At 72.6% G+C, this 922746-nt stretch carries 828 protein-coding genes, 2 tRNA genes, 4 pseudogenes, 3 CRISPR repeat arrays and 2 riboswitches (2 of these 839 only partly in view); of the genes and pseudogenes, 370 read left to right on the top strand and 464 right to left on the bottom strand.

What is annotated here, in order from left to right; genetic code table 11:
• From EDD29_RS13755 to EDD29_RS13720, 8 genes are all read left to right on the top strand, one after another.
• Positions 1-157: the end of an ABC transporter permease gene (locus EDD29_RS13755; RefSeq protein WP_123664780.1), read on the top strand. It extends 893 nt beyond the left edge of the window; only the last 157 of its 1050 coding nucleotides appear in the window; its start codon lies off the left edge, out of view; it ends in the stop codon at positions 155-157.
• Entirely contained in the window at positions 154-1020 is an 867-nt protein-coding gene (locus tag EDD29_RS13750; protein WP_123664779.1) for an ABC transporter permease, read from the top strand. Before EDD29_RS13755 ends, EDD29_RS13750 begins: the two co-directional genes overlap by 4 nt.
• The gene (locus EDD29_RS13745; RefSeq protein ID WP_123664778.1) at positions 1017-2066 is read left to right on the top strand and encodes an ABC transporter ATP-binding protein; all 1050 of its coding nucleotides are present in this window, start codon (positions 1017-1019) and stop codon (positions 2064-2066) included. The genes EDD29_RS13750 and EDD29_RS13745 overlap by 4 nt, the downstream gene beginning before the upstream one ends.
• The gene (locus EDD29_RS13740; protein WP_123664777.1) at positions 2063-2884 is read left to right on the top strand and encodes an ATP-binding cassette domain-containing protein; all 822 of its coding nucleotides are present in this window, start codon (positions 2063-2065) and stop codon (positions 2882-2884) included. Before EDD29_RS13745 ends, EDD29_RS13740 begins: the two co-directional genes overlap by 4 nt.
• On the top strand, positions 2881-3984 hold the full coding sequence (locus EDD29_RS13735) for a sugar phosphate isomerase/epimerase family protein (protein ID WP_123664776.1): 1104 nt from the start codon (positions 2881-2883) through the stop codon (positions 3982-3984). Before EDD29_RS13740 ends, EDD29_RS13735 begins: the two co-directional genes overlap by 4 nt.
• An 11-nt stretch (positions 3985-3995) precedes the next feature.
• The gene (locus EDD29_RS13730; RefSeq protein WP_123664775.1) at positions 3996-5429 is read left to right on the top strand and encodes an FAD-binding oxidoreductase; all 1434 of its coding nucleotides are present in this window, start codon (positions 3996-3998) and stop codon (positions 5427-5429) included.
• A complete protein-coding gene (locus tag EDD29_RS13725) occupies positions 5422-6477 on the top strand; it encodes a sugar phosphate isomerase/epimerase family protein (RefSeq protein WP_123664774.1) in 1056 nt (351 codons plus the stop codon). Before EDD29_RS13730 ends, EDD29_RS13725 begins: the two co-directional genes overlap by 8 nt.
• A 167-nt stretch (positions 6478-6644) precedes the next feature.
• On the top strand, positions 6645-7136 hold the full coding sequence (locus EDD29_RS13720; RefSeq protein WP_123664773.1) for a hypothetical protein: 492 nt from the start codon (positions 6645-6647) through the stop codon (positions 7134-7136).
• Between the two features lie 135 nt (positions 7137-7271).
• Here EDD29_RS13720 and EDD29_RS13715 read toward each other — a convergent pair whose 3' ends face one another.
• Positions 7272-9086, bottom strand: a complete 1815-nt coding sequence (locus tag EDD29_RS13715) for a hydroxysqualene dehydroxylase (RefSeq protein ID WP_123664772.1) — start codon at positions 9084-9086, stop codon at positions 7272-7274.
• A gap of 126 nt (positions 9087-9212) precedes the next feature.
• On the bottom strand, positions 9213-9824 hold the full coding sequence (locus tag EDD29_RS13710) for a TetR/AcrR family transcriptional regulator (protein WP_123664771.1): 612 nt from the start codon (positions 9822-9824) through the stop codon (positions 9213-9215).
• A gap of 76 nt (positions 9825-9900) precedes the next feature.
• Between EDD29_RS13710 and EDD29_RS13705 the strand changes: the two genes are divergently transcribed.
• The 6 genes from EDD29_RS13705 (at position 9901) to EDD29_RS13680 (ending at position 17574) form a co-directional block, all read left to right on the top strand.
• The gene (locus EDD29_RS13705; RefSeq protein ID WP_123664770.1) at positions 9901-11370 is read left to right on the top strand and encodes a flavin-containing monooxygenase; all 1470 of its coding nucleotides are present in this window, start codon (positions 9901-9903) and stop codon (positions 11368-11370) included.
• Between the two features lie 47 nt (positions 11371-11417).
• On the top strand, positions 11418-12773 hold the full coding sequence (locus EDD29_RS13700) for an oxygenase MpaB family protein (RefSeq protein WP_123664769.1): 1356 nt from the start codon (positions 11418-11420) through the stop codon (positions 12771-12773).
• Between the two features lie 150 nt (positions 12774-12923).
• A complete protein-coding gene (locus EDD29_RS13695) occupies positions 12924-14120 on the top strand; it encodes an ABC transporter substrate-binding protein (RefSeq protein ID WP_123664768.1) in 1197 nt (398 codons plus the stop codon).
• Between the two features lie 54 nt (positions 14121-14174).
• Complete coding sequence (locus tag EDD29_RS13690) at positions 14175-15044, top strand: branched-chain amino acid ABC transporter permease (RefSeq protein ID WP_123664767.1); 870 nt, start codon at positions 14175-14177, stop codon at positions 15042-15044.
• Positions 15044-16843, top strand: a complete 1800-nt coding sequence (locus EDD29_RS47670; RefSeq protein WP_123664766.1) for a branched-chain amino acid ABC transporter ATP-binding protein/permease — start codon at positions 15044-15046, stop codon at positions 16841-16843. The genes EDD29_RS13690 and EDD29_RS47670 overlap by 1 nt, the downstream gene beginning before the upstream one ends.
• Positions 16843-17574 (top strand): ABC transporter ATP-binding protein, encoded by a 732-nt coding sequence (locus tag EDD29_RS13680; RefSeq protein WP_123664765.1) that lies wholly within the window; start codon positions 16843-16845, stop codon positions 17572-17574. Before EDD29_RS47670 ends, EDD29_RS13680 begins: the two co-directional genes overlap by 1 nt.
• A gap of 38 nt (positions 17575-17612) precedes the next feature.
• Here the strand turns inward: EDD29_RS13680 and EDD29_RS13675 are convergent, their stop codons facing one another.
• Complete coding sequence (locus EDD29_RS13675) at positions 17613-18245, bottom strand: nucleoside/nucleotide kinase family protein (RefSeq protein WP_123670464.1); 633 nt, start codon at positions 18243-18245, stop codon at positions 17613-17615.
• Between the two features lie 138 nt (positions 18246-18383).
• Here EDD29_RS13675 and EDD29_RS13670 point away from each other — a divergent pair, with 138 nt between their 5' ends.
• The gene (locus EDD29_RS13670; protein WP_123664764.1) at positions 18384-18803 is read left to right on the top strand and encodes a YciI family protein; all 420 of its coding nucleotides are present in this window, start codon (positions 18384-18386) and stop codon (positions 18801-18803) included.
• Positions 18804-18816: 13 nt separating this feature from the next.
• Positions 18817-20097, top strand: coding sequence for an RNA polymerase sigma factor (locus EDD29_RS13665; protein ID WP_123664763.1), 1281 nt, complete (start codon positions 18817-18819; stop codon positions 20095-20097).
• Between the two features lie 4 nt (positions 20098-20101).
• Here EDD29_RS13665 and EDD29_RS13660 read toward each other — a convergent pair whose 3' ends face one another.
• The 6 genes from EDD29_RS13660 to acuI form a co-directional block, all read right to left on the bottom strand.
• Entirely contained in the window at positions 20102-20641 is a 540-nt protein-coding gene (locus EDD29_RS13660) for a cysteine hydrolase family protein (RefSeq protein WP_123664762.1), read from the bottom strand.
• 247 nt (positions 20642-20888) lie between these two features.
• Positions 20889-21560 (bottom strand): TetR/AcrR family transcriptional regulator, encoded by a 672-nt coding sequence (locus EDD29_RS13655; protein ID WP_123664761.1) that lies wholly within the window; start codon positions 21558-21560, stop codon positions 20889-20891.
• Complete coding sequence (locus EDD29_RS13650; RefSeq protein WP_123664760.1) at positions 21557-22375, bottom strand: oxidoreductase; 819 nt, start codon at positions 22373-22375, stop codon at positions 21557-21559. Before EDD29_RS13650 ends, EDD29_RS13655 begins: the two co-directional genes overlap by 4 nt.
• Positions 22376-22519: 144 nt before the next feature.
• Complete coding sequence (locus tag EDD29_RS13645; protein WP_123664759.1) at positions 22520-24202, bottom strand: class I adenylate-forming enzyme family protein; 1683 nt, start codon at positions 24200-24202, stop codon at positions 22520-22522.
• 30 nt (positions 24203-24232) lie between these two features.
• Positions 24233-25411, bottom strand: coding sequence for a MaoC family dehydratase (locus tag EDD29_RS13640; protein ID WP_123664758.1), 1179 nt, complete (start codon positions 25409-25411; stop codon positions 24233-24235).
• Between the two features lie 12 nt (positions 25412-25423).
• On the bottom strand, positions 25424-26407 hold the full coding sequence (gene acuI, locus EDD29_RS13635; RefSeq protein ID WP_123664757.1) for an acrylyl-CoA reductase (NADPH): 984 nt from the start codon (positions 26405-26407) through the stop codon (positions 25424-25426).
• Positions 26408-27178: 771 nt separating this feature from the next.
• Here acuI and EDD29_RS13630 point away from each other — a divergent pair.
• The 11 genes from EDD29_RS13630 (at position 27179) to EDD29_RS13580 (ending at position 39943) form a co-directional block, all read left to right on the top strand.
• Positions 27179-28786 carry an SMP-30/gluconolactonase/LRE family protein gene (locus tag EDD29_RS13630; protein WP_123664756.1) on the top strand — a complete coding sequence of 536 codons (1608 nt, stop codon included), beginning with the start codon at positions 27179-27181 and terminating at the stop codon, positions 28784-28786.
• A 5-nt stretch (positions 28787-28791) separates the two neighbouring features.
• On the top strand, positions 28792-29640 hold the full coding sequence (locus tag EDD29_RS13625; RefSeq protein WP_123664755.1) for an SDR family NAD(P)-dependent oxidoreductase: 849 nt from the start codon (positions 28792-28794) through the stop codon (positions 29638-29640).
• 65 nt (positions 29641-29705) lie between these two features.
• Positions 29706-31076 (top strand): aromatic ring-hydroxylating oxygenase subunit alpha, encoded by a 1371-nt coding sequence (locus EDD29_RS13620; protein ID WP_123664754.1) that lies wholly within the window; start codon positions 29706-29708, stop codon positions 31074-31076.
• 28 nt (positions 31077-31104) lie between these two features.
• Positions 31105-32958, top strand: coding sequence for a flavin-containing monooxygenase (locus EDD29_RS13615; protein WP_123664753.1), 1854 nt, complete (start codon positions 31105-31107; stop codon positions 32956-32958).
• Positions 32951-33886, top strand: a complete 936-nt coding sequence (locus EDD29_RS13610) for an SDR family NAD(P)-dependent oxidoreductase (protein ID WP_123664752.1) — start codon at positions 32951-32953, stop codon at positions 33884-33886. The genes EDD29_RS13615 and EDD29_RS13610 overlap by 8 nt, the downstream gene beginning before the upstream one ends.
• On the top strand, positions 33883-35589 hold the full coding sequence (locus EDD29_RS13605) for a thiamine pyrophosphate-binding protein (RefSeq protein WP_123664751.1): 1707 nt from the start codon (positions 33883-33885) through the stop codon (positions 35587-35589). Before EDD29_RS13610 ends, EDD29_RS13605 begins: the two co-directional genes overlap by 4 nt.
• Positions 35590-35619: 30 nt before the next feature.
• The gene (locus EDD29_RS13600) at positions 35620-37056 is read left to right on the top strand and encodes an aldehyde dehydrogenase family protein (protein ID WP_123664750.1); all 1437 of its coding nucleotides are present in this window, start codon (positions 35620-35622) and stop codon (positions 37054-37056) included.
• Between the two features lie 26 nt (positions 37057-37082).
• Positions 37083-37910: a TauD/TfdA dioxygenase family protein gene (locus tag EDD29_RS13595; RefSeq protein WP_123664749.1), complete on the top strand. Its 828-nt coding sequence runs from the start codon at positions 37083-37085 to the stop codon at positions 37908-37910.
• Positions 37907-38650 carry an SDR family NAD(P)-dependent oxidoreductase gene (locus EDD29_RS13590; RefSeq protein WP_123664748.1) on the top strand — a complete coding sequence of 248 codons (744 nt, stop codon included), beginning with the start codon at positions 37907-37909 and terminating at the stop codon, positions 38648-38650. Before EDD29_RS13595 ends, EDD29_RS13590 begins: the two co-directional genes overlap by 4 nt.
• Complete coding sequence (locus EDD29_RS13585) at positions 38647-39264, top strand: carboxymuconolactone decarboxylase family protein (RefSeq protein ID WP_123664747.1); 618 nt, start codon at positions 38647-38649, stop codon at positions 39262-39264. The genes EDD29_RS13590 and EDD29_RS13585 overlap by 4 nt, the downstream gene beginning before the upstream one ends.
• 76 nt (positions 39265-39340) lie before the next feature.
• Positions 39341-39943: a TetR/AcrR family transcriptional regulator gene (locus tag EDD29_RS13580; protein ID WP_123664746.1), complete on the top strand. Its 603-nt coding sequence runs from the start codon at positions 39341-39343 to the stop codon at positions 39941-39943.
• Here EDD29_RS13580 and EDD29_RS13575 read toward each other — a convergent pair.
• On the bottom strand, positions 39940-40203 hold the full coding sequence (locus EDD29_RS13575) for a hypothetical protein (protein ID WP_123664745.1): 264 nt from the start codon (positions 40201-40203) through the stop codon (positions 39940-39942). The two genes, EDD29_RS13580 and EDD29_RS13575, sit on opposite strands and share 4 nt — an antisense overlap.
• The gene (locus tag EDD29_RS13570; RefSeq protein ID WP_123664744.1) at positions 40184-41608 is read right to left on the bottom strand and encodes an MFS transporter; all 1425 of its coding nucleotides are present in this window, start codon (positions 41606-41608) and stop codon (positions 40184-40186) included. The genes EDD29_RS13575 and EDD29_RS13570 overlap by 20 nt, the downstream gene beginning before the upstream one ends.
• A gap of 239 nt (positions 41609-41847) precedes the next feature.
• On the opposite strand from EDD29_RS13570, the gene EDD29_RS13565 reads away from it, so the two are divergent.
• Both EDD29_RS13565 and EDD29_RS13560 read left to right on the top strand, forming a co-directional pair.
• A complete protein-coding gene (locus EDD29_RS13565) occupies positions 41848-42555 on the top strand; it encodes a hypothetical protein (RefSeq protein WP_123664743.1) in 708 nt (235 codons plus the stop codon).
• Complete coding sequence (locus tag EDD29_RS13560; RefSeq protein WP_123664742.1) at positions 42555-44699, top strand: Rv1355c family protein; 2145 nt, start codon at positions 42555-42557, stop codon at positions 44697-44699. The genes EDD29_RS13565 and EDD29_RS13560 overlap by 1 nt, the downstream gene beginning before the upstream one ends.
• A gap of 48 nt (positions 44700-44747) precedes the next feature.
• Here the strand turns inward: EDD29_RS13560 and EDD29_RS13555 are convergent, their stop codons facing one another.
• The 11 genes from EDD29_RS13555 to EDD29_RS13505 form a co-directional block, all read right to left on the bottom strand.
• Positions 44748-45554 (bottom strand): ABC transporter ATP-binding protein, encoded by an 807-nt coding sequence (locus tag EDD29_RS13555; protein WP_123664741.1) that lies wholly within the window; start codon positions 45552-45554, stop codon positions 44748-44750.
• Between the two features lie 2 nt (positions 45555-45556).
• Positions 45557-46339 (bottom strand): ABC transporter permease, encoded by a 783-nt coding sequence (locus EDD29_RS13550; protein ID WP_123664740.1) that lies wholly within the window; start codon positions 46337-46339, stop codon positions 45557-45559.
• The gene (locus EDD29_RS13545; RefSeq protein WP_211359705.1) at positions 46336-47148 is read right to left on the bottom strand and encodes an ABC transporter permease; all 813 of its coding nucleotides are present in this window, start codon (positions 47146-47148) and stop codon (positions 46336-46338) included. The genes EDD29_RS13550 and EDD29_RS13545 overlap by 4 nt, the downstream gene beginning before the upstream one ends.
• An 8-nt stretch (positions 47149-47156) precedes the next feature.
• Entirely contained in the window at positions 47157-48107 is a 951-nt protein-coding gene (locus EDD29_RS13540) for an ABC transporter substrate-binding protein (protein WP_123664739.1), read from the bottom strand.
• A gap of 242 nt (positions 48108-48349) precedes the next feature.
• Entirely contained in the window at positions 48350-49018 is a 669-nt protein-coding gene (locus EDD29_RS13535; protein ID WP_123664738.1) for a GntR family transcriptional regulator, read from the bottom strand.
• Between the two features lie 118 nt (positions 49019-49136).
• Positions 49137-50090, bottom strand: a complete 954-nt coding sequence (locus EDD29_RS13530; RefSeq protein WP_246052749.1) for a VOC family protein — start codon at positions 50088-50090, stop codon at positions 49137-49139.
• Between the two features lie 18 nt (positions 50091-50108).
• Positions 50109-51185, bottom strand: coding sequence for a 4-oxalomesaconate tautomerase (locus tag EDD29_RS13525; RefSeq protein WP_123664737.1), 1077 nt, complete (start codon positions 51183-51185; stop codon positions 50109-50111).
• Positions 51182-51964, bottom strand: coding sequence for a DUF1932 domain-containing protein (locus tag EDD29_RS13520; protein ID WP_123664736.1), 783 nt, complete (start codon positions 51962-51964; stop codon positions 51182-51184). The genes EDD29_RS13525 and EDD29_RS13520 overlap by 4 nt, the downstream gene beginning before the upstream one ends.
• Complete coding sequence (locus tag EDD29_RS13515; protein WP_123664735.1) at positions 51961-52662, bottom strand: 4-carboxy-4-hydroxy-2-oxoadipate aldolase/oxaloacetate decarboxylase; 702 nt, start codon at positions 52660-52662, stop codon at positions 51961-51963. Before EDD29_RS13515 ends, EDD29_RS13520 begins: the two co-directional genes overlap by 4 nt.
• Positions 52663-52673: 11 nt before the next feature.
• Complete coding sequence (locus tag EDD29_RS13510) at positions 52674-53399, bottom strand: PIG-L deacetylase family protein (protein ID WP_123664734.1); 726 nt, start codon at positions 53397-53399, stop codon at positions 52674-52676.
• 250 nt (positions 53400-53649) lie between these two features.
• On the bottom strand, positions 53650-54450 hold the full coding sequence (locus EDD29_RS13505; protein WP_211359704.1) for an alpha/beta hydrolase: 801 nt from the start codon (positions 54448-54450) through the stop codon (positions 53650-53652).
• Positions 54451-54797: 347 nt separating this feature from the next.
• Here EDD29_RS13505 and EDD29_RS13500 point away from each other — a divergent pair, with 347 nt between their 5' ends.
• Together EDD29_RS13500 and EDD29_RS13495 are read left to right on the top strand one after the other, a co-directional pair.
• Positions 54798-55232: a universal stress protein gene (locus EDD29_RS13500; RefSeq protein WP_123664733.1), complete on the top strand. Its 435-nt coding sequence runs from the start codon at positions 54798-54800 to the stop codon at positions 55230-55232.
• Positions 55233-55239: 7 nt separating this feature from the next.
• Positions 55240-57906 carry a helix-turn-helix transcriptional regulator gene (locus tag EDD29_RS13495; RefSeq protein ID WP_148085949.1) on the top strand — a complete coding sequence of 889 codons (2667 nt, stop codon included), beginning with the start codon at positions 55240-55242 and terminating at the stop codon, positions 57904-57906.
• A gap of 75 nt (positions 57907-57981) precedes the next feature.
• Here EDD29_RS13495 and EDD29_RS13490 read toward each other — a convergent pair whose 3' ends face one another.
• The 4 genes from EDD29_RS13490 to EDD29_RS13475 are packed head-to-tail and all read right to left on the bottom strand — an operon-like array spanning position 57982 to position 62498.
• Positions 57982-59253 (bottom strand): acetyl-CoA hydrolase/transferase family protein, encoded by a 1272-nt coding sequence (locus EDD29_RS13490; RefSeq protein ID WP_123664731.1) that lies wholly within the window; start codon positions 59251-59253, stop codon positions 57982-57984.
• Positions 59250-60131 (bottom strand): HpcH/HpaI aldolase/citrate lyase family protein, encoded by an 882-nt coding sequence (locus EDD29_RS13485; protein WP_123664730.1) that lies wholly within the window; start codon positions 60129-60131, stop codon positions 59250-59252. The genes EDD29_RS13490 and EDD29_RS13485 overlap by 4 nt, the downstream gene beginning before the upstream one ends.
• A 32-nt stretch (positions 60132-60163) precedes the next feature.
• Positions 60164-61333 carry an acyl-CoA dehydrogenase family protein gene (locus EDD29_RS13480; RefSeq protein ID WP_123664729.1) on the bottom strand — a complete coding sequence of 390 codons (1170 nt, stop codon included), beginning with the start codon at positions 61331-61333 and terminating at the stop codon, positions 60164-60166.
• Positions 61334-61355: 22 nt separating this feature from the next.
• The gene (locus tag EDD29_RS13475) at positions 61356-62498 is read right to left on the bottom strand and encodes a CaiB/BaiF CoA transferase family protein (RefSeq protein ID WP_123664728.1); all 1143 of its coding nucleotides are present in this window, start codon (positions 62496-62498) and stop codon (positions 61356-61358) included.
• Between the two features lie 187 nt (positions 62499-62685).
• Between EDD29_RS13475 and EDD29_RS13470 the strand changes: the two genes are divergently transcribed.
• Positions 62686-64242: a class I adenylate-forming enzyme family protein gene (locus EDD29_RS13470; RefSeq protein ID WP_123664727.1), complete on the top strand. Its 1557-nt coding sequence runs from the start codon at positions 62686-62688 to the stop codon at positions 64240-64242.
• Between the two features lie 33 nt (positions 64243-64275).
• Positions 64276-65094 (top strand): FadR/GntR family transcriptional regulator, encoded by an 819-nt coding sequence (locus EDD29_RS13465; RefSeq protein WP_123664726.1) that lies wholly within the window; start codon positions 64276-64278, stop codon positions 65092-65094.
• 208 nt (positions 65095-65302) lie between these two features.
• Here EDD29_RS13465 and EDD29_RS13460 read toward each other — a convergent pair whose 3' ends face one another.
• Positions 65303-66904 carry a GMC oxidoreductase gene (locus EDD29_RS13460; protein WP_211359703.1) on the bottom strand — a complete coding sequence of 534 codons (1602 nt, stop codon included), beginning with the start codon at positions 66902-66904 and terminating at the stop codon, positions 65303-65305.
• A 484-nt stretch (positions 66905-67388) separates the two neighbouring features.
• Between EDD29_RS13460 and EDD29_RS13455 the strand changes: the two genes are divergently transcribed.
• Entirely contained in the window at positions 67389-68240 is an 852-nt protein-coding gene (locus EDD29_RS13455) for a formate/nitrite transporter family protein (protein ID WP_123664724.1), read from the top strand.
• Positions 68241-68285: 45 nt separating this feature from the next.
• Here EDD29_RS13455 and EDD29_RS13450 read toward each other — a convergent pair whose 3' ends face one another.
• The 12 genes and pseudogenes from EDD29_RS13450 to EDD29_RS13395 form a co-directional block, all read right to left on the bottom strand.
• Positions 68286-69734, bottom strand: coding sequence for a class I adenylate-forming enzyme family protein (locus tag EDD29_RS13450; RefSeq protein WP_123664723.1), 1449 nt, complete (start codon positions 69732-69734; stop codon positions 68286-68288).
• A gap of 17 nt (positions 69735-69751) precedes the next feature.
• Positions 69752-70327 (bottom strand): hypothetical protein, encoded by a 576-nt coding sequence (locus tag EDD29_RS13445; RefSeq protein ID WP_211359702.1) that lies wholly within the window; start codon positions 70325-70327, stop codon positions 69752-69754.
• A 15-nt stretch (positions 70328-70342) separates the two neighbouring features.
• Positions 70343-71719, bottom strand: coding sequence for a cytochrome P450 (locus tag EDD29_RS13440; protein ID WP_123664722.1), 1377 nt, complete (start codon positions 71717-71719; stop codon positions 70343-70345).
• On the bottom strand, positions 71716-73197 hold the full coding sequence (locus EDD29_RS13435) for an aldehyde dehydrogenase family protein (protein ID WP_246052748.1): 1482 nt from the start codon (positions 73195-73197) through the stop codon (positions 71716-71718). The genes EDD29_RS13440 and EDD29_RS13435 overlap by 4 nt, the downstream gene beginning before the upstream one ends.
• A pseudogene (locus EDD29_RS13430) lies at positions 73194-74024 on the bottom strand (NAD(P)-dependent oxidoreductase); the annotation flags it as partial. The pseudogene EDD29_RS13430 and the gene EDD29_RS13435, both read right to left, overlap by 4 nt.
• Positions 74025-74040: 16 nt before the next feature.
• Positions 74041-74847, bottom strand: coding sequence for an enoyl-CoA hydratase (locus EDD29_RS13425; protein WP_123664720.1), 807 nt, complete (start codon positions 74845-74847; stop codon positions 74041-74043).
• A 47-nt stretch (positions 74848-74894) separates the two neighbouring features.
• Positions 74895-76064 (bottom strand): acyl-CoA dehydrogenase family protein, encoded by a 1170-nt coding sequence (locus EDD29_RS13420; protein ID WP_123664719.1) that lies wholly within the window; start codon positions 76062-76064, stop codon positions 74895-74897.
• Positions 76064-77101 carry an acyl-CoA dehydrogenase family protein gene (locus EDD29_RS13415; protein ID WP_123664718.1) on the bottom strand — a complete coding sequence of 346 codons (1038 nt, stop codon included), beginning with the start codon at positions 77099-77101 and terminating at the stop codon, positions 76064-76066. The genes EDD29_RS13420 and EDD29_RS13415 overlap by 1 nt, the downstream gene beginning before the upstream one ends.
• Before the next feature lie 30 nt (positions 77102-77131).
• Positions 77132-78313, bottom strand: coding sequence for an amidohydrolase family protein (locus EDD29_RS13410; protein ID WP_123664717.1), 1182 nt, complete (start codon positions 78311-78313; stop codon positions 77132-77134).
• A 283-nt stretch (positions 78314-78596) separates the two neighbouring features.
• Positions 78597-79289 carry a TetR/AcrR family transcriptional regulator gene (locus EDD29_RS13405; RefSeq protein WP_123664716.1) on the bottom strand — a complete coding sequence of 231 codons (693 nt, stop codon included), beginning with the start codon at positions 79287-79289 and terminating at the stop codon, positions 78597-78599.
• 197 nt (positions 79290-79486) lie between these two features.
• Complete coding sequence (locus tag EDD29_RS13400) at positions 79487-80287, bottom strand: thioesterase family protein (protein WP_170201391.1); 801 nt, start codon at positions 80285-80287, stop codon at positions 79487-79489.
• Complete coding sequence (locus tag EDD29_RS13395; protein ID WP_123664714.1) at positions 80284-80937, bottom strand: TetR/AcrR family transcriptional regulator; 654 nt, start codon at positions 80935-80937, stop codon at positions 80284-80286. Before EDD29_RS13395 ends, EDD29_RS13400 begins: the two co-directional genes overlap by 4 nt.
• Before the next feature lie 246 nt (positions 80938-81183).
• Between EDD29_RS13395 and EDD29_RS13390 the strand changes: the two genes are divergently transcribed.
• Together EDD29_RS13390 and EDD29_RS13385 are read left to right on the top strand one after the other, a co-directional pair.
• On the top strand, positions 81184-82476 hold the full coding sequence (locus EDD29_RS13390; protein WP_123664713.1) for a cytochrome P450: 1293 nt from the start codon (positions 81184-81186) through the stop codon (positions 82474-82476).
• Positions 82473-84029 (top strand): AMP-binding protein, encoded by a 1557-nt coding sequence (locus EDD29_RS13385; protein ID WP_246052747.1) that lies wholly within the window; start codon positions 82473-82475, stop codon positions 84027-84029. Before EDD29_RS13390 ends, EDD29_RS13385 begins: the two co-directional genes overlap by 4 nt.
• Before the next feature lie 12 nt (positions 84030-84041).
• On the opposite strand, the gene EDD29_RS13380 is transcribed toward EDD29_RS13385, so the two are convergent.
• A complete protein-coding gene (locus EDD29_RS13380) occupies positions 84042-84533 on the bottom strand; it encodes a PaaI family thioesterase (protein WP_211359701.1) in 492 nt (163 codons plus the stop codon).
• Positions 84534-84821: 288 nt separating this feature from the next.
• Here EDD29_RS13380 and EDD29_RS13375 point away from each other — a divergent pair, with 288 nt between their 5' ends.
• The 9 genes from EDD29_RS13375 to EDD29_RS13335 all read left to right on the top strand — a co-directional run bounded on the left by EDD29_RS13375 (position 84822) and on the right by EDD29_RS13335 (position 94490).
• Complete coding sequence (locus tag EDD29_RS13375; protein ID WP_123664712.1) at positions 84822-85847, top strand: acyl-CoA dehydrogenase family protein; 1026 nt, start codon at positions 84822-84824, stop codon at positions 85845-85847.
• Positions 85844-87001 carry an acyl-CoA dehydrogenase family protein gene (locus EDD29_RS13370; protein WP_170201390.1) on the top strand — a complete coding sequence of 386 codons (1158 nt, stop codon included), beginning with the start codon at positions 85844-85846 and terminating at the stop codon, positions 86999-87001. Before EDD29_RS13375 ends, EDD29_RS13370 begins: the two co-directional genes overlap by 4 nt.
• 19 nt (positions 87002-87020) lie before the next feature.
• A complete protein-coding gene (locus EDD29_RS13365) occupies positions 87021-87881 on the top strand; it encodes an enoyl-CoA hydratase/isomerase family protein (protein ID WP_123664710.1) in 861 nt (286 codons plus the stop codon).
• A gap of 36 nt (positions 87882-87917) precedes the next feature.
• Positions 87918-89123 (top strand): amidohydrolase family protein, encoded by a 1206-nt coding sequence (locus tag EDD29_RS13360; protein WP_211359700.1) that lies wholly within the window; start codon positions 87918-87920, stop codon positions 89121-89123.
• The gene (locus EDD29_RS13355; RefSeq protein ID WP_170201389.1) at positions 89120-89869 is read left to right on the top strand and encodes an enoyl-CoA hydratase/isomerase family protein; all 750 of its coding nucleotides are present in this window, start codon (positions 89120-89122) and stop codon (positions 89867-89869) included. Before EDD29_RS13360 ends, EDD29_RS13355 begins: the two co-directional genes overlap by 4 nt.
• 89 nt (positions 89870-89958) lie before the next feature.
• The gene (locus tag EDD29_RS13350) at positions 89959-91593 is read left to right on the top strand and encodes a class I adenylate-forming enzyme family protein (protein ID WP_170201388.1); all 1635 of its coding nucleotides are present in this window, start codon (positions 89959-89961) and stop codon (positions 91591-91593) included.
• Positions 91590-92411: an amidohydrolase family protein gene (locus EDD29_RS13345; protein WP_211359699.1), complete on the top strand. Its 822-nt coding sequence runs from the start codon at positions 91590-91592 to the stop codon at positions 92409-92411. Before EDD29_RS13350 ends, EDD29_RS13345 begins: the two co-directional genes overlap by 4 nt.
• 110 nt (positions 92412-92521) lie before the next feature.
• The gene (locus EDD29_RS13340) at positions 92522-93310 is read left to right on the top strand and encodes a FadR/GntR family transcriptional regulator (protein ID WP_211359698.1); all 789 of its coding nucleotides are present in this window, start codon (positions 92522-92524) and stop codon (positions 93308-93310) included.
• Positions 93311-93599: 289 nt separating this feature from the next.
• Positions 93600-94490, top strand: a complete 891-nt coding sequence (locus EDD29_RS13335) for a hypothetical protein (RefSeq protein ID WP_123664707.1) — start codon at positions 93600-93602, stop codon at positions 94488-94490.
• A 136-nt stretch (positions 94491-94626) separates the two neighbouring features.
• Here the strand turns inward: EDD29_RS13335 and EDD29_RS13330 are convergent, their stop codons facing one another.
• The 9 genes from EDD29_RS13330 to EDD29_RS13290 all read right to left on the bottom strand — a co-directional run bounded on the left by EDD29_RS13330 (position 94627) and on the right by EDD29_RS13290 (position 105214).
• Positions 94627-96168 carry a class I adenylate-forming enzyme family protein gene (locus EDD29_RS13330; protein ID WP_123664706.1) on the bottom strand — a complete coding sequence of 514 codons (1542 nt, stop codon included), beginning with the start codon at positions 96166-96168 and terminating at the stop codon, positions 94627-94629.
• The gene (locus EDD29_RS13325) at positions 96158-97750 is read right to left on the bottom strand and encodes a class I adenylate-forming enzyme family protein (protein WP_123664705.1); all 1593 of its coding nucleotides are present in this window, start codon (positions 97748-97750) and stop codon (positions 96158-96160) included. Before EDD29_RS13325 ends, EDD29_RS13330 begins: the two co-directional genes overlap by 11 nt.
• A gap of 4 nt (positions 97751-97754) precedes the next feature.
• On the bottom strand, positions 97755-98393 hold the full coding sequence (locus tag EDD29_RS13320) for a PaaI family thioesterase (protein ID WP_123664704.1): 639 nt from the start codon (positions 98391-98393) through the stop codon (positions 97755-97757).
• Positions 98394-98479: 86 nt separating this feature from the next.
• A complete protein-coding gene (locus EDD29_RS13315) occupies positions 98480-99667 on the bottom strand; it encodes an acyl-CoA dehydrogenase family protein (protein WP_123664703.1) in 1188 nt (395 codons plus the stop codon).
• A gap of 145 nt (positions 99668-99812) precedes the next feature.
• Positions 99813-101429 carry a class I adenylate-forming enzyme family protein gene (locus EDD29_RS13310; RefSeq protein WP_123664702.1) on the bottom strand — a complete coding sequence of 539 codons (1617 nt, stop codon included), beginning with the start codon at positions 101427-101429 and terminating at the stop codon, positions 99813-99815.
• Between the two features lie 172 nt (positions 101430-101601).
• Positions 101602-102408 carry an enoyl-CoA hydratase/isomerase family protein gene (locus EDD29_RS13305; protein WP_211359697.1) on the bottom strand — a complete coding sequence of 269 codons (807 nt, stop codon included), beginning with the start codon at positions 102406-102408 and terminating at the stop codon, positions 101602-101604.
• Positions 102393-103199 (bottom strand): enoyl-CoA hydratase/isomerase family protein, encoded by an 807-nt coding sequence (locus tag EDD29_RS13300; protein WP_123664701.1) that lies wholly within the window; start codon positions 103197-103199, stop codon positions 102393-102395. Before EDD29_RS13300 ends, EDD29_RS13305 begins: the two co-directional genes overlap by 16 nt.
• A gap of 31 nt (positions 103200-103230) precedes the next feature.
• On the bottom strand, positions 103231-104022 hold the full coding sequence (locus EDD29_RS13295; protein ID WP_123664700.1) for an enoyl-CoA hydratase/isomerase family protein: 792 nt from the start codon (positions 104020-104022) through the stop codon (positions 103231-103233).
• Between the two features lie 154 nt (positions 104023-104176).
• Positions 104177-105214 carry an acyl-CoA dehydrogenase family protein gene (locus EDD29_RS13290; protein ID WP_123664699.1) on the bottom strand — a complete coding sequence of 346 codons (1038 nt, stop codon included), beginning with the start codon at positions 105212-105214 and terminating at the stop codon, positions 104177-104179.
• Positions 105215-105277: 63 nt separating this feature from the next.
• Between EDD29_RS13290 and EDD29_RS13285 the strand changes: the two genes are divergently transcribed.
• From EDD29_RS13285 to EDD29_RS13275, 3 genes are all read left to right on the top strand, one after another.
• Positions 105278-106078 (top strand): SDR family NAD(P)-dependent oxidoreductase, encoded by an 801-nt coding sequence (locus EDD29_RS13285; protein ID WP_123664698.1) that lies wholly within the window; start codon positions 105278-105280, stop codon positions 106076-106078.
• A 113-nt stretch (positions 106079-106191) separates the two neighbouring features.
• Positions 106192-107085 carry an LLM class flavin-dependent oxidoreductase gene (locus EDD29_RS13280; protein WP_123664697.1) on the top strand — a complete coding sequence of 298 codons (894 nt, stop codon included), beginning with the start codon at positions 106192-106194 and terminating at the stop codon, positions 107083-107085.
• A 133-nt stretch (positions 107086-107218) separates the two neighbouring features.
• Complete coding sequence (locus tag EDD29_RS13275) at positions 107219-108187, top strand: patatin-like phospholipase family protein (RefSeq protein WP_123670452.1); 969 nt, start codon at positions 107219-107221, stop codon at positions 108185-108187.
• An 84-nt stretch (positions 108188-108271) separates the two neighbouring features.
• Here the strand turns inward: EDD29_RS13275 and EDD29_RS13270 are convergent, their stop codons facing one another.
• The 3 genes from EDD29_RS13270 to EDD29_RS13260 form a co-directional block, all read right to left on the bottom strand.
• Positions 108272-110035 (bottom strand): serine/threonine-protein kinase, encoded by a 1764-nt coding sequence (locus EDD29_RS13270; protein WP_211359696.1) that lies wholly within the window; start codon positions 110033-110035, stop codon positions 108272-108274.
• Between the two features lie 68 nt (positions 110036-110103).
• A complete protein-coding gene (locus tag EDD29_RS13265) occupies positions 110104-111609 on the bottom strand; it encodes an MFS transporter (protein WP_123664695.1) in 1506 nt (501 codons plus the stop codon).
• The gene (locus EDD29_RS13260) at positions 111606-112172 is read right to left on the bottom strand and encodes a TetR/AcrR family transcriptional regulator (RefSeq protein ID WP_123664694.1); all 567 of its coding nucleotides are present in this window, start codon (positions 112170-112172) and stop codon (positions 111606-111608) included. Before EDD29_RS13260 ends, EDD29_RS13265 begins: the two co-directional genes overlap by 4 nt.
• A gap of 248 nt (positions 112173-112420) precedes the next feature.
• Between EDD29_RS13260 and EDD29_RS13255 the strand changes: the two genes are divergently transcribed.
• The 5 genes from EDD29_RS13255 (at position 112421) to EDD29_RS45420 (ending at position 115612) form a co-directional block, all read left to right on the top strand.
• Entirely contained in the window at positions 112421-112798 is a 378-nt protein-coding gene (locus EDD29_RS13255) for a ribosomal maturation YjgA family protein (protein WP_211359695.1), read from the top strand.
• 52 nt (positions 112799-112850) lie between these two features.
• Complete coding sequence (locus EDD29_RS13250) at positions 112851-113423, top strand: biotin transporter BioY (protein ID WP_211359694.1); 573 nt, start codon at positions 112851-112853, stop codon at positions 113421-113423.
• Positions 113424-113433: 10 nt separating this feature from the next.
• Positions 113434-114108, top strand: coding sequence for an energy-coupling factor ABC transporter ATP-binding protein (locus tag EDD29_RS13245; RefSeq protein WP_123664692.1), 675 nt, complete (start codon positions 113434-113436; stop codon positions 114106-114108).
• Positions 114105-114704 carry a CbiQ family ECF transporter T component gene (locus EDD29_RS13240; RefSeq protein ID WP_123664691.1) on the top strand — a complete coding sequence of 200 codons (600 nt, stop codon included), beginning with the start codon at positions 114105-114107 and terminating at the stop codon, positions 114702-114704. The genes EDD29_RS13245 and EDD29_RS13240 overlap by 4 nt, the downstream gene beginning before the upstream one ends.
• 155 nt (positions 114705-114859) lie before the next feature.
• Entirely contained in the window at positions 114860-115612 is a 753-nt protein-coding gene (locus EDD29_RS45420; RefSeq protein ID WP_170201387.1) for a sporulation protein, read from the top strand.
• Positions 115613-115753: 141 nt separating this feature from the next.
• Here the strand turns inward: EDD29_RS45420 and EDD29_RS13230 are convergent, their stop codons facing one another.
• Both EDD29_RS13230 and EDD29_RS13225 read right to left on the bottom strand, forming a co-directional pair.
• The gene (locus tag EDD29_RS13230) at positions 115754-116701 is read right to left on the bottom strand and encodes a nitrilase-related carbon-nitrogen hydrolase (RefSeq protein WP_123664689.1); all 948 of its coding nucleotides are present in this window, start codon (positions 116699-116701) and stop codon (positions 115754-115756) included.
• A complete protein-coding gene (locus EDD29_RS13225) occupies positions 116692-117756 on the bottom strand; it encodes an agmatine deiminase family protein (protein ID WP_123664688.1) in 1065 nt (354 codons plus the stop codon). The genes EDD29_RS13230 and EDD29_RS13225 overlap by 10 nt, the downstream gene beginning before the upstream one ends.
• A gap of 442 nt (positions 117757-118198) precedes the next feature.
• On the opposite strand from EDD29_RS13225, the gene EDD29_RS13220 reads away from it, so the two are divergent.
• Positions 118199-119182, top strand: coding sequence for an alpha/beta hydrolase (locus EDD29_RS13220; protein WP_123664687.1), 984 nt, complete (start codon positions 118199-118201; stop codon positions 119180-119182).
• A 134-nt stretch (positions 119183-119316) separates the two neighbouring features.
• On the top strand, positions 119317-120306 hold the full coding sequence (locus tag EDD29_RS13215) for an NAD-dependent epimerase/dehydratase family protein (protein ID WP_123664686.1): 990 nt from the start codon (positions 119317-119319) through the stop codon (positions 120304-120306).
• Positions 120307-120322: 16 nt separating this feature from the next.
• Here EDD29_RS13215 and EDD29_RS13210 read toward each other — a convergent pair whose 3' ends face one another.
• Positions 120323-122167 carry a peptidoglycan D,D-transpeptidase FtsI family protein gene (locus EDD29_RS13210; RefSeq protein WP_123664685.1) on the bottom strand — a complete coding sequence of 615 codons (1845 nt, stop codon included), beginning with the start codon at positions 122165-122167 and terminating at the stop codon, positions 120323-120325.
• A gap of 221 nt (positions 122168-122388) precedes the next feature.
• Here EDD29_RS13210 and EDD29_RS13205 point away from each other — a divergent pair, with 221 nt between their 5' ends.
• Positions 122389-123249 carry an LLM class F420-dependent oxidoreductase gene (locus EDD29_RS13205; protein ID WP_123664684.1) on the top strand — a complete coding sequence of 287 codons (861 nt, stop codon included), beginning with the start codon at positions 122389-122391 and terminating at the stop codon, positions 123247-123249.
• Positions 123250-123345: 96 nt separating this feature from the next.
• Here the strand turns inward: EDD29_RS13205 and EDD29_RS13200 are convergent, their stop codons facing one another.
• Together EDD29_RS13200 and EDD29_RS13195 are read right to left on the bottom strand one after the other, a co-directional pair.
• Entirely contained in the window at positions 123346-125604 is a 2259-nt protein-coding gene (locus EDD29_RS13200) for an ABC transporter permease (RefSeq protein ID WP_148085947.1), read from the bottom strand.
• Positions 125601-126275 carry an ABC transporter ATP-binding protein gene (locus EDD29_RS13195; RefSeq protein ID WP_123664682.1) on the bottom strand — a complete coding sequence of 225 codons (675 nt, stop codon included), beginning with the start codon at positions 126273-126275 and terminating at the stop codon, positions 125601-125603. Before EDD29_RS13195 ends, EDD29_RS13200 begins: the two co-directional genes overlap by 4 nt.
• 139 nt (positions 126276-126414) lie before the next feature.
• Between EDD29_RS13195 and EDD29_RS13190 the strand changes: the two genes are divergently transcribed.
• The 6 genes from EDD29_RS13190 to EDD29_RS13155 all read left to right on the top strand — a co-directional run bounded on the left by EDD29_RS13190 (position 126415) and on the right by EDD29_RS13155 (position 131730).
• Positions 126415-127188, top strand: a complete 774-nt coding sequence (locus EDD29_RS13190; protein WP_123664681.1) for a sensor histidine kinase — start codon at positions 126415-126417, stop codon at positions 127186-127188.
• The gene (locus EDD29_RS13185; protein WP_170201386.1) at positions 127185-127847 is read left to right on the top strand and encodes a response regulator; all 663 of its coding nucleotides are present in this window, start codon (positions 127185-127187) and stop codon (positions 127845-127847) included. Before EDD29_RS13190 ends, EDD29_RS13185 begins: the two co-directional genes overlap by 4 nt.
• A 356-nt stretch (positions 127848-128203) precedes the next feature.
• On the top strand, positions 128204-128698 hold the full coding sequence (locus EDD29_RS13175) for an SRPBCC family protein (RefSeq protein WP_123664679.1): 495 nt from the start codon (positions 128204-128206) through the stop codon (positions 128696-128698).
• Between the two features lie 418 nt (positions 128699-129116).
• The gene (locus EDD29_RS13165; RefSeq protein WP_123664678.1) at positions 129117-130313 is read left to right on the top strand and encodes a sensor histidine kinase; all 1197 of its coding nucleotides are present in this window, start codon (positions 129117-129119) and stop codon (positions 130311-130313) included.
• Entirely contained in the window at positions 130310-130969 is a 660-nt protein-coding gene (locus EDD29_RS13160) for a response regulator transcription factor (protein WP_123664677.1), read from the top strand. The genes EDD29_RS13165 and EDD29_RS13160 overlap by 4 nt, the downstream gene beginning before the upstream one ends.
• Before the next feature lie 71 nt (positions 130970-131040).
• Positions 131041-131730, top strand: a complete 690-nt coding sequence (locus tag EDD29_RS13155; RefSeq protein ID WP_123664676.1) for an RNA polymerase sigma factor — start codon at positions 131041-131043, stop codon at positions 131728-131730.
• A 17-nt stretch (positions 131731-131747) separates the two neighbouring features.
• Here the strand turns inward: EDD29_RS13155 and EDD29_RS13150 are convergent, their stop codons facing one another.
• On the bottom strand, positions 131748-132374 hold the full coding sequence (locus tag EDD29_RS13150; RefSeq protein WP_123664675.1) for a TetR/AcrR family transcriptional regulator: 627 nt from the start codon (positions 132372-132374) through the stop codon (positions 131748-131750).
• 139 nt (positions 132375-132513) lie between these two features.
• Here EDD29_RS13150 and EDD29_RS13145 point away from each other — a divergent pair, with 139 nt between their 5' ends.
• From EDD29_RS13145 to EDD29_RS13130, 5 genes are all read left to right on the top strand, one after another.
• Positions 132514-133761 carry a cytochrome P450 gene (locus EDD29_RS13145; protein ID WP_123664674.1) on the top strand — a complete coding sequence of 416 codons (1248 nt, stop codon included), beginning with the start codon at positions 132514-132516 and terminating at the stop codon, positions 133759-133761.
• Between the two features lie 100 nt (positions 133762-133861).
• A complete protein-coding gene (locus EDD29_RS13140; RefSeq protein WP_123664673.1) occupies positions 133862-134974 on the top strand; it encodes an FAD-dependent monooxygenase in 1113 nt (370 codons plus the stop codon).
• An 86-nt stretch (positions 134975-135060) separates the two neighbouring features.
• Positions 135061-135348 carry a UbiD family decarboxylase domain-containing protein gene (locus EDD29_RS46295; protein ID WP_211359693.1) on the top strand — a complete coding sequence of 96 codons (288 nt, stop codon included), beginning with the start codon at positions 135061-135063 and terminating at the stop codon, positions 135346-135348.
• An 8-nt stretch (positions 135349-135356) separates the two neighbouring features.
• A complete protein-coding gene (locus EDD29_RS46290; RefSeq protein ID WP_211359692.1) occupies positions 135357-135512 on the top strand; it encodes a hypothetical protein in 156 nt (51 codons plus the stop codon).
• Positions 135513-135543: 31 nt separating this feature from the next.
• Positions 135544-135738: a hypothetical protein gene (locus EDD29_RS13130; protein WP_211359691.1), complete on the top strand. Its 195-nt coding sequence runs from the start codon at positions 135544-135546 to the stop codon at positions 135736-135738.
• A 105-nt stretch (positions 135739-135843) separates the two neighbouring features.
• On the opposite strand, the gene EDD29_RS13125 is transcribed toward EDD29_RS13130, so the two are convergent.
• From EDD29_RS13125 to EDD29_RS13080, 10 genes are all read right to left on the bottom strand, one after another.
• On the bottom strand, positions 135844-138426 hold the full coding sequence (locus tag EDD29_RS13125) for a family 20 glycosylhydrolase (protein WP_123664672.1): 2583 nt from the start codon (positions 138424-138426) through the stop codon (positions 135844-135846).
• A gap of 92 nt (positions 138427-138518) precedes the next feature.
• Positions 138519-139502 carry a BadF/BadG/BcrA/BcrD ATPase family protein gene (locus tag EDD29_RS13120; protein ID WP_123664671.1) on the bottom strand — a complete coding sequence of 328 codons (984 nt, stop codon included), beginning with the start codon at positions 139500-139502 and terminating at the stop codon, positions 138519-138521.
• Complete coding sequence (locus tag EDD29_RS13115; protein ID WP_123664670.1) at positions 139499-140404, bottom strand: N-acetylmuramic acid 6-phosphate etherase; 906 nt, start codon at positions 140402-140404, stop codon at positions 139499-139501. Before EDD29_RS13115 ends, EDD29_RS13120 begins: the two co-directional genes overlap by 4 nt.
• Positions 140405-141283 carry a MurR/RpiR family transcriptional regulator gene (locus EDD29_RS13110; RefSeq protein WP_123664669.1) on the bottom strand — a complete coding sequence of 293 codons (879 nt, stop codon included), beginning with the start codon at positions 141281-141283 and terminating at the stop codon, positions 140405-140407. It abuts the gene before it with no gap.
• Positions 141280-142281: a hypothetical protein gene (locus EDD29_RS13105; RefSeq protein ID WP_123664668.1), complete on the bottom strand. Its 1002-nt coding sequence runs from the start codon at positions 142279-142281 to the stop codon at positions 141280-141282. Before EDD29_RS13105 ends, EDD29_RS13110 begins: the two co-directional genes overlap by 4 nt.
• Positions 142278-144272 carry a dipeptide ABC transporter ATP-binding protein gene (locus EDD29_RS13100; protein ID WP_123664667.1) on the bottom strand — a complete coding sequence of 665 codons (1995 nt, stop codon included), beginning with the start codon at positions 144270-144272 and terminating at the stop codon, positions 142278-142280. The genes EDD29_RS13105 and EDD29_RS13100 overlap by 4 nt, the downstream gene beginning before the upstream one ends.
• Positions 144269-145084 carry an ABC transporter permease gene (locus EDD29_RS13095; RefSeq protein WP_211359690.1) on the bottom strand — a complete coding sequence of 272 codons (816 nt, stop codon included), beginning with the start codon at positions 145082-145084 and terminating at the stop codon, positions 144269-144271. The genes EDD29_RS13100 and EDD29_RS13095 overlap by 4 nt, the downstream gene beginning before the upstream one ends.
• A gap of 383 nt (positions 145085-145467) precedes the next feature.
• A complete protein-coding gene (locus EDD29_RS13090) occupies positions 145468-146418 on the bottom strand; it encodes an ABC transporter permease (RefSeq protein WP_123664665.1) in 951 nt (316 codons plus the stop codon).
• Between the two features lie 2 nt (positions 146419-146420).
• Positions 146421-147980 (bottom strand): ABC transporter substrate-binding protein, encoded by a 1560-nt coding sequence (locus EDD29_RS13085; RefSeq protein WP_170201385.1) that lies wholly within the window; start codon positions 147978-147980, stop codon positions 146421-146423.
• Positions 147981-148212: 232 nt separating this feature from the next.
• Positions 148213-148770: an NAD(P)H-dependent oxidoreductase gene (locus EDD29_RS13080; RefSeq protein ID WP_123664663.1), complete on the bottom strand. Its 558-nt coding sequence runs from the start codon at positions 148768-148770 to the stop codon at positions 148213-148215.
• Between the two features lie 204 nt (positions 148771-148974).
• On the opposite strand from EDD29_RS13080, the gene EDD29_RS13075 reads away from it, so the two are divergent.
• Positions 148975-149523: a TetR/AcrR family transcriptional regulator gene (locus EDD29_RS13075; RefSeq protein ID WP_211359689.1), complete on the top strand. Its 549-nt coding sequence runs from the start codon at positions 148975-148977 to the stop codon at positions 149521-149523.
• On the opposite strand, the gene EDD29_RS13070 is transcribed toward EDD29_RS13075, so the two are convergent.
• Positions 149470-150171, bottom strand: coding sequence for a GNAT family N-acetyltransferase (locus tag EDD29_RS13070; protein WP_246052746.1), 702 nt, complete (start codon positions 150169-150171; stop codon positions 149470-149472). The genes EDD29_RS13075 and EDD29_RS13070 overlap by 54 nt on opposite strands.
• Before the next feature lie 260 nt (positions 150172-150431).
• Here EDD29_RS13070 and EDD29_RS13065 point away from each other — a divergent pair, with 260 nt between their 5' ends.
• The 3 genes from EDD29_RS13065 to EDD29_RS13055 all read left to right on the top strand — a co-directional run bounded on the left by EDD29_RS13065 (position 150432) and on the right by EDD29_RS13055 (position 153828).
• Positions 150432-151058, top strand: coding sequence for a TetR family transcriptional regulator (locus tag EDD29_RS13065; RefSeq protein WP_123664661.1), 627 nt, complete (start codon positions 150432-150434; stop codon positions 151056-151058).
• A gap of 74 nt (positions 151059-151132) precedes the next feature.
• Positions 151133-152677: a penicillin-binding transpeptidase domain-containing protein gene (locus EDD29_RS13060; protein ID WP_123664660.1), complete on the top strand. Its 1545-nt coding sequence runs from the start codon at positions 151133-151135 to the stop codon at positions 152675-152677.
• A 152-nt stretch (positions 152678-152829) separates the two neighbouring features.
• Positions 152830-153828, top strand: coding sequence for a TerD family protein (locus EDD29_RS13055; RefSeq protein ID WP_211359688.1), 999 nt, complete (start codon positions 152830-152832; stop codon positions 153826-153828).
• Positions 153829-153905: 77 nt separating this feature from the next.
• On the opposite strand, the gene EDD29_RS46285 is transcribed toward EDD29_RS13055, so the two are convergent.
• Together EDD29_RS46285 and EDD29_RS46280 are read right to left on the bottom strand one after the other, a co-directional pair.
• A complete protein-coding gene (locus EDD29_RS46285) occupies positions 153906-154886 on the bottom strand; it encodes a hypothetical protein (RefSeq protein WP_211359687.1) in 981 nt (326 codons plus the stop codon).
• Positions 154887-155024: 138 nt separating this feature from the next.
• Positions 155025-155447, bottom strand: a complete 423-nt coding sequence (locus EDD29_RS46280) for a hypothetical protein (RefSeq protein ID WP_211359686.1) — start codon at positions 155445-155447, stop codon at positions 155025-155027.
• Positions 155448-155714: 267 nt separating this feature from the next.
• On the opposite strand from EDD29_RS46280, the gene EDD29_RS13045 reads away from it, so the two are divergent.
• Entirely contained in the window at positions 155715-156563 is an 849-nt protein-coding gene (locus EDD29_RS13045) for a hypothetical protein (protein ID WP_211359685.1), read from the top strand.
• Between the two features lie 224 nt (positions 156564-156787).
• Here the strand turns inward: EDD29_RS13045 and EDD29_RS13040 are convergent, their stop codons facing one another.
• The 4 genes from EDD29_RS13040 to EDD29_RS13025 form a co-directional block, all read right to left on the bottom strand.
• The gene (locus EDD29_RS13040; protein ID WP_123664659.1) at positions 156788-157984 is read right to left on the bottom strand and encodes a cytochrome P450; all 1197 of its coding nucleotides are present in this window, start codon (positions 157982-157984) and stop codon (positions 156788-156790) included.
• Positions 157985-157988: 4 nt separating this feature from the next.
• A complete protein-coding gene (locus EDD29_RS13035) occupies positions 157989-159188 on the bottom strand; it encodes a cytochrome P450 (protein WP_123664658.1) in 1200 nt (399 codons plus the stop codon).
• Between the two features lie 375 nt (positions 159189-159563).
• Positions 159564-159917: a DUF6204 family protein gene (locus EDD29_RS13030; RefSeq protein WP_123664657.1), complete on the bottom strand. Its 354-nt coding sequence runs from the start codon at positions 159915-159917 to the stop codon at positions 159564-159566.
• Positions 159918-160011: 94 nt separating this feature from the next.
• Positions 160012-160647 (bottom strand): TetR/AcrR family transcriptional regulator, encoded by a 636-nt coding sequence (locus EDD29_RS13025; protein ID WP_170201384.1) that lies wholly within the window; start codon positions 160645-160647, stop codon positions 160012-160014.
• Positions 160648-160705: 58 nt separating this feature from the next.
• Here EDD29_RS13025 and EDD29_RS13020 point away from each other — a divergent pair, with 58 nt between their 5' ends.
• From EDD29_RS13020 to EDD29_RS13010, 3 genes are read left to right on the top strand one after another with little or no spacing between them, the layout of a single operon-like run.
• Positions 160706-161371: a class II aldolase/adducin family protein gene (locus EDD29_RS13020; protein WP_123664655.1), complete on the top strand. Its 666-nt coding sequence runs from the start codon at positions 160706-160708 to the stop codon at positions 161369-161371.
• Positions 161368-162195, top strand: a complete 828-nt coding sequence (locus tag EDD29_RS13015; protein WP_123664654.1) for an aminoglycoside phosphotransferase family protein — start codon at positions 161368-161370, stop codon at positions 162193-162195. The genes EDD29_RS13020 and EDD29_RS13015 overlap by 4 nt, the downstream gene beginning before the upstream one ends.
• Complete coding sequence (locus tag EDD29_RS13010) at positions 162192-163787, top strand: glycerol-3-phosphate dehydrogenase/oxidase (protein WP_123664653.1); 1596 nt, start codon at positions 162192-162194, stop codon at positions 163785-163787. Before EDD29_RS13015 ends, EDD29_RS13010 begins: the two co-directional genes overlap by 4 nt.
• 431 nt (positions 163788-164218) lie before the next feature.
• Here EDD29_RS13010 and EDD29_RS13005 read toward each other — a convergent pair whose 3' ends face one another.
• Positions 164219-165754, bottom strand: coding sequence for a DHA2 family efflux MFS transporter permease subunit (locus EDD29_RS13005; RefSeq protein ID WP_246052745.1), 1536 nt, complete (start codon positions 165752-165754; stop codon positions 164219-164221).
• Between the two features lie 411 nt (positions 165755-166165).
• Entirely contained in the window at positions 166166-166597 is a 432-nt protein-coding gene (locus EDD29_RS13000; RefSeq protein WP_123664651.1) for a PPOX class F420-dependent oxidoreductase, read from the bottom strand.
• Positions 166598-166718: 121 nt separating this feature from the next.
• Between EDD29_RS13000 and EDD29_RS12995 the strand changes: the two genes are divergently transcribed.
• Complete coding sequence (locus tag EDD29_RS12995) at positions 166719-168635, top strand: gamma-glutamyltransferase family protein (protein WP_211359684.1); 1917 nt, start codon at positions 166719-166721, stop codon at positions 168633-168635.
• Positions 168636-168832: 197 nt separating this feature from the next.
• On the top strand, positions 168833-170287 hold the full coding sequence (locus EDD29_RS12990) for an arylsulfatase (protein WP_123664650.1): 1455 nt from the start codon (positions 168833-168835) through the stop codon (positions 170285-170287).
• 86 nt (positions 170288-170373) lie between these two features.
• Here the strand turns inward: EDD29_RS12990 and EDD29_RS12985 are convergent, their stop codons facing one another.
• The 3 genes from EDD29_RS12985 to EDD29_RS12975 all read right to left on the bottom strand — a co-directional run bounded on the left by EDD29_RS12985 (position 170374) and on the right by EDD29_RS12975 (position 171961).
• Positions 170374-170928, bottom strand: coding sequence for a hypothetical protein (locus tag EDD29_RS12985; RefSeq protein WP_148085945.1), 555 nt, complete (start codon positions 170926-170928; stop codon positions 170374-170376).
• Positions 170929-171233: 305 nt separating this feature from the next.
• On the bottom strand, positions 171234-171551 hold the full coding sequence (locus EDD29_RS12980) for a hypothetical protein (protein ID WP_123664648.1): 318 nt from the start codon (positions 171549-171551) through the stop codon (positions 171234-171236).
• Complete coding sequence (locus EDD29_RS12975; protein WP_211359683.1) at positions 171548-171961, bottom strand: DUF1622 domain-containing protein; 414 nt, start codon at positions 171959-171961, stop codon at positions 171548-171550. The genes EDD29_RS12980 and EDD29_RS12975 overlap by 4 nt, the downstream gene beginning before the upstream one ends.
• Before the next feature lie 114 nt (positions 171962-172075).
• On the opposite strand from EDD29_RS12975, the gene EDD29_RS12970 reads away from it, so the two are divergent.
• From EDD29_RS12970 to EDD29_RS12960, 3 genes are all read left to right on the top strand, one after another.
• On the top strand, positions 172076-172897 hold the full coding sequence (locus EDD29_RS12970; RefSeq protein ID WP_123664646.1) for an enoyl-CoA hydratase/isomerase family protein: 822 nt from the start codon (positions 172076-172078) through the stop codon (positions 172895-172897).
• A 77-nt stretch (positions 172898-172974) separates the two neighbouring features.
• Complete coding sequence (locus EDD29_RS12965; protein WP_211359682.1) at positions 172975-173979, top strand: DUF2889 domain-containing protein; 1005 nt, start codon at positions 172975-172977, stop codon at positions 173977-173979.
• A gap of 130 nt (positions 173980-174109) precedes the next feature.
• A complete protein-coding gene (locus EDD29_RS12960) occupies positions 174110-175774 on the top strand; it encodes a protein kinase domain-containing protein (protein ID WP_123664645.1) in 1665 nt (554 codons plus the stop codon).
• Positions 175775-175929: 155 nt separating this feature from the next.
• On the opposite strand, the gene EDD29_RS12955 is transcribed toward EDD29_RS12960, so the two are convergent.
• Entirely contained in the window at positions 175930-176388 is a 459-nt protein-coding gene (locus EDD29_RS12955; protein ID WP_123664644.1) for a nitroreductase family deazaflavin-dependent oxidoreductase, read from the bottom strand.
• A 115-nt stretch (positions 176389-176503) separates the two neighbouring features.
• Here EDD29_RS12955 and EDD29_RS12950 point away from each other — a divergent pair, with 115 nt between their 5' ends.
• Positions 176504-177184: a TetR/AcrR family transcriptional regulator gene (locus EDD29_RS12950; protein WP_123664643.1), complete on the top strand. Its 681-nt coding sequence runs from the start codon at positions 176504-176506 to the stop codon at positions 177182-177184.
• A gap of 957 nt (positions 177185-178141) precedes the next feature.
• Entirely contained in the window at positions 178142-179095 is a 954-nt protein-coding gene (locus EDD29_RS12945) for a DUF2330 domain-containing protein (protein ID WP_170201383.1), read from the top strand.
• 17 nt (positions 179096-179112) lie between these two features.
• On the opposite strand, the gene EDD29_RS12940 is transcribed toward EDD29_RS12945, so the two are convergent.
• From EDD29_RS12940 to EDD29_RS12880, 13 genes are all read right to left on the bottom strand, one after another.
• Positions 179113-180327 (bottom strand): glycerate kinase, encoded by a 1215-nt coding sequence (locus EDD29_RS12940; protein WP_123664641.1) that lies wholly within the window; start codon positions 180325-180327, stop codon positions 179113-179115.
• A gap of 12 nt (positions 180328-180339) precedes the next feature.
• On the bottom strand, positions 180340-181248 hold the full coding sequence (locus EDD29_RS12935) for a sugar phosphate isomerase/epimerase family protein (RefSeq protein ID WP_123664640.1): 909 nt from the start codon (positions 181246-181248) through the stop codon (positions 180340-180342).
• Positions 181245-182402 (bottom strand): dihydrodipicolinate synthase family protein, encoded by a 1158-nt coding sequence (locus EDD29_RS12930; RefSeq protein WP_123664639.1) that lies wholly within the window; start codon positions 182400-182402, stop codon positions 181245-181247. Before EDD29_RS12930 ends, EDD29_RS12935 begins: the two co-directional genes overlap by 4 nt.
• Positions 182399-183541, bottom strand: a complete 1143-nt coding sequence (locus tag EDD29_RS12925; RefSeq protein WP_123664638.1) for a Gfo/Idh/MocA family protein — start codon at positions 183539-183541, stop codon at positions 182399-182401. Before EDD29_RS12925 ends, EDD29_RS12930 begins: the two co-directional genes overlap by 4 nt.
• A 103-nt stretch (positions 183542-183644) precedes the next feature.
• Positions 183645-184655, bottom strand: a complete 1011-nt coding sequence (locus tag EDD29_RS12920) for a LacI family DNA-binding transcriptional regulator (protein ID WP_123670444.1) — start codon at positions 184653-184655, stop codon at positions 183645-183647.
• Positions 184656-185001: 346 nt separating this feature from the next.
• On the bottom strand, positions 185002-185625 hold the full coding sequence (locus EDD29_RS12915; protein ID WP_148085944.1) for a DUF6461 domain-containing protein: 624 nt from the start codon (positions 185623-185625) through the stop codon (positions 185002-185004).
• 196 nt (positions 185626-185821) lie between these two features.
• Positions 185822-188629, bottom strand: coding sequence for a heparinase II/III family protein (locus tag EDD29_RS12910; protein ID WP_123664636.1), 2808 nt, complete (start codon positions 188627-188629; stop codon positions 185822-185824).
• Between the two features lie 161 nt (positions 188630-188790).
• Positions 188791-189576 carry a sugar phosphate isomerase/epimerase family protein gene (locus EDD29_RS12905; protein ID WP_123664635.1) on the bottom strand — a complete coding sequence of 262 codons (786 nt, stop codon included), beginning with the start codon at positions 189574-189576 and terminating at the stop codon, positions 188791-188793.
• A 26-nt stretch (positions 189577-189602) separates the two neighbouring features.
• The gene (locus EDD29_RS12900) at positions 189603-190496 is read right to left on the bottom strand and encodes a polysaccharide lyase family 20 protein (protein ID WP_123664634.1); all 894 of its coding nucleotides are present in this window, start codon (positions 190494-190496) and stop codon (positions 189603-189605) included.
• Positions 190497-190521: 25 nt separating this feature from the next.
• Positions 190522-191535 carry a hydroxyacid dehydrogenase gene (locus tag EDD29_RS12895; RefSeq protein WP_123664633.1) on the bottom strand — a complete coding sequence of 338 codons (1014 nt, stop codon included), beginning with the start codon at positions 191533-191535 and terminating at the stop codon, positions 190522-190524.
• A gap of 23 nt (positions 191536-191558) precedes the next feature.
• A complete protein-coding gene (locus EDD29_RS12890; protein WP_123664632.1) occupies positions 191559-192542 on the bottom strand; it encodes a carbohydrate ABC transporter permease in 984 nt (327 codons plus the stop codon).
• Positions 192539-193432, bottom strand: coding sequence for a carbohydrate ABC transporter permease (locus tag EDD29_RS12885; RefSeq protein WP_123664631.1), 894 nt, complete (start codon positions 193430-193432; stop codon positions 192539-192541). Before EDD29_RS12885 ends, EDD29_RS12890 begins: the two co-directional genes overlap by 4 nt.
• A gap of 85 nt (positions 193433-193517) precedes the next feature.
• The gene (locus EDD29_RS12880; RefSeq protein WP_123664630.1) at positions 193518-194819 is read right to left on the bottom strand and encodes an ABC transporter substrate-binding protein; all 1302 of its coding nucleotides are present in this window, start codon (positions 194817-194819) and stop codon (positions 193518-193520) included.
• 144 nt (positions 194820-194963) lie between these two features.
• Between EDD29_RS12880 and EDD29_RS12875 the strand changes: the two genes are divergently transcribed.
• From EDD29_RS12875 to EDD29_RS12865, 3 genes are all read left to right on the top strand, one after another.
• Entirely contained in the window at positions 194964-196067 is a 1104-nt protein-coding gene (locus EDD29_RS12875; RefSeq protein WP_123664629.1) for a LacI family DNA-binding transcriptional regulator, read from the top strand.
• 80 nt (positions 196068-196147) lie between these two features.
• Positions 196148-196771 (top strand): PaaI family thioesterase, encoded by a 624-nt coding sequence (locus EDD29_RS12870; protein ID WP_211359679.1) that lies wholly within the window; start codon positions 196148-196150, stop codon positions 196769-196771.
• Positions 196772-196851: 80 nt separating this feature from the next.
• Complete coding sequence (locus EDD29_RS12865; protein WP_123664628.1) at positions 196852-197463, top strand: TetR/AcrR family transcriptional regulator; 612 nt, start codon at positions 196852-196854, stop codon at positions 197461-197463.
• Positions 197464-197476: 13 nt separating this feature from the next.
• On the opposite strand, the gene EDD29_RS12860 is transcribed toward EDD29_RS12865, so the two are convergent.
• On the bottom strand, positions 197477-198241 hold the full coding sequence (locus tag EDD29_RS12860; RefSeq protein WP_123664627.1) for an SDR family NAD(P)-dependent oxidoreductase: 765 nt from the start codon (positions 198239-198241) through the stop codon (positions 197477-197479).
• A gap of 424 nt (positions 198242-198665) precedes the next feature.
• On the opposite strand from EDD29_RS12860, the gene EDD29_RS12855 reads away from it, so the two are divergent.
• Positions 198666-199664 carry a hypothetical protein gene (locus EDD29_RS12855; RefSeq protein WP_123664626.1) on the top strand — a complete coding sequence of 333 codons (999 nt, stop codon included), beginning with the start codon at positions 198666-198668 and terminating at the stop codon, positions 199662-199664.
• A 6-nt stretch (positions 199665-199670) separates the two neighbouring features.
• On the opposite strand, the gene EDD29_RS12850 is transcribed toward EDD29_RS12855, so the two are convergent.
• Positions 199671-202010: a transketolase-like TK C-terminal-containing protein gene (locus tag EDD29_RS12850; RefSeq protein WP_123664625.1), complete on the bottom strand. Its 2340-nt coding sequence runs from the start codon at positions 202008-202010 to the stop codon at positions 199671-199673.
• 130 nt (positions 202011-202140) lie between these two features.
• Between EDD29_RS12850 and EDD29_RS12845 the strand changes: the two genes are divergently transcribed.
• From EDD29_RS12845 to EDD29_RS12835, 3 genes are all read left to right on the top strand, one after another.
• On the top strand, positions 202141-202623 hold the full coding sequence (locus tag EDD29_RS12845) for an Lrp/AsnC family transcriptional regulator (protein WP_123664624.1): 483 nt from the start codon (positions 202141-202143) through the stop codon (positions 202621-202623).
• A gap of 125 nt (positions 202624-202748) precedes the next feature.
• Positions 202749-203804 carry a 5'/3'-nucleotidase SurE gene (gene surE, locus EDD29_RS12840; RefSeq protein WP_123664623.1) on the top strand — a complete coding sequence of 352 codons (1056 nt, stop codon included), beginning with the start codon at positions 202749-202751 and terminating at the stop codon, positions 203802-203804.
• A 223-nt stretch (positions 203805-204027) separates the two neighbouring features.
• On the top strand, positions 204028-204474 hold the full coding sequence (locus EDD29_RS12835; RefSeq protein WP_123664622.1) for a CBS domain-containing protein: 447 nt from the start codon (positions 204028-204030) through the stop codon (positions 204472-204474).
• A 12-nt stretch (positions 204475-204486) separates the two neighbouring features.
• Here EDD29_RS12835 and EDD29_RS12830 read toward each other — a convergent pair whose 3' ends face one another.
• Positions 204487-205083 (bottom strand): TetR family transcriptional regulator, encoded by a 597-nt coding sequence (locus EDD29_RS12830; RefSeq protein ID WP_123664621.1) that lies wholly within the window; start codon positions 205081-205083, stop codon positions 204487-204489.
• A gap of 74 nt (positions 205084-205157) precedes the next feature.
• On the opposite strand from EDD29_RS12830, the gene EDD29_RS12825 reads away from it, so the two are divergent.
• The 6 genes from EDD29_RS12825 to EDD29_RS12800 all read left to right on the top strand — a co-directional run bounded on the left by EDD29_RS12825 (position 205158) and on the right by EDD29_RS12800 (position 216258).
• Positions 205158-205655 (top strand): pyridoxamine 5'-phosphate oxidase family protein, encoded by a 498-nt coding sequence (locus tag EDD29_RS12825; RefSeq protein ID WP_123664620.1) that lies wholly within the window; start codon positions 205158-205160, stop codon positions 205653-205655.
• A gap of 112 nt (positions 205656-205767) precedes the next feature.
• Positions 205768-207006 (top strand): hypothetical protein, encoded by a 1239-nt coding sequence (locus tag EDD29_RS12820; protein ID WP_123664619.1) that lies wholly within the window; start codon positions 205768-205770, stop codon positions 207004-207006.
• Entirely contained in the window at positions 207003-208574 is a 1572-nt protein-coding gene (locus EDD29_RS12815) for a VWA domain-containing protein (RefSeq protein ID WP_123670442.1), read from the top strand. The genes EDD29_RS12820 and EDD29_RS12815 overlap by 4 nt, the downstream gene beginning before the upstream one ends.
• Positions 208575-208589: 15 nt before the next feature.
• Positions 208590-209342, top strand: a complete 753-nt coding sequence (locus EDD29_RS12810) for a hypothetical protein (protein ID WP_123664618.1) — start codon at positions 208590-208592, stop codon at positions 209340-209342.
• 52 nt (positions 209343-209394) lie between these two features.
• Positions 209395-210480: an NADH:flavin oxidoreductase gene (locus EDD29_RS12805; protein WP_123664617.1), complete on the top strand. Its 1086-nt coding sequence runs from the start codon at positions 209395-209397 to the stop codon at positions 210478-210480.
• Between the two features lie 321 nt (positions 210481-210801).
• On the top strand, positions 210802-216258 hold the full coding sequence (locus EDD29_RS12800) for an ATP-binding protein (protein ID WP_123664616.1): 5457 nt from the start codon (positions 210802-210804) through the stop codon (positions 216256-216258).
• A 1139-nt stretch (positions 216259-217397) separates the two neighbouring features.
• On the opposite strand, the gene EDD29_RS12795 is transcribed toward EDD29_RS12800, so the two are convergent.
• The 5 genes from EDD29_RS12795 to EDD29_RS12775 form a co-directional block, all read right to left on the bottom strand.
• Complete coding sequence (locus EDD29_RS12795) at positions 217398-219962, bottom strand: DUF6493 family protein (RefSeq protein WP_123664615.1); 2565 nt, start codon at positions 219960-219962, stop codon at positions 217398-217400.
• Between the two features lie 670 nt (positions 219963-220632).
• Positions 220633-221976, bottom strand: coding sequence for an SWIM zinc finger family protein (locus EDD29_RS12790; RefSeq protein ID WP_123664614.1), 1344 nt, complete (start codon positions 221974-221976; stop codon positions 220633-220635).
• A 38-nt stretch (positions 221977-222014) separates the two neighbouring features.
• Complete coding sequence (locus EDD29_RS12785; protein WP_123664613.1) at positions 222015-223544, bottom strand: MFS transporter; 1530 nt, start codon at positions 223542-223544, stop codon at positions 222015-222017.
• Between the two features lie 9 nt (positions 223545-223553).
• Complete coding sequence (gene blaOXA / locus EDD29_RS12780; RefSeq protein WP_123664612.1) at positions 223554-224429, bottom strand: class D beta-lactamase; 876 nt, start codon at positions 224427-224429, stop codon at positions 223554-223556.
• 162 nt (positions 224430-224591) lie between these two features.
• Complete coding sequence (locus EDD29_RS12775; protein ID WP_123664611.1) at positions 224592-225626, bottom strand: Acg family FMN-binding oxidoreductase; 1035 nt, start codon at positions 225624-225626, stop codon at positions 224592-224594.
• A 190-nt stretch (positions 225627-225816) separates the two neighbouring features.
• Between EDD29_RS12775 and EDD29_RS12770 the strand changes: the two genes are divergently transcribed.
• Entirely contained in the window at positions 225817-227214 is a 1398-nt protein-coding gene (locus EDD29_RS12770; protein WP_246052744.1) for a GH1 family beta-glucosidase, read from the top strand.
• Here the strand turns inward: EDD29_RS12770 and EDD29_RS12765 are convergent.
• Positions 227211-228692 carry an amidase gene (locus tag EDD29_RS12765; RefSeq protein ID WP_123670441.1) on the bottom strand — a complete coding sequence of 494 codons (1482 nt, stop codon included), beginning with the start codon at positions 228690-228692 and terminating at the stop codon, positions 227211-227213. The two genes, EDD29_RS12770 and EDD29_RS12765, sit on opposite strands and share 4 nt — an antisense overlap.
• A gap of 249 nt (positions 228693-228941) precedes the next feature.
• Between EDD29_RS12765 and EDD29_RS12760 the strand changes: the two genes are divergently transcribed.
• The 4 genes from EDD29_RS12760 (at position 228942) to EDD29_RS12745 (ending at position 232563) form a co-directional block, all read left to right on the top strand.
• Positions 228942-229130, top strand: coding sequence for a DUF1918 domain-containing protein (locus EDD29_RS12760; RefSeq protein WP_123664609.1), 189 nt, complete (start codon positions 228942-228944; stop codon positions 229128-229130).
• A 111-nt stretch (positions 229131-229241) separates the two neighbouring features.
• On the top strand, positions 229242-229697 hold the full coding sequence (locus EDD29_RS12755) for an HtaA domain-containing protein (RefSeq protein ID WP_123664608.1): 456 nt from the start codon (positions 229242-229244) through the stop codon (positions 229695-229697).
• A 233-nt stretch (positions 229698-229930) separates the two neighbouring features.
• Positions 229931-232180 (top strand): sensor histidine kinase, encoded by a 2250-nt coding sequence (locus EDD29_RS12750; RefSeq protein ID WP_170201382.1) that lies wholly within the window; start codon positions 229931-229933, stop codon positions 232178-232180.
• Positions 232177-232563 (top strand): roadblock/LC7 domain-containing protein, encoded by a 387-nt coding sequence (locus EDD29_RS12745; protein ID WP_123664606.1) that lies wholly within the window; start codon positions 232177-232179, stop codon positions 232561-232563. The genes EDD29_RS12750 and EDD29_RS12745 overlap by 4 nt, the downstream gene beginning before the upstream one ends.
• Before the next feature lie 7 nt (positions 232564-232570).
• On the opposite strand, the gene EDD29_RS12740 is transcribed toward EDD29_RS12745, so the two are convergent.
• The 4 genes from EDD29_RS12740 to EDD29_RS12725 all read right to left on the bottom strand — a co-directional run bounded on the left by EDD29_RS12740 (position 232571) and on the right by EDD29_RS12725 (position 237609).
• Positions 232571-234313, bottom strand: a complete 1743-nt coding sequence (locus EDD29_RS12740; RefSeq protein WP_123664605.1) for an N-acyl-D-amino-acid deacylase family protein — start codon at positions 234311-234313, stop codon at positions 232571-232573.
• Between the two features lie 102 nt (positions 234314-234415).
• Positions 234416-235189: an SDR family NAD(P)-dependent oxidoreductase gene (locus tag EDD29_RS12735; RefSeq protein ID WP_123664604.1), complete on the bottom strand. Its 774-nt coding sequence runs from the start codon at positions 235187-235189 to the stop codon at positions 234416-234418.
• Positions 235186-236517, bottom strand: coding sequence for a histidinol dehydrogenase (gene hisD, locus EDD29_RS12730; RefSeq protein ID WP_123664603.1), 1332 nt, complete (start codon positions 236515-236517; stop codon positions 235186-235188). The genes EDD29_RS12735 and hisD overlap by 4 nt, the downstream gene beginning before the upstream one ends.
• 93 nt (positions 236518-236610) lie before the next feature.
• Entirely contained in the window at positions 236611-237609 is a 999-nt protein-coding gene (locus EDD29_RS12725; RefSeq protein ID WP_123664602.1) for a helix-turn-helix transcriptional regulator, read from the bottom strand.
• A gap of 63 nt (positions 237610-237672) precedes the next feature.
• Between EDD29_RS12725 and EDD29_RS12720 the strand changes: the two genes are divergently transcribed.
• A complete protein-coding gene (locus EDD29_RS12720; protein ID WP_123664601.1) occupies positions 237673-238833 on the top strand; it encodes an epoxide hydrolase family protein in 1161 nt (386 codons plus the stop codon).
• Positions 238834-238881: 48 nt separating this feature from the next.
• Here the strand turns inward: EDD29_RS12720 and EDD29_RS12715 are convergent, their stop codons facing one another.
• Positions 238882-239979 (bottom strand): winged helix DNA-binding domain-containing protein, encoded by a 1098-nt coding sequence (locus EDD29_RS12715; RefSeq protein ID WP_123664600.1) that lies wholly within the window; start codon positions 239977-239979, stop codon positions 238882-238884.
• A 126-nt stretch (positions 239980-240105) separates the two neighbouring features.
• Between EDD29_RS12715 and EDD29_RS12710 the strand changes: the two genes are divergently transcribed.
• The 4 genes from EDD29_RS12710 (at position 240106) to EDD29_RS12695 (ending at position 244931) form a co-directional block, all read left to right on the top strand.
• Positions 240106-241119, top strand: a complete 1014-nt coding sequence (locus EDD29_RS12710) for an OB-fold domain-containing protein (RefSeq protein ID WP_148085943.1) — start codon at positions 240106-240108, stop codon at positions 241117-241119.
• Entirely contained in the window at positions 241116-242141 is a 1026-nt protein-coding gene (locus EDD29_RS12705) for a lipid-transfer protein (RefSeq protein WP_123664598.1), read from the top strand. Before EDD29_RS12710 ends, EDD29_RS12705 begins: the two co-directional genes overlap by 4 nt.
• Complete coding sequence (locus EDD29_RS12700; protein WP_123664597.1) at positions 242141-243295, top strand: thiolase domain-containing protein; 1155 nt, start codon at positions 242141-242143, stop codon at positions 243293-243295. Before EDD29_RS12705 ends, EDD29_RS12700 begins: the two co-directional genes overlap by 1 nt.
• A 115-nt stretch (positions 243296-243410) precedes the next feature.
• Complete coding sequence (locus EDD29_RS12695) at positions 243411-244931, top strand: class I adenylate-forming enzyme family protein (RefSeq protein ID WP_170201381.1); 1521 nt, start codon at positions 243411-243413, stop codon at positions 244929-244931.
• On the opposite strand, the gene EDD29_RS12690 is transcribed toward EDD29_RS12695, so the two are convergent.
• Genes EDD29_RS12690 through EDD29_RS12675 form a run of 4 tightly spaced genes read right to left on the bottom strand, consistent with a single transcriptional unit; the run spans position 244894 to position 249124 of the window.
• Positions 244894-246087 (bottom strand): acyl-CoA dehydrogenase family protein, encoded by a 1194-nt coding sequence (locus EDD29_RS12690; RefSeq protein ID WP_123664595.1) that lies wholly within the window; start codon positions 246085-246087, stop codon positions 244894-244896. The genes EDD29_RS12695 and EDD29_RS12690 overlap by 38 nt on opposite strands.
• Before the next feature lie 8 nt (positions 246088-246095).
• Complete coding sequence (locus EDD29_RS12685; protein WP_123664594.1) at positions 246096-247070, bottom strand: acyl-CoA dehydrogenase family protein; 975 nt, start codon at positions 247068-247070, stop codon at positions 246096-246098.
• Positions 247061-248248, bottom strand: a complete 1188-nt coding sequence (locus EDD29_RS12680) for an acyl-CoA dehydrogenase family protein (RefSeq protein WP_123664593.1) — start codon at positions 248246-248248, stop codon at positions 247061-247063. The genes EDD29_RS12685 and EDD29_RS12680 overlap by 10 nt, the downstream gene beginning before the upstream one ends.
• 42 nt (positions 248249-248290) lie before the next feature.
• Entirely contained in the window at positions 248291-249124 is an 834-nt protein-coding gene (locus tag EDD29_RS12675; protein ID WP_211359677.1) for an enoyl-CoA hydratase/isomerase family protein, read from the bottom strand.
• A gap of 110 nt (positions 249125-249234) precedes the next feature.
• On the opposite strand from EDD29_RS12675, the gene EDD29_RS12670 reads away from it, so the two are divergent.
• Positions 249235-249963, top strand: a complete 729-nt coding sequence (locus EDD29_RS12670; protein WP_211359676.1) for an NIPSNAP family protein — start codon at positions 249235-249237, stop codon at positions 249961-249963.
• A 97-nt stretch (positions 249964-250060) separates the two neighbouring features.
• Here EDD29_RS12670 and EDD29_RS12665 read toward each other — a convergent pair whose 3' ends face one another.
• Together EDD29_RS12665 and EDD29_RS12660 are read right to left on the bottom strand one after the other, a co-directional pair.
• On the bottom strand, positions 250061-251251 hold the full coding sequence (locus EDD29_RS12665) for an acetyl-CoA acetyltransferase (protein WP_123664591.1): 1191 nt from the start codon (positions 251249-251251) through the stop codon (positions 250061-250063).
• 2 nt (positions 251252-251253) lie between these two features.
• Complete coding sequence (locus EDD29_RS12660; RefSeq protein ID WP_123664590.1) at positions 251254-252648, bottom strand: OB-fold domain-containing protein; 1395 nt, start codon at positions 252646-252648, stop codon at positions 251254-251256.
• A 63-nt stretch (positions 252649-252711) separates the two neighbouring features.
• Here EDD29_RS12660 and EDD29_RS12655 point away from each other — a divergent pair, with 63 nt between their 5' ends.
• Entirely contained in the window at positions 252712-253938 is a 1227-nt protein-coding gene (locus tag EDD29_RS12655) for a CaiB/BaiF CoA transferase family protein (protein WP_123664589.1), read from the top strand.
• 9 nt (positions 253939-253947) lie between these two features.
• Here the strand turns inward: EDD29_RS12655 and EDD29_RS12650 are convergent, their stop codons facing one another.
• From EDD29_RS12650 to EDD29_RS12640, 3 genes are all read right to left on the bottom strand, one after another.
• Positions 253948-255027: a DUF4190 domain-containing protein gene (locus tag EDD29_RS12650; protein WP_170201380.1), complete on the bottom strand. Its 1080-nt coding sequence runs from the start codon at positions 255025-255027 to the stop codon at positions 253948-253950.
• A 111-nt stretch (positions 255028-255138) separates the two neighbouring features.
• Complete coding sequence (locus tag EDD29_RS12645; protein ID WP_123664587.1) at positions 255139-255321, bottom strand: DUF397 domain-containing protein; 183 nt, start codon at positions 255319-255321, stop codon at positions 255139-255141.
• Entirely contained in the window at positions 255318-256139 is an 822-nt protein-coding gene (locus tag EDD29_RS12640) for a helix-turn-helix domain-containing protein (protein WP_170201379.1), read from the bottom strand. Before EDD29_RS12640 ends, EDD29_RS12645 begins: the two co-directional genes overlap by 4 nt.
• Before the next feature lie 104 nt (positions 256140-256243).
• Between EDD29_RS12640 and EDD29_RS12635 the strand changes: the two genes are divergently transcribed.
• Complete coding sequence (locus tag EDD29_RS12635; protein ID WP_123664585.1) at positions 256244-256681, top strand: ATP-binding protein; 438 nt, start codon at positions 256244-256246, stop codon at positions 256679-256681.
• Between the two features lie 45 nt (positions 256682-256726).
• On the opposite strand, the gene EDD29_RS12630 is transcribed toward EDD29_RS12635, so the two are convergent.
• On the bottom strand, positions 256727-257398 hold the full coding sequence (locus EDD29_RS12630; protein WP_246052743.1) for a hypothetical protein: 672 nt from the start codon (positions 257396-257398) through the stop codon (positions 256727-256729).
• A gap of 17 nt (positions 257399-257415) precedes the next feature.
• Between EDD29_RS12630 and EDD29_RS12625 the strand changes: the two genes are divergently transcribed.
• Positions 257416-257634, top strand: coding sequence for a hypothetical protein (locus EDD29_RS12625; protein ID WP_123664583.1), 219 nt, complete (start codon positions 257416-257418; stop codon positions 257632-257634).
• Positions 257635-257680: 46 nt separating this feature from the next.
• Here EDD29_RS12625 and EDD29_RS12620 read toward each other — a convergent pair whose 3' ends face one another.
• Both EDD29_RS12620 and EDD29_RS12615 read right to left on the bottom strand, forming a co-directional pair.
• Positions 257681-258196, bottom strand: a complete 516-nt coding sequence (locus tag EDD29_RS12620; protein WP_148085941.1) for a hypothetical protein — start codon at positions 258194-258196, stop codon at positions 257681-257683.
• A gap of 99 nt (positions 258197-258295) precedes the next feature.
• Positions 258296-258958, bottom strand: coding sequence for a PaaI family thioesterase (locus EDD29_RS12615; protein WP_148085940.1), 663 nt, complete (start codon positions 258956-258958; stop codon positions 258296-258298).
• A gap of 91 nt (positions 258959-259049) precedes the next feature.
• Between EDD29_RS12615 and EDD29_RS12610 the strand changes: the two genes are divergently transcribed.
• Positions 259050-259661 (top strand): TetR/AcrR family transcriptional regulator, encoded by a 612-nt coding sequence (locus EDD29_RS12610; RefSeq protein WP_170201378.1) that lies wholly within the window; start codon positions 259050-259052, stop codon positions 259659-259661.
• 17 nt (positions 259662-259678) lie between these two features.
• On the opposite strand, the gene EDD29_RS12605 is transcribed toward EDD29_RS12610, so the two are convergent.
• Positions 259679-260509, bottom strand: coding sequence for an enoyl-CoA hydratase/isomerase family protein (locus EDD29_RS12605; RefSeq protein ID WP_123664579.1), 831 nt, complete (start codon positions 260507-260509; stop codon positions 259679-259681).
• Positions 260509-262143 (bottom strand): AMP-binding protein, encoded by a 1635-nt coding sequence (locus tag EDD29_RS12600; protein ID WP_123664578.1) that lies wholly within the window; start codon positions 262141-262143, stop codon positions 260509-260511. Before EDD29_RS12600 ends, EDD29_RS12605 begins: the two co-directional genes overlap by 1 nt.
• Before the next feature lie 167 nt (positions 262144-262310).
• On the opposite strand from EDD29_RS12600, the gene EDD29_RS12595 reads away from it, so the two are divergent.
• Positions 262311-263594 (top strand): amidohydrolase family protein, encoded by a 1284-nt coding sequence (locus tag EDD29_RS12595; protein WP_123664577.1) that lies wholly within the window; start codon positions 262311-262313, stop codon positions 263592-263594.
• A gap of 58 nt (positions 263595-263652) precedes the next feature.
• Here the strand turns inward: EDD29_RS12595 and EDD29_RS12590 are convergent, their stop codons facing one another.
• The 3 genes from EDD29_RS12590 to EDD29_RS12580 form a co-directional block, all read right to left on the bottom strand.
• Positions 263653-264375 (bottom strand): GntR family transcriptional regulator, encoded by a 723-nt coding sequence (locus tag EDD29_RS12590; RefSeq protein WP_246052742.1) that lies wholly within the window; start codon positions 264373-264375, stop codon positions 263653-263655.
• A gap of 395 nt (positions 264376-264770) precedes the next feature.
• Entirely contained in the window at positions 264771-265337 is a 567-nt protein-coding gene (locus tag EDD29_RS12585) for a TetR/AcrR family transcriptional regulator (RefSeq protein WP_123664575.1), read from the bottom strand.
• Between the two features lie 100 nt (positions 265338-265437).
• A complete protein-coding gene (locus tag EDD29_RS12580) occupies positions 265438-266439 on the bottom strand; it encodes a PDR/VanB family oxidoreductase (protein WP_211359675.1) in 1002 nt (333 codons plus the stop codon).
• Positions 266440-266520: 81 nt separating this feature from the next.
• Here EDD29_RS12580 and EDD29_RS12575 point away from each other — a divergent pair, with 81 nt between their 5' ends.
• On the top strand, positions 266521-267582 hold the full coding sequence (locus EDD29_RS12575) for an aromatic ring-hydroxylating oxygenase subunit alpha (RefSeq protein WP_123664573.1): 1062 nt from the start codon (positions 266521-266523) through the stop codon (positions 267580-267582).
• 28 nt (positions 267583-267610) lie between these two features.
• Here the strand turns inward: EDD29_RS12575 and EDD29_RS12570 are convergent, their stop codons facing one another.
• On the bottom strand, positions 267611-268228 hold the full coding sequence (locus tag EDD29_RS12570; protein WP_211359674.1) for a TetR/AcrR family transcriptional regulator: 618 nt from the start codon (positions 268226-268228) through the stop codon (positions 267611-267613).
• A gap of 55 nt (positions 268229-268283) precedes the next feature.
• On the opposite strand from EDD29_RS12570, the gene EDD29_RS12565 reads away from it, so the two are divergent.
• Positions 268284-268823 (top strand): DinB family protein, encoded by a 540-nt coding sequence (locus EDD29_RS12565; protein ID WP_123664571.1) that lies wholly within the window; start codon positions 268284-268286, stop codon positions 268821-268823.
• Between the two features lie 43 nt (positions 268824-268866).
• On the opposite strand, the gene EDD29_RS47665 is transcribed toward EDD29_RS12565, so the two are convergent.
• Entirely contained in the window at positions 268867-271635 is a 2769-nt protein-coding gene (locus EDD29_RS47665; RefSeq protein ID WP_123664570.1) for an ATP-binding protein, read from the bottom strand.
• A 40-nt stretch (positions 271636-271675) separates the two neighbouring features.
• Positions 271676-272689: a DUF418 domain-containing protein gene (locus EDD29_RS12555; RefSeq protein ID WP_246052741.1), complete on the bottom strand. Its 1014-nt coding sequence runs from the start codon at positions 272687-272689 to the stop codon at positions 271676-271678.
• Positions 272690-272816: 127 nt separating this feature from the next.
• Here EDD29_RS12555 and EDD29_RS12550 point away from each other — a divergent pair, with 127 nt between their 5' ends.
• Entirely contained in the window at positions 272817-273842 is a 1026-nt protein-coding gene (locus tag EDD29_RS12550; protein WP_123664568.1) for an aldo/keto reductase, read from the top strand.
• Between the two features lie 15 nt (positions 273843-273857).
• Here the strand turns inward: EDD29_RS12550 and EDD29_RS12545 are convergent, their stop codons facing one another.
• On the bottom strand, positions 273858-274451 hold the full coding sequence (locus EDD29_RS12545) for a TetR/AcrR family transcriptional regulator (protein WP_246052740.1): 594 nt from the start codon (positions 274449-274451) through the stop codon (positions 273858-273860).
• A gap of 104 nt (positions 274452-274555) precedes the next feature.
• Here EDD29_RS12545 and EDD29_RS12540 point away from each other — a divergent pair, with 104 nt between their 5' ends.
• On the top strand, positions 274556-275452 hold the full coding sequence (locus tag EDD29_RS12540) for an LLM class flavin-dependent oxidoreductase (RefSeq protein WP_123664567.1): 897 nt from the start codon (positions 274556-274558) through the stop codon (positions 275450-275452).
• A gap of 47 nt (positions 275453-275499) precedes the next feature.
• Here the strand turns inward: EDD29_RS12540 and EDD29_RS12535 are convergent, their stop codons facing one another.
• Entirely contained in the window at positions 275500-277047 is a 1548-nt protein-coding gene (locus EDD29_RS12535) for an AMP-binding protein (protein ID WP_246052739.1), read from the bottom strand.
• Positions 277048-277331: 284 nt separating this feature from the next.
• On the opposite strand from EDD29_RS12535, the gene EDD29_RS12530 reads away from it, so the two are divergent.
• The 5 genes from EDD29_RS12530 to EDD29_RS12510 all read left to right on the top strand — a co-directional run bounded on the left by EDD29_RS12530 (position 277332) and on the right by EDD29_RS12510 (position 280273).
• Complete coding sequence (locus EDD29_RS12530) at positions 277332-277961, top strand: class I SAM-dependent methyltransferase (RefSeq protein WP_123664565.1); 630 nt, start codon at positions 277332-277334, stop codon at positions 277959-277961.
• 76 nt (positions 277962-278037) lie between these two features.
• Positions 278038-278820, top strand: coding sequence for a patatin-like phospholipase family protein (locus EDD29_RS12525; RefSeq protein WP_170201377.1), 783 nt, complete (start codon positions 278038-278040; stop codon positions 278818-278820).
• An 82-nt stretch (positions 278821-278902) separates the two neighbouring features.
• Positions 278903-279223: a DUF4286 family protein gene (locus EDD29_RS12520; protein WP_123664563.1), complete on the top strand. Its 321-nt coding sequence runs from the start codon at positions 278903-278905 to the stop codon at positions 279221-279223.
• A gap of 183 nt (positions 279224-279406) precedes the next feature.
• Positions 279407-279793 carry a hypothetical protein gene (locus tag EDD29_RS12515; RefSeq protein ID WP_170201221.1) on the top strand — a complete coding sequence of 129 codons (387 nt, stop codon included), beginning with the start codon at positions 279407-279409 and terminating at the stop codon, positions 279791-279793.
• A gap of 6 nt (positions 279794-279799) precedes the next feature.
• Positions 279800-280273 carry a hypothetical protein gene (locus tag EDD29_RS12510; RefSeq protein WP_123664561.1) on the top strand — a complete coding sequence of 158 codons (474 nt, stop codon included), beginning with the start codon at positions 279800-279802 and terminating at the stop codon, positions 280271-280273.
• 236 nt (positions 280274-280509) lie between these two features.
• Here EDD29_RS12510 and EDD29_RS12505 read toward each other — a convergent pair whose 3' ends face one another.
• The 4 genes from EDD29_RS12505 to EDD29_RS12490 form a co-directional block, all read right to left on the bottom strand.
• Positions 280510-281304, bottom strand: coding sequence for a hypothetical protein (locus EDD29_RS12505; protein WP_148085938.1), 795 nt, complete (start codon positions 281302-281304; stop codon positions 280510-280512).
• Positions 281305-281314: 10 nt separating this feature from the next.
• Positions 281315-281821: a hypothetical protein gene (locus EDD29_RS12500; protein ID WP_170201376.1), complete on the bottom strand. Its 507-nt coding sequence runs from the start codon at positions 281819-281821 to the stop codon at positions 281315-281317.
• Between the two features lie 82 nt (positions 281822-281903).
• Positions 281904-282242 carry an aldehyde dehydrogenase family protein gene (locus tag EDD29_RS12495; protein WP_425454973.1) on the bottom strand — a complete coding sequence of 113 codons (339 nt, stop codon included), beginning with the start codon at positions 282240-282242 and terminating at the stop codon, positions 281904-281906.
• Positions 282243-282294: 52 nt separating this feature from the next.
• Positions 282295-283092, bottom strand: coding sequence for an SAM-dependent methyltransferase (locus tag EDD29_RS12490; protein WP_246052738.1), 798 nt, complete (start codon positions 283090-283092; stop codon positions 282295-282297).
• 233 nt (positions 283093-283325) lie between these two features.
• Here EDD29_RS12490 and EDD29_RS44900 point away from each other — a divergent pair, with 233 nt between their 5' ends.
• The 13 genes from EDD29_RS44900 to EDD29_RS12425 all read left to right on the top strand — a co-directional run bounded on the left by EDD29_RS44900 (position 283326) and on the right by EDD29_RS12425 (position 297562).
• On the top strand, positions 283326-284081 hold the full coding sequence (locus EDD29_RS44900; RefSeq protein ID WP_148085937.1) for a hypothetical protein: 756 nt from the start codon (positions 283326-283328) through the stop codon (positions 284079-284081).
• 584 nt (positions 284082-284665) lie between these two features.
• Positions 284666-286747 carry a hydantoinase/oxoprolinase family protein gene (locus EDD29_RS12480; protein WP_170201375.1) on the top strand — a complete coding sequence of 694 codons (2082 nt, stop codon included), beginning with the start codon at positions 284666-284668 and terminating at the stop codon, positions 286745-286747.
• On the top strand, positions 286744-288966 hold the full coding sequence (locus EDD29_RS12475; RefSeq protein WP_170201374.1) for a hydantoinase B/oxoprolinase family protein: 2223 nt from the start codon (positions 286744-286746) through the stop codon (positions 288964-288966). The genes EDD29_RS12480 and EDD29_RS12475 overlap by 4 nt, the downstream gene beginning before the upstream one ends.
• Complete coding sequence (locus EDD29_RS12470) at positions 288966-289784, top strand: DODA-type extradiol aromatic ring-opening family dioxygenase (protein ID WP_123664553.1); 819 nt, start codon at positions 288966-288968, stop codon at positions 289782-289784. Before EDD29_RS12475 ends, EDD29_RS12470 begins: the two co-directional genes overlap by 1 nt.
• Positions 289781-290035 (top strand): hypothetical protein, encoded by a 255-nt coding sequence (locus EDD29_RS12465; protein ID WP_170201373.1) that lies wholly within the window; start codon positions 289781-289783, stop codon positions 290033-290035. The genes EDD29_RS12470 and EDD29_RS12465 overlap by 4 nt, the downstream gene beginning before the upstream one ends.
• A gap of 1 nt (position 290036) precedes the next feature.
• Positions 290037-291548 (top strand): sugar ABC transporter ATP-binding protein, encoded by a 1512-nt coding sequence (locus tag EDD29_RS12460; RefSeq protein ID WP_123664552.1) that lies wholly within the window; start codon positions 290037-290039, stop codon positions 291546-291548.
• Positions 291545-292519: an ABC transporter permease gene (locus tag EDD29_RS12455; RefSeq protein ID WP_123664551.1), complete on the top strand. Its 975-nt coding sequence runs from the start codon at positions 291545-291547 to the stop codon at positions 292517-292519. Before EDD29_RS12460 ends, EDD29_RS12455 begins: the two co-directional genes overlap by 4 nt.
• A 50-nt stretch (positions 292520-292569) precedes the next feature.
• Positions 292570-293550, top strand: a complete 981-nt coding sequence (locus EDD29_RS12450) for a sugar ABC transporter substrate-binding protein (RefSeq protein WP_123664550.1) — start codon at positions 292570-292572, stop codon at positions 293548-293550.
• A 7-nt stretch (positions 293551-293557) separates the two neighbouring features.
• Complete coding sequence (locus EDD29_RS12445; protein ID WP_211359673.1) at positions 293558-294373, top strand: IclR family transcriptional regulator; 816 nt, start codon at positions 293558-293560, stop codon at positions 294371-294373.
• A 15-nt stretch (positions 294374-294388) separates the two neighbouring features.
• A complete protein-coding gene (locus tag EDD29_RS12440; RefSeq protein WP_123664548.1) occupies positions 294389-295144 on the top strand; it encodes a dienelactone hydrolase family protein in 756 nt (251 codons plus the stop codon).
• Positions 295141-296010: an alpha/beta fold hydrolase gene (locus tag EDD29_RS12435; protein ID WP_170201372.1), complete on the top strand. Its 870-nt coding sequence runs from the start codon at positions 295141-295143 to the stop codon at positions 296008-296010. Before EDD29_RS12440 ends, EDD29_RS12435 begins: the two co-directional genes overlap by 4 nt.
• Positions 296007-296882, top strand: a complete 876-nt coding sequence (locus EDD29_RS12430) for an alpha/beta fold hydrolase (protein ID WP_123664546.1) — start codon at positions 296007-296009, stop codon at positions 296880-296882. Before EDD29_RS12435 ends, EDD29_RS12430 begins: the two co-directional genes overlap by 4 nt.
• Positions 296879-297562, top strand: a complete 684-nt coding sequence (locus tag EDD29_RS12425; RefSeq protein ID WP_123664545.1) for a class II aldolase/adducin family protein — start codon at positions 296879-296881, stop codon at positions 297560-297562. The genes EDD29_RS12430 and EDD29_RS12425 overlap by 4 nt, the downstream gene beginning before the upstream one ends.
• A 74-nt stretch (positions 297563-297636) precedes the next feature.
• Here EDD29_RS12425 and EDD29_RS45415 read toward each other — a convergent pair whose 3' ends face one another.
• Positions 297637-297804, bottom strand: a complete 168-nt coding sequence (locus EDD29_RS45415; RefSeq protein WP_170201371.1) for a hypothetical protein — start codon at positions 297802-297804, stop codon at positions 297637-297639.
• 530 nt (positions 297805-298334) lie between these two features.
• On the opposite strand from EDD29_RS45415, the gene EDD29_RS12415 reads away from it, so the two are divergent.
• Positions 298335-299696: a sensor histidine kinase gene (locus EDD29_RS12415; protein ID WP_148085936.1), complete on the top strand. Its 1362-nt coding sequence runs from the start codon at positions 298335-298337 to the stop codon at positions 299694-299696.
• A gap of 50 nt (positions 299697-299746) precedes the next feature.
• Here EDD29_RS12415 and EDD29_RS12410 read toward each other — a convergent pair whose 3' ends face one another.
• Both EDD29_RS12410 and EDD29_RS12405 read right to left on the bottom strand, forming a co-directional pair.
• Positions 299747-300430, bottom strand: coding sequence for an ABC transporter ATP-binding protein (locus EDD29_RS12410; RefSeq protein ID WP_123664542.1), 684 nt, complete (start codon positions 300428-300430; stop codon positions 299747-299749).
• Positions 300427-301455, bottom strand: a complete 1029-nt coding sequence (locus EDD29_RS12405) for an ABC transporter permease (RefSeq protein ID WP_342774427.1) — start codon at positions 301453-301455, stop codon at positions 300427-300429. The genes EDD29_RS12410 and EDD29_RS12405 overlap by 4 nt, the downstream gene beginning before the upstream one ends.
• A gap of 218 nt (positions 301456-301673) precedes the next feature.
• On the opposite strand from EDD29_RS12405, the gene EDD29_RS12400 reads away from it, so the two are divergent.
• From EDD29_RS12400 to EDD29_RS12385, 4 genes are all read left to right on the top strand, one after another.
• Positions 301674-302879 carry a sensor histidine kinase gene (locus EDD29_RS12400; protein ID WP_123664540.1) on the top strand — a complete coding sequence of 402 codons (1206 nt, stop codon included), beginning with the start codon at positions 301674-301676 and terminating at the stop codon, positions 302877-302879.
• Complete coding sequence (locus EDD29_RS12395; protein ID WP_123664539.1) at positions 302876-303511, top strand: response regulator; 636 nt, start codon at positions 302876-302878, stop codon at positions 303509-303511. Before EDD29_RS12400 ends, EDD29_RS12395 begins: the two co-directional genes overlap by 4 nt.
• A gap of 261 nt (positions 303512-303772) precedes the next feature.
• Complete coding sequence (locus EDD29_RS12390) at positions 303773-305953, top strand: MMPL family transporter (RefSeq protein ID WP_123664538.1); 2181 nt, start codon at positions 303773-303775, stop codon at positions 305951-305953.
• Positions 305954-306039: 86 nt separating this feature from the next.
• The gene (locus EDD29_RS12385) at positions 306040-306597 is read left to right on the top strand and encodes a TetR/AcrR family transcriptional regulator (RefSeq protein ID WP_123664537.1); all 558 of its coding nucleotides are present in this window, start codon (positions 306040-306042) and stop codon (positions 306595-306597) included.
• A 33-nt stretch (positions 306598-306630) separates the two neighbouring features.
• Here the strand turns inward: EDD29_RS12385 and EDD29_RS12380 are convergent, their stop codons facing one another.
• Entirely contained in the window at positions 306631-307377 is a 747-nt protein-coding gene (locus EDD29_RS12380; RefSeq protein ID WP_170201370.1) for a class I SAM-dependent methyltransferase, read from the bottom strand.
• A gap of 422 nt (positions 307378-307799) precedes the next feature.
• Here EDD29_RS12380 and rox point away from each other — a divergent pair, with 422 nt between their 5' ends.
• Positions 307800-309224 carry a rifampin monooxygenase gene (gene rox / locus EDD29_RS12375; RefSeq protein WP_123664535.1) on the top strand — a complete coding sequence of 475 codons (1425 nt, stop codon included), beginning with the start codon at positions 307800-307802 and terminating at the stop codon, positions 309222-309224.
• A gap of 82 nt (positions 309225-309306) precedes the next feature.
• Here the strand turns inward: rox and EDD29_RS12370 are convergent, their stop codons facing one another.
• From EDD29_RS12370 to EDD29_RS12355, 4 genes are all read right to left on the bottom strand, one after another.
• Complete coding sequence (locus EDD29_RS12370) at positions 309307-310545, bottom strand: amidohydrolase family protein (RefSeq protein ID WP_211359672.1); 1239 nt, start codon at positions 310543-310545, stop codon at positions 309307-309309.
• Between the two features lie 87 nt (positions 310546-310632).
• The gene (locus tag EDD29_RS12365) at positions 310633-311325 is read right to left on the bottom strand and encodes a TetR/AcrR family transcriptional regulator (RefSeq protein WP_123664533.1); all 693 of its coding nucleotides are present in this window, start codon (positions 311323-311325) and stop codon (positions 310633-310635) included.
• Positions 311318-312298 (bottom strand): Rieske 2Fe-2S domain-containing protein, encoded by a 981-nt coding sequence (locus tag EDD29_RS12360; protein ID WP_123664532.1) that lies wholly within the window; start codon positions 312296-312298, stop codon positions 311318-311320. Before EDD29_RS12360 ends, EDD29_RS12365 begins: the two co-directional genes overlap by 8 nt.
• A 162-nt stretch (positions 312299-312460) precedes the next feature.
• The gene (locus EDD29_RS12355; protein WP_211360251.1) at positions 312461-312799 is read right to left on the bottom strand and encodes a hypothetical protein; all 339 of its coding nucleotides are present in this window, start codon (positions 312797-312799) and stop codon (positions 312461-312463) included.
• A 456-nt stretch (positions 312800-313255) separates the two neighbouring features.
• Between EDD29_RS12355 and EDD29_RS12350 the strand changes: the two genes are divergently transcribed.
• Positions 313256-314122, top strand: a complete 867-nt coding sequence (locus EDD29_RS12350; protein ID WP_123664530.1) for a hypothetical protein — start codon at positions 313256-313258, stop codon at positions 314120-314122.
• Between the two features lie 28 nt (positions 314123-314150).
• Here the strand turns inward: EDD29_RS12350 and EDD29_RS12345 are convergent, their stop codons facing one another.
• Positions 314151-315341, bottom strand: a complete 1191-nt coding sequence (locus tag EDD29_RS12345; protein ID WP_123664529.1) for a CaiB/BaiF CoA transferase family protein — start codon at positions 315339-315341, stop codon at positions 314151-314153.
• Between the two features lie 96 nt (positions 315342-315437).
• On the opposite strand from EDD29_RS12345, the gene EDD29_RS12340 reads away from it, so the two are divergent.
• Both EDD29_RS12340 and EDD29_RS12335 read left to right on the top strand, forming a co-directional pair.
• Positions 315438-316229, top strand: coding sequence for an enoyl-CoA hydratase-related protein (locus EDD29_RS12340; RefSeq protein ID WP_123664528.1), 792 nt, complete (start codon positions 315438-315440; stop codon positions 316227-316229).
• Positions 316226-316909: a GntR family transcriptional regulator gene (locus EDD29_RS12335; protein WP_123664527.1), complete on the top strand. Its 684-nt coding sequence runs from the start codon at positions 316226-316228 to the stop codon at positions 316907-316909. Before EDD29_RS12340 ends, EDD29_RS12335 begins: the two co-directional genes overlap by 4 nt.
• A gap of 270 nt (positions 316910-317179) precedes the next feature.
• Here EDD29_RS12335 and EDD29_RS12330 read toward each other — a convergent pair whose 3' ends face one another.
• The 4 genes from EDD29_RS12330 to EDD29_RS12315 all read right to left on the bottom strand — a co-directional run bounded on the left by EDD29_RS12330 (position 317180) and on the right by EDD29_RS12315 (position 321161).
• Positions 317180-317650 carry a nuclear transport factor 2 family protein gene (locus tag EDD29_RS12330; protein ID WP_123664526.1) on the bottom strand — a complete coding sequence of 157 codons (471 nt, stop codon included), beginning with the start codon at positions 317648-317650 and terminating at the stop codon, positions 317180-317182.
• 4 nt (positions 317651-317654) lie between these two features.
• A complete protein-coding gene (locus tag EDD29_RS12325) occupies positions 317655-318827 on the bottom strand; it encodes a thiolase family protein (RefSeq protein WP_123664525.1) in 1173 nt (390 codons plus the stop codon).
• Positions 318828-318839: 12 nt separating this feature from the next.
• Positions 318840-319601: an SDR family NAD(P)-dependent oxidoreductase gene (locus tag EDD29_RS12320; protein WP_123664524.1), complete on the bottom strand. Its 762-nt coding sequence runs from the start codon at positions 319599-319601 to the stop codon at positions 318840-318842.
• A 63-nt stretch (positions 319602-319664) separates the two neighbouring features.
• Positions 319665-321161 (bottom strand): AMP-binding protein, encoded by a 1497-nt coding sequence (locus tag EDD29_RS12315; RefSeq protein ID WP_123664523.1) that lies wholly within the window; start codon positions 321159-321161, stop codon positions 319665-319667.
• 76 nt (positions 321162-321237) lie between these two features.
• On the opposite strand from EDD29_RS12315, the gene EDD29_RS12310 reads away from it, so the two are divergent.
• Genes EDD29_RS12310 through fabG form a run of 3 tightly spaced genes read left to right on the top strand, consistent with a single transcriptional unit; the run spans position 321238 to position 323717 of the window.
• Positions 321238-321690 (top strand): MaoC family dehydratase, encoded by a 453-nt coding sequence (locus EDD29_RS12310; protein WP_123664522.1) that lies wholly within the window; start codon positions 321238-321240, stop codon positions 321688-321690.
• Between the two features lie 40 nt (positions 321691-321730).
• Positions 321731-322945: an acetyl-CoA C-acetyltransferase gene (locus EDD29_RS12305; protein WP_123664521.1), complete on the top strand. Its 1215-nt coding sequence runs from the start codon at positions 321731-321733 to the stop codon at positions 322943-322945.
• A gap of 28 nt (positions 322946-322973) precedes the next feature.
• The gene (fabG, locus tag EDD29_RS12300) at positions 322974-323717 is read left to right on the top strand and encodes a 3-oxoacyl-ACP reductase FabG (RefSeq protein WP_123664520.1); all 744 of its coding nucleotides are present in this window, start codon (positions 322974-322976) and stop codon (positions 323715-323717) included.
• Between the two features lie 4 nt (positions 323718-323721).
• Here the strand turns inward: fabG and EDD29_RS12295 are convergent, their stop codons facing one another.
• Complete coding sequence (locus EDD29_RS12295) at positions 323722-324138, bottom strand: nuclear transport factor 2 family protein (protein WP_123664519.1); 417 nt, start codon at positions 324136-324138, stop codon at positions 323722-323724.
• Between the two features lie 89 nt (positions 324139-324227).
• Here EDD29_RS12295 and EDD29_RS12290 point away from each other — a divergent pair, with 89 nt between their 5' ends.
• The 3 genes from EDD29_RS12290 to EDD29_RS12280 are packed head-to-tail and all read left to right on the top strand — an operon-like array spanning position 324228 to position 327387.
• On the top strand, positions 324228-325574 hold the full coding sequence (locus EDD29_RS12290; protein ID WP_123664518.1) for an ABC transporter substrate-binding protein: 1347 nt from the start codon (positions 324228-324230) through the stop codon (positions 325572-325574).
• Complete coding sequence (locus EDD29_RS12285; RefSeq protein ID WP_123664517.1) at positions 325574-326662, top strand: acyl-CoA dehydrogenase family protein; 1089 nt, start codon at positions 325574-325576, stop codon at positions 326660-326662. Before EDD29_RS12290 ends, EDD29_RS12285 begins: the two co-directional genes overlap by 1 nt.
• Entirely contained in the window at positions 326659-327387 is a 729-nt protein-coding gene (locus tag EDD29_RS12280) for an enoyl-CoA hydratase/isomerase family protein (protein ID WP_123664516.1), read from the top strand. Before EDD29_RS12285 ends, EDD29_RS12280 begins: the two co-directional genes overlap by 4 nt.
• A gap of 56 nt (positions 327388-327443) precedes the next feature.
• On the opposite strand, the gene EDD29_RS45410 is transcribed toward EDD29_RS12280, so the two are convergent.
• Positions 327444-327517, bottom strand: a tRNA-Trp gene (locus EDD29_RS45410).
• Positions 327518-327683: 166 nt separating this feature from the next.
• Between EDD29_RS45410 and EDD29_RS12275 the strand changes: the two genes are divergently transcribed.
• The gene (locus EDD29_RS12275; RefSeq protein ID WP_123664515.1) at positions 327684-328247 is read left to right on the top strand and encodes a GNAT family N-acetyltransferase; all 564 of its coding nucleotides are present in this window, start codon (positions 327684-327686) and stop codon (positions 328245-328247) included.
• Positions 328248-328251: 4 nt separating this feature from the next.
• Here EDD29_RS12275 and EDD29_RS12270 read toward each other — a convergent pair whose 3' ends face one another.
• Complete coding sequence (locus EDD29_RS12270; RefSeq protein WP_123664514.1) at positions 328252-328620, bottom strand: winged helix-turn-helix transcriptional regulator; 369 nt, start codon at positions 328618-328620, stop codon at positions 328252-328254.
• Between the two features lie 131 nt (positions 328621-328751).
• Here EDD29_RS12270 and EDD29_RS12265 point away from each other — a divergent pair, with 131 nt between their 5' ends.
• Entirely contained in the window at positions 328752-329117 is a 366-nt protein-coding gene (locus EDD29_RS12265; RefSeq protein WP_123664513.1) for a DoxX family protein, read from the top strand.
• Between the two features lie 56 nt (positions 329118-329173).
• On the opposite strand, the gene EDD29_RS12260 is transcribed toward EDD29_RS12265, so the two are convergent.
• From EDD29_RS12260 to EDD29_RS12240, 4 genes are all read right to left on the bottom strand, one after another.
• On the bottom strand, positions 329174-329536 hold the full coding sequence (locus tag EDD29_RS12260) for a nuclear transport factor 2 family protein (RefSeq protein ID WP_123664512.1): 363 nt from the start codon (positions 329534-329536) through the stop codon (positions 329174-329176).
• A 366-nt stretch (positions 329537-329902) separates the two neighbouring features.
• Complete coding sequence (locus EDD29_RS12250) at positions 329903-331450, bottom strand: transposase (RefSeq protein WP_211359671.1); 1548 nt, start codon at positions 331448-331450, stop codon at positions 329903-329905.
• Positions 331451-331841: 391 nt separating this feature from the next.
• Positions 331842-333395, bottom strand: a complete 1554-nt coding sequence (locus tag EDD29_RS12245) for an MDR family MFS transporter (protein WP_123664511.1) — start codon at positions 333393-333395, stop codon at positions 331842-331844.
• A gap of 1 nt (position 333396) precedes the next feature.
• Positions 333397-333984, bottom strand: a complete 588-nt coding sequence (locus EDD29_RS12240; protein WP_123664510.1) for an NADPH-dependent FMN reductase — start codon at positions 333982-333984, stop codon at positions 333397-333399.
• A gap of 88 nt (positions 333985-334072) precedes the next feature.
• Between EDD29_RS12240 and EDD29_RS12235 the strand changes: the two genes are divergently transcribed.
• Complete coding sequence (locus EDD29_RS12235) at positions 334073-334789, top strand: TetR/AcrR family transcriptional regulator C-terminal domain-containing protein (RefSeq protein ID WP_123664509.1); 717 nt, start codon at positions 334073-334075, stop codon at positions 334787-334789.
• A 120-nt stretch (positions 334790-334909) separates the two neighbouring features.
• Here EDD29_RS12235 and EDD29_RS12230 read toward each other — a convergent pair whose 3' ends face one another.
• The 4 genes from EDD29_RS12230 to EDD29_RS12215 form a co-directional block, all read right to left on the bottom strand.
• On the bottom strand, positions 334910-336634 hold the full coding sequence (locus EDD29_RS12230; RefSeq protein ID WP_123664508.1) for a class I adenylate-forming enzyme family protein: 1725 nt from the start codon (positions 336632-336634) through the stop codon (positions 334910-334912).
• Between the two features lie 86 nt (positions 336635-336720).
• Positions 336721-337593 carry an amidohydrolase family protein gene (locus tag EDD29_RS12225; protein ID WP_123664507.1) on the bottom strand — a complete coding sequence of 291 codons (873 nt, stop codon included), beginning with the start codon at positions 337591-337593 and terminating at the stop codon, positions 336721-336723.
• Positions 337590-338855 (bottom strand): acyl-CoA dehydrogenase family protein, encoded by a 1266-nt coding sequence (locus EDD29_RS12220; protein ID WP_123664506.1) that lies wholly within the window; start codon positions 338853-338855, stop codon positions 337590-337592. Before EDD29_RS12220 ends, EDD29_RS12225 begins: the two co-directional genes overlap by 4 nt.
• Positions 338855-339766 carry an SDR family NAD(P)-dependent oxidoreductase gene (locus EDD29_RS12215; RefSeq protein ID WP_123664505.1) on the bottom strand — a complete coding sequence of 304 codons (912 nt, stop codon included), beginning with the start codon at positions 339764-339766 and terminating at the stop codon, positions 338855-338857. The genes EDD29_RS12220 and EDD29_RS12215 overlap by 1 nt, the downstream gene beginning before the upstream one ends.
• 122 nt (positions 339767-339888) lie before the next feature.
• On the opposite strand from EDD29_RS12215, the gene EDD29_RS12210 reads away from it, so the two are divergent.
• Together EDD29_RS12210 and EDD29_RS12205 are read left to right on the top strand one after the other, a co-directional pair.
• A complete protein-coding gene (locus EDD29_RS12210; protein ID WP_123664504.1) occupies positions 339889-341541 on the top strand; it encodes a FadD3 family acyl-CoA ligase in 1653 nt (550 codons plus the stop codon).
• Positions 341542-341603: 62 nt separating this feature from the next.
• Positions 341604-342419: an SAM-dependent methyltransferase gene (locus EDD29_RS12205; protein WP_211359670.1), complete on the top strand. Its 816-nt coding sequence runs from the start codon at positions 341604-341606 to the stop codon at positions 342417-342419.
• A 114-nt stretch (positions 342420-342533) separates the two neighbouring features.
• On the opposite strand, the gene EDD29_RS12200 is transcribed toward EDD29_RS12205, so the two are convergent.
• Positions 342534-343781 (bottom strand): CaiB/BaiF CoA transferase family protein, encoded by a 1248-nt coding sequence (locus EDD29_RS12200; protein ID WP_211359669.1) that lies wholly within the window; start codon positions 343779-343781, stop codon positions 342534-342536.
• Positions 343782-343854: 73 nt separating this feature from the next.
• Here EDD29_RS12200 and EDD29_RS12195 point away from each other — a divergent pair, with 73 nt between their 5' ends.
• Positions 343855-344673, top strand: coding sequence for an enoyl-CoA hydratase-related protein (locus EDD29_RS12195; protein ID WP_123664501.1), 819 nt, complete (start codon positions 343855-343857; stop codon positions 344671-344673).
• Positions 344674-344710: 37 nt separating this feature from the next.
• On the opposite strand, the gene EDD29_RS12190 is transcribed toward EDD29_RS12195, so the two are convergent.
• The 6 genes from EDD29_RS12190 to EDD29_RS12165 form a co-directional block, all read right to left on the bottom strand.
• Positions 344711-345277, bottom strand: a complete 567-nt coding sequence (locus tag EDD29_RS12190) for a dihydrofolate reductase family protein (protein ID WP_123664500.1) — start codon at positions 345275-345277, stop codon at positions 344711-344713.
• 111 nt (positions 345278-345388) lie between these two features.
• The gene (locus EDD29_RS12185) at positions 345389-345973 is read right to left on the bottom strand and encodes a TetR/AcrR family transcriptional regulator (protein WP_211359668.1); all 585 of its coding nucleotides are present in this window, start codon (positions 345971-345973) and stop codon (positions 345389-345391) included.
• Positions 345974-346150: 177 nt separating this feature from the next.
• A complete protein-coding gene (locus EDD29_RS12180) occupies positions 346151-346945 on the bottom strand; it encodes an enoyl-CoA hydratase/isomerase family protein (RefSeq protein ID WP_123664499.1) in 795 nt (264 codons plus the stop codon).
• Positions 346946-346971: 26 nt separating this feature from the next.
• Positions 346972-348468, bottom strand: coding sequence for a class I adenylate-forming enzyme family protein (locus EDD29_RS12175; protein ID WP_123670436.1), 1497 nt, complete (start codon positions 348466-348468; stop codon positions 346972-346974).
• A gap of 46 nt (positions 348469-348514) precedes the next feature.
• Positions 348515-349654 (bottom strand): acyl-CoA dehydrogenase family protein, encoded by a 1140-nt coding sequence (locus tag EDD29_RS12170; RefSeq protein WP_123664498.1) that lies wholly within the window; start codon positions 349652-349654, stop codon positions 348515-348517.
• A 2-nt stretch (positions 349655-349656) separates the two neighbouring features.
• Complete coding sequence (locus EDD29_RS12165) at positions 349657-350919, bottom strand: FAS1-like dehydratase domain-containing protein (RefSeq protein WP_211359666.1); 1263 nt, start codon at positions 350917-350919, stop codon at positions 349657-349659.
• 85 nt (positions 350920-351004) lie between these two features.
• Here EDD29_RS12165 and EDD29_RS12160 point away from each other — a divergent pair, with 85 nt between their 5' ends.
• The 4 genes from EDD29_RS12160 (at position 351005) to EDD29_RS12145 (ending at position 355017) form a co-directional block, all read left to right on the top strand.
• The gene (locus tag EDD29_RS12160; protein WP_123664497.1) at positions 351005-351751 is read left to right on the top strand and encodes an enoyl-CoA hydratase/isomerase family protein; all 747 of its coding nucleotides are present in this window, start codon (positions 351005-351007) and stop codon (positions 351749-351751) included.
• Complete coding sequence (locus tag EDD29_RS12155; RefSeq protein ID WP_123664496.1) at positions 351748-353016, top strand: acyl-CoA dehydrogenase family protein; 1269 nt, start codon at positions 351748-351750, stop codon at positions 353014-353016. Before EDD29_RS12160 ends, EDD29_RS12155 begins: the two co-directional genes overlap by 4 nt.
• Before the next feature lie 35 nt (positions 353017-353051).
• Positions 353052-354206: an acyl-CoA dehydrogenase family protein gene (locus EDD29_RS12150; RefSeq protein ID WP_123664495.1), complete on the top strand. Its 1155-nt coding sequence runs from the start codon at positions 353052-353054 to the stop codon at positions 354204-354206.
• Positions 354207-354378: 172 nt separating this feature from the next.
• Positions 354379-355017, top strand: a complete 639-nt coding sequence (locus EDD29_RS12145; protein WP_123664494.1) for a LysE family translocator — start codon at positions 354379-354381, stop codon at positions 355015-355017.
• Positions 355018-355029: 12 nt separating this feature from the next.
• Here the strand turns inward: EDD29_RS12145 and EDD29_RS12140 are convergent, their stop codons facing one another.
• On the bottom strand, positions 355030-355845 hold the full coding sequence (locus tag EDD29_RS12140) for a class I SAM-dependent methyltransferase (RefSeq protein ID WP_123664493.1): 816 nt from the start codon (positions 355843-355845) through the stop codon (positions 355030-355032).
• A 75-nt stretch (positions 355846-355920) separates the two neighbouring features.
• On the opposite strand from EDD29_RS12140, the gene EDD29_RS12135 reads away from it, so the two are divergent.
• Together EDD29_RS12135 and EDD29_RS12130 are read left to right on the top strand one after the other, a co-directional pair.
• Positions 355921-356523: a TetR/AcrR family transcriptional regulator gene (locus tag EDD29_RS12135; RefSeq protein ID WP_123664492.1), complete on the top strand. Its 603-nt coding sequence runs from the start codon at positions 355921-355923 to the stop codon at positions 356521-356523.
• Between the two features lie 114 nt (positions 356524-356637).
• Positions 356638-357417 (top strand): VOC family protein, encoded by a 780-nt coding sequence (locus tag EDD29_RS12130; protein WP_123664491.1) that lies wholly within the window; start codon positions 356638-356640, stop codon positions 357415-357417.
• Here the strand turns inward: EDD29_RS12130 and EDD29_RS12125 are convergent.
• Positions 357398-358603, bottom strand: a complete 1206-nt coding sequence (locus tag EDD29_RS12125; protein WP_123664490.1) for an aromatic ring-hydroxylating oxygenase subunit alpha — start codon at positions 358601-358603, stop codon at positions 357398-357400. The genes EDD29_RS12130 and EDD29_RS12125 overlap by 20 nt on opposite strands.
• Positions 358604-358726: 123 nt before the next feature.
• Between EDD29_RS12125 and EDD29_RS12120 the strand changes: the two genes are divergently transcribed.
• A complete protein-coding gene (locus tag EDD29_RS12120) occupies positions 358727-359359 on the top strand; it encodes a TetR/AcrR family transcriptional regulator (RefSeq protein ID WP_211359665.1) in 633 nt (210 codons plus the stop codon).
• Positions 359360-359422: 63 nt separating this feature from the next.
• Here EDD29_RS12120 and EDD29_RS12115 read toward each other — a convergent pair whose 3' ends face one another.
• Positions 359423-360172, bottom strand: a complete 750-nt coding sequence (locus EDD29_RS12115) for an SDR family oxidoreductase (protein WP_123664489.1) — start codon at positions 360170-360172, stop codon at positions 359423-359425.
• A gap of 194 nt (positions 360173-360366) precedes the next feature.
• Between EDD29_RS12115 and EDD29_RS12110 the strand changes: the two genes are divergently transcribed.
• The 7 genes from EDD29_RS12110 (at position 360367) to EDD29_RS12080 (ending at position 368188) form a co-directional block, all read left to right on the top strand.
• Positions 360367-361836 carry an aldehyde dehydrogenase gene (locus tag EDD29_RS12110; protein ID WP_123664488.1) on the top strand — a complete coding sequence of 490 codons (1470 nt, stop codon included), beginning with the start codon at positions 360367-360369 and terminating at the stop codon, positions 361834-361836.
• Positions 361826-362647, top strand: coding sequence for an SDR family oxidoreductase (locus EDD29_RS12105; RefSeq protein WP_211359664.1), 822 nt, complete (start codon positions 361826-361828; stop codon positions 362645-362647). The genes EDD29_RS12110 and EDD29_RS12105 overlap by 11 nt, the downstream gene beginning before the upstream one ends.
• Positions 362644-363819: a cytochrome P450 gene (locus EDD29_RS12100; protein WP_211359663.1), complete on the top strand. Its 1176-nt coding sequence runs from the start codon at positions 362644-362646 to the stop codon at positions 363817-363819. Before EDD29_RS12105 ends, EDD29_RS12100 begins: the two co-directional genes overlap by 4 nt.
• A 33-nt stretch (positions 363820-363852) precedes the next feature.
• Entirely contained in the window at positions 363853-365067 is a 1215-nt protein-coding gene (locus EDD29_RS12095) for a cytochrome P450 (protein ID WP_123664487.1), read from the top strand.
• A gap of 15 nt (positions 365068-365082) precedes the next feature.
• The gene (locus EDD29_RS12090; protein ID WP_123664486.1) at positions 365083-366168 is read left to right on the top strand and encodes a TIGR03857 family LLM class F420-dependent oxidoreductase; all 1086 of its coding nucleotides are present in this window, start codon (positions 365083-365085) and stop codon (positions 366166-366168) included.
• 125 nt (positions 366169-366293) lie between these two features.
• A complete protein-coding gene (locus EDD29_RS12085; RefSeq protein ID WP_246052736.1) occupies positions 366294-367358 on the top strand; it encodes a phosphotransferase family protein in 1065 nt (354 codons plus the stop codon).
• A 20-nt stretch (positions 367359-367378) separates the two neighbouring features.
• The gene (locus EDD29_RS12080) at positions 367379-368188 is read left to right on the top strand and encodes an enoyl-CoA hydratase/isomerase family protein (RefSeq protein ID WP_123664485.1); all 810 of its coding nucleotides are present in this window, start codon (positions 367379-367381) and stop codon (positions 368186-368188) included.
• Between the two features lie 184 nt (positions 368189-368372).
• Here EDD29_RS12080 and EDD29_RS12075 read toward each other — a convergent pair whose 3' ends face one another.
• Complete coding sequence (locus EDD29_RS12075) at positions 368373-369767, bottom strand: sensor histidine kinase (RefSeq protein ID WP_123664484.1); 1395 nt, start codon at positions 369765-369767, stop codon at positions 368373-368375.
• A 424-nt stretch (positions 369768-370191) separates the two neighbouring features.
• Here EDD29_RS12075 and EDD29_RS12070 point away from each other — a divergent pair, with 424 nt between their 5' ends.
• Positions 370192-371046 (top strand): cation efflux transmembrane domain-containing protein, encoded by an 855-nt coding sequence (locus tag EDD29_RS12070; RefSeq protein WP_170201369.1) that lies wholly within the window; start codon positions 370192-370194, stop codon positions 371044-371046.
• A 109-nt stretch (positions 371047-371155) separates the two neighbouring features.
• The gene (locus EDD29_RS12065; RefSeq protein WP_123664482.1) at positions 371156-371950 is read left to right on the top strand and encodes a class I SAM-dependent methyltransferase; all 795 of its coding nucleotides are present in this window, start codon (positions 371156-371158) and stop codon (positions 371948-371950) included.
• Positions 371951-372145: 195 nt separating this feature from the next.
• Here the strand turns inward: EDD29_RS12065 and EDD29_RS12060 are convergent, their stop codons facing one another.
• On the bottom strand, positions 372146-374008 hold the full coding sequence (locus tag EDD29_RS12060) for a cellulase family glycosylhydrolase (protein WP_123664481.1): 1863 nt from the start codon (positions 374006-374008) through the stop codon (positions 372146-372148).
• 87 nt (positions 374009-374095) lie between these two features.
• On the opposite strand from EDD29_RS12060, the gene EDD29_RS12055 reads away from it, so the two are divergent.
• Positions 374096-374680: a TetR/AcrR family transcriptional regulator gene (locus tag EDD29_RS12055; RefSeq protein ID WP_170201368.1), complete on the top strand. Its 585-nt coding sequence runs from the start codon at positions 374096-374098 to the stop codon at positions 374678-374680.
• A gap of 76 nt (positions 374681-374756) precedes the next feature.
• Here the strand turns inward: EDD29_RS12055 and EDD29_RS12050 are convergent, their stop codons facing one another.
• Positions 374757-375941, bottom strand: coding sequence for a phytoene desaturase family protein (locus EDD29_RS12050; RefSeq protein WP_123664479.1), 1185 nt, complete (start codon positions 375939-375941; stop codon positions 374757-374759).
• A gap of 3 nt (positions 375942-375944) precedes the next feature.
• On the bottom strand, positions 375945-376856 hold the full coding sequence (sigJ, locus tag EDD29_RS12045) for an RNA polymerase sigma factor SigJ (protein WP_246052735.1): 912 nt from the start codon (positions 376854-376856) through the stop codon (positions 375945-375947).
• A gap of 166 nt (positions 376857-377022) precedes the next feature.
• On the opposite strand from sigJ (EDD29_RS12045), the gene EDD29_RS12040 reads away from it, so the two are divergent.
• A complete protein-coding gene (locus tag EDD29_RS12040; RefSeq protein WP_123664477.1) occupies positions 377023-377529 on the top strand; it encodes a PH domain-containing protein in 507 nt (168 codons plus the stop codon).
• Positions 377530-377589: 60 nt separating this feature from the next.
• Here EDD29_RS12040 and EDD29_RS12035 read toward each other — a convergent pair whose 3' ends face one another.
• Complete coding sequence (locus EDD29_RS12035) at positions 377590-378345, bottom strand: DeoR/GlpR family DNA-binding transcription regulator (RefSeq protein WP_123664476.1); 756 nt, start codon at positions 378343-378345, stop codon at positions 377590-377592.
• Between the two features lie 49 nt (positions 378346-378394).
• On the opposite strand from EDD29_RS12035, the gene EDD29_RS12030 reads away from it, so the two are divergent.
• Positions 378395-379087, top strand: coding sequence for an NUDIX domain-containing protein (locus EDD29_RS12030; protein WP_123664475.1), 693 nt, complete (start codon positions 378395-378397; stop codon positions 379085-379087).
• A 27-nt stretch (positions 379088-379114) separates the two neighbouring features.
• On the opposite strand, the gene EDD29_RS12025 is transcribed toward EDD29_RS12030, so the two are convergent.
• Together EDD29_RS12025 and EDD29_RS12020 are read right to left on the bottom strand one after the other, a co-directional pair.
• Positions 379115-379576 carry a VOC family protein gene (locus EDD29_RS12025; protein ID WP_123664474.1) on the bottom strand — a complete coding sequence of 154 codons (462 nt, stop codon included), beginning with the start codon at positions 379574-379576 and terminating at the stop codon, positions 379115-379117.
• Positions 379573-380160 carry a DinB family protein gene (locus EDD29_RS12020; RefSeq protein ID WP_123664473.1) on the bottom strand — a complete coding sequence of 196 codons (588 nt, stop codon included), beginning with the start codon at positions 380158-380160 and terminating at the stop codon, positions 379573-379575. The genes EDD29_RS12025 and EDD29_RS12020 overlap by 4 nt, the downstream gene beginning before the upstream one ends.
• 60 nt (positions 380161-380220) lie before the next feature.
• Here EDD29_RS12020 and EDD29_RS12015 point away from each other — a divergent pair, with 60 nt between their 5' ends.
• Positions 380221-381246 carry a helix-turn-helix transcriptional regulator gene (locus tag EDD29_RS12015; protein ID WP_123664472.1) on the top strand — a complete coding sequence of 342 codons (1026 nt, stop codon included), beginning with the start codon at positions 380221-380223 and terminating at the stop codon, positions 381244-381246.
• A 548-nt stretch (positions 381247-381794) separates the two neighbouring features.
• Here the strand turns inward: EDD29_RS12015 and EDD29_RS12010 are convergent.
• Both EDD29_RS12010 and EDD29_RS48085 read right to left on the bottom strand, forming a co-directional pair.
• A complete protein-coding gene (locus EDD29_RS12010) occupies positions 381795-382214 on the bottom strand; it encodes a nitroreductase family deazaflavin-dependent oxidoreductase (protein WP_246053403.1) in 420 nt (139 codons plus the stop codon).
• Entirely contained in the window at positions 382103-382687 is a 585-nt protein-coding gene (locus tag EDD29_RS48085; RefSeq protein WP_425455011.1) for an SDR family NAD(P)-dependent oxidoreductase, read from the bottom strand. Before EDD29_RS48085 ends, EDD29_RS12010 begins: the two co-directional genes overlap by 112 nt.
• A 120-nt stretch (positions 382688-382807) precedes the next feature.
• Here EDD29_RS48085 and EDD29_RS12000 point away from each other — a divergent pair, with 120 nt between their 5' ends.
• The 4 genes from EDD29_RS12000 to EDD29_RS47660 all read left to right on the top strand — a co-directional run bounded on the left by EDD29_RS12000 (position 382808) and on the right by EDD29_RS47660 (position 386531).
• The gene (locus EDD29_RS12000) at positions 382808-383566 is read left to right on the top strand and encodes an SDR family NAD(P)-dependent oxidoreductase (protein WP_123664469.1); all 759 of its coding nucleotides are present in this window, start codon (positions 382808-382810) and stop codon (positions 383564-383566) included.
• 98 nt (positions 383567-383664) lie between these two features.
• Positions 383665-384489, top strand: a complete 825-nt coding sequence (locus EDD29_RS11995; RefSeq protein ID WP_123664468.1) for an SDR family oxidoreductase — start codon at positions 383665-383667, stop codon at positions 384487-384489.
• A gap of 213 nt (positions 384490-384702) precedes the next feature.
• Positions 384703-385965: a CE1 family esterase gene (locus EDD29_RS11990; protein WP_148085935.1), complete on the top strand. Its 1263-nt coding sequence runs from the start codon at positions 384703-384705 to the stop codon at positions 385963-385965.
• Positions 385966-385979: 14 nt separating this feature from the next.
• The gene (locus tag EDD29_RS47660; protein WP_123664466.1) at positions 385980-386531 is read left to right on the top strand and encodes a YciI family protein; all 552 of its coding nucleotides are present in this window, start codon (positions 385980-385982) and stop codon (positions 386529-386531) included.
• Positions 386532-387119: 588 nt separating this feature from the next.
• Here EDD29_RS47660 and EDD29_RS11980 read toward each other — a convergent pair.
• A complete protein-coding gene (locus tag EDD29_RS11980) occupies positions 387120-387773 on the bottom strand; it encodes a helix-turn-helix domain-containing protein (protein WP_170201367.1) in 654 nt (217 codons plus the stop codon).
• Positions 387774-387855: 82 nt separating this feature from the next.
• On the opposite strand from EDD29_RS11980, the gene EDD29_RS11975 reads away from it, so the two are divergent.
• Together EDD29_RS11975 and EDD29_RS11970 are read left to right on the top strand one after the other, a co-directional pair.
• Positions 387856-389238 carry an MFS transporter gene (locus EDD29_RS11975; protein WP_123664464.1) on the top strand — a complete coding sequence of 461 codons (1383 nt, stop codon included), beginning with the start codon at positions 387856-387858 and terminating at the stop codon, positions 389236-389238.
• A 135-nt stretch (positions 389239-389373) separates the two neighbouring features.
• Positions 389374-389949: a lamin tail domain-containing protein gene (locus EDD29_RS11970; RefSeq protein WP_148085933.1), complete on the top strand. Its 576-nt coding sequence runs from the start codon at positions 389374-389376 to the stop codon at positions 389947-389949.
• A 49-nt stretch (positions 389950-389998) separates the two neighbouring features.
• Here the strand turns inward: EDD29_RS11970 and EDD29_RS11965 are convergent, their stop codons facing one another.
• The 9 genes from EDD29_RS11965 to EDD29_RS11925 all read right to left on the bottom strand — a co-directional run bounded on the left by EDD29_RS11965 (position 389999) and on the right by EDD29_RS11925 (position 398013).
• Positions 389999-390403, bottom strand: a complete 405-nt coding sequence (locus EDD29_RS11965; protein ID WP_123664463.1) for a hypothetical protein — start codon at positions 390401-390403, stop codon at positions 389999-390001.
• Positions 390404-390480: 77 nt separating this feature from the next.
• Positions 390481-391113, bottom strand: coding sequence for a TetR/AcrR family transcriptional regulator (locus tag EDD29_RS11960; RefSeq protein WP_211359662.1), 633 nt, complete (start codon positions 391111-391113; stop codon positions 390481-390483).
• A 133-nt stretch (positions 391114-391246) separates the two neighbouring features.
• On the bottom strand, positions 391247-392413 hold the full coding sequence (locus EDD29_RS11955; RefSeq protein ID WP_123664462.1) for an acyl-CoA dehydrogenase family protein: 1167 nt from the start codon (positions 392411-392413) through the stop codon (positions 391247-391249).
• Between the two features lie 82 nt (positions 392414-392495).
• Entirely contained in the window at positions 392496-393794 is a 1299-nt protein-coding gene (locus tag EDD29_RS11950) for an amidohydrolase family protein (protein ID WP_123670428.1), read from the bottom strand.
• A gap of 14 nt (positions 393795-393808) precedes the next feature.
• Positions 393809-394120 (bottom strand): hypothetical protein, encoded by a 312-nt coding sequence (locus EDD29_RS11945; RefSeq protein WP_123664461.1) that lies wholly within the window; start codon positions 394118-394120, stop codon positions 393809-393811.
• Between the two features lie 12 nt (positions 394121-394132).
• The gene (locus EDD29_RS11940) at positions 394133-394495 is read right to left on the bottom strand and encodes a hypothetical protein (RefSeq protein ID WP_211359661.1); all 363 of its coding nucleotides are present in this window, start codon (positions 394493-394495) and stop codon (positions 394133-394135) included.
• On the bottom strand, positions 394492-395199 hold the full coding sequence (locus EDD29_RS11935; protein ID WP_123664460.1) for an ABC transporter ATP-binding protein: 708 nt from the start codon (positions 395197-395199) through the stop codon (positions 394492-394494). The genes EDD29_RS11940 and EDD29_RS11935 overlap by 4 nt, the downstream gene beginning before the upstream one ends.
• Positions 395196-395882 carry an ABC transporter ATP-binding protein gene (locus EDD29_RS11930; RefSeq protein WP_246052733.1) on the bottom strand — a complete coding sequence of 229 codons (687 nt, stop codon included), beginning with the start codon at positions 395880-395882 and terminating at the stop codon, positions 395196-395198. The genes EDD29_RS11935 and EDD29_RS11930 overlap by 4 nt, the downstream gene beginning before the upstream one ends.
• 4 nt (positions 395883-395886) lie before the next feature.
• Entirely contained in the window at positions 395887-398013 is a 2127-nt protein-coding gene (locus EDD29_RS11925) for an ABC transporter permease subunit (RefSeq protein ID WP_211359660.1), read from the bottom strand.
• 331 nt (positions 398014-398344) lie between these two features.
• On the opposite strand from EDD29_RS11925, the gene EDD29_RS11920 reads away from it, so the two are divergent.
• The 9 genes and pseudogenes from EDD29_RS11920 to EDD29_RS45400 all read left to right on the top strand — a co-directional run bounded on the left by EDD29_RS11920 (position 398345) and on the right by EDD29_RS45400 (position 404588).
• On the top strand, positions 398345-398878 hold the full coding sequence (locus EDD29_RS11920; RefSeq protein WP_123664458.1) for a carboxymuconolactone decarboxylase family protein: 534 nt from the start codon (positions 398345-398347) through the stop codon (positions 398876-398878).
• Positions 398879-398889: 11 nt separating this feature from the next.
• Positions 398890-400161 (top strand): aromatic ring-hydroxylating oxygenase subunit alpha, encoded by a 1272-nt coding sequence (locus tag EDD29_RS11915; RefSeq protein WP_123664457.1) that lies wholly within the window; start codon positions 398890-398892, stop codon positions 400159-400161.
• Positions 400145-400468, top strand: coding sequence for a hypothetical protein (locus EDD29_RS11910; protein WP_123664456.1), 324 nt, complete (start codon positions 400145-400147; stop codon positions 400466-400468). The genes EDD29_RS11915 and EDD29_RS11910 overlap by 17 nt, the downstream gene beginning before the upstream one ends.
• Complete coding sequence (locus EDD29_RS11905) at positions 400468-401676, top strand: metal-dependent hydrolase family protein (protein ID WP_123664455.1); 1209 nt, start codon at positions 400468-400470, stop codon at positions 401674-401676. The genes EDD29_RS11910 and EDD29_RS11905 overlap by 1 nt, the downstream gene beginning before the upstream one ends.
• Entirely contained in the window at positions 401666-402109 is a 444-nt protein-coding gene (locus EDD29_RS11900; RefSeq protein ID WP_123664454.1) for a nuclear transport factor 2 family protein, read from the top strand. Before EDD29_RS11905 ends, EDD29_RS11900 begins: the two co-directional genes overlap by 11 nt.
• The gene (locus EDD29_RS11895; protein ID WP_123664453.1) at positions 402106-403200 is read left to right on the top strand and encodes an acyl-CoA dehydrogenase family protein; all 1095 of its coding nucleotides are present in this window, start codon (positions 402106-402108) and stop codon (positions 403198-403200) included. The genes EDD29_RS11900 and EDD29_RS11895 overlap by 4 nt, the downstream gene beginning before the upstream one ends.
• Positions 403201-403208: 8 nt before the next feature.
• Positions 403209-404000 (top strand): acyl-CoA dehydrogenase family protein, encoded by a 792-nt coding sequence (locus EDD29_RS11890; protein WP_123664452.1) that lies wholly within the window; start codon positions 403209-403211, stop codon positions 403998-404000.
• A 206-nt stretch (positions 404001-404206) separates the two neighbouring features.
• A pseudogene (locus EDD29_RS48080) lies at positions 404207-404377 on the top strand (protein kinase domain-containing protein); the annotation flags it as partial.
• A gap of 58 nt (positions 404378-404435) precedes the next feature.
• Positions 404436-404588, top strand: coding sequence for a hypothetical protein (locus EDD29_RS45400; protein WP_170201366.1), 153 nt, complete (start codon positions 404436-404438; stop codon positions 404586-404588).
• A 23-nt stretch (positions 404589-404611) separates the two neighbouring features.
• Here EDD29_RS45400 and EDD29_RS11880 read toward each other — a convergent pair whose 3' ends face one another.
• Complete coding sequence (locus EDD29_RS11880; RefSeq protein WP_123664451.1) at positions 404612-405235, bottom strand: NAD(P)-dependent oxidoreductase; 624 nt, start codon at positions 405233-405235, stop codon at positions 404612-404614.
• Between the two features lie 71 nt (positions 405236-405306).
• Here EDD29_RS11880 and EDD29_RS11875 point away from each other — a divergent pair, with 71 nt between their 5' ends.
• The 3 genes from EDD29_RS11875 (at position 405307) to EDD29_RS11865 (ending at position 410002) form a co-directional block, all read left to right on the top strand.
• Complete coding sequence (locus EDD29_RS11875) at positions 405307-405651, top strand: winged helix-turn-helix transcriptional regulator (protein WP_123664450.1); 345 nt, start codon at positions 405307-405309, stop codon at positions 405649-405651.
• Positions 405652-405865: 214 nt separating this feature from the next.
• The gene (locus tag EDD29_RS11870) at positions 405866-409246 is read left to right on the top strand and encodes an NACHT domain-containing protein (RefSeq protein WP_170201365.1); all 3381 of its coding nucleotides are present in this window, start codon (positions 405866-405868) and stop codon (positions 409244-409246) included.
• Positions 409247-409345: 99 nt separating this feature from the next.
• Entirely contained in the window at positions 409346-410002 is a 657-nt protein-coding gene (locus EDD29_RS11865; RefSeq protein ID WP_246052729.1) for a C39 family peptidase, read from the top strand.
• On the opposite strand, the gene EDD29_RS11860 is transcribed toward EDD29_RS11865, so the two are convergent.
• Entirely contained in the window at positions 409999-410883 is an 885-nt protein-coding gene (locus EDD29_RS11860) for a TIGR03620 family F420-dependent LLM class oxidoreductase (RefSeq protein ID WP_123664448.1), read from the bottom strand. The two genes, EDD29_RS11865 and EDD29_RS11860, sit on opposite strands and share 4 nt — an antisense overlap.
• Positions 410880-411806, bottom strand: coding sequence for an NmrA/HSCARG family protein (locus tag EDD29_RS11855; RefSeq protein ID WP_123664447.1), 927 nt, complete (start codon positions 411804-411806; stop codon positions 410880-410882). Before EDD29_RS11855 ends, EDD29_RS11860 begins: the two co-directional genes overlap by 4 nt.
• 119 nt (positions 411807-411925) lie before the next feature.
• Here EDD29_RS11855 and EDD29_RS11850 point away from each other — a divergent pair, with 119 nt between their 5' ends.
• The gene (locus EDD29_RS11850) at positions 411926-412504 is read left to right on the top strand and encodes a TetR/AcrR family transcriptional regulator (RefSeq protein ID WP_246052727.1); all 579 of its coding nucleotides are present in this window, start codon (positions 411926-411928) and stop codon (positions 412502-412504) included.
• A 13-nt stretch (positions 412505-412517) separates the two neighbouring features.
• Here the strand turns inward: EDD29_RS11850 and EDD29_RS11845 are convergent, their stop codons facing one another.
• The gene (locus EDD29_RS11845; protein ID WP_123664446.1) at positions 412518-412838 is read right to left on the bottom strand and encodes a putative quinol monooxygenase; all 321 of its coding nucleotides are present in this window, start codon (positions 412836-412838) and stop codon (positions 412518-412520) included.
• Positions 412839-412901: 63 nt separating this feature from the next.
• Here EDD29_RS11845 and EDD29_RS11840 point away from each other — a divergent pair, with 63 nt between their 5' ends.
• Positions 412902-413276: a MerR family transcriptional regulator gene (locus EDD29_RS11840; protein ID WP_123664445.1), complete on the top strand. Its 375-nt coding sequence runs from the start codon at positions 412902-412904 to the stop codon at positions 413274-413276.
• A 155-nt stretch (positions 413277-413431) separates the two neighbouring features.
• Here EDD29_RS11840 and EDD29_RS11835 read toward each other — a convergent pair whose 3' ends face one another.
• A complete protein-coding gene (locus EDD29_RS11835) occupies positions 413432-414136 on the bottom strand; it encodes an aspartate/glutamate racemase family protein (RefSeq protein ID WP_123664444.1) in 705 nt (234 codons plus the stop codon).
• A 25-nt stretch (positions 414137-414161) separates the two neighbouring features.
• Positions 414162-415100 (bottom strand): RNA polymerase sigma factor SigJ, encoded by a 939-nt coding sequence (gene sigJ, locus EDD29_RS11830; RefSeq protein ID WP_123664443.1) that lies wholly within the window; start codon positions 415098-415100, stop codon positions 414162-414164.
• Between the two features lie 91 nt (positions 415101-415191).
• Here sigJ (EDD29_RS11830) and EDD29_RS11825 point away from each other — a divergent pair, with 91 nt between their 5' ends.
• Positions 415192-415554: a hypothetical protein gene (locus EDD29_RS11825; RefSeq protein ID WP_123664442.1), complete on the top strand. Its 363-nt coding sequence runs from the start codon at positions 415192-415194 to the stop codon at positions 415552-415554.
• A gap of 67 nt (positions 415555-415621) precedes the next feature.
• Here the strand turns inward: EDD29_RS11825 and EDD29_RS11820 are convergent, their stop codons facing one another.
• On the bottom strand, positions 415622-415813 hold the full coding sequence (locus EDD29_RS11820; RefSeq protein ID WP_123664441.1) for a DUF397 domain-containing protein: 192 nt from the start codon (positions 415811-415813) through the stop codon (positions 415622-415624).
• On the bottom strand, positions 415810-416682 hold the full coding sequence (locus EDD29_RS11815) for a Scr1 family TA system antitoxin-like transcriptional regulator (protein WP_123664440.1): 873 nt from the start codon (positions 416680-416682) through the stop codon (positions 415810-415812). The genes EDD29_RS11820 and EDD29_RS11815 overlap by 4 nt, the downstream gene beginning before the upstream one ends.
• Positions 416683-416878: 196 nt before the next feature.
• Here EDD29_RS11815 and EDD29_RS11810 point away from each other — a divergent pair, with 196 nt between their 5' ends.
• Positions 416879-417358, top strand: coding sequence for an ATP-binding protein (locus EDD29_RS11810; RefSeq protein ID WP_123664439.1), 480 nt, complete (start codon positions 416879-416881; stop codon positions 417356-417358).
• A 95-nt stretch (positions 417359-417453) separates the two neighbouring features.
• Here EDD29_RS11810 and EDD29_RS11805 read toward each other — a convergent pair whose 3' ends face one another.
• A complete protein-coding gene (locus tag EDD29_RS11805) occupies positions 417454-417732 on the bottom strand; it encodes a DUF427 domain-containing protein (protein WP_123664438.1) in 279 nt (92 codons plus the stop codon).
• A gap of 410 nt (positions 417733-418142) precedes the next feature.
• Between EDD29_RS11805 and EDD29_RS11800 the strand changes: the two genes are divergently transcribed.
• Positions 418143-418994 (top strand): NBR1-Ig-like domain-containing protein, encoded by an 852-nt coding sequence (locus EDD29_RS11800; RefSeq protein WP_123664437.1) that lies wholly within the window; start codon positions 418143-418145, stop codon positions 418992-418994.
• On the opposite strand, the gene EDD29_RS11795 is transcribed toward EDD29_RS11800, so the two are convergent.
• The 3 genes from EDD29_RS11795 to EDD29_RS11785 all read right to left on the bottom strand — a co-directional run bounded on the left by EDD29_RS11795 (position 418957) and on the right by EDD29_RS11785 (position 421082).
• On the bottom strand, positions 418957-419193 hold the full coding sequence (locus EDD29_RS11795; RefSeq protein WP_148085931.1) for a hypothetical protein: 237 nt from the start codon (positions 419191-419193) through the stop codon (positions 418957-418959). The two genes, EDD29_RS11800 and EDD29_RS11795, sit on opposite strands and share 38 nt — an antisense overlap.
• Before the next feature lie 148 nt (positions 419194-419341).
• The gene (locus tag EDD29_RS11790; protein WP_211359659.1) at positions 419342-420217 is read right to left on the bottom strand and encodes a peptidase inhibitor family I36 protein; all 876 of its coding nucleotides are present in this window, start codon (positions 420215-420217) and stop codon (positions 419342-419344) included.
• Positions 420218-420260: 43 nt separating this feature from the next.
• Positions 420261-421082 (bottom strand): peptidoglycan-binding domain-containing protein, encoded by an 822-nt coding sequence (locus EDD29_RS11785; RefSeq protein WP_123664435.1) that lies wholly within the window; start codon positions 421080-421082, stop codon positions 420261-420263.
• Positions 421083-421334: 252 nt separating this feature from the next.
• On the opposite strand from EDD29_RS11785, the gene EDD29_RS11780 reads away from it, so the two are divergent.
• Entirely contained in the window at positions 421335-422600 is a 1266-nt protein-coding gene (locus EDD29_RS11780) for a BTAD domain-containing putative transcriptional regulator (protein WP_170201364.1), read from the top strand.
• Between the two features lie 23 nt (positions 422601-422623).
• Positions 422624-422929, top strand: coding sequence for a hypothetical protein (locus EDD29_RS11775; RefSeq protein ID WP_123664433.1), 306 nt, complete (start codon positions 422624-422626; stop codon positions 422927-422929).
• A gap of 106 nt (positions 422930-423035) precedes the next feature.
• Here EDD29_RS11775 and EDD29_RS11770 read toward each other — a convergent pair whose 3' ends face one another.
• The 4 genes from EDD29_RS11770 to EDD29_RS46270 all read right to left on the bottom strand — a co-directional run bounded on the left by EDD29_RS11770 (position 423036) and on the right by EDD29_RS46270 (position 429077).
• A complete protein-coding gene (locus tag EDD29_RS11770; protein ID WP_246052724.1) occupies positions 423036-425000 on the bottom strand; it encodes a primary-amine oxidase in 1965 nt (654 codons plus the stop codon).
• Between the two features lie 87 nt (positions 425001-425087).
• Complete coding sequence (locus tag EDD29_RS11765) at positions 425088-425882, bottom strand: MBL fold metallo-hydrolase (RefSeq protein WP_211359658.1); 795 nt, start codon at positions 425880-425882, stop codon at positions 425088-425090.
• A 185-nt stretch (positions 425883-426067) separates the two neighbouring features.
• Positions 426068-426853 carry an enoyl-CoA hydratase gene (locus EDD29_RS11760; protein WP_123664431.1) on the bottom strand — a complete coding sequence of 262 codons (786 nt, stop codon included), beginning with the start codon at positions 426851-426853 and terminating at the stop codon, positions 426068-426070.
• Positions 426854-426863: 10 nt separating this feature from the next.
• Positions 426864-429077 carry an acyl-CoA dehydrogenase family protein gene (locus tag EDD29_RS46270; RefSeq protein WP_211359657.1) on the bottom strand — a complete coding sequence of 738 codons (2214 nt, stop codon included), beginning with the start codon at positions 429075-429077 and terminating at the stop codon, positions 426864-426866.
• A 138-nt stretch (positions 429078-429215) separates the two neighbouring features.
• On the opposite strand from EDD29_RS46270, the gene EDD29_RS11745 reads away from it, so the two are divergent.
• The 3 genes from EDD29_RS11745 to EDD29_RS11735 all read left to right on the top strand — a co-directional run bounded on the left by EDD29_RS11745 (position 429216) and on the right by EDD29_RS11735 (position 431593).
• Complete coding sequence (locus tag EDD29_RS11745) at positions 429216-429893, top strand: TetR/AcrR family transcriptional regulator (RefSeq protein ID WP_123664430.1); 678 nt, start codon at positions 429216-429218, stop codon at positions 429891-429893.
• 79 nt (positions 429894-429972) lie between these two features.
• Complete coding sequence (locus tag EDD29_RS11740; protein ID WP_123664429.1) at positions 429973-430785, top strand: acyl-CoA thioesterase; 813 nt, start codon at positions 429973-429975, stop codon at positions 430783-430785.
• A gap of 223 nt (positions 430786-431008) precedes the next feature.
• The gene (locus EDD29_RS11735) at positions 431009-431593 is read left to right on the top strand and encodes a 3'-5' exonuclease (protein WP_170201363.1); all 585 of its coding nucleotides are present in this window, start codon (positions 431009-431011) and stop codon (positions 431591-431593) included.
• Between the two features lie 43 nt (positions 431594-431636).
• Here the strand turns inward: EDD29_RS11735 and EDD29_RS11730 are convergent, their stop codons facing one another.
• Positions 431637-432518, bottom strand: coding sequence for a helix-turn-helix domain-containing protein (locus EDD29_RS11730; protein ID WP_123664427.1), 882 nt, complete (start codon positions 432516-432518; stop codon positions 431637-431639).
• A gap of 181 nt (positions 432519-432699) precedes the next feature.
• Here EDD29_RS11730 and EDD29_RS11725 point away from each other — a divergent pair, with 181 nt between their 5' ends.
• A complete protein-coding gene (locus EDD29_RS11725) occupies positions 432700-432999 on the top strand; it encodes a putative quinol monooxygenase (RefSeq protein ID WP_123664426.1) in 300 nt (99 codons plus the stop codon).
• 92 nt (positions 433000-433091) lie between these two features.
• On the opposite strand, the gene meaB is transcribed toward EDD29_RS11725, so the two are convergent.
• From meaB to EDD29_RS11705, 4 genes are all read right to left on the bottom strand, one after another.
• The gene (gene meaB, locus EDD29_RS11720) at positions 433092-434123 is read right to left on the bottom strand and encodes a methylmalonyl Co-A mutase-associated GTPase MeaB (RefSeq protein WP_342774426.1); all 1032 of its coding nucleotides are present in this window, start codon (positions 434121-434123) and stop codon (positions 433092-433094) included.
• Positions 434120-435259 (bottom strand): thiolase family protein, encoded by a 1140-nt coding sequence (locus tag EDD29_RS11715; protein ID WP_123664425.1) that lies wholly within the window; start codon positions 435257-435259, stop codon positions 434120-434122. The genes meaB and EDD29_RS11715 overlap by 4 nt, the downstream gene beginning before the upstream one ends.
• Positions 435252-436679 (bottom strand): class I adenylate-forming enzyme family protein, encoded by a 1428-nt coding sequence (locus tag EDD29_RS11710; RefSeq protein ID WP_211359656.1) that lies wholly within the window; start codon positions 436677-436679, stop codon positions 435252-435254. Before EDD29_RS11710 ends, EDD29_RS11715 begins: the two co-directional genes overlap by 8 nt.
• 110 nt (positions 436680-436789) lie before the next feature.
• Positions 436790-437536, bottom strand: coding sequence for an SAM-dependent methyltransferase (locus tag EDD29_RS11705; RefSeq protein ID WP_123664423.1), 747 nt, complete (start codon positions 437534-437536; stop codon positions 436790-436792).
• 493 nt (positions 437537-438029) lie between these two features.
• Between EDD29_RS11705 and EDD29_RS11700 the strand changes: the two genes are divergently transcribed.
• Positions 438030-438353 carry a hypothetical protein gene (locus EDD29_RS11700; protein ID WP_123664422.1) on the top strand — a complete coding sequence of 108 codons (324 nt, stop codon included), beginning with the start codon at positions 438030-438032 and terminating at the stop codon, positions 438351-438353.
• A gap of 42 nt (positions 438354-438395) precedes the next feature.
• Here the strand turns inward: EDD29_RS11700 and EDD29_RS11695 are convergent, their stop codons facing one another.
• On the bottom strand, positions 438396-438893 hold the full coding sequence (locus EDD29_RS11695) for an FBP domain-containing protein (RefSeq protein ID WP_123664421.1): 498 nt from the start codon (positions 438891-438893) through the stop codon (positions 438396-438398).
• Positions 438894-438960: 67 nt separating this feature from the next.
• On the opposite strand from EDD29_RS11695, the gene EDD29_RS11690 reads away from it, so the two are divergent.
• Entirely contained in the window at positions 438961-439530 is a 570-nt protein-coding gene (locus EDD29_RS11690; RefSeq protein WP_123664420.1) for a TetR/AcrR family transcriptional regulator, read from the top strand.
• Positions 439531-439548: 18 nt separating this feature from the next.
• On the opposite strand, the gene EDD29_RS11685 is transcribed toward EDD29_RS11690, so the two are convergent.
• Positions 439549-440040, bottom strand: a complete 492-nt coding sequence (locus EDD29_RS11685; RefSeq protein ID WP_123664419.1) for a hypothetical protein — start codon at positions 440038-440040, stop codon at positions 439549-439551.
• 260 nt (positions 440041-440300) lie between these two features.
• On the opposite strand from EDD29_RS11685, the gene EDD29_RS11680 reads away from it, so the two are divergent.
• The gene (locus EDD29_RS11680; protein WP_123664418.1) at positions 440301-441062 is read left to right on the top strand and encodes an SDR family NAD(P)-dependent oxidoreductase; all 762 of its coding nucleotides are present in this window, start codon (positions 440301-440303) and stop codon (positions 441060-441062) included.
• A gap of 178 nt (positions 441063-441240) precedes the next feature.
• Here EDD29_RS11680 and EDD29_RS11675 read toward each other — a convergent pair whose 3' ends face one another.
• Genes EDD29_RS11675 through EDD29_RS11660 form a run of 4 tightly spaced genes read right to left on the bottom strand, consistent with a single transcriptional unit; the run spans position 441241 to position 445365 of the window.
• The gene (locus tag EDD29_RS11675; protein WP_123664417.1) at positions 441241-442008 is read right to left on the bottom strand and encodes an enoyl-CoA hydratase/isomerase family protein; all 768 of its coding nucleotides are present in this window, start codon (positions 442006-442008) and stop codon (positions 441241-441243) included.
• A gap of 1 nt (position 442009) precedes the next feature.
• Positions 442010-443098, bottom strand: a complete 1089-nt coding sequence (locus EDD29_RS11670; RefSeq protein WP_123664416.1) for an acyl-CoA dehydrogenase family protein — start codon at positions 443096-443098, stop codon at positions 442010-442012.
• A complete protein-coding gene (locus EDD29_RS11665; RefSeq protein WP_123664415.1) occupies positions 443085-443987 on the bottom strand; it encodes an acyl-CoA dehydrogenase family protein in 903 nt (300 codons plus the stop codon). Before EDD29_RS11665 ends, EDD29_RS11670 begins: the two co-directional genes overlap by 14 nt.
• Entirely contained in the window at positions 443971-445365 is a 1395-nt protein-coding gene (locus EDD29_RS11660; RefSeq protein ID WP_123664414.1) for a class I adenylate-forming enzyme family protein, read from the bottom strand. The genes EDD29_RS11665 and EDD29_RS11660 overlap by 17 nt, the downstream gene beginning before the upstream one ends.
• 130 nt (positions 445366-445495) lie before the next feature.
• On the opposite strand from EDD29_RS11660, the gene EDD29_RS11655 reads away from it, so the two are divergent.
• Entirely contained in the window at positions 445496-446485 is a 990-nt protein-coding gene (locus EDD29_RS11655; protein WP_123664413.1) for a ferredoxin--NADP reductase, read from the top strand.
• Positions 446486-446492: 7 nt separating this feature from the next.
• Here EDD29_RS11655 and EDD29_RS11650 read toward each other — a convergent pair whose 3' ends face one another.
• On the bottom strand, positions 446493-447641 hold the full coding sequence (locus EDD29_RS11650) for a hypothetical protein (RefSeq protein WP_148085930.1): 1149 nt from the start codon (positions 447639-447641) through the stop codon (positions 446493-446495).
• Between the two features lie 187 nt (positions 447642-447828).
• Positions 447829-448773 (bottom strand): LysR family transcriptional regulator, encoded by a 945-nt coding sequence (locus tag EDD29_RS11645; protein WP_123664411.1) that lies wholly within the window; start codon positions 448771-448773, stop codon positions 447829-447831.
• A gap of 71 nt (positions 448774-448844) precedes the next feature.
• Here EDD29_RS11645 and EDD29_RS11640 point away from each other — a divergent pair, with 71 nt between their 5' ends.
• From EDD29_RS11640 to EDD29_RS11590, 11 genes are all read left to right on the top strand, one after another.
• Positions 448845-449714 (top strand): dihydrodipicolinate synthase family protein, encoded by an 870-nt coding sequence (locus EDD29_RS11640; protein ID WP_123664410.1) that lies wholly within the window; start codon positions 448845-448847, stop codon positions 449712-449714.
• Between the two features lie 124 nt (positions 449715-449838).
• Positions 449839-450324 (top strand): NUDIX domain-containing protein, encoded by a 486-nt coding sequence (locus EDD29_RS11635; RefSeq protein WP_211360249.1) that lies wholly within the window; start codon positions 449839-449841, stop codon positions 450322-450324.
• A 57-nt stretch (positions 450325-450381) separates the two neighbouring features.
• Entirely contained in the window at positions 450382-451179 is a 798-nt protein-coding gene (locus tag EDD29_RS11630) for an endonuclease/exonuclease/phosphatase family protein (RefSeq protein ID WP_123664408.1), read from the top strand.
• Positions 451180-451662: 483 nt separating this feature from the next.
• Complete coding sequence (locus EDD29_RS11625) at positions 451663-452820, top strand: aminotransferase (RefSeq protein ID WP_123670419.1); 1158 nt, start codon at positions 451663-451665, stop codon at positions 452818-452820.
• A 450-nt stretch (positions 452821-453270) separates the two neighbouring features.
• Complete coding sequence (locus EDD29_RS11620) at positions 453271-455370, top strand: fibronectin type III domain-containing protein (RefSeq protein ID WP_123664407.1); 2100 nt, start codon at positions 453271-453273, stop codon at positions 455368-455370.
• A 2-nt stretch (positions 455371-455372) separates the two neighbouring features.
• Entirely contained in the window at positions 455373-456554 is a 1182-nt protein-coding gene (locus EDD29_RS11615; RefSeq protein ID WP_123664406.1) for a TRAFAC clade GTPase domain-containing protein, read from the top strand.
• Positions 456554-458890: a GTPase-associated protein 1-related protein gene (locus tag EDD29_RS11610; RefSeq protein ID WP_123664405.1), complete on the top strand. Its 2337-nt coding sequence runs from the start codon at positions 456554-456556 to the stop codon at positions 458888-458890. Before EDD29_RS11615 ends, EDD29_RS11610 begins: the two co-directional genes overlap by 1 nt.
• Positions 458890-460518 carry a TRAFAC clade GTPase domain-containing protein gene (locus EDD29_RS11605; protein WP_123664404.1) on the top strand — a complete coding sequence of 543 codons (1629 nt, stop codon included), beginning with the start codon at positions 458890-458892 and terminating at the stop codon, positions 460516-460518. The genes EDD29_RS11610 and EDD29_RS11605 overlap by 1 nt, the downstream gene beginning before the upstream one ends.
• Before the next feature lie 155 nt (positions 460519-460673).
• Positions 460674-461354 carry a vWA domain-containing protein gene (locus EDD29_RS11600; protein ID WP_123664403.1) on the top strand — a complete coding sequence of 227 codons (681 nt, stop codon included), beginning with the start codon at positions 460674-460676 and terminating at the stop codon, positions 461352-461354.
• The gene (locus EDD29_RS11595) at positions 461240-462142 is read left to right on the top strand and encodes a PP2C family serine/threonine-protein phosphatase (protein ID WP_342774425.1); all 903 of its coding nucleotides are present in this window, start codon (positions 461240-461242) and stop codon (positions 462140-462142) included. Before EDD29_RS11600 ends, EDD29_RS11595 begins: the two co-directional genes overlap by 115 nt.
• Positions 462139-463458 carry a protein kinase domain-containing protein gene (locus tag EDD29_RS11590; protein WP_211359655.1) on the top strand — a complete coding sequence of 440 codons (1320 nt, stop codon included), beginning with the start codon at positions 462139-462141 and terminating at the stop codon, positions 463456-463458. Before EDD29_RS11595 ends, EDD29_RS11590 begins: the two co-directional genes overlap by 4 nt.
• Here the strand turns inward: EDD29_RS11590 and EDD29_RS11585 are convergent.
• From EDD29_RS11585 to EDD29_RS11545, 9 genes are all read right to left on the bottom strand, one after another.
• Positions 463455-463793 carry a hypothetical protein gene (locus EDD29_RS11585; protein ID WP_123664401.1) on the bottom strand — a complete coding sequence of 113 codons (339 nt, stop codon included), beginning with the start codon at positions 463791-463793 and terminating at the stop codon, positions 463455-463457. The genes EDD29_RS11590 and EDD29_RS11585 overlap by 4 nt on opposite strands.
• A gap of 11 nt (positions 463794-463804) precedes the next feature.
• The gene (locus EDD29_RS11580) at positions 463805-465253 is read right to left on the bottom strand and encodes a hypothetical protein (protein ID WP_148085929.1); all 1449 of its coding nucleotides are present in this window, start codon (positions 465251-465253) and stop codon (positions 463805-463807) included.
• A 120-nt stretch (positions 465254-465373) separates the two neighbouring features.
• The gene (locus EDD29_RS11575; protein WP_123664399.1) at positions 465374-466414 is read right to left on the bottom strand and encodes a CaiB/BaiF CoA transferase family protein; all 1041 of its coding nucleotides are present in this window, start codon (positions 466412-466414) and stop codon (positions 465374-465376) included.
• Entirely contained in the window at positions 466411-467352 is a 942-nt protein-coding gene (locus EDD29_RS11570) for an LLM class F420-dependent oxidoreductase (RefSeq protein ID WP_211359654.1), read from the bottom strand. Before EDD29_RS11570 ends, EDD29_RS11575 begins: the two co-directional genes overlap by 4 nt.
• A 79-nt stretch (positions 467353-467431) precedes the next feature.
• On the bottom strand, positions 467432-467827 hold the full coding sequence (locus tag EDD29_RS11565) for a cobalamin B12-binding domain-containing protein (protein WP_123664397.1): 396 nt from the start codon (positions 467825-467827) through the stop codon (positions 467432-467434).
• A 23-nt stretch (positions 467828-467850) separates the two neighbouring features.
• Positions 467851-469431 (bottom strand): methylmalonyl-CoA mutase family protein, encoded by a 1581-nt coding sequence (locus EDD29_RS11560; protein WP_123664396.1) that lies wholly within the window; start codon positions 469429-469431, stop codon positions 467851-467853.
• A gap of 67 nt (positions 469432-469498) precedes the next feature.
• Positions 469499-470902, bottom strand: coding sequence for a FadD3 family acyl-CoA ligase (locus tag EDD29_RS11555; protein WP_246052719.1), 1404 nt, complete (start codon positions 470900-470902; stop codon positions 469499-469501).
• Positions 470903-470931: 29 nt separating this feature from the next.
• Complete coding sequence (locus EDD29_RS11550; RefSeq protein ID WP_123664394.1) at positions 470932-472110, bottom strand: amidohydrolase family protein; 1179 nt, start codon at positions 472108-472110, stop codon at positions 470932-470934.
• Between the two features lie 31 nt (positions 472111-472141).
• The gene (locus EDD29_RS11545; protein ID WP_123664393.1) at positions 472142-473686 is read right to left on the bottom strand and encodes an AMP-binding protein; all 1545 of its coding nucleotides are present in this window, start codon (positions 473684-473686) and stop codon (positions 472142-472144) included.
• Positions 473687-473817: 131 nt separating this feature from the next.
• On the opposite strand from EDD29_RS11545, the gene EDD29_RS11540 reads away from it, so the two are divergent.
• Positions 473818-474570: an enoyl-CoA hydratase/isomerase family protein gene (locus EDD29_RS11540; protein ID WP_211359652.1), complete on the top strand. Its 753-nt coding sequence runs from the start codon at positions 473818-473820 to the stop codon at positions 474568-474570.
• Positions 474571-474585: 15 nt separating this feature from the next.
• On the opposite strand, the gene EDD29_RS11535 is transcribed toward EDD29_RS11540, so the two are convergent.
• From EDD29_RS11535 to EDD29_RS11515, 5 genes are all read right to left on the bottom strand, one after another.
• Entirely contained in the window at positions 474586-474996 is a 411-nt protein-coding gene (locus EDD29_RS11535) for an SRPBCC family protein (protein WP_123664391.1), read from the bottom strand.
• Positions 474997-475080: 84 nt separating this feature from the next.
• Complete coding sequence (locus EDD29_RS11530) at positions 475081-475902, bottom strand: NAD(P)-dependent oxidoreductase (protein ID WP_123664390.1); 822 nt, start codon at positions 475900-475902, stop codon at positions 475081-475083.
• 53 nt (positions 475903-475955) lie between these two features.
• Complete coding sequence (locus EDD29_RS11525) at positions 475956-476861, bottom strand: alpha/beta fold hydrolase (protein ID WP_123664389.1); 906 nt, start codon at positions 476859-476861, stop codon at positions 475956-475958.
• A complete protein-coding gene (locus EDD29_RS11520) occupies positions 476858-478516 on the bottom strand; it encodes a thiolase C-terminal domain-containing protein (protein WP_123664388.1) in 1659 nt (552 codons plus the stop codon). Before EDD29_RS11520 ends, EDD29_RS11525 begins: the two co-directional genes overlap by 4 nt.
• Before the next feature lie 197 nt (positions 478517-478713).
• Entirely contained in the window at positions 478714-479418 is a 705-nt protein-coding gene (locus EDD29_RS11515) for an SDR family NAD(P)-dependent oxidoreductase (protein ID WP_123664387.1), read from the bottom strand.
• A gap of 182 nt (positions 479419-479600) precedes the next feature.
• On the opposite strand from EDD29_RS11515, the gene EDD29_RS11510 reads away from it, so the two are divergent.
• The 3 genes from EDD29_RS11510 to EDD29_RS11500 all read left to right on the top strand — a co-directional run bounded on the left by EDD29_RS11510 (position 479601) and on the right by EDD29_RS11500 (position 483143).
• Positions 479601-481061: an aldehyde dehydrogenase family protein gene (locus tag EDD29_RS11510; protein ID WP_123664386.1), complete on the top strand. Its 1461-nt coding sequence runs from the start codon at positions 479601-479603 to the stop codon at positions 481059-481061.
• Complete coding sequence (locus tag EDD29_RS11505) at positions 481058-482260, top strand: CaiB/BaiF CoA transferase family protein (RefSeq protein WP_123664385.1); 1203 nt, start codon at positions 481058-481060, stop codon at positions 482258-482260. The genes EDD29_RS11510 and EDD29_RS11505 overlap by 4 nt, the downstream gene beginning before the upstream one ends.
• A gap of 76 nt (positions 482261-482336) precedes the next feature.
• Complete coding sequence (locus EDD29_RS11500; RefSeq protein ID WP_123664384.1) at positions 482337-483143, top strand: NAD(P)-dependent oxidoreductase; 807 nt, start codon at positions 482337-482339, stop codon at positions 483141-483143.
• Between the two features lie 48 nt (positions 483144-483191).
• Here the strand turns inward: EDD29_RS11500 and EDD29_RS11495 are convergent, their stop codons facing one another.
• The 7 genes from EDD29_RS11495 to EDD29_RS11465 form a co-directional block, all read right to left on the bottom strand.
• Positions 483192-484094, bottom strand: coding sequence for a TIGR03564 family F420-dependent LLM class oxidoreductase (locus tag EDD29_RS11495; RefSeq protein ID WP_246052718.1), 903 nt, complete (start codon positions 484092-484094; stop codon positions 483192-483194).
• 114 nt (positions 484095-484208) lie between these two features.
• On the bottom strand, positions 484209-484787 hold the full coding sequence (locus tag EDD29_RS11490) for a hypothetical protein (RefSeq protein ID WP_123664382.1): 579 nt from the start codon (positions 484785-484787) through the stop codon (positions 484209-484211).
• A 94-nt stretch (positions 484788-484881) separates the two neighbouring features.
• Positions 484882-486006 carry an FAD-dependent oxidoreductase gene (locus EDD29_RS11485; protein ID WP_123664381.1) on the bottom strand — a complete coding sequence of 375 codons (1125 nt, stop codon included), beginning with the start codon at positions 486004-486006 and terminating at the stop codon, positions 484882-484884.
• Between the two features lie 305 nt (positions 486007-486311).
• The gene (locus EDD29_RS11480) at positions 486312-487184 is read right to left on the bottom strand and encodes a dioxygenase family protein (protein WP_123664380.1); all 873 of its coding nucleotides are present in this window, start codon (positions 487182-487184) and stop codon (positions 486312-486314) included.
• A 77-nt stretch (positions 487185-487261) separates the two neighbouring features.
• Positions 487262-487636 carry a DoxX family protein gene (locus EDD29_RS11475; protein WP_123664379.1) on the bottom strand — a complete coding sequence of 125 codons (375 nt, stop codon included), beginning with the start codon at positions 487634-487636 and terminating at the stop codon, positions 487262-487264.
• Between the two features lie 141 nt (positions 487637-487777).
• Positions 487778-488584 (bottom strand): mycofactocin-coupled SDR family oxidoreductase, encoded by an 807-nt coding sequence (locus EDD29_RS11470; protein ID WP_246052716.1) that lies wholly within the window; start codon positions 488582-488584, stop codon positions 487778-487780.
• 237 nt (positions 488585-488821) lie between these two features.
• The gene (locus EDD29_RS11465) at positions 488822-489301 is read right to left on the bottom strand and encodes a helix-turn-helix transcriptional regulator (RefSeq protein ID WP_123664377.1); all 480 of its coding nucleotides are present in this window, start codon (positions 489299-489301) and stop codon (positions 488822-488824) included.
• 90 nt (positions 489302-489391) lie between these two features.
• On the opposite strand from EDD29_RS11465, the gene EDD29_RS11460 reads away from it, so the two are divergent.
• Positions 489392-490327, top strand: a complete 936-nt coding sequence (locus EDD29_RS11460; protein ID WP_148085928.1) for a beta-ketoacyl-[acyl-carrier-protein] synthase family protein — start codon at positions 489392-489394, stop codon at positions 490325-490327.
• Positions 490328-490501: 174 nt separating this feature from the next.
• On the opposite strand, the gene EDD29_RS11455 is transcribed toward EDD29_RS11460, so the two are convergent.
• On the bottom strand, positions 490502-491083 hold the full coding sequence (locus EDD29_RS11455; protein ID WP_123664375.1) for a TetR/AcrR family transcriptional regulator: 582 nt from the start codon (positions 491081-491083) through the stop codon (positions 490502-490504).
• A 79-nt stretch (positions 491084-491162) separates the two neighbouring features.
• On the opposite strand from EDD29_RS11455, the gene EDD29_RS11450 reads away from it, so the two are divergent.
• A complete protein-coding gene (locus EDD29_RS11450) occupies positions 491163-491915 on the top strand; it encodes an SDR family NAD(P)-dependent oxidoreductase (protein ID WP_170201362.1) in 753 nt (250 codons plus the stop codon).
• Between the two features lie 18 nt (positions 491916-491933).
• Here the strand turns inward: EDD29_RS11450 and EDD29_RS11445 are convergent, their stop codons facing one another.
• Both EDD29_RS11445 and EDD29_RS11440 read right to left on the bottom strand, forming a co-directional pair.
• Positions 491934-492854, bottom strand: a complete 921-nt coding sequence (locus EDD29_RS11445; RefSeq protein WP_123664373.1) for a DMT family transporter — start codon at positions 492852-492854, stop codon at positions 491934-491936.
• 33 nt (positions 492855-492887) lie between these two features.
• Positions 492888-493595, bottom strand: a complete 708-nt coding sequence (locus EDD29_RS11440; RefSeq protein WP_123664372.1) for an ArsR/SmtB family transcription factor — start codon at positions 493593-493595, stop codon at positions 492888-492890.
• Positions 493596-493714: 119 nt separating this feature from the next.
• On the opposite strand from EDD29_RS11440, the gene EDD29_RS11435 reads away from it, so the two are divergent.
• Positions 493715-494440, top strand: coding sequence for an IclR family transcriptional regulator (locus EDD29_RS11435; RefSeq protein ID WP_123664371.1), 726 nt, complete (start codon positions 493715-493717; stop codon positions 494438-494440).
• Between the two features lie 19 nt (positions 494441-494459).
• On the opposite strand, the gene EDD29_RS11430 is transcribed toward EDD29_RS11435, so the two are convergent.
• Positions 494460-494741: a hypothetical protein gene (locus EDD29_RS11430; protein WP_148085927.1), complete on the bottom strand. Its 282-nt coding sequence runs from the start codon at positions 494739-494741 to the stop codon at positions 494460-494462.
• 9 nt (positions 494742-494750) lie between these two features.
• Entirely contained in the window at positions 494751-495683 is a 933-nt protein-coding gene (gene bla / locus EDD29_RS11425) for a class A beta-lactamase (protein ID WP_211359651.1), read from the bottom strand.
• Positions 495684-495801: 118 nt separating this feature from the next.
• On the opposite strand from bla, the gene EDD29_RS11420 reads away from it, so the two are divergent.
• Positions 495802-496356 (top strand): GNAT family N-acetyltransferase, encoded by a 555-nt coding sequence (locus EDD29_RS11420; RefSeq protein ID WP_211359650.1) that lies wholly within the window; start codon positions 495802-495804, stop codon positions 496354-496356.
• 56 nt (positions 496357-496412) lie between these two features.
• On the opposite strand, the gene EDD29_RS11415 is transcribed toward EDD29_RS11420, so the two are convergent.
• From EDD29_RS11415 to EDD29_RS11315, 18 genes are all read right to left on the bottom strand, one after another.
• Positions 496413-498428, bottom strand: a complete 2016-nt coding sequence (locus EDD29_RS11415; protein ID WP_148085926.1) for a hypothetical protein — start codon at positions 498426-498428, stop codon at positions 496413-496415.
• A gap of 125 nt (positions 498429-498553) precedes the next feature.
• Entirely contained in the window at positions 498554-500296 is a 1743-nt protein-coding gene (locus EDD29_RS46825) for a dipeptide ABC transporter ATP-binding protein (RefSeq protein WP_342774424.1), read from the bottom strand.
• A gap of 8 nt (positions 500297-500304) precedes the next feature.
• Positions 500305-501165: an ABC transporter permease gene (locus EDD29_RS11405; protein WP_123664366.1), complete on the bottom strand. Its 861-nt coding sequence runs from the start codon at positions 501163-501165 to the stop codon at positions 500305-500307.
• Positions 501162-502115 (bottom strand): ABC transporter permease, encoded by a 954-nt coding sequence (locus EDD29_RS11400; protein ID WP_123664365.1) that lies wholly within the window; start codon positions 502113-502115, stop codon positions 501162-501164. The genes EDD29_RS11405 and EDD29_RS11400 overlap by 4 nt, the downstream gene beginning before the upstream one ends.
• Before the next feature lie 13 nt (positions 502116-502128).
• Complete coding sequence (locus EDD29_RS11395) at positions 502129-503775, bottom strand: ABC transporter substrate-binding protein (RefSeq protein WP_123664364.1); 1647 nt, start codon at positions 503773-503775, stop codon at positions 502129-502131.
• Between the two features lie 137 nt (positions 503776-503912).
• Positions 503913-504371, bottom strand: coding sequence for a nuclear transport factor 2 family protein (locus tag EDD29_RS11390; protein ID WP_123664363.1), 459 nt, complete (start codon positions 504369-504371; stop codon positions 503913-503915).
• Positions 504368-504793 carry an ester cyclase gene (locus EDD29_RS11385; RefSeq protein ID WP_123664362.1) on the bottom strand — a complete coding sequence of 142 codons (426 nt, stop codon included), beginning with the start codon at positions 504791-504793 and terminating at the stop codon, positions 504368-504370. The genes EDD29_RS11390 and EDD29_RS11385 overlap by 4 nt, the downstream gene beginning before the upstream one ends.
• A 69-nt stretch (positions 504794-504862) precedes the next feature.
• A complete protein-coding gene (locus tag EDD29_RS11380; protein ID WP_123664361.1) occupies positions 504863-505636 on the bottom strand; it encodes an SDR family NAD(P)-dependent oxidoreductase in 774 nt (257 codons plus the stop codon).
• Positions 505633-511983 carry a type I polyketide synthase gene (locus EDD29_RS46260; RefSeq protein ID WP_211359649.1) on the bottom strand — a complete coding sequence of 2117 codons (6351 nt, stop codon included), beginning with the start codon at positions 511981-511983 and terminating at the stop codon, positions 505633-505635. The genes EDD29_RS11380 and EDD29_RS46260 overlap by 4 nt, the downstream gene beginning before the upstream one ends.
• Positions 511984-511991: 8 nt before the next feature.
• Positions 511992-520547 carry a type I polyketide synthase gene (locus tag EDD29_RS46820; protein ID WP_123664360.1) on the bottom strand — a complete coding sequence of 2852 codons (8556 nt, stop codon included), beginning with the start codon at positions 520545-520547 and terminating at the stop codon, positions 511992-511994.
• A gap of 1 nt (position 520548) precedes the next feature.
• A complete protein-coding gene (locus tag EDD29_RS11350) occupies positions 520549-525285 on the bottom strand; it encodes a type I polyketide synthase (RefSeq protein ID WP_123664359.1) in 4737 nt (1578 codons plus the stop codon).
• A 23-nt stretch (positions 525286-525308) separates the two neighbouring features.
• Positions 525309-534329, bottom strand: a complete 9021-nt coding sequence (locus EDD29_RS11345) for a type I polyketide synthase (RefSeq protein WP_123664358.1) — start codon at positions 534327-534329, stop codon at positions 525309-525311.
• A gap of 104 nt (positions 534330-534433) precedes the next feature.
• Positions 534434-535678 (bottom strand): helix-turn-helix domain-containing protein, encoded by a 1245-nt coding sequence (locus EDD29_RS11340; protein ID WP_148085925.1) that lies wholly within the window; start codon positions 535676-535678, stop codon positions 534434-534436.
• Between the two features lie 10 nt (positions 535679-535688).
• Positions 535689-535794: riboswitch (SAM riboswitch) on the bottom strand.
• Positions 535795-536105: 311 nt separating this feature from the next.
• Positions 536106-536453, bottom strand: a complete 348-nt coding sequence (locus tag EDD29_RS11335) for a hypothetical protein (protein WP_123664356.1) — start codon at positions 536451-536453, stop codon at positions 536106-536108.
• An 89-nt stretch (positions 536454-536542) separates the two neighbouring features.
• Positions 536543-537403 (bottom strand): glutathione S-transferase C-terminal domain-containing protein, encoded by an 861-nt coding sequence (locus EDD29_RS11330; protein ID WP_123664355.1) that lies wholly within the window; start codon positions 537401-537403, stop codon positions 536543-536545.
• Positions 537400-538530 carry an MsnO8 family LLM class oxidoreductase gene (locus tag EDD29_RS11325; protein ID WP_123664354.1) on the bottom strand — a complete coding sequence of 377 codons (1131 nt, stop codon included), beginning with the start codon at positions 538528-538530 and terminating at the stop codon, positions 537400-537402. Before EDD29_RS11325 ends, EDD29_RS11330 begins: the two co-directional genes overlap by 4 nt.
• Positions 538531-538579: 49 nt before the next feature.
• Positions 538580-539767 carry an LLM class flavin-dependent oxidoreductase gene (locus tag EDD29_RS11320; protein ID WP_123664353.1) on the bottom strand — a complete coding sequence of 396 codons (1188 nt, stop codon included), beginning with the start codon at positions 539765-539767 and terminating at the stop codon, positions 538580-538582.
• Positions 539764-541119 carry an NtaA/DmoA family FMN-dependent monooxygenase gene (locus tag EDD29_RS11315; protein WP_123664352.1) on the bottom strand — a complete coding sequence of 452 codons (1356 nt, stop codon included), beginning with the start codon at positions 541117-541119 and terminating at the stop codon, positions 539764-539766. The genes EDD29_RS11320 and EDD29_RS11315 overlap by 4 nt, the downstream gene beginning before the upstream one ends.
• Before the next feature lie 130 nt (positions 541120-541249).
• Here EDD29_RS11315 and EDD29_RS11310 point away from each other — a divergent pair, with 130 nt between their 5' ends.
• From EDD29_RS11310 to sigJ (EDD29_RS11300), 3 genes are all read left to right on the top strand, one after another.
• Positions 541250-542284 (top strand): NAD(P)H-dependent amine dehydrogenase family protein, encoded by a 1035-nt coding sequence (locus EDD29_RS11310; protein ID WP_123664351.1) that lies wholly within the window; start codon positions 541250-541252, stop codon positions 542282-542284.
• 94 nt (positions 542285-542378) lie between these two features.
• A complete protein-coding gene (locus EDD29_RS11305; protein WP_123664350.1) occupies positions 542379-543125 on the top strand; it encodes an SDR family oxidoreductase in 747 nt (248 codons plus the stop codon).
• Positions 543122-544057 (top strand): RNA polymerase sigma factor SigJ, encoded by a 936-nt coding sequence (sigJ, locus tag EDD29_RS11300; protein ID WP_123664349.1) that lies wholly within the window; start codon positions 543122-543124, stop codon positions 544055-544057. Before EDD29_RS11305 ends, sigJ (EDD29_RS11300) begins: the two co-directional genes overlap by 4 nt.
• Before the next feature lie 292 nt (positions 544058-544349).
• Here sigJ (EDD29_RS11300) and EDD29_RS11295 read toward each other — a convergent pair whose 3' ends face one another.
• The 8 genes from EDD29_RS11295 to EDD29_RS11265 all read right to left on the bottom strand — a co-directional run bounded on the left by EDD29_RS11295 (position 544350) and on the right by EDD29_RS11265 (position 555689).
• Positions 544350-544748: a PPOX class F420-dependent oxidoreductase gene (locus tag EDD29_RS11295; RefSeq protein WP_123664348.1), complete on the bottom strand. Its 399-nt coding sequence runs from the start codon at positions 544746-544748 to the stop codon at positions 544350-544352.
• Positions 544745-545623: a hypothetical protein gene (locus tag EDD29_RS46235; RefSeq protein WP_211359648.1), complete on the bottom strand. Its 879-nt coding sequence runs from the start codon at positions 545621-545623 to the stop codon at positions 544745-544747. The genes EDD29_RS11295 and EDD29_RS46235 overlap by 4 nt, the downstream gene beginning before the upstream one ends.
• A gap of 16 nt (positions 545624-545639) precedes the next feature.
• The gene (locus EDD29_RS46230; RefSeq protein ID WP_211359647.1) at positions 545640-546416 is read right to left on the bottom strand and encodes a hypothetical protein; all 777 of its coding nucleotides are present in this window, start codon (positions 546414-546416) and stop codon (positions 545640-545642) included.
• 329 nt (positions 546417-546745) lie between these two features.
• Positions 546746-548956 carry a catalase/peroxidase HPI gene (gene katG / locus EDD29_RS11285; RefSeq protein ID WP_123664347.1) on the bottom strand — a complete coding sequence of 737 codons (2211 nt, stop codon included), beginning with the start codon at positions 548954-548956 and terminating at the stop codon, positions 546746-546748.
• Between the two features lie 29 nt (positions 548957-548985).
• Positions 548986-549423, bottom strand: a complete 438-nt coding sequence (locus tag EDD29_RS11280; RefSeq protein ID WP_123664346.1) for a Fur family transcriptional regulator — start codon at positions 549421-549423, stop codon at positions 548986-548988.
• Between the two features lie 130 nt (positions 549424-549553).
• Positions 549554-552796 carry an acetyl-CoA carboxylase family protein gene (locus EDD29_RS11275; protein WP_123664345.1) on the bottom strand — a complete coding sequence of 1081 codons (3243 nt, stop codon included), beginning with the start codon at positions 552794-552796 and terminating at the stop codon, positions 549554-549556.
• Positions 552797-552929: 133 nt separating this feature from the next.
• On the bottom strand, positions 552930-553277 hold the full coding sequence (locus EDD29_RS11270; RefSeq protein ID WP_148085924.1) for a hypothetical protein: 348 nt from the start codon (positions 553275-553277) through the stop codon (positions 552930-552932).
• A gap of 1005 nt (positions 553278-554282) precedes the next feature.
• Positions 554283-555689: an alpha/beta hydrolase domain-containing protein gene (locus EDD29_RS11265; protein ID WP_123664343.1), complete on the bottom strand. Its 1407-nt coding sequence runs from the start codon at positions 555687-555689 to the stop codon at positions 554283-554285.
• Positions 555690-555871: 182 nt separating this feature from the next.
• Between EDD29_RS11265 and EDD29_RS11260 the strand changes: the two genes are divergently transcribed.
• A complete protein-coding gene (locus tag EDD29_RS11260) occupies positions 555872-556630 on the top strand; it encodes an SDR family NAD(P)-dependent oxidoreductase (protein WP_123664342.1) in 759 nt (252 codons plus the stop codon).
• An 814-nt stretch (positions 556631-557444) separates the two neighbouring features.
• Here EDD29_RS11260 and EDD29_RS11255 read toward each other — a convergent pair.
• The gene (locus EDD29_RS11255; RefSeq protein ID WP_123664341.1) at positions 557445-558374 is read right to left on the bottom strand and encodes a helix-turn-helix transcriptional regulator; all 930 of its coding nucleotides are present in this window, start codon (positions 558372-558374) and stop codon (positions 557445-557447) included.
• A gap of 176 nt (positions 558375-558550) precedes the next feature.
• On the opposite strand from EDD29_RS11255, the gene EDD29_RS11250 reads away from it, so the two are divergent.
• On the top strand, positions 558551-559243 hold the full coding sequence (locus tag EDD29_RS11250; RefSeq protein ID WP_123664340.1) for an SDR family oxidoreductase: 693 nt from the start codon (positions 558551-558553) through the stop codon (positions 559241-559243).
• 289 nt (positions 559244-559532) lie between these two features.
• Here the strand turns inward: EDD29_RS11250 and EDD29_RS11245 are convergent, their stop codons facing one another.
• The 4 genes from EDD29_RS11245 to EDD29_RS47650 all read right to left on the bottom strand — a co-directional run bounded on the left by EDD29_RS11245 (position 559533) and on the right by EDD29_RS47650 (position 563986).
• Positions 559533-560573: a phosphotransferase family protein gene (locus EDD29_RS11245; protein WP_123664339.1), complete on the bottom strand. Its 1041-nt coding sequence runs from the start codon at positions 560571-560573 to the stop codon at positions 559533-559535.
• Positions 560573-561898: an acyl-CoA dehydrogenase family protein gene (locus tag EDD29_RS11240; protein ID WP_123664338.1), complete on the bottom strand. Its 1326-nt coding sequence runs from the start codon at positions 561896-561898 to the stop codon at positions 560573-560575. Before EDD29_RS11240 ends, EDD29_RS11245 begins: the two co-directional genes overlap by 1 nt.
• Before the next feature lie 222 nt (positions 561899-562120).
• Positions 562121-562870, bottom strand: a complete 750-nt coding sequence (locus EDD29_RS11235; RefSeq protein ID WP_123664337.1) for an SDR family NAD(P)-dependent oxidoreductase — start codon at positions 562868-562870, stop codon at positions 562121-562123.
• A gap of 471 nt (positions 562871-563341) precedes the next feature.
• Complete coding sequence (locus EDD29_RS47650; RefSeq protein ID WP_123664336.1) at positions 563342-563986, bottom strand: TetR/AcrR family transcriptional regulator; 645 nt, start codon at positions 563984-563986, stop codon at positions 563342-563344.
• 174 nt (positions 563987-564160) lie between these two features.
• Between EDD29_RS47650 and EDD29_RS11225 the strand changes: the two genes are divergently transcribed.
• The 3 genes from EDD29_RS11225 to EDD29_RS45395 all read left to right on the top strand — a co-directional run bounded on the left by EDD29_RS11225 (position 564161) and on the right by EDD29_RS45395 (position 565736).
• Entirely contained in the window at positions 564161-564859 is a 699-nt protein-coding gene (locus EDD29_RS11225) for a TetR/AcrR family transcriptional regulator (RefSeq protein WP_123664335.1), read from the top strand.
• A gap of 262 nt (positions 564860-565121) precedes the next feature.
• On the top strand, positions 565122-565418 hold the full coding sequence (locus EDD29_RS11220) for a hypothetical protein (protein WP_123664334.1): 297 nt from the start codon (positions 565122-565124) through the stop codon (positions 565416-565418).
• A gap of 162 nt (positions 565419-565580) precedes the next feature.
• Positions 565581-565736, top strand: a complete 156-nt coding sequence (locus EDD29_RS45395; protein ID WP_170201361.1) for a hypothetical protein — start codon at positions 565581-565583, stop codon at positions 565734-565736.
• Here EDD29_RS45395 and EDD29_RS11215 read toward each other — a convergent pair.
• Positions 565681-567468, bottom strand: a complete 1788-nt coding sequence (locus EDD29_RS11215; protein ID WP_123664333.1) for a hypothetical protein — start codon at positions 567466-567468, stop codon at positions 565681-565683. The two genes, EDD29_RS45395 and EDD29_RS11215, sit on opposite strands and share 56 nt — an antisense overlap.
• Positions 567453-568217: an ABC transporter ATP-binding protein gene (locus tag EDD29_RS11210; RefSeq protein WP_246052713.1), complete on the bottom strand. Its 765-nt coding sequence runs from the start codon at positions 568215-568217 to the stop codon at positions 567453-567455. Before EDD29_RS11210 ends, EDD29_RS11215 begins: the two co-directional genes overlap by 16 nt.
• A gap of 97 nt (positions 568218-568314) precedes the next feature.
• On the opposite strand from EDD29_RS11210, the gene EDD29_RS11205 reads away from it, so the two are divergent.
• On the top strand, positions 568315-569232 hold the full coding sequence (locus tag EDD29_RS11205) for a LysR family transcriptional regulator (RefSeq protein WP_211359645.1): 918 nt from the start codon (positions 568315-568317) through the stop codon (positions 569230-569232).
• 135 nt (positions 569233-569367) lie between these two features.
• On the opposite strand, the gene EDD29_RS11200 is transcribed toward EDD29_RS11205, so the two are convergent.
• On the bottom strand, positions 569368-571647 hold the full coding sequence (locus EDD29_RS11200) for an FdhF/YdeP family oxidoreductase (protein ID WP_123664331.1): 2280 nt from the start codon (positions 571645-571647) through the stop codon (positions 569368-569370).
• Between the two features lie 154 nt (positions 571648-571801).
• Between EDD29_RS11200 and EDD29_RS11195 the strand changes: the two genes are divergently transcribed.
• On the top strand, positions 571802-572704 hold the full coding sequence (locus tag EDD29_RS11195) for a LysR family transcriptional regulator (RefSeq protein WP_123664330.1): 903 nt from the start codon (positions 571802-571804) through the stop codon (positions 572702-572704).
• A gap of 426 nt (positions 572705-573130) precedes the next feature.
• Here the strand turns inward: EDD29_RS11195 and EDD29_RS11190 are convergent, their stop codons facing one another.
• The 6 genes from EDD29_RS11190 to EDD29_RS11165 form a co-directional block, all read right to left on the bottom strand.
• Positions 573131-573949, bottom strand: coding sequence for a siderophore-interacting protein (locus EDD29_RS11190; protein WP_123664329.1), 819 nt, complete (start codon positions 573947-573949; stop codon positions 573131-573133).
• 59 nt (positions 573950-574008) lie between these two features.
• Positions 574009-575058 carry an Ldh family oxidoreductase gene (locus tag EDD29_RS11185; RefSeq protein ID WP_123664328.1) on the bottom strand — a complete coding sequence of 350 codons (1050 nt, stop codon included), beginning with the start codon at positions 575056-575058 and terminating at the stop codon, positions 574009-574011.
• A 17-nt stretch (positions 575059-575075) separates the two neighbouring features.
• Positions 575076-576815: a thiamine pyrophosphate-dependent enzyme gene (locus tag EDD29_RS11180; protein ID WP_123664327.1), complete on the bottom strand. Its 1740-nt coding sequence runs from the start codon at positions 576813-576815 to the stop codon at positions 575076-575078.
• Between the two features lie 7 nt (positions 576816-576822).
• Positions 576823-577683, bottom strand: coding sequence for an amidohydrolase family protein (locus tag EDD29_RS11175; protein WP_123664326.1), 861 nt, complete (start codon positions 577681-577683; stop codon positions 576823-576825).
• Positions 577684-577816: 133 nt separating this feature from the next.
• Positions 577817-579019 (bottom strand): L-2-hydroxyglutarate oxidase, encoded by a 1203-nt coding sequence (gene lhgO, locus EDD29_RS11170; protein WP_123670414.1) that lies wholly within the window; start codon positions 579017-579019, stop codon positions 577817-577819.
• Positions 579020-579061: 42 nt separating this feature from the next.
• Positions 579062-580516 (bottom strand): aldehyde dehydrogenase family protein, encoded by a 1455-nt coding sequence (locus EDD29_RS11165; protein ID WP_211359644.1) that lies wholly within the window; start codon positions 580514-580516, stop codon positions 579062-579064.
• A gap of 199 nt (positions 580517-580715) precedes the next feature.
• Here EDD29_RS11165 and EDD29_RS11160 point away from each other — a divergent pair, with 199 nt between their 5' ends.
• A complete protein-coding gene (locus EDD29_RS11160; protein ID WP_123664324.1) occupies positions 580716-581012 on the top strand; it encodes a putative quinol monooxygenase in 297 nt (98 codons plus the stop codon).
• Between the two features lie 82 nt (positions 581013-581094).
• Here the strand turns inward: EDD29_RS11160 and EDD29_RS11155 are convergent, their stop codons facing one another.
• On the bottom strand, positions 581095-582087 hold the full coding sequence (locus tag EDD29_RS11155) for an NAD(P)H-dependent flavin oxidoreductase (protein WP_123664323.1): 993 nt from the start codon (positions 582085-582087) through the stop codon (positions 581095-581097).
• A gap of 27 nt (positions 582088-582114) precedes the next feature.
• The gene (locus EDD29_RS11150) at positions 582115-582627 is read right to left on the bottom strand and encodes a CGNR zinc finger domain-containing protein (RefSeq protein WP_123664322.1); all 513 of its coding nucleotides are present in this window, start codon (positions 582625-582627) and stop codon (positions 582115-582117) included.
• Positions 582628-582702: 75 nt separating this feature from the next.
• Here EDD29_RS11150 and EDD29_RS11145 point away from each other — a divergent pair, with 75 nt between their 5' ends.
• From EDD29_RS11145 to EDD29_RS11135, 3 genes are read left to right on the top strand one after another with little or no spacing between them, the layout of a single operon-like run.
• Positions 582703-583458 (top strand): iron-containing redox enzyme family protein, encoded by a 756-nt coding sequence (locus EDD29_RS11145; RefSeq protein ID WP_246052711.1) that lies wholly within the window; start codon positions 582703-582705, stop codon positions 583456-583458.
• Positions 583459-583475: 17 nt separating this feature from the next.
• Positions 583476-584414, top strand: coding sequence for an EamA family transporter (locus EDD29_RS11140; protein ID WP_123670413.1), 939 nt, complete (start codon positions 583476-583478; stop codon positions 584412-584414).
• Positions 584350-585093, top strand: coding sequence for a nitroreductase family protein (locus tag EDD29_RS11135; RefSeq protein ID WP_123664320.1), 744 nt, complete (start codon positions 584350-584352; stop codon positions 585091-585093). Before EDD29_RS11140 ends, EDD29_RS11135 begins: the two co-directional genes overlap by 65 nt.
• A 35-nt stretch (positions 585094-585128) precedes the next feature.
• Here EDD29_RS11135 and EDD29_RS11130 read toward each other — a convergent pair whose 3' ends face one another.
• From EDD29_RS11130 to EDD29_RS11075, 12 genes are all read right to left on the bottom strand, one after another.
• Positions 585129-586166, bottom strand: a complete 1038-nt coding sequence (locus tag EDD29_RS11130) for a uroporphyrinogen decarboxylase/cobalamine-independent methonine synthase family protein (RefSeq protein WP_123664319.1) — start codon at positions 586164-586166, stop codon at positions 585129-585131.
• A 2-nt stretch (positions 586167-586168) separates the two neighbouring features.
• On the bottom strand, positions 586169-586636 hold the full coding sequence (locus tag EDD29_RS11125; RefSeq protein ID WP_123664318.1) for a GlcG/HbpS family heme-binding protein: 468 nt from the start codon (positions 586634-586636) through the stop codon (positions 586169-586171).
• Positions 586637-586642: 6 nt separating this feature from the next.
• Positions 586643-587425: an alpha/beta fold hydrolase gene (locus EDD29_RS11120; RefSeq protein ID WP_123664317.1), complete on the bottom strand. Its 783-nt coding sequence runs from the start codon at positions 587423-587425 to the stop codon at positions 586643-586645.
• A gap of 42 nt (positions 587426-587467) precedes the next feature.
• Positions 587468-587839, bottom strand: coding sequence for a VOC family protein (locus tag EDD29_RS11115; RefSeq protein WP_123664316.1), 372 nt, complete (start codon positions 587837-587839; stop codon positions 587468-587470).
• Positions 587836-588642, bottom strand: a complete 807-nt coding sequence (locus EDD29_RS11110; protein WP_123664315.1) for a fumarylacetoacetate hydrolase family protein — start codon at positions 588640-588642, stop codon at positions 587836-587838. Before EDD29_RS11110 ends, EDD29_RS11115 begins: the two co-directional genes overlap by 4 nt.
• Before the next feature lies 1 nt (position 588643).
• Positions 588644-590089, bottom strand: coding sequence for an NAD-dependent succinate-semialdehyde dehydrogenase (locus tag EDD29_RS11105; protein WP_123664314.1), 1446 nt, complete (start codon positions 590087-590089; stop codon positions 588644-588646).
• 23 nt (positions 590090-590112) lie between these two features.
• Complete coding sequence (locus tag EDD29_RS11100; RefSeq protein WP_123664313.1) at positions 590113-591027, bottom strand: VOC family protein; 915 nt, start codon at positions 591025-591027, stop codon at positions 590113-590115.
• Between the two features lie 134 nt (positions 591028-591161).
• On the bottom strand, positions 591162-592073 hold the full coding sequence (locus EDD29_RS11095) for a LysR family transcriptional regulator (RefSeq protein WP_123664312.1): 912 nt from the start codon (positions 592071-592073) through the stop codon (positions 591162-591164).
• A 104-nt stretch (positions 592074-592177) separates the two neighbouring features.
• Entirely contained in the window at positions 592178-593137 is a 960-nt protein-coding gene (locus tag EDD29_RS11090; RefSeq protein WP_123664311.1) for a sugar ABC transporter substrate-binding protein, read from the bottom strand.
• 81 nt (positions 593138-593218) lie between these two features.
• A complete protein-coding gene (locus EDD29_RS11085) occupies positions 593219-594223 on the bottom strand; it encodes an ABC transporter permease (protein ID WP_211359642.1) in 1005 nt (334 codons plus the stop codon).
• 2 nt (positions 594224-594225) lie between these two features.
• Complete coding sequence (locus EDD29_RS11080; RefSeq protein ID WP_123664309.1) at positions 594226-595737, bottom strand: sugar ABC transporter ATP-binding protein; 1512 nt, start codon at positions 595735-595737, stop codon at positions 594226-594228.
• Between the two features lie 8 nt (positions 595738-595745).
• Positions 595746-596318, bottom strand: a complete 573-nt coding sequence (locus tag EDD29_RS11075; RefSeq protein WP_123664308.1) for a carboxymuconolactone decarboxylase family protein — start codon at positions 596316-596318, stop codon at positions 595746-595748.
• Positions 596319-596507: 189 nt separating this feature from the next.
• Between EDD29_RS11075 and EDD29_RS11070 the strand changes: the two genes are divergently transcribed.
• Positions 596508-596918: a cupin domain-containing protein gene (locus EDD29_RS11070; RefSeq protein ID WP_123664307.1), complete on the top strand. Its 411-nt coding sequence runs from the start codon at positions 596508-596510 to the stop codon at positions 596916-596918.
• Positions 596919-596980: 62 nt separating this feature from the next.
• On the opposite strand, the gene efeU is transcribed toward EDD29_RS11070, so the two are convergent.
• From efeU to EDD29_RS11050, 4 genes are all read right to left on the bottom strand, one after another.
• Positions 596981-597823, bottom strand: coding sequence for an iron uptake transporter permease EfeU (efeU, locus tag EDD29_RS11065; RefSeq protein ID WP_123664306.1), 843 nt, complete (start codon positions 597821-597823; stop codon positions 596981-596983).
• 19 nt (positions 597824-597842) lie between these two features.
• The gene (gene efeB / locus EDD29_RS11060) at positions 597843-599060 is read right to left on the bottom strand and encodes an iron uptake transporter deferrochelatase/peroxidase subunit (protein WP_123664305.1); all 1218 of its coding nucleotides are present in this window, start codon (positions 599058-599060) and stop codon (positions 597843-597845) included.
• A gap of 2 nt (positions 599061-599062) precedes the next feature.
• On the bottom strand, positions 599063-600178 hold the full coding sequence (gene efeO / locus EDD29_RS11055) for an iron uptake system protein EfeO (RefSeq protein ID WP_123664304.1): 1116 nt from the start codon (positions 600176-600178) through the stop codon (positions 599063-599065).
• A 164-nt stretch (positions 600179-600342) separates the two neighbouring features.
• Entirely contained in the window at positions 600343-600732 is a 390-nt protein-coding gene (locus tag EDD29_RS11050; RefSeq protein ID WP_123664303.1) for a BlaI/MecI/CopY family transcriptional regulator, read from the bottom strand.
• 48 nt (positions 600733-600780) lie between these two features.
• Between EDD29_RS11050 and EDD29_RS11045 the strand changes: the two genes are divergently transcribed.
• Positions 600781-601698, top strand: coding sequence for a M56 family metallopeptidase (locus EDD29_RS11045; protein WP_123664302.1), 918 nt, complete (start codon positions 600781-600783; stop codon positions 601696-601698).
• A gap of 70 nt (positions 601699-601768) precedes the next feature.
• On the opposite strand, the gene EDD29_RS47990 is transcribed toward EDD29_RS11045, so the two are convergent.
• On the bottom strand, positions 601769-604237 hold the full coding sequence (locus EDD29_RS47990; RefSeq protein ID WP_123664301.1) for an MFS transporter: 2469 nt from the start codon (positions 604235-604237) through the stop codon (positions 601769-601771).
• 144 nt (positions 604238-604381) lie between these two features.
• Between EDD29_RS47990 and EDD29_RS11035 the strand changes: the two genes are divergently transcribed.
• Positions 604382-604966 (top strand): TetR/AcrR family transcriptional regulator, encoded by a 585-nt coding sequence (locus EDD29_RS11035; protein WP_170201360.1) that lies wholly within the window; start codon positions 604382-604384, stop codon positions 604964-604966.
• Between the two features lie 68 nt (positions 604967-605034).
• On the opposite strand, the gene EDD29_RS11030 is transcribed toward EDD29_RS11035, so the two are convergent.
• The 5 genes from EDD29_RS11030 to EDD29_RS11010 all read right to left on the bottom strand — a co-directional run bounded on the left by EDD29_RS11030 (position 605035) and on the right by EDD29_RS11010 (position 610984).
• On the bottom strand, positions 605035-606330 hold the full coding sequence (locus EDD29_RS11030) for an aspartate aminotransferase family protein (RefSeq protein WP_123664299.1): 1296 nt from the start codon (positions 606328-606330) through the stop codon (positions 605035-605037).
• 171 nt (positions 606331-606501) lie between these two features.
• Positions 606502-607989, bottom strand: a complete 1488-nt coding sequence (locus EDD29_RS11025) for an aromatic amino acid ammonia-lyase (RefSeq protein WP_123664298.1) — start codon at positions 607987-607989, stop codon at positions 606502-606504.
• Between the two features lie 30 nt (positions 607990-608019).
• Positions 608020-608607 carry a beta-ketoacyl synthase N-terminal-like domain-containing protein gene (locus EDD29_RS11020; RefSeq protein WP_123664297.1) on the bottom strand — a complete coding sequence of 196 codons (588 nt, stop codon included), beginning with the start codon at positions 608605-608607 and terminating at the stop codon, positions 608020-608022.
• Positions 608604-609692, bottom strand: coding sequence for a beta-ketoacyl synthase N-terminal-like domain-containing protein (locus tag EDD29_RS11015; RefSeq protein ID WP_123664296.1), 1089 nt, complete (start codon positions 609690-609692; stop codon positions 608604-608606). The genes EDD29_RS11020 and EDD29_RS11015 overlap by 4 nt, the downstream gene beginning before the upstream one ends.
• Positions 609692-610984 carry a cytochrome P450 gene (locus EDD29_RS11010; RefSeq protein ID WP_123664295.1) on the bottom strand — a complete coding sequence of 431 codons (1293 nt, stop codon included), beginning with the start codon at positions 610982-610984 and terminating at the stop codon, positions 609692-609694. Before EDD29_RS11010 ends, EDD29_RS11015 begins: the two co-directional genes overlap by 1 nt.
• A gap of 115 nt (positions 610985-611099) precedes the next feature.
• Here EDD29_RS11010 and EDD29_RS11005 point away from each other — a divergent pair, with 115 nt between their 5' ends.
• Positions 611100-612665, top strand: a complete 1566-nt coding sequence (locus tag EDD29_RS11005) for an AMP-binding protein (RefSeq protein ID WP_123664294.1) — start codon at positions 611100-611102, stop codon at positions 612663-612665.
• 139 nt (positions 612666-612804) lie between these two features.
• On the opposite strand, the gene EDD29_RS11000 is transcribed toward EDD29_RS11005, so the two are convergent.
• The 9 genes from EDD29_RS11000 to EDD29_RS10960 all read right to left on the bottom strand — a co-directional run bounded on the left by EDD29_RS11000 (position 612805) and on the right by EDD29_RS10960 (position 620779).
• Positions 612805-613410: a helix-turn-helix domain-containing protein gene (locus EDD29_RS11000; RefSeq protein ID WP_123664293.1), complete on the bottom strand. Its 606-nt coding sequence runs from the start codon at positions 613408-613410 to the stop codon at positions 612805-612807.
• Between the two features lie 44 nt (positions 613411-613454).
• Positions 613455-613907 (bottom strand): hypothetical protein, encoded by a 453-nt coding sequence (locus EDD29_RS10995; protein ID WP_123664292.1) that lies wholly within the window; start codon positions 613905-613907, stop codon positions 613455-613457.
• Position 613908: 1 nt separating this feature from the next.
• Entirely contained in the window at positions 613909-615474 is a 1566-nt protein-coding gene (locus EDD29_RS10990; RefSeq protein ID WP_123664291.1) for an acyl-CoA synthetase, read from the bottom strand.
• Between the two features lie 16 nt (positions 615475-615490).
• Positions 615491-616321 (bottom strand): 3-(cis-5,6-dihydroxycyclohexa-1,3-dien-1-yl)propanoate dehydrogenase, encoded by an 831-nt coding sequence (gene hcaB, locus EDD29_RS10985; protein ID WP_123664290.1) that lies wholly within the window; start codon positions 616319-616321, stop codon positions 615491-615493.
• Entirely contained in the window at positions 616318-617187 is an 870-nt protein-coding gene (locus EDD29_RS10980) for an alpha/beta fold hydrolase (RefSeq protein ID WP_170201359.1), read from the bottom strand. The genes hcaB and EDD29_RS10980 overlap by 4 nt, the downstream gene beginning before the upstream one ends.
• 76 nt (positions 617188-617263) lie before the next feature.
• Complete coding sequence (locus EDD29_RS10975; protein WP_170201358.1) at positions 617264-617839, bottom strand: aromatic-ring-hydroxylating dioxygenase subunit beta; 576 nt, start codon at positions 617837-617839, stop codon at positions 617264-617266.
• Between the two features lie 42 nt (positions 617840-617881).
• Positions 617882-619099, bottom strand: a complete 1218-nt coding sequence (locus EDD29_RS10970; protein ID WP_123664289.1) for an NAD(P)/FAD-dependent oxidoreductase — start codon at positions 619097-619099, stop codon at positions 617882-617884.
• 1 nt (position 619100) lies between these two features.
• Positions 619101-619436, bottom strand: a complete 336-nt coding sequence (locus EDD29_RS10965; RefSeq protein ID WP_123664288.1) for a Rieske 2Fe-2S domain-containing protein — start codon at positions 619434-619436, stop codon at positions 619101-619103.
• Entirely contained in the window at positions 619433-620779 is a 1347-nt protein-coding gene (locus EDD29_RS10960) for an aromatic ring-hydroxylating dioxygenase subunit alpha (RefSeq protein WP_123664287.1), read from the bottom strand. Before EDD29_RS10960 ends, EDD29_RS10965 begins: the two co-directional genes overlap by 4 nt.
• A 101-nt stretch (positions 620780-620880) precedes the next feature.
• Between EDD29_RS10960 and EDD29_RS10955 the strand changes: the two genes are divergently transcribed.
• The 3 genes from EDD29_RS10955 to EDD29_RS10945 all read left to right on the top strand — a co-directional run bounded on the left by EDD29_RS10955 (position 620881) and on the right by EDD29_RS10945 (position 623587).
• The gene (locus EDD29_RS10955; RefSeq protein ID WP_123664286.1) at positions 620881-621855 is read left to right on the top strand and encodes a zinc-binding dehydrogenase; all 975 of its coding nucleotides are present in this window, start codon (positions 620881-620883) and stop codon (positions 621853-621855) included.
• A 12-nt stretch (positions 621856-621867) separates the two neighbouring features.
• The gene (locus EDD29_RS10950) at positions 621868-622806 is read left to right on the top strand and encodes a 3-carboxyethylcatechol 2,3-dioxygenase (protein ID WP_123664285.1); all 939 of its coding nucleotides are present in this window, start codon (positions 621868-621870) and stop codon (positions 622804-622806) included.
• 319 nt (positions 622807-623125) lie between these two features.
• On the top strand, positions 623126-623587 hold the full coding sequence (locus tag EDD29_RS10945) for a hypothetical protein (RefSeq protein ID WP_123664284.1): 462 nt from the start codon (positions 623126-623128) through the stop codon (positions 623585-623587).
• Between the two features lie 28 nt (positions 623588-623615).
• Here EDD29_RS10945 and EDD29_RS10940 read toward each other — a convergent pair whose 3' ends face one another.
• From EDD29_RS10940 to EDD29_RS10930, 4 genes are all read right to left on the bottom strand, one after another.
• Complete coding sequence (locus EDD29_RS10940; protein WP_123664283.1) at positions 623616-624077, bottom strand: protein kinase family protein; 462 nt, start codon at positions 624075-624077, stop codon at positions 623616-623618.
• 16 nt (positions 624078-624093) lie between these two features.
• A complete protein-coding gene (locus tag EDD29_RS45390; RefSeq protein ID WP_170201357.1) occupies positions 624094-624315 on the bottom strand; it encodes a hypothetical protein in 222 nt (73 codons plus the stop codon).
• A gap of 907 nt (positions 624316-625222) precedes the next feature.
• A complete protein-coding gene (locus EDD29_RS47645) occupies positions 625223-628081 on the bottom strand; it encodes a helix-turn-helix transcriptional regulator (RefSeq protein WP_123664282.1) in 2859 nt (952 codons plus the stop codon).
• 66 nt (positions 628082-628147) lie between these two features.
• Entirely contained in the window at positions 628148-628621 is a 474-nt protein-coding gene (locus tag EDD29_RS10930; protein ID WP_123670410.1) for a rhodanese-like domain-containing protein, read from the bottom strand.
• A 93-nt stretch (positions 628622-628714) separates the two neighbouring features.
• On the opposite strand from EDD29_RS10930, the gene EDD29_RS10925 reads away from it, so the two are divergent.
• A complete protein-coding gene (locus tag EDD29_RS10925) occupies positions 628715-629188 on the top strand; it encodes an Lrp/AsnC family transcriptional regulator (RefSeq protein WP_123664281.1) in 474 nt (157 codons plus the stop codon).
• A gap of 121 nt (positions 629189-629309) precedes the next feature.
• On the top strand, positions 629310-629657 hold the full coding sequence (locus tag EDD29_RS45385) for a hypothetical protein (protein ID WP_170201220.1): 348 nt from the start codon (positions 629310-629312) through the stop codon (positions 629655-629657).
• Positions 629658-629857: 200 nt separating this feature from the next.
• Here the strand turns inward: EDD29_RS45385 and EDD29_RS10915 are convergent, their stop codons facing one another.
• Positions 629858-630607, bottom strand: a complete 750-nt coding sequence (locus EDD29_RS10915) for a phosphatase PAP2 family protein (protein ID WP_123664279.1) — start codon at positions 630605-630607, stop codon at positions 629858-629860.
• 136 nt (positions 630608-630743) lie between these two features.
• Entirely contained in the window at positions 630744-631310 is a 567-nt protein-coding gene (locus EDD29_RS10910; protein ID WP_170201356.1) for a TetR/AcrR family transcriptional regulator, read from the bottom strand.
• Between the two features lie 234 nt (positions 631311-631544).
• Here EDD29_RS10910 and EDD29_RS10905 point away from each other — a divergent pair, with 234 nt between their 5' ends.
• From EDD29_RS10905 to EDD29_RS45380, 3 genes are all read left to right on the top strand, one after another.
• Complete coding sequence (locus EDD29_RS10905) at positions 631545-632036, top strand: MarR family winged helix-turn-helix transcriptional regulator (RefSeq protein WP_123664277.1); 492 nt, start codon at positions 631545-631547, stop codon at positions 632034-632036.
• Positions 632037-632200: 164 nt separating this feature from the next.
• The gene (locus EDD29_RS10900) at positions 632201-633577 is read left to right on the top strand and encodes a ferredoxin reductase family protein (protein WP_123664276.1); all 1377 of its coding nucleotides are present in this window, start codon (positions 632201-632203) and stop codon (positions 633575-633577) included.
• Positions 633578-633602: 25 nt separating this feature from the next.
• A complete protein-coding gene (locus EDD29_RS45380) occupies positions 633603-633752 on the top strand; it encodes a hypothetical protein (RefSeq protein ID WP_170201355.1) in 150 nt (49 codons plus the stop codon).
• A gap of 10 nt (positions 633753-633762) precedes the next feature.
• On the opposite strand, the gene EDD29_RS10895 is transcribed toward EDD29_RS45380, so the two are convergent.
• Positions 633763-634854 carry a TetR/AcrR family transcriptional regulator gene (locus tag EDD29_RS10895; RefSeq protein WP_123664275.1) on the bottom strand — a complete coding sequence of 364 codons (1092 nt, stop codon included), beginning with the start codon at positions 634852-634854 and terminating at the stop codon, positions 633763-633765.
• 300 nt (positions 634855-635154) lie between these two features.
• A complete protein-coding gene (locus tag EDD29_RS10885) occupies positions 635155-636915 on the bottom strand; it encodes an FAD-binding dehydrogenase (RefSeq protein ID WP_123664273.1) in 1761 nt (586 codons plus the stop codon).
• Positions 636916-637207: 292 nt separating this feature from the next.
• Between EDD29_RS10885 and EDD29_RS10880 the strand changes: the two genes are divergently transcribed.
• Positions 637208-637963 carry a DNA-formamidopyrimidine glycosylase family protein gene (locus tag EDD29_RS10880; protein WP_123664272.1) on the top strand — a complete coding sequence of 252 codons (756 nt, stop codon included), beginning with the start codon at positions 637208-637210 and terminating at the stop codon, positions 637961-637963.
• On the opposite strand, the gene EDD29_RS10875 is transcribed toward EDD29_RS10880, so the two are convergent.
• Together EDD29_RS10875 and EDD29_RS10870 are read right to left on the bottom strand one after the other, a co-directional pair.
• The gene (locus EDD29_RS10875) at positions 637926-638735 is read right to left on the bottom strand and encodes a TIGR02452 family protein (RefSeq protein ID WP_123664271.1); all 810 of its coding nucleotides are present in this window, start codon (positions 638733-638735) and stop codon (positions 637926-637928) included. The two genes, EDD29_RS10880 and EDD29_RS10875, sit on opposite strands and share 38 nt — an antisense overlap.
• 166 nt (positions 638736-638901) lie before the next feature.
• Positions 638902-639183, bottom strand: a complete 282-nt coding sequence (locus tag EDD29_RS10870; protein WP_123664270.1) for a GlsB/YeaQ/YmgE family stress response membrane protein — start codon at positions 639181-639183, stop codon at positions 638902-638904.
• Between the two features lie 416 nt (positions 639184-639599).
• Here EDD29_RS10870 and EDD29_RS10865 point away from each other — a divergent pair, with 416 nt between their 5' ends.
• Positions 639600-640112: a hypothetical protein gene (locus tag EDD29_RS10865; RefSeq protein ID WP_123664269.1), complete on the top strand. Its 513-nt coding sequence runs from the start codon at positions 639600-639602 to the stop codon at positions 640110-640112.
• Between the two features lie 60 nt (positions 640113-640172).
• On the opposite strand, the gene EDD29_RS10860 is transcribed toward EDD29_RS10865, so the two are convergent.
• Both EDD29_RS10860 and EDD29_RS10855 read right to left on the bottom strand, forming a co-directional pair.
• Positions 640173-641000, bottom strand: a complete 828-nt coding sequence (locus EDD29_RS10860) for a hypothetical protein (RefSeq protein ID WP_123664268.1) — start codon at positions 640998-641000, stop codon at positions 640173-640175.
• Positions 641001-641324: 324 nt separating this feature from the next.
• Positions 641325-642374 carry an alcohol dehydrogenase catalytic domain-containing protein gene (locus EDD29_RS10855; protein ID WP_246052706.1) on the bottom strand — a complete coding sequence of 350 codons (1050 nt, stop codon included), beginning with the start codon at positions 642372-642374 and terminating at the stop codon, positions 641325-641327.
• A 180-nt stretch (positions 642375-642554) separates the two neighbouring features.
• On the opposite strand from EDD29_RS10855, the gene EDD29_RS10850 reads away from it, so the two are divergent.
• Positions 642555-643361 (top strand): DUF72 domain-containing protein, encoded by an 807-nt coding sequence (locus EDD29_RS10850; protein WP_246052705.1) that lies wholly within the window; start codon positions 642555-642557, stop codon positions 643359-643361.
• On the opposite strand, the gene EDD29_RS10845 is transcribed toward EDD29_RS10850, so the two are convergent.
• Positions 643285-643806 (bottom strand): DinB family protein, encoded by a 522-nt coding sequence (locus tag EDD29_RS10845; protein ID WP_123664267.1) that lies wholly within the window; start codon positions 643804-643806, stop codon positions 643285-643287. The two genes, EDD29_RS10850 and EDD29_RS10845, sit on opposite strands and share 77 nt — an antisense overlap.
• Before the next feature lie 51 nt (positions 643807-643857).
• Positions 643858-644739: a nucleoside hydrolase gene (locus EDD29_RS10840; RefSeq protein WP_246052703.1), complete on the bottom strand. Its 882-nt coding sequence runs from the start codon at positions 644737-644739 to the stop codon at positions 643858-643860.
• A 300-nt stretch (positions 644740-645039) separates the two neighbouring features.
• Here EDD29_RS10840 and EDD29_RS10835 point away from each other — a divergent pair, with 300 nt between their 5' ends.
• Positions 645040-645996, top strand: a complete 957-nt coding sequence (locus EDD29_RS10835) for a VOC family protein (RefSeq protein ID WP_170201354.1) — start codon at positions 645040-645042, stop codon at positions 645994-645996.
• Positions 645997-646070: 74 nt separating this feature from the next.
• On the opposite strand, the gene EDD29_RS10830 is transcribed toward EDD29_RS10835, so the two are convergent.
• Positions 646071-647255: a cytochrome P450 gene (locus EDD29_RS10830; RefSeq protein ID WP_123664265.1), complete on the bottom strand. Its 1185-nt coding sequence runs from the start codon at positions 647253-647255 to the stop codon at positions 646071-646073.
• 80 nt (positions 647256-647335) lie between these two features.
• On the opposite strand from EDD29_RS10830, the gene EDD29_RS10825 reads away from it, so the two are divergent.
• Positions 647336-648157, top strand: coding sequence for an SAM-dependent methyltransferase (locus tag EDD29_RS10825; RefSeq protein ID WP_123664264.1), 822 nt, complete (start codon positions 647336-647338; stop codon positions 648155-648157).
• Between the two features lie 4 nt (positions 648158-648161).
• Here EDD29_RS10825 and EDD29_RS10820 read toward each other — a convergent pair whose 3' ends face one another.
• Both EDD29_RS10820 and EDD29_RS10815 read right to left on the bottom strand, forming a co-directional pair.
• Entirely contained in the window at positions 648162-648350 is a 189-nt protein-coding gene (locus tag EDD29_RS10820) for a ferredoxin (RefSeq protein ID WP_170201353.1), read from the bottom strand.
• Positions 648344-649525 (bottom strand): cytochrome P450, encoded by a 1182-nt coding sequence (locus EDD29_RS10815; RefSeq protein WP_148085922.1) that lies wholly within the window; start codon positions 649523-649525, stop codon positions 648344-648346. Before EDD29_RS10815 ends, EDD29_RS10820 begins: the two co-directional genes overlap by 7 nt.
• 160 nt (positions 649526-649685) lie before the next feature.
• Here EDD29_RS10815 and EDD29_RS10810 point away from each other — a divergent pair, with 160 nt between their 5' ends.
• Complete coding sequence (locus tag EDD29_RS10810) at positions 649686-650561, top strand: isocitrate lyase/PEP mutase family protein (RefSeq protein WP_123664262.1); 876 nt, start codon at positions 649686-649688, stop codon at positions 650559-650561.
• Between the two features lie 97 nt (positions 650562-650658).
• On the opposite strand, the gene EDD29_RS10805 is transcribed toward EDD29_RS10810, so the two are convergent.
• Entirely contained in the window at positions 650659-651720 is a 1062-nt protein-coding gene (locus EDD29_RS10805) for an Lrp/AsnC family transcriptional regulator (RefSeq protein WP_123664261.1), read from the bottom strand.
• Positions 651721-651779: 59 nt separating this feature from the next.
• Between EDD29_RS10805 and EDD29_RS10800 the strand changes: the two genes are divergently transcribed.
• From EDD29_RS10800 to EDD29_RS10790, 3 genes are read left to right on the top strand one after another with little or no spacing between them, the layout of a single operon-like run.
• Positions 651780-652982, top strand: coding sequence for a M20 metallopeptidase family protein (locus tag EDD29_RS10800; protein ID WP_123664260.1), 1203 nt, complete (start codon positions 651780-651782; stop codon positions 652980-652982).
• Positions 652979-654412: an MFS transporter gene (locus tag EDD29_RS10795; protein WP_123664259.1), complete on the top strand. Its 1434-nt coding sequence runs from the start codon at positions 652979-652981 to the stop codon at positions 654410-654412. The genes EDD29_RS10800 and EDD29_RS10795 overlap by 4 nt, the downstream gene beginning before the upstream one ends.
• Positions 654413-654450: 38 nt before the next feature.
• On the top strand, positions 654451-655236 hold the full coding sequence (locus EDD29_RS10790; RefSeq protein ID WP_123664258.1) for a sulfite exporter TauE/SafE family protein: 786 nt from the start codon (positions 654451-654453) through the stop codon (positions 655234-655236).
• A gap of 101 nt (positions 655237-655337) precedes the next feature.
• Here the strand turns inward: EDD29_RS10790 and EDD29_RS10785 are convergent, their stop codons facing one another.
• From EDD29_RS10785 to EDD29_RS10750, 7 genes are all read right to left on the bottom strand, one after another.
• Positions 655338-655709: a hypothetical protein gene (locus tag EDD29_RS10785; RefSeq protein ID WP_123664257.1), complete on the bottom strand. Its 372-nt coding sequence runs from the start codon at positions 655707-655709 to the stop codon at positions 655338-655340.
• On the bottom strand, positions 655603-656097 hold the full coding sequence (locus EDD29_RS10780) for a roadblock/LC7 domain-containing protein (RefSeq protein ID WP_123664256.1): 495 nt from the start codon (positions 656095-656097) through the stop codon (positions 655603-655605). Before EDD29_RS10780 ends, EDD29_RS10785 begins: the two co-directional genes overlap by 107 nt.
• Positions 656094-656888: a transcriptional regulator gene (locus EDD29_RS10775; RefSeq protein ID WP_123664255.1), complete on the bottom strand. Its 795-nt coding sequence runs from the start codon at positions 656886-656888 to the stop codon at positions 656094-656096. Before EDD29_RS10775 ends, EDD29_RS10780 begins: the two co-directional genes overlap by 4 nt.
• Positions 656885-657226, bottom strand: a complete 342-nt coding sequence (locus tag EDD29_RS10770; protein ID WP_246052697.1) for a hypothetical protein — start codon at positions 657224-657226, stop codon at positions 656885-656887. Before EDD29_RS10770 ends, EDD29_RS10775 begins: the two co-directional genes overlap by 4 nt.
• A 194-nt stretch (positions 657227-657420) precedes the next feature.
• The gene (locus tag EDD29_RS10765; RefSeq protein ID WP_123664253.1) at positions 657421-658203 is read right to left on the bottom strand and encodes an HAD-IIA family hydrolase; all 783 of its coding nucleotides are present in this window, start codon (positions 658201-658203) and stop codon (positions 657421-657423) included.
• A 449-nt stretch (positions 658204-658652) separates the two neighbouring features.
• Positions 658653-658958 (bottom strand): AzlD domain-containing protein, encoded by a 306-nt coding sequence (locus EDD29_RS10755; RefSeq protein ID WP_123664251.1) that lies wholly within the window; start codon positions 658956-658958, stop codon positions 658653-658655.
• Positions 658959-658969: 11 nt separating this feature from the next.
• Positions 658970-659635 carry an AzlC family ABC transporter permease gene (locus EDD29_RS10750; RefSeq protein WP_211359641.1) on the bottom strand — a complete coding sequence of 222 codons (666 nt, stop codon included), beginning with the start codon at positions 659633-659635 and terminating at the stop codon, positions 658970-658972.
• 66 nt (positions 659636-659701) lie between these two features.
• Here EDD29_RS10750 and EDD29_RS10745 point away from each other — a divergent pair, with 66 nt between their 5' ends.
• From EDD29_RS10745 to hypF, 5 genes are all read left to right on the top strand, one after another.
• Positions 659702-660319 (top strand): helix-turn-helix domain-containing protein, encoded by a 618-nt coding sequence (locus EDD29_RS10745; protein ID WP_123664250.1) that lies wholly within the window; start codon positions 659702-659704, stop codon positions 660317-660319.
• Between the two features lie 494 nt (positions 660320-660813).
• Complete coding sequence (locus EDD29_RS10740; protein ID WP_123664249.1) at positions 660814-661434, top strand: SIS domain-containing protein; 621 nt, start codon at positions 660814-660816, stop codon at positions 661432-661434.
• Complete coding sequence (locus EDD29_RS10735) at positions 661424-661651, top strand: HypC/HybG/HupF family hydrogenase formation chaperone (protein ID WP_123664248.1); 228 nt, start codon at positions 661424-661426, stop codon at positions 661649-661651. The genes EDD29_RS10740 and EDD29_RS10735 overlap by 11 nt, the downstream gene beginning before the upstream one ends.
• Positions 661648-662310 (top strand): D-sedoheptulose-7-phosphate isomerase, encoded by a 663-nt coding sequence (locus tag EDD29_RS10730; RefSeq protein WP_123664247.1) that lies wholly within the window; start codon positions 661648-661650, stop codon positions 662308-662310. Before EDD29_RS10735 ends, EDD29_RS10730 begins: the two co-directional genes overlap by 4 nt.
• Positions 662311-662531: 221 nt before the next feature.
• Positions 662532-664796, top strand: a complete 2265-nt coding sequence (gene hypF, locus EDD29_RS10725; protein WP_123670404.1) for a carbamoyltransferase HypF — start codon at positions 662532-662534, stop codon at positions 664794-664796.
• A 35-nt stretch (positions 664797-664831) separates the two neighbouring features.
• Here the strand turns inward: hypF and EDD29_RS10720 are convergent, their stop codons facing one another.
• The 12 genes from EDD29_RS10720 to EDD29_RS10670 all read right to left on the bottom strand — a co-directional run bounded on the left by EDD29_RS10720 (position 664832) and on the right by EDD29_RS10670 (position 675584).
• The gene (locus EDD29_RS10720; protein ID WP_170201352.1) at positions 664832-666475 is read right to left on the bottom strand and encodes an ABC transporter substrate-binding protein; all 1644 of its coding nucleotides are present in this window, start codon (positions 666473-666475) and stop codon (positions 664832-664834) included.
• An 80-nt stretch (positions 666476-666555) separates the two neighbouring features.
• Positions 666556-667641: a hydrogenase expression/formation protein HypE gene (gene hypE / locus EDD29_RS10715; RefSeq protein ID WP_123664245.1), complete on the bottom strand. Its 1086-nt coding sequence runs from the start codon at positions 667639-667641 to the stop codon at positions 666556-666558.
• Positions 667638-668780 (bottom strand): hydrogenase formation protein HypD, encoded by a 1143-nt coding sequence (hypD, locus tag EDD29_RS10710; RefSeq protein ID WP_123664244.1) that lies wholly within the window; start codon positions 668778-668780, stop codon positions 667638-667640. Before hypD ends, hypE begins: the two co-directional genes overlap by 4 nt.
• Before the next feature lie 16 nt (positions 668781-668796).
• Complete coding sequence (locus EDD29_RS10705; protein ID WP_123664243.1) at positions 668797-669069, bottom strand: HypC/HybG/HupF family hydrogenase formation chaperone; 273 nt, start codon at positions 669067-669069, stop codon at positions 668797-668799.
• A 55-nt stretch (positions 669070-669124) separates the two neighbouring features.
• The gene (locus tag EDD29_RS48075; RefSeq protein WP_425454970.1) at positions 669125-669235 is read right to left on the bottom strand and encodes a DUF6893 family small protein; all 111 of its coding nucleotides are present in this window, start codon (positions 669233-669235) and stop codon (positions 669125-669127) included.
• Positions 669232-669810: a DUF5947 family protein gene (locus EDD29_RS10700; protein ID WP_123664242.1), complete on the bottom strand. Its 579-nt coding sequence runs from the start codon at positions 669808-669810 to the stop codon at positions 669232-669234. The genes EDD29_RS48075 and EDD29_RS10700 overlap by 4 nt, the downstream gene beginning before the upstream one ends.
• Positions 669807-670442 (bottom strand): NifU family protein, encoded by a 636-nt coding sequence (locus tag EDD29_RS10695; RefSeq protein ID WP_211359639.1) that lies wholly within the window; start codon positions 670440-670442, stop codon positions 669807-669809. Before EDD29_RS10695 ends, EDD29_RS10700 begins: the two co-directional genes overlap by 4 nt.
• Positions 670435-672231 (bottom strand): nickel-dependent hydrogenase large subunit, encoded by a 1797-nt coding sequence (locus EDD29_RS10690; RefSeq protein WP_123664241.1) that lies wholly within the window; start codon positions 672229-672231, stop codon positions 670435-670437. Before EDD29_RS10690 ends, EDD29_RS10695 begins: the two co-directional genes overlap by 8 nt.
• Before the next feature lie 37 nt (positions 672232-672268).
• Positions 672269-673318, bottom strand: coding sequence for an NADH-quinone oxidoreductase subunit B family protein (locus EDD29_RS10685; RefSeq protein ID WP_123664240.1), 1050 nt, complete (start codon positions 673316-673318; stop codon positions 672269-672271).
• Positions 673319-673331: 13 nt separating this feature from the next.
• Entirely contained in the window at positions 673332-673706 is a 375-nt protein-coding gene (locus tag EDD29_RS10680) for a hydrogenase maturation nickel metallochaperone HypA (protein ID WP_123664239.1), read from the bottom strand.
• On the bottom strand, positions 673699-674223 hold the full coding sequence (locus tag EDD29_RS10675) for a hydrogenase maturation protease (protein ID WP_123664238.1): 525 nt from the start codon (positions 674221-674223) through the stop codon (positions 673699-673701). The genes EDD29_RS10680 and EDD29_RS10675 overlap by 8 nt, the downstream gene beginning before the upstream one ends.
• Positions 674220-675584, bottom strand: a complete 1365-nt coding sequence (locus EDD29_RS10670) for a hypothetical protein (protein WP_123664237.1) — start codon at positions 675582-675584, stop codon at positions 674220-674222. Before EDD29_RS10670 ends, EDD29_RS10675 begins: the two co-directional genes overlap by 4 nt.
• A gap of 205 nt (positions 675585-675789) precedes the next feature.
• Here EDD29_RS10670 and EDD29_RS10665 point away from each other — a divergent pair, with 205 nt between their 5' ends.
• On the top strand, positions 675790-676350 hold the full coding sequence (locus EDD29_RS10665) for a PASTA domain-containing protein (RefSeq protein ID WP_123664236.1): 561 nt from the start codon (positions 675790-675792) through the stop codon (positions 676348-676350).
• A gap of 109 nt (positions 676351-676459) precedes the next feature.
• Here the strand turns inward: EDD29_RS10665 and menD are convergent, their stop codons facing one another.
• The 3 genes from menD to EDD29_RS10650 are packed head-to-tail and all read right to left on the bottom strand — an operon-like array spanning position 676460 to position 679937.
• Positions 676460-678124: a 2-succinyl-5-enolpyruvyl-6-hydroxy-3-cyclohexene-1-carboxylic-acid synthase gene (menD, locus tag EDD29_RS10660; protein ID WP_123664235.1), complete on the bottom strand. Its 1665-nt coding sequence runs from the start codon at positions 678122-678124 to the stop codon at positions 676460-676462.
• Entirely contained in the window at positions 678121-679038 is a 918-nt protein-coding gene (locus EDD29_RS10655) for an o-succinylbenzoate synthase (protein WP_123664234.1), read from the bottom strand. Before EDD29_RS10655 ends, menD begins: the two co-directional genes overlap by 4 nt.
• The gene (locus tag EDD29_RS10650; RefSeq protein WP_123664233.1) at positions 679038-679937 is read right to left on the bottom strand and encodes a 1,4-dihydroxy-2-naphthoyl-CoA synthase; all 900 of its coding nucleotides are present in this window, start codon (positions 679935-679937) and stop codon (positions 679038-679040) included. The genes EDD29_RS10655 and EDD29_RS10650 overlap by 1 nt, the downstream gene beginning before the upstream one ends.
• 58 nt (positions 679938-679995) lie before the next feature.
• Here EDD29_RS10650 and EDD29_RS10645 point away from each other — a divergent pair, with 58 nt between their 5' ends.
• Both EDD29_RS10645 and EDD29_RS10640 read left to right on the top strand, forming a co-directional pair.
• A complete protein-coding gene (locus EDD29_RS10645; protein ID WP_123664232.1) occupies positions 679996-681156 on the top strand; it encodes an AMP-binding protein in 1161 nt (386 codons plus the stop codon).
• 236 nt (positions 681157-681392) lie between these two features.
• Entirely contained in the window at positions 681393-682784 is a 1392-nt protein-coding gene (locus EDD29_RS10640) for an RNA polymerase sigma factor (protein ID WP_123664231.1), read from the top strand.
• A gap of 179 nt (positions 682785-682963) precedes the next feature.
• On the opposite strand, the gene EDD29_RS10635 is transcribed toward EDD29_RS10640, so the two are convergent.
• The 5 genes from EDD29_RS10635 to EDD29_RS10615 all read right to left on the bottom strand — a co-directional run bounded on the left by EDD29_RS10635 (position 682964) and on the right by EDD29_RS10615 (position 689795).
• Entirely contained in the window at positions 682964-683671 is a 708-nt protein-coding gene (locus tag EDD29_RS10635; protein WP_123664230.1) for a sirohydrochlorin chelatase, read from the bottom strand.
• Positions 683671-684846, bottom strand: a complete 1176-nt coding sequence (locus EDD29_RS10630; protein ID WP_123664229.1) for a uroporphyrinogen-III synthase — start codon at positions 684844-684846, stop codon at positions 683671-683673. The genes EDD29_RS10635 and EDD29_RS10630 overlap by 1 nt, the downstream gene beginning before the upstream one ends.
• Before the next feature lie 14 nt (positions 684847-684860).
• Positions 684861-685202, bottom strand: a complete 342-nt coding sequence (nirD, locus tag EDD29_RS10625) for a nitrite reductase small subunit NirD (RefSeq protein WP_246052695.1) — start codon at positions 685200-685202, stop codon at positions 684861-684863.
• Positions 685199-687730, bottom strand: coding sequence for a nitrite reductase large subunit NirB (nirB, locus tag EDD29_RS10620; RefSeq protein ID WP_123664228.1), 2532 nt, complete (start codon positions 687728-687730; stop codon positions 685199-685201). The genes nirD and nirB overlap by 4 nt, the downstream gene beginning before the upstream one ends.
• 190 nt (positions 687731-687920) lie before the next feature.
• On the bottom strand, positions 687921-689795 hold the full coding sequence (locus tag EDD29_RS10615; RefSeq protein ID WP_246052693.1) for a molybdopterin oxidoreductase family protein: 1875 nt from the start codon (positions 689793-689795) through the stop codon (positions 687921-687923).
• Positions 689796-690121: 326 nt separating this feature from the next.
• On the opposite strand from EDD29_RS10615, the gene EDD29_RS10610 reads away from it, so the two are divergent.
• Positions 690122-690616, top strand: coding sequence for an NUDIX domain-containing protein (locus tag EDD29_RS10610; protein ID WP_123664226.1), 495 nt, complete (start codon positions 690122-690124; stop codon positions 690614-690616).
• A gap of 28 nt (positions 690617-690644) precedes the next feature.
• Here EDD29_RS10610 and EDD29_RS10605 read toward each other — a convergent pair whose 3' ends face one another.
• From EDD29_RS10605 to EDD29_RS10595, 3 genes are all read right to left on the bottom strand, one after another.
• Positions 690645-690893 carry a hypothetical protein gene (locus EDD29_RS10605; protein ID WP_123664225.1) on the bottom strand — a complete coding sequence of 83 codons (249 nt, stop codon included), beginning with the start codon at positions 690891-690893 and terminating at the stop codon, positions 690645-690647.
• Positions 690894-691012: 119 nt separating this feature from the next.
• A complete protein-coding gene (locus EDD29_RS10600; protein WP_246052691.1) occupies positions 691013-691636 on the bottom strand; it encodes a maleylpyruvate isomerase N-terminal domain-containing protein in 624 nt (207 codons plus the stop codon).
• Positions 691637-691825: 189 nt separating this feature from the next.
• Positions 691826-692206: a plectin gene (locus EDD29_RS10595; RefSeq protein WP_123664223.1), complete on the bottom strand. Its 381-nt coding sequence runs from the start codon at positions 692204-692206 to the stop codon at positions 691826-691828.
• A gap of 162 nt (positions 692207-692368) precedes the next feature.
• Here EDD29_RS10595 and EDD29_RS10590 point away from each other — a divergent pair, with 162 nt between their 5' ends.
• Positions 692369-692926: a TetR/AcrR family transcriptional regulator gene (locus tag EDD29_RS10590; RefSeq protein WP_246052689.1), complete on the top strand. Its 558-nt coding sequence runs from the start codon at positions 692369-692371 to the stop codon at positions 692924-692926.
• Between the two features lie 272 nt (positions 692927-693198).
• Positions 693199-693402: a DUF5999 family protein gene (locus EDD29_RS10585; RefSeq protein WP_123664222.1), complete on the top strand. Its 204-nt coding sequence runs from the start codon at positions 693199-693201 to the stop codon at positions 693400-693402.
• A 90-nt stretch (positions 693403-693492) separates the two neighbouring features.
• Here EDD29_RS10585 and EDD29_RS10580 read toward each other — a convergent pair whose 3' ends face one another.
• The 3 genes from EDD29_RS10580 to gcvP all read right to left on the bottom strand — a co-directional run bounded on the left by EDD29_RS10580 (position 693493) and on the right by gcvP (position 698269).
• On the bottom strand, positions 693493-694086 hold the full coding sequence (locus tag EDD29_RS10580) for an alpha/beta hydrolase family protein (protein WP_123664221.1): 594 nt from the start codon (positions 694084-694086) through the stop codon (positions 693493-693495).
• 228 nt (positions 694087-694314) lie between these two features.
• Positions 694315-695091, bottom strand: a complete 777-nt coding sequence (locus EDD29_RS10575; protein WP_246052687.1) for a tetratricopeptide repeat protein — start codon at positions 695089-695091, stop codon at positions 694315-694317.
• 313 nt (positions 695092-695404) lie between these two features.
• Positions 695405-698269: an aminomethyl-transferring glycine dehydrogenase gene (gene gcvP, locus EDD29_RS10570; RefSeq protein ID WP_123664219.1), complete on the bottom strand. Its 2865-nt coding sequence runs from the start codon at positions 698267-698269 to the stop codon at positions 695405-695407.
• 147 nt (positions 698270-698416) lie between these two features.
• Positions 698417-698512: riboswitch (glycine riboswitch) on the bottom strand.
• Positions 698513-698710: 198 nt separating this feature from the next.
• Between gcvP and EDD29_RS10565 the strand changes: the two genes are divergently transcribed.
• Positions 698711-701119: a lysylphosphatidylglycerol synthase transmembrane domain-containing protein gene (locus EDD29_RS10565; RefSeq protein ID WP_246052685.1), complete on the top strand. Its 2409-nt coding sequence runs from the start codon at positions 698711-698713 to the stop codon at positions 701117-701119.
• Between the two features lie 16 nt (positions 701120-701135).
• On the opposite strand, the gene EDD29_RS10560 is transcribed toward EDD29_RS10565, so the two are convergent.
• The 7 genes from EDD29_RS10560 to EDD29_RS10530 form a co-directional block, all read right to left on the bottom strand.
• Positions 701136-701729 carry a MerR family transcriptional regulator gene (locus EDD29_RS10560; protein WP_211359638.1) on the bottom strand — a complete coding sequence of 198 codons (594 nt, stop codon included), beginning with the start codon at positions 701727-701729 and terminating at the stop codon, positions 701136-701138.
• 267 nt (positions 701730-701996) lie between these two features.
• Positions 701997-702473, bottom strand: coding sequence for a bifunctional nuclease family protein (locus EDD29_RS10555; RefSeq protein ID WP_123664218.1), 477 nt, complete (start codon positions 702471-702473; stop codon positions 701997-701999).
• A 146-nt stretch (positions 702474-702619) separates the two neighbouring features.
• A complete protein-coding gene (gene ftsR / locus EDD29_RS10550) occupies positions 702620-703282 on the bottom strand; it encodes a transcriptional regulator FtsR (protein ID WP_211359637.1) in 663 nt (220 codons plus the stop codon).
• Positions 703279-703812, bottom strand: a complete 534-nt coding sequence (locus tag EDD29_RS10545) for an FHA domain-containing protein (protein ID WP_123664216.1) — start codon at positions 703810-703812, stop codon at positions 703279-703281. Before EDD29_RS10545 ends, ftsR begins: the two co-directional genes overlap by 4 nt.
• 210 nt (positions 703813-704022) lie before the next feature.
• Positions 704023-706521, bottom strand: a complete 2499-nt coding sequence (locus tag EDD29_RS10540; RefSeq protein WP_123664215.1) for a mannose-1-phosphate guanyltransferase — start codon at positions 706519-706521, stop codon at positions 704023-704025.
• Positions 706518-707123, bottom strand: coding sequence for a cardiolipin synthase ClsA (gene clsA / locus EDD29_RS10535; protein WP_123670399.1), 606 nt, complete (start codon positions 707121-707123; stop codon positions 706518-706520). The genes EDD29_RS10540 and clsA overlap by 4 nt, the downstream gene beginning before the upstream one ends.
• 150 nt (positions 707124-707273) lie before the next feature.
• On the bottom strand, positions 707274-707771 hold the full coding sequence (locus EDD29_RS10530; protein WP_148085921.1) for a hypothetical protein: 498 nt from the start codon (positions 707769-707771) through the stop codon (positions 707274-707276).
• 149 nt (positions 707772-707920) lie between these two features.
• Between EDD29_RS10530 and ppk2 the strand changes: the two genes are divergently transcribed.
• A complete protein-coding gene (gene ppk2, locus EDD29_RS10525) occupies positions 707921-708712 on the top strand; it encodes a polyphosphate kinase 2 (RefSeq protein ID WP_246052683.1) in 792 nt (263 codons plus the stop codon).
• Here the strand turns inward: ppk2 and EDD29_RS10520 are convergent.
• The gene (locus EDD29_RS10520) at positions 708709-710367 is read right to left on the bottom strand and encodes a SulP family inorganic anion transporter (protein WP_123664213.1); all 1659 of its coding nucleotides are present in this window, start codon (positions 710365-710367) and stop codon (positions 708709-708711) included. The two genes, ppk2 and EDD29_RS10520, sit on opposite strands and share 4 nt — an antisense overlap.
• A gap of 131 nt (positions 710368-710498) precedes the next feature.
• Here EDD29_RS10520 and EDD29_RS10515 point away from each other — a divergent pair, with 131 nt between their 5' ends.
• The 3 genes from EDD29_RS10515 (at position 710499) to EDD29_RS10505 (ending at position 713391) form a co-directional block, all read left to right on the top strand.
• Positions 710499-711344: a polysaccharide deacetylase family protein gene (locus EDD29_RS10515; RefSeq protein ID WP_246052681.1), complete on the top strand. Its 846-nt coding sequence runs from the start codon at positions 710499-710501 to the stop codon at positions 711342-711344.
• A 107-nt stretch (positions 711345-711451) separates the two neighbouring features.
• Positions 711452-712858, top strand: coding sequence for an MFS transporter (locus EDD29_RS10510; protein WP_211359634.1), 1407 nt, complete (start codon positions 711452-711454; stop codon positions 712856-712858).
• Positions 712855-713391, top strand: a complete 537-nt coding sequence (locus tag EDD29_RS10505; protein WP_246052679.1) for a TetR/AcrR family transcriptional regulator — start codon at positions 712855-712857, stop codon at positions 713389-713391. The genes EDD29_RS10510 and EDD29_RS10505 overlap by 4 nt, the downstream gene beginning before the upstream one ends.
• Before the next feature lie 39 nt (positions 713392-713430).
• Here EDD29_RS10505 and EDD29_RS10500 read toward each other — a convergent pair whose 3' ends face one another.
• Both EDD29_RS10500 and EDD29_RS10495 read right to left on the bottom strand, forming a co-directional pair.
• Positions 713431-714705, bottom strand: coding sequence for a lysine N(6)-hydroxylase/L-ornithine N(5)-oxygenase family protein (locus tag EDD29_RS10500; RefSeq protein WP_123664212.1), 1275 nt, complete (start codon positions 714703-714705; stop codon positions 713431-713433).
• A 140-nt stretch (positions 714706-714845) separates the two neighbouring features.
• Positions 714846-715706: an SDR family oxidoreductase gene (locus EDD29_RS10495; RefSeq protein WP_123664211.1), complete on the bottom strand. Its 861-nt coding sequence runs from the start codon at positions 715704-715706 to the stop codon at positions 714846-714848.
• Between the two features lie 110 nt (positions 715707-715816).
• Between EDD29_RS10495 and EDD29_RS10490 the strand changes: the two genes are divergently transcribed.
• Complete coding sequence (locus tag EDD29_RS10490) at positions 715817-717106, top strand: TIGR04013 family B12-binding domain/radical SAM domain-containing protein (RefSeq protein WP_246052677.1); 1290 nt, start codon at positions 715817-715819, stop codon at positions 717104-717106.
• A 22-nt stretch (positions 717107-717128) separates the two neighbouring features.
• Here EDD29_RS10490 and EDD29_RS10485 read toward each other — a convergent pair whose 3' ends face one another.
• The 4 genes from EDD29_RS10485 to EDD29_RS10470 all read right to left on the bottom strand — a co-directional run bounded on the left by EDD29_RS10485 (position 717129) and on the right by EDD29_RS10470 (position 720862).
• Positions 717129-717584, bottom strand: coding sequence for a nuclear transport factor 2 family protein (locus tag EDD29_RS10485; RefSeq protein WP_123664209.1), 456 nt, complete (start codon positions 717582-717584; stop codon positions 717129-717131).
• 138 nt (positions 717585-717722) lie between these two features.
• Positions 717723-718760 (bottom strand): acyl-CoA dehydrogenase family protein, encoded by a 1038-nt coding sequence (locus EDD29_RS10480; protein WP_123664208.1) that lies wholly within the window; start codon positions 718758-718760, stop codon positions 717723-717725.
• Positions 718757-719926, bottom strand: coding sequence for an acyl-CoA dehydrogenase family protein (locus tag EDD29_RS10475; protein ID WP_123664207.1), 1170 nt, complete (start codon positions 719924-719926; stop codon positions 718757-718759). Before EDD29_RS10475 ends, EDD29_RS10480 begins: the two co-directional genes overlap by 4 nt.
• A 57-nt stretch (positions 719927-719983) precedes the next feature.
• On the bottom strand, positions 719984-720862 hold the full coding sequence (locus EDD29_RS10470) for an alpha/beta hydrolase (RefSeq protein WP_123664206.1): 879 nt from the start codon (positions 720860-720862) through the stop codon (positions 719984-719986).
• 99 nt (positions 720863-720961) lie between these two features.
• Between EDD29_RS10470 and EDD29_RS10465 the strand changes: the two genes are divergently transcribed.
• The 3 genes from EDD29_RS10465 to EDD29_RS10455 all read left to right on the top strand — a co-directional run bounded on the left by EDD29_RS10465 (position 720962) and on the right by EDD29_RS10455 (position 726577).
• Complete coding sequence (locus EDD29_RS10465) at positions 720962-722038, top strand: calcium:cation antiporter (RefSeq protein WP_123664205.1); 1077 nt, start codon at positions 720962-720964, stop codon at positions 722036-722038.
• A gap of 115 nt (positions 722039-722153) precedes the next feature.
• Positions 722154-722999 (top strand): hypothetical protein, encoded by an 846-nt coding sequence (locus tag EDD29_RS45375; RefSeq protein WP_170201350.1) that lies wholly within the window; start codon positions 722154-722156, stop codon positions 722997-722999.
• Positions 723000-723649: 650 nt separating this feature from the next.
• The gene (locus EDD29_RS10455; protein ID WP_170201349.1) at positions 723650-726577 is read left to right on the top strand and encodes an AfsR/SARP family transcriptional regulator; all 2928 of its coding nucleotides are present in this window, start codon (positions 723650-723652) and stop codon (positions 726575-726577) included.
• Between the two features lie 68 nt (positions 726578-726645).
• Here EDD29_RS10455 and EDD29_RS10450 read toward each other — a convergent pair whose 3' ends face one another.
• From EDD29_RS10450 to EDD29_RS45370, 5 genes are all read right to left on the bottom strand, one after another.
• Positions 726646-727101: a P-loop NTPase family protein gene (locus tag EDD29_RS10450; RefSeq protein WP_211359633.1), complete on the bottom strand. Its 456-nt coding sequence runs from the start codon at positions 727099-727101 to the stop codon at positions 726646-726648.
• A 464-nt stretch (positions 727102-727565) separates the two neighbouring features.
• Positions 727566-728513, bottom strand: coding sequence for an aldo/keto reductase (locus tag EDD29_RS10445; protein ID WP_211359632.1), 948 nt, complete (start codon positions 728511-728513; stop codon positions 727566-727568).
• A 46-nt stretch (positions 728514-728559) separates the two neighbouring features.
• Entirely contained in the window at positions 728560-728949 is a 390-nt protein-coding gene (locus tag EDD29_RS10440) for a PPOX class F420-dependent oxidoreductase (protein ID WP_123670394.1), read from the bottom strand.
• A gap of 104 nt (positions 728950-729053) precedes the next feature.
• Positions 729054-730532 carry a transposase gene (locus EDD29_RS10435; protein WP_211359631.1) on the bottom strand — a complete coding sequence of 493 codons (1479 nt, stop codon included), beginning with the start codon at positions 730530-730532 and terminating at the stop codon, positions 729054-729056.
• A gap of 388 nt (positions 730533-730920) precedes the next feature.
• On the bottom strand, positions 730921-731409 hold the full coding sequence (locus tag EDD29_RS45370) for a GNAT family N-acetyltransferase (RefSeq protein ID WP_170201348.1): 489 nt from the start codon (positions 731407-731409) through the stop codon (positions 730921-730923).
• 171 nt (positions 731410-731580) lie between these two features.
• Between EDD29_RS45370 and EDD29_RS47640 the strand changes: the two genes are divergently transcribed.
• The gene (locus EDD29_RS47640; protein WP_170201347.1) at positions 731581-732723 is read left to right on the top strand and encodes a protein kinase domain-containing protein; all 1143 of its coding nucleotides are present in this window, start codon (positions 731581-731583) and stop codon (positions 732721-732723) included.
• An 83-nt stretch (positions 732724-732806) separates the two neighbouring features.
• Here EDD29_RS47640 and EDD29_RS10420 read toward each other — a convergent pair whose 3' ends face one another.
• Entirely contained in the window at positions 732807-733871 is a 1065-nt protein-coding gene (locus EDD29_RS10420; RefSeq protein WP_123664198.1) for a WD40/YVTN/BNR-like repeat-containing protein, read from the bottom strand.
• Positions 733872-734022: 151 nt separating this feature from the next.
• On the opposite strand from EDD29_RS10420, the gene EDD29_RS10415 reads away from it, so the two are divergent.
• Positions 734023-734574, top strand: coding sequence for a TetR/AcrR family transcriptional regulator (locus EDD29_RS10415; RefSeq protein ID WP_123664197.1), 552 nt, complete (start codon positions 734023-734025; stop codon positions 734572-734574).
• Positions 734575-734629: 55 nt separating this feature from the next.
• A complete protein-coding gene (locus EDD29_RS10410) occupies positions 734630-736177 on the top strand; it encodes an MFS transporter (protein WP_123664196.1) in 1548 nt (515 codons plus the stop codon).
• Between the two features lie 27 nt (positions 736178-736204).
• Here EDD29_RS10410 and icmF read toward each other — a convergent pair whose 3' ends face one another.
• Positions 736205-739396 carry a fused isobutyryl-CoA mutase/GTPase IcmF gene (icmF, locus tag EDD29_RS10405; RefSeq protein ID WP_123664195.1) on the bottom strand — a complete coding sequence of 1064 codons (3192 nt, stop codon included), beginning with the start codon at positions 739394-739396 and terminating at the stop codon, positions 736205-736207.
• Between the two features lie 104 nt (positions 739397-739500).
• Between icmF and EDD29_RS10400 the strand changes: the two genes are divergently transcribed.
• Entirely contained in the window at positions 739501-739989 is a 489-nt protein-coding gene (locus EDD29_RS10400; RefSeq protein ID WP_246052675.1) for a MarR family winged helix-turn-helix transcriptional regulator, read from the top strand.
• Positions 739990-740230: 241 nt separating this feature from the next.
• Positions 740231-740587, top strand: coding sequence for a YkvA family protein (locus EDD29_RS10395; protein ID WP_123664194.1), 357 nt, complete (start codon positions 740231-740233; stop codon positions 740585-740587).
• Here the strand turns inward: EDD29_RS10395 and EDD29_RS10390 are convergent.
• Complete coding sequence (locus EDD29_RS10390; RefSeq protein WP_123664193.1) at positions 740517-741650, bottom strand: fumarylacetoacetate hydrolase family protein; 1134 nt, start codon at positions 741648-741650, stop codon at positions 740517-740519. The two genes, EDD29_RS10395 and EDD29_RS10390, sit on opposite strands and share 71 nt — an antisense overlap.
• Positions 741651-741926: 276 nt before the next feature.
• On the opposite strand from EDD29_RS10390, the gene ssuE reads away from it, so the two are divergent.
• Positions 741927-742475 (top strand): NADPH-dependent FMN reductase, encoded by a 549-nt coding sequence (ssuE, locus tag EDD29_RS10385; RefSeq protein ID WP_123664192.1) that lies wholly within the window; start codon positions 741927-741929, stop codon positions 742473-742475.
• Positions 742472-743626: an LLM class flavin-dependent oxidoreductase gene (locus EDD29_RS10380; protein ID WP_123664191.1), complete on the top strand. Its 1155-nt coding sequence runs from the start codon at positions 742472-742474 to the stop codon at positions 743624-743626. Before ssuE ends, EDD29_RS10380 begins: the two co-directional genes overlap by 4 nt.
• Before the next feature lie 57 nt (positions 743627-743683).
• Here the strand turns inward: EDD29_RS10380 and EDD29_RS10375 are convergent, their stop codons facing one another.
• Positions 743684-746593, bottom strand: coding sequence for a DUF7927 domain-containing protein (locus tag EDD29_RS10375; protein WP_148085919.1), 2910 nt, complete (start codon positions 746591-746593; stop codon positions 743684-743686).
• A gap of 77 nt (positions 746594-746670) precedes the next feature.
• Complete coding sequence (gene hppD, locus EDD29_RS10370) at positions 746671-747840, bottom strand: 4-hydroxyphenylpyruvate dioxygenase (protein ID WP_123664189.1); 1170 nt, start codon at positions 747838-747840, stop codon at positions 746671-746673.
• Positions 747841-747955: 115 nt separating this feature from the next.
• Here hppD and EDD29_RS10365 point away from each other — a divergent pair, with 115 nt between their 5' ends.
• Entirely contained in the window at positions 747956-748492 is a 537-nt protein-coding gene (locus EDD29_RS10365) for an Lrp/AsnC family transcriptional regulator (protein ID WP_246052673.1), read from the top strand.
• A gap of 27 nt (positions 748493-748519) precedes the next feature.
• On the opposite strand, the gene EDD29_RS10360 is transcribed toward EDD29_RS10365, so the two are convergent.
• Positions 748520-749212: an IclR family transcriptional regulator gene (locus EDD29_RS10360; RefSeq protein WP_123664188.1), complete on the bottom strand. Its 693-nt coding sequence runs from the start codon at positions 749210-749212 to the stop codon at positions 748520-748522.
• A 301-nt stretch (positions 749213-749513) separates the two neighbouring features.
• On the opposite strand from EDD29_RS10360, the gene EDD29_RS10355 reads away from it, so the two are divergent.
• Positions 749514-750341, top strand: coding sequence for a helix-turn-helix domain-containing protein (locus EDD29_RS10355; protein ID WP_246052671.1), 828 nt, complete (start codon positions 749514-749516; stop codon positions 750339-750341).
• Positions 750342-750397: 56 nt separating this feature from the next.
• Here EDD29_RS10355 and EDD29_RS10350 read toward each other — a convergent pair whose 3' ends face one another.
• Both EDD29_RS10350 and EDD29_RS10345 read right to left on the bottom strand, forming a co-directional pair.
• Positions 750398-751207, bottom strand: a complete 810-nt coding sequence (locus EDD29_RS10350) for a universal stress protein (RefSeq protein ID WP_123664186.1) — start codon at positions 751205-751207, stop codon at positions 750398-750400.
• Positions 751208-751293: 86 nt separating this feature from the next.
• Positions 751294-752397: a ferritin-like domain-containing protein gene (locus EDD29_RS10345; RefSeq protein ID WP_123664185.1), complete on the bottom strand. Its 1104-nt coding sequence runs from the start codon at positions 752395-752397 to the stop codon at positions 751294-751296.
• An 85-nt stretch (positions 752398-752482) separates the two neighbouring features.
• On the opposite strand from EDD29_RS10345, the gene EDD29_RS10340 reads away from it, so the two are divergent.
• On the top strand, positions 752483-753103 hold the full coding sequence (locus EDD29_RS10340) for a TetR/AcrR family transcriptional regulator (RefSeq protein WP_246052669.1): 621 nt from the start codon (positions 752483-752485) through the stop codon (positions 753101-753103).
• A 97-nt stretch (positions 753104-753200) separates the two neighbouring features.
• Positions 753201-753590: a hypothetical protein gene (locus EDD29_RS10335; protein ID WP_123664184.1), complete on the top strand. Its 390-nt coding sequence runs from the start codon at positions 753201-753203 to the stop codon at positions 753588-753590.
• Here EDD29_RS10335 and EDD29_RS10330 read toward each other — a convergent pair.
• The 4 genes from EDD29_RS10330 to EDD29_RS10315 are packed head-to-tail and all read right to left on the bottom strand — an operon-like array spanning position 753572 to position 756796.
• Positions 753572-753994: a YchJ family protein gene (locus EDD29_RS10330; protein ID WP_123664183.1), complete on the bottom strand. Its 423-nt coding sequence runs from the start codon at positions 753992-753994 to the stop codon at positions 753572-753574. The two genes, EDD29_RS10335 and EDD29_RS10330, sit on opposite strands and share 19 nt — an antisense overlap.
• Positions 753937-754323, bottom strand: coding sequence for a cupin domain-containing protein (locus tag EDD29_RS10325; RefSeq protein WP_123664182.1), 387 nt, complete (start codon positions 754321-754323; stop codon positions 753937-753939). The genes EDD29_RS10330 and EDD29_RS10325 overlap by 58 nt, the downstream gene beginning before the upstream one ends.
• A gap of 36 nt (positions 754324-754359) precedes the next feature.
• Positions 754360-756144 carry a glutaminase A gene (gene glsA, locus EDD29_RS10320; protein ID WP_211359630.1) on the bottom strand — a complete coding sequence of 595 codons (1785 nt, stop codon included), beginning with the start codon at positions 756142-756144 and terminating at the stop codon, positions 754360-754362.
• A gap of 31 nt (positions 756145-756175) precedes the next feature.
• Positions 756176-756796: a TetR/AcrR family transcriptional regulator gene (locus tag EDD29_RS10315; RefSeq protein WP_123664181.1), complete on the bottom strand. Its 621-nt coding sequence runs from the start codon at positions 756794-756796 to the stop codon at positions 756176-756178.
• A gap of 111 nt (positions 756797-756907) precedes the next feature.
• Between EDD29_RS10315 and EDD29_RS10310 the strand changes: the two genes are divergently transcribed.
• The 16 genes from EDD29_RS10310 to EDD29_RS10235 all read left to right on the top strand — a co-directional run bounded on the left by EDD29_RS10310 (position 756908) and on the right by EDD29_RS10235 (position 777032).
• Complete coding sequence (locus EDD29_RS10310; protein WP_123664180.1) at positions 756908-758461, top strand: carboxyl transferase domain-containing protein; 1554 nt, start codon at positions 756908-756910, stop codon at positions 758459-758461.
• 5 nt (positions 758462-758466) lie between these two features.
• Positions 758467-760434, top strand: a complete 1968-nt coding sequence (locus EDD29_RS10305) for an acetyl/propionyl/methylcrotonyl-CoA carboxylase subunit alpha (protein ID WP_123664179.1) — start codon at positions 758467-758469, stop codon at positions 760432-760434.
• Positions 760431-761321: a hydroxymethylglutaryl-CoA lyase gene (locus EDD29_RS10300; protein ID WP_123664178.1), complete on the top strand. Its 891-nt coding sequence runs from the start codon at positions 760431-760433 to the stop codon at positions 761319-761321. Before EDD29_RS10305 ends, EDD29_RS10300 begins: the two co-directional genes overlap by 4 nt.
• Entirely contained in the window at positions 761318-762463 is a 1146-nt protein-coding gene (locus tag EDD29_RS10295; protein ID WP_123664177.1) for an acyl-CoA dehydrogenase family protein, read from the top strand. Before EDD29_RS10300 ends, EDD29_RS10295 begins: the two co-directional genes overlap by 4 nt.
• Positions 762460-763230 (top strand): enoyl-CoA hydratase/isomerase family protein, encoded by a 771-nt coding sequence (locus EDD29_RS10290; RefSeq protein ID WP_123664176.1) that lies wholly within the window; start codon positions 762460-762462, stop codon positions 763228-763230. Before EDD29_RS10295 ends, EDD29_RS10290 begins: the two co-directional genes overlap by 4 nt.
• Before the next feature lie 26 nt (positions 763231-763256).
• Positions 763257-765200 carry an acetoacetate--CoA ligase gene (locus EDD29_RS10285; protein ID WP_123664175.1) on the top strand — a complete coding sequence of 648 codons (1944 nt, stop codon included), beginning with the start codon at positions 763257-763259 and terminating at the stop codon, positions 765198-765200.
• Complete coding sequence (locus EDD29_RS10280) at positions 765197-767257, top strand: acyl-CoA dehydrogenase family protein (protein ID WP_123664174.1); 2061 nt, start codon at positions 765197-765199, stop codon at positions 767255-767257. The genes EDD29_RS10285 and EDD29_RS10280 overlap by 4 nt, the downstream gene beginning before the upstream one ends.
• Positions 767258-767280: 23 nt before the next feature.
• On the top strand, positions 767281-768039 hold the full coding sequence (locus EDD29_RS10275) for an enoyl-CoA hydratase (RefSeq protein WP_211359629.1): 759 nt from the start codon (positions 767281-767283) through the stop codon (positions 768037-768039).
• Between the two features lie 403 nt (positions 768040-768442).
• Positions 768443-769753, top strand: a complete 1311-nt coding sequence (locus EDD29_RS10270; RefSeq protein ID WP_123664173.1) for an ammonium transporter — start codon at positions 768443-768445, stop codon at positions 769751-769753.
• A 190-nt stretch (positions 769754-769943) separates the two neighbouring features.
• Positions 769944-771284, top strand: a complete 1341-nt coding sequence (gene glnT / locus EDD29_RS10265) for a type III glutamate--ammonia ligase (RefSeq protein WP_123664172.1) — start codon at positions 769944-769946, stop codon at positions 771282-771284.
• Between the two features lie 27 nt (positions 771285-771311).
• A complete protein-coding gene (locus EDD29_RS10260; RefSeq protein WP_123664171.1) occupies positions 771312-771992 on the top strand; it encodes a class II glutamine amidotransferase domain-containing protein in 681 nt (226 codons plus the stop codon).
• Positions 771980-772648 carry a GltB/FmdC/FwdC-like GXGXG domain-containing protein gene (locus EDD29_RS10255; RefSeq protein ID WP_123664170.1) on the top strand — a complete coding sequence of 223 codons (669 nt, stop codon included), beginning with the start codon at positions 771980-771982 and terminating at the stop codon, positions 772646-772648. Before EDD29_RS10260 ends, EDD29_RS10255 begins: the two co-directional genes overlap by 13 nt.
• A 31-nt stretch (positions 772649-772679) precedes the next feature.
• Entirely contained in the window at positions 772680-773996 is a 1317-nt protein-coding gene (locus tag EDD29_RS10250) for an FMN-binding glutamate synthase family protein (RefSeq protein WP_123664169.1), read from the top strand.
• Entirely contained in the window at positions 773993-775180 is a 1188-nt protein-coding gene (locus tag EDD29_RS10245; RefSeq protein WP_123664168.1) for an NAD(P)/FAD-dependent oxidoreductase, read from the top strand. The genes EDD29_RS10250 and EDD29_RS10245 overlap by 4 nt, the downstream gene beginning before the upstream one ends.
• Before the next feature lie 140 nt (positions 775181-775320).
• Entirely contained in the window at positions 775321-776406 is a 1086-nt protein-coding gene (locus EDD29_RS10240) for an S-(hydroxymethyl)mycothiol dehydrogenase (protein WP_123664167.1), read from the top strand.
• A complete protein-coding gene (locus tag EDD29_RS10235; protein WP_123664166.1) occupies positions 776403-777032 on the top strand; it encodes an MBL fold metallo-hydrolase in 630 nt (209 codons plus the stop codon). Before EDD29_RS10240 ends, EDD29_RS10235 begins: the two co-directional genes overlap by 4 nt.
• Positions 777033-777133: 101 nt before the next feature.
• Here the strand turns inward: EDD29_RS10235 and EDD29_RS10230 are convergent, their stop codons facing one another.
• Positions 777134-778345: an oxygenase MpaB family protein gene (locus EDD29_RS10230; RefSeq protein ID WP_123664165.1), complete on the bottom strand. Its 1212-nt coding sequence runs from the start codon at positions 778343-778345 to the stop codon at positions 777134-777136.
• Between the two features lie 346 nt (positions 778346-778691).
• Here EDD29_RS10230 and EDD29_RS10225 point away from each other — a divergent pair, with 346 nt between their 5' ends.
• Complete coding sequence (locus EDD29_RS10225; RefSeq protein ID WP_123664164.1) at positions 778692-779849, top strand: TetR/AcrR family transcriptional regulator; 1158 nt, start codon at positions 778692-778694, stop codon at positions 779847-779849.
• Positions 779850-779863: 14 nt separating this feature from the next.
• On the opposite strand, the gene EDD29_RS10220 is transcribed toward EDD29_RS10225, so the two are convergent.
• From EDD29_RS10220 to EDD29_RS45365, 3 genes are all read right to left on the bottom strand, one after another.
• Positions 779864-781105 carry a GNAT family N-acetyltransferase gene (locus EDD29_RS10220; RefSeq protein WP_123664163.1) on the bottom strand — a complete coding sequence of 414 codons (1242 nt, stop codon included), beginning with the start codon at positions 781103-781105 and terminating at the stop codon, positions 779864-779866.
• A gap of 127 nt (positions 781106-781232) precedes the next feature.
• Positions 781233-782378, bottom strand: a complete 1146-nt coding sequence (locus EDD29_RS10215) for an MFS transporter (protein ID WP_211359628.1) — start codon at positions 782376-782378, stop codon at positions 781233-781235.
• Between the two features lie 492 nt (positions 782379-782870).
• Positions 782871-783344, bottom strand: a complete 474-nt coding sequence (locus EDD29_RS45365; RefSeq protein WP_170201346.1) for a hypothetical protein — start codon at positions 783342-783344, stop codon at positions 782871-782873.
• Positions 783345-783381: 37 nt separating this feature from the next.
• On the opposite strand from EDD29_RS45365, the gene EDD29_RS10210 reads away from it, so the two are divergent.
• The 3 genes from EDD29_RS10210 (at position 783382) to EDD29_RS10200 (ending at position 785188) form a co-directional block, all read left to right on the top strand.
• Positions 783382-784071: a nitroreductase family protein gene (locus tag EDD29_RS10210; RefSeq protein ID WP_123664161.1), complete on the top strand. Its 690-nt coding sequence runs from the start codon at positions 783382-783384 to the stop codon at positions 784069-784071.
• A gap of 9 nt (positions 784072-784080) precedes the next feature.
• A complete protein-coding gene (locus tag EDD29_RS10205; RefSeq protein WP_123664160.1) occupies positions 784081-784491 on the top strand; it encodes an acyl-CoA thioesterase in 411 nt (136 codons plus the stop codon).
• 94 nt (positions 784492-784585) lie between these two features.
• The gene (locus EDD29_RS10200; protein WP_170201345.1) at positions 784586-785188 is read left to right on the top strand and encodes an NUDIX domain-containing protein; all 603 of its coding nucleotides are present in this window, start codon (positions 784586-784588) and stop codon (positions 785186-785188) included.
• A gap of 20 nt (positions 785189-785208) precedes the next feature.
• Here the strand turns inward: EDD29_RS10200 and EDD29_RS10195 are convergent, their stop codons facing one another.
• The 13 genes from EDD29_RS10195 to EDD29_RS10135 all read right to left on the bottom strand — a co-directional run bounded on the left by EDD29_RS10195 (position 785209) and on the right by EDD29_RS10135 (position 797824).
• Positions 785209-785859 (bottom strand): DUF1275 family protein, encoded by a 651-nt coding sequence (locus tag EDD29_RS10195; RefSeq protein WP_170201344.1) that lies wholly within the window; start codon positions 785857-785859, stop codon positions 785209-785211.
• A gap of 229 nt (positions 785860-786088) precedes the next feature.
• Entirely contained in the window at positions 786089-786373 is a 285-nt protein-coding gene (locus tag EDD29_RS10190) for a hypothetical protein (RefSeq protein ID WP_123664157.1), read from the bottom strand.
• Positions 786374-786376: 3 nt separating this feature from the next.
• Positions 786377-786634, bottom strand: a complete 258-nt coding sequence (locus tag EDD29_RS10185) for a hypothetical protein (protein WP_123664156.1) — start codon at positions 786632-786634, stop codon at positions 786377-786379.
• Between the two features lie 267 nt (positions 786635-786901).
• A complete protein-coding gene (locus EDD29_RS10180; protein ID WP_123664155.1) occupies positions 786902-787510 on the bottom strand; it encodes a TetR/AcrR family transcriptional regulator in 609 nt (202 codons plus the stop codon).
• A 19-nt stretch (positions 787511-787529) separates the two neighbouring features.
• Positions 787530-788285 (bottom strand): SDR family oxidoreductase, encoded by a 756-nt coding sequence (locus tag EDD29_RS10175; protein ID WP_123664154.1) that lies wholly within the window; start codon positions 788283-788285, stop codon positions 787530-787532.
• A 46-nt stretch (positions 788286-788331) separates the two neighbouring features.
• Entirely contained in the window at positions 788332-789471 is a 1140-nt protein-coding gene (locus EDD29_RS10170) for an ARPP-2 domain-containing protein (protein WP_123664153.1), read from the bottom strand.
• Positions 789468-790859, bottom strand: coding sequence for a hypothetical protein (locus tag EDD29_RS10165; protein ID WP_123664152.1), 1392 nt, complete (start codon positions 790857-790859; stop codon positions 789468-789470). Before EDD29_RS10165 ends, EDD29_RS10170 begins: the two co-directional genes overlap by 4 nt.
• Positions 790860-791100: 241 nt before the next feature.
• Positions 791101-792090, bottom strand: a complete 990-nt coding sequence (locus tag EDD29_RS10160) for a BMP family ABC transporter substrate-binding protein (RefSeq protein WP_123664151.1) — start codon at positions 792088-792090, stop codon at positions 791101-791103.
• Between the two features lie 83 nt (positions 792091-792173).
• Positions 792174-793346 (bottom strand): amidohydrolase, encoded by a 1173-nt coding sequence (locus EDD29_RS10155; RefSeq protein ID WP_170201343.1) that lies wholly within the window; start codon positions 793344-793346, stop codon positions 792174-792176.
• Between the two features lie 2 nt (positions 793347-793348).
• A complete protein-coding gene (locus tag EDD29_RS10150) occupies positions 793349-794320 on the bottom strand; it encodes an ornithine cyclodeaminase family protein (protein ID WP_123664149.1) in 972 nt (323 codons plus the stop codon).
• Entirely contained in the window at positions 794320-795240 is a 921-nt protein-coding gene (locus EDD29_RS10145; protein WP_123664148.1) for an ABC transporter permease, read from the bottom strand. The genes EDD29_RS10150 and EDD29_RS10145 overlap by 1 nt, the downstream gene beginning before the upstream one ends.
• Positions 795237-796268, bottom strand: coding sequence for an ABC transporter permease (locus EDD29_RS10140; RefSeq protein WP_123664147.1), 1032 nt, complete (start codon positions 796266-796268; stop codon positions 795237-795239). The genes EDD29_RS10145 and EDD29_RS10140 overlap by 4 nt, the downstream gene beginning before the upstream one ends.
• Positions 796265-797824 (bottom strand): ABC transporter ATP-binding protein, encoded by a 1560-nt coding sequence (locus tag EDD29_RS10135; RefSeq protein ID WP_211359627.1) that lies wholly within the window; start codon positions 797822-797824, stop codon positions 796265-796267. Before EDD29_RS10135 ends, EDD29_RS10140 begins: the two co-directional genes overlap by 4 nt.
• Before the next feature lie 132 nt (positions 797825-797956).
• Here EDD29_RS10135 and EDD29_RS10130 point away from each other — a divergent pair, with 132 nt between their 5' ends.
• Positions 797957-798652 (top strand): GntR family transcriptional regulator, encoded by a 696-nt coding sequence (locus EDD29_RS10130; RefSeq protein ID WP_246052668.1) that lies wholly within the window; start codon positions 797957-797959, stop codon positions 798650-798652.
• 195 nt (positions 798653-798847) lie between these two features.
• Here EDD29_RS10130 and EDD29_RS10125 read toward each other — a convergent pair whose 3' ends face one another.
• The 3 genes from EDD29_RS10125 to EDD29_RS10115 form a co-directional block, all read right to left on the bottom strand.
• Positions 798848-799660 (bottom strand): hypothetical protein, encoded by an 813-nt coding sequence (locus EDD29_RS10125; RefSeq protein WP_123664145.1) that lies wholly within the window; start codon positions 799658-799660, stop codon positions 798848-798850.
• A 102-nt stretch (positions 799661-799762) separates the two neighbouring features.
• Positions 799763-800866, bottom strand: a complete 1104-nt coding sequence (locus tag EDD29_RS10120; RefSeq protein WP_123664144.1) for an ABC-2 transporter permease — start codon at positions 800864-800866, stop codon at positions 799763-799765.
• Between the two features lie 48 nt (positions 800867-800914).
• Positions 800915-802027 (bottom strand): ABC transporter permease, encoded by a 1113-nt coding sequence (locus EDD29_RS10115; RefSeq protein WP_123664143.1) that lies wholly within the window; start codon positions 802025-802027, stop codon positions 800915-800917.
• Positions 802028-802185: 158 nt separating this feature from the next.
• Here EDD29_RS10115 and EDD29_RS10110 point away from each other — a divergent pair, with 158 nt between their 5' ends.
• Genes EDD29_RS10110 through EDD29_RS10100 form a run of 3 tightly spaced genes read left to right on the top strand, consistent with a single transcriptional unit; the run spans position 802186 to position 803937 of the window.
• Positions 802186-802854, top strand: coding sequence for a TetR/AcrR family transcriptional regulator (locus tag EDD29_RS10110; RefSeq protein ID WP_170201342.1), 669 nt, complete (start codon positions 802186-802188; stop codon positions 802852-802854).
• A gap of 47 nt (positions 802855-802901) precedes the next feature.
• Positions 802902-803219 (top strand): DUF6191 domain-containing protein, encoded by a 318-nt coding sequence (locus EDD29_RS10105; RefSeq protein WP_211359626.1) that lies wholly within the window; start codon positions 802902-802904, stop codon positions 803217-803219.
• 52 nt (positions 803220-803271) lie between these two features.
• Positions 803272-803937 (top strand): DUF4232 domain-containing protein, encoded by a 666-nt coding sequence (locus EDD29_RS10100; protein ID WP_123664141.1) that lies wholly within the window; start codon positions 803272-803274, stop codon positions 803935-803937.
• A 104-nt stretch (positions 803938-804041) separates the two neighbouring features.
• Here EDD29_RS10100 and EDD29_RS10095 read toward each other — a convergent pair whose 3' ends face one another.
• A complete protein-coding gene (locus EDD29_RS10095) occupies positions 804042-804788 on the bottom strand; it encodes a maleylpyruvate isomerase family mycothiol-dependent enzyme (protein WP_123664140.1) in 747 nt (248 codons plus the stop codon).
• A gap of 154 nt (positions 804789-804942) precedes the next feature.
• On the opposite strand from EDD29_RS10095, the gene EDD29_RS10090 reads away from it, so the two are divergent.
• Positions 804943-805386 carry an excalibur calcium-binding domain-containing protein gene (locus tag EDD29_RS10090; protein WP_123664139.1) on the top strand — a complete coding sequence of 148 codons (444 nt, stop codon included), beginning with the start codon at positions 804943-804945 and terminating at the stop codon, positions 805384-805386.
• 106 nt (positions 805387-805492) lie between these two features.
• Positions 805493-805687 (top strand): hypothetical protein, encoded by a 195-nt coding sequence (locus tag EDD29_RS10085; RefSeq protein ID WP_123664138.1) that lies wholly within the window; start codon positions 805493-805495, stop codon positions 805685-805687.
• A gap of 37 nt (positions 805688-805724) precedes the next feature.
• On the opposite strand, the gene EDD29_RS10080 is transcribed toward EDD29_RS10085, so the two are convergent.
• Positions 805725-806186 (bottom strand): hypothetical protein, encoded by a 462-nt coding sequence (locus EDD29_RS10080; protein ID WP_148085918.1) that lies wholly within the window; start codon positions 806184-806186, stop codon positions 805725-805727.
• 229 nt (positions 806187-806415) lie between these two features.
• Between EDD29_RS10080 and EDD29_RS10075 the strand changes: the two genes are divergently transcribed.
• From EDD29_RS10075 to EDD29_RS10060, 4 genes are all read left to right on the top strand, one after another.
• Entirely contained in the window at positions 806416-807228 is an 813-nt protein-coding gene (locus EDD29_RS10075) for a helix-turn-helix domain-containing protein (protein ID WP_148085917.1), read from the top strand.
• Entirely contained in the window at positions 807225-807395 is a 171-nt protein-coding gene (locus tag EDD29_RS10070; RefSeq protein ID WP_123664135.1) for a DUF397 domain-containing protein, read from the top strand. Before EDD29_RS10075 ends, EDD29_RS10070 begins: the two co-directional genes overlap by 4 nt.
• 111 nt (positions 807396-807506) lie before the next feature.
• Complete coding sequence (locus EDD29_RS10065; RefSeq protein ID WP_123664134.1) at positions 807507-807716, top strand: hypothetical protein; 210 nt, start codon at positions 807507-807509, stop codon at positions 807714-807716.
• A 61-nt stretch (positions 807717-807777) separates the two neighbouring features.
• Positions 807778-808227: a hypothetical protein gene (locus EDD29_RS10060; protein WP_123664133.1), complete on the top strand. Its 450-nt coding sequence runs from the start codon at positions 807778-807780 to the stop codon at positions 808225-808227.
• A 115-nt stretch (positions 808228-808342) separates the two neighbouring features.
• On the opposite strand, the gene EDD29_RS10055 is transcribed toward EDD29_RS10060, so the two are convergent.
• Positions 808343-809431 (bottom strand): FAD-dependent monooxygenase, encoded by a 1089-nt coding sequence (locus tag EDD29_RS10055; protein ID WP_123664132.1) that lies wholly within the window; start codon positions 809429-809431, stop codon positions 808343-808345.
• 103 nt (positions 809432-809534) lie between these two features.
• Here EDD29_RS10055 and EDD29_RS10050 point away from each other — a divergent pair, with 103 nt between their 5' ends.
• Positions 809535-810431 carry a GntR family transcriptional regulator gene (locus EDD29_RS10050; protein ID WP_123664131.1) on the top strand — a complete coding sequence of 299 codons (897 nt, stop codon included), beginning with the start codon at positions 809535-809537 and terminating at the stop codon, positions 810429-810431.
• A gap of 63 nt (positions 810432-810494) precedes the next feature.
• Here the strand turns inward: EDD29_RS10050 and EDD29_RS10045 are convergent, their stop codons facing one another.
• From EDD29_RS10045 to gltX, 3 genes are all read right to left on the bottom strand, one after another.
• On the bottom strand, positions 810495-811232 hold the full coding sequence (locus EDD29_RS10045; protein WP_170201341.1) for a metallophosphoesterase: 738 nt from the start codon (positions 811230-811232) through the stop codon (positions 810495-810497).
• Positions 811233-811376: 144 nt separating this feature from the next.
• Positions 811377-812477 (bottom strand): galactose-1-phosphate uridylyltransferase, encoded by a 1101-nt coding sequence (gene galT, locus EDD29_RS10040; protein WP_123664129.1) that lies wholly within the window; start codon positions 812475-812477, stop codon positions 811377-811379.
• 50 nt (positions 812478-812527) lie between these two features.
• Positions 812528-813916, bottom strand: coding sequence for a glutamate--tRNA ligase (gene gltX / locus EDD29_RS10035; protein WP_123670387.1), 1389 nt, complete (start codon positions 813914-813916; stop codon positions 812528-812530).
• 105 nt (positions 813917-814021) lie between these two features.
• On the opposite strand from gltX, the gene EDD29_RS10030 reads away from it, so the two are divergent.
• From EDD29_RS10030 to EDD29_RS10020, 3 genes are read left to right on the top strand one after another with little or no spacing between them, the layout of a single operon-like run.
• Positions 814022-816097 (top strand): DUF6421 family protein, encoded by a 2076-nt coding sequence (locus EDD29_RS10030; protein ID WP_123664128.1) that lies wholly within the window; start codon positions 814022-814024, stop codon positions 816095-816097.
• Positions 816094-817143, top strand: coding sequence for a threonine aldolase family protein (locus tag EDD29_RS10025; RefSeq protein ID WP_123664127.1), 1050 nt, complete (start codon positions 816094-816096; stop codon positions 817141-817143). Before EDD29_RS10030 ends, EDD29_RS10025 begins: the two co-directional genes overlap by 4 nt.
• 5 nt (positions 817144-817148) lie before the next feature.
• On the top strand, positions 817149-818000 hold the full coding sequence (locus tag EDD29_RS10020) for a 1-aminocyclopropane-1-carboxylate deaminase/D-cysteine desulfhydrase (RefSeq protein ID WP_246052664.1): 852 nt from the start codon (positions 817149-817151) through the stop codon (positions 817998-818000).
• A 21-nt stretch (positions 818001-818021) separates the two neighbouring features.
• Here EDD29_RS10020 and EDD29_RS10015 read toward each other — a convergent pair whose 3' ends face one another.
• The 3 genes from EDD29_RS10015 to EDD29_RS10005 all read right to left on the bottom strand — a co-directional run bounded on the left by EDD29_RS10015 (position 818022) and on the right by EDD29_RS10005 (position 820525).
• Positions 818022-818414, bottom strand: coding sequence for a hypothetical protein (locus tag EDD29_RS10015; RefSeq protein ID WP_123664126.1), 393 nt, complete (start codon positions 818412-818414; stop codon positions 818022-818024).
• Between the two features lie 185 nt (positions 818415-818599).
• Positions 818600-819361, bottom strand: a complete 762-nt coding sequence (locus EDD29_RS10010; protein WP_123664125.1) for an SDR family NAD(P)-dependent oxidoreductase — start codon at positions 819359-819361, stop codon at positions 818600-818602.
• A 348-nt stretch (positions 819362-819709) separates the two neighbouring features.
• Positions 819710-820525 carry an ABC transporter ATP-binding protein gene (locus EDD29_RS10005; RefSeq protein WP_123664124.1) on the bottom strand — a complete coding sequence of 272 codons (816 nt, stop codon included), beginning with the start codon at positions 820523-820525 and terminating at the stop codon, positions 819710-819712.
• A gap of 246 nt (positions 820526-820771) precedes the next feature.
• On the opposite strand from EDD29_RS10005, the gene EDD29_RS10000 reads away from it, so the two are divergent.
• Both EDD29_RS10000 and EDD29_RS09995 read left to right on the top strand, forming a co-directional pair.
• Positions 820772-821476, top strand: coding sequence for a (2Fe-2S)-binding protein (locus EDD29_RS10000; RefSeq protein WP_123664123.1), 705 nt, complete (start codon positions 820772-820774; stop codon positions 821474-821476).
• Between the two features lie 86 nt (positions 821477-821562).
• Complete coding sequence (locus tag EDD29_RS09995; RefSeq protein ID WP_123664122.1) at positions 821563-823119, top strand: coiled-coil domain-containing protein; 1557 nt, start codon at positions 821563-821565, stop codon at positions 823117-823119.
• Here the strand turns inward: EDD29_RS09995 and EDD29_RS09990 are convergent.
• From EDD29_RS09990 to EDD29_RS09975, 4 genes are all read right to left on the bottom strand, one after another.
• Positions 823107-823565, bottom strand: coding sequence for a peroxiredoxin (locus tag EDD29_RS09990; protein WP_123664121.1), 459 nt, complete (start codon positions 823563-823565; stop codon positions 823107-823109). The two genes, EDD29_RS09995 and EDD29_RS09990, sit on opposite strands and share 13 nt — an antisense overlap.
• A gap of 111 nt (positions 823566-823676) precedes the next feature.
• Positions 823677-825152 (bottom strand): MutS-related protein, encoded by a 1476-nt coding sequence (locus EDD29_RS09985; protein ID WP_123664120.1) that lies wholly within the window; start codon positions 825150-825152, stop codon positions 823677-823679.
• Positions 825149-826672, bottom strand: a complete 1524-nt coding sequence (locus tag EDD29_RS09980) for a MutS-related protein (protein WP_123664119.1) — start codon at positions 826670-826672, stop codon at positions 825149-825151. Before EDD29_RS09980 ends, EDD29_RS09985 begins: the two co-directional genes overlap by 4 nt.
• A 70-nt stretch (positions 826673-826742) precedes the next feature.
• Entirely contained in the window at positions 826743-827597 is an 855-nt protein-coding gene (locus tag EDD29_RS09975; RefSeq protein ID WP_123670385.1) for an aldo/keto reductase, read from the bottom strand.
• A gap of 147 nt (positions 827598-827744) precedes the next feature.
• Between EDD29_RS09975 and EDD29_RS09970 the strand changes: the two genes are divergently transcribed.
• The gene (locus tag EDD29_RS09970) at positions 827745-828116 is read left to right on the top strand and encodes a TraR/DksA family transcriptional regulator (protein ID WP_123664118.1); all 372 of its coding nucleotides are present in this window, start codon (positions 827745-827747) and stop codon (positions 828114-828116) included.
• A 181-nt stretch (positions 828117-828297) separates the two neighbouring features.
• Here EDD29_RS09970 and EDD29_RS09965 read toward each other — a convergent pair whose 3' ends face one another.
• From EDD29_RS09965 to EDD29_RS09950, 4 genes are all read right to left on the bottom strand, one after another.
• A complete protein-coding gene (locus EDD29_RS09965) occupies positions 828298-828954 on the bottom strand; it encodes a TetR/AcrR family transcriptional regulator (RefSeq protein WP_211359625.1) in 657 nt (218 codons plus the stop codon).
• An 87-nt stretch (positions 828955-829041) separates the two neighbouring features.
• The gene (locus EDD29_RS09960) at positions 829042-830205 is read right to left on the bottom strand and encodes a hypothetical protein (protein ID WP_211359624.1); all 1164 of its coding nucleotides are present in this window, start codon (positions 830203-830205) and stop codon (positions 829042-829044) included.
• A 176-nt stretch (positions 830206-830381) separates the two neighbouring features.
• Positions 830382-831308, bottom strand: a complete 927-nt coding sequence (locus EDD29_RS09955) for an alpha/beta fold hydrolase (protein ID WP_123664116.1) — start codon at positions 831306-831308, stop codon at positions 830382-830384.
• 305 nt (positions 831309-831613) lie between these two features.
• Positions 831614-832957, bottom strand: a complete 1344-nt coding sequence (locus EDD29_RS09950; protein WP_123664115.1) for a lipase family protein — start codon at positions 832955-832957, stop codon at positions 831614-831616.
• A gap of 257 nt (positions 832958-833214) precedes the next feature.
• Here EDD29_RS09950 and EDD29_RS09945 point away from each other — a divergent pair, with 257 nt between their 5' ends.
• The 6 genes and pseudogenes from EDD29_RS09945 to EDD29_RS09920 all read left to right on the top strand — a co-directional run.
• Entirely contained in the window at positions 833215-834294 is a 1080-nt protein-coding gene (locus EDD29_RS09945; RefSeq protein WP_123664114.1) for a homogentisate 1,2-dioxygenase, read from the top strand.
• Complete coding sequence (locus tag EDD29_RS09940) at positions 834291-835454, top strand: alpha/beta hydrolase (protein ID WP_123664113.1); 1164 nt, start codon at positions 834291-834293, stop codon at positions 835452-835454. Before EDD29_RS09945 ends, EDD29_RS09940 begins: the two co-directional genes overlap by 4 nt.
• A 19-nt stretch (positions 835455-835473) precedes the next feature.
• Entirely contained in the window at positions 835474-836625 is a 1152-nt protein-coding gene (locus EDD29_RS09935; protein ID WP_123664112.1) for an acyl-CoA dehydrogenase family protein, read from the top strand.
• A gap of 287 nt (positions 836626-836912) precedes the next feature.
• Entirely contained in the window at positions 836913-839240 is a 2328-nt protein-coding gene (locus EDD29_RS47635; protein ID WP_123664111.1) for an AAA family ATPase, read from the top strand.
• A complete protein-coding gene (locus tag EDD29_RS45360) occupies positions 839230-839574 on the top strand; it encodes a hypothetical protein (RefSeq protein ID WP_170201340.1) in 345 nt (114 codons plus the stop codon). Before EDD29_RS47635 ends, EDD29_RS45360 begins: the two co-directional genes overlap by 11 nt.
• A gap of 48 nt (positions 839575-839622) precedes the next feature.
• Positions 839623-839958: pseudogene (locus EDD29_RS09920) on the top strand (transposase); the annotation flags it as partial.
• A gap of 529 nt (positions 839959-840487) precedes the next feature.
• Here EDD29_RS09920 and EDD29_RS48070 read toward each other — a convergent pair.
• From EDD29_RS48070 to EDD29_RS09890, 5 genes are all read right to left on the bottom strand, one after another.
• Positions 840488-841060, bottom strand: coding sequence for an SMI1/KNR4 family protein (locus tag EDD29_RS48070; RefSeq protein ID WP_425455010.1), 573 nt, complete (start codon positions 841058-841060; stop codon positions 840488-840490).
• Positions 841061-841116: 56 nt separating this feature from the next.
• A complete protein-coding gene (locus EDD29_RS09910; RefSeq protein ID WP_211359623.1) occupies positions 841117-842187 on the bottom strand; it encodes a polymorphic toxin-type HINT domain-containing protein in 1071 nt (356 codons plus the stop codon).
• Between the two features lie 372 nt (positions 842188-842559).
• On the bottom strand, positions 842560-844089 hold the full coding sequence (locus EDD29_RS09900) for an acyl-CoA synthetase (RefSeq protein ID WP_123664106.1): 1530 nt from the start codon (positions 844087-844089) through the stop codon (positions 842560-842562).
• A gap of 46 nt (positions 844090-844135) precedes the next feature.
• On the bottom strand, positions 844136-844900 hold the full coding sequence (locus EDD29_RS09895; RefSeq protein ID WP_123664105.1) for a 3-hydroxyacyl-CoA dehydrogenase: 765 nt from the start codon (positions 844898-844900) through the stop codon (positions 844136-844138).
• A 51-nt stretch (positions 844901-844951) separates the two neighbouring features.
• Positions 844952-845980, bottom strand: a complete 1029-nt coding sequence (locus EDD29_RS09890) for a phosphotransferase family protein (RefSeq protein ID WP_123664104.1) — start codon at positions 845978-845980, stop codon at positions 844952-844954.
• Between the two features lie 147 nt (positions 845981-846127).
• Here EDD29_RS09890 and EDD29_RS09885 point away from each other — a divergent pair, with 147 nt between their 5' ends.
• On the top strand, positions 846128-846997 hold the full coding sequence (locus EDD29_RS09885; RefSeq protein WP_246052662.1) for a TetR-type transcription factor C-terminal domain-containing protein: 870 nt from the start codon (positions 846128-846130) through the stop codon (positions 846995-846997).
• Positions 846998-847095: 98 nt separating this feature from the next.
• Positions 847096-848268 carry an acyl-CoA dehydrogenase family protein gene (locus tag EDD29_RS09880; RefSeq protein ID WP_123670382.1) on the top strand — a complete coding sequence of 391 codons (1173 nt, stop codon included), beginning with the start codon at positions 847096-847098 and terminating at the stop codon, positions 848266-848268.
• A gap of 218 nt (positions 848269-848486) precedes the next feature.
• On the opposite strand, the gene EDD29_RS09875 is transcribed toward EDD29_RS09880, so the two are convergent.
• From EDD29_RS09875 to EDD29_RS09860, 4 genes are all read right to left on the bottom strand, one after another.
• Entirely contained in the window at positions 848487-849815 is a 1329-nt protein-coding gene (locus EDD29_RS09875; RefSeq protein ID WP_211359622.1) for an MFS transporter, read from the bottom strand.
• A 336-nt stretch (positions 849816-850151) separates the two neighbouring features.
• Positions 850152-850862, bottom strand: coding sequence for a QsdR family transcriptional regulator (locus tag EDD29_RS09870; RefSeq protein ID WP_170201339.1), 711 nt, complete (start codon positions 850860-850862; stop codon positions 850152-850154).
• A gap of 64 nt (positions 850863-850926) precedes the next feature.
• On the bottom strand, positions 850927-852021 hold the full coding sequence (locus EDD29_RS09865) for a CaiB/BaiF CoA transferase family protein (RefSeq protein ID WP_123664102.1): 1095 nt from the start codon (positions 852019-852021) through the stop codon (positions 850927-850929).
• Between the two features lie 11 nt (positions 852022-852032).
• Positions 852033-852608, bottom strand: coding sequence for a TetR/AcrR family transcriptional regulator (locus EDD29_RS09860; protein WP_123664101.1), 576 nt, complete (start codon positions 852606-852608; stop codon positions 852033-852035).
• A 94-nt stretch (positions 852609-852702) separates the two neighbouring features.
• Here EDD29_RS09860 and EDD29_RS09855 point away from each other — a divergent pair, with 94 nt between their 5' ends.
• Positions 852703-853845: an acyl-CoA dehydrogenase family protein gene (locus EDD29_RS09855; protein ID WP_123664100.1), complete on the top strand. Its 1143-nt coding sequence runs from the start codon at positions 852703-852705 to the stop codon at positions 853843-853845.
• A 6-nt stretch (positions 853846-853851) separates the two neighbouring features.
• Here the strand turns inward: EDD29_RS09855 and EDD29_RS09850 are convergent, their stop codons facing one another.
• Complete coding sequence (locus EDD29_RS09850; protein WP_148085915.1) at positions 853852-854436, bottom strand: TetR/AcrR family transcriptional regulator; 585 nt, start codon at positions 854434-854436, stop codon at positions 853852-853854.
• 108 nt (positions 854437-854544) lie between these two features.
• Between EDD29_RS09850 and EDD29_RS09845 the strand changes: the two genes are divergently transcribed.
• The 6 genes from EDD29_RS09845 (at position 854545) to EDD29_RS09820 (ending at position 862440) form a co-directional block, all read left to right on the top strand.
• Positions 854545-855759: a cytochrome P450 gene (locus EDD29_RS09845; protein WP_123664098.1), complete on the top strand. Its 1215-nt coding sequence runs from the start codon at positions 854545-854547 to the stop codon at positions 855757-855759.
• Positions 855760-855911: 152 nt separating this feature from the next.
• A complete protein-coding gene (locus EDD29_RS09840) occupies positions 855912-858815 on the top strand; it encodes an aminotransferase (protein ID WP_123664097.1) in 2904 nt (967 codons plus the stop codon).
• Positions 858816-859042: 227 nt separating this feature from the next.
• On the top strand, positions 859043-859825 hold the full coding sequence (locus tag EDD29_RS09835; protein ID WP_246052660.1) for an ABC transporter ATP-binding protein: 783 nt from the start codon (positions 859043-859045) through the stop codon (positions 859823-859825).
• A 5-nt stretch (positions 859826-859830) separates the two neighbouring features.
• Positions 859831-860700, top strand: coding sequence for an ABC transporter permease (locus EDD29_RS09830; RefSeq protein ID WP_211359621.1), 870 nt, complete (start codon positions 859831-859833; stop codon positions 860698-860700).
• 44 nt (positions 860701-860744) lie between these two features.
• Positions 860745-861740, top strand: a complete 996-nt coding sequence (locus tag EDD29_RS09825; protein ID WP_246052658.1) for an isopenicillin N synthase family dioxygenase — start codon at positions 860745-860747, stop codon at positions 861738-861740.
• A 34-nt stretch (positions 861741-861774) separates the two neighbouring features.
• A complete protein-coding gene (locus EDD29_RS09820) occupies positions 861775-862440 on the top strand; it encodes a GntR family transcriptional regulator (RefSeq protein ID WP_246052656.1) in 666 nt (221 codons plus the stop codon).
• Positions 862441-862706: 266 nt separating this feature from the next.
• On the opposite strand, the gene EDD29_RS09815 is transcribed toward EDD29_RS09820, so the two are convergent.
• Genes EDD29_RS09815 through EDD29_RS09805 form a run of 3 tightly spaced genes read right to left on the bottom strand, consistent with a single transcriptional unit; the run spans position 862707 to position 866268 of the window.
• Positions 862707-863549, bottom strand: a complete 843-nt coding sequence (locus EDD29_RS09815) for an SAM-dependent methyltransferase (protein WP_246052654.1) — start codon at positions 863547-863549, stop codon at positions 862707-862709.
• Entirely contained in the window at positions 863534-865225 is a 1692-nt protein-coding gene (locus tag EDD29_RS09810; RefSeq protein ID WP_123664094.1) for an FAD-binding oxidoreductase, read from the bottom strand. Before EDD29_RS09810 ends, EDD29_RS09815 begins: the two co-directional genes overlap by 16 nt.
• Positions 865226-865239: 14 nt before the next feature.
• A complete protein-coding gene (locus EDD29_RS09805) occupies positions 865240-866268 on the bottom strand; it encodes an isopenicillin N synthase family dioxygenase (protein WP_123664093.1) in 1029 nt (342 codons plus the stop codon).
• 270 nt (positions 866269-866538) lie between these two features.
• Between EDD29_RS09805 and EDD29_RS46770 the strand changes: the two genes are divergently transcribed.
• Together EDD29_RS46770 and EDD29_RS46765 are read left to right on the top strand one after the other, a co-directional pair.
• Positions 866539-867702, top strand: coding sequence for a nitrate ABC transporter substrate-binding protein (locus EDD29_RS46770; protein ID WP_246052652.1), 1164 nt, complete (start codon positions 866539-866541; stop codon positions 867700-867702).
• Positions 867699-869018, top strand: coding sequence for an amidohydrolase family protein (locus EDD29_RS46765; RefSeq protein WP_246052650.1), 1320 nt, complete (start codon positions 867699-867701; stop codon positions 869016-869018). Before EDD29_RS46770 ends, EDD29_RS46765 begins: the two co-directional genes overlap by 4 nt.
• A 1554-nt stretch (positions 869019-870572) precedes the next feature.
• On the opposite strand, the gene EDD29_RS09795 is transcribed toward EDD29_RS46765, so the two are convergent.
• A complete protein-coding gene (locus EDD29_RS09795) occupies positions 870573-871373 on the bottom strand; it encodes an acyl-CoA thioesterase (RefSeq protein WP_123664092.1) in 801 nt (266 codons plus the stop codon).
• A gap of 228 nt (positions 871374-871601) precedes the next feature.
• Between EDD29_RS09795 and kynU the strand changes: the two genes are divergently transcribed.
• From kynU to EDD29_RS09765, 6 genes are all read left to right on the top strand, one after another.
• Positions 871602-872852, top strand: coding sequence for a kynureninase (gene kynU / locus EDD29_RS09790; RefSeq protein ID WP_123670376.1), 1251 nt, complete (start codon positions 871602-871604; stop codon positions 872850-872852).
• A gap of 138 nt (positions 872853-872990) precedes the next feature.
• Positions 872991-874085, top strand: coding sequence for a mechanosensitive ion channel family protein (locus tag EDD29_RS09785; protein WP_123664091.1), 1095 nt, complete (start codon positions 872991-872993; stop codon positions 874083-874085).
• Between the two features lie 78 nt (positions 874086-874163).
• Positions 874164-874370 carry a DUF4287 domain-containing protein gene (locus EDD29_RS09780; RefSeq protein ID WP_123664090.1) on the top strand — a complete coding sequence of 69 codons (207 nt, stop codon included), beginning with the start codon at positions 874164-874166 and terminating at the stop codon, positions 874368-874370.
• 327 nt (positions 874371-874697) lie between these two features.
• Positions 874698-875069, top strand: coding sequence for an ArsR/SmtB family transcription factor (locus EDD29_RS09775; RefSeq protein ID WP_123670375.1), 372 nt, complete (start codon positions 874698-874700; stop codon positions 875067-875069).
• Positions 875070-875211: 142 nt separating this feature from the next.
• Positions 875212-875547 carry an ArsR/SmtB family transcription factor gene (locus EDD29_RS09770; protein ID WP_123664089.1) on the top strand — a complete coding sequence of 112 codons (336 nt, stop codon included), beginning with the start codon at positions 875212-875214 and terminating at the stop codon, positions 875545-875547.
• Between the two features lie 28 nt (positions 875548-875575).
• The gene (locus EDD29_RS09765) at positions 875576-876061 is read left to right on the top strand and encodes a hypothetical protein (protein WP_123664088.1); all 486 of its coding nucleotides are present in this window, start codon (positions 875576-875578) and stop codon (positions 876059-876061) included.
• Here EDD29_RS09765 and EDD29_RS09760 read toward each other — a convergent pair.
• Complete coding sequence (locus EDD29_RS09760) at positions 876025-876558, bottom strand: NUDIX hydrolase (protein ID WP_123664087.1); 534 nt, start codon at positions 876556-876558, stop codon at positions 876025-876027. The two genes, EDD29_RS09765 and EDD29_RS09760, sit on opposite strands and share 37 nt — an antisense overlap.
• Positions 876559-876923: 365 nt before the next feature.
• Here EDD29_RS09760 and EDD29_RS09755 point away from each other — a divergent pair, with 365 nt between their 5' ends.
• Entirely contained in the window at positions 876924-878504 is a 1581-nt protein-coding gene (locus EDD29_RS09755; protein ID WP_123664086.1) for a GMC oxidoreductase, read from the top strand.
• 76 nt (positions 878505-878580) lie between these two features.
• Here EDD29_RS09755 and EDD29_RS09750 read toward each other — a convergent pair whose 3' ends face one another.
• Both EDD29_RS09750 and EDD29_RS09745 read right to left on the bottom strand, forming a co-directional pair.
• Positions 878581-879951 carry an MFS transporter gene (locus EDD29_RS09750; RefSeq protein WP_211359619.1) on the bottom strand — a complete coding sequence of 457 codons (1371 nt, stop codon included), beginning with the start codon at positions 879949-879951 and terminating at the stop codon, positions 878581-878583.
• A 494-nt stretch (positions 879952-880445) separates the two neighbouring features.
• Positions 880446-880793: a nuclear transport factor 2 family protein gene (locus EDD29_RS09745; protein WP_123664085.1), complete on the bottom strand. Its 348-nt coding sequence runs from the start codon at positions 880791-880793 to the stop codon at positions 880446-880448.
• Between the two features lie 158 nt (positions 880794-880951).
• On the opposite strand from EDD29_RS09745, the gene EDD29_RS09740 reads away from it, so the two are divergent.
• Positions 880952-883570 carry an AAA family ATPase gene (locus tag EDD29_RS09740; protein ID WP_123664084.1) on the top strand — a complete coding sequence of 873 codons (2619 nt, stop codon included), beginning with the start codon at positions 880952-880954 and terminating at the stop codon, positions 883568-883570.
• 9 nt (positions 883571-883579) lie between these two features.
• On the opposite strand, the gene EDD29_RS09735 is transcribed toward EDD29_RS09740, so the two are convergent.
• Complete coding sequence (locus EDD29_RS09735) at positions 883580-883807, bottom strand: hypothetical protein (protein WP_123664083.1); 228 nt, start codon at positions 883805-883807, stop codon at positions 883580-883582.
• Between the two features lie 189 nt (positions 883808-883996).
• On the opposite strand from EDD29_RS09735, the gene EDD29_RS09730 reads away from it, so the two are divergent.
• The 4 genes from EDD29_RS09730 to EDD29_RS09715 all read left to right on the top strand — a co-directional run bounded on the left by EDD29_RS09730 (position 883997) and on the right by EDD29_RS09715 (position 888081).
• A complete protein-coding gene (locus EDD29_RS09730; RefSeq protein WP_123664082.1) occupies positions 883997-885400 on the top strand; it encodes a M1 family metallopeptidase in 1404 nt (467 codons plus the stop codon).
• A gap of 49 nt (positions 885401-885449) precedes the next feature.
• Positions 885450-886283 (top strand): hypothetical protein, encoded by an 834-nt coding sequence (locus tag EDD29_RS09725; protein ID WP_123664081.1) that lies wholly within the window; start codon positions 885450-885452, stop codon positions 886281-886283.
• A gap of 133 nt (positions 886284-886416) precedes the next feature.
• Positions 886417-887271 (top strand): SAM-dependent methyltransferase, encoded by an 855-nt coding sequence (locus tag EDD29_RS09720; RefSeq protein WP_123664080.1) that lies wholly within the window; start codon positions 886417-886419, stop codon positions 887269-887271.
• A gap of 207 nt (positions 887272-887478) precedes the next feature.
• Positions 887479-888081 (top strand): hypothetical protein, encoded by a 603-nt coding sequence (locus tag EDD29_RS09715; RefSeq protein WP_123664079.1) that lies wholly within the window; start codon positions 887479-887481, stop codon positions 888079-888081.
• Between the two features lie 201 nt (positions 888082-888282).
• Here EDD29_RS09715 and EDD29_RS09710 read toward each other — a convergent pair whose 3' ends face one another.
• The gene (locus tag EDD29_RS09710; RefSeq protein WP_123664078.1) at positions 888283-889680 is read right to left on the bottom strand and encodes an alpha,alpha-trehalose-phosphate synthase (UDP-forming); all 1398 of its coding nucleotides are present in this window, start codon (positions 889678-889680) and stop codon (positions 888283-888285) included.
• A gap of 92 nt (positions 889681-889772) precedes the next feature.
• On the opposite strand from EDD29_RS09710, the gene EDD29_RS09705 reads away from it, so the two are divergent.
• From EDD29_RS09705 to EDD29_RS46760, 3 genes and pseudogenes are all read left to right on the top strand, one after another.
• On the top strand, positions 889773-890705 hold the full coding sequence (locus EDD29_RS09705) for a Ppx/GppA phosphatase family protein (protein WP_123664077.1): 933 nt from the start codon (positions 889773-889775) through the stop codon (positions 890703-890705).
• A gap of 103 nt (positions 890706-890808) precedes the next feature.
• Positions 890809-890882: transfer RNA gene (locus EDD29_RS09700), tRNA-Pro, on the top strand.
• Positions 890883-891406: 524 nt separating this feature from the next.
• Positions 891407-892766: a CRISPR direct-repeat array (repeat unit 29 nt; unit sequence GTTCGCTCCGCGCAGGCGGAGGTGGTCCG).
• 372 nt (positions 892767-893138) lie between these two features.
• A pseudogene (locus EDD29_RS46760) lies at positions 893139-893609 on the top strand (CRISPR-associated endonuclease Cas3''); the annotation flags it as partial.
• A gap of 696 nt (positions 893610-894305) precedes the next feature.
• Here EDD29_RS46760 and EDD29_RS09690 read toward each other — a convergent pair.
• From EDD29_RS09690 to EDD29_RS45355, 6 genes are all read right to left on the bottom strand, one after another.
• Positions 894306-894920 (bottom strand): type I-E CRISPR-associated protein Cas6/Cse3/CasE, encoded by a 615-nt coding sequence (locus EDD29_RS09690; RefSeq protein ID WP_246053397.1) that lies wholly within the window; start codon positions 894918-894920, stop codon positions 894306-894308.
• Between the two features lie 131 nt (positions 894921-895051).
• On the bottom strand, positions 895052-895921 hold the full coding sequence (gene cas5e / locus EDD29_RS09685) for a type I-E CRISPR-associated protein Cas5/CasD (protein WP_123664074.1): 870 nt from the start codon (positions 895919-895921) through the stop codon (positions 895052-895054).
• On the bottom strand, positions 895918-897258 hold the full coding sequence (locus tag EDD29_RS09680) for a type I-E CRISPR-associated protein Cas7/Cse4/CasC (RefSeq protein ID WP_123664073.1): 1341 nt from the start codon (positions 897256-897258) through the stop codon (positions 895918-895920). Before EDD29_RS09680 ends, cas5e begins: the two co-directional genes overlap by 4 nt.
• Complete coding sequence (casB, locus tag EDD29_RS09675) at positions 897255-897836, bottom strand: type I-E CRISPR-associated protein Cse2/CasB (RefSeq protein WP_246052648.1); 582 nt, start codon at positions 897834-897836, stop codon at positions 897255-897257. The genes EDD29_RS09680 and casB overlap by 4 nt, the downstream gene beginning before the upstream one ends.
• A complete protein-coding gene (gene casA / locus EDD29_RS09670) occupies positions 897833-899419 on the bottom strand; it encodes a type I-E CRISPR-associated protein Cse1/CasA (protein WP_211359617.1) in 1587 nt (528 codons plus the stop codon). Before casA ends, casB begins: the two co-directional genes overlap by 4 nt.
• Before the next feature lie 245 nt (positions 899420-899664).
• Entirely contained in the window at positions 899665-899841 is a 177-nt protein-coding gene (locus EDD29_RS45355; protein ID WP_170201338.1) for a hypothetical protein, read from the bottom strand.
• 129 nt (positions 899842-899970) lie between these two features.
• Between EDD29_RS45355 and EDD29_RS09665 the strand changes: the two genes are divergently transcribed.
• Positions 899971-903951 (top strand): hypothetical protein, encoded by a 3981-nt coding sequence (locus tag EDD29_RS09665; RefSeq protein ID WP_123664072.1) that lies wholly within the window; start codon positions 899971-899973, stop codon positions 903949-903951.
• A gap of 646 nt (positions 903952-904597) precedes the next feature.
• Positions 904598-905968: direct repeats of the CRISPR family, unit length 29 nt; unit sequence GTTCGCTCCGCGCAGGCGGAGGTGGTCCG.
• Positions 905969-907134: 1166 nt separating this feature from the next.
• Here EDD29_RS09665 and EDD29_RS09660 read toward each other — a convergent pair.
• Both EDD29_RS09660 and EDD29_RS44890 read right to left on the bottom strand, forming a co-directional pair.
• Complete coding sequence (locus EDD29_RS09660) at positions 907135-907695, bottom strand: GNAT family N-acetyltransferase (RefSeq protein WP_123664071.1); 561 nt, start codon at positions 907693-907695, stop codon at positions 907135-907137.
• Positions 907692-909119: a helix-turn-helix domain-containing protein gene (locus tag EDD29_RS44890; protein ID WP_483902881.1), complete on the bottom strand. Its 1428-nt coding sequence runs from the start codon at positions 909117-909119 to the stop codon at positions 907692-907694. Before EDD29_RS44890 ends, EDD29_RS09660 begins: the two co-directional genes overlap by 4 nt.
• 241 nt (positions 909120-909360) lie before the next feature.
• On the opposite strand from EDD29_RS44890, the gene EDD29_RS09650 reads away from it, so the two are divergent.
• The 7 genes from EDD29_RS09650 to EDD29_RS09620 are packed head-to-tail and all read left to right on the top strand — an operon-like array spanning position 909361 to position 916229.
• Complete coding sequence (locus EDD29_RS09650) at positions 909361-910314, top strand: glycosyltransferase family 2 protein (protein ID WP_170201336.1); 954 nt, start codon at positions 909361-909363, stop codon at positions 910312-910314.
• A complete protein-coding gene (locus EDD29_RS09645; protein WP_123664069.1) occupies positions 910311-911534 on the top strand; it encodes a methionine adenosyltransferase in 1224 nt (407 codons plus the stop codon). Before EDD29_RS09650 ends, EDD29_RS09645 begins: the two co-directional genes overlap by 4 nt.
• Positions 911531-912376 carry a sugar phosphate isomerase/epimerase family protein gene (locus tag EDD29_RS09640; RefSeq protein WP_123664068.1) on the top strand — a complete coding sequence of 282 codons (846 nt, stop codon included), beginning with the start codon at positions 911531-911533 and terminating at the stop codon, positions 912374-912376. The genes EDD29_RS09645 and EDD29_RS09640 overlap by 4 nt, the downstream gene beginning before the upstream one ends.
• Positions 912373-913335: a Gfo/Idh/MocA family protein gene (locus tag EDD29_RS09635; RefSeq protein WP_170201335.1), complete on the top strand. Its 963-nt coding sequence runs from the start codon at positions 912373-912375 to the stop codon at positions 913333-913335. Before EDD29_RS09640 ends, EDD29_RS09635 begins: the two co-directional genes overlap by 4 nt.
• A complete protein-coding gene (locus EDD29_RS09630; protein ID WP_123664066.1) occupies positions 913328-914161 on the top strand; it encodes an AAA family ATPase in 834 nt (277 codons plus the stop codon). The genes EDD29_RS09635 and EDD29_RS09630 overlap by 8 nt, the downstream gene beginning before the upstream one ends.
• Positions 914158-915762 (top strand): carbamoyltransferase C-terminal domain-containing protein, encoded by a 1605-nt coding sequence (locus EDD29_RS09625; protein WP_123664065.1) that lies wholly within the window; start codon positions 914158-914160, stop codon positions 915760-915762. Before EDD29_RS09630 ends, EDD29_RS09625 begins: the two co-directional genes overlap by 4 nt.
• A 5-nt stretch (positions 915763-915767) precedes the next feature.
• Entirely contained in the window at positions 915768-916229 is a 462-nt protein-coding gene (locus EDD29_RS09620; RefSeq protein ID WP_170201334.1) for an NUDIX hydrolase, read from the top strand.
• 285 nt (positions 916230-916514) lie between these two features.
• Positions 916515-918533: a CRISPR direct-repeat array (repeat unit 29 nt; unit sequence GTTCGCTCCGCGCAGGCGGAGGTGGTCCG).
• Positions 918534-918810: 277 nt separating this feature from the next.
• On the opposite strand, the gene EDD29_RS09615 is transcribed toward EDD29_RS09620, so the two are convergent.
• Together EDD29_RS09615 and EDD29_RS09610 are read right to left on the bottom strand one after the other, a co-directional pair.
• Entirely contained in the window at positions 918811-920142 is a 1332-nt protein-coding gene (locus EDD29_RS09615) for a tyrosine-type recombinase/integrase (protein ID WP_123664063.1), read from the bottom strand.
• A 647-nt stretch (positions 920143-920789) separates the two neighbouring features.
• Entirely contained in the window at positions 920790-921710 is a 921-nt protein-coding gene (locus EDD29_RS09610) for an antibiotic biosynthesis monooxygenase (RefSeq protein ID WP_123664062.1), read from the bottom strand.
• Positions 921711-921840: 130 nt separating this feature from the next.
• Here EDD29_RS09610 and EDD29_RS09605 point away from each other — a divergent pair, with 130 nt between their 5' ends.
• Positions 921841-922407 carry a nucleoside deaminase gene (locus EDD29_RS09605; protein WP_123664061.1) on the top strand — a complete coding sequence of 189 codons (567 nt, stop codon included), beginning with the start codon at positions 921841-921843 and terminating at the stop codon, positions 922405-922407.
• 301 nt (positions 922408-922708) lie between these two features.
• Here the strand turns inward: EDD29_RS09605 and EDD29_RS09600 are convergent, their stop codons facing one another.
• On the bottom strand, positions 922709-922746 hold the end of the coding sequence (locus EDD29_RS09600) for a carboxymuconolactone decarboxylase family protein (protein WP_211359616.1). The gene runs 415 nt beyond the window's last position; 38 of the gene's 453 nt are visible here — the last part of the coding sequence; its start codon lies beyond the right edge, outside the window; its stop codon occupies positions 922709-922711.

The raw sequence follows: 922746 nt of genomic DNA, 5'->3' as shown, positions 1-922746 counted from the left end.
GCAGCAGAAGGACACGTTCGCGGTCCTCGGCGTGGTGCTCTTCACCGGCGTCACGATCACCCTGGTCAACCTGCTGGTCGACCTCCTCCACCTCGTCAGCGACCCCCGGGTCCGCGCCGACCGGTTCGGCGCCTCCCCGCTCGGAGCGAAGGCATGACCGCCCCCGCCCTCCCGCACCGCCCCGTGCTGCGGCTGCCGTCCTTCCTGCGGCTGCGCCGCTTCGCGCCGCTCGACCGGGCCGCGTTCCTCACCGTCGGGCTGCTGCTGTTCGTGGTGGCGTTCGGCCCGTTGCTCGCCCCGCACGACCCCTACCAGGTCGAGCTCGGCAAGGCGCTGCTGCCGCCGTCGGGCGAGCACTGGTTCGGCACCGACGCCTCGGGCCGGGACGTGCTCAGCCGCGTCCTGGTCGGGGCCAGGCCGACGATCCTCGGCTCGCTCACCGCCGTCGTGCTGTCCGCGCTGGTCGGCGTGACCGTGGCCGCGGTCGCGGCGCTCGCCCCGCGCTGGCTGGACGAGGCGCTGATGCGGCTCTGCGACATCGCCCTGTCCCTGCCGATCATGGTGATGGCGCTCGGCATCTCCGTCGCGCTCGGCCCGAGCCTGCGCTCGGCGATCATCGCGATGCTGCTGTCGTGGTGGCCGAGCTTCGCCCGGCTCGCCCGCGCCGAGATGCGCACCGCCATGGCCTCCACGTACGTCGAGGCGGCCCGGATCACCGGGGTCTCGAAGTGGCGGCTGATGACCCGGCACGTCCTGCCCAACTCGCTCGACAGCGTGTACGTCCAGGTCACGCTGGAGATCGGCGGCGCGACGCTCATCATGGCCGGCCTGTCGTTCATCGGCGCCGGCGCCCAGCCGCCGAGCGCCGAGTGGGGCGCGATGGTCGAGACCGGGTCCCGCTTCCTCACCAACGCCTGGTGGACCGCCCTGGTCCCCGGCACCGTCATCGCGCTCACCGCCCTCGCGTTCGCCCTCGCCGGCGACGCCCTGCGCGCCCGCACCGGCCAGGAGGTTCGATGAAGATCAATCCTGTGAAGGCCGTCCTCGATGCCGAGGCGGCCCTCGAAACCACGGGCACCGGGCCCCTGCTCGACGTCAGAGGACTGACGGTCGACTTCCCCGTCGCCGATTCCTCCTCCAGAGGGAGGTCCGTACGTATCGTCCGCGATCTCGACCTCGCCGTCGGACGGGGCGAGCGGGTCGCGCTCGTCGGCGAGTCCGGCTCGGGCAAGTCGGTGACGGCCCGCGCTCTCCTGCGGCTCGACCGGCACGCCGCGCTCGGCGGGGAGGTCCGCTTCGGCGGGCGCGACCTGCTGGCGCTGCGCGAACGCGAACTGCGCGCGGTGCGCGGCGCGGGCATCGCGATGGTCATGCAGGACCCGCAGACCACGCTCAATCCCGTCCTCACCATCGGCGACCAGCTCACCGAGGCGCTCACCCTGCGCGGGGTGCCGCGCGCGACGGCCCGGGCGAAGGCGTGCGAGACCCTCGACCGGCTCGGCGTGGCCCGCGCCTCCGACCGGCTCAAGGCCTACCCGCACGAGTTCTCCGGCGGGATGCGGCAGCGCGTCTGCCTGGCGATGGCGATCATCGGCGACCCGCAGGTGCTCATCGCCGACGAGCCGACGACCGCGCTCGACGTCCGCGTCCAGCAGGCCGTCCTCGACCTCATCGACGAGCTCGCCGCCGAGCGCGGCATGGCCGTCCTGCTCATCACGCACGACCTCGGCGTCGTCGCCGGGTACACCGACCGCGTCGCGGTGATGTACGCCGGGCGCAAGGTCGAGGACTGCGCCGTGGACGCCTTCTTCGCCGGACCGCGCCACCCCTACGCGCAGGGGCTGCTGCGCTCGGTGCCGCGGGTGGACCGGGACGTCGCCGCCGACCTCGATCTCATCCCGGGTGTCCCGCCGAACCCGTCGGATCCGCCCGGCGGCTGCGCGTTCCACCCCCGCTGCGACCGGTGGGACGAGCGCTGCCTCGCCGACCGCCCCCTGCTGACGCTGCTGCCCGGCGACCGCTCCGTGGCCTGCCACGTGACGGGCCAGGAAGGGGCCGTCGCGTGAGCGCCCTCCTGGACATCGCCGGACTCACCAAGACCTTCGGGGCGCACAAGGCGGTCGACGACGTGTCGCTGACGCTGGCGAAGGGCGAGTCCCTCGGGCTCGTCGGGGAGTCGGGGTCGGGCAAGTCGACCATCCTGCGCTGCCTCGTCGGCCTGGAGCGGCCCGACGCCGGAACCGTCACCTATGCCGGGTTCGACGCGCTGCGCGCCGACCGGTCGGAGCTGCGCAGGTTCCGGCGTGAGGTGCAGATGGTCTTCCAGAACCCCTACGCCAGCCTCAACCCCCGGATGACGGTCGAGGAACTCGTCGCCGAGCCCCTGCGCGTCCACGAGCCGAAGGCCTCCCGCGCCGAGCGGCGGGACCGGGTCGTGGAGGTGCTGGAGCGGGTCGGGCTGACCGGCTCGGCCCTGCCGCGCCGTCCCGCGCAGTTCTCCGGCGGGCAGCGCCAGCGCATCGCGATCGCCCGCGCGCTGGTGTCCGGGCCGGAGGTGCTCGTGTGCGACGAGCCGGTCTCCGCCCTCGACGTCTCGGTGCAGGCCCAGGTCGTCAACCTGCTGCGCGGCATGCGGCGCGAGCTCGGGCTGACGATCCTGTTCGTCGCGCACGACCTCGCCGTGGTCCGCCAGCTCTGCGACCGGATCGCGGTGCTCAAGGACGGCCGGGTCGTCGAGGAGGGCGACCGGGACGCCGTCTACGGCTCTCCCCGGCACCCCTACACGCGCGAGCTCCTCGCCGCCGTGCCCATCCCCGACCCGGCCGCCGACCGGGAACGCCGCCGCAAGAACGCGCTCAGGAACAACGAGGAGTACGCCCGATGACCCGGATCGGTCTCGACGTCAAGCTGCCGTCGGCGCTACGGCCCGTGAAGGGCGCCGTCGCCACTCCCCCGCTGGAGATCCTGGACGAGGTCCGCGCGGCGGGCCTGGACGGCGTCCTGTTCCGCACCCTCGCCGAGCTGGCCCCGTCCCTGGACCCAGGCTTCCTGCGGGAGCTGCGGGCGCACGCCGACGCGCTCGGGCTCTACCTGGACCTCGGCGTCGGCAAGGTCAACCCGTACATGATCGCCGAGCTGCCCGAGGTGCGGGACCTGGGCGGCGGCAGCTACCTCGCGGGCATGGAGGCGATGATCGAGGCGGCCGCGGCGATCGGCTGCACCGACCTGTGGACCGCGACCGGCAACTACAAGGCCCATCTGCCCGGCGTGCACGCCACCGACCGGTACCGCGGCGAGGCGCCCTGGGCCGACCAGCTCGCCGCCACCGAGCGGTTCCTGCGCAGGCTCGCACCGTGCCTGCGCGCGAACGGGGCGCGGCTCGTCCTGGAGACGCACGAGGAGATCACCTCGTGGGAGATCGTGCGGCTCGTGGAGAGCGTCGGGCCCGACGTCCTCGGCGTCACCTTCGACTCCGCCAACGTCTACGTGCACGGCGAGGACCCCTTGGCGGCCGCCCGGCGGGTCGCGCCCTACACACGGGCCACGCACCTGCGGGACGTCGCGCTGTTCCCCTGCCCGGACGGGCTCAGCCGCTACCTCGTGCCCTGCGGCCTAGGCGTCATCGACTGGCCGGCCCTGCTCGGGGCGCTGTCCGGCGTCGAGCGGCTGACGATCGAGCCGGCGGGCAGCGGCCAGCGGGACATGACCGTGCACAGCGCCCTGCCCGTCTGGCGGGAGTCGCACCCCGACCTCGCCGAGGCGGAACTCGCCGAGATCGACCGCCAGGTCGCCGCCTACGCAGCGCTCGTCGAGGCCGGCGCCGCACCCGGCCGGGACGCGTGGCGCGACGGCTCCCCCTACACCCGCGACGACTTCACCGCGCTGAGCGCCCGCCACCTGCGCGACGTGCTCGGCCTTCCCCAGCCGGACGGCGCCTCCCGCCTCGGCGGTTTCGCCCCCGGCCAGTACTCCTCCCGATCCTGAAAGGACCCCCCTTGAGCACTCTGACCGCATCCGCCGCGGCCCGCCTCCGCGACGTCATGGACTGCCCCGTCATCCTCCCCGGCGACCACGGCTACGACCAGGCCAAGCACGTGTGGAACGCCGACATCGAGCGCGAACCCGCGGCGATCGTCTCCTGCCGGGACGCCGCCGACGTCGCGCGGGCCCTCACCTGGTGCCTCGACAAGGGCGTCGACGTCACCGTGCGGGGCGGCGGGCACAACCTCGCGGGCAGCGCGGTCTCCGACGGCGCCGTCATGCTCGACACCGGCGGCATGCGCGAGGTCGTCTTCGACCGGGCCGCCGGGACCGTCAAGGTCGGCGCGGGCTGCCGGCTGGGCAACCTCGACCGGGCCTGCGCCGACGAGGACGTCGTCGTCCCGGCCGGCACGGTCTCGCACACCGGCGTCGCGGGCCTCACTCTCGGCGGCGGCAACGGCTACCTGTCACGCATGTACGGGCTGACCGTGGACCACCTGCTGTCGATCGAACTCGTCCTCGCCGACGGGCGGATCATCACCGCGTCCGACGAGGAACACCCCGAGCTGTTCTGGGCGCTGCGCGGCGCCGGGCACAACTTCGGCGTCGCGGTGTCGTTCACCTACAGGTACGTGCCCTTCAAGAAGCTCGCGAACGTTCGGCAGGCGTTCTTCGCGACCGACGACCGGCACGCCGTCCTGCGGTTCTTCCGGGACTGGTCGTACGACGCGCCCGACAACGTCGTCACCTACGCCCGGACGGTCGAGGTGCCCGAGTACTGGACGGTCGTGCCGACCGAGCACCGCGGCACCCAGATCGTCAGCGTGGCGACGGTCCAGTGGGGCGAAGACGACCCGTCGGTGACCGACCCGATGTTCGCCCAGGCCAAGGCCGTGTGGGACACCTCCTACAGCGTCCCGCACGTCGAGCTCCAGCGCGCCTGCGACGACGACTTCCGGTACGGGATCCGGCGCTACTGGCGCAACGGCAACCTCCGCGAGTTCCCGGACGAGGCCATCGACACCGTGCTGCACTGGTCGGACAGGTACCCGGGGCGTCCGCTCCAGGCCGGGTCGACCATCGCGCCGCACTTCGCGTGCCCGTTCCAGATGTTCCCGCGCGGCGGCCAGGCGGCCCGCGTCGACCCGTGGACGACCGCGGTCGGCGACCGGGTCGAGGCCAAGTTCATGTCCAGCGCGGGCGCGGAGTGGGTGTTCCCGTCCGAGGGGCCCGAGCTGATCGAGTGGACGCGGCAGTTCGACGCGGCGATGGACGAGTACAAGGCCGGGTCGTACGTGAACTTCACCAGCGAGATCGTCAGCGCGATGGAGGCCCGCGACATCTACGGCGAGAAGTACGAGCGGCTGGTCAAGATCAAGCGGGAGTACGACCCGGGCAACGTGTTCCGGCGCGGCCTCGTGGACCTCTCGGGCGGCACCGATGCGTGACGTCCGGGCCGTCCCCGTCGGGACGGACAGCAGCAAGTTCCCCGGGGCGCCGGAGAACGGCGCGGAGTGGACGCTCCGCGAGGTGCACAAGGCGGGGCTGGAAGGGGTGTTCTTCCGGTCGGCGCTGGAGCTGAGCCCGACCCTCGACCCAGGCGAACTGCGCGCCATCGTGCAGCTCGCCGACGAGCTCGGCCTGTACGTCGAGGTCGGAACGGCGAAGGTGAACCCGTTCGCGGCGCCGGAAGCCCCCGAGGTGAGGGAACTCGGCGAAGGCGACTACCTGCGGGGACTGGAAAGGCTCATCGTCGCCTGCGCGGAGGCCGGGGTGCGGGAGCTGTGGTCGGCCACCGCGAACTACAAGTTCGCGCTGCCCGGCCGCCTCGGCTGCGACAGGTTCCGCACCGACGTCACCTGGAGCGAGCAGCTCGAGGCGACCGCGAAGGTGATGGCCCGCCTCGGCCCGCTCCTGCGCGACCTCGGCGTGCACCTCAACCTGGAGACGCACGAGGAGATCACCACCTTCGAGCTGGTCCGCCTGGTCGAGGAGGCCGGGCCGGACGCCTTCGGGATCACCTTCGACACCGCCAACGTGCTGCTCCGGTGCGAGGACCCCGTCGCCGCCGCGCACCGCGTCGCCCCGTACGTCCGCCAGACGCACGTCCGCGACGCCGCGCTGCTGCTCACCCCCGACGGGATCCGGCGCTTCCTGATGCCCTGCGGGCAGGGCGTCATCGACTGGCCCGCGCTGCTGCGCCCGCTGGTGGAGCACGCGCCGCGCCTGACGCTCTCCATCGAGGGCGTCATGGGCAAGCGCTTCCCTCTGCCCCTGTCCATCTACGACCCCCTGTGGCACGACGGCCACCCGGACCTGACGACGCGGGACCTCGCCGAACTCGTCCGCCTGTCGGACTCCTACGGCCGCGCGGTCGCCGAGGGCACCCGTCCGGGATACGAGGAGTTGTCCCGGCCCGTCCCGGTGGCCGAGCGCTTCGCGTTCATCACCGAGAGCACGGCCCACCTCCGCACCGTGCTCGCCTCCCTCGCATGACGCCGGGGCGGGCTCGCGTCCGGCGATCCACGCCGGGTGCGAGCCCGCCCCGAGTGGGAAACCGTCAGGAACGGCGATCCGGGCGGGTGCGGCACCGTGATGATCTAGAATTCTGGGGCCGCCGGGGGTCGGCGGCACCTACTCGGATTCAGGGGTTCGATGTAATCGTGGCGTTCTCGGCTCTCCTCACGCGGTCCCGCATCGGTGTCGTCGCTGTGCTGCTCCCGGCCCTCGTGGCCGCGGGCTGTTCCAGCGGGGACGGAGATGAGGCGGCCGCGCCCAAGAAGTCGAAGCCCGAGGCGACCGGGGCGCCCGCGAACACGCTCGACCGCACGAGGGCGCTTCCCACCGTGAAGGCCGCCGCCAAGATGCAGAAGATCCCCGCGGAGGTCCTGGACTACGAGGTCCAGCCGGACGGCAGGACGGTCCGGATGTGGGTCGCGCTGCCGACCGAGGACACCGGCTCCTGCAAGGTCAAGGCGGCCGAGAAGGGCGACGAGGTCAAGGTGACCGTCACCCTGTGCTTCCCCAAGGCCGCCGCGCCGCCCGCCGAGGGCACGTCCCCCACCGCTTACGTCGACGTTCCGCTGACGGAGCCCCTCGGTACCCGCGCGCTCTTGGATTCCACGGGCCTCCTCATTCCTCATCTGTCCTCCTGACCTGGCCGTCGAAGAGCGCGTCGTCCGGTCGGCTGCGAAGGAGCCGGCCCCGCCGCCCGGCTGTGGGCCGGGAGTGGGCGGCGGGGCCGGTGGAGGGCGGGGCGCACGGTGCGGCGCGTACTCCCCACCCCGGTCTCAGGGGCGGTAGGGGTCGAGGACGTCGAAGGCGTTGGGCTTGCCGGCGGCGAAGCGGGCGTCGTCCTGGTTGAAGAAGGCGTTGAAGGCCGGGGGCTGCCAGAGGTCCTGGAGGGTGGCCTTGGCGCCGCCCGAGCCCGCGGCGTCGATGATGGCGTTGGCGGCCTTGCGGCCCGCCTCGTTGGCGCCCTCCATCGTCGCGAGGTTGATGCCCGCGCGGACGTAGTCGGCGGCCAGGAAGAGGTTCGGGAGCTTCGTCGTCGACTCGGGCCGGTAGTTCCAGGAACTGGGGCTGTTGATGAGCAGGGGCTCGTCGTTGGCGACCTGGGAGGTGGCGAGACCGGTGATGGCCGGGTCGATGAAGTACGAGTGCACATTGGAGTCCGTCAGGCGCAGCGCGCCCCACGGGATCGCCTTGCGGAGCTGGGCGAGGATCTCCTCGATGATCTGGTCGGGGGTGCACTCCTTGGCGGTCTTGTTGTAGAGGATGCCGGGGCGGTCCCACGCGGACAGGTCGAGGGACAGGCACTCCTTGGCGGTGCCGTCGCCGTAGGTCTTGGCGAAGTCCTTCTTCCAGAACTGGGCCTGGCTGATCGAGGTGAGCGCCCACGGCTGCCCGGCGTAGGCGACGTGGCCCTCGCTGAGGTCGATGGGCTTCTTCAGGTAGAGCATGATGCCGTTCATCCAGTCGGTCGTGAGGCTGCTCAGCGACCGGAGGCCCGGGTCGAGGGTGAGGATGTCGTTGTTCAGCAGCGGGACGGCCCGCTCCAGCGGCACCGCGAGGACGTAGTGGTCGGCGTCGACGGGCTCGGTGCCGTTGATGACCGCGCCGGAGATCTTCCCGTTCGCGACCTTCAGCTCGGTCAGCGTCTTGCCGATCTTGAAGTCGACCCCGAGGCCGCTCAGGTACGCCGTCCACGGGTCGATGAGCGCCTCGTTGGTGGGCGCGTTGAGCAGCCGGTCGGGGGCGCCGTAGCCGCCCAGGCCGAGGGTGCTGTACACCCAGGCCTCGGCCATCAGGCCCATCGTGTGCGCGTTGGCCTTGTCGGGCTTGGCCGCGACGAGGGTGCTGGTGAACATCTCCACCAGGAGTTCCCGGTAGCGCTCGGACTTGCCCTGGACCTTCACGTAGTCGGCGAAGCTCATGTTCTCCCACTGCTTGAGCCGCCGCTGCGGCCCGCTGGTGACGAACACGATCATCTTCTCGAGGAAGAAGGCGACCTCCCCGGCGGGCACGTTGCCGAACACCTTCACCGCGGTGTTCAGGAACGTCAGCAGGGAGTCCGGGCTGAGGGTGCCGAGGATGCTGCCGCGCGCGGGCAGCACGAGCTTCGTCCCGTTGTAGAAGGCCGAGACCTCCTTGCCGTCGACGAAGTTGTCCTTGAGGGTGCCGCCGCCGGGCCGCGGGACGCGCGACATCGTGTCGGGCAGGTTCTGGTAGAAGCCGGGGAAGAACCGGAACCCGTGCTCGGCCGGGAGGTCCTGGCGGCCCCCGGTGGCGGTGCCGGCGAACGGCATGCTGCGGCACTTGCCGCCCCACGCCTTGCGCTCGTAGACGGTCACCTGGAATCCGCGCTCGGCGAGCTCGTGCGCGACGGTCAGGCCGCCCATGCCGCCGCCGAACACCGCGACCCGCTTGCCGGGGGCCGCGGCGCGGCCGCTGCGGGACGAGGAGGCGGCGGCCGGGGACCCGCCGCCGAAGGTCAGGCCCGCCGCGCCGGCCGCGGCCAGCGTGCCCGCGACGAACCCGCGCCGTCCGATCGGATTCGCCGTGCCGCCGTTGTCGTTCGCGCCGGAGGTGGTGCTGTCCTCCATGGTCGCTCCTCTGCGTTGGGGGGTGAGCTAACCGACACTCATGTCGGTTACCGAGCCCCACTATGAGAAGCCGATGGCGCGACGGTCAAGGGCCCCGCGCGGACGAGGACGCGTCCGCATCCGGCCTCAGGACCGCGGCTCCAGACCCGTCCACAGCAGCCACATGACGCCCTCCACCAACGACTGCCTGGGCGTCTGCGGCTTGCGCTCCCACCACCGGGACACCCCGTCGAGCCCGCTGATGATGAACTCCACCATCGCCTCGACGGCCGGCTCCGCCGGGTCGACGCCGATCTCGCGCATGTCCGAGGCGAGCATCGCCGCCACCGCCCGCAGCCGCGCGTCGCGGATGCCCTGACGGACCGTCGAGATCTCCGGATCATCCTCGATGACCAGGTCGAACAGCACTCTTCGGGACTTGGGCCGGGACTCCGCGAAGCTGAAATAGGCGTCGACGGTGCCGCGCATCCGCTCCCTGGCCGAGCCCGACGCGGTGATCCGCGACGCCACGAATTCGACGAGCTTGGCGTTCTCCTCGTGCAGGACGGCCAGGAGCAGCACCCGCTTGGACGGGAAGTGGTCGTACATGACCGTGCGAGAGACCCCCGCCGCCTTGGCGATGTCGCCGAGCGAGGTCCCCTCGTAGCCCTTGACCGCGAAACTCTCCAGCGCGGCCGCGGTGATGAGCGCCCGGCGTTCCGGCGCGCGCATCCGGGCCCGGGGTGAGGACTCTGTCACTGCTCTCCTTCGTGTGTTAGCGTCACGCCAACCGACACAAGTGTCGGTAAATCTAACCCAATCTTTGGGGGCACTCATGGGACGTCATGATCTGTCCGTCGGGATAGTCGGCAGCGGCTTCAGCGGCATCGGCCTGGCCATCGCGCTGAAACGCGCCGGATTCACCGACCTCACCATCTTGGAGCGCGCCGCGGGACCCGGCGGCGTCTGGCGGGACAACACCTATCCCGGCGCCGCGTGCGACGCCCCGTCGCACCTCTACTCGTACTCGTTCGCGCCGAACCCCGACTGGAGCCGGCGCTTCGCCGAGCAGCCGGAGATCCTCGCCTACCTGGAGGGCTGCGCCGACACGTTCGGACTGCGCCGGCACTTCAGGTTCGGCGCCGAGGTGACCGACGCGGTCTTCGACCCCGACACCGCGCGCTGGACCGTGCACACGGCGGACGGCGGTCTCCTGCGGTTCGACCTCCTGGTCAGCGCCTGCGGACAGCTCTCCAACCCCGCTTACCCGCCCATCCCCGGCATGGCGGACTTCGGCGGCGACCTCTTCCACTCCGCCCGCTGGAATCATGACGCGGACCTCGACGGAAAGCGGATCGCCGTCATCGGCAACGGCGCGAGCGCGATCCAGTTCGTCCCCCTCCTCACCACGAGCGCCGCGAAGATCACGATCTTCCAGCAGGAGAACCACTGGATCAGCCGCAAGCCCGACCGCGTCTACCCCCGGATGCGCAAGGCGGTCAACCGCAGGCTGCCGTTCGTCCAGCGGCTTTCCCGACTCGGGATCTTCCTCTGGTTCGAGCTGCTGCTCAACCCCGCGCTCATCGCGCCCGCGCACCGGTTCCTGCTCTCCCTGCACATCCGCGCGCTCTGCCTGTTCGCGCTGCGCACCGTCGCCGATCCCGAGCTGCGGCGCCGCCTCACCCCCCGCTACGAGCCGGGATGCAAGCGCATCCTCACCTCCAGCGACTACTACGCGGCGCTCAACCGGCCGCACGTCCGCGTCGTGGACTCGGCCATCACCGGGATCGAGCGGGACGGCCTGCGCACCGCCGACGGGCGCGGGCACTCCGCCGACGTGGTCGTCCTCGCGACGGGATTCCGCGCCCAGGACTTCGTCGCGCCGATGCGCGTCACCGGGCTGTACGGGCGGGAGCTGAACACGGTGTGGAAGTCCGGGGCACGGGCCCATCTCGGCCTCGCCGTCCCGGGGTTCCCCAACTTCTTCCTGATGTACGGCCCGAACACCAACGTGGGATCCGGCTCGATCGTGCACATGCTGGAGAGCCAGATCGCCTACATCGTCCAGGCGGCCCGGCTCCTGCGGGACGGGATCACCACGATGGAGGTGCGCGAAGACGTCCTCGATTCCTTCGACGCGTCGGTCCAGGACAGGTTGGCGACCACCGTGTGGAACCAGGGCGGCTGCGACAGCTGGTACCTCGACCCCGCCCGGCGCAACACCAACAACTGGCCCGGCTCGATGACCTCCTACCGCCGCAGGACCCGCTTCCTCGACCCCGCCGACTACCGGCTCACCCGCTGACCGCCCGTCCGCCCCCGTCACGTCACGTCACGTCCTCGGAGCGCCGCATGTCGACGAACCCGACGCCCGCCGACCCGCATCCCTTCGACCATCACCACCGTCCGGGAAGGCCGCTCCGTCCCGGCCCCGAAGCCGCCGCCCCCTCCGCCCTGTGGCTGACCGAACCGCACCACCGGCTCTTCTCCCCCTGGATCACCGTGCGCGCCTCCCCCGAGCGGACCCCGCTCACCGCGCTCTTCGACGACCACCGCTGGGAGGGCGACGAACTCATGGACGCCGTCGTCCTGGCGTTCTCCGCAACCGGCATGGCCCGTGGGCGCCGCATGCTGGAGCAGGCCCTCGACCAGGGCATCGACGCGGTCCCCGATCCGCCCGCCGCACTCGTCGCCCTGTTCCGCGACCTGGACGCCCCGCCCGGCTGGTTCGACGCCGACCGGTGGGAACGAGGCCGCCGCCTGTGGATCAACGCGTCCCTGTCCGGCAAACTCGCCATGCTGTTCAGCGACGCCATGGGCACGTTCGTCGGCGCCGAGGTCTCCTCCGCCACCGGCCAGACCCGCCGGTTCCTCGCCGACTTCCGCCGCCGCGAACTCGAGACCGTCACCTGGTTCCACCAGGTCACCCGCCCCGGCGGTGTCGACCGCGGCTCGCCCGTCTTCAAGGACATCATCCGCGTCCGCCTCATGCACGCCCAGGCCCGGCTGTCCCTCCGCCGCGCCTGGGGCGACGCCCACTTCGCCCACCACGGCAACCCCATCTCCAACGCCATGACCATGGGCGCCGCCATCACCTTCGGCCTCTACCCCGTCCTCTTCGACCACGCCCACGGCAGGCGCATCACCCCCGCCGCCCTCGACGACGTCCTCCACTACTGGTCCTGCATAGCCCACCTCATGGGCGTCACCCCCGCCCTCATCCCCCGCACCGCACCCGACGCCCTCCACCTCGCCCACCACATGATCCTCACCGCGGGCGGCCCCACCCCCTGGACCTCCCTCACCGTCAACGCGGCCCTGGCGCAGATCCTCAGCGGCGGCCCCCTGCGCAGACGCCTCCGGGCGAAAGCCCTCCAACCCCTCTTCGGCCTGCTCTCCGCCCTGGTGGGCGAACCCCTGGTCCGTGCCCTGCTCCAGGACTCCCCTCTGGCCGGGACACGGCTCCGGCCCTGGCAACGCCTGGCCGAAGCGACCACCCACCTCAACGTCCTCCTCCGAAGGATCGGCGACCGTCTCCCCAGCGCCGCGACCCGCGCGACGATCCGAGCCTCGAACGGCGACCCCTGGCAGCGCCTCGCCATGCGGTCCGCGGTGGCGTCGGCGCGCCGGTCCGGCGTCACCGGCACCCCCTACGACCACGACGACGGCAGCGTCCCGCGTCCCGCCGCGCCTTCTCCCGAGGGGTGATCCGCGCGATTCGTCACCCCCGGGCGGCTTGGACCGTAACAACAGGAAACGTTCCGACCTATTGACAGTCATATGATCATGTTCTTAACGTCTCCCAGTACGAAACAGCGTTCCTGTGGACGGAATGCTTGAGTACTTGGGAGTCAGTTCGTGCGCTCTTCCCTCAAGATCATCGCTTCGGTCGCCGTGCTCGCCGTCACGGCGGCCGGGTGCTCCGGCAAGTCCGCCGCGGACAAGCCGGCCATCAAGATCGGCCTCGCCGGGCCGATGAGCGGCGCCTTCGCGGTCCTGGGCATCTCCCAGCAGAACTCGCTCCAGGTCGAGATCGACCGGATCAACGAGGCGGGCGGCATCGACGGCTCGCAGGTCGAGCTGGTCGTCCGCGACACCGTGCTGGACCCCGCCAAGGCGGTCTCCGCGGCCAACGAGTTCGCGGGCGACGAGCAGGTGAAGCTCGTCGTCGGACCCAGCCTGACCAGCTTCTACGAGGCCACCAAGGGCGTCTACGAGCAGGCGCGGAAGGTCAACTGCCAGCCCGGCGTCTCCACCGGCGACTTCTCGGGGCTCGGTTACGGCTTCCGCTCCCAGGACCCCACCGGGCTCGACCTCCAGAAGCTCATGCAGCACTACAAGGACGCGGGCGTGAGGTCGTTCGGCCTCATCTACGAGAACGACGACTCCGGCAAGAACCTCGACGCCATGCTCAAAGAGGCCGCCGGTCAGTACGGCATCGAGTACCTCGGCTTCCAGCAGACCCGCGCCGACGACCAGAGCCACAAGGTGTACGTCGAGAAGCTCAAGGACGCCGACCTCATCTTCCTGTCGTCCAACGTCGGCGGCGCCAAGACGATGGCAGCGGCCGCCGAGGTCGGATACGACGGGGAACTCGCGGGCGCGGGCTCCGGCATGCAGAACATCACCTTCATCGAGGCCGCCGGGGACTACGCGCAGGGCGCCATCTTCCCCGCGCCCAACTACCAGTACCCGATGCGCGACAGGGCGGCGTGGCGGCCCGGGTACCGGAAGCACATCGAGGCCGTCGAGGCCGCCTACGGCAAGAACGTCGGCCCCGAGAGCGGCGCGACCTCCCCCAAGGGGACGGCCATGGCCGCCGACTGCGTCTACGCATGGTCCCAGGCCGTGAAGGCCGCCGGAGGCGCCGACGACACCGCGAAGGTCGCCGCCGCGATCGAGTCCCTCGACCTGTCCGCCGACGAGACGCCGTCCGGCAACTCCATCGCCCCCGGTTCCTCCCACGAGTTCTACTCCCTGGAGGACATCCACCTCTATGAGTGGCAGAAGGACGCCCAGGGCTGGTTCGTCAAGGACGTCGAAGCCGGCTCCTGACCCGATCCCCCACCACCGCGAAAAAGGAGGCGCCAAAGTGCCCGAGGTGTCCGCATGAGCGCCGGGGTCTGGATCGACGGCCTGTTCTCCGGTGCGCTCTACGCCCTGGTCGCGCTGGCCCTGGCGATCGTCTTCCAGCCGACCCGCGTCATGAACTTCGCCCAGGGCGAGACGCTCGTCCTGGGCGCGGCGGTCGGCTACCAGGTCGTCACGCTGACCGGCTGGGGCTGGCCCGCCGCGTTCGCGATCACCGTGCTGGTCGGGATCGCGGCCGGCCTCGCCCAGGAGCGCATGATCATGCTCCCGGTGAAGCTCTCCGGCTCCCGCTACGCCTGGATCGTCGCCACACTCGCCACCGCGATGATCTTCCAGTCGCTGTTCACCCTGCGCTACTGGGACGTCGACGCGCTGCGGCCCGCGCCGGTCGTCGAGGGCGGCTTCACCGTGCTCGGCGCGATGGTCGGCTGGCAGCAGCTCGGCGCGATCGTCATCGCGGTCGCGGTCATGGCCGGGTACGACGCGTTCCTGCACCGGACCGCCTACGGCCGTGCCGTTCGCGCCGTCTCGCACAGCCGCGACACCGCGGTCATCATGGGGATCCCGGTGCAGCGGATCGTCGTGCTGAGCTTCGCCATGGCCGCGGTGATCTGCGCGGTCGCGGGGCTGCTCGCGGCGCCCGTGCTGTTCATCGGCCCGGCGGGCGGCCTGGTCTTCACCATCAAGGGCTTCACCGCCGCCGTCATCGGCGGGGTCGGCTCGCCGCGCGGCGCGCTCGCGGGCGGCCTCGTCGTCGGCCTGCTCGACGCGGTCGTCCGCAACCTCGTCAGCCCGACCGCGGGCAACTTCGTGGGATTCGTCCTGCTCGGACTGATCCTCGTACTGTTCCCCGCGGGCCTGTTCGGCAAGCGAAGGGAGGCGCACTGATGCCGCGCCCCGTACGGCTCGGCCTCGCCGCGCTCAGCGCCGTCCTCGGCGCGGTGCTGCTGGCCTGGCCATTCATCACCGACTTCTACAGCTACAACGCCTCCTACTACAACGGGGTCGTCGCGGCCGCGGCGATCAGCGGCATCCTCACCATCTCGCTCAACCTCGCCATGGGGTACGGCGGGATGATGTCGATGCTGCACACCGGGCTCCAGCTCGTCGGCGGGTACGCCGCGGCGTCCCTCACCGTGAAGGCCGGGCTGCCCTGGCCCGTCGGGATCGCCTTGGCGGTGCCGGTGGGCGCGGGGCTGGCGGCGGCCGTCCTGCTCGTCAGCCTTCGAGCCACTTCGCTGTACTTCGGCATGATCACCCTGGCGGCGAACCTCATCGTCATCGAGGCGGGACGGGCCTGGGAGGACGTGACGGGCGGCGTCAACGGCGTCGTCGGGGTCGCCCCGGGGTCTCTGTCGAAGGTCGCCTTCTATTACGTGGTGCTCGTGTTCCTGGGTCTCGCCTATCTCGTCCAGCGCAACCTCATGCGCAGCGGCGTCGGACGGGCTTCGCTCGCCGTCATGGAGAGCCCGGACACCGCGTCGGCGATGGGGGTCAGGCCCGCGACCACCCGGCTGCTGGTCTTCACCGTCGCGGGCGGCATCGCGGGCGTGTCGGGCGCGCTCTACGCGCTCCAGCTCGGCTTCATCAACCCGGACGTCGGGCTGCTGGACAACGGGCTCACCTTCTTCGTCGGACTGTTCGTCGGCGGCATCGGCACGCTCGTCGGACCCGTCCTCGGGGTCGGGGTCGTCGCGCTGCTCGTCGAACTCATCAAGGACTACGGGCGCTACACGACGCTGATCCTGGGCGTCGCGCTGCTGATGACGATGATCGTGCTGCCACGCGGGATCGTCGGGACGTTTCGGGCGAGCCGCTTCGGCAGGGTCGACGACGGCGAGGTGTCCGGCGAGGCCGAGCCGGAGGCCAGCCTACCGGACGGGATCCTGCCAGAGCCACCGGAGACCGACCACCCGGCGCTGGAAGGACGCGGCCTGGTCAAGCACTTCGGCGGTGTCAAGGCGGTCGACGGGGTCGACGTCGCGGTCCGCGCGGGGACCGTGCACGGGATCATCGGGCCGAACGGATCCGGCAAATCCACCACCGTGTCCTGCCTCACCCGGTTCCACGCCCTGGACGCGGGCGAGGTCCTCGTCTTCGGGGAACCCTCCCCGGCCAAGGCGTGGCAGGTGCCCGCGCTCGGCGTCACCCGGGTCTTCCAGGTCCCGCACCTGTTCGAGCAGCAGACCGTCCTTGACAACGTGCTCACCGGCATGCGGCGGCGTGAAGGCTACGGGTGGCTCGCGGCGGTGCTGCGCCTGCCGTCCTACCGGCGTCGGGAGAGGGCCGGGCGGGAGGCCGCCGCGCGGCTACTGGCCTTCGCCGGGCTCTCCGGCCGCGCGCACCGCCTGGCCGGCTCGCTCTCCCACGGGCAGAAGCGGCTGCTCGAAGTGGTGCGGGCCGTCGCGTCCGGACCGCGCGTCCTCATCCTCGACGAGCCCGCGACCGGCCTGACGCCCGCCGAGATCGACGCGCTCGGCAGGCTCTGCCGGACGTTCCGGGACCGCGGCCTGGCCGTCGTCCTCATCGAGCACAACGTGGAGTTCGTGATGGGCCTCTGCGACGAGATCACCGTCATCGACGGCGGCAAGGTCATCGCGGCCGGCCCGCCCGAGACGGTGCGGCGGGACCCGAAGGTGCTGGAGGCCTACCTGGGCCGCCCCGACCTGATCGAGGAGGTGGCCTGATGGCCCCGGTGCTGGAACTGTCCGGGGTCCACGCCGGATACGGAGGCGTCAAGGCCGTCCGCGGGGTGGACCTCACCGTCGGCGAGGGCGAGTTCGTCGTCCTGCTCGGCCCGAACGGCGCGGGCAAGAGCACGACGCTCCGCGTCCTGTCCGGCCTGCTCAAGCCGTCGGCCGGGGTGGTGCGGCTCTCCGGCCGGGACATCACCAGGGTCCCCGGCCACCGCCGCCCCGCCCTCGGCCTCGGCCACGTCCCCGAAGGCCGCCAGATCTTCCCCGACCACACCGTCCTGGAGAATCTCCGTCTCGGCGCCTTCGGCCTCCGCCGGGACCGCACCGCGGAAAAGCGCCTGCTGACGGAGATGCTCGACCTCTTTCCCCGTCTCGCCGAACGCCGCGACCAACGCGCGGGCACCCTCTCCGGCGGTGAGGCCCAGATGCTCGCCGTGGCCCGCGCCCTCATGAGCCGCCCCAAACTCCTCGTCCTCGACGAACCGACCCTGGGCCTGGCCCCCCTCCGCGCCGCCGAGGTCTTCACCCACATCAAACGCCTCAACACCGACCAGGGACTCCCCATCCTGCTGGTCGAGCAACTGGCCATGGTCGCCCTCAAACTCGCCGACCGCGCCTACGTCCTCGAACGCGGAACGGTGGCACTCTCCGGCCCGGCGGCCGAAGTGGCCGCCGACCCGGCCATCCAGTCCGTTTACCTCGGCGCCGACACGGCCCCCTGACCCCGTCGCCTCCGCCCGGCGCGGGCCGGGCGGAGGCGTCAGGCGGGGTCGACGACCAGGGCCGGGTGGCGGGGGTCGTCGACGACCACGGCTATGTCGGCCGTGGCGAGGGGTTCGGCCTCGACGCGGTAGCGGTCGTAGGCCGGGAGGGTCCAGGCCAGGGCGGCGGGGGTGCGGCGGGACAAGGCCGCGGGCGACAGGCTCAGGTGGACCGTCAGATCGAAGGGGAGCCGGCGGCCGAGGAGAAGGGTGCCGTCGAGAAGCAGGACGCCGCCTTCCCGAAGGTCGACGTACGGGGCACGGGTGGCCCGGTCACGGTCGGCGTCCCAGAGGCTTGGCAGTACCTTGCCCGTTCCGCCGGGTTCCAAGGGGCCGAGCACCTCGCGGTCCAGGGCGGAGGTGTCGAGCCGGTCGTCGTAGTAGGCGTCGGGGTCTTCTCGGCCTGATTCGAAGCGGAGGGAGGCGGGGCGGAGGAAGTCGCGGGCGGAGACGCGGACGGCTTCTCTGCCCAGCGCGCGCAGGGGCTGGACCAGGGCGTCGGCCAGGACGGCCGGGTGGGCGGCGTCGGGGCCGTCGATGGCGACGCGGACGCGCCGATCCCGGGGGAAGGACGCGATGCGGTCACGCAGTGCGTCCACCAGGTGTTCCGGGGAGATCGGGCGGGCGCGCATGGCGTCCATTCTCGCCCGGCGGAGCCCTTGGGGAGAACTTCTGGGATTTGTTCGAGACCCATGTCGATCCGCCGGGTTCGCCGTTCGACCTAGGGTGGAAGGGTCCGCAAGGGGCCCGGACGAGCGAGGAGACGAACCGTGAAGTACATGCTGATCATGCGCGCCACCGACGAGGCCATTGCGAAGTTCGCGGACGTGGACTTCGGGGAGATGCTGGACACGATGGGCCGGTTCAACGACGAGTTGATCCGGGCCGGGGTGCTGCTGGCCGCCGAGGGGCTGGAGGACGCGGCGGAAGGTGTCGTGGTCGACTACTCGACCGAGCCGCCCATCGTCACCGACGGGCCGTACGGGGAGACGAAGGAACTGTTCGGCGGTTACTGGATCCTCAACGTGGCGTCCAAGGAGGAGGCGGTCGAGTGGGCGAAGCGGGCGCCGATCTCCGGGGACGGGTTCAAGACCGAGATCCGGCGGGTGCCGACGATCGACGAGTTCCCGCAGGACAACGTCTGGGTCCAGAAGGAGCGGGCGTGGCGGGAAGAGACCGGCCAGCTCTGAACGGGACGTGACGATGGCGGACCCCACCGGCCGTGAGGCCGTCGCCGCGGTGTGGCGGATCGAGTCGGCGCGGATCGTCGGCGCGCTCGCCCGCTACACCGGCGACTTCGCGCTCGCCGAGGACCTCGCCCAGGAGGCGCTGGCCGAGGCCCTGGTGAGCTGGCCGCGCGACGGGGTGCCTCGCAGCCCGGCCGGGTGGCTGCTCACCGTCGGCAGGCGCCGCGCGATCGACGGGTTCCGCCGCCGATCCGCCCTCGACGAGCGGTACGCCGCCCTCGCCCGCGAGCTGGGCGAGGGCGGCGCCGCCGCCGGAGGCGCGCCCGCCGATCCGGCGCGCGCCGCCGAGGAGGTCCTCTGGGACCCGGACCGGATGGACGACGACGCCCTCGCGCTCATGTTCACCGCGTGCCATCCCGTGCTGTCGCGCGAGTCCCGGGTGGCGCTCACCCTGCGCGTCGTCGGCGGCCTGACCAGCGACGAGATCGCCCAGGCCTTCCTCGTCCCGGCCGCGACCGTCCAGGCCAGGATCACCCGGGCGAAGAAGGCGCTCGCGGGCGTCCCCTTCGCGGTGCCCGACGCCGAGGAGCGGACGGCCCGGCTCACCTCGGTCCTGAACGTCATCTATGTGATCTTCACCGAGGGGTCGTCGGCGAGTTCCGGGCGCGCCGTGATCAGGCTCGACCTCGCGGGCGAGGCGCAGCGGCTCGCGCGGGTGCTGGCCCGGCTCGTCCCGGAGCTGCCCGAGGCGCACGGCCTGCTCGCGCTCCTCGAGCTCACCGCGGCCCGTTTCCCCGCCCGCACCGCCCCCGACGGCTCCCCCGTGCTGTTGGAGGACCAGGACCGCCACCGCTGGGACCGCAGCGCGATCGCGCGCGGCAGGGCCGCCCTCGCGCACGCCTCCCGCGCGGGCCGCGGCCTCGGCGCCTACGGCCTCCAGGCCGCGATCGCCGAATGCCACGCCGTCGCCCCCTCGGTCGCCGAGACGGACTGGGCAAGGATCGTCGCCCTCTACGAGGCCCTCGCCACGCTCGCCCCTTCCCCCGTCGTGGAGCTCAACAAGGCGGTCGCCGTCTCCATGGCCGAAGGCCCCGCCGCGGCCCTCCCCCTCGTGGACTCGCTCGCCGCCTCCGGCGCCCTCCCCCACTCCCACCTCCTGCCGTCCGTGCGCGGCGAACTCTTCCGCCGCCTCGACCGCCCCGAGGAGGCGCGCACCGAGTTCGAACACGCGCTCAAGCTGTGCGCGGGCGAAGCCGAACGCGGCGTGCTCCGCCGCAAACTCGACGCCCTGGGCTGACCCGTCAGGCGAAGCACTCGCCGGCCGTGACGAGGTCGGCCCGCATGTTCCGCCGCATCATCCGCACCGCGGCGGCGCCCAGCTCCGGATCGATGTGCGCGACGGCGTCGGTGACGACCGCGAGCGGGATGTGCCGGATATAGGCGTCCAGCGCGGTGTACAGGACGCACTGCTCGGTGACCTGTCCCGTCAGCAGGACGGAGTCGACGTCCCGATGGCTCAGCAGGTACTCCAGCGGCGTGCCGTAGAAGGCGCTATGGCGGATCTTCGTGAGGAACGCGCAATCGGGCGCGGGCACCAGGGGCTCGATGAGATCCGGGCGCGCTCCCGCGAGCGCCCTTTCCACGAGGTCGTCCCGGGTGGCCGAGAAGTCCCCGAGATTGTCGTTGACGTAGACCACGAGCCCCTCCCCCGAGGCCGCCGCGCGCCGCACCAGCCCCGCGAGCGGCCCGACGATCCCGGCCGCGCTGTGCTGCAGCCGCTCGGCGTCCTCGTGCCGGTACGGGTTGAACATGTCGATGACCAGCAGGGCAGTGGTTCCCATACATCCCACGTTCCCGCGCGGCCCCGGCCTCACCCGGGCGGCGTCAGTCCGGGCTCCAGAACGGGTCGAGGCTCTTCCCATGGCCCTGTGGGCAGCGCCCGTATCCGGTGGAGCCGGCGGCCGCCCGCAGTTCGCACACCTCACCCGCACCGCACGCCCTCCCTCACCTCTGCGGCGCAGTCTGCCGCACCCCACCGACATTCGCCGGCCCGCCACCGGACCGAGCGCCGAACGGCGGGCGTCGGCATCAGGCGAGGGTGAGGAGACCGGTGAGGGTCACTTGGAGGGCGCGGCTCAGCCGGGAGGGGAAGTCGACCTTGGTGGGGGCCAGGTCGGGATGCCGCTGGGCTTCGGCCACGGCCGGCGAGGGGTGGGCGAAGGGCCAGAGGCCCGCGGTGCAGATGACGGTGAGGGAGACGAGTTCACGGGCCGTGGACGGGGTCAAAGCGGGAACGTGGTCTTGGAGCAGGGCGGCAAGGTCGGCGAGGAGGCGAATGTGCGCGAGTTTGAAGGTGCGGGCGGACTCGGCGGAGATGTTGCGTTCCAGTTCGGTGCCCAGGGAGCCGAGCAGTTCGCAGAGGAGGGTCCGGCGGGCGAGGGAGCGGGCCAGGGCGTCCGCGACGGCTTCGGGTGCGGCCGGGGCCGGGGGCAGGTCGGCGGGCAGGTCGGCGATCCACTGTTCGAGGGACTGGTTGAGCAGGGCGAAGAAGACCGCTTCCCTGGTCTCGAAGTAGCGCACGACGTTGGTCTTCGACAGGCCGACCCTGCGGCTGAGCTCGCGCAGGCTGATGTCGCCGACGGGCAGCTCGGCGAGGAGCTGCGCGGCTGCTTCGAGGATGGTCTGCCTGCGGGCCTCGCGCTGCTCGGCGTTGCGGGCGCGCTGGAAGTCCGGCGGCCGGTCGTTCGCCGTCCCGGTCACACCGACGCGCTGACGTCGCGCCACTTGGCGTCCGAGGCGGCGAGCGCCTCGGCCGCGGCGCCGGCGACCCGGACGGCGTCCCTGCCCAGCAGCAGCCGCACGGGCGGTTCCGCGGAGGCGGCGACGTCGAGGAGGATCCGTGCGATCCGCGCAGGGTCTCCGGGCTGGTTTCCATCGGCCTGCCGCTGACGGGCGATGACGGGATCGATGACCGGCTTGTACGGCCCGCTCACCGGCGGCGTCTCCATCGAGGACCCCGCCCAGTCGGTGCGCATCCCGCCGGGCTCGGCGACCGTCACCTTGATGCCGAGGTGCGCGACCTCCTTGGCCAGGACCTCGGAGAAGCCCCCGACCGCCCACTTCGCGGACTGGTAGGCGCCCAGGCCGGGGCCGCCCACCCGCCCGCCGACCGACGAGATCTGGATGATCCGCCCGGACCCTTGCGCCCGCAGGACGGGCAGCGCCGCCCGGGTCACGTTCACGACCCCGTAGAAGTTCGTGTCGATCTGCGCGCGGAAGGCCTCCTCGGACGTGTCCTCGATCGAGGCCACGTCGGCGTAGCCCGCGTTGTTCACGACCACGTCCAGCCGTCCGAACGCCGCGACCGCCTCCCGCACGGCGTCCCGGGCCGCGGCCGCGTCGGTCACGTCCAGCGCGACCGGCCGGACCCGGTCGCCGTACTCGACGACGAGGTCGCGCAGGGACTCGGTGTGCCGCGCGGTGGCGACGAGCTCGTCGCCCGCGTCCAGGACCGCCTCCGCAAGGGCACGTCCCAGCCCTCGGGAACTTCCGGTGATCAGCCAGGTCTTGCTCATGGATACCGCCCCGATTTCCGTGCCGTACCGGCCCCAAATAAGAGGCCAGTGGAACCTTATGCCTCTCGACAATAAAGGACCATTGGCCTCTTGTCCAACCGCGGGTGGGATCACCGGCGCTCGGCGCGGACGGGCGGACCGGTGCTAGGGGGCCAGGCGCGCCGCGGCGAGGGTACGGAGATCGGTGGACTTGATCTTGTTGCTGCCGGTGAGGCTGAGGTCCGCCTCGGCGAAGTAGAGGATGTGCCGGGGCACCTTGTAGGCGGCGAGGCGGGTGCGGAGGTGGGCGCGCAGGGCCTCCGGGTCGGTCTCCTGGCCGGAGTGCGGGATGACGCAGGCCACGACGATCTCGCCCAGCGTGTCGTGGGGGACGCCCACGGTCTTGGCCACCTTGACGGACGGGTGGGCGGACAGGGCCTCGTCCACCTCCAGGGGGGAGACGTTCGCGCCGCCGGTCTTGATGAGATCGGTCAGGCGGCCCTTCCAGTAGAGGCGGTCGTCTTCGTCCAGGTGGCCGCCGTCTCCCGTGGGGAAGAAACCCTCGCCGTCAAGGGTCGTGTCCAGGGGGGTGCCGAGGTAGCCGAGCATGAGGGTGGGGCCCTTCACGCAGATCTCGCCGTGGTCGCCGCGGGGGACGACGGCCCCCGTCAGCGGGTCGACGATCTTGATCGTGTTGCCGGGGAGCGGGAGGCCGCTGCTGCCCGCGTGCACCTCCTCGGGGGTGTTCGCCGGGTAGCAGGTCGAGATGGTGAAGGTCTCGGTGTTGCCGTAGGCGCGGCCGGGCTCGGTCCAGTCGGCCGTCACCGTCGGGTGCTTGGCCGCGGGGGTCGCCCGGTCGGCGTAGACGAAGGCGCTCAGGTCGGTCTCCGCCCAGGTCGCGGCGCTCTCCAGGTGCGCCCACTGATGCGGCCACGCGACGGGGAACGTCACCCGCTCCGCCGCCATCAGCGCCAGGGACTCCTCGGCGACGAACACGGGCTGGAGGACGAGGCTGCCGCCCGCCGCGAGGGTCGCGCCGAGCGCCTGGCCGAAGTTGCCCGACCAGAAGAACCCGTTCGCCGTCCAGCAGCGCACGGTGTCGTCCGGGCCGAAGCCGAACATGCGCCGGAACCGCCACATCTGCACGGTGACGCCCCGGTGCGCGCTGAGGACGCCCTTGGGGAGGCTGGTCGTGCCGGAGGAGAAGAACACCACGGCCGTGTCGCTGGGCCGTACGGCCGCGGCCGTCGCGTCGATCAGCGCGCTAGGCACGCCCGCGCCTCTCGCAAGGAAGTCCCGCCACGTCTCTATGCCCGGCACCGCCTCCCCGACGACGGCGAGGTGGCGCAGGAACGGGAACCGGGTCGACCGCAGCGTCCCTCCCCCGGCCTCGAAGAGGGCGGGTTCCAGCTCGGTCAGGATCGCCGCGAAGTCGGTCTTCAGCACCTGCCGCTCGAGCAGCAGGAACGACACCCCGGACGTCTGGAGCAGGTGGTCCAGCTCGGGCGCCGTGGAGAACGTCGAGAGCGTCACCGCGACGCCCCCGGCCAGGGAGGTGCCGAAGACCGCGGCGAGCCATTCCGGCCGGTTCGTCATGAGGACGCCGACCCGGGCGCCCTGCCCGAGCCCCGAGGCCCGCAGCGCGCGGGCCACCTCGACGGAGCGCTCCCACAACTCCGCGTAGGTCCAGCGGACGACGCCGCCCGCCGAAGGGAAGGCGACGGCCTCCCGTTCGGCGTAGGCCTCGGTCACCTCCCGCAGGAATCCGGGCAGAGTGAGCGCGCCGAGCCCTGGTTCGCCGTCGAGCGGCGGGCCTGCGGCGATCGAGAGTGCGGGCGGGGTGGTCATCGCTCATCTGCTCCTGGTTCGGGGGGTGGTTCAGAGGGGCAGTTCGACTTCGGCGGTGCAGCTCACCAGGACCGCGTGGTTCTGGTCGGTGAGCTTGAGCTTCACCTGGACGAGAGGCACGCCCCACGCCGAGGCGGGCTCCTTGCCGACGACCTCGGCGTCGAAGTACGTGACGTCGCCTTCGAACGCGGGGAACCGGAAGTCGGCCTTGGTGTGGCGGACCATGCCGTCATGGCCGGCCCAGTAGGCGAGGTAGTCGGTGCACCAGGCGCCCATGGTCGCGCCGTAGCCGTACGCGCGGGCCATACCCACGTCGCTCGCCTTGTCGGCGTCGATGTGGCCGCGTGACGGGCCGACGTACAGGCCGTCCCGCTTACGGGGGTCGATCTTGGCCCCCTCTTCGTCGAACCCGAAGCCGGGGCCCCAGCCTGGGTCCTGGTTGATCCACGGGTCGACGAGGCCGGGCGGGGCCGTCCAGTGGAAGGTGCCCCAGATGTTGAACAGGAAGGCGCGGTACTCGGTGGTGAAGCTGGCGATGCTGTGCGGGCCGATGACGCGGCGCGGAAGGGTGTCGCCCACCTTGACCTCGTCAAAGCGCGGGGAGACGCCGAGCCGGTTCGACAGGATCCACTCGTGGCGCAGCCGCTCGATCCCGTCGAGTTCGGCGGCCGACCAGCGCCGGATGTCACCGGCCTGGTTGTCGTACATGCCCCGCTTCGCGGCCTCCTCGTAGAGGTAGCGGATCGCGGTCGAGCGCTCCCTGGCGACGAGGTCGCCGCGCTGGTTGGTGTGCACGGTGTCGCCGCGCGAGAACATGGTCGGCCCGGCGAACTTCGTCTCGGCGACCTTGTAGTCGTGGAAGCGGCGCTCCTGGAAGAGCTGGTCGCCGACCTTGACGCGCGGGCCGTAGAACCACCACTCCTCGCCGCCGAAGATGAGGTGGCTGCCGGGGATGTGGCCGACGCAGGCGGGCTGCGCGCCGTGCCCGTAGTCGAGGCCGACGGCCATCGACTGCGGCGCGACGATCCCGCCGAAGCGGGACTCGCGGGCGAACTCGGTGTCCCAGTGCAGCGGGTTCGGGTAGTCCATGGCCATGACCCAGCGCCGCACGTCGGAGGCGCTGCACGGCTCCCACAGCTGGCCGCCGCCGACGGGCTTGCCGACCCGGTGGTCGACGTCGGAAAGGTCGAGTTCGAGGGACTCGCTCACTGATGCTCTCCTCTACCTGTTGACGTCCACGACGATGCGGCCCCGGATCTTGCCGTCCAGGAAGCCGGCCGCCGCGTCGATGGCCTCGGCCAGGGGGACCTCCCGCGCGATCGACTCCAGCGCGGCGGCGTCGAGGTCGCGGGACAGCCGCTCCCAGGCGGTGAGCCTGCGGGCCTTGGGCGCCATGACGCTGTCGACGCCGAGGAGGCTGACACCGCGCAGGATGAACGGGGCGACGCTGGCAGGAAAGTCCATGCCCTGGGCGAGGCCGCAGGCGGCGACCGCGCCGCCGTAGCGGATCTGCGCGCAGGCGTTGGCGAGGATGTGGCTGCCCGCGGTGTCGACGACGGCGGCCCAGCGCTCCTTCTGGAGCGGCTTTCCGGCTTCGGCGAACGCGGCCCGGTCCAGGACGGTGGTCGCGCCGAGAGCATGGAGGTAGTCGGCCTCCGAGGGCTTGCCCGTGACGGCGGCCACCTGGAATCCGGCCCGGGAGAGCAGCGCGATCGCCACGCTGCCGACGCCGCCGGTCGCGCCGGTCACCAGGACTTCGCCCTGATCCGGACGGGTGCCATAGGCGAGCAGGGCGTCGACGCAGAGGCTCGCGGTGTAGCCCGCGGTACCGATCGCCATCGCCTGACGGGCGGTGAACGCCGTGGGCAGCGGCACGAGCCAGTCGCCGTTCACCCGCGCGCGCTGGGCGAGCCCGCCCCAGTGGCTCTCGCCGACGCCCCAGCCGTTCAGCACCACGGAGTCGCCGGGCCTGTGGTCGGGGTGGCCGCTCGCGGTGACGGTGCCCGCGAAGTCGATGCCGGGGACCATCGGGAACTTGCGGACGACGGGGGACGCGCCGGTGATGGCCAGGGCGTCCTTGTAGTTCAGCGTGGAGTACGCGACGTCCACGGTGACGTCCCCTTCGGGGAGGCGCTCCTCGTCCAGCGCGGCGACGGCGACCCGCCGGCCCGCCTCGTCCTTCTCGATCAGCAATGCGGAGAACATGAGGAATCCTCTTCGTCCGACTTCACGGAGCTGCGCGCGACGGCCTACTTCACCGGCCTCCGGCGCACCACCCTTTGCCACTCTGGTCATTACGATCTCAATATCGAGAATATAATTCTCGTGCGATTCGGGATTTTTACACGGCACGCTGCGGGCGTCAACCCACCCGGGCGCCGATCGGCGGACGCGAGGTCCCGGCCCCGCCCCACGCGCACCCCCTTCCTTCCCGGTCCGCCCACCCGACACCCCGGCGAGGATCCCGAGCTCCCTCCCAGCCTCCCCGAAACCCGACGACGAAGACCGCGTGCCGCGTCCGGAACGGGACCCGCCCAGCCCTTCCACCCCCGCGAACAGGCCCCATCACGGTCCCGAAAATCCCTGATGACCTGGCCTTCCATGGCAGTGGACGCCTCGCGGACCACCCGCCGGGCAGCCCTCTCCCACCTCGTTCCCATCTGTTGAATCCTTATAATGATTGTGATAGCAAGGGGGACGTGACGACGGCCGTCGCCACACCATCCGGCCGAGCGGCCCCTGACACCCCACCCCCGAGCACCGACCCCTCCTCCGCGCGCCAGTACCCCATGCACACGTCCCATTACTTCAAGTAATGGACCATACGCATAAACAGACCTGTTGCCCGGTCGCCGGATCTGGTGTTACGTTCGCCACAACGAGAGCAGGATTCTCGCTCTCTAAAAAGACAATTCTCGTGATTAATTCCCGGTCTTCCCCCCGCATTGCCCGAATGCTTCCTGGGAGCAAGTCGCCATGGCACAGAACAGCGCGCGTCATACCGGTCCCGCCTCGATTCCACTCGCCGAAGGCTGGACGCTGGCGCGGATCACCCCGCCGAGCCGCCTGTTCGGCGCGAACGGCCTGCGCACCGGGCCGGACGGCCGCATCTACGTCGCGCAGGTGGCGGGCAGCCAGATCAGCGCGCTCGACGTCGACACCGGCGTGCTGGAGACCGTCAGCGCGATGGGCTCGGAGATCGTCGCCCCCGACGACCTCGCCTTCGACGCCGCCGGCGATCTCTACGCCACCGAGTACTACGACGGCAGGGTCAGCGTCCGCTCCGCGGACGGCCGCACCCGGGTGCTCCGCGACGACGTCCCCGGCGCCAACGGCATCACCTTCCACCAGGGCCGGCTGTTCATCGACGAGTGCCGGATCGGCGGCCGCCTCCTGGAGCTCGACCCGAACGGCGGCGCCCCCCGCGTCCTGGTCGAGAACCTGCCGATGCCGAACGCGCTGGAGTTCGGCCCGGACGGCAAGCTCTACTACCCGGTGCTCGGCACGAACGACATCTGGCGGATCGACCCCGACGGCGGCGAGCCCGAGCGCGTCGCCGGTGACCTCGGCGTCCCCGACGCGGTGAAGTTCGACGCCGAGGGCTTCATCGTCTCCACCCAGGTCGCCACCGGCGAGGTGCTCCGCATCGACCCGCGCAGCGGCGACCGCACGGTCCTGGCGACGATCGCGCCCGGACTGGACAACCTGACGTTCGTGAACGGCCGCCTGTTCGTCTCCGGCTTCACCGGCCACATCACCGAGGTCCTGGGCGGCGGCAAGACCCGCGAGGTGCTTCCGGGCGGGCTGACCTGGCCGCTCGACCTCACCGTGGGCCCCGACGGCACCCTGTACATCTCCGACGGCACCTACTTCTACGCCCGCACGCCCGAGGGCGGCCTGCAGACCCTCGGCATGCTGTTCAGCCCCGGCTGGCCCGGCTACATCCGGGGCGTCACCGCCGACGGCGCGGGCGCCTTCGTCGTCACCACCTCCAACGGCCAGATCGCGCGCTGGCGGCCCGCCGAAGGCGAGCACGACATCCTCGCGGGGGAGACCGAGCCCTTCGACCAGCTCTACGGCGTGGCCCTGGCCCCCGACGGCGCCGTGGTCGCCGCCGAGCAGGGCACCGGGCGCGTCGTCTCCGTGCGCGACGGCCAGGTGACGACCCTCGCGTCCGGCCTGGACGGGCCCACCGGCGTGGCCTTCACCGCCGACGGCACCTGCCTGGTGTCCGAGTCCGGCGCGGGCCGCGTCGTCGCGCTCCGCGGATCCGGCGTCGACACCGTCGCGGACGGCCTGGAGACCCCGCAGGGCATCCTGGTCCGCGGCTCCCGCCTCCTCGTGGTCGACGCGGGCGCCAAGACCCTCCTCGACATCGACCTCGACGGCAAGGTCCGCACCACCATCGCCTCCGGCCTCCCGGTCGGCGCCCCTCCCGGCGTGGACCCCAAGCCCCTCAAGGGCCTCCCGCCCTTCAGCGGCCCGCAGGGCCTGTTCGCCGGGATCGCCGCAGGGCAGGACGGCACCCTCTACGTCTCCGGTGACGCCGAAGGCAGCGTCCTCTCCTTCCGGAAGGAGGGCTGACCGGTATGTCCCCCGACTTCCTCGGCATGGCAGGCCGTGTCGTCATCGTGTCCGGCGCTGGCGGAGGCGGCATCGGCACCACGGTGACCCGCATGGTCGCCCAGGCCGGCGCGACGGTCATCGCGGTGAGCCGATCCCAGGACAACCTCGACACCCACGTCGCCCCCCTCGCGAAGGAGGGCCTCAAGGTCGTGCCCGTCGCGGCCGACGCGGCGACGGACGAGGGCATCGCGACGGCCCTGGCGGCGGCCCGCGGAGCGGACGGCGACCTCTACGGCCTCGTCAACGTCGCGGGCGGCGCCGCCCCGTCGGACTGGCGGCCCTCCACCCGGGTCACCCGCGAGTCCTGGCGGTCCCTGTTCGCCCAGAACCTGGAAACGATGTTCTTCATGAGCCAGGCGGTCGCCGCCGAGCTCAAGGACCAGGGCCGCAAGGGCTCGATCGTCTCGGTCTCCTCGATCAGCGGGATGAACACCGCGCCGTTCCACATCGGCTACGGCACCGCCAAGGCCGCGCTGGTCGCGGCGACCCGGACGATGGCGGTCGAACTCGCGTCGGCCGAGATCCGGGTGAACGCGGTCGCCCCCGGCGTCACCGCGACGCCCGCCTCGCTCACCTACGTCGAGGCCGACCCCGAGCGGGACGCCCGCGCGATCGCCATGGGGCGCCGCGGCACCCCCGAGGAGCAGGCCGGCGCGATCCTCTTCCTGCTCTCGGACCTGTCGTCCTACGTCACCGGCCAGACCCTGCTGGTGGACGGCGGTCTGAACCTCAAGTGGACCTGGCTGGCCGCCGACAACACCTCGCTGTTCCTCAAGGACGAGGCGTTCCGTACTGAGATCACCCGCTTCTAGCGGAACGCCCCACACGTCAGCAAACCCGCAACCGCACCCCGTCCGCCGACGGGTTGGAGGAAGTCATGAGCGAAACCGCCGACCACACGGACACGGCGGCCGAGGACCTGTCGCGGCCGCTCACCATCGGCGTCGAGGCCTACATCTCCGAGGAGTGGGCCAGGGCCGAGCGCGACAGGCTGTGGGCGAAGGTGTGGCAGCAGGTCGGCCGGGTGGAGGAGCTGCCCGAGGTCGGCGACTTCCTCACCTACGACATCCTGGACGACTCGATCATCGTCGTCCGGACGTCGCCCGACGAGATCCGCGCCCACTACAACGTCTGCTCGCACCGCGGCCGCCGCCTGGTCGACACCCCCGAGGGCGCGCACGACGGACGGGGCAGGGGCCGCCAGTTCGTCTGCGGCTTCCACGGCTGGCGCTACGACCTCGAAGGCCGGTGCACCCGCGTCCCCGAGCGGGAGGACTGGCAGGGCACCCTGACCGACGACAAGATCAAGCTCGGCGAGGTCAGGCTGGAGACCTGGGGCGGCTGGATCTGGATCACCATGGATCCGGACGCCGAGCCGCTGTGGACCTACCTGGAGCCCGCGCCGACCCTGCTCAAGTCGTTCGATCTCGAGCGCTTCCGCTACCGGTGGCGGCGCTGGCTCGTCTTCGACTGCAACTGGAAGGTCGCGCTCGAGGCGTTCAACGAGACGTACCACGTGCCCTACACCCACCCGGAGTTCATCCCCTTCGGCAGCTTCCTCGGCTGGTCCCGGGTCCAGGGCAGGCACAGCAACATCGGCTTCGAGGCCCCCAAGGGCCTGGAGGAGAACCAGGGCAAGCTGCGCATCGGCGGCGGCGTCGACGCCCGCGTCTCGACCGCGGAGATGCAGAACTTCATCTGGGAGAACGCCAACACCAACACCACCGAGACCCTGGTGGACGTCGCCAACCGGCTCGCCGCCGAGCTGCCCGACGGCACCCCGCCCGACCAGGTCGCGAAGTACTGGCTGGAGACGGCCCGCCGCGAGGACGCCGACCGCGGCGTCGTCTGGCCGACGGTCGACCCCGAGGCGGTCGCGGCGAGCGGGACGGCCTGGCAGATCTTCCCCAACTTCCAGATCGGCCACGGGCAGAACAACATGCTCTGCTACAGCGCCCGCCCCTACGGCTACGACCCCGACAAGTGCATCTTCGAGGTCGCCGTCTACCAGCTGTACGCGCCGGGCGAGGAGCCGGAGACCGAGTGGGTCTTCACGCCCCCGGACCACCCGGACTGGCGGACGGTCCTGCCGCAGGACTTCTCCAACATGGCCGCTGTGCAGAAGGGCATGAAGGCCCGCGGTTTCACCGGCCCGAAGCCGAACCCGTACCGCGAGCGCGCAGTGGCGAACCTGCACCACAACCTCGCGAAGTACATGGGCGCCGGCGCCCCGCGCGACCTCGACTGACACCCCACGACCGAGCCCGAGGACCCCCATGCAGCAGAACTGCGCACCCACGGCCACCCCCGAGATCGACCATGACGCGCTGAGAGCCAAGTACCTCGCCGAGCGCGACAAGCGCCTGCGGCCCGAGGGCCAGGCCCAGTACGTCGTCACCGAGGGCGAGTTCGAGGACTACTACGAGGCCGACCCGTACACGCCGGTCACGCCGCGCGAGCCCGTCGTCGAGGAGATCGACGTGGCGGTGCTCGGCGGCGGCTTCGCCGGGCTGGTCGCCGCGGCCCGGATCAAGCAGGCGGGGGCGTCCTCGCTGCGGGTCATCGAGTTCGGCGGCGACTTCGGCGGCGTCTGGTACTGGAACCGCTACCCCGGCATCCAGGTGGACAACGACGCGACCTGCTACCTGCCGCTGCTGGAGGAGGTCGGGTACGTCCCCAAGGAGAAGTACCCCCGCGGCGACGAGGTGTTCGAGCACTGCCAAAGGATCGGCCGGCACTTCGGCCTGTACGAGGACGCCCTGTTCCAGACGCTCGTGAAGTCCCTGGAGTGGGACGCCGCGAGCGAGCGGTGGCTGATCGGCACCAACCGCGGCGACCGGATCAGCGCCCGGTTCGTGGTGATGTGCCAGGGCCCGTTCAACAAGCCGAAGCTGCCCGGCATCCCCGGCATCGCCGACTTCCAGGGCCACACCTTCCACACCGCCCGCTGGGACTACGCCTACACCGGCGGCGACACGCACGGCGGCCTCACCGGGCTGGAAGGCAAGAAGGTCGCCGTCATCGGGACCGGCGCGAGCGGCGTCCAGGTGGTCCCGCACATCGCCCGGTCGGCCGAGCACCTCTACGTCTTCCAGCGCACTCCCTCGTCCATCGACGAGCGCGGCAACGAGCCGATCGACCCCGAGTGGGTCAAGACGCTCAAGCCCGGCTGGCAGGAGGAGATCCGCCGCAACTTCCACACCGCCGCGTTCGAGGCGTTCGCGCCCGGTCAGCCCGACCTCGTCTGCGACGGCTGGACCGAGGTGAGCCGCAACCTCGCCGCCCGCCTGGACGAGACGAACGGATGGGCCGCGCTCGCCGACCCGGCGAAGTTCATGGAGCTGCGCGAGATCGAGGACTACCGGACGATGCAGCGCCTGCGCGACCGCATCGACGAGATCGTCGACGACCCCGCGACGGCCGAGGCCCTGAAGCCCTACTACCGCTTCCTGTGCAAGCGGCCGTGCTTCTCCGAGGAGTACCTGCCCACGTTCAACCGCGAGAACGTCACCCTCATCGACGTGTCGGCGAGCAAGGGCGTCGAGCGGATCACCGCCAAGGGCGTCGTCGCGGGCGGCGTCGAGCACGAGGTGGACTGCGTCATCTTCGCCAGCGGCTTCGAGATCACCACCGACCTCGACCGCCGCCTCGGCATCGCGCCCTTCACCGGACGGGACGGCCTGTCCCTGTACGACCACTGGGCCGACGGCTACAAGACCCTGCACGGCGTCATGAGCCACGGGTTCCCCAACCAGTTCTTCACCGGCTTCATCCAGGGCGGCGTCACCGCGAGCACCACCGCGATGTTCGAGCAGCAGGCCCGGCACATCGGCCACATCATCGGCGCCGCGCTGGAGCGGGGCGCCACGACGGTCGAGCCGACCGCGGAGGCGCAGGACGCGTGGGTGACGACGATCCGGGAGAGCGCGGTCGACAACAGCCTCTTCCAGCGCGAGTGCACCCCCGGCTACTACAACAACGAAGGCGAGACGAAGATCCGCTCGCACCTCGGCGACCCCTACTGGCCGGGCTTCTACGTGCTGGAGGACCTGCTCGAAGGGTGGCGCGGCAAGGGCGACCTCGAAGGGCTCTCCCTGAAGGGCTCCGCCGAGGAGAAGGAACATGCCTGATCTGCGCTTCGACGGCCGGGTCGCGGTCGTCACCGGCGCCGGACGCGGGCTCGGGCGGGAGTACGCGCTGCTGCTCGCGTCCCGGGGCGCGAAGGTCGTCGTCAACGACCCGGGCGGGGCGCTCACCGGAGAGGGATCCGACGACGGGCCCGCGCACGACGTCGTCCGGGAGATCACCGAGGCCGGGGGCGAGGCCGTCGCGAGCACCGCGTCGGTCGCGACCGCCGACGGCGGCCGGGAGATCGTCGAGACCGCGGTGAAGCACTACGGGCGGATCGACGTCCTGGTGCACAACGCCGGGATCGTCCGGCCCGCCTCGCTCAAGGAGATGACGTACGAGGACTTCGACGCCGTCCTCGACGTCCATCTGCGCGGGGCGTTCCATGTCGTGCGGCCCGCGTTCCCGCTCATGTGCGACGCCGGGTACGGGCGGATCGTCCTGACGTCCTCGATCGGCGGGCTGTACGGCAACCACAGGGTCGCCAACTACGGCATGGCCAAGGCCGGGATCATCGGGCTGTCCAACGTGGTCGCGCTGGAAGGCGCGGCCGAGGGCGTCCGGTGCAACGTCATCGTGCCCGGCGCGCTGACCCGGATGGCCGAGGGCATCGACACCTCCGCCTACCCGCCGATGGGGGCCGACCTCGTCGCGCCCGTCGTCGGGTGGCTCGCGCACGAGACCTGCTCGATCACCGGCGAGCTGCTCGTCTCGATCGCCGGCCGCGTCGCGCGCGCCTTCGTCGGCGAGACGCCGGGCGTGTATCTGCCGTCCTGGACGGTCGAGGACGTCGCCGGGAACCTCGCCGCGATCCGGGACGCCGCCGAGCCGTGGGTCCTGCCGGTCGTGCCGTCGGCCCACATCGACCACATCCGCACCAGCTTCGCGATGGCCGCGCAAGGCAGCGCGGGAAGGCAAGGGGAATCATGACGGTCAAGGTCTACGAACGCATCCTCGACCTCCTGGAGGCCGAGGGGATCAGGACGATCTTCGGGATCCCCGATCCCAACTTCGTGCACATGTTCCACCTCGCCGAGGAGCGCGGCTGGAACGTCGTCGCACCGCACCACGAGGAGTCGGCCGGATTCATGGCCGAGGCGGTCTCCCGGATGACGGGCGGGCCCGCCGTGTGCATCGGGACGCTCGGGCCCGGGGTCGCCAACCTCGCCGGGGCGATGATGTGCGCGAAGGTCGAGAACTCGCCCGTCATCTTCTTCGGCGGGCAGCGGGCCAGGATCACCGAGCAGCGGGTCCGGCGCGGCCGGATCCAGTTCGTCAAGCAGGCCGAGCTGTTCGAGCCTTCGGTGAAGTACTCCGCGAGCATCGAGTACGCCGACCAGACGGACGAGGTGATCCGGGAAGGGCTGCGCAAGGCGCTCAGCGGGACGCCCGGACCGGTCTACATCGAGTACCCCTCGCACGTCATCCTCGAGGAGCTCGACGTGCCCGAGGCGCTGCCGCCGTCGCGGTACCGGCTGGTCGGGCAGACCGCCGGGCAGGACGGGATCGACGAGGCGGCGCGGCTCATCCGGGCGGCGGAGAAGCCGATCCTGCTGGTCGGGCACGGGGTGCACACCTCGCGGGCCGGCGAGTCGGTGAAGGCGCTCGCGGACCTGATGGCCTGCCCCGTCATCCAGACGTCCGGCGGCACCTCCTACATCAAGGGCCTGGAAGACCGGACGTTCCCCTACGGTTTCTCGCCTTCGGCGATCGAGGCCGTGGTGGGCTCCGACCTGTGCCTGGCGATCGGCACCGAGCTCGGCGAACCCGTCCACTACGGACGGGGACGGCACTGGGTCGCGGGCGAGGCGAACCGGTCCTGGATCCTCATCGAGCAGGATCCCGAGGCCATCGGCGTCAACCGGGCGATCGACGTGCCGCTCGTCGGCGACCTGCGCGCGATCGTGCCGCAGCTCGTCGCGGCGCTGTCCGACACGCCGCGCGAGGCGTCGCCCGACCTGGAGCGCTGGATCCGCGAGGACGCCGAGCGGCTCGCCGAGCTCGCCGCCACGGCTCCGTCGGGCCTGTCGCCCGTCCACCCGGCGCGGCTCATCGTGGAGGCCACCAAGGTCTTCCCGGCCGACGGGATCATGGTCCGCGACGGCGGCGCCACCACGATCTTCGGCTGGACCTACTCGCAGGCCAAACCGCACGACGTCATGTGGAACCAGAACTTCGGGCACCTCGGCACCGGGCTTCCCTACGCCGTCGGGGCCGGGGTCGCCGACGGGGGCCGCCGCCCGATGATGCTCATCACCGGCGACTCCTCCTTCCAGTTCCACATCGCCGAACTGGAGACCGCGGCGCGGCTGAACCTGCCGCTGGTGTGCGTCGTGGCCGTGGACTACGCGTGGGGCCTCGAGGTCGGCGTCTACAAGCGGACCTTCGGCCAGGGCTCCCTGGAGACGGGGACGCACTGGAGCACCGCGACCCGGCTGGACAAGGTCGCCGAGGGCTTCGGCTGCTACGGCGAGTACGTCGAGCGGGACGAGGACATCGCGCCCGCGATCAAGCGCGCGTACGCCAGCGGGAAGACCGCGGTGATCCACGTCGCGGTCGACCCGAAGGCGAACTCCGAGGAGATGCCCAGCTACGACGAGTTCCGCACCTGGTACGCCGAAGGCACCCAGTGACCTCCCCGATGACGACGAGAAGGACAGACCATGCGTGAGTACCTGAAGTTCTACATCGGCGGTCAGTGGGTCGACCCGGCCTCGGACACCACGTTCGACGTGATCGACCCGGCGACCGAGGAGGTCGCGGGGAAGGTCGCGGCGGGGAACGCGACCGACGTCGACCGGGCCGTCTCCGCCGCGCGCGCCGCGCTCCCGGCCTGGTCGGCGACGACCGTGGCCGCGCGGATCGCGCTGCTCCAGAGCGTCCTCGACGTCTACGGCAAGCGCTCCGCCGACCTCGGCGCCGCCCTCACCGAGGAGATGGGCGCGCCCGCCTCCCTCGCCAACGGCTTCCAGGTGCAGCTCGCGGCGGGCCACCTGGTCAAGGCGATCGAACTGCTCGAGGAGTTCTCCTTCGAGGAGCAGCGCGGCCCGACGCTCGTCGTCAAGGAGCCGATCGGGGTCTGCGGGCTCATCACCCCGTGGAACTGGCCGATGAACCAGATCGCGGTGAAGCTCTTCCCGGCCCTCGCGACCGGCAACACCGTGGTGCTCAAGCCGTCGGAGCGCTCGCCGTTCACCGGGCAGATCTTCGCCGAGATCCTGGACGCCGCGGGCGTCCCGGCCGGCGTCTTCAACCTCGTGCAGGGCGACGGCCTGGGCGTCGGCGTCCCGCTGTCGGCCCACCCCGACGTGGACATGGTGTCGTTCACCGGCTCGACCCGGGCCGGCATCGAGATCGCGCGGAACGCGGCCCCGACCGTCAAGCGGGTGACGCAGGAGCTGGGCGGCAAGGGCCCGAACATCGTCCTCGACGACGCCTCCTTCGCGGCGAACGTCGCCGGGGGCGTCGGGGCGATGATGGGCAACTCGGGGCAGACGTGCAGCGCGCCCGCCCGGATGCTGGTGCCCGCCGCGCGGATGGCCGAGGCTATCGCGATCGCGAAGGAGACCGCCGCGACCGTCACGGTCGGCGACCCGCACGGCGACTTCACGATCGGCCCGGTCGTCGCCGGATCGCAGTTCGACCACATCCAGGCGCTCATCCAGAAGGGCATCGACGAGGGCGCGACGCTCGTCGCGGGCGGCACCGGCCGGCCCGACGGGCTGGAGCGCGGCTTCTACGTGAAGCCGACGGTCTTCGCGAACGTCACCTCGGAGATGGCGATCGCCCGCGAGGAGATCTTCGGCCCCGTCCTGGTGATCCTCGGCTACGCCGACCTCGACCAGGCCGTCGAGATCGCCAACGACACCGAGTACGGGCTCGCCGCGTACGTCAACGGCGAGGACCTGGACACCGCGCGTTCCCTGGCCCGGCGCATCCGCGCGGGCTGGGTCAACATCAACGACGGCTTCGACTTCGGCTGCCCGTTCGGCGGCTACAAGAAGAGCGGCAACGGCCGCGAATGGGGCGACTTCGGCTTCCAGGAGTACCTGGAGGTCAAGGGCATCCTCGGCTACGCGCCGGACGACGCCGCCTCCTAGCGGCCCCACCTGGAGAAAGGAACGAGATGGGCGCGATCGCCACGCGGAGACTGAGCGAGCATGTGGGCGCCGAGGTCCTGGACGTCGATCTGGACAGACTGCTCGGTGACGAGGATCTGCCAGAGGCGTGCCTGGAGGCGCTGGAGGAGCACGGGGTGCTCCTCTTCCGGGAACTGCACGTGGACGACGCCGCACAGGTGGCGTTCTGCCGGAGACTGGGCGACCTCGTCCAGTTCCCGAAGTACGCCAACCCGGACGTCATGGAGATCAGCTTCGACCCCGGCAATCCGAACGTCGAGTACTTCGCCAGCAACGACTACTGGCACATCGACGGGGCCCTGGACGACATCCCCGCCAAGGCGTCCATCCTCAGCGCGCGGGTGACGGCCCGGGTGGGCGGTGAGACGGAGTTCGCGAGCACCTACGCGGCCTACGACATGCTCACCGAGGCGGAGCAGGCACGGTTCGCCGACCTGCGCGTCGTGCACACCTTCGAGGCGATCCAGCGGCTCACCTACCCCGACCCGACGCCCGCGCAGATCGCGGAATGGGCTTCGCGGACCGTCCGGGAGCACCCGCTCGTGTGGGAGCACCGGACGGGCCGCAGGTCGGTGGTGTTCGGCGCGACCGCGTCGCACATCGCCGGGATGGACCTCGAGGAAGGCCGGGCGCTGCTGGCCGACCTCGAGGCGCGGGCGACCGCGCCGGACCGGATCCTGCGGCACACCTGGACGGTCGGCGACATGGTCATCTGGGACAACCGCGGGCTCGTCCACCGGGCCTGCGCGTTCGACCGGACCGAGCCGCGCCGGATGCACCGCACGACCCTCGTCGGCGACGAGGAGATCGCGTGAGCGAGCGCACGGCGATCGTCACGGGCGGCGGGTCCGGGATCGGGGCCGCCGTCGGGCGGCGGCTGGCCGCCGACGGGACACGGGTCGCGCTGCTCGATCTCGACGGGGAAGCCGCCGAGACGGCGGCCGCGGAGATCGAGAAGGAGGGCGGGACCGCGATCGGGCTCGCCGTGGACGTCACCGACCGGGCCGCGATCGACGCGGCGGTGGCCGACACGCGGACCCGGCTGGGCCGTCCGGTGATCCTGGTGACCAGCGCCGGGGCGGCCCCGATCCACCCGTTCCTCACCATCACGGCCGAGGACTGGCAGCGGACGCTCGCGGTGAACCTCACCGGGACGTTCGACTGCTGCCAGGCGGTCCTCCCCGACATGGTCGAGGAGGGCTGGGGGCGGATCGTCACGATCTCGTCGTCCAGCGTGCACAGCGGGGCGCCCGCGATGGCCGGGTACGTCTCGGCCAAGTCGGGCGTCGTCGGGCTCACCAAGGTCCTCGCGCGGGAGTTCGCGGGCAAGGGGATCACGGTGAACACCGTCCCGCCCGGCTTCATCGACTCGCCGATGCTGCGCGCGACCGTCGCCCAGGGCCTCTTCGCCCTGGAGGACGAGATCGCGGAGACCCCGGTCGGCAGGGTCGGCCGGCCCGAGGACGTCGCCGCGACCTGCGCGTTCCTGGTGAGCGAGGACGCCTCCTACATCACGGGCCAGATCATCGGCGTCAACGGAGGGCGCAACATATGACCTGTGCCGATATTCCGGAGGGCGGGACCGGGGAGACCCGGATCCCGCCCGTGCCCCGGGCCGAGTGGTCGGCGGAGATGTCCGAGTTCGTCGCGGGGTTCCAGTCCGCGGTGCACGCCGGCAGCCCGGCCGAGGGCCGCCAGCCGGGATCGAACCTCCTCGGCACCTTCGCCCGCCACCCGTCCCTGGCCAAGGCCTACCTCACCTTCAACGGCCATCTCCTGAACGGCTCGGCGCTCAGCCCCCGGCAGCGGGAACTGCTCGTGCTTCGGGTCGCGCACCTGCGCGACTGCGCGTACGAATGGGCGCAGCACGCCGTCCTCGGCGCCCGCGCGGGCCTCTCCCCCGAGGAGATCGCCCGGGTCGCCGACGATCCGGGCTCGTCCGAGTGGGCGGCCACCGACCGCGCGCTGCTCGCCGCCGCCGACGAGCTCCTCGCCGACGGCGAGGTCTCGGCGGCCACCTGGGCGGCCCTCGCCACGGAGTTCGACGACCAGGGGCTCATGGACCTCGTCTTCACCGTCGGCGCCTACGGCCTCCTCGCCATGGCGCTGCGCTCCTTCGGCGTCCAGCCCGAGACCGAACTCCTCCCCCACCTGCCCGGCCGCCTATGATGGTGAGACGCCCTCAGGTTCCGCCCGCGCCGAGGGCGTCTCACCCTTCACCGGCGGGCGGCACGGGAGGGGCGCCATGGCCGGATCCACCGCGGAGGCGGCGCCCTACATAGCCCGGCGCCCCAAGCGCGCGGACGGCGCCCGCAACTACGACGCGATCCTCGCCGCCGCCCGCGCCGCGTTCGAGGCCGACGGCTCCGAAGCGTCCCTCGAGGACATCGCGGCCCACGCGGGCGTCGCCATCGGCACCCTCTACCGCCACTTCCCGACCCGCGCCGTCCTCGTGGAGGCCGCGACCCGCGAGGGCCTGGCCTCCCTCGTCGCCGAGGCCACCCGCCTCACCGAGGCCGAAGACCCCCTCCCGGCGCTCCAGGAGTGGATGACGCACGCCGTCCGCCACTTCAGCGTCTTCCGCGGCCTCGTCGGCATCCTCTCCCGCAGCATGTACGACGAGGGCACCCCCTCCCACGCCATGTGCGCCGCCATGCACGAAAGCGGTGCCCGCCTCCTCACCCGAGCCCACACCGCGGGGACCGTCCGCCCCGACTTCACCCCCACCGACCTCTTCGACCTCCTCACCGCCGCCGCCTGGATCCGCGAGAACGCCGCCCCAGGCCACGACGGCTCCACCCGCATGCTCCGCCTCGCCCTGGAAGGCATCACCCTCCCGCCCTCCTAGCCCGTCGGCGCCGCGACCGCGCCGGCCTTCATCGCGTCGGTGCCGGTCGGCACCGCCCCGACCGCGATGGGCCGGGCCTCCGCCTGGTCCAGGACCGGAGCGACCGGCCGCGCGGCGCGTCGCCCCGGACCCCTGTTCGAGTCCTCCCACAGCGTGCGGAACACCGGGACGACGTCCGTCGCGTACCCGCGGGCGACCGCGCGGAGGACACCGCGGGGCGCCTGGAGATCCCCCGGCAGCCTACGAACGCCCGCTGACACTCTGTCTCGTGCGCGGCGAGCGGGGGCCGAACCAGGCGAGCAGGGTGATGAGCAGGGCGAGGAGCACCAGGGCGGAGGCCGCGGTGAACACGGCGGAGATGTTCTCGGCGGGGCCGCCCGGGCCGGCGTAGGGCACGAGCAGGAGGGCCAGACCTAGGGAGCCGCCGATGGTGAGGGCGGTTTGGAGGAGGCCCGCGGCGACGCCCGCGTACTCGGCGGGGGCCGTGGTGAGGACGATCATGTTGAAGGGGATGATGGCGACGCCGACGCCCAGGCCGATGAGGATGATCGGGGCGAGGATCCCGGTGAGGTAGGTGCTGTCGCCGTCGAGTGCGGTGAGCCGGCCGACGCCGGCGAGGACGGGGAGCAGGCCGACGACGCCGCGGACGCGCAGGTCGATGCCGCTGAGGCGCCGGGTGAGGAACTGGGTGCCGACCAGGAGGGCGAGGCCGAAGGGGAGGACGGCGAGGCCGCTGCGGAGGGCGTCCAGGCCGAGCACGGTCTGGAGGTACTGGACGAGGTAGACCAGGAAGCCCGTGAGGACGGCGGCGAGCAGCAGCAGGCCGAGCACCGCGCCCGCGCGCTCGCGGGAGGCGAAGACGCGCAGCGGGAGCAGGGGCTCCGGAGAGCGCGCGTCGGAGAACACGAGCAGCGCGGCGAGGACCGCCGCCGCGGTGAGCGCCGCGATCGTCCACGGGTCCGTCCAGCCCGCCTCCGCCGCGTGCACGAGGCCGTAGACGGCGGCGCCGACCGTCGCGGTCACCAGCACGGCGCTGGTCAGGCCGAGCGGACGGGTCCGGGTCCGCGGGTCGCGGAGGCCGAGCGCGCGCACGGCGACGGCGATCAGGGCGAGACCGAGCGGCACGTTCACCAGCAGGCTCCAGCGCCAGTCCCCCGCCCAGGTGAGCAGGCCGCCGAGGATCAGGCCGGCCGAGGCGCCGAGGCCGGTGACCGTCGAGTACAGGCCGAAGGCCCGCTCCCTGCGGTCGTCGGCCGAGACCTGGGCGAGCAGGGCGAGGCCGGTCGGCCCGGCCAGCGCGGCGCCCGCGCCCTGCAGGACGCGCCCGATGAGCAGCACCTCGAAGGCGGGCGCGAGTCCGGCGATGAGGGAGGCCGCGACGACGAGGCCGATGCCGGTGAGGAAGACGCGGCGGTGCCCGAGCACGTCGCCGAGCCGTCCGGCGAACAGGAGCAGGCCGCCGAAGGCGAGGAAGAAGGCGTTGGGCACCCACGTGCCCTCGGCGACGGCGACGCCGAGATCGGATTGCAGGGTCGGCAGCGCAACGTTCACGACGGTGCCGTCGAGTTGCAGCAGGAACTCCGCGCCGACGATCGCGGTGAGGGCCAGTGCCCACGCGCTCGTGCGGGGCTCACCCGCCCTGTCGGTAGCACTCTCAGCGGTCATCGACCCTCCGATTCCACAGCCCTGCGACACGAGGATGAGGCACCCTCACCTTATGCCTCGGAACCTTAACCTGAGGGACCCTCCCTTTTCTAGCCCCGGCCCCGGATCCCCTTGCCGCGACCACCCGGAGTCGTTCATGGCGCCGACTTTCGTTCGCCCCGCGATCGCAACTTGCGCCACGTAGGAAGACAGGAGAACGGGCGCTTGCTTTGGGGAATCCGCACTCTCAGGGAGTCTGCATGGACGGGCGCTTCGGCGTCGGAAGAGCGGCCGAGTTCCAGGACGCGGTGAGCGGATGCGTGTTCCGCTTCGGGGAGCCCGCGGCCTGGCCGGAACTGTGGGAACGCTGCCTGGCCGGTGTCCTGGCGGCATACCGGTCCTTCGGGGTGGAGGCCGCCGTGGAGTATCCGGGGGTGCGCGACGGCCGGACGACGTCGTACTTCGCCGTGGCCATGGACCCGCGAGGCGAGGTGGTGGGAGGCGCGAGGGTCCTCTGGCCGTACCGGCGGCTCGACGACGTGCACGCGCTGCGGGCGTGGGCCGGGCGGCCCGGCGAGCAGGAGTTCCGCGACGCGCTCGCCGCCCGCTTCGCCGACGGAATCGTGGAGCTCAAGGCGGGCTGGACCGACCGGGGCAGACGGCTGCCCGGGCTGAGCGCGGCCCTGTCCCGCTGCATGGCGCACGGGGCCTGGCTGCACGGCGTCCGCTACAGCCTGCTGACCTCCTCCGACCACTCCCTCACCCGGTACCTGGACGCGGGCGCGGAGGTCGCGGCGAACGTGTCGCCGGTGCCGTACCCGGACGAACGGTACAAGACCGTCCCGCTGTGGTGGGACCTGCTCTCCTACCGGGAGACGGCGCTGCCCGACCAGGCCGCGCTGATCGACGACGAACGCGCGCAACTGATCCGATCCGCGACCGAGACGACGAGCCGAGGCGGCCTCTGATGACCGACACCGACGAGCAGGAGTACCGACCGCTGATCCTCGACCCGTCCGATGCCCGCGACGGCTCCGTGCTCGACGGCCTCCGCTCGCGCGGGGACCTGGAGGTGCGGGACCTGCGGGAGCGGATCCGGGCGGAGGCCGCCGGGCTGCTCGATCGTCCCGAGACCGGGGAGGGTCCGGAGGCCGATCGGTGGGTGCACTACCCGTGGCGGCGGAGCCTCATCGCGTTGCCCGGCCCGCGCACCCTGCGCCTGGTCCGCCTCGACCGCAATCGCAACAAGCTCACCCGCGACGAGCAGGACCGGCTCGGCTCGCTGATCGTGGGCGTCGTCGGCCAGAGCGTCGGCCACGCCATCGCGCACACCCTCGCCTTGGAGGGCGTCTGCGCCGAACTCCGCCTCGCCGACTTCGACACCCTCGAACTCGCCAACCTCAACCGAGTCCCGGCGACCCTGTTCGACCTCGGCCTCGACAAGGCGGTGGTGACGGCCCGGCGGATCGCCGAACTCGACCCCTACCTACCCGTCACCGTTCTGCCCACGGGCATCACCGACGAGGTGATCGACGCGTTCTTCGCCGGCCTGTCGATCGTCGTGGAGGAATGCGACTCCCTCGACGTCAAGCTCGCCGTCCGCGAGGCGGCACGCCGGTACCGGATCCCGCTGCTGATGGAGACCAGCGACCGGGGCCTCCTGGACGTCGAACGCTACGACCTCGAGCCGGACCGTGAGCCCTTCCACGGCCTGCTCGACGGCGTCGGACGGGCCGAGCTGAACGGCCTGTCGACCCGGGAGAAGGCCCCGTACGTGCTGCGCGTCGTCGACGCCCAGGGCATGTCGGCCGACGCCGCCGCGAGCCTCGTCGAGATCGACCGGACCCTGTCGAGCTGGCCGCAGCTCGGCGGCGACGTCCAGCTCGGCGGCGCCACCGTCGCGGCGGCCGTGCGCCGTATCGGCCTGGAGCGGCCGCTGCCGTCCGGACGCACAAGGGTCGACGTCGAGCGCTCCCTCGACGAGCTGGCCGTCCCGGTCGCCCCGCCCGCGCCGGACTGGAGCGCAGCCGCCGCGGCCGCGCCCCCGACCGCGGCCGACCTGGCGGAACTCCCGGTCGCCGAAGCGGTCGCCGTCTGCGCGGGCCTCGCCCCGTCCGGCGGCAACGTCCAGCCCTGGACCATCACCACGAACGACGACGCGCTCCGCATCGAACTCGACCCGAAAGCCACCACCGCCATGGACACCGGCCACCGCGGCAGCGCCATCGCCATCGGCGCCGCCCTGCACAACGCACGAATCGCCGCCGCGTCCTACGGGCTCCTCGGCCACACCGAGATCACGGAGGGCCCGACCGCACTGACCGCCACCCTCCACTGGGGCACCCGAACCGACCCCGACCTGGCCCGCGACCTCCCCCACGTCCTCTCCCGCCACACCAACCGGCGTCCGGGCGGCGGCGTGCTCGCTCCGGAGGTCCTGGAGGCCCTGGCACAGGCGGCGCGGGCGGCAGGTGGCACGATCCGCGCGATCACCGACGGCTTGGCGGAGGCGGCGACGCTGCTGGCCGCCTCCGACCGGATCCGCTACCTGACCCCCGCCCTGCACGCCGAGATGTTCGCCGAACTGCGCGGTCCGCAGGACGACCTGGAGACCGGCCTGGACCTGCGCACGATGGAACTGGCCCCGGACGAGCTCGCGACGCTCGGCGTCGTGGGCCGCCCGGACGTCATGGCCAGGGTCCACGCCTTCGGCGGCGGCGCCGCCCTCGGCGCGTACACCCTGGGCCGGATCCGTGCCTCTTCGGCCCTGTTGGCCGTCTGCTTCGGCTTCGACGGCCCGGCACCCGGCCTCACCGACTATGTGAAGGCCGGCGCCGCGGTCCAGCGCGTCTGGATCGAGGCAGACCGCCACGGCCTCGCCGTCCAGCCCGTCTCCCCCGTCTTCCTCTACGCCGCCACCCCCGCCGAGATCGCCGCGGCCGCCCCGGCGTTCGCGCCCGAACTCGCGTCCCTGCGCGACCGCTTCCTGACCCTCCTGGCGGTCCCGCCCACCGAAGCCGTCGCCCTCGTCCTGCGCCTCTCCCACGCCTCCCCCGCCACCGCCCGCAGCCTTCGCAGACGACCGGCGGGGAACCGCTCCCCCCGGCCGTGACGGCCCGGAGGGCGCGGTCCCGTCCTCCCGGGTGGGGGAGGACGGGGGTCAGGGGCGGGCGCCCGTCTTGGCCTGCTGGATCAGGCGGTAGACCTCGCTGCGAAGTTCCGCGAAGCGGGGCAGTGAGCGGGTGCCGAGCTGGTCGCGCTCCTCCGGCAGGTCGACCGCGACCTCGGCGAGCACGACGGTCGGCGCGTTCGACAGGACGATGACGCGCCGGCCGAGGTAGACCGACTCGTCGATGTCGTGGGTGACGAACAGGACGGTGACACCGAGGCGCCGCCAGAGAGAGCGGACCAGGTCCTCGAGGTCCGCGCGGGTCTGCGCGTCGACCGCGGCGAACGGCTCGTCCATGATCAGGATCTGCGGCTCATAGGCGACGGCGCGGGCGATCGCGACCCGCTGCTGCATGCCGCCCGACAGCTGCCAAGGGTGCGACCCGTGGACGTGGGCCAAGCCGACGGCCTCGAGCGCGCTCTCGACCAGCCTCTTGCGCTCGGCCTTGGGAACCCGCTTCTCCTTGAGCGGCAACTCCACGTTCTGGCGGACGGTCATCCACGGGAAGAGGCTACGGCCGTACTCCTGGAACACCACGGCCATGCCGGGCGGCGGGCCCTTCACCCGGTCGCCTTGCAGCACGACGTGGCCGCCCGTGGCGTCCAGCAGGCCGGCGACGCACTTGAGCAGCGTCGTCTTGCCCGCGCCCGACGGTCCGACGATGCAGACGAGTTCGCCCCGCTCGACGGAGAAGGTCAGGTCGCCGACGGCCTCGACGCCGCCGCCCCGTCCCGGATAGACCTTCTTCAGGTTCCGGACGTCGAGCAGCGCGGGCGCGGCGGAAATGTCGGTGGTCATGGTCAACCCTCTCGTTGCACCTTGCGCAGGCCCGTGTACCAGCGCAGCGCCCGTGCCTCCACGAGCTGGAAGAGCGCCGACAGCACGATGCCGATGAGGCCGAGCAGAATGATCCCGGTCCACATCTGCGGGATCGCGAAGGTGCGCTGGAACTGGATGATGGTGAAGCCGACGCCGTTGCTCGCGGCGAACATCTCGCTGATCACCATGAGGATGATCCCGATGGACAGCGCCTGCCGGGCGCCCGCGCAGATCTGCGGCGACGCCCCGGGCAGCACCAGCCGGAGCAGCCGGGTCGCCGGGCGCATCCGGTAGCAGCGCGCGGTGTCCCGCAGGACTTCGTCCAGGCCCCGGACGCCCTCGACCGTGTTGAGCAGTACCGGCCAGACGCAGCCGGACACGATGACCAGCACCTTCATCCCGTCGCCGATCCCGGCGAAGAGCATCAGGACGGGCACGAGCACCGGCGGCGGGATCGCCCGGAAGAACTCGAGGACGGGCTCCAGCACGCCCCGCAGCGTCCGGAACGAGCCGATCGCGACGCCGAGGCCGACGCCGAGCGCCACCGCGAGCACGTAGCCGGTGAGCAGGCGGACGAGGCTGGGCAGCACGTCGGAGGTGAGCCGCCCGGTGAACCAGGTGTCGGCGAACTCGCCGAGGATGGTGCTGAGCGGCGGCCAGAAGACGTCGGTGCTGCTCTCCGTCGTCGCCCACCAGAGCGCGACGAGCAGGACCGGCACCGCGATCAGCGCGACGGCCCGGGCCGCGAGGTTCCGGAGCGTCATGCGACCGCCTCTCCGCGGACGGACGGGTGCCAGCGCAGCACCCGGCGTTCCGCGGCGCGAGCCGCGGCGTTGACGGCGACCCCGATGAGCCCGACGACGATGACGAGCGCGTACATCGCGGCGACCGCCCCTGACGTCTGGGCGACCGCGATCTGCGCGCCGAGTCCCGGAGAGCCGATGACCAGCTCGCCGGTGATCTCCAGGATGAGCGCGACCGCCGCGCCGAGCCGGAACCCGGTCATCGCGTACGGCAGCGCGGTCGGCCAGAGCACCGTCCGGATCCGGGTGAACTGCCGGAACCGGAACGAGCGCGCGGTCTCGCGGGCGACCGGGTCCACGTCGCGCACCCCGTACAGGACCTGTACGAGGACCTGCCAGAACGAGGCGTAGACGACGAGGAGAAGGGTCGAGCGCATGTCGGTGCCGAACAGCAGCACCGCGAGCGGGATCAGCGCGACCGAGGGGATCGGCCGCAGGAACTCGATGGTCGAGGTCAGCGCGGCCCGCAGCGGCGGCAGCGCGCCGACGAGCAGGCCGAGCGCCACCCCGGCGAGGGTCGCGAGGACCAGGCCCAGGGCCCAGCCGCGCAGGGTCTCGGTGAGGGAGACCCAGAATTCGCGCTGCCCGGTCTGCTCGGCGAGCGCGGCGGCCATCGCGCTGAACGGCGGCAGGTACCGCTCGTCCACCAGGCCGATCCGCGGTGCCGCTTCGACCGTGGCGACGAGCCCGGCCAGCCCGAGCGCGCCGAGCGCCCAGGCGGGCAGGGGGCGGTGACGGCGTCCGCCCCGGCCCGGCGCGTCCGCCGTCACCGCCGACCTCACGGCAGGAGCCCGGCGGTGTCGGGGGCGGTCTCGATCAGCCCGTCCTGGACGGCGAGGGCCGCCAGGGTGTCCAGCGAGTCCTTGTTCACCTCGGCGGGGAAGTTCGGCAGCGTCAGGTCGGGGAGGAGGGCGGCGTCGATCTTGGTGTAGGTCAGCAGGATCTGGCGCACCGCGTCGGGATTGTCGGCGGCGTACTTCAGCGACTTCTGCATGGCCGCGGTGAACTTCGTGACGAGTTCCGGCTGCGCCTCGGCGGTCTGCTCCGAGGTGAAGTAGCCGGCGATCGTCAAATTCGGCGCGGTGTCGACGTAGTTGGAGGCGACGAGCCGGTTTCCGGCCTTGAGTCCGGTCGCCAGGAACGGCTCGACGACCTGGACGGCGTCCACGTCGCCCTTGTCGAGCGCGGCGAGCATGTCGGGGAAGGCCAGCTCGGTGAACTTCACGCCCGAGGCGTCACCGCCGGCGGCCTTGATCGAGGCGCGGACCGTGGTGTCGTTGATGTTGTTCAGGGTGTTGACCGCGACGCTCTTGCCCGCGAGGTCCTTGGCGGTCTTCACGGGGCTGTCGGCCTTGACGAGCACGCCGCCGAAGTCCTTGCCCTGCGCGCCGGTCGAGCCCGCGCCGGGCGCGACGACCTTGAGCGGCAGGTTCTTGGACTTGGCGATGAGCAGGGAGGTGAAGTTGCTGAACCCGAACTCCACCTGGCCGCTGACGACGGCCGGGACGATCGCGGCGCCGCCCTGCGCGGAGACGAGTTCCAGCTTCAGGCCCTGCTCCTTGAAGAAGCCCTGCTTGTCGCCCAGGTAGATCGGCGCGACGTCGACGATGGGGATGACGCTCACCTTGACGGTGGTCTCGCCGGACGCGTCCTTGGTCGCGGTCTCGCCGCCGCAGGCGGTGAGGGCGAGAAGGGAGAAGGCGGCCAGGGCCGCGCTGATTCTTTTCACGGTGCTGCTCCATGAGGTCGGGATGGGGTGTGGAGCGTGGGCCGTGCCTCCCCGAGGGCTCGGCCGGGTGGTGCCGTTGATGCTACGAATGTGCCGACCAGATTGTCAACGATTTGCACACCAACTAATGCGCCAACCTCGTATCCACAATCGGACGCCACGGAGATCCTCGGGCATGGCTGCGCGACCGCCGGCGCGGAACGTCCGACGGTCGCGGGAACCCCTGCTCAGGGGCCTATCGATCAGGATCGGGAGAGGACGCCCGTGGGTGACGGGGGCGGGGTGAAGCCCGAGATCTGGGTGATGACGTCGCGCAGGTGCGCGCGCATGGCCGCCTCGGCGGCCTCCTGGTCGCGGGCGACGATCGCGTCGATGATCCGTTCGTGCTGGACGAGGGAGACCGTGGAGCGGCCGGGCTGGAGCGAGAGCCGGAACTGGTGGCGGACGAGCTGGCCCTGGAGGCGGGCGAGGATCGTGCGCGCGGTGTCCTGGCCCGCGATCTCCTGGACGAGCGCGTGCAGCACCGCGTTGAGGTCGGAGTACCCGAGCGGGTCATGGCCCTCGACCCGCTCGCGCATCGCGCGCCGGATCTCCAGCAGCCGTTCGGCCTGCCCGGGCGTCACCCGCTCGGCCGCCTTGGCCGCCAGCAGGCCCTCCAGCACCATCCGGACCTCGGTGATCTCGACCGCCTCGGCCGTGGAGATCACCCGGACCCTGGCGCCCTTGTTGCGCTGCACCTCGACCAGGCCGTCGGCGAGGAGTTCGCGCAGCGCCTGGCGCACCGTGGACCTGCTGACGTCGTAGAGCTCGCACAGCTCGGACTCCACAAGGCGCTGGCCCGCCGCGAACTGCCCGTCGAGCACGGCGCGACGGATCTTCGCCACAAGCTCCCGGGGATCACCCGCGTTCATCCGTCTGCTCTCCTCGCCGAGATAGCGCGGCACCGCACGCCGGAGGCCCGACGCACGGTGACCGAAGTTGTCGACATTATAGGTGCGGACCCTGTGCCGCTGATCGCCGAGTGGACCGCTAGGTGATCACGGGCGTGCCGTGCGTGTGGAACGACTCGATCGTCTTGAGCCCCCACGCCTGGCCCTTGGCCCGCTCGGCCTGGGTCCAGGTGATGGTCTCCCAGTCCGGCGCGAGCATCAGCCGGGCGCCCGCGTTGCACAGCTCGATCCGGTTGCCGCCCGGTTCCCAGACGTACAGGAAGAACGTCTGCTGGATGGCGTGCTTGTGCGGACCGGTCTCGATGTGGATCCCGGCCTCGAGAAAGACGTCGGCGGCGCGCAGGATGTCCTCGCGGGTGTCCGTCGCGAACGCCACGTGGTGCAGCCGGCCGCGCGCGCCGAGCCAGTCGGAGGTGTAGACGACGTCGTAGGACTTGTCGCTGATGGAGTACCAGATCGCGGCGGTCTCGCCCGCGTCGGTGACGATCCGCTCGGTGGCGCGGGCCCCGAGCGTCCCGAACATGAAGTCCGACGCGGCCGGCACGTCGGCCGCCAGGAAGTTGAGGTGGTCGAGCCGGCGCACGTTCGCGCCGCGCCCGGGGAAGCGGGACGCCTGGTTCTTCAGCGACGGCCTGTGCTCCTCGGTCGGCACGTACCGCTTCGTCTCGAAGTAGAGGCCGAGCTCGTGGCCGTCGGTGTCGCGGCAGTGGAAGACGGGGCCGAGACCGTACTCGGTGTCGCGCCAGCCGTCGCCGAGCCCGGCCGCCTCGACCGCCGCGACCCTGCGGCTCAGCGCGTCCGGGCTGGAGGCGCGCAGATACGTGCGGCCGATCCCCGCCTGCTCCCGGCCGGTGATCTTGACGGTGTACGCCTCGTAGTCGTCCCAGGCGTGGACGTAGATCGAGTCGCCCTCCCGGTGGACCTCCTTCATCGCCATCAGGTCGACGAAGAAGTCCCGGGTCTCCTCGGGCACTGCGGTGTAGAGCTCGACCGAGCCCAGATGGGCGAGGTCGCGGAATCCTTCGGGCTGCAAGGGGGTGTCTCCTCTGGTTCAGGCCTGGGGGCGGCGGGGCCAGACGGCGCCGTCGAACAGCTTGCGGGCGGTGCGCACGACGCCGGAGCGCAGGACCCGTAGGTCCGTGCCGCTCCCGGTCACCTCGACCGAGGTGTCGAAGAAGCCGGTGGGGTGCTCGATCCGCAAGGGTCCGCCCGACGGTACGGGCCCGGCCGCCTCTGCGGCCACCGACCCGTCCAGGAGGACCGCGGTGGCGACCGACACCGCGCCCAGGACGCCGATGGAGGCGTGGACGCGGTGCGGGATGAAGGTCCGCGTGCACAGGGTGCCGCCGTCACGGGGCGCGGCGACGAGCGAGACCTTGGGCACGGTGGTCGTGCCGACGTCGCCGAGGCCCATCAGCTCGCCCGCGGCGAGCCGGATCTCCTCGACCTTCCGGGTCAGCTTCTCGTCCGCCTCCAGGGCGGCGGGCTCCTCGTAGCCCGTGGCGCCGAGCGCGGCGGCGGCCACGACGACGACGGGCATGCCGTTGTCGACGCAGGTCACCGGAACGCCCGCGACGACGTCGCGGACCTCGCCGGTCGGCAGGAGGGCCCCGCACGTGGAGCCCTCGGTCCCGGCGAAGTCCAGGGTGATCGGGGCCGCCGGGAAGGGGGCGCCCGAGATGAGGGTGTCCCCCGCGTAGCGGACCGCGCCGTCGCGGGTGTCCACCGTCGCGGTGGCGAGGCCGCCTCCGTTGCGGATGCGGATCCGGACGCGGGTGGTGTCCCCGTCGATCGGGACGATGCCGCGTTCCAGGGCGAAGGGGGCGACTCCGGCGAGGAGGTTCCCGCAGGTCTGCCGGTCGGAGACCCGCGGTTCGGTGACCTGGACCTGGAGGAAGAGGTAGTCCAGGTCGGCTTCGGGATCGGCGGAGGGCGAGACCACGGCGACCTTGCTGGTCAGGGGGTGGCCACCGCCGATCCCGTCGATCTGGCGGGGATCGGGCGAGCCCATGACGCGGAGCAGGAGGTCGTCGCGGGCCGCGGCGTCCGCGGGCAGGTCCTCCGCGAGGAAGTACGCGCCCTTGGAGGTACCGCCGCGCATCAGCATGCAGGGGATTCCCAGGGTCATGGCGCCGCCTTCGGCACGCCCCGGAGCGGGACCGTCCGCAGGATCTCGACCGTGGCCTCGGCCATCGCGCCGGACTCGCCCGCGGCCTTGGCCATGGCGGCGGCGGCCTCCATCTCCTCGACACGGCGGACGCTGTGCCGGACCGTCCCGTCGAGGAGCTTGGCGACGACGTCGCCGTCGAGCTCCGTCAGCGTCTCCACGAGGTGGTCGTAGCACCAGTCGCCCAGGCCCTCGGACTCGGCGACGCGCAGGGACTCGACCATCAGGGCGGTCAGGCCCTTCACCACGATGCTGCGCAGGAGCTTGCGGGCGGCGGCCTCGCCGACCCGGGCGCCCAGCGCGGTCAGGTCCATGCCACAGGACGTCAGGACGCCCGCGGCCTTCGCCGCGCCCGGCCCGGCGGCGAGCGCGGGGGTGCGCTCGCGCAGCCGGAGGACCGGGGCCATGAGGACGCCCTCGGCGAAGAGCAGGCCGTGCGCGGCGGCGGTGTCGGCGAGCTCCCGCTTGAGGTCGGTGCCGCCGGTGGACAGATCGAGGTAGACCGCGCCCTCCGCGGTGTGGCCGAGCGCGGACTCCAGCGCGGCGGGGGCGTCCACCGCGGCCGTCAGCGCGACGATCACCTGGGCGCCCGCGACGGCCTCGGCCGGGGTGGCCGCCGCGGTGAACGGCGAGGGGCGGCCGTCCCAAACCGGGTCGTAGCCCGTGACCCGCGCGGACAGGCCGCCCGCGATGGCGGAGCCCGCCTCGCCGAGACCGAGGAACGCGATGTGCGGCGTCACCGGAAGTCCTCGGGAAGGTCGTCGACGTACTCGACGCCGAGCCTGTCGAGGAGCTCGCGCAGGCCGTACATGTCCATGCCCAGGACGCCTTCCTGGAACTGCTTGCGCTTGCCCTCCTCGGCGGCGAGTCTCTTGCGCGCCTTGGCGAGCGCGTCGGGCGCGGTGGCCGCCGGGACGGCGAGGACCCCGTCGTCGTCGGCGACCACGACGTCGCCGGGGCGGATCAGCCGCCCGCCGCACACGACGGGCACGTTCACCGAGCCGGGGCTCGCCTTGACGGTGCCCTGCGCGCTGATCGCGCGCGCCCAGACGGGGAAGCCCATCGCGCGCAGCTCGGCGATGTCGCGGACGCCCGCGTCCGTGACCAGTCCGACGACGCCCCTGGCGCGCAGCGAGGTCGCGAGGAGCTCACCGAACATGCCGTCGGTCGACGGAGAGGTCGTGGTGACGACCAGGACATCGCCCTCACGGCACGTCTCGACCGCCGCGTGGATCATGAGGTTGTCGCCGGGGTGGCTCGCCACGGTGACCGCGGGCCCGGCCATCGCCGAGCCGTTCTGCCGGGGGACGACCTCCGGGGAGACGAGCCCGACGCGGCCCATCGCCTCGTGGACCGTGGCGACGCCCGCCTCGCGCAGGCCCGCGACGACGTCGGCGTCCGGCCGGGTGATGTTCCGTACGACGTAGTGCCCTGCCATGTCCGCCCCTCTCAGGCCAGTTCGGAGGCGACCTGCGGGTAGACCCGCTGGTAGGCCTCGGCGTAGGCGTCGACCGGGAGGCCCAGGTTCGGACCGCTGTTGCGCTTGGCCTGCACGCCGCGGCGGCGGCCCAGGTCGGTGTAGTACTCCACGAGGTGGCCCTGCGCGCCGAGCCCGCGCATCGCGGCGAGCTTGGCCTCCCAGACGGGGGTGATGTCGAGCAGCACGTCGGGCTTGAAGTCGCAGACCTCGGGCTGGTGCGGCTCGAAGCAGAAGACCGGCGGCGCCCCGATCACGTCGCCGGGGCCGGGCACGCCGGCCGCCTGCGCGAGGATCCGGGTGCGGCGCGCGATCTCGCCCGCGACCGGGTGGTCGACGTTGTAGGGGTCGTTCGGCGCGTGGGTGAGCACCACCGACGGCTGGAGCTCCCGGTACAGGTCCACGAGCGACCGGGTCAGCTCGGGCGTCTCCACGAGCGGGTAGTCCCCCGCGTCGAAGAACACGACCTCGGCGCCGAGCGCGCCCGCCGCCTTCTCACCCTCTTCCCGGCGCACGGCCTTGACCTCGTCGAGGCTGCACCCCTTGCGCCAGAGGCTGGCGGACTCCCCGCGCTCTCCGAAGCTCAGGCAGGCGATGACCACCCGCTGCCCGCGGTGCACCGCGAGCGCGATCGCACCCCCGGCCCGCCACACGAAGTCCCCCGGATGCGCGCTGACGACCAGCAGCGGTCCCGACATGGCTGTCCTTCCCTGGCCCGACCCATCGCCGAGCCCGTTCACCTGATCGTCGCTGAAGTTCCCCGCAGGAACATCAACGCGATCCAATACGAGATTGTCAACAATATGACCGACAACAGCCCTTCGCAACCCCTCCCAGCCCACCGCCACCGCAGGCCGTCTTCACCTCGCCCGGTTCCCGAGAACGCGAAAGGCGGCCTCCCCCTCTCGTGCTCGGGGAAGGCCGCCCTGTGTGAGGTGTCGGCGGCGGTCACAACCCCTGGGCGGCGAGCCAGGCGAGGCCGGCGTCGGCGACCTCGCGCCAGCCCCCGTCGACGGTGAGGGAGTGCCCTCGGTCGGGGAACTCCAGGAGTTCGGTGACGGCGGTGGAGCCCCGGTACTGCTTGAGCGTGGACTTGGTGATGACCTCCGGGACGGTGTGGTCGCGTCCTCCGGCGATGAGCAGGAGCGGGCCGCGGTGGTCGTTGGCGGTGTCGACCTTGGCGGGCGAGTGGAGGGAGAAGTTCGCGGCGGCGGCCTCGAACAGGGGCTTGCCCGGTGCGGGGATCGTCCACTTCTCGTACAGGGCGTCGGACTCCTCCTGGCTGACGGCGTTGCCGAAGGAGTAGCGGAACTGCTCGGGAGTCAGGGAGACCGCGTGCCCGATGTTGGCGGGGTTCTTGAACACCGGCAGGGTCGAGCGCAGGCTGGACAGCGGCAACGGCAGGACGCCCTTGATCTGCGCGGCGTCGATGGCGATGGCGGCGGCGGCCTTGTCCTCGCCGAGCAGTTTCTCGGCGATCATGCCGCCGAACGAGTGGCCGACGAGGATCGGCTTGACGCCGAGCTTGTCGATGAGCGCGGTGTAGTGCGCGTCGACGTCGTCGATGCCGTGCCCGGCGATCGCGGCCGCGGCGCCGCGCGCCTCGGCGACGGTGTCGGGGATCCCGGGCCAGCCCGGGGCGAAGGTCTCGTATCCGGCCGCGGTGAACAGCTCACGCCACGGGGTCCAGGAGGTGGCGTGCAGCCAAAGGCCGTGGATGAAGACGACGGGCGGCTTGGCAGAGTTCACGGGGGTCTCCGTTTCGTAAGGGCTTGGGCACATCATGTGCCGCCGGTCCGTCGCCCCGCTTGAGTCGGACGACTGACGTCCGCCGCACCGGTCGGCGCACCGGGCCGACCGTCTCTTCCCGCCGGCGACCCGACGTTCCGGCCTTCGTGAACGCCGCCTCCGTTCGCCTGCGCCGCAGGTCACGGCGCCCCTCACCGGCGTGCGGCGGGCCCGCCGCGCCGTCCCCGCCGCACGGACCGGCGGGGCCCGGCTCAGTCGAAGTACCGTCACTTCGACTGATGCCGCGAGCTGAAGGCGGAGGCAGAGTCGGTGCCGTCCGTCCTGAGAGCCCTCGGAAGGTGAGTGCCATGAATCCCCTGCTGATCGCGTACGACGGGTCCGCCAGCGCGGATGCCGCCCTGGAGTTCGCCGGACGTCTGTTCGGCGGCAGGGACGCCGTCGTGGTCACCGTCTTCGAGCCGCTGCTGGCCCCGGACGGCGAGGCGCCGGAGGCGGCGGCCGGGCGCGTGTGCGAGCGGGGCGCGGCCAGGGCCACCGAACTGGGGGTCAAGGCGGTGCCGCGGCCCGTGTCCGAACCCGGCGCGGTGTGGGCCGCGATCGACCGGGTGGCCGAGGAGATCCGCGCCGCCCTCATCGTGACGGGATCACGCGGCCTCGACGGCTCCCGTGCGCTGGTGACGGGAAGCGTCGCGGACTACCTCCTGCACCATGCCACGACGCCGGTCCTGGTAGTGCCGGACCTGGACCTGGCGACTGCACGAAAAGATCACCGTATGTCATGATCTGGTGGTGCTGAAGCCAGAAGTCCTGTTCGGCCGTGAGCGCGAGATCGCCGCGATCGAGCTGCTGACGGCGGGCGTCGGCGAGCGCGGCGCCGCGCTCATCGTCCGCGGCGAGGCGGGCTGCGGCAAGACCGCGCTGCTGGACCACGCCGAGCGGCACGCCGAAAGCCGCGGCCTGCGGGTCCTGCGCGCCGCCGGCGTGGAGTCCGAGGCGGAGATCGACTACGCCGCGCTGCACCAGCTCCTCTACCCGGTCCTCGACCGGATCGGGGACCTGCACGCGTCACAGCGCGACACCCTGGCCCGGGTCCTGGGCATGACGGTCGGCGGCGGCGTCCCCGGCGACAGGTTCGTCCTGGCGCTGGCGGTGCTCGGCCTGCTCAGCGAGGCGAGTCCGGCGGTGGTGATCGTCGATGACGCGCACTGGCTCGACCACGCCTCGGCCGACGCGCTCCGCTTCGCGGCGCGGCGGCTGGCCGGCGAGCAGATCTGCCTGCTGTTCGGCGTGCGGGACGGCCACGAGCACGCGTTCGGCGGCAGCGGACTGGCCGAGCTGCCGGTCGGGCCGCTGGCGGCCGAGGACGCCGCCCTCCTGCTGACGCGGCGGGTGCCGCATCCGATCGCCGCGCCGGTCCGCGAGCAACTCCTGACCGAAGCCGCCGGAAACCCGCTGGCGCTGCTGGAGCTGCCCGCCGGCCTCACCCCCGACCAGTTGTCCGGCACGGTCCCGCTTCCCGAACGCCCCTACTGGGCGACCCGCCTGACGACGGTGTTCGTCGACCGGGTCCAGGGCCTGCCGCCCAGCACCCGGACGCTGCTGCTCCTGGCCGCCGCCGACGACGCGCTCCAGATGGCCGACCTCCTGAAGGCGGGCGAACTGCTGGGCATCGCGGCCGCCGACCTCGACCCGGCGGAACGCAAGGGCGTCGTCCACGTCCGCGGGGACTACCTGGCCTTCCGGCATCCGCTGGTGCGCTCGGCGGTGTACCAGAGCGCCACGTTCGCCGAGCGGCAGGCCGTCCACCTGTGCCTGGCCCGGGTGCGGGCCGCCGACCCCGACCGCGCCGCCTGGCACCGGGCCGCGGCCGTGGGCGGCCGTGACGCGGAGGTCTCGGACGCGCTGGAGGCCGTCGCCGACCGGGCGCAGCAGCGCAGCGGCGCGGCGGCCGCCGCCGCGGCCTTGGCACGGTCCGCCGAGCTGTCACCCGACCCGGCGGTCGCGGCGGCGCGGCAGGCGCGCGCCGCGGAGGCCGCGCGGCTGGCCGGCCGCCCGAGCTGGGCGCGGACCCTGGCCTCCACCGCGGGTCCGCACACCGCCGACGAGACCACCCGGGCCCAGCTCGCCTACACGCTGGCCTCGATCCAGAGCGAGACCGGTGAGGTGGCGGGGGCCGGGGTCACGCTGAGCCAGGCGGAGCTCGGGCTGTCCGACCCGCGGGCCCGTGCCCAGGTCCTCAGCCGGGCGATGTGGTTCGCCTGGAACGCCGGTGACCTGCCCTTGCTGCGCGACATCGCCGAGCGGCTGCGCGCTCTGCCGGTGCCCCCGCTCCAGCGGGCCGTGGCGGTGCTGGCCGAGGAGGAGCCGCGGCCCGCGGCGGAGTGGCGGCCGCTCTCCCACGGCGAGCCCGTCTATCTCCACTACGCGGCCGACAGCGCCGAGTGGTACTCCGGGGCGCGCGACCGGCCCTCGGCCGAGGGATACGCGACCCGCCTCGAAGCGGAGCTGCGGGAACGCGGCGCCTTCGGCGAGCTGGCCTTGGCCCTGGAGGTCATCGCGCAGTGGGAGGCCGACTCCGGGCATCCCCGCAGCGCCCAGGCCACGGCCGAGCAAGGGCTGCTGCTGACCGAGGAGACCGGCTGGCACCTGCGCGCCGCGATCTTCCGCTCACTCCTGGCGCTGTCGGCGGCGCGCTCCGGCGACGCGGCGCGGACCTCCGAGATGGCCTCGGCCGCCCTGGACTGGGCGGCGCCCCATCAGGTGCGCAGCGTCGCGTCCCGCGCGGTGTGGGCGCTGGGCCTGCTCCACCTGGCCGGCGCGGACCCGGCCGCGGCGCACCGGCACCTGATCCGCCTGGTCTCGCCGCACGACGTCGCGGCGCATTTCCGGATCTCCCGCCGGGCGCTCGCCGACGTCGTCGAAGCCGCCGTACGGGCCGACGCGCGCGCCGACCTCCCCGCGGACCTGCCGCTGCGCGACGACCCGCTGTCGCTGCGGGCCCGAGCGCTCCTCGAACCGGGCGACGCCGCGTTCGGCGCCGCGCTCGCGGCGGCCGAAGGCTTCGGTGACCCTTACGAGCTGGCGAGGACCCGGTTGCTCTACGGCGAGTGGCTGCGCAGGGAGCGGCGTCCCCGTGAGGCGCGCGGCCCCCTGCGCGCCGCGCTGAACGGCTTCGAGACGCTCGGCGCCGCACCGTGGGCCGACCGCGCCCGTACCGTGCTGCGCGCCACCGGGGACAGCGTGGCGCCGAACGAGCGCGGCGCCTCGGCCGAACGGCTCCTCACCCCCCAGGAACTGCAGATCGCTCGGTTCGCCGCACAGGGCATGTCCAACCGCGAGATCGGCGCCCAGCTCTTCCTGTCGCCGCGCACGGTCGGCTCCCACCTGTACCGGATCTTCCCCAAGCTCGGCATCACCGCCCGCGCGGAGCTGCGCACGCTGATCCCCATCCGGTGACGGGGCCCCGATCCGGCGGGCCCGGCCGTCGTGCCGCGCCCGCAAGGCAGGCGGGCCCCGCCCGGCGAACTCGGCTCAGAAGCCACGTCTGCGGAGGGCGTCCGCCTCCCGTTCCAGGGTCTCGCGGAAGTCGGGATGGGCGATCGCGACGAGGCGGCGGGCCCGCTCGGCGAGTGTGCGGCCCTTGAGTTCGGCCGCACCGTATTCGGTGATGACGACGTCGATGTCGGAGCGGGCGGTGGTGACGGGGCCCGACAGGGCGGTGGTGATGCGGCTGACGGTGCCGTTCTTGGCGGTGGAGGGGAGGACCATGAGGGCGTGGCCCCCCGGGGAGCGGGAGCCGGCGCGGACGAAGTCGACCTGGCCGCCGGTGCCGCCCAGGTAGGCGGTGCCGGACTGTTCGGCGTTGACCTGGCCCGTCAGGTCGACCTCCAGCGCGGAGTTGACGGTGACGAGCCGTTCCACCTGGGCGAGGACGGCAGGGTCGTGGGTGTAGGAGGTCGCGCACATGCGGAGGGCGGGATTGCGGTCGGCGAAATCGTAGAGGCGGCGGGTGCCGATGAGGGCACCGTTGATGGAGACGCCCTGGTCGGTCTTCTTCCGGGCGTTCGTCACGACTCCCGCCTCGACCAGGTCGACCAGGCCGTCACCGATCATGCCGGAGTGGACGCCCAGGTCACGGCGGTCGTGCAGGAGACGGAGCAGCGCGTCGGGGACCGCGCCGACCCCGGTCTGGAGGACCGCGCCGTCGCCGATGTAGGCGGCGGCGTGCGCGGCGATCGCCTCGTCGATCGGGCCGATCCGGGCCGGCGGCACCTCGACGGGCGGGCGGGCGACGTGGACGGCGCAGTCGAAGGCCGAGCCGGGCAGGGTCTCACCGTGGGTCCGGGGCACCAGGTCGTTCACCTCGGCGATGACGACCCGGGCCCGGGCCGCGGCGGCGCCCACGTAGTCGCTGATGAGGCCGCAGCCGTGGTCCCCCTCCGCGTCGGCGGGGCTCACCTGGACGAACGCGGCGTCGCAGGCCAGGACGCCGGACTCGATCATCGGCCCGACCTGGCTGACATGGCACGGCACGACGCTCAGCCGGTGCGCCTTGGCGAGGGTCCGCAACGCGCCGATCGCCCCCATGCTGGAGACCTCGAACGCGTCGGCGGCCTCGGGCGTGAGCAGGCCGGAGAAGCTCGTCGCGATGAACACCGACAGGCCGCCGATCCCGGCCGCCTGCTCGATCAGCGCCTCGACCAGGGTCGTCGGCTCCCCGCACGCCTGGCCGAGGACGATCCGGTCACCGGGCTCGAGGAAGCGGGAGAGGTCGAGGTCTTCCGGCGCGCAGTGCACGGTCATGTCAGGCCGCCTGCGGCCAGCAGCGCCCGGGCGCGGGCGAGGTGCGGCCGGTCGAGCATCGCGCCGTTGCGGCCGATCGCGCCGACGCCCGGATGCGCCGCGAACAGCTCGACGATCTCGCGCGCCTCGGCGAGTTCCGCCTCCGTCGGGGCGAACGCGGCGTTGATGACCTCGACCTGGTCGGGATGGATGGCGAGCATGCCGCGGTACCCGTCGCGGCGGACCTTCTCGGCCCGCGCGCGCAGGCCCGCGAGGTCGCGGAAGTCGCCGTGGATGGTGTCGACCGCGGCGACGCCCGCCGCCGCCGCGCCCAGGAGGCAGAGGCTGCGGGCGAGCTCGTAGGTGAAGCCGTAGCCTCCGTCCGGGCCCCGGTTGTCGCTGGCCCCGACGGCGTCGGCGAGATCCTCGGCCCCCCAGGTCAGCGCGGTAAGGCGGGGCGCGCCCTTGTAGGCCCCGGTGGTGAACATGCCTTCGGCGGTCTCGGTCACCAGCGCGATCACCCGGATGGCGCCGCGTTCCGTGCCCGCCGCGACCTCCAGCGCCGACAGGTAGTGGTCGAGCACCTCGACGTCCTGCGGTCCACGCGCCTTGGGCAGCATGACGCCGCCGGGCCGGGCGGGCACGATCGCGGCGAGGTCGGACAGCGCGTGCGGGCCGTCCAAGGGGTTGATCCGCACCCACAGGCGGCCCCGCTCCGCCTCGGGGCGGCCCGCGAGGAACTCCGCGACGCCCGCGCGCGCGCCCGGCTTGCCCTCCTCGGCGACCGCGTCCTCCAGGTCCAGGATGACGGCGTCGGCGGACCCGTCGGCGGCCTTGGCCATCTTCCGGGGACTGTCCCCGGGCGCGAACAGCCAGGATCGCGCGCTGAAGCTCTGCATGTCTCTCCTCGTTGCGAACGGCTCGGTACGTCTCAGTACGACTTGGGCAGGCCGAGCACCTTCTCGGCGAGGAAGTTGAGGATCATGTGCGGGCTCACCGGGGCGGTGCGCGGGATCATCACCTCCCGCAGGTAGCGCTCGACGTCGTACTCCCGCGCGTAGCCCATCCCGCCGAGCGTGAGCATCGCGGTGTGGCACGCCTCGAACCCTGCCTCGGCCGCGAGGTACTTGCCCGCGTTGGCCTCGACGCCGCAGTCCGCCCCGTCGTCGAACAGGGTCGCGGCCTTCAGCACCATGAGGTTCGCCGCTTCGAGCTGCGCCCAGCACTTGGCCAGCGGATGCTGGATGCCCTGGTTCATCCCGATCGGCCGGTCGAAGACGACGCGTTCGCGGGCGTAGCGCGCCGCGCGCTTGAGCGCCGCCCGGCCCAGGCCGATGGCCTCCGCGGCGAGCAGGATCCGCTCGGGGTTGAGCCCATGCAGGATGATCTTGAAGCCCTCGCCCTCCGCGCCGATCCTGTCCTCCTCCGGAATCCACACGTCGGTGAGGAACAGGAGGTTCGAGTCGACCGCGTGCCGGCCCATCTTCTTGATCGCCCGGACGTCGATGCTGGCCCGGTCGAGGTCGGTGAAGAACAGGGACAGGCCCTCGGTCTTCTTCGTCACCTCCTCCAGCGGCGTCGTGCGGGCGAGCAGCATCATCTTGTCGGCGACCTGCGCGACGGAGATCCAGATCTTCTCGCCGTTCACCAGGTAGCCGCCCTCGCGGCGCTCGGCGCGGGTGCGCAGCCTCGTCGTGTCGAGCCCGGCGTCCGGCTCGGTCACCGCGAAGCAGATCCGGTGCTCTCCGGTGAGGACGGACGGGATCATCCGCTTGCTCTGCTCCTCGGTGCCGAACAGGGCGACGGGCTGCATGCTGAACACCGGGCCGTGGATGCTCGACGCCGCGGTCATCCCGCCGCCCGACTCGGCGACGGCCTGCATCATGATCGCGGCCTCGGTGATGCCGAGGCCCGCGCCCCCGACGTCCTCGGGCATCGCGACGCCCAGCCAGCCCGCGTCGGCCATCGCCTTGTGGAAGTCGTGCGGGAACACCGCGCGCTCGTCGAGGTCGCGCCAGTACTCGTCGGGGAACCGGGTGGTGCAGAAGTCGAGGACGGCGTCGCGGATGCTCTGCTGGTCCTCGGTGAGGGAGAAATCCATCGTGTTCTCCTGGGGGTGGGGGTCAGAACCTGCCGAGGGCGTCGAGGACGTCGCGGGTGTCGGCGCCGAGGCGGGGGGCGGGTCCGGCGACACGGCCGGGGGTGCGGGAGAACCAGGCGGGCGGGCCGGGGAAGCGGACGTCGCCGTAGGGAGACCGGACGGTCTCGAAGAACCCGGTCTCGGCGAGGTGCGGGTCGTCGAGGAGGTCGTCCAGGGTGCGGACGGGCGCGGCGGGGATGTCGAGCGAGCGCAGCAGGTCCAGCCACGCCTCGGTGGTGCGTTCCCGGAACGTCTCGGCGAGCAGCGCGTAGACCTCGTCGATCCGGGCGGCGCGGCGCGCCAGCGTCGCGAAGTGCTCGCCCGCCCACGCCGGCCGGACCGCGCCGACGAACGCGGCCCACTGCTTGTCGTTGTAGACGAGGGCCGAGAGGTACCCGTCCTTCGTGCGGTAGGGCCTGCGGTTCGGGGCCACCGCGCGCGGGTAGCCCGCGGGGCCGAGCGGCGGCTGGAACAGCGCCGCGCCCGCGTGCTCGACCAGCATGAAGGCGGCCATCGTCTCGAACATGGCGATCTCCACCTCCTGGCCTTCGCCCGTGCGCTCGCGGTGGAACAGCGCGGCGGTCGTGGCGTAGAGGGCGGTCAGGCCGGCCACCTTGTCGGCCATGATCGTGCCGACGTACCCGGCCTCGCCCGTCAGCCGCTCCTGGACCGACGGGATGCCGCATTCGGCCTGGATCGTGTCGTCGTAGGCGGCGAGATCGGCGTACGGGCCGCGGCGGCCGTAGCCGTAGCAGTTGGTGTAGACGGCCGACGGGTTGAGCGCGGCGACGTCGGCGTAGGCGAAGCCCAGACGAGCGATCGCCTTGGCGCGCATGGAGTGCACGAACACGTCGCAGCGCTCGGTGAGGGCGCGCAGCGCCGCCTTGCCGTCGGGGGTGCGGAGGTCGAGGACGACGCTGCGCTTGCCGCGGTTGACGTTGGCGAACACGCCGCCCATGCCGTGTTCCGGGCCCGCGGAGACATAGCGGGTGTCGTCGCCCGCGGGCGGCTCGACCTTGATGACGTCGGCGCCCATGTCGGCCATCATCTGGGTGCAGTAAGGGCCCATGACCATGGTCGTCAGGTCGAGGACGCGGATGCCGGACAGGGGTCCCCGGTGCGTCATGCGCGGCTCCGGGCGGCCGGGCGGTCCGGGGTTCTGGGGTGACGGGTCCGATGGGCGCGTCCGACTTGCATTGCCGTCTCCTACCGGTGTCCTCGGCTTCCCTTGCGCGGCGCCCGCACCGGCACGGCCACCGCAGCCGCGATCGTATCTGTTGAATCATTATAAGGATAGTGGTACGAACTGAGGTGTGAGCAGCGACGGCGGCGGCCTTCCGCAGGAACAGCACCTCACCGGTCGGACGCCGGGGCGCCCACCGGGACCCGGCACGATCGCCCGGGTCCTGGACGCGGCGCTCGCCGTCCGGCCCGACGCGATCGCCGTCGAAGCGGCCTCCGGCACGCTGACCTACGCCGAGCTGGACGAGCGGGCGCGACGGGCCGCCGGGGCGCTGTGGGCGCGCGGGATCAGGCCCGGCGACCGGGTCGCGGCCTGCCTGCCGAACGACCTCGACATCGTCGCGGCCTTCCACGGCGCGCAGCGGGTCGGCGCCGTCTGGGCGGGGATCGGCGAGGCGCTGACCGAGGCAGAGCAGCGGGACCTGCACGAGCTGTGCGAGCCCACCGTGGTGCTGGCCGGGCCGCGCTGCCGCATCGAGGTGCCGGGCCGGGTCGACGCCGATGCCTGGGCGGCGCTGACCGCGCGCGCGGAGCACGCCCCGGACGTCGCCGCCGATCCCGACGCGCCGGCCGGGATCGCGTTCACCAGCGGCACCTCGGGACGGCCCAAGGCCGTCGTGCACAGCCAGCGCAACCTCCTGTTGCCGGGCGCGGCGCTGGTCGCGAGCCGCGGCTGGGGGCCCGAGCTGCGCAAGGGCGACAGCTTCCCGCTCACCATCCTCAACCTCATGGTCCTGTCGACGCTGCTCACCGCCCAGGCGGGCGGCCGGGCCGTCATCATGGACCGGCGGGACGCCTCGGGCGTCGCCGAGTGGATCTCCACGCGCCGCGTCACGGTGTGGAACGGCGCTCCGGCGCAGCTGCACGACTTCGCCGCGCGCCCGGAACTCGACCTGTCGTCGCTGCGCGAGGTGTGGAGCGGCGGCAGCGACACCCCCGATGAGCTGCGGCGTGCCTTCGCCGCCGCGCACGGGCTCGTCCCCCGGGCGACGTACGGGCTGACGGAGGCGCCGACCGTGGTCTCGATCGACCCTCCGGGCGAGGAGTGGCGGCCGGGAGCGAGCGGCCGCCTTCTCCCCCACTTCGACGTCGCCGCCTACGACGCGCAAGGGAACCGGCTGCCTCCGGGTGAGTCCGGGGAACTGCGCCTTGCCGGGGCTTCTTCCGGCCCCTGGGCGGGGGCATGGACTCCGCTGCTCGGCCACTGGGAGAAGGGCGGCGTCCGCCCGTTCGCGCAGGGCACCGTCTCGACGGGCGACATCGGGCACGTGGACGGCGATGGCTGGCTGACCGTGCTGGACCGCAAGAAGCTCGTCATCGTCCGCGGCGGCGCGAACGTCTACCCGGCCGAGGTCGAACGCGTCCTCGCCGCCCACCCGGAGGTCGCCGCGGCCGCGGTGTGCGCGGTTCCCGACGCCCGGCTCGGCCAGCGCGTCGCGGCGGTCGTGCAGACCGCGGGGGGCCCGCTGGACGCGGGCGCGCTCGCCGAGCACTGCCGCCGGACGCTCGCGCCCTACAAGGTCCCGGAGTTCTGGACCCAGGTCCCGGCCCTGCCCCGCAACGCCATGGGCAAGGTGCAGCGGACCGCCCTCGCCGACCTCGTCGGCAGCGCGGGCGAGACCCCGTGAGGCGGGACGGCCATCACTGATAACCTTATAAACATGGAGCCCGCCGGAACCGAGCAGGTCAAGCCCGCGCCGACCAAGATCGGGCAGCTGCGCATGGCCGAGCTGGTCGCCTCCGCGCTGCGCGACAGAATCCTCGCCGGCGGCATCACCGACGGCTCGACCCTGCCGAAGCAGGACGAGCTGGTCGCCCAGTTCGGCGTCAGCTACCCGTCGGTCCGCGAGGCGCTGCGCATCCTGGAGACCGAGGGCTTCGTCACCGTCCGGCGCGGCAACCGCGGCGGCGCGACCGTGCACGCCCCCGACATCGGCACCGCCGGATACGCGCTCGGCCTCACCCTCCAGGCGATGCAGGTCGACGTGCCCGACCTCGGCCAGGCCCTCGCCGTCCTGGAGCCGATCTGCGCCGCGCACTGCGCGGAGCGCGAGGACCGGCACGAGGTCATCGTCCCCCGCCTCGAAGAGCTGCTCGCCGCGAGCGAGTCCCACCTCGACGACGGCGCGGCGTTCACCCGCACGGCCCGCGACTTCCACGACGCCCTGGTCGGCTTCGAGGCGAACGCCACGCTCCGCGTCGTCGTCAAGAGCCTCACCTCCCTCTGGTCCGTCCAGGAGGAGTCCTGGGCCGACGCCCAGATGTCCCGCGGCTCCTACCCCTCCCGCGCCGAGCGCGCCAAGGCCCAGCACGCCCACGAACGCCTCACCGAGGTCATCTCCGCGGGCGACGCCACCGAGGCCTCCCGCCTCGCCACCGAACACCTCACCGCGACCCAGCGCTGGGTGCTCCGCTCCCTGAAGCACCGCGTCATCGACGCCGCCTCCCCCCGCACCCGCAACCGCATCCGCCAGTCCTGACGGCCACGCCGGCCTCCGGCACCACACGGCCGGTGGTGGTCCCCACCGTGTCCTATGGCTCCCGTCTTCGCCGCCGTCCTCGCCGTCCCGCTGCGCCTTTTCGCCTGCCACGAAAGGGCGGAGGAGGAGGCCCGCGCTGATCTCCTCCCCCCGCACGCGGACGGCCCGCCCGTCTGGGATGACGGGCGGGCTCGGTATCCGGGCGGGGTCAGAACACGCGGCCGAGGTCCTGGAGGAGGATGGCCGCCATGCTGTGCTCGGCGAGGGCGGCGATGGTCATGGACGGGTTGCAGGCGCCGGTGGAGCCGGGGATGCGCGAGCCGTCGAGGACGTAGAGGCCGCGGTGGCCCCGGACTCGGCCCGCGCGGTCGACGGCGGGGCCCATGGGAACGCCGCCGAGGGCGTGCCAGGTGGAGCGTTCGGCGGCGTTGGTGTCGATCACCATGCCGCCGGCCGCGGTGGTGAACGCCGTCATCCGCTCCTTGAGGAGGGCCTGGAGGGCGGCGTCGCCGGAGTCGGACCAGGTGAGGCGGGCGTCGTCGGCGGCCGGGTCGTAGGCCCAGGTGCCGACGGGGTCGACGACGCCGAAGCCGACGACCGTCATCATCTTCGCGCCGTTCGGCGGGGCGATGGGGGAGCCCGCGTGGATGATGGTGTACGGGATGGCGGCGTCGGGGTCGCGGCCGCCGACGCAGGCGGGGCCGCCCTGGCGGGTGCCGGGGTCGCCGTTCATCTGGAGCCAGGAGTAGATCCGGTCGCCGTTGTTGCCCCAGGCGGTGCCGACGGCGTCGGGCAGGTCGGGGACCAACCCCTTGGCGCGGGCCTTCACCAGCAGCCGGGTGGTGCCGGCCGATCCGGCGTTCAGGAACACCGCGTCGGCGGTGATGCGCTTCTGCTCGAGCAGGACGCCGTCGGTGTCGATCCGGTCGACGTGCAGGACCCAGCGCCTGCGGGCGTCGAGCGAGATGTCCTTGACGACGTGCAGGACCTCGACCGTGACCCGTCCGGTGGCCTCGGCGGCCTTCAGGTAGGTGACGTCGATGGAGTTCTTGCCGCCGTTGTTCACCCCGAACGCCAGGTCGCTCGTGGTGTACGTCGGCGTGTACCTGCCGTCGAGTTCGCCGCGCACGTACGACCAGTCGATCGGCAGCGGCACCTTGAAGGTGTCCAGGCCGGCCTTGGGCGCGGCGTCGAGGAACAGCCGGGACGACTTGTAGGGGTCGGTCGCCAGGATGTCGTCGGGGATCGTGCTGATCTTGAGCATCTGCGCGACGAGGGGGTAGGCCCACCGGTCGAGCGCGGCGTAGTCGTCGGCGGCGAACGGCATCGACGCGGCGAAGTACTCCTCGGTCGGCTGGAGCGTCATCCCGTGGTACATCAGCGAGCCTCCGCCGACGGCGGCACCGCAGTTCACCGTCATGCCCTGCTCCTTCAGGGTCTCGATGAGGCCGGTGTAGGGCTTCCAGGTGCCGGGCACGCCGGGGATGCCGCTGTGGTCGCTCAGCCAGGCCGAGCGCCGGTCGACGTTCGCGATGCGCGGGAAGGTCGTCGCGTTCGGGCCGGTCGGCCAGCGCAGGCCGCGCTCCAGGACGAGCGTGCGGACCCCGGCGCGGGCGAGCCGCAGCGCGGTGACGCCGCCGCCGAAGCCGGTGCCGACGATGACGGCGCGCTCACGCGACTCCGTCACCGGCACGGCTGCGCGGGCGCGCCCGGGGGCGACGCCGACGGCGAGGCCGAGGCCGCCGACCGCCGCTGCGCCCAGCACGGTGCGCCGGCCGACGGCCGGGGTGGGGGGAAGGACTGAGGACATGGTTCGACTCCTGCTCATCCGGTGGATGGATCGGGTGGGCCCAACGGGCACCCATCCGCAGACGCGAAGTTCTCGAAAGGAAGAATGTTATTTTCTGAACGGAGAATCCCTCTTCGCGGAAGAGGCTAAGTTGCGGCTCTCTCCAGGACAACCCCATGCGATATACACAGAAATACCGTTCTCGACCACGCACCGCGCTGACCTGGCCCACCGCTCGGGTGCGGGCCCCGGCCTCCCGGCTCCGCGCACAGCACCTCTGTGGCGCCGCACAAGGAATCCCGGCGCCTCACCGGTGGGCGGGGCACGGGGGAAGGGTGTCTCACACGGGGCGGGTCAGGGCGTGAACGCGACGTGACGCCGGGGGCCGCCTCACGTCACACGCCGGTAACAAAGGGATCTCAGACTTCGCGTGAGTTCCGTTCCGCCGGAGTGCCGCGCCGGGCGTTCCGGCGGAACGCCACCCACCCAGAGGAGTGAAGGTCTCGTGTCTTATGTGTCGCCGCCCGACTTCGTGCGGAAGATGATCGACTCTGGGGAGGCCAAGGCGTTCATGTCCACCCGGGACACCTTGATCCGGGCGTTCATGGCGGGCGCGATCCTCGCGCTCTCCGCGGCGTTCGCGGTGACCGTCACGGTGCAGACCGGGGAGGCGCTGCTGGGCGCGGTGCTGTTCCCGATCGGGTTCTGCCTGCTGTACCTGCTCGGCTTCGACCTGCTGACCGGGGTGTTCACCCTGACGCCGCTGGCCTGGATCGACAGGAGGCCGGGGGTCACCGCCAAGTCCGTCCTGCGGAACTGGGGGCTGGTGTTCGTCGGGAACCTCGCCGGGGCGATGGTGGTCGCGGTGATGATGGCCGTCATCTTCACCACGGGCTTCTCGATGGACCCGAACGAGATCGGCGAGAAGATCGGCACGATCGGCGAGAGCCGGACCGTGGGATACGCCGCGCACGGGGCCGCCGGGATGCTGACGCTGTTCGTCCGGGCCGTGCTGTGCAACTGGATGGTGTCCACGGGCGTCGTCGCCGCGATGATGTCGACGTCGGTGTCGGGCAAGGTCATCGCGATGTGGATGCCGATCCTGCTGTTCTTCTACATGGGCTTCGAGCACTCGATCGTCAACATGTACCTGTTCCCGTCCGGTCTGATGCTCGGCGGGAACTTCTCCATCGGCGACTACGTCCTGTGGAACGAGCTCCCGACCGTCCTCGGCAACCTCGTGGGCGGCCTGACCTTCGTGGGCCTCACCCTCTACGCCACGCACGCCCGCACCGCCGGAACCATCGAGCGCCCCGACGCGCCCGCGGCCGACGTCCGCGTCGGCGCGGACGCCTGACGTCGCCGGAAGACCTCGACCCATCGGCCTCCACGACCGTGCGGTTCAGCCGCCCCGCTCGGCGACCAGGGCGGTGCGGCTGAGCTTGGTGGCGGCCGAGCGGGGCAGGGCGGCGACGAACTCGACGGTCTTGGGGACCTTGTAGGGGGCCAGGCGGGCTCTGGCGTACGTGATGACGTCGGCGGCCGTGAGCGGCGCGGCGGGTTCGATGACGGCGTGGACGCGGCGGCCCCATTCGGGGTCGCGCAGGCCGATGACGGCGACGTCGGCGATGCCGGGATGGTCGAGGAGGGCGTGCTCGACCTCGGCGGGGTAGACGTTGGCGCCGCCGGTGACGATGAGGTCGACGGCGCGGTCCAGGAGGTAGAGGTAGCCGTCCTCGTCCAGGTATCCGATGTCGCCCGCGGTGGCGAAGCCGTCGGAGGTCGCCGGGGCGTCCGGGGCGGAGCCGACGTAGCGGTGCTGTCCGCTGGTCGTGCAGCGCAGGTGGACCAGGCCCGGCTCGCCCGCCGGGACGGGCTCGCCGTCGTCGTCGAGGATGCGGATCTCGGTGCCGCGCACGGGGCGGCCGACGCTGCCCTCGTGTCCCGCCCACTCGTCGCCGCGCAGCCCGGTGAAGCCGAAGCCCTCGGTCATCCCGTACGCGGTGAACATCCGCTCGGGGCCGACGAGGCCGCACCAGCGGCGGGCGAGGGCGGGCGGCAGCGGGGCCGCGCCCTGGAGGATCCAGCGCAGGCCGGAAAGGTCGCGCTCCTCGATGCCGGGCAGCGCGGCGAGGCGGCGCAGCATCGTCGGCGTCGCGGTGAACGTGGTCACCGCGTGCCGCTCGATCAGGTCGACGGCCTGGGCCGCGTCGAACCGCTCCAGGACGACGAGGCGGTCTCCGGCGAGCAGGCTCTGCAAGGTGAAGAAGCCGTTCGTGTGGTACATCGGGGCGGGCACGAGAATGGTCTCCGGGCGCGGCACCGGGCCCCACGCGGCGGCGAACGGGGCGGCGCGGCGGGCGTCGAAGTAGCCGGGCCGGTCGGCCAGGATCACCTTGGGCGTGCCGGTGGAGCCGCTGGAGCAGATGCCGTGGCACTGCGGCGGCACGAGATCGCGCAGCTCGGGCACGGGGTCGGCGGCCGTCGCGGCGAGCCACCCGGCGTCCTCTGCGGCGAGGTGGACCTTCGCGCGGACCACCGCGCGGACCCGGCTCAGCTCCCAGTCCGGCAGGTCCCAGCGCATCGGGACGGGCACCGCGCCGAGCCTCCAGGCGGCGAGCACCGACAGCACGAACTCCGGGGTGTTGCGCAGCGCGAGGGACAGCCGGTCGCCGCGGCGCAGGCCGCGCGCGTCGAGCGCCACGGCGATCTGGGACGCGCGCCGGTGCGCTCCCCCGGCCGTGAGCGCGGTCTCGGCTCCGCCGGGTGCGGCGAACCGCAGCACGACGTCGTCGGGCCGCCGCGCGGCGAGGTCGGCGAGCTGCGCGCCGAAGCTCCTCGGCTCGTCCATCGGGTCTCCTCAGGTCGTCACGGCCAGGCGAGCGGGCCCGCCTTGCGGAAGATCTCGACGGGCTCGACGGAACCCGGGTCCGCCGCCGCGGCGAGGAGGGCGCGGGCCTTGAACACACGGGCGGCACGGCTGGGCCGGTGCGGCATCATGCCCGCGGCGGCCGGATCGAGAAGGCGCGGTCCTCCCCACAGGACGACCTCGTCGGTGCCCGCGGCGGCCGCCTCGTCGACGAGCCTTCGGATGCGCGGGTCGCGGCCGTACAGGGCGGCGTGCACGGCGACGGCGTGCGGCTTGGCCCGCAGCACCGCCGAGTACACCGCCGGGCCGAGCGGAGCCGACGCCGCGCCGAGGATGCGCAGAGGAAGGGGGTCGCCTTCTTCCGCGCACAAGACGGTCGCCTCCCAGCCGGCGAGCACCCGGTCGACGAGCCAGCCGCCCGCGAACCGCGCGGTCTCGACCACGTCCGGCGCGACCACCACGAGGCGGCGGCGCAGGGAGCGGCCCGCGAGCGGCCGGGCGACCCGGTGCACGGCGGGCCGACCGCGCGCGCCTTCCAGCGGTGGCACGGCCGCCCGCGTCCTGATCGTCGTCACATCGGCCTCCTCAGGTCAGTCGTCAAGGCGGGCGCGGGCCTTGCGGACGGTGACGGGCTCGGCGAGGCGCTGCTCGTCGCAGACGTGCTGGAGCCTGTCGATGGTCTCGGCGAGGCCGGGGCCCAGGCGCGGGCCCGGGGTGAACGAGGCGGGCAGGCTCTTCATGCCGTTGATGATCCCGATCGTGTCGTAGTGGACCGCGGCGCCGGGCGTGCAGACGAAGTCGGGCATCCGGTCGAGGACCGCGGTGAGCATGATCTTGAAGACCGCGCGGGCCACGTTCGAGCCGATGCAGCGGTGGATGCCGAGGCCGAAGCTGCTGTGCCGGTTTCCCTGACGGTCCAGGACGACCCGGTGCGGTTCCTCGAAGACCTTGGCGTCCCGGTTGGCCATCGCCCAGGACAGCCAGAGCCGGTCGCCTTCCTTGAACTCCGTCCCGTTGATGACGCAGTCCTCGGCGATCGTCCTGCCGTCTCCCTGGGCCGGGGTGAAGAAGCGCAGGAACTCCTCGGTCGCGCTGTCGAGGAGGTCTTCGCGCTCGCGGCTCAGCCTCGTCCGCTCGCCCGGGTTCTCCGACAGCCATTCGAGGGAGTGCGCGGTGAGCGCGGTCGTGGTGTCGAAGCCGCCGCCGAGGATCAGCATGAGGACCCCGAACAGCTCCATGTCGCCGGGTCTGCGGCCGTCGAGGTCCAGGCCGACGAGCGCGTCGAGCAGGCCGGGGCGGGGCGTGCGCCTGCCCTCCTGGATCGCGCCCATCATCTTCATCCCCATCTCCACCTGGAGGCCACGGATCCGTCCGAAGTCGGGCGAGTCCATCGGGGTGTAGACGGCGGCGTGGATGGGCTCGCAGTACACGTCCCAGTCTTTGAGCGGCATGCCGAGCAGGGCGAGGGTGAAGATCGCCGGGACGACGTTGGCGAGATCGTCGACGAAGTCGATCCGCCCGGACTCGATCTTCTCGTCGAGGCAGGCCCGGGTCAGCTCCTCGATGACCGGCTTCCAGCGCGCCACCGCGGCCGGGGAGAGATAGGGGTTCAGGGCCTGCCGGTAGTAGCGCTGGTCGGGCGGGTCCATCTCAAGGAAGCCGCCCTGGATCGCCCCCTCGCGCGGCGGCGGCGGGATGGTGATTCCGACGTAGCCGCGCCGGACGTTCGTGACGTCGTTGTCGTTGGACAGCACGTCGGCGCGCCGGGCGAGGTCGAACAGCTCGGCGTTGCCGCTGGCGTACCAGTAGCCGCCGTGGGTGTCGTTCCAGGCGACGGGGCAGCGGGCGTGCAGGTCGTCCGACAGCCGCTCGAAGTCGAGGCGGTAGCCGGGAGACAGCCGGTCGAGGCTGATCGCGGGCTTGCGCCGCGCGGTGTCGTCGGGGACGGGCGGGGGTGCGTCGCTCATGGCTGGCTCCGGGGCGGGACGGCGATGGTCTTGGTCTCCAGGAAGTCCTCAAGGCCCTCGGTGCCCCACTCGCGCCCGATGCCGCTCTGCTTGTAGCCGCCGAAGGGCGACTCCACGTCGAACCACTGGGCGCCGTTGACGCCGACGGTCCCGGCGCGGAAGCGGCGGGCGAGGGCGAGGGCCCGGTCGGTGTCCGCGCTGAAGACCGCCGAGGACAGGCCGTAGATGGTGCCGTCGGCGATCCGCACGGCGTCGTCGTCATCGTCGTAGGGCAGCACGACGAGCGCGGGCCCGAAGATCTCCTCCTGGGCGACGGCCGCTGTCGGCGGCACGTCGGCGACAAGGGTCGGCTCGACGTAGTAGCCGCGCTCGAACCGCTCGGTGGGCTTCCCGCCGAGCACGATCCTGCCGTCGCGGGCCGCCGAGGCGTAGTACCGGAGGACGCCGTCGCGCTGCCGGGCGTTGACGACCGGGCCCATGAGGTTGCCGGGGTCGGTCGGGTCGCCCCAGGGGATGTGCGCCATCGCGGCGGCGGCGAGGTCCACCGCCTCGTCGTGCCGGGACCGGGGCACGAGCAGGCGGGTCAGGGAGGCGCAGCCCTGCCCCGCGTGGATGCACACCGATCCGGCGAGGCGCGGGACGACCGCGGTGAGGTCGGCGTCGTCGAGCACGACGGCCGCGGACTTGCCGCCGAGCTCCAGCGTCACCCGCTTGACGGTGTCGGCGGCGGCCGCCATGACCCGGCGGCCGGTCGCGGTGGAGCCGGTGAAGGTGACCGCGTCGACGTCCGGATGCGTGGTGAGCAGGGACGCGACCGCGTTGTCCCCGGTCGTCACGACGTTGAGGACGCCCGGCGGCAGCCCCGCGCGGACGGCCAGGGCACCGAGGGCGAGCGCGCTGTAGGGGGTGTCCGGCGCGGGCTTGAGGACGACCGTGCACCCCGCCGCGAGCGCCGCGGCGACCTTGCAGAGGTTGAGGTAGAGCGGGACGTTCCACGGGGTGATCGCGGCGACGACGCCCGCGGCCTCCCGCCGGATGATCCGATCCGACGGCGCGCCCATGACGGACTTCGTGGGCAGGGTCCGCTCGAACTCGTACGTTTCGAGGAGGCCGATGTAGTGGTCGAGGAAGCCGATGGGGCCGTCGAGCTGGATCATCGGGGTGAGCGCGACGGGGCAGCCGGTCTCGGCGACGAGCAGCGCCCGCAGGGTCTCGGCCTCCTCCCGCAGCGCGTCGCGGAGCGCGATCAGGCAGCGGCGGCGCAGTCCGGTGTCGGTCCGCCAGCCGGTGGTGTCGAAGGCGCGGCGGGCCGCGGCGATCGCCGCCTCGACGTCGGCGGGCCCGGCGTCGGGGACGGTGCCGATGACCTCCTCGGTCGCCGGGTTCACGTTGGCGAGGACCCTGCCGTCGCGCGCGGCGACGAGCTCGCCGCCGATGAGCATCAGATCGGCGATCCCCGTGGCTTCGGGGGCCTTCACCGGCCGCGGCCCATCGACTGGAGGGCCGCGTCGGCGGCCGCGAAGACGGTGGCCGCGTCGGCGCCCGCGGTCGCGGCGAGGTCGGCGGCGAGCCCGGTGTCCTTCGCCAGGAGGTCCCCGGCGACCTCGCCCATCGGGCCGAGGGTGAAGTCGGGACGGCCGACGAGCGCGGCGGCGAAGCTGCTGCCCGAACCCTTGCCCAGCACCACCGCGAGCTGGGTGAGGTCCACGCCGAGGCTGCCCGCGAGGGCGTACGCGCTCTCGGCGACGCCCAGGTTGGCCGTCATCAGCAGATTATTGATGATCTTGGTGCGCTGGCCCGCGCCGAGCCCGCCGAGGTGCACGATGGGGTCGCCGTACGCGGCGAAGACGGGCCTGGCCCGCTCCACCGCGGCCTCGTCGCCACCCGCCATCACCAGCAGGGCGCCCTTCGCGGCGGCCGGTCCGCCGCCGCTCACCGGGGCGTCGATCAGGCCGAGCCCGCGTTCCTCCGCCTGCCCGGCCAGCCGCTCGCAGGTCGCCGGATGGACCGTGCTGTGCACCACGATCAGCCCGCCCGGCGCCATCGCCGCCAGCAGCCCGCCGACGACGTCCTCCACGCCCGCGTCATCGACGACGCAGACGCACGCGATGTCGCTGGCCGCGCCGAGTTCGGCGAGCGAACCCGCGAGCTTCGCCGGGGTGTCCGCGAACGGTTCGAGCGTCTCGGGGCGCCGTGCCCACAGCGTCGTCGGGAACCCCGCCTCGGCGATCCTGCGGGCCATCGGCCCGCCCTGGCTGCCGAGGCCGACGAACCCGACCCTGGTCTCGCTCATCTGCGCTTCCCTTCTCCGTCGGTCGGGCTCACTGGCTCTTGAGGCGTTCCTTCATGCCGTCCAGCCGCATGAGGACGGGGTAGCCGCTGACGCTGAGGGCGTTGCCGTGGCCGGTCTGGTGGATGTCGAAGACCGACTGGATCGCGGCGTAGAAGCCCTGCACGTCGAGGGTCTGGTTGACCGCGCGCTTGGCCTGGCGCAGCCCGAACGGGTTCATCTGCGCGATCTGCGCGGCGAGCTCGCGGACCTCGGCGTCGAGATCTTCGCGCGGGACGACCCGGTTGACCATGCCGACCTTCTCGGCCTCCGCAGCGGTGAGGGCCCGGCCGGTGAAAAGGATCTCCTTGGCCTTGCGGGCGCCCAGCTCCCAGGTGTGCCCGTGGTACTCCACGCCGCCGATCGCCATGTGCACGACGGGATCGGAGAATTGAGCGTCCTCGGCGGCGACGATCAGATCGCACGGCCAGCAGAGCATCAGTCCGGCGGCGATGCACTTGCCCTGGACGGCCGCGATCGTCGGCTTGGGGAGGTTGCGCCAGCGCAGGGAGTAGTCCAGGTAGCGGCGCATCTCCGCGTCGTAGATCCACTCGACGGTGATCTTCTCCGGGGCGGCCCAACCGGTGCGGTCCTTGAGGTCGTGCCCCGCGGAGAAGTGCTTGCCGTTGGCCCGCAGGACGATGACGCGGACGTCCGGGTCGTTCGCGCCCTGGGTGAAGGCGGCGTCCAGGTCGTCCAGGAAGGAGGTGGTCTGGGCGTTGGCGGCCTCGGGCCGGTTCAGGGTGATCACCGCGACCCCGTCGGCCGCCTCGTACAGGATCTGGTCGGTGCGCTCCACGCTGGGCTCCTCGGGGTGGGGGTGGGGGTGGTCCTCGTGGTCCTCGGTCAGCTCGAACGGGGCAGGCCGAGCGTGTGCTGGGCGATGATGTTCCGCTGGATCTCGCTGGTGCCGGCGTAGATCGTGGTGCCTTTGGCGTGCCGGACCATGTGCTCGAACGCGCCGTCCTCGACGGCCGTGGGATCACCGGTCGAGCGGAGGCCGTCCGGGCCGATGAGTTCGAGGGTCTCGCGGGCCTGGCGCTCCAGCCGCTCGGTGCTGAACAGCTTGGACATCGAGCCCTTGCCGACCAGCGATGGATCTCGGCGGGCGCGCAGCACCGCGGAACGGCGCAGCAGCAGCTTCGACACCTCGAGCTCGGTGCGGGATCTGCCGACGCGTTCCCGCACCGCCGGATCCGCCGACTTGAGCCGTCCGTCCGCGTCGGTCGTGGCCTCCGCCCAGCGGACGAGGGCCGCGAGCAGCCGGTCCTGCTCGCCGCTGAACGACGCGGTGTGCTCGGCGGCCAGGCCCGTCGTCATGACGCGCCAGCCGCCGTCGACCTCGCCGATCCGCAGCTCGTCGCCGACGAAGACGTCCTCGTAGTAGGTGATGTTGGTGCGCTCGCCCGAGAGGGTGCCGACCGCCCTGACCTCGACGCCCGGCTGGTGCACCGGGACGAGGAACGTGGTGAGGCCCCGGTGCTTGGGCGCGTCCGGGTCGGTGCGGGCGAGCAGGAAGACGTAGTCGGCGACGCTGGCGTTGGTCGTGAACATCTTCGAGCCGGTGATGCGCCACCCGTCGTCGTCGCGGACCGCCTTGGTGGCGGCGGCCGCCGCGTCGGAGCCGTTCTCCGGCTCGGTGAAGCCGAGCGCGATGACGATCTCGGCGGCGAACGCCTTCGGCAGGAAGGCCGCCTTCTGCTCCTCGGTGCCCATGAGGCTGATGACGTAGGCGACCATCATCGTCGTGCTGAGGCCGTAGATCGGCGCGTCCTGCCGTCGCGTCTCCTCGGTGTAGGCCAGCACTTCGAGGGGGTCACGGCCCTGGCCGCCGAGCTCCTTCGGCCAGCCGAGCGCGAGCCAGCCGCGTTCCCTGACCGCCGCGGAGAACTCCGGGTCGTGCTGGACGCCGCTGGCCCGGCATCGCGCGCGCATCTCGGCGGTGAACACCTCGTCGAGGAACTCCCGTACCTCGGCGCGCAGCTGCTCGCTCTTCTCTCCGAGCCGGAAGTCCATCAGCGCGTCGCCTTCCCGGCCCCGGCGAGGTCCGCGACGCGCCGGTAGCCCTCGGCGGGGCTCTCCAGGACCGCCGCCCACGCCCGGGCGCGCCGGTAGTAGAGCTGGATCGGGTATTCGAGCATGAAGCCGTAGCCGCCGTGGAAGTGCAGCGCCTCGTGGGTGGCGTCGCGGGCCGTCTCGGCGGCGAACGCCAGCGCCATCGCGGCGAGCTCCGCCGCCCTCTCCGGCTCGGCCTCGGCGGCCCAGGCGGCCTCGCGCGCGAGCAGTTCGGCGCCGTCGACCTCCGCGGCCCGGTCGGCGAGGCGGTGCGCGACGGCCTGGAACTCACCGAGGACCCTGCCGAACGCCTTGCGCTCCTTGACGTAGGCGACGCCGATCTCCAGCGCCCGCGCGGCGAGGCCGCAGAGGGCGGCGGCGGTGAGCACCCGCCACTCGTCGACGGCGTCGGCGAACAGCGCGACGGCCTCCGGCCCTTCGGCGAGGACGGCGCAGGCGTCGTCGTCGCGGTCGGCGAGGTCTACGTCCGCGAGCGGAAGGCAGCCGAGGTTGCGCACGGGCGCGACTCGTCCGGCGAGCTCGACGAGGAGCAGCCGGTCCCCGCAGAGCACCACCGCGTCGTCGGCGACGGCCGCGGCCGGGACGAGGCCGGCGTGTCCGGCTCCGCTCGGCCGCACCGCGAGGCTGGTGAGGGTGTGCCCGTGGGCGAGGTCGGCGAGGTCCACGCCCTTGGGCAGGGTGCCGAGCCTGGCCAGCAGGCGGGCCGCGACCTGGGCCTCCACCAGCGGAGCGGGCGCGACGTGCCTGCCGTGCTGCTCGGCCACCAGCGCCAGGTCCAGTAGGGAGGCGCCGAAACCGCCCGCGGTCTCCGGCAGCGCCATCTCCACCGCGCCGGTCGCGACGAGCCGCCGCCACAGGCCCGCGTCGTGCCCTCCGGGCTCGGCCGCGCGCACCGCCTCGGGGCCGGCGAGGTCGCCGTAGAGCGCGGCGAAGGCGGCGATCAGCTGCCGCTGTTCCTCACTCGGATCGATGTCCACCGCGTCCCCTTCCTTCCGTCGGCCGAGGGCTCACGCGGTGGCTCCCACCTTGAACAGGTCGGCCATGTTCCCGCCCATGATCTTGGCGACGTCCGCCTCGGGAAGGCCGCCGAGCGCGTCGGCGTAGCTGAGCGGGGTGGCCAGGCCCTCGGCGTGCGGCCAGTCCGAGCCGAACACGATCCGGTCGGCCGAGACGTAGGGCAGCAGCGCGGAGACGTCGTCCTCCCAGAACGGGTTCACGTACGCACAGCGCCGGAACGCCTCGATGGGGTCCTCGGTGAACTGGCCGGGCATCTTCCGGTAGACGTTCTTGAGCGCCTTGTAGAGCTCGGGCACCCACTCCGCGCCGTTCTCGATCGAGAGGACGCGCAGGTCGGGGTGGCGGGAGAACGCGCCGTGGCAGGTGAGCGCGAGCATCGTGTCGATGATGGCGCGCTTGCCGAGGGCGGCGGTCCGGAAGGCCGTCGGCCGGAACGGGGTGTACTCGCGGCCCGGCTCCCAGGCGTTGAGGTGCTCGGAGTAGCCGCTGTCGGAGGCGTGCATCGACACCGGAATCCCGGCCTCCACCACGGCCTGCCAGAACGGGTCGAACTCCGGAAGGCCGAAGGATCTGCTGCCCCGGTAGCCGGGGACGGGCGCGGGCCGCACGAGCACCGTCCGGGCGCCGCGGTCCAGGCACCACTGGAGCTCTTCGAGCGCGCGGTCGACGACGGGGAGCGTGACGACCGGGACGGCGAAGATCCTGCCCTCGTAGTCGAACGACCAGGTCTCGTGGATCCACTCGTTCAGCGCGTGGATGACGTCGTGGGTGAGGTCCGGGTCGTCCTTGAGCCGCTCCTCGACGAGGCTGGCGAGGGTGGGGAACATGAGGCAGTGGTCGATGCCGAACTCGTCCATCACCTTGAGCCGCGGGCCGGGCTCGCGGAACGCCGGGATCGCGTCCATCGGCTCGCCCATGATCTCGCGGGGAGACTTGCCGTCGGGGTTGCCGTTGCGGAAGTAGTCCTCCTGCGCGCCGGGCTTCGCGACCACGTCGAACGTCGGGTTCGGGATGAAGTCGCTGATCACCCCGCGCACCGCGATCTTGGTCCGGCCGCGGACCTCCACATAGTCGATCGCGCCCCTGGCACGTCGGGGCAGGAACTTCGTGAGCGCCTCGCGCGGCTCGTAGAAGTGGTTGTCGGCATCGAAGACCGGGGACGGCAAAGTCATCTCCTCACCTGGCGCCGCCGACGCGAGAACGTCATTGGCGATTTTCCGAGAGGGCACGTACCGAAGTTCGGTAAGTGGACGCTACCACCGAGGGGCGCGGCCGACCAGCCGCGCCCGGCGCGCGAAAGCGTCAGGATGTGGACACTGCATGATGAGCCGGACAGGTCGCGGAACGTCCGTGGCGCCCGGTGCGCCCGCCTCGGGCACGCGTCCGAGCAGGGCGAAGGCACGGCGCACGGGAAAGCGCGGCCGTCAAGCCCCCGAGGGGTGCTCGGCGCGCGAATCAGGCGTCGGCGGAGGGGGCGACCAGGCCCGCGCGGCAGAAGCGCCAGAGGGCGTCGGGGTCCGCCGCGCCGGCGAAGCGCGCGCCGCCGAGCGCGCTCATCACCGTGGCGCCGACGACGAGTTCGACGAACACCGCGGTGAGCCGCCGCGGCGGGATGTCGTCGCGCAGGACGCCCTCGGCCGCGCCGCGCTCGATCAGCTCGCGCAGCAGGGTGACGAGCGGGGAGAACGCGCCGACGTAGGCGTCGGGCTGCTGCTGGGCGAGGCCCGCGTGGTAGGAGGCGAGGACCCTGTTCAGCCGGTTCCACGGGTCGCTGCCGGTGGTGCCGTAGACGCGGTGGACCAGCACGCGCAGCCCTTCCAGCGTCTCCAGGCCGTCTATCTCGGCGCGCCACTGCACCGCCGAGTCGGCGATGGTCTCCTCCAGCAGCGCCAGGAGGAGTTCCTCCTTGTTCGCGAAGTACTGGTAGAAGGACCGCAGCGAGGTCCGGGACCGCTGCACCAGCTCATGCACGGTGAAGTCGGTGCGGCCGGTCTCCTGCAGCATCTGCGACGCGGTGGTGATGTACCGCTTGCTCCGCGACATCGCCTTGGCCCGCGCGGCCTTGAGCGACCGCTCGAGCGCCCGCTCCTGCCATGTGGTGTCGGCGCCTTCCAGCACCTCGGCGGCCTCGCCGTCCGACCGCACCATCAGCCCTCCCGCACCGTCGCCCGGCCCTCCGGCCGCGGCGGAGCCGGACCGGGAGGTCGGTCCCGGACTCCGATGCTACTCGCTCCGTGCCTTGCGCGGAGAAAGGGAGTACCTCTTGATCTCGTGGAGCGGGTATCCGGTGGCGGTGCGTCCCTTCTCTCGAATGGGTACGTATGTGTACCCGAATTCGGAAACCGTCAGCCGACGGGCTGGCGGGACTCGACCACGAGGGACTGGGCGGACTGCCCGAGCCGGCCCGCGGAGTCATAGAGCGCCGCGACGCTCAGACCACTGCCGACGGGCTGGACCATCCCCGTGCCGACGAGGCCGACCCAGGGGCCGACCGGCTCCCGGGCGACGTGGAGACTGAGTTCGGCGTTCATGAAGCTCCACTCCTCGAAGTTCAGCCGGGCGCTCGTCGCGGTCGAGGCGTAGTCGGCGGCGGCCGCGGCGCGGGCGATCCCGGGCGTCGGCTCGCCCTCGAACACCGGGACCAGGAGGCGCACCCAGAGCCCGACGGCGCCGGGCTCGAGCGCGGTCGAGCGGAGCCCGCGCACGGCGACCGCGGAGCCGTCGAAGCAGTCCCAGCCGATGGCGTTGCGGGCGCCCCGCCGCGGCCGGTCGAGATCGGGGACGGGGACCTCTCCGAACGGGTCGGGGTGATCGCTCACGCCTTCGGGGAGATCGAGCTCGGCCCGGCGGACCGCGAGGCACTGGGCGCGCGCGACGGGCCGGTCGCCCTCCAGGAGCGTGACGGTCTGGCGGACGACCCGGCGACCGCCCTCCGGGGGCGCCGCGTGCAGGATCATCGGCACCGCGCGGACCGGGGCGAGCAGGTCGAAGGTGATCCGCACCGGGGTCCAGCCGGGCACGTCGACCCCGCAGGCGAGCAGCGCGGAGACCGCCGCGCCGTGCAGCGCGTCCGGCCGCCACGGGCCGCGGGCGAAGTCGGTCGGGACGACCAGGGAGCCGTCACGCAGGAAGAGGGAGGTGGTCACGAGGCTGCCTTTCGTCCGTCCGCACCGGTCTCGGCCACGCCGTCCGCCGCCGTGGCGGCGGCGACGGAAGGAGCGAGCCAGCGCCGTAGGAATCCGCGAAGGTCGGCGCCCGAGCGGGCCGGGTCTCCGGGGTCGAGCAGGAACGACTGCACGACCCGCAGCGTCCACTCGACGAGTTCGCCGCGCTGCCCGGGTCCGATGCCGAGGCCCGTCCAGTCGACCGCGGTGTGGTCCAGGAGGGTGTGGCCGATCGCGCGGGCGGTGTCGGAGGTGACGCCGCGGAGCATCGAGCGGCCCCCGCCCTGGGGGTCGAGGAGCAGCCGCAGGTAAGGCTCGGCGGGGATCTGCCCGATGGTGTAGGCGACGGCTTCGACCAGCGCCTCGCTCGGGTCGGTGACCCGCCGGAGCCGCCGCGCGAGCCTGGCGAGGAACGGCCGGGTGCCGTCCAGCGCCGCGGCCAGCAGCAGCGCCTCGGTGCTCGGGAAGTACCGGTACACGGTCTGCCTGCTGATCCCGAGCGCCGTCGCGACATGCGCGATCGTGGTCGCGCCGCCGAGGTCGGCGACGCACCGGTGCGTCGCGTCCTTGATCCGCGCGGCCGCCTCCGCGTCGCTCGCCGGGGGCGAACCGCCCCATCCGTGTGTGCGCACCCGATCAAGGTAGCCGGTTCCTTGACAGGACACCAGAGAAAATGTGTACTGTCGGCAGCCCCCGACAACCGGCGCGTCGCAGCCGGAAAAGCCACTCCCATCAGGCTTTACGCATCCCCGGAACGATCCGTCGGCCTATCCGGAACCCCGACGGGACCCACCGGAAGAGCTCGTTCTCCGCCCGGTACGTCCCCGTGCGTGCCGGATGCACTTCCCGTTCTCCGACCACCCCTTCAAGGAGCGCCGATGGAAGAGATCCAGCAGCCGCAGACCGTCCCCGAAGGCGCGCCGCGCGTCGCGGACCTCGCCGGGATCGACCTGTCCGATCCGACGACGTACGCGACCGGCGCCCCGCACGCGGCGTTCGACCTGCTGCGGGCGGCGGCGCCCGTCGCGTGGAACGACGAGAAGAAGGTGGGGCTGCGGGCGAGCGAGGCGTCCAGCGGGCTCGCCTCGCCGCCGTCGCCGGGCTTCTGGGCGGTGACGGAGCACGCGCTCGCGCACGAGGTGTCGCGGCACCCCGCGGTCTTCTCCTCCTACGCGGGCGGCGTCCAGCTGTTCAACGCCGACGAGCTCACCCTCGCCGGGCTCCGGATGATGATGCTCTACATGGACCCGCCGGACCACTCGCGGCTCCGCCGGATCATCTCTCCCGCCTTCTCCCCGCGCGCCGTCAACGCGCTGCGCGCGTCGGTCTCCCGGCACGCGAACGAGATCGCCGACGCGATCGCGGGCGCCGGGACCGTCGACCTCGTCACCACGGTCTCCAAGGAGCTGCCGACCCGGGTGCTCGCCGACCTGCTCGGCATGCCCGAGGCCGACCGGCACCTGATCGTCGAATGGTCCGACGCGATGATCGGGTTCGAGGACGCGGAGCTGGCGGGCGACCCCGCCGCGGCGGTCGCGAGCTTCGGCGCGGCGGTCGAGTACGGCAAGCAGGTCGCCGCCGACCGCAGGGCCCGCCCGACGGACGACATCATGTCCGCGCTCGCCAACGCCGAGATCGACGGGGAGCGCCTGTCCGACGACGAGTTCTGCATGTTCTGGATCCTCCTGGTCATCGCCGGCAACGAGACGACCCGCAACTCGGTGTCCGGCTCCGTCATCACGTTGCAGGAGCACGGCCTGTGGGAGTCCCTCGCCCGGGAAGGCGCGCCCTCGCCTACCGCGGTCGACGAACTCGTCAGGCTGACCTCGCCCGTCATGCAGTTCCGGCGCACCGCCACCCAGGACGCCGAACTGGGCGGGCAGGCGATCCGCGCGGGCGACAAGGTCGTCCTCTGGTACACCGCGGCGAACCGCGACCCGAAGGTCTTCGCCGATCCGCACCGGCCCGACCTGCTGCGCGACCCGAACCCGCACCTGGCGTTCGGCACCGGCCCGCACTTCTGCCTCGGCACCCGGCTGGCCAAGCTGGAGATCACCGAGATGCTCGGCGCGCTCCTCACGCGCTACCCCCGGCTGCGGCTCGACGGCGACGTCAAGCGCATCACGTCGAGCTTCATCGCGGGGATCGAGCACCTCCCGGTCGCGCTGTGACCGGCCCCGGCCTTCCGGCGGCGGTCCTGCGGGCGCTGCCGCGTGCGGCGACCGAGCCGGACAAACCCGCGGTCATCGGCGAGGACGGCACGGTCGTGACGTACGGGCGGCTCGCCGACCGGGCCTCCCGCCTGGCCGGGGAGCTGCGCCGCCGCGGTCTCGGCGACGGCGACGTGGTGGCGGTCCTCGCCGAGAACCTTCCGGTGTACCTGGAGGTCGTCTGGGCGTGCCGTATCGCCGCGCTCTACTTCGTCACGGTCAACCGGAGCCTCGGCACCGCCGAGGCCGCCCACATCCTCGCCGATTCCGGGGCGCGGGTGCTCATCGCGTCGGCGGCCGTGCCCGTCCACGCGACGCTGACGGCCGAGCACGCGCCCGGGATCGAGCACCGGATCCTGATCGGCGGCCAGGCCACCGGCTGGGAGTCCTACGCCGACGTCCTCGCCGCCGCCCCGCATTTCGCGGGCGACACGGCGCAGGAAGGCGACCTGCTCCAGTACTCGTCGGGCACCACGGGGCGGCCCAAGGGGATCCGCCGCCCGCTGCGGCCCGCGCCCGCGACGGCGGGGGACGACATGTTCACCTTCCTCGTCGGCCTGATCGGGGTGGACGGCGACTCCGTCTATCTCTGTCCTGCGCCCCTGCACCACTCGGCCCCGATCATCTGGACGATGGCCGTGCTGCGGCTCGGCGCGACGGTCGTCCTCATGCGGGCGTTCGAGCCGCGCGCCGCGCTGCGCCTCATCGCGGAGCGCGGGGTGACGCACGGGCAGTTCGTGCCGACGATGTTCGTGCGGATGCTGCGCCTTCCCGAGGCCGAACGGACCGCGTACGACCTCTCCAGCCTGCGCGGCGTCGTGCACGCGGCCGCGCCCTGCCCGGTCGCGGTGAAGCACGCGATGCTCGCCTGGTGGGGGCCGGTCGTGCACGAGTACTGGTCGTCGTCGGAGGGCGCGGGGTTCACGTTCATCACGCCGGAGGAGTGGCTCGCGCACGAGGGCTCGGTGGGCCGTCCGCTGCTCGGCCCGCTGCACGTCTGCGACGCCGACGGAAAGGAGCTCCCCGTCGGGGAGGAAGGCCACATCTGGGCTGAGAACGTAGCCTCCTTCGCGTATCTCAACGACCCGGGCAAGGACGCGGAGACGACGAGCCCGGAAGGCTGGCGCAGTGTCGGGGACATCGGCCGGCTGGACGAGGACGGCTACCTCCACCTCACCGACCGGGCCTCGTTCATGATCATCTCGGGTGGGGTGAACATCTACCCGCAGGAGGCCGAGAACGTCCTGGCCGAGCATCCGCGCGTCCTGGACGTCGCGGTCCTCGGTCTGCCGGACGACGATCTCGGCGAGATCGCGGTGGCCGTCGTCGAACCCGTCGACGCCGCCGACGCGGGTCCCGCCTTCGCCGGGGAGCTCACCGCCTGGTGCGCGTCCCGCCTGGCGCGCTACAAGTGCCCCCGCCGCGTCCTGTTCACCGACGCGCTCCCCCGCACCGACACCGGGAAGCTCCGCAAGCACGAACTCCGTGCGAGCCTCCTCCGCGGGACCGGGTGACCCGGGCCCGGGTCAGCGGCCCGCGCCGCCGGGCTCGAAGTCGCTCGCGCGGGGCTGGCCGGGGCGCAGCGGGACCGTGACGAAGGACAACGTGGCCACGGCGGCGACCACGTCGCGTCCTTCGTCATGGACGGTCACCTCGGCGACGGTGAGGGACCTGCCGCGCCGCAGGATCCGGACGACGGCGACGGCGGGCCCGACGGCGACGGGCGACAGGTAGCGGATGGTCAGGTCGGCGGTCGCCGCGCTGTCACCGTCGGGCATCCCGCGGGCGACCGCCCGTCCGGCGGCGATGTCCACGAGGGTGGCGATCAGCCCGCCCTGGAGTCCGCCTCTGGTGTTCACCACCCGGGGCGTGAGCGGGACCGCGACGGCGAGGTCGGCCCCCTCGGGGGTGGCGACGTCGTACATCCCGAGGGCGCCCAGCACGTGGTCGCCCAGCGCGAACGCGACGGCGCCCTGCCCGCCGAGCCCTTCCGCCCGCCCGTTCCCCGCGATCGCCATGCGCCCTCCTAGAACCTTCATTCCTTGATCTAAGAATCATGTTCTCACGCGTGCTGCGGGCTTCTCGTCGCCGGGTCCCGTGCTCGCGGGCCCTTGGTCCGGGGAGGCGGCGGCATCACAGAGCACCTTTTCGAGAACATGCATCACACTCAATTGCACGTCGCGTACCACTTTCCGGAAGTCTTGATGAGCAGTATCTGAGAGGGAGCATTGACACGTCCCGATGCGGCTGGAACTCTCGACGGAGTCAGCCGGTTTTCTTGAGCTTTCGACCCGGAACGAGGTCCGATGGATCTTGCGCTCAGCACCGAGGAGACGGAGCTGGAAGCCGCGGCCGCCGCGCTCCTCGCCAAGGAGTCGCCGGCGGAGCGGGTGCGCGCCGCGGAGGGCACGGGATTCGATCCCGTGCTGTGGAAGGCGCTGCGCGGCCTGGGCGTGCCCGGCCTCGCCGCCGGGCCCGGGGCCGCGACGGCGCTCCAGCTCACGCTGATCACCGAGCAGGCCGGCCGCGCGCTGGCCTCGGCCCCCGTGGTCGAAACGCTCGCCGCGGCGCGGGTGCTGGCGGCCTGCGGCGGGCCGGACGCGGCGGAGCTCCTCCGGGAGTGCGAGGCCGGGTCCGTCGCGACCCTGGCCCTGCGCCCGGTCTCCGGGGGACGGGCCGCGCTCGTCCCGGCCGGGTCCGTCGCCGACGTCGTCCTGTACCACGACGGCCTCGCGCTGCGCGCCGCCCAGGCCGTCCCGCCGCCGATCGCGCCCAACCTCGGCTGCCTGCCCCTGGCCGACCGGTTCCTCCCCGACGGGCCGGGCCTGCCCGCGCTCGCCGGAGGAGAGCGCGCCGTCGCCCTGTTCGAGGACGGCCGCCGCGACTGGCAGCTGCTCACCGCGGCCCAGCTCGTCGGCGTCGCGGCGCGGGCGCTGGAACTGGGCGTCGGCTATGTGCGGGAGCGCGAGGTCTTCGGGCGGCCCGTCGCGACCTTCCAGACCGTCGCGCACCGGCTGGCCGACCACGCGACGGGCGTCGACGGCGCCCGGCTGCTGGTCCGCGAGGCCGCCTGCGCGGTCGACGCCGGCGACCCGCGCGGCGCGGCGCTCACCGCGATGGCGTTCTGCTTCGCGGGCGAGCTGGCCGTGGCCGTCGCGGGCGACAGCCTGCACTTCCACGGCGGCTACGGCTTCAGCCGCGAGTACGACATCCAGCTCTACTACCGCCGCGCGCAGGCGCTCCCCCTGGTGTGGGGCTCGCTCCAGCGCGAGTACCAGCGCCTCGCCGACCTCCTGCACGGCCCCGCCGCCGGAAAGGACGCATCCGCGTGAACTTCGAACTCGACGCCGCGGCCGAGGCGTTCCGCGCCGAGGTCGCCGCCTACCTGGACGAGCATCTGACGCCCGAGGTCCGCGAGCGCGTCAGGCGGAGCGGGTCCATGCACGACTGGGAGCTGCACCGCGCACTGGCCCGGCGCGGCTGGCTGGCCGCGGGCTGGCCGGTGGAGTACGGCGGGCAGGGGCGCAGTCCCCTGGAGCTGATGGCGATGCGGGAGGAGCTCAAACGGCGGCACGCGCCCACCGAGGGGCTCGGCATGACCGTCCTCGTCGCGCGCACGATCCTCGCGGCCGGGTCTCCGGAGATGAAGGCGGACGTCGTGCCGCGTGCGGTGCGCGGCGAGATCCTCCTCTGCCTCGGGTACACCGAACCGCACGGCGGCTCCGACGTGGCCTCGGCCCGCACCAGGGCGGAACGGGACGGCGACGGCTGGGTCGTCAACGGCCAGAAGGTGTTCACCACCCTCGCCGAGGAGGCCCACTACGTCTTCCTCCTCACCCGCACGAACGCCGAGGCGCCCAAGCACAAGGGCCTCACCCTCTTCCTCGTCCCGACGGACGCGCCCGGCATCGAGATCCGCCCGATCGCGACCCTGGGCGGCGAGCGCACCAACACCGTCCACTACACCGACGTCCGGGTGCCCGACTCCGCCCGCGTCGGCGAGGTCGACGGCGGCTGGGACGTGCTCATGCTGGCCCTGACGTTCGAGCGCAGCGGCATCGGAGACGACTCCCGTCTGCTGGAGACGATCGTCGCCGCCGCGCGGAACCCCGGGTCACCGCACACCGCGTCGCTCGGCGACCCGGTCGTGCGCGAGCGCCTGGCCCGGCTCGCGATCGACGTCGAGGTGGCCAAGCTGCTCGGCCGCCGGGCCTGCTGGATCGAGGCGACCGGCGGCACCCCGACGGTCGAGGCGTCCATGCACAACCTGTTCCACGCCGAGTCCCGGGTGCGGTTCTCCTCGGTCCTGCTCGACCTGCTCGGCCCCGAGGGGCTGCGCGAGGTCGGCGACCCGGACGCGGTGGCCGGCGGCGCGTTCGCCGAGGAGTTCCGACACGCGGTCGTCCTGCCGATCTGGGGCGGGTCGAGCGAGGTGCAGCGGCGCATCATCGCCGAACGCGGCCTCGGCCTGCCGCGCTCTTCCTGACCCGCCCTTAGGAGGCGACGTGACCGACGACCGGGTGCTCCTGGACCGGGACGCCACAACGGGCATCGCCCGCATCACCTTCAACGCCCCGGAGAGGAGGAACGCCTACGACCCGGCGATGCGCCGGCGACTCGGCGCCCATCTGGACGATCTCGCCGAGGACGACGACATCAAGGTCGTCCATCTGCGCGGCTCCGGCGGGGTGTTCAGCACAGGCGCCGACATGGGCAACGCCTACGCCTGGTACGGGGACGCCGCCGATCCCCGCGCCCGGCGGCGGCCGAGCCAGCGCCGCCGCCTCTCGGTGGACCGGGAGACGTTCGCGTTCTACCACGGCTACCTGGGCTATCCGAAGGTGACGATCGCGGAGATCCAGGGGTACGCCCTGGGCGGCGCCTTCGAACTCGCCCTCATGTCCGACATATCCGTCATAGCGGCGGACGCCAAGGTCGGCATGCCCGCGACCCGGTTCCTCGGGCCCGCCCTCGGCAACCTCCACCTGTTCTTCTACCGGCTCGGCCCCGTCCTCGCCCGCCGCCTGCTGCTCACCGGTGACATGGTCGAGGCCGCCGACCTGCCCGGCGCCTTCACCGAGACCGTCGCGTCCGCCGACGTCCCGGACCGGGCCGCCTACTGGGCGGCGAAGGTCGCGAAGATGCCCGCCGACGGGATCGCGATCGCCAAGGAGGCGTTCCGACTCGTCGAGCAGATGCAGGGATACCAGGGCGAAGAGGTGGCGAGCTACCTCTTCCACGCCTACGGCACGAACCTCCAGTTCGGCGCCGACGAGTTCAACTTCGTGAAGGTCCGCGCCGAGCACGGCACCAAGCGCGCCTTCCAGCTCAGGGACGAGCACTTCGACGTGCCCGAGCCCGGCTGAGCCCGTCCACCCCACCCCCGGCGAGGAGGCCCCCCGATGCCCATGACCCTGGACGGCCGCGCGTTCCGGCCGTTCGACGCCGACAACCACTACTACGAGACGATCGACGCCTTCACCCGCCACCTCGACCGGCGCTTCCGCCGCCGAGGCGTCCAGGTGGTGCGGGCCGACGACCGGCCGATGATCCTCATCGGCGAGAAGGTCAACCGGTTCATCCCCAATCCGACCTTCGACCCCGTGCTGCGGCCCGGCGCGCTCGACCCCTACTTCCGCGGCGCGATCCCCGAAGGCGTCGACCCCGACAGCCTGCGCGTGGTCGAGCCGATCCACCCGGAGTACCGCGACCGCGACGCCCGCGTCACCCGCCTCGACGCGCAGGGACTCGCGCTCGCGCTGCTCTTCCCCACCCTCGGCTGCGGCGTCGAGCAGGCGCTGCGCCACGACGTCGACGCGACCATGGCCACCCTGCACGCCTTCAACCGCTGGCTGGAGGACGACTGGGGCTACCACCACCGCGAGCGGCTGTGCGCGGCGCCGATGCTGTCCCTCGCCGACCCGGCCGCCGCCGTCACCGAACTCGACAGATGCCTCGCGCTCGGCGCGCGGGTCGTGTGCGTGCGTCCCGCGCCCGTACCCGGCGCCGACGGACGGCCCCGCGACCTCGGGCACCCGTCGCACGACCCGTTCTGGGCGCGGCTCGCCGAGGCCGGCGTGCCCGTCGCGTTCCATCTCTCCGACAGCGGCTACACGCTGCTCTCCGGCGCCTGGGGCGGCCCCGCCGACTACGACCCGTTCCACCTCGACCCGCTCACGAAGCTCGTCGTCAGCGACCGGGCCATCCATGACGCGCTCGGCGCGATGGTCATCCGCGGCGTGTTCGACCGGCACCCTTCGCTGAAGGTCATGAGCATCGAGAACGGGTCGGCGTGGGTGCCGCAGCTCGTCAAACGGCTGCGCAAGCTCGCCAACCAGCAGCCCCGGCACTTCCGGCACGACCCCGGCGACGCGCTGCGCGAACACGTCTGGGTGGCGCCGTACTTCGAGGAGGACGTCGCCGGCCTCGTCTCCTGGATCGGCGTCGAGCGGGTCCTGTTCGGCTCCGACTGGCCGCACGGCGAGGGCCTCCCCGAACCCACCGACTACGTGCGCGAGCTCAAGGGCTTCGACGACACCGCCATCCGCCGCATCATGCGCGACAACCTCGCCGAATGCCTCGGCCTCCCGACAGGGGAGGACGCGTGAGCGACGAACCGCCCGTTCTGTACGAGCCCGGGGAGGTCACCCGGCTGACGTTCAACCGGCCCCGCGTGAAGAACGCCCTCGACTCGGCCTCGTGGGCGCTCTTCGGCGACGGCCTTGAGCGCTTCGCCGAGGACGACGACGCCCGCGTGCTGGTCCTGTCCGGCGCGGGCGGCGAGTTCTCGTCCGGCGCCGACCTCTCCGGCAACATCAACGCCTCGGCCGACCAGGTCACCGCGAAGATGCGCGAGATCGCCTCGATCATCGTCCGCCTCCACACCATGCCCAAACCCACCCTCGCCCGGGTCGACGGCGTCGCCGCCGGCGTCGGCATGAGCCTCGCCCTGGGCTGCGACCTCGTCCTGGCCTCCGAGCGGGCCCGCTTCGGCGCGGTCTTCTCCCGCGTCGGCCTCTCTCCCGACGGCGGCCTCAGCTGGCTCCTCCCCCGCCTCGTCGGCCCCCACAAGGCCAAGGAGCTCACCCTCCTCGGCCGCATCGTCGACGCCCCGGAAGCCGCCGCCCTCGGCCTGGCGAACCTCGTCGTCCCCGCCCCCGACCTCGACGCCACCGTCACCGACTGGACCACCCGCCTGGCCGCCCTCTCCCCCGCCGCCGCCTCCGGCACCCTCTCCGTCCTGGACGCCTCCTGGACCGCCTCCTTCCCCGAATCCCTCGAACACGAGGCCACCGCCCAACAACACGCCGTAGCCGCCCTCCGCGCCCGCAACGCCACAGCGGGTGCCCCGTGAGCGCGCCGGGTGGAGGCGGCCTTCCCGAGCACGAGGGCGGAGAGCCCAGCGCGCTAATGCGGGCGACCTTTCCGAACGCGTCGGGGAGCGTGTTCGGGCGGGGGCTGATCGGGCCGAATGGGGCGTTCGCCGTGGTCGAGGAGGAGGTGCGCGGGGAGCGGATGGCGGTGTTCGCCGAGCGGCCGCGGTCGGTGCTCGGGCTGCTCACCGAGGCCGCGGGCGCGTATCCCGAGCGGGAGTACCTCGCCGACGACGAGCGGCGGCTCACCTACCGGGAGGCGCTGTGGGCGGTCTCCGCGCTCGCGCGGATCCTGCGGGACGAGCACGGGGTCGGGCCGGGCGACCGGGTCGCGCTGCACGCCGCCAACGGCATCGAGTGGGTGCTCGGGTTCTGGGCGGTGCTCGCGGCGGGCGGGGTCGTCACCGCGATGAACTCCTACTGGAGCGACCCGGAGACCGCGGCGGCGCTCGATCTCGTCGCACCGCGCGTGGTGCTCGGCGACGCGCGGCGGCTCGCCGCCGTCGAACGGGTCGCGCCGGCCGTCCCGCGGCTCGAGTTCACGCCCGCGCTCTACGCCCGGATCACCTCCGGCCACCACACGCCGCCCCTCGTGCCACCGCCGGACGAGGACGACCCCGCCCTGCTGATCTTCACCAGCGGCACGACGGGCCGCCCCAAGGCCGTCGTGCACGGCCACCGGGGCGTCGCCGGGTTCGTCGCGTGCAACAGGTTCAACGCGCTGCTCCGCGTCGGTGCCCTGCCCTCCGAGCCGCCGCCTCCCGCGCGCGTCCTGGTCTCCCCTCCCCTGTTCCACTTGTCGGCCCTCTACGGGGCCGTCCTGATGTTCACCGCTTCGGGCGGGCTCCTGGTGCTCCGTCCCGGAAGGTTCGATGAGGAACGGACCCTGCGCGCGCTGGCCGACGAGCAGATCACCGTCTGGCTTTCCGTCGGCAGCGCCGCCCCGCGCGTCGCCGCCCACCCCGCGCTGGCCGGGCACGACCTGTCGGCGCTCGCCAGCGTCGTCGTCGGCGGCGCGCCGCTGAGCCCGGCGCTGCGGCGGCTCCTGTGCGCGGCGTTCCCCTCGGCGGCGGCGGGCTTCCGGATGGGCTACACCAGCAGCGAGGGCGGCAGCATCGTCGCGAGCATCGGCGGCCCCGACTTCGCCGCCCGGCCCGAGTCCACCGGCCCGATCCAGGACGGCGTGCAGATCGCCGTCCGCGACGCCGAAGGCAAGGACCTGCCTGAAGGAGCCGAAGGGTTCCTGCACGTACGGAGCCCGTACACGATGCTCGGCTACTGGCACGACCCCGCGGCGACGTCCGAGGCGTTCGGGCCGGGCAGATGGCTCGCCATGGGCGACGTCGGGCGGATCTCCGACGGGTTCCTCTACGTCGACTCCCGGGCCCGGGACCTCATCTTCGTGTCGGCCGAGAACGTCCACCCGTCCGAGGTCGAGTACCGGCTCGAAGAGCACCCGGACGTCGAGGAATGCGCCGTCGCGGGGGTGGACGATCCCGTCACGGGGCAGGCGGTCGCCGCGTTCGTCGTGCTGCGGCCCGGGGCCTCGGCCGGGGAGGAGGCCCTCGCCGCCTGGTGCCGGGCCGCCCTGCCGCCGTACAAGGTGCCGACGTCCTGGCGACTGCAAGGCGAGCCGCTGCCTCGCAACCCCGCAGGGAAGGTGCTGCGGACGGCCCTGGTCGCCTCTTCCGGGGAGGCCCCGTGATCCCCGCGATCGACTGCCTCGTGAACGTCGACTTCGGCGACCGGGCCCAGCCCGACTGGATGGTCCGGGTCAAGGACGACTACTTCAAGGCGGGCGACGAGATGCTCGCCAGCACGTCGGTGAACGCCCTCCTGGAGGAGATGGACGCCCAGGGCGTCACCCGGGCGATCCTCCTTACGGGCCTCGCGGAGCCCTCGCCTCGCGCCCTCTCCTACGTCGACGCCCACCCGGACCGATTCTCCCTCGGCCTAGGCCGCCTCGACCTCCTCCGCCCCATGCCGACCCTCCGGGCCCTCGACTCCTTCCGCCGCTCCCACCCCGTCTCCTACGCCCAGGTGGGGCCCGCGTTCTGGGGGGACGGGCAGTACCCGCCGAGTGACGCCGTCTACTACCCCCTCTACACCAAGTGCTGCGAATGGGACCTGCCCCTCTGCCTCGCCACCGGCCTCCCCGGGCCGCCCATCGCCGGCGAGGCCCAGCACCCGATGCACCTCGACCGCGTCTGCCAGCGCTTCCCCGACCTCAGGCTCTGCATGCACCACGGCGCCGACCCGTGGTGGGACGTCGCCATCCGCCTCATGACCAAGTACCGCAACCTCCACCTCATGACGTCGGCCTGGTCCCCCCGCCGTCTCCCCGCCTCTCTCCTCCACCACATGCGCACCCGAGGCACCGACCGCGTCATCTTCGCCTCCGACTCCCCCGTCCTCTCCGTCACCCGCTGCACCACCGAGGCCCGCGCCCTCGACCTCCCCGAAGACATCCTCTCCGCCTACCTCCACACCAACGCCACGACCTTCTTCGGCCTCACCCCCTGACCCCTTCCAGCACCATCGCGGCCTCCCGCTGCGCGGAGGCGGGAGGCCGGCGCGGCGTCGGACTATGCTCGGAGCACTGGTGATCGGGGTGTTCCTGAGGGGAGTGGCGCGTGCGGCCACCGCTGCTGGCGGAGCTCGTGGCGGACCGGCTGCGGGAGCGGATCCTCTCCGGGGAGCTGCGGGAGGGGGACGTGCTGCCGCCGCAGGAGCAGCTGATGACCGAGCTCGGGGTGAGTTTCGGGGTGCTGCGGGAGGCGCTGCGGCTGCTGGAGCGGGACGGGCTCGTGGAGGTCCGGCGCGGGAACGTCGGCGGGGCCGTCGTACGCTCGCCCACCGTGGACCGGACGGCGCAGGCGATCGGAATGCTCCTCCAGTCGCGGCAGACGACGGCCGCCGACGTCAGTACCACATTGACCAGGCTTGAGCCGATCTGTGCGGGGATGTGCGCGGCGCGGGCGGATCGTGCCGAGACCGTCGTCCCCGCCCTGCGCGCCCTTTTGGACCGGCAGATCGCCGAGATAGACGACCTGGACGCCTACGTCCCCAATGCCCGCCTCTTCCACGAGGCCCTCGTCCGCCTCTGCGGCAGCGACACCATGATCGTCGTCGTCGGCGCGCTGGAGACCCTCTGGTCGGCCCACGAGTCCTCCGTCTGGCACTCCGTCACCGCCTCCGCCCGCCCCACCCCCACCGACCCCGAATCCCACACCGACCCCATGTCCCGCACCGTCCGCCGCGCCGCCATCCGCGCCCACGAGAAACTCCTCACCGCCATCACCGCAGGCGACGAACCCCGAGCCCACGCCCTGGCCGCCGCCCACCTCTCCGCCGCCCGCCACAACACCCTCACCTGGGCCCGGACCACCACGATCCGCGCCGCCGCCATCCCCCACCCCTGACCCAGAAGTCACGCCGACCACCGTTCCGGCTGCCCCTCGGCGGACGCGGGCGGCGCGCGCCGATCTTCCGTGCCGCCATGGAAGCCCTTCGCGACACCGACCAGCGGCTGCGACCGGCCGAGGTCAGGGCTGAGATCGCGCGGCGCGTCCCTCGACGCCGACCGAAACGCTGCCGGGTCCTTTCGAGCAGTTCCTCCAGAACATCGAATACGCCCGGCAGCTCGTCCAGGGCGCCCTGCCCATATCGTCGTTCGAGAAGATCCACCATCACTCCGAGCCGCTCGCCGAGGTGTTCCGCGCATATCTGGAGCGGGAGTTCGCCTTCAAGACCTTCCAGAACCCGGAGAAGATCCAGGAGGGGTTCGCCGTCGTCAGCACCGTCAAGCTGTGGCTGCGGGTGGCGGAGATCCTGACCGAGGGGTACCCCGAGGCACCGGTGACGGCCGACTCGGCGCGCGCTAAGATCCGCGACATCGCCCGGCGCAGGAACAACATCGCGCACACCGCCGACCATGACCCCGGCGCTCCGGCACAGAAGCTGCCCGTCACCGCGCGCGAGGCCGAGGAGACCATCGACTGGCTGGAGTCGATCGCCGACGCGATCCGCAAAGCGCTGGGCGAACCGGCCGCACCGGTCGACTACGACTCCGCGCCGTCCGGAGCCGAGGCCCTCGACGCGATTCCCCGACCGGCCGAAGAGCCGCTGCCGGAGCTCCTCGCGCGGAAATGGGACGAGGACAGCCTCCTGGACGCCATCCACCGGTACTGCTCCGACGACGTCGCCCGCACCCTGCTCGCGGTGTACCGGCACGCCGAACGCCACCCCGCCTTCAGCTTCTACTACTACGGCGCAGGCAAGTACCCGTCCGTCACGGCGTGGTTCTCCCTCGGGTCGGACGAGGCGGCGGTCTGGAGCATCTTCACGGACGTGAACGCCTCGGTCCTCTCGATCAATTTCGACTGGATGCGCAGGCGCGGAGCATCCGACGAGTCCATGGGCCGGCTCGCCGACGACCTGTCCGTCCTCTCCGGCTGGGGCCAGGTACCGAACCGGCTGCGCGCCGACGAATACGCCCGGCGCCCTTCACTTCAGCCGACGGCTCTGGCCCTCCCGACCGCCGCCGACACCATCCTCGACGCCCTCGACGCCTTCCTGGGCCCGGCGCACGAACGAGTGTGAGCACGCCCTCGCGTCCCGGGGCCACCGTCCCGGGACGCGAGCACGACGGCGGGGTCGTCAGCGAGCGCGGCTGCGGGGCCGAAGGGGCGGGTGCACGGGAAGGTTCGGACGGGATGAGGGCTCGGGCGTGGGCGGGTCAGGGGGTGAGGAGGGTGCGGAGGGCGGGGAGGTCGGGCTTGCCGGTGGGGGTGCGGGGGATGTCGGAGCCGGGGGCGAGGATGCGGAGGATGCGGGGGATCTTGAAGGGGCTGAGGATCGCGCGGGCGGCGTCGCGGAGCGCGGGTTCGGTGAGGGGTGCGTGGTGGGCGGGGATGATGGCGGCGGCGAGGACGGGGCGGTCGGGACCGTCCAGGGAGGTGACGTGGGCGGCGTGGACGCCGGGGAGGGAGGTCAGCGCGGATTCGACTTCGGAGGGGTAGACGGTGGCTCCGTTGATCTTGAGCATGTCGTCGAGGCGGCCGTGGTTCCAGAGGCGGCCGGAGCGGTCGAGGTGGCCGAGGTCGCCGGTGCGGTACCAGGCGTCGGGGGTGAAGACGTCCTCGCGGGAGCGGCCGCAGATGCCGCGCATGAGGTGCGGGCCGCGGACCCGGATCTCGCCGTGCTCGCCCTGCGGCACCGGCCTGCCCGTCGACGGGTCGGCGATGCTCACCTCGACCCCGGGGAAGGGCGTGCCGCAACTGCCCCAGGACGCCGAAGGCATGTCCGTGTCCAATGGGTCGCCACAGTACGGGCCGAAGGTCTCGGTCATCCCGAAAAGGTTCGCGCGGGCCCCAGGGGCGGCGCGGAGGCCGGGCGGCAGGAGCGCGGGGAGGCTCGCGGGGCGCAAGGACGACAGATCGGCCTGCGCGGTCGCGGGGTGGGCGGCGAGGCGGGCGGCCTGGTCGGGCCAGCCGCGGAAGAGCGTGGCCCGTTCGCGGGCGAGCAGGGCGAGGGTGTCCTCGGGGGCGGGGGTCGCCTCGGTGAGGAGCGTCGCGCCCGCGGCCAGGGCGGTCAGGAGGCCCCCCGCGAATCCGCCCGTCCAGAAGAACGGCATCGGGATGTACAGCCGGTCGTCCCGCCCTATCCGGCGGACGGGCAGGCTCGCCGCGACGGCCCGGAACGCGTTGCCGTGGGTGTGGATGACGCCCTTGGGGGTGCCGCGCGAGCCCGAGGTGAAGAGGATCGCCAGGTCGTCGGCGGGCCGGACGCGGGCCTCCAGGGCGTCGGCCAGGGGGAAGCGTGCGGCGTCGGCGAGGACCTCGTCGAGGAGCCAGGCGGAGCGCAGCGCGGGCAGGCGAGGGGCCCTGCCGCCCTTCGGCAGCAGTTCCGCGAACTCGTCGGGGTAGGAGCGGCCACGGAAGGAGCCGACGAGCACGAGCCGTTCGACCGCCGCGACCCGGAGCTGCTGTTCGAGCTCGGGGGCGCGCAGCAGCGTGCTCAGCGGGACGAGCACCGCGCCCAGGCGCAGGACGGCGAAGGCGCACACCGCCCAGTCGATGCCGTTGCCCGCGAGGAGGCCGACTCGGGTCCGTCGGCCCACCCCGCGCGCGGCGAGAGCGGAGGCGGCGGCCCGGCTCGCCGCGTCGAGTCCGGCCCAGGTGATCCGGGCGTCGGCGGTGACAAGGGCGTCCCGGTCGGGGCCGAGCGCGACCGCCCCGGCGAGGGCCGCGGGCAGCGTCACGGGCGGGTCAGTCGTCATCGAAGAGCCTCCGCAGCGCGGACAGGTCGGCCTTGCCGCTGGAGCGGAGCGGCACGGCCGAGGCGGGCACCGCGCGGACCGCGCGGGGGATCTTGTAGGCCGAGAGGATCGGGGCGAGTGCGGCGCGCAGCGGCGGGGCCGCGCCCGGCGTCACGAGGACCGCCGCGACGATCTGACCTCGCTCGGGGTCGGGCAGCCCGAGGACATAGGAGGGCAGACCGGTCGCGGTCAGGATCGCGTCCTGGACCTCGGCCGGGGAGACGTTCGCGCCGGACGTCTTGATGACGTCGTCGTCGCGGCCGAGAAAGTACCAGTGGCCGTCGGCGTCGACGCGCACGAGGTCGCCCGTGCGCAGCCATCCGTCGGCGTCGAACGTCGTGTGCCGCTCGCGCCCGTGGTAGCCCCGCATCAGCGCGGGGCCGCGCAGCCACAGCTCACCGGGCTCGCCCGGCGCGGCGTCGCCGCCGTCACGCGCGACGCACCGTGCCGCCAGACCCGGGACGGGCCCGCCGAACGAGCCGCGCTTCTCCTCGGGCAGCTCGTCCTCGTGGTCGGCGGCCAGGACGACGCTGCCGCCCTCGGTCATGCCGAGCAGGCCGGGCCGCAGCCCGGGATCGGCGGGCCGGACCGCCTCGGGCATGATCGGGTACAGGTTGCCGCGCCGGATCGAGGACAGGTCACGTCCGGGGAAGCCCGGGTCGGCGGCCAGGGGCGCGATCGACGACGCGTACCCGTTCACCATCGTGGGGCGTTCGCGCTCGATGACGTCCAGGACGCGCGGGGGGTCGGCCGCACGGGAGCAGACGAGGGTCGCGCCCGCGAGGAGCGTGCCGAGCAGGGTGTAGGCGAAGCCGCCGATCCAGAAGAACGGCGAGTTGGAGAACAGGATCTCGCCGGGACCGTAGGACCGCATCCGGTTGAGGGTCCGCAGGTGGTCGAGCAGCGCGCCGTGCGTGTGCACGACGCCCTTCGGCGCGCTCGTGGATCCCGACGTGTGCACGATGACGAGGTCGTCGGAGGGGGCCACGTCGGCCTCCGCGGCTTCGAGCAGCGCGTCGTCAGCCCCGTCGCGGAGGGGTCCGGCGAGCGTCCAGCCGGGATCGAGCCCTTGCGGGAGGCCGAACGCGTGCTCACCGGCGAAGAACACCCGGCGAAGGGTCGGCGCGGAGGGTGCGAGCAGCGGCGGCGGCGAGTACGGGTCCAGTCCGACGGCCTCGCCTATGCGATCGACGAACGAGACGGCCCTGTACCCCGCGAAGGCGAGCAGGTATTCGGCGTCGGAGCGGTCGAGCAGGTCGCGGAGCTCCCCTGCCATCGACATGGTGCTGAGCGGGACGAGCACCGCGCCGAGCCGGGCCGCGGCGAGCGCGGCGACGGCGAAGCCCTTCCCGTTGGGCATGAGCATCGCGAGATGGGAGCCGCGGCCCGCGCCCGCCGCGAGCAGGGCCTTCGCGAGCCGGGTGGAGTGCGCCAGGGCGTCGGCGTAGGTGAGGCGTTCGTCGTCGCAGACAAGGAAGGCCGCCTCTCCGCGCGCGACGGCCTGGCGGTGCAGGACCGCGCCGAGGGTGCGGGGATCGTCCATCGGGTCACCTCCGGGGGGAAACGGCGGGCAGGGCCGTCCGGTCGCTCGCGACCGCGGTCACGGTCGCCTCGCAGAGCGTCCGGTCGCCGGCGGCGAGCGTGAGCACCGAGGTGACCGTGCCTTCTGCGACGGTCCTGGCGATGGCGAAATCGAGGTCGGCGAGCAGGGGGACGGGCCGCCGGTACCGCAGCTCCATGCCCCGGGTCTTGCCGGTGAGGCCGACCGCGCAGTTGTGGTGCTGGACCACGGAGTCCGCGAAGACCCCGAGGAACCCACCGTGGACGAGACCGGGCGGGCCCTCGTAGCAGACGGGAAAGTTCACCGTCCCCGTCGCGCTCCCCGGCCCGTGCACCTCGATCCGATAGACCGGGAACATCGGGTTGAACCCGCCCACGTCCTGCCCGTGATCCAGGTAGACGCGCCCGTCGCCCTCGACGAGTGCCCCGACCCGTGGCCCGGCCCCCTCCGGCACTCCCCCGGCAAGCCGCTCCCGCGCCCCGCGCAGCAGTTCCGTGACGTCGTCCAGCCCCGGATCCGCCCGCTCCATGCCGAGCACGACCGAACACAGCGCCCGTACCTCCCGCGCGAACCGTTCCTGCTCCGGCAGCGCCCGCTCCCCGAACGTCCACGGCGCCTCCCCCATCACGCCCCCTCCGGAAGTCCGAGAGCGCTAGGCGCGATCGCGCCCCGCCGGACCTGCGACGCGCCCGCGCCGGTCGTCATGTGCATCTAGGGCCCTTTCGGGAGGCCGAGGACGCGCTCGGCGATGACGTTGCGCTGGATCTGGGAGGTGCCCGCGGCGATGGTCGTGTGCAGGGACCACAGGTGGTCGTGGACGAGGCGGGCGGTGTCGTGTCCGGCGACGGGGGCGCCGCCGAGGGCGGGCCGGCCGGCGATCCGGACGTGCAGGTCGGCGATCGCCTGGGCGAGTTCGCTGTACCGGAGCTTCACGAGTGAGCCGTAGGCCGAGGGGACGCCTGTGCGCGCGGTCTCGGCGATCGCGAGCTGGGTCATCCGCCACAGGGCGGTGACCTCGGCGGCCATCACGCCGACGTCGCGGCGCAGTCCCGGGTCGTCCCACGCGACCCCGGCGCGGGTCCTGCGGACCGCGGCGAACGCGGCGAGGGCCCGGAGCGTCCGGCGCAGCTCGACGATGTGGGACGCGAAGGCGGTCCCGCGCTCGAACCGCAGCGTGACGTTGGTGACCCGCCATCCGTCGTTCTCGGCCCCCACGAGGTTCGCGACGGGCACCCTCACCTCGTCGAGGAAGATCTCGCAGAAGTGGTCGTCGTCGTCGATCGTGCGCAGCGGCCGGACCTCGACGCCGGGCGCGCGCATGTCGAGGATGAGCCAGCTGATGCCCGCGTGCTTGGGCTCGCGCGGACCCGTCCGGACGAGGAGTTCGCACAGGTCGGCGACCTGGGCGCGGGTGCTCCAGATCTTCTGCCCGGTGACGATGTAGTGGTCGCCGTCTCGGACCGCGCGGGTGCGCAGGGACGCGAGGTCGGAGCCCGCCCCGGGTTCGGAGAACCCCTGGCACCACACGTCGTCGCCGCGCAGGATGCGCGGCAGGTGGGCGCGCCGCTGCGCGTCGGTGCCTTCGGCGATGAGCGTCGGCCCGGCGTGCCGCGTCCCGACGAACATCGTGCCGGGCGGCGGCGCCCCCGCGAGCGCCTGCTCCTCGAGGAAGACGAGTTCCTCCCCCGGCGGCGCCCCTCGCCCGCCGAACTCCCGCGGCCACCCCATCCCCGCGTATCCGGCGTCGTACAGCCGCCGCTGCCACGCGACGTCGTAAGCCCGCCGCGCGGCCCAGTCGTGCTCCCCTGGCGGCGGCCCCTGCGCGGCGACGGCATCCGCCAGCCACTCCCGTACCTCTCCCCGAAAGCCCTCTTCCTCCTTCGTAGTCAGAAAGGTCATGCCCTACCCCTTTCATCCGTGGTTCCGGCATACCCTGCGCGCGTCATCTCCGCGCCCCCGCACCGCCCAGGTGCTCCGGCGCGTCCCATCCGTGCCGCTTCCCGTTCTCCCCGCCGTCCAGGTCGCATGGCGGGTCCCGTGTCCGTCATTTCCGCTCCTCCGGGCCGGTCAGGAGTGCCCGGGTGGCCGGGAGGTCGACCTTGCGGGACGCGGTGCGGGGCAGCGCCGTGACGAACTCGACGCGGGCGGGCAGTTCGTAGCGGGCCAGGTGGTCCGCCGCGTGGGCGAGCAGCGCGACGGGGTCGGGCGGGTGGCCCGGACGGGTCTCGACGACCGCGACGGGGACCTCGCCGAGCCGCGGATCGGGCACGCCGAGGACCGCGGCGGCGCGAACGGACGGGTGCCGTTCCAGCACGGCGCGGACCTGGTCGGGGTGCACCTTGAAACCGCCCCGGATGATCGCCTGGTCGGCCCGGCCGACGATCCACAGGAACCCGTCCTCGTCGAGCCTGGCGAGATCGGTGGTGCGGACCCAGGCGGCGCCGGGGCCGAACTGGGCGGGCCGGACCTCCAGGAGGCCGGTCTCGCCGGGCGGGAGCACCGTGCCGTCGCCGGCGACGACCCGCAGTCCGCAGCCGGCGTGCGCCCGGCCGACGCTGCCGCGCTTGCGCGCCCCGAACTCCCGATGGTCGGCGAGGTTCCATCCGGCGACGCCGCCGCCGAACTCCGTCGCCGCGTAGGAGGTGAGCACGGGCACGCCGAACCGCGCGGTGAACGCCTCGGCGTCCGCCGGATCGAGCGGCGCCGTGCCCGACATGACCGACTTGAGGGACGCGAGATCCGCGCGGGTGAGGTCGGAGTCCAGCACCATGCGCAGCGCCGCGGGGACGAGGCTCGCCGTTCTGGGCCGGTGCCTGCGCACCGCGGCCGCCCAGCTCGTCACCTCGAACCCGGGCAGCAGCACGAACGAGCGCCCGTCGAGCACGCACTGCACCACCCGGAACAGCCCGCCGAGATGCACCAGCGGCGCGTTGACCACGGCCACCCCCCGCCGCAGCCCCGCCGCCTCGGCCCGGCCCGCCTCGTAGTGCTTCGCCCCCGCCATCGTCCGCAGCAGCAGCTCGGCCCCCAGATCGACCCGCTTGGGCGGCCCCGTCGTGCCACTCGTCAGCATCCGCACCGCGACCCCCGGCCGTGCCTCCCCTACCGGCCCCTCGCCCCTGGTCACCGAAACCCCGCCCACCGTCGTCCAGGGGGAGGGGGAAACCCCGTTTCCCTCAGCCGCCGCGGCGTCCTCCCCGAGGGGAACGCCGCCGGCGGACCCGTCTCCCCCGGCCCGCCCCGAGGCCGGGACGGCACCAGCGGCACCGAGCGCGCCGGAGTCCAGGGTGACGCGGACGGCGCAGTCGACGGCCGGGGCGAACCGGGCGAGGTCGGCGGCGGTGCCGACGATGCCGGTGAGATCCTGCGCGGCCAGGTCGGCGCGGGTGCGCTCGTCGCCGAGCCCGGGGTTGACGGTGACCGCGCAGCCCTCGGCGAGGAGCACGCCGAGCAGGGCGCCCACGTGCTCGGGCGTGTTCCGCAGGATGACGCCGATGGGCGCGCCGGGCTCCGGCACCGCGGCGGCGACGCCCTCGGCGACCGCCGCGACCTCGCCCCAGCTCCACCAGCGTTCCGCGAACTCGATCGCGGGCGCCGCCGGGTCGAGCGCGATGACCTCCCGCAGCCGCGCCGCGAGCCCGCCGTTGCGAACCACCGCCATCACCACTCCTCCCCCACCCCATGCGGGAAACGCGCCGCCGCGGCGCACCGGAACAAGGAACCCCGAAAGGAAACGACGTTCCGCTCTCGGGGCGACACCGCCGAGCCGCCGGAACCAGAAGGAAACGCCGCCACCGATCCGGGTGGACGCGGGGGAACCGCGGGAGAGGCCGTCACCGGATCGTCACCGTGGTGGGGGCGGGCCGGTCCCGGTCGACCTCGCGCATGCCCAGCGGGTTGCCGAGACGGGTGTAGATGAGGTTCTGCTCCATGGCGGCGCGGTAGGGCTTGTCCAGGGATTCCCAGATGGCGCGGACGGTGCCCTGGGTGGCGGCCGACGGCTTGGCGGCGATCGAGCGGGCCAGTTCGTCGGCGCGGGACCAGAGGCGGGCGGCGGGCACGACCTCGGTGACGAGGCCGATGCGCAGGGCCGTAGCGGCGCAGACGCGTTCGTCGTTGCCGCGCAGCGCCATCCGCAGGGTCTCGCCGAGGCCGACACGGCGCATGAGGCCGATCGGCTCGATCGCCGAGACCATGCCGAAGGTGACGTGGGAGTCGAAGAACGTCGCGTCCTCCGAGCAGAGCACGAGGTCGGCCTCGTTGACGAAGTAGAACGCGCCGGCCGTGCAGATCCCCTGCACGGCGCAGACCACGGGTTTCCAGAGTTTCTGCCACTTCGGGCTGAGCAGTTCCCCGGGGTCCTCGTGGTTCCAGACGTCGTCCGGCTGGCCGTACGGCTCCCGGACGTCGAGGCCCGCGCTGAAGGCCCGGTCGCCCGCCGCGCGCAGCACGACCGCGTTGATCGACGCGTCATCCTTGATCCGGCGCCACGCGTCGGCGACCTCGTGGCACATCACCCGGTTGAAGGCATTGAGGCGCTCGGGCCGGTTGAGGGTCAGGGTCGCGACGCGGCTCTCCGCGTCGAGATCCAGAAGAATCGTGGCGTACTCGGCATCGCGGGCGGTCACCGGCACTGCCACTTCGGCTCCCTCTTCTCCACGAACGCGGCGGGGCCCTCCTGCGCGTCCTCGGTCCGGGTGACGCGCTCGCGGTAGGCCTCGGCGAGCAGTTCCGCCTCGTACAAGGGAAGGCCGAGCCCCTTGCGGACGGCCATGCGGGTGCCGCGCACGGCGAGCGGCGCGTTCCGGTTGACGGTCGCGGCGATCTCCTGCGCCCGCTCCAGCAGCCGGTCGGCCGGGACGAGTTCGCTGACCAGCCCGAGATCGTAAGCGCGCTGGGCGCCGAGCCGCTCATGCCGTCCCATCAGCGCCATCCGCAGCGCGACGGCGGGCGGGAGAACGCGCGCGAGCCGCACCGATTCACGCGCCGACACCAGCCCGATGGACACGTGGGGATCCAGGAACTCGGCGGTCTCGGCCGCGATGACGATGTCGGCGGTCGTGACGAGGTCGAGCCCGGCCCCGCAGCACAGCCCGTTGATCGCGGCTATGACGGGTTTCGTCATGGTTCGGAACGGCGGGGTGGCCTCCTGCGGGGCGTCCCACTGCTCGTGGGTCGACAGGTACGGCTCCTCGTAGACGACCTTGCCGCTCCCGGGGATCTCGCTCACATCCGCCCCTGAGGTGAACGCCCGTCCGGTTCCGGTGACGACGACCGTCCAGACCGCCGGGTCGGCTTCGGCGGCGGCGTAGGCGTCCTTCAGCTCGCGGGCCATGAGCGGGCTGATCGCGTTGAGCACCTCCGGACGGTTGAGGGTGAGGGTCGCGACACGGTCCGCGACGGCGTAGGTGATCGTCTCGTAAGGGCTCATGGTCTCCTCGTCAGCGGGTGGCGCGGGCGGGTCATCTGCCGGTGAAGTCGGGCGGGCGGCGCTCCCGGAACGCCGCGAGGGCCTCCCGGAAGTCGGCGGTCCTGGAGGCGAGTTCGAGGCCGAACGACTCGTCCACCATCGCGCGGGCGAGCGGGGCTTCGGCCGATCTGAGGATCAGTTGCTTGGTCAGGCCCAGCGTGACCGTCGGGCCGTCGGCGAGGGTCCGCACGAGATCGCGCGCGTAGGCGTCGAGTTCCGGTTCCGGCACGGCCTCGTGGACCAGGCCCCACGCGGCGGCCTTCGCGCCGCTCACCTTCTCGCCGAGCAGCAGCATCCGGCGGGCCCGCGCGACGCCCACGAGACGGGGCAGCAGCCAGGACGCCCCCGTGTCCGGCGTGAAGCCGCGCCGCACGAACGGCTCCCAGAACACCGCGTCCTCGGCGGCGACGGCGAAGTCCGCGGCGAGCGCGAGCTGGCAGCCCAGCCCCGCCGCGAAGCCCCGCACCGTGGCGACGACCGGGACCTGGACGCCCAGCACCAGCTCGATCAACCGATGGCTCTGCAACGGCAGCCGACGGACGAGGCTCGCCGGCCGGGGCCGCCTCCCGTCCGCGTTCGACGCCACCCAGTCCGACCCGGCACAGAAGTCGGGCCCCTCGGCGGTGAGGTGGATCGCCCGCAGGTCGTCGTCCAACGCGGCGGCCTCGAAGACCGCGATCAGCGCCGCGGTCGCCGCCTGATCGAGCGCGTTCCGCTTCTCCGGCCGGGCCAGCGTCACCGTCAGCACGCCGTCGGCCGCCTCGTGCCGCACCGCCCCGCTCACGCGGCCTCCCCGCCGACCGGGCCGAGCCCGTTCCTGCCCGGCGCCCCATCGGACACCGCACGCCGCGTCTCGCCGCGCGCCCGGCTCCGAGCCTCGGCCGGCGCGAACCGATCGAGCGCGTCCGGCTTTTCGGGGCGGGGTCCTGCCGTGCCGTTCATGCGACCTCCGTCGTGGGCTCGGCGAGGAGGTCGTCGGCCAGGTCGAGGGCGTGCTGTTCAGGGTGGCCGAAGGTGGAGGTGAGGGTCCAGGCCCGTTTGAGCAGGAGGTGCGGTTCGGTCTCCCAGGTGAAGCCCATGCCGCCGAGGACCTGGACGGCGGTGCGGGAGTTGGCCTCCGCGGCGCGGGCGGCGAGGAGGTGGGCGGCCGGGAGGTCGGGGGACGTCCCGGTCTCGGCGGCGGCGTAGAGCGCGGCGCGGGCGAGCGCGGTCCTGACGTGCGCGTCGGCGAGCAGGTGCTTGACCGCCTGGAAGGAGCCGATGGGACGGCCGAACTGCTCGCGCTGCCGCGCGTACTCGACGGCCACCGTCACGGCCCGGTCGGCGAGCCCGAGCAGGAAGGCCGCGGACAGCAGGGTGCCGACGTCGCGGAGCTCTCCGGCGAGCTCCGCGCCCCCGAGTCGTTCGTCCGGCGGTCGAGGGGGCCGGACCGCAGGGCCGTCGCCGTCGCGCGGGTGGACCTGGACGAGGTCCTCGGCCGCGCGGGGATCGCGCGGGGGCCCGGTGTGGAGGCGCGACATGGGCGTGGCCGGGTCCAGGGGGCGCGGGAGTTCTTCGTGGCGGAGGGCGGTGCGGGGCACGAGGGTGACGCCCTCGGCGTCGAGGACGAGGAGCAGGTCGGCGGCGGGGAGGTGTTCGACGAGAACGGGGTCGCCCTCGGGGACGGCGGTCAGGTCCACGCCGGTGACGATCGTCGTGCCGTCGGCGAGGTCGGGGCGGGCGAGGGCGGCGAGCTGGGTCCAGACCAGCGGGCCCGGGGCCAGGGCGCCGCCCAGGTCCTCGAAGGCGCGGACGGACGCGGTGAGGCCGAGGCCCAGGCCGTCGCGAGAGGCGGGGACGGGGAGGGCGAACAGGCCGAGTCCGGCGAGGTCCCGCCACAGGGGGCGCGAATCGGCCGACGCTCGGTCATACCGCGCGAGGAGGTCGCGCAGCGCGGTCCGGATCTCGGCGTGGTGCTCGTCCTGCGGCAGCGCCATCCTTGAACGCCTTTCTTAGGTAAGATTAGCAATATAGACATCCCTCAGCTCTGGAGTAAACGGGTGGATCTCGGACTCGGCGGCGCTGCGGCGGTCGTCACCGGTGGGACCAAGGGCATGGGCCGCGCCGTCGCGGAGGTCCTCGCCGCCGAAGGCGCGCGGGTCGCGGTCATGGCGCGCGGCCGCGCGGCACTGGACGAGACGGTCGACGCACTGCGCGGCAAGGGGGCGCCGGAAGCGGTCGGCCTCGTCGCGGACTTCGCCGATCCCGAGTCCGTCACCGCGGCGTTCGCCGACATAGGCCGCAGATGGGGCGCGCTCAACGTGCTCGTGCACACGATCGGCCCCGGCTCCGGCACCTTCGACGCCCTCGACGACGCGGGCTGGGCCGACGCGTTCGACCGAGGCACGATGTCCGCGGTCCGGGCCGTACGGGAGGCGCTGCCGCTGCTGCGCGCCGCGGAATGGGGAAGGATCTGCACGTTCGGCGCGATGTCGGTCCGCCGGCCGAACGCCAGGACCGTCGCCTATTCCGCCTCTAAGGCCGCGCTCGCGAGCGTCACGAAGAATCTGGCGAAAAGCCTCGGGCCCGAAGGCATCCTCGTCAACTGCGTCTGCCCGGGCACGATCGTCACGGCGAGCTTCACCGAGACCCTCCGGCCGATCCTGGCCGCGGACGGCCTCGACGCCGCCGACCCCGCGCACGTCATGACCTGGATCGGCCGCGCCTTCCACGAGTCCGCCGCCCTCGGCCGCGCCGGCCTCCCGGAGGAGGTCGCCTCCCTCACCGCCTACCTCGTCTCCCGCCGCAACGGCTACACCACCGGCGCCCTCGTCAACGTCGACGGCGGCTCCGACTTCTGACCGTCCGGGCCCGACGCCCGACGCCGCCGGGAGACCCGCGCCCTCTTCGCCCACGGCCGCGGAACGGACGCCGGTCTCTGGACGCGAGGGCGTCCGAGGGTGACCATGGCGGGATGACTCCCGAGTTCCATCTGTATCTCCCGCAACTGCGGCTGCCGGTCGAGGACGTCGTCGCGCGGGCGCGGGCCGCCGAGGACGCGGGATTCACCGGCATCGCGTTCATGGACCACCTCGTGCCGCCCCTCGCGGACGGGCACGACATGTGGGAGGCGATGACGCTGGCGGCGTGGGTGCTGGCGCGCACGACGACCCTCACAGCGGGGCATCTCGTCCTCTGCGATGCCTTCCGGCACCCGGCCGTGCTCGCGCGGGAGACCGTGACGCTCGACCACGCGTCCGGCGGAAGGTTCGAACTCGGCCTCGGGTGGGGTTCGGTGCCCGCCGAACTCGAGACGTTCGGCATCGGGTCGACCTCCGCGCGGCAGCGGCTGACCCGGCTCGCCGAATCCCTGACGATCCTGCGCGCCCTCTGGGCGGGCGAGACCGTCGACCACTACGGCGAGCACTTCACCCTGGTCGGGGCCCGGCAGCGGCCACTGCCCACCCGTTCGATCCCGTTGACGATCGGCGGCACCGGCCCCCGCACCCTCGACCTGGTCCGCGCGCACGCCGACTGGTGGAACATCCCCGTCCAGCACCTCGACCGGCTGCCCGCGCTCCGCGATCTCCGCGGCCCGGCCCGGATCTCGGTCCAGACCATGACCGCCCTGGTCCCCGCCGAGCGCGACCGCGCCGAGATCGCCGCGACCGCCCGCCGCCGCTTCGGCGGCACCCCCATGGGCGACGGCCTGCTCCTCGGCACCGCCCCCGAACTCGCCGACCGCTTCCTCGCCCTGCACGCCGAGGGCGTCGACCGCTTCTACCTCTGGTTCACCGACTTCGCCCCGCCCGCCACCCTCGCCCGCTGCGCCGAACTCATCGACACCGTGACCTCCGCCACTCGCTGACGCCCCCGCCCTCCGTCGCACAGACCCCGGATTCGTGTCATGGGCCGGAGCGCGGTAGACAAAAGGTGCACATCAGCCCGAGAGGGCTCAACAGCACCAGTAGATCATCGGAACGGACCAGGTGGGCGAGATCATGGCGGCGGAACTCACGGGACATCCCGTCGTGGAGGCCCTCGCGGCGCGGAAGCGCACCGGGAGCAAACCCGGACAGCGGAGCGACAAGATGCGGATCGCCCTGGCCGTCGAGGGGGGCGGCATGCGCGGGACGATCTCTGCGGGCATGGCCCTCGCCCTCGCCGAGGCCGGGCTGACCGACGCGTTCGACGCGGTCTACGGTGCCTCCGCCGGGGCGATCACCGGCGCGTGGCTGCTCAGCGGCACCCCCGAGCAGCTGAGGGGCTGGGCCGAACCCGAGTACGCCAACGCCATGATCCGGTTCGCGAACCCGTGGCGGGGCAGGCCGATCGTCGACGTCCACGATCTCGTCGAACGCCTGTACGTCGAGGTCGCGAACATGGACTTCACCGCGATCCTCTCCCACCCCGTCACCTACCACCCCCTCGCGACGGACGTCCGCACCGGCCTGGCGACGGACCTCCACCCCTTCCTGCACTGCCCCGCGGACCTCCGCCTCGCCCTCCGGGCCAGCGCCGCCCTCCCCCTCCTGGCGGGACCTCCCGTCGCCCTCGGCGGCCGCCTCTTCTACGACGCGGGCCTCGCCGAATCCATCCCGTACCGGACCGCCCTGGCCCAGGACGCCACCCACGTCCTCGTCCTCCGCTCCCGCCCGGCGGGCCCCGCCCCCCGCCCTCGCGCCAACCCCTCCTTGGGCGACCGCTTCATCGCCGCCACGGCCCTCCGCCATTCCCCCGAACTCCGCACCGCCTACTACGCCCGTCCCACCCGCCTCGCCGAAGACGACCGCGTCCTCGCCGAACACGACGTGGCCACCCTCACCTCCCCCCACCCCGCGGTCCTCTCCGTCCGCCCCGCCCCCGACGCCCCCACCGTGGGCCGCCTCACCCGCGACGGCCGCCTCCTCAACGCCGCCATGGACGCCGGCCACACCGCCACCCGGCCCCTCCTCGCCCTCCTCACCTGACGGCCCACCCGCGCGAACCTGGAACCCGCCCCTGAACCCGCGGTTCAGCGCCTGTGATCCCCGCGCGGGTTTCCCGTGGGCGGGTCAGTCGGTGCTGCGGAAGACGATCTTGCCCTTGGTGTTGGCGGCGAGGTAGTTGCCGCCGTAGTCGTCGGCGAGATAGACGCGGATGGTGGGCTTGTCGTCGTTGAAGGTCCAGGCGCCGTCGATGATGAGGTAGCGCGCTGTGGGATCGGGGATCTTGAGGTCCTTCTCGGCGGTCTTCAGAAGGCGGGGAAGCTCGTCCCACGCGAAGACGTCGAAGTCCACGATGCCGTCGGGCCCGCCGCCGGCGCCCGTCTTGGTCACCGTGCCGTTCCGGTACATGTAGGTGTCGGTGGCGTCGCGGCCGTTGACGGGGACCCCCACGATCGCGTAGGTGGGGTACACGGTCATGGTGGCGAACTTCTTCTCGCCGGTGTACCTCTTGAACGCCGCGATCACCTTGCGCATCCCGGCCGGGGTCAGGAACGATCCCGTCTGCGCCCCCTCGCCGGTCGAGCCCTCCGACTCCGACGCGTCGTCGGAGCCCGGGAGACTGATCTCGGGGAGGTTCACGGTGGGGCCGTCCGTGGTCCCGTTGAGGACCGGCAGCAGCGAGTTGGCCGCGACCGCGAGACCGCCCAGGCCGACGCAGAGGGCCACCGCGGTCGAGACGAGGTTCGTGAGGCTGCGCCGGGGACGCCGCGCGCGCCGCGGCTCGGGCGAAGACAGGACGGTCGGGGCGGGCTGGCCGCCCGGCCCGTAGGGGCTCCCCTGGGGGTGGCCGCCGGGCATGGTCTGCGGATGCGCCGAGTACGGGTACTGCGCGGCGCCCGGAGGCGGCGCGTGGAGGTTGCCGGCGAAAGTGCCCGCGCCCGGGTAGGGCTGCGGCGTCACCGGCGGCATGCCCCCGGGCGGCGGGCTCTGGAAGTGGCCGGGCGTTCCCGGGTCGCCTCCGGTGTACTGCGCGGGCGGGGGCGTCAGGGGCCCTGCGGCCGAGTCCGCGGCGCGCGCGAGAAGCCCGTCGAGCTGTTCCGCGTTGGGGCGGAACGCCGGGTCCGCGACGAGCAGGGCGCCGATGACGTCGGTGAGCGCGCCGGCCCGCTGCGGCCGGGGGATCTGCGCGGTCATGACCGCCGCGAGCGTCGCCGCAAGGGTCGCCCGCCGTACCGGGTTCTGCCCTTCGACCGCGACGTACAGCAGCATCCCGAGCGACCACAGGTCCGACGACGGGTCTCCCTCGTGCCCGTGGAGGCGTTCCGGCGCGATGTACTCGGGCGAGCCGACGAGCCCGCCCGTCGCCGTCACCCGGGACGCCTCGTCGAGGACGGCGATGCCGAAGTCCGTCAGGACGGGGCTGCCGTCCTCGCGCATCAGTACGTTCGCGGGTTTGATGTCGCGGTGGCAGATCCCGGCGGCGTGCGAGGCGCGCAGCGCGGCGAGGATGCCGCGGCCCGTCCTCGCCGCCTCGGCGGGCTCCATCGTGCCGCGCGAGAGCCTGTCCTGGAGGGATTCGCCCCGGACGAGCTCCATGACGAGCCAGGGGAACGGCATGCCCGGCGCGTCCACGATGTGGTGGATCGTCACGACGTTCGGGTGGTCGATCCGGGCGAGCGCCCGCGCCTCGCGCAGCACCCGCTCCCGGTACATGGCCGCGAGCGCGGGCTCGTCGGGCACTTCCTCGCCGCCCCCGGGACGCACCTCCTTGAGCGCGACCTCACGCTGCAGGGTCAGGTCCAGCGCGCGCCAGACCGTCCCCATTCCGCCGCTGCCCAGCCGTCCCACAAGCTCGAAACGCCCGTCGACCACGTTCTGCCCAGATGTCACGCGCACAGCCTAGGGCCCAGGCGATCGCGCACCCCTCCCATCGCCTACATATCCCCAGACATGGGACGTCAGTGCTGTACCGCGGACAGATCCAGACGCGCCGGGGTGAGCCGCCAGATCGCGAGGGCCGCCGCGAACATGACGAGCCCGCCATAAAGGCACGCCGTCCCGACGGACTCGGTGAACGCCGTCTGCGCCTGGACGGCCAAGGCCGGTGCGTCAAGCGCGCGGGCCGCCTCGAGCGCGCCGCTCAGCGACTCGCGGGCTTCCGGCCCCGCGTCGGCGGGCAGCCCGGCGCGGTACAGCGCCGCGGCGATGCTGCCGAGCACGGCGACGCCCAACGCCCCGCCGACCTCGTACGACGTCTCCTCGATGGCCGCCGCGCTGCCCGCCTTCGCCACCGGCGCCCCGGCCATGATGACCGCGGAGGCGACCGCGAGCGAGGCCATGCCGACGCCGACGAGCGCGGCGCCGGTCGCCACCCACGGGTACGTCAGGGGGACGAAGCCCAAGAGCGCGAGCCCGGCCGCGCTGATCGCCAGTCCGCCCGCGAGGACGGTCCGCGCGCCGATCCGCGCCGCGATGCCGGGCGCGAGCGGCGAGAAGATCGCGGCGGTCGCGGCCAGCGGCAGCATCGCGAGCCCGGTCTGGAGCGGTGTGTACCCCTCGACGAGCTGCATCCACTGGACGAGCAGCAGCATCGCCCCCGCGAGCCCGACCGACGAGGTCAGCGCGGCGAGCGTCCCGGAGGTGAACGCCCCTCCACGGAACAACCGCACTTCGAGCAACGGATCAGGACGACCCAAGCACCTCCGGACGAACCAGACGAGGCACACCGCGGCGACCGCCCCGGAGACGACCGTCTCCGTGGTCGGTCCTTCGGTGAACAGGTGCTTGATCGCGTAGACGAGCCCGACCATTCCGGCGATGGACAGGACCGTGCCCAGTGCGTCCCACCGCCCCGGCGACGGGTCGCGCGACTCGGGCAGCAGCACGAGCCCGGCCACCACCGCGACGACCATGACGGGCACGTTCACCAGGAACGCCGCGTGCCAGCTGAACGCCTCGAGCAGCAGCCCGCCGACGATCGGCCCGAGCGCGCCCCCGAGCGCCGCCATGGTCGCCCAGACGCCGAGGGCCTTCGCCCGCTCGCCCGGGTCGCTGAACAGGGTCCGGATCATCGACAGCGTCGACGGCATGATCATCGCGCCGCCGACGCCGAGCAGCGCCCGCACCGCGATCACCTCGGCGGGGCTGTCGGCGAACAGCACCGCCGCGGAGGCGAGGCCGAACACCGCGAATCCCGCGAGCAGCAGGCGCTTGCGGCCCCAGCGGTCGCCGAGCGAGCTGACGGTGACGAGCAGCCCGGCGACGACGAGCGAGTAGACGTCGACCATCCAGAGCAGTTCGAGCGCGCCGGGCCGCAGGTCGGCGGCGATCTCGGGCAGCGCCACGTTGAGGATGGTCATGTCCATGACGACCAGCAGCAGGCTGATCGACAGGACGCCCAGCGCCGCCCACCGGCGCGGGTGCGGCGCGGTGCCCTCGTAGGTCGCGGTCCCCTCCTGGGTCATGACGTCTCCTTCACCGACGTGCCTTCAAGGAAGGTCTCCAGCAGCAGCCGGGGCAGGTCGCGCCGCGCGACGTCGCCCGCGTGCAGGCTCTCCCGGACCGCGACGAGCAGCCCGTACAGCGTGTTCTCGATCCACCGGGCGGGCAGGTCGGCCCGCAGGATCCCCGCGCGCTGGCACGCCTCGATCAGCGCGACCTCCCGGTCGACCAGCGCCTCGGTACTGCGCAGGAGCTCGGGCTCGACGCCGACGAGGTGCTCGGTCAGCGCGAACCCGTGCGCCTCGACCGCGTCGATGCTCGCCACGACGAGCGCCTCCAGCGTCTCCGCGAGGCGCTCACCGCCGCGCAGGGCCGCGTCGAGCCCGCAGTCCTCGTGCACCCGCCGCCACGCCGCGTGGCACCGCCACCCCAGCTCGACGATCAGCTCCTCCCGCGTGGAGAAATGCCGGTGCAGCGTCCCCCGGCTCACCCCGGCGGCCTGCGCGATCTCCGCCATCGACGCCGCCGGAGCACGATTCAGATGATCGACCGCCGCCGCCACGATCTCCTCCCGCCCCACAACCATTCAACACCCCTGTTCAAACTGCGACACGATTGTCTCACCAGAGACCATCCTAGCTCCCCCCGTCAACCCCGAACCGCCCAAAGCACCACGACCACCCTCAGCGAACGACCCCGAACACCCGCCGGGAACACGATGGGCGCAGGACGCGAGGGCACGGAGCGCGGGGCAGGAGATGCGCGGCGCGGGGCGGTGGAAGGAGCGAACCCGGGGGAGTTCGGGGGCGTCTGAGGGGTGTGGGGAGACGACGGGTGTGGTCGCTCGGGTGTGTGGTGGTGACGCTCGGGGTGGGTTTGACGGTCAATGCGGTAAGTGACAGTGATATTGCGGGGTATGTGGGGGATGCGCTTTATGCGACCCTGCTTTGTTTTCTGGTGGCGCTGGGGTTTCCGCGGTGGGGGGTCTGGTGGAGCGCGGCGGTGGGGGGCGGGCTGTCGTGGGGGGTGGAGTTCCTGCAGTTGGCGCCCTGGGTCGGCGCACTCGGCGCGCGTTATCCGGTGGCCCATCTGGTGCTGGGGAGCACGTTCAATGCGCCGGATCTTGCGCGCTATGTCGTCGGGGCGGCGTTCGGGGCGGTCGTCCAGCTCATCCTGTTCCGACCCGGACGGGGCGGCGGCGCTCTGGTCTGACCTGGGGAGTCGGCTGATGGGCGGTTCGTACCCTGCGGCTATGGTGTGCGACGTGTCAGACACTCGCCCCTCCGCCTCCGCCGATCTTGCCGCGACCGTGGTGTTCGCCGCCTTCATCGCGGTGCTCGGTGTCTTCCCCGGGATCAACGTCGGCGGGTCGGGCGTGCCGATCGTGCTCCAGAACATCGGGCCGGTCCTCGCCGCGTGCCTGCTCGGCGCGCGCCGCGGGACCGCGGCCGTCGCGCTCTTCCTCGCGCTCGCCGCGCTGGGCCTGCCGCTGCTGGCGGGCGGGCGCGGCGGCGTCGCGCCGTTCGTCGGGCCCAGCGGCGGTTTCCTCTTCGGCTACGTGCTGTCCGCGATCGTCGCGGGGCTGATCATCGCCCGCGGCAGGCGCGCGGGCCTGCCGATCCTGCTGCTCGCCGCCGCCGCGGGCGTCGCGTCCTCCTACGTGATCGGGGTGCCGTGGCTCGGCCTGTACACCGGTGACATGGCCGCGGCCTTCACCCAGTCGCTGGTCTTCGTGCCCGGTGACGCGATCAAGGTCGTCGGCGCGGCGCTCGTCGCGTCCGTCGTGCACCGCGCGCTGCCCGGACGGCTCGCGGTCAGGCCCGCCGCCCGCTCGTGAAGGCGCGCCGGTGATCGAGTTCGAGGGCGTGGGGCACCGCTACGGGGAGCGGGTGGTCCTGTCCGGCGTGGATCTGCGGCTGCCGGAGCGGCGGATCGCGTTCGTCGGGGCCAACGGGTCGGGCAAGTCCACCCTGGCCCGCACGATCAACGGGCTGGTCGACCCGGCCGAGGGCCGCGTCCGCGTCGACGGCCTCGACGTCGCGCGCGACGCCCGGAAGGTCCGGCGCAGGGTCGGGTTCGTCTTCGCCAATCCCGACAGCCAGATCGTCATGCCGACGGCGGGTGAGGACGTCGCGTTCTCCCTGCGGCGCAGCGGCCTGTCCAAGCGGGAGCGGGCCGAGCGCGCTGCCGAGGTGCTGTCTTCGCACGGGCTCGGCGAGCACATCGACCATCCCGCGCATCTGCTCTCCGGCGGTCAGAAGCAGCTGCTCGCCCTGTGCGCGATGCTCGTCCTCGACCCCGCCGTCCTGGTGTGCGACGAGCCGACGACGCTGCTCGACCTGCGCAACAAGCGCAGGTTCGTGGAGCTGCTGCACACCCTGGATCAGCAGGTCGTCCTGGTCACCCACGACCTCGACCTCCTCGGCGGCTTCGACCGGGTGATCGTCCTGGACGGCGGCCGGGTCGTCGCCGACGACGCCCCGGAACCAGCGCTGCGGCGCTACCGCGAGATCGCGGGATGAACGGGACCTGGTACGAGCCGGGCACGAGCCCGGTGCACCGGGCTCCGGCGGGCGGCAAGCTCGTCTTCCTGTTCGTCTTCGCCGCCGTGGTGTTCGCGGTGGGCTCCCCCGCGTGGCTCGGCGGGATCTGCGCGGCCGTGGCCGCCGGGTACGCGGTGGCCCGGATCCCCGCGCGCCGCTGCCTGCCGCTGCTCAGGTCGCTGGTGCTCCTCGTGGTCTTCGTGTTCGCGATCCAGGGCTGGCTGCTCGGGCCCGCCGCCGCGCTCGTGGTGTGCCTGCGGCTCGTGGCGGCGCTGGCCGCGGCGCATCTGTTCACGGTCACGATGCGGGTCGACGACCTGGTCTCGGCGGTCGAGCGGGCACTCGGCCCGTTCCGGCGGTTCGGTGTCAGGCCGGAGCGGCTCGGGCTGCTCGTCGGGCTGACGCTCCAGGCCGTCGCCGCGCTCACCAAGATCGCCGCGGAGGTCCGGGAGGCGGCCACCGCCCGGGATGCCCGCTATTCCCTGACGGCTTTTGTCGCGCCCCTCCTGATTCGCACTATCCGGCATTCCGACGAGCTCGCCGAGGCGCTCGCCGCCCGTGGCGAGCCGGATTAATCCGCAATAAGACTTTCTGCGAATTCTGCCCGGTACAGCGGAAGGTGCGCAGGTCACGGTTCCCTGTCGTTTTGCCGGTGATTCATGTCGTCGACGGCCCGGCGTGGCCGGACCTCGGTACGGTGCCCGCTTCATTGGTTTATGGAGGAGATTCGGTGATCTTCAAGAAGCTGGCGCGGGCACTCGGCGTCGGGGGGCCGACGGTCGAGACCGTGCTGCGCGAGACGGACGTGACGCCCGGCGGCGTGCTGGAGGGCGAGGTCCGGATCATCGGGGGCGACCACGAGGTGGACGTGCAGGGGATCGTCCTCAGCCTGGTCACGCGCGGCGAGGTCGAGTACGTCGACCACGAGGGCGAGGACCAGGAGCACGACGGGACCATCACGTTCCACCAGGTAGAGCTGACCGAGCCGTTCGAGCTCGGCGCCGAGGAGGAGTACGTCTTCTCCTTCGAGGTCGAGCTCCCCTGGGAGCTGCCCCTCACCGAACTCGACGGGAACACCCTCGCGGGTATGACGGTGGGCGTCCGGACCGAGCTGGAGATCGCCGGGGCGCTCGACAAGGGCGATCTCGACCCGATCTCGGTCCGTCCGCTGCCGTCCCAGCAGGCCGTCCTCGACGCGTTCACCTCGCTGGGCTTCACCGTCAAGGGCGCCGACGTGGAGTCCGCGGAACTCTTCGACGACCAGGAACTCCCCTTCTACCAGGAGATCGAGTTCCTCACCCCGCCGGAGTACGCCGGCACCGTCAGCTCCGTCGAGCTGACCTTCGTCGCCACCGAGGCCGACCTCACCGTCGCGATCGGCGGCGGTGACTCGTCCGGCGGCTACCAGATCGCGCACGAGGACGTCGCCGACGAGGACTGGGAGACCACCCTCACGGACTGGCTCGACAGCCACACGGACTGACCGCGTTCCGCCGTCCCGCTCCTGCGGCGGGACGGCGTTTCCCTTTCTCCGGAACCCCGCGGAACGTCGTTCCGCGGGGTTCCGGAACAGGGGCGACGACGTTGCCCGAGTTCGCGGAACAGGGAGACCGCGTTTCCCGGATCAGGAGCGCGGCGGGGGCTCGACGGGGGCGGTCAGGCGGCCGTAGAGGTCGGGGCGGCGGGTCTCGCGGAAGGGGAAGAGCGCGAGCCAGTCGCGGCGCTGGTCCAGGTCCAGGGGGGCCACGAGGACGGTGTCGGCGGCGCGGGGGGCCTCGGCGAGGATCCGACCATAAGGGTCGGAGATGAACGAACTGCCGTAGAAGGTGATGAGCCCTTCGGTGCCCCAGCGATTGGGAACGACCATGAACGTGCCGTTGGCGATGCCGTTGCCGACGATGACCTGCCGCCACAGGGGCGCGGTGTCGAAGTCGGGGTGGTCGGGCTCGGAGCCGATCGCGGTCGGGTAGGCGATGAGGTCGGCTCCGGCGAGGGCGTTGGCGCGGGCCACCTCCGGGAACCACTCGTCCCAGCAGGTCGGCATCCCCACCTCGGCCTTCCCGGCGAGGCCGACCGGGGTGAGCGCGTCCGGGTCGGCGGGGCCGGGGCGGAAGTAGTGGTCCTCGTAGTAGCCCGCGGTCCTGGGGATGTGCGTCTTGCGGCGGCGGCCGGCGAGCGACCCGTCGGGGGCGACGAGGATCGCGGTGTTGTAGCCCAGGCCGTCCGCGCCGGGGCTGCGCTCGTAGAGGGACGCGTGCACGAACACGCCGTGCTCGGCCGCGGCCTTGGCGGCGAACGACCGGGTCGGGCCGGTCTCCAGGTCCTCGGCGGAGGCCGTGGCGTCGCCGGACGGCCGGGTGTCGGCCGGGTAGCGCGAAAGGGTGAGCTCCGGGAGGAACACCGCCTCCGCGCCCGCCGACGCCGCGGTGGCGATGCCGTCGAGCAGCGTCCTGGCGTGCTCGGCCGGGTCGGCGTGCCAACGCGTCTGGACCAGTCCGACCGTCAGGACGCCCCGCTCCGGGGGCGCGACCCGGGCCGGGGAGCCGGTCGGCCGCGCGGTGATCAGTTCCATGGGGGCGCCTCCTGGAGCGGCTGCTGCTGGGTGATGCAGTGGACGCCGCCGCCGAACCGGAAGATGTCCCGCGCGTCCACCTGGACGACCTCGCGTCCCGGATGAGCGCGCTTGAGCACGGCGACGGCCTGGGCGTCACGCGGGTCGTCGAACGCGCACAGCACGACGACCCCGTTGGCCACGTAGTGGTTGACATAGGAGTAGTCCACGAGCTCCCCGTCCACCTCGGCGACGGTGGGCGCGAGCAGTTCGACGACCTCGAGCCGCGCCCCGCGCGCGTCGGTCGCCTCCCGGAGGATCTCGGTGACCTCGCGGCTCACCTCGTGGTCGGGATGCCCGGGGTCGGGCTGGGTGTGCACGACGACCCGGCCGGGCGCGGTGAACGCCGCGACGATGTCGACATGCCCGCGCGTCCCGAACTCGCCGTAATCCGCGGTGAGCCCGCGCGGCAGCCAGATCGCCTTGCGCGTGCCGAGCCGCGCGTGCACCTCGGCCTCCACCTCGGCCCGCGACCATCCCGGGTTGCGCGCCGGATCGAGCTGGACGGTCTCGGTGAGCAGCACGGTCCCGGCGCCGTCCACGTGGAACCCGCCGCCCTCCTGCGTCAGCCGCGACGCGGCGGCGGGGATCCCGGCCAGCCCGGCGACCCGCTCCGCGAGCAGCCTGTCGTTCCCCCAGGCGGCCCACTCCTGGCCGCCCCACCCATTGAAGGCCCAGTCCACCGCGAGGAGTCCGCCGCCGGGCGCGCGCACGAACGTCGGCCCGGTGTCGCGCAGCCAGGCGTCGTCGAGCGGCGTCTCGACGACCTCGACCCGCCGGTCCAGCGCGCCGACCGGGTCCCCGGGCCGCGCCAGCACCGTGACGGGCTCGTACCGGGCGACGGTGTTCGCCACCCGCGCCCAGGCGGTGCGCGCCGCGGCGAGTTCCGGCCCGGTCGCGAACGTGGCGTTCGCGGTGGGGAACGCCATCCACGTGCGGGCGTGCGGCGCCCACTCCGCGGGCATCCCCGCAGGCGGCACCGCGTGTTCCGGGCCCCCGCCTCCCGTGTCCGTCATGCAGTTCCCTCTCCCGTTTCCGCGCCTCCGCGCGGCGGAGACGACACGGCGGCGCCGGCCACCGATCGCCTGGCGCAGACCCTAGCGCGGAAACGGACATTCGCCCCGCCGCACCGGGCTCCCGGATCCCCGCACCCCAAAAAATATGACCACCCGGCCATCCGAAATCTCGTGTTCCGGTCGTCATTATTAAGCAATATTGCCCACCAAACCCCGGAGAAATGAGAGTTTCACTCACTTTTTCCGCGTTTTCGCAGGCCAGCGCGCCTATCACGCCAGATGGCCAAGGGAAATACCGCATCCGCAGTATTTCTTGCAGGGATACGTCGTTCTACTGTGCGGAACAGAGTTTCCGTTCCTGGATCACCGGTGGAACCCCGTCACCAGCGGGCGCCTCCGCCGGGCTCAACCCCCCCATGCCTTACAGAGCACAGGAGAGACAGTGAAGGTCACCATCCGACGGCCGCGCAGGGTCCTCGCCGCCGTCATCGCCGCGGCCGCCGCGCTCGTGGCACCGCTCGTCGCGGCGCCGCCCGCGCTCGCCGCGGTCACCTGCAACAACTACTCTTCCAGCACCTCGACGTGCGTGAACGAGTCCATCTCCATCGGTGGCACCTCCTACAGCACCGACTGGTACTTCCCGAACGGCACCGCGACCGCGCTCATGCTCGTCGAGCACGGCTTCAGCCGCGGCTGCGGCAACCTGCGCGGCACCAGCAAGTCCATCGCCGAGCAGGGCCTGATGGTCGTCTGCGTCAACGCCGACATGACCGGCGGCAACGCCGCCCTGGCCGACACGCTCGGCGCGGCCCTGTCGGCCCGCACCCTGACCCCGCCGAACGGCAAGGCCCTTCCGCAGAAGTACATCGTCGGCGGGCACTCCGCGGGCGGTCACTTCGCCTCCGCGGTCGGCGCCAAGCTCAACGCCGACGGCTACGCGAACTTCAAGGGCGCGATCCTGTTCGACCCGGTCGCCAGCGACGGCTTCACCGCGAACCTCCAGGCGATCTCCCAGAACGGCGCCCGCCCGGTCCTGGCCGTCGCGGCCCGGCCGAGCGTCATCAACCTGTTCAACAACTCCTTCGGCGCCCTCGCCGACCTCGGCGCGGACTTCGTCGGCATCCAGCTCGTCTGGACCAAGTACGTGCTCGGCTCGCCCAGCGGCGGCTCCTGCCACATCGACGTCGAGGGTGAGAACACCGACGTCATCGGCGTCGCCGGCGCCCTGTGCTCGCCGAACTCCACCCAGACCGCCCGCCTGCGCGGCATGGCCTCCACCTGGGCCAAGGACCTCGCGACCGGCTCCTACACCGCCACCCACTACTGCACGGACTCCGACGACCTGAGCACCTGCGGCTCCTACGTCAACACGTTCCTCGCCCCGTCCGGCAGCCTCCCCTACGCCGCGGTCATCCCCAACAGCTGACCTCGTCCCCTCCTCCGCAGAGGCCCGGCCCCCAGCCGGGCCTCTGCGTTTTCCGGACCCGCCACGGGAACGGGTCCTCTGCCGTGGGCAGAGAACCGTGGAAGCGGGGCGGAACGGGTGGTTGGGTGAGGCGCATGGAGATTCTGGTGCTGGGCGGAACCGCCTGGGTGGGGCGGGAAGTGGCGGAGCGCGCGGTGGCGCGAGGGCACCGGGTGGTGTGCCTGGCACGCGGGGAGAGCGGCCGGGCCGCGGCGGGCGCCGAGTTCGTGGCGGCCGACCGCAGGGATCCCGCGGCCTACCGGGGGCTGCCCGACCGGGCCTGGGACGCGGTCGTGGAGGTCTCGTGGCAGCCCGGGTTCGTGCGGGACGCGCTCGCCGCGCTCGCGGATCGCGCCGGGCACTGGGCGTACGTGTCGTCGGGCAGCGTCTACGCCTCGCACGCCGACCACGGCGCCGACGAGTCCGCCGCGATCCTCCCGCCCACCGGCCTCCGCGAGGCCGACCGGTCGGTCTACGGGGAGGCCAAGGCCGCCTGCGAGGAGGCGTCGCAAGAGGCCGTCGGCGACCGGCTCCTCGTCGCGCGCGCGGGCCTCATCGGCGGCCCCGGCGACCACACGGGACGCACCGGCTACTGGGCCGCCCGCGCGGCCCGCGATCCGCACGGCCCGCTCCTCGTCCCCGACGTGCCGGACGCGCCCACCCAGGTCATCGACGTCCGGGACCTCGCCGACTGGCTGCTCGACGCCGCGGAACACGGCACCACGGGCGCCTACGACGCCGTAGGCCCCGTCATCCCCTTCGCCGAGTGGACCGCCCTGTCCCGCGCGGCCGCCGGGCACACCGGCCCGGTCGTCCCCGCCGACCCGGACTGGCTGCTCGCCCAGGGCGTCGCCGAGTGGGCGGGCCCGGAGTCCCTGCCGCTGTGGCTCGCCGACCCCGCCTTCGCGGGCTTCACCTCCCGCACCGGCGCCGCCGCACTCGGCGCGGGACTCCGCCACCGCCCCCGCGCCGACCTGATCGCCGGCACCCTCGCCTGGGAACGCGCAAAGGGCCTCGACCGGCCCCGGAAAGCCGGCCTCACCCCGTCCCGGGAACGCGAACTCCTCGCCCTGCTCCCCCGCTGACCCCGCGGCACCGCTCTCACCGTTGTTCATCCGCCGTCAGGGGTACGTCGGGGGCGGTGGTGCCGGTGGGCGGGACCTTGAGGGTGCGGAGGGAGAAGTCGAGGAGGGCGCGGAAGACCGGGGCGGCGACCTCACCGCCGTAGTAGCCCTTTCTGGGGTCCTGGAGGACGATCTGCACGACGGCCTTCGGCGCGTCGGCGGGGGCGAATCCGGCGAACATGCCGGTGTAACCGTCGTATCCGCCGGTCGTGCCGTGCGCGTTCTGCTTCGCGGGGTCGTAGCGGTTCGCGGTTCCGGTCTTGCCCGCCACCCGGTACCCGTCGAGCCGCGCGCCGCGCGCGGTGCCCCGGTTGACGACCGCCTCCATCATCACCGAAAGCCGCCGGGCGGTGTCCGGCGAGACCACCCGGCGGCTGGAGGGCGCGGCGGCGGGCACGAACCGGCCCCGCTCGTCGTAGGTTCCGGCGACCACCGAAGGGGTGGTCCGGACGCCGCCGTTGGCGATCGTCGCGTAGACGCTCGCCATCTGGAGCGAGCTGACCGAGACCGCCTGCCCGTAGGAGATCGGGTACCGGTCGGCGCCGCTCCAGTCGGCCGGCCGCGCGAGCAGGCCCGGAGTCTCGCCGGGGAGGTTCACCCCGGTCGGCTCGGCGAACCCGAACGCGCGCAGATAGCGGTGCAGATCCTCCTTCGCCAGGGGCTCCCCCGCCAGGATCGTGCCGACGTTGCTCGACGTGGCGAGGATCCCCGCGAAGGTCAGCCGCTGGGTCTCGTGGAACTTCGCGTCATGGAACTCCCGGCCCGCGCGCCGGACCGAGTACGGCACGGTGAACGCCTGCTCGGGGGTGACCAGGCCCTCCTCCAGCAGCGCCGCCGCGGTGACGATCTTGCCGGTGGAGCCGGGCTCGAACGGCTCCTGGACGGCGAGGTTCCGGGTCGCGGACTCGGGCGCCTCCTGGTAGGCGTTCGGGTCGAAGGACGGGGTGGACGCCATCGCGAGGATCCGCTGGTCGGGGGTCAGCACGAGCGCGGTGCCCCACGCCGCGTCGTGCTCCTCGACCGCCTGGGCGATCAGCTCCTCGGCCTTCCACTGGATGTCCTGGTCGATGGTGAGCCGGAGGCCCCTGCCCGCGACGGGCTGCCGGGAATGCCCGTCGCCCAGCGGGATCCGCCGGCCGTCCCCGTCGAGTTCGAGGTTCTGCCAGCCGTCGGTGCCTTTGAGCAGCTCGTTGTACTGGAACTCCAGGCCCGCGCCGCCTTCGCCGTCGGCCTTGACGAAGCCGACGAGCTGGGCGGCGACCGAGTCGGCGGGGTAGACCCGGCGCGGCTCGGGGAAGGTGCCGATGCCGCGGTGCCCCAGGGCGGTGATCAGCTTCGCCCGCTCGGGCCGGACCCGGTGGGCGAGCTCGACGTACCTGGTGTCCGGTCTGCCGAGGCCGGCCAGGATCTCCGCGGGCTTCATGCCGAGGGTCCCGGCGAGCTGGGCGGCGACCTTCTCCCGGTCGGCCTCCTCGATCAGGGTGGGGTCGGCGAAGACACCGAACGCGTCCTGGCTCATCGCCAATCGGGCGCCGTTGACGTCCGTGATGGTCCCGCGCTCGGCGACGAGGTCGATCCGGTACTCGCGCTGGGCGCGCGCCAGTTCGGTGTACTCCGCGGCGTCGATGCCCTGGATGCGCACGAGGCGTCCGGCGCACAGGGAGAGGAGGAACGCGGCGATCAGCAGGCCCGCGTTGAGCCTCTTCGCCGGGTGCGCGAGCGGCAGCGGCGGAGGGCGGCGTGCGCGGGGTCCGCCGGGCGACGGGCCGCGGCGGCCGGGCGGGACCGACCTCCCGCCGCCTTTACGCGGCGGGGGCCGCATGGGGCGAGAGGTGGGCGCTCATGCAGGTGAACCTAAACCACCATCCAGCGATATCTCCGGATTGCCCGCACCGCGTGTCACGCCTGTCCTCACGGCGCGCTCGGACCGGCCGGCGAGACCGCGCCGGGGCCGGGAAGCCGGGGCATAGAGTACGCGCGATAGTCGATCTTCCCAGGCGGCGGGGCGGTCCGGCCCCGCGCGAACCGAACGAAAGGGACGGCATGGAGCTCTCCGGTGTGGGCGTGTGGAGCCAGCAGCTGCGGTACGGGGACGCGGCGGAGGCCGCCGAGGCGGCGGCGGAACTCGAGGAGCTCGGGTACCGCGCGCTGTGGATCCCCGACGTCGGCGGACCCGTCTTCGACGCCATCGGCAACCTCCTGTCGGCGACCCGGAACACCGTGGTCGCCACGGGCATCCTCAACCTCTGGATGCACGAGCCCGCGGTGGCCGCCGCGGCCCACGCCTCGCTCACCGCGGCCCACGGCGACCGGTTCCTCATGGGCATCGGGGTCAGCCACGCGCCGCTCGTGGACCGTTCCGAAGAGGGCCGCTACCGCCGTCCCCTCGCCGCGATGGCCGCGTTCCTCGACGGGCTCGACGAGGCCGCCGCGCCCGTCCCGACCCGCTCCCGCGTCCTCGCCGCCCTCGGGCCGAAGATGCTGGAGCTCGCCGGCAGGCGCGCGCACGGCGTCCACCCGTACCTGGTGACGCCCGAGCACACCGCGATCGCCCGTGAGGCCCTCGGCGAGGGTCCCCTGGTCCTGCCCGAGCAGACCGTCATCCTGACCGCCTCCGCCGACGAGGCCCGCGCGATCGGCACCCCCTGGCTCCAGGGCTACCTGTCCCTGCCGAACTACGCCAACAATCTGCTCCGCCTCGGCTTCACCCAGGAGGACGTCGACTCCGTCAGCGACCGCCTCTTCAACGCCCTCCTCGCGTGGGGCGACGAGTCCGCGATCGCCGCCCGGGTGGCCGACCACCGCGCGGCGGGCGCGGACCACGTCGCGCTCCAGGTCCTCACCGCCGAACCGTCGGCCTTCCCCCGCGACGCATGGCGCCGCCTGGCCGCGGCCCTCATCTGACCCCGCTCGCCGAGCCGGCCCGCGGTCGCGGGTCCGCGCCTGAGCGCGTCAGGCCCGCCGCTCGCGTCGTGCGAGCGGCGGGCCTGGACGGTGGGGCTATTCGGCGCGGAGGGCGGTGGCGGTCGTGGTGCGGGCGGCCCAGGTCGCCGGGATGAGGGCGCCGCCGACGGCTATGGCGGCGCCCGCCAGGGCGAAGAGGACGAAGGAGGCAGGAGGGAAGATCTCGGTGATGCCGTAGGGGAGGTCGACGCCTCCGGATTCGGCGATCCTCGGGAGGACGTGACCGTAGGCGGACAGGCCCAGGGGGAGGCCGAGGAGGCCGCCGGCCAGGCCCAGCAGGGCCATGGAGGACACCACGATGAGGGTGATCTGGCGTGGGGTCGCGCCCAGGGATTTGAGGACGCCGAAGTCGCGGGCGCGGTCCAGGGTGTTGAGGACCACCGTGTTGAAGACGCCCAGTCCGGCGACGGCGGCGATGCCGAAACTGAGCACGCCCATCAGGGCGATGACGACGGTCCGGCCCACGTCGCCGTCCTCGGAGACCGCGTACGCCTGATGGCCGTCGGCGATCAGGGAGGCGACGTAGTCGTCGGCCGAGGTTCCCGCGGTGAGGGCGATCTCCCGGGCGTCGAACGGGGCGTCGGGGACGAGCGCGCGCAGCGAGGCGGCGTCGGTGATGAGGGCGTGGTCGTCGTCTTGGATGGAGGCTCCGACGACGGTGAGGGCGAGGCTTCCGGTATCGGACGCCGGGGTGATGACGTCGCCGATGCGCAGGCCCGCCTTGCGCAGGAGCGGGCCGCTCACCACCGCCTCGCCGGGGGCGCGCAGCCAGCGGCCCTCGGTGAGCCGGTGCCCGTGCCTGTCGGCGGCCGGGCCTTCGTAGGCCTTGAGCGTCACCTGCCGTGAGACGCCGGGGACGCGCACCTCCGCGAGCTGCGCCGACGCGATCCGCGCGGTGCCCGGCCTGCCCTCCAGCACGGCCAGGTCGGCGGACGTGCCGACCTGGTAGACGCTCTCGCGGCTCTCGTCGCCGTAGTAGGCGACGACGGTCTGCTGGAGGCCGTAAGAGAACACCACCGCCGCGACGCCGAGCAGGACCGCGGCGACCGTCAGGGACGACCTGCCGGGGCGGGCGAACGGCAGGCCGAGGCCCAGGCTGACCGGGCGCGGCAGCCGGGTCCGCGCCAGCAGGAGCTGGACGCGCGGCGCCCTGCCGCGTCCCGCGCGAGGTCCGGCGCCGACCGCGAGGGCCGCGGGGATCCGCCCGGCCCGGACGGCGGGCACGAGCGCGGTGACCGCGGCGACCGCGAGCACTCCGGCGAACGCCGCGGCGTCCACCGCCGGGGAGACTCCGCCCGGAGTGGGCAGGTCGAAACCGGCGCCCATCGCCTCGGCGAGCAGCCGCGCGAGGGCGTTCCCGACGGCGATGCCGACGGCCGCGCCGAGAACCGCGGGGATCGCGGTCATCACCAGGTAGACGGCGGTGACCTGCGCCGGGCTGAACCCGATGGCCTTGAGGATGCCGATGTGCCGGAGGCCCGAGACGACGGCCCCGCCCACCACGTTCCCGATGATGATCACCGCGACGAGCAGGCCGGCGATCCCGAACGTGGCGAGGAACGGGATCACGGTCTTGGCCCCGTCGGTCGCCTCCTGGCGGGGCACGAGGTAGCTCTGGCGGCCCGTGACGACGAGGCCCCCGGTGACGGACGAGGCCGCCGAACCGGGGTCGGCGAGCCGGTAGAGCATCTGGAGGTCGCCGTCCGCGGGGAGCTGTCCCGGCGCGATCCAGCCGTCGGCGGACCCGGTGATCGACCTCGCGACCCCGACCGCGGTGAAGGTCCGGCCGTCGGCGAAGGCCACCCGGGTCCCGACGACGTCGACCGGGAAGTCGTCGGGGACCATGTGCGCGGAGAGCACGATCTCTCCCGGACGTCCCGCCCAGCGGCCTTCCCGGAGCGTCAGCCGGTCGACGGGATCGGCGTCGGAGGGGGTCCGCTCGGCGAGCAGGTACTGCCCCGGCGGGAGGGAGATCGGGGCGCCCGGCACGCCCTCGTCCGCCGGCACGGGGATCTCCGCGACGTCGGTCCGGAAGGGGCCGACCGCGCCGGTGACGCCCGCTGCCCGGCTCGTCGCGGCGACGTCGTCCCGCGCGTCCGACGCGGCGTAGGAGACGGTCAGGTGGGCGCCGTCGACCTGGGCGAAGGCCCGGTCGTAGGGGCCGTCGACGGTCACCAGCAGGCCGAGCGCGAGCACGACCATCGCGGTGGACAACGCGAGGACCACGCCGGTGAGCGTCGTCTGGAGCCTGCGGCGGCGCACCGCGTGCAGGGCGGCCCGCCACACCGCCCTCATCGGACCGGCTCCGGCGCGACGTCACCGTCGGCGAAGTGGACGATCCGGTCGGCGACGCGGGTGGCGAGGCGTTCGTCGTGGGTGACGATGAGGAGGGTCTGGCCGATCTGGTTGAGGTCCAGGAGCAGGTCCATCACCTGCTCGCCGGACCGGGAGTCGAGGGCGCCCGTCGGCTCGTCGGCGAGCAGCAGCGCGGGCCGGTTCATCAGCGCCCGCGCGACGCCGACGCGCTGCCGCTCACCGCCCGACAGGGTCACCGGGTAGGCGCCGCGCCGGTCGGCGACGCCGAGCTCGTCCAGCAGTTCCAGCGCGCGCTTGCGGGCCTCCTTGCGCGGGGTGCCGATGAGTTCGGCGGTCAGCGTCACGTTCTCCAGCACCGGCAGGTCGTCGAGCAGGTTGAAGAACTGGAAGACCATGCCGATCCTGCGGCGGCGGTACTTGGCGAGTGCGGTCTCCGACAGGGCGCCGATGTTCTCGCCGTGGATGACGATCTCGCCGGACGTCGGCCGGTCCAGTCCGGCGATCATGTTGAGGAGGGTCGACTTGCCCGATCCCGACGGGCCCATGACCGCGACCGCCTCGCCCGTGGCGATGCCGAGCGTGACGCCGTCGAGGGCGACCTCCTCGCCGTACTCCTTGCGCACATCGGTGAGCTGCACCATCTGTTCCATGCCGCAGAAGGTAGATCCGCGGCGGCGCGCCGCGCATCGGGCGGCGGATGTACCTCCGCGGGACCGTCATCCGCGCGATGTACGGGCGTCCACTCTGAGAAGGATGGCCCGGCACGTCCCGAGCCGGGAGAATGGCGGGATGGTTCCGGTCTGGGCTGTGCTGCTGCTCGTCGCCGTCCCGTGCGCGTGGGCGCTGCGGGAGCGGCGGCTGCGCCTGCGCGACCTCGGCGCGCGCACCTGGACGCTGGAGCGCGAGCGCGAGGGGGCGGCGCGGCAGGCGGTCGAGGCCGAGCGGGCGCGCGTGGCGCGGGATCTGCACGACATCGTCAGCCACAGCGTGAGCGTCATGGTGGTGCAGGCGGGCGCGGCCCGGCTCGGCACCGACGGCGAGACCGAGGCGGCGCTGCTGGCCGTCGAGCGGACGGGCCGGGAGGCCATGACCGAACTGCGGCACCTGCTCGGGGTCCTCGCCCCCGCCGCCGACGGCGACGAGCTCACCCCGCAGCCGACACTGACCCGGCTCGGCGGGCTCATCGACCGGATCGCATTCACGGGCCTGCCCGTCGAGGTCGTCGTGAGCGGCGAGCCGCGCGAACTGCCCGCCGGGCTCGACGCGACCGCCTACCGGGTCGTGCAGGAGGCGCTGACGAACGGGCTCAAGCACGGCGCGCCCGGCACCCGGGCCGAGGTCCGCGTGTCGTACGGGACGCGCAACCTGCGCGTCGAGGTGCTCACCACGGGCCCGTCGGTGCTGACGGGCACCGGCGCGCCGCCCCCGCCGGAGAGCCGGGACGGGCGCGGGCTCTCCGGGCTGCGCGAGCGCGTCGCGGTGTACGGCGGCGACTTCGACGCGCGGCGAAGGCTCGGCGGCGGCTATCGGGTCCGTGCCCGCCTTCCCTTGGACCGGCGGTGAGCGCGGACGGGACGGGGCCCCGCGTCCTGATCGCCGACGACCAGACGCTGGTCCGCAGCGGGTTCCGGATGATCCTCGCCAAGGGCGGCATCGAGGTCGTCGGGGAGGCCGCCGACGGGCGCGAGGCGGTCGCCGAGGCACTGCGGCTGCGCCCCGACGTCGTGCTCATGGACATCCGGATGCCCGAGATGGACGGGTTGGCGGCCGCCCGCCGGGTCCTCGCCGACGCGCCGGACTGCCGCGTCCTCATGCTCACCACCTTCGACCTCGACGGCTACGTGTACGCCGCCCTCGCCGCGGGCGCCAGCGGGTTCCTCTTGAAGGACGTGACGCCCGAGCACCTCGTCGCGTCCGTCCGGCTGGTCGCGACCGGCGACGCCCTGCTCGCCCCGTCCATCACCCGCAGGCTCGTCGAGCGGTTCGCCAAGCCGGGCCCCGCGCCCGAGGGCCTCGACGACCTCACCCCGCGCGAGACCGAGGTCCTGCGCCTGCTCGGCGGCGGCCTGTCCAACGCCGAGATGGCCGACCGCCTCGTCCTCAGCGAAGCCACCGTGAAGACCCACGTCGCCCGCATCTTCGCCAAACTCGGCCTCCGCGACCGCGCCCAAGCCGTCGTAGCCGCCTACGAGTCCGGCCTCATCACCCCCCGCACCCCCTGAGCCGCCCCCAAAAAAAGCCAGGACCCCGCAAACCAGGACCCCGCGAACCAGGGCTTCCCGAGCCGAGACCCCGCGAGCCTGAACCGCCCGAACCTGGACCTCGCAAGCTTGGATCCCGCGATCCTGGATCCCAAGAGCCAGGACCCCGCCAGCCCGGACCCCGCCAGCCCGGACCCCGCCAGCCAAGACCCCGCCAGCCCGGATCCCAAGAGCCAGGACCCCGCCAGCCCGGACCCCTCGAGTGGGAAATCCGTCCGCGCGAGGCCCTGGGCCCGGGAATCTTCCGGGCCGGGGCCCAAGCGGCATTCGACGGGCCGTCCAGTAGGCTCGCGGGACTCGCGTGGGAGGAGCCGGGCATGGGTCGCACAATGGTCGTTTCGGGGAGCGTCTTCGTGGAGGTGTCCCCGGAGGTCGCGTACGCCGCGGTGAGCGATCCCACGCAGATGGGGCGGTGGAGTCCGGAGAACCTCGGCGCGACGGTGCGGGAGGGGCGGGCCGCGTATGCGGGGATGAGGTTCGACGGGCACAACAAGCGGGGGCCGATCCGGTGGACGACCCGGTGCACGGTCACCGCGGCCGACCCCGGCGCGCGGTTCGCGTTCCGGGTCGGCGCGATCGGGCTGAAGCGGCCGGTCGTCCCGGGGCCGATCGCGACCTGGGAGTACCGGTTCGAGGCCGAAGGCCACGGCACCCGGGTCACCGAGACCTGGACCGACGACCGCAGGGGCTGGCCCGACGCGCTCGCGAACGCCTTCGACAAGGTCGCCACCCGCGGCAGCACCTTCGCCCAGTTCCAGCGCCGCAACATCGACACGACCCTGCGCAACCTCAAGGCGGCCCTCGAGGCCTGATCACCGCCGCCGCCCCGCGCGGACGGTAAGTCGCGCTCGGAGCCCGAGCCGACCGCCCCCAGGACGAGGCCGACGACGATCATGACCAGGTAGGCATAGGTCTCGTAGCCGCTGGGCGCCAGGAATCTGACGAAGCCCATGAAGTGCGGCCAGCCGAGCCAGAGGTGCAGGAGGCCGCTCACCCCGCCGACGAGCAGGATGAAGCAGAGCAGGTTACGGACGGGCGTGAGCGGGGATTTCCGGGATTCCGGTGAGGAGGACATGCCCCGATCGTGCCCCGGAGCCCCCGGCCGCGCCTCAGCGCAAAGACCCGGCCCGGAAGACCTAAGTCCCCGCGATCACCGGCCACGCTCGTACTTAAGTACCGAAGTCCGCCGCGACGTCGTCGGCGGGTGCGGGGAGCGCATAAGTTCGGGACATGGAGCGAGAGGGGCGGAGCGGGCGGGACCTCGCGGCGAACGCGGCGGCCCTCGTCTTCGCCGCCTGCTTCGCGGCCCTGAGCGGGCCGAACCTCGAACTGCCCGACGATCTCGGCGCGCGCACCCGGGAGATCGAGCAGATCATCGGCGGGCTCGGATGCGCGGCGCTGCTCCTGCGCAGGCGCCGGCCGTTCGCCCTGGCGGTCGTCCTGCTCCTCCTCGGTAATGTCACGCACTACCTGACGGGTCCTGTGCTCGTCGCGGTCTTCACCGTCGCCGCGGCACGTCCCGCCAAGCAGACCGCCTGGATCGCGGCCATCGCGTTCGCGCCGCTCATCCCTTTTCTCGTCAGGTTCGCCGAGGCGGCGCCGGACCGCCGTGCGCAGGCGCTCGTGTACTTCGCCCTGGTGCTCAGCGCGATCGGCTGGGGGCTGTGGCGCCGGTCGCGAAGGCTGCTGCTCGCCTCGTTGCGCGAACGCGCGGAACTCGCCGAGGCGGGCGCGGAGCTGCGCGCCGAACGGGCCCGCCAGGAGGCGAGGAAGGAGATCGCCCGGGAGATGCACGACGTGCTCGGGCACCGGCTCTCGCTGCTCAGCCTGTACGCGGGGGCGTTGCAGTACAACGAGGCGGCGTCCCGCGAGGAGGTGGCGCGGGCGAGCGGGCTCATCGCCGACAACGCCCGCCTCGCCCTCACCGATCTCCGCGAGGTGATCGGGGTGCTGCGCGCCGGGCCCGGCACGGACGAGCGGCCGCAGCCCTGTCTCGATGATCTTCCCCGACTGGTGGCGGAGGAGCGCGCCGCGGGAGGACGGATCACCCTGACGGTACCGGAGCAGGGCGCCGTGCCCGCCTCTGTCGGCCGGGCCGCCTACCGGATCGTCCAGGAGACGCTGACGAACGCGCGCAAGCACGCGCCCGGGACCGCGGTCGAGGTCGCCGTTTCCGGCGGGCCCGGCCGCGGCCTCGCGATCCAGGTCGCCAACCCGCTGCCACCCGGCACGATGACGCACGAAGGCCACGGGCTTCTCGGGCTCGTCGAACGCGCCCGCCTGGCCGGCGGCGATCTCACCGCGGGCCCACGCGGGGACGTGTTCCAGGTATCCGCCAGGCTGCCCTGGCCGGAGGCTGCGCGGGAGCCCGAGCCGGGGACCGCCCTTGAGGAGGAGCAGAAGGCCACCCCGGAGGAGGCGCGGTGATCGGCGTCCTGCTCGTCGACGACGATCCGATGGTCCGGGCCGGTCTGCGACTGATGCTGGGCGGGGCGCCCGACGTCGCCGTGGTCGCCGAGGCGGCCGACGGCGCGGAGGTGCCCGCCCTGGTGGCCTCCCATCGGCCGGACGTGGTCCTCATGGACATCCGGATGCCCGGCGTCGACGGCCTCACCGCCACCCGCGCCGTCCGCGCCCGGCCGGACGCTCCCGAGGTGCTCGTCCTGACCACGTTCCACGCCGACGCGCACGTGCTCGGCGCGCTGCGTGCCGGGGCGGCGGGCTTCCTGCTGAAGGACACCCGTCCCGACGACCTCATCACGGCGATCCGCGCGGTCCACGCGGGCGACCCCGTCCTCTCTCCCGCGGTCATGCGCGGCCTCATCCACCAGGTGACGGGCACCCCCGAGCGCCGCGACCGCGCCGCTGCCGCCCGCGCCCGCCTCGGTCTCCTCGCCGATCGGGAACGCGAGGTCGCCCACGCCGTCGGCCGCGGGCTGTCGAACACCGAGATCTCCCGCGAACTCCACATCGCGGTGTCCACCGTCAAGACCCACGTCTCCCAGATCCTCACCCGCCTGGACCTCGTCAACCGCGTCCAGATAGCACTCCTCGTCGCGGACGCCGATCTCCCCGGCTCCTGACGCCCGAGCACGACGGTGCGGAAGGGACCATACGGACGCCGATCTCCCGCTCCTGAAACCCGAGCACGACGGTGCGGAAGGGACCATACGGACGCCGATCTCCCCGGCTCCTGAAACCCGAGCACGACAGTGCGGAAGAGACCGATCGGTCGGCGATCATCTCCGTCGGCTACAGGGCCGAGACCCGCCGGAACCGGCTGCTCGCCCGCGCCCCCGCCGCCCCGCCCGTCGAGCCGTTCGAGGAGCGCAGCGCCGCGAAGGTGACCTCCGCGCAGCTCCAGCCGCGCCTCGCCAAGGCGCTGACCCGGCTTTCCGCGGCCGACCGGGACCTGCTCCTGCTCGTCGCCTGGGCCGACCTCACCTACGAGCAGTGCGCCGAGGCGCTCGGCGTCCCGCTCGGCACCGTGCGCTCCCGGCTGCACCGGATCCGCGCGGCGTTCCGGGCCATCGCGCGGATCCCCGGAGTCGAGGTGCGGTCCACCGGCACCGACCCGCTGGGCAGGCCCGTCGTGGCGATCACCCGCCTCGATCAGTGGGGTGTCCGGATCTCCTACGTGATCGACCCGGAGACGTACTCCTCCCGGGACCTGTCGGGCACGTACGAGCGCAGCGACCTCATGCGGCGTCCTCCGGGGGTGTACTTCGGCGAGAACGGCCTCCCGACGCCGGATCCCAGCGACCGGAGAGGTCCTCTCGGTGCCGGCGACTGGGACCTGCGTGAGTCGGCGGGCATCGTCGACGAGCCCGGCGAGCGTCCCTGATCGTCCGGCGCTCCCGCTCAGCCGAGCGGGGGCGCCGCGGTGATGATCGGGGCGAGGTGGTCGCGGGCGAAGCCGGCGGCGGCGGCCGGGTCGTCGAGGCCGAGCGCCGGGTCGGGGTAAAGGCAGTGCGAGACGACGAGGCGGGCGAGGGTGTCGGCGGCGAGAAGCTGCCGGGGGCCCTGGCCGGGCGGGTAGAGCACCTGGAGCAGGAACGCCCGGATGAGCAGGACGACGGGGTCGCCGGCCGAGGCGGAGCCGGGCAGCGGCGGGATCGTGTCGTTGCGCAGGAGCGCGCTGAGGTCGCCTTCGCGGGCGTAGGCGAGCGCGAGGACGAATCCGGTGGCCACCTTCTCCGGCACCGTCTCCGCGGCCTCGATGCGGGCGCGGGCGAGGCTCAGGGACCGCCGCGCCTCCTCGACGAGGACGGCGTTGAGCAGCCGTTCCTTGCCGACGAACCGCCGGTGCACGGTGACCCGGGCGACCCCGGCCCGACGGGCGATCTCCTCGACCCTGGCCCGCCGGATGCCCATCTGGACGAATTCGGCCCTTGCCGCGTCGAGGATGCGCCGATCGGTGTCGTCCCGGGGCCCGTCGACGGGGTCGAAGACCTCGGCGACGAACGCGATGCGCGTCGCGTCAAGCACGTTTCACCAAGCCCAGCTCAGCCGAATCGGATTCGGTCATTGTCTTCCCTGTCCCATGATCGCATGATACAAAGTGCGAAAAATGACTCTTTGACTCCCCTCCCTCGACGCACCGCGTCCCACCCCCACGGAGATGATCATGAGTACGACCGTGGACCAGGCCGGCCGCTCCCTGGCGGACCCGAAGACCTACCTCGACGAGGAGCGCCTGCACGCCGCCCTCTCCCTCCTGCGCCGCGAGTCCCCGGTGCACCTGGTCGAGGCACCCGACTACAACCCGTTCTGGGCGATCACCAGACACGCCGACATCATGGAGATCGAGCGCGACCACGCGCTGTGGATCAACGAGCCGCGGCCGCTGCTGGCCGCCGCGGAGTTCGACCGCCTCCAGGAAGAGCAGCGCGCGATGGGCATGGCGCTGAGCACCCTCATCCACATGGACGACCCGCACCACCGCGTGGTCCGCGCGATCGGCGCCGACTGGTTCCGGCCCAAGGCGATGCGCGCCCTCCAGCCCAGGATCGACGAGCTGGCCCACCGGTACGTCGACCGGCTCGCCGAACTCGGCGGTGAGTGCGACTTCGTCCAGCAGGTCGCGGTGCACTACCCGCTGTACGTGATCCTGTCGCTGCTCGGTCTGCCCGAGTCGGACTTCCCGCGCATGCTGAAGCTCACCCAGGAGCTGTTCGGCGGCCAGGACGAGGAGCTCCAGCGCGGCACCACCGCCGAGGAGCAGATGGCCGCGCTGTTCGACTTCTTCAACTACTTCAACGCGGTCACCGCGGCCCGCCGCGCCGAGCCCACCGACGACCTCGCCTCGGCGATCGCCAACGCCCGCGTGGACGGCGAATACCTCTCCGACGTCGACGTCGCCTCCTACTACGTCATCATCGCCACCGCCGGGCACGACACCACCAGCTCCACCATCTCCGGCGGCCTGCACGCCCTCATCGAGCACCCCGACCAACTGACCCGGCTCAAGGAGAATCCGGACCTGCTCCCCCTGGCGACCGACGAGATGATCCGCTGGGTCACACCCGTCAAGGAATTCATGCGCACCGCGACCCGCGACACCCAGGTCGGCGGCGTACCCATCGCCAAGGGCGAATCCGTCCTCCTGTCCTACCCGTCGGCCAACCGCGACGAGGACATCTTCGACGACCCCTTCCGCTTCGACATCGGCCGCGACCCCAACCGCCACCTCGCCTTCGGCTTCGGCGTCCACTACTGCCTCGGCGCCGCCCTCGCCCGCATGGAGATCCGCTCCCTCTACACCGCGCTCCTCCCCCGACTCGAATCCATCGAACTCGCAGGCACCCCCGAATGGACCGCCACCACCTTCGTCGGCGGCCTCAAACACCTCCCCATCCGCTACACCCTCACCTGACCCGCGTCCCCCGGCCCCGTCACCTGCGCGAACGCGCCTGTGCCGGGGCCGGATCCCGGCCGTGCGGAGGCGGGGGGAGGATCGGGACGAGGAGGTCGCCATGCGCAAGGTGATCGTGGTCGGCGGCGGGATCGGCGGGCTGACGGCGGCCGCGGCGTTCAAACGGGCCGGGTGGTCGGTCCGGGTCGTCGAGCGGGCCGAGCGGCTGAGCGAGGTCGGCTCCGGACTGGCCCTCGCGCCGAACGCGCTCCGGGTGCTGGACGCCCTCGGCATCGGCGACTCCGTGCGGGCGCTGTCGCGGATCCAGGGCGACGGCGGCATCCGGAAGCCGGACGGCACCTGGCTCAACCGCAGCAGCGCCGAGGCCGCGCAGGCACGGTTCGCCGAGCCCACGGTCATCCTGCTGCGGGCCGCCCTCGTGGACCTCCTCGCCTCCCTCCTCACCGACGCCGAGCTGCGCCTGGGCACCGAAGTGACGGGCGTGGACGCCACGAGCGGGAAGGTCACGACCTCGTCCGGCGAGGAGGAGGGCGACCTCGTCGTCGCGGCGGACGGGATCTGGTCGCGGATCCGGCGCGGGCTGTTCCCCGAGCATCCGGAACCGCGGTACACGGGGCTGACGGCCTGGCGGATGCTCGCCGACGCGCCGGGCCTGTCGGTGCCCTTCGGCGAGACGTGGGGACGCGGTCTCGTCTTCGGCGTCATGCCTGTCGCGGGCGACCAGGTGTACTGCTACGCGACGGCGCCCGCGCCGGAGGGCGAGGTCGCGGACGATGAGAAGGCCGTGCTCGACCGCCTGTTCGGCGGCTGGCATCCCGATGTCGCGATCCCGCTCGCGGCGGTCGATCCGACGCGGATCCTGCGCAACGACGTCCACGCGATGGTCCGGCCGCTGCCCGCGATGCACCACGGCAGGGTCGCGATCCTCGGTGACGCGGCCCACCCGATGACCCCGAACCTGGGCCAGGGCGCCTGCCAGGCCATCGAGGACGCCATCGTGCTCGCCCACACCGCCGCGCGCGGCGCTCCCCTGGTCGAGTACACCGCGGCCCGGCTCTCCCGTACGACCCGCATCGCCCGCACCTCCCGCCTCATCGGCCGGCTCACCCGGCTCACCGGCCCCGTGGCGGTCACCGCCCGCGACGCCCTCCTGCGCCTCCCCGGCCTGAACGCCGCCGACTCCGTCTTCGGCTGGCACCCCCCGACGGACTGACCCGCCAGTCGGCTTCGCGGCACGGGTTCGTCTGGCTTCGGCCAAGCCGGGTTCGGGGAAGGCACCGCGCTGGGTAGCGGGTCGGTATGGGCGAAGGCGAGGCGCCGGTGACGGATCTGCGGTCGGCGATCGAACGGCTGCGGCGTCATCCGGGGCAACTGCTGGAGACCGGCGAACTCGTCGATCCGAACGGCGCGCTCGCGGGCGTGTACAAGCGGGTCGGCGCGTGGGGCACGGTCCAGCGGCCGACGCGACTCGGCCCGGCGATGCTGTTCAACAGCGTGCAGGGGTATCCGGACGCGCGGGTGCTCGTCGGGGTGATGGCGAGCCGGGAGCGGGTCGGGATCCTGCTCGACAGCCCCCGGACCGGCTGACGCAGCGCATGTCCGAGGCGTACGAGAACGCCAAGGGACCCGTGGACGCGCCCGCGGAGGAGGCGCTGTGCCAGGAGGTCGTGCACCGGGCCGACGAGGCGGGCTTCGACCTCCGCACCCTGCTGCCCGCGCCGACCAACACCGACCAGGACGCGGGTCCGTGAGGCCCCTCTCACCCTCATCCACCTACGCAACATGGCGGCGATCACCGAGGCCGGGGGCGTGATCTTCCCGCCCGTCCCCGCCTTCTACCACCGGCCGAAGACCCTGGAGGAGGTCGTCGACCACTCGGTCGGCCGCGCGCTCGACCAGTTCGGCCTGCACACCGACCTCTTCCCACGCTGGGACGAGGATCTGCGCGAACAGGTCAGATCACATCGTCGCCGTTGACGCCCTTCGGGCGGTTCCACGCCCGGAGCACCCGATCACCAGGCGCGTCTCCGCTCTGGGCAGCGAAGGGCCGGGCGCCGCCTGGGACGCCCGGCCGGAGTGCGATCAGGGGCCGTAGACGTTGACCTCCCACAGCGAGTAACCGTAGACGGTGCCGCGCTGGGTGCCGAAGACGCGGACATAGCGGCCGCTGCCGGAGAGGCCCGTCAGGTCGTCCACCGCGCCGTCGCCGGTGGTGGTGCCGTAGAGGGTGGTCCAGGTGGCGTTGTCGTCGGAGACCTGGATCTCGTAGGCCTTGCCGTAGGCGGCCTCCCAGTTCAGCCGGACCCGGGAGACGGTCCGGGACGAACCCAGGTCGACGGTGATCCACTGCGGGTCGGTGCGATCGCTCGACCAGCGGGTCGCCGGGTCACCGTCCACCGCCTTCCCCGGCTCGACGCCGACCCGGTAGGTGCTGGAGACGGTGACGGGCCGGTTCAGCGCGAGGTCCGGACCGCCCGACGCCCCGGTGTACAGGGCGGCGACCTGCGCGGGGGTGAGGGCCTGCCGGTAGACGGCCAGCTCGTCGACGCTGCCGGAGAAGGGCCGCTTGCCGCCGATCCCGCCGAGCGGGAGGTGGATGACCTCGGGCAGGCTGTCCACCTCCGTCCCGTTGGCGTACAGGGTCGTGCCGGACGTGGTGCCGACGAGCGTCAGGTGCGTCCAGGTGTTGAGCGGGACCGTGTAGTCGAAGGGGTAGTTGCCCGTGCCGTACTTCGTGAGGCCCACCTTGTGGTCGGAGCCGTACTCCTCGATCTTGATGCCGTAGTCGAGGTCGCGGAGCAGCACCGTGTTGGTCGAGTCCGCGGTGCGGCGGATCCAGGCCGAGACCGTCCAGGGGGCCTGGACCGAGCGGCCGCCGAGGTTGAGCGTCTGCGTGGTGCCCGCGGTGAAGCCCAGGCCGTTGCCGAGGTATCCGGCCGCCGGGTGGACGGGACGGTAGAGCCAGCCGTTGCCGTGCAGGGTGCCGGTGCCGTCGGCGAGGCTCAGGTTCCATCCGCCGGGGAAGTGCGTGGCCGTCGTCGGGACGTAGGGCGTCTCGAAGGAGTAGGTGTGGACGGGCTCTGCGTCCGTCGTCGGGGCCGGGCGATTCCTCGCCGCCGCGCCCGGCGCGGTGCCGAGCGCGGTGACGGCCGCCGTGAACTGCGCGAACGTCGCGGTCGCCGGGTCGGGGTTCCAGGTCCGTTCGGCGAGTTCGCTGCGGCGGCCGTCGAACAGGTCGAGGTAGTAGCCGGTCTCGCTGAAGAACAGGTCGTCGCCCCAGGCGGCGAGCACCTGGCCCCTGTTGCGGACGTCGGTGACGGGCGTCCAGGCGTAGATGTCACCGCGCGGCACGGCCTTGCCTTCATAGTCGCCGGGCGAGATGTAGAAGCGGTCGTAGGCACCGGTCTTGTAGGCGGTGTCGATGACGTCGTAGCCGAGCGCCCGCATGCCCGCGGACGCGGAGGTCGCGCCGAAGTTCATGATCAGCACGTCGGTGTCCGGCCGGATCGCGGTGTTCAGTGTCCAGATCATGGCCCGTTTGCCCGCCGCCTCGACGGTCTGGCGCAGGTCCTCGATCCAGACCTCCTGGAGGTCGGCGATCGTCGGCGTCGCGGTGGTGTACTGCGCTTCGAGGTAGTCGCAGGTGGCCAGGGCCGCCGGGACCTCGTCGTTGCCGAGGTGGACGTAGGGGCCGGAGAACCACGGCAGGAAGGTCCCGACGAGGCCGTTGAACCAGGTGCCGACGGCCGGGTCGGTGAAGTCCAGCGTGGAGGCGTCGCCGCACTCGGCCGACAGCGAGCGGTCCACCCCGTTGAAGACGGCGATCGGCTGGGCCTTGGTCGGGTTCTGGATCTCCGGGACGACCGTGACGTGGTACTCGGCCGCGACGGCCTCGATCGCGGCGATGTCGGCCTGGCCGTACCGCTGACCCGGGTCGGTGGGCGCGAGGCCCGCGTACGCGGGGCTGTAGAGCCGGAACGCGTTGGCCTGGTTGAACATCAGCTGGAGGACGTTCAGCTTGTGCCAGGCCATCCGCCGGATCTCGTCCTGGAGGTCGGCGACGGACATGTACCGGCGGCTCACGTCGAAGTGCTCGGCGCGGTAGGCCAGCGCGGGGACGTCGCGGATCTCGCCGTTCGGCACCGCGGCGTGCGCGGGGTCGAGGCGGAGCATCTGGAGGAGGCTGACGCCGCCGTAGTAGACGCCGGTGGAGGTCGGCGCGGTGATGGTGACGGTCCCGTCGGCGTCGAGGGTGTAGCCCTCGGTGCCGAGGCCCGCGTCGGCGGCGAGCGCGAGGCGGACGTCGCCGGCGGCCGCCGTCGCGGAGGTGACGACGGGCAGGGCGAGCCCGGTGACCTCGGTGATCTCCGCACCGAGCCGCGCCGCGACCTGAGCGACGGTCCGCTCGACGAGCAGCTCGCTGTCGGCGCCCGTGGTGACCAGGCCCGACGAGGCCGGATCCACGACGATCCGGCTGGCGGTGGTCAGCACGGTGCTGCCCGTCCCGCCCGTCCAGGAGCGCGGGCTGGGGACGAGGGCGGGTTCGGCGTTCGCCGCCAGCGCGGGCGCCGGGGCGACGAGCAACGCGCCCACGAGGGCCGCGAGCGCGGGAAGGACGTGCCGGAGCCTGACGCGGCCGGGCGACGGTCTGGGTGTACGGGACAAGACTGCTCCTGATTCATCGGTGGGGGCGCGCGACGTTCTGGGGCATGCCGAACAGCACGGACGGCGCGAAGGCCGGCCGAGGAGACGGCGGATCAGCGGGGCAGCGGAGTGGGAGGCCTGACGACGGTGGCGACGTGGTCGGTGGTGCCCGGAGGCAGGGTGTCGTGAAGCAGCGCCGAGGCGAGCGCCAAGGCGCCGTCCACGGAGTCGCCCAGCGGAGAGGCGTAGGCGACGGGACGGGGAGCGCCGGCAAGGGCGAGGGTGAAGGAGTCGGTGAGAGGTGGACCCGCCTGGAACAGGTTGCCCGTCGCGGAGACGGTTCCCGGCGCGGTGGGCGGAAGCGCGGCGAGCGCGGTGGCGGCGAGCTCCGTGCCCGCCTCACCGAGAATGCGGACCGCCGCGGCGTCCCCCGCGCGGGCGGCGTCGCTGACCGCGGGCACGAACGAGGCGAGCAGCCCGGCCCGGTCCGCGCGGGTGTAGAGGTCGGCGACGAGGTCCCGCGCACCGCCGAACCGCTCCCGCAGCGCCGTGAGCAGCACCGGTGACCCGTCGGCACGGCCGTCCTCGGCGCGGACCGCCGCGGCCAGCGCGCGCCGCCCGATCCAGGCGCCGCCGCCGGTGTCCCCGAGCAGATGGCCCCAGCCGTCGGCGCGCCGCCAGGTCCCGCGCAGGTCGGTGCCGACCGCGACGGCCCCGGTGCCCGCGGCGATGACGGCTCCCCCGGCCAGGCCGAGCGCCCCGGCGAAGGAGGTCAGCACGTCCGACGACAGCAGGATCGGCCCGCGTCCCGCCGCCTCGCCGAGGACGACGGGCAGCCTCTCCAGGAGCCCTTCGCCGAGCAGGGCGGTCCCGGTGCTGCCGACGGCGACGGCCGCGGCCCGGTCGGCTCCGGCGGCGGCGAGCAGGTCGCGGGCGAGCCCGGCCAGCAGCCCGCCGACGGCCTCCTCGTCCACGCCGCGCGCGCCCATCCGGGCCGTCGCCGCGACCGAGCGGCGGGCGAGCGCGGGGCCGCCGGGCCGGGCGATCGCCGCGCGCGCTCCGGTCCCGCCGACATCGAAGCCCAGGACGAAGGTCACGCGCCCTCCAGCACCGCGAGCGCGCCCCGCACCACGCCGCCCGCCCCGTCCAGCGCGGCACGGGCCGCCGCCGCGCCCGCGCCGGAGATCAGCATGACGAGCGCGACCTTCAGCTCTCCCCCGGACTCCCGCAGCGCCCGCGCGGCCGTCGTCTCGTCCGTGCCCGCCGCGTCCCGCAGGATGCCGGTGACGCGGCCGCGCAGCTTGGCGTTGGTGGCGACGACGTCGACCATGAGGTTGGAGTAGGTGCGGCCGAGCCTCACCATGACGGCCGTCGAGAACGTGTGCAGGGCGACCTTCTGCGCGGTGCCCGCCTTCATCCTGGTCGATCCGGCGATGGCCTCCGGCCCGGTCGCCAGCACCACGTGCACGTCGGCGAGGGGCGCGAGCGCGGCCCCGGGGTCACCGCTGAGCAGCACGGTCGGCGCGCCGAGCGAGCGCGCGTGGGCGAGCGCTCCGCGCACGTAGGGGGTCCGGCCGCTCGCGGCGAGACCGACGGCGAGGTCCGCGCCGGTGAGCGCGGCCGCGTCGGCCCGTCCCGCCGCCTCGTCGTCCTCGCAGTCCTCCACGGCGCTGAGCATCGCCCGCGCGCCGCCCGCGAGGTGGGCCACGAACCGGTCCGAAGGGAACCCGTACGTCGGGGGCACCTCGGCGGCGTCGAGGACGCCGAACCTGCCGGAGGAGCCCGCGCCGAAGTAGTGGACGCGCCCCGTGCCGCGCAGCGCGGTGACGGCGAGGTCCACGGCCTGTTCCAGCTGCGGGAGCGCGGCGGCGACGGCGCCGGGCACGAGCGCGTCCTCGGCGTTGAGCACGCGCAGCAGCTCGGCGGTCGGCAGCAGGTCCAGGTCGCGGGTGCGGGGGTTGCCGGCCTCGGTCGGGGAGCCGGTGGCGGTGTCGGTCATTCAGACGGTCCTGTCGTGCGGGAGGACCCGGTCGCGCACCGCGTCGTGCGCGCGTTCCATGGCCCCGAGGGTGTCTTCGTACCGGCTCTGCGCGAAGGCGACGAAGATGCAGTCGACGACGGTGAGCTGGGCGATGCGGGAGGCCGTGCTGCCGGTCCGGAACGTCGTCTCGCGCGCCGCGGTGACCAGCACGTGGTCGGCGAGCCTCGCGGCGGGCGACTGCGGGTTGCTGGTGATCACCGCGACGGTCGCGCCGCTGCGGCGGGCCTCGGCGAGCACGTCGACGATCTCGCGGGAGCGGCCGGAGTGGCTCATCGCCAGGGCGACGTCGCCCCGCCGCAGGGACGAGGCGCTCATCAGCGCGGCGTGCACCTCCGACCAGGCCGTCGCCTGGCAGCCCGCCTGGTAGAGCTTGAACGCCGCGTCCGTGGCGACGACCGCGCTGGACCCGACGCCGAAGACGGCGACCCGTCCCGCCTCGCCGAGGGCGGCGACGAGCGCGGCGAGCACCTCGGTGTCGAGCTGGGCGATCGTGTCCTCGACGGCCCGCACGTCGGCGAACGCCACCTTCTCCACGAGGGTCGGCAAGGGGTCGTCGGGGCCTATGTCACCGCCGAGGACGGTGCCCGCGCGCTGGTCGGCGCGCAGCCTTTCGGCCTCGGTGGCGAGCTGGAGGCGGAGCTGCGCGTAGCCCTTGAGGCCGAGGTTGCGGCAGAACCGGGTGACCGTGGTCTCCGAGGTGCCCGACGCCTGGGCCAGCTCGGAGATGGTCAGCTCGGCGGCGGCCCCGGGATCGCCGAGGACGACCCGGGCGATGGCCTGCTCGGCGCGCGGCAGCGAGGCCAGCGAGCTGCGCAGGCGGGGGACGATCTCGGTCATGGCGTCTCCTGGGAGGTCGGGTGGGCAAGGACCGACCACCGAGGGTCGTCGATCCCCTCGCCGGGGAACAGGCAGAAGTCGGATCCGGCGGCGGTGAGGGCCGCGGCGAAGTCGTCCGGGGTCATCGGCGGTCCCCAGTCCGCGCCGCGCGCGAGCGCCGGGTCGGCCGTCGTCTGGACCATCGGCACGACCGGCACGGAGGTGTGCCGGGCGGCGTCGGCGGCCAGGCGGGCGCCCAGGCCCGGGTCCGCGTGCAGGATCGCGTGGTAGGACATCACGAACAGCAGGTCGAGATGGGTGCCGAGGTCGGCCGCGGACTGGCCGGCCAGCGCGCGGCGGCGCTCCTCCGGCGCGGGCACGAGGAACGCGCCGAGCGGCAGGCCGGGCCGGACGTCGCGGACGGCGGCGGCGATCCGCGCGGCGATCCCGGTGACGACCGCGCAGCGGAACCGCGTCCATTCCTCCGCGAGGTGCCGGTCGATGTGGCCGGCGGCCCCCTCCGTCGGCAGGCGGACACCCGCGAACTCCTCGAACGCCCGCAAGGTCACCGGGTCGTAGGACGCGCGGCGCGGGGTCGCGCCGGGCCGCAGTTCGAGTTCCCAGTGCAGGGGCCAGCGCAGGAAGTCCAGGACGAGCCCGTCGAGGTCCTGCCGGGCGGCCTCGGCGCAGCGCGCGACGACGCCGGCGGTGTAGGCGGGGTCGGTCGGCACCACGCCGGTGTACCACTCCATCGGCGCCCACGGGATGCCGTCGGGACCGATCGGGCGCGGCGCGTCCGGGCGGGGCGCGGCGTGGTCGGAGAAGCAGGGGATGCTCCCGACCGCGCGCAGGCCGGCGTCACGGCAGATCGCGACGACCTCGGGGGTGAGCGCGGTGTGCTTGGTGACCAGCGCCGTCAGCCCCGCCCCGGCCGCGCGCGCGGCGCTCGCGCGGAACTCGTCGGGGGTGCGCGCGGCGATGGTCCGGTCGAAGAAGTAGACGGCTCGGAGGCCCGTCACGGCGCCACCTTCAGTTCCCCGGGAAAGTGACAGGCCGCGCCGTCCGGGCCGGGCCGCGGCGGGGCCGTCTCGGCGCAGATCGAGCGGTCGGACCTGTGCAGCGGGCCTATCGGGCAGCGGGTGCGGAACCGGCAGCCGGACGGCGGGGCGCCGGCGCTGGGCGGATCGCCGCCGAGCACGATCCGCTCCCTGCGCGCGCCGGGCGAAGGCTCGGGCGACGACGACAGCAGCGCCGCCGTGTACGGGTGCAGCGGCGCGGTGTAGACGCGTTCCGCGGGTCCGGTCTCCACGATCCGGCCGAGGTACATCACCGCCACCCGGTCGCTCAGGTGCCGGACGACCCCGAGGTCGTGGGCGATGAACAGGTAGCCCAGGCCGAGACCGTCGCGCAGGTCGGCGAGCAGGTTGATGATCTGCGCCTGGATGGACACGTCGAGCGCCGAGACGGGCTCGTCGCACAGCAGGACCCGCGGGCTCGCGGCGAGCGCGCGGGCGATCCCGACCCTTTGGCGCTGTCCGCCGGAGAACGCGTGCGGCCGCAGGTCCAGGTGGCGGCGGCCGAGGCCGACGGTCTCCAGCATCTCCGCGGCCTTCTCCTCATCATGCGGGTCGCCGCCGCCGGCCTCGATCGCCTCGAGCAGGGTCTGCCTGATCGTCCGGCGCGGATTCAGCGACCCGTAGGGGTCCTGGAAGACATACTGGACGGCCCTGCGCAGCTCCGCACCTCCCGGCCGGATCTCGTGCCCGTCCAGGAGGATCTCGCCCGACGGCTCGGGCCCGAGCCCGACCACGGCCCGCGAGAACGTCGACTTCCCGCACCCGGACTCGCCCACGAGCCCGAGGGTCTCCCCCGCCGCGACGTGCAGGGACACCCCGTCGACGGCGAACACCGGTGCCGGGCGGCGCAGGAGACCTCCCCGTCGTCCGACGTCCACCCGCAACTCCCGCACCTCCAGCACGGGAGGCACCGGCCCCGGCGTCTCGGCACGGCCGGGGCCGGCGTCCGGACGCGGGGTCGTGACGGCCTCGGCTCTACGCGCGGCGGCGGGAAGCGGGAACCAGCAGGCGGCCTCGTGCGGGCCGTCGGGGAGGGCCGGGCGGGCCTCCGCGCAGCGGGTGGCGGCGGACGGGCAGCGGGGGTGGAAGGCGCAGCCCGCCGGGAGGGCGGCGGGGTCGGGCGGGGAGCCCGGGATGGCGGCGAGGCGGCCTGGGCCGCCGGGCATCGCGCGCAGCAGGGCCGCGGTGTAGGGGTGGCGGGGGGCGGCGAAGACGTCGGTGACGGGCCCTGTCTCCACGACGCGTCCGGCGTACATGACGGCGACCCTGTCGCAGATCTCGGCGACCACGCCCATGTCGTGGGTGATCATGAGGACGGCGATGCCCAGGTCGTCGCGGAGCCGGGTGAGCAGCCGGAGGATCTGGGCCTGCACGGTGACGTCGAGGGCCGTGGTGGGCTCGTCGGCGATGAGCAGGTCGGGGTCGTTGGCCAGCGCGATAGCGATGACGACGCGCTGGCGCATCCCGCCGGAGAACTCGTGCGGGTAGGCGGCGGCGCGGCGGCGCGCGTCGGGGATGCCGACGAGTTCCAGCAGTTCGACGGCCCTCTCCCGGGCGCGGACCTTGGCCGCGCCGTGCACGGTGAGCGCCTCGGCGACCTGGTCGCCGACCGTCCGCACGGGGTTGAGGGTCGACTGCGGGTCCTGGAACACCATGGCGGCACGGCGGCCGCGGACCGCGCGCATCGCCTTGGCCGGGAGCGTCCGCAGGTCGGTCCCGTCGAGGATGATCGTGCCCTCCTCGATCCTGCCGGGCGGGCGCAGCAGGCCCATGATCGAGCGCGCCGTCACCGACTTGCCCGACCCTGACTCGCCCACGACGCCGACGACCTCACCGCGTCCGACCGTCAGCCCGACCCCGGCGACGGCGGTGACGGGGCCGTCCGGGCCGGGGAACGCGACGCGGAGGCCGCGCACTTCCAGCAGGGGGCTCATCTGCGGTTCACCGCCTCGTTGAGCGCGTCGGCGAGCAGGCTCAACCCGAGGGCGAGCAGCAGCAGGACCGCCGCGGGGCCCGCCACGTAGGCGGGCTGTTCTGACAGGTAGCGGATGCCGCTGTTCAGCAGCGTGCCGAGCGACGGCGCGGGCGGCTGCACGCCGAGCCCGACGAGGCTCAGCGACGATTCGAGGAACACCGCGGCGACCATGGCGACCGCGGTCTGCACCAGGATCGGGTCGATCGCGTGCGGAAGGATGTGCCGGGTCAGGATCCGCCGGCGCGGCACCCCCATGACCCGTGCGGCCAGGACGTACTCGCGCTGCTGCTGGGCGAGCAGCGTCGCCCGCGACAGCCGCCCGAAGGCGGGCAGCCCGTAGACGACGATCGCGACGGCCAAGGCCGCCCACCCCGGCCCCATGACCAGCGCCACGCAGATCCCGAGGATCAGGCTCGGAAACCCCAGCACCACGTCCAGTGCGCGCTGCGCGAGCCCGCCGAGCCACGGCGCGATCGCCCCCGCCAGCCCGAGCAGCGTGCCGAGCACCGCGCTCACCGGAACCGCGACGAGCACCAGCGACAGATCGGCCCGCAACCCGAACAGCGTCCGCACGAACAGATCGCGGCCCAGCTCGTCGGTGCCGAACCATGCCCCGCCCGACGGCCCGGCCAGCGCGTCGGGTCCCTGCGCGTCGTACCCGCCCCGCGCGAACACCGGCACCAGCAGCGCGGCCAGCACCAGCACCGCGAGGAGCCCGGCCCCGGTCGCCCCCCGGGCCGTTCGCAGCGCTCCGGCATACCGCGACTTCACAGCGGCCCGTCCGACCCGCCCGAGTCCGCGCCCGCCCTTCCTTCGCACGGCGTCCTTCCCCGCGGGCCGGCCCTTCCCGATCTTCTCGGACAGGCGGCCGCCTGTCCCAACGCGCGCGGCCCGGCCGAGCGTGCCTGCGGCCACGGCGATCCCGCATGGGTGCTTCCCGACCTCTGCGGACCCGCGTCGGTCCTCCCCCGCGCCGCCTCCGACCGCGACGCCGTCCGGTCCCTCTCCGGCATCGGCATCTCCGCCTTCGCCGGCCAGACCGTCCGCCTCGAGGTGGAGGCCAACGACTCCCTGCTCGGTTTCCGGGGAGCCGCAGCCCGTTCCGGGCTCTTTCGCGGCGGGTGGAAGGGGGCCCGCCCGCTCGGTGTGCTCGGTCATCGGGCCTCCAGGCGGACACGGGGGTCGAGGCGGGTGAGGAGGAGTTCGGTGAGGATCTGGATGAGCGCGGCGACGAGGACGCTGCCGAGGATGAGCGCCTGGATGACCAGGTAGTCCCGGTTCTTCACGCTTTCCACGGCGAGGGCGCCGAGCCCGTTGCGGGCGAAGACCGCCTCGACGACGATCGCGCCCGCGAGCAGTTCGCCGACCCGGAGGCCGATCGCGACGACCGCGGTGCCGAGGCTGTTCGGCAGGACGTGCCGCCAGGTCACCCGTCCGGGCGGCACGCCCTTGGCGACGGCGAGGTCGACGTAGTCCTCCTGGCGGGCCTGCCGCATCGCCGTCTCCACGAGCCGCCCGATCGCGGCGGCCTGCGGGAGCGCGAGCGCCACCGCGGGCAGGATGAGGTACTGGATCCCGATGCCCGGGTCGTCGAGGAGGGAGACCTCGCCGCTGACGGGCAGCACCGGGAAGGCGATGCCGAGCAGCAGCACCAAGAGCAGGCCGGTGAGGAACGGCGGCGCGGCGAGCAGCACGCTCCCGGTCAGGTCGAGCACCGCGCGCGACACCTTGCCGCGCGGGGTGCCGCCCAGCACGCCGAGCCCGACGCCGAGGACCGTCATGAGGATCGCGGCGACGATCGCGAGTTCCACGGTGCTGCCGAGCCGGGAGGCGATCAGCTCCGCCGCGGGTCTGCCGTTGACGAAGCTCGTGCCGAAGTCACCGGAGCCGAGCCCGGTGATCCAGTCGGCGTACTGGGCCGGCAGCGACCGGTCCAGGCCGAGTTCGGCGCGGACCTCGGCGACCGCTCGCGGGCTCGCGTCGGCCCCGGCGATCGCGGCCGCCGGGTCGCCGGGCGCGAGGCGCGGCAGGGCGAACGCGATCACCGAGCTGACGAGCAGGACCAGCGCCAGCGATGGCAGTCTGCGGAGGAGATGACCGGTCATGGTTACTTGGTGAGGTAGGCGTCGGTCGCCACGACGCTGCCCAGGGCGACGACCTGCACGCCCGCAAGCGCGCGCGCCTTCACGTGGTACTGGTTGGCGACGACGGTGACATTGCTGAACGCCTCGTCCAGCATGTAGTCCGACAGACCCGACAGCGCCGTGGCCCGGGTGTCGTCGGTCGCCTCCTGGACCGCGGTGCGCAGGTCGTCGTACTCGTCGGTGGTGAACTTCGACGGGTTGCCCGCGCGCAGGGACGGCATCGCGTCGAGGATCGTCGCGGCGGAGAACCCGACCATGCCGTGCAGCAGCAGGAACGCGGGGCCGAGCTTGCCCTCGACCTGCCGGGCGTCGAACTGGGCCGTGTCGAGCACCTCGGCGACGGGCTCGAACCCGGCCTCGCGCAGGTTGTTCTGCACGATCTCGAAGATGCTCTGCGGGATCGGCAGGTTGGCGAGCGTGATCGGGACCTTCGCGCCCTTCACCCCGGCCTTCTCCACGAGTTCCCTGGCCTTGGCCGGGTCGTAGGAGTACTTCGTCGCGAGGTCCTGCGGGTAGCCGTCCTGGCCGGGCGACCACCACAGGTCGGTGACGGTCGCGTCGCCGCCGAAGACCTGGTCCTTGATCCGCTCCCGGTCGATCGCGTAGGCGACGGCCTGGCGGGCCTCCTTCTTGTCGAAGGGCGCGGCGGTGACGTCGAGGCCGAGCGGGTAGAAGACGCCGCCCGCGTTCTCCAGGGAGAACTTGTCGTCCTTGGTGAGCAGCCCCGCGTCCTTGGTGCCGATGCCCGCGGCGAGCTGGACGCGGCCGCCGCGCAGCGCCGACTGGAGCGCGGTCGGATCGGTGATGACCGAGACGGTGACGCCGTCGAGGTAGGGGCGCTCGGGCACGCGGTAGGACGGGTTGCGCTCGAGGCTGAGGGAGGCGCCCGGCTTCCACTCCTTCCAGACGAACGGCCCTGTGCCGACGACCTTGGCGCCGTCGGCGAGCCCGGCGAACGTCTCGGAGTCGACGATCATCGTGAGGTGGAAGAGGTCGAAGAGGCTGTCGGTCGGCCGGTCCAGGGTGAGCACGACCCGGTGGTCGCCGTCGGCCTCGATCCTGGTGATCTTCTGGGCGACCGCGGCGAGCTGGGAGGCGTTGGCGGGGATCGCGGCCTGCTCCAGGGAGAACTTCACGTCGGCGGCGGTCAGCGCGCGGCCGCTGTGGAACTTCGCGTCGTCGCGGAGCTCGATCGTGACCTTGGTACGGGCCTCGTCGAAGGCCCAGGACTTCGCCAGGACGGGCTGCGGGGTACCTGAGGCGTCGATCTCGGCGAGCGGCTCGAACACCAGGCGCCGCCACAGCCAGTTCCCCGCCCGGTTGGCCAGCACGAACGCGGGCTGGGCGTCGGCGTTGGCCGCGAGGTTCAGCACCCCGCCGCGGACCGGTCCCGCCGCCGCGTCCCCTGCGCCGGCGTCGACCGCCGACTGGCACCCGGTGAGGGAGAAGAGCGAGACGCCGGCGACGCCGAGGCCGCCCGCCAGCAGCAGGCGCCGCGAAGGGCCCTGGGGGGATGTGCGCATGAGAGTTCCGTTCGCATCGTCCCGCGCACCGGCGGCGGGAGGTATCGGAACCGTAGCGACGAACCCCGCCGGAACGGAAGACATTTGCGGGATTAATTTTCATTACGAAGTGTTTCCGACAAGAATCATTCCCGCAGCAGCCTCTGACCTGGGGATTCCCGGGTCCGGGAGCCGGCGAGGACACGAAAAAGCCGGACGCCCACGGCGGGACGTCCGGCTTCTCTGGAGAGGGTCAGGCGGTGGCCTTGGCCTCGGCGGTGACCTGGGCGAGCAGCTCGACCAGCTTCTCGACGACCTCGGCGTCGTCGGCCGGGTGGGTCTCGGCGAAGCGCCGGATGGAGCCGGGGATGGACAGTTTCACGTCCGCCAGCACCTTGGCGCCGGCGATGCCGACGGACTTGCGGGTCTCGTCCTGGGCCCACACGCCGCCGTACTGGCCGAACGCGGTGCCGAGGACGGCGGTCGGCTTGCCGGAGAACGCGCCGGCGCCGAACGGACGGGACAGCCAGTCGATGCCGTTCTTCAGCACCGCCGGGATGGTGCCGTTGTACTCGGGCGAGAACAGCAGGAACGCGTCGGCGCGGCCCGCGGCGTCGCGCAGGGCGACGGCCTCGGCCGGGACGCTGCCCGCCACGTCGATGTCCTCGTTGTAGAAGGGCACGCTGCCCAGGCCCTCGAACAGTTCGATCTCGACGCCCTCGGGGGCGTGCTTCACGGCGGCCTCGGCGAGCTGGCGGTTGTGGGAACCGGCGCGGAGGCTGCCGACGAGGGCGAGGATCCGAACAGACATGCGAACTCCTGGTGAAAGGGCTTGGGGAACAAGCGGACCACAGTCCACTTGGGCGTTTCCAGAGTCTAAACGGACCCGGGTCCAGTTTCATTCCAGGGCGGCTACTCTGGGAGTGTGACCCGAGCCATGCCCCCTGGGAACCCTCCCCCACCCCACGTTTCAGGAACGCGGCTCCCTCTGGTCGGCACCCCGGGGACGCTGCGGGTGGACGCCGAGCGCAACCGCCTGCGCCTTCTCGAGGCCGCCTACCGGCTCCTGGCCGAACACGGGGTGGCGAATCTCACCATGGAGTCGGTCGCCGTCGCGGCCGGGGTGGGCAAGGGCACGGTCTTCCGGCGGTTCGGCGACCGCGCGGGACTCATGCTCGAACTCCTCAGCCACCGCGAGGAGCAGTTCCAGGCCGCCTATCTGACGGGCCCGCCGCCACTCGGCCCCGGCGCCCCGGCCGTCGACCGCCTCCACGCGTTCGGCCCCGCCCTGCTGTGCCACGAAAGCGGCCACCGCGATCTGATCCTCGCCGCCCGCACCGATCCTCTACGCCAGTACGGCGTCCCCGGCTACGTCCTCCGCGCCAGCCACCTGGCCATGCTCCTGCGCGAGGCGAACGCTCCCGGCGACCCCGACCTCCTCGCCCGCGCGCTCCTGTCCTCCGTCGACACCGCCCTCGTCGACCACCTCACCACCCGCGAGAACCTCCCCCTACCCCGCCTCGAAGCCTCCTGGCACCACCTCGTCACCCGCCTCGCCCCTTGACCCGCCCCGCACCCCCGGCCGAGGCGTGCGGACGAGCGGGGCGGACAGGTCCGTCGCGGTGGAACGGCCCAGGTAGGTGAGCGGTCCCGCGTCCGCGACGCGCAGTTCGGCGAAGCCGAGCCTGTCGTAGAACGGCCGCGCCGCCTCGTTGGCCGTCACCATGCCGAGGTGGACGCGCGGCACGCCCCGCGCGGCGAGCGCGCCGAGGAAGGCGGCCATGAGCGCCCGGCCGAACCCGCGCCGCTGGACGCCGGGCAGCAGGTCGATGTGCAGATGGGCCGGGTGGCCGGCCAGCTCAGGCACCAGCAGCCGCTCGGGCGTGTGCAGCAGATGGATCATCTCGTCGGTCGGGGTGGCGGGTGGCCGTTCCAGCGGCGGCCTGCGCGGGCCGACCTCGGCGAGCCACTCCTCGCGGAACCACCTGACGAACCCGGGGGTGTCGGCCGTGCCGAGGATGTAGCCGACGGCCCGCGCCCCGTCGTCGAGGACGAACGCCAGCTCGGGCTCGCGCCGGACGTAGGGCAGCGCGAAGAGATCCGGCAGCAGTCCGTGGTCCGGGTACAGCGCGCGGGCGTCACCGCCCAGATGCCCGGTCCGTACGCAGACGTCCGCGATCGCCGCGTCATCCGACGGCAGATACGGCCGCACCTTCACTTCTTCCGCCACCACAGCCCCCGCAACTCGAACGCCTGATCGAATCCTACCCGCGTGACCCTAGTGATCAAGACCGGCCGCCGCCACGGGTTTTTCCCGACGGGTCCACCGCGGCCCCCGAACGGCGTATTCATGGCGCGTTAATAGACAGTGTCTATCTGCACCCGGTAGCCTTCACCGCGGCGGGTGGAGGATTGCACGCTCCACCCGCCCACCCCGCCGCCGCACACCCGCGCACCTGAAAGACTCCGTGCATGGAGACAGGCCGCAAGGAGCCGCAGGCGGCCAGGCGAGAGTCCCTCGCGACCACCGGGGACGCCCGGGCCGTCGAGACCCGGCGGCGCCTCGCCCTCGCCTTCCGCGCCGCGGCGGCGGACGGCGTCCCCGATGTCTCGGTCGTCCAGATCTGCAAGCGCGCGGGGATCGCCCGGAGCACCTTCTACACGCACTTCGCCACGGTCGAGGACCTCGCCGCCTCGACCATCGCCGAGCTGTTCGCGGTGGCCTCCTCCGCCGACGTCGAGCGCCGGACCGTCCAGGCGCTCCCCCGCACGGAGATCACCGAGATCGGGCTCCGCACCATCGTCGACGCGCTGTGGGACGCCCGTGACCTCGTCCGGTACACCACGGCGCTCGGCTCGCAGGCCGCCATCCAGGACCGCCTCGTCGCCGAGGTCGCCGACCTGGCCCGTCCGACGGTCCTCGCCGAACTGCCCGCGCTCGCCGAGGCCGACCTCCGGCTGACGACCGAGTTCATGGCCGCCGGGATCGTCCGCGTCACCATGCACTGGATCGCCGACCCCACCGTCAGCCGGGACCACTTGGTCGCCTGGATGGCCCGGCTCCTCCCCTCCTGGCTCGCCGCCGACCCGACCTCCTGACATCGCGAGTATTTCTGCACATTTCACAATCCCGCACGGCGGCAGGGTCCTTTCCCGGAAGATGACAGCACCTGATGTCGATCTTGAAGGGCCGGGGTATGGGCGCGGGGAACATGGACGGGGAATTGAAGCGGGTCGGCGTGGCCGGGCTGGCGCTGATCGGGGCCCTTGCCCTGAACGTCACCTGGATCCAGGCCGGGCGGTCCGACGACCTGCGGGCGCACGCGCTCAACAACCGCCGGTTCCAGGGCGTCGCGCTGCGGGCGCGGGGGGACATCGTCTCGGCCGACGGGGTCACGATGGCCTGGTCCGAGGCGCTCAGCCCCGGCGACGCCAAGACGAAGTACCAGCGCCGCTACCTCGAGAACGGCGAGGCGTTCCTGCCCGTCACGGGCTACTACGCCGGAACCTTGGAGCAGTCAGGGCTGGAGCTCGCCTTCGACTCCGTGCTCGATGGCACCGACCAGCGCCAGACCGCCGGCTCCTGGGTCCATCTGCTGACCGGCGAGAAGCCTCTGGGCGGCAGCCTCCGAACCACGATCGACGCCAAAGCCCAGGTCAGGGCATATCAGGCGTTCGCCTCGTTCTCCCCCACCCCCTCGCGCGCCGCGGCGGTCTTCCTCGAACTGAAGACCGGTGCGATCAAGGTCGCCGCGCACTACCCGTCCTTCGATCCGAACACCGTCGCCGACATCAAGAACCCCGGCGACGACCAGAGGAGACTGGAGGAACTGGACGGGGCCAAGGGCCGGCCCAGGGTCAACAAGGCGTTCCTCGAGCTGTTCCCGCCTGGTTCGTCCTTCAAAGCGGTCGTCGCGGCGGCCTTCCTGGGCAAGGACGGCAACACCAAGGACAGCGTCGTGCCCGCTCCCCCGACCGTCGCCACCGGCGGCGGACAGATCAAGAACAGCCACGACGACCACGGCTGCGGCGTAGCGAACGGTTCGCCGCTGATCGACACCTTCGCCCAGTCCTGCAACACCACCTACGCCCTCATGGGCGTCCGGGACGAGCTCCTGGGCAACGAGGCGATCCGCGCCCAGTCGGAGAAGTTCGGGTTCTACAAGCCGATCCCGATCGAGCAGGACCTCTCCGCGCCCGCGTCGGAGTACCCGCACGACGTCGACAACCGCGACGAGATCCTGCGCGGTTCGTTCGGCCAGGGCGAGACCAAGACCACGACCCTCCAGATGGCCATGGTCGCCGCGGCGATCGCCAACGGCGGCGAGATGATGAAGCCCTACCTCGTCGACAAGGCCGTCGGCCGGATCGAAGGCGACAAGGGCAAGCCCGAAGAGACCGGCACGATCCACGAGGCCGAGCAGGAGACCTTCGGCAAGCCGATCAGCGGCGACACCGCATCCCAGCTCCAGGACATGATGCGCGAGGTCGTCTCCACGGGCACCGCCAAGGCCCTCCAGGGCCGGAACATCGCGGGCAAGACCGGCACCACCGAGCTCACCGCCACCCGAGGCGGCGCCTGGTTCGTCGGCTTCGCCCCCATCCAAGAACCCCGCTACGCCTTCGCGGTCTTCGTCGAAGGCCCCAGCACTCTCAACGGCGCCGGCGACGCGGGCCCCATCGCCGCCGACATCTTCGCCACCCTCGACCGCAAATGACCGACATGCCCGGAAAGTAATAACAACCCCACGGAACGTGGCATCGATTTGTTATGCGTTCCCCGGACGGCGCGACGAGGCGGACGCTTGAATCTCGGACGGGGAATTGCTCCGCCGGGCACGCCGCGGAGCCCGGGCACCGTGGGGGCGCTTTGCTGAACCTGTCCAAGGGCGAGAACACCGAGGTCACCGGCCGTTCCGAGGCCGCGGGGCCGGTCGCCCTGGCCCTGGGCTGGACCGACCCGACGGGCGAGGGCGACGCCGACGTCTCGGTGCTGCTCCTCACGGCCGACGGGAAGGTGCGCGGCGACGGCGACTTCTTCTTCTACAACCAGCCCGCCAGCGCCAACGGATCCGTCCAGCTCCTCGGCAAGACGCCGACCGGCGGCGGGAGCGAGGACCGCATCCAGGTGGACCTGACCGCGCTCCCGGAGGACGTCCACCGGGTGGTCATCGCGGCGAGCCGTCACGCGGAGGCCACCTTCGGCGACCTCGCCGACCTGCGGCTCACCCTCTCCGACAGCGCGGGCGAACCCCTGCTGGCCTTCGACATCACCGACGCGTCCGCCGAGACGGCGTTCGTGTTCGGGGAGCTGTACCGGCGGGCCGGGCAGTGGAGGTTCCGCGCCGTCGGCCAGGGATACGCCTCCGGCCTCGCGGGACTCGCCACGGACTTCGGCATCGCCGTCGAGGGCGACGAAGACGAGAACGACGCGGACGAGGCTCCCGCCGTGCCCGCGCCCGCCGAACCCGTCGACGCCGCCCCGCCCGAGGCGGGGCGGCCCGCCAAGGTGCGGACCGGACGGCGCCCCGTGCGCAAGTGCACGCTGGCCCCCGTCAAGACCGACCTCGCCGACCACGCGCACTGGCAGCACGCCCGGCTGTTCTCCGTGCACGGTCTGCGCAACGACCAGGAACGCGAGGTCAGGGCGACGTCGACGCTGCTCGCGGTGATGGCGCAGGTCCCGGAGTTCGGCCGCCGCGTCACCGCGCGGTTCGGCGCGCCGGCCGGCCTGCTCCAGACGTTCGCCGAGGCCCAGTTCAAGCACGGTGAGACGACCGTGCGGCCGGACGGGATCGTGCGGGTGTCCCGGGCGGGCCGCATCTGGACCGCGCTCGTCGAGACCAAGACCGGCGGGAACCGTTCCTGAGCACTGTCCAGGAGTGTTCCCCCCCGGGATCAGTGCGTCTGTCCCGAACGGTGCTGGACAGACTTGCCCCCCTGCTTTCACACACCCGGTGGAGCAGCGGATCTCGTCCGCCCTCCGATCCGGGCCGGGCAGGGTTCCTCACACCTGGGGTCGTGGTGCCGGGCCTGGACGGTCCGATGCCCCGCACCATCACTACGGTGATGCGGGGGCGGTGCCGTCCGACGCCGGGCACCAAGGCCCTGGGCGCGCCGTCCGATCACGAGACTCGCCGCCTCATGACGGCTGGTCTTGCGTGACGCTGTGCTGGTGGGCTGCTGCCAGTGCTCGGCTCCCCACCGGCTGGTGTAGGCCGCGTCGACCGCCACCAAGGCGATCGCGTGTTCGGCGGCCATCGAGACCAGCCGGGCCTTCAACCGGCCCGTCGGGATCCCGTGAACGACCCGGCGCAGACGCCGTCTGCCGTGCTTCTCGCGGGTTTTGACGTCGGTGAAGTCGAGGTCCTCGATGGCGATCGCGGCGACGCCGAGACGGCGCGTCCAGTGCAGGAGCCGGGTGAGGGCGTGGCGGAGCTGCGCGTCGCGGTGCGAGGCGGTGCCCGACAGGTCGTAGAAGAACCGGCGGGTCCTACCCACCGGGTTACCGTGCACGTTGAGGTGCCAGGCGGCGAGGTGGTCGGCATCGGTGTCGACCCCCACCACACCAGCAGCCAGCGCCGCCTCCAACGGGACCGCCCGCACGGGCGGGCGCTGCCAGGACGCGTCCACATACCAACGGCCCCGTGCGGCATCCAGGTGGATGCGGTAGGCCACCGCCCGATCCGCCTCGACCCGATCCACCCACTCCCGGCCCCGATGGGCGAAACAGGCGCGGGCGGCCAGCGTGTACCGGCCGTGAGGGGCGTTGGCGAACTCCGCCAGCGGGACGGGCAGCCTGATCGACACCCGCCCGTCAGGGGTGATCCGCAGGGTCTCGTTGCCATGCCGTTTACCGGTCTCACCGTCCGCGGACAAGAACCAGCGGGCCGCCTCCCACCGACCCCGCCACTCCTGCTCACTCACCCCGGCCGCCTCCAGCCGATACCGGCCACGAGCCAGGCTCTTTCCGCCCCGCACGACGCGCACCCGGCCCTCGGCCCGATCCGCTACGGCCCGCTCCCGGCGCTGTCGCAGCACCCTCAGGCGACGGGACTTCCCGAACTACTCCGCCGCTGACCGGTACCCGCCCGGCACACCCCGAGCGCCCTTCTGCCCGACCGGCAGGGCGAGCCGACCGTTGATCGTGGTCATGGCGGCGTCGAGGGTCGTGATGTGGGAGGTCCGGGAGCGGCGGGCCAGCGCCCACTGATCATGCGAGGCCTTCGTGATCGCACCCGCCCACCTCGACGACGACCCCGCGGTCAACTCCCGCTTACGCTCCGCCCACCGGTGGGCGCTTTGCCCCAGCCCGTCAGCACAACGCACCTTCAGGTCCCGGGCAGCGAGGGATCCCAGATGCGCGCCCACCAGCCGCAGCACCTCCTCGTCGGCCGCGGTGAGGCCTTTCAGACGGGTCCGCACCGACACACCACAAGCCTCGGCGACCACGAACGGCGCGGCCATCGACCGCAGCGGCATCGACACACCCACAGCAGACGACCCCCCTTCACCTGGCCGAAGTCACCGAATGTGATCAATCGAGAACCTACTCCCGATGCCGGGGCCATGTCCCAGGAATCAGGCGACACACAGTCCATGCCATGCTGCCGGAACCAGCGGCCACACCCCCAACCCACGGACGCCACGGACACGACCTTGTGGACGCTTCCGAACACTCCTGAACCAATCAACGGGCAACAGTTCAATACCCTGTCGAACGACCTCGCGCTGGACGGCGCGCACCCTGTCGCCGTGGCCAAGCGCAAGACCAGGAAGGTCGCCCTCCAGCACCTGTCGTGGGCCGAGGTCGCGCACGAGGCCCGGATCCTGTGCCACCACGAGGGCGTCGCGCAGCCGTTCCACGCGTGGCTGCTGGGCGAGCTCCTGTACTACCTGGAGCAGGACAGCGCGGGCTGCCAGGGCTTCCAGAACATGGGCGCGGCGTGGGTGCCCGTCCGTAACGCGATCGCGCAGGGGACGCTGCGGGACGGGGACGCCGGCGCGGCCCAGGTCGCGGAGAACTGGGAGAAGCTGACGCGTCAGCTGTGCCTGCGGCTCGGTGGCGAGACCGGGCTCGCCGTCGCGCCCGTCGTCCGCAAGAAGCGCGGTGACGGGCCCGGCGCGCAGCGGGCCAGGACCGTCTCCGGGCTCGTCGGGACCGGCCGGATGTCCACCGAGATCCGGATTCCGGGAACCCCCGGCCCCCTCCTCGTCGAAGCGGACCTCCGCACCGGCCACATCGAGACCACGGTGACCGTCCCGGCCGCGGCGCGGGCCCGCGCCCTGACCCGCGTCACCTGGCTGCTCCGCCTCCTCGCCCACGCCCCGGCCGACCTGCGCGTCGAGTCCCTCGCACCGGCCCGGACCAGCGGCCCCTGCGAGCTGCTCAAGAACCTGCACGCGGAACCGGGGCTGCTCGTCCCGCCCGGCGAGGCCGAGATCAGCGCCTTCCGGCTCACCCTCACCACCGGCATGGGCACCAAGCGCGGCCCCGAGGAGACCGGCTTCATCCGGAGCATCGACACCGCCGTAGACCGCTTCCACCACGAGGTCCTGACGCCCCTCAAGGCGATCGCGACGCCCGAGACGGCACGCGCCTGAGCCCACCCCGACGGACTCAGGGACAGGCGAGCCCGTGGCACGATGCGGGCTTCACCTGGGCCGCCCGGGGACGAGCGGGCCTCGGCACGATGATCGGGACGGCCTGACCGGAGCCTCACCCCCCGGCGAGCCCGGGAGCGCCCGCGTCACTGGCCGTCACGCGTTCGAGCGTCCTCCGGCCTCCTGGGAAGGACGAACGGAGTGGCCGCGTGCCGCGGGCGAGGTCACCAGGTGAGGGGGAGTTCGTCGGGGCGGCGGATGAGGCGGGTGGGGTCCCAGTGGAGGTCGGCGGCGGGGGTGGCGAGGCGGAGGGTGGGGAGCCGGGTGGTGAGGGCTTCGAGGGCCACCTGGAGCTCCATGCGGGCCAGCGCCGCGCCCACGCAACGGTGAAGGCCGTGGCCGAAGGCGATATGAGGATTCGTCTCACGGGCGACGTCGAGGGATTCGGCGTCCGGGAAGGCCGCGGCATCACGATTGGCCGCACCGATGTCCACGAGAACCTGATCTCCGCGGCGCAGCAGCACACCACCCACCTCGACGTCCTCCAGCACGAAGCGCGAGAAGGAGCCCTGGGAGACCAGGGGCACGTAGCGCAGGAGTTCTTCCACGGCCCTCGGGATCAGGGCGGGCTCGGCGACCAGCCGGGCGTAGTCGCCACCGCGCAGGAGCAGGAACACGAAGTTGGGGATCTGGGCGGCCGTCGTCTCGTGGCCGGCGCCGAGCAGCGCGCGGACCAGGTTGATCACCTCGTCGTTGGTGAGGCCGTCGCCCTCGATCCGTTCGCGGACGAGCGCGCCGATCAGGTCGTCCGTCGGCGCGTCGACCCGCTGCGCCGCGAGGTCGCCCAGGTAGGCGTTCATCTCGTCGACCGAAGCCATGATCTCCGCGACGCTCAGCGCGCTCCCGGCGACGAGGGCCTCCAGCCAGGCGGTGAACCGGGACCGGTCGGACGCGGGGACGCCGAGCAGCTCGCAGATCACCTGGACGGGCAGGCCGAGCCCGAACCCGTCGACGAGATCGGCCGGCGGACCCGCGTCGAGCATCTCGTCGACGAGGCGGTCGGCGATCCGCCGCGTGCCCGGCCGGAGGTCCTCGACGCGGCGCGGCGTGAACGTCCGGAAGACGAACCGCCGCAGCCGCGTGTGGTCGGGCGGGTCCGCGGCCAGGAGGGTCCCGCTGGAGGGGTCGATCGGGATGACCCCGGCGACGCCGTCGAGGGCGACGCCGACGCGTTCGCGGTCCCGTCCGAAAACGGGGCTGCTCAGCACGAGGCGGGCGTCCTCGTAGGCGGTGACGAGCCATGCGGGCGGGCCGAAGGGCGGCTGAACGAGGACGGGAGCGCCGCCCTCCCGTGCGGAGGTCATCGCGGGAGGCAGCTCGAGGCAGTGGTCGGTCGCGAACGGATACGAAGGAGTCTGCACGGTGTCACCAGGTCACGGGGAGATGGTCGGGGCGGCGGATGAAGCGGGTGGGGGCGAAGGGGATCTCGTCGGGCGGGACGGCGAGGCGGAGGGCGGGGAGCCGGGTGGTGAGGGCTTCGAGGGCCACCTGGAGCTCCATGCGGGCCAGCGCCGCGCCCACGCAACGGTGAAGGCCGTGGCCGAAGGCGATATGAGGATTCGTCTCACGGGCGACGTCGAGGGATTCGGCGTCCGGGAAGGCCGCGGCATCACGATTGGCCGCACCGATGTCCACGAGAACCTGATCTCCGCGGCGCAGCAGCACACCGCCCACCTCGACGTCCTCCAGCACGAACCTCGTGAGAGAGCCTTGGGCGATCAGCGGGACGTACCGGAGCAGTTCCTCCACGGCGCGGGGGATCAGCGCGGGCTCGGCGACCAGCCGGGCGTAGTCGCCACCGCGCAGGAGCAGGAACACGAAGTTGGGGATCTGGGCGGCCGTCGTCTCGTGGCCGGCGCCGAGGAGGGCGCGCAGGAGGCCGTCGACCTCGTCGGCGGCGAGGCGGTCGCCCTCGACGCGCTCGCGGACGAGCGCGCCGATGAGGTCGTCGGTGGGCTCGGCGACGCGGCGGGCGGCGAGTCCGCTCAGGTAGGCGTTCAGCTCCAGGGTGAGGGCGATCGACTCCTCGACGGTGCCGCCGCTCCCGCCGACCAGGGCCTCCAGCCAGACGACGAACCGGGGCCGGTCCTCCGCCGGGACGCCGAGGAGGTCGCCGATCACCTCGCCGGGCAGGTCGAGCCCGAATCCCCGCACGAGGTCGGCGGGCGGGCCCGTGTCGAGCATCGCGTCGACGAGCCGGTCGGCGATCTTCTGCGTGACCGGGCGGAGGTCCTCGACGCGGCGCGGCGTGAACGTGCGGTAGACGAACCGCCGCAGCCGCGTGTGGTCGGGCGGGTCGGCGCTGAGGAACGTCCCCTCGGAGAAGTCCATCGGCACGACGCCCGCGACAGCATCGACCGCGACCCCCACCCGGTTCCGATCCCGCCCGAACAGCGGACTGCTCAGAACGAACCGGGCATCGTCATACCCGGTGATCAGCCACGCGGGCGCACCGAAGGTCGCCCGCACGAGGACGGGTGCACCCCCCAGGCGCGCCACGGCCGCCGCCGGCGGCGGGTGCAGGCAGTGGTCGGTCTCGAACGGATACGACGGGAGCGTCGACATGGCGACTCCAACGACGGGGGTCCGCGAACTGCTGAGCAATTCTCAACATGCACGGACATTCCCGACTCACCTCACCCGCAATATCACCCGACCGCCACGGTCCCCTCACCCACCGCCACGGCCCCCGTCCCCTCCCCCACCTCGCGGCGCGACCCGGAACCCACCCGTACGGCGACCCCGCCCTCGATGCGCGGACCGGGTGACGGGCAAGCCGAGCAGGGACGCGGTGAGTCCCGGCTTGTCGCGCGGGTGCGCGCCCAGGAGCGCGTCCCCCCCACTCTCGCGGCACGCGGCATCCGCCCGCACCCACCGACGCCGCAGCGTTCGGGGACCCGAAACCCGGTGGGCCCTGTCGGCGGTTCTCGCGCGCCCGGGTCAGGACGTGCGGAGTGCTCGGCGCCGGCGCTTGCCGAGCGGCGCCTGGGAGAGGTCTTCGGCGGTGGAGCGGAGGTTCTTGTGGCCGTAGCCCCGGGTGGCCAGCCAGGAGGTGGCGGCGGCCTCGGCCTGTGCGCAGGCGTCGAGGATGTCCTCCTCGGCCTCACCGTCGGCCAGGAAGCGGAAGACGAAGGCGTCGCGGGCGGCGATGTCGTAGCTGAGGTGGCCTTCGCGGGTGTAGGCCGCGTCGAGGACGTCGTGTTCGGCCGCCTCGGCCAGGAGCGCGGCGCGCTGCTCCGCGCACAGTTCGGCGAACACGCCTCGGACCGTCACACGGAACTGTCTTGTGCTCACGACCGCCGACCTTAGCCGCAGTGGTCGGGTGCGGTCACCGGGTTTTCCGGCGGCGCGCCCGACCCGGCGACTTTACGCAGTAAGGCAGGGTCGGTCAGCGGGTCAGGTAGGCGCGGAGCAGGGCGTCCAGCTCGGCGAGAAGGGCCGGGGCGCCGGAGGGGTCCTCGGTGAACGCCTCGTGCATGAGGGCGTCGGCGGCGAAGAAGACGGTGCGGGCGGTGTGGTCGGGGCCTGCGGGGCCGACCAGGGAGTGGGCGGCCAGGAGGGTGTGCACCTTGGCGACCATGCGGTCCTTGTGGCCGCGGGACAGGCGCGGGTAGGCGGTGCCCTCGAGCGCGTCGCGCAGGGCGCGGGTGCCGGACTGCTCCCGGTACAGGGCGGTGAAGGCGGACAGGACCGCGCCGATCGGATCGGGGGAGTCGCCATCGGACAGCCGGGCCACGAGATCGTCCATCAGGGCCTCGTGGCGGGCGTGGTACTCGGCGGACAGGACGGCGAGGATCGAATCGCGGTCGGGGAGGTACTGGTAGAGGGCGCCGACCGAGACATCCGCCTCGACGGCGACCCGCGGCAGGGTGATCGCCGCGAGGCCCTCGCGCTCCAGCAGGGACTCCGCGGCGTCCAGCGCGCGGTCGACCTTCGCGCGGGCGCGCGACTGGGTGGGGACGCGGCGCAGTGCGCCGTCGGCCGCCGCCCGGTCGACCGCAGCGTCGCGGATGGGTGCGGTCATGAGCCCGCCTCCGAAATCAAAGTTGAGTTTGGTTTGCTCCGGCCGTACCGTACCCGCCATGACCGCACGCGCACAGGCCAGGGCCGCAGTCGCCGCCGCGAGCCGCACACTCGCCGAGGAGGGCCTCCTCATCGGCACGGCCGGGAACGTGAGCCTCCGATTCACCGGGCCGACCGGGGAGGAGGTCGCCGTGACCGCCACCGGCGTCGTCCTCGCGGGCACCACGGCCGAGCAGGTCACCGTCCTCGGCCTCGACGGGGACCATCTCGAAGGCGACCTCGCCCCTACCAGCGAGGTGGATCTGCACCTCGGCGTGCTGCGCGAGCGCGGCGGAGCCGTCGTGCACACCCACTCCCCGGCGGCGACCGCGCTCTCCCTGGTCCTCGACGAGCTGCCCTGCGTGCACTACCAGCAGCTCACGATCGGCGGGTCGGTCCGGATCGCGCCGTTCGCGGTGTTCGGCACCCGGGAGCTCGCCGACTCCGTGCGCGCCGCCCTCGTCGGCAAGCAGGCGGCCATCCTGGCCAACCACGGGACGGTCGCGGTCGGCGGCGACCTCGCGAAGGCCGTCGAGAACGCCCTCCTGCTCGAATGGGCGGCCGACCTCTACACCCGCGCCGGCGCGCTGGGCGAGCCGCGCGCGCTCACCGAGGCACAGCAGATCGCCGTCATCGAGGCCGCCCTGGCCACGGGCTATGGCACGACCAAGGCGGCTGGGCGGTGACGCCCGAGTGGGGTGCCCCGCTCGCGGTCGGGCGCAGCGCGGAGATCCATGCCTGGCCCGAGGGCGGCGATCTCGTCGTCAAGCTCTTCCCCGAGGGATATCCCCCGGCCCTCGTCGACGCCGAGGAGGCGGCGAGCGGAGAGGCCGCAAGGCTCGGGCTCAGCACGATCGCCTGCCATGGCCGGGTGGAGGTCGCCGGCCGGGCCGGGCTGCTCCTCGACCGCGTCCACGGCGAGTCCCTCACCCGCCAGGCCGAGCGCGACCCGTTCCGGCTGCGCGGCTGCGCCCGCGCCCTGGCCCGCGCGCACGTCCGGGTGCACGAGTCGCCCACCGCGCTGTTCACCGAGGTCCGCGAAGCCACGGCCGCAGCGCTCGGCACCCCTCCCCTGGCCTTCCTCACCGGGCGGCAGCGCGCGCTCGCCGCCGAACGCGTCGCCGCGCTGCCCGCCGGAGACCGGGTGCTGCACCTGGACTTCCACAGCGAGAACGTCTTCGGCCACGGCGGGGGCCACGCCGTCATCGACTGGCGGACCACCCTGCGCGGCGACCCGGCCGCCGACGTCGCGATGACGGTCCTGCTGCTCCGCGACGCCGAGCTGTGGCCGGGCACTCCCCTGCTCAAGCGGATCGCCGTCCAGGCAGTGCGCCGCGTCGTGCTGTCCACCTATCTCGCCGAGTACCGGCGGCTCACCGGGATGACCGACGAGCGCGTCGCGGCCTGGCGTCTTCCCGTCGTGGTGCTGCGGATGAGCACCCTCGACATCGCGAGCGAGCGCGAAGGCTTCCGCCGCGAACTCGCCGCCCTGCTCGGCGCCGAAGAATGATCGCCACCCTGGGCAGGTTCGTCGAAGGCCCCGAGTCCGTCGGCGCGTTCGTCGACCTGCTCGTCATCGGCGGCGGGATCACCGGCGCGGCGATCGCGTACGAGGCGGCGAGCCGGGGGCTGCGCACGGCGCTGGTCGAGGAGCGGGATTTCGGCGGCGCCACCTCCGCGGCCACGGGCAAGCTCATCCACGGCGGCCTGCGCTATCTCAAGAGCCTCGAGGTCGGGCTGGTGCGGGAGTCCCTGCGCGAGCGCCGGATCCTCAGCGACCTCGCGCCCGGCCTCATCGACGTCTACCCGACGGTCCTGCCCGACGCCGATCTCGTCGTCAGGCTCGGCCTCACCGCCTACGACCTGCTGTCCTACGACCGCAACCGGGTCATGGACCCGGCCAAGCGGATCCCCCGGCACCGCGCGCTCGGCGGCGGCCGGATGCTCTACCACGACTGCCTCATGATCAGCCCGGAGCGGCTGACGCTGGCTTTCGTCAGATCGGCGGCGGCGTCGGGCGCGCTGGTCGCCAACCACACCCGGGCCGACTCCCTGCTCACCGAGGGCCGCGATGTCGTCGGCGCCAGGGTCGCCGACGTGCTCACCGGCGGCTCCCGCGAGGTACGCGCCCGGGTCGTCGTCAACGCGACGGGCCCGTGGGCGTTCGACACCCTCACCGGCTCCCCCTTGACGGACGGCTCGGCGGGCCCGGCCCCGGCGGTCCGCTCCGAGGGCATCTACCTCATCACCCGTCGGCTGACGGACCTCATGACCCTCCACGTCACCCCGCACGGCCATTTCAGCGCCGCGCCCTGGCGCGGCCACAGCATGATCGGCCCCACCGAGAGGCCTTACCGCGGCGCGGTCTCCGACTGGCGCCTCACCCGTGAGAGCGTCGAGGAGTTCCTCACCTCCATCAACGAGGCGGGTTTCCTGCCCGGCGCATTGGGCCTTTCCGACATCGTGCACGCCTATGGCGGCCTGCGTCCCCTCACCGGGGACGTCGGCGACGACACCTACGCGGCCTCCCGCGCCGCCGAGATCATCGACCACGCCGAGCCGTCCCGAGGCGGTGTGGGCAACCTCATCACCGCGGCGGGCGGCAAATACACCACGAGCCGCGCGTTCTCCGAACAGGTCGTGGCCCTCGCGGCCCGGAAGGCCGACCGCCTCCTTCCGCCCAGCCGTACCGCCACCGTCCCCCTGCACGCCTGCGCGACGGGCCCCATCGAGCAGTACGTCGCCGCGAGCCAGGCCCGCAACGCGGACTTCTCCCCCGAGACCGTCCGCCACCTCGCCCGCCACCACGGCACCGACCACGACGCGGTCCTGGACCTCGCCCGCACCGATCCGTCCCTCACCCGCCCCCTCGACCCCGACGGCGAGCTCCTGGCCCAAGCCCTGGTCGCCGTCCGCCACGAATCCGCCCGCACCCTCCCCGACATCCTCCTCCGCCGCACCGGCCTGGGCACCCTCGGCCACCCCGGCCCCGGCCTCCTGGAATCCGTCGCCACCGTCGCCGCCACCGAACTCCACTGGTCCGAAGCCCGCCGCGCCACCGAACTCGAAACCGCCGACCGCCTCCTCACCCTCCCCTGGTGACCCGACCCGCCCCTTTACCTGGTAAGTCCGCTTTACCTGGTAAGTCCGCCGCACCGCCGGGTACGGAACCCGGAGGCGTGGGAGGACGACGAGCCCGGCTCGGCCGCCTGCCCGTGCGGAGGCGAAGAGTTCGAGGCCGCGGTGGCCCTCTCCGGCGACGGGCCGGAGCGCTAGGTGAGGGTGGGCCTGCGCCGCGCCGTGGACGGCTCGCGCGCGATCTGCGCCGATGGGAAGACCGACCACCTGCCCACGGACCACCTCCTGACGATGGCCTGAGCCCCCGCCTCGCGGGCCGGAAGCCGGAAGCACGCGGGGACCAGGGGCCCTGGTCGAAGTCGCCGGCGCTCGGGCGGCGGCCTTCCGAAGGAGAGCGCCGCAAAGGCCGAAGGGGCCCGCCGCCGGAGCGGGGACCCCTTCGGGCGCCGTGGGCGTCAGTGCATGGGCATGACGTTGACGGCGGCTTCCGGCTTGCTGCGCGAGAGGAACAGCGCCGGGATGAAGGCGAGGACGATCAGGCCGGTCGCCCACCAGAAGGTGGCGCCGAAGGCGTCGGCGATCTTCGGGAGGATCAGGGCGGCGGCCTCCGGCGGCACGTTCGCCGCCGCGCCGATGCCGCCCTCGGCCCCGCCGCCCAGGCGGTCCTGAAGCTGGGTGGTGAGCAGCACCGACATGAACGCGGTGCCGATGGAGCCGGCGACCTGCTGGATGATGTTCAGGCCCGTGCTGGCGCGCGGCACCTCGTCGTGCTCCAGGGTCTGCATCGCGGCCGACATGGTCGGCATCATGGTGAGGCCCATGCCGAGACCCATGACGAACAGCGCGCCGCCCAGCGCGAAGCCGGAGGTGTCGGCGCCGACCTGGGTGGCGAATCCGGCCATGCCCGCGATGACGAGCACGAGGCCGCCCAGGACGATCCGGCCGGGGCCGATCTTGTCGACCAGCTTGCCGCCGATCGGCATGGTGACCATCGCGCCGACGCCCTGCGGGATGAGCAGGAGGCCGGTGTGGAAGGCGCTCTCGCCGCGCACCACCTGGTAGAAGAGCGGCATCAGCAGCATCGCGCCGAAGAACGCCAGGTTGAACAGCACCATCGTGCCGGACGCCGCGGCGACCGAGCGCCGCGCGAACAGCCGCAGGTCGATCAGCGGCACCTCGGCGCGCAGCGCGCGCACCACGAAGCCGATGACGAGGACCGCGCCGACCGCCGTGAACCCGATGACCTTGGCGGAGTCGAACGCGCCCTGTTCCGCGCCGGTCGCCAGGCCGTAGATGAGCGAGGCGAGGCCGGGCGACAGCAGGAGCAGGCCGAGGAGGTCGAGCTTCTCACCGGTCCGCGGGGTGTCCTTGTCCAGGATGCGCCAGGACATGAACAGCGCGACGATGCCGATCGGCACGTTGATGTAGAAGATCCAGCGCCACGACACGTCGTCGACGAGCCAGCCGCCGAGGATCGGGCCCGAGATCGGGCCGAGCAGCATCGGGATGCCGACGACGCTCATGACCTGGCCGACCCGCTGCGGGCCCGCCTTCTGTGTGAGGATCGTCATACCGGCGGGCATGATCATGCCGCCGCCGAGGCCCTGCAGGACGCGGAAGGCGATGAGCGACTCGGCCGACCACGCCATGCCCGCGAGGCCGGAACCGATGACGAACAGGCCGATCGAGACCATGTAGAGGCGCTTGGTGCCGAAGCGGCTGGCCGCCCAGCCCGTGACGGGAATCACGGTGGCGAGCGCGAGGGTGTAGCCGGTCGCGATCCACTGGATCTGCGAGAGCGGAGCGTTGAACTCCACGGACAGGTCGCGGATGGCGACGTTGACGACGGTCACGTCGAGGATCGACATGATCGCGCCGAGGACGACGACGGCGGCCACGGCGAGTACGCCGCGGTCAAGGCCGGCGCCTCCACCGCCGTTCGACTTGCTGACGGAGGTGGCGCTCGCCTCCGGGGGGGCTGAGGAACTCAACTTTCTTCCCATCTTGAAGTGTGCTGCGACGTGCGGAAAGGACGGAAGCCGTCAACCGGACACCCCCGCCGTCTTCTGACCAGCTTTGCGGTGATCGCCTTTCGCCCGCCGCGGGAACGCTCCCCCCGACCGCGGACCCAGCCCCGGTGAACGCGCTATGCCAAGTCTGCCGGTCCCCCGCGAAACGCTCGCGGCGGGGCGGCCGCATGGCTCCGCACGAATCCCGAAACCTACCGGACCCCGGTGACAGAATCGCGCGGGCCCGTCCCCCCTCCCTCCAGACCCATGGTGACGGCTGCCGTCGGAGGGCTCGCCCGCCGCCGCGGTGAGAACCGCGGCGCCTGACGGGAAGGGTGATGCCGCCGGGCCGTCAGCCGGTCCGGGGCCGCAGGACGGGCGGCGGGGGCGCGCTCAGCGCAGTGACTCTCCGTAGACGTGCTCGACGGCCATCGTCATCAGCACCCTGCGGTCGGCGACCATCGCCGCGCGGTACTCCGCCCAGTCCGGGTGCTCGCCCGCCGCTTCGCGGTAGTACCGGACCAGGGCCTCCACCTCGGGGCCCTCCGGGTCGGCGCCGGGGCCGGTAAGCGTCACCGGGCCTTCGGCGGTGGCCCAGGACCTGCCGTCGGGACCGGTGACCTCCAGCGCGGCCCGGGGGTCGCGGCGCAGGTTCGCCGTCTTGGCCCGCCCTTCGGTCATCGAGACGTACAGGGTTCCGGTGTCCCGGTCGTAGTAGGGCATGACGGGCGACAGCTGCGGGCGACCGTCGCGCTTGAGCGTCGCCAGGACGCCGAGCCTGCTCTCGGCGAGCAGCGCGCGCGGGTCGAACGGAGTGGCGTTCATGTCCAGGAGAAGTCTCCGCCGTGCGCCGGGTATTCCCCACTCCGCGCCGCGGTTTCACGGGTTTCCCCGACCGCATCACATTCTTCGGACAATACGGTCGAACCTAGGCCATATTTCCGCCGTGTGCCGTAATGTGCGGGCCTCCCCGGTGACCCCCCGCTCCCTGGAGTTGCCCGTGCCCGACGACGTCGCCCCCGCCCGTCCGCGCCGCTCCCGGCTCCGCCGGTGGGGCCGCAGGGCCGCGGCCGCCGTGCTCGCGCTCGTCCTGCTGCTCCTGGCGGCCTACGCAGCCCTGCCGAAGGGCCCGCGCGACCCTATGGCGTTCGACAGCCCCAAGGGCGAGACGCGGCCCTTGGCGTCCGGGAGCGAGTACGCGGTCGTGGCCGGGACGCCGTGGGCCGCGGAGGCCATGCGGGACGTCCTGGAACGCGGCGGGAACGCCGCCGACGCCGCCGTCGCGGGCCTCCTCGCGCTCAACGTGACGTTCGGGGAGGCCGCGAGCTTCCCCGGCGTCGCGCCCCTCCTCTACCGCGACGGCGCGACGGGGTCGGTGACGAGCTACGTGGGCACGGGCACCGCGCCCAAGGCGGCCACCCTGGCGAAGTTCCGCGCCAAAGGCTGGGACTCCGTCCCGGAGATGGACATCTGGGCCCAGCTCCTGCCCGCCTCCCCCGACGTGCTCGTCGCGCTCCTGGCCGAGCACGGCACGATGACGTTCGCCGACGTCGCCGCGCCCGCGGTCCGGATCGCACGCGAGGGCTTCCCGATCCATGAGGTGATGGCCGAGGACCTGGACATGTCGCTGGTCGAGCGGATCGGCTTCCAGTTCCTCATGCCGGAGAACGCGGAGGTCTTCACCAAGGGCGAGTGGTGGCGGCCGTTCCACGTCGGCGACAGGTTCACCCGGCCCGAGCTCGCCGCGACGTTCGAGCGGCTGGCCGGGGCCGAGCGCGCCGCGCGCGCCGCCGGGGGCGACCGGACCGCCGGGCTCGACGCGGTCCGCGCCTACTTCTACACGGGCCCGATCGCCGACCAGATCGTCGCCCTGCACGAGGACGAGGGCGGCCTGTTCACCGAGGAGGACCTCGCCGGGTACGCCGGAGGCTGGGAGGAGCCGGTGACCGCGGAGTTCCGCGGCCACACGATCCGGACGAACGGGACCTGGAGTCAGGGCATCGTCGTGCCGATGGTGTTGAAGATCCTGGAAGGCGTGGATCTGAAGGCGCTCGGCAGGAATTCTCCGGAGTACGTCCATACCGTCCTCCAGGCGATCGACCTCGCCATGGCCGACCGGGAGGCCTACGTCGGCGACCCCGCGTTCGTCGAGGTGCCGGTCGCGCGGCTGCTCTCGGCGGAGTACGCGGCCCGCCAGCGGGCCAGGTTCGGCGACCGCGCCCACGCCGGGACGCCCGCCCCCGGGACCCCCGAGGCGACCTCCGCGCCCGACCCCCTCGTCGGCAAGGACACCACCCACCTCGCCGTCGTCGACGCCGCCGGCGACTCCGTCACGCTCACCCCGAGCGATTTCCCGCTGACGCCGATGGTGCCGGGGACCGGGCTCAACCTCGGCAACCGGATGCAGCAGTTCGACCTCGACCCCGGCAGCCCGAATGCCCTCGCACCCGGCAAACGCCCCCGGATCACCCCGCACGCGGTGATGGTGGACGAGGCCGACGGGGGCCGGATCTCGATGGGCACCCCGGGCGGCGACGTCCAGGCGCAGGCCAACGTCCAGGTCCTGCTGGACGTCCTCGTCTGGGGGATGGATCCGCAGCGGGCCGTGGAGGAGCCGCGCTTCCTGTCCCTGAACTTCCCCAGCTCGTTCACCCCGCACGCGACCGAGCCGCGCACCGTCGAGCTCGAGGCGCCGCTCTACGACGCGCTGCACACCGCGCTGGAGGCCCGCGGCTACACCGTCCGGCGGCTCGACCGCTGGGACAAGGCACTGGGCGGGGTCGGGATCGTGCGGACCCGTCCGGACGGAACCGTACAGGCGGGGGCGGATCCGCACGAGAGCACCACCGCGTTCGTCCGCTGAGAAGTAACGATCTAGAATCCCCATGTTCCGGGAGCAGCCAATAAGTCCCGCTCGTCAGCGGGCGACTGCTATGGTCCGAAAGTCCACCCCCAAGATCTCTCAGTCGAGACCGGTTCGACGGCGTCCGCGCGACCGGGATACGACGCCACGGAGCAACGTGACCTCGCATCGACAGTCGTCGTCCCCGACGCGTGCCCATGGCTGACCGCTACGTCGGCCGCCGCAGATTCCTGCTCGGCACGGGCGTCCTCACGACGGCGGCGGTACTCCCCTCGGCCGCGCCCCTCACCGGGGGCAGCTCCGCCAACGCCGGGAACGCCGGGCGGGCCCCCGCCAAGCCGAACTTCGTCATGGTCATCGCCGACGACTTCGGGTACGGCCAGATCGGCGTCCAGGGCCAGACCAAGATCAAGACTCCGCGCATCGACAAGATGGCCCGCGAGGGGCTCAGGTTCACCGACGCCTACGCCGCGGCGCCCGTCTGCGCGCCCGCCCGCGCGTCGTTGCTGACCGGCCTGCACGGCGGCCACGCCCCGGTCCGCCGCAACCCGCCCGACGACGGCGACCTGCCGCTCCCGCCCGGCATCCCGACCATCGCGACCCTCCTCCAGGACCAGGGCTACCGGACGGGCCTGTTCGGCAAGTGGGGGTTCGGCGGCCAGATGCCGAACCCGTCCCACCCCGACCAGCACGGGTTCACCGACTTCTACGGCTACCTCACCCACTACGGCGCCAAGAGCTACTACCCCGAGCGGCTCATGGACGGCCGGAAGTGGGAGTACCTGCCGGGCAACAAGGGCGACAGCGGGCCCGTCTACGGGCCCGAGGTCATCATGGACCGGGCGATGGCCTTCCTCCGGGAGTCGAAGGACACCCCGTTCCTGCTGATGCTCACCCTGCCGCTGCCGCACGCCCCGTCCGCCGGTCCGCCGACCCTCGGCAGGTACGCGGGCAAGGACTGGCGGCGGCCCGACCGCGTCCACGCCGCCCAGATCACCCGCCTCGACGGGTACGTCGGACGGCTCCTGGACGGTCTGCGCGCCAACGGCCTGGACGACGACACCATCGTCATCTTCACCGGCGACAACGGCCCGCACGAGGAGGACGGGGTCCACCCCGACTTCTTCGACGCCAACGGCAAGTTCCGCGGCTACAAGCGCAACCTCTACGAGGGCGGCATCCGGGTCCCGTTCATCGTGCGCTCCCCCAAGATCATGGCGAGGACCAGGGGTAAGAAGACCGCCCACCCGACGGTCCACTACGACCTGCTCGCGACCTTCGCGGACTTCGTCGGCGCGGCCCCTCCGGGGGACACCGACGGCCTGTCCCTGCGGACGGTCTTCGAAGGGCGCGGGAAGGTGCCGACGCACCCCTACCTGTACTGGTCGCGGCTGCACGCCGGGTCGACCCCGTCGCAGCGGGCCGAGGACGGGGGCCGCGGCAGGAACGCGGCGGCGGCGGTCCGGTTCGGCAAGTGGAAGGCCGTCGGCTTCGCCCCGGGCCGCGGCTACACCACGCCCGACGCCAAATGGCGGATCGAGCTGTACGACCTCGCCGCCGACCCGGGCGAGAAGAAGAACCTCGCCAAGAAGCGTCCCGACCTCGTCACCAAGTCCCGCGGCTACATGCGCGCCGCCTGGCGCAACCCCTAGAGCCCCGTCCGGGTCCGGGCGGCCTCGGCCGCCCGGCCACGGGAGCCGCTGCGGGAGGGGGTCCAGGACGCTCCCGCAGCACGGACCTAGCGCTTGACGGTCAGCTTCAGCAGCTTGGGCAGGGGCTTGTTCTTCTTGGGCGTGCAGTTCATCGCGACGGACGAGCCGAGCGCCACCGCGGTGATCTTGAGCTTGCCCATGGTCAGCGTGACCTTACCGGCCTTCTTCAGCTTCACCTTGCCGGTCAGCTTCCCGATCGGGATCTTGCCCTTGGGCTTGATCGGGCCGGTCTTCTTCGGTCCCGACGCGCTGATCGAGGTCTTCTGGGCGCCCGACGCGGCGAAGACACCGGTGGTCTTCCACGAGTCGACGGTGACCGGCGCCACCCCGGGCAGCGCCGAGAGGTCCGCGGTGACCGTCACCGTGGCGCCCACCTTGCGCGAACCCGTGCTCTTCATGGTGACTTTGGCGTTGTAGTCGAAATGCGTGGAGAAGATAAGGCAGTCATAGGCCACGGTCCCGGTGGCGGCCGACGCGGGGGCGCCGCCGAACCCCACGGTGGCCAACACGATCGCGGTGGCGCCGACGGTGAGTCCGCGCAGTGCCCCGCGGCCCTTCGTCTTCATCGGGCTGATCGACATGAACCGCTCCTTCTGTCGCGTGCGGGTCACGGTGACGCGCACGGAAGCACGCCGCGCGCCCCCGATCGCACCCGTCCGCATGCGACCGAGCACGCTCCCGTCGTTTCGGTGAAGGAAACGCGGTTTCGCAACGTGAGACTAGAAGACCGTTTCGCGTACTCCGATGTCAAGACATGACCCCCAAACGTTTCCTTCCGCGCCGCACCCGGTCCAGGAAACGAACCCCCGCCACCCCTCGAAGCCCCGGTGCCCCCTCCGGCCCAAGACCGGAAGGGGGCACTCGGCCGGCTCGGGCCGGACGCGGCTCAGGGGCCGTCGGCCGGAGGGCGAGGGCGTGGTGCGGCAGGGGGGCGCAGGACATCGCCGAAGCGGACCGCAGGGCGGGCCAGGGTGGCGCCGACGAGGCGGCGGACGACGAGGATCGACGCCGCGACGGCCGGGCCCTCCCAGCCGGGCGCGACGCCCAGGTTGAGCAGGCCGGCCGCGAGCCAGAAGTCCAGGGCGACCTTGAGGCCCGTCTGGCCGTCGCGGGAGACCACGGCGGTCACCGCGCCCGCGACGAGGCCCGCCGCGACGCAGGCGAGGGCGGCGGTGCGCACCCAGAGGGGGAACGCGTCGGTCATCGCGGCAGGTCCGTGTCGTCGAGCGGGGTGGCGTCCGGGGCGGCGGGGTCGGGGCGGCGGTCGAGTTCGGCGCGCTCCTCCCGGATCTCACGGCTGAGGAAGTAGTTGAGCGCCGTCCGGATCGCCGCGATCGCGGCGAGTTCGCCGATCGCCCGGAGCGTCGGCGCGATGGCCGTGCGCAGGATGTCCGAGGCGAGCTGGAACTCCAGGCCGAGCGCGAGGAACCGGCCCAGGCCCAGCCGCACCGGGACGAACGCCTCGGGCCGCCGCTCGCGCACCGCGGCGACGAGGAACCAGCAGAACGCGACCGCCGCCCCGACGAAGATCACGATGGCCCCGGCCGCCTCGACCAACCGCACGAGCAGATCGACCGCCTGCGCCAGCCATTCCTCACCCAGCACCTCATGCACGCCCGTTCCATGCCCGAATCGGGCACCGCCCAAGCGACGGGCCGACCGCGCGCTTCGCGGCGGCATGGGCGAAGATCGCTGCTATCCCCGCCCACCCCGGAGAGAGGAACGCCGGTGACCGACACTTACGCGGCTTTCACCAGCCTTCAGTTCGACCGTCCCGCCGACGGTGTCCTGCGGATCACGTTCGACGCGCCCAACCTCAACGCGGTCGACCCGAAGACGCACCGCGAACTCGCTGACATCTGGCATGTCATCGACCGCGACGAGGAGACCCGGGCGGTGCTCGTGCGCGGCGCGGGCAAGGCGTTCTCGGCGGGCGGCACCTTCGACCTCATCGAGAGCATCGCCGCGGACCACACCGCGCGGACCCGGGTCATGCGCGAGGCCCGCGACATGGTCTACGGCGTCATCAACTGCGCCAAGCCCGTCGTCTCGGCGCTGCACGGCCCGGCCGTCGGGGCGGGCCTGGTCATCGGCATGCTCGCCGACATCTCGATCGCCGCGCGCTCGGCGAAGATCGTCGACGGGCACACCCGGCTCGGCGTCGCGGCGGGCGACCACGCGGCGATCTGCTGGCCGCTGCTGTGCGGGATGGCGAAGGCGAAGTACTACCTCCTGACGTGCGAGACGCTCACCGGCGAGGAGGCCGAGCGGATCGGGCTGGTCTCCAAGGTCGTCGACGACGACCAGGTGCAGGACGAGGCGCTGCGCGTCGCGACCTCGCTGGCGGCGGGCCCGGCGGCGGCACTGAGCTGGACCAAGCGGTCGCTCAACCACTGGTACCGGGTCGCCTCGCCGATCTTCGAGACCTCGCTCGGGCTCGAGTTCCTCGGCTTCAGCGGGCACGAGGTCGGCGAGGGGCTCGCCTCACACCGGGAGAAGCGCCGCCCGGACTTCGCCGAGGTGAACCGCGAGCACCCGCTCGACCTCTGACCCGCGGGGCGGGACGCGGTCTTGACACCTCCGCGTCCCGCTGCCGAGCATGGAAGGCCCCACCCCAGGAGTCCCGGATGTCGATGACCGTGCCCCTCGTCCCGCACCCACGGCACGGGATCCACGAGCCGTCCGCGGGCAGCCCCGCACGGCGCCCCGGGTCCGTGCGGCGCACCGCGACCACCGACATGCTCCGGCCCGACGGGCTCTTCGGCCCCCTCGTCCTGCGCGGCAGGGGACGGGACGTCCGCACCTCGCCCGACGGACGGGCACAGGTCCTGGCCGCCGCCGAGACCGAGGCCGTCGTCGACTACGCGGCCGGTCGGCGGCTGCTGTCGCTGGAGACCTCGCCCGGGCGGCCCGGCCTGGCCGCCCTCCTCGGCGACACGATCGGATCGGGGTTCCGGAACCGGCTGGACGCCGCCGACCCGGCCCTCCGCGACGACCACAGCCTCCTGTACCTGATCCTCGACGACTTCCCCGTCACGTCGCTGGTGTCCGGGCACGCCATCGTCGTCACCCTTCCGGAGATGTCGCTGCCCTCCGACCGGGCCGCCGCCGCGTTCCCCGTCGACCTGTGCGCGGGCTTCGCCGCCGGCAGCACCCTGATGGGCAACGTCGAGCGCACCGGAATGCCCCCGATCGTCGTCGGCCCCGAGGCCCCCGCCCTCACCGACCCGGCCGACCCCGACGGCTGGCACCCCCTCGACCCGCTCCCCCCGTCGGGCATGCGCCGCGCCCGCCGCATCGACCTCGACCCCGTCACCGGCCGCATCCAGGCCGTCTTCCGCGACTCCTACACCCGCCCCGACGGCGTCGAGACCGTCATCCACGAGTACACCCTGGACGCCTCCACCTCCGGCGGCGTCCTCACCTCCTGCGAGGCCACCCCCCGCGTCCTCCCCTGGATGGAATGCCCCGCCGCCGTGGCCAGCGCCCGCCGCCTCGCCGGCCTCCCCCTCACCGGCCTCCGCGACCACATCCGCACCACCTTCACCGGCCCCTCCACCTGCACCCACCTCAACGACACCCTCCGCGCCCTGGAGGACGTCGCGGACCTCCTGCGCGCACCTCGCCCCTGAGCACCTGACGCCCGCGGTGCCGCTGACCGCAACCGGTCTCGTCCGACGCCACGGTGAACGCGGTGATTGACGGGGCAGATGGCAGCGTGTGACCGTGGAGCCCGATTACCGTGATTTCAGGGGGCTGAGCATGGTTCGGCCGGGGCGGGTCACGCGTACCGAGCCGGGGGATCCTCGCTGGATCGGGACCTACGAGGTCCTCGGCCGGCTCGGGTTCGGCGCGCAGGGGGCGGTCTATCTGGGCGAGTCCCGGTCCGGGGACCGGGTCGCCATCAAGGTCCCCTGGACCGACCGCACGAACGACGAGACGGTCCGGCAGCGGTTCGCCAGGGAACTGCTCGCCGCCCGGCGGGTGCCCTCGGCGTACACCGCGGCGATCCTCGACGCCGACGTCGACGGGGCGCGGCCGTACATCGTGAGCGAGTACGTGGACGGGCTGTCCCTCCACGAGATCGTCAGCCGGGACGGACCGTACTCCGGCGCCGCCCTCCACCGCCTCGCCTCCTACACCGCGCTGGCGCTGGCCTCGATCCACGGCGCGGGCGTCGTCCACCGGGACTTCAAGCCCGCGAACATCATCATCGGACCGGACGGCCCCCGGGTGGTGGACTTCGGGATCGCCCAGGCGCTGGAGACGGGCGTCCTGACGACCCGCTCGCCGATCGGGACGCCCGCGTTCATGGCCCCCGAGCAGTTCACCGGCGGCCGTGTCGGCCCGTCCACCGACGTCTTCGCCTGGGGCGGGACGATCCTTTTCGCGGCGTCGGGGTGGCCGCCCTTCGGCTCCTCCTCGACGTCGGACGAAGTCCGGGAACGCGTCCTGCGCGCCGTGCCGGACCTGGCGGCGCTCTCTCCCGGGCCGCTCCGCGACGTCGTGGCCCGCTGCCTGGCGAAGGATCCGGCCGCGCGCCCTCCGATGCTCGACGTGGTCGGCGCCCTCACGGGCGGGCCTTCCGCACCCGTGCCCGCGCCCGTGCCCCGCGCGGCGTCGTCGCGCGCGTCGGTGCCCCGGGCGCGCGAGTCCCGCGTGCCCGCGCCGCCCGCGCCGCCGCCGTCGCGCGGGCGGCGCCGGCTCCTGTGGGCGCTCGCGTCGGTGCTCACGGTGGGCCTGGCGGCCGCCATCGCGGTCTTCGTCCTCAAGAACCCGGCCGGCGGGACGGTCCCGGACCCGATCGCGCACTGGAGCTTCGCGGGCTCCGGCGGCACGGTCACCGACCTCACCGGCAACGGCAACACCGGCTTCCTCGAAGGCGGCGCCACCCAGTCCGACGGGGCCCTCACCCCGTCCGAGGGCTCGATGGCCACGAAGGGGCCCGTCGTCGACACCCTGCGCGGCTTCACCGTCACCGCGGTGGTCCGCCTGTTCACCAGGGAGTTCGGCATCGCGACGATCGCCTCCCAGGACGGCGCCGTCAACGGCGGCTTCCAGCTCGCCGCGAGCCGCGACCTGAACGGCACGAAGGTCGACACCTGGCGCATGACCGTGGTGGAAACGGATCAGAAGGGCTCCGACCGCGTCACCGCCCTCGAACGCCGCCCCTTCGTCCTCGGCGCATGGACCCGTGTCACCGGCGTCCACGACGCCGCGGGAAAGCGCATCTCCGTCTACGTCGACGGCTCCCTCCTCACCACCTCCCCGACGGCCTCCACCTGGACCGCCGCAGGCCCCTTCCGCCTGGGCACCTTCAAATACAACACCTATTACTGGGACCACTTTCCCGGCGAGCTCGCCGACGTCAAGGTCTACGCCACCGCCCTCACCCCCGACCAGATCCCGGCCCTGACCGACGATTGATCCCGCACCCAGGACGACCCCGGAACTGCCGAGTCCTCAGCCGGACGGGCGCCCCTCGCCGCTCTTCCCGAACGCGACAATCTTTGGGATCCTCTGGACGGATCGGCCCTGCCGACCAAGGCCGGCCGTGCGACGCCACGGGTGCCGCGGGCTGCTCAGGATGCGGCCTCGTACCGTGCCGAGGTGAGGCGGAAGACGGGGTAGCCCGAGGCGACGCGCAGCAGGTCGGCGTCGGAGGAGTGGTGGTCGAGCCCCTCGAAGAACAGGCCCACCTCGAACTTCCAGCGCTCGAGGTAGGCGCGCAGGATCTGCGGCTTGCCCTCGTCGGGCACCTCGACCGCGGTGAACGGCTCGACCCGCGAGCCGAGGCGCAGTTCGCCACGGCCTTCGGCGGCCCGCAGATTGCGCACCCATTGGGTGTGCCCGCGCGGAGCAACGAGGTAGCGCTCGCCGTCCATGGTCAGGGGATTGACCGGGTTGGTCCGCCATTCCCCGCTCTTGCGGCCCCTGACGGCCACGAGCTGACTGCCCCAGAGGCTCAGACCGCGGCCGGTGAGCCAGCCGACGACCCGGTTGAGGAGGTTCCCGGACCGACCGGCCTCGACATAGCGCATGCGATGTTCTCCTTTGTGAGCAGTGCTCTCTCTTAAGTACAGTGAACACGCTTTGGGTCACAGTTGCAAGAACACTGCTCTCTTTTCAGTCGTACGCTCTGAAAGACTGGGGCGCATGACCGCGATCCGCACCGCCCGGGAGAGGGCCCGCGCCGAACTGACCCACGAGATCAAGCAGGAGGCCAGGCGGCAACTCGCCGAGGCCGGCTCCGCGCAGCTCTCCCTGCGCGCGGTCGCCCGCGCGCTCGGCATGGCCTCCTCGGCGATCTACCGGTACTTCCCCAGCCGGGACGACCTCCTGACGGCCCTCATCATCGACGCCTACAACGCGCTGGGCGACGCCGCCGAGAACGCCGACCCCCCGCAAGCCGCGCCCCGCGAACGCTGGCTGCTGGTCTGCGCGGCGGTGCGGGACTGGGCCAAGGCGCACCCACACGAGTACGCCCTGCTCTACGGCTCACCCGTCCCCGGCTACCGGGCCCCGGCCGAGACCCTGGATCCGGGAACCCGCGTCGTCCGCCGCTGCGCCGAGATCCTCCTGGCCGCCGGCCCCCTGCACCCCGCCTCCCCCACCCCCCTGGATCCCGCCCTGGAGACCCAGATGAACACGGTCATCGCCGGCACAGGCGTGGCCCTGGCCCCCGCGGACGTCGCCCGCCTCCTCATCGCCTGGTCCCAGCTCTTCGGCCTGATCACCTTCGAACTCTTCGGCCAGTTCACCGGCTCCGCCGACCCCGCCACCCCCCTCTTCCACCACGCCACCGCCCAAATGGCCACCACCCTCGGCCTCCGGTGACCCCCACCCCCCCGCTCCGAGCGGGAGACAGGTGAGCCCCCGACATGGCGCCGGTTCGGCGCGGTCGCCGTGAAGTCGTACTTCAGCAGACCCTCTACCGTGGTCGTCTCCGGTGACGATCACAGTGGAGTTCGCAGGGGACGCGCGCTGCTCGTTCACGAAGAACAGCCAGGACTTCGGGGTGGCCACGACCCGTTCGGACAGGGACCGCCTCCGGACCGGTCATGCCGTAGGGGACATCGCTGCCGGGTCAGATCGTGCTCTTCCACGGTCGCAGGGTGGTCGACGGCGCGTCGGCCCGATCCGTCGCAGGTCGCGGCCTCTCTGCGCGTCACGGAGCGGCGTACCGAAGAGCCGGCCTTGATCAGCGGCCGAACGCGCGGACCGGCTCGCCGGGTTCGCCTGTTTCCGCGACAGCCGCCGGAACTCGGCGCCGCGGCTGCTCGGCCCGCCGACGATCGCAACGCGGTCCCGATTCCGCTCCGCCAGGTCTTCACTCTTCACGCACACGGCCGCCACGGCTCTGCACGAGCGCGCGGAACCACCCGCCGCGGGTGAGCCCCGGTGGCACCATCCGCAGGCGCGGCCTCTTCTCGGCGGCCGAGGGGACGCCCCGGGTGGAGCCGCGGCCGTCCGATCCCCGCGAAGCCTGCGCATCGAGGTGCCGGATGCCGACCCCGGACCACCCCGGCCAGGCGTCCCATCCCGACGAGACGGCCGTGGACTCGTCCTGTGCGGGTACGGAAGAGAGCAGACCTCGCCCGCAAGCCTTCCGCCGGGCGGAAGGAAACGGCCGTTGGCTCGGCCGGAGGCTCGGAGGAGCACGGCGGACGGGCTGGAGGGGCGAACCGGATCGTGGTGGGGGGCGTCCGATGGGGCATGGGAACCGGGCGTAGGGTAGGCCGCGGCGCGGTGGTGGTCGCGCTGGCCGGCACGTTGATGGCAGTTGATCCCGCGATGTCTCGGGCCTGTGCCTGCGGGGCGTTCGTCGCCGATGAGACGTTGCGCGCGCAGCGGGAGACCGCGCTGGTGGAACTCGACGGCCGCACCGAGTCGATCACCCTTTCGGTGCAGGCGCGGTCCGAGGCGGCCCAGGCGGCGTTCCTGATGCCGGTTCCCGCGCGCGCCCGGTTCGAGGTGGCCGACGGGGAGCTGTTCACCGACCTCGACCGGATCAGCCGCCCGGCCGTCGAGGTGCGGCAGGTGACGGTGGACGGGGACGGCGCGGGTGCGCCCCCGGGGTCCGATGGCGGCGCCACCGTCGTCGACCACGTCGAGGTCGGGCCCTACGAGGTCGCCCAGCTCTCCGGCACCGACGCCACCGCCGTGTCGCGCTGGCTGGACGACAACGACTTCACGCTCCCCGCCGAGCTCGGCGGCGCGCTCGGACCGTACCTCGCGGAGGGGTGGCTCGTCGTCGCGGTGCGCCTGGCCCCGGCCTCCGGCAGCCTCGAAGCCGGGCTGCCGCCGATGCGGCTGGCGTTCGAGACCGACACGCCGGTCTACCCGATGCGGCTGTCGGCCACGGCCGAGGACGGCCAGCCGCTGCGCCTGTACGTGCTCGCCGACCACCGGACGGACATCAGCAATCCCGCGCCCGGGGGCGGCGCGCCCGACCTGACGTTCGCGGGCGAGGTGAAGCCGGACCCGCAGTACCCGGCGCTGTCCGCGGCGTTGGCCGGCCCGCGCTTCCTGACCCGCTACGACGGGCATTTCAATCCGGCGCAGATCACCGACGACATCCGCCTCACCCGCTCCGCGACCGATGAGCCCTACCGCGCGGTCGTGACGGTCACCGAATACGTCCACTCTCCGTGGCCGAAGTCCGCCCTCCCCTTGGTCCTCCTGGCCTCGGCCCTGCTCGCCGGCACCCTCGTGATGCTGCGCCGCCGCCGGCCGGCTGGGGCCTGAAGAGGTGCCTCCGGCCATCACCCGCGCGAGCCTGCCCCCTCACCTTCGGGCAGGCCGGCCGTGCTTCCGGCGGGCCGGGCCCGGTCCAGGGCGGCCGCGATGCGCTCGCCGATGGTGTGCAGGAGGGCTTCGGTCCGGGTGAAGGACGCTTCCGGGCTGCCCGCCAGTTCGAGCAGCGAGTAGGCGGTGATCGTGCCGAGGGGTCGGGGGCGGGGGTCCGGCAGGGCGATGTCGCCCGCGACCAGGCTGACGGGGACTCCGGCATGGCGGGCCAGGGTCATGGCGCCGTAGGGGGCCTTGCCACGCAGGGACTGGTCGTCGAACCGTCCTTCGCCGACCACGCACAGCGCGGCGTTCCGGAGGAGGCGGGCGAGGCCGAGTTCGGCCAGCATGAAGGCCGACCCCCGCCGCCACCGCGCCTGCAAGGCGGTGAGGGCCGCGAAGCCGGTGCCCCCGGCGGCACCGGCTCCCGGACTGGACCTGTGGTCCCGGCCCGTGTGAAGCACCATCAGGTCGGCGAACCTTTCGAGTCCGGCTTCCAGCCGCCTGATCTCGGCCGGACCCGCCCCCTTCTGGGGGGCGAAGACCTGGGCGGCTCCTTCCGGGCCGAGGAGGGGGCTGTCGACGTCGGCGGCCAGGACGAACTCGACGGAGGACAACCGCGGGTCGAGGTCCGACAGGTCCAGGGAGGCGACGTCGCGCAGATACCCGCCGCCGAGGGGAAGCCGCGCGCCGAACTCGTCGTACGGTCTCGCGCCCAGAGCGGTGAGCATCCCCGCGCCGCCGTCGGTGGTGGCGCTGCCGCCGACGGCGAGGACGATCCGGGTGCAGCCGAGGTCGAGTGCCCTGCGGACGAGCTGGCCCGTCCCATAGGTGGTGGAGGTGAGGGGGGCGCCCGCGGCGTCCGTGATCAGGTCGAGGCCGGATGCCTGGGCGAGTTCGACGACGGCTTCGGTGCCGCGGACCGCGAGTGCCGCGGAGACCGTCATGCCCTCGACCGGGCCCATGACGGTGACCCGGTCGAGGGAGTAGCCGACGGTCGCCAGCGCCTCGACCGTCCCCTCGCCTCCGTCGGCGAGGGGACGTTCCACGACCGTCACCTCGGGTGCGGCGGCCCTGATCCCCGCGGCGAGCCATGCGCACGCCTGCGAGGCGGTCGCCGATCCGCGGAACTTGTCGAGGCAGACCACGACGGACCCGGAGCGCGGGGGACGGGAAGGGGAGACGATCATGTGTCCGGCCTTTCAGATCACGTACTCGACCCAGCGGCGGCACACCGTGGCGAGGGTGCGGGCGCCGTCGGCGGCCCATACGTCGGCATTGAAGATCTCGACCTCGATGTCGCCGGTGTAGCCGGCTTCGTCGGCGAGCGCGACGAAGCCCCGCAGGTCGATGTGGCCGTCCCCGAGCATGCCGCGCGACAGCAGCGCGTCGGGCGGCAGCGGGGTGATCCAGTCCGCCAGCTGGACACTGGCGATCCGCTGCCCCGCCCGGGCGAGCTGGGCGGGCAGCTGCGGATCCCACCAGACGTGGAAGGAGTCGGCGACCACGCCCACGGCGGCGGCGGGGAACCGTTCGGCCAGATCCAGGGCCTCGCCGAGGGTGGCGAGCACGCCCCGGTCGGCGGTGTAGATCGGGTGCATGGGCTCCAGCGCCAGCCGCACGTTCCGCGCCAGGGCATGGGGAACGAGCAGGTCGAGGGCTTCGGCCACCCGGGCGCGGGCCGCGGGCAGGTCGCGGGAGCCGGGCGGGAGACCGCCGACGACCAGGACCAGGCATCCGGCGCCGAGTTCGGCGGCCTCGTCGATCGCGCGCCGGTTGTCGGCCAGGGCCCGCTGCCAGGCGTCGGGGTCGGGTGCGGTGAGGAAGCCGCCGCGGCACAGCGAGGACACGCGCAACCCGGCGTCGGCGACGAGCTTCGCGCTGGCCTTCACCCCGTACTCCTGGACGGGTTCCCGCCACAGGCCGATCGCCTCCACGCCGGCGGCGACGCATCCGGCGACCGCGTCCTGGACGCCCCACCGCTCGGTCGTCTTCTGGTTCAGCGACAGCCTGCGCAGCCGCGGGTCGCCCGGCCCGGGGGTGGGCATGGCCGCCGGACGGCCGGACGGGACGTCGGGTTCGGGCGCGGCGGAATTCACGGTTTCGGTCATCGGGCGAGTCCTGCCGTCTCGAGCAGCGACCGCATGCGGGCCGCGGCGAGGTCGGGGTCGGGCAGCAGCCCCGCGGCGTCGGCGAGCCGGAACGTCCGGGCCAGGTGCAGGACGCTGCGGCCCGACTGAAGGCCGCCGACCATGACGAAACCGGGCTGCAGCCCGGCGAGCCACGCCAGGAAGGCGATGCCGGTCTTGTAGTACGGAGTGGGGGCGGCGAAGACATGCCGGGACAGCGGCACGGTAGGGGCGAGAAGGGCGTCGTAGGCGTCCAGATCGCCCTGGTCGAGGGCGTGGAGGGCGCGGGCCGCGACCGGGGCGATGCCGGCGAAGATGCCCAGCAGCGCGTCGGAGTGGCCGGACCCGTCGCCGCGGATCAGCTCGGGGTAGTGGAAATCGTCGCCGGTGTACAGGCGGACGCCTTCGGGGAGGGAGCGCCGCAGCGCGATCTCGTGGCCGGCGTCCAGCAGGGACACCTTGACGCCGTCGACCTTGCCGGGGTTCTCCTTGATCAGGTCCAGGAACGTCGTGGTCGCGGCGCCGATGTCGGTGGAACCCCAGTAGCCGCGCAAAGCCGGGTCGAACGCCTCCCCGAGCCAGTGCAGGATCACCTTGCCTCCGCACTGGCCGATCACCCGGCGGTACACGTCCAGATAGTCGTCCGCGGACCGGGCGGTGGCCGCCAGCGCGCGGCCGGCCATGAGGATGACGCCGGCGCCCGCGTCCTCGGCCACCGCGAGCTGCTCCAGGTACGCCTCGACGATCCGGTCGAGGGGGTGCGGTCCGGCCGGGAGGTGGTCGGTGCCGACGCCGACCGCGACCGCTCCCCCGCACGCACGGGCCTCGGCGGCGCTGCGGCGGATCAGCTCGGCGGTCGCGGCCCAGTCCAGGCCCATGCCCCGCTGGGCGGTGTCCATCGCGTCCGCGACGCCGAATCCCTGAGCCCACAGGTGGCGGCGGAAGTTCAGGGTGGTCTCCCAGTCGATCGCGGCCGGCGCGCCGGGCACGTTGTCGCCGAGCGGGTCGGCCACCACGTGCGCGGCGGCGTACACGACACGGGACTTCGGCGGTCCCGGCGGCGGCGTCCAGTCGGCCGGGGCGCCGAGGGTGTGGACGGAGCCGCCGTTCTCGTCCGGCAGCCAGAGCGACGTCACAGCTCCACCGCCGGGATCTCCACGCGGCGGCCCTCGGCCGACGACCGCAGCCCGAGCTCGGCGAGCTGGATGCCGCGGACCCCGGACAGGAAGTCGTACGGGTGCGGCGCGCCCTCGGCGACGTGCCGGACGAACTGCTCCCACTGCGCCTTGAAGCCGTTGTCCAGGTCGGCGTTGTCGGGCACCTCGAGCCACTGGTCGCGGAACGGCTCGGTCACCGGCAGGTCGGGGTTCCACACCGGCATCGGCGTGTTCACCCGGTGCTGGACCCGGCAGTCGCGCAGGCCCGCGACGGCGCTGCCCTCGGTGCCGTCGACCTGGAACTCCACCAGCTCGTCCCGGTAGACCCGCACCGCCCAGGAGGAGTTGAGCTGGGCGATGATCCCGCCGTCCAGCTCGAAGATGCCGTAGGCGGCGTCGTCGGCGGTCGCCTCGTAGCTCTCGCCCCTCTCGTCGAATCGGGTGGGGATGTGCGTGGCGACCTTGGCCGTCACCGCCTGGACGTCGCCGAAGAGGTTCTCCAGGACGTAGTTCCAGTGGCAGAACATGTCGACGGTGATGCCGCCGCCGTCCTCCTTGCGGTAGTTCCAGCTGGGCCGCTGCGCCTTCTGCCAGTCGCCTTCGAACACCCAGTAGCCGAACTCGCCGCGCACCGACAGCACCCGGCCGAAGAATCCGGAGTCGAGGAGGCGCTTGAGCTTCACCAGGCCCGGCAGGTAGAGCTTGTCGTGCACCACGCCGTTGCGGACGCCGGCATCGGCGGCGGCCCTGGCCAGCTTCAGCGCGCCCTCCACCGACTCGGCGGTCGGCTTCTCGGTGTAGACGTCCCAGCCCGCGGCGATCGCGGCGAGGATCGCCTTCTCCCGCGTCTGGGTGATCTGGGCGTCGAAGTAGATGCCGGTGCCGTCCGCCAGCGCGGACTCCAGGTCGGTGGTGTAGCGCCGCAGCCCGTGCCGGTCGGCGATCTCCTTCAGCCTCGCCTCGCTGCGCCCGACGAGGATCGGGTCGAGCATCACGCGGGACCCGTCGGCGAGCAGGACGCCGCCCTGCTCGCGGATCGCCAGGACCGACCGCACCAGATGCTGGCGGTAGCCCATCCGCCCCGTCACGCCGTTCATGATCACGTTGATCGTTCGCATGGGAACCTCTCTTGGAAATCGATTTCCAAGAGGCTAAGTTCTGAGCGGACGGCGCGTCAAGCCGGTCGTCGGCTGGAAGGGGGGAACGGCGGCGCGGGTGCGCTCAGGAGGCGGGCGGAGCGGTGCTGTCGCGCAGCACGACCTCGCCGGGCACGGTGAGCAGGGTCGGCCCGCGGCCGGACCGGCCGGCGAGCGCGAGTTCCAGGACCCGCTCGCCCATGTACTCCAGGGGCAGGCGCACCGTCGTGAGCGAGGGCACCTGGTCGCGGACGGCCGGGATGTCGTCGAAACCCGCGACCGAGACCCGGTCCGGCACCGGCACACCGCGCTCGCGCAGGGCCGTCAGGGCGCCGATCGCCATCACGTCGTTGACCGCGAACACGCAGGTGGGAAGCCTGTCCTCGGCCACCAGACGGGCGGCCGCGGCGTGGCCGCCGTCCCGGGTGAAGTCGGAGTAGAGGACGTCGGCGGTCAGGCCCGCCTCCTTCAGCGGGGCGAGGAAACCCGCCATGCGCTCGTTCGCGGTGACGAGCGTCCGCTGCCCGGCCAGCACGGCGAAGCTCCGGTGGCCAAGACGCAGCATCTCCTCGGCCAGCAGGCGCGCCCCGCCCCGGTTGTCGGGCAGCACCGCGTCCGCGTTCAACCGGTCCTGTCCGATGATCGCGATCCGCCCGCCGGCCGCCTGCACCTGCCCCACCTCGGCGGCCAGGCGCTCGTTGAGCTTCCGGGAGGCCACCCGGCTGCCGGCCAGCACGATCGCCCGGACCCGCTGCCCGCGCAGCGCGGCGACGAACTCGATCTCCCGCTCCGGATCCCGGAACGTGCTGCCCAGGAACACCAGCAGCCCGCGTTCGCCGGCCAGCCGCATCACGCCCGAGGCGATCGCGGCGAAGTACGGATCGGCGACGTCGTGGACGATGAGGCCCACCAGGTCGGACTCCGACCTCGACAGCGCCCGGGCGTGCGGATTGGGCGCGTATCCCAGCTCCCGTGCGGCCGCCTCGACCCGCAGCCGCAGCTCGTCGCGGACCCGCCGGCCGCTCTCGTTGTTCAGCACCCGCGACGCCGTCGCCGCCGACACCCCGGCCAGCGCCGCCACGTCCTGCAGCCGCACGACCCGCTCCTCGGCCACGGCCCCGCCCCCTGTCCACCGCCCGGCCCCACCCGGTACCCGTTGACCGGCCCCGGACCTGCATCCTATGCGGCGGAAAACGCTTTCCAAATCGGGCCTCAAGCACCTCCCGTTGCACACGGGACGCACGCCGGCCGTTCCCGGTGGTCCAGCAGGAGGAGATCGGGAGGAGGCGACGGGAGGGCCAGTCGTTCAACGCGATGGGTCGGACGCCGGGCGCTCCGATGCACCCCTCCGGAGCGTGCTCGCTCAGACGGCGGTGTGCGGCGGCCACCGGACCCCGCAGACGTCTTCGCCGGTCTCGACGGAGGGGAACGATCCTCCTGCCTTAGGCGATGGTGACCATGCCGGCGGTGTAGACGGCGTCGGTGAGGAGGCCGGCGGTGAGGCGGATCCCGGTGAGTTCTTGGGCGAGGGCGATCATGCCCGGGATGCCGAGAGCGACGGCGCCGTCAGCGGAAGGGTCGCTCAGGTCGTAGCCGACGGCGGCCATCTCGGTGAGCAGTTCGTCGGGCGTCGTGCCGGAACGCTGGTAGGGCGACTCGAACTGGGTGCGCATTTCGCCGTCTTCCCACCAGGTGAAGAGCTTCATGCCTTTGATGTTGAGGAAGTGAGAGACGATCCGGGTTCCTTGCGATGCCGCCTCCATGAACCGGCCGTCGGTGCCGGTGAAGCCGTTGATCTCCAAGGCGAGCGTCCACGGCCCGTCCGGCCCCTCGACCCGCGCGGCGCCCACGACCTGGTGATCGTCGCACCAGTCGTGCTCCTCGAGAACGTCGTTGTCCCTTGCGGCGAAGGCCCCCAGTCCCTCGCACGCTCCCAGCACCTTCGCGTCGAGCCTCGCCAGGAACTCCCGGGGACCGAGCCCCTTGACCAGCGAGAGACAGTACTCATCGAGAAGACCGCGCCGAAAGGAACGGAACCACGAGTAGTCGGCGACCGAAGCACTCATGATCGCGATACTTGCACAAACCACGGACATTTCGGCCGACGAGCTCTTCACAAGCGCGGCGCTGAACCAGGCGCGGTCCCTGGCCGCGCCACGGTGCCGCCGGGGGCCGGGCGGAGGGCCCGGCCCCCGGCTGAGGGACCGGCTGCGGTGGGGCCGGTGCTCGGGTGACGCGTGCCGGGTAGAGGGAGCGGGGGCGCTACAGGGCTGCGATGGTCACGAGGTCGCCGTTGCGCTTGATGGGGACGCGCTGGCCGGCGACGGTGGCCTCGCGGGCCCAGGGTGCCGCCAGGTGCAGGGGCAGGCCGCCGGGCTTCGCGGCGGGGCCGGTCACCTCGATCGTCTTGTCGGCCTGGTGCAGCCGCACGGCCAGCGTCGACGACAGGGCCTGGCCGGCGGCCAGCAGGGTCTTCCCGCGCTTCCTGAGCGCGGTTCCGCCGGTGAGGAGGATGCGCTGGGCGCCGTCGTGGTGATCGACGTAGAGCATCGATCCGTTGAAGCGGTACGAGTCGACCCGGCGGGTGATCCCGTCGTCCGGTCCGCGGAAGTAGTAGCCCTCCAGGCGGCCCTTCGAGGCGGTCAGACGCAGGACGCGCCCGCCGTCAGGGGCATCCTCGCGGCGCACGGTCGCCTCGGCGTCGCTGCCCGGCGGCACCGGCAGGAGGAGCGTGTCCAGGTTCACCGTGCCGGAGGCCTTCAGGGAGTACGAGACGTACTGGGCGGGGGTCACCTGGTAGGTGACGACCGAGTAGTAGCCGTCCTGGAGCGCCGGGGTCACCGCGTCCGGTTCGGCCGGGATGATGGCCAGCTGGGTGCCCGTCGCGAACCGCGTCCGGGCGGTCGCCCGGTCCAGCTCCGGCGCGGCGTCGGGGAGCAGGTGCCAGTTCTGCTCGTAGGCGTGCTCCCCGGCGTCGGCCGGGGTGAGGGTGTCGGAGACCAGCCAGCCCACGTCGTGCAGGAACAGCACGGTGCGCCCGTGGCGGACGCCGGGGGTCGCGTCGGTGTAGCCGTCCGCGAGATCGACCCACGGCATCGAGAGGTTGCCGACGGCTCCGGCGGCATTGGGGTTCTGCGCGGTTCCGTCGATGGTGATGGTGTTGTTGGCCTGGGTGGCCGTGCGGAGCCAGGCGGCGATGGGATCGACGGCGTAGGAGTAGGTGCCCATCGCCGGCAGCAGCGGCCGGTCGTGGGCGTAGACCTGGACCGCCAGTTCGTCGGGGTGGCCGTGGTTGCCGCGGTCGGCGCCGATGCGCAGGTACCAGTCCTGCTCGGCCCAGCCGGTGCGCTGCACGGCGACGCGGGTGTCGGGATAGACGACCGACGTGTGGTCGGGGGCGGTGCCGCTCCTGCCGCTGGTGGCCACGTGGCGCAGTCGCTCGTCCTTGAGCAGGTCGGCCAGCAGGGACAGCGAGGGCCGCTGGTCGGTGTAACCGGAGTCGCCGTAGGCGGGGTCGTAGCCGTTGGGATAGGTCTGGTCGGCCAGGAACCAGGACAGGTTCTTGAGCGGGGCGACCTCGCCGGCGGAGTAGCCGTTGGCGACCAGCACGTTCGCGGTGCCGACGAAGGTGGTCGCGACCCCCATGGCATAGCTGGAGGACGCCTCGGTGTAACCGCCGTCGGGGTACAGCGAGCCGCCCAGCTGCTGGACCAGGAACACCTGCGCTCCGGCGCGCCATTGGGCCGCCCCGGCGAACTCGGGGAAGCACGCGCCGAGGTAGACCAGCGCGCTCTTGATGGTGATCATCCAGTTGGGGGTGGCGGAGGTCGTGGTCGTGAAGTACAGCCCGGCGGCGTGGATCGCCTTGAGGATCGAGGTGTTGGCGTCGGCCGTCAGCGACGGGCTCGTGCGCAGGATCTCGTAGGCGTAGGTCCAGTTCTGGAAACGCCAGGCCGCGTCGAGGTTGCGGGGGAAGCTCGCGGCGTTGACCGACGCGCCGGAGCTGTTGGCGTCGGCGATGAAGTCGGTCATCAGGCCGATGAGCCCCGCGGCGATCTTCTCGTCCCTCTCGGCGCCGTAGGCGTCGGCGAGCGGGCCGGCGAAGTAGAAGCGGGGCAGCTGGTAGGCGAACTCGTTGTCGACGTTGGCGCCCGTGGGCTTCTTCCAGGTGAAGCCGTTCGGGTCGGCCTGCCAGGAGAAGGTGTTCTGGACCGTGTTGTTCCAGCACTGGGTCTTCTCATCGAAGGTCACCTGGACCTGGTACAGCATGATCTTCTGCTCGCCGGCGCTGGTGCGGCCCGTCAGGCTGAGCGTCGCGGACTCCGGCGCGGTCACGCCCGCCAGGTCGAACCACAGGTAGGCCTTGCGCGTGTTCGCGGCGAACGCCCCCGTGCCCTCGTCGTGGACCTGGAGGGTCTCGGCGGTGCCGAACGAGGTGGCCGCGTCCGCGCCCGCGGCGATGTGGTTGCTCTGGCTCGCCGCGAGCGTGCGGACGGTGCCGTCGGCGTAGGTCAGCGTCAGCTCCGGCGTGCCGTCGGCGGCGTGCCTGCTCGCGAACTCCGCGGTGCCGGCCTCCTTGTTGCGCGCCATGAGCATGAATCCGACGCCGCCGGAGGCGACCGCGGACCGCACCGCACCACTGACGTCGGTGGTGACCTCGGCCAGGTCCGCGCCCACCGTGAAGGTGGTCTGGTAGATCTCCCCCTTGCCCAGGGTCCAGATGTGGTCGAGGAACAGGGGCACCAGCCCCGGACTGAACACCCCGTTGTAGGCCCAGGCCGGAGGGGTGCGCTTCGGGCGGGTGCGCATGTACTGCAGCAGTGCCGCGCGCGCCGCCGCGTAGTCGCCGGAACGAGCGGCGGCGGCGACGTCCGCCAGGGCGGCGTTCGCCTCGTAGTCGAACACCGGGAGGGTGCTCCACGAGCCGGTCGCGGCGTTCCACGCGCCGAAGAAGGCGGCGTCGGAGATCTCGGTCGTGGCCGCCGAGGCGGGGCCGATCGGGATGCCGACGAGCAGGGGTACCGAGCTGATCAGGGCTGCTTGGAGAACGGTTCGGCGGGTGAATGACATGGCTGTCTCCATGGCTGTGGTGATGCCGGGGGGCTGGTTGGGACGCGACCGTCCGCATGGTCATGGCGTGCCGGGGATACACGCCCTTGCGGAGATATTCCGATATCGAATGAACTCCGTCAAGGGCGAATCCGAGGAAATGGCGGCTAGATGATATCGTTTTATCTACGGTGGGCGAGAGCGGTCAGGAACGCCGCTCCTCGACCGAGCAGGGGAGGAAGAGGCGCGGCGTCCGGGTACCAGGGCGCCTCGTATTCCCAGGCCACCCAGGACCGGTCCGGGAGCAGGCTCACGCACGCTTCCAGGGGGAGCACCCCCTCTCCCAGGCCGAGGGGCGTCAGGTCCTGGCGATCGGTGACGTCCTTGACCTGGAGGTAGCCGAGATGAGGTGCGAGCGCCGCGTACGACGAGGCCGGTCTCTCCTCGGCCCGGTAGGTGTGCAGCGCGTCCCACAGCGCGCCGACCCACGGATGCCCTACCGCGGCGAGCACGCGGGCCACGTCGTGACCGCGCGGGTGCGAGTCGTGCGTCTCCAGGAGGATCCGCACCCCCGACGCCTGCGCCTCGTCGGCGACGGTCCCCAGCCGGCGCGCGGCCCGCGCGTCGGCGTCCGCCCGCGGCCCGTCGCCGCCTTGGGGGAAGACCCGCAGGTGAAGCGCGCCGAGGTCGGCGGCCAGCCTGAGTTCGTCGCGCAGGCCCGCGATGACCGGGCCGTCCGGTCCGGGCGCGGCGACACCGGTGTACCCGGCGAGCGTGAGCGGGACGATCCCGCTGGAGGCACAGGCCCGGACTGCGGCCCGGCGTTCCTCGGCGGTCATTCCCAGGTTGACGGTCTCGCCCGGGGCACAGCGCAGTTCGAGGCCCTCCCAGCCGTGTTCGCGGGCAAGGTGGAGCGTTCGGGTCAGCGGCATGCCGGGCAGGCCCAGCGTGGACAGGGCAAGACGCATGGGCGATCTCCTCTGGTAGGGACACGTCACTCGGTCGGATCGACGTCCTGGAACCCGGTGGCCGAGTCGGCCGCGACGGCGACGTTGTCGTGCCAGACGACGCGCTCCGTGACGGCGGTGGCCCCTTGTCTCCATGCGGGTTTGTAGATGCCCCACTTGAGGTAGCCGAACGTGCCGGCGGCGTCGTTGTAGGTGTTGGCCACCTGCTGGGCATTGAGGACCTGCGTCCAGCCCATGGCCTTGCCGGTCTGGTGCCAGACCTTGATGAAGCCGGTCTTCGTGTGCTCCCAGTCCACCTGGAAGACGAAGTCGTGCCAGGCGCCCGTCGTCAGCGGGGCGAGATCGTGGCCGGTCTTCGTCAGGTTGGCGCTCCCGTTGTCCTGGTGGTCGCAGAGGACCGGGTCGGAGTTGACCCGGAGACGAAGCCTGCTCGCGGACGTCGAAGTCGGCGGAAGCACCTCGAGGAACATGGCGGGTGACCGGTTCGGGTCGTCGCAGGAGGACTTCGTGCGATGCCACTGGAAGATGATGTCTTCAGCGGTGTCGTCGTCTTGCCAGGTCGAGGGGACGTAGACGCTGAAGCCGTACCAGGACGTCTGGCCGGATTGGAAGCGCGTGGCCGCGATGTTCACGGTGTCGCTCTCCGCTCTCGGGCCGCCCGAGACCGCGGGGTCCCCGTACTTCAGGTCAGCGCGGAGGGAGTAGTTCCCCGTGCGCGGGAGGCCGCCGTCGACCTTGAGGGAGTGCGTGCAGCACCCCGCCAGGCCGATTCCCGAAAGGCCGGAACTTCTCTCCCCCGTCTCGTACGTCGCGCGCACGACCGCGTCCGCGGCCGCCGGCGCCGCGGTGACCACGGGCTGGATCGCGATGAAGGCGAATGGCAGGAGGCTGCGGGCGTGCCGTGTCCTCCGGTGCGACATGGTCGGGCTCCTTTCCAACGGTGGTTCAGGCCGACCTGGTCAGCTGGCCCGGCTGGACGGCATGGGCGAAGGGGGCACCTGACGCGAGTCGGGCGAGTTCGTCCAGGGAGTGCTCGGCCAGGCGCTCGAGTTCGTTTCCCAGGGAGCCGGCGATGTGCGGGGTCAGCAGCACGCCGGGCAGCTCGTACAGGTCGGACTCGGGCGGCAGGGGCTCCGGGCAGGACACGTCGAGCACGGCGTAGATCCGGCCGGAGGCGAGTTCCCCGGTGAGGGCCTCGGTGTCGACGAGCGCGCCTCGTGCGGTGTTGATCAGGGTGGCTCCGTCGCGGAGCAGTCCCAAGCGCCTGCGGTCGATCATCTGGTGGGTCTCGGGCAGGTCGGGGGCGTGCAGAGAAACGGTGTCGGACGCGGCGATCAGGGTGTCGAGGTCGGCCAGGGTGGCGCCGAGCGACTTCGCCTCCGCCTCGTCCAGGTAGGGATCGGCGACGAGCACCTCGAAGTCGAACGGCCGCAGGAGGTCCAGCACCCGCCGGCCGATGCGCGAGGCGCCGACGATGCCGACGGTCCGGCGGTAGTTGCCGACGCCCGGGAAGTGGTCGGTCCACGGCAGGAAGGCGCGGTGCCGCCGGTAGAGGGCGCTCGTCTGCCACACCCGTTTGTGCGCGAACAGGATGGCGGCCAGCGTGAATTCGGCGACCGGGACGGCGTTGGCCGCGGCCGCCGACGAGACCGCGATGCCCCGCTCCCAGCAGGCGTCGGTGATGTGGTGCTTGACCGAGCCCGCGGTGTGGATGACCGCCCGCAGCCGGGGGGCCCGTTCCAGCACGTCGTGCTCGAGTGGCGGGCAGCCCCATCCCGTGATCAGCACGTCCACGGAATCGAGATCGCGCGCGTCGGCGAAATCCTCGATCACCTCGTCGGGATCGATGTCCGCGAGCTGTGTCAGACGGTGCGCCGCAGCCGGACGGAAAAGGGACTCCTTGACGGCTCGGCTCATGGCGAGTTTCGCCCGGAGCCGTCGCCCGGTGGTGGTGGCCATCGTTTCCCTCTCCGGTTGCGCGCTCATTTGACTGCTCCGGCCGTCATGCCCGAGCGCCAGAATCGTTGGACCGCCAGGAAGAGCACGATGAGCGGGACGATCGCCACCAGCGATCCGGTGATGGCGAGCAGGTAGTCGTCGGGATTCCCCTGGCTCAGCGCATTCGAGTTCCAGGTGTAGAGGCCGAGGTTGACGGGATAGAGGCGGTCGTCCGACAGCATCACCATGGGGAGGAAGAAGTTGTTCCAGATCGCGGTGAACTGGAAGAGCCCGATGGTGACGACCCCGGGCCGCATCATGGGCAGCGCGACCGACCAGAAGGACCTCAGCTCGCCGGCGCCGTCCACCCGCGTCGCCTCGACGACCTCGTCCGGGACATAGGAGGCGCTGAAGATGCGCGCCAGGTACACCCCGAAGGGAAAGACCAGTCCCGGCACGAAGACGCCCCAGAATCCGTTGACCAGGCCGACGTTGGACGCGAGCAGGTAGGTCGGCAGGACCAGGGCGGCCGAGGGGATCATCACGCCCACCAGGACCAGGCCGTAGAGCGCCTCCTTGCCGCGGAAGGCGAACTTGTCGAAGGCGTAGCCCGCCATCGCGCAGATGAAGGCGGCGAGTACCGCTCCCCCGCCCGCGTACAGAAGCGTGTTCCACAACCACCGGAGGTAGATGCCGCCGTCCGCGGCGAACAGGTGGTGCAGGTTGTTCGGCAGATTGAAGTGCCTGCCGGGGGCGAACCCGTTCGTCCCGAACAGGTCGGTCAGGTTCTTGGTCGACGCCATCAGGAGCCAGAGCGGCGGCAGGACGGTGTAGCAGACGACGACCAGCAGGATCAGGTTGACGCCGACCCGTGACAGCGAGGCGGGGGCGCGAGGCCCTCGCCGCCGCGACGGACCCTGTGCGGTGGTCGTCCGGGGCGGTGGGCCGGACGGGTGCCGTTCGGCCGGACGCGCGCTGGATCCGGCAGCCGGGGGCGCGGCCTGCGCACGTCTGAGGGTCTTGATCATGGCTGGCTCCGTCGGTCGGTGAGGCGCATGACGGCGAAGGACAGCAGGGCCGCGATGCCCGCGATCAGGAGCGACGCGGCGGCCGCAAGGCCGTAGTCATTGCGGCTGAAGGCCGCGTCCTGGGTGTAGAGGTTCGGGGTCCAGGCGCTGGTGATCGAGGTGGAGGCCTGAGCGAGGATCTTCGGCTCGTTGAACAGCTGGATGCCCCCGATGATCGTGAAGAGGGCGGCCATGGTGACGGCGGGCCGGATCAGCGGCGCCTTGATCCGCAGGGCGACCTGCATCCGGTCGGCACCGTCCATGGTGGCCGCTTCGATCACCTCGCGCGGGATCGCCTGCAGCGCGGCGTAGAAGATGACGACGTTGTATCCCATCCACTGCCACATCCCGATGTTGACCACCGACAGCAGCGGATGCGTGCTCGCCACACCCGCGCTGCCCTGTCCCTGGCCGAGCCAGTCGGTCACGGGGCTGAGCCCCGGGGTGTAGAGGTAGAGCCAGATGAGGGCCGCGATCAGCCCGGGGACCGCGTGCGGGATGAACAAGGTCGTCTGGGTGAACCGCCGGGCAACGGCCAGACCCGAGTCCAGGAGCAGCGCGACGGCCAGCGCGCAGCCGATCATGACGGGGACATAGACGGCCACATAGGCGCCGATGGTGATGAACCCGTCCTGGAACGTGGAATCGGTCGCCGCCTTGACGTAATTGCCCAGGCCGGCGAACTCGCGCCGCGCGCCACCGAGACCCAGGCCCGACGAGCGCTCGGTGAACAGGCTCAACCATGCCGCGTAGCCCAGCGGCACGATGGTGACGATGAGGAAGAGGATGAGGAACGGCGAGAGGAACAGGCCGGCGCTGCGCCCTTGTCGCCGGGTCATGGAGGTCACCATGATCGACTCCTGTGCTGGTCTGCGGGCCGGCATGCGGGCGGAGCCGATGGCCCCGCCTGCGGACATGCCGGCCCTGGCGGGTGGATCACTGGGCGACGGTCAGTCCCCGGTCCTTCAGCGCCTTCACCGTGGCGTCCTGGACCTGCGAGAAGATGTCGGTGAGCTGGGCCGAACCGTCCGCGGCCTTGCCGAGCCGGTCGTTGAAGGCCGATTCCGTGGTGGCCATCGCCGGTCCCCAGCGCCATCCGGGCACGGCGGAGTCGTAGGAGTCGGTGAGGACCGCGTAGATGTCCTGCCCGCCGAAGTACTCGGTGGTGAAGCCCTTCTTGGCTTCGGGCACGAGGGTGGGAGCCGCCGGATACATGCTGGAGACGCCGGTCCCGAACCACGCCGCGATGCCCTGGGGATCAGTGGTGATCCACTTGATGAACTCCAGCGCGGCAGCGGAGTTCTTCGCCCCCTTGGGGACGATGAAGGAGGATCCGCCCCACATGGCCGAGGCGCTCTCGCCGTCCCAGCTCGGCAGTTCCGCGACGGCCCAGTCGCCGCTCTGGTCCGGCACCGTCGCCTTCAGGTTGCCGGCGCACCAGGAGGCGCAGAAGTACCCGACGAGGTCGTTGTTCTGGATGTCCTGCCAGAACTGGTCGGTGTAGTCGGGGAAGGAGGTGACCAGGTCGTTCTTCAGCAGGTCCTGCCAGTACCCGGCGACCTTCAGGGACGGCTCGTCGTTGATGCCGACGGCCCAGGAGTCGCCCTCGGCGCCGAACCACTTGCCGCCGGCCTGCCATGACAGCGCGCTGAGCAGGTTGTAGTTGCCCGTGAGGTAGGCGCCCGCCCTCTTGCCGCTGTCGATCGACTTCACCTTCGCCGCGAGCGTCTTGTAGTCGGCCCAGGTCTCGGGGACGGACAGCTCGTGCTCGTCGAAGAAGTCCTTGCGGTAGAAGTACAGCATCGCCGACGCGTCGCGCGGCACGCCCCACGTCTTGCCGCCGAGCGTCACGAGTTCCTGGATGGCTCCGGGGAACGTCTTCTGCACCACCGGCCCCACCTCGCCGGTCAGGTCGGTGGCGCCGCCGAGGCTGACGATCTCGGGAAGCCGGGTGTACTCCGCCACCGCCGCGTCGGGCACTTGGCCGGACTTCATGGCGTTGGACAGCTTGGTGTAGTAATCCGGGCCGCCGGCCTGGTTCACGAAGTTCACCTTGATGCCGGGATGCGACTCGTTGAACGCGGCGGCGACCGCGTCCGAGCCCCTGAGGAAGGACCAGAAGGTGACCTGCCCCTCGCCGGGCTCGGCGCCGACCTCCTGGCCGCCCGAAGAGCAGGCGCTGACCAGCGACAAGGCGGTGACCGCGGCGAGCGCGGCCAAGGGCTTCCATCGGAACATGTTCACTCCCGTCGAGTTGATGCGACATGACTATTCGATATCGAATGGCACTCTGTCAAGAGTCATCCCGGTATCGCTGGCCTGAACTCCCAAGAAGCGATATCGTTTACAGACGTGCCGACGACGAGAGAGGCGGCAATCATCATGCTTGCGGACGGCAGGCACCAAGCGATCATCAAGACGGTCAAAGCCCGAGGATCGATTACGGTCCGTGAACTCGCCGAGGAAATAGGGGTGGCGGTCGTCACGGTTCGTAATGATGTGCGCGAGCTGGCTCGGCGCGGCACGTTGCTCCGCGTGCACGGCGGAGTCGTCTGGCCTCCCGGGCCGCAAGCGACCGACCAGACGGTGCCGGAGGCCGACGGCGGACGCCTGTCGGCCGGGCTGACTGCGACAGGGCGATCGCGGAAGGAAGCCGCCGAGGAGTACAGCCTGGGCATGGTGGTCCCGCACTCGTCGTACTACTACCCGGAGGTCGTCAGCGGTGCCAGGGCGGCCGCGGAGGCACTCGGGGCGAAGCTGACCCTGGGCGTGTCCCGCAACGCCTTCACCGAGGAGCACGCCCTGGTCGCCCAGATGCTGCAGACGGGCGTCGACGGACTGCTTCTCACCACGGCCGAGGACCCCCGCACCTCACCCGCCACCGAGGACTGGCTGAGAGGACTCCCCGTCCCCGTCGTCCTCGTCGAGCGCCGGATCGGACGGAACACCGGCCCGGTCGAGCACGTGGCCACCGACCACGAGTGGGGGGCCTACCTTGCCGTGCGCCATCTGGCCGAGCAGGGGCGCACCCGCATCGCGCTGCTGCAGTTCGACACCTTGACCGCTCCCATGCTGCAGATCGGATACCAGCAGGCCATGACCGCCTTGGACCTGCGGCCATGCGCGCCCGAGGTCCCCTGCCTGCTCCTCGAGGACGACCCAGCCGACCTGGACGACAAGTGCGAGCGGCTCGTGCGCGCCGTGAAGGACGGCCAGGTCGACGCGGTCCTGATCCACAACGACTCGATCGCCCTTCCGCTGGTGAGCCGGCTGCAGGCGGCCGGCATCGGGATTCCGGGAGACCTCGCCGTCGTCACCTACGACGACGAGCTGGCCTCGCTCGCCTCCCCGCCCCTCACCAGCGTGGCGCCGCCCCGGCGCACGGTCGGCGCCGAAGCCGTCGAGCTGCTCGTCAGGAGACTGCAAGACCCTGACCGGCCGGCACACCACCTCACGCTGCACCCGAAACTCAACATTCGGGGCTGACCTCCAGGGGGCCGGCAGGCGCTTCCGATCGGGCGACCCGGTGCGCGGGCGGGCACCGTGCTTCCGGGATGATGCGGGGCATGGAAGTCGCCTCCGCCTCCGCCGAACCGGGTCGGACCTGGAACTCGCCGCACTGGACCGCCGACGACATCGGGCCCGATTTCGCGCCGATGCTCGACGCCATGCGGGTCTTCCATCACAGGCTCGCGGGCGCCCGGCTGCCGGATGATCTCACCGAGGAGATGCGCGGGATCTTCGAGCGGCTCGGGGAGCGGCTGCTCGAGCATCAGGTGCCGGAGGAGCGGCAGATCGCCGGACGGATCGACATCCCCGGGCGCGGCCAGCTGCTCGTCCCGAACTACGAGCTCGACGCGGTGGAGCCCGACTTCCTCGCGGGGCGGCTGACGTACGGGCGGCACTTCCTCGGCCGGAACGGCGCCGTCTACGGGGGCGCGATCCCGCTGCTGTTCGACTCGGTGCTCGGCCGCCTCGCCAACGGCCCCGGCAGGCCCGCCTCCCGGACCGCCTACCTCCACGTCGACTACCGCTCGATCACCCCGATCGAGACCGAGCTCCGCTTCACCGCCGAGGTCGCCCGCCAGGAGGGCCGCAAACGCTTCATCCGCGGCACCCTTTCGCACGGCGGCACCCTCTGCGCCGACGTCGACGCCCTCTTCCTCGTCCTGCGCCCCCACCAGCGGTGACCCGCGGGGGCGGATCGGGATTTCCGCGGGCTTGGAGCGGGCTTGGGGGTGGGCAGGTGGGGCGCGCCTAAGTTGGAGGCATGGGTGAGGAGATCGTCACCGCGGCGACCCGGCTCTTCGCCGCGCTCGGGTACGACGGGGTCACCGGGGCGATGATCGCCGAGACGGCGGGGGTCGCCGAGGGCGACGTCGCGGCGCTCGGGGGCAAGGCGGGGGTCTACCAGGCGGTGATGGGCCGGGTGCTGGCCTTGCAGGTCAAGCTGCTGGACGAGATGCACCGGGTGCTCACCCCGGACGTCGCCGGGCTGCACGGCATGGTCGACATGTTCGTCGACTTCTACGAGCGGCATCCCGAGGCGATCGCGCTCTGGCAGCACCGCGGGCTGTCCGACGCCGCCGACCTGCCGAATGTGGAAAGCGCCTACGCCACCCCCGTCATCCAGGGCATAAGCGACATCCTCGGTCGCGCGGGCCTCTCCGAGCGCGCCCGCCACACCCTCCTGAACGTCCTCGGCTGGTGCTTCTACGGCTTCATGACCATCGGCCTGATCCACCCCGACGGCGGCGCCTCCCGCTGGGAGGACGCCACCGCCCGAGCCCGCTTCCGCCTCGAGTGCCACCACGTCATCGACGTCGTCGCCGCCGCCGACCCCCCGGCGTCCGCCGCCACCCCGGACAGCGGCCTCTCCTGACCCGGGGCAGGGGTCAGCGGGAGGTCCAGCCGCCGTCCACGACGAGGGTCTGGCCGGTCATGAAGGAGCTGGCGTCGCTGGCGAGGAGGAGCATGACGCCGTCGAGTTCCTCGGGGGCGCCGGTGCGGCCCATCGGGGTGTTGCGGCGGAGCCATCCGGCGCCGCGCTCGTCGGCGAAGAAGTCCTCGGTGACCTCGGTGGCGAACCAGCCGGGGGCGATCGCGTTGACGCGGACGCCCTTCGAGGCCCACTGGACGCCGAGTTCGCGGGTCATGTTGACCACGGCGCCCTTGGCGGCGGTGTAAGAGACCTGGGACGTCGGGTAGGCGGCGCCGAGGCCGAGGATCGACGCGATGTTGACGATGCTGCCGCGGCCCGCCTCGATCATCGGGCGGGCGAACAGCTGGGCCAGCGCGAACGTGGCGGTGAGGTTCAGCGCGAGGACGCGCTCGAAGGACTCGATCGACTCCTCGAGCGCGGGCTTGGCGACACCGTGTCCCGCGTTGTTCACCAGGAGGTCGACCTTGCCCTCGCGCGTCATGACCGTCTCGAACAGGGCCTGGCGCGCGTCGGCGTCCGTCACGTCGCAGGTGACGGGCACGACCCCGGGCACCCTCTCGGCCAGCGCCTCAAGCCGGTCCTTGCGCCGCGCGGCGGCGAAGACCGTCGCCCCGCTGCCCGCCAGCAGCTCGGCGAACCGCAGCCCGAGCCCGCTCGACGCCCCGGTCACCACGGCCACCCGCCCGGTCAGATCCGCCGACAGCTTCCCGACACTCATGCGCGCCCCTCCACAGGTACATAAACGGATGCTTACTGTACTGAGCGCCCCGCCCCGTCCCGGAACCGGAGGGGCGGCGGGCCCAGGGGACGCCGGGCCGCGGGACCGCGAGCCGGGCGAAATGACGGCTTCGTTCCTTATGAACGTTGCACCCGCGTCGGGTGGCTTTAACGACGGAAATATGGATCGATCCATTCCGTCATGCGCTGAACATTTATCAGGCAACTGAGTAAGAGAATTGCAGAACACTCAAAAAGTCACGGGTTCCGCTGCTCGTCCCGTTCGGCTACAAATGGTGGCGGACGGCTGGAAGGCGGGAGGGCCACCCCCTGCGGCCGCACCGAGCGCCGCGGTCTCCCCCGCCCGCCGGCGGCCGGGGACGGGGGGTTTCGAACGGCCTTCACCACCGCGAAAGGAACCCCGCATGTTCGTCCCGATCTCCCTCGCCTTCCTCTCGGGATGCCTTTACTACCTGGGGTTCGTGTTCTTCAAGGAGGCCGCCGCGGTGCTGCCGCCGTTGCGCGGCACCCAGCCCGGCCATTTCCTCGCGACGGTGGTGCGCAACGGCAGGTGGCTCGCCGGGGTCACGCTCATGGGCGGGGGCGTGGTGATCCAGGTCGTCGCGGCGCCCCGGCTTTCGCTGCCGGTCCTCGTCACCGCACTGCTCGCCGGGCTCGTCCCCCTCGTCGCCCTGTCCGTCCTGGTGACCGGGGAGCGGATCGGCGGCGCCGAGGCCGCCTGGCTGACCGCCATGGCCGCGGGCGGCCTGCTCGTCTCCTGGTCCGACCCGCCGACCCCCGCCGAGATCCCCGGCGCCTCCCTGGCGCTGCTGGCGCTGCCGTCGCTGGGGCTGCCGATCCTGCTGTTCACGATCGGCGACGTCAAACCCGACGGCAGGCACGCCAGGCCCCTGACGGGCATCGCCTACGGGATCGGCGCGGGCATCCTCGTCGGCCTCGCCGAGCTCGCGTTCAACCTCCAGGCCCGGGCCGACTTCCACGGCCCCCTCACGATCCCGCTCCTCCTGCTCTTCCTCACCGCGGTGACCATCGGCGTCGCGCAGCTCCAGATGGCCTTGCAGCGGTGCAGGCTGCTCACCGTGGTGTTCGTCGCGACGGTCGTCGCCAAGGCGTACCTCGTCATCGGGTACGGCCTCGTCACCGCGCGGCTGCCCGGCGAGTCCTTCGGGGCCTTCTGGCTGCTGGTCCCCGGCGTCGTCCTCATCGGCGTCTCGCTCGTCCTGATCCCCCGGCACGAGCCCGCGGCCGAGGACCCCGCGGATGCGCTCCCGCCCCTCCCGCCGGCCCGTCCTCTCGCGCCGCCCGCGGCTCCGGTCGCGCCGTTCGCCGCCCCTCCGATGCCGCCCGCCGCCCCGCCCGCGCCCGTGCGGCGGCGCCCGCAGGGGCCGCCGCACGGGCGCTGACGGCGGTCAGTCGGTGAGGTCGAGGGCGGCGTGGACGATGCTGTCGGTGTCGATGGCGTGGTACCGGTAGACGTCCTCGAGGGAACCCGACTGGCCGAAGCCGGTGACGCCCAGGGCCGTCGTCGGCACCCGGTTGACGGTCGCGAGGAACGCCAGGGTGTGCGGGTGGCCGTCGAGGACGGTGACGAGGGGGGTCGCCCGGTCGGCCGGGAGGACCTGGTCGAGGATCCAGGTGTCGGCGTCGCCGTGGCCCTGGCGGGCGCGGACCGCGCGGTAGAGCAGGTCGGGGCTGGTGATGACGAGGACGTCGGCGGAGATGCCGAGGGTCTCCAGCCGGGCGGCGGCGGCCAGCGCCTCGGGGACGAGCGCGCCCATCGCGGCGATCGCGACGTCCGGGGCCTTGCGGCGCAGCAGCGTGTAGGCCCCGGCGACGACGTTGCGGCGGCGCCGCTCGTAGGCGGCCGGGTCGGCGGGCAGCGCGGCGAGGGACTGGTCGACGGGCCGGGTCGACAGCCGCAGGTAAGCCGAACCGCCGTCCGGCCTGCCGAGCCGGGCGAGGCTCGCCAGCAGCGTCCAGGCCGTGTCGATGGCGAACGCGGGCTCGTAGTAGGTGCAGCCGGGCTGCTCCAGCCCGATCGACGGGGTCTTGATCGACTGGTGCGCGCCGCCCTCCGGCGCCAGCGTGACGCCCGACGGGGTGCCGACGAGGATCGACTGGCCGCCCGCGTAGATGCCGAACGACCAGGGCTCCAGCGCCCGTTCGACGAACGGGTCGTAGAGGACGCCGATCGGCAGCAGGGGCTCGCCCCACCGGCTCCAGGTCGCGCCCAGTTCGCCCAGCAGGCCGACCAGGTTGACCTCGGCGATGCCCAGCTCGATGTGCTGCCCGGCCGGGTGCTCGCGCCAGTGCAGGATGGTCTCGGCGTCGTCGGAGAACCAGTTCCGCCGCTCGGTCGGCGACCACACGCCGACCTTGTTGACCCAGCCGCCCAGGTTCGTCGACGAGCTGACGTCCGGGCTCACCGTGACGATCCGGCGGGCCGCCTCGGGGGCGTCGCGCGTCAGGTCGAGGAGGGTCCGGCCGAGCGCCGCCTGGGTGGTGGTCGTCCCGGCCGGGCGGCGGGCGACGTCCACGGGTAGGGCGGGCGGCGTCTTCTCCGCGAAGGACGGACGGTTCAAACGCGCGGCGACCTCCCGGCACAGGTCGTCCTCGGGGGTGCCTTCCGCGAACCCGCGCCAGGGGTCGGCGGGGTCGGCGCCCGTCCGGTCGGCGAGATCGCGCATCTGGTCGCCGGTGAGCAGCGCCGAGTGGTTCTGCGGGTGGCCCTTCATCGCCAGGCCGCGGCCCTTGACGGTGTAGGCGAAGATGACGGTCGGGCGGGTGTCGTCGATGGCGGCGAATGCGGCGTCGAGCGCGTCCAGGTCATGGCCGCCGAGGTTGGCGACGGCCTCGACCAGCGCGGCGTCGGCCACGTCGGCGACGAGTGCGGCGACCGCCCCGGCGTCGGGTCCGGTGCCGGGCAGGCGGCGGCGCAGCTCGGCGGCGTCGCAGCGCAGCAGCCGCTGGTACTCGGGGTTGGCCATCGCGTCGATCCGCGCGCGGAGCGCCGCGCCGCCCGGACGGGTGAACAGCTCTTCGAGGACGTGCCCGTACTTGAGCGTGATGACCTGCCAGCCCGCGGCGTCGAACATGCCGCGCAGCTTGGCGGCGGCGATGTTGGGCACGACCCGGTCGAGCGACTGCCGGTTGAGGTCGACGATCCAGACGACCTCGCCGAGTTCGGCCACCGCCGGGTCGAGGACCGCCTCCCAGACGGCGCCCTCGTCGAGTTCGGCGTCGCCGACGAGGGAGTACTGCCGGCCGGTGCCCGCGCCGCCGAAGGCACCGTCGACGAACCGGCGGGACAGCGCGCCCCAGATGGGGGCGGTCGCCCCGATGCCCACCGAACCCGTCGCGTAGTCGACCGGGTCGGGGTCCTTGGACCGGCTCGGGTAGCTCTGCAGGCCGCCGAAGTCGCGCAGCCGGGTCAGATAGGACGCGTCGAGCCTGCCGAGCAGGTAGTTGATGGCGTGCAGCACGGGCGAGGCGTGCGGCTTCACCGACACCCGGTCCTCCGGCCGCAGGTGCCGGAACCACAGCGACGTCATGATGGAGACCAGCGACGCCGACGACGCCTGGTGGCCGCCGACCTTGAGCCCCGACGTGTTCGGCCGCACCGCGTTGGCGTGGTGGATGATCGCGCTGGACAGCCACAGCACCCGGTCCTCGATTCCGCGCAGGACCCGCGCCTCCCCGTCGTCGCCGTCCGTCACCAGGGCCGCCTCGCCGATACTCGCCACCGTCATCGCTCCGCCTCGTTCGAGGGTCATTTGCCCCGAGATTGAAGCAGTGACAGCCAATGTGGTAAATGCCTGAGGTAAAAGTTAAGCATTACGCCCAGAAGCACACGGGCGGCGACAGCGGGAGGCAGGCACTATGCCCAAGCCGGAGAGCGCCGACGCGGTCGACGCGCGCATCCTCCTGGAGCTCGCCCGCGATCCGCGGGCGACGACCGTCGCGGTGGCCGAGCGGGTCGGGATCGCGCGGAACACCGCGCAGGCTCGGCTGTCCCGGCTGGAGCGCGACGGCACCCTCGACACCTTCGAACGCCGCGTCTCCCCCGACGCGCTGGGCTACTCGCTCGCCGCGTTCATCACCGCCCGGGTGACCCAGCGCAGGCTCGACGAGGTCGGTTCGGCGCTCGCCGCGGTGCCGGAGGTGCTCGAGGTACACGGGATCTCCGGGGCCGACGACCTGCTCATCCATGTCGTCGCCGCCCACGCCGACGACCTCTACCGGATCGCCGGCCTCATCCTCGCGATCCCCGGGATCGAGCGGTCCAGCACCTCGCTCGTGATGCGGAGCCTCGTGCCGTACCGGATCACCCCTCTGCTGCGCCGCGCGGCCGACGAGCGGTGACGAGCGGGTTTCTCCCGTTCATGATCCCTTCACCGTCCGGTGGGCAGGACTCCATGCGCCGTGCGTTGCCGGTGGGCGGGCGCGGGCGGAGGATCTGGGGGTTATTTCGGACAGAGGAGAAAACGATGTTTCGGCTGGTCGGCAAGGGCACGTCCAAGCGGCGGCGCGGCGGTGTGATCGCGGCGGGTGCGGCGGTCGCGGCGGGACTCGCGCTGCTGCCCGCGGCGGCGAACGCGCAGAAGCCCGTCGGCGGACCGGACGGATCGGGCGCGCTGAAGGGCGCGAAGATCCTGCTGTCCAACGACGACTCCGTGCAGGCGGCCGCCGCCGACGGGGCCGACGGGCGCGGCCTGTACTTCCTGCGTCGGTCGCTGTGCGCCGCCGGGGCCGACGTCGTCGTCGTCGGGCCGTGGCAGCAGCAGAGCGGCCGGGCGCGCTCGATCTCCCAGGCCCCGCAGGTCGCGCTCGCCGCGCCGACCAAGATCCCGGCCGGGTTCGAGGGCGACTGCTCCACCGCGCCGTCCAAGGGCGTCGTGCTGGGCGCGTGCGCCGCCACCGCGTGCACGCCGACCACCGCCTCGGTCACCCCGGCCGACGCCGTCGAGCTCGCGCTCAGCGCTTACCTGCCGCAGCAGCCGGGCTGGGCCGACGGGCCCGACCTCGTCCTCACCGGCACCAACTCCGGCGCCAACATCGACATCGCGGTCAACATGTCCGGCACCGTCGGCGCGGCCACCACCGCGGCCGAGCACGGCGTCCCGGCCATCGCGGTCAGCGCCAACGGCAGCGGCCTCACCTCGGCCCCGACCGACCTCACCTACCGGACGGCCGCCGACTTCGCCGCCAAGACCGCGGCCCGCCTCCTCGGCCGCAAGGGTGCCGCCGACCGCCTCGGCGAGGACAAGCTCCTCCTCAACATCAACGTTCCCGACGTCACCGCGGGCAAGACCCCCACCCCCCGCTGGACCGTCATGGGCGACACCCCCCTCGGCAGCCTCACCTACACCGCCGACGGCAAGGGCGGCTACCGCATCGGCTACACCCTCGCCGACGCGAACACCAGGCTCGACCCCCGCAGCGACACCGCCGCCCTGCGCGACGGCCGCATCAGCATCGGCGCCATCTCCGTCGACCGCACCGCCGACGGCAAGTGGCTCGGCTCCCTGAACCTGGCCCGCTGACCCCCGCCCCACCCGCGCCCGAGCACCACCGGCCCCGGGCCCGCTTCCCCACGGAACCGGACCCGGGGCCGTGCCACATCCGGCGAGACCGTTCCGCCCACCCGAACCCGCCCTCGCCGACAAGCTGCGGGAACGGAGCGGGCACAATCGGAGGGAAGAGAGACGGCGCGCCGGAGCCGGTCCGGTGCGCGGTGGCTTCCCGACCCTGCGAGAGGCACGCTTGATGCAGTCCTCGGACCCGCGCGACCGCCGGACGGTGGCCGACGCCATGCTCCTCTCGCCGAAGGTGCACGGCCGGGACACGACCGTCGCGGACGCGGCGGTGGTGCTGCGCAACGACCATGTCCACGCCGTCCTGGTCGTCGACGGTGCGGTGCTGCTCGCGGTGGTCGAGCGGGGCGATCTCGGCGCGCCGCCGCACCTGCCCGCGCGGTCGGCCGGGCGGCTCGGGGAGCGGGTCGCACGGCCCGGGGACGATCTGGAGACCGCGCGGCGGGCCATGGCCGTCGCCGGACGCCGCCGCCTCGCCGTCGTCGGCGAGGGCGACGTCCTGCTCGGCCTGCTCTGCCTGAAGCGCACCGGCCTCGGCTTCTGCTCCGATGAGGGCGTCGAGGCGCGCGCCGCGGAACGCCGCGCGGCCTCGGCCGAGGACCTCGCCCAGACGCCGTAGGCGCGGCTCCGCCTACTCCGGGCCGACGGACAGCGCGGTGAGGGCCGCCCGGATGCGGTCGGGGAGCGAGCCGCCGTGCTGCATCCAGTCGTCGAGGGAGATCCGGACCGAGGCCATGACATATGCGGCGAGCAGCCGGGGCCTCGGGTCGTGCTCGGCGAGGCCGGGCACGCGCGGGGCGATGAGGTCCGCGATCGCGGTCTCGTAGCGCTGGTAGGTCTGGAGGGTCCAGGCCTTGAGCGTGGTGGACGTCCTGGTCAGCCGGGCGAGGTCGCTGAGCTGCGCCCGGTCGGGCGGCAGGATGTCGGCGAGCTCCCCGAAGGCGGCGATGACGGCGTCGAGGGCGCCCAGGTCGGCGGGCTGGCGGGCGAGCGCGTCGGTGATCATGGTGAGCCACGGGCCCGTGACGCCTTCGGCGACCGCGTTCTCCTTCCCGTCGAAGTAGCGGAAGAAGGTCGAGCGGCCGACCTGGGCGTCCTCGGCGATCTGGTCCACGGTGGTGGCGGCGAGCCCCTGCCGGGAGGCGAGGCGGGCCGCCGAGGCCGCGATCCGGGCGTTGGTCGCGTGCCTCTTGCGGATCCGGAGGCCCTCCGGTTCACTATGGGACATAGTGCCATTTTGGACTATGTCCCATTTTTGCGGCAAGCCTTGGCGGCCTGCCGCGTCCCCGGAGGAGCTGTCGGATGGGCGTGAACCAGCGCGGCAAGATCACCATGACGGACGAGGAGGTCGCCGCCTTCCTGAACGAGCAGCGGGTCGCCACCCTGGCGACCAACGGCCCGAGCGGACGGCCCCACCTCGTCGCCATGTGGTACGCGGTGCTCGACGGCGTCCTGTGGTTCGAGACCAAGGCCAAGTCCCAGAAGGCCGCGAACCTGCGCCGCGACGGGAACGTGACCGTGATGGTCGAGGCGGGCCACACCTACGACCAGCTCCGCGGCGTCTCCCTGGAGGGCACCGCCGTCGTCGTCGACGACCCCGCCGCGCTCTGGGAGGTCGGCGTCAGCGTCTGGGAGCGTTACAGCGGCCCCTACTCAGAAGAGGTCAAGCCCCTGGTCGAGGTGATGCTCAACAACCGCGTCGCGGTCCGCGTCGACGTCGAGCGGATCCGCTCCTGGGACCACCGCAAGCTCGGCATGCCCGCCCTGGACCTCGGCGGCTCCACCGCCGCGTTCCTCTAGCCGGCATTCGTGATCGGGATGTTAGTCGCCCGATCACCCCGTGTACGGGGGCGCTGCGTAGGCTGCGAGCACACGGTCAGAGATCGCGTGGAAGTGATCCCAAGGAGTCGGTGTGACGACCGGACCCCGTCAGGCGACCGAGGGCCCCGCACTCAGCGTCCCCCGTCCGCCGAGTCTCCGGCACTCCCCGCTCGGCCTGGCGTTCGTCGCCTCGGCCTGCGTCGCGGCGGTCAGCGCGGCGGCGGTGCTCTTCCTCCTGGCGACCCGCCCCGCCCCGCCCGTCACCGTCCGCGGCATCATGGCCTCCAAGCAGGACTTCTTCAACGACCGCGAGGTCCAGCGCCTCCTGCTGGCGCACGGTGTCCGCGTCGAGGTCACCGCGCGCGGCTCCGGCGAGGTCGCCTACGAGGTGCTCAACCAGAAGAGCGAACGCTACGACTTCGCCTTCCCCTCCGGGCAGCCCGCCGCCGACCAGATCAAGGCCCGGCGCCAGGAACGCGGCCTGCACTCGGTGACGACCCGGCTGTTCAGCAGCCCGATCGTGCTCGCCACGTTCCGCGAGTACGCCGAGACCCTGGTCCGCAACGACGCCGCGACCCGGCACGGGAACGGCTCGGCCCCGTCGCTCTACTACACGCTGGAGACCGCGCCGTTCCTCGAGTTCGGCAGGCAGGGCAAGACCTGGAACGACATCGGGCTCGGACATGAGGCGGGCCCCGACGGGACGCCGGTCAGCAACGGCAACCGCGTGCTCGCCCGGACGTCCGGGGTGTGCCGGACCAACTCCGGGGCCACCTACCTCGGCCTCGTCGCCTTCGTCGTCAACGGGGAGGAGCCCGCGCAGACCGCCGCGGACGCCGACCGGCTCGCCGCGCGGATCCAGCCGATCTTCGCCGCGACGGGCATGGCCGAGTCCGAGCTGTGGCGGACCTATGTGACGCCGGAGGGCAGGAGCCAGGGACCCGTCGTCGTGGTCTACGAGCACCAGTTCTTCGCCTACCAGCTCGACCAGGTCCGCCGGACCGGGCGCCCGGACGGCGAGCGGGTCCTCCTGTACCCCAGGCAGGAGTTCCTGACCGATCCGGAGTACATCTCCCTCAAGCCGTCCGGCGACCGGCTGGGCGTCCTGCTGCGCACCGACCCCGCGCTGCGCGGGCGCATGATGGAGCTCGGCTTCCGGGTCATGGACGACGCCGACACCACCGGGACCGGGACCGGGCGGCTCTTCGGGTTCCTCACCGCGAACGGCGTCCCGCCGCCCGCGCCGCGCACCGACTTCACCCGCGCGGAACTGCCCGTCCTCGCGCTTCTCCAGCGGATGGTCGAGACCGTCGACGGGTGCGGCCGGTGAGGCGGCCGCGGCGCCTGATCGCCGGTCTCGCGGCCTGCGCGCTGCTCCTCCTCGGCACCGCGTGCACCGGCGACCCGCCCGCGGTCAGGCTGCGGGTGCTGGCCAGCCCCGAGCTCACCGACATGGCCCCGCTGCTCGCCGGGCTGCGCGCGGACACCGGGATCGAGCTCGTCCTCGACCACCGCGGCACCGTGGAGGCGTCCCGCCTCCTCGCGGCCGGCGGCACCGGCCACGACCTCGCCTGGCTGTCCGACGACCGCTACCTCCAGCTCCTGCTCCAGGAGGCGGCCGACCCGCCGCTGTACCCGCTGTCCGCCAAGACGATGACCTCCCCCGTGGTGTTCGGGATCCGGCCGGAGGCAGCCGCGCGGCTCCGGCGCGAGGCCGGGGACCCCCGGCTGTCCTGGGCCGACCTCGCCGATGGCGCGGCCGAGGGGCTCGTGCGCTTCGGGATGGCCGACCCGCGCAGCGCCAACAGCGGGCTCTCCGCCCTGGTCGGGATCGCGACCGCCGCCGCGGGCACCGGCGGGGCGCTGCGCCCCGAGGACGTCGCCTGCGACAGGTTGCGCGGCCTGTTCTCCGGCCAGACGCTCACCGCCCCGACGTCCGACGCGCTCGTCGACGCGTTCGTGGCGGGCCAGGACGAGACGGACGCGCTGATCGGGTACGAGTCGACGCTGCTGGCGCTCAACGCGAGCGGACGGCTCCGCGAACCGCTGGAGATCGTCTATCCCGAGGACGGGATCGTGCTGTCGGAGTACCCGCTGCTCCTCCTCGATCCGGATCGCCGCGCCGCGTACGACGAGGTCGTGGCCTGGCTGAAGCGGCCGGAGACCCAGCGGAGGATCATGGCGCGGACGCTGCGCCGCCCCGTCGTGCCCGAGGTCGAGCGGGACGCCAGGCTGCGCGCCGAGATCGGGAACGCCCTCTACTTCCCGGGCCGGGCCGAGGTCGTCGAAAGGCTGCTCGCCGACCACGAGGCGGCCCGCGCCCCCGGCCAGGTGGTCTTCGTGCTCGACTACTCAGGGTCGATGCGGGGCGCGCGGATCAAAGCACTGCGGGCGGCCTTCGCGGGCCTCGACGGTGCGGATACGTCGCCCTCCGGGAAGTTCGCGCGGTTCTACCGGGGTGAGAGGTTCATCCTGATCCGCTTCGGCGACGGCGTGCGGGCCGAGCGGGACGTCACCCTCACCGGCACCGCCGAGGCCGCCGCCGTCCACGACTTCCTCGGCGCCGACGAGTTCAGCCGCACCACCGCGGTGTGGTCCGCGCTCGACCACGCCTACCGCCGCGCGGCCGAGCTCAGGCGCGCCGACCCGGCGCGGCCGACGACCGTCGTGCTGATGACCGACGGGCTGAGCAACGCCGGCATCGGGTTCGCGGAGTTCGTCCGCAGGTACCGCGCCCTGCCCGCGGAGACGCGCGAGGTGCCCACCTACGCCATCCGGTTCGGCGAGGCCGACCCGGCCGAACTGCGCCGAGCCGCTGAGACGACCGGGGGCCGCATGGTGGACGCGACCGCGTCCTCGCTGGAGGCCGCCTTCAAGGAGACCCGTGGCTGCCGCTGACCCCAGGAGGAGCCGATGCTCGCGCTGCTGACGGTGATCTGCTGCTGCGCCCTCGCCGTCGCGGGCGCGACCGGGTACGCGCAGGTGCGCGCCGGACGCCGCCGCCTCGCCGCGCTGCGGACCGGCCAGAACCGCAGCGTCTGGGTCTACCTGGATGAGGACGGCGCCATCGACCTCTACCGCCAGGGCGACTACCCCTACCTCCAGCGCACGGTCGAGCGGACGACCCGCCGCACCATCGCGTCCCGGCTGCGGCTGCGGTCCGCGCCCCTGAGCGGCGGCGCCGACCACGTCGCCGGAGAGCAGCTCGTCACCCGGTACTTCGAGGACGCGGGCGCGGTCACGGCCATCGGACGGATCGTCCGCGCCCTCGACGCGGCCCACGACATCATCTACGTCGACCTCATCAACCAGCGGGTCCTGCCGAACGCAGGACTGGACCGCGCCCTGGAGCCCGCCTACGGCGACCGGGCGGGACGGGTCGGCTCCGTGCGGCTGCGGGAGCTGGAGCCGGCGTTCGTGTCCGTCGAGGGCAGGTTCCGGATCATCGCGGAGACCGACACGACGGTCACCTTCGCCGCCCCGTACGGCGATCCGGGCACTCTCGCCGAAGACGCCCCCGTCGTCAGCGTCACCTGCCCCGCCGCCGACGTCCGCCTGCCGAGCGGCCCGCCCGCCCCGTTCCGCGCCCGCTGCCTCGGCAAGATCAGCTGGAACCCCTCGGCGGGCACCCTGGAGATCTCCCCCCTCCTCGCCATCTACCGCTGACCCAGCCCCATCGGAGACGGAGCGGCCGACCCGCGGGTAACATGACGGCGCCATGTCTCAGATCGCCTCCCCTGACGCCCTCGCCGCGCCCCTCGTGCTCGGCCGCGGCCCCGCCTGGCCGAACCGCTTCGCGGTCGCGCCGCTCACCAACCTCCAGAGCCCCGACGGCGTGCTGTCCGAGGACGAGTACGCGTGGCTCGTCCGGCGGGCCGAGGGCGGGTTCGGGATGGTCATGACCTGCGCCGCGCACGTCTCGCAGGCGGGGCAGGCGTTTCCGGGGCAGCTCGCCGCGTGGGACGACCGCTTCCTGCCGGGCCTGACCCGGCTGGCCGCCGGGATCGCCGCGGCCGGGGGCGTGGCCACGCTCCAGCTCCACCACGGCGGCCGCCGCGGCGACGCCAGGCTGTCGGGCGTGCCCGTGGTCGCGCCCTGGGACGACCCCGCCAAGCGCGCCAGGGCGCTCACCACCGACGAGGTCGAGCGGGTCGTCGCGGACTTCGTCGCGGGGGCCGTCCGGGCCGAGCGCGCGGGGTTCCACGGGGTCGAGGTGCACGGCGCGCACGGCTACCTCGTCTGCCAGTTCCTCAGCCCCAGGAACACCCGCGCCGACCGCTACGGCGGCTCGTTCGAGAACCGGCGGCGGATGCTGTGGGAGGTGCTCCGCGGCATCCGCGAGGCGACCGGCCCCGGCTTCCAGCTCGGCCTGCGCCTGACCCCGGAGCGCAGCGGCATCCCGCTCGCCGAGGCCCGCGCCCTCGCCGCCGACGTCCTGGCCTCCGGCCTCCTGGACTACCTCGACATGTCCCTGTGGGACGCGTTCAAGGAGACCCACGAAGAGGAGCACCGCGACAGGCTCCTCATCGAGCACTTCACGACCCTCCCCCGCGGCGCCACGAAGCTGGGCGTCGCCGGAAAGATCACCTCGGCGCCGGACGCCGCCTGGTGCCTGGACAAGGGCGCCGACTTCGTCCTGATCGGCGCGGGCGCCGTCGTCCACCACGACTTCCCCGCCCTGGCCCTGGCCGACCCCGGCTTCCGCCTCGTCCACCCGAGGCCGCGCGAGCACTTCGTCGCCGAGTCCGTCGGCCCCCGTTTCCTGGACTACCTCGCCACCCAGTGGACCGACTTCGTCTCCTGATCATCAGATCGCCTCAACGGGCCTCCCTTCTCCGTCCCGTACGGAGAAGGGAGGCCGTTCCCGTTCCCGCCCCTTCTGCGCCGGCGGACGAGCCGGGACCCATCGGCACGTTCCGTGACCGTTCGCTGGCGGTGGGACAGAGGGCCCGCTCAAGATAGGGGTCGCCAAGTAGGGGGTTTAGACGGTCTCCACAAAGTCCGGGGGTCAGCATGCGCTGTCTCCGACATGGCGCTACCGGTGCGTAGGCGGAAGGGTTGGACACTGCCGGGATCACCGTTGCCCCCGGCGCCGTCATCGTCGTCTCATGGAGGGCTTGGTCGCGTGTTCACTCGCATTGCCATCGTCAACCGCGGGGAAGCCGCCATGCGGCTCATTCACGCGGTACGTGACATCGCAGCGGAGACCGGGACACGGATCGAGACCGTCGCCCTGCATACCGACGTCGACCGGGCGTCGGCGTTCGTACGTGAAGCCGACCTCGCCTACGATCTCGGCCCCGCCTCGCTGCGCCCCTACCTCGACCTGAAGGTGCTGGAGAAGGCGCTGAAGGAGACCGGGGCGGACGCCGCCTGGGTCGGCTGGGGCTTCGTCGCGGAGGACCCGGCGTTCGCGGAGCTGTGCGAGGAGATCGGGGTCGCCTTCGTCGGGCCGAGCCCGGACGCCATGCGCAAGCTCGGCGACAAGATCGGCGCGAAGCTGATCGCCGAGGAGGTCGGCGTGCCCGTCGCGCCGTGGAGCCGCGGCGCGGTGGAGACCCTTGACGCGGCGATCGCGTCGGCGTCCCAGGTCGGCTACCCGCTCATGCTGAAGGCGACCGCGGGCGGCGGCGGGCGCGGCATCCGGGTGATCACCAACGAGGCCGAGCTGGCCGACGCCTACGAGCGCACCAGCCAGGAGGCGGCCCGCGCGTTCGGCAGCGGCGTGGTCTTCCTCGAACGGCTGGTCACCGGCGCGCGGCACGTCGAGGTCCAGGTGATCGCCGACGGCCAGGGCACCGCGTGGGCCCTGGGCGTCCGGGACTGCTCGGTGCAGCGCCGCAACCAGAAGGTGATCGAGGAGTCGGCATCGCCGGTCCTGTCCCCCGAGCAGGTCGCCGAGGTGAAGGCCTCGGCCGAGCGGCTCGCGATCAAGGTCGGCTACCGGGGCGCGGCCACCGTCGAGTTCCTGTACCACCCGGGTGAGCGGCTGTTCGCGTTCCTCGAGGTCAACACCCGCCTCCAGGTCGAGCACCCGATCACCGAGTCGACGACCGGGTTCGACCTGGTCAAGGCCCAGCTGCACGTGGCGTCCGGCGGCCGCCTGGAAGGCGTGATCCCGGCCGAGCGCGGCCACGCCGTCGAGGCCAGGCTCAACGCCGAGGACCCCGACCGCGACTTCGCGCCCTCCCCCGGCCGCATCGCCAGGTTCGACCTGCCCGTCGGCCCCGGCATCCGGGTCGACACCGGCTTCGCCGAGGGCGACGTCATCCCCGCCGACTTCGACTCGATGATCGCCAAGATCATCGCCTACGGCCGGGACCGCGAGGAGGCCCTCGGGCGCCTGCGCCGCGCCATGCAGCAGACGACCGTCGTCATCGAGGGCGGGACGACCAACAAGAGCTTCGTGATCGAACTGCTCGACCGGCCCGAGGTGATCGACGGCTCCGCCGACACCGGCTGGATCGACCGGATCCGGGCCGAAGGCGGGCTCGTCGCGCACCGGCACTCGGCCGTCGCGCTGGCCGCGGCCGCGATCGAGGCGTACGAGGAGGAAGAGGGCGCCGAGCGGCAGCGGCTGCTGTCGACCGCGTCCGGGGGCCGGCCGCAGGTCCAGCACGAGAGCGGCAGGCCGCTCGACCTCAAGCTGCGCGGCGCGTCCTACCGGGTGCGCGTCGCCCGGGTCGGGCCGCACCGCTTCCGGGTCGGCGTCGAGGCGGGCGAGGACGTCCGCACCGCCGACGTCGAACTCGAGCGCTTCGACCGGTACACCGGGCGGATCACCGTCAACGGAGCGCGCTACCGGCTCCTCACCGGAACGCACGGGCCCGTCCACCTCGTCGAGGTCGACGGCGTCACCCACCGGGTCAGCCGGGACGAGGGCGGCGTCGTCCGGTCGCCCACTCCCGCCCTGGTCGTCGCCACGCCGCTGGCCGTCGGGGCCGAGGTCGAGGCGGGCGCGCCGGTCCTGGTGCTGGAGAGCATGAAGATGGAGACGGTGCTGCGCGCGCCGTTCCGGGCCCGGCTCAAGGAGATCACGGTCACCGTCGGCAGCCAGGTCGAGAGCGGCGCCGCGCTGCTCAGGCTCGAGCCGCTGGAGGACGCCGGCGCCGACGAGGCCGCCGTCACCGAGTCCATCGAACTCGACCTGCCCGCCGCGCCCGCCTCCGTCTCCGCGCGGGAGAGCGCCGAGCGCGGCCTGGAGGACCTGCGCAGCCTGCTCCTCGGCTTCGACGTCGACCCGCACGACGAGCGCCGCGTCCTCAACGGCTACCTCGCCCACCGCGGCGGGGCCGCCGAGGACGGGCACAAGATCCTCGCCTGCGAACTCGCCCTCGTCGAGGTGTTCACCGACCTCGCCGAGCTCAGCCGCAACCGGCCGACCGGCGAGGAGCCCGGCCATGTGCACAGCGCCCGCGAGCACTTCCACACCTATCTCCAGAGCCTCGACGTCGAGCGGGCCGCGCTGCCCGAGACGGTGAAGGCCGCCCTCGGCCAGGCACTCGCCCACTACGGCGTCACCGAGCTGGACCGCACGCCCGCCCTCGAGGCCGCGGTGTTCCGGATCTTCCTCGCCCAGCAGCGGGCGTCCGCCGACGCGGCCGTCGTCACCGCGCTGCTGCGCGCGTGGCTGCTGGAGCCGACCCCGGACGCGCTGATCGGCGAGCAGGCCGGACCCGCGCTGGAGCGCCTGGCGACGGCCACGCAGGTGCGCTTCCCGGCCATCGCCGACCTCGCGCGCGGTGTCGCGTTCGCCTGGTTCGGCCAGCCGCTGCTGCGCCGCAACCGCGCCCGCGTCTACACCGACGTCCGGCGGCACCTGCGGGTGCTGGACACCGCGCCGCAGGCCGCCGACCGGGACGAGCGGATCGCGGAGATGGTCCGCAGCACCCAGCCGCTCGTGCGGCTGCTCGCGCAGCGGCTCACCCGGGAGGCAGGTCCGGACAATTCGGTCATGCTCGAGGTCCTGACCCGTCGCTACTACGGCAACAAGGGCCTGACCGGCGTCCGCACCAGCGAAGCCGCGGGCTGCACGTTCGTCGTCGCCGAGCGCGCCGGCTCCCGGCTCGTCTCGGCCGCCGTGCGGTTCGAGGCCCTGGGCGGGGCCCTCGACGGGCTCGCCGAACTGGCCGGCGACGGCGGCGAGATCGACGCCGACGTCTACCTGGCGTGGGAGGGCCAGCCCGACGACTTCGAGGCGATGGCGGCGGCGCTGCACGAGGTCGTCGCGGCCCACCCGCTGCCCGGCCGGGTCCGGCGCCTGACCCTCACCGTCGCGGGCAGCCGCGGCGCGGTCATGCACCACCACTTCACGTTCCGCCCGTCCGCCGAGGGCATCACCGAAGACCGGCTGATCCGCGGCCTGCACCCCTACATCGCCCAGCGCATGCAGATGGAGCGGCTGCACCGGTTCGACCTGACCCGGCTGCCGTCGCTGGACGAGGAGGTCTACCTCTTCCGCGGCGTCGCCCGTGACAACGCCTCCGACGACCGGCTCGTCGCGTTCGCCCAGGTCCGCGACCTGACCGAGCTGCGCGACGCCGACGGCAGGCTCGTCGCGCTGCCGACCGCCGAGTTCACCGTCGCGGCGTGCCTCGACTCGATCCGGCGGGCCCAGTCGCTGCGGCCGTCCAAGACCCGGTTCAACACCAACCGCGTCGTGGTCTACGTCTGGCCGCCGAGCGACCTGCCCCGCACCGAACTGGAGATGCTCGCCGAGCGGATCCTGCCCCGCACGTCGGGCGCGGGCCTGGAGGAGATCCTGTTCATCGCGCGCGAGCGCGACCAGGAGACCGGGGTGCTGGAGAAGGTCGCGATGCGGATCGCCTTCGACGCCACCGGCAACGCCGAGCTGACGATCGGGGAACCGCCGACCGAGGCCATCGAACCCGTCGACGGGTACCGGCTGAAGGTGCTCCGCGCGGGCAGCCGCAACACCGTCTACCCCTACGAACTGACGGGCCAGCTCGGCGACTTCACCGAGTACGACCTCGACGCGGCGCACGCCCTCGTGCCCGTCGACCGGGCGAAGGGCGGCAACAAGGCCGCGATCGTCGCCGGTGTCGTCTCCACGCCGACCGAGCTGCACCCCGAGGGCGTCAAGCGGGTGGTCCTGCTCGGCGACCCGACCAAGTCGCTCGGCGCGCTGTCGGAGCCCGAGTGCCGGCGCGTCATCGCCGCGCTCGACCTCGCCGAGTCGCTGCGCGTGCCGCTGGAGTGGTACGCGCTGTCGTCCGGCGCCCGGATCTCGATGGAGTCCGGCACCGAGAACATGGACTGGGTCGCCGCCGCGCTCAAGCGGATCGTCGAGTTCACCCAGGACGGCGGCGAGATCAACATCGTCGTCGCGGGCATCAACGTCGGCGCCCAGCCGTACTGGAACGCCGAGGCGACGATGCTCATGCACACCAAGGGCATCCTGGTGATGACGCCCGACTCGGCGATGGTCCTCACCGGCAAGCAGTCCCTGGACTTCTCCGGCGGCGTGTCGGCCGAGGACAACTTCGGCATCGGCGGCTACGACCGGGTCATGGGGCCGAACGGCCAGGCGCAGTACTGGGCGCCGAACCTGCTCGCCGCGCGGGACGTGCTGATGGCGCACTACGCGCACTCCTACGTCGCGCCGGGCGAGACCTCGCCCCGGCAGGCCGTGACCACCGACCCGGCGAACCGTGACGTCTCGGACTTCCCGCACGTGCTGGAAGGCAGCGACTTCACTACGGTCGGGGAGATCTTCTCCTCCGCGGCGAACCCCGACCGGAAGAAGCCGTTCGACATCCGGACCGTCATGCGGGCCCTGTCGGACCAGGACCACCCGGTGCTGGAGCGCTGGGCGGGCATGGCCGACGCCGACACGGCGGTCGTCCAGGACGTCCACCTCGACGGGATCCCCGTCTGCCTGCTCGGGATCGAGTCCCAGGCCGTCCAGCGGCGGGGGTTCCCGCCCACCGACGGGCCCGACTCCTACACGGCGGGGACGCTGTTCCCCAAGTCGTCGAAGAAGGCGGCGCGGGCGATCAACGCGGCGAGCGGGAACCGTCCGCTGGTCGTGCTGGCCAACCTGTCGGGCTTCGACGGGTCGCCGGAGTCGATGCGCAGCCTCCAGCTGGAGTACGGCGCGGAGATCGGGCGGGCCATCGTCAACTTCCGCGGGCCCATCGTGTTCTGCGTGATCTCCCGGTACCACGGCGGCGCGTTCGTCGTGTTCTCCAAGGCGCTCAACCCGAACATGACGGTGCTGGCGCTGGAGGGCTCGTTCGCCTCCGTGCTCGGCGGCGCCCCGGCCGCGGCCGTGGTCTTCTCCGGCGAGGTCGGCGCCCGCACGTCGGCCGACCCGCGCGTCCGGGACCTGGAGGGCCGCCTCGCCGCGGCCTCCGCCAGCCCCGAACGCGCCGCCCTGACGGCCGAGCTCGGCGACCTCCGCTCCTCGGTCCGCGCCGAGAAGATCAGCGAGGTCGCCGCCGAGTTCGACCGCATCCACAACATCCACCGCGCCGTCGAGGTCGGCTCCGTCGACGCCGTCATCACCGCCGCCGACCTCCGCCCCCGCATCATCACCTCGATCCGCGCGGGCCTCTCCTAACCCCGCCCGACCCCACCGGCCCGGCGCCGCCCCTCCAAGGGCGGCCCGGGCCGGCCCCGTTGCCGAACCATCCCCGCGCCCCCGAGCTTTCACCAGGAGCACGAGCCCGCCCGCACCCCCGCCCGCTCGAACCCACGCTCCCCGACAGTACGAGCCTCCCCTCACGCTTTCGCGCCAGGCCCGCCTTCAGAAGCAGAACAGCGGCAGCGGTGAAGGGCCGGAATCCCGGACCTCCCAACGAGATCCGGGACAAGCGCGTCGGCGCACCCACAGGCCCGAACTCGCTCGGTCATGGCACCACACCCGAAACGACGACGCCGAAAGCCGAACCACACGACGCGTCACAGCCCTTCCGCGGCCGCAGGCCGACCTCCGCGCACTCGAACTCACGGGTACGGGAGACCTCACCCCGCAGTCGCCGCACGGCGGACGCCTCCCGCGAGCGCGACGTGCGCGTGCCCGCGGCACGGGAGCACCCGCAGCACCGACGCGGGTGGGGAACAACGCCCACGGCGAAGACGCCGAGTGCCGAGCCGGACGACGTGTCACGGGGATTCGGCGAGCGCGGATCCGCCTCTGCGCTCTCGGACTCTCCGGTCAGGGAGATCCACGGTCGCCCACGCAGTGGACGGCTCCCCCACGAGCGCGGCAAGCACACGCCCACAGCGCGGAACTGCACCCACACCGACACGACCCGGGAAACGACGCCTGCGGGGAGACCTCGCATGCCGAGTCGGACGACGCGTCGGGGGTTCCGCGGGCACCGGTCGGCCTCCGGGCACTCGGATTCACGGGTCGGGGAGATCCGCGGGTGCACGTGCGGTGAACGGCTTCTCCGCGAGTGCGAGTGCCTGTGGGCGATGGGTGTGGGCGGGGGCGGGGGCGGGGGTGTCGTCCGTTACGTCGGGGGCATCGGGCTCCTGGTATATCGGGCTCCTGGTGTATCGGGCTCCTGGTATATCGGGCATTGTGCACCTCGCCGACGAGGCCGCGGTGACCGGCGTGGGACGCTGGGCTCCTGGTGGATGGGCCGTTCCAAGGGCGTGCGGGGGTTGCGCGGCGGTGTGCCGGTGGGCGCGTCCGGAAGGCGTCCTGGCCGGTGGGGGGAGGGCTGCCGGGCGTGGGCGGTGGTGGAACGGTCATGGGGTTTCGAGGGTGGTGCGGAGGCGGGTGGCCTCCTTGGCGGCTCGAGTGGTGCGGGAGGCGGGGGTCCAGGCGGTGAGGGCGGCGATGGGGGTTCGGGTGTGGTGGAGGTCGGCGTAGTCGGAGGCGGCGGCGAGGAGGGTGGCGAAGGGCGCGGGGGGACGGGCGTCAGGGGTCGGGAGGAAGGCCGTGATCGCTTCGGCGAACAGGGGCCAGAGGAGGGCTCCCGCGCGGACCGCGTCGACGAGCGAGGGGATGACGCGGGGCAGGACGAGGTCTTCGGCCAGGGCGGCGAGAAGCCGGCCGAGGTCGGCGGCCGGGAGGGCGTCTTCGGCCGCCAGGGACAGGAGCGCGTCGAGGGCCGCGGCCCGGTCCGCCGGGTGCTCGGAGGACAGCGCGTAGAGCAGGAGGGCGGCGGTCGCCGGGCCGGTCGGGCCCTTCGCGTCGGCGAAGGCGAGAACCGTGCGGTCCTGACCACAGCGGATACGGGGCCAGATCACGGCCTGCCGGAGCAGCTGCACGGCGCTGATCTCGCGGTAGGACGGGAGTGCCGACGGCCACCAGGCCGCCGCTCCGCTCCAGAGGTCGTCGGCCTTCTCCGGCTCGGGAAGGGCGCCGAGCAGCGCCGCCGACGGAAGGTCCGCCGCCCAGGAGACGGCGGCGGCGAGCCGGGGCGCGTCACCGCTGCCGTCCTTGAGCGGCAACCGCAGGAGCCGGTGCGTGACGACGGGTTCGACCAGGACGCCCTCGGTGAGCCAGGCACGCGCGATGTGCGCCGCCGTCGACTCCAGACCCGACAGGATCGCCGCGTCGGCGCCGCCGGGCAGCCGCAGCAGCGCCTGTTCGAGATCCGCGGTGCCCGGCGTGCGGCCCGCGTCCTGGAAGGCGCGCAGCCGCGCGGCGAACTCCTGCGGGTCCACGTGGCCCGAAGCGCTCGTCGGCGTCGCGAGCGGGGCCGGGCCGCCGAGGTGCAGTGCGGCCTCGACGAACCTGCGCCGGAACATCAGCTCCGGGGCGGGCGGGCTGTACCCGAAGCCGTTGGCCTTCTGCATCAGCGTGTCGACGTACTGGGCGAGGTCGTCGGCGGTCCGCTTGAAGATGAGGCAGTGAAGGGCGAGATCGATGCCCATCAGGTGGAGGATCAGGTCCTTGCGGAGGATGTGGGGCCGGTGTTTCTCGGCCAGCGCGCGCAGTTCGCCGGTGAGCGAGGGGCCGTGCACGACCAGCCCGGCGAGCAGCCGCTCGATCTCCGGCCACGGCAGGGTGCCGGAGATGTTGGTCAGGTGCAGGACGACGGCCTCGCGCAGCTCCGCGGCCGAGGAGATCGGCGGCTCCAGCTCGCGCGGCACCGCCGGGTACAGGACCGGCACGGGAGCCGGCTCCTCGGCCTTCACCTCGCCGTAGGCCGCCGCGATCTCGGCGCGCTGCGGCGCGGGGAGCACGGCCGCGGCCTGCCGGACGGTCTCGGCGGTGAGCGGATCCACGGCCTTCGCGCACTTCACCGCGATCTTCACGGACCGCTCGCGGATCGCCGCGTTCTCGTGACCGAGCACCCCGGCGAGCGCCTCGACGGTGGCGGACTCCCGGCCCCCGGCGGTCTTGTCGAGCCAGGACAGCGCGGCCTTGACGATCTTCAACTCGGGCCGGAACAGCACCGCGTCCGCGGACTCGCGGAACAGCGCGGGTTCGAGCGGCGCCGCCTCGTCGGCGGCGCGGACCGCGGCGAACGCGGGCTCGGCGACGCTCAGGACGGCCAGGGGCAGCAGGCGCACGTAGTCGCGCAGCCGCTGGGTCGCCTCCGCGGCGTCCGGAGCGAGCAGCGCGTGCAGTTTGACGAACCAGGTGAGCGACCGGGCCGTGCCGCCGCGCAGGAACCGCCGGACGCACCCGTCGAGGAGATCTGGCCTGTCGAGCTCGACGAGCAGATCCTCCACCAGCGGGCGCGGCCGGAGGCCGGGCCTGTCCCACTGGCGGGCGACGGCCAGGGCCTCGTTCCCGCCCAGGTACTCCCCCACCCCGTCGGTGTCGAAGATGGCCGGGGCCAGTGTCGCGAAGAACGGATCTTCCTTCGGGGGCACGTAGGTTCGCCAGCCGAGCCAGCCCACGACGAAAGCGGGCGAGGTGGGCGGTGCCTCCCGCGCCTCCATGTGCAGCAGCGCCGCGACCTCCCAGGCGGCGAGGTCGGCCCGCCACGCGGTCATGTCGGCGAGCCGGAGCCTGTCCGCCAGCCGCCGGGCCACGTCCATCCGCCAGGCGTCGGGCCGATGCGCGACGGCGGCGACGATCTGCCGCGCGAGCCGGGGGCCGCGCGCGTCCCGGACCTCGCCTCGCGTGATCCACGCGGCGGCCGCCGCCGCCCCGGAGATGCACCCGGCCCCGGCGACCCTGGCGGCCATCGTCCGCGGATCGTCCCATCGGCGCAGCCCCGCGGACCGCACATATCCCGGCAGCGCCCCCGCGACCTCCTTCCGGCCCGCGTCGCCCAGCCGGTTCGCCAGTACCGCGACCCCGGCGCAGTCCCCCGCGCCGATCAGCTCCTGCATCTCTTCCCACGTGCTCATGACGCCGACTTCCTTCCCTCATCCACACGAACAACCGAGACCACGGACCCAGCACTCGCCACCCGACAAGGGTGGATCTCTCCTCAGCTCGACCGCCCCGTCGTCCGGGGCCCGCCGCACGCAGGCGCGCCGGCCTGACCCGGGCGGATCGCCCCTTCCGCTCACTCGCCCGACCGCCTCCCAGCCCTCCGCGAGGCGCATCACGCGCCCTCCACCGAGAACACCCGACCCGGAGACGAGGAATTCTTCCCGCCCCGGCCGACCCCGGTCCACCCGCTCCGCCAACGTACGACCCACGTCACACCCGCCACCTCCCTCACACGAGGGAGATCCCGAGACCACCACGAACCGCCCGGCCGCCTCCTCATAGGTCGGCGAGCGTCACCACCCGCGACAGGGTGAGCGCCAGGGCGGTCCGTCCACCCATGGGCCGCACGCGAACGCCTTCGCACGCGACGGCCGGCGCCGGGCGCCCCCGGCGGGGCGGACGAGGCCGGGTCGAAGGGCGGACGTGGTCAGGCACCGCTCGTCCGGACACCCCCGAGCGCGTCGGTGGATGTCCGGCGGCTGCGAGAGGGGTCGAAAAGGGGGCGGGGTCGGCAGGACCGCCCGGCTCTGGGCGGCGCGGTGGATGTCGGGCGCGGTCGGCGGGATCGGCAGGCGGGGTGGGTCAGGCGGGGGGTGCCGGGGTGTTGTGGAGGCGGGTGGCGAGGACGTGTTTGCAGGGGCCTCGGCCGCCTCGGTGGTCGGCCCACCAGGGGCAGGTGCAGGAGCCGGTGGCGGGGCGGACCTGGTAGTCGGTGCCGCTGGAGGTGACCCGGAAGACCCCTTCGGAGAGTTCACGCACGGCGCCCTGGTCGGCCAGGGCGCGGGCGGCGCGCAGGCGGGGGTTCATGGCGGCGACGCGGGAGGCGTCGTAGGGCAGCTCGCGATGGAAGAAGGCGGCTTCCGCGGTGTCGTAGCCTACGCGGCCTCCGGTGCCGAGCTGGGTGAGGGCGGCGCGGACGCGGGCGTCGGGGAGGCCCGCGCGGACGGCGAGGTCGGCCGGGTCGAGGCGCGGCTCGAAGTCCAGGAGCGCTCCGACGAGATCGGCGTCCTCGGCGGTGTCGTCGCCGATGAGGGCGTCCAGGACGGCGCCTTCCCCGGAGAAGCCGCGGCGTTCCTCAGGCGAGAGGGTGAGGACGTACCGCATGCCGGGGAGCACGAGTTCCCAGGCGCTGGCGGCGGGCCGCGCGCCGGGTGGGACGGGCGGCCCGTAGACGCGCAGCGCGGTGGCGAAGCGCAGCAGCGGCAGCAGGGTCGCCAGGCGCTCGGACCCGGCGAGGCAGACCGCCCCCGGGCCCGGCCGGGAGGTCGGGCGCAGGCCCCTCCCCGCGGGCTGCGCCCACAGCACGCCCGCGCGGCGCGGCAGCCCGCGCAGGAACCTGACGGCCTCGGGCCCCGGCAGCTCCGCGCGCAGGTCGAAGCCGGACGCGATCGCCTGGACCTCCGCGAAGGACCGCAGCCACCGCTCGGGCAACGGCACCTTCTTCTCCACGGTCGCCCCGTCGAGCGTGGTGACGACCATTTCGTCCGGCCCGACGGCGAGGTGCATCGGCTCGGCTCCGCCGACCCGGGCGAGTGCTTCGCGCAGCGGCCCGTTGACGTCGACGTTGGTGGTGCCGCGCGCGGTCACCTCGCCGTCGAGCGCCTCCGACAGCACGTCGAGCCGGGCGTACACCCCGGCGCAGGCCGAGAACGACTCCATCCGCAGCCTGTCGCCGTTGCAGGTGACGACCGGATCGCGCGCCCACGTGGGGCGTGGCTGGTAGTACCGGGTCTGCGCGACGTCGGCCAGCGCGAGCAGCCCCGCCGCGCCGACGTCGGCGCGCGTGAGCACCCCGCTGAAGAACCGCGGATGCGCCACCGCCCCCTCGGTGCTGGTCCCCCCGGACGTGGCGAGCCCGAGATGTCCGCCTCGGTCCCCCGGCGCGAACGCCGACGGCGCGGCGTAGCTGTAAGCCTGAGTCGTCATGCCCGGAACGCTAATGATCCCCACCGACAAAATCCCGATCACCGCGAGACCGGCGGAGGCCCGCCGGGCTCCGCCGTGCCGCGCCCGCCGGCGAGGGTCTGGGCGGCCGCCGTGAGCGCGGCGAGGACGGACAGGAGAACGAGGGCGACGGTCATGCCGCCCGGCCCTGAGTCGAGGAGCGGGCCGACGACGAGGCCGCCCGCGAGGGAGAACGCCCCTGCGAGGAAGCTGAGCAGACCGAAGTAGACGCCGAACCGGTGCGGCGCGGCGGCCGAGGTGACGGCGCGGAACAGCGCGGGCTGGGTCAGGCCGACCGCGGCGCCGTGCAGGGCGGCGGCGATCACGAGGACCGCGAGCCGCGCGCGGTGGTCCGCCGGCCCTGCCAGCAGCACGAGGTAGCCCGCGGCCGCGCAGAGCAGGCCCGTCCGCAGCGTCCGCGGGCCGCCGCACCACGGCTGGACCGCCGCGGCGAGAACCGCCACGACGCAGAAGAACAGGGTCGTCGGCCCGGCGCCCGTCTCCTTGAGCGGCACCAGTGTCGTCACCTGGGTGGTGAGCAGCGTGGTCGGCGCCGCGGCCAGCGCGAACCGGACGAATCCCCGGTCCCGCAGCACCGCCGAGACCCCCGCGAACGGCCCCCGCCCCCCGATCCGGCCCGAAGAGGCCCCGCCGGTGCCCGCGCATCGCCCCGGCCCGCCTGCGTCCGCGTCGCCGGAAGGCCGGGCGCCGTCAACGCCTCCCGCCTCCGCTCGACCGTCCTGGTCCTGTCCCGGGCCTCCCGCGCGGGCCGCGGGGACGGGAGCCGGTCGGCGAACCTCGTCCGGGCACGACCCGCCTGCCCGATCTGGCGCGTTCACTCCGGCAGGAGGCCGGGCGCCGCGCAGGTCTCCCGCATCGGCGTCGAGCGGTTCCGCGCGGCGGGTCTCGCGGGGCCCCGACCTGTGTGAGCGGGCTGGACGCAGGAGGAGGAAGAGGAGGGCGGAGGCGGTCCAGAGGGCCGTGGTGGTCGTGGTGAGCAGGGGGAAGCCGGAGGGCAGGAGGGCCAGGCCCAGCGGGGGCCCTGCGATGGCGGCCAGTTGGCCGGCGATCAGGTAGGAGGCGAAGCCGCGCGGGTGGAGGGCGGGCGGGGTGCTTGCGAGGGCGGCTTGGGCGGCGGGATGGAAGAGCGCGCCGCCGACGGCCATCAGGATGACGGCGGCGAGCAGGCCGGGGAGTCCTTCCGCGGCGCCCAGGAGGGCGAACGACGCGGCGCGGAGGGCGCAGGCGAGGGCGCCCGCGCGGGCCGGGCCGAGGGCGTCGGTGAGGGCGCCGGTGGCGAGGAAGAGCATGTTCTGGACCGCGACCCGGACGGTGAGCACCAGCGTGACGGTGCCCGCCAGGAGGCCGAGGTCGTGCCGCAGATGCCCGACGACGTGGGCCATCACGGCGAAGTAGCCGAGTGAGATCGCGAGCTGGATCGCCACGACGACGGTGATCGTCCGGCGATCGCGCGACGTGGCGCCCCCTCCGGCCGAGGCTCGGTCGGAGGGGGCCTGGCGGGACGTGACCGCCGTGTCCGGATGCCGCATGCGCCGGATTCAGGCCGCGGGCAGGACGCCGAGCGAGCGCAGCAGCTCTCGCGCGACGGGGACGCGCTGGGCGGTGTCGGCGTCCTGCTCGACGTCGATGTTCAGGGCGAACGTGTACAGGTCGGCACCGCGCTCGACCCAGCCGACCCACCAGCCGATGCCGGGCTCGGTCGACATGCCCCAGCCGGTCTTGGCGAACAGCGCGTAGCCGTCCTTCTCCTCGATCTTGAGGATGTCGCGGACCGTCAGCTGGTGCGCCTTGGCGACGGGCAGTTCCCGGCGGGCCAGCCGGGACAGGAAGCGGGTCTGCTCGACGGCGGAGATCTCCAGCGGCCCGTCGAGCCAGAAGCGGTCGACGACGCCGCCGATCTCGCGGTCCCCGTAGTGCAGCCGGTTCACCCACTGCCGCTCGCGGGCGAGGCCGATCCGGCGCGCGAGCGTCTGGAACACCGGCACGTTGGACGCGCGGACCGCGTCCCGCAGGTTCATGTCGTGCTCCCATTCGGGGAACGGCTGGGGCTGCCCACCGTAGGGGATGACCTCGTACTCGTCCGCGATGACCCCGGTCTCCAGCGCGATCAGGCTGTGCGGGATCTTGAACGTCGAGGCCGGGATCAGCCTTTGTTCCGCGCGCGCCCGGTCGACGACGGTCGTCCGTCCCGCGCGCACGTCGAGGAGCGCGAACGTGCCGCGCACGCCCGCCTTGCGGAAGACGTCCTGAAGGTCGTCCCGGACGACAGGGCCGTGCCGGACGACGTCGGCGGACGGCGGGCCGGCGGCGGGCGCGCCGCCGGCGTACGCGGCTCCGCCGAGCAGTGCCGAGACGGCGAGGACCGTCGCGCCCAGTGTCGCGCGCAGCCGGGTCCGGGGGGTGAGGTCGTGCATGAGGGCCTCCTTGCTCTCGGTCGTTCGCCGCAGAGCAGACCAGACCCTCGCCGATCATGTCCAATATTGCTATGGAAGGCAGATCCATATGAATCCGCATATCACCGCAGGTGAAAGATCCGCTCGCGAAAGGAAACGAGCGGATATCTCAGTCAGAAAAACCTAGGACCGGGTGCTTTCCGGGGCCTTGTAAACGACTTCGGAGTATTCGCGGCGGACCGAGGTGAAGACGGGTCCGGAGCGGCCCAGGCGGAAGATCATCTGGGGGTGGCGGCCGGCGCAGAGGCGGTCGGTGATCAGGGCGCGCAAGGGCGGGAGTTCGAGGGCCTGGGTGTGCAGGGCGGCCGTGTAGCGCTCGGCGGAGGCGTGCAGGAGGACGCGCTGGAGGGCCTGGCCGGCGGCGAGCCAGGCGACGCGGTCGTCGGTGGCGGTCTCCAGGACGCAGACGGTGCCGGTCTCGCCGGGGATCTCGGTGCCGACGTCCATGCCCTGGGCGCGATCGCGCCAGAAGGCCCGTTCCGGGAAGTGCGGGTGGGTCTCCTGGTGCTCGATCGGGTAGGCGGTGTCGGGGACGCCGTCGCGGCGGCGGCTGCCGGAGGCGGGCGCCCAGTGGGCGAACTCCTCCTGGTAACGCTCGTCGAGCCTTTGGAGCTGTTCCGCGGCCTCGCTGAGCGCGCCCAGCGCGCGCGTCTTGCGCGGGTCGGACAGCACCCGCAGGTCGGTGTCCTCGAGCAGCGCCTCCTCCACGAGGGAGGACATGAGGTACTCCGGCGGCCCCTTCTCGGCGAAGGCCCCGCGGTGGGTCCTGCGCTCGCGCACCTGCCCGATGAGGCGGACGGCCTCCGCGGGCGGCTCCGCGCGCTCCCTCACCGTCACCTCTGCCAGGAGGAGCGGCCTTTCGGGGTCCGGGGTGATCTCCACCTCGGGGACGAACCCTGCGGCGAGGAGGCCGAGGCGCAGCGTGGCCAGGGCCGCGCCGCAGCTCAGGGTCATCTCCCTGCCTTCGGGGTCCGCGACGGTGAGGCGCCTCTCGGGATCGGCGTGCAGGCTGAGCCGTACGCCGCCGTCGGCCTCGCTCGTGCCGAACCACCACGGCTGGGTGTTGTGGATCGACGGCGCCCACACGGCCCCCTCGATCGCGCCCCTGACCGCTTCCTCGATGTCCCCGATGTCCTTGTTGCCGCTGGATGCCGACATCTCGCCCCCTAGCCGTGTCCGCACCCCCAGTAGACCACCCGGACCCCCATCCCCTGGGGGCCGAACGTCCCGGTTTTAACCGGTCCTGAGGCACTTCAGACGGCCCGCTCGCGGAGCCTTGCCCCACCCCACCTCTCGGTAAATATCCTCCAAAAGCCACAAAGCACCCAACAAGTTGTACTGTTCCGCCGTGATCCCCCCGAAAGGCAAGCCCTTGAGCGACTTCCCGAGCCTCCCGCCCGGTTTCCGGTTCGGCACCAGCACCGCCGCCTACCAGATCGAGGGCGCGGCCACCGAGGACGGCCGCGGCCCGAGCATCTGGGACGAGTTCTGCGCCCGGCCCGGCACGATCGCCGACGGCTCGTCCGGCGCGGTCGCCGCCGACCACTACCACCGGTACGCCGAGGACGTCGCCCTGCTCAAGGGCCTGGGCGCGCACGGCTACCGGCTCTCGGTGGCCTGGCCGCGCGTCCAGCCGGCGGGCGAGGGCACCCCCAACCCCAAAGGCCTGGACTTCTACGACAGGCTTCTGGACGCCCTGGTCGAGGCGGGGATCGAGCCGATGGTCACCCTCTATCACTGGGACCTGCCGCAGGCCCTGGAAGAGCGCGGCGGCTGGCTGGACCGCGCGACCGCCGAGCGCTTCGCCGAGTACGCCGGGCACGTCGCGGCCCGCCTCGGCGACCGCGTCGCGCACTGGGTCCCGGTCAACGAGCCCAACGTGACGGCCCTGCTCGGCTACGCCCTCACCGCCATGGCGCCCGCCCGCGGCCTGTCCTTCGACGCCCTGCCCGCCGTCCACCACCAGCTCCTCGGGCACGGCCTGACGGTCCAGTCGCTGCGCGCGTCAGGCGCCGCCTCGATCGGCACGGCGACCAACCACACCCCCGTCTGGCCCGCCTCCGACGACCCGGCCGACCACGAGGCAGCGGCCTTCTACGACCTGCTGTGGAACCGCCTGGTGGCCGACCCGATCCTGCTGGGCGCTTATCCGGACGGCTTCGCCGAGCTGATGCCCGGCCCCGTCGCCGACGATCTGAAGATCATCGCGAGCCCGTTGGACTTCTACGGGGCCAACTACTACAACCCGACCGCCATCCAGGCCCCGGGCAAGCCGTCGGCCCCGGCGACGGCCACCGCCGCGGGCCACGTCGAGGTGCCTTCCGACCTCCCCTTCCAGTTCGCGCCCATGACCGGGCACCCCCGCACCGACTTCGGCTGGCCCGTGGTCCCCGAGGGCCTCTACGAGCTGATCATGCAGCTCCGGGAGCGCTACCCCTCGATGCCGCCCCTCTACATCACCGAGCAGGGCTGCGCCTACAACACCCCGCCCGACGCGGACGGCGTCGTCGACGACAGCGCGCGCGTCGCCTACTACGACGCCCACCTCCGCGAGGTGGCCCGGGCGATAGCCGACGGCGCCGACGTCCGCGCCTACTACGCCTGGTCCCTCCTCGACAACTTCGAATGGGCCGAGGGCCTCACCCAGCGCTTCGGCCTCGTCTGGACCGACTACGAGACGCTTCGGCGCACCCCGAAGCGCTCGTACCACTGGTTCGCCGAGCTGATCGCCGCCCAGCGCGCTTAGAGGTCGGGTTCGGCGTCCGCCCAAGGCCGGGCGGATTCCAGCTGGGCGGCGAGGGCCAGCAGCAGCCCCTCGCCGCCCAGCGGCGCGACGAACTGGACGCCCAGGGGAAGCCCCGCAGCAGTCCGGTGCAGGGGGACGGACATGGCCGGCCGTCCCGTGATGTTCGCGAGCTGCGTGAAAGGCACCGGGGCGAGGTTGGCGACGAGCTGGTCACGCCACAGAGGGGTCTTCGCGGCGAGGCCGGCCAGCCGCAGCCGAAGAGTGGTCTCCCCCAGGATGCGCAAAGGCAGCGGCGTGTCCAAGGCCCCGATCGGCAGCGGCGGACCCGCCAGCGACGGGGTCAGCAGCAGGTCGTAGGTCTCATGGAACGCCGCGAGGCCGCGCGCGTAGGTGTTCCACCGGTCGTGCGCGGTGAGGTAGTCGGCCGCCCGGACGGACCGGGCCGCGCCCGCGAGCAGCCGCGTGTCGAGTTCGAAGTCCCGCGGGCGGGCGCCGGTCTCGCGCCGGATCCGGGCCACGGTCGAGGCCGCCTCGCACGACCACATGGTGAGGAAGTCGTGCGCCATCCGGAGGCCGTCGATGTCCGGCTCCGCCTCCTCGACGGTGTGCCCGAGCCCTTCGAGCAGCCGGGCCGCCTCCGCGACCGCCGCGACGGCCTCCGGGTCGACGGGCGTGCCGAGCGGCGACCGGGTCGTGAACCCGATCCGCAGCGTCCCGGGCTCCCGCCGCGCCAGCTCCGCATAGGGGCTCGCGGGCCGCTCCGCCAGGTAAGGCCCGCCGGGGTCCGCGACGGACGTCATCACGTCGAGCAGGGCGGCGCTGTCGCGGACGGTCCTGGTGATCACGCCCTCGGTGGCCGCGCCGTGGAAGTACTCCGCGTGCAGCGGCCCCGAGGACAGCAGCCCCCGTCCCGGCTTCAACCCGAACAGACCACAGCACGCGGCGGGAATCCGGATCGAACCGCCGCCGTCGCTCGCGCCCGCCGCGGGCACGATCCCGGCCGCGATCGCCGCCGCCGACCCGCCCGACGACCCACCGGGCGTGTGCCCGAGGTCCCAGGGGTTCCGGGTCGGCCCGTACGCCTCGGGCTCGGTGACCGACTTCGTACCGAACTCCGGGGTGTTGGTCTTGCCGAAGACGAGCAGCCCCGCGTCCAGCCAGCTCCGCACGGTCAGGCTGTGCTCCGCCGCCCGGTGGCCGCGCAGCGCGCGTGACCCCCCGGTCGTCGGCAGGCCCGCGTAGTCCTGGGAGAGGTCCTTGATCAGGAAGGGCACGCCGGCGAGCGGCCCGGAGACCCCCGCCCGCGCCCGTTCCCGCGCCAGGTCGTGCATGGGGTACACGATCGCGTTGAGGCGCCCGTTGACGTCCTCGGCCCGCGCGATGGCCGCCTCCAGCGGCTCCTCGGGGGCGACCTCGCCCTCGGCCACCAGCGCCGCGATCCCCACGGCGTCCAGTCGCCGGTATTCCGCGTACTCCACGCCCACCCGCCCTCGACTCGCCCACCTGCGACCCCGCGAACTCTAGCCCCGCCGCGCGGCCCGTCACCAGAGCGGACTTTTACCAGCAGACCACTTCTTTACCGGGCAAACCCTCAGATGACCGGCGGTCTATGGCTTCCCACCGGTCGCGGCGGGACACTGGAGATGGGCCCGGAGCGAGCAGCCCGGCCCTTTGACCGAGCGCGCTCGACCGAACGGCTCACCTCGCGAGCCGGGGAGGAGCATCCCATGAAAGCAGCAGTGGGCGACCACCTGATCCTGCTGGGCCCCGACGACCACACGCCCGACCGCGCCGGCGAGATCGTCGAGATCCCCGACCCGCTCGGCGCGCCTCCCTACTACGTCCGCTGGGAGGACACCGGACGCCGCACGCTCATCTACCCGGGGCCCGACGCCCGTCTGGCGCACCACGTCTGACGTCCGGTTCGGGGGAAGTGTGGACCTCGTGATCTCGGCGGCGCTAGGGTCGGCGAGCGGGTTACGTGACACGTCCCGCGCATCATAAGCCGAGGTCATGAGGAGAAGGCGATGAGCGGGAACGCGGGCGGGGGCCTGGTCTGGGGCCTCAAGGCGAGCTTCCTGAGGTACGTGACGTCGGCCGAGGGCGAGATCAAGGTCTCCGACGGCGCCGACATCGCCGGGAGCGAGACCGAGTTCCTGTTCCCCTCGGGCGACGAGAAGGGCAGGTTCACCGGCCAGGTCGACTTCGACGCGCACGGCGGCATGCTCAAGGTGACGATCGCCGACCCGTGGGTGGAGGTCGCCGAGGACGGCAAGGCGACCCTGTCCGTGGTCAACCCGGCGAAGCTCAAGACCGACCGCTCCCAGCGCATCACGATCGCCGACCTGGGCGAGATCGTGCCGCAGGGCGACGGCACCGCACAGGCGTCGGCGGCCCTCACCATGCACGGCGTCTGGCTGCTCGGCAACGTCTACGGGCCGGGCGACGAACTGGACCCCGTCACCTTCCCGTGGGCGGGCTAGGCCAGGCGACGCACCTCGATCCACCCGAAACGGCGGTGGCCGCACCACGCGGTCACCGCCGTCGGCGTTCTCCCGGCGCATTCTCGTGCCCGGATGACCAGTGCCGTCCCGCTTGACAAAGGACGTCCATTTTGTCACGCGACGAATAATTTATACGAAGCCCTGTTTTCCGCACCATTCGCACGACTAGCGTAAGCGGTTCTTGAGACGCGGAGCGGATGGAGGTGCCCGGCATGGCGCTGCGGACCGGCGACACGCCGATCGCGCGGAGGATCGCGCTGCTGCTGGTGATCCCGGTGACGTCCCTGGTGGGGCTGTGGGGATTCGCCGCGGCGTCCAGCATCGACGCGGCACTGGAGAAGCAGAAGTTCACCGATGTGTACGAGAACCTCGGTGTCCCCGTGAACACGCTCACGGTCATGCTCCAGGTCGAGCGGACCCTCGCGGCGGCGCTGCTGAGCACGCCGACCGAGCAGGTGCGCCAGCAGTTCCAGGAGCAGACGGCGCGGACCGACGGCGCGGTGCAGCTGTTCGCGAAGGGCGCGAACACGAAGGAGGTCACGAGCGCGAGCACGGAGCTGGCCAAGCTCCCCGCCTTCGCGCAGAAGTTCTCCGCGCTGAGCCAGGTGCGCACCGAGGTGCTCAAGGGCGACGACGCGCTGCCCGTCCTCGGGGAGTACAACGCTCTGTCGGACAGCCTCATCCAGGTGCTCACCCAGGTGACGCACGTCCAGGACGTCGACGTCGACGCGCACATGAAGGCGCTGCTGAACACGCTGTGGGCACGCGACATCATGATGCGCCAGGACGCGGTGCTCATCGCGTTCCGCGGCGACCTCGGCACCGGCGCGCGCACCGAGTTCGCCAGGCTCGCCGGCGCCCGCGCCAAGCTCTCCGCGCTCGGTGAGGAGCGGATGGCCGGCGACCTCCAGGCGATCGGCGACCGGCTGACCACGTCCGCCGGATACCTCAAGTACATCTCGCTGGAGACCGACATCGCGCGGTCGGGCATCACGAGCCCGGCGATGATGGGCGAGTGGCAGAGCACCACCCAGGCGCTGGGCCAGATGTGGATGCAGACCGCGACCGAGGCCGGCGGCATCGCCGACGTGGGCGTCCGCGAGCTCGGCGACCAGATCATGCTGCGGCTGTACCTCGTCGCGGGCGTCGGCTTCCTCGCCGTCATGCTGTCCGGCCTGCTGTTCTTCCGGTTCATCCGCAGCATCTCCGCCGACCTGCGCCGCCTCCAGGGCGCCGCGCAGGACCTCGCCAGGGTCCGGCTGCCGCGCGTCGTCGGCAGGCTGCGCCGCGGCGAGCAGGTGGACGTCGCGACCGAGGCGCCCGGCATCGAGGGCGGCGGCACCCGCGAGGTGCGGCTCGTCGCCGAGGCGTTCGGCAACGTGCAGCGCACCGCGGTGGACCTCGCCGTCTCCGAGGCGGCGCTGCGCGGCGGCATCAACCAGATCTTCGTGAACCTGTCCTGGCGCAGCCAGAGCCTCCTCCAGCGGCAGCTGCGGCTGCTCGAGGCGATGGAGCACCGGGCCAAGAGCTCCGAGGAGCTCGACGATCTGTTCCGGCTCGACCACCTGACGACGCGCATGCGCCGCCACGCCGAGGGCCTGGTCATCCTCGCCGGGGCGCAGACCGTCCGGGCCTGGGACCACCCGGTGACGTCCGAGGACGTGGTCCGCGCCGCGCTCCAGGAGATCGAGGACTACCGCAGGGTCGAGGTCGTCACGATCGCGCCGGTGTCGGTCTCCGCGCACGCCGTCGCCGACGTCATCCACCTGCTCGCCGAGCTGATCGAGAACGCCGCGGTGTTCTCGCCGCCGACCAGCGAGGTCGCGGTCCGGCTCGACGTGGTCGCCAACGGCCTGGTGGTGGAGATCATCGACCGGGGCATCGGCATCACCCCGGACGAGCTGGTGGACATCAACCGGCGGCTCACCGAGGCCCCCGACTTCACCCTCACCGACAGCGACCGGCTCGGCCTGTTCGTCGTCGCGCGGCTCGCGGCCCGGCACGGCATCCGGGTCCGCCTCCAGCCGTCGCCTTACGGCGGCACGACCGCCGTCGTGCTCGTGCCGACCGGTCTGGTGCTCGCCGACCGGGGCCCCGAGCGGCCCCGTGAGCGCGCGGCCGTCGACACCACCCGCACCCAGCCGTTCCAGGCCGTGTCCGCGCCCGCGCCCGTCCCGTCGACGGTGCCCCCGCCCCGGATCCCTGGCCGGGTCGACGCACCCGCGGGGCCCGGACGGCTGCCGCGCCGCAACCGCCAGCAGAACCTCGCGCCCGAGCTGCGCGGCGGCCCTCGGCACGCCCGCGAGGACGATTTCGTCGACGACTTCATCGAGCCCGACCCCGAGAGCAGCCGCGACCTGATGTCGTCGCTGCACTCGGGCTGGTCGATGGCCCGCGACGACGAGCCCGAGCTCCCCGCCGACCCGTACACCGACCGCCGAGACGAACGGGGAGACCGTTGACCGAGGGCACTGACCTGAACTGGCTGCTCGACGAACTGGTCACCAAGGTCCCCGAGATCCACCAGGTGGTCCTGCTGTCGCGCGACGGCCTGGTGATGAGCGCGTCGAAGGGGCTGACCGACCCCGACGCCAGGTTCCTCGCCGCCCTGTCCTCGGGATATTTCAGCCTCGCCAACGGGGCCAGGGAGCACTTCGAGGCCCAGGCGGTCCGCCAGGCCGTCATCGAGATCGACGACAAGCTGTTCTTCGTGCTGCCCGCGGGCGCCGGGAGCTGCCTCGCCGTCCTCGCCGACGCGGGCCGCAACACCCGCATGGTCGCCTACGAGACCGCGATGCTCATCAAGCGGGTGCGGGGCCACCTCGTGGCGGCCCCGCGGCAGTAGCGGCGGCTCAGCGGGTGCCGCGCAGGAGGCGGCCCGGCCGGGCCCCGGTGTCCTTGTCGTGCTGCCGGGTGACGACTCCTCCGACGATCGTGGCGACGTAGCCCCGGGCGTCCTGGAGGAGCCGACCGCCTCCCGCGGGCAGGTCGTGCGCCATCCGCGGGGCGTCGAGGGCGAGGTTGTCGAAGTCGATGACGTTGAGGTCGGCGCGCAGGCCCTCGGTGATGGCGCCCCGGTCGTTCAGGCCGAACAGGCGGGCGGTGTCGCTGGTCTGCTTGCGGACGACGTACTCCAGCGGAAGCCTCTCGCCGCGCGTGCGGTCGCGCGCCCAGTGCGTCAGGAGGTAGGTCGGCATGGACGCGTCGCAGACCATCGCGACGTGGGCGCCGCCGTCGGCCAGGCCGTAGACGGCGGCCGGGTGGAGCAGCATCTCCCGCAGCGCCTCGTGGTCGCCGTCGGTGAAGCCGAAGATGGGGACCATGAGCATGGCCTCGCCGTCCTGCTCCAGCATGAGGTCGTAGAGCTTGCCCATGGGGTCGACGCCTTCGGCGGCGGCGAGGGCCGCGACGGACGTCTCGGGGGCCGGCTCGTAGTCGGGCACTTCGCCGAGCGGATAGATCCGGTCGAGCAGGAACGCCTGGCCGAGCGCGATCATGTCGTCCATGCTGTTGGCGCGCGGCTCGACGTCGGCGTCGGCGAGGATGGCGGCGCGGATCTCCGGGTCGGCGAGGCGGTCCAGCAGCTCACGGCCCGAATAGCGCGCGGCGAGGTCCCTGAAGGTGGGGCGTAGGGTGAAGGCGTGCCTTCCGGTGAAGCCGACGACCATCCCGAAGGGGCGGCCCGCGACCTGCGGGTAGACCTCCGCGCCGTCGTCGCACGCCGCCAGGGACTCTTCCAGCAGCTCGCGCCACAGCTCGGGCGCGGCGTCCACCTGGAGCAGCGCGAACGTGACGGGCAGGCCGGTCTCGGCGGCCAGCCGCCGCATCCAGACCATCTCCTTGCGCGCCGCGATGATGTCCTCGCCGGCGGTGCCCATCGGGGCCAGCTCGAACACGACCCGGCCGCCCGCGGCCGCGGCCCGGCCGAGCGCGAACAGCTCCTCCTCGGTGGCGAACGTGCCGGGCACGGGCTCGCCGTCGATCGCGCGGTGGGTGACCGTGCGGGAGGTGGAGAAGCCGAGCGCCCCGGCCCGGACCGCCTCGGTGACGAGTTCGGCCATCTGCGCGAGGTCCTCGGGCGTGGCCGGCTCGTTGCGCGCGCCGCGGTCCCCCATCACGTACGCGCGCAGCGGGCCGTGCGCGATCTGGACGCCGAAGTCGACGGCCAGCTCCCGCCGCTCGACCGCGTCGAGGTAGTCGGGGAAGCTCTCCCAGTCCCACTGGACGCCCTCGCCGAGGGCCGCGCCGGGAATGTCCTCGACGCCCTCCATGAGGCCGATGAGCCAGTCCTCCTTGCCGGGCCGCACCGGGGCGAACCCGACGCCGCAGTTGCCCGCCACGACCGTCGTGACGCCGTGCGAGGCCGACGGGTCGAGCGCGGTGTCCCAGGTGACCTGGCCGTCGTAGTGGGTGTGGATGTCCACGAACCCGGGCGTCACCAGCAGGCCGGTGGCGTCGATGGTCTCGGCCGCGGGGCCGTCGAGGGCGTCGGCGACCTTGACGATGCGGCCGTCGATGACACCGATGTCGGCGCGGCGCGGCGGGGTCCCGGTGCCGTCCACGACGAGTCCGCCGACGATGGCGAGGTCGTACATGAAGCTGTCCTCCGAGGGGTGGGAGTGGGGAGGCCGGACGCATCCGGCACCCCCATCCTCGGACATCACGGGCAAGTTGTATACGATATTCGGTTATCCGGTTCAGGGCGCGATCATGCCCGCCGACAGGTCGATGTCGGCCCCGCACATGCCGGGGATCTGGAGCATCGCGACGAGGCCCGCGCCGACCTCGTCCTCCTCCACCAGCCGGTCCAGGGCGGCCCGGGAGACGAACGCGCGCTCGGCCTCCTCGATCGTCCCGCCCGTCGCGGCGGCCTCGAACCGGAAGTTCCGGGCCATCCGCTCGCCGCGCACCGGACCGGGCGACAGCGCGTTGACACGGACGCCCTGCGGCCCCGCCTCGAACGCCAGGGTCCGGGTCAGACCGAGCACCGCCATCTTGCTCGCCGCGTAAGGCGTGCGGCGGATGAGCGGGCGCTTGCCGGTGACGGACGCGATGTTCACCACGTCGCCGTCGCCGCGCGCGTACATCGGGGGAAGGAACGCCCGGCACATCAGGTAGATGCTGCGGACGTTCGCGCCGAACACCTCGTCCCACTCCGCGGGCAGGATCTCGGTGATCGGCGCGACGGGCCCGCCGATCCCGGCGTTGTTGACGAGGATCGAGACGTCCTCGTCGGCGAGTTCCGCGCGCAGCGCCTCGACGGCCGCGAAGTCGGACACGTCGCAGGAGGCCGTGCGGAGCCCGAGGCCCAGCACGGTGAACTCCGCCTCGACGGCCGCGAGTTTGCCCGGATCCCGGCCTACCGCGACGACCCGGCAGCCCGCCTGCGCGAGATGCCTTGCCATGACCCGGCCGAGGCCGCTACCGCCGCCCGTCACGAGCGCCGTACGGCCCGTGAGAGCCGGGATCACGCCCGCGTCCCGGGGAGCTCGATCCCGATCTCGCGCAGCCACGCAGGGGTGCCGTCGTAGCGGGCGGCCCGGATGTCGCCGGAGCGGGCGTGGCCCTCGAACAGCTCGACGCGGGAGGCCCGGCCGCACACCCGCCCGAGTTCCGCGCTGGTCTCGGGGTCGCGCACCTCCTGGTACGTCACGGTCTTGAGGTACTTCCCGACCCAGAGGCCGCCGGTGTAGCGGGCCGCGTGCCGCGTCGGCAGGACGTGATTGGTGCCGATGACCTTGTCGCCGTAGGACACGCAGGTGCCTTCACCGAGGAAGAGCGCGCCGTAGTTCCGCATCTCGGTGAGCGCGCGGCGCGGCTCGGCGGTCAGCACCTGGACGTGCTCGGAGGCGAAGGAGTCGGCGATCTTCCACGCCTCGGCGAGGTCGGCGGCGACGATCACCTGCCCGTGGTCCCGCCACGCGGGCAGCGCGTAGTCCTTGGTCGGCATGCCCGGCAGGATCCGCTCGACGAGACCGATGACCTCGCGGCCGAGCCGCTCGGAGGTGGTGACGAGCACGGCCGGCGAGTCGGGCCCGTGCTCGGCCTGGCTGAGCAGGTCCACCGCGACCGTGACGGGGTCGGCGGTCTCGTCGGCGACGATGAGGATCTCGGTGGGGCCCGCGATGAGGTCGATGCCGACCTCGCCGAAGAGCTGCCGCTTGGCTTCCGCGACGTAGGCGTTGCCCGGCCCGGCGATGAGGTCGACCCGGCCGATGGTCTCGGTGCCGAGCGCGAGCGCCGCGACGGCCTGGATTCCGCCGAGCAGGTAGATCTCGTCGGCCCCGGCGAGGTGCATCGCCGCGACGGTCTCCTTGGGGATCTCGCCGCGGATCGGCGGGGTGCAGGCCGCGACCCGCTCGACCCCCGCGACCTTCGCCGTCACGACCGTCATGTGCGCGGAGGCGACCAGCGGGTACCGCCCGCCGGGCACGTAGGCGCCCGCCGCCGAGATGGGCACGTTCTTGTGGCCGAGGACCACCCCGGGCAGCGTCTCGATCTCGACGTCGTGCAGCGCCGCCCGCTGCGCCTCGGCGAACCTCCGCACCTGCGCCTGCACGAAGGTGATGTCCTCGATGACCTGCGGCTCCACCGTCGCGACGATCTCCGCGATCCGCTCGGCCGACAGCCGGAACGCCTCCGGCGACCACCCGTCGAACTTCTCCGAGTACCGCCGCACCGCCGCGTCCCCGTTCTCCCGGACGTCCGCGACGACCTCCGCGACCGCGTCCCGCACCCGGCCCGCTCCGCCGCCGGAAGCCGTCCCGCCGCCCCCCGCCCCCTTCAGCTCCACACCCATGCCGCATCCTCCCCACCCGCCGACTTGTTCCGCTACGGGAAAAGCCGTTTCCATTTATCCCGCCCGTAGCTTCCTTCGCCCACGCGCGCACTGTCAAGACGCGCCGGGGGCCGCGTCGGCGGCGCGGGTGAGGCGGGCGGCGAGGGCGCGGAGGACGGGGACCAGATCGGGAGGGTCGAGGACCTCGAAGTCGACGCCCTTGGCCGCGACGTGGACGGCGAACTCGGTGAGGGAGGTCGAGCCGGCGTGGAAGACGCAGGTGGCGTCGTCCAGGGCTTCCAGGCGGCCCGCCGAGGGGGAGGTGAGCCGGGCCATCTCGACGAGGGGGGCGTGGAAGAGGACGCTCGCCCGGAAGGGGTAGGGCGCGGCGCTGATCGCGTCGGTGACGTAGGCCGCCGGGTCCTCGCGCGGCAGAGGGCGGGCGGTGAAGCGGGGGCCGCGCCGCGGCGGGCCGGGCTCGATCCGATCCGCCCGAAAGGTCCGCCAGTCGGCCCGTCCGGTGTCCCACGCGACGAGGTACCAGCGCCGCGCGGTGTGCGCGAGCCGGTACGGCTCCACGTCCCGTTCCGTCGCCTCTTCGCCCGCGCGTACCGTCGCCGCCCTGCCCATTCGATAGGTGAACCGGATCCTTACGCGATCCCGGCAGGCCGCCGCGAGTTCGGCCAGGAGGTCGGCGGAGACGGCGTCGGCCGGGACCGCGCCGAGGGGGAGGGCGGCCGCCTCGAAGGCCGTCACCCGGTGGCGCAGGCGGGCGGGGAGGACCTGGCGCAGCTTCGTGAGGGCGCGCAAGGCCGCCTCCTCGACGCCCGAGACCGAGCCCGTGGCGGCCGTGCGGAGGCTGATCGCGGCGGCGACCGCCTCTTCGTCGTCGAGCAGGAGCGGCGGGAGGGAGGCGCCCGAGCCGAGCCGGTAGCCGCCCGCGGCGCCCGGGGTCGCCTCGACCGGGTAGCCGAGGTCGCGCAGCCGCTGGATGTCGCGGCGCAGGGTCCGCAGCCCTATGCCGAGCCGTTCGGCCAGCCGGGTGCCGGTCCAGTCGGCGCGCGACTGAAGGAGGGACAGCAGGCGGAGCAGACGGCTCGCGGTGTCGGCCATGCCCACATGATGACGTGGAATCAGTGCCGGGATCTGGCACCTATCGCGACTAGCTTTCCCGGCATGCCACACGAAGACGGGTTCTTCACCCCTTTCCACCTCGACGTCCCGCAGCGCGACCTCGACGATCTCGCCGAGCGGCTGCGCCGCACCCGCTGGGCTCCCGACGTGCCGGGCACCGGCTGGGAACGTGGCGTGCCGACCTCCTACCTGCGCGGCCTCGCGGAGTACTGGGCCGACGGCTTCGACTGGCGCGAGCAGGAGGCCGAGCTGAACGCGCTGCCGCAGTTCACCGCGTCGGTCGACGGCACCCGCCTGCACTTCCTGCACGTCCGCTCCGCCGAGCCGGACGCGACGCCGCTGCTCCTGCTGCACGGCTGGCCCTGCTCGGTCGTGGACTTCCTCGACCTCGTCGGCCCGCTCACCGACCCCGTCGCGCACGGCGGCGCGGCCGGGGACGCGTTCCACCTCGTCATCCCCTCGCTGCCCGGCTACGGGTTCTCCGGCCCGCCGCCCGGCCCCGGCTGGACCGACGGCAGGGCCGCCGCCGCGCTCGCCGAGCTGATGGCCCGGCTCGGCTACGACTCCTACGGGGTGCAGGGAGGCGACGTCGGCGCGTTCCTCGCCCCGCTCGTCGCCCGCGCCGCGCCCGGCGCGGTGCGCGGGGTGCACGTGAACGCGCTCGTCACCTTCCCCACCGGAGACCCCGCGGTCATGGCCGCGCTCACCGAGGACGAGCGCGGGAGGCTCGCCCGGATGAAGACCTGGCAGGAGGACCAGGGCGCCTACATGCAGCTCCAGGGCACCCGCCCGCAGACGCTCGCGGCGCTGCTGCACGACAGCCCCGCCGGGTGGCTCGCATGGATCGTCGAGCGCTTCAAGGAGTGGACGGACCCGGCCGCCGAACTTCCCGAGGACGCGGTCCCGCGCGACCGGATCCTCGCCAACGCCGCCGTCTACTGGCTCACCGGCACGGCGGGCCCGGCCGCGCACACCTACTTCGAGCGGTTCCATGACCCGGCGATGTGGGCGCTCAAGGCCCCGGGCACCACCCCGACGGCGGTCGCGGTCTTCCCGACGGACCTCTCGATCCGCCCGTTCGCCGAGGCCGTCCACCGGGTCGTCCGCTGGACGGAGTTCCCGCGCGGCGGGCACTTCGCGGCCCTGGAGACGCCGGGCCCGCTCGTCGCCGATCTGCGGGAGTTCTTCCGGTCCCTGCGCTGACCCGGGCACCCCACGGCCTCGGGGTTCCCGGCCTGCTCGCGCGACGCGTCAGCCGGCGGGGAGGATCCGCAGGTCGTGGGCCGCCTCGGGGGCGAGGAAGGCGAGCAGCCGTGCGCCCTCCTCCAACAGCGCGGTGCGGGCCTCGGCGTCGAGCGCGCCGAAGGGCTCGATCGCGAGGGTCGCCGTGGCGCCGGAGCGCTCGACCCGCCACAGGCCCGCGACGAACCCGTCGACGAGGATCGACGCGCGGATGATCCCGTTGACGGTGAAGACGCGGGCGCGGTGGTGGTCGGGCATGATCCGGGTGCGGTCGGCATGGGAGAGCAGGATGTTGTCGAACTCGGGCAGGAAGCGCACGGGGGCCGGGGCTTCGGCGTCGGGCGGCGCCAGGTCGGCGAGGTCGTACAGCTCCTCGCCGCTCTCCGCGCGGTAGCGGCGCAGCCGGGGGCCGAGGCGGGTGAAGGCGGCCTTGAGCCGGGTCAGGCCGGACCACTTCTGCATGTCCTTGACGCTCGCCGGGCCGAACGCGGCGAGGTAGCGCAGCACGTGGCCGTCCGGCGAGGGCGCCGGGTCGAGGCCGCGGCCGAGCCACGCCTCCGCGGTCAGGTGCGCGGCGGGCCCGCTGCGCCCCCACAGCCCGCGCGGCGGGACCTGCACGAGCGGGACGAGGTTCCGGACGGTCTGGGCCAGCGCGTTCGGGTCGTGGTCGGGCCAGCGCCGGCCCAGCAGCTTGCCGAGTTCGGCGAAGGTCAGCGCGGTCTCCCCCGCCAGCCGGGCGCCCTCCGCGGCCAGCTCGGCGAGGTCGACGCCGGGCAGCCGCCCTCCGAACTGCCCCTTGACGGTGCGCGCGAGCGACTCGGCGAGGAGCGCCCGCAGTTCGAGGCAGTCCGCCGCGGTCACCAGGTGCAGGGTGGAGCGCATGAGCGCGATCCGGACCGCCTTGCGCGCGACGAGCAGCGCGGAGAGGTCGTCGGCGGCGAAGCCCTCGAGCCGCGTCCACAGTCCGAGGTAGGGCGGATCGACCGCCTGGGACTGGAGCCCCAGCAGATGGGCGAGCGCGGCCTCGGCGGGCAGCTCGGCCCGGCGCAGCAGGAGCTGGCGGTCGAGGAGGGCCCGGTTCAGCGCCCGCGTCGTCAGCACGTCCATAGAGACCGCGACTCTACCCGGGCCGACCCGAACCGGGGCGGACTTTCCGCGCGCTCCCCTGGTGCCACATCTCGTATTCAATATATTTTAATAGATGAGACTGCGGTCTCCATGGAAGGAGCGAGCGTGCTGCGACAACCCGCGTCGATGCCCGGCGCCGTACGGACGGTCCTGGAGTTCCCCTACACGCGCACGACGGGAGGTGCGATCGGCGCGTTCCTCACCGGGGCCCGCGACGGCCGCCTGCTGGCCGGACGGGTGGGCGGACGGACCGTCGTGCCGCCCCCCGAATACGATCCGGCCACCGGGGCGCCCGCCGACGCAGAGCTCGTCGAGGTCGGACCCGGCGGGACCGTCACCGCGTGGACCTGGGTCCGGCAGCCGACGGCGAGCCACCCGTTCGACCGTCCCTTCGGCTTCGCGCTCATCCTCCTCGACGGCGCGGACACCCCGTTCGCGCACGCCGTCGACGCCGGGAGCCCCGAGCGGATGACCACGGGCATGCGGGTGATCGCGCGCTTCGCCCCCGAGCGCGTCGGGGCGGTGACCGACTTCCACTTCGTCCCCGAGGCGGATGGACCCGGCGAGCCCGTCACGCCGGCGGAGGGCGCCGAGCCCGTCACGATGACGACCCACCTCATCTCGCTGGAGTACGCCGAGCCGCTGTACCCGCACCGGGAGCGGTTCCTGGCCGGGCTGCTGCGCGGCGAGGTCGTCGGGCAGCGCTCCCCGGTCAGCGGCAAGGTGTACGTGCCGGGCCGCGGCTACGACCAGCTGGAGCGGGTCCCGATGGGCGAGCCCGAGGACGTGGTCGTCGCGGCGGCGGGGGCGGTCAGCTCCTTCACCGAGATCACGCCGGTCGCCTACCACGGGCAGAAGGAGACCGAGCCGTACATCCGCGCCTCGGTCCTGCTCGACGGCAGCGACTCGCCCATCACCGGCGTCGACATCCGGACCATCCCGCTCGCGGAGTTCCGCGTCGGGCTGCGCCTGCGCGCGGTCTGGCGGCCCGTGGACGAAAGGGACCTCTCCGGGTTCGACAACCGGTCCACCGGCGGCTGGGAGGGCGTCTTCGCCCGCTGGGAGCCCACCGGCGAGCCCGACGCCGACGCCCGCGCACTCGAGGAGCACGCGTTTTGACCAGCCAGCGCCCGGTCGCGATCGTCGCGACCGCAGCCACCCCCGTCCACTCCGCCTACGCCGGGCCCGAAGCCGGGCTCGTCATGTCCTGCGTCAACGACCTGCTCGCCGCGACGGGCCTGACCCGCGAGGAGCTGGCGTTCACCATCGCGGGAAGCTGCGACTACCTCGGCGGCACGCCCTTCTCGTTCGTCATGAACCTCGACGGGGTCGGCGCCTGGCCGCCCGTCTACGAGAGCCACGTCGAGATGGACGGCGCCTGGGCGCTGTTCGAGGCATGGCTCAGGCTCCAGGTCGGCGACGTCGACACCGCGCTCGTCATCGGCTCGGGCAAGTCCTCGTCCGGGGACCAGCGCAGGGTCTTCGCCCTCCAGACCGACCCTTACACGATGGCCCCGCTCGGCCTGGACCCCGTCTCTCTCGCCGGGATCCAAGCGCGCGCGCTCCTGGACGCGGGCCTTGCGACCGAGGCGGACTTCGCGGCCACCGCCGCGCGCTCCGGCGCGGGATCCCTGGACGCCCTCCTGGCCGCCCCGTACGTCAGCGACCCTCTGCGCGCCCACGACGTCGCCGTGCCCGGCGACGGGGCCGCCGCGCTCGTGCTCGTCGCGGGCGACCGGGTCAGGGAACTGACCGACACCCCCGTGTGGATCACCGGCATGGACCACCGGATCGAGTCCCGGCTGCCGGGCCTGCGCGACCTCACCGACTCGCCGTCCACCCGGGCCGCCGCGGCGGGCGCGGGCGCGGACTCCGGGCCGCTCGACCTCGCGGAGCTGATGGTCGTGCACACCCCCGAGGAGACGATCCTGCGCAACGCGCTCGGGCTGAAGGCGGAGACCGCCGTGAACCCCTCGGGCGGGCCGCTCGCGGGCCATCCCGTCATGGCGACGGGCCTGGCCCGGGTCGTCGAGGTGGCCCGGCGGATCGCGGCCGGAGAGGCCGGGCGCGGCCTCGCGCACGCGTCCAGCGGACCGTGCCTTCAGCAGAACCTCGTCGCCGTCCTGGAAGGAGACCGCTGATGGGCCGCCGCTGCGCCGTCGTCGGGATCGGGCAGACCGATTACCGCCGCCGCCTTGAGGTCAGTTTGGAGGGCCTCGTACGTTGGGCGGCCCTGGAGGCGTTGGAAGACGCCGGGCTCACCTTCGCCGACATCGACGCCGTCGTCCTCGGCAAGGCGCCCGACCTCCTCGAAGGCGTCATGATGCCGGAGCTGACGCTCGCCGACGCGCTCGGGGCCGTCGGCAAGCCGATCCACCGGGTGCACACCGCGGGGTCCGTCGGGGCGGCCACCGCGATCAGCGGCGCGACGCTGATCGAGTCCGGCCGGTACGAGCGGGTGCTGGTCGTCGCCTACGAGAAGCAGTCCGAGGGGAACGCGACCTGGGCGCTGTCGGGCGGCAAGTCCGGCGGGCAGGGCGCGGGAGGCACGTTCGCGCCCTGGATCCGCAGCTACATCCGACGGTCCGGCGCACCCGAGCACATCGGCTGGAAGGTCGCGGTGAAGGACCGGCGGAACGCGCTGCGCAACCCGCACGCCCACCTCCGCATCCCGGACATCTCCGAGGACAAGGTGCGCGAGTCGCCCATGCTGTGGGAACCGCTGCACTTCCTGGAGTCCTGCCCGTCGTCCGACGGGGCCGCCGCCGTCGTCCTGGCCTCCGAGGACGCCGCGCGCAAGGGGCCTTCCCGTCCCGCCTGGGTCGTCGCGCACGCCAAGCGCAGCGAGTTCGCCTCCTTCCCCGGCCGTGACCCGGTGCGGCCGCAGGCCGGGGTGGACTGCGCGGAAGCCCTGTACCGCAAGGCCGGGATCACCGATCCGCTGCGGCAGATCGACTGCGCCGAGCTGTACGTGCCGTTCTCCTGGTACGAGCCGATGTGGCTGGAAGGCCATCTGCTGGCCTCCCCCGGCGAGGGCTGGAAGCTCACCGACAGCGGCGCGACGGAGCTCGGCGGCTCCTTCCCGGTGAACCCGTCGGGCGGCGTGCTGTCGTCCAACCCGATCGGCGCGTCCGGGCTCGTCCGCTGCCTGGAGGCGGCGCGGCAGGTCCGCGGGACGGCCGGGGAGCACCAGGTCGACGGCGCGAAGGTCGCGCTCGGGCACGCCTACGGAGGGGCCGCCCAGTACTTCGCCATGTGGATCGTCAGCGCGGACCCCGACCCGGACTTCACCTGACGCGCCCCTTGACCCCGGGCGCCGCGCGGTGCGATGTTCGACCGGTTCCGTCCGTTCTCACCACCCCACCCACCCCACGGACGAGCGGCGGCGCGCGGCGCCGTCTGGAGTTGACTTGAGCGCACCCTCCGCAGGTCCCCACGCCGCGGCCGCCGGGATCGGCGACCTGTTCACCGCGGTCCTGTCCGCGGAACCCGACCTCGCCGCGCTCGTCCAGGGCGCGGACACGCTGACGTACCGGGCCTGGTGGGCCGAGGCGGGCGCGGCGGCCGGGCACCTGGCAGCACGCCGGGTCCGGGCCGGCGACATCGTGGCGCTGCTGCTGCCGTCCGGGCGGGCGTTCGCCGTCTGGTACCTCGCGGCGCTGCGGCTCGGCGCGGTCGTCTCGGCGGTGAACCCACGGCTCGGGCCGACCGAGACCGCGCACATCCTCGCCGCCTCCCGGCCGGTCCTCACCGTCACCGACGAGCCGGCCCGCGTCCCGGAAGGCCCCGTGCTCGACACCGCCCGCACCCCCCTCGACGGCTCGGGTGAAGGCCCCGTGCACACCGCGGGCGGCACCGATCCCGCCGTCATCGTCTGGACGACGGGCACGACCGGCCTGCCCAAGGGCGCCTGGTTCGACCACCGGACGCTCCGGTTCATCGGCGGCCACCTCGGCCCGCTCAGCGTCCCCTATGACCGGAAGCTGTTCCCGATCCCGTTCGCCCATTCCGGCTATGTGACCCGCCTGTACGACCAGCTCGCGCACCGCTCCGCGCTGATCCTCACCGAGCCCGTCTGGCAGGCCGCGGACATGCTGGAGACGCTGCAACGCGAGCGGGTGACGCTCGGGCAGGGCGTGCCGACGCAATGGGAGAAGCTGGTCGCCCTTCCGGAGCTCGAATCCGCCGACCTCTCGGCGCTGCGTCTTGTCGCGACGGGCGCGAGCCGGGTCTCCCCCGAGCTGGTGCGGCGCCTGCGGGAGCGGCTGCCCTGCCCGGTCGTCATCCGGTACGCGAGCACGGAGGTCCCCCTGGCGTTCGGCACCTCGCCGGACGACCCGGCCGAACTCGTCGCCAGGAGCGTCGGACGGGCGCTGGGCGGCGCGGAGGTGCAGGTGCGCGGCGCGGACGGGGAGGCGCTGCCGACCGGGGAGGTCGGCAGGGTCCATCTGCGCTCCCGGGCCGCGATGCGCGGCTACTGGCGGGACGCCGCCAAGACCGCGGAGGCCATCGGCCAGGACGGCTGGCTGGCCTCCAGCGACCTCGGCACGCTCGACGGCGAAGGCAACCTCGCGATCGTCGGCCGCGCGGACGACGCGTACATCCGGGGCGGCTACAACGTCTACCCCTCGGAGGTGGAGGCGGCGCTCGCGGCCCACCCTGGGGTGGACCGCGTGGCGGTCGTCGGAGCGCCCGCACCCGTCATCGGCGAGGTCGGCGTCGCCTTCGTCGTCGCCGCGGACCCCGCGCTGAGCGAGGGCGCGCTGAAGGAGTGGTGCCGCGCGCGGATCGCCGACTACAAGTGCCCGGACGCCGTGGTGTTCGTCCCGGACCTCCCGGTGAACGCCACCTTCAAGGTGGACGTCACCGAGCTGCGGCGGCGCGCGGCCGGCCTCATCGGCGGTACTCCTCCAGGAGGCGGCGGCCGATGATCATCTTCTGGACCTCGGCGGTGCCCTCACCGATCAGCAGCATCGGCGCCTCCCGGTACAGCCGCTCGATCTCGGTCTCCTTCGAATACGCGAAACCGCCGTGGATGCGGAAGGAGTCCTCCACGACCTCCTTGCAGTACTCACCCGCGAGGTACTTGGCCATCCCCGCCTCCAGGTCGTTGCGCTCACCGCCGTCCTTGCGGCGCGCGGCCATCACCATCATCTGGTGCGCCGCCTCGACCTTCACCGCCATCTCCGCCAGCTTGAACTGGATCGCCTGGTGCTCCGCGATCGGCTTGCCGAACGTCTCACGCTGCTGCGCGTAATCGATCGCCAGCTCGAACGCCCGCCTGCCCATCCCGCACGCACGCGCCGCAACGTTCACGCGGCCGACCTCGACACCGTCCATCATCTGGTGGAAACCGCGCCCGTTCTTCCCACCGAGGACCTGGTCGGCGCCGATCCGGAAGCCGTCGAAGACCAGCTCTGTCGTGTCGACGCCCTTGTAGCCCATCTTGTCGATCTTGCCCGGGATCGTCATACCGGGCGCGACCTCACCGAAACCGGGGGTCTTCTCGACGAGGAAGGTCGTCATGTTCCGGTAGACCGAGTCCGCACCCTCGTCGGTCACGACGAGAACGGCGACGAGGCTGGAGGTGCCGCCGTTGGTCAGCCAGTACTTCTGGCCCGTGATCACGTACTCGTCGCCGTCGCGCACGGCCCTGGTCTTGATCGCCGACACGTCCGACCCGCAGTGCGGCTCCGACATCGAGAACGCACCCCGCAACTCACCCGCGGCCAGACGCGGCAGATAGTTCCGCTTCTGCTCCTCGGTCCCGTGCTTCAACACCAGGTGCGACACGATGAAGTGCGTGTTGATGATGCCCGACACGCTCATCCACCCGCGCGCGATCTCCTCCACCGCCAGCGCATACGTCAGCAGCGACTCGCCGAGGCCGCCGTACTCCTCCGGGATCATCAACCCGAAGATCCCCAGCTCCCGCATCCCCGCGACGATCTTCTCCGGATACTCGTCCGCGTGCTCCAGCTCCGTCGCCACCGGCATGATCTCGCGCTCGGTGAACTCCCGCACCGCGGCCAGAATCTCCCGCTGCTGCTCCGTCAGCCCCTCGGTCCGGGCCAGTCTGCTGCTCATCTCGCTCCTCACGCGATCCCGGCCGCCAGTTCTTCGGCGAGCGCGGCGGCCGTCCCGAACGCGGTCTCCTGCACCCAAGCGCGCTTGACGTACAGGTGCGCCAGGACCTCCCAAGTGAACCCCATGCCCCCGTGGACCTGGACGCCGGTACGCCCGTTTCCCGATGCGGCGGCGTCGGCCAGCAGTTTCGCGGTCGCGGCGGCCTCCGCCGGGTCGCCGGAGCCCGGATCGTCGACGGTCAGGGCGGCGACCAGCACGGCCGGACGGGCCAGGTCGACCCGCACGAGCGCCTCGGCGAGCAGGTGCTTGACCGACTGGAACGAGCCGATCACCCGGTCGAACTGGATCCGCTCCCCCGCATACCGGACGGCCAGGTCCAGCGCGCCCTGGGCCACGCCGACCTGGAGGGCCGCGGTGAGGATCCGGCCGGTCCTGCGCAGCCGGGCGGCGTCGGCGGCGTCACCGATCGGGCGGGCTCCTTCGAGGACGACCTTCGCGGGGGCGACGGGCGTCAGCGGGTCGAGCGGGTGGGCCGCGGGCCGCCCTGCGACGTCCGCGGGCGCGAGGAGGAAGACCCCCGCGTCGTCCAGGATCAGGACGTCGGTGGCCGCCTCGGGGTGCTCCAGGACCCGGGCGGGCTCCGCGGTGTCGAGGACGGAGACGATCGCGTCGCCGTCGGCCGCGCCGGGGACGAGGCCCCCGGCGAGGAGGGTCCCGACAAGAGGGCCCGGCACGAGCGCGCGGCCGAGTTCCTCGAAGACCAGGACGGCTTCGGCGAGCCCCAGGCCCATGCCCCCCTCGTCCTCCGGAAGGGTCAGGCCGAGGACGCCGAGGTCGGCGAGCGCCTTCCACGCCTTCCGGTCGAAGGGCGGCGCGGGCACGGCGGCGGCGGCGCGCAGGCGCTCGGCGTCCCAGGCGTCGCCGAGCCATGCGCGCAGCCCGGCGCGCAGGTCCTTCTGGTCGGCCGAGGGCATCAGGTCCATCGGGGCTCCTTGGGCAGGCCGAGGACGCGCTCGGCGAGGATGTTCTTCTGGATCTGCGACGTGCCCGCGGCGATCGTGAACGCGAGCGTGTTCACCCGGTCCTCCACGACGTGGCCGCCCGGCCCGCTCATCGCCAGCGACGCCCGGCCGAGCACATGCGCGGCCAGATCGCCGATGCGCTGGCGGTTCTCGGTGAACTTCAGCTTGAAGACCGACGCGCCCTGCACCGGGATCATCCCGGCCGACGCCTCGGAGACGTTCTTGCGGATGAGCGACCACAGGCCGGACACCTCGGCGGCCAGCACGCCGACGTCACGGCGCAGCGCCCCGTCGTCCCACAGGGTGCCACCGCCCGGCGCGGGCGTGGCGCGGGCCGTCGCGACGGTCTCGGCCAGCAGGTTGCGCGACTCGACCACGTCGGAGATGAAGGCGGTGCCGCGCTCGAACGAGAACGTCACCATGGCGACCCGCCAGCCGTCGTTCTCCGCGCCGACCCGGTTGGCGACGGGGACCCGCACGTCGTCCAGGATCAGCTCGCTGAACTCGCTGCTGCCGACCGCGGTGCGCAGCGGCCGGACGGTGACGCCGGGGGCGTCCATCGGCAGGATCAGCCAGGTGATGCCCTTGTGCCGGGGCGCGTCCGGATCGGTCCGCACGAGCAGTTCGCAGTAGTCGGCGACCTCGGCGTGCGAGGTCCACACCTTGCGGCCGTTGATCACGTACTCCTCACCCTCGCGGACCGCGACCGTGCGCAGCGAGGCCAGGTCCGAGCCCGCATCCGGCTCGGAGAAGCCCTGGCACCACACCTCGTCACCACGCAGGATGCCCTTCAGATGCGCCGCCCGCTGCTCCTCCGTCCCCTCCACGATCAGGGTCGGCCCGGCGTGCAGCAGCCCCACGAAGTTCGCACCCACATACGGGGCGCGTGCCTTCGCCGTCTCCTCCAGGAAGATCAGCTGCTCGGTGGGCGACGCCCCGAGGCCGCCGTGTCCGGAGGGCCAGTCCACGCCCGCGTAACCCGCGTCGAACAGCAGCCGCTGCCACGCGGTGTCGTAGGCACGTCGCGCGGGCCAGTCATCACGGTCGGGCTTGGGGGGCAGGGTCGGAAGGGTCGCGTCCAGCCAGGACCGCAAACGATCCCGGAAGGCCGCTTCCGCAGGGGTGAGGCGCAGGTCCACGCGAGGCTCCTGGGGGTGGGGGGTGCCGACTCTAGAACGTGCCTACCAGCCGCGGAAGTGCGGCTGCCGGCGCTCCAGGAAGGCGCGCAGGCCCTCCTGTCCGTCCTCACTGCTCATGTTGACCTCGACGGACATGGCCTCCTCGCCGAACGCGGTCGCCCTGTCCGCGTCGAGCGCCCGGTTGACGAGGCGCTTGCCGAGGCCGAGCGCGACGGTGGGCCCGGCCGCGAGGCGGGCGGCCCATTCGGCGGCGGTCTCGGCCAGTTCACCGGCGGGCGTGATCCGGTTGACGAGGCCGAGCCGGTGCGCGTCGGCGGCGGGCAGATCGTCGCCGAAGAAGATCAGCTCCTTGGCGCGCTGCGGGCCGACGAGGCGCGTCAACAGGTAGGCGCCGCCGCCGTCCACGACGAGGCCGCGCCGCACGAACAGCTCGATGAACTTGGCGTTGTCGGCCGCCAGGACGAGGTCGCAGGCGTAGGCGAGGTGGCAGCCGATCCCGGCCGCGGTGCCGTTGACCGCGGCGATGACGGGCTTGTCGCAGTCGAGCACGGCCGAGATCAGCCGCTGGGCGCCACCCGCGATCGTCCGGGTGATCGAGCCCGCGGGCTGGTCCGGCAGGCCCTCGGGGCGGTCCGCGGCGGGGGCCGCGGCGCCGGAGAGGTCCGCGCCGGTGCAGAAGTGCCTGGTGCCCGCGCCGGTGAGCACGATCGCGCGCACCCGGGCGTCACCGCTCGCCGCGCTGAGCCGGGCGATGATCTCCTCGCGCTGCGCCCCGCTGATGGAGTTGCCCGCCTTGGGCCGGTTGAGGGTCAGCCAGGCGACGCCGTCCGCGCCGAGTTCCCAGAGCAGCTCAGGCTCTGCCGCCGAGTCGGCCACGTGGCCACCGCCTTTCTCCGGCGCGCACCGCGCCATGAATCCAATGCTTTATAAAGTATACAATCACACGCGTCCGGGGAACCCGGCCCCGGCCCGAGGAGGACGACGCCGTGAACCAGAAGGTCTACATCCACGAGTTCATCCACATCACCAAGCAGAACCGCGCCCGGTACATGCACCACATGACGGCGAACTGGAGCCCCATCGCGCAGGAGCAGCGGCACCAGCTCTGCTACGGGGTGTGGGGCGTCGTGGGCAGCACCGGGCCGTGGCCGCAGACGGTGAACATGTGGGAGGAGGACGGCTTCGACGGTCTCGCCGCGTCCTTCCGGCTGGAGTTCGGCAACAAGATCCTCCAGGACCCCGCCCTGGAGAAATGGTGGGCCGCCGCGGCCGACCTGCGCTCGGGCGGCTTCGACCGGATCGTGGTCCCGCACGCGTCCAGCGCGACGATCGAGGAGCTGTGCGCGGACGGGCCCGTGGGCGCCGAGCTGTACGCGCACGAGATCCTCACCGTCCCTCAGGGGACCGCGTGGAAGGCCGCCGACCTGGCCGCCGCGCATGCCGACGCCGCGAGCGCGCGCACGGGCTGGCGGCTGATCGGCGCGTTCGTCACGGCGATGCACGCGTTGGACGAGGTGATCCTCCTGTGGGCGATCCCCGACTGGGAGGCATGGGCCGCCGCCGAGAAGGAGGCCGTCCGGGGCCGGGAAGGGCTGCTCCCCGAAGGCACCGGCCTGCTCACGCGCGACCGGGTCCTGCTCGTCGACGCCCCGCTCTGCCCGATGCGCATCGGCCGCCAGCCGCACCGGGACGACCGGACCGACTGGACGGACTGAACGCGTGGCCGCGGCGGCGGCCGATCCCGTGTCCCGGCCGCCGCCGCGCCTGTCCCTGTTCATGCGCCCGGCGCCCTCGTACCGGGCATGGTCCGGCTCACCGCGTGCCGAGGATCGACACGAAGCTGACCATCTCCCCGGGGTAGCCGCCGAGGTTGTGGGTGAGCGCGAGCGACCGGTCGCCGAACGTGGAGATCCGCCGCCCGTCGGGGGCCTCGCCGCGCAACTGGAGCCACGCCTCGAACATCATCCGCAGCCCGGACGCGCCCACCGGGTGCCCGAACGACTTCAGGCCGCCGTCCGGATTCACCGGAAGCGCACCGTCCAGGTCGTAGGCTCCGTCCAGGACCTTCTTCCACGCCGACCCGCGCTCGGCCAGGCCCAGGTCCTCCAGCAGGACGAGCTCGGTCGGCGTGAAGCAGTCATGCACCTCCGCCATCGCCAGCTCAGCCGCCGGGTCGCTGATCCCCGCCTGCGCATAGGCGTCCCGGGCCGAGGCGGCGACCTCGGGGAACGTCGTGTAGTCGTAGGCGGGGTCGGTCAGGCCGGAGCCGTCGCCCGCGACGAACGACAGGGCCTTGATGAACAGCGGCTTGTCGGTGTACCGGTACGCGTCCTCGGCCCGCACCACGATCGCGGCGGCCGAGCCGTCGGCGACGCCCGCGCAGTCGAACACCGACAGACCGCCCGCGACCGCCGGCATCGAGCACAACCGCTCCACCGACATCTCCTTGCGGAACTGGGCGCGCGGGTTGCGGGCCCCGTTGGCGTGGTTCTTGGAGGCGATCCTCGCCAGGACCGTGCGCATCTCGTCGTCGGAGACCCCGTACTTGCGGCCGTACGCGGGCGCGACCATCGAGAACATCGCGGCGGCCGTCAGGGTGCGCTGAGTGCCGTCGTTCGGAATCGGGAAGGCGTTCAGGCCCTGGTAGCCGGAGTCCTTCACCTTCTCCACGCCGACCGCCATCGCGACGTCGTATGCGCCGCTGGCGACGGCGTAAGCGGCCTGGCGCAGGGCCTCGGACCCTGTCGCGCAGTAGTTCTCCACCCGGGTGACGGGCTTGTCCTTCAGGCGCAGCGGCTTGGACAGGGTGAGACCGCTCATCCCCGACTGGGCCGTGCCCAGCCAGTAGGCGTCGACCTCCTCCTTCGTGACCCCCGCCGAAGCGAACGCCTCGTCCGTCGAGGCCAGAAGGAGCTCGTCGACGCCCTTGTCCCAATGCTCGGTGAACCGGGTGCAGCCCATCCCCACGATGGCGACCCGGTCCCTGATCCCGTGCGAACCCATCTCTAGGCCTCCCCGCCCCGGACCGGCCGGGCCTTCCAGAAGTAGTTGTGGATGCCGTCGGCGGTGAACAGCCGGCGGAACACCGGCTCGACCCGGCCGCCGATCGCGACCTCGTCGGCCGCGACGTCCGTCAGCTCGATCGGCAGGCGGCCCCCGCCGTCGAAGTCCACCACCGCGAACACCACCGGCGGGCTCGGCGAGTACGCCAGCTTGTCGACGGTGAAGGTGACGACCGTGCCCGTCGCGTCGGCCATCAGCGCGGGGGCGTCATCCAGGGGGGACGGGGGCATGCGGACCATGCCGTCGTCGCCGCGGGAGCCCGTGAAGCCGTACTTCCAGGCCGCGTTGCGGGCCGCGGCCGACGACGAGGGCCGGGCGGGCTCGGGGCGGCGCGGCGGCTCGACCGGCAGCATCCCGCGCCAGGCCAGGAACGTCCCGTAGGCGACGGGGGCCCCTTCGGCGACCTGCGCGGCGACCGGACGCGGCACGGGGTGCGCGGCGAGGGCCTCGGTCGTGCGGAAGACGAACGCGTCGGCGCCGTCGGCGAGCACGAGCAGGACGATGACGCGCCCTGCGGGTCCCGTTACGGCGTCCTCGAGCGCGCCGGCGAGCAGCAGCCCCGGCTGGGCCGCGCCGGTGCTGCCGACCGAGGCGTCGAGGCGGTCCACGACGCGTTCCGCGGGCACTCCGGACCGGGCGGCCACGGCCGTCGCCGCCCGGGCGTGCAGCCCCGCGACGGCCAGCGCCCCGACCGCGTCGGCGCCGACGCCCGCGCGGGCGAGCGCGAGTTTCAGGGCCTCCGCGCCGAGCGCGGTGTACCGGGTCTCGCCGAAGCGCTCCTCCCACAGACGGGAGGCGGCCTCGCCGGGCACCCGCCAGCGGTCGGTGAACTCCTCGGTGACCGAGGCCGCTCCGAGGAGTTCGGCGAGGACCGGCCCGGCCTCCTCGCCGCCGACCAGCAGCGCCGCGCCGCCGTCGCCGCCCGCCGACTCGTCCGCGCCGCCGGGCAGTCCGCCGCGCAGATCCCCCGCGACGACCAGGGCGGGCCCGTCCGAGGCGAGGGCCGCCCTGAGGGCTCCCGCCGCCGACCGGACGGAGCCGACCGCGTCATAGGCGGGCGCCTCCCTATCGAGGCGCAGCGCAGCGTGCACGGTCGTCGCGTTCGTCTTGTCGAGGTAGGGCGGGTCGGTGGTGGCGAACCACAGGGAGGCCGGGGAGGCGGGGGCGTGCCGGAGGGCGAGCCTGGCGGCGGCGACACCGAGGGTGACGGCGTCCTCGTCGTAGGAGGCGACCGTACGGGTGCCCTTGCCTCCGCCCTTTCCGGCGATCCCGGTGATGGTGCGGCGGTCGAGCCGCCGGTGGGGCAGGTACCCGCCCCAGGACAGGATTCCGCGCATGGGTGGCATCATAGCTCCGTCTGCGAATATTGCATAAAAGATTCAATCTGCAATACTGCCAGCATGACACTCGGTGCGCCCGACTCCCACGCGCGCCCCCTCGCCGGGGTCCGCGTCCTCGCGCTGGAGCAGATGCAGGCGCTCCCCTACGCGACCCAGCTCCTGGCCCGGCTCGGCGCCGACGTCGTCAAGATCGAACCGCCGTCCGGCGACTCCGGCCGCGGCTCCCGGCCCGCGATGGCCGACCCGGAGGGGCGTCCCGTCGGCGCGACCTTCCTGCGCAACAACTTCGGGAAGCGCAGCCTGTGCGTCGATCTGAAGGACCCGCGCGGCCGCGATCTCGTCCTCGCCCTCGCCCCGCGCTTCGACGTCATCGCCGAGAACTCCAAGGCCGGCGCCATGTCCCGCCTCGGCCTCGGCTACGACGACATCGCCCGCGTCCACCCCGCGGGCATCTATGTCTCGGTGTCCGGTTTCGGGAACACCGTCCCCACGCCCTACGGTTCGTGGCCCGCCTTCGCCCCGATCGTCGAGGCGATGTCCGGCATCTACGAGATGAAGCGCGAAGGCGACGACCCGCCCCGCGTGGCCCCGGTCGGCGCGCTCGGCGACATCGGCGCCGCCCTCTTCGCCACCATCGGCGTCCTCGCCGCCCTGCGCCACCGCGAGACGACGGGCCGCGGCCAGTACGTCGACATCGCCATGCTCGACTCGGTCATCGCGATGACCGACATCGTCAGCAACTTCTGGTCCATGGGCCTGCGGGGCGGCGACACCGGCCCCCTGATCATGCACGGCTTCCGCGCCAAGGACGGCTGGTTCATCCTCCAGGTCGGCCGCGAACAGCACTTCGCGAAGCTCGCCGACCTCATCGGCCACCCCGAGTGGAAGACCGACCCCCGCCTGTCCACCCGCCAAGGCTGGGTCGACCACCTGGAGCCGGTGCTGCGCCCCGCCATCGAGTCGTGGTCCGCCCCGCACACCAAGATCGAGGCCTGCCAGCTGCTGGGCCGGGCCGGCATCGCCGCGGGCCCCTGCCTCTCGGACGAGGAACTGGTGACGGACCCCCACATCCGGGCCCGCGACATGCTGGTGGCCCTCCCCCGCACCGACGGCGTGGCCCAGCCCGTGCTCACCCCGGGCAACCCCGTCCGCCTCAGCGCCCACACCCCGCCGCCCGAGACCCGCCCCCCGTGGCTCGGCGAGCACACCGAGACCGTCCTCGCCGCCGAACTGGGCCTCTCCCCCACCGCCCTGGCCGATCTCCGCGCCGGCGGCGTCATCTCCTGACCGTGCCCGTCAGGGCACCAGGGAAGTGGTGAGGGACTCGTCGTCGTAGCCGGACTCGACGAGGCAGAGCACGCGCCTGTCGCCCGCGGCCCATTCGGCGCGGGTGGGGCCCACGTAGGTGTAGTCGGTGAGGATGCCCGGCGGGTGCGCGTCGAAGAAGGTCCCGACCATGCGGTCGCAGCGGGCGCCGGACCGCTCGTCGACGCGCTTCCGGCCGGGCCAGCGGCCTTCGGCGAAGGAGAACGTCCGCACGACCTGCGCGTCGTGGGGCTCATCGCAGGCGACGGTGACCACGGTGGCGGCCTCCTCCTCCGGCAGGTCGAAGCAGTCCGCGACGACGAGGGCGGACCACGTCTTCCTGGCCTGGTCCACCGGCACCGCGGACAGGTCGGCGAAGGGCCTCTTCTTCCCTCCGATGGACTCCAGAAGGCACGCGACGGTCTTGTCGAACGGCCACGCAACGCGGGTCGGCAGCGCATAGGTCAGCCTGTGCGTCTCCGCGTACGGGCTCTGGAGCAGCGCGCCGTCCCAGCGGCCGAGGCACTTCTCCTCACCCCGCCGCACGACCTCCCCGTCGCCCGGATACGGGCCCTCCCCGAGGGCTTCCACCGAGAGCACCTGGTACATGTGCGGCTTCGCGCAGTTCGTCATCGTGCGCTCGACCAGTGACTCGTCCTCGACCGGGGCGTTGAAGCAGGCGCCCTGCGTCAGCTTCACCTCCTCCATCTCGTCGGCCACCGCGAACACCAGAGCCGCGACCAGGCTCCCGGCCGCGAGCCACACCGCCGACAGGACGATGCCCGCGATCGCCATCCCCGTGCCCGGCCCGCCGGTCCTGCGCACGCGGACCAGCGCGGCGATCGCCAGCGGCACGGAGACGCAGACACCACCGATGACCCCGAAGACCAGCGCCCCGATGGCCAGCCCATTGCGCGGACGGTCCCGCCCGCCCGGCACCGGCGCCCCCGGAAGGTACGGCCCCTGCGGGTAGGGCCCCTGAGACCCCGGCACCTGCCCGTACGCAGACCCCTGCCCCGGCGGGGGTACCGAACCGGGAACACCGCGTCCGCCGAACGGATCATGCGTCATGACCGAATGCTAGATCATCCCGATTCTCCGTTTTGCCCTTTCCACCCCGTCACTTCTCGCCCAACGAACGCCACCCTCGACACCCGCACCGGAACCCCGGGTCTTCCGCCTTCAACAAGCCCGCACGATCCGCGCTCGCAACGAAGCGAACTGCCCGGGCGTCAACGACAGGTACCCCACCCCGACGTTCTTGGAATCTCGTACTCCGACCCACGAGGCCAACGCTGCGACTTCGACGCATGTCTCGTCGTGGACTCCTCCGCTGTGCGAACTCTTGCGCCACTCGACGTTCATGAGAGAGCCTCCATCTTCGCAAGTATCAACGACCGCGATTCCTCCATCGACATCGCTTTATGTCCGATGAAGTCCCAATCTAGGCCGACTTCGCGTACCTCACCAGGCGACTCGATCAGCCGCCCTCCGCGTTGTGCACCGACGTAGGCGATCTCGCGCTCAGACAGGCTGACAAGCTGGATGGGGCCGTCCGACCCGTTGTGCGCCCCTGTCCGCGAAGAGATCACCCGGATGACTATGTTCGGTCGCGAGCCCAGCTCCACCAGGTGGGCAAGCTGGTCCCGCAGGACCGCGCGGCCCCCGGTCGGCGAGTCGAGCACCGGCTCGTCGAGCAGCACCCATACATACGGAGGGTCCGGTCGGTCGAGTATGGCCTGCTGCCTCGCGATCCTGGCCTCGATGACGGCCTCGGGGTCCTGCACGGTCCGGGCAGCCGCCATCAGGGCACGCATGGTGCTCTCGGTCTGGAGTGGAATCGGAACGCGCTGGCCGTTGTAGATCCGGTACATCGTCGCCACACGCTCGTATTCGAGGAACGTCCTGTGCCAGTCGGGGTCGTGGCCCATGCGGGCGTAGAAGGTGAGGGTCTGGAGGAGGCTGCCGGTGCCGTAGCGGTCGTCGAGGATCTTGGCGTAGTCCAGGTCGAGCCTGCGGCGGCCCGCCTCCAGGTTGGAAACAGTCGAGCGGGCGATGCCGAGGAGCTGCCCCACCTGGGCGAGGGACAGGTTGTGCCGCTCCCGCCACCACCTCATCTGCTGGGCGAGCCAGTGCCAATGTGAGATGCGGGGGTCCAGGGGGTCACGCACGATGACAGGCATCCGACACTCCTGTTTCCACCTCGTCATGAACACAACCGAGCGTAGCGAGGCGATGCGAATCTCGTCACCGAAACCGGAAAGCCCACCAGAACCGGGAGGACTCGGTGACCGTGACGACCGACGACCTGAGCCTGACCATGCTCGCCGCCCGCCCCAGCGCGGGCCTGGCCCGCACCCTCATCGCACAGCGCCTCACCCGCTGGGGCTGCCCGCACCTCGCCGACGACGCCCTCCTCATCGCCACCGAGCTCCTCACCAACGCCTTCGAGGCCACCCCCGGCGCCCGCATCCGCCTCCGCGTGGCCCACGACCGGACCGGCGTCCTCATCGCGGTCTGGGACTCCAGCCCCCACCTCCCCACCCCCCGCCGACCCACCCCCCTCACCCTCGAATCCCTGGACGCCTCCCCCAACACCTACGACCACGGCGGCGGCTGGGGCCTGCCGCTCATCGCCGCCCTCTCCACCGCCCACGGCCACCACCCCGACCGCACCACCGGCGGCAAATGGACCTGGGCCACCCTCACCCACCACCGCCCCTGACCCGCTCGCCCCCACCCGCTCCGCTCCGGCGTACGTCGGGCCCTGTCAGGTCGCGATGGGATACCCGATCTCCGCGAGGTCCTCGGCCAGGGACTCCACGAGGACCCCGGCGTTCAGCAGCGAGACCGTTTCCTGTGTCAGCGGGCGGAGCTCGTAGAGCGCACGTACCGCCTCGACGTCGACGGGCACCCCGTAGTAGTCCTCGGCGAACCGCTTGAACGCTTCAGGGGCCGGGTCGATGAGCAGGCCGAACAGGTGCGTCGATCCGTCGGGATCCTCGCGGTTCGTCGGATAGTCGATCTCGCCCACCCGCCAGCCGTCGTCGAGAGGTTCGCGCCACAGGCAGACCGTGACCGTCGGGACGCCGTTCTCGTCGCAGAAGGCCGGCTCGGTCACGCAGTGCCCGAAGACGTCGGGGACCGAGTCGAGCAGCCCCGGCCACGGTTCGTGGTCCTCGTGGGCGTACGGGCTCATCGCCGATTCATGATCGAAGCCCCGGACATAGGCCCCGCCGGACATGAAGACGATCGAGTACTCGTCCCCGGAGCCGTTCCTCATGGAGGCCATCTCCTCCCCGGGAGACCAGTTCCTGTTGAAGGAGTGGTACCGGCTCTCCCACTCCGGGCTCAGGATCGCCTCCAGCATCGCCATGGCACGGCAGAGATCCCGGAGCCGGGCGACCTCGGGCAACAGCCTCGCCACCTCATGAGCAGTCACACACTTCATCCAACCGGATGACCCATCTCGGCGTGGGCGCCGTCCTGCAGCCGATCCTGCCTGGGATCGCTCACCTCGCGGCGGGAACGGCAGCGCCACACCTCGGGATTCCGGTTCTCCGCACGGCCCGGAGGCCGACGGACGAATTCCGCTGCGCGCAGGAAGCCGACCGAGCGCTCGAAGGTCACGCCTTCCCCGGTCTGTTCGACGCGATCATCGCGGCGGCCCGCCGCTAGGCGGGGCGGTAGCGGGCGCTCGGGGGCTGGGACGGCCTCATCGGGGCTACGGGAGGCGGGCCTGGGCGGAGGTCGGGCCTTCGGGGGACCAGAGGGTGCAGATGGCGGTCCGGTCGACGGGCCAGTCCTTCTCGGCCGGGGCGAGGGAGGTGCGCCGGTGGGACGACGCGTACGGGCTCTTCGCCACCTTGGCGTCCCACTTCGCGCCGCACATCCCGTCGGCCCGGTCCTCCAGTTCCTCCGGGCCCGGGTACGGGCCTTCGGGCATGACCTCCACGGACAGGATCTGGAACAGGTGCGGCTCCGTGCAGCGCTTCGGGTGACGCAGGATGCCGATCCCGTCGGCGGCGAGGGACAGGTCGAGGCAGGCGCCGGGCTTCAGCACGCCGGACGGGATCCCGTCCTCCGGCGCGGTGACGGCCCGGACGACGAGACCGAGCCCGACCACCACGACGGCGACGGACACGAGCGTCAGCACGCTCTTCTTGCGCGCCCCCGGCCCCTGCGGCCCCGCACTGAGCGTCTCATATCCGTCATGGTCTGCTTTGGGGTCATGTGACATCGCCTCATGCTAGGTCGGCCGCACGCGCGCCGCCGGTCTTTCCGCTTCGCACTCCATCCGCACGCTGGACCACGACGACTCGCCACGGGAGCGCGTCGGTCAGGATTCGCCGCGGGCTCTGGCGGCCATGCGGCCGATGGCCTCGCGGTCGAAGAAGACGAACTCGCCCACGGCCTCGCAGGTGACGACGCCGTTCTGGAGGAGCCGGCCGAGGGTGCGGACGTTCTTGCCGTCGACGCTGTCGACCCGGGCTTCGAAGCGGCAGGGGGTGTGGAGGGCGGTCGGGCGGCGGTAGGAGATCTGGAGGCTGCGGGTGGGGCCGGGGACCTTGGCGATGAAGTTCGCGGCGGCGCAGACGATGTCGAAGGCGGTGGCGAGGACGCCGCCGTGGACGCAGCCGGGAGGGCCCTCGTAGGGGCGGGTGAGGGTGCCGGAGAGGATCGCGGTGGTGCCTTCGGAGGAGAGGGTCAGCGGGGGTGCGAGCGGGCTGTGTCGGCCGATCATCACGTCGAACGGCATCCGGGCGGAAAGGTCGGACTCGCCCTCTTCCGGGAAGTTGAGCTGCGTCATCGGCGGCATGGGGTCCGGGACGTAGCGGGCCAGCGCGTCGGTGATGGCGTCGAGGCCGCGGGCCGCGGCCAGGGTGGCCCCCGGGGGCGCGGTCGTCGCGGTGGCCACCTCGATGAGGCGGCGCACCGAGGCGGCGAGCGCGCGGGATTCCTCCAGCCGTCCGAGCAGGACGGGGTGGTCGGCTTCGGTCACGGGTGCTTCCTTCGTTCGGGGATGCCGTCCACGTCCGGGCGCGGACCGCGGCGATACCATGATTCACAACGCGAAGGGGGTTCGGGCGGCGATGAGCGGACGAAGTCTGCGGGATGAGCGCAGGGAGCAGCGCCGCGCGCTCAGCCGGGACCAGATCCTCGACGTCGCCGAGCAGGTGTTCGCGGCCAAGGGCTTCCATGACGCGTCGCTGCGGGAGATCGCCGAACAGGCGGACTATTCGGTCGGCGCGGTCTACGGGTTCTTCTCCGGCAAGGACGAGCTGTACCGGGAGATCTTCCACCGCCGGACTTCGGCGTTCATGCCGGAGATGGCCGAAGTGCTCTCGTCGGAACTGCCCGCCGACCGGCGTCTCGTCGAGCTCGCCGCCTGGCAGGTCGGGTTCTTCCGGAGGTATCCGGAGTTCGGGCGTCTCGTCCTGCGGGGCGGGGCGATCGCGTCGCCCGTCGCCGACCCGCCCGAGGACACCGAGACCCTCGCCAACTTCCGCCGCTCGATCGACATGCAGGCCGAGCTGTTCCGCGACGGCCAGCGCGCGGGCCTGCTCCGGGCGGGAGACCCGGTCCTCATGGCGCGGATGTTCTCCGGTCTGGTGAGCGCCTTCCAGACGAGCGAGCTGTCCGGCGGCGCCCCCCTGCCGATCGAGACCCTGACCGAGACGGTCGAGCGGGCCTTCCGCGCCTGAGGACCGGGCCGGGCCCGTCACAGGCGATTTCCGCCACGGAACTCCTCGGGCACCCAGGACGGTTCGCGCTTCTCGGCGAACGCCCGGCCGCCCTCGACCATCTCGTCGTTGTACAGGAGCGCGTCGAACGTCATCCGGTCGACGGCCCCGTACCGCTCGTTCACCAGCCGCTTCACCTGGAGCCGGGCCTGCGGGGCGGTCCGGCAGATCTGGATCGCGACCTCCTCTGCCGTCTTCCGGACGTCGGCGTCATCGACGACCCGGGAGAACATGCCCCATTCGACCGCTTCCTCGGCGGTGACGGTCCGGCCCGTCAGCAGCATGTCGCGGGCCCGCGCGATGCCGATCTGGGCGGGCAGGTAGCAGGCGTATCCGGTGTCGGCGATGCCCCGGAACAGCTCGGGTGCCCGGACGGTCACGCTGCGCCCGGCCACGGCGACGTCGGAGAGCATCGCGATGAGGAGGCCGCCGCCCTGCGCGATCCCGTTGACGGCCGAGACGACGGGCTTCGGGGAGCGCCGGATCGCCTCGAACGGGGTCGAGTCCAGGCCGAGGAGATCGGGGAAGTCCAGCCAGCGATCCGGTTCCCTGCCGCGCAGTTCACCGCCCGGCATGAACACGTCGCCGGTGCCGGTGATGATGAGCGCGGCGAGGTCCGCGTCGCGGTTGACGAGGTCGACCGCGCGCCGGATGCCGAAGTACATCGCGCTCGTCAGGGCGTTGCGGGAGTCCGGCCGGTCCACGACGCACCAGGCCAGCGGGCCCTCGCGTTCGAGGCGGAGGTACGGGGTGCCGAGGTCGTCGCCCTTGAGGCCCTTGGGGGTCGGGGAACCCTCTGCGGCGCCCATCAGCGGCGCTCGAACTTCACGCCGGCCGCCTCGCGGTCCCAGGTGGACGCCGTGACGCCCTCGTCGCGCAGCAGGTTCTTGGTCGTCCGGCCCGTCCGGCTCATGGGCAGCTCCGCGCGGAACTCGAAGTAGCGCGGCACCGCGTAGTACGGGAGGTGGTCGATCGACCAGCGGCACACCTCCTCCTCGGTGACGGCCGAGCCGTCCCGCAGGACGAGGGTCGCCTTCACGTCGTCCTCGCTGACCTCGCTGGGGACCGCGTGCACGCACACGTCCTTGACGGCCGGGTGCTCGTGGAACACCTTCTCCAGCTCCCAGCTGGAGATGTTCTCCCCGCGGCGGCGCATGTAGTCGGCCTTGCGGTCGACGAAGTACAGGTAGCCCTCGTCGTCGACCTTGCCGATGTCGCCGGTGTGGAACCACAGATTCCGCCACGCCTCGACCGTCGCCTGCGGGCGCTGCCAGTAGCCCTCGAACATCACGTGCGGCATCTTCGGCCTGCACACGATCTCGCCGGGCTCCCCGACGGGGACCTCGTGGTCCTCGTCGTCGAAGATGCGGACGTCGAAGGCCTCCGCGTTGACGATGCCCGCCGATCCCGTCTTTCCGGGCCTGCCGGGCGGGAGCCAGGAGATGAGGGACGCCTCCGTCGCGCCATAGGCGTTGCTGAAGGTGGTGATGTCGAACCGGTCCCGGTACAGGGCGTCGATCTCCGGCGGGATCGGGGCGCCGGTGAGCAGGCGGAGGCTCTTGTTGGCCTCGGCCGTCCCGGAGTTCTTGGCCAGCGGGTGGTCGTCGGCCCGCGCGACCATGACGGCCAGGGAACCGAGCAGCGACGCGATGGTCGCCTCGGTCCGGTTGATCTCCGGCCAGAACCCCGACACGGAGAACCGCCGCGACAGGGCGGCGCGGCCGCCGCTGATGAGGGTGCCGGTGAGCATGCACGAGATCGCGTTGAAGTGGAACAGCGGGAGCGGGCTCCACACCACGTCCTCGGGGGTGCGGCCCCACGAGGAGATGATCTGCCGCGCGATCGACAGATGGTAGTTGTGGCTCAGCGCGCAGCCCTTCGACGGGCCGGTCGTGCCGCCCGTGTAGACGATCGTGCCGAGGTCCGTCGGGCGGACCAGGACGTGCGGGGCCACGTCGGTGCCGGCGAGGAGCTCGTCCCAGCCGTGGACGCGGGTGCCGCGCGAGCACGAGACGACGGGCCGCCCCTCCCCCACCACGACGAGGTGGCGGAGTGTCTCGACCTGTTCCAGCACCTCGATCGGCCGGTCGGCGAGGTCGTCGTGCACGATGACGACGGCGGCCTGGGAGTCGGCGAGCACGTGCCGGAGCAGCGGTCCCTTGAGCGCGGTGTTGACCGGGACGGCGATCGCGCCGAGCCGGTGGATCGCGAACCAGGAGACGACGGCCTCGGGACCGTTCTCCAGGATCGTCGCGACGGTCGAGCCGTGCCCGACGCCGAGGGCGTGCAGGGCCCCGGCGACGCGATCGGCTTCGGCGTCGAGGCTCGCGGCCGTGTAGGGGATGCCGCAGAGGTCGAGGAACGGACCGTCCGGGTCCCGTGTGAGGCGTTGGTCCAGCAGTTCGAGCAGGGTCAGCTGCTCGCCGTTCACCCAGTCTGGCATTTTCCGGTCTCCTCGGGGGCGGGGCCGCAACTTGAATATATTATCTAATCTACTTTTTCATCAGCAAGACGAAACGGGCGCTTGTGCGGTGAACTGAACTGCGGTTCACTCTAGTGAGACCCTGGTTCAGCGCCCAGCCCCCGCGATCCCCCACCCTGAGGAGCACCGTGAAGGCCGAAGACCTGATCATGATCAGCGTGGACGACCACGTGGTCGAGCCCCCGACGCTGTTCGACGAACACATCCCGGCGAAGTACCGGGACGCCGCGCCGAAGGTCATCACCAAGAAGGACGGCTCCGACGTCTGGACCTTCAACGGCTCGATCATCCCCAACATCGGCCTCAACGCCGTCGCGGGCCGCCCCAAGGAGGAGTACGGCATCGAGCCGACCGCCTTCTCCGAGATCCGCCCCGGCACCTACGACATCCACGAGCGCATCAAGGACATGAACGCCGGCGGCATCCTCGCCTCCATGAACTTCCCGTCCTTCCCCGGCTTCGCGGGCCGCCTCTTCGCCGCGGCCGAGGACAAGGACCTGGCCCTGGCCGTCCTGCGCGCCTACAACGACTGGCACATCGACGAATGGGCCGGCACCTACCCCGGCCGCATCATCCCCATGGCGCTCCCCATCCTCTGGGACGCCGAGGAGTGCGCCCGCGAGGTCCGCCGCGTCGCCGCCAAGGGCTGCCGCTCCATGACCTTCACCGAGAACCCCGCCACCCTCGGCTACCCCAGCTTCCACAACGCCTACTGGGACCCGCTGTGGAAGGCCGCCTCGGACGAGGGCGTCGTCCTGTCGATCCACCTGGGCTCCTCGGGCCAGCTGTCGGTGACCGCGCCGGACGCCCCCATCGACGTCATGATCACCCTCCAGCCCATGAACGTCTGCCAGGCCGCCGCCGACCTCCTGTGGTCCCGCGTCCTCAAGAACTTCCCCGACATCCGCTTCGCCCTGTCCGAGGGCGGCACGGGCTGGATCCCCTACTTCCTGGACCGGCTCGACCGCACCTACGACATGCACCACCTGTGGACCGGCCAGGACTTCGGCGACAAGCTCCCCAGCGAGGTCTTCCGCGAGCACTTCCTCACGTGCTTCATCTCCGACCCCGTCGGCGTCCAGCTCCGCCACATGATCGGCATCGACAACATCGCCTGGGAGTGCGACTACCCCCACTCCGACAGCTCCTGGCCCAACGCCCCCGAAGAGCTCATGGCCGTCTCCGAAGGCGTCTCCGCCGAGGACCTCAACAAGATCACCTACCAGAACGCCATGCGCTGGTACTCCTTCGATCCCTTCGTCGCGGGCCGCACCAAGGCCGACGCCACCGTCGGCGCCCTCCGCGCCGAGGCCGGCGACCACGACGTCACCATCCGCGCCACCGACACCGGCCGCTTCGAGAAGGCCGTCGGCATCGACATGGGCACCCTGGCCAAGAACGCCACGGCCTGAACCGCGGAACGGCGGCCGGGGAGTCCCCGACCGCCGTTCGACGGCATCACTTGGCGGACTAGTCGTCGTCCTCGTCGTGCGGGGCTTCGGTGGGGTCGAAGATGCCGCGGTCCTGAAGGAGGGTGACGACGAGGTCGCCCTGGCGGCGGAGCATCGTGGCGTATTCGCGCTCGGCGATCTCCGGGTAGTTGCGCTCGATCGCGTTGAGGATGGCGGCGGTGCCCTCGCGCTCGACGACGTCGGAGCCGGGGACCAGCTCGAAGAAGTTGCCGGGCACGATGTCGGTCATCTGCCGGAGCATCGTGCGGAGGCGGGGCGAGTTGGCGGCGTCGATGACGGTGCGGTGGAAGTCCATCGTCAGGCGGTGCAGCGTGCCGGGGTCCCCGGCCGCCATGATCCTGTCCTGGATCGGCTTCAGGGCCTCGCCCAGCGACGGGCCGCGGCGCTCGACGGCGCGGCGGACGCCGAACCCGTAGAACATCCCGTACAGCTCGTAGTGGTCGCGGACCGAGGGCTCGTCGAGGGCGTTCACGAAGGCGCCCCGGTGCGGGATGATCGTGGTCCAGCCCTCGCGCTCCAGCGCGATCAGCGCCTCGCGCACCGGGATCCGCGAAACGCCCAGCGTCTCGGCGATGGCCCCCTGCGGGATCCGCGCGCCGGGCCGCAGCACCCCGTCGAAGATGAGCCGCCGCACGTACAGCCGCACCTGCTCACCACTGCTGAGCCGCGCCAGATTCTCCCCCGGCAGCGCGACCTTCTCCTCCTCCGGAGGCAACGCCACCACAGCTTCCCGCCGGCGCGCCATCGCCCTCATCCCCCTACGACCCCTGGACGGCCACGCGCCGTCTCTTCTATAGAGAATAAGATATCCAGGTCACGCCCCGTATCCCAACTCGACATGATCTCCGCCTCACCAGCCTTTCCTCGTCCGTCGGGGAACAGCGCTCCGTGACGGGCGCGAGGCACCGTCACGGAGCACTCCGATACGTCAGCGGGCGCGCGGGCACCGGGCCGGGTACCGCGCCCTGATCTCGACGGTGCACGGCCGGTCCGGCCGTCGGCGAGGTGCCGCCGGACCCCGCGGCCGAACTCCTGACACGGCTCGGCGTCGACCGCGCGACGGTCCGCGAACGCCTGCGGCGACCGGCCGGCTGAGACCTCTGCCAGGCCGGGTCGTCATCTCAGTGCGCGGTCGACCAGGGAGTGCAGGTGGGCGCGGAAGCGGGCGACGGACCTGGGGCCCACCCGCTCGGCGGTGCCGGGGAGGCCGGCGAGGGTGAACGCCTGGACGATCCAGGTGACGCTCCAGATCATCAGCTCGGGATCGACGCCGTCGTCGAAGAGCGCGGCGAACGCCTCGAGGGACGCGGCGGTCTGCGGGACGACGAACTCGGTCTCCACCTCGCGCAGGTCGGCCGCGTCGTTCATCCGGCGCTGGGTCCACAGCGCGGCGTGCTCGCGGTGCTCGAGGGAGAAGTCGATGTAGGCGTCGATGAAGCGGTGGGCGCCCTCCCGGTCCACGCCGCCTTCGGTGTAGGCGCGCAGCAGCAGCCACTCGGCGGCCTGGAGCCGGCGGAACACCTCGATGTACAGCTCGCGCCTGCCGCCGAACTCCCGCCGCACATCGGCCGCGCTCACCCCCGCGGTCTCCGCGATCAGCGTGCTGTCGGTCTGGTCGTATCCGAGCTCGGCGAACAGCCGCGTCGCGGCCTCCACGACCCGGTCCCGCTCCGCGTCATCCATGCTCCGCCCCCTCTCCGGCTCCTTCCCCCACCGGGTCACGGGCGCGCCCGCTCCCCGTCCGCTTTCCCCCTCGCCGCCCGGCCGCCGGGCCCGTCGCGGGTCAGAGGTCGAGGACCAGGAGGTCGGTGCGCGAGCCGGAGCAGCAGATGGTGACCATCGAGTTCGCGGCCTTCTCGGCGTCGGTCTGGTAGTCGTCCCGGTGCTCGGGGACCCCGGCGACGACCGGGGTCAGGCAGGTTCCGCACACGCCGCTCTCGCAGGACAGCGACACGGGCACGCCCGCCTCGGCGAGCGCCTGGGCGATGCTCTGCCCTTCCCGGACCGCGCAGCGGACGCCGGAGCGCTTCGCCTCGACGGTGAACGACCCCTCCCGGCCTGGCTGTTCCCGGGTGAAGCGCTCGGTGTGCACGGCCCCGGCGGGCCAGCCGAGCCGGATCAGCGTCTCCGTCGTCCCGTCGATGAACCCAGGAGGCCCGCAGACGTAGACGTCGTCGCGCGCCCCCCTGCCGTGCGCGAGTCCGGCGAGGTCCAGGGGCGCGCCCTCGCCGTCGACGTGCAGGTGGACCGAGGCGCCCAGCGCGTCGAGGTCCGGGAGGAACGCGAGCCTGGCCCGCTCGCGGACGCTGTAGTGCAGCTCGAACGGTCGGCCCTCGGCGGCGAGGAGGCGGGCCATGGCCAGCAGCGGGGTGATGCCGATGCCGCCCGCGAGGAGCAGCGCCCGGCCGCCGCGATCGACCAGTGGGAACGCGTCGCGCGGGGGCGAGACCTCGAGCCCCGCGCCCTCGTGCAGGTGCGCGTGGACCGCCGCCGATCCGCCGCGCGAGTCCGGCGCGCGCAGGACGCCCAGGACGTACCGGTTCCGGTCGGCGGAGTCCCCCGCGAGCGAGTACTGCCGGATCAGGCCGCCGGGCAGGTGCACGTCGAGATGGGCGCCGGGCGCGGCCGGCGGCAGCGCGCCGCCGTCCGGCCGGCGGAGGTCGAGGACGACCACGTCGGGACCGTCGAGACGGCGGGAGTGCACGACGACGGACAGGCGCTCGGAGGGTTCGCGTTCCACGGCGGCGGCTCCAACGGTACGGGGGGCGATTGTGGCTTGGGTCACGCTTGTGTACTGTAATGTACAGTACACAAATCGGGCAAGAACCCCCCCGCCCGGAGCCTCCGACAGGGAGACAGAGACGCCATGCAACGTTTCGCCGACAACACCACCCCCCTGCTGCGCGACCACTGGTACGTCGCCGCGCTCGCGAGCGAGCTGACCGCGGAACCCCTCGAGCGGCAGATCCTGGAGCGCAGCGTGCTGCTCATGCGCGCGTCCGACGGCGCGCCCGTCGCGCTGTCGAACCGCTGCCCGCACCGCTCGTTCCCGCTGTCGCGCGGCAGGGTCGAGAACGACGTCATCACCTGCGGGTACCACGGGATCCGGTTCCGCACGGACGGCTCGTGCGCCGAGGTGCCTTCCCAGGACTCCGTCCCCTCGGCCCTGAGGCTGCACGCCTACCCGGTCGTCGAGGCCGGGCCGTTCGTCTGGATCTGGACCGGCGATCCGGCGGCCGCGCGCACGGCCGACCTGCCCGCCACGCCCTGGCTGACCAGCGCGGACTTCGCCACCGTGGCCGACTACTTCTTCGTGGAGTCCGCCTACCTGCGCATGCACGAGAACGTCATGGACCTCACCCACCTGCCGTTCCTGCACGGGACGGTGTTCCGAAGCCTGGAGTTCGCGCGGGCCCGGCCGGAGGTCGAGGCGGTCGGGATGAAGGTGCGCTCATCGCTGACGATGCCGTCGGGCTCCATGCCGCCCTACCTCGCCAAGCTCGTCGGCTCGGGCGCGCCCGCCTCCGTCCGGCACACCGACGCCTGGTTCGACGGCCCCGCCCTGCACTACGCGCTCGCCAGGTACAGCCTCGCCGAGCCCGAGGCGGACGGCAGGGTCGACTTCCTCGTCAACTTCCTGCACGCGTTCACCCCGGCGACCAAGACGAGCACGCACTACTTCTGGGCGGTCTCCCGGGACGCCGCCGTCGGCGACGCGGCGGTCGACGAGGAGTGCCGCGCGACTCAGCGGTACGTCTTCCACCAGGACGTCGAGGGCATGCGGTGGGTCGAGGACCTCTGCGGCCAGGAGGGCGGCACCCCCGAGGAGCTCAGCGTCGCCGCGGACCGGCCCGGCCTGCTCCTGCGCCGCCATGTGGCGCTGATGGCCGCGGAAGAGGCCGCGCCCGCCCCGCAGCCCGTCGGCTGACGCCTTCGGGGGCTCCGTCCGCGCGGCGTCACTCCCGCGGACGGAGCGCGACCCCGTGCAGGAAGACCCGCACGGCGTACGCGATGCTCCGCTCGATCTCCTCGTCCGTCGGGACCTGCGGCGAGTCGGTGAGCAGCCGCATCTGCACGTCGCCGAGCATCGCCTGGTACAGCTGCGCCGCCGCCAGGATCGGATCCTCGATCGCGACGAGCCCGGCGTCGGCGGCGGCCTGGAGCACCCCGCCGAGCACCCGCTGACCGGCCCGCGGACCGTGGTCGAAGAACGCCTCGCCCAGCCCCGGAACCCGCTCGGCCTCCGCGCTGACGAGCCGGTGCAGCGCGATCGACTCGGGCGACAGCGCCACCGTCGCGAAGTCCCGGCCCAGCTCGACGAGGGTCCGCGCGAGGTCGGCGCTGCTCGGCACGAAGGTCCGCAGCGGCTCGGACCGCTCGTCCAGCAGGCTCTCCACCGCGGCCCGGAACAGGTCGGTCTTGTCCGAGAACTGCTGGTAGATCGTGGACTTCGAGCCGCCGGCCGCCGCGATGACGTCCTCCATCGTCACCCCGGCGAAGCCGCGGGCGATGAACAGGTCCCCGGCCGCGCGCAGAATCATCCGCCGCCGGTCCTCGGCCCTCAGTCTCACCACGCCCCGAGTTTATTCGCCCCCTCGCGCTCCCCGGGCCGCCCGTAGGCTGACCCCCATGAGCGACGTCGACGAGTACGGCAGGCCGGTCCCGCCCCTGGACGGCGACGAGGCGGCCACCCTGACCGGCTTCCTCGACTTCCAGCGCGCCACCTTCGCCTGGAAGTGCCGCGACCTCGACGCCGCGGGCCTGCGCGCCACCGTCGGACCCTCGTCGATGACCCTGGGCGGTCTGCTCAAGCATCTCGCCTACGTCGAGGACACCTGGTTCACCCTGCGCCTCCACGGCGCCCCCCACCCGGCCCCCTGGAACGCCGTCGACTGGCACGCGGACCCGGACTGGGACTGGCACTCGGCCGCCGCCGACACCCCGGAGCACCTGTTCGCCCTCTGGCACGCCTCGGTCGACCGCTCCCGCGCCGCCCTGGCCGCCGTCCTCACCACCGCCGGCCTCGCCGTCCGCGCCGTCAACCCGACCCGTGAGGGCACCCACCCCAGCGCCCGCTGGATCCTCTGCCACCTGATCGAGGAGTACGCCCGCCACAACGGCCACGCCGACCTCCTCCGCGAGTCCGTCGACGGCCGAACCGGGGAGTGACCGGCCCGCCGGCGACGTCGCCGGCCGCGGCTTCGCCCGGCGGTCAGGCGGAGAGGAATCCCTCCTGGTGGGCGGTGGCGACGGCTTCGGTGCGGGTGGCGGCGTGCAGCTTGGCGAGGATGTTGCTGACGTGGACGCTGACGGTCTTGGCGGAGATGAAGAGGGCCTCGGCGATCTCGCGGTTGGAGCGGCCGGTGGCGAGGGCGCGCAGGACTTCGAGTTCGCGGGGGGTGAGACCGTGCGCGGGGCTCGTGGTGCGCAGGCGGGAGCGGAGGGCGGTGATCTGGGCGGACAGGGGCTTGGCGCGCAGGGATTCGGCGAGGGGGGCGGCCTCGGCGAGGAAGGCCAGGGCGGCGGCGCGGTCGCCGGAGGCCGCGGCGTGCTCGGCCGAGTGGTGCAGGGCCTTGGCCAGGTCGTAGGGGCGGGACAGGTCCGTCCACGCCTGCCGGACGGGCGCCCAGTCCTGCGGCTCGCGGCGGATCCGGGCGGCGTGCGCCTCGAACGTCAGGCGGTGCGCCCGTTGCAGCTCGCCCCTGGCCTCCATGGCGGCCGCCCGCGCCTCGAACGGGGCGAGGTCCCCGGGCGTCGCGCAGGCCGACACCGCGGCGACCAGCGCGGGCCAGGTGTACCGCGTCTCGTCGCTCATGTCGGCGGGCTCGATGAGCCGCGCGGCCGCGGCCAGCGCGAGATCCGGCCGGCCCTCGGCCAGCCGCAGCGTGATCTCCATGTGGACGATCGGCAGGTAGTCCTCGGCCCGCCGCAGCGGCCCGTCGGTCGTCGTCGCCCACGCGGACGCCAGCATGACGTCCGCGACGTCGAGCTCGCCGCGCGCGATGTGCACGGCGCCCGCCATGAACCGCAGCCCCGCCCGGTGCCGCCGCAGCGGCCTCCGTTCGATCGCCCGCTCGATGACCGCCAGCGCCTCGTCCCATCGGCCGAGCGCGATCATCGGCTCGGCCACGTTGATGCCCAGGACCGTGCCGGTGGTCCGGATCAGCCCGTACGCCTCGGCCTTGGCGATGCCGAGCCGGGCCACCCGGATCGCGTCCTCGTGCCGGCCCATGCCCTCCAGGACGTGCGAGCGGGCGAGTTCGAGGCGCAGGACGTCGTCGTAGTCGTCGCTCCGGGAGAGGAGCGGCTCGACCTCGTCGAGCATCGCCAGGCGCTCGGCGTCGGGGACGGGATGGCGGAGCGCACGGGTGATCAGCGCGCTGGCCACGGCGGTCATGTCGTCGACCTTCCAGCCGATCCGCAGGGCCTCCTCGACCGACGCGGTGGTCTCCGGCATGCCGTGCGGCAGCTTGTTCAGGCGGACGGCGAGCTGCGCCAGCGCCCGCGCCTTGACCTTGCCCTCGGGCAGCGCGGCGATGGCGCCGCGCATGTCGTCCAGCCCCTCGAGCCGGTTCTGCCCGAGCGCCAGGTGGCCGCGCACGCCCAGCAGCTTCGCCCGTTCCTCCGGGGTCTCCGCCTCCTTGAGCGCCTCGGTCGCGAACTGGATGCCCCGCTCCTCCTCGCCGGCCATCGCGGCGAAATCGGCGGCGCGGCTCAGCACCTCGAGCCGCCGGACGGGCGCGCGCCGCCCGTCGGGGACCCTGTCCCACAGTTCGAGGACGCGTTCGAGCATCCGGAGCGCCTCGGCGTGCGCGAACTGGCGGGCCGCGTCCTCGGCCGCCTCCCAGGCGCTCTCCAGCGCCTTGGCCTGCTCGTGCGCGGCGTACCAGTGGTAGGCGCGCTCGCCCGCGGCCCGGCCCGGCGCGACCAGCGACGGCTGCGCGGTCAGCGCCTCGGCGTAGCGGACGTGCAGGCCGTTCAGCTCACCGGGGAGCAGATCGTCATAGACGGCCTCGCGGATCAGCGAGTGCCGGAAGGAGTAGCCGTCGCCGTCCGCGACGAGGACGTTGGCCGCGACGGCCGGGCGCAGCGCCCGGTTCAGGGCCATGTCGTCGAGGCCCGCGACCGCGGTGAGCAGGCCGTGCGCGAACCGGGTGCCGCCCGCCGCGGCGACCCGCAGCAGCTCCCTGGTCTCCTCCGGCAGGCGCTGGAAGCCGATGAGCAGAAGGTCGCGCAGTGAGTCCGGCAGCAGCCTGCCGTCGATCCCGGCCAGCGCCTCGGCGAACAGCGGATTGCCCTCGCTGCGCTGGAAGACCTGCTCGACGAGCGCCTCGTCCGGTTCGCGGCCGAGCGTCTGGTGGAGCAGCCGCCGGGTCTCGGCGCGGGTGAACCGCCGCAGCTCGATCCGCTCGACGAACTGGACCCGCGCCAGCTCGGCCAGGAGCCCGCGCAGCGGATGGGCCCGGTCCAGGGCGTCGCTCCGGTAGGTGACGACGATCATCACGCGGCCGCCGAGGTTGCGGATGAGGAACTCCAGGAGGTCGCGTGAGGACCGGTCGGCCCAGTGCGCGTCCTCGATGACCAGCACCACCGGGCCGAGCCGTTCCAGCAGGGTGAGGACCAGCTCGAACATCCGGGCGCGCGACTCGCCGCCCGCCTCGCCGGCCTCACCGAACTCCGGCAGCAGCCGGGCCAGCCCGCTCGCCCCCGGCAGCAGCTCCCTGACCCGCTCGACCCCCACCTCGCGCACCAGCCCGCGCAGCGCCGCGCTGAACGGCGCGAACGGCAGCCCGTCCGAGCCGAGCTCCACACACCCGCCGCTGAGCACCGTGGCCCCGGCGTGCTCCGCGAACTCCCGCACCAGCCGCGTCTTCCCGATCCCCGCCTCGCCGCCCACGAGCACGATCGAGGGCACCTCGGCCAGCGCCTTCCTGAGCCGCTTCAAGTCCCGGACACGACCTACGAGGGGAGGAGAATCCACCCCTCAAGCATGCCACCCGACCCCGACGCCCTTCGAACGATTAACCGTCGGCCCCGCGCACGGTGGGTGATGGCGCGACCGTCTCACGGCGGAGCGGTGCGGGGAGGCGGGCCCACGTGAGGAGGTGCCACACCCACTCCACCGGGCCCCGGCGGTGGCGGCGGAGCCAGAGCACGCTCGCCGTCCACTGGAGGAGAAGGACGGCCACCAGGGTGATCAAGATCATGCCCGGTCGCGGGGCGCCGGACGGGTCCGCGAGGAAAGGCGCGGCGGCTAGGACCAGGACCGTAGCGGACAGGTAGTGGGTGAGGGACATCCGGCCCAGGGGGGCGAAGATCGCGGCCAGCGCCGGACGGAGCGGTGTCCGGAGCAGGAGCAGTAGGACGGACACGTAGCCGCCCGCCATGAGCAGGCCCGCGAACGCGGACCAGCGTTCGTCCCCGGGTGGAGCCTCCAACTGGAGCCGGAGGGCGGGTGCCGCGGCCGCCGCGCACACCGCGCCCAGGACCGCCGGGACGCGGACGGAGCGCTCGAACCCATCGAGCACGCCGTACCGGGTCAGCGCCGCACCGAGCAGCAGCAGGCCGGGCACCAGCGGCGCCCCGCCGCCGCCGAGGGCGAGCGGCGCCACGAGAAGCACCCCGGCGAGCACCGCGACGCTCCAGCGCGGCAGCCAGGTCGAGGGCAGCAGCACGCACAGGCCGACGACGGCGTAGAGGGACAGCACGTCGCCCTGCCACAGCAGGGACAGATGGGCCAGTCCGAGGGCGAGGAGCACCAGCAGCCGGCGCAGCAGGACGACCCGGGGCCGCCGTACCCGACGGCCCGCGGACTCCAGCAGCAGCGTGAAACCGATGCCGAACAGGACCGAGAAGATCGGGAAGAACCGCTGCTCGACCAGCAGCGGCAGCCAGGTCCCACCCCGGTCCGTCCCGAATCCGGCCGTCCCGAACCCGGCCTCCTCGGCGATCGGCCCGAGGTTCGCCGGGAGGATCCCGCACAGCGCGAATCCGCGCAGCACGTCCAGCGCGAGAACCCGCGGCCGGTCCCGCACGGCGACTCCCCTTCGTTTGCATAACCGGAACATGGTTCCGTATAGTTCGGAAGAGCATTCCGCTAGTCCCAAGCTACGGCGTCGACTGCCGCGCCGACCCTTGGACGGCCCTCTCGGGAGGAACCCCATGCAGTACCGCACACTCGGCCGGACCGGCATCAAGGTCAGCCCCTACGCGCTCGGCGCGATGATGTTCGGCGCGGCCGGCAACCCCGACCACGACGACGCGATCCGGATCGTCCACCGCGCACTGGACGCGGGGATCAACTTCGTCGACACCGCCGACGCGTACTCCCGCGGCGAGTCCGAGGAGATCGTGGGCAAGGCGCTCGAGGGGCGGCGCGACGACGTCGTGCTCGCGACCAAGCTGCATCTGCCGATGGGCGACGACCCCAACCGCCGCGGCAACTCCCGGCGCTGGATCATGACCGCGGTCGAGGACTCGCTGCGCCGCCTGCGGACCGACCGCATCGACCTCTACCAGATCCACCGGCCGGACCCCGACACCGACATCGAGGAGACGCTCTCCGCGCTCTCCGACCTGGTGCGCGCCGGCAAGGTCCGCGCGATCGGCTCGTCGACGATGCCCGCCTCCGACATCGTCGAGGCCCAGTGGGTCGCCGAGCGGCGCGGCCTGGAGCGGTTCCGCACCGAGCAGCCGACCTACTCGATCCTCAGCCGCGGCATCGAGGCCGAGGTGCTGCCCGTCGCCCAGCGCCACGGCATGGGCACGCTGGTGTGGAGCCCGCTCGCGCAGGGGCTGCTCACCGGGCGCGTCCGCAAGGGGCAGCGGACCGACCTGCTGCGCGCCGCCCGCTACCGGCACCTCAGCGACGAGCGCCGCCTGGACGCCGTCGAACGGCTCATCCCGCTCGCCGCGGAGGCCGGCCTGCCGATGACGCACCTGGTGATGGCGTTCGCGATCGCGCACCCCGGCGTGACCAGCGCGATCATCGGGCCGCGCACGATGGCGCACCTCGAGGACCTGCTCGCCGGCGTCGACGTCGCCCTCACCGACGACGTCCTGGACCGGATCGACGCCATCGTCCCGCCCGGCACCGACGTCGGCACGCTCGACATGGCCTACCTCCCCCCGGCCCTCCTGCACGCCGACCTGCGCCGCCGCCCCGTCGGGGACCGCTCCGCCGCCTGACGGCCCGGCGCGGCGTCAGCGGGGGCGGCGAAGGCCCTCGATGAGGAGGTCGACCAGGCGACGGGGGTCGTAGCGCAGGTCGGTCTCCGCGCCGATGCAGAGGTTCCCGATACCGCGCATGAGGGTGTAGGCGTCGACGTCCGAGCGGATCTCGGCGGCGTCGGCCGCGGCCCGGAGCAGGTCGGAGCAGACCGGGACGAGGCGGTCGATGAAGTAGGCGTGCAGCGCCTCGAACCCGGCCTCGTCGGACTGGAGCACCGCGGCGAGTCCGTGCTTGGTGACCAGGAAGTCGACGAACAGGTGGACCCACCGGGCGAGCGCGGCATGCGGTGAGGCGCTGCTCGCCAGCAGGGCGGGACCCGCCTCGGCGCAGGACTCCACCTGGTGCCGGTAGACGGCGATGATCAGATCCGCCCTGGTCGGGAAATGGCGGTAGATCGTGCCCACTCCTACCCCGGCGCGGGCCGCTATGTCGCGGATCGGCGCCTCCACCCCCGAGATCACGAAGATCGCCGCCGCGGCGTCGAGCAGCGTCCGCTCGTTGCGCCGCGCGTCGGCCCGTCTGCGCGGGGCCGCCCGCCCCGGGTCGCCGTCGCCCTCGTGCGCCAAACCGTTTCCCCCACCTCGGACCAGACAAGCGGAACAGCGTTCCGTATCATTGAATCGGAACAACGTTCCTGTTCTCATCATGCCAGATCAGGATGGAGAGTCCCATGCCGCGTTCCTCCCACCCGAGCTTCGGGATCATGACCGCGCCCATGCAGGTCGAGTACGCAGACGTCCTGCGGGTCTGGCGCGAGGCCGACCGGATCCCGCAGATCGAGCACGCCTGGCTGTTCGACCACCTCATGCCGATCGGCGGCGACCCCGCAGGCCCCGTCCTCGAAGGCTGGACCCTGCTCTCGGCCCTCGCCGCGCAGACCCGTCGGCTGCGCCTCGGCGTGCTCGTGACCAGCAACCGCTTCCGGCCGCCCGCCCACCTCGCCAAGATCGCCGCGACCGTCGACCTCGTCTCCGGCGGCCGGCTCGACTTCGGCATCGGCGCGGGCTCCCGCCCCTCCCACCCGCTCGCCCGGCGCGAGTACGACGCGCACGGCCTGCCCTTCCACGACGCCGCCCACGCCGTGGAGGGCCTCGCGGAATCCCTCACCGTCATCCGGCGGCTGTGGACCGAGACCGAGCCGTTCGACTTCGACGGCGCCCACCACCGCCTCACCGGCGCGTTCGGCAACCCCAAGCCCGTGCAGCGGCCCCACCCGCCGATCCTCGTCGGCGGCCGCTCGGCCCCCGTGCTCCGCCTGGCCGCCCGGCACGCCGACCTGTGGAACATCCCCGGCGGCGACCTCGCCGACGTCGTCGCCCGCAGCGCCCTCCTGGACCGCTACTGCACGGAACTGGGCCGCGACCCCGCCTCCCTCACCCGCTCGATCCACCTGCCCGTCTCCTACGACCGCCCCGGCCCGACCCGGGACGCCATCGCCGAGGCGATCGGCGCGGGCTTCCACCACATCGTCCTCGGCCTGCCCGACCCCTACCCCGCCGACGTGGCCCACTGGGTCGCCGACGAGCTCATCACCCCGTCGCGGCCGGCCGCCCCGACCGTCGGATAGCGGGCTGAGGCCGCCCGCCCGGCCGTCGGAGCGGGCGGGCGGGCGGGTCAGTGGATCCGGGTGTCGGGGTCGGGCCAGTAGGGGGCGCGGAGTTTGAACTTCTGGAGTTTGCCGGTGGCGGTGCGGGCGAGTTCGGCGCGGAACTCGATCGAGGTGGGGGCCTTGTAGCCCGCGGCCTTGTCCTTGCACCAGGCGATGAGGTCGGCCTCGGTGGCCTCCGCGCCGGGGGCGAGGACGACGAGGGCCTTGACGGTCTCGCCCCATTTGTCGTCGGGGACGCCGATGACGGCGACCTCCGCGACGGCCGGGTGGGAGAAGAGCACGTCCTCCACCTCGATCGAGGAGACGTTCTCGCCGCCGGTGATGATCACGTCCTTCTTGCGGTCGGTGATGGTGAGATATCCGTCGTCGCCGATCTCGCCGCCGTCACCGGTGTGGAACCAGCCGTCCGCGAGGGCCACCGCGCTCTCCTCGGGCTGCGCCCAGTAGCCCTCCATCACGACGTTCGAGCGGGCCAGCACCTCGGCGGTGCCGTGCCCGCCGCCCTCGGGGCGCGGAGCCTTGAGCTTCGCGCCGAGCGCGGGGGCGCCCGCGCGCACGAGCTTCGCGGCGCGCTCCTCGGGCGGGAGTCCGTCCCATTCGGCGCGGGCGCGGTTGACCGTCAGCAGCGGTGACGTCTCGGTGAGCCCGTAGATCTGGATGAACTCCCAGCCGAGCCGCTCCTCCACCGCCGCGACCGTCTTCGTGGGCGGCGGCGCGCCCGCCACGATGATCCGCACCCTGTCCCGGCCGGGGATCTCGCCCTCCCACGTGCGCGCGGCGTCCAGCACCGCGGCGACGACCGCGGGCGCGGCGCACATGACCGTGACGCCGTGCGCCGCCACCCGCCGCAGGATCTCCGCCCCGTCGATCTTGCGCAGGACCACCTGCGGGACGCCGAGCCCCGCCATCGCGAAGGGCATCCCCCAGCCATTCGCGTGGAACTGCGGGAGGGTGTGCAGGTAGACGTCGCGGTCGGTGACCCCGGCGTGCAGCGCGAGCGTCACCGCGTTGACCCAGAGGTTGCGGTGGGTGAGCTGGACGCCCTTGGGCCGCGCGGTCGTGCCCGACGTGTAGTTGATGGTGGCGGTCGCGCCCTCGTCCGGCTCCCACGGCGCCGGCTCGGCCCCCTCCGGCGCGAAGAGCGCGGCGTCGTCGCCCAGCACGAACCGGTGCTCGGCGGTGACGTCCCGGAGCGCCTCGTCCAGCTCGGGATCGACGTACAGGACCCGCGCGCCGGAGTGCTCGACGATGTAGCGCACCTCGTCGGGCCGCAGCCGGAAGTTCACCGGCACCAGCACCCGCCCGAACCCGGACACCCCGAAGAACGACGTCAGCAGCCGCGCGCTGTTGTGGCCGACCACCGCGACCCTCTCCCCCGGCCCGAGGCCCAGCCCGTCGAGGAACGCCGCCTGCCGCCGCGCCAGCGCCCCGACCCCCGCGTACGTCAGCGGGCCGAGCGGGGCCGCCGGCTGGTCCGGCTCGTCGACCACCCCGACCCTCTCGCCGTACACCTGCACGGCCCGCTCCAGAAAGTCGGAAACAGCGAACGGCACAATCACAAATCCTCCCGGATTCCGACACAACCCAACGAACACCGACCATTCCCCGCCCCGCAGCGCCCACACGCCCCTCGCACCCCGCGCCGCGAACCCGGGATCGCCCGCAGGAAGTATCCCCGCACGCGCCCTCCCAGCCCGCGCGCACCGCCGCCGGCCCCCATCCCGAGTCAGGAGACGACACACAGGGCGGAGACGCCCTGCGTGGGAATCCGTCCCCGACCTCCTCCTCACCCCCTTCGCGCCCCGCGACCGCGCCGCGGGTGTTAGTTTCGCTGCCCGTGACGAGGCACCAGGAAGAGACCAGGGCGGCCTATGACGGGGTCGTCGAGCTGTACGCGTCGCTGTTCGCCGACCGGCTGGAGACGCAGCCGTTCGCGCGGGCCATGCTCGGCACCTTCGCCGAGCTGGTGCGCGGGACGGGGAACCCGCGGGCGGCCGACGTCGGGTGCGGGCCGGGACATCTGACGGCCATGCTGCACGACCTGGGGCTGGACGCCTTCGGGCTCGACCTCTCCCCGGCCATGGTCGACCACGCCCGGCGGGCCCACCCGGCGCTGCGGTTCGCGGAGGCGCGGATGGAGGCCCTGCCGATCGAGGACCGCGCGCTAGGCGGCGTGCTGGCCCACTACTCGATGATCCACACCCCGCCGGAGGAGCTGCCCGCGCTGCTCGCCGAGCAGGCGCGCGTCCTGGCGCCCGGGGGCCTGCTCCTCGTCTCGTTCTTCGGCACCGACGGACCGGCGCCGATCCGCTTCGACCACAAGGTGGCGCCCGCCTACAGCTGGCCGGCGGACCGGTTCGCCGACCTGCTGGCCGGGGCCGGTTTCAGCACGTTCGCCCGGCTCCTCCACGACCCGGCCTCCGAGCGGGGCTTCCTCGACACCCACCTGATGGCACGCCTTTCCTGAATCGACGCCGCGGCGTCGCTCCCCCGCTTGACCTCGACCTTGGTCGAGGTCGCAGGCTGGGGTCATGGAACCTCCCGTGACACTTGTACTGGGGCCCGGCGGGCCGGCCGGCACCTCGTGGCTGGTCGGGCTCGCCCGCGGCCTGCGCGCCCGCTCGATCGACCTCGCCTCGGCCGACGTCCTCGTCGGCACGTCCGCCGGGGCGATCGCGGCGGCCGTGCTCGGCGGCGGCCGCGACCTCGCCGCGCTCGAAGACCTGCCCGCCGACTCGGTCCCGCTCCGGCCCTCGCCCCGGTTGCCCGAGGTGTTCGGGCTGCTCGGCGCGGGCGGCGATCCGGCGGAGACCCGGCGTCTCGCCGGACGGCTCGCCATGGAGACCGCGCCCGCCGCCGAAGCCGTCCATGTGGCCGGGATGGCGTGGCTGCTCGGCGGCGACCCGCCCTGGCCGGACATCCGCCTGCTGATCCCGACGGTCGCCGCCGACTCCGGCGAGCCCCGCGTCTGGACGTCCGCCGACGGGATCCCGCTCGTCCGCGTCGTCGCCGCGAGCACCGCCTTCCCCGGCACCGCCCCGCCCGTCGTGCTCGACGGCGCCCCGCACATCGACGGCGCCCTTCGCGCCGGCGTCAACGCCGACCTCGCGCCTCCCGGCGGCACGGTCGTGCTGGTCGAGCCGATGGCCCGGATGTTCCCCGGCGCGCCGCCGGCGCCGGGAGCCGTCCGCGTCGTGCCCGACGACGCCTCCGCCGCCGCCCTCGCCGACCCGCTGGACGTGACGGCCTGGACCCGCGCGCACCGCGCCGGACTGGCCCAGGCCGAAGCCGTCGCCCCGATCCTGGCCCCGCTCCTCGCCCGCTGATCCGTCACGCCGCCCAGAGTCGAACGCATGATTCTTCTATACTGGATATGCCATTCTCACCCCTGTCGATGGAGGCGTTGAATTGCCGAAGGGCATCATGGTCGTCCAGTCCCGGCCGAGCGATCCCGCCCGCGAGGACGAGTACAACGCCTGGTACAGCGGCACCCACCTCGCCGACGTCTGCGCGGTGCCGGGCTTCGTCCGCGCCCGCCGCTACAAGGTCCGCGACGCGGCGAACCCGTCCGGACACGCCTACCTCGCCGTCTACGAGATCGAATCCGACGACCTCGACGCGACCGTCGCCGAACTCAGCGTCCGTGCCGGAGACGGCCGCCTCCCCATGAGCGACGCCCTCCAGCTCGACCCGCCCCCGACCGTCGCCGTCTACGAACTCCTCGACTGACCCGCCCGGGGCACGGATCCGCCGGCCTCCCCCCGGTCGAACCCGCCCTGACCCCCTGATCCCATCGTCCCTGCCCGCCCGGACTCCCTCTCCCGGGCGGGAACCGGTCGCGGCCCGCTCAGGAACGGTTTCAGCGGCGTGTCAGTGTCGTGCCAGGGGTGCTCTCCGGGGGACTACACGCGGGTGGGCAACACCCTTCAGATCATCGCCGAGCTGCTCGTCGAGGCGGCCGACGTGCCCTGCGACCCGTCGGCGCTGCTCCCGTCGGTGGAGGCGATGCTGGCGCACAGCGCCCGCGCCGGCTCCTCACGCGGGATGACGCCCTCACTCGTCTACCGCTCCGAGCACTCCTGCTCCGGCGGGCACCTCGCCGACTCCGTCGACGACGGGCGGCAGGCCTGGGAGATCGGCCAGCACGCCGAGACCGGGATCTCCCGGACCTTCCTGGCGAACGTCCTGCTCAAGGCGCTCACCGCGCGCGGCGAGTACGGCGAGGCCGCCGAACTCCTCGGGCAGGTGCGGGCGACGCATGTGCCCGGCGTGACCCCGTCCATCTACGCGACCGGCTAGATCGCCGTGCTGATCGCGCTCGGCGCCTACGAGCGGACCCTGACGCTGTGCGACGACTGCGCGTCGGTGGGGATCGCCAACCCGCTCATCATGGGCTGGCGCGGCCCTCCGGTCCGCTGCCTCGCTCTGCTCGGCAGGCACGAGGAGTCACGGGAGGCCGCCGCCGGTCTCCTCGCCGTCTCCGAGGAGTGGGGCACTCCGCGCGCGATGGACCGGGCCCTGCGCTACGCGGCCTCGGTGGAGCCGGGCCCGGACCGCCTGGAGATGCTCGGCTCCTCCGTGCGCCTCCTCGAGGACACCCACTCCCATCCGGAGAGGGCCCACTCCCTGCACGCGTTCGGTGCCGCCCTCGTCGCCGCCGACCGCCCGGACGAGGCCGCGACCCGCCTCACCCGCCGCGTTCGACCTGGCCGCCTTCTGCGGCGGCCGCCCTCACTTCGCTGGGCGTCGCCGCCCCTCCCCCGCGCAGCCGCGCCCTGAGCCCCCTGGAGGCGTCCGCCGCGGCCCTCTCCCGCGAGGGCCTGTGCGACCACGAGATCGCCGAACGCCTGCACCTGTCCCTCCCCGCCACCCGCCGCCGCCTCGCCTCCGCCGCGCACGAGACGTCCCGCGCTTCGAGCGCCGACCCCGCCCGGTAGAGCCACTGACCTCCTCGGCGCCGCGGACCGGGCCAGGAGAGCGGTACCGACGCCGCCGGGCGGGGCACGGGGCCGGGATCAGGCGGGGACCACGGCGAGGCAGATGTCGTCGTCGTGGGCGGCGAAGTACCCGAACCGGGCCATGTCGGGCTGGGGGCCGGGGAGGAGGTAGGTGTCCGAGAAGTTCATGTCGGCGAAGACGGCGAGCTGGGCTTCGATGGCCGAGGTGATGTCGCCCTTCGCCGCGTGGAGGCGGGGGGCGATGGCGTCGTGGACGTCGCCGGAGAAGATCCCCGATTCGACCCATACATGCGACCATCTGGCGTAGCCGTGGAGTTTTCCGCCGGAGAGGTAGAACTCGACGTCGTACTTGACGTTGGCGGAGTAGTCGGGCCAGGTGTCGATCGCCACGTTGAGGTCCTGGTCGATGGTCATGAAGACGCGGTCGGCGTCGTGGCCGGGGAAGAACGTCCCGTAGACGCGGGGGTCTCCCTCCCGGGAGAGCTGGGTTCCGGCGGTCTGCGCGTCGAACATGGACGCGAAGGTGGGCGCGACCTGCTGGCGCAGCGGCACCAGGATGTCGCTGGGCGCGCGCACGACGAGCAGGGAGCTGGACACCACGTCGTTGAACGAGCTGCCGAAGTAGGACCACCAGGAGCTCGCCCCGCTCTCGACGTTGAGCGCCGCGAACCTCCCGTTGAAGTCGATGTGCTCGAACGCGAACGCGTGCCCGCGGTCGCCCTGCCCCCAGGCGCGCATCGACGAGAACACGTCGTTCGTGGCGCCCCATCGGTTCCAGTAGTACCGGTAGCCCCCGGAGTCCGAGGTCTTCGACAGGCCCTGGAAGTCCCGGTCCACCCACAGTGTGCTCACCACGGACATGTCAGCGACCCCCGCCCTGCGCGTCGCCGCTGTTGCGGCTGAGGCTCACGCGGCCTTCGTCACCACCGAAGACGCGCGCCAGGATGTCCGGCCGGAGTTCCCGGAGTTCGGACTCGGAGAGGAACGGCTCCGCAGCGATCCACAATTCCAGGAGTTTCGCTTTCGCGTCCGCGTTGTCCGGCGAGGTGGCGGCCCACTGCCGCAGTTCGAGGATCACGGACTCCGCCTCGGTCGCCGCGCCGAGCAGGCCGGGCGATCCGATCCAGTACCCCTTGGCCGACGGCAGAGAATCCGCCTTACCGTGCGGTTCCGCCAGCGAGGCGGAGCTCTCCGTCGGCCGCGTGCCCCTGATCAGCAGTTCCGGGGAGACACTGAGTCCCATTTCCCGGAGTCTTCGCAGTTCTTCATCCAGCTTCGCCGGATATGCCGTTCCTTCACCCATGCCGACCGCCCAGAGTCGTTCAAACAACGCAGATGACAAAAGTAAACATAACAGTTTCCCTGTCATCCGCCCTGACTTGAGCGTCGCGTCGGCATTCCGTTTCCGCCCGCGCCGCCCATGGGCGGCGCGGGCGCGGCGGAGCCTCGGGTCAGAAGGGGCACGTGGGCGCCTGGGCGCGCATCGTGATCCAGCGGGTCTCGGTGAAGGCCTCGACGTTCGCGGCGGGGCCGCCGAAGCGGGAGCCGGTGCCGGACGCGGCGACACCGCCGAAGGGGGCGTTGGCCTCGTCGTTCACGGTCCGGTCGTTGATGTGCACGACGCCGGTGGGGACGCGCTGGGCGAACTCCCAGCCGCGCATCGCGTCGCGGGTGACGATGCCGAGGGAGAGGCCGTACTCGCTGGTGACGGCGAGGCGCACCGCCTCGCCGGGGATGCGGAAACGGGCTTCGGCCTCGGCTTCGCCGAAGAGGACTTCACCGAACTCCAATGGGCCGCCCTCCGCGACACCCCCGCGGCTTCCCCTTCTGATCCGGGGCGGGTCAGGGTTTGCGGGCGAGTCCGCAGTAGGCGTCGACCTCGGCTGGGAGGGCGCCGGTGGGGGTGGGGGCGGGGCGCCAGCGGGTGACGGAGACGACGCCGGGCGGGAGGAGGTCCAGGTCCTTGAAGAAGCCTCGGATCTGGGCGGGGGTGCGGAGTCTGTACTCGTAGCCCCCCTCTTCGTCGCGGACCTTCTCCGCGTCGGAGGCGGCTTCGGCGTTGACGGTGTTGGTGCCGTCCTCCAGGGCGACGTAGCTGCCGGGGGCGAGGGCGGCGACGAAGGTGTCGATGATCGCGTGGGCCCGGGCGTCGTCCCAGACGGTGCCGAGCACGCCGAGCATGCTGAGGGCGACCGGCCGGGAGAGGTCGAGGGTCTCGGCGGCCGCGTCGAGGATGCCCTGCGGGTCGCGGGCGTCGGCGTCGAGGTACCGGCAGACGCCCTCGGGGCTGCTCCTGAGCAGGGCCTTGGCGTGCATCAGGACGAGCGGGTCGTTGTCCACGTAGACGATCTTGGACTCGGGCGCGATCGCCTGGGCGATCTCGTGCGTGTTGCCCGCGGTCGGCAGCCCGGTCCCGACGTCGAGGAACTGCCGGACGCCCAGGTCGGCCGCCAGATGCCGGACCGCGCGGGTGAGGAAGCCGCGGGTGCCCACGGCGACGTCCCGCATGGCCGGGTAGGCCGCGATGATCGACTCGGCGAACTCGCGGTCCGCGGCGTAGTAGTCCTTGCCGCCCAGGAAGTAGTTCCACACCCGCGCCTGGTGCGGCACGCTCTGGTCGATCTGCGGCTGAGCGGACACGGCGCACTCCCCAGAGGACGGGACGAACGATCTCCACCGGCATCGTACGCCGCACGAACGAAAATATCTCGATTCATCGCGATTTCTACCCGGCCCCGTACCGGCCTGGCCGGTCAGGGGCACGACAGGTCGGCAGGGTGGCCAACGTGCGCTAAATGCGAAAATTCGGCGATTACCGCCGGTGGGCCCTACTCTTTGAGCCTTGCCATGGGAAAGGCTCCGGGAGGTACGTCTTGGCATCGGCGCAGCCACCGCACACCACGACTCCGCCCCCGGACCGCGGACAGCCGCCGGGAAAGGGCCTCAAGCCCTTCCTCCTGTCGGCCGCCGCGACCTCGCTCGTCGGCGCCGTCATCATCACGCTCCTCGCCCTGGTCAGCGGCCGTTTCCCCTTCGACGACGAACCCGAGCCGCGACCGACCGTCCCGGCCTCGAACCCACCGCAGCTGTCGGCCCCGTCCGGCGCGGGCGGCGCCCCCACCCCGGCGCCCACGTCCCCGGGCCCCGCCGAGTATGAACTCGTCTTCGAGAACAGGTCCCTGACCCTCGCCCTCCCCCCCGGCCGCGCCGTCACCGCGATCGACTTCGACGCCCCCGCCACCGCCCGCCACACCGAAAAGGCCTGGACGTCCCTGGCGGCGGCGGCCAAGGAGTCCGGCACCCGCTTGGCCGCCGAGTTCACCTACCGGAACCCCGCCCGCGGTGGCCTGACCCTGCTCCCCGGCCGCACGGCCGCCCAGCTCAAGCCCGCCGCATCCCCTCTCGACGCCGCCGCCTGCGCCCACCGCGCCAAGACGTCCACCTTCAAGACCACCAAAATGTCCGTCCGCCCCCCGCTCGGCACGGTCTTCTGCCTCACCACCGACCAGGGCAACACCGCCATGGCCGAGATCACCCGCTACACCCCCGCCCACGCCGCCCGCCGCCCCGGCAACGCCCCCACCAAGATCGAATTCCGGGTGACCCTCTGGCACCCCACCGCCCCCTGACCCGGCGCCACCTCGACCTGCTCGTGGAGCACCTCGGGACCTCCGACGGAACGGCACAGCGCCGCCTCGTCCGCAATCGCCCGGTCGCGCCGCGGGTTCGAACGTCCCGATCAGCGCCCACGTCGCCGCTTCGCCGCCTTCGACCGTCGCCTTCCTGATTCCGAAAGGCCCGCACCGGCCGCCGTCTCGCATCGTGCGTTGACGTGACGGTCCATCGGCACCTTTTCCGCGCAACGGTCGGCGCAGGGGAACCCAGCGCCAAGGCACCGACGACGTCCGCGCCACGGCGAGGTCCTTGGCGGAACCCACGCCCCCGTGAGGCCCGGCAGGCCGGGTGGCCTGGGGGCTCGGGGTCGGCACCTGTGGGGATCGGGGGCGAAGGCGGGTTGCGCGGGTCGGTCCGCGGTGCGGACTCGGGCGTTGTGAGTGATGGCGGTCACCGCGCAGAGTGTGGCGCGAGGCGCAACACGTTCGTCATATCGACGATGGGAACGGTGCTGCGCTGACCTTTTCATTCTGGAAATGGGCGGGAAAGCGTGGAAAGTAATTCGGAATCAAGTCCGCGGTTCTTTGTGGGCACGGACGTGGGGGGTACGTTCACCGACCTCGTCGCCCTTCGCGACGGGCGGCCACCGCGGCTGTTCAAGTCGCCGACGACCCCCGAGGACAGGTCCGAGGGCGTCGTCAACGCGCTCAGGCTCGCCGCGGAGTCCTACGGGATGGACCTCGGGGACTTCTGCGCCGCCGTCGTCTACTTCGCCCACGGCACGACCGCCGCGACGAACGCGCTGATCGAGCGCAAGGGCGCGCCGACGGCGCTGCTCACCACGCGCGGGTTCAGCGACACCATGCTCATCCAGCGGTCGATGACCTCGTGGGTCGGGATGGGCGCGGCGACCGGCCACTACAGCCGCCGCCGCAACCCCGACCCGATCGTGCCGCGGTCGCGGATCGTGGAGATCACCGAGCGGACCGACGCCGCGGGGGCCGAGATCGTCGCACTGGACGAGGCCGAGGTGCGGGCGACGCTCCGCAGGCTCCGCGCCGAGGGCGTGCGCGCTCTCGCGGTGTCGTTCCTGTGGTCGTTCGTGAACGGCGCGCACGAGGAGAAGGTCGCCGAGATCATCGCCGAGGAGTGGCCCGAGGCCTACGCGACGCTCTCGCACGAGGTCGCGCCGGTCATCGGCGAGTACGAGCGGTCCGCGACCACGGTCGTCAACAGCTACCTCGGCCCGGTCATCCGCGACTACGTCGCCAACCTGGAAGGCCGCCTGCGCGCCACCGGGTTCACCGGCGACTTCTCCATCATGGACTCCGGCGGCGGCGTCATGCGGGCCGAGGACGCGGCGCGCCGCTCGGCGTCGATGCTCACCTCCGGCCCCGCGGGCGGCGTCCTGGCCTCGACCGCGCTCGCCGCGCGGCTCGGGCACCGCAACGTCATCACCTCCGACATGGGCGGCACCAGCTTCGACGTCGGCCTCATCATCGACGGCGAGCCGCTGGTGGAGCGGGTCAGCGAGGTCGGCGACCTGCATCTGGCGCTGCCGCGCATCAAGGTGACGGCGATCGGCGCGGGCGGCGGCTCGCTGGCGGGCGTGGACGAGTCGGGCGTGCTGACCGTCGGCCCCGAAAGCGCCGGATCGGTGCCCGGCCCCGCCTGCTACGGCCGTGGCGGCGACCGCCCGACCGTGACCGACGCCGACGTGGTCCTCGGCATCATCGACCCGGCCCGCTTCCTCGGCGGCCGGATGCCGCTGGACCGCGCGCTCGCCGAGAAGGCGATCCGCGTGCACGTGGCCGACCCGCTCGGCCTGACCGTCGAGGAGGCCGCGGCGGGCATCCGCAAGGTCGCCGACAACCAGATGGCCGACCTTCTGCGCAAGGTGACGGTCGAGCAGGGCCATGACCCGCGTGACTTCGTCGTCTACGCCTACGGCGGGGCGGGCCCCACCCACGCCTACGCCTACACCGAGGCCGCGGGCATCGCGACGCTCGTCGTCCCGCCGACCTCGACGGTCCACTCCGCCTACGGCACCGTCACCTCCGACCGGTACCGGGCCGTCCAGACGACGGAAGTGCACCGCACTCCCCCTGGCTCGCAGGACCCCGCCGCGCACCTGGACGCCGAGCGCATCTCCGCCACGTTCGACGCGCTGGCCGCCCAGTGCCGCGCCGACCTGGACGACGACCCGCGCGTCCGGCTCTCCCGCGTGGCGTACCTGAAGTTCCGCCGCCAGTCGCACGAACTGCCCCTCACCGTCGCCGACGGCCCGGTCACCACCGAGGTGCTGCGCGGGCTGATCGAGGACTTCCGCGCCGCCTACGAGCGGATCTACGGCGCGGGCACCGCCCTGCTCGGCGCGGGCGTGGAGATCCACACCCTGCGCGTCGAGGGCCGGGTGAAGATCACCGACGTCCGCGAGGGCCAGTACCCGGGCGCGGCCGACCCCGACGCCGCGCTCATCGGCGAGCGCGCCGTGCACTTCCCCGAGACCGGCCGGGTCGCCACCCGCGTCTACCGCGGCGAGGGCCTCGGCAGCGGCGCGGCCCTGCGCGGCCCCGCGATCTTGGAGTTCGCCGGCACCACCGTCGTGCTCGGCCCGGACCAGACGCTCGCCGTCGACCACCACAGCAACCTCGTCATCGACTGCAAGGGGGAGGCGTGACCATTTCCGCCACCGGCACGGCCACCGAGTCCGGCACGGCCATCGACCCGATCACCTTCGAGGTCATCCGGCACCGGCTGCTGGCCATCACCGACGAGCAGGGCGCGACCCTCGCGGCCATCTCCGGCTCCACCCACGTGGTCGAGGCCAGCGACTACAACGTCGGCCTCTACCTGCCGGACGGCTCGGTCGCCGCGATGGGCCGCACGATCCTGTCGCACGCCTCGTCCATGGCCGCGATCACCCGCTCGGTCATCGAGGACTGCACCGACTCCCCCGGGATCCGTCCGGGCGACATGTTCATCGTCAACGACCCCTGGAAGGGCACCGTCCACGCCCAGGACGTCGGCCTCATCGCCCCGATCTTCTTCGACGGCGAACTGCTCGCCTGGACCGGCGCGATGTGCCACATGGTCGACGTCGGCGGCATGACCCCCGGCAGCTTCTGCATCGACGCGACGGACTCCTACCAGGAGGGCCTCCAGATGCCGCCGACGAAGCTCGTCGACGGCGGCGAGGTCCGCACCGACGTGTGGAACCTGATCCTCGGCCACACCCGCATGGCCCCGACCGTCAACCTCGACCTGCGGGCGCTCATCGGCGCGAACAACACCGCGATCCGCGCCATGACGGCGCTGGCCGAGAAGTACGGCGCGGCGACGGTCCGCACGGTGATGGCCAACCTCATCGGCCTGTCGGAGCGCCGCCTGCGCAACCGGCTCGCGCTGCTGCCCGACGCCCGGCTGCACTCGCGGGCGTTCCTCGACAACGACGGCGGCCTGGCCCAGTCGTCGGAGAACGCCACCTACGAGGTCGACCTCGTGCTCACCAAGCGCGGCGACACCCTGCACTTCGACTTCTCCGGCTCCTCTCCGCAGGCCAAGGGCTACATCAACTGCGCCTACTCCGGGATGATGGCCGGGATCGCCGCGGCGCTGCTGCCGACGCTGGCGTTCGACGCACCCTGGAACGAGGGCCTGTTCCAGCCGGTCGAGGTCGAGTGCCCCGAGGGCCTGATCTGCAACGCGGCACGTCCGGCGGCGGTGAGCGGCGGGGCGCTGGAGGCGGGCTGGCTCGTCGAGATGACGGCGCTGGAGTGCCTGTCGAAGCTCGCGGCCTGCTCCGACGAGTTGCTGCGGGAGGCCCAGGCGGGTCCGGCCGGCGGCCCCGACAAGTTCGTCCTGACCGGCGCGGGCGACAACGGGGCCCGCCAGACCTACGTGATCATGGACTGCCTCGCGACGGGCGGCGCGGCGTACTCGCACCGCGACGGGGCCTGGACGCAGGGCCAGCACAACATCGAACGGCAGCGGATCTCCAACGTCGAGGCCGTCGAGATGGACTCGCCGCTGCTGTACCTGTGGCGCGGGCTCGTCGCCGACTCCGGCGGCGCGGGCCGCCACCGCGGTGGGATGAGCATGGGCGCCGTCTACACCGTGCACAGCGGCCGGGACGTGACCGCGCTGAACTCCGCGCACGGCTGGGAGGTGCCGAACTCCACGGGGATCTTCGGCGGCTACCCCGGCGCGCAGAACACCCGCACCGTCGTGCACGGGAGCGACGTCAAGGCCAGGCTCGCGGCCGGGACCATCCCCTCGGTCGGCGACCTGTCCGGCGAGCGCCCGGTCATGCGGGGCCGCCAGGGCCTCTACCACCTGGGCGACGACGACGTCCTGGCCACCGTGCCGCAGGCGGGCGGCGGCTGGGGCGATCCGCTCGACCGGCCCGCCGCGGCCGTCCAGGCCGACCTCGACTTCGGGGCCGTCACCGCCGGCGCGGCGGTCCGCCTCTACGGGGTGGTCCTGGGCGATGACGGCGGGATCGACGGCCCGGCCACCGCCGCCCGGCGCGCGAGCCTGCGCGCGGCGCGCCTGTCCCTGCCCGCCGGGCTCCCCCTTCCGGAGCAGCCGCAGGGCGCACGCACCCGGATCCACCCGATGGGCGACGGCCTCGCCGTCGTCGAGGCCGACGGAAGCCGCTGGATCGCCTGCGCCTGCGGCTGCGTCCTCTCCCGCGCCGACGAGCCGTGGCGCGCGCACGCCGCGCAGGCGACCAGCCGCGACGTGCACGCGTTCGGCCACGCCACCCGCCTGGACGAGGGCCTGGAGCTGCGCGCCTACTCCTGCCCCTCGTGCGGCCGCCTCCAGGCCACCGACGTGGTCCGGATCGGCGCCGCCCATCCCGACGACATCCGCCCGCTCACCGGAACGGAGGAGTGATGGGCCACCTCGCGCTCGCCGCGGCGACCTCCCACGTCGGCGCGATCGTCAAGAACGCCGACGCCGACCCCGCGGTCTCCGGAGTGCTGCACGACGCCTGGCGGCGGCTCGACGCCGAGATCGCCGCCGCCCGCCTCGACGCCGTCGTCGTCGTGGCCACCGACCACTACGAGACGTTCGGGCTGGAGAACTACCCGGCCTTCTGCCTCGGCATGGCCGAGGAGCACGAGGGCTGGGCGGAGTTCGGCAACCCGGGCGGGACCGTGGCCGGGCGGCCCGAGGTCGCCGGGGCGCTCCTGGAGGGCCTCACCTCCCGCGGCTTCGACCTCGCCCGCTCGCACACGATGGCGCTGGACCACAGCTTCACGGTCCCGCTCGCCAAGCTCCCGGCGGCGGCCGCCGCCGGGGTGGTGCCCCTGTTCGTCAACTGCAACACCGCCCCGCTGCCGACCCTGCGCCGCTGCCTCGACCTCGGCGCCGCGCTGCGCGCGACCGTGCGGGAGCTGCCCGGCGACGTCCGGGTCGGCGTGCTCGGCACCGGGGGCCTGTCGCACTGGGTCGGGCTGCCGCGCTTCGGCGACATCAACCCCGAGTTCGACGGCCGCCTGCTCGGCCTGCTGGAGCGGGGGGCCGCCGACGAGGTCCTCACCTGGGACGACGCGTCGATCCTGGACGAGGCGGGCAACGGCGCGCTGGAGATCCGTACCTGGCTCGTCGCCGCGGGCGCGGCGGGCGGCCCGGCCCGGGTGCACGCCTACCGGCCGATGCCGGCCTGGACCGTCGGGATCGGCATCGCCTCCTTCGAGGTGGCGTCGTGAGCGTCGTCGGCCTGAACCGGCTCGCCCGGGAACTGGAGCACACCCCCGGCCTGCTCGGGCGCTACCTGGAATCCCCCGGCACCGTGCTCGACGAGTACCGGCTGACGGAATCCGAGCGGCGCGCGGTGGCCGGCAAGGACGCGGCCTGGCTGCTCGACGCCGGGATGAACCCCGTCGCGCTGCGCAACCTGATGGTCGTCCTCGGGATCGCCCACCAGGACATGTACCCGGCCGCGAAGAACGGGGGCTGACATGGCCGTGTCCGACGCGAAGGGAACACCGGCCCCCGTGCTGGAACTGCGGGGCGTGCGCAAGGCCTTCGGCGGGGCGCAGGCGCTCGCGGGCGTCGACTTCACGCTGCTGCCCGGCGAGGTGCACGCCGTCGTCGGCATGAACGGCGCGGGCAAGTCGACCCTGGTCGAGCTGATCTGCGGGTCGTTCACCCAGGACGACGGCGAGATCCGCGTCGACGGGCGTCGCCAGGGGCCGCTCAACCCGCGCCGCGCCCGCGCGGCGGGCGTGAGCATCGTCCATCAGAAGCGCACGCTCGTCGCCGGGCTCAGCGTGGCGGAGAACCTGCTGCTCGGCAGGCTCCCCACCCGTGCGGGAAGGGTGCTGTGGCGGAAGGTCCGCGAAGAGGCCTCCGCCGCGCTGGCCGACCTCGGCCTTGACGTCGCGCCGACCGCGCTCGCGGGGGACCTCGGGCCCGGCGAGCGGACGCTCGTCGAGATCGCCCGCGAGGTCCACCACGGCGGCCGGGTCCTCGTCCTGGACGAGCCGACGGCCTCGCTCGGCGGCGCCGACGCCGCGCGGATCCACGGTCTCGTGCGGACCCTGCGCGCCAGGGGCACCGCCATCATCTACATCTCGCACCACCTCGACGAGGTGCTCACCCTCGCCGACCGCGTCACCGTCATGCGCGACGGACGTGTCGCGGCCGTCGAGGACCGGACCGCGCTCGACCTGCCCGCGCTCGTGCGGGCCATGGTCGGCGACCGGCCGATGCAGGGCAGACCTGACAAGGACCGCACGCCGGGCGCCCCGGTGCTGACGCTGTCCGGGCTCAGCGGTGGACGGCTCGCGCCCTTCGACCTCGAAGTGCGGGCCGGTGAGGTCGTCGCCGTCCTCGGCCCGGCCGGCGACGGCCAGTCCGAGCTGTTCGGACTGCTCAGCGGGCTGCGCCGGGCCGACGGCGGCACCATCGCCGTGCACGGGACGGCCGTCCGGTCCGGCAGCGTCGCCGCGGCCCTGCGCACGGGGCTGCGCTGCGTGACCGGTGACCGGCTCTCCTACGGGCTCGTGGCCGGGCTCGGCGTCGACGAGAACCTCGACCTCGTCCGCCGCGGCAGGCTCCGGCCCTGGCTGGTGCGCTGGCGCGACCTGCACGCCCGCGGGCGGGCGTCCCGCGCCGGCTACGGCGTCACCGCGATCCAGCAGGACCCGCCGGTGGCGGCCCTGTCCGGAGGCAACCAGCAGAAGGTGCTGCTGTCGGCGTGGCTCGACGGCGACCCGGCCGCCTGCCTCCTGGAGGAGCCGACCAACGGCGTCGACGTGGCCGCCAAGGCCGACATCCACCGCATCGTCGACGGCCTCGCCGAACGCGGCACCGCCGTCCTGCTCGGCTCCTCCGACATCGACGAGGTGATCCGGCTCGCGGACCGCGTCGTCGTCGTCCGAGGCGGCCGGACCATCGCCGACCTGCCCATGGACCAGGTGAGCCGGGACGACCTCGTCACGCTCACCGCAGGAGGAGAACGACCATGACCGCACTCACCGCCTCAAAGGGCCTGCCCCGCCTCGGGCTGCCACCGGGCGTGTCCCGGCACACCGGCCTGCTCGCCGTGCTGCTGCTCGTCGGGGCCTTCACCGCGCTGCGCAGCGAGGCGTTCCTCACCGGGCCGAACCTGCTCAACGTCTCCCAGCAGATCGCCGTCGTCGCCGTCCTCGCGGCGGGGCTCACCCTGCTCATGGCCGCGGGAGGCATCGACTTCTCTCTCGGTGCGATCGCGGCCGTCGCCCACGGCGTCACCGCCCAGCTCGTCGTCGCGGGTGTGAACGAGTGGACCGCGGCCGGGCTGGCGCTCGCGCTGGGCGCGGCGATCGGCCTGGTCAACGGGCTCGTGGTGACCTACCTGCGGGTCGCCCCGTTCGTCGCCACGCTCGCCACCTCGACGGTCCTCGGCGGCGCGGCCCTGCTCATCATCGACGGCAAGAGCATCTCCATCGGCGACGCGCTGATGCCGCTCGGCTTCGGCGAGGTCCTCGGCGCCGTTCCCGCCCTCGTGGTCGTCGCGATCGCCGTCTGCGTCGCCGCGGGCCTGATCCTCCGGTGGACGGCGTTCGGCCGCAACGCCTTCGCCATCGGCGGCAACGAGCAGGCGGCCCGCCTCGCGGGGATCCCCGTGGCGCGCACCAAGCTGCTGCTCTACACCCTGGGCGGGCTGCTCGCCGGGCTCGGCGGGGTCATGCTCGTCGCCCGGCTCGGCGCCGCCAGCCCCGGCACCGGCGGCCTGCACCTGGAGCTCACCGTGGTCGCCGCGGTCGTCATCGGCGGCACCGCGCTGCACGGCGGCAGCGGAACCATCGTCGGCACCGCCCTGGGCGTGGTGCTCCTCGGCGTCGTCGCCAACGCCATCAACCTGCTCCAGATCAACTCCCACTTCCAGGACGTGGCGCTCGGCACGGTGCTGCTCGTCGCGGCCGTCATCAACCACCTGCGCGGCACACCCCGCTGACGCAGGCCGCCCCACCACCCACCCCCATGAATCAGTTCGGAAGGAAAGCCATGTCCGCCACCCCAGGCAGAGGCCGCATCCCCGCCTTCAGAACCGCCACCGCGCTCGCTCTCGCGGGCCTCGCGCTGGCCGGCTGCTCCGTCGACGAAGGGAAGACGGCCTCCGCGCCGATCGCCGCCGGCAAGGACCTGACCCTCGGGTTCGTCAACGGCAACTCCATCGAGTTCCACACCTGCCTCCAGCGCGCCATGCAGGCCCGCGCCGACGCCTCCGGCGTGAAGCTGCTGACGTCGAACTCCGCGATGGACCCGGCCAAGGAGCTGTCCAACATCGACGACATGATCGTCAAGAAGGTCGACGCCATCGTCGTCCAGACGGTCAACATCGACTCGCTCGAAGGCGGCATCGGCCGCGCCAACCGGGCCGGCATCCCCATCTTCCTGACCTCGGTCGCGTCCGTCGACCAGACCAAGATCCTCGGCGCGGTCGTCACCGACGTCAAGAAGGTCGGCCGTGAACTCGGCGAGTGGCTCGCGAAGGACAGCGGCGGAGAGCCCGTCGAGGTCGGCGTCATCGGCGGGGCGCCCGGCGCGGCCGCCGACCTGATGAACGACGCGTTCAAGGGCGCCGTCGGCGACTCGGCGAAGGTCGTCTTCGACCAGCCCGCCATGTGGCAGCGCGCCAAGGCCCAGGACGTCGCCGACAACCTCCTGCAGGCACGGCCGAAGGTCACCTACGTGTTCGTGCACAACGAGGACATGGCGTTCGGCGCGCTCGCCGCCTTCAAGGCCGCGGGACGCGACGACATCAAGATCCTCACCAACGGGGGCAGCGAGGCGGGCGTCAAGGCCGTTCAGGACGGGGAGTTCGCGGTCACCGTCAGCAACACCCCCAAGAGCGTCGGCGAGATGGCCGTGGACAACGTCGTCGGCCTCCTGCGCGGCACGCAGGGCGTCGAGAAGATCGCCACCGTGCCGGACGCGCTCGTGACCAGTGAGAATGCGAGCGAAGCTCCCTCCTACTGCGCGTGAGGCCACCGTGAACGACTCTCCTCGCTCCCTTCCCGACGACGAAGGCGGCCGCCGCCGCGGAGTACGCTCCGTCGACCGCGCCCTGGACGTGCTCGGCGCGTTCAGCGCCGCGCACCCGCGCCTCCAGCTCACCGAGCTGGCCGAGGCCGCGGGCGTGCCGAAGACCAGCACCCACCGCATCGCGGTGACCCTGGTCGAGCGCGGCTTCCTCCGGCAGGAGGCCGACGGCGCCTACGTCCTCGGCAACCGCCTGCTGGAGCTCGGCAGCCTCGTCTCGGCGACGACCGCCCTGTCCCACCTGACGCAGGGCGTCGCCGAGGAGCTCATCCGCTCCACCGGTGAGACCGTCCTGGTCGCCGAGATCGATTGGCGGGACAGGTCGCTGCTCATCACGGGCAAGCGGGAGGCGCCGCACTCCCCGGAGTCGCTGTCGCCGCTCGGCAGGCGCTCGATGCTGGCCAACGGCTGCATCAGCCGCGCCATCCTCAGCGGCCTGCCGCGGGAGGAGAGCGAGGAGATCGTCACCCGGCTGCCGCTGGCGCAGCGCACCCCGGCCAGCATCACCGACCCCGAAGCCCTCCACCGCGAGCTGGAGACCTGCCGCCGCTACGGCTACGCCATCGAGATCGGCGAGTTCATCCCCGGCATCGCCGGGGTCGCCGTCCCGGTGATGGTCGGCGGCAGGCCCGCCGGCGCGATCGCGGTCTGCGGCCAGATCGCGCGCATGCCGCGCCGGCGGCTCGAAGCCCTCGGCACCCACATCAAGCACCTGCTCGGCCGGACCGCGGCCGCGCACCCGCCCTCCCCGCCGCGTGCGGGCTGACCCTCGGAGACCACCATGCAGAGAGCACCCGAAGCGGGCTGGGTGACCTTCCCCAGCGGACCCGACGAGATCCGCGGCTACCTCGCCGTGCCCGTCCGCCGCCCCGGCGAGGCCCCGCCGCCCGTCGTCGTCATGGCGCACGAGAACCTCGGCGTCACCGAGCACCGGCGTCGGGTCACCGAGCTCGTCGCCGACGAGGGCTTCGCGTGCCTGACCGTCGACCTGTACAGCAGGATCGGCGGCCGCCCCCCACAGGATTACGCGACCCCCGACGAGCGCCGCGCCAAGGCGTTCCTCGCCGCCCGCGACGAACAGGCCCTGCCCGACCTCGAGGCGGGCCTGGATCATCTGGCCGGACGCGACGACGTCGACGCCTCCCGGGCCGCCGTCGTCGGGTTCTGCCTCGGCGGCGGGCTCGCCCTCGCCTGGGCGACGCGGACCGACCGGCTGGCCTGCGCCGTGCCGCTCTACGGACTGCCCGAGCTGCCGCCGTCCTACAGCCCCACCGGGCAGGTCCGCTCCCGCATCACCGTCGCCGACGCCGTCCGCTGCCCCGTCCAGGCGCACTTCGGCGGCGCGGACGAGGTCATCCCGCTCGACCAGGTCGGCCGTCTCACCGACGCGCTGAAGCTGTCCGGGCAGGAGACCGAGGTCCACGTCTATGACGGCGCAGGGCACGCCTACCACGACGACACGCACCCCAACCACGACGCGGCCGCCGCCCGCCTCACCTGGGAGCGCACCCTCGCCTTTCTGAGGGAGCACCTGTGAGCCTGTGGACCGACCTGCTCGGCGCCGAGATCCGGCACCTCGACGCGGCCGGAGTGCCGACCCGTGTCGCCGCCCTCGGCTCGGGCGACCCGGTCGTCCTCCTGCACGGGCGGGGCGGCCACCTGGAGACGTTCGCGCGGACCCTTCCCGCACTCGCCGCCGCCGGGCACCGCGCGATCGCCTTCGACCTGCTCGGCCACGGGCTCACCGGCAGGTCTCCGGCCGGCTCCTACACGGTGGCGGACCTGACCGCCCACGCGCTGGCGGTGCTCGACGCGCTCGGGCTGGACTCGGTCGACCTGGTCGGGCAGTCGCTGGGCGGGTGGGCCGCCGCGCTGGCCGCGCCGCGCGCGCCGGACCGGGTGCGGCGGCTGGTCCTCATCGAACCGGCCGGGCTCCAGGCGGAGACCGACCGGCTCGCCGACCCGACGGTGCGCGCGGCCTACGAGCGGGGCGGCCGGGCCTACGCCGAGCCGACGCCCGAGGCCGTGCGGACCCGGCTCGCCGGGCTGCTCGCCGACCCCTCGACGGTCGACGCCGAACTCGTCGACGTGCGCACCGCGCTGTACCGGCCGGAGGACGCCCGGCGCGTGCACCGGCTGGTCCGGGCGGCCGACAACGGCCCTTCGCTCCTCACCCCGGAGCGGCTCGCCTCCGTCGCCGCGCCCGTCCTCTTCGTGCGCGGCGAGCACGGGCACACCCCCGCGGCCGTCGTCGAGGCGGCGGTCTCCGCCGTCCCCCACGGGCGGCTGCTGACCGTGCCCGGAGCCAAGCAGTGGCCGCAGTACGAGCGGCCCGATCTCGTCAACGCCTCCCTCATCGACTTCCTCGCAGACTCCCCCACCAAGAAGGACGACCACTCATGACCCTGTGGACCGACTCCCTCGGCGCCGAGACCCGCTACCGCGACGCCGCCGGTTGGCGCACCCGCTCCATCGAGGCGGGCGAAGGCGACGCCGTCATCCTCATGGGCGGGCTCACCGGCCACGCCGAAGGCTTCCTGCGCAACGTCGTGCCGCTCGCCGAACGCGGCCTGCGCGTCCACGCCATCGACGCCCTAGGCCACGGCCTCACGGCCCGGCCGACCGACGTCACCTACCACGCGCCCGTCTTCACCGAGCACCTCATCGGTTTCCTCGACGCGATCGGCGCGGAGAAGGCCCACCTCGTCGGTCAGTCCCTCGGCGGCTGGACCGCCCTCCACACCGCGCTGAAGCACCCCGACCGGGTCGGCAAGGTCGTGTCCGTCACCGGGGCGGGCCTGCTGCTGTCGGACGCGGGCCGGGCCGCGGAGAGCGAGCGCGTGCACGCCCAGGTCAAGTCCGTCACCGCGAAGGCGGCCGCGGCGCCGACCCGCGAGAGCGTCCGCGAGCGGCTCGAATGGCTGATGGTCGACCCCGCGACCGTCACCGACGAGCTCGTGGAGTGCCGCTACCGGTACTACACCCTGCCCGGCGCCGAGGAGGCGCTGGCCAAGCTCGTCGCCGAGCAGCCCAGCGAGGCCAACCGCGCCCACATGCTGACCGAGGAGCACCTCGCCTCGATCCGGCACGAGACGCTCGTGCTGTGGAGCGACCGCAACCCGACGACCCCCGCCGAAGTGGGCCGCCGCGCCGCGCAGATCCTGCCGAACGCCTCGTTCGACATGATCACCGGCGCCGGCCACTGGCCGATGTTCGAGCAGCCGGAGCAGTTCAACCGCGTCGTCGGCGACTTCCTCGTCGAGGGCGCCCGGTGACCCCCGCCGAGGAGGTCGCCCTCGGCTGCCGCGTCCTCGCCGCCCACGGCAACGCCGACCTCATCTGGGGCCACCTGTCCCTGCGCGACCCCGACGGCGAAGGCGTCTGGCTGAAGTCGGCGGGGTACGGCATGGAGGAGATCACCCCCGAGCGCGTCACCCTTGTCGACCGGGACGGCGCCCTGCTCGCGGGCGGCGACCGGGTCCACCTGGAGTACCCGATCCACACCGAGATCCTGGCCGCCCGCCCCGACGTCGGCGCGGTCGTGCACAGCCATGCCGAAGCCGCCGTCGCCTTCGCCGCCACCGGCGCCGAACTCCGCCCGGTCGGCCACGAGGGCACCCTGTTCTGGCCGCCGGACATCGCCCGCTTCACCCGTACCGGCGACCTCATCCGCGATCGCCCGCTCGGCGCGGAGCTGGCCTCCGCCCTCGGCGACCGCGACGCGATCCTGCTCCACCGGCACGGACTCGTCACCGTCGGCCCCGACGTCCCCACGGCCGTCCTGACCGCGATCTTCCTGGAGAAGGCCTGCCGCATGCAGCTCCAGGTCACCGCCGCCACGCCCGAGCCGGAGTTCTCCGACGCGGAAGAGTCCCTGGCGAAACGAGACCGCTGCTACGCCCCGTCCCAGATGGAGGCCGCCTGGGCCTACCTGGTGCGAACCCTCCCCTCCTGAGCCGACGGCCCACCGGCGTCGCGGCCCGGACGGGCGGGGCCGCGAGCCGGTGCGGCGCGGGGAACGGGACCCGATCAGCCCTTGAGCGGGGAGCCGGAGAGGAGGGAACCGACGAACGGGATCCGGTCGGTCATGGACTTGAGCTCGTCGGGCAGCGGAAGGACGTCGGCGTGTGCCGCCGGCCCTCCGGCCAAGACCGTCACCGAGCACACCAACATCGTGACGACGCCGCGTACAGCCACCCCGAACCCCCTTCAGAGACAACACGAAAGCCCAAGGCAACACCCGCCGCGCGGCCCCGGCGCGTTCCGACCCGCCGACCGACCCGAACTCGTGGCGCGACGCCTCATCCGGCCGGGGGCGGTGCCGCGGTCTCTCTTGACCATCGGGTTCGGCCTTCTCACCCTGGGACTTCCACGGACCTGCCTTCGCGGTGCCGCTCTCCCGCCCCGTTGACGGCCCGCGGTGGCACGGGCGCCTTCGCCGCCACCTACACCTACACCTGCACCGGCCCCGGCCTCTGACCCGGCGCGGTCTCCTCCGGGCCGGGCCCGTAGAGCGGAAAGCCCGTCGCATCGAGGCCCGGGAAGCCGTGGGTGCCACGGCGCGGGCGTTCACGCGCGTCCGCTCGATTTGAAGAGTTCTTCAAGATGACGCGGACTCGCGCATACCGGCGCGCGGCGGACGGCCCGGCAGACTGGGCCGATCGGCCGACCGTGGAGCGCGGTCCCATCGCGCGCCGGTACGGGAACACCACGGGCTGGAGGGGCAGTTGGGGTCGTGGTCGGTCCGTACCCGGTTGACGGTGATCGGCTGCCTGGTCATGGCGCTGCTGTGCGTGGTCATCAGCGCGCTCGGCACCGCACTGGGGTACGGGCATGAGACCCGCGAACGCGTCGATCAGGCGGAGGCGACCGCGCTGAAGACCGTCCGGCTGATCAGGAGCGGCGAGCTGCCCCGGGAGATCGTCACCTCCTCGCGCTCGTCCATCGTCCAGGTCGTCGACGCCCAGGGGCGGGTACAGGCGGGCACCGCACCCCAGGGGCTGGGCCCGCGCCTGTCGACGCAGAGACCTCCTGCGGACGAGACCGCCGGCACCGAGGTCGAGTGCGACCTGCCGGGTCTGCACGGGTGCAAGATCGTCGTGGTGATCCGGGTCTACCGGCCCGGCGGCGACTGGTACGTGTACTCGCTCGAGGACGCAGTCCCCTGGTACGTCGGCGACCTGTTCCTGGCGCAGATGATCCTCGCGTCGCTCGCGATCGTCGCCCTGGCGGGGGCGGGGGCCTACCAGGTGATCGGACGGGCGCTGCGGCCCGTCGAGGAGATCCGCGCGCAGACCGGGCAGATCAGCGCCGCGGTCCTGGCGGGCCGCAGCACGGGCCACCGCATCACCCTGCCCCCTCAGCACGACGAGCTGCGGGCCTTGGCGGTCACCTCCAACGAGATGATCGCCCATTTGGAGACCTCGCTGCTGCGCGAGCGCGAGTTCACCTCCAGCACGTCCCACGACCTGCGCACCCCGCTGGCCGCGATGCGCGTCGAACTCGACGAAGCCCTCCTGCACCCCGACGACACCGACTGGCCGCCCCTCGCACGCCGGCTCCTGACCAGCGTCGACCGGCTCCAGCAACTCGTCGAGGACCTGCTGGTCCTCGCCCGCCTCGACGCCGGAGCCGCGCAGGATCAGCAGGTGCTCGACCTGGCCGACCTGGTGCAGGGCGAGATCACGCGCCTCCGCGGCACCGACGCCCTCCCCGACGAGCTCGACCTGGAGGTCCGCACCGGGCCGGCTCCGGTGCACGGGTCGAGGATCCAGCTGACCCGCCTGTTCGACAACCTTCTCGACAACGCGCTGCGCCACGCCGACCACCGCGTCGGCATCGACGTCCGCACCGAGGCCGACCAGGTCGTCCTCCAGGTCGCGAACGACGGTGACGCCATCCCCGAGGACAAACGCGAAGCCGTCTTCGAACGGTTCACCCGCCTGGACGCCTCCCGCACCAAGGACACCGGCGGCAGCGGCCTCGGCCTGACCATCGTCCGCGACATCGCCCACGCCCACCACGGCACCGCGCACATCACCCCCTCCCCCGAAGGCACCCGGGTGACGATCCGCCTCCCCCGCGCCTGACCGAGCTCGGTCCGCGCAGCGGTGGTGCGCGCCGCGGAGACCGCGCGCGGTCAGGCGGGCGGCGTCACCGTGCGGAGGCGGCCGTCGCGGACCTCGGCGGTCCGGTCGGCGGCGGCGAGATGGGCGTGGTCGTGGGTGACCAGCACGGTCGCGGTGCCCTGGCGGCGGGTGAGGCGGGCGAGGAGATCGACGACGGCGGCGCCCCTGTCGCGGTCGAGGGCGCTGGTCGGTTCGTCCACGAGAAGCACGCCGGGGTCGTTCATCAGGGCACGGGCGATGTTGACGCGCTGGCGCTGACCGCCGGAAAGCAGGTGGGGGCGTCTCCCGGCCTCGCCGGCGAGGCCCACGGCGTCCAGCAGGTCCATGGCCCTCTCGCGGGCCGCGGCCGGCGGCCGGCCGTCGATCCGGGCCATGACCTGGAGCTGCTCGGCGGCGGTGAGGGACGGCAGGAGGTTGGCCTGCTGGAAGACGATCCCGATCCTGCGGCGGCGCAGTTCCGCGCGCTCGCCGCCGGTCAGCCCCCCGGTGTCCGTGCCGTCGATCACGACGGCTCCCGAATCCGGGGCGACCAGGGTGGCGGCGACCGCCAGGAGACTCGACTTCCCCGAACCCGACGGGCCGACGACGGCCGTCATCTCGCCCGGGGGGACGTGCAGGGTGACCCGGTCGAGTGCGGTCAGCCGGGCCTCTCCGTCGGGGTAGGTCAGGGTGACCTCGGTCAGGCGCAGGCTCATCGGGCGTTCCCCAGGGCGATCAACGGGTCGACGGAAGTGATGCGGCGAACGGACAGCGCGGCGCCGAGCAGGCCGAGTCCGACCGTCACGGCGGCGGGGGCGAGGACGGTCGCGGGGCTCAGCACGAAGGGGACGGCGCCCGCGACGAGCGTTCCGGCGGCCAGGGCCAGCCCCGTGCCGGCGAGGACGCCTCCGGCGAGCAGGACGGACGCCTGCCCGAGCGCGTCGGCGAGGAGCCGGCCGGTGGACGCGCCGAGCGCCTTGAGGATCGCGATGTCGCCGCCGCGCTGGATCGTCCACACGCTGAAGAAGGCGCCGACGACGAGGGCGGAGATCACGAACAGGAAGATCCGCATCAGGCCGAGGGAGCCGTTCTCCGAGCTGTAGGACCCGATCGCCCGCAACGAGTCGTCCTTGGCGACGGTCGAGGTTCCCGCGGCCAGGTCGGCCGCGTCCACGTCGGTGCCGGAGGACGTGCGGAGGGCGATCACCGTCGCGAACGGGCGTTCGCCGCCGCTCGTCGGGGGTGCGGCCCGCCGCCAGGCGGTGAGGCCCACCCAGACGACGGGGACATGGCTGAAGTGGGCGTCTCCCCTCACCGCGGCCACCACGAGGTCCGTGCCGGCGAGGGAGAACATGTCCCCCGGCCCTGCCCCGAGGTCTCGGGCGGCGGTGGCGGACAGCACCGCGGTGCCCTCGCCGACCGCGCCCGGGGCGAGGGGCGATCCGGGCCGGACGCCGAAGGCGGACACCGCGGTGGTGGAGCCACCGGAGGCGGCCCGGGTGGTGGTGATTCCCAGCGGCTCGGCGCGGGTGACGCCGGGGGTCCCGCTCCACCGCCACCACTGCCCGGCCGTGACGGCGGAGTCCGCATAGGCGGGAGCCCGGTCACCGGCGGGGGCGGCGAAGGCGATCCGGTCGGCGGGAAGGCCGGTGATCGCGGAGACGTTCTGCCGCTCCAGTCCGGCCGCCAGCCCGGACAGCAGCCCTACGAGCAGGGTGATCAACGTGATGACCGTCGCCATCAGGGCGAAACGCCCTTTGGCGAACCGGAGATCTCTCCAGGCGACGAACACGGCCTCGGTGCCTTTCGGACGATGGGAAGGTGCCCTCCCAGGGTCGCCGGACGGGCCTCACAGCCGCCTCCGGCGGGCGAAGGCATTTTCGGGGTCGAAGGGAGGCGCGCGATTTGCATCTTTCGATGGACGCGGTACCGGAAGGGCCTGCTTAGGCTGAGGGGACCGTGAACACCCTCGCTCCCGCCCCGCCCCAGGCCGTCCGCGCCCTCGCCTGGTGCCTGCACCTGCTGGTCGGCGCGCTGCTCGCGCTGGCCGCCGGCCGGGCCGTCATGGCGTCCCTCCCGCGGGCCGGGCTGGTCGCCGCAGCGGCGGCCGTGTGCGGCGCGGTGTACGCGGTACAGCTCCTGCCGCGGGTCCGCGCCTCCCGGCGCGCCGCCGCCTGGTGGCTGTCCGCCGTGGGCGCCGCGTGGCTGGCCCTGCTGGCGCTGTCCGCCGAGGCCGTGTGGCTCGCCTTCCCGCTCTACTTCCTGCACCTCCATCTGCTGACGCGCCGGGCGGGTCTCGCCGCCGTGGCGGCGACCGCCATCGCCGCGATCACCGGCTTCTCCGTCCACCAGGGATCCTTCGGCCTGGCGATGGCGGTCGGACCCGCGCTCGGCGCCGCCGTGGCGGTGGCCGTCATGTGGGGCTACGAGGCCCTGTACCGGGAGAGCGAACGGCGCAGGCTCCTGATCGAGGAGCTCACCGCGACCCGCGCCGACCTGGCCCGGGCCGAGCACACCGCGGGCGTCCTCGCCGAGCGCGAACGCCTCGCGCGCGAGATCCACGACACCCTCGCCCAGGGCCTGACGAGCATCCAGCTCCTGCTGCGCGCCGCCGAACGGGCCCTGCCCGCCCGGCCCGACGCCGCCGCCCGCCATGTGGACCGGGCCCGCGAGACCGCGGCGGACAACCTCGCCGAGGCCCGCCGCTTCGTCGCGGCCCTCTCCCCGCCCGCGCTGGAGGGCACGACCCTGGCCGACGCGCTGGAGCGCCTGTGCGCCGGCACCGGCCCGCTCGACCGGGTGGCCGTGCGCTTCGCCGTCGTCGGGGAGCCCGTCCCGCTGCCGCGCGCCCAGGAGGTCGCCCTGCTGCGAGTGGCGCAGTCCGCCCTCGCGAACATCGTCCAGCACGCCCGGGCGGGCGGCGCCGAGATCACCCTGCGCTACGCCCTCGCGGAGGTGCGCCTCGACATCTCCGACGACGGCGTGGGCTTCGACACCGCGCCGCGTTCGGCTCCCGGCCTCGCGGGCGGCGGGTTCGGCCTGGCCGCGATGCGCGCCCGCCTCCAGGCCCTCGGGGGCACGCTGACCGTCGCCTCCGCCCCCGGCGGCGGCACCGGCGTGGCCGCCCGGCTCCCCCTGGCACAGGCCGCCGAGGTCCGGCCATGACGGGCGGCCCGATCCGTCTCCTCCTCGCCGACGACCACCCCGTGGTGCGCGCCGGGCTCCGCGCCGTGCTGGAGACCGAGCCAGACCTGATCGTCGCGGCCGAGGCCGCCACCGCCGAGGAGGCCGTCGCCCTGACGGTCGGCGGCGGCATCGACGTCGTCCTCATGGACCTCAGGTTCGGCGGCGGCATGGGCGGCGCGGCGGCCACCGCGGCGATCACCGCGCGCCAGGACGCCCCCCGGGTCGTGATCGTCACCACCTACGACTCCGACGCCGACATCCTGCCCGCCATCGAGGCCGGCGCCACCGGCTACCTCCTCAAGGACGCGCCGCCGGACGAGCTCGCCGCAGCCGTCCGCTCGGCCGTGACGGGCCGCACCGCCCTCGCCCCCGCGATCGCGGACCGGCTCGTGACCCGGCTGCGCTCCCCGGGCGCCGCCCTCACCCGGCGCGAGACCGAGGTCCTCTCCCTCGTCGCCGACGGCCTGTCCAACCAGGACGTCGGCCGCCGCCTCCACCTCACCGAGGCGACCGTCAAGTCCCACCTCGCCCGCGTCTACACCAAGCTCGGCGTCGCCTCGCGCACCGCGGCCGTCGCCGCCGCGACCGGACTCGGCCTCATCCGCCGCTGACCGCTCGGCGCGTATGCCCAGCACGGCATGACGGCACGAGCACGCCGGTCCGCGGCGGTACGACGGCCTCCCGGATGGCCGCTCGCCGCTCCCCCGCACCACCCCTGTGGCGACCGTCACGATCGCAATGCGACCGAATTGGTCGCATGGTGGCTAATCTGGTCGCAGGCTTCGCCGGACGCGACGGCGGAGCCCGTCGAAGTCGGCCGCAAGGCGCTCGGCCACCAGGCCATCTGCCACTGGAGAACTCGGGGAACCCGCATGGCATCGCTGTTGTACCGGCTGGGGCTCACCTCGGTCCGGCACCGGGTCATCGTCACGCTCGTCTGGCTCGCCGTGTTCGTCGGCGCCGGCGTGGGCGCGGCGGCCTTGTCCGGATCGACCGTCTCCACCTTCGAGATCCCCCGGCAGGAGTCGACCACCGCGCTGGACCTCATGCACGAGCGCTTCGGCGCCGCCTCGACCGGCGGCACCGCCCAGGTCGTGGTCCAGGCCCCGGCGGGAGCACAGGTCACCGACCAGGCGACGGCGGCCCGGGTCACCGCGCTCGTCGGCGAACTGAAGGGCCTGCCCGGCGTGGCATCGGTCAGCGATCCCCTGGATCCGCAAGCGCCCGTCGTGTCGGTGGACCGGAGAGCCGCCTACAGCACCGTCACGTACGCCGCGCCCGCGCAGGAGGTCACCGAGCTCCAGCGCGAAGCCCTGCTGGACGCCGTCGACCGGGCGCGCGACGGCGGGCTGACGGTGGAGGCGCGCGGCGACGCCCTCCAGGAACAGGTGCACCTCGGCGGCCCCGCCGAAGTGATCGGCGTCGTCGTCGCGCTGCTCGTGCTCGCCCTCACCTACGGCTCGCTCATCACGGCGGGCATGAACCTGCTCACCGCGGTCGTCGGCGTGGGCATCGGCGCGCTCGGCGTCATCACGCTCACCGGGTTCACCGACATCCAGGCCACGACGCCGGTGCTCGCCGTGATGCTCGGGCTGGCCGTCGGCATCGACTACGCGCTGTTCATCATCACGCGCTTCCGGCATGAGCTCAACGCCGGACGGCCGGTGCCGGAGGCCGCGGCGATGGCGGTCGGGACCGCCGGATCCGCCGTCGTCACCGCCGGTCTCACCGTCGTGATCGCCCTGGCCGGGCTGGCCGTCGCCGGGATCCCCTTCCTCACCCAGATGGGCCTGGCCGCCGCGGCGAGCGTCGTCGTCGCCGTCCTCATCGCGATCACCCTGGTCCCCGCCATGACCGGTTTCGTCGGACATCGCGCGCTGCCGCGCCGCTCGCGGACCGGTGCCAGGCACGCGGAAGCGCACAAAGATCACGGCTTCTACGCGGGCTGGGCGCGCCTGGTCACCCGCCACCGGTGGGGCAGCCTGCTCGCCGCCGTCGCCGCCCTGGCGGTGATCGCGGTCCCGGTCGCCTCGATGCGCACCTCGCTCGTCCAGCACCCCGCGGAAGGCGGCACCCAGGCCAAGGCCGAGCAGATCATCTCCGAGAGCTTCGGCGCGGGCTTCACCGGGCCGCTCCTCATCCTCATCGACGGGACCGACGCGCCCGGCCGCGCCGCCGCCGTCCGGCAGCAGACCGCGGCCCTCCCCCACGTCGCGCTGGCCACCGCACCGCGGACGGCCACGGACCGTTCCGCCGCGCTGATCACCGTGGTGCCCGGCTCCGGTCCGGACAGCGCCGCCACGACCGAGCTCGTGCACACGCTGCGGGCCGACCTCACCGACACCGATGGCGCCAGGATCTACGTCACCGGCACCACGGCGGTGAACATCGACGTGTCCCAGAAGCTCGACGACGCCCTGCCGCGCTACCTCGCGCTCGTCGTCGGACTCGCCCTGGTCCTGCTCGTCCTCGTGTTCCGCTCCCTGCTCGTCCCGATCGTCGGCGTCCTCGGCTTCCTGCTCACCATCGGCGCGACGCTCGGCGCCACCACGGCCGTCTTCCAATGGGGCTGGCTCGCCGACCTGGTGAACGCCCGGTCCACCGGCCCCCTGATGAGCCTCTCGCCGATCATCATCATCGGCATCCTGTTCGGCCTGGCCATGGACTACCAGGTCTTCCTGGTCTCCCGCATGCACGAGGCGCACTCCCACGGCGCCGACCCCCGCACCGCCGTCACCACCGGCTTCCGCCAGGCCGCCCCCGTCGTCATGGCCGCGGCGACGATCATGTTCGCCGTCTTCGCCGGGTTCGTCCCCCAGGGCGACGCCACCATCAAACCCATCGCCTTCGCCCTGGCCACCGGCATCCTCTTCGACGCCGTCGTCATCCGCATGATCGCGGTCCCCGCCGCCCTGGCCCTGCTCGGCTCCACCGCCTGGAAACTGCCCCGCGCCCTACGCCGCCTGCCCGTTCTCGACGTGGAAGGCGCCGCCCTGCGATCCGGGTCGCCGGATGCCGACGCCCCCGAACTCGAACCTGCCGCATCCCTCTGACGGCCTACGCCAGGAGGCCGAACGCCGATGCGGACCATCATGGTCTCATTGCGACCATGATGGTCCGCATCCAGTAGTGTGGTCCCATGCTTCGCCAGACACGCCAGCAGGTCGATGACGCGATCATCGACTGCGCCGCCACGTTGTTCGCCCGGCACGGGCTGAAGGAGACCTCGCTCCAGCGCATCGCGGACGCCGTGGGCTACTCCAAGAGCGGTCTGCTGAGGCACTACCCGTCCAAGGAGGCCCTGCAGGACGCGGTCCTCGAGCGCTGCCTCGCCGGACTCCACCAGATCGTGCGGGAGGTGGCCGGCCAGGACCCGGGACCGGAGCGCGACCGGGCCGCGCTCCGGGCGCTGGCGGAACTGGTGATGCGCCGCCCCGGGTTCGTCGCCCTGCTCCTCTCCGGACTGCTGCACCTGCCGGCCGACTGCGAACACGAGGTGCTGAAGGAGCACATCGACACCCTCATGTCGGCGTTCGACGTCCACCCCGACACCTACGACAGCGACCCGAACAGGGTCATCCGCGTCGCAGGCGCCCTCGGCGCCCTGGGCGTAGCCCGCTTCGCCCTGCAGAACCACCTGACGGCCGCCTCCCTCGACGAACTCGTCGAAGTCAGCCACCGCGCCCTCGGCCACTAGACGGAGCTCGAGCGGCGACCGAACCGCGGGCGGCTACGCCGTGGCCGTTCGGGGTGATCTCGCTCTCAGCGAGTAGAGGACGGGGAGGTAGGTGTCACCGAACGGGAACCGACGTGTGCCGTCGGGGCCTTCGGGCAGGATGCGGCTTCCGGGGAATTCGACCTCGGTGTGCTCGACGAGCCGGTCGATGATCAGTCCCGCTCCGGCGGCCGCCGTCACGATCTCGCCCACCGAATGCGGGTACTGGACCACCTCCCGTGCGGTCATCGGCAGGACCGGGTCCGCATACGTGCCCGCGACGACCTCGCGCTGGGGCTCTCCTCCCCCGTAGGGCCAGTCGGCCACGAGCGGCTCAAAGCTGGCGAGGGTCTGGTACGCGGGATGCAGGTCGACCAGCACCAGCCTTCCACCTGGCCGCAGCGCCATCGCCGCACCACGCATCCACGCGTCAAGGTCCCCGATCCAGCACAGCACACCGTACGTGGCGATCACGAGGTCGAATCCGCCCGCCAGGCGGGCCGGTAGATTCTGGGTGTCCGCCTCGACGAAATCGGCGGTCAGCCCGGCGCGCCCGGCCAGCTCGCGTGCCCGGACGAGCGCCGGCGTCGAGAAATCGACACCGGTGACCCTGGCACCCAGACGGGCCCAGTTGAGTGTGTCCATGCCGAAGTGGCACTGCAGATGCAGCACATCCTGGCCGGTCACATCACCGGCCAGCTCCAGCTCGATCCCGTAGAGCGTCTGCCGGCCCGCCAGGAACGAATCGACGTCGTACAGCATGTCGTCAGGGGTCGTGCCATGTGCCCGGGCGCGGTCATCCCAGAGGGCACGGTTCGCGGCGAGCCCGTCATCGGGAGGGTTTCCGTTCATGTCCGCAGTGTCGCAGGCCGATTCGAGTCGCTCGGAGTCGTGATCTCGTGGTGGGAAAAGGATTGGACGGGGTGGTGGTCGGGCTTGTAGCTTGCGGGTGGCCGTGACGCTGCTCCAGGAGGTGAAACCCATGAACGCTGTTCGATGTGGGTGCTCCCCCTTGCCGTCATGGTCGGGCGATTGACGTAGGTGTCGCCGGGAGCGCCGAGACCGCAAGGCACTCCCGAAAGGCAATACCTGTGCCCTCTCAGCAATTCACCGCCGTGTCGTCGTCGGACCGCCCCGCCGTGGGCGATGTTCCCGGGCCGTCGGCCGGAGGCGGTCCGCCCCTCATGTTCGATGTGGTCATCGCCGGGTGCGGGCCGACCGGTGCGATGCTGGCCGCCGAACTGCGGCTGCACGATGTGCGGGTGCTCGTGGTGGAGAAGGAGACCGAGCCCGCCTCGTTCGCCCGCATAGTCAGTCTGCACATGCGCAGCCTCGAGCTGATGGCGATGCGCGGGCTGCTGGATCGCCTTCTCGAACGCGGAAGACGGCGTCCGGTCGGCGGGATCATCGCCGGCATCGCCAAACCCGCGCCCGCGGGCCTGGACTCCGCGTACGCCTACCTGCTGGGCATCCCGCAACCCCTCATCGAGCGACTGCTCGAAACGCATGCGATCGAGCTGGGCGCGCAGGTTCGGCGCGGTCGTTCGGTCACCGGTCTCACGCAGGACGAGGAGGGCGTGACCGTCGAGTTGTCCGACGGGGAGCGGCTGCGTTCGCGCTACCTCGTCGGCTGCGACGGCGCGCGCAGCACGGTGCGCAAGCTGCTCGGCGTCGGCTTCCCCGGCGAGCCCTCGCGCAACGACACGCTCATGGGCGAGATGGCCGTGGGCGTGCCGCAGGAGGAGATCGCCGCCAAGGTGGCCGAGATCGGCAGGACCGAGCGGCGGTTCTGGCTCCGGCCCTTCGGCGAAGGGGTCTACAGCGTCGTGGTCCCCACCGCGGAGGTCAGCGATCGCGCGGAACCGCCCACCCTCGAGGATTTCCGACGGGAGCTGCGCGCCGTCGCCGGCACCGACTTCGGCGTGCACTCCCCGCGCTGGATGTCCCGCTTCGGGGACGCCACCCGGCTGGCCGAGCGGTACCGGGTGGGGCGGGTGCTGCTGGCGGGCGACGCGGCGCACATCCATCCGCCCACCGGCGGGCAGGGCCTCAACCTGGGCGTGCAGGACGCGGTCAACCTCGGCTGGAAACTCGCCGCGCAGATCCACGGCCGGGCGCCGGAAGCGCTGCTCGACACCTACCAGGCCGAACGTCGGCCGGTCGCCGCGGACGTGCTGGACAACACCCGCGCCCAGGTGGCGCTGAGCTCCGCCGAACCTGGCGCGCAGGCCGTGCGCAGGCTGCTCGCCGAACTGATGGACTTCGACGAGGTGAACCGCCATCTGATCGAGAAGATCACCGCGACCGCCATCCGCTACGACTTCGGAGAGGGCCCCGACCTGCTCGGCCGCCGCCTGGGCGATATCGCCGTCGGACAGGGCACCCTCTACGGTCTGCTGCACGGCGGCCGCGGCCTGCTGCTGGACCGGACCGGAGGCCTGACCGTCGGCGGCTGGTCGGACCGGGTCGACCACCTCGCGGATCCCAGCGCGGCGCTGGACGTGCCGTGCGTCCTGCTCCGCCCCGACGGCCACGTCGCCTGGATCGGCGACGATCAGCAGGACCTGGACGACCACCTCGCCCGCTGGTTCGGCCCGCCCTCCCGCTGATCACGCGCGGCGGGCTTCATCGAGCACCGTGCCGGAGATCTCGCGCGCGAGGTCTCCGGCACGGTCCGGGGCGTTGCGGGGGTCAGGCCTCGGGGAGGGTGAGGCCGAGGAGGCGGATGGCGTTGCCGCGGGCGATCTTGTTGATGGACGGCTGGTCGAGGTGGCCGTACTGGAGGGCGGCCTCTTCGCGGGATCGGGGCCAGGTGCCGTCCTGGTGGGGGTAGTCGGTCTCGAAGGTGACGTTGTCGAGGCCCACCTTGTCCAGGAGCTCGACGCCGACCGAGTCCTTGAAGAAGCAGCTGGTGATCTGGCGGTAGTAGTACGTCGAGGGCTTCTCCGGGCAGTTGAGCTGCCCGTTGGCCCAGCCCCGGTGGGTCTCCCAGACGTCGTCGATGCGCTCGAGGAGGTAGGGGATCCAGCCGATCTGGGCCTCGGCGTACAGGAGCTTGAGGCGGGGGAAGCGGTGCAGGACGCCGGAGAAGAGGAAGTCGGTCATGCTGGCGACGCTGTTGCCGAAGATGATGGTCGCGCCGACCGCGCCCGGGGCGTCCGGGGACGTCTGCGGGGTCTTGGTGCCCGACCCGATGTGCATCGCCAGGACCGTGCCCGTCTCCTGGCAGGCCGCGAAGAACGGATCCCAGTAGCCGGAATGCAGACTCGGCAGGCCGAGATACGCGGGCAGCTCCGAGAACGCCACCGCGCGCACTCCGCGAGCGGCGTTGCGGCGGACTTCGGCGACGGCGAGGTCGACGTCCCACAGCGGGACCAGGCAGAGCGGGATGAGACGGCCGCCGCTGTCGCCGCACCACTCCTCGACCATCCAGTCGTTGTAGGCCCGCACCGAAGCGAGAGACAGGTCCTTGTCCTTGCCCCACAGGAAGATCTGCCCGCAGAACCGCACATAGTTCGGGAAGCACATCTGCGCCTCCACACCGTTCACGTCCATGTCGGCCAGCCGCTCCGACGGGATCCAGCACCCCGGACGCATGTCGTCGTAGGTGATGCCCTCGTTCGTCACCTCGTCGGCGGGCACCCCGGCCGCCGCGATGTACTTCTTGATCTGGGTCCGGGTGTCCTCGTAGTGCCACCACGCGACGTCCGGGCCCTCGGTGCCGGGGGTCTCGACGTAGCGGCCGTCCACGAGCTTCACTTCCCCGGCGGGCGCGTACTCGATCCGCGGCCCGACCTCGCGCAGCCGCGTCGGCAGGCGGGTGCTCCACAGGTTCGCCGGTTCGACGACATGGGCGTCCACGTCGATGAGCCGCGGGATCTTCGCCAGGCGCTCGGCGAGGACGTCCGGAGCCAGTGACTGCTCGGTCACGGCGCCTCCTTTTATAATGGATTCTATATACATCTTACGGGCAGGCTCGGCCCGGGTGAAGGGGCCCCGCCGATCGGACCCGGCCCGTCAGGCCGAGGCCGGGTCCAGCGCGCCGACCGCGGCCGCGCGCGTCGTCTCGCTGACGGGCGCGGTGAGCGCCGCGACGGTCATGTCGACGAGGTTCGCGGCGACGAGCGGGAGCGGCAGGTCGCCCCGCCGGGGCTCCGGCGCGTCCTCCAGCACGGCCCGGTCCGCCAGCACGTGCAGTGCCGCCTGCGCGGCGGTGACGAGGCGGGCCACCGCCAGCGGACGCGGCATCGTCTCCGGCATCCGCTCGATGAGCACCCGCGCCGCCCGTGTCAGGGTGGCGTCGACCAGCCCCTGGATCTCCTCGACCGCGAGTTCCGGCCGGTTGATCGCCGACACCCAGATCCTGATCGCCGCCCGCGCGCTGGGCCCCTCCGCCACGTACTCCGCGACGGGCAGGACGATCACCTCGACGAGCTCCCGCGTGGAAGGCTCCCGCCCGTCCAGCGCCGCGTACAACTCGTCATGACGCGCCCGCAGCCAAGCCCCGTGCCTTCGCAGGATCGCCCTGACGAGTTCCTCGCGCCCCCCGAAGTGGTAGTGCAACGCCGCGGTGTTGCGCTGCCCCGCGGCGGTGTTGATCTCGTTGAGCGAGACCCCGCTGATGCCGCGCTCGGCCATGAGCCGCTCGGCGGCGTCGAGGATGCGTTCCCGCGTCTCGGCGCCGCGCGCACTCGTCCGTCTCTCAGACACCGCTCTCTTCCAGCCGCTTCACTCGGTTCGGCGCCCACGCCTCGGTCGGCACGTTCTCACCATAGAACTGCTTCGCCCAGTGGCGGAACTCGATGATCGGGCCGTCGCCCTTGATGAGCAGCGGCTTCTCGATGAAGATCTTGTTCTCCCAGATGGGAACGTCCTCGGCGATGGCCTCGACGAACGTGTTGATCATCTTGGCGGAGAAGGACTCCATCGACTTCGGCATGACGAACACCCAGCGGATGTGCACGTTCTCCTCGTCGATCGGGGACACCGACGAGACGAACGACATGACGCCCTTGAGGCGGAGCGCGCCGAGCCCGAGGCCGAAGGACTTCCGGACGAAGTCGAGCGCGTGGACCTGGCCGCTCTTGCTCTTGAACTCCTGGCGTTCCGTGACGGTCTTCACGAACCCGTCATAGCCGACGTCGCCTCCCGGGACGGACTCCATCCCGTGCACGTACTTGAAGTGGACGTAGTCGGCGTTGTTCTCGGCCATCTCCTGGCAGCACGTCGCGAACTTGAACTCGTGGAAGACCGGCGCCGACCATTCCGCGTCGTCGAACTCCGCCATCTCCGGCATCGGGATGTACGGGGCCTCCCTGCCGAGGTGGTGCCAGGCGAAGATCAACCCGAACCGCTCGACGACGGGGTAGGCGTGCACCTTGGCCTTCGGCGAAGGCTCCGCGTCGGAATAGGGAACGTCCACGCAGCGGCCGCTCACCCCGTCGTACCGCCACGCGTGGAACGGGCACTCCAGCAGCTGCCCCTCGACCCGGCCGCCCTTGGCGAGGTTGGCCCCGAGGTGCGGGCAGTACGCGTCGACGACCCGGGCCTCGCCCGTCACCGTCCGGAAGACCGCGAGGTCCTTCCCGAAGTAGTGCGCGGGCACGACCTGCCCGTCGGCGACCTCGTCCGACCGCGCGACGGCGAACCAGCCGTTCGGAATCGGAAACGGGAACCGGCCCATGGAGTCCTCCTGGGTTGATGAAGAGACTTCTTGAAGAAGCTTCTTTAATTCGACGATAACACCGCGCCCGCTCCCCCACCAGACCCGCACCGGCCGGGGAAAGGCGACGGCCCGGACCGACACGGGGTCGGTCCGGGCCGCGGCCTGCGTGGGAGGCGCGGGTCAGGCGCCGGAGACGAGGCGTTCGACCTGGCGGAGGCCGTAGCGGGCGAGACCGAGGTTGGCGCGGTCGCGGTCGAGCGCGACGTAGAGGAACAGCGAGCCGACGTTCCCCTCGAAGAGCCGGATGAGGTGGTACTGGCGGCCGAGGGAGATGAGGATGTCCTCGATGACGTCGTCGAGCCGGAGCGCCTGGATCGCGCGCAGCTTGGCCCGGACGACCTCGGCGTTGTGCGCCGCTGCGACGTCGAGGTCCAGTGCGGGACCGCCGCCGAGCGAGCCCAGGGACCTTCCGGTCTTGTAGTCGACCAGCGCGGCGCCGAGCGCCCCGTCGATCGCCATGGTCTCCTTCAGCACGCGGGCGATGTCCACGATGTGTCCTTTGTTAACAGAACGGACTTCGAGGCTACCCAAGACGGACTGGACAAAATCCCCACCAACGTCAATCCGTAACAAATCCACAAGACTGTGACCTGGGATTTCTCGTTCGGCACGATCCCCTCCTGAGACGTGCGCCGGAGATCCGGGTCCGGTTCAGCGCGCCCAGGCCCCGGTCGGCCACCGCGTGCGCGCCGACCGCGCGGAGCCAGGTGAGCAGCGCGCGGCTACCGCGCGGACATCGCGGCCACCCGGCGGATCCACCCCGCCGCGATGGCCTTCGCCATCTGGCCCGAGCGCACCGGAGCCGCCCGGATCTCCGCGTTCCCGGGAGACGGGGCCGTTGTCGGTGGCGGCGCATAGGGTGCCGTCGATGACATGTCCCGCCGGTTCTGCCGGTCCGGTCAAGGAGTACCGATCATGATTCCCGCGACGCCCCCGGTGACTTCCCCCAGCGGATGGGACGACGCGCTGAGCAGCGCGTTCGAGATACTGCTCGGTGGAAGGCCCGCCGCCGAGCCCGCCGCTCGATACGGGGTGTTCCACGCCTCGGATCCATTCGACGAGTTCCTGTTCCCCAGCCCGTGGGCGACCCCCGACGCCCTGACAGGACGGGAGCCGAGACCGCTGCCGGATCCGGAGGATCACCCCTTCTCCCCGTTCACCTGGCGGTTCGACCTGAGCGGGTCGTTGTTCTGGTTCGATCCCGACCTCCTGGCCGGCACGGGTCCGTGGGGCGAGGGCGGGCACAAGGGTCCCCGGCCGTTCGATGACGCGTTCGTCACCGACCTGCGGGCCGTCTCCACGTCAGGGGACGACGGTGCGGCACTGGTGTACGGGGCGGAGCTGGGACCGCTGCTGGGCCGGCACGGGATCGACCTGACGCACAAGAGCTCCAAGAAGCTGAACGGCTGGGTGACGGTGCTGCTGCGCGTGGCCACCGACGGCACCCTCACCGACGCGATGCGGGCCGCGACGTTCACCGAGCGCGGGCCCGGCCACCTGGTCTCGGTGCGCGAGATCTCCCGGCCCGGCCCCGCCGACGAACCCTGGGAGGAGAAGCTGAGCGCGGTCACGTATCCCGGTCTTCGCGACCATCTCCGCATGCTGTGCCGCACGGAGGACGACGCGCGGAGCGAGGGCGGCTTCTACTGCGGAACCGGCTACTGGCCGTCGACCGATGCGCTGGAAACGGTCGGCTGCTCCCTCGTCGCGGGCTGGGCGTTCGGCGAGTCCCAGGCCGGTACCGCCGTCGTGCGCCTCCCGGACGGGTCCCCGCTCCGGTAACGCCGGCCGCACGCACCCGGTCTCTCGGTCAGTCGGCGGGGCCCGCGACCCCGTCGGCGACCAGGCGCGCGACGTCCGCGGGCGGGTAGCCGAGGTCGGCGAGGATCTGGGCGGAGTGGGCGCCGAGGGCCGGGACGGCGTCGAGGCGCCAGTCCCAGGAGTCGCACTGCGGCGGCGGGAGGAGGACCTGGACGGGGCCCGCGGGGCTGTCCACGGTCTGCCAGCGGTCGCGGTCGGTGAGCTGGGGGTGGGCGAGGACCTCGGTGGGGGTGTTCAGGCGGGCGTGGCCCAGTCCCGCGTCCTCGGCGAGGCGGCGGCACTCGGCCAGCGGAAGGGTCGCGGCCCAGGCGGCGATGACGGCGTCGAGTTCGGGGCGCAGCGCGACGCGGTCGGCGTTGGTCGTGTACCTGGGGTCCTTAGCGAGGTCGGGACGGCCCAGCACGTGCCCGGCGAGGCGGCGCCACTCCCGGTCGTTGGTGGTGCCGAGGACGAGGGTCTGGCCGTCGGCGGTGCGGTAGGCGCCGTACGGGGAGACCATCGGGGAGCTGAGGCCGTTCGGCGCGACGTCGAAGCCGCCGTAGCGGGCCTGGTTGAGCGCGAAGCCCATCCACTCGGCGACGACGTCGAAGAGCCCGACGGAGATGGCCGCGCCCTCTCCGGTGCGTTCCCGGACGTACAAGGCGGTGAGGATGCTGGAGAGCGCGTACATGCCGGCGCCTATGTCGGCGATGGGGATGCCCGGCTTGGCGGGCGCCTCCGGGGTCCCGGTGATGGCGCAGGATCCCGCTTCGGACTGCACGAGCAGGTCGTACGCGCGGGCCTGCGCATAGGGCCCGCCCTTGCCGTAGCCGGAGATGTCGACGCAGATGAGGCGCGGGTGCTTCGCGCGCAGTTCCGCGGGGTCCAGGCCGAGCCGGGCCGCCGCCCCGGGGGCGAGGTTCTGCACGACCACGTCGGCCTGGGCGACGAGCCGGGCCAGCGCCTCCCGTCCTTCGGGGTGCTTGAGGTCGAGGGCGAGGGACTCCTTGTTGCGGTTGGCCCAGACGAAGTGCGCGGCCATGCCGTTGACGACCTCGTCGTAAGCGCGGGCGAAGTCGCCGCCCGCGCGGTTCTCCACCTTGACGACCCGGGCTCCGAGGTCGCCCAGGTGACGGGTGCACAGCGGGGCCGCGACGGCCTGCTCCACCGCCACGACCAGCACACCGGCGAGTGGCAGCATCGTTCCCCCTGTTTTCGCCCCACGACATTGTCGATTTGATTATGTATAAAATAGCATCTTGATATCGAGTCACTCAGCGCAACCCTGGGAGGGGCCATGGCGGCCACCGCGAAGGCCCGGCTGGTCGACCTCGCGCTGCACGACGGCGTAGCGGTCCTCCGGCTGAACGACCCGGACCGGCGCAACGCGCTGTCCAAGGCGCTCAGCGACGACCTGGCCAGGGCCGTCGACTCCGCCCTCGACGTCGGAGCGCGCGCCCTCGTCCTCACCGCGGCCCCGCCCGTGTTCTGCGCGGGCGGCTCCCTCGACGGGCTGATCAACCGCGAGGTCCCGCTCGCCGAGATGTACGCGGGCATGGAACGGCTCGCCGCCGCGCCCGTGCCGACGATCGCGGCGGTCGGGGGCGCCGCGATCGGGGCCGGGGTCAACCTGCCGCTCGCCTGCGACATCGTGCTCGCGACGCCCGACGCGCGCTTCGATCCGCGGTTCCTGGACGTCGGCATCCATCCGGGCGGAGGCCACCTGTGGCGGCTCGCGGCCCGGGTCGGCGCGCAGGGGGCCGCCGCGCTCGTGCTGTGCGGCGACGCGCTCACCGGTGAGGAGGCCGCCGCATGCGGCCTGGCCTGGCGCTGCGTGCCGCAGGACCGGTTGGAGCCGCTCGCGCTGAAGTTCGCCGGACGCGCCGCCGCGCGCGACCCCGAACTCGTCAGGCGCGCCAAGCGCACGCTCACCGCGAGCCTCGCGCTCGACCGTGCCGAGGACGCCTCGGCGCTCGAACTCGCCGCCCAGCAGTGGTCGGTCGACCGCCCCGGCTTCGCAGAGAACGTCCGGCGCATCCAGGACGGCCTGCGCCGCAGCCCGAACCCGACGGCAAGGGAGTCACGATGACCTCCGAGACCCGCCTTCCGCCGCCCGGCGACGCGATGGTCCGGCGCAGCAGCGGCGAGCAGGCCGCCCTGTACATCCGCCGGCTCATCTTCGACGGACGCCTCCGCCAGGGCGACCGGGTGCCCCAGGACGAGATCGCCCGCACCCTCGGTGTCAGCCGCATCCCCGTCCGCGAGGCGCTCCTGTCGCTGGAGCGCGAAGGCTGGGTGACGATCCGCCCGCACCGCGGCGCGTTCATCGGCGCCCTCGACGAGGCCGCCGTCCGCGACCACTACGCCCTCTACGGCCTCGTCTACGGCTTCGCCGCCCGCCGCGCCACCGAACGCGCCGACCCCGCCCTCATCGAGCGCCTGACCGCCGTCTGCGACCGCCTCGCCGCCGAGGACGACCCCGGCGAGGTGGCCCGCCTCAACCGCGACTTCGACCGCCTCATCCTCGGCACCGCGAGCTCCCCCCGGCTCCGCGCCGTCCTCCGCGCCATGGTCGGCATCGTCCCCGGCAACTTCTTCGCCCTGGTCCCCGGCGCCATCGCCGTGGAGCGCACCGGCAGCCGCGCCGTCCTGGAAGCCGTCCGCGCCGCCGACCCCGAAGCCGCCGCCTCCGCCTACGCCGCCATGCTCAAATCCCAAGGCGACCTCGTCGCCGCCCTCTTCTCCACCCGCGGCCTCTTCACCACCTGACCCCGCACCCCGAACACCCCGCTCTTTTGACACCCCCGGGGCGACCCCGCCCATGCGGAGCCTCCTCCCCGGTGGCCATCCGCTGCACCCCCGACCATGCGCCGCCGCCCCGGCACGCCCCCATGGCGTGTCTCCGCTCCGGCAAGGCGACCGTGGCAAGGCACGGCGCGGCCCACCCGAAGCCGACCACGGCGATCCGCCGGAAGCTCCGGCTCACGGCCCCCAATGAAAGCGGCGGAGCCCTCCCGGGCCCCGCCGCTTCGTGCTGTGTCAGACCTCGTCCGTCACGTCGACGAGCCAGGACATGTCGCCGGAGGCGAGGGTGTGCTGCCAGTCGGGTGGGGCGCCGGACATGAGGGTGGCGAGGTCCCAGTAGTCGCGCCACAGGGTGATCTTGCCGTCGGCCAGGTGCTGGACGGAGACGAACGGGAGGGTGACCCGTTCGCCGGTGGGCCAGTGCCAGTGCTCCTCGTGTTCGGTGATGACCAGGCCGTCGGAGGCGACGACCTGGGAGGTGCCGTGGTCGTAGCCGGCGAGGGGTTCCAGGCCCAGTTTGAGGCGGGCCTCGATGCCCTCCGGGCCGCGGGCGGCGGCGCCCGGGCCCGTGGGCACGTCGTAGTAGATGGACTCCGCGGTGAAGAACGTCCTCAGACGTGCCCAGTCGCGGTCGTACAGGGCCGTCCAGAAGGCCGCGACGATCTCGCGGGCCTCCTCCGCCGGGGTCGGCTTCGCGTCGGGCATCGGGTCAGCCGTCGCCGAGGAGTTCCAGGACGAGGGCGGAGCCCATGCCGCCGCCCGCGCACATCGACACGCAGCCCAGGGAGCCGCCGCGGCGGCGGAGCTCGCCGAGCATGGTGACGACCATGCGGGCGCCGGTCGCGGCGATCGGGTGGCCGAGGCCGCAGCCGGAGCCGTTGACGTTGACGAGGTCCTCGTCCAGGCCGAGGATCCGGCTCGAGGCGACGGCCATTGTGGCGAACGCCTCGTTGATCTCGAACAGGTCGATGTCGGAGATCTTCAGGCCGGCCCGGTCCAGCGCCTTCGGCACCGCGAGGGTCGGCGCGAGGCCGGTCCGCTCGGGCAGCACTCCGACCGAGCCCCACGAGACGATCCGGGCCAGCGGCACGAGGCCGTGGGCGCGGGCGTACTCGTCCGAGACGACCACGAGGGCGGCCGCCGCGTCGTTGATCCCGGCCGAGTTGCCCGCGGTGACCACTGCGCCGTCGATCTCCGGGTGCAGCAGCCGCAGCCCGGCGAGCTTCTCGGCGGTCGTGTCGGGGCGCGGGTGCTCGTCGGTGTCGAACACCCTCCCGTCCGGCAGGGTGACGGGGACGATCTCGGCGGCGAAGTCGCCGCGTGCGATCGACGCCGCCGCGCGCTGGTGCGAGCGCGCGGCCCACGCGTCGGCCTCGGCGCGGGTGACCCCGGCGATGCGCGCGGTGTTCTCCCCGACGGTCAGGGCCATGTCGAACGCGGGCGCCTCGGGCGTCGCGGGGTGGCTCGGCGACATCCACGGTTTGTAGTCGCGCGCGGAGGCCGGGACCGACTTGAGCCCCTGCGGCATGGAGCTGAGGCTCTCGGTGCCGCCCGCGACGACGACGCGGTCCATCCCGGCGCGGATCGAGCCCGCCGCGATCTGGAGCGCGCTGAGCCCGGCGGCGCAGTGCCGGTTGTCGGCGAGTCCGGGCACCTGGTGCATGCCGGCCTCGACCGCGACGTGCCGGGCGATGACCCCGCCGCCCTGGAGCGACTCGGCGAGCACCAGGTCGTCGATCGCGTCGACGGGCACGCCGGACCGCTCGACCGCGGCGACGACCGCGGCACGGGCGAGCGCGAACGCGTCCACGTCGACGAGGGACCCCTTGTGGGCCTTGCCGATCGCGGTGCGGGCGGCGGCGACGATGACGGCTTCGGGCATGGGTCGTCCTCCTTACTTGGGGGCGAAGCGCTGGCCGCCGTCGAGGCGGATGGTCTGGCCGTTGAGCATCGGGTTGCGCACGATCGACTCGGCGAGCCAGGCGTACTCCTCGGGCCGGCCGGCCCGGCGCGGGAAGGCCGCGTCCTTGGTGAGCACGTCGATGATCTCCTGCGGGGCGCCTTCCAGCAGGCCGGTCGCGAAGAGGCTCGGCGCGATGGCCATGACGCGGATGCCGAGGCTGCCGAGGTCGCGGGCCATGGTGAGGCTCATGCCCGCGATGCCCGCCTTGGCCGCGGTGTAGGAGACCTGGCCGATCTGTCCCTCGAACGCCGCGATGGACGCGGTGTTGATGATGACGCCGCGCTCGCCGGTGTCCTCGGGCTCGTTCTTGCTCATGTGCCAGGCCTGGAGCCGGTTGAGGTTGAACGTGCCGATGAGGTTCAGCTCGATGATGGAGCGGAAGTCCGCGAGGGGGAGCGGCCCGTTCTTGCCGATGGTCCGCTTGCTGACGCCGCCGCCCGCGGTGTTGACCGCGATGTGGATCGCGCCGTGCGCCGCCACCACTTCCTCGATCGCGGCCTCGGTGCCGGTCTCGTCGGTGACGTCACAGGCGTGGAAGGTCGCGCCGATCTCCTTGGCCGCCTCGGGGCCGCGCCCGTCGGGCAGATCGAGGATCGCGATCTTGGCGCCCGCCGCGGCGAGCAGCTCGGCCGTCGCGCGGCCCATGCCCGATCCGCCGCCGACGATGACGGCCACCTTGTTCGCTGCGTCCACACGAGCCTCCGGGGGTGGGGGAAATTATATAAATGATAATAAATCATGGGTGATCGGCGCGGTTCAAGGGGGGTCCAGCCGGTCCAGCGCGGCACGGCGCAGCGCGGCCTTGTCCACTTTGCCCGCCGCGGTCAAGGGCAGCGCGTCGACCTGCCAGACGGTCCTCGGCACCTTGAACGCGGCGAGCCGGGCCGCGCAGCGCGCCACGATCTTCTCGACCGGCCCTCCCCCGACGACGAACGCCGCGGGCACCTCCCCGAGCCGCGCGTGCGGAATCCCGACGACGGCCGCGGCGCGCACCCCCGCCGCGATGGTCAGGACGTGCTCGACCTCGGCGGGGTAGACGTTGAGGCCGCCCACGATGACGATGTCCTTGAGCCGGTCCACGATGCGAAGCCGGCCCGCGGCATCGAGCTCGCCGACGTCGCCGGTGCGCAACCAGCCCTTCGAGAACGCCTCAGCGGTGGCGGCCGGATCGTCCAGGTAGCCCGTCATGACGCCGGGGCCGCGCACCAGGATCTCGCCCGGCCCGTCCGGGGCGTCGATCCGCACCTCGGTGCCCGGAATGGGCAGCCCCGACGTCTCGGACACGACGCCCACCGGATCGTCCGGCCGGGTGATGGTGAGGACGCCGCCCGCCTCCGTCAGCCCGTAGGCGGTGAACACGTGCCGGATCCCGAGCCGGTCGCGCAGCGCCCCGATGAGGTCGCGCGGCACGACCGCCGCGCCCGTCACCGCGACCCGGACCGCGTCGCGCGGCATCTCCGGCTCGGCGAGCAGCGCCCGGAACAGCGCGGGCGGCCCCTGGAGGAAGGTCACGCCGCGCGCGGCGACGGCCCGTGCGAGCGCGGCCGGATCGAGCGATGGCACGGGGATCAGCGCGGCCCCCGCGACCGCGCACGCGAGCAGCCCCGTCTTGTGCCCGCCGATGTGCGCGAAGGGCGCGACGACCGGGTAGACGTCCCCGGCGCGCAGCCCCGTGATCCGCACCCAGCTCCGGGTGGTCTCCACGAGCCCGCCGTGCCGCAGCAGCGCCCCCTTGGGCCGCCCCGTGGTGCCCGACGTGTACTGCACATGGCTGACGGTCTCGGGGCGCAGTGCGCCCATCCGCCGCAAGGTCTCGGCCCTGTCGGCGGGCCCGCCTTCCAGTTCCTCCGGAGAGACGATCAGGCGGGCACCCGCCTCCGCGGCGAGTTCGGCGAGCGGCCTCCCGCCCGCGCCCTCTCCCCCGGCGATGACGACCCGGCAACCGGACCGCGCTATCAGGTCGGCCGCTTCCGGAGCCGTGTACCGGGTGTTGAGCGGCACCAGACGGGCCCCCGCGCAGAGCACCCCGTAGGAGGCGGTGATCCAGGGGAGTCCGTTGGGCGCCCAGACGCCCACGCTCTCACCGGGCCGGACGCCCAGGCCGATGAGCCCTGCGGCGGCCGTCATCGCGGCGTCGAGGAGATCGGGGTAGGTGAGGCGGGGGTCGCGGACCGCGGGACGGGTGGGGTGCTCCCTGGCGGTCTGCTCCAGGACGCCCGGGAGGGTGTCGGGATGCGCGCGCGTTCCTGTCACAGCCGAACCCTAACCCCGGACCGGACCGGCATCCTTGATACATTCTTTTTAATATTTTATTGAGTGAGGAGACCCCATGCGCGTCCTCAACGGTGTCGAGGAGATCAAGGCCGCCATCGGCGAGCACCTTGGCCACAGCTCCTACCGGACCGTCACCCAGGCCGACATCGACACCTTCGCCGCCCTCACCGGCGACGACCAGTGGATCCACGTCGACCCGGAACGCGCCGCCCAGGGACCGTTCGGCGGCACCATCGCGCACGGCCTGCTGACGCTCTCGCTCGGCCCGCGCCTCGTCCGGGAGATCTATCGGATCGAGGGCATGAAGATGGGCGTCAACTACGGCTACGACCGCATCCGCTTCCCCTCCCCCGTCCCGGTGGACGCCAAGGTCCGCGTCGGCGCGGAGATCGAAGAGGTCCAGGACGTCCCGGGCGGGCTCCAGGTCCGCCTCAAGTTCACCTGGGAGATCGAAGGCGCGGCCAAGCCCGCCTGTGTCGCCGCCATGCTCCTGCGCTACTCCGTCTGACCCTCCCCGAGACCACCGAGAAGAGAGGAGCCGGAACGCGATGCGTGAAGCAGTCATCTGTGAGCCGGTGCGCACCCCCGTCGGACGGTACGGGGGCGCGCTGCGCGACGTCCCGCCCGCGGAGCTCGCCGCGACCGCGATCCGCGGCCTCGTCGCCCGGACGGGCCTGGCCGCCGAGGACATCGACGAGGTGCTGCTCGGCCAGTGCTACCCGAACTCCGACGCCCCCGCGATCGGCCGCGTCGCCGCCCTGGACGCCGGACTCGACGTCACCGTCACCGGCCTCCAGATCGACCGCCGCTGCGGCTCGGGCCTCCAGGCCGTGCTCAACGCCGCCATGCAGGTCCAGACCGGCGTCAGCGAACTCGTCATCGCCGGCGGCGCCGAGAGCATGAGCTCGGCCGCGTTCTATTCGACCGGCATGCGCTGGGGCGTCAAGGACCCGTCGGTCCCGCTGCACGACGCGCTGGCGCGCGGCAGGACCACCGCGGGCGGCCGCCACCACCCGGTGCCCGGCGGCATGCTGGAGACCGCGGAGAACCTGCGCGCCGAGTACGGCATCACCCGGGAGGAGCAGGACGCGCTCTCCCTGACCTCGCACCGGCGAGCGGTGGCCGCGCAGCAGGCGGGGCTGTTCGCGGAGGAGATCGTCCCGGTCGTCCTGAAGACCCGCAAGGGCGAGCAGACCGTCGACGCCGACGAGCACCCCCGGCCCGACATCTCGGCCGAGGCGCTGGCCCGGCTCAAGCCCGTCCTGTTGAAGTCCGACCCCGCCGCGACCGTCACCGCGGGCAACGCCAGCGGCCAGAACGACGGCGCGGCGGTCTGCGTCGTGACGCATCCCGCCAACGCGGAGCGGCTCGGCCTGCGCCCGCTCGCGCGGCTCGTCTCGTGGGCCGTCGCCGGCGTGCCGCCGCGCACGATGGGCATCGGCCCGGTCCCGTCGACCGCGCTCGCGCTGGAGCGGGCCGGGCTGAAACTCGCCGACCTCGATCTGATCGAGCTGAACGAGGCGTTCGCCGCGCAGGTCCTCGCCTGCGGCCGCGCCTGGGGCTTCGGCGCCGCCGACTGGGACCGGACGAACGTCCATGGATCCGGCATCTCCCTCGGCCACCCCGTCGGCGCGACCGGCGCCCGCATCCTCGCGACGCTGCTGCGCGAGCTCGACCGCCGCGAGGCCCGCTACGGCCTGGAGACCCTCTGCGTCGGCGGCGGCCAGGGCATCTCCGCGATCTTCGAACGCCTCCCCGCCTGATCCCCCGAACCAAGGAAGAGGAAGCAAGATGAGCCTGCTGGAAGGCCGCTCCGCGGTCATCACCGGCGCCGCCCAGGGCATCGGCCTGGCCATCGCCCGGGTCTTCGCGGGCGCGGGCGCCCGCCTGGTCGTCGCCGACATCGACGGCGACGCCGCCGCCAAGGCCGCCGCGGAACTCGCCGCCGACGGGGCCGAGGCGATCGCCGTCCGCTGCGACGTGACCGAGGAGGCCGACGTCGAGGCGATGATCGCCGCCTGCGCCGACGCCTACGGCCGGGTGGACGTCCTGGTGAACAACGCCGGGATCACCCGTGACGCGACCCTGCGCAAGATGACCGGCGACCAGTTCCGCCAGGTCATGGACGTCCACCTGTACGGGACGTGGCTGGGCATGAAGCACGCGTCCCTCAGGATGCGCGAGCAGGGCGGCGGCTCGATCGTCAACATCTCGTCGATCTCCGGCAAGGTCGGCCTGCCGGGCCAGACCAACTACAGCGCGGCCAAGGCCGGGATCGTCGGCATGACGAAGGCCGCGGCCAAGGAGCTCGCGCATCTGAACATCAGGGTGAACGCGATCCAGCCCGGCCTGGTGCGGACCGCGATGACCGAGGCGCTGCGCCCGGACATCTGGGCCGAGAAGCTCGCCGGGGTGCCGATGGGCCGCGCCGCGGAGCCGGAGGAGGTCGGGAAGGTCGCCCTGTTCCTTGCGGGCGACCTGTCCAGCTACATGACCGGCACCGTCCTTGAGGTCACCGGCGGACGGCACATGTGAGGCGTCAGCCCGCGGTGACGACGCGTTCGGCGATCCGCCAGCCGTGGCCGGTCCGGTGAAGGGTGTCGCGGTAGGCGCCCATGGAGAACAGGCGCGGCGCCTCCGCGGCGGTCTCGACCCAGAACTGCCAGTAGGAGTCGGCCACCGCGCGATCGCCGTCGAGGGCGACCGCGACGGTGCCGACGAGGTGCCGGCTCTGGCTGCCGGGGCCGGTCTGGCCCTCGGCGCGGCGGGCGGCGCCGGCGGCGCGGATCTCGGCGCGGCCGTTCTTCTCCGGCCAGTCGCCCATCGACCAGCGGGCGTCCTCGGTGAACAGGGCGGCGTAGTCGTCGAGGTCACCGGTGTCGGAGTACTGCGCGACCCGGGCGAGCACCCCCCGGATCTCCAGTTCGTCCGCCACGTCACGTCGGTCGCCGAGCATGGGCCCACTCCCTTGTAGCAAATATATTTTGTATATAAGTTAGCACCCAGTGGAAAGGCCGCCCCGGGGCGGCACGAGGAGGTTGCTGCATGTCCGAGCAGGACGCCCCGCGTTACGCGGACCGGCTGTTCCCCGCCCCCGTCGACCACGGGATCGCGCTGCCCGACCGGGCCGTCGCGTCCGTCAGGTCGGGGACCGACACCGAGGCCGGGGAGCACGTCAACGAGCTGTGGTACCAGGGCAGCGGGAGGATCGGCGAGAAGCCGGTCGAGTCCATCGTCATCTACCCGCCGACGCGCGGCGTCGTCGGGCAGGGCGACCCGTTCGAACCGGTGAAGATCGGCGTCCTCATCGACATGGACCTCGGCCAGCTCACCGCCGACCTGATGGACCCGATCATCCTGGCCGTCGAGGACGCGCTCAACGAAGGCGTCTACGACAGACCCGTCGAGATCCTCACCGTCGACGCCCGCGGCCTGCCCCGCGAGAACTACCTCAAGGTCCGCAAGGGCTACCAGAAGCTCGTGGACGCCGGCTGCGTCGTCGTCATCGGGCCGTTCATCAGCGACAACTCGGTGAACCTGTGCAAGACCGTCAACGAGACCGGCGTCGCCGCGCTCGGCTGGACGGGCACGACGCGGTTCGCGGGCGAATACTGCTTCACCGTCGCCAACGGCGACATCCCCACCGAGGGCGTCATGGCCGCCGACTGGTGCTTCCAGAACGGCTACACCAAGGTCGGCTTCTTCTGGGAGCAGGGCTCCTCCGGCGACCTGTACTCCGACTACTTCCGTGACGCCGCCCGCCGCTACGACCTCGAGATCATCAAGGAGGTCTGCCTCGGCCCGAACCCGAAGAACTTCGAGCGGCACCTCGCGACGATGCGGGAGCAGGGCGCCGAGGCCATCGTCTACATGGGCTACGGCTACTCCACCTTCCACTTCGCCCGCGGCTTCAAGAACCTCGACTGGGACCCGCCCCGCTTCATGGGCACCGCCTTCATGTTCTACTCCAACTCCAACGCCTGGGCCGAGGGCCTGGAAGGCTGGCACGGCGTCGACCAGCTCGGCGAAGACGGCGCCAACCCCAACTACGAGGCCATGCTGGAGCGGTTCGAGGCCCGCTTCGGCCGCGTCAGCCGGAACGTCGTCGTCGCGCTGTCGTACGACACGGCCCGCGCCGCCCTCCACGGCATCGCCAACGCCCGGATCGCCATCCCCGAGGAGGTGAAGATCGGCCTGGAGAAGATCAAATGGATGCCCTGCACCAACGGCGGACCCGGCTGCTACCTCACCTTCGCCGAGTACGACCACCGCGGCTACAAGGGCGACTTCCTGACGATCAGGGAACTGCGCGGCGGCGAGCTCCACTTCCGCGGCTACCACCGGCCGCAGTGGCCCTCCAACACGCTGTCGCCGATCGTCAAGCAGGCGTGATGGACCTGGCGTTCAGCGACGAGCAGGAGGAGCTGCGCGGCGTCGTCCGCGCGTTCCTCGGCGAGCACGCCACCGAGGCCGAGCTGCGGCGGCACCTGGACGGCGCGGCCGGGTACGACCCGGCCGGGTGGGCGCGGATGGCCGGACAACTCGGGTTGCAGGGGCTCGCCGTGCCGGAGGAGTTCGGCGGATCCGGCGCGGGGCCCGTCGAGACCGGGATCGTCCTGGAGGAGATGGGGCGGGCGCTGTACAGCGGGCCCTACCTTTCGGCGGTGCTCGCGGTGCGGGCGCTGCTCGCCGCGGGGGACGCCGGGGCGGCCGCGGAGCTCCTGCCGGGGATCGCCTCGGGGAGCACGGTCGCCGCCGTCGCGTTCGGCGAGGGCGCGCCCGGCGTCAGCGCGGAGGACGGGCCGGACGGGCCGGTGCTCCACGGCGTCAAGGACCTCGTGCCGGACGGGGGGCGGGCCGGGCTCGTCCTGGTGACGGCGTCCGGCGCGGACGGGCTCGGGCTGTACGCGGTGCGGGGGTTCACCGCGGTCCCGCTGCGCACGCTGGACGCCACCCGGCCGCTCGCCCGGCTGGAGTTCGCCGGGGTTCCGGCCCGGCGGATCGGCGGGGACGCCGCCCGGATCGTCGAGGACGTGCTGGTCCACGCGCGCGCGGCGCTGGCGGCCGAGGCGGTCGGCGGCGCGGCGTTCCTGCTGGACCGGACCGTCGCGCACGTGCGGGACCGGGTGCAGTTCGGCGAGCCGATCGGCTCCTTCCAGGCGGTCCAGCACGCGTGCGCGCAGATGTACGTCGAGGTCGAGTCGGCCCGTGCGGCGGCGCACCACGCGCTGCTGGCCGCCGCCGCGGGCTCGCCCGAGGCGCCGCTCGCGGCGTCCCTCGCCAAGGCGTACTGCGCGGACGCGTTCATAAGGGTCGCCACGGAGGCGATCCAGCTGCACGGTGGCATAGGCGTCACCTGGGAGCACCCCGCCCACCTCTACTTCCGCAGGGCCCAGGGCGTCCAGGCGCTCTTCGGCTCGTCCGACCGGCACCGCGACGACCTCGTGGACCGCCTCGCCACCTCCGGGAGGGCCTCATGAGCGATCTGCTCGGCATCACCGACGAAGGCGCCGTCCGCCTCCTGACGTTCCGCCGCCCCGACGTCCGCAACGCCTTCAACGAGGAGCTGTACCGCGCGACCGCCGCCGCCCTCGACGCGGCGGCGGCCGACCCGTCGGTGAGCGTCGTCGTCCTGACGGGTGAGGGCACCGTGTTCAGCGCGGGCACCGACCTCAACGAGATGGCCGAGATCGCCCGCAAGCACGCGGCGGGCGAGGACGTGGGCGACGTAGGCAAGGGCTTCCCCATCCTCATGGACGCCGTCGTCGCCTTCCCCAAGCCGCTCCTGGCCGCCGTCAACGGCAGCGGCATCGGCCTGGGCCTGACGATCCTCCCCCACTGCGACCTCGTCGTCATCGCCGAGGGGGCCAGGCTCCACGCCCCCTTCACCACCATGGGCGTCGCCCCCGAAGCGGCGAGCAGCTACCTGCTCCCTCTCCGCCTCGGCGCCCAGCTGGCCAACCTTGTCCTGCTCTGCGGCCGTCCCCTGACCGCCGCCGAAGCCGTCGAACACGGCCTGGCACTCAAGTCGCTCCCCCGCGACGAGGTGCTCCCGGAGACCCTGGTCCTGGCCCGCGAACTCGCGGAGAAGCCCCTGGCCTCCCTGCTCGCCACCAAGCGGGTCATCACCGAACCCCACCGCGCCGCCGTCCTCGCCGCCCGCGCCCGCGAGGACGCCGCCTTCGCCGACCTCCTGTCCCGCTGACCCGGAACGGCGCGGGCTCCCTCCCCGGGAACCCGCGCCGTCTCTCATCCCCCCAGCAGGGCCGGCAGGAGTCGAACCTGCATTCCGCCGAGGTTGGACCCCCGGCCGCCCATCCATTTGGCTCAGCCCTTCAACACTTCTTCTGATGCCCCCGCCCCCGACCGAGTTCACCCGCCCCCACGTCCGCCCTAGGCCAAGATCCCTTCGAACCCGAGCAAAGAACCCGGGTCCGTCAGGTCGGTGCAGAGGCCGCAAAACGAGGTGCCTTCGCCGCGCGCCGGGGCGATACTGCACCCGTGGGCGATGACGAGAGTGCGGCGCCGGTCGCGTTCCGGCGGGTGGGCGAGGGGGACTTCCCGGTGCTCGGGCGGTGGCTGGCCGAGCCGCATGTGGCGCGGTGGTGGAACCACGAGACGTCGATGGAGGCCGTGGCGCGCGACTTCGGGGCTTCGGCGCGGGGGGAGGAGCCGTCGGAGGACTTTCTGGCGCTGGTCGACGGGCGGGCGGTCGGGCTCGTGCAGCGGTGCCGGATCGCGGACTACGCCGAGGACTTCGCGCCGATCGCGGCGCTGACGGAGGTGCCCGAAGGGGCGGCGATGCTGGACTACCTCATCGGGGCGGTCGCCGATACCGGGCGGGGGCTGGGGCCGGCGATGGTGCGGGCGGCGACGGACCTGGTGTGGCGGGACTTCCCCGACGCGCCCTGCGTCGTGATCCCCGTCGTCGCGGGGAACCGGGCGTCGTGGCGGTGCCTGGAGAAGGCGGGGTACCGGCGGGTGGCCGAAGGGGAGATGGAGCCGGACAATCCGGTCGATCCGCCGCTGCACTTCGTGTACCGGATCGACCGCCCGGACCGCTGACGGGTCAGCCGTGCTCGCGGGCGGCCCGGGTCGCCTCGATCTCGGGGACGTGGTCGGCGGCCCAGCTCGCGAGGGCCAGCGCCGGGGGGATGAGGCTCTTGCCGGTGGGGGTGAGGGCGTATTCGACGCGGGGCGGGACCTCGGGGTGGACGGTCCGGGTGACGAGGCCGTCGGCCTCCAGGTTGCGGAGGGTCAGGGTGAGCATGCGCTGGGAGATGCCGGGGATCTGACGGTGCAGGTCGGTGAACCGGACGGTGCCCTGGTCGAGGGTGGCCACGACGAGCAGGGTCCATTTGTTGCAGATGCGGTCGAGGACCGCGCGGAGGATCCGGCCGCCGTCGCCCCGGATCATGCAGGTGTCCTCGCCGTTCATGGCAGCCCCTTGTGCCTGAGGCACACCCGTGTGCCTTTTGTAAGGGTTCCAGTAGTACCGCATGATGTGGCTACTTACGACCGGTAACCAAGCAGGTAGCCGGTACTTCTCCGTATGCGAAGGGCCCTTTCATGGAGATCGCCTACTGGATCGTCGGCGGGCTGCTCGCGGTGTTCTACCTCTACGCCGGAGGCAAGAAGGTCGCGCAGACGCAGGAGCGGCTCCAGCCGATGATGGGCTGGGTGGACCGGGTGCCGATGCCCCTCGTCAGGGTCATCGGGGCCCTGGAACTGGCGGGTGCCGTCGGCCTGGTCCTCCCGCCCCTCACCGGTGTCGCCCCCGTGCTCGCCGTCGCCGCCGCCGTCGGCCTCGTGCTGATCCAGGTGGGCGGCATCGCCGTCCACCTCTCCCGCGGCGAGGCCCGGCTCATCGGCCTCAACATCGGCCTCCTGGCCGCCGCGGCCGGAGCGGTCTGGCTCGGCACCGTCTGGCTCTGACCTCGCGGCCGCCGCAGGGGTCCCGCTCCCCTACGGCGGCGGTCAGGGGCGCCGGGTCACAGGGTCGCGAGCGGGTCCGGGGAGTCGGCCGGGAGGTGCTGGACGACCTCCCAGCGTTCGGCGATCAGGCCGTCCTGGAGACGGAAGAGGTCGGTCACCGCGATGTCGAGGCCGGGGCGCGTCCTGCGGGAGAACAGCGTCACGTAGTCGCCTTCCGCGACGACGCGGCGGATGTCGATCCGCAGATCGGCGAAGGGGAGCTTGCGCGACACCTCGATCCAGTCGCCTCTCGTGGCGGTCTGGAAGGGCAGCCCGTGGTCCCGGTAGTCGTCGCGCACGAGCGGCGCGAGCGCCTCGAAGTCACCGGCGCCGTACAGCTTCAGGCAGGTCAGGACGTGTTCCTTGGGATCAGTGGTCATGACCCGAGTGTCACGGCGGAGGCGGGGCGCTGTCGATGAACTCGGAGTTCATGGACGGCGTCCGGATCGCCCGGTTAGGGTCGGCGGCGTGGAGTCGGTGGGCGTCCTGTTGCGCGAGTGGCGGCACAGCCGGCGGCTGAGCCAGCTCGACCTCGCGCTGGCGGCGGACGTCTCGCCCCGGTACGTCAGCCTCGTCGAGACGGGCAGGTCCCGCCAGGCCGCCAAGACCGGCGACCCTTTCATCGCCGCCCTCCTCGCCGAGTTCTTCACCCCGGACGAACCGTTCCTGAGCACTGTCCGGGAGTGTTCCTCCCGGAATCAGTGTGTCTGTCCCGAACGGTGCTGGACAGACTGGCCCCCCTGCTTTCACACACTCGGTAGAGCAGCGGATCTCGTCCGCCCTCCGGTCCGGGCGGGGCGGGGTTCCTCGCGTCCTGGGTCGTGGTGTCGGGCCTGGGCGGTCCGATGCCCCGCATCATCACTCCGGTGGTGCGGGGGCGGTGCCGTCCGACGCCGGGCCCCATGACCTTGGGCGCGCCGTCCGATCACGAGACTCGCTGCCTCATGACGGCTGGTCTTGATCTTGCGTGTGCTGGTGGCCTGCTGCCAATGCTCGGCTCCCCACCGGCTGGTGTAGGCCGCGTCGACCGCCACCAGCGCGATCCCGCATTCGGCGGCCATCGACACCAGCCGGGCCTTCAACCGGCCCGTCGGAATCCCGTGCACGACCCGGCGCAGACGGCGTCGGCCGTGCTTCTCGCGGGACTTGACGTCACCGAAGTCGAGGTCTTCGATGGCGATCGCGGTGACGCCGAGATGCCGGGTCCAGTGCAGGAGCCGGGTGAGGGCGTGGCGAAGCTGCGCGTCGCGGTGCGAGGCGCTGCCCGACAGGTCGTAGAAGAACCTGCGGGGCCTACCCACCGGGTTGCCGCGGGCGTCGAGCTGCCAGCCGGCGAGGTGGTCGGCGTTCGTGTCGACCCCCACCACACCAGCAGTTAGCGCGGCCTCCAGCGGGATCGCCTGCACGGGCGGGCGCTGCCAGGACGCGTCCACATACCAACGGCCCCGCACCGCATCCAGGTGGATGCGGTAGGCCACCGCCCGGTCCGCCTCCACCCGATCCACCCACTCCTCACCCCGAAATGCGAAGGAGACCCGGGCGGACAGTACGTACCGGCCGTGAGGGGCGTTCGCGAACTCCGCCAGCGGGGCGGGCAGCTTGATCGACACCTGCCCGTCAGGGGTGATCCGCAGGGTCTCATTGCCGTGCCGTTTGCCGGTCTCGCCGTCGGCGGTCAGGAACCAGCGGGCCGCCTCCCACCGCTCCCGCCACTCCTGCTCACTCACCCCCGCGGCCTCCAGCTGATGCCGGCCCCGAGCAAGGCTCTTTCCGCCCCGCACCACCCGTACCCGGCCGTCGGCCCGGTCCGCTACGGCCCGCTGCCGGCGTTGCTTCAGGACCGTGAGGCGACGGGATTTGCCGAACCACTCCTTAGCCGACCGGTACCCGCCCGGTACACCTCGGGCGCTTTTCTGCCCGACCGGCAGGGCGAGGCGGTGGCTGATCGTGGTGATGGCGGCGTCGAGGGTCGTGATGTGGGCGGTCTGGGAGCGGCGGGCCAGCGCCCACTGATCATGCGAGGCCTTCGTGATCGCACCCGCCCACCGCGACGACGACAACCCCGTCAACTCCCGCTTACGCTCCGCCCACCGCTGTGCGCTATGGCCCAGCCCGTCAGCACAACGCGCTTTCAGGTCCCGGGACGCCAGCGATCCCAGATGCGCGCCGACCCGGCGCAACACCATCTCATCGGCCGCGGTGAGGTCATTGAGACGGGTCCGCACCGACACCCCGCAGGCCTCGGAGACCACGAACGGCGCGGCCATCGACCGCAACGGCACCGGAACACTCATAGCGGACGATCCCCCTCACCTGGCCGATGTCACCGAATGCGATCGATCGAGAACCTACTGCCGGTGCCGGGGCCATGTCCGAGGAATCGGGCAACACACAGTCACCTGCTGCCGAAACCACCGCACGCCCGACCAGAAGACACAGCGACAGCACCACGGACACGACCTCATGGACGCTTCCGAACACCCCTGAACACCCAACGGACAACAGTTCAACACCCCTCGAACCCCGAAAGCGCCGCCTTCCTCCGCACCCTCGCCGCCTCGCCCTCCCCACCTACCCCGAACGGCCCGCCCGGCTGACGGGGCGGGCCGCACTCATGGGCGGCATCGCCCTCCTCCGCGCAGCCGCCCGGGCAGAAGCCCTCGAAGAGGGCGGCTCCCGTACGCGTCAAGGGCGGGCACGGGCGTCCGGGACGGGCGGGGCGGGGGTTCCGGGGTCGGGAGGCGTCTCGCGGAGGGGGACTTCGCGGATCAGCCAGGAGGCGGCGAAGGCCAGGAGGGAAAGGAGGAGGGCGCCCAGGAGGAGGAGGTGGAGGCCGCCGGTCACCGCCGCGCGGACGGCGTCGACGGTCGCGGCGGGGAGGTCGGCGAGAAGGGCCGGGGTGAGGTCGCCGCCTTCGGTGAGGCGCAGGGCGGCGGACCGGCCGAGGTCGGCGGTCAGATCCGCGGCCATGCGGGCGGCGTAAAGGGTGCCCAGGAAGGCGATGCCCACCGAGCCACCGATGACGCGGACCAGCATGAGGGTGCCGTTGGCGGCGCCCATGTCGCGCGGCTCCGCGCTGTTCATGGTGATCAGGGTGGTGCTCTGCATCAGCAGGCCGATGCCGACGCCGATGACCGCGGTGAGCGCGGACGCCGTGACGACGGCGGTCCCCACCTCGAGCCGGAGCAGGGCTACGGAGCCCGCGGCCATGAGCGCGCCGCCGAGGATCGGGTATCTCCGGTACCTGCCGTTCTCGGTGATGAGGCGGCCGGAGAGCAGCTGGGCGCCGAGCATGCCGAACATCAGCGGGAGCAGCAGCATCCCGCTCGCCGCCGGGGACGCTCCCTGGACGAACTGAAAGTACTGCGGCAGGTAGCCGGTCACGGTCAACATCACGGCGCCGACCAGGAGGCCGAGCACCTGTACGACGGTGAAGTTCCGGTCGGCGAACAGCCGGGGCGGGATGATCGGCTCGGCGGCGCGCCGCTCGACGGCGATGAACCAGCCGAGGCCGAGGACGCCGAGCGCGCCCAGGCCGAGGATCTGCGGTGACGCCCACGGGTAGGTGGTCCCGGCCCAGGTGGCGAGCAGGGTCAGCGCCACGATGGCGGCCGTCAGCAGGGCCGCGCCCGCGTAGTCGATGCGGGGGCGGCCGCGCGGCGCGGATGGCGGGTGGATGCGGGTGGCGATGAGCACCAGGGCGACGGCGCCGACGGGCAGGTTGACGTAGAAGGTCCAGCGCCAGCTGAGGTGGTCGGTGAGCAGACCGCCGAGCAGCGGGCCGCCGACGTAGGCGATCGGCATGATGACGCCGATCATCGACTGGATCCGGCCGCTGTCGCGGGGCGCCACCACCACGCCGATGATGGAGAGCGCGCCGACCATGAGCCCGCCCGCGCCGAGTCCCTGCACGGCCCGGAACACGATCAGCTGGACCATGTCCTGGGCCAGGCCGCACAGGGCGGAGCCGACCAGGAAGACCAGGATCGCGCCGACGAACACCGCTTTGCGGCCCACCAGGTCGCCGAGTTTGCCCCAGATCGGGGTGGTGGCCGCACTGGCGAGCAGGTACGCCGTCACCACCCAGGCCAGGTGGCCGAGCCCGCCGAGGTCGCCGGCGATCGTGGGCAGCGCGGTGCCCACGATCAGGCCGTCGAGCATCGCCAGGAACATGCCGAGCAGCAGGCCGAGAACGCCGACGTGGAGGGAGCGGCGTTCGCGCTTCGTGAGGTCGTTCATGTCAGGCGGCGTAAGGGCTGTCGGTCCGGGCGGTGCGAAGGGCGCGCGCCCACCAGCCGACTCGGTCCAGCATGAGCTCGGCTGCGGCGTCCAGGGCCGGGTCCACCGCCTTTCCGTCCCCGTCGAACAGCGCCCACGGGTGCTGGAGGGAGACCGCGTCGCGGACCGTCACCGCGTGCAGTTCGGCGAGGACCGGGCGGAGCTGCTCGATGGCGCGCAGGCCCCCGGAGAAGGCGCCGTAGGAGACGAACGCGACGGGCTTGGCGTGCCACTCGGTGGAGTGCCAGTCGATGGCGTTCTTCAGGGCGGCGGGAAAGCTGTGGTTGTACTCGGGCGTCACGATGACGAAGGCGTCGGCCGCGGCCATGCGCGGGGACACGGCGGCCAGCAGCGCCCGGTCCCCGGCGGCCGCGGGAGGCTGCCCGAGCACGGGGAAGACGGTCGGCAGCGGGGTCTCCACCAGGTCGATCACCTCGGCCTCCATGTCGCCGCGCCGGGTGATCCGGCCCGTCACCCAGGAGGCGACCGAGGGACCGAACCTGCCCTCACGGGTACTGCCGACGATGACCGCGATCTTGAGCTGGTCCATGACGTTTCCCTTGCTGTGTACGCCGTATTGATCGAGATACAACGTACACAGCACTTTGTACGCTGTCTACTTGAGATACGTTGTATCCATGTCCGCCGAGAAGCCCGAGTCCCTGTGGGAGCGGCTGGAGCGCCCGTCGCCCGCGCCGCGCCAGACGCTCTCCCCGCAGCGCATCGCCGCGACCGCGGTGGCCATCGCCGACGCCGAGTCCTTGGAGGCCGTCACCATGCGCCGCCTGGCCGGTGAGCTCGGTGTCGCACCGATGGCGCCGTACCGCTACGTCTCGGGCAAGGACGACCTTCTGGAACTGATGGTCGACCACGCCTACGCCGACCTGCGGCTGCCCGGCGGCCTGGGCTGGCGGGAGACCCTCCACGACCTGGCGATGCGCACCCGGGAGCTGATCCTGGCGCACCGGTGGCTGGCGCAGCTCTCCCCGCGGGCCAAACTCGCCCTCACGCCCAATCGGATGGCCGTCACCGAGCAGGTGCTCGCCGCGCTGCAGGGCCACGGCCTCGACGCCGACACCACGATGAGCGTCTTCCGCTCCGTGGCCGCCTACGTGGAGGGCGCGATGGGCTACGAGTGCGCCGTCAGCGCGCTCATCCGCGAGGAGGGCCTGTCCGGTGGCCCCGGACTGCGCACCGAACTGGCCCCCGCGATGACCTGGCTCATCGGCACGGGCCGCTACCCCGCCTTCGAGGCCTACCTCCACGCCGCCGCCCGCAAGGACGACGCCCGCTGGCAGTTCACGCACGGCCTCGACTGCCTTCTGGAAGGCATCGCCACCCGTCTGGGAATCTGACGCCGGCGCGACGGCGGGCCCGCAGCCGTGCGCATGGGTGCGGGACCCGGCCTGTCGGTGCGAAGGCAGGGGACGCGACCGAGGCCGCCCCTTCAACGGGAAGGGACGGCGCGAGGCCGGTCAGGCCGAGGTGGGGCGGTCCTCTAGGAGGCGTTTGAGGACTTTGCCGGTCTCGTTGTAGGGGAGGGCGTCGAGGAACTCGACTTGTGCGGGGACCTTGAAGGCGGCCAGCCCGTCGGCGACCCAGGTGCGGACCTCATCGGGGGTGAGGGAGGTGCCGGGTTCGGCGACGACGAAGGCCTTGACCTCCTGGCCCAGGGATTCGTGGGGGACGCCGATGACCGCGGCGTCGGCGATGCCGGGGTGCTCGACGAGGCGGTACTCGATCTCGATGGGGTAGACGTTCTCACCGCCGCGCAGGATGAGGTCGCGCATGCGGCTTTCGAGGTAGAGGACGCCTTCGACGACGCGGCCGTAGTCACCGGAGCGGTACCAGCGGTCGGGGGTGAGGGCCTTGGCGGTGGCGTCGGGGTCGTTCCAGTAGCCGAGGAACACCGAGGCGCTGCGGACGTGGATCTCGCCGACCTCGCCCTCGGGCAGTACGTTGCCGGACTCGTCGCGGACCTGGACCTCGACGGTCGGGGCGGCCGCGCCGACCGAAGCCGGATGCCCGTCCATCTCCAGCCCGTTGAGGAACGTGCCGGAGCCGGTCGTCTCGGTCATGCCGTAGCCGTTGGTGATCTGGAGGCCGGGCATCTTCCTGGCGAAGAGCCGCAGGAGCTCGGGCGCGAAGGTGGCCCCGCCGCTCCCGATGACGGTCACCTGGTCGGTGCTGTACTTCTCGAAGTCCGGGTGGTTGAGCATCCGCCAGAAGTGGGTGGGCACGCCCGTCCACTGGGTGAGGCGGTACCTGTCGGTGATCTCCAGCGCCCGCTCGGCGTCCCATTTGCCGCGGTCGAGAATGACGAGCCGCAGTCCGTAGAGCGTCGCGTTCGAGAGGGCGACGCACGCGCCGGACACGTGGAACAGCGGGTTCGCGAGGATCGAGGTGCGCTGGAGGTCCGGCGGGACCTGGCGGAGCCCGGTGCCGGTGAGCGCGGCGACGGCGCCGCCGATGCCGCCGAACATGCCGAAATGGACGACGTTGCGGTGCGAGAGGGTGACGCCCTTCGGCCGGTTCGTCGTCCCACTGGTGAACATGATGAGCGCCGGGTCGTCCTCGCCGATCGGGGTCCCGGTGAGCGCCCGGATCGGCTCGCCGAGCGCGACGGCCGCGGCGTGCAGGTCGTCGAGGGAGTCCGCGGTGAGCGCGCCGGAGGAGACCGTCTCACTCGCGCGCAGGCGCTCCAGCGGGCGGCCCAGGCCGAACGCCGCCTTCGGCTCGGTCAGCCGGAGGCCGTGGTCGAGTTCCGCGGGCGCCCACCAGCCGTTCAGGCCGACCGCGATCGCGCCGAGCGAGAGCGTCGCCCACAGCAGGAGCAGATGCTCGCGGCCGTTGGCGGCGGCGACGGCGACGCGGTCGCCGGACCCGATCCCGTACCGGGCCGCCAGGACCTCGGCGTAGGCGCGGGCGAGCCTTTCGGTCTGCGCGAAGCTCAGCGTCTCCGGCTCCGGGCCGTCCAGCAGGAGGTAGGTGGTGTCGGGCTCGCGCGCGACGGCGGCCTCCAGCATCGCCGGGATGCTGCCCACGCGTTGGACGAACACCTCGGCTGGCGCGCCGAGCACGTCCTCGATCCGGCGTTCGAAGGCGCCGCCGGGGCCGCACAGCAGGTCGCGCATGCCCTGGTCGAGACGGCGGTCGCCGCGCCACCGGAGGGTGACGGGCGCGGACTGGGTTTCGGTCACGGATGCCTCCAGAGGGGTGGGTGGAGGGAAACGGGCAAGGGCGGAACGGAGGGGAAACCGGCAGGGTCTCCGGAGTCGCGGTGGGGTCAGTCGAGCCCGAGGACGCGCCGGGCGTTGCCGTGCAGGAACTTCGGCCACACCTCGTCCTTGAACGGGACGGTGGGCAGCTCGCGCATGATGCGCTCCAGGCTCAGCCCCATCGGGTGGTAGCCGCCATAGATGATCTTGTCGGCGCCGCGCGAGTTGGCGTAGTCGACGATGTCGCGGGGGTAGTACCTGGGCGCGAACGCGCTGGTGGAGTAGTAGAGGTTCGGCCAGCGCAGCATGAGCTTGACGGCGAGGTCCGTCCAGGGCTCGCAGCCGTGCCGGGTGACGAGGACCAGTTCCGGAAAGTCGTACATGACCTCGTCGAGGTACTCGACCTTCTGCGGCTCGAACGGGACCCGCGGTCCGGGGATGCCCGCGCAGACGAAGATCGGCAGTCCGAGTTCCACGCATTTGGCGTAGACCGGGTACATCTTCTTGTCGTTGATGGCGACCTGCGGGGTGAGGCCGGCCGGGAAGACGTCGACGGCCTTGATGCCGAGGTCGCGGTGGGCCGCGGTGATCTCCCGCAGCGTGTCGACGCCCTTGTTCGGATCGACCGACAAGGAGCCCGCGAACCTGTCGGGGAACTCCTGGACGGCCCGCCTCCCGTCCTCGCCCTTCACCCCGACGAGCCCGACCGCGATCCCGTGCGCGTCCATCTGGGCGAGGGTGACGGCGACGGGATCGGGCAGCGGCGCGTCCGGATCCGGCTCGCCGGGGGCGTCCTTGAACAGGTACCCCGCGGGCATCTTGAGCGCGCTGGACTCGGCGTCCTTGGTCTTGTTCGTGATGAACGCGTAGGTGGCCTTCGGGTCCCGCATGGGGAACCCGATCATCGTGTCGATGATGGGCTGCCCGTCGAGCACGCTCATGGTCGGTCCTCCTTGCGGCCGCGCGCGGTGAGCTCGCGGAACGGGGTGTCCTTGTCGGGCTGCCTGCGCCGGGGCAGGCCGAGGATGCGTTCGGCGATCGCGTTGAGCTGGATGAAGTCGGTGCCGCCGCCGATCCGCAGGCCCTGCGCGCTCAGCAGCTGCTGCTGCCAGGCGCCGTCGTCGGGGGCGTCCGCCCCGGCCAGGAGCGCGGCCTCGCCCTCGATCGCGAGCGCGGCCGCCGCGGCCTCGTGGGCGCGGCGCGCGACGAGGAGCTTCATGATCGAGCCCTCGGGGCCGGGCTGGACGCCGCGCGCTATGGCGGCGCGCATCTTCAGGCCGAGGAACCGCAGGATCTCGTCGAGCGTGAACACCTCGGCGATGCGCTGCCGGACGAGCGGGTCGCCGTCGCGGCCCCGGGAGACCGCCAGGGCGAGCAGGGCGCGCGCCTTCTCGCCGCCGCCACCGCCGATCATCGCGCGCTCGGCGGCCAGCGTCGTGTGCACGACCTTCCAGCCGCCGTTCACCTCGCCGACGACCTGGTCGGCGGGGATCCGGACGGCGTCGAGGAACACCTCGTTGAAGTGGTACGAGCCGTTCATCTGCCGCAGTGGCCTGACCTCGATGCCGGGCGAGCGCATGTCGACCAGGAAGTAGGTGATGCCCTGGTGCTTGGGCACGTCGACGTCGGTGCGGGCCAGCAGGATCGCCCAGTCGGCGACCTGCGCGCTCGACGTCCAGACCTTCTGGCCGGTGACGACCCACTCCCCCGCGGCCTCGTCCAGGACGGCCCGGGTGCGCAGCGCGGCCAGGTCGGAGCCCGCCTCGGGCTCGCTGTAGAGCTGGCACCAGACGCTCTGCCCGCTCAGCAGCGGGCCGAGATGCGCGGCGCACTGGGCCGTGGTGCCGTGTCGCATCAGGGTCGGGCCGACCATCTTCAGACCGATCAGCAACGGGCCCACCGAGACGTCCGCGCGGTCGGATTCCTCCGCGAACACGGCCTCCTGGCCGGGGGTCCCGCCGCGGCCTCCGAACGCGGCGGGCCAGCTCACCCCCGCCCACCCGCCCGCGTGCAGCCTGGCCTGCCAGGCCTTCGCCGCGCGGACGCTGGCGAGCTCCGCCTCCTCGTACTCCCGGGCGGTGTCGGCGTGCTCGAAGTGCAGCCGGTGCTTGACGGTTCCGGCGTGCTCCGGCGCGTTCTCGGCGAGCCAGGTGCGGGCCTCGGCCCGGAACGCGGCGAGTTCCGGCGTGTCGGTCGCGTCCATCAGCGCAGGCCGGGGGCGCGGGTGTGGAAGAGGTCGGTGGCGATCCGGTCGCCCAGGCGGGTGGCATCCCACTTCTTCTCGTTCGCGGAGATGGTGGCGGATTCGCGCCAGCCCTCCATGAGGTGGATCTTGTCGTGGATCGCGCGGATCACCTGCCCGCTGACGTGCTGGGCCTGGTCGCTGGCCAGCCACGCCACCAGTGGGGACGAGCCCGCCGGGTCCATCGGGTGGTACTCGTCCTCGGCCAGGTCGTCGGGCTCGAACGCCTTCAGGTCCTTGCCCATCGTGGCGGTCAGCCGGGTCAGGCCGCCGGGGCCGACCGCGTTGACCGTCACGCCGAACTTGGCGAGCTCCAGGCTCGTCGTGAGGGTCAGGCCGACGATCGCGGCCTTGGCCGTCGCGTAGTTCGACTGGCCGAAGTTGCCGACGAGGCCCGCGCCGGACGTGGTGTTGATGACCCGTCCGGTGAAGGTCTCACCCGCCTGGGCGCGGGCCCGCCACCGCTTGGCGGCCAGGTGCGTCATCAGCCAGGTGCCGCGCACGTGGACGCGCATGACCGCGTCGAAGTCGTCGACGCCCATGTTCCAGATGACCTTGTCGCGCGCGATGCCCGCGTTGTTCACCAGGATGTCCAGGCGGCCGAACTCCGCGACGGTCCGGTCGACCAGCGCGGTCGCCTGGGCCTCGTCGGCGATGTCGGCGAAGTCGGCGATGGCGGCGCCGCCGCGCTTGGTGATGAGCTCCACGACGTCGTCGGCGTCGCGTCCCGCGCCCTCGCCGCGCACACTGGTGCCGAGGTCGGCGACGACCACCGTGGCGCCGTGCTTCGCCAGCTCCAGCGCGTGGCCGCGGCCGATGCCGTGGGCGGCGCCGGTCACGATGGCGATCTTGTTCTCCAGCAAGCGGGACACGGTCTGCCTCCAGACATGAGCGGACGACGGGGGCAGCGCCCTCGACGGTGCAGAATGTATATGTTATTGAAGATACTGATTGCTGTCTGCCCCTCGCCCCACCCTTTTTGCGGAGGCCCCCGGTGCCGGAACCGACCACGACCCACGACGGATTCACCGACCCGCGGGCCGACCTGCGCTGGGGCACGACCAGCGCGCTGCTGGCCGACGCCGCCGCGCGCCTGGGCACGGCCGAGGCGATCGTCGACGGCGACGTCCGGCTCACCTTCGCCGGACTCGACGCCGCGGTCACCGAGGCGGCCCGCGGGTTCCTCGCCGCCGGGGTCGGCAAGGGCGACCGGGTCGCGGTCTGGGCGCCGAACACCGCGCGCTGGATCGTCGCCGCGCTCGGCCTCCAGCGCGCGGGCGGCGTGCTCGTCCCGCTGAACACGCGCTTCCAGGGCACGGAGGCCGCCTTCATCCTGCGCAAGAGCCGGGCCCGCCTCCTGTGCGTGGTCGGCGAGTTCCTGGGCCGCGACTACCCCGCGTCCCTGGCGGCCGCCGCGGGCGGCCCGGCGGGCGGCCGCCCGTACGCCGACCTGCCCGGCCTGGAGAAGGTCGTGCTCCTCGACGGCTCCGCGGCCCGCGCCCCCCTGACGACCTGGGCGGACTTCCTCAGCGCGGGCGCTTCCGTGCCCGTCGCGGAGGTCGAAGCGCGCGCGCTGGGGATCGACCCGGACGACCTGTCGGACATGCTCTTCACTTCGGGCACGACGGGGAACCCGAAGGGCGCGATGTGCACACACGGCCAGACGCTGCGCGCATACGCGGTGTGGGCGGCCGTCGTCGGGCTGCGCGAAGGCGACCGCTACCTCGTGGTCAACCCCTTCTTCCACGGCTTCGGCTACAAGGCCGGCTGGCTCGCCTCCCTCATCGTCGGCGCGACGGTCCTGCCCGCCAAGACCCTCGACGTCCCCGAGGTGCTCCGGGTCGCCCGCGAGGAGCGCATCACGGTCCTTCCCGGCACCCCCACGCTCTACCAGACGATGCTGGAGCACCCGGACTTCTCGGCCGACGGCGTCGCGCACCTCCGCCTGGCCGTCACGGGGGCCGCGAACGTGCCGCCCGCGCTGCTCTACCGGATCCGCGACGAACTCGGCTTCTCCCACATCGTCACCGGCTACGGCCTCACCGAGTCGTGCGCGATCGTCTCCATGTGCCGCTACGACGACCCCCTGGAGACCATCGCGGCCACCGCGGGCCGTCCGCTGCCCGGCCTCGAGGTCAGCGTCGTGGACGGCGAGGGCAAGCCCGTCCCTTCCGGCACGGAGGGCGAGATCCTCGTCCGCGGCTACACGGTGATGAAGGGCTACTTCGGGGAGGAGTCCGAGACCGCCGCGACCGTCGACGCCGACGGCCGGCTGCACACCGGCGACATCGGCGTCATCGACGCCGACGGCCGGGTCCGCATCACCGACCGGATCAAGGACATGTTCATCGTCGGCGGCTTCAACGCCTACCCCGCCGAGATCGAGAAGGTCCTCGACTCCTTCGACAAGGTCGCCCAGAGCGCCGTCGTGGGCGTCCCCGACCTCCGGATGGGCGAAGTCGGCGCCGCCTTCGTCGTCCCCCGGCGCGACACCCTTCTCGACCCCGAGGAGGTACTCGAGTTCGCCCGCGCCAACCTCGCCAACTACAAGGTCCCCCGCCAGGTCCACATCGTCGGTGAGCTCCCCGTCAACGCCGCGGGCAAGGTGCTCAAGAACGTCCTCCGCGACCGCCTCTCCCGGACCTGAGCCCGGGAATCTCCCGCGATCTCGAAGCCGAAGTGTCGTGCGCATGGTGAAGAATGACGTTCGTGGACTTTGAGGAAGTGCCGGCGGGGATCGACACCTCGCGCGCCCACCCGGCACGGCGCTACGACTACTGGCTCGGCGGCAAGGACAACTTCGCGGTGGACCGCGAGTCCGCGAACATGCTCGCGGGGGTGTTCCCCACGATCCGGCTCTCGGCCATCGAGAACCGCAGGTTCCTGCACCGCGTCGTGCGCTTCCTGACGGCCGAGGCGGGCATCCGCCAGTTCCTCGACATCGGCTCGGGGCTTCCGTCGGCGGGCAACGTCCACGAGCTCGCCCAGGACATCGCGCCCGACAGCCGCGTCGTCTACGTCGACAACGACCCGATCGTCCTCACCCACGCAAGGGCGCTGCTGCGCAGCACTCCCGAGGGGAGGACCGCCTACCTCCAGGCCGACCTCCACGACCCCGCGCGGATCCTCGCGATGCCCGAGCTGCTGCGGACCATCGACCTCGAGCGGCCTGTCGCGCTGATGCTGCTCGCCGTCCTGCACTTCTTCGACGACGACGCGGAGGTGCACCGCCTCTTCAAGTTCCTCCGCGAGGCGCTCCCCCCGGGCAGCTACATCGCCCTCAGCCACGCCACGACCGACGACGAGCCCGGTGTCGACGTCGCCGAGCGCGAGGCGCTCAACCGGCGGGCCGGCATCCCGTTCCGGCTGCGTTCGGCCGCCGACCTCGGCGACCTGTGCGCCGGTCTCGACCTGATCGAGCCCGGCGTGAGCGCGCTCTCCCGCTGGCGCCCGAACGTCCCGGAGCACGAGCGCGCCAGGCCCGAGGACATCTGCATGCACGGTGTGGTCGCCCGCGTCCCCTGACCCCGCGTGCCCGACCCCGCGAAGACCGAAGGCCGCCCCCACGCTGGGAGGGGCGGCCTTCGGCGTTCGGGACCGGGCGGCGCCTTGGGCGCGTGCGAGGCGCCGCCCGGTCGTCTAGGAGCCCAGGGCCCCGGAGGCGCGGAGGGCGGTCAGCCGGGCCGCGTCGTAGCCGAGGACGTCGCGGAGGATCTCCTCGGTGTGCTCGCCGGGCTCGGGGGCGGGGAGGGCGGCGGCGGGCGGGGCCTCACCGACGACGCGGACGGGGAAGGGCAGCTGGTCGGCGACGAGCCGGGCGGCGGGCTGCCACGGCATGCGGTCGGCGAACTGGGGGTCGTGCGCGATCGACGCCGGGGTGTTGGCCGGGCCGATGGGGACGTCGGCGGACAGGCCGAGCTCGATCCACTCGGCGGTCGTCCGTTCGGCGAAGATGGCGGCGAGTTCGTGGCGCAGGGGCAGGTTCCCGCGAGCGTGGTCGGCGAGCTTCGAGCCGGGGTTCGCCTCGTAGAGGTCGTCGCGGCCTACGGCGGCGCAGAAGTTGCGCCAGAACTTCTGCTCGGACGCCATGAAGAGCACGTGGCCGTCTTTGGAGGCGTAGAACTGGTACCGGACGCCCTCCTCCATGCCGGCCGTACCGGGCGGACGCCTTTCGAAGCCGTCGGACGGGTTGCCTGTGACCTCGTCGGCGGGCCTCTCGTACGCGCGGTGGCCTTCGCTGCGCAGCCAGTCGAACGCCGCGGCGGCGTCGGACTGGGCGACCTCCAGGTGGCAGCCCTCACCGCTCTCGCGGGCCCTGATGACGGCCGCGAGGATCGCGGCGGTGCCGAACAGGGGCCCTGCGGTGATGCCGATGGAGGTGTGGTCCGGGATCGTCGGGAGGCCGTCGGGGCCGGGCACGGGGGTGACGGTGCCGGCCCAGGCGTCGTAGGCGATGCCGTGGGAGGGCAGGTCGCGGTAGGGGCCGGTCATGCCGTAGCCGGAGATGGTGAACATGACGACCTTCGGGTTGATCTCCCGCAGGGCCGCGTAGCCGAGGCCGCGGCGGTCGAGGCCGCCGGGCCGCATCGCCTCGACGACGACGTCGGCGTCCTTCACGAGGTCGAGGAACACCGCCTTGCCGTCCTCGGTGCGCAGGTCGAGCACGATGCTGCGCTTGCCCCGGCTGATGTGCAGGTGCAGCAGCGACCGCCCCTCGACGATCGGCCAGCTCATCGCCCGGATGTAGTCGCCCGACGGCGGCTCCACCTTGATCACGTCCGCGCCGAGATCGGCCAGCGGGGTGGACACCGCGCCAGGGCCGAGCATCGAGCACTCGACCACACGCAGCCCGGACAGCAGTCCGCCGCCCTGAGTCGCCTCCACCACGTCAGCTCCCTCCATAGATTGTTTATTATATTAAAACTACAACTTGCTCCCCCGGTGTGGTTTTGGAGGCCCCATGTCCGACAGGTACCCCTCGGTCGACGGACTCGCCGTCGCCGTCGAGAACGGCCTCCTGCGGCTCACCCTCGACCGGCCCGAGCGCCGCAACGTCCTCGACGACGTGTCCATGGCGGGCCTCATCAGCGCGCTTGAACTCGCCGCCACCGACGAGGACCTGCGCGCCGTCCTGCTCACCGGCGCGGGCGGCGACTTCTGCGGCGGCTTCGACATCGTCGGCCGCAACCGCCGTGCCGCCGATGCCCCCAAGCCCCGCACCGGCAGCATCCAGCGCCGCCTCCCGAACCAGGCGAACCGCCTGATCCCGCTGCTTCTGGAACTCCAGCTCCCGGTGGTCTGCGCCGTCCGCGGCTGGGCCGTCGGCATCGGCGCCCAGCTCGCCCTCGCCGCCGACTTCACCGTGACGGCCGAGGACGCCGTCTTCTGGTACCCGTTCCTCCGCCGCGGCTTCACCCCCGACTCCGGCAGCACCTGGCTGCTCCCCCGCGTCGTCGGCCCCGCCCGCGCCCGCGAACTCCTCATGCTCGACCGCAGGCTGTCCGGCGCCGAAGCCGCGGCCTGGGGCATCGCGCACACCGCCGTCCCCGCCGACAAGGTCGCCGAGACCGCCGACGACCTCGCCGCCCGCCTGGCCGCCGGCCCCACCGTCGCCCTGGGCCTCACCAAGTCGCTCCTGGCCGCCGCCCCCGACCACGACCTCCGCCGCCACCTCGCCGACGAGGCCTACGCCATGGAACTCAGCTCACGCAGCCCCGACTTCCGCGAAGGCATGGCCGCCTTCGCCCAGCGCCGCTCTCCCGACTTCACCGGCCGGTAGGCCGGGTGCCCGAAGCCCGCGGGCCCCCGCGACGGGCCTAGCGCACCACGCGGTAGCGGAGGTAGAGGACTCCTGAGCCGAAGGCGCGGTTCTCGACGAGTTCGAGATCCGCCCGGCGCTCCTGCCGGGGGAAGTACGGGATGCCGCCGCCGATGAGCACCGGGTGGACCCTGGTCCGGTACTCGTCGATCAGATCCAGGGCGGCCGCCTCGGCGGCGAGGGTCGCGCCGCCGATCGCGATGTCGCCCTCTCCCGGCTCGGCCCGCAACCGCCCGATCTCCTCCGCCAGGCCGCTGGAGGCCAGCCGGGTGTTGCCGCCCTGCACCGCCGGCAGCGTGGTGGAGAACACCACCTTGGGGAGCCGCTTCCAGATCGCGGCCCACTCGAGCATGGAGTCCTCGAGTGACGGATCCTGGTCTGCGGTCTCCCAGAACAGCATCGTCTCGTACAGCCGTCGGCCCAGCAGGTGAACGCCGATCTCCTGGATCTCGCCGGTGACGAAGTCGAAGATCTCCTCGTCCGGCTTCGTCCAGCCGAACTCGCCGTCCGGCCCGACGATGTAGCCGTCCAGCGAGACGCCCATCGAATAGATCACGCTGCGCATCGGAACCCCTCCCCGGTCATGGGTTCGACAGTACGACCGCGGGACGCCGCACGGCCCGTCGCGGCTCGCGGGATTTCCGCGGATCCCCCGCCGCACCGGACGGCGGCGCGGTCACGGGTGCTCCGTCAGCAGCGTGATGAGGGTGTCGGCGTCGGGGGCGGCGAGGGGCCGGTCGGTGGCCAGGAGCCGGTACCAGACCAGGCCGAAGACGAGGTCCGCGACGAGTTCGGGTGCGGGCCTCGCCGGCAGGTCGCCGCGCTCGCGGGCCCGGTCGAGCAGGACGGCCAAGGCGGCCCGGCGACGGTCGAGGAACCCGGCGCGGAACCGGGCGCCGAACTCCGGGTCGATCTGCGCCTCGGCCATGAGCGCACGCAGGACCGGCGCGACCCCTTCGGCACGGGAGAGCGCGACCGCGCCGCGGAGGAAGGCGTGCAGGTCGGCCCGGTAGGAGCCGTGGTCGCCGGTGGAGATCCGCAGGTCGGCCTTGACGGCCAGCGCCTCCATCAGCACGTCGGCCTTGCGCGGCCACCACCGGTACACCGTCTGCTTCCCGCACCCGGCCCGCGCGGCGATGCCCTCGACGGTCAGCGCCCCATAGCCGACCTCCAGCACGAGTTCGTAGGCGGCGGTGAGAATGGCCAGGCGGGATTCCTCACTGCGTCTGCGCCCCCGCCGAGCGGGCGTCCCTCCGATCACACCCCCACTGTAAACGCCATTACGAGACGCACCGATCCATAAAACCGAACGCTCGCCTCACCGAACCGCCCGTCCCCGCTCCACGCCGGGAACGCGGCCGGTGGTCCCGGTCCGGAGGCCGGGAAGGGGCGGCCGGGCCGGGGTCGCCCGCGCGGGTGTCCCGGCCCGGCACGTTTCTCAGAGGGTCTTCCAGTCGGGTTCGCGCTTTGCGGCGAAGGCGGCGGGGCCTTCGGTCTGGTCGGGGTGGCCCCAGAGGCCGGTCAGTTCGGCGGCGCCCGCCCGGCAGGCGTCGGTGAGGCCGGATTCGAGGGCGCCCCAGAGGGCGCGTTTGGTGGCGGCCAGCGCGGCCGGGGAGTTGCGGGCGATCTTCTCGGCGAGGTCCTGGGCCGCCTCGTGGAGGCGGTCCGGCGGGTCGACGATCTCGCTGATCATGCCGAGGTCCAGGGCGCGCTGCGCGCTCATCCGCTCGTAGCGGCCGACGAGGGCCATCCGCAGGACGGCTTCGGCGGGCATCTTGCGCATGAGGGCGATCGTCTCGATGGCGCTGGTCTGGCCGACCGAGACGTGCGGGTCGGTGAACTGGGCGTCGGAGGCGGCGAGGACGATGTCGGCGTCGGCCACGAAGTGCAGGCCGCCGCCCGCGCAGATGCCGTTCACCGCGGCGATGACGGGCTTGTCGATGCCGAGGTGCCAGCTCGTGAAGCCGAGGTCCCAGGCCTCGACCGAGGCCCGGTAGCGTTCCATGCCCTGGCCGTCGGTGGCCAGTTCGCGGACGTCGGCACCGGTCTGGAAGGCCTTGCCGTTGGCCGCGTTGACGATGACGCGCACCTCCGGGTCGGCGGCGAGCTCCGTCCAGGCCTCGCGTAGTTCGTCCCGCATCGCGTTGTTCATGGCGTTGCGCACGTCGGGCCGGTTGAAGATCAGCCACCCGACGCGGCCGCGCCGCTCCACCTGAAGGGTCTGGTAACTCAAGGGCGTTCCGTTCTCGTTGCCGTGGGTCAGGGGACCTGCGCGTCCGACGGCTCGGCGGCCGTCCGGACGAAGTCCGCGACGAGGTCGCGGCGGAGCACCTTGCCGATCTCGGTGCGGGGGAAGTCGGCCACGACGCGGAACGCGACGGGCACCTTGTACCCGGCGAGTTCCCGCCGTGAGCAGGCGGCGAGATCGGCCTCGTCAAGGGTCCGGCCGGCCTTGGGCCGCACCCACGCGACGGGCACCTCGCCGAGGCGCTCGTCCGGGACGCCCGCGACGCACGCGTCGGCGACGTCGGGGTGGCCGCGCAGGACCTCCTCGACCTCCTGCGGGACGATCTTGAGGCCGCCGCGGTTGACCATGTCGGACACCCGGCCCTCGATCCACAGGAACCCGTCGGCGTCGAGCCTGCCGAGGTCGCCCGTGCGGAGATAGCCTTCGGCGTCGACGCGGCCCGCTGCGTCCCCGGTCGCGAACGGCGACCGGATCCAGATCTCGCCCGAGGCGTCCGGCGCCAGGGCGGCGCCGTCGTCGCCGGCGATGCGGATGTCGATCCCGGGGTGCGCCCGGCCGACCGCGCCGAGCTTGGCCGCGCCGAACTCCCGGACGTCCGCGGCGGTCCACCCGGCGACCTCGCTGCCGAGCTCGGTCTGGCCGTAGGAGTTGAGGACGTCCACGCCGTATCTGTCCCGGAACCTGCGGGCCTGGTCGGGCGCGAGCGGCGCGGTGACGGACCTGACGAGCTTGAGCGGGGCGAGGTCGGCGACGTCCTCGTGTTCGAGGAGCATCGCCATCATCGCCGGGGCCAGGATCGTCGAGCGGATCTGGAAGCGGCGGACCAGCCCCGCGTAGGCGACGGGATCGAAGCGGTCCATCAGGATCGCGGGGGCGCCCGCGCGGAACGCGAACAACAGGTTCCAGGCGCCCGCCCACAGCGCCTGCGAGCTGGGGATGAGGTTGGGCATCGGCGCCCGGCCCGCGCTCCGGCCGCCGCGCAGCTTGCCCAGGACGGTGTCGATGCCGTCGCGGACGCCGTCGTGGCCGAGGACGACGGGCTTGGACTCGCCCGTCGTGCCCGAGGTCCGGATGACGATCGCGGCTTCCGGTCCGTACGAAGCGGGTTCGTCCCGGTCCGGGGCGCACGCGCACGTCCACACGTCGGGCTCGTCCTCGCGCAGCACGTCGTACCCCTCGGGGACCCGCGTGTCCGGTCCGGCGACGACCACGGCGGGGCGTGACGCGGCGACGTGCGCGGCGACCTCCCGCGCGGTCAGCCGCCCGTTGACGGGCACGTAGACGCCCCCCGCGAGCCAGGTCGCGAACATCGCGGTGACGGCGCGGACCCCGTCGTCGACGACGCAGACGACGGGCTGGCCGGTGACGGGTCCGAGGCGTCCGGCGAGGATGCGGGCCGACGCCGTCAGCTCGCCAAGGGTGCGCTCGACGTCCACGCCGTAGAGGACGGGGGTGTCGCGCGCGGCGGGATGGCCGATGAGGAAGTCGGTGAGACCGCCCGAGGTCATGGTCACCGGACCTGCCTTTCGCGTTGCGGGGGTGGGGGGTGCGTGGTCACGGGGCGGCCAGGAGGCGGGCGAGGCGCTCGGTGTGCTCCTCGGGGCGGCCCAGCAGCTCGCGGCCGGTCCAGGCGCGCTTGTAGTACAGGTGCGCGTCGTGCTCCCAGGTGAAGCCGATGCCGCCGTGCAGCTGGATCATCTCGGCGGTGACGGCCACGTAGGCCTCCGCGCAGTAGGAGGCGGCGACGGCCGAGACGATGGGCAGGTTCGGGAGGCCGGGCAGCCGGACGAACGCGTCGCCGTCCAGGGCCAGGGCCGCGGCCTGCGCGGCCGCCTCCGCCGCCGACTTCGCCGACTCGGTCTTGATCAGCAGGTCGGCGCACTTCTGCTTGAACGCCTGGAACGAGCCGATCGGCCTGCCGAACTGGACACGCGTCTTGCCGTAGGCGACCGTCTCCTCCAGGCAGCGGGCCGCGCCGCCCGCCTGCTCGGCGGCCAGCAGCGCCCGCGCGACGTCGAGCGCGAGCGCGAACGCCTCGGCCGCGTCGCCCTCCCCCACCCGGACGGCGGGGGCCTCGGCGAACTCCAGCCCGGCCTGCTTCCTGGTGAGGTCGAGGCTGGTCAGCGGGATCACGGTGACGCTTGGGGCCCGGGTCTCGACGGCGAAGATCCCGATCCCGTCGCCGGTCCGCGCGGGGACGAGCACGACGTCGGCCGACGCCCCGTCCACGACGAACCCCACGGTCCCGGTGAGCACGGGCCCGTCCGCGCTGATGACGGCCTCGGGCACGTCCCCGTCAGGCAGCGGGCGGCCTACCGCGTCGGCCGTCGCGACCGTGGCGACGAAGGTCCCTGCGCACAGTCCGGGCAGATACCTCTTGGCCGCTTCCGCGTCGTCCAAGGCGAGCAGCAAAGGAACGGTCAGCCCCGCGACGGCGAAGAGCGGCGCGCACAACAGTGCGCGTCCCGCCTCCTCGAACACGATGCCGGCCTCGACGGCCGAGAAGCCGCCGCCGCCGGACTCCTCGGGCACGAGGAACCCGGCGAGGCCCAGCTCACGGCAGAGCCGCCGCCACTCCTCGGGGCTCCAGCCGCGTGCTGAGTCCATGTGGGCGCGCACCGCCTCGGACGGCGCCAGGTCGGCGAACGCGTCCCGCAGGGACTCGCGCAGCAGCCGCAGATCGTTCTCGCTCATCGTCACTCCCGCTCGAATCGGTCGATGACGGCGGCGAACGCCGACTCGAGGTCGGTGGCCGCGCCGGGCGGCTCCGGCAGGCGGACGGGCCCGTGCTCGCGGCTCGGCAGCAGGATCGTCGCCGACGCCGGGGAGGTGATCTCGCCCCGCTGGTTCCGGGTGCGGAGTTCGAGGTCGACGGCGGGGCGGCCGCCTTCGGCGAGGTGTTTGCCGACGACCTCGCCCTCGACCCACTGGACGTCGCCCACGTAGTTGAACTTGCGGAACTCCACCCGCATCCGCCACAGCCAGGCGTCGTCGCCCATCCAGTCGGTGCAGGCGTGGATGATCCAGGTCTCGCGCATCCGCCCGTAGTCGAACGTCGTGGGATTTCCGGACTTGCGGGCGTAGGCGGGGTCCCAGTGCACCCGCTGCATCGCGTCGGGGACGCCCAGCTCATCGCGGTGGTAGAAGCGCGGGATCCGCTTCCGGTTCCGGTAGGCCAGGCGCAGCGGGGCCACGTCGTACATGCCCATGCCCATCCCGACATGCCAGCAGACCATGTCCGTGACCGTCAGCGGGCCCTTGACCAGCGGGCCGACCTTGTCGCCGACCTCGACGTCCTCCCAGTAGCGGGGCTCGGCGCCGCGCGGCTCCTCCGCCGCGTACTGGGCGTCGAGCTCGGCGATGCCCTCCTCGGTCCAGGGCTCTACCGCCACTTCTGCATACTTTTTACGTTCTCTGGCCTTCTCGCGCTCGGTCCGGTACATCATCCGGTACTGCGCGCCGAGCAAGGTGCCCGATTCCGTCTGGAACGCCTGGGCCGTCCATTCCTGGACGCCGCGCCCGCCGAACTCGCTCGGCCGGTCCTTCACCCCGACGAGCGCGGTCCGCCGGCGGACCCGCTGACCGGCCGTCAGGGGTGCCCACCACTCGCGCTCGCTGGCCGCGTAGAAGGCGTGCACGCCGCGCAGCGGATCGCCCTTGAGCTCGTCCTGCCGGGCGATCTCCGCCTCGGTCAGCGCGTCCTCACCGATGAGGCTGTCGCCCCCGACCAGGGCCGGAGGCGCTATCGCGGCCTTCCACCGGGTCGCCTCGGCGTAGGCGGGATCGCCGTAGAGCGGATTGTCGTCGCCGTAGGAGCGGGCGACGTGCCGGAACGCGTCCTCGCCGGGCCGCCGGTAGTGCGGCGGCGCGGGGTACAGCTGCGGGACGCCGATCCGGGACCGCAACAAGGCGACGCCCGCATCAGTGATCTTGCCAGAATCCAGCTTGCCAGAAGCCACCGACCGTCCCCTTCGCACCGGCCGCACGGGGGCGGCCTCAGTGAACACTTACGACGCTAGCACCGGTGTGATAAATGTATCAAATATGAAGAATACTCCAGCGCTGCCGTTCCCCACGGGTGGGCCCGGCACTCCGGACGCCGGGCTCCGGGTGGCCCGTGACGGCCCGGTCGGCTGGCTCGTCTTCGACCGGCCCGACCGGGGCAACGCCATGGACGCCGCGATGATGGCCCGCCTCCCCGAGGTCTGGGCCGAACTCGACGCCGACCCCGACGTCCGCGTCATCTGCGTGACGGGCAACGGCAGGGCCTTCCAGACCGGCCTCGACGTCGCGCAGCTCGCCAAGGACCCCGGCGCGCTCCGCGACATGTCACGCCGCACCAGACGGGCCGACCTGCGGCTCACCGGCTGGCACTGCGGCGTCGCCAAACCCGTCGTGACGGCGGTCAACGGGGTGTGCGCCGGCGGCGGCCTCCACTTCGTGGCCGACTCCGACATCGTCATCGCCTCGGCGTCCGCGACCTTCCTCGACCCGCACGTCAGCGTCGGCCAGGTCAGCGCGTTCGAGACGATCGGGCTGGCCCGGCGCGCGAGCTTCGCGCCGGTCGCCCGGATGGCGCTGACCGGCGCGCACGAGCGGATCGGCGCGGCCGAGGCGCTGCGGCTCGGCTGGGTCAGCGAGGTCGTCGAGCCCGACGACCTGCGGCCCACCGCGCAGGCGCTCGCCGAACGCGTCGCCGAGCACCCGCCCGAGGTGCTCGCCGCGGTGAAACGCGCCCTGTGGCGCGCCAAAGAGACCGGACTGAGCGAGGCGAGAGGAATCCCGCGATGAGTGACGCGCTGCGCGACTGCGCCGACGAGGAGGACGTGCGGACCGCCGTCCGCGCCTGGATCGCCGCGGAGGTCCCCGCGACCTGGCGCGAGGCCGGCGAGCGCGGCGGCCCCCAGGAGGTGCGCAAAGTCAGGACACCCGACGAGTACCGCGCCTGGTATCCGGCCTTCGCCGCGACCGGCCTGGTCGTCCCGCAGTGGCCGGTCGAGTACGGCGGGCTCGGCTGGGACCGCCGCCTCGCGCAGACCGCGGAACGCCTCCTCGCGCCCTACCACCTGCCCCGCCTCAACCCCCTCGGCCTCAACCTCACGGCCGCCGCGCTCTTCGCGCACGGCACGCACGAGCAGCGGCTGCGATACCTGCCACCGATCGTCGCCAACGCCGAGGTGTGGTGCCAGCTGTTCAGCGAGCCCGGCGCGGGCAGCGACCTCGCCTCCCTGGCCACCCGGGCCGAGCGCGACGGCGACGGCTGGCGCATCACCGGCCAGAAGGTCTGGACGACCTGGGCCCACCTCGCCGACTACGGCGTCCTGCTCGCCCGCACCGACCCCGACGCCCCCAAACGCCAGGGCATCACCTACTTCCTCATCAAACTCGACCAACCCGGCGTCGACGTCCGCCCGCTCAAGCACATCGGCGGCGAAGTCGACTTCAACGAGGTCTACCTCGACGGCGCCCACGTACCCGACGACCAGCGCATCGGACCCGTCAACGAAGGCTGGAAGGTCGCCCGGGCGACGCTGAGCGGGGAGCGCCAGATGGTCTCCGGATCCGGGTCCGGCGGCGTCGACCGCATCGGCGGCTCCGGCACCCGTCGTCTGATCGGCCTCGCCATCGAGCGGTCCGAGCAGGGACTCCCCTACGGCTGGGACGACCACGAGACGCGACACCGGCTCGTCAAGCTGTGGGGCGAGGAGCAGATCCGGGCGTGGACCAATGTCCGGGTGCGCGCCGGGCTCAAGGCGGGCCTGCCGCCCGGCCCGGAGAGCTCGATCGGCAAGGTGCACGGCTCGGAGCTGAACCAGCGCGTCCAGGAGGCCGCGGCCCGGATGCTCGGCCTCGCCGGAGCGGCCTGGGAGGGCGGCGACGACTACGCCGACGGCATCCCGGCCGAGATCCGCGGCCTGCTGCGCAGCCGCGCCAACACCATCGAGGGCGGCACCAGCGAGGTCAACAAGAACATCCTCGCCGAACGGGTGCTCGGGCTGCCGAAGGAACCCGACCCGTACGAGGGCCTGCCCTGGCGTGAGGTCCCGCGCGGCTGACGCCGCCCCCACCCACTACCTTCCCGGAGGAGACCATGCAGGACGCGGACGTCGCGGAGATCGTGGCGGCGGTACGGGCGCTCGTGCGCGAGCGGGTCGTGCCGCGCGAGACCGAGATCGACGAGACCGACGAGATGCCGCCGGAACTGCGCGCGGCGGCGGCCGAGATGGGCCTGTACGGGTTCGCCCTGCCCGAGGAGCACGGCGGCCTGGGCCTGACCATGGCGCAGGAGGCCCTGCTCGTCATGGAGCTGGGCTATACGACGCCCGCCTTCCGCTCGCTGTTCGGAACGAACAACGGGATCGCCGGGCACGTCCTCATGGAGGGCGGCACCGACGCGCAGAAGAAGGCCCACCTTCCGAAGCTCGCCTCGGGCGAGTGGACCGCCTCGTTCGCCCTCACCGAGGACGACGCGGGCTCCGACCCGTCGGGCCTGAAGACCGCGGCCCGGCCCGACGGGAACGGCGGCTGGATCCTGAACGGCGCGAAGCGCTACATCACCAACGCGCCCGTCGCGGACGTCTTCATGGTCTTCGCCCGGCACGGCGAGCAGGAGAAGGCGTCCCGGGACATCTCGGTCTTCCTCGTCCCGCGCGACGCCCCCGGCCTGACCGTCGGGCCGCGCGACAAGAAGATGGGCCAGCACGGCGCCTGGACCGCCGAGGTCTTCCTGGACGACGTGCCCGTCCCCGCCGAAGCCCTCATCGGCGGCCCCTCGGGCAAGGGCCAGGGTTACCTCACGGCCATGCGCTGCCTGGCCCACGGCCGCCTGCACATCGCCGCCCTCTGCACCGGCATGGCCCAGCGCCTCCTGGACGAGACCGTCACGTACGCCCTGTCCAGGAAGCAGTCCGGCAAGCCCATCGCCGGGTTCCAGCTCATCCAGGGCCTCATCGCCGACTCCCAGACCGACGTCTACGCCTCCCGCTCCCTGCTGCTGGAGGCGTCCCGCGCCTTCGACGCCGGCACCGACACCCGCATGGGCCCTTCCTGCGCGAAGTACTTCGCCAGCGAGGCGGTGGGCCGCGTCGCCGACCGGGCCGTCCAGGTCCACGGCGGCGCGGGGTACATGCGCGGCGTCCCCGTCGAGCGCTTCTACCGGGACGCCCGGCTCTTCCGCATCTACGAGGGCACCAGCCAGGTCCAGCAGGTCGTCATCGCCAAGCAGGCCCTCACCGCGGCGCGCTGAACGGTGCGCCCCGGGGACGTCCCTCCCCCGGGGCGCACGGTCAGGCCCGCTCGTCCAGCACGCCCGGCGCCCGCCAGACGCGGCGGTGGACGGGACCGAGGGCCGGCGGGGCGGGTCCCGGCCTGGAAATAACCGCTGTCGCCTTCGGGGGCGCGCGTGGTTGCATGGGCGCATGGTGCCTCCCGACCGGCTTCTCGCCTTCGCCGTCATGTCGTTCCTGCTGATCGTCGTCCCGGGGCCGAGCGTGCTGTTCGTGATCGGGCGGGCGCTGGCGCACGGGCGGCGGGCCGCGCTGACCACGGTGCTGGGGAACACGCTCGGGGCCTACGTGCTGGTCGTGGCGGTGGCCTTCGGCGTCGGGTCCATCGTGGAACGCTCCGTGGTCGTCTTCACGACGCTCAAGCTGGCGGGCGCCGCGTACCTGGTGTACCTCGGCGTCCGGGCCTGGCGGGAGCGCCGGGCGCTGCACACGCTGGTCGCCGACGGCGGCGCGGCCCGGGGCACCCTCAGGACGTTCTGGGAGGGCTTCACCGTCGGTGTCTCGAACCCGAAGACCATCGTGTTCTTCGCCGCGGTCCTCCCCCAGTTCGTCGACCCGGCCCGCGGCGGAGTGCCCGTGCAGATCCTCGTCCTCGGCCTGGTCTTCAACCTCATCGCGGTCGCCTCGGACGGCGTCTGGGGCCTCGCCGCCTCCACCGCCCGCACCTGGTTCACCCGCTCCCCGGAGCGTCTGTCCCTCGTCGGCGGCATCGGCGGCGCCACGATGATCGGCCTGGGCCTCACCATCGCCGCCACCGGCCGGAAGGACTGACCCCCGGCCGGATCAGGAGGCGGTGCGGATCGCGGTGACGGCGACCGTGGTGTAGGGCATGACGAAGGAGCCGCCGTCCGCGTCGATCGCCGCGCCGACGGCGCGCAGCACCTCGGCCCGCTGGTCCGGGCGCAGGGCGGTGAGGGCCCCCGTGGTGGACAGCTGGTCGAGCCACTCGGCACGGGTGTAGGCGCGCTCCCAGGCGAAGGGCCACTTCTGCGGGGCGCCGAATCCGCCGGCCGTGCCGAGTCCGTCGGCGACCTTGGCGAAGATCGTCTCGTAGGCGTCGGCGGTGGACGTCGCGGCCCTGGGGTCGATGGGCGAGTCGGGGACGGCGCGCCGGTAGGCCCCGACGAAGGAGTCCGCGAGGTCGGGCGGGAGCCGGAAGACGTGCCAGAACGCCGCGAACAGGCCCCCGGGACGGAGGATCCGGGCCGCTTTGGCCGAGCCCGCGACCGGGTCCACCCAGTGCCAGGCGGTCGCGGCGACGACGGCGTCGAAGGTGCGCCCGGCGGGCGCCCAGTCCTCGAACGTCGCGGCCTCGACCGCCGTCCCGCGGTCCCGGGCGAAGTCGGCCATCCGCGCGTCGGGCTCGACGCCCAGGACCCGGCAGCCGGCCACCTGGAGCTGCCGGGCCGCGATGCCGGTGCCGCAGCCGACGTCGAGGACGTCGGGTCCGGGGGCGGTCTCGGCGATCCGCCGCATCAGGGCTTCGGGGTAGGGGGGCCGGGCCCGGTCGTAGCGCGCGGCGTCCGAGCCGAACGACTCGGCGATCCGACGGGCCTCGTGGGGCGCGGTGGAAGGGCGTTCCGAGGAAGAAGTGGGCATGCGCCCACTCTAATGGGCAGATGCCCACTCATACACTGTCCGGGGTTAGCCGGACGAGTGAGGGAGTGACGGACTGTGCCGACAGGCGTGGCCATCCGGGACGTGCGGGAGCAGCTGTTCGACGCCGCGGAGCGCGTCCTGCTCCGGGACGGGCCCAGCGCGCTGACCAGCCGTGCCGTCACCACGGAGGCCGACTGCGCCAAGGGCGTCCTGCACCGGCACTTCACCGACTTCGACGCCTTCCTCGCCGACCTCGTCCTGGACCGGGCCGCCCGCGCCCGGGCCCGCGGCGACGCGCTGCGCGATGCCGCCGGGACGGGCACCCTCACCGGCAACCTCACCCGGGCGCTCCCCGACCTCCTGAGCCCGGTGGCCGTGGCCATCGTCGCGCTCATCACCTCCCGGGACGCGCTGCGCGCCCGCCTGCGCCGGCGATGGCCGACCGGCGTCCCCCTCCTCGCCGAGATCGCGGTGGCCCTCACCGCCTACCTCGCCGCCGAACGCGACCTGGGCCGCCTCACCCCCGACGCCGACCTCGAAGTCCTCGCCCCCACCCTGCTGGGCGCCGCCCACCTCCTGTTCGCCGACCGCCAGGCCGCCCCGCCCGAGCCCGCCGTTCTCCAGCGGGTCACGGCCGGGGTCCTCGCCAACGCCGCCCCGGACCCGTCCTCCGTGTGAGCCCGCGCCGCGTTCACGAAGGGCCCGGGTCCCGTGGGCGTGTCGGATGGTGGACCCGGACGGCCGGGGGAAGGGTGGTGAAGGCAAGGGAGACGTCAACCGGGGGAGCGACGCATGTCCGAAGTCACCGAGCCGTACGCGACCGGCACGCCGTGCTGGGTGGATCTGATGGCGAAGGACCAGCAGGCCGCGCTGGACTTCTACCGCGAACTGCTCGGCTGGCAGGGCGAGATCGGCCCCGCCGAGTTCGGCGGGTACACGGTCTGCGAGCTGAACGGCAGGGCGGTGGCGGGCATCGCCCCGACGATGGCCCCGGAGGGGGCGTCGGAACCGCCGACCGTCTGGACGAACTACCTTTCCAGCACCGACGCCCAGGCCACCCAGGACGCGATCGTCGCCGCGGGCGGCCTCCTCATCGCCCCCGTGATGGACGTGGGCTCGCTCGGCCGGATGCTGGTCGCCGCCGACCCGCAGGGCGCGGTCTTCGGTGTCTGGGAAGCCCGCGACTTCGCCGGCGCCCAGGTCGTCAACGAGGCGGGCGCCCTCGTCTGGAACGAACTGCACACCGACGACATCCCGGGTGCCACCGCCTTCTACGCCGAGGCCTTCGACCTGCGGATCAAGCCCATGGAAGGCGCCGAACCCTACTGCGAACTACGCGTCGGCGACCAGTGCGTCGGCGGCGCCACCCACCTCGCCGCCGACCCGCCCGGCACCCCCTCCCACTGGCTCACCTACTTCGCCGTCGACGACGTCGACGCCTCCGTCGACACCCTTCTCGAACACGGCGGCACGGTCCTGGCCCCGCCCTTCGACATGATCGCCGGCCGCATGACCGTCGTCACCGACCCCCAAGGCGCCCCCTTCGCCCTGATCAATCCCACCCCGATGTAGCCGCCTCGGCGTCGAGGTCGACGTCGAGGGCGGCGGCCATGGTGCGGATCATGTGCTGGACGCCGATCTCGTTGCGGCCGATGAGCATGTGGTGGTGCTGTCCGTTGCGGACGCCGTCGCCGCAGCTGGGGAGCATCAGGAAGTCCTCGTCGCGGACGGCGGCGTGAACCTGTTCGTACACGTCCCGGTACAGGGCGGAGGTCGCGTCGTCCCGGGCGGGGGTCACGCCCATCCAGCCGTGCCGCACCGTGCAGGTCGTCGGGCCGTCGTGCGGCAGCAGGTCGATGATCTCCACACCGATCATGCTGTTGGCGAGGATGAGGTTCGGATAAACCCAGTAGATGACGCCCATGTTGGCGCTGGGGCCCCGGTCCGCGTCCGGGTCGTCGGTGAGGGCGGTGATCCACGTGAAGGGGAAGCCCATCCGGTGGTGGCGGCCGAACACGTCGTGGACCGAGGTGTTCGGCAGGGTGTTCTGGCCGATGACGCTTTTGCCGTGCACGAAGGGGAAGTGGTAGCCCTCGGCGAACGCCTCCAGCGCGCCCTTCCAGCTGACGCCCGAGGTGAACTCCCGGGCCGTCAGATAGCCGTAGTCCTCGTAACCCCACTGGGCGAGTTCGGCGTCCAGGGGGCCGAGGTGCGCGTCGAGGTCCAGGGGCGCGTCCGCGGTCAGCACCGCCCAGACGAATCCGTGGCGCTCCTCGGAAGGCAGTTCGACGAGACCGTAGCGGCTCTTGTCGAGGTCGGGGAACCCTTCGCGGCCGGGCAGGGAGGCCAGGCAGCCCTGTGTGTCGTACGACCAGGCGTGGTAGGGGCAGGTGAACCGGCGGGACACGCCCTCGCCTTCCGCGGGCCGGGCGCCGCGGTGGCGGCAGTAGTTGAGGAAGACGTGGGCCCGGCCGTCGGCGTCCCGGGTGACGAGCAGGGAGCTGCCCAGGACGGTGCGGACGAAGTACGCGTGCGGCTCGGCGAGCCGGGCGCTCTGCCCGATGGCGAGCGGGGTGCGCTTGAGCAGCGCGCGCTCGCGCTCGTACAGGGCGGGGTCCCGGTAGTACGACAGCGGTACCGCCAGGGTGCCGGCCGCCATCTCCGTCGTCTTGCGGACGGCGAGGTCCAGCGCGCGCTCGGTCAGTGACGCGTCCAGGGGGGCGGGGGTGCGCCCGGGGGGTGAGGCGATCACGGTCATGGGACGACCATACATAGATGTGAAGTCGTCTAGTCAAGGGCCCCGGCCGAGATCGCGGAGCGACCGGCACCGTGCCACCCTGGTCGGCATGGAAACGGTTGCGCCGCGGACGGACGCGGCGGGATGGTGAGAACGCACGGCTGGCGGGGCGATCCCCCGCGTGACGACGCCGAGGCGAGGGAGCGGGTCATCGGCGCGGCGATGCGGTGCATCGACCGGTACGGATCCAGGACACGGCTCGCCGACGTCGCCAAGGAGCTGGGCGTCACCCGGCAGACGGTCTACTTCTACTTCGCCGGCACCGAGGAACTCCTCGTGGCCACCGCCCAGCACGCCGTCGGCGGCTTCCTCGACCGGCTGGCCGACCACGTCGCCCCGCTGCGCGAGGACGCCGAGATCCTGGCCGAAGGCATGTGCTACACCTTCGACCGGTTGCAGCACGACCCCTACCTGGGAATCCTGCTGGCCACCGGCCACGCCGGCACCCTGACCCAGGCCATCACCTCGCCCACCGCGATGACGTTCGGCCGCGCCATCCTCACCCGCTTCGACATCGACTGGGCCGCCCGCGGCTACACCGACACCGACCTGGACGAGCTGGTCGAACTCATGCTCCGCCTCCTTCAGTCCTTCGTCATCGACCCCGGCCACCCGCCGCGCGCTCCCGCGGAGTTCCGCGCCTACCTGCGCCGCTGGTTCGACAGGTTCCTCTTCGACGCCCGCCGCCCGTCGGCGGCGAACGGGCCCATGCCCTAGCGGGCCGCCCGGCGGCATGAAGAAGGCCCGCTCCCGAGGGGGCGGGCCTTCTGTGAGCCGGGGTCAGATGCGGACGATCTGGCCGCCGTCGACGGCGAAGATCTGGCCGGTGACCCAGGAGGCCTCGTCGGAGAGGAGGAACTTGAGGGCGCCCACGTGGTCCTGGGGGGTGCCCAGGCGCTTGATGGCCAAGCCCTGGACCATGGGCTCGACGAAGCCTTCGGGGACCACCTCGCGGGTGGCGGCGGTGTCCGTCGGTCCGGGGGCGATGGCGTTGACGCGGACGTTCATCCAGCCCATCTCGGCGGCGAGGTTGACCGTCAGGCTGTTCACCGCGGCCTTGGCGATGGAATAGAAGCCGCCGGCCATCCAGGCGGCGGTGGAGGACTGGTTGACGATGGCGCCGCCGCCGCGTTTGCGCATGCTGCGGTAGACGGCGCGGGTGCAGTGCAGGGCGCCGTTCATGTTCACCGCCATGAACTTCTCGTAGTAGCCGAAGTCCACCTTGAGCAGGGACTCGATCTGCATGCCGCCGTAGATCGCGGCGTTGTTCACCAGGTAGTCGATCCCGCCGAAGGCCGCTTCGGTGGCGGCGGCCATCGCGACGGTGCTCTCGGCGTCGGAGACGTCGGTGCGGACGGCGAGGGCGGCTCCGCCCGCGGCCTCGATCTCCTTGGCGACGCGGCGGGCCTGCTCCTCGTTGAGGTCGGCGACGACGACCTTGGCGCCTTCCTCGGCCAGGGACTTGGCGTAGACCTCGCCGATGCCCTGTCCTGCGCCGGTCACGATCGCGACCTTGTCTGCAAAGCGCATGTGCGCGCCCTCCTCCGGGGGACCACTGGAGCGTGGGGTGGGGGTCGATCGCGGGGCGGCCGCCGCTCGGTGGGCATTGGCAGACCCACGAATTGCTAATAATATACATCATCAAGTTTAAAAAATCAGATCCGCGGCCCCTCCGCACCGGGCTCGCGGCGTCCCCCGACCACACCGAACGCTGTGGAGACACCATGACATCGGACGCCCCCCGCGAGGAACTGCTTCTCATAGACGGGTCTGTGACAGCCGCAGCCGACGGCCGCACCTTCGAGAACGTCAACCCCGCGACGGAGGAGGTCATCGGCACCACCGCCGACGCCGGGACCGCCGACATGGACCGCGCGATCGCCGCGGCCCGCCGCGCCTTCGACGAGACCACCTGGCCGACGGACCTGGCGTTCCGCGTCCGCTGCCTGCGCCAGCTCCGCGAGGGTCTGGAACGCCATGCCGACGAGCTGCGCGGCGTGATCGTCGCCGAGGTCGGCACCCCCGTCATGCTCACCCACGGCCCCCAGCTCGACAGCCCCGTCGAGGGCCTCGGCTGGATCGCGGACGTCGCGGAGTCCTACGCGTGGGAGACCGACCTGGGCATCGCGTCCCCGATGGGGATCCGCACCCAGCGCGTCCTGCGCCGGGAAGCCGTCGGGGTGGTCGGCGCGATCACGCCGTGGAACTTCCCGATGCAGATCATCCTGGCCAAGGTCGGACCCGCCCTCGCCGCGGGCAACACCGTGATCCTCAAGCCCGCGCCCGACACGCCCTGGAACGCCACGATCCTCGGCCGGATCGTCGCGGAGGAGACCGACATCCCGGACGGCGTGTTCAACGTCGTCGTCGGCTCCTCGCACGAGCTCGGCGCCCAGCTCGCGGCCGACCCGCGCGTCGACCTCGTCTCGTTCACCGGGTCGACCGACACCGGCCGCAGCGTCATGCGCGCGGGCGCGGAGAACATCAAGAAGGTGTTCCTCGAGCTCGGCGGCAAGTCCGCTCTGCTCGCCCTCGACGACGCCGACATGAAGGCCGCCGTCGGTAACGCCGCCTTCCAGATCACCACCCACGCCGGGCAGGGCTGCGCGATCCTCACCCGGCTCGTCCTGCCGCGCGCCCGCTACGACGAGGGCGTCGAACTGCTCGTCCAGATGCTCAAGGACTGGCCGTACGGCGACCCGTCCGACCCGGGCGTCCTCATGGGCCCGCTCATCAGCGAGCGGCAGCGGCAGCGCGTCCTCGGCTACGTCGAGAAGGGCGTCAGCGAAGGCGCGAGCGTCGCGCTCGGCGGCGGGATCCCCGAGCACCTGCCGCGCGGCTACTTCGTGCAGCCGACCGTGCTCACCGGCGTCACCCCGGACGCGACGGTCGCGCAGGAGGAGATCTTCGGCCCCGTCCTCGCGGTCCTCGCGCACGACGGCGACGACGACGCGGTTCGGATAGCCAACGACTCGCCTTACGGCCTGTCCGGGATGGTCGTCAGCGCGTCGGAGGAGCGGGCGCAGGCCGTCGCGCAGCGGGTCAGGACCGGCACGATCTCGGTCAACGGCGGCCTCTACTACGGCGCGGACGTGCCGTTCGGCGGCTACCGGCAGAGCGGCGTCGGCCGGGAGAGCGGTATCGCCGGATTCGAGGAGTACCTGGAGATCAAGGCCATCGCATATGGCCGCTGACCTCCCCGACGAAGGGAAGACCATGGGCTTGGACGGCGCACGCGTCCTGGTGAGCGGAGCGTCCGCGGGCATCGGGCGGGCCTTCGCGGTCGGCGCGGTGCGGGCGGGCGCGCGGGTCGTGTTCGCCGCGCGGCGGCAGGCCGAACTCGACAAGGCCCGCGACGAGGCGGGCGGCGGCCACACCGTCGCGGTCGACCTCACCGATCGCGACGGCGCGACCCGGATCGCCGCCGCCGTTCAGGCGGAGCTGGGCGGGCTCGACCTCGTCGTCTCCTGCGTCGGCGTGGCCCCGCTGAAGATGCTCGTCGACACCGACGACGAAGACTGGGAACGCGTCTTCGCCGCCAACGTCGTCGGCACCCACCGGCTGCTCCGGGCGTGCCTGCCTCTGCTGGACGCCTCCGGGATGGTGATGGCGCTCTCGTCCGAGACCGTCGTGCAACCCCGCACAGGGCTCGGCGCGTACGCGACGTCCAAGGCCGCGCTCGAAAGGCTGCTGGTCGGCTGGCGGACCGAGCACCCGTGGAAGCGGTTCACCACGGTCACGATCGGCGCGACCTTCCCCACGGACTTCGGCAACGCCTTCGAGGGCGACATCCTCATGCGCGCGCTGGACGACTGGGGCGTGCGCGGCCTCGCCCAGGAGCAGATGATGGACCCGCAGGACGTCGCCGACGTCCTGCTCGGCACCGCCGCGACCGCCCTCGGCAAGCCCGGCGTCTGCCTCGAGCACCTGACGGTCCGCTCCCCCTCGCCCGTCGTGGGCACCTTCGCCGACTCGCTGGCCCCCTTCACTGGAGAGACCCCGTGATCGAGTACAACCCGTTCCACCGGGCGACGGTCCGGAACCCGTTCCCGGTCTACAAGCGGCTGCGGGACGAGGCGCCGGTCTACCACAACGAGGAGCTCGGCTTCTGGGCCCTCACCCGGTACGAGGACGTCGTCGCGGCCCACCTGGACGTCGAGCACTTCTCCAGCGCGCACGGGGTCACGATCGAGGGCGTCGACCAGGGGGCGCCGTTCCTGATCGTCAAGGACCCGCCCGAGCACACCATGCACCGCAAGATCGTCGCGCGGCTGTTCACGCCCCGGAGGATCGCGGCGCTCGAGCCGTTCATCCGCCGGACCGCCGCCGACCTCCTGGACAAGCTGGACGGCCTCTCCGAATTCGAGCTCGTCGAGAACTTCTCGTTCCGGCTGCCCCTCGACGTCATCAGCGAGCTGATCGGCATCCCCGCCGAGAGCCGCGAGAAGATCCACCACCTCAGCGACCGGGTCGCGGTCCGCACCGAGGACAACAAGACCCCCGAGGACGCCTTCGTCGCCAGCGCCGAACTGCTCGGGCTGCTCGCCGATCTGGTGAAGGAGCGCCGCGCGCACCCGGGCGACGACGTCATCACCCTCCTCATGAACACCCCGGTCGAAGAAGAGGACGGCTCGACCCGGTCGTTGGGCAACGGCGAGCTCGCCTCACGGTTCCTGGAGCTCGCCTTCGCCGGGCACGAGACCGTCGCCAAGCTCATCCCCAACGGCGTCATCGCGCTCAGCCGCTTCCCCGAGGCGCGCCGCGCGATCGTCGCCGACCCCTCGCTGCTCGGCAACGCTGTCGAGGAGATGCTGCGCTGGGACCCGCCGTCGCACTACCAGGGGCGCTGGACGACCCAGGACGTCGAGCTGCACGGGACCGTCATCCCGGCCGACCAGCGGGTCATCCTTGTGACGGGATCGGCCATCAGGGACGAGCGCAAGTACGCCGACCCGGACGTCTTCGACATCTCCCGGGACATCGACCGGCACGTCAGCTTCGGGTTCGGCCGGCACCTGTGCCTGGGCGCGTCCCTGGCCCGGCTGGAGACCCGCGTCGCGTTCGAGGAGCTGCTCAAGCGCTTCCCCGACTTCGACTACGACGAGTCCGGGATGGAGTGGGCCTACTCCAGCAACGTGCGCGGCCTCGCCAAGCTGCCCGTGCGCGTCCTCTCCTGACCTCCCCGCCTCCACCCCCCGAGGAAGGTTTCCATGCCCGACAAAGCCGACCTGCCCGCCAACCCGTCGATCAACCTGATCAGTGGCGAGTTCTGGGGCCGGAATCCGCACGAGGAAATGACCTGGATGCGGGAGAACGCCCCGGTCTACTGGGACGCCAACGCGGGCGTGTGGGGGGTGTCCAAGCACGCCGACCTCAAGCGGGCGTCCCGCATGCCGGAGGTGTTCTCCAACGCCCAGGGCATCCGCGCCGACGCCTTCCCGCTGCCGATGATGATCGACATGGACGACCCGCAGCACAAGATGCGGCGCAAGCTCGTGAGCTCCGGGTTCACACCGCGCCGGGTCTCGGATCAGGAGTCCTACCTTCGGCGGATCTGCGATGAGATCATCGACGAGGTCTGCGAGCGGGGCGAATGCGACTTCGTCAGCGACATCGCGGCGCTGCTGCCCCTGATCGTCATCGGTGACGCGCTGGGCGTCGCGCCGTCCGACCGGGCGACGCTGCTGCGCTGGTCCGACGACATGCTGTCCGGCCTCACCGGCGGCGACGACCCGGACATGCTCATCAAGGCGGGCGAGGCGTTCAGCGGGTTCACCGAGTACGCGGCCGGCGCCGCCGCCGAGCGGCGCGGCTGCCCGATGGACGACCTGCTCAGCATCCTCGTCCACGCCGAGATCGACGGCGACCGCCTCGACCAGGACTCCGTCGTCCAGGAGTCCCTGCTCATCCTCATCGGAGGCGACGAGACCACCCGGCACGTCATCTCCGGCGGCATGTACCAGCTCGCCCTGCACCCCGGCCAGCGGCAGAGCCTCATCGACGATCCTTCACGCATCCCCACGGCCGTCGAAGAGATGCTGCGGTGGGTGTCGCCGATCAAGAACATGAACCGGACGGCCACCCGGGACTTCGAGTTCAACGGGAGCCGGATCTCCGAGGGCGACAAGGTCCTCCTGCTGTACCCGTCGGCCAACCGGGACGCCGACGTGTTCGCGGACCCGTTCCGGTTCGACGTCGCGCGCACCCCGAACGACCACATCGCCTTCGGGAACGGTCCCCACTTCTGCCTCGGCAACAGCCTCGCCCGGCTGGAGCTCAAGGTCATGTTCGAGCAGCTGCTCACGCGGCTGCCCGACCTCGAGCCCGTCGACGACACGGAACCCGCATATCGGCCTGCCAATTTCGTGTCCGGCTACGAGAGCATGAAGGTGCGCTTCACCCCCACCCCGAAGATCGCGCACTGAACGGAGTCCTTCTCTATGGACGACCTCTGGGAACTCGGCTTCTACGGCCTCGCCGGCCACTCCGCCACTCCCCGCGACCTGCTGATGGAGGTGCGCGACGGCGAACGCCTCGGCCTCGGCGCGGTGTTCCTCTCCGAAAGGTTCAACGCCAAGGAGGCGGCGACCCTGTCGGGAGCGGCCGGGGCGGTTTCTGAACGGCTCGGCATCGCGACGGCGGCGACGAACCACAACACGCGGCATCCGCTGCTCACCGCCACCCTCGCGACGACGATGCACCGCCTCACCGGAGGCCGTTTCGCCCTCGGCCTCGGTCGCGGGTTCGACATGCTCTTCGACGTCATGGGCGTCCCCCGCGTCACGAGCGCGCAGCTCGAGGACGTCATCGGGATCCTGCGGACGCTGTGGAAGGGGCAGCCCGTCCTCGGGCACGACGGCCCGGCCGGGAAGTTCCCGTACCTGATGCAGGACTCGTCGTTCGACGAGGACATCCCCATCCTGCTGACGGCCATGGGCGGCAAGACCCTGGAGTTCGCGGGCCGGGTGGCCGACGGCGTCGTCCTGCACACGTTCTTCGGGGACGAGCTCCTCGAACGGTCGGTCGCGGCGGTGCGCCGGGGCGCGGAGCAGGCGGGACGCGATCCTTCCTCGGTCCGCGTCTGGTCGGTGCTGGCGGTCGTGGGCGACCACATCCCTTACGACCTCCGGTTGAAGAAGCTCACCGGGCGGCTGGCGACCTATCTCCAGGGGTACGGCGATCTTCTGGTCGGCCTGAACGAGTGGGACAAGTCCGTCTTGACCCGGTTCCGTGCCGACGACTTCGTCAGCACCTTCGCCGGTGCCTTCGACGCGGTCGCGACCACGGAACAGCTGGAGTACCTGAACACGCTGATCCCCGCCGAATGGCTCGCCGCCTCGGCGACGGGCTCGGCGGAACAGTGCGCGGCGAAGGTCGCCGACCAGTTCGCGCACGGCGCCGACGGCGTCATCCTCCACGGCGCCACCCCCCGGGAGCTGGAACCCGTCGTGGAGGCGTACCGCAAGATCCGTCCGGACTCCTTCGGTGTCCGCACCGACCTCAACCCGGCGCGGTACCTCCCCTGATCCCCGGGCGCATCGGCTCCGGCCGGTGCGCCCCCGCTCGTCCCAGCGCCATCGCCCGAAACCCCCCGTCCCCGCGGCGCCGACACCACCCCGAGGCGGCGCCGCGCACATCTAAGGAGGCGGCCGTGAGCGTCGTCGATCCGTCAGTGAACTCCCCGAGCGTGCCCGCCGTCGATACCCCGGACCTCCTGGACCCCGCCTGGCTCACCGCGGCCCTCGGCGCCCCGGTGACCGCGGTATCGGCCCAACGCGTCGGCTCGGGTCAGATCGGCACCTGCTACCGGCTGGAGCTCACCGGCGAGGGCGTGCCCCCGCGCCTCATCGCGAAACTCCCCGCCGAGAACATCGCCTCCCGCGCCTTCCTCAGCTCCGCCTACCGCACCGAAGTCCGCTTCTACCAGGACATCGCCCCCACCGTCGCGGTCCGCATCCCCCGCTGCCACTACAGCGACATCTCCGCCGACGGCACCACCTTCACCCTCCTCCTCGAGGACGCCGCCCCCTCCGTCCAGGGCGACCAGCTCGCCGGCTGCCTCCCCGGCCACGCCGAGGCCGCGGCCCGCAACCTCGCCGGCCTCCACGGCCCCCGCTGGTGCGACCCCACCCTCCTCGACCTCGGCTGGCTCGGCCAGGTCGGCCAGGAGGAGGCCGAACTCCTCGGCGACGCCTTCGCCCCCGCCGTCGAGACCTTCATCGACCGCTTCCCCGGCCGCTTGGCCCCCGAGGACGCCGAGACGCTGCGCGATGTGGCCCGCGACGTCGTCTCCTGGGCGGTCGCCCGCCCCGAGCGCTTCGGCCTCGTCCACGGCGACTACCGCCTGGACAACCTCCTCTTCCCCCCTTCCGGCGATGACGTCACCGCCGTCGACTGGCAGACCCTCAGCCTCGGCCACCCCCTCCGCGACGTCGCCTTCCTCCTCGGCACCGGCCTCGACCCCGCCGACCGTGCCGCCTGCGAACGCGACGTCGTCGCCGCCTACCACGCCGAACTCCTCACCCACGGAGTAACGGACTACTCCTTCGAGGAGTGCTTCGAGGACTACCGCTTCGCCGCCGTCCAGGGCCCCCTGATCACCGTCCTGGGCTGCGCCTACGGCACCCAGACCGACCGCGGTGACGAGATGTTCCTCACCATGGCCCGCCGCTCCTCCGCCATGATCCGCGCCCTGGACTCCCTCTCCCTCATCTGAACATCGTCGAAGGACCTCCCATGACCTCCACAGACCTTCCGCAGTACAAGACGATCCAGTACGAGGAAATCGACAAGGTGGCGGTGGTCACCCTCAACCGCCCCGAAGTCCTCAACGCCTTCGACTCCGTCATGATGCGCGAGATCGCCTCCTGCTGGCGCTACCTCCGCGACCGCGAGACCATCCGCGCCATCGTCCTGACGGGCGCCGGTGACAAGGCCTTCTGCACCGGCCTCGACCGCAAAGCCGAAGCAGTGGGAGAAAACGGCGCGGTCCCCCTCCACCACAACGACCCGGGCCACTTCCTCCCCCCGAAGACCGCAGGCCACCTCTACAAGCCGGTCATCGCCGCCGTGAACGGCATGGCCTGTGCCGGCGCCTTCTATCTCCTGGGCGAAGTCGAATTCATCATCGCCTCCGAAACCGCCACCTTCTTCGACCCCCACACCACCTACGGCATGGCCGCCGTCTTCGAACCCATGATGATGCTCCAGCGCATGCCCCTGGGCGAAGTGATGCGCATGTCCCTCATGGGCTCCTACGAACGCATGACCGCCACCCGAGCCCACCAAATAGGCCTCGCCCAAGAACTCACCGCCCCCGCCGACCTCCTCCCCCGAGCCCTCGAAGTAGCCACCCGAATAGCCTCCCAACCCGCCCTGGCCACCGAAACCACCGTAAAATCCATCTGGACCGCCCAAGAATCCAGCTACCGAGCCGCCCTGGAAATGGGCCAATCCCTGATCCAGCTGGGCACCAGCGACGCCTCCCTGAGGGAAGGCGCCAGAACCTTCCAGTCCGGCCGGCGCATCACCTGGACCCCCCGCTGACCCGTCCCGGACCCGGGAGCCCGGCCCGCTGCGCGCCATCGCCGCCACCGAGGAACCGGCCGACGGCGGTGACGGTGGCGGCGGGAGCTCCGAAGGTGACTACGTGGAGAGCCTGCCCGGCTGGGCGGGCCGCATCTCCGGCTGACCGCCCGGAACCGCGGTGGGCCCGCCTTCGGCCGGGTGCCTATCGGGAGGAGTCCGCCAAAGGGAGGCGGAGGGTGAAGTGACCGCCGGGGGACGGGGCGGCGGTCAGGGTGCCGCCGTAGTTGCGGGCGATCTCCTGGGCGATGGGGAGGCCCAGGCCGGTGCCGCCGGAATCCAGGTCCCGGGACTCCTTGAGGCGGGCGAAGCGCTCGAAGATCCGGTCGGTGTCCTCAGGAGGGACGCCCCGGCCGTCGTCGTCCACTCGCAGGACGGCCTGGCCGTCTTCGGTGGTGACGGTGACGTCCACCCGGGTTCTGCCGTGGCGCTGGGCGTTGGCCAGGAGGTTGCCGAGCAGGCGGGCGACGCGGAGGCGGTTGGCGTCGACCTGGACGTTCGGGGTGAGGTCGGTGGTGATGGGCAGGCGGCCCAGCGGGCGGCGCGCGATTTCGGCGGCGGCGAGTTCGCCGAGGTCCAGGCGTTCGGTGGGCGGGGGCGTGCCCGACTCCAGTCGGGCCAGTTCCAGGAGGTCCTCGACGATTGCGCTGAGGCGCTCGACGTCGCCGACCGCCTCGTGGACGTCTTCCTTCCACGGGTAGTCCTCGTCCTCCGAGTCCAGGACCTCCAGGCGGGTGAGCAGGCCGGCGATCGGGTTGCGCAGGTCGTGCGACGCCTCGGCGACGAAGCGGCGTTGGCGGTCGGTGGCCTCCTCCAGTCGGGCGAGGGTGGCGTTGATGGTCTCGGCGAGTTCCTGTAGCTCGCTTCCGCCGCTGAACTGGACGGGGACGCGCCGGGACAGGTCCGAGGCCGTGATGTCCGAGAGCTCCTTGGTGATCTGCCGCACCGGCCGCAGCGCCGAATAGACCGCCAGCCAGGTGAGCAGCCCGATGAGCAGCAGCACGCCGATCAGCACCGCCGTCGTCCGGAACCCGACCGGAGACGCCTCCTCCCCCACGACCCCGGCCACTCGCGCCGCCGCGTACACCGTGACGGGCCGGCCGTAGGCGTTCTCGTCGACCCGCAGCCCCACGATGTAGACGCAGCTGCCGAGGCTGTTGGAGCAGTCGGTGACGTCCGCCCTGGGATCGGCCGGATCCTCCGACCGGACCCGCGTGATGGCGGGCCGCCCGCGCAGTGGCCCGCTCGCCGCGAGGACGGTGCCGTCATCGGCCACCACCTGGACGTACACGGTCGAGTCCGGGATCTGCGCCTCCTGCAGCGGCGCCCGGACGACCTCGCCCGCGGTCCGCACCGCCGTGCGCCCGGCCTCGCGCGCCGCCTCCGACTGCGTGTCCTGCCGGAACAGCGCCAGCACGAGGAACAGGCAGGCCAGCAGAATGATCGCGGAGACGGTCAACGCGAGCAGCGTGATCCGTCCCCGCAGCGAAACGAAGACGAGCGCCAGCCGCCGCCTCAGCCGCCCGTCTCCAGCCTTCATCTTCCCGCCCCCGTGATCCCCGCCCCCACCAGCCACTTCTAGAGCGTCGCCCGCCCGATGCCCAGAAGACACGCCGTCCCGTCCGGGTCCTGCTCTGTCCCCGGCGCCGGAACCCGGCCCGGTCGCGCGGGCGAGGACGACCGAGGTCGACGCCCCCGGCCCGGCCCACGTCCCCGGCACCGAGACCGTGTGGGCCGTCGGCGTCCGCAAGCCCGACGCCTGGGGCATCCTCACCCGAGGCGGAGCCGAGCAGCCCGCATCCCGGAAGGGTTCGGACGCGGTGAACCCACGCGTGGGAGATCCGCGCGGCGCTGCCGGGCCCGGCCGGTTGTCGCGGGGCCCGGGGGCTGTGATCATGGTCCGGGTGGGGGATGGGGAGCCGGTTCCGCCGGCACGGCGTGAACAGCGCGGGCTGAGGGCGTCGATGGCGGTCTCGGCCGGGCTCGGGTGCCTGGCCCTGGTGTGGGGATTCGCGGCCGGCTCGCAGGTGATCCTGCTGGACGGTGTCTATGTCGTTCTCGGCCTGGGGCTGTCGGGGCTCGCGCTGTACGCCTCGCGCGTCGCCGCCGCGGGGCCGACGCCGCGGTTCCCGTTCGGCCGGGAGCCTCTCGTGCCGATGGTCGTGGGCGTGCAGGGTCTCGCGCTGTTCGGGACGCTCGCCTACGCCGCCGTGGAGGCCGTCCGGGTCATCCTCGGGGGCGGGTCCGAGGTGGCGCCCGTGAGCCTGGCCGCGTACGGGGTGGCGGGCGGGCTGGCGAGCCTCGCGACCTACGGTTACCTGGTCCGGCGCAGTCCGCGAACGGATCTGATCCGGGCGGAGGCCGCGGGCTGGCTCGCGGGAGCCGCGTCCAGCCTCATCATCGCGGTCGGCGGCGCCGTGGCGCTCGTGCTGGGCGGGGCGGGCTGGCGCGCCGCGGCGGCGTACTCCGACTCGGTGCTGGTCCTGGTGACCTGCGTGGCGCTCATCGGGCTGCCGGTGCGCATGCTCCGCCAGGCGGTGTCCGAGCTGCTGGACTCCGCGCCGGAGCCGGCGGTACTGCGGCGGATCCGCGACGCCGTCGAACGGGCGCGGGCCGCCGAAGGGCTTCCCGAGCCGGTGCTGCGCGCCGGCAAGGTGGGCGGCAGGATCTACGTCGAGGTCGGCTTCGTGGTCCCGGCGGGCCGCTGGGACATCGCGGACGAGGACCGCGTGCGGCGGACCCTGCACGACGAGCTCATGGCCCTGCCCTACACCCCGTGGATCGTGGTCGAGATCACCACGGACCCCGGCCTGCTCTGACGCCCGCGAGTCGCGCCGGTGCCGATCATCAGATCTCTCCAGACCTTTCGCAGTCCATATCGTGAGACGCAGTTCTCATGAAGCGAGACGTCGGGTTACGGTGATCGCTATGACGGAGCACGAGAAGTACACCCACGGGCATCACGACTCGGTCCTGCGATCGCACCGGTGGCGCGGTGTCGAGAACTCGGCCGCCTACCTGGCGCCCCACCTGAAGCCGGACGACGTCCTGCTGGACGTCGGGTGCGGGCCGGGGAGCATCACGGTGGACCTGGCGTCGCGGGTCGCCCGGGTCGTCGGCGTCGATCTGGCGGAGGGGGTGCTGGACGAGGCGCGGGCGCGGGCCGAGGGCGTCGCCCATGTCTCGTTCCAGGTGGGCGACGTGTACGCGCTGCCGTTCGCGGACGGGGCCTTCGACGTCGTGCACGCGCATCAGACGCTGCAGCACGTGGCCGATCCGGTGGCGGCGCTGCGGGAGATGCGCCGCGTGTGCCGGCCGGGCGGGATCGTCGCGGCCCGTGACGCGGACTACAGCGGGATGTTCTGGTACCCCGCGTCGCCGGAGCTGGAGGAGTGGCTGGCGCTCTACCTGAAGTGCGCGCGGGCCAACGGCGGGGAACCCGACGCCGGAAGGCATCTGCTGGCCTGGGCGCACGAGGCGGGCTTCGCCGACGCGCACCCGTCGGCCTCGGTGTGGTGCCACGCCACACCGGAGGAGCGCCGCTGGTGGGGCGAGATGTGGCGGGACCGGGTCGTGGAGTCGGCGATGGCGGACCAGGCGCTGGCCGCGGGTTACGCCGACCGGGCCGGCCTGGAACGGCTGTCGCGCGCCTGGCAGGCGTTCGCCGACCACCCGGACGGCTGGTTCACGGTCCCGCACGGCGAGATCCTCTGCCGGGCCTGACCGCGGCTCCGCGGCCCCGGCCGGGGCCGCTCACCCGGCGGCCTTCCACGCTCGCCCCGACCGGCCCGACCGCCGTGAGGGCGCTGTGGCTGCCCCGGAGGCCCCGAGGGCCGGAGGGACGGCCCCAGGCCCGAACAGCCGAAAGGCCGGCCCACGAGCCCCCGGAACGAGCGGGTCGGCCTTTCGGCGATGCGGCTAGAACTTCTGGGTGAGCCAGGTCGCGAGTTCGGTGCGGACGGCGGCGAGCTGGGCCGCGGTGGGCGCGGTGCCCGTCGCGGTGTTGACGACGAGGGCGTAGTGGGTGCCGGCGGGCGCGGTGATGCTCAGCTTCCGGGCGGTGGTGGAGCCGGTTTCGGTGGTGGTGGTGATGGGGCCGGTGGCGGGGATGCCGGTGAAGGCGGCGAGATCGCTGATGACGGTGGTGGTGGCGGGGGCGAAGGACTGGGGGAGGTGGAGTTCGGTGGGGGCGGTCGAGGAGCCGCTCTTCCAGACCAGGACGCCGTACTGGCGGTTCTGGGTGAAGGACGCGACGTTGGGCAGGGAGGAGGGGGCGACGAGCCACTGCGTCTGGGTCCCGGCGCCGGCGTAGCCGGAGCGGGCGAGGTCCTCGTAGGCGAAGGCGAGGGTGTCGCCGCTGACCGCCGACGGGTAGAGCCGGTCCAGGACGCGCTGGTCGAGCCTGATCGTGACGGCGCCCGCGGCGTTGGTGTTCACGACCGAGTGGTCCTCGTCGTTCCAGGCGTCTCCGGCGGTCTTCACCTTGTTGGGGTTGAAGTTCATCAGCTCGTTGTGGCGGCCGTTGTAGATGTCCCAGTGCCATTGGAGGGCCGACAGGACGTTGCCTCCCGCGGCGGGCGTCGTCCACCAGGTCTTGCCGGCGACTCCGGCGTCGGCGGCCTGGTACGTCGCGCGCATCATCCACGGGGTGCGGTCGCTGCCGTTGCCCGTCATCTTGCCGCCGAACTCCGACAGGATCGGCGCGGTCCCCAGGGACGTGGCGCGCTGCCGGATCTCGTTCAGCTCGTCGGTGTAGGTGCCGTCGGAGGCGGCCGAGACGTCCAGGGTGAGGCGGGCGCCGTCGTAGTAGTGGCTGTTGAACACCATCCGGCTGCCGAGCGGGCCGACGGTCGTCATGCCGCCCTCTTCGGCGGCCCAGGTGTTCCAGAAGACGAGCGGCTCGACGAAGGCGGGCTTGGCGGTCCAGCCCGCCTCGTCCATGGCGGTGCGGATCCGTCGGTAGAAGGGCATCAGGTGGTTCTTCTCCCACTCGACGCCGCTCGCGCCGTCCAGGCCGCCGTCGAACGGCTCGTTGAACGGGTCGAGGCCGACGACGTTGTCGAAGGACGCGGCGGGGAGCTGCTGCCTGAGGTAGGTCATCATGGACTTGGCCTGCGTCAGGTAGGCCGACTGGACTCCTACCGTCCCGGACGAGGTCGTCAGGGCCCGGTCGCGCCAGAAGTCGTAGGCGGCCTTGCGCACCGCGTTGTTGGTCTGCATGTTCTGGCCCCACAGGATGCAGATCCCGCAGGACTCCTTCGGGTACCCGCCCGCCTGGACGACCCACTTGGGGGCGCCGTCGCCGGTGTACCAGCTGCCGGTGTTGAACAGGTGCGCGGAATAGAGGTCCTGGTGGTAGTCGATCAGGACGCGGATGCCACGGTCGGTGAACGCCCTGACCTGCGCGACGACCTTGTCGAGGTAGGCGTAGTCGATGGTGTTCGGGGCGGGCTGCACGCCCTCCCAGCTGATCAGGAAGCGGACCGCGTTGGCGCCGGTCAGATCCCGCATCGCCTGGGCGGACTTGACGGCGTCCGCGGTGCTCTTGAACGGGAGAAGCCCGTTCTCGTACAGCTTCGTGCTGCCGGAGACGTTGAAGCCGCGCAAGGTGACCTCGCGGCCCTGGGCGTCGCGGAACACCCAGTTCTGCTGCTTGGCCGTGACGGTGACCGCGCCGTCCGCGTGGGCGGGGGACCCGGTGACGGCGATCGCGCCCGCCGTCAGCGCGGCGACCGCGGCCGATCTGAGGGAACGCAGGGAGAAGACACCTGTCGGTGACATGAGAGGGCCTTTCGGGGGGTGGGGGCCTCTGCTCGGGCCCTCAGTGTGCAAGAACCCTCTTGCACAAGCAAGAGCTATCTTGCCCCTGTGGTCTCCCCTACGCGCGCACGCATCCTGGACGCCGCACTCGAGCTGATCCAGCGGCACGGTTTCGGCGGCACCACCGTCACCGGCATCGAGGAACTGGCCGGCCTCTCCCCCGGCAGCGGCAGCTTCTACCGGCACTTCCGCTCCAAGGAGGAGGTCTTCCGGGCCGTCCTCGAACGCGAGCTGGAACGCGCCCAGGGCTACCGCGACGAGTTCGAACGCGGCCCCGTCGCCGATCCGCAGGAGGCGCTCACCCGCCGCTTCCTGCAACAGCTCGACTACATGGCGCGGGTCAGGCCGCTGATCAACCTGCTGGCCCGCGAGCACGGCAGATTCCCCGACCTGACGGACCGGATCGGCGCCGCCCTCGTCGACCAGGGCATCATCGAGGAGGCCGCGCACCTCATGCGCGACCTCCCCTCCGGCCCCGCCCACGACGACCCCCGCGCCCTGCTCACGGTGGTCGTCTCCGCCCTCACCGGCTACCACCTGCTCCAGGGCTACTTCGGCCGCTCCCCCTCGGACGTCGCCCCCGACCGCTTCGCCGCCGCCCTCGCCGCCGTCATGGCCGCCCCTCCCGCCTGACGAGCCGCCCTCCCGCCTGACGAAGGGTGCGCCCCGCCGGGACCGGAAGCGGTGCGGTCCCGGCGAGTGCGCCGGATCAGGACGCGGATCGGCCCGGGCTCCCGGTGCGGACCCTGCGCGCCAGGGACACGGCGAGCTCCGCGGCCCGGAGCGCGCTGGTGATGGAGACCTCGGCGAGCATGCCGGGGGCGGCGACCGAGTCTCCGGCGAGGAAGCGGCCGTCGCCGCGGGAGACGGCGGGGCGGTCGCGCCAGGTGCGGCCCGGCAGGTCGAGCGCGCCGGTGCGGTGGTGGGACAGCTGGTCGCGCTCCCACACGGTGCGCGATCGCCAGTCGGGGAACGCCCGGTCGAAGGCGCGGTCCAGGCGGCGGAGGGCGTCGGCCTTGGACTCCCCGGGTCGCGCCGGGACGAAGCCCTGCACGAGCGAGTGCCCGGCCGGGGCGAGCGTGGCGTCGGCGGCGGAGAAGTCCTCGATCAGGGAGCGCTCGACGAGGTCGAAGACGAGGAACGCGTCCCCGGGACGGGCGCGCAGGGCGACGTCGCGGCAGGCGGCCCGGCCGCTCTCCCACGTCAGGGACGGGTCGTCCAGGAGGCCGCGGGCGGAGTCCAGGGAGGTGGCGACGATCACGGGGCCGTCCTCGGGGAGCTCGGTGACGCGGGAGCCCGTCTCGATCCGCACACCCAGCTCCTCGGCGCGCCGCCGCATGTTGCCGACCATCGTCGCCCAGCCTCCGCGGGGGTAGCGGGTGACGGGGTAGGACAGCGCGGCGACCCGGTGCAGGCGCTCCTGGCAGAACGCCGCCGACAGGACGCCCGGATCGTGGAAGTAGGTGGCGGGACCGAGAAGGCCGATGACGGCCTCTGCCGCGGCCTCGCCGAACCGGTCGGTCGCCCAGTCCCGGAACGGCAGGTCGACGGGCGCGCGATGCCGCCTGCTCAGGAGGATCGCGCGTAGGAGCGGCGCGGGCGGGAGGTGCCCCAGGTCACCGTCGCCGCGGAAGTACAGGCGCGCCAGGGACGCGGGCCGGATGGCGTGGAACGGCTGGACGAGTCCGCGCTTCTTCAGCCAGCGCCACGGGGCGCCGTCGGCGTAGAAGGCGTGCGCGCCGTCGTTGGCGCGGTAGGGGCCGTCGGTGGTCCGGGCGCGTCCGCCCGGCTCGGCGTGCGCTTCGTGCAGAACGACGGACGCGCCCTGCTCGGCGCCGCTGATCGCCGCGGTCAGGCCGGCGAGGCCGCCGCCGATGATGGTGATGGTCGTCATGCGTCAAGGACGCAGCGGGCCCTCCTCCTGTGACATCAGGCCCGCCATCTTCGCCGGATTCGTGATGACGTACACGTCGTGGACGAGCCCGTCGACGATCGTCGGCTGGAGGAATCCGACCGGGCGGCCGTCCATCGTCAGCACGGCGGCGGGCCTGCCGTTGGCGTCGGCGAACAGGATGCCGGGCTCGGCGTCCGCCAGGCCGAGGCGGGCGAGGAAGTGGCGCATGGCCGGGCCGTGGAAGATGCCCATGAGGAGCCGCGCGGCCTTGGCGGGCCCGCGCACGACGCGCAGCGCGTTCGGGGTGCGGCCGCCGCCGTCGCCGGTCAGGCTGACGTCCGGGGAGAGGGTCGCGAGGAGGGCGTCCATGTCCCCGGTCGCGCACGCGTGGAAGAACTGGCCGGCCGCGGCGCCCCACCGCTCACGGTCGACCTCGTACCGGGGGCGGCCGTCCCGGACGTGCGCCCGCGCCCGCGCCGCGAGCTGCCGCACCGCGGGCTCCGCCTTGCCCAGCGCCTCGGCGATCGCCGGATAGGGCTCCTCGAACACCTCCCGCAGGACGAACACCGCGCGCTCCAGCGGGGACAGCCGCTCCAGCACGACGAGGACCGCCATCGTCACCGACTCGGTCCGCACGACCTGGTCGGCGGCGTCATCGGTCGCGGTGAGGATCGGCTCGGGCAGCCACTCCCCCGGGTACACCTCGCGCCGGGCCCGCACCCTGCGGAGGCGGTCTATCGCCAGGCGCGTGGTGGTCCGGACCAGGAACGCCTCCGGATCGGCCACGTTCGCCCGGTCCGCCTGCGCCCAGCGCAGCCACGCCTCCTGGACGACGTCCTCGGCGTCGGCCACCCGCCCGAGCATCCGGTAGGCCAGTCCCATCAGCCGGGGCCGCTGCGCCTCGAATCCGTCCACGCGCCCAGCATCCCCCACGGTTTTGCGGGCGTTCCACCGCCCCCGAAGCGGGCGGGCCGAGTCACGTCGCCGTAGGACCGGGGTCCCGGACGGGCCGGGGAGTGCGGACAGGCGAGGGCCCGGCGTGCGACGCTCCCCAAAGCGCGCCGCCTTCCGAAGGGGACCCATGACCGACGTACCCGAGTTCCTGGAGTTCCGCCTGAAGGGCCGGCCTCTGTGGGAGCCGATATCGCTGATCCTGGGGTCGATCGCGGCCTCGGGGCTCATCCTCTCCCTCGCGGAGTCGACGCTCTGGCCGCTCGCGTTCATCTCCGCCATCGGCGGCGTCCTCCTGGCCTTCGTGTTCCCGCTGATGTCCCGGATGTTCGTCCGGGTGGACGCGGAGGGCGTCGCGTTCCGCACCGTCCGGCGCAGAGAGCTCCCGTGGCCCGATATCGCCGGCCTCGCCGAGACGTCCTACGCCCAGTCCACCCGCCGCGTGCGCTGCCCGGCGCTGCGCCTGCGGGACGGTTCGATGCTGCGTCTCCCCGTCCCCCACTCGGACTTCCGCACCTACGAAGAAGACCTCACCGCCCTGCGCGCCTTCTTCGTCGCCCGTCTCGGCCCCGAGGCCGACCTCCCGCCCGGCAAGCACAGCATCTCGGAGGCCCCTCCGGACCGCCCGGCACTCTGAGTCGCCGCCGCCCCGACCGCACCCCGCCGCCCCGGACGTCCCGGGGCGGCGGCCCGGTGGTCAGGGGGCCGTGCGGATCTCCACCGACTGGGCTCGGAGGGCGTCCAGGGCGGGGTGGGCGGTGGCGTCGGTGATGACGGTGGTGACGGCTTCGAGGGGGAGGACGCGGAAGCGGGAGGCGGTGCCGATCTTCTCGGAGGAGGCGAGGATGTGGGTGTCGGCGGCGCGGGCGGCGAGGGCGCGTTTCATGGCGGCCTCGTCGGCGTCGCCGGTGGTGAGGCCGGCTTCGGGGTGCACGCCGGTGACGCCCAGGAAGCACAGGTCGGCGGAGATCTGCTGGGCGGCCTCGACGGCGGCGGCGCCGCAGGCCACGGCGGAGTGCTTGAAGATCCGGCCGCCGAGAAGGAAGATCTCGGCCTTCGGGTGGGCGACCAGGGCGGCGGCGATGGTCGGGCTGTGCGTGATGACGGTGCAGGCCAGTTCGGGCGGCAGGGACTCGGCGACGGCCAACGCGGTGGTGCCGCCGTCGAGGATGAGGGCGCTGTCCGGCCGGATCAGCGCGGCGGCGGCAGCGGCGACCTTGCGCTTGCCGTCAGGGGTGACGGTCTGCCGGGCCGCGTAGTCCGCGACGGCCGGGGACACCGGGAGGGCGCCCCCGTACACGCGGTGGCAGAGACCTTCGGCGGCGAGGTCGCGGAGGTCCCGCCGCACGCTGTCCTCGGAGATGCCCAGCTCGGCGGCGACATCCTTGGCGACGACCTTGCCCTGGCGGGCCAGCAGCCCCAACAGGTGTTCGCGCCTCTCAGCGGCCAGCATGCACACTCCTTCGCGTTTCTGCACGTTTCTGCGTGTAGTGTAGCGCGCCATGACCGACCAAGCCGCCGCGCACCGAGCGCCCGCCCTCCCCGGCGTCGACATCCCCGACCACCGTGGCCGCACCGGCCTCGACCAGGCGGGCCGCGACCTGGACCGCAACCCCGATGTCGTCGTCCGCGACGTCGAACTGACCTCCCAGGGCTGGCACGTCCTCCGCCGCACGACCTTCGACTACCGCCGCCGCGACGGCCGGTGGGACACCCAGCAGCGCGAGACCTACGACCGCGGCAACGGCGCCGTCGTCCTCCCGTACGACACCGAGCGCGGCACCGTCCTGCTCACCCGCCAGTTCCGCTACCCCGCCTACGTCAACGACCACCCCGACGGCATGCTCATCGAGGCCGCCGCCGGCCTCCTGGACGAAGACGACCCGCGCACCGCGATCCGCCGCGAAGCCTTCGAAGAGCTGGGCGTCACGCTGGGCCCCCTCACCCACCTCTACGACGCCTACATGAGCCCCGGCTCCATCACCGAACGCCTCCACTTCTACGCCGCCCCCTACACCCCCGCCGACCGCACCGCCGACGGCGGCGGCCTGGAAGACGACGGCGAGGACATCGAGGTGGTGGAGATCCCCTTCACCGAGGCGCTCGCCATGGTCCGCGACGGCCGCGTCGCCGACGGAAAGACGATCATGCTGCTGCACTGGGCCGCCCTGGAGGGCCCCTTCGCCCGGCCCTGACGTCCTGGGCCGGGCCGGGCTTCGTCGTCAGTCGAGGCAGAATTCGTTGCCTTCCGGGTCGGTCATGATGATGTGGCCGCCGCCCAGGGGCGGGGCGGGTTCGAAGCGCTGGACGCGGGTCGCGCCGAGGGCGACGAGGCGGGCCGCTTCGGCCTCCAGGGCGGCCATGCGGACGTCGCCGCTCAGGCCGGGAGCCGCGCGGACGTCCAGGTGGACGCGGTTCTTGGCGGTCTTGCCTTCGGGGACCTGCTGGAAGAACAGGCGTGGGCCCCGTCCGTCGGGGTCCTCGATGGCCGACCGGGTGTTGCGCGCCTCTTCGGGGACGCCGGCTCGGGCGAGGAAGCCGTCCCAGGCGGCGAGCGGGTCGGCGCCGTCGGGCAGGTCGACGCCGGGCGGGGCGGGGTGGACGTAGCCGAGGACGTCGCGCCAGAAGACGGACAGGGCCCGCGGGTCGCGGCAGTCGAAGGTGATCTGGACGTGGCGGCTCATCGGCTCGCTCCGCTCCGGTGCAGGTACAGGTCGCGCAGCAGGCAGACCTCGGACAGGTGGTGGATGAGTTCGCGGTGGATGTGCAGGACGAGGGCGGCGGTGGGCGCGTCGGGGAACGGCTCCGCGGGGCCGATCGGCGCGCGCAGCCCGTCCTCCCCGAGCGAGGCCACCCCGGCCAGCCACCGGTCGAGCTGCGTCTCCAACTGGGTGAGGGCGGTGGCGGCGTCTCCGGCGTACTCCCAGCTCTCGTAGGAGGCGGGCGGCCCGCCGAAGTGCGCGGCGTTGCGGACCGCGAGCACTCCGACGATGACGTGCCCGAGCCGCCACGCGATCGTGGTGAAGGGCGCCGGTTCCGGCATGGGGTAGGTGAAATCGACGAGGAAGTCCCCGACGCCGTGCGCGTCCGGCCCGGGGGCGGGCTCCCCGGCGGCGGCGCGCGGCCGGACCGTCCAGGGGCCGGCGACCGGCGACCAGAAGTACTCCTCGTCGGTGAGGTCCTGGAGCCGGGCGCGCAGCTGGTACTGGTAGTGCTGCTCCCATTGCTCCCGCAACGTCCGGTTCCAGGAGAAGTCGTGTGCGTCCATGGGCCTCACGCTGCCAGGCCGGGCGGACAGGATCGGTCCGCTTTCTGGCAGGGTGTCGTCATGGACCCGGCAAAAGGCGCAGAACTCGGCACGACGGAGCGGGTGCTGCGGCTGCTCGGGCTGCTGCAGCAGCGCCAGGTGTGGACGGGCCCCGAACTGGCCGAGAAGCTTCGGGTCACCGCGCGCACGGTGCGGCGCGACGTGGAACGTCTGCGCGCGCTGGGCTACCCGGTGCACGCCGGGCAGGGCGCGGGCGGCGGGTACCGGCTCGGGCCTGGGCGGGACCTCCCGCCGCTCCTCCTCGACGACGAGGAGGCGATCGCCACGGCCGTCTCCCTGCTCACCGCCGGGACCGGGGCGGTCGCGGGCACCGGCGACGCGGCGCTGCGCGCGCTGGCGAAGCTCGACCGCGTCCTGCCTCACCGGCTGCGGGAGGAGGTGCGGACCCTCGCCGGTTCGGTGGAGTCCTTCGGCGGAGGTCGCGAACCCGTCGACCCCTCAGCGCTGACGACGCTGGCGGGCGCGTGCCGGGACGAGGTCGAGGCGGGCTTCGCCTACCCGTCAGGCGGCTCCGTGCGCACCCGCCGGGTCGAGCCCTACCGCCTGGTCGCTTCCGACCGCCGCTGGTACCTGCTGGCCTACGACCTCGACCGCGCCGACTGGCGCACCTTCCGCGTCGACCGAATGACCGAGGTCGCCGCCCGCACCTGGCGGTTCCGTCCCCGCCCCGCCCCCGACGCCGCCCGGTACGTCCAGGAATCGGTGGCGAGCCGCCCCTACGCCCACCAGGCCCGCTTCCTCGTCCACGCCCCCGCCGCCACCGTCCGCGCCCGCATCCCCGCGTCGGCGGCCGTCGTCCACGCCGCGGGCGACGACCTCTGCGAAGTCCTCGCCGGTGCCGACGACCTGGACTTCCTCGTCATGCACATGGTCCTCCTCGGCCACCCCTTCCAGCCCCTGCACCCACCCGAGCTCGCCGACCGCTGCCGCGCCCTCGCGCACCGCCTGCGCACCGCCGCAAAGGCCCTGCCCGGCCCGCCGGACGACAGGCCGGGCAGGGCCGACGAGAGGACCACCGGAGGGTGAACGAGACGGTCGAGCGGACGCCGTCCTTGCCCACCGAGCCGTCCTTGCCGGATTCGGTCGGCTCCACCGCTCACCGAGGCCGGCGAGGTCGGCCATCGCCGACGCCCCGCACGCTGGGGGCCCCGCGGTCCCACCACCCGGGGGGCGACGTCCCTCCCCCGGGATGAAGTCTCCACGAATTCCGACTCTCCCTGGTCGGGTGCACTACGCCGCGAAAGCGTGCCGCGACCTCATGCGTTCGCCCTGCGAGGCGCCCTCCGCATCCTCGGCCACCACGACCGCCCCGCCCTCGACCGCCTCGACGGACTGCCCGGCGGAGCCGTGTTCTCGGGAGTGATCGGCTCCAGCCTGAATGCGGACATTCCCCGCGCAGAGGAATCCGGTGGGTCCTGGAACACCCCGTGGGTCTCGGGGCGGAGCGCCGTCGCCCGCGGATCCGTGGCGCGATCCGGGAATCACGCCATGGGTGAGTGTTCATGCGCATGGGTTCGATGATCGACGGGGTCAAGGTGGCCGAGGACGGGTGACCGTGCGCGGGCGGGGACGGGTCAGGGGGTGGGTTCGCAGATGACCACGGGGATTTCGCGGTCGGCGCGGGCCTGGTAGGTGTCGAAGTCGGCGTATTGGGCGACGAGCCGGGGCCAGAGGGCGGCGCGCTCTTCGGGGGTGGCCACTCGGGCGCGCATGGTGCGGGTGGTTTTGCGGACCTCGATGGTGACGTCGGGGTTGGTGAGGATGTTGAGGTACCAGATGGGGTTTTTGGGCAGTCCGCCCTGGGAGGCGACGATGATGACGCGATCGCCGTCGGGGAGGTAGAGGAGCGGAATGGTGTGGGGATTGCCGGTTTTGCGGCCTTTCACGGTGACCAGGCAGACGGGGACCGGTTTGCGCAGGGCGCTGCCCACGCGCCAGGTGCCGCCGATGCGGCCGTTGGTGAGGCGGTAGAGCCGGATGTTGACGCGGGACATGATCTTGATGATCTTGATCGCGCGGGGAGAGTCGATGCCTTTGGGCTTTGCGGTTTCGGGCATGTCAGCCTCGCCATTCGAAGTCGGGCATGTCGGGGAGAGCGCCGGAGGCCAGGGCTGCGGCTTGGGCGAAAAGGCCCTCGGTGCAGGCCGGTTGACGCGCAGGGTCCGGGCGAAGTCGGCCGCCGGACGGGTCCAGGTCTGCCCGCCCATGTAGACCCGGCGTTGTTGCAAAGAAGGTGGACGGCTCCCAACTCGGCGTAGACGAGGTCGGCGAACGCCTCCACCTCTGACTGCTCGCCCACGTCGGCCACGTGCGTGACCGTGCGGACTCCCCTGGACGCGACCGCCTCGGCCGTCGAGGCGAGGGCCGCGCCGTCGATGTCGGTGACGGCGACGTCCATGCCCTCGTCGGCGAAGCGGAGGGCGAGGGCGCGGCCGATGCCGCTGCCCGCTCCGGTGACGACGGCGATCCTGTCGCGAAGTCCCGCACTCGAGCCTCCCGGAGGTCGCGTCCGACCCCTGTCCGGGGGCCGTAGGGAACGCTAATGTGAAGCGGTCGAGGCATCAAGTATCAATTATAAGGAATATAAATGCCGTCATCGTTGCCCGGTCCGGGCACCGGGGTGATCGTCACCGGGGCCGCCTCCGGGATCGGCGCGGAGTGCGCGAAGGCGCTCGCGCGCGCGGGCCGGCCCGTCGCCCTGTGGGACCTCGCCGACGCCGGAGACGTCGCGTCCGAGATCGCCGTAGAGTCCGACGTCCCTGTCCTCGCCGTCAGCATCGACGTCACGAAGCGCGCGGAGCTCCCGGAGGCCGTCCGGCGTAGCCGTGCCGCGTTGGGCTCGCTGGGCGGGCTCGTTCACGCGGCGGGGATCTCGGGGCCCGCCGCGGTCGGGGACCTCGATGAGGAGACCTGGGACGCCGTCCAGCACGTCAACCTTCGGGCACATGCCTTCCTCGTGCAGGAACTGCTCGCCGACCTGAAGGCCCACCCGGGTTCGGCCGTGGTGGGAATCGCCTCCATCGAGGCGTTCGTCGGGCAGTTGTTCATCCCTTCTTACTGCGCGTCCAAAGCCGGACTCCTCGGCCTCACCCGGGCGCTCGCCCACCAGCTCGCCGGCGACGGGGTAAGGGTGAACGCCGTATGCCCCGGCTACATCGACACGCCTCTGCTCGCGATAGCCGGCGAGGGGATGCGCGCGGAGTTCGCGGCGAAGTCCCCGCTCGGCCGCATGGGGTTGCCGGCGGAGGTCGCGAGCGCGGTGCGGTTCCTCATGAGCGACGAGGCCTCGTTCATCACGGGCGCCCACCTGACCGTCGACGGCGGAACGACCGCGGTCGACCGCTGAAACCCCCTCTCTGACGGTCAGTGGCACCCCTCACGGCAACGCGATCCCCGGTCAAGGAAGACTCCGGCACACCCCGCCGGAAGGAAGAAGGTGCGGAAATGGGATCTCTCGAAGGCGCGTCCGTCCTGGTGACGGGCGGCGGCAGCGGCATCGGCCTCGGCTGCGCGGCGAGGTTCGTCGCCGACGGCGCCCTGGTGACGATCTGCGGCCGCAACGAGGAGCGGCTGAAGTCCGCGATCGCGACACTTGGCGACAAAGCCACCTACATCGTTGCGGACATCACCCAAGAGGAGCAGATCACCGCGGCGATCGCGGCCGCCGCGGCGCGCGGTCCGCTCAAGGCGATCGTCGCCAACGCGGGCGGCTCGACCTCGATCGGACCGATCGGCACGCTCGACGCCGACGCGTGGCGCACCACGCTCGAGCTGAACGCCACCGGCACGATGTTCACGATCAAGCACGGGTCGAAGGCGCTCATCGAGGCGGGCGGCGGCGCGATCGTCGCGGTCTCCTCGATCGCGGCGTCCAACACGCACAGGTGGTTCGGTGCCTACGGCGTCTCCAAGGCCGCGGTGGACCACCTCGTGCAGCTCACGGCCGACGAACTCGGCGCCTTCGGCGTCCGCGTCAACGGGGTCCGTCCCGGCGTCGTCGCGACGGAGCTCATCGCGGGCATCGCCGACCAGGGCCCCGTCCTCCAGGACTACCTGGAGTGCATGCCCATCGCCCGGATCGGCCGGCCTGCGGACATCGCCGAGGCCGTCCGCTTCCTCGCCGGCCCCGAGTCCTCCTGGATCACAGGCCAGATCATCAACGTCGACGGCGGCCACCACCTCCGTCGAGGCCCCGACTACTCCTCGGTCTTCAAGGACCTCTTCGGCGCCGAGGCCCTCTTCGGCCCCGGCGCCGCGGCCTCCGACTGACGCCTGCCGGAGGTTTGGGCCTCCGGGGTCTGAGCACCCGGCCGCTCGCGCGAAGGCGGTCGGGACGAGCCCGCCACCGCACCCGGCAGGCGGACGCGCGCTCCGGGATTGGGCCTGGCCGATCCGCCGATCTTGATCTATATAAATTATTCAATGTTGCGTCCCGGACGCCGTCGGATCCCGGCGCGGATCCCCGCCCAGAGGAGAAGAGCCGTGAGACCGTTGCTCGCACGTTCGTGCATGGCGTTCGCGCTCATGGTCGCGGCGTTCTCGCCCGCTGTTCCGGCGGCGGCCGACCCGGCGCCCGCCCCGGCCGACCGGTTCTCGGTCCGCATCGACGGATCCGCCTACACCGCCGACGGAGCGCTCACCTCGGGCGGGTTCGCCGTCACCGACCGGGTCGCCGACTTCGCGACGGTCCGGATCGCCGGGCGAGGCGCCTTCCCCGGGCCCTCCGGCGGGGACGTCACCGCGGCCCTCGACGTGCGGCGCGGGCTCACCGGGCTCACCGGGTCGTTCACCCTGGAGGATCCGGGCTCCGGCGTGCGCGTCAAGGCCGACGTCCGCGGCGTCACGGTCCCCGAGGACGGGACCGTGACCTGGACCGGCCCCGCCTCTGTCACCGACGGCCCGGACACGGCCCGCCGCACGGTCTCGCTGACCCTGGTCGACGCGCTGCCCGATCCCGGGGACCACGCGATCCGGATCGCGCACGCGGGCGTCGAGCGGCGGGCGATCCTCAGGCTGCCCGACGACTACGACGGCACGCCCCGACCCGTGCTCTTCCACTTCCCCGGCCTGATCGAGGCGCCGTGGATGGCGGAGTTCTTCGGCAGGATGGCCGACCACGCGCGCACCCGCGGGTACATCATGATCACGCCCGAACATCACGGACGTGGATGGCAGGGCGTCCCGGCGGGCACCACGGAGCCCGAGTTGGACGATCCCGGCTTTGTCATGCGACTCCAGGACATCCTGGTCGAACGGTTCAATGCCGACCCGTCCCGCCTCTACGCCTCGGGGATGAGCAACGGCGGCTTCTTCACGAGCAAGCTGGCCTGCGAGAACACGCGCTTCGCGGCTTTCGCCCCGGTGTCCGGCCAGCTCAGCGATATCGCAGGTTGCGCCCCGACCCGCCCGGTCCCGATCGTGCTCCTGCACGGTGACGGGGACTCCGTCGTCCCGTATACGACGGCGCCCCCGGCCGCGGCGTTCTGGGCGGGCAACAACGGCTGCTCCACCGACACGGAGACCACCGCGCTCCCCGACCTCGACCCGGCCGACCGGACGACCGTCGACCGCATCACCTACCTGGGCTGCCCCGCCGACGCCCCCGTCGTCCTCTACCGGATCCGCGGCGGCGGGCACAACTGGCCGGGCGGCCTCCCCTTCCTCGGCCCCTTCCTCGGCGGCACGACCCACGACATCACGGCCAACGACGTCATCTGGGACTTCGTCACCGCGTTCCACCTTTAGGCAGAATCCTCCCCATGGAGTTCTTCTGCTACCACCGGGACCGGCCGGGCTCCCGCGCCCTCCGCATGGCCAACGGCGAACGCCACTGGTCCTACATGGACGGGTTCGCCGCCCAGATGATCGCCCGCGGCCCCACCTGGAACCCGGAGGAGGACATCCCCACGGGCAGCGTCCACATCCTCGACCTCCCCTCCCCCGACGCAGCCCGAGCCTTCGCCTTCAACGAACCCAACTACCAGTCCGGCGCCTACCGCGACGTCATGCTCCGCCGCTGGCACAACACCCTCGGCCGCACCATGTGGGACTACCCCCTCGCGTCCCTCAACGATGACGCCTACCTCCTCATCGCCCTAGCCGCCTCCGCCACCCCCGCCGACGAACTCCCCCCACCCTCCCCCTCCCTCATCGCCTACGGCCCCCTCCTCTCCGACGACGCCACCACCTGGCTGGGCACCGCCGCCCTCCTCCGATCGGACTCCCCCACCACCGCGAGCACCTTCCTCACCACCCCCGCCTACGCCTCGATCGAACTCCACCCCTGGTCCCCCGGCGGCCGCCCCACCTAACCCCGAACCCCCCGCATCCGACTGACGTCGAGCCCGCCCGAACCGAACCCAACAAAACGAAAGCCCCCTCCCCCACAACAAACACCCAGACCAGCAAGCCTCCTCCCCGCGCACGCGGGGGTGTTCCGGGAGAGTGCGCGACTCGTGGGTGGGCGAGAGCTCCTCCCCGCACACGCGGGGGTGTTCCGCCGCGCCCCGGGCGGCTGCTCCGAGCAGCGGCCTCCTCCCCGCGCACGGGGGGTGTTCCGTACGCGCGGCTTAGGGTCGCGCCGCTCAGGTCCTCCTCCCCGCGCAGGCGGAGGTGGTCCGGTGAGCCGGAGCAGCGTCCGGCGGCGCACGAAGTTCGCTCCGCGCAGGCGGAGGTGGTCCGGTCGGCAAGCTCCTGCGCGCGGAGCCGATCGCGTTCGCTCCACGCACGCGGGGTGTTCCGGCGCTAGGGCCGCGATCCTTGCCGGGCCGGGGCTCGTCCCCGCGACGAGGGGTGTTCGGCGGGGCCGTCAGGGTTCGGGGGTGAGGCGCCCGGAGTTGAAGATCTGTGGTGCGGGATTCTCCCGTGCCGCCGAGGCCGTCCTCCGGCGGGCGAGGCCGCTAGAGGTCTTCGGGGAGGTCTGTGGCGGGGCCCCAGCGGGCGGCGATTTCGGGCCAGGTGGGGGCGGGGGCGGGGAGGGGGGTGGGGGTCGGGCGGAGGCCGTCGAGGACGATGGTCAGGTAGCGGGGGCGGAGTTCGGTGGTGCGGGCGGGGTCCGGGGTGGTCTTCGTGGCGAGGAGTTTGAGGAGGTAGACGAGGTCGCCCGGGGTGAGGTCGGGGCGGACGGAGCCTTCGGCGGCGGCGCGGGTGAGGATCTCCTGCATGGCGTTCGCGCCCTGTTCACTCAGATCGATCATGGCCTGGGTGACGGGGAAGGAGCCGGCGAAGCCGGAGAGGGCGCCCATGCCGCATTCCAGGGATTCCGTTATGAAGCGGACCAGGGCCGACCAGCCCGACGATTCCTCGGCCAGCGCGCGTTCGGCGGCCGCGAGCGTGCCCTCCATGGAGATGGTGCAGAGGTGGCGGGCCAGGACCTCCTTGCTCGGATAGCGGCGGTAGAGGGAGCCCATGCCCACGCCGGCGCGCTCCGCGATCGCGGACATGGGTGCGTCGAAGCCCTGCTCGAAGAAGACCTCGCGGGCCGCGTTGAGCACCGTGCGGTTGTTGCGCGCGGCTTCGGCCTTGCGGCCGCCCGCGGCGGGGCGAGTCGTCATGGACCGAAGTGTAGCTGGACCGGAGCGGATCATTCCGTTAGCCTTTCCGAGCGGAATACTCCGCTCCGATTGGAGACTCCCCATGACCTCGACCGCGCAACCCGCGACAGCGGACAAGCGCGCCTCCGTGGTGCTGCTGGTCGCCTGCCTCGGCCAGTTCCTCGTCGTCCTCGACGTCTCGATCGTCAACGTGGCCCTGCCCGCGATCCGCACCGACCTCGGTTTCGACGCGACGGGCCTGCAATGGGTCGTCAACGCCTACGCCCTGACGTTCGCGGGCTTCCTCCTGCTCGGCGGGCGCGCCGCCGACCTCTTCGGCCAGAAGCGCGTCTACCTGGCGGGCCTCGCGCTGTTCTGCGCGGCGAGCCTCGCGGGCGGCCTCGCCGACTCGGCGGGCCTGCTCGTCGCGGCGCGGGCGCTCCAGGGCGTCGGCGCGGCGGTCCTGTCCCCCGCGACCCTGACGATCCTCGCCACCACGTTCACCGATCCCTCCGCGCGCACGAGGGCGGTGGCGAGGTGGAGCGCCGCGGGCGCGGCCGCCGGGGCGATCGGCTCCGTGCTGGGCGGGGTGCTCACCGAGTACCTGTCCTGGCGGTGGGTGCTGCTCATCAACGTGCCGGTGGGCGGCGCGGTCGTGGCCGCGGCCTTCGTCGTCCTCGCCGAGCGCGCGGTGCCCACCGCAAGGCGGCTCGACGTAACGGGCGCGATCCTAGTGACCGCGGGATTCTCCCTCGTGGCCTACGGCACCGCGCAGACCCACGAGCACGGCTGGGGCGCGGTCCAGGCGCTCGGCCCGATCGGCGCGGGCGTCGCCGCGCTCGCGCTGTTCCTGCTGGTCGAGGCGAGGTTCGCGACGGCGCCGCTGGTCCCGCTCGGCATCTTCAAGGTCCGGGCGATCTCGGCGGCGAGCGTCATCATGGTCCTCGTCGGGGCCGCCTTCTTCGCGATGTGGTACTTCCTGTCGCTCTACATGCAGAACGTGCTGCACTACAGCGCGATCCGCGCGGGCCTCGGATTCCTGCCGCACACGGCGGCCATCATCGTCGGCGCCCGGTCCGCGCCCGCGCTGATGCGACGGTTCGGGCCGCGCGCCGTCCTGATCCTCGGCGCGGTCCTCGGCACCGCGGGCTTCCTCTGGCAGGCGCGGCTCGGCGAGGACACGTCCTACGCCGCCGGACTGCTCGGCCCGGCGATCGTCATGTGCCTGGGCTCGGGCCTGCTGTTCACCCCGGTCGCCGCCCTCGCGACGGGTGCGGCCCCAGGTTCCGAGGCGGGCCTCGTGTCCGGGCTCATCAACACCGCGCGCCAGGTCGGCGGCTCGATCGGCCTCGCCGCCCTGGCGACGGTCGCGGCCTCGGCGGCCGCTCCCGTGGTGGGCTACCAGCACGCTTTCCTCGCCGCCGCGGCCGCCCTCGCGCTCATCGTCCCGCTGAGCTTCGCCCTCCCCAAGCCGGCCGGGCCGTGACGGGTCCGGGCCCGCGGCGCCGGAACACCGCGCGGCCCGGATCTTCCGAAGAAATACCGTTTCCGGAAATCTCACCCATACCCCGCATGCCTCCCTTAGATTGGCGCTCCGATTTTCGCTACCCAAGGGGCATTCGTGCGTTCTGCTGTCATGACCTCCGCCGTGCTCGCGGCGGTCCTCGTGGGCTCGGGGACCTCCGCGTCGGCGGCGGCGAAGCCGGCGCTGAAGTACACCGAGATCCAGTACGACGCGCCGGGCGCGGACAACGGCGGCAACTCCCACCTCAACAAGGAGTACGTCGTCATCAAGAACACCGGCGGAAAGGCGGTGAAGTTCAAGAACTGGACGTTGCGCGACGCCCAGCACCACGTGTACAGGTTCCCGGCGTTCACCCTCAGGGCGGGCAAGAGCGTCACCGTCCACACGGGCAAGGGCAAGAACTCCGCGACCCACCTGTACATGCAGCGCGGCTGGTACATCTGGAACAACACGGGCGACACCGCGACCCTCCGCGACGCGCAGGGCACCAAGGTGCTGTCCAAGACCTGGAAGAAGAGCAAGCCGAAGCCCCCGCCGCAACCGAGCACCGACCCGCAGTTCGACACCTGCGCCCAGGCGACGGCCGCGGGCTACGGCCCCTACTACGAGGGCCAGGACCCCGAGTACGACTGGTACACCGACCGCGACGGCGACGGGGTCGTCTGCGAGTAGGGGACGGTGATGGAGCGCGCTCCAGGGTGGAGAGCGCGCTCCAAGGCCGTCAGGACCTCGCCGCCGCGGACGGGGTGCGGTGGAAGGTCTCGGTGGGGAGGACGTGCGGGGCGGAGGTGCTGGGAAGCGCCGCCAGGGCGTGGGACTTGAAGGCGCGGGCGGCGGTGCTGAGGCGGTGGCGGACGGGGTCGACGGCGTCCGCGAAGGTGGCGGGGCGGGCTGCGCCCCAGACGCGGATGTCGGCGCTGGACGTGTCGAGCGCCTTGCGCAGGAGCGAGCCGACGCGCGGCTCGGTCTCGCACAGCAGGGCCTCGACGGCGACGGCGACGGGACGGGGGCCGGGCACCGAGCGGGTGATCGCGGCCTCGAGGTCGCCGGAGCGGGCGCCGAGGATGCGCAGCGCGGTGGGATCGGCCTTTCCGGGGGTCAGGACGGTGACGTCCCAGCCCGCCATGACGCAGTCGAACAGCCAGCCGCCGGCGGAGCGGACCGCCTCTTCGGGGCTGGACGCGGCGATGAAGAGCCGGGGCCTCAGGATGCGTCCGACGGCGGGGCGAGTCGCCGGTCGAGTGACGCAACGTACTCCCTGAAGACCTCGCTCAGGGGAAACGAAGGGTCGAGCAGCCATGTTGTCTCTATCCCATTCAAGAATGCGACGATCTCGGCGGCCAAAACTGCCGGGTCCGGCTCGACCCGGTACTTTCCGGAGCGCTGGCCGTCCCGGATGAAGGCGGACACGGTCTCCAGGGCGACGCGGTGCCTGCTGCGGAACCTCTGGTGGAGGGGTGCTTCGGGGTCGATGTTCTCCACGCGAAGGATGGCGAACAGCCCCACGAGGTCGGGTGAGCGCCGGAAGCGCTCGGCGAGCTTGCCGAGTTCCTCGACGAGGTCGCCCGACATGTAGTCCGAGTGCGATTCGTCGTCCGCGTCGCGGGCGTCGAGGATCGCGTGGAGCAGCTGCTCCTTGGACTCGAAGTGGTGCAGGACTCCGGCGGTGCTGATCCCGGCCTCACGGGCGATCTGGCCGAGCGTGGTGCTGCGCCAACCCTGGCGCCGCAGCAGCCGCTGGGCGACCGCGAGGATCCGCTGCCTCCGGTCCTCGCCCTTCGCGAGGAGCGCGGCGTAAGGGCGCGGATCGGCGATGGTTCGCCTGTCTTCTTTCACCCTGTCTTCACTCAGCGGGCTGCCCCTTTCAACCAACCTACTGAACACACATTAGGTTGGTTACGCCCCTGTGACAAGGGTCACAGGGGCGTGAAAAAGGGGGGTATTTCAGAGGTGATTCCGCGCTACGCGCTCACCAGCCGAGACGTCCCTTTCCGGAGACGAGGGACTTGGCGATGATGAGGCGCTGGACGTCGTTGGTGCCCTCCCCGATCGCCATGAGGGGCGCGTCGCGGTAGAGCCGTTCGACGACGTACTCCGCCGAGTAGCCGTACCCGCCGTGGATCCGCATGGATTCGAGCGCGCACTTGATGGCCACCTCGGAGGCGTACATCTTCGCCATGCCGGCCTCCAGGTCGACGCGTCCGCCGGTCTCCTCCGAGCGGGTCGCCGCCCAGTAGGCGAGCAGCCGCGCGGCCTGGATCTCGGTGGCCATGTCGGCCAGTTTGAGCTGGATCGCCTGGAAGTTCGCGATGGGCTTGCCGAACGCCTCGCGCTCGCGCGAATAGTTCAGCGCGGCCTCGTACGCGGCCTGGGCGACGCCGACGGCGCGGGCGGAGATGTTGATCCGGCCGATCTCCAGCGAGCCGAGGACGTGCTGGAGTCCGTGCCCCTCCTCCCCGCCGAGCAGGTTCGCCGCGGGGACGCGCACGTCCTCCAGGACGAGCTCGCACGTCTCGGGTCCCTTGTACCCGAGTTTCGGCAGGTCCCGGGTGACCCGGAAGCCGGGGGTGTCGGTCTCGACGAGCAGCACCGACATGGCCGCGTGCCCGCCGTCCACCGCCCCGGTCTTGACGAGGATCGGCAGCATCCCGGCGACCCTGGCGTTGGTGATCCAGGTCTTCGCCCCGTTCACGACGTAATGGTCCCCGTCGCGGACCGCGGTCGTGATGATGCCCTGGAGGTCGGTGCCCGCGCCGGGCTCGGTCAGCCCGAGGCCCGACCGCAGTTCGCCCGAGGCCATCCGGGGCAGGAACCGCGCCTTCTGCTCCTCGGTCCCGTTCCGGGAGACCATCCAGCACGCGACGGAGTGCGGCCCGAACAGGCCCGCCGCGCCCAGCCACGCCCGCGCGATCTCCTCGAAGGCCAGGGCGTAGGACACCCGGTCGGCGCCCAGTCCCCCGTACTCCTCGGGGACGTTCAGCCCGAACAGCCCCATGTCCTGGAACTTCTCGACGAACTCGGCCGGATACCGTCCCGTCCGCTCCCACTCGGAGGCGACCGGCATGATCTCCTTCTCGGCGAAGTCGCGCAGCGTCTGGCGGAACAGCCGCTGCTCGTCGTTCAGCGCGAAGTCCACGCGTTGCCTCCCTTCGCTCGCGGGCGGCGCCCGCGGGAGCGTCGGCCAGGGCGGGAGCCCCGGCCGGACGCGGTCGTGACGGTCACTGGGCGGCTCGGGCGGTCGCCGCGCGGGCGCGCTGGCGGAAGCCCTCGAGCTTCTCCTCCGGCGCGATGACGCGGTGGCTGCGCGACTGGATGCTCACGTCGTGGCCGGGCGAGGCGGCCCGCAGCGCGCCGACGGTGGCCTGCTCGCGCGGCACGTGCGCGAACGGATCGAACTGGTACCAGCGGATCGCGTTCTCGTGCGTCATCTTGTTGATGTCGCCGTCGGACACGTCGTACTTGGTGAGCACCTCGTGCAGCTCCTCGGGGGCGTTCGGCCACATCGAGTCGCTGTGCGGGTAGTCGGCCTCCCAGCAGATGTTGTCGATGCCGATGTCGTGCCGGAGCCGGACGCCGAGCGGGTCGCTGATGAAGCAGGTGAGGAAGTGGTCGCGGAAGACCTCCGACGGGAGGCGCCCGCCGAAGTCCTGGAGCGTCCAGGTCGCGTGCATCTCGAAGGTCCGGTCGACGCGCTCGAGGAAGTAGGGGATCCAGCCCGTGCCGCCCTCGGACAGCGCGATCTTGATGGTCGGGAACTCCTTGATGACCCGGGACCACAGCAGGTCGGCGGCGGCCGAGACGATGTTCATCGGCTGCAGCGTGATCATCACGTCCGGCGGGCCGTCGACCGACGGGATCGTGAGGCGGCCCGACGAGCCGATGTGCACGTTGAGGATCGTGCCGGTGTCGGTGAGGGCCTTCCACAACGGGTCCCAGTGCTCGTTGTGGAAGCTCGGGTAGCCGAGCGCGGCGGGATTCTCGGTGAAGGTGAGGGAGTGGCAGCCCTTGGCGGCGACGCGGCGGACCTCGTCGGCGCACAGCTGCGGGTCCCAGATCGCGGGCAGCGCCATCGGGATGAAGCGGCCCGGGTACTGGCCGCACCACTCGTCGATGTGCCAGTCGTTGTAGGCGCGGACGAGCGCCATCGAGAAGTCGGGGTCCTCGGTGGCGAACAGGCGCGCGGCGAAGCCGGGGAACGACGGGAAGTTCATCGACCCGAGGATGCCGCCCGCGTTCATGTCCTTGACGCGCTCGTGCACGTCGTAGCACCCGGGCCGGATCTCGTCGAGGCCCTGCGGCTCCATGCCGTACTCGGTCTTGGGGCGTCCCGCGACGGCGTTGAGCGCCGCGTTGGGGATGACCGTGTCGCGGAACTTCCAGACATCGGTGCCGTCCTCCCGGTGGACGAGCTGGGGGGCGTCGTCCTTGTACTTGGCCGGGAGGTGGTTCACGAACATGTCGGGCGGTTCGATGATGTGGTCGTCGACGCTGATGAGGATCATGTCGTCGCGGTTCATGGCCATCAGTCCTTTCAGTCCGAGGCGGGAAGGGGTTTGGCGGCCTTGAGCGTGAGCGGCTCGCCGTCGTAGGTCAGCTCGCCCGTCCCGGCGGACGTGCAGAGCAGTTCGAGGGTCCCGGCGGCGTCGGTGTAGCGCTTGCCGAGGAGCGTCACGGCCTGCCCCGCCGGGGTGGGCGCGCCGGGTTTCGCGGCGGAGGCCGCGGCCACCATGGGGCTGCCGCCGCAGGCCAGGACGCCGGAGGCGTCGGCCGGGGCGCGTACGACGACCACCCGGGTGCCGCACACGGTGCTGGCGAGCTGTTCGCCGGAGCGCGGTGCTGTCATGGTTCGTCTCCTTTAGTCGCGGGGCCCGCCGAGGCTTTCGGTGAGCCGGGCCAGGTCGAAGGACTGCCGGGCCATCCAGAACCGCAGGAACCCGGTGAGGGAGTAGCGCACGAACAGGGCGGCGCCGACGACGCTGGCCGACACCCCGGCGAGGCCGAGCGCGAGTGCGTCGCGCTGGGCGAGGGGGTCGGTGGTGCCGTGGGCGAGGAGGTAGCCCACCGCGCCCAGCACGAGGCCGAGCGCCATGAGGCCGCCGCCGAGGCGCAGCCAGAGCGCGGCGCGGCCCGCGGCGGGGTCGGGGATCTTCAGTTCGGCCATCTCGCGGGCGAAGCGGTCGGCCCGCGATTCGGCGCTCGGCAGCTGGGTGTCGGTCATGTGGCGCTCCCCAGGTAGAGGGATGAGAGTTCGGCGCGGAGGCCGTCGTCGGGGCTGCCCTGGCGTTCGATCCGGCCGCGGACGAGGACCGCCGCGTGGTCGGCGATGCCGAGGACCGCGGCGGCGAACTGCTCGACGACGAGCACCGCGACGCCGGAGGCGGCGATCTCGGCGACCTGCTCGTAGAGCCGGGCGACGACGAGGGGCGCGAGGCCCATCGACAGTTCGTCGAGCAGCAGCACCGCGGGGTCGGTGGCGAGGCCGCGGGCGAGGGCGAGCATCTGCTGCTCGCCCCCGGACAGGGTGCCCGCGGTCTGCCCGGCCCGCTTCGCCAGGACGGGGAAGCGGGTGAAGGCGATCTCCTCGATCTCCTCCCGGGCACGCCCGGTGAAGGTCATCATCAGGAGGTTGTCCCGGACGGAGAGGTTCGGGAACACTCCCCTGCCTTCCGGGATGAGGCACAGCCCGGCGCGGGCGAGGTCGCGCGGGGCGGCCCCGGTGACGTCCCGGCCGCCGAGGACGAGCCTGCCGGACGACGCCGGGTGGATTCCGGCGGCGACCTTCAGCGTGGTGGTCTTGCCCGCGCCGTTCGGCCCGAGCAGCGCGACGACCTGGCCGGGGCCGACGGTGAGGTCGACGCCGTGCAGGACGGTGATCCTGTCGTAGGCGGCGCGGACGCCGCGCAGTTCCAGCAGCGCGCTCATGCGTCCCCCAGATAGGCGGCGAGTACCAGCTCGTCGCGGCGGATCTCCTCGGGCGTCCCGGCCGCGATGATCTTGCCGAGGTCCAGCACGTGGACCCGGTCGCAGACGGACATGACGAGGCCCATGTCGTGCTCGACCAGGACGACCGCGGTGCCGTCGGAGGCGACCGAGCGGAGGAGCGCCGCGAAGCGCTCGGTCTCGTCGGCGTCCTGCCCGGCCGCCGGCTCGTCCAGCAGGAGCAGGGTCGGCCGCACCGCGAGGGCCCGGCCGACCTCGACGAGCCGGGCGAGCCCGGTCGGGAGGGTGTCGACGTGGTCGTCGGCGACCGCGCCGAGTCCGAGCCGCTCGATGAGGCCGGTGACGGCGGCGTCGGCCTTGCGCCGTTCCGGCCCTAGTTCCGCGGCGACGCGCAGGTTGTCCCGGACGCTCAGCCGGCCGAACAGTTCGAGCCGCTGGAACGTCCGGGCGAGCCCGCGCCTGGCCCGTCGCGAGGGCCCGAGCCCGGTCACGTCCCTGCCGCCGAGCGAGACCCGCCCGGCCGACGGCCTGCGCAGTCCGGACACGACGTCGAACAGGGTGCTCTTGCCCGCCCCGTTCGGTCCGATGAGGCCGGTGACGTGCCCTTCCTCGGCCGTCATCGCGACCCCGTCCAGCGCGCGGTGGCCGCCGAACGCGACGGTCACTCCGCTAACCTCCAGCGACGCCACGGGCCAGCACCTCCTCGTCCTCGGCGCGCCACGGACGGCGCAGTCCCCACCATTCGACGGGGATCTCAGGGGTCGCGGGCACGTTCCGCGCGGTCTCCCGCGCGGCGGCCCAGGTGCGCAGCAGCAGCGCGGCGACGAGCGCGATGAGCGTGAAGCCCCACCCGCCGACGACGTCGCCGAGCCGCAGCCCCCAGGCGCCCGCGAGGGCGGCGAGGAGCAGCGGGAGCGCGACGCGGTCGCGGCCGAGCGGCGCCCACTGCTCGCGGAAGCCGCCGATGATGCCGTCGGGGCTGCGCGCGAGGCCGAGCCCGGCGAGGCTGGGCAGCAGCGACAGCACGTTGGACGCCCAGGGCCCGAGCAGCGCCAGGCCGTGCATCGGGCCGAGGAACGCGACGCCGGTGAACAGCCCGGCCCCGACCGATCCGAGTCCGGCGATCACCGCGACGAGGAACAGCGGGAGCCCCGCGGTGAACGAGAACTGCTCCGGGGTGACGGCCCGCTGCTGCATCCCGTAGAGGGCGCCGCCGAGTCCGGCGATGCCCGCGGCGAGCGCGAACACGCCGACCCGGGCGGCCAGCAGGTTGCCGCCGAGGGTCGCGTAGGCGGCCTCGCTGTCGCGCAGCGCGATGAGCCGCCGTCCGAACCTGCCGCGCCGCAGCCCGGCGACCCCGATCGAGGTGAGCGCGAGCGCGATCGCGGCGAGGATGAGCAGTTCGGACTCGGTGTCGAGGGTGAAGCCGAACAGCGTGGGCCCCGCGACGTTCACGGCGCCCTGGTCGAAGAACGCGATCCGGATACCGAGCACCTCGAACGACGGCATGCTGAAGATCCACCGGTCGAGGACCACTGCGAACGCGGACGTGCCCAGCGCTAGATACACGCCCGAGAGCCGCAGTGCGGGAATGGCGACGAGCGCCCCGGCGAGCGCCGCGACGGCCACGGCGACCACCAGCGCCCACGGCTGCCCGTCGGCCCCCAGGTGCGCCCAGACGATCGCGCCGATGCCCGCCATGCTGAGCTGGCAGAGCGAGATCTGGCCCGCGTATCCGGCGAGCGGCACGAAGGACAGCGCGACGATGCCGAGGGAGAACATCGGCCCGTAGCTGACGAGTTCCGAGGGGTTCAGGATGCTCGCGAGGAGCACGCCGAACACCACGACGGCGCCGGCGAACACCAGCGTGCCGCGCATGGTCGGTTCCGGGACGCGCCTGGCCCGCCGGTCGCCGCCGTGCAGCCGCCGCTGCGGGAACACCAGCAGCGCGAGGAACAGCAGGAGTGCGGGAGCGGCGAGCCGCAGGCCCGGCAGGTAGTCGTTCTGCGGCAGGAAGCCCGTCAGGTAGCTCTCCGAGCAGCCGACGACGATCGCGCCGACGAACGTGAGCGGGAGGCTGCGCAGCCGTCCGAAGATCGCCGCGGTGTAGGCGCTGACGATGAGCAGGGACAGCTGGGCGGCGTCCAGCGCGACGGTCGGCGCGATGAGGATGCCGCCGACCGCGGCGAGCTGGGTGCCGAGGACCCACGCGACCCGGCCCGCGCGCTGCGGGTCGGCTCCGGTGAGCCCGACCAGGGCCCGGTCGTCGACGGTCGCGCGCATCTCCGCGCCGACCCGAGTGCCGAACAGCAGGACGCGCAGGCCGATCGCGACGGCGATCGCGACGAGCATGGTCGTCGCCTGGTGCCAGGTGACGGTGGCGGGGCCGAGGTGGATCGGCTCCGCGTCGGCGAAGAACGTCGGCAGGGGCCGCGGCTCGTTGGGGTCCCAGATCCAGCGCGCGGCGGCGATGAGGCCGCTGAGCAGCGCGACGGTCATGACCAGCCGTTCGGCCTCACCGAGTGCCTGCACCGGGCGGAGGACGAACTTCTCGACGGCGAGGCCGAACAGCGGCGCCAGCACCAGCAGCACCAGGGCGAGCGCGAGCGGGACTGGCACTCCCCAGCCGACCGACAGCTGCCAGTAGGCGAAGGCCGACAGCATGCCCGCCGCGCCGTGCGCGAAGTTGAAGACGCCCGTGGTGGTGTAGGTGAGCACCAGGCCGCTGCCGATGACCGCGTAGATCGCGGCGGTGCTCAGGCCGACGACCCCGAAGATCAGGAGCTCGTCGATCACCGGAGGTCTCTCGGTCTCTCGCCGGCGCCGGCGGCCCCATGGGGCGCGGCGCGGGTCTCATGCGGTTTCAACGGATTCCTCCTCGTACTCTCCCCCGACAACTGCTGGGTGGACGCGGTGGCCTGCCGCGGGGTGCCCGGTGGATCACGCTCCTACCGGTGAGAGGAAACTAGCTTCTCGCTTACAGAGAATCAACCATTCGCTCTGGCCAGGGTTCTTCCCGCACCGGTGGCGGTTGACTCCTGTCCCCGCATTGACTCCGGGACCCAAATCGTGGAAATCTTGTGCTCGTAAGTGAGAATGCGATTCTCCTCAACGAGAGCGAGGAACCATGACGCGCCTTCCGCCGATCACGGCAGAAGAGTGGGGCGACCAGGAGCGCAAAGCCGTCTCCTCCCTGATGCCCGAAGGCAGGCGCGAGCGTGCCGACGTCGGCGCCGCGCTCGCCACGCTCGTGCGGCACCCCGCGCTCGCGCGGCGGTTCCTCACCTTCAACACCCATCTGCTGATCCACTCGACCCTCCCGGCGCGGCTGCGGGAGCTGGCGATCCTGCGGGTCGCGCGCCGCCGCGACTGCGTGTTCGAGTGGGTGCACCACACCGAGCTGGCCCGTCAGGCCGGACTGACGGACGCGGAGATCGAGGCGGCCGGGCGCGGCGAGGCCGCCGACCCGCTGGACCTCCTCGTCCTGCGCGCGGTCGACGAACTCGACGACGGCTCGGCCCTGACCGACGAGACCTGGGCCGCCCTCGGCGAGCACCTGTCGGAGCACCAGCTCATGGACCTCGTCTTCACCATCGGCGCCTACTGCCTGCTGGCCATGGCGTTCAACACCTTCGGCCTGGACCCCGACCTCCACCACTGAAAGGCCTCACCGTGCCCCATTTCGCCAAGCCCCCGGCGGGGAGCTGGACGGAGCAGTACCCCGAACTCGGGACCGCTCCGGTCGACTACACCGACTCGATCGACCCCGCGTTCTACGAGGACGAGCGCGCCGCGATCTTCAAGCGGACCTGGCTGAACGTCGGCCGCGTCGAGCGGATCCCGCGCACCGGGAACTACTTCACCAAGGAACTGGCCGCCGCCGGGACGTCCCTCATCATCGTGCGGGGCGCCGACAAGAAGGTCAGGGCCTTCCACAACGTCTGCCGGCACCGCGGCAACAAGCTGGTGTGGAACGACTATCCCAATGAGGAGGTCTCCGGCACCTGCCGTCAGTTCACCTGCAAGTACCACGCCTGGCGCTACAGCCTCGAAGGCGAGCTGACGTTCGTCCAGCAGGAGGGCGAGTTCTTCGACCTGGACAAGAAGGACTTCGGCCTGAAGGAGGTGGCCTGCGACGTCTGGGAAGGGTTCGTCTTCGTCAACCTGGACCCGCAGGAGACCCTGACGGAGTACCTCGGCGAGATGGCGACGGGCCTCGAGGGCTACCCGTTCCACGAGATGACCGAGGTCTACACCTACAAGGCCGAGATCGGCTCCAACTGGAAGCTGTTCATCGACGCGTTCGCCGAGTTCTACCACGCGCCCGTCCTGCACCAGAAGCAGGCGACCAAGGACGAGGCCGACAAGCTGCTCGGCTACGGGTTCGAGGCGCTGCACTACGAGCTGTACAGCCCGCACTCGATGATCTCCTCCTGGGGCGGCATGGCGCCGCCGAAGGACCCGAGCATGGTCAAGCCGATCGAGCGGGCGCTGCGCAGCGGCCTGTTCGGCCCGTGGGACCGGCCCGCGATCGACGGCCTCGACCCGGCCGAGCTGCCCGCCGGGATCAACCCGGCCAAGCACCGCGCGTGGGGCACCGACTCGTTCGAGATCTTCCCCAACTTCACCCTGCTGTTCTGGGCGCCCGGCTGGTACCTGACCTACCACTACTGGCCGACCGCCGTGGACCGGCACATCTTCGAGGCGAACCTGTACTTCGTGCCGCCGAAGAACGCCCGCGAGCGCATGGCCCAGGAGCTGGCCGCGGTCACCTTCAAGGAGTACGCGCTGCAGGACGCCAACACCCTGGAGGCGACCCAGACGATGATCGCCACCAGGACCGTCACCGAATTCCCGCTGTGCGACCAGGAGCTGCTGCTCCGCCACCTGCACAAGGTCGTCGCCGACAAGGTCGAGGAGTACCGCGATGCCGCTGCCCGCTGAGTTCGCCGATCTGGAGTCCTTCCAGGACTGGGCCCTGCCCACCGAGCCCGAGCGCTACGCCAAGCGCCTCGCGTCCTCGATGGACGAGATGCAGGCCCTCTACGACGCGGCCATGCCCCGTCTCGAGGCCGCGCTCGACCACTGCGACAAGCACGACTTCACGGACCTGCCCGAGGACGTCCGGACGCTGATGCATCTGCTTCAGTCCGTCGTCATGGTCTCCTTCCCCGTGGAGTGCTGGAGCCAGCCCCGCGTCCCCGACAGCGGCGCGGCCTACCTCGACCTCCTCGTGGAACCGGGCTTCTGATGCTCACCCTGAAGGCGGCGGGCCTGCTCGACCTGGACACCGGCGAGATCGTCCGGCCCGGGATCGTCAGGGTCGACGGCGACCGGATCGCCGGGATCGGGGGCGCGCCCGAGGGCGAGGTCATCGATCTCGGCGATCTGATCCTGCTGCCCGGCCTCATGGACATGGAGGTCAACCTGCTGATGGGCGGGCGCGGCGAGACCGTCGCGTACTCGCCCGTCCAGGACGACCCTCCCCTGCGGATGCTGCGGGCCGTCGGGAACGCCCGCCGCACCCTGCGGGCCGGGTTCACGACGGTCCGGAACCTCGGCCTGTTCGTCAAGACCGGCGGGTACCTCCTCGACGTCGCGCTCGCCAAGGCGATCGACGCGGGCTGGATCGACGGGCCCAGGATCGTTCCGGCCGGGCACGCGATCACCCCGACCGGCGGCCACCTCGACCCGACGATGTTCGCCGCGTTCGCGCCCGGCATCATGCCCCTCACCTTGGAGGAGGGCATCGCCAACGGCGTGGACGAGGTGCGCAAGGCCGTCAGGTACCAGATCAAGCACGGGGCGCAGCTCATCAAGGTGTGCTGCTCCGGCGGCGTCATGTCGCACACCGGCCTGCCGGGCGCGCAGCACTATTCGGACGAGGAGCTGCGCGCGATCGTCGACGAGGCGCACCGGCGCGGGCTCAAGGTCGCCGCGCACACGCACGGCGCGGGCGCGGTGAAGAACGCGGTGCTCGCCGGGATCGACTGCATCGAGCACGGCTTCCTCATCGACGACGAGACGATCGAGCTGATGCTGGAGCGCGGCACCTGGCTGGTGCCGACCACGTTCCTCGCCGACGGCATGGACGTCTCCAAGGCCGCGCCGGAGCTCAAGGCCAAGGCCGCCGAGATGTTCCCGCGCGCCCGCGAATCGGTGCGCAAGGCCATCGAGGCGGGCGTCAAGATCGCGGTCGGCACCGACGCGCCCGCCATCCCGCACGGCAAGAACGCGAGCGAGCTCGTCGCGCTCACCACGCGCGGGATGTCGGAACTCGCGGTCCTGCGGGCCGCGACGGTCAGGGCCGCCGAACTCCTCGGCGTCACCGACCGGGGCCGGCTCGCGGAGGGGCTGCTCGCCGACATCATCGGCGTCCCCGGTGACCCGCTCGCGGACATCACCGTCACCCAGCAGGTCAAGTTCGTCATGAAGGGAGGAAAGGTCTTTGCCGGATAACACCACCGCCACCGGCCCCTCGGAGACCGAGGACCAGGTGGCGATCCAGCAGCTGCTCGCCAAGTACGCGGTGACCATCACCAAGGGCGACATCGAGGGCCTCGTCTCGGTGTTCACCCCCGACGGCACCTACAGCGCCTTCGGCGACACCTACCCGCTGACCGAGTTCCCCGACCTCGTCGCGGCGGCCCCCAAGGGCCTGTTCCTCACCGGCACCGCCCTGGTGGAGATCGACGGCGACGACGCGAGCGGCACCCAGCCGCTGGCGTTCATCGACCACACCAACCACCACATGCGGATCGGGTACTACTCCGACACCTACCGGCGCACCGCCGACGGGTGGCGGCTGGCGACCCGGTCGATGACCTTCATCCGCCGCACCGGGGACCACGACTCGGGGATCCCGCACGCGTACAAGAACTCGAGCGCGTGAGCATCGCGGAGTTCCGGTCGGGGCTGTGCGCCTGGCTGGCCGAGAACGACCTCTCGCCCGGCCCCGACCACTCGCTCGAGGCGGAGGTCGCCCAGCTCGCCCGGGTCCGCCGGGCGCTCTTCGACGCGGACTGGATGCGGTACGGCTGGCCCGAGCTCGTCGGCGGGCTGGGCGGCCCGGCGGTGCTGCGGGCGGTCCTCGGCGAGGAGGTCGCGACGCGCGGGCTCGCCGCGCCGGGGATCTACTCGATGGTCGAGGTCCTGGTGCCGACGCTGATCTCCTACGCGCGGCCCGAACTCGCGGCGGAGATGGTGCCGCTGCTGCTCAGCGGGCGGGAGCAGTGGTGCCAGGGGTTCTCCGAGCCCGGATCCGGGAGCGACCTCGCCTCGTTGACGACCCGGGCCGTCCAGCGCGGCGACCACTGGGTCGTCAGCGGGCAGAAGGTGTGGACGAGCCTTGCCCAGTTCTCCGCACGCTGTGTCCTGCTGACCCGGACGGCCCCGGGGCACGCCGGGATCACCGCGTTCTTCGTGGACATGGACTCCCCCGGCATCACCGTCCGGCCGCTGCGGACCATGCACGGCGTCGACGAGTTCGCCGAGGTGTTCTTCGACGACGTCGCGGTCCCGGCCGACCGGATGCTCGGGCGGCCCGGGGACGGCTGGAGCCTCGCGATGGACCTGCTCCCGCACGAGCGGTCCACCTGCTTCTGGCACCGGATCGCGCACCTGTTCTCCCGGCTCGACCGCGTCCTCGACCAGGCCGACCTCGACGCCCGCGACGACGCCGCGCTCGGCGCCGCCTACCTGGCCCTGCACACCGCGCGCTGCCGCTCGCACGTCACCCAGGAGCGGCTCGGCGCGGGCGCGAAGCTCGGCCCGGAGACGTCGGTGGACAAGGTGCTGCTGGCGACCGCCGAGCAGAAGCTGTTCGACACCGCGCGGGACCTGCTGCCCGGCGTCCTGGAGCTGGGCTCGTCGCCTTGGCAGCCGGAGTACCTGTACTCGCGGGCCGCGACGATCTACGGCGGCACCTCCGAGATCCAGCGCAACATCATCGCCCGCCGCCTGCTCGACCTCGGAAAGGAGTGACGGCCACGATGGACGCCGCTGAACGCGACCTCCTCGCCGAGACCCTGCGCAAGACGATGACCGCGTCCTCCGGGCCCGCCCTGGACACGGCCCTGGCCGACCTGGGCTGGCCCGACCTGCTCGCGGAGCTGCCCGAGGTCGCCGTGCCGTCGGTGTTCCGGCTGCTCGGCGAGACCGGGGCGCACGCGTCGGTCCTGAACGACGTGGTGCTCGCGGAGGCGGGGCGGCCGCTGGGCGGCACCCTCCCGCTCCCCTACACGGGCCGCGCCCACGTCGTCTGGGAGCGGACCGACGTCCCGGGCATCGCCCTCGATCCGGCGCTCCCCCTCCGCACGGCCGCCGGCGCCGACCCCGTGCCCCTGGCGGCGGGCCGCCGTGCGCTGGGCTGGTGGCTCCTCGGCTCCGGCCACGCCATGCTCGCCCTGGCCCGCGCCCACGTCCTGTCCCGCGTCCAGTTCGGCAAGCCCCTGGCCTCCTTCCAGGCCGTCCGCCACCGCCTCGCCGAAACCCTGGTCGCCCTGGAAGGAGCCGAAGCCGCCCTCATCGCCTCGACGGCCCACCCCGACGACCTGGCCTCCCTCCTCGCGAAGGCGGCGGCCGGCGAAGCCGCGCTCACCGCGGCCCGCCACTGCCAGCAGGTCATGGGCGGCATCGGCTTCACCGCCGAACACGACCTCCACCACCACATCAAACGCGCCCTGGTCCTCGACGGCCTCCTGGGCAGCACCAAAGACCTGAGCCGAGAGGCCGGCGCCCTCCTGCGGTCGGAGCGCACCGCCCCCCGGCTCATCCACCTGTGACGGCCCACAACTCCACAGGTGGAAGCGGCCGGGCCCCTCTCCGGGCCCGGCCGCGCAGCCTTCCCGGCGAACCCACAAAAAGTCCCCCATAGTCGCGCTATTACTCTTCCGACGGATCCTTCGACGGGAAGGCTGCGCGGTGGCCGCACTCGGTTGGCCCGAGATCGTGCTGATTCTGCTGGTGGTGTTCGGCGTCATGGAACTCGCTGGACGCGCGCGGCCGGGTCAAGCTCACCGACTTCGGCATCGCCTGGCCGGCGGGCGACACCACCCTGACGGCCACGAACGCGATGATCGGCACGCCCGCCTTCATGTCCCCCGAGCAGATCCACGGCCGCACCTCCGCCCCCTCCGCCGACCTCTGGAGCCTGGGCGCCACCCTCTACTTCGCCGCCGAGGCCGTCACCCCCTTTTCGGCCGCCACCGACAACCGGCATGATCGCCGCCGTCATCACCCAGGACCCGACGCCACCCGCCCGCTCCGGACCCGTCCTCGGCCCCCTCCTCCTCACCCTCATGTCCCGCGACCCCGCCCGTCGCCCGGCCTATGCAGCCATCCGCGACCACCTCACCCAGGCCGCCTCCTAGGCGCTCGTCGCGGGAGGCGGAGATCAGGCGGGGAGGCGGGGTCGGCTGCTGATCGCCGGGGCGCGTCCGGCGTGGTCCGGGTCCGTGAGCTGGGCGAGCAGGAAAGCCGCGAGATCCGCGCGGCTCGTCGACATGCCGATTTCTCCTCGGCCGTAGTACCCGGCCCTCGCGCCGCTCGGGGCGTCGTCCGTCAGTTTCGCGACCCGGACGAGCGTCCAGTCCAGCGTGCTCGCGCGCACGATCTCCGCAGCCGCCCGCACCTCGGCGTAGGCGCCCGGAGCCCTGGTGCGCACGAACCGGACGAGTTCCTCGACGTCCGGGTCGGGGCGATCGCCGGCGTCCGGGACACTGCACGTGGACACCGCCACCAGGCGCTTCACCCCGGCGGCCGTCATCGCCGCGACGACGCGGCGGGTTCCCCCGCTCTCCGAGCCGACCCCCTCGATGACCGCGTCCGAGCCGCGCACCGCCTCGCCGATCGCCGCGTCGTCGTCCAGCTCGCCCACGACCACGCGCAGCGCCGGATGGGCGATCTGGAGCCTGGCGGGCGTGCGGGCGTAGGCGGTGACGTCATGGCCCGCTTCCAGAGCACGCTGGACGAGCAGGTGACCGGTCCGTCCGGTGGCACCGAAGATCGTGACGCGCATGTATCGCTCCCCATCCACTAAAGAATCTTTACCGCTAAAGAACTTATAGCACGGGTAGAATCGGGCACACCATGGAACAGGCGATCGATCCCCAGACGGCACGCTGCATGCAGATCCTGGCCGTCATCGGCGACCTGTGGACCCTCGCGATCGTCATGACGCTCCAACCGGGCCCGCTCCGCTTCAACGCCCTGCACCGGGCGATCCCCAAAGCCAACGCCGTCACCCTCACCAACCGGCTGCGCCGCCTGGAGGAGGCGGGGATCGTCGGCCACGACAAGGAGACCGCCGCAGGGAAGGGGAGCACCTACGCCCTCACGGACTTCGGCCGCCGCCTCCTCCCGATCGTCGACACCATCCGGGAGGTCGCCCTCGACCTGGAACGATCAGGCGACTTCCCCCACCGCACCACCTGACGGCGCTCTCCGCCGGTTCCGCCACCCGGACGAGCGTCCCCGTCGGCGTGCTCGCGCGCACGGCCTCCGCCGCCGCCCATGCGGTCGCGTACGCGGGCGCAGGGTACGGGGGCTGGCCTGAAGAGGACAACCCGTGGTGCCGGTGGGGCGCGCCTGCTCTGCTGAGGAACCTATGCGGCGTCGCTTCCTGACTTTCCTTTTCGGATTGCTCTGCGTGGCCGGTCTTCTGGGCGTCGGTGTCTTTCTGCGGAAAGCGGGACTGGAGAAGGCCGACCAGTACGCGAGTGTGCTCGCCCTGCTGGTGGCGCTCGGCGCGGCCGGAGTCCACACGCTGCGGTGGGCGCGGCGCGACCGGAGCGAAGACGATCCGGACAAGGCGGTGCGGCTGCTCGTCCGGGCGGTGCGCACGCAGTGGGCGCGCGAGGCCGAGGCGCGCAGGCTGCTGCGGCCCCGGCCGCTGCGGCTGCGCTGGCGGACCGCGCCACCGGACGTCCGCGCCGGAGCCTCCGGCGGCGGCCACGGCTCCCTCCCGCCCACCGACACGCGGCTGCCCGCCGCCGCCGACCTCGCAGCCGCCCTCCACGCTGCCGACGGGCCCCTGGTCGTCCTCGGCGAACCCGGCGCGGGCAAGACCACGACCGCGCTGCTGCTCCTGCTCGCCCTCCTGGAGGACGCCCCGCCCGTCCCGGTCCTGCTGTCAGCGCGCGACTGGGACCCCGCCCAGGGGGTCGAGACCTGGCTCGCCCGCCGCATCGGCGAGGACTACCCGGCCCTCCAGGCCGTGTGCGCACCCGCCGCGCACATCGCCGACCGCGGAGTCCTGCTGATCCTCGACGGCCTCGACGAGATGCCGCGCTCCCTGCTGCCCGCCGCCATCGACGACCTCGACCGCGCGGCAGGCTCCGGCCTGCCCCTCGTCCTCACCTGCCGGACCGCCGACTACACCGAAGCCGTGGCCTCCTCCGGCCCGCTGTCCCGCGCCTCGGTGCTGGAGATCGAGCCCGTCGGCGCGTCCGACAGCGCCGTCTATCTCGCCGAACGGGACTCGCCCACAGCCGCCGCGCGCTGGCGTCCGGTCCTCGACGCCCTCCTGCGGGAGGACGGCGGCCCGCTGGCCCAGGCCCTGTCCACGCCCCTGATGATCTCCTTGGCCCGCCGCGTCTACCAGGACCCCGACAGCCGCCCCGCCCACCTCGTCGACCTGCCCGACGCCGACGCCGTCCGGGACCACCTGCTGTCCGCCCTCCTGCCCGCCGCCTACGACACCCCCGCCGACGCCGCCCGCGCCGAACGCCGCCTTTCCTTCCTCGCCCAGCGCTCCCGCCCCACCGAACGCTCGACCCTGCTGCCCTGGTGGCGCCTGGCCTCCCTCGTCCCCGCCCCGGTCATCGCCCTGATGACGGCCGTCCCCATCCTCCTCACCAGTGTGGCCGTCGCCGTCTTCTTCTTCCGAACCACCGACTACAGGGAAGTCACCGGCTCCCCCTCCGATTACTCCTTCGTGGCGCTGCTGGGCGGCTTGGCGCTGGCCGCCGTCTCGGCCTCCAACTGTGTACGGATCGCCCGCCCCGCCGCCGACTCGCGCTCCGGAAGCCGGGTGGGAAGGGTCGTCGGCGCGGTGTTCGTCGCTCTCGCCGGGGTGGGGCTGGGATGGGCGGCGCTCCTGGTACTGCACCCCGGGCTCGCCGCGTCCTCGAAACGGCTGATCGCGGCCCTCGCGGTCCTCGACGGCATGGAACCGTCGATTGACGGGGAGGGCTGGTTCGGCTACGGCCCGTTCGTCGGGGTCGTCGTGCTCGTCTCGGTCGTCCTCAGCACCGGGGTCAGCACCCGGCACGCGGCGCTGCCGCGCCGCACCGCGCTCCGTGTCCGCGCCCTCTGGCGGCACCTGGCCACCGGGTTCGCCGTCGGCCTCGTGGTCGCGGCGGCCTGGACCCTCCCCTCCTTCAACGGTGACCTGGCGGAGGACGCGCGCACCGCCCTGACCGCCCTCGCCGTCGCCGGCCCGCTGTTCGGCATCGGCCGGTGGATCAGCGCACCCGCCGACGAGACGAACGCGGCAGGCCCCGAGGAAAGCCTGCGCGGCGACCGCACGAGCCACCTCGTCTTCCTCGGCGGCACCGTCTCGACCGTCCTCATCATCCTCTTCGCCGTCATGACCGCCGTGGACGCGGAACCTACGACGATCACGGCCGCCCTCGCCGTCGTCGCGGTCTCGCTGACCGTCGTGCTCGCCTTCAACTCCGGGTCCGTGTGGCCGGTCTTCGTCATGGCCCGGCTCTGGCTGGCGCTGCGCGGGCACCTCCCCTGGCGCTACTCCGCCTTCCTGCGCGACGCCCACGCGCGAGGCGTCCTCCGGCAGGCCGGGCCCGTCCACGAGTTCCGCCACGCCCTGCTCGCCGCACACCTCGCCACCCGGGCGGGCACTGGTGGGGCCCTGACGCAGAGGCGGGCGCGACGGCACCCGGCACGGAACCTCGCCGTCCTCTTCGGTGCCGCCATCGCGTCGTGGACGCTGTTGCTCGGCACGGCGCGGGCCATCGTCGCCGTCGAGGTCCCCGAGCCCGCGTTCACCCTTCCGATCCGCTCCGGGCCGCCCCCGCCGTTCGACCGGACCGGCGCGCGCCTCGCCCTGCTGAACCCGGACGGCGATCTGGAGATCCACGAGACACGGCACGGTGCGCTCCTCACCCGGGCACCCGCCGACCCGATGGAATGGCCCGCGGGTTTCAGCCCGGACGGGCGGTGGCTGCTGACCCTTGTCTGCGCCCGGGACAGCTGCCACACGCAGGTCCGCCGCACCTCCGACCTCGCCGTCGCGGCGGTACTCAACGCTCCCGAAGACCTCTCCGTCGGGCCGCCGACCTTCGCCGAGGACGGATCCTCCCTCGCCGCGCTCCTGTGCGACGGCGTCTGCACCGATGCCGTCCTGTGGAACCTGGAGGACGGAACCTCTCGCGCCCTGTCCCGGCCCTCCCCATCCGCCTCTCTCCTCGCCGTGACCGCCGCCGACGCCAAGGGCGCCGACCTCGTGGCAGCGCGCGACGGCACCCTGATCCACGTCCGCCTGACAGCCGACCGCACGGTGTGGACGCGCGCCTTCACCGACGACACCGACCTCGTGCTCACCGAATCATTGGGACACCTCTGGGCCTGTCCGCGCAACGGCCCGGCACCGGGGATCTGCACCCTGACCGACACCCGCGGCAGGCCGTCCCCCGCCAAGGCGCCTCTGGCCCGGCTCACTGATCTGTGTCCCACGGCGGCCCGCGCCGTCACCCTCTGGTCCACCGACGCGAACCGCGCGGACCTCCCGTCCGCGATGCCGCCCTCCCCGGTTGCGCGCGCCGAAGGCCGGTACGAGTACTTCTTCGAGGCAGGCGGAGCCGACTCCTACGGCTACATGGGAACGACCACCGCGTTCTACCCGGACGATCCGAACTCCCACCTCACCCTTCGCGGCGACGACCTCGACGTGGAGGCCCCCGAAGCCGACCCGACCAGAGCCCTCTACTCCGCCGGCATCGGCGACGAACTCCATGTCTGGCGCCTCCCGCCCGTCGCGCCGCCCAGGCGACCGGATCCCCTGTGCTGAACGGCCTCCGGAGCCAGTAGGCGCAGGTCAGGCGTACGCGCGCCCCCGGCGTAAGGTGGCCTTGGAGACTCGCGACGCAGGACCGGAGACCAGGAAGCCTTGTTCGACCACCAGGCCGTGGGAAGCGGTGCGTCCCTCGGCGGGGCGCGGCACCGCGCAGTTCCGGCCCTCACGCAGTTCGCCACGCCGGGTCTGATCGGGTCGATCGTCTACGGCGGGCGTCCCGCCGCCGACGACCCGGGCTGGGCCGCCAGCGGTGCCCCGAACCAGGCGGAGTACGGGATCTGGTCGCGGCGGTGGTGCGGGCTGACCTGTCTGCGGATGGCGCTTCTCGCCCGCGACGGCCAGGCGCCGTCCCTGTGGGAGCTGCGGACCGGTGCGCTCGATCACGGTGTCTACGAGGAGCGCGACGACGGGACCGTCGGGCCCGGTCTGCTGTACCACCCGTTCGTCGGTTATGCCGCCGAGCACCACGGCGTCGAGGCCGAGGTCATCACCGAGCTCACCCCGCGCAGGCTCCGTGCCGAACTCGACGCGGGCCATCTCGTCATCGCCTCGGTGCACGTCGAGATCCGGCGGCCCGACCGGCCCTCGCCCGGCCGCGGGGGCCATCTGGTCCTGGCCACCGGCCACCCCGGGGACACGGTCCGCTTCCACAATCCTTCAGGGCACACCCCGGAGACCGTCGGCGCCGTGCTGCCCGCCGGGATCTTCGACGCCTTCGCCGCGCACCGGGGCATCTCCCTGCACCTTTAGCGGACGGGGAGGCGGTCCGCGAGTCGCTCCCATTCCCGCACGGGCGGCGTGCCGGGCTCGGCGGTGCGGACCTGGAGGCCGACGTGGTCGGCTCCGGCGGCGAGGTGCTGCTCGACGCGGTGGGCAACGGCCGCGGGGTCGCCGTGGGCCACGATGGCCTCGACCAGCCGGTCGCCGAGCGTGTCCGGGGTCGGATGTCCGAGGCCGCGCAGCAGTGCGCGGCGGTTGGGCAGGGCGGCCGCCGCCGTGGCGCGGGCCAGGTCCGCGGTGCGCGCGCGGTCGTCGCCGAGCACGCACAACTGCGTGACGGCGAGGAAGCGGTCGGCGCCGAGGATCTCGCGGGCGGCGCGCGTGTGCTCGACGGGCAGGCCCAGCACCATCGCGCCCTGGGCGCGTTCGGCGGCCAGCGCGAGCATGCCGGGGTCCAGCACGGACAGGACGCGGTGCGGCGGGGCCGTCATCCCGGGCGGGCCGAACGGGGCGGCGTCCAGCGCGTCGAGGTAGGCCCGCATCGCGGCCGCGGGCGGGGCCCAGCGGTGGCCCCGGACGTCCTCGGCCAGGCTCGGGTGGCTCTCCCACAGGCCGAGCAGGAAGCGGCCGGGGAAGGCCTCTTCCAGGGTGCGCTGCCCCGCGGCGGCCGTGACGGCGTCGCGCGCGTGGATGTCGGCCATGCCGACCGCCACGGGGATCCGCCGGGTGGCCGCGAGCAGGATCGCGGCCTGCGCCATGGCCTCGCGTCCCGCGGTCTCGGCGAACCACAGGGCGCCGTAGCCGAAATCCTCGATCGCGACCGCGGCCCGGCGGAGGCCGGTCGCGGGGACGAGATCGAAGTCGCCCGCCCAGATCCCGACGCGTCCGAGGTCGGGCGTCGGGGCGCTCACGCGCCGTGTCCGGAAACGTGCGCCTGGTCCAGGAACGCGGCGATCTGCGCGGCGCCGGTGCGCGTCAGCCAGGTGCGGAAGTCCAGCGCGGCGGGGTGGATGCGGCGGGTCGCGGGAATGTCCGCGCGGTAGCCGTGCTCGTTGAGCCACTCGTTGGCGTGGGCGAAGTCCTCGTTGACGGCCCGGATCGCCGCGATGGGGATCTGGGCGTAGGGCAGCGGGATCCTCAGCGCCTCCCCGATGGCGTCGGCCACCTCGACCGGGGTGAGTGCGTCGGCGGCCAGGGCGACGGCGCGGCCGATCCACTCGTCCGGTCGGGCGAAGGCCAGCGCGGTGATGGCGCCGACGTCGTCGACGGCGATGAGCTGCTGGACGGTGCCGGGGGCGATCCCGGTCGAAAGGGTCCCGTTCTGCAGCGCGTAGCCGCCGGTGAAGTTCTCCATGAAGGAGACCGGCCGGAGGATCGTCGCGGGCAGGCCGAGCTCGGCGATGCGCCGCTCGATCCTCCACTTGCTGACCAGGTTCGCGGGCAGCTTCTCGCTGAGGTGGCGGTCCGCGCCGGCGACCGAGGTGAAGATCAGGTGCCCGACGCCGGCGGCGCGCGCGGCCTCGGCGACGTTGACGCCCCAGCGCACCTCGTCCTCGGTGGTGAAGTCCGGCGCGGTGCCGGGCGAGCCGACCGTGGGCTGCACGCTGAACAGCCCCCAGGCGCCCTCGGCCGCGGTGGTCAGCGAGCCGACGTCCTCCATCCGCGCCCGGACGGGTTCCGCGCCCGCCCGCGCCAGTTCCTGAGCCTGCGCCCCGTCCGGGTCGCGGGTGAGCGCGCGCACCCGCCAGCCGTCGCCGAGCAGGTGCCGCGTCACGGCCCTGCCCTGCAAGCCGGTCGCACCGACCACGGCGACGGTCTTGTTCGTCCGTTCCACTGTCTCTCCACTCTGCGGCCATGCGGCGGCGGACCGTCCCGATAAGTGGGGTGGCCCCCCGTTTGACGTTCGCTACGATATGGAGGACCACCCCACTTGGCAAGACGTCAGGAGCCGCCGTGCCCGAGAACGCCGCAGCGCCGTCCCGGCCGCGGATGCGCGCGGACGCCCGCCGCAACCACGACCGGATCGTGGCCGCCGCCGGAATCCTCGTCGCCGAGCAGGGGGCCGAGGCGTCCCTGGAGGAGATCGCGCGTCAGGCCGGAGTCGGGTCGGCCACCCTGCACCGGCATTTCCCCACCCGTCAGGCGCTCCTGGAGGCCGTCTTCCAGGAGCGGGTGGACGCGCTCTGCGCGAAGGCCGCCGACCTGCTCACCGCCCCCGACCCGGGCGAAGCCCTGTTCGCCTGGCTCCGCGCCGTCGCCGCCCACGCCGCGGCCAACCGGGGCCTGGGCGCCTCCCTCATGCCCGGCGCCGACCCGTCCCTGGGCAGCGCCTGCCACGCCATGGTCGTCAACGCGGGCGAGAACCTCCTGGCCCGCGCCCGAGCGGCGGACGCCGTCCGCCCCGAGATCCCCATCGACCGGCTGCTCAAGCTCGTCGGCGCCATCTCCCAGGCCACCGAGCAGGACCCCGACGCCCCCGCCGAAGCCGACCGCCTCCTGGCGATCGCCATCGACGGAATCCGCCGTCCCTAAGGCCCGTCAGGGGTCAGGACGCCGGGTGGAGGCTGCGCATCGCCCCGAAATAGGACTCCGGCGTACCGTCCAGATGGTCGGCGATACGCGCGAGCGTGGCCCGCAGGAGCGGCGTCGCGTTGTGCCGGTCGAGGTCCTCGCGCGAGCGCCAGACCTCGTAGAGGAAGAAGCGGCCGTCCTCCTGCTCGTGCAGGTGGTACTGAAGGCTGCCGTCGTGTCCGCGAGACGGCTCGACGAGACCCAGCAGCAGGTCGCGCAGGATGTCGGCGCTGCCCGCCTTCGGGGTCAGAAAGCCGTAGAGGGAGACAGGCTGGTGCTGTGCGGTGTTCGTCATGGCACGACCGTATGATCTGACATCTATGTGAGATTCAAGGCCGCTTGCTGCGAGGTGGGTCACATGCGCATCGGAGAACTGTCGCGCGAGACGGGCGTGGCCGTCCGCCTCCTGCGCTACTACGAGGAGCAGGACCTCCTGTCGTCCCAGCGCACCGACGGCGGGCACCGGCTCTACGCCCCGGACGCCCCCGAGACGGTCGCCCGCATCCGCGCCCTCCTCGCCGCGGGCCTGCCCACCCGCGTCATCCGCGACCTCATGCCCTGCTTCGCCCCTGACGGCGCGACCCTCCAGCCCTGCGTCCTGGACCACCTCGCCGCCCAGGCCGCCGACCTCGACACCCGCATCGCCGGCCTCACCTCCGCCCGCACCGCCCTCACCACCCTCCTGACCGCCTCCACCCACGCCGCGACGGCCCTCCCGACCCCGCGCGCGTAGACGACGCGTCAGAGATCCGGGCCCGCCATCTCAGCTGCGCGGGGCGGACCCGGCCTGGGCCGTCCATGCGTCACGGGCCCGCCTGGTTCAGGAACGGGACGGGCTGGGTGCGCGAGGCACACGGCTGCGTGGTCGACGGGGCGGGGGGCCGGACCTTACGTGGCCGGGTCCTCGGCGAGGGCGTGGGCGACGGCGGCCTGGCAGTGGAGGTGGGTGGTGGGGAAGACGGGGACGGGGCTGTCTTCTTGGCTCACGAGGAGTTCGATCTCGGTGCAGCCGAGGATGATGCCCTCGGCGCCTCGGTCGATGAGTCCGGTGATGACGTCGCGGTAGGTCTGGCGGGATTCTTCGCGGAAGACGCCCAGGCAGAGTTCCTTGTAGATGATGTCGTGGACTTGCTTTCGGTCTTGCTCGTCGGGGATGAGGACGGTGAGGCCCCGGCGGGTGAGGCGGTCGGTGTAGAAGGTGTCGCTCATTGAGAAGTCGGTTCCCAGGAAGCCCAGGGTGGTGACGCCGGCCGCCAGGGCCGCGTCGGCGGTCGCGTCGGCCAGGTGCAGGAACGGGACGGTGAGGGCGGCCTGGACGGGGTCGGCGACCTTGTGCATGGTGTTCGTGCAGAGGAGGACCAGGTCGGCGCCCGCGGCTTCGAGGGAGCGGGCCGCGTCGGCCAGCAGGGCGCCGGCGTCGTCCCAGCGGCCTTGGACCTGCATCGCTTCGATCTCGGCGAAGTCCACGGAGTGGATGAGGCAGCGGGCCGAGTGCAGGCCGCCCAGGCGGTCGCGCACCAGTTCGTTCACCAGGCGGTAGTAGAGGGCCGTCGATTCCCAGCTCATGCCGCCGAGCATGCCGATCGTCTTCACGGGTGTCCCTTCGTCCGGCGCGAGACTACTCTTCTCGGTCTCCGACGCCCGCGGGGGCGGCCTGGTGCGGGAGCGGTCGGCCGACGGGGAGCCAGGGGCCGAGCTTCTCCGGGTTGCGGACGACCCAGATCCGGATGACGCGGCCGTCGGCGAACGCGAAGGAGGCCACGGTCGTGACGGTGCCGGCGAGCCGGGCGACCAGGCCCGGAGTGCCGTTGACCGGACACTCCCGGAGCTCCAGGGCCGGGGCCTTGTCCGCGATGGCGACCAGGTAGCGGGCGATGCGGGCGGCGCCCTCGATCGGGTGGAGGACGGTGCCGACCATGCCGCCGCCGTCGGCGGTCATCACGGCGGCCGGGTCCAGGAGGTCGACGAGGGCCGCGATGTCCTTGGCCTTCCAGGCCTCCTTGACGCGGCGCACCGTGTCGGCCTGGCCGGGGTCCGGCGCCGGGGCCTGCGCGGCGCGGACGCGGCGGCGGGCGGAGGACGCCAGTTGCTTGCAGGCCGCGGGGGTCCGGCTCAGGACGTCGGCGATCTCGGCGAAGGGGTAACGGAAGACGTCGTGCAGGACGAAGGCGACGCGCTCGGCGGGCGTCATCGACTCCAGGACGACGAGGAAGGCCGTCGCCACCGACTCGTCCTGGACGATCTGGTCGGCCGGGTCGGCGCCACGTTCCCCGCGTTCGGGCAGCGGGTCGGGCAGCCACGCGCCGACGTAGCGCTCGCGCCGGGCGCGCGCCGAGCCGAGCACGTCCAGGCAGATGCGGCCGGTCACCGTCGTCAGCCAGGCGCCGGGGGACACGATCTCGTCCCGCCGGTCCCGGGGCAGCGCGTACCAGCGCGCGTAGGCCTCCTGCACGGCGTCCTCGGACTCGGCCAGCGAACCGAGGAGCCGGTAGGCGACATTGATCAGCTGGCGCCGCTCACCGGCCACCCCTTCGACGGCCGTCCCGGACGTCTTCATGTCGCCGATCGCCTTACCTTTCGAGGGCCCGCGTCGTCGGGCCGGTGAAACCCTACCGACCTCCCGCCCCCGGGCGGAAAGGGGACTTTCCATGACGACCCAGACGACGGCACAGCACCGCTTCTCGCTTCTGCGGACCGCGATCGCCCTCCAGACCCTGACCATCTTCCTGCAAGCGGTCTCCGCCGGGCTGCTGCTCACCGCGCCCTACGGGGAGACGCTGCACAGCGCCGGAGCCCGCGTGATGTACGGGGCGTCGATGCTCTACGTGCTCGCGGCGGTGCTGGCGTGGAAGCCGGGCGGCGGCCCACTCCGGCCCGTCTGGCAGGCCGCGGGCTTCCTCGTCCTCGCCTCGCTCCAGGTCGCACTCGGCATCGCCCACGTCCCGTCGGTCCATGTTCCCCTGGGCGTCCTGATGTTCGGACTGAGCGTGCTGGCCCTGACCCGACACTGAGCCCCGGGGACCGTCTCCAGGAGCGAAGGACAAGGCCCCGTGGGGTAGGGCCTTGTCGGAGCGGGCGTCAGCGCTTGTCGGCTTTGACCGCGTTCAGGAAGGACCGGAACTGGGGAGCGGTGACGGTCAGGTGGCCGGACTGGACGTGCTTGGAGTCGCGCAGGCCGACCTTGGCAGGGCCGAGGGGGGCGGCTTCGACGCAGTTCCCGCCACTTGCGTTGCTGTGGCTGGCCTTTCGCCAGGCGGGGGCTGATGTCACATCGTCTCCAGGTGCTTGGTGATCAAATCTCGCGTGGCGACCTCAGGAAGGGCGAGCTGCCCGAGCCTGTCGTAGCGGAGTGCGAAGGAGTCTACTTCTGGGACGTCTCGAACCAATCGCCAGCCGAGGGCTGCCTCCGTGTAAGCCATGGGAGGGGTGCCGTCTCCGAAGTGCATCACCTCGAAAGCCCCGTCGAAACCGGCGTGAATTCTTCCTCGCGGAATCACGCGCAAGCCGATCTTGTCCAGCGCTGAGAGTTCCAGGAGATGTGCGAGTTGTGCGCGCATGACTTCGGGGTGCCCGGTGAACTTGCTCAGGACGTCCTCGTCAATGAGAGCCCACAGGTGCTGGCTACCGTTTAGGAAGCGTTCCTGTCTCTGCATGCGTTCCCGGAGCAGCTTTTCAGGGTTCTCCGGGAAGCCCGCGTAGATCACCTTACGCGCGTAATCCGGGGTCTGCATCAGGCCCGGCACCCACACCGGCTCCCATGCGCGCATGACGCTGGCCCGTTCCTTGTGCTTTTCGTAGGCCTCCTGCCAATCGTCGGAGTTCTCGCGGCCCGCGTGGAAGACCATCAACTCCCATCGGCCGGCCGACAGTGCCGAGGCCCGGCTGACGAGACGGGCCCGGCCGCCCTCGGCGAGTTTCATCGTCAGGACGGCCCGTTCCCAGGCGTCGAGAAGACGGGCCTGGTCGGGCCTGAGGCGCAGCTTCCCGTGCTCGATCTTGGAAACCGCGGCCTTGTCGACACCCAGGATCATCCCCAGCTCACTGCCCGTGAGGCCGAGCACGATGCGGAACTCGTGCAGCTCACGGGCTATCAGGAACCAGAGCGAAGCAGCCGGGTCGGGATAGGCGAGCTCACTCATCTCCAGCCTCCGAAGTTGTCGGAAGTTGTTCCAGTTGTTCTGGCATTCCAGAACCAGTGGACACGGTACTGCGCCAGGGCTCAACCTTGCAGCGAGAACAGGAATTTCAGGCTTTCCACAACATCAACAACTGAAATATACCCCGGTCGCACTTCTTATCCAAGAAGTCTGATTTGGGCCTTCTTGGAGGTGGGGCGTGGCAATCGCAGAAGCAGGAGCCGGGGCGCCTTCGTACGTCTCGTCTTTCGCGGTCGGGCACATCGAGTACCGGCAGGAGTTTCCGGCCGGGAACGGGAGCGTCAGTATGGTGCGGACGGCCGTGCGGCTGATGTGCCGGGCGTGGTGCCTGCCCGAAGAGCTGGTCGAGACGGCGGAGTTGATCGTCTCGGAGATCGTTACCAATGCGGTCAAAGCGAGCCCGGAGGGGGATGCGCTGCGGGCCACGTCGCGGCCGACGCTTTCCGGAGGGCTGTACTTCGACTGCGTCGACCGGCTCCGGGAATGCCCGGAGACGCCGGAGATGCCGGACGGCGACGCGGAAGGGGGCCGGGGGCTCCCTCTCGTCGAAATGCTGGCGACCGAGCACGGATGGACACGCCTTCCCGGCGGGTGGAAATCCCATTGGTTCCTACTGGAACCCGCCAACCGCGCGGTCGAGACCTCGCCTTCCGCCTGACCGCGTTCCCGTCCGCCGCGCCGAACCCGTCGCGGCACGGCGGAGTGCGCCTCAGAACGCGATCCCATCGGGACCGTCGGCTTCGGCGGACGGGATCAGCCGATGTCGACGCCCTTCCAGAAGGCGATGCGGCCGCGGATGTGCTGCGCGTCCTCGAACGGGTCCGGGTAATACCAGGCGGCGTCCTCGTTGGTCTGGCCGTCGACCACCAGGTGGTAGTAGGACGCGGTTCCCTTCCAGGGGCAGAGGGTGTGCGTCGCCGAGGCGCGGAGCACCTCGGCGCGGACCGCCTCCACCGGGAAGTAGTGGTTGCCCTCGACGACCACGGTGTCCTCGCTCTCGGCGATGACCTGGCCCTTCCACATGGCTCGCATGACCCCTATTGTCCGCCGGGCCGTCGCCGGGGCTTCCGGCGGGGCCGCCGGGCGACGTCGCGGCCCGGTGGCGGCGCGATCCGAGAGGGCCGCTTCGGCATGGTCTTCGTCTCGCCGCGAGCGGCGAGACGCTCGCGGTGAATCCTTGGGAACGGTTGGGAAGCGAGTCAGGTTCTGTGTTGAATGAGGAGTCGGAGCGCTGTTAGCTTCGCCCGATGGAGGACATGGACGCACGGGCGGCGGCAATTCGGGACTTCGCCGCCGTCCTGCGGGATCTTCGCAGCGCGACCGGCAATCCGCCTTTTCGTGAGATGTCAGGACGATCCGGGGCAATCTCACACACAACTCTGTACGAGGCAACAAAAGGGAACCGGCTTCCGAGCTGGGAGACCACCGTCGAGTTCGTCAAGGTGTGCGGCGGCGATCCAGCCGCATACCGAGACCGGTGGGAGCGGGCGAACCGGACGGTCAGAGGATCGAACGCCCCGGGCGCCGCCGTCCCCGCGGGCGGCAGCGAAGCCCGGCAGACCGCCGAGCCCGACGCCTCCACCCGGCCGCCGCCCGAGGAGCGCACCGGCGATCCCCGGCCGGGCCCGGCCGGGCGGCCGGGACGCGGGCGGCCCCGGCTGTCCGTCCTCACCAAGGCCGCGCTCGCGACCACCGCCGCCGGTTCCGTGGTGGCGGTCGTCATCGCGCTCTCCGCCGACCGCGGTGTCGGCTCCGATCAGCAGGGCGCGCAGCCGCTCAGCGGCCCGGCCGAAACCGTTCCCGGCCCGGAGGACTGCCCGGTCCTCACGCCCAACCCGCCGCCGGCCCCTCCCGCGCATCCCGGGGACCTCGCGGTGTTCGTCGCGGACGTCACGCTGACCGACTGCGCCCGCGTCGCCCCCGGCGACACCCTGACCAAGACCTGGCGGCTCCAGAACGCGGGGACCGTCCCATGGACCGGGTACAGCCTGCAGCGCCTCGACTCGCCGCAGCAGGTCGGCCGGTGCCAGACCATCGCCGAGTCGCCGATCGCCGACACGCCTCCCGGTGCGACGGTCGACGTCTCCACCGCCGTCATCGCGCAGAAGGCCCCGGGCCTGTGCTACATGCTCTTCAAGCTGGTCGACGCCGAGGGCCGGATCGCCTTCCCCGCGACCCGCCCCGTCAACTTCCAGATCATCATCGACCCGCGGGCCCCCGCCGCGCGGGACCCGGCGGAGGCCGGCCGGCGGGCTCTCAGGAGCCCAGCACGATCCCCGAGTGGTAACTCCTGAGGACGCCGGAACGACTCGCGCCCGCGCCGGCCCGGTCGCGCGAGCCGTACTGCGACATCCGGTCCCCCGTCACCCAGCCGCCGCACGCCGTGGTCGTCGAGCAGTGGTGGGCCTCCAGGATCCCTCCGGCACGGGTCATCCGGGTGTTCCACGTCGCGTCGACCGCGGCGCTCGTCGCCGCCGTCGCGGAGCCGGGCACGTGCACCTGGCCCGACGTCGTATCCGTGACGTCGGGCGCCTGGAGGGCTGCGCGGTGGCGATGGCCGCTCCCCCGAGGGCCACCGCGGCGGGCGCCGCGATGGCCCGGGGGAACGACCGTGCGAACACGCCCGTCGTCTTCACGGTCGTCAGGCGATGCTGTAGCCCTGGCTGCGCCAGAACGAGTGCGGGTTCGGGTTGTCGAGGACCGGGTCGCCGACGCTCACCGAGGCGGCCGTCTGGCGTCCGAGGCGCATCTCGACGTGGGTGTGCGCGGCGCCGCTGGAGCTGATCCCGCGGTACGCCTCGTCGGCGATGATCTCGCCCTTGCTGATGGCATCGCCGACCGACACCCGCGGCGCGGAGTGCAGGTAGATGATCGTCTTGTCCAGCGACGCGTTGTAGACGGCGATGGTGGACAGGGCTCCGCCGTTGACCCCGGCGGTGACGCGGGTGACGGTGCCGCTGATCAGGGCGTGGACGTCCGAGCCGATGCTGCGGGTGAAGTCGATGCCTTCGTGCCGACCGGGGGTGCTGGTGTAGCCGTCGAACGGGCAGCTGATCCCGCCGCCGCCCGCCTTGTAGAGCCCGTAGGACAGGCTGGTGCTCGTCGCGCCGAACTGGTGCGAGGCGTTGTTGTTCTTCAGGGTGGCGTTCAGGTTGGTCTTGGCCCCGGGCCCGAAGGACTGGGAGCTGCCCTGGTAGTTGCTGTTGAAGTAGACCACGACGGTCTCGTCGCTGCGGTTCCAGACCGAGGCCGCCTCGTTCTTGATGCACAGGCCCTGGCCCGCGCCGGCGCCCTTGAACTCATAGCAGTCGGGCTGCGTGGTGCCGTAGTTGCCGAGGGAGCTGGTGAAGTCCGAGATCGAGCCCGCGTTGCCGCTGTTGTAGTAGTAGCAGAACTCGCCGTCCTCGCAGACGCCGTTGCGGGCGGCCGCCGAGGCGGGCGCGGCGGTGGCGACGATCCCCGCGCCGATCGCCAGCACGGCGGTGGTCATGGACAGGAGCTTGTGGAGGATCTTCATGGGTTTCTCCAGGGGGTGCGCTGTTGCGGTGGGTGCAGGGCGATCAGAGGCGCTGGTACTCCTCCCAGGTCCGGATCGCCACCTTCGGGCCGTCGTCCGGGCCTCGGCCGGCCAGCCCGTTCAGGCCGAGGTAGTAGTCGCCGGCCTGGTGCTGTGCCTCGCTGGACAGGTCGGTGTCGCTGATGGCGACGGCGTGGATGTGCCACGGCCAGTCGCCTTGGGCGGGGCTGCGGAGCCAGGCGGCGAAACCGACCCGGCGCAGCGCCGTGACGGCGGCGGTACGGGTGGCGGTCGTCAGCCCCTGCACCGAGATGTCGGCGGCGCCGCCGCCGTCGTGGGTGCCCGCCGAGGTGGGGTCGCCGCCGGGGTTGTACGAGCCCTGCTCCAGCACGAGGTCGCGGCCGAGCAGCAGCTCCGCCTCGGCCAGCATGTCCCGAGTACGGGTGTTGACGACGAAGCCGTCGACGGACACCTCGGCGCCCGGCAGGATGACCGCGGTGACCGTGAAGCGGCCGGTCCCCAGCTGGGTGAGCGAGGTCCGGCCGGGCAGGCCGTTCGCGTCGAGGCCGGTGTAGCCGAGGGACTGCTGGTACCGCGCGTAGGCGGCGATCGTCGAGGTGCCGAAGTAGCCGTCGACCCATTGCGCGTCGAGGAGGTTCCGGTCGCGGAGCGCCTGCTCGACGAGGAGCACGCTGGCCTTGGCGCCCGGCGTCAGCGTGCTGTCGGCCCGCCGCGGGTCGATCTGTGCCGCTTTGACGGTCGCCTCCATGTTCACGCTGGGGAGGGCGGCGGCCTTCACGGGGGTGGCGAGCAAGGGGCCGAGCAGGACGGCCACCGCGAGGGCGGCATATGAGGGCGGCTTCATGGTTCTCCTGATCGCGGCGCTTCGGGGAGGACGGTGCCCGGGGCTGGCTCAACTGTCGGGAAGTGCCGCCGTGATCCACAAGAAGTTGCTGTTGTCAGCCTGTTAAGAAACGGAGACCGCTCCTGTAAATAACACTTGACCTGCGGTGACGACCCGGGGATAAGTGGCGGCCTGCACTCACCTGCATCCGCCGAAGAAGGGTGCGCGGATCCGATCTTGAAAGCGGCTGATCCGGAATGGCAGAATCGCCCCGTGGAGTTCCGCGTGCTCGGCCCGCTCGAGATCACCCACAAAGGCCGCTCGGTCGCCCCGACCGCGGCGAAGGACAGGGCGTTTCTGGGGGAATTGCTCGCCCATCCGGGCCGGCCGATCTCCACCGGGCACCTGGCGGACCATCTCTGGCCGGGGCGTCCGCCGTCCGACCCCGTCAACGCGGTCCAGGTGCGGGCCTCCCGGTTGCGGACGCTGCTCCGTTCCATCTCCGACGCGGAAACGGCCAGGCGGGTGCTGCGCACCCGGTCCGGCGGGTACGAGTTCGACCTGTGCCATGCGACCAGCGATCTGGTGCGATTCGAGGCGGCGGCCTTCGGCGGCACGACGAGGGAGGCGCTGCGGAGCGGGCTCGCGTTGTGGCGGGGCCTCCCGTTCGGCGACGTGCCCCGGACCCCGTGCGTCGAGATGCAGGTGGCGCGGATCGAGGAGCTGCGGCTGTCGGTGCTCGAAGCCTACGCCGACCGCTGCCTTGAGGAGCACGACGTGCCCGCCTCGCTGGTCGCCGAACTCGCCGGGCAGGCCGCCCGCAACCCGCTGCGCGAGCCCCTGCACCAGCGGCTGATCAACGTGCTGCACCTGGCCGGGCGGTCCGCGGAGGCGCTGACCTGCTACGAGCGGCTCCGCACCACGCTCGCCGACGAGCTGGGCACCGATCCGCAGCCCGAACTCCGCCGCCTGCACCGGGAGATCCTGGCCGGGCCCGCGTGGGAGGAGGTCTCGCTCACGGCGGCCGGGACGGCGGCCTCACCCGCGGCTCCGGAGACGCCGCGACCGCGCTTCGGCCGGCTCGACGCGGCGGTCCTGACCTGTCTTGCCGCGTTCCTTCTCGCCGGTATCGGCTGGTTCTCCACCCGCGGACCGGAGAGCCCCGCGCCCGGTGCCCGGCCCGTCCCCGGCGACCGGTCGCGGTTCGACGCCGATGTCACCATGCCCGGCGGCACCTCGGTCAGGGTCGGCGAGCGGTTCGTGAAGACGTGGCGGCTCACCAACGTCGGCACGGTCGCGTGGCGCGACCGCTTCCTCGCCCGGCAGGAGTCCGCCGAGGCGTCCGGCGGCTGCCCGTCGGAACTCACCACGCGGGTCCCCGACACCGGTCCCGGCCAGACGGTCGACGTCAGTGTGGCGGTGACGGCGTCCGATACGCCGGGCCGCTGCGAAGTCCAGTGGAGAATGGTCGACGCGAACGGATACCTCTACCTGCCGCAACAGAACGGCGTCTTCCTCGACGTGCACGTCATTCCCTGATCCCGGCCTGTTGTCACGCTGTTGTGAGGCCCCCCGTTCAGGAAGAATGCAGCTCCGTCGGCCATTGTCTGCGTCAGGTCTGCGCCTTCATCGAGGTCCAGGGCACCGACGGCTTCCACGCCTGCGACCCGGACGCCTCCCACTGGGAGTCGGTCGAGGTCAAGGCGGCGGGCAAGTGCGCCTCGTACCTGGGCGTGATCCTCGACCCCGCCGCGACCCAGCAGGCCGTCGGCGCCAGGTACGAGTTCAAGAACGCGGCGGCTGACGCGGCCCTCCCGGCGCCCGACGGTCCGATCGGACGGTCGGGCGCCGGGAGGAGGGGCCCGTAGGGCCGCCTACTTGAGCGTCGCAGGCTCCGCGGCACCCGGCGGCGGGGCTCCGATGCGCGTCCGAACCGCTGGAGAGATCGCTCGTGTGCCATGCGGCATGACGGGTCTATGGGTGATCGGAACGGGTGCCGGCCGTGGTTCGGACGGTGCAGTGGCCGGTGGCCGGGGGCGGGACGTCGAGGGTGGGGTTGCGGTCGAAGAAGCCGACGGGCTTGAGTTTGAAGCCGGTGTAGTCGACCGGCATGATCGGCCAGTCCTCGGGGCGGGGGACGTGGGTGAGACCGAAGGTGTGCCAGACGACGATGTCCTGGCCGGAGATGTCGCGGTCGGCGGCTATGTAGGACGGGAGGCCGGCGCCGCCGGGGTGCTGGTTGACGAAATCGCCGGCCGCGTACCGTTCGGCCGGGTCGTAGCGGGTCACCCACAGATGCCTGGAGGCGAAGGCCGCGCGGCGGCGGATCGAGGAGTCGTCGGCGGCCAGGAGCGTCGGCTGTCCTTCGGGGAAGAGCGCGTAGGCGACCGGCCGGCCGAGCGCGTTGAGCCGCTCGGGATTGGTGATGTGCCAGACCCGGCCGGTCGAGGACTCCGCGTGCCGGTGGCCCTCGGACTCGGTGCGCAGCGGCGTGGTCCTGGTCGTGAAGGCGTTGCCCCGCGGGTTGTCCGGGCCGGTCGGGAGCCGCTGGAACTCCACTTCCTCGACGAGGTTGGCGTCGCCGTCGACCGCCATGTCGAGCCGGGCGCTGAACAGGTGCTGGTGGTAGGGCGCGCCCAGGCCGGGTGCGATCTGCGAGATGTGCGGGTTCTCGCCGCCGGGATGGGCCGAGGTGAACACCATGCCGGTGGCCTTGGCCTCGAAGGCGATCGTGCCGTCGAGGTACAGGTACCAGTAGAAGCCGTAGTCGTAGTTGCCGACGGTGGTGAAGAAGGACAGGACGAGTCTGCGCTGCCGCCTCACGACCGACGACCCCGCCCACAGGTCGGAGTGCTTGTAGAGGATGCCGTAGTCCTCCTCGTGGACGCAGACGGCGTTGGCGAGGGTGCGCGGGTTGCCGAACTCGTCGGCGATGACGCCGTCGAGGTAGGCGATCTCGCCCAGGCAGTCGCAGCCGAGCTCCAGCGCGTTGGCGTAGCGGCCGACGAGGTACTCGCCGGTGTCGAAGTAGTTCTGCCAGGATCGGATCGGTGAGGGGTCGGCGTACGGGACGACCATCTCGGAGATGGACGCCCGGTGGATGATCGGCCGGTCGCGCCCGCCCTGGTCGCGGTCGCGGAAGGCGACCTGGTGCAGGACCAGGCCCTCGCGGGCGTCGAAGCCGACCCTGAGCGAGAAGTTCTCCCAGTGCAGCACGCCGTCGTCGAAGGTGAAGGACGGGCCCTCCGGCTGGGTGATGTGCAGGGGTTTCTGGGACGTCCGGTAGGCGCCGTGCACCGCTGGGTCGTGGAGATTGCCCGAGGTCTCCGGGATCGGGACGGCCCCCGTGTCGATCACCCGGGTGACGGTGCGCGCCTGCACGTCGACATAACCGACGAGTCCGTCGATCGGGTGCGCCCAGGCGTGGTCGGCGGCGTGGTCCTGGCGGAAGGCGAGCCCCCGCAGGATGCGCTTGCCGACTTCGTCCTCGTACTCGTAGACGCCCGCTGAGAGGGGAGCGACCCGCACGTCGGCGACGGCGAGGCCGCGGTCGTCGAGCGCTTTCAGCCACCGTTCGTCCTGCGCGAGGATCTGCTCCACGAGTCCGAACTCCTCGTCGAGAACGGGGAGCTGCCCGTCCACTGCGGGATCGAGCTCGCGTGCGTGCAGGACGGCCGAGGCGGCGACGTCCACGCGGATGTCCTGCGGCGGCGCGCCGGCGACGTCGTGGAGCAGGATCCGCGCCCGCCTGGGGATCGGGGCGCCCGACGCATGGGCGCGCAGCTCGTCCTTGGCCGGTTCGTCCAGCCCGACGTAGACGAATCTCGACGTCTCCCGCACATGGCCGGCGGCGATGAGCACGGTGCGGATCCGACTGATCTCATCGCTCGTGAGCGATGCCAGCGGATGCGGGCGGACGTCGTGGACATGCCGGGTCACGCGGCCTCCTTCGGTTCGTTCGGGCATGCTGGAAGTGCGCGCCGACCAGGTCGGTGCGCGGTCGTGCCTCGTAGGGTCGCCCGGCGGCTACCCGGCTCCGTCGTCCTGGAGGAGGCCGGTCAGTTCCGCTTCGGCGAAGGCCTTCACCACCTCGGCGCGGCCTTCGGTGAAGTGCGCCCAGCCTTCGCAGTGGACGATCACGGCACGGCGGGCTCGCAGGATCCTGGCGGCTTCGGCGGCCTGGACGCTGTCGAGGGTGAGCAGTGCTCCGTTGAAGACCACGGGAACGCGGGCGGCCCCGGCGAACAGGACTGCGGTGTCGACGGGGGCGAAGCGTTCGGCGATCCGCTCCACGAGGAGCAGGGAGGCGTTGTCGCCGCTGACGTAGACGGTGGGCAGGTCGTCCGCGGTCAGCACGAAGCCGATCACCTCGCCGGCGACGGTCTCGATGTTCTCGGTGCCGAGTTCTTCGGGTCCGTGCAGGGCGGGTGTGCCCGTAACGGTGACGGTGCCGCCGTCGGGACGGTCCAGCTCGATGGACTCCCATGGTGTGACGGCTCGCGCGGTGCCGGCGAGGTGGGCCGCGCCGCTGAGGGTGGTCAGGGTGACGGGGGCCTCCGACAGGAACACCCGTCCGGCGCCGTCGAGGTTGTCGGGATGCTGGTGGTGGGAGAGCAGGACCGCGTCAATGGGACCGAGGCTCGCGGGCGCGATGGGGGCGGGGTCGGTCTTGGTGAGGGTCAGGCCGGGCATGAGCCGATAGGTGCCGGGCCCGTCGAAGGTCGGGTCGGTGAGAAACCTCAGCCCGCCGTACTCGATGAGCACGGTGGGGCCGCCGAGAGCGCGGACGGACACCGGACCACCGGTCGTGTTCGTCTTCATGATGATCGCAACCTCGCGTACGGAGAGTAGCCAACCGTGGCAATACGGTAGCCACCCCCCGCAACCGAGCGCAATGACCAATTTGAGAAGACAGGGAAACATCACCGTCCCAGCAGCCCCTCTCGGAACCGTCCGGCGCCCCGGACGCGCTCGCGGCGTGGGGGATCGCGGTTCGCTCCCGGGCCCTACTTGAGCTTGGTCTTCATCTCGTCGAGTTTCACGAGAATGGGGTACCCGCTGACAGAGAGGGCATTTCCGTGGCCGGTCTGGTGCACGTCGAAGACCGACTGGACGGCGGCGTAGAAGCCCTGGACGTCGAGCGTCTGGTTGACGGCCCGCTTGGCCTGCCGGAGGCCGAACGACGGCATTTCGGCGATCTGGGCGGCCAGGGCGCGGGTCTCGGCGTCGAGCTCGGCACGGGGGACGACGCGGGTGACCATGCCGGTCTTCTCGGCCTCCTCGGCCGTGAGGGGGCGGCCGGTGAAGAGGATCTCCTTCGCCTTGCGGGCGCCCAGTTCCCAGGTGTGGCCGTGGTACTCGACGCCGCCGATGCCCATCGTGACGACGGGGTCGGAGAAGAGCGCGTCGTCGGAGGCGAGGATGAGATCGCAGGGCCAGCACAGGAGGAGGCCGCCGGCGATACAGCGGCCCTGGACGGCGGCGATGGTCGGCTTCGGGATGTTGCGCCAGCGCAGGGTGTACTCGAGGTAGCGGCGGGTCTCCGCGTTGTAGATCCACTCCAGGGTGATCTCGTCCGGGGAGGGCCAGCGGTCGTTCAGGTCGTGGCCTGCGGAGAAGTGCTTGCCGTTCGCGCGAAGGACGATCACCGCGACGTCCTCATCGGACGCGCCCCGGGTGAAGGCGGCGTCGAGTTCGTCCAGGAACTGCATGTTCTGGGCGTTGGCCGCTTCGGGGCGGTTCAGGGTGATGGTCGCGATCTTGTCGGCGACCTCGTAGTCGATGTATCCCATTCAGGGCTCCTCAGGCTCGGGGTAGGCCGAGCACGCGCTCGGCGATGATCGTCCGCTGGATCTCCGACGTGCCGCCCGCGATGGTGCCGGAGAAGCTCCGGACATAGCGTTCGAACCAGCCGGCGGAGAACTCGTCGAGGTTGAGCGGGGCGAACGGGGCGGTCCACGCGGGGTGGGCGAGCGCGGCGTCCCCGGCGGAGTCCAGCGCGGCCTCCGACGCGGTCTGCACGGCCTCGGAGCCGAACACCTTGAGCACCGACAGCGCCGCGACGTCCTGTTCTCCGCGCGCGGCCTTGGCGAGGGCCGTCGAGCCCATGAGGCGCAGCGCGTGGGCGTCCATGACGAGGGTGGCGAACCTGTCGCGGCCGAGGGCGGTGACGGGCTTGAAGTCGCGGACGAGGTCTTCGAGCCGGTCGGCGAAGCTCAGCCACAGAAGGGTGCGTTCGTGCCCGAGTGAGCCGTTCGCGACGCGCCAGCCGTCGTTCAGCGGGCCGACGAGGTTCTCGGCGGGCACCCTCGCGTTCTCGAAGAAGACCTCGTTGAAGTCCAGGTCGTCGCGTCCGGCGATCGAGCCGAAGGGGCGGCGGGCGACTCCGGGGGTATCGGTCGGGACGACGAGGACGCTGATGCCCTTGTGCTTGGGCGCGTCGGGGTCGGTGCGGACGAAGGCGAGGATCACGTCGGCGTCGTGCGCGCCGGACGTCCAGACCTTCTGGCCGTTCAGCACGAACTCGCCGCCGTCCAGGACGGCCCGGGTCCGCAGGCTCGCGAGGTCGGAACCGGCCTCGGGCTCGCTCATGCCGAGCGCCGCGGTGATCTCGGCGCGCAGGATCGGGACGGCCCAGCGGTGCTTCTGCTCCTCGGTGCCGAACGACAGCAGCGACGCGGCGATGATGCCCAGGCCCTGCGGGTTGAAGCTGTGGTAGATCCGGCGCCTCGCCAGCTCCTCCAGGTGGACGTACTGCTGGAGGATGCCGGCGCCGCGTCCGCCGAACTCGGGCGGGTTGCCGGGCAGCAGCCAGCCCTCGTCGAAGAGCTCGCGCTGCCAGGGACGGGCCCATTCGGGGATGTTCGCGGTCGAGGTGGGGCGCTGCGCCGCCTCGGCGCCGGACGGCAGGTGGGCGTCGAGGAAGGCGGCGAACTCCGCCCGGAACTCCTCGACATCGGCGTCGAAGCTGAGCCGCATGGGCTCGGCGCCGGAGGCCGTCTCGGCGATGAGCGCGCGGTGCGCCGCCGCGCCGCCGAGCAGCAGCTCGCCGGCCTTGGCGCGCTTCAGCGCGAACTGGAGGTCGTTCTCCCAGGTGTAGCCCATGCCTCCGAAGAGCTGGACGCCGTGGCGGAAGACGAGCGACTGGCATTCTCCGGCCGCGGCCTTGGCCATCGCGGCGGCGAGCGGGCGGCGTGGGTCGCCGGCCGCGGCGGTGAGCGCCGCGAAGCGGGCGAGGGCTCTGGCGCGCTCGATCGCGACATGCATGTCGGCGGCCTTGTGCTTGACCGCCTGGAACGAGCCGATCGGCACCCCGAACTGGTGCCGGTCGCGGACATGCGCGAGCACGAGGTCCAGGACACGGCGGCAGGCGCCGACCACGGTGAGGGCGAGGCCGGTGCGGGCGAGATCGAGGGCGGCGGCCGGGTCGGTGGCGCGCCGCTCGGCCTCCGTGACGCGGACGCCCTCGAAGACGAGGTCGGCGACGTGCAGGCCGGGGTCGAAGACCGGTACCGGGCGCACCTCGACGGCCGACGCGGGCACCACGAAGACGCCTTCGGCGGTGACGACCGCTATCTCCCCGGCGCGGTCGCCGTCCAGAACGTGGCGGGCCGTGCCGTCCAGGCGCCACCCGCCGCCGTCTTCCGGCGAAGCCGGGTTCCGGCCGTCCGGCGGGGCCGGCAGGCGTGTGGCGGTGACACCGGAGAAGGCCGCGGTGCCCGGGGCGCCGTCTTCGGGGGTTCCGCCGGCGAGGGGGGCGAACCACGTCATGGTGGCGAGGTACGGGGTGGGGTCGCAGGCCGCGCCGAGCTCCTCCAGCACGATCCCGAGTTCGACGGCGTCGGCCCGGTCCGTCAGCTCGGTCCAGCCGAGACCGGCGTAGGCGCGCCAGAGCGGGGCGGGATCCGCCCCGTCGTCGACGACGGCGCGGACGAGCGCGGGCGGGCACTCCTTGGCGACGACCCCGCGCACGGTGTCCCGCCACAGGCGCTGGTCCGCGTCGAACTCAAGCAGCATCGGTCCTCCGGGTTTCATTCCAGTGCGCACGGAGAATAACATTCTCAAGAATTGAAAGTAAGAGTCTCATCTGAACCAACCCAGGTGACGCGACCGTCAGTAAGGCGACGTGCCAAAGCCGTGCAGTAAGGTTCTCCTATGGCCCAGAAGACGGACCCGCCCGTGAGCAGCCCGAGCGAAGAGCCGGCATGGAAGCAGCGCGCGGTCGAGCGCTCTACCAAGGCCGCCAAACTCCGCGCCGAACAGAGAGTGGAGCGCTTCCTCGACGCCGCCCAGGCGATCATCACCGAGAAGGGCACCACCGACTTCACCGTGCAGGAGGTCGTGGATCGTTCCCGGCAGTCCCTGCGCAGCTTCTACCAGCACTTCGACGGCAAGCACGAGTTGCTGCTCGCCCTCTTCGAGGACGCGCTGCGCCGCGCGGCCGACCAGATCAAGGCCGCCGCGTCCGGACTGCCCGAGCCGCTCGAGCGGCTGCGGGTCGCGATCGAGCTGCTCTTCGAGCTCTGCCGCCCCGACCCGGTCGCGCAGCGCCCCCTGTTCACCGACTTCGCGCCGCAGCTCCTCATCTCCCACCCGGCCGAGGTGAAGATCGCGCACGCCCCGCTGCTCGCGCTGTTCACCGAGTTCATGACCGACGCCGAGGCGGCGGGCGGCCTGCGCGCCGGCACCACGCCGCGGCGCTCGGCGGCGCTCACGATGCAGACCGTCATGTTCATCGCGCAGTCCAACGGCAGCGAGGACGACCACACCCACCCGGTCACCGCCGAAGAGGTCTGGGACTTCTGCGCGAACGGCTTCGCCGCCATCGACTAAGTACGAGAATGTCATTCTCGGTTTCATAGAGCGTGCCTTACAGTGGGGTGATCGACACACCCCACTGCTAGGAGGACGCGTGACGGATCTGTGGACCGACCTGCTCGGCTGCCTCGACCTCACCGGCCCGGCCGAGGACGGCTCCTTCGAGGGCCGCAACCAGGCGCTCACCTACCATCGGCTGTTCGGCGGGCAACTCCTCGCCCAGTTCGTCCGGGCCGCCGAAGTCACCTGCCCGGACAAGGCGCTCAAGTCGCTGCACACGCTCTTCCCGCGCGCCGGACGCGCGGACGAGCCCGTCCGGTACGAGGTGACCGTCCACCACGCGGGCTCCTCGTTCGCGACCGTGACGCTGAACGCCGTCCAGTCGCGCGGGGTCATCGCGACGGCGTCGGCCTCGCTGCACGCGGTCGAAGACGGCCGGGCGCTCCAGACCGTCGAGGCGGTCCCGCCCGTGCCCGGCCCCGAGCACACCGTCAAGCTCGACCTCATCCCGTGGGAGACCCGGTCCGCCACCGACCTCGACACCGCGAAGTCCGAAGCCCCCGAGTACGAGCTGTGGACGCGCACCCCTGAGACGGACCCGGCCTTCGCCCCCGCCCTCACCGCCTACGCCACCGACCTCACCCTCATCGGCACGGCCCTGCGCCCGGTCGAAGGCGTCTCCCAACAGGACGCGGGCAGGGCGTTCACCTCCGCGGTCACCTCCCACACCCTCTGGTTCCACCGCCCCGTCCCGTCGGCCTCCTGGCTCCTCCTGCGCCAGCACAGCCCGGTCCTCGCCCATGCCCGCGCCTACGGCCGCGGCGACGTCCTCACCTCCGACGGCTCCCTCGTCGCCTCCTACGCCCAGGAGTCCATGGTCCGCTTCCACGACCCCGCCTCCACCTGACGCACGCGCGCAAATGGCCGCCCGGATGCCCTTCGGGCGGCCTTGTCCGTTTCGCACCCGAGTCCTCGCTAACACTGCCATCACGGAGATCGCCGACAGCAGGTGAGCGCCGATCACCGAGAGTAGATTCTCGACTCGTTGCCAGGGTTCGGCCTCCGCTCGCGTCACCTGACGCTCCGGACGGTCCGGGCCCCACCGGAATCTGCCGTTCGAGGGAGAACGAGTGCTCGGGTACGCCGTGGTGGACGTGGAGACGACGGGGTTCACCCCCTCGGCAGGGGAGATCGTCGAGGTCGCCATCGTGCAGACCGACGTCGGCGGGGTCGTCACCGGCTCCTGGGACACGCTGGTGCGCCCGCTCGGCCGGGTGTCCGGGACCCACGTGCACCGCATCACCCCGAGGATGGTCCGCGACGCACCGACGTTCACCGACATCTCGGCCCAGATCAGATCGATGCTCGCAGGCCGCGTGGTCGTCGCGCACAACCTGCCCTTCGACGCCCGCTTCCTCACCGCGCAACTCCACGCGGCGGGACTGCCCACCCCCGAGATCGCCGCCGGCGTCTGCACCCTGAAGCTCGCCCGCCGCACCCTCAGCGGCCCCACCTTCAAACTCCCCGACTGCTGCTACGAACTCGGCATCCCCTACGAAGGCGCCCACGCCGCCCTCGCCGACACCCTCGCCACCGCGCAGCTCTTCCGGCACCTCATCACCGCCCGCCCCGTCCCCACCGCCCGGCCGGTCCCCGAACTCTCCGTCCCCGCCCAGCGCACCGCGCCCCCGCGCCTCTCCCGAGCCTCGCGCTAGAGCCCGTCCGGCGCGCCCGATCCCGGACGAGCCGCCGAGCCGTTCATCCTGCGCCTCCCGACCGAAGTCCCCGGAGGTCGGTAATGGTCGGCGAGGGGGCGGTGAGGCCCGCCAGGAGCCGGAGCGATGTCGCGGCGTCAGAGCCTTCGGGGGCGCTGTAGATCATCATGGTCATGTCGGGGTCGTCCGGGGCGCGCATGGCGACGTAGTCGAGGGCGAATTCACCGAGCCGGGGGTGGGCGAAGCGTTTACGGCCGTGGGTCCTGCCGCGGACGCCGTGGTCGGCCCACAGACGGCGGAAGTCACCGCTGCGCAGGGACAGTTCGCCGACCAGGGTGGCCAACTGGGGGTCGTCGGGATGGCGTCCGGCGTCGAAGCGGAGGTTCGCGACGGTGTCGCGGGCCTTGGTCTCCCAGTCGGGATAGAGGTCGTGGGAGGACTCGTCGAGGAAGACGAGCCGGGCCATGTTCCGCTCGGCGGCGGGCAGGGCCGGGAAGTCGGCGATCAGGAGCCTGCCCAGTTCGTTCCAGGCCAGGATGTCCAGACGGCGGCCGATGATGTAGGCGGGGACGGAGGACAGGGCGTCCAGGGCCTGGCACAGCTCGGGGCGTACCTGCTGCGGGCGGCCGGGGCGTTTACGTGCGGTACCGGGCTTGGCCAGATTGTGCAGGTACGCACGTTCGTCCGCGTCGAGACGGAGCGCGCCCGCGACGGCGTCCAGGACGTCGGCCGAGACGTTGCGGGCACGGCCCTGCTCCAACCGGGTGTAGTAGTCGACGCTCACGCCGGCCAGCAGCGCCAGTTCCTCCCTGCGCAGGCCGGGCACGCGCCGCTGGCCGCCGAAGCCGACCGTGCCGGTGTCGTCGGGGCTCAGGCGGGCGCGCCGGGTCTTGAGGAACTCGCTGAGCTGCTGCGCACGATCCATGATCCCAGTATCGGTGACGCCCGGTCCGTCCTGCCTGGTCCTGCCAGACCCAGGCACGCCGGACCCCGGCCGAACGGAGCCCTGGGCGGCCGGGGACCGGGCCCGCAGGATGGGCATCGTTCGCCTGCGAACACGGCACCACCATCCACGAGCGACCACCGAACGTCAGGAGTTCTCCACCATGTCGAACACCCTCACCATCGTCGCCGGATTCCGCGCCGAGCCCGGTCAGGAGCAGCGGCTGCGGGACGAGCTGAACGCGATGATCGCACCGTCGCTGGCCGAGGAGGGCTGCCTGGGCTACCAGCCCTATGCCGACCCGCACCGCCCCGACCGCATGATCATCGTTGAGGAGTGGGCCGACGAAGCCGCGCTCGACTTCCACTTCTCGCTGCCGCATTTCCAGCATGTCGCCCGGGTTCTGGAGGAGATCCTCGCCGAGCCGTTCACCCTGCGCCGTCTGACCGACGTCCCCGCCTGAGAAGAGTGCGTCTGGGCCGATTCCTTCCGGACGGTTCGGAAGGGGCCGGAGCCCGCCGCGGTCGTCCGACCGAGGCGCGGCGGGCCCGGCGGTCAGGGGGCGGTGCTGGACTGGAAGAGGAGCGCGACGGCGGCGTAGGGGTCGAGGTCGCCGGAGGCCACGGCGGCGGCGAGCCAGGGGAGGTCGGGGTGGGTGCGGAGGCGCGACTGGGCCAGGGCCAGGAGCTGCGCGGTGGCGCGGGCCGCGGCGCGGGGCGGGGCCTCGGCGCGGTGGTGGGACTCGATCGCGTCGACGAGTTCGGGGATGCCGTCGCCGCGGGAGGCGACGAGCTTGAGGATGGGCAGTTCGGTCTCGATGTGAAGGTCGCGGACGGTCTGGTCGGCGCCGTCGCGGTCGGCCTTGTTCACCACGAGTAGGTCGGCGACCTCAAGGAGGCCCGCCTTAGCGGCCTGGACGGCGTCGCCCGCGCCGGGGGCGAGCACCACGACCGCCGGGTTCGCGACCGCGGCGATCTCGATCTCCGACTGGCCGACGCCGACCGTCTCCAGCAGCACGAGGTCGAAGCCGAGCGCGCCGAGCACCCGCACCGCGGCCGGCACCGCCGCCGACAGCCCGCCGAGGTGCCCGCGCGCGGCGAGCGACCTGATGAGCACGCCGGGGTCGGTCGTGTGCTCGGCCATCCGGATCCGGTCGCCGAGGAGAGCGCCGCCGCTGAACGGCGACGACGGATCCACCGCGAGCACCGCGACCCGCAGTCCCCGAGCCCGATAGGCCCCGACGAGCGCCGCGACGGTCGTCGACTTCCCGGCCCCGGGCGGGCCGGTCACCCCCACGACCCGGGCGCGCGCCGCCCCTTCGGGCAGCACGCCGAGCACCGCGTCGCGGGTCTCCCCTTCGACGAGGCTCAGCAGCCGCCCCGCCGCCCGCACCGATCCGGCGCACGCCGCCGCGAGCAGCGCCGCCGGATCCGCGGGAGCGGAGCGCGTGCCTCCCAGCCGCGCGCTCCGCCCGTTCGACGCGCCGGTCGGGACCGGGTGCCCGTCACCGGCGCCCGACGGCGCCCCCGCCGTGCGGACGCCGTCGTCCGGGCCGGACGGGGCGTCCGTCTCCTGCGGGTGGGTCACGGGGCGTGGACCTCGATGACGGCGGCGGAGCCCATGCCGCCGCCGGCGCACATGGCGGCGACGCCGATGCCGCCGCCGCGGCGGCGGAGCTCGTGCACGAGGGTGACGAGCATGCGCGAGCCGGTCGCGGCGACGGGGTGGCCGAGACCGCAGCCGCTGCCGTTGACGTTGACGCGCTCGGGGTCGAGGCCGAGGAGCGCGATCGTGGCGACGCACATGGCCGCGAACGCCTCGTTGATCTCGAAGAGGTCGACGTCGCCGGGGGTGAGGCCGGCGCGGGCGAGCGCCTTGGGGATCGCCTTGACCGGGGCGAGGCCGGTCTCGGCCGGGTCGACGCCGACCGACGCCCACGACCGGATCGTCGCCAGCGCGGGCAGGCCGAGCCCGCCGCTCGCCACGACGAGCGCGGCGGCCGCGTCGTTCGAGCCGCACGCGTTGCCCGCGGTGATGCTGAACCCCTCGATCTCCGGGTGCAGCGGCTTCAGCGACGCGAGCTTCTCCAGGGTCGTGTCGCGGCGGGGGTGCTCGTCGGTCTCGAACAGACCGCGCGGGGTCTCGACCGGCACGATCTCGGCGGCGAAGCGGCCCTCGTCGATGGCGCGGATGGCGTTGCGGTGCGAGCGCAGCGCCCACGCGTCCATCTCCTCGCGACTCACTCCAGCGCGCTGGGCTGCGTTCCACCCTACGGTGATCGACATGTCCCGGTTCGGGGCGTCCGGCCGGTCGGGGTGGGTCGGCGAGTTCCAGTCGACCCGCTCCTCCCCCACGACGCGGTAGCCGCGCGGCGCCGTCGAGCTGCTGTTCACGCCGCCCGCGATGATCAGTTCGTCCATGCCGGCGCGGATGCTCGCGGCGGCCATCTGCACCGACGACAGGCCCGCCGCGCAGTGCCGGTTGAGGGCGAGGCCGGGCGCGCCGGTCAGGCCGGCGGTCACCGCGGCGTGCCGGGCGACGACGCCGCCGCCGTACAGGCCCTCCCCGAGGATGACGTCGTCGATCGCGGCGGGGTCGAGCTTCGCGGCGGCGGCCCCGACGACCCGGTCGGCGAGGACGAACCCGTCGACGTCGCGCAGGGAGCCCTTGAACGCGGTCGCGATGGGGGTGCGCAGGGCCTCGAGGATCACGGCTTCAGGCATTGGAGGTCTCCAGTTCCGCCACGAGGGTGCGGCGTAGCAGCTTTCCGGTGTCGGTCTTGGGCAGCACGTCGCGGAAGACGACGGTGTCAGGGGTCTTGGACGACCGCAGCCGCTCGCGCACGTAGGCGCGGATCTCCTCGGGGTCGGCCTCGCCGACCACGACCGCGACGATCCGCTGCCCCCACTCGGGGTCGGCGAGGCCGATGACGGCGGCCTCGGTGATGCCGGGGTGGGTGAGGATGACGTCCTCGATCTCGGCGGGCGCGACGTTCTCGCCGCCCCGGATGATGGTGTCGTCGGCGCGGCCCTCGATGAACAGGTAGCCGTCCTCGTCGAGGCGGCCGCGGTCGCGGGTGGGGAACCAGCCTTCTGCGTCCAGCGCGCTATGGCCGCCGTACTCCCCGGAGACCTGCTCTCCGCGGGCGAACACGAGGCCGGTCTCTCCTGCGGCGAGGGTCTTGCCGTCCTCGTCGCGGACCTGGAACTCGACGCCCGGGACCGCCCGTCCGACGGAGCCGAGCCTTTCGCGGTGGGCGGGGTCGGCGGCGGCGATGGCCTTGCGGTGGTCGTTCGGCCCGAGGACGGCGATGGACGACGCGGTCTCGGTGAGCCCGTAGGCGTTGACGAACCCTGTGTCCGGGAAGACGGCGAGCGCCCTTTCCAGCACAGGGCGCGGGGTCCGGGCACCCCCGTAGGCGAGGTTGCGCAGGCTCGGTGTGGCCGCGTCGTCGCCTTCGACCTCGGCGACGATCCGGGCGAGCATCGTCGGCACGACCAGCGCGTGGGTGACCTTCTCCTGCCGGACCGTGGCAAGCCACTCGGCGGCGTTGAACGCGGTCATGTAGACCACGCGCCGCCCCGTGTAGAGGTTGGAGATCAGGTTCGCCAGCCCCGCGATGTGATACGGCGGCACCGCGACGAGCGCCGCGTCCTCCTCGCCGGCCGAGGCGAACTCCAGCGTGTTCAACACGTAGGCGAGCAGGTGCTTGTGCCGGAGCAGCGCGGCCTTGGGCGCCGCCGTGGTCCCGCTCGTGTAGAGCACCACCGCCACCGCGTCCCGATCGTCGGGCACGGCCTCGGCCTCGTCGGGCAGCTCCACCGCGTCCAGCTCCGCGACGAACCCGTCGAGGTCCTCGGCGCGCAGCACCAGCGCCCCCGGATGCCTCTCCAGCAGCTCCGCGATCTGCCGCTCGCTCAGCCGGTAGTTCACCGGCACGAACGGCACCCCGGCCCGCGCCGCCCCGAAGAGCGCCACCGGATACGCCAGGTGGTTCGCCCCCAGGTACAGCACCGCCGGATACTCCCGGAACCTCTCGGCCGCCGCCCTCGTCACCAGGACCAGCTCCGCGGCCGTGAGCGTCCGCCCGTTCGCCGTCAAGGCCGCACGTTCCCCGGCGGCCGCCGCCATCTCGAGAATCATATTAATGTTCATGAGAAGATGATTCTCGCAAACCAAGAGTACCCCTTGCAAGACCCACCCCCGTGCGGGCCCGGACGGTGTGGCGTCCGAGCCCGCACGGGGCGGGAGGGTCAGCGCTTCATGAGGGCGAAGACGCCCCAGCCGAGGTACTCGCGGATGCCACGCGCGTAGCGGGCGGGCTCGTCGGTGAGCTCCTCCCGGACTTCGGCGGCCATCTCGTCGGCGGGGTTGCGGTCGAGCCAGCGGCGCATGGTGAGCCACTGGGCGGCGGTGTACCGGTCCCAGCTGTCCTGATCGGCCAGCGTCATCTCGACGACGTCGTGGCCGAGTTCCTGGAACTGCTCGATCAGCCCGGACAGCGTGCGGAAGTCGGTGATGGCGGTGGCGTGGCAGTCCTTGGCGGTCTCCTCGTCCGGAGGGGTCCGCCGCCAGTACGGCTCGCCGATCAGCATCAGGCCTCCGGGGCGGAGGCTGCGCTGAAGCAGCCCGACCGTGCCGGCGACGCCGTCGCCGATCCAGGTGGCGCCGACGCAGCAGGCCAGATCGACCGGCTCGGCCGCGACGTGGCCGGTGGCGTCACCGTGCACGAACGAGACCCGGTCGGCGACGCCGAGCTCGACGGCGCGGGCCCGCGCCTGTTCGGTGAACAGCGTGCTGATGTCCACTCCGACGCCCGTGCAGCCGAGGTCACGCGCCCAGGTGCACAGCATCTCGCCCGAGCCGCTGGCCAGGTCGAGCACCGTGGTGCCGGGGTCGAGGCGCAGCGACGCGCCCAGGGTCGCGAACTTCTCGGCGGTCAGCGGGTTGTGGATGCGGTGGCCGCTCTCGCGGATGGTGAAGATGCGGGGAAGGTCCATGACCAGAGTCCTTTCCGTCAAGCCGTGAAGTTCGGGGACCGCTCGATGGCGCGGCTCAGCCGCACGTCCGTGTCCCGGCCGTGGCCGGCCGACGTCAGAACGCGCGCAGAGGAAGAGAGGAAAGGTCGAGGTGGAGTGCGTTGATGAAACACGTGGAGACCCTTGAAAGGGGGCCCCGCCGGACGGCAGGCGTGCCGGGACTACTCCCCGAGGGGAGAAAGGCAGGCGAAGGTCAGGACGAGGCCCGGGAAGTGAGGATGGTCCGGGCGCCGCACACAGCGGTCGTCTCCACGACAGACATCAACTCACCTCTCTCATCTCCATGAGCGACCACACGGCCGCTGTTCCACAAGCTACCACCCGCCGCGGACGCCGGCGGACGCCGATCGGCGGGCGACGCGTTCGCCGGGGCGGGAGGCGGCCCCGACTCGTGTGCGGCATGTGTTTCGCGGGGGCTCTTCCGCTCGCGCGGGAAGAGGTGGATGCTGCGGGGATGGGGCGAGGACGAGACCTGTGGCGGCTGATCCGGCACCTGGTGCGGCTGGGGCGGGACACCCGGCTGCTGGACGAGATCGAACTGATCCTCACCGAGATCCACACCGAGGTGGAGGAGTTCGAGAACCGGTCCGAGAGGGACGTCTCGACCTACCCGAACGTCCTCGCGGACCTCGTCGCCGACCTTGACGAGAAGCGGGCTCTCACCCTGAACCTCGACGGCTCCTTCGAAGAGCTGCGGGACGCCGCGCTGCTCCTCCTCGCCGAGGTGCGGATGGCGAACGGGCGGCCCGCCCAGGACGTCGGGCGCAAGCCCCTCTGACGCGCGCCACGGCGGCTCACGGCCCCGGGACCGATCGCGCCGTCAGGCGGTGATCTTCGTCAGGAAGGCTGTGAGGTTGGCTTCGGCGCGGGTGATCTTGTCTTCGACGGAGAGGGTTTCGTCGAGGCCCTGGGCGGCCTTCGAGTGGCGTTTGCCGCGGATGTAGAGGGAGCAGGCGAGGTCGGCGCAGAGGTAGAGGCCGACGGTGTTGCCGAGGCGGCCCGCTTCGCCGGTGCGGCGGGCGGTCATGAGGGAGACGCCGCCGCTGGAGTGGACGGTGAGGCAGAGGGAGCACATGCCTCGGGAGGTGAAGCCGCGCGCCGCGGAGGGGGCCGCGCGCAGGGCGATGCCGACGAGGCGGCCGGCCTGCTCGGTGACGACGTAGCCGCGGTCGGGCGCGCCCGGATCGCGCCAGCCGAGGAAGTCGAGATCCTCCCAGGGGCGCTCCGCGAGGTCCCTGGGGAGGTCGATGCGCTTGGCCTCGCCCTTCGAGCAGTTGACGAACGACGCGCGGACCTCGGCGTCGGAAAGTTGTCTCATATCCGCGAGGCTACCTGGGCTAATATAATTAGGCAAAAGATTAATTCATCTAGTCTACGGAGACCGCATGGCGCGCGCGGGCATCACCCTCGAGGGCCTGACCAGGGCAGCGGCCGACCTGGCCGACGAGGTCGGCTTCGAGCATCTGACGGTCTCCGCGGTCGCCCGGCGGCTCGGCGTCAAGGATCCGAGCCTTTACGCGCACATCGGCAGCGCCCACGAACTGAAGGTCCGGGTGGCCCTGCTCGCCCTCGCGGAACTCGCCGACCGCGCCGCCGAGGCGCTCGCCGGACGCGCCGGGAAGGAGGCGCTCGGGGCCTTCGCGAACGCCTACCGCGACTACGCCCACGCCCATCCCGGCCGCTACGCCGCCACCCGCTTCGACCTCGACCCGGAGACCGCGCTCGCGAGCGCCGCCCCCCGCCACTCGGAGCTGTCCCGCTCCCTCCTGCGCGGCTACGACCTCCCCGAACCCGCCCAGACCGATGCGATCCGCTTCCTCGGCGCCGCCCTCCACGGCTACATCACCCTTGAGCTCACCGGTGCGTTCAGCCACACCCAGCGCCCCACCGCGTCCTCCTGGAACTGGACCCTCGACGCCCTCCACACCGCCCTCAGCGGCACGTCCGGGGGCTGACCGGCCGGGGCGGCCGGCTCAGCGGAGGATCTCGACCAGCAGGACCCAGGTGGCGAGAAGGCCGAGGACGAAGGCGCCCAGAACGGTGGGGAGCAGCCAGTAGAGGCCGCCGCCCCACCCCGCCGCGAGGGTCGCGCCGGCGAGGAGGACGCCGCCCGCGCACAGGAGCGTGGTGGCGGTGCGGAGGTGGCGGCTGCGGTCGCGGCGGTCCGGCGCGCGGGCGGCGCGGGCGTGCGCGGCGGTGAGGGCCCAGCCGAGGACGGCGCCGGTGGCGAGGAGTTCGGCGGCGAGCGCCCCGCGAGGCTGGCCGGGGGCGAGGACGAGCGCGCACAGGACCAGCGGCGCGGCGAACAGGATCAGGGTCGCGGCGGCGCGGGCCGACAGTCCGGGGTAGGCGAGGATCCGCTCGATGTTGATCGTCACCGCGACGATCAGCAGGCCGCTGAGCGCGCCCGAGGTGCCCATCACCGCCGCGCAGAAGTCCGCCCACGCCCCGGCGTCGTACCCCATGCCCACCTCCGCGATCTTGTTCCCTCTTCCCCTTCACCCCGCGCCCGGGCCGGGAAACCCGCGCCGGACGGCGACCGCCCCACCCCGCCGCGCGCTTGCACCAGGAACCTCATGACCGGGCAGGGGCGCCCCGGTCCCGCCGCACGACCGGTCCGGGGGAACCCGCGCACGCGGGAGGGCCGCCTTGTCTCGCCCTTCGCCTGCATGAGAATGTTGCTCTCGCTGGAGTAGAGCGATACTTACGCGAGAAGGGAATTCCTATGGAGATCGCGGGGAGTTCGGCGCTGGTCGTGGGCGGGGCGGGCGGGCTCGGGGAGGCGACCGTGCGGCGGCTGCGGGCGGCGGGGGCCGAGGTGGTCGTCGCGGACCTGGCCGACGAGAAGGGCAAGGCGCTCGAAGCCGAGCTGGGTGTCCGGTACGTCCGGACGGACGCCACGTCGGAGGAGGACGTCAAGGCGGCGATCGCCGAGGCGCAGGCGCTCGCGCCGTTCCGGTTCTCGGTGGACGCGCACGGCGGGCCCGCCTCGGGCGGAAGGCTCATCGGCAAGGACGGGGAGCCCCTCGACCTCGACGGGTTCCGCCGCACCCTGGAGTTCTACCTGACCGCGGTGTTCAACGTGATGCGGCTGTCGGCCGCCGCGCTAGGGAAGCAGGAGCCTATCGACGGGTCCCGCGGCGTCATCGTCAACACCGCTTCGATCGCCGCGTACGAGGGGCAGATCGGGCAGCTTCCCTACGCGGCGGCCAAGGGCGGCGTCGTCAGCATGACGCTGGTGGCGGCCCGCGACCTGTCGCCGCTCGGCATCCGGGTCGTGACGATCGCGCCGGGCACGTTCCTCACCCCGGCCTACGGCAAGGCGGGAGACAAGCTGGAGGCCTACTGGGGCCCGCAGGTCCCGCACCCCCGCCGGATGGGGCAGTCGCCCGAGTACGCCGCCCTCGTCCAGCACCTGCTGGAGAACGACTACCTCAACGGCGAGGTCATCCGCCTCGACGGCGCCCTCCGCTTCCCCCCGAAGTAGCGCAGAACGCCGGAGCCCCGACGCGCCCGGGGCTCCGACGGGTTCCGGCACCCGCCCGGCGGGCGGGCGCCGGGGCCACGGCTCGGCGCGTCCGAGGCCCCGGCGGCTGGGTGCCCGCCTCGATGAGGCGGGCGCCGGGGGCTCGGCTCGGCGCGTCCGGGCCCCCGGCGGTCCGGGGTCAGGCCTTCTTCGCGGTGAGGCGGGTGACGATGGCGGCGAAGTCCTCGGTCTGGAAGGACTGCTCCTCGGAGGCCATCGCGAAGTCGAGCGTGTTGAGGACCGCGCGCTCCAGGTGAAGGTTGAGCAGCCGCTTGGTGGACTCCACGGCCTGGCGAGGCAGCGTCGCTATACGCTCGGCCGTAGAAGTCGCCTCCTTGAGCGCGTCCTCCGCGACATGGTTCGCGAGGCCCATGGTGACCGCCCTGTCGGCGGGGATACGGGCCCCCGTCAGCGCGTACTCCTTCGCGTGCAGAAGGCTCGTGTGCAGCGGCCACGTCAAGGGCCCGCCGTCCGCGGCGACCAGCCCTACCTGGACGTGCGGGTCGGCGAGGTACGCCGCCGGGTCCATGTACACGATGTCGCTCAGCGCCACGAGGCTGCATCCGAGCCCGACCGCGGGCCCGTTCACCGCGGTGATGACCGGGACCCGGCAGCGGGCCATGCCGAGCACGATCTCCCGCCCGTGCGCGATCGTCTTGGCGCGCAAGGCCGCGTCGTCCTTGAGCTCGGCGAGGTAGGCGAAGTCGCCGCCCGCCGAGAACGCCCGGCCCGCTCCCGTGAGCACCGCCGCGCGCGCGTCGCGGTCCTCCGAGAGCTGCGGCCACAGCTTGGCGAGCCCGGTGTGCAGGGCGTCGTTGACGGCGTTGAGCGCGTCGGGCCGGTTGAGGGTGATGAAGCGCAGGGGGCCATCGGCCCTGACCTGGATCTCCGCTGGCAGGTCGTACATGTCAGGCTCCCAGTCCGAGGATGCGGCCGGCGATGATGTTCTTCTGGATCTGCGACGTGCCGCCCATGACGCTCTGGGCACGGCTGTACAGATAGGCGGACAGCAGCTCGGGATCCTTCACGCCCCCGACCGCGAGGGCGGCGTGCCCGACGGACTGCTCGGTCCAGGTCATGAGCAGCTTGTCGAGCGACCCGTCGGAGCCGTGCACGACCCCGTCGAGCTGCTCGGAGAGCCGCCGGCGGACGTGCAGGCGGAGCATCTCGGCCTGGACCGCGGCCCATGCCAGTTCCTCCGGTACCCGTCCCGTCGTCTGGCCGGCCATCTGCCTGACGAGCTTCCCGTAGCGCGCGGCGTACCCGAGCGTCGAAGGCTCCCGCTCGTGCCCGACGACGGTCATGGCGAGCCTCCAGCCTTCCCCGGGCGAGCCGACCATCTGGTCGGCGGGCACCCGGGCTCCGTCGAAGAGGACCTGGCCGAACTCGGTGGTCACGCCGTTGATCATCTTCAGCGGGCGCTGCTCGATCCCGGGCTGGTGCATCGTGACGATGAACGCCGAGATGCCCTTGTGCCGGGGCGCGTCCGGATCGGTGCGGGCGAGGAGCAGGCACCAGTCGGCGACGTCGGAGTAGCTGGTCCAGATCTTGTGGCCGTGCAGGACGTAGTCGTCGCCGTCCCGGACCGCCGTGGTCGTCAGGGAGGCGAGGTCGGAGCCCGCGCCGGGCTCGGAGAAGCCCTGGCACCAGCGCTCGGTGCCGTCGATCATGCCGGGCAGGAAGCGGCGGGCCAGCTCCGGGCTCCCGTGGCGGCCGAGCCCGTGGACGAGATAGCCGAGGCTCGGCCTTGGGGGCGCACCGGCGAGCGCAAGCTCCTCGTCCAGGATGACGTCGTAGACGGGCGGCAGATTACGTCCGCCGTACTCCTCCGGCCAGGTGACGCCGAAGAACCCCGCGCCGTGCAGCGCGCGATGCCACTCCCCCGCCTTCCGCCAGTAGTCGTCACCGGTGACAGCGAACTGCTCGGCGTTGCCCGTGAGCCAGGCCCTCAGCTCGACGCGGAAGGCGGCCTCCTCAGGCGAGTCACGAAAGTCCAAGGTCGATCTCCTCCAGGCCGACGGGGAACAGATGGGTCGAGGCCAGCGCGCGGCGCAGGTGGACGTGGGCGAGGCACTCCCAGGTGTTGCCGATGCCGCCGTGCACCTGGATCGCGGTCTCCGCGACGGTCCGGGCGGCGCGCGCGCAGTACACCTTGGCGATGCGGGCGGCGTTCAGCGCCTCGTCCGGCGCCAGCTCGTCGACGGCCCAGGCCGCGTGCCGCAGGACGCTCACCGAGCCCTCGATGAGCGCCAGGGACTCCGCGAGGAGGTGCGCGACGGCCTGGTAGCCGCCGATCGCCTTCCCGTACTGCTCGCGGACCTTCGCGTACTCGACGGCGAGGGCCTGCGCGCCGCGCGCGGTGCCGACGAGGTCGGCGGTCGTGGCGACGAGCGCGAGCGCCCGGAACCGGCCGACGGCCTCGGCGGGCAGTTCCGCGAGCTGTTCCAGCGGCCCGACGACCTCCGCGTCCCGGCGCGTCAGGTCGGCGCCGGGCACGAGCGTGCCGACGCGGCCCGCGAGCAGCCGCCGGCCGGTGAGCGTGACGACGCGTTCCGCGCCGCGCGAGTCCACGGCCGAGGCGTCGACGGCCAGGGTCCACGCGCCGGACTCGCCGACATGCCGGAGCAGGTCGTCGGCGAGGGCCGGGCCGAGGAACGGGACGTCCACGAGGCCGCGGCCGAACTCCTCGGCGACGAGCGCCACCTCCACGCCGGTCGCCCCGTCCGTGCGGAGCGTCCGCCAGCCCGTCGAGGCGACCGCCTTCTCCAGGCGGGTGACGCGTTCGGCGTCGTCGAGGTCGAGGACGGAGCCGGGGCCGAGGTCGTCGGCGAGGCGGGCGGCGGCGGTGCGCAGCGCGGCCTGTTCTTCGTTAAGTCGTGCGTCCATGGGTCTCCTTGAGCACGCGGCGGAGCACCTTGCCGGAGGGCAGGCGGGGGATCTCGGGCACGAGCACGACCCGGCTCGGCCGCTTGTAGGAGGCGAGGCTCGCCCCGACGAGGTCGATCAGCTCGGCGGGTTCCACCGGGCCGGAGGCGGCGACCGCGGCGACGATCGCCTCGCCGTCGCCGGGGTGCGGCTCGCCGAACACCGCGCAGTCGGCGACCGCGGGATGCCCGTGCAGGACCGCCTCGACCTCGGCGGGCGCGACCTGGAAGCCGCGGACCTTGATCATCTCCTTGGAGCGGTCGGTCAGCCGGATCCAGCCGCGCGCGTCGACGCTGCCGACGTCACCGGTGCGGTACCAGCCGTCGACGAGCGAGCCGGCGGTGGCCTCCTCCGGGAGGTATCCCGCCATGACGGACTCGGCGCGCACCTGGATCTCGCCGGTCTCACCCGGCGCGACGGGCTCGCCCGTCAGCAGGTCGACGGCCCGGACCTCGACCCCGGGCACGGCGCGTCCCGCGCTGTCGAGGCGGCCGCCGATGAGGGGGTTGCAGGCGATGACGGGGACTTCGCTGGCGCCGTAGGCGGGCAGGAACCCTACGCCGGTCCGCCGGGTGACCTCCTGGGCGACGCTCTGCGTCACCGGGGTCGCGCCCCACATGATGTAGCGCAGCGACGAGAGGTCATAGGACTCCAGGTCGGGGTGGGCGGCGAGGGCGAGCGCGATGGGCGCGACGGCCATCTCGATGGTGACGCGGTCGTCCTGGATGGCGCGGAGCATGCCGTCGAGGTCGAAGCGGCGGTGCAGCCGCATCCAGGCGCCGGTCTTCAGCGCGGTCACGATGTTGAGCAGGCCGAGGATGTGCGACGGCGGCGTGGTGACCTGGATCCGGTCGTCCTCGGTGAGGCCCAGGGCGTCCCGCCAGTGCGCGACGGCCGCGCCGAACGAGGCGTGGGTGTGCCGGACCGCCTTGGGCAGGCCGGTCGTGCCGGAACTGAAGACGAGGACGGCGTCGGCCTTCGGGTCCGGCCCGGGGAACTCCCCTGTGTCGGGCGGTACGGGGTCGTCCAAGTGGAGCATGGGCATCGCCTCCGCCAGGACGGGGTGGTCGCCGACCGCGTGGTCGGGCCGGGTGACGGCCAGGGCGTGGTCGACCTCGGCGCGCTTCCACGCCGGGCTGAACAGCACGACCGCCGCGCCGAGCCGCCAGATCGCCTTGACCGCGATGACGAACTCGGGCCGGTTCGCCGACATCAGCGCGACCCGCTGCCCGGGACGCACCCCGCGCTCGGCGAGGGCCGCGGCGAGCGCGTCGGCGAGTTCCTCCAGTCGCTCGGCGGAGTACTCCCGCTCCTCGAAGACGAGGGCCGCGGCGCTCATGCCCGGCCCCCCGCGGCCCCGCCGCCGCCGCGGCGCGGCAGGTTCCTCGACGCCATGGAAGCCTCCCATCTCTGTGACGAGAATAGTATTCTCGCCTAACTAGAACTTTCATACCAGAAGGAGAACGTCCATGCCGAGACCCCCTTTGTTCCAGCGCGCGCGGGTGGCCCGGATCGTCCGCGAGACCGCCGACGCCGCGACGTTCGTGCTCACGCCGGACGGGGGGCCGTTCACCTACCGCGCGGGCCAGTTCTGCACGTTCCGCGTCGCCGTGGACGGGGTCGAACTGCTGCGCTCGTACTCGATGTCGAGCGCCCCGGAGACCGACGGCGAGCTGATGACGACCGTCAAGCGCGTACCCACGGGCAGGGTCTCCAACTGGCTGCTCGACAACGTCACCGAAGGCGACTCCCTGGAGCTGACCCGGCCCTTCGGCGTCTTCTGCCTCCGCGATACCGACGCCCCGCTCTTGGGCTTCGCAGGCGGCAGCGGCATCACGCCGATCCTTTCGCTCGCCAAGAGCGCGCTGGCTTCCACGTCGCGTACGGTCCGCCTGCTCTGTGCGGACCGCTCCCCCGACGCCGCCCTGTTCGAGGCGGCCCTCGCCGGCCTGGCCGCGCGCCACCCCGGCCGCTTCTCCTACACCCGCCACTACGACAGCGCCGCCGGCTTCCTCGACCCGGCGGCCATCAAGGATTTCGTCGCCGGCGACGGCGCCGCCGACACCTACCTCTGCGGACCCGACCCCTTCATGGACCTCGTCGAAACCGCCCTCCCCGGCCCCGGCAAGGTCTTCGTGGAGCGCTTCGGCGGCACCGCCCCCCTCCCCGAGCCCGGCGACGACCTGGAAGGCACCGTGACGATCCGCCTGGGCCGAAAGAAGGCCTCAGTCCCCCGCAAAGACGGCGAGACCCTCCTCCAGAGCGCCCGCCGCGCCGGCCTCGCCCCGCCCTTCTCCTGCGAAGCGGGCAACTGCGCCACCTGCATGGCCGTCGTCACCGACGGCTCCGCCACCATGCGCGTCAACGACGCCCTCGAAGACGACGAAGTCGCCGAAGGCTACGTCCTCACCTGCCAGGCCGTCCCCGACACCCCCGACATCACCGTCGTCTGGGAGTGACGCGAGGTCAGGGCAGGTCGAGCCGGACGAGGGCGCCGGTCGGGTCGCCCATGTCGTCCTCGGTGTGCCCGGCGCGCAGCAGCGACGACGTGCCCGGCAGGGCCGCCATGTGACCGGCCGAGTCGTAGGAGGCGCCGGAAAGGGGTTCCGGCGAGATCGCCGTGCGGGACCAGGCGCCCGAGGCCGAGCGGTGGAGCAGCGCGCCCTTCCCCTTGGCGTCCGTCCCGGCGAACCACAGGCCGCCGTCCCGGGCCGGGACCGGTGCGCCGAGGGCGCCTCCACGGGCCGCCTTGGGCTTCTCGGCCACCCAGACCGCGCCGTTCCAGACGACGAAGACACCCACGACGGAGCCGTCGTCGTAGTACCTCGTGCAGGTGCCGACCAGCTTGCCCCGGTGCCTCGCCAGGTGCGTCGCGCCGTTGCAGGCCGAGTCCGGGAGCTGCCGCCACCGCTTACCGTCGAACCGCAGCGCCCTGGCCGTGCCGGAGCCGTAGAGGGAGCCATCGGGCTTGTAGCCGGTGGCGAACAGGCGGCCCTTCGGTCCCTTCACCACCGCCTCCACCAGGTACGGGGCCGTGCTCGCGGTCCACTTCCCGCCGTCGTAGTGCACGCTCACCGGCACGAGGCGCCCGTTCTGGACGCGGCTCCCGAAAGCCCAGATGTTCTTGGGGCCGAGCACCGCCATGGCCTGGAGGTGGTAGCCCTTCCAGCCCTTCATCGCCGTCCACCGCGTCCCGTTCCATCGCACGAGCGTGGAGGAGTAGTGGGCCTTGCGCGGCGGCGAGGGCGCTTCGGGAAGCTGGAACCGGGCCATCGCGTAGACCGCGGACGGACCCGTCTCGACGACCGGACCCCACAGGTTCCCGAGCCGTCCGGGCAGCTTCGTGTGCCGCCACGTCCTTCCGTCGAACCGGTAGGCGAGCATGTCGTTCGTCGGCTCCTCCGCGAACTCCGCTCCGTCTCCCGCACCGAACACCCAGGCCTCGGCGGCGCCGACCGCCAGCACCCGGTCGAAGTCGGAGAAGCCCTTCGAGTACTTCGGCTCCACGGACTTCACCACATGCCATTCCGCCTGAGTCGCGGCAGCGGCGGACGGGACGGCCACCAGAACCGCTCCCGTCGAAGCCACCGCCGCGACCATCCGACCTGCGTACATCTTCGCCTCCTGGGGGATCGGCACCGGCGACCTTCGATCCTCGCCTACCAGCCCGCCCAAGAGGAAGGCCCGATCTTGGCGGCCTCCTTGCCGTCCATGCCCACTCGCAGGGTGGGATCCGCCGGCATTCAGCGCCTTGCGGCCCTGGCCGCGCCCCTCGGCGTCCCAGAAAGTGAGGCGCCAGAACTCAACGGTGCCGTTCGAGAGGGGGCGGCGCATCAGGAGGGCACCCCGGTTTTCCGCGGTCCCCCACGGCCGGTGGGATCGGTGGCGTCCGGGTGGTGTGGAGGGCGGTGCGGGCGGCGGCGATCAGGGGGTGGGCCGCGTGGCCGCGGCGGTAGGCGATGCGGGTGCGTCGGCGGGTGGCCAGCGGGGTGAGGACGAGGCCGGGGGGCGGGTCCAGGAGGCCCAGGTCGGGCACGAGCGCGACGCCCTGGCCCGCGGCGACCAGCGCGAGGACCGCCCCGAAGTCGTCGGCGTGGTGCCGGATCCGCGGGGTGAAGCCCTCGGCCTCACAGGCCCGGACGGTCATCGTGTGGCAGAGCGTGCCGGGCGTCCCCGCGATCCACGGGGCGGCGCGGTGCGCCCGGAGCGGCCCCGCCGCCAGGGCCGCTAGGTGGACGGTCTCCTCCATCAGCGGTTCGGTCTCCAGGCCGGGTTCGTCGGGCCCGGCGGTGAAGTCGTACTCGTGGACGAGCGCGACGTCGATCGCGTCGGCCCGCAGCGCGTCGGGCACCGCCGCCGGATCGAGCTCACTGACCCGCAGTTCGAGCCCCGGATGGGTCCTGCTGAGCGTCACCAGCGCGGGGGACAGGACCGTCCGCACCGCCGTGGGGAAGGCACCGACGCGCAGGGTGCCGGTGAGCCCGGTCCGGTAGGCCGCGAGCTCCGCTTCCGCCTCGGCGAGCGCGGCGAGGACCGGCTCGGTGCGCGCCGCGAGCGCCCGCGCCGCGAGGGTCAGCGTGACACGGCGGCCGGTCCGCTCCAGGAGCGCCACCCCCGTCTCGCGTTCCAGCGCCGCGAGCTGCTGGGAGACGGCCGAGGGCGTGTAGGACAGGGCCTCGGCGACCGCCGCGATCGTCCCGCGATGGGCGAGTTCCCGCAGCAGCCGCAGCTTGCGCACATCGAGCATCAGTTCAGCTTACGCTCCAGCGAAGAAATCCGAACTGGACCTGTCGCTCGACACGAGGGCACCCTCGACGCATGACGTTCACGGGTCTGCACCTTCCGCTCATCACCCCCTTCACCACCACCGGCGCCCTCGCCGAGGACGCCCTGGAGCGCCTCGCCCACACGGTCGTCGACGACGGGGCGGACGGGATCGTCGCGCTCGGCACCACGGCGGAGGCGTCCTCGCTCACCGCCGACGAGCGCGCCCGGGTCCTGGAGATCTGCGCGGCGGTCTGCGCGGAGCGCGCGGTCCCGCTGACCGTCGGGGTCGAGAGCGCGTCCACGGCCTCGACGGCCGAGGCCCTCGCCGCCCTCGACCGGCGCGCCACCGCGGCCCTGGTCCCGGTCCCGGCGTTCGTGCGGCCGTCGGAGGAAGGGGTGATCGCGCACTTCACGGCCCTGACCGCCGCCGCCCCGGTGCCGCTGATCATCTACCACATCCCCTACCGGACGGCCCGGCCGCTGAGCGCCGGGACCCTGCTCAGCCTCGCCGCGATCCCGGGCGTCGCCGGGTTCAAGCACGCCGCGGGAGGCATCGACGACGCCACGATCACGTTCATGGCCGACCGCCCGGACCGCACCGCGGTCCTCGCCGGAGACGACCGCTTCGCCTCCCCGCTGCTGGCGCTCGGCGCGTCCGGCGCGATCCTCGCCTCCGCCCACCTCGCGACCGCCCGTTTCGCCCGGCTCGTCGCGTTGTGGCGTGCCGGCCAGGCTGACGCGGCCCGCGCGCTCGGCCACCGCCTGGCGGCCCTCTCCGACGCCCTCTTCGCCGAACCCAACCCCGTGGTCATCAAGGCGGTGCTCGCCGAACAGGGCCGCATCCCCAGCCGGGCCGTCCGCCTCCCCCTCCTCCCCGCGACCCCCGAAGCCACCGGTACCGCCCTCCAACGAGCCTCCTGACCCTTGCGGGTCGTCCGGCGGCGAGCCACCGGAAGGCGAGGAGCTGCCCGGGGGCGCTTCGCGGCCCGTGGGTTCCGTCGAACCTCGCCGTGGGCGGGGGCGGCGCCGTTAGGGTCGGGTCGTGATGACCCGGAACTCCCACTGCTCCTTCTGCGGTTCTCCCTTCGGCGGGGCGGCGGCGTGGCCGCGGGACTGCGCGGCGTGCGGCAACACCAGCTACCTCAATCCCGTGCCCGTCGCGCTGCTGCTGCTCCCGGTGGACGGCGGTCTCCTGACGGTCCGGCGCGGGGTTCCGCCGCAGGTCGGGGCGCTCGCGCTGCCCGGCGGGTTCATCGACCACGGCGAGTCCTGGCAGCACGCCGCGGCCCGCGAGCTCCGCGAGGAGACCGAGGTGGCCGTCGATCCCGCGCACGTGAGCCTGTTCGACGTGCACAGCGCGCCGGACGGCACGCTCCTCGTGTTCGGGATCGCCCCGGCCCTCGCGGCGTCCGCGCTGCCGCCGTTCACCGCGAACGCCGAGGCCACCGAACGGGTCGTCATCGACGGGCCCCGCGAGCTCGCCTTCCCGCTGCACACCCGGATCGCCGAGGCGTTCTTCGCGCGCCGCTGACGCGCGCCCCGATGATCGCTTGCCGGACGCCCCCACCCCCCGACTAGGGTCGGAGCCGTGCGGATCATCTCGGTCAATGCGTGGGGCGGCGCGGTCTTCGACGAGTTCACCCGCTGGCTCGGCGCCTGCGACGCGGACGTCCTGTGCCTCCAGGAGGTGGCCCGCGCCCCGGGCCTGCGCGGCTGGACGAGGTTCGCCGACGCCGACCGGGCGATGCCGCAGCGCGCGGACCTCATGGGGGACGTCAGCGCGCGGCTGCCCCGGCATCAGGGCGTGTTCGCGGTCAGCGACACCGGGCCGGTCCGGGACGACGCGGGCCGCCCCCACCCGCAGGACTTCGGCCTCGCCGCCTTCGTCGCCCCGGCCTTGCCCGTCGTCGGCCTGCGGACCGCGTTCGTGCACGGCTCCTACGCCGCCCACCCCGACGCCTGGCCCACCGGCGGACGCCCCCGCAACGCCCTGGCCGTCCGGATCCACGACCGCGAGGCATCCCGGTTCGTCACCGTCGTCACCCTGCACGGACTCCGCGACCCGCAGGGCAAGGCCGACACCCCGGAACGCCTCGCCCAAGCCCACCGCCTCGCCGACCTCGTCACGGCGGCCCGCGAGGACGGCGACCTCACCATCGTCTGCGGCGACCTCAACCTCCTCCCCGACAGCGCGACCTTCCGGATCCTCGCCGACATCGGCCTCACCGACCTCGTCCGCGACGCCGACACCCGCACCGCCCTCTACCCCAAACCCCTCCGCCACGCCAGCTACCTCCTCATCTCCGACCCCACCGCCATCAAGCACTTCGAGGTGGTCGAAGCCCCCGAGATCTCCGACCACCGCCCCCTCCTCCTGGAGATCTGACCCGTAGCGGGACGGCATACCGCCGTGCGGGCTGTTCACGATGAGGGAAAGGGACTCCTCGGCGATGAACGGGTCTCCGGAAAGTGCTCGAGGTGGGCATGGCCGCCGCGGTACCGCTCCCCGAGCCGATGGGATCGGCGAGCGCGTCGAGCCCGCCCCGGCTTCCCGAGAGGACGCCCCGACAAGGGAGGAGGGGGGTGGGGCATGGTTCTCTTCTGCTCCGAGGCGCGCCGGGAGCGTACTCCCACCCCCCACTGCCGCGGACCCCTCGCAGAGGGGATCTGACCGGCCATCAGGTGCTCCGCACGCTAGCGGCCGGGTACGACATTTCGCGGAACGGCCCCACCCGGCTCCAAGGTGAGGGGGAAGCAGGGGTGGGTTCCGGGTGCTCCGGCTCGGGACGGATCCGGGGGCATACCCGCACGGCCGCGCGGGAGGGGTGAGAACCTGGTCCGGTCGGCTCCGAGGTGGGGAGGGGTGGCGGTGCGGTTCAACGGGTGGGTGGACGGGCAGGTGGACTCGCCGATCGCGGCCGTGTACGCGATGGCGGACAGGCTGCGGGGGGAAGGCGGGCTGCTGGATCTGGCGCAGGCGGCGCCGCCGTATCCGGCGGCGCCCGAGGTGGTGGCGCACATCGCCGAGGTCGCGCGGGATCCGCGGGGCGGGGCGTACACCGAGGTGCCGGGGCTGGGGAAGCTGCGGGAGGCGTTCGCGGCGGAGTTGCGGGGGGAGCACGGCGGGGCGGTCGAGGCACGGAACGTCATGGTGACCGCGGGGTGCAACCAGGCGTTCTGCGTCGCCGCCACTTCGCTGGCCGGGCCGGGCGACGAGATCGTGCTGCCACTGCCGTACTACTTCAACCACGACATGTGGCTGGGGATGCAGGGGATCAGGCCGGTCTACCTGGAGCCGGGTCCCGACCTGGTGCCGCGCGCGGCCGACGCCGAGGCGCTCATCACGCCGCGCACGCGGGCGATCGTGCTGGTGACGCCCGGCAACCCCGGCGGCGCGACCATCGAGTCGCGGGAGATCGCGGCGTTCGCCGCGCTGGCCCGCCGCCACGACCTCGCCCTGATCATCGACGAGACCTACCGGTCCTTCCGCGGCGCCGACGCGCCCTCCCACACGCTGTACGCCGATCCCGGATGGGAGGACACCGTCGTCACCCTGCACTCTTTCTCCAAGGACCTCGCGCTCCCCGGCTACCGGGTGGGCGCCGTCGTCGCCTCGCCCGCGCTGATCCGCCAGGCGTGCAAGCTCATGGACTGCGCCGCGATCTGCGCTCCCCGCATCGGCCAGGAGGCCGCGTGGGCCGGCCTGACCCGGGCCGCGGCGTGGCGCGCTGAGCGGGCGCGAGAGATCGCCTCCCGCCGCGCGCTTCTGGAGGCCGCCATGTCCGCCCGCCCGGGGGGCTTCGAACTGCTCTCCAGCGGCGGGTTCTTCGCCTGGATCCGCCACCCCTTCTCCGGCCGCCCCACCGACGAGGTCGTCCGCGACCTGCTCACCGCGCACCGCGTCCTCGTCATGCCCGGCACCGCCTTCCTCCCCGACGACCGCGCCACCCTCCGCGTCAGCGTCAGCAACGCCGACCCCACCGCGATCACCACCTTCACCCACCACCTCCACGCCTTCGGCACCTGACCGGAAGAAGCCGCTTCGCCGGCCCATTCGGGCCTCGGCGGATCGGTTCGGCGCGTCGGGCGAACCGGCGGGTCCTGGAGCGGCGGATGCCAGGAAGGACAGCGCCTCCCTCCGAAATCACAGGGCGCAGGAGCTCGTTGATGACCGGCGCTCCTCCGCGGCGGCGATGTCCCCGTCACCCGCGCTTCCGCAGCGGACCGCGAGGCGATCCTCGCGGGAATCGGCCTGTGGTAAAGCGCATCGGCAATGTCGCCGAGTGGCTCGCCCCACGTGCACCGATCGGCTTTCAAGTGCCTCATTGTGTCGCTCGACACAATGTGCCAGAGCACCCTTTCGCCAATCGATCCTTCCTTTCCAAGAATGTTGACGGTGGTAATTCTTTCTCGTAGACATCTATCGGACGATCACTCCATAATTGGTGATCCCTGAGGCCCACTCCGCCGAGGTTCGATGTCCGCTCACCCGCTGCGCCTGCCGCAGTTCCCCGGAATCCTGGACTACCCGCGCCTTTCCGACGCCCTCAGCGGCCTCGGCTGCCGGGACCTCATCGCCTTCGCGCTGGCCGGCCGGCATCCCGGTCTGATGGTCCTGGACGGGCTCCGCGTGATGGGCTCTCCCTGGTCGGAGCGGGTGGACCCGGCCTACCTCGAATCCGTCGGCCGGGACCGGGCGGCACGCGCACCGGAGGCCGCCGGGCACGTCCGCGACCTGCTCGACGTCGTGGTCCCGGCGGCGGTGGACGACCCCGCGGCGCTCTGGCGCCTGGTCCTCTACCAGCTCGCGGCCGGGCTGCGGGGCGGCTCTCAGCAGGAGATCGCGGGCCGGCTGAAGGAGCTGCGGATCGACGCCGGAGAACGGCGCCTGCTCGGCCCGGCGCTCCTGGCGTGGGCGGCCGGGCCTGAGCCCCCGGACGTCGAACTGCTCGCGAGCGCGCTGAGCGCCGGCGCGCTGCACGGGGCGGCCGAAGCCGCCGCGCGTGTCTCCGCACGGCCGGTCCACGACCCGCTGCTGCGCGCCACCCTGGCCGACGTGCGTCGACGTGCCACCGAGATCCGCGCCCTGTTCAGCGAGGCCGCCGACCACGAGCGGCACGGGGACGTCGAGAAGGCCGCCGGGCTCTACCTGCGGGTCGCCGACCTGACCTCGGACGAACCCGGCCTGGAAGAGGCGCTGCAACGCTGCGCGCCGCGCCGACCGGCCGGCGCCAGGGCCGAGCAGAACGGCACGAGCGTCGTGCTCACCTGGGAGGCTCCCCGGACCGGGGGCCACGGCTACCGGATCAGTCGCGACGGCGCCCCGGTCGCCGAGGTGCGGGGAACGACGTTCACCGACCACGATCCACCGATCGGCATCCCGCTGGCCTACGAGATCAGGACGGTCCGCGCGGCGTCCTCGGTATCCGAGCCCGCCCGCCCGGGACCCGTCACCGTGGCGCCGGCGGCCGAGGAGTTCGCGGTCGAGTCGGTCCCCGGCGGAATCGCAGGCCACTGGCGCGTCGGGCCGCAGAGCCGATCCGTCGAGGTGACGCGGCAGGACGGCGGCTACCGCGCCCGGTTCCCGCCCGACGCCGACGGTTTCCTCGATCCGGATGTCCGCCCGGGCACCGCCTACTCGTACCGGCTGCGCTGCATGTACGGCCAAGTCGCTTCCGCGGATCTCACCGCCGACGCGATCGCGGAACTGTGGCCGCCGCCCGCGCTCGCCGCGGAGACCACGATCGCCGAAGACGGCTCCGGCGTGCTGCTCACGCTGACCGAGACCTCCGTCGGCGCGGTCGTGCTCCTGCGCGTCCCGGCCGCGCCGCCCGAACCCGGCACCGCCCTGGATCCGCAGGCCCTTCCGGGCGTCGAGCTGGCCCGGTGGTCCGCCGGACGGTCGGTGTTCGTCCCGCTCGCCGCGGCGGGAAGGCACCGGCTGCTCGCCGTCACGCTGCACAACGGACGAGCCGTCGCCGGGGCGGCGTGGACCGTGGAGGTCCGCCCGGAGGTCGAGCGGCTGGAGGCGGCCTGGCAGGGCGAGGCGGTCCGGCTCAGCTGGGAGTGGCCGCCCGGCATCGGTTCCGCCGAGGTCTCCTGGGCCACCGGCGCACAGGAGATCACCCGGAGCCGCTACCGGGAGCGCGGGTTCACGGCGCAGGTCTCCGGGCCCGGAACGCACCGGTTCGAGGTGCGGGCGGGGAACCGCGGCGGACTCGTGCTCCGGCGGCCCGCGGTCGTCGCGCTCGAAGGTCCGGCGGAGATCGGCTACACGGTCACCTCGCGCAAGATCCGCCGGTTCGCCAGGGACTACGCGGTCACGCTCGCCGTCCGGGGACGGCCGCGCGACCCGGTCGACCTCGTCGTCGTCGCCAAGGACGGCGGGCTCGTGCCGAGAGGACCCGACGACGGCCGTCGCGTCCTCATGGTGACACTGACGCCCGAGACCCCGGACCAGGTGCACGACCTGGGAACCGTACGCGGGCCCGCCCGGTTGAAGGCGTTCCTGGTGGGCCCGGCCGCGCGCCGCACCCTGCTGCGGCATTCCGCCCCCGAGCCCCCGAAGGTGGGGTGAGCATGGCACGCATCGTCTGTCCCTACTGCTTCGAGCCCGCGCGGACCCGGGACCTGCCGTTCCGGTGCCTGCAGAGCACCACGGGCGGCCGGGCCGGGACCGTCTGCCGGTCCGTCCCCGACGAGCCGCTGTCGGCGTTCCTCGGGCGGGACTCACAGCGCCCCGTCCTCAAGGGGCCCGTGTTCACTCCGCGTGGGTCGGCCCCGCGGGCGAGCTGCCCGGACTGCGGGGTGCCGTCGAGCAAGCGGCTCTGCCCCGAATGCCACAACGACCTTCCCGGCGGGTACAGCAACAGCCGGATCATCGCGCTGGTCGGCCCGAAGAGCTCCGGGAAGAGCACCTACACCACGGTCCTGGTGCGCGAGCTGCGGGGCAGGGTCGGCGCCCAGTTCGGGGCCGCGGTCAACGTCATGGACGACAGGACCGAGAGCCGCCGGGCCGAGCAGGAACGCCGGATCTACGAGCAGGGAGTCCTGCCGGAGACGACCCGGCCGGGCGCCCTCGACATCCATCCGCTGCTCTACCGGTTCACCGTGCCGCGGCGCCGCCGGTTCCGGCGGCTCCGGAAGGTGTCCAGCTCGCTCGTCTTCTTCGACACGGCGGGCGAGGACCTGCAGTCGGAGGAGAGCACGGCGCGGCACGTCCCCTACCTCGTGCAGGCCGACGGGATCATCCTGCTGGTGGACCCGCTTCAGCACGCCGAGGTCGCCGACCTGGTGGACGGCCATCTGCGGCCGGGCCGCGCGCACGGTACCGAGGCGTCGCGGATGGTGGAGATCGTCGCCCAGCAGATCAGGGAGGCCCGGGGAGTCCCGGCGCACAAGCCGATCCGGACCCCGCTCGCCGTCGTCCTCACCAAGTCCGACGTCCTCGATCCGTTGCTCGACTTCCACTCGCCGCTGCGCCAGAGCCCCGTCCGGGCCGGCCATCTCGAGGCCGCGGACCTGCGCGACGTCGACGCGGTGTCCCGGGCGCTGCTCACCGGGTGGGACTCGGGCGTCCTGGAGCGCCAGGTGGACGTGGACTTCGCCGACAGCGCCTACTTCAGCCTGTCGGCTCTCGGCGGCGAGCCGGAGGGCCCCGGCCGGGTGCCGCGCGGCGGCGTCCAGCCCGTCCGGGTCGAGGACCCGGTGCTGTGGCTGCTCAGCAGGTTCGGCCTCGTCCCCGTGAAAGGCGGAACCTAGTGGACGAATGGCACTACACCTCGGTCATCGGCGATCGGGGAGGCGTCCCGGGGTTCCAGTTCACCGTCGCGCCCCGGTACCCGGACCCGGCGCTGCGCAGGCAGATCGAGGCGCTCGTCGCCTACGAGCCGCCCCGGTCCGCGCCACCGCACCCGACGGCCGAGGAAATCGGCGCCTTCCCCATCGCGCTGAGCCACGCGGTCTTCCCGGACGGCACCTCGGTCCTGAGCCACGTCCGCTATATCGGACAGGACTATTCGGGGCGGTTCGGAAATTTCTATGCGCACTCCTTCCAGACGCCCGCTTCCCTCGACGTCGGGCTGGGCGGGCTGCCCATCCATACCTGGGGTTCTCCCGGATGGGGGACGGTCGGCGGCCGGATCTCGGCCCACCTCGTCCCGGACGACGCGACGCTGCTGCGGCACGCGAACTCCTACCCGGGTCTGGCCGGGCTGCTGTCGGACGCGCTGCGCCTGTTCGCGCCCGGTGGAGGGCGGCAGATCATCCTGGTCGCCGAGGCCGACGAAGTCGCCCTGTTGCTCGCCGTGATCTGCCGGACCCTGCCCTACGGCCACGCGCGCGGACTGACCTTCACCACCTACACGCGCCGCCCGTACACGGCGAACTTCCACATCATCGGCACCTGCCCGGACGGCGAGTTCTCGTTCGGGGACGCGGAGATGCTGCACCAGTACCGCGTCCATCACCTGAGCGACTCCCGCCAGTGCAGCCCGCCGGAGCCGTCGGTGTGGGGCGAAGCCGCAGCGGCCCTCTGGCGGGCGGGCGAACTCGGCGTCTTCCAGGACGCCGACGGCCCGCCGGACGCCGACGGAGAAGGCTGGAAGGACTGGGAGGAGCGTCAGGGCGGGCGCCTCGCGGGAACGGCCCTCGGCATCGGGATCCCGGTGCCGCACGGGACCCTCGCTTCCGCGGTCGCCTGGGCGGAGACCCGGACCGGCGGCCTCGGCCCGGAGTTCTGGGACCGCTTCGCCGCGCGCCTGATCGCCGAGAAAGAGGCACCCGACCGGGCCGCGCTCCTCGGGCGGGCCTGCGGGTTCCTCGACCGGGAGGACCTCGACCGGGCTCATGCCGAGGTCGTGCGAGACGCGGTGCTGGCGGGCGGCGCGGGCCTGGACGCCCTGGCCCGGATCCGGGCCAGGGCCGTCCCCGGCCTGTTCTCCGAGGCCGCCCGCGCCGAGATCGCCCGGGTACTGGCCGCCGATCCGCCACGCGACGACCTGATCCCGCTCATCGGGCTCGCCGCCCTGGCGGGGCACGCCCCGCAGGCTGCCGCCGCCCTGCTGCCGCCGCTGGTGGCCGACGACCCCGCGGCCTGGGCGCTGCTCCTGGCCGAACCCGCTCTCCATCATGACGTGGGGGGCGAACTGGAGCGGCTCGCGTCGTCGGATCCCGTCCCGGTGCTGAGGCTGCTGCGCTCGCCGTCGTGGCCGCCGGCACTGGACGTCAGCGGCCGACCGCATCTGCGCGCCCTCGCCGAGGCCGCCGCGGGACGCGGCCCCGCCGACGCGTTCCGGCGGATCACCGCGGTCCTCGGCAACGGCCCCGAACAACGCGCCTACGCCATCGAGCTGATCTGGCCCGACCGGGTCGCGCGTCTGGTCGACGTCCAAGCGGTGCTGGCCACCGGTGTCGACGCCCTGAGCGTCGATCTCGCGATGCGCGCGCTGCGCGCGCAGGACCCGTTCGCGGAGGGCGTGGCGCACGTGGCCCGCCACCTGCGGGAGCGCGCGGGCGACCTGCTGGAACCGGACGTGCTCCGGGAGTTCGAGCTCATCGAACTGGCCGACGGGTTCGCGCGACGTCCGGCGGCGGCGCTGCCCGGACAGGTCGGCGAGGCGGTCTCCCTGCTCGCCGAGATGGCGCCCGGAACGCTGACCGAGGCGGTCCGCCGCAGGGTCGTCGCCCGGCTGACCAGCATGGACCGGATCAGGGCCGACTACCCGGCGGTGCGGCAGGAGACCGCGGAACTGGCCCGGCTGGGCGACGGACGGCTCCTGCACCTCTACGCGCTGGGCGCCGTAAAGGAGTTCCCCCCGAAGCTGGCCGCCCGGTCTCCGGATCTCCTCGCGCACTGCTTCCTGCTGTGGCAGACGGTGCCCGGCAACGCGGTGTGGCTGCGGACCGCCCGGCGGCTCTACGCCGACGTCCTCACCCCCGCCGCGGCGCGGCCGGGCGATCGGGCCCGGCGCGACGCGCTGGCGCGGGTGGCGGCGCTGGAGCCGAAGTGGGAGGCGGAGTTCCGTCAGTTCCTCGACCAGCACCCGAGGCGCAGGTTCCGGCTGACCTTGCCGAAGCTCATCTTCCGGGGGCCGTGATGGCCGGATGCCTCGTGCTCCTCGGATTCGTCCTCTACCTCGCGGCGCTGGCCTTCCTCTATTGGCTTCTGGGGGCGTTCCTGTGGCCGTTCATCGTGCTCGCCGGGGGGCTCGCACTCGTCGTGGTCATGCTGGCGGCCCACGTGCGCGCCGCAGCCCGGGTCCTGCTCGCCCGCGACGCCACGGATCCCCTGGTCCTCGACCCCCGACCGGGCGAGGAGCCCGCGTACGAGAGCTACTACCGCCGGCAGCACCTCCATGACCTCGTCGAAGTGGTGCGGGAGAGCTCCTCGGACCTCGCGGCGGTCGCGCGCGACCCGCTGTCGCTGGGCATCGCGATCTGGCTGATGACCGGCCGCCATCCCCGCCTGCCGAGGATCGACATCGTCCTCCTCCCGTTCACCTTCGGTTTCGGGCTCGCCTCGTTCACCGCCTGGGGGCTCGGGGTGGCCGTCGGAACGCTGCTGCTGGTCGTGAGCGCGGCCCTGCACGGCGTGCTGCTGCTGCTCGTGTCCGGGCTCCTCGGTGCGACCGCGCTCACCCTGCGCGGCCTCGACGCGCTCCGGCTCGGCTTCCTGCGGATCTTCATGCGCTGCCCCTACCCGGGCTGTTACCACCGGATCGAGCTGCCGCACTACCGCTGTGGCGGTCCGGGCAGCGGGCACCTGCACAGGTCCCTGCGGCCGGGCCGACATGGGGTCTTCGTCCGGATCTGCGAGTGCGGGGAGCGGCTGCCGACCGTGCTGCTTTTGCGGCTGCACCGGTTCGCGGCGTTCTGTACCGAGTGCGGCAGGCCGCTGCCGCACGGCCTCGGATCGGCGCGGACGGTCCATGTGCCCCTGGTCGGCGGCGCCTCCGCGGGCAAGACGACGCTGCTGATGGCCATGATGGTCAGCCTCGAGTGGATGGCGGACCGCGGCGAGCTGCTGCTGGAGTTCTCCTCGGCGGACTCGCGCCGGGAGTTCGAGGACGCCAAGAAGGAGCTGCTCGCCGATCAGCCGTTGCAGAAGACCGCGGTGCACCTCCCCCGGGCGTTCCTGTTCACCCTGGCCCGTCCCGGCAAGCGGCGCGGCAGGCGCATGGTCTACCTCTACGATCCGCGCGGCGAGGTCTACCATGCCGCGGACTCGGTGCGCGAGCAGCAGTACCTGTCCTTCAGCGAAGGCGTGCTGTTCGTGGTCGACCCGATGACGGCGCCGCCCATGCGGCGGCTCGGCCCGGAGGACTCCCGGCTCGTGGCCGAGGCCAGGCCCGCGAGCGAGGAGTTCGCGCAGACCTATGACCGGGTCGCCGAGGAACTGCGGGTGGTGCGCGCCGACCTGCTCGGGTCCGGGACCCGCGCGGCGATCGTGGCGACGAAGTCCGACGCGGTCGACCGGCTGCGCGGGATCGAGGGCCCCGCGGAGCCGCACGGCGAGGCGGTCAGCGCGTGGCTCAGCGGTCCGCTGGAGCTGGGAAACGCGGTGCGCTCCCTGGAGCAGCAGTTCCTCGACGCCTCCTACTGGTCGGTCAGCGCCGTGGAGGGCGTGCGGAGCACGGCGTCCACGGCGCAGCGGGCCGTCTTGGCCGAACCCCTGCTGTGGCTGCTGTTCCGGCCGCGCCGCACGATCCGAAGTGCGGCGCACTGAGCAAAGGAGAAGAGGAAGATGCCCCCCATACCCGATCATGTACGGAGGCATCGGCTATTCGCATTCTCTCTGCTCGTCCTCTCGATCCTGGCCGTCCCGGGGACCCTCCTGGCGATGTTCCTGGCCGGATTCCTTCCCTCTTAGGAGGCCGAAAGATGACCGACATGCCCGGCGGTGAGATGGCTCACCGGCCCGTCCACTTCTTCTGGCTGATCGACGCCTCCGGCTCGATGGCCGTGGACGGCAAGATCCAGCAGCTGAACTTCGCCGTCCGCGAGGCCCTCCCGGAGATGCGCAGGGTCGCCGACGACAACGCCTCGGCCCAGCTCCTCGTGCGCGCCGTGACCTTCGCCAGCGGCGCCCGCTGGCACGTGCCGCGGCCGACCCTGGTCTCGGACTTCCAGTGGCCGGACGTCAGCGCGGGCGGCACCACCGATCTGGGCGATGCGCTCCGGCTGGTGGCCGCCGAGCTGAACACGCCGCCCATGCCGCAGCGGGCCATGAAACCCGTTCTCGCGCTGGTCTCCGACGGCCAGCCGACCGACGACTGGCAGTCCGGCCTGGACGCCGTGGACGCCACCCCGTGGGGCAAGCGCGCGGTACGCGTCGCCATCTCCATCGGCCGGGACTGCGACCGCGGTGTCCTGCGACGGTTCCTGGGCAACCCCGAACTCGAACCGTTCGAGGCCAACAGCCCCAAACAGCTCGCCGCCGCCATCCGGTGGGCCTCGACCGCGGTCGTCAAGTCCGCGTCCATGCCGGCGCAGGGCAATCCGGCCGCCGCCCGGAGCCTGCCGCAGATGGCCCCGCTCGACGACGACTCCGACGTCTGGTGACGTCCTCCTGGGAGGTCCTGCACGGCTCCGTTCAGGGCCCCCGCAAACAACTCTGCCAGGACCGGATGAAATTCAGGCGGCGGGACGGAGACGTGCTCGTCCTGGCGGTCGCCGACGGGCACGGCGCCCGCGCCCACCGGTACAGCCACATCGGCGCGCGCCTCGCCGTGGACGCCTTCCTGGAGGTGGTGGACCAGGCCCCTGAGATCACCGCCCGGTGGGCCAGGCGCGAGCTCGGCGCACTGGTCGTCCACCGCTGGAACGAGCTCGTCGCCCAGCATCACCACCGCGAGCCGCCGCTGCGCCAGCCCGACCTGGAGCTGTACGGAACCACGCTCATCGGCGGCGTCCTCGCCCCGCACGCCACCCTCGCCTGCCAGATCGGCGACGGCGACCTCTGCGTCGTCATCGACGGCGAGGTCCACATGCCGCTGCGCGCCGAGACCGCGGCGTTCGGCGACGAGACCGACTCGCTGTGCAGCGCGAACGCCCGCCACCTCGCCCGGATCTGGTGGGAGCCGCACCGCAGGCCCGGCCTCGTCACGCTGTCCACCGACGGGCTGTCGAACAGCTTCGCCGACCCGGCGGGCTTCGGCGCGTTCGTCTCGGGCCTGCGGGACCGGCTCGCCGAGCGGGGCGCGGACCCGGTCCAGCAAGACCTGCCGGGCTGGCTGGACCGCGCGGCCTCCTATTCCGGCGACGACACCACCCTGCTGGCCGCCTGGCGCGCCGCCCCGCAGGACGACGAGGAGTGGACGCCCCACCCGATGACAGCGAAGGAGACATGATGTCCGGCACCCTGCGCGAAGGCGACAGGCTCCACACCGCCGAAGGCACCGAACTGAAGATCCTGTCCCATCTCGGCGCGGGCGGGCAGGGAGAGGTCTACCGGGTGCGCTGCGAGGACCGGGACCAGGCGCTCAAGTGGTACTACCCGGAGTCCGCGACCGAGCAGCAGCTGCACATCGTCAGTGACCTCGTGCGGCGCGGCTTCCACGACGACAGGTTCCTGTGGCCGCAGGCGGTCGTGACCGACCGCACGGGCGGGTTCGGCTACCTGATGGACCTGCGCCCTGCCCGGTTCGCCGGGCTCCCCGACCTGTTCCGGCGCCGCCTCAACGTCAAGCCCCGGGAGCTGCTGACCGCCTGCGTCCACCTGGTCGAGGCCTACCGGGCCCTGCACGCCCAAGGCGTCGCCTACCGCGACATCTCCTACGGCAACGTGTTCTTCGATCCGGCCACCGGCGACGTCCTGGTCTGCGACAACGACAACGCCGTCGTGGACGGCACCGACGTCGGCGTCCTCGGCACCATGGAGTTCATGGCGCCGGAGCTCATCCGGGGCGAGGCGGCCCCGCGCACCCAGACCGACCTGCACTCCCTCGCGGTGCTGCTGTTCCTCATCCTCATGAACCACCACCCCCTGGAGGGCGCGCGGGAGTACGCGATCCGCTGCTTCGAGGAGAACGCCAAGAGGCGGCTGTACGGCGACGAGCCGGTCTTCGTCTTCGATCCGCGTGACGAGTCGAACCGGCCGGTCGCCGGGTTCCACGACACGGTACTGGCGACCTGGCCGGTGTGGCCGGCCGATCTGCGCGACCTGTTCGTGAAGGCGTTCACGGTCGGCCTGAGATCACCCGACGCGCGGGTCACCGAGACCGAGTGGCGGGACACGCTGGCACGGACCCGCGACTCCGTCGTCCTCTGCCTGGGGTGCTCCCGGCAGAACATGCACGATCCGGCCGACCCCGGTGCGGTGTGCTGGGGCTGCGGACAGGCCCTGGTGCTCCCGCCGGTGCTGGAGCTGACGACGCCCTCCCCTCGGGTGACCCGCCGGATCGTGCTGGAGCGCGACGCGCGGCTGCACCCGCACCATCTGGTCGGCGAGCCCGACCGGCACCGCTACGCCGAAGCGATCGGCGAGGTGGCCGAGCACCCGCAGGTGCCCGGCCGGTTCGGGCTGCGCAACCTCACCGCCGCCCCGTGGACGATCCGGCGCGCGGACGGCTCCCGGCAGGACATCGAGCCCGGCCGGAGCCTCGACCTGCGGGCCGAGGTCCTGCTGGAGATCGGCGACGCCCAGGGCGTGCTCACCAAGGGCTAGAACCCGAGCTGGCCCAGGGCCGCCTGGATCTCCGCGACCGCGGTGAGCGCGGTGCCGCTCAACGCAAGCCGCTCCACGAGGACACGGAGCCTGCCGGGACGCCCCTCGGCCAGCTCGCGTTCGGCCTGGGCGGCCTCGTGGAGTTCGCCGGGCGCGTGCCGGGCCAATTCGGCGGTGAGTCCGCGCAGGAGCTCCTCGAGCCGCTGGACTTGATCGGCGGGCAGGCCCGCGGGCGCGGGGACGTCCACCCGTCCGTCGCCCGAGACGGTGTTCCCGGTGCCGCCGACCACGCTGTTGCCCGCGGTGATGCCGCCGATGTTGAACGTGTCGCCCATGCCCGCTCCTTCTAGGGGTTCTGCTGCGGTGGTGACGGCGGGGTGTTGACCTGGCCGTGGCCGCTGATGAGGTTGCCCTCACCGCCGATGACGACATTGCCCCCTTGCAGGGTCCCGATGTCGTACCTGTTGATGATCTTGACTTGGTCGCGGAAGCGACTCAGCTCGACGCCGTGGTCGTCGAGGAACTTCTCGACGTGGTTGAGGAACGCGTACTGCAACCGCCGGGAGATGTCCGCGACATCGGACTTCTCGTGGAACTCGGTGGTGTCATAGGCGGCGACCGCCTCGCGCACGCTGATCCGCGACCCGTAGTCGTGGCGGTACCCGCCCCGGACCTCCCGCTTGGCCCGTCTGCGCTCCTTCGCGTTCGCCCTCCGCTCCTTCGCGGGCCGGGTGTAGGGCGTCGGCCGGAACGTCAGCGCCCGAGGCGCCCAGCGGGCGCCCTCCAGCACCGCCTTCAGAACCGCCGCGAGCCGTCCGGAGACCAGCACGTCCTGATCGACCCGGAGCCGCGGAAGCAGCGGCGGCAGCAGGTACACGAGACGCTCGACGCTCAGAAGGTCCTGCTCTATCCACGCCCGCAGGTACATGCACACGACGAGGTCACCGCCGCGGATCGAGTGCTCGACGCACAGGAACGTCCGGGCCACCTCGGTCGGCTGCAGGACGCCCGCCTTCAGCAGGTCGGCATGGACGGTCGTCGCGGGCGGGCGCTGCTTGTCGGGGAGCAGGCCGGGGATCAGGTGGACGCAGTCGCCGCGCGCGTAGAGGCGGTTGCGCGCCGTCAGCCCGCTGATCCCCATGTTGGGCATGTTCCGTGCGAGATACGTGTGCAGGTCCACGGCCGTGAACGGGAGGAGCGGCTTGGGGTCGCCGTTGTCGTCGAGCCCCGCCTCGCTGATGTCGATCGGCCCGAGCTGGAAGTTGTTCAACCGCCTGCCGCTGCCGATGAAGGGGTCGTTCTCACCCGTGGAGTAGATGACCACCTTGGCCTGGCCGACCTCGGCGAGCCGCGCCTCGGTCTCGGCGTCCAGCGCCGGGGCATCGGCCTTGACGCCCCGCCCGACGTCGATGGCCGCCGCCAGGTCGCCGTACACCCGGCCGGCGAGCGCGACGAAGGCGACGGGCACGGCCGCCACGGCGCCGAGCACGGAAACGGTCCCCCACCCGCGCGTCGCGGCCAAGCCCGTCATGGCCAGGCCCAGCAGCCACGCGGCGAGCATCAGCGCGTCCTGCACGTACCGCCTGCGCCGGGCCCGCACGGCGTGCCGCGCGACGCGTGCGAGGTCGATCCCGAAGGACGGGCACACGGCCCGGCTCCCGTTGTCGACGACCGTGGTGAGGACCAGCTCCCGCAGCCGCTCGTCCACGTGGACCGAGTAGCAGAGGTCGCGCGTCACCAGTTCCTGTGCGAACCGGGGCAGCGTGGGCGGGCGGTAGGCCAATGCGTCCCCCATAGAGCCGAGAGCACGAAAGGTCCAAACTGTCCCGGATGCTAACACGCCCCGCCAGGCGTCTCTGGGAGTTTCAGCACCGATCCGGCTTCCGCTCAGCGAGCCGTCGCCACCGCCTCGGGCTCACGCGTCGCCGTGTTCGCCCAGGAGGGGCGGGGGCGCGTAGGCGGAAAGAGGGTCGGCAGTGCGAATGGAGGGGCCGACCAGGCGATAGGGGCCCGCAGTGATGATCATTTCGGGGGCGGCGGCCAGGGCTTCCGGGAGGGTTCGGACCGCGGCCACCGGGACTCCGGTGGGGCGCAGGCGGGCCTCCCAGGAGGAGGCGGTGTCCGTTCTCAGGGTCTCCGCGACCAAGGCCAGGACTTCTTCCCTGTTCTCGGCGCGGTCGGTCATGGTGGGGAAGCCGTTGATGCCGGCTTCGGTGGCGAAGGACTTCCAGAAGCGGTCGTGGGTGATGAAGAGGGCGAGCCAGCCTGAAGCGGTGGGGAAGAGCTGGGCGGGGACGTAGAAGGAGTGGGCGCCGTTGGGGTGGCGGCGGGGTTCGACGCCGTCGTTGAGGTAGGCGGCGGCGCGGTAGTTGAGCTGGGAGAGCATGACGTCGCGGAGGTTGACCTCCACCTGGCCGCCCTTGCCGGAGACGATCTGGGCGAGGAGGCCCAGGGCCGCGGTGAGTCCTGCGGAGTTGTCAGCGGAGGAGTAGCCGGGGAGGGTGGGCGGGGCGTCGGGGTCGCCGGTGAGGGAGGCGACGCCGGTGGCGGCCTGGACGATGTAGTCGAAGGCCGGGTCGTCGCCCGCGTGGAGGCCGAAGCCCGTCAGGGCGACGCAGACGAGCTTCTCGTTGTGCTCGCGCAGCGCCTCGTAGGTGAGGCCGAGGCGGTGGATGGCCGACGGCTTCATGTTGACGAGGAGGGCGTGCGCGTCCTTGGCCAGGTCGCCCAGCGCGGCGCGGCCCTCAGGGGTCGTCAGGTCCAGGCGGATGCTGCGCTTGCCCCGGTTGAGGCTGGCGAAGTAGGAGTCGGAGACCTGGCGGGAGATGTCGCCGGTCGGCGGCTCGATCTTGGTGACCTCGGCGCCGAGGTCGGCGAGCATCATCGTCGCGTAGGGGCCGGCCAGCATGTGGCCGACCTCCAGGACGCGGATGCCCGCCAGAGGGCCGCCGCTCACCTGAGCTCCTTGGCGAGTTCGGCGATCATCTCGCGGGTGCGGCGCTTGGACGCGATGAGTTCGTCCCGATCGTTGCCGATGGGCAGGAGCCGCACGGAGATGTCGGTGGTGCCCGCGTCGGCGAAGCGCCGAAGCCGCGCGAGGATCGCCTCCTCGTCGCCCGCGGCGCACAGGTCGCCGACGTCGCGGGCGTCGCCGTTCTCCAGGAGGCGCTGGTAGTTCGGCGAGATCTCGGCCTCGCCGAGGATGCGGTTCGCGCGCTCCTTCGCCGCGTCGACCTCCGACGGCGCGCACAGGCACACCGGGATCCCCGCGACGATCCGGGGGGCCGGCCGGCCCGCGCCCTCCGCCGCCTTGGTGATCCGCGGCGCGATGTGCTCGCCGATCGCGCGCTCGTCGGCCATCCACAGGACGGTCCCGTCGGCGTGCTCGCCCGCGATCCGGAGCATCACCGGGCCGAGCGCCGCGACCAGCACCGGAATCGGCGCCGTCGGTGCGAGGTCGAGCGGGTTGTGCACGGTGAAGTGGTCGTTCTCCACGTCCACCGGGCCGGGTCCGGCGAACGCGGCGTTCAGCACCTGAAGGTAGTCGCGGGTGTAGGAGGCGGGCTTCTCGTACGGCAGCCCGAGCATGTCCCGCACGATCCAGTGGTGCGACGGCCCGACGCCGAGCGCGAGCCTGCCGTGCGAGGCGGCCTGAGCGGCCATCGCCTGACGGCCCAGCGCGATCGGGTGCTGGGCCTGGAGCGGCACCACCGCGGTGCCCAGTTCGATCCGCTCGGTCGCCACCCCCATGAGGGCGACGGTGATGAGCGCGTCGAAGTCGGTGGGGACCTGCGGGATCCACGCGGTGTCCATGCCCGCGGCCTCGGCCCACTTGATGTCCTCGATCATCCGGCCGAGCTTGCGCTCGGCCGCCCCTCGCTCAGGTCCGATCATCACTCCGACGCGCACAGTGCCTCCAGATCTCGTTCGTGTGCCGCGCCCTGACGGGCACGGGTCCTGCCGTGCGGTGGCGTCACGCCGGGGCCCCGGTGAGAACGCGGATCTCGGTGACGAGATCGTCGAGCGGGGTGCCCGTGGGGAAGACGGCGGCCGCGCCCGCCTCCTTGAGCTTGGGCACGTCGGCGGCGGGGATGGTGCCGCCGACGATGACGGCGATGTCGTCGGCGCCCGCGGCCCGCAGCGCCTCGACGGTGCGGGCGGTCAGCGCGACGTGGGCGCCGGACAGGATCGACAGGCCGACGACGGCGACGTCCTCCTGCAGGGCGATCGCGACGATGTCGTCGACCTTCTGCCGGATACCGGTGAAGATCACTTCAAAACCGGCGTCACGCAGGGCACGGGCGACGATCTTGGCGCCGCGGTCGTGGCCGTCGAGGCCGGGTTTGGCGACGAGCACTCGGGTCTGCATCAACGGCTCCTAGAAGGCTGCACTCAGAAGACGACGGGTTGGCGGAACTCGCCCCAGACGGCCTTCAGCGCCGCGGTGATCTCACCGACGGTGCAGTAGGCGTTGGCGCAGTCGATGAGCGGGCCCATGAGGTTGTCGGTGCCTTCGGCGGCCCTGCCGAGCGCGGCGAGGGTCTCCTTGACGAGGCCGCCGTCACGCTCGGCCTTCACCTTCGCGAGGCGCTTGAGCTGCCTTTCGCGGCCCGCCGCGTCGAGCTCGTAGGTGGCGAGGTCGGGCGCGGGCTCGTCCGAGACGAACCGGTTGACGCCGACGACGGGCCGCTCGCCCGATTCGACGTCCTTGTGGATCTTGTACGCCTCGTCCGCGATGAGGCCCTGGAGGTAGCCGTCCTCGATGGCCCGGACCATGCCGCCGTGCGCCTCGAGGTCGGCCATGATCTCCTTGATCCGGGCCTCGGTCTCGTCGGTCAGCGCCTCGATGAAGTAGGAGCCGCCGAGCGGGTCGGCGACGCGGGCGACCCCGGTCTCGTGGGCGAGGATCTGCTGGGTGCGCAGCGCGAGCGTCGCGGACTCCTCGCTGGGCAGCGCGAACGGCTCGTCCCAGGCGGCGGTGAACATCGACTGGACGCCGCCGAGCACCGAGGCCAGCGCCTCGTAGGCGACCCGCACAAGGTTGTTCTGCGCCTGCGGCGCGTAGAGCGACGCCCCGCCCGCTACGCACCCGAACCGGAACATCGACGCCTTGTCGCTCGACGCCCCGTACCGCTCCCGCACGATCGTCGCCCAACGACGACGGCCGGCACGGTACTTGGCTATCTCCTCGAAGAAGTCACCATGGGTGTAGAAGAAGAACGAGATCTGAGGCGCGAACTTGTCTATCGTCATCCGCCCGCGGGCCATGACGGTGTCGCAGTAGGTGACCCCGTCGGCGAGGGTGAAGGCCATCTCCTGGACGGCGTTCGCCCCGGCGTCCCGGAAGTGCGCCCCCGCGACGGAGATCGCGTTGAACCGGGGCACCTCCGCGGCGCAGAACTCGATGGTGTCGGCGATGAGGCGCAGCGACGGCTCCGGCGGCCAGATCCACGTCCCCCGGGAGGCGTACTCCTTGAGGATGTCGTTCTGGATCGTGCCTGTGAGCTTCTCCCGCGGCACGCCCTTCTTCTCCGCGGCCGCGACGTAGAACGCCAGCAGGATCGCGGCGGTCCCGTTGATGGTGAAGCTCGTACTGATCTTGTCGAGCGGGATCCCGTCGAAGAGGATCTCGGCGTCGGCGAGGGTGTCCACCGCGACGCCGACCCGGCCGACCTCCTCCCCCACCTCGGGGTCGTCGGAGTCGTAGCCGCACTGCGTCGGCAGGTCGAGCGCGACGGACAGGCCGGTCCCGCCCTGCCCGAGCAGGTACCGGTACCTGGCGTTGGACTCCTCGGGCGTCCCGAAGCCCGAATACTGGCGGAACGTCCAGAGGCGCCCCCGATACCCGGTCGGGAAGTTCCCCCGGGTGAACGGGAAGACACCGGGATCCGGCGGCTCCACCGGCCGGTCCGCCGGACCGTAGACGGGTTTCACCGGAATCCCGGACGAGGTCTGTGCCATGGGGTCGGGCATCGTCACGCTTCTCTTTCGTGGCGGGTCGCGGGGACCGGGCGGGCGGGGCGCCGCCCGGTCCGGGAGGTCAGCGCAGGAGGTCCTTCTGGACCTTGCCTGTGGCGTTGAGCGGGAGTTCGGTGCGGAATTCCACCGAGGTCGGCACCTTGTACCCGGCCATGCGCTCTCGGCTCCAGGCGATGATCTCCGCGGCCGTCACCTCGCCGCGGGGCACGATGTAGGCCATGCCGACCTGGCCGAGCCGTTCGTCCGGGACGGCGACGACGGCCGCCTGGGCGATCGCGGGATGCTCCATGAGGAATCCCTCGATCTCGGCCGGGTAGGCGTTGAACCCGCCGCTGATGAACATGTCCTTCTTCCGGCCGATGATCTTCAGCCGTCCGTCGGGATCGAGCGAGCCGAGGTCGCCGGTGTGCAGCCACCCGTCGGGGTCGATCGCCTCGGCCGTCGCCGCCGGGTCGTCGAGGTACCCGGCCATGACGGTGTAGCCGCGGATCAGGACCTCGCCGTCGTCGGCGATGCGGATCTCTACGCCGTCGCAGGGGGTGCCGACGGTCGTCGCGATCTGCTCGAAGGTGTCACCGGGCCGGGACGCGGTGGCGGTGCCAGCCTCGGTGAGCCCGTAGCCGGTCATGATGTGCTCGAACGGCAGCTCCTCGCGGACCCGTCGGATGAGCTCGACGGGGATGTCCGCCGAACCCGTCACGGCGACCCGCAGTGTGGAGATGTCGCGGTCGCGCGGCGCGGCGAGCAGCGAGTGGTAGAGGGTCGGCGGGCCGGGCAGCACCGTCACCTTCTCCCGCTCGATCAGCGCGATCGCCTCGTCCACGTCGAAGACGGGGACGGGGAGCATGGTCGCGCCCCGGATCAGCGAGGCGATGCAGCCGGCCTTGTACCCGAACGTGTGGAAGTACGGGTTCACCATCAGGTAGCGGTCGCCCTCGCGGAGCTGGGCCTGATCACACCATTCCGCGTAGAGCCTGAGGTTCTGGGCGTGCCGCATCATGACGCCCTTGGGCCGTCCGGTCGTCCCGGACGTGAAGATGATGTCGGCGAGGTCGTCGCCGCTCACCTCCCGCTGGAACGGCGACCCGCTGGACAGGAAGTCGCCCTTCACGTCGATGCGCGGCACCCCCTTCGGCGCGGCGAACTCCTGGCCGAGGAAGCCGTCCTGCACGAGCAGCAGTTTCGCGCCGCTGCGCACGACGACGTCCGCGGCCTCCTCGGCCTTGAACCTCGTGTTCACCGGGACGAGCACGCCGCCGGCGGTCAGCAGCCCGAACGCCGCGATGATCCACTCGGCGGAGTTCGGCGCCCAGACCGCGACCCGGTCGCCCTTGGCCACCCCGGCGGACGCGTAGGCCCCCGCGGCGACGCGGATCCGCTCGGTCAGATCGGCGAACGAGAGCCTGAGCGGACCGTCGACGACGGCCTCGGCGTCGCCGAAGCGGTCGGCGGCGCTCAGCACCATGCGGGGGATCGTGTCCCAGGGCGGCCGGGTCATCCCGCGATCAGCCTGGCCATGTTGCCACCCATGATCTTGGCCTTGTCCTCCTCGCTGAGGCCCTTGAGCTCGTCCACGTAGGTGACGGGGTCGGCGAGGCCTTCGGGGTGGGGGTAGTCCGAACCGAAGAGCACCCGGTCGACGCCGATGAGCTCCGACAGCTCGGCCATGTCCTCCTCCCAGAACGGGCTGATGTGGACCTGGCGGCGCAGCACCTGCACCGGGTCCTCGAGGAACTGGTGCGGCATCTTCTTGTAGAGGTCGCGCAGCGTCTTGATGAGCGGGCCGACCCAGGACGCGCCGTTCTCGATGACCGCGACGTTCAGGTCGGGGAACCGGGACAGGGCGCCGTGGCAGATGAGCGCGGACACCGCGTCCTCGATGGGACGCCACTCGCCGATCATCCGGAAGACGTTCGGCTTGAAGGGCAGGTACTCGCGGTTGCCGCCCTCCCAGTCGTTGGCGTAGCGGCTGTAGCCACTGTCCGAGGAGTGCAGCGCGACCAGGACCTTGTGCTCGACGACCTTCTCCCAGAACGGGTCGAACTCCTCGAGCCCGAACGAGCGGGAGCCGCCGAGGCCGGGGACCGGCGCGGGGCGGATGAGGACGGCGCGGGCGCCGCGCTCGACGACCCACTCGAGCTCCTCGATCGCCTTGTCGACGTACGGGAGGGTGATGACGGGCGTGGTGAAGATGCGGTCCTTGTAGTTGAAGGACCAGGTCTCGTGCAGCCACTGGTTGAGCGAGTGGATGACGACGTGGATGAGCGCCGGGTCGTCGCGCATCCGCTCCTCGATGAGGCTCGCGAGCGTGGGGAACATCAGGGTGCGCTGGATGCCCAGCTCGTCCATGAGCTCCAGGCGGGGGCCGGGCTCGCGGAAGGCCGGGATGGAGTCCATGGCCTTGCCGAAGATCTCCCGGCGGTCCTTGCCCTCGGGGTTGCCGACGCGGAAGTACTCCTCCATCGCGCCGGGGCGCGCGACCTTGTCGAAGGTCGGGTTGGGGATGTACTCGCTGATGTGGCCCCGGATGGCGATCTTGGTGCGACCGCGCACGTTCACGTACTCGATGACGCCCTTGTACTCCTCGGGCAGGTACTTGGTGAGCGCCTCCTGCGTCTCGTACAGGTGGTTGTCCGCGTCGAACAGCGGATACGGCAGGTCACGCGAAGCCATAGCAGATCCTCCTTTGCGATCTGTGAGAATGCTATTCTCCTTTTGCGCGCATCGCAATATCACGGCGGAGCACGAACTTCTGGATCTTGCCGCTGGGGGTGCGCGGGAGGTCCGCGACGCCGTGGATCTCCTCGGGCCACTTCTGCCTGGCCAGGCCCTCCTTCTCCAGGTGGTGGCGCATCTCCTCCAGGCTCGGCGGCTCCGCGTCCTGCCGCATCCGCAGCACCGCCGCGGCGTGCTCGCCCAGCCGGGCGTCGGGCACGGCGACCACCGCGGCCTCGGCGACGCCGTCGAGGGTGAGCAGGAGTTCCTCCACCTCAAGCGCGCTGATGTTCTCGCCGCCTCGGATGATGAAGTCCGCGAGGCGGTCGGTGATGGTGAGGTAGCCGTCCTCGTCCAGGACGCCGATGTCGCCCGTGCGGTACCAGCCCTCGGCGTCGAACGCGGCCTCGGTGAGCGCGGGGTCGGTGTAGCCGAGGCAGAGGTCGGGGCCGCGACTGAGGATCTCGCCGGTCTCGTCGAGCCGGATCTCGACGCCGGGCAGCACGTCGCCGTCGGTGAACAGGCGCTTGTCCTCGGCCTCGGTGTACCGGGTGCCGGTGATGGACGGGTGCTCGGTGCTGCCGTACGACCGGAAGACGGTGATGCCGAGTGCGGCGAGGCGCGAGGTGATCGCGCCGGGCACCGACGAGCCGCCGAGCCCCGCGTACTTCATCGACGGGAGGTGCCCGGGGGTGAAGTCGGGGTGGTCGAGCAGGCTGGTGATGTAGTAGGTGGCGCCTCCCCCTACGCGCAGGCCGTCGGACTGCATGAGGGCGAGCGCCTTGCCGGGATCCCAGACGTCGGTGAGGTTGACGGCCGAGCCGTCGAGTACGGGGATGAGGAAGGCGTTGACCATGCCGATGAAGTGGCCGACGGGCGCCGCGGTGAGCTGGGCACCCCGGTCCGGCGGATACCAGCCGGACAGCTGGCGGGTCTCGTGGCCGAGCGTCCGGTGGCTGTGCACGACGCCCTTGGGGTCCCGGGTCGTCCCGGAGGTGAAGGCGATGAGGGCGGGGGCGTCGGGGTCGACGGGGAGAACGCCTTCGAGGCGCCCGGGGTCGAGGAGGTCGTCGAAGTCCCTGCCGACGACGCCGACGACGGGCACGCCGGCCACGAGGTCGTCCGGGAACTCGAGGCGGCCGAACCGGTCGAGCCCGATGAAGACCTTCGGCTTGACGTGGTCGAGGATGTAGCCGAGTTCCTTGCGCCCGTAGAAGTGCACGACGGGCACGACGACCGCGCCGAGGAAGGCCGAGGCCCAGAAGACGGCCGCCGCCTCCATCCAGTTCGGGAGCTGGAAGGCGACGACGTCCCCGGGGCCGACCCCTCGACGGCGCAGCCCCGATGCGAGCCGCCGCGCGACGTCCTCCACGTCGGCGAACGTCCCGGTGTAGGACCTGGCGTCAGAATGGACCCGGAACTCGGTTTCGGGAGCCGCCGCGAGCCCGCGCGCCAGGAGGTCGCCGATCGTCTCCCGGGTCCACCACCCTTCGGCCTCGTATCTCCGCACCAGCTCCGCCGGAATCGTCCTCATCGCAGTCTCCTCTCAGGGGTGAGAATAAAACTCTCTCATTCCGAGATTGGGAATACCACAGGTGATCGCGCCCGGACGCGCACCCTCGCGCTAGATCGCGAGAGCCGGACCGGATACGATGTTCACGTTTCATGAGAACGGCACTACCGCGTCTGGAGAAGCACATGGTCGAGCTGGAACTGGACCGCGGGCTCGCGGTCATCACCATCAACCGGCCCGAGGCGCGCAATGCCATCGCCCCGGCCACCATGGACGAGCTCGACAAGGCCATCGACGCGGCCGAGGGGGCCCGCGCGCTCGTCATCACCGGGGCCGGGGACCGCGCCTTCGTCTCCGGCGGCGACCTCAAGGAGCTCGCGCTCGTCCGGACCGACGAGCAGGCCCGCGCGATGGCGCTGCGCATGCGCGGCGTCTGCGACCGGCTCGCCGCCTTCCCCGCGCCCGTCATCGCCGCGCTGAACGGGCACGCGATCGGCGGCGGCGCCGAGGTGGCGGTCGCCGCCGACCTCAGGATCGCCGCCGCCGACGTCAAGATCGGCTTCACCCAGGCGACACTGGCGATCATGCCGGCCTGGGGCGGCGCGGAACGCCTCGCCGCCCTCCTCGGCCGCGGCAGGGCGATCCTGCTCGCCGGCACCGGCAGGCTCCTGGACGCCCCCGAGGCCGAATCCCTCGGCCTCATCGACCAGGTCGTCCCGCGCGCCGACTTCGCCGACGCCTGGCGCGCCCTCGCCCGCAGCCTCACCGACGGCCCCGGCCTCGAACTCAAGCGCGTCACGGCCCCCGGCGTCACCGCCGAGGAATCAGCCGCCGAGTTCGCCAGGCTGTGGGTCGCCGACGCCCACTGGGCGGCCGTCGAAAAGGCAACGAACCGCCGCAAGTGACCCGCGGCCGACCGGTCAGGCCGACTCGACCACCTCCTTCAGCCTGGCCAGGTCGGCGGCGACCATGGCGGTGTCGCGCTCGAACTCGGCGTCGCTCATCCCCTCCTGACGGCGAAGGGTGAACACCACCTCGCTCCGCGGCCCGTCGGCGATCACCCGCACCGGGTTGTACACGGTGACACCGGAGGGCAGCGTCACATCGTGGTCGAGCACACCGAACGGGTTCGCGGGCGCGAACTCCACCACCACCCGGCCCATCGGCGCGGACGCCGCGACCCACCGGCCGTCGACCCGCTCGATGGACCCGCCCAGTCCGTGCGCCCACGCGGGCAGGTTGCCCGGATCCGACGCGTAGCCGTAGACGTCGGCGGCGGACCGCTCGATGAAGATGCTGAGGTGCCGTGATTCCCTGCCGGTGATCGTCATGCCCCCGACGCTAGCGGCCCGCCCCCGCCGCCCTCTTGAAGGAATCGGACATGCCCGAAGGCGGGGGGAGCGGCCTCCGGCGGTTCAGGCGCGGGGGCTGTCCATCTGGGCGAGGGCCTCGTCCGCGGCGGTCAGGGCGATGTTCGGGGGGACGCCCGCGGCGGCGAGCAGGTCGGCGAGGAGGGCCACGTCCTTGAGGAGGAGGGGGCCCGCTTTGGCGGACATGGGGGTGAGGGTGCCGCCCGCGGCGGCGACGCGGGTGAGGGCGAAGCTGGTGCCGCTGCCGTGTCCGGCGACCTCGGCGAGTTTGACCGGGTCCACACCGAGCGAGGCGGCCAGGGCCAGGGTGCCCGCGGCGGCGGCCAGGTTGGCGGTGAAGAGGGTGTTGTTGAGGAGTTTCGTCAGCTGGCCGGAACCCAGGGGGCCCAGGTGGATCACCGGGTCGGCGTAGGCGGCGAAGACGGGACGGCAGCGCTCCACCACGGCGGGGTCGCCGCCGACCATGACCAGGAGGCGGCCCGCTTCGGCGGCCGCGGGGCCGCCGCTGACGGGGGCGTCCACGAGAGTGACGTCCTGCTTCGCCGCCAGGGCGGCGAGGCGGGCGCAGGTGTCGGGGTGGACGGTGCTGTGCACGACGATGACGCCGCCGGGGGCCAGGCCGGCCAGAACGCCGTTCTCGCCCGCGATGACCTGCTCGACGTCGGCGTCCGTCACCACGCAGACGCAGACGACGTCACTGGCCGCCGCGAGGGCCGCCGGCGACGCCGCGGTCGCGGCCGGGGTGCCGGCGAAGGGTTCGAGCGACTCCGGGCGGCGCGCCCAGAGCGTCGTGGGGTGGCCCGCCTCGGCGATGCGGCGCGCCATCGGGGCGCCCTGGGAGCCGAGTCCGATGAATCCGACGCGCATCCTCTGTCTCCTCTCGGTTCGGCCGCGCCGCCCAACGCGGCACGGCCGGTGCTTCAGTGGGCCGCGGCGCGCGCCGCGGCCTCGCCCGCGACGACGCACTCCTCGGCGAACGCCAGGACGTGCAGGTGATAGGCGCGGGCCGCGAGGCCGAGGCCGATGTTGTGCGCCGCGCCGGGCAGCCCGACCGCGACGACGCGGGGCGCCGCCTTGAACAGGCCGCCCATCTCCGCGACGGCCGCGGGACCGCTCTCCCAGAACAGCTCGGCGTCGCCGAGCGCGTAGTGCACGGGCACCGGCACCCGTTCCGCCCAAGACGGGAACGCGTCCTTCCATCCCTCGGCCTCGGTGCCCGAGTCGTAGCCGGGTATCGACGCGGCGATGGCCGCGCCGCCGTCCTGCCCGAGCGGGTGCAGATGGGCGGGCCCCCACAGCAGCTCGCGCAGCGCGCCGGGCCCGCCGAGGCCGGTCCGCGCGCCGCTCTCCCGTGCCGTGTAGATCTCCTGGGCGCGCGGGTGGTAGACCCGGCCGACGGCCGAGAGCGCGATCCCGAGCAGGTCGCGGCCCCGCTCGTCGATGGTCAGCCGGACGCCGAGGTCGCAGCCGCGCGAGTGGGCGGCGACGAACAGGCCGGCCCCGCGCGGCAGCCCGGTGAGGATCCGGTCGATCGCGGCGAAGGCGAGGTCCACCCTTCCGGCGGCGGTCGCTGCGTCGGCGGCGGGCGACGCGGACGCGCCGTAGCCGGGCCGGTCGAGGGCGAGCACGGTGAAGCCGAGCGCCGGCCCGAGCCGCAGCAGGGACGCGTGCGGCAGGCCGGGCGGGTCGAAGTAGGCGCTGGTCGTCCCCGCACCGTGCAGGGCGACGACGACCGCGCGGGGGTCGGGCGCGGTCGCCAGCAGCCCGCCCATGGGGGTGCCCCCGACGTCGGCCCGCACCGGGACCGGCGCGGCCCCGACCGTCATCCGGCGCTCCGCAGGAGCAGGACGCCGCTCGGGGTGAGGCCGCCGCTGCTCACGACGGCGACGCGGGCGCCGGTGACCTGGCGCTCGCCCGCCTCGCCGCGGAGCTGGCTGACCGCCTCGTGGACGAGGCCCATCCCGTGGGTGCGGCCGTGCGAGAGCTGGCCGCCGTGGGTGTTGAGGGGGATGACGCCGTCGCGGGCGATGTTCTTGCCGCCGTCGAGGAAGTCCTTGGCCTCGCCGATCCCGCAGAACCCGAGCCCTTCGAGCCACGACAGGCAGTTGAAGGTGAACCCGTCGTAGAGTTCGGCGACGTCCACGTCGGAGGGCCGCAGGTCGGTGCGGGTCCACAGATGGGCGGACTGGCCGAGGACCTGGGGCTCGTGGGTGAGGGTGCTCTGGTCCCATTCGGGGCGTTCCAGGATCTGGGTGCCGACCGCCTCGACCAGGACGGGCGGCTTGGCGAGGTCACCGGCGGCGTCGGCGGCCGAGACGATGACGGCGATGGCCCCGTCGCACGGGACGTCGCAGTCGAACAGCCCGAACGGGGTGGTGATGGGCCTGGCGTTCAGGTAGTCGTCCATCGTCATCGGGTCGCGGTAGACGGCGGTGGGGTTCAGCGCCGCGTTGGCGCGCTGGTTGAGGGCGATCCACCCGAGCGTCTCCCGGGTCGTGCCGTACCTGCGGAAGTGCCGCTGGGCGTTCATCGCGAGCGTGTGCGCGGCGGACATCGCGCCGAACGGCTTCAGCCACCCGTCGACGCGGCCCGACTGGGGCGCGGGCGGGTTCCGCCGCATCAGCTCCATCGAGGTGGCCTCCCACAGCGTCCGGAAGCACAGGACGTGCCGGGCGAGCCCGCCCGCGACGGCGAGCATCGCGGCGATGAGGGAGCCGCCGGGCCCGAACGTCTCGGCGCCGCCCTGGTGCCAGACCGGACGGATCCCGAGCGCCGCCTCCAGCGCCGTGACGCCGCCCTCGGAGAAGCCGCCGAAGGAGCCGCCGCCCGGGTAGGTCGCGAGGCCGTCGATGTCGTCGAGGGTGAGCCCGGCGTCCTCCACCGCGCGCTTGCACGCCTCGACGGTGAGGGACAGCGGATCGACCATGAGCCGCCGGCCTATCTGCGACATGCCTATGCCGGTGAGCGCGGCCTTGTCCTCGAACTTCTCGGTGCGGACCATCGGCCTGACGTGCCGCCACATCTGGTCCGGCTCGATCGCGTCGTGCACCACCGGGGCGGGGCCGGACCGGTCGGCGGCCGGACGGAACAGCGGCACCCACACGTCGCCGTGCTCCTCGAAGGCCACCTCCATCCGCATCCCGAGTTCCAGCTCCGCGGGGTCCGCGCCGACGATGTTGGTGGTCAGCCTGACCCGCGGGTCCTCCTCGATCGCCACCTGCGCGATGGTGAACGGGGTCGGCAGGCCCGGCGCGGGGAAGCGGTGGTTCACGGTGAACCCGATGAGGGTCGCCCGGCCGGAGACCTCGGTGACGCCGATCTCGTCGCTCCGGCAGTACCGGCAGACGGGCTGCGGCGGGTGGATGAGCGCCGCGCACGACGCGCACGAGGCGAAGCGGAGCCTTCCGTCGGCCCCGGACGTCCAGAAGGCCGTGTTCTGAAGGGTGAGTTCCGGCAGGGGCCGCTCGGGGGACGGGGTCACGCTGTTCTCCTCGGTTCGCCGCGGGCCGGGGCGTGCTCACCCGGCCGTTGTCCTTGGCACCGTCCGGAGCGGGCATGGCTCCCGCTCCGGACAGTGGTGTCGCCGGACCCGGACGCGGTCTTCGCCCGCGATTAGCGCACCGCGTCCGGTCCGGCGGGCCCGTGCCCCGGGGGCAGGGCCGCTCTCGGGGTCCCGCCTCAGGTGTTGCGTCCGCCGTTGACGCCGATGATCTGGCCGGTGATGTACCCGGCCTCCTCGGAGACGAGGAACGCGCAGGTCGCGGCGATGTCCTCGGGCCTGCCGACGCGGCGGACCGGCGTGCGCTGGATGTGGTCCTCGATGGTGCCGCCGAGCAGTTCCCGCGATTCGGCCTTGCGCAGCATCGGGGTGTCGATGAAGCCGGGCGGGACCGCGTTCACGGTGACGCCGGCCGGGCCGAGTTCCAGCGCGAGGGCCTTGGTGAGGCCGTTCACCGCGGACTTGGCGGCGACGTAGTGCGTCATGAACGGCTGGCCGGAGTGCGCGCTGGAGGAGGAGATGTTGACGATCCGGCCCCAGCCCGCGGCCTCCATGTCGGGCAGCGCGGTCTGCACGCAGTGGAAGACGCCGTTCAGGTTGACGTCGATGATCCGCTGCCACTTCTCGAAGGAGATCCGGGAGAAGCGCTGGAACCCGTCGACGCCCGCGGCGTTCACCAGCACGGTGATCGGTCCGAGGTCGGCGCGGGCCGCGGCGAACGCGGCCTCGACCTGCTCGCGGTCGGACACGTCCGCCTTGTAGGAGTGCTCGGCGTCCGGCGGATTCAGGTCGAGCACCGCGACGTTCAGGCCGTCGGCCTTGAGGCGGTCCACGATGGCGCTGCCGATGCCGGAGCCGCCTCCGGTGACGATCGCGTTGGTCACTGGCGCACCCCGCCCAGCCGGGTCGTCCACATCACAAGAATCTCCCTTCCGAATACGAGAACTCTACTCTCGCGATCTCCACCTCCGGAAGCCCCCTGCCAACACTCGTTCTCTCCTAGCGGAGTCTTGATTTGCATTTCATGAGAATGTAGTTTCCAGCGCAGTCGACGAGGAGAGACAGCATGGGATCTGAGGACGCGGCAGCCGCACGGCGGCTGCTCATCGACGGCGAGCTCGTCGCGGCGGCGGGCACCTTCCCGACGCTCAACCCGGCGACCGGCGCGGTGCTGGGCCACGCGCCCGACGCCACCCCCGAGCACGCCGCGGCGGCGGTCGCCGCGGCCCGCCGCGCGTTCGACGAGACCGACTGGTCCACGAACGTCGAGCTGCGGGTGCGCTGCCTCGACCAGCTGCACCGCGCGCTGGTGGAGCACGCCGACGAGCTGCGCGCCATCACCATCGCCGAGGTCGGCGCGACCCGGGCGCTCACCCACGGCGCCCAGCTCGACGAGCCGATCGGCATCGTGCGGTACTACGCCGACCTGCTGGCGGGCTACCCGCTGAGCGAGGACCTGGGCGAGCTGGAGATCCGCGGGCAGCGGCACCGTCGCTGGGTGGAGCGGGAGGCCGCGGGAGTCGTCGCGGCGATCATCGCCTACAACTACCCCAACCAGCTCGCGCTGGCCAAGCTCGCGCCCGCGCTCGCCGCGGGCTGCACGGTCGTGCTCAAGGGCGCGCCGGACACCCCGCTCACCACGCTGACCCTGGGCGAGATCATCGCCGAGCACACCGACCTCCCCCCGGGCGTCGTCAACGTGCTCACGTCCGCCACCGCCGAGGTCGGCGAGGCGCTCACCACCCACCCCGACGTGGACGTCATCACCTTCACCGGCTCCACCGCCGTCGGTAAGCAGATCATGAAGGCCGCGAGCGACGGCCTCAAGCGGACGTTCCTCGAGCTCGGCGGCAAGTCCGCGATGATCGTGCTGGACGACGCCGACCTCATGACCACCGCGATGTTCGCCGCGTTCATGGTCTGCGCCCACTCCGGCCAGGGCTGCGCGCTCACCACCCGGCTCCTGGTCCCGCGCGACCGGCACGACGAGATCGTCAAGCTCGTCGCCGGGGGCATGGGCCGGGTCAAGGTCGGCGACCCGAGCGACCCGGCCACCTACATGGGCCCGCTCATCAGCGCGAAGCAGCGCGCGAAGGTGGACGGAATGGTCAAGCGCGCGGTCGCCGACGGGGCCACGCTGGTGTGCGGCGGGAACCCCATCGAACCCGGCTTCTTCTACGAGCCGACGCTCCTCGCGAACGTCGATCCCGACAGCGAGATCGCCCAGCACGAGGTGTTCGGTCCGGTCCTCGCCGTCATCGCCTACGACGGCGACGACGACGCGGTCCGCATCGCCAACAACTCGGCGTTCGGGCTCTCCGGGGCCGTGCACGGCGCCGACGAGGAACGCGCGATCGCCGTCGCCCGGCGCATCCGTACGGGAACGTTCTCCATCAACGGAGGCAACTACTTCGCTGCGGACGCGCCCTTCGGCGGCTTCAAGCAGTCGGGCATCGGCCGCGAGATGGGCCGCGAGGGCCTCGAGGAGTTCCTGGAGACCAAGACCTTCGCGGCGGTGGCGAAATGAAGCCGCTCCAGGGCGTCCGTGTCCTCGAGGTGGCGATGTACGGGTTCGTCCCGTCGGCGGGCGCGGTGCTCGCCGAGTGGGGCGCCGAGGTCATCAAGGTCGAGCACGCGGTCAACGGAGACCCCCAGCGAGGACTCCGGCAGACCGGGTCGTTCCGGGTCGAAGGCGACGAGAACCCGAACGTCGCGCACGCCAACCGCGGCAAGCGCAGCATAGGACTCGACATGTCGGTGCCGGAGGGCCGGGAGGTGCTGCGGGAGCTGATCGCCCGCGCCGACGTGTTCCTCACCAGCTTCCTGCCGTCGGCCAGGGACAGGTTCGAGATCGACGTCGAGCATGTCCGGACCGTCAACCCGAAGGCGATCTACGCGCGGGGCAGCGCGTTGGGGCCGCGCGGGAAGGAGAGCACCAAGGGCGGGTACGACATGACCGCCTTCTGGTCGCGCGGCGCGACGGCGGCGAGCATCACCCCGCCGAACGTGGACGGACTGGTCAGCCCGACGCCCGCGTACGGCGACACGATCTCCGGGACCAACCTCGCGGGCGGAATCGCCGCCGCGCTGTTCCGGCGCGAGCGCACCGGGGAGCCCTCGGTCGTCGACGTGTCTCTGCTCGGCAGCGGCCTGTGGGCGATGGGGCACGCGATAGCGCTGTCCCAGCTGCTCGACCGGCCCTGGGAGGCCCCCGTGACGGGCGGGCACGCCTCCCGGACCAACCCCCTGTCCGGCCTCTACCGCACGTCCGACGGACGGCACCTGTCGTTCGTCATGCTCCAGCCCGGCAAGTTCTGGGCCGACGTGTGCCGCCACATCGACCGGCCCGACCTCATCGACGATCCCCGGTTCGCCACGGCCGAACTGATCGGGAAGAACTGCGCGGAGGCCGTCGCGATCCTGCGGGAGGCGATCGGCGCCCGGACGCTCGCGACGTGGACCGAGACGTTCGCGACCCTCGCCGGGCCGTGGGCGCCCGTCCAGGACACCCTCCAGGTCGCGGGCGACCCCCAGGTCCGCGCGAACGAGTACCTGATCCGGGCCGGTGGACTCGACCTGGTCGCCAACCCCGTCCAGTTCGACGTGACCGCGCCGGACGCCGGGGCCGCGCCGGAGTTCGCGGCGCAGACCGAGGAGATCCTCCAGGAACTCGGCATGGGCTGGGACCGGATCATCGCGTTGAAGGCGGCGGGCGCCGTCACCTGACGGCGGTCGCCCGTCCGGTGGGCCACCGGACCATTGGGCACTGCCCACCGGACCATAGAGAGCAGGAGGTGGCGCGATGCGCGTCGGATTCGTCGGGGCGGGCCGGATGGGCCGTCCCATGGTCGCGCGGCTCGTCGCGGCGGGGCACGAGGTGCGGGCGCTGGGCAGGTCCGCCGCAGCCAGGGACGCGCTCGCGGGCGACGGGGCGGTGCCCGTCGCGTCCCTCGCGGAGGCCGCGGAGGGCGCGGAGGCGGTCGTGGTGTGCCTGTTCTCCGACGAGCAGGTCCGCGAGGTCGGGCCCGGGCTCGTCGCGGCGCTGCCGGAGGGCGCGATCCTCGTGCTGCACACCACCGGCAGCCCCCGCACGGCCGAGGACCTCGCCGCCCTGGCCGCCGGGCGGGGCGTCGAGGTGCTCGACGTCCCGGTGAGCGGCGGCCCGCACGACATCGCGGCGGGCCGGCTGACGCTCTTCGCGGGCGGCTCGAAAGCGGCTCTGGACCAGGTCCGCCCCGCGCTCGCGGCCTACGGCGACCCGATCCTGCACGTGGGCCCGCTCGGCGCGGGCCAGCGCGTCAAGCTGGTCAACAACGCGCTGTTCGCCGCCCACATCGGCCTCCTGGCCGACGCCGTCCGCCTCGCCTCGGCCCTCGGCGTCCCCGAGGAGACCTTGCTGGACGCGCTCCCCCACGCCAGCTCGGCCAGCCGTGCCCTCGCCGGCGTCGCCTCCCGCCGCTCGGTCGCCGAGTTCGCCCGCAGCACCGGCCCCTTCCTGGGCAAGGACCTGGCGGTCGCCCGCGCCCTGGCCGGCGACCTGGGCGCGGATCTCGGCGCGCTCTCCCCCGCCCACGACGTCCTCGCCGCCCTGGACGGCGTCGACACCTGACGCGGCCGCGGCGGCCCCCGCCATCGCCGCGGCCGCGTCCGGCGCGGGTCAGGCGGAGTTCAGCTCGCCGAGCAGGCGCCAGGTGCGGGCGGTGGCCTCGGGGCCCGCGAGGTCGGTCTGGGTGAGCACCACCTCGGTGGCGCCCGCGTCGCGGTAGCGCCGGATCGCCGCGGCGATGGCCTCCTCGTCGCCGATCTCCACGAGGTCGGCCGCGCGGGACGCCCCGGACCAGCCGATGACGCGCTGGTAGGACGGGATCTGGTCGTAGAAGGCGGTCTGCTCGGCGGCCGCCTCCCGGGCCTCGTCGACCTTCTCGGTGACGACGGCCGGGACGAAGGCCACGACGCGCGGCGCGGGGCGTCCCGCGGCCTCGGCGGCCGCGGTGAGGCCCGGCACGATGTGCTCGGACAGCGCCTTCGGACCGGCGAGGAAGGGCAGCGTGCCGTCGGCGAGCTCACCGGTCGCGCGGAGCGCCTGCGGGCCCATCGCCGCGACGAGCACCGGCACGGCGGGCGCGGCGCCCGGCAGCCCGGACGGCAGCGGGGTGCGCGCGGTCAGCAGTTCGCCCTCGAAGTCGACCGCGCCTTCGGTGAGATGGGCGGTCAGGGCCGTCAGGAACTCGCGGAGCCGGGCGATCGGGCGCTCGTAGGGCAGCCCGAACACCTGCTCCACGAACACCGACGCGCCCAGGCCGAGGCCGAGCACGAAACGGCCGCCCGTGGCGGCCTGGCTCGTCTGCGCCTGCGCGCCGACGAGGATCGGATGCCTGCCGAACACGGGCACCGCCGACGTCCCGACCGTCAGGCCGGGCACCTCGCGGCCCACGATGCCCGCGAGCGCGATCGCGTCGTAGGCGAACTGCTGCGACAGCCAGACCGAGGACACGCCCGCGGCGGCCGCCTCCCGCGCCCGCGCCACCGTCGTGTCGACGGCGTTCGCCGTCCCGGTCACCGGGATCACCACACCAAGAGTCATAATCCGACAAACCCGATGGGTTAACTCTACATTCCCGGATCGCGGCGAGATTTCCGGCGGATCACGGGCCGCCGACGGCCGGGGCCGACGTCAGCTGGAGCGGAGCATTCCGGTGCCGCAGAACTGCCCGGATTCGGCCTTCTCGTAGGCGGGCTCGCCTTCGGTGGGGTAGCTGCTCGCAGGGAAGGAGTAGGACTCGCCGCCGTCGCGGTCGGAACCCTCGCCCTGCGCCCGGTAGCCGATGAAGCCGAGTTCCAGCTCGCGCTTCGGGTCCCCGTAGCCGAGGCACGCGAACCAGGCGAGGTCGCCCGCGAGCGGCTCCTCCTGGAAGGTGACGGTGACGTCGCCGGACAGCGGATCCGCGAAGTACCGGACGAGCCAGGCCGCCCCGGCCTGCGCCTGCGCACCGCCGCCTTCGCTCTGCTCCGGGCCGAGATCGAGCGCGGCCAGCCCCGCGGCGTCCTTCTCCCGCAGCTTCGTGATGGCCTGCGCCGCGATCGCCCGCATCTCCGCGGGCCCGCCCTCCTCGAACGTCACCCCCGGCGGCGGCGTCGCGGCGGCCGGGGACTTCGCCGGCTCCTCCGCCGAGCACCCCGCGACGGCGGCCGCCACGACGAGAGCGCAGAGCACCGCCTTCCCCGCCGAACCGCCGCGCACATCCCCGAGCATCCGAACCCCTCTCCTGGACCACCCCGAAAAGGGTCAGATCCTGGCAGAGGCCGGACACCCCGTCAAACGCCGGGACGCACCGGAGCCGGTCCCGTCAGTACCTGCTGCTGACGGCCCGGATCAGCCGCTCGACCACCGCGGTCGCGAGCCGCCCGGGCACGGTGGCCGCGCCGATGAGGCGTTCGGTCTGGAGGAGGGTCCTCGGGCCGGAGACCGCCAGTGCGCCGGACGCCACCGCGGAGGCGCGCGCCGCCTTCGCCCGGCGACGGGCCGAGTAGGCCTCCGCGACGCCCCGGGGAGCATCCGCCGCGGCGAGACACCCGAGCAGCGCCGCGACGTCCTCCAGCGCCTGGTTGGCGCCCAGCGCGACCGCGGGCGGCATCACGTGGGCGGCGTCGCCGAGCAGCACACAGCGGCCCGTCCCCCAGCGGCGCGGCACCGTGTGCCTGAACTGCGGGTGCACCTCGACGTCCGCTTCGGCCAGCGACGCGAGGATGGTCGGGATCGGCTCCGCCCATCCGGCGTACCTGGCGCGCAGGACGTCCAGGGCCGACCGGTCCGCGGGCGCCGGGGGACCGTCGAAGAACCACTGCATGAGCCCGCCGCCCGCGCTCATGAACCCGCAGTCCCCGTGCCTGCCGATGACCATGGTCGAGGTGCCGCCGAAGTCGAGCGGCGCGGGCGTCAGGCCCTGCCAGCCCACCACGCCGGTGGCGGCGGCCGGGCCACCGCCCAGGACCTCGGCCCGGACACGCGAGCGCAGGCCGTCCGCGCCGACGAGGAAGTCGGCCTCGTGGACGCCGCCGTCGTCCGTCCGCACCCGGACCGCGTCGCGGTCGAGGTGGACGTCGGCGACCCGTGCGCCGAAGCGCACGGTCCCGTCGGGGAGCCCGTCGGCCAGAAGGGTGAGCAGCGCGCCGCGCGGCACCACGCGCGCGGCCGACCCGAGCCGCGCCCCGACGGCGGCCATGTCGACGTCTGCGACCTGCCTGCCGCGGGGCGTGCGGAGGGCGAGCGCCTCGAGCCGCCGCCCCGTCCCCGAAAGATCCACCCCGAGGTCCCCGAGGATCCCCGTCCCGTTGCACCACAGCGTGATCGCGCCGCCCCCGAGCCGCAGCCCCCCGGCCCGTTCCAGCACCGTCACGTCGTGCCCGGCCGCGGCCAGCCCCCGCGCGGCCGCCATCCCCCCGATCCCCGCCCCGACGACCAGCACCCGCATCGACGGCCTCCTCGAAGCGCTACTTAAGGTAGTACTACAAGACGTAGTACTACTCTTTATAGAGGAATACGGCGCCCACCCGCCGCCGCCGGCCGGAGACGGTCATCACAGACCTGCGGACGTGCGGGGAGGCCGGCCCCGCCCATGCCGACGGGGAGGAGCGGGTACTTGCGGGGAGCCGCTAGGATCGGTGCGGATCGAGCACCGGCGGCCGCGCGCGAGCGATGGCCCGAGCCCGGTCCCCCGGACGCCTCCGGGCCCGACGTGCAACGGGCCCGGGGGCTTTTTCCGTCTCGCCGCCGGGGTCACCCGGTTTCGAAGGAGTGGCGGGCGAAGCCCATCATGTAGCCGTCGATGGCGGTGCGAATGCCCGCTCCGGGATCGCCGCCGGCGCCCAGGGTCAGGAAGAGCGGGATGAAGTGGTCGGCGGTGGGGTGGGCGTACGGCATGCCGGGGGCGCGGTCGCGGTAGGCGGCCAGCTCGTCGACGTCGCCCCGGGCGAGGGCCTCGGCGGCCCAGGTCGCGAAGTCGGAGGACCAGCCGGGGACCTTGCCTTCGAACATCTCGCGGGTGAGGAAGGGAAGGCCGTGCGTCATGAAGCCGGAACCGATGACCAGGACCCCCTCCTCGCGCAGCGGGGCCAGCCGGGCGCCCAGGGCGAGGAGGCGGTACGGGTCCTGGGTGGGCATGCTGAGCTGGAGGACGGGCACGTCGCCGAGCGGGTACATGGCCATGAGCGGGACCCAGGCGCCGTGGTCGAGGCCGCGGGAGCGGTGCCGGTGGACGGGGTCGGCGTCCGGCATCATCGCGGCGACCCGGCCGGCGAGGCCCGTCGCGTCGGGCGTCGCGTACCGCATCTCGTAGTAGCGCCGGTCGAAGCCGCCGAAGTCGTAGACGAGCGGGGTGCCCGCCTCGGGGGCCGACAGGCAGAGGCGGGGCGCCTCCCAATGGGCGGAGACGACCAGGATGCTCTTCGGCTTCGGCAGGGCGAGGGCCCAGTCCTGGAGCTCGCGCAGCCACGGGCCGTCGTCGAACAGCGGGGGCGCGCCGTGGCTGACGTACAGGGCGGGCAGCGGCCCGTCGGCGGGCGTCCACGGGCGCTGCGCACGGGCCCGGACGAGGGCGTCGGGCAGGAAGGCGTCGTAGGCCCCGGCGGGGACCTCGGGATTGAAGATCATGCGGGGTCTTTCCCTGGATGAGTGGGGCCGGGCTTACTCATGGGCCCGGTGGCAGGCGCTTAGGGAGCCCGCCTGGCTCAGAACGCGTACGGGCCGAACCGTCCCCAGGCGACGAACACCGAGAGGAGCAACAGCACCGCGTTGACGGGGAGCGCCTGGTTCTCCTTGCGCCGGACGTGCACGACGATCGCGCCGACCATGGTGACGGCGAGGCCGGCCGCGGCGAGCGGGACGAGGATCGGCGCGACGTCGACCAGGGCGGGCAGGATGAGGCCGATGGCGGCGAGGACCTCGATGACGCCGATGGCCTTGACCGCGACCGCCGAGTAGTCCTCGACCCAGCCGAGACCGGAGGCGGCGAGCTTCTCCTTGGGCTGGAGCGACTTCATCGCTCCGGCGCCGAGGAAGGCCGCGGCGAGGAGCCCGGCGACGATCCACAGTGCGATGTTCATGAGGGTCCGATCTGGCGGGGAGACTTGAACTTTCAAGTATCAACCTAGGTGCGGGTCACTTGAAGCGTCAAGTCGATCGGGGGCCGGAAGCACGAACGCCCCCTGCCCGTCACGGGCAGGGGGCGGCTGTGCGCGGACGTGTCAGCGGTTGAGCGCGCCGAGGTCCACCGGCAACTGGGCGCCGGTGATGAACTTGCCCTCGTCGGAGGCCAGGAACGCGACGATGTTCGCGATGTCCTCGGCCTCGACCATCTGGTAGGGCAGGGTCGGCATGAAGATCGGGCCGAGCATCGGCGACGCCGCGATGAAGTCGCTCATCGAGGTGTCGTTCATGCCGGTCGCGACGCCGTGCGGGTGCACGGTGTTGACCCGGATGTCGTGCTCGCCCAGCTCGTTCGCCAGGACCTTGGCCAGGCCGACGACACCGTGCTTGGAGCTGGCGTAGTGCGCGAGGAACGGCAGGCCCTTCAGACCCGCGACGGAACTGGTGATGATGATCGAACCGCCACGGCCCTGGGCGATCAGGGTCGGCACGGTGGCCTTGATCGTCTTCCAGGCACCGGTGAGGTTGGTGTCCAGGACGTCCTGCCACTGCTCCTCGGTGATCTCCCAGGTGCGGCCGTAGTTGACGATGCCCGCGTTGGCGACCACGATGTCGAGCCCGCCGAACAGGGCGACGCCCTCGTCCACCACGGCCTGGATCGCGGCGAGATCCCGCACGTCGGCCTGCCTGGCGAGGATCTTGCCGCCGGCCTCCTCGACGAGCCGGACCGTCTCGTCCAGGTCGCTCTGGGTCGCCGGGGCGTACTTCACGTACTCGCTGGCCGACGCGTTGATGTCGATCGCGATGATCGCCGCGCCCTCGGACGCCAGCCTCACGGCCTCCGCCCGGCCCTGCCCGCGCGCCGCACCGGTGATGAACGCGACCTTGTTGTCCAGACGCCCCACGACTGCCTCCTCATCGAGATGGCCCGGCGCGCGTCCCGGACCACTCGTGCCGCGACCCCCACGGCCGAGCCGTTGAAACGTGTCACCTACCTTTCCAGCACCAACCCACCCCCGACAAGCCCTTACTGCCATAAAAAGTGCATAATGCACACTTCCCGCATCTGAGCGGCCACCCCTAGTGCCCGCTGAGGGGTGCCGGACCCGGAATCAGGGGTTCTCCCGCCCAGGTCACGCCGCCTACCGTCCTGCCGACGACGAAGCAGCCGACGGACGGGAGGACGGGTGCCCGGAATCGCCGCAGAGCCCGTCCTCCGGAATCTCGGGAAGCCCCGCACGGCCCCGGACCCCGAGCTTCCGGTACACGCGCGTCAGATGCTGCTCCACGGTGCTCACCGTGAGGAACAGGCGCTCGGCGATCTCCCGGTTGCCGTGCCCCGCGCGGGCGAGGCGGACCACCCGCCGCTCGGCCGCGCTCAGCAGATCCGGGTCGGCGGACCCGCGCAGGAGCGCCGCGGCCTCGTCCACCCGGCCGAGCCCCGTCAGCGCCTCGGCGGCGCCCTCCCGCCAGCCGAGGGACGCCGAGACGTCCAGCCGCCAGGAGGCCATGAGGTCGCCGCAGGCGGCGAAGTCCGCGAGCGCCGCGTGCCGGCGGCCGGTCGCGAGGTGGTGGCGGCCCCGCGCGTGCAGGTAGTGCAGGCCGGGCAGCGCCTCGAACATCGCCGGGGGGGGACCGGCACGTCGAAGCACTCCGCGGCCGCGGAGTGGTCGCCGTGCGCGGTGCAGGCCCAGGCCCTGGCGGCGAGCGGAATGCCCGCGACGACACCCCAGGCGGCCGCGTCCACCAGGCCCAACGCCTCGTCGGCGCGGCGCCGCGCGAGGTCCCAGGAGCCGGACCTGCCCGCGACCGTCGCGCTCGCCGCCGCGAGGACCGCCCGCGCCACGGGGCTCTCCGCCCGCGCCCCGGCGCGGAGCCGTTCGCACCACACCTCGGCGAGGTCGAGCCGTGCGGATCTGCCGAACGAGGCGAGCGCCGCGATCGCGGGCGCGAGCGGAAAAGCCCGTGGCGTCAGGCTTTGCAACAGGCCCTCCGCGGCCTCCCCGGCCCGCTCGGTGGGACCTTCGGCGAGCAGCGCGTCACAGGTGCCGCGCACCGCCGCCGGATCGAGCTCCCAGGCCGCCCTGGCGAGGTCGGCGCGGAGCGCGGGCCGCGGCTCCCCGTCCCCGGCGCAGGCCGCCCTCTCCCGGGGCGCCCGGATCCTCGCGGTCGCGGCGGGCGCGGGCCGTTCCGCCGACGGACACGACATCGTCCAGCCCTCGGCGCAGGGCACGGGCCTGGCCAAGGCGGTCACCCGCTGCCTCGCCGACGCGGGGCTGCGGCCGGACCGGATCGTCGCCGTGAACGCGCACGCCACCGGCACCCCGCTGGGCGACGTCGCCGAAGCGCGCGGCCTCGAGACGGCGCTCGGCCCCGCCGCGCGGGCCCTGGCCGTCACCGCGACGAAGTCGATGACGGGCCATCTGCTGGGCGGTGCGGGCGCGCTCGGCGCGCTCGTCTGCGTGCTCGCGCTGCGCGACGGGCTGCTCCCCCCGGTCGCCAATCTCGCGCGGCAGGACCGGGAGGTGGCCTTGGACCTGGTGTCCGGGGAGCCGCGCGCCCTTCCGGACGGCCCGGCGGCGGTGCTCGCCGACGCCGTCGGGTTCGGCGGGCACAACGTGGTGCTGGCGTTCGCGCGGCCGGACTGAGGCGGTCATCGACTACCCGCAGGACAAGACCGAGTCCAACGGCGTTCCTGCGCCTCAGCCGCGTCCTGTGGGCCCGCCCCCGCGCCGGCGTCGCGCCCGAAGACCTCTCCGGGGCCTACTTCACCTCAGGCCCGCACGACCCTTCGTCCCGCCCGGCCTGAGCCGGGGCGCGGGTCAGGGGCGGAGGCGGTCGAGGACCACGGACAGGGCCAGGCGGAGGTGGACGGAGTCGCCGGTGGCCAGGAGGATGACCACGCCGCCCTGGACGGCGGCCAGGAGTGCGGCGGCGGCCTCCGCCGGGGTGAGGCCGGTGGCCATCCGGCCCGCCGCCTGCATGCGGGTGACGCCGGAGGCCAGGGACTCCTGCCAGCGGGCGAAGAGGTCGGCGACGATCTCGTCGTGCTCCTGGGCGGAGAGGCGGGACATGAGGGCGCGCAGCGGGCAGTGCCTGCCCTGGGCCTCGTAGCGGGCGACGACCTGGTCGCGCCAGTCCTCCCAGGACGGCCAGTCGCCGAGGTCGTCGAGGGCGGGGCGCTGGTCGGCGAGCACCTGCTCGGCCTCGTGCCTCGCCGCCTCCTCCAGGAGCTGGACGCGGCCGTCGGGGAAATAGTGGAAGAGCTGGCTCTTACTGGTCGCGGTGGCCGCGCGGACGTCGTCGAGGGAGACGTCGGGGCCGCGCTCGCGCATGAGGGACACCGCGCCCTCGACGATCCGGCGCCGTGTCTCCTCGCCCTTGCGGGTCAGCCTCGGGGGCATCCTCGCACCTCCTTTGGACTACGCAGTCCAGTTTATCGCCTAAGCTGATTGGACCAGCTAGTCCAGAATGGAGCCTCTCATGGACCACGACCTCAAGGGGCGGACCGCCCTCGTCACCGGCTCGACCGCGGGCATCGGCGCGGCGATCGCCCGCGCGCTCGCCGCCGAAGGCGTCCACGTCGTCGTCTCCGGCCGGGACACCGCGCGCGGCGACGCCGCGGTGGCGGAGATCCGCGCCGACGGGGGCGCCGCCGACTTCGTCAGGGCCGACCTGGCCGGGGGCGAGGAGGCCGTCGCGGCCCTCGCCGACCGGACGGTCGCTCTGCTCGGGACGCCCGACATCCTCGTGAACAACGCGGCGATGCTGCTGATGCCCCGGCCCACCGCCGATCTCACCGAGGCCGGCGTCGCCGCCGCCTTCGCCGTCAGCGTGATCGCGCCGATGCTGCTCACCGGGCGGCTCGCCCCCGCGATGGCGGCCCGCGGCAGCGGCGCGATCATCAATCTCGGCTCGATCAACGCGGTCACCGGCATGCCGGGATCCGCCGTGTACAGCGCCACCAAGGCCGCCGCGCACTCCCTGACCCGGTCGTGGGCCGCCGAGTACGGCCCGTCCGGCGTCCGGGTCAACACGGTCGCGCCCGGCCCCACCTCGACCGAGCGCAACGAGCGGATCCGCGACCTCCTCGACGGCATGGTCGCCGGGATCCCCTCCCGCCGCCTCAGCACCCCGGCCGAGGTCGCCTCCGCCGTCGTCTTCCTCGCGGGTTCCGCCGCCGCCAACGTCCACGGCACGGTCCTGGCCGTGGACGGCGGCTTCACCATCACCTGACGCCCGGCGGGCGGCGGCTCAGCTCTCCGGGACGGGGGCCGGCGGTCGGGGACGGGCGGGCCTGCGCGACACGGCGACGCCGGCGAGGCACAGGACGCCGCCGATGATCGCGGCGGGGGTGGGGAGTTCGCCGAGGGCGGCCCAGGCCATGAGGACGACGAGGGCGGGGACGGCGTAGGTGGTCGCGCCCATGCGGCCCGCCGTCGTGCGGGAGAGCGCGTACGCCCAGGTGGTGAAGGCCAGGGCGGTCGGGAAGACGCCGAGGTAGACCATGTTGAGGGTGGCCGACACGGGGGCGTCGGAGGCTTCGGAGAAGAGGAGGCCCGCGAAGGGGAGGCACAGGACCGCGCCGATGAGGCAGCCGAAGAAGGTCGCCTGCAAGGCGGTCGCGTGTCTGAGGGCGGGCTTCTGGCTGACGACCCCGCCCGCGTAGGCCAGCGCGGAGATCAGGCAGAGGACGACGCCCAGGACCGAGGCGCCGCCGTCGCCCCGGGACCCGAACCCGACCACGACCGCGCCGAGGAAGGAGACGGCGAGGCCCGCGAAGAGGGTCCGGGGCAGTCCCTCGCCGAGGAACCTGCCGCCGAGCAGGGCGATGAGAATCGGCCCGACGTTCACCAGCATCGCGGCGGTGCCCGCGTCGACCTCGCGCTCGCCCCAGTTCAGGGCGACGAAGTACAGGCCGAACCACAGCACGCCGGACCCGATGATGCCCGGCCAGGCCGCGCGCGGCGGCAGCCCCTCGCGGCGGACCGCCCAGAAGATCCCGAGGACGAGCGCGCCGGTGGCCAGGCGGCCGAGGGCGAGCGCGCCGGGCGAGTAGTGCTCGCCCGCGCTGCGGATCGAGACGAAGGCCGAGGCCCAGAAGAAGACGGTGATCCCCGCTGCGGTCAGGGCTTTCTTGTCGGGCGCGCGGACCGCGCCCACCTGCGTGCTCATGTCCGGCACGCTATGCCAGGGACACTTCGGCGGCTACCGGAATATCTCGCGGTCCAGCCCGAGCAGCCCGGCCAGGGCGTCCTCCCCCTCGGGCGTGGCCTTGAGCGCGCGCTCCCCGCCGATCCGGACCAGCCAGCGCTCGTCCAGCGCGCGGCGGCACAGCACCGCGCCCGCGAGGCCCGCGAGGTGGAGGCGGCGCTCGGTCCAGTCGACGCAGCCGCGCGCGACGGGCCGGCGCGACCCCCGGTCGAGGGGCATGCCGTGCGCGGCGAACCAGGCCGTCCCCGCCTCGGTGAGGGCGAAACCGCCTTCCCGGTCGAGCAGCCCGTGCCCGGCGAGCGCGTCGGTGACGGCCACGCCCAGCCGTCCGGCGAGATGGTCGTAGCAGGTCCGGGCGCGGGCCATCGCGTCCCGCGCGGAGGCCGCCCGCAGGGTCCTCGGCGCCGGGGCCCCGGGCGCGACGTGCGCGGCGAGTTCCTCGACGATCCGGGCCGCGCGGGCGTCGGCGAGCCTGACGTACCGGTGCCTGCCCTGCCGTTCCTGCGCGAGCAGCCCGCCTTCGACGAGCTTGGTCAGATGCTCACTGACGGTCGAGGCGCCCACCCCGGTGATCCTGCCGAGCTCGGTCATCGTCCAGGCCCGTCCGTCGAGCAGGGCGACGCAGATCCGGGCCCGGGTCTCGTCGGCGAGCAGCCCGGCCAGGGCCGCCAGCCGGGCGCTCACTCCGTCGCTCTCCCCCATGCCGCAAGTCTGCCCGATGGACGTTCCGGTTCCGGGCGAAAGGTCGGCTCCCCAAACCGTTCCGTCTGCCGGGACACTGACCGGCTCAGTGCGCGCGCGGGGCCGGTAGGTTGATCGTCATGCATGCAAGGACGCGCGGCGAGACGGGCCAGGGGGCCAGGATCGCGGCGATCCTCGAGGCGTTCGACCGGCCGGGCGAGCTGCTCGGCCCGTCCGAGCTGGCCCGGCGCACCGGGCTGGCGAAGTCGACCGCGCACCGGCTGGCCCACGAACTCGCCGACGCCGGGCTGCTGGAGCGGGTCGCGGGCCAGATGCGCCCCGGCGCGCTGATGCTGGAGTTCGGCCGCCGGATGGCGCCGCGCGAGCTGCGCGACGCGGCGGGCCCGCTGATGGGCGATCTCCGCGAGGCGATCCGCCTCGGCGTGCTGCTCGCGGTCCTCGACGGCCAGGACGTCGTCTGCGCCGACAGCCTCCCCGCCGCGGGCGCCCCCGCCACCCCCCGCCCGGGCGACCGCCGCCCCGCCCTGACGACGGCGTCGGGCCGCGCGATCCTCGCCTTCTCCCCCCGCGAGCTGTCCACCGGCGCGATCGACGCCGGCGTCACGGCGGGCGTCCCCCGCGCCCTGCTCACCCAGCGCCTGACCGGTATCCGCAAATCCGGCATCTCCGTCGAACGCCGCGAACGCGGCCTCGGCACCGTGGCCTGCCCCATCCTCGACGAGGACGGCCACGCCCTGGCCGCCCTGGCCGTCCCCTACCGCGGCGGCGGCGAGACCGCCGACCGCATCACCGCCGCCCTTCGCACCGCGGCCCTCACCCTCTCCCGCCTCCTCCGCACCCACTGAGCCCCGCCGCGCCGGGGCGTCAGGGCCGGTGCGGATCCGCCGCGTCCGGGTCGTGGGAGCGGCGAGGGGACACTCCGGCGAAGCCGAAGGGGGTGCGGCGGATCGCGTCGGCCAGGCGGTCCAGGGGCGGCCTGAGCAGGACGCGCCCTGAGCCGCGGCCCAGGGCCTCGCCGGTGCCGCCCTTGGCGCGGTCGACGCGATCGGCCCATGCGGCGATGGCGCCCTTGAACTCCGGGACCGGCACGATGCCGACGAGGAGGGCGCGGGCGAGGGCCACGGCAGCAGAACCGGACGACGGCATTCGAACAAGCTACGGCGTGAGGGCGGTCACGGCTTTGGTGAGGGCGGTGGCGAGGAGGGTGTCGTCGGTGGGGAGGGACGGGTCGGTGCGGGTGCTGAGGACGGCCAAGAGGAGGGGGGCGCGGCCGGGCGGGTGGGTGACGGCTATGTAGTTGCGGCCGCCGTTGGCGGTGGTGCCGGTCTTGCCGTGGACGCGCCACCCGTCGGGGAGGCCGCCCCGGATCTCCGCCGAGAGGGGGAGGGGGCGGGAGAGCCAGTCGGCCAGGAGGGCGCGGCGGGGGTCGGGGAGCGCGTCGCCCAGGAGGAAGGCGCCCAGGTCGGTGGCGAAGGCGCGGGGGGTCGTGGTGTCGCGGGTCTCGCCGGGCGGGACGTCGCTCATCGCGGGCTCGATCCGGTCCGAGCGGGTCGCGGTGTCACCGAGGTCGTGCAGCGCGTCGGTGAAGGCCTTCGGCCCGCCGATCTCGGCGAGGACGAGGTTGATCGCGGTGTTGTCGCTGTGCCGGATCGCCGCCTCGCAGAGCTGCGCGAGGGTCATGCCCCGGGCCGTCCTGCGCGCGGTGACCGGGGAGTTCGCGACGACGTCGGCGGCCTTCCAGCGGACGACCGCGGCGAGCCTCCGGTCGGACGCCTGCTGGAGCAGGACCCCGCACACGAGCGGCTTGAACGTCGAGGCGAAGGCGAACCTCTCATCGGCGTTGAAGTCCACGAAGTCGCCGGTCCCGGTGTCCAGCGCCCAGACGCCGAGCCGCGCGTCGTACTCACGCTCCAGCGCGCGCAGCGCCTTGCGGGCGGCGGCCGAGCGGTCCGCGCCCGCCGGGGCCGAGGCGACGGGCGACGGGGTGCCCGAAGCCGTCGTCGGCGGGGCCGGGGGCTCCGGGGCCGTCGCGCAGCCCGTCGCCATGAGCGCGGCGAGCAGCGCGGCGAACGCGGCACGGACCTGCACTTGCATCACTCCCCGGAGACGGTCTCGGTGATCGATCGTAGGCGCTCCCCGGGGGCCCCGTCCTTGCCGGGCGGTCTTCGGGACGCCGTACGGTGGGTGCGGAGAGAGGAGCGGCGGAGTGACCATAGGCGAAGAGGCCGTTACGGAGGCGAAGGTGGCCTTCCGGGACGCGGCCGAAGGCGACGTCCCGGAGATCGTCGCGCTGGTGGAGTCGGCCTATCGGGGGGACGCCAGCCGCGCAGGGTGGACGACTGAGGCCGACCTGCTGGACGGGCAGCGGACCGACCCCGAATCCGTCCGAAGCCTTCTGGGGGTCGAGGGAAGCCGCGTCATGCTGGCCGAGCGGGACGGCCGCCTCGTCGCCTGCTGCCATCTGGAGCGACGCGGCGATTCCGCCTATTTCGGAATGTTCGCCGTCAGCCCCGCCGAGCAGGGCTCGGGCGTCGGCCGGCTCGTGCTCGCCGAGGCCGAGCGCGCGGCGGCCGACGGATGGGGCGCCCTCGAGATGGAGATGACGGTGATCACCCTGCGGGCCGAACTCATCGCCTGGTACGAGCGCCGCGGCTACCTGCGCACCGGTGAGACCCGCCCCTTCCCCTACGGCGACGAGCGCTTCGGCCGCCCCCGCCGGGCCGACCTGGACTTCTCCGTCCTGGTCAAGCCGCTCGGCTGACGCCCGGATCACGCCGCCGCCAGGGCAAGCGCCGCGACGGTGGCGAACGCGCGCGATCACGGGGACGGCAGGACGGCCCGGTAGAGGCTGTCTCCCTTGTGAGAGTGGAGCCACAAGGCACCGTCGTCGGAGAAGGCGTAGCCGGTGGACCACGCCTCGCCCAGGCCGTCGTGGAGGTGGAAGGCCGATCCGTCGAGCCGCCAGACCGCGAGACGGCGGCCGGTGAAGTCCTGCCCGACGGCCAGACCACGCGCGAGGTCGACGTGCAGGGCCGGGTAGATGAAGGACAGGCCGCCCTCGGTCAGGCCGGAGGCCAGGGGCTCGTCCGGGTTCGCCAGCGGGTGAAGGCTCCAGCTTCCCTCCTGCCTGCTGATCCCCGCGAAGACCTCCGGAACGACCGCGTCGAACGCCGGAAGGTGCACGGCCGGGGATCCGTCGCGGAAAAGGTGCCACCGCGGCCGCTGGTGCCAGACGCACGCGCCGAGGACGGCGACGTCGCCCGTTCTGCGGTCCCGAACGATCCGGCCCGCAGCGAAGGTCCCGTCCTCGCAGGCCAAGGTCAGGTCGCCGTCCCGCTCCCCCGTGCGCGGGTCGTAGCGGATCAGCGCGCGCGGCCACTCCCCCGCGTCGGGGTGGCCCAGGAGGACGCCTCCGGAGTAGGTCGGCCTGGGGAGGCCCGCGAGGACGTCGTCGGCGTTCCACACCTCGGCGAGGGTGGCCCGGTCGTGGCCACGCGCTCCCGCGGCGTGCGTGACGACCAGGACGTCGTCCTCGACGGCGAGGCCGAGGACGACGAGCCCGATGAGGTCGAGGGATCCGAGTGCCCTGACCTCGCGGGTCGCGAGGTCGACGGTGGTGACCCGGCCGTCCTCGGCGAGGCCGGTCCACGTGCCGTCCCGGCCGAACGCGTGCCGGGCGGCGGGCCCCGTCGGCACGACCCCCGTGAGCACCGCGGCCTGGCGGACCCGCCCGTCGCCGTGCTCGATCCGCCGTGTCGCGCCGTCCACGACGGTGAGCGATCCGTCCGCGCCGCCGACCGCCGCGTACCGGGCCCCCGGCGCGACGGCGATGGCCAAGGCCGCGCCGTCCGAGACGGGAAGGGCGGCCCAGCGGGTGATCCCGATCCCGTCGCCGAGCGCGCGGGCCGCGACGGGCGCGCGACGGGCGCTCCGGGCGTACTTCGCCTCCCGGTCGGCGTCGTCGAGCTCGGCGAACAGCACCTGCCGCTCGGTCGCCAGATCCCAGACCAGAACGCCCACGCCGCTCTGCCGCGAGGCGACGTGCCGCCCGTCGGGACTCGAGGCGACCGGAGTGCACCAGGTGCTCGGCTGCTCGAGCTCGTGCCGGAACCCCAGGCTCCGACCGGATCTGGCGAGCCGCGCCAGCTTGTCGACGTGGTGCGCGCGGGAGGAGAACCGGTAGACGTTGTCGGCGACGGGCGAGAACCGCCCGTACAGCTCGGTGGTGGTCTTGGCCGCGTGCCCGCCCGGCCGCAGATGCCCGACCCCGGCGCCGGTCTCCAGCTCGACCACGACGCCCTCGCGGGGCCTCCGGCAGACGAGCGCGTACTTCCCGTTCCGGTCGATGTCGAGGTCGTGGCCGCCGTCGAACGGGAGCGGGGTGCGCCGGACGACGGCCCAGCCCTCCCCGGCACGGTCCAGGGTGTGCACGGCGTCGCCCGCCACCGCGAAGACCTTCCCGGCCCGGGTGCACAGCGCCCCGATCGGCGCGCCGAGGCCCGGCCCGTCGCGCAGGACGCCGTCCGCGCCGATCCGCGCGATCCGCTCCCCCGCCGCGCCGAGCACCTCGCCGAACCCCCAGGCGAGCGCGGTCAGCGGCGGTCCGCTCCGGCGGAGCGCGCGCGGCCGGCCGAGCAGCGCCCCCGGCCCTTCGGCGACGGGCACCGCCTCGACCGCCCCGTCGGCCCGCGCGACCACGAGCGTCCCCGTGAGCGCGAGCAGCGCGCACACCGGCGCGGCCGACACGGCCTCGGCCCCGGGCGGATCCCACCGGAACGCCGCCGGATCGACGACCGCGCGCTTCTTCCCCTCGACCCTTTTGGTCCCCGTCACCCCGGTCACGCTAGCGACGGACCGGGCAGAAGATCACCGTCCATCCCCGAACCGGGACAAAGGCGGGGCTCCTGTCCCGTCCCTCTCGTGACCGGAGCCCCGCCCGCCGCGTGCGGCGGCACCCGTCACGCGGGGTCGGCGGCCAGGGACGGAACCGCGGCGAAGAGGTCGCGGGAGTAGGGATGGGCCGGGGCGACGAGGAGACGGCCGGTCTCCTCGGTCTCGACGATCTCGGCGTCCTTCATCACCGCGACCCGGTCGCTGATGTGCTGGATCACCCCGAGGTCGTGCGAGATGAACAGCAGCGCCAGCGAGAGGTCGGCGCGCAGCGCGGTGAGCAGGTCGAGGATCTGGGCCTGGACCGAGACGTCGAGCGCCGAGACCGGCTCGTCGCACACGAGCAGTTCGGGCTCCGACGCCAGCGCCCGCGCGATCGCCACGCGCTGCCGCTGCCCGCCGGACAGCTCGGCCGGACGGCGCCGGACCAGTGTGGCGGGCAGCCCGACCCGGTCCAGGAGGTCGGCCGCGCGGGCGCTCCGGGCGGCACGCGGCACCCCGGCGAGGGCGAGCGCCTCACCGAGGAGCGTGCCCGTGTCGTGGCGCGGGTCGAACGAGCCGAGCGGGTCCTGCACGATCGTCTGGATCCGGCGGCGCAGCGGCCTGCGCCGCCGCTCGGGCAGCCCGCTCCACGGTTCCCCCGCGAACGTGACGGTGCCGGAGTCCGGCGCGATCAGCCCGAGGACGATCCGGGCGAGCGTGGTCTTGCCCGACCCCGACTCCCCCACGATCCCGAGCGCCTCGCCCCGGTCCAGCGTCAGCGAGGCGTCCTTCACCGCGGGCCTCCCGCCGTACGCCTTCGCCACGTGCTCGACCGTCAGCAGCCGCTCGCCCGCCTCGCCCCGGGACACCGCGGGCCCGACGACCCGGAGTACCGGCCCGGACTCCGGATGGTGGCAGCGCAGCGGCGCGGGCGGTGGCGCGGTGCTCCGGCACAGCGCGTCGGCGCGCGCACAGCGCGCGGCGTACGGGCAGCCGTCGGCCGAGGCCGCCTCCCCGGCGTGCCGCAGCGGCGCGAGCCGGGTCCCGCGCGCGGCGGCCGAAGGCACGGCCGCGGCGAGCGCCCTCGTGTAGGGGTGCCGGGGCTCGTCCAGCACCTCGCGCGTGGGCCCCTCCTCCACGAGGAGGCCGCCGTACATGACGGCGACACGATCGGCGAGCCGGGAGACCACGGCGAGGTCGTGGCTGATGAGCAGCAGCGCGGTCCCCTCGTCCTTGAGCTTCTCCAGCAGATCCAGCACCCGGGCCTGGACCGTGACGTCCAGGGCGGTCGTCGGCTCGTCCGCGATGAGCAGGTCCGGGTCTCCCGCGAGCGCCGAGGCGATGAGCGCGCGCTGCCGCAGCCCGCCCGACAACTGGTGCGGATACTGCCCCGCCCGCACTTCGGGCTCCGGCACCCCGGCCCGGTCGAGCAGCCGCAGCACCTCCTCCCGCACCGCAGCGCGCGGCAGATCCCGGTGCGCCAGCAGCGCCTCGGCGATCTCCGCGCCGACCGTGCGCAGCGGATCGAGCGACACCAGCGCGTCCTGGAGGACGAGCCCGATCCGCCCGCCCCGGATCCGCCGCCAGCCGCGCTCCCCGAGCCCGGTGAGATCGCCCCCGTCGAACTCCAGGGTCCGCGCGGAGACCCGCGCCCGATCCCCGGCGAGTCCGACGAGCGAGCGCGCGGTGACGCTCTTGCCCGACCCGGACTCCCCCACGATCGCCAGGCACTCGCCCCGGTCCAGCGTGAACGACACGTCCCGCACCGCGTGCACGTCCGGCGCGCGCCCCGCGCCGGGGAAGACGACGCCAAGTCCGTCAACGCTCAACAACGGGCTCATCCTGCGGTCCTCCGGGTGAAGCGGGCCTGGGCGGCGCGGCCGGTGATGGTGACGGCCACGACGGTGAGGGTGATGGCGGCGCCGGGGAAGACGCCCAGCCACCAGGCGGACTGGAGGAGGGCACGGCCTTCGGAGAGCATGACGCCCCACTCGGGAGAGGGCGGTTCCGCGCCGAAGCCGAGGAAGCTCAGGCCCGAGGCGGCGATGAGGGACATGCCGAATCCGGCGGAGGCGAGGATCAGGAGCGGTCCCAGCGCGTTCGGCAGGACGTGCCGGAACGCGCGGGCGACGGGGCCCTGCCCGAGCGTCACCGAGGTCTCGACGTACCCCGAGGTCCGGACGACCCGGGCTTCGGCGCGCATGAGCCTGGCGTAGCCCGGGAGGAACGCCAGCGAGATCGCGACCATGACGTTGACCTGGCCGGAGCCGAGCACGGCGAGGGCGAGCAGGGCCAGCAGCAGCTGGGGCAGCGCGAGCAGGATGTCGGTCAGGCCCATCAGGATCCGGTCGGCGACCCGGCCGAGCAGCGCCGAGGCGAGCCCGTACAGGGCTCCGGCGGCGACCGCGAAGACGATCGCGCCGATCCCGATGAGCAGCGACGCGCGGGCCCCGTGCACGACCCTGGCGTACTGGTCGCGGCCGAGCTGGTCGGTGCCGAACCAGTGCCCGGGACCGGGCGGTCGCAGCGACAGCGCGGCGTCGACCTCGATGGGCGACTTCCCGGTGAACAGCCCGGGGAAGGCCGCGGCGAGGGCGAGCACGACGAGCACCGCGACGGCGAGCACGAGCGAGGGACGGCGCACCCTCAACGAGGCGCGGGTGATCCCGATCGAGGGGCGGGCAAGGACGTTCGTCATGGGCGCAGCCTCGGATCGACCAGGAGATGGAAGGCGTCGATGAGCGCCGACAGGGCCACGAAGACCAGCGCCGACACCAGGACGATGCCGATGAGCACCGGCATGTCCTTGTTCATCGCGGACTGGAGCGCCAGCGCGCCGAGGCCGGGCCTGCCGAACACCGTCTCGACGATGACCGCGCCGCCCAGCAGCGTCCCGGCGAGCCAGCCCGAGAGGGTGGCCAGCGGCGCCGCGGCGTGCCGCAGCGCGTGCCGGAGCCTGACCTGGCGACGGCTCAGCCCGCGGGCCCGCGCGGTGACCGCGAACGGCTGGGCGAGTGCCGCCTCGAGCCCTTCGCGCAGCACCTGGGCGAGCACCCCGGCGATCGGCAGCGCGAGGGTGAGCGCGGGCAGCACCAGCGCCTGCGGCCCCACCCCGCCGACGACGGGGAAGAGCTGGAGCTGGAAGGAGAACGCGGTGAGCAGCAGGATGCCGAACCAGTGCGAGGGCAGCGACACCGCGATGAGCTCCCACCCGGTGGCGAGCCCGCGCAGGCGGCCTTCGCGGCCCGCGGTGAGCACCGCGGACACGATGGCGATGGTGACGGCCAGCACCACCGCGGTGAGGGCGAGCGCGACGGTCGGGCCGATCGCCTCGCCGAGCACCGCCGAGACCGGCTTCTGGAGCTGGTAGGACTCGCCGAGGTCCCCGGTGACCAGCCGCCCGAGGTAGGCGAGGTACCGCTCGTGCAGCGGGCGGTCGAGGCCGTGGTCGGCGGCGATCTGGTCGCGGATCTCCTGCGAGGCCGTGGTGAACGGGCCGAGCAGGATCGTGACGGGGTCGCCGGGGATGAGCGCGAGCGCGAGGAACGCCAGGGTCGCCGCGCCCCACAGGACGGCGACGACCCCGGCGAGCCGGGCCGCGCCCGCGCGCAGGGCGCGGGCGCGGCGGGCGGGGGCCTGCGTCTTCACTTCGTCGGCCGGTTCACTTGGCGAGCCAGGCGCCCTGGAACAGCGGCCAGGCGTTCGCGTCGTAGGCGACCCCGTTGACGGCCTTGGCCCGCCCGATGACGGCGGTCGGCGTGTAGACGGGGATGACCAGGCCGAGCTCGATGGCCCGCTCCTGGACCTTGCCGTACACGTCGGCGCGCTTGGCCGGGTCGAGCGTGGCGCGGCCCTCGTCGGTCCAGGAGGTGAGGTCCTTGTCGGCGAGGAACGTGGCGTTCTGGCCGCCCTTGCGCGGGTCGCTCGCCCCGTTGAACAGCAGCCACAGCACGTCCGGCTCCGACCGGGCCCAGCTGTAGTCGGCGATGTCGGCCTTGCCGCCGTAGACGTTGGCGATGTAGGTGCCGATGTCGTCCTGCGGGCGCTGGACCTCGATGCCGAGCTTCTTCAGGTCGGCCTGGAAGGCCTGGCCGAGGATGTCGCGCTTGTCCTTGACGTAGGCGGCGGGCAGGAGCGGCCAGTTGATCGTCAGGCGCTTGCCGTCCTTGGTGCGGTAGCCGTCGCCGTCCTTGGTGGTCCAGCCGGCCTCGTCGAGGAGCTTGTTCGCGGCGGCCTCGTCGTAGGGCCAGGAGTTCTCGAGCTTGTTCGTGTAGCCCTCGGTGGCCGGGGACAGCGGGCTCCAAGCGCGCTTGTACTGCCCGAAGTACAGGCTCTTGACGCCGGCGTCCACGTTCACGCCCTGCTGGACCGCCTTGCGGACCTTCTCGTCGTTCAGCGGCGGCTTGGAGGTGTTGAGGTAGAGGCTGTAGTTGCCGCCCGGGAACTCCTGGGTGTCGAGCGCGAGCTTCGCGTTGCCCGTGACGCCCTGGACGTCCTGCGGGGGGACCGCGGCGGCGAGCTGGATCTGCCCGGAGGTGAGCGCGCCGACCCGGACCGACGACTCCGGCAGGAAGCGGACGGTCAGCTTGTCCAGGTAGGGGGCGCCGGTGTTCGCCGCGCCCTTGGGGGCCCAGGCGTAGGCGTCGTTGCGGGTGAAGTCCGCGCTCTGGCCCTTGGCGTAGGCGCTGAAGACGAACGGGCCGGTGCCGACGGCCGCCGGGCCGCCCGCGCCGAGCTTGTCGCCGTTCTCCTTGATCGTCTTCGGCGAGTAGAAGCCGAGGTAGGCGGTGCTGGCCGCCTGGAGGAAGGGCGCGAAGGGCGCCGAGAACGAGACCTTCGCGGTGCTCGCGTCGACGACCTCGGTACCGGTGTACGGGCCCAGGAGACTCGCGGCCAGCTGGGACTTGGTCTTCGGATCGTGGATCCGATCGAAGTTGACCTTGACGGCCTCGGCGTCGAACGGCGTCCCGTCGGTGAACTTCACATCCTTGCGCAGCTTGAACGTGTACGTCTTCAAGTCGTCGGACACCTCCCACGACTCCGCCAACCAAGGCTGGAACTCGCCTTCGGCGTCCTGGGAGACCAGGGAGTCGAACACGTTGCGCAGGATCGTGCCCGTGATGTCCTGCGAGCTGACGTGGGCGTCGAAGGAGACGGGTTCGGTGTCGACCGCGAAGACCACGGAGCCGCCCTTGACGGGTGCTCCGCCGCCCGTCTCGGTGGTCTTCTCGGCGGGAGAGCCGCACCCGCCGAGGAGGAGCGCGGCGGCCAGCAGGGCGGCCGCCGCGACGGGTCTGGTGAGGATCATGCTCGCTCCGGGGGGACGTCGGAAGGGGCCGGACCTCCGGTGAGATCCGACCCCTTCCGATAGGAAAAGAAGGGATTGGGGCGAAGCTAGCCCGCCGCGAACGGGGCGGACCAGACGTCCGAACCCCTACCGACCCCTTATCCCGAACGCGTCGGGCGCCAGGGATCCACATAGCCCTCGGGCAGCGGGACCAGGGGTTCCCCCAGCGGGTAGCGGGGCACCGAGACGCGCCGCGCGATCCGCCAGCCGTCGTCGGTGAGCACCAGGACGTCGAGGAAGTCGCCGTTGTGCACCGCGCCGTCCGGGAGGACCGCGAGGTACCTGCTGCGCGCACGGACCCGGCCCGGGGTCTCGGCGACCAGGACCGTGTCGAGGGTGTGGTGGTCGGGCGCGTCGCCCTCGGCGAGCGCCGTGGAGAACTCCGCGATCGCGTCCAGCCCGGCGACCTCACGGCCGGTCCGGCGCAGCTCGATCACCGCGTCCTTGGTGAAGACCAGGCCCAGATCCGCCACCTCGCCGTTGTCGAAGGCGTGCGCGAACAGCGCGAGGACCCCGGCGATCTCCTGCCTGTCGGCGTGCCTGAGGGGCGCGCTCATACGGGCGCGCCGAGCTGCTGGACGATGCCGAGGCGGTCCGGCAGTACGGCGTAGCGGACGATCTTGCCGTCGCGGAAGGTGATCGTGCTGACGCTGTGCCCGCTGAACCTGCGGCCGGTCGGCGGGACGCCGAACAGCTCGCCGGTGTGGGTGCCCTCGATCCGCCAGAAGACCACCACCCGGTCGTCCTCGGCGACGGCGTCGGTGACGGTGGCCGTCACGTCGCCCGCGGACTCGGCGATCCACGCGAGGTGGGCGCGGAAGTCCTCGATGCCGCCCGCGCCCGTCGAGGTCTCGTCGACCGCGTCGGGCGCGACGAACTCCTCGAGCAGCTCGGGGTGCGGGCCGGTCACCAGCTCGGCGTAGAAGCGCCGGGCGGTCTCCTTGTTCTGGGCGGCGGTGCTCTGCGTGGTCGTGCTCATGTCGTCTCCTTCGGGGTGTCCGCTTCGGGGGTCTGCTTCGGGGGGTCTGCTTCAGGGCGAACCGGTGTGTCAGTGGGGGGCGTCGCCGGGGAAGGCGGGAGGCAGGAGGATGCCTCCGTTGGCGCTGAGGCCGCCGTCCACCGGGAGCGTGACGCCGGTGATGTAGGACGCGGCGGGCGAGGTGAGGAAGAAGATCGCCTCGGCCTGCTCACGCGGCTCCGACCAGCGCTGGAGCGGGATCCGCCGGGTGACGGCCGGGCCCAGTTCCGGGTGCGCGATGACGCCCGCGGTGAGCGCGGTCGCCGACCCGCCGGGCGCGATCGCGTTGACCCGGATGTTCTCCACCGCGTAGTCGATCGCGAGCCCCCGGACGAGGTTGATCACGCCGGCCTTGGCCGCGTTGTACGCCCACGTCGCGGGGTCCCCGGCGAGGCCGGACACCGAGGACGTCGCGACCACCGCGCCGCCCCCCGCCGCGCGGAACGCCGGGAGCGCCGCCCGGACGCCCAGCGCGACCCCGCGCAGGTTGACCGCGATGATCCGGTCGAACCGCTCGATCGCGCCGGGCGAGTCCAGCGGCCCGGCGCCGCCGAACCCGGCGTTCAGCACGACCGCGTCGAGGCGGCCGAACCGCTCCAGCGCGAGCGCGACGAACGCCTCGTTCACCTCCGGGTCGGCCACGTCGCCGCGGAGCGTCTCGACGCCCTCGGCGGCGCCGGCCTTGGCCAGGCCCTCGGCGTCCACGTCGACGGCGACGACGCGGTAGCCGCGTTCGGCGTAGAGCAAGGCCGTCGCCAGGCCGATCCCGGAGCCCGCTCCGGTGACGGCTACTACTGAGGTCATCCTTGTCCTCCTTGAAGGGTGGTGAGTGTGTCGAGCCAGGCGCGGACCGCGTCGACGGTCGTCCCGGCGTGATCCTCCAGGACCGTGAAGTGGTCTCCGGGCACGTCGGCCGTGTCGTGCGGCAGCGGCCAGAACGCGCGCCAGTCGTGCGGGCCGTCCACGACGGTGTGCCGCAGCGGCTCGGCGGCGCGCAGCAGGTAGGTGGGCGCGGCGATCGGGGCGGGGTCCCAGGCGGCCAGGACGCGGCCGTAGGCGCCCATCGTGGTGAGGCTCGCGTCGCTCCACACCATGTCGTAGCGCTCGATCCGGTCGATCATCCCGGTGAGCATCGCGGCGAGCCACCAGTCGGCGAAGCCGGGCCGGATCGGGCTGTCGATCGGATAGGTGTCGATGAGCGCGAGGCCGCGCGCCCCGTGCCCGCGCCGCTCCAGCTCGGCCGCGACCGAGTGCGCGATGCACCCGCCCATCGACCGCCCGAGCACCGCGTACGGACGGCCCGCGACGAGCGCCTCGACGGTGTCGGCGTGCATGCCGATGTAGGTGTCCTCGCTGTCCGGGAGCGCGTCGGTCTCGGCGTAGCCCGGCGACGGCAGCACGAACACGTCGCGCTCGCCGCGCATGGCGTGCCCGAACCTGGCGTACTCGTGCGGGCCCGAGATGGCGCTCACCGCCGGGAAGAGCACGAGCGCGACCTCCGCGGGACCCTCGGCGAGGGTGAGCGGGGGCTTGGTGTGCGCGGCCCGCTCCGCGGCGGTGAACGACGACCGCAGGTGCGAGGCGACGCCGATGAGCTCCGCCGCGGCGGCGAACTCCCCGCGCGCGGCGAGGCCCCGGTAGAGGGTGGAGAGCGGGCCGTACCGGTCGGCGTCGGCGGCGGCGGGCGCGGGGCCGTCGGCGGGGGCGTCGCCGAGGAGCGTCAGCAGGTGGCCGGCGAGCGCGCGGGCGTCGGGATGGTCGAAGGTGACGGTCGCCGAGAGCCGCAGCCCGCTGAGCGCCCCGAGCCGGTTGCGCAGCTCGACCGAAGCGAGCGAGTCGAGCCCGACCTCCTGGAACGGCCGGTCCGGTTCGATCCGGTCGGCCGTCGTGCCGAGGACCGCGGCGGCCTCCTCCCGGAGGATCTCCACGAGGGCGTTCTCGCGGCCGTCCTCGGGGACCCCGGCGAGCCTGCGGGCGAGCGACGGGCCTCCCGCGGCGGCCGACGCCGCGCGCCTGGCCGGGGGGACGAGCGCCCGCAGGATCGCGGGCAGGTCGTCGCCACGCGCCCGCAGCGCCGCCGGATCGAGCGGCGCGGGCACCAGCAGAGCCCGGTCGAGCCCCAGCGCCGCGTCGAACAGCGCGAGCCCGGCCCCGGTCTCCAGCGGCCGGATGCCCGAGCGGGCGGCGCGGCTGCGGTCCACCTCGGTGAGGTGCGCGGTCACCCCCGACGGCTCGGCCCACATCCCCCACGCCAGCGACGTGCCGGGCAGCCCGCGCTCGCGACGGTGCGCCGCGAGCGCGTCCAGGAACGTGTTGGCCGCCGCGTAGGACCCCTGCCCTGGTCCGCCGAGGATGCCTGCGGCCGACGAGTACAGCACGAACGCGTCGAGCTCGAGCCCCTCGGTCAGCTCGTGCAGATGCCAGGCCCCGGTCCCCTTGGCCGCGAAGACCCCGTCGAGCCGCTCGGGCGTGACCGTCTCCACGAGCCCGTCGTCGACGACCCCTGCGGTGTGCACGACGCCCGTCAGCGGCCGGTCCCCGGGGATCCCGGCGAGCACCGCCGCGAGCGCCTCCCGATCGGCCACGTCCACCGCGACCACCTCGACCCGCACCCCGCCCGGACCCGCGACCCCGGCACCGCCCGGCCGCGCATGGGCGAGATCAACTGGATCGTCACGATCGCCGGAGAGAGCCGCGACCGCCTCCGCGGGCTCCTCGTTCGTGGCCGGGTCGACGGCGCCGAGGTCGGCACCATCAGGGACGCGCGCTCCGGTCGCCTCCCCGGACGCCTTCGTGCCCGGACCGACGGGCTTCGAGGGGGACAGGGCGGCGAGGTCTTCGATGAGGGCCTTGGCGGCGGGGGTGTCGGGGCCGGTCCGGCTGAGGAGGAGAAGGTTGCGGACGCCGTGGGCGGTCACGAGATGGCGGGCGACGGCGGCGCCCAGGACGCCGGTGCCGCCGGTGATGAGGACGGTGCCGTCGGTGCGCCAGGTCGTCGGACGGGCGTCGTCGGCGGGTGGGGCGGCGCGGACCAGGCGGGGGGCGTGGACCAGGCCGGCGCGCACGGCGAGCTGGGGTTCGGCGTAGGCGAACGGGTCGGTAGGGGCGTGCTCGCCCTCGGGGACGTCCAGGAGGACGATCCGGCCGGGGTGCTCGGCCTGGGCGGCGCGGACGAGGCCCCAGACGGGAGCGGCGGTGAGGACCGGGCTGTCCCCGTCCGTCACGGCGACGGCGGCGCGAGTGCGCACGAGGATCGGGCGGTCCCCTTCGAGGGCTTCCTGGAGTTGCGCCAGCGCGCTAGGCGCGTCGGCGGCTTCGATGACCTCGGGGTCGGTGCCCGACCGTCCGGCGGGGGCGACCTCGGTCCAGCGGACCTCGTACAGGTCGGCGGGTCCCGCCGTGCGGAGCTGCCGGGCGGAGACCAGGCGGGCGCGGAGCGCGCCGACGCTGACGACGGGCGCGCCGGTCTCGTCGGCCGCCTCCAGGGCGAGCTCGTCCTCCCCCCGCAGGGTGATCCGCACCCGGAGGACCGCCGCGCCGGAGGCGTGCAGCCGGACGTCGGAGTAGGCGAACGGAAGCCTGTTGCTGCCCTCGGGGCTGGTCGCCAGTCCGTGATGAGCGGGAATGTGCAGGGCGGCGTCCAGCAGCGCCGGGTGGATGCCGAACGCGTCGGCCGGGGTGTCGGCGGGCAGCGCGACCTCGGCGGCGAACCCTTCCGGCAGCCGCCACGCGGCGCGCAGCCCTCGGAAGGCGGGACCGTAGTGCAGGCCCGCGTCCGACAGCTCGGGGTAGATCTCGGCGACGTCCACGGGCTCCGCCCCGGCCGGGGGCCAGGCGGCGTCGGCGGGCGGCGCGGCGGCCGGACCGGACGCGAGGACGCCGACCGCGTGCCGGGTCCACGGCCCGGTGGACCCTTCGGCGCGGGAGTGCACGGTGACCTGGCGGGTCCCGTCCGGCGCGGGCTCGCCCACCGCGACCTGAAGCGTGGTCCCGCCCTTCTCGGGCACCGGCAGCGGCGCCTCGATGACGAGTTCGGCGAGCACCGGCAGACCCGCCTCGTCGCCCGCCCGGACGGCGAGCTCCACGAGCGCGGTGCCCGGGACGATGACGGTGCCCTGCACGGCGTGGTCGGCGAGCCACGGGTGGGTGCGCAGCGACAGCCGTCCGGTGAGGACCGTGCCCGGCGTGTCGGCGAGGGACAGGGCCGCGCCGAGCAGCGGGTGCCCCGGCCGGTCGAGGCCGAGCCCCGCCGCGTCGCCCGCCGGGCGCGGGGTCAGCCAGAACCGTTCGCGCTGAAACGGATAGGTCGGCAGTGGGATCTTCCGGGCGTTCGCGAAGAACCCGCGCCATGCGACGTCCTTGCCCGCCGCGTGCGCGAGGCCGAGCCCGAGCAGCGCGGTCGTCCGTTCCGGACGGCCCGGCCGCAGCGCGGGGACCGCGCTCCCGCCCTCCGGCAGCGCGCGGGCCGCGAGCGCGCTCAGTACCCCGTCCGGTCCCAGCTCGACGAAGGCGGTGACGCCCTCGGCCGCGAGCCGGTCCAGCACGTCGGCGAACCTGACCGCCTCGCGGACGTGCCGCACCCAGTACTCCGGCGCGGGCGCCTCGGTGAGCGGCTCCCCGGTGAGGTTCGACAGGACCGGCAGCACCGGCCTGCGGTGCGCGACGGATCGGGCCACCTCGCCGAACTCGGCGAGCATCCCGTCCATGTGCGCGGAGTGGAAGGCGTGCGACACGCGCAGCGGACGGGTCCGGCGGCCGAGCGCGGCGAAGTGCGCGGCCACCTCCCCCACGGCCACGGCGTCCCCGGACACCACGACGGCCGACGGCCCGTTCACCGCGGCGAGGTCGGCGCCCTTCCCGAGCAGGGGCGCGACCTCCTCTTCCGTGGCCTCCACCGCCGTCATCGCGCCGCCGCCCGGCAGCGCCTGCATGAGCCGCGCGCGGGCCGCGACGAGCGCCGCGGCGTCCTCCAGCGTCCAGATCCCGGCCGCGTGCGCCGCGGCGAGCTCCCCGATCGAGTGCCCCGCCACGAAATCGGGACGCGCTCCCCAGGACTCGTAAAGCCGGAACAGCGCGACCTCCAGCGCGAACAGCCCCGTCTGCGCGTAGAGCGTCAGATCGAGTTCGGGTCCGCCCTCCAGCACCACGTCGGCGACGGACCGCGCCGCGTGCCCGGCGAGATGCCGGTCGAGCTCGAAGACCACGGCCCGGAACGCCTCGGCGAACACCGGCTCGCTCTCCAGCAGCTCCCGCCCCATCCCGGCGCGCTGGCTCCCCTGCCCCGTGAACAGGAAGGCGAGCCCGCCGGGACGCCCGCTCACCACGTCCGGCGAGGTCTCGCCCCGCCCGAACGCGCCGAACGCCCGATCCAGTCCCTCCCGGTCCGCCGCCACCGCGACGGCCCGATACGGATGCGCCGTCCGCGTGGTCGCGAGCGAGAACCCGAGATCCGCGATCCCCGCCCCGTCGGGCAGCGTCCCCGCCTGCGCCCGCAGCGCCGCCGCGGACCTCCCGGAGATCGGCACCGGCCAAGGCCCGCCCGCCGCACCGCCGGGCAAGGCGGGCGCCTGGCCCTGCGCGGAGGCGGGCTCTCCGTCCTTCTCCGAGAACGGCGCGTCGCCCGGCGCGCCACCCGGCCCGGTAGCGGACGCCCCGTCCTGCGCGTTCGGCGCGCTGTCCGGCCCGGAGGCCGGCGCGTGATGCGGCGTGCGGGTGGGCGGGGCGCCCTGGGCCGACGCGGGCGCGGCTCCTTCGGCGGAAGAGCGCGCGGCGGGCCGGGCCGCGGCGGGGGGCTGTTCGATGAGAACGTGGGCGTTGGTGCCGCTGACGCCGAAGGCGGAGATGCCGAAGCGGCGGGGGCGGTCGGTGGCGGGCCAGGGGCGGGCGGTGGTGAGGAGCTCGACGGAGCCCGCGGTCCAGTCGACGAGGGGGGTCGGGTCGGCGGCGTGGAGGGTCGCGGGGAGTTCGGCGTGGCGGAGCGCCTGGACCATCTTGATGATGCCCGCGGCGCCCGCGGCGGCCTGGGTGTGGCCGATGTTCGACTTCAGGGAGCCCAGGAGGAGGGGGCGGTCGCGGCCCTGCCCGTAGGCGGCGATGAGCGCGGAGGCTTCGATGGGGTCGCCGAGCGACGTGCCCGTGCCGTGCGCCTCGACCACGTCGACGTCGCCTGGCTGGAGCCCCGCGGCGGCGAGCGCGTCGCGGATGACACGGCGCTGCGCGGGCCCGCTGGGCGCGCTGAGCCCGTTGGACGCGCCGTCCTGGTTGATCGCGCTGCCGCGCACGACCGCGAGGATCTCGTGGCCGAGCCGCTGCGCGTCGGACAGGCGCTCCACCACGAGGACGGCGACGCCCTCGGCCCAGCCGGTGCCGTCGGCCGTCGCGGCGAACGCCTTGCACCTTCCGTCGGGGGAGAGGCCGCGCTGCCGGGAGAACTCGATGAACCCGAACGGCGAGGCCATGATCGACGCGCCGCCGACGAGCGCGAGGTCGGCCTCGCCCGCGCGCAGCGAGCGGGCCGCGAGGTGCAGCGCGACCAGCGAGGACGAGCACGCGGTGTCCACGGTGATCGCGGGGCCCTCGAAGCCGAAGGTGTAGGCGATCCGGCCGGACGCGACGCTGCGCAGCGTGCCCGTCCCGATGTAGCCCTCCAGCTCTTCGGGGGTCTCGCCGGGCGCGTAGTCCTCGCCCGCGAGCCCGGCGAAGACCGCGGTCCGGCTTCCCCGCAGCGACGCGGGGTCGAGCCCCGCCCGTTCCAGCGCCTCCCACGACACCTCCAGCAGCAACCGCTGCTGTGGGTCGATCGCGAGGGCCTCGCGCGGGGAGATCCCGAAGAACCCCGCGTCGAACCCGGCGACGTCGTCGAGGAAGCCGCCGTGCCGGGTGTAGGAGGTGCCGATCCGCTCGGGGTCGGGGTCGTAGAGCGCGTCGAGGTCCCAGCCGCGGTCGGTCGGGAACGGCCCGACGGCGTCGCGGCCTTCGGCGACGAGGTCCCACAGATCGTCCGGCGAGGCGACCCCGCCGGGCAGGCGGCAGGCCATCCCGACGATGGCGACGGGCTCGTCGAGCTGCCGCTTGAGCCGGGTGACGTCGGCGAGCGCGCGCTTCAGGTAGTCCCTCAGTTTGTCTTGCAGAAGGTTCTCTTCAGTGGCCATCTCTGCTCCTACAAGTTGTCCATGAGCTCGAAGAGCTCGTCGTCGGTGGCCGTGTCGAGGTCGACCTCGCCCGCGTCGCGGCGGCCGCCGTCCAGGAGGGCGCGGAGCCTCGCGACGAGTCCGGCGCGGCCGGGGTCGGCGGCGTCCAGGGCGGCGAACGCCTCCTCCAGGTAGGCGACCGAGGCGTCGAGCGACGGGAAGGCGACCCCGCCGCCTTGGCCGCCCAGTTCCGCGCGGAGGAACGCGGTGATGTCCCGGGGCGTCGGGTGGTCGAAGACGAGGGTCGCGGGCAGCCGGAGGCCGGTCGCGGCGCCGAGCCGGTTGCGCAGGTCGACCGCGGCCAGGGAGTCGAGGCCGACGTCGCGGTAGGCGCGGCCCTCCTCGACCTCGGCGGGCCCGGCGAGCCCGAGCACGGCGGCGGATTCGGCCCGGACGAGGCGGGTGAGCGCCTCGTCCAGGTCCTCGCCCGCGAGCCCGGCGAAGGCGTGCGGGGAGCTCTGCGGGGCGGGCTCGGCGGGCAGGTCGGCGCGGACCGTCCCGCCTCCCGTGTGGTCCTGCTCCAGCCAATAGCGCGCGCGCTGGAACCGGTACGTAGGCAGCGGGGTGTCTACGCCCCCGTCCAGTGCGGGCCGCCAGTCCACGGGAACGCCGCGCACCCACAGCTCGGCGGCCGACCGCAGGAAGCGGCCGGTGCCTCCCTCGCCGCGCCGCAGCGTCCCGGCGGCGACCGCCTCGGGGCGGCCCGCGTCCTCCAGCGTCTCCTGGAGCGCCGAGACGGTGACGGGATGCGGGCTGACCTCGACGAAGGCGTCGTGCCCCGCCTCGGCCAGGACCCGGACGGCGTCGGCGAACCTGACCTCGGAGCGGAGGTTGGCGAACCAGTAGGAGGCGTCGAGCGCCGTGGTGTCGATCCAGTCGGCCGTCACCGTGGACAGGATCGGGATCTCCGACGGCGCGGGCCGCACCCCGGCGAGGGCCGCCAGCACGTCGGACTCGATCGCCGCGACGTGCGGGGAGTGCGAGGCGTAGTCGACGTCGATGAGCCGGGCGCGGCGTCCCGAGGCCGTCACCTCGGCGACGATCGCCTCCAGGTCCGCGCGGCTCCCGGCCAGCACCGTCGCGCGGGGCGCGTTGACGGCGGCGACCGCCGCGTCCCGCCCGGCGATCCGCTCCTCGGCCTCCTCCCTGGTCGTCTCCAGGGCGGCCATCCCGCCCGTCCCGGCGAGCGCGCGGAGCGCCCGGCTGCGCAGCGCGACGACCCTGGCCCCGTCCTCCAGGGACAGCGCCCCGGCGACGACGGCGGCCGCGATCTCGCCCTGGCTGTGCCCGACGACTGCGGCGGGGACGACCCCCTGCGCCCGCCACACGTCGGCCAGCGCGACGTTCACCGCCCACAGCGCGGGCTGCACGACCTCGACCCGGTCGAGCCCGTCGCCGGTGCGCAGGACCGCTTCGAGGTCGAAGTCGGTGTGCGGGGCGAGGGCGCGGGCGGCCTCGGCGATCTTCGCGGCGAACACCGGTGAGGAGTCGAGGAGTTCTGCGCCCATCCCGGCCCACTGCGGGCCCTGGCCGGGGAAGACGAAGACCGTCTTGCCGGAAAGGTCGGCCTTGCCGCGCACCGCCTGAGCGGGGGTCGTGCCTTCGGCGAGCGCGGCCAGCGCCGTCCGGTGGTCGGCGAGGACGACAGCGCGCTCGTCGAAGGCGGACCGGCCGCGTACCAGGGACGCGCCCACGTCGACCGTCTTCACCGAGCCGTCTAGCGCGCTTAGGGCGGCGGCCTGGGCGGCGAGTGCGGCGGGGGTCCGGCCGGAGACGGGCCAGGGCGCGCCCGGGTCGTCCGCGCCGGGCTCCGGCTCCGGTTCCGCGGGGGCCTGCTCGAGGATGACGTGGGCGTTCGTGCCGCTCACCCCGAACGCCGACACCGCGGCGCGGCGCGGCCGTCCGGTCTCGGGCCAGGCGCGCTGCTCGGTGAGCAGCTCGACCGCGCCCGAGTCCCAGTCGACCTGCCCCGTCGGGCTGTCCACGTGCAGGGTCTTCGGCAGGACGCCCCGGGCGAGCGCGCCGACCATCTTGATCACGCCGGCGGCCCCCGCGGCGGCCTGGGTGTGCCCGATGTTCGACTTCAGGGACCCCAGCAGCAGCGGGTGCGCGCGCTCGCCGCCGTACGTCGCGAGCACGGCCTGGGCCTCGATCGGGTCGCCGAGCCTGGTGCCCGTGCCGTGGCCCTCGACCGCGTCCACGTCGGCCGGGCCGAGGCCCGCCGCGTCGAGCGCGCGGCGGATGACGCGCTGCTGGGCGGGCCCGTTCGGCGCGGTGAGGCCGTTGGACGCGCCGTCCTGGTTCACCGCGGTGCCGCGGACGACCGCGAGGACCCGGTGGCCGTTGCGCACCGCGTCCGACAGGCGTTCGACCAGGAGGACGGCGACGCCCTCGGCCCAGCCCGTGCCGTCGGCGGCGTCGGCGTAGGCCTTGCACCTGCCGTCGGGGGAAAGACCGCGCTGCCGGGAGAACTCCACGAACACCGCGGGCGACGACATGATCGCCACGCCGCCCGCGAGCGCGAGGTCGGACTCGCCCGAGCGCAGCGACTGCGCGGCGAGGTGCAGCGCGACGAGCGAGGACGAGCACGCCGTGTCGACGGTGACGGCCGGGCCCTCGAACCCGAACGAATAGGAGATCCGGCCGGACGCGACGCTGCCTGCGGACCCGTTGGCGAGGTATCCCTCCAGGGCCGCGGGGGCCTCGCCTATCCGGGGCGTGTAGTCGTGGTACATGACGCCGGCGAAGACACCGGTCCGGCTTCCGCGTAGCCCGGACGGGTCGATGCCCGCGCGCTCGAACGCCTCCCAGGACGTCTCCAGGAGGAGGCGCTGCTGGGGGTCGGTCGCCAGGGCCTCCCTGGGGGAGATGCCGAAGAAGGGGGCGTCGAACTCCCCCGCGTCGTGCAGGAACCCGCCGTGCCGGACGGTCGATTTGCCCGGGACGTCGGGGTCGGGGTCGTAGAGGCCCTCCAGATCCCAGCCCCGGTTGTCGGGGAAGCCCGTGACGGCGTCGCGGCCTTCGGCGACGAGGTCCCACAGCTCCTCGGGGGAGGCGACGCCGCCGGGCAGGCGGCAGGCCATGCCGATGATCGCGATGGGTTCGTCGGGCGCGGCGGCCCGCCTCGCCTCCTTCCCGACGGGGCGGGCCTCGGCGTCGAGGGCGGCGGCGAGCGCGGCCGGGGTCGGATGGTCGAACGTCAGCGTGGCCGGAAGCCGGCGGCCGAGGGCCGCTGAGAGCCTGTCGCGGAGTTCCACCGACGTCAGGGAGTCGAGGCCGAGATCGGTGAAGGCGCGGTCGGCGGGGACCGCGCCGGACGGGTCGCCCAGCACGGCCGCGGCCTGCGCCCGGACGAGGTCGAGCAGCGCCTCGCCGGTCGGCGCCGCGGCGTCGGCGCGGGGCGCGGCGGCCCTCCTGCGCGGCCTGGCGAGCCCGCGCAGCAGCGGCCCGGGGTCTTCGGCGGTGAGGTCGAGCGCGGCCGGGACGAGCAGCGGCGCGCCGTCGCGGCGCGCCGCGTCCAGCAGCGCGAGCCCCTCGGCGACGGGCAGCGCCCGCACCCCGCGCCGCGCGGCCCGCGCGAGGTCCGCGGCGGTGAGATGGGCGGTGATGCCCGACTCCCCCTCCCACAGTCCCCACGCCAGCGACTGCGCGGGCAGTCCTTGCGAGGTCCGCAGCGCCGCGAGCCCGTCGAGGAACCCGTTGGCGGCCGCGTACCCGCCCTGCCCTGCGCTCCCGAGCACGCCCGCGACGGACGAGAACAGCACGAACGCGTCGAGCTCCCGATCCAAGGTCAGCTCGTGCAGGTGCCAGGCCGCGTCCGCCTTCGCGGCGAGCACCCCGGCGACCCGTTCGGCGGTCAGCGACCCCAGCGCCCCGTCGTCGACGACCCCGGCCAGGTGATAGACCGCGGACGGCTCACGCCCTTCCAGCACGGCCGCGAGCGCCGCCCGGTCGGACACGTCGACCGCGACGACCTCGACCTCGGCCCCCAGCCCGTTGAGCTCCGCGACCAGCGCGAGCGCCCCCGGCGCCCCCGCCCCGCGCCGCCCGGCCAGCAGCAGCCGCCGAACCCCCCGCGCGGTCACCAGATGCCGCGCGACCTCGGCCCCCAGGCCCCCGGTCCCCCCGGTGACGAGCACGAGCCCCTCCGGATCGACCTCCCGGGCCTCCCCGACGGGCGCGGCGGCCCTCTCCAGCCGGGGCACCACCACCCCGTCCTCGCCGAAGAGAACCTGCGTTTCCCCCGCCCCGAACGCCCGCAGCACACCCTCAGGCAGCCCGCCGAACCGCACGCCCGGCCCGATCGGACCGAATTCCGGCTCCGGCGTTCGGGACGGACCGGCACCATGCGCAGCCGCGAGATCCCCGTGAACGAATGCGCTTGACTCGGTCGCTGGGCCGGGCGAGGTCTCCAAGCCCGTGGGTTCGGGCTTCGGGGTGGTCGGGGCGGCCAGGAGATAGCGGCCCGGACGTTCGGCCTGGGCGGCGCGGACGAGGCCCCAGACGGCGGAGGCCGCGGGGTCGTGGCGGGGGTCGGGAGTGATGACGGCGAGGGCCGGGGCGTCGTCGGGGTGGGCCTGGAGGGCGGCGAGGACCTGGGCGGTCAGGGCGCGGGTCGCGCGGACCGGGTCGTCGGCCGGGTCGGGGAAGGCCGGGAGGACGTCCACGGACAGGGGGTCGGCGGGCGCTTCGGGAGCCTTCGCCCAGGTGACGCGGTAGAGGGAGCGGGGGGCCGCGGCGAGGCCGCCGAGCGGGACGGGGCGGGCGCGCAGGGCGTCGACGGTGAGGACCGGCGCGCCCTCGGGCGAGGCCGCGCGGATCGTGAACTCGTGCTCGGCGCGCGGGTCGAGGCGGACGCGCAGGTCGGCCGCGCCGGGCGCGTGAAGGCGGACGCCGTACCAGGCGTACGGGAGCAGGGAGTGGCCTTCCGGCACGTCGGCGGCGTGCGCGGCGGGGTGCAGGGCCGCGTCCAGCAGCGCCGGGTGGAGGCCGAAGCTCCCGGCCGAGTGCCGTTCCGCGTCGCCGAGGGAGACCTCCGCGACCAGCGCGGGGCCGTCGCGCCGCACCTCGGTGACGCCCTGGAAGGCGGGCCCGTAGTCCAGCCCGGTGCGGGCCAGCGCGTCGTAGATCTCCTCGGGGGTCGCCGCGAGGGCCGCCCCTTCGGGAGCCGCGACGCCCTCGGGCGCGGGCGCGGGTTCCTCGGGTGCGAGGCGGCCGTGGGCGTGCCGGGTCCACTCCGCGCCGACCCGGGCGTGCACGGTCAGCGCGCGGCCGCCGTGCCCGTCCGGCTCGGCGAGCACGACCCGCAGGTCGGCGGTGGCGCCGGGCGGCAGGACCAGCGGCGCCTCGATCACCAGCTCCGCGACGACCGGTGTCCCGGCCGCCGCGCCCGCGCGGAGCGCGAACTCCACGAACGCGGTACCGGGCACGACGACGGCGCCCTGCACGACATGGTCGGCGAGCCACGGATGGGCCGCCGTGGAGATCCGGCCGGTGAGCACCGTGCCGTCCTGTCCCGGCAGGTCACCCGCGGCGGGCAGCAGCGGGTGCCCGGTCGGCTCCAGCCCGAAGGCGGAGGCGTCGCCGGACGCGTCGGCCTCCAGCCAGAACCTGCGGCGCTGGAACGGGTACACGGGCAGGTCGACGGTCTTCGCCTCCGGGAACAGCCGCTCCCAGGCGACCGCGCCGCCGTGCGCGTGCACGTGGCCGAGCGCGAGCAGCACGGTCTCCTCCTCGTCCCGGTCCCGGCGCAGCGCGGGGATCGCCGCGCCCTCGACGGCCTGGGCGGCGAGCGCGCTGAGGACGCCGTCGGGCCCTAGCTCGACGAACGAGGCGGCGCCCGCCTTTGCGAGCCCGCCGAGCACGTCGTGGAAGCGGACCGCATCCCGGACCTGCCGCACCCAGTAGGCGGGGTCGGTGAGCGCGTCGGCCTCCCGCCCGGTGACGCCGGAGAAGACGGGCACCGTCGGGAGCGTGTAAGACAGGTCGGCCGCCACGTCACCGAACTCGGCGAGCATCGGATCGAGCAGCGGCGAGTGGAACGCGTGCGAGACGCGCAGCCGCCGGGTGCGCCGCCCCTCCGCGGCCAGCCTTTCGGCCACTTCCAGAACGGGGCCTTCGACCCCGGAGAGCACCACCGAACGTGCCGCGTTGACCGCGGCGATGGCGACCTCGCCCTCGCGTCCCGCGAGAAGGGGCACCACCTCTTCCTCCGCGGCCTCGACCGCGACCATCGCGCCGCCGCGTGGAAGCCCCTGCATCAACCGCGCGCGGGCCGCGACGAGCCTTGCGGCGTCCGGCAGCGTCCAGACCCCTGCCGCGTAGGCCGCCGACACCTCTCCGATCGAGTGCCCGGCGAGCAGGCCGGGGCGCACCCCCCACGCCTCGAAGAGGGCGTACAGCGCCGTCTCGACCGCGAACAGCCCGGTCTGCGCGTAGAGCGTCTCGTCCAGCAGCGGCCCGCCTTCGAACACGACGTCCCGCACCGGCCGCGGCGCGAAACCGACGAGATTCCGGTCGAGTTCCCCGACCGCCGCGTCGAACGCCGCCGCGAACACCGGGAACCGCCCGTGCAGGTCCCGCCCCATGCCGGCGCGCTGGCTCCCCTGCCCGGTGAACAGAAAGGCCAGCCCCGCGCCTTCCGCCCTCCCCCGCACCACGTTCACCCCGGGATCTCCCCCGGCGAGTCCTTCCAGCGCCGCCCGCAACCCTCCGGGCGGCGCCACCACCACGGCCCGCTCCGGCAGTGCCGCCCGCGTCACCGCGAGCGACAGCCCCACGTCCTTCGCCCCGGCCGCGCCGATCCCTTCGGCCCGCCTCGCGAGCCTCCCCGCGACGGCCTCGATCGCCCCCGGCGTCCGCGCCGAGAGCGGCCACGCCACCGCCCGCCTTTCGGCGAAGTCGGACGCTCCGCTCGACGTCTCCCCTGCGCCCGGAAGCCCCGGAGCCCCCTCAAGACGGTCAGGGCCCGACCCGGGGACCCGCCCTTCGGACGGCGCCGCGCCGGAGGGGTCGGTGGGCCGGACTTCTTCTCCGGTCGAGCCGGGAGCGGGCCGCGGGGTCTCCTTGGCCGGCTCCTGCGGTCGCGAGGCGGACCGGACCCCTGCGCCGTCAGCGCGCGGGTGGGGCTCAGCGGGATTCGAGGAGAGGGCGGCGGGGGGTTGTTCGAGGATGACGTGGGCGTTGGTGCCGCTGACGCCGAAGGCGGAGACGGCGGCCCGCGAGGGGGCGTCGGTCTCGGGCCAGGGGACGGGGGCGGTGAGGAGGGTCAGGGGGGTGGCCGACCAGTCGATGAGGCGGGTCGGCTCGGTGATGTGGAGGGTGGCGGGCAGGGTCCGGTGGGCGAAGGCGCCGAGGAGCTTGAGGAGGCCCGCGAGGCCCGCGGCGGCCTGGGTGTGGCCGATGTTCGACTTGACCGAGCCGAGCCAGAGCGGGCGGGCGCGACCCGGGGCGTAGGCGCCGATGAGGGCTTCCGCCTCGATCGGGTCGCCGAGCGCGGTGCCGGTACCGTGCGCCTCGATCACGTCGATGTCGTCGGGCGTCAGGCGGGCGTCTGCCAGGGCGTCGCGGATGACGCGGCGCTGGGCGGGGCCGTTCGGCGCGGTGAGGCCGTTGGACGCGCCGTCCTGGTTGACCGCGGTGCCGCGCACGACGCCGAGGATCCGCCGGCCGTCGCGCAGCGCGTCCGAGAGCCGCTGGACGAGCACGACGGCGACGCCCTCGGCCCAGCCCGTCCCGTCGGCGCCTTCGGCGAACGCCTTGCACCTGCCGTCGGGGGAAAGGCCGCGCTGCCGGGAGAACTCCACGAAGTTCACGGGTGAACTCATCACGGTCGAACCGCTCACCAAGGCGAAATCCGACTCGCCGTCGCGCAGCGACCGCACCGCGAGGTGCAGCGCGACCAGCGACGACGAGCACGCCGTGTCGACGGTGACGGCCGGACCCTCGAACCCGTACCAGTAGGAGAGCCGTCCGGACGTCACGCTGGCGGCCGTGCCGAGGGCGAGGTGCCCTTCGACCGACGCCGGGACGGACGGGAGCCGGGCCGCGTAGTCCTGCCCGTTGACGCCCGCGAAGACTCCCGTCCGGCTTCCGCGCAGCCCGGAGACATCGATCCTGGCCCGTTCGAACGCCTCCCAGGACGTCTCCAGGAGCAGCCGCTGCTGCGGGTCCGTGGCGAGCGCCTCACGCGGAGAGATCCCGAAGAACTCGGCGTCGAATCCCGCGATGTCCGACAGGAACGCGCCGTGCCGGGTCGTGGACGTGCCCGAGTGGGCGGGGTCCGGGTGGAAGAGCTTCTCGAGGTTCCAGCCCCGGTCCTCGGGGAAGCCGCCGACCGCGTCACGGCCCTCGGCCACCAGCTCCCACAGTTCTTCCGGGGAGGTGACGCCCCCGGGGAACCGGCAGGCCGCCCCGACGATCGCGATCGGCTCGTGCCGCCCGTCGCGGGCCTCCTTGAGCTGCTCGCGGGTCTCGAAGAGTTCGGCGCTCACGCGCTTCAGAAGGGTCCTGATCTGGTCGCTCATGTCACTCGATCCCGAGGGTTGATCCGATGAACTCGACGAGCTCGTCGTCGGTGGCGTCGGCGAGCCGCGTCGCGACGGCCGAGGGGGCGGCGCGGCCGGCGAGGTCGCGCAGCAGGGGTGCGGCGGCGGCCCTGCCGTCGCCGCCGGCCCGGTCGAGCAGCGCCTCCAGCGCCTCGATCCCGGCCAGCAGGGCGGCGTCGGGGTCGGGGGCGAGCAGCCCGGCCAGGTGCTCGGCCAGCGCTTCGGGCGTCGGGTGATCGAAGACGAGGGAGGCGGGCAGCGTCAGGCCCGTCTCGGCGGCGAGCCTCGCGCGCAGGCGGACCGCGGCCAGGGAGTCGAAGCCCTGGTCCTTGAACGGCGTGTCCGGCGCGACCGAGGCGGCGCCTTGGCGGCCCTGCACCTCGGCGACGAGCGCGCGAACGAGGTCCAGCAGCACCCGTCGGGCGTCGGCGCCGGGCCGGGCCAGCGCCTCGGCGAGGCCGGAGGGCTCCGCCGCGCGCGGGGCGGAGCGGAGTTCCGCGGTGAGCGGCAGGCCGGGGGCGAGCAGATCCCAGTCGGCCTCGGCGACGACCACGTGCGCCGCGCCGACCGAGCCGAGGTAGCCGATCGCCTCCTCGGGCGGCAGCTCCCGGACGCCCTGCCGGGCGAGCGCCTCGGCGGCGGCCCCGTCGGCGAGTCCGCCCCCGCCCCAGTGGCCCCAGCCGATCGACGTGGCGGGCAGCCCCAGCGCGCGGCGGTGCTGGGCGAGCGCGTCGAGGTAGGCGTTGCCGGGCGCGTAGTTGCCCTGCCCGGCCACCCCGGCGACGCCCGCGAGCGACGAGAACAGGACGAACGCGTCGACCTCCCCCACGAGCTCGTGCAGGTGCCGCGCCGCGTCGGCCTTGGCCGCCAGCGCGCGGTCGATCCGCGCGGGGTCCAGGGCGGAGACCAGGGCGTCGTCGAGGGCCGCGGCGGTGTGCACGACGGCGTCGACGGGGTGCGCGGCCAGGAGCGCGGCGAGCGCGTCCCGGTCGGCGACGTCCAGCGCCCGCAGGACCGGCTGGGCGCCCGCGGCGGCGATCCGGGAGGAGAGCGCGACGGCGCCCGGGGCGTCCGCCCCGCGCCTGCTCGCGACGACCACCTTGGCCGCCCCGTTGCGGGCCGCCCACAGCGCGGCCCGCGCGCCGAGCGCCCCGGTTCCACCCGTGACCAGCACGGTCCCGCGCGGTTTCCACCCGTCGCCGGTCCCGGCCTCGGCCTCGGCCTCGGCGGCGACGAGCCGCCGGGCGAACACCCCGCCCGCCCGCACCGCGAGCTCCCGCTCCTCCCCCGCCCCGGCGAGCGCGCGGGCGACGACGTCCCAATCCGGCTCGGGCGACACGTCGACCACCCCGCCCCATCTCCCCGGATGCTCCGCGGCGGCCACCGCGCCCAGCCCCCACGTCAGCGCCTGCTCCGGCGCCGGAACCTCCTCGCCACCGACCCCGACGGCCCCCGCCGTCACCGACCACAGCGGCACGTCCAGTCCCTGAAACAGCCCGACATTCGCCACGTATCCGGCACGCCCCCCGAGCGGCAGCAACGACACGACGGCGTCCGCGCCCCCGGCTCCGCCCGAAATGCCCAGGGTGCCTGCCGGCTCTCCCGAGAGCCGCGCGCCGTCCGAGGCGAAGGGCCGGACGAGCCGGCCGCCGCCATCCGCAGAAGGCGCCGCCGCGTACGGGACAGGGCCATCGGTGAAGTCGGCACCCGGGACTTCCCCGGCCTCGGGTGCGGACCCCTTGCCCTCGCGAAGGGTCGTGGTGGACGGGGTGAGGGAATCGGTGATCGTGACGTGGGCACCGGTGCGTTCCAGGGCGGCGGCCAAGGGTCCGGCCCAAGGGTGGCCGCCTGAGACGAGGAGCCAGGAGGACGGGGCGGCGGGGGCGAGGGATGCGGGGCGCCAGGCGACGGTGTAGCGGCGCGGGTCGCGGGGAGTCGGAGCGAACGAGGAGGAGGGGGCGAGCCAGTAGCGCGCGCGCTGGAAGGGGTAGGTGGGCAGGTCCGTCTTGCGGGCGCCGGGGTAGAGGGCGGCCCAGTCCAGGTCGGCGCCGTGCAGATGGGCGCGGGCGAGGACGGCGGCGAGGGTGTCGGCCTCCGGGACGTCCGCGCGCAGGGCGGCCTCGGCCTCCGCGCCGGGCACCGCCTCGGCGGCGAGGGCCGTCAGCACGGGGTCGGGGCCGAGTTCGAGGAACGTGGTCGCGCCCGCGCCGGCGAGGGTGCGCAGCCCGTCGTGGAAGCGGACGCTGCCGCGCACGTGCCGCGCCCAGACCGAAGGGTCGTCGTAGGAGGTGACGAGTTCCCCCGTCAGGTTGGACACGACGGGGACGCGCGGCCTGGCCGCGGGCACGGTCGCCGCGATCGCGGTGAACGCGTCGAGCATCCCGTCCATGTGCGGCGAGTGGAAGGCGTGCGAGACCCGCAGCCGCTTCACCCGCCGCCCGGCGTCCCGCAGCGCCCCGGCGACGGCCTCGGCCGCCGCCGCGTCCCCCGAGACGACGACCGACGCGGGCCCGTTCACCGCGGCGATCTCGACGCCCGGCACGAGCAGTGCGCGCACCTCGTCCTCGGCGGCCTCCACCGCGACCATCGCGCCGCCCCCGGGAAGCGCCTGCATCAGCCTGGCGCGCGCCGCGACGAGCTTCGCCGCGTCGTCCAGCCCCCAGACTCCGGCGGCGTGCGCCGCGGTGAGCTCCCCGATCGAGTGCCCGGCGACGAAGTCGGGCCGCACCCCCCAGTCCTCTAGGAGCCGGAACAGCGCGGTCTCCAGCGCGAACAATCCGGTCTGGGCGTACAGGGTCTGCTCGAGCTCCGCCCCGCCCTCGAACCACACCTCGCGGACCGACCGGGCCGCGTGCCCGGCCAGCTCCCGGTCGAGCGCCGCGGTGGCCGCGTCGAACGCCTCGGCGAACACCGGGAACCGCTCATGAAGCTCTTTCCCCGCGCCGGCCCGCTGGCTTCCCTGCCCCGTGAACAGGAACGCCAGCCCGCCGCCCCCGGCCTTCCCCCGCAGCACGGCGCCCGAGCCCGCCCCCTCGACGAGCCCGCGCACCCCCGCCGCGAGTTCCGGGGCGTCCCGCCCCACCACCACCGCCCGCTCCTCCAGCCGGGCCCGCCCGGCCCCGAGCGTCACCGCGACGTCCCCGGGCGCCAGCCCTTCCGCGGACTCGCCGAGCCGCCTGGCCTGCTCCCGCAGCGCCGCCTCCCCCTTCCCGGAAAGGCTCCACAGGTAGGGCAGCCCCTCGGCCGGGCGCCGCGCGGGACCGGTCCCGTGACCTGCGCCGTAGGTCACGGGACCGGAGTTCTGTGCGGGGACGTCCGCGTCGGCGGGGTCCGGCTGTTCGAGGACCACGTGCGCGTTGGTGCCGCTGACGCCGAAGGAGGAGACCGCCGCCCGGCGGGGCGCGCCGGTCTCCGGCCAGGCCCGGGATTCGGTGAGCAGGCTGACGGACCCGGAAGACCAGTCGACGTGCGGCGTCGGCTCGTCCACGTGGAGGGTGCGCGGCAGGACGCCGTGGCGCATCGCCTCGATGAGCTTGATGATCCCGCCGACGCCCGCGGCGGCCTGGGTGTGGCCGATGTTCGACTTCAAGGAGCCGAGGTAGAGGGGACGCTCCCGGTCGCCTCCGTAGGCGGCGAGAAGAGCGCCCGCCTCGATCGGGTCGCCCAGCGCGGTGCCGGTGCCGTGCGCCTCCACGGCGTCGATCTCGTCGGGTTCGAGGTCGGCGGCGGCGAGCGCGGCCCGGATCACCTCGCGCTGCGACGGGCCGTGCGGCGCGGTGAGGCGGCTGCTGCGCCCGTCCTGGTTGACGGCCGAGCCGCGGACCACCGCGAGGACCCGGTGACCGAGCCGGCGCGCGTCCGACAGGCGCTCCAGCAGGAGCAGGCCCGCGCCCTCGCCCCAGGCGGTGCCGTCGGCGGCCGCCGCGAACGGCTTGCACCTGCCGTCGGGGGCCAGGCCCCGTTGCCGGGAGAACTCGATGAACATGCCGGGCGAGGCGAGGACGGTCGCGCCGCCCGCGAAGGCGGCGTCGCACTCGCGCGCGCGCAGCGCCCGCACCGCCAGGTGCACGGCGACGAGCGAGGACGAGCACGCGGTGTCGACCGTGACGGCGGGTCCGGTCAACCCGAGCGTGTAGGCGATCCGCCCCGACGCGACGCTCGTGGTCGTGCCGGTCAGCACGTACCCGTCGGTCCCCTCGGCGGGCAGGTGGTGAAGGCTCGGCCCGTACTCCTGCGCGATGACCCCGGTGAACACGCCGGTCCGGCTGCCGCGCAGCGAGGCAGGGTCGATCCTGGCGTGCTCGACCGCCTCCCACGCCGTCTCCAGCAGCAGCCGCTGCTGCGGATCCGCGGCCAGCGCCTCACGCGGGGACAGCCCGAAGAAGTCGGCGTCGAACCCCGCCGCATCGTGCAGGAAGCCGCCTTCCCGGACATAGCTCGTGCCGCTGTGGTCGGGGTCGGGGTGGTAGAGCCGGTCGAGGTCCCAGCCGCGGTCGGCGGGCAGCGGGCCGATCACATCGCGTTCGGCGGCGACGAGCCGCCACAGGTCGTCGGGGGTGCGGACCCCGCCGGGGTAGCGGCAGCCGATCCCGACGACGGCGATCGGCTCGGCCGCCGCGTGCGCGGCGGACTCGGCCTCGGCGAGCCTGCGGCGGGTCCGCTGGAGCTCGACGGTCACCCTCCTGAGGTAGTCCCGCAGCTTCTCTTCCTCCGCCATGGCGTTCTCCCTGTTCGTACGGCTCACGACAGCCGCAGCTCTTCTTCGATGAGGCGGAACAGCTCGTCCCCGGTCGCCGACGCGAGGTCGGCCTCGGCCTCGGCTTCCGCTTCGGCGGGGACGGGCGCGGGTTCTGGCGCGAGCAGCTCCGCGAGGTGCGCGGCGGCCTCGGCCGGGGTCGGGTGGTCGAAGGTGAAGGTGGCGGGCAGCCTCAGCCCGACGGCCGCGCCGAGCCGCGTGCGCAGTTCGACCGACGCGAGCGAGTCGAACCCCGACTCCTGGAATCCGTGGTCCGGCCGGACCGCCTCGGCGCCGGCGTGCCCGAGGACCGCCGCGGCGGTCTCGCGCACCAGCTGCAGCAGCCGCCGCAGGCGCTCGGCCTCGGGCAGGTCGGCGAGCCCGTCGACGGCGGCGGGCCCGGACGGCGTGACGGAGGCACCGCCCGGCCTGACGAGTCCGCGCAGCACGGGCGGCGTCTCGCCCAGGCCGTCGAGGTCGAGCCTGGCGGGCACCAGCGCGGGGTCGGGCGCGGCGAGCACCCGGTCGAGCAGCGCCAGGGCCCGCGCGGTGGGCAGGCCCGCGAGGCCGCGCCGGGCCATCCGGCGGAGCTGCGCGTCGGTGAGCCCGCCCGTCATGGCGCTCTCCTGCTCCCAGCGGCCCCACGCGGCCGACACCGCGGGCAGGCCCCGATGGGCGCGCCGGGCGGCGAGCGCGTCGAGGAAGGTGTTGGCGGCGGCGTATCCGGCTTGGCCGGGGTTGCCCAGGACGCCGACGGCAGAGGAGAACAGAACGAACTCGGCGACGTCATGCCGTTCCGCGGCCAGGTGGAGCCGCCAGGCGGCGTCGCTCTTGGCCCGCAGGACGTCGTGGACCTGGCCGTCGGTCAGCTCGGTGAACGCGGCGTCGTCGAGGATGCCCGCCGCGTGCACGACCGAGGCGATCCGGCGGCCTTCGAACAGCGCCCTGACGTCCTCGGGGGCCGCGGCGTCGGCGGAGACGATCTCCACCTCGGCGCCGAGTCCTTCGAGTTCGGCCCGCAGTTCGGCCGCGCCGGGCGCGGCGAGGCCCCTCCGGGAGGCCAGCAGCAGGCTCCGCCGTCCGTGCCTGCGGACCAGGTGCCGGGCGACCAGCGCGCCGAGCGTCCCGGTGCCGCCGGTGACCAGCACGGTGCCGTCCGGGTCGGGGCGGCGCGGGAGCGTCGCGACGAGCTTGCCGGTGTGCCGCGCCTGGGAGAGCCTGCGGAGCGCGTCGGGCGTGCGCCGCACGTCCCAGGACTCGACGGGCGGCGGCTGGAGGCCGCCGTCCTCGAACAGCACGCCGAGGTCGGCGAAGAGCGCGGCGATCCGGTCGGGGTCGACGTCGAACAGGTCGAACGCGCGGTAGACCGGGACGACGTCGGCGGGGTCGCGCAGGTCGGTCTTGCCCATCTCCACGAACCTGCCCTCCGGCCCCAGGAGGGCGAGGGACGCGTCCGTGAACTCGTGCGCGAGCGCGTTCAGCACGACGTCCACCGCGCCGAACCGGTCGGCGAACTCGAGGTCGCGGGAGGAGCCGACGTGCGCGGCGTCCAGCCCGGCCTCCAGCAGCAGCGGCTGCTTGGCGGGCGAGGCCGTGGCGAACACCTCCGCGCCGAGGTGGCGGGCGAGCTGGACGGCCGCGCCGCCGACCCCGCCCGTCGCGGCATGGATGAGGACCCGGTCGTCGGCCTTCAGCTCGCCGAGGTCGACGAGCCCGTGGTAGGCGGTGAGGAACGCGACGGGCGCGGCGGCCGCCTCGGCGTACGACCAGCCCGCCGGGATCGGGGCGAGCAGCCGCGCGTCGGTGACGGCCTGGGGCCCGAGCTGTCCCTGGAGGAGGCCCATGACCCGGTCGCCCTGCCTCAGCCCGGTGACCTCCGGCCCGGTCTCCAGGACGGTCCCGGCGCCCTCCGCGCCGATGCTGGCGCGGCCGGGGTACATGCCGAGCCCGATGAGGACGTCGCGGAAGTTCAGTCCGGCCGCGCGGACGGCCACCCGGACCTCCCGCCCCGTGAGCGGACGGGCCGCCTCCGGCGCGGGGACCGCCGCGATCGCGTCGAGGCTGCCGGGAGCGGTGACGTCGAGCCGCCACGGGCCGTCGGGAAGGGCGAGCGCGTCGCGTGCGGGGCGGGCCAGCCGGGGCACGAGCAGCCTGCCGCGGCGCAGCGCCACCTGCTCCTCGCCCGCGTCGGCGGCGGCCGCCGCCTCGACGGGGTCGATCGGGCCGGGGCCCAGGTCCACGAGGACGATCCGCCCGGGGTGCTCGGCCTGCGCGGTCCGCAGCAGGCCCCACAGGCCGGACTCGGCGAGGCCGGGGACGTCCGAGCCGTGCCGGGTCGCGACGGCGCCCCGGGTGACGACCGCGAGCCTTCCCTCGCCGTTCGCGAGCCAGCCTTGGACGAGGCCGAGCGCCCGGACCGTCGCGGTGTGCGCCGACTCGGGAAGCGGCCCGGCCCCGCGCGGCTCGGCGACCGCGGCCCAGTCCCGGTGGAGCGCGCCGTCCCACAGGATCGTCCAGGACCCGTCGTCCGGCACTCGGTCGCCTTCCGGGGGCGTCCAGTCGAGGGGCGTCCAGTCGAGCCGGTAGGGGCGCTCGTCGCCCGCGGTCTCCCGGAAGGCGAGGTCGGCGATCGTGAGGACGGGGTTCCCGTCGGCGTCGTGGGCGTCGAGCGCGACGGCGCCTTCCCGGCCGGGCACGATCCTGGCGCGCAGCGCCTCAGCCCCCTCCCGGTGCACGGCGAACCCCGACCAGGCGAACGGGATCCGCACGCCGGACCCGTCGAGGACCTCCCCGACGACCGCGTGCAGCACCGCGTCGAGCAGCGCCGGATGCACCGCGAACCCCTGCGCCTCGGCGACGGGGACCGTCTCGGCGTACACGGTCGCGCCGTCCCGCCACACCCCGCGCAGCAGCCGGAACCCCGGCCCGTACTCGTACCCGCGCTCGGCGAGCCGCGCGTACAGCGCCGCGAGATCCACCGCCGCGGCCCCCGCCGGGGGCCAGGCCTCCGGGACGGGCGCGGCCGCCGCGAGCGCGGTGCCGAGCGCGCCCGAGGCGTGCCGGACCCAAGGGCCGGCGCCGGTCCTGGCGTGCACGGAGACGGGCCTGAGCCCGTCGGCTCCGGGCGCGCCCGTGACGACCTGGAGGGAGACCGCGCCCTCCTCGGGCACGACCAGGGGCTGCTCCAGGGTCAGGTCGGCGAGGGGCCCGCCCGCTTGGAGGGCGAGTTCGGCCAGGGCGGTGCCGGGGAGGAGGACGTCGCCGAGGACGCGGTGATCGGTGAGCCACGGTTCGTCCTCGGTGGACAGGCGGCCGGTCCGGACCGCGCCGCCGTCGGCGAGCTCCAGGACGGGGCCGAGGAAGCGGTGCGCGGAGCCCGGCGCGGCGGGCTCGGCCGTCAGCCAGTAGCGCTCCCGCTGGAACGGATAGGTCGGCAGGTCGGCGCGCGGGCCGGGGCCGTGCACGGCGGCCCAGTCCACCGGGACGCCCGCGACGTGCAGTTCGGCGAGGGCGGTGACGAACGATTCGGGCTCCGGCCTGTCCTTGCGCAGCGCGGGCACGATCACCGGGACGTCGGTGCTCTCCCGCGCGAGGGCGGTGAGCGTGGCGTCGGGGCCGAGTTCCAGCAGCGCGGTGACGCCGAGGTCGCGGGCGGCGCGGACGCCGTCGTGGAACCGGACCGCGGCGCGGATGTGCCGCACCCAGTACTCGGGGTCGGCCAGCCCGGTGGCGATCCGCCCGGTCACATTGGAGATGACCGGGATGCGCGGTTCATTGAAGTCCAGCGCCGCGGCGACGTCCCGGAACTCCGCGAGCGCGGGTTCGGTGCGCGCGGAGTGGAAGGCGTGGCTGACGCGCAGCGGCCTTGCCCGTCGGCCGTCGGCGCGCCAGCGGCGGGCGAGCGCGGAGACGGCGTCGGAGTCCCCGGACACGACCACCGACGCGGCGCCGTTCACCGCCGCGAGGTCGAGCCCGTCGCCGAGGTGGACCGCGATCTCCTCCTCGCTCGCCTCGAGCGCCGCCATCGCGCCGCCCGAGGGCAGCCGCTGGAGGAGCCTTCCGCGGGCCGCGACCAGGGCGCTCACATCGCGGGCGCTCAGCACTCCGGCGACGTGCGCGGCGGCGAGTTCGCCGATGGAGTGGCCGAGCAGCACCGTCGGCCGCAGTCCGGCCGCCTCGGCGAGCCGGTACAGCGCGACCTCGATCGCGAACAGCGCGGGCTGGGTGTAGGCGGTCTGCTCCAGCAGTTCCTCCGGCCCGTCGAAGACGAGCTCGTGCAGCGACCGGTCGAGGTGCGGGGCGAACCCGTCGAAGAGCTCGTCCAGCGCGTTCCGGAACACCGGCGAGGTCTCGTAGAGCCCGCGCCCCATCCCGACCCGCTGGCTCCCCTGCCCGCTGAACAGGAACCCCGTCCCGCCCTGCCGCACGGCCCTTCCCGTCACGAGTCCGGGCGCGGTGCCGCCTTCGGCGAACGCCCTGAGCGCCGCGGCGGCCTCCCCTGGCGCTCCGACGAACACCGCGCGCTCCTCGAACTCCGCGCGCGTCGTGGCCAGCGCACGGCCCGCCGCGAAGGGCTCGATCCCCTCTCCGAACCGTTCCCGGAGCCGTCCCGCCTGCTCCCGCAGCGCGGACCCGGTCCGCGCCGACAGCACCAGCGCGACGACCGCCTCCGCGCCGGGCCCATCCGGCGAGCCGGACACCTCAGAGAACGCGGGCTCGGTGCGCACGGACCGCCCGAACTCCGACGAGGCCCGCGCTCCAGGGACCGAGGGCACGAACAGTGCGACAGCGTCCGAAGCGGGCTTCTCCGACGAGACGGACGGCCCGGGGAGGGACGGCGGCTCCTCGATGACGAGGTGGGCGTTCGTGCCGCTGATGCCGAACGAGGAGATGCCGACGCGGCGGGGCCGGTCGGTGCGCGGCCAGGGCCGGGGGGCGGTGAGGAGTTCGAGCCGGTCGCCGGACCAGTCGATGTGCGGGGAGGGCGCGTCGATGTGGAGGGTCGCGGGGAGTTCGTGCGCGCGCAGTGCCTCGGTCATCGCGATGAGGCCGGTGATGCCCGCCGCGGCCTGGGTGTGACCGAGGACCGACTTGACCGAGCCGACGAGCAGGGGACGCTCCCGTCCCGGCCCGTAGGCCGCCTGAAGGGCTCCCGCCTCGATCGGGTCGCCGAGACGGGTGCCCGTCCCGTGCGCCTCGACGGCGTCCACGTCGGCGGGGGTGAGGCCGCCGGCGCGCAGTGCCGCGCGGATCACCCGCTCCTGGGACGGCCCGTGCGGCGCGGTCAGGCCGTTGGAGGCCCCGTCCTGGTTGACCGCGCTGCCGCGCAGCACCGCGAGGATCGTGCGGCCGTCGCGCACCGCGTCCGACAGCCGGGCCAGCAGCACCAGGCCCGCGCCTTCGGACCAGGCGGTGCCGTCGGCGGCCGCCGCGAACGGCTTGCACCTGCCGTCCGGGGCCAGGCCGCCCTGTCTGCTGAACTCGGTGAACATGCCGGGCGTCGCCATCACCGTGACGCCTCCGGCGACCGCCAGGTCGCACTCCCTCGAGCGCAGCGACTGCGCCGCGAGATGCAGCGCCACCAGCGACGACGAGCAGGCCGTGTCGACGGTCAGGGCGGGCCCGACGAGGCCGAGCGTGTAGGCGAGCCGCCCGGACGCGACGCTGGAGGCGCTGCCGGTGAGCGCGTGCCCGTCGAAGCCGCGCGGGGTCTCGTGCAGGCGGGTGCCGTACTCCTGCGCCATCGCGCCGACGAACACCCCCGTGCGGCTGCCGCGCAGCGACGTCGGGTCGATCCCGGCCCGTTCGAACAGCTCCCAGCCGGTCTCCAGCAGCAGCCGCTGCTGCGGGTCCATCACCGCGGCCTCGCGCGGGGAGATCCCGAAGAACGCGGCGTCGAAGCGGTCGGCGTCGTAGAGGAAGCCGCCGTTCCTGGCGTAGGTGGTGCCGGGGCGGAACTCGCTCTGCGGCGCGTAGAGCGCGTCGAGGTCCCAGCCGCGGTTGCCGGGGAACGCGCCGATCGCGTCGCGGCCATCGCGCAGCAGCGCCCACAGCTTCTCGGGGGTGTCCGCGCCGCCGGGCCAGCGGCCGCCCGCCGCGACGATCGCGATCGGGTCCTCCGACGCGCCCGCGGCCTCCTCGTCGGCCGTGTCCGCGCCGGTGAGCAGGGCGGCGACGGCCCGGGGCGTCGGATGGTCGAAGACGAGGGTGCTCGGCAGGGAGACCCCGGTGGTCTCGGCGAGCCTGTCGCGGAGTTCCACGGCGCCGGCCGAGTCGAAGCCGAGGTCGCGGAAGGCCGCGTCGGGGTCGATCGCGTCGGGACCGTCGTAGCCGAGGACGACGGCCGCGCCGGAGAGCACGACCCGCAACGCGTCATCGAAGGCGAGTTCCGCGACGCCCTCCGCGATCGCGGACTCCGTCACGGGCTCCTCGACGGGCGTCGCCACCGGAAGCCCGGCGGACTCCCCGGGCAGCGGCGCACCGGCGACCCAATAGGACTTTCGCTGGAAGGGGTACGTAGGCAGGTCGGCGAGGTCGCCGCCCCACTCCTGTGGCCAGTGCACGGGCGCGCCCGAAGTCTGCGCCCTGCCCAGCGAGAGCAGGAACTGCCGCAGCCCCGGACGGTCGCGGTGCAGGGTGCCGAACGCCAGGCCGCCCGTCGGCCCGAGGATGTCCCCGGTCGCCGCGGTCAGCAGAGGGTGCGGGCTCGCCTCGACGAACAGGCCGTGCCCGTCCGACACCGCGGCCCTCACCGTACGCTCGAACACGACGGTCTCGCGGAGGTTCCGGTACCAGTAGGCGGCGTCCAGCCCTGCGGTGTCGAAGAGCCCGCCCGTCAGCGTCGAATAGAACAGCGCCTCGGACGGGTGCGCCTCGATCCCCGAGAGCTCGGTGATGAGACGGTCGCGCACCGGCTCGACGAGGGCCGAGTGGGAGGCGTAGTCCACAGGCAGGCGCCGCACTCTGACGCCGTCCGCGCGCAGGCCCTCCAGGAGGCGCTCCAGGGCGGTCACTTCTCCGGCGACCACCGTGGCGGTAGGGCCGTTCACGACGGCGACGTCCAGGGCGTCGCCGAGGAGCGGTGCCAGGCGGTCCGCGGGGAGTTCGACGGCGGCCATCCCGCCCGTCCCGGAGATCTCCGCGAGGGCCCGGCTGCGCAGCGCCACGACCTTGGCCGCGTCCGCCAGGGACAGCGCGCCCGCGACGTGCGCGGCGGCGATCTCGCCCTGCGAGTGCCCGACGACCGCGTCCGGCTCGATCCCGTGCGCCCGCCACAGCGCGGCGAGCGCGACCATCACCGCGAACAGCGCGGGCTGCACCACGTCGACCCGCTCCAGCGCGGCCGGGTCGGCGAGCGCCGCGCGCAGGTCCCAGTCGGTGTGCGGGGCGAGCGCCGCGCCCGCCGCGTCGAGCGCGTCCGCGAAGGCGGGCGACTCCTCGGCGAGCGCGAGGCCCATGCCGGTCCACTGCGCACCCTGCCCGGGGAAGACGAAGACGGTCCTGCCCCGGTCACGGGCGGTGCCGCGCACGACCTGGGCGGCCTGGCCGCCCTCGGCGAGCGCGCGCAGCCCGGCGCGCAGCTCGGCCCGGTCGCCCGCGATGACGGCCCGGTGCGGAAGGTGCGCCCGGGTCTCGGCGAGCGACCTGCCGACGGTCGCGGCGGGCAGCTCCCCGACCGCGCCGGCCAGCCGGGCGGCGTGCGCGGCGAGGCCCGCCGCGTCCTTGCCCGTCACCAGCCACGAGACGACCGGGGCGCCCGTGTCCGCCGAGGAGGCGGCGGACACGGGCGGCCCGGCCAGCACCAGATGGCAGTTGGTCCCGCCCATGCCGAACGAGCTGACCCCGGCGACCCGGTGCGCCGCGTCGGCGTCGGCGTCGGCGGTCTCCGGCCAGGGGCCGGTCTCGGTCTGCACCTCGAGCCCCAGCGCGTCGAGTGGAATCGCGGGGTTCGGCGAGACATGGTGAAGGGTGGCCGGAATCGTCCCGTGCCTAAGGCCGAGCACCACCTTGAGCAGTCCGGCGATGCCCGCGGCGCCCTCCAGGTGGCCGATGTTCGTCTTCACCGACCCGACCCGCAGCGGCGCCTTCCGTCCGGCGCCCAGGGCCGCGCCGAGCGCGGCGGCCTCGATCGGGTCGCCGACCGGGGTCCCGGTCCCGTGCAGCTCCACATACTGGACGTCGTCCCGGGACAGGCCCGCGTCGGCGAGGGCGCGGCGCACCACGTCCTCCTGGGCGGCGGCGCTCGGCACGGTCAGCCCGTCGGTCGCGCCGTCGTTGCCCGCCGCCGCGCCGAGGATCACCGCGTGGACGCGATCGCCGTCGGCCACCGCGTCGGCGAGGCGCTTCAGCACCACGACCCCGCCGCCCTCGCCGCGCACGTAGCCGTTGGCGCGCGCGTCGAACACCTTGCACCTGCCGTCGGGCGACAGTCCGCCGAACCGGGCGGAGGAGAGGTCGGAGTCGGGCGCGAGGATCAGGTTGACACCGCCCGCCAGCGCGACCTCCGTCTCTCCCCGGCGCAGGCTCTCCACCGCCAGCTGCACCGCGACGAGCCCGGACGCCTGCGCGGCGTCGACGGTCAGGCTCGGCCCGCGCAGCCCGAGGGCGTGCGAGATCCGGTTGGCCAGCAGCGCCCGGTTCAGCCCGGGAAGGGTGTGCCGGGTGACGGCGGCTTCGCCGGCGCGCTGGACCACCGCGGCGTAGTCGCCGTGCGTCGCGGCGGCGAAGACGCCGACGGCCCGCCCGGCGAGCGTGCCGGGCGGGACGCGGGCCTCCTCGAGCGCCTCCCAAGCGAGCTCGAGGAGGAGCCGCTGCTGCGGGTCCGCGGCGACCGCCTCGCGCGGGGAGATCCCGAAGAAGGCGGGGTCGAACAGGTCGGTGCCCTCCAGGTATCCGCCGGGGACGCCCGACCGCGCCGACACCGCGTCGGTGCCCGCCGCGAGCAGCCGCCAGAAGGCGGCCGGATCGGGTGCCCCGGGCAGTCGGCACGAAAGTCCGACGACGGCTATGGGAAAGGCTGCTGCCATGCTGTCCCCCCGGGGAAGACCGATCTCTTACTTGATCGATTCTGTCCACCGGGGGATACCGCCACCAGATCCGCGAACCCCTAGCGCCCCCTATCGCCAAGGGGTCACAGGAATGCGGCGAGTTGGCTCCTGCGGCGCACGCCGAGCTTGCGGTAAATGCGGGTCAGATGCTGTTCCACGGTGCTCACCGTGATGTACAGCCGGGTCGAGATCTGCCGGTTCGACAGCCCGCGGGCGGCGAGTTCGGCGACCTTGGCCTCGGCCTCGCTGAGCACCGTCCTGGCCGGCTCGGCGGGTCGCAGATCGGCCTTGGCACGTTCCGCCTCCCGTAGGTCACCCGCCTCGTGGAGCACGTCGTGCGCCTGCTCCAGCAGGATCTGCCGCTGCTCAGGGGCGCCCGCGAGGGCGAGCAGGCGCAGTGCGGCGCCGCGCGTCCGGGTGGGCGCGGCGCCGACGAGCGCGAGCTGCTCCCGGGCGAGGGACGCCGCCTCGGCACGCTCGCCGAGCGCGAGCGCGGCGTGCCCCGCGCCGATCCGCCAGGCCGCGAGACCCGGCAGGTCGATGCCCCACCGCCGCATTCTCCGGCCGCATTCCAGATGGTCGGCGCGCGCGTCCGCCGCATTTCCCGACGCCGCGTGGAATTGGCCGCGCGCCGCGAGATAATGCAGCCCCGCGGGTGTTTCCCACATCGCCTCGGGAACGGGCACCGCGAGATATCTGATGACGTCCTCCGTCATGCCCAGGGTCGTCTTGGCGGCGATCATCGTGGCGAACGGGATGCCGATCGCGACGCCCCAGTCGCCCCACGGAATGTGCAGCAGCGCGGTCCGGACGCACGCCGCCGCCTCGGCGGCGTCGCCCAGCCGGAGCGCGGTCTCGCCGCGGATCGCCGCGAACAGCCCGAGCCACACCGGGTCGCAGTGCGCGGTGGTCTGCTCCAGCAGCGGACGGCACCAGCGCGCCGCGAGGTCCGCCCGGTCGGCGTAGACCAGCGCGGCGAGCGCCCCGCCCAAGGACGTCAACGCGTCGGTGCTCATCGGGCAGCTGCCGAGCACCGCCTCGGCCTCGCGCACCGCCGGGCCCGCCGCACGGGTCGCCAGCAGGTCGCGCAGCACATCGAATCCGGTCGCCCGGCCCGGTTCGGACCGTGCCACCGGCGGCCCGATCCTCTCCGGGTACCATACCGACGCCCAGTCCCTGACTCTGCCGTCCGGGTCACGGCCGCCGTCCGCCAGGCGCGCCAGCGCCTTCTCCGCCTCGTCCGGCCGCCCCGCCCAGACGAGGTCCCGCACCGTCTCTTCGCCGACCTTGTCCACGGCCGTCTCCACGACCGCACTCACCACGCCCACGATTCGTCCTCACCGTTGCTTGTGACGCGAACGCCACCTGGCCTTCACCCGGGGCACCCCGCATCAGTGAGGGTTGCCGGCCAGCGAGCCGGGGCTTGACGCTGGCACTCCTTGCCGACACCCACATAATACAGACTAATTAAGTAGGAAATACATGAATTTGGTCACGATCCACCGACCCAGGCCGGACCCCGATCGCCCTTCCGGCGTCTCGAGGTGTACGCGAACACCCGCCCGAGGCGGCCCTGCGCTCCTCAAGCGGGTGTTGGCGGTGCCGCGTGCCGGCCGGTCCCGAGCGGATCCGGCGCCGTCCGCCGAGAGGCCGCCCGGGCGCGGGCGGCCGAGTGGGCGAGGCGCTGCCGGAGAGAGCGGTGCGCGGAAACCTGTTCGCCGCGCGAGGGTTCGTGAGAACCCTCGGCGGCGGGGGTCAGGGGGCGGTGCAGCGGAAGGAGGTGGGCTTGACCTCCAGGGTCGAGGTGCCCGAGGGGGTGATCTCGGCGAGGCGGCCCATGGCGTTCTCGTACTTGTAGAGGGTGCAGGTGGTGCCGGCGGGTTCGGTGCGGGCGGAGGCGAGCTTGCTGGTGTAGGGGGCGGGGACCTGGTAGGCGGTGCCGGTGTCGACGCCGTAGCGGTCGCAGGTCTTGTAGTCGGGTTCCTGGCAGAAGGTGATGGCGACGACCACGGACGGGGCGGGGGGCTGCGGGGTGGCGGAGGCGGGGGCGGTGGTGAGGGCCGCGAGGGCGGCGGCCGTGGTCAGGACGGGTCGGATGCGCATCGAGTCCCTTCCGGTGGCTACGTAGAGCACATAAGACGCTACGTGCCGCCACCGAGTGGAGTCAATGCGGGTGACCTGCGGGAACGGGGTCAGCCGGCGAGGGGCATGAGGGACGGGTCCGTCGTCGCCGCGAAGGCGGGGAGCGCTAGGAGACGGGCCGTGTAGGAGGCCAGGGAGGGGTAGGCCGCGAGGGAATCCGGCGAGATCTCACCGTGCGCGTTGGAGACGGAGTCGTAGCGGACGAGCGTCACCCAGAGCCGCACGTCGGCTTCGGTGAGGGAGTCGCCGAGCAGGTACGGGGAGCGTGCGAGGACCTCGTCGTAGCGGGAGAACGCCGCGGACAAGCGAGCCCGTGCGGCGGAGGCCGTCTCGGGGTCCGCCGCACGGGCCTTCTGCACCCCGTCGTTCACGTCGGTGAAGATCTCGTCGTTGAGGACGTCGATGCGCGCGCGCAGGTGCGCGGGGTACAGCTGCACGGAAGGGTCCGCCCAAGGGGTGAACTGCGTGGCGAGGTCCAAGGTGATGTCCGGGTAGTGGTTGCTCACGATGCGGCGCGAACGGGTGTCCCAGAGGACGGGCACGGAGAGGTGCCCGGGGTAACCCGGTTCGGTGGCCTCGTAGGCTTCGCTCAGGTACCGGAACCCGTTGACGGGGTCGTCCCCGCGCCGTTCCCGGAACGCCCAGCCCAGCGCGTCCCTCTCGTCGTCCACGTAAGACAGCCCGACGACGTCCTGGAGACCGAGCAGCTCACGCACGATCGCGACGCGCTGCGCGTACGGGCACACCCAGGCGACGTACAGGTGGTAGCGCCCGGCGGCCGCCGGGTGGGCGGGCGTGCCGAGGCGGCCCTGGAAGGGGTAGACGGGACGTCCGGCCGCCGCCGAGTACTCGACCCTCTCGGGGCCGTAGGGGCCGTGCGCGGCGACGTCGACGGGCGGGGCATAGGTCATGGGGTTCCTCCGGTGCCGTGCCAGGCGCGCGCGAGCAGCTCGAAGGAGCGGACGCGGGCGGCGTGGTCGTGAACGATGGTGGTGACGAGGAGTTCATCGGCGCCGGTGACGCGCTGGAGCGTCCGCAGCCGTTCGACGACCGTCTCCGGCGCGCCCGTGAACCGGGTGGCGGTCCGGTCGGCGACGAGGTCGAGGTCGGCGTCGGTCCACTCGTGCGCGGCGGCGTCGGCCTCGGTCGGGAAGGGGATCGCGGCGCCGGTCCGGCGGATGCTCCGCACCCACAGCGCGTAGGGCGCGGCGAGGCGGCGCGCGGTCGCGTCGTCCTCGGCGACCACGACGTCGGCCGAGACCACCACGTACGGTTCGCCGAGCGCGTCCGACGGTTTGAACGCCGCCCGGTACGCCTCGACCGCCTCCAGCACGTTGGAGGGCGCGACATGGTAGTTCGCGGCGAACGGCAGCCCCCGCTCTCCCGCGACCCGCGCGCTCTCGCCGCCGCTGCTGCCGAGGATCCACAGGTCGAGCTCCGCGCCCTCGCCGGGGAACGCGCGGACCGGGATCCCGTCCTCGATGTGGTGGGTTCCGGCGAGGAGCGCGGTGATCGCGTCGACCGTCTCGGCGAAGTCGGGGGTCCGCGCGCCCGGCTGCTGGAGCTGGGAGAACGTCTTGAACGCCGCGGAGGTGCCGAGGACGCCGAAGTCGAACGGACGGGGGATCAGCAGCCCGTCGACGGTCCTGGCCTCCGGGCGCGGCGGCGGCGCGGCGCGGCGGGCGGCGAGTTCGGCGCGGGCCTGCCCGGAGCGGCCGAGCCCGAGGTCGATCCGGCCCGGGTACAGCGCGTCGAGTGTGCCGAACTGCTCGGCGACCGCCAGCGGCGTCCAGTGCCCGACCTGCACCGCGCCGGACCCGACCCGGATCCGGCTGGTCGCCGCGGCGACCGCTCCGATGAGCACCTGTGGCGCCGACGACGCGACGCCCGGCGCGAGGTGGTGCTCGGCGAGCCAGTACCGGTGGTACCCGAACTCCTCCGCGTGGCGCGCCAGGTCGAGGGTGTCGCGCAGTGCGTCGCGCACGCTCCCCCCGGCCAGGACGGGCGCGAGGTCCAGGATCGACAGGGGAACGCTCAAAGCCGCCTCCCGAAGGCAAGTCTCACAAGAACAGTGGTCACAGCGCCCCTCACGGGGCCGGGGCGTAGCGGTTGGCGGGGCGGGCGAGGCCGAGGCGGGTACGGAGGACGTCCTCGGCGTACGCGCCGCGGAAGGCGCCGCGAGCCTGGAGGGCGGGGACGAGGTCGCGAGTGATGTGGTGGAGGTCGCGGGGAAGGGCGCCGGGGCGGAGGCGGAAGCCCTCGATCCCGGTCTCCTGCCAGGACGACAGCAGGTCGGCGAGGTCGTCCGCGGTGCCCGTGAAGACCAGGGCGTCGGACGTGTAGGGAGCGCCGTCCAGTTCGTCGAGCGCGTCCTTGCGGTCGGCGGCGGCCGGGCCGAGGAAGACGACGAGGTCGGCGAAGACCCTGAGGGGCGCGCCCGTCCGTCCGACGGTGCGCTCGGCCTCCCGGACCGCGCCGACGATCGTGTGCGCGTCCGCCACGGAGTGCGGGGTCACGTAGACCACGTCCGCCGAGCGCGCGGCGAACTCGTAAGGGACGACGTCGTGGGCGAGCGCGGTGATGAGCGGCTGCCCTTGCGGCGGGCGGGGCGTGATCGACGGCCCCCGGACGCTGAAATGCCGCCCCTCGAAGTCGATGTAGTGGAGTTTGGCGCGGTCCACATACCTTCCGGTGTCCGTGTCCCGGATGATCGCGTCGTCCTCCCAGCTGTCCCACAACCGCCGGACCGCCTCGACCGCGTCGGCCGCCTCCCCGAACAGTCCGGCGACGACCTCCGCGACGGCCCCGGTCCCGTACTCCTCGGGTGCGAACACCGGCAGTGTCCGGCGCCCGAAGTGCAAGGCGTCCGCCGCCTTCCCGGACACCTGCGGCCGCCAGCCCGCCCTCCCGGACGTCGCGTGGTCGAGGGAGGCGATGCCGATCGCCACGTGGAACGGCTCGGTGTGCGTCGTGCTCGTGGTCGGGACCAGGCCGATCGCCGACGTCACGGCGGCGAGCCTGGCCGCGACGAGCACCGCGTCGAGCCGCCCCCGCACCTGGTCGGTGCGCCCGTCGGGGCCCTCCCACCGGGACGACTGGACGGCGAGGGCGTCCTCGAAGGTGAGGAAGTCGAGGAACCCGCGTTCGGCCTCTGCCGCGAGGTCCGCCCAGTACCGCGCGCCGAACAGCTCGGCGGGCCGGGCGAGGGGGTCCCGCCAGGCGCCCGGGTGCCAGCCCGCCCCGTCGAGCGCCACCGCGAGGTGCAGGTGCGTCATGCGTCCTTCTCTCTCACGGACGGCCTTCGCGGGCCGGACAGGCCGAGGTGGTCGCGCAGGGTGGCGCCGGTGTAGTCGGCGCGCAGCGAGCCGCGCTCCTGGAGCAGCGGGACGACGCGGTCGACGAAGGCGTCGAGCCCGGTCGGGGTGAGGTGCGGGACGAGGATGAACCCGTCGGATCCGCGGGTCTGGACGTAGTCGTCCATCTGCTCGGCGACGGTCCCCGGCGCGCCGACGAACGTCTGGCGGCCGGTCGCCTCGATGACGAGCTCGCGGATCGTGAGCCCGCCGCGCGCCTCCGACAGCTCCCGCCAGCGTCGCGCGACGGCGGCCCGGTCGCCGCGGAACTGCGCCCGGCCCCGCGAGACGCCCTCGCCCGGATCGGGGTCGAGGTCCGGCAGCGGCCCGTCGGCGTCGTATCCGGACAGGTCGCGGCCCCAGACGCCCTCGACGAACGCGAGCGCGGTCGGCGCGCTCACCTGGGCGCGGCGGATGCGCGCGGCCTCCTCGACGGCCTCGGCGTCGGTGTCGGCGACGACCGCGGTCACCGCGGGGAGGATCTTGAGGTCGTCCGGGCGGCGACCGTACTTGGCGAGGCGGGACTTCACGTCCTTGAAGAAGGCGCGGGCCTCCTCCAGGACGCTGTGCCGGCTGAAGATGACGTCCGCGTCGGAGGCGGCGAACTCGCGGCCCTCCTCGGAGTCGCCCGCCTGGATGATGACGGGATGCCCCTGCGGCGGGCGCGGGGTGCCGAACACGCCGGAGATGTCGAACTGCGGCCCGGCATGCCGGAAGGCCCCCTGGTCTGCGGCGACGAACCGCCCGGATTCCCGGTCGGCGAGGATCGCGCCGTCGTCCCAGGAGTCCCACAGCTCGCGCGCTGTCTGGAGCATCTCCCGGGCCCGGTTGTAACGGTCGGCCTCCGCGAGGTAGCCGCCGCGGCGGAAATTCTCGCCGGTGAAGGCGTCCCAGCTCGTCACGACGTTCCAGGCGGCCCGGCCGTCGCTCAGATGGTCCAGCGTGGCGAGGCGGCGGGCCAGCTCGTACGGCTCGTTGAAGGTCGAGTTGACGGTCGCGGCCAGGCCCAGGTGCGTCGTCACCCCCGCGAGGGCCGCGAGGACGGTCAAGGATTCGGGCCTGCCCATCACGTCGAGGTCGTGGATCCGCCCCTTCATCTCCCGCAGCCGCAACCCCTCGGCGAGGAAGAAGAAGTCGAACTTGCCCCGTTCCGCCGTCCGCGCCAGGTGTGCGAACGACGCGAAGTCGATCTGGCTCCCCGAGGCCGGATCGGCCCAGACCGTCGTGTTGTTCACGCCCGGGAAGTGCGCCGCGAGGTGGATCTGCCGCCCCATCCCGCCCCCTCTCAAAGACCTACTTAAACAGTAGGAAAACCAGCATTAGCCGTCAACGTTCCGCACCGGTCGATATTGACCTTCTTCCCAAACGGAATTAGCGTTCTCAAAATCGAGAAGGAGGAACGCGATGAGCGACGGGTACCGGGTCGTGCAGTGGGCCACGGGCAACATCGGGACCAAGGCGCTGCGCGAGGTGATCGCGCACCCGCGGCTCGACCTCGCCGGGCTCTACGTGCGCTCCGCGGCGAAGGAGGGCCGTGACGCGGGCGAACTCGCCGGGGGCGAGCCGACCGGTGTCCTGGCCACCCGGGACGTCGAGGAGATCCTCGCGCTCGGCGCCGACTGCGTCCTGTACATGCCGCTGGCCTGCGACTTCGACGAGGTGTGCCGCATCCTCGCCTCCGGCGCGAACATCGTCACCACGCGCGGCGAGTTCCACCGGCCCGAGGCACTCGACCCCGCGCTGCGGGCCCGGATCGAGGCGGCCTGCGCCCACGGCGGCACCTCGATCCACAGCACGGGCAGCAGCCCCGGCTTCATCACCGAGGCCCTGCCGATCGTCCTCACCTCGCTCCAGAGGCGGCTCGACGGCCTCGTCATCGACGAGTTCGCCGACCTCTCCCGGCGGGACTCCCCCGCCCTGCTGTTCGACGTCATGGGCTTCGGCCGCCCTCCCGCCGAGATCGGCGAGGCCCGCCTGTCCCACGGCAAGACGAGCTTCGGCCCGTCCCTCGCCGTCCTCACCGACGCCCTCGGCCTCCCCCTCGACACGATCGAGGCGTCCGGCGAGGTCGCCGTCACCCCCGAGACCGTCGAGATCGCCGCGGGCACGCTGGCGGCCGGCACCGTCGCGGCGCAGCGCATGATCGTCACGGGCCTGCGGGGCGGCGCGCCCGTGGTCACCTTCCGGGCGAACTGGTACTGCGCCACGGCGCTCGAGCCCGGCTGGGACCTCGGGTCCACCGGCTGGCGCGTCCGGGTCGACGGGGACGCGCCCCTCGACGTCACGATCGGCTTCCCCGTCCCGCTCAACGGGCTCGGCGCGGTGACGCCGGGCTACACCGCCAACCGGGCGGTCAACGCGATCCCGCACGTGTGCGCCGCGGCCCCGGGCATCCGCACCTCCGTCGACCTCCCGCAGATCACGGCGTTCCTGGGCTGATCCCGAGGCGTTTTCCGGCTTTGCCCTACATCTTGGCGGGCTGTCTCGTCGTAAGGGTAGAAGACAGAGACGGACCGACGAGGGGTGGACCGGCATGCGCATCGCGGTGGCCGGAGGCACGGGCACGATCGGGCGGCACATCGTGGCGGCCCTGGCGGAGGCGGGCCACGAGACCGTCGTGCTCAGCCGAGCCGCGGGCGTCGACCTGGTGACGGGCGACGGCCTGGACAAGGCCCTGGACGGGGTCGAAACGGTCGTCGACACGGCGAACGTCTCCACCTTGAGCAGGGGCAAGGCCGAGGCGTTCTTCACCGCCGAGACCACCCATCTGCTGGAGGCCGAGACCCGGGCCGGCGTCCGGCACCACGTGCTGCTGTCGATCGTCGGGATCGACCGGGTCCCCTTCGGCTATTACCAGGGCAAGGTCCTCCAGGAGCGGCTCGTCACCGAAGGCGCCGTCCCGTGGACCGTGCTGCGCGCCACCCAGTTCCACGAGTTCGCCGCGCAGACGCGCCAGACCCTCCCGCCCGGCCCCGTCGCGCTCGTCCCGGCCGCCCGCACCCGGCCGATCGCGGCCCGCGAGGCCGCCGCGGTCCTCGCCGGACTCGCCGCGGGCGGCCCGCAGGGCAGGGTCCCCGACCTCGCCGGACCGCGCGAGGAGTACCTTCCCGCCATGGTCCGAGCCCTACTGCGCACCCGCGGCGACCGCCGCCCCGTCCTCGCCCTCCCCCTCCCCGGCAAAGCGGGCAAGGCGATGCGCGAAGGCGGCCTGCTCCCCACCGGGCCGGGGCCGCGCGGCACCCAGACCTTCGCCGCCTGGCTCACCGAGCAGGCCCGATGACCTCGCCGGAGAGCGCCCGGCCCGTCGCCGACGAGCGGCGCGGCCTCCTCGACCTCGGATACCGGATGCTCGGCTCGGTGCACGACGCCGAGGACGTCGTCCAGGAGACATACGCGCGCTGGTACGCGCTGGAGGAGTCCGAGCGGGAGGCGATCGAGCGGCCCGCCGCCTGGCTCACCCGCGTCGCGAGCCGCATCTGCCTCGACGTCCTGGCCTCGGCGCGCCGCCGCCGCGAGCGCTACACCGGCGAGTGGCTGCCCGAACCGCTCCCCGGCGCGGGCACCTGGACGAGCGCGGCCCCCTCCGGCGCGGCCGACCCCGCCGAACGGATCACCCTCGACGAGTCCGTGGCGATGGGCATGCTCGTCGTCCTCGACGCGGTGACCCCCGCCGAACGCGTCTCCTTCATCCTGCACGACGTGTTCGGCGTCCCCTTCGCCGAGATCGCCGAGGCCGTGGGCCGCAGCCCCGCCTCCTGCCGTCAGCTCGCCGCCTCCGCCCGCCGCCGCCTGGCCCGCGAACGCCCCGCCCTCACCCCCGCCGAGGACGGCGCCCGCGTCATCGCCGCCTTCAAGGCCGCCTGCCTCACCGGCGACCTGGACTCCCTCACCGCCCTCCTCGACCCCGCCGTCACCGCCCGCAGCGACGGCGGCGGCAAGGTCAGCGCCGCCCGCCGCCCCGTCATCGGCGCCGACCGCGTCGCCCGCTTCCTCCTGGGCATCCTCCGCAAGGTCCACGCCATCGCCCCCACCGCCACCCTCACCGAGACCACCGTCAACGGCCGCCCCGGCGCCGCCATCACCGTCGACGGCACCGTCCACGGCGTCGTCTCCGCCGAAATCACCTCCGGCCACATCACCCAACTCTGGATCATCCTCAACCCCGACAAACTCACCCCCTGGAACAACCCCCACAAACCCCCACCCAGGTAACAAGCATCAGACCCCTTCGGCATCCACCGCCATTCCGCAAGACCGGGCAGGCACCGGGAAGACCTGGGGGAAGCGCTGAAATCGCCGCGCAAGGCGCGCGGCCATACGGGCCATCGCCTTGGTGGCGGCCGCTCCGGGTGGCCGCCGCGAAGGGGCGCCGGTATGACCGAGGCCGAGCTGGGGGATGCTGCGGCCAAGGCCAGGAGGTCCTTTATGATCGTCTCGGACTGATGGTCGTGGTGCGGGCCTGGGAAGCCGTTGACGGGGCCGTGTAAGGCTCCCGGTGCGGGAATCAGGGGAGCCAGCGGGCCGAGGAGCTGCCTTCCAGGTTCCAGCTGCGGATGCGGCGGGGGTGGATGCGGATGGCCTCGGCGCTGAGGTAGGACTCCGAGGGGCCCCGCTCAATGCCGGTGACGGGTTCGGCGCGGCCGCGGATCTCGATGCCGCGGACCTCCCAGGGGTCGAGGGAGGCGATGTCGTCGATGACGAGGGAGACCTCGGGGTTCTTCTGGATATTGAGGAACTTGCGGCTTTTGCCCATGTCGTAGCCGCCGATCTCGATGTAGCCCTCGGCCTCGTGCACGGTGAAGCCGACCGGGTTGTTCTGGAGGGTGCCGTCGGCGGCGAGCGTGGCGAGGCGGCCGAGACGCTGGCCGGCGAGGTAGCGGAGTTCTTCCGCGGTGAAGGTCATGTGTCCGACCCTCCACCCTCAACCGGGCTTGAGGTCAACCGTTCCTGAGCACTGTCCAGGAGTATTCCTCCCGGGGTGAGTGCGTCTGTCCCGAACGGTGCTGGACAGAATGGTTCCCCTTGCCTTCTCGCGCCCGGTGGAGCGGCGGATCGTGTCCGCCCTCCGATCCGGACGGGGCGGGGTTCCTCGCACCCTGGGTCGTGGTGCCGGGCCTGGACGGTCCGATGCCCCGCACCATCACTACGGTGATGCGGGGGCGGTGCCGTCCGACGCCGGGCACCAAGGCCCTGGGCGCGCCGTCCGATCACGAGACTCGCCGCCTCATGACGGCTGGTCTTGCGTGACGCTGTGCTGGTGGGCTGCTGCCAGTGCTCGGCTCCCCACCGGCTGGTGTAGGCCGCGTCGACCGCCACCAAGGCGATCGCGTGTTCGGCGGCCATCGAGACCAGCCGGGCCTTCAACCGGCCCGTCGGGATCCCGTGAACGACCCGGCGCAGACGCCGTCTGCCGTGCTTCTCGCGGGTTTTGACGTCGGTGAAGTCGAGGTCCTCGATGGCGATCGCGGCGACGCCGAGACGGCGCGTCCAGTGCAGGAGCCGGGTGAGGGCGTGGCGGAGCTGCGCGTCGCGGTGCGAGGCGCTGCCCGACAGGTCATAGGAGAACCTTCGGGCTGTTCCGATCGGGTTGCCGCGGGTGTCGAGGTGCCAGGCGGCGAGGTGGTCGGCATTGGTGTCGACCCCCACCACACCGCAGGCCAGCGCCGCTTTCAACGGGATCGCCTGAACGGGTGGGCGCTGCCAGGATGCGTCCACGTACCAGCGGCCCCGTGCGGGGTCCAGGTGGATGCGGTAGGCCACCGCCCGATCCACCTCCACCCGACCCACCCACTCCTCACCCCTGTGCGCGAAACGGGCTCGGGCGGACAGCACGTACCGGCCGTGAGGGGCGTTCGCGAACTCCGCCAGCGGGACGGGCAGCTTGATCGACACCCTGCCCGTCAGGGGTGACGCGCAGGGTCTCGTTGCCGTATCGCTTGCCGGTCTCGCCGTCCGCGGACAAGAACCGGCGGGCCGCCTCCCACCTGCCCCGCCACTGCTCCTCACTCAACCCTGCGGCCTCCAGATGATGCCGGGAACGAGCAAGGCTCTTTCCGCCCCGCACGATGCGCACCCGGCCCTCGGCCCGATCCGCTACGGCCCGCTCCCGGCGCTGTCGCAGCACCGTGAGGCGACGGGACTTCCCGAACCGCTCCGCGACCGACCGGTACCCGCCCGGCACACCTTTGGCGCCTTTCCGCCCGACCGGCAGAGCAAGCCGGCCAGTGATCGTGGCGATCGCGGCATCCAGGGCCGTGATGTGCGCGGTCTGAGAACGGCGGGCCAGCGCCCACTGATCATGCGAGGCCTTCGTGACCGCACCCGCCCACCTCGACGACGAAACCACCGTCAGCTCCCGCTTACGCTCCGCCCACCGGTGGGCGCTATGCCCCAGCCCGTCAGCACAACGCACCTTCAGGTCCCGGGCAGCGAGGGATCCCAGATGCGCGACGACCCGACGCAACACCTCCTCGTCCCGGGTGGTGAGGTCTTTCAGACGGGTCCGCACCGACACACCACAAGCCTCGGCGACCACGAACGGCGCGACCATCGACCGCAGCGGCATCGACACACCCACAGCAGACGACCCCCCTCACCTGACCGAAGTCACCGAACGTGATCAATCGAGAACCTACTCCCGGTGCCAGGGCCATGTCCCGGGAATCGGACAACACACAGTCCACGCCAGGCTGCCGGAACCAGCGGCCACACCCCCAACCCACGGACGCCACGGACACCACGGACACGACCTTGTGGACGCTTCCGAACACTCCTGAACAATCAACGGGCAACAGTTCAATACCCCGACACGCGAGAACGGCGGCCGTCCGCGCTCGCGCGCGGACGGCCGCCGTCAGCGGTTCACCTCAGCCGGGCAGCGCCCGGGGTGAGGACCTTGCCTTAGAACCGGTCGAGGTCCGAGACCTTCGCCCAGGCCGCGACGAAGTCGTTGACGAACTTCGCCTTGGCGTCGTCGCTCGCGTAGACCTCGGCGAGGGCGCGGAGCTCGGAGTTAGAGCCGAACACCAGGTCGGCGCGGGTTCCGGTCCACTTGACGGCGCCCGAGTCGTCCTTGCCCTCGTAGGTGCCGCTGTCGTCGCCGGCGGCGGACCAGGAGGTGCCCATGTCGAGCAGGTTCACGAAGAAGTCGTTCGTGAGGACGCCCGGCGTCGCGGTGAGCACGCCGTGCTGCGAGCCGCCGGCGTTGGCGCCGAGGACGCGCAGGCCGCCGACGAGGACGGTCAGCTCGGGGGCGCTCAGGGTGAGCAGGTTCGCGCGGTCGATCAGCAGGTACTCCGCGGGGAGGCGGGTGCCCTTGCCGACGTAGTTGCGGAACCCGTCGGCCTTCGGCTCGAGGGCGGCGAACGACTCGACGTCGGTCTGCTCCTGCGCGGCGTCGACGCGGCCCGCGGTGAACGGCACCTCGACGTCGAATCCGGCGTCCTTGGCGGCCTTCTCGACCGCGGCGTTGCCCGCGAGCACGATCAGGTCGGCCAGGGAGACCTTCTTGCCGCCGGTCTGCGCGGAGTTGAAGGTCTCCTGGACCTTGCCCAGGGCGCGCAGCGTGGTGGCGAGCTGCTCCGGGTCGTTGACCTCCCAGTCCTTCTGCGGCTCGAGGCGCACCCGGGCGCCGTTGGCGCCGCCGCGCTTGTCGCTGCCGCGGAAGGAGGAGGCCGACGCCCAGGCGGCGGACACCAGCTGGGACACGGTCAGGCCGGCGGCCAGGATCTGCTGCTTGAGCGACGCGGCGTCGGCGGCGTCGATCGGGTCGCCGTCGGCGGCGGGCAGCGGGTCCTGCCAGAGCAGCACCTCGGCGGGGACCTCGGCGCCGAGGTAGCGGGCGATCGGGCCCATGTCGCGGTGCGTCAGCTTGTACCAGGCCTTGGCGAACGCGTCGGCGAGCTCGTCGGGGTTCGCCAGCCAGCGGCGGGTGATCTGCTCGTAGACCGGGTCGAAGCGCAGGGCCAGGTCCGAGGTGAGCATGGACGGCTGGATCTTCTTGGACGCGTCGTGCGCCGACGGCACCGTGCCCGCGCCGCCGCCGTCGACCGGACGCCACTGGTTGGCGCCCGCGGGGCTCTTGTAGAGCTCCCACTCGTACCCGTACAGGGTCTCCAGGAAGGAGTTGTCCCAGGTGATCGGGGTGGCGGTCCAGGTGACCTCGAGACCGGAGGTGATGGCGTCGCCGCCCTTGCCGGTGCCGTGGGTGCTGGCCCAGCCGAAGCCCTGCGCCTCGAGCGGAGCGGCCTCGGGGTCGGCGCCGACGGCCTCGGCCGGGCCCGCGCCGTGGGTCTTGCCGAAGGTGTGCCCGCCGACGATCAGGGCGGCGGTCTCCTCGTCGTTCATCGCCATCCGGTGGAACGTCTCACGGATGTCGCGGGCGGACGCCAGCGGGTCCGGGTTGCCGTTCGGGCCCTCGGGGTTGACGTAGATGAGGCCCATCTGGACGGCGCCGAGCGGGTTCTCCAGCTCGCGGTCGCCGGTGTAGCGCTGGTCGTCGAGCCAGGTGGTCTCCGGGCCCCAGTAGACGTCCTCTTCCGCCTCCCAGACGTCCTCGCGGCCTCCGGCGAAGCCGAAGGTCTTGAAGCCCATGGTCTCCAGCGCGACGTTGCCGGCGAGGATCATGAGGTCGGCCCAGGAGATGGCCTGGCCGTACTTCTTCTTGACCGGCCACAGCAGACGGCGGGCCTTGTCGAGGTTGCCGTTGTCGGGCCAGCTGTTCAGCGGCGCGAAGCGCTGCTGCCCGGCGCCCGCGCCACCGCGGCCGTCGCTGGTCCGGTAGGTGCCGGCGCTGTGCCAAGCCATGCGGATCATGAACGGGCCGTAGTGGCCGAAGTCGGCGGGCCACCAGTCCTTGGAGTCGGTCATGACCTCGGCGAGGTCGGCCTTCACCGCCGCGAGGTCGAGGCCCTGGAACGCCTCGGCGTAGTCGAACTCCTCGCCGAGCGGGTTCGCGACGGCGGGGTTCTTCGCCAGGATCTTCAGGTTCAGCCGCTCGGGCCACCACTGGCGGTTTCCGCCACCCTGGGTCGGGTGTGCCGCGCGGACGTGCGCGACGGGGCAGCCCTCCGCCTTCGCGTCGGTCACGATGGCGTCGTTGTTCTCAGACAAGGGAAATCCTTCCGTGCAGGATCTTTGGCTCAGGCGGTTCTGGCGGTGGAGCAATCGGGGCAGAGCCCCCAGAAGATGACCTCGGCCTCGTCGATCGAGAAGCCGCGGTCGTCGGACGCGGTCAGGCAGGGCGCCTCTCCCGTCGCGCAGTCGACGTCGGCGACGACGCCGCACGCGCGGCACACCAGGTGATGGTGGTTGTCCCCGACGCGTCCCTCGTACCTCGCCGGGCTTCCGGCGGGTTCGATGCGGCGCACGAGTCCGGCCGTGGCGAGGGCGTTGAGGGCCTCGTAGACGGCCTGTAGGGAGATGTGGCCCACCCGATCGCGCACCCCGGAGGCGATCGCCTCGACGCCGAGGTGGTCACCCACCCGAACGGTCTCGAGCAGTGCGACGCGGGCGGCCGTCACGCGCAGGCCCGCGCCGCGCAGCTGCTCGGCGGCGGTCGGTGTCTGCGGTGCGGTCATGGCGACAAACCTACCCTCCTAAACACGAATCACACAAGATAACGACAGGGCCAAGTTTAGTGTCCGGCCGGGAAAGCCCCCGCCACCTCTGAGGATCTTCCCTGCTCAGCGCCATGATCACTGCTATTGATCACCACGTGTCGACCCCTGTGCGACGGGAAGGGTTCGCCCATCCGTCACGGACCTGGACGGGTGCGCCGAACAGCAGGGCGCCCAGCGCGGACCGGGTGTCCGCCGGATCGATCACCTCGTCGATCTCCAGATAGGAGGCCGTGTTGAGCGCGCTGCCCTGGGCGTAGGAGTAGGCGACCATCTCCTCGAAGGCGCGCTGCCGCTCGTCGGGATCGGCGATCGCGGCGAGGGCGTCCCGGGCGGCGAGGCGGACCGCGCCCTCCAGGTTCATGCCGCCGAACTCGCCCGTGGGCCACGAGAGCGTCGCGGACGTGTTGTGGAAGTGCCCGGCCGACATGGCCAGGGCGCCGAGGCCGTACGCCTTGCGCAGGACGACCATCGCCACCGGGATCGTCAGGTGGCCGCCGCGGACGAAGAGGCGGGGGAAATGCCGGACCGTGGCGGTCTTCTCGGCGTCGGGGCCGACCATGAACCCGGGCGTGTCGCACAGGGAGACGACGGGCAGGGCGAACGCGTCGCAGAGATCGAGGAACCGGGCGAGCTTGTCGGCCCCGTCGGCGTCGATCGCGCCGCCGAGGACCGCCGGGTCGTTGGCGATGAGGCCGACGGGACGGCCCTCGATCCGGGCCAGCGCGGTGATCGCGCACCTGCCGAAGGCGGCGCGCAGTTCCAGCACGGAAGCCGAGTCGCACAGGGTGGTGATCACGGACCGGACGTCATAGACGCGCTTGCGGTCCTCCGGGACGAGATGGCGAAGGAGCCGCTGGTCGGCGGTCTCGTAGGCGTCGACAGGCCCTTGGAAGTAGGACAGGTAGCGCTTGGCGACCGCGACGGCCTCCGCCTCGTCGGCGACGGCGACGTCCACGACGCCGTTGCGCGTCTGCACCTCGATCGGGCCGACCTCCTCGGGGGTGAAGACGCCGAGGCCGCCGCCCTCGATCATCGCCGGGCCGCCCATCCCGATCGTCGCGTCGCGGGTGGCGATGACGACGTCGCAGGTGCCGAGCAGGGCCGCGTTGCCCGCGAAGCACCTGCCCGCGGCGATCCCGACGGTCGGGACCACCCCGCTGAGCGCGCCCATCGCGGCGAAGGTCGGGAAGTGAAGGCCGGCGACCATGGGGGCGTCGGTGTCGCCGGGGCGTCCGCCGCCGCCTTCGGCGAAGAAGACGACGGGGTGGCGGCGTTCCCGGGCGAGCTTGAGCAACCTGTCGGTCTTCTGGTGGCCGTAGTAGCCCTGGGTGCCGGCAAGGACCGTGTAGTCGTAGGCGAGGACCGCGCACGTCGAGCGGTCGGGCGGGAACTCCTCGCCGTTGACCCTTCCAAGGCCGGTGATGATGCCGTCGGCGGGGGTGCGGGCCTGGAGGTCTTCCTCGCTTCTCTTAGCGCGCTGGGCGGCCACGGCCAGGCCGCCGTACTCGACGGTGAGCCCTTCGCCGTCGGTGAGGTCGGCGATGTTCTCCCGGGCCGTGCGCAGGCCGAGCCTGTGCCGTTTGGCGACGGCGTCGGGGCGGGCGTCGTCGTGCAGGAGCGCGCGGCGGGCGCGGAACGCGGCGAGGTCGGGGCGGACGGCGTCGAGGTCGATCTCGGCCGCCTGGCGTGCCTCGGGGCCGCCGGAGCCGTCCGGGTCGAGCAGGAGCAGCGGCTCGCCCTCGGCGACGACGTCGCCGACCTTGACGCGCGGCACCGCGACCGTTCCGCCGAAGGGGGCGGCCACGGGGTACTGCATCTTCATCGCCTCGACGATCACGAGGACGTCGCCCGCCCTGACCGTCCGGCCCGGCTCGGCCTCGACCGCGACGACGAGGCCCGCCACGGGGGCCGCCAGCGCGCGGTCGTCGGCGGGTTCGTGCGCGCGCGGGGCGTCGGCGGCCTCGGCGGCGAGGCCGGGCAGGACCCGGTCGAGCCAGCCGGTGTCGGCGCGGCCCTCCGCGACGTCGGGGTGGGCGAGGATCGCGGCCTGGAGCGCGAGGTTCGTCGCGGTCCCCTCGATCGCGGTCTCCGCGACGGCCTCGCGGGCGAGCCTCAGCGCGCCAGCGAACCCCGACGGGTCGTGGACGACGAGCTTGGCGAGCAGCGAGTCGAACCGGGGATCCACCTTCATCCCGACATGTCCGGTGGTCTCCACCCGGATTCCGGCGCCCCCGGCGGGCTCGAACCTCGTGAGCGTCCCGGCCGCGGGCGCGACGAGCCCATCGGGCCGGACCGTCTCGGCGTTGACCCGCACCTGGATCGCGCACCCGCGCGGCGCGCCGACGCCCGTCAGCCCCGCCTCCTCCAGCGACGCCCCCGCGGCCAGCCGGAACTGCGCGGCGACCAGGTCGATCCCCAGGACCTGCTCGGTGACGGTGTGCTCCACCTGGAGCCGCGGATTCACCTCGAGGAAGAAGAACCTCCCGTCGGGCAGCGCAAGGAACTCCACAGTGGCCAGCCCCCGCAAGCGCGCTTGTTCGGCGAGCCTTACGGCCGCGTCGAGCAGCTCAGCGCGCGCGCTTTCCGGCAGGACCCCACTCGGCGCCACCTCGAGGAGCTTCTGATGCCGCCGCTGCACGCTGCACTCCCGATCCCACAGGTGCGCGGCTCGCCCGGTCCCGTCCCCCGCGACCTGCGCCTCCACATGCCTGGCACCCTCGATGAGCAGCTCCGCGCACACCTCCCCCGAGCCGAACGCCGCAAGGGCCTCAGCGGAGGCGTCACGGTAGGCATGGGAGAGTCCTTCGCGCTCCCGCACGACCCGCATCCCTCGTCCGCCGCCTCCGGCGAGCGCCTTGACGACGACCCCTCCGCCTTCGACGGCCTGCCCGTCCCAGAACCCGTACAGCCCGTCCAGGTCGGTCGCCCCGTCCGTCCCGGGCGACACCGGCACCCCGGCCTCCCGCGCCGCCTCCCGCGCCCTCGCCTTGTCGCCGAACAGCTCGAGCACCCCGGCCGACGGCCCCACGAAGACCAGCCCGTTGTTCTCACACACCCGTGCGAACTCCGCGCTCTCCGCGAGGAACCCGTACCCCGGATGCACCGCGTCGGCGCCGCTCCTTCGCGCGGCCTCCACCAGCGCCCCCGCGTCCAGATACGCCGCGGCGCCCTCCCCCGGCAGCACCACGACCTCCTCGAACCGCCGCACATGCCCGCCCGCCTCCTCGTCCCGAGCGCGCACCCCCACCACCCCGATCCCCAGCCCTCGCGCCGCCCGCACCACCCGAGCCGCGACCTCCCCACGATTGGCGACCAGCACCTTCTCCACCACGGCTCCTCCTCAAGGACAGCGAACCCCCATCCTCACCACCCGGCTCCCCCCAGACCACCCTTCCCACCCGACCCAGTGCATCCGCCCAACACCCCGGACACCCGCCCGTGGGCGTCTTATGGGAGTTCGGCGGTCAGAAGAGGATCCCGTGCGGGAACAGGCCCGCTCCCGTGCTCAACTCGGCCGCAGCGTAGGGAGACACGCAGAAGACGCACAGAAGCAACCAGTACGGACCACGACGCCCGACGCGCAGCACCCGAAGGACACCCGGCACGGCCACCACCAGAAACCCGCCGAGAACCACCCGGAACACCGCGCGGACCATCACGGCGAACCCGAACCCGTCGTCCGTGAACGCCTTCGCGTCCAGGTCCGCGGGGCCGTCCGGCCGGTACGCGGCCCCGCGCACGATCGCGTTGGCGACCGCCAGAAGCAGCGCACCGGGCACACCTCCCGCGAGCCCGACGAGCCCGACCGGCACCCCGGCACCCCGGCACCCGAGAGCCGAACGACCCGGACGGCATACGCCGCCGCCAGACGACGCCCCCTATCCGCGGGCTGCGGGAACCCCGCCCCGCATCCCGCCGCACCCCAGCCCCCGAACAGCCCCGCACATAGGTTCCGCCCATTTGTATCCACTTTCATCCACCGAACACCCTTAATGTCCGAACATCCGAGCCACGTCAGGCACGCAAGCCAAGCCCCCAGCCGACCTCGAGGCGAGAAGTCGGCGGCGCCACGTCGACACGGAACCACCAGGACCCCTCGGGACGGGAACCCGACGGGCCGCGTCGGCACACGAGCCGACCCACCACGACACCTCCGGGCGCGAAGTCCCGGGCCGCCTCAAAACGGGAAACCGACAGGCCACGCCGAGCCTGAAACCGCCGAGCCACCCCAGAACGGGAAATCGACGGGCCACGCCGGACGCGCAAGCCGACCCGCCAGGCCACCTCAGGCCGGGAAGCCGAAAGCCACGTCGAAGCGGAAACCGCCGGGCCACCTCGGCGCGGGAAGCCCGGGTCGGTTCCCGGGCGGGAAGGCGTCGACCGCGCCGGACGCGCGATCCAGCCCGGCGGACCCGTCTCAGCAGGCCGGTGCGGGAGGCCGGTCGGACGGTGGTTCCGGGTCGACGACTCGCCACGTCCGGTTCGGCGGGCGGTCGGCGCTCGAGAGGATCCGCGGGGATGAGCGGCCGCGACGAGAGCCACGGCCCCCGGCGCGGGAAGCCCGGGTCGCCTCCGGGGCGGGAAGCCGACGGGAGAGGTCGGCACCACGCCTCGGCCACCAGGCCATCTCGGCCGGGCCGAAGACAAGCCCGGCCGGGTCAGGGGCGAACCCGGAGGGACGCGTCGGGGCAGGAGGTCAAAGGCCGCATCGGACCGCGTGAGCCGACCCGGCGGACGCGTCCGGCGCGCTGGGGCGGGGGGTGGTGCCGGGGCGACGACTCGTCGCGTGCGGTTCGGGGGCGGGAGGGCCGAGGGGATCAGCGGGGGTAGGCGGCTTCGGCCAGGGCTATGGCCTCGGTGTAGTCGGGCTCCAGGAGGAAGCCGTCTTCGAGGGAGCGGAGGGCGGCGGACTCGAAGTGCGCCAGGTAGTCGGGGAGACCGCCGGGGTAGCGGGTGGGCAGGCCGGGGAGGGGGTGGGTCGCGCCGAAGAGCAGAGCCGGGCCGATATCCCTCGTGTGAGGGAGGCCGGTGAGCAGCGAGATCGGCGAATCTACCCAGGGAGTTCGGACGCCGCCGCGGGCGATGCCGTCGTCATCGGTGCGGAGGGACAGGGTGCCGTCGGGCGCGCGGAGCGTGCCCAGCGGCATCGGCGAGCCGGGCGGGATGCCGTCGGTCGTCCAGCGGAGGAGGGAGGCGAGGGCGGCCTGGGCGACGTAGTGCTGTTGGGGACCTGAGTTGATGGGAGCGGGGAGTTGGGTGCCGAGCGGGGTGTCGGTGGGGGCCAGGAGGGCCGCGAGGTCGGCCGGGGCGAGCGTGCCGGAGTCACGGAACGAGGCGGAGAGCGTGTAGGTGTCGGCGTGCGCGGCGCCCGCGATCTCCCAGACGCGCAGGCGGCCGTCGTGGGGCTGGCGGGAGCGGACGGCGTCGAGAAGCCCGAAGACGTCGGTCTCGCTCTGCACGATGAGGATCGGGGCGCGGCCGTCGGTGCGCACCCGGGCGGGGACCTGTTCCGGCTCCAGGCGCGAACCCGTCGTCAGGCCGGAGGGAAGTCCGGGCCTTCCGTGCAGGAAGTAGCCGTCATAGACCGGGTGCAGGGGCGCGACCGCGTTGAGATGGGTCACGAGGCAGGCCGCCGACTGGGATTGGCCCGCCGCGAGCAGGGTGCGCACACCGGGCAGGCCGAGCGCCTCGGCCGTCACCCGCTCGCGCAGCAGCGCGCCGAGCGCCGTGAAGATCGCGTAGGAGTGGGGGTTTCCGGGATGGGCCAGGGCGGCGTAGCGCTCGGGGTCGCTGTCCTTGAGCGGCGGCAGAGTGATCGACTTGAACGCGCCGGAGCGGGAGGCGAACAGGGACCCGCCGTGGATCCCGTCGGCCTGGGCGCTCACCCCTACCCAGGCGTGCCCGGAACGCAGCAGGTGCCGATGCGCGGTGAGCCAGACCGCCGGGGTGTCGGCGCCGGAGGAGGTGTTCAGCCATTCCACCACCACGGTGCCGTCGAACGCGGCGGGATCCGCAGGGCGGTAGACGACGATCCGGGTCGTGTAAGGCGCCTCGCCCGCCTCGCGCGCGGTCCACAGCCCGTCGGCTTCGACGGGTCCCGCGTGCTCGTACCTCGCCGCCGTGCCGGAGACGAAGTACTCGTCGGCGGTATAGCCGTGCTCACCGAGGTCGAAGAAGGTCGAGATGAGGCCCGGCCTGCCGGTCAGCCGCTCCGTGACGCGCAAAAGTCCTCCAGCCGGGCCGCGCTCAACAGGGGGAGACCTTGCATAACACGCGCTCCGCGCGGCCAGCCAGGGCCCGGCGTGAACGGACCCTTGTCAGAACTGGATTCTTGGCTGGCAAGAATTATATTCTCAGAAGAAAGAACGATGGTTCGAGGCGCGGGGGCGCCGGGAAAGGAAGAACGATGGGCTACGCGGACGGGTTGTTCGATCTGACCGGACGGGTCGTGCTGGTCACCGGAGGCAGCCGGGGCCTCGGCAGGGAGATGGCGTTCGCCGCCGCGCGCTGCGGCGCCGACCTCGTGGTCGCCAGCCGCGACGGCGAGGCGTGCGCGGCGGTCGCGAAGGAGATCGAGAAGGAGACGGGCCGCAGCGTGCTTCCCCACGCCGTCCACATCGGCCGGTGGGATCAGCTCCCGGGCCTGGTGGACGCGGTGTACGCGCGGTTCGGCAGGCTGGACGCGCTCATCAACAACGCGGGCATGTCGCCGCTGTACGACAGCCTGGATTCCGTCAGCGAGAAGCTGTTCGACGCCGTGGTGAACCTCAACCTGAAGGGCCCCTTCCGCCTGTCCGTCCTCGCCGGGGAGCGGATGCGCGAGACGGGCGGCGCGATCCTCAACATCAGCTCGACCGGCTCCATCCGCCCCCGCCCCGGCATCCTCCCCTACGCCGCCGCGAAGGCCGGCCTGAACGCCCTCACCGAGGGCCTGGCCCATGCCTTCGGCCCCAAGGTCCGCGTCAACACCCTCATGTCCGGCCCCTTCGCCACCGGCGCGACCGCCGGCTGGGACGACGCCGGCCTCTCCGAGGGCGTCAAACCCCACGCCCTCCAGCGCATCGGCCGCCCATCCGAAATCACCGGCGCGGCCCTCTACCTCATCTCCGACGCCTCCTCCTACACCACCGGCGCCACCCTCCGCGTAGACGGCGGCATGCCCTGACCCACGGCCCGCCCCCGGCCCCCGGCCCCGAAGACCGGCCATTCCCAGGGCCCACGACAGAGACTCCAGGGCCCGCACCCCACGTCACCCCGGCTCCCGGCACCCCGCCGGACCCCTCCGCGAGAGCCCCCGGCGCGCCGACGACCGGGGCTCCCGCAGAGGGGAGCCCCTCCTCGAGCCGTTTCCCCCGGAGCCGCGCCTCCCGCCTCCCGGCTCCCGGCTCCCGGCTCCCGGCTCCCGGCTCCCGGCTCCCGGAACACGGACGCGGAGAGCAAGAGGCGCGGACCCGCGCCCGACCCGTGGACACGGGGTTGCGCGTGCGCTCGGCGGACATGTCCGGCGGCTCTGAGAGAGGCCCCCGAGTCGCGGCGGCTCGGGGCGTACGTCGGGCGGTCCCTGTGTTCCGGGTGCGGTAGACGGTGGAGTGCCCACCAGGCACGGTGAGAGCGCCTGCGACGGCCCGTGCTCCGGGTGCGGTAGACGGTGGAGTGCCCACCAGGCACGGTGAGAGCGCCTGTGACGGCCTGTGTTCCGGGTGCGGTAGACGGGGCGGGGGAAATCCCAAGTCGGCGGCGACGGCAGGGGCTCCCAGGTCGCGCGTCCTGGTGTTCTGGGCGCGGGCGGAGGGTCGAGGGGGGAGAAGCCCCGGGAGGGGGCCGGGATCAGGTGCTTCACCTGCGAAGTGCACTTTCCCTCGCAGTCGACAGGGCCTCAGCACGTCCTGTCGTTGCAGGTCAAGGTAGGTCAAGTAGGTCAACGGCGCTCTTCGTGGTGCTGATCGATCCCCGGACCGCCACCTCATGAACGCGTGAGGTCAGCGGGGCGGGCGGATCGGCTCCGTAGGTGAGGTCTGCGGTGCCGTCCAACTGGCGAGGAGTTTGAGGCGGTCCTCCGAGACGGTGCCGGGCTCGGCCGTGTAGATGATCAGGTCGTGGACGGCCCCTTGCGGCAGGGGCAGGCTCAGGTCGCGGAAGGTCATCTCCAGACGGCCGACTTCGGGATGGTTCAGCCGCTTGACGCCTTCGTGACGGATCCGGACGTCGTGGCCGGCCCACAGGGTGCGGAAGTCGGGGCTCAGCGTGGACAGCTCGCCAACGAGCTCGCGCAGGGCCCGGTCGTGAGGTTCACGTCCGGCTTCGGCGCGGAGCACTGCGACCGTGGCCCTCGCGCCTTCCTCCCAGTCGACGAAGAAGTCGGCGGAGCCGGGGTCGAGAAAGAGGTAACGGGGGAAATTGGCGCGGCCCCGGTCGGCGGTGGTGCCGCTGTCGAACATCGGCGAGTACAGGGCCCTGCACAGCGCGTTGCTCGCGATGATGTCCAAAGGGCCGCTGCGTACGAAGGCGGGAGCCATGGTCATGGAGTCCACCATCCATTGGACGGGGGACGGGATCTTGACGCCCTCGCGGCGGTGCGACCTGCGGCGAGCGCGACGAGCCGCTCTGGCCAGATCGAGCAGGTAGGTGCGCTCGTCCTCATTGAGGAGCAAGGCCTGCGCGACCGCTTCCAGCACGTCCTCGGAGACGCCGCCGATGTGGCCCTTCTCCAGCCGTGTGTACCACTCGGTGCTCACACCGGCGAGGGCCGCGACCTCCTCGCGCCGTAGTCCCGGAACCCGGCGGCGCCGGCCGGTGGGCAGCCCGACCCGCTCCGGGGAGAGCTTGGCGCGCCGGCTGATGAGGAAGTCGCGGATCTCCGAACGGTTGTCGGTGGGATCACCGGTGCGGTCTTCGGACGGAGGTTCCATTCGCCCACGGTACCCATGGTCCGGCCGACAGAGAGAGGTCGCGTTCATACCCCCCATAAACGCGGCCTTCCCCGCCTCTGACGGCACCGGTTTCCTGGGGTCGGCGGACTTGACCGGCATTCCTTCATCGCGGGCCGCCGTCCGCCGTCCCCCATCCACACCTCAGGAGCATGACCATGACCAGCAAGACCGTACTGATCACCGGCGCGACCAGCGGTATCGGCGCCCACACCGCGCAGTTGCTCCTCGACCGCGGCCACCGTGTGGTGGTCACCGGCCGCAACGAGAGCAAGCTGAAGACTTTCCTCGACGAGGCCGGCCACCCCGACCGGCTCCTGGGCCTGGTCGCGGACGCGGCGGACTGGCAGGCCACCGAGTCGGCCGTGGCCCGCGCCGTGGAGCATTTCGGTGCCCTTGACGCGGCGGTGGCCAACGCCGGATTCATGTCCGGCGGCTCCATCGGGACCGGCGACCCGACGCTGTGGTCGCCCATGATCCTCACCAACGTCCTCGGCCCCGCCCTGCTGGCCCATGCCGCCCTGCCCCATCTTGAGGCCACCGGTGGGCGGCTGGTGCTCATCGGCAGCGTCGCCGGGCTGAAGAACTCTCCCGCCAATCTCTACTCGGCCACCAAGTGGGCCACCACCGGGCTCGCCGAGAACCTGCGCCTGCACGCCACGACCCGCGGCATCGGTGTCACTCTGGTCAACCCCGGTATGATCGACACGCCCTTCTGGCAGGGCGCAGACGTTCCCCCCTTCGCCCTGACTCCCCAGCCCATCGCCGAGGCCATCTGCTTCGCCCTCGACCAGCCGGCGGGCGTGGACCTCAACACCCTGACCATCCGGCCCATGGGCCAGCCCGTCTGACCACGCTCGGTCGGCGAACCACGCCGCTCACTCCCTCGGAACGGGAACGTGCGGCCATGACACCTCGCTGTGCCTCGTGTTCCCTGATCGGCTCAGTGGCGTGCGAACAAGCGCGGAGATGCGGGCCGAGGGCCTGGCGCGGGCGCTGTTCCCTGTCGGACGGAAGGCGTGGGAACCTCCACCGGACCGGAACACGCCCGCGCGGCTCACGCCCCGCAGAACCCCGCACCACAGGGCTACCGGACGACTTTGCCGGAGCCCTGTGAGAGCCGGGGCTTCTCGGGTGGGGTCAGGTGGAGATCTCCTGGGCGGCTTTCTGCCAGAGCCAGGAGGCGTAGTCGTGGATGCCCTCACCCATGGCGCGGTCCAGTTGGCCGGTGAGGGCGCGGACATAGGTGCCCTCCAGGAGGGCGGCGAGGCGGAAGCAGGCGAGGACCTGGAACCAGCGGAAGTGGGTGGTGTCGCGGCCGGTGAGGGAGGCGTAGTGGTCGACGAGTTCGGCGCGGGAGGGCATGCCGTCCCAGGGACTCAGGTAGGGGTCGCTGCCGGGCGGGTCGCCCTTCTCGCGCCAGGCGGTGAGGATCCAGGCGAGGTCGAGGAGCGGGTCGCCGAGGCCGGCCATCTCCCAGTCGACGATCGCGGCCAGGCCCGGGGTCTCGTGGGTGAACATGACGTTGGCGAACTGGAGGTCGCCGTGCACGATGCCGATCCGGAAGTCCGGCGGGCGGTTCGCCTCGAGCCACGCGCTGACGGGGACGACGTGCGGAGACTCCGTCGCGCGGTACTCCTCGGTGTCCCGGTAGCCCTGGAGCATCTTGAGGTACCGGGCGGTCTGGCGCTCCAGCCAGTTGTCGGTCTTGCTCAGGTCGCCGAGGCCGATCGCGTACGGGTCGAGGGAGGCCAGCTTGGCCGCGCCCTCGACCAGGGCGAGCGCGGACGCGCGCCGCCAGGACGGGTCGGTGCCGTACCGGCCGGGCAGCTCGCCCTTCGGGGTGAACCCCTCGATCTTCTCCAGGACGGAGAAGGGCGCGCCGATCACGTCGTCGTCAGGGTGACTCGCGTACAGGCGGGGGTGCGGCACGCCGGTCCCGGCGAGCGCGGTGAGGACGCGGCTCTCGCGGGTGAAGGCCGCCGAGGCGCCTTCGCGCAGGTGCCTCCCCGGGCGGCGCAGGACGAGTTCGGTGCCGTCGGCGCGGCGGATCGTGAACAGCAGGTTCTGCGCGCCGCCGCGGAGCCGGACCGCCTCCTCGACCGGTCCGGATCCGGGCAGCCCGGCGAGCCCCGGCCAGGCGTTCAGCGCGGCGAGGTCGAGCGTGGGCTTCTCGCTCATCAGGAGGTCTCCTTCTGCTTCTCGGCGGCCGCCGCGAGCTTCGCCCGCGCCGCCGCGACCTTGGTGGGCAGGTGCTCGGAGCCGAACAGGCCGTCCTCGGCCGGCACGGCGTCGCGCAGCAGCAGCTTGGCGACGACGTCCTTGTGCGCCTCGGTCGGGCCGTCGGCGATGCCCAGGGTCGGGCCCATCTGCCACATCCGCATGAGCGGCAGCTCGTTGGAGACGCCCAGCGCGCCGTGCAGGTGCATCACCTTGTAGACGACGTCTACGAGCGTCCCCGGCGTCGCCGCCTTGACCGCCGAGATGTGCAGCCGTGCCGCGCGGACGTGCTCGGGGTCCTTGGTCTCGCGGGAGCGGTCGACCTGCCATGCGGCGTGCAGCACCTGGAGGCGGAACTGCTCGACCGCGATCCACACCTCGGCGAGCGACTGCCGGACCGACTGCTGGTCGGCGAGGGGGCCGCCGCGCGTCGTGCGGCTGAGGATCCGCTCGGTCATCATCTCCATCGCGCGCTTGAGCACGCCGACCGAGCGCATCGCGTGGTGCAGCCGCCCGCCGCCGAGCCGGGTCTGCGCGATGGCGAACGCGGTGCCCGGCTCGCCGAGCAGGTTCTCCAGCGGCACCCGGCAGTCGGTGAACCGCAGGTACCCGTGGACGCCCTCGCCGAGCGGCTCACCGAACAGGCCGGTGCCGCGGACCATCTCCATGCCGGGGGTGCCGCGCGGGATGATGAACATCGACGTGCCCTTGTGCACGGCGACGTCCGGGTCGGTGATGACCATGGCGATGACGAACGCGGCGTGCGGGTAGTTGGACGCGAACCACTTCTCGCCGTTGATGACCCAGCCGTCCTCGTCGCGGACGGCCCGGCAGCTGAAGCCGCCGGGGTCGGCTCCGCCGGTCGGCTCGGTCATCGCGTAGGTGGAGACGATCCTTCCGTCGAGCAGGGGCTCCAGGTACAGGCGGCGCTGCTCCTCGTTGCCGTAGTGCGCGAGGATCTCGGCGTTGCCGGAGTCGGGCGCCTGGGTCCCGAACACCATCGGCGCCCACTGCGACCTGCCGAGGATCTCGTTCAGCAGTGCCAGGCGCACCTGCCCCATGCCCATCCCGCCGAGCTCCGGCGCCAGGTGCGCGGCCCACAGCCCCCGCTCCTTCACCCGCTGCTGGAGCGGCCTGACGGTCTCCTTGAAGACCTCGCTCTCCCGGTCGTACGGTTCGTGGTTCCCCGGGTGCAGCAGGTCGAGCGGCTCGACCTCCTCCCGGACGAACTCCGCGACCCAGTCCAGCTCCGCCTGAAATCCCGGATCAGTACTGAAATCCCACATCCGGCACTACCTCCTCAACTCAATCAGAACGCCCTTCGTAAGCTAGCAGAACGTCATTCTCGAATCTAGGAATGCTTGTTGACGTGAAGGGAGAACCCAACGGAAACCAGCCACCCCACCCGGGCCTCCCGCCTGAACCCCCACAGGGAGTCCGCCACCCCGGTCCCCGAACCACACGAACCCCACCGAACCCACCCGCAGGCGAACCGCGCACCGCGCGACTCACCGCCCGAGGACCGCGCCGCCGTTGAGCCCGATGACCTGCCCCGTCAGATACCCCGCCCCGGGCGAGGCCAGGTACGACACCGCGGCCGCGACGTCGTCCGGCGTCCCCGCCCGCCCGACCAGCGTGTCCGCGACCTTCGCCGCGTGGAATTCCGGAGACCACCGCTCCCCGAAGATCTCCGTGTCCTCGACGTACCCCGGGGCCAGCACGTTGACCGTCACCCCGTCCGGGCCGAGTTCCCGTGCCAGCCCGAGCGCCCACCCGTGCAACGCCGCCTTGGCCGCCGCGTACGGCCCGCCCGAGTACTCGCCCGAGCCCCCGCGCTGTGCCGCCGTGGAGCTGATGAACACGACCCTGCCTCCGGGACGGGCCAGCAGCGGCGTCAGCGCACTCGTGAGCAGCACCGCGGTCATCAGGTTCGCGTCGAGGTCCCGCCGCCACGCCTCCGCCAGCTCCGCCAGATCCCCGGACGCGACCCGCCGAGCGATCGCCCCCGCGTTGTTCACCAGCACGTCGACCTGCCCGAGCGCCCCCACCTCCCCGGCCAGACGCGCGACCTCCTCGGGAGACGTGAGATCGGCCGCCACCGGCACGACCCCATCGCCGAGCTCGGCGGCCGCCCGGCGCAGCACCTCCGTCCGCCGCCCGACGACGACCACCCGGCACCCGTCCGCGAGAAGCCTTCCCGCGATCGCCCGCCCGATCCCGGTGCCCCCGCCCGACACCACGGCGACCCGCCCGCCCATGCCCTCCCCCTCCCCCACCCGAGAAACCAAGCGTGGCACCCCGGCCGACGACCACACCCCCACCCGACCACTACGGGCCACCCACCCACACCCCGCATGGCCGACGACGCCCCTCCCGAGCCGCTCCGGGCAGGCCGGACGGGCCTTCCACCGCCCCCTCGAACAGCGCCAAAGCCGCGTTCCGAATCAGGCGGGCATCCCATCTCGGGGCACGAACATCAGGGCCGGAGCGCAGACCAGGCGGACGGCGCGTGACGACGGCGAGGATCAGGGGCGGCCACGCCGGCAGCCCGGCAGGCGGACCGGGCCGGACACCCGCGCCGACCGTGAGTGCGGGCGGCCGCCGGGCGTCGGCCCGGGTCGGCGCGGGCCCCGCCGCGCACGTGGACACCCGGGGTGACGCCGACCGGCGCCCGCACGCGGGCCGGGACCGCGACGGACGGGGACGTCGGGGTGATGTGCCGGGGTGGGTCAGGTGGCGGGGGTGGCGCCGGTGAGGAGGAAGGAGACGAGGGCTTCGGTCTCGGGGGTGGAGGGGAGGTCGCCCTTGAAGAGGTAATAGTGGAGGGTGCCTACGGTAGCCGAGGCGATGGTACGGGCGGCGGACGCCGGGGCCGGGGAGGCCAGGGCGGTGAGGGGCCCGGCGAAGACGTCGGCGAGGTCCTCGACGAGGCGGACCGAGACGTGGACGCTGCCCGGGGACATGCTGAGGGAGTTGCCGAGGACGGCCCGGGTCTGGCGGGCCAGGGCGGCGTCCGAGACCTGCTTGAGCACGGCGAGCACACCCGCCCGGATCGCCTCGACGGGGTCGGTCTCGGCGGCGACGCGGCGTGCCACGTAGGCCGTCAGGGTGCGCGCGCCCCGGTCGACGATCGCCTCGACCAGGGCTTCCTTGCCGGAGAAGTACCGGTAGAAGGCGTCGTTCGACAACCCTGCCGCGGCGACGATGTCGGCGACGCGCGGGCCCCGCCCGTCGCCCCGCTCGACCATGAGCGCGAGGCCGGCGTCCATCAGCGCCCGCACGTCGGCGGCGGCCGCCTCCTCCAGTCCGGCGAGGCGGCGGCGGACGGCGCGTTCGGCGGGGCTCAGGCGCGCGTCGGCGTGCGGGGAGGACATGGCGGCATCCTAATGCGGCGAATATGCCCCTGTGCGGCCGTCTCGGCCCCGCGCCGCAGCCGACGCGCTCGAGCACCCGCCCACCGGTGCGGGGTCGCTAGGGTGGTGGCATGACGAAGAGACCGGCCGCCCTGCCTTCGCCGCGCCCGCTTCCGGACGCGAAGGCCTGCTGACGTGGCCAATCTGCGCGCCGCCCAGAAGGAGATGACGCGCCGCCGTCTCCTCACCAAGGCGCTGGAACTCTTCGACGACAAGGGCTACGCCGCGACGACCGTCGAGGACATCGCAAGCGCGGCCGGCACCACAAAGGTCACCTTTTATGCCCATTTCGCCTCCCGCAGTGACCTCATGCGCGCCCTCATCGGGCAGCTGAACGAGATCCTGCGCCGCGCGGGCACCGCCGACGGCTACGCCTCGCGCTCGGAGGAGCTGGTCACCGCGGTCCGTGACGGCTCCCGCGAGGGCATCGCCAACTGGCTGCTCGACTCCGCGGCCCGCTGGCCGGAGATCAAGCCCTACATCACCTCGGCCCTGGACGCCGCCGTGATCGACCCGGACCTGCGCGACCTCGTCGACGAGTGGTTCGAGGAGGTCATCGACGACATCGCCACCGGCCTCGACCAGGCCGGCCGCTTCGATCCGGACACCCGGCGCGTCCGCGGCGTTCTAGCCTTCAACCAGCTCGACGCGCTGGCCCGCCGCTGGATGCGCCGCGGCTGGGACAGCGACGGCGACCTCGCCCTCGACGTCCTCATCTCCAGCTGGATGCACCTCCTCGCCGAAGGCGCCGACGCCCCGCCCCTGGCCCAGCGGTGGCGTGCCGACCTCGGCATCCCCACGCTCACCCTCACCGACTACCGCGCCGACTTCTAGTCCTTCGGCCCGGCCTCGAAAGGCCACCCCCCGCCCGCCGGACGGTTCCGGACAGGGGCCTCCGGTCGTCCGTCCAGTGCCCGGCGGCTCGTGCGGAACGAATCGGCCAAAATTATCAGCACTGAGCGATCATTCAATTGCAGGCAGTGACAATACCCTTGCCATGCAGGCCATATGCCGCCATGTCGCCAATGCCGGAAACTTCTCCCAAGTCACTCTTTGTGACGCCACCTATCCACTCCGGATCTAGGGAGAAACCCCTATGCGCAGCTCGATGAGGCGCCTCGCGATCGGCGCGGCCACCGCCGCGCTGGCCACCGCCGGCCTGATCGGCATCACCGGGGCGCCCGCCGCGGCGACCTCGCAGGACTGCACGACCTACCTCTCCTCCCAGGGAGCCACCAACACCGTGCGGTCGCTCGTCTGCACCACCACCGCCGCGCTCGCCGGAACCGTCGGCTCCGAGTACGCCCAGACCCTCTGCGAGGGCCTGATGACCGCCACGGGCCTCTCGCCCCTGACCGGCACCGAGGCCTGCGCCCGCGCCGTCCAGTCCTGACCGCCGCGGTCACGGGAACGGCCGCGCCGTCCGGTTCCGCGACCCTCCGATCCGCGCCCCGAGGCCGCCGCCTCGGGGCGCGGCCCCGTCCCGGCCTCCGGCCTCCGCGGCCTGTCCGTCTCGACCTCGCGGGCGATCTTCGCGGCGCTCGCCGTCGTCGGCGTGCCGCTGCTGGTCTCGGTGCTGGGCAAGGTCCCCGAGTCGCTGCCGATGGCCGTGATGATGCCGGTCTCCGCGATCCTGACGGCAGGCGCGCTCGTCCTCATGGCCCGGCCCCGTCTGGGCCTCGGCGAACCCGTCGGGGAGCCCGCCCGCTGATGTCCCGCCCCGCGAGGCGGCGCACTCCGAGGGCCGCGCAGCCCAGCAGGACCAGGCCGAGCGCGGCCATCCCTCCCGCGACGGGCAGGCGCAGGCCCGCGTCCGGATAGGTCGCGAGGAACCAGGTGTGCCGCTCGATCCCCTGCGCCGCGAAGATCCCCGCGACGATCCCCTGCGGGAACAGCGCGATCATCCCGAGCAGGAAGCCCGTCGAGACGAGCGCCCGGCGCGGGGCGGGCAGCACGGCGAACGTCCGCGCCCGCTCGGGCTTCGGGCGGCGGCCGGTGCGCATCGCGTGCAGCAGTTCGGGCCCCCGCGCGGCGAGCCTCCGCGCGGCGAGGCGGCCGAGGACGACGGCGCACAAGGCCCCGGTCGCGACGCCCACCGGTACTCCGGCCCAGCCGTACGACAGCGCCGCGAACCCCGCGGGCAGACCGGCGAGGGCGACCAGCGCGAGCGTGAGGTAGGCCAGCCCGGTGAGGCCGCCGTTGTCCTCGCCGAGGCGCAGCGGGTTGCCGCCGCGCCTGTGCGGGTCGGTGCCCGGGACGAGGCCGTAGACCGAGAGCAGGGGCACGAGCCCGGTGGCGCCGCCGAGCAGGGCGGGCAGCACGGCGAGCACAAAAGGCCACGGGGCACCGGCGAGCCACGTCGTGACGCCCGTGACGGCCACCGCCGCCGGCCCCACGACGGCCAGCCATGCCACCTGGCGTCCCCGGACGTCCCCGCCCCCGGGGGTCATGACCGTCAGCCACAGCGCGGTCCCGTCCGTCCCGTACAGGTTGGACGTGAGAGAGGCCGCCATGATGACGAACAGCGGTCCCGCGTAAGGCAGCATCCCCTCCCAGCCGATGAGCAGTGGGCAGGCGCCGAAGCAGACGCCGAACGACAAGGCGAACACCAGGTGGTAGGTCCGGGCGAGATCCCGGGTCCAGGTGCGCACTTCCTTGGCGATGACCGCCCCCGTGGGGGTCGTCGCCTTGAGAGGCCGCCTCGGCCGTCCCATCTTGCGCGGCCTGCCCGTGCCCAGAGCGAGCAGGCCCGCCCAGACCGTCAGCAGAAGCACGTCGAGAAGCGCAAGGCCGGCGAGCGCGCGGGGGTCTCCTTCCACGGCGCGCAGCCCCCACCCCGACGGCAGCCACCAGACGACGGCGGGGACGCCGCGTTCGCCGAAGTAGGCGAGGAACACCCAGATCTGGCTGAGCCCGGCGAGCAGCGCGCCGTTGGCCAGCCCCGCCGCGAGCGCGCCCCACCTGGTGCGCAGCGCGAGCCCGAGCAGGCCCGTCGCGACCTTCGACAGCAGCACGAACGAGGCGAGCTGCAGCACGAGCGCGGGCGCCGCGACGAGCGCCGGGACCGGCCCCTCGCGGGCGCCGGAGACCACGAGCCCGAGCAGTGCGGCGAGGCTGATCAGCGGGGCGAACCCGGTGAACGCCGCGGCGAGCAGGCCGGTCGCGAGGGCCCGGCGGCGCAGGCCGAGCAGCGCGAAGTGCTCGGGCCGCAGGGTCTCGTCGCCGCCGCCCATCGCCATCGGGCCGAGGGTCCAGCCCGCCGTCCAGAGCGCGTACGCCGCGGCGAGCGCCTCGGGCCGCGCGGTCGCGGCGAGGTAGAGCGTCCCGGCCGCGCAGAGCGCGCCGAGCGACACTCCCGTGGACGTCAGCGAGCCCTGCCCGCCCTCGGAGGCGTGCCGAAGGACGGCGAGCCGCATCCGGGCCATGGTCAGCGCGACAGCCACGAAAGCTCCCTCGCGTCCTTGCCCTCTCCGGCAACGAGCCGGACGAACCGGTCTTCGAGACTCAGGCCCGCCCGGACCTCGTCGAGTGTCCCGGCGGCGGCGATCCGGCCCCGGTCCAGCACCGCCGCGTGGTCGCACAGCTGCTCCACGAGGGCCATCACGTGGCTGGACAGCACGACGGTGCCGCCGCCCGCGACGAAGCCGCGCAGGATCGTCTTGATCGTCGCCGCGGACACCGGGTCGACCGCCTCGAACGGCTCGTCCAGCACGAGGAGGCGCGGCGCGTGCAGCAGGGCCGTCGCCAGGCCGATCTTCTTGCGCATTCCCGTCGAGTACTCCAGCACGAGGGTGCGGTCCGCCCCGGACAGGTCGAGGACGTGCAGCAGTTCGGCCGTGCGCTCCTCGACGGTTCTGCGGTCGAGGCCGCGCAGCAACCCCAGGTACGTCAGGACCTCGCGGCCGGTCAGCCGTTCGGGCAGGGCGAGGCCGTCGGGCAGCACCCCGACGAGCGCCTTCGCCGCGGCCGGGTCCGCCCAGACGTCGGCACCGAGGATCCGCGCGGTTCCGGAGTCGGGGCGCAGAAGGCCGACCGCCATCGCCAGGGTCGTGGTCTTGCCCGCGCCGTTCTGGCCCACCAGGCCGAGGAAGGCGCCGCGCGGGACGTCGAGGCCGAGGCCGTCGACGGCCGTCTTGCCGCCGAAGCGCTTGGTGAGGCCGGTGAGCCGGAGCGCGGGTTCTTCCGCGTGCAAGGCCGCTCCTTCGTGGTGCCGGATGATCCCTTCGAGCCTCCCGGCTGCGCACCCCGGCATCAAGGACCGATCCGACATGCCGCAATAAGCTTGGCTTATGGATCGAGGACCGGGCATCGAGCTGCGCGACATCGAGATCTTCCTCGTGCTCGCCGAGGAACTGCACTTCGGCAGGACGGCCGAGCGGCTGCGCCTCTCCCAGGCCCGGGTCAGCCAGTCGATCGGCAAGCAGGAGCGCCGCGTCGGCGCGCCGCTGTTCGAGCGCACCAGCCGGAGCGTCCGGCTCACCGTGATCGGCGCCCGCCTGCGCGACGACCTGCGGCAGGGCCACGACCTCATCCGCGCCGCCCTCGCCCGCGCCGAGAGCACCGCCCGCGGTGTCCTGGGCACCCTCAGGCTCGGTGTGATGGGCGCGCTCGGCCACGAACTCGCCCCCGTCGTCGCCGCCTTCCGGGACAAGCATCCCGATGCCGACGTCCGGTTCGTCGAGTTCCACTTCAGCGACCCGTTCGCGCCGCTGCGCGCCGGGGACACCGACGTGCAGCTCCTGTGGCTGCCGGTCCGGGAGCCCGATTTGGCCGTCGGGCCTCCCCTCTTCACCGAAGGCCGCGTCCTCGCCGTCGCCGAGGACTCCCCCTTGGCCCTCCACCCGTCGGCCTCCCTGGAGGACCTCGCCGACCGCTCCGCCCTCGACCCGGGCCCCGACGTCCCCGCCTACTGGTTCGAGTCCATGCTCCCCGCCGCGACGCCCCGGGGCCGCCCGATCCCGCGAGGCCCCCGCGCGACCACGTTCCACGCGGTCCTCGCCCAGGTCGCCGCGGGCCGGATCGTCTGCCCACTCAACGCCCACGTCGTCCGCTACTACTCGCACCCCGGCATCGCCTTCGTCCCGATCCACGACGCCCCCGCCACCGAGTGGTCCCTGGTCTGGCCCGCCGCCCGCGCGACCCCGCTCGTCGAAGCCTTCACCGACGCGGCCCGCACCCTCTTCCCGCAGCCCGTCCCCCTCCGCTGACGCACGCCGCCCCCGGCCCTCCCGGAGCCGGGGGCTGCGTCCGCACACCGCCGCCGGGGAGGGCGACGAAGTGCCGCGCCCGCGTGGACCGGCGGCGCCAGGGCCCGGCCGGCGCCGTGAACTCCGGCCCGGCGGTCAGGTCGCCGGTTCGAGGCGGACGACGACGTCCTTGGAGGTGGGGGTGTTGCTGTCCTCGGCGACGCTGTCGAGAGGGACCAGCACGTTGGTCTCCGGGTAGTAGGCGGCGGCGGAGCCGGGGGCCGTCGGGTAGGAGACGACGGTGAAGCCGGGGGCGCGGCGTTCGACGCCGTCGGTCCAGACGCCGACAAGGTCGACGACCGAGCCGTCGGGGATGCCGAGGGAGGTGAGGTCCTCGGGGCTGACCAGGACTACCCGGCGACTGCCCTTGATGCCCCGGTACCTGTCGTTCGCGGTGTAGGGGATGGTGTTCCACTGGTCGTGGGAGCGCAGCGTCTGGAGGATGAGGTGGCCTTCGGGGGCGCGGAGGTCCACGAAGGCGTTGCGGGTGAACAGGGCCTTGCCGGTGCTCGTCCGGTATTCGTGGGAGTTGACCGGGTTCGGCAGGAGGAAGCCTCCGGGGACGGCGACGCGGGCGTTGAAGTCGGCGAAGCCGGGGACGACCCGGGAGATCCGGTCGCGGATCAGGGCGTAGTCGGCCTCGAACTCGGCCCACGGGATGCCGAGGTCGTCGCCGAGGGTCAGCCGGGCGAGGCGGCCGATGATGGCGACCTCGCTGAGCAGGTGCGGCGACGCCGGGGCGAGACGGCCCCGGGAGGCGTGCACCTCGCTCATCGAGTCCTCGACGGTGAAGAACTGGACGCCGCTCGCCTGGACGTCGCGGTCGCTGCGGCCGAGGGTCGGCAGGATGAGCGCGGTGTCGCCGCAGACGGTGTGCGAGCGGTTGAGCTTGGTGGAGATCTGCACGGTCAGCCGGCACGAGCGGAGCGCGGCCTCGGTGACGGCGCTGTCGGGGGTGGCCCGGACGAAGTTCCCGCCGACGCCGAGGAAGACCTTGGCCTTCCCGTCCCGCATCGCGCGGATGGCCTCGACGGTGTCGTACCCGTGCTCGGCCGGGGGCGTGAACCCGAACTCCTTGCCCAAGGCGTCGAGGAAGGGCTTCGGGGGCTTCTCGTTGATGCCCATGGTCCGGTCGCCCTGCACGTTGCTGTGCCCGCGCACCGGGCACACGCCCGCGCCGGGACGGCCGAGGTTGCCGCGCAGCAGCAGGAAGTTGACCATCTCGCGGATGGTCGGGACGCCGTGCCGGTGCTGGGTGATCCCCATGGCCCAGCACACGATGACGCTCCGGGACTCCAGCACCATCGCGTGGACGCGCTCGATCTGCGCCCGGGTGAGCCCGGTGGCCGACAGGATGTCCGGCCACGCCAGACCCCGGACGCCCTCGGCGAACTCGGCGAAGCCCGAGGTGTGCTCGGTGATGAACCCGGTGTCGAGGACCGTGCCGGGGGCCGCGTCCTCGGCTTCGAGCAGCAGCAGGTTGAGCGCCTGGAAGAGGGCGAGGTCGCCGCCCGCGCGGATCTGCACGAACTCGTCGGCGATGGGCGTGCCCCTGCCGACGACGCCGCGCGGCTTCTGCGGGTGCTTGAACCGCATCAGCCCCGCCTCGGGCAGCGGGTTCACCGCGACGACCCTGCCGCCGTTCCGCTTGGTCTCCTCCAGCGCCGACAGCATCCGCGGGTGGTTGGTGCCGGGGTTCTGGCCGACGACGAAGACGAGATCGGCCTGATGGATGTCGTCGAGGCTGACGCTGCCCTTGCCGATGCCGAGGGTCTGGCCGAGCGCGGTGCCGCTGGACTCGTGGCACATGTTGGAGCAGTCGGGCAGGTTGTTGGTGCCGAACGCGCGGGCGAAGAGCTGGAGGAGGAACGCCGCCTCGTTGTTCAGCCGCCCCGACGTGTAGAAGAGCGCCTCGTCCGGGGAGTCCAGGCCGCGCAGCCCGGCCGCGACGAGTTCCAGGGCCTCCGCCCAGGAGACCGGGGCGTAGTGGGTGTCGCCCGGCCGCTTGATCATCGGCTCGGTGATCCGGCCCTGCTGGTTCAGCCACTGGTCGGACCGCCCGTCCAGCTCCGCGATCGCGTGCTCGCGGAAGAACTCGGGCGTCACCCGGCGCCGGGTCGCCTCGTCGGCGATGTGCTTGGCGCCGTTCTCGCAGTACTCGTTGAGGTGCCGCTTGTCCGGCGACCCCTCGGGCCAGGCGCAGCCGGGGCAGTCGACCCCGCCCGCCTGGTTGAGCGACAGCAGGGTGCGCGCGGTCGTGGCGGGCGTCATCTGCCCGAGTGCGTACTCCAGCGCGTGCGCGACCCCGGGCACGCCCGCCGCCCATGTCTTGGGCGGCTTGACCGACAGCCGCTCCTCGCCCTCGCCCTTGCCCATGGTCACCCAGCCTCTCTAGCCCTGCTACCGGTCACTTTGGCCGTTCGGGGACGGCCCGTCAAAGAGCCGCCCGCGATGACGCGATAGGCGGCGCCTATCAACACGCCCGGCCCGTCCGTTCGACGGCGCGGCTTCGGCACGGTAGACCCGTCCCGTGCTGCTCCGCCAACTCGAATACCTGGTCGCGCTCGCCCGGGAACGCCACTTCGTCCGCGCCGCCGAGTCCTGCCACGTCTCCCAGCCGACCCTGTCGGAGGGGCTGCGCCGGCTGGAGGACGAACTGGGCGTCCCCCTCGTCCGCCGCGGCCGCAGGTTCGAGGGCCTCACCCCCGAGGGCGAACGGGTCCTCCTGCGCGCCCAGCGCCTCCTCGCCGACCGCGACGCCCTGCGCGACGAGGCCCACGCACTCCGCCACGGCCTGACCGGCACCGTCCGCATCGGCGCCGTGCCCACCGCGTCCACGGCGGTCTCCCTGATCACCACCCCCCTGTGCGCCGCCCATCCGCGCGCGACCGTCCGCGTCGAGGCGGACCTGCGCGCCGAGGACATCGCCGTCCGCCTGCGCGACTTCGACCTCGACGCCGCCCTCACCTACCTCGACCCGGAGACCGTCCGCCGCTTCCGCACCCTGCCGCTCTACCGTGAGCACTACGTCCTCCTGACCGCCGACACCACGGGCGCCTCGGCCGCGACGACGTGGCGGGAGGCGGCGCTGTCCCCTCTGTGCCTGCTGGAGCCAGGAATGCAGGGCCGCCGCGTCCTCGACTCCCTCTTCGCCGAAGCCGGGACCCTGGCCTCGCCCCGGGTCGAGACCGACTCCATCGCCACCCTCTTCGCCCACGTCCGCACGGGCGCCTGGACGAGCATCGTTCCGGTCCCCTGGCTGCAGGTCTTCGGCGTCCCGGAGGGGTTGCGCGCCCTTCCCCTCGCTGAACCCGATCGCGCCCAGCCGATCGGCCTCGTCCTGCCGTCCGTCGACCCGCCTTCCGCGATCTCCCGCGCGCTCACCGACGCCGCCGCGCATGCGGACCTGACCGTCCTGGAGGCCCTCCCCTGACCCGCCGGAGCCGGAGAGGGACGCTCCCGCGCCCGGACGGCGCTCAGATCTCGCAGGTCGGCAGGGTCGGCTGCCGGGGCGTCTTGACGGGCTCACCGCACTCGACCACGCTGTCGTCCCCGACGCCACGAACAGTAGGTCCGCGAACGCGGGACGGCCATCCCGAGCGCGCGGTCGGCCGCCGGATCGCGTATCCGATCGCCCTACCTCAGCACGAGGAGCAGGCGGAGAGGCGGAACGGACCCTCGGGGGCAGGGCGGATCCACACCTTCCCCTGAAGATCGTCGTCGTCTTCATCGGTATGGGCGGGCGCGCCGCCTCGGGAGAGTGCGGCGGCGCGCCCGGCCGACGGGTCGAGCACCCCCACCCGGGGGCCCGCCCGGTCCTGGGCGCACGGCGGCGCGGTGATCGGGCGCTGGAGACCGATCAGGCGGGGTTCTCCGCGCGTTTGGCCACCTGCCAGTCGTCCTCGTCCAGGCCCTGGCGCCAGTAGCCGGAGATGGAGACGCGGTCTCGGGGGAGACCGGCGCCGACGAGGAGGGCGCGGAGTTCCTTGACGAAGGCGGCCTCGCCGTGGACGAAGGCCTGGACGTCGCCGGTGGGGAGTCCGGCCGCGGTGACCGCCTTGACGAGGGCGTCGCCGACCGGGCTCGTGTCCCGGTGGATCCAGGTGAGGGAGGTGCCGGGCGGGGCGGTGAGCTCCTGCTCGTCCTCCGGGCCGGCGACCTCGACGAACACCGTGGCGCGGGCCGTCTCGGGGAGCATCTCCAGGGCCACGGAGATGGCCGGGAGCGCGCTCTCGTCGCCGATCAGGAGGTGCCCGTCCGCGGACGGGTCGGGGGCGTAGCCGCCGCCGGGGCCCGCGAAGCGGATCTCGTCGCCGGGCCGGGCGGCCGACGCCCAGGGGCCGGCGAGGCCGGAGTCGCCGTGCAGGACGACGTCGATGGTCAGCTCGTGGGCCGCCTCGTCCCAGGTGCGGATCGTGTAGGTGCGCATCCGGGGCCACCGGTCGCGCGGCAGTTCGGCGCGGATCGCCTGGAGGTCGAACGGCTCCGGATAGACCACGCCGGGCGGCGGGAAGAGCAGCTTCACGTAGTGGTCGGCGGAGCCGCCGATCTCCCGTCCGGCCAGGCCCGGCGCGTCCAGGACGATGCGGGCCAGGTGCGGGGTGGGACGGCTGACGGCCTTGACGCGCCCCAGGGTGACCCTGGGATTGCGACGACCGCCTCGCTCGGGACGTGGCATGGGGGACTACCTCCGCGTAAGGGGCCGGTCGCGGGGTGCCGCGACCGGCCGGGTCCGGGTCAGGCCGTGGCGGGCTCGGGGACCTTCACGCCGAGCTTCTCCGCGGCGGCTTCCAGTTCCTTCCAGATCTTCGGGCCGACCGGGATTCCGGTCGCGCCGCGCTGGGCGGCGACGGCGGTGCTGCGCTCGCCCGGGTAGAAGATCTCGGTGGCCTCGTCGGCGCGGGGCAGGCCCTTGAGGACGTCGAGGGTCTCCGCGACGGCGCCGGGGTAGGCGGCGCCGTCGCCGAACGCGGCGGGGTCGAGCGCGAGGATCAGCGCGTTCTGCCGGTGCTTGCGGTCGCCGCCGTGGAACTTGGACACGATCGGGGCGCCGACGAGCACGCTGGTGATCAGCTCGAAGGCGAGGGACATGCCCGCGCCCTTGGCCCCGGACATCGGCAGCGGGATCTTGGCCAGCGCCGGGTCGGTCGTGGGGGTGCCGTCCGCGGTGGCGGCGGCGCCCTCGGGCAGCGGGGTCCCACTGCTCCGGTACTGGGCGATCTTGCCGAGCGCGATGGTGGCGGTGGCCATGTCCAGGAGGACGGGCGGCCTGCCCGTCGCCGGGATGGCGATCGACAGCGGGCTCGTCGCGACGGCCGCGCCCTTCGCCCCGGTGTAGGCCATGTTCGGCATGCCCGCGACGAACGCGATGCCGGTCAGTCCGGCCTCGGCGATCCGGGTCGTGTAGTAGCCGATCGCGCCGGTGTGCACGGTCTGCCGGACGCCTACGGCGCCGATCCCGTTCGCGCGCGCCCTCGCGACGGCCTCGTCGGCGGCCGCGGTGAGCGCGACCGGGCCGGGCGCGCGGTCGGCGTCCAGGACGGCGACGCCCGGAACCGTCGAGACGAGCTCCATCTTCGGGTCGCGGTTGGCCTCGCCGGACTCCAGCAGCTCCAGGTAGCGGGGCACGCGGGAGACGCCGTGGGAGTCCACGCCGCGCAGGCCCGCCCAGATCAGCACCTCGGCGATGGTCGCCGCGTGCTCGGGGCTGCTGCCCGCCCGGGTGAACAGCTCGGTGGTGAAGCCGGTGAGGTCGGGGGCGGCGACCACGACTTTGGCTGGTGACATCAGGGATGCTCCGGGATCTAGCGGGAGGTGGAGATGTTGACGACCGCGGTGGTGCCCTCGCGGACCGCCTTGAGCGCCCGGTCGAGCGCCGGGGCCAGGTCGGCGGGGCGGTCGACGGTCTCGCCGTGGAAGCCGAACGGCTCGGCGAACTTCGCGAGCTCGGGCTGGCCGGAGAGGTCGACGCCGAGGAACTCGCCGGTCTGCACGGCGGCGCCATCGGGGTAGAACCGCAGGTGGTTCATCTTCATGGACAGGTACTTGCGGTTGTTGAAGATCACGATCAGCAGCGGAACGCCGTACTGCTTCGAAGCGTCCAGCGAGGCGACGATCGGGTTGTACTGGAACGCCCCGTCGCCGACGGTGAAGACCACGGGCCGCTCCGGCGCGGCGAGCTTGACGCCCAGCGCGACCGCGATGCCCTGGCCGAGCCCGCCCTGCACGTAGAAGTAGGAGTCCGGGGTGGACCGCTTCAGGTGCCGGGACACGACGCGGCTGTGCGTGATCGTCTCGTCCACGATGATCGGGTCGTCCTGGGCGAGCAGCTCGCGCAGCGCGACCGCCACCGCGACGGGGTCGATTCCCCCCGAAGGGGAGGACGCCGCCGACGCCGCCCTGGCCTCGGCGGCCTCGATCGCCTTGATCTCGGCGGCCCGGCGCTCCTCGTTGGCCGCGCCCCGGGCGTTGCGGACGGCGGCGGGAGGGTCGGCCAGCCGGGTCAGCTCCCGCAGGGTCGCCGCGACGCCGCCTTCGAGGTACTGATCGGCGAAGAGCACCTGGTAGGCGACGTGGGGCCGCTGCGGCACCTCGTCGATGACCACGATCTTCGCCTTCGCCGGCCTGCGGCTCGGCGGGTAGAACGGCGCCCGGCAGTTCACCAGGATCATCAGGTCCGCGGTGTCCATCCACGGCTCGATGTCCGGGCCGACGTGCAGGTCGTGCGTGCGCGGGAAGTTCGCGCACACCGCCGACGGCGGCTCCACGACGGGGATGCCCAGCGCCTCGGCGAACGCGACCAGCGCCTCCATGCCGCCCTCCTCGCGCCCCGCCGTCTCGGTGACGATGACGGGGTTCTCGGCCGCCGCGATGAGGTCGAGGACCTCCTGGATCTCCGCCGGGGCGCTGACCGTCGAGCCCTTGGGCACGACCGGCTTGAGGTCGCGCTCCTCCCACGGGTCGAGCAGCACCTCCAGCGGGATGTTGAGGTAGACGGGTCCGGCCGGGGCCCGTTCGGCGAGCTCCGCCGAACGGGTGACCATGCCGGGGAGCGTGTGCACGCTCGCCGCCTCGTTGGCCCACTTCACGAAGGGGCGGGCCAGGCCGTGCGGCCCACCGACGACCGAGAGGTTGCGGTACCACTGCCCGCCCGGGTCGGGGCCGGGCCCGTCGCCGTAGGTGGAGGACTCCGAGGAGGCCACCACCATCGGCACGCCCGCCAGGAGCGCGCCGTGCACGGCCATCGCACCCTGGAGCAGGCCGGGGCCGGCGTGCAGGAGCACGCCCTGGACCCGCCGGGTGACGAGCCCGTAGCCGGTGGCCATGCCCACGGCCACGGTCTCGTGCGTCAGGTCGAGGTACTTCGGGCAGGGCAGCCCGTCGCGGTGCCTCCGGGCCAGCGACTCCCAGACCGGGGCCCACTCCGATCCCGGGGAGGAGAAGACGTAGTCGGACCCGATCGCGTTGAACGCCGCGATGACGGCGTCACCGCCGTCGGTGGAACGGGGACTGCCGGGAGGCGTCATGCCGGTGGGGTGAGTCATGGTGGGATCAGCCTTCGATCGGCCAGTCGAGGACGTCGCAGATGCCCTTGCCCATGATGGATTCGAGCTCTTCGGCGGTGAAGTCGAAGTGCTTGGTGAACTGCTCGATCGTGTCGGTGTAGGTGAGGCCGTGGCCGAGCAGGCGGGTGATGTCGGTGCCCCAGAAGCAGCGCTCCGGGCCCATCTTGTCGACCATGTGCCGGACGTACTTCTCGATGTTGAGGTTCGGGAAGGGCGCGGTGGAGTAGCCGGGCAGCGCGGAGACCTTGACGTAGATGTTGGGGTGCTCGTGCAGGTCCGCGGTCTCGGCGGCCCAGTAGCCGATGGCGTCGTCGACGCAGCGGGCCATGATGCCCATGTGGTCGATGATGATCTTCAGCCCGGGGTGGTTGCCGGCGATCTGGCCGAGCTCGGCCTTCCACACGGGGGCGTGGACCATGGTGGGGATGTTCAGCTCTTCGGCGATCGGCCAGTACCAGTCGTTGGTGCCGTCGATCATCCAGTTGCGGTCCTGCGGCCGGTGGAAGGTCAGCCGGGTGCCCTTGATGTACGGGTTCTGGGCGAAGTCCTTCAGCATCGCGGTGCCCTCTTCGGGCTTGTTCTGCGGGATGCGCGCCATGATGCCGAAGCGGTCGGGGTGCGCCTCGCACGCCTCGAGGGCGTAGTCGATCCGGTCGCCCTCCCACGACGGGGGCAGGATGAGGGCGCGGTTGACGCCGGCCTCGTCCATCAGCTCAAGGCACTCCTCGTAGCTGAAGGGGTCCTCGCGGTGGCCGTTCAGCCGGATCCGCTCCCGTGCGCCGGGGACCCACGGGCGGTCCGGGGTCTCTTCCTTCCAGATGTGCACCTGGGAGTCGACAACGAACATGATCTGCTTCCAATCGTTCGGGTGCCACGGGATATCCGGTGGTACGTCTTGCGGATAAAACGCTAGAGGAATGATCGGGTCTTGCGGAGTCCGCGCCGCGCAAACGGTTGTTGCACGGATTGCGATACTCGCCTCAAGTGGCCTTTCCATCGAGCACGTCGAGGACGTGCTCGGCGATCGCCATGGATGAGGTCGCCGCAGGTGAGGGGGCATTGCGGACCGCGGTGACGGCCCCTAGGCGGTGAATGCGGAAATCGTCGACGAGGCTGCCGTCTCGGTCCAGGGCCTGGGCGCGCACGCCCGATCCGGCGCGTACGACGTCGGCCGCCCCGATTTCCGGGACATAGCGCTTGGCCTCTTTCATATAGGCGCGCTTGGAGAATGATCCGTACATCTCCTTGACGCCGGTGCGCCAATGCTGGAGGGCCATCCGCCACATCCCGGGCCAGGATGCGATCCCGGCCAGGTCGGCCATGGAGACGTCGGAGAGCCGGTAGCCCTCCCTCGCGAACGCCAGGACGGCGTTGGGACCCACCTCGACGTCGCCGGAGACCCGGCGGGTGAAGTGGACGCCGAGGAACGGGTAGCGCGGGTCGGGGACGGGATAGATGAGGCCCCGGATCATGTCCCGCTTCTCCGGGCGGATCAGCATGTACTCCCCGCGGAACGGAATGATGCGGGGCTCTGCGGTGTCCCCGGCCATCCTGCCGACGGCGTCGGAGTGGATGCCCGCGCAGAGGATCACCTTGTCGACCTTGATCCGTTCCTCGCCGGACGCCAGCTCCATGCCGCCCGCGACCTCGCGGACCCCGGTGACGGGGAAGCCGAACCGGATCTCACCGCCCGCCTTGACGATCTCGGCGGCGAAGGACTCGGCGATCTTGGTGTAGTCGGTGATCGCGGTGACGGGCGAGTACAGCGCGGCGAGGCCCGTCGCGTGCGGCTCGATCTCCTTGATCTCCGCCGCGCCCATCCTGCGCAGGCCGGGTACCGCGTTCGTGTCGGCGCGCTTGTGGAGGTCGTCCATCCGGGCGACGTCAGCTTCGCTGACCGCGACGACGAGCTTGCCGCACTCGTCATAGGGCAGGTCGTGCTCCTTGCAGTACTCGCGCAGGAGCAGCCTTCCGCGGGTGCACAGCTCGGCCTTGAGGCTGCCGGGCTTGTAGTAGATACCGGCGTGGACCACGCCGGAGTTGTGGCCGGTCTGGTGGACCGCTACCCGGTCCTCCTTCTCCACGACGACGACCCTGGTGCCGGGGCGCCGCCGGGTGATCTCTCGTGCGATCGCGAGGCCCACAATGCCCGCGCCGACGATTCCGATGCTCTCTTCGGCCATGTTCGTCATTCCGTTCGTTTCCTACCGCGGCGTCGCCGCCCGTCACCCTCCATAGTGGATCGCGACGGTCTTCACTCGGGTGTAGAAGCGCAGCGCCTCGCTCCCCTGCTCCTTGAAGGCCGAGCCGGAGTCGCGGAATCCGCCGAACGGGTGGTGCACGTCCCAGCCCGAGGTGGTGGTGTTGACCGCGACCTGGCCGCAGTCGACCGCCTCGATGAACCGGTGCGCGGCGCCCAGGTCACGGGTGAAGATCGCGGCGGCGAGCCCGAAATCGGAGTCGTTGACCGCCTCGATCGCTTCGTCCTGCGTGTCGAAGGCGCGCAGCACGACGACGGGGCCGAAGACCTCGTGCCGCCAGACGTCCATCTCGGGGGTGACCCCCGCGAGGACCGTCGGGGCGACGTAGCAGCCGTTCGCGTACTCCTCGCCCTCGGGGGCGGCGCCACCTACGTCGATCTTGGCGCCCTGCGCGACGGCCCGGTCGATGTCGGCGAGGACGCCGTCGCGGTGCCCGGGGCTGACGAGCGGACCGACGTTCACGTCGGCGTCCCGGCCGGAGCCCAGGCGGAGCGCGGCGACCCTGACGCGGAGCGCCTCGGCGAACGCGTCCTGGATCTCGCGCTGGACGAGCACCCGGCTCGTGGCGGTGCAGCGCTGGCCCGCCTGGCCGAACGAGGCGGCGACCACGGCCGTCGCGGCGGCTTCGAGATCGGCGTCGGCGAGGACGACCGAGGCGTTCTTGCCGCCCAGCTCGCCCTGGAACCTGACGTTCCGGGCGGCGAGCCGCACGCGGAGGGTCTCGCCGACCTGGTTGCTCCCGGTGAACGTCACCGCGGTGATGCGCGGGTCGTCCAGGAGCGCGTCGGAGATCAGGCCGGTCCGGCCCGTCACCACGTTGAGCACGCCCGCGGGCAGGCCCGCGTCGTGCAGGGCGCGCGCCAGGTGCAGCGCCGACATCGGGGTCTCGGTGGCCGGCTTGAGGATCGCGGTATTGCCCGCGGCCAGCGCCGGGGCGAGCTTGCGCGCCGGGGTGAGCAGCGGATCGTTCCAAGGCGTGATCGCCAGCACGACGCCGATCGGCTCGCTCTGGAAGCTGGTCCGGGTGCCGGGCCGCACATCGTGGATCAACGTGCCGTAGCCCTCGCGGGCGACCCCGGCGTAGTACTCGAAGAAGTCGGCGGCCTTCTCGGTCTCTCCGCGCGCCTCCGCCCGGGTCTTCCCGTTCTCGGTGCTCACGGCCTCCGCGATCTCCGCCGCCCGCTCCCGCAGCAGCGCCGCGGCACGGGTGAAGACCTTGGCCCGCTCGAACGGTGACGTCCGCTTCCAGACGCCGAACGCGGCCTCCGCGGCGTCGTAAGCCGCGGTGACGGCTTCCGGGCTGAGCGCGGGCACCGCCGCGACGGGCTCGCGCACATCGGTCGGATCGTAGACATCGACCCAGGAGTCGGCGCCCACCCAGCGTCCTCCGGAAAGCGTCTCCATCGACTGCAAGGCCATCACGGGCTCCTCAGGGCTCTGCATGGTGAATCGGGGTGCACTTTGCGGCCCCCACCCTAGAAATTCCGCGACCCCGCAACCATCCGTCCGAGGGCATCCATTGCTTGCACACCGTGTCAGCCGTCCGCGATCTCCGGCATGGTGAAATCGTGGGGAAACCCGCTCTGACGAGCCCCTACGCCCACCCCTGGAGACCCGCATGCCCTACGCCGTCATCGCCCACTACCGCTGCGCCGAGTCCGACGCCGACCTGATCCGCGCCGAACTGGCCCAGATGGCCTCCCGCACCCCCACCGAGCCCGGCAACCTCGCCTACATCGTGCACACCGACGCCACCGCCGGCCCCGGCGAAGCCGCCTTCACCCTCTACGAGCAGTACGTCGACGAGGCCGCTTTCGCCGCCCACGCCGAAACCCCCCACTTCAAACGGCACATCATCGAAACCGTCCGCCCCCTCCTCACCGACCGCACCGTCTGGTTCGGCACCACCCTCTAGCCCGCCTCCGACGACCACCGGCGAAGAGACGCGCCGACGAGGTCATGCCGATCCTCCCTCGATGCGCAGACGAGCCGGGGTGTCAGGTCGGGGTGAGGATTCGGCGGGCCTGGTGGACGGTGTCGGTGATGATCTGAGGGGCGGGGAGGACTTCGTGGACCAGGGCCGCCGAGGTGCCCGCGTAGAGGGCCATGGCCTCCAGGTCACCGTTCATGGTGGGGAGGGGGATCGTGTCGGCGTAGCGGAGGTGGGGGCGGCCCGAGGGGTCGTGGGCCAGTACGTCGCCTTCGCCCGGGCGGTTCGGGGCGGGCGGGCGGCCTGCGGTGGTCCAGGCGTCGAGGGTGGAGTTGTGGAGGGCGCGGTGGGGGGCGGCGGGCCAGCCGCCGTCGAAGGCGAGGGTGTAGGTGGAGGCGGTCTCGGAGGCGGCGAGCACCTGGCGGCGGTATTCGTCATGGGTCGCGGCCTCGTGGGAGGCGAGGAAGCGGGTGCCCATCCAGGCGGCCTGGGCGCCCAGGGCCAGGGCCGCGGCGAGGCCGCGGCCGTCGGCGATGCCGCCTGCCGCGATGACCGGGGCGCGGCCCGCGAGGGCGTCCACGACCGCCGGGACCAGTGCCATCGTGGGGACCTTCCCCCACACGTGGCCGCCCGCTTCCGCGCCCTGGGCGATGATCACGTCCACGCCGGAGTCGGCTGCGGCGACGGCCTCGGCGGCTGATCCGACCGTGTGGAGGTGCACCGCGCCCGCGGCCTTGATGCGGGGGTTGAGGGGGGCGGGATCGCCCCAGAAGGTCGACACGATGCGGGCGCCGGCGTCCAGGCACTCGGCCAGGCGGTCGGCGACGGGGAAGGCGAGCACGAGGTTCACCGCGATGGGCGCGCCGTCGGACAGCGCGAGCGTCCGCGCGACCCGGGGTCCGACCTCGGCGGCGGGCGCCCAGGTCAGCGCCAGCGTCCCCAGGCCCCCGGCCCTCGCGACGGCCGCCGCGAGCTCGGGCGTCGACGCGCTCCCGATCGGGGCCTGCACCACCGGACTGCGCATCCCCAGCATCCGGCACACCGGCGTCACGAGATCCATCCCTCCATGATGCCCCGGCGGCACGTCTCAGGACCGGCTTCGGTGCCGGGCGACGGCGTCGTTGTTCGCGCAGCGCACCGAGCAGTAGGCGCGTCTGCCGTTGCGCGAGGTGTCGACGAAGGCGGTGGTGCAACGGCCGCGGGCGCACCGGCCGAGCCGGGAGGCGCTCGCGAAGCACACCACGTAGGCCAGTCCCGCGATGGTCACCGCGCGGATCCGCGCCACCGCCCCCGCGCCCGGCACGCTGTAGTGCAGGTGCGGATGGTGGTCGTGCATGGAGATGTACGGCCGGGTGACGGTTCTGGCCAGCAGCGCGTTGATCTTCGCGCAGCGCTCGTCGAGGTCCTGGGCGCCGAAGACCGGGGTGAGCCGGTCCGCCCAGTCGGCGAGATCCGCGACCTCTTCCGCCGAAAGCCGGGTCTCCACGATTCCGTGCGACGCCAGAAGGGGCTCCAGGTCAGCGGCGGTGAACTCGCCGGTCAGGTTCACCAGGTCTGCCGCGAGCATCGCGGCCTCTCCTCCGTAATGGTTGAACTGCATAAGGACATGACGTCAGCCTGGGAGTCAGATGTCCAGCAAACGCCGGATATCGACTCGAAGAAAGGAAGACCCCTCGTGACCGCCGCCACATCAGAGCGGATCGACCACGCGGAAGTCGAACACAGGATCTCCGAGCTGGCCGATTCGGTGCACCGCCACGAAGCGCTCAACAACGAGTTCTACACCCGGTGGACGGCCGGCCCTCTGACCCCTTCGGAAGTCCGTGTCTTCGCCGGCCAGTACCTGGCCCGCACGGTGAACACCAGCGTGATGGTCGCCCTGTCCGTGCTCAACACCGAGGACCTGACGGCCCGGGTGGAGTGCGTGAAGAACCTCTACTCCGAGTACGGCAACGGCGACCCCGCCAAGGCGCACCTCGTCCTGCTGGAGACGTTCCTCAGCGACCTCCTCACCCGGCTCGACGGCCGTCCGGTCCAGGTCGAGGAGCTCCGTCGGCAGCGCCCGCTGGCCGGCACGACGGCGTTCAGCGCGGGACAGCGGGAGCTGTTCACCTCCGACGACGAGCGCGTCGTCCAGGGGGCACTGCTCGCCCAGGAGAACCTCGCCTACTCGATGCTCACCCGCCTCTATGAGGGCGTCCGCAACTACAAGTCCCTGTACGACACCGACGACGACTTCCACGAGGCCTGCGAGTACTTCTACATCCACATCGGCGAGGCCGAGAAGGACCACAAGATCCAGGCGGCGCTCTCCGCGGCCGCGGTCTGCCGGGACGCCGCGGACCTCCGCGTCGTGGTGGAGGCGTTCACCCGCTTCTGCGACCTGACCGTGTCCTTCTGGGAAGGGGTGGCCGCCGAGATGCGTCGGTAGCCACCGCGCCCGTGATCATGATGAGAAGCCGTGCGATCCCGGCGCCGGTGCTGGTCCTCGCCCAGATCACCAGCCTTCAGCTGGGTTCCGCCGTCGCCAAGCACGCCTACGGCCAGGTCGGACCGCTCGGCCTCGCCGGGCTGCGCCTCGGCTTCGCCGCCATGATCATGTGGATCGTCGTACGCCCCCGGGTACGGCGGATCGCGGCCCGCCAGTGGCGGGTCGCGATCCCGTTCGGAGTGGTGATCGCCGCGATGAACACGGCCTACTTCCAGGCCATCGGTCATCTCCCGATCGGCGTGGCGTCCACCCTTGAACTGCTCGGTCCGCTGGCTCTCACGTTCGTCCTGTCCCGCAGGCTGGAGCACCTCGCGTCCGCGTCGCTCGCGCTGGCCGGGGTGCTCCTGCTCGCGGTGCCCGGCGGCGCGCTCTCCGCCACCGGAATCATCCTGGGCGGGATCGCGGCGCTGTGCCGGACCGCCTATGTCGCCCTCAGCCAGCGGGTCGGCCGGCTGACCCTCGACTGGGCCGGTCTCACCGTCGCGCTCGCCGTCGGGGCGCTGATCCTCACCCCGATCGCGGCCGTCGCCGACGGACGGGCCGTGCTGGAGCAGCCCGGGGTCATCCCCCTCGGGTTCCTGGTCGCGATCCTGTCCTCGGTCGTGCCCTACGCGCTGGACATGACGACGCTGCGCACGACGGAACTCCGCGTGTTCGGCGCGCTGCTGGCGCTCAGCCCCGCGGTCGGCGCGGCCGTCGGCCTGGTCTTCCTGGGCGAACGCCTCACCGCACGCCAGCTCCTCGCCGTCGGCCTCATCGTCCTCGCCGGCGCGTGGACGATGCGGACCCGGCATCATCCCCCGCAGATCACCCCATCGGAAGGGACGGACCATGGACGTGACGACGGCGATAGCGACCCGGCGCAGCGTGCACCGGCTGATCGAGCCGGCTCCTGACGATCGGGAGGTCACCGAGCTCGTGAGACTCGCGGCGGCCGCGCCCGACCATGGTCTGCTGCGCCCGTGGCGGTGGGTCCTGCTCCGCGGGACGGGACGGGAGGAGCTCGGTGCGTGTCTCGCCGCCGACGCCCCGCCCGAACGCCGCGCGCAGGTCTCCGCGAAGACCTCCCGAGCGCCCCTCCTGGCCACCCTCGTGTTCGCCCCGGCACCGGACCACCGGGTGCCCGAGTGGGAACAGCTGATCGCGGCCGGGTTGATGGCGTACTCGCTGATGCTGCTGCTGCACGCGCGGGGCTACGCCAGCGTCTGGCGCACGGGACCGCACACCGAGAGCGGGCCCGCGCGCCGGATGCTGGGCCTCCAGGACACCGAGCGGCTCCTCGGCTGGCTCTACATCGGCACCGAGGAGCGGCCCGGGGCGGCCCGGCCGCCCGGCCCTCCCGATGTCTCCGGCCGGATCCTCAGCTTCGGCCCGGCCCGCTGCCCCGTGTGCCGGAGGCCCGCGCCCCCGGACCACGGATGGACGCTCCGTTCACGGCACCGCACCTCCGAGGGGCTCATCGGGTACAGCACCCGGCCGTGCGGCTGCGTGTCGATCGCCGTCGACGACCGGGTGATCGCCTCGTTCTCCCCGGCGAAGCAGGGCCCCCCAAGAGCCCACCACCGGACCCGATGAACACAGCCCGGTGGCGGGGCCCGCCCTTCGTGGTCCTACAGCTCGTTGCCCCAGCACATGCGGGCGATGGTCTCGACGTGCACGAGCTTGCGGCGCTGGTCCTCGGCGGAGATCTCGGGGGCGCCCGCGGTGTCGGAGAAGCCCGACGAGGGGGTGATCGCGATGTCCTCGATGTCCTTGAGCTCCGCGGCCACGTCCATGCGATTCATGATCGTGTCGATGTCCTCCAAGGCGGAGGCGCGGGGGCTGACGATGCCGAGGGCGGCGTCGCGGTCGGCGGGGACGGCCTTGAGGAGGTCCGTCTCGCCCTGGGTGCCCTGGTCGTAGGGAAGGATCCAGCGGTCCACGGGGAGTTCGGCGAAGAGGCGGGCGGCGGCCTCGTGGTCCACGTCCGCGGCCTTGTGGGTGGGGCAGAGGCCGATGCGGACGCCCTCGGGGCGGTCCTCGACGGAGACGGCGAGGGCGTCGATCGCGATGGCCTCCTCAAGGGTGAGGGGCTGGCCGCCGCGGCCGAAGAGGTAGGCCTGGTAGCGGAAGTTGTTGAGCTGGATGAGGCGGACGCCGCGCGCGATCAGCTCCTCGATCTCGGCGCGGACGACGCGGGCCAGGGCTTCGCCCAGTTCGGCCGGGGTCTTGTAGGGGCCCGCCGGGTCGAACGAGGTCGCCGCGAGGTAGGCCGGCGAGGGCAGCGTCGCCTTGGGGGCGGCGGCGCCGGTCAGCTCGGCGAGCGCCGCGACGTCGGCGGCGACGAGCGGGCCGTCGGCCTTCAGCTCGGCGGACGCCAGCCAGGTCGGACGGCCGTACTTGTCGGCCTCCTCCGTGCGCCGGAAGCCGTGCACCGTCTCCAGGATCGCGCCGCGGAAGTCGGCCCGGCGGAAGTCGCCGTCGGTGACGACCGACAGACGGAGCTTGCGCTGGAAGCGCACCGCCTCGGCGATGGCCGCGTCCTCGGCCGCGCGCAGGCCCGCCGCGTCCAGCTCGCCGGCCGCATGCCGAGCCCGTGCCGCCAGCACCTCGGCCGGACGGATCAGGCTGCCGTGGTGGTCGATGCGGTATTTGAACGTGTCGGCCATGTCTACTTCTCCCCCGCCTCGTCCGCGGACTTGCCGGGCTTGCCCCAGGCGCGGAACTCCAGTTCGTAGCCGAGCGCGGCGAGCACGTCGTCGCAGGCCTGCTGGTCCTCGGCGGGGGTGCCGCCCGAGACGCCGAGGCCGCCGAGGATCTCGCCGTCCCGCTTGATGGTCACGCCGCCCTCGGTGGCGACGATCGGGTGGGTGCCCATGGTCGACAGTGAGGCGAAGAAGCCCGGGTTGCTGTTCGCCCAGTCCTTGAGCATCGTCGTCGGGCGCTCCATGACCGCGGCGCTGTACGCCTTGGCCAGGGCGATCGACGGGGTGAGCGGCCGGGCCCCGTCGGCGCGCTTGACGGACTTGAGGAAGCCGCCTTCGTCGACGACGGCGACGCTGAGCGCCTTGCCGAGGCTCTGGCCCTGCTTGAGGACGGCCTCGATGATCTGCTCGGCCTCTTCGAGAGTGAGTTTCATGAGTTTTCAGGCCTTCTTAGCCGAAAGGCGCTCGCGGATGCGGACGAGCGCGGCGTTGAACAGGTCCGGGCGTTCCCAGTACATGGAGTGTGGGGCGTCCGGAATGAGCTCAAGGTGGGAGCCCTTGAGAAGCTCGTGGGCGCGGGTGACGGTCGCCGGGCTGATGACGGCGTCCTTCTCCCCCGCGAGGAAGGTGACCTCGAGGCCGGAGGCGACGACCTCGTCGAGCGTCGGCCCGCCGACGGAGAGGTTGCGCAGGTCGGCCATCTTGGCGACGTTGAAGGTGCCCTGCTGCTGGAACAGGAAGGTCTTCGCGGCCTCGTTCGCCTGGAACTCCTTGGACAGCAGCCGGTCGATGACGGCGAGCTTGACGGCCTCGGCCCGGTCCGCCGCGACGAGCGGGGACAGCTCCGGGTGGGCGATGCCGCCGAGGGAGTGGCCGAGCGCGACGCCGCTGATCCGGTCCGGCCGGGCGAGCCCGGCCCGCAGCGCGGCGACCGCGCCGATGGACTGGCCGAACACCAGGACGTCGGTCAGGTTCTCGGCATCGAGGACGGCGAGGATGTCGCCGGGGAAGTCCTGGCCGTCGAACTCCGGCATGGACGAGTCGGAGTTGCCGAAGCCGCGCAGGTCGATCGTGACCAGCGTGTACCGGTCGCGGAGCGCCGCGACCTGCTGCCACCAGGCGGCGTGGTGGCCGCCGGAGCCGTGGATGAGCGCGATGGCCGGGCCCGAGCCGTGGACCTCGTAGTAGATCTTGACGGTGCCGTCGGAAAGTGCGACGCCCATGGGCGTTTTCTCCTAAAAGGGGGAAGGGACGGGTGCCGACGGTCAGTTCGGGCGGCGGCCGTGGAAGACCAGCTCGATCATGGTGTGGTCGGGGTCGTGGATGTAGCAGAACTTCGACTGGTTCTCCGGCCGCTCGATCGGCCGGGTGTGCCGGATGCCGAGTTCCTTGAGGTGGGCCAGGAAGCCGTCCCAGTCGTCCACCTCGATGGCGAAGTGGTAGGGGGCCATCCGGTCCATCTCCTCGACCGGGGTGAAGTGCAGGTCGAAGTTCCCGCGGGTCATCAGCAGGACCTTGGTGTTGCTCTTCGGGGTGATCGCCTTGAGGCCGAAGACCTTGGCGTACCACTCCTTGGTGCGCTCGATGTCGGTGGTCGGAAAGTTCACGTGGTGGATGTAGCGCGGCTGGTTGCTCATCGCCGGGGCCTTTCTGGATGGGTCCGTTCGAGGACGACGTGGTTGGTCAGCACGCCTATCCCACTGATCTCGATGTCCACGGTGTCCCCCGGCGCCAGCTGGCAGGTCGCGTCCGCGCCCAGCCAGAGGACGTCGCCGGGGTGCAGCGTGAGGTACCGGGAGGTCTCGACCAGGTAGTCGTACGGGTCGAAGACCATGTCCCCGGTGGCGAAGGAGGCGCGCTCCTCGCCGTTGACGCGCAGGGTGGTGGTCTGGGCCAGCGGGTCGACGTCAGTCTCGATCCAGGGGCCCATCGGTTTGAAGGTGTCGCTGTTCTTGCTGCGCCAGAACGACCGGTCGGCGTGCTGCCACTCGCGCGCGCTGACGTCGTTGCCGATCGTCCACCCGAAGACGGCCTCGCGGGCCTCGGCGTAGGACGCGTGCCGCAGCGTCCGCCCGATCACGGCGACGACCTCGGGTTCGGCCTCGAACCGCCCGGTGACCTCGGCGGGTTTGACGATCGGGGCTCCGTGCCCGGTGAGCGCGTTGTTCGCCCGGTAGGCCACCTCGGGCCTGTCGGGCAGCACCGCGGTCTTGTTCCCGAGCGCCTGGGCATGCGCCACGTGGCTCTTGTAGTTCATCCCGACGGCGTAGAACACGGGCGGGACGACGGGGTGCAGGAGGACCGCGGTGTCCAGGGCGATCACCCGCCCGTCCGGTGCGGCCTCCCCCTCGATGGGCGAACCGGTGAGCAGGCCGACGACGTCGCCGTCGACCCGTCCCCAGACGGGCCGGCCCTCGATCTCGACGCGGCAGTACCTCACGTCAGCTCCCCAGCAGGTGGGAGACGCGCTTGGTGAGGAAGTACGCCTCCAGCCCTTCCGGCCCGCCCTCGCGACCGTAGCCGCTGGCCTTGACGCCCCCGGACGGGGCCTCGGGCACCGAGCCGCCGCAGTGGTTGATGGACAGGATGCCCGCCTCGAACCCCCGGACCAGGCGCTCGGTGGTCGCCGCGGACTCGGTGAAGCCGTAGGCGGCCAGGCCGTACTCCAGCGAGTTGGCGATCTCCAGCGCCTCGTCGAGGTCGGTGAACCTGACGATCGGGGCCAGCGGGCCGAACGGCTCCTCGGCCATGATCCGGGCGTCGGCGGGCACGTCCACGAGCACGGTCGGCGGGTAGAAGTAGCCCTGCCGGTCGAGCCGGGCGCCTCCGGTGACGGCCTTGGCGCCCTTGGCGACCGCGTCGTGCACCAGTTCCTCGGTCGCCTTGAGCCGCCGCTCGTTGGCGAGCGGGCCCATCTTGACGCCCTCCGCCAGCCCATCGCCGACCACGAGTTCCTCGGCGGCCCTGACGAACTCCGCGACGAACGCGTCGTGCACGTCCGCGTGGACGAGGAAGCGGCTGGGCGAGGTGCAGACCTGGCCCGCGTTGAAGAACTTCGCGGTGGCCGCGCGCCGGGCCGCCCGCACGGGGTCGGCGTCCGCGCAGACGATGACGGGCGCGTGCCCACCGAGCTCCATCAGCGACGGCTTCATGGCCGCACCCGCCGCGGAAGCCAGCAGCTTGCCTACCGGCACCGAGCCGGTGAAGGCCACCAGCCTGATCTCCTTGGCCGGGATCAGGTGGCCGGAGACCTGGGCGGGGTCGCCGAAGACCAGGTTGAGCGCGCCCGCGGGCACCCCCGCGTCGGCGAAGCACCGGACCAGCTCGACCGCGGTCCCGGGGGTCTCCTCGGACGCCTTGATGATGATCGAGCAGCCCGCGGCCAGCGCCGCGGCGATCTTCCGGTTCGGCGAGCCCGCGGGGAAGTTCCACGGGGTGAAGGCCGCGACGGGCCCGATCGGCTCCTTGCGGACGGACAGCAGCGTGTCGTCGGCGGACGGGATGATCCTCCCGTACTCGCGGCGCGCGTCCTCGGCGTCCCAGCGGATCGAGTTCGCGACGCGCACCGCCTCGTTGCGCGCCTCGGGGAAGGGCTTGCCCTGCTCCAGGGTCATGATCCGGCCGATGTCCCCGGCCCGGGCGGTGAGCAGGTCGGCGGCCTTGCGGAGGATCTCCACCCGGCGCGCGATCGGCGTGCCGCGCCAGGCCTGGAACCCCGTGACGGACGCGGCCAGCGCGCGGTCGAGGTCGCCGGACGTCGCCAGGGGAACGTGCCCGATGACCTCCTCGGTCGCGGGGTTGACCACCGGGGCGGTGGCGCCGTTCTCGGCGGCGCACCATTCCCCGGCGATGTACATCTGCAAGGGGGTGTAGTCGTCTGTCGTCATCAAATGCCTTCTTCGCGTCTTCGTCAGCGCTCTTCGGGTTCCCGGGAGCTGCGCAGGGCCCAGATGTGGTGCGGGGGCGTGGTCTCGTGCACGCGGGTCTCGTAGGACTCGTCCACCCGGTCCATGTCGGCGGCGAGCTCGACGCGGCCGCCGCACGGGGCGTGGATGAACCGGAAGACGTTCGAGCCGATGGTGTGCCGGCCGAGCTTGCGCGCCTCCTGCCAGCCCTGCTCGATCATGTGGTTGCCGCCCTCGATCACGTCGTCGAAGCCGGGGACCTCGAACGAGACGTGGTTGCAGCCCGCGCGGTCGGGGCGGTGGCAGAGCAGGAAGTTGTGCTGGTCGTCGTCGCCCTCGCACTGCATGAAGACGCCCATCGGCTTCACGATGTCCGTCGCCCGGAAACCGAGGCGGTCGAGATAGAAGGCGTTCGCCTCCTCCCACCCGGCCTTGGGGATGTTCAACGCCACATGGCACATTCGGATCGGCCGGACCCGGCCCACGGAAGTGACCGAGGAATTCCACCGGGAGACCTTTCCCCAGGTGTTTCCGGTGCGCGGATCGGCGAATTCCGGCGGGGTCGGCCCGGCCAGTGTGAGGCCGACTCCGAATCCCGTTTCGTCGACCGTGTGGAAGACGCCGTGCGCGTCCTCGCGCACCGGCCGGTCGGCGCCGGCCCTGGCCACCAGCTCGGCCAGCGACTCGGCGGTGTCCACGCCCCAGACCACCTCGCGGATGGTCGGCGTCTTCTCCAGCGCGGGCGGCAGCAGCGGGTCCGGCGCCGTGTCCAGCACGAACGTCTGGCCGATCAGCGTGGCGAACACCGCGCGGGTCTCGGTGGCCTCGACCGGGGCCAGGCCGAAGTCGGTGAAGAACCTGATGTTCTCCGCGAGGTCATCGACGGTGTAGACCACCGACTCGATGCGCTGGATTCCCATTGCCGTCCCTTCATTGCGAGTGCCGATTCGCGCCGCGGCACGCTGTCGATCCTAGGAACTCCGCCGCCGGTGCGGGGTGCGCGGAGCACTACCGAATGTGCAAGTGTTGGTTGCACGCGGCGGTCGCGTGCCCGTCACAATTGATAGGACGGCATCGGATTGTCGGAGAACCATCCGGTGAGGAAGTCGAGGAAGACCTCGACCTTCCTGGGCGCCTGCTGGGCGGGCCCGTAGATCGCGTACAGGCTGCGGGCGGGGACGGGCAGCTTGGGCAGGAGCACCTTCAGGGCTCCGCTCATGAGGTCGTCGTAGGCCGGCCGGTGCGGGATCAGCGCGATCCCCCGGCCGTGCACGGCGGCCTTCTGGAGCGCGAGGTAGGAGTTCGAGGAGAACGCCACGTTCCGGATCTTGTGCAGGGTGCTCGCGTGGCCGTGGCCGATCCGCCAGACCGGGTCGTTGACGTGCACGAGGCAGTCGTGGCGGGCCAGGTCGTTGGGGTCGGTGAGCAGACCGTGCGCCTCGATGTAGGACTCCGACGCGCACAGCACGAACGGCAGCGACGCGATCTTCTTCAACCGGACGCTGGAGTCGCGCAGGTCCCGGGTGTGGAAGGCGACGTCGAAGCCGTCGTCGAGGAAGTCGTAGGTGCGGTCGGACATGCCGCCCAGCTCGAACCGCACGGTGATCTTCGGATGGGCGGTGGAGAACGCCGCGATGGCGTCGCCGAGATCCAGGCTGCCGATCCATTTCGGACAGATGATCGACAGGGTCCCCTCGGGTCTGTCGTGGGCCTCGGCGAGGTTGGCGTCCTCGTCGTCGATCTCGTCGAGGATGCGCTGGGCGAACTGGCTGTAGCGCACCCCCGGCTCGGTCAGGCTCACGGACCGGGCCGTGCGGTTGACCAGCCGCACGCCGACCTGCTTCTCCAGGTCAGCGACGTGCCGCGAGATGAGCGACCCGGAGGTGCCCAGCATCTTGGCCGCGCCGCTGAAGCTGCCGACCTTCGCGACCGTGACGAAGCTCCGCATGACGAGAAGACGATCCATGGTTTCTCCCTGGCACGAGGCCGCGCCGGGGGGACGTCCGCCTTCTGGGCTTTCGGCCCCCCCGACTCGGTTAATTGTCCGTTAAGTGTGCCTTACGTCACGTCCTACTCGATGCAGTACTGCGGAGCCTGGTCCGTGTTGTCCTTGGTGATCAGCTGGATCGGCACCTGCGCGATCTTGTCGGCGGTGCCCCCGCCGAGGAGGGTCTTGGTGTTCTGGACCGCGAGCTTGCCCATGGCGGCGGGCGAGTTCGCGACGGTGGCCGAGAAGCTGCCGTCCTTGATGGCCTCGATGCCGGGCTCGCTGCCGTTGACCGTGACGATCTTGACGTCCTTCTTGGCCGCCTTGAAGGCGTTGAGCGCGCCGAACGCCATCTCCTCGTTGGCGACGAACACGTAGTCCAGGCCGGGGTTCGCCGAGATCATGTTCTCCGCGACGTCCTGGGCCTTGGCCCGGTTGAACATGCCCGGCTGGTCCGCGACGACCTTGGCGGTGTCGGGCAGCGCGTCCTTGAAACCGCCGGTGAGCAGCTCGGACGCCGCGCCCGGGGCGCCCGCGATCACGCCGACCTCCACCGAGGCGCCCTTGGCGTCCTCGGCGACCCAGCCCGCGTCGAGCGCGCCGACCTGCTTGAGGTCGACGACCGCCGCGCCGAGGATCTTGGAGGCGTCGTCGGTGATGACCGAGGTGAGGAAGATCGGGATCTTCGCCCGCTGCGCCTTGGTGATGTCGCCCTCCAGCGCGTCGACGTTGACCGTCTGCACGATCAGCGCGTCGACCTGGCGGGAGATCATGTCCTCGATGTTGGACAGCTCGGTGCCGGGGTTCTGGCCCGAGTTCGCCGACAGCAGCTCGATGCCCTCGGCCTTGGCCTCGGCCTCGATGGACTTGAGCAGACAGGTGTGGAACTCGGTGTTCGCGCCGTTCACGAACCCGATCTTGATGCCGTCGCCGCTGCCGCCGTCGGCGGTGTCGCCGCCGCTGGAGCCGCAGCCGGCGACGAGGGCCGCGGACGCGGCGATCGCGAGGAAGACGCCCAAGGGGCGGAAGACGGAAGAGCGCATGGGGATGCCGCCTTTCGGGGTGGTACCGGGGATGAGGGTGAGGTGCGGGGGCTGGAGCCCCCGCGGGGTGGTGGGCCGGGGTCAGTGCCTGCGGCGTTGGAGCTGGTTGGCGACCGCCGCGACGAGCAGCACCGCGCCGACCGAGATCAGCTGCCAGTAGCTGGGGATCTGGAGCAGGTTCAGCACATTGGCGACGACGCCGAGCAGGACCACGCCGAGCGCCGTCCCGATGACGCTGCCGCGCCCGCCCTCCAGGGACGTCCCGCCGATGACGACCGCCGCCACCGCGGTGAGCTGGAGCGACAGGCCGCCGGTACCGGGGCTGCTGGCGCCGAGCCGGGCGAGCAGCATGATCCCGGCGAGGCCCGCCAGGGCGCCGCCGAGGCTGTACAGGACCAGCTTGTGCCGGTTCACGTTGATGCCGCTGAGCCGGGCGACGTCCTCGTTGCCGCCGATCGCGAACGCGTCGCGGCCGAAGGTGGTGTAGCGCATGGCGACGCCGGTCACCGCGAGGACGAGCAGCGCGACGATCATGAGGTTGGGCAGGCCGAGCAGCGAGCCGCTGCCGAGCTCCATCAGATGCTCGCCGATGGAGATGCTCATCCCGTTCAGCACGAGCAGCGCGACGCCGTCGAGGAGCGTGGCCGTCGCGAGGGTGACGACGAACGGGGCGACCTTGGTGTAGGTGACGACGAGGCCGTTCACCAGGCCGATCACGGCGGACAGCAGCAGGCAGACGATGACGGCGGTGCCGGTGCCGTGCCCGTCGTCGATGAGCTGCGCGGCCACCGCGGTGACCACCGAGACCGTGCTGCCGAGGGAGAAGTCCATGCCCCCGGCCGTCATCAGCAGGGTCAGCCCGCCCGCGATGACCGCGGTGACGCTGACCTGCTGGAGCACGTTCAGCAGGTTCGCCGAGGTCAGGAACGTGTCGGTGCGGACGCTGGCGAACAGCACGATCAGCACCAGCACGGCGAGCAGGCCCTGGTGCGGCACGTGCCTCAGCCCGCGCAGGAACCGGAGGGCTGCGGAGTCCTCGTCCGACACTGCGGGACCGCGGTGTGCTGCGGTCGATTTCACGGTCACGGTCATCCTCCAAGCACGGCGGCGATGAGTTCGTCGCGCGTGATGTCCTGTGTGCGGTATTCGCCGATCATGCGGCCGTCGCGGACGGCGATGACGCGGTCGGCGAGACGCATCACCTCTTCGGCCGACGAAGACGCCAGGAGCACCGCCACGCCCCGGTCGACGAGGGTGTCGATCAGCGTGTGGATGTCGGCCATCGCGGCGACGTCGACCCCGTTCGTCGGGTCCTCCAGCAGGCAGGCGGTCGGCTCGGTGCCCAGCCACTTGGCGAGCAGGACCTTCTGCTGGTTCCCGCCCGAGAGGCTGCCGACCGGAGGGTTCTGGGTCAGGGAGACGACCCGGTAGTCCGCGCGGAGCGGGGCCGCCCTGCGCGTCAGGGCGCCCCAGCGGTGCAGCCTGCGCCGGTCGAGCCGGTCCTGGGCGAGCAGCAGGTTCTCGTCGATGGACAGCTCGGGGATCAGGCCGAGCGCCCGCCGGTCGCCGGTGACGCAGCGCAGCCCGCTGGCCAGCGAGAGCGCGACCTTCCCGAACGGGACCGCCCTGCCGTTCACCGCGAGGGCGCCCCGGTCGGGGCGGCGCCGGCCGGACAGCAGGTCGAACAGCCGCGACTGGGCGTCGCCCGCGGGGCCGAGCACCGCGACGACCTCGCCGCGGCGCACCTCGACGCCGAACCCTTCGATGGCCCTGCCGTGCGACAGGTCGCTGATCGCCAGGCCCACCTCGGGCGCGCACGGCCTGCGCTGCGGCTTGGTCGAGACGACCTCACGGCCCACCATGTCCCTGACGAGGCCGCGCTCGTCGGTCTCCCCGGCGCGCAGTTCGCGCACCACCCTGCCGTCGCGCATGACGGTGATCCGGTCGGCGATGTCGAGGACCTCGTCGATGTGGTGGGAGATGTAGATGATCGCGGCGCCCTTGTCGCGGAGCCTGCGCACCAGACCGCGGACCTGGGCGGCGGCCTCCGCGCCGAGGCAGGCGGTGGGCTCGTCCAGGATCAGCACCCGGCCGCCCCGCCACACCTCGCGGGCCACCTCGACCATGGTCTGCTCGGCCACGGTCAGGCCGCCGGCGAGCGCGTCGATGTCGATGTCGATGTCGAGCTCGCGCAGCGCGGCCCGGGCGTCGCGCCTGACCTGCTTCCACCGCACGAACGAGCCGCGGTGCGGCAGCCCGCCGATCATGATGTTCTCGGCGACGGTCAGCTCGGGCACCAGCTCGCGGCGCTGCGGGACCGTGGCGATCCCGAGGCGGCGCGCGAGCCTGCTGGTCAGCTGCTTCTGGACCCGCCCGGCCACCTCGACATGGCCGGAGTCGGGATTCTCGATGCCCGCGAGCACCTTGACGAGCGTCGACTTGCCCGCGCCGTTCATGCCCATGAACGCGTGGATCTCGCCGGCCCTGATGTCGACGGAGACGGCGCGCAGGGCGACGGCTCCGCCGAAGGTCTTGGTGACGTCGCGGACTCTGATGATCGCGTCGGCGGCCTGGGTGGGATCGATCATGGTGGTCGTCATGGCACCGCTCACTCGGAGACGCGCGCGTACCCGCGGATGTCGGGGAAGGGGGGCTCGCGGTCGGCCTGGAGGTCCACCTGGAAGGCGTTCAGGCACATGCCGAGCATGGTGAAGTTGCCGAGCGAGCCGACCGCGTCGACCAGGCCCTGGGCGCCGAAGTGCTTCTCGGCGGCCCGGAAGGTCTCCTCGGTGACGAAGTGGTCGCGCAGGATCTCGATGCAGAACCGGTAGAACGCCTGGTCCTCTTCCAGCTCGAACTCGGGCTCGCGCCGCTCGGCGATGGCCTTGACGGCCTCGGCCGGGACACCCGACTCGATCGCCTTGTCCACGTGGGCGTTCCAAGAGTACTGGGCGTCCCAGTTGCGCGCGGCCAGCAGCAGGGTCAGCTCCCGCAGCCGGAGCGGAAGGCACGACTCGAAGCGGGCGAACGCGCCCAGCGCCTCGACCTTCTCGCACAGCTCGGGGCTGTTCAGCCAGACGCGGAACGGTCCGCGGACCGCGCCGCGGCGGCCGGCGATGCGCTCGGCGATCTCTTTCTGCCGCTCGTCCATCGCGGCCGGATCAATGACGGGAAGTCTCATGCGTACGGGAACCCTTGCCTTGTGATGCGGACCACTCGGGACCGGTTTTGCAAGACCGTACAACTCGGTACGGGTCGCCCCACACCGCTGCACGCGCAACGTAAAGCTGCACGTCTTGGCACCCCTCATGGGCAATCGCCCGTTCTAATCTCGAACGGCACGTTACGAGGCCGTGAAGGAGAGATCACCGTGACCACGATCATCAAGGTGGCCGAAGTCAGACTGCTCGACCGGGGCGGTGCTGTCGTGACCACCCCGCTGATCACCACGACCTCCGCGGCGGGCGAGAACAGGATCACCAGCGGGATCAGCGTCTACCCGGTCGGCTCGGGCGCCCCTTTGCACTCCCACAACTGCGACGAGCACGTGACGATCCTCGACGGCGAGGCCGAGGTCGTCGTGGAAGGCGAGGTCACCCGGCTCGGCCGGCACGACACCACCTACATCCCCTCCCCCATCCCCCACCTCTTCCGCAACGTGGGCGACACCCCGCTGCGCATCCTGTGGGTGTACAGCTCCGGCCACGTCACCCGGACCTTCACCGAGACCGGCGTGACCGTCGAGCACCTCTCCGCCGAGGACCAGATGGGCAAGGACTGACATCGCGCGGAACGCGAAGGACCCCGGCTCAGGTGAGCCGGGGTCCTCGTGGCGTGCCGTGGTCAGGCGCCGGCGGGGGCCGCCTGGACGCGGGCGGGGCGCAGGAACAGGTACAGGACGGGCACCGCGTAGGCGAGCCAGGCGACCGCCTGGAGCCAGGTGACGGTCGGGGTCAGGTTGAAGATCCCGTGCAGGAAGGTCTGGAGCCACTCCCCGGGACGGCCCCAGTCGGCGAAGAACAGGGACGGCTGGAAGGCGACCGCGTCCAGGCCGGGCAGGACGTCGGCCTCCTGGAGGTCGTGGAAGCCGTAGCCGAGCACCCCCGCCGCGACGACGACGAGGGCCCCGCCCGTCCAGGTGAAGAACTTCCCGAGGTTCAGCGACAGCCCGCCCCGGTAGAGCAGGTACCCGAGGACGACGGCGGTGGCCAGCCCCGCGAGCGCCCCGCCGACGGACTGGGCGGGCGACACATAGGAGTGGGCGATGTTGGTCCACAGGAAGAGCGCGGTCTCCAGGCCCTCCCGGCCGACCGACAGGAACGCGACGACGGCGAGGGCCGCGGAACCCGTGTCGAGGGCCGCGTCGATCCTGCCTTCCAGCTCGGCCTTGATGCCGCGCGCCGCCTTGCGCATCCAGAACACCATCCAGGTGACCAGCCCGACCGCGACGATCGACAGCAGGCCGCCGGTCAGCTCCTGGATCTTGAAGTGGTGCTCCCCCGCGACGACGGTCTGGAGCAGCAGCGCGAACAGCACGCTGAGCGCGATCGCCGCGCCCACCCCCGTCCAGACCGGGACGAGCGCGCGCCGGTTGCCGGTCTTCACGAGGTAGGCGATGAGGATGCTCACCACGAGGGCGGCCTCCAGGCCCTCGCGGAGGCCGATCAGGTAGTTGCCGAGGAACAAGGGGTGCCTCCGGGGACGGCTAGGCGAACTTGGCGAAGAGGGTGTCGCCCCAGAAGCCGCCCTCGCGGACGCCCGGGGGGATCGCGTAGACACCGCTGCCGACGTGCTGGATGTACTCGTTCAGGCGGTCCGTGCGCAGGTTCGACTGGACCTTGACGAAGCCCTCGGACACGTCGCGCTGGTAGGCGAGGAAGAACAGGCCGGCGTCGAGGCGGCCCAGGCCGTCGGTCCCGTCGGTGAAGGAGTAGCCGCGGCGGAGCAGGCGGGCGCCCGCGTTGGAGTCGGGGTGGGCGAGGCGGACATGGGCGTCGGGGGCCATCTTCGCCAGGATCACCGGGTCGTGCTCGCGGGAGCGGCCGGGCCCGGCGCCCTCGCCCTTGGACCTGCCGATGACCTGCTCCTGCTCGGTGAGCGAGGTGCGGTCCCAGGTCTCGATGTGCATCCGGATGCGGCGGGCGACGAGGTAGCTGCCTCCGGCCATCCACGCCGCGCCGTCCCCGGCCGCGACCCAGACGTGCGCGTCGAGCAGCCCGGCGTCGGTGCCGGGGATGTTGGCGGTGCCGTCCTTGAAGCCCATCATGTTGCGCGGCGTCTGGGAGTCGGGCGTGGTGGAGGAGGTCTTGCCGAAACCGAGCTGCGACCAGCGCACCGAGACCGTGCCGAAGCCGATGCGGGCGAGGTTGCGCACGGCGTGCACGGCGACCTGCGGATCGTCCGCGCAGGCCTGGACGCACAGGTCGCCGCCGCTGCGGGCCGTGTCCAGGTTGTCGCCGGGGAAGTGCGGGAGGTCGACCAGAGCCTTCGGCCGCTGGTCTTCGAGGCCGAGCTTCGTGAACAGCGACGGGCCGAACCCGACGGTGAGGGTGAGCCGGGAGGCCGGCAGGCCGAGGGCCTCGCCGGTGTCGTCCGGCGGGGCCAGCGGGACGCCGTCGACCGCGCCGTCGCCGACGGGCGCGCCGCGCGTCATCGCGGCGGCGGCCTCGGTCCAGGCGCGCAGCAGGGCGGCGACCCGGGCCGGGTCGTCGGTCGTGAGGTCGAACGCGGCGAAGTGCAGACGGTCCTGCACCGGAGTGGCGATCCCGGCCTGGTGCGGGCCGTGGAAGGCGACGACGCCGGGATCGGCGTGCGCGGGCTCGTCGCCGGCGCGCGCGGCGAGCAGGCCCGCCGCGCCCGCGAGCACGCCCGCCCCGCCGGCGCCCAGCAGGGCCCGGCGGGAGAGGCGGGGACGGGAGGCCATGGTCAGGCGACCGCGGCGGCGAGCTTGGACAGGGGTTCGCCGAGCGCGTTGACCACATCGGTCAGCGTCTTGCGGTCGGCGGCGCCCACGGTGTCGTAGGAGACGTAGGAGTCGCCCTTCTCGTGCTTCTTCAGCGCGGTGAACACGTCGGCGAAGGCGGTGTCGAGGGTGCCCGCGAGCGCGGCGTCCTTCTCCTTGACGACCGGGGAGAGCAGCTCGTACACCTTGAAGGCGCCGTCCACGTTGGCCTTGAAGTCCACGAGGTCGGTGTGCGAGAACGCCTCCTCCTCGCCGGTGATCTTGCCGGTGGCGACCTCGTCCAGCAGTTCCTTGGCGCCGTTGGCCATGGACGCCGGGGTGATGTCGACGGTGTGCACCCGGCTCTGGAGGTCCTTGAGGTCGGTGATCAACTGCTCGGCGGTCTCCTCCTGGCCCTTGACCGATCCGTCGGTCCACAGGGCCTTCTCCAGGCGGTGCCAGCCCGTCCAGGCGGCCTTCTCCTCGTCCGTCAGGTCGGCCTCGCGGGCGTCGATCTTCGGGTCGAGGTCGCCGAACGACTCCGCGACGGGCTCGACGCTCTCCCAGCCGAACCGGGAGCCCGCGTAAAGCTCCTTGGCCTTGGCGACGTCGCCGGACTTCACCGCGGCGACGAACGCCTCGCTCTTGGTGACGGTGTCGGCCACCTGGGCGTCGATGAAGAGCCGGTAGTCGGCGACCGCCTTGACCAGCCGCGGGTCGAGCGCGGCGGCCGCGCCGGAGACCTTGACGTCCTGCCGGATGCCGTCGCCGACCATGCCCGGCTTGCAGCCGATCTGCTGGTCGCCGGCGGGCAGCGTGACGGTGATGTCGTAGGAGGTGCCGGGGCCGATGTTCTCCTTCTCCGACAGGGTCTTGCCGTCGGGCGCGTAGAAGTACACCTCGGTGACCTTGGAGCCCTTGTTCACCAGCGTGAAGGTGTGCGATCCGGCCGCCAGATCCTTCTGGGAGACCTCGCACGCGGTGTCGGTGGACACCACGGTGAGCGCCGCGGGGTCGGCGGCCGGATCCGACCCGCCGCAGGCGGTGAGGGCCGACACGCAGACGGCGCCGGTGAGGGCGAGCAGGGGCAGGGAGCGCATGGGGGTCTCCGCAGGGGTGAGGTGCTGGCGCGGCGCGCGCCGGAGCGGATCACCCCGGCATAGGTGAGCCTAACCTACCTTCTACAGCGTGTAAATTCCGGGGCCGGTCCACCGACCTGCGGGGATGTCCGGAGAACGCGAGAACGTCGTGCCCTGAAGGGCTGTCAGTCTTCGGGGTCGTTGAGCAGGGCGCGCAGGAACTCCTCGTCCCCCTCGTCCAGCGTGCTCATGAAGTGGCGCAGCACCGAAGTGCGATCGGGCTCCTCGGCCAGCAGGCGGCTCATCCGGCCCGCGACCAGCGCGGCGGCGTCGGAGACCGCCTCGTAGCGGTAGGCGCGGCCGTCGCGGCGGCGGGTGGCCGCCCCCTTCTCGAACAGCCGGGTGAGGATCGTGACGACCGTGCTGTAGGACAGCTCGGGAAGGCGGTCGCGCACTTCGCCCGGGGTAAGGCCCCGGCCCGCCTCGGTGAGCACGGTGACGATCTGGCCTTCGAGCTGGCCGGACTTCCGCCGTCCGCTCCCCTTGTCGGGGCCGGATGAGGAAGGAGTACTCACCTTTCGACTCTATCGGTGCATCCCCGGCACGGTGGGACACTGAGCAGCGTGTTCGATCATTTCGTCTGGTCGGTGCTGGTCGCGCCGGTCCTCGTGGTGGGCGCGGCCCGGGTCGTCGCCGGAAGGCTGCGGCCCGGCGCGGGGGCCGCGGTCCTCGCCTGGTCCGCCGCCGCGGCCGCCTGCGGGGCGGTCGCCAACCTCGCCCTGTTCAGTGCCAAGGCGTTCGCCGAGGTGCCCGCCGTCGACGCCTACTTCGGCTGGTCGCGCGGCACCGTCCTCGCCGACACCGCCCATGTCCCGTGGGTGTCGTGGGCCTCGGCGGCCCTGCTGGCCTGGTGCGCCGTCTCTGCGGCGCTGGTCTGGCGGCGGCACCGGCGCGGGCGCGAGGTCGCCCGGACCCTAGCGCCGCTGCCGGACGACCAGCGGATCGTGCTCGTGCCCGAGGACTCCCCCGACGCGTTCGCCGTCCCCGGCCGTCCGGGGCGGATCGTCGTCACCAGCGGGATGCGCGCCACGCTCACCGACGCGCAGTACACGGCGCTGCTGGCGCACGAGCGGGCCCACCTGGACGGGCGGCACCACAGGCTCGTCCTCATGGCCGACCTCGCCGGGGCGCTCCACCCTGCCCTCGCGTGGGTCGCGCGGCGGGTCGGCTATCTCGTCGAGCGCGACGCCGACGAGATAGCCGCGGCCGAGGTCGGCAGCCGCAGGACCGTCGCCAAGGCCATCGCGGCGGCCGCCCTCGCCGCCCGGGAGACCCCCTCGCTCGGCCTTCACCTGGCCAGGCCGGGCGCGGTTCCCCGGCGCGTCACGTCCTTGCTCTCCCCGGACCGCAGGACGCTGCTGCCCTGGGCCGGGATCCTGCCGCTCGCCCTCGCCGCGAGCTCGCTGGTGTGGACCGGCGAGGCGGCCCTGGACTTCGAGCAGCTGCTGCGGGCCGCGCATCAGACGTCGCTCCCCCGCTGACGGCCGCGACGCCGAAGGACCCCGGCTCGTGAAGAGCCGGGGTCCTTCGTGGTTCCTGCCGTACCGCGCCTTAGCCGACCGAGGGGTCGGTGCCCAGGGCGGTGCCCTCCATCCGGGTCGTCATGGCCTGGAGCTCCGCCGGCGTGACGCCCTTGGCGTTCCGCAGGTCGGCGCCCGACAGGTTGGCGTCCGTCAGGACCGCGTTCTTCAGGCGCGCGCCCGTCAGGTTCGCGCCTTCCAGGTCGGCCCCGGTCAGGTCGACCTTCCGCAGGTCGGCCCCGGCGAGGTTGGCCCCGCGCAGGTCCGCGCCGGACAGGTCCGCGCCGCGGACGGCGATCGCCGAGAGGTCGACGTTCTCCCCGGTCTGGTGCGGCTGCCGGCCGATGACCTTCAGCGCGACGGCGATGTCGGTCGGCGGCGTCGCCGGGACGACCTCGCCCGCGGCCGGGGTGTGCGCCCGGACGAATGCGGCGAGGACGCCCACGACCGCCTGGCGGTCGCGCGGCGAGTCGGCGGCGACCCGCTCCAGCGTGTAGACCGCGCCGGTGCGCACCTCGGCCTTGGCCGCGCCGAGCTGGCGGACCGCCTTGGTGTACTGGTCGGCGGCCTGGGCCTGCTGGGAGACCGTGACGCCGTCGCGGGCCACGTCGGTCTGGTCCTGGCCGCCCTGGAAGGCGACGAACCCGGCGCCCGCGGCGCCGATGACCACGACCGCGCTGATCAGCAGCGCGTTGCTGGTGATCCGCTCGCGCCTGCCGCTCGGGTGCAGGTGGCGCGGACCGCGCGCCTGGACCCGGACGACCTCGGGCTCGCGGTTCCGCGGCTCGGGGTGCTCCTCGCGGAGCCCGGCCGGGATCAGGAAGCCGTCGGTGGTCTCCGCCGGGCCCTCTCCCCGCAGCTCGTACTCCCGCTCGGCGGTGGTCAGGGTGGTGACCGTGGCCACGGGACCGCTGGTCACCGAGGCGCTCGCGCCGCTGGTCACCGAGACGGCGACGGGCTCGGGGGCCGCGTGGCGGCCGGCGAGGTCCGGGGTCGTCATCTCGGCGGCCTTGACGACGGGCTCGTCCTGGAGCTCAAGGCTCTCGCGCAGGGTCTGCGGCCTGAGGAACAGGGCCGCGACGAGGCCGACGACCGCGATCCCGAGCGAGACCAGGAAGATGTGCCCGGTGGCGTCGCCGTAGGCCGAGCGGACGATCTCGGCGAGCGGCGCCGGCAGCGACGCGACGTCGAGGTTGCCGCCCTGGCCCCCGGTCGGGGTGATGCCGATCTTGGCGAAGCCGTCCTTGATCAGGTCGGCGACGCGGGTGGCCAGGATGGCGCCCAGCACCGAGACGCCGATGGTGCCGCCGAGGGACCGGAAGAACGTGACCGAGGCGCTCGCCGCGCCCATGTCGCGGATGTGCACGCCGTTCTGCACGATCAGGACCAGGTTCTGCATCGACGCGCCGACGCCGGCGCCGATGAGCGCGATGGCGACCCCGATGTAGACGAGGCTGGTCTCGTGGTCGATCACGGACATCAGGCCGAAGCCCACGATGAGGACGACGAGGCCGAAGATCACGTGCGGGCGCACGCTGCCGGTCTTGCTGATGATCCGGCCGGTGATCGTCGAGGCGACCAGCACCCCGAGCATCATCGGGATGGTCAGCAGGCCCGCCTGGGTGGGCGAGTAGCCGCGGCCGATCTGGAAGTACTGGCCGAGGAAGACCGAGCCGCCGAACATCGCCATGCCGACCGCGAGGCTGGCGATGATCGCCAGCGCGGGGGTGCGCTGCTTGACGATGCGGATCGGGACGACGGGCTGCGGGTGGCGGAGCTCGACGAAGATCGCGATGACCAGGAGCACGATGGTCCCGCCGAGCATGGCGCCGGTCTGCCAGGACAGCCAGTCGAAGGAGTCACCGGCGAAGGTGACCCAGAGCAGGAGCACGGAGACGGCGGCCGCGATGAGGGTCGCGCCCCAGTAGTCGATCTTGACGCCCTCCTTGCGCACATGCGTGATGTGGAGGAACTTCTGCAGCACGGTCACCGCGATCGCGAGGAACGGCACCGCGATGAAGAAGCACCAGCGCCAGCCGAGGAACGAGTCCGAGATCACGCCGCCGACGAGCGGGCCGCCGACCGTGGCGAACGCCATGACGCCGCCGAGGTAACCGTTGTACTTGCCGCGCTCCTTCGGCGGGATCATCGCGGCGATGATCACCTGCACCAGGACCTGGAGCGCGCCCGCGCCGATGCCCTGGAACGCGCGGAACGCGATCAGCTGGCTGGTGGTCTGCGCGAAGCCACAGGCGATGGTCGCCACCACGAAGATGGCGATGCCCACCTGGAGCAGCAGCTTCTTGTTGAAGAGGTCCGCGAGCCTGCCCCAGATGGGGGTCGTCGCGGTGGTGGTCAGGAGCGTCGCGGTGACGACCCACGTGTACTGGGACTGAGAGCCGCCCAGTGAACCGACGATCTGCGGCAGCGCCACCGAAACGATGGTGCTGCTCATCAGGCCGATGCCCATGACCGTGAGCAGGCCGATCAGAGATCTCATGATCTCCGAGTGGCTTTTGGTCTCAGATGCCGTGTTTGTCACCAGACGTCCCCCAAGTAACGATTGAACTTCCTCAGACTACCTGCACATCGTGCAAAGTTGCACACTGGGCAGAAAGCTCGAATTCTGCATACCATGGGGTCCATGACCAGCACGCACGGCCTGCGCGAGCAGAAGAAGGCCGACACCCGGCGGGCCGTCCACCATGCCGCGATCCGCCTGGCGACCGAGCACGGCTACGACAAGGTGACCGTCGAGGAGATCGCCGACGCGGCCAACATCTCCCGCCGCACCTTCTTCAACTACTTCACCGACAAGGCCGAGGCCGTCATGTTCGGTGAGGAGGATCTCTTTCGGATGCTGCTGGTCACCGTCGACCGCCAGCCCGCCGGGCTGTCCGGCTGGGAGGCCCTGCGCGCGGCCACCGACCTGCTGCTCGCCCCGATGCGGCTGCCCGACCCCGAATGGGCGGAGCGCTCAAGGCTGGCCCGTCGTCACCCGTGCCTTCTCGCCCGGCTCCTCGCGGGGCAGGCCGATCTGGAACGCGACCTCTCCGAGCGCGTCGTGGACCGCGATGACTGTACCCGCGAGCGCGGCCGCGTCGTCGCGGCCGCCTTCCTCTCCGCCATCCGCACCGGCGGCCACCTCTGGTTCGACGACGCCTGCGCCGTCCCGCTCCAGAAGCACATCTCCGCCGCCCTGGACGAGGTGGAGCTCCCCTTCGTCTGACCGTCCGGGTGAGGATTCTCACGCGAAAGCCCGTCCGCGCCGACGCGCGGACGGGCTTTTTCACGGGCTCAGCGGGTGACCTGCGTCACCGCCTTGTCCAGGATCTCCAGGCCGAGGTCGATCTCGGCCGGGGTCACGGTGAGGGGCGGCGCGATCCGGAAGACGCCGCCCATGCCCGGGAGCTGCACGATGTTCATGTGGAGGCCGAGATCGAGGCAGGCCGACGTGATCGCCTTGCCCAGGTCGTCGGCGGGCTCCTTGGTCGTCCGGTCCTTCACGAGCTCGATGCCCTGCATGAGCCCGCGGCCCCGGACGTCGCCGATGCACTCGTGCCGTTCCTGGAGCGCCAGGAGGCCCGCCCGCAGGCGTCCGCCCAGCTCGGCGGCGCGCTCGTGCAGCCGGTCCCGCAGCACGATCGACACGACGGTCCGGCCGACGGCGGCGGGCAGCGGGTCGGACACGTGGGTGGTGAAGAACAGGTAGCCCAGCTCGTGGCAGCGCTCCTCGATCTCCGCGCCGGTCACGACCGCCGACAGCGGCAGCCCCGCGCCGAGGGTCTTGGAGAGGGTGAGGATGTCCGGCACGACCCCGTCGCGCTCGAACGCGAACATCGCGCCCGTCCGGCCGAGCCCGGTCTGCGCCTCGTCCAGGATCAGCAGCATCCCCCGCTCGACGCACTTGTCCTTGAGCGCGGCCAGGTAGCCGGGCGGGAGGTCCACCAGGCCGCCGGAGCTGATGATCGGCTCCACCATGCAGGCGGCGAGCGCGCCCGCGGACTGGGCGTCCACGAGATCGAAGGCGTGGTCGAGCTCGGTGCGCCAGTCGTGCTCGCCGTCGCGCAGGAAGCGCGTCCGGTACGCGTTCGGCGCGGGGATCGCGATGTTGCCGGGCACGGGCGGCCCGTACCCGCGCCGTCCCGCGCTGTAGGTGGCGGCCGCCGCCCCCGACGTCATTCCGTGCCAGGACGTGCTGAAGCTGACGATCTCGTAGCCGCCCGTGTAGAGCTTGGCCATCTTCAGGGCAGCCTCGTTGGCCTCCGCCCCCGTCGACAGCAGCATCGACTTCGCCAGCGGATCCGGCGTGATCTCCGCGAGCATCCGGGCGAGGTCCACGACGGGCCGGCTCAGCATCCCGCTGAACAGGTGGTCGAGGCTGCCCGCGTACTCCCGCACCGTGGCCACGACCTCGGGATGCGCGTGCCCGAGGACCGCGCTCATCTGCCCGGAGGTGAAGTCCAGGATCGCCCTGCCCGAGTCGTCATGGACGAAGGACCCCGCGGCCCGCTCGATCACCGCGGGGCTGAACGCCCCGCCGTACCGCACCAGATGCCGCTCGACGTCCCCCCAGAACTCAGCCCCGGCCATGTCCACACCTTCCAGCAGAAGATCACCTATGCCGGAATTGTCCACCCAGGGAGGCTCGACCGCCAGGTGATCCCCAATGTCCCTTCCGCGCGCTTCGCCCGTATCCACACGGGATAGCGGCGGGGCCCCGGGGCCCCGCCGCTGGGAAATGCGTCGTCCGTGGTGGTGGTGTCAGACCGCGGTGTCGAGGATGTCGGCCGCGCGGCGGACCCGGGTCGCCCACGGGATGTCCGCGGACAGCGCCGCGTCCAGGGCGTCCGCGAGGCGGGCGCCGGCGGTCGTGGTCGGACGGCGGGCGCCCACCCGGACCGCCTGGACCAGGGCCACCGCCAGAGAGCCGTGGAGCAGACGCAGGGTCTGGGCCTGCTCGTGGGCCGTCAGGGCCGCCTGCGTGCCGAATGGCACGATGTCTTGGTTGTGGTGGTTGGTGGGAATGCTCTGCATGGAGGCCGGAACGGCCCGGCGGCGCATGCGGGCGACCAGGGATGTGGCGGCCAGCTGGACGCCCTGGACGCCGTGATCGCGGCCGGGCGCCTCGGCGAGGACCGGATTGAGGCCGCCGTTGCGGTGCGGGTCGATGAGCAGGTCGAGCTGGCGTTCCGCGAGGTTGGCCATCTGGGTCGCGGTGATCGACATCAGGTCGGCGGCGAACGCGACCTGCTGGCCGAAGAAGTTGCCTCCGTGCGCGATGACGTCGCGTTCCGGGAAGAGCAGCGGGTTGTCGCTGACCCCGTTGAGGTCGTCGGTGACGACCTGGCGGGCGTGCCGCAGGCTGGTCGCCGACGCGCCCAGCAGGTGCGGCGCGCAGCGCAGCGTGTACGGCTCCTGGAGCGGCCGTTCCGCGCCCGGGACGTGGTCGGCGAGATGCGCGCGCAGCACCGCGGCCTGCCCCGCGGTGTCGTCGTGGCCGAGCGCCTCGAAGATCTCCGGCACGACGAAGTCGCTCCGGCAGCCGAGGACGTCGGCCATGAGCGCGGTCAGCGCGGTCGCCGCGGCCAGGCTGCGGGAGAGCGCGGTGAGCGCCAGGCCCGCGGCCGCCGAGGTGACGGACGTGCCGTTGACCAGCGCGAGCGCGTCGCGGCCGGTCAGTTCCAGCGGGACGAGCCCCGCCCGGGTGAGCGCCTCGCCGGCGTTCATCCGGACCTCGCCGAGATAGGCCTGGCCGCGGCCCTGGAGCGCCCGGACGGCGTGCGCCATCGGGGCGAGGTCACCGCTCGCGCCGACCGACCCGAACTCCGGGATGGCCGGGGCGAACGACGTCGCCAGGGTGGCCCGCAGCGCGTCGATGACGGCCAGGGAAACACCCGATCTGCCCTGCGAGAGCGTCCAGACCCGGGCGAGCAGCGCCGCGCGGGCGATCGCGGGAGGGAGGTCGGCGCCCTGGCCGACCTCCAGGTGGAACAGCAGGTTCTCGCACTGGTCGGCCGCCTCCTTCTGCCCGGCGAAGGTGACGAGCGGGCCGAACCCCGTCGTCGCGCCGTAGATCTCGCGGCCTTCGGCCAGGCACAGGTGCAGGAAGTCGTGGCAGCCCACGACGGCGTTCCTGGCGCCCTCGTCGAGCGTCACGGCGACGGGCGCGGCGGCCTGTTCGAGCGCCTCCGGGGTCAGCCTCGCCGGGAACACCAGCGTTGCCGTCACGGGTAGCTGGTCGACGGACATGTCTCCTCCTGGTGGTGTGTGGGCGGCGGCCTATCGGCCGGAAGCCGCCAGCAACTGGGCCTGCGCCGTGCCGGGACGGCTCGGGTGGTCGCCCGGGTCCAGTGCGACGGCCAGGACATGGTCGGCGTCGCCCGTCGCGATGAGGCGGGCCGCCCGCTCGCGGGCCGCGGCCAGCGGGGCGCCGGCGGCCAGGAGGGTGACGAAGGGACCGGAGAGCCCCCACAGCGCGGCGAGGTGGCCGGGCGCGGTGCTGGGCACGTTCTGGAACAGCAGGTGCTTGGGCACCGGCCTTGGTTCCGCGGTCGCCTCGTCGATCGCGCCCTGGGTGACCGCGTCGCCGCGGGTCGACACCATGACGAGGGCGACCCGGTCGCCCACCTCGGTCGCCAGCGGCGGCGCGCCGAAATGCCGGGTGAGGCAGGGTTCGGCGGCCGCCATGAGGAGCGGGGCGAAGAAGGAGACGTCCCAGCGCGGGACGTCCGGGAGCCGCGGATCGGCCTCGCCGGAAGGCGGCCAGTGCTCCTCCGCGAGGACCGTCAGGACGGCCTCGCCGTCGGAAGGGGTCGGGACCGCCTTCGCGCGGGTTCCGGCCGGGTGCGCTTGCGTTGTGGTGTTCATGGCGCCGCCAGGACGAGGGCGGTGCTGACACCGCCGAAACCGGTGTTGAGGCTGAGCATGTGGCCGGTCTCCGGGGCCTGCCCGGTGTCCAGCACGAGGTTGAGCGGGCAGTCCGCGTCCGGGCCGGCGAATCCGGCGTTGACCGGGAGCCGCCCGTTGCGGAACGAGAGCGCGCACACGGCCATCTCGACGAGCCCCGACCCTTCCAGGCAGTGGCCGTGCAGCGCCTTGGTGGAGCTGACCCGGACGTCGGCGGCTCCCCCGGGGTCTCCGGGCTGACCCGCCAGGCCGCGCAGGATCGCGGCGGCCTCCGCCGCGTCGAACGCCGGCGTGGCGGTGGCGTGCGCGTTGACGTATCCGACGCGGGGGCTTCCCGCGCGGGCCAGCGCCTTGGTGATCGCCTCGGCCGGGCCCCGTCCGTCGGCGCGCGGCCGGACCACGTGGTGCGCCTCGGACGTGTTGCCCCACCCCGTGACGCGCAGCCAGGCGCCGGGCAGGTCGGGCCGCGAGCCGTCGCGTTCCAGGACCGCCGCGGCCGCGCCGTCGCCCAGGATCGGACCGCTGCGGCCCGCGCTGAACGGCCTGCTGACGCCCTCGGCGGTGAGGATGCCCGCGCTGTCGAACGCCGCGAACATGCTCGGGTCGACGAAGCTGCCTCCGGCGACGACCACCCGGTCCTCGACGAGGTAGGTGATGAGTTCCGCGGCGTCGGCGAGCGCCGAGTTGGACGCGGCGCAGGCCGCGGTGTGGATCGCCGCGACCCCGCGCAGCCCGCACGCCTCGGCGAGGGCGGCGGCCTTGGCCGTGGTGTCGCGGCCCGCGTGGACGGCGAGGACCAGCGGGGTCGTCGCGCGCTGCTCGGGCGTAAGGCCGGCCTGCGTACAAGCCTCCTCGACAAGGCCGCGCAGCGCCTCGAAAAGGTCGGGATCGCCGGGCAGCACCGCGGCGTGGTGCGCGCGGTGGTGCCTCGTCTCGAACCTGGTGACGGGCGAGACCGCCGGGGTGCCCGAAGAGATCCCGTCCCAGAGGGCGGTGAGCCCGGGGCCGTAGGCGGTGAGCGTGGAAAGGCCGGTGACGTGCGCCATCACGCCACCCCCGTCGCCGCGCGGGCCGCCACCGCGTCTCGGGACGCGGGCCGGAACGTGACGGGCAGTTCGGCCAGCCCGGACGTGACGTGGAAACGGGTGAAGGGCCCGGTGCACCCGGGCCGCCAAGGCAGCTCGTCCAGGGAACGGGCCGGGGCGAGGTCGGACAGGCCGCGCAGGACCGCCATCAGTACGGTCCGGCAGAGGTGCTCGCCCAGAGAGGGCGATAGGCAGTGGTGCGGACCGTGCGCGAAGGCCAGGTCGTTGCCTACCTCCCGAGACAGATCGAGCCGGTTCGGCTGGTCGAACCGGCTCGGGTCGCGGTTGGCCAGGCCCAGATGGACCACGACCGCGTCCCCGGGTTCCAGATAGGCCCCGTGGAACGCGAGCGGCCTGGTGACCAGGCGCGGCATCGGCGCGGCGACCGGTGTGGTGTACCTGAGCAACTCTTCCATCCCCCGCTCGACCGCGTCCGGATCTTCGGCGAGGCCCGGCCGGGACCACAGGCTGTACAGCGCGGTGGTGAGGAAGTCCGTGACGGGCTCGGTGACGGCCAGGAGCGTCGCGAAGACCGTCGAGGTGAGCTCCTGGTCGTCCATCCCGGTCTCGGCGGCGAGGGCGAGCATGGCGCTCACCCCGTCGGGGCCCGGGTCGCGGCGGCACGCGGCGAGGAGGTCGTACAGGAGCGTCACCATCTCCTCGCGTTCGGCGCCGTAGCGCACCCGCTCGGGCGAACCCTCGGGTTCGAACAGCGGGGCCGGCGCCCAGCGGGGCAGCGCGCGGATCCGGCGGATGATCTCGGCCGGATAGCCGAACATCTCGGCGGCGATGTCGAGCACGAACGGGTGGCAGAAGTCGGCGACGAGGTCGGCCTCCCCCCGGTCGGCGATCGCGGCGAGCCGCTCGGCCGCGACCGAGGCCGCGTCGTGCGCGGCGCGCGCGATCCGCTCGGAGGTGATGGCCGCGGCCCCGAGGGCGCGCAGCCTCCGGTGCGCCTCGCCGTCGGTGTTGAACATGCTGCGCACGATGCTGTCGGTGACGGGCGGCTCGGAGAACCAGAGGTACTCCTTCCACCTGTCGCCGCCCGGCTCGCTGAACGACCGCGCGAACGTCGGCTCGCCGAGCGCCTTGCGCGCGGCGTCGAACCCCGAGACCGTCCAGACGAAGGTGCCGTCGGGCAGCGGCGCCCGCCAGACCGGAGGCTCGTCCCGGGTGTCGATGCGCTCGCCCTCCGGGCTGTGCCGCACGCGCGCGTCCATCAGCGCCGCGGTGCCCGGTCCGGCTTCCACCATGCCCACCCCTCCCACCAGCAATTACACCAAGTAACTATGATGTTGCCATCCGTAGCAATTACCGGGATGCGCCAATCCAAACGCGCACTTGTGAGACTTACCGACGGGAGCGGACATGCGCGACCACCTGCTCGACCCGCACTTCGGCACGCCCGCCGACCGGGACGAACCCGACACCGTCACGGGTGTCGCGTCCTGGATCCGGCGCCGCGCGGAGCGCTCCGGGAACCGCCCGGCGATCGTCCACAAGCCCGTGGCACAGGGCTTCGCGACGGACGGCCGCGGTGGCGCGCCGTCGGTGACGCTCACCTACGCGGCGTTGCACGAGCGCGCGACGCGGCTCGCGCATCTACTGCGGGCCGACGGAGTCGGAACGGGCGACCGGGTGGCTTACCTCGGTCTGAATCGTCCCGGTTTTCTGGAAGGGCTCGTCGCCGTCGGGATGCTCGGCGGGGTCTTCGTTCCGCTCAACTCACTGCTGTCTGCGCCCGAGATCGACCATCAGCTCGCGGACTGCGGCGCGCGCGTTCTGCTGTGCGACGCCCTGATATCTGCGCCTGCTTTGAATAGTTCTGTCCGTATTTATCCGGTGGGTGGCACGGAGTACGAGGCAGCCCTTTCCGCGGTGTCCCCGTCCGACCTCGCCGAGCCGGTGCGGGCCGCCGACCCGTGCCTCATCCTCTACACGTCGGGCACGACGGGACGCCCCAAGGGCGCCGTCCTCACTCACGGCAACGTCCTGTGGAACTGCCTCAACGTGCTGGTCGACCTCGATCTGACCGGCGCCGAGGTCGCCCTGGTGACGGCCCCGCTCTTCCACGCCGCGGCGCTGAACATGCTGGCCCTCCCCGTCCTGCTGAAGGGCGGGACCTGCCTGCTCGCGGAGTCCTTCGACGCCTCCCGCACCCTCGACCTCATCGCCCGCCACCGCGTCACCTCGATGTTCGCCGTGCCCACGATGCTGGCGCGGATGGCCGCCGTCCCCAGTTTCGGGAGTGCGGACCTGACGAGCCTGCGCACCCTCCTGTGCGGCGGCGCCCCCGTCCCTCCCGACCTCAAGGCCCTGTACGAGGCCCGCGGCGTGGCCGTCCGGGAGGGCTACGGCCTGACGGAGGCGTCCCCTGGCGTCCTGGTGGACTCGGGCACGGGCCTGGTCCCCCACTTCTTCACCGACGTCCGCCTGTCCCCCTTGCCGGGCTCCCCCGACGGCGCCGGCGAGCTCCTGGCCGCCGGCCCGAACGTCATGGCGGGCTACTGGGGCCGCCCCGAGGAGACCGCCGCGGCCCTCTCCGACGGCGGCCTCCGCACCGGCGACATAGCCCGCCGCTCCCCCGACGGCGCCTTCCAGATCGTGGACCGCCTCAAGGAGGTCATCATCTCCGGCGGCGAGAACATCTACCCCGCCGAGGTCGAACGCGTCATCTCCGGCATCCCCGGCGTCGCCGAATGCGCCGTCATCGGCGTCCCCCACCCTGACTGGGGCGAGGTGGGCCACGCCCTCCTCGTCCCCGCCCGCGACACCGCGCTCGACACCGCCACCGTCCTGGCCTCGCTGCGCGGCGTCCTCGCCACCTACAAGATCCCCCGCACCGCCACCGTGGTCCCGTCCCTCCCCCGCACCCGAACCGGCAAGCTCCACCGCACCGAGATCCGCGCCCTCTACACCCCGGCGCAGACCTAGGCCCGCGCGTCCTCCCGGACCCGCCCGCGACGGGCGGGTCCGGGGGCGGCAGGCGATGACGCGGCCGCTCCAGGCGGACTCGCCGGGAGCCGGTCGGGCTGCGCGCCCGGCCGGGACGCGGGCCGCGCCCAGGGCCGGGTCAGGGGGTCGCCGACTCCGGGGAGACGCGGGGCTTGGCCGCGGTGAACTGGCGGACCTGGGGGACCGTGGTCACCATGTGGGCGACCACCTTGTCCGTCAGGGGGAGGTGGCGGTGGGGGATGTCGGCGGGGAAGCGGACGAAGTCGCCCGCGGCGAGGTCGACCGGGTCGGAGAGGGGGCCGGTGCGGAGGCGGCCGGTGATGACGTAGAGGTGGTGGAGGGTGCCGGTGGCCTGGGCGTCGGCGACGGGCAGGTCGGTGGAAGAGCGGTCCAGCCGGAGGATCATGGTGCGGACATAGCCGGAGCCGTAGACCTCGCCAAGGAGGCGTTCGGACAGGCCGTCCTCCTCGGTCCAGGCGCCTTCGGCCTGGCGCTGGACGAAGACGGGGGTGCCCCATTCGGTGAGGAGGCGGCGGGGGGAGACGTCCAGGGCGAGGCCGAGCTGGACGAGGGTGTCGACCGTGGGGTTGCCCACACCCTGCTCGATCTTGGAGAGGGTCTGCTTGGACAGGCCGGAGCGGCGGGCGACCTCGCCGAGCGAGAGGCCCTGTTCCTGGCGATAGCGCCGTACGTTGCGCGCGACGAGTTGATTGGTGTCCGACACCGCGAATCCTCCGATACTTCCCCAGCCGTCCCAGTATCCCCGGCTCAGGTGGGAACGCGGTCCAGGTCCAGGTCGACGGCGGTGACCCACTCGGGCTCGCGGACGAGCAGTTCGACCGGGCCGGAGGCGAGATCGACCTCCGCCGCCGGCCGGAAACCGGCGCGGCGGGCGGTCGCGGCCCCGGCGGGCTCGGCGGCGGCGAAGACGACGCGGCGGCAGCGCGGGTCGGCAGCCCACAGCGCCTCGACGACCGCGTCGAGCACCGCGGCACCGGCCTCGGTGCCGCCCGTGGCGAGGGTCACGGCGATCTCGACGTCGTGGGCGCCGACCGGGTAGGCGACGCCGAGGCGGCCTGCGGCGCAGCGCTCGACGCGGACCCCGGCCCGGACGCCGTCCGGGCGGCGCAGCAGGAGCGTCCCCCGGGAACGGCCCCAGGCACCGGGCTCGGCCGCCCAGGGCGCCCGCGGGGTGAGGGCGGGAAGCGACGGGACGGTCATGTCAGTCCTCCTTGCCGGCGAGCTGGCGGATCTCGAGTTTGTCCAGTTTGCCGGACGCGTTGCGCGGCACCGAGGAGACGATCTTCAACTCCTTGGGCAGCTTGTACCGAGCCAGGCGGCCGTCGGCGTGGTCCCGCACGGCCTCATAGGTGAGCGACGCGCCGGGCTCGAGGGTCACGACGGCGACGACCTTCTCGCCCCACTTCTCGTCGGGGGTCCCCACGACGGCCACGTCGACCACGCCGGGAATGTCGGACAGCACCCGTTCGACCTCGGCCGGGTAGACGTTCTCCCCGCCAGTGATGATCAGGTCCTTGAGCCGGTCGACGATGTAGAGGAAGCCGTCGGCGTCGAAGTGGCCGACGTCGCCGGAGTGGAACCAGCCCTCGGCGTCGAAGGCCGCCCGGGTCGCCTCCTCGTTCCGCCAGTAGCCGGGCGTGACGTTCGGGCCGCGCACGACGACCTCGCCCGCGACGCCCGCGGGCACCGGGCGGCCGGTGGCGGAGTCCACGACACGGACCTCGGTGTGCGGCATCGGCAGCCCGGCGGAACCCAGCTTGGCCCGGGTCAGCTCGGCGGGCAGATGCGTGGCGAACGGGGACGTCTCGGTCAGGCCCCACGCCTGCTGGAGCAGCACCCCGTGCCGGGCGTAGCCCTCGATGAGCGACGGCGGCACGGGCGCCCCGGCGACGATCACGGACCGCAGCGCGGACAGATCGGCCGAGGCGAGCCCGGGAACCCGGCTCAGCGTCGCGAGCATCGCCGGAACCAGGAACGTGGTGTTCACCCCGTACCGGACGAAATCATCGAGGGTGCCCTCCGCGTCGAACGAGCGGCGCAGGACGACGGTCCCGCCGCGCACGAGGGCCCGCAGGACGAAGCTGTTGAGCGCCCCGATGTGGAAGAGCGGCGCGGCGGCGTGGGTGACGTCCCCGACCCGCGCGTCCACGACCGTCTCGACGTTGACCTGGTTCCACCACAGGTTCCCGTGGGTGAGCAGGACTCCCTTGGGCAGCCCGGTCGTGCCCGAGGTGAACATGAGGATCGCCGGGTCGTCGAACCCGCGCCGGACGGCCGACGGGAGCGGCGCCGCCTGGGCGAGCACCGCACTCCAAGGCGCCCAGTCGCCCGGCGCGCCGACGACGGGGTCTGCGGCGTCGTCGTCCACGAGCAGCAGCAGCCGGACCGGGCTCCCCGCGCGGGCGGTGTCCGCGACGTCCCGCAGCCCCTCCTCGCACACCAGCGCGACGGCCTCGCTGCGCGCCAGGACGTACCGGGACTCGAGCCCGGTGAGCCGAAAGTTCATCGGCACGAAGATCGCGCCGATCCTGGCCGCGGCGAGCAGCACGACGAGGAAGGACGAGCTGTTCAACCCCAGGTAGGCCACCCGGTCGCCTTCGCCCACGCCGTCGGCGGCGAGGACGGAGGCGAGCCGCGCCGCGCGGTCCTCCAGCGCGGCATAGGTGAGGTCGCCGCCTTCGTACCGGAGCGCGAGGTGGTCCGGGCGCACGAGGGCGTTCCGGCGCACGGCGGCTGCCGGATTGATGTCGGCGATCGGGTCGCTCATCGTCTTTCCTGGTTCGTCAGAGGTGGTCGCCGCCGGCGGGGCTGCCGAAGCCGCGCACGCCGATGCCGCCGTCCACGGAGATCGCCTGGCCGGTGATCGGGCCGCTCTGCTCGCGCGAGGCCAGCAGCACGTACGAGCCGGTGAAGTCGCGCGGGTCGGTGCTGGAGTCGTGCAGCGGGATGACCGGCGGCGGCGCGTCGGGCCGCTTCTTGGCGAAGGACGCGCCGATCGAGCGCTCGCCCATGTCGAGCGAGGCCGGGCCGCGCAGGTCGGTGTTCATGCCGCCGCAGGCGACGCCGTTGACGCGGACCTTGGGCGCCAGCTCGTAGGCGAGCTCCCGCATGAGGCCCAGGGCGGCGTGCTTGGAGGCGGTGTAGACGGGTCCGCCGCCGTTCACGTGGAAGGAGGCGTTCGACAGCGTCATGATGATGCTGCCGCGCGTCTTCACCAGCTCTCGCCAGGCCGCCTCGGCCGCGAGCAGGTAGCCCTTGACGTTCACCGAGAACAGCTCGTCGAAGGTGGCCTCCAGGGCCGCCGCGTCGAGGCGGGTGAGCTGCCGCTGGAAGTCCCAGATCCCGGCGTTGGCGACGAGGGTGTCGAGCCTCCCGAACCGCGTGACCGTCGCGGCGACGGCCCGGTGCAGGTCCGCCGAGCTGCGCACGTCGCCCTCGACCGTCAGCACCCGCGACGGGTCAGGGGACCCGGCGGCGGCCTCGGCGAGCTGCGCCGCGTCGTTGCCGAAGATCGCCACGGACGCGCCCTCGGTGACGAACCGGTCGGCCACCGCCCGGCCGATGCCCGAGCCTCCCCCGGTGATCAGGACCGAGTACCCCGGGAGCCAGCTCATGACAGGTCCCCGAGGAAGTCCGCGACGTGCCGCTCGAACTCGCGGGCGCGCTCCAGCTGGACCCAGTGCCCGCAATCGCCGAAGACGTGCAGCTGCACGTTCCGGATGTACTTGAGCATGATCTGCGCGCCCTCGAGGGTGATCGTGCGGTCGTCGCGGCCCCACAGCAGCAGCGTCGGCGCCTTGATCTCGGGCAGGTCGCGCCACAGCGGGTCCATGCCGTGCCGCTGGGCGAACGCGGCGTTGTAGCGGTGGTAGAACGCGATGTGGCTCTCGTCGAGGGACGCCTCGTAGCGCGCCTTCACGACGTCCGCGCCGAACTGCCTGTGGTCGAAGACCATGGTCCGGATGAAGGAGGCCATCTTCTTCTCCGACGGCCCGGTCCCGTTGAAGTAACGGAACATCTCCTTCTGGCCCTCGGTCGGGGTCGGGCCGAACGGGAGCCAGCCGCCGCCGGGCGCCATCAGCACGAGCCCGGTCACCCGCTCGGGCCTGGCCTGCGCCATCGCGATCGCGGCGGCGCCGCCGAGGCTGTTGCCGAGCAGGTGGAACGTCTCGATGCCGAGCGCGTCGAGCGCCTGGTAGAGCGCGTCGACGGTGATCTCGGTGATGGAGCGGGCGTCCAGGTCGGCCTCGGTGGGCCGGTAGCTCCCGCCGAAGCCGGGCTGGTCGGGCAGCACCACGCGGAACCGCGCGGCGAGCGCCGGAAGGTTCTGGTGGTAGTTGCTCACGCCGGACGCGCCGGGCCCGCCGCCGTGCAGCATGACCAGCACGGGCCCGGAGCCGACCTCGGCCACGTTGATGTCGCCCAGCGACGTCCGCACCACGCGCTGAGTGATCGGAAGTTCGTTCTCGATGACGCTCACGTGCTCAACCTCGAAATCAAAGTCAGAGAAATCAGAAAATTTCCGCTACAAGTCCCACGGCGCACCGAGGACGCGGTCAGAAGAACGTCGAGATGTTCTTCGCCAGGAGCACGTTCTGGTCCAGCAGGATCGTCCGCCGTGCCACGAGCAGCCCCCCGTCCTCGCCGCGCCGCAGCACGTCCGTCCGGCTCCCCGCGAACACGTTCTCCTCGCGCTCCAGCCGGTTCCGGTAGACCAGGAACGCCGACCGGACCAGCAGGTCCGCCGGGGTGAACCCCTCGTGCTCGCCCGGGTCGACCCGCTCGGCCATCACGTTGGTGACCAGGTGCCGGGTCCGCGAAGGCGGGTCCTCCGACCAGGCCATCCCGGAGTCGAAGCGCCTGATCCGCCAGGCCAGCGACTCCTTCGTCTCGTCGTAGAACGCCGCCTCGCCGCGCGCGGCGACCGCCAGCGACTGCTGCCGGCGCAGCCGGTTGGTGCGGGTCGGCATCCAGTAGTCGAGGTCCTCGGCGAGCAGGTCGAGCCAGTCGGCGTAGCGGCCCTCGTCCAGCAGGAACGCCTCGCGGTAGTAGAACTGCTCGACCTCGAAGTGGGTGTCGCGGTCGGCCGGACGCCCGGCCTCGCCGACGGCGTGCTCGGTGGTGATGCTCACGGTTGTCCCTTCTCCAGGGCGGCGGAGGTGCGCCGCGGATGCTCAGCGGCGCAGCAGCCTGCGCAGGTCGGTGGCCAGGTCGGCGAGCGCGGCGGCGTCGACCTCGGTGCCCCGGTCGATCATCCGGCGGGCCGCCCGGACCGCGCCCGAGTCGTCCACGGCGACCGCGGCGACGACCCTGCCGTCGCGCAGTCCGAAGACCGCGAACGCCGCACCGGGCGCGCCGCGCACGACCGTGGTGTCGGCGGCGGCCATCGACCCGACGGCCTCGACGTGCACGCCGTGCCGGTCGCTCCACCACCAGGACGCGCCTTCGGCGGGAAGCGGCTTGCCGAGGATGGTCGCGGCGGCGCGCCTGCCGTCGTCCTGGGCGGCCTCCCAGTGCCCGGCGCACGGGCGCAGGTCGCCGTCGATCCGGCGGCGGGCGGAGTCGCCGACCGCGAGGATCGCCGGGTTCGAGGTGGTCTGTCCAGCGTCGACGATGACGCCGCCGTCGACTTCGAGCCCGGCGGCCTCGGCGAGGCCGGTGCGCGGGGCGAGCCCCACGCCGACCACGACCGCGTCGAACTCGCGCAGCTCCTGTCCTTCGCCGGCGCCCTCGAACTTCGCCCGGACGCCGTCCGGGCCGTCCTCGAAGGCGAGGACCCGCGCGGCCAGGCAGTCGATGCCGCGCGCGGGGTGCATCGCGTGCAGCCACTCGGCCATCTCCGGGCCGACCGAGGCGGCCAACGGGGTGCCCGGCTCGGCCAGCACGACCTCGCAGCCGAGCGCGAGCGCGCTCGCCGCGGTCTCCGCGCCGATCAGGCCGCCGCCGACCACGAGGATCCGCGCGCCGGGCACGAGCGCGGCCTTGAGCCGTTCGGCGTCCTCGACGTCGCGCAGCACATGGACGCGCGGGCCGTCCGCGCCCGGGATCGGCGGCAGCGCGGCGCGTCCGCCGGTGGCGAGCACGATCCGGTCGGCGGGCAGCACGGTGCCGTCGGACAGCACCACGGAGTCCGCGTCGACCGAGGTGACCGTCGAGCGGTTGAGCAGCCTGACGTCCTGCTCGGCGTACCACTCCGCGGGCTGGAGGGCGAGCTGCGCGAGGTCCTTGGCCCCCGAAAGGAAGTCCTTGGACAGCGGAGGCCGGTCGTAGGGGAACGCGCCGGCGTCCACGAGGTAGAGCTCGCCGACGTAGCCGCCGGACCGCAGCGCGGCGGCGGTGCTGACCCCGGCCAGCCCCCCGCCGACGATCACCACGCTTGCGATGTCGGACATGTCAGGGCGCCTCTCCCGGAAAGAGGTAGACCTCGCCGTCGCGGACCTCGACCCGGTGCGGCTTCTGATCCTCGGTCGCGGGCAGTCCCTGGACCTTGCCGTCGGACAGGCAGAACCTGCTGGTGTGCAGCGGGCACTCGACGCAGCCGTCCTCGACCCAGCCCTCCGAGAGGGACGCGTCGCCGTGCAGGCAGGTGTCGTCCAGCGCCCAGATGGAGCCGTCGGTGTCGTGCAGGAGCGCGATGTCGTCCGCCGTGCCCGTCACGCTCTTGTCGATCTTGAGGCCCTCGCCCTCGGGGATGTCCTCGACGGCGGCGACCCTGATGCCGGTGCTCATGCCCGGTCCTCCTCATGCCAAGCGCGGGTGTTCATGAGCTCGCGCCAGCGGGCGTAGAACGACCGTCCCGCCGCGTCGCTGTACAGCTCGCTGGTCCTGCCGGGGTGGCGCCCGTCCTCGCGTTCGCCGCCCATGCCCATCTGGTAGTTCAGAGCGACCGAGTTGGTGATGAACCCGCCCGCGATCGCCTGGACCTCGCTCCAGTTCTCGCCGTCGTCCTGCTCGAAGACGCCGCTGGGCCCGAAGGTGCGCAGGTTGTACAGGCGCTGCGCCTCGCGGACCTCCTCCGGCATCGACTTGTCGACGATCGTCCACGCCCACACCTCCATGCGGTCCGGGCCCTTGGGGTGCCAGATCCGGATGGAGCCGTTGACGGGCAGGTAGGAGAAGTTCGGGAAGACCGTCGCGTGGCCGTTGGTCAGCGGGCCCTCCACCCGGGCCTCGCCCAGGCGCTCGCGCAGCGCGTCGTAGTCGAACCAGTCGTGCACGGTCTTGGCGTCGAACCGGTTCCTCGGGTGGACCGGGAAGCCCGCGCCGTGCCCGTTCGGGTCGACGTACTGGCGGCCCGAGCGGTGCACGATCTCCTGCTTCGGCTTCTTGCCGGCCGGGGCCAGCACCTGGAGCGCCGAGGCGTGGCTCATGTTCACGTGGTACCAGTCGGTCGCGAACTGCTCGGCCGCGAGCTTCCAGTTGCCTTCCAGCACCCACTTGTGGACGCCGCCGACGACGACCGTGCCCTGCTCGTCATGGTCGAGCATCGCGTCCATGTACCAGGCCATGTCGCCCAGGGACTCGCGCAGCGAGACCGGCGACGGGTTCCAGGTGCCGAAGATCAACCCGTGGTAGGACTCCACGTGCGGCACCTCGACCAGGCCCCACTGGGAGGTCTCGAAGCTCTCGGGATAGCCCTCCTTGTTCGGCACGCTCACCAGGTCGCCCTCCAGGTCGAACGACCAACCGTGGTAGGTGCAGGTGAAGTTCCGCGTGGTCCCGAAGTCCGCCCGGCAGACCCGCGCGCCGCGGTGGCGGCACGAGTTCAGGTAGGCGCGGATCTTGCGGCCCTTGTCCATCGTCACGATCACCGGGTCCTCGCCCATCCAGGTGGTGAAGAAGTCACCCGGACGGTGGAACTGGTCGGTGTGCGCGAGGAAGAGCCAGCTCGGCGCGAAGATCCGCCGCATCTCCTGGCGGTAGATCTGCTCGTCGGTGAAGATCGCACGGTCCAGGAGGCCGCCCTCGGCGTCGACCAGCCCGCTGACGTCCACGGACCTCGACAGCTCCGCGGGGCGCCGCAGGGCGCCGCGCGGCGTCGCCGTGGGGGCGGATTCGGAAGAGGAGCTCATGCCACCATGGAACCCGGCGCCCCGCGCGCGTCGGAACCGCGCGTGCCGCTGTACGGCACACGGACTGTAGAGGGGACCGTCACGCGCGGCAGGCTCGGACCATGCTCGCTGCTACCGCCGTCTCCCAGAGCGCCTCGGACCCGCTGTCGGGTCTTGAGCTGCGCGACGTCCCGGTGCCCGCCCCCGCGCCCGGCTGGTCGCTGGTCAAGGTCATGGCCTCGTCCCTGAACATGCACGATGTGTGGACCCTGCGGGGGGTCGGGCATCCGGCCGACCGGATCCCGATGATCCTCGGCTGCGACGCCGCCGGATACGACGAGCACGGCAACGAGGTGATCGTCCATCCGGTCCTCGGTGATCCGGAGGCGGGTGGCGGGGACGTCACCCTTGATCCGAACCGGGCGCTCCTGTCGGAGCGGCACGCCGGGGCCTTCGCGGAGTACCTGACGGTTCCCACCGGGAATCTGGTGCCCAAGCCGTCGTGGCTGTCGTTCGACGAGGCGGCGTGCCTGCCCGTCGCGTGGGGGACCGCCTACCGGATGCTGTTCACCCGGGCGCGGATCACCGCCGGGGACCGGGTCCTGGTGCAGGGCGCGGGCGGCGGGGTCGCCTCGGCCGCGATCAAGCTCGCCGCCGCCGCGGGCGCCGTCGTGTACGCGACGAGCCGGAGCGAGGCCAAGCGCGCCGAGTCCCTGACGTGGGGGGCGCGCGCCGCCGTCCCGAGCGGGGATCGGCTTCCGGAGAAGGTCGACGTGGTGATCGAGACCGTCGGCGAGGCCACCTGGGCGCACTCGCTCAAGTGCCTGAAGCCCGGCGGCACCGTCGTGATCGCGGGGGCCACCAGCGGCGCGAACCCGCCCGCCGACCTCAACCGGGTCTTCTACCAGCAGCAGAGCGTGCTCGGCTCGACCGGCTGCACCCGCGCCGAACTCGTCGCGCTGCTCCGGATGATGGAGGCCACCGGCGTCCGCCCCGTGGTGGACCGGACCCTCCCGCTGGCCGAGATCCACCAGGGCCTCCGGCTCATGATCGACGGCGCGCTCACCGGCAAGCTCGTGATCCACCCCAACGCCTAGAGGAGACCGCAGATGAAGGCCGCCGCCGTAGGGCTGTCCCATTCGCCGCTGATCGGGAAGAACGACCCGGCGCCCGAGGTGCTGGCCCGGGTGGACGCCGCGGTCGCGCACGCGCGGGCGTTCATCGCCGCGTTCGACCCGGAACTCGTCGTGCTGTTCGCGCCGGACCACTACAACGGCTTCTTCTACAAGGAGATGCCGCCCTTCTGCCTCGCCACCGAGGCGCACGCCGTCGGGGACTTCGGGTCGTCGGCGGGGCCGCTGTCCGTGGACGGGGCCGCCGCGAACGCGATCGCCCAAGGCGTCCTGGACCGGGGCGTCGACCTGACGGTCTCGGCCCGGATGACCGTGGACCACGGGTTCGCGCAGCCGCTCGAGGTGCTGTTCGACGGGATCGACCGGGTCCCGGTGATCCCCGTGTTCGTCAACGGGGTCGCGACGCCGCTCGGGCCCGTCAGCCGGATCCGGGCCATGGGCGACGCCCTCGGCCGGGCCGCCGCCGACCTCGACCGGCGCGTCCTGTTCCTCGGGTCCGGCGGGCTCTCCCACGACCCGCCCGTGCCGGTGCTGGACGGGGCTCCCCCGCGCGTCGCGGACGCCCTCATCGAGGGGCGCCCGCCGACGCCCGAGCAGCGGGCGCGCGGCGAGGAGCGGGTCGTCCAGGCGGGCCGCGACTACGCCGCCGGATCCTCCAGGATGATCCCGATCAACCCGGAATGGGACAACCGGCTCCTCGACCACCTCGAGAAGAACGAACTCCCGGCCTTCGACTCCTGGACCGTCCAGTGGATGGGCGAACAGGGCGGCGGCTCCTCCCACGAGGTCCGCACCTGGATCGCCGCCCACGCCGCCCTGGCCGCCTCCGGCCCCTACGAGATGACCTCCCGCTTCTACGAGGCCGTCCCCGAGTGGATCGCGGGCTTCGGCGTCACCACCTCGCGCACCCTCTGACTCTCCTCCCTGAAAGGCCCGGTCTCCGCCCCTTCCTCGGCGGAACCGGGCCTTTCCCCGTCCCGGCGCGGTGCCGCGGAGGCCGTCGGGGACAGGGAAGGGCACGGGTTCCGACAGGTAACTCAGGCGTCCGGGGGACGCGCGAACGCGCGGGATCCGGGAAGCATGGACGCGACGCCGAGTTTTCGCGGCGCATCCGCGCGGCCCGGATCCCGGTTCTGCGCGCGGAGGACCGAGGGGGAGGTTCCATGAGGCATCGTGCGGCAGGTGCGGCGGCGTCCGACGACCGGCGGGGCTAGGCGGACGGGCGCGGGCCGCCATGCAGGCGGGACTGCACCTCGCGGCGGCACTGGCCGGGTGCGTCCTCGCGCTCGTGCCCGCGCTGTCGGCGCCGTCCGGCCTGCGCTGGCCGCACCTCGCGATGGCGCTCGGCATGGCGGCCGGGCATTTCGGCGGCGCGCCCGGCCTCGCCGTCGCGGTCATCGGACTGCTCGCCGCGGGCTGGTGCAGCGGCTCGCCCGCCCAGCGCGCTAAGAACGGCCACCATGTCGCCGACTTCGCTCTCATGGCCGTCCTACTCACCCTGGGTGCGGTGGGCCCCTCCGGCCCGCCCGCCGCGCACGCGCACGGCGGCGGACTGCTCGCACCCGTCGCCCTCGCCGTCGCCGTCGGCTGGACGGCCTCACGCGCCGCACGCGCCCTCCGCCGCCGCCACACCGCCTGCCTGTGCGCGACGGGCATGGCCGGGTGCATGGCCGTCATGGCCGGCCTCGCCCTGTGACGGTCCGCGCCGCCGCGCGCCTCGCCGCCTAGGGCCCGACGAGACCGGCCAGGCCGGCGAGGACCGCGTCGATCGAGGGCCGGCCCGCCGGGTCCTTGGCCATCGCGGCACCCACGAGCCGCCGGAACGCGGGGGGCAGCACGGTCAGATCCGGCGCGGCACGCCAGATCGCGTCGGACTTCGCCACCGGGTCGCCCGCCGCCGGGTACGGATGCGCCCCTCCGTCCGCCGCGAACGCCACGAGATAGCCCCAGGCGTAGACGTCGGCCTCCGGCGAGGGCGACCCGATCCCGTAGAGGCTCTCCGGCGGCCCGCTCAGCATCTTGTCCATCCCGCCCAGCGGATCGACCTGGTCCTGCTCGGGCGGGTCGGGAAGGCCGACCCCGCACAGCACGGTGCCCGCCCCGGTGAGGACGACGTCGTTCGGCTTGAGGCGGCCGTAGACGAGTCCGTGCCCGTGCAGCCCGTTCAGCGCGACCGCGACGCCCACCGCCGGCCGGTGCAGGTCACCGCCGCGCGGCCTCCACCTGCGCCGCGCACCCCGCGTATCCCGCGCCCCGCAGCACCGTCAGCGACACGGCCGACCCGTCGGGCGCGACCGCGCGGTACACCGTGTTCGCGCCACCCGGCCCGGCGCCGACCGCGATGACCCCCTCCACAACGCAGCCCCCGAGCTCCACCGGATCGCCCGGCGCGAGCCTGAACCCGGCCCCCTCCGCTCCCGCCACCGCGACCATCCGTCCCCCCAGCCGTCTGCCCTGCCCCCAAGGGTGAGACGGGACCGGTCCGACCGGCGGTTCTCGCCCGCCACGTCCTACTCCGGCCACCCGGGACCGATTCCCGGGTGGCCCGGCCACCGCGTCACAGCTTCTTCTTGAGCAGCCTGATCAGGGCGGACTCCTTGGTGAGGATCTCTACATGGTCCTTGCCGGCCTGCTTGGTGAAATCGGGGTGCATTTCCGGTGTCTCCACTCTTCCATCCGGTTTCCAACACCTCGAATCTCGCCCTAAGCCCCCACCCCCCACATCGGACGATTGCCCTATCTCCCCACCCCCATCCCGCCCTAAGCCACCCCGCGACCCCCCTAAGCCCCTAAGCCGCCGGCCTGACACCCGACGCCCCCACCCGACGCCGAGCCCCGACCGGCCGCCCGCGGGCGCTTCCGACGTGGGCGGGACAACGGAAGGATGAGCAGGTGACGCACTCAGCGGGTCCCGTCGGGGAGGTGCCGCGGGCGCTTCAGGAGAGGGCGGCGCGGGGGTCGCCCGCGGCGTCGATCGAGGTGCGCGACCGGTGGTGCCTGCGGCCGGACCTGCCGGGCCGGAGGCCGCGCGAATCCTGAATCGCGGACCCCGGGTCAAGCCCGAGGCCGGGCCCGACTCCCGGGCAGAAGATCTCGCAGACCAGAGGTGCACGACGCCGACGTCACGCCCGGATTCCAGCCCCCGGAGGAGGGGCCCGAGCTTGGGACGGGAGAACTCGGGACGAACGACACGGGAGCTTGCGGAGGCGGGTGCCGGAGCCGGGTGCCGGAGCCGGGTGCCGGAGCCGGGTGCCGGAGCCGGGTGCCGGAGCCGGGTGCCGGAGCCGGGTGCCGGAGCCGGGTGCCGGAGCCGGGTGCCGGGGTGTGGGGGTCAGGGGGCGGGGGTGGGGAGGCCCAGGCGGCGGGCGGTGGCGGCGGCTTCGGTGCGGGAGGAGGCGCCCAGTTTGGCGAGGATGTTGCTCACGTGGACGCTGGCGGTCTTGGCGGAGATGAAGAGGTGTTCGGCGATCTCCTTGTTGGAGCGGCCTTCGGTGAGGTGGTGGAGGACTTCCAGTTCGCGGGCGGTGAGGCCGTGGGCGGGGTGGGGGGAACCGCTCAGGCGGCGGGCGAGGTCGCGGGCGCGGGTGTGCAGGGGGGTTGCGCCTAGGGTGCGGGCCAGGTCGGCGGCGCGGGCCGCGTGGGCGCGGGCGGTGGCGCGGTCGCCGTGGGCGGCGGCCTCCTCCGCGGCGGACACCAGGGCGCGGGCGAGCGCCAGCGGCTGGCCGATGGCCTCCCAGGCGTCGAGGACGGGCCGCCAGTCGGGGCGTTCGCCGGTCAGTCGGGCGGCCTCGGCATGGAAAGTGGCCTGCTGCGCCGCCTGGAGGGGGCCGTAGACGGCGGTCCTGGCGGCCCGCTCAAGGTAGGGCGCCAACTGTTCGGGGGTGGCGGCGGCGCGGGCCGCGGTGATCAGCGCGGGCCAGGCGTAGCGGGCGTCGTCGGGACGGCCCGTCCAGGGCAGCAGCACGGCCAGGTTCTCGAGGGCTCCCAGGTTGTCGCCGCGGGAGACCGCGAGCTCGGCCTCGACGCGCAGCAGCGGCACCCAGTCCTGGAGCCGCCGGTCGATCTCCCACGCGCGGGTCTCCCGGCACTTCTCGGCCAGCACGGCGGCCTCCTGCTCCCGGCCGCGGTTGAACGCGATCTCGGCGTCCAGCTCCAGCAGGCACGCCTGGTGGGAGAGCGGCGGGTCCACCGCGAGGCCCTGCTCGACGGCGGCGCGCGCCTCGTCCCAGCGGCCGAGCGAGAACAGCGACTCGGCGCGGTTGATGGCCAGGAACGACCCCTGGGTGCGGAACAGCCCCCACTCCCGCGCCCGATCCATCCCCTCCCCGGCCACCTCGGCCGCTTCGGCGTGCCTTCCCGCGCCTTCGAGGAAGTGCGACCGGTTGACGGCCGAGCGCAGGACGAGCTGGGCGAAGCCGTGCTCACGGGCGATCCGCTCGGCGTTCTCCAGCGAGGCGGAGTCCTCCGGGCCGTAGGCGACCCCGCTGTCCAGGCAGGCCAGCGTCAGCAGCGCGCTCGCCTCGGAGAAGGGATCGCCGACCCGGCGGGCGATCTCCAGGGCGTGCCGGGCGGCCTCCGCGGCCTCTTCGCTCGCCCAGCCCATGAAGATGTACTGGGCGAATCCGGCGAGGATCCGGGCGGTGGCCGTGCTCGGCTCCAGCCGGTCGACCATGCGGACCGCCTCGCGCATGTCGTCGAGCCAGCCGTCACGGCCGGCGCGGTGCTTGAGCCTGCCGCGCCGCTCCAGCAGGGCCGCGCAGCGCAGCGGGTCGTCCTCGGCGATGGTGCGGAGCACCGCGGTGGCGTGCTTGATGCCGCGCTCGCTGTCCCCTGCCAGGTCGGCGGCGCAGGCCGCGGCCTCGGTGATCTCCGAGGCGGACCTGCCGATCTTCTCGGCGGCGCCGGGCACCCGCTCCCACAGTTCCAGGACCCGTTCCAGCAGGCGCAGTTCCTCGGCGTAGGCGGCCGACTTCTCGGCCTGCCCCGCGGCGCGCCAGGCGCTGATCAGCGCCCACTCGATGTTGTGCGCGGCATGCCAGTGGAAGGCGAGTTCCGCCGCGGCGCGCCCCGGTGGGACGAGGGAGTCGTCGTCTTCCAGGGCCTCGGCGTAGCGGGTGTGCAGCCGGGTGTGCTCGCCCGGCAGGAGGTCGTCGTGCAGGGCCTCGCGGATGAGGGCGTGCCGGAACGCGTACCCCTCGCCGTCGACGGCCAGGACGTTGCCTTCCACGGCCGACCGCAGATCGCGGGTGAGGCCGCGCTCGTCGAGCCCGCTGACGGCGGCGAGCAGCCGGTGCTCGATCCGGGCGCCGCCCGCGCTGGCGATCCGCAGCAGCTCCTGGGTGTCGTCGGGCAGCCGCTGGATGCCCGCGACGAGGAGATCCCGCAGCGATTCCGGCAGTTCGCACGCGATCCGCCCGTCGGCGTCCATCAGCCATTCGACGAACAGGGGATTGCCCTCGCTGCGCTCGAAGAACTGGCCTACCCTGCGTGGCTCGACCTCGCTCCCGCGCAGGTTCTCCATGAGCCGGCCGACCTCGCGCCGGGTGAGCCGCGCCAGCTCGCACCGGCTGACGCGGTCGATCCGCTCCAGCCCGGCGAGCAGCGGGCGCAGCGGGTGGGCGCGGTGCAGCTCGTCGGAGCGGAAGGTGACGACGATGAGCAGGGACGCCGCCGCGCCGAGGTTGCGGACGAGGAAGGTGAGCAGGTCCCGGGAGGACTTGTCGGCCCAGTGCGCGTCCTCCACGACGAGCACGACGGGGCCTTGGGCGGCGAGCCTGTCGAGGAGGGTGAGGACCTGTTCGAACAGGCGCACCTGGAGGTAGCCGGTCTCCCCCGTGACGACGTCGCCGAACTCGGGAAGCAGCCTGGCCAGGCCGTCGGTGCGGCCGTCGAGGAGCGCTCCGACGCCTTCCGCGCCCATCTCGCGGACGAGCCCGCGCAGCACCGCGGTGAACGGCGCGAACGGGAAGCCGTCCACCCCGAGCTCCAGGCACCCGCCGACGAGCACGCGCGCGCCTTCGGCCTCGGCCCGCGCGGTGAACTCCCGGACGAGGCGGGTCTTGCCGACCCCCGCCTCGCCGCCGAGAAGGAACGCGCGGGAGGAGCCCCGGCGCGCGTCGGACAGCGCGTCGGCGAGCAGCCCCAGCTCGGCGACGCGCCCCACAAGATCGGAACTGACCCCACCGGACACGCTCTCACTATGCCATCGCGGTCCGACAGAACGCGCCCGTGCTCGGCGGGACCGCCGCCGACCGGGTCAGCAGGCGCAGGACGGGCCGTCGAGGGGCGCGGTCAGCGGGTCGGCGGGCGTCTGCCGGACCCCCTCCGCGGTCTCGACGGGGAAGCCCTCTCTGATCCAGTACTCGATGCCGCCGATCATCTCCTTGACCCGGTAGCCGAGCAGCGCGAGGGCGAGGGCGGCGCGGGTGGCGCCGTCGCATCCGGGTCCCCAGCAATAGGTGACGACGGGGACGGACGGGTCGAGCAGGTCCGCGGCCTTGGCGGCGATCTCACCGGTGGGCAGGTGCAGGGCGTCGGGGATGTGCGCCTGGTCCCAGGCGGGCAGGCCGCGCGAGTCGAGGAGGACGAACCCGGGATCTCCCGAGGTGAGGGACGCCCGGACGTCGGAGACGTCGGCCTGGAAGGCGAGCCGGGCGGCGAAGTGGGCCGCGGCCTCGGCGGGCGGGGCGGGCGGGGTCTGGAGGACGGACGACACCGTGATCGTGGACATGTCCATAATCCTCTCCCGCGCGGGCTCCTTCGGGAAGGGAGGATCCCCTGCCTTCCCCCCGGACAGCCGTGGATCCCATGGTAGAAACACGCTATGCCCGATGAATCCCTGGACGACACCGACATCCGCCTGCTGGAAGCCCTTCAGAACGACGGACGGGCCAGCTACGCCGAACTCGCCAGGACGGTCTCCATGTCGGCGAGCGCCGTCACCGAACGCGTCCGGCGCCTGGAGGAGAGCGGCGTGATCACCGGTTACGCGGCGACCGTCGACCCCGAGGGGCTGGGCCTGACGATCCTCGCGTTCGTACGGCTGAAGTACCCGACAGGCAACTACCGGCCTTTCCACGATCTCCTCGGCACCACCCCGGAGATCATCGAGGCGCATCACGTCACCGGCGAGGACTGCTTCATGCTCAAGGTCGTCGCCCGCTCGATGCGCCATCTGGAGCAGACCACCGGCCGGATCGCCGGGCTCGGCTCGATCACCACGAGCGTCGTCTACTCCAGCCCGCTCCCACGCCGCATCCTCACCGCGCCGCCCGGCGACCCCCTCCCCGGACGCTAGGAAGGGCCCCCTCCGAAGAGGAGACCCTTCCCGCGGACACACCCCGCCGGTCCCGTCAGCGCGACGTCACCGAGCGGCGAATCCCCTGGTCCTAGTGGTGGCCGTGGCCCCCGTGGTGGCCGTGACCACCGTGGTGCCCACCGTGGTGGCCGTGGTGGCCGCCGTGGTGCCCGTGGTGGCCATGGCCGTGGTGGCCGTGGTGCCCACCGTGGTGGCCGTGGTGGCCCCCGTGGTGCCCCCCGTGATGGCCGTGGTGGTGTCCGTGCCCGTGCTGCGTCGGCACCGCCGCCGACGCCCCGGGCGACGCCCCGAGCAGCGCTGCGCCAACGATGGCTCCCGCCACGGCGATGCGCCGTGCAATCGAGGTCGCCTTCATGTCGATTCCCCCTCGTCACTGAGGTCACGGAATGTGACCGACAGTCCTCACACTCTCACAGAACGTGACAAGCCCTACGCGATCTTGCCTTAGATCCCCAAAAGCTGATCAATACCGACGAAATCCGACACCATGCGCGATTAGCCCACAGGATCACGCCCAAATGGTCACCACTCAGGCACAACGGACTTTCTGCGATAGATCCCTTCCAACCCCGTCCCGCAGAACGCCCACCCGGCCATGACCTCCGAGGGCCCCCGACCAGGAATCCACCCGAACCCGGTAGATCCCTCCTAAGACCTCTGGACGGCCGGCGCGACCGTCACCAGCCCGTTCCCTCGCCCCGGGGACGGCAGCAGCAGCAGGATCCCGGTGAGCAGGACCGTGACGATGATCCCGTCGAGCCAGTAGTGGTTGGCGGTCGCCACCACGACGAAGACGGTGAGCAGGGGGTGCGCCAGCCACAGCCAGCGCCACCGGGAGCGCCCGACCGCGATGAGGCCGATCGCCACGACCAGCGCCCACCCGACGTGCAGGGAGGGCATCGCGGCGAACTGGTTGGCCAGCCCGCCCGTCTCCACGTCCCCGTACGGCGAGGGTCCCACGAGCCGCCCGGTGTCGATGAGCCCGAACGACGGCACCATCCGCGGCGGGGCCAGCGGGAACGCCAGGTGCAGGGCGAGACCCGCGGCGGTGAGCAGGGTGAGCGCCCTCCGTACCCACACGTAGTGGACGGGATGCCTGCGGAACATCCACACCAGGAAGACGATCGTCGCGGGGAAGTGGACCCCGGTGTAGAAGATGTTGGCGGCCTTCGCCCAGGCGTCGCCGTGCAGCAGGACGGACTGGGCCGAGGTCTCCGACGGCAGCCGCAGCCAGCGCTCCCAGTCCCAGACCCGCGCCGCGTTGGTGAACGCCTCGGCGACGTGCCCGTTGGCGAGCAGGCGCCCGAACCGGTAGACGGCGTAGAGCACCGTGATCAGCGCGAGTTCGCGGAGGAGCCTGGGGCGGGAGACGGCGGGGGTGGGCTGCGGCGGGTTCAAGGCCCGCCTCCTTTCTTACGGAGCCGTCCAGGGGAGACGGCTGTCCCGGCGAGGGCCGGAACGGGTGGAACAGGGGTGAAAAGGGCGCGCGGGAGCACCCGCCCAAGTCATCGGGCGGGACCGGGAGCCACGGGGGTCAGAGACCGAGTGCGGGGGCGATCAGGTGATCCACATAGCCGTCCACGAAGTCTCCGTCGAGGGGCTGGCCGAGGAGGCCCTGCCCCATGAACGCGCCGAGAAGGGCGCTGCGCACGTACGGCAGGGCCTTACAGTCCGCCGCGACCTCGCCGCGGGCGACCGCCCGGGCGAGCAGCCGATCGGTCACCAGGGCGCCGGGGCCGAGGAGCTCGGTCCGGACCGCCTCCAGCAGCGCGGGGTCCCGGTGCACGGCCTGGGCCATGGCCCGGTTCAGCTCGGGGTCGCGCCGCTCGGCGAGGAGCGCGACGTACCGCTTGAGGTCGCCGGGCAGGGCGCCCGTGTCGATGTCCTCGGCGCACAGGCAGCCGCGCCACCGCAGCGCCCGGACGACGAGTTCGGGCTTGCCGCCCCACTGCCGGTAGATGGTCGCCTTGCTCATCCGGGCGGCCGCGGCGATGTCGCCGACGCTGAGCAGTTCGTAGCCGACCGCGCGCAGCCGGTCCAGCACGAGCTCGAAGACCTCGCCCTCCCGCGAGGGCCCGACCCTGCTCTTGCGGGTCTTCACCGGTTCCCGCCCGGCAGGCGGGCGCCCCGGCGAAGCCGGGTTCTCAAGGCGCCCGGGTTCCGGGCCCGGTGAGCACGGACCGTCCGGCATCACGGCCCCCCTTAAGTGAACGATCGAGTTTCTTTACGATAGAGCGAAGCCTAAGTGAACGGCAGGGTTTCGCCCGAGATCTCCCTCACAGGCCGCTGGGCCGGCCGCGCCGAGTCGTTGAGCGGTCAAGTTAGGCTTGAGGGCATGGACGAGGGGGAGCCGCACTGGCTGGCCGAGGAGGAGACGCAGGCGTGGCTCGGGCTGGCCAGCATGCTGATCCGGCTGCCCTCGGCCCTGGACGCGCAGCTCCAGCAGGACGCCGGGATCAGCCACTTCGAGTACCAGGTGCTGGCGGGCCTGTCGATGCGCCCCGAGCGCACGATGCGGATGAGCGAACTCGCCGAGGTGGCCGACGGCTCCCTGTCCCGGCTGTCCCACACCGTGACCCGGCTGGAGAAGCAGGGCTGGGTGCGCCGCGCCCCCGATCCGGCCGACGGCAGGTACACCCTTGCGATCCTCACCGAGGAGGGATGGGGCAAGGTGGTGGCCACCGCCCCCGGCCACGTCGCCGCGGTCCGGCGCTACGTCTTCGACCCGCTCACCCGCGCCCAGGTCCGCCAGCTCACCGAGATCGGCCGCCGGGTGACCCGCGCCCTCGATCCCGACGGGTCCTGCCCCACCACCAGGTTCGCCTGACAATCCCGGACGATCCAGGCGCCCCGGCGTGCCCGAGTTCCGTCAAGACGCGCCGCGGTTAATGATCTGTTAAGTAAGGCGCAGGTCAGGACTGCTTTCACAGGCCGTCCGATCGGGGAGTGATGCCTGAAGGGGAACGCGGGCACGCCGACGGGAGGAGGCCGATGACGACGTCCCAGAAGACCGTGCCCGTCGCGGCCGACCGGTTCGGTCCGGCGGACCTGCTCGGCGCGCTCGGCATCGCGTCCGTCGTGGTGGTCCTCTGGCTGTGGACGCGCTACCACGGCCCCCCGAGCCTCGCCTCGTCCGACACGGTGCTGTGGTCGCTCGGGCTGCTCACCGGCCTGCTCGCCGCCGACCTCATGGTGCTCCAGGTGCTGCTGCTGGCCCGGGTGCCGTGGGTGGAGCGGGCGTTCGGACACGACAGGCTGATCCGGCGGCACCGCTGGATCGGGTTCGCCGCGTTCTGGCTGATGATCGGGCATCTGGCGATGGCGACGGCCTGCCGGGTCTCCCCCGGCCTGCCCGGCGTCAACGTGCGGCTGTGGGAGCTGTACGTCCACCGGCACTGGATGCTGTTCGCCACCGTCGGCACGGGGCTGCTGGTACTCGTCGTGCTCGCCTCGCTGCGGCCGGTCCGGCGGAGGATGCGCTACGAGTCATGGCATCTGCTCCACCTGTACGCCTACCTCGGCATCGCGCTGAGCTTCCCGCACATGGTCGCCCACGGCACCGACTTCCGCGATCCCGTCGCGCGCGCTTACTGGTGGGCTCTCTTCGGGTCCGCCCTGGCCATCGTCCTTCTGTTCCGGGTGGCGCTGCCGCTGTGGCGGTCGGCCTACCACCGGCTGCGCGTCACCGACGTGCGGATCGAGGCGCCCGGCGTCGTCTCGGTGACGATGACCGGCCGCAACCTCGACCGCCTGCGCACCCGCTCCGGCCAGTACTTCATCTGGCGGTTCCTCGACGGCCCGGGCTGGAGCCGCGGCAATCCCTACACGGTCTCGGCGGCGCCCCGGGCCGACACGATGCGGATCACCGTCAAGGCCGCGGGCGACGGCAGCTCGCGGGCCGCGTGCCTGGCCCCGGGCGTCCGGGTGCTCATCGAGGGCCCCTACGGAACGCTGACGGCCGCGCGCCGGAAGCACCCGAGAATGCTCATGATCGCCGCGGGGATCGGCGTGACGCCGATGCGGGCGCTCCTGGAGGACACCCCGTTCTCGCCCGGCGAGACCACGTTCATCTACCGGTACTCGCACCACGAGCACGCGGTCTTCGCCGACGAGATCCGCGAGATCGCCGACCGGCGGGGCGTGGAGGTGCACTTCCTGCCGGGCCGCCGCAGATCCGGCCTGTCGTGGCTGCCCGCGGGCTCCGCGCACGACGACGACGCCGAGGCGCTCATGCACCTCGTGCCCGACATCGCCGAGCGCGACGTGTTCGCCTGCGGCCCTCCCGCCTGGCTCGGCGCGGTCCGACGGGCCGTGCGGCGCGCGGGCGTCCACCCCGACCAGGTCCACACCGAGGACTTCGCATGGTGAGGAAACTCGCGAAGAAGGGAGACGCATGCGCCGCGTCACGCTCTGGATCTGCGCCACCGTCGCCGCCCTTGTGCTGCTCTGGGCCTACCAGGTGAACGTCGCCGAGTCCGGAAAGCCCGGGCGGCCGCAGCAGTTCAGCCAGACGACGGCGCCGCGCATAGGAGAGTCCCCGTAGGGCGCAGGTGTCAGCGCGCGGCGGTGGCCGCGGCGTGGCAGGCCCCGTACCCGTCGGCCCTCGCGACGATCCTGCCCCCGCGCACCTGGACGGCCGCTTGGGTGCCGTCGCCCGCGCCGCCGAGCCCGACCGCGGCGGCGATCGCGCCCTCCCGGTCGTGAACGACCCGAAGACGGGGCAGCGCGTACGGCGGGAAGGCCGCGCGCAGGCAGGTGGCGGCCTCAGCCACGACGAGCCGGGCGAGCGGCCCGAACTCCCGGGGCTCGGCGCAGACCGGGACCACCGTGACGATCCCGTCGGGCAGGCCCCGGACCGCCTCCTCGACCGCGCCGAGGTGCCGCATGCCGAGGACGGCGACGACCCCGTCGGCGGCGAGGTCGGCGGGCATCCCACGGACCGCGTCGACGGCCTTCGGCGGCGTCCACACCTCGTCGACGGGCCGGGCCTTGCCCACGTAGGGCAGGTGCGGCGGGTTCCAGGGCTCCTCGGGCGCCGCCCCGGCGAGCGCGCCGCAGGCCGGGACGAGGTCGAGCGGCTCCCCGAAGCCGGGTGCGGCGGCCGCGAGGGTTTCCGCGCCGCGCAGCAGGGTGAGGGCGTGCTCGGCGACCCGGACGCGGCGGCCCCGGAACGTCCGGCTCGGCTCCATCCGCTCCAGCGCGAGCCCGAGCAGCAGCGCGTCCAGCGCCATCAGCCCGGCGTACGCCTGCCGGGCGTACTCGTCCACCACGACCTCTGAGACCACCTCGCGCCCGAGCCGCGCCGCCGCCCCCGGATCGTCCATCGCCAGCGGCTGCCGCCCGACCCAGGCCCGCGCGAACTCCGTCAGCGCCCCGACGGGATCGGTCGCCGCGCCCGGACCGATCTCCTCCTCGACCGGCTCCCGCAGGCCCGCCGCCTCCGCGTCGCCCGCGAGCACCTCGAAATACAGCGCCCGCTTCCCCGGAAACCCCGAGTACACGGCCCCCCGAGTCGACCCGGCCCGCTCCGCGATCCCGTCTACCGTCGCCCCCCGAAACCCCAGCGCCAGGAACTCGGCCCGCGCCGCCGCCAGCACCCGCCGCCGCGTCTCCCCCTGCTGCTCGCTCCTCGACCCGTCCCCCACGCCCGCTCCCCTCACCGATGCCCTCACCAGATGATCCCACCATCTGCCTAGAACATCGCACCACACCCCACAAACCCACCCGGTACTCCCTACGACGAGGAGCACTCCTCGTCCAGCAGGCCACCCGCCTTGACGAGGAGCCCCGGGCAGGGGTTCCAGGCCGGCACCTGCCACGGGGCTTGATGGGGAACCGCACCGGTGTGATCGGGCGCCGGGATCCCCAGCGCCCGATCACCGCCCGCGGCGGAGCCGCGGGCGAACAAGCACAGCCCGATCACCGCGCCGCCGACGCGGCGCCCTTCACACAGATCCAGCGGCCGCCCTGCCGGCCACTCGGCCGGAGAAGAGGCAGCCGCCCAGGAAGGTGCCTTCGAGGGAGCGGTAGCCGTGGACGCCGCCGCCGCCGAAGCCGGCGACTTCGCCTGCGGCGTAGAGGCCGGGGACGGGGGTGCCGACGGAGGAGAGGACGCGGGCGGAGAGGTCGGTCTGGAGGCCGCCGAGGGTCTTGCGGGTGAGGATGTTGAGGCGGACGGCGATCAGGGGGCCCTTGGCCGGGTCGAGGATCTTGTGCACGCCCGCGGTGCGGCTGAGCTGGTCGCCGGGATATTTCAGGGCGTTCCGGATGCCCATGACCTGGAGGTCCTTGGTGTAGGCGTTGTCGGTCTCCCGGTCTCGGGCCTCGATCTGACGGCGCAGGTCGGCCACCTTGATGAGGCCGGCGCCGGTGAGGCGGTTCATCCCCGCGACGAGGTCCTCGAGGGTGTCGGCGACGACGAAGTCCTCGCCGTGCGCCATGAAGTTCCGGATCGGCTCGGGCGTCTGCCAGGCCCGCGACAGCGTCAGCGGAATGTTCTTGTTGGTGAGGTCGGGGTTCTGCTCGGAGCCCGACAGCGCGAACTCCTTGCCGATGATCTCGTCGGTGAGCACGAACCAGGAGTAGTCGTAGCCCGTCGCGATGATGCGCTTGAGTGTCGAGATCGTGTCGTACCCGGGCAGGTCGGGCGCGCCGAAGCGGCGGCCCTCGGCGTCGAACCACAGCGACGACGGGCCGGGCAGGATCCGGATCCCGTGGTTCGCCCAGATCGGGTCCCAGTTCCGCAGGCCCTCGGTGTAGTGCCACATCCGGTCCCGGTTGACGATCCGGCCGCCCGCCGCCTCGGCGATCGCGAGCATCCGGCCGTCGACGTGCGCGGGCACCCCGGTGACCATGGTGTCGGGCGGGGTCCCGAGATAGTCCGGCCAGTTCTGCCTGACGAGGTCGATGTTCCCGCCGATCCCGCCCGACGTCACGATGACGGCGCCGGCGTGCAGCTCGAAGTCCCCGACGACGACCCGGGAGCTCGCGACCCCGCGCGGGGCGTCGCTCGGCTCGAGGACCGCCCCGTGCACCCCGTCGACGGCTCCCCCGGTGACCGTGAGGCCGTCGACCCGGTGCCGGAACTTCAGCGTCACCAGGCCCTTCGCGACGGCGGCGCGGACCCGCTTGGCGAAGGGCTCGACGACGGCCGGACCGGTCCCCCACGTCACGTGGAAGCGGGGGACGGAGTTGCCGTGGCCGTCGGCGAGGCCGCCGCCGCGCTCGGCCCAGCCGACGAGGGGGAACCACCGGACGCCCTGCTTGTACAGCCACGAGCGCTTCTCCGTGGCGGCGAACTCCAGGTAGGCCTCGGCCCAGCGGCGGCCCCAGTAGTCCTCGCCGAGGGGGTCGTCGACGCCGCGGTCGAAGGCCGCGGTGCCGAGCCAGTCCTGGCGGGCGAGGTCGAGCGAGTCCTTGACGCCCATGAGCCGCTGCTCGTCGGAGTCGATGAAGAACAGGCCGCCGAACGACCAGAACGCCTGCCCGCCGAGGTTGGTCTCGGGTTCCTGGTCGAGGAGGATCACCCGCCGGCCCGCGTCGGCGAGTTCGGCGGTCGCGACGAGCCCGGCGAGGCCGGCGCCGACGACGATCACGTCGGCGTTCGAGGTCGGGGCCGCGCCGCGCGCCGGCGCCGCCGTGGCGAGCGTCGCGGCCGCGACCGCGCCTCCCGCGAGCGCCTGCCGCCGAGTGAGGGGAGCATCCATGAGAGCCCTTTCGCCTGGGTTCCACAGTGTCGTGGATCACAGCGAACCAACCCGACCAAGCGCTCGCTAGTGCGCCCGTCACAACACCAGCCGGAAATTTCCACCGAACCGCACACAACCCGAGCACGCCGACCCCATGGAACGCTCCCCTGCCCGACCCGCAGGTCTTCAGCCCGGTGCGCGGAATCTCGGGCGGGCCACGAACCCGACCGGAGCGCCCCGGAGGCGGTCCCGGCTTTCGGGCTGCGCCGGCCCCCGGGCGCCGTCCGCGCGAAGGCGGCACAATGGATACGTGCCGGAAGGTGACAGCGTGTGGCGGGTGGCTCGGAATCTGCGGCCGGTGCTCGCGGGGCGGGAACTGCGCGAGGCGGATCTGCGGGTGCCGCGGCTGGCGACCGCCGACCTGACGGGGCGGACGGTGCGCGAGGTCGTGCCGCGCGGCAAGCACCTGCTCTTCCGGTTCGACGGGATGGTGCTGCACAGCCATCTGCTCATGGACGGGGCGTGGAAGATCTTTCCACCAGGAAAGCGGCCTTCCGGGCCATTCCACCAGATCCGGGCGCTGTTGCGGACTGACGCGGGCACGGCCGTCGGGTACCGGGTGCACCAGTTGCGGCTGGTCGCCGACGAGCGCGAGGTCGTCGGGCATCTCGGCCCGGACCTGCTCGGCCCCGACTGGGCCGCGGACGTCGCCGTCGCCAACCTCGCCGCGCGCCCCGACGTCGCCATCGGCGAGGCCCTGCTCGACCAGCGCAACCTCGCCGGGATAGGCAACATTTACAAGGCCGAGGTCCTGTTCACCGGGCGGACGCATCCGGAGACCCCCGCGGGACGGGCCGATCTGCCCGCCCTCGTCGAGATCGCGCACCGGCTGCTCACGGTGAACCGGGAGCGTCCGCGCCGGATCACCACGGGCTCGCCGGCCCGGCCCCTGTGGGTGTACGGCCGGGCGCGACGGCCGTGCCTGCGCTGCGGGACCCCGATCCGGGTCGCGGGGCAGGCCGACCGCGTCACCTACTGGTGTCCGCGGTGCCAGCCCGCTCCTTGAACCGGCCGGCGAACGCGCGGTACTGCGGGGTGGTCCCCGCCGGGTCGAAGACCGCCATGGTGACGTGCGCGAACGCGCCCGCGAAGGGGCCTTCGAGGAGCCCGGCCCAGATGTCGGCGACCTCGGCGGGGTCGTTGCGGAACACGCCGCAGCCCCACGCGCCGAGCACGAGCGTGTCGTGGCCTTCGGACGCGGCCAGCGACAGCACCTTGGCGGCGCGGAGCCGCAGGATCGGCGAGACGTCGACGTCCGGGGGCAGCGCGCCGCGGTTGGGCGCGGGTGAAGTGACGAACGCGACCTCGTAAGGCTCGGCGAGCAACACGCCGGACTCTTCGCGGAACACCGGGACGCCCGGGGAGTAGATCATCCGGTCGGAGTAGCGGGTGTCCCCCTCCGCGCGGTGCGCGTCGTAGAACTCGGTCTGGAACCGGTGCAGCGTCGGGTGGAGCGCGGACGCGCGCGCCAGCGCCTCCTCCTGGGCGTGCGCACCGCGCAAGAAGCCGCCGCCGGGGTTCTTCGCGGACGCGAAGTTGAGCGCGGCGACGCCGGGGCCGAGCCTGCGCGCGGCCTCGAGGGTGGTCTCCCGGGTCAGCTCGACAACGGTGTCGTGCGCGCCCTTCCGGGGTGCGGCGAACCCGTGCGGCTGGACGAGCCGGGCCGCCGCCACCGCGCGCGGCACGTCGAGCGTCACGGTGCTGCCTCCGACGCGGTAGGCGCCCGCGGCAAGGATCGCCACGGTCTCCTCGGCGATCGCCTTTCGATTTAGTCTCATAGTGAGAACATCTCATCGAAGGCCCCCGTCCGCAACGGGTTTTCCCCGATCGCCGCGCACCGCCGGCCCCCGCGCACGCCGAAGGACGCCGCACCCGACCGAGCCGGGTACGGCGTCCTGGATGCGGAGCCGCCTTCCCCGTAAGGCGGCTCCGCATCGGGGGCGGTCAGTAGCGACCGCTGCGCGACCTGCCGCCGCGCACGGCGGACACGAGCCCGACTCCGACGGCCGCCAGGCCGATCTGGAAGGCCAGCTCGATCCAGTCGACGCCGTCGGTCACGGACACGCCGACCTCCTGGGCCAGCGCGGTGCCCAGGAGCGCGGCGAGGATGCCGACGCCCACGGTGAGCAGGACGCCGATCGGCTGGCGGCCCGGCAGCACCAGTCGGCCCAGCATCCCGACGATCGCGCCGATGACGATGGCGGTGATGATCCCTGCGACGGTCATATGCCTCTCCAACTCAGATGGGGTCGCAATGGAACATGCCCGCTTGACCATTCATTGAATCATCTTTTAACCAAAGGAGATGTGCGTCACGCAATGGATCACTGAGCGTGAACGGCGGCGACAAGGTCGCGATATTCCCGAGAAACCACTGGTCAGCGCCCATATGAAGGAGGCCGCCAAGACGGCTTTCAAATCACATTCGGACACGCTCCGTGTACAAGAAATCGACCCCGGGGATGGCACGTATGACGCCACGAAGCGGTGGGTCCCGGCCACAGGAAACTAGATCACGACACAATCTCGGAAGAAATGTGGTTATCTTTCCGTGATTGCGGGGGATCCTTTACCTGAGGCGTCCCGGTCGGCACCGGGACACCGCAGACCCACCACCCGTCCGACGGCAGAAAGGCCACACGATGACCAGCGAGAACCTGGGGACCACGGCGACGCGGGAACGCGAGGCCGAGGCCGTCCACCAGGAGATCGACAGCACCCGCCGCACGCTCGGGCAGACCGTGACGCTGCTGGCCGACAAGGCCGACGCCTCGGCGCGCGAGGGCCTGCGCACCGCCCGGGAGAAGGCGGGCCACGCCGCGCGCCGGCCCGAACGCGGCAAGGGCGTCGCACTCGCGGCGGGGGCCGTCGCACTCGGCGCGCTGGCCTGGGCCCGGTCACGCCGCACCCGTCCGGTCGCCCGCAAGGACCGCGCGCTCCGCGCGGCCCGGGCCTTCGGCGAGGGCGCCCTCGCCCAGGGCCGCACCGCGCTCACCCATCCCGTGGTGCTCTCCACCGTGGATCGCGCCCGCGCCACGGCGAAGACCCCGACGAACCGCTCTCGCCTGGAAGGCGCCTCCGGCGCGCTGGGCGCGCTGGCGGCTCTGGGCCTCGCCCGCCGAGCCGCCCGCCGCCCCCGCACCCCCGACGCCTGACCCGGCAAGACGTGCGCCCACCCGCCCTCCGGGGCGGGTGGGCGCACGCGTCCGCGCCGGTCAGATGCGGCGCTTGCGGACTCCCTTGAACTCGAAGTCGTACAGGTCGTCGTTGATGCGGAGGCCGTCGACGGCGCCGGTGAAGGCGTTGTCGCGGCCCTTCTGGAACTCGACGGAGTAGGTGATGACCGCGTTCGGCAGGGCGGCCTTCGCCTGGGCGAAGGTGCAGGGGCTGGCCAGCGTGCAGTTGATGGCGGGGCCGGTCGCGCCCGTGGCGAACCAGCGGCTGCCGGTGGCCGCCGCGTCGTAGGTCTGCCACCTGCCCTGGGTGGGCGTCGCCGGCGCCGACGGGCTCTGCGAGATGTTCGGCAGGTAACCGAGCGTCGAGTAGGTGACCCCCGGGTTGAGCTTCGGATCGATCTCGAACGCGATCCCGGGCAGGGCCACCTGGGCGATCGAGTCCATCGCGGTGAAGATCGAGTAGCTGAGGGTCTTGATGTCCCTGAGGCGGACGCCCGCGAAATCGGTCTCGTTGCCGTAGGCGATCTTCTCGTCGTCGGTGGTGACCGCGGGGTTCGGCCCCGCCGCGACCAGGAGGCCGAGGCTGCCGTGGCCGTACGGCGGCTTCTGCGTCGCGGCCGGCGCGGCGGTGGTGCGGCCCCAGGGGCCGAACCGCAGTTCGGCGACGGGCGACCCGATGGTGTTCCGTCCGATGACTCCCCATTTATCGGAGTAGACCCAGGGGTCCCCCGCCGCGTCCTCCGCCGCCACCGTGGTCGCCTGCTCCGGGTCCGCAGCCGCCGCGGAGACCGCGGTCGAGCCCGCGCCCGCGACACCCGCCAGAACGGCGCCGCACATCGTCAGCACCGCCCGCTTCTTCACCCTCACTCGCCCTCCTCGACCTTCCCCGCGGCCGGGCCGCCTCCGCCGGCGGCACGCAGTCGACACCGCGGGACCCGCGCGGTTCCTCCCCTCCCGCGCACCCGCCGAAATCCATGATCATCCCTTTGGCGAATTCTTTAGCCGAGAGAACGACCCGATACTCGGACCATCTCCGAGAAAGGCGAGAAATCCGCTTTGCCGGACCGAGTGGGAGTTGTTCGCTAGGACGATATCCGCAGGTGAGAACCGGTTTTCCGGGGTGTCGGAATTCTATGATCTTTCGTTTCCCATGGCGCTCGCCGCGAAGATCGTCGGGTGGCCGGAGCCGGATCAGGAGAGCGAGACGACGGCGCGGCCGGTGAGGGCGCCGGTGCGGAGGGCCGCGTAGGCGGTGGGGGTTTCGGCGAAGGGATAGAGGGCGACGTCATTGCGGAGTTCGCCCGAGGCGGCGAGTGCGAGGACTTCGCGGAGGTCGGAGACGGACGAGCCCTGGAAGGTGAAGATCTCGGCGTCCTTGGGGAGGCCGCCGAACCACGGGCGGTCATAGGTGCCTCCGCCCGCGCCGACGAGGCCGAAGGCGCCGCCGGGGGCCACGGAGCCGACGCCCGCGCGCAGGGTGGCGTCCGCGCCGACGAAGTCCAGGACGGCGTCGGCTCCGTGGCCGGTCAGCGCGCGCACGGCCCTGGCGACGCCGCGGCCGCCGACGATCGTCTCGTGGGCGCCGAGGTCGCGGGCCCGCGCGAGGGCGTCCGGGTCGGTGTCGACCGCGACGACCCTGGCGCCGGTGAGCAGCCGCAGGAACTGCACGGCGAACCCGCCGAGGCCGCCCACGCCGATGACGACCGCCGTCCCGCCGTCGGGAACGCGCGGAAGCACCCTTTTGACCGCGTGATACGAGGTCGCGCCCGCGTCGGTGTAGGGACCGGCCGTCACCGGGTCCATACCGGGGGCGAGCCTTACCAGCGCCCGTGCGTCGTCCACCAGGACGTACTCGGCGAGCCCGCCGTCCCGCCCGTACCCGCGCCCGTAGGGACGCTCCGTGCACACGCTGTCGAGGCCGCGCGCGCAGAACCGGCAGGAGCCGCAGGAGGCGGGCGAGACGACGGCCACCGCGTCGCCTTCCGCCACCCCGTAGACGCCGCGCCCTGTCGCCGCGACGTGTCCCGCGGTCTCATGCCCGAGGGTGAAGGGCGCGCGCCAGCCGAGCGCCCTGCCGACGTCCGCGGTGATCCCCTGCATCGCCAGGTCCGAATGGCAGAGCCCGCATCCGGCGACCCGCACGAGCACCTCGCCGGGTCCGGGCTCGGGCACCGGCACCTCCGCGAATCCCGGCTCCGCGAGCCACGCCCCGAGCCGGTAGGCCCGCATCGTCCGTCCCACAACACCTCCGCACGCCGCAGTCCTCCCGTCTTATCGCGAATCACCCCAGACCCGGCACAACCGAACCGTATTCGTTACCTTGCCCGCATATCGGCCGACGCCGACGTTCGCGGCATCTGACCAACCCGTGGGCTTTTATTGCGCTTCATCCGGAAATGCCGGTATTCAGGGGTGTTCCTGGTGAACGAGCTGCTCGTGGGGACGTCCGGGTGGATGTACGACGACTGGCGGACCCGCTTCTATCCCGGAGACGTCGCCAAGAAGAGGTGGCTGGCGTATTACGGCGCACGGTTCCCCACCGTCGAGAACAACAACGCCTTCTACCGGCTGCCCGAACGGGACACCTTCGCGGGCTGGAAGGCGAGCGTCCCCGACGGGTTCGTCATGGCGGTCAAGGCGAGCCGCTACCTCACCCATATGAAACGGCTGCGCGACCCCGCCGAACCCGTCCGGCGGCTCCTGCGGGCCGCCGAAGGGCTCGGGACGGCCCTCGGACCGGTCCTCCTCCAGCTCCCGCCGACCCTGCGCGGCGACCCCGACCGCCTCGCCGCGTGCCTGCGCGCGTTCCCCCGGGGCGTCCCCGTCGCGGTGGAGCCCCGGCACCCGTCCTGGTGGACCGGCGACGTCAGGCGCGTCCTGGAGGCGCGCGGCGCGGCCCTGGTGTGGGCCGACCGGCTCGGCCGCCCCCAGGGCCCGCTGTGGGCGACCGCCGACTGGGCCTACCTCCGCCTGCACGAGGGCGCGGCCGCACCCCGTCCGCACTACGGCGACCGCGCGCTGGGCGCCTGGCTGGACCGCCTCACCGAAGGCGGCCCCTTCACCCGGACGTTCGCCTACCTCAACAACGACCACGGCGGCGCGGCGGTCCGCGACGCCGAGCGGTTCCGCGACCTCGCCGCGGCCGCTGGCCTCACCGCGCCGAGCGCGCCGCGTGCAGCAGTCGCAGGGAGCCGATCTCCGCGACGTTCTTCACCAGTTCGACGCTGACCCACGCAGCGGCCTGCGCGAGCGGCTGCTCGAGGCCGAAAAGGCGTACCGTCCTCGTGTCGAGCTCCTCGTCCGTCACCTCCGCGAGCCGCGCCCGCCACGCCGCGAGGAGCCCGCGCAGCCACCCGGCCGCCGCCCCCGCCGACCCTGGCCAGGCGATCTCCGCACGCGCGGGCGCGCCCCCGCCGAAGCACTCCCCCGCCGCCGTCGTCCACCAGTACCCGATGTGCCACATCAGCCACGCGATCGTCGGCGTCGGCACGGGGTCGGGCTCGGCGTCCGCCCAGTCGACGGCCCATCCGGGGCCTTCCGGCCGGACGCTCCACGACACCGGCGACGGCTCCCAGAGGCACTCCGCGTCCCCCAGCCCGTCCAGGTGGTACTCCAGGAGCGCTCCGGCGAGGTCGAGCTGGTGGAGGAGCAGGGCGGCGCGCGGGGTGGGCATCCGGGCAGTCTGCCCGATGCTCCCGCGCGCCGCACGCGCATTTCCGGGGCGTCAGTCCTGGCCGGTGAAGACCCGGAAGAACGCCTCGTGGTCGAGTGAGGTGGTGAGGAAGGTGCGGGTGTGCTCGGCGGGGCGGCCGCCCCAGCCGCCGGGCTCGCGGCGCACCTCGGCCTCGGCCCAGGCCGCGATGGCGGGGGCGAGCGCGCAGCAGGCCGCCGTCGGGTCGTGCAGCAGCTTGCCGTCCCTGCGGCGGCGCAGGTAGAGGTCCATGCCCCGGTGGATGAGCGCGAGCGACGGGGACGCCGCTTTGTGCGCGGCGAGCCGCTCATGGAAGGCCCGGTCGTAGCGGACCCCGTGCGTGACGTTCTTCGAGACGAGTTCGCGACGGCCGATGGGCGCCTCGGGTGAGAGCGCGAGGAGCGCCGCACGCGGGGCCCCGTTGAAGTTGAACGTGGGGCACACGTCCTTCCCGGCGAACTTCGGCAGCCGGTCGGCGGGCGGCACGAGCGGGTCGCCGGCGAAACCGCCCTGCGCGACCCATCTGTCGAGCCGCACGTCCGGCCGCTCCTCCAGCAGCGCGCCCAGGTGGTGCGGCGGCCCTCCCGTGACGAGGACCGCGCGCGGATGCGCGGTCAGCGTCCCGGCCAGCAGGTCGACGGCCGGCGCGTCCGGATCGGCCGGGCTCCAGGACCCGAGCCAGCGCCGGTGGAACCCCGAGACATGGTCCCGCCCCGTCCCCGGATCCCGCCCGCCGACGGGTACGTCGGCCCGCCCGAGCAGGGCGAGCACGCGGCGGACGAGCCCGATCTGGTCCGCGGATCCCGGTGTGACCGTCACCGCGCGCAGCCTCGCCCGGGGATGCCCGGCGAGCAGGCACAGGGCCAGGACGTCGTCGGGGTCCTGGGTCTCGATGTCCAGCAGAACGTCCAGCACGCACGCCTCCTCAAGGCGGCGGGGAACGCGGTGAGCCTAGCCCGCTCCGGAAAGGCGCGCGACGGGTTTTCTGCCCGGCCGAAGCCCCAGAAACTCTCACAGAGTGACTGATCCTGCGGTTTCTGCAACATTGGCTGCTTGAAGTGATTTAATCATCACTCATCGTGGCCGACCGGGACATTAACGGGCGGTCCCCCCGCACTGACCGCGACGGCCTGATGCCGTCCCGTGGTCGCGCGCGCCTCGGAGGGCGCCGCGCGGCCGCGGAACCACGGTCAGCAGACACGTATGGAGAGATTCGTGCACTTTTCCAAGATCGCGCGCGCCCTCGCGCTGGGGCTGGTGCCGGTGCTCGCGCTGGCCTTCCCCGGCGCCGGGATGACCGAGGACGGCGTCGAGCGGCCGAGAACCGGTCCGCTCGGCGCGCCCGATCACGTCGGCTTCGCCGTCGCCGACATCGACGCCGCGGTGCGGCAGCTGCGGATCGGCACCGGCAACCGGTTCACCCAGATCCGCACGACCCAGCCCGTCGTCGCCGTCGCGGGCTTCGGCAGCTCCCGCATCGAGATGCGCCGCGCCCGCACCCTGCGCGGCTCGCCGCACCTCGAGCTGATCGAGTCCGACGCCCCCGGCCCCTGGTCCGCGACCCCCGCGCAGGCCAAGCCGTTCCTGTCCTACACCGTCACCGACGTGGACGACGCGGCGTCCAGGCTGGCGAACGCGGGCTTCCAGCGGGTCGCCGACAGCGGCGCCTTCGCGTTCTGGAAGGGGGCGGGCGGCGTCCTGGTCCAGCTCATCGAGAACTCCGCGGCGCCCACCGGCCAGGACGCCGGACAGCCGCCGGGCATCGACCTCGGCGCGGTCCGCAACGTGTCGATCCTGCCCTGCCCGGTCACCTCGGTGCGGACGCAGGTCTCCGCGGTGTCCGGGATCTCCTTCTCGCCGGAGGTCTCCTACGACATGCCGTGGCAGCTCTCCAACGGTTCCTCGGTGTTCGTGCACGAGACCGTCTCACTCGGCAGCACGAACGCCCCGTACGTCAGCATCGTCACCCAGGCGCCCGCCCTGCCGGACAACGCCTGCACGACGACGAGCACGCCGTTCTACCCCGTCTTCCTCACCGGTGACGTCCCGGCGGCGGGCACCCAGCTCGACGCGGCGGGCTGGGCGCGGCTCGCCACGGCGAACCCGATGGTCTCCCTGCACCGGGCGTCGGGCATCTCGGTGGAGATCGCCCACACCAGCTTCCTGCCCTGACCGCGCGGCCGCACGGGAACCGGCCCCGCACGACGGAGAAGGGCCCGGCGTCCTCGCCGGGCCCTTCTCGTTCGTCAGCGCGCGGTGAAGCTCGTCGGCAGCGAGGCGAACCCGCGGTTGTTGGACGAGCCGATGCGGACGGCGTTGGCCTCGTCGATCTCGTAGTCGGCGATGTGCGCGGTGAGCGCCTCGAGGGCGATGCGGGCCTCCAGCCGGCCGAGGATGGCGCCGAGGCAGTGGTGTCGGCCGTAGCCGAACGCCAGGGAGCCCGCGGTGTCGCGGCCGAGCACGAACGCGTCGGGGTTCTCGAACACCGCGGGGTCGTGGTTGGCGGCGCCGGTCATGAGCAGGATCCGGGACTCGGCGGGGATGACGGTCCCGTGCACCTCGACGTCGGCGACCGTGGTGCGCGCGATGGTCTGCGACGGCGGGTCGTAGCGGAGGGTCTCCTCGACCCAGTCCTCGATCCGGCCGCCGAGGGCGAGCGCCTTCTGGTCCGGGTGCGCGGCCGCGGCGTGCCAGGCGTTGCCGAGCAGCAGCATGGTGGTCTCGATGCCGGCGCCGACCAGGAGGATGAGGATGGACACGACCTCCTCGGGCGTCAGCCTGTCCTCGCCCTCCGCCGCGTCGAGCAGGCCGGACAGCAGGTCGTCCTGCCGGACCTTGGCCCGGTCGATCGTCAGCTCGGTGTAGTAGCCGACGAGCGCGCCGACCGCGGCCATGGCCGACGGCGGCAGGTCCTTCACCGGGCCGCCGTCCGGCTCGCGGTACATGATGGCCATGCCCAGGTCGCGCACCTTCGCGCGGTCCGCCTCCGGCACCCCGACCAGCTCGGAGATGACGTCGGTCGGGAAACCGCCGGCGAAGTGCATGAGGTCGAAGGTGTCACCCGACAGCAGCGGCTCCAGGTGGGCCTTTCCGATCTCCCGGATCCGCGGCTCCAGCGCCTGCACGCGCTTGTTGGTGAACGCGCTCTGCACCAGCGCCCGCAGCCGGGTGTGCCGGGGCGGGTCCAGCGCCACGAAGGAGAAGATCTGCTCGGCCTGCGGGCCCCAGAACGCCGGCTCAAGACGGAGACCGTTCTTGCTGGAGTACCGCTCGGAGTCCTTCAGCGCCGCGACGACGTCGGCGTGCCGGGACAGCGCGTAGAAGTCGTCCTCTTCGTTGCGATAGACCGGCGCCTCCTCCCGCATCCGCTTGTAGACGGGGTACGGGTCCTTCTGGATCGCGAAGTCGAACGGGCTGTAGTGCAGGTCCATACCGGCTGCCTTCTAGGACGAGAACGGGAGGGCGGGCGTCTTAGACGATCATGTACCAATCAGTGCCGATTTACAGGAGAATGCCGCTTGTGGATATCGAACAGGTACCGAGTGGGATCGACGCCTCCCGCGCCCATCCCGCGCGCCGGTACGACTACTGGCTCGGCGGCAAGGACAACTTCGAGGCCGACCGCGAATCCGGTCGCCTCGTCGCCGCGGCCTTTCCGACGATCCGGATGTCGGCCATCGAGAACCGCCGTTTCCTGCATCGCGCGGTCCGCCACCTGACCGAGGAAGCGGGCATCCGGCAGTTCCTCGACATCGGCGCGGGCCTCCCCTCGGCCGGCAACGTCCACGAGATCGCGCAGGAGATCGCGCCCGAGAGCCGGGTCGTGTACGTCGACAACGACCCGATCGTGCTGGTGCACGCCCGCGCGCTGCTGAACAGCTCGCCCGAGGGCAGGACGGCCTACCTGGAGGCCGACCTGAACGACCCCGAGCACATCCTCGGCCTGGCCGGGGTGCACGAGACGATCGACCTGTCCAAGCCGGTCGCGCTGATGCTGCTCGCGGTGTTCCACTTCATGGTGGACGACGAAGCGGCGCACCGGATCTTCCGCACGCTCCGCGAGCGGCTCGCCCCGGGCAGCTACATCGTGTTCTCCCACGCCACCAGCGACGACCTGGCCGGCGACCCGGAGGAGCACCGCAAGGTCAACAACATGAGCGGCATCCCGTTCCGGGTGCGCACCTCGGCGGAGGTCGCGGAGTTCATGGAAGGGCTCGAACTCGTCGAACCCGGCGTCAGCTCCCTGCCCCACTGGCGGCCGAACGTCCCCGAGCGGGAGCGCGCCCGGCCCGAGGACATCTGCATGCACGGCGTCGTCGCCCGGATCCCCTGACCCGTCACCCCAGCGCGAGCGCGCCGTTCGGACAGGACCGCACGGCGCGGGCCGCGCGCTCCGGGTCCGGCGCCTCGACCGGCAGGAGCACGACCCTGCCTTCCGCGTCGTCCTGGTCGAACAGCTCGGGCGCGGTGAAGACGCACAGGCCCGAGCCGCGACAGGCCGCCCGGTCCGCCAGGACCGTCACCATGTGACGGGCAGGGCCGCGATGCCGTAGACGAACTGCTCGGGCCGGAACACCACGTCCTCCGGCGGGATCGCCAAGGCCAGTCCCGGCGCCCTGGCGAAGAGCCGGGGCAGCGCGATGTTCATCTCCAGCCTGGCCAGCGCCGCCCCGATGCACTGGTGCGCGCCGAACCCGAACGCCACGTGGTGGCCCGGCTCGCGCGCGGCGTCGAACGCCTCGGGGTCGCCCGCGAAGTGCGCGCCGTCGCGGTTGGCCGCCGACAGCGACACGACGAGGCCCTCCCCCGCGCCGATCGTGACGCCCCCGACCTCGACGGGTTCGCGCGCGGTCCTGGGCAGCCCGAAGTGCACGATCGACAGGTGGCGCAGCAACTCTTCGGTGACGGCCGGGGCGTCGGCGGCGAGCCGGGCGAGCTGGTCGGGCGACTTCAGCAGCAGGAGGGTGCCGAGCGACAGCATGTTGGCGGTGGTCTCGTGCCCGGCGATGAGCAGCAGCCGGGCCATGAGGACGAGTTCCTCCTCGGTCAGGTGCCCGGGCACGACCTGCGCGGCGGCGACCCGGCCGAGCAGGTCGTCGGTCGGATCGGCGACCTTGGCGGCGATGAGCCGGGTCAGGTACTCCTGGAGCCGTTCCGCGGCGGCGATCGCGATCGCGGGGTCGGCCTCGACGTTCAGGAACTCGAGGCTCGCCCGCTGGAAGAAGCCGTGGTCGGCGTAGGGGACGCCGAGCAGCACGCAGATCACCAGGGACGGCAGCGGCAGCGCGAAGTCCGCGACGAGGTCGGCGGGCCCGTCCTTGGCGAGCATGTCGTCCAGGAGCCGGTCGACGGCCTCCTCGATGGACGGGCGCAGCGCGTTGGTCCGCCGGACGGTGAACTCCGCCGCGAGCATCCGCCGCATCCTGCCGTGCTCGGGGTCGTCGAACCGCAGGAACGACAGCGCCCCCTTCTCCGCCGGGACCGGAAGCAGCTTCGGGTAGGCCGGATGGGTGTCGTCGGCGCTGATCCGCGGGTCGGCGAGGACGCTGCGGGCGTCGGCGTGCCGTCCGACGAGCCAGGTCGTGGACCCGTCGGCCATCCGCACCTTCGCGGGCGGCCCGTCCCGGAACACCTCGAGCCCGACGGGCAGGCCCAGGGGATCTTCGCGCTTGGAGGGCATCTCTGGCGTGTCAGCGTGCACGGTGACGTTCCCTTCGCCGGGTTCGCCCCGAAAGTAAGCGCCACCCACCCTTCAATCAAGACTCCCAGAGTGAGAGTTCCATACCACTGAAGACAGGGCCCCCAGGGCGGCGCGCGACGCCGGAATCCGGCAAGTCCTTCCATCGTGGAATGATCGGCCCATGACCCGCACCGCGCACCCCGCCGACCGACTCCGCGCCCGCCTCGCCGCGGACACCCCCCTGATGGCCGCGGGCGCGCACGACGCCCTCTCGGCCCGGCTGGCCACCGAGGCCGGATTCGAGGCGATCCACCTGTCGGGCGCGCTCGTCAGCGCCGTCACGCTCGGCCTGCCCGACCTGGGCTATGTCGGCGCGTCGGACATGCTCGACGCGCTCGGCCGGGTCACCTCCGGCACCGACCTGCCGATCATCGCCGACGCCGACACCGGCTACGGCGACCCGCTCCAGGTCGCCGCGACCGTCCGCCGGTACGAGCGGGCGGGCGCCGCCGCGCTGCACCTGGAGGACCAGGTGATGCCCAAGCGCTGCGGCCACATGGAGGGCACCCGCCTGGCTCCGCTGGAGGAGGCCGTCGGCCGCCTGCGCGCCGCCGCCGAGACCCGCGAACGGCTCGTGCTCATCGCCCGCACCGACGCGCTGCGCGCCGCGGGCCGCGCGGAGGCCATGCGCCGGATCGCCGCCTTCGCCGCCGCGGGCGCGGACGCGGTCTTCGTGGAGGGCGCGATCGACGCCGCGACCGTCGCCGAGGCACACGACGTCTCGGGCGGCCTCCCCGTCCTCGTCAACTTCTCCGCGGCGGGCCAGACCCCCGCCCCCCTCGCCGACCTCGGCCGCGCGGGCTGCCGCATCGCCATCTTCCCCGTCGCCGCCGCCTTGGCGGCCGCCGCCGCGATGCGCGACGCCTACCGCTCGATCCTCGCCACCGGCGCCGCCCCCGAGCCCCCCTTCACCTGGACCGACTTCACCACGCTCCTCGGCCTCCCCGCCCTCTCCGCCGACGAGGACCGATGGAAGCGGATCCCCGCCGAGTCCTGAGACCCGCAACCCTCTGGACCCGGTCGTCCAGGCTCCGGGGCCGAGCGCGGCGAGACCGCGTGGAACCGCCGCGGTCGTCCGGGCGGGCCGGGCGGGGTCAGCCGGGGCCGAGCGCGAGCGCGCGCAGCAGGCGGGCCTCGGCTTCGGCGGACTCGCCGGCGGCCCAGGGCGCCAGGGGGACCGAGCGCAGGTGGCGGCCCTGGGGATCCAGGAGGTGCCCGGCGAACTTGAGCTTCCACAGGGCGATCGCCCGGTCGGTGACGACGAGTTCGGGGCTGTGCTCGGCGAGCGAGGCCTCGAAGGCCGGGATGGCGTCCACCGAGCGCAGCCACGCCGTGAACAGGAGATTGTACTCCCCCGAGAGGGACACGCACATGCGGGTCTCGCGCAGCCCGGCGAGCCGTGCGGTGACCTCGCCGACCCGGCGGGCCGGGACGGCGCCCCAGAACGTCACGCTGACGGGCCAGCCCGACCGGGAGTGGGCGACCTCGCACCGGTAGGCGATCGAGCCTTCCCGCTCCATCCGGGCCAGCCGGCGCCGCACCGTCGTCGGGCTGAGGCCCGTCCTCGCGGCGAGGGACGCGGCGCTCTGCCTGACGTCGTCGCTCAGCACCCGGATGAAGTCGAGGTCACCGGCGGTGAGCGCGCCGCGGCCGGGGATCGCGCCGGGGCCCTGCCCGTGCCGGTCGAGCCGCCAGCGGCTGCCCTCGGCGTGCAGGGTGGTGGCGAGCTGGGTGCGGGTCGCGGCGACCCCCGGCATCGCGCCGAGCCGGAAGCCGGTGTAGCGGGCCAGCTCGGCCTGCCCGCCGAAGATCGCGGTGAGCATGAGGTCCCGGCCGCCGGTCAGGTGCTCGATGGTGAACAGGTGGGGGTCCTCGGCCAGCTCGGCCGCCACCTCGTGCATCCTGCCGCGCACGCAGTCGATCTCGATCATGGCGACGATCGGACGGGCGCCGGGCAGGGACGTCGGATAGCACGTCAGCCAGGCGATGCCCGCGTTGCTCAACCGGGACCAGCGGCGGGCCGCGGTGGAGGCGTCGACGTCCAGCGCGGCGCCGATCGTCACCCAGTCGGCACGGGGATCGCGCTGGAGGGCGGCGACGAGGAGGAAGTCGAGCTCGTCGAGTTCCGCGGTGGATTCCGGTAGTGGATCGGGCATAAGCGGTCAATCCCGGCGTTTTCGGAGCAATGGCGGGGTGTTTCGTCATGATACGCGGCATGTTCACCTTGGATGACGCGGCCGAGTTGGCCCCCGAACTGCAGCGTCTGCGCCGCGATCTGCACCGCCGGCCCGAGATCGGGCTCGACCTCCCCCGGACCCGGGACCGGATCCTCACCGCGCTCGACGGCCTCCCCCTGGAGGTCGCCACGGGTGAGCGCCTCAGCTCCGTCACCGCCGTGCTGCGCGGCGGCCGCCCCGGCCCGTCCGTCCTGCTGCGCGCCGACATGGACGCGCTGCCGGTCCAGGAGGACACGGGCGTCGACTACTCTTCGCAGGTCGCCGGAGCCATGCACGCCTGCGGCCACGACCTGCACGTCGCGGGCCTGGTCGGCGCGGCCCGTCTGCTCGCCGACCGGCGCCACGACCTCGCGGGGGACGTGGTCTTCATGTTCCAGCCGGGCGAGGAGGGCTACGGCGGTGCCCCCATCATGATCGAGGAGGGCGTCCTGGACGCCGCGGGCTCCCGGCCCATCGCCGCGTACGCCCTGCACGTGTTCTCGACCATGATGCCCGCCGGCATCATCGGGACCCGGCCCGGCACCCTGCTGGCCGCCAGCGACTCCTTCGACGTGACGATCCGGGGCGCGGGCGGGCACGGCTCGTCCCCGCACGTCACCCGTGACCCCATCCCGGCCATGGCCGAGATGATCCTGGCGCTCCAGACGCGGGTCGCCCGCGCGATCAACGTCCTGGACCCCGCGGTCGTCACCGTCGGCTCCGCGCACGCGGGCAGCGCCCGCAACGTCATCCCCGAGACCGCGCAGCTCCAGGGCACCGTCCGGACGTTCTCGGAGCAGACCAGGCACGACGTCCGCGAGATCGTCATCGAGACGATCGAGGGCATCGCCAAGGCGCACCGGGTCGAGGTCGACCTCGACTACAGGTTCGTCTACCCGGTGACCGACAACACCGCGACAGAGGCGGCCTTCGCCCTGGAGACCGCGGTCGACCTCTTCGGTGAGATGCGCGCGTTCGAGGCGCCCCAGCCGCTCGCCGGATCCGAGGACTTCTCCTTCGTCCTCAACGAGGTCGGCGGCGCCATGCTCGGCATGAGCGCCTGCCCGGCCGACCGCGACCCCGCCACCGCGCCCATGAACCACGCCCCGCAGGCCGCGTTCGACGACGTCGTGCTGCCCGACGCCGCGCTCCTGCTCGCCACCCTCGCCACCCGCAGACTGGCCAAGGCGGGCGGCGCGTGACGGCCGGGACGGTCCCGTCGGGCGCCGATGAGCCGGGCGGCGGCCTCAAGGAGGCGTCGGTCGGCGCGGTCGTCGGCATCCTCGTCTTCTTCGAGCTCACCAGCGGCTTCCTCCAGGGCGGCCTCACCCCGCTGCTCCCCGACCTGGGCGAGCACCACCACATCGCCGACTCCAGCCTCAACTGGGTGCAGTCGCTCCAGCTCCTCGCCGCCGCCGTGTGCGTCCCGACCTTCGGGCGGCTCGGCGACCTGCACGGGCACCGGCGGATGCTGCGGATCGCGCTGGTCATGCTCGCGGCGGGCACCGTGCTCGTCGCGATCGCGCCGAACCTCCAGGTGCTGCTGCTCGGCCGGGTCCTCCAGGGCTCACTCGCGGCGCTGCTGCCGCTGGAGGTCGCCCTGGTCAAGGACCGGCTGCCCGAGGACAAGGCCCGCCAGGCCATCGCCCGGCTCGTCGGCTCGCTCACCTTCGGCGGCCTGCTCGGCGCGGTGATCATGGGCGTGGTGCACGACGCGGTCGGCGACGTCCGGGTCGCGCTGCTGCTGCCCGCGCTGCTCACCCTGCTGTGCATCCCGATCTCCTACCTCAAGGTGCCCGAGAGCGTGCCGCGCGCGACCGGCCGCGCCGACTGGCCCGGCATCGTGCTGCTCGGCTTCTCGATGATCGCGATCCTCTTCGGCGTCTCACGGGCCGAGACGGACGGCTGGATCTCCGGCTGGACGCTCGCGCCGCTGCTCCTCGGCTTCGCCGTGCTCGCGGGGTGGGCGCGCTACGAGCTCGGCACCGCCGACCCGCTGGTGGACCTGCGGGCGATGGCCGACCGGCGGATCGCGCCCTTCTTCGTGGTGTCCTTCCTCTTCGGCGTCGTCTTCTTCGGCATCCAGACCCCCGACACCACCTTCCTCGCGGCCGACCCGGAGGTCGACGGCTACGGCTTCGGCCTGACCGCGCTGAACCTGTCGCTCATGGCGCTGCCCGCGACGGTCCTCGCCGTCGTCGGCTCGGCGTTCACCGCCCGGATCGCGGGGGGCATGGGCTACCGGCGCGCGCTGATGCTGTCGTTCGGCCTCATCGCGGGCGGCATCCTGTTCCAGGTCGTGCTGCACGACGCGCTGTGGCAGCTGATCGTCGCCAAGATGTGCCTGGGCTTCGGCGCGGGCCTCGCCCTCGGCGCCATGCCCACGGTGATCGTCGAGGCCGCCGAGCCGAGCCGCACCGGCGTCCTCACCGCGCTCTACAACAACGTGAAGACGCTCGGCGGCGCGGTCGCGGGCGGCGTGATCGCCTCGATCCTGGCCACCATGGCGCTCGGCGACACCCCGACCGAGGGCGCCTATGTCGCCGTATGGCTGCTGTGCGCGGTCTGCGCGGCGGCGGCCGCGGTCGCCGTCCGCTTCGCCAGGAGAACGGAGACCGCCCCGGTGCGGTAGTTTCCCGGTAGAAAAGACCGGAAATAGGGAGCGCATCGGTGGAGCATCACCTGCTCGGATTCCTCGCCGGGGCGCTCATCGCGGTCGTCACCGCCCCGGTGGGCGTCTCCGGCGCGGTGTTCCTGCTCCCGGTACAGCTCAGCGTGCTGCACGTGCCGAACCCCGCGGTGACCCCGACCAACCTGCTCTACAACGTCGTGTCCGGGCCCGGGGCGCTGGTCCGGTACCTGCGGCGCGGGCAGCTCGGCGGCCCCCTGGTCCGGCTGCTGGTCCTCGGCACCCTGCCCGGCGTCGTCGCCGGGGCGCTCATCCGGGTCTTCGCCCTGCCCGGACCGCAGGTCTTCAAGCTCCTGGTCGGGGCCTTCCTGCTGCCGCTCGGGCTCTGGCTGGTGCGCCGGACGCTCCGCCCGGCTCCTGACGGGACGGCCCCGGCCCTCCCCGAGCCGTCGCCGCGGACCGTGTCCGGGCTCGCCCTGGGCGTCGGCGTCATCGGCGGGATCTACGGGATCGGCGGCGGCTCGATCCTCGGGCCGATCCTCGCCGGGCGCGGCATCCCCATGGCCCGGGTCGCGCCCGCCGCACTCGCCTCGACGTTCGTCACCTCGATCGTCGGCGCCCTCACCTACCTCGTGCTGTCGTTCTTCACGGCCGGCGACATCGCCCCGCACTGGACCCTCGGCATCGCCTGCGGCCTCGGCGGACTCGTCGGCGGGTACGTCGGCGCCCACCTCCAGCCGCGGATGCCGGAACGGGCGCTCCGCCTGCTGCTCGGCGTCCTCGCCTGCGGCCTCGCCGTCCTCTACCTCACCGACGCCCTCCGCTGAACGGCGCGGGCCGGGCCTCCGAAGGCGAAGGGCCCCGCCCCCCGGGGTCGAGAGGGGGGCGGGGCGGCACGGGTCAGCCCGGAGGACCCGACGCGGCGGAGTCAGACCTCGACGTTCTCCTCGATGCGGCGGAGGTGGTGCCGGGCGAGGGCCAGGTTGGCGCGGCCCCGGTCCAGCGCCGCGTACATGAACAGGCCCTGCCCGTTGCGGCTCGTGAGCGGCCGGATGATGTGGTACTGCTTGTCGAGCGTGATCAGGATGTCCTCAATGGACTCCTTCAGCCCGAGCTGCTCGATCGTGCGCATCTTCGCGCGGACGACCTCGGTGTTGCCCGCCGCCGCGATCTGCAGGTCCAGCGCCTTGGTGCTACCGAGCACGCCCAGCGCCATGCCACTGCTGTAGTCGACGATCGCCACGCCGAGGGCGCCATCGATCGACATCATCTCCTTGAGCGACTGGTCCAGGTTCGACATTTCTCGTCCTTTCCATGGTGGGTTCCGGCAAGAAGGCCTCGATGGCCCGTGCCACGGGCCTGGCCTCCAGATGGAGCCGGCCGAGGGTGACCCCCGGACCGGCGAGGATCGCCAGGGCCGCGGTCGGGCCCACGGCGTAGATCGCGACATGTCCGCCGCTGTTGCGGATGACGACCTCCTCGAAGGCGCCGTCGGCCGCGGTACGGGCGACACGGTCGGACAGGGACAGCTCGGTCGCGGTCATCGCGGCCATCCCGTCGGGTTCCACAAGGTCGGGCAGGTCGCTCGCGACGAGGAACCCGTCGCAGGTCGCGACCAGGGAACCGGTCATGTCCGGCACCCTGAGACGGAGCCCGTGCAGCTCTCTCCAGATCCGTTCTTCGCTCATTCCAGCTCCCTCAGCGCGTCATGTAGCTGTGTCAGCAAGGCGAGATCGACATCGGCCCATTTCGTCGGCCCGCCGAAGGGCGGTGCCCCCTGGTCCCGCAGGGGCGCACCCCCGATCCGACCGCGCGGCGCGGGGTCTCCCCCGGCTGCGGGCTCGGGTTCGCGGACGAGCGCCGAGGCGACGAGGCCGCGCACGGCGAGGGTGCACCCGAAACGGGTCCGTCCGAGCTCCCGCGCGAGCCCGGACGGGGTCTTGCGGCCGTCGGCGTTCAGCAGGATCTCCATCTGGAGACCGGTGAGGATGACGCGCTGACGGCGCAGCCTGCGCACCGGCTCGACCGGGCCGTCGTCGGCGAGGGGCGAGGGCCACGCCTCGTCCAGGAGGCCCCTGCGGCGGCGCGTCTCCACGCAGAGCGTCACCGGGTCCACCGCGAGGCAGTCCGGCCAGTAGGCGCGCTTGCCCCCGTGGAACTCCGGCTCGTGCGCCGAGCGGAGCAGGAAGAACGCCGCGTCGAACAGCTGGATGAGCGCGTGCGCCTCGAGCTCGGTGCCGGTGAGTCGGGCCGGGGACGCGGGGCCTTGCCCGGGGCCCCGCGTCCGCAGCCCTTCCCAGCCCTGTTCGCTGAGCCGCCCCGACGCCGTCAGCAGGTCGTGCAGGCTGGGGGCGAGACCGGTCTCGGCGTGCACGACCTGTCCGTCGAGGAGGTGGAAGGCTCCGTCGTCACCTAGGAGGAGCGTGCCCGTGGCCTGTTCCCGGGCGAGGCGCTCGAGCTGGGCGCGGATCTGCCTCATCCCACCGCCAGATCGCGCAGGGCGTCGCGCATCCGGTGTCGGGCGAGGGCGATGTTGCCGCGTTCGGCGTCGAGTGCCAGGTGCAGGCACAGCCGGGCGTCGGTCGCGGTGGTGACCAGCGCGAGGAGGTGGTGGCCCGCCGTCCCGCTGACGGTGATCTCGTCGATCTCGTCCCCGGTGCCCGCCGAGGTGAAGACCGGGCTGGTGACGACGGCCCGCACCAGTTCGGACGCTCCCGCCGCCTGTTCTGCGGCGTCCCGCGCCAGGCCCACCGACGCGATGGCGAGCCCGGTGGCGAAGTCCAGCAGGCCGGCGGACCGTGCGCCAGGGATCGCCATGACCGAGGTCAGGCAATCCTCAATCGCCGGCACCGCGTCCCCCCGTCACCACCGAGAACTCTCAAGTGGTCGGAGGCTATCGACGCGGAACCGGCGAATTCACTGGCTCACTGACAACCGTTATGAGGTACCAACAAGTACCCTTCTCCCGGCATAGGGGGATTTAAGTTTCTTCCATCAGGGTCTAAGAAGTCTCAACCGATAAGGTCGATAAGGTCCGCCACAGAGTCAACGATTCGTGACGGACGGTAGGGGAACCGCTCGACCTCGTGCCTGCGGGTCACCCCGGTGAGAACGAGGATCGTCTCCAGGCCCGCCTCCATGCCCGCGACCACATCGGTGTCCATCCGGTCGCCGATCATCGCCGTCGACTCGCTGTGCCCCGCGACCTGCCGGATCGCGCTGCGCATCATGAGCGGGTTCGGCTTGCCGACGAAGTACGGCTCGACCCCCGTCGCCTTGGTGATCATCGCCGCGACCGCGCCGCAGGCGGGCAGCGAGCCCTCCTGGGACGGGCCGATCGGGTCGGGGTTGGTGCAGATGAACCGCGCCCCGCGCTCGATCAGCCGTACCGCCCGGGTGATCTGGTCGAAGCTGTAGTTCCGGGTCTCCCCGAGCACCACGTACTCCGGGTCGAGGTCGGTGAGTATGTAGCCGACCTCGTGCAGGGCCGTGGTCAGACCGGATTCCCCGATGACGTAAGCCGTGCCGTGGGGCCGCTGGTCGTTGAGGAACTTCGCGGTCGCCAGGGCTGACGTCCAGATCATCTCCGGCCCGATGTTCAGGCCCGCCGCGGCGAGCCGGGCCGAGAGGTCGCGCGGCGTGTAGATGGAGTTGTTGGTGAGGACGAGGAAGCGCTTCCCCGAATCCACGACCTTTGCGATGAAGGCTTCCGCCCCGGGGACGGGCTTCCCCTCGTGCACGAGGACCCCGTCCATGTCCGACAGCCAGCATTCGATGGGCATCCGCTCGTTCATGGCGGCATTCTCGCAGCTCACCGCGCACACCGACAATGCCGTCACGTCCGTGCACACCTCCCCAAGAGCGACCCCCGCGCCGCCCGCCCCCGGCCCTCCCCTCGGCGCGGCTCCGCGGGCCGCGCACCCGGCGGCCGCCCGCAGGGACCCCCGCGGGCCGCCCGGGAGCCGCGGACCGCCGGACCGGGAGGCGGCGGTCCGGAAAAAGGTCGGGGAACGCGGGAACATCGCTGGGGGGTCATTGGTTGAACAGGGCGTGGCCGATGTGACTCGGGTGTCCCCGGGCCCCATCTATAGCCTTCACGGAATACCGTTCGGCTGGAGCCGTGTTGTGCCTTTCGCCGAGAGGCGACCCCGCACATCGCGCCGCATCGTGTGGCAGGGCCCGTCCGGATCATCCGGACGGGCCCTGCTGCCTTCTCCGCAGCCCGAACCCGGTCCCGCGTCCTTCAAGGCACGCCGAGCAGGCGAAGCCCCGCGGTGACCGCGGCGGCGGCCGACACCACCACCACGAACGAGGCCCTGCGCCAGGCGAGGACCGCGGCGACCGCGACGCCCGCGGGCCGCGCCCATCCGGCGAACTCCTGCCCGTCGGCGACCGCCGAGGTCACCGCGAGCGCCAGCAGCAGCACCACGGCCGCCCCGACGAGCGGCCCGCGCAGCCGCTCCAGATCGAGCCGCCGCGCGGCCAGCGGCCCCGCGACCCGAAAGGCATAGGTGCCCGCGGCCAGCACGAGCACAGCGAGCAGAGGCATGACGATCTCCCTCAGGAGGTCTCGGCGCGACGGGCGCGCAGCAGGAGGGGGACGGCGGCGGCCGGTGCCAGCAGCACCGGCAGGCCGGGTGGGAGCAGCGGGGTCAGGGCGAGCGCCACGGCGGCGCCGACGAGCGCGATGCCGCGGGTGCGGCGCTCCGCCAGGGCGGGCATCACGAGCGCGAGCAGCACCGCGGGGAAGGCCGCGTCGAGTCCGAGGGCGTTGACGTCCTCCAGCACGCCGCCCGCGTACGCGCCGACCAGCACCGCGAGGTTCCACACGACGAACAGGGCGATCCCGCACACCCAGTAGGCCAGCCTGCGCTGGCGTGGGTCGGTGTGCCGCAGCGTGAACGCCACGGACTCGTCGGTGAGCAGGTGCGCGCCGACCAGCCGCCGCCACGGGCGCCCCTCGAGGACGTCGGCGGTGGCCAGCCCGAACGGAAGCAGCCGCGCGTTGAGCACCAGGGCGGTGACCACCGCGGTGACCGCGCCGCCCCCGGCGAGCACGACGCCCAGCGCCGCGAACTGCGCGCCGCCGGCGAACACCAGCACCGACATGGCCACCGGCACCCACAGGGGCAGGCCGCCCGCGAGCGCGAGCGCGCCGAAGGACACGCCGACGAGCGCGTCGGCGACGCTGACCAGGCCGATGTCGCGGAGCGTGCCGCGATCCATCGTTCGCCAGAACGAACACATGAACAATAGAATGAACAGTGCGATGCCGTTCGTCAAATCGAACCTGTGGACTTCTTTGCCGAACGTCCGAGCGGCGGCGCGCAGTCCAGCGAACAGGAGCCGACGATCAGCACCCCGGACATCATCACGACCATCGCGACCTCCCTGCGCCGCGAGCGCGAGCGCGCGGGCCTCTCGCTCACCGAATTGGCCCGCCGGGCGAAGCTCGCCAAGTCCACGCTGTCCCAGCTGGAGTCGGGCACCGGCAACCCCAGCGTGGAGACGCTCTGGGCGCTCAGCCTCGCCCTCAGGGTCCCGTTCAGCCGCCTGGTAGAGCCGCCGCTGCCGCCGGTCCATGTGATCCGCGCCGACGAGGGGCCCTACACCCGGTCCGAGGAGGCGCCCTACGGCGTCGCCCTTCTCTCGCCGTGCCCACCCGGCGCCCGGCGCGACCTCTTCCGGATCGTCGCCGAGCCCGGCGCGCCCCGCCTCACCACGACGCCGCACCAGGCGGGCGTGCGCGAGCACGTCGTCCTGGCCGAAGGCCGCGCCCTCGTCGGACCGGTCGACGCCACCGTCGAACTGGACCCGGGCGACTACGTCTGCTACCCCGGGGACACCCAGCACATCTTCGAGGCCCTCGCCCCCGGCACCACCGCGGTGATGATCATCGAGCAGACCTGACGGACCCACCCCCAGGTTTCACCCGAGACCACGACAGGTAGGACACCGACTACAGCTCGTCACCAGTGTCCGCTTTGTCAGGTATCGCGGGGCTCCCACCCCGCAGAGGGGGACCACCATGGAGCGACCCACCGCCCACCCCCTGCCCCGCCCTCCCCTCCCCACCCACGCCCTCCCACCCGGTCGGCCCACCCCCGACCCCGCGAACCACCACGAGACCGGCGGCACCCGAGCCGACCGGCACCCCAAGAACCGCACATTCACCGCACCCAGCATCAACGCCCACCCGGCTCCGCCGCGCGACACGGCCGACTCGGCGATCACACACGACCTTCCGGCTCCGCCGCGCGACACGGCCGATCGGGGGCCTTTGCCCGCTGTGTCGGCCTCGCCGCGTGGCGCGGGGGGACGGTGGCGCCCTGGGGTCGGGGGTTTGCCGGGGCGGAGGCTCGGGTGGTGGGGGTGCGGGGGGCGTCGTGCGGGGGGTGCGGGTGATGAGGGCTGAGGGGCTTGCGCGGCAGTTGCTCGGGCGGCGGGCGGGGCCCGGGGAGGCGCTCGGGCGGGAGGCGGCGCGGCTCGGGGCGGCGTGCCGGGCGATGGCCGAGAGATTCCGGCGCGGAGGGCTGCTGTTCTCGTTCGGGACGGGGCTCGCGGCGGCGGACGCCGCGCACGTCGCGGTCGAGTTCACCCATCCGGTGATCGTCGGCAAGCGCGCGCTGCCCGCGATCGCGCTGGGCGCGGGCGCCGCCTGCGACGGCGGCACGGGCACCGGCCCGCACGACGCGCTCGCAGCGCGGCTGCGGCCCCTTGCCGGGCCCGCCGACATCGCGCTGGGCCTCGCCGCCGACGGGGACGACCCTGCCGTGCTCCGCTGCCTCGCCGCGGCCAGGGAGGCCGGCGCGCTCACGGTCGCGCTCGTCGGCGGTGACGGCACGGCCGCGAGGGAGGCCGCCGACCATGTGCTCGCCGTGGAGTCCGCCGACCCGCTCATCGTGCGGGAGATCCAAGTCACCACCTACCACGTGCTGTGGGAGCTGGTTCACGTCTTTCTCGCGGAAGGCGCCCTCACCGGGGCGCCTTCCGCCCAAGACCTCGGGGGATCCCATGACCGGTGAAGACGCCGTCCCGCTCTGCCTGGGCGAGGTGTGCATCACCTGCTCCGACAGCGCCGTCGCCGTACGCGTGCGCGAACTGCTCCCCGGCGGCCTCGCCATGGTCGACACCGAAGCGGGCCCGGAAGAGGTGAGCGTCGCCCTGGTCGACGCCCGCCCCGGCGACCTCGTCCTCGTGCACGCCAAGGAGGCCATCGCCATCGTGGAGGCCGGCGCGTGAGCGGGGGCGTCGAGGCGCTCTACCCGTTCCTGTACGCGGGCGCGGAGGGCGGGGCGGCGGGGCCGGTCGCCGATGTGGAGGCGTCCACGGAGCGCAAGGCGGCCGAGGCCGCGGCGCTGCGGGAGGCGCTCGCGGACAGGTTCGCGGGGGCGCTGGCCGCCTGCGCGCGGGATCTCGCCGCGTCCTTCGCGGCGGGAGGCAGGCTCTTGGCTTTCGGGAACGGGGGGAGCGCCACCGACGCTCGGGCCTTCGCGGCCCTGCTCGCGGCGCCGCCTTCGCCGGGGCGTCCGCTGCCCTCCTTGGCCCTCGCGCAGGACACCGCGGCGCTCACCGCGCTGGCCAACGACGTCGGCTACGAGGTGGTGTTCTCCCGGCAGGTCGCCGCGCTGGGCAGGCCGGGCGACGTCGCGGTGGCGTTCTCCACGAGCGGCGGATCACCGAACGTGCTCCGCGGCCTCGACGAGGCGGGACGGCGCGGCCTGGTGACCGTCGGGTTCGCGGGCTACGACGGCGGGCCGATGGCCGCGCCGGGGGCGGTCCGGCACCTGTTCGTCATCCCCTCGGAGTCGGTCCACCGCATCCAGGAGGCGCAGACGACCCTCTACCACGTCCTCGGCGAGCTGACGGCCGCCGCGCTGCCCTGCGCCGATCCGAGATGACCCGCCCGCCCGAGGCGGACCGCCCGGCCGAGGCGGACCGCCCGGCCGAGCCGGGCCACCCGCCCGACACGGGCCACTCGGCTGAGGGGGTTCGCACGACCGAGTCGGGCCACCCGGACGAGCCGACCAGCACGCCCAAGGCGACCCACCCGGGGGTGGGACACCGCGCGCCTGAGGCGAACCGGCCGGAGAAACGGGACCGCGCGCCCGAGGCGGGTCGGGTGCGGGTCCGGGTCCGGGTCGAGGGGATCGTGCAGGGGGTGGGGTTCCGGCCGTTCGTGCACGATCTGGCGGGACGGCATGGGATCGACGGGTTCGTGGGGAACGATGGCGATGGGGTGTTCGCCGAGGCCGAGGGGGAGCCCGCGCGCTTGGCGGCCTTCGTTTCCGACCTCGATCTGTGCGCCCCGCCCTTGGCCGTCGTGGAACGGGTCACCGCCGAGCCCGCGGCGCCGGTCGGTGCGCGGGGTTTCCAGATCGTCGCGAGCATCGCCGGAGGCTCGCGGTCGGCTCTCGTCTCCCCCGACACCGCGACCTGCGCGGACTGCCTCCGCGAGCTGAACGACCCGGAAGACCGCAGGCACGGTTACGCCTTCACCAACTGCACGCACTGCGGCCCGCGCTACACCATCACCGCGGACGTCCCCTACGACCGTCCGAACACCACCATGCGGGACTTCCCTCTGTGCGCGGCCTGCGCGAAGGAGTACGCTGACCCCTCAGACCGCCGGTTCCACGCCCAGCCCGTCTGCTGCCCCGCTTGCGGACCCTCCTTGCGCTTCGTCCTGGCGGACGGATCTCCGGTCGCGGGTGATCCCGTGGACTCGGCGGTCTCCTTGCTGCGGGAGGGCGGGATCGTCGCGGTGAAGGGCCTCGGCGGCTTCCACCTTGCGGTCCTCGCCTCCGACGCCGCCGCGGTGGCCCGTCTGCGGCAGCGCAAGCACCGCGAAGCCAAGCCGTTCGCTGTCATGGTCGGCGACCTCGCCGCGGCCCGCGCGCTGGTCGAGGTCGACGACGCCGCCGAGGCCGTGCTCACCGGGCCGCGCCGCCCGATCGTGCTCCTGCGCCGCCTCCCGGGCGCCGCGACGGCCGAGGAGGTGGCCCCCGGGGCCGCGGACCTCGGCGTGCTGCTCCCCTACACGCCGCTGCACCACCTGCTCGCCGGACGGCTCGCCGCGCCGTTCGTGCTGACCAGCGGCAACCTCGCCGGCGCGCCGATCGAGCACCGCGACGCGGAGGCGGCCGCGCGCCTCGCCGGGATCGCCGACGCCTTCCTCACCCACGACCGCCCGGTGCACGCCCGCGCCGACGACTCGGTGGTGCGCCTGTTCCGTGGCCGTGAGCTGCCGCTGCGCCGCTCGCGCGGCCACGCGCCGGCCCCGCTCGCCGCGCACCGCCCGTTCCCGCGCCCGGTCCTGGCCTGTGGCCCTGAATTGAAGAACACCTTCTGCCTGGCCAAGGGCTCGCGCGCGTTCGTGTCCCCGCACGTCGGCGATCTGGAGGACTACGCGACCCTGCGCGCCTACACCGAGACCGTCGCGCACCACCGCCGCCTGTTCGGGATCGCACCCGAGGTCGTCGCGCACGACCTGCACCCGGAGTACCTGTCGACGAAGTTCGCGGTCGACCTCGCCGAGGCCGAGGGCCTGGACCTCGTGGCGGTCCAGCACCACCACGCGCACATCGCCGCGTGCCTCGCCGACAACGGCGAGGACGGCCCGGTGATCGGCGTCGCGTTCGACGGCCTCGGCTACGGCCCCGACGGCGCCCTGTGGGGCGGCGAGCTCCTGATCGCCGACCTGGCGCGCTACCACCGCGCCGCCTGCCTCACGCCGGTCCCGATGCCGGGCGGCGCCGCCGCGATCCGCGAGCCCTGGCGCATGGCCGCCGCCCACCTCGCCGCCGCCTACGACGGCGGGGCCCCCGCCCTTCCCCTGCACGACCTCCACGCCGGGCGCTGGGACGCCGTCACCGCGCTGGCCCGCTCGGGCCTCGGCTCCCCGCTGACGTCCAGCGCGGGCCGCCTCTTCGACGCCGTCGCCGCCCTCGCGGGCCTCCGCGGCACCGCGCGCTACGAGGGTGAGGCCGCGATCGCCCTGGAACGCGCCGCGGACCCCGCCGAGTCCGGCGCCTATCCCCTGCCCGTCCTCGACGGCGATCCCCTCGTCCTGTCCTGCCCCGACCTCATCCGCGCCGTCGCCGACGACGTCCGCAAGGGCACCGGCCCGTCCCTGATCTCCGCCCGCTTCCACAACGCCCTCGCCCGGGCCGTCGTGGCCGCCGCCCGCGTCCTGCGCACCCGCACGGGCCTCACGACCGCGGCCCTGTCCGGCGGGGTCTTCCAGAACGTCCTTCTCCTCGACCGCGTCACCTCCGGCCTCGAAGCCGCCGGGTTCCGCGTCCTCCTGCACTCCCGGGTCCCGCCCAACGACGGCGGTCTCTCCCTGGGCCAGGCGCACGTCGCCGCCTCCCATGACCTGCTTTGACCTCCGGCCGGAGACCGGAGACCGGACCCGCCCGTTCAGCAGCGGCCCGCGCGGCCCGTCTCCGCGCAGTGGACGCCGATCTGGACGGGCGCGGCACTCGGCGTCCGGGTCCCTTCGCCGCTGCGCGTGGGGAGATAGACCACCCGGCCGCCCTCGGCGTCGAACGCGAAGTCCCCGGCGGCCCCCGGAACGAGGTCCCGCGCGTCCGCGGGCCCCGACCCGAGGGCGTCCAGCGCCTCCGCGACCGCGTCGACCGTCGGGTTCTTCCCGTGCGCGTCGATGGCGGCCTTCGCCGCGGCGAGCATCGCGTCGTGCGCCATGATCGCCCACCCGTCGGCGAGTTCGGACTCGTCGAGTCCCAGCCCCTTGAAGGTGGCGACGAACCGGTTGGCGAAGGCGTGGTACTGGGCGATCTCCTGGTTGTCCCAGCTGTTGAGCCGGTCGCGGTCGGCGATCGGCACGTACACGAGGGAGAGGGGCCTGCGGGGGTCGGAGAAGAACGGCTCCGTCGGGTCGAGCGCGGTGGCGTCCGAGCCCGTCACCACGGTCAGGGACGGGAGGGCGCACGTCGTCTGGGCGCCGAGCGCGTTCAGCAGTTTCTCCAGGTCGACGCCGCGGCCGGCGAAGTACAGCAGGTCGGGCCCTGCCGCGCAGACGCTCTGCGCGATGCCCTTGAAGTCCTCGCCCGGCTTGTACTGGTACGGCCGACCGCCTCCGGTCGGCGTGGTGGGGACGAACCCCTCCTTGGCGAAGGCCGCGCTGAGCGACGTGGCGTACATGTCCTCGGCCCCGGTCGAGGTGACGCCGGTCTCGACGACCTCGGCGGTGCCGGCCATCAGATGCTTGTCCTTCAACCAGGCGTGCACGATCTCCATCTGCCTGTCCACCGGCAGCGGCATCAGGTGGAGCCGGTCGGAGTCGGTGTTCGCGCGGTCGAACCCGCTCGCGGTCACCACGTCGGCGATCAGGGGGAGGCCCTTCTCGGCGAGCCGGTTGATCGCGTTCTTCGTCTCGCGCTGGCTCAGCCCGAGCCCGACCACCGCGACGAGACGGTCGGCGCCGACCATCTTCTTCAGGCCCTCGGCCGCCTGCTCCCACCCCGACTCGTCGCTGCCCGCGTTGGCCAGGACCACCTTGATCTTCCGGCTTTCGCCGAGTTCCCCGGAGTTCGCCCGCACCTGGGCGATGTAGGCGGCGGCGATCTCGTGCACGGCGCGGCCCTTGGCGGGCGAGTTCGCGTCGCCGGTGAGCGGGCCGAGGAACGCGATGGTGACGTCGCCGTCGTCCTGGTCCGCGTCGACGAGGCGGTTCTCCGCGGCGAAGAGCCGCTGCACCGCGGTGAGCCCCGCGTTCTTCGGGTCGAACAGGGCCTCGCCGTCGCTGACGCCGACGCACTCGCCCGCGTTGAGCTCCAGGTCGCCCTCGCAGCCGGACCGCAGGCCGAACCAGAGGCCCAGGCCCGTCACCAGGGCGACCGCGACGAAAGCGGCCGCGACCTTCCGGCCTCGCCGCGGCCGCCCAGGCCGCCCCGGCTCGGGCGGGCCGGGTTCCCCACCCGGATCCGGCACGGTACGGGAGGGCCAGACATGGATGGAGATGAGGGCGCGGCTGAAGTACTGGAGAATGTCCCTGCCCGCGCTCGACCGCTCGACGCCCTGGCCGGGCGAGCCGTCCCCCACAAAGCCTCCCGACGCAATACCCCCATGAGTGACTATCGGCTAAGTATCGCTCGGCACCGCCTCGATTTTCGTGATTCGCCTCAACAGATGCGCGGGAGCGGGTCACCGACGAGGACGTCGACGATTCTGGTCCCGCCGAAAGCGGTCTTGAGGAGGACCAGACCGGGCGGATCGTCCGCCACGCGGCCCACCACCGCGGCGTCGGCGCCCTGCGGGTGGGCGCGGAGCGCGGCCAGGGCCTCCGCCGCCCCGTCCTCGGCCACGACCGCGACGAACCTGCCCTCGCAGGCCACGTACAGCGGGTCGATCCCGAGGAGTTCGCACGCCCCGGAGACGGCCGGACGGACGGGCACGGCCGCCTCGTCGAGGATGACGGCGGCCCCCGCGCCCCGGGCGATCTCGTTGAGCACCGTGGCGACCCCGCCCCGGGTGGCGTCGCGCATCATGCGGACGGCGCCCGGCACCGCGTCGCGCAGGGCCGCGACGATCGAGTGCAGCGGCGCGGTGTCGGATTCCAGGTCGGCGGCGAGGTCGAGGTCGCCGCGGGCGAGCATGACGGTGACGCCGTGGTCGCCGATCGGGCCGGACACCAGCACGGCGTCGCCCGGGCGGACCTCCGCGACGCCGAGGGCCTCGGGACGGTCCAGGAGGCCCACCCCGGCGGTCGTGATGTAGCAGCCGTCGCCCTTGCCCCGCTGGACGACCTTGGTGTCGCCGGTGACGATCGCGACCCCGGCCCGTGCGGCCGCGGCCGCCATGGACGCGGCGATCCGCCGCAGATCCCCGATCGGGAACCCCTCCTCCAGGATGAAGGCCGCCGACAGGTGCATGGGCCGCGCGCCGGACACCGCGAGGTCGTTGACGGTCCCGTTGACGGCCAGGTCGCCGATGTCCCCGCCGGGGAAGAAGACGGGCGACACCACGTAGGAGTCCGTCGTCATCACCAGGCGCGGCACACCCGTCCCGAGCCCGAGGTCGAGCACGGCTCCGTCGCCGAGCGCGTCCAGGGCCGGGTTGCGGAAGGCCGTCACGAACACGTCGTCGATAAGGGTCTGGCTCGCCTTCCCGCCCGCCCCGTGCGCCAGGGTGACGCGTTCTTCGCGGACCTTGGGCGCCCGCTTCCTGGCGCGCTCTATCCGGTCGAGCACCTGCTGTTCGGTGGTCATGCGCGCGTCCCCTCCCGCATCGTGCTCTCGGCCAGGGCGGCCCGGCTGAACCGCCCGTAGTTGTAGTAGGCCGCGCACGCCCCCTCGGAGGAGACCATGCAGGTCCCGATGGGGGTCTCGGGAGTGCAGGCGGTGCCGAACACCTTGCACTCCCACGGCTTGATGACGCCCTTCAGTACCTCTCCGCACTGGCACGCCTTCGGGTCCGCGACGCGCACGCCCGGCACGTCGAAGACCTTCTCCGCGTCGTGCGCGGCGAACTCCTCGCGCAGCGCGAGCGCCGAGTGGGAGATGAACCCGAGGCCGCGCCACTCGAAGTGCGGTCGCAGCTCCATCGTCCGGGCGATCGCCTCGAGCGCGCGGGCGTTGCCGTCCCACGGGACGACCCGGGTGTACTGGTTCTCGACCTCGCAGCGGCCCTCGGCGAACTGCCGCAGCAGCATGTGGACCGACTGGAGCAGGTCGAGCGGCTCGAATCCGGCGCAGACCAGCGGTTTGCCGTATTCGCTCGGGATGAACTCGTACGGCCTGCACCCGATGACGGTCGAGACATGGCCGGGCCCGAGGAAGCCGTCGAGCCGCAGGTCGGGCGAGTCGAGGATCGCCTTGATCGCCGGAATGATCGTGACGTGGTTGCAGAAGACCGAGAAGTTCGAGACGCCCTCCGACGCGGCCCGCAGCACCGTGACGGCCGTCGACGGCGCCGTCGTCTCGAACCCGATCGCCATGAACACCACCCGGCGGCCGGGGTTCTCCCTGGCGATCTTGAGCGCGTCCAGCGGCGAGTAGACCATCCGGATGTCGGCGCCCTCGGCCTTGGCCTCGAGGAACGAGCCGGTGCCGCCAGGGACGCGCAGCATGTCGCCGAACGAGGTCAGGATGACGTCCGGCTCGCGCGCGATCGCGATCGCGTCGTCCACCCGGCCCATCGGGATCACGCAGACCGGGCAGCCCGGTCCGTGGACCAGTTCGACGGTCTCGGGCAGGTGGTCCTCCAGCCCGTGCTTGTAGATGGTGTGGGTGTGGCCGCCGCACACCTCCATGAACTTGTAGTGCCTTCCCGGCTCGCACAGTGCGGCGATCTGCCCGGAAAGCGCCCGCGCCTTGTCCGCGTCGCGGTATTCGTCGACGAACCTCATGCCGGCCGGTCCCCCCTCATGTGATGTCCGAAGCGGCGAGCGCGTCGAGCTCGTCGGCGTAGGCCTGGCCCAGGCCCTCCAGCAGCTGGAGCGTGGCCGCCGCCTCGGCCTCGTCGATCTTCGACATGGCGAAGCCGACGTGGACCAGCACCCAGTCGCCGGGGCCGACCCCGTCCGGGCCGAGCAGGCCGACGCTGATGGGCCGCCGTACCCCGGCCACCTCGACCAGGGCGAGGTCGGCGCGGTCCGGCAGCATTTCCACGATCTCTCCGGGGATGCCCAGGCACATCCGTTGTTCCGCCTTTCTCGTAGTGGCGCCCGCGTACCGGGCCCGATGAGCACGGTCACATCCGTCGCATCCGCAGATAGCGCTTGAGGTCGGGCAGCTCTTTCCAGAACACGAACAGTCCGAGCAGCCCCAGCAGCCCGAGCACGAAGACCCACGGTCCTCTCACGGTTCTCCCCCTTCCGCGAGGCGTGCGAAGAACGCCTCGATCTCCGGCCGCACCCGGGCTCCCCCGGACAGGCCCTTCCACGCGAGCCGGACGGCGGCGACGAGGCGGTGCCCGTCGGTGACCGGCACCAGCCACCGCTCGTCGGCGTCGTGCAGCGTGTTGACCAGCAGTGCCTCGGTGTACGGCCGCAGCCCGCCGAGCGGCGGGCAGGCCGCGACCGCCGAGGCCCACGCCGCCGGGTCGACGGGCCAGCCCGCCGCCCCCGCCGGACTGGGGTACCTCGCGACGGCCGCCCCGTCGTCCGCGACGGTGAAGAACGCGAGTCCCACGGGCACCCCGAGGTCGGCCGCCCGCACTCCGTCCAGCCTGATCCGGCGCGCGGGCACCGGCCGGAAGTGCCCGGTGCCCTCCCCGAACAGCAGGACGCACGGGCGGCACGCGCACAGCAGGCTCTCGTCCCGGTCGTCGAGCACATGGTCGTGCCGCTCGCCGAGCGGGACCGCGCACAGCCCGCAGCTCTCGGCCGCGGGCTCGGCGGCCCGGCGGACCAGGCGTTCGAGTGCGCCCTGCCTCATGGCGCCGCGCTCGGACGGCTCAGCAGCGCCTCCACCGGCACGAACGCGGGCTCCCCCGAGCGCAGGTCCACCCGGGAGAGTTCCGGCGCGGTCGCGAGCACCGCGTCGCGCACCGCGTCCTCCAGCGGACGGGTCCCGCAGCCGTGCGTCCCGCTCAGCCTGACCCGCGCGATCCCGCCCTCGACGCCCTCCAGCCGGGCCTCGCCGCCCCCGAGCAGCGGCCGCAGCCGGTCCAGCGCCCGCGCCACCCGCTGCGGCAGCGGCTCGGGATGGACCCCGTGCAGGACGAGCAGGTGCCCGACGAGCTCGTCGGCGGCCAGTTCCCCGGCGACGGCCCGGTCCCCCGCGACCCGGTCCACGATCCGGGCCAGGGCCTCCCCGTAAACCCGGGTGAGCAACGCGACCGCGTCCAGCGCGCGGGCCGCGGTCGCCCCCGGCATGCTCTCCAGCGCGCTGAGCTCGGCCTCGACCCTCCCGACGAGATCGGCGACCTCCACGTCGTCGAGGCGCTCCGCGACCCCGTCCGCAGGCCCGGCGGACTCGGCGCGCTCGACCCGGTCGGTGGCCTCCGCGTCCTCCAGGCGCCGCGCGGACGCGCCGACGGGCCTGGCGCGCGCGGCGGGCTCACCCATGGGAGGCCCCGAACATCGGCGAGTGCATCTTCTCGAGCGTCTTGCCCTTGCCCAGGTACATGTGGACACCGCAGGGCAGGCACGGGTCGAAGCTGCGGACGGCGCGCATGATGTCGACGCCGCGGAAGTCGTCCTGGCCGTTCTCCTCGAAGATCGGCATGTCCTGGACGGCGTCCTCGTACGGGCCGGGGGTGCCGTAGCTGTCGCGCGGGCTGCCGTTCCAGGGCGTCGGCGGGTACGGGTGGTAGTTGGCGATCTTGCCCTCGCGGATCACCAGGTGGTGCGACAGGACGCCGCGGACGGCCTCGTGGAACCCGCAGCCGATGGCCTCGTCGGGCACCTCGAACGGCTCGAAGACCTTGGTGTCGCCGGCCGAGACGAGCTTCATCGCCTCCTCGACGAAGTACAGCGCCATCGCCGCGGAGTAGGCGACGAAGTAGGCGCGCGCCCTGTTCCGCTCCAGCGCGTTGGACCAGCGCGGGATGCGCCACTCCAACGTCGTCTCGGGCAGCTCGGTGCCGCGCGGCAGGTTGATCTGCACGCTGGAGCCCGTGGCCTTCACGTACGGGGTGTCGACCAGGTTCGCCAGGGCCGTGGTGTACAGCCGGGCGAAGGCGCCGCCGCCGGTGTCGAGCGCGAGGTGCTGCCCGCTGGCCTTGTCGAACCAGCGCGGGCTCATCACCCAGCTGTACTTGTCGTCGAAGTCGCGCTTCTGCGGCGCGGGCATCGTCGTCTGGTTCCACGGGTGCCGCATGTCGACGGGATTGCCGAGCGGGTCCCGGTCGACGAACTTCTCCGAGGCCGTCCAGTCGTCGTAGTACGAACTGCCGAGCAGGATGCGGATGCCGAGGTTGATGTCGACCAGGTCGGTCGTGAGCAACCGCCCGTCCACGACGATCCCGGGTGTGACGTACATGGCCCTGCCCCAGGCCTCCATCGACTCGTAGCGGTAGTCGACGACGGCCGGGTCCTGGAAGGAGCCCCAGCAGCCCAGCATGACGCGCCGGCGGCCCACCTCCTCGTAGCCGGGCAGCGCCTCGTAGAAGAAGTCGAAGACGTCGTCGTTCATCGCGACGGACTTCTTGAAGAAGTCGACGACCTGCATCAGCCGCGACAGGTAGTCGGTGAACACCGACGGATTCGGCACCGTCCCGACACCGCCCGGATAGACCGTCGACGGGTGCACGTGCCTGCCTTCCATGAGGCAGAACATCTCCCGGGTGACCCGGCTGATCCGCAGCGACTCCTTGTAGACCTCGCCCTCGAACGGGTTGAACGCGGCCATGATGTCGCCGATGGTGCGGTATCCGTGCACGTCGGCGCCCGGCGCGGGGGTCTCTCTCGCCCGGCGCAGCACGGCCGGGTTGGTGTCCTTGACCATCGCCTCGCAGTAGTCGACGAAGACCAGGTTGTCCTGGAAGATCGTGTGGTCGAACATGTACTCGGCGGCCTCGCCGAGGTTGAGGATCCACTCCGCGAGCGGCGGGTTCTTGATCCCGTAGGCCATGTTCTGCGCGTACACCGAGCAGGTGGTGTGGTTGTCGCCGCAGATCCCGCAGATCCGGCTGGTGATGAACCCGGCGTCGCGCGGGTCCTTGCCCTTCATGAAGACCGAGTAGCCGCGGAACATCGACGAGGTCGCGTGGCACTCGGCCACCCGCCGGTTCGCGAAGTCGATCTTGGTGTAGACGCCCAGGTTGCCCACGATGCGGGTGATCGGGTCCCAGGACATCTCGACGAGCTGGCCCGGCTTGGTCTTGCCGGCCGTCCTCGGATCGGTGATGGCCATCGGTGGTGGTCCTCTCCTGCCTGGAAGACGGCGCGGTTCAGCGCCGCTCGGCCTTGCGGTATCCGGTGGTGATCTTGTCCCGGTTGTGCCGCCACTTCGGCTCGCGGTTCGCGGTGTGGTTGGTGATGTCGCGCATGCGCTTGATGAAGGCCCCGTACGGCTTGATCAGCGCCGACGACAGGGTGGCGCCCGGAGGCATGTCCATGAAGGGCATGAACTTGTCCGGGAAGCCCGGCATGGTGCACGCGATGCAGATGCCGCCGACATTCGGGCAGCCGCCGATCCCGCCCATCCAGCCGCGCTTGGGCACGTTGCAGTTCACGACCGGCCCCCAGCACCCGGCCTTCACCAGGCACTTGGAGGAGTTGTAGTCATGGGCGAAGTCGGCCTGCTCGTATCCGGCGGCCCGGTCGCACCCGTCGTGGACGGTGCTGCCGAACAGCCACGTCGGCCGGCCCAGGTCGTCCAGCGGAGGCGGCGGCGCCGTGCCCGCGGCGTGGAAGAGCAACCAGGTCAGCGTCTCCATGAAGTTGTCCGGCTGGACGGGGCAGCCCGGGATGTTGATGATCGGCAGCCCGCCCGCGGAGCGGAAGTCCGTCCCGAGGTAGTCGGACAGGCCCATCGCGCCCGTCGGATTGCCCTGCATCGCGTGAATGCCGCCGAATGTCGCGCATGTCCCGACGGCGACGACGGCGAACGCGCGCGGCGCGAGCGCGTCGATCCAGCGGTCGAGGGTGAGCGGCTCACCGGTGAGGAGGTCGTTGCCGAACGACGTCCAGTACCCGTCCCCGTTGATCTTCTCGTTGGGGACCGAGCCCTCCAGCACGAACACGAACGGCGCGTCCAGCTCGCCCGTCGCCCCGGCCCGGAAGGGTCCGAGGAACTCCTCGCCGCCGAGCGTCGGCGACAGCACCTTGTTGTGCAGGTGCACCTTCGGTAGCCCCGGGATCAGGCCGCCGACGACGTCCTCGATCGCGGGCTGCGACGCCGCGGTGATCGACACGGTGTCGCCGTCGCAGCTCATGCCCTCGGAGATCCACAGAATGTGCACCTCTTCGACTGCCTTGCCCGTCGTCGTGGTGGTCATCGCACGCCTCCCCTCACCCGCCCGCTCCGGCGGGTTCGCCCTGCCCCTCGGTCTGGTCGACGGTGATCGACTCCAGGAACGCCTCCTCCTCACCGGTGACCTCCACGTCGAGGCCGCCGCAGGTCATGCAGGTGGTGAGGCCGAGCGCGCCGTCGGCCCTGCCGGTCTCGCCGCAGGTGCGGCAGCGGACCTCGGCCTGGTCCTGCACCAGGTCCACCTCGGCGTCCGCGGCGAGGGTGCCCTCCGCGGCGAGCCGGAACCCCTGCTCGATCACCGCCGGGTCGACCGGGTGGCCGGTGACGCGCACCCGCACCGCCCGTACCCGCCGGTCGCCCGCGCGTTTGAGCGCGGCGGCCACGATCGCGTCGCACAGCCCCAGTTCATGCATCGGCCGGTTCCTCTCGCTCCGTCCGCGCCCGTCCGGTACGGGCGAGGTCTTCGACCAGCTCTTCGACGAGGCGCACCGCCCCGTCCACCGCGGCCTCGACGGTCGCGGACAGGCCCATGCCCTCCTCCAGGGACTCCGGGCGGCAGCCGACGACGAACACGCGGCCCACCGATCCGCCGAGGCGGCGCAGCAGGAGCAGCACCGCGAGCGGGTGCAGGCCGTGCGCGTCCACCGCGGCGCCGTCGTCGTCGCCCAGGTCGTCCGGGCCCACCTCCAGCACCGCGAGCGTGCCGGGCGGGCCGTCCAGCGGGACCGCGTCGACCATGACGAGGGTGTCGACGGTCCCGTCGAGCAGTTCGTAGGCGAGGTGGACGCCCCGGATGCCGTAGTCGGCGGCGCGCACCCCGTCCGGGAGCCGGGCGGGGTCGAGCCGCCGCAGCACCTCGACGCCGAAGCCGTCGTCGCCGAGGAAGAGGTTCCCGATGCCCGCGACCAGGACGCCGCCCCGGGCGCTCACCGGCCCTCCCCCGAGGTCTCCAGCGGCGCGGCGGGCTCCAGCGGCTCGACCTCGTCGGGCGCGAAGTAGCGGAAGCGGCCGTACCACCGGTCCAGGTCCGCCGCCGGATCGTCCTCGACGGTGACGGCGAGGTGCGTCGCGTCGTCCATGTCGGCGAGCACCTTCTCGACACGGGCCGTGCGGCCGTCCAGGAAGCGGTCCTGCGGGTCGGTGCCGTGCCTGCGCGGGCGGAGCCGCACCCGGCTGCCCGCGCGCAGCCGCACCCCCGCCACCACTACCGACGCGTCCGGCGGACCGCCCCGATCGGCGGCGCCGAGGGAGCGGACCGCGCCGTGCAGCCGCTCGAACACCTCGGGCGGCATCGCGTCCGCCCGGTCGACGATCGCGGCGGCGCGCGGGTCGGTGGCGCGGGCCTCGCGCTTCTCCGCGTCGGTCAGGGTGAGGGTGCGCAGGGTGAGGATCTCGTCGATCTCCCCGGAGTCGTGGAGGTCGCCGGGGCTCTCCGGGGCCACCTTGGGGTGGTCGTAGAGCAGGATCGGCGACGAGAGCACGAGCGTGTCGGCGGCGTCGGCGAGGACGGGGAAGGTGTGCACGTTCGCGCAGCCCCGCACGGCGGCCTCGGCCCACTCGGGCGGATCGAGCAGCGAGACGAACGCGCCGCCTCGGACGGCGAGCAGCAGGTGGCAGGCCAGCGGCGACGAGCGCAGCGCGGTGTCGCGCGGAACCTCCGGCGCGATGTCCGCCGCGGCGTTCGCCACCCGCACCGACAGCCGGTGCAGCGGCCCGTCCGGCCCCTCCCCCAGCGCCGCCCCGCCCACCCCGACCCGGACGGCGAGGGCCAGCCGTTCCCGGACCACCCGCCCGACCACGCGGCCGGCCGGATCGGCGATCTCCTCGACGTCCCGGCCTCCGGGCACGGTGAACTCCAGGTCCGGCGCCGCGCCGAGCGGGATCCGGAAGCGGATCTCGTGCGGGACCGCCTCGTCGAACGGGACCTCGTGCCGTGCCGCGGCCGTCAGGGACTCGGCGGCGTGCCAGCGCCCGGCCCGGTGCTCCTCGACGGTCTTGCGCTGCACCTGCAGGAACCGGACCGCGCCCTCGACGGGCGTGCCCGCAGGCGCCCGCACCAGGGCCTCGGTCCGCTGCCACCAGCCTTCGGCGGAGCCCGCGACCCCCGTGTCGTCGGGCCCCCGCGCCTGGGTCCACGCGCGCGGCGTGAGGACGCCGAACTGCCAGCGGACCCGGTTCTTGGCCGAGGAGCGCCGGTAGGGGTAGAGGAGGTAGCCCTCATAGAGGATCGCGTCCGCCAGCGCGCGGAGGGGCGCGAAGGCGTCGTCGGTCGTCGCCGGATCCGTCGTCATGGCCCCCGCCCTCCAGGATTCGCCTACCTGTTCACGTTATGTACCCAATGTCATGCGGTGCGTAATCAGTCGGCGGGAAGGCGGGGCAAAGAGCCGCCGCGCGATACGGCGATACACGGCTTTGATTTATCCGTAATGCCCTAAGATCGTCCTGCGAAAGGGGGGATTCGCCATCGGAGCGCATACCCGCAACCGGCGGAGCCGGATGCTTGTGAAGATCGCCGTGCCCGTGGGCGCGATCGCCGTGATCGGCCTCACCGTGGCCTTCAGCGGCGACGACTCCGACAAGAACCTCACCCTCACCCCGGAGCGGCCCGCCATCGCCACCGCGACCTCCACGGTGACCCCGACCGAGGCCCCGGAGACCGCGGAGCCGACCCCCGTCTCGGCCCCGACGAGGACCACGGCGACGACCCCGCCGGCCACCCCGACCCCCCGGCCGACGACCTCCTCGCCCAAGCCGCCCCCGCCCCAGCCCCCGGCGACGCAGGCGCCCCCGGCGCCGACGACCCGGGCCGTCCCGGACGTCGTCGGCCTCTCCCTGAACGAGGCCGCCGTCCGTCTCGCGCAGGCCGGATTCGGCTTCGCCGAGATCTGCGTGCGCAGCCGGGAGGAGGGCGTCCTGAACCAGCAGCCCGCCGCCGGGCAGCAGTGGAACCCCGGAGGCAGGGTCGCCCTCTACGTCGCGTCCCGCCGCTGCGACGACCACGACTGGGGCGACGACGACCGGGCCCCCGCCTCCCGGCCGTCACCTTCCGCAACGTAAAGGAACACAGCGCGAGATCGGGGATCCTCCCCGAAGCGGTCTTTCGATCGGCCCGGAGCCCTTACGCGGTCGGCCGATCCGGTGTCTTTACGCGGTAAGGCGGGACCCGTCACAGCACGTTCTTGATCGCGTCCTGGGCCGTCTGGCGCATCCGCGCGTGCAGGAGCGCGTTCTTCTCCCGGTCGGTCCGCGCCTCGATGATGCGCAGCCCGTCGCCGGACAGCGCGCGCGGGAGCTGCCCGGCGGAGTCCAGCCGGGTGTAGGGGATGCCGTGGGCCGCCGCGATCCGCTCCAGGTCGACCCCGTGCGGGGTGCCGAAGACCCGCTCGAACGGCTCGCGCAGCGACGCCTGCGGCAGCAGCGAGAAGATCCCGCCGCCGTCGTTGTTGACCACCATGAGCGCGAGGTCCGGGCGTGCTTCGCGGGGGCCGATGATGAGGCCGTTCTGGTCGTGCAGGAACGACAGGTCGCCGAGCAGCGCGTACGACCTGCCGCTGTGGCCGAGGGCCATCCCGATCGCCGTGGAGACCAGGCCGTCGATGCCCGAGGCGCCCCGGTTGGCGAGGATCCGCAGGCCGCGCCGCGGGCGCATGGTCTGGTCGAGGTCGCGCACCGGCATGCTCGCCGAGGTGAGCAGGAGCGAGCCGCCCGGGATCGTGGCGACGAGGTCGCGGGCGAGCCGCGGCTCGGTCACCTCCTCGCTCTCGTCCAGCAGCGTGTCGACGGCGGCGGACGCGGCCTGGTCGGCCGTGCGCCAGGACTTCAGCCACCCGTCGTCCCCGGAGACCACGGGGATCTCCACCTCCTGGGCGACCTGGGTGGCCGAGCGGACCGGGTCGGGCCAGCGGGCCAGGCTCGGGGTGACGACGATGTGCTCCTGGGCGCGGCGCAGCATGCCCAGCAGCGGCTTGGACAGCCCCGGCCTGCCGAGCGTCACGACCACCTCGGGCTGGTGCGCCTCGACGAACTCGGGCACGCCCAGCAGGAAGTGGTAGGACGACATCGCGTGGTCGCCGTACCGTCCGTTGCCTATCGGCTCCGACAGCACCGGCCACCCCGCCATCGACGCCGCCGCGACATAGCGCTTGACGTTCACCGCCCCGTCGCCGATGACGAGGACGCCCCGGCGGGTCGGCGGCACGTGCAGCACCGACCCCGGCGAGCTCTCCCTGACCCGGGTCCACACGCTGGCGTCGCCGCTGTCGAGCGGCTCGCACCACGTGTCGTCGCCGTTGGGGATGAGCGGCTCGCGGAAGCTCACGTTCAGGTGGACCGGTCCCGGGTCGGGCGCGAGGGCGGCGGCGTAGCCACGGCTGGCCATCGACCGCCAGTAGGCGACCATCCCCGGCCGCTCCTCGGGCACCCCCACCTCACAGGTCCAGCGGACCGCGGTGCCGTACAGCTTCACCTGGTCGATGGTCTGGTTCGCGCCGGTGCCGCGCAGCTCCGGCGGCCGGTCCGCGGTCAGCACGATGAGCGGGACCGCCGACTCCGACGCCTCGATGACCGCGGGGTGGAAGTTCGCCGCCGCCGTCCCCGAGGTGCACACCAGCGCGACGGGCCTGGCCGTCCGCTTGGCCAGGCCCAGCGCCAGGAACGACGCCGACCGCTCGTCCACCCGGACGTGCAGGCGCATCCGCCCCGCGCGCTCCGCGGCGTCCAGGGCGAGGGCCAGGGGGGCCGAGCGCGAGCCGGGGGCGAGGACCGCGTCGGTCATCCCGCCCCGCAGCAGCTCGTCCACCAGGACCGTGGCCAGCGCCGTCGCCGGGTTCATGCTCTCTCCGCTTCCTCCGCTCGCCGCCGCCAGGCAGCCGGGTCGACCTGGTGGCGCGCGAGCGCCGCGAGATCCACCTCGGGCCGGCGGACGGCGATCTCCCCGTCCTCCACGACCAGCGGATCGCCGGTCACGTCGCCTTCCAGCAGGCTGAGCGTCGCCAGGCCGCACGCGTACGGCAGCTCCGGCAGCGCCGCGGCCAGGGCGAGCCCCGCGGCGAGCCCGACCGAGGTCTCGACCGCGCTCGACACCACCACGGGCAGGCCGATCGCCGCGGCGATCTCCAGCGCGGGGGCGACCCCGCCGAGCGGCTGCACCTTGAGCACCGCGATGTCGGCGGCCTCGGCCGCCACCACCCGGAACGGGTCCTCGGCGCGGCGGATCGACTCGTCCGCCGCGATCGGCACCTCGACGCGCCTGCGCACCGCCGCCAGCTCCTCGACCGTAGCGCAAGGCTGCTCGACGTACTCGAGATCGAACCGGTTGAGCAGTCGGATCATCCGCACGGCCTGATCGACGTCCCAGCCGCCGTTGACGTCGATCCGGACCTTACCGTCCGGTCCGATGGCGTCGCGCACCGCCTCGACCCGCGCGAGGTCGTCGGCCTCGCTCTGGCCCTTCTCCGCGACCTTGACCTTGGCCGTGCGGCAGCCGCCCTCGGCGGTGATCCGCCAGGCGTGCCCGGCGTCGGTCGCCGGGACGGTGACGTTCACCGGGATCCGGTCGCGCAGCGGCGCGGGGAACCCGGTGAAGGCCGCCTCGCGGGCGGCGGCCAGCCAGCGGGCCGCCTCCGCAGGGCCGTACTCGGCGAACGGGGAGAACTCCCCCCATCCCGCCGGGCCGTGGATCAGCGCGCCCTCCCGCCGCGTCAGCCCCCGGAACCGGGTGCGCATCGGGATGGCGAAGGCCCGCATCAGCCGTGCCAGGGGTAGGGCGACCAGTCGGGGTCGCGCTTCTCCAGGAACGAGTCGCGGCCCTCGGCGGCCTCGGCGGAGCCGTAGGCGAGGCGGGTGGCCTCGCCCGCGAAGACCTGCTGGCCGACCAGCCCGTCGTCGATGAGGTTGAAGGCGAACTTGAGCATCCGCTGCGCCGTCGGCGACTTCGCGTTGATCTTGGCGGCCCATTCCAGGGCGGTCTTCTCCAGGTCCGCGTGCGCGACGACCGCGTTGACCATGCCCATGCGGTGGGCGTCCTCGGCGGAGTACTCGTCGCCCAGGAAGAAGATCTCGCGAGCGAACTTCTGGCCGACCTGACGGGCCAGGTAGGCCGAGCCGAAGCCGCCGTCGAAGCTCGCGACGTCCGCGTCGGTCTGCTTGAACCGCGCGTGCTCGCGCGAGGCCAGGGTGAGGTCGGACACGACGTGCAGGCTGTGCCCGCCGCCCGCGGCCCAGCCGTTCACCACCGAGATGACGACCTTGCCCATGAAGCGGATGAGCCGCTGGACCTCCAGGATGTGGAGGCGGCCCGCGCGCGCCGGGTCGATGCCCGCGGCGCTCTCGCTCTCGGAGTACTTGTAGCCGTCCTTGCCCCGGATCCGCTGGTCTCCGCCGGAGCAGAAGGCGTGGACGCCGTCCTTGGGCGAGGGGCCGTTGCCGGTCAGCAGGATGACGCCGACGTCGGGCGACAGGCGGGCGTGGTCGAACGCCCGGTAGAGCTCGTCCACGGTGTGCGGGCGGAAGGCGTTGCGCACCTCCGGCCGGTTGAAGGCGATCCGCACCGTCCCCTGGCCCACCGCACGGTGGTAGGTGATGTCCGTGAAGTCGAACCCGTCGACTTCCTTCCAGGCTGCGGCGTCGAATATCTCGGAGACCATGGCCCCTATTACATCGCCTTTCCGTGCCGTGTTCGGCCACGGGTAGCCTGATCACACAATGAGACCCCTGCATGCCGTCGTTCTCCCCCCAGGCCCCCGCTTCCTCGACGTGCTGACCGCCGCGCTCGACGGCACCGGGCCCGCCCTGCTCCCGGTGGCCCCGGGCACGCCCGAGCCCGCGCTGCGGGCGCTCGTGGAGACCGCGAAACCGGCCGCGCTCGTCGATTCCTCCGGCGTGCACGCGCTGGAGGGCGGGGTGCCGACCGACGCGGCGGTGCTCATCGCCACCTCGGGTTCCACCGGCCGTCCGAAGGTCGTGGAGCTGACGGCCGGGGCGCTGGAGTCCTCGGCCCGCTCGACCCTCTCCCGGGTCGGCGCCCGGCACGCGCCGTGGCTGTGCTGTCTGCCGACCTCGCACATCGCGGGCGTCCAGGTGCTGGTGCGGGCGCTGCTCGGGGGCGTGTCCCCGGTGATCCACCCGGGGTTCGACCTCATGGAGGTCGCCAAGGCGGGCGAGGTGCACATCTCCCTCGTCCCGACGCAGCTCCGCCGTCTCCTGGACGTGGAAGCCGACCTCTCTTCCTATGCCTCGATCCTGCTCGGCGGGGCGGCGGCGCCCTCGGCTCTGCTGGCGGAGGCCCGGGATCGCGGCGCAAGGATCTTCACCACTTACGGGATGAGCGAGACCAGCGGAGGGTGCGTCTACGACGGCGTCCCCCTGGAGGGCGTGGAGGTCTCCCTGGACGCAGCCGGACGGATCTCGCTTTCCGGTTCCGTCCTCTTCTCCGGCTACCGCTTCGCCGAGCGCCGGCCCGGCCGGTGGTTCACCACCCAGGACCTCGGCGTCTTCGAGGAAGGCCGCCTGCGGGTCCTCGGCCGGATCGACGATGTGATCAACACCGGCGGGGAGAAGGTCGTGGCCGGAGCTGTGGCCGAGATCGTCTCGCGGCACCCCCGGGTGCGCGAGGCGGTCGTGGTGGGCCGGGACGACCCCGAGTGGGGGTCGCGGGTGACCGCCGTGGTCGTCGCCGACGGGCCCGTCACGCTGGACGAGCTGCGCGACCTCGTCCGGGCCGAGCTGCCCGCCCACGCGGCGCCGCGCGAGCTGGAGATCCGCGCGGAGCTGCCGCTGCTGGCGTCGGGCAAGCCCGACCGCGAGGCGCTGCGCCGCGCCCCGGAGGCCGGGACGGCCGGGACGGCCGGTCTCACCGGCGGGTGAGAATCGCGCCACACCGGTAAACCGCGGAGGCACCTCCGGAATCATACGTATTACCCGGACGTTGTAGGTGAGGTAACCGGGTACCCGATCGAGTCTCGCGAAAGTCACCCATGTCCGGCCACAAGCCGTTTGGGTCAAGGTTTTCGCTGGTCGGGAACATCCTGGACACGGTCCTTCGTTTCGGATACGTGCCCAAAAGGCATATTTCGGACCTCGAGAAGGGAGGGTCGGACCCCATGCCTCGTAAGGCCACAGCGGCCCCGACCGTTGAGAGCGGGGCGGCGACCGACAGCGGCGCGGCAGCCCACGTGGCGGATCTGCTGGCACTGGGCAAGTCCCGCGGCCACCTGTCCCTCACCGAGGTCCGCCGAGCGTTCGAGGAGGCGGGCATCTCGGCGACCCGCGGCCGCTCCCTGCTCAAGGAGCTGACCGAGAGCGGAGTCCGCCTCGGCGACGATGGCGCCCAGGCCGACGGCACCGCCAAGCCCACGACGAAGACTACCCGCAAGCCGGCGGCCTCCGGCCGGACCGCGCGCGGCACCAAGACCACCGCCAAAACGGGCGCCAAGAACGGCACCGCGAAGACCGCCGAGACCGGCGACGACCAGGCCGCGCGCGCCGCGGAACTGGGCGACGACGACTCCGAGTTCGACCCGAACGCCGAGGATGAGGGCAACGACGAGGTCAGCACCCGCGACCTCGACGACAACACCTCGGTGATGGGCGACTCCGTCCACACCTACCTCAAGGCCATCGGCCGCCGCCAGCTCCTCACCGCCGAACAGGAGGTCGACCTCGCCAAGCGGATCGAGGCGGGCCTGTACGCCGAGTACAAGCTGGACAACGCCCCGCCGCGCATGTCCGCCCGCCAGCGCGACGAGCTCGAGTGGATCGTCGAGGACGGCAACCGCGCCAAGGCCCACATGCTGGAGGCCAACCTCCGGCTCGTGGTCTCGGTCGCCAAGAAGTACTCCGACCGCGGCCTGTCGCTCCTGGACGTCGTCCAGGAGGGCAACCTCGGCCTGATCCGCGCCGTGGAGAAGTTCGACTACTCCAAGGGCTACAAGTTCTCGACCTACGCCATGTGGTGGATCCGCCAGGCCATCCAGCGCGGCTTCGCCGACTCCGCCCGGACCATCCGCCTGCCCGTCCACGTCCTGGAGCTGCTGAGCAAGCTCAGCCGCATCGAGCGGGACATGCACCAGCGGCTCGGCCGGGAACCCACCGCCGAAGAGCTCGGCGAGGAGATGGGCAAGAGCCCCGAGCAGGTGCGCGAGCTCCTGCGCACCAGCCGCCAGCCGATCAGCCTGGACTCCACGATCGGCGAAGACGGCGAGACCCGCATCGGCGACCTCATCGAGGACACCGACAGCGTCGAGGCCTCCGAACTCGTCGACCGCCAGCTCATGGCCGACCAGCTCCGCCGCGCGCTGGGCGTCCTCTCACCCCGCGAAGCCAAGATCATGTCCATGCGCTTCGGCCTCTACGACGGCACCCCGCGCACCCTCGACGAAATCGGCAAGCACCTCGGCCTCACCCGCGAACGCATCCGCCAACTGGAAAAGGAATCCCTCTCCAAGCTGAGGCACCCCAGCAACGCCCAGCCCCTCCTGGATTTCGCCGTGTGAATCGCGCCGCCTCCGGCGTCGCGGTGATCGGGCGCCTCAGATCCCGGCGCCCGATCGCACCGGCGTGATTCCTCACCAAGGCCCGTGGCCGATGGCCGGGCCGGAACCCCTCCGGGGACTCCTGCCAGAGCAAGGCCCCGACGGGTGCGTCGGGGCCTTTGGCGTGTTCGGGCCCGGGGTCAGGTCGGGGCCAGGGCCGTCGTGGCGATGAGGGCCTCTTCGTGGCGGCGGAGGATCAGGGTGGCGAGGGCCGGGTGGGCGCCCAGAGGGGGGGCCACCAGGTCGGCGCCGGTCGCGACGAGGCGGCCCTGGAAGAAGCCGGGGGCCAGGAGGTAGGAGGCGACCGCGACGGTGCGGGCGCCTCCGGCTCTGGCCGCCGCGACGACGTCGTCGAGGCGGGGGCCGGGGCCTCCTACGAAGCCGTAGGGGACGTCCCGGCCCAGGCGGCGGGAGAGCAGGCGGGCGGCGGCGCGGACGTCGGCGACGCCGCACGGGTCGGTCGAGCCCGCCGCGCCGAGGACCACGGCGTCGGCCGCCGCTCCCTCGGCGAGGCGGTCGGCGAGCGCCCGGGTGAGTTCGGCGTGCGGGCCCAGCGGACGCGACACCACGGCCGCGGTCCCCGTCGCGGCGAGCTGCGCGGGGATGTCGACGTGCACGTGGTAGCCGCGGCCCAGCAGCAGCGGCACCGCGACGAGCGGCTCCGCCGACGGCGGTCCGGCCCGCAGCGCGGCGACGGCCTCGGCGACCGACGGCCCGGTGTTCTCGGCATAGGACTCGGCGACGACGAGGTCCGGCCGCGCCGCGCGCACCAGCGCGAGCAGCGCGCGGACCGTCGCGGCGCCCGCGGGATCGCGGGTGCCGTGCGCGACGCCGAGCAGGACGGCCATCAGGCGAGCGCCTCGCGACCCGGTTCGCACGCGAGCCGGTAGCCGCGCTTCACGACGGTCTCGACGATCCCGGTCCGGCCGAGGCCCCGGCGCAGCCGGGCGACCGCCATCTCCACGGCGTGCTCGTCGGCCTGCGGGCGGCCGTCGCGCGGGTTCGTCCAGCCGGAGCCCGCGGCGACCACCCGCGAGGGCAGCACCCCGCACAGCTCGGCGCGCGAGACGACGTGGCCGGGGCGGCGGGCGAGCGCGCGCAGTATGGCCATGGGCGCCGGTGCGATCGGCCGGAGCTGGCCGTCCAGGACGACGGCGTGCCCGCGCAGCTCGAGGGCGTGGCCGCGCACGTGCAGCCGCCGCGCCCGCCGCTCGGGCAGGTCCTCCACGATCGCGCGGACCAGCGCGCCGATCCGCGCCCGCTCGGGCTGGATCGTCGGCACGCCCCGCTCGGTGAGCGCGAACGCCGTCACCGGGCCGACGCACGCCGCGACGACGTGGGTGCGCAGCGCCTCGATGAGCGCGTCCTCCAGACCGTCCTCGGCGGCGACCGCGAGGGTCGCGGTGACCGCGGGCGCGCTGGTGAAGGTGATGGCGTCGACGGTGCCGGCGACGGCCTGGCCGACGAGGCGGCGCAGCGGCGTGGAGTCGTCGGTCCGCGACCAGCGGTACACGGGCACCTCGATCACCTCGGCGCCGTGGCCGCGCAGCGCGTCGGTGAAGTCCGGGAGCGGCTCGCCGTAGAGCTGCACCGCGATGCGGGTGCCGCGGAGGTCGCCCTCCAGCAGGTGCTTGAGCACCTCGTCGCAGCTCTCGGACTCCGGCGACCACGCCTCGGTGATCCCCGTCGAGCGGATCGCGCCGCGCGCCTTCGGACCGCGCGCGAGGATCGGCACCCGGCCGAGGCGGTCCAGGAGGCTGTCGCGCAGCCCCCAGCCGTCGGCGGTCTCCAGCCAGGCCCGGAACCCGATGCCGGTGGTGACCACCACGTAGTCCAGCGGGCGGCTGATGCACTCCTCGGTGGCCTGGAGCAGTTCGGCGTCGTCCTGGAGCGGGACGAGCCGGATCGCCGGGGCGTGGACCACCCGGGCGCCCCTTCGCTCCAGGAGCGCCGCGAGCTCCTCATGGCGGCGGGCCGCCGTCACCCCGACGGCGAACCCCGAGAGGGGTTCACTGGTCAGCACACCCGCCTGAATAGTCACGTCATCACTTCCACACGGTCGCCGTTGAGCCTGATGGAAAAGGTGGGCACGGAGGTGTCCGGATCGTCCAGGCACCTTCCGCTGGCCAGGTCGAAGACCTGCTTGTACATCGGGGACGCCACCGTCGGCACGCCGCCGCGGCTCCCGAGGATGCCCCGCGACAGCACGAACGCGTTGCTGAAGGGGTCGAAGTTCGACAGGGCGTAGAGGTGCCCCTCGAAGGTCCGGAAGACGGCCACCTGGAGGCCGTTCACCAGGGCGCACACGCCCCGCTCGGGGGTGATGCGGTCGACGGAGCACACGTCCGTCCAGGTCGTAGAGATCGCGGTAACGGTCACTGGCCGATCACCTCCAGGCGCGGTCCGGTCACGAGGACCGGCTTGATCTGTTCGCGCTCGACCTCGAAGGAGATGCTCGGGTCGGGCGTCTCGGGGGCATTCACGAAGGAGACGAACCGGGCGAGCCGCTCGGGGTCCTCGAGGGTCTCGGCCCATTCGTCGCCGTAGGCCTCGACGTGCCGCGCCATCGCGGCGTCCAGCTCGGCGCAGATGCCGAGCTTGTCGTCGATGACGACCTCGCGCAGGTAGTCCAGGCCGCCTTCCAGCGACTCCATCCACACCGAGGTGCGCTGGAGGCGGTCGGCGGTCCGGATGTAGAACATCAGGAACCTGTCGATGTAGGTGAGCAGCTCCTCGTCGGTGAGGTCGCTCGCGAACAGGTCGGCGTGCCGGGGCCGCATGCCGCCGTTGCCCGACAGGTAGAGGTTCCAGCCCTTCTCGGTGGCGATGATGCCGAAGTCCTTCGACTGCGCCTCGGCGCACTCGCGGGCGCAGCCCGACACCGCCGACTTGAGCTTGTGCGGGGCGCGCAGGCCCCGGTAGCGCAGCTCCAGCTTGATCGCCATGCCGACGGAGTCCTGGACGCCGTAGCGGCACCAGGTCGAGCCGACGCAGGACTTCACCGTCCGCAGCGACTTGCCGTAGGCGTGGCCGGACTCGAACCCGGCGTCGACCAGGCGCTTCCAGATCACCGGGAGCTGCTCGACGCGGGCGCCGAACAGGTCGATCCGCTGCCCACCCGTGATCTTGGTGTAGAGGCCGTAGTCGCGGGCGACCTCGCCGATCACGATGAGCTTGTCGGGGGTGATCTCCCCGCCCGGGATCCGCGGAACGACCGAGTAGGTGCCGTTCTTCTGCATGTTGGCGAGGAAGTGGTCGTTGGTGTCCTGGAGGGCGGCCTGCTCGCCGTCCAGAATGTGGCCGTTGCCCAGGGACGCCAGGATCGAGGCGACCGTCGGCTTGCAGATGTCGCAGCCCTTGCCGGTGCCGTGCTCGGCGATGAGCTGGGTGAACGTGCTGATCTGACGGACCCGGACGATGTCGAACAGCTCGGCGCGGGAGTACTCGAAGTGCTCGCACAGCGCCTTGCTGACCTCGATGCCGGCCGCGGCCAGCTCGGCGTCCAGCAGCTTCTTCACCAGCGGGACGCAGGATCCGCAGCTCGACCCCGCGCGGGTGCACGCCTTGACCGCAGGCACGTCGCGCAGCTCGTGGTCGCGGATGCCGCAGCGGATGTCCCCGGCCGTCACGTTGTTGCAGGAGCAGATGACGGTCGCCTCGGGCAGGTCGCCGCCCGCGGCCTCGGTGCCGCCGAACAGCATCTGCTCGGGCGCGCCCGGCAGCTTCGCGCCGACGTAGGCGCGCAGCGTCGAGTAGGACTCGGCGTCGCCCACCAGCACGCCGCCCAGCAGCGTCTGGGCGTCGTCGCTGACGAGCAGGCGCTTGTACACGCCCGCGACCGGGTCGGTGTAGGTGACGCCCAAGGCGGCCCCGTTCTCGCCGCCGGCGAAAGGGTCGCCGAAGCTCGCGACGTCCACGCCCATCAGCTTGAGCTTGGTGGACAGGTCCGCGCCCTCGAAGGAGGCGGCGCTGTCGGGGTTGACCAGGCGGTCGGCGACGACCTCGGCCATCGTGAAGCAGGGGCCGACGAGACCGTAGACCATGCCGCCGATGAGGGCGCACTCGCCGATCGCGTAGATCGCGGGGTCGTCGGTGCGGCAGCCGGAGTCGACCACGATGCCGCCGCGCTCGCCGACCGCGAGGCCGGCCGCGCGGGCCAGTTCGTCACGGGGGCGGATGCCCGCGGAGAAGACGACGACCTCCGCCGGGATCTCCGCACCGTTGCCGAACACGACCTTGTCGACGGCGCCGTCGGGACCGGCGGCCAGGCGGGCCATGGGGGTGCCCGCGTGCACGGCCATGCCGAGGCCCTCGATGTGGCGGCGCAGCATCGCGCCTCCGCCCTCGTCGAGCTGGCGCGGCATCAGCCAGGGCGCGACCTCGACGACACCGCTGTCCAGGCCGAGTCCCTGGAGCGCGCGGGCGGCCTCCAGGCCGAGCAGGCCGCCGCCGACGACGGCGCCGGTCGCGCGTCCCGCGGCGTAGTCGCGGATCGCGTCCAGGTCGTCGATCGTCCGGTAGACGAACACGCCGGGCAGGTCCTTGCCCTCGACGGGCGGGACGAAGGGGGCCGAGCCCGTCGCGAGGACGAGCACGTCGTAGGCGAAGCGGCGACCGGACTCGGTGACGGCCTCCTTGGCCGCCCGATCGATCTCGGCGACCTTCTCCGCGCAGACCACGTCGACGCCGTCGCCGTCGCCGTGCGCGGGGTAAGCGAGGTCGGCGCCCTCAAGGTAGGTCGTGAGCGCGACGCGGTCGTACGCCGGCCGGGTCTCCTCACCGATGACGGTGATCTTCCAGGCGCCGGCGCCGTCCCGCTCACGCAGAGCATCGATCAACCGGTGGGCTGCCGGGCCATACCCGACCACCACCAGGTTCTGCTGGGAAACGACTCCTCCGTGATCCATGCTCAGATATTCGGAAGGGCGCGTTTCGCGTCAGGGTCCCCATTGTCACCCCTGTGTTAAAACACGCTCACGTCGAGACGTCGTCGTTGTCATGGCGTGACCAAGAACCGGATTTTTTAGTATTTGGTTAACAAAACGCCGGAACCCGGCGTGACGGGACGTCACACCGGGTTCCGGACGTTGAACCGTTTCAGGCCCCCGGCGCGCCTCCGGGACCCTCGAACATCGCGGGCGCCACCGGATCGGGCAGCCCGACCGGCTCGATCCGCACCGCCCACACCACCGACCACGGAACCCCCGCCGCGGCGGCCGCGCGCGGCCGCGCCGTACCCTCGCCGCCCCACGGCGCGGGCATCGCCACGGTGTCCTCGCGCAGCGCGGCGCTGTACCTCGCCCGGCCGATCGCCACGCCGCGCCGGCCCGACACCCGCACCATCGCACCCGGCCCGATGCCGAGGCGCTCACCCAGATCCGGGTGCAGCTCCACGAAAGGCGGCTCCTCCTGAGCCCCGGCCGCCACCCGGCCCGTCGTCAGGTACAGCGGGTACCGCGCGTCCACGTCCTCCGCCGGACCCACCGGATCGACCGCGACGAACCGGGCGAGCCCGTCACGGGTCGCGAAACGATCAAGGAACGGGCGCGGCGTCCCGGGATGCTCCGCCGACGGACAAGGCAGGCACACCCCGTCCTCGGCGTCGAGCCGCGCGTAAGAGACGCCCGCGCAGTCGGCGGGACCGCCCGCCGACGCCCTGGCCAGCTCCCCGAAGACCTCCTCCGGCTCCGCGCTCCACCGCCCCGGCGCGGCGAGCCGCCCGGCGAGATCGCGCAGCACCGCGAGATCGGTGCGCACCCCCTGCGGCGGCGGAACCGCGCGCCGCCTGCGCAGCACCCTGCCCTCCAGGCTCGTCGTCGTCCCCGACTCCTCGGCCCACCGCGCCACCGGCAGCACCACATCGGCGCGCAGCGCGGTCTCCGACAGCTCGTGATCGGCCACCACCAGCAGATCCAGCGCGTTCAGCCGCTGCTCGACCACGCCCGCGCGCGCCGCCGCGGCCACCTGGTCCGAACCGAACACCAGGAGGGCCCGCGGCGCGTCCCGGCCGCCCAGCAGCCCGTCGGCGGGCGGCGGCGCGGTCGGCAGCACCGCCGGATCCACCCCCCACACCCGCGCGACGTGCGCGCGCGCCGCCGGATCGTCCAGCGGCCGGTCCCCCGGCAGGCGGGCGGCCTTCTGGCCATGGCCCCGCCCGTCGCCCGGGTCCGTCACACAACCGAACCCCGACCCCGCGGTGCCGGGCAGGCCCAGCGCCAGCGCCAGGTTCAGATAGGCCGCGACGGTGTCGGCCGCGCGGTCCCGCTCGGTCAGCACCAGCGACCGGCGTCCGGCCGCGAGCAACCGGACCGCCTCCCGCATCCGGGCGACCGGCACCCCGGTCAGCCGCTCGACCCGTTCCGGCCAGTATCCGCCGACGGCCGTGCGCAGCCTGTCGAACCCGGTCGTCCGCGCCGCGATGTAGCCGCCGTCGGCCAGGCCGTCGGCGATGGCCAGGAACAGCAGGCCGTTGGCGAGCACCGGCTCCGTCCCCGGCGTGATCTGGAGGTGCAGGTCGGCGGCCCTGGCCGACTCGGTCCTGCGCGGATCCACCACGATCAGGGCGGCGCCGCCCTCACGCATCCGCCGGACCTGGCGCAGGAACGGCGGCGCCGCGGCCTCGGCGTCCCCGCCGACCAGCAGCAGCGCGTCGGCCTCCCCCACGTCCGGAAGCGGGCCGGGAAACGCCCGGTCCACCCCGAACGCCCGGGTCAGCGCCGCGGCGGTCCGCGCGGGCACTCCCGTGCCGTCGCCGAAGGCCAGCCTCGGGGTCCGCAGCGCCACCCGGGCGAACTTGCCGAGCTGGTACGCCTTCTCGTTGGTCATCCCGCAGCCGCCGAACACCGCGACCGTCCCGTCGCCGTGCGCCTCGCGCAGGACCCGCAGCCGGGCGGCCACCACCGCGAGCGCCGAGTCCCAGGACACGGGTTCCAGGGGTGCGCCCGGGTGGACGCGCAGGAGTGGTGTCGTCACACGGTCCGATACGGTGCACATCGCGGCGGCCGACCAGCCCTTCTGATCCGGCCCGCCGTCCGCGGGTCCGTCCGAGCGGGGGATCACTCCGGTGCCATCCGGTCCGCCTGCCGGCCCGCACCGCGCGGAGCGGCACGGACAGCGGGGAGCGACGGCTCCCGGGTCGCTAGCGGCCATGCCCCGATCGTGTGCGGCGGCGGTTTCACGAGAAGGTCCCGTGCATGTCCCCGGTGTTAATACACGCTCACCGGCCGCGCGCCACGGCGTGATGGGTTCGCGCGCCGTCAAACCGCGCTTCCGCCGCTCGGAGGCTTAGTCTCGAAGGTATGGCCGACGCCGCATACCTCGCCACGCTGCCGCGCACCAGGGGGGCCGCCTCCGCCCTGCTCACCGACGACGGCGGCCGCATCCTGCTGGTGAAGCCGACTTATCGCCCCGGCTGGCTGCTGCCCGGCGGCGTCATCGAGGCCGGCGAGTCGCCCCTGGCCGCCTGCCTGCGCGAATGCCAGGAGGAACTGGGCCTGCGACCGCGCCTCGACGGCCTCGTCTGCTTCGACTGGGTCCCGCCCGAAGGCGAGGCCGACGCGACCAACGTCTGGGTCTTCGCCGGCCGCCTCGACCCCGAAGAGATCGCCCGGATCGAACTCCCCCCGGACGAGCTCTCCGACCACGTCCTGGCCTCTCCCGACGAGCTCGGCGACTTCACGCCCCCGCACATCACCCGCCGCATCGCCGGCATAGTCGCCGCTTCCGGCCATCCCGTCTACCTGGAGGCCGGCGTCCACCCCGAGGCCTGCGCGGCCCCGGCGCCCCGCCGCTGACGCCGGGCGGCCGGCCGGCGGCCGCGGGTCAGGCCGGGGCGCGGTCGCGGATCTCGCGGGCGGCGGCGCCCTGGGCCGAGCGGGCGCAGTGGGCGCAGCAGTACCAGTGGCGGTCGACCTCGACGCCGTGGCCGATCACCCGGCACTTGCAGTGCTCGCAGATCGGCGCGAGCTTGCTGATCGCGCACTCGAAGCTGTCGAAGACGTGCACCGCGCCCTGCGTGTGCACCTCGAACGCCAGGTCGTAGTCGTTGCCGCAGACCTCGCACATGGCCATCGTGATCTCCCCCGGGATCCTCGGTCCAGCACGGTCTCCCCCGAGACCGGACGAAGTGGACCTACCCGGCCCCTACCCTGCGCGTCACCGCGTCATGCGGGGGCCGACCCGGCGGGGCCTCAGCGGCGTCTGCGGGCCCGGACGGGCCGGTCGCGCCGCCAGTCCTGGGAGCGGCCGGAGGAGCGCAGCACCCGGATCCACGGGTCGCCCTCGCGGCTCAGCGGCAGATGCGGCACGCCCCACGCCCAGGCGGCGACCAGCAGCTCCGGGTCGGCGGGCCGGTAGTCCTCGCCGATCGCGCGGGCGAGGTCCCAGGCGTGCAGATGCCATTCGACGCAGGCCGAGCCCGCGTGGTCGCCGACGGTGTACTTGGTGCCCCGGTGGATCAGATGGGTCTTCTCCCAGCAGTCCGCCATGAGGTCCAGGTAGGCGTCCGCCGACACCGTGAACGACATGATCCGCTCGCGCCCGGACTCGGGCGGCAGCACCGCGAGCTCGGCGGCGTTCTGGCGGGCCTGCTGACGGATCAGCACGGCCGTCGCGATGTCCTGGGCGAACAGTTTCGCCAGCCGGCTGTCCGGGGCGTCCTGGAGGTATTCGAGGTGGTTCTCCGCGACACAGCGCAGGTGCCCGGCCAGGTCGATCGCCAGCCACTCCGAGCACGGAGTCGGCGCCTCCCAGTCCTCGCACCTGGCCGCGAACCGCCGTATGGCGGCCACCCCGGCGCGGTAGGACTCCAGCAAGCGGTGCCGGTCAGGCGGCCTGCGATCCAACTCACAACCCCCACGATTTCCCCCGCCGGGCCTGCCACCGGCCCGGTTCCCCCCTGACTCGCGGTGCCCCCCCGCGAATGCGCAGGCAAGGGTCTCAGAGTTCCGGCCGCTGTGCCACCTTGGGCGGCCAGCGTGCCGGAAAACCCCGCCTATCTCCTTTTAGACCCTTTCCAGGGCCCGAAAGGAGAGCTTGTGCGTCTCGCGGGCCGTCCGCAGCCGGTCCAGCTCCTCACTGTAGGGGCGGACGGACACCTTCGCCCTGGCCTTGCGCCGGGAGATCTCGGCGGCCCGGGTGGTGCCGTAGGTCTTGGGCCCCATGGCGACGCGCTCGGCGGCGGCCGCCGAGGCGATGGCGTCCACGAGGGCGGTTTCCAGGACCCCGGCCAGCTCGCGCCGGCCCGCGGAGTCCGGGGCGCCCGCGGCGAGGGCCGCCCGCGCCTCCTCCACGGCCGCGACACGGCCTGCGTGCTCCCCGGCGAGCTGCTTGTCGGCGGCGTACAGTGCCGCGTCGTCAGGGCTGATGCGACGTCCGAAGACCATGGGTCTTTCCTTTCCGCAGGTACTCGCGGCAGCCTACGCCGCCGCGTGACGCCGGGCACATCCGCCCGGCGGGATTTTCCGCGCCGCGCGCCCCGCCCGGCCCCTTTACGCAGTAAGGTTCCTTCGTGATCACCCTAGCCCCGACCCCTTCAAGGAGCGCCGTTGAGCCCGCGTGAGCCGCTGACCCGCGACCGGATCATCGAGGCAGCCCTGCACATCGTCGACGGCCAGGGCCTCGGCCGCCTCACGATGCGCCGCCTCGGCGACGCCCTGGAGGTCGAGGCGATGGCGATCTACCACCATCTGCCGCGCGGCAAGGAGGAGCTCCTCGACGGCCTGGTCACCCACGTCGGCGTCCTGCACGCCGACACCCGGCCGCTCGGCGCCGACGACTGGCGCGACCGGATCAGGTCCTGGGCCGAGGCCTACCGCGCCCTGCTCGTCGACCACGCGGGCGTCCTGCCGCTGCTGGTGACCCGGCGCAACCCCGCCGCCCTGGCGACGACGGCCCGCTCGATCGCCGAGGTGCTGCGGCTGGCCGGCTTCCTGGAGTCCGCCGCGCACAGCGCGGCCCGGACCCTCCTGGCCTTCCTCATCGGCCACGCCGCCCTCGAGGTGCGCGGCCGGGAGCTGGCGACGCCCGAGCCCGTCGACTGGGACCGGCAGTTCGAGGAGAGCCTCGAGGTCCTGCTCTCGGGGATGCTCACCGCGCTGCTGTGACGCCGGCGCGGCGCCCGTTCCCCGTCCTTGCCAAGAGGACATGATCTTCTGTCCAGGACGGGCAGCCGCCCGTTTCCTCCGGGATAGCCGCGGGAAGGATCGGTCCACGTCGATCAGCGGACGCCGCCGCGCGGGCGCGGCGGCTCAGATGTCGATGCCACAACAGTCCCATCGGGCTATGTCCCGGCGAACGCGAACCGTTGCAGACTGGTACGCGTCCAACGTGACAGATCACACACGCCCATTCGAGAGTGAGAACCGGAGGCACGCCGATGTGCCCGCACCAGCCGTCCTGTCCTTCTTCCGACGGACCGACCCGCGACGCCGCGCGGACCTTGGCCAGCCACCCCGAGCAGGGGTGGAGCCTGCTGTGCAACGGCGTTGTGCTGTTCGACGACACCGGTGAGCTGCTGCCTGACGGGGGGATCGTGGCGCCGCACCGGCCCACCGACCTGCACGCCCCCACCGCGGCCTGAAGCGCGGGGACTAGTCCTATCGGGTGATCACCGGGCTTCGGGGGAAACGTCCCTCGAAGCGCCGCCTTCCGGCCCCGCCAGCGGTCGGCCTCAGCTCCGCCAGCGCCGGAGCCATGGTTCGGCCGCCGCTCCTACCCGGGCGGGGTCCTTGTGCAGATCGTGCCGCTCCCCCGCCAGGACGACGACCTCGGCCGCGTCAGCGGGGTCCGGCACCCCGAACGGGTCGCGGTCGCCGTTGACGACCACGACCGGCACCTTCGCCTCCCGCAGCTCCGCGGCCCGGCTCTTCTCCGGCTTGCCCGGCGGATGCAGCGGAAACGCCAGCGCGAGCACCCCCACCGCCCCGGCTTCAACGGCGGTCCGGCAGGCCACCCGCGCCCCGTTGCTCCTCCCGCACTGAACCAGCGGCGCCTCAGGCCACTTCGCCCGCACCACGGCCACCGCCTCCAGCCAGGCCGCGTCCTGCTTGGCCGCGTTGCCCGGCGCCCGCCGCCCCGCCAGCCGGAACGGCTGCGTCACCCGCGCCACCCCGGCACCCAGCCCCAGCGCCACCTCCCGCACCGCCGCGAGATCCGGCGCGTCCACGGTCCCGTTGGACCCGTGCGTCACCACCACCACGAGCCCCGGCTCCGCCGGACCTTCCAGCAAGATCTCAGCAGTCCCCGCCACGGTCTCGATCCGCATCACGCCATCCTCCCATGATCACCCCGCCCCTCCCCGCCACGCCGGCCGCTCCCCGACGGCCGAACCCGCAGGACCGCGCTCCCCCGTCGCCGGGAAATGGTCCGGCGCGGCCCATCGTCACCGGCGATTTCCAGAAGCTCGATCGTGCCGCGGGCGGCGCGGGGCCGCCCCGCGATACGGCCGTCCGGAGGGGCGATGCCCGCCCGGGTGGCGGGCCGAGGCGGCGGGTCAGGTGTCGCGGTGGAGACGGGCGGTTATCTGGTCGTGGAGGTGGGGGGTGGCCAGGCCGGCGCGCCAGACGGAGTCGGCTTCGGTGTCGCGGCCTCGGAGGGAGAGGGTGCGGGCCAGGAGTTCGATGCCCAGGGGGGCCACGTCGGGGGCGTCGGTGGACTCGACGGCGGCGGTGAAGGCGCCGATGGCCTGGTCGAGGTGGGTGAGACCGATCAGGACGGCCAGGCGGGCGTAGGCGTAGCCGCCGGGGTCGACGGCCCGGAGCGCGTCGGCGAGGATGCGCTGGGCGCGGGAGGCTCGGCCGTCCTCGAGGAGACGCTGGGCGAGGTCGTGCGCGGCGACCGGCGCGTACTCGGCGTCGCCGGTCTCGATGACCCGCTCCCACCAGGAGATCGCGGCCTCGGTGTCGCCCGTGTCGTCGGCGAGCTGGGCCAGGGCCAGGCAGGCGGCAGGCAGATAGGCCGGGTGCTCGGAGGAGACGACGATCCGCCAGGCCTCGGCGGCGCCTCCCGGCTCGCCCGCCCGCTCGTGCGAGAGGGCCAGGTGGTAGGCGGCGCGCGGCGCGTACTCGGGATCGCCGGTCTCGATCGCGGTCCAGTCGGCGCGCCGGGCGCCCTCGGTGTCGCCCAGGTCGTCCAGGACCACGGCCAGGCCGAGCGCGGCCTGCGCCCGGTCGGCCGGCGCCGGGGAGTCGGCCAGCGCCTCGGTGAACAGGGTCGCCGCACCGGTCAGATCACCGGTCTCGGCCATGCGATGTGCCTGCGCCAGGGTCAATCCGGGGCTCCTCACGGCCGGGGACGCAAGCCAGACCCTACCGATCCGGCCGATCCCGCGGGGCGGGACACGACCGGATAAGGAAAGATCACCCGAATTGATTGGCCGATCCCGCGTTCACGGCCGCCCCTCACCCCGTCCGCCCTAGGCGGCTACCGAGACACGGCATCGGCCGGTTCGGGCGCTTGAGATCCCGCCGCCCGCCCCTTCGGCCCTGGGGGCCACGGGGCAGGCGCCGGGGCGCCCCTCACCCGACCGGTGGCCGGCTCGTGGGGAAGTCCCCCGCCTTGGAAGGGCGGGGGCGGCCGGGTCGTCAGTCCTCGAAGGCTTCGGGGGGCGGGCAGGAGCAGACGAGGTTGCGGTCGCCGTAGGCCTGGTCGATGCGGCCGACGGGGGACCAGTACTTGTGGGCGCGCAGGGAGGGGAGGGGGTAGGCGGCCTCTTCGCGGGTGTAGGAGTGCTTCCACTCGTCCACGAGGAGGGTCTCCGCGGTGTGGGGGGCGTTGCGGAGCGGGTTGTCCGCCGTGTCCCACTCGCCCGTGCCGACCTTGTCGATCTCGGCGCGGATCGCGATCAGCGCGTCGCAGAAGCGGTCGAGCTCGGCGAGGTCCTCGGACTCGGTCGGCTCGATCATCAGCGTCCCGGCGACCGGGAACGACAGGGTCGGGGCGTGGAAGCCGTAGTCGATGAGCCGCTTGGCGACGTCCTCGGCGGTGACGCCCGTCTCCTTGGTGATCTTGCGCAGGTCGGCGATGCACTCGTGCGCGACGAGGCCGCCCTGGCCGGTGTAGAGGATCGGGAAGTGCGGGGACAGGCGGCGCGCCACGTAGTTGGCGGCGAGCACGGCGACCTCGGTGGCCCGACGCAGGCCCTCGGGGCCCATCATCGCGATGTAGGTCCACGGGATCGGCAGGATGCCCGCCGAGCCCCACGGGGCCGCCGAGATCGGGCCGACGCCGGTCTCCGGGCCGGCCTCCGGCCGCAGCGGGTGGCTGGGCAGGAACGGCGCGAGGTGCGCGCCGACCGCGACCGGGCCGATGCCCGGGCCGCCGCCGCCGTGCGGGATGCAGAAGGTCTTGTGCAGGTTGAGGTGCGAGACGTCCGCGCCGAACTCGCCGGGACGGGCGAGCCCGACCAGCGCGTTGAGGTTGGCGCCGTCCACGTACACCTGGCCGCCCGCGGCGTGCACCGCCGCGCAGATCTCGGTGATGCCCTCCTCGTAGACGCCGTGCGTCGACGGGTAGGTCACCATGATCACTGAAAGGTTCTCGGCGTGCTTGTCGAGCTTGCCGCGCAGGTCGTCGAGGTCGACGTTGCCCGCGTCGTCGCACTTGACGACGACCACGCGCATCCCGGCCATGACCGCGCTCGCCGCGTTGGTGCCGTGCGCCGACGACGGGATCAGGCACACGTCGCGGTGGCCCTCGCCGCGCGAGGCGTGGTAGGCCCGCACCGCGAGCAGCCCGGCGAGCTCGCCCTGCGATCCCGCGTTCGGCTGGACCGACACCTTCGCGTAGCCGGTGATCTCCGCGAGCCAGCCCTCCAGCTCGGTGATCAGCTCGACGTACCCGGCGGCCTGCTCGATCGGCGCGAACGGGTGGAGGTTCGCGAACTCCGGCCAGGTGATGGGCTCCATCTCCGTGGTCGCGTTCAGCTTCATCGTGCAGGAGCCGAGCGGGATCATCGACCGGTCGAGGGCGATGTCCTTGTCCTGGAGGCGGCGCAGGTAGCGCAGCATCGCCGTCTCCGACCGGTGGGCGTGGAAGACGGGGTGGGTGAGGAACGCGTCGTCGCGCAGCAGGCCCTCGGCGAGGGTCCGCCCGGACGGCTCGACCAGCGCGACCGCGCGGCGGAAGCTCCGCTGCTCGATCGCCTCGAGGAGGTTCTGGAGGTCGTCCTCGGTGGTGGTCTCGTCGAAGGCGACGGCGATCGTGTGCGCGTCGACCTGGCGGATGTTGTAGCCCGCCCGGCGCGCGGCGGCCACGGTGGTCTCGGCCGGAGAGGGCACCCGGATGGTGAGCGTGTCGAAGTAGTCCTCGCCGACGACCTCGAAGCCTTCGACGTCCTGGGCGGCGATCGACGCGGCGAAGGTCGCGGCCCGGTGGTGGACGCGGCGGGCGATCGCGGTCAGGCCCTCGGGGCCGTGGTAGACCGCGTACATCGAGGCCATGACGGCGAGCAGCACCTGCGCGGTGCAGATGTTGGAGGTCGCCTTCTCTCGCCGGATGTGCTGCTCACGGGTCTGGAGCGCGAGCCGGTAGGCGGCGCGGCCGCCGGAGTCGACCGACACGCCGACGAGCCGGCCGGGCAGCTGCCGCTGGAGCTCCTCGCGGACCGCCATGTATCCGGCGTGCGGGCCGCCGAAGCCGAACGGGACGCCGAAGCGCTGCGCGGACCCGACGACGATGTCGGCGCCGCACGAGCCCGGCGACTTCAGCAGGGTCAGCGCGAGCAGGTCGGCCGCGACGACGAACTGGGCTCCGCGCCCGTGCACGGCGTCGGCCAGCGGCGCGAGGTCGCGGACCGCGCCGGACGCGCCGGGGTACTGGGCGAGCACGCCGAAGATCTCGCCCTCGGGCAGCGCCTCGGACAGGTCGGCGACGACGACGGGGATGCCGAGCGGCAGCGCCCTGGCCCGGATGACCTCGACGGTCTGGGGCAGCGCGTCGGCGTCGACCACGAACGCGCCCGGCTCCTTGCGCCGGGTCGCGCGGAGCGCCAGGGCCAGCGCCTCGGCCGCCGCGGTGCCCTCGTCCAGCATCGACGCGTTGGCGACGTCGACGCCGGTCAGGTCGGACACGACGGTCTGGAAGTTCAGCAGGGCCTCGAGGCGCCCTTGGGAGATCTCCGGCTGGTACGGGGTGTAGGCGGTGTACCAGCCCGGGTTCTCCAGGACGTTGCGCAGGATGACGCCCGGGGTGATCGTCCCGTGGTAGCCGAGGCCGATGTAGGAGGTGAGGACGCGGTTGCGCGAGGCGATCTTGCGCAGCTTCGCCAGCGCCTCGGTCTCGCTCAGCGGCGCGGGCAGGTCGAGCGGCCGGGCGGTCCGGATCGAGGCGGGGACCGCCGCGTCGGCGAGCGCGCCGAGATCGGCGAAACCGACGGCGGCCAGCATCTTCTGCCGATCGGCGGGCGAAGGACCGATGTGGCGGTCGGAGAAGTTCGTCTGGGCGGTCATCCCGGGGCCTCCAAGGCGCGGTACAGAGGTGCGGAGGGGTCGTTGAGACCCGCGCTCCCCCTCTGTCATGGAACCTGAGAGCTTCGCCACGCGCAGGACGCATGGTTTTCACCTTCGGTGGGGCACATGCCCGCTTTCCAGAGGCGCCTCACCCGAACGGTCCGTTTGCCTGAGAGGTTCCGGGGACGTTGCTCCTTCGGCGCTCCGCGCCGGCTTGCGCGAAGTCTCTCCCGCCAGGGGTCGACAGCCCGGCCAGTGTACCTTGTGCACGATCTCACCGGCGTCGGCGGCCCCGGCGCGGGAGATCATCGCCGACCGGCGGGGGCCGGGCGCACGGGGTACCGCGCACGCGGGCGGCGAACTCATCCGGAGGTCTGATCACTGCTGGACGGAGGGCTACTAACCTTGGGCGGTGCGGGGAAACGGGAGGACGGTGACGACGTGGTGAAAACGCAGGGCGCGACTGCCCTGGAGCCTCCGCTCGACCTTCCCGAAGGCGCCGAGGTCGATGAGCCGCCGTTTCCGTCGCGGATCCGCAATCAGGGCGATCTCATCAGGGCCCTCGCCTGCCTCATAGGCATCGGTCTGCTTCTGCTCCTCCCCTCGTTCGCCACCCAGACCACGACGGGTCTGGAGAGCGACGTCACCCGGGGCACCGAGCAGGCGCCGCACTTCCTTCTGAGCCTCGCCAGCCTGACCGCGGGCTTCGGCGTGCTGGCGGTCCCGCTGGTGTTCGCCGCCGACCGGGTGATCCGCCGCGACGGGATGCGGATCGTGGTCGGCCTCGCCGCGGCGATCGCGGCGCTCGGCGCGGTGGTCGCGCTGGACGCGTGGATCGAGCACGCCGCGCCCGCGATCATCACCAACGCGCTCGGCTGGACCAAGACCGGGCAGACGCCCGTCCCCGCCGACCTGACGCCCGTCATCGCCTATGTGACGGCGATCCGGCTGGCCGGCCGGCCGCGCTGGCAGGCCGTCATGTGGGGCACGATCGCGCTGGCCGGCCTCGCCTCGCTCGTCGCGGGCAACACCACGGCGCTGGGCCTGGTCGCCACCTACCTGATCGGCAGGCTGACGGGCTACCTGACCCTCTACGGCCTCGGCACGCCGAACCCGCGCCCGCCCGGCACCGCGGTCCTCGCCGCGCTGGACCGGCTCGGCCTGCGCCCGGTCAAGGCCACCCGGATCGACGACGGGACGCTCGACCGGCGCAGCTACCTGGTCCGCGCCCGCACCCGCGACCTCGACGTGGTCGTGCTGGACCGCGACCAGCAGACGTCGGGCCTGCTCTACCGGGCCTGGCGGGGCCTGCGGCTGCGGGCCAACCAGCCGCGCCGCACCCTGCGCTCGCTGCGCCGCTCGCTGGAGCAGGAGTCGCTGCTGTCCTACGCGGCCACCGCGGCGGGCGTCCGCACGCCCCGGCTCGTGGCGACCTCCGAGGTCGGCACCGAAGCCGCCCTGCTGGCCTACACGCACGTGGACGGCGTCGCGCTGTCCGACCTCCCCGACGAGGAGGTCACCGACGAGCTCCTGATGGGCATCTGGCGCCAGCTGAACCTCCTGCACCGCCAGCGCATCGCCCACCGCGGCCTGGACGGCTCGGCGGTCCTCGTCTGCGAGGGGCGGCCGTGGCTCGTGGCGCTCGGCGGCGGCGAGATCGCCGCGGGCGAGCTGCTGGTGCGGATCGACCAGGCGCAGCTGCTCACCACCCTCGGCCTGCGGGTGGGCGCCGAGCGCGCGGTGCGTACCGCCTCGGAGATGCTGGGCGCCCAGTCGCTCGGCGGGCTGGTGCCGCTGCTCCAGAAGGTGGCGCTGTCCCGGGAGACCCGCGCGGCGCTGCGCCGCGATGGCAAGCTGCTGGGCGCGCTGCGCGAGGAGATCCTGCGGTCCTACCCCGAGATCGAGGTCGAGGAGGTCCGGCTCGAGCGGTTCCGGCCGCGCACGATCTTCAGCATCGTCGGCGCCACCATCGCCGCCTACGTCCTGGCGTCGCAGCTGAGCGGGCAGGACCTCGGGCATCTCGCCGCGACGGCAGACTGGCGCTGGGCGGCCCTGGCGCTGGTGGCCTCGGGCGTGTCGTTCGTGGCCGCGGCGCTGATGGTCATGGGGTTCGTGCCGGAGCGGCTGCCGCTGTGGCGGAGCGTGGCCGTCCAGTTCGCCGCCTCGTTCGTCAAGCTCGTCGCGCCCGCCGCGGTGAGCGGCATCGCGATCAACACCCGCTACCTCCAGAAGATGGGGGTGCGGCCGGGCCCCGCCGTGGCCAGCGTCGGCGCCTCCCAGCTCACCGGACTGGTCATCCACATCCTGCTGCTGCTGGTGATGGGCTTCCTGACCGGCTCCAGCCGCCCTGACGCCGAGTTCGCGCCGTCCAAGACGGTCATGCTGGTGCTGCTGGCCGTCGCGGCGGTCGCGGGCCTCCTGGCGGCCGTGGGGCCCGTGCGCAGGATGGTGACGAAGCGGCTGCGGCTGATGTTCTCCGGGGTCGTCCCGCGGCTCGTGGACGTTCTCCAGGATCCCCGCAAGGTCGCCACCGGCCTGGGCGGCACCCTGCTGCTCACCGTCGCTTTCGTGGTCTGCCTGGACGCCTCGATCCGCGCGTTCGGCGGCTCGCTCGCCTGGACCGCCGTCGCGGTGGTGTTCCTCACCGGCAACGCCATCGGCTCGGCCGCGCCGACCCCCGGCGGCCTCGGCGCGGTGGAGACCGCGCTGATCTTCGGCCTGACGGTCGCGGGCCTGCCGGTGGAGACCGCGACCTCGGCGGTGCTGCTGTACCGGCTGCTGACGTTCTGGCTGCCGGTGCTGCCCGGCTGGGCCGCCTTCCACCACCTCCAGCGCACGGACTCGCTCTAGCGCCGGAGGGGTGGGCTCAGCCCGTCTTGCGCTCCCTGCGGCGGGACAGCTCGTCGGCCGCGGAGCCGGGCGCGGCGCTCTCGGCGGGCAGCGCGGCGAGGCTGCCCTCGACCTCCTGCCAGACCCGGCCGAGCGCTATGCCGAAGACCCCCTGGCCGCCCTGGAGCAGATCCACGACCTCGTCCGGGCTGGTGCACTCGTAGACGCTGACGCCGTCGCTCATCAGGGTGATCTGGGCGAGATGCTCCACGCCCCGGTCGCGCAGGTGGCTGACCGCGGAGCGGATCTGCTGGAGCGAGACCCCGGTGTCCAGAAGCCGCTTGACGACCTTGAGCACGAGGATGTCGCGGAAGCCGTACAGCCGCTGGCTGCCGGAGCCGTGCGCGGGCCGCACGCTGGGCTCGACCAGCTTGGTGCGCGCCCAGTAGTCGAGTTGCCGGTAGGTGATCCCCGCCGCCGCGCACGCCGCCGGCCCGCGGAACCCCACCTCGTCGGAGAGCCGGGACGGCATACGGACGCCTCCATCGAACAGCAGGCCCTGCTCCCCGGCCGCCCGGGAGGCGAGCCGACGTTCGCGGTCCACCTTGTCCTCGCCGCTGCTCACCGCCACGCGGACCTCCGGCTTCTGTCATCCTGCGGTCATCCCGGCAAGGGGGTTTGCCGGAAATTCACCACGGGTGCTCCACCAGCACGGTAGGTGCCGGTCAGGGCATGGTCAACGTTCGCCGTCGGCGCGTCGCAAGGCGGATGTATCGCCTTCACGTGCACAAACGACTTGGTATCCGCTCCCTCTCTTCCCCTACCCGCGGGCGCGGGTGTGGGAAACGGCCATGACACCTGTCAGGACCGGTGAAAGGTCACGGGACTTCCACGGCGCCTAAGCGCCGCCCTTCTCGAAGTCCTCGGGGGAGATGTTGTCCAGGAACTCCCGGAACTTCTCCACCTCGTCCTCTTGTTCGTCGGGCATGGACACGCCCGCCGACTCCAGTACGTCCTCGCTGGCGAAGATCGCCGATCCGGTGCGCAGCGCGAGCGCGATCGAGTCCGACGGACGCGCGCTGACCTCCGTGCCGTTGGAGAACACCAGGTCGGCGAAGAAGATCCCGTCCCGCAGCGCGGTGATGTTCACCGTCGTCAGCGCGACGCCCAGCGCCTCGATCACGTTCTTGAACAGATCGTGGGTGAGGGGCCTCGGCGGCGGCTGGTTCTCCGACTGCGCGACGGCGATGGCGGTGGCCTCCACAGCCCCGATCCAGATGGGCAGATACCGGTCCCCGCCGACCTCCTTGAGCAGCACGATCGGCTGGTTGGTGGGCACTTCGACCCTTACGCCGACGACCTCCATCTGCTTCACGGCGGCTCCCTGCGTCAGGCGGTCCTATGTCACAAACTACACCTTCCGGAACCGACTCCGCGGAACCGGCCCCGCCGGCCGGGGCGCCCCGGCACGACCGGGCCCTCGGACCCCCCGCTGCCGGGCCCACAGGAGCACGTCCGGGGTCATCGGCCGAGGCTGTCGCGCAGCCCGGCCGTCACGAGCGCGGTGTGCAGCGCCAGCACGAGCTCCGACAGCTCGTCGGCGGTCCGCCCGGCCTCCTCGTGCGCGCCGGGGGCGCGCCGTTTCAGCAGGGGGGCGATCATCTGCTCGACGAGGTCGAGCTCCCGCTCGGCGGCCGCCTTGATCACCCGCAGATGCCGGGCCTCGAGGCCGAACGGGGCGAGCAGGCCCGCGGTGCGGGCCACCGTCAGCGCCTCGGAGCCGAAGCCCCCCGCGTTCCGCCGGACCAGCCCGTAGGCCTCCAGCTCCTCCAGGAGCGACTCGTCGATCCCCGTGGCGTCCAGGAGCTGGCGGCGGGTCAGCGCGACCTCCGCCGACGGCTGGGAGTCGGCCGCCACCAGCGTGCGCGGCGGCCTGGACTCCAGCTGCTCCTTGATCACCCGCAGCGGCAGATAGCTGTCGCGCTGGGCCGCCAGGATGAACCGCAGGCGCTCCACATCGGCGTGGCTGAACTTGCGGTAGCCCGCCGGGGTGCGGTCCGGCTCGATCAGGCCCTCGGCCTCAAGGAACCGGATCTTCGACGGGGTGACGTCCGGGAACTCGCCCTGTAGGCGCGCCAAGACGTCCCCGATCGTCATGTACGCCCGGGCGGCGCTGCTGCTCACCCGTGCTGTGGGTTGGTGAGGAAAACGAGCCGGAACTTGCCGATCTGCACCTCGTCCCCGCCGTTCAGCGCCACGCTGTCGATCCGCTCGCGGTTCACGTAGGTGCCGTTGAGGCTGCCCACGTCGCGGACGGAGAAGCCGCCGCCGTGGCGGGTGAACTCGGCGTGCCGGCGCGAGACCGTCACGTCGTCGAGGAAGATGTCGCTCTCGGGGTGCCGGCCCGCGGAGGTGCGCTCCTTGTCGAGCAGGAAGCGGCTGCCGGCGTTGGGGCCGCGCCGCACCACGAGCAGTGCGGTGCCGAACGGCAGGGCGTCGACGTTGAGCTGGTCGGAGCCGCCCTCCTCGGTGGAGGGTGCCTCGGGGATCTCCAGTCCGTCGGTCAGCCCGCTGATCGAGATCGTCGAGGTCGACTCACCGGGGGTCTCCGGAGCCGGGTGCACGCTGCGCACCAGAGGGGTGCCGCAGTTGGAGCAGAAGCGGGCGCCATCGGGATTGGCGTGACCGCACTGGGTGCAGTAGACGCTCGGCATCGATCGGCTCGGCCTCCTACCCTCGGCGGGTCCCCCTGGACCACGCCCCACAAAGAACACTTACCGGCGAACGCTACCCTCCGCCATGATCGGCGGTCTACGCCGCCGCGCGGTGGGGCCCTCCGGAAAGCCTGTCAGGAAGACCGTACCGCGCGGACGGCGGTCGCGGAGCCCCCGGTGATCGAATTACCGGTCCCGGGGGCGGGATTTTCAGCTTCCGGCGGCCTCTACGACCGCCACCCACTCCTCCAGGAGGGTGCGGGCGGCCGCGTCGTCGGGGCCTTCGGCCCACAGGTGCGTGACGGCTTCGGCGGGATCGGGCAGGACCAGCGCCCACCGCCCGTCCGCCTCCACCACCCGGACGCCGTCGGTGGTGTCGACGGTCCGGTCCCCCGCGGCCTCGACCACGTGCCGCATGACGCTGCCCTTGGCCGCCCACGGGGTGGGCACCGAGGCGCGCAGCAGGTGCGCGTCGGGGATCCGCTCGTCGATCTGGGAGAGCGTCATGCGGGTCCGCGCGACCAGGCCGGTGAGCCTGACGAACGCGGCGACGCCGTCCACGGTGTGGCTGAACTCGGGGAAGACGAACCCGCCGCGGCCGTCGCCGGCGAAGATCACCTCGGGATCGGCCGCCGCCTTGGTCAGCACGTCCTGGTGGGTGGTGGTCCACCGCACCCGGACGCCGTGCGCCGCGCAGACGCGTTCGGCGACCCGCGTGGTGGTCACGGGCAGCGCGACCGTGCCGGAGCGCCGCTCGGCCGCCACGAGGTCGAGCAGGACGAGCAGGGCCCGGTCGTCGGAGATCGGGTCGCCCTTCTCGTCGACCAGGCTGATCCGCTCCCCCACCGGGTCGAACCTGACGCCGAAGGCCGCGCCCGAGGACGAGACGATCGCGCCCATCGCGGCGAGCGCCTTCTCCCGGGTGGCCGGGGTCTCGGTCGGGTTCAGCTCGTCGAGGCGGTTGTTGAGGGTGAGGACGTCGACGCCGACCTTGGTGAGCAGGATCGGCAGGACGTTCGCGGTGACGCCGCCCGCGCAGTCGACGACGATCTTGAGCCCCGCCTCGTCGATGCCGGACATGTCCATCTGGCGGACGAGGTCGCGGCTGTAGCCCTCGACGGTGCGGGTGGGGTAGCTGAGCTCCGCGATCTCCCCGGGGAAGGCGCGGCGGAACTCCTGGCGGCCGAAGACCCGCTCCAGCTTGCGCTGGGCGCCCTGGGAGAGGTCGGCGCCCGTCTCGTCCAGGAACAGGATGTCCACGCTCTCCGGGTCGCCCAGGGTGGTCCTGATCACGATGCCGCCCGCGCAGTCCTCCCGGGCGGTCTCGAAGCGGGCCACGGGCAGCGCGCACGCCTCGAGGTCCTCGACGTTGATCGCGCCGGCCGTCAGCGCGGCGATGACGGCGCGTTTGAGCGTGCGCGCGGCGCGGGAGGCGTCGCGCGCGGTGATGACGGTGGCGCCCTTCTTGAGGCTCGTGGCGTAGGCGCTGGTCAGCCGGACGGCGAGTTCGGGGGTGATCTCGACGTTGATCAGCCCGGAGACGCCGCGCGGGCCGAACAGGTTGCGCTGGCCGCGCGACTCCCAGATGACCGAGGTGTTCACCACGGCCCCCGCCTCGATGGTCTTGAACGGGTAGACCTTGACGCCGTGGGCCAGGTACGCCTCGGCCTCGATGACGCACTCGTCGCCGACGATCCCGTTCTCCTCGACCCGCGCTCCGGCCATGATGTCGGTGTTCTTGCCGATGACGCAGCCGCGGAGGTTCGTGGACGGGCCGACGAAGACGTTGTCGTGGACGACGGCCCTGTGCAGGAAGGCGCCCTCCTTGACCACGACGTTGCTGCCGAGCACGGTGTACTCGCGCAGTTCCGTCCCGGCCTCGACCTTGGCGTAGTCGCCGATGTAGAGCGGGCCCTTGAGGACGGCCCCGGGATCGACCTCGGCGCCTTCGGCCACCCAGACGCCCGGGGAGACCTCGAACCCGTCCATCTCCACGTCGACCTTGCCGGAAAGCATGTCGGCCTGGGCCTTGAGGTAGCTCTCGTGGGTGCCGACGTCCTCCCAGTAGCAGTCGGCGACGTAGCCGAACAGGGGGGCGCCTTCGGCGAGGAGCCGGGGGAAGACGTCGGAGGACCAGTCGACGCTCTCGCCGGGGGCGACGCGCTCCAGGACCTCGGGCTCCATGACGTAGATGCCGGTGTTGACGGTGTCGGAGAACACCTGGCCCCAGGTCGGCTTCTCCAGGAAGCGCTGGATGCGGCCCTCGTCGTCGACGATGATGATGCCGAACTCCAGCGGGTTGGGCACCCGCTTGAGCCCGATGGTCACCAGGGCGCCGTTCTCCTTGTGGAACCGCACCATGTCGGTGAGGTCGATGTCGGTGAGCGCGTCGCCGGAGATGACCAGGAAGCGGTCGTCCTTGAGCGCGTCCTCGGCGTTCTTGACGCTGCCCGCGGTGCCCAGCGGGATCTCTTCGGTGGCGTACTGGAGGCTCATGCCGAGTTCTTCGCCGTCGCCGAAGTAGTTGCGGATCAGCGCGGCGAGGAACTGGACGGTGACGACGGTCTCGGTGAAGCCGTGCCGTTTCAGGAGCCGCAGCACGTGCTCCATGATCGGTCGGTTGATGACGGGGAGCAGAGGCTTGGGCTGGTTGGCGGTCATGGGACGCAGTCGCGTCCCCTCGCCTCCGGCCATCACGACGGCCTTCATGGGGCTGGTGCGACTCCCTCGTTCTCGGCGCCCGCTCGGGGGGGCAGCGCTCGGATGAGTTGTCGTGCCTGTTGGGTGTAAAGGACGGCGGCCCACCAGTAGAGCGCGGTGCCCCAGAGGGCCCACGCCCATCCGACGACGCGCGCGGCGGTCGCCGCGGCGCCGTCGTGGTCCCCCCACAGGAGCAGGGGGAAGGAGTAGAGGAGGCACATGGTCGCGGCCTTGCCGACGAGGTGCACCGGCAGGCCGGTCCAGCCGTGCCGTTTGACGACGACGAGGACCAGGCCCATGTAGACCTCGCGTGCGGCGAGGCCCGCGACCAGCCACCAGGGGATGATCCCCCGGACGGTGAGGCCGACGAGCGTGGCGAGGATGTAGAGCCGGTCGGCGGCGGGGTCGAGCAGGGTGCCGAGCCGGCTGGTCTGGTTGAGGGCCCTGGCGAGTTTGCCGTCCGCCCAGTCCGACAGCCCCGCCAGGACGAGCAGGCCGATGGCCCATCCGTCGTTCTCGGCGAGGACCAGCCAGAAGAAGAGCGGAACTCCCAGAAGACGGGCGAGACTCAGCGCGTTCGGCACCGTGAAGATCCGGTCCCTCGTCTCCACCAAGACGTCCCACCTCCTGAACCGACCTTACCGGGCGGTTGATCGAAGCCCCCTGACTGGATCGCTCCAGCGTGCCGATGATGGCAGGTATGACACACTTCACATTCACCGGGCCGTCAACTCGCCAGTCGGAGGGCGCCCGACGGCGGGTCAGCCGCGCCCACCTGCGCCGGGCTCCACCGCGAGGCCCCCGGCCCGGTCGTGGACCCGGTCGTGGGCGAGCAGGCAGAGCATGACGAAGAACGCGATCCCGCTGTAGACGATGACATGTATGAGGGACGGTCCGACCGATTCGGGCGGGATGGCCGTCGTGCCGCGGTAGCCGGCCAGCGCCCCGGCCACGCAGATGAGGGCGCCGATCAGGCAGGCCAGGAGGACGCGGCGCTGCGCCCGCCTCCAGCGCGCGGCGTCCCGGTGGACGGCGAGGCCGTAGACCGCGGAGAGGACCAGCACCGCGGCGTTGACGGTGCCCCAGGCCAGCAGGACGAGGTAGGCGAACATCGCCGAGCCGAACTCGATGCCGGTGCCGGGGGTCGGCGGGCCCGTGACGTCGTCCATGGGCAGGACGACGTAGCTCACGCAGGCGAGCACGAGTTCGATCCCCCCGGCGAGGGCCAAGAGGCTCATCGCCAGTCTCGCGCTCCGCATGCCTCTCCCCTCGACCGCCCGCCCTACGCAAAGCGTAGTCGTTACATCACCACTTGTGGCGCAATGCTCCACCAAAGCGTCACAAAAGGACCGGATCTTGGACGGCCTCCGTCCCCGACCGTCCCATCCGTATGCCGATAATGGGGATCATGGCGAAGAAGCTCCCGCGTGAGACGTACGACCGCGAGATCCTCCGGCTCCAGGCCGAACTCGTGAAGCTCCAGGAGTGGGTGAAGGCCGAGGGCGAGCGGGTCGTGATCGTCTTCGAGGGCCGCGACGCCGCGGGCAAGGGCGGCGCGATCAAGCGGGTCACCGAGTACCTGAGTCCCCGGGTCGCCCGGATCGCGGCGCTGCCCAAGCCCACGGACCGCCAGCGCACCGAGTGGTACTTCCAGCGGTACGCGGCCGAGCTGCCCGCCGCCGGGGAGATCGTCCTGTTCGACCGGAGCTGGTACAACCGGGCGGGCGTCGAGCACGTCATGGGCTTCTGCACGCACGAGGAGTACTCGCGCTTCCTGCACCAGTGCCCGATCTTCGAGCGGCTGCTGGTCGAGGACGGCATCCTGCTGCGCAAGTACTGGTTCTCGGTGAGCGACGCCGAGCAGCAGAAGCGCTTCGAGTCGCGTCTCGATGATCCGATGCGGCGCTGGAAGCTGTCCCCGATGGACCTCGAGTCGATCACCCGCTGGGAGGAGTACTCCCAGGCCAAGGACCAGATGATGCTCTACACCGACATCCCCGAGGCGCCCTGGTACGAGGTCGAGAGCGACGACAAGAAGCGGGCGCGGATCAACATGATCTCCCACCTGCTCTCGACGATCCCCTACTACGAGGTGCCTTCGCCGCAGATCGAGATGCCGAAGCGGCCCGCCCCTACGGGGTACGTCCGGCCGCCCCGGCAGACCACGGTCGTCCCCGACGCGAGCCGCGAACTCGATTAGGCGCCGTCCCGGGCCGTCCGCTCGGTGAAGGCGCCGACGGCGGTCGGGAGGGTCGGGAAGATCAGGTCCGCTGGGATCACCTCGAGCAGCCCGAACCTGCGGAGGTCGCCGAGCAGGTCCTGCTTGACGTGCGCGAGGGCCAGCACGATGCCGCGCCGCGCCAGGTCGGCGGCGAGGTCGCCGAGCGCCTCCAGGGCCGTGCTGTCGACCTCGATGATCGCCTCGGCGTTGAGCAGGAACCAGGCGGGCCGCTCCGCGGGGGCGTCGGCGGCGGCCAGCGCGCGGCGGCGGAAGTCCTCGGCGTTGGCGAAGAACAGCGGCGAGTCGTACCGGTAGACGACGAGGCCGGGCACCGTCTCCGCGTCGGGGAAGTCCGCGACGTCGTGCATCCCGGCGAGTCCGGGCACCTTGCCGAGGACCGCGGCGCGCGGGCGGGCCACCCGGCGCAGCAGGTCGAGCACCGAGAGCCCGATGGCGACGAGGATGCCGTAGAGCACGTCGAGGAAGAGCACGCCCGCGACCGCCGAGAGCGCGAGCAGCAGTTCGCTGCGCCGGAACGCGGCGAGCCTGCGGAACCCGGCGAGGTCGACGAGCCGGGCCGCGGCGTAGACGACGAGCGCGCCGAGCGCGGCCTTGGGGAAGGCCGCGAGCAGCGGGTTCAGCACCAGCAGCACGGCGCCGACGCAGGCGAGCGCCACCAGGGAGAACGCCTGGGTGCGGGCGCCGGCGGCGGCGGCGAGCGCGGTGCGGCTGCCGCTGCTGCTCACCGGGAAGCCCTGGAAGAGCCCGGCCCCGGCGTTGGCGGCGCCGAGCGCGACGAGTTCGGCGTTGCCGTCCGCGCGCCTGCCGCCGGGCGTCTCGAAGGCGCGGGCGGTGAGCATCGTGTCGGTGAAGGAGACCAGCAGGACGCCGAGCGCGGCGGGCAGCAGGACCGCGGCGTCGGAGAGGTCGGGCAGGGAGGGGGCGGGCAGCCCGGCCGGGACCTCCCCGACGACGGCGATGCCCCGCTCGTCCAGGGCGAAGACGGCGACGGCCCCGGCGGCGAGCAGGACCGCGAGCAGCGGCCCCGGCCAGTGCGGCCGCCACCGCTGGAGGGCGAAGAGGAACCCGAGGCAGGTCAGGGACAGCGCGAGGGTGCCCGGGTGGACCTGGGTGATGTTCCCGGCGAAGGAGACGACCTCGGCGACGACGCCCTGGCCCTCGACCGGGACCCCGGTGACGCGGGAGAGCTGCCCGGAGACCATGACGACGGCGACGCCCGCGAGGTAGCCGACGAGGATCGGGTGGGAGAGCAGGTCGGCGACGAACCCGAGCCGCAGCAGCCGGGCGGCGAACGCGAGGAGGCCGGTGCACAGGGCGAGCCCCGCGGCGAGGGCCGCGTAGCGCGCCGGATCCCCGCCGGCCAGGGGCCCGATGACGACCGCGGTCATCAGCGCGGTGGTCGCCTCGGGGCCGACCGAGAGCCTTTCGGACGACCCGAAGAGCGCGTAGGCGACGAGCGCGGGGAGCATCGCCCACAGGCCCGCGACGGGCGGCAGGCCGGCCACCGCCGCATAGGCCATGACCTGCGGAACGAGGTACGCCGCGACGGTCACGCCCGCGGCGGCGTCGCCCCGGAGCCATTCCCGGCGGTATCCCCGCCACCACTGCGACATCCGGCGATCATCCCAAATACCCGGCCTTTCGGACACCCGGCCGACCCGCGCGCGCCGCCTGGTTTTCCAGGCCCGGCATCGGGCAGTGTCCGTCCTGCAAACGATCTTCATTGGGCGTTCGGGGGCGGTAGATGAGGAAGCTCGCGGTGGCGGTGACGGCCGCGCTCGCGCTGGTGGCGGTGCTCGTGCTCGGGGCGAGTGTGGCCATCGGGATGGCGGGGCTCGGCGTCGTCGCGGTCGTCGGCGACGTCCACCTGCTGCCGGAGGGCCCGGCCCCGGGCGCCGGGGGCAGGTCGGTGGTCCCGGTGATCGCCGCGGACGCCGAGGCGCGCCGCGGCCTCCCCCGCACCGACGCCTATCCGCACGACTGCGCGGTGGCCAAGTGCGTCGCGCTGACGTTCGACGACGGCCCCGGCCCCTACACCGCGGAACTGCTGAAGACGCTGAAGGACGAGAAGGTCAGGGCGACCTTCTTCGTGCTGGGCGAGAAGGTCGCCGAGAATCCCGACGTGCTGCGCGCGACGGCCGAGGCGGGGCACCAGATCGGGAACCACACCTGGGACCACCGCGACCTCACCCGGCTGGACGCCGCGGCCGTGCGGTCGGAGCTGACCCGGACGTCAGATCTCGTCCGCCAGGTCGCCGGGGTGCGCCCGTCGGTCATGCGGCCGCCGTACGGGTCGAGCGACCGGAAGGTGGCCAAGGAGCTGGAGGCGCTCGGGCTGCCGGAGGTCACCTGGACGATCGATCCGCAGGACTGGCGCGGCCTGTCGCGCGACGCGGTCGCCGCGAAGGTGCTGAAGGAGGTCCAGCCGGGCGAGATCGTGCTCCTGCACGACATCAAGCGGGACAGCGTGCGGGCGGTGCCGCGGATCGTCGCGGAGCTCAAGAAGCGCGGCTATGTCTTCGCCACGGTCTCGGAGCTGCTCGCCCCGGCCGTCGTGACCCCGGGCGTCCAGTACCGCGGTCTGCTCTGACGGCCTTCGCACGGCGCGCCCGGCCTCCGTCCCGGAGACCGGGTGATGAGACACAGCTCACCCGGCTTTTCCCCGGCCCGCGGGTGAACATATGTTTACCTTGATGGGTGAACAGACGTACACCCCCCATCACCACGGTTCTCGCCTCCTCGGGCACCGTCGTCGCGCTGATGCAGACGATCACCGTCCCGATGCTGCCGACCCTGCCGGAGATCACCGGGAGCGCGCCCGCGGACGTCAGCTGGGTCGTCACCGCGACCCTGCTCAGCGGCTCCGTCGCCACTCCGCTCCTCGGCCGCGCGGGCGACATGTACGGCAGGCGGCGCGTCCTGCTCTGGGCGCTGGCCGTGGTGGTCGTCGGGTCCCTGGTCTGCGCGCTGTCCTCCATGCTTCCGCTGCTCATCCTCGGCCGGGCCCTCCAGGGCGTCGGCCTCGCCGCGACCCCGCTCGGCATCAGCATCCTGCGCGACGAGCTGCCGCCCGAGCGGGTCGCCGGAGGGGTCGCGCTGATGAGCGCGACCATCGGCATCGGCGCGGCCATCGGACTGCCGATCGCCGCGTTCGTCATCGAGTACGTGAGCTGGCACGCCATGTTCTGGGTGTGCGCGGTCGCCGCCTTCGGCGTGCTGCTGCTCGTCCGCTGGGCGGTGCCGGAGTCGCCGCGCGCCGCGCACCAGCGGTTCGACTACCCGGGCGCGGTCGGGCTGACCGCGATCCTGGTGTGCCTGATGCTGGCGGTCACCAAGGGCCCCGACTGGGGCTTCACCGCGCCCTCGACGCTCGGCCTCGCCGGCGCCGCCCTGGTGCTCGCGCTCGTCTGGGGCCGGTACGAGCTGCGCCGTCCCGCGCCGCTGCTCGACCTGCGCGTCGCGGCCCGGCCCGCGGTGCTGCTGGCCAACCTCGCCGCGCTGTTCGTCGGCTTCGCCTTCTACGCCAACTCGCTGTCGACCGCGCAGCTCGTGCAGGAGCCGGAGAGCACCGGCTACGGCCTCGGCCTGTCGATCGTGGCGGGCGGCCTGTGCCTGCTGCCCGGCGGCCTGGCGATGGCGTTCCTCGCGCCGGTCTCGGCGCGCCTCACCAACCGGCGCGGCGCGAAGACCACCGTCGCCCTGGCCTCGATCGTGATCGCGCTAGGCTATGTGGTCCGATACGCCGCGAGCCACGTCCTGTGGTCGATCATCCTGGGAGCCACCGTTGTCGCCATCGGCACCGCCCTGGCCTACTCCGCGCTCCCGGTGCTGATCATGGGCGCCATCCCGGTCAGCGAGACGGGCGAGGCGACGGGCGTCAACACGCTCATGCGGATGGTCGGGCAGGCCGGGTCCAGCGCGATGAGCGCCGCGGTGCTCAGCCACCTGGTCATCGGCGGCGATCCCAGCCTCGACGCGTACCTGCTCATCTTCCTCATCGCCGGCGCCGCCGCGGTCTGCGCCCTGGTGCTCGCGCTGATGGTGCCTCGCCGCCCGCTCGCCGTGCGCGCCCCCCTGGTCGAGCCCGTCGCGGAGCCCGCGTGAGCGACTCGGGCCGCACCGCGATCCTGCGGGCCGCCCGCCGGGCGTTCGCCTTCCACCCGTACGACATGGTGACGCTGCGCGCCATCGCGGCCGAGGCGGGGGTGAGCGCCGCCCTCATCGTCAAGCACTTCGGCGGCAAGGAGCAGCTGTTCGAGGCGGTCGCGGACTTCTCCGGCGACGTCGAGGCGCTGCTCGCGGTCCCGCTCGCCGACCTCGGCCGCCACCTCGTGGAGACCGCGGTCATGGTCCGGCACCGGGACCTGCCCCCGCCGCTCATCCGGGTGGTGTTCGGCATCGGCGCGGGCGACGAGCGGGAGCTGCTGCTGCGCCGCTTCCGCGAGCAGGCCACCGACCGCCTCGCCGCGCTGCTCCCCGGCCCGCGCGCGGCGCTGCGCGCGGAGCTGGTGTGGGCGCAGTTCCTCGGGCTCAGCACCGTGCTGAGCCTGCACAAGCAGGGCGCGATCATGGCCGCCGACCCCGCCGAGGTCATCGGCCGGTACGCCCCGGCCGTCCAGGCGCTCATCGACGGCTGACGGACGGGCACGCGGCCCGTCCGTCGCGAGGAGTCCGGGTCAGACCGTCACGAGCCGCCGGGCGCGCACGAGGGACTGCACGATCTCCCCGGCCCGCACCGCGGTGTTGGACAGCAGGGTCGAGCCGAGCCCGTGCGTCCGCTCGGTCGCGCCCTGGAGGTAGATGCCGCAGCGCACCTCGGGGGCGGTGGCGATGCGGTAGTCGCGGGCGATGTCCGGGCCTCCGTCGGGGCGCCGCACGCAGTGGGCGGCGAGGTCGCCGAGCATGCCGAGGGGGTCGCGGCTGCGGTAGCCGGTCGCGCAGACCAGGGCGTCGGCTTCCAGGACGGTCCGCTCACCCGTAGGCAGGTACTCCACCAGCGCGCTGACGCCGTCGGCGTGCTCGGTGAGGTCCAGGACCCGCGAGACGTTGAGGATGCGGAGCCGCTCCTTGCCCTGCACCTTCTCCTGGTAGACGCGCCGGTACAGCTCGTCGATGAGGTCGAGGTCGACGACGGAGTAGTTGGTGGACCCGTGGTAGTCCAGCAGCATCCGCTTCACGTCCTCGGGCGCGTAGTGGAAGTGGTCCACCGCGGCCGGGTCGAAGATGCGGTTGGCGAAGCTGCTGTCGTCGGCCGGGGTGTAGCCGTACTTGGCGAAGACCGCGCACACCTCGGTGTCGGGGTAGGACTGGTGCAGGTGGTCGACGACCTCCGCGCCGCTCTGCCCCGCGCCCAGCACCAGCAGCCTGCGCGGGCCGCGCAGCCCGGGCAGGCGGCGCAGCAGCTCGTGGCTGTGCCACACCCGGTCGCCCAGCGCGATCCCGGCGGGCACGGCGGGCTCGAGCCCGGTGGCGATCACCAGGTTGCGGGCCCGGCGCACCACGGTCTCGCCGTCCTTGGTGGCCACGATCTCGCACGCCACCACGGCGCCGTCCTCGACGACGGGCCGGACCGCGAGCACCTCGGTCCCGTACTCCACCTGGTCGGTGAATCTCGCGGCCGCCCACTCGAGGTAGTCGTGGAACTCCAACCGCGACGGGAACATCGTCTTGTGGTTGATGAAGTCGACGAGCCTGCCGCGCTCCTTCAGGTAGTGCAGGAAGCTGAAGGAGCTCGACGGGTTCCGCATCGTCGCGAGGTCCTTGAGGAACGAGACCTGCATCGTGGTGCCCTCGATGAGCATGCCGCGATGCCAGCCGAACGCGGGCTGCCGCTCGAGGAAGACCGCGTCGAGGTCACCGCCCTCTTCGCGCAAGGCGATCGCCAGAGCGAGGTTGGAGGGACCGAAACCGATCCCCACCAGGTCGTGGACATGCTCTGCGGTGCTGGTCATGGGCGCCCTTTCACACGAGCCGGCGAAAAATGAACTTAGGTAAGCCTTACGAAGGTAAGCCTTACCTACATTCGCCGTCCAGACCGGGGCCCCAGAAGACCGCCCGCCTTCCTCGCCCGGCGCGGCCGCGCCCCGGCGCGTCAGCGCTTCTCGTCGGCCGCCCCGCCCGCGCCGACCAGGCGGTTCTTCCCGCTCGCGGCCGCCCACTTCTCGTCGAAGCCCGCGAGCATCTTGCCCGCCTGGCTCGTCACGATCGCGGGGATGAGCGGGCGCATGTAGCGCAGCCCCGGCAGCCACCACTGGCCGTACACCTGCGGACGGCGCCGCAGGATCCCCGCGACGAGGCGGTCGACGGTCGGGGCCAGCGGGTAGGTCTTGCCGGTCGGCCACGGCATCTGGGCGCGCAGCTCGCCGAGCGCCTTGTCCTCGTCGGCGCCGCGGACCATGTCGGTGTCGGTCCAGCTGAGGTAGCCGACGCCCACGCCGACGCCGTAGCGGGCGACCTCCGCGCGCAGGGAGTGCGCGAACGCCTCCACGCCCGCCTTGCTGGCGCAGTAGGCCGCCATCATCGGCGCGGCCGTCAGCGCGGCGAGGGACGCGACCTGGAAGAAGTAGCCCTTCGACCGGCGCAGCGCGGGCAGGAAGGCGCGCGCGGTCGTGACGCTGCCGATGAGGTTCACCTGGATGACGCGGTTGAACGTGGCCGGGTCCGACAGCTCCACGGGGCCGCCCGTGGCGATGCCCGCGTTGGCGACGACCACGTCCACCCGGCCGAAGCGCTCGACCACCTCGGCGGCGACCGCGACCATCGCCGCGTCGTCGGTGACGTCGGCCTTCCAGGACTCCGCGCCGTTCCCGCACTTCTCGGCGACCCGGGCCAGCTCCTCCGGCTCCAGCCCGACCAGGGCCAGCCGGAAGCCCTTCCCGGCGAGCCTGAGCGCGATCAGCTCACCCAGCCCGCGGGCCGCGCCCGTCACCACCGCCACCTTTGCGCCGCTCATGCCGCCTCCGCGTTTCTCCGGTTCTGACTGGGACGGTCCGGATCTTAGACGATCCGTCTAGTAAGCGCCAGACCCGGTCCGCGCGGCGGATGCCGGTACCCTGCGTGGCTATGGAAGTGACCGTGGTGGCCCGGTACCGCAAAGCGGTGACGTACGGGATTCACGCCCTGCTCGCGGCCCTCGAGGAGTCCGGCGAGTCCTGCACGCTGCGCTACGGCACGAGCCCGGAGGAGACCGCCGGGCACATCGCCGCGGCCGCGGGCACCCGGGTCCTCGTGCTGTGGTCGTTCTACTCCCCCGACGCCGCGGCGATGACCGCCGAACTCGCCGCCGTCCGCGCCCTCGCCGACGGCCCCGACGTGCTGCACATCGCGGGCGGCGTCCACGCCACGGCCGAGCCGCAGCACGTCCTGGACTCCGGCTGGGACCTCGCGGGGATCGGCGAAGGCGAGTCCACGATCGTCTCCCTCGTCGCCGCCCTGCGCGCGGACACGCCCCTGCGCGACGTGCCGGGCCTGGCCCTGCGCGACCACGACGGCGTCGCCCTGCGCACCCGTCCCGCGCCCCAGCTCCCCCTGGACGCCCACCGGTCCTTCCCCGCCGTGCGCCGGCACGTCGGCCCGATCGAGCTCACCCGCGGATGCCGGTACGCCTGCCGCTTCTGCCAGACGCCGTTCATGTTCGGCGGGCAGTTCCGGCACCGGTCGGTCGAGAGCGTCCGCGCGCATGTGCGGCAGATGCGCGTGTTCGGGCTCAAGGACGTCAGGTTCATCACGCCCACGTCGCTGTCCTACGGGACGCCGGGGCCGGACGCCGATCTGGCCAAGGTCGAGGAGCTGCTGTCGGGGGTGCGCGAGGAGCTTCCGGACGACGGGCGCATCTTCTTCGGCAGCTTCCCGTCCGAGGTGCGGCCCGAGCACGTCACGCCCGAGGCGATGGTGCTGCTGCGGCGGTACGTGAACAACGACAACATCATCATCGGCGCGCAGTCCGGCTCCGACAAGATCCTCGCCGCCTCCGGGCGCGGCCATGGCGCCGGACCCGTCCGGGACGCCGTCCGCATCGCCGTCGAGCACGGGTTCCGGGTCAATGTGGACTTCATGTTCGGCATGCCCGGCGAGGACGCGGCCGACCAGGCCGACTCCCTCAGGCTCGCCGAGGACCTCGTGGACCTCGGCGCGCGCATCCACACGCACACCTTCATGCCGCTGCCCGGCACGCCCTGGCGCGACGCCGACCCGGCCTTCATCCCCGTCCAGACGATGAAGCGGCTCGACACGCTCGCCCAGCGCGGCGAGGCGTACGGGCACTGGCGCAAGCAGGCCGAGCACTCCGCCCGGCTCGCCGAGACCGCCCGCGCCTACCCGCGCCGGACCAGGCGCCGCCGCGTCGAGGAGTAGCCCCGCCGGGCGGCGCCGTGGCTCAGTGGAAGACGCGCCAGGTCTGCTCCACGACGAGTTCGCGGCTGCGCCAGCCGGACGGGGTGCGCTCCATCCGGTGGTGGTAGTAGCCGCCGCCCTGGATGAGGCCCTGGGTGTGCCGGCCGCCGAGCGCCTCGCGGGACGGGGCGAGGGTGTCGGTGAACGCCACGGTGACGCCCGCGAACGCGGGTTCGTCCCGGTCGCCGTCGAAGGCGATCGCGGGCGGGCCGAGCAGGTGGAGCCGGCCGGGGAAGGCCGGGAGCACCTCGCTCAGCCACCCGCGCACCTCGGCGAGGCCGCCCTTGGCGCCGCCCGTCGCGGTGTAGTCCAGGACCGCGTCGGGGGCGAAGACCGTGTCGAGGAGCGACCATCTGCCGGTGTCCACGGCGAGGCCGTAGCGGGCCAGCAGGTCCGCGATCTCCATCCGGTCGAGCAGCTGGAGTGTCTGATCGGTCATCGAGAGGGCACCTCCGTGCGCCGGGGAAGGCCGCCGTACGGGACGGCGGTCGCGCCACCGGGAATCGTGCCACGCCGGGTCCGGCGCACGGTAGGTCCCCTCGAAGGACGACGCCGCGATCCGCTCAGAGCGGACGCGTCACAGCGGCAGGTCGACCAGCTCGGCGAGGGTCGCCCGGTGCCTGTGCGGCGCGCCCAGCGCCAGCGACAGGGCCTTGGCGCGCTTCAGCCACAGGTGCGCCGGGGCCTCCCAGGTGAAGCCGATGCCGCCGTGCAGCTGCACGCACTCCTCGGCGGCGCGCAGCGCGGCCTCCGAGCAGTGCGACTGGGCCACGGCGGCCGCCACCGCGAGGTCCGGATCCCCGGTCGCCGCGCAGGACGCCGCGTAGCGGGCCGCCGCGCGGGCCTGCGCGACGGTCAGCCACAGGTCGGCCAGCCGGTGCTTGACGGCCTGGTAGGAGCCGATCGGACGGGCGAACTGGTGCCGTGTCTTCACGTACTCGACCGTCGTCTCCAGGCACTGCTCGGCCACGCCCAGCTGCTCGGAGGCCAGGAGGGCGGCCCCGATCGTCCAGGCCCTCCCTGCGGTCTCGGGGCCCGCGACGCGCCTTCCGGACGCGCCGGTGAAGTCCAGGTCGGCGAGCGGCCTGGTCTGGTCGAGGCTGACGACCGGGGTGACCGAGACGTCCGACGCGTCGTAGGCGTACAGGCCGTCCTCCTCGGGGAGCAGGAGGACGTCGGCGGTGACGGCGTCGGCCACGCCCGCCACCACCGGGCCCTGCGGCCCCGGCCTGTGCGCGCCGAAGGGCACCGCGAGCGTCACGACCCGCTCGCCGGAGGCCGCGGCCTCCAGCAGCGCGGGATCGTCGCCCTCCAGCAGCGCCGCGACGCCGAGGACCGCCGAGCCGAAGTACGGGACGGGCGCGGCGGCCCGGCCCAGCTCCTCCAGCACGACCGCGACCTCGCGCCAGGACGCGCCCGCCCCGCCCTTGTCCTCGGGCACCGCCAGGCCGGCGGTGCCCAGCCCGGCCGCCACGACCTTCCACAGGCCCGAGTAAGCGGTCTCGCCGCTCTCGGTCCAGGCCAGCACCTGCTGCCAGTCCGCCCGCTCCCGCAGCGCGCGGCGCACCCCGGAGCGCAGCTCCTCTTCCAGCTCGCTGTAAAGCAGGTCGCTCATCGGGGCAGGTCCTTCCAGGGGATGTCCTTGTCGACGCGGTGCTCGCCGGGCAGGCCCAGCACGCGCTCGGCGATGATGTTGCGCAGGATCTCCGAGGTGCCGCCCTCGATGGAGTTGCCCTTGGCCCGCAGGTACCGGTAGCCGGGGCCGCGGCCCGCGAAGTCGACGCTGTCGGGACGGCGCATGGTCCACTCGTCGTACCGCAGGCCCTCCTCGGCCAGCAGTTCGACCTCGAAGTCGGTCGTCGCCTGGTTCAGCTCGCCGAACGCCAGCTTCATGCCGCTGCCCTCAGGGCCCGGCTTGCCCGCGGCGAGCGACTGGCTGAGGCGCCGCGCCGTCTGCCGGGTCACCTCCGCCTTCACCCACAGCGACAGCAGCCGGTCGTGCGCGCCGGGCGAGCGCAGCTCGGGGCGCTCCCGCCACGCCTCGGCGACGAGGCCGAGCACACCGCTCTCGCGCGGCACGGCCTGGCCGCCGATCGAGACACGCTCGCTCATCAGCGTCGTGTTGGCGACCATCCAGCCCGCGCCGACGTCCCCGAGCCGATCGGTGTCGGGGATGTGGGCGTCGGTCATGAAGACCTCGTTGAACTCCGCCTCGCCGGTGATCTGGCGGAGCGGGCGCACCTCCACGCCGGGCTGGTGCATGTCCAGGACGAAGTAGGACAGACCACGGTGCTTGGGCACGTCCGGGTCGGTGCGCGCGACGAGCAGCGCCCACCGCGCCTTGTGCGCCATCGAGTTCCAGACCTTCTGCCCGTTGACGATCCAGCCGTCGCCGTCGCGGACCGCGCGGGTCGCCAGGCCGGCCAGGTCCGAGCCCGCGCCGGGCTCGGAGAACAGCTGGCACCAGAGGTCCTCACCGGTCCACAGCGGGCGCAGCCACCGCTCGCGCTGCTCCTCGGTGCCGACCGCCAGGATCGTCGGCGCGGCCATGCCGAGGCCGATCGGGTTGACGTCGGGCCGGTTCGACGGCGTGCCCTTGAAGGCCGCCTCCACCTGCCGCTGCGCCTCCCGCGGCAGGCCGAGGCCGCCGTGCCCTTCGGGGAAGTGCACCCACGCCAGCCCCGCGTCGTACCGGGCCCGCAGGAACTCCAGGGGCTCCATCGCGGCCGGATCGTGGTCGGCCAGGAACCTCGTCAGAAGCTCGTCCAGAACTTGTGCCATGCCCAGCAAACTGCCACGTAAGTGACCACTTGCGCAAGGCCGGATGTGAGGTCCGTCTCAGCTGTTCAGCGCCTCGCCGAGGAACCGCACGGTGTCGGGCAGGACCCGCCTCCAGTAGCCGCCGGTGTGCAGGCCGAGGTCGAACTCGGCGACGTCGGCCCGAGCCCGGTGGGCCATCCGCCGCGCGGGCTCGGTGAACGGGTCCTCGGTGCCGCACCACACGCCGAGCCTCCCCGCGATCTTGCCCTCCGGCCCTTTCAGCGGTTCCTCCGCAGCCCACGACGCGGCGTCGGGATAGGCGGCGACGGACTTGGTGGCGGCGTAGGTCGGGAACAGGGCGGGCGACAGCACCGCCACGGCCTCCGGCGCCCTGCGCCGGGCCATCCGGAGCGCGCCCGCGCCGCCCATCGAGACGCCCAGCAGCCCCGACGGCACCGCGAACCCCCGCAGCGCGATCCACCGCGGCAGCTCCTGGAACACCATCGCCTCCGGGTCGTCCCCCGGATGCTTGCCGTACCAGTAGGTGTCGGAGCCCCCGTCGACCGCGACGACCGCGAACGGCGGCACCCCCTCCCGCACCGCCGCGGTGAGGAACTGCGGCAGCCCCAGGGAGACCCAGAAGGACGCCCTGGCGGTCGCGCCGTGCAGGGCGAGCACCACAGGCAGACCCTTGGCTTCGACGCCCTCCGGGACCATCGTCACCACTTCCACCTCGGTGCCCCGGGCCACCGACCTGCGGCGGAACGTCTCCACGGTCCCCGGCGGGACGTTCGGGACCGTTCCGTCCTTGCCCGTCATGCCGAGCGCCTTGCGCAGCCGCGCCCGCCCCGGCAGCAGCCCGTGGTCCACCGCGGCGAATCCCCCCGCGCCCAGAGCCGCGGCCCCGAGCGCGCCCGCGGTTCCCCCGGCGAGCACCGCCCTTCTGCTGATGCGCATCAATACCCCCGTATCCGAACTTCGGGGACAGAGCGTTTCACACAATGATCATCCCGGGTAGGCCGACTGCATCCCCTCACGTCGCAGAAGGGGGCCGTCTTGAAGACCTGGACCACGGCACTGCCGGTCCTCGCGGTCATCGCCCTGATCTTCACGCTCGGCCGGCAGCCCCCCGGGATCGTCGTCGTCATCGTCGCGCTGCTGCTGGCCGGGGCCGTCCTCGCCGCCGTGCACCACGCCGAGGTCATCGCGCACCGGGTCGGCGAGCCGTTCGGGTCGCTCGTCCTCGCCGTCGCGGTGACCGTCATCGAGGTCGCCCTGATCGTCAGCGTCATGCTCTCCAGCGGGGAGAAGGGCGCCTACCTGGCCCGCGACACGGTCTTCGCCGCGGTGATGATCACCTGCAACGGGATCGTCGGCATCTCCCTGTGGGTGACCGCCCACCGCCGCAACCTGGCGCACTTCCAGCCCGGCGGGACCGGCGGCATGCTCGCCATCGTCACCGCGCTGGTCACCCTCACCATGGTGCTGCCGACCTTCACCACGACCGCGGCGGGCCCGCGCTTCACCACCGCGCAGCTCATCTTCGCCGCGGTCGTCTCCTGCTTCCTGTACGGCCTGCACGTCTTCACCCAGACCGTCCGGCACCGCGACTACTTCCTGCCGATCACCAAGGAGGGCGCGCTCCTCGAGGACGACTCCCACGCCGACCCCCCGACGAACGGCGAGACCCTCTACAGCCTCGCCCTCCTCATGGTCGCGCTCGTCGCCGTCGTCGGGCTGGCCAAGGTCGAGTCGCCCGTCATCGAGCGGGGCGTGCAGGCGCTCGGCATGCCGCACGCCGTCGTCGGCGTCGTCATCGCCCTGCTGGTGCTGCTGCCCGAGACCATCGCCGCGGTCCGGGCCGCGCGGCTCGGCCGCACCCAGACCAGCCTGAACCTCGCGCTCGGCTCGGCCAACGCCAGCATCGGGCTGACGATCCCGGTCATCGCGCTCGCGTCCTTCATCGTGCCCGGCGACCTCGTGCTCGGGCTCGGGCCCACCCAGCTCGTGCTGCTCGTCCTCACCGTCGCCGTGTCCACCCTCACCATCGTCCCCGGCAAGGCGAGCGTCCTCCAGGGCGGCGTCCACCTGGCCGTCTTCGCCTCGTTCCTCTTCCTCACCGTGATCCCGTAGCCGGTTCCGGCCCGCCGATACCCGACACGCCGTCCCATCTGATCCAGTAGGCTGACCTTTGTCCGAGGATCGGCCGCCCCCGCGGCCTGGCAGGCTCGAAGGCGGACCACATCCCATGCGCGCAGGCGCGGCGCTCTTCTTCCTCGCGGCCACGGCGGCCGCGTTCCCCGGCGCAGCCGTGCAGGCCGCGCCCGGCGACGGGGTCCTCGTCGTCCACACCACCTTCACCACCGCGGATCCCACGCGCGGCGAGGACGTCCACGGCCAGGTCTGGGTGGCCGCCACCGGCGGGGCCGCCACCAACGCGACCCTGACCTTCTCCGCGACGCCCAACACCGGCGTCGGCCTGGAGGCGGTCTGCACCCGGACGGCGCAGGGCTACTGCAAGCTCGGCGACGTCGACGCCGCGGGCACGTCGATCCCGTTCACGCTCCGGGTCAAGGCGGGCGCGTCCAGGCTGACCGTGACGGTCGGGGCCTTCGCCCGCGCCGACGGCAGCGAGTCCGTCGGGGAGTACACCAAGGTCGCCTTCGCGCGCACGCCGCCGAAGACGCAGAGCCCCGAGGCCACCCCGACCACGGCCTCCCCCACCCCCACCGCGTCCGCCACCACCACCGCGCCCTCGGTCCCGGCGGCCGTCCCCGCGCCCGGCACGACGGTCCTCGTCCCGCCCGTCACGACGCCCGGCGCGACCGACCCCGGCGCCGGCCTGCCCCAGGTCGCCCCGACCCCGTCGGCCGCGCTCCCCGGCTACGCCGTCCCCTCTTCCACCGAAGAGGCGCTCCCCGCCACCGAGCTGACCGGCGCGAACGACGTCTCCCCCCTCCTGGCCCTCGGCCAGAGCGTCTGGCTCGGCGTCCTCCTGGCCGCCTGCACCCTCGCCTCCGCCGCCGCCATCAGACGCGGCGCCCGCATCAGGCACGCCGCCCCCACCTCCGGCCCCCGCCGCCGCAAACCCTGACCGCCTCGGCCACCCCGCACCCGAACCCACAGCCTGCGGCCACCCCAACGCCCTCAGGGTCCGGACCACCCGGGCAGGCCCCCGGCCCGCCCAGGAAGCGACCCCTCGCACAGCACGGGCAGGCCCCTCCCTCCCCGGCCGGGAAGCACACGCATGCAGTGCGCTCAGACGGGCCCACCAGCGCTCTTCGGCAGTCCGGGATCACCAGGACCACGGCCTCACGGACCGGCCGCCCCGCAAGTCTCGGCTCGGCCCGGCGCCGGATGATCCGCCCATGCGCCGCCGTCCCCGGAGCCTCCGAGGCCCACCACCGCGCCGCCCCACCCTGCACCCCGCCCCCGAGCTCAGACCACCGCCCTACGACCCACGACAAGGGCCGACCCGCACGACGGACATCTCCTCGGGCGCTTCGGTGTCGTCCGCGCCGCCGGGGCCACGGCCTCGCAGTCCCGCACGCCGCGACAGCACGCCTGAAGCCCGACGATCGACGCATGCGGTCCGGCGCCCCGGGGTCGTCGGGGTTCACGCCGTCCAGGGCCGCGCCGTCCTGCTCGGGAGGCGGTGGCGTCCGCGAGTGGGCCGGGCGGGTTCGTACGCTGCGTGGATCGTGACCGGATCTGCCGGACCGGCTTATGGCGGAGAATCACCCTATGCGTTTCGGCATTCTGGGGGTCGTTGAAGCTCGCGACGGGGCGGGGCACATCGTCGCGCTCGGAGGGCCCGGGGTTCGGGCGCTGCTGGGGGTGCTGCTGCTGGAGGCGGGGCGGGTCGTGCCCGCCGAGGCGCTGATCGACGCGCTGTACGGGGAGGAGCCGCCGGAGAGCGCGGCCAACGCGCTCCAGGCGCGGGTGTCGCGGCTGCGCCGCGCGCTTGAGGGGACGGCCGAGATCGCGCGGGTGCCCGGCGGCTACCGGCTCGCGGTCGAGCCCGGCGACGTCGACGCGCACCACTTCCGCGCCCTGCTCGGCGAGGCGTCCGGGCTGCCGCCGGCCGACCGGCTCCCGCTGCTCGACCGGGCGCTGGCGCTGTGGCGCGGACCCGCGCTCGCCGACGTCCCCGCGCTGCGCGGCCACGCCGCCGCGCTGGAGGAGGCGAGGGCCTCGGCCGTCGAAGAGCGCGGGGCCGCCCTGCTCGCCGTCGGCCTCGCCGCCGAAGCCGTCGCGCCCCTGCGCGCGCTGGTGCGGGCGGAGCCTTTGCGGGAGCGCGCGCGGGCGCTGCTCATGCGCGCGCTGTACGGCGCCGGAAGGCAGGGCGAGGCCCTTGAGGTCTTCGACGAAGGCCGCAGGATCCTCGCCGACGAGCTGGGCGCCGACCCGTCGGCCGAACTGGCCGCGGCGCACCTGGAGATCCTCCGGGCCGTCCCCGTCCCGGCGGCCGCGCCCGCGCCCGCCGCCGACCGGGCCGCCCCGAGGCTGCCCGCCCGGCTCACCAGCCTCGTCGGCCGCGACGCCGACCTCGTCCGGGTCGCCGAACTCCTCGGCGACCATCGGCTGCTGACGCTCCTCGGCACGGGCGGGACCGGCAAGACGCGCCTCGCCGTGGAGGTCGCCGACCGGAGCGGGGGTTTCGCGGTGTTCGCCGACCTCGTCCCGGTACCCGCCGGAGCCGACCGGGACGTCGTCGCCCTCGCCGTCGGCAACGCGCTCGGGCTCCGCGAGGTCGGCGTCCGGCCCTCCGGAGAGCGCGCCGACCCCGTCGAACGGCTGCGCCGGGAACTCGACGGCCGGGCCGCGCTGCTCATCCTCGACAACTGCGAACACGTCGTCGACGGCGCCGCCGGCCTCGCCGCCCGGCTCCTCGCCGACCTTCCCGACCTGCGGATCCTCGCCACGAGCCGGGAGCCCCTCAGCGTCACCGGGGAGACGCTGTGGCCGGTCCGGCAGCTCGCGGTGCCCGCGGCGGACGACGCGGACGCGGCCCGCGCACCGGCCATCCGGCTGTTCGCCGACCGCGCCGCCGCCGTCCGGCCCGGATACTCGGTGACCGGGGACGATCTCCCCCATGCCGTGGCGATCTGCTCGGCACTCGACGGCATGCCGCTGGCGATCGAGCTCGCCGCCGCCCGGATGCGCGCGCTGAGCGCCGCGGAGGTGGCCGCCGGGCTCGGCGACAGGTTCGCGCTGCTGTCGCGCGGCGACAGGTCCAAGAACCCCCGGCACCGCAGCCTGCGCGCCGTCGTCGAGTGGAGCTGGGACCTCCTGACGCCCGAGGAGCGCCGGCTGGCCTGGCGGCTCACCGTCTTCTCCGGCGGCTTCCGCGAGGCCGACGCCCGCGCCGTCTGCGGCGCCGACCCCGAGGTCCTCTTCGACCTCGCGGACAAATCCCTCATAGCGCGCGGGCCCGACGGCCGGTACTCCATCCTGGAGACGATCAGCGCGTTCTGCGCGGAGCATCTCGCCGCGTCCGGGGAGGAGCCCGGGCTGCGCCGCGCGCACGCGGCGCACTTCCTCGGCCTCGCCGACACCGCCTACCCCGGCCTGCTCGGCCGCGACCAGCTCGACCGGCTCGCGCTGCTGCGCGCCGAACACGGCAACCTGCACGCGGCGCTGCGCTTCGCCGTCCGCACCGACGCCGTCCTCGGGATGCGGCTCGTCGGCGCGCTCTCCGGCTACTGGTGGCTGCGCGGGCTGCACGCCGAGGGCACCGCGGCGGCACGGGAACTCCTCACCGGGACGGTGGAGGCGCCGCCCGGCCTCGAGGAGGAATGGGCCGCCTGCGTCGCGCTGGTCGCGATGAACGGCCGGCCGCCCGCGCCGTCGGCCGAGCTGATGCGCCGCGCCGACGTGATCATGCGGCGCATCTCCGGCGCGGTACGCCGGCCGTTCCTTCTCGCGCTGTGGGCGATCGCGGCGGGACCGCCCGACGACCACGCCGAGCAGGTCGAGCTGCACCGGTCGGGGGGCGCCTTCGCCGACCCCTGGTCGCGCGCCCTCATGGACCTCGGCGACGGCATGATGCATCTGTTCAACGGCGACCCCGTCGCGGCGCAGCCGCCGCTGAAGGCCGCTCTGGAGGGTTTCACCGAGGTCGGCGAGCGCTGGGGCATGGCGACGTCGCGGGACACCCTGTCGATCACCGTCGAGCTGGCCGGGGACTTCGAAGGCGCGCTCGCGCTCCTCGACAGCGCCCTCGAACTCGTGCGCGAACTCGACTCGCACTCCGAGACCGGCGACCTCCTGCTGCGCCGCGCCGACATCCTCCTGCGCCTCGGCCGCACCGAGGAGGCGGCCCGCTGCTACGACGAGGCCGAGGCGCAGGCGCGGCGCGCCGGGATGCCCGCCACCCTCACCGACCTCCACCGCGGCCGCGGCGACCTCGCCGCCGCCCTGGGCCGCTGGCCGGAGGCCGAACGCCGCTACCACGCCGCCCTGGCCGCCCCCGCCTCCACCTGGCACTCCCAGCGAAGCCGCGCCGAATCCCTCTACGGCCTGGCCCGCGCCGCCGAGGTCCGCGGCGACCTCACCGCCGCCCTCACCCACGCCCGCCAGGCCCTCACCGCCGCCGCCACCCACCCCATGTCCCGCTACCTCACCCCGTCGATCCGAACCCTCCTCACCCGCCTGCCCCCGCTCTCCTGACCCGCCACCGGGCGTCGGGGACACCCAAGGCGGCGACGAGCCGGGCACCCGAAACCGACCCGAGGGTGTCAAGGGCTCCGGACGGCGGCGAGGAAGCGGGTGACGGCCCGGGGCGAACGGAGGACCCGGACATCCGCATGAGCGGCGTGGGCGGCGAGGGCCGCGTGGATGAGGGGAAGGCCGCGGCGGCGATAGGTGAGGAGCCAGTGCCAGAAGGGCCAGGTCTCGCGGGAACGGCGCAGGGCGCGCCAGGCGCAGCGCCAGAGCGGAAAGTCCAGCAGGAGGACGGTGTCGGCGGCCCGGAGGCGGACCTCGAGAACGTCATAGGAGCCCAGGTCGCCGTCCAGGATCCACGCGGGAGCCCCCACGAGCTCGCGCTGAACCGCCGCCCATTCCGCCTTCGCCACAGGCACGAGATCGGGACCCCAGAAGTGCGCGTCCAGCTCGACCACCGGCAAATCGAGCACGGTACCGAGCCGGACCGCGAGCGTCGACTTCCCGGCTCCGCCCCTCCCCAGAATCACGATCCGCCGCACCTCCTCTCTATCCCCGAAATCCGCGCACCACACGGCGTCCCTCGCACAGGGCGTGCCGCCGGCGGGCGGCGAGTTCGTCTGGGGGCCCGGCGGCTCCCTGAACGTCACCCAGTCGCCGTCTCCGCGCGTCGACGCCCCACCGCGCGGCCTCCTTCGACAAGGCCGAGGAGTCCTACGTCGAGGCGCCGACCAGCCCGGAGCGGGGCGCACCTGGTGGGCGCGGCCACCGCATGAGGCGGCCGTGCGGCCGGGTCGGCCGGCGTGCCGCCTCCGACGCCGACCCGGTCGCCCTCGGCTTGGCCGGGCCCCTACGGCCGTCCGGCTCCCGGGTGGTCCGGCCCCGTGGCGTCCGGCTCCCACGGCTGGTGGGTCCCGCCTGGACGTGCGGGAGGGGCACGGTGGGTGCGCCGCACGGTCCCTGGTGGGGCCGTGCGGCGCGGGGCGGGCGGGTGTCAGGGGGCGGAGGCCTCGGTGAGGGAGGCGAGGTCGGTGTCGGTGAGCTTGAGGTCGGCGAAGGCCAGGAGGGGCTTCAGCTGGTCGAGGGTGCGGGCGCTGGCGATCGGCGCGACGACCGTCGGCTGGGCGGCGAGCCAGGCCAGGGCCACCTCGGCGACCTCGGCGTCGTGGGCCGCGGCGACCTCGTCCAGCTTCGCCAGGACGCGCAGGGCGCGCGGGTCCTTCAGGAGCTGCTCGCCGCCCTTGGCGCGCGGGCTGTCGACCGACGGGCCCCCGGGCCGGTACTTGCCGGTGAGGAAGCCCGCCGCGAGCGCGTAGTACGGGATCGCCGACAGGCCGTGCTCGGCCGCCAGGGCCGCGCGCTCGCCCTCGTAGGTGCCGCGGCTGACCAGGTTGTAGTGCGGCTGGATCGCGACGTACTTGGCGAGGCCCTCGCGGTCGGAGAACTCCAGGGACGCGCGGAGCCGCTCCGGCGAGATGTTGGAGACCGCGATCTGGCGCACCTTGCCTTCGCGGACCAGCCCGTCGAGCGCGGTGATGATCTCCTCGACCGGCACCGACTCGTCGTCGTAGTGCGTGTAGTACAGGTCGATGCGGTCGCTGCCCAGGCGGGCGAGCGACGCCTCGGCGGCCGCCTTGATGTTCGCCCCCGACAGGCCCTTGAACTGCGGGTGCTGGCCGACCTTCGTGGCGATGACGACGTCGTCGCGGTTGCCGCGCGCGGCGGTCCACCGGCCGATGATCGCCTCGGACTCGCCGCCGGTGTGGCCGGGCACCCAGGCCGAGTAGGAGTCCGCGGTGTCCACGAAGTTGCCGCCCTCCGCGGCGTAGGCGTCGAGGACGGCGAACGACGTCGCTTCGTCGGCGGTCCAGCCGAAGACGTTGCCGCCGAGATTGAGCGGAGAGACGAGGAGGTCGGAGGTGCCGACCGGCTTCAAGGTCATAAGGGGGAACAACCCGCGAACGCGGATGGTCATTCCCGGCGGGGGATCAAGATTCGGTCAGCGTGATCCGGATGCCGACCGTACCGCCGTCGCCGCGCCGCAGCCTGCTGCCGAGCATCGTCAGCGACCCGAGGATCCCGTACTTGCTGCGCAGCAGCGTCCGGTAGGCCGCCGTGTCCTCGGCCGAGCAGATCACCGCGGTCCCCGGCACCGGCTCCCCCGTCGGGTTCCCCCTCAGGTCGCACGGGCCGACCAGCACGTCGCCCCGGTTCCGGATGCGCTTGACCTTCCCCGAGTCCGCCACCGTCCAGATCCCGAGCGCGTTCCCGTCCCGCACCACCCACACCGGCGTCGCGACCGCCCGCCCGTCCTTCCGGTAAGTCGTCACCAGCACGTACTTCTCCGCCGCCAGCCGCGCCACGCCCGTCTCATCCATGATCCGCACTCTACCGACCGTTCCTGAGCACTGTCCTGGAGTGTCCTCCCGGAATCAGTGCGCCTGTCCCGAACGGTGCTGGACAGACTGGCCCCCCTTTGCTTTCACGCGCCCGGTGGAGCAGCGGATCGTGTCCGCCCTCCGATCCGGGCCGGGCGGGGTTCCTCACACCCTGGGCCAGGATGCCGGGCCTGGACGGTCCGATGCCCCGCACCATCACTCCGGTGACGCGGGGGCGGTGCCGTCCGACGCCCGGCACCAAAGCCCTGGGCGCGCCTTCCGATCACGAGACTCGCCGCCTCATGACGGCTGGTCTTGATCTTGCGCGTGCTGGTGGGCTGCTGCCAATACCGCGCTCCCCACCGGCTGGTGTAAGCCGCATCCACCGCCACCAACGCGATCCCCTGCTCAGTGGCCATCGACACCAGGCGGGCCTTCAACCGACCCGTCGGAATCCCGTGCACGACCTGCCGCAGACGCCGCCCGCCGTGCCTCTCACGGGACTTGACGTCACCGAAGTCAAGATCCTCGATCGCGATCGCCGCCACGCCGAGACGCCGCGTCCAGTGCAGCAGCCGGGTGAGGGCGTGGCGGAGCTGCGCGTCCCGATGAGAGGCGCTGCCCGACAGGTCGTAGAAGAACCTGCGGGGCCTACCCACCGGGTTACCGTGCGTGTCGAGCTGCCAGGCGGCGAGGTGGTCGGCGTTGGTATCGATTCCGACCACACCACGGGCCAGAGCGGCCTCCAGCGGGATCGTCTCCACGGGTGGGCGCTGCCAGGACGCGTCCACGTACCAGCGGCCCCGCACCGCATCCAGGTGGATGCGGTAGGCCACCGCCCGATCCGCCTCCACCCGATCCACCCACTCCCGGCCCCGATGGGCGAAGGAGACCCGGGCGGACAGTACATACCGGCCGTGAGGGGCGTTGGCGAGACCGGCCGGCGGGGCGGGCAGTTTGATCGACACCTGCCCGTCAGGGGCGATCCGCAGGGTCTCGTTGCCGTGCCGTTTTCCGGTCTCACCGTCGGCGGACAGGAACCAGCGGGCCGTCTCCCACCGCTGCCGCCACTCCTGCTCGCTCACTCCGGCGGCCTCCAGGTGATGCCGGCCCCGAGCCAGTGCCTTTCCGCCCCGCACCACCCGCACCCTGCCCTCGGCTCGATCCGCTGCGACCTGCTGCCGGCGCTGCTGCAGCACCGTCAGGCGTCGGGACTTGGCGAACCACTCCGCCGCCGACCGGTAGCCGCCCGGTGCACCTCGGGCGCTTTTCTGCCCGACCGGTAGGGCGAGACGGTGGCTGATCGTGGTGATGGCGGTGTCGAGGGTCGTGATGTGGGAGGTCTGGGAGCGGCGGGCCAGCGCCCACTGATCATGCGAGGCCTTCGTGATCGCACCCGCCCACCGCGACGACGACTCCGCCGTCAACTCCCGTTTACGCTCCGCCCACCGCCGTGCGCGGTGGCCCAGACCGTCACCGCAACGCGCCTTGAGGTCCCGGGACGCCAGCGATCCCAGATGCGCGCCGACCCGACGCAACACCTCCTCGTCCCGGACGGTGAGGCCTTTCAGACGGGTCCGCACCGACACACCACAAGCCCCGGAGACCACGAACGGCGCGGCCATCGACCGCAGCGGCACCGACCCACCCACCGCAGACGACCCCCTCCACCTGGCCGAAGTCACCGAATGTGATCGATCGAGAACCTACTCCCGATGCCGGGGCCATGTCCGGGGAATCGGACAACACACAGTCCACGCCAAGCTGCCCGAACCAGCGGCCACACCCCGACCCGGGGACACGACGACCGGCAACCACCGACACCACGGACACGACCTTGTGGACACTTCCGAACACCCCTGAACACTCAGCGGGCAACAGTTCAATACCCCACCCCACCCCCGCATCTCCCCGACCGCCCCTCCCCCGGTCCCGCAGTCCCCGTGCGAGTGGGCGGGGGCGCCGTGCGGATCAGGGTGTGCGGGCGTGGAGGTGGGTGGTGGGGGTGGTGGAGGTGAGGGGGTAGCCGGTCTTGGTGGCGACGTGGCAGGCGGCGAGGTCGGCGGGGGCGTGGACGAGGGTGAGGCGGGGGGTGCCGAGGATCGCGGTGACCCAGCCGGACAGGCAGCGGACCGCGGTGGTGGCGGCGCCGCGGCCGCGCGCCCACGGCGCGACCCGGCACAGGACTACGGGTTCGGGACCCTCGAGTCCCGTGACGGTGACGTGGCCGGCCCACCGCTCCGTCGAGGACTCGAGGATCGAGAAGGTCACGCGCCCGTCCCACTCGGCCTGCGTCCGCACCCAGGCGGCCGCCCCCTCCTCGGTGCTCGGCAGCGGAGGCGACCACCGCACCGTGTCGGGGTCTTCGGCGAGCGCCAGCAGATCTCCCGCCTCGGCCTCGCGCGGCGGCCGCAGGTGCCACAGGCCCGCCGTGATCTCGGTGTGCTCGATCGGATCCACGCCCCGCATCCTCCCACCTCCCCATCGCCCCACCTCCCCCCGCACGCCACCCGGCCCCTCCGCCCCGTCGCGCCGGCCGCTCCCCTCCGGGCATGCTCCTGCGCCGCCACCGGGCCCCCGCGACTCACGGGGGTGGCGACTGCCTGACCTGAGGGGTTTTGCAGCACTATCGTGGCGTTCGTGAATCAGGGCGGCGGTGAGTTGGTCGGCGGGCGGTACCGGCTGGTCGAGTCGGTGGGCGAAGGGGCCATGGGACGGGTCTGGCGGGGCCATGACGACCTTCTCGACCGGCAGGTCGCGGTCAAGGAGATCGTGCTGCCGCAGGGGATCGTGGCCGAGCAGCGGGACCTGCTGGCCAGGCGGGTGATGCGCGAGGCGCGCTCGGCGGCCCGGCTCAACCACCCGGGGATCGTCACCGTGCACGATCTCGTCGAGCACCGGGGCGCGCCGATGGTGGTGATGGAGTTCGTCGGCGGCGGATCGCTGGGCGCGCTGCTCCGCGCCGAGGGCAGGCTGCCGTTCGAGCGGGTCTCGGCGCTCGGCCTGTCGCTGTGCGACGCGCTCGCCGAAGCGCACGGTTCCGGCGTCGTGCACCGCGACCTGAAGCCCGACAACATCCTGCTCCGCGGCGACCGGGCGGTCATCACCGACTTCGGGATCGCCAGCCTGGCCGACGCCACCGCGCTCACCAGCACCGGCACGAAGATGGGCACGCCCCTCTACATGGCGCCCGAGCAGGTCGAGGGCGGGAAGGCGACCGCCGCGGCCGACATGTGGTCGGTCGGCGCGACGCTCTACGCCGCGGTGGAAGGCCGCACCCCGTTCGCCGCGCCGACCCTGATGGCGCTGTTCAACGCGATCCTCAGCAGACCCCACGAGCCGTGCGAGCACGCCGGACCGCTCGGGCCCGTGCTCTCCCGCCTCCTGGCCAAGGATCCCGCCGACCGGCCGTCCGCCGAGCAGGCCGCCGCTCTTCTCACCGAAGCCCTCCGGCCCGCACCCGGCCCCATGGCCGCGCCCGCACCTGTCGCCGCACCCGTGGCCCCACCTTCACCGGCACCGGCACCCTCGACGAAGGCGCCCTCTGCGAGGCGGGAGCCCGGCCTCGAGTACGGGACCGTCAAATGGTTCAACAGCGACAAGGGCTTCGGCTTCCTCACCCCGGACGACGGCGGCGCCGACGTGTTCGCCCACTACTCGGAGATCCAGGCCAAGGGATTCCGCGACCTCTCCGAGGGCCAACGGGTCTCCTACCGGGTGCGGACGGGCAAGCACGGTCCGCAGGCCCAGAAGATCACCGTCCTCGCCGAGTGAGCCCCCGCCCGGCGGAGTCCGAGCCCGGCCCCGTCCGCCAGGAGGCGGCGTGCCCGCCGACGAGGCCGCGTCGGGAAGCCGGGTCAGGTGGTGGTGGCGCGGACCGCGCAGACGTCTGGGAGGTGGGAGGCGACGAGGTGCCAGGTGTCGCCTTCGTCTGGGCTGGCGTAGACCTCGCCGGTGCGGGTGCCGAAGTAGACGCCGGACGGATCGGCCGGGTCGGCGCACATGGCGTCGCGGAGGATGGTGGCGTAGAAGGGGGTGTCGGGGAGGCCGGTGGTGAGGGGCCGCCAGGTGTCGCCGGCGTCTTCGGAGCGGTAGACGCGGCAGCGGTGGTCGTAGGGGTAGCGGCCTTCTTCGGTGCCGCTGATGGGGAAGGTGTACAGGACGCCGGTGCGGCGCGGATGGGCGACGACGGCGAAGCCGAAGTCACCGGGCAGGCCCTCGGCGATGGACGCCCAGCTGCGGCCGCCGTCGTCGGAGCGGTAGACGCCCTCGTGGTTCTGGAGGTAGAGGCGTTCGGGGTGCAGGACGTCGCGGGCGACCTTGTGGACGCATTGGCCGTACTCGGGGTAGTGGTCGGGCAGGAAGACGGCCTGGACTCCGGTGTTGGACGGCGCCCAGGAGGCGCCGCCGTCCTCGGTGCGGTAGACGCCGCCGGTGGACATGGCGACGAGGATCTGCGCGGGATCGGCGGGATGCGGCAGGATCGTATGGATCGCCTGCCCGCCGAACCCGGCCTCCCAGTGCGGCCGGTGCGGGTGGTCCCACAGCGAGCGGACCATGCCGAAGGTCAGGCCGCCGTCGGCCGAGCTGAACAGGGCCGACGGCTGGGTGCCCGCGAAGATCTTGCCGTCGAGCCCCGGCATGATCTGCCAGACCCGTTCCAGGGAGGCGCCGGTGTCCTCGGGAAAGACGATCGGGGCCGGACCGGGCTCGGCCCATCGGGCGCCGTTGTCCTCGCCGATGGCCACGGTGGGCCCGATCACCGGGTTGCTCAGCCCGGCGAGCAGCCGCCCTGACTCGAAGCAGAGGCTGTAGACCTCCGACATCCCGAACACCGGCTCGTCGACCTGCCAGGTGCGGCGGTCTTCGCTGCGGGCCAGAAACAGCCCCTTGACAGTGCCGATCGCCACCAGAACCGACATCTCGCCCTCCCCGTGATCTGCGCTCGCGCCCACACTACTCCCGCACAGTGACACAGATCTCACGCCCTGTGGATAACTTTTCACATCGCGATCATGAGACCAAAGACTCCCTAGTGAGACATTAACGTCTCACATAGGGTAGGGTCGTCTCATGAGCTTCGATCGGGACCTCGTGCTGCGCCGCGCGGCCGACCTCCTTTCGCGCAAGGCGACCGCGACCCAGGACGAGATCGCGCGGGCCGCCGGGATCAGCCGGGCGACCCTGCACCGGCACTTCGCCGGGCGCGACAGCCTCATCCGCGCGCTTGAGGACCTCGGCCTTCGCCAGCTCCAGGAGGCCGCCGACGCGGCCCGGCTCGACGAGGGCGCCGCCGCCGAGGCGCTGGAGCGCCTGATCGAGGGCACCCGGCCCGTCGCGGGCTTCCTCGCCTTCCTCTCGACCGAGAACCAGCTGTTCGAGGGCGCCGAGGTCAACGCGGGCTGGGAGCGGCTCGACGCCCGGATCTCCGCGCTGTTCCGGCGCGGCCAGGAGTCCGGCGAGTTCCGCATCGACCTGTCCCCCGCGTGGTTCACCGAGGCCCTCTACGGCCTGGTCGCCTCCGCCGCCTGGACGATCCAGTCCGGCAAGACCGCCCCGCGCGACTACACCGCGATGATCAGCGGTCTGCTCCTGGACGGCGCGCGCCGTCCGCCGCGCCCCTGACACCCCCCGCCACCACCCCGGCACCTCCAGAACCCGTCAAAGGACGTGGCAGACCATGACCGCCCTCCGCACCCCTATGTCCGCTCAGGACGGACGACATACCAAGCGCACGGGACGCTGGGCCGCGCTCGGCGTCCTCGTGCTCGCCGTGCTCCTCGTGGCCGTGGACGCGACGGTCCTCGGCCTCGCCACCCCGTTCATCAGCGAGGACCTCAAGCCGTCCGGCAACCAACTGCTGTGGATAGGCGACGTCTACTCTTTCGTCCTCGCCGGCCTGCTCGTCTCGATGGGCGGCCTTGGCGACCGGATCGGCCGCAAGAAGGTACTGCTCGCCGGCGCGGCCGCCTTCGGCGCGGCGTCTCTGCTCAACGCCTACGCGACGAGCCCGGAGATGCTGATCGCGGCCCGCGCCCTGCTGGGTGTGGCGGGCGCGACCCTGATGCCGTCCACGCTGGCGCTCATCCGCAACATCTTCGCCGACCCGCGCGAACGCTCCCTGGCCGTCGGCATCTGGGCGTCCAGCGCGTCGGCGGGCGCGGCGCTCGGCCCGCTCGTCGGCGGGTTCCTGCTCGAGCACTTCTGGTGGGGCTCGGTCTTCCTCATCAACCTTCCGGTGATGGCGCTGCTCGTGCTGGTCGGCGTCCGGCTGCTGCCCGAGTCGAAGAACCCCGCGCCCGGCCCCTGGGACCTGCCCAGCGTGGGGCTGTCCCTCGTCGGCATGATCGGCTTGGTCTACTCGATCAAGGACGCCGCCTCGCACGGCCCGTCCTACCGCGTCGCCGGCGCGGCGCTCCTCGGGCTCGCCGCGCTGCTGTGGTTCGTGCGCCGCCAGCGGACGCTGCCCACGCCGCTGATAGACGTCCGGCTGTTCCGGCACCGGGGCTTCTCCGCCGCCGTCGCGGCCGACCTCTTCGCCGTGCTCGGCCTGACGGGCCTGGTGTTCTTCCTGTCGCAGTACCTCCAGCTCGTCCAGGGCCGCTCGCCTCTGGAGGCGGGCCTCGCGGAGCTGCCCGCGACGGTGGGGGCGGTCGTCACGGGTCTGCTCGCCGGAGCCGTCGTAAGGCGCACCTCCGTACGCGCGGTCGTGGCAGGCGGCCTCGCCAGCGTGGGCGTGGCGCTGGCCCTGCTCACCGGGCTGGAGCGCGGTACCGGCTACGGACTGCTGTTCACCGCGCTCCTGCTGGTCGGCGTAGGGGCGGGCTTCGCCTTCACCACGACGTCCGACGTGATCGTCTCCAGCGTGCCCAAGGAGCAGGCGGGGGCCGCGTCGGCCGTCGCCGAGACCGCCTACGAGCTGGGCGGCGCGCTCGGCATCGCGGTGCTCGGCTCGATCGTGACCACGGTCTACCAGGGGTTCACCGCCCCTGCGGGCACCCCGCCGGAGGCCGCGGACGCCGCCCACGGCTCCCTCGGCGGCGCGGTGCACGCCGCCGAGGGCCTCGGCGGCGAGCACGGCCGGGCTCTGCTGACCGCCGCCCAGGACGCCTTCGCCGCAGGCCTGCGCGGCACCGCCGCCGTAGGCGCCGCGGTCCTCCTCACCACCGCGACCGCCGTCTGGTTCCTCCTCAAAGACCAACGGACCGACACGAACCTCCACGCCTGACGCCCCGGGCGGCGCCGCCCGCGTCCGTCAGACGTTTCTGCGGTATTGGCCGCCCACTTCGAAGAAGGCGTCGGTGATCTGGCGGAGGGAGCAGACGCGGGACGCGTCCATGAGGGCGGCGAAGGCGTTGCCGCCTGTGCGAACGGTGTCCTTCAGGGTGGCGAGCGCCGCGTCGGCGTCGGTGCGGTGGGCGGCCTGGAAATCGCGGACGCGGGAGAGCTGGGACTGCTTCTCGGCCTCGGTGCCGCGCGCCAGTTCCAGGGTGCCGTGCGCGGTCTCGCCGCGCGGGTTGCGGAACGTGTTGACGCCGATGATCGGCAGGGTCCCGTCGTGCTTGCGCTGCTCGTAGAGCATGGACTCGTCCTGGATGCGGCCGCGCTGGTACCCGGTCTCCATCGCGCCGAGGACGCCGCCGCGCTCGCTGATCCGCTCGAACTCCACGAGGACCGCCTCCTCGACGAGGTCGGTCAGCTCGTCGATGACGAACGACCCCTGGAGGGGGTTCTCGTTCATCGCCAGGCCCCACTCCTTGTTGATGATGAGCTGGATCGCCAGGGCGCGCCGCACGGACTCCTCGGTGGGCGTCGTGACGGCCTCGTCGTAGGCGTTGGTGTGGAGGCTGTTGCAGTTGTCGTAGAGCGCGATGAGGGCCTGGAGGGTGGTCCGGATGTCGTTGAAGTCCATCTCCTGCGCGTGCAGCGACCGGCCGGAGGTCTGGACGTGGTACTTGAGCTTCTGCGACCGCTCCGCCGCCCCGTAGCGCTCCCGCATGGCGATGGCCCAGATGCGCCGGGCCACCCTTCCCAGGACGCTGTACTCGGGGTCCATCCCGTTGGAGAAGAAGAACGACAGGTTGGGCGCGAAGTCGTCGATGTCCATCCCGCGGGCCAGGTACGCCTCGACGTAGGTGAAGCCGTTGGACAGGGTGAAAGCCAACTGGCTGATGGGGTTCGCACCGGCCTCGGCGATGTGGTAGCCGGAGATGGAGACGGAGTAGAAGTTCCGTACGCCCCGCTCGATGAACCACTCCTGGATGTCGCCCATCATCCGCAGCGAGAACTCGGTGGAGAAGATGCAGGTGTTCTGGCCCTGGTCCTCCTTGAGGATGTCGGCCTGCACGGTCCCCCGGACGGTCTGGAGCACCCGCGCGCGCACCGCCTCGGCCTCCTGCGCGTCCGGCTCCCGGCCCTCCTCCTCGCGGAACCTCTCGAGCCCCTGGTCGATCGCGGTGTTGAGGAAGAACGCCAGGATCGTCGGCGCGGGCCCGTTGATCGTCATCGACACCGAGGTGGTCGGCGAAGCCAGGTCGAACCCTGCGTAGAGCGCCTTCATGTCATCCAGCGTCGCGACGGAGACGCCGGAGGTGCCGACCTTGCCGTACACGTCGGGGCGCTCGTCGGGGTCACGGCCGTAGAGCGTCACGGAGTCGAAGGCGGTAGACAACCGGGTGGCTTCCGCGTCGGCGGACAGCAGCTTGAACCGCCGGTTGGTCCGGAAAGGGTCCCCCTCGCCCGCGAACATGCGCGCGGGGTCCTCGCCGTCGCGCTTGAACGGGAAGACGCCCGCGGTGAACGGGAAGTACCCGGGCAGGTTCTCCGACCGCAACCACCGCAGCAGGTCTCCGTCGTCCGAGTAGCGGGGCAGGGCGACGCGCGGGATCCGGTTGCCGGACAGGGACGCGCGGGTGAGCGGCACCCGCACCTCCCGGTCGCGCACCTTGAACACGTGCTCGTCGCCGGTGTAGGAGGCGGCGAGCTCGGGCCAGGCCTGGAGCAGCTTCGCGGACGGGCCGGGCAGGGCCGCGCGCGCCTCGGCGATGAGGTCGCCGAGCCGGGCCGGCGCGTCCTCGCCGAGTTCGGCGCGGGCCGCCTCCAGCCGCTGGGCGCGGCGGGCGCTCTCGGCCTGCGCGAGGGTGTCCGCGTGGTAGCCGCGGACGCCCTCGGCGATCTCGGCGAGGTAGCGGACGCGCGCGGGCGGGATGATCCCGGCGACGCGGGTGCTGGCCCGGACGTCGACGCGCGGCAGCACCCCGGGTTCGACGGCGAGGCCGTGCTCGCCGAGCAGACCGAGGAGGTGCTGGTAGAGGGCGGTGACGCCGTCGTCGTCGAAGGTCGCGGCGCTGGTGCCGAAGACGGGCATGTCCTCGGGCCGGGATCCGAACGCCTCCCGGTTGCGGAGCAGCTGGCGGGAGACGTCCCGCAGCGCGTCGGGCCCGCCGCGCCGCTCGAACTTGTTCACCGCGACGACGTCGGCGAAGTCGAGCATGTCGATCTTCTCCAGCTGTGAGGCGGCGCCGAACTCCGGCGTCATGACGTACAGCGAGACGTCGACGTGCTCGGTGATGGCCGCGTCGCCCTGCCCGATGCCGGGGGTCTCCAGGATGACGAGGTCGTGGGTGGCCCGGCAGGCCGACAGGATCTCGGCGATGCCGTCGGGAAGCTCCCGGCCGCCCCGGGTGGCCAGGGAGCGGAAGAAGACCCGGTCGCCGTCGAGGGAGTTCATCCGGATGCGGTCGCCGAGCAGCGCGCCGCCGCCGCGCCGCCGGGTCGGGTCGACGGCCAGGACCGCGACGCGGAGCTTGTCCTGCTGGTCGACGCGCAGCCGCCGCAGGATCTCGTCGGTGAGAGAGGACTTGCCGGACCCGCCGGTGCCGGTGATGCCGAGGACCGGCGCGCTCCGGCCCGCGAGGGCGGGGTCGAGCGGGGCGCCGCCCTGGAGGCGGGTGAGGGTCCGGGCGAGGGCCGCCCGGTCGCCCGCGAGGACCGCCTCGACGGGTGCGGGCGCCGCGGCGAGGTCGGTGTCGGCGTCCCGGATCAGCTCGTTGATCATGCCGGGCAGGCCGAGCCGCTGGCCGTCCTCGGGTGAGAAGATCCGCACGCCGGCCTCGGCGAGCCGCGCGATCTCCTCGGGCACGATGACGCCCCCGCCGCCGCCGAAGATCCGGACGTGCCCGGCGCCCGCCTCGCGCAGCGCCTCGGCGAGGTAGGCGAAGTACTCGAGGTGCCCGCCCTGGTAGGAGCTGATCGCGACACCCTGGGCGTCCTCCTCGACGACCGCGGCGACGACCTCGGCCACCGACCTGTCATGCCCGAGGTGCACCACTTCGGCGCCCTGGGACTGGAGGATCCGGCGCATGATGTTGATCGCCGCGTCGTGGCCGTCGAAAAGCGCGGCCGCCGTGACGAAGCGCACCGGGTGCACCGGTCTGTGCAGTCCCATCCGTCCTCCTCCGGGGCCCCGCCCCTACTTACTTTGAAGACTAATATTTTGAAGTTAAAGTAAATCCCAACGCGGAGGCCGTCAAGTTCCCGTACCTTGGGGGCGTGTCGTTCGATCCGCTCGCCGAAGCCCACCGCCAGTGGAGCATCCGCTGGCCAGAACACGCCGACCACATGGCCGCCGTGACCTCGGTGATGCGCGCCCAGCAGCTCCTGCTCAGCCGGATCGAGGGCCTGCTCAAGCCCTACGGGATCACCTTCGCCGCCTACGAGGCGCTGCGCCTGCTCGCCTTCACCCGCGAAGGGCGCCTGCCCATGGGCAAGATGGGCGAACGGCTCATGGTCCACCCCGCGAGCGTCACCAACGTGATCTCCCGCCTCGAGGGCCGCGGCCTGGTCACCCGCTCCCCCAGCCCGCACGACCGCCGGGTCGTCCTCGCCGCGATCACCCCCGCCGGCCGCGACCTCATCGAAGAGGCGACCGTCACCATGCACGAGGCCGGCTTCGCCCTCGACGGCCTGAGCCGCCCCGAGGCCCGAGCCGTCATCGACGCCCTCCACACCCTCCGAGCCTCCGTCGGAGATATGGACTGAGGCGGCCGGCCGTGTTCGCCGGCCCGACCTCCGGCCCTTGGGGGCCTGCGGTCTGGCGTGCCTGACGGCACTCCCTGGAAACAACCCGTGCGGGGTACTCCTGGAGGGGACGTGAAGATGCCGGGCCGCGCCTTCGGCGCTCCCTGGAAGTTGTTCGGGGCTGTTCGCGGACATGCCGGTTGTGGACGGGGGCGTCCCATCGAGACGCCCTCCGGGTAGATTCGACGCGGGGAGGAGAGCGATGCCCGACGGTTGGTGGCCCTGGGTTCTGGTGGCGGGCGGAGTGTTCGTCCTGGTCACGCTGTTCTTCGTGGTGCGGACGCTGATCCGGCTGCGGACGCTGCGCGGGTTCGTCAAGGCCGACGACGCGCCTTCGACGGCCAAGGCCGCCTACTACGGCGCGTGGGTCTACGCGCTCAGCCCGATCGACCTGCTCCCGGACCCGATCCTCATCGACGACGTGGGCATCGTCCTCGCCGCGATCGCCACGATCGAGTACTTCGTCCGCAAGCACCGGCCCACCGGGCTCATCCGACAGCCGGGAGAACCCGGCCCGAGACCTCTCCCAGATACCGCCCGCCGGCGAGGGAAGCGCTGATCGCCACCTCGTCGTAGTCGGCCAGCCAGGCCCGCTCGGCGCCGCCGGGCAGCACGATCGGCTCCTCGCCGCCGCGCGTCAGCTCGATGAGCGAGCCGACCTCCTCGGCGCCGGGCCCGCTGACCGTCCCGGACGCCACGAGGTCGCCCGTGCGCAGCGCGGCCCCGTTGACGGTGAGGTGCGCCACCATCTGGGCCGGGCTCCAGTGCGTCGTGCGGTAGGGCGGCCGGGTGACGGTGTGCCCGTTGAGCCGCACGTCGAGCCCGATGTCCAGCCCCCAGGCCGCGTCCTCGCGCAGGTACCTGGCGAGGTCCCCCGAGGCCGACGGGACGGGCACGCGCGCGTCCGCGAGCGCGGCGAGCGGCACGATCCACGGGCTGACCGAGGTGGCGAAGGACTTGCCGAGGAACGGGCCGAGCGGGACGTACTCCCAGGCCTGGAGGTCGCGCGCGGACCAGTCGTTGACGACGCAGACCCCGAAGACGTGGTCGGCGAACGCCGCGGTGGAGACCGGCGCGCCCAGGCTGCTCGGCACGCCGACCACGAATCCGAGCTCGGCCTCGAAGTCCAGCCTCCCCGACGGCCCGAAGACCGGGTCGGTCCCGCCCTCCTCCAGGTGCGGCCCGGACGGCCGGACGACGCCCGTTCCGGAGACGACGACCGTCCCGGCGCGCCCGTGGTAGGCGAGCGGGTGGTGGCGCCAGTTATGGGTGAGGGGTTCCCCTCCGGGCCGGAAGAGCCTGCCGAGGTTGGTCGCGTGGTGCTCGGAGGCGTAGAAGTCGACGTAGTCGGCGACCGTGTACGGAAGGCACATCGTCACCTCCGACATCGGAAGGTAGGGGCCTCCGGTGCCTTCCAGGAGCGCCGAGCGCACGCGGTCCCATACTTCGGGCCCGGAGACGAGGAACGGATCGAGCGTCCCGTAGGCGAAGAGCGCAGGGTGGGGTATCCGGGCCTGCGACAGGTCGAGGACTCGGTCCTCCACGGCGACCCCCACCCGGCGCACGCCGGGCCGGTCGAGGGCGGTGAACACACCGAACGGCAGGGTCTCAGCGTCGAACATTCCACGTCCAGGCTCGGGCGGCTGTTGATCTTGTGCCTTCCCAGCTGGAGCGCCGCCCATGCGGGCGCTCGTCCGCGATATGGATTCCCTGCCGTGCGGGGGGCTCCGGAGGGGTGCGACTTCGGACGCCGTGCCCGCCGGTGGAAGGGAAACCCTCGCACCCGGCAGCCGATCGCGATGACCCGGGGCCTGGCGCGGGCGGTTCGACCGGTTAGAATCCCATCATGTCAGTAGGAATTGCCTGAATTCCTTCCGCGGCAGCAAGGGAGTTCTCCGTTGTCCACCGTCCATGTCCTCACCGGCAGCCCGTCCGCGACCTCGCGCACGGCCGCGCTCGCCGCGCATCTGGCCGAGCACCTGCGCCGTGACGGCCATACCGTCGGGCACACCTCGCTCCGCGACCTGCCCGCCGGCCCGCTCCTCGCCGCCGACACGACGGACCCGGAGATCACCGCGGCCGTCCGCGCGATCGAGGAGGCGGACGCGCTCGTCGTCGCCTCCCCCGTCTACAAGGCCGCCTACAGCGGGCTGCTGAAGACCTTCCTCGACCTCCTCCCCCAGTTCGCCTTCGCGGGCAAGACCGTGCTGCCCATCGTGACCGGCGGCTCCCCCGCGCACGTCCTCGCCCTCGACTACGCGCTGCGCCCGGTGCTCACCTCCCTCGGCGCGGACCACATCGTCCAGGGCTGGTTCGTGCTGGACCGGCACATCGACGTCCACGCCTCCGGCGTCACCGTCGACCCCGCCAGCGGCGACCCCCTGTTCAAGGTCGTCGACGGGTTCTCCGCGGCCCTCGGCCGCCCCCTGCTCAAGGAAGTCTCATGACGCTGAAGTTCCACTGGTTCCTGCCCACCTACGGTGACAGCCGCAACCTCGTCGGCGGCGGCCACGGCAACCCGACCACCTCGACCGGCGCCGACCGCCCCGCGACCATCGGCTACCTGTCGCAGGTCGCGCGGGCCGCCGAGCGGCTCGGCTTCGAGGCCGCGCTGACCCCGACCGGCGCCTGGTGCGAGGACGCCTGGCTGACGACGGCGATGCTGGCGCGCGAGTCCGAGCGGCTCAAGTTCCTCGTGGCGTTCCGCCCCGGCGTCATCTCCCCCACGCTCGCCGCGCAGATGGCCGCGACGTTCCAGCGGCACTCCGAGGGCCGGCTGATCCTCAACGTCGTGACCGGCGGCGAGGACCACGAGCAGCGCGCGTTCGGCGACTTCCTCGGCAAGGAGGAGCGGTACGAGCGCACCGGCGAGTTCTTGGAGATCGTGCGGGGCCTGTGGCAGGGCGGGAAGGTCAGCCTCAAGGGCAGGCACCTCCAGGTCGAGGACGCCGAGCTCGCCCGGGTGCCCGACCCCGTCCCCGAGATCTACTTCGGCGGCTCCTCCCCGATCGCCGGGAAGATCTCCGCGCGGCACGCCGACGTCTACCTGACGTGGGGGGAACCGCCCGCGCAGGTCGCCGAGAAGATCGCGTGGATCCGCGAGGAGTACCGCGCGGTGGGCCGCACCCCCCGGTTCGGCATCCGCCTGCACGTGATCAGCCGCGACACCTCCGAGGCCGCCTGGACGCAGGCCCGGTTCCTGCTCGACGCGCTCGACCCCGCCCTCATCGCCAAGGTGCAGGCCGGGCTCTCGCGCAGCGCCTCCGAGGGGCAGAAGCGGATGCTCGCCCTGCACGGCGGCAGCACCGCGAACCTGGAGGTCTCGCCGAACCTGTGGGCCGGGTTCGGGCTGGTGCGCGGCGGCGCGGGCACCGCGCTGGTCGGCTCGCACGCCGAGGTCGCCGACCGGATCGCCGAGTACCACGCGCTCGGCATCGACGAGTTCGTGCTGTCCGGCCACCCCCACCTGGAGGAGGCGTACTGGTTCGGCGAGGGCGTCCTCCCGATCCTGGAGGACCGCGGCCTGTGGAAGCACCCGGGCCGCGAGCCCTCGGCGTCCGCCCCTACCGGTGTGCCCTTCGCGGGCCCCGCGCGCTGACGGCGACGGCCCGCCGACCGCGGGATGCGGTCGGCGGGCCGTCAGGTCCGGCCGGGATCAGGCCGAGCGGTCCCCGCCCTCCTGCCACCGGTCGTTCTGCCAGGGCCGGTTCTGCCACTGGTCCTGCTGCCACGGCCGGTTCTGCCCGGGCCTGCCGTGGTGGTGGCGCGGCCTGTCGTGGTGCCAGGGCCTGCCGTGGTGGCCGGGTCCGCCATGGTGCCAAGGCCTCCCGTGGTGCCAGGGTTTCCCGTGCTTCGGCTTGCCGTGGTGGCCGCAGTGCTTGCACGGCTTCGGCGGCTTGACCCGGTCGCGGATCCTGACGCAGTTGGTGTCGGTGCAGTCCGCGTCCGGCTCCGCCGTCACCGTGTTGCACAGCAGCGCCCCGTCCGGCGCGTCGTCGTCGACGGTCACCGAGTACGTGACGGTCACCGAGGCGCCGACCTCCAGCGGCCCGGTCCAGCTCAGGATCGGCTCGGCGAAGCCGAGCGTCCCGGTCCGCGGCGAGACCGTCGCGTCGTTGTTGTAGGAGGCGTTGCGCAGGACGTCGGTCAGGTCGTCCTGGAACGAGGCGAGCTGGTCCTCGGCGAAGTCCTCGGTGCCGGTGTTGGTGAGCGTGATGGTGTAGGTGATCGTGTCCCCGGGCCGGGCGGTGGTCGCGTCGGACTTCTTCTCGATGCCGAGGTTCGGCCCCGCCGCGCAGTCGACGGTGTTGGTGATGACGAACGCGTCGTCGAAGCCCGTCACCTGGGCCGTGTGCGGCACGGGCCGGTTCACCTGTTCGCCGCCCTCCTCGGTCAGCCGCGACGACACCAGCACGCATGACGGGTCGGTGAACCTGCCCACCGTCTCGCTGATCGTCACGTTCGAGCCGACGGCGTACCCGGGGCGCGGGACGTTCCAGTCCTGCGGGGTGGCGCCCGCGCCACCCGGCCCGGTCAGGCCGAGCTGCGCGGTGAACCCTTCCGGCTGGTCGCCCTCGGGGTAGAAGTTCTCGTCGATGACCCACTGCTTGTCGACCACGACGTCGCCGGTGTCCGGGCAGTCGACCGTGTTGGTGATCTCGAAGGTGCTGTGCTCCTGGATCAGCGTGTCGGTGTGCGGCAGCGGGTGCTCCGACTCGTCCCCGTCGATCCGGGTGATCGTCCCGACCACCGTGCAGTCGTCGGGGACCGTCACCTCCTCGTTGACGGTGACCTGGTCGTTGAGCGAGTAGCCCTCGCGCGGGTCGCCGAACTCCTGGTCGGACGCCGGAAGGTCGCCGGGGCCGGTCAGGGTCGCGTTGGCCTCGAAGCCGTCGGGCAGCCGGTCCGCGGGCACGATCGTGCCGTCGATGTTCCAGACCTTGGTGACCGTGACGTCGACGGTGCCTTGCGGCTTGTTGTAGACGATGCAGCTGATCGCCGCGCCCTGTGCGACGTCGACGGTGAATCCGGTCTCGGCGGTGTCGACGTCCACCGCGGCGCCGTCGCTGAGCCGGGTGCACGTGGTCGCGGCGAACAGGAAGGTGAAGTCGTCCTGGACGACCTCCTCGACGGCCACCGAGGTGGTGGGATCGCCTCCGTCGTCGATGTCGAAGGTGACCGTCCCCGTGCCGTCGTCGACGGTGGTCGCGCTGCTCGGGTCGACGGACGAGCCCGCGGTGGAGGTCGACGCGTTGAACTGCCAGCCGGGGCCCGCCGCCTCGGCGCCGCTGAGGTCGCCGTCCGGATTCTCGGGTGGCACGATCTTCTTCACGACCGAGAGCGAGCCCGCGCATTGGCCCGTCACCAGGTCGCGCAGTGCTCGGCCCGCGGCGGCGAAGTCCGTCGTCTGGTAGTAGTCGGCGGTCAGCGGGTTCGGATTCTCGGTGTCGAAGGCGACCGGGCCGGAGATCGCGCGCAGGTTGAGGCCGGTGATGCCGGTGACGCCGTTGCCGACGCCCAGCGCGATGACGCGGGAGCCGTGCGACTTGACGGCGTTGGCCGAGAAGATGCCGCCCTCGACCTCGGCGACCCGGGTGTTGCTGCCGTCGCCGGTGAGGTCGTCGAAGTAGGTGGGGTTGCCGTCGGTGAGGACGACGACCAGGTCGTAGTCGTTCGCGGGGTCCTCCTGGGCCTCGGCGACCCGCCACAGGCCCTGGTCCCAGTTGGTGCCGCTGCCGAGGGCGTAGTCCTGGTACAGCGCCTTGAACTCGTCGGCGCCGGCCTGGGTCGAGACCGACCTCAGTTCGGGGAAGTTCTCGGTGCCGGTGCTCGGCGAGCGCCGGTCGAAGGTGAACAGCGCGAGCCGCGACGGGGTGCCGACCAGGGCGTCGGCGAAGGTGTCGGCCGCCGCCTTGAGCTGGGGCAGCGCACTGCCCACCGAGGCCGAGAGGTCGAGCACGAGCGCGGCGTTCAGGCCGCACCGGTCCGGCAGGCCCGGGTTGTCGCGCGACTGCTGCCAGATCCCGCTGGAGGCCAGCGGCTCGGCCTTCGTCAGGTCGAACATGAAGTCCGAGGTGGAGCGGTAGGTCTCGCCGCCCTGGAGCGCGGGGGTCGGGAAGATGTAGGCGGTCTCCACCGAGCCGGAACCGCTGCCGCGGCCGGTGCGCAGGGTCGGGTTGGTGTACCAGCCGGCCGGCGCGGAGATCTGCTTGACGTAGTAGACGTTGTCGCGGTTCGCGCCGCCTTCGCCGGTGTCGGGGACGATGAAGGAGCAGTCGCCGTCGGCGTCGGAGGTGCACCGGCCCCAGTCCTCGGTGACGGGGTCGGTGCCCGCCTCGTCGAGGAAGAGGCCGAGGACGACCCCGGCGAGCGGGCCCACCGCGTTGTCACCGGTGCGGTCGCCGCCCGTCTTGACCGTCACCACCGAGGTGGTGGGCGTCGGATCGGGCACGTCCGCCGCCGCGGGGCGCACGAACGCCTGCCCCGTGAGCGCCAGTACCACCGCCATGACGGTGGCGACGGCTCTGCCGCCCCTCCGCACGGACCGGCCAGGCCGTTGCTCCATAGATGCCGTCCCCCGTAAATGATCATCGAAATCGATGATCATTTACCCAGGGCGACGGACGGATAACGGCCCGTGTCCTAGAGGTTGCCCCGGCGGGCCTGCTCGCGCTCGATCGCCTCGAACAGCGCCTTGAAGTTGCCCTTGCCGAACCCGAGCGAACCGTGCCGCTCGATGAGCTCGAAGAACACCGTCGGACGGTCCTGGACGGGCCTGGTGAAGATCTGGAGGAGGTAGCCGTCCTCGTCGCGGTCGGCGAGGATGCCGAGTTCGCGCAGGGTCTCAAGCGGGACGCGGGTGTCGCCGACCCACGACCCGAGGGTGTCGTAGTAGGCGTCGGGGGTCGGCAGGAACTCGACCCCCATCTCGCGCATCGCGCGCACCGAGGCGACGATGTCGCCGGTCGCCAGCGCGATGTGCTGGACGCCGGGGCCGCCGTAGAACTCCAGGTACTCGTCGATCTGCGACCTGCGCTTGGCGACCGCGGGCTCGTTCAGCGGGAACTTCACCCGGTGGTCGCCGCTCGCGACGACCTTGGACATCAGCGCGGAGTACTCGGTCGCGATGTCGTCGCCGATGAACTCCTTGAGGTTGGTGAACCCCATGACGCGGTTGTAGAAGCCGACCCACTCGTCCATCCGGCCGAGCTCCACGTTGCCGACGCAGTGGTCGACCGCCTGGAAGTAGCGGGTCGGGTGGTGCGCGGGCGGCCCGGCGTAGACCTGCTCGGCCGCGACGAACCCGGGAAGGAACGGCCCGTGGTAGCGGGAGCGGTCGATGAGGGTGTGGCGGGTCTCCCCGTAGGTCGCGAGCGCGGCGATCCGGACGGTCCCGTACTCGTCGGATACCTCATGCGGTTCCGCCAGGATCCGGGCGAACTTCGAGCGTGCGTGCCGCACCGCGGCGTCGACGTCCGGGACCTCGAGGGCGAGGTCGACGACTCCGTCGCCGTGCTCGGCCACCGACTTCCCGACCGGCGTGCCCGCCCGCACCTCGCCGGTGATCACGAAGACCGCCTTGCCCGAGCGCAGGACGTGCTCGGCGTAGTCCTTGCACCCGGTCTCCGGCCCCCGGTAGGCCACGGGCGTCATCCCGAAGGCCGTGGCGTAGAAGTGCGCGGCCTGGCGGGCGTTGCCGACGAGGAAGCGGACGTGGTCCAGGCCCCTGACCGGGAAGGGGTCATGGCTGAAATCGTGTTCCACCGCCCCGACCAGGCGGTCCTCCTCCAACGGCACGGTCGGCTGCGTCATCGCCCTGCTCCTCTCGCCCTCGGGCCCACCTTGACCCGCGCGCGGCCACAATGACAAGCTCACCGGTGTCAACTCTGCGGAATGCAGGGCAAAACCCCGTTCAGGTGGCGCCGACATGGCCGATGAGCACATCTCGCTCGACAAACTGGACCTCCGCCTGCTGCGCGCCCTCGGCGACCACCCCCGGGCGGGCCATCTCGAGCTGTCCCGGCTGACGGGAACCTCGCGGATGACCGTGCAGGCGCGGCTCGAGCGGCTGGAGCGGGCCGGGGTGATCCGCGGCCACGGCCCCTACATCGACCTCCCCGCCGCGGGTTTCCCGGTCCTCGCGTTCGTCACCGTCCAGATCGCCCAGGGCGCCCTCGATGAGGTCGCCGAGGGCCTGCGGGGCATCCCGGCGGTCCTGGAGGCGCACGCGACGACCGGGGGCGACGATCTCCATCTGCGGGTCGCCGCCGCGTCGCACGAGGACCTCCAGCGGGCCCTGCTCCGGCTCAACCGGCTGCCCTCGGTGGTCCGCTCGACCTCGGTGATCGCGCTCGCCGAGGTGGTCGGGGCGCGGACGCTGCCGCTGCTGGAGTCCGTCGAGCGGCCCGCGCCCGCGCGCGTCCCGTCCTACCGGGTCACTCCGAAGGACGATCGCCCGCGCTGACGGCCCGGGAGGCCCCCGCCCCGCGCGTCACCAGGGGAACGCGCCCTGGCGCCGCTCGTCGGGCGGGAGCAGGGCCGTCTCCAGGGAGCGCGCGCAGATCCGGGCCCGCGCGAGCAGCCAGTCCTGGCGCGCGGAGAGCCTGGCCTCCTGCGGGCGGACCGCGAGCGCGTACCGGGCGGCCCCGCGGTGGTCCAGGACGGGCACGGCGAGCGCGACCCGGCCGGAGCCCGGCTCGTCGGCGTGCACGGCGTGACCCGCCGCGCGGACGTCGGCGAGGTCGCCGCCGGGGGCCGGCGTGGCGAACGCGGCGAGGACACGGCCCTGAGCCGTCGCGGGCAAGGGGTGGCGGACGCGCTGGCCGGTGCCGGACGGGCCGCCCAGGAGGATGAGCGCGTCCGCGCCGTCCCGCAGGGCGAGATCCACGGGGCAGCCGGTCTCCTTGGCGAGATGGGCGAGTTCCGGGGCGGCCCGGTGCAGCCCGCGCTGGTGGAACGAGCGCCTGCCGAGTTCGGCGACGGCGGGGCCGAGCCGGTAGCGGGAGGTGCGCGGGTCCTGTTCGAGGAAGCCCTCCGCGACCAGCGCGCGGGCGAGGCGGAACGCCGTGGAGGTCGGCAGTTCGAGCCGCCGGGCGAGGTCCGACGCGCCCAGCGCGTGCCCCTCGTCGGCGAAGCACCGCAGTACCCCGAGAGCCCTGCCGACGGCCTGTGCGCCCTCCGCCATGCCCGCTCCCCTTCCCACAGTGCGGCAATCGTGGCTAACCCTACCAAAAAAGCAGGGAATCCGCGTGATCAAGATCCACTGCCTTGTCGCGGGGACCGCCCGCCATGTAACGTCTAGGGGGTCGCGAATGTCACGCTCCATTCACAACCGGGCTATACGGTTGTCCGGCAGATAGCGATCATGTAGGAATGCATGGCATTCCCCCGATATGGTCAGGTCGCGAGTGAATCTTTCTACAAGTCCTTCGAAGGACCCCGGGGACAGGCCTTCCGCCCTGGCGGGCGGTCCCACGGTCCTGCGGATGATGCTCGGTGCGCAGCTGCGCAAGCTGCGCGAGGACCGGAACATCTCCGCCGAGCAGGCCGGCTACACGATCCGCGCATCCCACTCCAAGATCTCCCGCATGGAGACCGGACGGGTGGGGTTCAAGGAGCGCGACGTCGCCGATCTGCTCACCCTCTACGGGGTCGCCGACCCCGACGAGCGGGCCGCCATGCTGGAACTGGTGTCCCGCGCCAACGAACCGGGATGGTGGCACAACTACAACGACCTGCTGCCGAACTGGTTCGAGATCTACATGGGCCTGGAGGGCGCAGCGTCGCTCATCCGGACCTATGAGCTCCAGTTCGTGCCGGGCCTGCTCCAGACCGAGGGCTACGCACGGGCCCTCATCCCGCTGGGCTTCCCGGAGATCACCGACGACGAGCTCGACCGCCGCGTCCAGCTCCGGATGCGCCGCCAGTCCCGCCTGCACGCGGGCGACCTGCGCGTCTGGGCGATCGTGGACGAGAACGCGCTGCGCCGGCCGATCGGCGGCAAGTCGGTCATGCGCGAGCAGGTCGAGCACCTGATCGAGCTGAGCACCCGCCAGAACGTGACGATCCAGGTGCTGCCCTTCAACGCGGGCGGGCACGCGGGCGTCTCCGGCGCGTTCAGCCTGCTGCGCTTCCCGGAGGAGACCCTTCCGGACATCGCTTACCTGGAGCAGCTCACCAGCGCGCTCTACCTCGACAAGCCCGCCGACATCGACCGGTACCTCCAGGTGATGAACCGGCTCGCGCTGGAGGCGGCCCAGCCCGAGGAGTCGCGCGACATGCTGACGCGCGTCCTCACCAACCGGACGGCCTAGCCGGCCGGGCATCATCGCACGGCTTCACCGGACGGCCCCGCCGACCGGCCCCGGCTTCACCCTTCCTCGTCCCCGACGACCATCACCGGGCAGGCGGCCTTCCTGATCAGGCCGTGCGTGGTGGCCCCGAGGGCGCGGATGCGGCGCCCCGGCTTCTCATGCCGGCCCACGACCACCAGGGCCGCGTCTCCGGACGCGGCCAGCAGTACGTCCCTGGGGTGCCCCGGCGCGACCTTGAGCCGGGAGTCAGGGCGCCCCAGCCACGGCGACAGCTCTCCCGTCAGCCGCTCGCGCAGCGCCTCCACCACCGGCGTGGGATCGATCGGCGGTAGCGGAGCGGGCGCGCCGAAGCTCTCCACCGGCGGCTCGAACCACGCGTGCACGAGCCAGAGGCCCCCGCCGCGCAGCGCGGCCTCCTGGTCGGCCGCGTCCAGCACCACCACGGACGGCGCCTCGGCCACCCCCACGACCACCGGCCCCCCGGTCCGCTCGGGGTCGTGGTCCTTCACCAGCACCACCGGGACGGGCGAGCTCCCGGCCAGGGCCAGCGCGACCGACCCCACGACGAGGCTGGCGACGGGCCCGTGGCCATGGGTGCCGAGCACGACGAGGTCGGCGTGCCCGGCCCGTTCCAGCAGCCGGTCCTGGGGTTTGCCGGTGATGAACTCGGTCTCGAGGTCGAGTTCGTGGCCGCCGACCGTCCGGGCCACCTCCGCGGCGTTCTCGACGGTCCGGTCGTCGCCGAGCGGTCCGCCGACATGCACCAGGCGCAGCACCGCGGCCCTCCGCCGGGCCTCATGGGCGGCCCACGCCACCGCGGCGTCGCCGGGCGCCGACCCGTCCACGCCGACCAGGATCTCGCTCATCCGTCCCCCGTTCCCCCGCCCCACCGGTCCCCTACCCCTGGGACAGGTGTGCCGAACGGGGGACGAACCCCCCGAACGGCAAGGGATCAGTCCGCGGCCCGGGAGATGACCTCGTCGACCTCGGCGCGGCGCTCGGCCTCCTCGGCGGCGAAGCGGCGGGCGTCCATGGCGTCGGCGTGCTCCTCGTCCTGGCGCATGAGGATCTCCAGGTCCTGCTTGGAGAAGTCCAGGACGCCCATGTCGTCGTAGGCCGCCTGGATCCGCTCGCTCCACAGGCCGATGTCCTTGACGCACGGGACGATCCGGCTGAACAGCAGGCTCTGGAACATCCGCATGTACTCGGAGTTCTTGACCAGCTCGATCGCGTCGGCCTTGGGGATGCCGAAGTTCTCCCACACCTCGAGGGCCTGGAAGCGGTCGCGCATCCGGTAGCAGCCCTCGATGACGAACTCCTCGCGCTCGCGGCGCTCGGCGTCGGTGATGTCCCGGTAGAAGTCGCGCAGGGCGAGCCGCCCGAACGCGACGTGCCTGGCCTCGTCCTGCATGACGTAGGTGAGCATCTGCTTGGGCAGCTCGACCGTCGTCATGTCCCGGACCAGCCCGAACGCGGCGAGGGCGAGCCCCTCGATGAGCACCTGCATGCCCAGGTAGGGCATGTCCCAGCGGTTGTCGCGCAGGGTGTCGTTCAGGAGGCTCTGCAAATTGTCGTTGATGGGGTAAACGAGCTCGAGCTTGTCCTGAAGGAATTTCGTGAACAGCTCGACATGGCGGGCCTCGTCCATGGTCTGGGTGGCCGAATAGAACTTCGCGTCGAGGTCCGGCACCGTCTCGACGATGCGGGCGCCGGTGATCATCGCACCCTGCTCACCGTGCATGAACTGCGAGAACTGCCACGACGCCGAGTGCAGCTTGAGCCTTCCGCGCTCCTTGACGCTCATCTTCTCCCAGTAGGAGGTGCCGAAGAGCATGTTGGCGGCGTCGGGGAGGCCCAGCGGGTCGGCCTGGTCGACCTCGAGGCTCCAGTCGATGCGCTTGACCGCGTCCCACTGCTTGTCCTTGCCCTTCTGGTACAGGCCGAGCAGCTTCTCGCGGCCGTCGTCGTACTCCCAGGTGAACCGGGAGTCCCCGGAGAGCGGGACGGTCCAGGTCTCGTCCTGGACGGGGGTGGTGTAGAGCTCATGGGTCGACACGCGACACTCCCTCACGGCTGACGTACACCGTACGGTCAACGTACGATGTACGTAAAATGTCACGCGCACGGAAGGGTGTCAACGGGTGCTGACGCGGGAACGGATCGTGGACGCGGCGGTCGCGCTGGTCGAGCGGAACGGCCCCGACGCGCTGTCCATGCGGGCGGTCGCGAACGAGCTGGGCGTCGCGGTGATGTCCCTGTACAACCATGTCCCGAACAAGGCGGCCCTGCTCAAGGGCATCGCCGAGCGCGTCATGGCCGACCTGGACCTGCCCGAGGACGGGCACCTCGACTGGCGGGCGCGCGCCCGCGAGCTGATCCGCGCCTTCCGCCGGGTCGCGCGCGAGAACCCCCGCTGCACCGACCTCATCGTGACGCACAGCGTCGAGGTGCCCTTCGGGCTCCAGCCCGTCGAGCGCGGCCTCGCGATCGCGCACGACGCGGGCTTCGACGGCCCCACCTCGGTCCGGCTGATGCGGGCCATCATCTCCTACGCCCAGGGCTCGCTCCTGCGTGAGACCGAGCAGGCCAAGATGCTCTACCACCTGCCCGCCGACGCCGCCGGCGCCTTCGCCGACCTCGACCCCGCCCGCTTCCCCCGCGTCATGTCCCTCGCCAAGGAGCTCACCGAGCACGACGCCGAATCCGACTTCGAGTTCGGCCTCGACCTCTTCATCAACGCCATCGACGCACTCCCCCGCTGACCCCGCCGGACCGGCCTCGGGACACCATCCGGGACCTCCGTCCCTGCCCGCCGGGGCGCCGCGCCCCCTACGCTCGCGGCCGAGAGCTGGAGGCGGCATGGTGAAAGTGCGGGCGCGGGTCAGCGGACCCCGGCTGGCGGCGGACGCGACGGTCTCGATCGCGCTGGGGGCCGCCACGGTCTACGGCGTGGCGGCGCTGATGGCCGTACTCCACCCGGGCGTGGTCCTCGCGATCGCGTGCGCCGCCTTCACGGCGGTGCTGCTGTACCTCCTGGCCCGGCTCGACGATGGCACGTCGACCCTGCTCGTGACCCTCGCCGCCTGCCTGCTCTGCCTCGCGCTGTCCTGGATGATCGTGACCGTCCACGCGCATGAGTCCTCCGCGTTCGGCCACACCTGCTTCGCCGGATACTGCGGATCCGTCATGTGGCTCACGGCGCGGCGCAGAAGGGTCGGCCGCAAGGGCGTTCAGAGCGCCGAGACGTAGACCCAGGCGTTGTCGATGACGACGAAGCGGCTGTTCTCCTCCATCGCGCCTTCCTCGCCGCCTTCGGTGTAGTGCGCGCGGAAGCGGACGGTGCCCTCGGTGTCGAGGGCGGATCCGCCGGTCTTGGCGAGGATCTCCAGGCCGGTCCAGCGGGTGCCGGGGTCCACGCCGACGTCGGCGGGGCGGGTCGAGGGGTGCCAGGTGCGGGCCAGGTAGGCGGCGTCGCCGACGGCGAAGGCGCTGTAGCGCGAGCGCATCAGGCGTTCGGCGGTCGGGGCGGTGGCGTCGCCGCGGTGGAAGCGGCCGCAGCAGGCGGCGTAGTCGGCGTTGAGGCCGCAGGGGCACTTCACGGCCGCTCCCCCTCCGGCTCGGCGCCGACCTTGTAGCCGGGAACCGACGGCCATCTGACGGTCAGCACGACCGACTCCTCCTCGGCCACCCACGAGTGGTCGACGCCGTGGCCCCACACCACGTAGTCGCCCTGCTTCTCCAGCAGCACGCTGCGGCCCGGGACCTCGACCCGGAACCGCCCGGAGATGAGGACGAGCAGGGCGGTCCGCCGCTCGCCGCGCACCCATTCGGCGCGCTCGTCGCCGGGCGGGTGGACTCCCCACTTGATCTCCACGTCGGTGCTGTGCCTGGCGTCGCCGTCCGGCATGAAGTGGCCGAGCAGCCAGCCCCGCTCGGCGAGCGCGTCGACGTTGGCGTTGCCCACGTAGATGTCGTCGGCCATGCTCTGGTGTTCCCCCGGTTCGTTCGGTTCGTCGGTTCAGTGGATGAGCGCGTGGTTCTCGGCGTCGGTCCTGCGCAGCCGCTCGGCGATCGCGTTGGCGATGGACCAGCGCAGCGCGTCCGCCAGGCGCGGCGAGTCGCGCTCCAGCCGGGCGAGCGACTGGGTGGTGAGCACCTTGCAGGCGGTCGGCTCCTCGGCGACGATCCGGTGCGAGTGCCCGGCGTCGTCGATGAGCGCGAGGCGGCCGACGGCGGTGCCCGGCCCCATCGACGTCTCGCGCACGGCCCGCTCTCCGATGATCACCTGCCGGGCGAGGCCGCCGGACAGGATGAAGCAGAGGGCCGCGACGTCCTGGACCAGGCGTTCGCCGGTCTCGTACTCGCGGGTCTCCAGATAGGCGTCCAGGGCCGTCACCATGAAGGGGTCCAGACCGCGCAGCAGGTCCTGCTCGGCGATGGGGACCTCGGGACGGGCCGCGCCCGCCTCGGCGAGGAGGGCGTCCTCGCACAGCTCCATCGCCTCGTCGCGGGTCTCGGCGATGACCGCGGAGCGCACCGCGACCCGCTTCTCGGTGTCCACGATGACCGTGGTGATGCCGCGTTCCTTGAGCTTGGCGGCCAGGCCCTCCAGGAGGGTGACCGCCACAGGCGCGACCCGGCCCGCGCGCTTGAGGTCGAGCACCACCCAGCGGACGGAGTCGGTGTCCTCGCTGATCGTCCGGACGACCGCCTCGGCGGTCCCGAAGGCGAGGTCCCCGCGCAGCACGTAGACGCGGATGGCGCCGCCCAGCCGGGCGAGGGCGCTGCGCTCGTCGTGCGCGCGCACCCGGGAGGAGTGCGCGGTGTCGCCGCGCAGCGTGCGGTGGAACACCGGCCCTGAGCGCTCGGACGGGCGCATGAGGTGCAGCCCGAAGCGGGTGGACAGCTCCTCGCAGGCCGCGACGGCCCGGACGCTGTTGCCCCGGGCGTCCAGGCGCGGGCTGAACGCGCCGAGGCCGAGCTGCGAGGGCAGCGCGGCGATGAGCCCGCCGGACACCCCGCTCTTGGCGGGCAGCCCCGCGCGCACGAGCCATTCGCCGGCGTAGTCGTAGGTGCCGCAGGTCGCCATGACGGTCAGCGCGTTGGCCGCGGCCTCGACCGACACGACGGTCTCGCCGGTGAGCGGGTTGACGCCGCCGCCCGCGAGGGTCGCGGTCATCACCGCGAGATCGCGGGTGGTGACGAGGGCGGCGCACTGCTCGAAGTACAGCGCGAGGGCGTCCTCGACGGGGCAGGTGAGGACGCCCGCGCCGTGCATGAGGTAGGCCAGCGCCCGGTTGCGGTCGCCCGTCGCCGACTCCGACGACAGGACCTTCCCGTCGACCTCGAGCGCGCGCCCGGCGAACGCCGACAGGCCGCTGAGGATCCGGCCGCGGCGCTCCTCCTGGTTCGCGCCGCCGACGAGGGTGCTGGTGACGATCGCCCCGGAGTTGACCATCGGGTTGTAGGGGCGGCCGGAGACCGGCTCCAGCCGGACCGCGTTGAACGCGTCGCCGGTGGGCTCGACGCCGACGCACTTGAGCACGTCCTCCAGCCCCCGGTCCTGGAGGGCCAGCGCGTAGACGAACGGCTTGGAGACGGACTGGATCGTGAACGGGACGTCGGTGTCGCCCGCCTCGTACAGGGTGCCGTCGAGCGTCGCGACGGCCAGGCCGAGCCATTCGGGGTCGGCCTTGCCCAGTTCGGGGATGTAGGTGGCTACTTCGCCGTCACGCCGGTCGGTGAGCCGGGCGTGCAGGTCGTCCAGCAGCTCCTTGATGGGGCTGACGAAGGGTGCGTTCACAACCGCAATAGTAGGCGTGCGGATCAGGCGGTCAGATCGGGCGGTCAAGTCGCGCCCGGGGCGCTTCCCGTACGGCCGCCGCGGTCGGCGGGGATGCGGGCGGGGCCAGCAGGGCGGCCTTGGCCATCGTGTGCAGCAGGGCGGCCATCTCGGGGCGGGCAAGGCCGTCGGCGCTGTAGGGGGTGGAGTTGATCAGGCCGATGGCGGCGTGCACGGCGGCCCTGGTCTCGGCCTCGGGGCGGGGCACCCGGGCGCCGACGACGGCCACCCATTCCTCCACATAGGCGCGCTGGATCCTGCGGATCTCGCGCCGCGGGGCCTCGGGCACGTGGGGAAGCTCGCGCTCGTGCACGGTGATGAGGGCGGGATGGTCGAGCGCGAAGGAGATCTGCCATTCCAGCAGCGCGTCCAGCGGATCGGCCGCGGCCCCGGCGCGCGCGACGCCGCCGCGGTGCAGCCGGGTGCTGATGTCCAGGAGGATCTCCGCGAGCAGCGCCTCCTTGCCCTTGAAGTGCCGGTAAAGGGCGGGTCCGGTGAGGCCGACGGCCGCGCCGAGCTCCGAGATCGACACGCCGTGGTAGCCGCGCCGCGCGAACAGATCCGTCGCCGCGGCCAAGATCTGAGCGCGTCGTTCGCGGGTACCGATCTCCATGGGAGGAGTCTAGACGAGACTGTTAGGGCTCGCTAACATCGCGTTTGTTAGCGCTCATTAACAGTTGCCGGAAACTCTCACCCGCCGAGCCACCTGGAGGAAGCGTTGGGCGTGCTGCCGGGCCGCGTCGACCTCACCGACGACCAGCGCGACCACAACGCGGCGGCCAACCGCGCGCTGGTCGCGGAACTGCGCGAGCACCTGGCCGAAGCCGCCCTGGGCGGTCCCGCGCGTTCGCGCGAGCGGCATGTGGCGCGCGGCAAGCTGCTGCCGCGCGACCGGGTCGACCGGCTCCTCGACCCCGGCTCGCCCTTCCTCGAGCTCGCCCCGCTCGCCGCGCACGGCCTCTACGGCGGCGACGCCCCGGGCGCGGGCATGATCGCGGGAATCGGCCGGGTCTCGGGCCGCGAGTGCGTCGTCATCGCCAACGACGCCACGGTCAAGGGCGGCACCTACTTCCCGATGACGGTGAAGAAGCACCTGCGCGCCCAGGAGGTGGCCCTGCACAACCGGCTGCCCTCGATCGCGCTGGTCGACTCCGGCGGGGCCTTCCTGCCGATGCAGGACGAGGTCTTCCCCGACCGGGAGCACTTCGGCCGGATCTTCTACAACCAGGCGAACCTCTCCAAGCTCGGCGTCGCGCAGATCTCCGCCGTCATGGGCTCCTGCACCGCAGGGGGCGCCTATGTCCCGGCGATGAGCGACGAGACGGTCATCGTCCGGGAGCAGGGCACGATCTTCCTCGGCGGGCCTCCCCTGGTGAAGGCCGCGACGGGCGAGGTCGTCACGGCCGAGGAGCTGGGCGGCGGGGACCTCCACTCCCGCGTCTCCGGGGTCACCGACCACCTCGCCGACGACGACGAGGACGCGCTCCGCATCGTCCGGGAGATCATCGCCACGCTCGGGCCGCGCCAGGCCGTCCCATGGGAGACGGCCAAGGCCGCCGAGCCGCTCTATGACCCGTCGGAGCTGTACGGGATCGTCCCGCCCGACCCGCGCACCCCCTACGACGTGCGCTCGGTCATCGCCCGTCTGGTGGACGGAAGCGAGTTCACCGAGTTCAAGAAGGAGTACGGCACCACCCTCGTCACCGGGTTCGCCCATCTGCACGGGCACCCGGTCGGGATCATCGCCAACAACGGCATCCTGTTCGCGGAGTCGGCGATGAAGGGCGCGCACTTCATCGAACTGTGCGACCGGCGCTCGATCCCGCTGGTGTTCCTCCAGAACATCTCGGGGTTCATGGTCGGCCGCGACTACGAGGCCGGGGGCATCGCCAAGCACGGCGCGAAAATGGTCACGGCCGTCTCCTGCGCGCGGGTGCCGAAGCTCACCGTGATCATCGGCGGCTCCTACGGGGCGGGGAACTACGCGATGTGCGGCCGGGCCTATTCGCCCCGCTTCCTGTGGATGTGGCCGAACGCGCGGATCTCCGTCATGGGCGGCGAGCAGGCCGCGTCCGTCCTGACGACCGTCGGCGACACCGACCCCGAGGCCGTCCGCGCCCAGTACGAGACGCAGGGCAGCCCCTACTACTCCACCGCGCGGCTGTGGGACGACGGCGTCATCGACCCCGCCGACACCCGCCGCGTCCTCGGCCTCGCCCTCGCGGCGGCCGCCAACGCCCCCCTCGACGACGTCGGCTACGGCGTCTTCCGGATGTGAGGCCCATGTTCAGCGCAGTGCTCATCGCCAACCGCGGCGAGATCGCCGTCCGGGTCCTGCGGACCCTCCGCCGCCTCGGCGTGCGCGGCGTCGCCGTGTACGCGCCCGACGACGCGGCGGCCCCGCACGTCCGGCTCGCCGACGCCGCCGTGGAGATCCCGTCCTACCTGGACGGCGCGGCCGTCATCGCCGCGGCCCTGGCCACCGGCGCGGAGGCGATCCACCCCGGCTACGGCTTCCTGTCGGAGAACGCCGCGTTCGCCCGCGACTGCGCGGCCGCCGGCCTGGTGTTCGTCGGCCCGCCGCCCTCCGCGATCGACGCGATGGGCGACAAGATCGCCGCCAAGGAGACCGTCGCCGCGGCCGGTGTGCCCGTCGTGCCGGGCCGCAGCGGACGCGGCCTGGAGGACGGGGAGCTGGTGGCCGCGGCCTTGGAGGTCGGCCTGCCCGTCCTGCTCAAGCCCTCGGCGGGCGGCGGCGGCAAGGGCATGCGCCTGGTCACCGAGCCGGGCGAGCTGGGCGACGCCATCGCCTCGGCCCGCCGCGAGGCACGCGGCGCCTTCGGCGACGACACGCTCCTCATCGAGCGCTTCGTCACCGCCCCGCGCCACATCGAGGTGCAGATCTTCGCCGACGCCCACGGCGCCGTCGTCCATCTGGCCGAACGCGAGTGCAGTCTCCAGCGCCGCCACCAGAAGATCATCGAAGAGGCCCCCTCCCCCTTCCTCACCCCGGCCGAACGCGCGGCCCTGGGCGCCTCCGCGGTGGACGCCGCCCGGGCCATCGGCTACGTGGGCGCGGGCACCGTCGAGTTCATCGTCGCGGGCGACGGCGCCAGGGCGGGCGACGGGTCCGCGGACGGGCGTCCCGAGGGCGCCTACTTCATGGAGATGAACACGCGGCTCCAGGTCGAGCACCCCGTGACCGAGCTGGTCACCGGGCTGGACCTGGTGGAGCTCCAGCTCCGGGCCGCCGCGGGTGAGCCGCTGCCGTTCGGGCAGGCGGACGTGGTGCTCGACGGGCACGCGGTCGAGGCGCGGATCTATGCCGAGGACCCCTCGCGGGGGTTCCTTCCGACGGGCGGGAGGATCCTGCTCCTGGAGGAGCCGCCCGGCGCGCGGGTGGACTCGGGGATCGTCGCGGGCGGCGAGGTCGGCAGCCGGTACGACCCGATGCTCGCCAAGGTGATCGCGCACGGGCGGGACAGGGCCGAGGCCCTGCGCGCGCTGGACTCCGCGCTCGCCTCCTACACGCTGCTCGGGGTGCCGACGAACACGGGTTTCCTGCGCGATCTGCTGGCCAGGCCCGAGGTCGGGGCGGGTGAGCTGGACACGGGCCTCGTGGAGCGCGTCCTGCCGGAGCTGACCGGGCGGGAGACCCCCGCGTGGGTCCCGGCCGCGGCGGCGCTGGCGCGGATGCGGGCGGTCGCGCCGACCGGGGACGGGCCCTGGGACGCGACGGACGGCTGGCGGCTCGGCGAGGCCGCCTGGAGCCCGCACGCCCTCGTCGTGGACGCCGCCGAGCACGTCGAGGTGCGCACCCGCGCGGCCGAGGTCTCGATCGACGGGGGTGACCCCGTCCCGGCGGCGCTCGACGGCGACGCGATCGTCTTCGCCGGACGCCGGATCCCCCACCGGCGCGTCACCGGCCCCGACGGGACCGTGTGGATCGGCGCGGAGGGCAGGACCTGGGCGGTGCGGGAGCGGGAGCGCACCCTGCGCGCCGGGGCCTCCGCCGCGGCGGGCGGCGTCCTGCGCAGCCCGATGCCCGGGACGGTCCTCGCCGTGAAGGTCGCCGAAGGCGACGAGGTGGGCGAAGGGCAGCCGATCGTCGTCGTGGAGGCGATGAAGATGGAGCACACCGTGACCGCGGCCGTCGCCGGGACCGTCACGGCGGTGCCGGTGCGGGCGGGCGTCCAGGTGGCGCTGGACGAGGTGCTCGCCGAGATCACCCCGAAGGAGGCGGCCGGATGAACCTGCCAGAGCGCGTCACCATCTACGAGGTCGGTCCGCGCGACGGCCTCCAGAACGAGAAGGCCGTCGTCCCGGTGGCCGTCAAAGCCGAGTTCCTCACTCGGCTCGCCGCTACGGGGTTGAAGGTGATCGAGGCGACCAGCTTCGTGCATCCGAAGTGGGTGCCGCAGCTCGCGGACGCGGCGGACCTCCTGGCCGCGCTCGATCGTGCGCCGGGCGTGCGCCACCCCGTGCTGGTGCCGAACGAGCGCGGCCTGGACCGCGCGCTCGAGTCCGGCGTGAGCGACGTCGCCATCTTCGCCAGCGCGACGGAGTCCTTCGCGCGGCGCAACCTCAACCGGTCGATGGACGAGCAGTACGCGATGTTCGAGCCCGTCGTCACCCGCGCGCGTGAAGCGGGCCTGTGGGTGCGGGCTTATCTCTCGATGGCCTTCGGCGACCCGTGGGAGGGCGATGTGCCCGTCGCGCAGGTCGCCGAGGCCGGGCGGCGCCTCTTCGACCTGGGCATCCACGAGCTCAGCCTCGGCGACACCATCGGCGTCGGCACGGCGGGCCGGGTGCAGGAGCTGATCGCGGCGTTCGACAGCCCCGAGCCTTTGGCCGTGCATTTCCACGACACCTACGGCCAGGCCCTGGCCAACACCCTCGCCGCCCTCCAAGCGGGCGTCACCACCGTGGACTCCTCCGCGGGCGGCCTCGGCGGCTGCCCTTACGCGGAGTCCGCCACCGGCAACCTCGCCACCGAGGACCTGGTCTGGATGCTCGACGGCCTCGGCATCTCCCACGGCGTCAGCCTCGACGCGCTCGTCGAGACCAGTGTCTGGATGGCCGAGCGCCTGGGCCGTCCCTCCCCTTCCCGCGTCGTCACCGCAAGGAGCAGCTCGTGATCGACTTCAGCCTCACCGAGGAGCAGACGGCGCTGCGCGACACCGTCACCGCGTTCGCGCGGGAGGCCGTCGCGCCCGTCATCGGCGACTACTACGAGAAGGGCCACTTCCCCTACGACCTGGTCGCCGGGATGGGGAAGATGGGCCTGTTCGGGCTGCCGTTCCCCGAGGAGTACGGGGGCATGGGCGGTGACTACTTCACCTTCTGCCTGGCGCTGGAGGAACTCGCGCGGGTGGACTCGTCGGTGGCGATCACGCTGGAGGCCGGGGTCGGGCTGGGCGCGATGCCGGTGTTCCGGTTCGGGACCGAGGAGCAGAAGCAGCGCCATCTGCCGTCGCTGCTGTCGGGCGCGCGCCTGGCGGGGTTCGGGCTGACCGAGCCGGGCGGCGGCTCGGATGTGCCGGGCGGCATGCGCACGACCGCGGTGCTGGACGGCGACACCTGGGTCATCAACGGGTCGAAGTGCTTCATCACGAATTCCGGTACCGACATCACCGAGTTCGTCACGGTCACCGCGCTCACCGGTGAGCGGGAGATCTCCACGATCATCGTGCCGAACGGCACGCCCGGCTTCAAGGTCGGCCCGGAGTACTCCAAGGTCGGCTGGCGCGCCTCCGACACCCGCGAGCTGTGGTTCGACGACGTGCGGGTGCCCGCGGCGAACCTGCTGGGTGAGCGCGGCCGGGGCTACGCCCAGTTCCTGCGCATCCTGGACGAGGGCCGCATCGCCATCGCCGCCCTGTCGGTGGGACTCGCCCAGGGCTGCGTCGACGAGAGCCTGCGCTACGTCAAGGAACGGGCCGCGTTCGGCCGGCCGATCGGGGAGTACCAGGCCATCCAGTTCAAGATCGCCGACATGGAACGCCGCGCCTGGACCGCCCGCGTCGCCTACTACGCCGCCGCCGCGAAACTCCTGGCCGGGCAGCCCTTCAAGAAGGAGGCCGCCATCGCCAAGCTCACCGCCTCCGACGCCGCCATGGACAACTCCCGCGACGCCACCCAGATCTTCGGCGGCTACGGCTTCATGAACGAATTCCCCGTCGGCCGCTTCTACCGCGACGCCAAGATCCTCGAGATCGGCGAAGGCACCTCCGAGGTGCAGCGCATGATCATCGCGCGCGAGCTGGGGGTGAGCGCGTGATCGGGCTCACGTGGCACGGTGGTACCGTCGCGGAGATCACTCTGGACCGGCCGAAGGCGCTCAACGCCCTGTCGACCGCGATGGCCGAGGAGCTCGCCCGGGTGTGCGCCGAGGTCGGCGCGTCCCGCGCGCACGCGGTGGTGCTCTCGGCGAGCGGCGAGAAGGCGTTCTGCGTCGGCGCCGACCTCAAGGAGCGCAACGGCATGAGCGACGCCGACCTGCTGCGCCAGCGGCCGGTGTTCCGGGCCGCGTTCGGCGCGGTGCTCGGCCTGCCGCAGCCCGTCGTGGCCGCGGTGCACGGCTTCGCGCTCGGCGGCGGCACCGAGCTCGCCCTGTCCTGCGACCTCATCGCGGCCCAGCCCGGCACGGTCTTCGGGCTGCCCGAGGTGTCGATCGGGCTCGTCCCGGGCGGCGGCGGCACCCAGCTCATGGCCCGCCGCGTCGGCCCGGCCAAGGCCGCCGACCTCGTCCTCACCGGCCGGAAGGTCGCCTTCGAGGAGGCGGTCGCGCTCGGCATCGTGGACCGGCCGGCCCCCGAGGGCGGCGCCCGTGACACCGCGCTGGAGACGGCCAGGGCGATCGCCGCGAACTCGCCCATCGCGACCCGGGCCGCCAAGCGGGCGCTGCGCAACGGCGCGCCGCTCGACCTGGTGTCGGCGATGGACGTCGAGGACAACGCGTGGCGGACCACCGCGATGTCGGCCGACCGCCGGGAGGGCATCGCGGCCTTCAACGAGAAGCGCACCCCGGACTGGCCGGGCGTCTGACCGTCAGCGAGCAGAGGAGTACCGCCGTGCACGAGGGTGTCGCCCTCTGGGAGCCGTCGCCGGAGACCGTCGAGCGGGCGCGGATCACCGCGTTCGGCCGGGCGCTGGACCCCGTGCCCGCCGACTACGCGGCCCTCTGGGAGTGGTCGGTCGCGGACGTCGACGGGTTCTGGGACACCGTGTGGCGCTGGTTCGACGTGGTCGGCGACCGGGGCGACGGGCCCGTCCGGGAGGGCGGGCCCATGCCCGTCGACGGGCTGCGCTGGTTCCCCGCCGCCCGGCTGAACTACGCCGAGAACATGCTGCGGCACGCGGCCGAGCGGCCCGGCGCGCCCGCCGTCGTCTACCGGACGGACGGGGCGCCCGGCTCGGCGCTGACCTGGGCCGAGCTGGCCGAGGCCGTGGCCGGGGCGCGGGCGGGGCTCGCCGCGCTGGGCGTCGGCCGGGGCGACCGGGTCGTGGGCTACCTGCCGAACCGGCCCGAGGCCCTGGTCGTCATGCTCGCGGCGGCGTCGCTGGGCGCGGCGTGGTCGTCGTGCTCGCCGGACTTCGGCGCGGCGTCCGTGATCGACAGGTTCCGGCAGATCGAGCCGAAGGTCCTGCTCACCATCGACGGCTACCGCTACGGGGCCAAGGAGTTCGACCGGAGCGAGGTCGTCGCCCAGATCCGGGCGGAGCTGCCGACCCTCGCGGCGACCATCGCCATCCCCGTCCTGCGCGACGACGTCCCGGAAGGGACGATCGCGTACGCCGATCTGGCACGGCCCGGAGCCTTGGAGTTCGACCGGGTCCCGTTCGACCAGCCGCTGTGGATCCTCTACTCCTCCGGCACGACCGGGCTGCCGAAGCCCATCGTGCACGGCCACGGCGGCATGGTGCTGGAGCACACCAAGTCGCTCGCGCTGCACCAGGACCTCGGGCCCGGCGACGTGTTCTTCTGGTTCACCACCACCGGGTGGATGATGTGGAACTACCTGGTCAGCGGGCTCATGGTCGGCGCGACGATCGTCGTGTTCGACGGCGCCCCGGCCGGCGACGTGCTGTGGCGGCTCGCCGCCGAGACCGGCACCACCCATCTCGGACTCGGCGCGCCCTACATCACCGCGTCGGAGAAGGCGGGGCTCACCCCTGGCGCGGATCTCGACCTCGGGCCGCTGCGGCTCATCGGCTCGACGGGCTCCCCGCTGCCTCCCGAGGGCTTCTCGTGGGTGTACGAGCACGTCAAGGCCGACGTGCTGCTCGGCTCTCTGTCGGGCGGCACGGACGTCTGCACGGGCTTCGTGGGCCCGGTGCCGCTGCTGCCGGTGCGGGCCGGGGTGATCCAGTGCCGGAGCCTCGGCGCGGCCGTGCGGGCCTTCGACGAGGCGGGCAGGCCCCTCGTGGACGAGGTCGGCGAACTCGTGCTCACCGAGCCGATGCCGTGCATGCCCGTCGGGTTCTGGCACGACCCCGGCAGGACGCGCTACCGGGAGGCGTACTTCGCCGACTACCCCGGCGTCTGGCGGCACGGCGACTGGGTGAAGATCCTCCCGGACGGCGGCTGCGTGATCTACGGCCGCTCGGACTCGACCCTGAACCGGGGCGGTGTCCGGATGGGGACCAGCGACTTCTACCGGGTCGTCGAGGCGTTCGAGGAGATCGCCGACAGCCTCGTCGTGGACACCGGAAGGCTCGGCGCGGAAGGCAGGCTGCTGCTTTACGTCCAGATGGCCGAGGGGGCCTCGCTGGACGAGGATCTCCTGGGAAGGCTCAAGGCCGCCTTGCGCGCGGATCTGTCGCCGAGGCATGTGCCCGACTCGGTCATCGAGGTCCCGGGCATCCCACGGACGCTTTCCGGTAAGAAGCTGGAGGTTCCGGTACGGAAGATCCTCCAGGGGGCGGATCCGGCGACGGCGGCGAATCGCGACTCCCTCGCCGACCCATCCCTTCTGGACCATTTCGTCCCGGATGAGCCAGACTCACCCGCATGACTCTAGAATCGGATTCGGCCCTCCGGGAGCTGCGTTCCGCCGTGCGCGCGTTCGTCGAGGCGTCGTACCTTTCGGGGGCCTTCGAGCAGCACTGCGACTCCTGGATGCGCGGCCACGACCCGGCCTTCAGCCGGTCGCTGGCCGCGCGGGGCTGGCTCGGGCTCACCTGGCCCGCCGAGTTCGGCGGCGGCGAGCGCTCGAACCTCGCCCGGCTGGCCGTCACCGAGGAACTGCTGCGGTACGGCGCGCCCGTCGCCGCGCACTGGATGGCCGACCGGCAGATCGGCCCCGCCATCCTGCGGTACGGCACACCGGAGCTGAAGGCGCGCTTCCTGCCCGGGATCGTCTCGGGCGAGATCACGTTCTGCGTCGCGATGAGCGAGACCGAGGCGGGAAGCGACCTCGCGGCGGTGCGCACCCGCGCCGAGGCGGTCGAGGGCGGCTGGCGCGTCAACGGCGCCAAGGTGTGGACGAGCAACGCGCACCGCTCCACCCACGCCTACCTGCTCGCCCGCACCGACGCCTCGGGCAAGAAGCACGAGGGCCTGACGGAGTTCGTCCTCGACCTCGCCTCTCCGGGAATCTCCATCCGCCCGATCCTCGACCTCGCGGGCGAGCACCACTTCAACGAGGTGGTCTTCGACGACGTGTTCGTGCCCGCCGACCAGGTGCTCGGCACGGTCGGCGGCGGCTGGACCCAGGTCACCGAGCAGCTGTCCTTCGAGCGCGGCGGCGTCGAGCGCGTCCTCAGCACCTACCCCCTGCTCGTGGCCTTCAAGAACCTGGCATACGACGCGGCCTCCAAGCGCGCGCTCGGCGAGCTCACCGGACGGCTCAAGGCACTGCGCGGCCTTGCCCGGGACGTCGCCGGCGAGATGGACGCGGGGCGGGCTCCGATCCGTGAGGCGGCCGTGCTCAAGCTGCTCGGCACCGCCTTCGAGAAGGACGTCGTGTCCGTCGCACGCCACGCCACGGGCGCGCGGCCCGACCCCGGCGGCGGCCGGCTTCCCCGCCTCCTCGCCGAGAGCGTCTTGGCCGCCCCCGGCTTCACCCTGCGCGGCGGCACCACCGAGGTACTCGGCACGATCGTCGCGCGCGGCCTGGACACCGCCCGGCCCCGCTCGTTCATCCGCGACATCGCCCACGACGTCCTGCGCGACGAGGAGCCCCGCACCGACTCCGAGCTGTGGGTGATGCGCCTGGCGGACCTCGGCTGGCACGATGCCGAGGACGCCGATCTCCTCGCGCTGCTGGAGACCCTCGGCGAACTCGGGATCTGCGTCCCGCTGGCCGAGACCGCCCTCGCGAACGCCCTCGTGCCGCCGAACCGGCGCATGGAGATGGCCACCGTCGTGCCCGTACCGGGGGCCGGTCTCAGGGTGACGCGCGAAGACGACTGCCTCGTCCTGGACGGCAGTATCAGGGGCGTGCCCTGGGCGGCCGTCTCTCCTCTGGTCGTCCTGGTGCTCGGCGACGAGCTCGTGCTGCTCGACGGCGGCGTCATGGGCTGGAGGGTGGAGCCGGGCTGGGACCTCGCCGGAGAGCCCTACGACACGATCCACTTCAACGAGTCCCTGATCGAGCCGCATGAGCGGGTGCCGAACCCGTGGCCGACAGGGGCCGTCCTGGAGCGCGCGGCGCTGCTGCGGTCGGCCCGGACCGTCGGGGCGATGCGGGCGGCGTTGCGCCTGTCCGTCCAGCACACCCGCGACCGGACCCAGTTCGGCAGGCCGCTGCGCGACTTCCAGGCGGTCTCCCAGACCCTCGCGCGCGCCGCGGCGCACCTCGCGCTCGCCGAGAGCGCTCTCGCCCGCGCCACCGACGGCTACGGGATCGCGGCGCTGCGGATCGTGCTCGCCGAGGCCGCCGACGAGATCGCCGCGGCCGCCCACCAGGTGCACGGCGCGATCGGCGTCACCCGCGAGCACAGGCTGCACCACCACACGCGCCTGCTGTGGGCCTCCCGCGACGACGGCGCCCCCGCGCACCACTGGGCCGACCTGCTCGCCGACGCCGCGCGTGACTCGGACCTGCTGTGGGACCTGACCGGCGACTGACCCCGACGACTCACGGAGGAACTGTGGAAGGCAAGACGCTGCGGCTGGAGCGCCGCGACGACGGCGTCCGGGTGCTGACCCTGGACGACCCGGCCCGGCACAACGCGCTCAGTTTCGCCATGCGCGACGAGCTGCTGGAGGCCGCGGCCCTGGTGAAGGCCGACCGGGAGGCGCGGGTCCTCGTCGTCACCGGCGAAGGCAGGTCGTTCTGCTCGGGCGCGGACCTGAACGAGCTGTTCGGCGGGGACCTGCCCGTGGGCGACCTGCGCGAAAGGCTCAAGGGCGTCTACGCGGGCTTCCTCGCGCTGCGCGAGCTGGAGATCCCGACGATCGCGGCGGTCCGCGGGCACGCGATCGGCGCGGGCCTCAACCTCGCGATGTGCTGCGACATCAGGCTCGCCTCCCCCACGGCGAAGTTCAGCGCGACGTTCGCGAAGATCGGCCTGCACCCCGGAGGCGGCGCGACGTACTTCCTCGTCCAGGCGCTCGGCAAGCAGCGCGCGCTGGCGATGCTCCTGGAGGGCGGCACCTACGCGGGCGAAGAAGCCGTCCGCCACGGGCTCGCGCTCTCCCTGCACGACGACCCCCTCGAAGAGGCGCTCGCGATGGCCGCCCGCGTCGCGGCCCTCCCCCCGGAGCTGGCCCGCGACATCAAGACCGCGGTCGGCCTCACCGACGACGGGCTCGCCGCGACCGTCGGCTTCGAGGCGTGGGCGCAGGCGTCCTCGGGCACCCGCCCGGCCGCCCGGGCCGTGCTCGCGGCCCGCGCCGCCAAGCGCTGAGACCGGTCCGGTCGGGCGCCCGCGCGGGCGCCGGACCGGTGCGGGCTCCCGGCGAAGCCGGGCTCCCCAAGAGCCCGACACCGGGCCCCTGAACACAGCCCGGTGGCGGGCTCCCCGGCGAAGCCGGGACCCCCAAGAGCCCGACACCGGGCCCCTGAACACAGCCCGGTGGCAGGCTCCCCGGCGAAGCCGGGACCCCCAAGAGCCCGACACCGGGCCCCTGAGCGCAGCCCGGTGGGTACGGACCCGGGCGCGCTGGACATGGCCGGTTTCCGGAAACGCGGACGCCACAGCAGGCCGCGCACGGCCCGCCGGGGAAACACAGATTTCACTCTCAGCGTAGTGAAGTGCAACACGCCGACCGTTGACTGCCGTGAAACTCGGCACACTCACAGGAGACGGTGTGGACACTGGCAGTACAGCGTGGATTCTGACGAGCACGGCGGCGGTGCTCCTCATGGTGCCCGGACTCGCGCTCTTCTACGGCGGCATGACCGGCGCGCGCAGCATCCTCAACATGATCATGATGACGTTCGGCGCGGTGGCGATCGTCGGTGTCCTGTGGACGGTCGTGGGCTACTCCGCGGCCTTCGGTGACTCCTACGGCGGCCTGGGCATCCTGGGGAACCTCACCGAGCACGTCGGGCTCGGCGACCTCATCGCCGAGGACCCCGACGCGACGATCCCCCCGACGCTCTTCGCCATCTTCCAGGCGCTCTTCGCCTGCATCACCGTCGCCCTGATCTCCGGCGCGCTCGCCGACCGGATCAAGTTCGGCGCCTGGATGGTCTTCGCCGCCGCGTGGGCCCTGCTCGTCTACTTCCCGGTCGCGCACTGGGTCTTCGCCTTCGACTCCGACACCGTGGTCGGCGGCTGGATCGCCAACGACCTGGGCGCGATCGACTTCGCGGGCGGGACCGCGGTCCACATCAACGCCGGCGTCGCGGCCCTCGCCGTCGTGCTCGTGCTCGGCAAGCGCTCGAACTTCCCGTCGGTGCCCAAGCCCGGCAACCTGCCGCTGGTCATGCTCGGCGCGGGCGTGCTGTGGTTCGGCTGGTTCGGCTTCAACGGCGGCTCGGCCCTGGCCGCGGGCAACTCCGCCAGCGTGGTGCTGCTCAACACCTTCAACGCCACCTGCGCGGCGATGCTCTCCTGGATGGTCGTGGAGAAGGTCCGCGACGGCCACGCCACCACGCTCGGCGCGGCCTCCGGCGCGATCACCGGCCTCGTCGCGATCACCCCGTCCTGCGGCGCGGTGACCCCCGTCGGCGCGCTCGCGCTCGGCGCGGTCGCGGGCGTCATCTGCCCCCTGGCCGTCAGCCTCAAGTACAAGCTCGGCTACGACGACGCCCTCGACGTGGTCGGCGTGCACATGGTCGGCGGCATCGTCGGCACCGTCCTCATCGGCTTCCTGGCCAGCGCGGACGCCCCCAACGGCAAGGACGGCCTGTTCTATGGCGGCGGCTTCGGCCTCCTCGGCACCCAGACCGTCGCCGCGCTCGCGGTCCTCGCCTACTCCTTCGTCGTCACGCTCGTCATCGCGTTCGTCATCAAGAAGACGATGGGGCTGCGCGTGGAAGGCGACGTGGAGGCGTCGGGCATCGACTTCGCCATCCACAAGGAGCTGGCCTACGACCACCTGGACCACCCGGTGATCCTGACGGTCGAGGAGCCCGTGACCGAGGACTCCGGCAAGGAGAAGGTCGAGGCCTAGACGGCCGGAAGACCCCGTTCCACCCTCATCCCCGCAAGACCCCGAACCCCCTCCCGGAGCGCCCCGGGCGGGGGTTCGGCGCGTTTAACGCCACTGTTACGCCGTGCCTCTTCCTTGGTAAGGTCCGCCGTGTTTACTACAAGGGAACAAAGGTTCCTGTCAGTGAACAGCGGTAGTGGAGAGGTGAACGATGAGCATGCTGGCGACCCCCCGCGAGACGGCGCTCTCGGACTCGGCGACGCTCTCGGAGCTCGTCGAGGCCCAGGGCATCCGGTTCGTCCTTGCCACGTTCGTCGACATGACGGGCAAACCGTGCGCGAAGCTCGTCCCGGCGTCGGCGGTCGGCATGCTGGAGCGCGACGGCGTCGGCTTCGCCGGGTACGCGGCGGGATCCATCGGGCAGAAGCCGTCCGATCCCGACCTCATCACGCTCCCGGACGCCGCCTCCTTCACCCCGCTGCACGAGATCAAGCCCGGCCTCGCGATGGTGCAGTGCGACCCGCACGTGGACGGCGTCCCATGGAAGTACGCGCCGCGCGTCATCCTCAAGTCGGTCCTGGCCCGGCTCGCCGAACGCGGGATCACCGCGAAGATCGGCGCGGAGGCCGAGTACTTCCTCGTCCGGCGCGAGGCGTCCGGGGCCCTGGCCGTCGCCGACGCCAAGGACGCCTCCGCCCGGCCCTGCTACGACGCCCGCGACCTCACCCGCATGTACGACCACCTCACCGAGGTGTCGACCATCCTCAACGGACTCGGTTGGGCGAACTACGCGAACGACCACGAAGACGGCAACGGCCAATTCGAACAGAATTTCGAGTACGCCGAGGCGCTCGTCACCGCCGACAGGCTCGTCACCTTCCGCTACCTCGTCCAGACCCTCGCCGAGCGGCGCGACATGACCGCCACCTTCATGCCGAAGCCGTTCACCGACCGCACGGGCTCCGGCCTGCACATGCACATGTCCCTGTGGGACGGCGACACCCCTCTGTTCCCCGCCCCCGACGACCCCCGGGGCCTCGGCCTCTCCCCGATGGCCTACCGGTTCGTCTCCGGGCTCCTCGCCCACGCGCCCGCCCTCTCGGCCGTCGTGACGCCCACCGTCAACTCCTTCAAGAGGACGACCGCCGCCACGACCGCGTCCGGGGCCACCTGGGCGCCGCGCAAGGCGACCTACGGAGGCAACGACCGCACCCACCTGGTCCGGGTGCCCGACGGGGACCGGGTCGAAGTACGCCTCGCCGACGGGTCCGCCAACCCCTACCTCGCCATGGCGGCCCTCCTCACGGCGGGTCTCTCCGGCGTGGACGCGGCGGCCGACCCCGGCGAGCCCGGCTCCGGCAACGCCGACCTCCCCCCGACCCTCCTGCACGCCGTCGAGGCGCTCGGCGCCGACCCCGTCGTCTCCGGGGCGCTCGACGCCGCGGGAGACGGCGTCGCGGCCTACTACGCCCAGGTCAAGCGCGAGGAGTTCCTCGCCTGGCACAGCCAGGTCAGCTCCTGGGAGACCGACACCTACCTCACCGCCTTCTGACACCCGCCCACCTTTGAGGAGGAACCCATGTGCGGCATCGTCGGCCTGCACCTGAAAGACGAAGTGCTGGAGCCCCGCCTCGGCGAACTGCTCAGCGGCATGCTCGCCCAGGTACGCGAACGCGGCCCCGATTCCGCCGGCGTCGGCGTCTACGGACCGGACGGGCTCACCGTCCTGAAGGGCGTGGGCGATCCCGTCGCCCTCGCCGAGGAGTTCGGCCTCGCCGCGATGCGCGGCAGCCGCGCCGTCGGCCACACCCGGATGGCCACCGAGTCGGCCATCACCGTCGAAGGCAGCCACCCGTTCTCTCCCCGGCCGGGGCTCTGCCTGGTCCACAACGGCTCCTTCGCCAACCACGCGACGGTCCGCCGCGCGCTGGAGGCCGAGGGCGTCGTCTTCGAGACCGACAACGACTCCGAGGTCGCCGCCCGGTTCGTCGGCCGCCGCCTCGATCTCGGCGACGACCTGGAGAAGGCGCTCCGGCTCGTCTGCGAGGTCTTCGACGGCTTCTACACGCTGCTGGTCACCACCGACGACGAGTTCGCCATCGTGCGCGACGCCGTCGCCTGCAAGCCCGCGATCATCGCCGAGACTCCCCGGTGGGTCGCGATGGTCTCCGAGTACCGCGCCCTCGTCGGGCTGCCCGGATTCGACGGGGCGCGGGTGTTCGAGCCCGGCCCGGAGGAGGTGCACCTGTGGAAGCGCTGAGCGGCGAGGTCCGCGAGATCAACCGGGCCCTGCGCGCCCTTCCCGACGGGGCCTCCGCCGTCGTCGCCGACCCGCGCGGACGGCACAACCTCGCCGTCGGGCTGGACGCCGCCGTCCGGATCACCCTGGACGGGCCCGCCGGGTACTACACGGGCGGGCTCGGCAAGCGGGCCGACCTCACCGTCAACGGGCCGGTCGGCTGGGGCGTCGGGGAGAACCTGATGTCCGGGCGCGTGCACGTCAAGGGCGACGCGAGCCAGTCCGCGGCGGCGAGTGCGCACGGCGGCCTTGTGGTGGTCGACGGGGACGCGTCCTTGCGGGCCGCCATCTCGCTGAAGGGCGGGACCCTGGCCGTCGGCGGAAGCGTCGGCGCGTACTGCGGGTTCATGGCGCAGGCCGGAACCGTGCTGATAGGCGGCGACGCCGGGGACGGGCTGGGCGACTCGCTGTACGAGGCGGTCATCTACGTCGCGGGGAGCATCGCGGGGCTCGGCACCGACGCCCGGATCGAGGACCTCACCGACGCCGACGTCCAGGCCGTCCGGGATCTGGCGAAGACGTGCGGCTTCGACCACATCGATCCGGAGAACGTCACGAAGGTCGCGTCCGCGCGGACCCTCTACCACTTCTCCACCCAGCACCACGCCTCGTACTGACCCACCCCACCGAAGCCGACGGGAGCCCCCGATGAACCACACCTTCCCGCCCTCCGTCATCGCCGAGATCCAGCAGCGCGCCTCCCTCGGCAGGTACGCCATCCGCGGCCTCGGCGCCCGCCGGGCCGTCCCCACCTTCGACGACCTCCTCCTGCTCACCGCCTCCGCGTCCCGCTACCCGCTGGAGGGGTACCGCGAGAAGTGCGCCACCCGGACGGTCCTCGGGGCGCGCAACGCGGCCGAGCCCGTGGTGCTCGACATCCCCATCACCATCGCGGGCATGTCGTTCGGGGCGCTGTCCGCGTCCGCCAAGGACGCCCTCGGCAGGGCCGCCTCCGAGGTCGGCACCTCCACCACCACCGGCGACGGCGGTATGACGCCCGAGGAACGGCAGTCGTCCAAGACCCTCGTCTACCAGTGCCTGCCTTCGCGGTACGGCTTCGATCCCGACGACCTGCGCAAGGCCGACGCCGTGGAGATCGTCCTCGGGCAGGGCGCCAAGCCGGGCGGCGGAGGCATGCTCCTCGGACAGAAGGTAGGGCCGCGCGTCGCCTCGATGCGGACCCTTCCCGAGGGCATCGACCAGCGGTCGGCGAGCCGCCACCCCGACTGGACCGGCCCCGACGACCTCACCATCAAGATCCTCGAACTGCGCGAGGCCACCGACTGGCGCATCCCCGTCTACGTCAAGGTCGGGGCGACCCGGGTCGAGCACGACGTGAAGCTCGCCATCGCGGCGGGCGCCGACGTGGTCGTCGTGGACGGCATGCAGGGCGGCACCGCGGCCACCCAGGACGCCTTCATCGAGCACACCGGCATCCCGACCCTCGCCGCCGTCCGGCTGGCCTCCGACGCCATCGCCGAGGTCGGCGCCGACGTCCAGCTGATCATCTCCGGCGGCGTCCGCAGCGGCGCGGACGTCGCCAAGGCCCTCGCGCTGGGCGCCGACGCCGTCTCGATCGGCGTGGGGTCGCTCATCGCGCTCGGCTGCAACGACTCGGCGTACACCGACGAGTCAGGCGCCCGGGTCGACGTCACCGGGGACTACAAGAAGCTCAAGGTCCTTCCCGGCGGCTGCGCCGAATGCCACACCGGGGCCTGCCCCGTCGGGATCGCCACCCAGGAGCCCGCGCTGGAGCGGCGCCTCGACCCCGGCCTCGGCGCCGAGCGCGTCGCCAACTACCTGCGCTCCCTCGTCATGGAGACGACCATGCTCGCGCGCGCCTGCGGCAAGTCCGACGTGCACCGGCTGGAGCCCGAGGACCTCGTCGCGCTCACCATCGAGGCCGCGGCCATGGCCCGGGTGCCGCTCGCCGGGACCTCCTGGATCCCCGGGGTGACTGGATGAACGCGTCCGGCACTGATGTCGTCATCGTCGGGGGCGGGCTCGAAGGGGTGTCGGCCGCCCGCGTCCTGGCCTCCCGGGGCGTCTCGGTCACCGTGCTGGAACGCGCCACCGTCGGCTCCGGCGGGACCGGGAAGTCCAGCGGGATCGTCCGCTGCCACTACGGCGTGCCCTCCCTCGCCGCCATGGCCTGGAAGAGCATCGAGCTGTTCGACAACGCGGAGGAGGTACTCGGGGAGGACGTCGGCTTCCGGCGCTCGGGCTACGTCGTCGGGGTGGGCGACCAGAACGCCGCGGCCCTTCGGGCCAACCTGGAGATGCACCGGGGCCTCGGCGTCGACGTCCGCGAGATCGGCCACGACGACGTCAAGGAGATGTGGCCCGCCGCCTACACCGAGGACTTCGCGGCCTTCGGGTACGAGCCCTTCGGCGGCCACGGCGACGCGTACTCCACCGCGCAGGCGTTCGCGGCGGCGGCCCGGCGTGACGGGGCCGTCATCCGGCAGGGCGCGCCGGTCGCGGCGATCGTCGCGGACTCGGGCAAGGTGACCGGGGTGCGGCTCGCCGACGGGGAGTTCGTCGCCGCGGGCACCGTCGTGCTGGCGGCCGGACCCTGGTCGGCGGCGCTCGCCGCGCCGCTCGGGATAGATCTGCCGATCCGGGCCATGCGCGAGCAGATCCTGATCATCGACCCGGGCGAGTACGTAGGGGATGTACCCGTCTTGTCGGACCTGGTGTCGCTGCAATACGTCCGAGCGGAGACGGGCGGGAAACTCCTCTTCGGGAACAGCGACCTGTCCGAGCCGGAATGGGCGGATCCCGACGCCTACCGCAACGGGGCCGAGACCGCGTTCATGGAGCGGACCGCGGCCCGGCTAGAGCACCGCTTCCCCGGGCTCATCAACGCGGGCTTCACCGGAGGGTACGCGGGCTGCTACGACGTCACCCCGGACTTCAACCCGATCATCGCGCCCGCCGGCGTCGCCGGGCTCGTCATCGCAGCGGGGTTCTCCGGGCACGGGTTCAAGATCTCCCCCGCGGTCGGCGAGCTCGTCGCCGACCTCGTCCTGGAAGGCGACAGCCTCGACCCGCAGGTGCCCGCCGCCGACTTCCGCCTCGAACGCTTCGCCGAAGGAAAGCCGCTGACCAGCCTGAACCCCTACATCGGCGCGGGCGAGATGCGCTGACGGGGTTTTCCACAGGCCGTTCCTCGGCTGTCGGTGATCAGTGGCATGATCGGGTGATGCGGGCTCCCACCGGAGTCCGCGGGCGGCGAACGGGGTACGGCGTACCCGTCACCACCCCGATACGAAGAAGGAGCAAGACCATGGCACAGCGCGTCCGCGGGGTCATCGCGCCCGGTAAGAACGAGCCGGTCCGGGTGGAGACGATCATCGTCCCGGATCCCGGTCCGGGCGAGGCCGTCGTGAAGATCCAGGCGTGCGGCGTTTGCCACACCGACCTGCACTACAAGCAGGGCGGGATCAACGACGACTTCCCCTTCCTGCTCGGGCACGAGGCCGCGGGTGTCGTGGAGTCGGTCGGCGAGGGCGTCACGGAGGTCGCGCCGGGTGACTTCGTGGTGCTGAACTGGCGTGCGGTCTGCGGGCAGTGCCGGGCGTGTCTGCGGGGGCGTCCGCAGTACTGCTTCAACACCCACAACGCCAAGCAGAAGATGACGCTGGAGGACGGCACCGAGCTGTCCCCCGCGCTGGGCATCGGGGCTTTCGCGGAGAAGACGCTGGTCGCGGCCGGGCAGTGCACGAAGGTCGACCCGGCCGCCAAGCCGGAGGTCGCGGGGCTGCTGGGCTGCGGCGTGATGGCCGGGATCGGTGCCGCGATCAACACCGGCGGGGTGACGCGCGGCGATTCGGTGGCGGTCATCGGCTGCGGCGGTGTCGGTGACGCGGCGATCATGGGCTCCCGGCTGGCCGGGGCGCGGAAGATCATCGCGGTCGACATCGACCCGCGCAAGCTGGCCAAGGCGGTCGAGCTGGGCGCGACCCACACGGTCAACTCGCGGGAGACCGACGCGGTCGAGGCGATCCGGGAGCTGACCGAGGGCAACGGCGCGGACGTCGTCATCGAGGCCGTCGGCCGGCCGGAGACCTACGAGCAGGCGTTCTACGCCCGCGACCTCGCCGGCACCGTCGTCCTCGTCGGCGTCCCCACCCCGGACATGAAGATCGAACTCCCGCTGCAGGAGGTGTTCGGCCGCGGCGGCTCCCTCAAGTCGTCCTGGTACGGCGACTGCCTGCCCTCCCGCGACTTCCCCATGCTGGTGGACCTCCACCTCCAGGGCCGCCTCGCCCTCGACGCCTTCGTCTCCGAGACCATCTCGCTGGACGACATCGAAGCCGCCTTCGAGAAGATGCACCACGGCGAGGTCCTGCGCTCGGTGGTGATCCTGTGAGCGAGTCCATCACCCACCTCGTCACCTCCGGCCGGTTCTCCCTGGACGGCGGCACCTGGGACGTCGACAACAACGTCTGGATCCTCGGCGACGACCACGAGGCCATCGTCATCGACGCCGCCCACGACGCCGCCGCCATCGAGCGGGCGCTGAACGGCCGACGGTTGAAGGCGATCGTCTCCACCCACGCCCACAACGACCACATCGACGCCGCCCCCTCCCTGGCCGCGGCCACCGGCGCGCCGATCCTGCTGCACCCCGACGACCAGGTCCTGTGGGACCAGACCTGGCCCGACCGCAAGCCCGACGGAGAACTCGCCGACGGCCAGGTCATCGAAGTCGGCGGCCTGACGCTCCGGGTCCTGCACACCCCCGGCCACGCCCCCGGAGCCGTCTGCCTCTACGCCCCCGACCTCGGCACCGTCTTCACCGGCGACACCCTGTTCAACGGCGGCCCGGGCGCCACCGGCCGCTCCTTCTCCGACTTCCCGACCATCATCACCAGCATCCGCGAACGCCTCCTCACCCTCCCGGGCGAGACCGCCGTCCGCACCGGCCACGGCGACTCCACCAGCATCGGCGGCGAGTCCCCCCACCTGGAGGAGTGGATCGCCCGAGGCCACTGACCACCCGGTGGGCCGCCCCAGCGCGGCCCACCGGCCCCGGGGACGGGAGCGCCCCGCGGCTCGGGGGGCGAGGCGCGGGGCGCGGTGTGGGGGCGCGGAGGTCAGGCGCCGGGGCGGTTCGCGGAGGGGAGGGTGATGGGGGTCTGGGTGGCGGAGGCGCCGTTGTTGAGGTACATCATGGAGATGCCGCGGACGAAGCCGTCGAACAGGTTGAAGCTGCTGGGGACGATGAGCGTGCTGCCCTCGCGGAACGCGACGTAGATCGGCCAGTTGACCTTGATCAGGGCGCGCGAGATGAGGTCGGTCGGGAGGCCGAGCCAGCTCCAGTAGGTGTCGCCGATCAGGTAGCGGACCATCTCGCTGACGAAGCCCGTGCTCAGGTCCGTGCCGAGCCCCTTCACCGCGTCGAGCAGCTTCTGGGCCAGGTCGTTGCCCTCGGCCGTGGGGGCGACCCTGGGCCACAGCATCTGCTGCGCCTGCGCCTTGGCGTCGGCCCAGGTCTGCGGGATGAACTGGTCCTGGACGCCGAGCAGGCTGAGGGCGACCTGCCAGGCGTGCAGGTCCGCGACCTCCTCCGAGGCCGTGGTCCGGACGCCCCACTTCTCCAGGTTGTTGTACGCGACGGTGGCCACCGAGTGGAACGTGACCAGGATGTCGCCGTTGCTGATCGGCAGCGGCTGGTCCGCGGTCGCCTGGAAGTGCGGCGACAACGGGAGCAGCTTGCGGACCATGGCGTGCACCAGGCGCGTCTTGTTGGCGGTGGTGATGAAGGAACCCGTCGGGTCGAAGGCCTTCTCGTTGTGCAGGTCGTACCCGAAGGTGAAGGTCTTCGCCGCGCGGTCCTGCATGTTGGCACCGCCCGCGGACCAGTACACCGAGCGGGCCTCCCGCGGGATCACGGTGCTGAGGAACCCGCTGCCGAGGCTCTCGGAGATGAAGAGGTAGCCGCTGAGGCGCTTGTAGAGGGCCTGCGCCTTGGCGAGCTTGGCGGGGTCGGCCCACGTGGGGAGCTTGTTGACCTGCTGCAGGTACGAGGTCAGGTAGGCCGGCATGCCGGCCGGCAGCGGGTCTCTGTTGAGGCGCCAGGAGTTCCAGGCGGCGTTGACCGCCGGGATCGAGCCGTCGGCGAGCAGCTGGGCCGCCACCTGCTCCGCCGCGGGGTCCCACACCTGGAACGGGTCGGTGACCGTGTCGGCGTGCGCGATCGAGCCCGCGGACGACCACGACCACACCGAGGGCGCCTCGAGCGCCACGCTCGTCAGGCCCAGGGCGGCGCCGAGCGTCAGGACACGCCTTCTGCTGAGATTCTCCATTTACTTACCTACTTCCGCGTAGGGCAAGGCGCATCGAAACACGCTGTGCCGCGAGGGGTGGTGGCGGATCCACAGGGGATGAGGTCGATCTTGGGGAGGTGAATCTCGATTAACATAACTAGGCGAATCGAGAACGGCAAGGCCCAGTTTCAGGTGATTTTTCGGGTGCTGGGACGACCGCTCCTCAGCAGGCTGTTCGTCCGGAAAGTCCGGCCAGGCGAGCCGAAACCGCCTCCGCTCCAGGGCGATTCATCGCATGGTGACCGACTTTGCACGCATGGCCAGCACCCTGTGGTTGACTTGCGCATATGGTCACGTTCGTCGGCACGTCCCACCGAGTGTCGCCATGACTCCGGGGACGGGCGCGGCCACCCGACCGCGCAACCGCAAGCAGTTGATCATCGAATCCGCGGGCCCGGTGTTCAGCGAGCGGGGCTACCACGCGGCGTCCATGGAGGAGATCGCCGCCGGAGTGGGCATCACCGCGGCGGCGCTGTACCGGCACTTTCCGAACAAGTACGCGCTGTTCGCCGAGTGCGCGAACGGGATGGTGGAGCGGCTCGCGGGGGCGCTCGACGAGGTGCGCCCCGAGGCCTCACTGGCGGAGGTGCTCGGCGCGGTGGTCGCGGTGACGGTGGAGCGCCGGGCGTCGGGCGGCGTGTACCGGTGGCTGGCCCGGTATCTGAACGACGCCGACCGCAGGCGGGTCAGGCAGAAGTTCGCGCAGGTCGTCGGCCGGGTCTCGGTGGCGGTGCGCCGCGAGCACCCGCTGCCTTCGGAGGGGCTGCGCACCGTCGCGGCACTCGGCGCGATCGGGTCCATCACGACGCATCACACCGTCATCGCCCAGCGCCGGCTCGAAGAGGTGCTCCTTTCGGCCGCGCTCCGGGCGGCGGCGACCGATCCGAGTGCGGGGCGGGCGTGCTCGGCGGCCCTGCCCGCCCAGCCCGTGCCGCGTACGCGACGGGCGGAGATCCTCGCGGCTGCCATCCCCCTGTTCGCCCAGGACGGGTTCGCCAACGTCACGAGCGGACAGATCGCGAAGGAGGTCGGACTGGCCCCTTCCGCGCTCTACAAGCACTATTCCAGCAAAGCCGACATCCTGGCCGCGGCCTGCCTTCAGGCCGCCGGAATCCTCGCCCAGGCCGTCGACCAGAGCCTCCACGACGTGGCCGACCCCCACGAGGCGGTGCACGCGCTGGCGGCGACCTATGTGGCCTACAGCTTCGAGTACACCGCGATGACCAGCGTCGCCAGGGCCGAGATGCCCGGACTGCCGCCGGACGTGCGCCAACCGCTCGCCCTCGCCCAGCGCGAGCACCTCGCCATCTGGGAGCAGCAGCTCTGCCTGGCCCGCCCCGACCTGGACCCGCGCCAGGCGAGGATCCTGGTCCACGCGGGCCTCGGCGTGGTCGTCGAGGTCGGCCGCGCCCTCCACTGGGAGGACACTCCCGACCACCGGAACACCGTCACCGCCCTGATCGTGGGAGCCCTGGGCCTGTAGGGCCGAGGGACGGCTCAGAAAACGTCGGGGCACCAGGGGCGAACGGGGGTGCCGAAGAGGAGGTCGGCGCGGGTGGCGGCGCCGGGCGTCTCCTCGGCGAGGCGAGAGGTGGCCAGAAGCCTTACCGGGGACTCGTCGCCCAGCCAGAGGGTGCCCAGGGCGCCCAGGGGGAGGGTGAGGTCGGCGGAGCGGGTCGTGGGGGCGCAGGTCGCGCCGTCGGGTGAGGCGGCCAGGTGGAAGCGGCCGCCGGAGAGGCCCAACGGGTCGTGGACGTCGAGGACGAGATCGCCGGAAGCCCGGTAGGCGCGGGCTTCCAGCAGGCGCGGGACGTCCAGGGGGCGCAGCCACAGGTGGTCGTAGGAGGCCCGGGCGAGGGCGGCGCGCGGGTCGCCGAGCCACTGCGGGAACGGGTCGTCGGGCGCACGGCATCCCGTGCGGACCCTGACGACCCAGTCTATGGAGCACAGGTGACGCCAAAGGGCGCGTTCCGCCTCAGGGGTGACGGCGATGAGGTCCTGCACACTGAGGGTGGCGGCCGGACGGCTGCCGTCCCATCGCCCGTCGGAACGGTACGTCGCCAGGCCGTCGAGGACGCCGCCGGCGGAGAGGTACATGAGGTGGACGGGCGTGCTCCACGCCTCGTGCGGCGGCCGGTAGGCGCCCACGAGCTTGCGCCAGAAGACGTCCGGACGGGTGATGACACCGTGCCGCGCCGCGCGCAGCCGCTCGTGCAGCCCCGGCCCCTCGGCGAGTACGCGGTCCGCGTCGGCGTGTACGAGAACGCCTTCGGGAGGGTTCGACCAGCCTTTGCCGACTCCGGCGCGGGGCACGTCGATCTCGCTCTCGGTGAGCCAGGCCGCCGGACCGAATCCGAACCGCCCGTAGATGGGATATTCGGCGGCGATCAGCGAGGAGAGCACGTCTCCGCGTTCGCGGGCCGCGCGCAGGTCCCTGGTCATCATCTCCGAGAGCAGGCCGCGCCGCCGGTGCGTCGGCGTGACGGTCACCCGGGTGACCGCGCTGGACTCCACCTGCCGACCGCCGACCGCGGTGACCTCGTGCCGGAAGCTCTGGTAGGTCGCCACGCACCGCGCGCCGTCGAACGCGCCCAGCGCCCACCCGGGCCGGGTGATCTGCGCGGCGAGGAAGGCCACGTCCTTCTCGGCGGCCACCGGGTCGGTGTGGAAGCCCGTGTGGACGGCCCTCCGGAACTCCGCCACCTCATCGGACCGCACCTCACGGATCTCCACGCCCACGGCTGCCCCTCTCGTCGGATCTCCGACGCTATCCCGCCCGTCCACCGGTTTTCGATCACCCGCCGCACGGGCTCGGCGAGGTCGGCGAGAACGGCGAGCCGACGTTTCCCCTCACGGAAGGAACCGCCTAAGGCACTGTGGCAAGGGTGCTCCGCCGGGAGATGGCGACCAGGGCGAGCGCCGCCACGGCGGCGAAGGCGAGGGCGAAGGTGGCGGTCACGCCGTACGGGTCGAGAAGGATCCCCGAGAGCGCGGCGCCCGCCGCGACCCCGCCGTTGTTCGCCGTGGACACCCACGTGTTGGCCTCCGTCGGCGAGACGCCGGACTTCTCGGTGAAGGAGGCGAGGAGAAGGTAGGCGGAGGTGAACAGGGGCGCGAGGGCGAGTCCCATGACGAAGACGACGGCTCCCGCGGCGATCGGCCCCGGTCCGAAGGCGAGCGGCGCGAAGGCGAGGGCGAAGACGACGAGGAGCCGGACGAAGCGGGTGGTGAGAGGGCTCCGCCAAGCGCGCCGCCCGTACCAGAGGCCGCCCAACGCGCTCCCCGCCGAGAGCAGGGCGAGGAGCACGCCGCCCGCCTCGGCGGAGCCCGCCCGGTCGGCCAGGTAGGGCAGCGCGACGTCCAGGACGCCGACCGCCAGGCCCACCCCGGCGAAGGAGAGGACGAGGGTGCGCAGGCCCGGGAAGGACAGCGGACGTACGGGTGACTTCTCTTTTCCCGGCACGGGCGGGTCCGCGGGCGCGGTCGCCTTCGCCGTCACGAAACCCGCGGCCCCGACGGCGAGGAGCCCCGCGACGGCGGCCATCGCCCACACGGGCCCGGCCAGCGCGAGGAGCGCGGCGGCCCCGAGCGGCCCCGCCGTGAACACCACCTCCTCGGCGACGGAGTCGAGCGCATAGGCGGTCTGGAGGAGGCGCGGCTCGTCCCTGAGGATCTCCGCCCACAGCACGCGCATCACGGGCCCGAGCGGCGGCGCGAAGGCCCCCGCGACGGCCGCCGCGGCGACGAGCGGGCCCGTCCCCGACCCTGTCAGGGCGAGCCCGACGACCGCGCCGAGTCCGAGGACGTAGGGCACGGCGAGCCGGACGAGCCCGCGCCGCGCGCCCACCCGGTCCAGCAGCCGGGCGCGGGCCGGGGCGAAGACCGTCAGGGTCGCCGACAGCGCCCCCGAGACCAGCCCCGCCGCCCCGTACGACCCCGTGGCGTCCCGCACGAGCAGGATCAGCGCCAGCGGCAGCACCGCGTACGACATCCGCGCCGTGCAACTCGCCACGAACGGCACCCGGGCCGAACGAACCGCCCACACGCCCCGATAACCGACCACTGCCCTGTCCGCTCCCCGCGCTCGCCCGATACCGCCCGTGACCACGGGCTTCTCAGCACACCCTGAAGGCCGAGCGGACCGTCACATCGGCGAAGACCTCCCCACAGGCACCCGGAGCGAGACGCGACACCCCACTTCACACCGGGTGCACCACCCCCGTCAACCGGCCTCCGCATTCTGTCGGAGCCGCATGCGACCATGCGCTCCGTGACCGCACCCGCACGAGGAGCGCGCAGCCGACGCGGGAGGGGCCGACCGATGAGGACCCGGCGGACGACGGTGCGGCGCATGGCACCGGGACAGGGCCCAGTCGCGAAGGACGGGCACCGGGCCGGGTCCGGGCCCGCCCCGGCCTGGACCACGCCCGCGAGGAGGTGCGGGTGAGGGGATGTCGCGGCCCCATCGAGCAGGCCGGTACCGGAGGGGGGGCGGGCGGTGGGGTCAGGGGTCCAGGCGGAGGCGGAGGCGGTAGGCGTTCGGGGAGATGGGGGTGTCGCTGTGGGGTTCGGGGAGGAGGGACAGGAGGGTGAGGCGGTAGGGGCCGAGGGGGGTGGGTCCGGCGGAGGCGGCGGTGAGGGTGTGCAGGGTGAGGGGGCCGTGCGAGGTGGTGAGGTGGATCGTGGCGTCGCCCGCCCAGACGCAGTCGACGTCGACGGGGCAGCGGCTGTCGGCCGAGACGCCGGTGAAGGCGATGGTCAGGGAGGCGCCGGAAAGGGCGGCGGAGGATCCGGGGGCGAGGGTGAACTCGCGGCCGGCGGCGACGGTCCGGGTGGCGCCGGGCGACACCGTGGGCTCTCCGGAAGCGGGATGCGCGGGGACCGACAGCGGCGTGCGCCGCGGCTCCGGGCCGGACGAGCAGGCCGGAGCCGCCGCCAGGAGGGCGACGAGAAGGAGGAGCGGCGCGGGACGGCTCATGGGTTAAGCCTCGCATGCCCCGTGGGAGCATTCCGGTATGGAGTTGCTCAAGGCGTTGCGCGGGACCGCCGCGATCAGGGATTTCACCGACGAGCCGGTGCCGGACGAGGTGCTGTACCGGATTCTGGACTCGGCGAGGTTCGCGCCCAGCGGGGGCAACAACCAGGGCTGGCGGGTCGTCGTGGTGAAGGACCCGGCACTGCGGGCCGAGCTGCGGGATCTGTACGCGAAGGCGTGGCGCGACTATGTCGCGATCGGCGAGGCGGGCCTGCGCGCGTGGTCGCCGACGGCCGACCGGGAGGCCGAGGCCGCGGCGATCGCGGCGGGCCCGAAGCACGAGCCGCGCGGCGAGTTCGTGCGGAACCTGGACAAGGTCCCCGCGATGCTCGTGGTCCTCGGGCACCTCGACGTGCTGGCCGCGGTCGACCGCGACCACGACAGGTACACCTTCGCCGGGGGCGGCTCCCTCTACCCGTTCGTGTGGAGCCTGCTGCTCGCCGCGCGCGAGGAGGGCCTGGGCGGCGTCATGACCACGATGCACGTCCGCGAGGAGAACGCGGTCCGGGAGCTGCTGGGGGTGCCGGAGAACTTCGCGCTGGTCTCGACGGTCTTCCTCGGCCACCCGGTCGAGCGGCCCACCCGTCTCAAGCGCTCCGAAGTGCCGGATTTCGCCTGGATCGACGCGTTCGGCGGCCCGCCTCTCAGCCCGGAAGTTACCGGATCGTAGGATGCCGACGTGACTTACCGGTACTGGGTGGACGTGCCCACCCGCTGGAACGACAACGACATGTACGGCCACATGAACAACGTCATCCATTACGAGATGATGGACACCGTGGTCAACACCTGGCTGATCCGCGAGGCCGGATTCGACCCCCGGGACGGCGACGTCATCGGCATGTGCGTGGCGTCCCGCTGCGAGTACAAGGCCGAGGCCGCCTTCCCCGAGATCCTCCGCGTCGGCATGCGCATCGGCAAACTCGGCACCTCCAGCGTCCGCTACGAGGTGGGCCTCTTCCGCGCCGACGGCGAGACCCTCATCGCCGCCGGCGACTTCACCCACGTCTTCACCGACCGGTCGACCCACCGCCCGGTCCCCATCTCGGGCAAGATGCGCGAGGCCATGGAGGCACTCGCCGAATCCTGACCCGCCCGCGCCCCGCCCCGCCTCCGGCCTCGCAGCCGAGCCCGGAACAGGACCCGCCCGGCCGGCTCGACGGAAGGGCGGGATGATGTCGGATGTGAGCGACATCTGCGACACGGCTTCGGCCGGGGTGATCATCAGTGACGCCGAGGGGCGCCTGCTGCTGCTGACGCGGGCCACCGCGCCGGCCGGGGTGGCGCCCGCGGCGGGGCACGTGTTCGACGGGCACGAGATCAGCGGGGACGACGGCGGTCTCGATGTGGAGGCGTCGTTCCGGGCCGCGGCGATCGCGGAGCTCGCCGAGGAACTCGGGCTGACGGTCCGGGACGCCGAGATGTCCGAGGTCACCGGCGGATGGCGCCCCTCGCCGTGCCGCCGCGCGCTGCCCCCCGGACGGGAGCCCGGCCACGAGTGGCGGGTGTACCGCGCCGACGCGGCCGCGGTGACCGGCGTGCTCGCACCCGACCCGCAGGAGGCCGCCGGCGCACGCTGGTACACCCCCGCCGAGGTCCAGGCGCTCGCCGACCGGACCGGCGCCCAGGCGACGGGCACGGTCTCCGACGCGGACTTCGCGGCCGATCCCGGCATCCAGGCCGTCTGGGTCCGCTGGCTCGCCGACGCCGGCCTCGTCGCCGTCCCCGAACACGTCCTCGACGCCATCGACCGCATGCTCGTCCACCAGGCCCTCACCTGCCGCTGACGCCTTCCACGGTTCGGGCGTCAGGGGTCCGTGCGGTTCGCCAGGGCGTCGTGGCGGAGGTGGAGCGCCAGCGCGCAGGCGAGCAGGAAGGCGGGGAGGACGGCCACGAGCGGGCTGTGCAGGAGCAGGAGGCAGCCTCCCAGGGCCGCGCCGAGGGCGAGGGCGCCGATCTGGCGGACCAGCGCGCCCCGGTCGGCCTTTCCCGCGACGAGGTCGCGGACGCCGACGGTGAGCATCCCCGTCATGTAGGTGGTCACGACGGGAAGGCGCAGGGCGGTCACGCTCTGGCCCCCCATGGCCGCCGACGCCAGGGCGAGCAGCGCGGAGGACGCCCAAGGCCCCGGCTCGCCTCCGGCCGCCAGCCACCCCACCCCCACGACGAGGAGAAGGCAGAGCTCGCACACGAGCGGCCACGTGAGCGACCCCTCCGGCCGCCGCCACACCCGGGCCCATACCGCGGCCCCGACCGCGAACGCCACCACCGCCACCACCGCGGGCACGACCCGCGCCGCGTCCCGCGCCGTCACCCCCCACGCCGCGTTCACGAAGTTCCCGGTGACGATCCCGGCGAAGGCCCCGCCCAACGTCGCGACGGCCAGCAGGTCCGTGGCCCCCGCACAGGCCGCCAGCACCGCCGCCGCCCACCGCGCGACCCCCGCCTGCTCCCCCACGCCCGCCTCCCGAGCCGATTCCCACCCGAGAGCTACCCAGGCCGCCCCACCCTCGACCCGAGCCGACGCCCCGCAAGAGCCGGCGAAGCCCCGCAAGAGTCGGCGAAGCCCCCTCAAGATCGGCAGCCGCGACCCGGGTCGGCAGAACAGCCGTCTGCGCCCGCGCCCGGACGGGCCGACGAGGGGCGACGCGGCAGGATCCGGAGCGATGCGGGGTCGGGCGGGCGGGTCAGAGGTGGGTGCTGTCCACGATCTGGTGGATGTGGACCTCTTCGTCCAGGTCCGGCTCGGTGCGGTGGATCGAGACGAAGACGTGGAGGCGCTCCCCCGGGCGGATCTCCAGGAGGTCGGGCTCGGTCGGGTGGGGTTCGCGCCAGAAACGGCGTTCCCAGGTGCCGTCGGCGAAGGAGGCGAGGAGGCGTCCCAGGCGCCGGTGGTGGTCCTCGTTCAGGGAGCGGGTGAGGAACCCGGCCACGGCGGCATGACCTTCGGCGGTCAGGCGCAGTGGCCGCATGCGCTACTCCCGGCGGGCCCGGAGGATCTGGCGGAGGTCGGTACGCGATTCCAGCCGCACCATCCCCTCCACACTGTCGGCAAAAGTGACGAGATGGTCAACCTGGGAGGTACGGCGGTACGCCTCCACTCTGCGGTAGAGGCTCCGGAACAGTTCGCGCTGCTCGTCCGCCGTCAGCGCGTCCCAGACGGCCATGGCGCGCGCGACCTGGGGATCGTCCTTGCCGGGCGTCCCTTCACGGCTGTACTCGACGGCTCCCACGCGCGCCTCCCTGTCCGCTCGGTGACATCCGCGTTGAACCTAGCCGTGCCGGGAGGACCGGGGAGCGAATTCCGCGAAGCGATATGAACCACATCTTTCCCTCGACGGGCGGCGATCACCGCGCCGGTGAGGCGGCTCGGCTGCCCGCGCGCCGCCCGCGGCACCCGGCGCCCGGCTCGTTCGACGGCGTCGCGAGAACGCGCGAAGCGGAGGGGATCGCCCGGAGGCGGAGCGCCGACTCGAAGCGGAGGGTCTCGCGCGATCCCGTCAGGGGCGGAGGAGGCGGAGGGCCAGGTGGGTGTAGGAGGTGGCGATCTGGGTGGGGCTGCGGCGGCGCTGGGAGGGGTACCAGCGGGCGACGTCGATGGCCAGGGACATGAGGGCGAGGGCCGCGGTGGGGGCGTCGTCGGGGGCGAAGGCGCCGGAGGCGACGCCCTCGGTGACGGCGTCGGCCAGGAAGGACTCGGTGTCGCGGCGGATCTTGAGGAGGGCGCGCTGGTGGTCGGGGGCCAGGGAGGGGTGTTCGTACTGGATGGTGCGGGCGAGCGAGTGGTGCTCGGCGTGGAAGAGGACCGACGCCTCGACGATGGCGGCGACCCGGGCCGACGGGTCGGGGCCCGCGGCGTCGGCGGCGGCGCGGACCCGCGCGAAGTGGACCTCGTGGCCGGTGCGGGCGATCTCGAAGAGGAGGTCTTCCTTGGTCGGGAAGTGCATGTAGAGCGCGGCGGGGCTCATCCCGGCGCGTTGCGCGATCGCCCGGGTGGACGTGCCGTGGTAGCCGTTCTCGCCGAACGTCTCGAGCCCGGCGACGAGCAGCCGCTGCGCCGTCGCGGGCAGCCCGGCCCACGCCTCCTCGACGGTCAGGGCCGTGCTCACCGCGCCGTGCCTTTCCAGCTCACGCGACGATCAGGCCGCCGTCCACGGGGATCACCGCGCCGTTGACGAAGGCGCCGGCGCGGCTCGACAGGTAGACGGCGACGCCGGCCATGTCGTCGGGGCGGCCGATCCGCTTGACGGGGACGGCCTGGGCGATGAGGTCGCCGAAGGCGTCGAGGGTCGCGGCCATCATCTTGGACTCGAACGGGCCGGGGGCGACCGCGTTCACGGTGATGCCCTGCGGGCCGAGTTCCTTGGCGAGGACGCGGGTGAGCTGGTGGAGGCCGGCCTTGGACGCGGTGTAGGAGTAGCGCTCGCCCGGCGTCATGATGCCGTCGACGGAGCCGATGTTGATGACGCGGGCCGGGTCGTCGGGGGTCGCGGCCGCGCGTAGGTTCGGCAGGAGGGCGCGGGTGAGGAAGAACGGCGACTTGAGGTTGAGGTCGAGGACCTTGTCCCAGGCCGAGGCGGGGAACTCCTCGATGGGCGCGCCCCAGGTGGCGCCGGCGTTGTTGACGAGGATGTGCAGGGGGCCTTCGACGGTCGCGGCGAGGGCCTTGCAGCCCTCCTCGGTGGACACGTCGGCGGGGATGCCCTCGACCTCGCCGTACTGCGCGAGTTCCTTGACGGCCTCGGCGACCGCTTCGGCCTTGCGGGAGCTGATGACGACCCTGGCCGCGCCCGCCTGGAGGAGACCGCGCGCGATCATCAGTCCGATGCCCCGGGTACCGCCCGTGACCAGCGCGTTCTTGCCGTCCAATCGGAACAGGTCCATGCCGTTGCTCCTCGCCTCGCCGTGATCGTCGGCAGTCTATCCGGGGTCATCCGCGCCGGGCGGCGGAGAGGTAGCCGTCGAGGACGTCCTGGCGCATCATGGCGCCGAACCCCGCGGCGACGACGCGCAGCGCGAGCTGGACCTCGGTGAGGGCGAGCGCCTCCGCGGTGCGGCCGAGGTGCCAGTCGTGCGCGGACAGGGACGCCAGGAGGTGGCCGCGGCGGGTCTGTGCCTCGGACAGCCGGAAGGTCTTCAGGTAGGCGAGGGCGCCGTCGCCGTCCGCGGTGATCATCTCGCCGATGTGGTTCTCGCGGCGGCGGGTGAAGGACGGGAGGAACCGGGACAGGCTGAACCTGGCGAGGCCGTGGACGTTCTCGTAGGTGTAGGAGTCGTCGAGAAGGCCGCGGGCCATGACGTCGTCGTGGAAGCCCGCCCAGCCGTCGACTTGCCCTAGCGCCGCCGCCCGCAGGTCGCCCAGCGACTTGATGGACGGGTCGTCCAAGCGCGCGGCGAAGTCCGGCACGGGGCCGCTGAGCAGCGCGTAGTGGTGGATGAGCTCGCCGAAGAGGTCCTGCACGACGGTGGGGTGCAGGACCCGGTAGTCGGCCGGGTGCGGGACGACGAAGGCCGCGGCGAGTGCGTCGGCGGCGTAGACGAGGACGCCGCACTGGCCCGGGTGGATCTCGAAGATCCGGAGGGCGTCCTCGAGGCCGTGGATAGCGGCGCCCCGGTAGGCCTCCTCCGCGCGCGGGGAAAGGCCGCGCCGCAGCGCCTCGGCCGACCACTGCTCCCACGCGACGGCCGGGCCGCGGAAGTGCAGCGCGAGGTAGCCCTCCATGGCCAGGTGCAGGGGCAGGAAGCGCAGCCGGTTCGGCTCGACGCGGCGGGCCATCCGCCGGTGGACGCGCACGGGCACGCGCGGGGGCGGCGCGGCGTCGGAGGTCAGCCGGGTGCCGTAGGCCGCGGCGGGGGTGCCGTCGTCGGTCCAGGAGGCGACGAACCCGTGCGGGATGTACGACGCGTAGGTGGTCCGCCGGCCCACGTCGACGATCCCGTACGCGTCGTAGACGCGCGGGTGCAGCCGCAGGTCCTCGATGGGCTCGTCCCGCACCAGCGGGACGAGCCGGATGCCGCCCCAGACCTGGGACGGCCTCGTGCGCAGGCCGGTGAGGGCGAGCCCCGTCACGGGACCTCCCCGAGGAAGGCGGCGACACGGGCCGCGAGGTGGGCGTTGAGTTCGGTGATCCCGGTGCGGCCTTCGGCGAACCTGGCGAGTTCGGCGAGCGCGGGCAGGTTCTCGGCGTCGCGGATCCCGGCCGTCGGGACGGTCGGGGCGAGCCGCCGGACGTCGAAGGTCGCGGCGTCGTAGACGGGATTGAGGTGCACGATCGAGCAGGCTCCGGAAGGGTCGAGGCGGGTACGCCATACCCGGAGGACCTCCCCGGCGAGTCCGGGCGGGGCGTTGTCCCAGCCGTCGGAGACGATGACGAGCCTTGCGGGGCGGTGCTCCAGGCCGTCGAGGACGCGGAGGCCGAGCGGGGTCGGGCCTTCGGCGCGGGCGAGGAGCGCGTCGGTACGGCCCGAAACCCACAGCGGGACGTACTGCGCGGCGAGGGCTTCGAGCAGATGGTGGCACGCGAGGGCGACGGCCAGGGGACGCCGCCGCTTCTGGGCCGAGCCCGAGGCGGAGTAGCTGTCGTCGAGGACCGCCGCGACCTTCCCCCACGTCCCCGCGGCGTCCCCCGCGGTGCGCAAGGCGGCGGCGCGCAGGGCGCCCGTGAGCTCGGCCCTCCGCTCGACGCGTTGGGCGACGGGCAGGGACAGCACGTACAGGGCGAGCCGGGTGAGCGGCATTCCCGAGAGGTCCGCCTCGACGGCCTCGCCGCCCGACTCCTGGAGCCGCAGCCTCTCCAGCCGGGTGAGGCGGGGCGCGATGCCCTTCAGGAAGGCGTCCCGCTCGAGGCCGCGCCGCGCGGCGAACCCCTCCGCGGCGGTGTAAGGCAGCTCGTAGAGGGCTTCCTTCTCGTAGTGCGCGCGACGCCAGGATTCGAGGATCGGGGTCCGGTACGCGGCGGGCTTGAGCGGGGTGAACAGGAACGTGCCGAGTTCACCGTCGAGGGCGAGGTGCGCGTGCTTGACGGCGTCCTTGAGCCCGGCCCGGTACTTGACGGCGTCGAAGGCGAGGTCGGGACGGCCGCGCAGCCAGTCCCGGATGATCGCGCGGACCCTGCGGTTGTTGATCCCGGCCTTCCGCAGTTCGCGGAACAGCCGGTAGACGCGCTGCGGAGGCAGCTCCTTGAGGCGGCGTCCGATGAGCGCGCCTTCCAGCGCGCTGAGTCCGCCCGCGCCGAGGAGGTTCCGGATGACGCGGGCCGCGTTGTGGTCGTTGACGTCGAGCGCCAGGGCCGCGGCGTAGAACTCGCGGTAGTTGCCCAGCAGATAGCTGTGCAGGAATCCGAGGGAAAGGCCCTGCTCGTGCTGCCCCGCGTGGAATTCCCGCTGTCCCGTTCCGGTGATCGCCGCGTTGACGAACAGCAGCACGTCCTCGGCGGCGATGAGCTCGCCCGTGTCCACCCGGCCTCCCCGAAATCGCGGGTGTCGGCCGGGGAAGGGAGGCGGGAACTGCGAAATCATCGCTTTAAAGGCAAGCTCCGGAAGTCCCGCCGAAGTCCCACGGCCGACCCCGGAACGGTAACACCGCCCCACTTCGGATCCCTCAGGGTTTTTCCCGTCGGCCGGGGCGGCGGGCCGAGGCCGCGGACACCGAAAAGGCTCCCCGCGGCCGAAGCCGCGGGGAGCCGGGAGCCGGGAGGCGTCAGCCGAGCTTGACGGTGCCGTCCGCGAGGGCCTGCTTGACCTCGTCCATCTTCGCGGTGACCTCGGGGGAGGCGTCGCAGAGGACGAAGTCGGTGGCGCCGGTGCCAGAGGCGACGCCGAAGGGGACCTGCTCGGCCTTGAAGGAGCCGTCGAGGACCGCCTTGACCGCGTACTCCAGCTCGAAGCCGGTGTCGCTCTTCACGTAGCCCGCGTAGCCCTTCTCGGTGCCGCACTCCTTGACCAGGGGGCCGCCGACGATGACCGCGTCGCCACCGAGCGCGGCCTGGACGAGGCCCTGCTTGCCGAGGTTGAGCTGCTGGCCGAAGACGTCCGCGCCGGTGCCGACGGCGGCCTGTCCGGCCTGCTGGGCCTTGGCGACGTCGTTGAAGTCGCCGACGTACTGGGCCTTGACGACCTCGACCTTCGGGTCGACCTGCTCGGCGCCCTGCTCGAACGCCTCGGCGGTCTTCACGATCGCGGGGAGTTCGAGGCCGCCGACGAAGCCGACCTTGCCCTTCTTCGTGATCAGGGCGGCGTAGGCGCCGGCGAGGTAGCCGCCGTCGGCCTGGACCGGGTCGTAGTAGGCGAGGTTGGCGAGCGGCTCGGCGTCGGACGGGCCGCCGATCTCGACGAACTTGACGTCGGGGAAGGTCGGCGCGACCTGGCGCAGCACCGAGTCGGTCTGGCCGCCGAAGGAGACGACGAGGTCGGAGCCGGTGGCGAGGCGCGTCAGGACCTGCTGGTAGTCGGCCTGGGCGACCTGCTCGACCTTGGTCAGCGCGACCTCGCCGCCCTGGGCCTTCTCGATCCGCTGGTAGCCCTCGTAGCCGGACTGCATGAAGCCGTCGTCGGAGAGCGAGCCGGGGAACATGACGCCGACCTTGAGCTTCTCGTCGCCCGAGCCGCCGCCGGTCTCCTCACTTCCGCCGCAGGCGGTGGCGGTGAGGCCGAGCGCGAGCAGGGCTGCGGCGAGTGCGGTCTTTCGCATCGGGTGACTCCTCCGTGGGGGCGGTTATTGGTATACCGTTAAGTGAAGCGGGCGATCGTTTCCGGCGGATTTCGCCGACGTAATCACTGTGAGACGACGGCTCCCGCAAGGAGAACGAGCGTCCGAGACGGCCGGGACATGACGGCCTCTGCCTGAGTACGTGCTTCCACGACGACAAGGTCGGCGACGGCCCCCACCTCGGGACCGTGCGCGGGAAGACCCAGCGCGCGGGCTCCCCCGTGCGTCGCGGCCTCCAGGGCGAGTTCGATCTCCTCGTCGGCGTACAGCTCGGCCCGCTCGGCGATCCGGTGGGCGCGGGCGAGCATGTCTCCGTCCCCGTAGGGCGACCAGAGATCGCGGATGCCGTCGTTGCCCGCCGCGAGGTTCGCGCCCGCGGCCCGCATCGCGCGGATCGGCAGAACGGGATCGCTGTGCGCCGCGCACGTCACGACGCTGATCCCCGCCTCGGCGAGCCCCCGCACGATCCCCTCCTGACGGCCCGGGTCGGCGTCGCCGAGCGCGTACCCGTGCCCGATCGTCACCCTCCCGCGCATGCCCGTCGCGAGGGTCCGCTCGATGATGAGGTCGTACTCCCAGGCGCCGAGGGTGCCCCGGTCGTGCAGGTGGAGGTCGACGGGCACGCCGTGCTCGGCGGCCAGCCCGAACACCGTGTCCAGGTGGCGGACCGGGTCGCGCTCCAGCCCTGCGGGGTCGATCCCGCCGACGACCTGGGCGGCCCCCGTGCGCAGCGCCTCGTCCATCAGCTCGGCGGTGCCCGGGTTGGTGAGCATCCCGTACTGGGGGAAGGCCACCTGCTCGACGGTGACGAGCCCGTCAAGGCGCTCGGCGGCCTCCCGCACCGCGTGGAAGCCCTGAAGGCCGAACTCGGGAGACACATCGGTATGGGTGCGCACCCGGGTCGTGCCCAGGGAGACGACGTGGCGGAGCAGCGCCTCGATCCGGTCGGCCGAGGCGACCCCGAACTCCGCCCGGCGCGTCCGGGTGTAGTCGATCTTGTCCTGGAGCCGGGGGCCCGCCGTGTTGGGCACCCACGGACCGCCCCACAGGGTCTTGTCCAGGTGGCAGTGGGCGTCGACGAAGGCGGGCAGCACGAGGCGTCCGCCGAGGTCGAGTTCCTTCGTGCCGGGAGAACACAGCCCGGCGCCTTCCGCGGCGACCCTTCCACCCGCGATGAGCAGGTCGGTGAGGGCGTCTCGGCCGGGCAGCAGGGCGCCGCGCAGAAGCAGGTCGGTCATGGTCATCCCGCCAGGTCGATCTCGGTGCCGAGGCCGCGCAGGCGGGCCGCGTCGATGAGGAGCCGGGCGGCCGCCAGGTCCTGAAGGCCGACGCCGAGGGAGTTGTACAAGGTGACCTGCCGGCTGTCGGTGCGTCCCGGACGCGCCCCGATGAGGACCTCTCCCAGCTCGTCCTCGAAGTGGGACGGGCCGATGGCCCCTTCGCCGAGCGGGATGAGCACGTCACCGGACTCGTGCAGGGCGGTGAGCCTGCTGTCCACGATGACGCGCGCCTTGCGGATGCCCTCGGTGTCGATCTCCCGATGGTCGGCCCTCGGCGGCGCGCCCACGGCGTTGACATGCAGACCCGGACGGAACCATTTCCCTTCCACGATCGGGTCCTTGGACGGGGTGAGGGTGCACAGGACGTCGGCGGTCTTCACGACCTCCTCCGCCGAGGCGAGCACCTCGGCCCCCGTCTTCGCCGCGAAGGCGCGCGCGGTGGCCTCGGTGCGGCTCCACACGACGATCCGGCCGAACGGCATGACCGCGCGCAGCGCCTCGACATGGGCGAGCGCGAGGGCGCCCGCGCCGACGAGGCCGAGCACCCTGCTGCCCGGCCTGGCCAGTGCCGCGGTGGCGACGGCCGAGGCGGCCGCGGTCCGGAAGCGGGTGATCGCGCCGCCGTCCAGCAGCGCCTCGCATCTGCCGTCGTCGGCCGAGACCGCGAGGATCGCCGAGCGCTGGGCGGGCAGGCCGCGCTCGCGGTTGGCGGGCACGTCGGCGAGCAGTTTCACGGTGGCGAGGTCCGCGGACTTCGACGCCGCGGCCATCACCAGGAAGGCCGAGCCGGAGCCGGGCAGGGACATCGAGGGCGGGGCGGGCAGGACCGCGTCGCCGCGCGCCAGGTCCTCGTGGGCGCTGCGGACGGCCGCGATCACCTCCGGGAAGGAGATCAGCGCGAGCACGTCGGAGCGGGTGAGGATGAGGGTCATCAGGCGCGGGCCTCTCGGAGGAAGGGGAGGGTGAGCCCGGCGGGCGACCTGCTGGCGCCGACCAGGCCGCTCACCGCGATGAGGGCGAGCAGGTAGGGGGACATGACGAGGACCGCCGTCGGGAGTTCGATGCCGAAGGCGGGCGCGGCGAACTGGAGCGCCTGGGCGAGGCCGAAGAACAGGCAGGCGATCAGGGTCGGCCAGGCCTTCCATCGTCCGGCGATCACCGCGGCGACGGCGAGGTAGCCCGCGCCCGCGGTGACGTTGTCGGTGAAGGCGTGCACGTCGGCGAGCACCAGGTGGGCGCCGGCGAGCGCGGAGGTGAGCCCGGCGAGCAGCACCGCGCCGAAGCGGACCGCGTTGACGGGCAGGCCGGAGCGGTCGGCGGTCTCGGCGTCCGCGCCGATGGCGGTGACGGCGAGGCCGAAGCCGGAGCGCTTGCCGAACAGCACGGCGAGCACGACGGCGACGACGACGCACAGGTAGCCGACGAAGGTCAGGTCGAACAGGGCGGGACCGATGACCGGTATGTCGGAGAGCAGCGGGATCGCGATCGGGTCGAAGCCCGGGACGGTCCGGCCCTCGGTGAAGTAGAGGCGGGCGCCGTAGGTGGTGGCGCCCAGGGCGAGCGCGTTGGCGGCGACGCCCGTCACGATCTGGTCGGCCCGCAGCGTCACGCTGAGGAGGGCCTGGATCGCGGCGACCAGGACGCCGGCGACGAGCGCGCACACGAGGCCCGCCGAAGCGCTGCCCGTGGTGTGCGCCCCGACCGCCCCGGCGAAGGCGCCGGTGAGCATCATGCCCTCGACGCTCATGTTGAGTACGCCCGCCCGCTCGCTGACGAGTTCGCCCGCGGAGGCGATGAGCAGCGGGATGGCGAGGCGGACCCCGCCGTCGACGAGTTCGGCGAAGGCGCTCATCGCGCGGCTCCCTTCCGGAAGATGACGGCTCCGGCGATGCAGATGATGAGGACGCTCTGCACGACCTGGACCGACGAGGCGGGCACGCCCGCCGCGAGCTGGAGGTTGATGCCGCCGGACGCCAGCAGTCCGAAGGCCAGGGAGATCCCGGCGACGGCGGTGAGGCTGCCGCGGGCCAGGAGGCCGACGACGAGGCCGGTGAACCCGTACCCGGAGGTGAAGTGCTCGGCGAGCACGTAAGGCACGGTCGCGATAAGGGTGGCTCCCGCGACTCCGGAAAGGCCGCCCGCGACAGCGAGCGATCCGCCTTGGAGGCGTCCGACGGGCAGGCCCATCCGGGCGGAGGCGGGCTCGGAGAGGCCGACCGCCGAGAGCCGGGTGCCGAGGGCGGTCCGGCGCAGCACGACCGCCGCGATGACCACGCCGACCGCCGCGAGCACGACCGCGAGGGTCGCGGGCGACTCGGGCAGGCCGAGCAGCGGCAGCCGCGCCGCCTCGATCAGCGGCTCGGACTGCGGCAGCGTGTCGGCCGAGGTGACGGGCTGGCGCAGCAGCCCCTCCTCGTGCACGAAGAGCACGACGAGGTAGGTGCCGACGAAGTTGAGCAGCAGCGTCGTGATGACCTCGTTCACACCGCGCCGCACCCGCAGCCAGGCGGCGATCCCGGCCCACGCGGCGCCGCCCGCGAAGCCCGCGAGGAGCAGCGCGGCCAAGGCGACGGGTGAAGGGGTCGAGTCGGGGAGGTGCACGCCGACGGCGGTGGCGGCGATGCCGCCGACCGCGAGCTGTCCTTCGCCGCCGACGTTCACCAGGCCCGCGCGGTGCGCGACGGTGAATCCGGTGGCGATCAGGCCGAGGACGGCGGCGGCGTTGAGCGCGCTGCCGAAGGCGTAGGAGGAGCCGAACATGCCCTCCCACAGGGCGGTGCCCGCGGAGACGGGGTCGGCGCCGCCGCCCGCGGCGAGGGCCACGCCGACGAGGAGGGCGGCGAGCACCGCCGTGCCGTATACGAGGAGGTCCCGTCTCATGCGGCGGCTCCGAGCATCAGTCTTCCGATCGCGTCGCGGGCCCCGGGGGTGCCCGGCGTGACGGGGCCGAGCAGGCGGCCCCGGTAGGCGACCATCACGCGGTCGCACAGGGTGAGCAGTTCAGGCAGTTCACTGGAGACGACGAGCACGGCGGCGCCGGAGGCGGCCGCGTCACGGACCCGGCTGAGGACCGCGTCGACCGCGCCGATGTCGAGGCCGCGGGTGGGCTGGGCGGCGATGAGGCACCGCAGCGGGTCCAAGGCGAGCTCCCGGGCGACGACCACCTTCTGCTGGTTGCCTCCCGACAGCGTCCGCATGGGCGCGTCCGGCCCGGAGGCGCGGATGCCGTGCTCGGCGATGACCTCGGTCGCGCGGGCGCGCATCGCCTTGCGGTCCAGCAGGCCGAACCTGCGGAACTCGGCGAGGCGGCCGAGGAAGAGGTTCTCCGCGACGGTCATGCCCGGAAGGCAGCCCTCGTGGTGGCGGTCCTCGGGGATGACCCCCAGGCCGGCCGCCGTACGGGCCGCGGGAGCCGCCTTGGTGAGGTCGGTCCCGTCGAGGCTGAAGGCGCCCCCGTCCGGGGCGAGCGCGCCGCTGAGCACGGCGACGAGTTCGCTCTGCCCGTTGCCTTCGACCCCGGCGATCCCGACGATCTCCCCGGGCCGGAGGTCGAGGTCGACCCCGTCCAGGACATCGGCGCCGTGCGCGCCGCGCACCCGCAGCCCGCGCACGCTGACGACGGGCGCGGGGCCGTCTTCGGCGGTGTCGGCGAACTCGTGAACCTCATGGCCCTCGCCCGCCGCCTCCGCGTCCAGGCCCGCGACGAGCAGCGGGTCGAGGTCGGCGAGGTGGCGGCCGACCATCAGCTCGACCAGTTCGTCCTTGGTGAAGTCAGCGAGCGGCCCGCTCCCGGCGACCCTGCCGCCGCGCAGGACCGTCGCGGCGTCGCCCGCCCGCTCGATCTCGCCGAGCTTGTGGGTGACCAGGACGACCGCGCGCCCGGTGTCGGCGATGCGGCGGCAGGTGGCGAGCAGCGCCTCTACCTCGGCCGGGCCGAGCACCGCGGTCGGCTCGTCCAGCAGGACGAGCCGGGGGTCGCGCAGCAGGCACTTGACGATCTCGACGCTCTGCCGCTCCCCCACGGGCAGGTCGGCGACCTGGGCGGCGAGGTCGACCTTGAGGCCGTACTCCGCCTCGATCGCGGCGACCCGGCCGGTGAGGTCGGGCATCCGCAGCCGGGTGCGCTCGGCGAGCAGCAGGTTCTCCGCGACGGTGAGCGTCGGGACGAGGCTGAAGTGCTGGTGCACCATGGCGACGCCCAGGCCGAGCGCCTCGGCGGGGCGCCGGGGCCGGTAGGTCTCCCCGAACAGGCGCATGTCGCCCTCGTCGAGCACCGCCGACCCGAAGATCAGGTTGCACAGCGTGGACTTCCCGGCGCCGTTCTCGCCGAGGACGCAGTGCACCTCTCCCGCGCGCACGGTCAGGTCGACCGCGTCGAGGGCGCGCACTTTTCCGAACGTCTTACCGACGCCGGTAAGCTCCAGAGCAGGCTCCACGGGCCTCCCTCCATAGTGGTATACCGTTAAATCTGGTACCTGATCATGCCGGGGGTGTTGCGTGGATGTTTCGTCTGTGCAAACCCGCAAATCACGACAATCCCCTCACCAGGGACGATGAAGGCAGGTGTCGTGTCCGAACCGGGCTCCCTCCGCGACTTCGCTTACGCGTCGCTGCGGCAGCGGATCGTCGAGGTGTCGCTCAAGCCCGGCGAGCGGCTCGTCGAACGCGACCTCGCGGGCGAACTCAACGTCTCGCGGATCCCCCTGCGCGAGGCGCTGCGCATGCTCGCCGCCGAGGGCCTGGTGCTGCTCGTGCCCGGCAAGGGCGCCCTGGTCTCGCCGTTCACCCCGGCCGACGTGCGCGACCTCTTCGACGTCCGCGAGGTGCTGGAGTCCCTCGCCGCGCGGCTCGCCGCCGGGCGCGCGTCCGCGGCGTCGGTGGCCCGGCTGGAGAAGCGGCTCGAGGAGTGCCGGGCGGCGACGGCCTCCGCCGACGCGCCGCGCATAGCCGCCGCGAACGCCGCGTTCCACGCCGAGATCATCGAGCTGGCGGACAACCCGCTGCTCACCTCGCTGATGTCGCCGCTGGCCTCCCGCACCGAGTGGTTGTTCCGGCTGACGTCATCGCGCGACCCCGCCGAGCAGTGCTCCGAGCACGAGGAGCTGTTCGCGCTCATCGCCGCGGGCGACGGCGACGGCGCCGCCGCGTCCGCCTACGCGCACATCGCCGCGGGCCGCGCCCCCAGCGCCGCCCTGGCCTCCACCTGGTCCGAGCCCGTCGTCGACCCCGAGGCCGTCGCCAAACGCCGCCGCCGCAGGACGTGACCGGCCGGGGTCACGCCTCCGTCGCGGACCGGGACACGGTGGCGAGGACGACGAAGAGGGCGGCCGCCGAGGCCCCACGGGCGCGGCGATGGCCGCCGGGGCCAGGACGCGGAGCCCGCCCTCGGGCAGCCGCCCGGCCGGGAACAGCCCGCAGAATCGGCTAGATCCCCAGAAACAGGGTCGGCACCAGGCGCGTCAGGAGACGGCGGCCTCCGGGTCGCCGGCGGGCTCGAGCGCCGCGCGCGGGGTGGTCCTGACGACGACGGCCAGCGCCAGGACCGTCGCGACGGCGCACAGGTAGGGGCCGTGGGTCGTGAGGTTCGGGGCGGAGACCGCGATGAGGAGCGCGGGCGGGCACAGCAGGAGGAGCGCCCTGCGCGGTTCGTCGCGCGCGAAGGCCCGGAGGCCGAGGACGAGCGCGGACAGCAGCAGGCCGAACCCGCCCAGCCACTCGCCGTACAGGGCGAGGAGCATCGGGTCCTCGACCAGCTCCAGCTTGCCGGCGGGGTAGACCGCCAGCCCGGCGAGGCAGCCCGCGAAGCCCGGTGCGAGCGCCAGGAGGGTCGCCGCGCCGCGCCCGTCGGGCAGCCGGCCGGCCGGGAAGAACGCCCAGAGCAGCGCGATGAGGAAGAGCGTGGCGGGTGGAAAGGAGAGCATCGCGTACAGCGCACCCTTCTCCAGCAGGGTGTCCGAGCCGGGCTCCAGGATGACCTCGGCGATCATCAGCCCCGCGCAGGCCGCCAGCGCCGTCTGGCCCAGGGCGAAGGCCAGCGCGATCCCCCCGACGACCACGGCGCCCCGCCGGACCACCAGGTACCACCCGGCGATCCCGAACAGGACCGCGCTGAACACCCGCGCGCCCTGCTTCGTCACGCTCTGCCCGTCCCAGGCCTGCCACTCGTTCGCACCGCCGAACGGCGTCTCCCAGGTTCCCGCGAGCGCCACGGCCGCGAGCACCACCACCGCCGCGAGCACCGTGTGCGCGACCCCGCGCGCCGAAATGATCATCCCCGTAGTGTGCGGGTCGGCCCGCCGTGCCCGCTCCCCCTGGCCGTATCCGGACATCCCGACGGCCCCGCCCGGAAGGACGGGGCCGTGGTGCGCTCCGCGTCAGACCGAGACCGAGACCGACTCCGGCGCCGCCGCCGGGACGACCGCGGGCGCGGCCGCCTCGGCCGGGCGCTTGCGGCCCAGCGGGACGAAGTTGAGGACCAGGAAGGCGCAGAGCCAGATCAGGAGGGTGGTGAGGTGCCCGCCCAGGGTCCGGGCGTCGAAGTAGAGGATCGAGCGGGCGGTCTCCAGGACCGCGGGCATCGGCAGGAGGTCGTGCAGCCACTGGAAGAACGAGGGCTCCATCCACACCGAGACCGCGCCGCCGGAGGCCGGGACGCCGAGGATCACCAGGAGGCCGATCGCCGGGACGCCCGCGATCTGCGCCAAAGCCGGGCTGTGCCTGCCGAGCGGGCCGAGCAGCCGGGAGAAGAAGGCGGTCACCAGCGCGCCGGTGAAGGAGGCGAGCGCGCCGAGCCCGATGAGCTCGGGGTGCCCGTCGATCGCGCCGATGATCGGGCCGATCACCAGCCAGACGGCGAACCCCATGAACACCGCCCAGCCCGCGGCGACGATCGCGAAGGGGCGCGGCCGCATCAGCTCCGGCGCCGCGGCGCCCACGACGAGCACGAAGATCGCACCGGACAGGATCCAGCCGAGCGTCAGGTAGAGCGTGGAGATGCCCGCGCCGTCCTCGGCGGGCAGCGGCGCGATGTCCTCCTGCTGGAGCGCGACGCCCTGCGCCGCGGTGAAGCCGGTGAGGACCGCGGTGAGCGACTGGGCCTGGCTCGCGCCCGCCGCCCCCGCGACGTAGACGACGGCCTGGCCGGGTCCGCGCACCGACGGGCCGGCGTAGGCGCCCGCGACCTCGCGCTTGAGGATCAGTTCCTTCGCCTCGGCCTCGGTGCCGACCGTGCGCAGGTCGAACGCCTCGCCGGTGGCCGCGGTGAGCCGGTCCGTCGCCCGTTCCGCCTGGGCCGCGGTCGAGGCGACGACGGCGAGCGGCATGTGGTTCGGGGACGGCTGGTGCATGGCGGTCAGCATGACGCCGACCATCATCACGACCATGAGGAAGGGGAACAGCCCGACGAAGGCGTACTTGGCGGCCGGTGACGAGCCCTTCGGGCGGAGGACGGCGTGCTGGCCGCTGGTGGTGGAGGACATGCGCAACCTCGTAAGGAGTTAGGGCGGAAGCTCTGGGTGGCGGCCGGGTCAGACCGTGGCGGGGACCGCCGACGCGGCGGCGGCCTCGGCCGCCTCGTCCACGGCCGTCTCCCCGTCCTCGGTCAGCAGGTGCCTGGCCTTGGGCCGGTTGCGGAGGGAGTCGAGCAGGACCGAGCCCGCGACGGCGACCGCGCCCCACAGCGCGAGGACGAGCAGGTGGCCGCTCACCCCGTCGCCGCCGAAGTAGAGGATCGCGCGCAGCGCCTCGCCCGCCGCCGGGGTGGGCAGGACGCCGTGCAGCCACTCGAAGAGGCCCGGCATCGCCTTCACCGGCATGCCGAGGTTGGACGACGGGACGCCCAGGTACATGAGGAGGAAGACGCCCACGATCGAGCCGAGACCGCCGATGAGCCGGGCGATGAAGCTCTGCGCCAAACCGACACAGAAGATCGTCGTCCAGCCGAGCGCGAGCATCTCCCAGGCGTGCCCGCCGACCGCCCCGATGACCGGATCGGCGATCAGCCAGACGACGAAGCTCATCAGCGCCGCCCAGACGGCCAGGAACGCGGGGGTCCTGCGCAGCGTGAACGCCTCGGGCATGCCCTGGGTGAGCATGGTGATGATCATGTATCCGGCGAGGATCCAGCCGGTGACGATCATCATCGCGGAGGTGCCCATGCCGTCCTCGGGCGGCAGCGGCGCGATCTCCCTGTGGTCCACCTGGAGGCCCTGCCGGCCGGCGATCTGGGTGAAGATCGCCTGCGTCATCGACGCCTGGCCCATGCCGGCGGCCTGCGCGGTGTAGAGGGTCGCGGGGCCGCCCTGGGCGGCCGGCAGCCGGAAGGCGGCGCTGATCTCCCGGTGCTTCAGCAGGCTCTCGGCCTCCGAGACGCTGCCCACGGTGCGCGCCTCGACCGGGGAGGCTTCCGCGGCGTTGAGCGCGTCGGCGAGCCCGGCCGCCTGCTGCCCGGTGCCGATCACCGCGACGGGCAGGTCGCGCGGCACGGGCTGGTGCATCGACGTGGTGTAGACGCTGACGAGCATCATCACCAGAAGGAACGGGATGAGGCCGACAAAGGCATACATCACCGCCTTGGGCGGCTGCTTCCGCCCTCCCGTGCCCGCCTCCGGCTTCCCCTCGGCGGTCTCCGTCTCCTGCATCGGCTCGCTCTCCCCTCGTCACGGCCCGCGGCCGAAGCCGGCGACAATCTTTAAGTCAATCGACTTAAGCACTGCGATAAGGTTAAGTCACTCGACTTAATGATCGGTACCCGATCACCGCGAGAGAGACCGGTGTCACAGATGGGAGGATGGTCGGCATGACGGTGAAAGGGACCCGGGAACTGCTGCTGGCCGCGGGCGAGCGCCTGATCGCCGAGCACGGGGTCACCGCGGTCTCCGCCCGGCGCATCGCCGAGGAGGCCGGCGCGGCCAACCACTCGGCCGTCGCCTACCACTTCGGCACCAAGCTCGATCTCATCCTGGAGATCATCAGGACGCACGGCGCGCGCACCGACGCGATCGGCCGGGAGATGATCGAGAAGGCCGCGGACTCCCCCGACCCGCGCGAACACCTTGCCTGCGTCCTGCTCCCGACCCTCGTCCACCTCGACCGCCTCGGTCCGCCCACCTACTACGCCCGGTTCGTCACCCAGGTGCTGAGCGACCCTTCGGTCGAGACGAGGGCCCTGCCGGAGCTGGCCGGGTCGCACCTCGGCGACGCGATGCGGGCGGTCGCGCGCACCCTGCCGGACCTCCCGCCCGAGGTGATGCGGATGCGCTGGCGGTTGGTCAGGCCCCTGCTCTTCAGGGCGAGCGCGTCCTTCGAACTCGACCTCGCCGAGGGCCGGAAGACCTACGGCACCTGGGAGTACCTCGGCCTCTTCATGCTCGACGCCATCGGCGGCCTCCTCTTCGCGCCCAACACCCTCCCGCCCGAGGCGATCCGCAACCCCGACACCCCGGAATGGGCGCTCTCGGAGACCTGATGGTCGACCTCGCGGAACCAGGGGCCGCGCGGGTACGTTGGGGGGCTATGACGGGAATGCTGGCACTGCTCGTGGTGACGTCCCTGCCGGGGCTGGTCCTGCTGCTCATCGTGGTCGCCGCCGTCGACCGCCTCGGCCTGCGGGCCAACGAGCGGTACCGGCTGCCGTGGCGCAAGCCCGAGGACAGCCGCCCGGTCGCCTCGGCGGGACTCGACGAGATGCAGGCCCTGTTCGCCCCGACGAAGCGCTACGAACTCGACGAGAAGCGCTCCTCCCTCATGTTGCGCGACGAAGAGGGCGACAACGCGCCACCCCGCACCCGGGTGGACCTCGACGGAGGCAAGGCGGTCCTTCACCTCCCCTGACTCCCCCACCGGTGGTAGCGTCGGCCGCCTTATCCGATTCGGGGGTTATGTCATGCGTTGCACGCGATGGGGGGCGGGACTCGCCGTCCTGCTCGCGCTGGCCACGGGCTGTTCGGACGGCTCCGGCGACTCCGGGGACGAGGGCGCGAAGGCCACGGCCTCCCCCTCGGCCGCGGCGTCCGGCTCCGCGGCCCCCGGGGGTTCCGAGGCGCCCGTCCCGGTGCCGACCGACGTCTCGGTGTCGGTGGCCCCGCCTCCGGGCGAGAAGCCGCCCGTGCCGTCCGGCGCCTGCCCCGCCGAGGGCTACCGGATCCTCGAAGGCGTCTCCGACGCCGCGATGGGCCTGCGCGTCGTCCAGATCGATCTCCAGAACTGCGGCAAGAAGCCGATCGCGCTGAACGGCTACCCCGAGGTCTCCCTGATCGACGCCGACGGCGCCCGCATCGACGTCGAGATCACCCACGGGTCCGGTGGGGTCGCCTCGATCCCGACCTTCGACGCCCCCGCCCAGGCCGTCACGGTCGCGCCGGGCAAGACCGCCACCGCGGGCTTCCTGTGGCGCAACCTCGTCGAGGCGGGCGGCGAGAACGTCGTCATCGACCGCGTCGTCGTCACGCCGGGCGCGGGCCTCACCCCGCAACGCCTCGACGGCCTGAACCTCGACTTCGGCACCACCCGCGAGGTGGGCGTCGCCCCCTGGAGCCCCGGCATCGGCTGAGGACCGTCCCGGCCCCGCCGGGCGCCATGCCGACGCCGATCCCGACGAGCAGCCGCGGCGGGCGCGACTCGAACACCACGAACTCCGCGCCGGGCGGTCCGGCGTCAGAACCGTGAGGCGCCGAGCCAGGCGTCGAGCAGGACCCGGTCGCCGAAGATCTCCAGGGAGGCGTCGCCCTGGCGGCCGAAGGTGAACAGGAGGAGGTCGGCGAGGGGGCCGCGGACCGCGGCGTCGGCCTTGAGGTGACCGCGCTCCCAGGAGTAGCCGTCGGGGCCGAAACGGACGGTCCACTCGCCTTCGGCGTCCGTCGCGTGCAGGTGGAGCGTTCCCGGCGCTGTCAGGGCGGCGATCGCCGGACCCGAGGCACGGCCGTGCGGGATGTTGGTGAGGAACTCGTCGATGGCGTCGGCGGCCTGGACCGGATCGAACACCGGGACCCTGCCCGCGGCGCCTTCGGCGTCGGCACGGTGCACCATCGTCTCGTGGAACTGGCGCCGCGCCCACCAGCGCATGTGCTGGTCGGGGCCCCACGCCCACACCGGCGCGTCGCCTTCGACGGCCCGGAGCGCCGCGACGAGCCGGGACCCGCCCTCGGCGACCCACCCGGGGTACGCCGCCCACTCCTCGGGGAAGTCCACGGGCACGTCGCGGACCGCCAGCCGCTCGGTCGCCGCGGTCTCCACCACCCGGATCGTCCACCGATGGGTCAGCCCGATGTGCTGGGCGAGGTCCAGTGCCGTCCAGTCGTCGCACCCGGGCACCAGCGCCCCCGGATCCGCCCCGGCGACCGCCTCGGCCAGCCGGTCGACCTCCGCCTCCAACAGCCCGCAGTACTCCGCGTGATCCCTCATGACCGCACCCTAACCCGGCCCTCCCGCCTCGGGTACCCGTCCGCAGGGTCGCGGCTGCGCGTCATCTCGACGACGCCCCGGTCACGACGCCCCCGCCGCGCGCGCTCTCCGGGCACAGTCTTTCGTGGGGGAATTTCTGCGACGGGAGACCGCGATGGCACAGACCGGACCAGGCCGACAGCCCCAGCCCAAGAACTCGGCCGGAAGCTGGGCCCTGCTCGGCTGCGGCGGCTTCGTCGCCCTCTTCGTCCTCGCCGCCGCCTGCGGCGCCCTCTTCGACTCCGACACCGCCGCCCCGGCCGCCGTCCAGCGGTCCGCCCCCGCCGCGACGGTCACCGTGACGACGACGGTCACGGTCACCGAGACCGTCACCGCCGCCCCCGCCAAGTCCCGCAACCCCAACCCGAAGCCCAAGCCCAAACCGAAGCCGAAGCCGAAGCCCACCACCGAGGCTCCCGCCGCCCCCGTGACCGACCCCCACTTCGGCACCTGCGCCGCCGCCAACGCCGCGGGCTACGGCCCCTACACCCAGGGCGCCGACCCCGAATACGCCTGGTACACCGACCGCGACCACGACGGCGTCGTCTGCGAAACCTGACGCGCCGCGCTGGTCGCGGGACTGCGCCGTTCCGGTGACGGTCCGGTCACGCGACCGTGCGCGCCGCCGCCGATGCGCGACAGTGGCGCCTCCGGAAGGGGTGGGATTGTCGAATAACGCGTTCGTCGCATGGCTCGCCGGCATCATCCTGTTCACCGGCGCCGCCATCGTGTTCGGGTTCGGCTGGTGGGGCCCGAACATGCGCATGTGGCAGGAGTGCGGCGCCGACCAGACGTTCGCGGTGATGCGCGGCGTCTTCGAGAAACCCGACGCCCTCACCTGCTTCGCCCTCCGCCGGTAGGCCACCGCGTACGGGTCCTCCCTGGAGGACCGCGGGGTCAGCGGAGGGCGGCGCGGAGGGCGGCGCAGTGGGTGAAGCACAGGCCGTCCAGGGCTATCGGGCAGTGGGGGCAGGCGCGGACTTCGCGGGCGAGGGTCAGGAGGAGGCCGACGTGGCGGGCGATCTCGGCGGCCTCCGGGTCGGCGTCGGCCCAGGCGGGCTCTTCGAGGGGGTCCACGGGGTCGAAGGCGTCGATCGGGGCGGTCAGGGCGAGGGGGGTGGGGCCGTCGGGCTCGGCGGTGAAGCCGTCCTCGTAGAGTTCGGCGTCGGACAGGGGGCGCCCGTGCCCGTCGCACACGTCGACGCCGCACTCGGCGCACAGCGGTGCCTTCCGGACGCGCGCGGCCGCGCCGGCCCTCCCCCGCTCCACCTCCGCGACGAGCTCGAGCAGCTCCCGCGCCGTCGTGATCTCCCGGAGCCCCACGATTTCCCGCGGCTCATGCGCTTCCCTCTCGGTCATCCCCGCCCCCTTCCCTTCCGTGCCGTCCGGTCGCTCGCGCCAGGTCCCTGAGCCAGAGGCCGAGAGCGCCCAGGAACACGGCGACGATCAGCCCCCAGAGGACCAATCCGACGATCAGCATGGCCACCGCCCTGTTTCTCGGGTTCCTGAGACGAATGGTGCTGGTCTCGGCGATGCTTGTCTCGGTTCCGTGATGGATCAGAAACCGTCCGTAACTTGAGAGGTGTTCATGTACGGCAAGGAACGGCCCGACCCGTCGAGCTCTGTAGCCGCACTGGTCGCTAACAGGGTGTGGTTTCACCGCACACAGAAAGGCATGACGGGCAGCCAGTTGGGCGACCTCATCGGGGTCGGAAAGGCCGCGGTTTCAAAGATCGAGCACGGCAACAGCCCGCTCGCTGATGACCAGGCCGAAGCCCTGGACCGCGAGTGGGCGACCGGCGGCCTTTTCAAGGGCCTAGTGCATCTCGCCCGAATCACCCAGTCGAGCGGATGGTTCGCCGAACACCTCGAGCAGGAACGGCGCGCACTGGTCATCAAGCAGTTCCACCCGACCCTCGTTCCCGGACTCCTACAGACGCCCGAGTACGCCCGGAGCGTTCTGGAGTTGGGAGAAGCCCAACACGTCGAGCGTCGCCTGAACGAACGCCTTGAGCGGCAGGCCGCCTTGAATCGGGCCAACCCGCCTACCATCCGGGTCATCCTCGACCAAGGGGTTCTGGACCGGACCACTCCCGACCCCGCGATTCGACTCGGCCAGCTTCGGCATCTCGCCGAACTGACCGAGTTCCGGCACATCATCTTGCGAGTGGTCCCAAGAGACGAAGGCATATATCCCGGAATCGACGGTCCGCTGAGATTGCTGACCCTCCCCACCGGCGACGTCGGATACGTCGAGACCCCAGCCGGGGGCCGCTTGGTGACAGACCCCGGCGAAGTACGATCGCTACTCGGACGCTTCGACCGTATTGGCGACCACGCCCTCACCACCGGAGCGTCGCGGACGCTCTTGTCCGAGCTGATCAAGGAGGCGGAAAAGTGACCGTATGGCGCAAGTCGTCCTATAGCGGGATCAATGAGGAGTGCGTGGAGCTCGCCGATCTCGGTCTCGCCAGGGGCGTCCGGGACTCGAAGAACCCGGGTGTCGGCCACCAGACGCTGCGCGCCAACGCGTTCCAGGCTCTGCTCGAAGGCATCAAGAGCGCCTGACGTCTGATGTGCCCCGACTCCAGGGATGGAGCCGGGGCGTTTGCGTTTTCCGGGGCGGACGGGACGGAACAGTGCTTTGCTGTTCCCCCGACCCGACCGAGGAGCACCCCGATGGAACAGCCCCCGCCGCCCGGAGCCATCGCCTTCCCCAAGGCCCGGGACAGCGGCTTCCAGGGCGCCCCCGTCGCCGCGACCGGCACCTGCTGGTGGCCGCCGCAGCAGTACTCCCTCCCGGCCGAGAACCCGACGCTCCGCCACCTCTTCGACACCCCCGTCGCCCCCAAGGGCAAGCGGCACCGTCCGGAGCCGCATTCCCGCTGACCCTCCCCGACCGCGATCTTGAACCGCTAGGGTTTCGGATGGTCTCAAAAAGGAGGAAACCGTGAAGTTCGGGACTAGTGTCACGGCCATCGCCGGAACCGTCCTCGCCGCCTCGGCGCTCTCGCTGTCGATCCCCGGCTCGGCCAGTGCGGGCGGCTACGGCTGCTCGGGCAGCCTGCGCAAGACCTACGCGGTCAAGTCCAAGTGGAACACCATCAGCCACGTCAAGGTGTACTACAACTCCTCGTCGGGCTGGAACTGCGCCGTCAACGTCAAGACGAAGTACTACTCGCAGTTCAAGCACAAGGCCTCGATCTGGCTCTACAACCAGACCCTCGCCGAGGACAACGTGCACGAGGGCGTCAACACCGACTCCGACAGCGGCAAGTTCAAGTACTACGCCGGCCCCGTCAAGGTGAAGGGCCGCAACATGTGCATCAGCTTCGTCGCCGACACCTGGTACTACGACGAGCACGCCCACCTCTACAAGGCGGGCATCCTCTGCGGCTGACCCCGCTCCCCGAGCGTCCCGTGGGGTTCGGGTCCGACCCGGCCGCGCCCCGCACGGCCACCGCTTCCCCCGGCTCCCGCGTGTTCGGGGCCGGGTTCTCCGCTTTCGGGCAGGGCTACAGCGCGATGGCGTTCTTGGCCTTGTCGACCGATTCCTCCGGGGCCGGGCCGCCCGGGTTCTCCAGCGCGAGGGCCTGGTTCGCCTCGACGAAGGGGCGCATGCGCGTCTCGTAGCGGGAGAAGGCCGTCGTGTGGTCGGCCCGGTTCAGCTCCTCGGCGAGGACGTAAGCGCCGACGAGGGCGAGGCTCGTGCCCTGGCCGGACATCGGGGACGGGCAGTAGGCGGCGTCGCCCAGGAGCGCGACCCGGCCTGAGGTCCAGCGGTCCATGCGGACCTGGGCGACGGCGTCGAAGTAGAAGTCGGGCGCGTCGCGCATCGCCTCGAGGAGGCGCGGGGTCTCCCAGCGGGCGTCCTTGAAGCGCTCGGCGACGAGGCGCTTCTGGCCCTCGACGTCGCGGTGGTCGTAGGCGAACGGGGCGGCCTCGAAGCCGAGGAACACCGTGAGCCTCGCGTTGTCGCGGGTGGTGAACAGGCCGTAGCCCGTGTCGCCGTCGCGCAGCCAGGTCTGCCAGTCCTCCAGGCCGAGGAAGTTGTCCACCGAGTAGATGCCGATGTACTGGCCGAGCAGGTGGACGAACTCGTCCTCCGGGCCGAAGGCGAGCGCGCGCACGCGGGAGTGCAGGCCGTCCGCGCCGATGACGAGGTCGAACTCGCGGGGCGCGGCCCGCTCGAACTCGACCCGGACGCCGTCGGCGTGCTCGTCCAGCGCGGTGACGGCGTCGCCGAAGAGGTACTCGGCGGGGGCGCGGTCGAACAGGATCCGGGCGAGGTCGGCGCGCAGGAGCTCCACGTCGTCGTTGCCGATCCGGCCGCCGCTGTAGGTCGACTCGGTGTCCCGGAAGACCTCGACGCCGTCGCCGTCGAGCATCGACATGCCGCGGTAGGCGGTCCGCGCCTCCCGGATCTGCGCGTCGATCCCCATGCGGGCGGCGACCTCGACCGCCGCGCCCCGCACGTCGACCGCGTGGCCACCGGGGCGGAGTGCGGGCGCGCGCTCGACCACGGTGACCTCGTGGCCGTTCCGGCCGAGCCAGAACGCGAGCGCGGAACCTGCGGCGCCGGCACCGGAGATGAGGACCTTCATGGCGTTCTCCCTTTCGTCGTGTACAGCTGAATGTACGCCGTACATACAGTGTGGAGAAGGGGCTTCTGCTAATTTCTGTACTAGTACAGAAGGGGTGGATCCGATGACGTCGTACCAGCAGATCGCCGAAGACCTCAGACAGCGCATCACGAGCGGCGAACTCGCGCCGGGCGACCGCGTCCCCTCGACCAGGCAGCTCGCCATCCGGTGGGGCGTCGCGCCCGCCACCGCCGCGAAGGCGCTCGCCGCGCTGACCCACGAGGAACTGGTCGAGCCCAGGCCGCGCAGCGGCACCGTCGTCGCCGAACGCGGCAGGCCCCGCCGTCCGGCCGGCGACCGCGACCTGACCCGCGCCCACGTCATCGCCGCCGCCATGGAGATCGCCGACACCGAGGGCATCGCCGCCCTCTCCATGCGCGGCGTCGCCGCCCGCCTCGGCGTCTCGACCATGTCGCCCTACCGCCACGTCGGCAGCAAGGACGAGATGGTCCTCCTCATGGCCGACACCGCCTACGGCGAACCCGTCTGGCCCGCCACCCCGCCGCAGGGCTGGCGCGCCCGCTGCGAACTCGCCGCCCACCTCCTCTGGCAGGCCCACCGCGCCCACCCCTGGCTCGCCCACATCACCCCCCTGGGCCGCCCCCTCTTCCTCCCCAACCTCATGACCTATGGCGAATGGGTCCTCACCTCCCTCGACGGCCTGGGCCTGGACCCCACCACCATGCTCAACCTCCAGGTCCTCCTCTACAGCCACGTCCAGGGTCTCGCCGCCAACCTCGAACGCGAAGCCCACGCCCAATCCACCACCGGCCGCTCCGACGAGGAATGGACCGAGCACAACATGGCCGGCACCGACCTCACCCACCTCCCCACCTTCACCAAGGTCATCGCCTCCCTCCCCCCCACCGGCTACGACCTGGACCTGGACGCCTTCTTCCCCTACACCCTCAAAATCCTCCTGGACGGCATGGAAGCCCTCATCACCCAGAAGAGGCCCTGACCCGGACGCCGCGGACGTGCCGTACGGGATCCTCGGGGAGAAGGGCCGCTGATCCCGGGGGCTTCAGGTTCCGTCGGCCCAGTGCATCGTGCGGACGTCGAGGACGGCCCAGTTGCCGGTGCGGGCGCCGTCGGATTCGAGGCCGGTGACCTCGACGGGGCCGTGGGCCATGGGGACCGTGCGGCGGTAGGCACGGTGCAGGTGGCCGTGCATCAGGTGGGACGGGCGGACCTCGTCGACCACGTCCTGGAGCAGGGCCCGGTGGGCGACGCCGTCGGCCAGGTCGCGCCCGGACAGCCACGGCGGCAGCGGCCGGAACACGTGCTCGACGGAGGCCGGGCAGTCGTGGGTGACCATCACCTCCGCGGGGCCCGCCGCGCCGATCTCGGCGGCCTCGGCACGCGTGATCTCCTCGTCCGCCCACCAGTTCCGCCCCTGGACCCGGAACGAACGGTCGAGCGAGACCGCCCCGCCGAGCGCCAGCCACGTGCGCCCGTGCCACGTCCAGCGGTGCCCCCGCCGAAGATGCCAGATCCGCTCCCGCACGGCCCCCTTCCCCTCGAACCGCGGCGCCGCGTGCAGCGCCGAGAAGTCCTCATGGTTCCCATCGACGAACCCCAGCACCCCGTCGACCTCGGCGAGCGCCCGATCGACCTTCCGCAGGAACTTCTCCCCACCGGGCCACACCCCGAAATCACCGCAATGCAGAACAAGCCGCGGACTCTCCTCCGGCAGCAACTCGGGCAGCGCCCGAATCACCCGATGCGCCCACGAACTGTTCCCATGCCAGTCCCCCGCCACCAGGATCCTCCCGGGAACCCCCACAACACCACAGCCCTTCCACACCACATGCGGCCCCCTCGCCGGGTCCCGCCATGCCCATGATCGGGCCGATCCCCCTCCCCGTCACCCGGTTTCGCGCCAGGCCGAAGCCGGGCCGCGCGGCTAGCTGAGGCCGGGGATCTGCTTTTGGCCCGGGGCGCCTGGGGAAGTGGCGCGGGTGAGGGATTCGCGGAGCATGGAGGCGGCCTGCTCGGGGCGGATGTCGTTGATGAAGGCGCCCATGGCGGATTCGGAGCCGGCCAGGTACTTCAGTTTGGACTGGGCTCTGCGGATGGTGAAGAGCTGGAGGTGGAGGTGGTAGGTGTCGCGGGCGTGGTGGACGGGGGCCTGGTTCCAGGCGGCGATGTAGGGCATGAGGGGGACGTCGAAGAGGGCGTCGAAGGCTTTGAGGACGGGGAGGTAGACCGGGCCGAAGGCGTCGCGTTCGGCGTCGGAGAGCGCCGCGAGGTCGGGGACGCGGCGGTTGGGGTAGACGTGCACCTCGAAGGGCCAGCGGGCGGCGTAGGGGACGAAGGCCGTCCAGTGCTCGTTCGAGGTGAGGACGCGGCCGCCCGCGCGTTCGCGGTCGAGGAGCCGGACGAAGATGTCGGGGTCGCGGTCCAGGGCCGCGAGGTGCTGGGCCGTGTACGGGGTGACGTACGGGTAGCCGTAGATCTGGCCGTGGGGGTGGGCCAGGGTGACGCCGATCTCCTCCCCGCGGTTCTCGAACGGGAACACCTGCTCGACGCCCGGGGTGTCCGACAGCGCGGTGGTCCGGTCGGCCCAGGCGTCCATGACGAGCCGGACGTCGGCGGGCGAGAGGTCGGCGAAGGAGCCGTTGTGGTCGGCGGTGAAGCACATCACCTCGCAGCGGCCCTGGCCGGGGCGCAGGCCCGGACCCGTCGAGGAGCCCTCGATCCGCTCGGAGAACGACGGGAACCGGTTCTCGAACGCGACGACCCGGTACGGGCCGGGGATCTCGGTGGAGAACCCCGGCCGCGACGGGTCGAGCGGGCATTCCGAGGCCGGCGGCTGGAACGTGCGGGCCTGGCGGTGCGCGGCGATCGCCACCCACTCGCCCCGCAGTTCGTCGAGGCGCAGCTCGGACGCCTGGGGCGGCTCCGGGAGCGCCCGCTTGTCGCGGACCTCCCGGGGCGGGTCGCCTTCCAGGTCGAAGTAGATGAGCTCGCGGCCGTCGGCCAGCGTGATCGGGGTGCGCCTCATGGACGGAGATCTTTCCCCGATCCGCCCAACTCAGCCCCAATCCCGCGCGATCAGGAGGCCAAACGGGCGCGTGCCGCGGCGATCCTGGCGAGGGTGCGCTCCCGGCCGAGGACCTCCAGCGACTCGAACAGCGGCAGGCCGACGGTCCGGCCGGTGACGGCGACGCGGACGGGCGCCTGGGCCTTGCCGAGCTTGAGCCCGAACTCCGTGCCGACCGCCTCGAGCCGGTTCTTCAGCTCCTCGGCCGTCCACGGGGCCTCGCGGTAGGACTCCTCGGTCGCGGCGAGCAGCTCGGCGGCGGGCTCCTTCATCGCCTTGGTCCAGGACTGCTCGTCGAAGACGGGCTCGTCCAGGAACGCGAAGTCGACGAGGTTGTGGATCTCCGAGAGCACCGCGGCACGGGTCTGCGCCAGCTCGGCGAGCTGCGCCCAGACCTTGCGGTCCCAGGACGGGTCCAGGAACGCCTCGCCCTCGGCGATGAACTTCTCCAGGGGCAGCGCCCGGATGTACTCGCCGTTGATCGCGCGCAGCTTCTTGACGTCGAAGAACGCCGGGGAGCTGTTGATGTCGGCGATCGCGAACTCGGCGACCATGTCCGACCAGGGCAGGATCTCGCGGTCGCCGGACGGGGCCCAGCCGAGCAGCATCAGGTAGTTGACCATGGCGTCGGCAAGGTAGCCCTCGGCCTTGTAGTCCTCCAGGGCGACCTTGTCGCGCCGCTTGGAGAGCTTCTGCCGCTTCTCGTTGACGATCACCGGGACGTGCGCCCAGATCGGCGGGGTCTTGCCCAGGGCGTCCCACAGGAGCTGCTGCTTGGGCGTGTTCGACAGGTGCTCGTCGCCGCGCAGGACGTGCGTGATGCCCATCTCGATGTCGTCGACGACGTTGGCGAGGATGAACAGCGGGGACCCGTCGCTGCGGGCGACCGCGAAGTCCTCCATCGCGGCGTTCGGGAACTCGACGAGGCCGCGGACCTGGTCGTCGACGGCGGTGGCGCCCTCGTCGGGGGTGCGGAAGCGGACGAGGCCCTCGGGGCGGGCGAGGTCGCGGCAGTGGCCGTCGTAGCCGCGGTTGGAGTCGCCGGTGCGGGCGATGACCTCTTCGCGGGTGCAGGTGCAGTGGTAGGCGTGGCCGGCCTCCAGTAGCCCGGCGACGGCGGCGCGGTGCTGGGCCTCCTGCGCGGACTGCATGAGGGGGCCCTCGAAGTGCGGCGAGTCGCTGTTCACGCCGATCCACGCGAGGGCGCTGATGATCCCCTCGGTCCACTCCGGACGGTTGCGGTTGGCGTCGGTGTCCTCGATCCGCAGGACGAAGGTCCCCCCGGTCTGCTGGGCGATCGCCCAGTTGAACAGCGCGGAGCGGGCGCCGCCCACGTGGAACATGCCGGTGGGCGAGGGCGCGAAGCGCACGCGCACCTTCGAAGAGACGGGAGAAGACATGGTCAAAGCCTAGCGGCGACCGAAGGTGACAGAAGATTTTCCTTTCCAGTACGGTATATCCCGTAAGATCTGTTGTATTGATGAGAGTTTCCGGGAGGTTCGCCCATGCGTGGCTTCGCACAGGTACTGTTCGACGAGGCCCACCGGGAGGCGTGGAGCATCCGGCCCGACGCCGTCAAGGCGATGAACCCCGGACACCCCGCCGACGCCGGGTACACGCGGGCGGCCGACCTCCTGCGCGCCGCGGGCCACGGGATCGCCCCGCACACCGAGGGCCCCCTCACCGCCGGCGCCCTGGCCGGCCACGACGTCCTGGTCATCGCCCATCCGGCCGAGGACCGCTGGGAGCGCACCACGGGCCTCGGCTCCCCGCTCTTCTCCCCCGAGGAGATCGACGCGATCGAGGGATTCGTCCGCGGAGGCGGCGGTCTCGTCGTCCTCGCCGAGTGCGAACAGGACAAGTACGGCACGAACCTCGACGACGTTCTGGCGCGCTTCGGCGTCGGCGTCTCCTCGACGACCGCGCAGGACCCGCGGCGGTCCTACCGGGAGGTGGCGCACTGGGTGCTCGCCGAGCGCGGCGGGCCCGTCGGGGCCGACGACATCCTGGCCGGGGTGGGCGCGGCCTGCTTCTACCGGGCGGGCGCCCTCACCGCGCCGGTCGGCGCCGAGGTGCTGCTGCGCACCTCCCCGACGGCCGACCCGGCGGGCGCGCCCCTGGCCGTCGCGGTCCGCGCCGACGCCGGGCGTGTCGCGGTGTTCGCCGACTCCGACCTCTTCGGCGACGACTCCATCGACGACCTGGACCACGCGGCCCTGTGGCGCGGGATCGTCACCTGGGCGGCGGGCGAGCCCGCCGCGGACGCCGCGGCCGTCGCCTCCGAGGCCGCCGCGCACCCCGCGTGGGCCGAGTTGAAGGCCGCCGTGGAGGAACTGCGCCCGTTCCAGCTCAAGGACGGGTCGGTCCCGGCCGCCTCCGCGCCCGACGCGCGCAAGGCGCTCGCCCTGATCACCGCCTCCGTCGAGGCCCTCGCCCCGCTGTTCCCGCACGACGCGGCCTACCTCGACGCCTGTGTCGGGGACCTGCGTCGCTGGGACGCCGAGGGCCTGGGCGTCCCGGACTTCCTCGACTCCCTGCTCGCCTTCCAGCCGCAGCTGCGCCGCGAGGACGGCCTGGAGCACCTCGTCGTCTTCCCGATGTACACCCAGAACGGCAACCTCGACCGGAACTTCGAGGCCGTCCTGTGCCGCGTCGTATGGCCCGATTGGCTGGCCGAGCTGGAACGGTCCCGGTACGACAACCCGATGTTCGTGCCCGTCGCGTTCACCGACTTCACCGCCGGCTACGACACCAACTCCGCGGTGCTGTTCCCCGAGACCGTCGCCGTCCGGGAGACGCCGCCCAAGTTCACCTGGGGCGGGATCTTCTGCGACCGCGAGGCGGCCAGGTTCCGGCGCGTCTCGCGGGCCGCCGCCGACACGCTGCGGCTGCCGCTCCCGCCGGACGCCGCCCGCCTCCTGGCCTCGCAGGAACTCGCCCAGGACACGTTCGTGCTGTGGGATCTCATCCACGACCGCACGCACAGCCACGGCGACCTGCCGTTCGACCCGTTCATGATCAAGCAGCGCATGCCGTACTGGCTGTACGCCCTGGAGGAGCTGCGCTGCGACCTCAACACGTTCCGCGAGGCGACCCGGCTGGACCTGCCGCACGCGCCGCTCGTGCAGTACGCGATCCTCTTCGACCGGCTGTTCCGCTTCCCGATCACCGGGGCCAGGGTCCGCAACTACGACGGGCTCGGCGGCCAGCTCCTGTTCGCCTACCTGCACAAGCACGGCGTACTGCACTGGACCGACAACCGGCTCACCCTCGACTGGGAGCGGCTGCCCGAGACCGTCAACGCGCTGTGCGCCGAGGTCGAGGGCCTGTACAAGGACGGCATCGACCGGCCGAAGCTCGCGCACTGGCTCGCGGCCTATGATCTCGTGTCGAACTATGTCGAACCGCACCCCGGTTCCGCCTGGGCCCAGGGCGTGGCGGCCCTGCCCGTCGCGGAGCCGCCGAAGGCCTGGGTCGACGCGGTCCTGCCCGACGAGTTCCCGCTGAGCATGTTCTACGAGGCCCTGGCCAAGCGCCTGGGCGACGTCATCGACTCCACGAAAGGCATCCGCGCCGCATGAGCACCCTTCATGACCCGTCTTCACGCGGCTTCGCGAGCGACAACTACGCCGGGATCCACCCGGAGGTGCTGGCGGCGATCGTCGCGGCGAACGACGGGCACCAGATCGCCTACGGCGACGACGTCTACACCGCGCGGCTCCAGGAGGTCGTCCGCGGGCACTTCGGGGAGTCCGCCGAGGCGTTCCCGGTGTTCAACGGGACCGGGGCGAACGTCGTCGCGCTGTCCGCCGCCACCCGGCGCTGGTCCGCGGTGATCGCGGCGGAGACCGCGCACATCAACGTGGACGAGGGGGGCGCGCCCGAGAAGGTCGCCGGGATCAAGATCTGGACGATCCCGACGCCCGACGGGAAGCTGACGCCGGCGCTGCTGGAGCGTCAGGCGTGGGGCTGGGGCGACGAGCACCGGGCGCAGCCGCACGTCGTGTCGATCACCCAGACGACGGAGCTGGGCACCCGGTACACGCCCGAGGAGATCGCCGAGATCACCTCTTACGCGCACGAGCGGAACATGCTCGTCCATCTCGACGGAGCCCGGATCTCCAACGCGGCGGCGACGCTCGACCTGCCGATCCACGCGTTCACCACCGACGCCGGGGTGGACCTCGTATCGCTCGGCGGGACGAAGAACGGGGCGATGCTGGGCGAGGCGGTCGTCACGCTGAACCCCGAGGTGACGCCTTCGCTGAAGTACCTGCGCAAGTCGGCGATGCAGCTCGCGTCGAAGATGCGGTTCGTCTCGGCGCAGCTCGTCGCGCTGTACGAGGGCGACCTGTGGCTGCGCAACGCCCGGCACGCGAACGCGATGGCCCGGCGGCTCGCCGACGCCGTCACGGGGTTGCCCGGGATGGAGATCTCCCGGCCGGTGCAGGCGAACGCGGTGTTCGCGGTGCTGCCGCGCGACGTCACCGAACGGCTCCAGAAGCGGTTCCGCTTCTACACCTGGGACGAGCAGACCGGCGAGGTCCGCTGGATGGCGTCGTTCGACACCACCGAGTCCGACATCGACACGTTCGCCGCGGCCGTCGCCGCGGAGCTGGGCGCCTGATCCGCGTGCTGCCGGACGTGCCGCCGACCCCGCTCGTCGCCGTCGACGACGCGCGGCTCGGCGGCGTCCGGCTGCTGCTGAAACGGGACGACCTCATCGACCCGGAGATCCCCGGCAACAAGTGGCGCAAGCTCAGGTACAACCTCGCGGAAGCCGCCGCGCAGGGGCACGACACGCTGCTCACGTTCGGCGGCGCCTACTCCAACCACATCCGCGCGACGGCCGCGGCGGGGCGCCGGTTCGGCTTCGCGACGGTCGGGATCATCCGGGGCGAAGAGCACGTTCCGCTCAACCCGGTGCTGGAGTTCGCGACCGCGCAAGGGATGGAGCTCCGGTACGTCTCGCGTACGGCCTACCGAGACAAGCCGGTGCCTCCGGGCCGCTACTACGTGCTGCCCGAGGGCGGCTCCAACGGGCTCGCGGTCCGCGGCTGCGCCGAACTCGCCGCCGAGATCACCGAGCCCTACGACGTACTGTGCTGCCCGGTGGGCACGGGCGGCACCCTCGCGGGGCTGTCCCTGGGCCTCCGCCCGGGATCGTGCGCCCTGGGTTTCGCCGTGCTCAAAGGCGGCGGGTTCCTCGCCGACGAGGTCCGCCGCCTCCACCACGCGCACGGCCTGGCGAACGGTTCCCCGGCCGTCCGCCCCGGCCCCTGGTCGCTCCGCACCGACTTCCACCACGGCGGCTACGCCCGCGCCACCCCCGAACTCACCGCCTTCGTGGCCGATTTCGAAGAACGCCACGGCGTCCCCCTCGACCCGGTCTACACCGGCAAGATGATCCACGGCGTCTACACGATGGCCGCCTCCGGCGAGTTCTCCCCCGGCACGACCGTCGTCGCCGTCATCACCGGCTGACGGGCCCCGGCACGGCCCAAGTCAGCGGATGTAGAGGTCGCTGATGTAGAAGCCCGCGTCGTCCTGGCCCTGCCAGGTCGCGTTGCGGTCCCGCACCAGCTTGCCGTTCACGTAGACCCGGACCCGGTGCTTGTTGAGCGCCGTGGTGCTGACCCAGACCGACCTGTCCTTGCGGACCTTGATCGTCTGCGTGTACTTCGCCGTCTTGGTGGTGCCGTCCTTGCCCGACTGCGTGCAGTTCGTCTTCGATTTGCACTTGGCGATGTGGTGCTCCAGATAGATCGCCTTGCCACTGGCGCTGGTCACCACGAGCTTGACCGAGTCGTACGAAACCGCCTGCGCGGGCTGCCCCAGGACGGCGACGAGCGCCAGCGCGCCCCCGGCCGCCGCGGCCCCGGCGAATGTCATCTTCATACCCCGGAGCCTCGCTCCCCGCCGATCCCCCCGCCCAGGGACCGGTGTCCCCCGGCCGTTGTGCCCCCGCACGCCGAACCCGCCGCCCGCCCGAACCGTCTCAGGCGGATCCGGCGAGCCGCACGGGCGCCATGAAGGCATCGCGCGCCCCGTTCCCGTCGGCCGGCGGGAACGGGGCGGCGAGGTCAGAAGGTGCCGCCGTCTACGACGATGCGCTGGTCGGTGAGGTAGGAGGCGGCGGGGGAGACGAGGAATCGGACGGCGTCGGCGACCTCTTCGGGGGAGCAGACGTGGCCGAAGGGGGAGGCGGCGTCGAGGGCGCGGATGTCGTCGGCGCCGGTGGTGGCGCGGGCGAGGCGGCGGCCCATGTCGGTGTCGGTGAGGCCGGGGGCGACGACGTTGACGTGGACGCCGTGGCGGCGCTCCTCCTTGGCCAGGACGTGGGCGAGGGCCTCCATCGCGGCCTTGGCCATCGCGTACGGGGCGGAGCCCGCGGGGGTCGTCTCGGCGACGATGCTGGAGATGAAGACCGCGTCGCCGCGCTGCTGGGCGCGCAGGTGGGGCACCGCGGCCCGGGCGACGTGGTGGGCGCCGAGCGCGTGCACGCCGAGGACCCGCGCCAGTTCGGCCGGGTCGGTGTCGGCGACGGCCTTGCCGCGGCTGGCGATCCCGGCGCTGTGCACGAGGATGCCGAGCCCGCCGAAGTCCGCGGCGACCCGGGCGACGAGGTCGGCGGCCTCGCCGGGGTCGGCGATGGAGGCCCGGTAGGCGTCCGCGCGCACGCCGAGGGCGCGCAGTGCCGCGACGGTCTCCTCGGCCGACTCGGCGTCCTTGGTGTAGTTCACCGCGACGTCCGCGCCGTCGGCGCCGAGCGCGAGCGAGATGGCCCGCCCGATCCCGCGGCCGCCGCCGGTCACCAGCGCCGTACGTCCGCTGAGCTGCTTCATCTCACGCCTCCCCACACCCGGGGCAAGGAAACCGAATCCAATTCGGCACACCGGGGTGCGCAGCATAACCCGACGCTTACCACCCCGGCGAGCCCTCCCCCATGTCACGACATGTCCCAACGATCCACGGCACGCGGACCGGCTCCACGATGGACTCGAAGGCAAGGCTTGCCTTCTTTACCGAAACCATGGTGTCGAACGCCGAACCGTTGGGCATTCTTAAGCCAACGAAGAGACTCACCACCGGATCACCAAGAGCGAATGGAGATCCTCCTGGCAACCGGTGGGAGTCGCCCCGTCCGGGCCTCTCAGCACAGCCCCCTGGTGCTGAGAGGCCCGGTTTTTGCTTTACGCCGGAATCGAGCGGGGTTCCCTGACCCGGCTCAGCGGGATCACCATGGGCGTCCCGGAGGAGGGGTCGGCGATGATCTGGGCGTCCAGGCCGAAGACGTCGCGGACCAGGCCGGCCGTCAGGACCTCGTCGGGGGTGCCCTGGGCGGCGACCCGGCCGTCGCGCATGGCGACGAGGTGGTGGGCGTAGCGCGCGGCGAGGTTGAGGTCGTGCAGGACCATGACGACGGTGTGGCCGTCGCCGTTCAGCTCGCGGACGAGGTCGAGGACGTCGATCTGGTGGGCGAGGTCGAGGAACGTCGTGGGCTCGTCGAGCAGGAGCAGGTCGGTGCCCTGGGCGAGGACCATCGCGATCCAGGCGCGCTGGCGCTGACCGCCGGACAGCTCGTCCACCTGGCGTTCGCGCAGGTCGAGCAGCTCGGTGCGGGACAGCGCCTCGGTGACGGCGGCCTCGTCCTTCTCCGACCACGGCCGGTACCAGCTCTGGTGCGGGTGGCGTCCGCGCGCGGCGAGTTCGGCGACGGTGAGGCCGCCGGGCGCGATCGGGGACTGCGGCAGCACGCCGATGGTCCGGGCGACGTCGCGGGTGGGCAGCCTGTCGATGAGCTCCCCGTCGAGGATGACGCTTCCGGCGCGCGGCTTCAGCAGCCGGCCCAGCGCGCGCAGGGTGGTCGACTTGCCGCACCCGTTAGGGCCGATGACGGCGGTCACCCTGCCGTCGGGGATGTCGAGGTCGAGGTCGTCGACGATGGTGCGGCCGTCGTAGGCGAGCCGCAGTTTCTCGGCGCGCAGCCTGGCCGTCGTGTTCGTCATGCGCGCACCTTCCGGGGTCCGGCTGAGTCGGTCTGAAGGGCGAAGGCCGCTTTCCCCTATAGTTAGGCAAGCCTTCCCTTAGCCGAAGCATAGCCAGAAGGCCAGACTTTCAGCGAGTGCGGGCCTCCCGTGGCCCAGAGGGGCATCCCCGTGTAAAGTTAGGTTAGGCTCACCTAATTTCGAGCCAGGAACCCCTCCCCCGCCCCGGGCCGTACGGCCCGCCCGGCTCCGGAACCGGAGACCCGCATGACGCTCCAGCCTCTCATGGCGCTGTTCGAGACCTTCGCCGAGACCGACGAACTGCCCGGCATCGGCCCCGCGCTGCGCGAGACCGGCGGCCTGACCGTCACGCAGCTCGCCACCACCCATCGCGACGCCCTCGACACGATGGTGACCGCGCACGCCGCACGCTGGAACGCCCCCCGCCACGTGGGCGCGACCCTCTGGTGGAAGAACTACGCCTACTGGGCGTCGATCCCCCTGGCGCTCTCCTGGGCCGCCACCGGCGCCTTCCCGGCGTGGACCGCCGACACCCTGCGGGTGTGCGACCTCGACGAGGAGTACCCGCACATGCGGATCGGCACCGCCGAGGCGCCCGGGTCGACCACCGACCTCGCCGCCCTGCTCGACGGGCTCCACACCCCGCTCATCGACGCGCTCGCCGACGTCGCCCGCGCGGGCCGCCGGAACCTCTGGGGCTCGGTCGCCGAATCCCTCACCCGTCCGCTGACGACCTACGCCGAACTGCTGCCGCCGGTGGACGCCGCGGACCTCCTCGCCATGGCCGGCCGGCCCGTCCGCGACCTGATGGAACTCGACCCGCCGCGGCGCAAGACCTGTTGCCTCTGGGTGACCCTGCCGGAGGCCGAGGCCTGCGGAACGTGCTGCCTCACTTCCCGTCCGCAAGCTGTCCACCCGGTCACCGACGCGCTCGACGGCGCGGCGGCCTGAAAGATCTTCGGACACATCCGAAACCCCCTGACCCCGGGGCATTTCAGGGCTTATCGTCAGAGATACTCGAGCCCTTAAGGAGTGCCATGGCGGTGTGGTTGGTCGTCGCGTGCCTGGCGGTCGCCGGTGCGGAGCTCTACCTGGCCTTCGGCCGGTCTAGACGCGAGACGGCCGAACGCAGCGCCCAGCGGGAGGAGTCCGAACAGCTGGCGGCCCGCCTTGAGGAGGCGCTCGGCCAACTGACCGAACTGCGCGCCGACGTCGCGGGCCGACCGGAGGCCGCCGACCTCGCGCGCCTCACCAAGCGCGCCTCCGAACTCGCGCAGGGCCAGGAGGACCTCTCCGTCGCGCTGCGCCGCCATGACGAGCTCGCCGGGTACGTCGGCCGGATCGAGGAGCGCACCGGCCGCACCGAGACCTCCGTCGCCGAACTGCACCGGACGCTGACCGCGCGGGTCGACGCCGCGCTCGCCCGGCACGAGGCCGCCCTCGGCGAGCTGCGCGCCGCGCAGGAGCGCCAGGCCGCCGACGCCGCGGCCGCGCTCACCGAGGCGCACCGCGCCAAGGCCGAGCAGACGGCCCTCGCCGACGCGGTCGCCGCCGAGCACGCCCGTCAGGGCGCCGTGCTGGAAGAGGCGCTGGACGAACTCCGGCAGTCCGCCCGCGAACGGACCGGGGAACTGGCCACCGAGCTGCGCACCCAGGGCGTCCGGGTCGATCTGGCGCTGTCGGAGGTGCGGGCGCTGGGCGCGCGGGAAGGCGGCGGCGAGGAGCTGCGCCGGATCGGCGCCGAACTCGACGAACTGCGCACCGCCGACGCCGAGCACGCCGTGCGCCTGGCCGACGCGCTCGCCGAACTGCGCGACACCCGCGCCGAGCAGGACGAGCGGCTCGCCGAGGCGGTGGTCGACCTGCGCGACCGGATCTCCCGTCCCGGCGCGCCCGAGGTCCCGCGCGCCCTCTCCGGCCTGGACGAGCCCGGCGCGCTCGACGCCGTCCGGGAGGAGCTGATGGCGCTGCGCGGCCGCACCGACCTCGCGCTCGACCGGCTCGACGAGCTGGACTCCGAGCGCGACAGGGATCTCGAGCGCTACCGGGACCTCGCCCAGGCGCTCGACGCCGTCGAGGACCACCTCGCCGGGCAGTACGCCGCGGGCGAGGTCGAGGCGACGACCGTGCGCGGCGGCCTCGTCGGGGCCCGCCCGCTGTCGCACGAGCTGCTGTCGAAGGCGTACGAGAACCTCGTCGACGCGGTCGACCTGCGCGTCCGGATGCAGGTCCCGGCCGGCGAGGAGCCCTGGCACACCCAGTACTACCTGGCGGGCAAGAACCCCGCGCGGCTGCGCCGCGACTTCGTCGCGCTGCTGGACGGCCTGCGCGGCACCGGTCCCGACCCGCGCCGCGACGCGGTGCACGCGCTCGCGCTGGAGCTCAGGGCGGCCGACGAGGGCTTCGCGCAGATCGGCCCGTTCGTCATAATCCACGTCGAGGACGACCTGCTGTGCGGGGTGCTGACGGTCGCCGAGGCCCGGCGCTTCGACATGGACCGGTTCCTCGGCGACCCCGCGGCCGCCGCGAGCGGGCTGCGGCTGCTGCCCGAGCAGCGGTTCCGCGACCTCGACGAGCGGACTCAGACCGCCTGACGGCCGCGCAGCGCCGCGAGAGCGCGGTCCGCGTGCACGTTCATGCGGACCTCGCTCTTCACCAGCTCGAGGACCTTGCGGTCGGTGTCGATGACGAACGTCACCCGCTTGGTCGGCGCGAACGCCAGCCCTCGCGCGACGCCGAACAGCTTGCGGACCTCGGCGTCGGGGTCGGCGAGCAGCGGGTAGCCCAGCTCGTACTTGCCGCTGAACTCCGCCTGCCGCTCGACGCTGTCGCCGCTGATCCCGACGGGGGTGGCGCCGACCGCCTTGAACTCCCCGACGATGTCGCGGAAGTGGCACGCCTCGGCGGTGCACCCGGGCGTGAACGCCGCGGGATAAAAGAAAAGCACCACGGGGCCGTCGGCGAGCAGTTCACTCAGCCTGCGCTCGGTCCCGGTCTCATCGGGCGCCGCGAAATCAGGCACCACATCACCGATCTTCATGCCGCCAAGCTAGCGCCCCTCCCCCACCCCCACCAGGGCCCGCCCCCTCGCGCGGCCGCCCAGGGGCGGAATCCCTGCAGAACGCACCGGACCACGTGTGCAAGCTCACACTTACCGGTCGAGGATGCGGCGGTAGAGATCCGTCGCGTGGGCGGACGCGGAGGGCGGCGCCGGGGTGAGGCGGAAGGTGCGCGCGCCATCGGGGGTGCGTTCCGCGCGGAGGGAGAGGACCGGGGCGGGCGGGGCGGTGTGGGTGGCGTGGGCGAGGGCGTGGAGGTGCGTGACGAGGGCGACGCGGACACCGTGGGCGGTGAAGGCGCGGAGGAGGTCGGCGGCGATGGCTGACGCCTCCTCTTCACCGGTCGAGGACAGTGACTCGTTGCTGAGGAGAAGGGAGCCCGGGCGCAGGAGGTCGGCGATGGCGCTCAGCCTGCCCAATTCCTCGGCGAGGCGGCCGCTGGTGAGCGTTCTGTCCTCTTCGCGGCGGAAGTGGGTGAAGACGCCGTCGGCGGGAGTGGCCCTGTAGGACGCGGCGGGAGCGAACATGCCGGACTGGGCCATAAGGGTGGCCACGCCGAGGCCGCGCAAGAACGTGGACTTGCCTCCCCGGTTGGCTCCGGTGACCATGACGAGGGCGATGCCGTCGGCGTCGAGGTCGTTGCCCGTGACGGGTGCGTCCAGGCGGAGCGCAAGGCAGGGGTCGTACAGGCCGCGCGCGGACAGGGCGCCTTCACCGGGCGGCCTGTGCTCGGGACGGCAGAGCGGAAGGCCGTGCGCGGAGAGCGTCTCGGCGAGGTTGAGGCAGCCGACGTAGAAGCCGAGTTCGTCCCGCAGAGCCGCGAAGAAGTCACGGACGTCGTCGGCGGAGGCGGTGGCCGCGTCGGCCGCGCCGCCGAGGAGGTCGGCGCGGAAGGAGGCCAGGGCGCGCCAGTCGTCGTCCGACTCGCCCGACGCCTTGTGCCGGAGCCGCGCCTTGCGCGAACGCCGGTCCGGACGGGCGCCCGGCGGCGGGTGCAGCCGGAAGCCCGCCGGCCGGTTCCCGGGGCCGAGGCCGCCGGTGACGGCGATGCCGCCCTCGAACTCCAGCAGCACGAGCAGTTCCTCCACCTCGCGGAGGTATCGCGCGTCCAGGTTCGCCGCGAGCATCGTGAAGAGCCGGGTGAACGCGGGTGAGGAGAACGCCTTCCGGTGCGCCGCCGCGAGCGCGGCGAGGCTCCGCAGCCGTCCGCAGAACGCTTCCAGCACCCGCAGCGCACGCCGTAGGAGGCCGTCGGACCTGCCGCCGATACCGCGGATGACCTTGTCCTCCTCCTCTACGGCCTCGTGGGCGAGGTCATAGAGCGCGCGCACGGCGTCCGGGTTGCGGAGGCAGTCGGCGAGGACGTCCTGCCGGTAGGCGAGGGCGGCGGGATCGGTGCGCGGGCGCAGCGTCACCGCGGCGGCGATCGTGCGGAGCCGTCCGTCCCCACGCGCCATGCCCTCCCACAGGACGGCGAGTTCCAGATCGGTGACGAGGTCCGCCGTGACGGGGTCGTCGGGGAGGACGAAGGAGAAGTCGACGTCTTCGGCGAGCAGCCTTGGCCTCATCGCAGGACCTCCCCGGCACGGCGTTCTTCGAGACGTCTGCTGAGCGCCGCGTACGTGAGGCCGAACCGCTCGGCGAGCGCGCGGGCGTGGTTGCGCCCGTCGGCGGGGCCCCGGACGATCCGGAAGGTGCGGCGGGCGTCATCGCCCTCGGTCTCGGCGACCATGCTCACGACCGAGGGATGCGCCCGGGACAGCTCGTCGAGGAACGACACCCAGAGGCAGCGGACGCCCTTGTCCAGAAGCGTGGTGAGCAGAGGGCGGCTCAGCGCGAGCGCGTCGGACGCGGTGGTGGACATGAAGATCTCGTTGAGGACGACCACGCTGTCGCCGGTCGCCGCGGCCAGGAGGTCGCGGAGCCTCAGCAGCTCCTCCTCCAGCTTGCTCGCCGGGTTCGCCAGGCTCTCCGCGCGCTCGTAGTGGGTGAGGACGCGGTCGGGCAGGAAGACCCGCGCGGCGCGCGCCGGGACGGGGCAGCCCAGCCCGGCGAGATGGTGCAGCTGCCCGAAAGCGCGCGAAAGGGTGGTCTTGCCGCCCTGGTTCGGCCCCGACACCACCAGGACGTGCTCGTCCGGCCCCGCCGTGACGTCGTTCGGGACGACCTCGGCGGGGCGCTCGACGGCGAGGGCGAGGTCGTAGAGGTCGCGGACCTCCAGGGTCCGGTCGGTCAGCGAGACGTCCGGGTGGCAGACCGGCAGGCCCGCCGCGCGCAGGGGCGCGAGGAAGTCCAGCCAGCCGAGGCAGAAGCGGAGTTCCCGGTCGAGCCGGACCAGCTCCGCCTGCAGGAACCCGCGGTGCCGGGCGAGGAACGCGGCGAGGTCGGCGAACACCTCGGGGTGGGCCGCGGCGACGAGGTCGAGGACCGCCGCCTCGACCACGTCGAGGCCGGAGCCGTCGGCCGGCCGCGGCGGGCGGGCGGCCGAGGGGTCGGCGCGGAAGCGGGCGAACACCGCGCGCACCCGGTCGGCGAAGGCGTCGTCGGCGCCGGGCGCGCAGGGCCCCACGGTGATCTCGTCACCGCGCAGCAGGAGCTCGTAGCGGACCTCGCCGAGCCGGGCCAGGAGCGCGCGGGCCGCGTCGCGCGGGCCGGTGAAGGCGGGCGACGCGACCAGCGCCGCGAGGTCCGCGCCGAGCCCCTCCAGCCCCGGGACGCCCGGGACGAGGGCCGCGGCGAACGCCTCGACCGCGGCGGCGTGGGCCGCGACGGCCTCGATGAGCCGCCGACCCGCCTGCGGCGCGTGCCCGGTCCGCGCGAGCCGGTCCAGCCGCCGCCGCACCAGCGCGGCCTCCGCCGTGAACGCCCGCGCCGCCGCCCCGACCGCAGGCTCTTCCAGCGCGCGGAAGACGCCTTGCCTTACGGCGATGAGCGCAGGATCCCGAGGAGCCCCGTAGAGGTGGGCCGCGGCGTCCTCCCCCGCGGCCTTCGCGATCGCGGCCTCGACCGCGTCGAGCCGCAGATCCCCCCAGTGCGCCGGAGGCTCCGAAGGCGGCGTCCCGTCCCCGTCGAACAGAAGGCTGCGCACTCCGTCCCCCTTCGCCCATGATCCCCGGGCGGGGACGGTACCACCGCCGGGGGTCCCGGGCGGGGCCGGATCAGGCCAGCGCGTCCAGGGCCGCGACCTGTTCCGGGGTGAGGGACACGCAGGAGGCCGCCATGTTCTCCTCCAGGTGGACCGAGGAGGAGGTGCCGGGGATCGGGAGGACCACCGGGGACTTGGCCAGGAGCCAGGCGAGGGAGACCTGCGAGGGGGTCGCGCCGGTCTCGTCGGCGACGGCCTGGAGGGCGGTGCCCGGACCGGTGAGGCCGCCCGCGGCGACGGGGGCCCACGGGATGAAGCCGATGCCCTGGGCGGCGCAATGGGCGAGGACGTCGGCGGAGGCCCGGTCGAGGAGGTTGTAGCGGTTCTGCACGGTGGCGATCTCGGCGGTCCGCCCGGCCTCCTCGATCTGCGCGACGGACACCTCGGAGAGGCCGATCGCGGCGATCTTGCCCTCGTCCCGCAGGTCGCGCAGCACCCCGATCTGGTCGGCGACGGGGAAGCGCTCGTCGATCCGGTGCAGCTGGAACAGCTCGATCCGCTCGAGGCCGAGCCGCCGGAGGCTCAGCTCGACCTGCTGGCGCAGGTAGTTCGGGTCGCCGAGGACGTGCCAGCGGTCCGGCCCGGTCCGGACGAACCCGGCCTTCGTGGCGATGAGGAGGTTGTCCGTGTACGGGTGCAGCGCCTCGCGGATGATCTCCTCGCTGACGAACGGCCCGTAGGAGTCGGCGGTGTCGATGAGGTCCACGCCCAGTTCGACGGCGTGCCGCAGCACCTGGACCGCCTCGGCCCGGTCGGCCGGCTCGCCCCACACGCCGGGCCCGGTGATCCGCATCGCGCCGTAGCCCAGGCGGCGCACCTCCTTGCCCGCGATCCGGAACTCGCCCGACGGGTTCAACGGCGACGACATGGCGGACCCCCTTCTGGTCTTGATCATTACATCAGGCGCTCCCCGTCGCCCATCTCGCCGGGGGGCGGGCTGCCCCTGTCCGCCCGACGGGGCAGGGCCTGCCGGGCCCGTCGGAATACCCGTGCGCCCGATCACGTTCAGTAACTCATGACCGAGCACGCCCCCGCGCTCGACGAGCGCACGGAGGCGGCGGCGCGGATCGCGGAGTCCCGCGCCGCGAACGACCGCCTCACCGACTCCCTGACCGATCTCTGGGACGAACTCGTCGCCGCCTCCGCCGGCAGCAACGCCGACGACGAGCACGACCCGGAAGGCGCCACCATCGCCTTCGAGCGCGAGCGCCTCACCGACTCCCTCACCCGTGCGCGCACCGACCGCATCGCCCTGGACCACGCCCTCGTCCGCCTGGCCGAAGGCACCTACTGGACCTGCAATTCCTGCGGCGGCCCCATCCCCCCGGCCCGCCTCGCGGCCCGCCCGACCACCGCCACCTGCATCGGCTGCGCCGGCCGCCGCTGATCACCGCGCCCCGGCGCGGATCCCGAAAGGCGGGACGGGTCAGGCGGCGCTTCGCGCCCGGTAAGCCCGGCAGCCGCCTCTCCGTCGAGCAGAGCCCCGAACCTCGTCGCCCACCGTCACCACCGCGCGGACGACCCGTTGCGTCCTCCGGGTCTCGCCCGCCCGTCCGGGCGCCGCCGGATTACGCCGGGGGCTCGGTGAGGAGTCCGGCCAGGACCACATCCGCGAGTCGGTCGGCGTAGCGCTCCAGATCGGTGATCGACGGGTCGTCGGGGCGGCCCAGGCGGCGCGCCAGCGGGGCGTGCGTCATGCCGAGGGTCGGGCCGATGACGGCGAAGAAGAGCACGTGCTGGGAGGCGCGCGGCAGCCTTCCCGCACGCGACAGCCGGGTGAGCAGCGGCCGCAGCCTGCGCACGGACGGGTCGATGTACTTCTCGAAGAGGTAGGCGAGCCGCTCGGACTCGTGCGCGGCCTCCTCGGCGAACAGCCGGTGCAGGTGGGGGTGGTGCGCCGCGGTCCGGTAGAAGTGCCGGACGACCTCGCGCAGCAGCTCCTCGTCGGGCAGCGACCCGTCGGCCGGCAGCACGGCGTCGTCGCCGTAGGAGAGCTCCGCCTCGCTGACGGCGAAGTCCACCACCGCGTACCAGAACCCCAGTTTCGACCCGAACCGGTCGCCCATGAAGTTGTGGTTGACCCCGATCCGCCGGGCCAGCTCCCGCACCGTCGTGTGCGCGTACCCCAGTTCGGCGAAAGCCGCGAGGCCCCGTCGCAGCACCGCCTCGTCCGACCTGTCCGCGCTTCCCGGCTGCCCGCCGCCGACGGCCTCCGCCACCCTCACTCCGATCCTCCCGCCCGGCGCCCGCGCACGCCGCTCCGGCCGGACCGACCGCAGTGTACCGACCGCCGACCCGGAACGGCCCTGCCTTCAGCCGGGCCAGGGCGCCAGCGGGAGGGTCGCGGCGACCTCCGCGGGATCGGCGCCTTCGACGGCGACGGCTCCGGCGACCGACAGGGCGAGGTGGGCGAACCGCGGCGCCAGTTCGGCGAGCCCTGCCAGGGGATCGCCGTCCGCGTCGTGCGGGGAGACCTCGAGGCTCCGGACGCGCAGGCGCGTGAGCCCCGGCAGGACCGACGTGTCCGCCAGCGCCCGCAGGACCTGGAGGTCCCCGGTGTCGAAGTGGGCGCGGGCGAGGTCGAGGGAGCGCAGGGCCGGGTAGGCCCCGGCCGTCAGCTCCTCCAGCTGCTCGACCGGGCACTCGGTGCCGTGGACGTCGGACTCGGTCTCCACGGCCAGGGAGGCGAGGTTCGGGAGCGTGACGGCGCGGGCCGAGGAGCCGGGGAGCACGCCCCCGTCGGAACGGACCGCGCCGTGCAGCCGCAGGTCGGTCAGCCCTTCTCCGCCCACCCAGTGGAAGAGCAGGGCGCCTTCGAGCTCCAGGGTGCGCAGCGCGGGGAGCGCGGCCCACAGCGCCTCGGTCTCGGCGCCCGCGAAGCCGGTGTCGTAGTGGTCCATCGGATCGAACCGGGCGCCCGTGGAGGTCGTGGCGTCCTCGTAGAGGTACTCGAAGGCGTGGCCGAAACGCAGCTCCGCCAGGTGGTCGCGGCGGTGCTCGGCGAGCGCGGCCGCGGCCCGGCCGGCGGAGTGGTGGTGGTCGGTGAGCCGCAGGTCGAGGCGGCGCAGGCGGGCGGCGGCCGGATGGCGCAGCAGCGCGTCGATCAGGGCGGCCTCCCACCGCTCCGGGTCGGCGGCGTCGGCGGGATCGGCGCCCGCGCTGGAGGCGGCGAGCCGTTCCACGAGCGCGCCCCGGCGCGGTCTGCTGTGCGGGGCGGCGCGGAACCTCGCCTCGTCGAGGAAGCCGCGCGACCAGGTGAACCGCCAGGAGCCGTCCTCCCGGAGCCCGTCGAGGCCCCACCGGCGCTCGACCCGCCGGTAGGCCTGGACGAGCCCTGCGGCATCGCCCTCCCCGGTCCGGAGGCGGTGTTCCAGCAGGATCGCCTGTCCGCGCGGGTCGCCTTCCGCGTCGAGTTTCTCGGCGTACTCCCGCCACTCCGCCCATACTTCGGAGCCGGGTGCCTCAAGGTGGGACATGCCGCTGTTCCTCCGGTCCGTCGTACCGCACGAAAGACGAAATGCCCGACATGTCACCCCGGGCGCGGGAGCATGGTAGCCAGCCGCGCCGGATTCATCGCGCAGGCGCGGCCGATGCGCCGCGTCTCTTCCCGCGACCGCCTCGGGCCACCGCCTTTACGCAGTAAGGTTGCCGCTCAGCGGTCGAGGGAGCCCAGGAAGTCCAGCAGGGCGGCGGTCACCTCGGTGGGGCGCTCCTGCTGGATCCAGTGGCCCGCCCCGTCGATGACGACATGGCCGCGCAGGTCGGCGAGCGCCTCGGCGAGCCTGGCCGCGGGCATGAACCCGCCGACGGGATCGGCGGAGCCCGTGACGAACAGCGCGGGCCGGGTGACGACGGCCCCGGCGAGGTGCTCGGTGCGCGCCCAGTACCCGTCGATGTTCCGGTAGTAGTTCAGGGCCGGGGTGAAGCCCGTGGTCTCGAAGGCCTCGACGAAATAGGCGAGGTCCTCCTCCGTCAGCCAAGGGCGTGGCAGCGGATCCTCCGCGACGCCCGCGGCGAGCGCGTCGATGGAGTCGGACCGAAGGGTGCCGCGGACGTCCCGGGCGAGGACGGCGTCGGCGACTCCGGGCTCCTGGAACCAGCACATGTAGAAGGAGTCGCCGTGCCGGCGGCGCAGGATCGACAGGGGCGGGGCGGCGGCGCGCGGCGACGGGGGCACGCTCAGTCCCGCGACGGCCCGGACCCGGTCGGGATGGAGCAGCGCGAGCTGCCAGACGATCGACGCGCCCCAGTCGTGCCCGACGAAGACCGCGTCCCGCGCGCCGACGTCGTCCAGCAGCCCGACGAGGTCCGCGCAGATCGTCGCGGTGTCGTAGTCCTCGACGCCCTCCGGCCGGTCGCTCCCGCCGTAGCCGCGCAGATCGGGCGTGAGCGTCCGGTATCCGGCCTCGGCGAGCGCGAGCACCTGGTGCCGCCAGGAGTACCCCAGCTCGGGGAACCCGTGGCACAGCACGACCCATGGTCCTTCGCCGTGCTCGACGACGTGCAGCCCGACCCCGTTGGTCTCCACCCTGCGGGAAGGCAGCCGCTCCCACACCTCCGGCGTGACACCGCCGCTCATCAGGCGCCCCTCTCCGTCACCGGACCGGCCGTTCCCGGCCCGCGCACCGGACGCTACTGCACGGGTCCGACGGAATCCATGGGCCCGGGTGCGCGGAGCGGAAACGGGGCCGGGACCCGTGCGGCGTCGCGCGGGCCCCGGAACGTTCTCGCCGATGCGGTAAGCGGCCGCGGTCGCGGTTTCCACTGTGCCCGATCACCGACGCACGGGAGGTTCCCCTCTTCAAGAGTCGGGCCCCGCCATTGCGCGGTGGTCAAACGCTGATGAACTGCCTGTGACACCTGGCTCTCACCGCGTCTCGGACATCAAGGCTGATACGGGATCTTCGCGCAGTTGGACTTCACGCCCTTGCCCTTCAGCCGGTCGGTCAGCCAGGAGATGGCGGTCTCCTGGTCGGTGAGGAGCGGGGCGAGGTGGTTGGTGAGCAGCTTGTTGCCGAGGTCGGGCAGGTCGACGGGGTTGTAGACGACCTTGGCGCCCTTGGCGCACCAGTCGGAGGCGAGCCTGCGGGCCTGGCCGTGCACCACGATGTCGTCGCGGATCCCGGTCGTGACGCGGACGGGCACGCGCGGCTTCAGCCGGCCGATGCGCTGCCTGGCCAGCACCTTCTTCAGCGACGGGTCGGCGCTGATGATGCGGGTGAGCGACCGCCCGTCCTTCGTCCACTTCTTGCTCTCGGCGAAGCCGTACTTGAGGATCGCGTCGCCGACGCACATCGTCGACAGGTCCTTGAGCGCGGCCTTCCCCGCCTTGTTCACGTTCTTGTCGATGGCCTTCTTGACCACCGGGCTGCCCTGCGCGAACCCGTTGATGGACCAGGCGAGCGCGCCGGCGAGGGCGCTGCCGTCGATGCCGTAGATGACCTCCGACAGGTTCGCCGGGGGCGCGCCGACGTAGGCGCCCGCGAGCTTGAGCTCGGGCGCGTAGTCGGGCGCGAGCTCGGCGGCCGCGCCGCTGGCGCCGCCGCCCTGGCTGTAGCCGTACAGGCCGATCGCCGAGTTCTTCGTCAGCTTCGTGCCGGGCAGGCGCAGCGCGGCGCGGGCGGCGTCGAGCAGCGCGTGCGCCTCGTCGAGCCGGTCGACGTAGGTGTGCAGCCGGTCGGTGCCGCCGAGCCCGACGTAGTCGGTGACGACGACCGCGACGCCCGTCTTCAGGAGCTTCAGCAGCGCGAGGTTCTCGTAGCCGAAGGAGATGGTGTTGTCGCCGACGATGAGCGGGTTCTCCAGCGACAGCGAGGGCGCGCACTGGTCGCCCTGGCCCATCGTGCCGGACGCCAGCGCGACCAGCGGCTGCGGGCCGGGACCGGTCCACGCCTTGTCCGGCGCGATGTAGGCGCCGGTGACCGCGACGGCCTTGCCGCGCGCGTCGGTCGACCGGTACATGATGCGCGTCGCGCGGCCCGGCAGCGGCTCGTCGATGTCGGGCTGGTCGAGCGCGAGCTTCAGCGGCTGCTTGCGGATGATCGCGCCGTTGTGCTCGGGCAGCCGCTTGGGCGGGTCGTAGAAGGCGGGGATCTCCACCCCGCGCGAGATCGTGCGCTCGTCCGCGGCCGCGGAGGCCGCCGGGAGCCCCGCGAGCAGTGCGACCGCGGCGACGCCCGCCACGGGTATCCGGACGCGCGACACCGCGCTCGACGATGACATCTCCATGAGCCTGCTCCCCTAGTCCACCCGAAGATCCGAACGGAGGCTAGCCCGCGGAAGACCAGTAAGTAACTACTGAGTAGGTTACGGACGAGTAACATTCGTACGCCGTACGACCTGCGCCGGTTTCCTGACGGACGTCAGACCAGGCCCCGTCTGACGCTTGTCAGACGCCGTGCCGTCTGTCACGCTACCCCTGCGGCGACCCCGCACCGCCGGGCCCGCCCGCCCCCGACCGACCGGCGAACCGAAGGAGCACCCCCGTGGAATCGTTCGTCCAGCTCCGCAAAGGGACGACACCCCGCCACGTCCACCGCGACCTCGACGGCCTCAAGGACGACGAGCTCGGCAGGATGGGCTTCGTCGGCCGCCAGGCCCAGCTCTACCGGCGCAACGACCCGACGAAGTTCCGGTCGGAGGGCCAGATCCGCCCGTCCACCTTCAAGGGCGACAAGCTCACCCCGACCGACCACACCGACCCGCGCGGCAACCCGCTCCTGCTCTACTTCAACGACGACGTGCGGTTCCTGCTCAGCCGCCGCGCCGAGGCGATGCCGTTCTTCGTCCGCAATGTCGGCGGCGACGAGCTGATCTTCGTGCACCGCGGCACCGGCGAGTTCGAGACCGAGTTCGGCCGCCTGCCCTACGAGCCCGGCGACTGGGTCCTGCTGCCCAAGGGCGTCACCTACCGGCAGGTCCCGGCCGACACCGAGAACTACTTCTTCATCATCGAGGCGCGCGAGGAGTTCCGGACGCCCCCGCCCGGCGTGTTCGGCAGGCACTGGCCGTTCGACCCGTCCATCGTCCACATCCCCGAGCCCGAGGTGCTCACCGACGGCGGCCCCGAGTGGGAGATCCGGGTGACGAACCGGGAACTCCAGGGCTCGATCTTCTACGGCCACAACCCCTGCGACGTCGAAGGCTGGAAGGGCGACTACTTCCCCTTCAAGGTCAACATCCGCGACTACAACCCGATCCTGTCCGAGGGCGTCCACCTGCCCCCAACGGTGAGCACCGTCATGACGGCCGAAGGCGTCGTCGTCCTGAACTTCCTGCCCAGGCCCGCCGAATCGCGTCCCGGCGCCGAGCGGCTGCCCTGGTACCACCGCAACGCCGACTACGACGAGGTCGCGTTCTTCCACGGCGGCTCCCTGCTCGGCTTCCCGATGCTCCCCGGACTCATCACCCACTCCCCGCAAGGGCTCCACCACGGGCCGCCGGAGGAGCTGCGCGAGATGTCCCGCCAGCAGTTCGAGCAGCACGCCCGGCTGGAGTGGGTCACCCTCTCCATCGACGTGCGCCGCCCCCTCACCGTCAACCCGGAACTCGGAGGCGCCAAGTGAGCGTCGCACGCATCCCCTTCGTCGTCCTCGTCCCGGAGATCACGGGCAACCGCGACACCTACGGGGGCGGCGGCGAGTACGTCGTCCTCGAAGGGCACCTGCTGAAGCCCGAGACCGAGTCCGACACCGTCATCGTGTTCATGCACCCGATCGGCGGCGGCGCCTACCTGCCGATGGTGACCGCGCTGGCCAAGGCGGGCCACCACGTCATCTACTGCAACAGCCGCTACCGGGGCGTGGACAGCGCGCTCATCATGGAGAAGGTCGTCCAGGACCTCGGCGCGTGCGTCGCGCACGCCAAGGGCAGGCTCGGGTACGCCAAGGTCGTCCTCGCCGGATGGAGCGGCGGCGGCTCCCTGTCGCTGTACTACCAGCAGCAGGCCGAGAACCCGACCGTCACGCACACCCCCGCGGGCGACCCGTTCGACCTGAGGTCGCTGGACCTCCAGCCCGCCGACGGCATCATGCTCATGGCCGCGCACGTCTCCCGGCACGGCACGATGACCGAGTGGCTGGACGCGTCCATCCTCGACGAGCACGACCCGACCGTCCGGGACCCCGAGCTCGACCTGTACAACCCGGACAACCCCAACCGGCCGCCGTACACCGAGGAGTTCCTGGAGCGGTACGCCGCGGCGCAGATCGCCCGGAACCGGCGCATCACGGCCTGGGTGAAGGCCAAGCTCGCCGCGCAGGCCGCCGCCGGACGCGCCGGCGAGGAGTTCGCCTTCGTCGTGCACGGCACCATGGCCGACCCGCGCTGGCTCGACCCGGCCGTCGACCCCAACGACCGGCAGCCCGGCGTCTGCTACCTGGGCGATCCCAAGACCGTCAACATGAGCCCTGTGGGCCTCGCCCGGTTCACCACCCTGCGCAGCTGGCTTTCGCAGTGGTCCTACGACGACGCGTACGGCGACGGCCCGCGCGCGGCGGCCGACCTCACCGTCCCGGCCCTCGTCATCGGCAACAGCGCCGACGACGCCTGCACGCCCAGCCACACCCGGCGGCTGTTCGAGGCGTTCACCGTCGCGGACAGGACGCTGCACGAGATCAAGGGCGCCAACCACTACTACCTGGGCCCGGACCAGCGCGAGCAGCTCGCCGAGGCCGTCGCCGTCACATCCGGCTGGCTGGCCGAGCGGGGCTTCGGCCCCCGCTGACCCCCTGAAGGAAGATCCCATGGCACTCACCCACGAAGAAGCCGTCGCGCGGGCCCGCGCGCTCGCACCGGGCATCGCGGCCCGCGCCCGCGAGACCGAGGAACTGCGCAAGCCGCACGACGCGAGCATCGCCGAACTCGTCGACGCCGAACTGATCCCGATCCTCAGCCCCAAGAAGTGGGGCGGGCACGAGCTCGGCCTCGACACCCACCGCGCCGTCGTCGAGACGATCAGCGCCGCCTGCATGTCGACGGGCTGGATCCTCGACTTCTACATCGGCCACTGCGTCTTCGCCACGAAGTTCTCCGCCCGGGCCCAGGGCGAGTTCTTCGCCGACAAGCCCTACATCCTGGCCCCCGCGACGACTTCCCCGACGACCAAGGCCGTCCGGGAGGACGGCGGCTGGCGCGTCACCGGCAAGATCCCGTGGGGCTCGGGCATCATGCACGCCGACTGGGCGTTCTGCGTCGGCTTCGGCGACGACGGCGGCCTCTACGCCTTCGCCGTCCCCGCCGCCGAGGTCAAGGTCGACGACGTCTGGCACATGGCGGGCATGGCCGGGACGGGCAGCAACACCGTCGTCCTGGAGGACGTCTTCGTCCCCGACCACCGCACCCTCCCCCAGCGCGACCTCACCCTCGGCGACACCCCCGGCGCCCGCCTCCACGACAACCCGATGTACCGGATGCCCCTGATGCCGTTCCTGTTCGCCCAGGCGGCCCCCGTCTTCTCCGGCGCCCTGCGCGGCGCCACCTCGGCCTTCGAAGACGTCATCCGCAACCGGGTCACCACCTACGGCCTGAAGACGATGAAGGACAGCACGACCGCCCACGTGAAACTGGGCGAGGCCGCCACGAACGCGATGATCGCCGAACGCCTGGTCGCCGACCTCATCGCCCGCGTCCAGTCGAGCATCGGGGGCAAGTTCACCCTCGCCGAGCGCATCGGCCTGAAGTCCCAGACCGCCTTCATCGTCGAGCACTGCCGCCGCGCCGTGAACGACATGGCCCACAACGGGGGCGCCTCCAACTTCTCCCTCGACGCTCCTTTGCAGCGCTTCTTCCGCGACATCAACACCATCGCCGTCCACGCCTTCTGGGACTGGGAGGTCGCCCGCGAGCTCACCGGCCGCCACACCCTCGACCTGAAGCCCAACAACCCCCTCGTCTGACCCTGACAGGCCGCCGCCCCCGGGCAAGGCGGCGGCCCAACCCTCAGCGCCTCCTCGCCCCGGTCCACCGCCGACAGTCAGCCGACCACCCCCGCTCCGGGCGGATGGGCGGCCCGGTGCCGATCTTGGAGCGCGGGGCCGGAGCGAACACGTAACCTCTGGACCCGCTCCTGACGCGGGTGGACGGCTCCCCTCCCCCGGGCAGCGCGGGAAGTCGGGAAAAGGGCGCGCGGGGAGGAACGTCATCGGTAGCTTGAGAGTTTCGGGCTTGGGACGGGTGGGGTGGAATGGCGCTTCGGGATGTGCTGGCCGCGCGGCTGGAGGAGTCGGGGCTGGAGGGCGGGGCCGCGGCGAGGATCCTTGAGACGTTCGACGCGCAGGGGGAGACGGCGCGGGGCGGGGGCGGCGCGGCGCGGGCCTACCTGGAGTCGGTCACGGTCGCGGGGTTCCGGGGGATCGGCCGCGAGACGACGCTGCCGCTGCGGCCCGCGCCGGGGCTGACGCTGGTCGTCGGGCGGAACGGGTCGGGGAAGTCGAGCTTCGCCGAAGGGGCGGAGATCGCGCTGACCGGCACGAACTCCCGGTGGAGCGACCTGCCCGCCGCGTGGCGGGACGGGTGGCGCAACCTCCACGCCGACGGCGCCCCCGCCGTCACGGTCGGCCTGCGGTTGGACGGGAGGTCCGACACCGTGCGGGTGCGGCGCTCCTGGCCGGGACGCGCCCTCGACGGCTCGGTGGTCGAGGTCAGCGGCGGGCCCGGGGCCGCCGAGGGGCTGGACGGGCTCGGCTGGGGCGAGGACCTGACGGTCTGCCGGCCGTTCCTGTCGTACGCGGAACTCGGCAAGATCCTCACCGGCAGGCCCAAGGACATGCACGACGCGATCGCGGGCATCCTCGGCCTGGAGCGGCTCGCCGCCACCGAGGCCGCGCTCGACGCCGAGCGCAAGACGCTGGAGACCGCCGCCAAGGAGTCCGCCCGCGACAGGACCGCGCTCCTGGCCGACCTCGAAGCGGTCGCCGATCCCCGGGCCGGGCGGGCGTCGGACGCCCTGCGGGCCAGGGTCCCCGATGTCGGGGCGCTCGCCGGCCTGGTGACGGCGGGCACGCCCGTCGGCGATCTCGCCCCGCTGCGGCGCCTCGCCGCGCTCACCCCGCCCGGCGCCGTCGCCGTCGCCGACGCCGTCCGGGAGCTGCGGGAGGTCGCCGCGGCGCCCCGCGCCGCCGTCAGCGACGCCGAGGCGCGCCTCGCCGACCTCCTGGAGCGCGCGCTCCCCCACCAGGGCGCCGACCGGTGCCCCGTCTGCCGGAGCGCGGCGCACCTCGACGAGGACTGGGCGCGCGAGACCCGGGCCGAGATCGGCGCGCTGCGCGAGCGGGCCGCCGAGACGCTCGCGCTCCGCGAGCGCACCACCCGGGCCGTCGCCGCCGCCCGCGCCCTGATCGAGCGGCCGCCCGCCGACCTCCCCGCCGAACTGCTCGCGCCCTGGAAGGGCTGGGCGTCCGGCCGCTCGATCGACGGCCCCGCCGAGCTCGCCGACCACCTCGACGCCCACGCCGGGCCGTTCGCCCGCGCCTGCGCCGCCGCGGCGGCCTCCGCCGAAGCCGAACTCGCCGCCCTGGACGACCTGTGGCGCCCGCTCGCGCTCCGCCTCGCCGCCTGGACCGCACGCGAGCGCGACGTGCAGGCCGCCGCCCCCGAGCTGGCCCGGCTGAAGGCCGCCCGCGCCTGGCTCACCAAGACCGCGAACGCGCTGCGCACCGAGGAACTCCGCCCGATGGCCGAGACCGCGTCCGCGATCTGGGAGCAGCTCCGCCAGGAGAGCAACGTCTCCCTCGGCGCGGTCACCCTCGCCGGGACCGGCACGATGAAACGGGTCGAACTCGACGTGGCCGTCGACGGGAGCGAGACGTCCGCGCTCGGCGTGATGAGCCAGGGCGAACTGCACTCCCTCGCGCTCGCGCTCTTCCTGCCCCGCGTGATGGCCGCCCGGACGCCCTTCGGGTTCGTGCTCATCGACGACCCCGTCCAGTCGATGGACCCGGCGAAGGTCGACGGCCTGGCCAAGGTGCTCGACTCCGTCGCCCGGCACAGGCAGGTCGTCGTCTTCACCCATGACACGCGGCTGCGCGACGCCGTCGCCCGGCTGCGGCTGCCCGCCTCCGTCCTGGAGGTGACGCGCGGGGAGCGCTCGGCGGTCGCGGTGCGCCCCGTCGAGGACGAGGTGTCGCGCGCCCTCGCCGACGCCCGCGCCGTCGCGGCGACCGTCGACCTGCCCCAGCAGACGGCGGCCACGGTCGTGGCCGGGCTGTGCCGGACCGCGCTGGAGGCCGCCTGCGTGCAGGTGGTCCACCGCAAGCTCCTGGAGCGCGGCTGGGCGCATTCCGCGGTCGACGCCCGGGTGCGGGCGAGCCGCTCCCTCGGCGAGATCGCCTCACTCGCCCTGTTCGGCGAGAAGAAGCCGCGCGAGGCCTTCAACGCCGAGGCCGCGCCCGAGATTCGCGCGGCGATCGGCTTCTGCAACCGCGGCGTCCACGGCACTCCGTTCACCGGCGACCTCTCCGAGGCCATCTCCCTGGTCAACCGCGCGGCCCGGACGGTGCGCAGTGACTGGTAGCGATCTCCTCCCCATAGCCGCCCGCCTCCTGGAGACCCCCGGCCGCACCCGCACCGCCGCCTTCCTCCTCCGCCTGACCCTCGAACACGAACTCACCGCCTTCTGGCTCCGCACCAGCCTCCCCGCCCTCCCCCGCACCCCCATGCGCACCCAGCTCCTCTGCCTCACCGCCTACACCACCCCCACCACCGCCGCCCGCCTCCACAGCCTCTGGAGCCAACTAAGCCAGGCCTGCCACTACCACTCCTACGAACTGGCCCCCACCACCCGAGAACTCCACCACTGGCAATCCGAACTCACCGCACTCCTCCCCCTCCCCACGCGAGCATCTTGATCGGCAAGCTCATGCCCCCGAGCTGGAGCACCACACCCGCCGGAGTTCCGGCAGAACGTGATCGATCTTTATCGCAAATACGACAAGACGGTCGCCGTGCTCGCGAAAGAACCCGGTCTTTCACAGACCACGATCCACAACTGGGTCACGCAGGACGATGCCGACTCCAGCGGCGGCCGCGCGGGCCCGGCATCGGCGGAGCGGAAGGAACTCACCGAGCTGCGCAAGCGCAACCGGGCGTTGGAGGTAGAGATCGATATCCTCCGGAGGGCTCGGCCTATTTCGCGCGGGGAGAACGTACTCCCAAAACAGATTTCCCGCCGGTCCGGGAAGTGGCCGATTCGGGGGTTCCCGTCGCGACGGCCTGCCGGGTCCTCGGGGTGAACCGGTCCGGGTTCGACAAGTGAACGGGAAGGTCGGCCTCGATACGCGATCAGCGGAAACGCGGAACTGCTGAAAGTTATCCGGCAGGTCCACGAGGATTCGCGTTCCACCTACGGATCGCCGCCTGCTCGACTCCATGGGCACCGCCAGCGACTGCTACAACAATGCCATGATGGAGCCATTCTGAGGCAGAATACAGATCGAACTCCCAGACACCAGGAAATGGGGGGCCAGGGCGAAACTCGAGCTAGCCAGGTTTGCATGGATCGAATGCCGACTTAACCCGAGAGAAGACATTCGAGCTTGGAAATGATGAGCCCGAACGACTTCGAAGACCGTTATTGGAGATAGCAAGCGACTTGAAGGTCACCGAACCGCAGCTGTCCATCCAACCGGGAAGCTCTCGCTTGGGTCACGGCGAAAACCTTGCCGTGACCCAAGCGAGAACCCGTCGACAGAATGATCATGCCAGACCGACGACAGCGCCACATCTGCCCAGCTCAGGGGAGCTGCAGGAAACCCAAAACTGCTACTCCGGCCTGACGGCAACGCTGACGGCAGTGGGAGCGAACGCAAGCGTCGTCCCGCGCACAGCGTGACCGCGAGTGCCACGTCCCGTTCTTCGTTCTTCCAGGGACACCCCAGGGCGGAATCCTACCGCCACCGCGGCCGAGTATAAGTCCAGCGCCTCACAATTCACAAGCAAATTAAGGAACTCCTCGAAGGATTCTGCGACTCGCCGAGGGATTCTATCTTCATCGACATAGGCTACCGCAGGCTCCCCTTCGGGTCCGCATTGAGAGTAGTCAAGCATGACCGTGTCATGGCCAGCCGACGGCGTATCGCAAATTACGACACCGATTTCCGGATATCCCCACTCGGCGATCCGGTAGGAGCTTCCACCGCCCGACGAACCGTCAATTCCCCACGGACCGCCGATTCCGAAAATGCCACATATCTCGAAATGGTCATCGGACCAGCTGGTCGAGAACTGCGTTGGACAGCAACGGCGTCGTGGAACCCCACCGTTCCTCTGGACCAGCAGGTCGACGTAGGCCCTCGGTAGGGTCACTCCCAGCTCCTCCTGTGCCCGGCGGACCATCTCACTGTCCAGTCGGGGTCCCGTGTAATAGTCACTGTCCTCAAACAGCTCTACCATCAGAAACCTCCGGTACGTCCGGTCGCTGCATGGATTCCTCGCTCAATCAGCTGCATTAGCCCCTCATCCTGATGATGATGCCAGGTATAGCCCGCGGGAGTCGAGGGGAGCCCAGCAGCCTGATTCGCCAGCCTAAAGTCCCTGGATCGACTCCCAGTCAGCACAATCCGGACGTCCGGCACGGAAGGATGCCGCCATTGAGAAAAGTCGGGAAATCCATACGTGTCGAAGGGGACTCCACTGTCATGCGTCTTTCCCGCGAGCTTGCCGTTGCGGACCTTAGGAACTCCTCCAGTCATACAAAGGCACTCATCCGCATGTTGGCTGACCTCGCCACCGCAGTTGTGGACGAGGACCGGCGTGGTACCTGCGAGGACGTAGTAGGTGTGGTCGGCTGAGACTGTGAGGTTGTGGACGGTGGCGGGGGTGGGCTTCCGGGTCAGGGCGGTGAGTTGGACTTCGGTGCCGGGGCCGGTGGAGAGCCAGGTGCCGGGGGTGAGGTCGGTGGCCTTGACCCAGCGGTGGAGGGAGGGGACCCAGAAGGGGTGGGCGTCGGTTGCCGTGATCGTGGCGGTCTTGTCGCCCTTGGGGCCGTCGGTGTCGAGGGTGAGGGTGACGAGGACCTTGTCGCCGGTGCTCTTGATGGTGGCCTCGACTTGGCGGGCGGTGGTGATGCCCGTCTTCTCGTCGGTGGCCCTGACCTTGTCGCCCGGCTTCAGGTTCTCGATGGGCTTGGTCGTGCCGTCGGCCATCTGGACGCGGGTGCCGGGGACGAAGCTGCTCACCTTGCAACTGGTCGGGGTCGATGCCTCGGCTGCGTCGTCGGCCTTGGTCGGGGCTGACTTGGGGCCTTCCGCGGCCTCGTCGGCGACCTTCTTGGACGCCGGTCCCGCACGGGACGGGGACTTCGACAAGACCTTCTTGCCAATGTTCTTCAGGGCCTGGCCGCCGGCTTTGAACAGCAGGCCGCAGCCCAATCCCACCGCGGTGGAGACGATGACGGCCTTGTGGTTGTTCCAGACCCGCTTCGCCTTGCACGCGAAGTCCCAGGTGCCGCACTTCTTCTCCACCGGAGGAGCGGGCGGCGCGGGCGGCGCCCCAGGCGGTGGATCCGTTGCTTCCGCCACCGGATCACGATTGGACGTTGGAGAGGTCGAAGACGGGGTCGACGCTGGAGGGTCTGCCGGTTTCGGTGTCGTATTCGCGGGCGCCGAGGTGGGTGAGGCCGGTCGGGTCCCTGGTGCCGCCGACGAAGCCCTTGTCGGCGAGGAGGGGCCAGAGGCCCGTGTCGGTGTTGGGGACCCGCTCGGCGCCGAAGGGTTCGAACCAGCGCTGGCTGTACCGGGTCTGGTCGACGGCGTTGAACCGGACGGGATCTAAGGGCTTCTCGGTATGGGAAACGGCCCCCGGGCCGAAAGGGCGGGGGCCGCTGGGGGTGGGGTTCAGGTGTAGAGGTTGCGGAGGGGGCCCTTCACCAGTTTGCCGGTGGGGGTGCGGGGGAGGGCGTTGGTGAACTCGATGCGGCGGGGGATCTTGTAGCCGGCGAGGTGGGAGCGGGCGAAGGCGGTGAGTTCGTCGGCCAGGGGGGCCGAGGGGGTGACGCCTTCGGCGGGCTGGACGATGGCCAGGACCTTCTCGCCCATCTCTTCGTCGGGGACGCCGATGACGGCGACGTCGGAGACGGCGGGGTGGAGGACGAGGACGTCTTCGATCTCCTGGGGGTAGATGTTCACGCCGCCGGAGATGATCATGAAGGCCTTGCGGTCGGTGAGATAGAGGAAGCCGTCCTCGTCGACGAAGCCGATGTCGCCGACCGTCGTCCAGTTGGGGTGGGACGGGTGTTCGGCGGCCTTCGTCTTGGCCGGGTCGTTGTGGTATTCGAAGGGGCGTTCGTCGCGTTCGAAGTAGATCGTTCCGATCTCGCCCGGGGGGAGTTCGGTGCCGTCCTCCGCGCAGATGCGCAGGATGCCCAGGATGGGCTTGCCGACGGAGCCCTGGTGGGTCTCCCAGTCCTGCGGGGTCACCCAGGTGGTGCCGGAGACCTCGGTGGAGGAGTAGTACTCGTGCAGGATCGGGCCCCACCAGTCGAACATCTGGCGCTTGACCTCGGCCGGGCAGGGGGCGGCGGCGTGCACGGCGTGCGTCATGCTCGACATGTCGTACTTCGCACGGATCTCGGCCGGGAGCTTCAGCATCCGGACGAACATCGTCGGCACCCACTGGCCGTGCGTGACCTGGTAGGTCTCGACGGCCGCGAGGGCGGCCTCGGCGTCGAAGCGGTCCATGACGACGACGGTGCCGCCGAGCGCCTGGACCGCGCCGCACAGCCGCAGCGGGGCCGCGTGGTACAGCGGCGCGGGCGACAGGAAGACCGTGTCGGAGTCGAGCGCGAGGGCCGGGCCGAACAGCGCGACCATGGCGTCGCCCGGCTCCTTGATGTCCCGGTCGGGCAGCGGCGGCCGGATCCCCTTCGGACGGCCCGTGGTGCCGGACGAGTAGAGCATGTCCCCGCCCCGGGGCTGGTCGGCGACGGGCTCCGGCGAGCCCAGCGCCACCTCGGACGCGTAGTCCAGCCACTCCCCCGAATCAGACGACGGCAGGTCCATCGCGACCGCGTACTCGACGCCCGAGCGCGCGTCGCCGACCGCGTCGATCATCCCCGGGCCGACGATCAGGGCGCGGGCGCCGCTGTCGGACAGGATGTAGGCGAGTTCGTCCGGCTTGAGGTGCTTGTTCACCGCGCTGACGTACAGGCCGCTGCGCTGGCAGGCCCAGTAGACCTCGAACATGCGCGGGTCGTTGCCCGACAGGAGCGCGACGACGTCACCGCGCCGCAGTCCCCGCGCGCGCAGCCGGTCGGCGAGCCGCCGCGAGTTCTCCTCGAGCTCGCCGAAGGTGAGCCGCTCTCCGGTCGCCGACATGATGACGGCCGGGCGGTCCGGCGCGGTGGCCGCGTGCACACCGGGATACATGGCTTTCTCCGTTCCCCTGGGGTGGTGGTGGGTGGGCCGCGGGGCCTTAGCGGGGGGCCATCCGGATGGCGCCGTCGAGGCGGATGACCTCGCCGTTCAGCATCGGGTTGGCGACGATGTGCGCGACGAGCGCGCCGTACTCGGCCGGCTCGCCCAGGCGGCTCGGGTGCGGGACCTGCTGTCCGAGGGACTTCTTGGCCTCCTCCGGCAGTGAGGCGAGCAGCGGCGTGTTGAACAGGCCCGGCGCGATGGTGACGACGCGGATCCTGTGCTGGGCGAGGTCGCGCGCGATCGGCAGGGTCATGCCGACGATGCCGCCCTTGCTCGAGGAGTAGGCGGCCTGCCCGACCTGGCCGTCGTAGGCGGCGGCGCTGGCGGTGTTGACGATCACGCCGCGCTCCTCGCCGGCCGGGTCCGCCTTGAGCATGCGCTCGGCGCCCAGGCGCAGCACGTTGAAGGAGCCGATGAGGTTCACTTCGATGATCTTGCGGTAGGCGGCCAGCGGGGAGGCCTTGCCCTCGCGGGTGAGGACGCGGGCCGGGGTGCCGATACCGGCGCAGTTCACCACGACGCGGACCGGGCCGAGCGCTTCGGCGGCGTCGAAGGCCGCGTTCACGCCGTCCTCGTCGGTGACGTCGGCCGGGACGAACACCGCGGCGTCGCCGAGCTCGGCGGCGGCCTCTTCGCCGCGTCCGCCGGGCAGGTCCAGCAGGACGACCCGGGCGCCCGCCCCGATCAGGGCGCGGGCGGTGGCCAGGCCGAGGCCGCTGGCGCCACCGGTGACGACGGCGGAAGCTCCGTTGATGTCCATGTTCTTACCTCTTCGTTCGTTCGCCGCGTCAACGCCGACGCGGGGTCGGGTTCAGGACCAGTCGCTCAGGGCGTCGTGCCCGCGCGCGACGAGGTCGGGGACCATCGCGCCGATCTGCTCGAAGCCGTCCCCGACGGCGAAGCCCGCCTGGGCCCGGTAGTGGATGCCCTCGAAGATCGCGGCGATCTTGTAGAAGGCGAAGCCGAGGTACCAGGGCAGTTCGGCGAGGTCGGCGCCGGTGTGCCTGGCATAGGCGCCGACCAGGACGTCGCTCGTCGGGAAGCCGGGGACGTCGCCGGGCACCGCCGCGACCGGGCTGTCCAGGCCGCTGATGCCGTCCCACCAGACGACGGCCGAGGCGAGGTCGGTGAACGGGTCGCCGAGCGTCGCCATCTCCCAGTCGAGGACGCCGACGACCGTGCCGTCGGGCGCGACGACCACGTTGTCGAGCCGGTAGTCGCCGTGCACGATGGCCGCGCCCTGACGGGCGGGCAGCCGTTCCGTGAGCCGTTCGGCGAGCTTGTCGAATCCGGGGACGTCGCGGCTGCGGGACGCGGCGGTCTGGCGGGCCCAGCGGGAGACCTGCCGGGCGAGGTAGCCCTCGGGGCGGCCGAGCGCGCCGAGGCCGACCTCGTCGGGGACGAGCCGGTGCAGCCGGGCGAGGGTCTCCATGAGGGTCGCGGCCAGGCCCGTCGCGGCGGCGCCGCCGAACGCCTCGACCTGGTCGCGGTCGCGCAGGATGAGGCCGTCGGTGAAGTCCATGACGTAGAAGGGCGCGCCGATCACGTCGGGGCCGCCGATCACCCGGGGGGCCGGGACCGGCACGTCCGTCGGGTGCAGGGCCTCCAGGACGCGGTACTCGCGGCCCATGTCGTGCGCGGTCTCCAGTACGTGGCCGAGCGGCGGGCGGCGCAGGACCCAGCGGCCGCCGGCGCCGTCGGTGAGCAGGTAGGTCAGGTTGGACCGCCCGCCCGACAGCAGCTCGACGCGCAGGGGGCCGGCGAGGAGGCCCGGGGCGGCCGCGCGCAGGAAGGACTCCAGCGCGGGGATGTCGACCCCGGGTGGGGCGGTCGCGGTCATGCACCCTCCAAGAAACCGGTTACTTACTCTGAAACCGACCGATCGAACGCTCTGTCCGAACAGTGAGGGTACTATTGTCCGGCCGATGCCCGGTTGTCAACACCCCCGGGCGGCGTCAAGAGCACAGAGTCCGTGAAGGAGCGCTTGGTGGCGGTACGCGAGAACGTGTCCGAAGTCCGGGAGGAACGCCAGGCGCTCGGCCGCCGGCTGCGCGAGGTCCGCCAGGCGGCCGGGTTCACCCTGCGGCAGGTGGCGGCGGCGCTGGAGGTCAGCATCGGCACCTGGAGCGCGGTCGAGAACGGGCAGACCCGGCTGAGCCCCGAGCGGCTGGAGGCGGTCGCGGCCCTGCTGGGCACCGATTCCGACACCCTGCGCGGCGCACCCGCCGAGGCCGCCCCCGAGACGGGCTGGCGCGACTTCCCCGCCCTCGAACTCGACGCCCCCCTCGCCGGAGCCCTTGAGGCGTTCGTCGAACTCGGCTACCACGGCGCCAGCATCCGGACCGTCGCCCAGCGCGCGGGCCTGTCGGTGCCCGGGGTCTACCACCACTGGCCGACCAAGCAGCACCTGCTGGTGGCCCTGCTCGACCTCACGATGGACGACCTGCTGCGCCGGGCCAGGGCCGCCCGCGCCGAGGGCGACGGCCCCCTGGAGCGGTTCCGGCTGCTGGTGGAGTGCCTCGCGCTCTTCCACACCCACCGCCGCGAGCTGGGCTTCATCGGCGCGAGCGAGATGCGCAGCCTCCACGAGCCGGACCGGACGCGGATCGCCGCAGCCCGTCAGGAGATGCAGAGGATGGTCGACGAGGAGGTCGCCGAAGGCTGCCGGCGAGGGCTGCTCACCACGCCGCTGCCCAAGGAGGCCGCGCGTGCCGTGGTCACCATGTGCACGGCCCTTCCGCAGTGGTGGTCGCCGACCGGGCCGTCGTCGCCGGAGATCGTCGCGGGGCAGTACGTCGGGTTCGCCCTGGAGATCGTCAGGGGACCCCGCGTTGACGTGGCGAACGCCGGGGGTTAAGTTCAGACCGATCTATCGATCGGTTTGTTCAGGAGGACACAGTGTCGGCTTACGACCTCCCCGCCCCGTCCTCGAGGGCGAGCGAGCTGTACGACCGGATGGTCGTGTTCATGCGGGAGCAGGTCCTGCCCGCCGAGGCGGAGTACCTCGCCCACCGCAAGGCCGCCGGACCCGACGGCCACGACCTGCCCCCGGTGGTGGAGAAGCTCAAGGAGGCCGCCAAGGCCGAAGGGCTGTGGAACCTCTTCCTGCCCGCCGAGTCCGGCCTCACCCAGCTGGAGTACGCGCCCATCGCCGAGCTCTCCGGCTGGAGCGTCGACATCGCGCCCGAGGCGATCAACTGCCAGGCGCCCGACACCGGCAACATGGAGCTGCTGCACCTGCTCGGCACCGAGCAGCAGCAACGGCAGTGGCTCGCGCCCCTGCTCGCCGGGGAGATCCGCTCGGGCTTCGCGATGACCGAGCCCGACGTCGCCAGCAGCGACGCCACCAACATCGCCACCCGGATCGAGCGCGAGGACGACCACTATGTCGTCAACGGCCGCAAGTGGTGGACGAGCGGCGCGATGGACCCTCGCTGCAAGGTCTTCATCGTCATGGGCAAGACCGACCCTTCGGCGCCCAAGCACCTCCAGCAGACCATGATCCTCGTGCCGCGCGACACCCCCGGCGTCGAGGTGGTCCGCGACTACCCGGTGTTCGGCCACCACGACCAGCACGGCCACGCCGAGGTCCGCTTCACCGACGTGCGGGTGCCCGTCGAGAACGTCATCGGCGAGGAGGGCGGCGGGTTCGCCGCCGCGCAGGCCCGCCTCGGGCCCGGCCGCATCCACCACTGCATGCGCGCCCTCGGCGCCGCGGAGCGCGCGCTGGCGCTGCTCACCGAGCGGGCCAAGAGCCGCGTCGCGTTCGGCGGCCCCCTCGCCGACCAGGGCATGGTGCAGCGCGAGATCGCCGAGTCCCGGCTGGAGATCGAGCAGGCCCGCCTGCTGTGCCACCGCGCCAGCCACGTGATCGACACCTGGGGCAACAAGGCGGCCCGCGACCTCGTCTCGATGGCCAAGGTCGCCGTCCCGCGCGCCGCCACCCGCGTCATCGACCGGGCCATCCAGGTGCACGGCGGCGCGGGCGTCACCGACGTCACCCCGCTGGCCGCCATGTACGGCTGGCACCGTGCGATGCGCCTGTTCGACGGCCCCGACGAGGTGCATCTCCGCTCGATCGCCCGCGCCGAACTGAAGCGCGAGCCGATCCTCCCGCCCCGCGCCTGACCCGTGCGGTGATGACGGGAGGGGCCCGAGGAACCAGTCCTCGGCGCCCCTCCCGTTTTCCATGCCCCCACCCCTAGAGCGCCCTCCCCCACGGCACCGCCTTCCCGTCCCGTGCGCTCCCGTCCCCCCCCGGCCCCCGCGCACCGCAGCCCCGTCCGGCAAAGCCGGAAGCCCTCCCGGGGGGTGGGCCGGGAGGGCTCGCGGGGCGGGACCGCGCGCTAGGCGGCGGGCTCCGCGTCGGAGTGGTAGTTGCGGCGCACGATGACCCACAGGCACACCAGGCCCAGCGCGGCGAGGGCCGCGAGGCCCGCGCCGACCCGCCAGGCGTTGCCGGGCTCGCCGTTGATCAGGGCGACCATGGCGAACGGCGCGAAGCCGCCGATGATCGCGGAGATCTGGTAGCCGAGGGAGGCGCCGGAGAAGCGGATCTCCGGCGGGAACAGCTCGGCGAACAGGGTGCCCTGGGTGCCGGTCTGGAAGCCCGCGGCGAGCATGCCGACGATGACGGCGATGGCGAACGGCCAGACGCGGTCCGCGCTGGACGCCTCGATGAGCAGCCACATCGGGACCGCCCACACCATCATCGCGACCGAGCCGAGGCCGAAGATGAGCTTGCGGCCGAACCTGTCCGAAAGCCACCCGACGAACGGAACGAACGGGATGGCGAGGCAGCAGCTGACGAGGATCCAGGTGAGGACGGTCGAGCGGTCCACGCCCAGGTAGGTCGTGACGAACTGCACCGAGCCGGTGATCATCGTGTAGAAGAACACGACGCCGATGGTGTTGGCGCCGGCCGCGGTGAGGATGGTGCCGGGGTGCTCGCGCAGCACCTGCATGATCGGGGACTTCTTGACGGCCGGGGTCTGCGCCATCTTCGCCGAGGCGGCCTTGAACTCCGGCGTCTCCTCCAGGAAGCGGTGAATGGCGAACGCGACGGGCAGCATGACGAGGCTGATCCAGAACGGGATGCGCCAGCCCCAGGCGAGGAAGTCGGCGGCGGACGTCCAGGCCGTCATGGCGAGGAAGGCGACGTTGCCGAGGATCACGCCGATCGGCACGCCGAGCTGGGCGAAGCTGCCGAAGAAGCCGCGCAGGTGCGGCGGCGCGTTCTCGGTCGCGACGAGCACCGCGCCGCCCCACTGGGCGCCGACGGCGAGTCCCTGGCAGACGCGCAGCAGCACCAGGAGGGCGGGCGCCAGCCAGACGATCTCGGTGTTCGGCACGAAGCCGATGAGGGAGGTGGCCAGCGCCATGAGCAGCACCGCGCCGACGAGGACGGGCTTGCGGCCGTACCTGTCGCCGAGCTGTCCGGCGAGGATGCCGCCGATGGGCCGTGCGATGAACCCGACCGCGACGGTCGCGAACGAGTTCAGGGCCGAGACGACGGCGCTGTCGGTTTCGAAGAAGGTGACGTTGAAGACCAGCGCGGCGGCCGTCGAGTAGATGAAGAAGTCGTACCACTCGAGGGACGTCGCGATGGCCGCGGCGAAAGCCGCGCGGACGGACCGGCGGGAGGCCGCCGTGGTAGGCTCCGAGACCGAGACCACTGTCATTCCTTTCCAGGTTCCCGGCCGCCGACGCCCGCAGGGCGAAGGGCATGGCCGGATGCGCAGCACCGTTGACCGGTGCGGGGGTGGCGACATCGCTTCGCGGCTCCGGGTCAAGGCTGTCCGCGGGCGACATCGGTTCTCGTGACCTCGGGTGGTGCGCCAACACCGCGCGAGGCCGCTTCCCTCACCGCTTCGCGCTCGGCGCGTCGCGTGGTGCGAGGGTGACTCGAGGAGGCCGTGCTCCTCGACGGACCCGCCTCAAGGGGCGGGTGTGCTCTTCCGGGACGGGCCGGGCGGCCGCGTCACCGGTGCGTCACGAAGATCCTGGCGTCGTCACTGCTCCTCCGGCGGGGTCGTCGTGCTCGGCGGCGCCGAAGGAACGGCGCCGAGGATCGCGGCGACGGCGGCGGTCGCCTTGGTGGCGTCCGGCTCCTCGCCGATGATGAGGTCGGCGTAGATGAACATCTCGCCGAGCCGCGTCATCAGGTAGGCGGTGTCGTCGGCGGGCAGCGGGAGCACGATGCCGGACACCTGCTGCTCGACCTCCAGGAGGCCGTGGAACAGGGCGGTCACCCGCGCGTGCTGGACGCCGGCCCGGGTGGACAGCAGCCGCAGCGCGCGTTCACGTTCCCGGTCCAGGTAGGCCCGGAAGTACTCGGCGTCCATGACGGCCTGGGTGAAGAAGTGGAAGATCCGCAGGATCCGGTCGGTGCCGGTGCCGGTGGCCGCGTCGATCGCCTGCCGCCAGTTGGCGTAGCAGAGCGACCAGATGACCTCCGACAGCAGCTGGTCCCGGTTGCCGACCCAGCGGAACAGCGTCGCGCGGTCCACCCCGAGAGCGCCGGCGAGCACCCCCATGTCGACCCGCTCACCGGCCAGGAAGGTGCGGCGCGCCAGCCGGAACGCGTCGAGCGGTCCGCTGCGCGCCGGGCTCTCGCCGTACAGATGCGGCGAGAGCTTGGTGGCCAGGGTCCGGCCGGTGTCGACGACGACGCCGGCGGCGAGCCTGTGCCAGTCCGGATCGACGGCGGGGGGCGGGGTCATGCCTGCAATACTATGCCGTACATCACACCAATGCAATACTTTGGAAAGTGTTGCAAGTGTTCGCTCAGGCGTCCCAGTCGGCCAGGACGGCGGCCGTGTCCGCGCCCTGGACGGGCGGCGCGGCGGGCGTGCCGGGGGCCGTCCGGGAGAAGCGCGGCGCGGGCGCGGGCTGGCGCACCCCGCCGATCCGCACGAACGCCTCGCGCGCCGTGAGATGCGGGTGCTCGGGTGCCTCCGCCCAGTCCAGGACGGGCGTCACACAGGCGTCGGTGTCGGCGAAGACCTTCGCCCAGTGGTCGCGCGGCGCGGCCGCGAACGCCGCGGTGAAGCGCTCGCGGAGCAGCGGCCACGCGGACCTGTCGTTCTGGTCGGGCAGCTCCGCCGAATCGAGGCCGAGCCCCGCGAGCAGCGCCCGGTAGAACTGCGGCTCGATCGCGCCGACGGCGACATACCGCCCGTCCGCGCACTCGTACGTGTCGTAGAAGGGCGCCGCGCCGTCGAGCAGGTTCGCGCCGCGCTCCGGCGACCAGGTGCCCTGGCCGAGCATCGCCCACATCATCTGGGCGAGCACGCCCGCGCCGTCGACCATCGCGGCGTCCACGACCTGGCCCGCGCCGGACCGCTCGCGCTCCCACAGCGCCGACAGCAGGCCGACGAGCAGGAACATCGAGCCTCCGCCGAAGTCGCCGACGAGGTTGAGCGGCGGGACGGGCCGCTCCCCCGCGCGTCCGATCGCGTGCAGCGCGCCGGTGAGGCTGAGGTAGTTGATGTCGTGGCCCGCGCGCTGGGCCAGCGGACCGTCCTGGCCCCAGCCCGTCATCCGGCCGTAGACGAGCCGCGGGTTGACCGCGCGGCAGTCCTCCGGGCCGATCCCGAGCCGCTCGGCGACGCCGGGCCGGAAGCCCTCGACCAGCACGTCGGCGCGGGCGACCAGGCGCAGCACGAGGGCGCGCCCTTCCGCGGTCTTGAGGTCGGCGGCGACCGAGCGGCGGCCGCGCAGCAGGTGGTCGGGGCCGCCGCCGGTGAGGTCGAGCGTGCCCTGGGGGCGCTCGACCCGGACGACGTCGGCGCCGAGGTCGGCGAGGATCATCGCCGCGTGCGGGCCGGGGCCGATCCCGGCGAGTTCGACGACGCGCAGGCCCGTCAGGGGACCGGTCATGTCCGCGCTCCTCATGAAGGGGTGGGGGTGGGGGCGCCCGTCTGGGCGACGAGCAGGGTGGCGAGGGCCGCGTACGCGGCGGAGTCGTCGAGACCGGTGTTCGCCTTGATCTCGCCGCGGTGGATGGCCTCCATGACCAGGCCCGCGACGGCGCCGGCGAAGGCCGCGTCCTGCCCGGGGGCCGCGTCCAGCACGAGCCGCCGGACGCGTTCCGCGGCGAAGCCGGTGTTGCGGCGGTAGATCTCGCGGGCCGGGGCGAAGGCCGTCAGATCGGCGAAGAAGGCGGGCGAGGCGGCCGACAGCTCGGTGGAGATCGCGCGGAGGTAGGTCTCGATGCGCAGGCGCGGGTCGGCCTCCTCGGCGAGACGCGCCTCGACGCGGTCGGTGGCGCGCCGGAAGAAGGCGCGCACGACCGCGGTGATGATCTGCTCCTTGCTCTCGGCGACCGCGTACAGGGTCGTCTTGGAGCAGCGCAGGAGCTTGGCGAGGTCGGCGACGCCCAGGTCGGCGAAGCCGCGCTCCAGGAACAGCTCGATGAGCCGGTCCACGAGCTCCGCGCGCTTGCGCGTCCTGGCCTGGGTCTCCATGGGCTGGACCGTACCAGCCGAAGGGTGATCAGTACCAGTTGGGATCCCTTGGTACTCAGGGTGGTACCGTCCGAGCAGCGAAAGGAGCCGCCCGATGCCCGCCGAACGCCTGCTGCCCTCCCCCGAGGCCGAGGACCTGATCAGCCTGACCCGCGAGCTGTGCGAGAAGGAACTGCTGCCCCGCGTCGTCGAGGCCGAGCGCGACGAGGTCTTCCCGCGCGAGGTCTTCCGCACCCTCGGCCGCGCCGGGCTGCTGTCGCTGCCCTACCCCGAGGAGGTCGGCGGCGGCGCCCAGCCCTACGAGATCTACCTCCAGGTGCTCGAGGAGATCGGCGCCGCGTGGGCGAGCGTGGGCGTCGGCGTGAGCGTGCACGTGCTCTCCTGCTTCCCGATCTTCGCCTTCGGCAGCGACGCCCAGCGCGCGCGCTGGCTGCCGGAGATGCTTTCGGGTGAGCTGCTCGGCGCGTACTGCCTGTCGGAGGCGCACGCCGGATCCGATCCCGCCGCCATGCGGTCCCGCGCCGTCCGCGACGGCGACGACTACGTGCTGAACGGCGCGAAGGCCTGGACGACCCACGGCGGCCACGCCGACTTCTACACCGTCATGGCCCGCACCGGTGACGACGGCGGCCGCGGCATCTCCTGCTTCCACGTGCCCGCGGACACCCCCGGCCTGGCGTTCGACCGGCCCGAGGAGAAGATGGGCCTGACGGGCTCGGCCACGGTGACCGTCCGGCTGGAGGACGTGCGCGTCCCGGCCGACCACCTCGTCGGCGCCGAAGGCCAGGGCCTGGCCATCGCGCTCGCCGCCCTCGACGCCGGACGGCTCGGCATCGCCGCGGTCGCGACCGGCCTCTCCCAGGCCGCGCTGGACCACGCGGTCGCCTACGCCAAGCAGCGCGAGGCGTTCGGCAAGGCGATCATCGACCACCAGGGCCTCGGCTTCCTGCTCGCCGACATGGCCGCCGCGACCGAGACGGCCCGGGCCGCCTACCTGTCGGCCGCCCGGTTCAAGGACGCGGGCCGCCCCTACGGCAGGCAGGCCTCGATCGCCAAGCTCACCGCGACGGACAACGCGATGAAGGTGACGACCGACGCCGTCCAGGTCCTCGGGGGCGCGGGCTACACCCGGGACTTCCCCGTCGAGCGGTTCATGCGCGAGGCCAAGATCACCCAGATCTTCGAGGGCACCAACCAGATCCAGCGGCTGGTCATCTCCCGGCACCTGGCCCGTTAGGGCGCGTCAGAGGCCGAGGCCGCGCAGCGCGATCCGGACGATGCCCCGGGTGGCGGCCTCGGCGTCGCCGCGCGGCTGGAGCAGATGGCTCACCATGAGCCGGATGAGCGCGTCGCAGGTCTCGGTGACGTCGCCGGGGTCGAGGTGCGGGGCCAGCCTCCTGATGGGCGCGGCCAGCACCTCGGCCGCCTCGGCGACCAGCGCCCCGCCGTCGGTGGTGACGAACGGGAGCAGGCTGTCCCCGCGCTGCTCGGCGAGGATCGCGACGAGCATCCGGTGCGACGCGCCGTGCTCGAACCCGAACCGGACGGCCGCCTCGATGAGCGCGGGAACGTCCTGGAGCGCGGCGATCTGCTCCGTGAAACCGTCGATGAAGCGGCCCGCCTCGCGCAGCACGAGCGCCTGGCCGACGTCCTCCTTGGCGGCGAACTCCTTGTACAGGGTCTGCCTGCTCACCCCGACGGCCTGGGCGATCGCGGTCATCCGCACCGACGCCCAGCCCGCCCGGACGATCATCGCGTAGGCGGCGTCCATCGCGTCCTCGCGGACCTGGCGGCGCACCCGGAGCCGGAAATCGGCTGGTTCCTCCACGCCCGCACCCTAACAGTGCGACAGATATGCCGTACCTGTTCGTAGTCTTGACGGATTTCAGAAAAGTGTCACTCTCGGAGGGCCTGCCCCTTTCGACCGGGAGACGCCATGACCGTCCAAGCCGTCAGCTCCGCGCCCGCCGAACAGCTCTTCTACGAGGCGATGCTCACCCCGTCCGCGGACATCTACGGCGCCTACCGGCGCCTGCGCGAAGCCGCGCCCGCCCTGCTCACCGCCGACGGCACCCTCGTGCTGAGCGGCTTCGACGGCTGCTCGGCCGCGCTGCGCCACCGCGCGCTGGGCAAGGGAGACGAACTGCTCGGCATGCAGTTCAGCAATGTCGCGGGCGACGTGCGCGACCTCATCACCTCGACCATCGGGTCGAGCATGCTGTTCGCCAACCCTCCCGAGCACACCCGGCTGCGCCGCCTGGTGAGCGACCAGTTCACGCCCCGGCACGTCACGGAGCTCGCCGGGATCGTCACGCGCAGGACCGACGCGCTGCTCGACCGGCTCGCCGAGGCCGGGACCGCCGACTTCGTCGCCGCGTTCGCCTTCGTGCTGCCACTGGAGGTCATCGCGGACCTGCTGGGCGTGCCGCAGGAGGACCGCGAGGACTTCCTCCCGCTCATGCGCAGCATGTCGCGGTTCACCGACCCCGAGGTCTCCCCGGACGAGCTCGCCGGGTTCGCCGACGCCAGCCGCATCATGATCGGCTACTTCCTCGATCTGCTCGCCCGCAAGCGCCGCGAACCCGGCGACGACCTGCTCACCCGCCTCGTCGCGCACGACGGCCTCACCGAGGCCGAGATGGCCTCGACGGCGCTGCTGCTGTTCGGCGCGGGCTTCGAGACCACCACGAACCTCCTCGGCAGCGGCCTCGCCGCGCTGCTCGCCGACCCCGCCCTCATGGCCGCACTGCGCGCCGACCCGGACCTGATCCCCGGCGCCGTCGAGGAGTTCCTGCGCCACGAGCCGCCGATCCAGATCGACGCGAGGACCGTCCTGGAACCCGTCACCCTGCTCGGCGCCGACCTCCTTCCGGGCCAGACCGTCATCACGATCCTCGCCGCCGCCAACCGCGACCCCTCGCGCTTCGCCGATCCCGACGTCTACGACTTCACCCGCGCCCCCAACGACCACCTGTCCTTCGCCGCGGGCACCCACTTCTGCCTGGGCGCCCACCTGACCCGGCTCGAAGCCCGCATCGCCTTCACCCGCCTCCTGGACCGCTTCCCCTCGATCACCCCCGCGGCCCCGCCCGTCCGCCGGACCGGCATCGCCCTGCGCGGTTGGGCGGGCCTTCCCGTCACCGTCGGCTGACGCGCGGCCTCCGCACGCCCAACGGGCCGGGGCCGGTGACGGGCTCTGGGGCGACCCGGCTTCGGGCCGGCCCGTCGGGGCTTTCCGGGTGCCGCCCGGAACGACACAATGGGCCGGGCTGTTTCCGGTGGTCAGGACCCTTGGGGGCGTTCATGGGCGGTTCGGTGGGGTTCGACTTCTTTCGGGATGAGATCGGGGCCGCGCCCGTCATCGGGGAGGGCGAGGCCGCGGATGTCGCGCGGCGGGTGTTCGCGGTCGCGGGCACGGCCCGCGCGATCGGGAGCCAGCAGGACACGAACTTCTTCCTGGACGGGCAGGGCGGCCCCCTCGCCGTGCTGAAGTTCGCGCATCCGGTGTTCGGCGCGGAGGAGGTCGCAGCGCAGGACGCGGCCGCCGACGCGCTCGCGGAGGCGGCGCCGGGCCTGCGGATCGCGACGGTGCTGCGCGGAGCCGGCGGTGAACGGCTCGCCGCCCGGGTGGCGACCTCGGGCGGGCTCCGGGTGGCCCGCCTTCTCCGGTTCCTTCCGGGCGGGAACCTTGGCGGGTCGGCCTACCTGCCGCCTCGGACGGTCGCCGCGCTCGGGAGGGTGGCGGGGAGGGCGAGCGCCGCCTTGCGGGACTTCACGCACCCCGGCCTCGACCGCGTCCTGCAATGGGACCCTCGGCACGCGGACAGGGCCTTGCCCGCGCTCGCCGCGGAGGTGCCGTCCTCCCCGCTCAGAGACGCCGCGCTGGCGGCGGCCGAAGAGGCCTGGGAAAGGCTGGCCGCCGTCTCGGGTGACCTGCCTTTGCAGGCCGTGCATCTCGACATCACCGACGACAACACCGTGTGCGACGCCGCGGGGCTGCCCGACGGGGTCATCGACTTCGGCGACCTCGCCCTGACCTGGGGCGTCGCGGAACTCGCGTCGACCGTCGCGTCCGTGCTGCACCACGCCTCGGCCGAACCGCACACGGTGCTCCCCGCCGTCCGGGCCTTCCACTCCGCGCGGCCGCTGTCGGCGGCGGAGGCCGAGGCGCTGTGGCCGCTCGTCGTGCTGCGCGGGGCGGTCCTGGTGCTGAGCGGGGCGTGGCAGTCCGTCATCGACGCGGGCAACGCCTACGCGATGGACGCGCTCGACGACGACCGGCGGATCTTCGAACGCGCCCTCGCGGTGCCCGCCGCGGTCATGTCCGGGGTCGTGCGGGACGCGCTCGGCCTGCCCGCCGCGCCGTTCGCCGTGCCCGGCACCGTGCCGCTGCTGGCCGGGCCGTTCGCGCGGCTCGACCTCTCCCCCGACGCCGACGCGCTGGACGAGGGCGCGTGGCTGCGGCCGGGGATCGAGGCGGAACTCGCGGCGGAGTCCCTCGCCGCGTCGCCCGGGGGCGTCGCCACCCACCACGCGCGGCCCCGGCTGACCGCCGCTCGGGTGCTCTCCGACCGCTCCCCCGCGACGGTCCCCACCGGGATGGACGTGTGGCCCGGCCGGGACGCCGAGGCCGTCGCGCCCTTCCCGGGCCGCCTTTCGCACACGGATGAGGGGTTCGTCTTGCGCGATGCCCTCACCGAACTCGTCGTGACCTGCGACGACGCCGTACAGGTCGCCGAAGAAGGCGAGGTGAAGGCCGGGGATGCCCTTCTCACCGTACGCGCGGGCGTACGCCTGCACGCCGCACTGCGCAGGGCGGGGTCCCCGAAGCCGCCGAAGCTGGTCCGCCCGGAGTACGCGCAAGGATGGCTCGCCCTCACCGCCGACCCTTCTCCCCTCTTCGGGCTCTCCCCCTCCGCGCCCGTCGACGACCCCACCCTCCTGGCCCGCAGGCAGGCCGCCCTCGCCGACGTCCAGGAGCACTACTACGACGAGCCGCCCAGGATCGAGCGCGGCTGGCGGCACCACCTCGTCGCCGACGACGGCCGCGTGTACCTCGACATGGTGAACAACGTCGCCGTCGCCGGGCACGCCCATCCCGGGATCGAGCGGGCCGCGTCCCGGCAGCTCAGGCGGCTGAACACCAACTCGCGGTTCCACTACGCGTCCGTCGTGGAGTACGCCGAGCGCCTCGCCGCGCTGCTGCCGGAGCCCCTGGACACCGTCTTCCTGGTCAACTCCGGCTCCGAAGCCGCCGACCTCGCTCTGCGGCTCGCCTTCGCCGCGACGGGACGGCACGACGTCGTCGCCGTACGGGAGGCGTACCACGGCTGGACGTACGCCTCCGATGCCGTCTCGACGTCCATCGCCGACAACCCCGACGCCCTGGCCACCCGCCCGCCCTGGGTGCACACCGTGGACGCGCCCAACCCGTACCGCGGCAGGCACCGCGACGGCGAGGCGTACCGGTACGGCCCGGAGGCGGCCGCCTTCATCGACGCGCTGGCCGCCGAAGGCCGTCCGCCCGCGGCGTTCATCGCCGAGCCCTTCTACGGCAACGCCGGGGGCGTCCCCCTTCCTGACGGATACCTCGCCGAGGTCTACGCCGCGGTAAGGCGGCACGGAGGACTCGCGATCGCCGACGAGGTCCAGGTCGGGTACGGAAGGCTCGGCGCCTGGTTCTGGGGGTTCGAGCAGCAGGAGGTCGTGCCCGACGTCGTCACCGTGGCCAAGGCCGCCGGGAACGGGCACCCGCTGGGCGCGGTGGTCACCACGCGGGAGATCGCCGAGAGGTACCGCACCCAGGGGTACTTCTTCTCTTCGACGGGCGGGAGCCCCGTCTCCAGCGTCATCGGCACGGCCGTCCTGGACGTCATCGCGGGCGAACGCCTCCAGCAGAACGCGGCGGAGGTCGGCGGCCTCCTCATCCGGGGCATGCGCGACCTCGCCGCGCGGCACCCGGCCATCGGCGCCGTGCACGGCTCGGGCCTCTATCTGGGCCTCGAACTCGTCGAGGACCGGGCCACCCGGGAGCCCGCGACCCGCCTGACCGCCGCGCTCTGCGACCATCTGCGCGACCTCGGCGTCATCATGCAGCCCACCGGTGACCACCTGAACATCCTCAAGATCAAGCCGCCGCTCTGCCTCGACGCCGACGGCGCCGCGTTCTTCCTCGCCGCCGCCGACCGGGCCCTCGGCGCCACCTGACCTCAGGATTACATTCAATCTTCGGCACCACACCGACTCATTCCGGAGATCTGCCCGACGCATCCCGCGGCATGCCTTCTCCCGAACTTCCGTACGTCTTCCCAGCTCATCTGCATGCGCTTCCGTACGAAACATGATGTTTACGGCGGAGACCTTCCCCAGGTCTACATGTAATCCAGACTGAGCTCACCGAGCCCGGGAGATGTACCGGAAGGAGCTGGTTCGCGGTGAGGTCACTGATCGACACGATGCACGGCGTGGACGCCGCACATCTGCTGCACGGGCAGCAGATCTCGGCGGACCGCGTGAGCATGCGGTACGCCACGGGGACCACCGCCCTGGAGGACGTCAGCCTGAGCGTCGCGCGCGGCGAGTTCGTCGCGATCGTCGGGCCGTCGGGCTGCGGCAAGTCGACGCTGCTGCGGCTCGCCGCGGGGCTGGAGCAGCCGACCGAGGGATCGGTCGCGCTCGCCACCGAGTCCGTCGCGTTCATCTTCCAGGATCCGACGCTGCTGCCGTGGCGGACCGTCCGGCGCAACGTCGAACTGCTCACCCAGCTCGCCGGGCTGCCCAAGGAGGAGCGGGCCCGGCGCGTCGACGCCGCGGTCGAGGCGGTCGGGCTGTCCGGGTTCGCCGGGCAGCTCCCCAAGGCGCTGTCGGGCGGCATGCGGATGCGCGTCTCCCTGGCCCGCGCGCTCGCCCTGGAGCCCGAGGTGATGCTGCTCGACGAGCCGTTCGGCGCCCTCGACGAGATGACACGCGACGAGATGCAGAACCAGCTCCTCGACCTGCATCGCAGGGAGGAGTTCACCGCCATGCTCGTCACCCACTCGGTGTCGGAGGCCGTGTACCTCGCCGACCGGGTCGTCGTCATGTCGGCGCGGCCCGGCCGCATCCGCGGCGTCGTCGAGGTCGGCCTGCCCCGTGACCGGGACGCCGACATCAGGTTCGACCAGCGGTTCACCGACCGCGTCGCCGAGGTCGCGGCGCTGCTGCACGGAAAGGGATGAGCGAGATGGCGAGCACCACCACGACCCGCAAGGCCGCGCCGACCGCGGCCCCCGCAGCCAGGTCCGCGCCTTCCCCCGCCGAGCGCTCGCGCAGGAGCGGCCTCGGCCGCGCGCTGGTACCGGTCCTCTCCGTGCTGCTGGGCTTCGCCGCCTGGTACGCCGTCAGCTACCTGCTGCTCGCGCCGGACCGCAGGTTCCTCCTGCCGCCGCCGCACGAGGTGCTGACCGAGTCGCTGCTGAACCCCGACCGGCTCCGGCCGATGCTGGAGGCCCTCGCCGTCACCGCCCGGCACACCGCGCTCGGCCTGTGCGCCTCGACCTTCATCGGCGTCGTCGCGGGCATCCTCATGAGCCGGTCCCGCGTCGTCGAGCAGGTCGTGTTCCCCTACGCGGTGATGCTCCAGGTGATCCCGGTGCTGGCCCTCGTGCCGCTCATCGGCATCTGGTTCGGCTACGGCTCGTTCTCCCGGACGATCGTGTGCACGATCATCTCCCTGTTCCCGATCATCACCAACACCCACTTCGGGATGCGGTCGATCGACCGCAGCCTGCACGAGATGTTCACCCTCGGCCGCGCCTCGGGACCGCGCCGCCTCCTCAGCCTGGAACTGCCCGCCGCGCTCCCCTCGATCCTGACGGGACTGCGCATCGCGTCCGGCCAGGCGGTCGTCGGCGCGATCATCGGCGACATGTTCTTCGCCCAGGGCGAGGCGGGCATCGGCACGCTGCTCGCCTCGTTCCAGGCGCAGCTGCGCTCGAACGACATGGTCGCGGCCATCTTCCTCGCGTCCCTCTTCGGCGTCACCGTCTTCGGGCTGTTCGCGCTCATCACGCGGCTGGCCGTCGGGCGGTGGCACACCTCGGGCTCGCGCTGACGCGCAGGCCCCAAGACCCGGCAGATCCCAGGAAAGCAGGAGCATTGACCACCGACTACTCCCTCGCCGAACTCAACAAGGAAGCCCGGATGGGCGGGATGGGCGTGGAGACGACCGACCGGGCCATCCCCGTCATCGACCTCACCGACTTCGCCGCCCGCAAGGCCGAGATCACCGAGCGGCTGTGGCGGGCCGCGACCGAGATCGGCTTCTTCCAGCTCACCGGGCACGGCATCGAGCCCGAGCTGGTCGACCGGGCGTTCGCCGAGGCCGAGCGGTTCTTCGCGCTGCCCGAGGAGGTCAAGGCCGGGGTCCCGCTGGTCAAGGCGTTCAACGCGGGCTGGGAGTCGCAGTCGCAGGTCAGGCCGTCGATCGGCACCCCGGACCGCAAGGAGTCGTACCAGATCACCCGGCCGCACATGGCCGACCTGTGGCCCGGCGAGGAGGCCCTGCCCGGTTTCGCCGAGTTCGCGCTGCGCTTCGAGGCGCGCTGCTGGGAGGTGGCGATGCGGGTGCTGTCCTGCTTCGCCGACCGGCTCGGCTTCGACACCGACTTCTTCGCCCGCGCGCACGACCCGTCGAGCGAGCACTACGCCTCGACGCTGCGGATGATCCACTACTTCGCCCTGCCGGAGGACTACCGGCCGGACCCGCGCGTGTGGCGGGCGGGCGCGCACACCGACTTCGACTGCCTCACCCTGCTCTTCCAGCGCGACGGCCAGGGCGGCCTCCAGGTCTGCCCCGGGCGCGACGCCGAAGCCGAGGAGTGGACGCCGGTGGCCCCGTCGTCCGACGCGATCACCTGCAACATCGGCGACATGCTCATGCGCTGGAGCGACGACCAGCTCGTCTCCAACTTCCACCGGGTGCGCATGCCCGTCGAAGGCGAGTACGCGGGGCCGCGCTACAGCATCCCGTTCTTCGCCCAGGCGAACCGGGACGTCCTGATCGAGAGCCCCGCCCGCAAGTACGAGCCGATCACCGCGGCCGAGTACCTGAGGCGGCGGGTCACCGCGAACTACGATGAGCCCAAGGCCTGAGGGACGGCCGGGCGGCCCGGGTCTGGAGGTAGCAGTGGTCAGTAGCGACAGCGGCGAACTGCTGGTCGACACCGTCTACGGCCGGCTGGCCGAGCGGATCTTCTCCGGCGAGCTGCCGCCGGGCGCGCCCCTCAGCGTCCCGGCGCTCGCGGTGGAGCTGAACGTCAGCCGCAGCCCCGTCCGCGAGTCCGTCCAGCGGCTCATCTACGACGGGATCGCGGTGCACACCCCCTACGCGGGGGCGAAGGTCGCGGCGATCGACGAGGAGTCCATCTTCGACGTGATGCGGGTCCGGGAGGTGCTCGACGGCCTCGCCGCGCTAGAGGCCACCGTCAAGATCGACGCACCGGGCCTGCGCGTGCTCGCCGAGATCGTCGAACGCCAGCGGGAGCTGCTGGAACGCGCCCCGGACCCGGCCGCCGAGGCGGCCCTCGACCTGGAGTTCCACACCGCGATCCGCGCCGCCTCCGGCAACGCCGCGCTCCGCGACGCGCTCCACCGCCTGGACGCCCGCGCGCACCTCTACCGCTCGGGCATGTGGTCGATCCAGCGCAACCGCGAGCACGCCCTCGCCGAGCACCGCGCCATCCTCGCCGCCCTCGACGCGGGCGACTCCCTCGCCGCCCAGACCACCGCCACAGCCCACGTCGCGGCCCTCACCGTCCGCATGAAGCGCTGGCTGGCCACCACCCGTCCCTGACCCGTGAGGCGACCACCGCCCCTCCGCGGCGGTCGCCTCGGACCGGGAACCGAGCCCCACGCGCCTTCGCGGGAGTCCGGCCCAGCGGCTCCTGACCGACCGCCCACGCGGCGGGGCCCTGCGACGGCGGCCACACGCGACGGCCGCACCCGCACCGGGCGGCGCCCAGGCGACCGCGTCAGGCCGCCACGCGCGGCGGCCGCACCGGCAAAGGCTCGGTTCCGCGCCGGGCGGGGCCGTGCGGTGACCGTCTCGTGGGCGGCGGCTCAGCTGACGGGGGCGGCGATGACGGCGAAGTACGGGGACTCGGGGTCGAACGGGGAGCCCGCGACGTCGCCGAGGATCTCGGTGTCGGCGAGGCCCGCGGCGTGGAGTTCGGCGCGGATCGACGCCGGGGTGAAGTGCTGGACCCAGTTGTAGAACGTACGGGTTCGGTGGGGTTCGTAGATGTCGTACCGGTCCAGCGAGAGCAGTTCGGATTCGTAGCGGAACGTCGTGTGGAATCCGAAATAGGGGCCGGGCGCCCAGAACCCGTCCATCAGCGAAGGCGCGTAGCGGGTCTGCTCCCGGACCGCGGCGAACCCGGCGGGCGAGTCCACGTCGAAGACGAAGGCGCCGCCTTCGGCGAGGTGCTCGGTGACCGTCCAGAGGGCGCGGCGGCGGTCGTAAGGGGCGAGCGCGCCGAGATCACGCATGATCATGATGATGAGGTCGAAGCGCTCGCCGCTCCGCCACGTCAGGTAGTCCTCCTGGAGGTAGCGGGCGGGCAGGCCGTCGCGGCGGGCGTCGGCCGCGGCGTGCAGCACCGAGCGCAGCGAGAGGTCGACGCCGGTGACCGCCGCGCCGGAGCGCGCCAGGGCGTTGCCGTACAGGCCGGGCCCGCAGCCGAGGTCGGCGACCCTGCTGCCGGGGCCCAGCCCGAACCGGGCGGTGAGCCAGGCCGTCGAGCGGGCCCGGAACGACGCCCGGTAGGACGAGAGGTCGACGTCGGGGTCGAGATGGGCGGCGAGCATCCGCTCCGACAGGTGCGGGTCGGTCCACAGCTCGGCGGTGGTGGTGCGCGCGAACGGCCCGGGACGTGCGGTGAGCGCGGTCAGCTCGGCGAACAAGGCGGACTCCTCAGGCGAAACCGGCCCCGCGTCCGGCGGGGCTTCCAGGGGCGGCGGCGACGGGCGCGGCCGGGGCGGGGCGGGTTCAGCGGAGGGAGTGCACACCCCAAGGATAAGGCAGGCCGCAGAATCCCCAGGTCAGCGGCGGCATCGGTGCGGCGGGGCGAACGGCCGTCCGTGGACGCGGCGCAGCCGCCCGGCGCCGGTCGGACCGCGGCGGAAGCCGCCTGACGGGAGCCGCCGAGGAGCCTGTGCGGGTCGGTCCTGAGCCGCAGGACGGCCTGAGCCGGGGTGCCGGCGGGCGCGCCGGTGACGAGGGCGATCCCGAACGAGGCGCAGACCGTGCGGACCTCGTCCAGGGCGTCCGCGGCGGTGCCGGCGACGGGCGGGAAGCCCAGGCAGCGCACCCCGCCCGACGGCGTCCGCTGGAGTTCCAGATGCCGAAGGTAGTCGCCGAAGGGACGGCCCGCCGAGGCCCGCACCTGCGCGAGGAACCTTTCGCGGTCCTCCTGCGCGTACTCGGCGCGCACCCACGACGGCTGCGCGCGCGTCCCGGACGGCCACACGTGGTGGTGGCCGTACGGCAGCCGTGTGTCGTCGTCCGGCCAGGCCATGAGGAGACCCCCGTGCCGGGCGGCGAGGGCGAGGAGCGCGGAGACGGCCGAAGAGTCGATCCAGACGAGCGCGACAGGGCCGTCCGGGCAGGAGCCGGAAGCCGCGGAGGTGGGCAGCGACGCCGAAGGCTCCCCGTGCAAGGAGACGATCCGTGCGCCGAGGCCGTTCTCGACCACGTCCCAGCCGAACCGGCAGCACGCGTCGAACGTGGCGAAGACCCCGCAGAACGCCGTGTACTCCCGGGCCGGAACGAGCCTGAGCTCGATCCGCGTGAGGATCCCGGACATCCCGCGCGCGCCCAGCGCCGCGGCGACCTCCGCCCCTTCCAACCGGATCATCCGCGGCGCCTCCTCCACGGTGACCAACTCGACGGCGAGCACGTTCCCGTCCCCGAGCTCCCCGTACGACGCGGCCCCCAGCCCGCCCCCTCCCCCGCTCACGAACCCCGACACCGTCGCCACCGCCCGGCTCCCGGGCAGCACCGCGAGCTCCTGCCCGGTCGCCCGCGCCGCCCGCTCCGCGGCCCCCACCACCGTCCCCGGCAGCACCGCGATCCGCCCCCGCCCCACCTCGAGCACCCCGGCCACCCCCCGCACGTCCACCGCGATCCCCCGCCCCACCTCGCGCCCCGCCACACCACCTGACCCGCCCGGCAACGCACCCCCGCCACCCGGCCCACCGGGTCTTGGGGAGGCGGACCGAGAAGGCGCGCGGCCCGACGCGACATCGAGCGCCTCGGCGGTCCCGCGCCCGAGCGAGGTGCCCGGCGAACCCGTCGCGGACCGGGACCGCGGGTCGCTCCGCGGGTCGTCGGACGGGCGGGGGCCCGTGCCCGCGCCGCGCAGGGTGAGCGGGACGCGGTGGCGGGCGGCGACGGAGGCCACGCAGGCCAGGTCCTCGACGGACCGGGGCCGCACGATCGCGTCGTAGCCGGGCTCGGCGCGGCCGGGGGACGCGAGGTATCGGGCCACCTCGGCCCGGCCCGTGACGACGCGGCCGGGGCCCAGGAGGTCCTCCAGCGCGCGGACGTGCTCGAAGACCGCGGGCGGGGCGGGGGTCATGGGCAAGATCCCCTCTAGCGCGCGGCGCGAACGCGGTCGGCCTCGCGAAGGTCCGGTGCCGCCAGGGCGCCGCCCTTCAGTCCGGCGATCTTCATCGCGATGTTCTCCGCGACCGTGATCGGCGGATACCCGGGCGACGCCGCGTCCGCGCATCCCGGGAGCGTCGAGATGACGGCGTCGTGGTCGCCGTCGAAGAAGAACGCGGCGGAGCGGCGTCGCACGATCGTGCCGTCCACGACGGGCGGGTCGACCCGGTGCACCGTCGACCTCCACCGGTCGTTCGTCCACCGGGCCATCGCGTCGCCGAGGTTGACGAGGAACGCGCCTTCGGCGGGCTGCACGTCATGCCAGACGCCGTCGGTGTCCAGGACCTGAAGGCCGGGCACCCGGTCGGCCCACAGGACGGTGAGGATTCCGAAGTCCGTGTGCGCGCCCATCCCCAGGACCTCCCCGGCGACCTCGCCTTCGGGCAGCGCGTAGTTGTTCATCTTCAGGACGTCGATGGAGTGGCCCGTCAGCGCGTCGAAGTGGCCCTGCGGAAGGCCGAGCGCGTCGGTGAAGATCCGCAGCAGCACCCGGGACAGGCCGGTGACCTGCGCGAAGTAGGCTTCGACGGCGGGCCGGAAGTCCGGCACGGCGTCCGGCCAGGTGTTGTCCGGGTAGCTGGCCTCCGGCAGGTCGAGGCCCGGGTACCAGGACCGCTCGCTGCCGACGGTGAAGGACTCGTAGAAGTCGTTCATCGCCGTCTCGATGCCGAGGCTGCGGCTCAGCGACTCCGACTTAGGGGGCGCGTAACCGCGGTTCTCCCCGGGGCGCCGGTGCGCCTTCTTGGCGTCCAGCGGGCGGCCGAAGAACGCGTCGAGGGCGGCGGCCAGGCCGTCGGTCGACTCCTCGGGCACGCCGTGGCCGGTGATCTGGAGGAAGCCGACCTCCCGGCAGGCGCGGTCGAGGTCGGCGGCGACGCGGGCGCACGCGGGGTCGTTGCCCGCGTGGGCGCCGGGGACGAGATACGGGCTGACGTCAAGGACGGGCACCGCGAACATGGGCGGCCCTTTCTGCTCGGTACGGGGCCGGCGGTACGGCGGGCGCCCGGTCCGGCGGAGTCAGCAGTTACATGTAATCGCCGACTCCATGCGTAAGCCTGCGCGCTAGATATGTCGTCCAGGTAACACGAGGTTACGATCACGTGCGGCATCAAGGGATCTTTCTCCTGAACCGCTATTTAACGGTGCCGACACAAACTCATGTTTACATGCAATCACTCCCCAGACACCAACCCCATTCCCGAGGGTTGTCCAGAGAGCGAGCTGCACATGATGAAGAGGTTCACGGCGATGCTGGCGGCCGGCGCGGTCGGTGCGCTGGCGCTCACCGCCTGCGGCGCGGACGAGACCGCGGACGACGCCCCCGCGGTGGCCCTGGAGGCCGCCCCCGAGGCGCAGAACCTCGCCGGCGCCTGCCCCGCGAAGGTGGTCGTCCAGCTCCAGTGGCAGCCGCAGTCCGACATGGGCGCGATGTTCGGCCTGCTCGGCCCCGACGCGAAGGTCGACGCCGACAAGAAGTCGATCTCCGCCTCCCTCGTCGCCCAGGGCAAGGACACCGGCGTCGACCTCGAACTCCGCGCGGGCGGCCCGGCCATCGGCTTCCAGTCCGTCCCGTCCCAGATGTACGTGGACGACGACATCACCCTCGGCCTCGTCCACGGCGACCAGCTCGTCGCGGCCTCCGGCGAGCAGCGCGTCGTCGGCGTGACCCCGCTGCTGTCGCACAGCCCCGCGATCCTGCTCTGGGACCCCGCCACGTTCCCCGAGTGGAAGACCATCGGCGACATCGGGAAGTCCGACGCGGCGGTCGTCGTCTCCAAGGGCCAGTACTACCCGGCGTGGCTCGTCGCCCAGGGCCTGCTGAAGAAGTCGCAGATCGACGAGAGCTACGACGGCTCGCCCGCGCGCTTCGCCGGCCGCCCCGACATCGCCCTCCAGGGCTACGCCAACTCCGAGCCCTACACCTTCGAGAAGCAGACGCCCGCCTGGAACAAGCCCGTCTCCTACCAGCTCCTCAAGGACGCCGGCTACGACACCTACGCGGCCAACGTCTCCGCGCGCGCCGACAAGCTCGAAGAGCTGTCCCCCTGCCTGGAGAAGCTCGTCCCGATCATCCAGCGGAGCGGCGTCGACTACATCACCTCCCCCGACGCGGTGAACAAGGTGATCACGGACATGGTCGCCGACGTCATCTCCTTCAGCCCCTACAGCGAGGGCGAGGCCGCCTACAGCGCCAAGCTCCTGAAGGACGAGGGCCTGCTCGCCAACGAGGCCGACGGCTCCCTCGGCACCTACGACGCCGAACGCGTCAAGGACCAGGTCGCGATGCTCGCCCCCGTGCTCAAGGGCGCCGGGGTCGAGGTGCCCGCCGACCTCGAGCCCGCGGACTTCTTCACCGACGAGTTCACCGACCACGAGATCGGCGTGCAGTGACCGACCAGACCTCCCCGGGCGCCGTCGTCGACGCCACCGTCTACACCGGCGGCGCCTGGATCCCCCACCAGGACGTCCTGTTCACCGACGGGGTCGTCACCGCGATCCGGGACCATGTGCCGGGAACGTCCGGGATCGACGGGTCAGGCGCGCACGTCGTCCCGGGATTCGTCAACACCCACACGCACCTCCAGCAGACGCTCATGCGGGGTGTGGGCGAGGGGCTGCCCCTGCTGACCTGGCTCCTGTCGGTGGCCGAGGACACCGTCGCGCTCACCCCCGAACAGGCGTACCTCGCCGCCGCGTCGGGGGCGCTGGAGGCGCTGCGCAGCGGGACGACGACCCTGGTCGAGCACATGTGGCCGTCGCCCTCGTCGGAGCTGCACGACGCCGTCATGCAGGCCCTGGAGGACGTCGGCATCCGCGCGGTGTTCGGGCGGGGCGTCACCGACCGGGTGGACGCGACGCGCAAATGGGGGTCCGACCCCCGGCTCGTCCAGCCTCTGGAGGAGGCGCTCGCGCACACCGACGCGCTCGCGGCCCGCGCGGCCAAGGGCGACGGGCGCATCACGATGGCCCTCGCCGTGCCGAACCCCCGCTGCCTGACGCCCGAGGGCATGGCCGTCGTCCGGGAGTTCGCCGAGGCCCGGGACATGACCGTCTCGATCCACCTCCTGGAGACCACCACCGACGACGACATGTGCCGCGCGCACACGGGGCTCGGCGCCGTCGACTTCCTGGAGGCGTCGGGCTTCCTGTGGGACAGGCTCCTCGCCGTCCACTGCGTCGAGCTGTCTCCCGCGGGGATGGCGAAGCTCGCCGCGCGCGGGGTCGCGGTCTCCTACAACCCGGTGTCGAACATGCGCCTGGGCAGCGGCGTCGCACCCGTCCCTGCGATGCTCTCGGCGGGCCTCGGCGTCGGCCTCGGCGTCGACGGCGCGGCCAGCAACGACACCCAGGACATGCTGGAGTCGCTCCGGATGGGCTCCTACGTGCAGCGGGCCTTCCACCGCAGGGCCGACCTGCTGCCCGCCCCGGAGATGCTGGACCTCGCCTTCTCCGGCGCCAACCGTGCACTCGGGCTACCGGCCTCCTCCGGCGGCGTCACCCTGGGCGCCCCCGCCGACCTCACCCTCCTCCGCTTCTCCCGCGACTTCGCCGTCCTCCCCGTCCGCGACCCGTCCTCCTCCCTCCTCACCACCGCGACCCCCCGCCTCGTCGACACCGTCCTCGTCGCCGGCACCCCCGTCCTCGCCGACGGCCGAAGCACCCGCCTCGACGAAACCGACCTCACCACCCGTCTCCTAGCCCTCTGACCCCCTCCGGGCCGCCCCCGAAGGCGGCCCGGCACCGTCCTACGGCCCCGACACCGCAAACCCAAGCCCCCGACCACCCCGACCCGGAACAACCAAACCGCACAGGCAACGAAAAGCACCCTTACCCGACAAACCCCCAGGTCAACTCCTCCGCCCTCCACCTGCGGGGCGTTCCCGCCTACGTCCGGTACGGCCAGGAGGCGTCCTGGTGCTCCCCGCGGACGCGGGGGTGGTCCCTCGACGACCTTCGGACAGCAGGCCGTCCCGGTGCGCTCCCCGCGCACGCGGGGGTGATCCCCAGCGCTGGTGATGATGCCAGTCGGGTCGAGCGTGCTCCCCGCGGACTCGGGGGCGTCCCATCCGCGGAGCGCCCTCAGCGGACGCGTTCAGCCGCCCTCGACGCACGCGGGTGCTCCCCGCCGGCCATCGCGAAGGAACGCGTCGTGCGCATGCGCCCCGCTGACGCGGGGACGCTGTCCTCACCCAGATCATCGCGGTCCAGGCCGCCTCGTGCTCCCCGCACTCCCGAGGATGCTCCCCGGGCCGTCAGCGGCCGCCCAGCCTGGATCGGGCGGCCCCGCGCCTGCGTGGGAGTTCCCGTCGTGACGCCCCGGGTACCGGCCGAGCGATCGTGCCCCCTGCGCCCTCGGGGTGTTCCCCGGCGGAAGGCCGCCCAGGATCCAGCGACGTGACGCCCCCGGCGCGCGGGTCCCGAGCAGAACACCACGGCATCCGCGCCGACGGGAACTCACCGCGCGCCCGAGGACGTTCCCGGCACCCGGGCACCCGGTTCGGCGTTCACGTCGCGCGCGCCCCACCGGAGTGCCCCGCAGGCCACCTGCAGCCTGCACCCCACAGCAGTGCCCCACAGGAGTACACCGCAGGCCACCTACGGCCTGCACCCCACCGGAGTGCCCCACAGGAGTGCCCCGCAGGCCGCAGGTGGCGCGCTTGTCATGCGCGGACGTTCCCCGCGCGCGGGTCCCCGACCGCTCTGAGCGTGGACACCGGTCGCTCGTTCAGGTGCTCCCCGCGCTCGAGTTACCGAGCCGAACGTCGACGGCGTCCGTGCCGACCGCACACACCGCGCGCATAAGGACGTTCCCGACACACCCCCGCTCGGCGCTCACGTCGCGCGCCCCTCAAGAGCGTCCCGCGGAACGAAGGCGACGCACTCCCATGCGCAGGCGTTCCCCACGCGCGCGAGTTCCCTCCTCCTGTCGTCGTAGAAGAGGGCACGGCCATGGGTGCTCCCCGCGCGCGAGTCACCGAGGCCCTGCCCGGGTGCATCCTGGCGCGCATGCGGGTGCCCCCGCGCGCGCTCGAGTCACCGAGCGGAACGTCGACGGCGTCCGTGCCGACCCGCGCACACGGCCCACCTGGGGATGCGCCCGACACTTGGACCGGTTCGGCGTTCACGTCGCGCATCCCGCAAGAGTGTCTCGTGGGACGCCGGTGGCGCGCTTCTCAGGCCCGGGTGTTCCCGGCGGGCGGGTGTTCTCTTGGGCTCGGTGTCGGACCTGCGCGGTCGGGATGCGCTCTTCGTGGGGCGGGTCAGGGGTGGTGGGGGCGGAGGAGGGCTTCTTGGGTCACGGAGGCTACGAGGGTGCCGGACCGGGTGTGGAAGGTGCCGTGGGCCAGACCTCGGGTGGGGGTGAGGGTGGGGCTCGAGGTGTCGAAGAGGAGCCAGGTGTCGAGGGTGAAGGGGCGGTGGAACCAGAGGGCGTGGTCCAGGGAGGTGAGGAGGAGGGGGGTGCCTTCGGGGTGGCGGCCCAGGGGGATGGTGCCGGCGAGGCCGATGTCGGAGATGTAGGTGAGGGCGCAGGCGTTGAGGAGGGGGTCGGGGCCCAGGGGGTCGCGGGCGCGGACCCACATCTGACGGCGGGGGGCGGTCTCCTCGGCGGATTCGGTGGCGAGGCGGATCTCGATGGCGTCGGTGAAGAAGGACCAGCGGTCGGGGGCGGGGGCGGATTCCTCGGGGGGCGGCGCGGTGGGGGTCGCCGACTGGTGGTCGAGGCCGGGTTCCGGGGCGTGGAAGGACGCCGAGAGGCTGAAGATCGTCTTGCCGTTCTGGATGGCCACGACACGGCGGGTGGTGAAGGAGGCCCCGTCGCGGGTGCGGTCGACGCCGTAGACGATCGGGCTGTCGGCGCGGCCGGCGCGGATGAAGTAGCTGTGCAGGGAGTGCACGGTCCGGTCCGCCGGGACGGTGCGGCCCGCGGCGACGAGGGCCTGCGCGGCGACCTGGCCGCCGAACGCCCGCTGCGGCGCGCCCTGGTGGCAGCGCCCGCGGAAGAGATCGTCCTCGATCCGCTCCAGGTGCAGCACCTCGAGGAAGTCCATCTTCTCCGACATCGCGCCTTCTTTCGCCATGGTTCGCCACCCGTCCGGATCACGGACGGGCCAGGACCGTGGTCCGCCCCTCGGGGTCGCCGAGGAGCGCTCCGCACCCCGTCCGCACCGCGTCCTCCAGCACGATCCTGCCAGTGACCAGCGGCGACGGCTCGAGCAGCCCTCCCGGAGTACCGGCGCGGCGCTGCGCGTGCTTCCTACCGCGAACGACCTGCTTGTACGGTGAGCACCGTGCTCGACCCCTTTCTCGCCGAAGCGCGCGCGCTGGACGCGGCGGACCCCCTCGCCGGCTTCCGCGACGACTTCGTCATCACCGATCCCGACACCGTCTACCTCGACGGCAACTCCCTAGGACGGCTGCCGAAGGCCACCCGGGAGACGCTGCGCCAGGCCGTCGACGCCTGGGGAGGCGACCTGATCGACGGCTGGCACGCGTGGCTGCCCGTCGGACGCGAGGCGGGCGACGTGCTCGCCGGCGTGCTCGGCGCGGAGCCCGGCGAGGTCGTGCTCTCGGACTCGACCAGCGTCAACCTCTACAAGCTCGCCGTGGCCGCGCTCGACGCCAGACCGGGCCGCGACGTCATCGTCACCGACGACGACAACTTCCCCACCGACCGGTACATCCTCGAAGGCATCGCCGCCGCGCGCGGCCTCGAAGTGCGCCGGGTCGGCGCCGACATCGACGAGGGCCTGCGGACCGAGGACGTCGAGGCCGCCCTGGACGACCGCGTCGCCCTGGTCTGCCTCTCCCACGTCGCCTACCGCTCCGGCGCGCTCGCCGACCTGCCCGCGGTGACCGCCGCGGCCCACCGGCACGGCGCACTGGTGCTCTGGGACCTGTGCCATTCGGCCGGGGCCGTCGAGATCGGGCTGACCGCCGCCGACGCCGACCTCGCCGTCGGCTGCACCTACAAGTACCTGAACGGCGGCCCCGGCGCGCCCGCGTTCCTCTACGTCAGGCGCGACCTCCAGGACGTGCTCGTCCAGCCGATCCGGGGCTGGTTCGGCCAGACCGACCAATTCGCGATGGGCCCCGACTACCGGCCGCCGCCCACCATAGACAGGTTCCTGGTCGGCACGCCCCCGATGCTCTCCGGCCTCGCCGCGCTGGAAGGCGCCCGGATCACCGCCCGCGCGGGCATCGGGCCGGTCGCCGCCAAGGCGCGCACCCTGACCGACTACGCCCTGCGCCTCGCCGACGCCTGGCTGACCCCGCTCGGCTTCCGGGTCGCCACCCCGCGCGATCCCGCCCGCCGCGGCTCCCATCTCTCGCTGCACCACCCCGCCGCCTGGCAGCTGTGCCAGGCGCTCAAGGCCGAGCGCGTCGTGCCCGACCACCGCCCGCCGGAACGCCTGCGCCTCGGCTTCGCCCCGCTGTACACCCGCCACACCGATCTCCATACCGGCCTCACCCGTCTCCGCGACATCGCCGCCACCGACCGCCACCTCACGTTCCCCATCATCCCCCAAGGTCTCACCTGATCACGACTACCGCATGTGTCCTGACGGATACAGTCATGATCCCTGCCGCAGGTCACCGCACTTTCGCGGCGCCTCCCGCGTAGGCCGCGGCCTACCATCGGGCTCGACGAGTCATGTCCGCCCGCAGAACGGAGCACGGTGCCCGAAGCGCTCACCTGGGATCGACTGTTGCTCGCGGCGACCGCCGTCGCCGGGATGCTCGTGGTGGGGCTCGGACTCAGACTGCTGATGCGGGTGCTGTCGCCGCGCGCGGCGGGCACCCGCTGGGCGTGGGACGACCTCGTGGTGCGGCTCATGTCCGATCTGGCGATCATCGCGTGCCTCGCGGGCGGCGTGTGGATCGGCGTGCTCCTCCTCCGGTTCCCCCCGGGCGTCCAGCGGACCATCGGGCAGACCCTCATCGCGGTGCTCATCCTCGCGGTGTCGCTCGCCACCGCGCGACTCGCCGGCGGGCTCGCCAGCGCGATCGCGCTCGCCCGGTCCGGCGTCGCCCAATCCGTGACGATCTTCGCGAACATCAGCCGGGCGGTCGTCCTCGTCATCGGGACGCTCGTGCTGCTCCAGAGCCTCGGCGTGTCGATCACCCCGATGCTCACCGCGCTGGGCGTCGGCGGCCTGGCCGTCGCGCTCGCCCTTCAGGACACCCTCGCCAACCTCTTCGCGGGCGTGCACATCCTGGCGTCCAAGACGATCGAGCCGGGCGACTTCGTGCAGCTCAGCACGGGCCAGGAGGGCAACGTCGTCGACATCAACTGGCGCAAGACGACCATAAGGACCCTCACCGACAACCTCGTCATCGTGCCGAACGCCAAGTTCGCCGACGCGATCCTCACCAACTTCCACCAGCCGGGACAGGAGATGGACCTCCTCCTCCAGGCCAAGGTCGGCTACCACAGCGACCTCGACCACGTCGAACGCGTCACCCTGGAGGTCGCCGCCGAGGTGATGGGCGAGGTCGAGGGGGGCATCCCCGGCTACGACTCCCTCGTGCGCTTCCACACCTTCGGCGAGCACAGCATCGACTTCACCGTCGTCCTGCGCGCCCGCGAGTTCAACGACCAGTTCCTGGTCAAGCACGAGTTCCTCAAGCGCCTCCACACCCGCTTCCGCGCCGAGCACATCGAGATCCCCCTCCCCACCCGTCACCTCGTCTTCGCCGACCTCCCTCCTGCGCTCCACCGCACCCCTTTCCGCCCCCGGCGCGCGGGCGGACCCGTCCCCCGGCCCCGCTGACGCCCCGCATTCCCTGTCACATCGTTCGCGCGTCGAAAGGGCGAGAAGAACACCCGGGAACAAGGAGGAACCACCCGCATGGACGCTTCAGTGAAGGGCCCCGCGAGCTACTTCCCGTCGATCGAGAAGAAGTACGGCAAGCCCGTCGCCCACTGGCTCGAGCTCATCGGCGCCCGCACGCCCGCCCGCCACGGCGAGCTCGTCTCCTGGCTGAAGGCCGAGCACGGCATGGGCCACGGCCACGCCACCGCGCTCGTCGCGCACACCCTCAAGCTCCGCGCTTGACCGCCCACGTCACCGGTCCCGGGACCCCGCGCGCACGGCCGGCCCTCGGCTCCCGAGGCGCCTTCCCCACCGCACAGCGCACGCGTACCGCGCACTTCGCTTACGTGGATTGCGCGACGCCGACCCGGGCCGGTGGCCTTGGCTCCGGCCCCTTACCTCTCCGACGGTGCGGCGCCCTCCTCCACACGTCCAGGGGCGCCCTTGTCCTCCGTCGCCCTTCGTGGTCTCGGGGGCCGCGCAGGGGTGACGGGGAAGGTAAGGGCGAAAGGCGGGCGGGATAGGGTCGGGGGCTGTTCGGGCATGTCGGGGAGCATGGGGGCGCGGCATATGACGGGGAGCGCGGGGCGCGGGCCCGTCGTCAGGGCGCCGCTGTACCAGCGGAAGGCCGAGTTCTTCCGGACGCTCGGGCATCCGGCGCGGATCAGGGTGCTCGAGCTGCTGAGCGTGCGGGAGCACGCGGTGGCGGAGCTGGCGCGAGAGGTCGGAATGGAGCCCGCGCAGCTGTCCCAGCACCTTGCGGTGCTGCGGCGGGTGGGGCTCGTGGTGGGGCGCCGGGAGGGCACGAGCGTGCGGTACGCGCTCGCCGACCCGCAGGTCGCCGAGCTGCTCGCGGTGGCCCGCCGGATCCTGACCGAGGTGCTCGCCGGGCAGGCCGACCTGCTCCAGGACCTGCGCGGAGAGACCCCTCCGGGGGCCTGAGCGCTGTCCTCACCGACCCGGAAACCCCCCGGTTAGGCCATATCCCGGCGCCGTACTCGGCGGATATGGTGAGATTCTTACTCTTCGACTTGAAGATATCTTCAAGTCACTACAGTCACGCGGGGCACGGGAGGACGAACGCATGCCGGTGCCGCTGTACCAGGCCAAGGCCGAGTTCTTTCGCATGCTCGGACATCCCGTGCGCATCCGGGTGCTGGAGCTGCTCTGCGAGCGCCCCACCTCGGTCCACGACCTGCTCGCCGACATCGGCGTCGAGGCGTCGAGCCTCTCCCAGCAGCTCGCCGTCCTGCGCCGCCACAGGATCGTCCGGGCGAACCGGGAGGGATCGAGCGTCGTCTACGAACTCGCCGGGCCCGACGTGTCGGACCTGATGCGCGCCGCCCGCCGGGTCCTCACCGAGCTCGCGGCGGGCCAGGAGGCCCTGCTCACCGATCTCCAGGCGGCCCCGCGCCCGTGAACCCCCCGACGGAGACGACCCCTCCCCGATGATCCAGCGCCTCGCCTTCACCATCCCGCCCATGGCCGGGCAGTTCGAGCACGCCGTCCCGATGCTGCTCCTCGCCCCGGACCGCCTGAGCGACCTCTTCGACGTCCTCTTGCCGCGGACCCTTCACCATGCCGGGCACACGATCGCCGCCCAGCCCCCCTCCTCCGCGCCCTGGACCGTCGCGGTCGACGACGCGTGGCTCGGCGCCGCCGACGCCTACGGCGGCCCCGACGGGCCCCGGGCCAAGGTCGTCGTCGTCCTCGACCCCGTCGAGGACGTCACCGGGCACGACGCGCAGACCCGCGAGATCGCCGCCCATCTGCCCGCCGCCGTGCCCCCGTGGGCGCTCGCCGTCCTCGCCCAGCGGCTGCGCGCGGCGGTCCGTGACGTCCCGGTGACGTCGGTCCCCGCGCTCTGCCGCTCCCCGCTCACCCCCACGGGCCTCCCCTACTGGGCCGAGGACCTCATCGAACCGCTCCCCTGACCCGGCCCCGGATCCTTGACGCCCCGTGCGCGAAGAGCCAGCACGGCATCAAGGACCTGGGTCCCCTCCGGCGCGGGTCCTGCGGTGTCCCACCAATGGATCGCACCGATCTCCGCACTCGGGGTGAACCCGTCAGGCCGCCCCCTGACCCGCGCGCTGAAGAGGGCCGCGTACTCGGTGCGCGCAGGGCGGGTGAGCCGGAAGCGCGCATATCCGGTGAGGTCGAGGGCGGCGAGTCGAAGCCCGGCCTCCTCCTCCAGTTCGCGCAGGGCCGCCCGGTGAGGGGTCTCGCCGGGCTCGATGCCGCCTCCGGGCAGTTCCCACCGCGCCCTGTACCGGTCGAAGACGAGCAGCAGATGCCGGCCGCTCCACACGGCGACCAAGGCCGCGGGCAGGGGTGCGTCCGCGGGCGGATCCGCCCCGCTCGCCGGTAGGAACGCCGTCAGCGCGTCGCCCGTATCGGGGTCGAGGACAGGGAAGCCGTCTGGAGCCGCCATACGGCCACTGTCCGGCGTGCCCGTGGTCCCGGCAAGCCCGCACCCGCCCCCCTACTCGCCGGTTCTCATCCGAGTGATAACGAATTCCGGCCTCGTGTGGCGGTCCGCGCCTACCGTCGAAGATCAAGGCACGGGAGAGTACTGTCTGCTGTCGATATCGCATTATCGATATTCGAGAATCACATTATCGTCGGTGTCGCGCCCCCTCGGCGCCGCCTCCGAATGCTCGTCTTCACGGTCCGACCCGCCGCCCCGCCCGGCCTTCCCCACCCTCGGAAGCCGGGACGCGGCGCGGCGTCCGGCCGCGCCCGAGCCCCACCCCACGACCTCCCGGCGCGGTCCCCACCCCGATCGCTAGGAGCACCATGTCCGTTCTCAGTCGTCGTTCCGTCCTCGCCGGCGCCGCCGCGACCGCAGGGCTCGCCACCGTAGGCGCGCCCGCCGCCCGCGCCGCAGGCAAGCGCGTCCCTTTGACGCGCGAGGAGCACCGCGTCGTCATCGTCGGCTCAGGGTTCGGCGGCGGCGTGACGGCCCTCCGGTTCGCCCAGGCGGGCGTGCCCTCCCTCGTGCTGGAGCGCGGCATCCGCTGGCCGACCGGGCCGAACGCCGAGACGTTCCCGCACGCCACGTCGCCGGACAAGCGGCTGTTCTGGCTGGGCTCGCCCGTCGAGCTCTTCGGCCTGAAGCTGAAGGGCTTCGAGACCCCCTACACCGGCCTGCTGGAACGCGTCTTCGGCAACGGGATGGACATCATCTGCGCCTCGGGCGTCGGCGGCGGCTCCCTGGTCTACCAGGGCATGACGCTCCAGCCGACCCGCGATCTGTTCGAGGCGGTGATGCCCGCGGGCATCGACTACACGCAGATGGACGAGGTCTACTACCGGCGCGTGGCGCAGATGCTCCAGATCGAGACCGCCCCCGAGGAACTGATCGCCGGCAAGACCTACAAGCCCGCCCGCGTCTTCGCCCGCAACGCCGCCCGCCAGGGGTACGACGTCTCCAAGATCCCCATGCCGATCGACTGGACGTACGCGCTGCGCGAGCTGAACGGTGAGATGAAGCCGTCCTACACCAACGGCGACTGCGCGATGGGCGTCAACAACGGCGGCAAGCACTCCGTCGACGTCACCTACATCGCCGCGGCCGAGGCCACCGGTCTGGTGACCGTGGCGACGCAGCACAACGTCACCGACGTCGCCAAGCTCCCCGACGGCCGCTGGGAGGTGCACGTCGAGCGGATCTCCACGGACGGCACCGTCCTGGAGAACAAGATCCTCACCGCCAAGGCGCTCGTCATGGCCGCGGGCCAGGCGGGCACCACGCGGCTGCTCATGCGGGCCGCCGCCAAGGGCGCCATTCCCGACCTGCCCGACGGCCTCGGCGAAGGATGGGGCTCCAACGGCGACCGCATCTACCTGTGGACCAACTTCCTCGACGACTTCGGCGCCCCGCAGGGCGGACCCGTCATCTACGGCAGCAAGGAGTGGGCCGACCCGGCCACGGCCAACACCATCATCCAGGCCTCCCTGCCCCCGACCCCCAACCTCCGCTCGACCATGATGGTCGGCTTCGGGATCAGCGAGGGCAGGGGCACCTTCACCTACGACGCCGCCAAGGATGACGCGGTCCTGAACTGGCCGAAGGACGCCGACGACACGCTCTACCAGCAGATCCACAAGCGCGCCACGAAGATCGCGGGCCCCCTGTCGGCGCTCACCGACACGACGGCCCTCTACCCGTCGACCTGGCACCCCCTCGGCGGCGCCGCGATGGGCTCCGTCTGCGACCTCGACGGACGCGTCAAGGGCCACTCCGGCCTGTACGTCCTCGACGGCGCCCTCGTCCCCGGCAGCACCGCGGCGTGCAACCCCTCGATGACCATCGCCGCCCTCGCCGAACGCGCCACCGACCGCCTCCTCGCCGAAGACAAGGACACCGTCTTCTAGCGCGACGGCCACGGCCCGCGTTCTACGTCAGGAAGCCGCCCGGCACGGGGCCGGGCGGCTTCGGCGCGGACGAGGGTCAGCGGCGGGGCAGGAGCTGGATGACGCCGGCCAGGGCGAGTTCGACGACGACCAGCGCGGCGACCCCGTCCCGGAACCCGGCGGTGACGTCGGCGGCCCCGAAGAACAGGATCGAGATGACCGCGACGCCGAGCGCGTTGCCCACCTGGTTGACGGTCGCCAGGACGCCGCCCGCCGCTCCGGCGTGCGCGGGCGCGATCCGGGCGAGGACGGTGCCGGTGAGCGGCGCCAGGGCCATCCCCATGCCGATCCCGTCGACGACCATGCCGGGGAGCAGCCAGACGAGGCCGTGCCCGGCGGCGGCCCACATCCCGGCCAGGCCGACCGCCATGAGCACCGCGCCGAGCGCGATGACCTGGCGGCCGAGCCGCTCCGCGAGGACGTGCGCCTTCATCGCGACGAGTACGTAGCCCCCGCCGACCGCGGTGAACAGCGTCCCGGCCTCCAGCGCCGACAGGCCGTGGCCCAGCTGGAGTTCCATCGCGAGGATCAGGAAGAACGACGACTGGCCCAGCCAGAGGACCAGCGTCGCGGCCAGGCCCGCCGAGAACGCGCGCTCGCCGAACAGCCCGAGCGGCACGACCGGGTCGGCGGCCCGGCGCTCCTGCCGGACGAACACCGCGAGCACGGCGCACGCCGCCGCGAGGCACGCCCACGTCCACCAGGGCCAACCGTGCGCGCGCCCCTCGATGAGCGGCAGGACGAGCAGGGCGAGCCCGAGCGCGGCGAGCCCGGCGCCCACCGGGTCGAACCCCCGGGCGGGCCCGCGCGACTCCGGCACCCGGGCGAGCAGCAGCAGCGCGCCCGCGCCGACGGGCAGGTTGATGAGGAAGCAGGCGCGCCAGCCCAGCCCGAAGAGATCGGCCTCGATGAGCAGCCCGCCGATGAGCTGGCCGAACACCGCGCCGAGGCCCATCGCCAGCCCGTACCCGCCGAACGCCTTGGCCTGCGCGGTACCGCTGTAGGCGGTGCGCAGGACCGCGAGGACCTGCGGCGTCAGCAGCGCCGCGGCGAGCCCCTGCGCGATCCGGCCCGCGATGAGGACGCCGGGAGACGATGCGAGCCCGCAGAGCACGGACGCCGCGGTGAACAGCGCGAGCCCGATGCCGAGGACCCGGCGCCGCCCGAACAGGTCGCCCAGCCGTCCTCCGGTGATGAGCCCGGACGCCAGGGCGAGCCCGAACCCCGCGACGACCCATTCGAGCGCCGCGGTCCCGGCCCCCAGATCGTCGCGAAGGGCGGGCAGCGCGACGTTGACGATGAAGACGTCGAGAGTCGTCATGAACGTCGCGGTCAGCAGCACCGGCATGGTGCCCCGCCGAGCGCCTTCCGCGCCCACCGGCGCGCCCGGCGCCGAAACCGTGGTCATAGGGGGTCTCTCTTCCATTCTCGAGAACGCGGCCCGGCACGGCGCCGGGCCGCACAAGGTGCCCAGAGGGATCTCTTGCGCCCCCCAGAACGCGACGGCCACGCCCAAGGGGGCCGGACAACGTCGCCCGAAGGGCGGGCAGAGCGCCTACATGGCCCCCTCCGCCCTGCTCGCGGCACGCCGCAAGCGCCTCCCGGGCCGGACACGATGGACATATGGGCCCTGTCGGTCGGAACGGGAGGCACTCACTTCGAGCGCCACCGCCGGAACGGACGGCCCACGTCCCGGAAGGAACGCAGCGATCGCAGGTTCCACGGCGGACAGCGTGGCCCTGGAAGTCGCTTTCCTTCTGTAAGGGGCACGTCCGGCGGAGTGCCGGAGCGGGGGACGCTCGTTCTCGCCGGGCCGGGTGTGGAGCGGCCTCCGGGACGGGCGGGGAGCCCAGGGGCTCTGCCGGCCGAAGCGGGCGCGTCCGGGGGCTGCCGGGTCGGCGGTCAGGTGGGGACGTGGTCGAGGAAGCCGCTGACCCGGGTGATCTCGGTGTCGGTGAACTCGGCGACGTCGAAGCCGATGGCGACGGGGGCGCCGTCCTTCGGGCCCAGGTGCCAGGTGAAGCGGGCCAGGTGGTGGTGGGCGTCGACCTCGCCGGCGAGGGTGAAGACGAGGCCGGGGAACTGGGCCTGGACGGCGGCGATGAGGCCGTCCAGGGCGTCGCGGCCACGGACGTCGGCGAGCGGGTCGGTGTAGGGGGCGTCGTCGGCCCACACGTCGGCGAGGAGGGCGCGGCGCGCGGCCGGGTCGGTCTCGTTCCAGGCGGCGAGGTACTTGCCGATGAGTTCCATGAGGTGCTTCCCTTCCGGGGGCTTCCGGCGGCCCCGATGGAAGGAACGCTACGGACCTGCGCTTTCGCGGGAATCCGTCGTGCTTAGGTAATTCCGCGGTCGATAACCGGTCCGGCCGCCGGTCGGCGACCGGGACCCGACCGGGTAGTGTTCCGGCCATGCTGCACGGCCGATCGCGCGAGCAGGCCGACCTCGCGGCGCTGCTCGACGGCGCCCGGTCGGGGCGCAGCGCGGCGCTGGTGCTGCGCGGGGAGCCGGGCATCGGCAAGACCGCGCTGCTCGCCTGGGCCGCCGAGACCGCGGCCGCCGCGCGCGTGCTGCGCGCCGAGGGCGTCGAGGTGGAGGCCGATCTGCCGTTCGCCGCGCTCAGCCAGCTGCTGCGCCCGGCGCTGCCGCGGCTCGGCGCGCTGCCCGCGCCGCAGCGGGCCGCGCTGGACCGGGCGTTCGGCCTCGCGGTGGGCGAGCCGGGCGACCGCCTGCTGATCGGCCTCGCGGTGCTGTCGCTGCTGGCCGACCTCGCCGAGGACGGCCCCGTGCTCTGCCTTGTGGACGACGCCCAGTGGCTGGACACCGTCTCGGCCGAAGCCCTCGTCTTCGCGGCCCGAAGGCTGGACGCCGAGGGCGTCGTCCTGCTCTTCGCCGCCCGGGACGGCGGGTTCGCCGCGCCGGGCCTGCCCGAGCTGCGCCTCGCGCCGCTCGAACCGCAGGACGCCGCGCGGCTCCTGCCCGGCTCACTCGATCCGGCGACCCGCCTCCGGGTGCTGGCCGAGGCCGCGGGCAACCCGCTCGCCTTGCGCGAGCTGCCTTTGGCGGCGGCCGGCGCCGCGCACGTGAACGGCGGCCCCGTGCCGCTCACCCGGCGGCTGCTCGACGCCTTCCACGGCCAGGTCGGCGGCCTGCCCGCGGCGTCCCGCGCCCTCCTGCTGGCCGCCGCCGCGGAGGACACCGGCGACCTCGACGTGGTGCTGCGCGCGGGCGCCCTGCTCGGCGCGGACGCGGCGGACCTGCGCCCGGCCGAGCGGCTCGGGCTGGTCGCGGTCGGGACCCGGACGCTGCGGTTCCGGCACCCGCTCGTGCGCACCGCGGTCTACCGGGAGGCGCCGCTTGCCGAGCGCATGGCTGCGCACCAGGCGATAGCGGACGTCTCGGACTCCCCCGAGCAGGCCGACCGGCGCGCCTGGCATCTGGCGGCGGCGACCACCGGCACCCGCGAGGAGATCGCGGCGGCGCTGGAGGAGACCGCGGCGCGGGCCCGCGAGCGCGGCGGGTACGCGGCGGCGGTCGCCGCCTACACGCGCGCGGCGGAGCTGAGCGAGGACGACCCGGCGCGCGCCGGACGGCTGCTCGCCGCCGCGGAGCTGGGCGTGCGGGCCGGCGACATGGCGGGCGCGGTGGAACTCGCGGAACGCGCGGGCGGCCTGCACGCCGAGCCCCCGTTCCTGGCCCGGGTGGCGGGCGTCGAAGCGCTCGCCTGGTTCTGGCAGGGCGGCCACCCGACCGCGCACGACCTGCTGCTCGCGGGCGCCGACCTCGACCCCGAACGCGCGCCGGAACCGCTCATCCAGGCCTTCCACACCGCCTGGTACCTCGGTGGCCGAGCGCTCGCGGAGCTGCTCGGCAGGCTCGCGGACGTGGACCACCCGCTGGCCCGGCTGCTGGTCGCGATGTGCGACGACACCGCGCCACCGCCTCCGCTGGGCGCGGCGATCCCGGTGCTCGGCCCGGAACCCCGCATGCTCGCCCAGGTCTGCGGCGCGGGCTTCATCGGCGGCCAGGACGCCGCGACCCACGAGCTCGCCGCCCGGCTGACCGCGCAGGCCCGCGCCGACGGCGCGTTCGGGCTGCTGCCGACGCTGCTGTTCTACCTGGCCGAGGCCGAGCTGTTCCACGGCGGACACCGCGCCGCCCGCGCCGACCTCGACGACTGCCGCAGGATCGCCGCCGACACCGGGCAGCGGCACTGGACGAGCCAGGCCGCCGCGGTCTCCGCGGTGCTCGCCGCACTCGAAGGGGACGCCGAAGGCTGCCGGGCGCTGACCGCGGCCGCGCTGGCCGAAGCCTCCCCCGGTGTCCCGGCCTCCGGACTCTCCTGGACGTACTGGGCCGCCGGGCTGCTCGATCTCGGCCTGGGCCGGACCGAGCAGGCGCTGGACGGCCTGCTCCGCCTCCAGGAGGAGTCCTTCGCGCACCAGGTGTGCGCGCGGCGCAGCATCCCCGACCTGGTCGAGGCCGCGGTCCGGGCGGGATCGCCCGACCGCGCCCGCCCCGCCGCGGCACGGTTCGCCGCGTGGGCGGACCGGATCGGGCAACCCTGGGCCCGCGCGCTCGCGCTCCGCTGCCGCGCCCTCCTGGACGCCGACGAGGCGGCCTACACCGCGGCGCTCGGGCTCGACGGCCGGCCCATGGAGCAGGCGAGGACCCGGCTCCTGTACGGCGAATGGCTCCGCCGGGCCCGCCGCAGGGCCGAGGCGCGCCCGCACCTGGCCGCCGCCCTCGAGACCTTCGACGGCCTGGGCGCGACGCCCTGGGCGGACCGCGCCCGTGCCGAGCTCGCGGCGGCGGGCGCCCTCCCCGCCTCCGACGCCCCGCGTCCGGCCGGCCCCGCGCTCACCCCGCAGGAGCTCCAGATCGTCCGGCTCGCCGCCTCCGGCCTGTCGAACAAGGACATCGCGGCCCGGTTGTTCCTCAGCCCCAGGACGGTCGGCTACCACCTGTACAAGGCCTATCCCAAGCTCGGCGTCACCGACCGCAGGGACCTCGCCGCGCTCCCGCTGTGACCGCGTCCTTCAATCCCACCAGCGCTGGAGGCGGAACGCGCCGCGGTGCTGGACCACCTCGGCGACCGCGACCGCGGTGCCGTCCTCCCCGCTCACCTGGAGGCGGTACAGCCGGGCCTGCCCTGGCGCCTGCCACTGGTGCAGCACCCGGACGCCGAAGCGCCGCCCCGCCCTGGTGATGCGCACCGGACTGCCCGCGCCCGTGACCTCGGCGGTGATCGGTTCGTTCCTCAACATGCGCACACCCTAACACCAGAACTCGCTCACCTGTTCGACTCCCGGGCGTGTTCCCGCAGATCAGCGCGCCACCGGTCCCGGCGGCCGCGCGGTGCCGGGAAGAAAAGCGGGAACGGGACTTGCGGGCGTAACACCCGTGGAGAAGGCTCGGTGCACGATGATCAGGCGGCGAACGGGAGAACATCGGTGATGTGGCGGAGCGGAACCGTCGCGGTGGCGGCGGTGGCGATGGTGCTGGCGGGGACATCGGCGGTGCAGGCGGGCGGCGGCGGGAGGTTCACGCCCGGGGCGGCCGGAGCCGGCGACCCGTACTTCCCCGACAGCGGCAACGGAGGCTATGACGTCAAGGACTACGACCTGTCCTTCGCCTACGACCCGGCCACCGGGGCGATCACGGCGACCGCGCGGATCAGGGCCGAGGCGACGCAGGATCTCTCCTCGTTCGACCTCGACTTCCTCGGCCCGCTGGTGGTGGACGGCGTCGAGGTCGACGGGCCCGCGCGATGGCGACGGGAAGGGGCGCAGGAACTGATCGTCACCCCGCGCAAGGGCATCGTGAAGGGCAGGACGTTCACCACGACCGTCGCTTACCACGGCGTCCCGCAGCGGATCGACGACCCTGCCCTCGGCACGTCCGGGTGGATCGCCACGAGCGACGGCGTCATGGCGCTCAACCAGCCGTTCGGCGCCGCGACGTACTACCCGGTCAACGACACCCCCAAGGACAAGGCGACGTACAGCGTCACCGTCACGGCGCCGTCCGACCTCACAGTCCTCGCCAACGGGGAGAAGACCCGGGAGAAGACCTCCCGGGGCAGGACGACGGTCACGTGGCGGATGCGGCAGCCGATGGCGAGCGAGCTCGCGATGCTGACGATCGGGAAGTACAACGTGACGCGCGGGAGGACGGAGGCGGGCGTGCCGTCCGTCACCGCGGTCGACACCGCGCTCGACACGGGCCAGGGCGCCGGGTTCTTCGCCACGACGAACACCGTCACCGACTGGATGCAGAGGACCTGGGGGCGCTACCCGTTCGGCTCCACGGGCGGGATCGTCGACAACGTCGGCGTCGGCTACGCGCTGGAGACCCAGGGCAGGTCCGTCTACGACATCGGCACGCCCGGCCGCCTCCCGTCCACCGGGACGATCGCGCACGAGCTCGCCCACCAGTGGTTCGGCGACAGCGTCACACCGGCCCTCTGGAAGGACATCTGGCTGAACGAAGGCTGGGCCACGTACAACGACTGGCTCTACGCCGAGGCCACCGGCGGCCGTACCGCCCAGGCCGCGTTCGACGCCGCGTACGCGCGCGCCGCCACGAACCCGTCCTGGCAGACCGTCATGGGCGACCCCGGGCGCGACGGTATCTACGACTGGTCCTCCTACACCCGCGGCGCGATGACCCTCCACGTCCTGCGCACCACGATCGGCGACGCGGCGTTCTACCGGCTCGGCCGCGCCTGGGTCTCCCGCCACGAGGGCGGCGTCGTGTCCACCGCCGACTTCCGGGCACTCGCCGAGAAGGTCTCCGGCAAGGACCTCGACGCCCTGTTCACCACCTGGGTGTACACCCCTGGGAAGCCCGCCCTGTAAGTCGCCTCGCGCGAGCAACGCGAAGAAGGGCGGGAGACGTCTGGAAGGTATGCGATTCCTGGCTCCCGCCCTTCTCCTCCTGGTCGCCGCCTGCGGCACGGAGACCGTTTCGCCCGCGCCCCCCGGCAGCCCGCCGCGTTACACGGGCACCGGCACCGTCCTGGAGAACGCCGAGCACGGACCACAGTTCTGCACGGTGGTGCTGGAGTCCCTCCCGCCGGGCTGCAGCGGCGCCGACGTCGTCGGCTGGGACTGGAACGCCGTGGCGCACGAGTCGCGGAACGCTGTGAAATGGGGCGAGTACACGGTCGTCGGCACCTGGGACGGGACGCGGCTCACCCTGACCGAGCCGCCGGGCGAGCCCCGCGAACGCGTGCCGGACGAGCCCGACCCGTTCGCCTCCCCCTGCCCCGTGCCCGACGGAGGCTGGAGGCCCGTCGATCCGGCGAAGGCCACCGAAAGGACACTGGCCGCCGCGATGGACGTCGCCCGGAGGTCGCCCCTGTTCGCCGGAACGTGGGTCGACCAGAGCCACCTCGGCGACGGGCCCGTCACCGAGACCGAGGGCAACGATCCGAAGCGGCTGGTCCTCAATCTGAGGTTCACCGGCGACCTCCAGGAGAACGAGCGCCGGGTGCGCGAGGTGTGGGGCGGCGCGCTGTGCGTCTCGCCCGCCGCGCACACCGAGAGCGAGCTGAACGCCGTGCAGAGCCGGGTGCACCGGGACTTCCCCGCGGCCCAGGGCAGCGGCGTGGACACGGTCGGGAACCGCGTCTCCGTGCAGTTCTACGTCGTCACCGACGACCTGCGGCGTGAACTCGACGCGAAGTACGGCCCCGGCGTCGTCCACGCGTCGGGCGTGCTCCTTCCCGTCACGGACTGAGAAACCGGGGTCCTCCACGGCCGGAAACCACCGGCGGATCCACCGGAGTCGTGATTTGCTTTCCGGTGGCGGAGATCTCCGTCATTTGACATGATCTTGCCCTTGACAGCACGTCCATCCACGGGGAGCCGCGATGTCAGAGTGGAACCAGGGTTCGGAGTGGGACCAGACCTCGGTCAAGCCGGACAGGGTGCCGCGGAGCATCGACATCACCCGGCCGCACCCGGCCCGGATGTACGACTACTACCTCGGCGGCAAGGACAACTTCGCCGCCGACCGCGCCGCCGCCGACGCCGCCCTCGCCGCGGCGCCCGACATGGCCGTGACGGCCCGGGCCAACCGCGCCTTCCTCGGCCGGGCCGTCCGGTACGTGACGGCCGAGGCGGGCATCCGGCAGATCCTCGACATCGGCACCGGCATCCCCACCGCGGGCAACACCCACCAGGTCGCGCACGAGGTGGACCCGTCGATCCGGGTCGTCTACGTCGACAACGACCCCATGGTCCTCGTGCACGCGAACGCGCTCATGGCCGACGGCAGCCGCGGCACCACCTCGGTCATCCAGGCCGACCTGCGCGACCCCGCCGAGATCCTCGCCCTCCCCCAGGTCCGCGACGCGATCGACTTCGACGAGCCCGTCGCCCTCCTCCTGGTCGCCATCCTCCACTTCATCAAGGACGCCGAGAACCCGGGCGAGATCGTCTCCACCCTCCGCGAGGCCCTCCCCAAGGGCAGCCACCTCGTCCTGTCCCACTGCACCCTGGACTTCAGCGACCCCGAGACCGGCGACGCCCTCCGCGAGATCTACAGCCGGGCCACCGCCCCCCTGGTCCCCCGCACCCACGCCGAGATCCTCGCCTACTTCGACGGCTTCGACCTCGTCTCCCCCGGCCTCGTCCACCTCCCCAGCTGGCGCCCCGCCGTCCCCCCCACCGCGAACCACCTCTCCCGGGTCCACTTCTACGCGGGCGTGGCCCAGCTCTCCTGACGCGGGCCGAATCTCCGCGAGAGCCTAATTAACCTTTGACAAGCCGATGCACGAGCACGCCGTTCTCGGCGTTCCCCTGGGTATCTCACCTGCGCCGGATGATCTTCGTTCACCCGGTCGAAACGTCCGATCCACCGGACCCAGGGGGAAGTCTTGGACTCTCGAAAGTCCCGAACACCGTCATCGCCACTCGGGCGTCACCGGCGTTTGGCGTACGGCATCGCACTCGCCGCGACCGGCGCGCTCGCGGCCATGTCGGGCGGCACGGCGCACGCGGCCACGGCACAGCCACCTCATGTCCTCGTCGCCCATCCCGGATCGCCCGCCTCGGCCCTTCTCGCCGAACCCGACCCGATCCGGGTCGACTCACCGATCCAGGACGCGGACGGGCCCCCGTGCAAGAAGTGCAAGCCGGGGCCGCCCGGACCGCCCGGACAGCAGGGGCCTCCCGGAGAGCAGGGGCCGCCCGGACCTGCGGGACGGACCATCGGAATCGACTCCGCATTCCATGGGGAGCTCCTGTTCGTCGGCGTCGTCACCGAAGACGGCTCGACGTTCATCCGGGACCAAAGAGACCTCATGGACCCGCCGACGTGGCACGACCTCTCGACGTTGGACGACTATCCCGTCGGCCAGGCGGTCGATGTCACGCTCGCAGATCACGGCGACAACGTGCACGTGAGCGTCCTCACCGCGGCCGGCAAGGTCTTCACGACCGCCTGCAAGGTGAATCCGGATCCGGAACCGCCCAACGACTGGCCCTCGAACTGCACCGAACCCTTCGACGACATCTCACCGCCGGATGACTGACGCCGACTGATCCACACGCGAGCCCGGCCATCACCGATGGCCGGGCTCTTCTCTTCTACGCGGGACTTGCTCTTCTCCGTGGCGGTCCCGCGGCCATCGGCACCCGCACGGCCTCCGGAGGCGAAACCGGTCCACGGTCGGCGCGCCGAGCGTGTCGGCCCGACTGACGAACCCGCGTCGATGCGAAGAGCACCGGTCAGGTCATTGGTCGTGGGAGGGGGTCGAGGAACGGAGGCGGGCCAGGAATTCGGAGGCCCAGCGGGCGACGTCGTTGTCGACGACGCGGCGGCGCATGGCGCGCATGCGCTTCTGGAGGTCGCGGGAGTCGGCGCGGACGGCTTCGAGGAGGATGCGCTTCAGTCCGTCGACGTCGTAGGGGTTGACGAGGTAGGCGCGGCGGAGCTCTTCGGCTGCGCCGGCGAACTCGCTCAGGACGAGGGCGCCGCGGAGGTCCTCATGGCAGGCGACGTACTCCTTGGCGACGAGGTTCATGCCGTCCCGCAGAGGGGTCACGACCATGACGTCGGCCGCGAGGTAGAGGGCCGCGAGCTCCTCCCTGGCGTAGCTGGTGTGCATGTAGTTGATCACCGGATTGCCGAGCTGGCCGAACTCGCCGTTGATCCGGCCGACCTGGAGCTCGATGTCGTCGCGCAGGATCTGGTACTGCTCGACCCGCTCCCGGCTCGGCGTCGCGACCTGCACGAACACCGCCTCGCCCGGCTTGAACGCCCCGTCGGCGAGCAGCTCGCCGAACGCCTCGAGGCGCTGGGTGATGCCCTTGGTGTAGTCGAGGCGGTCCACGCCCAGCAGGATGCACGCCGGATCGCCCAGTTCCTTGCGCACCTGGGCGGCCCTGGCCCGGACGTCCGGGCGGTGGATGAGGTCGGTCAGCTCGTCGACGTCCACCGAGATCGGGAACGCCTCGGCGAGGACGTCCCTGCCGTCCACGTGGACCATGGAGCCGTGCACGCGCACGTCGAGGAGACGGCGGGACAGGCGGACGAAGTTGGCCGCCGCCGCAGGCAACTGGAAGCCCACGAGGTCGGCTCCGAGCAGGCCCTCGACGATCTCCTTACGCCACGGAAGACGGAAGAACAGCTCCCCCGGCGGGAACGGGATGTGCAGGAAGAACCCGATCCTCACATCCGGCCGCAGCTCCCGAAGCATCTTCGGGACCAATTGGAGCTGGTAGTCCTGCACCCATACGAGGGCGCCTTTGTCCGCCACCTCCGCGGCTTTCTCCGCGAACCTCCTATTGACGCGCACGTACGCGTCCCAGGCCGTCCGGTGGAATTCCGGTGGGACTATCGCGTCGTGGTAGAGCGGCCAGAGAGTCGCGTTGGAGAAGCCCTCGTAATAGAGCTCGACATCATCGGCGCTCAAGGGGACGGGGACAAGGCGCAGCCCGTCCTCGGTGAACGACTCGGCCTCCTCGTCGGCGGCGCCCGTCCAGCCGATCCACGCGCCGTCCCGCTCGCGCATCAGGGGAGTGATCGCCGTCACCAGGCCGCCGGGGCTGCGGCGCCACCCGACCTCGCCCTCCGGTCCCACGACACGGTCCACGGGCAGGCGGTTTGCGACGACGACGAAATCACTCACAAGATCGAACCTACCCAGATCCAGGGAACGGTCCCACACCGATCACGTGACCGTCACCACGCGGCACCTGCGGCGTCGGCTAACTTCGACACATGAGAATGGGCGTCCTCGACATCGGATCGAACACCGTGCACCTGCTCGTCATGGACGCACACCAGGGCGGCAGGCCGCTGCCCGCTTACTCCCACAAGGTCGAGCTGCGCCTCGCCGAGCACCTTGACGGCGACCACCTGTCGGACGAAGGCGCCAAACGCCTGCACTCCTTCGTCAAGGAGTCCCTCCAGGTCGCCGAGGACAAGGGCGTTCAGGAGGTCCACGCGTTCGCCACCTCCGCGATCCGGGAGGCGGTCAACGGCGAGGAGGTCCTCCAGTCGATCAGGACCGACCTCCAGACGGAGATCGAGGTCTTGTCCGGCAAGGACGAGGCCCGGCTGACGTTCCTCGCGGTCCGCCGCTGGTTCGGCTGGTCCTCCAACCGCCTCCAGGTCTTCGACATCGGCGGCGGCTCCCTGGAGATCGCGACCGGCATCGACGAGGAGCCCGACGCGGCGGTCTCGCTGCCGCTCGGCGCGGGCCGCCTCACCCGGGCCTGGCTGACCGCCGACCCGCCGGACCCCGATCAGGTCCGCGCCCTGCGCAAGCAGGTCCGCGCGGAGATCGCCGCCCAGGTGGGCCCGATCACCCGCTACGGCGCCCCCGACCACGCCGTCGCCACCTCCAAGACCTTCAAGCAGCTCGCCCGCATCGCGGGCGCCGCCCCCAGCGCCGAAGGCCCCTTCGTGCGCCGCCTCCTCACCCGCGAGGCCGCCAAGGACTGGGCCGACCGCCTCGCCCGCATGCCCATCGACGACCGCCAGGCCCTCCCCGGCGTCTCCGACGCCCGCGCCCCCCAGCTCCTCGCCGGCGCCATAGTCGCCGACGCCGTCATGGACCTCTTCTCCATCCCCGCCCTCGAAATCTGCCCCTGGGCCCTCCGCGAAGGCGTCATCCTCCGCCGCCTCGACCTCCTCCCCCACACCCCCTGACCTCCCACCCGCCCCCTCACCAACCGATGTGCGCCCCCGCCCAACCTGCGCTACAGTTAACCCGTCGCCAACACCGGGATCACCCCGACAAGGCCGACAAATCCGGGACGTAGCGCAGCTTGGTAGCGCACTTGACTGGGGGTCAAGGGGTCGCAGGTTCAAATCCTGTCGTCCCGACGGATAACAGCAGGTCAGAGGCCTCATCTCCCTATTGGGAAGATGAGGCCTTGATCATTTGACCGCCGTTTGACCGTGGCCCTGAACCTGCCGATCACCACCGACCGGTAGCCACGCATCCCAGCCCCGACCAGCCGGTCCCCGGTCAGCGGACATGTTCCGACTGGAATGTTCAAACGAATCCCACCGCGAGACACGCCAGGCAGACCGGACACCGACCGGGAGCAAGGCGGCGACGGATTCACTCGAGGTTCCAAGAGGGCCACCGGGGCACCGCCCCGCCACATCTCTCCATCACCAGCCGGACCCTCTTCGTTCCAGACGCCAAGATCGAGACATAACTCCGACGCCTCGGCAAACACCCGACCCAGCAGACCACGACCGCCACCGGCAAACGCCCCGCCCACCTGCCCCGGCACCCGCCCGCCCCGGCCCGCCGCCCGCTACCGTGGAGCACGTGCCACGCCCCAAACAGCTAAGATCTCAAAATAATAACGCCCCCATATAAGCCCAGGTTGCGAAGGGTTCGCTCCGCGCAGGCGGAGGTGGTCCGACCGCCGAGCTGCACAAGGAACGCATCAGCGAGTTCGCTCCGCGCAGGCGGAGGTGGTCCGGAGTCCACCACGGCGCACACCCTGTGGGGCATGTTCGCTCCGCGCAGGCGGAGGTGGTCCGCTGCCGCCGAGTTCCTCTGCTTGGCTGAGCTGGTTCGCTCCGCGCAGGCGGAGGTGGTCCGGCGCCCGGACGCGGCGGCATGCTCGCCGGCGCGTTCGCTCCGCGCAGGCGGAGATGGTCCGGTTCAGGCCCCAGACCCGGAGGCAGGGGTGGTGTTCGCTCCGCGCAGGCGGAGGTGGTCCAGGCTCTTATGAGGGAGACGTCCCCCGACGGGAGGGTTCGCTCCGCGCAGGCGGAGGTGGTCCGGTATACGGCCGGTGGCTGCGGACCTCGGCCGAGTTCGCTCCGCGCAAGCGGAGGTGGTCCGTTCCAGATGGACGCCGCTTCCTCCTCAAACCCGTTCGCTCCGCGCAGGCGGAGGTGGTCTGCCCTCGTCCTCGAAGCCGCGCACCTTCTTCTTGTTCGCTCCGCGCAGGCGGAGGTGGTCCGACTTTGGGGCAAATGCGGCCGAAGGTCGTAGCGTTCGCTCCGCGCAGGCGGAGGTGGTCCGCTCATCCCCCTCGCCCTCGTCGCGTTCGCTCCGCGCAGGCGGAGGTGGTCCGCTGCACTTCGGAGCCGCCCGCCCACGTGGTGCGTTCGCTCCGCGCAGGCGGAGGTGGTCCGTGGACGTCGGGCGCGCACGCCGCGGGCCCGCAGTTCGCTCCGCGCAGGCGGAGGTGGTCCGAGCGCCTGGCGCATCTTCTTCGGGGCGCCGTGGTTCGCTCCGCGCAGGCGGAGGTGGTCCGTGGGATCCTGGAGATCCCGGTCCACCTGAACGGGTTCACTCCGCGCAGGCGGAGGTGGTCCGAGCGTCTCCGCGGCGCTCTCCGAGACCGGATGGTTCGCTCCGCGCAGGCGGAGGTGGTCCGACGGGCGTGCTTCCGCTGCCGCGCAGCCTCGCGTTCGCTCCGCGCAGGCGGAGGTGGTCCGCCAGAGTGGCTCCAGGCCGCCGTCCCCCAGGGTTCGCTCCGCGCAGGCGGAGGTGGTCCGCTCGCGCCCCCCTTGAACACGCGCTCATGGAGTTTGCTCCGCGCAGACGGAGGTGGTCCGGCGTTCGAGGTGGCGACGCCGAACTGCTCCGCGTTCGCTCCGCGCAGGCGGAGGTGGTCCGCCGCCGCTCACATTCGCGGCGTCGAAGACGTTCGCTCCGCGCAGACGGAAGTGGTCCGACGGGGTCAACGTCGAAGGGCTCCCGCCTCATGTTCGCTCCGCGCAGGCGGAGGTGGGGCAGCCTGTGATCTGCCCAGTGTGTGGAGCCAACAGGGGTCAGGCGCTCGCACCGTTTTAGGTCGGGTCGCATTAACCATCGATGATCATGATGAATGGTTACAACGAGGTTTCAGTCCATTCGCGCGGCTCGGATCGATCGCGGTTTTGTCGGTGGGTTGTGTTTCGGTGATGCCGGGGTAATCGACGGACGGAGAAGGGGCGGAAATGAGCTGCGGGGGATCAGGGGTCGTGGATGTTCGGCAGTGGGGGAAGGACAAGGAGTTGCCTTCGGCGTACCCCGTGGTCTGCCACCTCATGGATGCGGCCGCAACAGCTGGGGCGCTTTGGGGGATTTAGTTTGGGAAGGGCGAGCTTGCCCAATGAAAGGGTCTCGTGTCCTTTTGGGCCGGTTTGCATGACATCGGGAAGGTGTCGCCGTCCTTTCAGGTGAAGGTTACGGAGCTTTTCCGGAAGATGGTCGACGAGTCGCCCGAATATGGTTCGGACGAGGCGGTGCCGTCGCTTGGACATCACGAGGTGACGCATTGGTCGCTCGTGCAGATTCTGCGGGATTTTGGTTACAAATCGGGCAGTAGCCCGCTGCGGGACGTGGGGCATCAAGTTGCGCAGATACTCGGAGGGCATCATGCGCGGTTCTGTGCTCCCATTTCTCAAGGGAAGGACTGGAAGGAGCCTTTGGGGCGAACGGGCGTCGGGGCTGGGAGGTGGGACGAGGAGCGGCGGCGGCATGCAGGGTTGCTTCGACGGCTGACCGGCGCGGAGGAAGGTCTGGACGAGCATCTGCCACCGTCGCTCGTCGTGCTCGCCCTCGGTGTGATCGTGGTGGCGGACTGGCTGGTGAGTCAGACGACCTTCATCGAGCCGCGCCTGCCCGGCGAAGGCTGGCGGGCTACCGAGGAGGAGGTGCAGGCCCACTGGGAGCGCGCGCTCGCCGACGCGCCTCAGCTGATCGCCGAAGCGGGCATTGGAGCCGCGGAGTTTCTGGACCTGCCGTTCTCCAGCCTCTTCGGCTTCGAGCCGAACAAGCTGCAGCTGTCCCTCGTCGAGCGGTTGCCGGCGATGGTCGACGGGGCCGGGATGCTCCTGGTGACCGCGCCTCCCGGCGATGGCAAGACCGAGGCCGCGCTCTACTCGGCCGGGGTCCTGGGTCGGGCGAGCCGGGCGACCGGGCTCGGCTTCTGCCTGCCGACGATGGCGACGACCGACGCCATGCACAGGAGGGTGCAGACCTATCTCCAGAAGGCCTTCGCCGGGTCTCCCGCGCTGACGAAGGTCCACAGCATGGCCTGGCCGTCTCGCGACGGGGCCGCCGACGCCGCTGCCTCGGCGGCAGAAGCACCTGCCGTGGCGAGCGATCGCGAGGCATCCGAAGAAGCGACGAAGTGGCTGCACACGGGCCAGCGCGGGCTGCTCGCTCCGATCAGCACCTCACAATTCAACCAGATGGTGGCGGGGGTCCTCCATCAGAGTTCAACATGCTGCATCCCCATCAGCATGGACTTGCCGCAGCCCCTGAGCACGCACAATGGGCGATATGGGTTAGCGGACGAGGATGAGGCCGCAGCTGTAGGCGCGGGCTTGGCCGATGCCCTGGGTGAGGGCGGTGACGAAGGCTTTCGGGGCGGTGATCGTGAAGCTTCCCTTGATCTCTGCGCGGGTGATGCGCAGGCCCTTGTGTGGTGCGGGGCTGGAGACCTGTGGGAGGAGGCGGAGCGCGAGCCGTTCGATGTCGGCGGCTGCTCCGATGCGGACAATGCCGTCGGGGGTTACGGCGGGTTCTCCGATCGGCTGCAGTCGGCGTGAGAACCATGTGCGGATGTGTTCGGGGCGGGTGTGGGGTACTCGGATGCCGCGTGTCTTCAGGGGCGAGCCTGGGGCTGGCGGAAGGTTGCGGAGCGCGTTGACGACTGTCCGGAATGCCACCCGGTCGCCGACGCGGAATGTGCGGTCGATGGTCAGGGTTTCCGGTGCGTCCGCCATGGCAGCCCGGGGGATTCTGCTCCAGTCAGCGGGGACGGATGATTGGACCACGAGGTTGAGTCGGGCTTGCCGTAGGTCGACGGTCCAGGTCGAAAGGATGCCCATCTGGGAGCGGGCGTCAGAGCTGCCGTCGTCCACCCAGCCGGCGAAGCCGCTCATGACGGTCCGGTGCATGTCCTGCGCGTCGATGAGGGACTTGGCGACGAAAGGGTGTCGGGCGTCGAGCGTCAAGAGGGTCTGGGTGGTGACGAATCTGGCTGCGCCGTCGGCACTTGAAGGCTCGTGCGGGGTGGTGGCCGGTGTGTTCACAGGATGATGTCCCATCCGCGGGCGTGGGGGGCGATGGTGATGGGCTGCCGGGTCTCCCAGCGCAGGCCGTGGACTCCGCCGTCCGCGCCGAACCGGACGGGTTGATCCGATAGCGGGCCGACGCCGGGGAGCGGGCGCGGGCTCTCGATCCACGCCGACAGACGTACGCCGGTCACCGGAACGCGCGGATCGTTCTCGTAGTTGTGCTCGTCGGGAAGCAGGGCGTGCGTCTCGAAGGCCTCTTTGAGGGTTCCGGGCACGACGTCCAAGGCAAGGTCTCCGGAGGGCGGGCAGGCCTTGCGCCCTAGCCAGAGGAGCCGTTTCGGGTGTTCCAGAGCATGCGCGATCCGCTCCAGGAGCGCCACATCAGGGTGCTCCAGCCCGACTAGGAAGGCTGCATCGGCGAGATACCAGCGCTCAGTGATCAGGGCGTGGCGGCGGACTTCCCCGGAGACCAGAGCCCCCGAGTCCGGATCCGGAGAGACATACTTTGGCGAGCCATACCAGCTGTCCAGCTCCCACCGCCCGAACAGGTCGGAACGCGCGTTCTCTGGAGCCTGGACGGCCTTGGCCGCACGCCGGTGGTCGGTGATGAGGTCCCGAGGACGAAGTGGATAGGTTCCTCCGCCGACGGTGTGGTAGTCGCGCAACGCTGTTCCCGGCCTGTCGGCACGGACTCCGAACAGGACCTTGGCGAGGTCTCCGAGTGGTTCCTCCCGATCCAGCCCGAGGGCCGCGGCGCACAGGCCGACGACGCCGGACTTCGTCGGCCGGTTCTGCGTGTCGCGGCGGGCGAACCTGCCGGTGATCCCCCACGATTGCAAGGGTCCTGCCAGCCGGATGAGCAGGACATGCGGGTCGCTCACGGGGTGAGTTCTCCGGTCCGTTCCACGACGCTCACAGAGCCGGGCAGCCCCAGTTCCTTCAGGAGCGTGTCGATCTCGGGGTCGTAGGTGAGCACTCTGGCGTTCTCCAGGTCCTCGCGGCGTCCGCTGACGAACGTGTGGTGGCGCAGCAGCCTGCGGACGGCAGCTGGTCCGGCCGGGCCTTCTCCTCCTGCCGACGCGGAGCGTTCGTCGACCGGCCTCTGGAACGCGGACGCGTAGTTGTAGGGGCGTTCCCCTTCGAAGGCGAGGACGAGCGCGGGGAGCGAGCCGGTGGAGGCTGTGGAGTTCTTCTTCGCCTCCGGGAACGCCTCGACGAAGGCGGTTACGAACTCCTTCTCTGCCTCGGAAGCTGCTGTCTCGGCCTCTTCCTCGTCCATGCCGGCGACCCTGAGATTGGTGCGGAGCTGGATGCGGTCAAGGACTGCATGCCGGTAGAAGGTGCCGGAGATGAGCGACTGGTATCCCGTCATACCGGCGCCCGCGTCGTCTGCGGCGTCGAGGAAACTGAGGGCGTTGCGCTTGCGGTCCAGCTTCGCGTCGTCGGCCGCCGCGTAGAAGTCCTCGATCTGCTCCGCCTCGTGCACGGTGAAGGCGTGCCCGGTCTGCACGGCGCCGTCGACGTTCGGGGAGTCTGGGATTTCTGCGAGGAAACGGCCGTAGAGGGCGATGTCGATCGCGTCACGGGGGGCGAGGGCGAGCAGGATCGCATCGCGAGTGGCCTTGGGCAGCGGCGGCAGGGTCGGTTTCGCCGAGGACGCTGATTCGGCATCTTCGGACGTTTCCTCCTTCTTCACAGCTCCGCGCCGAGGCTTCCGTGCGGCCAGCTCGGCTTGTGCAGTGAGGTACTCGTCCCGCCAGGCCCTGATCGCCTCCTCCTGCCCCGCGATGTGCTCCGCGATCCGCGCCGCGGCATCGGATGGCGCGAAGATGAGGACCCTCGTCAGGTTCGCCACCGTCCGCTTCTTCGGATCGCCGAACTTCAGGCCACTCGCCTCCATCACCGCGCGGGTCGTGGCAAGTGCCTCGTCCCTATCCCAACCGTGCTCCGTTTCCAGTTCACGGCCTGCCAGGATCGCCCACTCTCTGGTGCGCACGCCCATGCTTCGGCCGCTGAGCGCCCCTCGGCCGGCGTTCGCCCGGTCGCGCGTGTGGACTCGTTCGGCACGCCGACGGGCCTGACTGGTGATCATGTGACGCTCGACTCCCCCGAAGACAAGAGTCTTGGGCTGGGCGTTTTCGTCACGTACGGGCAGAACCGCCGCCAGCGTCTCGATCAGATGTAGAGACAGATACTGGCTCCGGGGTGCCTCGGTCACGAGGTGGTGTCCTTCCGCTTCGTCGGTGTGCTGCGAACGGGCCGGTCCTGGTCCGGCGGCGTGTGGAACTCGACGGACCACCAGTAGGCGATGCGAGCCTGGCGGTCGTTCCAGAAGATGAGGTCGGCGGTGAGCTCGCTCCAAGACGGGGGCGGCCGGTCGCAGGACCGCAGCCGGGTGACGGCGTGCTGGAGGTGGCGCCACGGAATTCCGCGGCTGCCGGTGATGCGGGCGATGAGGCGTTGGGCTCCGGGATTGTCCGGTCCGCGCCCTGTCCCATCTCCGATCCGGCGGGCTGCCTCGCCCAGGCTGCCAATGCCGGGTGAGGGGGCGGAACGCCCCTGGTGATAGATGGCGAACAGAAATGCGATCCGTTCGAAGAGGTCTCGGTGCTCATCGCCGCCGTACCAGCCCGCGCGGATGTGAGCATTCGTTCCGCCTCTCGCCCGGCGCAGTTCTGCGAGAGTCCCGTATTCACGATTGCGGACGAGCGTGGTCAGCCACGCAGTGAGTGCTTCGCCATCATGCGGAACGGAACTCCGCGCCAAGTCCATTGCCGACACATGCGACTCGGTCATCTGTGGATCTCTCCTCGCAGTTCTGCCGGTGCCCGAGTGTCGGCGATGTCGTCCTCGAAGCGCCGTAGGGCTCGGGCCTGGGCCTGGTGACTCCGGTCGCCCGGCGGCAGCCTGTCGAGGCGCTGATGCAGGTGTGTACGCGCGGTCGAGAGCAGGTCGGCCGTGTAGGCGAAGAGAGGCTCGGACACCGGATCCCGGGCCTCCAGCCCTCCTTCGACCACCTCGTCGAGCAGCTCATGGAAGGGCTGCTCCGCGGCGGGCCAGAAGGCCCACCGGGCATCGAGACGGGCTATCTGTCCCGCCTCGTCCGAGGGCCGCACCGCTGGAAAAGCCATCTCCGCGGCCACGATCGCCGCGCGCTTCAGGCTCCTCGCAATGTACTCAGCGATGTTGGACCCTCGCCAAGACGCCCGGTGCAAATGCTTCGCCATTCCGGGGGCGTAGGGGAAGGAACCGTGCGTCCACGCCACAGGAAGCGCCTGGTCGGCCAGTAGACCCACCGCCCACAGGTAATACGGAGCCCCGGAACCCTGCTGCTCCTGGGGCAGCAGACTGTGGAGCCGTGCGTACAAACCTGCCTGGCTTTCCACGACCGCGCTGTACAAGGCATGGGCCTCTTGCCAGAGCGCCCTGGTAGGGGACGGGCGCAGAGGCCTCTCCAGGCCGTTCGTCGTTCTGCTGTACACCGCGTCCTGGAGGTGCAGGCGAGGATCGAGGTAGAGAAGTTCACCGGCGCCTACTAGAACCCTGTCGACCAGGACCTCTCCGCTCGGTTCCTGCCTCGGATGCAGCAGAACAGACCTCCCGAGGGCGCTGTGGAGGTCCGCAGGGCCTCGGGGCACCCGGGGCTCCGTCTCCCTTTCGAAGGTCCGGCGCTTGATGTCGCCGCTCACCCATGACGTGTTGAGCGCGTCTTTCGGGTGGCTGCCGTGCGGATAAAGGTTCAGGCGCAGGGTCTCGCCGAGCGTACGGCCCAAGGCGATGACGCGGATGCGGCTCGCCAGCCGACCTGCGGCGAGATTGGTCACTTTGGCGCCGAGCCGGTCACCGGATATGCGGGCCCTGCCCGGAATACCGTAGACATGCTGGGTGAGGGTCGCGCGGAATGCGTCGGCCGCCGGAAGGGAGCGGTCTGTGTGCAAGTGCTCGTGATTGAAGTGGAGGGAGTAGTCTCCGGCACGCTCTATGACCAACTGGGCGGTTCCGGTGCCCTTGTCGCCGAAGTCTGCCTTTAGCAGAGAGTTCTGAAGCAGAGGCATCTCCTCGTGGAAGAGATCCCAGGCTTCGTCCGGCTGCTGGTCCAGCCACGCTGCGGCCGAGGAGAGGTCCATTCCCTCGGTGATCCAAGAACGCCATTCCGCGTCGGAGGACGGACAGGTACCTGACGCGAAACAGATGGCCAGCAGGTACTCGATGACCGCGACCGTCTCACCCGGCGACGCGCAGTCGACGGCCATGAGGTCCTCGGCCTGTCGAAGGAGTTCGCTCATGGAATGCAGTGCGGTCGTCCCGTCGAGCGCGACCGCGGGTATGCAGGGTTCGTGACGCGGGTCCCAACGGGGACACCCGGCAGGCCTGAACACCGCTTCCTCCGTTCGTGCAGCACCACGTCGGCGCGAATGGCATCCGGAGTTCGCCGAATACCGTCATTTCACGCTTGGACTCCGTCATGCGATGAGCACGACGGAGTCCGCGCTTCACTTGCAAGTACCGCCGATAGACAGCGTTCTATCGAATCTCAGGGGGTCGGCGTGGCGGATTCCCTGTTTTGGGTGCCGAACACCGGTTCCGGCCGAGGTCCCGAGGTGAGAACTTCGTCATTCCATACTCAGCGCGCGCGGCGGCGGATGAGAATGGCGAGGGTGGTGCGGGCGTCCTTGCGACGGTCCGCGCTGGGGGCGAGGACGGAGATGAGGGCTACGACGAACATGACGCCCGTGTACATCAGGCCGGCACAGCCGCTCAGGGCCGCCGCGTAGTAGAGCAACTGCGAAACCTCGAACATGGATCAGCTTCCTTCCGGGAGTCGAATCTCGGCTCGTGCGATGTCGGCTCCACAGTCGCGAAACCGGGCGGTGGTCCCCTAGTTTCACTGATCTCCGTTTCCTCGTTTGCGCAGGTAGGACCCAAGATATTGGACGACGTCGGCCTCGAAATCAGCCAGGTCGCGGATCTAGGGAGGGGTGAAGCGATCGATACCGGCAGGGCCGCGCGAGACAGGCTGGCCGCGATGCTGAACGAACTGTGGAGCGCCTCGGGCCTGCGCTACAACCAGGCGTCCAAGCTCGGCATCGACAAGTCCTTCCACAGGTGGCGGGGCGGATCCGCCCCGTCCTCGAAGCACACCGAGACCTTCTGGACCGTTCTTGATTCCCTGCATCAGGTGGCAGGTCGAGACTTTTCCGAGAAGTCCGAGTGGAGGGCCGCTCTACGCGCGGCCCAGGAGGAAGCCGATCGCCAGCGCGACCGGCAGCTCGGCCGGTTCTGGGCGCAGAGCACCGATCACCGGTTCGTACAATTGCACGGTCCCGGTTTCGACACCGCAGCGGCCGAGCCACAAGAACGCAAGCATGAGCGTAAGGCGATGGACGCTTTCGTTCTCGGTCAGAGCTCCGAGGCCGCGTCTTACCTATGCTGGTACGCCGACGCTCCAGTCGGCAAGACGACGCTGCTCGCCGACTACGTCCGTCAGCCCCCGGTCGGCGTCGACATCCTGAACTTCTTCGTCTCCCCCTCCCACGGCACCGACACACGTGAGGCGTTCGAGGCCGAGATGATCGCTCAGATCGGCGAGCTGACTCGTTCACCGCCACTCAGCAATCCCAGAGGCGTCAGGGAATGGAAGGCACTCTTCACGCGGGCGGCCGACGCGAGCGTGAACAGAAAGCGGCATCTCGTTCTCGTCGTCGACGGCCTCGACGACGACGTGGCCTGGTCGGGGCGCGCGGCCGAAGGAGCAGCCCTGGAAGGGGTCAATGGCAGCATCGCCGCACTCCTCCCCGGGGCTCCGCCGCCCGGTATGCGGGTCGTCGTCTCACTCAGGCGCCGCCTTCGCTTTCCCGACGATCTCTCCACCCGGCATCCTCTGCGGAGCGGAAAGAGCCTGTCCCTGCGAGAGCTACGGCAGCTTGAAGGCGCACTTCCAGCTCATCGGCTGCTGCCGAGCGTCGACCTCAGCGAACCTGTGACAGGCATGCTCGCAGTGGCGGGCGGCGGCCTTCGCGCAGCCGATCTGGCAGAACTGACCGGGATCCCGCTGGCCGATCTCGACCAGCGGCTGGAGGGGCAGTCTGGGCGCTCGTTCATCTTGGACGATCCGGTACTCCAGACGTATGCCCTCGCCGATCCGAGCATCATCGAGTCCGTCCGGACGCCCTCGGACGAGGCGGAACTGGCCAGGTACAAGCACGAACTGCTTGATTGGTCACGAGCCTGGCGCAAGGCCGGCTGGCCAGCCGGTACCCCTCCGTTTGCGGTGATGCATCAGCTCCGATTGCTCACCGACCCTTCCGAGCGCGTCGACTACGTCCTCGACACAGCCCGCCTGCGTCAGCTCGCGGCCGAGCAGGGCCCTGACGTAGCGCTCGCCCAACTCGGCTCCCTCGAGACAGAAGCCCGCCGCGCGGAAGAAACCTCCCCCAAAAGCCTGGCGGTGTTCGTCCGGCTCGCTGCCACGCGAGCCGTGCTCAACGGTGAGCCACGAGATGTGCCGTTCGGCGCGCCCGCCCTCCACGTCCGGTCAGGCGAGGTGGAGCGTGCCCGAGCGCTCGCGCGTTCCGCACCGACGGCCGACGCGCAGAGCATGCATCTCGCGGATGTGGCGGTGGAGATGGCGCATGCGAGAAGAGTCGGCGCAGGGGCCGTCGCGCAGGAGGCCGCTGACCGGCTTGCACAAAGCAACGCGGGCTACCCCGGCATCCACCGAGATCCCGCAACGCATGTGCGACTCCTCGGTGCAGCCCGTGCGCTCATCGACCTGGATCGTCCCGATGCCGCCCGCCCGCTGCTCCGTGCCGTGATCGGGGATCCGGTGGCCGAAGTCGAAACGCTCGCTGAGGCAGCCGGAGCGCTGGCCGAGATCCGCGACCCGGAGATCGAAGAAGCACTGCACGCTCGGGCCGACGCGCTGAGCGCAGGCAGTACAAGCGCCCGCGCGGCCGCCGTTGACCTGTGGGGCGCCTTGGGGCATTTTGTGCCCTCGCTCAGCACGACTGCCGGAAATCGCATCGAACTCATCTGCGACGAACTCGATCGATCCGACGGACTCGCCGCCGTTGACGTCCTGGCGCTCAGCGCCTCCGCCCTCTCCCAGCTACGGCACAAGCGCCCGAAGAAAGCCCTCAGGCTCGTCGCGGAGGCAAGGACCCGAATCAGAGCAGCGCTCACCGACCCGGAGTCCTTGACCGCCGAAGACCGAGCCCACCTGGGCCGAGAGCTATCCGGCACACTCACGCGTCTGGCTCTGGCGATACACGACGTCGACCCTCGACTTGACGTCACCGAGGAACTACTGGATTCCCTGCCCGTGGATCTGCGGGTGGGCCTGCTCGGGGACGATATTCGGCGACGGGCAGCGACGGTCGCCGAAACCGCCGTGGCACGCAAGAAGCAGGCGGCGCAGGACCGGGCTGCAGCAGCCAAGGAAAGGAAGGACGAGGAGCGCAGGGAAAAGGATGCCGAGCGCAGAAGGTTGAGCGCGGGCAGAAAGGCGACCGAAGCCGAACGCAGAGGTCGAACCATCGCGCAAAGCGCGCTGAAAGCGGAGACCGAGCAGCAGGAGAGCCGCTCCAAGCGAACACTTAAACACCTGGACGTGACCAGACATCGTCCGGCGGCAGGGCTGGCGTTCGCCGTCGACGACCCGTTCCCCGAACGTCTGCAGTTGCTGCAGGAAGCGGACACCCGCCTGAGCGCAGGAGACGTCCTGCGCGGCAGGGGCGCGCTGGACCAGGCTCTGCGCCTCTCCCCGGCGCTGCGTGCACGACCGTCATTCCCGCCGACCTGGACGGTGCATCTCGCGCAGGCGCTAGGTACGGCAGGCGAGTTCGACCTGGCCGAACGCCTCACCGAGAGCACGCCGGAACGCGCCCTCCATCTCGCAGCCCTCTCCCTCGGGTGTTCGCTCGGCAGCCACCCGGTCGAGGCACTTCACTATGCCCATGAGGCGGCACGTCTGGCCGTCGCAGGCACCGACCCCACCATTCCGGACAAGGTCGCCCGCGCTCTCGCCTGGGCCGGAGAAGGACCCGCCGCGACGGGACGCCCCACCCACAGCCGCGAGACGCTGACCGCCATCGCAGCCGGCCTCGTCCGCCACCGCCCCGAGGAGTCGGCCGACATCGCCGAGGCCCTCGCCGAAAAGCTCGCACGGCGGTCTGCCGCAGGAAGCGTCTTCCGGGTCCTCCCCGAACTCGCGGCCCTCCTGCTCGCCTATCCGGACATCCGACGACCCGGCCCACGACTCACCGCAGCACTTCTCGAGGCCTCATACCGCCTGCGCGAGCCGAACACACCATTGCACCCGACTTCGATGGCGGTGGTCGCGCTGCTGGCACACCTCGGCCTCCTCAGCCAGGAAGCCACCGACGCCGTAGCGGCTACCGCGACCAGATGGCGAACCTCCCTCCGGCCAGGGCAGGACCCTATCGGAGAACTCACCGTGCTCTACGCCTTGGAAGGCGGCCCCGCAGCTGTCAGCAATCATGAGAAAGCGGCGTCCGCTCCAAGCGCTCGCGCAACGGTGCATCTCACGGCCGCAGCGTACTACTCGGGAGCCCCGGTCGCCTTGACCGTGGACAAGAGAGCCGAAGACAGAGTGACACGAATCTGCCTCGCGTTGGCTCACGCGTGCCACGATGACGGCCCACCGTCCGAAGCCGAAGCCCGAACCCACATCAAAAAGCTTCTAGAGGCCAATGAGTGGGCGCACACGATCCCCTTGAGCCCACGCCTCTTCCCTGAAGCCCTCCCTCCCCTCATCGCTCTGACGAGGGACGCATTATCGCCACGTGTTCAGTGGCCAGGAATCCGCGACGATCGCTGGATGGGGTACCGGAGTCGGATTCCGACCGGTCAGGCCGCTTTGCGGGGCAAGAGATACACAAACCTGGCTTAAAACCCGAACTGGGCGTAGTCCAGGAATCGAACCGGGCGCGGTCCGAAGGGCGTCGAGGTGGTGGCAGCTACCTAAACGACCACAGCAGTGCAGTGATCCAAGGATGCCCGAGTCGGAGGGGTCGGGTCCTCTTCCTCGATAAGGACGAGAATCTAGCGTTCACGGCGGCAGAGAGCCAACGTAGTGGAAGGGCGGCGACGGTGTGCATGGCTTGTTCACATCGCGTCAACTCAGTAGCACAGGCTGCCGGACTCCCTGAAGGATCAGATGGTGGCGGCTCAGTGATTCAGGACATGTGTTCGATCAGGTCGTCGCCCAACCGATCACGACGGGCGAGCGGAGTGAGATAACCGCCGCCTACCGCACCACCACGGCCGGACGATGTGACTTATCGATGAGGCCGCCGAGCGTGTTCGGAGCGGCCTCCCATTATCTGCGGAGCGCTGCGGGCCGGCGGAGCAAGGGTTAGTCCTGTACCTGTGGCCCTGTTGCAAATCTAGTCAAAAATGTCCGTTCAGTCCCGTTTCGGGTATCCGACCACATGAGACCAACCAGCTTCTGAGAGCTACGGTAGTGCGCATGCCGCACAGCAACCAATTAAGGTCTCAAAATTGTAACGCACTCACTTAGTCCGAGGTCGCGAAGGGTTCGCTCCGCGCAGGCGGAGGTGGTCCGTGTGACGTGTGGCAGAACCTCCGCCGTCTGATGTTCGCTCCGCGCAGGCGGAGGTGGTCCGTGTGACGTGTGGCAGAACCTCCGCCGTCTGATGTTCGCTCCGCGCAGGCGGAGGTGGTCCGCGCTACGACGCCGAACGCCGCCAGGTCGAGTCGCTCGCTCCGCGCAGGCGGAGGTGGTCCCTGTTCGTGTCGGGTGACACGGGTGTGCTCGTCGTTCGCTCCGCGCAGGCGGAGGTGGTCCGGCGTCGACGTGCCCGACCTCGACGCCGTGGTGGTTCGCTCCGCGCAGGCGGAGGTGGTCCGAGCAGGTCTTCGAACCGGACGGCAGGCACCTCGTTCGCTCCGCGCAGGCGGAGGTGGTCCGCCGAGCACACCATCGCCCGCTGGGCCGAGCTCGTTCGCTCCGCGCAGGCGGAGGTGGTCCGTTCGCGCCGCACCAGTTCGGCGGCGCCGTCGAGTTCGCTCCGCGCAGGCGGAGGTGGTCCGACGGAGCCGAGGATGCTGCCGACATTTCCTGCGTTCGCTCCGCGCAGGCGGAGGTGGTCCGGCGGCGGCGTTCACTCTGCGGGGCCGCTCGCAGTTCGCTCCGCGCAGGCGGAGGTGGTCCGGCCCTGAGCCTGGGACTCAGGGCCTCCCTTCCGTTCGCTCCGCGCAGGCGGAGGTTGTCCGGCGATGGAACCGTTCTTCTTCGGTTTCGCGCCGTTCGCTCCGCGCAGGCGGAGGTGGTCCGTTGTCGAACCGCTTGGCGATGTCGACGAACCAGTTCGCTCCGCGCAGGCGGAGGTGGTCCGTTCGACAGCCCGACGTAGAGGACGTGCGGGGCATTCGCTCCGCGCAGGCGGAGGTGGTCCGGCGGGGTCACGAAGCGCGCGGTGGCGGCGGCTGTTCGCTCCGCGCAGGCGGAGGTGGTCCGCCGAGCCCGTCGCCGCCCTCGACGCGATGGGGGTTCGCTCCGCGCAGGCGGAGGTGGTCCGAGCACCCCGGCCAGGGGTGTCCCTCGGTTCTCGTTCGCTCCGCGCAGGCGGAGGTGGTCCGGACGAGTACGCCGACGTCGTCGCTGGCGCCACGTTCGCTCCGCGCAGGCGGAGGTGGTCCGGCGCCCGCGACCTATCTGGCCAGCATGCGCGGGTTCGCTCCGCGCAGGCGGAGGTGGTCCGTCCTTAAGGGCCTCGGCCTTGGTGCTCCAGGTGTTCGCTCCGCGCAGGCAGAGGTGGTCCGCCCAAGCACGAGATCCTCGCCGCCATGGTCGCGTTCGCTCCGCGCAGGCGGAGGTGGTCCGCTCCTCGCCTACTACGGGACCTCCGACAGCGTGTTCGCTCCGCGCAGGCGGAGGTGGTCCGTGGGATTCGCTGGTCCGCCTCAGGCCGTTCGCTTCGCGCGGGTGGGTCGCCCGGCTTCGGCTCATGTCTGTGAGGGGGCGGGTGGGATCCGCCCCGGCCACTTTGGCGCATCTGATCGTCCGGCAGGTGTGCCTCGAGTCGGAGGCGACCAATCCGACATTCTCCGTCTTCGTGTCTCCCTGGCCGTCGATCGCCATGCGATCGACGGCCAGGGAGACACGGCCTTCGTCGGCGAGGGTGAACGGGGTGGATACCGAGTGGGGACCTGGCATCGGAGGCTCAAGCCATGCACTTCCCAAGTGCTGCACATGATCGGACCGCGCCCGGTCCGGTCCATGGCGGGTTCCGGTTCAGGGCGTAAGTTGCCTTTATCTATCTCTTGCCCCGCGAAGCGGCCTGCCTAGTCCCAGCGGCAGAGCCCATGCTCTTCTGGCCATGACGGGCACGGGGCATTCGTCATCGCTGCGCAGCGTAGCGGGCAGCCTGCGCCGATCAGTGCGAAGGCGCGATGAGCTGCTTGGCGCAGGTTTGAAGTATCGGCTCTGCCGATCAGGAGACGTGCAGGCTGCCGAACGGCCCAGAAGCTGCTTCGTAAGCCGCTGAGCGGCGAAGGGCCGACTGTCGGGCCAACGGAGACGCCACGCAGCTGGCGAGATCACCTGGCGCGCAACGGGGCTTCGGAATCCCGCCAGGGCCGAAGGCCCCGCGGCGACGTCAGCGGGGCGGCTGACCCACACTCGGGGGTGTCCCCAGTCCATCGTCGCGGTTCGGCCGCTGCGATCCGAGTCGATCCGCTCGATCCGGATCGTTCCGCAGCGTGCGGAGAACTGCTCTTGCCCTCAACGCCGGAACAGCGGTGAGGAGCTCTCATGGAAAGAATGCCGGATGCTCGTTGAGCCCCGCGCACCGAAAGTCCCTCTGGGGCACCTCACCAGGCAAGCCGTCGCCACTCGGGATGGTGCCGGGCCGTTCCGCACGCATCCGCTGCGCGGAACGGTGCGGAACGGCGCGGAACGCCATGCTCAAGCTCTCGGAGAGGCGCCGTCACTCGCCTATCCCGAGTTCCGCGAGCGGCTGTGCCTGCGACGAAGGCCGGCAGGCGATATCGGACCTGAGTTTGCATCCTGCCTCTGACCAGATCCGAGCCGGGCATGTGACCTTCCAGCTCAAGGCTCCTGGTCGTCGTTGCGGAGGGAAAGGATCAGGGCATCGAAGGTGGGGGCGTGGGGTAGGTCGGGGCGTAGGCGGCCGACGGGGTGCCAGCCCCAGCGGAGGTAGGCGGGGTAGGCGGGGTTGGTGGGGCGGACCAGGAGGGTTGCGCGTTGTTCGGGGCGGTGGCGTAGGAGTTCGTTGTGGAGGGCGTGGGCGATGCCGCGGCCGGTCCAGGCGCGGCGGACCATGATCTCGGAGAGGGCGAAGGTGCGGGTGCCGGTTTCGGTGGTGAAGCTTGGTTCGGGCTCTGCGTCCAGGCCGTTCCACCAGGCGGTGTCGGGTGGGAGCGGCCACCCCCATGCCTGGCCGACGATGTGGCCGTCAGCCAGGACGAAGACGAAATCGAAGTGCTCGCGGCTGGTGTAGGTGTCGAAGCGGCGCATGAACTCGGAGCCGGCGCGGAACGGGTCTGTCAGCGTCTCGGCGTAGGCGTCGGCGTGGACGTCTTGGACGGTGTCACGGTGGGCACGTGCTTGAGCGGCGGTGAGCCTTTGGAAGGTCAGGTCGGCGGTCATGCGGTGAGAGCCGGGAAGTCGCGCGCGGCGGCGTCGAATCGGGTGCGGAATTCCTCGTCGGGCGAGGCGTTCCGCACCGGTGCGAGGGTGCGCAGCACTCGGGCCGAGCCCAGGGACGCACCGAGGTCCCCCAGTGCTTGAAGGCCCTGGGATACGGCAGTGTCGAGGTCACCGACCGTGCAGAGCGCACCGGCGAGGTACGCGCGGTAGACGGTGAGGTCCCGTGGTGAGCGGTTCTTGTCGGCGAGGACGTCGAGGTAGAGGGTGACGGACCGGCCTGGCTCGTCGAGGGCTTCGGCGCCCATGGCCTGGTAGCCGGTGATCTCCGATTGGGTGATGAACCGGGTCCAGGGCAACTGGTCTCCGTGGTCGTGGTCCAGCGCGCGGCGGGCATGACCGGTGTGCTCATCGAAGGCGAGCCGGTCGCCGAGACGGGCGTGGGCGAGTGCTTGCCGGAGTGAGATGAGCGCGTGCAGGGATGAAGAGGCCTCGTAGCGAGCAACCGCGGCGGCACGGTCGCTGAACCGCAGTGCCTCGCGGGCGTATCCGCGTTTCCCGGTGGCAGCGGCAAGGTGGGTGGCCTGCTGGGCGAGGTTCACGGCCGCGTGCACCTGGATGGGGACGACGCCGCTGGAGGCCGCGAGATGATCTGCCTGCTCGTACAGGGTGCGGGCCAGGTGCTGGTCTCCTGAGTCGTAGGCGAGCCATCCGGCGACGATCGCGAGGTCCGCGGTGACGGCCAAGAGCTCGCGGCCGGTCTGCTCGGTGTAGTCGCTGTCGTCGAGCATGGCGCGGGCGCGCCGGTATGTCGCGATGGCCTCGCGCAGGACGCCTCTGCCTCCGGCGGCGGCGTCCGCGCTGCGCAGGCGGTTCAGGCAGGCATGCAGATAGCGCAGATGCCCATGGTCGACGCGCGCGGGTGGGGGCAGCGTGGCGGCGAGCGCCGTGCCGAGGGCCGTCTGGCCGAAGTGCCGTCGATCCACGTTCTCGTCCGATTCCCAGAACCTGCGGGCGTCGTCCTCATCCTGCCCTCCGTTGCGGTGATCTGCACCCAGGACCAGCGGGATCAGGGCATGGCGCGGCATTCCGAGGGCGTCGGCGATTCGCAGGATCTCGGCGATGTCGTAGGCGGTGCGCCGCTCCCCTCGCTCGACCTTGGTGACCACCGATTGGCTCCAGCCGAGGAGCTGGCCGAACTCCAGCTGCGACATCTCGCACGCGCTTCGGATCACGGCGACGACCGCGGCCATGTCCGCGCGCGCCAGGGCTTCTCGCAGCAGCTCCGAGTCCCAAAGCCAGCCGGGCGCGTGGCCACGTGCGCGGGCCTCCGAAAGGCAGGGCGCACAAAGCGGATCGGGGTTGTACCGCGAGACCCGTGTGCGTCGGCACGCCGGGCAGAGCCGCTCTTTCGCCGTCTGACTCATCCGCCGCCTCCGCGAGCGTGTGTCCCCGTCGCCGACCGGCGCGAGTCCTGTGGTGATCAGCCCTGCCGACACCGTAACCGCGGCATGGCGATCTGTTAGGCCGATGTGGCCTGACCGTTGGTCACATCCCCATGACGAATCGCTGTTGGGCGAGCGGCCCGCCGCCGCGAGGCTCCTCGGAGAAGGAGGTGAGGCGGCGATGCCCAAGATGGCGAGATCCGACCGCCCTACGACATCGGTGGTGGTCAGCGCACGCGGAGCGAGCCGCGAGCGCCTGCCGGATCTACTGGAGGCGCTCGGCGAGCAGGCGTTCGCGCCGGGGTGCATGGAGGCGGTGATCGTGGACAACGACCCGCCCGGGCCCGTCCGTCGGGTGCAACGGCTCGTCATGGGCCGTAGCCGGCCGTTCCCGGTTCGGGTAGTCCGCGAACCGCGGGCGGGACTGAGCGCGGGCAAGAACCGCGGAATCGGTGCGGCGCGCGGAACCTATGTGGCCTTCATCGATCCCGATGTGATGCCCGATCCGCTGTGGCTTGAGGCTCTGACCGCCGCCATCACCGCTGAGAAGGTGTTCGCGGTCGGCGGCCGCACCACAGTGGAGTACCCGCAGGGCGCGCGCTTCGCTTCCCCGGTGCTCGCCGAATGCCACGGCGCCGTGAGGTGGCCGTCCGACCGAGCCGAGGCGCTGTGGCCATACTGGGTGACGGGCTGCAACCTCATCTTCCACCGGCAGACCGCGCTGGAGATCGGCCTGCTGCGCACCGATCTCGGACGGCGCGGCCGGTGGATGGGCGACTGCGAGGACCTGGAGTTCCTCGACCGTGCGCGCCAGCGCGGCCTGCGAATCCTGATCGAGCCCGCGGCGCACGCCGTGCACCCGATCTACCGGTCTGAAACGACGCTCGCCTACTACCTGCGCCAGGGCATCGGACACGGCGTCAGCCTCGCCCGCATGCACACCAGCGTCCACGTCGAGCCCGCCGCGATCCGAGCCGACCGCGGCGATGTCCAGGACGCGCTCGGCTGCCTGGTCGGCTCGTGGGCGTTCACGAGCCCGACCGACGCGGTGACCGGGCTGCGTGACCTCGCCCGCATCGCCGCCTACCGGGCCGAGAAGGCCCGGCTCCTGCTGTCCGGGCAGCACCTGCTCCCTCCCCGACCCATGAACGATCCCGCGAAGGAGAACACACGATGAAGGTCTCCGCCGTGACCGTGCCGAGCGCGCCCGGCCTGGAGCTGGTCGAGCGCAAGGGCGCCGGGCACCCCGACGCCCTCGCCGACGGCGTCGCCGAAGCGGTCTCCCGCGCCTACAGCACCTACTGCCTGGAGCATTTCGGCGCGATCCTGCACCACAACACCGACAAGACCGCCCTGCTCGGCGGCGCCGCAGAGGTGACCTTCGGAGCCGGCCGCCTCACTGCCCCGATCCAGGTGCTGGTCAACGGCCGCCTCACCCCCGCCCTCGGCGGCCACCGCATCCCCGTCGACGACCTCGTCGACGGCACCGTCCGCGCGTTCCTCGGCGACGCGCTCCCGCTCTTGGACGTCGACCACGACATCGAGGTCCGGCGGCGCATCAGCACGGCTTCCAGCCCCGGTGCCGTGCACGGAGACACCGACCAGCAGGAGGCAGGCCGGCGCTTCTGGTTCGCGCCCCGCACCATCGACGACCTTGCCGAACGGCGCAGGATGTTCGCCAACGACACCAGCGCCGGGGTCGGCTATGCCCCTTACAGCATCGCCGAGCGCCTCGCCTTGGCCGTGGAGCGGCACCTCACCTCCCCCGGCTTCCTGGCCGCCCACCCGTGCTTCGGGACCGACGTCAAGCTGATGGTCGCCCGCAACGAGCAGGACATCTCCCTCACCTGCTGCGTGCCCCAGATCGCGGCCCACACCCCCGACCTGGACACCTACATCGCCCACCGTGACCTCGCCCGCCAGACCGTCCTCGCCCTGGCGCACGACATCGCGCCGGGGCACCGGATCACGGTCGCGGTCAACACCCGCGACGACGAGGCCCGGCGGGAGCTGTACCTGACCGCGACCGGGTCCAGCATCGAGTCCGGGGACGAGGGCGTCGTCGGCCGTGGCAACCGCGCCAACGGCCTCATCTCGATGTTCCGGCCGTGGAGCGCTGAGGGAGTCTCGGGCAAGAACCCCGTCTACCACGTCGGCAAGCTCTACAACCTCGCCGCCCAGCGCGCGGCCGAGCAACTGTACGTGCTCACCGGGCAGGAGTGGGCAATAGCGCTCGTCTCCCAGTCCGGCCGCGACCTCGACGACCCCTGGCAGGTCCTCGCCCAGACCTCCGGTCCCGCAGAGCCGCGCCTGGTCCGCCAGGTCGTCACCTCTGTCATGGCCGATCTGGACGCGCTGCGCACGGAGCTGCTGGCCGGGAAGCTGGCCACCGCATGAGCGCCCTCACGCCCTGCCTCAATCCCGCGACGCTGTCCGGCCTCGCTCTGCCCGACTTCCTCTTGGCCGCGGCCGCCGCGGGCTTCACCTCGGTCGAGGTCCCCATCCAGCAGGTCCTCGCCCACGGCCCCGACCAGACCGCGGGCCTGCTGGGCGAACTCGGCCTGAGCGTGGCGGCTGCCTCCGGTCTCCTGCCTGCCGGACCCGTCCTGCCGCACCCGATCCTCGTCGATTCCTTCTCCGAGGCACTGGAAGGCCTGGATGAGCGGCTGGCCGCGATGAGCACGATCGGCTGCCCGGTCGCCACGATCGTCGTCAATCCCCGCTCCCACCGCACCCGCGAGGACGCCCTGGCCACCGCCGCCACTCGGCTGCGCTCCCTGGCCCGGATCGCGGGCGAGCACGGCGTGGTGCTTGCTGCCGAAGCCGTCGGCGTTCAGAGCGGTCTGCCCGCCGACCTTGATGGCCCGAACCCGGTCCTGTCGACGTTGCCCGAACTCGCCGAGCTGCTGGAACGCGTGCCCCGCGTCGAGGCGTGCGTCGACGCCTTCCACTGGGCCGCCACCGGCGCGGACCCCTCCGCAGTCGCCGGTCTGAGGATCGGCCACGTCCAGATCGCCGACGCCCCAGCTCTGCCGACGGACCGGTGGACCGACGAGGCACGGCTGTTCCCCGGCAGCGGCCACCTGCCCTGGGCCGAGTTCGCCGAAGCCCTGGCCTTGGGCGGCTATGCCGGGCCGGTCTCGGTCGAGCTGTTCAACCCCGTCCTTCGGGCGCTGCCGGAGAACGAGATCTGCACCCGCGCCCTGCACGGGGCCCAGACCTGCTGGGAGGCATCGTGAAGCCCCACAAGATCGCCGTGGCGGGATGCGGCGCCGCCGCGTTCGGCCTTCACCTGCCCGCGCTGACCGCCTCGCCCGCCTGGACCGTCACCGCCGTCCTGGACCGCCAGAGCGAGCGTGCCACGTCCGCCGCCGATCAGTTCGGTGTCGGCACCATCGCAAGAACGCTGCCGGAGCTGCTCGACGGTGCCGACATGCTCGCCGTCCTCACCGGGGTGCACCACGTCCTCATCGCCGGGGCGCTCGCCGCGGGCGTCCACGTCTTCACCGAGAAGCCACTCACCCTCGACGCGGCCCTCTCCGCGCGGCTCCGCCTCGAGGCCGAGCAGCGCGGCCTGCTCCTGGAGGTCGGCGCAATGCGCATGCACGACCCCGCCCTCTACGACCTCAGAGCGACGATGCCGTCGGTGCGGGGCGGCTGGCTGGTCAAGGCCGACGGCGTCGACGCCGCCGCCCGCTCCCGGATCCTTCCGGAAGGCTTCGCGCCCTACACCTTCACCGACGACCCACCCCAGCCCGTCCCCGACGGACTCGCCCCGCACCAGGAAGCCGCACTGAAGGTGCTGCTGTGGGAGGGCTACCACCAGCTCACCTCTCTCCTGACCGTCGCCGGCCCCGCCTACCCCGCAGCCTGTGCGATCGGTCCGGACCACGCCGTACACGCCATCGTGACCGACGACCACGGCAGGCCCTACTCGATCGTCATCGCCCGGCCCGGCCCCGGCGTCTTCACCGACTCCTTCCACCTGATCGGCCCCGACGCCCCCGCCGACCTTCGCTGGCCCGCCCCCTACAGCCCCGCGGGCGACGCCGATCCGTTCACCGCGATGTGGGCCGCGGTCGCCGACGCGCTGACGTCCGGCACGTCGACCGGCAGCGCCGCCCTCTCCGTCCAGGTCGAAACCCTCGCCCTCGGCCTCGCCCGGATCACCACGACCCTCGGGAGCATCCATGTCTGAACCCGTGATCGCCGCATTCGACGGGCCACCCGGCGCGGGGAAGACCTCCCTGATCTCCCAGCTCGCCACCACCTACCTGGACGCGGCGGTGTGGTTCTCAGAGCCCAACCACCACTTCACCGCTCACGACGCCACGGGCCCGGACCTCTCGCGCTGGTTCCTGAAGCGCGAGGCCGATCAGGCCCGCCGCACCCGCGAACTCGCCGAAGACTCGGCAACCGGCCTCATCGTCTCCGACCGCAACCACCTCGGCGCCCTGGCCTACTGCTACGCCGCCGACCCCGGCGACGCCATGCCCTACGACGACGCCCTCGCCTTCTACATGCGGCACGTGCAGCCGCACCAGTCGGAGCGGCTGCGCACCATCGTGTTGCTGGTCAGCCCCCAAGTGAGCCTGGACCGGCGCGGCAACTCCGCCGAACGGGCCCGCTGGGACCGGTGGTACGACCGCGGCCTGCTGGAGCGGCTGCACATCTTCTACCGCGACATCGCGCCAAGCCTGGGCCCCAACCGGCCGCTCGTCATCAACACCGACAACCTCACCACCGGCCAGGTCTACGCCCATATCTCCGCCCATCTGACCGCTGCAGGACTTCCCTTCACCCCGACTTGGCCGATGATGCCCGGCCGCCCCGTGCTCCACGAGACGGTCGCCGACGTCTACGCCGCGCTCGGGGGCTTGGACGTCCTCGGACACCCCGTCACGGACCTGCTGCCCTGGCGGGGCGGGCACGTCCAGATCTGCCAGCTCGGCACCCTGCATCGACCGCCGTCCGAACCTGCCGGGCTGTGGAACCCGGCTTCGGTAGCGGAGGTCTCCCGATGACCGCGGTGATCGGCATCAACCTCGGCCACGACGGCGGAGCGGCCCTCCTCACCGAGGACACCATGGTCGCCACCAGCGAAGAGCGGCTCAACCGCACCCGCTACAGCCCCGGCTGGGAGTCGGCCCTGCTGTACTGCCTGCGCGCCGCCGGCCTCACCCTCGACAGCATCGATCTGGTCGCCGTCAGCGGCCTCGGCCACACCCTTCCCGATCCCGCCCGCGTCGGCCTGCACCACCTCGCGCAGCTCCCGGTCCTGCCCGTCGACCATCACCTCGCCCACGCCTACACCGCTTACTGCCTCGGTCCCGCCGCGGAGGCGACCGTCCTGGTCGTCGACGGTGCCGGGAACGGCGGCGACACGGAGACCTTCTACGCCGCCACTCCAGACGGCATCCAGAGGCTCGGCGGCAACCCACCCCATCGACCGCGTGCCGCCGGAATCGGCGCCACCTATGAGGCCTTCACCAACTGGCTCGGCTGGCACGAGCAGGAGGCTGGCAAGACCATGGCGCTCGCCGCGCTCGGTGACCCGGGCGCCTACCCCGAACCCCTCTTCGAGATCACGGGCACCAACGCCCGCGGCCGCCTGGCCGCCACTCACGCCCGCGGCGTCGCCGAACTCGCGCGCACTACCGGCTGGGACTTCGGGCCGCCAGGCAGCCGCGGCCGCCATCCGCGCGGGACCGACGCCGCCGCTTACCTCCAAGCCCAGACCGAAGCCGCCCTCTGCCTCCTGGCGACCAACATCGTCACCGCCACCGGGTTGCCCGACCTGTGCTTCGCCGGAGGCGTCGCTCTCAACTGCGTGGCCGCCGACCGGATCCGCCGCCTGCCCGCCGTCTCGTCCTACTTCGCTCCCCCGCCTGCGAGCGACCGCGGTCAGGCCCTCGGCTGCGCCCTGTGGGCCTGGCACCATCTCACCGGCGAACTCCCCCGCCGGCCGCTGTCCGCCGATTCCTTCGGTCGGCCCTACAGCAACGCCGAGATCGAGGCGGCCCTCCGCCGGGACCCGCGCTCCGGTCTCATCGAACGACGTCGCACCGGCTTCGTGTGGCGTCGGGAGACCGACATCGCCGTCACCGCCGCCCAGCTCATCGCCGACGGACGACTCATCGGCTGGTTCCAGGGCGGCAGCGAACTCGGCCCGCGCGCCCTCGGCCAGCGCAGCATCCTCGCCGACCCCCGCGACCGCACGGCCGCCGACGCCCTCAACACCCGCATCAAGCACCGCGAGCCCTTCCGACCCTTCGCGCCCGCCATCCTGGCCGACCACGCCCACCTCTGGTTCGACCTCGACTCCCCCTCCCCCTTCATGCTCCTCGCGCCTCCGGCCCGGGCCGACCGCCCCGGCGAGATCTCCGGGGTCCTGCACACCGACGGCACCGCCCGCGTCCAGACCGTCGACCACGACCAGGCCCTCACCCCCGTCCTGACCGAACTGCACCGCCTCACCGGCGTCCCGATCGTGCTCAACACCAGCTTCAACGACCGCGAACCGATCGTGGAAACCCCCGCACACGCCCTCGCGACCTTCCAGGACACCGACCTGGACGCGCTGTGCATCGGTCCCTACCTGGTGGAGAAGGCCGACCTAGCATGAGAGCCATGACCACGCCGCCCATCCGCAAAGCCGCCCGCGCCATCCTCCTCGACCCCGAACACCGGGTCCTGCTCCTGCGCTACGACGAGAACGGCGGCTTCTGGGCGACTCCAGGCGGCTCCCTCGACCCCGGCGAAACGCCACAGACGGCGCTCGCCCGCGAACTCCGCGAGGAACTCGGCATCACCGCTGTCGACCTCGGCCCCGAACTTGCGATCCGCACCAAAGACCACCCCGTCGGCGGCCGCCCCGCACGTCAGGTCGAGACCTACTTCGCCGCACACATCGCCCTCGACCAGGTCCGCCCCGAGCAAGCCAGCCACCCCGACAACATCCAAGAACACCGCTGGTGGACCCTGACCGACATCACCAAGGCCGACCAAACGATCTATCCCATACAACTCGGAGACATCGTCCGGGACTACCTGGAAACCGGACCACCCGCACACCCGGTCTCCCTGACCTGATCACCCAAAGCCAGGCCGATCTTCGCGTAGCGGACGCAGAGATCGTCCGCCCACCACACCCTGGAGATCTCGCGCTCCGAAGGAGCGTCGGTCGCGAACTCGAAGGGTCCGGACAGCCGTCCGGTGCGCTACCGGCTGAGGACGTCAGACATCGGCGCAGACAACGGTCACTGAACGTCCACACCACTCCAAGCCCAACCACTACCGTCAGTTGTATGACGGTTCTCCGCACTCTCCCAACATCTCAAATCGATAACCCCGCCCTTTAGCCGCAGGTCGCGAAGGGTTCGCTCCGCGCAGGCGGAGGTGGTCCGCCGCCCGCGCCGCCGAGCGTCCCGCACCTGGGGTCTGTTTAGCGAATGGTGGGACAGGTTGTTGTTGCTGTTCGCTCCGCGCAGGCGGAGGTGGTCCGCGTCCTACCGCGAGGGGGTCGGGATGTTCGACGTTCGCTCCGCGCAGGCGGAGGTGGTCCGGCGTTGTCGCGGGTGACCTGGATCGCGCGGTCGTTCGCTCCGCGCAGGCGGAGGTGGTCCGGATCTGCGCGGGCTGGTGATCCCAGCCCTGGAGTTCGCTCCGCGCAGGCGGAGGTGGTCCGGTCGTGCGCCAGTACCTCGACAGCCTCGGCCTGTTCGCTCCGCGCAGGCGGAGGTGGTCCGACCACGTGGGTGCGTGAGAACGCCGCGCCCGAGTTCGCTCCGCGCAGGCGGAGGTGGTCCGCCGGTCGTCGGCTACTTCATGGACGTCGCGGTGTTCGCTCCGCGCAGGCGGAGGTGGTCCGTTCATCGGATGGGGCGGGCGGTGGCCGATCGGGTTCGCTCCGCGCAGGCGGAGGTGGTCCGGGAGGCCACTGCATTGGCCGTCACCGATCGCTGTTCGCTCCGCGCAGGCGGAGGTGGTCCGCTGCGGATCACGCAGGCGCCGGCCTCGTCGGTGTTCGCTCCGCGCAGGCGGAGGTGGTCCGGGTCGCCACGGGGTCAGGGTCCGCGGCGAGGGGTTCGCTCCGCGCAGGCGGAGGTGGTCCACCCTGTGGGGGATCTGGTCCGCCCTCGCACGCGTTCGCTCCGCGCAGGCGGAGGTGGTCCGTCCGCATGGCTGTGCCCGAGGCCACCCGGTGCGTTCGCTCCGCGCAGGCGGAGGTGGTCCGAGGAGCCCCTCGCGGATGCGCTCGGTGGTACCGTTCGCTCCGCGCAGGCGGAGGTGGTCCGGCCAACCCCGTCAGCGAGGGCGGGAACGTCGCGTTCGCTCCGCGCAGACGGAGGTGGTCCGCCGGTGCAGGTGGCTCCGGTGCTGCGGCTGGTGTTCGCTCCGCGCAGGCGGAGGTGGTCCGGAGCGCGAGGAGATCGCGGCCCAGCTCGAAGAGTTCGCTCCGCGCAGGCGGAGGTGGTCCGGTGTCCGCGCTCATGGGCAAGCCGTTCATGCCGTTCGCTCCGCGCAGGCGGAGGTGGTCCGAGTTCGATCGCGACGGCGTTGCGCTTGGCCGGGTTCGCTCCGCGCAGGCGGAGGTGGTCCGTGGCTGTTCGCCTGGGCGGTGGAGCCGTTCATGTTCGCTCCGCGCAGGCGGAGGTGGTCCGCAGCCGGTTCTCGTGGTCCCGTTCACCAGGGCGTTCGCTCCGCGCAGGCGGAGGTGGTCCGGCGTAATCGCGCTGGTTGTTACCGGAGAAGAGGTTCGCTCCGCGCAGGCGGAGGTGGTCCGATCTTCTCGTACTGGGCGCGTTCCGCGCTCTCGTTCGCTCCGCGCAGGCGGAGGTGATCCGGTGTACGGGTTCTGGTTCAGGTTCATGAAGTCGTTCGCTCCGCGCAGGCGGAGGTGGTCCGACGGGCCTGACGTTCATGGTCATGGCTGAGCCGTTCGCTCCGCGCAGGCGGAGGTGGTCCGACGCGGAACTCGCTCAGGGTCGTCACGATCAGGTTCGCTCCGCGCAGGCGGAGGTGGTCCGAACCTCAAGCGGATCGAGCTGAGGCTCGCCCTGTTCGCTCCGCGCAGGCGGAGGTGGTCCGAGGCCATCCCGTCCGCGCTGTGGACGTCCCTCGTTCGCTCCGCGCAGGCGGAGGTGGTCCGACGATCAGCACGATCGGGTTGCCCGCCATAGCGTTCGCTCCGCGCAGGCGGAGGTGGTCCGCCCCCCAATCGCCTACTACGGCGCCAAGGTCACGTTCGCTCCGCGCAGGCGGAGGTGGTCCGGCGACCACCAGGGAGCTCAAGAAGGTCACCCAGTTCGCTCCGCGCAGGCGGAGGCGGTCCGGTCTGCGTGGCGCTCGCGCGGATCCGCCACCAGTTCGCTCCGCGCAGGCGGAGGTGGTCCGGGGCGACGCGCGTACGCACGACGCGCAAGTATTCCGACCCGCGCAGGTGTGGGACTTGATCCGTTGATGCCTGCAGCGACGGCTTCCTGCACGAGCAGATCCTCGGGGGCTTCGACCGGGTGAATCCGTGAAGCCTGACCATGCTCGCGGCCTATCGGAGCGAGCATGGTCAGGCGTACTCGAGGAAGTCATCTGAAAGGAGCACACCCAGCAGAGATGTCGCACGGCTGGCCGCGACTGTGTCTCGTTTGCCGACCAGCGTCATCGAGCGTGACGGCTACCTGGTGCGGGAGCGGGTTCGGGCCAGGGCGTCGAGGGCGGTGTCGTCGGCATCGGGGAGGGTGTGGAGGTATTTCTCGGTGGTGGAGATGCTGCCGTGGCCTAGGCGTTCTTTGACGACTTGGAGGTCGGCGCCGCCGGCTAGGAGCCAGGAGGCGTGGGCGTGGCGGAGGTCGTGCATTCGGACTTTGAAGTCCAGGCCGGAGGTTTTGAGGGCGGGGCGCCAGATGTGGTCGCGGAACCAGCGGCGGGGGATGTGGCCGTCGGTGTCCCAGGTGCGGGGGTTGCGGGGGTGGTCTTTGCCGGTGCGGCGGCGTTGGGCGCGGTAGGTGGCGTAGGCGCCTCTGCAGTGGTGGCAGCGGCATTTTCCGGCGGAGTAGGCGCTGAGGGTGCCGTGTCGGTAGCTTCGGCCGGCGGCGTTCGGGTCCGTTAGGCCGAGGGGAGTCGTCTGGTCGGGAATCGTCTTCAAGGCCGGTGCTTCTTCCTGGTGGAGGAAGAGCAGGTCTTCGGGGCCCAGCTTCTTGCTCTCGACGTGGTGCTTGAGCTTGGCGGTCATGTGGGGGCTGAGTTTGAAGCGGCGGAACTCGCGGTCCTTGGGGTACTGCTTGACGAGGAACCGCTTGCCCTGCGGGTGGTTCTTGGGGTTGAGCTCGACGACCGTTCGGCTCACGGTGACGATGCGGGTCGTCAGGTCGATGTCCTTGACTCGCAATTCGGTGAGTTCGCCCCAGCGCATTCCGCTCTCGATTGCGGTTTCGGCGAGGAGGCGGGCGTCGTCTGAGGAGAGGGCGACGTAGAGCTTGTCGAACTCCTCGGGGGCGACGATGCGCAGGGGCTTCTTCGGGACCGTCGGGGTCTTCACTCCCTTGCAGGGGTGGAGGACGGTGATCTGGTCGTTCAGGGCGGTGGTGAAGATGCCGCTGAGGATGGACTTGTTGAGGCGGATGACGGCGGGTGAGCAGCCGCGGTCGTGCTGGTCCTTCACCCAGGCGCGCACGTCGCTCGGCATGATCTCGATCATGCGCAGGGGGCCGAACCAGTCCATGATGTGCGCGTAGATCGAGTACGTGTAGCCCTCTCGGGTCGTGGCCTCCATGACGTGGTTCGGGAGCCACTCCTCTTCCACGTATCTTCGGAACCTCTGTCTCTTTCGGGCCGGATCGCCCGTGTGGCCTTCGGCCGCCTTGGCCTCCTCCTTCTGCCAGGCTTTGTCGGCTTCTTTCTTGGTGGCGAACGTTCCTGCGGACAGTTCCCTGCCGCGGAGGTCGGTGTAGTAGGCCGTGTACCTCGGCTTGCCGTTCTTGGCAGCACGCTTCCGGGAGAACCCCATGTCGCACCTCATGATCGTCTGACCGTCGTTTGACCGTGGACTGTGAGCGAGCGCCTGGCACCGACTGCTACGGACCAACAGATGATCAAGCGCTCTACCTGCAGTTTCTCCCAAAGTCGACGATTACTCAAGGTGAATGATGAACCACACCAAGCGACTGGGGGTCAAGGGGTCGCAGGTTCAAATCCTGTCGTCCCGACGGATGACGGGCTCGCTGAGTACGGGGGGAATCCCTGCTCAGCGGGCCTTTTTCGTCTCTACCAAGATCTCAACCGGCCGTCAGTGATGATCTTTGCTGGGATCGCTGGGGGACGTCGCGCCCGCAGACGGTCCGGGGCCCGGTGCCTCACCTGCACCTCCGACGTCGGTCTGGCGGGCACCGCCTTTCTCGGCCGCCTGGACCCGCGAGAGCCCTTCCAGCTCGGGCCTCTCGACCACACCGTCTGGGTTCCACCGCCGCTTCTCCCTCGACGACTGGCTCCTGTTCGGCACCCGCGGCCTCGGCCACACCTCCGACCGGGACCTCTCCCACGGCACGTTGTGCACCCGCACCGGAGATCTCGTCGCCTCCGTGTCCCGATCCGCCCGATCGCCCGCCGCTGACGCCGGCTCCCGGCCCCGGTCGCGCCTTGGCGCGGGGCGGCGGATCAGCGGGTGATCAGGGCGAAGATCGCGATGAGGACCAGGTAGCACAGGATGATGGCGGCGGTGCCGAAGCGGCGCGGGGCGGGGGAGCCTGGGCGGGCCGTCAGCCAGGCGGCGAAGACGCGGTTCACGAGGGGCATGGCGAACCAGGTGAGGACGGAGATGCTGAGGACGTTGCTCAGGAAGAGCGACAGATAGTCGGGGATGCCGGCTTTTTGGAACAGTTTTCCCGCGGTGAGGTTCAGGATCATCACCGTGGGATAGAGGGCGAGCAGGACGGACATCGCCTGCTTCCAATTCGGTGGAACGCCACTGGACTCCTCGTCGTCGAAGCGGAACCAGCCACTGAACGCGGAGCGGACTTTCTGCACGTCATAATCCGCGAAGGTGCTGCGGCCCTCTTTCAGGAGGCTCGCGCGCTCCTCGGATTCCAGCCACCGGTCGAGATGTTCCCGGGTGTCGAAGCGGACCGCGGCGACCCAGCGGTCCTGGACGCCGGGGACGGGCTCGAACAGCTCGAAGCCCATGAAGCCCGGGAAGCCCTCCTGCGCCTTGCGCACCTTGGCCTGCCACCGCGCGAAGTCCTGCTCCTTGCCCGGCAGCACCTCGTGGGAGATGACCGCGGTGACGATGTCGCGGGTCGGTGCCTCGCCGGCCATGACCTCCTGGCGGGGCGGCGCGTCGAACAGGTGCCCGCCCTGTTCCAGCATCCCGCGGCGGACGTCGGAGTCCAGCCAGGCGGTCAGCCGGTCGATGTCGGAGAAGCGGTAGACCACGACCCACACGTCGCCCTCGCCGTCCGCGGGCGGGTGCAGTTCGCTGTCCTCGAACCCGGCGAAACCGCGTGCGAGATCGGTGACCTTCTCCTGCCAGCGCCGGTATTCGTTTTCCTTTTCCGCGGCGACTTTCAGGGAGATGACCACTGTCGCGACTTTGCCGCTCAACTCGTGACCGGCGCTGCAATTCACGTCTGCTAGCCTAGGCGAGAAAGGTCTGGGGGGAGCCGTCCGAAAAGGCAAAGAAATGGGAATACATCGGATCGGAGGTTAGGCCATGGAACATAAAGAGCTGCTGAACGAAGCGGTCGAGCTGGCCAAGGAATCCGTCGAGAAAGGTTGGGGAGGTCCCTTCGGGGCGGTGATCTCCCGGGACGGCGAGATCGTCGCCCGCGGGCAGAACCGGGTCCTGCTCACCGGTGATCCGACCGCCCACGCGGAGGTGGAGACCATCCGGAAGGCGGTCCAGGTGCTGAATCCGCGGGCGCCTTCCATCCCGGAGTCGCACCAGGACGAGTCCACGCTCGCGTTCATCCCCCGTCCGGAGGGCTCGCCCGACCCACTGCCCGAACGGGCACGGATGCTCACCGGCTGCTCGATCTACATCAGCGGGGCGCCGTGCCCGATGTGCATGAGCGCCATCTACTGGTCGCGGATCGACTCGGTCTTCTACAGCTGCGACCTGGAGGACACCCGCCGGATCGGCTTCGACGACGCCTTCCAGTACGAGGACTTCCAGAAGTCCCTCGACCAGCGGCGGATCGCGATCAAGCAGATCCACCCGGAGCTGGGGGCCGAGGCGTACCGCTCCTGGACCGACAAGCCCGACCACCACCCGTACTGACCGCGTGGTCCGGATCCGAGGCCCGGAGCCTCACGGTGCCGCGGGCAGGACGGATCCGTCCTGCCCGGAACGTCCGCCGGCCCCGCCCGGTCAGGCGGGCCCGGCCTGTTCGCGCGGGGATTCTTGAGGACCTTCCCGGAGGCGTCGCGCAGCAGCACCTCGACGATGTCGGGGCGGGCGACCGAACTCTCCCGGCCTCCACGCCCGTCGAACGGGAAGGGCGGCGGCGCACGTGGAGGGCGGCCGCCGCCCTGGAGGAAGGTGCCCCGCCGGGCCGGGGGTCATGGGGCGGCGGGCCGGGTCACGCGGTGCCCGGGGTCTTGCGGGTGGTGACGTTCA

This window comes from Actinocorallia herbida (genome assembly GCF_003751225.1).
Classification (GTDB): domain Bacteria; phylum Actinomycetota; class Actinomycetes; order Streptosporangiales; family Streptosporangiaceae; genus Actinocorallia; species Actinocorallia herbida.
Note: the sequence above shows the minus strand (reverse complement) of the source record. Positions and strands in the feature narration are given on the sequence as shown.

Coding starts and splice junctions, on each gene's coding strand:
- EDD29_RS13690 (WP_123664767.1), top strand. CDS start 14,175: ATGAGCGCCGGGGTCTGGATCGACGGCCTGTTCTCCGGTGCGCTCTAC.
- EDD29_RS10820 (WP_170201353.1), bottom strand. CDS start 648,350: ATGGTGACGGTCCTGGCGGACCGGGCGGCCTGTCGCGGCTCGGGCCTG.
- EDD29_RS12640 (WP_170201379.1), bottom strand. CDS start 256,139: ATGCCTGTCATCGTGCGTGACCCCCTGGACCCCCGCATCTCACATTGG.
- fabG (WP_123664520.1), top strand. CDS start 322,974: ATGAGCCTGCTGGAAGGCCGCTCCGCGGTCATCACCGGCGCCGCCCAG.
- EDD29_RS12810 (WP_123664618.1), top strand. CDS start 208,590: ATGCTCGCGCTGCTGACGGTGATCTGCTGCTGCGCCCTCGCCGTCGCG.
- EDD29_RS12095 (WP_123664487.1), top strand. CDS start 363,853: ATGCCCGACAAAGCCGACCTGCCCGCCAACCCGTCGATCAACCTGATC.
- EDD29_RS10640 (WP_123664231.1), top strand. CDS start 681,393: ATGCCTCGTAAGGCCACAGCGGCCCCGACCGTTGAGAGCGGGGCGGCG.
- EDD29_RS12575 (WP_123664573.1), top strand. CDS start 266,521: ATGCAACGTTTCGCCGACAACACCACCCCCCTGCTGCGCGACCACTGG.
- EDD29_RS12935 (WP_123664640.1), bottom strand. CDS start 181,248: ATGACCGAAACCGTGAATTCCGCCGCGCCCGAACCCGACGTCCCGTCC.
- EDD29_RS13140 (WP_123664673.1), top strand. CDS start 133,862: ATGCGCAAGGTGATCGTGGTCGGCGGCGGGATCGGCGGGCTGACGGCG.
- EDD29_RS10490 (WP_246052677.1), top strand. CDS start 715,817: ATGGAAGTGACCGTGGTGGCCCGGTACCGCAAAGCGGTGACGTACGGG.
- EDD29_RS10010 (WP_123664125.1), bottom strand. CDS start 819,361: ATGAAGCAGCTCAGCGGACGTACGGCGCTGGTGACCGGCGGCGGCCGC.
- EDD29_RS11645 (WP_123664411.1), bottom strand. CDS start 448,773: ATGCTCGATGTGCGCAAGCTGCGGCTGCTGCGGGAACTCGCCCATCGC.
- EDD29_RS10545 (WP_123664216.1), bottom strand. CDS start 703,812: ATGCCGAGCGTCTACTGCACCCAGTGCGGTCACGCCAATCCCGATGGC.
- EDD29_RS12955 (WP_123664644.1), bottom strand. CDS start 176,388: ATGCGCTATGTCGAGGCCGGTCGGTCCGGGAACCTCCTCAACCGGGTC.
- EDD29_RS11945 (WP_123664461.1), bottom strand. CDS start 394,120: ATGACAGCACCGCGCTCCGGCGAACAGCTCGCCAGCACCGTGTGCGGC.
- EDD29_RS12410 (WP_123664542.1), bottom strand. CDS start 300,430: ATGAGCCTGCGCCTGACCGAGGTCACCCTGACCTACCCCGACGGAGAG.
- EDD29_RS45355 (WP_170201338.1), bottom strand. CDS start 899,841: ATGTTCGAGGTTTCGCAGTTGCTCTACTACGCGGCGGCCCTGAGCGGC.
- EDD29_RS46270 (WP_211359657.1), bottom strand. CDS start 429,077: ATGCTGCTTGAGTTCGACGCGGACCAGCGCCTGTGGCGGGACACCGTG.
- EDD29_RS11155 (WP_123664323.1), bottom strand. CDS start 582,087: ATGGATCTCGTGACGCCGGTGTGCCGGATGCTGGGGATGCGCAGTCCG.
- EDD29_RS11935 (WP_123664460.1), bottom strand. CDS start 395,199: ATGAGCGCGCTGCTGGAACTGCGCGGCGTCCGCGCCGCCTACGACAGG.
- EDD29_RS12910 (WP_123664636.1), bottom strand. CDS start 188,629: ATGTCATTCACCCGCCGAACCGTTCTCCAAGCAGCCCTGATCAGCTCG.
- EDD29_RS13615 (WP_123664753.1), top strand. CDS start 31,105: ATGCAGCAGAACTGCGCACCCACGGCCACCCCCGAGATCGACCATGAC.
- EDD29_RS13565 (WP_123664743.1), top strand. CDS start 41,848: ATGGACGGGCGCTTCGGCGTCGGAAGAGCGGCCGAGTTCCAGGACGCG.
- EDD29_RS10260 (WP_123664171.1), top strand. CDS start 771,312: ATGTGCGGCATCGTCGGCCTGCACCTGAAAGACGAAGTGCTGGAGCCC.
- EDD29_RS12115 (WP_123664489.1), bottom strand. CDS start 360,172: ATGCGCTTTGCAGACAAGGTCGCGATCGTGACCGGCGCAGGACAGGGC.
- EDD29_RS13240 (WP_123664691.1), top strand. CDS start 114,105: ATGAACGGGACCTGGTACGAGCCGGGCACGAGCCCGGTGCACCGGGCT.
- EDD29_RS12295 (WP_123664519.1), bottom strand. CDS start 324,138: ATGCTCGGCGACCGACGTGACGTGGCGGACGAACTGGAGATCCGGGGG.
- EDD29_RS11295 (WP_123664348.1), bottom strand. CDS start 544,748: ATGACCTTCACCGCGGAAGAACTCCGCTACCTCGCCGGCCAGCGTCTC.
- EDD29_RS09990 (WP_123664121.1), bottom strand. CDS start 823,565: ATGAAGATCGGTGATGTGGTGCCTGATTTCGCGGCGCCCGATGAGACC.
- EDD29_RS10520 (WP_123664213.1), bottom strand. CDS start 710,367: ATGTCGCAGTGGTGGCGGGGATACCGCCGGGAATGGCTCCGGGGCGAC.
- EDD29_RS13020 (WP_123664655.1), top strand. CDS start 160,706: ATGACCGCACGCGCACAGGCCAGGGCCGCAGTCGCCGCCGCGAGCCGC.
- EDD29_RS13065 (WP_123664661.1), top strand. CDS start 150,432: ATGGAGACAGGCCGCAAGGAGCCGCAGGCGGCCAGGCGAGAGTCCCTC.
- EDD29_RS12310 (WP_123664522.1), top strand. CDS start 321,238: ATGCGCGTCCTCAACGGTGTCGAGGAGATCAAGGCCGCCATCGGCGAG.
- EDD29_RS10970 (WP_123664289.1), bottom strand. CDS start 619,099: ATGTCCGACATCGCAAGCGTGGTGATCGTCGGCGGGGGGCTGGCCGGG.
- EDD29_RS13420 (WP_123664719.1), bottom strand. CDS start 76,064: ATGGACTTCCGGCTCGGAGAGAAGAGCGAGCAGCTGCGCGCCGAGGTA.
- EDD29_RS10930 (WP_123670410.1), bottom strand. CDS start 628,621: ATGTCCACGATCACGGTGTCGTCCGTCCTCCAGACCCCGCCCGCCCCG.
- EDD29_RS11245 (WP_123664339.1), bottom strand. CDS start 560,573: ATGAGCGAGAAGCCCACGCTCGACCTCGCCGCGCTGAACGCCTGGCCG.
- EDD29_RS12550 (WP_123664568.1), top strand. CDS start 272,817: ATGCAGTACCGCACACTCGGCCGGACCGGCATCAAGGTCAGCCCCTAC.
- EDD29_RS11330 (WP_123664355.1), bottom strand. CDS start 537,403: ATGACCTATGCCCCGCCCGTCGACGTCGCCGCGCACGGCCCCTACGGC.
- EDD29_RS11490 (WP_123664382.1), bottom strand. CDS start 484,787: ATGCTCGGGGATGTGCGCGGCGGTTCGGCGGGGAAGGCGGTGCTCTGC.
- EDD29_RS10665 (WP_123664236.1), top strand. CDS start 675,790: ATGCTTGTGAAGATCGCCGTGCCCGTGGGCGCGATCGCCGTGATCGGC.
- EDD29_RS13215 (WP_123664686.1), top strand. CDS start 119,317: ATGGAGATTCTGGTGCTGGGCGGAACCGCCTGGGTGGGGCGGGAAGTG.
- EDD29_RS11920 (WP_123664458.1), top strand. CDS start 398,345: ATGACGCGCCTTCCGCCGATCACGGCAGAAGAGTGGGGCGACCAGGAG.
- EDD29_RS13260 (WP_123664694.1), bottom strand. CDS start 112,172: ATGGTTGTGGGGCGGGAGGAGATCGTGGCGGCGGCGGTCGATCATCTG.
- EDD29_RS11580 (WP_148085929.1), bottom strand. CDS start 465,253: ATGGGGGACGCATTGGCCTACCGCCCGCCCACGCTGCCCCGGTTCGCA.
- EDD29_RS12950 (WP_123664643.1), top strand. CDS start 176,504: ATGACCGCGATCCGCACCGCCCGGGAGAGGGCCCGCGCCGAACTGACC.
- EDD29_RS10390 (WP_123664193.1), bottom strand. CDS start 741,650: ATGTTCGACGCTGAGACCCTGCCGTTCGGTGTGTTCACCGCCCTCGAC.
- EDD29_RS13460 (WP_211359703.1), bottom strand. CDS start 66,904: ATGTCCTCAGTCCTTCCCCCCACCCCGGCCGTCGGCCGGCGCACCGTG.
- EDD29_RS12430 (WP_123664546.1), top strand. CDS start 296,007: ATGACCCTGTGGACCGACTCCCTCGGCGCCGAGACCCGCTACCGCGAC.
- EDD29_RS12870 (WP_211359679.1), top strand. CDS start 196,148: ATGGAAGTCGCCTCCGCCTCCGCCGAACCGGGTCGGACCTGGAACTCG.
- EDD29_RS11190 (WP_123664329.1), bottom strand. CDS start 573,949: ATGCCACGTCCCGAGCGAGGCGGTCGTCGCAATCCCAGGGTCACCCTG.
- EDD29_RS09845 (WP_123664098.1), top strand. CDS start 854,545: ATGACCGTCCAAGCCGTCAGCTCCGCGCCCGCCGAACAGCTCTTCTAC.
- EDD29_RS10355 (WP_246052671.1), top strand. CDS start 749,514: ATGATGCTCGGTGCGCAGCTGCGCAAGCTGCGCGAGGACCGGAACATC.
- EDD29_RS12790 (WP_123664614.1), bottom strand. CDS start 221,976: ATGACGACTCAGGCTTACAGCTACGCCGCGCCGTCGGCGTTCGCGCCG.
- EDD29_RS12720 (WP_123664601.1), top strand. CDS start 237,673: ATGCCACACGAAGACGGGTTCTTCACCCCTTTCCACCTCGACGTCCCG.
- EDD29_RS13620 (WP_123664754.1), top strand. CDS start 29,706: ATGAGCGAAACCGCCGACCACACGGACACGGCGGCCGAGGACCTGTCG.
- EDD29_RS11075 (WP_123664308.1), bottom strand. CDS start 596,318: ATGAGACTTCCCGTCATTGATCCGGCCGCGATGGACGAGCGGCAGAAA.
- EDD29_RS11690 (WP_123664420.1), top strand. CDS start 438,961: ATGGCGCGCGCGGGCATCACCCTCGAGGGCCTGACCAGGGCAGCGGCC.
- EDD29_RS11440 (WP_123664372.1), bottom strand. CDS start 493,595: ATGGGGGAGAGCGACGGAGTGAGCGCCCGGCTGGCGGCCCTGGCCGGG.
- EDD29_RS13410 (WP_123664717.1), bottom strand. CDS start 78,313: ATGACTTTGCCGTCCCCGGTCTTCGATGCCGACAACCACTTCTACGAG.
- EDD29_RS10585 (WP_123664222.1), top strand. CDS start 693,199: ATGTGCCCGCACCAGCCGTCCTGTCCTTCTTCCGACGGACCGACCCGC.
- EDD29_RS11555 (WP_246052719.1), bottom strand. CDS start 470,902: ATGGTGCTGAGCGCCGCCGACCGCTTCGGCGACGCCGAGGCCGTCGTC.
- lhgO (WP_123670414.1), bottom strand. CDS start 579,019: ATGGCCGAAGAGAGCATCGGAATCGTCGGCGCGGGCATTGTGGGCCTC.
- EDD29_RS10955 (WP_123664286.1), top strand. CDS start 620,881: ATGCTCGCTGCTACCGCCGTCTCCCAGAGCGCCTCGGACCCGCTGTCG.
- EDD29_RS12270 (WP_123664514.1), bottom strand. CDS start 328,620: ATGAACGGCGAGGACACCTGCATGATCCGGGGCGACGGCGGCCGGATC.
- EDD29_RS13200 (WP_148085947.1), bottom strand. CDS start 125,604: ATGAGGGCGGTGTGGCGGGCCGCCCTGCACGCGGTGCGCCGCCGCAGG.
- EDD29_RS11965 (WP_123664463.1), bottom strand. CDS start 390,403: ATGGCGGGCTGGGACGTCACCGTCCTGACCCCCGGAAAGGCCGATCCC.
- EDD29_RS09865 (WP_123664102.1), bottom strand. CDS start 852,021: ATGACCGGTCCCCTGACGGGCCTGCGCGTCGTCGAACTCGCCGGGATC.
- EDD29_RS10945 (WP_123664284.1), top strand. CDS start 623,126: ATGCAGGCGGGACTGCACCTCGCGGCGGCACTGGCCGGGTGCGTCCTC.
- EDD29_RS09880 (WP_123670382.1), top strand. CDS start 847,096: ATGGTCGTGTTCATGCGGGAGCAGGTCCTGCCCGCCGAGGCGGAGTAC.
- EDD29_RS12010 (WP_246053403.1), bottom strand. CDS start 382,214: ATGTCCCGCGTCAACATCCGGCTCTACCGCCTCACCAACGGCCGCATC.
- EDD29_RS09690 (WP_246053397.1), bottom strand. CDS start 894,920: ATGCACCGGACCGTCATGAGCGGCTTCGCCGGCTGGGTGGACGACGGC.
- EDD29_RS12880 (WP_123664630.1), bottom strand. CDS start 194,819: ATGTTCCGATGGAAGCCCTTGGCCGCGCTCGCCGCGGTCACCGCCTTG.
- EDD29_RS45365 (WP_170201346.1), bottom strand. CDS start 783,344: ATGAGCCGTCCCGCGCCGCTCCTCCTTCTCGTCGCCCTCCTGGCGGCG.
- EDD29_RS11350 (WP_123664359.1), bottom strand. CDS start 525,285: ATGGCGGAGGAAGAGAAGCTGCGGGACTACCTCAGGAGGGTGACCGTC.
- EDD29_RS13675 (WP_123670464.1), bottom strand. CDS start 18,245: ATGCGCGCCCGCCCGATCTCCCCGGAACACCTGGTGGACGCACTGCGT.
- hcaB (WP_123664290.1), bottom strand. CDS start 616,321: ATGAGCTGGCTCCCGGGGTACTCGGTCCTGATCACCGGGGGAGGCTCG.
- EDD29_RS13025 (WP_170201384.1), bottom strand. CDS start 160,647: ATGACCGCACCCATCCGCGACGCTGCGGTCGACCGGGCGGCGGCCGAC.
- EDD29_RS12645 (WP_123664587.1), bottom strand. CDS start 255,321: ATGAACGTCGAGTGGCGCAAGAGTTCGCACAGCGGAGGAGTCCACGAC.
- EDD29_RS12795 (WP_123664615.1), bottom strand. CDS start 219,962: ATGAGCACGTGGGAAGAGATGCAGGAGCTGATCGGCGCGGGGGACTGC.
- EDD29_RS09935 (WP_123664112.1), top strand. CDS start 835,474: ATGGCACTCACCCACGAAGAAGCCGTCGCGCGGGCCCGCGCGCTCGCA.
- EDD29_RS12915 (WP_148085944.1), bottom strand. CDS start 185,625: ATGAGTGCTTCGGTCGCCGACTACTCGTGGTTCCGTTCCTTTCGGCGC.
- EDD29_RS12865 (WP_123664628.1), top strand. CDS start 196,852: ATGGGTGAGGAGATCGTCACCGCGGCGACCCGGCTCTTCGCCGCGCTC.
- EDD29_RS10670 (WP_123664237.1), bottom strand. CDS start 675,584: ATGACGACGGATCCGGCGACGACCGACGACGCCTTCGCGCCCCTCCGC.
- EDD29_RS10965 (WP_123664288.1), bottom strand. CDS start 619,436: ATGAGCACCGGCATCAGGGTCGCCGCCGTCGAGGACATCCCCGAGGGC.
- EDD29_RS10210 (WP_123664161.1), top strand. CDS start 783,382: ATGGAGTTGCTCAAGGCGTTGCGCGGGACCGCCGCGATCAGGGATTTC.
- EDD29_RS11455 (WP_123664375.1), bottom strand. CDS start 491,083: ATGCCCCCGAGGCTGACCCGCAAGGGCGAGGAGACACGGCGCCGGATC.
- EDD29_RS11335 (WP_123664356.1), bottom strand. CDS start 536,453: ATGCGCATCCGACCCGTCCTGACCACGGCCGCCGCCCTCGCGGCCCTC.
- EDD29_RS10480 (WP_123664208.1), bottom strand. CDS start 718,760: ATGAGCGACCTGCTTTACAGCGAGCTGGAAGAGGAGCTGCGCTCCGGG.
- EDD29_RS12160 (WP_123664497.1), top strand. CDS start 351,005: ATGAAGAATACTCCAGCGCTGCCGTTCCCCACGGGTGGGCCCGGCACT.
- EDD29_RS11890 (WP_123664452.1), top strand. CDS start 403,209: ATGGACGCCGCTGAACGCGACCTCCTCGCCGAGACCCTGCGCAAGACG.
- EDD29_RS11220 (WP_123664334.1), top strand. CDS start 565,122: ATGCGCAGCTCGATGAGGCGCCTCGCGATCGGCGCGGCCACCGCCGCG.
- EDD29_RS11015 (WP_123664296.1), bottom strand. CDS start 609,692: ATGGCGCACGTCACCGGCCTTTCCACGCTCACCGCCTACGGCCCCGGG.
- EDD29_RS10805 (WP_123664261.1), bottom strand. CDS start 651,720: ATGCCCGATCCACTACCGGAATCCACCGCGGAACTCGACGAGCTCGAC.
- EDD29_RS12335 (WP_123664527.1), top strand. CDS start 316,226: ATGACCTCCGAGACCCGCCTTCCGCCGCCCGGCGACGCGATGGTCCGG.
- EDD29_RS47635 (WP_123664111.1), top strand. CDS start 836,913: ATGGCGCTTCGGGATGTGCTGGCCGCGCGGCTGGAGGAGTCGGGGCTG.
- EDD29_RS09775 (WP_123670375.1), top strand. CDS start 874,698: ATGACGGGGAGCGCGGGGCGCGGGCCCGTCGTCAGGGCGCCGCTGTAC.
- EDD29_RS11825 (WP_123664442.1), top strand. CDS start 415,192: ATGACGACCCAGACGACGGCACAGCACCGCTTCTCGCTTCTGCGGACC.
- EDD29_RS46770 (WP_246052652.1), top strand. CDS start 866,539: ATGATGAAGAGGTTCACGGCGATGCTGGCGGCCGGCGCGGTCGGTGCG.
- EDD29_RS09720 (WP_123664080.1), top strand. CDS start 886,417: ATGTCAGAGTGGAACCAGGGTTCGGAGTGGGACCAGACCTCGGTCAAG.
- EDD29_RS11905 (WP_123664455.1), top strand. CDS start 400,468: ATGCTCACCCTGAAGGCGGCGGGCCTGCTCGACCTGGACACCGGCGAG.
- EDD29_RS10780 (WP_123664256.1), bottom strand. CDS start 656,097: ATGAGCGAAGAACGGATCTGGAGAGAGCTGCACGGGCTCCGTCTCAGG.
- EDD29_RS09870 (WP_170201339.1), bottom strand. CDS start 850,862: ATGACCCCGCCCCCCGCCGTCGATCCGGACTGGCACAGGCTCGCCGCC.
- EDD29_RS12940 (WP_123664641.1), bottom strand. CDS start 180,327: ATGATCGTCTCCCCTTCCCGTCCCCCGCGCTCCGGGTCCGTCGTGGTC.
- EDD29_RS12035 (WP_123664476.1), bottom strand. CDS start 378,345: ATGCTGGCCGCTGAGAGGCGCGAACACCTGTTGGGGCTGCTGGCCCGC.
- EDD29_RS10470 (WP_123664206.1), bottom strand. CDS start 720,862: ATGCGCATCAGCAGAAGGGCGGTGCTCGCCGGGGGAACCGCGGGCGCG.
- EDD29_RS11500 (WP_123664384.1), top strand. CDS start 482,337: ATGCGCGTCGGATTCGTCGGGGCGGGCCGGATGGGCCGTCCCATGGTC.
- EDD29_RS12960 (WP_123664645.1), top strand. CDS start 174,110: ATGGTTCGGCCGGGGCGGGTCACGCGTACCGAGCCGGGGGATCCTCGC.
- EDD29_RS12265 (WP_123664513.1), top strand. CDS start 328,752: ATGGAGATCGCCTACTGGATCGTCGGCGGGCTGCTCGCGGTGTTCTAC.
- EDD29_RS10900 (WP_123664276.1), top strand. CDS start 632,201: ATGACGACGTCCCAGAAGACCGTGCCCGTCGCGGCCGACCGGTTCGGT.
- EDD29_RS10005 (WP_123664124.1), bottom strand. CDS start 820,525: ATGACGAACACGACGGCCAGGCTGCGCGCCGAGAAACTGCGGCTCGCC.
- EDD29_RS13475 (WP_123664728.1), bottom strand. CDS start 62,498: ATGACGCACCGGGGACCCCTGTCCGGCATCCGCGTCCTCGACCTGACG.
- EDD29_RS13000 (WP_123664651.1), bottom strand. CDS start 166,597: ATGAACGCCACTCCGTTCGACCCGCGCGCGCTGCTCGCCGAGAGCAGG.
- EDD29_RS13310 (WP_123664702.1), bottom strand. CDS start 101,429: ATGGCGGTGGTTCGCAACGGCGGGCTCGCGGCGCGGCTGCGGGAGGTC.
- EDD29_RS13440 (WP_123664722.1), bottom strand. CDS start 71,719: ATGAGCGACGCACCCCCGCCCGTCCCCGACGACACCGCGCGGCGCAAG.
- EDD29_RS10845 (WP_123664267.1), bottom strand. CDS start 643,806: ATGCCCACCCCGCGCGCCGCCCTGCTCCTCCACCAGCTCGACCTCGCC.
- EDD29_RS09810 (WP_123664094.1), bottom strand. CDS start 865,225: ATGACCCCCGCCCCGCCCGCGGTCTTCGAGCACGTCCGCGCGCTGGAG.
- EDD29_RS11510 (WP_123664386.1), top strand. CDS start 479,601: ATGGGATCTGAGGACGCGGCAGCCGCACGGCGGCTGCTCATCGACGGC.
- icmF (WP_123664195.1), bottom strand. CDS start 739,396: ATGGGACTGCACAGACCGGTGCACCCGGTGCGCTTCGTCACGGCGGCC.
- EDD29_RS11320 (WP_123664353.1), bottom strand. CDS start 539,767: ATGACGCACCTGCACCTCGCGGTGGCGCTCGACGGGGCGGGCTGGCAC.
- EDD29_RS13080 (WP_123664663.1), bottom strand. CDS start 148,770: ATGTCTGTTCGGATCCTCGCCCTCGTCGGCAGCCTCCGCGCCGGTTCC.
- EDD29_RS09855 (WP_123664100.1), top strand. CDS start 852,703: ATGCCCGCCGAACGCCTGCTGCCCTCCCCCGAGGCCGAGGACCTGATC.
- EDD29_RS13275 (WP_123670452.1), top strand. CDS start 107,219: ATGGCGGCGGAACTCACGGGACATCCCGTCGTGGAGGCCCTCGCGGCG.
- EDD29_RS12965 (WP_211359682.1), top strand. CDS start 172,975: ATGTCGATGACCGTGCCCCTCGTCCCGCACCCACGGCACGGGATCCAC.
- EDD29_RS11405 (WP_123664366.1), bottom strand. CDS start 501,165: ATGACGAACGTCCTTGCCCGCCCCTCGATCGGGATCACCCGCGCCTCG.
- EDD29_RS12775 (WP_123664611.1), bottom strand. CDS start 225,626: ATGTCGGCATCCAGCGGCAACAAGGACATCGGGGACATCGAGGAAGCG.
- efeO (WP_123664304.1), bottom strand. CDS start 600,178: ATGCGCTCCCTGCCCCTGCTCGCCCTCACCGGCGCCGTCTGCGTGTCG.
- EDD29_RS10245 (WP_123664168.1), top strand. CDS start 773,993: ATGAACGCGTCCGGCACTGATGTCGTCATCGTCGGGGGCGGGCTCGAA.
- nirB (WP_123664228.1), bottom strand. CDS start 687,730: ATGGATCACGGAGGAGTCGTTTCCCAGCAGAACCTGGTGGTGGTCGGG.
- EDD29_RS12105 (WP_211359664.1), top strand. CDS start 361,826: ATGGCCGCTGACCTCCCCGACGAAGGGAAGACCATGGGCTTGGACGGC.
- EDD29_RS13700 (WP_123664769.1), top strand. CDS start 11,418: ATGTCGACGAACCCGACGCCCGCCGACCCGCATCCCTTCGACCATCAC.
- EDD29_RS13165 (WP_123664678.1), top strand. CDS start 129,117: ATGGAGCGAGAGGGGCGGAGCGGGCGGGACCTCGCGGCGAACGCGGCG.
- EDD29_RS11315 (WP_123664352.1), bottom strand. CDS start 541,119: ATGGGGCGGCAGATCCACCTCGCGGCGCACTTCCCGGGCGTGAACAAC.
- EDD29_RS13300 (WP_123664701.1), bottom strand. CDS start 103,199: ATGAGCCCTTACGAGACGATCACCTACGCCGTCGCGGACCGTGTCGCG.
- EDD29_RS09895 (WP_123664105.1), bottom strand. CDS start 844,900: ATGGACATCAACGGAGCTTCCGCCGTCGTCACCGGTGGCGCCAGCGGC.
- EDD29_RS10335 (WP_123664184.1), top strand. CDS start 753,201: ATGGTGAAAGTGCGGGCGCGGGTCAGCGGACCCCGGCTGGCGGCGGAC.
- EDD29_RS09615 (WP_123664063.1), bottom strand. CDS start 920,142: ATGGGGTTCTCCCGGAAGCGTGCTGCCAAGAACGGCAAGCCGAGGTAC.
- EDD29_RS12690 (WP_123664595.1), bottom strand. CDS start 246,087: ATGAGCAGCAGACTGGCCCGGACCGAGGGGCTGACGGAGCAGCAGCGG.
- EDD29_RS10655 (WP_123664234.1), bottom strand. CDS start 679,038: ATGCGGGCCTTCGCCATCCCGATGCGCACCCGGTTCCGGGGGCTGACG.
- EDD29_RS12175 (WP_123670436.1), bottom strand. CDS start 348,468: ATGACCTCGGGCGGTCTCACCGACTTCCTCATCGGCCATCCCGCCGCG.
- EDD29_RS12060 (WP_123664481.1), bottom strand. CDS start 374,008: ATGTCACCGACAGGTGTCTTCTCCCTGCGTTCCCTCAGATCGGCCGCG.
- EDD29_RS12225 (WP_123664507.1), bottom strand. CDS start 337,593: ATGAGCGTGCTCGACGGGCAGCCCATCATCGACACGATGATCGGGTTC.
- EDD29_RS12110 (WP_123664488.1), top strand. CDS start 360,367: ATGACATCGGACGCCCCCCGCGAGGAACTGCTTCTCATAGACGGGTCT.
- EDD29_RS10765 (WP_123664253.1), bottom strand. CDS start 658,203: ATGAACGAGCGGATGCCCATCGAATGCTGGCTGTCGGACATGGACGGG.
- EDD29_RS12070 (WP_170201369.1), top strand. CDS start 370,192: ATGGCGGTCTCGGCCGGGCTCGGGTGCCTGGCCCTGGTGTGGGGATTC.
- EDD29_RS12890 (WP_123664632.1), bottom strand. CDS start 192,542: ATGATCAAGACCCTCAGACGTGCGCAGGCCGCGCCCCCGGCTGCCGGA.
- EDD29_RS11710 (WP_211359656.1), bottom strand. CDS start 436,679: ATGATTCTCGAGATGGCGGCGGCCGCCGGGGAACGTGCGGCCTTGACG.
- EDD29_RS46290 (WP_211359692.1), top strand. CDS start 135,357: ATGTCCGAGGCGTACGAGAACGCCAAGGGACCCGTGGACGCGCCCGCG.
- sigJ (WP_123664443.1), bottom strand. CDS start 415,100: ATGAAGACGTCCGGGACGGCCGTCGAAGGGGTGGCCGGTGAGCGGCGC.
- EDD29_RS12345 (WP_123664529.1), bottom strand. CDS start 315,341: ATGCTGCCACTCGCCGGTGTGCTGGTCGTGGCGGTGGAGCAGGCCGTC.
- gltX (WP_123670387.1), bottom strand. CDS start 813,916: ATGTCTTCTCCCGTCTCTTCGAAGGTGCGCGTGCGCTTCGCGCCCTCG.
- hypE (WP_123664245.1), bottom strand. CDS start 667,641: ATGACCACCGAACAGCAGGTGCTCGACCGGATAGAGCGCGCCAGGAAG.
- EDD29_RS11845 (WP_123664446.1), bottom strand. CDS start 412,838: ATGACGAACACCGCACAGCACCAGCCTGTCTCCCTCTACGGCTTTCTG.
- EDD29_RS13585 (WP_123664747.1), top strand. CDS start 38,647: ATGACCTGTGCCGATATTCCGGAGGGCGGGACCGGGGAGACCCGGATC.
- EDD29_RS10750 (WP_211359641.1), bottom strand. CDS start 659,635: ATGGATCGCGGCACGCTCCGCGACATCGGCCTGGTCAGCGTCGCCGAC.
- EDD29_RS10830 (WP_123664265.1), bottom strand. CDS start 647,255: ATGGACCTGCACTACAGCCCGTTCGACTTCGCGATCCAGAAGGACCCG.
- EDD29_RS12715 (WP_123664600.1), bottom strand. CDS start 239,979: ATGGACGTGCTGACGACGCGGGCGCTGAACCGGGCCCTCCTCGACCGC.
- EDD29_RS12565 (WP_123664571.1), top strand. CDS start 268,284: ATGAGCGACGTCGACGAGTACGGCAGGCCGGTCCCGCCCCTGGACGGC.
- EDD29_RS10330 (WP_123664183.1), bottom strand. CDS start 753,994: ATGGCCGTCGGTTCCCGGCTACAAGGTCGGCGCCGAGCCGGAGGGGGA.
- EDD29_RS09840 (WP_123664097.1), top strand. CDS start 855,912: ATGGGCGGTTCGGTGGGGTTCGACTTCTTTCGGGATGAGATCGGGGCC.
- EDD29_RS13665 (WP_123664763.1), top strand. CDS start 18,817: ATGGCGGACCCCACCGGCCGTGAGGCCGTCGCCGCGGTGTGGCGGATC.
- EDD29_RS10870 (WP_123664270.1), bottom strand. CDS start 639,183: ATGACCGTCGCAGGGATCATCACCGCCATCGTCATCGGCGCGATCGTC.
- EDD29_RS12985 (WP_148085945.1), bottom strand. CDS start 170,928: ATGTCGATCAGCCCGATGAAGACGAAGGGCCGCGGGGCACTGCGCGGA.
- EDD29_RS12830 (WP_123664621.1), bottom strand. CDS start 205,083: ATGTCCCATAGTGAACCGGAGGGCCTCCGGATCCGCAAGAGGCACGCG.
- hisD (WP_123664603.1), bottom strand. CDS start 236,517: ATGGGTGTGGAGCTGAAGGGGGCGGGGGGCGGCGGGACGGCTTCCGGC.
- EDD29_RS12360 (WP_123664532.1), bottom strand. CDS start 312,298: ATGGGCCGGTTCCCGTTTCCGATTCCGAACGGCTGGTTCGCCGTCGCG.
- EDD29_RS10240 (WP_123664167.1), top strand. CDS start 775,321: ATGGCACAGCGCGTCCGCGGGGTCATCGCGCCCGGTAAGAACGAGCCG.
- rox (WP_123664535.1), top strand. CDS start 307,800: ATGTTCGATGTGGTCATCGCCGGGTGCGGGCCGACCGGTGCGATGCTG.
- EDD29_RS12600 (WP_123664578.1), bottom strand. CDS start 262,143: ATGCCAGACTGGGTGAACGGCGAGCAGCTGACCCTGCTCGAACTGCTG.
- EDD29_RS10395 (WP_123664194.1), top strand. CDS start 740,231: ATGCCCGACGGTTGGTGGCCCTGGGTTCTGGTGGCGGGCGGAGTGTTC.
- EDD29_RS13360 (WP_211359700.1), top strand. CDS start 87,918: ATGCCCATGACCCTGGACGGCCGCGCGTTCCGGCCGTTCGACGCCGAC.
- EDD29_RS11650 (WP_148085930.1), bottom strand. CDS start 447,641: ATGTACGCAGGTCGGATGGTCGCGGCGGTGGCTTCGACGGGAGCGGTT.
- EDD29_RS09805 (WP_123664093.1), bottom strand. CDS start 866,268: ATGTTCGCGGTGCCCGTCCTTGACGTCAGCCCGTATCTCGTCCCCGGC.
- EDD29_RS13480 (WP_123664729.1), bottom strand. CDS start 61,333: ATGGATTTCTCCCTCACCGAGGACCAGCAGAGCATCCGCGACGCCGTC.
- EDD29_RS10455 (WP_170201349.1), top strand. CDS start 723,650: ATGCGTTTCGGCATTCTGGGGGTCGTTGAAGCTCGCGACGGGGCGGGG.
- EDD29_RS13570 (WP_123664744.1), bottom strand. CDS start 41,608: ATGACCGCTGAGAGTGCTACCGACAGGGCGGGTGAGCCCCGCACGAGC.
- EDD29_RS12605 (WP_123664579.1), bottom strand. CDS start 260,509: ATGGGCGCCGCAGAGGGTTCCCCGACCCCCAAGGGCCTCAAGGGCGAC.
- EDD29_RS10595 (WP_123664223.1), bottom strand. CDS start 692,206: ATGGTCTTCGGACGTCGCATCAGCCCTGACGACGCGGCACTGTACGCC.
- EDD29_RS13320 (WP_123664704.1), bottom strand. CDS start 98,393: ATGGGGGAGGCGCCGTGGACGTTCGGGGAGCGGGCGCTGCCGGAGCAG.
- EDD29_RS11910 (WP_123664456.1), top strand. CDS start 400,145: ATGCCGCTGCCCGCTGAGTTCGCCGATCTGGAGTCCTTCCAGGACTGG.
- EDD29_RS13115 (WP_123664670.1), bottom strand. CDS start 140,404: ATGACCGACACCGCCACCGGCTCCCCGACCGAGGCCGGCAACCCCCGC.
- EDD29_RS10475 (WP_123664207.1), bottom strand. CDS start 719,926: ATGGCACAAGTTCTGGACGAGCTTCTGACGAGGTTCCTGGCCGACCAC.
- EDD29_RS13210 (WP_123664685.1), bottom strand. CDS start 122,167: ATGCGGCCCCCGCCGCGTAAAGGCGGCGGGAGGTCGGTCCCGCCCGGC.
- EDD29_RS11875 (WP_123664450.1), top strand. CDS start 405,307: ATGGAACAGGCGATCGATCCCCAGACGGCACGCTGCATGCAGATCCTG.
- EDD29_RS09730 (WP_123664082.1), top strand. CDS start 883,997: ATGTGGCGGAGCGGAACCGTCGCGGTGGCGGCGGTGGCGATGGTGCTG.
- EDD29_RS10885 (WP_123664273.1), bottom strand. CDS start 636,915: ATGGATGCTCCCCTCACTCGGCGGCAGGCGCTCGCGGGAGGCGCGGTC.
- ppk2 (WP_246052683.1), top strand. CDS start 707,921: ATGGCGAAGAAGCTCCCGCGTGAGACGTACGACCGCGAGATCCTCCGG.
- EDD29_RS10160 (WP_123664151.1), bottom strand. CDS start 792,090: ATGCGAAAGACCGCACTCGCCGCAGCCCTGCTCGCGCTCGGCCTCACC.
- EDD29_RS13535 (WP_123664738.1), bottom strand. CDS start 49,018: ATGAACGCGGGTGATCCCCGGGAGCTTGTGGCGAAGATCCGTCGCGCC.
- EDD29_RS11150 (WP_123664322.1), bottom strand. CDS start 582,627: ATGCAGTTCAACCATTACGGAGGAGAGGCCGCGATGCTCGCGGCAGAC.
- EDD29_RS09780 (WP_123664090.1), top strand. CDS start 874,164: ATGGACGCTTCAGTGAAGGGCCCCGCGAGCTACTTCCCGTCGATCGAG.
- EDD29_RS13130 (WP_211359691.1), top strand. CDS start 135,544: ATGGCGGCGATCACCGAGGCCGGGGGCGTGATCTTCCCGCCCGTCCCC.
- EDD29_RS13660 (WP_123664762.1), bottom strand. CDS start 20,641: ATGGGAACCACTGCCCTGCTGGTCATCGACATGTTCAACCCGTACCGG.
- EDD29_RS11560 (WP_123664396.1), bottom strand. CDS start 469,431: ATGCCCGACCCCATGGCACAGACCTCGTCCGGGATTCCGGTGAAACCC.
- EDD29_RS10515 (WP_246052681.1), top strand. CDS start 710,499: ATGAGGAAGCTCGCGGTGGCGGTGACGGCCGCGCTCGCGCTGGTGGCG.
- EDD29_RS11635 (WP_211360249.1), top strand. CDS start 449,839: ATGACCCGGAACTCCCACTGCTCCTTCTGCGGTTCTCCCTTCGGCGGG.
- EDD29_RS12625 (WP_123664583.1), top strand. CDS start 257,416: ATGACCCATCTCGGCGTGGGCGCCGTCCTGCAGCCGATCCTGCCTGGG.
- EDD29_RS11395 (WP_123664364.1), bottom strand. CDS start 503,775: ATGATCCTCACCAGACCCGTCGCGGCGGCCGCCCTGCTGGCCGCCGCG.
- EDD29_RS13195 (WP_123664682.1), bottom strand. CDS start 126,275: ATGGAACAGATGGTGCAGCTCACCGATGTGCGCAAGGAGTACGGCGAG.
- EDD29_RS12155 (WP_123664496.1), top strand. CDS start 351,748: ATGAGTGACGCGCTGCGCGACTGCGCCGACGAGGAGGACGTGCGGACC.
- EDD29_RS11010 (WP_123664295.1), bottom strand. CDS start 610,984: ATGGTGGAAGCCGGACCGGGCACCGCGGCGCTGATGGACGCGCGCGTG.
- EDD29_RS12700 (WP_123664597.1), top strand. CDS start 242,141: ATGGGCCGCCGCTGCGCCGTCGTCGGGATCGGGCAGACCGATTACCGC.
- EDD29_RS09760 (WP_123664087.1), bottom strand. CDS start 876,558: ATGGCGGCTCCAGACGGCTTCCCTGTCCTCGACCCCGATACGGGCGAC.
- EDD29_RS12240 (WP_123664510.1), bottom strand. CDS start 333,984: ATGGACCAGCTCAAGATCGCGGTCATCGTCGGCAGTACCCGTGAGGGC.
- sigJ (WP_123664349.1), top strand. CDS start 543,122: ATGACCTCGCCGGAGAGCGCCCGGCCCGTCGCCGACGAGCGGCGCGGC.
- EDD29_RS47990 (WP_123664301.1), bottom strand. CDS start 604,237: ATGAGATCTCTGATCGGCCTGCTCACGGTCATGGGCATCGGCCTGATG.
- EDD29_RS11135 (WP_123664320.1), top strand. CDS start 584,350: ATGGACGTGACGACGGCGATAGCGACCCGGCGCAGCGTGCACCGGCTG.
- EDD29_RS11565 (WP_123664397.1), bottom strand. CDS start 467,827: ATGCAGACCCGAGTGCTCGTCGCCAAACCCGGCCTCGACGGCCACGAC.
- EDD29_RS12020 (WP_123664473.1), bottom strand. CDS start 380,160: ATGGACGCACACGACTTCTCCTGGAACCGGACGTTGCGGGAGCAATGG.
- EDD29_RS12395 (WP_123664539.1), top strand. CDS start 302,876: ATGACGGGCGGCCCGATCCGTCTCCTCCTCGCCGACGACCACCCCGTG.
- EDD29_RS10925 (WP_123664281.1), top strand. CDS start 628,715: ATGCCCGATGAATCCCTGGACGACACCGACATCCGCCTGCTGGAAGCC.
- casB (WP_246052648.1), bottom strand. CDS start 897,836: ATGACCGAGTCGCATGTGTCGGCAATGGACTTGGCGCGGAGTTCCGTT.
- EDD29_RS13325 (WP_123664705.1), bottom strand. CDS start 97,750: ATGGACGATCCCCGCACCCTCGGCGCGGTCCTGCACCGCCAGGCCGTC.
- EDD29_RS11255 (WP_123664341.1), bottom strand. CDS start 558,374: ATGGAACCTCCGTCCGAAGACCGCACCGGTGATCCCACCGACAACCGT.
- EDD29_RS10145 (WP_123664148.1), bottom strand. CDS start 795,240: ATGAGCGCCTTCGCCGAACTCGTCGACGGCGGGGTCCGCCTCGCCATC.
- EDD29_RS09960 (WP_211359624.1), bottom strand. CDS start 830,205: ATGTCCCACCTTGAGGCACCCGGCTCCGAAGTATGGGCGGAGTGGCGG.
- EDD29_RS09970 (WP_123664118.1), top strand. CDS start 827,745: ATGACCGAGCACGCCCCCGCGCTCGACGAGCGCACGGAGGCGGCGGCG.
- EDD29_RS10125 (WP_123664145.1), bottom strand. CDS start 799,660: ATGATCATTTCGGCGCGCGGGGTCGCGCACACGGTGCTCGCGGCGGTG.
- EDD29_RS13580 (WP_123664746.1), top strand. CDS start 39,341: ATGGCCGGATCCACCGCGGAGGCGGCGCCCTACATAGCCCGGCGCCCC.
- EDD29_RS11235 (WP_123664337.1), bottom strand. CDS start 562,870: ATGGGCGGGCGGGTCGCCGTGGTGTCGGGCGGGGGCACCGGGATCGGG.
- EDD29_RS12845 (WP_123664624.1), top strand. CDS start 202,141: ATGCCCAAGCCGGAGAGCGCCGACGCGGTCGACGCGCGCATCCTCCTG.
- EDD29_RS11600 (WP_123664403.1), top strand. CDS start 460,674: ATGACCGACATGCCCGGCGGTGAGATGGCTCACCGGCCCGTCCACTTC.
- EDD29_RS10990 (WP_123664291.1), bottom strand. CDS start 615,474: ATGAGCGACCCGATCGCCGACATCAATCCGGCAGCCGCCGTGCGCCGG.
- EDD29_RS10700 (WP_123664242.1), bottom strand. CDS start 669,810: ATGAGGCAGGGCGCACTCGAACGCCTGGTCCGCCGGGCCGCCGAGCCC.
- EDD29_RS13315 (WP_123664703.1), bottom strand. CDS start 99,667: ATGACCTTTCTGACTACGAAGGAGGAAGAGGGCTTTCGGGGAGAGGTA.
- EDD29_RS10250 (WP_123664169.1), top strand. CDS start 772,680: ATGAACCACACCTTCCCGCCCTCCGTCATCGCCGAGATCCAGCAGCGC.
- EDD29_RS13405 (WP_123664716.1), bottom strand. CDS start 79,289: ATGGTGCGGTCGGACGGCGAGGCCGCCGAGGTGCTGGAAGGCGCCGAC.
- EDD29_RS13515 (WP_123664735.1), bottom strand. CDS start 52,662: ATGGCAGGGCACTACGTCGTACGGAACATCACCCGGCCGGACGCCGAC.
- EDD29_RS12740 (WP_123664605.1), bottom strand. CDS start 234,313: ATGTACGACCTCGCCATCGTCGGCGGACTCGTCGTGGACGGCACCGGG.
- EDD29_RS12450 (WP_123664550.1), top strand. CDS start 292,570: ATGTCCGCCACCCCAGGCAGAGGCCGCATCCCCGCCTTCAGAACCGCC.
- EDD29_RS12025 (WP_123664474.1), bottom strand. CDS start 379,576: ATGAGCCGCCACGTCCAGATCACCTTCGACTGCCGCGACCCGCGGGCC.
- EDD29_RS10735 (WP_123664248.1), top strand. CDS start 661,424: ATGACCGGTGAAGACGCCGTCCCGCTCTGCCTGGGCGAGGTGTGCATC.
- EDD29_RS12900 (WP_123664634.1), bottom strand. CDS start 190,496: ATGTCGCACCGGAGGACACGGCACGCCCGCAGCCTCCTGCCATTCGCC.
- EDD29_RS11540 (WP_211359652.1), top strand. CDS start 473,818: ATGAGAACGGCACTACCGCGTCTGGAGAAGCACATGGTCGAGCTGGAA.
- EDD29_RS13035 (WP_123664658.1), bottom strand. CDS start 159,188: ATGTCGACGCTCCCGTCGTATCCGTTCGAGACCGACCACTGCCTGCAC.
- EDD29_RS12190 (WP_123664500.1), bottom strand. CDS start 345,277: ATGCGCAGCGTGATCTATTCGATGGGCGTCTCGCTGGACGGCTACATC.
- EDD29_RS10690 (WP_123664241.1), bottom strand. CDS start 672,231: ATGGCCATCACCGATCCGAGGACGGCCGGCAAGACCAAGCCGGGCCAG.
- EDD29_RS10540 (WP_123664215.1), bottom strand. CDS start 706,521: ATGAAGGCCGTCGTGATGGCCGGAGGCGAGGGGACGCGACTGCGTCCC.
- EDD29_RS10905 (WP_123664277.1), top strand. CDS start 631,545: ATGGACGAGGGGGAGCCGCACTGGCTGGCCGAGGAGGAGACGCAGGCG.
- EDD29_RS09860 (WP_123664101.1), bottom strand. CDS start 852,608: ATGGAGACCCAGGCCAGGACGCGCAAGCGCGCGGAGCTCGTGGACCGG.
- EDD29_RS11815 (WP_123664440.1), bottom strand. CDS start 416,682: ATGAGTGAGCTCGCCTATCCCGACCCGGCTGCTTCGCTCTGGTTCCTG.
- EDD29_RS10065 (WP_123664134.1), top strand. CDS start 807,507: ATGGAACAGCCCCCGCCGCCCGGAGCCATCGCCTTCCCCAAGGCCCGG.
- EDD29_RS13085 (WP_170201385.1), bottom strand. CDS start 147,980: ATGCGCACATCCCCCCAGGGCCCTTCGCGGCGCCTGCTGCTGGCGGGC.
- EDD29_RS10650 (WP_123664233.1), bottom strand. CDS start 679,937: ATGGTCTCCGAGATATTCGACGCCGCAGCCTGGAAGGAAGTCGACGGG.
- EDD29_RS11995 (WP_123664468.1), top strand. CDS start 383,665: ATGGGATCTCTCGAAGGCGCGTCCGTCCTGGTGACGGGCGGCGGCAGC.
- EDD29_RS11380 (WP_123664361.1), bottom strand. CDS start 505,636: ATGACCTCAGTAGTAGCCGTCACCGGAGCGGGCTCCGGGATCGGCCTG.
- EDD29_RS12280 (WP_123664516.1), top strand. CDS start 326,659: ATGAGCGATCTGCTCGGCATCACCGACGAAGGCGCCGTCCGCCTCCTG.
- EDD29_RS13380 (WP_211359701.1), bottom strand. CDS start 84,533: ATGGCGATCGCGGGGAACGGGCGGGCGGAAGGGCTCGGCGGGCAGGGC.
- EDD29_RS10605 (WP_123664225.1), bottom strand. CDS start 690,893: ATGGCCATGTGCGAGGTCTGCGGCAACGACTACGACCTGGCGTTCGAG.
- EDD29_RS10960 (WP_123664287.1), bottom strand. CDS start 620,779: ATGAGCTCCTCTTCCGAATCCGCCCCCACGGCGACGCCGCGCGGCGCC.
- EDD29_RS45380 (WP_170201355.1), top strand. CDS start 633,603: ATGCGCCGCGTCACGCTCTGGATCTGCGCCACCGTCGCCGCCCTTGTG.
- EDD29_RS11700 (WP_123664422.1), top strand. CDS start 438,030: ATGGGGCGAGGACGAGACCTGTGGCGGCTGATCCGGCACCTGGTGCGG.
- EDD29_RS12170 (WP_123664498.1), bottom strand. CDS start 349,654: ATGAGCGAGAACGATCTGCGGCTGCTGCGCGAGTCCCTGCGGGACGCG.
- EDD29_RS12245 (WP_123664511.1), bottom strand. CDS start 333,395: ATGAACGACCTCACGAAGCGCGAACGCCGCTCCCTCCACGTCGGCGTT.
- EDD29_RS12305 (WP_123664521.1), top strand. CDS start 321,731: ATGCGTGAAGCAGTCATCTGTGAGCCGGTGCGCACCCCCGTCGGACGG.
- EDD29_RS12665 (WP_123664591.1), bottom strand. CDS start 251,251: ATGGGTTCGCACGGGATCAGGGACCGGGTCGCCATCGTGGGGATGGGC.
- EDD29_RS11615 (WP_123664406.1), top strand. CDS start 455,373: ATGGCACGCATCGTCTGTCCCTACTGCTTCGAGCCCGCGCGGACCCGG.
- EDD29_RS11175 (WP_123664326.1), bottom strand. CDS start 577,683: ATGTTCGTTGTCGACTCCCAGGTGCACATCTGGAAGGAAGAGACCCCG.
- EDD29_RS12685 (WP_123664594.1), bottom strand. CDS start 247,070: ATGGACCTGATGCCCTCGGCCGACCAGAAGGACCTGCGCGCCGGGCTG.
- EDD29_RS11805 (WP_123664438.1), bottom strand. CDS start 417,732: ATGCGAGCCATGTGGAAGGGCCAGGTCATCGCCGAGAGCGAGGACACC.
- EDD29_RS09725 (WP_123664081.1), top strand. CDS start 885,450: ATGCGATTCCTGGCTCCCGCCCTTCTCCTCCTGGTCGCCGCCTGCGGC.
- EDD29_RS10775 (WP_123664255.1), bottom strand. CDS start 656,888: ATGAGGCAGATCCGCGCCCAGCTCGAGCGCCTCGCCCGGGAACAGGCC.
- EDD29_RS11655 (WP_123664413.1), top strand. CDS start 445,496: ATGCCGAGACCCCCTTTGTTCCAGCGCGCGCGGGTGGCCCGGATCGTC.
- EDD29_RS10635 (WP_123664230.1), bottom strand. CDS start 683,671: ATGGCCGTCCTGCTCGGCGTCGCGCACGGCACCCGCGATCCCGCGGGC.
- EDD29_RS12015 (WP_123664472.1), top strand. CDS start 380,221: ATGGACCCGGCAAAAGGCGCAGAACTCGGCACGACGGAGCGGGTGCTG.
- EDD29_RS10325 (WP_123664182.1), bottom strand. CDS start 754,323: ATGGCCGACGACATCTACGTGGGCAACGCCAACGTCGACGCGCTCGCC.
- EDD29_RS10090 (WP_123664139.1), top strand. CDS start 804,943: ATGGCACAGACCGGACCAGGCCGACAGCCCCAGCCCAAGAACTCGGCC.
- EDD29_RS10315 (WP_123664181.1), bottom strand. CDS start 756,796: ATGGAGATCGGTACCCGCGAACGACGCGCTCAGATCTTGGCCGCGGCG.
- EDD29_RS11025 (WP_123664298.1), bottom strand. CDS start 607,989: ATGTCCGTCGACCAGCTACCCGTGACGGCAACGCTGGTGTTCCCGGCG.
- EDD29_RS12065 (WP_123664482.1), top strand. CDS start 371,156: ATGACGGAGCACGAGAAGTACACCCACGGGCATCACGACTCGGTCCTG.
- EDD29_RS10695 (WP_211359639.1), bottom strand. CDS start 670,442: ATGGGTGAGCCCGCCGCGCGCGCCAGGCCCGTCGGCGCGTCCGCGCGG.
- EDD29_RS13390 (WP_123664713.1), top strand. CDS start 81,184: ATGGAAGAGATCCAGCAGCCGCAGACCGTCCCCGAAGGCGCGCCGCGC.
- EDD29_RS11880 (WP_123664451.1), bottom strand. CDS start 405,235: ATGCGCGTCACGATCTTCGGTGCCACCGGACGGACCGGTCACCTGCTC.
- EDD29_RS11665 (WP_123664415.1), bottom strand. CDS start 443,987: ATGGACGCACGACTTAACGAAGAACAGGCCGCGCTGCGCACCGCCGCC.
- EDD29_RS11535 (WP_123664391.1), bottom strand. CDS start 474,996: ATGACGATCACCGGCAGGGAATCACGGCACCTCAGCATCTTCATCGAG.
- EDD29_RS11745 (WP_123664430.1), top strand. CDS start 429,216: ATGGCCCAGAAGACGGACCCGCCCGTGAGCAGCCCGAGCGAAGAGCCG.
- EDD29_RS13110 (WP_123664669.1), bottom strand. CDS start 141,283: ATGACCGAGATCGTCCCCCGCCTGCGCAGCTCGCTGGCCTCGCTGCCG.
- EDD29_RS10095 (WP_123664140.1), bottom strand. CDS start 804,788: ATGAGGGATCACGCGGAGTACTGCGGGCTGTTGGAGGCGGAGGTCGAC.
- EDD29_RS10110 (WP_170201342.1), top strand. CDS start 802,186: ATGACGGTGAAAGGGACCCGGGAACTGCTGCTGGCCGCGGGCGAGCGC.
- EDD29_RS12090 (WP_123664486.1), top strand. CDS start 365,083: ATGGACGACCTCTGGGAACTCGGCTTCTACGGCCTCGCCGGCCACTCC.
- EDD29_RS10680 (WP_123664239.1), bottom strand. CDS start 673,706: ATGCATGAACTGGGGCTGTGCGACGCGATCGTGGCCGCCGCGCTCAAA.
- EDD29_RS12610 (WP_170201378.1), top strand. CDS start 259,050: ATGAGCGGACGAAGTCTGCGGGATGAGCGCAGGGAGCAGCGCCGCGCG.
- EDD29_RS12220 (WP_123664506.1), bottom strand. CDS start 338,855: ATGGACGCGACCGACACGCCGGAACTCGCCGCGTTCCGGGCCGAGGCC.
- EDD29_RS09620 (WP_170201334.1), top strand. CDS start 915,768: ATGACCACGCCGCCCATCCGCAAAGCCGCCCGCGCCATCCTCCTCGAC.
- EDD29_RS10485 (WP_123664209.1), bottom strand. CDS start 717,584: ATGACCGATCAGACACTCCAGCTGCTCGACCGGATGGAGATCGCGGAC.
- EDD29_RS10305 (WP_123664179.1), top strand. CDS start 758,467: ATGTTCAGCGCAGTGCTCATCGCCAACCGCGGCGAGATCGCCGTCCGG.
- EDD29_RS13010 (WP_123664653.1), top strand. CDS start 162,192: ATGATCGCCACCCTGGGCAGGTTCGTCGAAGGCCCCGAGTCCGTCGGC.
- EDD29_RS13465 (WP_123664726.1), top strand. CDS start 64,276: ATGGAGCCCGCCGGAACCGAGCAGGTCAAGCCCGCGCCGACCAAGATC.
- EDD29_RS10740 (WP_123664249.1), top strand. CDS start 660,814: ATGAGGGCTGAGGGGCTTGCGCGGCAGTTGCTCGGGCGGCGGGCGGGG.
- EDD29_RS13630 (WP_123664756.1), top strand. CDS start 27,179: ATGGCACAGAACAGCGCGCGTCATACCGGTCCCGCCTCGATTCCACTC.
- EDD29_RS11765 (WP_211359658.1), bottom strand. CDS start 425,882: ATGAAGACGAACACGACCGGTGGTCCGGTGTCCGTCCGCGCTCTCGGC.
- EDD29_RS10495 (WP_123664211.1), bottom strand. CDS start 715,706: ATGAGCGGCGCAAAGGTGGCGGTGGTGACGGGCGCGGCCCGCGGGCTG.
- EDD29_RS12860 (WP_123664627.1), bottom strand. CDS start 198,241: ATGAGTGTCGGGAAGCTGTCGGCGGATCTGACCGGGCGGGTGGCCGTG.
- EDD29_RS11485 (WP_123664381.1), bottom strand. CDS start 486,006: ATGCGGGTGCTGGTCGTCGGGGCGGGGATCGGGGGGATGGCGGCCGCG.
- EDD29_RS13525 (WP_123664737.1), bottom strand. CDS start 51,185: ATGACCCTGGGAATCCCCTGCATGCTGATGCGCGGCGGTACCTCCAAG.
- EDD29_RS12650 (WP_170201380.1), bottom strand. CDS start 255,027: ATGACGCATGATCCGTTCGGCGGACGCGGTGTTCCCGGTTCGGTACCC.
- EDD29_RS13750 (WP_123664779.1), top strand. CDS start 154: ATGACCGCCCCCGCCCTCCCGCACCGCCCCGTGCTGCGGCTGCCGTCC.
- EDD29_RS12235 (WP_123664509.1), top strand. CDS start 334,073: ATGTCCGCCGAGAAGCCCGAGTCCCTGTGGGAGCGGCTGGAGCGCCCG.
- EDD29_RS46260 (WP_211359649.1), bottom strand. CDS start 511,983: ATGGCCACTGAAGAGAACCTTCTGCAAGACAAACTGAGGGACTACCTG.
- EDD29_RS09795 (WP_123664092.1), bottom strand. CDS start 871,373: ATGTCGGAGAAGATGGACTTCCTCGAGGTGCTGCACCTGGAGCGGATC.
- EDD29_RS09660 (WP_123664071.1), bottom strand. CDS start 907,695: ATGACCGCCGACCTGACCTTCCAAAGGCTCACCGCCGCTCAAGCACGT.
- EDD29_RS12620 (WP_148085941.1), bottom strand. CDS start 258,196: ATGTCACATGACCCCAAAGCAGACCATGACGGATATGAGACGCTCAGT.
- EDD29_RS11095 (WP_123664312.1), bottom strand. CDS start 592,073: ATGGATCGTCTTCTCGTCATGCGGAGCTTCGTCACGGTCGCGAAGGTC.
- EDD29_RS10030 (WP_123664128.1), top strand. CDS start 814,022: ATGCGTGGCTTCGCACAGGTACTGTTCGACGAGGCCCACCGGGAGGCG.
- EDD29_RS09955 (WP_123664116.1), bottom strand. CDS start 831,308: ATGAGCGGCGGTGTCACGCCGGAGGTGTGGGAGCGGCTGCCTTCCCGC.
- acuI (WP_123664757.1), bottom strand. CDS start 26,407: ATGTTCTCCGCATTGCTGATCGAGAAGGACGAGGCGGGCCGGCGGGTC.
- EDD29_RS09830 (WP_211359621.1), top strand. CDS start 859,831: ATGGCGAGCACCACCACGACCCGCAAGGCCGCGCCGACCGCGGCCCCC.
- EDD29_RS12130 (WP_123664491.1), top strand. CDS start 356,638: ATGTCCGAAGTCACCGAGCCGTACGCGACCGGCACGCCGTGCTGGGTG.
- EDD29_RS12380 (WP_170201370.1), bottom strand. CDS start 307,377: ATGCTGTACGACGTCGATTCGTTCCTGGCGGGCCGGCAGACGCTCTAC.
- EDD29_RS11685 (WP_123664419.1), bottom strand. CDS start 440,040: ATGGGGTACGACGCCGGGGCGTGGGCGGACTTCTGCGCGGCGGTGATG.
- EDD29_RS11840 (WP_123664445.1), top strand. CDS start 412,902: ATGCGCATCGGAGAACTGTCGCGCGAGACGGGCGTGGCCGTCCGCCTC.
- EDD29_RS10230 (WP_123664165.1), bottom strand. CDS start 778,345: ATGGAGAATCTCAGCAGAAGGCGTGTCCTGACGCTCGGCGCCGCCCTG.
- EDD29_RS11115 (WP_123664316.1), bottom strand. CDS start 587,839: ATGAGCAACCAGCCGCGCTACATCCACCACGTGAACTTTCCGACCACC.
- EDD29_RS09900 (WP_123664106.1), bottom strand. CDS start 844,089: ATGTATCCCGGTGTGCACGCGGCCACCGCGCCGGACCGCCCGGCCGTC.
- EDD29_RS09890 (WP_123664104.1), bottom strand. CDS start 845,980: ATGACCGCGACCGCCCCACCCGGGGTCGACATCCCCGCGCTGGAGTCC.
- EDD29_RS11240 (WP_123664338.1), bottom strand. CDS start 561,898: ATGTGGGATTTCAGTACTGATCCGGGATTTCAGGCGGAGCTGGACTGG.
- EDD29_RS10610 (WP_123664226.1), top strand. CDS start 690,122: ATGGCCGACGCCGCATACCTCGCCACGCTGCCGCGCACCAGGGGGGCC.
- EDD29_RS13280 (WP_123664697.1), top strand. CDS start 106,192: ATGACTCCCGAGTTCCATCTGTATCTCCCGCAACTGCGGCTGCCGGTC.
- EDD29_RS13500 (WP_123664733.1), top strand. CDS start 54,798: ATGAATCCCCTGCTGATCGCGTACGACGGGTCCGCCAGCGCGGATGCC.
- EDD29_RS13230 (WP_123664689.1), bottom strand. CDS start 116,701: ATGGAACTGATCACCGCGCGGCCGACCGGCTCCCCGGCCCGGGTCGCG.
- EDD29_RS12655 (WP_123664589.1), top strand. CDS start 252,712: ATGACACTCGGTGCGCCCGACTCCCACGCGCGCCCCCTCGCCGGGGTC.
- EDD29_RS12725 (WP_123664602.1), bottom strand. CDS start 237,609: ATGGCCGACACCGCGAGCCGTCTGCTCCGCCTGCTGTCCCTCCTTCAG.
- EDD29_RS13485 (WP_123664730.1), bottom strand. CDS start 60,131: ATGCAGAGCTTCAGCGCGCGATCCTGGCTGTTCGCGCCCGGGGACAGT.
- EDD29_RS09740 (WP_123664084.1), top strand. CDS start 880,952: ATGCTGCACGGCCGATCGCGCGAGCAGGCCGACCTCGCGGCGCTGCTC.
- EDD29_RS09705 (WP_123664077.1), top strand. CDS start 889,773: ATGAGAATGGGCGTCCTCGACATCGGATCGAACACCGTGCACCTGCTC.
- EDD29_RS11080 (WP_123664309.1), bottom strand. CDS start 595,737: ATGACGACCACCATGATCGATCCCACCCAGGCCGCCGACGCGATCATC.
- EDD29_RS10770 (WP_246052697.1), bottom strand. CDS start 657,226: ATGGCGATCCCTGGCGCACGGTCCGCCGGCCTGCTGGACTTCGCCACC.
- EDD29_RS10100 (WP_123664141.1), top strand. CDS start 803,272: ATGCGTTGCACGCGATGGGGGGCGGGACTCGCCGTCCTGCTCGCGCTG.
- EDD29_RS11590 (WP_211359655.1), top strand. CDS start 462,139: ATGATGTCCGGCACCCTGCGCGAAGGCGACAGGCTCCACACCGCCGAA.
- EDD29_RS11585 (WP_123664401.1), bottom strand. CDS start 463,793: ATGGGCGACACGTTCAACATCGGCGGCATCACCGCGGGCAACAGCGTG.
- EDD29_RS10175 (WP_123664154.1), bottom strand. CDS start 788,285: ATGGACCTGTTCCGATTGGACGGCAAGAACGCGCTGGTCACGGGCGGT.
- EDD29_RS09605 (WP_123664061.1), top strand. CDS start 921,841: ATGGAACATAAAGAGCTGCTGAACGAAGCGGTCGAGCTGGCCAAGGAA.
- EDD29_RS11940 (WP_211359661.1), bottom strand. CDS start 394,495: ATGACCGACACCCAGCTGCCGAGCGCCGAATCGCGGGCCGACCGCTTC.
- EDD29_RS12050 (WP_123664479.1), bottom strand. CDS start 375,941: ATGACGACCATCACCATCATCGGCGGCGGCCTCGCCGGCCTGACCGCG.
- EDD29_RS11525 (WP_123664389.1), bottom strand. CDS start 476,861: ATGACGGTCGGGGCCGCGCCGGTCCCGGTGCGGGCCGACGTCGGGGGC.
- EDD29_RS12660 (WP_123664590.1), bottom strand. CDS start 252,648: ATGCGCGGAATCCTGTCCTGGGGCGGGTACCTGCCCCACCGGCGGCTC.
- EDD29_RS11180 (WP_123664327.1), bottom strand. CDS start 576,815: ATGACTCACCCCACCGGCATGACGCCTCCCGGCAGTCCCCGTTCCACC.
- EDD29_RS11160 (WP_123664324.1), top strand. CDS start 580,716: ATGCCCTACGCCGTCATCGCCCACTACCGCTGCGCCGAGTCCGACGCC.
- EDD29_RS11185 (WP_123664328.1), bottom strand. CDS start 575,058: ATGTCACCAGCCAAAGTCGTGGTCGCCGCCCCCGACCTCACCGGCTTC.
- EDD29_RS12500 (WP_170201376.1), bottom strand. CDS start 281,821: ATGACAGGGAAACTGTTATGTTTACTTTTGTCATCTGCGTTGTTTGAA.
- EDD29_RS12455 (WP_123664551.1), top strand. CDS start 291,545: ATGACCGCACTCACCGCCTCAAAGGGCCTGCCCCGCCTCGGGCTGCCA.
- EDD29_RS11730 (WP_123664427.1), bottom strand. CDS start 432,518: ATGGATCGTGCGCAGCAGCTCAGCGAGTTCCTCAAGACCCGGCGCGCC.
- EDD29_RS12895 (WP_123664633.1), bottom strand. CDS start 191,535: ATGGCCACCACCACCGGGCGACGGCTCCGGGCGAAACTCGCCATGAGC.
- EDD29_RS12785 (WP_123664613.1), bottom strand. CDS start 223,544: ATGCGGCATCCGGACACGGCGGTCACGTCCCGCCAGGCCCCCTCCGAC.
- EDD29_RS09745 (WP_123664085.1), bottom strand. CDS start 880,793: ATGGAACTCATCGGCAAGTACCTCGCCGCCTGGAACGAGACCGACCCG.
- EDD29_RS10360 (WP_123664188.1), bottom strand. CDS start 749,212: ATGGCGGAGGGCGCACAGGCCGTCGGCAGGGCTCTCGGGGTACTGCGG.
- EDD29_RS12980 (WP_123664648.1), bottom strand. CDS start 171,551: ATGACCGACGCGTTCCCCCTCTGGGTGCGCACCGCCGCCCTCGCCTGC.
- EDD29_RS11390 (WP_123664363.1), bottom strand. CDS start 504,371: ATGAGCGCGCCCCTCAGGCACGCCGACAGGCAGGAGATCGCCGGGGTC.
- EDD29_RS11715 (WP_123664425.1), bottom strand. CDS start 435,259: ATGCCTGAAGCCGTGATCCTCGAGGCCCTGCGCACCCCCATCGCGACC.
- EDD29_RS13090 (WP_123664665.1), bottom strand. CDS start 146,418: ATGACCGGTCATCTCCTCCGCAGACTGCCATCGCTGGCGCTGGTCCTG.
- EDD29_RS12850 (WP_123664625.1), bottom strand. CDS start 202,010: ATGACGGTGGCGAGTATCGGCGAGGCGGCCCTGGTGACGGACGGCGAC.
- EDD29_RS11725 (WP_123664426.1), top strand. CDS start 432,700: ATGTCGAACACCCTCACCATCGTCGCCGGATTCCGCGCCGAGCCCGGT.
- EDD29_RS12885 (WP_123664631.1), bottom strand. CDS start 193,432: ATGGTGACCTCCATGACCCGGCGACAAGGGCGCAGCGCCGGCCTGTTC.
- EDD29_RS13680 (WP_123664765.1), top strand. CDS start 16,843: ATGGCCCCGGTGCTGGAACTGTCCGGGGTCCACGCCGGATACGGAGGC.
- EDD29_RS11430 (WP_148085927.1), bottom strand. CDS start 494,741: ATGCCGTCGTCCGGTTCTGCTGCCGTGGCCCTCGCCCGCGCCCTCCTC.
- EDD29_RS46820 (WP_123664360.1), bottom strand. CDS start 520,547: ATGAGCGACCAGATCAGGACCCTTCTGAAGCGCGTGAGCGCCGAACTC.
- EDD29_RS12875 (WP_123664629.1), top strand. CDS start 194,964: ATGCTTGCGGACGGCAGGCACCAAGCGATCATCAAGACGGTCAAAGCC.
- EDD29_RS12140 (WP_123664493.1), bottom strand. CDS start 355,845: ATGCCCACTTCTTCCTCGGAACGCCCTTCCACCGCGCCCCACGAGGCC.
- EDD29_RS12000 (WP_123664469.1), top strand. CDS start 382,808: ATGCCGTCATCGTTGCCCGGTCCGGGCACCGGGGTGATCGTCACCGGG.
- EDD29_RS11695 (WP_123664421.1), bottom strand. CDS start 438,893: ATGAGACAACTTTCCGACGCCGAGGTCCGCGCGTCGTTCGTCAACTGC.
- EDD29_RS12145 (WP_123664494.1), top strand. CDS start 354,379: ATGGTGCCTCCCGACCGGCTTCTCGCCTTCGCCGTCATGTCGTTCCTG.
- EDD29_RS09995 (WP_123664122.1), top strand. CDS start 821,563: ATGGCGGTGTGGTTGGTCGTCGCGTGCCTGGCGGTCGCCGGTGCGGAG.
- EDD29_RS12195 (WP_123664501.1), top strand. CDS start 343,855: ATGTCCGACAGGTACCCCTCGGTCGACGGACTCGCCGTCGCCGTCGAG.
- EDD29_RS10365 (WP_246052673.1), top strand. CDS start 747,956: ATGGCCGATGAGCACATCTCGCTCGACAAACTGGACCTCCGCCTGCTG.
- EDD29_RS45400 (WP_170201366.1), top strand. CDS start 404,436: ATGATCGCCGCCGTCATCACCCAGGACCCGACGCCACCCGCCCGCTCC.
- EDD29_RS47650 (WP_123664336.1), bottom strand. CDS start 563,986: ATGTCCTCCCCGCACGCCGACGCGCGCCTGAGCCCCGCCGAACGCGCC.
- EDD29_RS11790 (WP_211359659.1), bottom strand. CDS start 420,217: ATGAAGATCCTCCACAAGCTCCTGTCCATGACCACCGCCGTGCTGGCG.
- EDD29_RS11640 (WP_123664410.1), top strand. CDS start 448,845: ATGACGTTCACGGGTCTGCACCTTCCGCTCATCACCCCCTTCACCACC.
- EDD29_RS46295 (WP_211359693.1), top strand. CDS start 135,061: ATGGGCGAAGGCGAGGCGCCGGTGACGGATCTGCGGTCGGCGATCGAA.
- EDD29_RS47670 (WP_123664766.1), top strand. CDS start 15,044: ATGCCGCGCCCCGTACGGCTCGGCCTCGCCGCGCTCAGCGCCGTCCTC.
- EDD29_RS13560 (WP_123664742.1), top strand. CDS start 42,555: ATGACCGACACCGACGAGCAGGAGTACCGACCGCTGATCCTCGACCCG.
- EDD29_RS10440 (WP_123670394.1), bottom strand. CDS start 728,949: ATGGATGAGACGGGCGTGGCGCGGCTGGCGGCGGAGAAGTACGTGCTG.
- EDD29_RS13610 (WP_123664752.1), top strand. CDS start 32,951: ATGCCTGATCTGCGCTTCGACGGCCGGGTCGCGGTCGTCACCGGCGCC.
- EDD29_RS09735 (WP_123664083.1), bottom strand. CDS start 883,807: ATGTTGAGGAACGAACCGATCACCGCCGAGGTCACGGGCGCGGGCAGT.
- EDD29_RS13265 (WP_123664695.1), bottom strand. CDS start 111,609: ATGACCCAGGAGGGGACCGCGACCTACGAGGGCACCGCGCCGCACCCG.
- EDD29_RS11385 (WP_123664362.1), bottom strand. CDS start 504,793: ATGAGCACGACCACGCAGAGCACCGCCGCCCAGAACAAGGAGACCGCC.
- EDD29_RS12470 (WP_123664553.1), top strand. CDS start 288,966: ATGGGCCACCTCGCGCTCGCCGCGGCGACCTCCCACGTCGGCGCGATC.
- EDD29_RS11680 (WP_123664418.1), top strand. CDS start 440,301: ATGGAGATCGCGGGGAGTTCGGCGCTGGTCGTGGGCGGGGCGGGCGGG.
- EDD29_RS10115 (WP_123664143.1), bottom strand. CDS start 802,027: ATGCAGGAGACGGAGACCGCCGAGGGGAAGCCGGAGGCGGGCACGGGA.
- EDD29_RS11250 (WP_123664340.1), top strand. CDS start 558,551: ATGACCAGCAAGACCGTACTGATCACCGGCGCGACCAGCGGTATCGGC.
- EDD29_RS11035 (WP_170201360.1), top strand. CDS start 604,382: ATGACCAGCACGCACGGCCTGCGCGAGCAGAAGAAGGCCGACACCCGG.
- EDD29_RS09765 (WP_123664088.1), top strand. CDS start 875,576: ATGATCCAGCGCCTCGCCTTCACCATCCCGCCCATGGCCGGGCAGTTC.
- EDD29_RS48070 (WP_425455010.1), bottom strand. CDS start 841,060: ATGGTCCGCCGGGCACAGGAGGAGCTGGGAGTGACCCTACCGAGGGCC.
- EDD29_RS10140 (WP_123664147.1), bottom strand. CDS start 796,268: ATGAGACGGGACCTCCTCGTATACGGCACGGCGGTGCTCGCCGCCCTC.
- EDD29_RS13450 (WP_123664723.1), bottom strand. CDS start 69,734: ATGGACGAGCCGAGGAGCTTCGGCGCGCAGCTCGCCGACCTCGCCGCG.
- EDD29_RS13205 (WP_123664684.1), top strand. CDS start 122,389: ATGGAGCTCTCCGGTGTGGGCGTGTGGAGCCAGCAGCTGCGGTACGGG.
- EDD29_RS10105 (WP_211359626.1), top strand. CDS start 802,902: ATGACGGGAATGCTGGCACTGCTCGTGGTGACGTCCCTGCCGGGGCTG.
- EDD29_RS11950 (WP_123670428.1), bottom strand. CDS start 393,794: ATGAACCGCGACGACATGATCCTCATCAGCGTCGACGACCACATCATC.
- EDD29_RS13725 (WP_123664774.1), top strand. CDS start 5,422: ATGCGTGACGTCCGGGCCGTCCCCGTCGGGACGGACAGCAGCAAGTTC.
- EDD29_RS10120 (WP_123664144.1), bottom strand. CDS start 800,866: ATGTCCTCCACCACCAGCGGCCAGCACGCCGTCCTCCGCCCGAAGGGC.
- EDD29_RS13650 (WP_123664760.1), bottom strand. CDS start 22,375: ATGAGCAAGACCTGGCTGATCACCGGAAGTTCCCGAGGGCTGGGACGT.
- EDD29_RS13735 (WP_123664776.1), top strand. CDS start 2,881: ATGACCCGGATCGGTCTCGACGTCAAGCTGCCGTCGGCGCTACGGCCC.
- surE (WP_123664623.1), top strand. CDS start 202,749: ATGTTTCGGCTGGTCGGCAAGGGCACGTCCAAGCGGCGGCGCGGCGGT.
- EDD29_RS11130 (WP_123664319.1), bottom strand. CDS start 586,166: ATGGCCGACACGTTCAAATACCGCATCGACCACCACGGCAGCCTGATC.
- EDD29_RS44890 (WP_483902881.1), bottom strand. CDS start 909,119: ATGAGTCAGACGGCGAAAGAGCGGCTCTGCCCGGCGTGCCGACGCACA.
- EDD29_RS10530 (WP_148085921.1), bottom strand. CDS start 707,771: ATGCGGAGCGCGAGACTGGCGATGAGCCTCTTGGCCCTCGCCGGGGGG.
- EDD29_RS13645 (WP_123664759.1), bottom strand. CDS start 24,202: ATGACCACCCCGCCCGCACTCTCGATCGCCGCAGGCCCGCCGCTCGAC.
- EDD29_RS09975 (WP_123670385.1), bottom strand. CDS start 827,597: ATGTCGTCGCCGTTGAACCCGTCGGGCGAGTTCCGGATCGCGGGCAAG.
- EDD29_RS13330 (WP_123664706.1), bottom strand. CDS start 96,168: ATGACGACTGACCCGCCCGTGACGCTGCCCGCGGCCCTCGCCGGGGCG.
- EDD29_RS12925 (WP_123664638.1), bottom strand. CDS start 183,541: ATGCGAACGATCAACGTGATCATGAACGGCGTGACGGGGCGGATGGGC.
- EDD29_RS12355 (WP_211360251.1), bottom strand. CDS start 312,799: ATGGCGATCGACGGGGCGCTCGGCGCCGCGCTGGTCGACTACAAGACC.
- EDD29_RS11140 (WP_123670413.1), top strand. CDS start 583,476: ATGATGAGAAGCCGTGCGATCCCGGCGCCGGTGCTGGTCCTCGCCCAG.
- EDD29_RS13100 (WP_123664667.1), bottom strand. CDS start 144,272: ATGAGCCCCCTGCTGGAAGTGCGCGGCCTCCGCGTCGCGTTCCCCGGC.
- EDD29_RS11545 (WP_123664393.1), bottom strand. CDS start 473,686: ATGAGGACGATTCCGGCGGAGCTGGTGCGGAGATACGAGGCCGAAGGG.
- EDD29_RS11570 (WP_211359654.1), bottom strand. CDS start 467,352: ATGATCGGACCTGAGCGAGGGGCGGCCGAGCGCAAGCTCGGCCGGATG.
- EDD29_RS13555 (WP_123664741.1), bottom strand. CDS start 45,554: ATGACCACCGACATTTCCGCCGCGCCCGCGCTGCTCGACGTCCGGAAC.
- EDD29_RS13595 (WP_123664749.1), top strand. CDS start 37,083: ATGGGCGCGATCGCCACGCGGAGACTGAGCGAGCATGTGGGCGCCGAG.
- EDD29_RS12755 (WP_123664608.1), top strand. CDS start 229,242: ATGAGCGGGAACGCGGGCGGGGGCCTGGTCTGGGGCCTCAAGGCGAGC.
- EDD29_RS11445 (WP_123664373.1), bottom strand. CDS start 492,854: ATGAGCACGCAGGTGGGCGCGGTCCGCGCGCCCGACAAGAAAGCCCTG.
- EDD29_RS11475 (WP_123664379.1), bottom strand. CDS start 487,636: ATGAACATCGCACTGTGGATCGTCGCCGGGCTCCTCGCCGCGGCCTTC.
- EDD29_RS12325 (WP_123664525.1), bottom strand. CDS start 318,827: ATGCCCGAAGCCGTCATCGTCGCCGCCGCCCGCACCGCGATCGGCAAG.
- EDD29_RS11105 (WP_123664314.1), bottom strand. CDS start 590,089: ATGACGACAGACGACTACACCCCCTTGCAGATGTACATCGCCGGGGAA.
- EDD29_RS12405 (WP_342774427.1), bottom strand. CDS start 301,455: ATGGCGACGGTCATCACGTTGATCACCCTGCTCGTAGGGCTGCTGTCC.
- EDD29_RS12385 (WP_123664537.1), top strand. CDS start 306,040: ATGCTTCGCCAGACACGCCAGCAGGTCGATGACGCGATCATCGACTGC.
- EDD29_RS11530 (WP_123664390.1), bottom strand. CDS start 475,902: ATGCGCGTCGGATTCATCGGACTCGGCTCCCAGGGCGCCCCGATGGCG.
- EDD29_RS12125 (WP_123664490.1), bottom strand. CDS start 358,603: ATGACCGTGATCGCCTCACCCCCCGGGCGCACCCCCGCCCCCCTGGAC.
- gcvP (WP_123664219.1), bottom strand. CDS start 698,269: ATGACCGCCCAGACGAACTTCTCCGACCGCCACATCGGTCCTTCGCCC.
- EDD29_RS10445 (WP_211359632.1), bottom strand. CDS start 728,513: ATGACCTTGAAGCCGGTCGGCACCTCCGACCTCCTCGTCTCTCCGCTC.
- EDD29_RS13290 (WP_123664699.1), bottom strand. CDS start 105,214: ATGGCGCTGCCGCAGGACGAGCACCACGCCGAGATCCGGACCGCGCTG.
- EDD29_RS13490 (WP_123664731.1), bottom strand. CDS start 59,253: ATGACCGTGCACTGCGCGCCGGAAGACCTCGACCTCTCCCGCTTCCTC.
- EDD29_RS11020 (WP_123664297.1), bottom strand. CDS start 608,607: ATGAACACCACAACGCAAGCGCACCCGGCCGGAACCCGCGCGAAGGCG.
- EDD29_RS12120 (WP_211359665.1), top strand. CDS start 358,727: ATGGTGAGAACGCACGGCTGGCGGGGCGATCCCCCGCGTGACGACGCC.
- EDD29_RS12080 (WP_123664485.1), top strand. CDS start 367,379: ATGACCTCCACAGACCTTCCGCAGTACAAGACGATCCAGTACGAGGAA.
- EDD29_RS11785 (WP_123664435.1), bottom strand. CDS start 421,082: ATGAAGCCGCCCTCATATGCCGCCCTCGCGGTGGCCGTCCTGCTCGGC.
- EDD29_RS12945 (WP_170201383.1), top strand. CDS start 178,142: ATGTCTCGGGCCTGTGCCTGCGGGGCGTTCGTCGCCGATGAGACGTTG.
- EDD29_RS09645 (WP_123664069.1), top strand. CDS start 910,311: ATGAAGGTCTCCGCCGTGACCGTGCCGAGCGCGCCCGGCCTGGAGCTG.
- EDD29_RS10865 (WP_123664269.1), top strand. CDS start 639,600: ATGACCAGCGAGAACCTGGGGACCACGGCGACGCGGGAACGCGAGGCC.
- EDD29_RS10055 (WP_123664132.1), bottom strand. CDS start 809,431: ATGAAGGTCCTCATCTCCGGTGCCGGCGCCGCAGGTTCCGCGCTCGCG.
- EDD29_RS11550 (WP_123664394.1), bottom strand. CDS start 472,110: ATGGCTTCGCGTGACCTGCCGTATCCGCTGTTCGACGCGGACAACCAC.
- EDD29_RS09630 (WP_123664066.1), top strand. CDS start 913,328: ATGTCTGAACCCGTGATCGCCGCATTCGACGGGCCACCCGGCGCGGGG.
- EDD29_RS12390 (WP_123664538.1), top strand. CDS start 303,773: ATGGCATCGCTGTTGTACCGGCTGGGGCTCACCTCGGTCCGGCACCGG.
- EDD29_RS10755 (WP_123664251.1), bottom strand. CDS start 658,958: ATGCCTCTGCTCGCTGTGCTCGTGCTGGCCGCGGGCACCTATGCCTTT.
- EDD29_RS12835 (WP_123664622.1), top strand. CDS start 204,028: ATGCAGTCCTCGGACCCGCGCGACCGCCGGACGGTGGCCGACGCCATG.
- EDD29_RS10580 (WP_123664221.1), bottom strand. CDS start 694,086: ATGCGGATCGAGACCGTGGCGGGGACTGCTGAGATCTTGCTGGAAGGT.
- EDD29_RS11280 (WP_123664346.1), bottom strand. CDS start 549,423: ATGACCGCACCGCAGACACCGACCGCCGCCGAGCAGCTGCGCGGCGCG.
- EDD29_RS12760 (WP_123664609.1), top strand. CDS start 228,942: ATGAAAGCAGCAGTGGGCGACCACCTGATCCTGCTGGGCCCCGACGAC.
- EDD29_RS10995 (WP_123664292.1), bottom strand. CDS start 613,907: ATGACCGTCCCGTCGCTTCCCGCCCTCACCCCGCGGGCGCCCTGGGCG.
- EDD29_RS09985 (WP_123664120.1), bottom strand. CDS start 825,152: ATGAGGCCAAGGCTGCTCGCCGAAGACGTCGACTTCTCCTTCGTCCTC.
- EDD29_RS11345 (WP_123664358.1), bottom strand. CDS start 534,329: ATGGCAGCAGCCTTTCCCATAGCCGTCGTCGGACTTTCGTGCCGACTG.
- EDD29_RS13745 (WP_123664778.1), top strand. CDS start 1,017: ATGAAGATCAATCCTGTGAAGGCCGTCCTCGATGCCGAGGCGGCCCTC.
- EDD29_RS13375 (WP_123664712.1), top strand. CDS start 84,822: ATGGATCTTGCGCTCAGCACCGAGGAGACGGAGCTGGAAGCCGCGGCC.
- blaOXA (WP_123664612.1), bottom strand. CDS start 224,429: ATGCACGACCTCACCCCCCGGACCCGGCTGCGCGCGACACTGGGCGCG.
- EDD29_RS10800 (WP_123664260.1), top strand. CDS start 651,780: ATGTTCACCTTGGATGACGCGGCCGAGTTGGCCCCCGAACTGCAGCGT.
- EDD29_RS45375 (WP_170201350.1), top strand. CDS start 722,154: ATGCGCGCAGGCGCGGCGCTCTTCTTCCTCGCGGCCACGGCGGCCGCG.
- hppD (WP_123664189.1), bottom strand. CDS start 747,840: ATGACGCAGCCGACCGTGCCGTTGGAGGAGGACCGCCTGGTCGGGGCG.
- EDD29_RS11760 (WP_123664431.1), bottom strand. CDS start 426,853: ATGGGATACATCGACTACGAGGTCGCCGACAAGATCGCGACCATCACC.
- EDD29_RS12585 (WP_123664575.1), bottom strand. CDS start 265,337: ATGGATGACGCGGAGCGGGACCGGGTCGTGGAGGCCGCGACGCGGCTG.
- EDD29_RS12250 (WP_211359671.1), bottom strand. CDS start 331,450: ATGAGTGTTCCGGTGCCGTTGCGGTCGATGGCCGCGCCGTTCGTGGTC.
- EDD29_RS11200 (WP_123664331.1), bottom strand. CDS start 571,647: ATGGGCAAGGGCGAGGGCGAGGAGCGGCTGTCGGTCAAGCCGCCCAAG.
- EDD29_RS11505 (WP_123664385.1), top strand. CDS start 481,058: ATGAAGCCGCTCCAGGGCGTCCGTGTCCTCGAGGTGGCGATGTACGGG.
- EDD29_RS12285 (WP_123664517.1), top strand. CDS start 325,574: ATGGACCTGGCGTTCAGCGACGAGCAGGAGGAGCTGCGCGGCGTCGTC.
- EDD29_RS12340 (WP_123664528.1), top strand. CDS start 315,438: ATGGCGGCCACCGCGAAGGCCCGGCTGGTCGACCTCGCGCTGCACGAC.
- EDD29_RS12150 (WP_123664495.1), top strand. CDS start 353,052: ATGCAGGACGCGGACGTCGCGGAGATCGTGGCGGCGGTACGGGCGCTC.
- EDD29_RS10375 (WP_148085919.1), bottom strand. CDS start 746,593: ATGGAGCAACGGCCTGGCCGGTCCGTGCGGAGGGGCGGCAGAGCCGTC.
- EDD29_RS10810 (WP_123664262.1), top strand. CDS start 649,686: ATGACCCGCACCGCGCACCCCGCCGACCGACTCCGCGCCCGCCTCGCC.
- EDD29_RS12330 (WP_123664526.1), bottom strand. CDS start 317,650: ATGCCCGACGCGAAGCCGACCCCGGCGGAGGAGGCCCGCGAGATCGTC.
- EDD29_RS10645 (WP_123664232.1), top strand. CDS start 679,996: ATGAGACCCCTGCATGCCGTCGTTCTCCCCCCAGGCCCCCGCTTCCTC.
- EDD29_RS11260 (WP_123664342.1), top strand. CDS start 555,872: ATGGGCTACGCGGACGGGTTGTTCGATCTGACCGGACGGGTCGTGCTG.
- EDD29_RS12825 (WP_123664620.1), top strand. CDS start 205,158: ATGGGCGTGAACCAGCGCGGCAAGATCACCATGACGGACGAGGAGGTC.
- efeB (WP_123664305.1), bottom strand. CDS start 599,060: ATGGCCTCCCGTCCCCGCCTCTCCCGCCGGGCCCTGCTGGGCGCCGGC.
- EDD29_RS09755 (WP_123664086.1), top strand. CDS start 876,924: ATGTCCGTTCTCAGTCGTCGTTCCGTCCTCGCCGGCGCCGCCGCGACC.
- EDD29_RS10075 (WP_148085917.1), top strand. CDS start 806,416: ATGTACGGCAAGGAACGGCCCGACCCGTCGAGCTCTGTAGCCGCACTG.
- EDD29_RS12855 (WP_123664626.1), top strand. CDS start 198,666: ATGTTCGTCCCGATCTCCCTCGCCTTCCTCTCGGGATGCCTTTACTAC.
- EDD29_RS10080 (WP_148085918.1), bottom strand. CDS start 806,186: ATGACCGAGAGGGAAGCGCATGAGCCGCGGGAAATCGTGGGGCTCCGG.
- EDD29_RS12350 (WP_123664530.1), top strand. CDS start 313,256: ATGATTCCCGCGACGCCCCCGGTGACTTCCCCCAGCGGATGGGACGAC.
- EDD29_RS10300 (WP_123664178.1), top strand. CDS start 760,431: ATGAACCTGCCAGAGCGCGTCACCATCTACGAGGTCGGTCCGCGCGAC.
- EDD29_RS10150 (WP_123664149.1), bottom strand. CDS start 794,320: ATGACCCTCATCCTCACCCGCTCCGACGTGCTCGCGCTGATCTCCTTC.
- EDD29_RS10705 (WP_123664243.1), bottom strand. CDS start 669,069: ATGTGCCTGGGCATCCCCGGAGAGATCGTGGAAATGCTGCCGGACCGC.
- EDD29_RS10280 (WP_123664174.1), top strand. CDS start 765,197: ATGACTCTAGAATCGGATTCGGCCCTCCGGGAGCTGCGTTCCGCCGTG.
- EDD29_RS09750 (WP_211359619.1), bottom strand. CDS start 879,951: ATGACCACGGTTTCGGCGCCGGGCGCGCCGGTGGGCGCGGAAGGCGCT.
- EDD29_RS10410 (WP_123664196.1), top strand. CDS start 734,630: ATGACCGCCCTCCGCACCCCTATGTCCGCTCAGGACGGACGACATACC.
- EDD29_RS12750 (WP_170201382.1), top strand. CDS start 229,931: ATGGCGCTGCGGACCGGCGACACGCCGATCGCGCGGAGGATCGCGCTG.
- EDD29_RS12075 (WP_123664484.1), bottom strand. CDS start 369,767: ATGAAGGCTGGAGACGGGCGGCTGAGGCGGCGGCTGGCGCTCGTCTTC.
- EDD29_RS11205 (WP_211359645.1), top strand. CDS start 568,315: ATGGATCGAGGACCGGGCATCGAGCTGCGCGACATCGAGATCTTCCTC.
- EDD29_RS10825 (WP_123664264.1), top strand. CDS start 647,336: ATGCCGCTTGTGGATATCGAACAGGTACCGAGTGGGATCGACGCCTCC.
- EDD29_RS11675 (WP_123664417.1), bottom strand. CDS start 442,008: ATGTACGACCTGCCAGCGGAGATCCAGGTCAGGGCCGATGGCCCCCTG.
- glnT (WP_123664172.1), top strand. CDS start 769,944: ATGAGCATGCTGGCGACCCCCCGCGAGACGGCGCTCTCGGACTCGGCG.
- EDD29_RS11100 (WP_123664313.1), bottom strand. CDS start 591,027: ATGGGAATCCAGCGCATCGAGTCGGTGGTCTACACCGTCGATGACCTC.
- EDD29_RS11705 (WP_123664423.1), bottom strand. CDS start 437,536: ATGGACCTTCCCCGCATCTTCACCATCCGCGAGAGCGGCCACCGCATC.
- EDD29_RS11980 (WP_170201367.1), bottom strand. CDS start 387,773: ATGACGACTCGCCCCGCCGCGGGCGGCCGCAAGGCCGAAGCCGCGCGC.
- EDD29_RS09640 (WP_123664068.1), top strand. CDS start 911,531: ATGAGCGCCCTCACGCCCTGCCTCAATCCCGCGACGCTGTCCGGCCTC.
- EDD29_RS12040 (WP_123664477.1), top strand. CDS start 377,023: ATGACCGACGTACCCGAGTTCCTGGAGTTCCGCCTGAAGGGCCGGCCT.
- EDD29_RS12030 (WP_123664475.1), top strand. CDS start 378,395: ATGACCGACCAAGCCGCCGCGCACCGAGCGCCCGCCCTCCCCGGCGTC.
- EDD29_RS11435 (WP_123664371.1), top strand. CDS start 493,715: ATGCATGCAAGGACGCGCGGCGAGACGGGCCAGGGGGCCAGGATCGCG.
- EDD29_RS11090 (WP_123664311.1), bottom strand. CDS start 593,137: ATGCGCTCTTCCGTCTTCCGCCCCTTGGGCGTCTTCCTCGCGATCGCC.
- EDD29_RS11480 (WP_123664380.1), bottom strand. CDS start 487,184: ATGATCTTCAATCCCGAGGTCCCCGCCGGGGCCTACGACGCCTTCCTG.
- EDD29_RS09625 (WP_123664065.1), top strand. CDS start 914,158: ATGACCGCGGTGATCGGCATCAACCTCGGCCACGACGGCGGAGCGGCC.
- EDD29_RS11450 (WP_170201362.1), top strand. CDS start 491,163: ATGGACCACGACCTCAAGGGGCGGACCGCCCTCGTCACCGGCTCGACC.
- EDD29_RS10050 (WP_123664131.1), top strand. CDS start 809,535: ATGACGTCGTACCAGCAGATCGCCGAAGACCTCAGACAGCGCATCACG.
- EDD29_RS13715 (WP_123664772.1), bottom strand. CDS start 9,086: ATGGAGGACAGCACCACCTCCGGCGCGAACGACAACGGCGGCACGGCG.
- EDD29_RS11120 (WP_123664317.1), bottom strand. CDS start 587,425: ATGGGCGTCGCACTTTCCGACGGCACCGTCAAGATCTACTACGAGGTC.
- EDD29_RS09950 (WP_123664115.1), bottom strand. CDS start 832,957: ATGGAGATGTCATCGTCGAGCGCGGTGTCGCGCGTCCGGATACCCGTG.
- EDD29_RS12260 (WP_123664512.1), bottom strand. CDS start 329,536: ATGACCACTGATCCCAAGGAACACGTCCTGACCTGCCTGAAGCTGTAC.
- EDD29_RS47660 (WP_123664466.1), top strand. CDS start 385,980: ATGGAGTTCTTCTGCTACCACCGGGACCGGCCGGGCTCCCGCGCCCTC.
- EDD29_RS11305 (WP_123664350.1), top strand. CDS start 542,379: ATGCGCATCGCGGTGGCCGGAGGCACGGGCACGATCGGGCGGCACATC.
- EDD29_RS10500 (WP_123664212.1), bottom strand. CDS start 714,705: ATGACCAGCACCGCAGAGCATGTCCACGACCTGGTGGGGATCGGTTTC.
- hypD (WP_123664244.1), bottom strand. CDS start 668,780: ATGAGGTTCGTCGACGAATACCGCGACGCGGACAAGGCGCGGGCGCTT.
- EDD29_RS10025 (WP_123664127.1), top strand. CDS start 816,094: ATGAGCACCCTTCATGACCCGTCTTCACGCGGCTTCGCGAGCGACAAC.
- EDD29_RS10000 (WP_123664123.1), top strand. CDS start 820,772: ATGACGCTCCAGCCTCTCATGGCGCTGTTCGAGACCTTCGCCGAGACC.
- EDD29_RS09770 (WP_123664089.1), top strand. CDS start 875,212: ATGCCGGTGCCGCTGTACCAGGCCAAGGCCGAGTTCTTTCGCATGCTC.
- EDD29_RS13060 (WP_123664660.1), top strand. CDS start 151,133: ATGTCGATCTTGAAGGGCCGGGGTATGGGCGCGGGGAACATGGACGGG.
- EDD29_RS10155 (WP_170201343.1), bottom strand. CDS start 793,346: ATGACCGACCTGCTTCTGCGCGGCGCCCTGCTGCCCGGCCGAGACGCC.
- EDD29_RS10190 (WP_123664157.1), bottom strand. CDS start 786,373: ATGCGGCCACTGCGCCTGACCGCCGAAGGTCATGCCGCCGTGGCCGGG.
- EDD29_RS10950 (WP_123664285.1), top strand. CDS start 621,868: ATGAAGGCCGCCGCCGTAGGGCTGTCCCATTCGCCGCTGATCGGGAAG.
- EDD29_RS12540 (WP_123664567.1), top strand. CDS start 274,556: ATGCCGCGTTCCTCCCACCCGAGCTTCGGGATCATGACCGCGCCCATG.
- EDD29_RS11465 (WP_123664377.1), bottom strand. CDS start 489,301: ATGTTCGAGGCGCTGCCCGGCCTGCACTACCTGCACGCGCGGGGCCGC.
- EDD29_RS11660 (WP_123664414.1), bottom strand. CDS start 445,365: ATGAGCGCCGCGGCCCTCGTCTTCGAGGAGCGGGAGTACTCCGCCGAG.
- EDD29_RS13705 (WP_123664770.1), top strand. CDS start 9,901: ATGGGACGTCATGATCTGTCCGTCGGGATAGTCGGCAGCGGCTTCAGC.
- EDD29_RS12460 (WP_123664552.1), top strand. CDS start 290,037: ATGGCCGTGTCCGACGCGAAGGGAACACCGGCCCCCGTGCTGGAACTG.
- galT (WP_123664129.1), bottom strand. CDS start 812,477: ATGAGGCGCACCCCGATCACGCTGGCCGACGGCCGCGAGCTCATCTAC.
- EDD29_RS10685 (WP_123664240.1), bottom strand. CDS start 673,318: ATGACCACCACGACGACGGGCAAGGCAGTCGAAGAGGTGCACATTCTG.
- EDD29_RS10785 (WP_123664257.1), bottom strand. CDS start 655,709: ATGTCGAACCTGGACCAGTCGCTCAAGGAGATGATGTCGATCGATGGC.
- EDD29_RS12905 (WP_123664635.1), bottom strand. CDS start 189,576: ATGCGTCTTGCCCTGTCCACGCTGGGCCTGCCCGGCATGCCGCTGACC.
- EDD29_RS13175 (WP_123664679.1), top strand. CDS start 128,204: ATGGGTCGCACAATGGTCGTTTCGGGGAGCGTCTTCGTGGAGGTGTCC.
- EDD29_RS11030 (WP_123664299.1), bottom strand. CDS start 606,330: ATGGCCGGGGCTGAGTTCTGGGGGGACGTCGAGCGGCATCTGGTGCGG.
- EDD29_RS11165 (WP_211359644.1), bottom strand. CDS start 580,516: ATGGCCTTGCAGTCGATGGAGACGCTTTCCGGAGGACGCTGGGTGGGC.
- EDD29_RS10875 (WP_123664271.1), bottom strand. CDS start 638,735: ATGAGACTAAATCGAAAGGCGATCGCCGAGGAGACCGTGGCGATCCTT.
- EDD29_RS11460 (WP_148085928.1), top strand. CDS start 489,392: ATGCCCGCGACGACACCCCAGGCGGCCGCGTCCACCAGGCCCAACGCC.
- EDD29_RS13225 (WP_123664688.1), bottom strand. CDS start 117,756: ATGACGGACACGGGAGGCGGGGGCCCGGAACACGCGGTGCCGCCTGCG.
- EDD29_RS10225 (WP_123664164.1), top strand. CDS start 778,692: ATGACTCCGGGGACGGGCGCGGCCACCCGACCGCGCAACCGCAAGCAG.
- EDD29_RS10415 (WP_123664197.1), top strand. CDS start 734,023: ATGAGCTTCGATCGGGACCTCGTGCTGCGCCGCGCGGCCGACCTCCTT.
- EDD29_RS10350 (WP_123664186.1), bottom strand. CDS start 751,207: ATGAGCGAGATCCTGGTCGGCGTGGACGGGTCGGCGCCCGGCGACGCC.
- EDD29_RS13190 (WP_123664681.1), top strand. CDS start 126,415: ATGGTTCCGGTCTGGGCTGTGCTGCTGCTCGTCGCCGTCCCGTGCGCG.
- EDD29_RS13600 (WP_123664750.1), top strand. CDS start 35,620: ATGCGTGAGTACCTGAAGTTCTACATCGGCGGTCAGTGGGTCGACCCG.
- EDD29_RS11975 (WP_123664464.1), top strand. CDS start 387,856: ATGACCTCGACCGCGCAACCCGCGACAGCGGACAAGCGCGCCTCCGTG.
- menD (WP_123664235.1), bottom strand. CDS start 678,124: ATGAACCCGGCGACGGCGCTGGCCACGGTCCTGGTGGACGAGCTGCTG.
- EDD29_RS13605 (WP_123664751.1), top strand. CDS start 33,883: ATGACGGTCAAGGTCTACGAACGCATCCTCGACCTCCTGGAGGCCGAG.
- EDD29_RS11125 (WP_123664318.1), bottom strand. CDS start 586,636: ATGAAACTCACTCTCGAAGAGGCCGAGCAGATCATCGAGGCCGTCCTC.
- EDD29_RS10015 (WP_123664126.1), bottom strand. CDS start 818,414: ATGAAGATGACATTCGCCGGGGCCGCGGCGGCCGGGGGCGCGCTGGCG.
- EDD29_RS11620 (WP_123664407.1), top strand. CDS start 453,271: ATGTCCGCTCACCCGCTGCGCCTGCCGCAGTTCCCCGGAATCCTGGAC.
- EDD29_RS12805 (WP_123664617.1), top strand. CDS start 209,395: ATGTCTCAGATCGCCTCCCCTGACGCCCTCGCCGCGCCCCTCGTGCTC.
- EDD29_RS13145 (WP_123664674.1), top strand. CDS start 132,514: ATGAGTACGACCGTGGACCAGGCCGGCCGCTCCCTGGCGGACCCGAAG.
- EDD29_RS11005 (WP_123664294.1), top strand. CDS start 611,100: ATGCGCGACCACCTGCTCGACCCGCACTTCGGCACGCCCGCCGACCGG.
- EDD29_RS11310 (WP_123664351.1), top strand. CDS start 541,250: ATGAGCGACGGGTACCGGGTCGTGCAGTGGGCCACGGGCAACATCGGG.
- EDD29_RS11605 (WP_123664404.1), top strand. CDS start 458,890: ATGGCCGGATGCCTCGTGCTCCTCGGATTCGTCCTCTACCTCGCGGCG.
- EDD29_RS13550 (WP_123664740.1), bottom strand. CDS start 46,339: ATGACGCTCCGGAACCTCGCGGCCCGGGCCGTCGCGCTGATCGCGGTG.
- EDD29_RS13510 (WP_123664734.1), bottom strand. CDS start 53,399: ATGTCGGGACCGCTGCTGGTCGTCAGCGCGCATCCGGGGGACTTCGTG.
- EDD29_RS10380 (WP_123664191.1), top strand. CDS start 742,472: ATGACGCTGAAGTTCCACTGGTTCCTGCCCACCTACGGTGACAGCCGC.
- EDD29_RS10420 (WP_123664198.1), bottom strand. CDS start 733,871: ATGTCGGTTCTGGTGGCGATCGGCACTGTCAAGGGGCTGTTTCTGGCC.
- EDD29_RS13625 (WP_123664755.1), top strand. CDS start 28,792: ATGTCCCCCGACTTCCTCGGCATGGCAGGCCGTGTCGTCATCGTGTCC.
- EDD29_RS12990 (WP_123664650.1), top strand. CDS start 168,833: ATGGCTGACCGCTACGTCGGCCGCCGCAGATTCCTGCTCGGCACGGGC.
- EDD29_RS12440 (WP_123664548.1), top strand. CDS start 294,389: ATGCAGAGAGCACCCGAAGCGGGCTGGGTGACCTTCCCCAGCGGACCC.
- EDD29_RS12290 (WP_123664518.1), top strand. CDS start 324,228: ATGTCCGAGCAGGACGCCCCGCGTTACGCGGACCGGCTGTTCCCCGCC.